Origin of the sequence: Sphingomonas sp., from assembly GCF_965200105.1 — a bacterium.
GTDB lineage: Bacteria > Pseudomonadota > Alphaproteobacteria > Sphingomonadales > Sphingomonadaceae > Solisphingomonas.
In genome coordinates, this window is the sequence record NZ_CBDATN010000002.1 from 225,759 (window position 1) to 1,126,234 (window position 900,476).

At 68.6% G+C, this 900,476-nt stretch carries 871 protein-coding genes, 18 tRNA genes and 32 pseudogenes (2 of these 921 cut by a window edge); 439 read left to right on the plus strand and 482 right to left on the minus strand.

Going from position 1 to position 900,476, the window contains the following annotated elements; all coding sequences use genetic code 11:
- From ACOFKX_RS02200 to ACOFKX_RS02235, 8 genes are all read right to left on the minus strand, one after another.
- Positions 1-828, minus strand: the start of a protein-coding gene (locus tag ACOFKX_RS02200; RefSeq protein WP_419825464.1) for a TonB-dependent receptor. It extends 1,533 nt beyond the left edge of the window; 828 of the gene's 2,361 nt are visible here — the first part of the coding sequence; the start codon lies at positions 826-828; its stop codon lies beyond the left edge, outside the window.
- Between the two features lie 123 nt (positions 829-951).
- Positions 952-1,977 (minus strand): tRNA preQ1(34) S-adenosylmethionine ribosyltransferase-isomerase QueA, encoded by a 1,026-nt coding sequence (gene queA, locus ACOFKX_RS02205; RefSeq protein WP_419825465.1) that lies wholly within the window; start codon positions 1,975-1,977, stop codon positions 952-954.
- Positions 1,978-1,999: 22 nt separating this feature from the next.
- Positions 2,000-2,662, minus strand: a complete 663-nt coding sequence (locus ACOFKX_RS02210; RefSeq protein ID WP_419825467.1) for a peptidylprolyl isomerase — start codon at positions 2,660-2,662, stop codon at positions 2,000-2,002.
- A gap of 62 nt (positions 2,663-2,724) precedes the next feature.
- Entirely contained in the window at positions 2,725-3,243 is a 519-nt protein-coding gene (coaD, locus tag ACOFKX_RS02215; RefSeq protein ID WP_419825468.1) for a pantetheine-phosphate adenylyltransferase, read from the minus strand.
- A 1-nt stretch (position 3,244) separates the two neighbouring features.
- On the minus strand, positions 3,245-4,111 hold the full coding sequence (locus tag ACOFKX_RS02220; protein WP_419827319.1) for a polyprenyl synthetase family protein: 867 nt from the start codon (positions 4,109-4,111) through the stop codon (positions 3,245-3,247).
- A 40-nt stretch (positions 4,112-4,151) separates the two neighbouring features.
- Entirely contained in the window at positions 4,152-4,415 is a 264-nt protein-coding gene (locus ACOFKX_RS02225) for an exodeoxyribonuclease VII small subunit (protein WP_419825469.1), read from the minus strand.
- A gap of 43 nt (positions 4,416-4,458) precedes the next feature.
- A complete protein-coding gene (locus ACOFKX_RS02230; protein ID WP_419827320.1) occupies positions 4,459-5,136 on the minus strand; it encodes a cell cycle transcriptional regulator TrcR in 678 nt (225 codons plus the stop codon).
- Positions 5,137-5,241: 105 nt separating this feature from the next.
- Complete coding sequence (locus ACOFKX_RS02235; RefSeq protein ID WP_419825470.1) at positions 5,242-6,243, minus strand: NAD(P)H-quinone oxidoreductase; 1,002 nt, start codon at positions 6,241-6,243, stop codon at positions 5,242-5,244.
- 75 nt (positions 6,244-6,318) lie between these two features.
- Here ACOFKX_RS02235 and ACOFKX_RS02240 point away from each other — a divergent pair, with 75 nt between their 5' ends.
- The 5 genes from ACOFKX_RS02240 to ACOFKX_RS02260 all read left to right on the plus strand — a co-directional run bounded on the left by ACOFKX_RS02240 (position 6,319) and on the right by ACOFKX_RS02260 (position 10,010).
- Complete coding sequence (locus ACOFKX_RS02240; RefSeq protein ID WP_419825471.1) at positions 6,319-6,516, plus strand: DUF1192 domain-containing protein; 198 nt, start codon at positions 6,319-6,321, stop codon at positions 6,514-6,516.
- 133 nt (positions 6,517-6,649) lie between these two features.
- A complete protein-coding gene (gene clpA, locus ACOFKX_RS02245; protein ID WP_419825472.1) occupies positions 6,650-8,965 on the plus strand; it encodes an ATP-dependent Clp protease ATP-binding subunit ClpA in 2,316 nt (771 codons plus the stop codon).
- Between the two features lie 108 nt (positions 8,966-9,073).
- Positions 9,074-9,469, plus strand: coding sequence for a hypothetical protein (locus ACOFKX_RS02250; protein WP_419825473.1), 396 nt, complete (start codon positions 9,074-9,076; stop codon positions 9,467-9,469).
- Positions 9,470-9,540: 71 nt separating this feature from the next.
- The gene (locus ACOFKX_RS02255; RefSeq protein WP_419825474.1) at positions 9,541-9,696 is read left to right on the plus strand and encodes a hypothetical protein; all 156 of its coding nucleotides are present in this window, start codon (positions 9,541-9,543) and stop codon (positions 9,694-9,696) included.
- Between the two features lie 14 nt (positions 9,697-9,710).
- Entirely contained in the window at positions 9,711-10,010 is a 300-nt protein-coding gene (locus tag ACOFKX_RS02260) for a hypothetical protein (protein ID WP_419825475.1), read from the plus strand.
- A gap of 11 nt (positions 10,011-10,021) precedes the next feature.
- Here the strand turns inward: ACOFKX_RS02260 and ACOFKX_RS02265 are convergent, their stop codons facing one another.
- The 3 genes from ACOFKX_RS02265 to proS are packed head-to-tail and all read right to left on the minus strand — an operon-like array spanning position 10,022 to position 13,249.
- Positions 10,022-10,693: an ABC transporter ATP-binding protein gene (locus ACOFKX_RS02265; protein ID WP_419825476.1), complete on the minus strand. Its 672-nt coding sequence runs from the start codon at positions 10,691-10,693 to the stop codon at positions 10,022-10,024.
- Positions 10,686-11,933, minus strand: coding sequence for a lipoprotein-releasing ABC transporter permease subunit (locus ACOFKX_RS02270; protein ID WP_419825477.1), 1,248 nt, complete (start codon positions 11,931-11,933; stop codon positions 10,686-10,688). Before ACOFKX_RS02270 ends, ACOFKX_RS02265 begins: the two co-directional genes overlap by 8 nt.
- Entirely contained in the window at positions 11,930-13,249 is a 1,320-nt protein-coding gene (gene proS, locus ACOFKX_RS02275) for a proline--tRNA ligase (protein ID WP_419825478.1), read from the minus strand. Before proS ends, ACOFKX_RS02270 begins: the two co-directional genes overlap by 4 nt.
- Before the next feature lie 415 nt (positions 13,250-13,664).
- Here proS and ACOFKX_RS02280 point away from each other — a divergent pair, with 415 nt between their 5' ends.
- From ACOFKX_RS02280 to lexA, 7 genes are all read left to right on the plus strand, one after another.
- A complete protein-coding gene (locus tag ACOFKX_RS02280; protein WP_419825479.1) occupies positions 13,665-13,811 on the plus strand; it encodes a hypothetical protein in 147 nt (48 codons plus the stop codon).
- Positions 13,812-13,900: 89 nt separating this feature from the next.
- Entirely contained in the window at positions 13,901-14,515 is a 615-nt protein-coding gene (locus tag ACOFKX_RS02285) for an anthranilate synthase component II (RefSeq protein ID WP_419825480.1), read from the plus strand.
- A complete protein-coding gene (gene trpD / locus ACOFKX_RS02290; RefSeq protein ID WP_419825481.1) occupies positions 14,512-15,519 on the plus strand; it encodes an anthranilate phosphoribosyltransferase in 1,008 nt (335 codons plus the stop codon). The genes ACOFKX_RS02285 and trpD overlap by 4 nt, the downstream gene beginning before the upstream one ends.
- A 1-nt stretch (position 15,520) precedes the next feature.
- Positions 15,521-16,303, plus strand: a complete 783-nt coding sequence (gene trpC / locus ACOFKX_RS02295) for an indole-3-glycerol phosphate synthase TrpC (RefSeq protein ID WP_419825482.1) — start codon at positions 15,521-15,523, stop codon at positions 16,301-16,303.
- Entirely contained in the window at positions 16,300-16,773 is a 474-nt protein-coding gene (moaC, locus tag ACOFKX_RS02300) for a cyclic pyranopterin monophosphate synthase MoaC (protein WP_419825483.1), read from the plus strand. The genes trpC and moaC overlap by 4 nt, the downstream gene beginning before the upstream one ends.
- Complete coding sequence (locus ACOFKX_RS02305) at positions 16,770-17,954, plus strand: molybdopterin molybdotransferase MoeA (RefSeq protein WP_419825484.1); 1,185 nt, start codon at positions 16,770-16,772, stop codon at positions 17,952-17,954. Before moaC ends, ACOFKX_RS02305 begins: the two co-directional genes overlap by 4 nt.
- Before the next feature lie 70 nt (positions 17,955-18,024).
- Positions 18,025-18,678 carry a transcriptional repressor LexA gene (lexA, locus tag ACOFKX_RS02310; RefSeq protein WP_419825485.1) on the plus strand — a complete coding sequence of 218 codons (654 nt, stop codon included), beginning with the start codon at positions 18,025-18,027 and terminating at the stop codon, positions 18,676-18,678.
- 10 nt (positions 18,679-18,688) lie between these two features.
- Here the strand turns inward: lexA and ACOFKX_RS02315 are convergent, their stop codons facing one another.
- Positions 18,689-20,794, minus strand: coding sequence for a ComEC/Rec2 family competence protein (locus tag ACOFKX_RS02315; RefSeq protein ID WP_419825486.1), 2,106 nt, complete (start codon positions 20,792-20,794; stop codon positions 18,689-18,691).
- A 99-nt stretch (positions 20,795-20,893) separates the two neighbouring features.
- On the opposite strand from ACOFKX_RS02315, the gene gltX reads away from it, so the two are divergent.
- Positions 20,894-22,351, plus strand: a complete 1,458-nt coding sequence (gene gltX, locus ACOFKX_RS02320) for a glutamate--tRNA ligase (RefSeq protein WP_419825487.1) — start codon at positions 20,894-20,896, stop codon at positions 22,349-22,351.
- 54 nt (positions 22,352-22,405) lie between these two features.
- The gene (locus tag ACOFKX_RS02325; RefSeq protein ID WP_419825488.1) at positions 22,406-23,692 is read left to right on the plus strand and encodes a citrate synthase; all 1,287 of its coding nucleotides are present in this window, start codon (positions 22,406-22,408) and stop codon (positions 23,690-23,692) included.
- A gap of 9 nt (positions 23,693-23,701) precedes the next feature.
- On the opposite strand, the gene ACOFKX_RS02330 is transcribed toward ACOFKX_RS02325, so the two are convergent.
- The 3 genes from ACOFKX_RS02330 to ACOFKX_RS02340 all read right to left on the minus strand — a co-directional run bounded on the left by ACOFKX_RS02330 (position 23,702) and on the right by ACOFKX_RS02340 (position 27,361).
- The gene (locus ACOFKX_RS02330; protein ID WP_419825489.1) at positions 23,702-25,039 is read right to left on the minus strand and encodes a sensor histidine kinase; all 1,338 of its coding nucleotides are present in this window, start codon (positions 25,037-25,039) and stop codon (positions 23,702-23,704) included.
- On the minus strand, positions 25,036-26,067 hold the full coding sequence (locus tag ACOFKX_RS02335) for a DUF2336 domain-containing protein (protein WP_419825490.1): 1,032 nt from the start codon (positions 26,065-26,067) through the stop codon (positions 25,036-25,038). The genes ACOFKX_RS02330 and ACOFKX_RS02335 overlap by 4 nt, the downstream gene beginning before the upstream one ends.
- Positions 26,068-26,131: 64 nt before the next feature.
- Positions 26,132-27,361 carry a hypothetical protein gene (locus ACOFKX_RS02340; protein WP_419825491.1) on the minus strand — a complete coding sequence of 410 codons (1,230 nt, stop codon included), beginning with the start codon at positions 27,359-27,361 and terminating at the stop codon, positions 26,132-26,134.
- A 168-nt stretch (positions 27,362-27,529) separates the two neighbouring features.
- Here ACOFKX_RS02340 and ACOFKX_RS02345 point away from each other — a divergent pair, with 168 nt between their 5' ends.
- A complete protein-coding gene (locus ACOFKX_RS02345) occupies positions 27,530-29,743 on the plus strand; it encodes a hypothetical protein (protein WP_419825492.1) in 2,214 nt (737 codons plus the stop codon).
- A gap of 389 nt (positions 29,744-30,132) precedes the next feature.
- On the opposite strand, the gene ACOFKX_RS02350 is transcribed toward ACOFKX_RS02345, so the two are convergent.
- The 29 genes and pseudogenes from ACOFKX_RS02350 to gap all read right to left on the minus strand — a co-directional run bounded on the left by ACOFKX_RS02350 (position 30,133) and on the right by gap (position 56,678).
- Positions 30,133-30,408, minus strand: a complete 276-nt coding sequence (locus ACOFKX_RS02350; protein WP_419825493.1) for a DUF1467 family protein — start codon at positions 30,406-30,408, stop codon at positions 30,133-30,135.
- 10 nt (positions 30,409-30,418) lie between these two features.
- On the minus strand, positions 30,419-32,059 hold the full coding sequence (locus ACOFKX_RS02355; protein WP_419825494.1) for a ribonuclease J: 1,641 nt from the start codon (positions 32,057-32,059) through the stop codon (positions 30,419-30,421).
- Entirely contained in the window at positions 32,056-32,853 is a 798-nt protein-coding gene (locus tag ACOFKX_RS02360) for a type III pantothenate kinase (RefSeq protein ID WP_419825495.1), read from the minus strand. The genes ACOFKX_RS02355 and ACOFKX_RS02360 overlap by 4 nt, the downstream gene beginning before the upstream one ends.
- A 1-nt stretch (position 32,854) precedes the next feature.
- A complete protein-coding gene (locus ACOFKX_RS02365) occupies positions 32,855-33,637 on the minus strand; it encodes a biotin--[acetyl-CoA-carboxylase] ligase (protein WP_419827321.1) in 783 nt (260 codons plus the stop codon).
- The gene (nuoN, locus tag ACOFKX_RS02370) at positions 33,565-34,995 is read right to left on the minus strand and encodes an NADH-quinone oxidoreductase subunit NuoN (RefSeq protein ID WP_419827322.1); all 1,431 of its coding nucleotides are present in this window, start codon (positions 34,993-34,995) and stop codon (positions 33,565-33,567) included. The genes ACOFKX_RS02365 and nuoN overlap by 73 nt, the downstream gene beginning before the upstream one ends.
- 10 nt (positions 34,996-35,005) lie before the next feature.
- A complete protein-coding gene (locus ACOFKX_RS02375; protein WP_419825496.1) occupies positions 35,006-36,541 on the minus strand; it encodes an NADH-quinone oxidoreductase subunit M in 1,536 nt (511 codons plus the stop codon).
- 35 nt (positions 36,542-36,576) lie between these two features.
- Positions 36,577-38,718, minus strand: a complete 2,142-nt coding sequence (gene nuoL / locus ACOFKX_RS02380; RefSeq protein ID WP_419825497.1) for an NADH-quinone oxidoreductase subunit L — start codon at positions 38,716-38,718, stop codon at positions 36,577-36,579.
- A gap of 9 nt (positions 38,719-38,727) precedes the next feature.
- A complete protein-coding gene (gene nuoK / locus ACOFKX_RS02385) occupies positions 38,728-39,033 on the minus strand; it encodes an NADH-quinone oxidoreductase subunit NuoK (protein ID WP_419825498.1) in 306 nt (101 codons plus the stop codon).
- Positions 39,030-39,647, minus strand: a complete 618-nt coding sequence (locus tag ACOFKX_RS02390; RefSeq protein ID WP_419825499.1) for an NADH-quinone oxidoreductase subunit J — start codon at positions 39,645-39,647, stop codon at positions 39,030-39,032. Before ACOFKX_RS02390 ends, nuoK begins: the two co-directional genes overlap by 4 nt.
- Positions 39,648-39,695: 48 nt before the next feature.
- On the minus strand, positions 39,696-40,181 hold the full coding sequence (nuoI, locus tag ACOFKX_RS02395) for an NADH-quinone oxidoreductase subunit NuoI (RefSeq protein WP_419825500.1): 486 nt from the start codon (positions 40,179-40,181) through the stop codon (positions 39,696-39,698).
- 3 nt (positions 40,182-40,184) lie between these two features.
- Entirely contained in the window at positions 40,185-41,231 is a 1,047-nt protein-coding gene (nuoH, locus tag ACOFKX_RS02400; protein ID WP_419825501.1) for an NADH-quinone oxidoreductase subunit NuoH, read from the minus strand.
- Positions 41,228-43,213 (minus strand): NADH-quinone oxidoreductase subunit NuoG, encoded by a 1,986-nt coding sequence (nuoG, locus tag ACOFKX_RS02405; protein WP_419825502.1) that lies wholly within the window; start codon positions 43,211-43,213, stop codon positions 41,228-41,230. Before nuoG ends, nuoH begins: the two co-directional genes overlap by 4 nt.
- 5 nt (positions 43,214-43,218) lie before the next feature.
- The gene (locus tag ACOFKX_RS02410) at positions 43,219-43,968 is read right to left on the minus strand and encodes a hypothetical protein (RefSeq protein ID WP_419825503.1); all 750 of its coding nucleotides are present in this window, start codon (positions 43,966-43,968) and stop codon (positions 43,219-43,221) included.
- A 70-nt stretch (positions 43,969-44,038) separates the two neighbouring features.
- Positions 44,039-45,346, minus strand: coding sequence for an NADH-quinone oxidoreductase subunit NuoF (gene nuoF, locus ACOFKX_RS02415; RefSeq protein WP_419825504.1), 1,308 nt, complete (start codon positions 45,344-45,346; stop codon positions 44,039-44,041).
- A complete protein-coding gene (locus ACOFKX_RS02420) occupies positions 45,346-46,011 on the minus strand; it encodes a complex I 24 kDa subunit family protein (RefSeq protein WP_419825505.1) in 666 nt (221 codons plus the stop codon). Before ACOFKX_RS02420 ends, nuoF begins: the two co-directional genes overlap by 1 nt.
- Positions 46,011-46,238: a hypothetical protein gene (locus tag ACOFKX_RS02425; protein ID WP_419825506.1), complete on the minus strand. Its 228-nt coding sequence runs from the start codon at positions 46,236-46,238 to the stop codon at positions 46,011-46,013. The genes ACOFKX_RS02420 and ACOFKX_RS02425 overlap by 1 nt, the downstream gene beginning before the upstream one ends.
- A complete protein-coding gene (locus ACOFKX_RS02430) occupies positions 46,235-47,491 on the minus strand; it encodes an NADH-quinone oxidoreductase subunit D (RefSeq protein WP_419825507.1) in 1,257 nt (418 codons plus the stop codon). Before ACOFKX_RS02430 ends, ACOFKX_RS02425 begins: the two co-directional genes overlap by 4 nt.
- A gap of 8 nt (positions 47,492-47,499) precedes the next feature.
- Positions 47,500-48,162, minus strand: a pseudogene (locus tag ACOFKX_RS02435) (NADH-quinone oxidoreductase subunit C); the annotation flags it as partial.
- A gap of 7 nt (positions 48,163-48,169) precedes the next feature.
- On the minus strand, positions 48,170-48,643 hold the full coding sequence (locus tag ACOFKX_RS02440) for a NuoB/complex I 20 kDa subunit family protein (protein ID WP_419827323.1): 474 nt from the start codon (positions 48,641-48,643) through the stop codon (positions 48,170-48,172).
- Between the two features lie 71 nt (positions 48,644-48,714).
- Complete coding sequence (gene ndhC / locus ACOFKX_RS02445) at positions 48,715-49,092, minus strand: NADH-quinone oxidoreductase subunit A (protein WP_419825508.1); 378 nt, start codon at positions 49,090-49,092, stop codon at positions 48,715-48,717.
- A 114-nt stretch (positions 49,093-49,206) separates the two neighbouring features.
- A complete protein-coding gene (locus ACOFKX_RS02450; protein ID WP_419825509.1) occupies positions 49,207-50,007 on the minus strand; it encodes an inositol monophosphatase family protein in 801 nt (266 codons plus the stop codon).
- Between the two features lie 43 nt (positions 50,008-50,050).
- A complete protein-coding gene (gene efp / locus ACOFKX_RS02455) occupies positions 50,051-50,614 on the minus strand; it encodes an elongation factor P (protein ID WP_419825510.1) in 564 nt (187 codons plus the stop codon).
- Positions 50,615-50,685: 71 nt separating this feature from the next.
- On the minus strand, positions 50,686-51,243 hold the full coding sequence (locus ACOFKX_RS02460) for a M23 family metallopeptidase (RefSeq protein WP_419825511.1): 558 nt from the start codon (positions 51,241-51,243) through the stop codon (positions 50,686-50,688).
- Positions 51,240-52,301: a L,D-transpeptidase family protein gene (locus tag ACOFKX_RS02465; protein ID WP_419825512.1), complete on the minus strand. Its 1,062-nt coding sequence runs from the start codon at positions 52,299-52,301 to the stop codon at positions 51,240-51,242. The genes ACOFKX_RS02460 and ACOFKX_RS02465 overlap by 4 nt, the downstream gene beginning before the upstream one ends.
- A gap of 50 nt (positions 52,302-52,351) precedes the next feature.
- Complete coding sequence (thiE, locus tag ACOFKX_RS02470; RefSeq protein WP_419825513.1) at positions 52,352-53,044, minus strand: thiamine phosphate synthase; 693 nt, start codon at positions 53,042-53,044, stop codon at positions 52,352-52,354.
- Between the two features lie 54 nt (positions 53,045-53,098).
- Entirely contained in the window at positions 53,099-53,989 is an 891-nt protein-coding gene (locus ACOFKX_RS02475) for a fructose bisphosphate aldolase (protein WP_419825514.1), read from the minus strand.
- Positions 53,990-54,012: 23 nt separating this feature from the next.
- Entirely contained in the window at positions 54,013-55,197 is a 1,185-nt protein-coding gene (locus ACOFKX_RS02480) for a phosphoglycerate kinase (protein ID WP_419825515.1), read from the minus strand.
- Positions 55,194-55,664 carry an MOSC domain-containing protein gene (locus tag ACOFKX_RS02485; RefSeq protein ID WP_419825516.1) on the minus strand — a complete coding sequence of 157 codons (471 nt, stop codon included), beginning with the start codon at positions 55,662-55,664 and terminating at the stop codon, positions 55,194-55,196. The genes ACOFKX_RS02480 and ACOFKX_RS02485 overlap by 4 nt, the downstream gene beginning before the upstream one ends.
- Positions 55,665-55,670: 6 nt before the next feature.
- Entirely contained in the window at positions 55,671-56,678 is a 1,008-nt protein-coding gene (gene gap, locus ACOFKX_RS02490; protein WP_419825517.1) for a type I glyceraldehyde-3-phosphate dehydrogenase, read from the minus strand.
- 162 nt (positions 56,679-56,840) lie between these two features.
- Between gap and ACOFKX_RS02495 the strand changes: the two genes are divergently transcribed.
- From ACOFKX_RS02495 to ACOFKX_RS02510, 4 genes are all read left to right on the plus strand, one after another.
- On the plus strand, positions 56,841-57,026 hold the full coding sequence (locus tag ACOFKX_RS02495) for a hypothetical protein (RefSeq protein ID WP_419825518.1): 186 nt from the start codon (positions 56,841-56,843) through the stop codon (positions 57,024-57,026).
- Positions 57,026-57,343: a cell division protein ZapA gene (locus ACOFKX_RS02500; RefSeq protein WP_419825519.1), complete on the plus strand. Its 318-nt coding sequence runs from the start codon at positions 57,026-57,028 to the stop codon at positions 57,341-57,343. Before ACOFKX_RS02495 ends, ACOFKX_RS02500 begins: the two co-directional genes overlap by 1 nt.
- Positions 57,344-57,527: 184 nt before the next feature.
- Positions 57,528-58,091: a 5-formyltetrahydrofolate cyclo-ligase gene (locus ACOFKX_RS02505; RefSeq protein ID WP_419825520.1), complete on the plus strand. Its 564-nt coding sequence runs from the start codon at positions 57,528-57,530 to the stop codon at positions 58,089-58,091.
- Positions 58,088-58,318, plus strand: coding sequence for a DUF2842 domain-containing protein (locus tag ACOFKX_RS02510; protein WP_419825521.1), 231 nt, complete (start codon positions 58,088-58,090; stop codon positions 58,316-58,318). The genes ACOFKX_RS02505 and ACOFKX_RS02510 overlap by 4 nt, the downstream gene beginning before the upstream one ends.
- Here ACOFKX_RS02510 and ACOFKX_RS02515 read toward each other — a convergent pair.
- From ACOFKX_RS02515 to ACOFKX_RS02525, 3 genes are all read right to left on the minus strand, one after another.
- Positions 58,315-59,502 (minus strand): calcium-binding protein, encoded by a 1,188-nt coding sequence (locus ACOFKX_RS02515; protein ID WP_419825522.1) that lies wholly within the window; start codon positions 59,500-59,502, stop codon positions 58,315-58,317. The two genes, ACOFKX_RS02510 and ACOFKX_RS02515, sit on opposite strands and share 4 nt — an antisense overlap.
- 128 nt (positions 59,503-59,630) lie before the next feature.
- Positions 59,631-59,707, minus strand: a tRNA-Asp gene (locus ACOFKX_RS02520).
- 65 nt (positions 59,708-59,772) lie between these two features.
- Positions 59,773-60,984 carry an AI-2E family transporter gene (locus ACOFKX_RS02525; protein ID WP_419825523.1) on the minus strand — a complete coding sequence of 404 codons (1,212 nt, stop codon included), beginning with the start codon at positions 60,982-60,984 and terminating at the stop codon, positions 59,773-59,775.
- A 227-nt stretch (positions 60,985-61,211) separates the two neighbouring features.
- Between ACOFKX_RS02525 and ACOFKX_RS02530 the strand changes: the two genes are divergently transcribed.
- Together ACOFKX_RS02530 and ACOFKX_RS02535 are read left to right on the plus strand one after the other, a co-directional pair.
- Complete coding sequence (locus tag ACOFKX_RS02530) at positions 61,212-62,681, plus strand: ABC transporter substrate-binding protein (protein WP_419825524.1); 1,470 nt, start codon at positions 61,212-61,214, stop codon at positions 62,679-62,681.
- A 51-nt stretch (positions 62,682-62,732) separates the two neighbouring features.
- Positions 62,733-63,152, plus strand: a complete 420-nt coding sequence (locus tag ACOFKX_RS02535) for a DUF4112 domain-containing protein (protein WP_419825525.1) — start codon at positions 62,733-62,735, stop codon at positions 63,150-63,152.
- A 41-nt stretch (positions 63,153-63,193) separates the two neighbouring features.
- Here the strand turns inward: ACOFKX_RS02535 and ACOFKX_RS02540 are convergent, their stop codons facing one another.
- The 4 genes from ACOFKX_RS02540 to nadA are packed head-to-tail and all read right to left on the minus strand — an operon-like array spanning position 63,194 to position 66,243.
- Positions 63,194-63,850 (minus strand): ribonuclease T2 family protein, encoded by a 657-nt coding sequence (locus tag ACOFKX_RS02540; RefSeq protein WP_419825526.1) that lies wholly within the window; start codon positions 63,848-63,850, stop codon positions 63,194-63,196.
- 53 nt (positions 63,851-63,903) lie between these two features.
- On the minus strand, positions 63,904-64,752 hold the full coding sequence (nadC, locus tag ACOFKX_RS02545; RefSeq protein ID WP_419825527.1) for a carboxylating nicotinate-nucleotide diphosphorylase: 849 nt from the start codon (positions 64,750-64,752) through the stop codon (positions 63,904-63,906).
- The gene (locus ACOFKX_RS02550) at positions 64,749-65,255 is read right to left on the minus strand and encodes a DUF1993 domain-containing protein (protein ID WP_419825528.1); all 507 of its coding nucleotides are present in this window, start codon (positions 65,253-65,255) and stop codon (positions 64,749-64,751) included. The genes nadC and ACOFKX_RS02550 overlap by 4 nt, the downstream gene beginning before the upstream one ends.
- A gap of 1 nt (position 65,256) precedes the next feature.
- On the minus strand, positions 65,257-66,243 hold the full coding sequence (gene nadA / locus ACOFKX_RS02555; RefSeq protein WP_419825529.1) for a quinolinate synthase NadA: 987 nt from the start codon (positions 66,241-66,243) through the stop codon (positions 65,257-65,259).
- A gap of 285 nt (positions 66,244-66,528) precedes the next feature.
- On the opposite strand from nadA, the gene ACOFKX_RS02560 reads away from it, so the two are divergent.
- A complete protein-coding gene (locus ACOFKX_RS02560) occupies positions 66,529-66,894 on the plus strand; it encodes a hypothetical protein (protein ID WP_419825530.1) in 366 nt (121 codons plus the stop codon).
- 162 nt (positions 66,895-67,056) lie between these two features.
- Here the strand turns inward: ACOFKX_RS02560 and ACOFKX_RS02565 are convergent, their stop codons facing one another.
- From ACOFKX_RS02565 to ACOFKX_RS02595, 7 genes are all read right to left on the minus strand, one after another.
- Positions 67,057-67,749, minus strand: a complete 693-nt coding sequence (locus ACOFKX_RS02565) for a DUF4230 domain-containing protein (protein ID WP_419825531.1) — start codon at positions 67,747-67,749, stop codon at positions 67,057-67,059.
- The gene (locus ACOFKX_RS02570) at positions 67,749-68,585 is read right to left on the minus strand and encodes an MBL fold metallo-hydrolase (protein ID WP_419825532.1); all 837 of its coding nucleotides are present in this window, start codon (positions 68,583-68,585) and stop codon (positions 67,749-67,751) included. Before ACOFKX_RS02570 ends, ACOFKX_RS02565 begins: the two co-directional genes overlap by 1 nt.
- Before the next feature lie 10 nt (positions 68,586-68,595).
- Positions 68,596-68,928, minus strand: a complete 333-nt coding sequence (gene grxD, locus ACOFKX_RS02575; protein ID WP_419825533.1) for a Grx4 family monothiol glutaredoxin — start codon at positions 68,926-68,928, stop codon at positions 68,596-68,598.
- A 1-nt stretch (position 68,929) separates the two neighbouring features.
- A complete protein-coding gene (locus ACOFKX_RS02580; RefSeq protein WP_419825534.1) occupies positions 68,930-69,169 on the minus strand; it encodes a BolA/IbaG family iron-sulfur metabolism protein in 240 nt (79 codons plus the stop codon).
- 4 nt (positions 69,170-69,173) lie between these two features.
- Positions 69,174-69,497, minus strand: coding sequence for a DUF1476 domain-containing protein (locus ACOFKX_RS02585; RefSeq protein WP_419825535.1), 324 nt, complete (start codon positions 69,495-69,497; stop codon positions 69,174-69,176).
- A gap of 137 nt (positions 69,498-69,634) precedes the next feature.
- Entirely contained in the window at positions 69,635-70,276 is a 642-nt protein-coding gene (locus ACOFKX_RS02590) for a 3-oxoacid CoA-transferase subunit B (protein ID WP_419825536.1), read from the minus strand.
- A complete protein-coding gene (locus ACOFKX_RS02595) occupies positions 70,276-70,986 on the minus strand; it encodes a CoA transferase subunit A (protein WP_419825537.1) in 711 nt (236 codons plus the stop codon). Before ACOFKX_RS02595 ends, ACOFKX_RS02590 begins: the two co-directional genes overlap by 1 nt.
- A gap of 45 nt (positions 70,987-71,031) precedes the next feature.
- Here ACOFKX_RS02595 and ACOFKX_RS02600 point away from each other — a divergent pair, with 45 nt between their 5' ends.
- On the plus strand, positions 71,032-72,684 hold the full coding sequence (locus ACOFKX_RS02600; protein WP_419825538.1) for a thiamine pyrophosphate-binding protein: 1,653 nt from the start codon (positions 71,032-71,034) through the stop codon (positions 72,682-72,684).
- Positions 72,685-72,776: 92 nt separating this feature from the next.
- The gene (locus tag ACOFKX_RS02605) at positions 72,777-73,118 is read left to right on the plus strand and encodes a hypothetical protein (protein WP_419825539.1); all 342 of its coding nucleotides are present in this window, start codon (positions 72,777-72,779) and stop codon (positions 73,116-73,118) included.
- Between the two features lie 92 nt (positions 73,119-73,210).
- Here ACOFKX_RS02605 and ACOFKX_RS02610 read toward each other — a convergent pair whose 3' ends face one another.
- A complete protein-coding gene (locus ACOFKX_RS02610; RefSeq protein WP_419825540.1) occupies positions 73,211-73,402 on the minus strand; it encodes a CsbD family protein in 192 nt (63 codons plus the stop codon).
- Positions 73,403-73,502: 100 nt separating this feature from the next.
- On the opposite strand from ACOFKX_RS02610, the gene ACOFKX_RS02615 reads away from it, so the two are divergent.
- Complete coding sequence (locus ACOFKX_RS02615) at positions 73,503-75,548, plus strand: TonB-dependent receptor (protein WP_419825541.1); 2,046 nt, start codon at positions 73,503-73,505, stop codon at positions 75,546-75,548.
- 10 nt (positions 75,549-75,558) lie between these two features.
- Here the strand turns inward: ACOFKX_RS02615 and ACOFKX_RS02620 are convergent, their stop codons facing one another.
- The 4 genes from ACOFKX_RS02620 to hppD form a co-directional block, all read right to left on the minus strand.
- Positions 75,559-76,497: an NAD(P)H-dependent flavin oxidoreductase gene (locus ACOFKX_RS02620; protein ID WP_419825542.1), complete on the minus strand. Its 939-nt coding sequence runs from the start codon at positions 76,495-76,497 to the stop codon at positions 75,559-75,561.
- A gap of 221 nt (positions 76,498-76,718) precedes the next feature.
- A complete protein-coding gene (locus tag ACOFKX_RS02625; RefSeq protein WP_419825543.1) occupies positions 76,719-77,081 on the minus strand; it encodes a Rieske (2Fe-2S) protein in 363 nt (120 codons plus the stop codon).
- On the minus strand, positions 77,078-77,716 hold the full coding sequence (gene maiA, locus ACOFKX_RS02630; RefSeq protein ID WP_419825544.1) for a maleylacetoacetate isomerase: 639 nt from the start codon (positions 77,714-77,716) through the stop codon (positions 77,078-77,080). Before maiA ends, ACOFKX_RS02625 begins: the two co-directional genes overlap by 4 nt.
- 14 nt (positions 77,717-77,730) lie before the next feature.
- On the minus strand, positions 77,731-78,795 hold the full coding sequence (gene hppD / locus ACOFKX_RS02635; RefSeq protein WP_419825545.1) for a 4-hydroxyphenylpyruvate dioxygenase: 1,065 nt from the start codon (positions 78,793-78,795) through the stop codon (positions 77,731-77,733).
- Positions 78,796-78,873: 78 nt separating this feature from the next.
- Here hppD and ACOFKX_RS02640 point away from each other — a divergent pair, with 78 nt between their 5' ends.
- Together ACOFKX_RS02640 and ACOFKX_RS02645 are read left to right on the plus strand one after the other, a co-directional pair.
- Positions 78,874-79,308, plus strand: a complete 435-nt coding sequence (locus tag ACOFKX_RS02640; protein WP_419825546.1) for a MarR family winged helix-turn-helix transcriptional regulator — start codon at positions 78,874-78,876, stop codon at positions 79,306-79,308.
- A 107-nt stretch (positions 79,309-79,415) separates the two neighbouring features.
- Complete coding sequence (locus ACOFKX_RS02645; protein ID WP_419825547.1) at positions 79,416-79,862, plus strand: response regulator; 447 nt, start codon at positions 79,416-79,418, stop codon at positions 79,860-79,862.
- Here the strand turns inward: ACOFKX_RS02645 and thiS are convergent.
- Positions 79,823-80,827: a sulfur carrier protein ThiS gene (gene thiS, locus ACOFKX_RS02650; protein WP_419825548.1), complete on the minus strand. Its 1,005-nt coding sequence runs from the start codon at positions 80,825-80,827 to the stop codon at positions 79,823-79,825. The genes ACOFKX_RS02645 and thiS overlap by 40 nt on opposite strands.
- 44 nt (positions 80,828-80,871) lie before the next feature.
- Here thiS and aroQ point away from each other — a divergent pair, with 44 nt between their 5' ends.
- The 3 genes and pseudogenes from aroQ (at position 80,872) to accC (ending at position 83,195) form a co-directional block, all read left to right on the plus strand.
- Positions 80,872-81,306, plus strand: coding sequence for a type II 3-dehydroquinate dehydratase (gene aroQ / locus ACOFKX_RS02655; protein WP_419825549.1), 435 nt, complete (start codon positions 80,872-80,874; stop codon positions 81,304-81,306).
- A 36-nt stretch (positions 81,307-81,342) separates the two neighbouring features.
- Positions 81,343-81,843, plus strand: a complete 501-nt coding sequence (gene accB, locus ACOFKX_RS02660) for an acetyl-CoA carboxylase biotin carboxyl carrier protein (protein ID WP_419825550.1) — start codon at positions 81,343-81,345, stop codon at positions 81,841-81,843.
- Positions 81,844-81,847: 4 nt separating this feature from the next.
- Positions 81,848-83,195 (plus strand): annotated as a pseudogene (gene accC, locus ACOFKX_RS02665) (acetyl-CoA carboxylase biotin carboxylase subunit).
- A gap of 21 nt (positions 83,196-83,216) precedes the next feature.
- Here accC and ACOFKX_RS02670 read toward each other — a convergent pair.
- From ACOFKX_RS02670 to ACOFKX_RS02745, 16 genes are all read right to left on the minus strand, one after another.
- Positions 83,217-84,638, minus strand: a complete 1,422-nt coding sequence (locus tag ACOFKX_RS02670) for a phospholipase D-like domain-containing protein (RefSeq protein WP_419825551.1) — start codon at positions 84,636-84,638, stop codon at positions 83,217-83,219.
- Between the two features lie 36 nt (positions 84,639-84,674).
- Positions 84,675-85,655 (minus strand): P-type DNA transfer ATPase VirB11, encoded by a 981-nt coding sequence (gene virB11, locus ACOFKX_RS02675; protein WP_419825552.1) that lies wholly within the window; start codon positions 85,653-85,655, stop codon positions 84,675-84,677.
- The gene (locus ACOFKX_RS02680) at positions 85,652-86,782 is read right to left on the minus strand and encodes a TrbI/VirB10 family protein (protein ID WP_419825553.1); all 1,131 of its coding nucleotides are present in this window, start codon (positions 86,780-86,782) and stop codon (positions 85,652-85,654) included. The genes virB11 and ACOFKX_RS02680 overlap by 4 nt, the downstream gene beginning before the upstream one ends.
- Positions 86,779-87,594 carry a TrbG/VirB9 family P-type conjugative transfer protein gene (locus ACOFKX_RS02685; RefSeq protein ID WP_419825554.1) on the minus strand — a complete coding sequence of 272 codons (816 nt, stop codon included), beginning with the start codon at positions 87,592-87,594 and terminating at the stop codon, positions 86,779-86,781. Before ACOFKX_RS02685 ends, ACOFKX_RS02680 begins: the two co-directional genes overlap by 4 nt.
- The gene (locus ACOFKX_RS02690) at positions 87,591-88,802 is read right to left on the minus strand and encodes a type IV secretion system protein (RefSeq protein WP_419825555.1); all 1,212 of its coding nucleotides are present in this window, start codon (positions 88,800-88,802) and stop codon (positions 87,591-87,593) included. Before ACOFKX_RS02690 ends, ACOFKX_RS02685 begins: the two co-directional genes overlap by 4 nt.
- Entirely contained in the window at positions 88,799-91,252 is a 2,454-nt protein-coding gene (locus tag ACOFKX_RS02695) for a VirB4 family type IV secretion/conjugal transfer ATPase (protein WP_419825556.1), read from the minus strand. Before ACOFKX_RS02695 ends, ACOFKX_RS02690 begins: the two co-directional genes overlap by 4 nt.
- Positions 91,249-91,530: a type IV secretion system protein VirB3 gene (locus ACOFKX_RS02700; RefSeq protein WP_419825557.1), complete on the minus strand. Its 282-nt coding sequence runs from the start codon at positions 91,528-91,530 to the stop codon at positions 91,249-91,251. Before ACOFKX_RS02700 ends, ACOFKX_RS02695 begins: the two co-directional genes overlap by 4 nt.
- 2 nt (positions 91,531-91,532) lie before the next feature.
- On the minus strand, positions 91,533-91,835 hold the full coding sequence (locus ACOFKX_RS02705) for a TrbC/VirB2 family protein (RefSeq protein ID WP_419825558.1): 303 nt from the start codon (positions 91,833-91,835) through the stop codon (positions 91,533-91,535).
- Positions 91,832-92,452, minus strand: a complete 621-nt coding sequence (locus ACOFKX_RS02710; protein ID WP_419825559.1) for a lytic transglycosylase domain-containing protein — start codon at positions 92,450-92,452, stop codon at positions 91,832-91,834. Before ACOFKX_RS02710 ends, ACOFKX_RS02705 begins: the two co-directional genes overlap by 4 nt.
- A 127-nt stretch (positions 92,453-92,579) precedes the next feature.
- Positions 92,580-95,015 carry a glycogen/starch/alpha-glucan phosphorylase gene (locus ACOFKX_RS02715; protein ID WP_419825560.1) on the minus strand — a complete coding sequence of 812 codons (2,436 nt, stop codon included), beginning with the start codon at positions 95,013-95,015 and terminating at the stop codon, positions 92,580-92,582.
- Entirely contained in the window at positions 94,984-95,205 is a 222-nt protein-coding gene (locus tag ACOFKX_RS02720) for a hypothetical protein (RefSeq protein ID WP_419825561.1), read from the minus strand. The genes ACOFKX_RS02715 and ACOFKX_RS02720 overlap by 32 nt, the downstream gene beginning before the upstream one ends.
- Positions 95,206-95,412: 207 nt before the next feature.
- A complete protein-coding gene (locus ACOFKX_RS02725; protein ID WP_419825562.1) occupies positions 95,413-95,766 on the minus strand; it encodes a hypothetical protein in 354 nt (117 codons plus the stop codon).
- On the minus strand, positions 95,756-96,163 hold the full coding sequence (locus ACOFKX_RS02730; RefSeq protein ID WP_419825563.1) for a hypothetical protein: 408 nt from the start codon (positions 96,161-96,163) through the stop codon (positions 95,756-95,758). The genes ACOFKX_RS02725 and ACOFKX_RS02730 overlap by 11 nt, the downstream gene beginning before the upstream one ends.
- 14 nt (positions 96,164-96,177) lie before the next feature.
- On the minus strand, positions 96,178-96,306 hold the full coding sequence (locus ACOFKX_RS02735) for a hypothetical protein (RefSeq protein ID WP_419825564.1): 129 nt from the start codon (positions 96,304-96,306) through the stop codon (positions 96,178-96,180).
- A gap of 93 nt (positions 96,307-96,399) precedes the next feature.
- A complete protein-coding gene (locus ACOFKX_RS02740; RefSeq protein WP_419825565.1) occupies positions 96,400-97,566 on the minus strand; it encodes a hypothetical protein in 1,167 nt (388 codons plus the stop codon).
- 47 nt (positions 97,567-97,613) lie between these two features.
- Complete coding sequence (locus ACOFKX_RS02745) at positions 97,614-98,702, minus strand: glycosyltransferase family 4 protein (RefSeq protein ID WP_419825566.1); 1,089 nt, start codon at positions 98,700-98,702, stop codon at positions 97,614-97,616.
- A gap of 92 nt (positions 98,703-98,794) precedes the next feature.
- On the opposite strand from ACOFKX_RS02745, the gene ACOFKX_RS02750 reads away from it, so the two are divergent.
- Entirely contained in the window at positions 98,795-99,457 is a 663-nt protein-coding gene (locus ACOFKX_RS02750) for an ABC transporter ATP-binding protein (protein ID WP_419825567.1), read from the plus strand.
- Positions 99,458-99,579: 122 nt separating this feature from the next.
- Positions 99,580-100,716: a polysaccharide biosynthesis/export family protein gene (locus ACOFKX_RS02755; RefSeq protein WP_419825568.1), complete on the plus strand. Its 1,137-nt coding sequence runs from the start codon at positions 99,580-99,582 to the stop codon at positions 100,714-100,716.
- Here ACOFKX_RS02755 and ACOFKX_RS02760 read toward each other — a convergent pair.
- A complete protein-coding gene (locus tag ACOFKX_RS02760; RefSeq protein WP_419825569.1) occupies positions 100,706-101,113 on the minus strand; it encodes a glycosyltransferase in 408 nt (135 codons plus the stop codon). The two genes, ACOFKX_RS02755 and ACOFKX_RS02760, sit on opposite strands and share 11 nt — an antisense overlap.
- Positions 101,110-101,373 (minus strand): glycosyltransferase, encoded by a 264-nt coding sequence (locus tag ACOFKX_RS02765; protein WP_419825570.1) that lies wholly within the window; start codon positions 101,371-101,373, stop codon positions 101,110-101,112. Before ACOFKX_RS02765 ends, ACOFKX_RS02760 begins: the two co-directional genes overlap by 4 nt.
- Before the next feature lie 509 nt (positions 101,374-101,882).
- On the opposite strand from ACOFKX_RS02765, the gene ACOFKX_RS02770 reads away from it, so the two are divergent.
- Entirely contained in the window at positions 101,883-102,740 is an 858-nt protein-coding gene (locus ACOFKX_RS02770) for a hypothetical protein (protein WP_419825571.1), read from the plus strand.
- Here ACOFKX_RS02770 and serB read toward each other — a convergent pair.
- A complete protein-coding gene (serB, locus tag ACOFKX_RS02775; RefSeq protein WP_419825572.1) occupies positions 102,737-103,612 on the minus strand; it encodes a phosphoserine phosphatase SerB in 876 nt (291 codons plus the stop codon). The two genes, ACOFKX_RS02770 and serB, sit on opposite strands and share 4 nt — an antisense overlap.
- Between serB and miaA the strand changes: the two genes are divergently transcribed.
- The 6 genes from miaA (at position 103,605) to ACOFKX_RS02805 (ending at position 108,975) form a co-directional block, all read left to right on the plus strand.
- Complete coding sequence (miaA, locus tag ACOFKX_RS02780; RefSeq protein ID WP_419825573.1) at positions 103,605-104,528, plus strand: tRNA (adenosine(37)-N6)-dimethylallyltransferase MiaA; 924 nt, start codon at positions 103,605-103,607, stop codon at positions 104,526-104,528. The two genes, serB and miaA, sit on opposite strands and share 8 nt — an antisense overlap.
- 76 nt (positions 104,529-104,604) lie before the next feature.
- Entirely contained in the window at positions 104,605-106,368 is a 1,764-nt protein-coding gene (locus ACOFKX_RS02785) for an acetolactate synthase 3 large subunit (protein ID WP_419827324.1), read from the plus strand.
- Positions 106,368-106,706, plus strand: a complete 339-nt coding sequence (locus ACOFKX_RS02790; protein WP_419825574.1) for a hypothetical protein — start codon at positions 106,368-106,370, stop codon at positions 106,704-106,706. The genes ACOFKX_RS02785 and ACOFKX_RS02790 overlap by 1 nt, the downstream gene beginning before the upstream one ends.
- Before the next feature lies 1 nt (position 106,707).
- Complete coding sequence (gene ilvN / locus ACOFKX_RS02795; protein ID WP_419825575.1) at positions 106,708-107,223, plus strand: acetolactate synthase small subunit; 516 nt, start codon at positions 106,708-106,710, stop codon at positions 107,221-107,223.
- 51 nt (positions 107,224-107,274) lie between these two features.
- Positions 107,275-108,294 (plus strand): ketol-acid reductoisomerase, encoded by a 1,020-nt coding sequence (gene ilvC / locus ACOFKX_RS02800; RefSeq protein WP_419825576.1) that lies wholly within the window; start codon positions 107,275-107,277, stop codon positions 108,292-108,294.
- 60 nt (positions 108,295-108,354) lie between these two features.
- Positions 108,355-108,975 carry a YceI family protein gene (locus tag ACOFKX_RS02805; RefSeq protein WP_419825577.1) on the plus strand — a complete coding sequence of 207 codons (621 nt, stop codon included), beginning with the start codon at positions 108,355-108,357 and terminating at the stop codon, positions 108,973-108,975.
- Positions 108,976-108,978: 3 nt separating this feature from the next.
- Here ACOFKX_RS02805 and ACOFKX_RS02810 read toward each other — a convergent pair whose 3' ends face one another.
- The gene (locus ACOFKX_RS02810; protein ID WP_419825578.1) at positions 108,979-109,389 is read right to left on the minus strand and encodes a BLUF domain-containing protein; all 411 of its coding nucleotides are present in this window, start codon (positions 109,387-109,389) and stop codon (positions 108,979-108,981) included.
- A 255-nt stretch (positions 109,390-109,644) separates the two neighbouring features.
- On the opposite strand from ACOFKX_RS02810, the gene ACOFKX_RS02815 reads away from it, so the two are divergent.
- Positions 109,645-111,189, plus strand: coding sequence for a 2-isopropylmalate synthase (locus ACOFKX_RS02815; RefSeq protein WP_419827325.1), 1,545 nt, complete (start codon positions 109,645-109,647; stop codon positions 111,187-111,189).
- Positions 111,190-111,231: 42 nt separating this feature from the next.
- Here ACOFKX_RS02815 and ACOFKX_RS02820 read toward each other — a convergent pair whose 3' ends face one another.
- The 3 genes from ACOFKX_RS02820 to mutL form a co-directional block, all read right to left on the minus strand.
- The gene (locus ACOFKX_RS02820; RefSeq protein WP_419825579.1) at positions 111,232-111,636 is read right to left on the minus strand and encodes a glycine zipper 2TM domain-containing protein; all 405 of its coding nucleotides are present in this window, start codon (positions 111,634-111,636) and stop codon (positions 111,232-111,234) included.
- A gap of 134 nt (positions 111,637-111,770) precedes the next feature.
- On the minus strand, positions 111,771-112,187 hold the full coding sequence (locus ACOFKX_RS02825; protein ID WP_419825580.1) for a VOC family protein: 417 nt from the start codon (positions 112,185-112,187) through the stop codon (positions 111,771-111,773).
- Position 112,188: 1 nt separating this feature from the next.
- Complete coding sequence (gene mutL, locus ACOFKX_RS02830; RefSeq protein ID WP_419825581.1) at positions 112,189-113,946, minus strand: DNA mismatch repair endonuclease MutL; 1,758 nt, start codon at positions 113,944-113,946, stop codon at positions 112,189-112,191.
- 164 nt (positions 113,947-114,110) lie between these two features.
- On the opposite strand from mutL, the gene ACOFKX_RS02835 reads away from it, so the two are divergent.
- The 7 genes from ACOFKX_RS02835 to ACOFKX_RS02865 all read left to right on the plus strand — a co-directional run bounded on the left by ACOFKX_RS02835 (position 114,111) and on the right by ACOFKX_RS02865 (position 123,158).
- Positions 114,111-115,154: a rod shape-determining protein gene (locus ACOFKX_RS02835; protein ID WP_419827326.1), complete on the plus strand. Its 1,044-nt coding sequence runs from the start codon at positions 114,111-114,113 to the stop codon at positions 115,152-115,154.
- Between the two features lie 131 nt (positions 115,155-115,285).
- Positions 115,286-116,176 (plus strand): rod shape-determining protein MreC, encoded by an 891-nt coding sequence (gene mreC / locus ACOFKX_RS02840; protein WP_419825582.1) that lies wholly within the window; start codon positions 115,286-115,288, stop codon positions 116,174-116,176.
- Positions 116,173-116,712 carry a rod shape-determining protein MreD gene (gene mreD / locus ACOFKX_RS02845; RefSeq protein ID WP_419825583.1) on the plus strand — a complete coding sequence of 180 codons (540 nt, stop codon included), beginning with the start codon at positions 116,173-116,175 and terminating at the stop codon, positions 116,710-116,712. Before mreC ends, mreD begins: the two co-directional genes overlap by 4 nt.
- Positions 116,713-116,716: 4 nt before the next feature.
- Positions 116,717-118,789, plus strand: a complete 2,073-nt coding sequence (mrdA, locus tag ACOFKX_RS02850) for a penicillin-binding protein 2 (RefSeq protein ID WP_419825584.1) — start codon at positions 116,717-116,719, stop codon at positions 118,787-118,789.
- A complete protein-coding gene (rodA, locus tag ACOFKX_RS02855; RefSeq protein ID WP_419825585.1) occupies positions 118,786-119,901 on the plus strand; it encodes a rod shape-determining protein RodA in 1,116 nt (371 codons plus the stop codon). The genes mrdA and rodA overlap by 4 nt, the downstream gene beginning before the upstream one ends.
- 80 nt (positions 119,902-119,981) lie before the next feature.
- A tRNA-Lys gene (locus ACOFKX_RS02860) sits at positions 119,982-120,057 on the plus strand.
- 398 nt (positions 120,058-120,455) lie between these two features.
- On the plus strand, positions 120,456-123,158 hold the full coding sequence (locus ACOFKX_RS02865) for an ATP-binding domain-containing protein (protein WP_419825586.1): 2,703 nt from the start codon (positions 120,456-120,458) through the stop codon (positions 123,156-123,158).
- Positions 123,159-123,329: 171 nt separating this feature from the next.
- On the opposite strand, the gene ACOFKX_RS02870 is transcribed toward ACOFKX_RS02865, so the two are convergent.
- Genes ACOFKX_RS02870 through ACOFKX_RS02885 form a run of 4 tightly spaced genes read right to left on the minus strand, consistent with a single transcriptional unit; the run spans position 123,330 to position 126,754 of the window.
- The gene (locus ACOFKX_RS02870) at positions 123,330-124,619 is read right to left on the minus strand and encodes a Z1 domain-containing protein (RefSeq protein WP_419825587.1); all 1,290 of its coding nucleotides are present in this window, start codon (positions 124,617-124,619) and stop codon (positions 123,330-123,332) included.
- Between the two features lie 40 nt (positions 124,620-124,659).
- Positions 124,660-125,526, minus strand: coding sequence for a hypothetical protein (locus tag ACOFKX_RS02875; protein WP_419825588.1), 867 nt, complete (start codon positions 125,524-125,526; stop codon positions 124,660-124,662).
- Between the two features lie 2 nt (positions 125,527-125,528).
- Complete coding sequence (locus ACOFKX_RS02880; protein WP_419825589.1) at positions 125,529-126,125, minus strand: hypothetical protein; 597 nt, start codon at positions 126,123-126,125, stop codon at positions 125,529-125,531.
- Positions 126,122-126,754: a hypothetical protein gene (locus ACOFKX_RS02885; protein WP_419825590.1), complete on the minus strand. Its 633-nt coding sequence runs from the start codon at positions 126,752-126,754 to the stop codon at positions 126,122-126,124. The genes ACOFKX_RS02880 and ACOFKX_RS02885 overlap by 4 nt, the downstream gene beginning before the upstream one ends.
- On the opposite strand from ACOFKX_RS02885, the gene ACOFKX_RS02890 reads away from it, so the two are divergent.
- Positions 126,753-127,064: a 3,4-dihydroxy-2-butanone-4-phosphate synthase gene (locus tag ACOFKX_RS02890; protein WP_419825591.1), complete on the plus strand. Its 312-nt coding sequence runs from the start codon at positions 126,753-126,755 to the stop codon at positions 127,062-127,064. The genes ACOFKX_RS02885 and ACOFKX_RS02890 overlap by 2 nt on opposite strands.
- On the opposite strand, the gene ACOFKX_RS02895 is transcribed toward ACOFKX_RS02890, so the two are convergent.
- The 5 genes from ACOFKX_RS02895 to ACOFKX_RS02915 all read right to left on the minus strand — a co-directional run bounded on the left by ACOFKX_RS02895 (position 127,040) and on the right by ACOFKX_RS02915 (position 129,108).
- The gene (locus ACOFKX_RS02895; RefSeq protein ID WP_419825592.1) at positions 127,040-127,918 is read right to left on the minus strand and encodes an IS1 family transposase; all 879 of its coding nucleotides are present in this window, start codon (positions 127,916-127,918) and stop codon (positions 127,040-127,042) included. The two genes, ACOFKX_RS02890 and ACOFKX_RS02895, sit on opposite strands and share 25 nt — an antisense overlap.
- 103 nt (positions 127,919-128,021) lie before the next feature.
- A tRNA-Thr gene (locus tag ACOFKX_RS02900) sits at positions 128,022-128,095 on the minus strand.
- 44 nt (positions 128,096-128,139) lie between these two features.
- Positions 128,140-128,676 carry a hypothetical protein gene (locus tag ACOFKX_RS02905; RefSeq protein WP_419825593.1) on the minus strand — a complete coding sequence of 179 codons (537 nt, stop codon included), beginning with the start codon at positions 128,674-128,676 and terminating at the stop codon, positions 128,140-128,142.
- A 31-nt stretch (positions 128,677-128,707) separates the two neighbouring features.
- A complete protein-coding gene (locus tag ACOFKX_RS02910; RefSeq protein WP_419825594.1) occupies positions 128,708-128,932 on the minus strand; it encodes a hypothetical protein in 225 nt (74 codons plus the stop codon).
- The gene (locus ACOFKX_RS02915; protein ID WP_419825595.1) at positions 128,932-129,108 is read right to left on the minus strand and encodes a hypothetical protein; all 177 of its coding nucleotides are present in this window, start codon (positions 129,106-129,108) and stop codon (positions 128,932-128,934) included. Before ACOFKX_RS02915 ends, ACOFKX_RS02910 begins: the two co-directional genes overlap by 1 nt.
- Positions 129,109-129,228: 120 nt before the next feature.
- Between ACOFKX_RS02915 and ACOFKX_RS02920 the strand changes: the two genes are divergently transcribed.
- From ACOFKX_RS02920 to ACOFKX_RS02930, 3 genes are read left to right on the plus strand one after another with little or no spacing between them, the layout of a single operon-like run.
- The gene (locus ACOFKX_RS02920; protein ID WP_419825596.1) at positions 129,229-129,339 is read left to right on the plus strand and encodes a hypothetical protein; all 111 of its coding nucleotides are present in this window, start codon (positions 129,229-129,231) and stop codon (positions 129,337-129,339) included.
- Positions 129,336-129,491 (plus strand): 3,4-dihydroxy-2-butanone-4-phosphate synthase, encoded by a 156-nt coding sequence (locus ACOFKX_RS02925; RefSeq protein ID WP_419825597.1) that lies wholly within the window; start codon positions 129,336-129,338, stop codon positions 129,489-129,491. Before ACOFKX_RS02920 ends, ACOFKX_RS02925 begins: the two co-directional genes overlap by 4 nt.
- The gene (locus tag ACOFKX_RS02930; RefSeq protein WP_419827327.1) at positions 129,440-129,793 is read left to right on the plus strand and encodes a hypothetical protein; all 354 of its coding nucleotides are present in this window, start codon (positions 129,440-129,442) and stop codon (positions 129,791-129,793) included. Before ACOFKX_RS02925 ends, ACOFKX_RS02930 begins: the two co-directional genes overlap by 52 nt.
- Before the next feature lie 345 nt (positions 129,794-130,138).
- On the opposite strand, the gene ACOFKX_RS02935 is transcribed toward ACOFKX_RS02930, so the two are convergent.
- Positions 130,139-130,903: an SDR family NAD(P)-dependent oxidoreductase gene (locus ACOFKX_RS02935; RefSeq protein ID WP_419825598.1), complete on the minus strand. Its 765-nt coding sequence runs from the start codon at positions 130,901-130,903 to the stop codon at positions 130,139-130,141.
- 739 nt (positions 130,904-131,642) lie between these two features.
- Between ACOFKX_RS02935 and ACOFKX_RS02940 the strand changes: the two genes are divergently transcribed.
- Positions 131,643-133,919, plus strand: coding sequence for a TonB-dependent receptor (locus ACOFKX_RS02940; RefSeq protein ID WP_419825599.1), 2,277 nt, complete (start codon positions 131,643-131,645; stop codon positions 133,917-133,919).
- A 550-nt stretch (positions 133,920-134,469) separates the two neighbouring features.
- Here the strand turns inward: ACOFKX_RS02940 and ACOFKX_RS02945 are convergent.
- Together ACOFKX_RS02945 and ACOFKX_RS02950 are read right to left on the minus strand one after the other, a co-directional pair.
- Positions 134,470-135,203, minus strand: a pseudogene (locus tag ACOFKX_RS02945) (IS5 family transposase); the annotation flags it as partial.
- Between the two features lie 70 nt (positions 135,204-135,273).
- Positions 135,274-135,523, minus strand: a pseudogene (locus ACOFKX_RS02950) (IS110 family transposase); the annotation flags it as partial.
- A gap of 227 nt (positions 135,524-135,750) precedes the next feature.
- Between ACOFKX_RS02950 and ACOFKX_RS02955 the strand changes: the two are divergent.
- The gene (locus ACOFKX_RS02955) at positions 135,751-137,061 is read left to right on the plus strand and encodes a family 1 glycosylhydrolase (protein WP_419825600.1); all 1,311 of its coding nucleotides are present in this window, start codon (positions 135,751-135,753) and stop codon (positions 137,059-137,061) included.
- 4 nt (positions 137,062-137,065) lie between these two features.
- Here ACOFKX_RS02955 and ACOFKX_RS02960 read toward each other — a convergent pair whose 3' ends face one another.
- Positions 137,066-137,992 carry a Gfo/Idh/MocA family protein gene (locus ACOFKX_RS02960; protein ID WP_419825601.1) on the minus strand — a complete coding sequence of 309 codons (927 nt, stop codon included), beginning with the start codon at positions 137,990-137,992 and terminating at the stop codon, positions 137,066-137,068.
- A gap of 107 nt (positions 137,993-138,099) precedes the next feature.
- On the opposite strand from ACOFKX_RS02960, the gene ACOFKX_RS02965 reads away from it, so the two are divergent.
- Entirely contained in the window at positions 138,100-139,212 is a 1,113-nt protein-coding gene (locus ACOFKX_RS02965; protein ID WP_419827328.1) for an aldose epimerase family protein, read from the plus strand.
- Between the two features lie 503 nt (positions 139,213-139,715).
- Here ACOFKX_RS02965 and ACOFKX_RS02970 read toward each other — a convergent pair.
- Positions 139,716-139,847 (minus strand): hypothetical protein, encoded by a 132-nt coding sequence (locus ACOFKX_RS02970; RefSeq protein WP_419825602.1) that lies wholly within the window; start codon positions 139,845-139,847, stop codon positions 139,716-139,718.
- A gap of 20 nt (positions 139,848-139,867) precedes the next feature.
- Complete coding sequence (locus ACOFKX_RS02975) at positions 139,868-140,047, minus strand: hypothetical protein (protein WP_419825603.1); 180 nt, start codon at positions 140,045-140,047, stop codon at positions 139,868-139,870.
- Between the two features lie 416 nt (positions 140,048-140,463).
- Between ACOFKX_RS02975 and ACOFKX_RS02980 the strand changes: the two genes are divergently transcribed.
- The 5 genes from ACOFKX_RS02980 to ACOFKX_RS03000 all read left to right on the plus strand — a co-directional run bounded on the left by ACOFKX_RS02980 (position 140,464) and on the right by ACOFKX_RS03000 (position 144,533).
- Positions 140,464-140,901 carry a spore coat U domain-containing protein gene (locus ACOFKX_RS02980; RefSeq protein ID WP_419825604.1) on the plus strand — a complete coding sequence of 146 codons (438 nt, stop codon included), beginning with the start codon at positions 140,464-140,466 and terminating at the stop codon, positions 140,899-140,901.
- Between the two features lie 76 nt (positions 140,902-140,977).
- Positions 140,978-141,571 (plus strand): molecular chaperone, encoded by a 594-nt coding sequence (locus tag ACOFKX_RS02985; RefSeq protein WP_419825605.1) that lies wholly within the window; start codon positions 140,978-140,980, stop codon positions 141,569-141,571.
- A 99-nt stretch (positions 141,572-141,670) separates the two neighbouring features.
- A complete protein-coding gene (locus ACOFKX_RS02990) occupies positions 141,671-142,507 on the plus strand; it encodes a hypothetical protein (RefSeq protein WP_419825606.1) in 837 nt (278 codons plus the stop codon).
- A complete protein-coding gene (locus ACOFKX_RS02995; protein WP_419825607.1) occupies positions 142,504-144,060 on the plus strand; it encodes a fimbria/pilus outer membrane usher protein in 1,557 nt (518 codons plus the stop codon). The genes ACOFKX_RS02990 and ACOFKX_RS02995 overlap by 4 nt, the downstream gene beginning before the upstream one ends.
- A complete protein-coding gene (locus ACOFKX_RS03000) occupies positions 144,057-144,533 on the plus strand; it encodes a spore coat U domain-containing protein (RefSeq protein ID WP_419825608.1) in 477 nt (158 codons plus the stop codon). The genes ACOFKX_RS02995 and ACOFKX_RS03000 overlap by 4 nt, the downstream gene beginning before the upstream one ends.
- A gap of 577 nt (positions 144,534-145,110) precedes the next feature.
- On the opposite strand, the gene ACOFKX_RS03005 is transcribed toward ACOFKX_RS03000, so the two are convergent.
- Positions 145,111-145,395: a TetR/AcrR family transcriptional regulator gene (locus ACOFKX_RS03005; RefSeq protein WP_419825609.1), complete on the minus strand. Its 285-nt coding sequence runs from the start codon at positions 145,393-145,395 to the stop codon at positions 145,111-145,113.
- Here ACOFKX_RS03005 and ACOFKX_RS03010 point away from each other — a divergent pair.
- Positions 145,376-145,747: pseudogene (locus ACOFKX_RS03010) on the plus strand (SDR family oxidoreductase); the annotation flags it as partial. The gene ACOFKX_RS03005 and the pseudogene ACOFKX_RS03010 overlap by 20 nt on opposite strands.
- A gap of 96 nt (positions 145,748-145,843) precedes the next feature.
- On the opposite strand, the gene ACOFKX_RS03015 reads toward ACOFKX_RS03010, so the two are convergent.
- On the minus strand, positions 145,844-146,782 hold the full coding sequence (locus tag ACOFKX_RS03015) for a LysR family transcriptional regulator (RefSeq protein ID WP_419825610.1): 939 nt from the start codon (positions 146,780-146,782) through the stop codon (positions 145,844-145,846).
- A gap of 129 nt (positions 146,783-146,911) precedes the next feature.
- On the opposite strand from ACOFKX_RS03015, the gene ACOFKX_RS03020 reads away from it, so the two are divergent.
- Entirely contained in the window at positions 146,912-147,619 is a 708-nt protein-coding gene (locus ACOFKX_RS03020; protein WP_419825611.1) for an SDR family NAD(P)-dependent oxidoreductase, read from the plus strand.
- A 192-nt stretch (positions 147,620-147,811) separates the two neighbouring features.
- On the opposite strand, the gene ACOFKX_RS03025 is transcribed toward ACOFKX_RS03020, so the two are convergent.
- Positions 147,812-148,774 (minus strand): NADP-dependent oxidoreductase, encoded by a 963-nt coding sequence (locus tag ACOFKX_RS03025; RefSeq protein WP_419825612.1) that lies wholly within the window; start codon positions 148,772-148,774, stop codon positions 147,812-147,814.
- A gap of 194 nt (positions 148,775-148,968) precedes the next feature.
- Here ACOFKX_RS03025 and ACOFKX_RS03030 point away from each other — a divergent pair, with 194 nt between their 5' ends.
- The 10 genes from ACOFKX_RS03030 (at position 148,969) to ACOFKX_RS03075 (ending at position 155,978) form a co-directional block, all read left to right on the plus strand.
- On the plus strand, positions 148,969-149,244 hold the full coding sequence (locus ACOFKX_RS03030) for a hypothetical protein (RefSeq protein ID WP_419825613.1): 276 nt from the start codon (positions 148,969-148,971) through the stop codon (positions 149,242-149,244).
- Between the two features lie 126 nt (positions 149,245-149,370).
- On the plus strand, positions 149,371-150,342 hold the full coding sequence (locus ACOFKX_RS03035) for an NAD(P)H-binding protein (protein ID WP_419825614.1): 972 nt from the start codon (positions 149,371-149,373) through the stop codon (positions 150,340-150,342).
- A 66-nt stretch (positions 150,343-150,408) separates the two neighbouring features.
- Entirely contained in the window at positions 150,409-150,603 is a 195-nt protein-coding gene (locus ACOFKX_RS03040; protein WP_419825615.1) for a hypothetical protein, read from the plus strand.
- A 223-nt stretch (positions 150,604-150,826) separates the two neighbouring features.
- On the plus strand, positions 150,827-151,087 hold the full coding sequence (locus ACOFKX_RS03045; protein WP_419825616.1) for a hypothetical protein: 261 nt from the start codon (positions 150,827-150,829) through the stop codon (positions 151,085-151,087).
- Positions 151,088-151,555: 468 nt separating this feature from the next.
- A complete protein-coding gene (locus ACOFKX_RS03050; protein ID WP_419825617.1) occupies positions 151,556-151,810 on the plus strand; it encodes a hypothetical protein in 255 nt (84 codons plus the stop codon).
- Positions 151,807-152,052 (plus strand): hypothetical protein, encoded by a 246-nt coding sequence (locus tag ACOFKX_RS03055; protein WP_419825618.1) that lies wholly within the window; start codon positions 151,807-151,809, stop codon positions 152,050-152,052. The genes ACOFKX_RS03050 and ACOFKX_RS03055 overlap by 4 nt, the downstream gene beginning before the upstream one ends.
- 77 nt (positions 152,053-152,129) lie before the next feature.
- Positions 152,130-152,519: a hypothetical protein gene (locus ACOFKX_RS03060; RefSeq protein WP_419825619.1), complete on the plus strand. Its 390-nt coding sequence runs from the start codon at positions 152,130-152,132 to the stop codon at positions 152,517-152,519.
- 75 nt (positions 152,520-152,594) lie between these two features.
- Positions 152,595-153,044, plus strand: coding sequence for a hypothetical protein (locus ACOFKX_RS03065; protein ID WP_419825620.1), 450 nt, complete (start codon positions 152,595-152,597; stop codon positions 153,042-153,044).
- A gap of 77 nt (positions 153,045-153,121) precedes the next feature.
- Positions 153,122-154,378: a putative DNA modification/repair radical SAM protein gene (locus ACOFKX_RS03070; RefSeq protein WP_419825621.1), complete on the plus strand. Its 1,257-nt coding sequence runs from the start codon at positions 153,122-153,124 to the stop codon at positions 154,376-154,378.
- A 190-nt stretch (positions 154,379-154,568) separates the two neighbouring features.
- Positions 154,569-155,978 (plus strand): UdgX family uracil-DNA binding protein, encoded by a 1,410-nt coding sequence (locus tag ACOFKX_RS03075; RefSeq protein WP_419825622.1) that lies wholly within the window; start codon positions 154,569-154,571, stop codon positions 155,976-155,978.
- Positions 155,979-155,982: 4 nt separating this feature from the next.
- Here ACOFKX_RS03075 and ACOFKX_RS03080 read toward each other — a convergent pair whose 3' ends face one another.
- Genes ACOFKX_RS03080 through ACOFKX_RS03100 form a run of 5 tightly spaced genes read right to left on the minus strand, consistent with a single transcriptional unit; the run spans position 155,983 to position 162,329 of the window.
- Entirely contained in the window at positions 155,983-156,837 is an 855-nt protein-coding gene (locus ACOFKX_RS03080; protein WP_419825623.1) for an aldo/keto reductase, read from the minus strand.
- 33 nt (positions 156,838-156,870) lie between these two features.
- On the minus strand, positions 156,871-160,272 hold the full coding sequence (locus ACOFKX_RS03085) for a chromosome segregation SMC family protein (RefSeq protein WP_419825624.1): 3,402 nt from the start codon (positions 160,270-160,272) through the stop codon (positions 156,871-156,873).
- A gap of 25 nt (positions 160,273-160,297) precedes the next feature.
- Positions 160,298-161,038 (minus strand): thioredoxin domain-containing protein, encoded by a 741-nt coding sequence (locus ACOFKX_RS03090; RefSeq protein ID WP_419825625.1) that lies wholly within the window; start codon positions 161,036-161,038, stop codon positions 160,298-160,300.
- 23 nt (positions 161,039-161,061) lie between these two features.
- Positions 161,062-161,763: a DsbA family protein gene (locus ACOFKX_RS03095; protein ID WP_419825626.1), complete on the minus strand. Its 702-nt coding sequence runs from the start codon at positions 161,761-161,763 to the stop codon at positions 161,062-161,064.
- Between the two features lie 5 nt (positions 161,764-161,768).
- Positions 161,769-162,329 (minus strand): DUF721 domain-containing protein, encoded by a 561-nt coding sequence (locus tag ACOFKX_RS03100; RefSeq protein WP_419825627.1) that lies wholly within the window; start codon positions 162,327-162,329, stop codon positions 161,769-161,771.
- A 26-nt stretch (positions 162,330-162,355) separates the two neighbouring features.
- Between ACOFKX_RS03100 and mutY the strand changes: the two genes are divergently transcribed.
- Positions 162,356-163,414 carry an A/G-specific adenine glycosylase gene (mutY, locus tag ACOFKX_RS03105; RefSeq protein WP_419825628.1) on the plus strand — a complete coding sequence of 353 codons (1,059 nt, stop codon included), beginning with the start codon at positions 162,356-162,358 and terminating at the stop codon, positions 163,412-163,414.
- A complete protein-coding gene (gene nudC / locus ACOFKX_RS03110; RefSeq protein WP_419825629.1) occupies positions 163,411-164,292 on the plus strand; it encodes an NAD(+) diphosphatase in 882 nt (293 codons plus the stop codon). The genes mutY and nudC overlap by 4 nt, the downstream gene beginning before the upstream one ends.
- Before the next feature lie 109 nt (positions 164,293-164,401).
- Here nudC and ACOFKX_RS03115 read toward each other — a convergent pair whose 3' ends face one another.
- Complete coding sequence (locus tag ACOFKX_RS03115) at positions 164,402-165,295, minus strand: prephenate dehydratase (protein WP_419825630.1); 894 nt, start codon at positions 165,293-165,295, stop codon at positions 164,402-164,404.
- An 83-nt stretch (positions 165,296-165,378) separates the two neighbouring features.
- Here ACOFKX_RS03115 and ACOFKX_RS03120 point away from each other — a divergent pair, with 83 nt between their 5' ends.
- Positions 165,379-166,275: a c-type cytochrome gene (locus ACOFKX_RS03120; protein ID WP_419825631.1), complete on the plus strand. Its 897-nt coding sequence runs from the start codon at positions 165,379-165,381 to the stop codon at positions 166,273-166,275.
- Positions 166,276-166,291: 16 nt separating this feature from the next.
- On the opposite strand, the gene ACOFKX_RS03125 is transcribed toward ACOFKX_RS03120, so the two are convergent.
- Both ACOFKX_RS03125 and ACOFKX_RS03130 read right to left on the minus strand, forming a co-directional pair.
- On the minus strand, positions 166,292-167,179 hold the full coding sequence (locus tag ACOFKX_RS03125; RefSeq protein ID WP_419825632.1) for an LOG family protein: 888 nt from the start codon (positions 167,177-167,179) through the stop codon (positions 166,292-166,294).
- 44 nt (positions 167,180-167,223) lie between these two features.
- On the minus strand, positions 167,224-167,910 hold the full coding sequence (locus tag ACOFKX_RS03130; protein WP_419825633.1) for an extensin family protein: 687 nt from the start codon (positions 167,908-167,910) through the stop codon (positions 167,224-167,226).
- 100 nt (positions 167,911-168,010) lie between these two features.
- Between ACOFKX_RS03130 and ACOFKX_RS03135 the strand changes: the two genes are divergently transcribed.
- Both ACOFKX_RS03135 and ACOFKX_RS03140 read left to right on the plus strand, forming a co-directional pair.
- Positions 168,011-170,146 (plus strand): TonB-dependent siderophore receptor, encoded by a 2,136-nt coding sequence (locus ACOFKX_RS03135; RefSeq protein WP_419825634.1) that lies wholly within the window; start codon positions 168,011-168,013, stop codon positions 170,144-170,146.
- A 275-nt stretch (positions 170,147-170,421) separates the two neighbouring features.
- Positions 170,422-172,980, plus strand: coding sequence for a TonB-dependent receptor (locus tag ACOFKX_RS03140; protein ID WP_419825635.1), 2,559 nt, complete (start codon positions 170,422-170,424; stop codon positions 172,978-172,980).
- 100 nt (positions 172,981-173,080) lie between these two features.
- Here ACOFKX_RS03140 and ACOFKX_RS03145 read toward each other — a convergent pair whose 3' ends face one another.
- The 3 genes from ACOFKX_RS03145 to metZ are packed head-to-tail and all read right to left on the minus strand — an operon-like array spanning position 173,081 to position 175,481.
- Positions 173,081-173,869 carry a LysR family transcriptional regulator gene (locus tag ACOFKX_RS03145; RefSeq protein ID WP_419825636.1) on the minus strand — a complete coding sequence of 263 codons (789 nt, stop codon included), beginning with the start codon at positions 173,867-173,869 and terminating at the stop codon, positions 173,081-173,083.
- 8 nt (positions 173,870-173,877) lie between these two features.
- The gene (gene apaG / locus ACOFKX_RS03150) at positions 173,878-174,276 is read right to left on the minus strand and encodes a Co2+/Mg2+ efflux protein ApaG (RefSeq protein ID WP_419825637.1); all 399 of its coding nucleotides are present in this window, start codon (positions 174,274-174,276) and stop codon (positions 173,878-173,880) included.
- Positions 174,273-175,481 (minus strand): O-succinylhomoserine sulfhydrylase, encoded by a 1,209-nt coding sequence (gene metZ / locus ACOFKX_RS03155; RefSeq protein WP_419825638.1) that lies wholly within the window; start codon positions 175,479-175,481, stop codon positions 174,273-174,275. The genes apaG and metZ overlap by 4 nt, the downstream gene beginning before the upstream one ends.
- A gap of 93 nt (positions 175,482-175,574) precedes the next feature.
- Here metZ and ACOFKX_RS03160 point away from each other — a divergent pair, with 93 nt between their 5' ends.
- Positions 175,575-176,126, plus strand: coding sequence for a glutathione peroxidase (locus tag ACOFKX_RS03160; RefSeq protein ID WP_419825639.1), 552 nt, complete (start codon positions 175,575-175,577; stop codon positions 176,124-176,126).
- Positions 176,127-176,254: 128 nt separating this feature from the next.
- Here ACOFKX_RS03160 and leuB read toward each other — a convergent pair whose 3' ends face one another.
- The 13 genes from leuB to ACOFKX_RS03225 all read right to left on the minus strand — a co-directional run bounded on the left by leuB (position 176,255) and on the right by ACOFKX_RS03225 (position 188,127).
- Positions 176,255-177,301 carry a 3-isopropylmalate dehydrogenase gene (gene leuB, locus ACOFKX_RS03165; protein WP_419825640.1) on the minus strand — a complete coding sequence of 349 codons (1,047 nt, stop codon included), beginning with the start codon at positions 177,299-177,301 and terminating at the stop codon, positions 176,255-176,257.
- Between the two features lie 47 nt (positions 177,302-177,348).
- Entirely contained in the window at positions 177,349-178,083 is a 735-nt protein-coding gene (recO, locus tag ACOFKX_RS03170; RefSeq protein ID WP_419825641.1) for a DNA repair protein RecO, read from the minus strand.
- 3 nt (positions 178,084-178,086) lie between these two features.
- The gene (locus ACOFKX_RS03175) at positions 178,087-178,809 is read right to left on the minus strand and encodes a DUF1796 family putative cysteine peptidase (RefSeq protein ID WP_419825642.1); all 723 of its coding nucleotides are present in this window, start codon (positions 178,807-178,809) and stop codon (positions 178,087-178,089) included.
- A 38-nt stretch (positions 178,810-178,847) separates the two neighbouring features.
- Complete coding sequence (locus ACOFKX_RS03180) at positions 178,848-179,801, minus strand: polysaccharide deacetylase (RefSeq protein WP_419825643.1); 954 nt, start codon at positions 179,799-179,801, stop codon at positions 178,848-178,850.
- Between the two features lie 43 nt (positions 179,802-179,844).
- A complete protein-coding gene (uvrC, locus tag ACOFKX_RS03185) occupies positions 179,845-181,767 on the minus strand; it encodes an excinuclease ABC subunit UvrC (protein WP_419825644.1) in 1,923 nt (640 codons plus the stop codon).
- Between the two features lie 79 nt (positions 181,768-181,846).
- Positions 181,847-182,386 carry a hypothetical protein gene (locus tag ACOFKX_RS03190; protein WP_419825645.1) on the minus strand — a complete coding sequence of 180 codons (540 nt, stop codon included), beginning with the start codon at positions 182,384-182,386 and terminating at the stop codon, positions 181,847-181,849.
- A 10-nt stretch (positions 182,387-182,396) separates the two neighbouring features.
- Positions 182,397-182,882 carry an ATPase gene (locus ACOFKX_RS03195; protein WP_419825646.1) on the minus strand — a complete coding sequence of 162 codons (486 nt, stop codon included), beginning with the start codon at positions 182,880-182,882 and terminating at the stop codon, positions 182,397-182,399.
- A 50-nt stretch (positions 182,883-182,932) separates the two neighbouring features.
- Complete coding sequence (locus ACOFKX_RS03200; protein WP_419825647.1) at positions 182,933-183,157, minus strand: F0F1 ATP synthase subunit C; 225 nt, start codon at positions 183,155-183,157, stop codon at positions 182,933-182,935.
- Between the two features lie 29 nt (positions 183,158-183,186).
- A complete protein-coding gene (locus tag ACOFKX_RS03205) occupies positions 183,187-183,924 on the minus strand; it encodes a F0F1 ATP synthase subunit A (protein WP_419827329.1) in 738 nt (245 codons plus the stop codon).
- Positions 183,925-183,942: 18 nt separating this feature from the next.
- Positions 183,943-184,260 carry an AtpZ/AtpI family protein gene (locus ACOFKX_RS03210; RefSeq protein WP_419825648.1) on the minus strand — a complete coding sequence of 106 codons (318 nt, stop codon included), beginning with the start codon at positions 184,258-184,260 and terminating at the stop codon, positions 183,943-183,945.
- 170 nt (positions 184,261-184,430) lie between these two features.
- Entirely contained in the window at positions 184,431-184,796 is a 366-nt protein-coding gene (locus tag ACOFKX_RS03215; RefSeq protein ID WP_419825649.1) for a YdbL family protein, read from the minus strand.
- Entirely contained in the window at positions 184,793-184,981 is a 189-nt protein-coding gene (locus tag ACOFKX_RS03220; RefSeq protein ID WP_419827330.1) for a YnbE family lipoprotein, read from the minus strand. The genes ACOFKX_RS03215 and ACOFKX_RS03220 overlap by 4 nt, the downstream gene beginning before the upstream one ends.
- Positions 184,982-184,998: 17 nt before the next feature.
- Positions 184,999-188,127 carry an intermembrane phospholipid transport protein YdbH family protein gene (locus ACOFKX_RS03225; protein WP_419825650.1) on the minus strand — a complete coding sequence of 1,043 codons (3,129 nt, stop codon included), beginning with the start codon at positions 188,125-188,127 and terminating at the stop codon, positions 184,999-185,001.
- A 98-nt stretch (positions 188,128-188,225) separates the two neighbouring features.
- Between ACOFKX_RS03225 and radC the strand changes: the two genes are divergently transcribed.
- Complete coding sequence (radC, locus tag ACOFKX_RS03230; protein ID WP_419825651.1) at positions 188,226-188,909, plus strand: RadC family protein; 684 nt, start codon at positions 188,226-188,228, stop codon at positions 188,907-188,909.
- Positions 188,910-189,404: 495 nt separating this feature from the next.
- Here the strand turns inward: radC and fumC are convergent, their stop codons facing one another.
- From fumC to ACOFKX_RS03275, 9 genes are all read right to left on the minus strand, one after another.
- The gene (gene fumC / locus ACOFKX_RS03235) at positions 189,405-190,859 is read right to left on the minus strand and encodes a class II fumarate hydratase (protein ID WP_419825652.1); all 1,455 of its coding nucleotides are present in this window, start codon (positions 190,857-190,859) and stop codon (positions 189,405-189,407) included.
- Positions 190,860-191,009: 150 nt separating this feature from the next.
- Positions 191,010-192,077: a Rieske 2Fe-2S domain-containing protein gene (locus tag ACOFKX_RS03240; protein WP_419825653.1), complete on the minus strand. Its 1,068-nt coding sequence runs from the start codon at positions 192,075-192,077 to the stop codon at positions 191,010-191,012.
- Positions 192,078-192,197: 120 nt separating this feature from the next.
- The gene (locus tag ACOFKX_RS03245; protein WP_419825654.1) at positions 192,198-192,869 is read right to left on the minus strand and encodes a glutathione S-transferase family protein; all 672 of its coding nucleotides are present in this window, start codon (positions 192,867-192,869) and stop codon (positions 192,198-192,200) included.
- A 79-nt stretch (positions 192,870-192,948) separates the two neighbouring features.
- A complete protein-coding gene (locus ACOFKX_RS03250) occupies positions 192,949-193,284 on the minus strand; it encodes a VOC family protein (RefSeq protein WP_419825655.1) in 336 nt (111 codons plus the stop codon).
- 49 nt (positions 193,285-193,333) lie between these two features.
- Entirely contained in the window at positions 193,334-197,851 is a 4,518-nt protein-coding gene (gene gltB / locus ACOFKX_RS03255; protein ID WP_419825656.1) for a glutamate synthase large subunit, read from the minus strand.
- Entirely contained in the window at positions 197,848-198,411 is a 564-nt protein-coding gene (locus ACOFKX_RS03260) for a hypothetical protein (protein WP_419825657.1), read from the minus strand. Before ACOFKX_RS03260 ends, gltB begins: the two co-directional genes overlap by 4 nt.
- Positions 198,411-199,856: an NAD(P)-dependent oxidoreductase gene (locus tag ACOFKX_RS03265; protein ID WP_419825658.1), complete on the minus strand. Its 1,446-nt coding sequence runs from the start codon at positions 199,854-199,856 to the stop codon at positions 198,411-198,413. Before ACOFKX_RS03265 ends, ACOFKX_RS03260 begins: the two co-directional genes overlap by 1 nt.
- Before the next feature lie 153 nt (positions 199,857-200,009).
- Entirely contained in the window at positions 200,010-200,819 is an 810-nt protein-coding gene (locus ACOFKX_RS03270; RefSeq protein ID WP_419825659.1) for an undecaprenyl-diphosphate phosphatase, read from the minus strand.
- A gap of 31 nt (positions 200,820-200,850) precedes the next feature.
- Complete coding sequence (locus ACOFKX_RS03275; RefSeq protein ID WP_419825660.1) at positions 200,851-201,786, minus strand: complex I NDUFA9 subunit family protein; 936 nt, start codon at positions 201,784-201,786, stop codon at positions 200,851-200,853.
- Positions 201,787-201,920: 134 nt separating this feature from the next.
- Here ACOFKX_RS03275 and ACOFKX_RS03280 point away from each other — a divergent pair.
- The 5 genes from ACOFKX_RS03280 (at position 201,921) to ACOFKX_RS03300 (ending at position 206,825) form a co-directional block, all read left to right on the plus strand.
- Positions 201,921-202,007 (plus strand) — tRNA-Leu (locus ACOFKX_RS03280).
- Between the two features lie 88 nt (positions 202,008-202,095).
- Positions 202,096-202,452, plus strand: a complete 357-nt coding sequence (locus ACOFKX_RS03285; protein WP_419825661.1) for an Arm DNA-binding domain-containing protein — start codon at positions 202,096-202,098, stop codon at positions 202,450-202,452.
- Positions 202,453-202,616: 164 nt separating this feature from the next.
- Positions 202,617-203,924 carry an IS701 family transposase gene (locus ACOFKX_RS03290; RefSeq protein WP_419827331.1) on the plus strand — a complete coding sequence of 436 codons (1,308 nt, stop codon included), beginning with the start codon at positions 202,617-202,619 and terminating at the stop codon, positions 203,922-203,924.
- Between the two features lie 160 nt (positions 203,925-204,084).
- Positions 204,085-204,954: a metal-dependent hydrolase gene (locus ACOFKX_RS03295; RefSeq protein ID WP_419825662.1), complete on the plus strand. Its 870-nt coding sequence runs from the start codon at positions 204,085-204,087 to the stop codon at positions 204,952-204,954.
- A gap of 29 nt (positions 204,955-204,983) precedes the next feature.
- On the plus strand, positions 204,984-206,825 hold the full coding sequence (locus ACOFKX_RS03300; protein WP_419825663.1) for a putative bifunctional diguanylate cyclase/phosphodiesterase: 1,842 nt from the start codon (positions 204,984-204,986) through the stop codon (positions 206,823-206,825).
- Between the two features lie 868 nt (positions 206,826-207,693).
- On the opposite strand, the gene ACOFKX_RS03305 is transcribed toward ACOFKX_RS03300, so the two are convergent.
- Positions 207,694-209,262: a methyl-accepting chemotaxis protein gene (locus tag ACOFKX_RS03305; protein WP_419825664.1), complete on the minus strand. Its 1,569-nt coding sequence runs from the start codon at positions 209,260-209,262 to the stop codon at positions 207,694-207,696.
- Between the two features lie 786 nt (positions 209,263-210,048).
- Between ACOFKX_RS03305 and ACOFKX_RS03310 the strand changes: the two genes are divergently transcribed.
- The 4 genes from ACOFKX_RS03310 to ACOFKX_RS03325 all read left to right on the plus strand — a co-directional run bounded on the left by ACOFKX_RS03310 (position 210,049) and on the right by ACOFKX_RS03325 (position 211,230).
- Positions 210,049-210,267: a YozE family protein gene (locus ACOFKX_RS03310; RefSeq protein ID WP_419825665.1), complete on the plus strand. Its 219-nt coding sequence runs from the start codon at positions 210,049-210,051 to the stop codon at positions 210,265-210,267.
- On the plus strand, positions 210,267-210,434 hold the full coding sequence (locus tag ACOFKX_RS03315) for a hypothetical protein (protein WP_419825666.1): 168 nt from the start codon (positions 210,267-210,269) through the stop codon (positions 210,432-210,434). Before ACOFKX_RS03310 ends, ACOFKX_RS03315 begins: the two co-directional genes overlap by 1 nt.
- Complete coding sequence (locus ACOFKX_RS03320) at positions 210,431-210,676, plus strand: hypothetical protein (protein ID WP_419825667.1); 246 nt, start codon at positions 210,431-210,433, stop codon at positions 210,674-210,676. Before ACOFKX_RS03315 ends, ACOFKX_RS03320 begins: the two co-directional genes overlap by 4 nt.
- Before the next feature lie 200 nt (positions 210,677-210,876).
- Complete coding sequence (locus ACOFKX_RS03325; protein WP_419825668.1) at positions 210,877-211,230, plus strand: hypothetical protein; 354 nt, start codon at positions 210,877-210,879, stop codon at positions 211,228-211,230.
- A gap of 547 nt (positions 211,231-211,777) precedes the next feature.
- Here ACOFKX_RS03325 and ACOFKX_RS03330 read toward each other — a convergent pair.
- The 4 genes from ACOFKX_RS03330 to ACOFKX_RS03345 form a co-directional block, all read right to left on the minus strand.
- Positions 211,778-212,119, minus strand: a complete 342-nt coding sequence (locus ACOFKX_RS03330) for a class I SAM-dependent methyltransferase (RefSeq protein WP_419825669.1) — start codon at positions 212,117-212,119, stop codon at positions 211,778-211,780.
- A gap of 134 nt (positions 212,120-212,253) precedes the next feature.
- Positions 212,254-212,484, minus strand: a complete 231-nt coding sequence (locus ACOFKX_RS03335) for a hypothetical protein (RefSeq protein WP_419825670.1) — start codon at positions 212,482-212,484, stop codon at positions 212,254-212,256.
- Positions 212,485-212,801: 317 nt separating this feature from the next.
- Positions 212,802-213,041 (minus strand): GNAT family N-acetyltransferase, encoded by a 240-nt coding sequence (locus ACOFKX_RS03340; RefSeq protein ID WP_419825671.1) that lies wholly within the window; start codon positions 213,039-213,041, stop codon positions 212,802-212,804.
- A gap of 9 nt (positions 213,042-213,050) precedes the next feature.
- A complete protein-coding gene (locus ACOFKX_RS03345; protein ID WP_419825672.1) occupies positions 213,051-213,221 on the minus strand; it encodes a hypothetical protein in 171 nt (56 codons plus the stop codon).
- A 31-nt stretch (positions 213,222-213,252) separates the two neighbouring features.
- Between ACOFKX_RS03345 and ACOFKX_RS03350 the strand changes: the two genes are divergently transcribed.
- The 9 genes and pseudogenes from ACOFKX_RS03350 to ACOFKX_RS03390 form a co-directional block, all read left to right on the plus strand.
- Entirely contained in the window at positions 213,253-213,414 is a 162-nt protein-coding gene (locus ACOFKX_RS03350; protein WP_419825673.1) for a hypothetical protein, read from the plus strand.
- Positions 213,415-213,519: 105 nt separating this feature from the next.
- Positions 213,520-213,693 (plus strand): annotated as a pseudogene (locus ACOFKX_RS03355) (PepSY domain-containing protein); the annotation flags it as partial.
- A 59-nt stretch (positions 213,694-213,752) separates the two neighbouring features.
- Positions 213,753-214,613 (plus strand): PepSY-associated TM helix domain-containing protein, encoded by an 861-nt coding sequence (locus tag ACOFKX_RS03360; RefSeq protein ID WP_419825674.1) that lies wholly within the window; start codon positions 213,753-213,755, stop codon positions 214,611-214,613.
- Positions 214,614-215,006: 393 nt separating this feature from the next.
- Complete coding sequence (locus ACOFKX_RS03365; RefSeq protein WP_419825675.1) at positions 215,007-215,462, plus strand: DUF3060 domain-containing protein; 456 nt, start codon at positions 215,007-215,009, stop codon at positions 215,460-215,462.
- Positions 215,463-215,590: 128 nt separating this feature from the next.
- Positions 215,591-217,006: an MFS transporter gene (locus ACOFKX_RS03370; protein WP_419825676.1), complete on the plus strand. Its 1,416-nt coding sequence runs from the start codon at positions 215,591-215,593 to the stop codon at positions 217,004-217,006.
- A 69-nt stretch (positions 217,007-217,075) separates the two neighbouring features.
- Positions 217,076-218,143 carry a hypothetical protein gene (locus tag ACOFKX_RS03375; RefSeq protein WP_419825677.1) on the plus strand — a complete coding sequence of 356 codons (1,068 nt, stop codon included), beginning with the start codon at positions 217,076-217,078 and terminating at the stop codon, positions 218,141-218,143.
- Between the two features lie 905 nt (positions 218,144-219,048).
- A complete protein-coding gene (locus ACOFKX_RS03380) occupies positions 219,049-219,240 on the plus strand; it encodes a hypothetical protein (protein WP_419825678.1) in 192 nt (63 codons plus the stop codon).
- Between the two features lie 46 nt (positions 219,241-219,286).
- Positions 219,287-219,667, plus strand: coding sequence for a hypothetical protein (locus ACOFKX_RS03385; RefSeq protein ID WP_419827332.1), 381 nt, complete (start codon positions 219,287-219,289; stop codon positions 219,665-219,667).
- A gap of 133 nt (positions 219,668-219,800) precedes the next feature.
- Positions 219,801-220,395 (plus strand): annotated as a pseudogene (locus tag ACOFKX_RS03390) (IS5 family transposase); the annotation flags it as partial.
- A 325-nt stretch (positions 220,396-220,720) separates the two neighbouring features.
- Here ACOFKX_RS03390 and ACOFKX_RS03395 read toward each other — a convergent pair.
- From ACOFKX_RS03395 to ACOFKX_RS03405, 3 genes are all read right to left on the minus strand, one after another.
- Positions 220,721-221,038 (minus strand): hypothetical protein, encoded by a 318-nt coding sequence (locus ACOFKX_RS03395; RefSeq protein ID WP_419825679.1) that lies wholly within the window; start codon positions 221,036-221,038, stop codon positions 220,721-220,723.
- A gap of 245 nt (positions 221,039-221,283) precedes the next feature.
- Positions 221,284-221,868: a cupin domain-containing protein gene (locus ACOFKX_RS03400; protein WP_419825680.1), complete on the minus strand. Its 585-nt coding sequence runs from the start codon at positions 221,866-221,868 to the stop codon at positions 221,284-221,286.
- A 1,004-nt stretch (positions 221,869-222,872) separates the two neighbouring features.
- Positions 222,873-223,667 carry a helix-turn-helix domain-containing protein gene (locus ACOFKX_RS03405; protein WP_419825681.1) on the minus strand — a complete coding sequence of 265 codons (795 nt, stop codon included), beginning with the start codon at positions 223,665-223,667 and terminating at the stop codon, positions 222,873-222,875.
- Between the two features lie 115 nt (positions 223,668-223,782).
- Between ACOFKX_RS03405 and ACOFKX_RS03410 the strand changes: the two genes are divergently transcribed.
- The 4 genes from ACOFKX_RS03410 (at position 223,783) to ACOFKX_RS03425 (ending at position 225,587) form a co-directional block, all read left to right on the plus strand.
- Positions 223,783-224,187, plus strand: coding sequence for a tautomerase family protein (locus tag ACOFKX_RS03410; RefSeq protein ID WP_419825682.1), 405 nt, complete (start codon positions 223,783-223,785; stop codon positions 224,185-224,187).
- Complete coding sequence (locus tag ACOFKX_RS03415; protein WP_419825683.1) at positions 224,187-224,771, plus strand: carboxymuconolactone decarboxylase family protein; 585 nt, start codon at positions 224,187-224,189, stop codon at positions 224,769-224,771. Before ACOFKX_RS03410 ends, ACOFKX_RS03415 begins: the two co-directional genes overlap by 1 nt.
- 346 nt (positions 224,772-225,117) lie before the next feature.
- Positions 225,118-225,216, plus strand: coding sequence for an SHOCT domain-containing protein (locus ACOFKX_RS03420; RefSeq protein WP_419825684.1), 99 nt, complete (start codon positions 225,118-225,120; stop codon positions 225,214-225,216).
- Between the two features lie 65 nt (positions 225,217-225,281).
- The gene (locus ACOFKX_RS03425) at positions 225,282-225,587 is read left to right on the plus strand and encodes a hypothetical protein (protein ID WP_419825685.1); all 306 of its coding nucleotides are present in this window, start codon (positions 225,282-225,284) and stop codon (positions 225,585-225,587) included.
- 29 nt (positions 225,588-225,616) lie between these two features.
- On the opposite strand, the gene ACOFKX_RS03430 is transcribed toward ACOFKX_RS03425, so the two are convergent.
- Both ACOFKX_RS03430 and ACOFKX_RS03435 read right to left on the minus strand, forming a co-directional pair.
- Positions 225,617-225,826 (minus strand): hypothetical protein, encoded by a 210-nt coding sequence (locus ACOFKX_RS03430; protein WP_419825686.1) that lies wholly within the window; start codon positions 225,824-225,826, stop codon positions 225,617-225,619.
- Between the two features lie 317 nt (positions 225,827-226,143).
- Positions 226,144-226,890, minus strand: a complete 747-nt coding sequence (locus ACOFKX_RS03435; protein ID WP_419825687.1) for a methyltransferase domain-containing protein — start codon at positions 226,888-226,890, stop codon at positions 226,144-226,146.
- 82 nt (positions 226,891-226,972) lie between these two features.
- On the opposite strand from ACOFKX_RS03435, the pseudogene ACOFKX_RS03440 reads away from it, so the two are divergent.
- Positions 226,973-228,939: pseudogene (locus ACOFKX_RS03440) on the plus strand (ATPase, T2SS/T4P/T4SS family).
- 936 nt (positions 228,940-229,875) lie between these two features.
- A pseudogene (locus ACOFKX_RS03445) lies at positions 229,876-230,417 on the plus strand (IS701 family transposase); the annotation flags it as partial.
- Between the two features lie 208 nt (positions 230,418-230,625).
- On the opposite strand, the gene ACOFKX_RS03450 reads toward ACOFKX_RS03445, so the two are convergent.
- Complete coding sequence (locus tag ACOFKX_RS03450; protein ID WP_419825688.1) at positions 230,626-232,434, minus strand: N-acyl-D-amino-acid deacylase family protein; 1,809 nt, start codon at positions 232,432-232,434, stop codon at positions 230,626-230,628.
- Between the two features lie 227 nt (positions 232,435-232,661).
- Here ACOFKX_RS03450 and ACOFKX_RS03455 point away from each other — a divergent pair, with 227 nt between their 5' ends.
- Positions 232,662-233,495, plus strand: coding sequence for a CmcJ/NvfI family oxidoreductase (locus ACOFKX_RS03455; protein ID WP_419825689.1), 834 nt, complete (start codon positions 232,662-232,664; stop codon positions 233,493-233,495).
- A gap of 10 nt (positions 233,496-233,505) precedes the next feature.
- On the opposite strand, the gene ACOFKX_RS03460 is transcribed toward ACOFKX_RS03455, so the two are convergent.
- From ACOFKX_RS03460 to ACOFKX_RS03475, 4 genes and pseudogenes are all read right to left on the minus strand, one after another.
- Complete coding sequence (locus tag ACOFKX_RS03460) at positions 233,506-233,637, minus strand: hypothetical protein (RefSeq protein WP_419827428.1); 132 nt, start codon at positions 233,635-233,637, stop codon at positions 233,506-233,508.
- A 147-nt stretch (positions 233,638-233,784) separates the two neighbouring features.
- Positions 233,785-233,931, minus strand: a pseudogene (locus ACOFKX_RS03465) (zinc ribbon domain-containing protein); the annotation flags it as partial.
- A gap of 26 nt (positions 233,932-233,957) precedes the next feature.
- Entirely contained in the window at positions 233,958-235,328 is a 1,371-nt protein-coding gene (locus tag ACOFKX_RS03470) for a thiolase family protein (RefSeq protein ID WP_419825690.1), read from the minus strand.
- A 424-nt stretch (positions 235,329-235,752) separates the two neighbouring features.
- The gene (locus ACOFKX_RS03475; RefSeq protein ID WP_419825691.1) at positions 235,753-237,024 is read right to left on the minus strand and encodes an MFS transporter; all 1,272 of its coding nucleotides are present in this window, start codon (positions 237,022-237,024) and stop codon (positions 235,753-235,755) included.
- Positions 237,025-237,168: 144 nt separating this feature from the next.
- Between ACOFKX_RS03475 and ACOFKX_RS03480 the strand changes: the two genes are divergently transcribed.
- From ACOFKX_RS03480 to fahA, 4 genes are all read left to right on the plus strand, one after another.
- Positions 237,169-238,386, plus strand: a complete 1,218-nt coding sequence (locus ACOFKX_RS03480) for an alkene reductase (protein ID WP_419825692.1) — start codon at positions 237,169-237,171, stop codon at positions 238,384-238,386.
- Between the two features lie 691 nt (positions 238,387-239,077).
- A complete protein-coding gene (locus ACOFKX_RS03485) occupies positions 239,078-239,839 on the plus strand; it encodes an SDR family NAD(P)-dependent oxidoreductase (protein ID WP_419825693.1) in 762 nt (253 codons plus the stop codon).
- A 924-nt stretch (positions 239,840-240,763) separates the two neighbouring features.
- Entirely contained in the window at positions 240,764-242,047 is a 1,284-nt protein-coding gene (gene hmgA / locus ACOFKX_RS03490) for a homogentisate 1,2-dioxygenase (RefSeq protein ID WP_419825694.1), read from the plus strand.
- Complete coding sequence (fahA, locus tag ACOFKX_RS03495) at positions 242,044-243,348, plus strand: fumarylacetoacetase (RefSeq protein WP_419825695.1); 1,305 nt, start codon at positions 242,044-242,046, stop codon at positions 243,346-243,348. Before hmgA ends, fahA begins: the two co-directional genes overlap by 4 nt.
- A 10-nt stretch (positions 243,349-243,358) precedes the next feature.
- Here the strand turns inward: fahA and ACOFKX_RS03500 are convergent, their stop codons facing one another.
- Positions 243,359-244,573, minus strand: coding sequence for a hypothetical protein (locus ACOFKX_RS03500; RefSeq protein WP_419825696.1), 1,215 nt, complete (start codon positions 244,571-244,573; stop codon positions 243,359-243,361).
- A gap of 58 nt (positions 244,574-244,631) precedes the next feature.
- On the opposite strand from ACOFKX_RS03500, the gene ACOFKX_RS03505 reads away from it, so the two are divergent.
- The 3 genes from ACOFKX_RS03505 to ACOFKX_RS03515 are packed head-to-tail and all read left to right on the plus strand — an operon-like array spanning position 244,632 to position 247,629.
- Positions 244,632-245,780, plus strand: a complete 1,149-nt coding sequence (locus ACOFKX_RS03505) for an 8-amino-7-oxononanoate synthase (RefSeq protein WP_419825697.1) — start codon at positions 244,632-244,634, stop codon at positions 245,778-245,780.
- Positions 245,777-246,385: a dethiobiotin synthase gene (gene bioD / locus ACOFKX_RS03510; protein ID WP_419825698.1), complete on the plus strand. Its 609-nt coding sequence runs from the start codon at positions 245,777-245,779 to the stop codon at positions 246,383-246,385. Before ACOFKX_RS03505 ends, bioD begins: the two co-directional genes overlap by 4 nt.
- Positions 246,382-247,629: an adenosylmethionine--8-amino-7-oxononanoate transaminase gene (locus tag ACOFKX_RS03515; RefSeq protein WP_419825699.1), complete on the plus strand. Its 1,248-nt coding sequence runs from the start codon at positions 246,382-246,384 to the stop codon at positions 247,627-247,629. The genes bioD and ACOFKX_RS03515 overlap by 4 nt, the downstream gene beginning before the upstream one ends.
- A 19-nt stretch (positions 247,630-247,648) precedes the next feature.
- On the opposite strand, the gene ACOFKX_RS03520 is transcribed toward ACOFKX_RS03515, so the two are convergent.
- Positions 247,649-248,539, minus strand: a complete 891-nt coding sequence (locus tag ACOFKX_RS03520; RefSeq protein ID WP_419825700.1) for a type II toxin-antitoxin system prevent-host-death family antitoxin — start codon at positions 248,537-248,539, stop codon at positions 247,649-247,651.
- Positions 248,540-248,686: 147 nt separating this feature from the next.
- Between ACOFKX_RS03520 and ACOFKX_RS03525 the strand changes: the two genes are divergently transcribed.
- The 4 genes from ACOFKX_RS03525 to ligD are packed head-to-tail and all read left to right on the plus strand — an operon-like array spanning position 248,687 to position 254,206.
- Positions 248,687-249,100 carry a TadE/TadG family type IV pilus assembly protein gene (locus ACOFKX_RS03525; protein WP_419827333.1) on the plus strand — a complete coding sequence of 138 codons (414 nt, stop codon included), beginning with the start codon at positions 248,687-248,689 and terminating at the stop codon, positions 249,098-249,100.
- Entirely contained in the window at positions 249,097-250,734 is a 1,638-nt protein-coding gene (locus tag ACOFKX_RS03530) for a TadG family pilus assembly protein (protein WP_419825701.1), read from the plus strand. The genes ACOFKX_RS03525 and ACOFKX_RS03530 overlap by 4 nt, the downstream gene beginning before the upstream one ends.
- 56 nt (positions 250,735-250,790) lie before the next feature.
- Positions 250,791-251,690: a Ku protein gene (locus ACOFKX_RS03535; RefSeq protein ID WP_419825702.1), complete on the plus strand. Its 900-nt coding sequence runs from the start codon at positions 250,791-250,793 to the stop codon at positions 251,688-251,690.
- Complete coding sequence (ligD, locus tag ACOFKX_RS03540) at positions 251,690-254,206, plus strand: DNA ligase D (RefSeq protein ID WP_419825703.1); 2,517 nt, start codon at positions 251,690-251,692, stop codon at positions 254,204-254,206. Before ACOFKX_RS03535 ends, ligD begins: the two co-directional genes overlap by 1 nt.
- Positions 254,207-254,215: 9 nt before the next feature.
- Here the strand turns inward: ligD and folE are convergent, their stop codons facing one another.
- The 3 genes from folE to ACOFKX_RS03555 all read right to left on the minus strand — a co-directional run bounded on the left by folE (position 254,216) and on the right by ACOFKX_RS03555 (position 255,549).
- Entirely contained in the window at positions 254,216-254,827 is a 612-nt protein-coding gene (gene folE, locus ACOFKX_RS03545; protein WP_419825704.1) for a GTP cyclohydrolase I FolE, read from the minus strand.
- Between the two features lie 27 nt (positions 254,828-254,854).
- On the minus strand, positions 254,855-255,451 hold the full coding sequence (gene wrbA / locus ACOFKX_RS03550) for an NAD(P)H:quinone oxidoreductase (RefSeq protein ID WP_419825705.1): 597 nt from the start codon (positions 255,449-255,451) through the stop codon (positions 254,855-254,857).
- Positions 255,452-255,472: 21 nt separating this feature from the next.
- Positions 255,473-255,549, minus strand: a tRNA-Arg gene (locus ACOFKX_RS03555).
- A gap of 213 nt (positions 255,550-255,762) precedes the next feature.
- Between ACOFKX_RS03555 and ACOFKX_RS03560 the strand changes: the two genes are divergently transcribed.
- Complete coding sequence (locus ACOFKX_RS03560) at positions 255,763-255,903, plus strand: hypothetical protein (protein ID WP_419825706.1); 141 nt, start codon at positions 255,763-255,765, stop codon at positions 255,901-255,903.
- Positions 255,900-256,055, plus strand: coding sequence for a hypothetical protein (locus ACOFKX_RS03565; protein ID WP_419825707.1), 156 nt, complete (start codon positions 255,900-255,902; stop codon positions 256,053-256,055). Before ACOFKX_RS03560 ends, ACOFKX_RS03565 begins: the two co-directional genes overlap by 4 nt.
- A gap of 3 nt (positions 256,056-256,058) precedes the next feature.
- Here the strand turns inward: ACOFKX_RS03565 and ACOFKX_RS03570 are convergent, their stop codons facing one another.
- Genes ACOFKX_RS03570 through ACOFKX_RS03585 form a run of 4 tightly spaced genes read right to left on the minus strand, consistent with a single transcriptional unit; the run spans position 256,059 to position 258,363 of the window.
- Positions 256,059-256,484, minus strand: coding sequence for a DUF1178 family protein (locus ACOFKX_RS03570; protein WP_419825708.1), 426 nt, complete (start codon positions 256,482-256,484; stop codon positions 256,059-256,061).
- Positions 256,481-257,311: a carbon-nitrogen hydrolase family protein gene (locus ACOFKX_RS03575; protein WP_419825709.1), complete on the minus strand. Its 831-nt coding sequence runs from the start codon at positions 257,309-257,311 to the stop codon at positions 256,481-256,483. The genes ACOFKX_RS03570 and ACOFKX_RS03575 overlap by 4 nt, the downstream gene beginning before the upstream one ends.
- Positions 257,312-257,313: 2 nt before the next feature.
- A complete protein-coding gene (gene grxC, locus ACOFKX_RS03580) occupies positions 257,314-257,568 on the minus strand; it encodes a glutaredoxin 3 (protein ID WP_419825710.1) in 255 nt (84 codons plus the stop codon).
- Between the two features lie 54 nt (positions 257,569-257,622).
- Positions 257,623-258,363, minus strand: a complete 741-nt coding sequence (locus ACOFKX_RS03585; RefSeq protein ID WP_419825711.1) for a ComF family protein — start codon at positions 258,361-258,363, stop codon at positions 257,623-257,625.
- Between the two features lie 43 nt (positions 258,364-258,406).
- On the opposite strand from ACOFKX_RS03585, the gene ACOFKX_RS03590 reads away from it, so the two are divergent.
- A complete protein-coding gene (locus ACOFKX_RS03590) occupies positions 258,407-259,261 on the plus strand; it encodes a methyltransferase domain-containing protein (RefSeq protein ID WP_419825712.1) in 855 nt (284 codons plus the stop codon).
- Between the two features lie 7 nt (positions 259,262-259,268).
- Here ACOFKX_RS03590 and ACOFKX_RS03595 read toward each other — a convergent pair whose 3' ends face one another.
- Complete coding sequence (locus ACOFKX_RS03595) at positions 259,269-259,691, minus strand: (deoxy)nucleoside triphosphate pyrophosphohydrolase (protein ID WP_419825713.1); 423 nt, start codon at positions 259,689-259,691, stop codon at positions 259,269-259,271.
- Positions 259,692-259,766: 75 nt separating this feature from the next.
- On the opposite strand from ACOFKX_RS03595, the gene ACOFKX_RS03600 reads away from it, so the two are divergent.
- Positions 259,767-259,937 carry a Flp family type IVb pilin gene (locus tag ACOFKX_RS03600; RefSeq protein WP_419825714.1) on the plus strand — a complete coding sequence of 57 codons (171 nt, stop codon included), beginning with the start codon at positions 259,767-259,769 and terminating at the stop codon, positions 259,935-259,937.
- Positions 259,938-260,056: 119 nt separating this feature from the next.
- On the plus strand, positions 260,057-260,206 hold the full coding sequence (locus ACOFKX_RS03605) for a Flp family type IVb pilin (protein WP_419825715.1): 150 nt from the start codon (positions 260,057-260,059) through the stop codon (positions 260,204-260,206).
- Positions 260,207-260,322: 116 nt separating this feature from the next.
- Here the strand turns inward: ACOFKX_RS03605 and ACOFKX_RS03610 are convergent, their stop codons facing one another.
- From ACOFKX_RS03610 to ACOFKX_RS03625, 4 genes are read right to left on the minus strand one after another with little or no spacing between them, the layout of a single operon-like run.
- On the minus strand, positions 260,323-261,261 hold the full coding sequence (locus ACOFKX_RS03610; protein ID WP_419825716.1) for an acetyl-CoA carboxylase carboxyltransferase subunit alpha: 939 nt from the start codon (positions 261,259-261,261) through the stop codon (positions 260,323-260,325).
- Positions 261,262-261,271: 10 nt separating this feature from the next.
- Positions 261,272-262,210: a tyrosine-type recombinase/integrase gene (locus ACOFKX_RS03615; RefSeq protein ID WP_419825717.1), complete on the minus strand. Its 939-nt coding sequence runs from the start codon at positions 262,208-262,210 to the stop codon at positions 261,272-261,274.
- A complete protein-coding gene (locus tag ACOFKX_RS03620) occupies positions 262,207-264,051 on the minus strand; it encodes a hypothetical protein (RefSeq protein WP_419825718.1) in 1,845 nt (614 codons plus the stop codon). The genes ACOFKX_RS03615 and ACOFKX_RS03620 overlap by 4 nt, the downstream gene beginning before the upstream one ends.
- Positions 264,038-264,184, minus strand: a complete 147-nt coding sequence (locus ACOFKX_RS03625) for a hypothetical protein (RefSeq protein WP_419825719.1) — start codon at positions 264,182-264,184, stop codon at positions 264,038-264,040. The genes ACOFKX_RS03620 and ACOFKX_RS03625 overlap by 14 nt, the downstream gene beginning before the upstream one ends.
- A gap of 71 nt (positions 264,185-264,255) precedes the next feature.
- Here ACOFKX_RS03625 and ACOFKX_RS03630 point away from each other — a divergent pair, with 71 nt between their 5' ends.
- The 3 genes from ACOFKX_RS03630 to ACOFKX_RS03640 are packed head-to-tail and all read left to right on the plus strand — an operon-like array spanning position 264,256 to position 266,050.
- Positions 264,256-264,801, plus strand: a complete 546-nt coding sequence (locus ACOFKX_RS03630) for a shikimate kinase (RefSeq protein WP_419827334.1) — start codon at positions 264,256-264,258, stop codon at positions 264,799-264,801.
- Entirely contained in the window at positions 264,798-265,916 is a 1,119-nt protein-coding gene (gene aroB, locus ACOFKX_RS03635; RefSeq protein WP_419825720.1) for a 3-dehydroquinate synthase, read from the plus strand. Before ACOFKX_RS03630 ends, aroB begins: the two co-directional genes overlap by 4 nt.
- Positions 265,901-266,050: a DUF2256 domain-containing protein gene (locus ACOFKX_RS03640; RefSeq protein ID WP_419825721.1), complete on the plus strand. Its 150-nt coding sequence runs from the start codon at positions 265,901-265,903 to the stop codon at positions 266,048-266,050. Before aroB ends, ACOFKX_RS03640 begins: the two co-directional genes overlap by 16 nt.
- Before the next feature lie 41 nt (positions 266,051-266,091).
- Here ACOFKX_RS03640 and ACOFKX_RS03645 read toward each other — a convergent pair whose 3' ends face one another.
- From ACOFKX_RS03645 to ACOFKX_RS03675, 7 genes are all read right to left on the minus strand, one after another.
- Positions 266,092-266,427 carry a DUF423 domain-containing protein gene (locus ACOFKX_RS03645; RefSeq protein WP_419825722.1) on the minus strand — a complete coding sequence of 112 codons (336 nt, stop codon included), beginning with the start codon at positions 266,425-266,427 and terminating at the stop codon, positions 266,092-266,094.
- A complete protein-coding gene (locus ACOFKX_RS03650) occupies positions 266,424-268,160 on the minus strand; it encodes a cation:proton antiporter (protein ID WP_419827335.1) in 1,737 nt (578 codons plus the stop codon). The genes ACOFKX_RS03645 and ACOFKX_RS03650 overlap by 4 nt, the downstream gene beginning before the upstream one ends.
- Before the next feature lie 99 nt (positions 268,161-268,259).
- Entirely contained in the window at positions 268,260-268,706 is a 447-nt protein-coding gene (locus ACOFKX_RS03655; RefSeq protein WP_419825723.1) for an iron-sulfur cluster assembly scaffold protein, read from the minus strand.
- A gap of 5 nt (positions 268,707-268,711) precedes the next feature.
- A complete protein-coding gene (locus ACOFKX_RS03660) occupies positions 268,712-269,281 on the minus strand; it encodes a CvpA family protein (protein WP_419825724.1) in 570 nt (189 codons plus the stop codon).
- A 55-nt stretch (positions 269,282-269,336) separates the two neighbouring features.
- Positions 269,337-269,786 carry a PaaI family thioesterase gene (locus ACOFKX_RS03665; protein WP_419825725.1) on the minus strand — a complete coding sequence of 150 codons (450 nt, stop codon included), beginning with the start codon at positions 269,784-269,786 and terminating at the stop codon, positions 269,337-269,339.
- Between the two features lie 56 nt (positions 269,787-269,842).
- Positions 269,843-271,216 (minus strand): DNA repair protein RadA, encoded by a 1,374-nt coding sequence (radA, locus tag ACOFKX_RS03670; RefSeq protein ID WP_419825726.1) that lies wholly within the window; start codon positions 271,214-271,216, stop codon positions 269,843-269,845.
- Between the two features lie 74 nt (positions 271,217-271,290).
- The gene (locus ACOFKX_RS03675; protein ID WP_419825727.1) at positions 271,291-271,797 is read right to left on the minus strand and encodes a DUF4142 domain-containing protein; all 507 of its coding nucleotides are present in this window, start codon (positions 271,795-271,797) and stop codon (positions 271,291-271,293) included.
- Between the two features lie 144 nt (positions 271,798-271,941).
- On the opposite strand from ACOFKX_RS03675, the gene ACOFKX_RS03680 reads away from it, so the two are divergent.
- From ACOFKX_RS03680 to ACOFKX_RS03715, 8 genes are read left to right on the plus strand one after another with little or no spacing between them, the layout of a single operon-like run.
- Entirely contained in the window at positions 271,942-272,274 is a 333-nt protein-coding gene (locus ACOFKX_RS03680; RefSeq protein WP_419825728.1) for a lipopolysaccharide assembly protein LapA domain-containing protein, read from the plus strand.
- A 5-nt stretch (positions 272,275-272,279) separates the two neighbouring features.
- Entirely contained in the window at positions 272,280-272,954 is a 675-nt protein-coding gene (gene pyrF, locus ACOFKX_RS03685; RefSeq protein WP_419825729.1) for an orotidine-5'-phosphate decarboxylase, read from the plus strand.
- A complete protein-coding gene (locus ACOFKX_RS03690) occupies positions 272,951-273,364 on the plus strand; it encodes a GFA family protein (protein WP_419825730.1) in 414 nt (137 codons plus the stop codon). The genes pyrF and ACOFKX_RS03690 overlap by 4 nt, the downstream gene beginning before the upstream one ends.
- Positions 273,365-273,392: 28 nt before the next feature.
- Positions 273,393-274,028: a phosphoribosylanthranilate isomerase gene (locus ACOFKX_RS03695; RefSeq protein ID WP_419825731.1), complete on the plus strand. Its 636-nt coding sequence runs from the start codon at positions 273,393-273,395 to the stop codon at positions 274,026-274,028.
- Positions 274,025-275,257: a tryptophan synthase subunit beta gene (gene trpB / locus ACOFKX_RS03700; protein WP_419825732.1), complete on the plus strand. Its 1,233-nt coding sequence runs from the start codon at positions 274,025-274,027 to the stop codon at positions 275,255-275,257. Before ACOFKX_RS03695 ends, trpB begins: the two co-directional genes overlap by 4 nt.
- On the plus strand, positions 275,254-276,066 hold the full coding sequence (gene trpA / locus ACOFKX_RS03705; protein ID WP_419825733.1) for a tryptophan synthase subunit alpha: 813 nt from the start codon (positions 275,254-275,256) through the stop codon (positions 276,064-276,066). The genes trpB and trpA overlap by 4 nt, the downstream gene beginning before the upstream one ends.
- Entirely contained in the window at positions 276,063-276,938 is an 876-nt protein-coding gene (gene accD / locus ACOFKX_RS03710) for an acetyl-CoA carboxylase, carboxyltransferase subunit beta (RefSeq protein WP_419825734.1), read from the plus strand. Before trpA ends, accD begins: the two co-directional genes overlap by 4 nt.
- Before the next feature lie 4 nt (positions 276,939-276,942).
- Positions 276,943-278,283, plus strand: a complete 1,341-nt coding sequence (locus tag ACOFKX_RS03715) for a bifunctional folylpolyglutamate synthase/dihydrofolate synthase (RefSeq protein WP_419825735.1) — start codon at positions 276,943-276,945, stop codon at positions 278,281-278,283.
- Here ACOFKX_RS03715 and ACOFKX_RS03720 read toward each other — a convergent pair.
- Positions 278,268-279,605: an MFS transporter gene (locus ACOFKX_RS03720; protein ID WP_419825736.1), complete on the minus strand. Its 1,338-nt coding sequence runs from the start codon at positions 279,603-279,605 to the stop codon at positions 278,268-278,270. The two genes, ACOFKX_RS03715 and ACOFKX_RS03720, sit on opposite strands and share 16 nt — an antisense overlap.
- A 103-nt stretch (positions 279,606-279,708) precedes the next feature.
- The gene (locus tag ACOFKX_RS03725) at positions 279,709-280,143 is read right to left on the minus strand and encodes a response regulator (RefSeq protein WP_419825737.1); all 435 of its coding nucleotides are present in this window, start codon (positions 280,141-280,143) and stop codon (positions 279,709-279,711) included.
- A 102-nt stretch (positions 280,144-280,245) separates the two neighbouring features.
- Between ACOFKX_RS03725 and ACOFKX_RS03730 the strand changes: the two genes are divergently transcribed.
- The 3 genes from ACOFKX_RS03730 to ACOFKX_RS03740 are packed head-to-tail and all read left to right on the plus strand — an operon-like array spanning position 280,246 to position 282,220.
- A complete protein-coding gene (locus ACOFKX_RS03730; RefSeq protein ID WP_419825738.1) occupies positions 280,246-281,040 on the plus strand; it encodes a pseudouridine synthase in 795 nt (264 codons plus the stop codon).
- Positions 281,037-281,585, plus strand: coding sequence for a 16S rRNA (guanine(966)-N(2))-methyltransferase RsmD (gene rsmD / locus ACOFKX_RS03735; RefSeq protein ID WP_419825739.1), 549 nt, complete (start codon positions 281,037-281,039; stop codon positions 281,583-281,585). Before ACOFKX_RS03730 ends, rsmD begins: the two co-directional genes overlap by 4 nt.
- On the plus strand, positions 281,582-282,220 hold the full coding sequence (locus ACOFKX_RS03740; protein WP_419825740.1) for a DUF6766 family protein: 639 nt from the start codon (positions 281,582-281,584) through the stop codon (positions 282,218-282,220). The genes rsmD and ACOFKX_RS03740 overlap by 4 nt, the downstream gene beginning before the upstream one ends.
- A gap of 392 nt (positions 282,221-282,612) precedes the next feature.
- Here the strand turns inward: ACOFKX_RS03740 and ACOFKX_RS03745 are convergent, their stop codons facing one another.
- On the minus strand, positions 282,613-283,245 hold the full coding sequence (locus ACOFKX_RS03745) for a uracil-DNA glycosylase family protein (RefSeq protein WP_419825741.1): 633 nt from the start codon (positions 283,243-283,245) through the stop codon (positions 282,613-282,615).
- 66 nt (positions 283,246-283,311) lie between these two features.
- Here ACOFKX_RS03745 and ACOFKX_RS03750 point away from each other — a divergent pair, with 66 nt between their 5' ends.
- A complete protein-coding gene (locus ACOFKX_RS03750) occupies positions 283,312-285,597 on the plus strand; it encodes an ATP-dependent helicase (RefSeq protein ID WP_419825742.1) in 2,286 nt (761 codons plus the stop codon).
- Positions 285,598-285,648: 51 nt separating this feature from the next.
- Positions 285,649-285,828 (plus strand): hypothetical protein, encoded by a 180-nt coding sequence (locus ACOFKX_RS03755; protein ID WP_419825743.1) that lies wholly within the window; start codon positions 285,649-285,651, stop codon positions 285,826-285,828.
- A 20-nt stretch (positions 285,829-285,848) separates the two neighbouring features.
- Here the strand turns inward: ACOFKX_RS03755 and ACOFKX_RS03760 are convergent, their stop codons facing one another.
- On the minus strand, positions 285,849-286,109 hold the full coding sequence (locus ACOFKX_RS03760) for a hypothetical protein (RefSeq protein ID WP_419825744.1): 261 nt from the start codon (positions 286,107-286,109) through the stop codon (positions 285,849-285,851).
- A 117-nt stretch (positions 286,110-286,226) separates the two neighbouring features.
- Here ACOFKX_RS03760 and ACOFKX_RS03765 point away from each other — a divergent pair, with 117 nt between their 5' ends.
- The 3 genes from ACOFKX_RS03765 to ACOFKX_RS03775 all read left to right on the plus strand — a co-directional run bounded on the left by ACOFKX_RS03765 (position 286,227) and on the right by ACOFKX_RS03775 (position 289,949).
- Entirely contained in the window at positions 286,227-287,504 is a 1,278-nt protein-coding gene (locus ACOFKX_RS03765) for an MFS transporter (protein WP_419825745.1), read from the plus strand.
- Complete coding sequence (cysK, locus tag ACOFKX_RS03770) at positions 287,501-288,421, plus strand: cysteine synthase A (RefSeq protein WP_419825746.1); 921 nt, start codon at positions 287,501-287,503, stop codon at positions 288,419-288,421. Before ACOFKX_RS03765 ends, cysK begins: the two co-directional genes overlap by 4 nt.
- 832 nt (positions 288,422-289,253) lie before the next feature.
- Positions 289,254-289,949 (plus strand): nitroreductase, encoded by a 696-nt coding sequence (locus tag ACOFKX_RS03775; protein ID WP_419825747.1) that lies wholly within the window; start codon positions 289,254-289,256, stop codon positions 289,947-289,949.
- On the opposite strand, the gene ACOFKX_RS03780 is transcribed toward ACOFKX_RS03775, so the two are convergent.
- The 8 genes from ACOFKX_RS03780 to ACOFKX_RS03815 form a co-directional block, all read right to left on the minus strand.
- The gene (locus ACOFKX_RS03780) at positions 289,934-290,845 is read right to left on the minus strand and encodes a MaoC/PaaZ C-terminal domain-containing protein (RefSeq protein WP_419825748.1); all 912 of its coding nucleotides are present in this window, start codon (positions 290,843-290,845) and stop codon (positions 289,934-289,936) included. The two genes, ACOFKX_RS03775 and ACOFKX_RS03780, sit on opposite strands and share 16 nt — an antisense overlap.
- Before the next feature lie 4 nt (positions 290,846-290,849).
- Positions 290,850-291,614: an acetoacetate decarboxylase family protein gene (locus ACOFKX_RS03785; protein ID WP_419825749.1), complete on the minus strand. Its 765-nt coding sequence runs from the start codon at positions 291,612-291,614 to the stop codon at positions 290,850-290,852.
- Between the two features lies 1 nt (position 291,615).
- Positions 291,616-292,731: an LLM class flavin-dependent oxidoreductase gene (locus tag ACOFKX_RS03790; RefSeq protein ID WP_419825750.1), complete on the minus strand. Its 1,116-nt coding sequence runs from the start codon at positions 292,729-292,731 to the stop codon at positions 291,616-291,618.
- Positions 292,732-292,774: 43 nt separating this feature from the next.
- Positions 292,775-293,188: a Zn-ribbon domain-containing OB-fold protein gene (locus tag ACOFKX_RS03795; RefSeq protein WP_419825751.1), complete on the minus strand. Its 414-nt coding sequence runs from the start codon at positions 293,186-293,188 to the stop codon at positions 292,775-292,777.
- Positions 293,185-294,390, minus strand: a complete 1,206-nt coding sequence (locus ACOFKX_RS03800; protein WP_419825752.1) for a thiolase family protein — start codon at positions 294,388-294,390, stop codon at positions 293,185-293,187. Before ACOFKX_RS03800 ends, ACOFKX_RS03795 begins: the two co-directional genes overlap by 4 nt.
- Complete coding sequence (locus tag ACOFKX_RS03805; protein ID WP_419825753.1) at positions 294,387-298,196, minus strand: AMP-binding protein; 3,810 nt, start codon at positions 298,194-298,196, stop codon at positions 294,387-294,389. The genes ACOFKX_RS03800 and ACOFKX_RS03805 overlap by 4 nt, the downstream gene beginning before the upstream one ends.
- A 13-nt stretch (positions 298,197-298,209) precedes the next feature.
- Positions 298,210-300,081: a class I adenylate-forming enzyme family protein gene (locus tag ACOFKX_RS03810; RefSeq protein WP_419827336.1), complete on the minus strand. Its 1,872-nt coding sequence runs from the start codon at positions 300,079-300,081 to the stop codon at positions 298,210-298,212.
- Positions 300,082-300,201: 120 nt separating this feature from the next.
- On the minus strand, positions 300,202-301,086 hold the full coding sequence (locus ACOFKX_RS03815; RefSeq protein ID WP_419825754.1) for an alpha/beta fold hydrolase: 885 nt from the start codon (positions 301,084-301,086) through the stop codon (positions 300,202-300,204).
- Here ACOFKX_RS03815 and ACOFKX_RS03820 point away from each other — a divergent pair.
- The 5 genes from ACOFKX_RS03820 (at position 301,085) to ACOFKX_RS03840 (ending at position 307,263) form a co-directional block, all read left to right on the plus strand.
- Entirely contained in the window at positions 301,085-302,335 is a 1,251-nt protein-coding gene (locus tag ACOFKX_RS03820) for an LLM class flavin-dependent oxidoreductase (protein WP_419825755.1), read from the plus strand. The genes ACOFKX_RS03815 and ACOFKX_RS03820 overlap by 2 nt on opposite strands.
- Positions 302,336-302,386: 51 nt before the next feature.
- Entirely contained in the window at positions 302,387-303,313 is a 927-nt protein-coding gene (locus tag ACOFKX_RS03825) for an SDR family NAD(P)-dependent oxidoreductase (RefSeq protein WP_419825756.1), read from the plus strand.
- An 82-nt stretch (positions 303,314-303,395) separates the two neighbouring features.
- Positions 303,396-304,835 carry a zinc ribbon domain-containing protein gene (locus ACOFKX_RS03830; protein WP_419825757.1) on the plus strand — a complete coding sequence of 480 codons (1,440 nt, stop codon included), beginning with the start codon at positions 303,396-303,398 and terminating at the stop codon, positions 304,833-304,835.
- A 27-nt stretch (positions 304,836-304,862) separates the two neighbouring features.
- Complete coding sequence (locus ACOFKX_RS03835) at positions 304,863-306,065, plus strand: acetyl-CoA acetyltransferase (RefSeq protein WP_419825758.1); 1,203 nt, start codon at positions 304,863-304,865, stop codon at positions 306,063-306,065.
- 25 nt (positions 306,066-306,090) lie between these two features.
- Complete coding sequence (locus tag ACOFKX_RS03840) at positions 306,091-307,263, plus strand: acyl-CoA dehydrogenase family protein (RefSeq protein WP_419825759.1); 1,173 nt, start codon at positions 306,091-306,093, stop codon at positions 307,261-307,263.
- A gap of 43 nt (positions 307,264-307,306) precedes the next feature.
- Here the strand turns inward: ACOFKX_RS03840 and ACOFKX_RS03845 are convergent, their stop codons facing one another.
- From ACOFKX_RS03845 to ACOFKX_RS03875, 7 genes are all read right to left on the minus strand, one after another.
- Positions 307,307-308,569, minus strand: coding sequence for a cytochrome P450 (locus tag ACOFKX_RS03845; protein ID WP_419825760.1), 1,263 nt, complete (start codon positions 308,567-308,569; stop codon positions 307,307-307,309).
- Positions 308,566-310,047 (minus strand): aldehyde dehydrogenase, encoded by a 1,482-nt coding sequence (locus ACOFKX_RS03850; protein WP_419825761.1) that lies wholly within the window; start codon positions 310,045-310,047, stop codon positions 308,566-308,568. Before ACOFKX_RS03850 ends, ACOFKX_RS03845 begins: the two co-directional genes overlap by 4 nt.
- 25 nt (positions 310,048-310,072) lie before the next feature.
- The gene (locus ACOFKX_RS03855; RefSeq protein ID WP_419825762.1) at positions 310,073-311,599 is read right to left on the minus strand and encodes a class I adenylate-forming enzyme family protein; all 1,527 of its coding nucleotides are present in this window, start codon (positions 311,597-311,599) and stop codon (positions 310,073-310,075) included.
- Positions 311,600-311,608: 9 nt separating this feature from the next.
- Positions 311,609-311,881 (minus strand): hypothetical protein, encoded by a 273-nt coding sequence (locus tag ACOFKX_RS03860; RefSeq protein WP_419825763.1) that lies wholly within the window; start codon positions 311,879-311,881, stop codon positions 311,609-311,611.
- 79 nt (positions 311,882-311,960) lie between these two features.
- Positions 311,961-314,390, minus strand: coding sequence for a CaiB/BaiF CoA transferase family protein (locus ACOFKX_RS03865; RefSeq protein WP_419825764.1), 2,430 nt, complete (start codon positions 314,388-314,390; stop codon positions 311,961-311,963).
- Positions 314,391-314,416: 26 nt separating this feature from the next.
- Positions 314,417-315,595: a lipid-transfer protein gene (locus tag ACOFKX_RS03870; protein ID WP_419825765.1), complete on the minus strand. Its 1,179-nt coding sequence runs from the start codon at positions 315,593-315,595 to the stop codon at positions 314,417-314,419.
- Positions 315,592-316,047 (minus strand): Zn-ribbon domain-containing OB-fold protein, encoded by a 456-nt coding sequence (locus tag ACOFKX_RS03875; protein ID WP_419825766.1) that lies wholly within the window; start codon positions 316,045-316,047, stop codon positions 315,592-315,594. Before ACOFKX_RS03875 ends, ACOFKX_RS03870 begins: the two co-directional genes overlap by 4 nt.
- A 762-nt stretch (positions 316,048-316,809) precedes the next feature.
- On the opposite strand from ACOFKX_RS03875, the gene ACOFKX_RS03880 reads away from it, so the two are divergent.
- From ACOFKX_RS03880 to ACOFKX_RS03910, 7 genes are all read left to right on the plus strand, one after another.
- Positions 316,810-317,739 carry a thiamine pyrophosphate-dependent dehydrogenase E1 component subunit alpha gene (locus tag ACOFKX_RS03880; RefSeq protein ID WP_419825767.1) on the plus strand — a complete coding sequence of 310 codons (930 nt, stop codon included), beginning with the start codon at positions 316,810-316,812 and terminating at the stop codon, positions 317,737-317,739.
- Between the two features lie 36 nt (positions 317,740-317,775).
- Complete coding sequence (locus ACOFKX_RS03885) at positions 317,776-318,750, plus strand: alpha-ketoacid dehydrogenase subunit beta (RefSeq protein WP_419827337.1); 975 nt, start codon at positions 317,776-317,778, stop codon at positions 318,748-318,750.
- Positions 318,751-318,762: 12 nt separating this feature from the next.
- On the plus strand, positions 318,763-318,993 hold the full coding sequence (locus ACOFKX_RS03890; protein ID WP_419825768.1) for a biotin/lipoyl-containing protein: 231 nt from the start codon (positions 318,763-318,765) through the stop codon (positions 318,991-318,993).
- 594 nt (positions 318,994-319,587) lie between these two features.
- The gene (locus tag ACOFKX_RS03895) at positions 319,588-320,445 is read left to right on the plus strand and encodes a MaoC/PaaZ C-terminal domain-containing protein (RefSeq protein WP_419825769.1); all 858 of its coding nucleotides are present in this window, start codon (positions 319,588-319,590) and stop codon (positions 320,443-320,445) included.
- Positions 320,442-321,710, plus strand: a complete 1,269-nt coding sequence (locus ACOFKX_RS03900; RefSeq protein WP_419825770.1) for an acetyl-CoA hydrolase/transferase family protein — start codon at positions 320,442-320,444, stop codon at positions 321,708-321,710. The genes ACOFKX_RS03895 and ACOFKX_RS03900 overlap by 4 nt, the downstream gene beginning before the upstream one ends.
- 143 nt (positions 321,711-321,853) lie before the next feature.
- Positions 321,854-323,005, plus strand: a complete 1,152-nt coding sequence (locus ACOFKX_RS03905) for an acyl-CoA dehydrogenase family protein (RefSeq protein WP_419825771.1) — start codon at positions 321,854-321,856, stop codon at positions 323,003-323,005.
- Positions 323,005-323,991, plus strand: a complete 987-nt coding sequence (locus ACOFKX_RS03910) for an acyl-CoA dehydrogenase family protein (RefSeq protein WP_419825772.1) — start codon at positions 323,005-323,007, stop codon at positions 323,989-323,991. Before ACOFKX_RS03905 ends, ACOFKX_RS03910 begins: the two co-directional genes overlap by 1 nt.
- Positions 323,992-324,381: 390 nt before the next feature.
- Here the strand turns inward: ACOFKX_RS03910 and ACOFKX_RS03915 are convergent, their stop codons facing one another.
- The 4 genes from ACOFKX_RS03915 to ACOFKX_RS03930 all read right to left on the minus strand — a co-directional run bounded on the left by ACOFKX_RS03915 (position 324,382) and on the right by ACOFKX_RS03930 (position 330,591).
- Complete coding sequence (locus tag ACOFKX_RS03915) at positions 324,382-324,669, minus strand: putative quinol monooxygenase (protein WP_419825773.1); 288 nt, start codon at positions 324,667-324,669, stop codon at positions 324,382-324,384.
- Between the two features lie 1,179 nt (positions 324,670-325,848).
- A complete protein-coding gene (locus ACOFKX_RS03920) occupies positions 325,849-327,045 on the minus strand; it encodes an aromatic ring-hydroxylating oxygenase subunit alpha (RefSeq protein ID WP_419825774.1) in 1,197 nt (398 codons plus the stop codon).
- A 743-nt stretch (positions 327,046-327,788) separates the two neighbouring features.
- Positions 327,789-328,970, minus strand: a complete 1,182-nt coding sequence (locus ACOFKX_RS03925; protein ID WP_419825775.1) for a cytochrome P450 — start codon at positions 328,968-328,970, stop codon at positions 327,789-327,791.
- Positions 328,971-329,388: 418 nt separating this feature from the next.
- Positions 329,389-330,591, minus strand: coding sequence for a diguanylate cyclase domain-containing protein (locus ACOFKX_RS03930; protein WP_419825776.1), 1,203 nt, complete (start codon positions 330,589-330,591; stop codon positions 329,389-329,391).
- A gap of 148 nt (positions 330,592-330,739) precedes the next feature.
- On the opposite strand from ACOFKX_RS03930, the gene ACOFKX_RS03935 reads away from it, so the two are divergent.
- Positions 330,740-331,522, plus strand: a complete 783-nt coding sequence (locus ACOFKX_RS03935) for an aspartyl/asparaginyl beta-hydroxylase domain-containing protein (RefSeq protein WP_419825777.1) — start codon at positions 330,740-330,742, stop codon at positions 331,520-331,522.
- 9 nt (positions 331,523-331,531) lie between these two features.
- On the opposite strand, the gene ACOFKX_RS03940 is transcribed toward ACOFKX_RS03935, so the two are convergent.
- Positions 331,532-332,290 carry a competence/damage-inducible protein A gene (locus ACOFKX_RS03940; RefSeq protein WP_419825778.1) on the minus strand — a complete coding sequence of 253 codons (759 nt, stop codon included), beginning with the start codon at positions 332,288-332,290 and terminating at the stop codon, positions 331,532-331,534.
- A 48-nt stretch (positions 332,291-332,338) separates the two neighbouring features.
- Between ACOFKX_RS03940 and map the strand changes: the two genes are divergently transcribed.
- A complete protein-coding gene (gene map / locus ACOFKX_RS03945; protein ID WP_419825779.1) occupies positions 332,339-333,166 on the plus strand; it encodes a type I methionyl aminopeptidase in 828 nt (275 codons plus the stop codon).
- Here the strand turns inward: map and ACOFKX_RS03950 are convergent.
- Genes ACOFKX_RS03950 through ACOFKX_RS03960 form a run of 3 tightly spaced genes read right to left on the minus strand, consistent with a single transcriptional unit; the run spans position 333,157 to position 335,750 of the window.
- Positions 333,157-333,831 carry an endonuclease V gene (locus ACOFKX_RS03950; RefSeq protein ID WP_419825780.1) on the minus strand — a complete coding sequence of 225 codons (675 nt, stop codon included), beginning with the start codon at positions 333,829-333,831 and terminating at the stop codon, positions 333,157-333,159. The genes map and ACOFKX_RS03950 overlap by 10 nt on opposite strands.
- Positions 333,828-334,940 (minus strand): hypothetical protein, encoded by a 1,113-nt coding sequence (locus tag ACOFKX_RS03955; protein ID WP_419825781.1) that lies wholly within the window; start codon positions 334,938-334,940, stop codon positions 333,828-333,830. The genes ACOFKX_RS03950 and ACOFKX_RS03955 overlap by 4 nt, the downstream gene beginning before the upstream one ends.
- A gap of 48 nt (positions 334,941-334,988) precedes the next feature.
- Positions 334,989-335,750 carry an NTP transferase domain-containing protein gene (locus tag ACOFKX_RS03960; protein WP_419825782.1) on the minus strand — a complete coding sequence of 254 codons (762 nt, stop codon included), beginning with the start codon at positions 335,748-335,750 and terminating at the stop codon, positions 334,989-334,991.
- Positions 335,751-335,979: 229 nt separating this feature from the next.
- Here ACOFKX_RS03960 and ACOFKX_RS03965 point away from each other — a divergent pair, with 229 nt between their 5' ends.
- The 5 genes from ACOFKX_RS03965 to ACOFKX_RS03985 all read left to right on the plus strand — a co-directional run bounded on the left by ACOFKX_RS03965 (position 335,980) and on the right by ACOFKX_RS03985 (position 339,144).
- Positions 335,980-336,318, plus strand: a complete 339-nt coding sequence (locus tag ACOFKX_RS03965) for a P-II family nitrogen regulator (protein WP_419825783.1) — start codon at positions 335,980-335,982, stop codon at positions 336,316-336,318.
- Between the two features lie 38 nt (positions 336,319-336,356).
- The gene (gene glnA, locus ACOFKX_RS03970; protein ID WP_419825784.1) at positions 336,357-337,769 is read left to right on the plus strand and encodes a type I glutamate--ammonia ligase; all 1,413 of its coding nucleotides are present in this window, start codon (positions 336,357-336,359) and stop codon (positions 337,767-337,769) included.
- A gap of 65 nt (positions 337,770-337,834) precedes the next feature.
- A complete protein-coding gene (locus tag ACOFKX_RS03975) occupies positions 337,835-338,080 on the plus strand; it encodes a DUF1289 domain-containing protein (RefSeq protein ID WP_419825785.1) in 246 nt (81 codons plus the stop codon).
- Positions 338,077-338,343, plus strand: coding sequence for a hypothetical protein (locus ACOFKX_RS03980; protein WP_419825786.1), 267 nt, complete (start codon positions 338,077-338,079; stop codon positions 338,341-338,343). Before ACOFKX_RS03975 ends, ACOFKX_RS03980 begins: the two co-directional genes overlap by 4 nt.
- A 30-nt stretch (positions 338,344-338,373) precedes the next feature.
- A complete protein-coding gene (locus tag ACOFKX_RS03985) occupies positions 338,374-339,144 on the plus strand; it encodes a JmjC domain-containing protein (RefSeq protein ID WP_419825787.1) in 771 nt (256 codons plus the stop codon).
- A gap of 112 nt (positions 339,145-339,256) precedes the next feature.
- Here ACOFKX_RS03985 and ACOFKX_RS03990 read toward each other — a convergent pair whose 3' ends face one another.
- From ACOFKX_RS03990 to ACOFKX_RS04000, 3 genes are all read right to left on the minus strand, one after another.
- Entirely contained in the window at positions 339,257-343,432 is a 4,176-nt protein-coding gene (locus ACOFKX_RS03990) for a translocation/assembly module TamB domain-containing protein (RefSeq protein ID WP_419825788.1), read from the minus strand.
- Positions 343,432-345,417, minus strand: a complete 1,986-nt coding sequence (locus ACOFKX_RS03995) for an autotransporter assembly complex protein TamA (protein ID WP_419825789.1) — start codon at positions 345,415-345,417, stop codon at positions 343,432-343,434. Before ACOFKX_RS03995 ends, ACOFKX_RS03990 begins: the two co-directional genes overlap by 1 nt.
- A gap of 72 nt (positions 345,418-345,489) precedes the next feature.
- The gene (locus ACOFKX_RS04000; protein WP_419825790.1) at positions 345,490-345,693 is read right to left on the minus strand and encodes a hypothetical protein; all 204 of its coding nucleotides are present in this window, start codon (positions 345,691-345,693) and stop codon (positions 345,490-345,492) included.
- A 118-nt stretch (positions 345,694-345,811) separates the two neighbouring features.
- Here ACOFKX_RS04000 and ACOFKX_RS04005 point away from each other — a divergent pair, with 118 nt between their 5' ends.
- Positions 345,812-345,988 carry a hypothetical protein gene (locus ACOFKX_RS04005; RefSeq protein WP_419825791.1) on the plus strand — a complete coding sequence of 59 codons (177 nt, stop codon included), beginning with the start codon at positions 345,812-345,814 and terminating at the stop codon, positions 345,986-345,988.
- On the opposite strand, the gene ACOFKX_RS04010 is transcribed toward ACOFKX_RS04005, so the two are convergent.
- Entirely contained in the window at positions 345,985-346,626 is a 642-nt protein-coding gene (locus ACOFKX_RS04010) for a S24 family peptidase (protein ID WP_419825792.1), read from the minus strand. The two genes, ACOFKX_RS04005 and ACOFKX_RS04010, sit on opposite strands and share 4 nt — an antisense overlap.
- 99 nt (positions 346,627-346,725) lie before the next feature.
- Here ACOFKX_RS04010 and ACOFKX_RS04015 point away from each other — a divergent pair, with 99 nt between their 5' ends.
- On the plus strand, positions 346,726-346,908 hold the full coding sequence (locus tag ACOFKX_RS04015; protein WP_419825793.1) for a hypothetical protein: 183 nt from the start codon (positions 346,726-346,728) through the stop codon (positions 346,906-346,908).
- Positions 346,905-347,267 (plus strand): hypothetical protein, encoded by a 363-nt coding sequence (locus tag ACOFKX_RS04020; RefSeq protein WP_419825794.1) that lies wholly within the window; start codon positions 346,905-346,907, stop codon positions 347,265-347,267. Before ACOFKX_RS04015 ends, ACOFKX_RS04020 begins: the two co-directional genes overlap by 4 nt.
- Here ACOFKX_RS04020 and ACOFKX_RS04025 read toward each other — a convergent pair.
- Together ACOFKX_RS04025 and ACOFKX_RS04030 are read right to left on the minus strand one after the other, a co-directional pair.
- Positions 347,239-348,021 (minus strand): hypothetical protein, encoded by a 783-nt coding sequence (locus tag ACOFKX_RS04025; protein ID WP_419825795.1) that lies wholly within the window; start codon positions 348,019-348,021, stop codon positions 347,239-347,241. The two genes, ACOFKX_RS04020 and ACOFKX_RS04025, sit on opposite strands and share 29 nt — an antisense overlap.
- Positions 348,022-348,033: 12 nt before the next feature.
- Positions 348,034-349,278: a TIGR04063 family PEP-CTERM/XrtA system glycosyltransferase gene (locus ACOFKX_RS04030; RefSeq protein ID WP_419825796.1), complete on the minus strand. Its 1,245-nt coding sequence runs from the start codon at positions 349,276-349,278 to the stop codon at positions 348,034-348,036.
- A gap of 104 nt (positions 349,279-349,382) precedes the next feature.
- Here ACOFKX_RS04030 and ACOFKX_RS04035 point away from each other — a divergent pair, with 104 nt between their 5' ends.
- From ACOFKX_RS04035 to ACOFKX_RS04045, 3 genes are read left to right on the plus strand one after another with little or no spacing between them, the layout of a single operon-like run.
- Complete coding sequence (locus ACOFKX_RS04035; RefSeq protein WP_419825797.1) at positions 349,383-349,520, plus strand: hypothetical protein; 138 nt, start codon at positions 349,383-349,385, stop codon at positions 349,518-349,520.
- Positions 349,513-350,868, plus strand: a complete 1,356-nt coding sequence (locus ACOFKX_RS04040) for a putative O-glycosylation ligase, exosortase A system-associated (RefSeq protein ID WP_419825798.1) — start codon at positions 349,513-349,515, stop codon at positions 350,866-350,868. The genes ACOFKX_RS04035 and ACOFKX_RS04040 overlap by 8 nt, the downstream gene beginning before the upstream one ends.
- On the plus strand, positions 350,865-351,959 hold the full coding sequence (locus tag ACOFKX_RS04045; protein WP_419825799.1) for an acyltransferase family protein: 1,095 nt from the start codon (positions 350,865-350,867) through the stop codon (positions 351,957-351,959). The genes ACOFKX_RS04040 and ACOFKX_RS04045 overlap by 4 nt, the downstream gene beginning before the upstream one ends.
- Here the strand turns inward: ACOFKX_RS04045 and ACOFKX_RS04050 are convergent.
- The gene (locus tag ACOFKX_RS04050; protein WP_419825800.1) at positions 351,937-352,479 is read right to left on the minus strand and encodes a type 1 glutamine amidotransferase domain-containing protein; all 543 of its coding nucleotides are present in this window, start codon (positions 352,477-352,479) and stop codon (positions 351,937-351,939) included. The genes ACOFKX_RS04045 and ACOFKX_RS04050 overlap by 23 nt on opposite strands.
- Positions 352,480-352,567: 88 nt before the next feature.
- Between ACOFKX_RS04050 and ACOFKX_RS04055 the strand changes: the two genes are divergently transcribed.
- Both ACOFKX_RS04055 and ACOFKX_RS04060 read left to right on the plus strand, forming a co-directional pair.
- Positions 352,568-353,614, plus strand: a complete 1,047-nt coding sequence (locus ACOFKX_RS04055) for a DNA topoisomerase IB (protein WP_419825801.1) — start codon at positions 352,568-352,570, stop codon at positions 353,612-353,614.
- Positions 353,615-353,616: 2 nt separating this feature from the next.
- Positions 353,617-354,849, plus strand: a complete 1,233-nt coding sequence (locus ACOFKX_RS04060; RefSeq protein ID WP_419825802.1) for a mechanosensitive ion channel family protein — start codon at positions 353,617-353,619, stop codon at positions 354,847-354,849.
- Here ACOFKX_RS04060 and ACOFKX_RS04065 read toward each other — a convergent pair.
- A complete protein-coding gene (locus tag ACOFKX_RS04065) occupies positions 354,846-357,833 on the minus strand; it encodes an L-glutamate gamma-semialdehyde dehydrogenase (protein WP_419825803.1) in 2,988 nt (995 codons plus the stop codon). The genes ACOFKX_RS04060 and ACOFKX_RS04065 overlap by 4 nt on opposite strands.
- Positions 357,834-357,879: 46 nt before the next feature.
- On the opposite strand from ACOFKX_RS04065, the gene ACOFKX_RS04070 reads away from it, so the two are divergent.
- Both ACOFKX_RS04070 and ACOFKX_RS04075 read left to right on the plus strand, forming a co-directional pair.
- Complete coding sequence (locus ACOFKX_RS04070; protein ID WP_419825804.1) at positions 357,880-358,200, plus strand: HNH endonuclease; 321 nt, start codon at positions 357,880-357,882, stop codon at positions 358,198-358,200.
- 111 nt (positions 358,201-358,311) lie between these two features.
- Positions 358,312-359,277, plus strand: coding sequence for a CsgG/HfaB family protein (locus tag ACOFKX_RS04075; RefSeq protein ID WP_419825805.1), 966 nt, complete (start codon positions 358,312-358,314; stop codon positions 359,275-359,277).
- 33 nt (positions 359,278-359,310) lie between these two features.
- Here the strand turns inward: ACOFKX_RS04075 and ACOFKX_RS04080 are convergent, their stop codons facing one another.
- From ACOFKX_RS04080 to ACOFKX_RS04090, 3 genes are read right to left on the minus strand one after another with little or no spacing between them, the layout of a single operon-like run.
- Positions 359,311-359,646: a DUF3140 domain-containing protein gene (locus ACOFKX_RS04080; protein ID WP_419825806.1), complete on the minus strand. Its 336-nt coding sequence runs from the start codon at positions 359,644-359,646 to the stop codon at positions 359,311-359,313.
- A 44-nt stretch (positions 359,647-359,690) separates the two neighbouring features.
- On the minus strand, positions 359,691-360,674 hold the full coding sequence (dgcA, locus tag ACOFKX_RS04085; protein WP_419825807.1) for an N-acetyl-D-Glu racemase DgcA: 984 nt from the start codon (positions 360,672-360,674) through the stop codon (positions 359,691-359,693).
- Positions 360,675-360,694: 20 nt separating this feature from the next.
- Positions 360,695-361,930 (minus strand): polyhydroxyalkanoate depolymerase, encoded by a 1,236-nt coding sequence (locus tag ACOFKX_RS04090; protein WP_419825808.1) that lies wholly within the window; start codon positions 361,928-361,930, stop codon positions 360,695-360,697.
- Between the two features lie 191 nt (positions 361,931-362,121).
- Here ACOFKX_RS04090 and ACOFKX_RS04095 point away from each other — a divergent pair, with 191 nt between their 5' ends.
- Complete coding sequence (locus ACOFKX_RS04095; RefSeq protein WP_419825809.1) at positions 362,122-363,915, plus strand: ABC transporter transmembrane domain-containing protein; 1,794 nt, start codon at positions 362,122-362,124, stop codon at positions 363,913-363,915.
- 45 nt (positions 363,916-363,960) lie between these two features.
- On the opposite strand, the gene ACOFKX_RS04100 is transcribed toward ACOFKX_RS04095, so the two are convergent.
- Together ACOFKX_RS04100 and ACOFKX_RS04105 are read right to left on the minus strand one after the other, a co-directional pair.
- The gene (locus ACOFKX_RS04100; RefSeq protein ID WP_419825810.1) at positions 363,961-364,254 is read right to left on the minus strand and encodes a hypothetical protein; all 294 of its coding nucleotides are present in this window, start codon (positions 364,252-364,254) and stop codon (positions 363,961-363,963) included.
- Positions 364,255-364,332: 78 nt separating this feature from the next.
- Positions 364,333-365,661 carry a dihydroorotase gene (locus tag ACOFKX_RS04105; RefSeq protein WP_419825811.1) on the minus strand — a complete coding sequence of 443 codons (1,329 nt, stop codon included), beginning with the start codon at positions 365,659-365,661 and terminating at the stop codon, positions 364,333-364,335.
- A 52-nt stretch (positions 365,662-365,713) separates the two neighbouring features.
- On the opposite strand from ACOFKX_RS04105, the gene ACOFKX_RS04110 reads away from it, so the two are divergent.
- Both ACOFKX_RS04110 and ACOFKX_RS04115 read left to right on the plus strand, forming a co-directional pair.
- Positions 365,714-366,454: a YgfZ/GcvT domain-containing protein gene (locus ACOFKX_RS04110; RefSeq protein ID WP_419825812.1), complete on the plus strand. Its 741-nt coding sequence runs from the start codon at positions 365,714-365,716 to the stop codon at positions 366,452-366,454.
- A 3-nt stretch (positions 366,455-366,457) separates the two neighbouring features.
- Positions 366,458-366,958, plus strand: a complete 501-nt coding sequence (locus ACOFKX_RS04115; RefSeq protein ID WP_419825813.1) for a DUF5872 domain-containing protein — start codon at positions 366,458-366,460, stop codon at positions 366,956-366,958.
- A gap of 423 nt (positions 366,959-367,381) precedes the next feature.
- Here the strand turns inward: ACOFKX_RS04115 and ACOFKX_RS04120 are convergent, their stop codons facing one another.
- Positions 367,382-367,831 carry a DUF1465 family protein gene (locus tag ACOFKX_RS04120; RefSeq protein ID WP_419825814.1) on the minus strand — a complete coding sequence of 150 codons (450 nt, stop codon included), beginning with the start codon at positions 367,829-367,831 and terminating at the stop codon, positions 367,382-367,384.
- A 198-nt stretch (positions 367,832-368,029) separates the two neighbouring features.
- On the opposite strand from ACOFKX_RS04120, the gene ACOFKX_RS04125 reads away from it, so the two are divergent.
- A complete protein-coding gene (locus ACOFKX_RS04125) occupies positions 368,030-368,509 on the plus strand; it encodes an Hsp20 family protein (RefSeq protein WP_419825815.1) in 480 nt (159 codons plus the stop codon).
- Between the two features lie 73 nt (positions 368,510-368,582).
- Here ACOFKX_RS04125 and ACOFKX_RS04130 read toward each other — a convergent pair whose 3' ends face one another.
- The gene (locus ACOFKX_RS04130; RefSeq protein WP_419825816.1) at positions 368,583-368,780 is read right to left on the minus strand and encodes a DUF465 domain-containing protein; all 198 of its coding nucleotides are present in this window, start codon (positions 368,778-368,780) and stop codon (positions 368,583-368,585) included.
- A 183-nt stretch (positions 368,781-368,963) separates the two neighbouring features.
- On the opposite strand from ACOFKX_RS04130, the gene ACOFKX_RS04135 reads away from it, so the two are divergent.
- Positions 368,964-369,119, plus strand: coding sequence for a YdcH family protein (locus ACOFKX_RS04135; RefSeq protein ID WP_419825817.1), 156 nt, complete (start codon positions 368,964-368,966; stop codon positions 369,117-369,119).
- A gap of 37 nt (positions 369,120-369,156) precedes the next feature.
- Here the strand turns inward: ACOFKX_RS04135 and ACOFKX_RS04140 are convergent, their stop codons facing one another.
- Both ACOFKX_RS04140 and dksA read right to left on the minus strand, forming a co-directional pair.
- The gene (locus tag ACOFKX_RS04140; protein WP_419825818.1) at positions 369,157-369,597 is read right to left on the minus strand and encodes a PilZ domain-containing protein; all 441 of its coding nucleotides are present in this window, start codon (positions 369,595-369,597) and stop codon (positions 369,157-369,159) included.
- A gap of 56 nt (positions 369,598-369,653) precedes the next feature.
- Positions 369,654-370,097, minus strand: a complete 444-nt coding sequence (gene dksA / locus ACOFKX_RS04145) for an RNA polymerase-binding protein DksA (protein ID WP_419827338.1) — start codon at positions 370,095-370,097, stop codon at positions 369,654-369,656.
- 354 nt (positions 370,098-370,451) lie between these two features.
- Between dksA and ACOFKX_RS04150 the strand changes: the two genes are divergently transcribed.
- Positions 370,452-371,165: a PEP-CTERM sorting domain-containing protein gene (locus ACOFKX_RS04150; protein WP_419825819.1), complete on the plus strand. Its 714-nt coding sequence runs from the start codon at positions 370,452-370,454 to the stop codon at positions 371,163-371,165.
- A gap of 94 nt (positions 371,166-371,259) precedes the next feature.
- On the opposite strand, the gene ACOFKX_RS04155 is transcribed toward ACOFKX_RS04150, so the two are convergent.
- Positions 371,260-371,964, minus strand: coding sequence for a hypothetical protein (locus ACOFKX_RS04155; protein WP_419825820.1), 705 nt, complete (start codon positions 371,962-371,964; stop codon positions 371,260-371,262).
- A gap of 59 nt (positions 371,965-372,023) precedes the next feature.
- Positions 372,024-372,461, minus strand: coding sequence for a host attachment family protein (locus ACOFKX_RS04160; protein ID WP_419825821.1), 438 nt, complete (start codon positions 372,459-372,461; stop codon positions 372,024-372,026).
- An 89-nt stretch (positions 372,462-372,550) separates the two neighbouring features.
- Between ACOFKX_RS04160 and serS the strand changes: the two genes are divergently transcribed.
- Genes serS through ACOFKX_RS04175 form a run of 3 tightly spaced genes read left to right on the plus strand, consistent with a single transcriptional unit; the run spans position 372,551 to position 375,691 of the window.
- On the plus strand, positions 372,551-373,831 hold the full coding sequence (serS, locus tag ACOFKX_RS04165) for a serine--tRNA ligase (RefSeq protein ID WP_419827339.1): 1,281 nt from the start codon (positions 372,551-372,553) through the stop codon (positions 373,829-373,831).
- Positions 373,831-374,592, plus strand: a complete 762-nt coding sequence (surE, locus tag ACOFKX_RS04170) for a 5'/3'-nucleotidase SurE (protein ID WP_419827340.1) — start codon at positions 373,831-373,833, stop codon at positions 374,590-374,592. The genes serS and surE overlap by 1 nt, the downstream gene beginning before the upstream one ends.
- Complete coding sequence (locus ACOFKX_RS04175) at positions 374,585-375,691, plus strand: peptidoglycan DD-metalloendopeptidase family protein (protein ID WP_419825822.1); 1,107 nt, start codon at positions 374,585-374,587, stop codon at positions 375,689-375,691. Before surE ends, ACOFKX_RS04175 begins: the two co-directional genes overlap by 8 nt.
- Before the next feature lie 8 nt (positions 375,692-375,699).
- On the opposite strand, the gene ACOFKX_RS04180 is transcribed toward ACOFKX_RS04175, so the two are convergent.
- Complete coding sequence (locus ACOFKX_RS04180) at positions 375,700-376,800, minus strand: helix-turn-helix transcriptional regulator (RefSeq protein ID WP_419825823.1); 1,101 nt, start codon at positions 376,798-376,800, stop codon at positions 375,700-375,702.
- Between the two features lie 85 nt (positions 376,801-376,885).
- On the opposite strand from ACOFKX_RS04180, the gene cysD reads away from it, so the two are divergent.
- The 5 genes from cysD to ACOFKX_RS04205 all read left to right on the plus strand — a co-directional run bounded on the left by cysD (position 376,886) and on the right by ACOFKX_RS04205 (position 382,791).
- Positions 376,886-377,800 (plus strand): sulfate adenylyltransferase subunit CysD, encoded by a 915-nt coding sequence (gene cysD, locus ACOFKX_RS04185; protein WP_419825824.1) that lies wholly within the window; start codon positions 376,886-376,888, stop codon positions 377,798-377,800.
- Positions 377,800-379,716, plus strand: coding sequence for a sulfate adenylyltransferase subunit CysN (gene cysN, locus ACOFKX_RS04190; protein WP_419825825.1), 1,917 nt, complete (start codon positions 377,800-377,802; stop codon positions 379,714-379,716). Before cysD ends, cysN begins: the two co-directional genes overlap by 1 nt.
- Positions 379,713-380,465 (plus strand): 3'(2'),5'-bisphosphate nucleotidase CysQ, encoded by a 753-nt coding sequence (locus tag ACOFKX_RS04195; RefSeq protein ID WP_419825826.1) that lies wholly within the window; start codon positions 379,713-379,715, stop codon positions 380,463-380,465. The genes cysN and ACOFKX_RS04195 overlap by 4 nt, the downstream gene beginning before the upstream one ends.
- Positions 380,466-380,566: 101 nt before the next feature.
- On the plus strand, positions 380,567-381,565 hold the full coding sequence (locus ACOFKX_RS04200) for an aspartate carbamoyltransferase catalytic subunit (protein WP_419825827.1): 999 nt from the start codon (positions 380,567-380,569) through the stop codon (positions 381,563-381,565).
- A complete protein-coding gene (locus tag ACOFKX_RS04205) occupies positions 381,562-382,791 on the plus strand; it encodes a dihydroorotase (RefSeq protein ID WP_419825828.1) in 1,230 nt (409 codons plus the stop codon). Before ACOFKX_RS04200 ends, ACOFKX_RS04205 begins: the two co-directional genes overlap by 4 nt.
- Here the strand turns inward: ACOFKX_RS04205 and ACOFKX_RS04210 are convergent.
- Positions 382,788-384,140, minus strand: coding sequence for a tetratricopeptide repeat protein (locus ACOFKX_RS04210; protein ID WP_419825829.1), 1,353 nt, complete (start codon positions 384,138-384,140; stop codon positions 382,788-382,790). The two genes, ACOFKX_RS04205 and ACOFKX_RS04210, sit on opposite strands and share 4 nt — an antisense overlap.
- Before the next feature lie 152 nt (positions 384,141-384,292).
- Between ACOFKX_RS04210 and ACOFKX_RS04215 the strand changes: the two genes are divergently transcribed.
- Together ACOFKX_RS04215 and ACOFKX_RS04220 are read left to right on the plus strand one after the other, a co-directional pair.
- Complete coding sequence (locus ACOFKX_RS04215) at positions 384,293-385,342, plus strand: SPOR domain-containing protein (protein ID WP_419825830.1); 1,050 nt, start codon at positions 384,293-384,295, stop codon at positions 385,340-385,342.
- A gap of 48 nt (positions 385,343-385,390) precedes the next feature.
- Positions 385,391-385,705 (plus strand): hypothetical protein, encoded by a 315-nt coding sequence (locus ACOFKX_RS04220; protein WP_419825831.1) that lies wholly within the window; start codon positions 385,391-385,393, stop codon positions 385,703-385,705.
- Positions 385,706-385,799: 94 nt separating this feature from the next.
- Here ACOFKX_RS04220 and rfbB read toward each other — a convergent pair whose 3' ends face one another.
- Genes rfbB through rfbA form a run of 4 tightly spaced genes read right to left on the minus strand, consistent with a single transcriptional unit; the run spans position 385,800 to position 389,146 of the window.
- Positions 385,800-386,870, minus strand: a complete 1,071-nt coding sequence (rfbB, locus tag ACOFKX_RS04225) for a dTDP-glucose 4,6-dehydratase (RefSeq protein ID WP_419825832.1) — start codon at positions 386,868-386,870, stop codon at positions 385,800-385,802.
- Positions 386,863-387,720, minus strand: coding sequence for a dTDP-4-dehydrorhamnose reductase (gene rfbD / locus ACOFKX_RS04230; protein WP_419825833.1), 858 nt, complete (start codon positions 387,718-387,720; stop codon positions 386,863-386,865). Before rfbD ends, rfbB begins: the two co-directional genes overlap by 8 nt.
- Positions 387,717-388,265, minus strand: coding sequence for a dTDP-4-dehydrorhamnose 3,5-epimerase (gene rfbC / locus ACOFKX_RS04235; protein ID WP_419825834.1), 549 nt, complete (start codon positions 388,263-388,265; stop codon positions 387,717-387,719). Before rfbC ends, rfbD begins: the two co-directional genes overlap by 4 nt.
- The gene (gene rfbA / locus ACOFKX_RS04240; protein WP_419825835.1) at positions 388,262-389,146 is read right to left on the minus strand and encodes a glucose-1-phosphate thymidylyltransferase RfbA; all 885 of its coding nucleotides are present in this window, start codon (positions 389,144-389,146) and stop codon (positions 388,262-388,264) included. Before rfbA ends, rfbC begins: the two co-directional genes overlap by 4 nt.
- Before the next feature lie 129 nt (positions 389,147-389,275).
- Here rfbA and ACOFKX_RS04245 point away from each other — a divergent pair, with 129 nt between their 5' ends.
- Positions 389,276-390,010: a fatty acid desaturase CarF family protein gene (locus ACOFKX_RS04245; protein ID WP_419825836.1), complete on the plus strand. Its 735-nt coding sequence runs from the start codon at positions 389,276-389,278 to the stop codon at positions 390,008-390,010.
- Between the two features lie 27 nt (positions 390,011-390,037).
- Here the strand turns inward: ACOFKX_RS04245 and ACOFKX_RS04250 are convergent, their stop codons facing one another.
- On the minus strand, positions 390,038-391,303 hold the full coding sequence (locus tag ACOFKX_RS04250) for a class I SAM-dependent methyltransferase (RefSeq protein ID WP_419825837.1): 1,266 nt from the start codon (positions 391,301-391,303) through the stop codon (positions 390,038-390,040).
- Positions 391,304-391,450: 147 nt separating this feature from the next.
- Between ACOFKX_RS04250 and gntA the strand changes: the two genes are divergently transcribed.
- Genes gntA through ACOFKX_RS04265 form a run of 3 tightly spaced genes read left to right on the plus strand, consistent with a single transcriptional unit; the run spans position 391,451 to position 393,248 of the window.
- Positions 391,451-392,167 (plus strand): guanitoxin biosynthesis heme-dependent pre-guanitoxin N-hydroxylase GntA, encoded by a 717-nt coding sequence (gntA, locus tag ACOFKX_RS04255; protein ID WP_419825838.1) that lies wholly within the window; start codon positions 391,451-391,453, stop codon positions 392,165-392,167.
- Positions 392,164-392,757, plus strand: a complete 594-nt coding sequence (locus ACOFKX_RS04260) for a DUF1989 domain-containing protein (RefSeq protein ID WP_419825839.1) — start codon at positions 392,164-392,166, stop codon at positions 392,755-392,757. Before gntA ends, ACOFKX_RS04260 begins: the two co-directional genes overlap by 4 nt.
- Complete coding sequence (locus tag ACOFKX_RS04265) at positions 392,754-393,248, plus strand: nucleoside deaminase (protein ID WP_419825840.1); 495 nt, start codon at positions 392,754-392,756, stop codon at positions 393,246-393,248. Before ACOFKX_RS04260 ends, ACOFKX_RS04265 begins: the two co-directional genes overlap by 4 nt.
- A 21-nt stretch (positions 393,249-393,269) precedes the next feature.
- Here the strand turns inward: ACOFKX_RS04265 and ACOFKX_RS04270 are convergent, their stop codons facing one another.
- Complete coding sequence (locus ACOFKX_RS04270) at positions 393,270-394,388, minus strand: NAD(P)/FAD-dependent oxidoreductase (RefSeq protein WP_419825841.1); 1,119 nt, start codon at positions 394,386-394,388, stop codon at positions 393,270-393,272.
- Positions 394,389-394,456: 68 nt separating this feature from the next.
- Between ACOFKX_RS04270 and ACOFKX_RS04275 the strand changes: the two genes are divergently transcribed.
- From ACOFKX_RS04275 to ACOFKX_RS04315, 9 genes are all read left to right on the plus strand, one after another.
- A complete protein-coding gene (locus ACOFKX_RS04275) occupies positions 394,457-394,927 on the plus strand; it encodes an A24 family peptidase (protein ID WP_419825842.1) in 471 nt (156 codons plus the stop codon).
- A 43-nt stretch (positions 394,928-394,970) separates the two neighbouring features.
- Positions 394,971-395,999 carry a Flp pilus assembly protein CpaB gene (cpaB, locus tag ACOFKX_RS04280; RefSeq protein WP_419825843.1) on the plus strand — a complete coding sequence of 343 codons (1,029 nt, stop codon included), beginning with the start codon at positions 394,971-394,973 and terminating at the stop codon, positions 395,997-395,999.
- A gap of 4 nt (positions 396,000-396,003) precedes the next feature.
- The gene (locus tag ACOFKX_RS04285) at positions 396,004-397,608 is read left to right on the plus strand and encodes a type II and III secretion system protein family protein (protein ID WP_419825844.1); all 1,605 of its coding nucleotides are present in this window, start codon (positions 396,004-396,006) and stop codon (positions 397,606-397,608) included.
- 23 nt (positions 397,609-397,631) lie between these two features.
- Positions 397,632-398,285 (plus strand): CpaD family pilus assembly lipoprotein, encoded by a 654-nt coding sequence (locus ACOFKX_RS04290; protein WP_419825845.1) that lies wholly within the window; start codon positions 397,632-397,634, stop codon positions 398,283-398,285.
- Complete coding sequence (locus ACOFKX_RS04295) at positions 398,285-399,571, plus strand: cellulose synthase operon protein YhjQ/BcsQ (protein WP_419825846.1); 1,287 nt, start codon at positions 398,285-398,287, stop codon at positions 399,569-399,571. Before ACOFKX_RS04290 ends, ACOFKX_RS04295 begins: the two co-directional genes overlap by 1 nt.
- A 12-nt stretch (positions 399,572-399,583) precedes the next feature.
- Positions 399,584-400,552, plus strand: coding sequence for a type II secretion system F family protein (locus tag ACOFKX_RS04300; RefSeq protein ID WP_419825847.1), 969 nt, complete (start codon positions 399,584-399,586; stop codon positions 400,550-400,552).
- A gap of 12 nt (positions 400,553-400,564) precedes the next feature.
- Complete coding sequence (locus tag ACOFKX_RS04305; RefSeq protein WP_419825848.1) at positions 400,565-401,554, plus strand: type II secretion system F family protein; 990 nt, start codon at positions 400,565-400,567, stop codon at positions 401,552-401,554.
- Between the two features lie 68 nt (positions 401,555-401,622).
- Positions 401,623-402,096 carry a hypothetical protein gene (locus ACOFKX_RS04310; protein ID WP_419825849.1) on the plus strand — a complete coding sequence of 158 codons (474 nt, stop codon included), beginning with the start codon at positions 401,623-401,625 and terminating at the stop codon, positions 402,094-402,096.
- A gap of 5 nt (positions 402,097-402,101) precedes the next feature.
- On the plus strand, positions 402,102-402,524 hold the full coding sequence (locus tag ACOFKX_RS04315; protein WP_419827341.1) for a GFA family protein: 423 nt from the start codon (positions 402,102-402,104) through the stop codon (positions 402,522-402,524).
- 28 nt (positions 402,525-402,552) lie between these two features.
- Here the strand turns inward: ACOFKX_RS04315 and ACOFKX_RS04320 are convergent, their stop codons facing one another.
- Genes ACOFKX_RS04320 through ACOFKX_RS04335 form a run of 4 tightly spaced genes read right to left on the minus strand, consistent with a single transcriptional unit; the run spans position 402,553 to position 408,524 of the window.
- On the minus strand, positions 402,553-402,714 hold the full coding sequence (locus tag ACOFKX_RS04320; protein ID WP_419825850.1) for a hypothetical protein: 162 nt from the start codon (positions 402,712-402,714) through the stop codon (positions 402,553-402,555).
- A gap of 5 nt (positions 402,715-402,719) precedes the next feature.
- Positions 402,720-405,413 (minus strand): pyruvate, phosphate dikinase, encoded by a 2,694-nt coding sequence (gene ppdK / locus ACOFKX_RS04325; RefSeq protein ID WP_419825851.1) that lies wholly within the window; start codon positions 405,411-405,413, stop codon positions 402,720-402,722.
- A 5-nt stretch (positions 405,414-405,418) separates the two neighbouring features.
- A complete protein-coding gene (glyS, locus tag ACOFKX_RS04330) occupies positions 405,419-407,635 on the minus strand; it encodes a glycine--tRNA ligase subunit beta (RefSeq protein WP_419825852.1) in 2,217 nt (738 codons plus the stop codon).
- Positions 407,628-408,524 carry a glycine--tRNA ligase subunit alpha gene (locus ACOFKX_RS04335; RefSeq protein ID WP_419825853.1) on the minus strand — a complete coding sequence of 299 codons (897 nt, stop codon included), beginning with the start codon at positions 408,522-408,524 and terminating at the stop codon, positions 407,628-407,630. The genes glyS and ACOFKX_RS04335 overlap by 8 nt, the downstream gene beginning before the upstream one ends.
- 83 nt (positions 408,525-408,607) lie before the next feature.
- On the opposite strand from ACOFKX_RS04335, the gene ACOFKX_RS04340 reads away from it, so the two are divergent.
- From ACOFKX_RS04340 to pth, 3 genes and pseudogenes are all read left to right on the plus strand, one after another.
- Positions 408,608-409,516, plus strand: coding sequence for a TraB/GumN family protein (locus tag ACOFKX_RS04340; protein WP_419825854.1), 909 nt, complete (start codon positions 408,608-408,610; stop codon positions 409,514-409,516).
- 111 nt (positions 409,517-409,627) lie between these two features.
- Positions 409,628-410,252: pseudogene (locus ACOFKX_RS04345) on the plus strand (50S ribosomal protein L25/general stress protein Ctc).
- Positions 410,253-410,333: 81 nt separating this feature from the next.
- The gene (gene pth / locus ACOFKX_RS04350; protein ID WP_419825855.1) at positions 410,334-410,903 is read left to right on the plus strand and encodes an aminoacyl-tRNA hydrolase; all 570 of its coding nucleotides are present in this window, start codon (positions 410,334-410,336) and stop codon (positions 410,901-410,903) included.
- A gap of 7 nt (positions 410,904-410,910) precedes the next feature.
- On the opposite strand, the gene ACOFKX_RS04355 is transcribed toward pth, so the two are convergent.
- The gene (locus ACOFKX_RS04355) at positions 410,911-411,297 is read right to left on the minus strand and encodes a VOC family protein (protein ID WP_419825856.1); all 387 of its coding nucleotides are present in this window, start codon (positions 411,295-411,297) and stop codon (positions 410,911-410,913) included.
- A gap of 91 nt (positions 411,298-411,388) precedes the next feature.
- On the opposite strand from ACOFKX_RS04355, the gene ychF reads away from it, so the two are divergent.
- Positions 411,389-412,489 (plus strand): redox-regulated ATPase YchF, encoded by a 1,101-nt coding sequence (gene ychF / locus ACOFKX_RS04360; protein ID WP_419825857.1) that lies wholly within the window; start codon positions 411,389-411,391, stop codon positions 412,487-412,489.
- Between the two features lie 75 nt (positions 412,490-412,564).
- Here the strand turns inward: ychF and ACOFKX_RS04365 are convergent, their stop codons facing one another.
- Positions 412,565-412,807 carry a hypothetical protein gene (locus ACOFKX_RS04365; protein WP_419825858.1) on the minus strand — a complete coding sequence of 81 codons (243 nt, stop codon included), beginning with the start codon at positions 412,805-412,807 and terminating at the stop codon, positions 412,565-412,567.
- Positions 412,808-412,910: 103 nt separating this feature from the next.
- On the opposite strand from ACOFKX_RS04365, the gene ACOFKX_RS04370 reads away from it, so the two are divergent.
- Positions 412,911-413,369, plus strand: a complete 459-nt coding sequence (locus ACOFKX_RS04370) for a MaoC family dehydratase (protein ID WP_419825859.1) — start codon at positions 412,911-412,913, stop codon at positions 413,367-413,369.
- Between the two features lie 22 nt (positions 413,370-413,391).
- Here the strand turns inward: ACOFKX_RS04370 and ACOFKX_RS04375 are convergent, their stop codons facing one another.
- The 4 genes from ACOFKX_RS04375 to petA are packed head-to-tail and all read right to left on the minus strand — an operon-like array spanning position 413,392 to position 416,725.
- Complete coding sequence (locus ACOFKX_RS04375) at positions 413,392-413,916, minus strand: adenine phosphoribosyltransferase (protein ID WP_419825860.1); 525 nt, start codon at positions 413,914-413,916, stop codon at positions 413,392-413,394.
- A gap of 38 nt (positions 413,917-413,954) precedes the next feature.
- Positions 413,955-414,812, minus strand: a complete 858-nt coding sequence (locus ACOFKX_RS04380; RefSeq protein WP_419825861.1) for a cytochrome c1 — start codon at positions 414,810-414,812, stop codon at positions 413,955-413,957.
- 22 nt (positions 414,813-414,834) lie between these two features.
- Positions 414,835-416,124, minus strand: coding sequence for a cytochrome b (locus ACOFKX_RS04385; RefSeq protein ID WP_419825862.1), 1,290 nt, complete (start codon positions 416,122-416,124; stop codon positions 414,835-414,837).
- Positions 416,125-416,134: 10 nt separating this feature from the next.
- Positions 416,135-416,725: a ubiquinol-cytochrome c reductase iron-sulfur subunit gene (petA, locus tag ACOFKX_RS04390; RefSeq protein ID WP_419825863.1), complete on the minus strand. Its 591-nt coding sequence runs from the start codon at positions 416,723-416,725 to the stop codon at positions 416,135-416,137.
- A 210-nt stretch (positions 416,726-416,935) separates the two neighbouring features.
- Between petA and hemF the strand changes: the two genes are divergently transcribed.
- Positions 416,936-417,790, plus strand: coding sequence for an oxygen-dependent coproporphyrinogen oxidase (gene hemF / locus ACOFKX_RS04395; protein ID WP_419825864.1), 855 nt, complete (start codon positions 416,936-416,938; stop codon positions 417,788-417,790).
- Between the two features lie 4 nt (positions 417,791-417,794).
- Positions 417,795-418,409, plus strand: coding sequence for a GNAT family N-acetyltransferase (locus ACOFKX_RS04400; RefSeq protein WP_419825865.1), 615 nt, complete (start codon positions 417,795-417,797; stop codon positions 418,407-418,409).
- Here the strand turns inward: ACOFKX_RS04400 and ACOFKX_RS04405 are convergent.
- Entirely contained in the window at positions 418,358-419,152 is a 795-nt protein-coding gene (locus ACOFKX_RS04405; protein ID WP_419825866.1) for a hypothetical protein, read from the minus strand. The genes ACOFKX_RS04400 and ACOFKX_RS04405 overlap by 52 nt on opposite strands.
- 77 nt (positions 419,153-419,229) lie before the next feature.
- Between ACOFKX_RS04405 and lipB the strand changes: the two genes are divergently transcribed.
- The 7 genes from lipB to msrB all read left to right on the plus strand — a co-directional run bounded on the left by lipB (position 419,230) and on the right by msrB (position 424,243).
- On the plus strand, positions 419,230-419,892 hold the full coding sequence (lipB, locus tag ACOFKX_RS04410; RefSeq protein ID WP_419827342.1) for a lipoyl(octanoyl) transferase LipB: 663 nt from the start codon (positions 419,230-419,232) through the stop codon (positions 419,890-419,892).
- A gap of 82 nt (positions 419,893-419,974) precedes the next feature.
- Complete coding sequence (locus ACOFKX_RS04415) at positions 419,975-420,256, plus strand: hypothetical protein (protein WP_419825867.1); 282 nt, start codon at positions 419,975-419,977, stop codon at positions 420,254-420,256.
- Between the two features lie 209 nt (positions 420,257-420,465).
- Entirely contained in the window at positions 420,466-421,143 is a 678-nt protein-coding gene (locus tag ACOFKX_RS04420) for a hypothetical protein (protein WP_419825868.1), read from the plus strand.
- Positions 421,144-421,315: 172 nt separating this feature from the next.
- On the plus strand, positions 421,316-422,170 hold the full coding sequence (locus ACOFKX_RS04425; RefSeq protein WP_419825869.1) for a manganese catalase family protein: 855 nt from the start codon (positions 421,316-421,318) through the stop codon (positions 422,168-422,170).
- Between the two features lie 89 nt (positions 422,171-422,259).
- Positions 422,260-422,958, plus strand: a complete 699-nt coding sequence (gene mtgA, locus ACOFKX_RS04430; protein WP_419825870.1) for a monofunctional biosynthetic peptidoglycan transglycosylase — start codon at positions 422,260-422,262, stop codon at positions 422,956-422,958.
- 217 nt (positions 422,959-423,175) lie between these two features.
- The gene (locus tag ACOFKX_RS04435) at positions 423,176-423,688 is read left to right on the plus strand and encodes a gamma carbonic anhydrase family protein (protein WP_419825871.1); all 513 of its coding nucleotides are present in this window, start codon (positions 423,176-423,178) and stop codon (positions 423,686-423,688) included.
- A 42-nt stretch (positions 423,689-423,730) separates the two neighbouring features.
- Positions 423,731-424,243: a peptide-methionine (R)-S-oxide reductase MsrB gene (gene msrB, locus ACOFKX_RS04440; protein WP_419825872.1), complete on the plus strand. Its 513-nt coding sequence runs from the start codon at positions 423,731-423,733 to the stop codon at positions 424,241-424,243.
- A 1-nt stretch (position 424,244) separates the two neighbouring features.
- Here msrB and ACOFKX_RS04445 read toward each other — a convergent pair whose 3' ends face one another.
- The gene (locus ACOFKX_RS04445; RefSeq protein ID WP_419825873.1) at positions 424,245-425,771 is read right to left on the minus strand and encodes a replicative DNA helicase; all 1,527 of its coding nucleotides are present in this window, start codon (positions 425,769-425,771) and stop codon (positions 424,245-424,247) included.
- A gap of 99 nt (positions 425,772-425,870) precedes the next feature.
- Between ACOFKX_RS04445 and ACOFKX_RS04450 the strand changes: the two genes are divergently transcribed.
- The gene (locus tag ACOFKX_RS04450; RefSeq protein WP_419825874.1) at positions 425,871-426,353 is read left to right on the plus strand and encodes a UPF0262 family protein; all 483 of its coding nucleotides are present in this window, start codon (positions 425,871-425,873) and stop codon (positions 426,351-426,353) included.
- Positions 426,350-426,799, plus strand: coding sequence for a cytidine deaminase (locus tag ACOFKX_RS04455; RefSeq protein WP_419825875.1), 450 nt, complete (start codon positions 426,350-426,352; stop codon positions 426,797-426,799). The genes ACOFKX_RS04450 and ACOFKX_RS04455 overlap by 4 nt, the downstream gene beginning before the upstream one ends.
- A 12-nt stretch (positions 426,800-426,811) precedes the next feature.
- Here ACOFKX_RS04455 and def read toward each other — a convergent pair whose 3' ends face one another.
- Positions 426,812-427,333, minus strand: coding sequence for a peptide deformylase (gene def, locus ACOFKX_RS04460; RefSeq protein ID WP_419825876.1), 522 nt, complete (start codon positions 427,331-427,333; stop codon positions 426,812-426,814).
- Positions 427,334-427,374: 41 nt separating this feature from the next.
- Entirely contained in the window at positions 427,375-427,971 is a 597-nt protein-coding gene (gene recR / locus ACOFKX_RS04465) for a recombination mediator RecR (protein WP_419827343.1), read from the minus strand.
- Between the two features lie 54 nt (positions 427,972-428,025).
- Between recR and fmt the strand changes: the two genes are divergently transcribed.
- Together fmt and truA are read left to right on the plus strand one after the other, a co-directional pair.
- Complete coding sequence (fmt, locus tag ACOFKX_RS04470) at positions 428,026-428,937, plus strand: methionyl-tRNA formyltransferase (RefSeq protein WP_419825877.1); 912 nt, start codon at positions 428,026-428,028, stop codon at positions 428,935-428,937.
- Positions 428,934-429,704 carry a tRNA pseudouridine(38-40) synthase TruA gene (truA, locus tag ACOFKX_RS04475; RefSeq protein ID WP_419825878.1) on the plus strand — a complete coding sequence of 257 codons (771 nt, stop codon included), beginning with the start codon at positions 428,934-428,936 and terminating at the stop codon, positions 429,702-429,704. The genes fmt and truA overlap by 4 nt, the downstream gene beginning before the upstream one ends.
- 76 nt (positions 429,705-429,780) lie before the next feature.
- Here truA and ACOFKX_RS04480 read toward each other — a convergent pair whose 3' ends face one another.
- The 12 genes and pseudogenes from ACOFKX_RS04480 to ACOFKX_RS04535 all read right to left on the minus strand — a co-directional run bounded on the left by ACOFKX_RS04480 (position 429,781) and on the right by ACOFKX_RS04535 (position 444,854).
- Positions 429,781-431,676 (minus strand): XrtA/PEP-CTERM system amidotransferase, encoded by a 1,896-nt coding sequence (locus ACOFKX_RS04480; RefSeq protein ID WP_419825879.1) that lies wholly within the window; start codon positions 431,674-431,676, stop codon positions 429,781-429,783.
- 3 nt (positions 431,677-431,679) lie between these two features.
- On the minus strand, positions 431,680-433,182 hold the full coding sequence (xrtA, locus tag ACOFKX_RS04485; RefSeq protein WP_419825880.1) for an exosortase A: 1,503 nt from the start codon (positions 433,180-433,182) through the stop codon (positions 431,680-431,682).
- Positions 433,179-434,351, minus strand: coding sequence for a TIGR03087 family PEP-CTERM/XrtA system glycosyltransferase (locus ACOFKX_RS04490; RefSeq protein WP_419825881.1), 1,173 nt, complete (start codon positions 434,349-434,351; stop codon positions 433,179-433,181). The genes xrtA and ACOFKX_RS04490 overlap by 4 nt, the downstream gene beginning before the upstream one ends.
- A 25-nt stretch (positions 434,352-434,376) precedes the next feature.
- Positions 434,377-435,436: pseudogene (locus ACOFKX_RS04495) on the minus strand (FemAB family XrtA/PEP-CTERM system-associated protein).
- The gene (locus tag ACOFKX_RS04500) at positions 435,433-436,290 is read right to left on the minus strand and encodes an XrtA system polysaccharide deacetylase (RefSeq protein WP_419825882.1); all 858 of its coding nucleotides are present in this window, start codon (positions 436,288-436,290) and stop codon (positions 435,433-435,435) included. The pseudogene ACOFKX_RS04495 and the gene ACOFKX_RS04500 overlap by 4 nt, the downstream one beginning before the upstream one ends.
- A gap of 12 nt (positions 436,291-436,302) precedes the next feature.
- Complete coding sequence (locus ACOFKX_RS04505) at positions 436,303-437,322, minus strand: XrtA/PEP-CTERM system-associated ATPase (protein WP_419825883.1); 1,020 nt, start codon at positions 437,320-437,322, stop codon at positions 436,303-436,305.
- A 15-nt stretch (positions 437,323-437,337) separates the two neighbouring features.
- A complete protein-coding gene (locus tag ACOFKX_RS04510) occupies positions 437,338-438,966 on the minus strand; it encodes a hypothetical protein (RefSeq protein ID WP_419825884.1) in 1,629 nt (542 codons plus the stop codon).
- Positions 438,963-439,868 (minus strand): exopolysaccharide biosynthesis protein, encoded by a 906-nt coding sequence (locus ACOFKX_RS04515; protein WP_419825885.1) that lies wholly within the window; start codon positions 439,866-439,868, stop codon positions 438,963-438,965. The genes ACOFKX_RS04510 and ACOFKX_RS04515 overlap by 4 nt, the downstream gene beginning before the upstream one ends.
- Before the next feature lie 10 nt (positions 439,869-439,878).
- Complete coding sequence (locus ACOFKX_RS04520; protein WP_419825886.1) at positions 439,879-441,420, minus strand: XrtA system polysaccharide chain length determinant; 1,542 nt, start codon at positions 441,418-441,420, stop codon at positions 439,879-439,881.
- Between the two features lie 16 nt (positions 441,421-441,436).
- Positions 441,437-442,072, minus strand: a complete 636-nt coding sequence (locus ACOFKX_RS04525; protein ID WP_419825887.1) for an XrtA/PEP-CTERM system exopolysaccharide export protein — start codon at positions 442,070-442,072, stop codon at positions 441,437-441,439.
- 71 nt (positions 442,073-442,143) lie between these two features.
- The gene (locus ACOFKX_RS04530; protein ID WP_419825888.1) at positions 442,144-443,379 is read right to left on the minus strand and encodes a pyridoxal-dependent decarboxylase, exosortase A system-associated; all 1,236 of its coding nucleotides are present in this window, start codon (positions 443,377-443,379) and stop codon (positions 442,144-442,146) included.
- Positions 443,376-444,854: an AMP-binding protein gene (locus ACOFKX_RS04535; RefSeq protein ID WP_419825889.1), complete on the minus strand. Its 1,479-nt coding sequence runs from the start codon at positions 444,852-444,854 to the stop codon at positions 443,376-443,378. The genes ACOFKX_RS04530 and ACOFKX_RS04535 overlap by 4 nt, the downstream gene beginning before the upstream one ends.
- A gap of 44 nt (positions 444,855-444,898) precedes the next feature.
- On the opposite strand from ACOFKX_RS04535, the gene ACOFKX_RS04540 reads away from it, so the two are divergent.
- From ACOFKX_RS04540 to ACOFKX_RS04550, 3 genes are read left to right on the plus strand one after another with little or no spacing between them, the layout of a single operon-like run.
- Positions 444,899-445,912 (plus strand): GNAT family N-acetyltransferase, encoded by a 1,014-nt coding sequence (locus ACOFKX_RS04540; RefSeq protein ID WP_419825890.1) that lies wholly within the window; start codon positions 444,899-444,901, stop codon positions 445,910-445,912.
- Positions 445,913-445,940: 28 nt separating this feature from the next.
- The gene (locus tag ACOFKX_RS04545) at positions 445,941-446,216 is read left to right on the plus strand and encodes an acyl carrier protein (RefSeq protein WP_419825891.1); all 276 of its coding nucleotides are present in this window, start codon (positions 445,941-445,943) and stop codon (positions 446,214-446,216) included.
- Entirely contained in the window at positions 446,213-447,688 is a 1,476-nt protein-coding gene (locus ACOFKX_RS04550; protein ID WP_419825892.1) for a hydrolase 1, exosortase A system-associated, read from the plus strand. The genes ACOFKX_RS04545 and ACOFKX_RS04550 overlap by 4 nt, the downstream gene beginning before the upstream one ends.
- Here the strand turns inward: ACOFKX_RS04550 and trxB are convergent.
- Both trxB and ACOFKX_RS04560 read right to left on the minus strand, forming a co-directional pair.
- Positions 447,672-448,655 (minus strand): thioredoxin-disulfide reductase, encoded by a 984-nt coding sequence (gene trxB, locus ACOFKX_RS04555; RefSeq protein WP_419825893.1) that lies wholly within the window; start codon positions 448,653-448,655, stop codon positions 447,672-447,674. The two genes, ACOFKX_RS04550 and trxB, sit on opposite strands and share 17 nt — an antisense overlap.
- A 120-nt stretch (positions 448,656-448,775) precedes the next feature.
- A tRNA-Met gene (locus ACOFKX_RS04560) sits at positions 448,776-448,852 on the minus strand.
- 113 nt (positions 448,853-448,965) lie between these two features.
- Between ACOFKX_RS04560 and ACOFKX_RS04565 the strand changes: the two genes are divergently transcribed.
- Complete coding sequence (locus tag ACOFKX_RS04565) at positions 448,966-449,373, plus strand: DUF3775 domain-containing protein (RefSeq protein ID WP_419825894.1); 408 nt, start codon at positions 448,966-448,968, stop codon at positions 449,371-449,373.
- A 19-nt stretch (positions 449,374-449,392) separates the two neighbouring features.
- Here ACOFKX_RS04565 and ACOFKX_RS04570 read toward each other — a convergent pair whose 3' ends face one another.
- Genes ACOFKX_RS04570 through ACOFKX_RS04580 form a run of 3 tightly spaced genes read right to left on the minus strand, consistent with a single transcriptional unit; the run spans position 449,393 to position 452,417 of the window.
- The gene (locus ACOFKX_RS04570) at positions 449,393-449,884 is read right to left on the minus strand and encodes a 2'-5' RNA ligase family protein (protein ID WP_419825895.1); all 492 of its coding nucleotides are present in this window, start codon (positions 449,882-449,884) and stop codon (positions 449,393-449,395) included.
- 8 nt (positions 449,885-449,892) lie between these two features.
- A complete protein-coding gene (locus ACOFKX_RS04575) occupies positions 449,893-450,453 on the minus strand; it encodes an NTP transferase domain-containing protein (protein ID WP_419827344.1) in 561 nt (186 codons plus the stop codon).
- A 5-nt stretch (positions 450,454-450,458) separates the two neighbouring features.
- Positions 450,459-452,417: a potassium transporter Kup gene (locus tag ACOFKX_RS04580; RefSeq protein ID WP_419825896.1), complete on the minus strand. Its 1,959-nt coding sequence runs from the start codon at positions 452,415-452,417 to the stop codon at positions 450,459-450,461.
- A gap of 230 nt (positions 452,418-452,647) precedes the next feature.
- Here ACOFKX_RS04580 and ACOFKX_RS04585 point away from each other — a divergent pair, with 230 nt between their 5' ends.
- Positions 452,648-452,881 (plus strand): DUF3072 domain-containing protein, encoded by a 234-nt coding sequence (locus ACOFKX_RS04585; protein WP_419825897.1) that lies wholly within the window; start codon positions 452,648-452,650, stop codon positions 452,879-452,881.
- 139 nt (positions 452,882-453,020) lie between these two features.
- On the opposite strand, the gene ACOFKX_RS04590 is transcribed toward ACOFKX_RS04585, so the two are convergent.
- The 11 genes from ACOFKX_RS04590 to ACOFKX_RS04640 all read right to left on the minus strand — a co-directional run bounded on the left by ACOFKX_RS04590 (position 453,021) and on the right by ACOFKX_RS04640 (position 459,600).
- Complete coding sequence (locus tag ACOFKX_RS04590) at positions 453,021-453,647, minus strand: tetratricopeptide repeat protein (protein WP_419825898.1); 627 nt, start codon at positions 453,645-453,647, stop codon at positions 453,021-453,023.
- Positions 453,647-454,054 (minus strand): cytochrome c-type biogenesis protein, encoded by a 408-nt coding sequence (locus ACOFKX_RS04595; RefSeq protein WP_419825899.1) that lies wholly within the window; start codon positions 454,052-454,054, stop codon positions 453,647-453,649. Before ACOFKX_RS04595 ends, ACOFKX_RS04590 begins: the two co-directional genes overlap by 1 nt.
- Positions 454,051-454,584: a redoxin family protein gene (locus tag ACOFKX_RS04600; protein WP_419825900.1), complete on the minus strand. Its 534-nt coding sequence runs from the start codon at positions 454,582-454,584 to the stop codon at positions 454,051-454,053. The genes ACOFKX_RS04595 and ACOFKX_RS04600 overlap by 4 nt, the downstream gene beginning before the upstream one ends.
- Complete coding sequence (locus ACOFKX_RS04605) at positions 454,575-456,506, minus strand: heme lyase CcmF/NrfE family subunit (protein WP_419825901.1); 1,932 nt, start codon at positions 456,504-456,506, stop codon at positions 454,575-454,577. Before ACOFKX_RS04605 ends, ACOFKX_RS04600 begins: the two co-directional genes overlap by 10 nt.
- Positions 456,503-456,937: a cytochrome c maturation protein CcmE gene (gene ccmE, locus ACOFKX_RS04610; RefSeq protein WP_419827345.1), complete on the minus strand. Its 435-nt coding sequence runs from the start codon at positions 456,935-456,937 to the stop codon at positions 456,503-456,505. The genes ACOFKX_RS04605 and ccmE overlap by 4 nt, the downstream gene beginning before the upstream one ends.
- Before the next feature lie 7 nt (positions 456,938-456,944).
- Positions 456,945-457,073: a hypothetical protein gene (locus ACOFKX_RS04615; RefSeq protein WP_419825902.1), complete on the minus strand. Its 129-nt coding sequence runs from the start codon at positions 457,071-457,073 to the stop codon at positions 456,945-456,947.
- Positions 457,070-457,786: a heme ABC transporter permease CcmC gene (ccmC, locus tag ACOFKX_RS04620; RefSeq protein ID WP_419825903.1), complete on the minus strand. Its 717-nt coding sequence runs from the start codon at positions 457,784-457,786 to the stop codon at positions 457,070-457,072. The genes ACOFKX_RS04615 and ccmC overlap by 4 nt, the downstream gene beginning before the upstream one ends.
- 135 nt (positions 457,787-457,921) lie before the next feature.
- On the minus strand, positions 457,922-458,968 hold the full coding sequence (locus ACOFKX_RS04625) for a Glu/Leu/Phe/Val family dehydrogenase (RefSeq protein WP_419825904.1): 1,047 nt from the start codon (positions 458,966-458,968) through the stop codon (positions 457,922-457,924).
- A gap of 83 nt (positions 458,969-459,051) precedes the next feature.
- Positions 459,052-459,128: transfer RNA gene (locus ACOFKX_RS04630), tRNA-His, on the minus strand.
- An 84-nt stretch (positions 459,129-459,212) separates the two neighbouring features.
- The gene (locus tag ACOFKX_RS04635; RefSeq protein ID WP_419825905.1) at positions 459,213-459,500 is read right to left on the minus strand and encodes a hypothetical protein; all 288 of its coding nucleotides are present in this window, start codon (positions 459,498-459,500) and stop codon (positions 459,213-459,215) included.
- Positions 459,501-459,529: 29 nt separating this feature from the next.
- Positions 459,530-459,600, minus strand: a tRNA-Gly gene (locus ACOFKX_RS04640).
- 194 nt (positions 459,601-459,794) lie between these two features.
- Here ACOFKX_RS04640 and ACOFKX_RS04645 point away from each other — a divergent pair.
- The gene (locus tag ACOFKX_RS04645; protein WP_419825906.1) at positions 459,795-461,909 is read left to right on the plus strand and encodes a catalase; all 2,115 of its coding nucleotides are present in this window, start codon (positions 459,795-459,797) and stop codon (positions 461,907-461,909) included.
- A 65-nt stretch (positions 461,910-461,974) separates the two neighbouring features.
- Positions 461,975-462,598, plus strand: a complete 624-nt coding sequence (locus ACOFKX_RS04650; protein WP_419825907.1) for a DedA family protein — start codon at positions 461,975-461,977, stop codon at positions 462,596-462,598.
- A gap of 49 nt (positions 462,599-462,647) precedes the next feature.
- Here the strand turns inward: ACOFKX_RS04650 and ACOFKX_RS04655 are convergent, their stop codons facing one another.
- Positions 462,648-464,138 carry a DEAD/DEAH box helicase gene (locus tag ACOFKX_RS04655; RefSeq protein WP_419825908.1) on the minus strand — a complete coding sequence of 497 codons (1,491 nt, stop codon included), beginning with the start codon at positions 464,136-464,138 and terminating at the stop codon, positions 462,648-462,650.
- 269 nt (positions 464,139-464,407) lie between these two features.
- Here ACOFKX_RS04655 and ACOFKX_RS04660 point away from each other — a divergent pair, with 269 nt between their 5' ends.
- From ACOFKX_RS04660 to miaB, 7 genes are all read left to right on the plus strand, one after another.
- Positions 464,408-464,980 carry a NifU family protein gene (locus tag ACOFKX_RS04660; protein ID WP_419825909.1) on the plus strand — a complete coding sequence of 191 codons (573 nt, stop codon included), beginning with the start codon at positions 464,408-464,410 and terminating at the stop codon, positions 464,978-464,980.
- On the plus strand, positions 464,980-465,612 hold the full coding sequence (tsaB, locus tag ACOFKX_RS04665) for a tRNA (adenosine(37)-N6)-threonylcarbamoyltransferase complex dimerization subunit type 1 TsaB (protein WP_419825910.1): 633 nt from the start codon (positions 464,980-464,982) through the stop codon (positions 465,610-465,612). The genes ACOFKX_RS04660 and tsaB overlap by 1 nt, the downstream gene beginning before the upstream one ends.
- A complete protein-coding gene (locus ACOFKX_RS04670; RefSeq protein ID WP_419825911.1) occupies positions 465,609-466,103 on the plus strand; it encodes a GNAT family N-acetyltransferase in 495 nt (164 codons plus the stop codon). The genes tsaB and ACOFKX_RS04670 overlap by 4 nt, the downstream gene beginning before the upstream one ends.
- A gap of 77 nt (positions 466,104-466,180) precedes the next feature.
- Positions 466,181-466,597 carry a MucR family transcriptional regulator gene (locus ACOFKX_RS04675; RefSeq protein WP_419825912.1) on the plus strand — a complete coding sequence of 139 codons (417 nt, stop codon included), beginning with the start codon at positions 466,181-466,183 and terminating at the stop codon, positions 466,595-466,597.
- A 55-nt stretch (positions 466,598-466,652) separates the two neighbouring features.
- Entirely contained in the window at positions 466,653-467,072 is a 420-nt protein-coding gene (locus ACOFKX_RS04680; protein ID WP_419825913.1) for a Fur family transcriptional regulator, read from the plus strand.
- Complete coding sequence (locus tag ACOFKX_RS04685) at positions 467,044-467,835, plus strand: lysophospholipid acyltransferase family protein (RefSeq protein ID WP_419825914.1); 792 nt, start codon at positions 467,044-467,046, stop codon at positions 467,833-467,835. Before ACOFKX_RS04680 ends, ACOFKX_RS04685 begins: the two co-directional genes overlap by 29 nt.
- Positions 467,836-467,844: 9 nt before the next feature.
- Complete coding sequence (miaB, locus tag ACOFKX_RS04690; protein WP_419825915.1) at positions 467,845-469,188, plus strand: tRNA (N6-isopentenyl adenosine(37)-C2)-methylthiotransferase MiaB; 1,344 nt, start codon at positions 467,845-467,847, stop codon at positions 469,186-469,188.
- 3 nt (positions 469,189-469,191) lie between these two features.
- Here miaB and ACOFKX_RS04695 read toward each other — a convergent pair whose 3' ends face one another.
- Positions 469,192-470,187: an NADP-dependent oxidoreductase gene (locus tag ACOFKX_RS04695; RefSeq protein WP_419825916.1), complete on the minus strand. Its 996-nt coding sequence runs from the start codon at positions 470,185-470,187 to the stop codon at positions 469,192-469,194.
- Positions 470,188-470,263: 76 nt separating this feature from the next.
- The gene (locus tag ACOFKX_RS04700; RefSeq protein ID WP_419825917.1) at positions 470,264-471,232 is read right to left on the minus strand and encodes a DUF2171 domain-containing protein; all 969 of its coding nucleotides are present in this window, start codon (positions 471,230-471,232) and stop codon (positions 470,264-470,266) included.
- 204 nt (positions 471,233-471,436) lie between these two features.
- Here ACOFKX_RS04700 and ACOFKX_RS04705 point away from each other — a divergent pair.
- Positions 471,437-471,512, plus strand: a tRNA-Ala gene (locus tag ACOFKX_RS04705).
- Positions 471,513-471,528: 16 nt separating this feature from the next.
- Here the strand turns inward: ACOFKX_RS04705 and ACOFKX_RS04710 are convergent.
- The 4 genes from ACOFKX_RS04710 to ACOFKX_RS04725 all read right to left on the minus strand — a co-directional run bounded on the left by ACOFKX_RS04710 (position 471,529) and on the right by ACOFKX_RS04725 (position 475,529).
- On the minus strand, positions 471,529-471,984 hold the full coding sequence (locus tag ACOFKX_RS04710; protein WP_419825918.1) for a hypothetical protein: 456 nt from the start codon (positions 471,982-471,984) through the stop codon (positions 471,529-471,531).
- A gap of 64 nt (positions 471,985-472,048) precedes the next feature.
- The gene (locus tag ACOFKX_RS04715) at positions 472,049-472,615 is read right to left on the minus strand and encodes a PqiC family protein (protein ID WP_419825919.1); all 567 of its coding nucleotides are present in this window, start codon (positions 472,613-472,615) and stop codon (positions 472,049-472,051) included.
- Positions 472,615-474,303, minus strand: a complete 1,689-nt coding sequence (locus ACOFKX_RS04720) for an intermembrane transport protein PqiB (protein ID WP_419825920.1) — start codon at positions 474,301-474,303, stop codon at positions 472,615-472,617. Before ACOFKX_RS04720 ends, ACOFKX_RS04715 begins: the two co-directional genes overlap by 1 nt.
- Positions 474,300-475,529 carry a paraquat-inducible protein A gene (locus ACOFKX_RS04725; protein ID WP_419825921.1) on the minus strand — a complete coding sequence of 410 codons (1,230 nt, stop codon included), beginning with the start codon at positions 475,527-475,529 and terminating at the stop codon, positions 474,300-474,302. Before ACOFKX_RS04725 ends, ACOFKX_RS04720 begins: the two co-directional genes overlap by 4 nt.
- Positions 475,530-475,720: 191 nt before the next feature.
- On the opposite strand from ACOFKX_RS04725, the gene ACOFKX_RS04730 reads away from it, so the two are divergent.
- Both ACOFKX_RS04730 and ACOFKX_RS04735 read left to right on the plus strand, forming a co-directional pair.
- On the plus strand, positions 475,721-476,248 hold the full coding sequence (locus ACOFKX_RS04730; RefSeq protein WP_419825922.1) for a Pycsar system effector family protein: 528 nt from the start codon (positions 475,721-475,723) through the stop codon (positions 476,246-476,248).
- Between the two features lie 28 nt (positions 476,249-476,276).
- Positions 476,277-476,993 (plus strand): NUDIX domain-containing protein, encoded by a 717-nt coding sequence (locus tag ACOFKX_RS04735; RefSeq protein ID WP_419825923.1) that lies wholly within the window; start codon positions 476,277-476,279, stop codon positions 476,991-476,993.
- Positions 476,994-477,057: 64 nt separating this feature from the next.
- Here ACOFKX_RS04735 and clpS read toward each other — a convergent pair whose 3' ends face one another.
- The 3 genes from clpS to ACOFKX_RS04750 all read right to left on the minus strand — a co-directional run bounded on the left by clpS (position 477,058) and on the right by ACOFKX_RS04750 (position 480,061).
- Positions 477,058-477,381 (minus strand): ATP-dependent Clp protease adapter ClpS, encoded by a 324-nt coding sequence (clpS, locus tag ACOFKX_RS04740; RefSeq protein WP_419825924.1) that lies wholly within the window; start codon positions 477,379-477,381, stop codon positions 477,058-477,060.
- A gap of 214 nt (positions 477,382-477,595) precedes the next feature.
- Positions 477,596-478,156 (minus strand): phasin family protein, encoded by a 561-nt coding sequence (locus tag ACOFKX_RS04745; protein ID WP_419825925.1) that lies wholly within the window; start codon positions 478,154-478,156, stop codon positions 477,596-477,598.
- Between the two features lie 135 nt (positions 478,157-478,291).
- Positions 478,292-480,061: a PHA/PHB synthase family protein gene (locus tag ACOFKX_RS04750; protein ID WP_419825926.1), complete on the minus strand. Its 1,770-nt coding sequence runs from the start codon at positions 480,059-480,061 to the stop codon at positions 478,292-478,294.
- 90 nt (positions 480,062-480,151) lie between these two features.
- Here ACOFKX_RS04750 and ACOFKX_RS04755 point away from each other — a divergent pair, with 90 nt between their 5' ends.
- The 4 genes from ACOFKX_RS04755 (at position 480,152) to glpX (ending at position 484,376) form a co-directional block, all read left to right on the plus strand.
- A complete protein-coding gene (locus tag ACOFKX_RS04755) occupies positions 480,152-481,369 on the plus strand; it encodes an LL-diaminopimelate aminotransferase (protein WP_419825927.1) in 1,218 nt (405 codons plus the stop codon).
- 120 nt (positions 481,370-481,489) lie between these two features.
- Positions 481,490-481,918, plus strand: coding sequence for a glycine zipper 2TM domain-containing protein (locus ACOFKX_RS04760; protein ID WP_419825928.1), 429 nt, complete (start codon positions 481,490-481,492; stop codon positions 481,916-481,918).
- A 70-nt stretch (positions 481,919-481,988) separates the two neighbouring features.
- Complete coding sequence (locus ACOFKX_RS04765; RefSeq protein WP_419825929.1) at positions 481,989-483,296, plus strand: homoserine dehydrogenase; 1,308 nt, start codon at positions 481,989-481,991, stop codon at positions 483,294-483,296.
- A 102-nt stretch (positions 483,297-483,398) separates the two neighbouring features.
- Complete coding sequence (gene glpX, locus ACOFKX_RS04770; protein ID WP_419825930.1) at positions 483,399-484,376, plus strand: class II fructose-bisphosphatase; 978 nt, start codon at positions 483,399-483,401, stop codon at positions 484,374-484,376.
- 18 nt (positions 484,377-484,394) lie between these two features.
- Here glpX and trmB read toward each other — a convergent pair whose 3' ends face one another.
- Positions 484,395-485,084: a tRNA (guanine(46)-N(7))-methyltransferase TrmB gene (gene trmB, locus ACOFKX_RS04775; protein ID WP_419825931.1), complete on the minus strand. Its 690-nt coding sequence runs from the start codon at positions 485,082-485,084 to the stop codon at positions 484,395-484,397.
- 97 nt (positions 485,085-485,181) lie between these two features.
- On the opposite strand from trmB, the gene ACOFKX_RS04780 reads away from it, so the two are divergent.
- From ACOFKX_RS04780 to murA, 4 genes are all read left to right on the plus strand, one after another.
- Positions 485,182-485,490 carry a hypothetical protein gene (locus tag ACOFKX_RS04780; protein WP_419825932.1) on the plus strand — a complete coding sequence of 103 codons (309 nt, stop codon included), beginning with the start codon at positions 485,182-485,184 and terminating at the stop codon, positions 485,488-485,490.
- Between the two features lie 161 nt (positions 485,491-485,651).
- On the plus strand, positions 485,652-486,200 hold the full coding sequence (locus ACOFKX_RS04785) for a hypothetical protein (RefSeq protein ID WP_419825933.1): 549 nt from the start codon (positions 485,652-485,654) through the stop codon (positions 486,198-486,200).
- Positions 486,201-486,266: 66 nt separating this feature from the next.
- Positions 486,267-487,118: a class I mannose-6-phosphate isomerase gene (locus ACOFKX_RS04790; protein WP_419825934.1), complete on the plus strand. Its 852-nt coding sequence runs from the start codon at positions 486,267-486,269 to the stop codon at positions 487,116-487,118.
- A 60-nt stretch (positions 487,119-487,178) separates the two neighbouring features.
- Entirely contained in the window at positions 487,179-488,462 is a 1,284-nt protein-coding gene (murA, locus tag ACOFKX_RS04795; protein ID WP_419825935.1) for a UDP-N-acetylglucosamine 1-carboxyvinyltransferase, read from the plus strand.
- Here the strand turns inward: murA and ACOFKX_RS04800 are convergent.
- Entirely contained in the window at positions 488,459-489,592 is a 1,134-nt protein-coding gene (locus tag ACOFKX_RS04800; protein WP_419825936.1) for a PQQ-dependent sugar dehydrogenase, read from the minus strand. The genes murA and ACOFKX_RS04800 overlap by 4 nt on opposite strands.
- A 324-nt stretch (positions 489,593-489,916) precedes the next feature.
- Between ACOFKX_RS04800 and rpsA the strand changes: the two genes are divergently transcribed.
- The 3 genes from rpsA to ACOFKX_RS04815 all read left to right on the plus strand — a co-directional run bounded on the left by rpsA (position 489,917) and on the right by ACOFKX_RS04815 (position 492,406).
- Positions 489,917-491,629, plus strand: a complete 1,713-nt coding sequence (gene rpsA, locus ACOFKX_RS04805; protein ID WP_419825937.1) for a 30S ribosomal protein S1 — start codon at positions 489,917-489,919, stop codon at positions 491,627-491,629.
- Positions 491,630-491,758: 129 nt separating this feature from the next.
- The gene (locus tag ACOFKX_RS04810) at positions 491,759-492,037 is read left to right on the plus strand and encodes an integration host factor subunit beta (protein WP_419825938.1); all 279 of its coding nucleotides are present in this window, start codon (positions 491,759-491,761) and stop codon (positions 492,035-492,037) included.
- Between the two features lie 287 nt (positions 492,038-492,324).
- Positions 492,325-492,406, plus strand: a tRNA-OTHER gene (locus ACOFKX_RS04815).
- A gap of 9 nt (positions 492,407-492,415) precedes the next feature.
- Here the strand turns inward: ACOFKX_RS04815 and ACOFKX_RS04820 are convergent.
- From ACOFKX_RS04820 to ACOFKX_RS04845, 6 genes are all read right to left on the minus strand, one after another.
- Complete coding sequence (locus ACOFKX_RS04820; protein ID WP_419825939.1) at positions 492,416-493,714, minus strand: dihydrolipoamide acetyltransferase family protein; 1,299 nt, start codon at positions 493,712-493,714, stop codon at positions 492,416-492,418.
- A gap of 3 nt (positions 493,715-493,717) precedes the next feature.
- Positions 493,718-494,722, minus strand: coding sequence for an alpha-ketoacid dehydrogenase subunit beta (locus ACOFKX_RS04825; protein ID WP_419827346.1), 1,005 nt, complete (start codon positions 494,720-494,722; stop codon positions 493,718-493,720).
- A gap of 5 nt (positions 494,723-494,727) precedes the next feature.
- The gene (locus ACOFKX_RS04830; protein WP_419825940.1) at positions 494,728-495,999 is read right to left on the minus strand and encodes a 3-methyl-2-oxobutanoate dehydrogenase (2-methylpropanoyl-transferring) subunit alpha; all 1,272 of its coding nucleotides are present in this window, start codon (positions 495,997-495,999) and stop codon (positions 494,728-494,730) included.
- Between the two features lie 110 nt (positions 496,000-496,109).
- The gene (locus ACOFKX_RS04835) at positions 496,110-497,720 is read right to left on the minus strand and encodes an efflux transporter outer membrane subunit (RefSeq protein WP_419825941.1); all 1,611 of its coding nucleotides are present in this window, start codon (positions 497,718-497,720) and stop codon (positions 496,110-496,112) included.
- A gap of 8 nt (positions 497,721-497,728) precedes the next feature.
- On the minus strand, positions 497,729-500,920 hold the full coding sequence (locus ACOFKX_RS04840; RefSeq protein WP_419825942.1) for an efflux RND transporter permease subunit: 3,192 nt from the start codon (positions 500,918-500,920) through the stop codon (positions 497,729-497,731).
- A gap of 10 nt (positions 500,921-500,930) precedes the next feature.
- The gene (locus tag ACOFKX_RS04845) at positions 500,931-502,127 is read right to left on the minus strand and encodes an efflux RND transporter periplasmic adaptor subunit (protein WP_419825943.1); all 1,197 of its coding nucleotides are present in this window, start codon (positions 502,125-502,127) and stop codon (positions 500,931-500,933) included.
- Between the two features lie 186 nt (positions 502,128-502,313).
- Here ACOFKX_RS04845 and ACOFKX_RS04850 point away from each other — a divergent pair, with 186 nt between their 5' ends.
- From ACOFKX_RS04850 to ACOFKX_RS04860, 3 genes are all read left to right on the plus strand, one after another.
- Entirely contained in the window at positions 502,314-502,517 is a 204-nt protein-coding gene (locus ACOFKX_RS04850; protein ID WP_419825944.1) for a hypothetical protein, read from the plus strand.
- Between the two features lie 18 nt (positions 502,518-502,535).
- Positions 502,536-502,898, plus strand: coding sequence for an acyl-CoA dehydrogenase family protein (locus tag ACOFKX_RS04855; RefSeq protein ID WP_419825945.1), 363 nt, complete (start codon positions 502,536-502,538; stop codon positions 502,896-502,898).
- Between the two features lie 323 nt (positions 502,899-503,221).
- Positions 503,222-503,947: a hypothetical protein gene (locus ACOFKX_RS04860; protein WP_419825946.1), complete on the plus strand. Its 726-nt coding sequence runs from the start codon at positions 503,222-503,224 to the stop codon at positions 503,945-503,947.
- A 138-nt stretch (positions 503,948-504,085) separates the two neighbouring features.
- Here ACOFKX_RS04860 and ACOFKX_RS04865 read toward each other — a convergent pair whose 3' ends face one another.
- The 4 genes from ACOFKX_RS04865 to ACOFKX_RS04880 all read right to left on the minus strand — a co-directional run bounded on the left by ACOFKX_RS04865 (position 504,086) and on the right by ACOFKX_RS04880 (position 510,033).
- On the minus strand, positions 504,086-504,547 hold the full coding sequence (locus ACOFKX_RS04865) for a hypothetical protein (protein ID WP_419825947.1): 462 nt from the start codon (positions 504,545-504,547) through the stop codon (positions 504,086-504,088).
- A 65-nt stretch (positions 504,548-504,612) separates the two neighbouring features.
- On the minus strand, positions 504,613-506,469 hold the full coding sequence (locus ACOFKX_RS04870) for an ABC-F family ATP-binding cassette domain-containing protein (protein WP_419825948.1): 1,857 nt from the start codon (positions 506,467-506,469) through the stop codon (positions 504,613-504,615).
- Positions 506,470-506,516: 47 nt separating this feature from the next.
- Entirely contained in the window at positions 506,517-508,481 is a 1,965-nt protein-coding gene (locus ACOFKX_RS04875; protein ID WP_419825949.1) for a glycosyltransferase family 9 protein, read from the minus strand.
- A 31-nt stretch (positions 508,482-508,512) separates the two neighbouring features.
- Entirely contained in the window at positions 508,513-510,033 is a 1,521-nt protein-coding gene (locus ACOFKX_RS04880) for a fumarate hydratase (protein WP_419825950.1), read from the minus strand.
- A 342-nt stretch (positions 510,034-510,375) separates the two neighbouring features.
- Here ACOFKX_RS04880 and ACOFKX_RS04885 point away from each other — a divergent pair, with 342 nt between their 5' ends.
- Positions 510,376-512,259, plus strand: a complete 1,884-nt coding sequence (locus tag ACOFKX_RS04885; RefSeq protein ID WP_419825951.1) for a ribonucleoside-diphosphate reductase subunit alpha — start codon at positions 510,376-510,378, stop codon at positions 512,257-512,259.
- A gap of 73 nt (positions 512,260-512,332) precedes the next feature.
- Here the strand turns inward: ACOFKX_RS04885 and ACOFKX_RS04890 are convergent, their stop codons facing one another.
- On the minus strand, positions 512,333-512,758 hold the full coding sequence (locus ACOFKX_RS04890) for a DUF805 domain-containing protein (protein WP_419825952.1): 426 nt from the start codon (positions 512,756-512,758) through the stop codon (positions 512,333-512,335).
- Between the two features lie 8 nt (positions 512,759-512,766).
- Complete coding sequence (locus tag ACOFKX_RS04895; protein ID WP_419825953.1) at positions 512,767-514,275, minus strand: YifB family Mg chelatase-like AAA ATPase; 1,509 nt, start codon at positions 514,273-514,275, stop codon at positions 512,767-512,769.
- Positions 514,276-514,329: 54 nt separating this feature from the next.
- Here ACOFKX_RS04895 and ACOFKX_RS04900 point away from each other — a divergent pair, with 54 nt between their 5' ends.
- From ACOFKX_RS04900 to dapE, 8 genes are all read left to right on the plus strand, one after another.
- Positions 514,330-514,662: a hypothetical protein gene (locus ACOFKX_RS04900; RefSeq protein WP_419825954.1), complete on the plus strand. Its 333-nt coding sequence runs from the start codon at positions 514,330-514,332 to the stop codon at positions 514,660-514,662.
- Between the two features lie 88 nt (positions 514,663-514,750).
- The gene (rpmH, locus tag ACOFKX_RS04905; protein ID WP_419825955.1) at positions 514,751-514,885 is read left to right on the plus strand and encodes a 50S ribosomal protein L34; all 135 of its coding nucleotides are present in this window, start codon (positions 514,751-514,753) and stop codon (positions 514,883-514,885) included.
- A 41-nt stretch (positions 514,886-514,926) separates the two neighbouring features.
- A complete protein-coding gene (gene rnpA / locus ACOFKX_RS04910) occupies positions 514,927-515,229 on the plus strand; it encodes a ribonuclease P protein component (RefSeq protein WP_419827347.1) in 303 nt (100 codons plus the stop codon).
- Positions 515,226-515,438, plus strand: a complete 213-nt coding sequence (gene yidD, locus ACOFKX_RS04915) for a membrane protein insertion efficiency factor YidD (RefSeq protein ID WP_419825956.1) — start codon at positions 515,226-515,228, stop codon at positions 515,436-515,438. Before rnpA ends, yidD begins: the two co-directional genes overlap by 4 nt.
- Before the next feature lie 26 nt (positions 515,439-515,464).
- Positions 515,465-517,162 carry a membrane protein insertase YidC gene (gene yidC, locus ACOFKX_RS04920; RefSeq protein WP_419825957.1) on the plus strand — a complete coding sequence of 566 codons (1,698 nt, stop codon included), beginning with the start codon at positions 515,465-515,467 and terminating at the stop codon, positions 517,160-517,162.
- Positions 517,159-517,803 (plus strand): ribosome biogenesis GTP-binding protein YihA/YsxC, encoded by a 645-nt coding sequence (yihA, locus tag ACOFKX_RS04925; protein WP_419825958.1) that lies wholly within the window; start codon positions 517,159-517,161, stop codon positions 517,801-517,803. Before yidC ends, yihA begins: the two co-directional genes overlap by 4 nt.
- A 77-nt stretch (positions 517,804-517,880) precedes the next feature.
- Complete coding sequence (locus tag ACOFKX_RS04930; RefSeq protein ID WP_419827348.1) at positions 517,881-518,546, plus strand: glutathione S-transferase family protein; 666 nt, start codon at positions 517,881-517,883, stop codon at positions 518,544-518,546.
- On the plus strand, positions 518,543-519,676 hold the full coding sequence (dapE, locus tag ACOFKX_RS04935; protein ID WP_419825959.1) for a succinyl-diaminopimelate desuccinylase: 1,134 nt from the start codon (positions 518,543-518,545) through the stop codon (positions 519,674-519,676). The genes ACOFKX_RS04930 and dapE overlap by 4 nt, the downstream gene beginning before the upstream one ends.
- Here the strand turns inward: dapE and ACOFKX_RS04940 are convergent.
- From ACOFKX_RS04940 to ACOFKX_RS04950, 3 genes are read right to left on the minus strand one after another with little or no spacing between them, the layout of a single operon-like run.
- Positions 519,660-520,196 (minus strand): Smr/MutS family protein, encoded by a 537-nt coding sequence (locus tag ACOFKX_RS04940; protein WP_419825960.1) that lies wholly within the window; start codon positions 520,194-520,196, stop codon positions 519,660-519,662. The genes dapE and ACOFKX_RS04940 overlap by 17 nt on opposite strands.
- A complete protein-coding gene (locus ACOFKX_RS04945; RefSeq protein WP_419825961.1) occupies positions 520,180-521,412 on the minus strand; it encodes a murein transglycosylase A in 1,233 nt (410 codons plus the stop codon). Before ACOFKX_RS04945 ends, ACOFKX_RS04940 begins: the two co-directional genes overlap by 17 nt.
- Entirely contained in the window at positions 521,409-522,062 is a 654-nt protein-coding gene (locus ACOFKX_RS04950) for a Tim44/TimA family putative adaptor protein (protein ID WP_419825962.1), read from the minus strand. The genes ACOFKX_RS04945 and ACOFKX_RS04950 overlap by 4 nt, the downstream gene beginning before the upstream one ends.
- A 192-nt stretch (positions 522,063-522,254) precedes the next feature.
- Here ACOFKX_RS04950 and secB point away from each other — a divergent pair, with 192 nt between their 5' ends.
- The 5 genes from secB to ACOFKX_RS04975 all read left to right on the plus strand — a co-directional run bounded on the left by secB (position 522,255) and on the right by ACOFKX_RS04975 (position 527,119).
- Positions 522,255-522,764: a protein-export chaperone SecB gene (gene secB, locus ACOFKX_RS04955; RefSeq protein ID WP_419825963.1), complete on the plus strand. Its 510-nt coding sequence runs from the start codon at positions 522,255-522,257 to the stop codon at positions 522,762-522,764.
- A gap of 28 nt (positions 522,765-522,792) precedes the next feature.
- The gene (gene murJ / locus ACOFKX_RS04960; RefSeq protein WP_419825964.1) at positions 522,793-524,349 is read left to right on the plus strand and encodes a murein biosynthesis integral membrane protein MurJ; all 1,557 of its coding nucleotides are present in this window, start codon (positions 522,793-522,795) and stop codon (positions 524,347-524,349) included.
- A 33-nt stretch (positions 524,350-524,382) separates the two neighbouring features.
- Positions 524,383-525,396: a tryptophan--tRNA ligase gene (gene trpS, locus ACOFKX_RS04965; RefSeq protein ID WP_419825965.1), complete on the plus strand. Its 1,014-nt coding sequence runs from the start codon at positions 524,383-524,385 to the stop codon at positions 525,394-525,396.
- A gap of 110 nt (positions 525,397-525,506) precedes the next feature.
- On the plus strand, positions 525,507-526,232 hold the full coding sequence (locus tag ACOFKX_RS04970; protein ID WP_419825966.1) for a DUF4136 domain-containing protein: 726 nt from the start codon (positions 525,507-525,509) through the stop codon (positions 526,230-526,232).
- 71 nt (positions 526,233-526,303) lie between these two features.
- Positions 526,304-527,119 (plus strand): metallophosphoesterase, encoded by an 816-nt coding sequence (locus tag ACOFKX_RS04975; protein WP_419825967.1) that lies wholly within the window; start codon positions 526,304-526,306, stop codon positions 527,117-527,119.
- Here the strand turns inward: ACOFKX_RS04975 and ACOFKX_RS04980 are convergent.
- Positions 527,103-527,807 (minus strand): EI24 domain-containing protein, encoded by a 705-nt coding sequence (locus tag ACOFKX_RS04980; RefSeq protein ID WP_419825968.1) that lies wholly within the window; start codon positions 527,805-527,807, stop codon positions 527,103-527,105. The two genes, ACOFKX_RS04975 and ACOFKX_RS04980, sit on opposite strands and share 17 nt — an antisense overlap.
- A gap of 103 nt (positions 527,808-527,910) precedes the next feature.
- Between ACOFKX_RS04980 and zwf the strand changes: the two genes are divergently transcribed.
- Both zwf and ACOFKX_RS04990 read left to right on the plus strand, forming a co-directional pair.
- Positions 527,911-529,440, plus strand: coding sequence for a glucose-6-phosphate dehydrogenase (gene zwf / locus ACOFKX_RS04985; protein WP_419825969.1), 1,530 nt, complete (start codon positions 527,911-527,913; stop codon positions 529,438-529,440).
- Positions 529,437-531,245 (plus strand): glycoside hydrolase family 15 protein, encoded by a 1,809-nt coding sequence (locus tag ACOFKX_RS04990; RefSeq protein WP_419825970.1) that lies wholly within the window; start codon positions 529,437-529,439, stop codon positions 531,243-531,245. The genes zwf and ACOFKX_RS04990 overlap by 4 nt, the downstream gene beginning before the upstream one ends.
- Here ACOFKX_RS04990 and ACOFKX_RS04995 read toward each other — a convergent pair.
- Genes ACOFKX_RS04995 through ACOFKX_RS05010 form a run of 4 tightly spaced genes read right to left on the minus strand, consistent with a single transcriptional unit; the run spans position 531,242 to position 535,111 of the window.
- On the minus strand, positions 531,242-531,652 hold the full coding sequence (locus tag ACOFKX_RS04995; RefSeq protein WP_419825971.1) for a MerR family transcriptional regulator: 411 nt from the start codon (positions 531,650-531,652) through the stop codon (positions 531,242-531,244). The two genes, ACOFKX_RS04990 and ACOFKX_RS04995, sit on opposite strands and share 4 nt — an antisense overlap.
- Positions 531,645-533,327 (minus strand): long-chain-fatty-acid--CoA ligase, encoded by a 1,683-nt coding sequence (locus tag ACOFKX_RS05000; protein ID WP_419825972.1) that lies wholly within the window; start codon positions 533,325-533,327, stop codon positions 531,645-531,647. Before ACOFKX_RS05000 ends, ACOFKX_RS04995 begins: the two co-directional genes overlap by 8 nt.
- Positions 533,327-534,667: an OmpP1/FadL family transporter gene (locus tag ACOFKX_RS05005; RefSeq protein ID WP_419825973.1), complete on the minus strand. Its 1,341-nt coding sequence runs from the start codon at positions 534,665-534,667 to the stop codon at positions 533,327-533,329. The genes ACOFKX_RS05000 and ACOFKX_RS05005 overlap by 1 nt, the downstream gene beginning before the upstream one ends.
- 42 nt (positions 534,668-534,709) lie before the next feature.
- The gene (locus tag ACOFKX_RS05010; RefSeq protein ID WP_419825974.1) at positions 534,710-535,111 is read right to left on the minus strand and encodes a DUF2147 domain-containing protein; all 402 of its coding nucleotides are present in this window, start codon (positions 535,109-535,111) and stop codon (positions 534,710-534,712) included.
- Between the two features lie 180 nt (positions 535,112-535,291).
- On the opposite strand from ACOFKX_RS05010, the pseudogene ACOFKX_RS05015 reads away from it, so the two are divergent.
- The 5 genes and pseudogenes from ACOFKX_RS05015 (at position 535,292) to ACOFKX_RS05035 (ending at position 542,536) form a co-directional block, all read left to right on the plus strand.
- Positions 535,292-536,430 (plus strand): annotated as a pseudogene (locus tag ACOFKX_RS05015) (thiolase family protein).
- Positions 536,430-538,761: pseudogene (locus tag ACOFKX_RS05020) on the plus strand (3-hydroxyacyl-CoA dehydrogenase NAD-binding domain-containing protein). The pseudogenes ACOFKX_RS05015 and ACOFKX_RS05020 overlap by 1 nt, the downstream one beginning before the upstream one ends.
- A 14-nt stretch (positions 538,762-538,775) precedes the next feature.
- Positions 538,776-540,573, plus strand: a pseudogene (locus tag ACOFKX_RS05025) (acyl-CoA dehydrogenase C-terminal domain-containing protein).
- 52 nt (positions 540,574-540,625) lie between these two features.
- Positions 540,626-541,711: a branched-chain amino acid aminotransferase gene (locus ACOFKX_RS05030; protein ID WP_419825975.1), complete on the plus strand. Its 1,086-nt coding sequence runs from the start codon at positions 540,626-540,628 to the stop codon at positions 541,709-541,711.
- Positions 541,712-541,750: 39 nt separating this feature from the next.
- Positions 541,751-542,536, plus strand: coding sequence for an SDR family NAD(P)-dependent oxidoreductase (locus ACOFKX_RS05035; RefSeq protein WP_419825976.1), 786 nt, complete (start codon positions 541,751-541,753; stop codon positions 542,534-542,536).
- Here the strand turns inward: ACOFKX_RS05035 and ACOFKX_RS05040 are convergent.
- The 3 genes from ACOFKX_RS05040 to ACOFKX_RS05050 form a co-directional block, all read right to left on the minus strand.
- Positions 542,533-543,330, minus strand: coding sequence for a ferredoxin--NADP reductase (locus ACOFKX_RS05040; protein WP_419825977.1), 798 nt, complete (start codon positions 543,328-543,330; stop codon positions 542,533-542,535). The two genes, ACOFKX_RS05035 and ACOFKX_RS05040, sit on opposite strands and share 4 nt — an antisense overlap.
- A gap of 64 nt (positions 543,331-543,394) precedes the next feature.
- The gene (locus tag ACOFKX_RS05045; RefSeq protein WP_419825978.1) at positions 543,395-543,874 is read right to left on the minus strand and encodes a glutathione peroxidase; all 480 of its coding nucleotides are present in this window, start codon (positions 543,872-543,874) and stop codon (positions 543,395-543,397) included.
- An 8-nt stretch (positions 543,875-543,882) separates the two neighbouring features.
- Complete coding sequence (locus ACOFKX_RS05050; RefSeq protein WP_419825979.1) at positions 543,883-545,052, minus strand: acyl-CoA dehydrogenase family protein; 1,170 nt, start codon at positions 545,050-545,052, stop codon at positions 543,883-543,885.
- 139 nt (positions 545,053-545,191) lie between these two features.
- On the opposite strand from ACOFKX_RS05050, the gene ACOFKX_RS05055 reads away from it, so the two are divergent.
- Positions 545,192-545,515 carry an SWIB/MDM2 domain-containing protein gene (locus ACOFKX_RS05055; RefSeq protein ID WP_419825980.1) on the plus strand — a complete coding sequence of 108 codons (324 nt, stop codon included), beginning with the start codon at positions 545,192-545,194 and terminating at the stop codon, positions 545,513-545,515.
- 19 nt (positions 545,516-545,534) lie between these two features.
- Here ACOFKX_RS05055 and mltG read toward each other — a convergent pair whose 3' ends face one another.
- The 3 genes from mltG to ACOFKX_RS05070 form a co-directional block, all read right to left on the minus strand.
- On the minus strand, positions 545,535-546,518 hold the full coding sequence (mltG, locus tag ACOFKX_RS05060) for an endolytic transglycosylase MltG (protein ID WP_419825981.1): 984 nt from the start codon (positions 546,516-546,518) through the stop codon (positions 545,535-545,537).
- Positions 546,518-547,777 (minus strand): beta-ketoacyl-ACP synthase II, encoded by a 1,260-nt coding sequence (gene fabF, locus ACOFKX_RS05065; RefSeq protein ID WP_419825982.1) that lies wholly within the window; start codon positions 547,775-547,777, stop codon positions 546,518-546,520. Before fabF ends, mltG begins: the two co-directional genes overlap by 1 nt.
- A 131-nt stretch (positions 547,778-547,908) precedes the next feature.
- Positions 547,909-548,145, minus strand: coding sequence for an acyl carrier protein (locus ACOFKX_RS05070; RefSeq protein ID WP_419825983.1), 237 nt, complete (start codon positions 548,143-548,145; stop codon positions 547,909-547,911).
- Positions 548,146-548,274: 129 nt separating this feature from the next.
- Here ACOFKX_RS05070 and ACOFKX_RS05075 point away from each other — a divergent pair, with 129 nt between their 5' ends.
- Positions 548,275-549,555, plus strand: a complete 1,281-nt coding sequence (locus ACOFKX_RS05075) for a glycosyltransferase family 87 protein (RefSeq protein WP_419825984.1) — start codon at positions 548,275-548,277, stop codon at positions 549,553-549,555.
- Here ACOFKX_RS05075 and fabG read toward each other — a convergent pair.
- Both fabG and fabD read right to left on the minus strand, forming a co-directional pair.
- Positions 549,445-550,185 carry a 3-oxoacyl-[acyl-carrier-protein] reductase gene (gene fabG, locus ACOFKX_RS05080; protein ID WP_419825985.1) on the minus strand — a complete coding sequence of 247 codons (741 nt, stop codon included), beginning with the start codon at positions 550,183-550,185 and terminating at the stop codon, positions 549,445-549,447. The genes ACOFKX_RS05075 and fabG overlap by 111 nt on opposite strands.
- A 13-nt stretch (positions 550,186-550,198) precedes the next feature.
- Entirely contained in the window at positions 550,199-551,134 is a 936-nt protein-coding gene (gene fabD, locus ACOFKX_RS05085) for an ACP S-malonyltransferase (RefSeq protein ID WP_419825986.1), read from the minus strand.
- A 209-nt stretch (positions 551,135-551,343) separates the two neighbouring features.
- On the opposite strand from fabD, the gene rpsF reads away from it, so the two are divergent.
- The 3 genes from rpsF to rplI are packed head-to-tail and all read left to right on the plus strand — an operon-like array spanning position 551,344 to position 552,624.
- Positions 551,344-551,781, plus strand: a complete 438-nt coding sequence (rpsF, locus tag ACOFKX_RS05090; protein ID WP_419825987.1) for a 30S ribosomal protein S6 — start codon at positions 551,344-551,346, stop codon at positions 551,779-551,781.
- Positions 551,782-551,795: 14 nt separating this feature from the next.
- A complete protein-coding gene (gene rpsR, locus ACOFKX_RS05095) occupies positions 551,796-552,020 on the plus strand; it encodes a 30S ribosomal protein S18 (RefSeq protein ID WP_419825988.1) in 225 nt (74 codons plus the stop codon).
- Positions 552,021-552,030: 10 nt separating this feature from the next.
- Complete coding sequence (gene rplI / locus ACOFKX_RS05100; RefSeq protein ID WP_419825989.1) at positions 552,031-552,624, plus strand: 50S ribosomal protein L9; 594 nt, start codon at positions 552,031-552,033, stop codon at positions 552,622-552,624.
- A gap of 653 nt (positions 552,625-553,277) precedes the next feature.
- Here rplI and ACOFKX_RS05105 read toward each other — a convergent pair.
- Both ACOFKX_RS05105 and ACOFKX_RS05110 read right to left on the minus strand, forming a co-directional pair.
- A complete protein-coding gene (locus ACOFKX_RS05105; RefSeq protein ID WP_419825990.1) occupies positions 553,278-554,975 on the minus strand; it encodes a DEAD/DEAH box helicase in 1,698 nt (565 codons plus the stop codon).
- 235 nt (positions 554,976-555,210) lie between these two features.
- Positions 555,211-555,738, minus strand: coding sequence for an SDR family oxidoreductase (locus tag ACOFKX_RS05110; protein WP_419825991.1), 528 nt, complete (start codon positions 555,736-555,738; stop codon positions 555,211-555,213).
- Here ACOFKX_RS05110 and ACOFKX_RS05115 point away from each other — a divergent pair.
- Positions 555,683-555,856, plus strand: coding sequence for a hypothetical protein (locus ACOFKX_RS05115; RefSeq protein ID WP_419827429.1), 174 nt, complete (start codon positions 555,683-555,685; stop codon positions 555,854-555,856). The genes ACOFKX_RS05110 and ACOFKX_RS05115 overlap by 56 nt on opposite strands.
- Before the next feature lie 4 nt (positions 555,857-555,860).
- Here the strand turns inward: ACOFKX_RS05115 and ACOFKX_RS05120 are convergent, their stop codons facing one another.
- From ACOFKX_RS05120 to ACOFKX_RS05145, 6 genes are all read right to left on the minus strand, one after another.
- The gene (locus ACOFKX_RS05120) at positions 555,861-556,145 is read right to left on the minus strand and encodes an SDR family NAD(P)-dependent oxidoreductase (RefSeq protein WP_419825992.1); all 285 of its coding nucleotides are present in this window, start codon (positions 556,143-556,145) and stop codon (positions 555,861-555,863) included.
- Positions 556,146-556,273: 128 nt separating this feature from the next.
- Complete coding sequence (locus tag ACOFKX_RS05125; protein ID WP_419825993.1) at positions 556,274-557,134, minus strand: sugar phosphate isomerase/epimerase family protein; 861 nt, start codon at positions 557,132-557,134, stop codon at positions 556,274-556,276.
- 437 nt (positions 557,135-557,571) lie between these two features.
- Positions 557,572-558,573 (minus strand): aldo/keto reductase, encoded by a 1,002-nt coding sequence (locus tag ACOFKX_RS05130; RefSeq protein WP_419825994.1) that lies wholly within the window; start codon positions 558,571-558,573, stop codon positions 557,572-557,574.
- A gap of 16 nt (positions 558,574-558,589) precedes the next feature.
- Complete coding sequence (locus ACOFKX_RS05135) at positions 558,590-559,144, minus strand: VOC family protein (RefSeq protein ID WP_419825995.1); 555 nt, start codon at positions 559,142-559,144, stop codon at positions 558,590-558,592.
- A 60-nt stretch (positions 559,145-559,204) separates the two neighbouring features.
- Positions 559,205-559,759 carry a nuclear transport factor 2 family protein gene (locus ACOFKX_RS05140; protein ID WP_419825996.1) on the minus strand — a complete coding sequence of 185 codons (555 nt, stop codon included), beginning with the start codon at positions 559,757-559,759 and terminating at the stop codon, positions 559,205-559,207.
- A gap of 57 nt (positions 559,760-559,816) precedes the next feature.
- Positions 559,817-560,269: an SRPBCC family protein gene (locus tag ACOFKX_RS05145; protein WP_419825997.1), complete on the minus strand. Its 453-nt coding sequence runs from the start codon at positions 560,267-560,269 to the stop codon at positions 559,817-559,819.
- A gap of 207 nt (positions 560,270-560,476) precedes the next feature.
- On the opposite strand from ACOFKX_RS05145, the gene ACOFKX_RS05150 reads away from it, so the two are divergent.
- Both ACOFKX_RS05150 and ACOFKX_RS05155 read left to right on the plus strand, forming a co-directional pair.
- Entirely contained in the window at positions 560,477-561,940 is a 1,464-nt protein-coding gene (locus tag ACOFKX_RS05150) for an aromatic ring-hydroxylating oxygenase subunit alpha (RefSeq protein WP_419825998.1), read from the plus strand.
- A gap of 1 nt (position 561,941) precedes the next feature.
- Positions 561,942-562,129, plus strand: a pseudogene (locus ACOFKX_RS05155) (hypothetical protein); the annotation flags it as partial.
- A 403-nt stretch (positions 562,130-562,532) separates the two neighbouring features.
- On the opposite strand, the gene ACOFKX_RS05160 reads toward ACOFKX_RS05155, so the two are convergent.
- The 4 genes from ACOFKX_RS05160 to ACOFKX_RS05175 form a co-directional block, all read right to left on the minus strand.
- A complete protein-coding gene (locus tag ACOFKX_RS05160) occupies positions 562,533-562,934 on the minus strand; it encodes a hypothetical protein (protein ID WP_419825999.1) in 402 nt (133 codons plus the stop codon).
- A gap of 56 nt (positions 562,935-562,990) precedes the next feature.
- Entirely contained in the window at positions 562,991-563,251 is a 261-nt protein-coding gene (locus ACOFKX_RS05165; RefSeq protein ID WP_419826000.1) for a hypothetical protein, read from the minus strand.
- A gap of 1,060 nt (positions 563,252-564,311) precedes the next feature.
- Positions 564,312-565,508 (minus strand): epoxide hydrolase family protein, encoded by a 1,197-nt coding sequence (locus tag ACOFKX_RS05170; RefSeq protein WP_419826001.1) that lies wholly within the window; start codon positions 565,506-565,508, stop codon positions 564,312-564,314.
- A 427-nt stretch (positions 565,509-565,935) separates the two neighbouring features.
- Positions 565,936-566,010 (minus strand) — tRNA-Thr (locus ACOFKX_RS05175).
- Positions 566,011-566,573: 563 nt separating this feature from the next.
- On the opposite strand from ACOFKX_RS05175, the gene ACOFKX_RS05180 reads away from it, so the two are divergent.
- From ACOFKX_RS05180 to ACOFKX_RS05195, 4 genes are read left to right on the plus strand one after another with little or no spacing between them, the layout of a single operon-like run.
- Complete coding sequence (locus tag ACOFKX_RS05180; RefSeq protein WP_419826002.1) at positions 566,574-571,205, plus strand: NAD-glutamate dehydrogenase domain-containing protein; 4,632 nt, start codon at positions 566,574-566,576, stop codon at positions 571,203-571,205.
- Positions 571,206-571,258: 53 nt separating this feature from the next.
- The gene (locus ACOFKX_RS05185) at positions 571,259-571,774 is read left to right on the plus strand and encodes a (2Fe-2S)-binding protein (RefSeq protein ID WP_419826003.1); all 516 of its coding nucleotides are present in this window, start codon (positions 571,259-571,261) and stop codon (positions 571,772-571,774) included.
- Positions 571,771-572,784 (plus strand): FAD binding domain-containing protein, encoded by a 1,014-nt coding sequence (locus ACOFKX_RS05190; protein WP_419826004.1) that lies wholly within the window; start codon positions 571,771-571,773, stop codon positions 572,782-572,784. The genes ACOFKX_RS05185 and ACOFKX_RS05190 overlap by 4 nt, the downstream gene beginning before the upstream one ends.
- 13 nt (positions 572,785-572,797) lie before the next feature.
- Entirely contained in the window at positions 572,798-575,035 is a 2,238-nt protein-coding gene (locus tag ACOFKX_RS05195) for a xanthine dehydrogenase family protein molybdopterin-binding subunit (protein WP_419826005.1), read from the plus strand.
- 21 nt (positions 575,036-575,056) lie between these two features.
- Here ACOFKX_RS05195 and ACOFKX_RS05200 read toward each other — a convergent pair whose 3' ends face one another.
- On the minus strand, positions 575,057-576,238 hold the full coding sequence (locus ACOFKX_RS05200; RefSeq protein ID WP_419826006.1) for a penicillin-binding protein activator: 1,182 nt from the start codon (positions 576,236-576,238) through the stop codon (positions 575,057-575,059).
- Positions 576,239-576,248: 10 nt separating this feature from the next.
- Between ACOFKX_RS05200 and rsmI the strand changes: the two genes are divergently transcribed.
- From rsmI to gshB, 3 genes are read left to right on the plus strand one after another with little or no spacing between them, the layout of a single operon-like run.
- Positions 576,249-577,079: a 16S rRNA (cytidine(1402)-2'-O)-methyltransferase gene (gene rsmI, locus ACOFKX_RS05205; protein WP_419826007.1), complete on the plus strand. Its 831-nt coding sequence runs from the start codon at positions 576,249-576,251 to the stop codon at positions 577,077-577,079.
- The gene (locus ACOFKX_RS05210; protein WP_419826008.1) at positions 577,076-577,417 is read left to right on the plus strand and encodes a YraN family protein; all 342 of its coding nucleotides are present in this window, start codon (positions 577,076-577,078) and stop codon (positions 577,415-577,417) included. Before rsmI ends, ACOFKX_RS05210 begins: the two co-directional genes overlap by 4 nt.
- A gap of 44 nt (positions 577,418-577,461) precedes the next feature.
- Entirely contained in the window at positions 577,462-578,415 is a 954-nt protein-coding gene (gene gshB / locus ACOFKX_RS05215) for a glutathione synthase (RefSeq protein WP_419827349.1), read from the plus strand.
- Between the two features lie 33 nt (positions 578,416-578,448).
- Here the strand turns inward: gshB and ACOFKX_RS05220 are convergent, their stop codons facing one another.
- Positions 578,449-580,554 carry a malate synthase G gene (locus ACOFKX_RS05220; RefSeq protein ID WP_419826009.1) on the minus strand — a complete coding sequence of 702 codons (2,106 nt, stop codon included), beginning with the start codon at positions 580,552-580,554 and terminating at the stop codon, positions 578,449-578,451.
- Between the two features lie 106 nt (positions 580,555-580,660).
- On the opposite strand from ACOFKX_RS05220, the gene ACOFKX_RS05225 reads away from it, so the two are divergent.
- Entirely contained in the window at positions 580,661-581,641 is a 981-nt protein-coding gene (locus ACOFKX_RS05225; RefSeq protein WP_419826010.1) for a LysR family transcriptional regulator, read from the plus strand.
- Positions 581,638-581,919: a hypothetical protein gene (locus tag ACOFKX_RS05230; protein ID WP_419826011.1), complete on the plus strand. Its 282-nt coding sequence runs from the start codon at positions 581,638-581,640 to the stop codon at positions 581,917-581,919. The genes ACOFKX_RS05225 and ACOFKX_RS05230 overlap by 4 nt, the downstream gene beginning before the upstream one ends.
- A 305-nt stretch (positions 581,920-582,224) precedes the next feature.
- Here the strand turns inward: ACOFKX_RS05230 and ACOFKX_RS05235 are convergent, their stop codons facing one another.
- Positions 582,225-583,817: a hypothetical protein gene (locus ACOFKX_RS05235; RefSeq protein WP_419826012.1), complete on the minus strand. Its 1,593-nt coding sequence runs from the start codon at positions 583,815-583,817 to the stop codon at positions 582,225-582,227.
- Between the two features lie 122 nt (positions 583,818-583,939).
- Here ACOFKX_RS05235 and ACOFKX_RS05240 point away from each other — a divergent pair, with 122 nt between their 5' ends.
- Positions 583,940-585,544: a hypothetical protein gene (locus ACOFKX_RS05240; RefSeq protein ID WP_419826013.1), complete on the plus strand. Its 1,605-nt coding sequence runs from the start codon at positions 583,940-583,942 to the stop codon at positions 585,542-585,544.
- Here ACOFKX_RS05240 and ACOFKX_RS05245 read toward each other — a convergent pair.
- The 3 genes from ACOFKX_RS05245 to ACOFKX_RS05255 are packed head-to-tail and all read right to left on the minus strand — an operon-like array spanning position 585,478 to position 587,665.
- A complete protein-coding gene (locus tag ACOFKX_RS05245) occupies positions 585,478-586,203 on the minus strand; it encodes a class I SAM-dependent methyltransferase (protein ID WP_419826014.1) in 726 nt (241 codons plus the stop codon). The genes ACOFKX_RS05240 and ACOFKX_RS05245 overlap by 67 nt on opposite strands.
- The gene (locus ACOFKX_RS05250; RefSeq protein WP_419826015.1) at positions 586,203-587,201 is read right to left on the minus strand and encodes a glycosyltransferase family 2 protein; all 999 of its coding nucleotides are present in this window, start codon (positions 587,199-587,201) and stop codon (positions 586,203-586,205) included. The genes ACOFKX_RS05245 and ACOFKX_RS05250 overlap by 1 nt, the downstream gene beginning before the upstream one ends.
- On the minus strand, positions 587,186-587,665 hold the full coding sequence (locus ACOFKX_RS05255) for a GtrA family protein (RefSeq protein WP_419826016.1): 480 nt from the start codon (positions 587,663-587,665) through the stop codon (positions 587,186-587,188). The genes ACOFKX_RS05250 and ACOFKX_RS05255 overlap by 16 nt, the downstream gene beginning before the upstream one ends.
- A 24-nt stretch (positions 587,666-587,689) precedes the next feature.
- On the opposite strand from ACOFKX_RS05255, the gene ACOFKX_RS05260 reads away from it, so the two are divergent.
- Positions 587,690-589,513, plus strand: coding sequence for an AcrB/AcrD/AcrF family protein (locus ACOFKX_RS05260; RefSeq protein ID WP_419826017.1), 1,824 nt, complete (start codon positions 587,690-587,692; stop codon positions 589,511-589,513).
- 9 nt (positions 589,514-589,522) lie between these two features.
- On the opposite strand, the gene ACOFKX_RS05265 is transcribed toward ACOFKX_RS05260, so the two are convergent.
- Genes ACOFKX_RS05265 through argB form a run of 4 tightly spaced genes read right to left on the minus strand, consistent with a single transcriptional unit; the run spans position 589,523 to position 592,319 of the window.
- The gene (locus ACOFKX_RS05265; protein WP_419826018.1) at positions 589,523-590,146 is read right to left on the minus strand and encodes a MarC family protein; all 624 of its coding nucleotides are present in this window, start codon (positions 590,144-590,146) and stop codon (positions 589,523-589,525) included.
- 28 nt (positions 590,147-590,174) lie between these two features.
- Entirely contained in the window at positions 590,175-591,062 is an 888-nt protein-coding gene (gene folD / locus ACOFKX_RS05270; protein ID WP_419826019.1) for a bifunctional methylenetetrahydrofolate dehydrogenase/methenyltetrahydrofolate cyclohydrolase FolD, read from the minus strand.
- Positions 591,059-591,364 (minus strand): YggT family protein, encoded by a 306-nt coding sequence (locus tag ACOFKX_RS05275; RefSeq protein ID WP_419826020.1) that lies wholly within the window; start codon positions 591,362-591,364, stop codon positions 591,059-591,061. The genes folD and ACOFKX_RS05275 overlap by 4 nt, the downstream gene beginning before the upstream one ends.
- 43 nt (positions 591,365-591,407) lie before the next feature.
- Positions 591,408-592,319 carry an acetylglutamate kinase gene (argB, locus tag ACOFKX_RS05280; protein WP_419826021.1) on the minus strand — a complete coding sequence of 304 codons (912 nt, stop codon included), beginning with the start codon at positions 592,317-592,319 and terminating at the stop codon, positions 591,408-591,410.
- Between argB and ACOFKX_RS05285 the strand changes: the two genes are divergently transcribed.
- A complete protein-coding gene (locus ACOFKX_RS05285; protein WP_419826022.1) occupies positions 592,299-592,673 on the plus strand; it encodes a hypothetical protein in 375 nt (124 codons plus the stop codon). The two genes, argB and ACOFKX_RS05285, sit on opposite strands and share 21 nt — an antisense overlap.
- Before the next feature lie 279 nt (positions 592,674-592,952).
- On the opposite strand, the gene ACOFKX_RS05290 is transcribed toward ACOFKX_RS05285, so the two are convergent.
- The 6 genes and pseudogenes from ACOFKX_RS05290 to ACOFKX_RS05315 all read right to left on the minus strand — a co-directional run bounded on the left by ACOFKX_RS05290 (position 592,953) and on the right by ACOFKX_RS05315 (position 595,768).
- Positions 592,953-593,594, minus strand: coding sequence for a hypothetical protein (locus tag ACOFKX_RS05290; RefSeq protein WP_419827430.1), 642 nt, complete (start codon positions 593,592-593,594; stop codon positions 592,953-592,955).
- A gap of 95 nt (positions 593,595-593,689) precedes the next feature.
- A pseudogene (locus ACOFKX_RS05295) lies at positions 593,690-594,136 on the minus strand (cytochrome c oxidase assembly protein); the annotation flags it as partial.
- A gap of 30 nt (positions 594,137-594,166) precedes the next feature.
- Positions 594,167-594,412 (minus strand): hypothetical protein, encoded by a 246-nt coding sequence (locus ACOFKX_RS05300; protein WP_419826023.1) that lies wholly within the window; start codon positions 594,410-594,412, stop codon positions 594,167-594,169.
- Positions 594,400-594,954 carry a hypothetical protein gene (locus ACOFKX_RS05305; RefSeq protein WP_419826024.1) on the minus strand — a complete coding sequence of 185 codons (555 nt, stop codon included), beginning with the start codon at positions 594,952-594,954 and terminating at the stop codon, positions 594,400-594,402. Before ACOFKX_RS05305 ends, ACOFKX_RS05300 begins: the two co-directional genes overlap by 13 nt.
- A 1-nt stretch (position 594,955) precedes the next feature.
- Positions 594,956-595,267 (minus strand): hypothetical protein, encoded by a 312-nt coding sequence (locus ACOFKX_RS05310; protein WP_419826025.1) that lies wholly within the window; start codon positions 595,265-595,267, stop codon positions 594,956-594,958.
- Between the two features lie 366 nt (positions 595,268-595,633).
- On the minus strand, positions 595,634-595,768 hold the full coding sequence (locus ACOFKX_RS05315; protein WP_419826026.1) for a hypothetical protein: 135 nt from the start codon (positions 595,766-595,768) through the stop codon (positions 595,634-595,636).
- An 879-nt stretch (positions 595,769-596,647) separates the two neighbouring features.
- On the opposite strand from ACOFKX_RS05315, the gene ACOFKX_RS05320 reads away from it, so the two are divergent.
- A complete protein-coding gene (locus tag ACOFKX_RS05320) occupies positions 596,648-597,946 on the plus strand; it encodes an amidohydrolase family protein (protein WP_419826027.1) in 1,299 nt (432 codons plus the stop codon).
- 701 nt (positions 597,947-598,647) lie between these two features.
- A complete protein-coding gene (locus ACOFKX_RS05325) occupies positions 598,648-598,923 on the plus strand; it encodes a hypothetical protein (protein WP_419826028.1) in 276 nt (91 codons plus the stop codon).
- Positions 598,924-599,136: 213 nt separating this feature from the next.
- On the opposite strand, the gene ACOFKX_RS05330 is transcribed toward ACOFKX_RS05325, so the two are convergent.
- From ACOFKX_RS05330 to ACOFKX_RS05370, 9 genes are all read right to left on the minus strand, one after another.
- A complete protein-coding gene (locus tag ACOFKX_RS05330; protein WP_419827350.1) occupies positions 599,137-599,322 on the minus strand; it encodes a hypothetical protein in 186 nt (61 codons plus the stop codon).
- 313 nt (positions 599,323-599,635) lie between these two features.
- Entirely contained in the window at positions 599,636-601,813 is a 2,178-nt protein-coding gene (locus ACOFKX_RS05335) for a putative bifunctional diguanylate cyclase/phosphodiesterase (protein ID WP_419826029.1), read from the minus strand.
- 223 nt (positions 601,814-602,036) lie between these two features.
- On the minus strand, positions 602,037-602,222 hold the full coding sequence (locus ACOFKX_RS05340; RefSeq protein ID WP_419826030.1) for a hypothetical protein: 186 nt from the start codon (positions 602,220-602,222) through the stop codon (positions 602,037-602,039).
- A gap of 92 nt (positions 602,223-602,314) precedes the next feature.
- Positions 602,315-603,754 (minus strand): NAD-dependent succinate-semialdehyde dehydrogenase, encoded by a 1,440-nt coding sequence (locus ACOFKX_RS05345; RefSeq protein ID WP_419826031.1) that lies wholly within the window; start codon positions 603,752-603,754, stop codon positions 602,315-602,317.
- 463 nt (positions 603,755-604,217) lie between these two features.
- The gene (locus ACOFKX_RS05350) at positions 604,218-606,014 is read right to left on the minus strand and encodes an aminopeptidase P family protein (RefSeq protein WP_419827351.1); all 1,797 of its coding nucleotides are present in this window, start codon (positions 606,012-606,014) and stop codon (positions 604,218-604,220) included.
- A gap of 32 nt (positions 606,015-606,046) precedes the next feature.
- Positions 606,047-606,502 carry a carboxymuconolactone decarboxylase family protein gene (locus tag ACOFKX_RS05355; RefSeq protein WP_419826032.1) on the minus strand — a complete coding sequence of 152 codons (456 nt, stop codon included), beginning with the start codon at positions 606,500-606,502 and terminating at the stop codon, positions 606,047-606,049.
- Positions 606,503-606,658: 156 nt separating this feature from the next.
- On the minus strand, positions 606,659-607,711 hold the full coding sequence (locus ACOFKX_RS05360; RefSeq protein ID WP_419826033.1) for a calcium-binding protein: 1,053 nt from the start codon (positions 607,709-607,711) through the stop codon (positions 606,659-606,661).
- 208 nt (positions 607,712-607,919) lie between these two features.
- Entirely contained in the window at positions 607,920-608,669 is a 750-nt protein-coding gene (locus ACOFKX_RS05365; protein WP_419826034.1) for an SDR family NAD(P)-dependent oxidoreductase, read from the minus strand.
- Positions 608,663-610,690: a M13 family metallopeptidase gene (locus ACOFKX_RS05370; RefSeq protein ID WP_419826035.1), complete on the minus strand. Its 2,028-nt coding sequence runs from the start codon at positions 610,688-610,690 to the stop codon at positions 608,663-608,665. Before ACOFKX_RS05370 ends, ACOFKX_RS05365 begins: the two co-directional genes overlap by 7 nt.
- A 107-nt stretch (positions 610,691-610,797) precedes the next feature.
- Between ACOFKX_RS05370 and ACOFKX_RS05375 the strand changes: the two genes are divergently transcribed.
- From ACOFKX_RS05375 to ACOFKX_RS05385, 3 genes are all read left to right on the plus strand, one after another.
- Positions 610,798-611,418 (plus strand): YbhB/YbcL family Raf kinase inhibitor-like protein, encoded by a 621-nt coding sequence (locus tag ACOFKX_RS05375; protein WP_419826036.1) that lies wholly within the window; start codon positions 610,798-610,800, stop codon positions 611,416-611,418.
- Positions 611,415-611,855, plus strand: coding sequence for a GreA/GreB family elongation factor (locus ACOFKX_RS05380; RefSeq protein WP_419826037.1), 441 nt, complete (start codon positions 611,415-611,417; stop codon positions 611,853-611,855). Before ACOFKX_RS05375 ends, ACOFKX_RS05380 begins: the two co-directional genes overlap by 4 nt.
- A gap of 125 nt (positions 611,856-611,980) precedes the next feature.
- Entirely contained in the window at positions 611,981-613,261 is a 1,281-nt protein-coding gene (locus ACOFKX_RS05385) for a PepSY-associated TM helix domain-containing protein (RefSeq protein ID WP_419826038.1), read from the plus strand.
- A gap of 19 nt (positions 613,262-613,280) precedes the next feature.
- Here ACOFKX_RS05385 and ACOFKX_RS05390 read toward each other — a convergent pair whose 3' ends face one another.
- Positions 613,281-613,883: a DedA family protein gene (locus tag ACOFKX_RS05390; protein ID WP_419826039.1), complete on the minus strand. Its 603-nt coding sequence runs from the start codon at positions 613,881-613,883 to the stop codon at positions 613,281-613,283.
- Positions 613,880-615,091, minus strand: coding sequence for a Gfo/Idh/MocA family protein (locus ACOFKX_RS05395; RefSeq protein WP_419826040.1), 1,212 nt, complete (start codon positions 615,089-615,091; stop codon positions 613,880-613,882). Before ACOFKX_RS05395 ends, ACOFKX_RS05390 begins: the two co-directional genes overlap by 4 nt.
- Positions 615,092-615,136: 45 nt before the next feature.
- Between ACOFKX_RS05395 and ACOFKX_RS05400 the strand changes: the two genes are divergently transcribed.
- Both ACOFKX_RS05400 and ACOFKX_RS05405 read left to right on the plus strand, forming a co-directional pair.
- On the plus strand, positions 615,137-615,544 hold the full coding sequence (locus tag ACOFKX_RS05400; RefSeq protein WP_419826041.1) for a hypothetical protein: 408 nt from the start codon (positions 615,137-615,139) through the stop codon (positions 615,542-615,544).
- A 2-nt stretch (positions 615,545-615,546) separates the two neighbouring features.
- Positions 615,547-615,924 (plus strand): hypothetical protein, encoded by a 378-nt coding sequence (locus tag ACOFKX_RS05405; RefSeq protein ID WP_419826042.1) that lies wholly within the window; start codon positions 615,547-615,549, stop codon positions 615,922-615,924.
- A 23-nt stretch (positions 615,925-615,947) separates the two neighbouring features.
- Here ACOFKX_RS05405 and ACOFKX_RS05410 read toward each other — a convergent pair whose 3' ends face one another.
- Positions 615,948-616,976, minus strand: coding sequence for a hypothetical protein (locus ACOFKX_RS05410; RefSeq protein ID WP_419826043.1), 1,029 nt, complete (start codon positions 616,974-616,976; stop codon positions 615,948-615,950).
- Between the two features lie 128 nt (positions 616,977-617,104).
- On the opposite strand from ACOFKX_RS05410, the gene purB reads away from it, so the two are divergent.
- Genes purB through ACOFKX_RS05425 form a run of 3 tightly spaced genes read left to right on the plus strand, consistent with a single transcriptional unit; the run spans position 617,105 to position 621,523 of the window.
- The gene (gene purB / locus ACOFKX_RS05415) at positions 617,105-618,424 is read left to right on the plus strand and encodes an adenylosuccinate lyase (RefSeq protein WP_419826044.1); all 1,320 of its coding nucleotides are present in this window, start codon (positions 617,105-617,107) and stop codon (positions 618,422-618,424) included.
- Positions 618,417-618,968, plus strand: coding sequence for a biliverdin-producing heme oxygenase (locus ACOFKX_RS05420; protein ID WP_419826045.1), 552 nt, complete (start codon positions 618,417-618,419; stop codon positions 618,966-618,968). Before purB ends, ACOFKX_RS05420 begins: the two co-directional genes overlap by 8 nt.
- Positions 618,965-621,523 (plus strand): HWE histidine kinase domain-containing protein, encoded by a 2,559-nt coding sequence (locus ACOFKX_RS05425; protein WP_419826046.1) that lies wholly within the window; start codon positions 618,965-618,967, stop codon positions 621,521-621,523. Before ACOFKX_RS05420 ends, ACOFKX_RS05425 begins: the two co-directional genes overlap by 4 nt.
- Here ACOFKX_RS05425 and ACOFKX_RS05430 read toward each other — a convergent pair.
- Positions 621,507-622,016 (minus strand): vgr related protein, encoded by a 510-nt coding sequence (locus ACOFKX_RS05430; protein ID WP_419826047.1) that lies wholly within the window; start codon positions 622,014-622,016, stop codon positions 621,507-621,509. The two genes, ACOFKX_RS05425 and ACOFKX_RS05430, sit on opposite strands and share 17 nt — an antisense overlap.
- A 70-nt stretch (positions 622,017-622,086) precedes the next feature.
- On the minus strand, positions 622,087-622,539 hold the full coding sequence (locus ACOFKX_RS05435; protein WP_419826048.1) for a copper chaperone PCu(A)C: 453 nt from the start codon (positions 622,537-622,539) through the stop codon (positions 622,087-622,089).
- A gap of 169 nt (positions 622,540-622,708) precedes the next feature.
- Here ACOFKX_RS05435 and dnaK point away from each other — a divergent pair, with 169 nt between their 5' ends.
- The 5 genes from dnaK to ACOFKX_RS05460 all read left to right on the plus strand — a co-directional run bounded on the left by dnaK (position 622,709) and on the right by ACOFKX_RS05460 (position 627,602).
- Positions 622,709-624,601, plus strand: a complete 1,893-nt coding sequence (gene dnaK, locus ACOFKX_RS05440; RefSeq protein ID WP_419826049.1) for a molecular chaperone DnaK — start codon at positions 622,709-622,711, stop codon at positions 624,599-624,601.
- A 150-nt stretch (positions 624,602-624,751) separates the two neighbouring features.
- Entirely contained in the window at positions 624,752-625,873 is a 1,122-nt protein-coding gene (dnaJ, locus tag ACOFKX_RS05445) for a molecular chaperone DnaJ (RefSeq protein ID WP_419826050.1), read from the plus strand.
- 415 nt (positions 625,874-626,288) lie between these two features.
- Positions 626,289-626,840, plus strand: a complete 552-nt coding sequence (locus ACOFKX_RS05450) for a hypothetical protein (protein WP_419826051.1) — start codon at positions 626,289-626,291, stop codon at positions 626,838-626,840.
- Positions 626,837-627,340 (plus strand): hypothetical protein, encoded by a 504-nt coding sequence (locus ACOFKX_RS05455; protein WP_419826052.1) that lies wholly within the window; start codon positions 626,837-626,839, stop codon positions 627,338-627,340. The genes ACOFKX_RS05450 and ACOFKX_RS05455 overlap by 4 nt, the downstream gene beginning before the upstream one ends.
- Positions 627,341-627,371: 31 nt before the next feature.
- On the plus strand, positions 627,372-627,602 hold the full coding sequence (locus ACOFKX_RS05460) for a hypothetical protein (RefSeq protein ID WP_419826053.1): 231 nt from the start codon (positions 627,372-627,374) through the stop codon (positions 627,600-627,602).
- A gap of 22 nt (positions 627,603-627,624) precedes the next feature.
- On the opposite strand, the gene ACOFKX_RS05465 is transcribed toward ACOFKX_RS05460, so the two are convergent.
- The 7 genes and pseudogenes from ACOFKX_RS05465 to ACOFKX_RS05495 form a co-directional block, all read right to left on the minus strand.
- Positions 627,625-627,852, minus strand: a complete 228-nt coding sequence (locus tag ACOFKX_RS05465) for a hypothetical protein (RefSeq protein ID WP_419826054.1) — start codon at positions 627,850-627,852, stop codon at positions 627,625-627,627.
- 70 nt (positions 627,853-627,922) lie between these two features.
- Positions 627,923-628,576 (minus strand): HAD family hydrolase, encoded by a 654-nt coding sequence (locus ACOFKX_RS05470; protein ID WP_419826055.1) that lies wholly within the window; start codon positions 628,574-628,576, stop codon positions 627,923-627,925.
- Positions 628,577-628,626: 50 nt separating this feature from the next.
- The gene (locus ACOFKX_RS05475) at positions 628,627-630,393 is read right to left on the minus strand and encodes a hypothetical protein (RefSeq protein WP_419826056.1); all 1,767 of its coding nucleotides are present in this window, start codon (positions 630,391-630,393) and stop codon (positions 628,627-628,629) included.
- 141 nt (positions 630,394-630,534) lie between these two features.
- The gene (locus ACOFKX_RS05480; protein WP_419826057.1) at positions 630,535-631,923 is read right to left on the minus strand and encodes an Nramp family divalent metal transporter; all 1,389 of its coding nucleotides are present in this window, start codon (positions 631,921-631,923) and stop codon (positions 630,535-630,537) included.
- A 58-nt stretch (positions 631,924-631,981) separates the two neighbouring features.
- Positions 631,982-632,569 (minus strand): peptidylprolyl isomerase, encoded by a 588-nt coding sequence (locus tag ACOFKX_RS05485; protein ID WP_419826058.1) that lies wholly within the window; start codon positions 632,567-632,569, stop codon positions 631,982-631,984.
- A gap of 18 nt (positions 632,570-632,587) precedes the next feature.
- Positions 632,588-634,325 (minus strand): annotated as a pseudogene (locus ACOFKX_RS05490) (DUF885 domain-containing protein).
- 182 nt (positions 634,326-634,507) lie between these two features.
- Positions 634,508-634,552, minus strand: a pseudogene (locus ACOFKX_RS05495) (hypothetical protein); the annotation flags it as partial.
- Between ACOFKX_RS05495 and ACOFKX_RS05500 the strand changes: the two are divergent.
- Complete coding sequence (locus tag ACOFKX_RS05500) at positions 634,532-634,741, plus strand: hypothetical protein (protein WP_419826059.1); 210 nt, start codon at positions 634,532-634,534, stop codon at positions 634,739-634,741. The pseudogene ACOFKX_RS05495 and the gene ACOFKX_RS05500 sit on opposite strands and share 21 nt — an antisense overlap.
- A gap of 841 nt (positions 634,742-635,582) precedes the next feature.
- On the opposite strand, the gene ACOFKX_RS05505 is transcribed toward ACOFKX_RS05500, so the two are convergent.
- The gene (locus tag ACOFKX_RS05505; RefSeq protein WP_419826060.1) at positions 635,583-635,906 is read right to left on the minus strand and encodes a hypothetical protein; all 324 of its coding nucleotides are present in this window, start codon (positions 635,904-635,906) and stop codon (positions 635,583-635,585) included.
- Positions 635,907-635,937: 31 nt separating this feature from the next.
- On the minus strand, positions 635,938-636,069 hold the full coding sequence (locus tag ACOFKX_RS05510) for a hypothetical protein (protein WP_419826061.1): 132 nt from the start codon (positions 636,067-636,069) through the stop codon (positions 635,938-635,940).
- A 438-nt stretch (positions 636,070-636,507) separates the two neighbouring features.
- Here ACOFKX_RS05510 and ACOFKX_RS05515 point away from each other — a divergent pair, with 438 nt between their 5' ends.
- The 4 genes from ACOFKX_RS05515 (at position 636,508) to ACOFKX_RS05530 (ending at position 638,923) form a co-directional block, all read left to right on the plus strand.
- Positions 636,508-636,942 (plus strand): PaaI family thioesterase, encoded by a 435-nt coding sequence (locus ACOFKX_RS05515; RefSeq protein ID WP_419826062.1) that lies wholly within the window; start codon positions 636,508-636,510, stop codon positions 636,940-636,942.
- The gene (locus ACOFKX_RS05520; protein WP_419826063.1) at positions 636,939-637,349 is read left to right on the plus strand and encodes a PaaI family thioesterase; all 411 of its coding nucleotides are present in this window, start codon (positions 636,939-636,941) and stop codon (positions 637,347-637,349) included. The genes ACOFKX_RS05515 and ACOFKX_RS05520 overlap by 4 nt, the downstream gene beginning before the upstream one ends.
- 87 nt (positions 637,350-637,436) lie before the next feature.
- Positions 637,437-638,312 carry a dienelactone hydrolase family protein gene (locus ACOFKX_RS05525; protein WP_419826064.1) on the plus strand — a complete coding sequence of 292 codons (876 nt, stop codon included), beginning with the start codon at positions 637,437-637,439 and terminating at the stop codon, positions 638,310-638,312.
- On the plus strand, positions 638,309-638,923 hold the full coding sequence (locus ACOFKX_RS05530) for a glutathione S-transferase family protein (RefSeq protein WP_419826065.1): 615 nt from the start codon (positions 638,309-638,311) through the stop codon (positions 638,921-638,923). The genes ACOFKX_RS05525 and ACOFKX_RS05530 overlap by 4 nt, the downstream gene beginning before the upstream one ends.
- Before the next feature lie 54 nt (positions 638,924-638,977).
- On the opposite strand, the gene ACOFKX_RS05535 is transcribed toward ACOFKX_RS05530, so the two are convergent.
- Positions 638,978-639,721: a Bax inhibitor-1/YccA family protein gene (locus tag ACOFKX_RS05535; protein ID WP_419826066.1), complete on the minus strand. Its 744-nt coding sequence runs from the start codon at positions 639,719-639,721 to the stop codon at positions 638,978-638,980.
- 111 nt (positions 639,722-639,832) lie between these two features.
- Between ACOFKX_RS05535 and thpR the strand changes: the two genes are divergently transcribed.
- Positions 639,833-640,369, plus strand: coding sequence for an RNA 2',3'-cyclic phosphodiesterase (gene thpR, locus ACOFKX_RS05540; RefSeq protein ID WP_419826067.1), 537 nt, complete (start codon positions 639,833-639,835; stop codon positions 640,367-640,369).
- A gap of 96 nt (positions 640,370-640,465) precedes the next feature.
- Here thpR and ACOFKX_RS05545 read toward each other — a convergent pair whose 3' ends face one another.
- The 22 genes from ACOFKX_RS05545 to ACOFKX_RS05650 form a co-directional block, all read right to left on the minus strand.
- Positions 640,466-641,584 carry an OmpA family protein gene (locus tag ACOFKX_RS05545; protein ID WP_419826068.1) on the minus strand — a complete coding sequence of 373 codons (1,119 nt, stop codon included), beginning with the start codon at positions 641,582-641,584 and terminating at the stop codon, positions 640,466-640,468.
- Positions 641,585-641,774: 190 nt separating this feature from the next.
- Positions 641,775-642,275: a DUF2793 domain-containing protein gene (locus ACOFKX_RS05550; protein ID WP_419826069.1), complete on the minus strand. Its 501-nt coding sequence runs from the start codon at positions 642,273-642,275 to the stop codon at positions 641,775-641,777.
- 2 nt (positions 642,276-642,277) lie between these two features.
- The gene (locus ACOFKX_RS05555) at positions 642,278-644,452 is read right to left on the minus strand and encodes a phage tail protein (RefSeq protein WP_419826070.1); all 2,175 of its coding nucleotides are present in this window, start codon (positions 644,450-644,452) and stop codon (positions 642,278-642,280) included.
- Between the two features lie 3 nt (positions 644,453-644,455).
- Complete coding sequence (locus tag ACOFKX_RS05560) at positions 644,456-644,848, minus strand: peptidoglycan endopeptidase (protein ID WP_419826071.1); 393 nt, start codon at positions 644,846-644,848, stop codon at positions 644,456-644,458.
- Positions 644,845-645,630, minus strand: a complete 786-nt coding sequence (locus ACOFKX_RS05565; RefSeq protein WP_419827352.1) for a DUF2163 domain-containing protein — start codon at positions 645,628-645,630, stop codon at positions 644,845-644,847. The genes ACOFKX_RS05560 and ACOFKX_RS05565 overlap by 4 nt, the downstream gene beginning before the upstream one ends.
- A gap of 35 nt (positions 645,631-645,665) precedes the next feature.
- A complete protein-coding gene (locus ACOFKX_RS05570) occupies positions 645,666-647,999 on the minus strand; it encodes a DUF2460 domain-containing protein (protein ID WP_419826072.1) in 2,334 nt (777 codons plus the stop codon).
- A gap of 2 nt (positions 648,000-648,001) precedes the next feature.
- Positions 648,002-648,568, minus strand: coding sequence for a tail tape measure protein (locus ACOFKX_RS05575; protein WP_419826073.1), 567 nt, complete (start codon positions 648,566-648,568; stop codon positions 648,002-648,004).
- Entirely contained in the window at positions 648,561-648,764 is a 204-nt protein-coding gene (locus ACOFKX_RS05580; protein ID WP_419826074.1) for a phage tail assembly chaperone, read from the minus strand. The genes ACOFKX_RS05575 and ACOFKX_RS05580 overlap by 8 nt, the downstream gene beginning before the upstream one ends.
- Positions 648,761-649,075, minus strand: coding sequence for a gene transfer agent family protein (locus tag ACOFKX_RS05585; protein WP_419826075.1), 315 nt, complete (start codon positions 649,073-649,075; stop codon positions 648,761-648,763). Before ACOFKX_RS05585 ends, ACOFKX_RS05580 begins: the two co-directional genes overlap by 4 nt.
- Complete coding sequence (locus ACOFKX_RS05590; protein WP_419826076.1) at positions 649,072-649,479, minus strand: phage major tail protein, TP901-1 family; 408 nt, start codon at positions 649,477-649,479, stop codon at positions 649,072-649,074. The genes ACOFKX_RS05585 and ACOFKX_RS05590 overlap by 4 nt, the downstream gene beginning before the upstream one ends.
- A gap of 14 nt (positions 649,480-649,493) precedes the next feature.
- Positions 649,494-649,880, minus strand: a complete 387-nt coding sequence (locus tag ACOFKX_RS05595; protein ID WP_419826077.1) for a DUF3168 domain-containing protein — start codon at positions 649,878-649,880, stop codon at positions 649,494-649,496.
- Positions 649,877-650,098, minus strand: coding sequence for a hypothetical protein (locus ACOFKX_RS05600; RefSeq protein ID WP_419826078.1), 222 nt, complete (start codon positions 650,096-650,098; stop codon positions 649,877-649,879). The genes ACOFKX_RS05595 and ACOFKX_RS05600 overlap by 4 nt, the downstream gene beginning before the upstream one ends.
- Complete coding sequence (locus tag ACOFKX_RS05605; protein WP_419826079.1) at positions 650,095-650,403, minus strand: head-tail adaptor protein; 309 nt, start codon at positions 650,401-650,403, stop codon at positions 650,095-650,097. The genes ACOFKX_RS05600 and ACOFKX_RS05605 overlap by 4 nt, the downstream gene beginning before the upstream one ends.
- Positions 650,400-650,936 (minus strand): head-tail connector protein, encoded by a 537-nt coding sequence (locus ACOFKX_RS05610; protein WP_419826080.1) that lies wholly within the window; start codon positions 650,934-650,936, stop codon positions 650,400-650,402. The genes ACOFKX_RS05605 and ACOFKX_RS05610 overlap by 4 nt, the downstream gene beginning before the upstream one ends.
- Before the next feature lie 109 nt (positions 650,937-651,045).
- The gene (locus ACOFKX_RS05615; protein ID WP_419826081.1) at positions 651,046-652,179 is read right to left on the minus strand and encodes a phage major capsid protein; all 1,134 of its coding nucleotides are present in this window, start codon (positions 652,177-652,179) and stop codon (positions 651,046-651,048) included.
- A gap of 1 nt (position 652,180) precedes the next feature.
- Complete coding sequence (locus ACOFKX_RS05620; RefSeq protein WP_419826082.1) at positions 652,181-652,636, minus strand: HK97 family phage prohead protease; 456 nt, start codon at positions 652,634-652,636, stop codon at positions 652,181-652,183.
- Positions 652,633-652,941: a DUF6127 family protein gene (locus tag ACOFKX_RS05625; protein WP_419827353.1), complete on the minus strand. Its 309-nt coding sequence runs from the start codon at positions 652,939-652,941 to the stop codon at positions 652,633-652,635. Before ACOFKX_RS05625 ends, ACOFKX_RS05620 begins: the two co-directional genes overlap by 4 nt.
- Positions 652,941-654,107 (minus strand): phage portal protein, encoded by a 1,167-nt coding sequence (locus ACOFKX_RS05630; protein WP_419826083.1) that lies wholly within the window; start codon positions 654,105-654,107, stop codon positions 652,941-652,943. Before ACOFKX_RS05630 ends, ACOFKX_RS05625 begins: the two co-directional genes overlap by 1 nt.
- Before the next feature lie 56 nt (positions 654,108-654,163).
- Positions 654,164-655,474, minus strand: coding sequence for a DNA-packaging protein (locus ACOFKX_RS05635; protein ID WP_419826084.1), 1,311 nt, complete (start codon positions 655,472-655,474; stop codon positions 654,164-654,166).
- Complete coding sequence (locus ACOFKX_RS05640) at positions 655,464-655,964, minus strand: hypothetical protein (protein ID WP_419826085.1); 501 nt, start codon at positions 655,962-655,964, stop codon at positions 655,464-655,466. Before ACOFKX_RS05640 ends, ACOFKX_RS05635 begins: the two co-directional genes overlap by 11 nt.
- A gap of 130 nt (positions 655,965-656,094) precedes the next feature.
- Positions 656,095-656,376 carry a UvrB/UvrC motif-containing protein gene (locus ACOFKX_RS05645; RefSeq protein WP_419826086.1) on the minus strand — a complete coding sequence of 94 codons (282 nt, stop codon included), beginning with the start codon at positions 656,374-656,376 and terminating at the stop codon, positions 656,095-656,097.
- 33 nt (positions 656,377-656,409) lie between these two features.
- Entirely contained in the window at positions 656,410-656,916 is a 507-nt protein-coding gene (locus tag ACOFKX_RS05650; RefSeq protein WP_419826087.1) for a DUF6456 domain-containing protein, read from the minus strand.
- 99 nt (positions 656,917-657,015) lie between these two features.
- Here ACOFKX_RS05650 and ACOFKX_RS05655 point away from each other — a divergent pair, with 99 nt between their 5' ends.
- From ACOFKX_RS05655 to ACOFKX_RS05690, 8 genes are all read left to right on the plus strand, one after another.
- A complete protein-coding gene (locus ACOFKX_RS05655) occupies positions 657,016-657,576 on the plus strand; it encodes a helix-turn-helix domain-containing protein (protein ID WP_419826088.1) in 561 nt (186 codons plus the stop codon).
- A gap of 34 nt (positions 657,577-657,610) precedes the next feature.
- A tRNA-Val gene (locus tag ACOFKX_RS05660) sits at positions 657,611-657,685 on the plus strand.
- A 565-nt stretch (positions 657,686-658,250) separates the two neighbouring features.
- On the plus strand, positions 658,251-658,340 hold the full coding sequence (locus ACOFKX_RS05665) for a potassium-transporting ATPase subunit F (RefSeq protein WP_419826089.1): 90 nt from the start codon (positions 658,251-658,253) through the stop codon (positions 658,338-658,340).
- A 13-nt stretch (positions 658,341-658,353) separates the two neighbouring features.
- Positions 658,354-660,057, plus strand: coding sequence for a potassium-transporting ATPase subunit KdpA (gene kdpA / locus ACOFKX_RS05670; protein WP_419826090.1), 1,704 nt, complete (start codon positions 658,354-658,356; stop codon positions 660,055-660,057).
- 15 nt (positions 660,058-660,072) lie between these two features.
- Positions 660,073-662,103: a potassium-transporting ATPase subunit KdpB gene (gene kdpB, locus ACOFKX_RS05675; RefSeq protein WP_419826091.1), complete on the plus strand. Its 2,031-nt coding sequence runs from the start codon at positions 660,073-660,075 to the stop codon at positions 662,101-662,103.
- 12 nt (positions 662,104-662,115) lie between these two features.
- Positions 662,116-662,712: a potassium-transporting ATPase subunit KdpC gene (kdpC, locus tag ACOFKX_RS05680; protein WP_419826092.1), complete on the plus strand. Its 597-nt coding sequence runs from the start codon at positions 662,116-662,118 to the stop codon at positions 662,710-662,712.
- Entirely contained in the window at positions 662,709-665,384 is a 2,676-nt protein-coding gene (locus tag ACOFKX_RS05685; protein WP_419826093.1) for a DUF4118 domain-containing protein, read from the plus strand. Before kdpC ends, ACOFKX_RS05685 begins: the two co-directional genes overlap by 4 nt.
- Positions 665,381-666,070, plus strand: a complete 690-nt coding sequence (locus ACOFKX_RS05690; protein ID WP_419826094.1) for a response regulator — start codon at positions 665,381-665,383, stop codon at positions 666,068-666,070. The genes ACOFKX_RS05685 and ACOFKX_RS05690 overlap by 4 nt, the downstream gene beginning before the upstream one ends.
- A 260-nt stretch (positions 666,071-666,330) precedes the next feature.
- Here ACOFKX_RS05690 and ACOFKX_RS05695 read toward each other — a convergent pair whose 3' ends face one another.
- The 4 genes from ACOFKX_RS05695 to ACOFKX_RS05710 form a co-directional block, all read right to left on the minus strand.
- The gene (locus ACOFKX_RS05695) at positions 666,331-669,756 is read right to left on the minus strand and encodes an amidohydrolase family protein (protein ID WP_419826095.1); all 3,426 of its coding nucleotides are present in this window, start codon (positions 669,754-669,756) and stop codon (positions 666,331-666,333) included.
- 306 nt (positions 669,757-670,062) lie between these two features.
- Positions 670,063-671,019 carry an iron exporter MbfA gene (gene mbfA, locus ACOFKX_RS05700; protein ID WP_419826096.1) on the minus strand — a complete coding sequence of 319 codons (957 nt, stop codon included), beginning with the start codon at positions 671,017-671,019 and terminating at the stop codon, positions 670,063-670,065.
- A 52-nt stretch (positions 671,020-671,071) separates the two neighbouring features.
- Positions 671,072-672,475, minus strand: coding sequence for a sensor histidine kinase (locus ACOFKX_RS05705; RefSeq protein WP_419826097.1), 1,404 nt, complete (start codon positions 672,473-672,475; stop codon positions 671,072-671,074).
- A complete protein-coding gene (locus tag ACOFKX_RS05710) occupies positions 672,462-673,139 on the minus strand; it encodes a response regulator transcription factor (RefSeq protein ID WP_419826098.1) in 678 nt (225 codons plus the stop codon). Before ACOFKX_RS05710 ends, ACOFKX_RS05705 begins: the two co-directional genes overlap by 14 nt.
- 129 nt (positions 673,140-673,268) lie before the next feature.
- Between ACOFKX_RS05710 and ACOFKX_RS05715 the strand changes: the two genes are divergently transcribed.
- Both ACOFKX_RS05715 and ACOFKX_RS05720 read left to right on the plus strand, forming a co-directional pair.
- Complete coding sequence (locus ACOFKX_RS05715) at positions 673,269-674,525, plus strand: TolC family protein (RefSeq protein ID WP_419826099.1); 1,257 nt, start codon at positions 673,269-673,271, stop codon at positions 674,523-674,525.
- Positions 674,522-677,734, plus strand: a complete 3,213-nt coding sequence (locus tag ACOFKX_RS05720) for an efflux RND transporter permease subunit (RefSeq protein ID WP_419826100.1) — start codon at positions 674,522-674,524, stop codon at positions 677,732-677,734. Before ACOFKX_RS05715 ends, ACOFKX_RS05720 begins: the two co-directional genes overlap by 4 nt.
- Before the next feature lie 45 nt (positions 677,735-677,779).
- Here ACOFKX_RS05720 and ACOFKX_RS05725 read toward each other — a convergent pair whose 3' ends face one another.
- From ACOFKX_RS05725 to ACOFKX_RS05740, 4 genes are read right to left on the minus strand one after another with little or no spacing between them, the layout of a single operon-like run.
- Positions 677,780-678,565, minus strand: a complete 786-nt coding sequence (locus ACOFKX_RS05725) for a hypothetical protein (protein WP_419826101.1) — start codon at positions 678,563-678,565, stop codon at positions 677,780-677,782.
- Positions 678,566-678,595: 30 nt separating this feature from the next.
- On the minus strand, positions 678,596-681,661 hold the full coding sequence (locus tag ACOFKX_RS05730) for an efflux RND transporter permease subunit (RefSeq protein WP_419826102.1): 3,066 nt from the start codon (positions 681,659-681,661) through the stop codon (positions 678,596-678,598).
- Positions 681,658-682,686 (minus strand): efflux RND transporter periplasmic adaptor subunit, encoded by a 1,029-nt coding sequence (locus ACOFKX_RS05735; RefSeq protein WP_419826103.1) that lies wholly within the window; start codon positions 682,684-682,686, stop codon positions 681,658-681,660. Before ACOFKX_RS05735 ends, ACOFKX_RS05730 begins: the two co-directional genes overlap by 4 nt.
- Positions 682,683-684,044: a TolC family protein gene (locus ACOFKX_RS05740; RefSeq protein ID WP_419826104.1), complete on the minus strand. Its 1,362-nt coding sequence runs from the start codon at positions 684,042-684,044 to the stop codon at positions 682,683-682,685. Before ACOFKX_RS05740 ends, ACOFKX_RS05735 begins: the two co-directional genes overlap by 4 nt.
- A 151-nt stretch (positions 684,045-684,195) precedes the next feature.
- Between ACOFKX_RS05740 and ACOFKX_RS05745 the strand changes: the two genes are divergently transcribed.
- Positions 684,196-684,867: a winged helix-turn-helix domain-containing protein gene (locus tag ACOFKX_RS05745; protein WP_419826105.1), complete on the plus strand. Its 672-nt coding sequence runs from the start codon at positions 684,196-684,198 to the stop codon at positions 684,865-684,867.
- Positions 684,860-686,230 (plus strand): sensor histidine kinase, encoded by a 1,371-nt coding sequence (locus tag ACOFKX_RS05750; RefSeq protein ID WP_419826106.1) that lies wholly within the window; start codon positions 684,860-684,862, stop codon positions 686,228-686,230. The genes ACOFKX_RS05745 and ACOFKX_RS05750 overlap by 8 nt, the downstream gene beginning before the upstream one ends.
- Before the next feature lie 66 nt (positions 686,231-686,296).
- Here ACOFKX_RS05750 and ACOFKX_RS05755 read toward each other — a convergent pair whose 3' ends face one another.
- Positions 686,297-686,923 carry an FMN-binding negative transcriptional regulator gene (locus ACOFKX_RS05755; protein ID WP_419826107.1) on the minus strand — a complete coding sequence of 209 codons (627 nt, stop codon included), beginning with the start codon at positions 686,921-686,923 and terminating at the stop codon, positions 686,297-686,299.
- Positions 686,924-687,083: 160 nt separating this feature from the next.
- Here ACOFKX_RS05755 and ACOFKX_RS05760 point away from each other — a divergent pair, with 160 nt between their 5' ends.
- The 13 genes from ACOFKX_RS05760 to ACOFKX_RS05820 all read left to right on the plus strand — a co-directional run bounded on the left by ACOFKX_RS05760 (position 687,084) and on the right by ACOFKX_RS05820 (position 705,347).
- Positions 687,084-688,550: a PLP-dependent aminotransferase family protein gene (locus ACOFKX_RS05760; RefSeq protein ID WP_419826108.1), complete on the plus strand. Its 1,467-nt coding sequence runs from the start codon at positions 687,084-687,086 to the stop codon at positions 688,548-688,550.
- Positions 688,551-688,693: 143 nt separating this feature from the next.
- On the plus strand, positions 688,694-690,961 hold the full coding sequence (locus tag ACOFKX_RS05765) for a TonB-dependent receptor (protein ID WP_419826109.1): 2,268 nt from the start codon (positions 688,694-688,696) through the stop codon (positions 690,959-690,961).
- The gene (locus tag ACOFKX_RS05770) at positions 690,958-693,021 is read left to right on the plus strand and encodes an alpha/beta fold hydrolase (protein ID WP_419826110.1); all 2,064 of its coding nucleotides are present in this window, start codon (positions 690,958-690,960) and stop codon (positions 693,019-693,021) included. Before ACOFKX_RS05765 ends, ACOFKX_RS05770 begins: the two co-directional genes overlap by 4 nt.
- Positions 693,018-694,094: an NAD(P)H-dependent flavin oxidoreductase gene (locus tag ACOFKX_RS05775; protein WP_419826111.1), complete on the plus strand. Its 1,077-nt coding sequence runs from the start codon at positions 693,018-693,020 to the stop codon at positions 694,092-694,094. The genes ACOFKX_RS05770 and ACOFKX_RS05775 overlap by 4 nt, the downstream gene beginning before the upstream one ends.
- A gap of 10 nt (positions 694,095-694,104) precedes the next feature.
- A complete protein-coding gene (locus ACOFKX_RS05780; protein ID WP_419827354.1) occupies positions 694,105-695,508 on the plus strand; it encodes an amidase family protein in 1,404 nt (467 codons plus the stop codon).
- Positions 695,472-697,007, plus strand: a complete 1,536-nt coding sequence (locus ACOFKX_RS05785) for an amino acid permease (protein ID WP_419826112.1) — start codon at positions 695,472-695,474, stop codon at positions 697,005-697,007. The genes ACOFKX_RS05780 and ACOFKX_RS05785 overlap by 37 nt, the downstream gene beginning before the upstream one ends.
- 55 nt (positions 697,008-697,062) lie before the next feature.
- Positions 697,063-697,863, plus strand: a complete 801-nt coding sequence (proC, locus tag ACOFKX_RS05790; protein WP_419826113.1) for a pyrroline-5-carboxylate reductase — start codon at positions 697,063-697,065, stop codon at positions 697,861-697,863.
- A gap of 54 nt (positions 697,864-697,917) precedes the next feature.
- Positions 697,918-698,100, plus strand: coding sequence for a hypothetical protein (locus tag ACOFKX_RS05795; protein ID WP_419826114.1), 183 nt, complete (start codon positions 697,918-697,920; stop codon positions 698,098-698,100).
- 2 nt (positions 698,101-698,102) lie between these two features.
- The gene (locus ACOFKX_RS05800) at positions 698,103-699,470 is read left to right on the plus strand and encodes an L-serine ammonia-lyase (protein WP_419826115.1); all 1,368 of its coding nucleotides are present in this window, start codon (positions 698,103-698,105) and stop codon (positions 699,468-699,470) included.
- A gap of 222 nt (positions 699,471-699,692) precedes the next feature.
- Positions 699,693-701,948 carry a TonB-dependent siderophore receptor gene (locus ACOFKX_RS05805; RefSeq protein WP_419826116.1) on the plus strand — a complete coding sequence of 752 codons (2,256 nt, stop codon included), beginning with the start codon at positions 699,693-699,695 and terminating at the stop codon, positions 701,946-701,948.
- A gap of 4 nt (positions 701,949-701,952) precedes the next feature.
- Positions 701,953-703,473: an amidohydrolase family protein gene (locus ACOFKX_RS05810; protein WP_419826117.1), complete on the plus strand. Its 1,521-nt coding sequence runs from the start codon at positions 701,953-701,955 to the stop codon at positions 703,471-703,473.
- On the plus strand, positions 703,470-704,750 hold the full coding sequence (locus ACOFKX_RS05815) for an amidohydrolase family protein (protein WP_419826118.1): 1,281 nt from the start codon (positions 703,470-703,472) through the stop codon (positions 704,748-704,750). The genes ACOFKX_RS05810 and ACOFKX_RS05815 overlap by 4 nt, the downstream gene beginning before the upstream one ends.
- Before the next feature lie 48 nt (positions 704,751-704,798).
- The gene (locus ACOFKX_RS05820; protein WP_419826119.1) at positions 704,799-705,347 is read left to right on the plus strand and encodes a hypothetical protein; all 549 of its coding nucleotides are present in this window, start codon (positions 704,799-704,801) and stop codon (positions 705,345-705,347) included.
- A gap of 89 nt (positions 705,348-705,436) precedes the next feature.
- On the opposite strand, the gene ACOFKX_RS05825 is transcribed toward ACOFKX_RS05820, so the two are convergent.
- Positions 705,437-706,198 (minus strand): helix-turn-helix domain-containing protein, encoded by a 762-nt coding sequence (locus ACOFKX_RS05825; protein WP_419827355.1) that lies wholly within the window; start codon positions 706,196-706,198, stop codon positions 705,437-705,439.
- A 208-nt stretch (positions 706,199-706,406) separates the two neighbouring features.
- Between ACOFKX_RS05825 and ACOFKX_RS05830 the strand changes: the two genes are divergently transcribed.
- Positions 706,407-707,597, plus strand: a complete 1,191-nt coding sequence (locus ACOFKX_RS05830; protein WP_419826120.1) for a PepSY-associated TM helix domain-containing protein — start codon at positions 706,407-706,409, stop codon at positions 707,595-707,597.
- Between the two features lie 286 nt (positions 707,598-707,883).
- Here the strand turns inward: ACOFKX_RS05830 and ACOFKX_RS05835 are convergent, their stop codons facing one another.
- From ACOFKX_RS05835 to ACOFKX_RS05880, 10 genes are all read right to left on the minus strand, one after another.
- Positions 707,884-709,056 carry a lipopolysaccharide biosynthesis protein gene (locus tag ACOFKX_RS05835; RefSeq protein ID WP_419826121.1) on the minus strand — a complete coding sequence of 391 codons (1,173 nt, stop codon included), beginning with the start codon at positions 709,054-709,056 and terminating at the stop codon, positions 707,884-707,886.
- Positions 709,057-709,078: 22 nt separating this feature from the next.
- Positions 709,079-709,909, minus strand: a complete 831-nt coding sequence (locus tag ACOFKX_RS05840; RefSeq protein WP_419826122.1) for an ABC transporter permease — start codon at positions 709,907-709,909, stop codon at positions 709,079-709,081.
- Positions 709,906-711,126, minus strand: a complete 1,221-nt coding sequence (locus tag ACOFKX_RS05845; protein WP_419826123.1) for a glycosyltransferase family 4 protein — start codon at positions 711,124-711,126, stop codon at positions 709,906-709,908. Before ACOFKX_RS05845 ends, ACOFKX_RS05840 begins: the two co-directional genes overlap by 4 nt.
- On the minus strand, positions 711,123-712,367 hold the full coding sequence (locus tag ACOFKX_RS05850) for a capsule biosynthesis protein (RefSeq protein ID WP_419826124.1): 1,245 nt from the start codon (positions 712,365-712,367) through the stop codon (positions 711,123-711,125). Before ACOFKX_RS05850 ends, ACOFKX_RS05845 begins: the two co-directional genes overlap by 4 nt.
- A 118-nt stretch (positions 712,368-712,485) precedes the next feature.
- Positions 712,486-713,091: a hypothetical protein gene (locus ACOFKX_RS05855; RefSeq protein ID WP_419826125.1), complete on the minus strand. Its 606-nt coding sequence runs from the start codon at positions 713,089-713,091 to the stop codon at positions 712,486-712,488.
- Positions 713,092-713,113: 22 nt separating this feature from the next.
- Positions 713,114-714,772, minus strand: a complete 1,659-nt coding sequence (locus ACOFKX_RS05860) for a beta-3-deoxy-D-manno-oct-2-ulosonic acid transferase (protein ID WP_419826126.1) — start codon at positions 714,770-714,772, stop codon at positions 713,114-713,116.
- Positions 714,727-715,755, minus strand: coding sequence for a phytanoyl-CoA dioxygenase family protein (locus ACOFKX_RS05865; protein WP_419826127.1), 1,029 nt, complete (start codon positions 715,753-715,755; stop codon positions 714,727-714,729). Before ACOFKX_RS05865 ends, ACOFKX_RS05860 begins: the two co-directional genes overlap by 46 nt.
- 44 nt (positions 715,756-715,799) lie before the next feature.
- Positions 715,800-716,375: a histidine phosphatase family protein gene (locus ACOFKX_RS05870; protein ID WP_419826128.1), complete on the minus strand. Its 576-nt coding sequence runs from the start codon at positions 716,373-716,375 to the stop codon at positions 715,800-715,802.
- Positions 716,372-717,172, minus strand: a complete 801-nt coding sequence (kdsB, locus tag ACOFKX_RS05875; RefSeq protein ID WP_419827356.1) for a 3-deoxy-manno-octulosonate cytidylyltransferase — start codon at positions 717,170-717,172, stop codon at positions 716,372-716,374. Before kdsB ends, ACOFKX_RS05870 begins: the two co-directional genes overlap by 4 nt.
- Positions 717,173-717,214: 42 nt before the next feature.
- Entirely contained in the window at positions 717,215-718,144 is a 930-nt protein-coding gene (locus ACOFKX_RS05880) for a KpsF/GutQ family sugar-phosphate isomerase (protein WP_419827357.1), read from the minus strand.
- Between the two features lie 300 nt (positions 718,145-718,444).
- Between ACOFKX_RS05880 and kdsA the strand changes: the two genes are divergently transcribed.
- Positions 718,445-719,281, plus strand: coding sequence for a 3-deoxy-8-phosphooctulonate synthase (gene kdsA / locus ACOFKX_RS05885; RefSeq protein ID WP_419826129.1), 837 nt, complete (start codon positions 718,445-718,447; stop codon positions 719,279-719,281).
- Positions 719,282-719,575: 294 nt separating this feature from the next.
- On the opposite strand, the gene ACOFKX_RS05890 is transcribed toward kdsA, so the two are convergent.
- The 4 genes and pseudogenes from ACOFKX_RS05890 to ACOFKX_RS05905 all read right to left on the minus strand — a co-directional run.
- Complete coding sequence (locus ACOFKX_RS05890) at positions 719,576-720,799, minus strand: multidrug effflux MFS transporter (RefSeq protein ID WP_419826130.1); 1,224 nt, start codon at positions 720,797-720,799, stop codon at positions 719,576-719,578.
- Positions 720,800-720,920: 121 nt separating this feature from the next.
- Complete coding sequence (locus ACOFKX_RS05895) at positions 720,921-722,357, minus strand: carotenoid oxygenase family protein (RefSeq protein ID WP_419826131.1); 1,437 nt, start codon at positions 722,355-722,357, stop codon at positions 720,921-720,923.
- A gap of 47 nt (positions 722,358-722,404) precedes the next feature.
- Positions 722,405-722,644, minus strand: a complete 240-nt coding sequence (locus tag ACOFKX_RS05900) for a glutaredoxin domain-containing protein (RefSeq protein ID WP_419826132.1) — start codon at positions 722,642-722,644, stop codon at positions 722,405-722,407.
- A 745-nt stretch (positions 722,645-723,389) separates the two neighbouring features.
- Positions 723,390-723,524 (minus strand): annotated as a pseudogene (locus ACOFKX_RS05905) (IS3 family transposase); the annotation flags it as partial.
- A 497-nt stretch (positions 723,525-724,021) separates the two neighbouring features.
- Here ACOFKX_RS05905 and ACOFKX_RS05910 point away from each other — a divergent pair.
- Together ACOFKX_RS05910 and ACOFKX_RS05915 are read left to right on the plus strand one after the other, a co-directional pair.
- Positions 724,022-725,005, plus strand: coding sequence for a TonB-dependent receptor (locus ACOFKX_RS05910; protein ID WP_419826133.1), 984 nt, complete (start codon positions 724,022-724,024; stop codon positions 725,003-725,005).
- Positions 724,933-726,237: a TonB-dependent receptor gene (locus ACOFKX_RS05915; RefSeq protein WP_419826134.1), complete on the plus strand. Its 1,305-nt coding sequence runs from the start codon at positions 724,933-724,935 to the stop codon at positions 726,235-726,237. The genes ACOFKX_RS05910 and ACOFKX_RS05915 overlap by 73 nt, the downstream gene beginning before the upstream one ends.
- Before the next feature lie 193 nt (positions 726,238-726,430).
- Here the strand turns inward: ACOFKX_RS05915 and ACOFKX_RS05920 are convergent, their stop codons facing one another.
- Together ACOFKX_RS05920 and ACOFKX_RS05925 are read right to left on the minus strand one after the other, a co-directional pair.
- Complete coding sequence (locus ACOFKX_RS05920) at positions 726,431-728,023, minus strand: isocitrate lyase (protein ID WP_419826135.1); 1,593 nt, start codon at positions 728,021-728,023, stop codon at positions 726,431-726,433.
- Between the two features lie 51 nt (positions 728,024-728,074).
- Entirely contained in the window at positions 728,075-728,257 is a 183-nt protein-coding gene (locus tag ACOFKX_RS05925; protein WP_419827358.1) for a hypothetical protein, read from the minus strand.
- 461 nt (positions 728,258-728,718) lie between these two features.
- On the opposite strand from ACOFKX_RS05925, the pseudogene ACOFKX_RS05930 reads away from it, so the two are divergent.
- The 4 genes and pseudogenes from ACOFKX_RS05930 to ACOFKX_RS05945 all read left to right on the plus strand — a co-directional run.
- Positions 728,719-729,331, plus strand: a pseudogene (locus ACOFKX_RS05930) (transposase); the annotation flags it as partial.
- Positions 729,332-729,470: 139 nt separating this feature from the next.
- Positions 729,471-729,689: pseudogene (locus ACOFKX_RS05935) on the plus strand (integrase core domain-containing protein); the annotation flags it as partial.
- Between the two features lie 204 nt (positions 729,690-729,893).
- Entirely contained in the window at positions 729,894-731,456 is a 1,563-nt protein-coding gene (gene guaA, locus ACOFKX_RS05940; protein ID WP_419827359.1) for a glutamine-hydrolyzing GMP synthase, read from the plus strand.
- 336 nt (positions 731,457-731,792) lie between these two features.
- Positions 731,793-732,293, plus strand: a pseudogene (locus ACOFKX_RS05945) (IS91 family transposase); the annotation flags it as partial.
- A gap of 21 nt (positions 732,294-732,314) precedes the next feature.
- Here ACOFKX_RS05945 and ACOFKX_RS05950 read toward each other — a convergent pair.
- The 5 genes and pseudogenes from ACOFKX_RS05950 to ACOFKX_RS05970 form a co-directional block, all read right to left on the minus strand.
- Positions 732,315-733,090: pseudogene (locus ACOFKX_RS05950) on the minus strand (IS256 family transposase); the annotation flags it as partial.
- Positions 733,091-733,321: 231 nt separating this feature from the next.
- A complete protein-coding gene (locus ACOFKX_RS05955; RefSeq protein WP_419826136.1) occupies positions 733,322-733,699 on the minus strand; it encodes a helix-turn-helix domain-containing protein in 378 nt (125 codons plus the stop codon).
- A gap of 79 nt (positions 733,700-733,778) precedes the next feature.
- Positions 733,779-734,309 carry a cupin domain-containing protein gene (locus ACOFKX_RS05960; protein WP_419826137.1) on the minus strand — a complete coding sequence of 177 codons (531 nt, stop codon included), beginning with the start codon at positions 734,307-734,309 and terminating at the stop codon, positions 733,779-733,781.
- A gap of 744 nt (positions 734,310-735,053) precedes the next feature.
- Positions 735,054-735,803, minus strand: coding sequence for an ImuA family protein (locus ACOFKX_RS05965; RefSeq protein WP_419826138.1), 750 nt, complete (start codon positions 735,801-735,803; stop codon positions 735,054-735,056).
- Positions 735,804-735,879: 76 nt separating this feature from the next.
- The gene (locus ACOFKX_RS05970) at positions 735,880-736,494 is read right to left on the minus strand and encodes an SOS response-associated peptidase family protein (protein WP_419826139.1); all 615 of its coding nucleotides are present in this window, start codon (positions 736,492-736,494) and stop codon (positions 735,880-735,882) included.
- Between ACOFKX_RS05970 and ACOFKX_RS05975 the strand changes: the two genes are divergently transcribed.
- Complete coding sequence (locus ACOFKX_RS05975; protein ID WP_419826140.1) at positions 736,484-737,059, plus strand: SOS response-associated peptidase family protein; 576 nt, start codon at positions 736,484-736,486, stop codon at positions 737,057-737,059. The genes ACOFKX_RS05970 and ACOFKX_RS05975 overlap by 11 nt on opposite strands.
- 434 nt (positions 737,060-737,493) lie before the next feature.
- Here the strand turns inward: ACOFKX_RS05975 and ACOFKX_RS05980 are convergent, their stop codons facing one another.
- Both ACOFKX_RS05980 and ACOFKX_RS05985 read right to left on the minus strand, forming a co-directional pair.
- Entirely contained in the window at positions 737,494-738,015 is a 522-nt protein-coding gene (locus ACOFKX_RS05980; RefSeq protein WP_419827360.1) for a tyrosine-type recombinase/integrase, read from the minus strand.
- 10 nt (positions 738,016-738,025) lie between these two features.
- A complete protein-coding gene (locus ACOFKX_RS05985; protein WP_419826141.1) occupies positions 738,026-738,778 on the minus strand; it encodes a tyrosine-type recombinase/integrase in 753 nt (250 codons plus the stop codon).
- 474 nt (positions 738,779-739,252) lie between these two features.
- Here ACOFKX_RS05985 and ACOFKX_RS05990 point away from each other — a divergent pair, with 474 nt between their 5' ends.
- Entirely contained in the window at positions 739,253-739,615 is a 363-nt protein-coding gene (locus ACOFKX_RS05990) for a type II toxin-antitoxin system RelE/ParE family toxin (protein WP_419826142.1), read from the plus strand.
- A gap of 17 nt (positions 739,616-739,632) precedes the next feature.
- Positions 739,633-739,932 (plus strand): XRE family transcriptional regulator, encoded by a 300-nt coding sequence (locus ACOFKX_RS05995; protein ID WP_419826143.1) that lies wholly within the window; start codon positions 739,633-739,635, stop codon positions 739,930-739,932.
- Between the two features lie 108 nt (positions 739,933-740,040).
- Here ACOFKX_RS05995 and ACOFKX_RS06000 read toward each other — a convergent pair whose 3' ends face one another.
- The 5 genes from ACOFKX_RS06000 to ACOFKX_RS06020 form a co-directional block, all read right to left on the minus strand.
- Complete coding sequence (locus tag ACOFKX_RS06000) at positions 740,041-740,997, minus strand: hypothetical protein (RefSeq protein WP_419826144.1); 957 nt, start codon at positions 740,995-740,997, stop codon at positions 740,041-740,043.
- Positions 740,994-742,805 (minus strand): hypothetical protein, encoded by a 1,812-nt coding sequence (locus tag ACOFKX_RS06005; protein ID WP_419826145.1) that lies wholly within the window; start codon positions 742,803-742,805, stop codon positions 740,994-740,996. Before ACOFKX_RS06005 ends, ACOFKX_RS06000 begins: the two co-directional genes overlap by 4 nt.
- Complete coding sequence (locus tag ACOFKX_RS06010; RefSeq protein WP_419826146.1) at positions 742,802-743,983, minus strand: metallophosphoesterase family protein; 1,182 nt, start codon at positions 743,981-743,983, stop codon at positions 742,802-742,804. Before ACOFKX_RS06010 ends, ACOFKX_RS06005 begins: the two co-directional genes overlap by 4 nt.
- Before the next feature lie 17 nt (positions 743,984-744,000).
- On the minus strand, positions 744,001-744,846 hold the full coding sequence (locus ACOFKX_RS06015; protein ID WP_419826147.1) for a DNA adenine methylase: 846 nt from the start codon (positions 744,844-744,846) through the stop codon (positions 744,001-744,003).
- Positions 744,847-745,055: 209 nt separating this feature from the next.
- A complete protein-coding gene (locus ACOFKX_RS06020) occupies positions 745,056-745,661 on the minus strand; it encodes a S1 family peptidase (protein WP_419826148.1) in 606 nt (201 codons plus the stop codon).
- Positions 745,662-745,696: 35 nt separating this feature from the next.
- Here ACOFKX_RS06020 and ACOFKX_RS06025 point away from each other — a divergent pair, with 35 nt between their 5' ends.
- Entirely contained in the window at positions 745,697-746,449 is a 753-nt protein-coding gene (locus ACOFKX_RS06025; protein WP_419826149.1) for a tyrosine-type recombinase/integrase, read from the plus strand.
- A gap of 50 nt (positions 746,450-746,499) precedes the next feature.
- On the opposite strand, the gene ACOFKX_RS06030 is transcribed toward ACOFKX_RS06025, so the two are convergent.
- Complete coding sequence (locus tag ACOFKX_RS06030) at positions 746,500-747,681, minus strand: hypothetical protein (RefSeq protein ID WP_419826150.1); 1,182 nt, start codon at positions 747,679-747,681, stop codon at positions 746,500-746,502.
- A gap of 176 nt (positions 747,682-747,857) precedes the next feature.
- Between ACOFKX_RS06030 and ACOFKX_RS06035 the strand changes: the two genes are divergently transcribed.
- A complete protein-coding gene (locus ACOFKX_RS06035) occupies positions 747,858-748,046 on the plus strand; it encodes a hypothetical protein (RefSeq protein WP_419826151.1) in 189 nt (62 codons plus the stop codon).
- Here ACOFKX_RS06035 and ACOFKX_RS06040 read toward each other — a convergent pair.
- Both ACOFKX_RS06040 and ACOFKX_RS06045 read right to left on the minus strand, forming a co-directional pair.
- Positions 748,024-748,341, minus strand: coding sequence for a hypothetical protein (locus ACOFKX_RS06040; protein WP_419826152.1), 318 nt, complete (start codon positions 748,339-748,341; stop codon positions 748,024-748,026). The two genes, ACOFKX_RS06035 and ACOFKX_RS06040, sit on opposite strands and share 23 nt — an antisense overlap.
- A gap of 538 nt (positions 748,342-748,879) precedes the next feature.
- A complete protein-coding gene (locus tag ACOFKX_RS06045; protein WP_419826153.1) occupies positions 748,880-749,089 on the minus strand; it encodes a hypothetical protein in 210 nt (69 codons plus the stop codon).
- Between the two features lie 1,731 nt (positions 749,090-750,820).
- On the opposite strand from ACOFKX_RS06045, the gene ACOFKX_RS06050 reads away from it, so the two are divergent.
- The 6 genes from ACOFKX_RS06050 (at position 750,821) to ACOFKX_RS06075 (ending at position 755,483) form a co-directional block, all read left to right on the plus strand.
- Entirely contained in the window at positions 750,821-751,396 is a 576-nt protein-coding gene (locus ACOFKX_RS06050) for a pirin family protein (protein WP_419826154.1), read from the plus strand.
- Between the two features lie 47 nt (positions 751,397-751,443).
- Positions 751,444-752,271, plus strand: a complete 828-nt coding sequence (locus ACOFKX_RS06055) for an alpha/beta fold hydrolase (RefSeq protein WP_419826155.1) — start codon at positions 751,444-751,446, stop codon at positions 752,269-752,271.
- 67 nt (positions 752,272-752,338) lie between these two features.
- Positions 752,339-752,929, plus strand: coding sequence for an NADPH-dependent FMN reductase (locus ACOFKX_RS06060; protein ID WP_419826156.1), 591 nt, complete (start codon positions 752,339-752,341; stop codon positions 752,927-752,929).
- Between the two features lie 49 nt (positions 752,930-752,978).
- A complete protein-coding gene (locus ACOFKX_RS06065) occupies positions 752,979-753,398 on the plus strand; it encodes a MaoC/PaaZ C-terminal domain-containing protein (RefSeq protein WP_419826157.1) in 420 nt (139 codons plus the stop codon).
- 20 nt (positions 753,399-753,418) lie between these two features.
- Positions 753,419-754,306: an SDR family oxidoreductase gene (locus ACOFKX_RS06070; protein WP_419826158.1), complete on the plus strand. Its 888-nt coding sequence runs from the start codon at positions 753,419-753,421 to the stop codon at positions 754,304-754,306.
- 136 nt (positions 754,307-754,442) lie between these two features.
- Complete coding sequence (locus tag ACOFKX_RS06075; protein ID WP_419826159.1) at positions 754,443-755,483, plus strand: acyl-CoA dehydrogenase family protein; 1,041 nt, start codon at positions 754,443-754,445, stop codon at positions 755,481-755,483.
- 20 nt (positions 755,484-755,503) lie between these two features.
- On the opposite strand, the pseudogene ACOFKX_RS06080 reads toward ACOFKX_RS06075, so the two are convergent.
- A pseudogene (locus ACOFKX_RS06080) lies at positions 755,504-755,644 on the minus strand (Arm DNA-binding domain-containing protein); the annotation flags it as partial.
- A gap of 374 nt (positions 755,645-756,018) precedes the next feature.
- Between ACOFKX_RS06080 and ACOFKX_RS06085 the strand changes: the two are divergent.
- From ACOFKX_RS06085 to ACOFKX_RS06105, 5 genes are all read left to right on the plus strand, one after another.
- Entirely contained in the window at positions 756,019-757,203 is a 1,185-nt protein-coding gene (locus ACOFKX_RS06085) for a tyrosine-type recombinase/integrase (RefSeq protein WP_419826160.1), read from the plus strand.
- Positions 757,200-757,919, plus strand: a complete 720-nt coding sequence (locus ACOFKX_RS06090; RefSeq protein WP_419826161.1) for a hypothetical protein — start codon at positions 757,200-757,202, stop codon at positions 757,917-757,919. The genes ACOFKX_RS06085 and ACOFKX_RS06090 overlap by 4 nt, the downstream gene beginning before the upstream one ends.
- Before the next feature lie 91 nt (positions 757,920-758,010).
- Positions 758,011-758,205, plus strand: a complete 195-nt coding sequence (locus tag ACOFKX_RS06095; RefSeq protein ID WP_419826162.1) for a helix-turn-helix domain-containing protein — start codon at positions 758,011-758,013, stop codon at positions 758,203-758,205.
- A complete protein-coding gene (locus ACOFKX_RS06100) occupies positions 758,193-759,089 on the plus strand; it encodes a hypothetical protein (protein ID WP_419826163.1) in 897 nt (298 codons plus the stop codon). Before ACOFKX_RS06095 ends, ACOFKX_RS06100 begins: the two co-directional genes overlap by 13 nt.
- Positions 759,090-759,409: 320 nt before the next feature.
- Positions 759,410-760,981, plus strand: a complete 1,572-nt coding sequence (locus ACOFKX_RS06105; protein ID WP_419826164.1) for a DUF927 domain-containing protein — start codon at positions 759,410-759,412, stop codon at positions 760,979-760,981.
- Positions 760,982-761,198: 217 nt separating this feature from the next.
- Here ACOFKX_RS06105 and ACOFKX_RS06110 read toward each other — a convergent pair whose 3' ends face one another.
- Positions 761,199-762,083, minus strand: a complete 885-nt coding sequence (locus ACOFKX_RS06110; RefSeq protein WP_419826165.1) for an exonuclease domain-containing protein — start codon at positions 762,081-762,083, stop codon at positions 761,199-761,201.
- Positions 762,080-762,616: an alpha-ketoglutarate-dependent dioxygenase AlkB gene (locus ACOFKX_RS06115; RefSeq protein ID WP_419827361.1), complete on the minus strand. Its 537-nt coding sequence runs from the start codon at positions 762,614-762,616 to the stop codon at positions 762,080-762,082. Before ACOFKX_RS06115 ends, ACOFKX_RS06110 begins: the two co-directional genes overlap by 4 nt.
- Before the next feature lie 578 nt (positions 762,617-763,194).
- Between ACOFKX_RS06115 and ACOFKX_RS06120 the strand changes: the two genes are divergently transcribed.
- On the plus strand, positions 763,195-764,769 hold the full coding sequence (locus ACOFKX_RS06120; protein ID WP_419826166.1) for a hypothetical protein: 1,575 nt from the start codon (positions 763,195-763,197) through the stop codon (positions 764,767-764,769).
- Between the two features lie 201 nt (positions 764,770-764,970).
- Here the strand turns inward: ACOFKX_RS06120 and ACOFKX_RS06125 are convergent.
- A protein-coding gene (locus ACOFKX_RS06125; RefSeq protein WP_419826167.1) for an IS3 family transposase occupies positions 764,971-766,100 on the minus strand; the annotation gives its coding sequence in 2 pieces (ribosomal slippage) (positions 764,971-765,839 and positions 765,839-766,100; 1,131 coding nt in all).
- Between the two features lie 235 nt (positions 766,101-766,335).
- On the opposite strand from ACOFKX_RS06125, the gene ACOFKX_RS06130 reads away from it, so the two are divergent.
- Both ACOFKX_RS06130 and ACOFKX_RS06135 read left to right on the plus strand, forming a co-directional pair.
- Positions 766,336-766,533 (plus strand): hypothetical protein, encoded by a 198-nt coding sequence (locus tag ACOFKX_RS06130; RefSeq protein WP_419826168.1) that lies wholly within the window; start codon positions 766,336-766,338, stop codon positions 766,531-766,533.
- Between the two features lie 93 nt (positions 766,534-766,626).
- Positions 766,627-766,965, plus strand: a complete 339-nt coding sequence (locus ACOFKX_RS06135; RefSeq protein ID WP_419826169.1) for a hypothetical protein — start codon at positions 766,627-766,629, stop codon at positions 766,963-766,965.
- An 82-nt stretch (positions 766,966-767,047) separates the two neighbouring features.
- Here the strand turns inward: ACOFKX_RS06135 and ACOFKX_RS06140 are convergent, their stop codons facing one another.
- Together ACOFKX_RS06140 and rsgA are read right to left on the minus strand one after the other, a co-directional pair.
- Positions 767,048-767,203 carry a hypothetical protein gene (locus tag ACOFKX_RS06140; RefSeq protein ID WP_419826170.1) on the minus strand — a complete coding sequence of 52 codons (156 nt, stop codon included), beginning with the start codon at positions 767,201-767,203 and terminating at the stop codon, positions 767,048-767,050.
- A gap of 3 nt (positions 767,204-767,206) precedes the next feature.
- Complete coding sequence (rsgA, locus tag ACOFKX_RS06145; RefSeq protein WP_419826171.1) at positions 767,207-768,133, minus strand: ribosome small subunit-dependent GTPase A; 927 nt, start codon at positions 768,131-768,133, stop codon at positions 767,207-767,209.
- A gap of 589 nt (positions 768,134-768,722) precedes the next feature.
- Between rsgA and ACOFKX_RS06150 the strand changes: the two genes are divergently transcribed.
- The 3 genes from ACOFKX_RS06150 to ACOFKX_RS06160 are packed head-to-tail and all read left to right on the plus strand — an operon-like array spanning position 768,723 to position 770,132.
- The gene (locus ACOFKX_RS06150; protein WP_419826172.1) at positions 768,723-768,983 is read left to right on the plus strand and encodes a DksA/TraR family C4-type zinc finger protein; all 261 of its coding nucleotides are present in this window, start codon (positions 768,723-768,725) and stop codon (positions 768,981-768,983) included.
- Positions 768,980-769,870 (plus strand): exonuclease domain-containing protein, encoded by an 891-nt coding sequence (locus ACOFKX_RS06155; protein ID WP_419826173.1) that lies wholly within the window; start codon positions 768,980-768,982, stop codon positions 769,868-769,870. Before ACOFKX_RS06150 ends, ACOFKX_RS06155 begins: the two co-directional genes overlap by 4 nt.
- Positions 769,860-770,132, plus strand: coding sequence for a hypothetical protein (locus ACOFKX_RS06160; protein ID WP_419826174.1), 273 nt, complete (start codon positions 769,860-769,862; stop codon positions 770,130-770,132). The genes ACOFKX_RS06155 and ACOFKX_RS06160 overlap by 11 nt, the downstream gene beginning before the upstream one ends.
- Before the next feature lie 167 nt (positions 770,133-770,299).
- On the opposite strand, the gene ACOFKX_RS06165 is transcribed toward ACOFKX_RS06160, so the two are convergent.
- Positions 770,300-771,172: an aldo/keto reductase family oxidoreductase gene (locus ACOFKX_RS06165; protein ID WP_419826175.1), complete on the minus strand. Its 873-nt coding sequence runs from the start codon at positions 771,170-771,172 to the stop codon at positions 770,300-770,302.
- Between the two features lie 87 nt (positions 771,173-771,259).
- Here ACOFKX_RS06165 and ACOFKX_RS06170 point away from each other — a divergent pair, with 87 nt between their 5' ends.
- On the plus strand, positions 771,260-772,162 hold the full coding sequence (locus ACOFKX_RS06170; RefSeq protein ID WP_419826176.1) for a LysR family transcriptional regulator: 903 nt from the start codon (positions 771,260-771,262) through the stop codon (positions 772,160-772,162).
- A 399-nt stretch (positions 772,163-772,561) separates the two neighbouring features.
- Positions 772,562-773,788, plus strand: coding sequence for a family 1 glycosylhydrolase (locus ACOFKX_RS06175; protein ID WP_419827362.1), 1,227 nt, complete (start codon positions 772,562-772,564; stop codon positions 773,786-773,788).
- A gap of 4 nt (positions 773,789-773,792) precedes the next feature.
- On the opposite strand, the gene ACOFKX_RS06180 is transcribed toward ACOFKX_RS06175, so the two are convergent.
- Positions 773,793-774,719, minus strand: coding sequence for a Gfo/Idh/MocA family protein (locus ACOFKX_RS06180; RefSeq protein ID WP_419827363.1), 927 nt, complete (start codon positions 774,717-774,719; stop codon positions 773,793-773,795).
- Positions 774,720-774,823: 104 nt separating this feature from the next.
- Between ACOFKX_RS06180 and ACOFKX_RS06185 the strand changes: the two genes are divergently transcribed.
- Positions 774,824-775,918 (plus strand): aldose epimerase family protein, encoded by a 1,095-nt coding sequence (locus ACOFKX_RS06185; protein ID WP_419826177.1) that lies wholly within the window; start codon positions 774,824-774,826, stop codon positions 775,916-775,918.
- 281 nt (positions 775,919-776,199) lie between these two features.
- On the opposite strand, the gene ACOFKX_RS06190 is transcribed toward ACOFKX_RS06185, so the two are convergent.
- Positions 776,200-779,115 carry a TonB-dependent receptor plug domain-containing protein gene (locus ACOFKX_RS06190; protein ID WP_419826178.1) on the minus strand — a complete coding sequence of 972 codons (2,916 nt, stop codon included), beginning with the start codon at positions 779,113-779,115 and terminating at the stop codon, positions 776,200-776,202.
- 384 nt (positions 779,116-779,499) lie between these two features.
- Between ACOFKX_RS06190 and ACOFKX_RS06195 the strand changes: the two genes are divergently transcribed.
- Positions 779,500-779,763, plus strand: coding sequence for a hypothetical protein (locus tag ACOFKX_RS06195; protein WP_419826179.1), 264 nt, complete (start codon positions 779,500-779,502; stop codon positions 779,761-779,763).
- Positions 779,764-779,842: 79 nt separating this feature from the next.
- Here the strand turns inward: ACOFKX_RS06195 and ACOFKX_RS06200 are convergent, their stop codons facing one another.
- Complete coding sequence (locus ACOFKX_RS06200) at positions 779,843-780,181, minus strand: hypothetical protein (protein ID WP_419826180.1); 339 nt, start codon at positions 780,179-780,181, stop codon at positions 779,843-779,845.
- Between the two features lie 432 nt (positions 780,182-780,613).
- On the opposite strand from ACOFKX_RS06200, the gene ACOFKX_RS06205 reads away from it, so the two are divergent.
- The 7 genes from ACOFKX_RS06205 to ACOFKX_RS06235 all read left to right on the plus strand — a co-directional run bounded on the left by ACOFKX_RS06205 (position 780,614) and on the right by ACOFKX_RS06235 (position 785,779).
- On the plus strand, positions 780,614-781,162 hold the full coding sequence (locus tag ACOFKX_RS06205) for a TetR/AcrR family transcriptional regulator (RefSeq protein WP_419826181.1): 549 nt from the start codon (positions 780,614-780,616) through the stop codon (positions 781,160-781,162).
- 16 nt (positions 781,163-781,178) lie between these two features.
- Positions 781,179-782,135 carry an alpha/beta fold hydrolase gene (locus ACOFKX_RS06210; RefSeq protein WP_419826182.1) on the plus strand — a complete coding sequence of 319 codons (957 nt, stop codon included), beginning with the start codon at positions 781,179-781,181 and terminating at the stop codon, positions 782,133-782,135.
- 1 nt (position 782,136) lies between these two features.
- Entirely contained in the window at positions 782,137-782,571 is a 435-nt protein-coding gene (locus ACOFKX_RS06215) for a DMT family transporter (RefSeq protein ID WP_419826183.1), read from the plus strand.
- 13 nt (positions 782,572-782,584) lie between these two features.
- Positions 782,585-783,520, plus strand: coding sequence for a sugar phosphate isomerase/epimerase family protein (locus tag ACOFKX_RS06220; protein WP_419826184.1), 936 nt, complete (start codon positions 782,585-782,587; stop codon positions 783,518-783,520).
- Between the two features lie 194 nt (positions 783,521-783,714).
- Positions 783,715-784,551 (plus strand): AraC family transcriptional regulator, encoded by an 837-nt coding sequence (locus ACOFKX_RS06225; RefSeq protein WP_419826185.1) that lies wholly within the window; start codon positions 783,715-783,717, stop codon positions 784,549-784,551.
- A 98-nt stretch (positions 784,552-784,649) separates the two neighbouring features.
- Entirely contained in the window at positions 784,650-785,138 is a 489-nt protein-coding gene (locus tag ACOFKX_RS06230) for a GNAT family N-acetyltransferase (protein WP_419826186.1), read from the plus strand.
- Between the two features lie 8 nt (positions 785,139-785,146).
- Positions 785,147-785,779 (plus strand): tyrosine-type recombinase/integrase, encoded by a 633-nt coding sequence (locus ACOFKX_RS06235; protein WP_419826187.1) that lies wholly within the window; start codon positions 785,147-785,149, stop codon positions 785,777-785,779.
- A gap of 198 nt (positions 785,780-785,977) precedes the next feature.
- Here the strand turns inward: ACOFKX_RS06235 and ACOFKX_RS06240 are convergent, their stop codons facing one another.
- Positions 785,978-786,793, minus strand: coding sequence for an N-formylglutamate amidohydrolase (locus tag ACOFKX_RS06240; RefSeq protein WP_419826188.1), 816 nt, complete (start codon positions 786,791-786,793; stop codon positions 785,978-785,980).
- A 2-nt stretch (positions 786,794-786,795) separates the two neighbouring features.
- On the opposite strand from ACOFKX_RS06240, the gene ACOFKX_RS06245 reads away from it, so the two are divergent.
- The 3 genes from ACOFKX_RS06245 to ACOFKX_RS06255 are packed head-to-tail and all read left to right on the plus strand — an operon-like array spanning position 786,796 to position 790,533.
- Positions 786,796-787,713 (plus strand): transglutaminase family protein, encoded by a 918-nt coding sequence (locus ACOFKX_RS06245; protein ID WP_419826189.1) that lies wholly within the window; start codon positions 786,796-786,798, stop codon positions 787,711-787,713.
- A gap of 17 nt (positions 787,714-787,730) precedes the next feature.
- Positions 787,731-788,546: a transglutaminase-like domain-containing protein gene (locus ACOFKX_RS06250; protein ID WP_419826190.1), complete on the plus strand. Its 816-nt coding sequence runs from the start codon at positions 787,731-787,733 to the stop codon at positions 788,544-788,546.
- Entirely contained in the window at positions 788,539-790,533 is a 1,995-nt protein-coding gene (locus ACOFKX_RS06255; protein ID WP_419826191.1) for a M3 family metallopeptidase, read from the plus strand. Before ACOFKX_RS06250 ends, ACOFKX_RS06255 begins: the two co-directional genes overlap by 8 nt.
- A gap of 166 nt (positions 790,534-790,699) precedes the next feature.
- Here the strand turns inward: ACOFKX_RS06255 and ACOFKX_RS06260 are convergent, their stop codons facing one another.
- On the minus strand, positions 790,700-791,230 hold the full coding sequence (locus ACOFKX_RS06260) for a hypothetical protein (RefSeq protein WP_419826192.1): 531 nt from the start codon (positions 791,228-791,230) through the stop codon (positions 790,700-790,702).
- On the opposite strand from ACOFKX_RS06260, the pseudogene ACOFKX_RS06265 reads away from it, so the two are divergent.
- From ACOFKX_RS06265 to ACOFKX_RS06280, 4 genes and pseudogenes are all read left to right on the plus strand, one after another.
- Positions 791,229-791,943: pseudogene (locus ACOFKX_RS06265) on the plus strand (IS3 family transposase); the annotation flags it as partial. The gene ACOFKX_RS06260 and the pseudogene ACOFKX_RS06265 sit on opposite strands and share 2 nt — an antisense overlap.
- A 652-nt stretch (positions 791,944-792,595) precedes the next feature.
- Positions 792,596-793,312 (plus strand): TetR/AcrR family transcriptional regulator, encoded by a 717-nt coding sequence (locus tag ACOFKX_RS06270; RefSeq protein ID WP_419826193.1) that lies wholly within the window; start codon positions 792,596-792,598, stop codon positions 793,310-793,312.
- Positions 793,284-794,540 (plus strand): cytochrome P450, encoded by a 1,257-nt coding sequence (locus ACOFKX_RS06275; protein WP_419826194.1) that lies wholly within the window; start codon positions 793,284-793,286, stop codon positions 794,538-794,540. Before ACOFKX_RS06270 ends, ACOFKX_RS06275 begins: the two co-directional genes overlap by 29 nt.
- Before the next feature lie 19 nt (positions 794,541-794,559).
- Positions 794,560-794,880: a 2Fe-2S iron-sulfur cluster-binding protein gene (locus ACOFKX_RS06280; protein WP_419826195.1), complete on the plus strand. Its 321-nt coding sequence runs from the start codon at positions 794,560-794,562 to the stop codon at positions 794,878-794,880.
- Between the two features lie 237 nt (positions 794,881-795,117).
- Here the strand turns inward: ACOFKX_RS06280 and ACOFKX_RS06285 are convergent, their stop codons facing one another.
- Positions 795,118-795,495 (minus strand): restriction endonuclease, encoded by a 378-nt coding sequence (locus tag ACOFKX_RS06285; protein ID WP_419826196.1) that lies wholly within the window; start codon positions 795,493-795,495, stop codon positions 795,118-795,120.
- Between ACOFKX_RS06285 and ACOFKX_RS06290 the strand changes: the two genes are divergently transcribed.
- Positions 795,463-795,612: a DUF2958 domain-containing protein gene (locus ACOFKX_RS06290; protein ID WP_419827364.1), complete on the plus strand. Its 150-nt coding sequence runs from the start codon at positions 795,463-795,465 to the stop codon at positions 795,610-795,612. The genes ACOFKX_RS06285 and ACOFKX_RS06290 overlap by 33 nt on opposite strands.
- Positions 795,613-795,679: 67 nt before the next feature.
- Here the strand turns inward: ACOFKX_RS06290 and ACOFKX_RS06295 are convergent, their stop codons facing one another.
- From ACOFKX_RS06295 to ACOFKX_RS06305, 3 genes and pseudogenes are all read right to left on the minus strand, one after another.
- The gene (locus ACOFKX_RS06295) at positions 795,680-796,477 is read right to left on the minus strand and encodes a hypothetical protein (RefSeq protein ID WP_419827431.1); all 798 of its coding nucleotides are present in this window, start codon (positions 796,475-796,477) and stop codon (positions 795,680-795,682) included.
- Positions 796,474-797,082 carry a sigma-70 family RNA polymerase sigma factor gene (locus ACOFKX_RS06300; protein ID WP_419826197.1) on the minus strand — a complete coding sequence of 203 codons (609 nt, stop codon included), beginning with the start codon at positions 797,080-797,082 and terminating at the stop codon, positions 796,474-796,476. The genes ACOFKX_RS06295 and ACOFKX_RS06300 overlap by 4 nt, the downstream gene beginning before the upstream one ends.
- 40 nt (positions 797,083-797,122) lie before the next feature.
- Positions 797,123-797,527: pseudogene (locus ACOFKX_RS06305) on the minus strand (DUF1501 domain-containing protein); the annotation flags it as partial.
- A gap of 5 nt (positions 797,528-797,532) precedes the next feature.
- Here ACOFKX_RS06305 and ACOFKX_RS06310 point away from each other — a divergent pair.
- On the plus strand, positions 797,533-797,859 hold the full coding sequence (locus ACOFKX_RS06310) for a hypothetical protein (RefSeq protein WP_419826198.1): 327 nt from the start codon (positions 797,533-797,535) through the stop codon (positions 797,857-797,859).
- Between the two features lie 205 nt (positions 797,860-798,064).
- Here ACOFKX_RS06310 and ACOFKX_RS06315 read toward each other — a convergent pair whose 3' ends face one another.
- Positions 798,065-799,552, minus strand: a complete 1,488-nt coding sequence (locus tag ACOFKX_RS06315) for a glycosyltransferase family 2 protein (protein WP_419826199.1) — start codon at positions 799,550-799,552, stop codon at positions 798,065-798,067.
- 14 nt (positions 799,553-799,566) lie between these two features.
- On the opposite strand from ACOFKX_RS06315, the gene ACOFKX_RS06320 reads away from it, so the two are divergent.
- Positions 799,567-800,163 carry a cytochrome b gene (locus ACOFKX_RS06320; protein WP_419826200.1) on the plus strand — a complete coding sequence of 199 codons (597 nt, stop codon included), beginning with the start codon at positions 799,567-799,569 and terminating at the stop codon, positions 800,161-800,163.
- Between the two features lie 186 nt (positions 800,164-800,349).
- Complete coding sequence (gene katG, locus ACOFKX_RS06325) at positions 800,350-802,599, plus strand: catalase/peroxidase HPI (protein WP_419826201.1); 2,250 nt, start codon at positions 800,350-800,352, stop codon at positions 802,597-802,599.
- Between the two features lie 292 nt (positions 802,600-802,891).
- Here the strand turns inward: katG and ACOFKX_RS06330 are convergent, their stop codons facing one another.
- Positions 802,892-803,440, minus strand: coding sequence for a hypothetical protein (locus tag ACOFKX_RS06330; protein WP_419826202.1), 549 nt, complete (start codon positions 803,438-803,440; stop codon positions 802,892-802,894).
- Positions 803,437-804,504 carry a DUF3500 domain-containing protein gene (locus ACOFKX_RS06335; protein ID WP_419826203.1) on the minus strand — a complete coding sequence of 356 codons (1,068 nt, stop codon included), beginning with the start codon at positions 804,502-804,504 and terminating at the stop codon, positions 803,437-803,439. The genes ACOFKX_RS06330 and ACOFKX_RS06335 overlap by 4 nt, the downstream gene beginning before the upstream one ends.
- Before the next feature lie 272 nt (positions 804,505-804,776).
- Between ACOFKX_RS06335 and ACOFKX_RS06340 the strand changes: the two genes are divergently transcribed.
- Entirely contained in the window at positions 804,777-805,127 is a 351-nt protein-coding gene (locus tag ACOFKX_RS06340) for a DUF3147 family protein (protein ID WP_419827365.1), read from the plus strand.
- A gap of 167 nt (positions 805,128-805,294) precedes the next feature.
- Here the strand turns inward: ACOFKX_RS06340 and ACOFKX_RS06345 are convergent, their stop codons facing one another.
- Both ACOFKX_RS06345 and ACOFKX_RS06350 read right to left on the minus strand, forming a co-directional pair.
- The gene (locus ACOFKX_RS06345; protein ID WP_419826204.1) at positions 805,295-806,242 is read right to left on the minus strand and encodes a cation diffusion facilitator family transporter; all 948 of its coding nucleotides are present in this window, start codon (positions 806,240-806,242) and stop codon (positions 805,295-805,297) included.
- Between the two features lie 311 nt (positions 806,243-806,553).
- The gene (locus ACOFKX_RS06350) at positions 806,554-807,450 is read right to left on the minus strand and encodes a LysR family transcriptional regulator (RefSeq protein ID WP_419826205.1); all 897 of its coding nucleotides are present in this window, start codon (positions 807,448-807,450) and stop codon (positions 806,554-806,556) included.
- A 101-nt stretch (positions 807,451-807,551) separates the two neighbouring features.
- Between ACOFKX_RS06350 and ACOFKX_RS06355 the strand changes: the two are divergent.
- Both ACOFKX_RS06355 and ACOFKX_RS06360 read left to right on the plus strand, forming a co-directional pair.
- Positions 807,552-807,677: pseudogene (locus ACOFKX_RS06355) on the plus strand (3-oxoacyl-ACP reductase); the annotation flags it as partial.
- A gap of 121 nt (positions 807,678-807,798) precedes the next feature.
- Positions 807,799-808,311: an SDR family NAD(P)-dependent oxidoreductase gene (locus ACOFKX_RS06360; RefSeq protein WP_419826206.1), complete on the plus strand. Its 513-nt coding sequence runs from the start codon at positions 807,799-807,801 to the stop codon at positions 808,309-808,311.
- A 225-nt stretch (positions 808,312-808,536) separates the two neighbouring features.
- Here the strand turns inward: ACOFKX_RS06360 and ACOFKX_RS06365 are convergent, their stop codons facing one another.
- On the minus strand, positions 808,537-809,439 hold the full coding sequence (locus ACOFKX_RS06365; protein WP_419826207.1) for an SDR family oxidoreductase: 903 nt from the start codon (positions 809,437-809,439) through the stop codon (positions 808,537-808,539).
- 96 nt (positions 809,440-809,535) lie between these two features.
- On the opposite strand from ACOFKX_RS06365, the gene ACOFKX_RS06370 reads away from it, so the two are divergent.
- The 7 genes from ACOFKX_RS06370 (at position 809,536) to ACOFKX_RS06400 (ending at position 821,648) form a co-directional block, all read left to right on the plus strand.
- Positions 809,536-810,372, plus strand: coding sequence for a helix-turn-helix transcriptional regulator (locus tag ACOFKX_RS06370; RefSeq protein WP_419826208.1), 837 nt, complete (start codon positions 809,536-809,538; stop codon positions 810,370-810,372).
- Positions 810,373-810,657: 285 nt separating this feature from the next.
- Positions 810,658-811,254 (plus strand): hypothetical protein, encoded by a 597-nt coding sequence (locus tag ACOFKX_RS06375; RefSeq protein WP_419826209.1) that lies wholly within the window; start codon positions 810,658-810,660, stop codon positions 811,252-811,254.
- A 155-nt stretch (positions 811,255-811,409) separates the two neighbouring features.
- Positions 811,410-813,305: a P-loop NTPase fold protein gene (locus tag ACOFKX_RS06380; protein ID WP_419826210.1), complete on the plus strand. Its 1,896-nt coding sequence runs from the start codon at positions 811,410-811,412 to the stop codon at positions 813,303-813,305.
- 747 nt (positions 813,306-814,052) lie between these two features.
- A complete protein-coding gene (locus ACOFKX_RS06385) occupies positions 814,053-817,046 on the plus strand; it encodes a hypothetical protein (RefSeq protein WP_419826211.1) in 2,994 nt (997 codons plus the stop codon).
- Positions 817,043-817,765 (plus strand): hypothetical protein, encoded by a 723-nt coding sequence (locus ACOFKX_RS06390; RefSeq protein WP_419826212.1) that lies wholly within the window; start codon positions 817,043-817,045, stop codon positions 817,763-817,765. Before ACOFKX_RS06385 ends, ACOFKX_RS06390 begins: the two co-directional genes overlap by 4 nt.
- A gap of 455 nt (positions 817,766-818,220) precedes the next feature.
- Entirely contained in the window at positions 818,221-819,441 is a 1,221-nt protein-coding gene (locus tag ACOFKX_RS06395; protein WP_419826213.1) for a hypothetical protein, read from the plus strand.
- Positions 819,372-821,648, plus strand: a complete 2,277-nt coding sequence (locus tag ACOFKX_RS06400) for an HsdM family class I SAM-dependent methyltransferase (RefSeq protein WP_419826214.1) — start codon at positions 819,372-819,374, stop codon at positions 821,646-821,648. The genes ACOFKX_RS06395 and ACOFKX_RS06400 overlap by 70 nt, the downstream gene beginning before the upstream one ends.
- Before the next feature lie 60 nt (positions 821,649-821,708).
- Here ACOFKX_RS06400 and ACOFKX_RS06405 read toward each other — a convergent pair whose 3' ends face one another.
- From ACOFKX_RS06405 to ACOFKX_RS06420, 4 genes are all read right to left on the minus strand, one after another.
- Positions 821,709-822,833: a hypothetical protein gene (locus ACOFKX_RS06405; RefSeq protein ID WP_419826215.1), complete on the minus strand. Its 1,125-nt coding sequence runs from the start codon at positions 822,831-822,833 to the stop codon at positions 821,709-821,711.
- Positions 822,834-823,099: 266 nt separating this feature from the next.
- Positions 823,100-823,759 (minus strand): hypothetical protein, encoded by a 660-nt coding sequence (locus ACOFKX_RS06410; RefSeq protein WP_419826216.1) that lies wholly within the window; start codon positions 823,757-823,759, stop codon positions 823,100-823,102.
- A complete protein-coding gene (locus ACOFKX_RS06415; protein WP_419826217.1) occupies positions 823,756-826,806 on the minus strand; it encodes an HsdM family class I SAM-dependent methyltransferase in 3,051 nt (1,016 codons plus the stop codon). The genes ACOFKX_RS06410 and ACOFKX_RS06415 overlap by 4 nt, the downstream gene beginning before the upstream one ends.
- Positions 826,803-827,225, minus strand: a complete 423-nt coding sequence (locus tag ACOFKX_RS06420; protein WP_419826218.1) for a hypothetical protein — start codon at positions 827,223-827,225, stop codon at positions 826,803-826,805. Before ACOFKX_RS06420 ends, ACOFKX_RS06415 begins: the two co-directional genes overlap by 4 nt.
- 604 nt (positions 827,226-827,829) lie before the next feature.
- Here ACOFKX_RS06420 and ACOFKX_RS06425 point away from each other — a divergent pair.
- The 6 genes from ACOFKX_RS06425 to ACOFKX_RS06450 all read left to right on the plus strand — a co-directional run bounded on the left by ACOFKX_RS06425 (position 827,830) and on the right by ACOFKX_RS06450 (position 831,605).
- Entirely contained in the window at positions 827,830-828,411 is a 582-nt protein-coding gene (locus ACOFKX_RS06425) for a tyrosine-type recombinase/integrase (protein WP_419826219.1), read from the plus strand.
- A 45-nt stretch (positions 828,412-828,456) separates the two neighbouring features.
- Positions 828,457-828,840 (plus strand): DUF3768 domain-containing protein, encoded by a 384-nt coding sequence (locus ACOFKX_RS06430; RefSeq protein ID WP_419826220.1) that lies wholly within the window; start codon positions 828,457-828,459, stop codon positions 828,838-828,840.
- A 3-nt stretch (positions 828,841-828,843) separates the two neighbouring features.
- Positions 828,844-829,437 carry a hypothetical protein gene (locus ACOFKX_RS06435; protein ID WP_419826221.1) on the plus strand — a complete coding sequence of 198 codons (594 nt, stop codon included), beginning with the start codon at positions 828,844-828,846 and terminating at the stop codon, positions 829,435-829,437.
- A gap of 356 nt (positions 829,438-829,793) precedes the next feature.
- A complete protein-coding gene (locus tag ACOFKX_RS06440; protein WP_419826222.1) occupies positions 829,794-830,450 on the plus strand; it encodes a DUF805 domain-containing protein in 657 nt (218 codons plus the stop codon).
- Between the two features lie 116 nt (positions 830,451-830,566).
- A complete protein-coding gene (locus ACOFKX_RS06445) occupies positions 830,567-831,187 on the plus strand; it encodes a hypothetical protein (protein WP_419826223.1) in 621 nt (206 codons plus the stop codon).
- Positions 831,188-831,299: 112 nt separating this feature from the next.
- Positions 831,300-831,605 (plus strand): hypothetical protein, encoded by a 306-nt coding sequence (locus ACOFKX_RS06450; protein WP_419826224.1) that lies wholly within the window; start codon positions 831,300-831,302, stop codon positions 831,603-831,605.
- An 83-nt stretch (positions 831,606-831,688) separates the two neighbouring features.
- Here ACOFKX_RS06450 and ACOFKX_RS06455 read toward each other — a convergent pair whose 3' ends face one another.
- The 4 genes from ACOFKX_RS06455 to ACOFKX_RS06470 are packed head-to-tail and all read right to left on the minus strand — an operon-like array spanning position 831,689 to position 837,712.
- Complete coding sequence (locus ACOFKX_RS06455) at positions 831,689-831,937, minus strand: hypothetical protein (RefSeq protein WP_419826225.1); 249 nt, start codon at positions 831,935-831,937, stop codon at positions 831,689-831,691.
- A gap of 33 nt (positions 831,938-831,970) precedes the next feature.
- A complete protein-coding gene (locus ACOFKX_RS06460) occupies positions 831,971-835,255 on the minus strand; it encodes an error-prone DNA polymerase (protein ID WP_419826226.1) in 3,285 nt (1,094 codons plus the stop codon).
- Complete coding sequence (locus ACOFKX_RS06465; RefSeq protein ID WP_419826227.1) at positions 835,252-837,033, minus strand: Y-family DNA polymerase; 1,782 nt, start codon at positions 837,031-837,033, stop codon at positions 835,252-835,254. Before ACOFKX_RS06465 ends, ACOFKX_RS06460 begins: the two co-directional genes overlap by 4 nt.
- Positions 836,948-837,712, minus strand: a complete 765-nt coding sequence (locus tag ACOFKX_RS06470; protein ID WP_419826228.1) for an ImuA family protein — start codon at positions 837,710-837,712, stop codon at positions 836,948-836,950. The genes ACOFKX_RS06465 and ACOFKX_RS06470 overlap by 86 nt, the downstream gene beginning before the upstream one ends.
- Positions 837,713-837,896: 184 nt before the next feature.
- On the opposite strand from ACOFKX_RS06470, the gene ACOFKX_RS06475 reads away from it, so the two are divergent.
- From ACOFKX_RS06475 to ACOFKX_RS06485, 3 genes are all read left to right on the plus strand, one after another.
- Positions 837,897-838,529, plus strand: coding sequence for an SOS response-associated peptidase family protein (locus ACOFKX_RS06475; RefSeq protein ID WP_419826229.1), 633 nt, complete (start codon positions 837,897-837,899; stop codon positions 838,527-838,529).
- Between the two features lie 113 nt (positions 838,530-838,642).
- On the plus strand, positions 838,643-838,909 hold the full coding sequence (locus ACOFKX_RS06480; RefSeq protein WP_419826230.1) for a hypothetical protein: 267 nt from the start codon (positions 838,643-838,645) through the stop codon (positions 838,907-838,909).
- Positions 838,910-838,970: 61 nt separating this feature from the next.
- Positions 838,971-839,447: a hypothetical protein gene (locus ACOFKX_RS06485; protein WP_419826231.1), complete on the plus strand. Its 477-nt coding sequence runs from the start codon at positions 838,971-838,973 to the stop codon at positions 839,445-839,447.
- A 185-nt stretch (positions 839,448-839,632) separates the two neighbouring features.
- On the opposite strand, the gene ACOFKX_RS06490 is transcribed toward ACOFKX_RS06485, so the two are convergent.
- Positions 839,633-839,722 (minus strand) — tRNA-Ser (locus ACOFKX_RS06490).
- A 125-nt stretch (positions 839,723-839,847) separates the two neighbouring features.
- On the opposite strand from ACOFKX_RS06490, the gene ACOFKX_RS06495 reads away from it, so the two are divergent.
- The 5 genes from ACOFKX_RS06495 to ACOFKX_RS06515 all read left to right on the plus strand — a co-directional run bounded on the left by ACOFKX_RS06495 (position 839,848) and on the right by ACOFKX_RS06515 (position 842,234).
- Positions 839,848-840,606 carry an EipA family protein gene (locus tag ACOFKX_RS06495; protein WP_419826232.1) on the plus strand — a complete coding sequence of 253 codons (759 nt, stop codon included), beginning with the start codon at positions 839,848-839,850 and terminating at the stop codon, positions 840,604-840,606.
- A gap of 44 nt (positions 840,607-840,650) precedes the next feature.
- Positions 840,651-840,741 (plus strand) — tRNA-Ser (locus ACOFKX_RS06500).
- Positions 840,742-841,015: 274 nt separating this feature from the next.
- Entirely contained in the window at positions 841,016-841,258 is a 243-nt protein-coding gene (locus ACOFKX_RS06505; RefSeq protein WP_419826233.1) for an Arm DNA-binding domain-containing protein, read from the plus strand.
- Complete coding sequence (locus tag ACOFKX_RS06510) at positions 841,216-841,809, plus strand: tyrosine-type recombinase/integrase (protein ID WP_419826234.1); 594 nt, start codon at positions 841,216-841,218, stop codon at positions 841,807-841,809. The genes ACOFKX_RS06505 and ACOFKX_RS06510 overlap by 43 nt, the downstream gene beginning before the upstream one ends.
- Positions 841,810-842,075: 266 nt before the next feature.
- Positions 842,076-842,234 carry a hypothetical protein gene (locus tag ACOFKX_RS06515; RefSeq protein ID WP_419826235.1) on the plus strand — a complete coding sequence of 53 codons (159 nt, stop codon included), beginning with the start codon at positions 842,076-842,078 and terminating at the stop codon, positions 842,232-842,234.
- A gap of 334 nt (positions 842,235-842,568) precedes the next feature.
- On the opposite strand, the gene ACOFKX_RS06520 is transcribed toward ACOFKX_RS06515, so the two are convergent.
- Both ACOFKX_RS06520 and ACOFKX_RS06525 read right to left on the minus strand, forming a co-directional pair.
- A tRNA-Ala gene (locus ACOFKX_RS06520) sits at positions 842,569-842,644 on the minus strand.
- A gap of 114 nt (positions 842,645-842,758) precedes the next feature.
- Positions 842,759-843,073: a TIGR02300 family protein gene (locus tag ACOFKX_RS06525; protein WP_419826236.1), complete on the minus strand. Its 315-nt coding sequence runs from the start codon at positions 843,071-843,073 to the stop codon at positions 842,759-842,761.
- Positions 843,074-843,185: 112 nt separating this feature from the next.
- On the opposite strand from ACOFKX_RS06525, the gene aroA reads away from it, so the two are divergent.
- From aroA to ACOFKX_RS06565, 8 genes are all read left to right on the plus strand, one after another.
- Positions 843,186-844,526 (plus strand): 3-phosphoshikimate 1-carboxyvinyltransferase, encoded by a 1,341-nt coding sequence (aroA, locus tag ACOFKX_RS06530; protein ID WP_419826237.1) that lies wholly within the window; start codon positions 843,186-843,188, stop codon positions 844,524-844,526.
- Positions 844,523-844,780 (plus strand): CBU_0592 family membrane protein, encoded by a 258-nt coding sequence (locus ACOFKX_RS06535; protein ID WP_419826238.1) that lies wholly within the window; start codon positions 844,523-844,525, stop codon positions 844,778-844,780. Before aroA ends, ACOFKX_RS06535 begins: the two co-directional genes overlap by 4 nt.
- Entirely contained in the window at positions 844,777-845,391 is a 615-nt protein-coding gene (locus tag ACOFKX_RS06540) for a (d)CMP kinase (RefSeq protein ID WP_419826239.1), read from the plus strand. The genes ACOFKX_RS06535 and ACOFKX_RS06540 overlap by 4 nt, the downstream gene beginning before the upstream one ends.
- Complete coding sequence (dapB, locus tag ACOFKX_RS06545; RefSeq protein WP_419826240.1) at positions 845,388-846,125, plus strand: 4-hydroxy-tetrahydrodipicolinate reductase; 738 nt, start codon at positions 845,388-845,390, stop codon at positions 846,123-846,125. Before ACOFKX_RS06540 ends, dapB begins: the two co-directional genes overlap by 4 nt.
- Complete coding sequence (gene nth / locus ACOFKX_RS06550; RefSeq protein ID WP_419826241.1) at positions 846,122-846,778, plus strand: endonuclease III; 657 nt, start codon at positions 846,122-846,124, stop codon at positions 846,776-846,778. Before dapB ends, nth begins: the two co-directional genes overlap by 4 nt.
- A 22-nt stretch (positions 846,779-846,800) precedes the next feature.
- Positions 846,801-847,190 carry a hypothetical protein gene (locus ACOFKX_RS06555; protein ID WP_419826242.1) on the plus strand — a complete coding sequence of 130 codons (390 nt, stop codon included), beginning with the start codon at positions 846,801-846,803 and terminating at the stop codon, positions 847,188-847,190.
- Positions 847,191-847,241: 51 nt separating this feature from the next.
- A tRNA-Arg gene (locus ACOFKX_RS06560) sits at positions 847,242-847,318 on the plus strand.
- A 480-nt stretch (positions 847,319-847,798) separates the two neighbouring features.
- Complete coding sequence (locus ACOFKX_RS06565; protein ID WP_419827366.1) at positions 847,799-847,984, plus strand: DNA/RNA non-specific endonuclease; 186 nt, start codon at positions 847,799-847,801, stop codon at positions 847,982-847,984.
- Positions 847,985-848,219: 235 nt separating this feature from the next.
- Here ACOFKX_RS06565 and ACOFKX_RS06570 read toward each other — a convergent pair.
- Together ACOFKX_RS06570 and ACOFKX_RS06575 are read right to left on the minus strand one after the other, a co-directional pair.
- Positions 848,220-848,965: pseudogene (locus ACOFKX_RS06570) on the minus strand (IS5 family transposase); the annotation flags it as partial.
- Positions 848,966-849,021: 56 nt separating this feature from the next.
- Positions 849,022-849,249, minus strand: a pseudogene (locus ACOFKX_RS06575) (IS110 family transposase); the annotation flags it as partial.
- A 214-nt stretch (positions 849,250-849,463) separates the two neighbouring features.
- Between ACOFKX_RS06575 and ACOFKX_RS06580 the strand changes: the two are divergent.
- A pseudogene (locus tag ACOFKX_RS06580) lies at positions 849,464-850,095 on the plus strand (IS5 family transposase).
- Positions 850,096-850,229: 134 nt separating this feature from the next.
- Here the strand turns inward: ACOFKX_RS06580 and ACOFKX_RS06585 are convergent.
- Positions 850,230-850,655, minus strand: coding sequence for a nuclear transport factor 2 family protein (locus ACOFKX_RS06585; protein ID WP_419826243.1), 426 nt, complete (start codon positions 850,653-850,655; stop codon positions 850,230-850,232).
- A 486-nt stretch (positions 850,656-851,141) separates the two neighbouring features.
- Positions 851,142-851,941 (minus strand): IS5 family transposase gene (locus ACOFKX_RS06590; RefSeq protein WP_419826244.1). Its coding sequence is split into 2 segments (ribosomal slippage): positions 851,142-851,579 and positions 851,582-851,941, totalling 798 coding nucleotides; the frame shifts between segments, so codons are not numbered across the junction.
- A 995-nt stretch (positions 851,942-852,936) separates the two neighbouring features.
- Between ACOFKX_RS06590 and ACOFKX_RS06595 the strand changes: the two genes are divergently transcribed.
- Positions 852,937-853,737 carry a crotonase/enoyl-CoA hydratase family protein gene (locus tag ACOFKX_RS06595; protein WP_419826245.1) on the plus strand — a complete coding sequence of 267 codons (801 nt, stop codon included), beginning with the start codon at positions 852,937-852,939 and terminating at the stop codon, positions 853,735-853,737.
- 458 nt (positions 853,738-854,195) lie between these two features.
- On the opposite strand, the gene ACOFKX_RS06600 is transcribed toward ACOFKX_RS06595, so the two are convergent.
- Entirely contained in the window at positions 854,196-855,293 is a 1,098-nt protein-coding gene (locus ACOFKX_RS06600) for an NADH:flavin oxidoreductase (protein WP_419827367.1), read from the minus strand.
- Positions 855,294-855,766: 473 nt separating this feature from the next.
- Positions 855,767-856,027 carry a hypothetical protein gene (locus ACOFKX_RS06605; protein WP_419826246.1) on the minus strand — a complete coding sequence of 87 codons (261 nt, stop codon included), beginning with the start codon at positions 856,025-856,027 and terminating at the stop codon, positions 855,767-855,769.
- Here ACOFKX_RS06605 and ACOFKX_RS06610 point away from each other — a divergent pair.
- Both ACOFKX_RS06610 and ACOFKX_RS06615 read left to right on the plus strand, forming a co-directional pair.
- A complete protein-coding gene (locus tag ACOFKX_RS06610) occupies positions 856,026-856,607 on the plus strand; it encodes a TetR/AcrR family transcriptional regulator (RefSeq protein ID WP_419826247.1) in 582 nt (193 codons plus the stop codon). The two genes, ACOFKX_RS06605 and ACOFKX_RS06610, sit on opposite strands and share 2 nt — an antisense overlap.
- A 718-nt stretch (positions 856,608-857,325) precedes the next feature.
- On the plus strand, positions 857,326-857,562 hold the full coding sequence (locus tag ACOFKX_RS06615; RefSeq protein ID WP_419826248.1) for a hypothetical protein: 237 nt from the start codon (positions 857,326-857,328) through the stop codon (positions 857,560-857,562).
- Positions 857,563-857,593: 31 nt separating this feature from the next.
- Here the strand turns inward: ACOFKX_RS06615 and ACOFKX_RS06620 are convergent, their stop codons facing one another.
- Complete coding sequence (locus ACOFKX_RS06620; RefSeq protein ID WP_419826249.1) at positions 857,594-857,743, minus strand: hypothetical protein; 150 nt, start codon at positions 857,741-857,743, stop codon at positions 857,594-857,596.
- Between the two features lie 165 nt (positions 857,744-857,908).
- Here ACOFKX_RS06620 and ACOFKX_RS06625 point away from each other — a divergent pair, with 165 nt between their 5' ends.
- The 5 genes from ACOFKX_RS06625 to ACOFKX_RS06645 all read left to right on the plus strand — a co-directional run bounded on the left by ACOFKX_RS06625 (position 857,909) and on the right by ACOFKX_RS06645 (position 863,903).
- Positions 857,909-858,802 carry an SDR family NAD(P)-dependent oxidoreductase gene (locus ACOFKX_RS06625; protein ID WP_419826250.1) on the plus strand — a complete coding sequence of 298 codons (894 nt, stop codon included), beginning with the start codon at positions 857,909-857,911 and terminating at the stop codon, positions 858,800-858,802.
- A gap of 31 nt (positions 858,803-858,833) precedes the next feature.
- Positions 858,834-860,576 carry a carboxylesterase/lipase family protein gene (locus tag ACOFKX_RS06630; protein WP_419826251.1) on the plus strand — a complete coding sequence of 581 codons (1,743 nt, stop codon included), beginning with the start codon at positions 858,834-858,836 and terminating at the stop codon, positions 860,574-860,576.
- 200 nt (positions 860,577-860,776) lie between these two features.
- Positions 860,777-861,199, plus strand: a complete 423-nt coding sequence (locus tag ACOFKX_RS06635; RefSeq protein WP_419826252.1) for a hypothetical protein — start codon at positions 860,777-860,779, stop codon at positions 861,197-861,199.
- Positions 861,187-862,521, plus strand: coding sequence for a CoA transferase (locus ACOFKX_RS06640; RefSeq protein ID WP_419826253.1), 1,335 nt, complete (start codon positions 861,187-861,189; stop codon positions 862,519-862,521). The genes ACOFKX_RS06635 and ACOFKX_RS06640 overlap by 13 nt, the downstream gene beginning before the upstream one ends.
- Positions 862,515-863,903 carry an amidohydrolase family protein gene (locus ACOFKX_RS06645; protein WP_419826254.1) on the plus strand — a complete coding sequence of 463 codons (1,389 nt, stop codon included), beginning with the start codon at positions 862,515-862,517 and terminating at the stop codon, positions 863,901-863,903. The genes ACOFKX_RS06640 and ACOFKX_RS06645 overlap by 7 nt, the downstream gene beginning before the upstream one ends.
- Here the strand turns inward: ACOFKX_RS06645 and ACOFKX_RS06650 are convergent.
- Positions 863,825-864,811: an enoyl-CoA hydratase/isomerase family protein gene (locus ACOFKX_RS06650; protein ID WP_419826255.1), complete on the minus strand. Its 987-nt coding sequence runs from the start codon at positions 864,809-864,811 to the stop codon at positions 863,825-863,827. The two genes, ACOFKX_RS06645 and ACOFKX_RS06650, sit on opposite strands and share 79 nt — an antisense overlap.
- 131 nt (positions 864,812-864,942) lie before the next feature.
- Between ACOFKX_RS06650 and ACOFKX_RS06655 the strand changes: the two genes are divergently transcribed.
- Positions 864,943-866,022, plus strand: coding sequence for an LLM class flavin-dependent oxidoreductase (locus ACOFKX_RS06655; protein ID WP_419826256.1), 1,080 nt, complete (start codon positions 864,943-864,945; stop codon positions 866,020-866,022).
- A 739-nt stretch (positions 866,023-866,761) separates the two neighbouring features.
- On the opposite strand, the gene ACOFKX_RS06660 is transcribed toward ACOFKX_RS06655, so the two are convergent.
- Positions 866,762-869,392, minus strand: a complete 2,631-nt coding sequence (locus ACOFKX_RS06660) for a M1 family aminopeptidase (RefSeq protein WP_419826257.1) — start codon at positions 869,390-869,392, stop codon at positions 866,762-866,764.
- A 327-nt stretch (positions 869,393-869,719) separates the two neighbouring features.
- On the opposite strand from ACOFKX_RS06660, the pseudogene ACOFKX_RS06665 reads away from it, so the two are divergent.
- The 4 genes and pseudogenes from ACOFKX_RS06665 to ACOFKX_RS06680 form a co-directional block, all read left to right on the plus strand.
- Positions 869,720-870,505 (plus strand): annotated as a pseudogene (locus tag ACOFKX_RS06665) (N-acetylmuramoyl-L-alanine amidase family protein); the annotation flags it as partial.
- A 43-nt stretch (positions 870,506-870,548) separates the two neighbouring features.
- On the plus strand, positions 870,549-873,032 hold the full coding sequence (locus tag ACOFKX_RS06670) for a penicillin-binding protein 1A (RefSeq protein WP_419826258.1): 2,484 nt from the start codon (positions 870,549-870,551) through the stop codon (positions 873,030-873,032).
- A gap of 95 nt (positions 873,033-873,127) precedes the next feature.
- Positions 873,128-874,255, plus strand: coding sequence for a peptide chain release factor 2 (gene prfB, locus ACOFKX_RS06675; protein WP_419826259.1), 1,128 nt, complete (start codon positions 873,128-873,130; stop codon positions 874,253-874,255).
- Complete coding sequence (locus ACOFKX_RS06680; RefSeq protein WP_419826260.1) at positions 874,255-874,977, plus strand: class I SAM-dependent methyltransferase; 723 nt, start codon at positions 874,255-874,257, stop codon at positions 874,975-874,977. Before prfB ends, ACOFKX_RS06680 begins: the two co-directional genes overlap by 1 nt.
- 4 nt (positions 874,978-874,981) lie before the next feature.
- Here the strand turns inward: ACOFKX_RS06680 and ACOFKX_RS06685 are convergent, their stop codons facing one another.
- Positions 874,982-875,350: a JAB domain-containing protein gene (locus ACOFKX_RS06685; RefSeq protein ID WP_419826261.1), complete on the minus strand. Its 369-nt coding sequence runs from the start codon at positions 875,348-875,350 to the stop codon at positions 874,982-874,984.
- 440 nt (positions 875,351-875,790) lie between these two features.
- On the opposite strand from ACOFKX_RS06685, the gene thyA reads away from it, so the two are divergent.
- The 4 genes from thyA (at position 875,791) to ACOFKX_RS06705 (ending at position 881,349) form a co-directional block, all read left to right on the plus strand.
- Positions 875,791-876,687 (plus strand): thymidylate synthase, encoded by an 897-nt coding sequence (gene thyA / locus ACOFKX_RS06690; RefSeq protein ID WP_419826262.1) that lies wholly within the window; start codon positions 875,791-875,793, stop codon positions 876,685-876,687.
- Between the two features lie 532 nt (positions 876,688-877,219).
- Positions 877,220-877,741, plus strand: a complete 522-nt coding sequence (locus ACOFKX_RS06695) for a nuclear transport factor 2 family protein (protein ID WP_419826263.1) — start codon at positions 877,220-877,222, stop codon at positions 877,739-877,741.
- 94 nt (positions 877,742-877,835) lie between these two features.
- On the plus strand, positions 877,836-878,600 hold the full coding sequence (locus ACOFKX_RS06700) for an SDR family NAD(P)-dependent oxidoreductase (protein WP_419826264.1): 765 nt from the start codon (positions 877,836-877,838) through the stop codon (positions 878,598-878,600).
- An 808-nt stretch (positions 878,601-879,408) separates the two neighbouring features.
- Positions 879,409-881,349 carry an HAD-IIIA family hydrolase gene (locus ACOFKX_RS06705; protein WP_419826265.1) on the plus strand — a complete coding sequence of 647 codons (1,941 nt, stop codon included), beginning with the start codon at positions 879,409-879,411 and terminating at the stop codon, positions 881,347-881,349.
- Between the two features lie 92 nt (positions 881,350-881,441).
- On the opposite strand, the gene ACOFKX_RS06710 is transcribed toward ACOFKX_RS06705, so the two are convergent.
- The 11 genes from ACOFKX_RS06710 to ACOFKX_RS06760 all read right to left on the minus strand — a co-directional run bounded on the left by ACOFKX_RS06710 (position 881,442) and on the right by ACOFKX_RS06760 (position 893,181).
- Positions 881,442-882,194 carry a prepilin peptidase gene (locus ACOFKX_RS06710; RefSeq protein ID WP_419826266.1) on the minus strand — a complete coding sequence of 251 codons (753 nt, stop codon included), beginning with the start codon at positions 882,192-882,194 and terminating at the stop codon, positions 881,442-881,444.
- A gap of 43 nt (positions 882,195-882,237) precedes the next feature.
- Entirely contained in the window at positions 882,238-884,106 is a 1,869-nt protein-coding gene (locus tag ACOFKX_RS06715; protein WP_419826267.1) for a S53 family peptidase, read from the minus strand.
- 313 nt (positions 884,107-884,419) lie between these two features.
- Positions 884,420-884,494: transfer RNA gene (locus ACOFKX_RS06720), tRNA-Val, on the minus strand.
- Between the two features lie 168 nt (positions 884,495-884,662).
- Positions 884,663-884,935, minus strand: a complete 273-nt coding sequence (locus tag ACOFKX_RS06725) for an HU family DNA-binding protein (protein ID WP_419826268.1) — start codon at positions 884,933-884,935, stop codon at positions 884,663-884,665.
- 166 nt (positions 884,936-885,101) lie between these two features.
- Positions 885,102-887,510 (minus strand): endopeptidase La, encoded by a 2,409-nt coding sequence (gene lon / locus ACOFKX_RS06730; protein ID WP_419826269.1) that lies wholly within the window; start codon positions 887,508-887,510, stop codon positions 885,102-885,104.
- Positions 887,511-887,577: 67 nt separating this feature from the next.
- Positions 887,578-888,219, minus strand: a complete 642-nt coding sequence (locus tag ACOFKX_RS06735) for an isochorismatase family cysteine hydrolase (RefSeq protein ID WP_419826270.1) — start codon at positions 888,217-888,219, stop codon at positions 887,578-887,580.
- A gap of 69 nt (positions 888,220-888,288) precedes the next feature.
- The gene (gene clpX / locus ACOFKX_RS06740) at positions 888,289-889,557 is read right to left on the minus strand and encodes an ATP-dependent Clp protease ATP-binding subunit ClpX (protein ID WP_419826271.1); all 1,269 of its coding nucleotides are present in this window, start codon (positions 889,555-889,557) and stop codon (positions 888,289-888,291) included.
- A gap of 147 nt (positions 889,558-889,704) precedes the next feature.
- Positions 889,705-890,376, minus strand: a complete 672-nt coding sequence (locus ACOFKX_RS06745) for an ATP-dependent Clp protease proteolytic subunit (protein WP_419826272.1) — start codon at positions 890,374-890,376, stop codon at positions 889,705-889,707.
- 59 nt (positions 890,377-890,435) lie between these two features.
- Entirely contained in the window at positions 890,436-891,386 is a 951-nt protein-coding gene (locus ACOFKX_RS06750) for a glycosyltransferase family 2 protein (protein WP_419826273.1), read from the minus strand.
- Positions 891,387-891,418: 32 nt separating this feature from the next.
- Positions 891,419-893,038, minus strand: a complete 1,620-nt coding sequence (tig, locus tag ACOFKX_RS06755) for a trigger factor (protein ID WP_419826274.1) — start codon at positions 893,036-893,038, stop codon at positions 891,419-891,421.
- 58 nt (positions 893,039-893,096) lie between these two features.
- A tRNA-Leu gene (locus ACOFKX_RS06760) sits at positions 893,097-893,181 on the minus strand.
- 109 nt (positions 893,182-893,290) lie between these two features.
- Between ACOFKX_RS06760 and ACOFKX_RS06765 the strand changes: the two genes are divergently transcribed.
- Together ACOFKX_RS06765 and ACOFKX_RS06770 are read left to right on the plus strand one after the other, a co-directional pair.
- The gene (locus ACOFKX_RS06765; protein WP_419826275.1) at positions 893,291-893,470 is read left to right on the plus strand and encodes a hypothetical protein; all 180 of its coding nucleotides are present in this window, start codon (positions 893,291-893,293) and stop codon (positions 893,468-893,470) included.
- Between the two features lie 8 nt (positions 893,471-893,478).
- Complete coding sequence (locus tag ACOFKX_RS06770; RefSeq protein WP_419826276.1) at positions 893,479-894,366, plus strand: aldose 1-epimerase family protein; 888 nt, start codon at positions 893,479-893,481, stop codon at positions 894,364-894,366.
- 4 nt (positions 894,367-894,370) lie between these two features.
- Here the strand turns inward: ACOFKX_RS06770 and gatB are convergent, their stop codons facing one another.
- From gatB to gatC, 3 genes are read right to left on the minus strand one after another with little or no spacing between them, the layout of a single operon-like run.
- Positions 894,371-895,828 (minus strand): Asp-tRNA(Asn)/Glu-tRNA(Gln) amidotransferase subunit GatB, encoded by a 1,458-nt coding sequence (gatB, locus tag ACOFKX_RS06775; RefSeq protein WP_419826277.1) that lies wholly within the window; start codon positions 895,826-895,828, stop codon positions 894,371-894,373.
- Between the two features lies 1 nt (position 895,829).
- Positions 895,830-897,320 (minus strand): Asp-tRNA(Asn)/Glu-tRNA(Gln) amidotransferase subunit GatA, encoded by a 1,491-nt coding sequence (gene gatA, locus ACOFKX_RS06780; RefSeq protein ID WP_419826278.1) that lies wholly within the window; start codon positions 897,318-897,320, stop codon positions 895,830-895,832.
- Positions 897,317-897,604, minus strand: coding sequence for an Asp-tRNA(Asn)/Glu-tRNA(Gln) amidotransferase subunit GatC (gene gatC / locus ACOFKX_RS06785; protein WP_419826279.1), 288 nt, complete (start codon positions 897,602-897,604; stop codon positions 897,317-897,319). Before gatC ends, gatA begins: the two co-directional genes overlap by 4 nt.
- A 59-nt stretch (positions 897,605-897,663) precedes the next feature.
- Between gatC and ACOFKX_RS06790 the strand changes: the two genes are divergently transcribed.
- The 3 genes in view from ACOFKX_RS06790 to rimO are tightly spaced (at most 45 nt apart) and all read left to right on the plus strand, a layout consistent with a single transcriptional unit that may run on beyond the window.
- Positions 897,664-898,776 carry a DUF3089 domain-containing protein gene (locus ACOFKX_RS06790; RefSeq protein WP_419826280.1) on the plus strand — a complete coding sequence of 371 codons (1,113 nt, stop codon included), beginning with the start codon at positions 897,664-897,666 and terminating at the stop codon, positions 898,774-898,776.
- Entirely contained in the window at positions 898,773-899,228 is a 456-nt protein-coding gene (gene ruvX / locus ACOFKX_RS06795; protein WP_419826281.1) for a Holliday junction resolvase RuvX, read from the plus strand. The genes ACOFKX_RS06790 and ruvX overlap by 4 nt, the downstream gene beginning before the upstream one ends.
- Positions 899,229-899,273: 45 nt before the next feature.
- Positions 899,274-900,476, plus strand: the 5' portion of a protein-coding gene (gene rimO, locus ACOFKX_RS06800; protein WP_419826282.1) for a 30S ribosomal protein S12 methylthiotransferase RimO. 171 nt of this gene lie beyond the right edge of the window; 1,203 of the gene's 1,374 nt are visible here — the first part of the coding sequence; it begins with the start codon at positions 899,274-899,276; its stop codon lies beyond the right edge, outside the window.

The window sequence follows — 900,476 nt, forward strand, 5'->3', positions numbered from 1 at the left end:
GATGATGTCCTTCGACAGATCCTGATAGTCGGTCTCGCGCCGGTCGGAGAAGTTGACGAAGCCCGATATGCTGCCGAGATCGCCGAGATCGGCGGCGACCTTGGCGTTGGCCTGATGCTGGCGCTGCGCCCCCGCGCCTTTCCACTTGTCGGTGTGGAGGAAGGCGTAGCTCAGATAGCCCTTCACGCCCGATTGGCCGAGCAGACCGCTCTCCACCCGCACATAGGCGCGCTCGGTGTCGTCGGCGCCGTAGGTGCCCGACGCCGCGACGTCGGCGCGGTCAGAGGGCGCACGGGTGGAAAACTCGATGGTGCCGCCGAGATTGCTGGTCGACGCGGTGCCGAGCGCCCCGGCGCCCTGCGCCACGTCGATGCGGCCGAGATTCTCGGAAATAACGGCGCGGCTGATGTGAAGGCCGTTGACGTTGCCGTAGCTCATGTCGCCGAGCGGCACGCCGTCGAGCGTGAAGCCGAGCTGGTTCTGGCTGAAGCCGCGCAGCGAGATGCGCACCGCCCACTCATAGGCCCCGAAGGCGTCGGCCGACTGGAAGTTGACGCCAGGCAGCTTCTCGACCGCCTTCAGCGGGCTCGATCCGGGCGTCAGCAGGCCGATATCCTTGGCGGTGACGGACTGCACCTGCCGGCTCTGCCCGAAGCCGAGCACGACGATCGCCCCGTCGTTGGTCTCGTTGCCGGCCTCCGGAGGTGCCGTCGACACGCCTGTCGCGGCCGGCACGGCATCGCTCGTGCTCGTGGTGGTCTGCGCCATCGCGGACGTGGCGTAGGCGAGCGTCGCCGCCCCGGCGAGCAGGTGCGTTGCAATCTTCATGATGATTTCCCCCGACGATCTTCCGAGAGCGCAATGCCGCACGCTCGCGACGACGGGATGACCTTTCGATTGCGCCCGGATGACGCGATCAGGACCATTCGGTGACAGCCGATGTACCCGATGTCAGGGAATCAGCAGCGAGGCGTCCCCGTAGGAGTAGAAACGGTAGCCGTTCTCAATGGCATGGGCGTAGGCCGCCTTCATCCGGTCGAGCCCCATCAGCGCCGCGACCAGCATGAACAGGGTCGAACGAGGCAGGTGGAAGTTGGTGACGAGGCCGTCGACGGCGCGAAAGCGATGGCCGGGAATGATAAAGATCTCAGTATCGCCCTCGAAAGGTGCGATGGTGCCGTCCTCGCGCGCGGCGCTCTCGAGCAGTCGCAGGCTGGTGGTGCCGGCCGCGATCAACCTTCCGCCACGCGCGCGCACGGCATCGAGACGCGCGGCGGTGGCGGCATCGATGCGCCCCCACTCGGCATGCATGGCGTGATCGGTGGTGTCCTCGGCCTTCACTGGCAGGAAGGTGCCCGCGCCGACATGGAGCGTCAGCACCTCGTGCCCGATTCCCGCTTCCGCCAGCGCCGCCATGAGCGCCGGCGTGAAGTGCAGCGATGCGGTGGGGGCAGCGACCGCGCCAGGTCGCGACGCGAACATCGTCTGGTAGTCGTCTGCGTCGGCGGCATCGACGGCGCGACGGCTGGCGATGTAGGGCGGTAGCGGCATCCGCCCCGCGCGCGCGAGCAACGCCTCCACCGGTTCCTCGCCCGCGAAGGTCAGCAGCCAGCTCCCGTCGACCTCACGTCGGGTGGCGGTGGCGCAAACGCCGTCCGCGAAGTCGACGCGGTCGCCTTCGGCGAGCCGCCGCCCGTTGCGGACGAAGGCGCGCCAGGCGCGCGCGCCCTGCCGCTTGTGCAGCGTGGCGCCGATCCGCGCCCTCCCGCGTCGCCCCTCAAGCTGCGCGGGCACGACGCGCGTGTCGTTGAAGACGAGGCAGTCGCCGGCGCGGAGCAGCGCCGGCAGGTCGCGGACGCCACGGTCGGACATGTCCCGCGTCGTCACCGCCAACAGCCGCGCGGAGTCGCGGGGTCGCGCCGGTCTGAGCGCGATGCGATCGGCGGGGAGATCGAAGTCGAAGAGGTCGACGCGCACGGGCGACGCGATCCCGCGTGAGCTACTGCCCGATCGACCCCGCCGGCGGCGCGGCAGGCGCCAGCGTCGACGTGGACGTCGATTGCATCGCCGTCGGCGCTCCGTTGCCGATGGACGCTCGCACGATCCGCGTCGGGTTGGTCGGCGGCTCGCCGCGCTGGATCGCGTCGACATAGGGCATGCCGGAGACGACGCGGCCGAACACGGTATAATGCCGATCGAGCTTCAGGTTCGGCTGCAGCATGACGTAGAATTGGCTGTTCGCCGAATTATCGTCGGCCGCGCGAGCCGCCGCCACCGCGCCGCGCACGTGGGGCAGGTCGTTGAACTCGGCGGGCACGTCGGGCAGGCTTGAGCCGCCTTCGCCGGTGCCCTTGGGATCGCCGCCCTGCGCCATGAAGCCCTCGATGACGCGGTGAAACGTCAGGCCATTGTAGAAGCCCTGGCCGGTCAGCGTCTTCACGCGCTCGACCATCTTCGGCGCGATGTCGGGACGGAGCTGGATGACGACCCGTCCGCCGTCCGACAGATCAAGCTTCCAAGTGTTATCGGCAGTCAGCGCCGGGGGCAGATACTGCGCGACCGTCGTCTGGGTACCAGCGGCCTTGAGCTTGTCCTTGGCAACGGCAGGCGTCGCGAGCGCTGCGGCGAGCGTGGCGAAGGCGATCAGACGAGTGGGGTGCATCGGTGGTTCAGCGATCCGGGTAACGGCTGGGCAGGTGCCCTAACTCAACTGCGCATGATTGCCTAACGCTGAACGCCGGGCGCTATGCGCGCCGCGACGTCGCGCGCAACCGCCTCGGGCACGAAGCGGGATATGTCGCCGCTGTACCGCGCAATCTCCTTGACCAGCCGCGAGGCGATCGGCTGGAGCGCGACATCGGCCATGAGGAACACCGTCTCGACGTCTTCGTCGAGCTGCTGGTTCATGCCCGCCATTTGGTATTCGTACTCGAAGTCGGCGACCGCCCGCAGGCCGCGCACGATGATAGCGGCGCCCACCTCGCGCGCGAAGTGGATGAGCAGGCTGTCGAATGCCACCACCTCGATCCGGGCGCGATCCAGGTGCGCGGTCTCGCGGCGGACCATGTCCAGCCGCTCGGCGAGCGTGAACATCGGCGACTTGGAAGGATTGGTCGTGACGCCGATCACCAGGCGATCGACCAGCCGCGTAGCGCGCGAGATGATGTCCATGTGGCCGAGCGTGACCGGATCGAAGGTGCCGGGATAGAGGCCGGTGCGCGCAGTTGCTGCAGCGGATGCCACGTCAATGGTCTCGCGAGACGACGTAGGCGGCGATCGCGCGCAGCAGGTCGGCCTCCGCGCCGAAGCTCGCAAGGTGGGCGGACGCCTGGTCGACCAGTGCTGCGGCCTGGGCACGCGCGCGCTCGACACCGAGCAGCGAGACGAAGGTCGCCTTGCCCGCACCCGCGTCCTTGCCGGTCGCCTTGCCGACGACGCTCGCATCGCCCTCGACGTCGAGCAGGTCGTCGGCGATCTGGAAGGCGAGGCCGAGATCGCGGGCGTAGGCCCGCAACGGCTTGCGGCCGGCGGCGGGCACGTGGCCCAGGATCGCGCCCGCCTCGACGCAGACGCCGATCAGCGCGCCCGTCTTGAGCTGCTGGAGGCGCGTCGTCGTCGACAGATCGAAGCGCCGCTCCTCGGCGACCAGGTCCATCATCTGGCCGCCCGCCATCCCGCCGGGCCCCGACGCGCGGCCGAGCTCAAAGGCCAGTTCCGCGCGCACGAAGGGATCCGGGTGGGTGTCGGGATCGGCGGCCAGCTCGAAGGCAAGCGCGTGGAGCGAGTCACCCGCCAGCACCGCCACCGCCTCGCCGAACTGCTTGTGCACGGTGGGCTTGCCGCGCCGCATGTCGTCGTCGTCCATGCAAGGCATGTCGTCGTGGATAAGGCTGTAGACGTGGACGCACTCGATTGCGGTGCCGGCACGCAGAGCGCGCTCGCGCTCGACGTTGAACAGCGAGGCGGTGGCGACGACGAGCAGCGGACGAAGCCGCTTGCCGCCGCCGATCGCGGCGTGGCGCATCGCCTCGTAGAGCACCGCGCGGGGATCGTCGGGTACGGCGAGCAGCCGCTCGAACAGGCGATCGACGTCGGTCGCGACGTCGCGCATCGCGTCGGCCAGCGAGAGGGAGGCAGGCTCCGCCACGCGCTCAGTCGTCGTCGAATGGTCGAACGCCGGCGACGCCGCCGTTGGGGCCGAGCTGGATGCGTTCTATCCGGGCCTGCGCCGCCTTGAGCCGCTCCTCGCAACGACCGCGAAGGCGATCACCTTCGGCATAGAGCTCGATCGAGCGCTCGAGCGGCACGTCGCCGGCTTCGAGTTGATGGACGATCGCCTCCAGGCGGCGAAGCGCCTCCTCGAAGCTGAGCGCCGCAACGTCGGCAGGGCTGGAGTCGGAGGACGGGTCGGTCACGCCGCCGCTTTCGATCATCGGTGGCGGCGTGGTCAAGCCGCGCTCACCGCCGGAAAGGATCGACGACGCCCTCGGGCAGGCTGTAGCTCGGGCCGCTGCCTTGCACCGTATCGCTGTCAACATCGACGGTGCGCGCCGCCGCCTCGCGCTGCGCGCGCAACTCCTCGATCAGCGCGGCGCGGTCGCCGGGCAGCCGCTCGTCGACCGGCGCTTCGATGCCCGCGGCCTTCGCCGCCTTGACGATCGCGGCGTCGAGCTCGCGCTGTGAGCAGAGGCCCAGAGTCACCGGATCCTTGGGCGTGATGTTGGCAATGTTCCAGTGGCTGCGATCGCGGATCGCCGAGATGGTGGTGCGCGTCGTACCGATCAGCTTGCCGATCGTGCCGTCGGAGACCTCGGGATGGTTGCGCACGATCCAGGCAATACCGTCCGGTTTGTCTTGCCGCTTCGAGACGGGCGTGTAGCGTGGCCCCTTGGTGCGGCGCTGCTGCTCGGGGCCCTTGAGCATCTGGAGCGTGTAGGAGGGATCGGCCTGCCCCTTGTCGATCTCGGCCTGCGTCAACTCGTGGGCGCGGATCGGATCGCGGCCGGTCAGCTTCACGCCGGCGGCATCGTCGGCGATCGCCTGCACCTCAAGGATGTGCAGCCCGCAGAACTCGGCGATCTGCGCGAAGCTGAGCGAAGTGTTGTCGACCAGCCAGGACGCGGTCGCGTGGGGCATGAGCGGCTGGGCCAAGGTCTGTCTCCGACGGACAAAGAAAGGGCCGCCCCGACGGGGGCGGCCTTGCATGACTTCGATGTAGGCCCCGCCGACATCCGAGGCAAGCTAATCCAAGGTGAGCACGATCTTGCCGACATGATCCCCCGCCTCCATTCGGCGGTGCGCGTCGGCCGCCTGTTCGAGCCGGAAAGTACGATCGATCACCGGCTTCAGCCGTCCCTCCCCGGCGTACGGCCAGGCGACGCGCTCGATCTCCTCGCGCAGCAGCGACTTGAAGACGACGTCGCGCGCTCTCAGCGTCGATCCGGTCAGCGTCAGGCGGCGGCGCATCAGGTCGGGCAACGCGATCGTGGCTTTGGCGCCGCCCAGCACCGCGATGGTGACGTGGCGGCCGTCGTCGCCCAGGCAGGCAAGGTTGCGAGGCACGTAGTCGCCGCCGACCATGTCCAGCACCGCGGCGACGCCAGCGCCGGCGGTGATCCGCTTCACCTCTTCCACGTAATCCGCCGTCTTGTAGTTGATCGCTCGCGCCGCACCGATCTCCAGCGCGCGCGCGCACTTCGCGTCCGATCCGCAGGTCACGATCACCGTCAGATCGAACAGGCGGCCGAGCGTGATCGCCATCGTGCCGATACCCGACGTGCCGCCGTGGACCAGTACCGCGTCGCCTGGGCACGCATAGGCGCGCTCGAACAGGTTGTGCCAGACGGTGAACAGCGTTTCCGGCAGGGCGCCCGCCTCCGTCGGCGTCAGCGCGTCGGGCACCGGCAGGCATTGGCCGGAGGGCGCCGCGCAGAAGTCGGCATAGCCGCCGCCCGCGACGAGCGCACAGACGCTGGTACCGACACGCGACGCATCCGCCCCCTCGCCCGCCGCCACGACAGTGCCGGCAAGCTCGAGCCCTAGGATCGACGTCACGCCGGGCGGCGGCGGGTAGGCACCCTGACGCTGCAGCACCTCGGGCCGGTTGACGCCGGCGGCGGCGACGCGGATCAGATATTCGCCGGCCGCCGGCTCCGGTACCGGCCGCTCGACGATCTTCAGCACCTCGGGTCCGCCGGGCTCGGCCGGATCGATCGCGCGCATCGTGCGTGGCAGCCCGGCCATAAACCTCCTGATTTCTCGGCAATCGGTGATGGGCGTTTATTGACACGGGCTCGCGGACGGTCAACGCTCACCCTTATGGACGTGGACGACAATCTGCCGACGAGGCGCGACGATACGCTTGCCGCGCTCGCTCGGCAGGATCTCGATCCGCTCTCGGTCGCCGAGCTGGAGTCGCGGATCGCCGCGCTGGACGTCGAGATCGACCGCACCCGCGCGCATATTCAACGCGCCGTTAACCATCGCGCAACTGCGGATGCCCTATTCCGGCGATGAGGACAGCCCGCTTCGTTCGAGCGGCACGCACTCTAGCCGGGCGACCGGCGGGCAGCCTTGATCGACGCGGGGCCGCACCCGACATTCGTCGTGCGGCGTCGTTCGATCGGCGCGGCCACAGGAGTCGATGACAATGCCCTCATTCGCCCGCGAGCTGGAGACCACCCTGCACAACGCGCTCGCGGCCGCCTCCGCGCGCCGGCACGAATATGCGACGCTGGAGCATCTTCTCGTCGCGCTGATCGGCGACGAGCATGCCGCGCAGGTGATGTCGGGCTGCGGCGTGGAGCTTGGCGAGCTGCGCGACGCGGTGACGGCGTATCTCGACCAGGAACTCGACGCGCTCAAGACCGAGGCGGAGACCGACCCCTCCCCCACGAGCGGGTTCCAGCGCGTGATCCAGCGCGCGATCCTGCACGTCCAGTCCTCTGGCCGCGAGGAGGTGACGGGCGCCAACGTGCTCGTAGCGCTCTTCTCCGAGCGCGAGAGCTACGCGGTATATTTCCTGCAGCAGCAGGACATGACGAGGTTGGATGCGGTGAGCTTCATCAGCCACGGCATCGGCAAGGGCGGCGGCCAGCAGTCGGAGGCGCGCGAGGTGAAGGGCGAAGACGAGAGCAAACCGCAGAAGCCGGACGCCAAGAAGGCCGACAGCGCGCTCAAGCAGTTCACCGTCAACCTCAACGACAAGGCCAAGGAGGGCAAGGTCGACCCGCTGATCGGCCGCCACGCCGAGGTGGACCGGACGATCCAGATCCTCTGCCGCCGCTCCAAGAACAACCCTCTCTACGTGGGCGATCCCGGCGTCGGCAAGACCGCGATCGCGGAAGGGCTCGCCCGCAAGATCGTCGAGGGCGAGGTGCCCGAGGTGCTGAAGCCCGCCGTCATCTTCTCGCTCGACATGGGCGCGCTGCTTGCCGGCACGCGCTATCGCGGCGACTTCGAGGAGCGGCTGAAGCAGGTCGTCTCCGAGCTGGAGAAGCTGCCCCACGCCGTGCTGTTCATCGACGAGATCCATACCGTGATCGGTGCCGGGGCAACGTCCGGCGGCGCGATGGACGCGTCGAACCTGCTCAAGCCGGCGCTCTCGGGCGGCCATATTCGCTGCATCGGATCGACGACCTACAAGGAGTTCCGCAACCACTTCGAGAAGGACCGCGCGCTTCTCCGCCGATTCCAGAAGATCGACGTCAACGAGCCGTCGGTCGAGGACACGATCAAGATCGTGAACGGCCTGCGCGCCTCGTTTGAAAAGCACCACCAGCTCAAGTACACCACCGACGCGGTCAAGACGGCGGTGGAGCTTTCCGCTCGCTACATCAACGATCGCAAGCTGCCCGACAAGGCGATTGACGTGATCGACGAGGCGGGCGCGATGCAGATGCTGGTGCCCGAGAACCGCCGGAAGAAGGTGATCGGCACGAAGGAGGTGGAGGCGGTGATCGCCACAATGGCACGCATCCCGCCCAAGTCGGTCTCGGCCGACGACAAGACGGTGCTGGCCAGCCTGGAGACCGATCTCAAGCGCGTGGTGTTCGGCCAGGATCTTGCGATCGAGAAGCTGTCGTCCGCGATCAAGCTGTCGCGCGCGGGCCTGCGCGAGCCCAACAAGCCGATCGGCTGCTACCTCTTCTCCGGCCCCACCGGCGTCGGCAAGACGGAGGTCGCGCGCCAGCTCGCCGAGATCCTGGGCATCCCGCTCCAGCGGTTCGACATGTCCGAGTATATGGAGCGCCACTCGGTCAGCCGGCTGATCGGCGCGCCGCCGGGCTATGTCGGCTACGATCAGGGCGGGCTGCTCACCGACGCGGTGGACCAGCAGCCGCACAGCGTGTTGCTGCTCGACGAGATCGAGAAGGCGCACCCGGACCTGTTCAACATCCTCCTGCAGGTGATGGACAACGGCAAGCTCACCGATCACCACGGCAAGACGGTGGATTTCCGCAACTCCATCCTCATCATGACGACCAACGCCGGCGCATCCGACATGGCGCGGGAGAGCCTCGGCTTTGGAAACCTTTCCCGCGAGGGCGAGGACGAGGAGGCGGTGAAGAAGATGTTCACGCCCGAGTTCCGCAACCGCCTCGATGCGATCGTGCCGTTCGGCTACCTGCCGCCGGCGGTGGTGGGCCGCGTGGTCGAGAAGTTCGTGCTCCAGCTCGAGCTTCAGCTCGCCGACCGGGGCGTCCACATCGCGCTGGAGGACGACGCGCGCGACTGGCTGACCGCCAAGGGCTACGACAAGCTCTACGGCGCGCGGCCGATGAGCCGGCTCATTCAGGAGAAGATCAAGCAGCCGCTCGCCGAGGAGTTGCTGTTCGGCAAGCTCGTCAACGGCGGCGAGGTACGCGTGAAACTGAAGGATGACGAGCTCGCCTTCGAGATCACGGCCGCGGCGCCGCGCACCGGCGGCAAGGGAAAGGCGAGGAAGCCGAGGGAGAAGGCGTAGCGCGCCCGCGCTGGTCGCATTCTCGTCGGCCGCGTCGTACCGGCCGGCTGACCGAGCCTCGCTCGCGGCGGGCGGAAACCGGTGCGCCGGTGCTCTCGTTGCCTTCCGATGCGTGATCTGCTGGTACTGATCTGGGCGAAGCTCGTTTCCTTCGCCAACGGTTTCTTCCTCGCGCCTCCTAATTTCGCGGCGGCGTTCGACCTCCTCCTGCTCTCTTTTGCAGCCCTCGTGCGGCGCGCGATCAGGGTGACCTTCCATCGCGAGCATCGCATCGATCTCGGTAACGTGCTCGGATGGCTCGGCTCCGGGGCCGTGCTGGTGTTCGCGGTGCTGATGGCGGCGGCGACCGTCTTCCTCTCTGTCAAGCCGGTGGACGTGCTCGGCACGCTTGGCATCGGCTCGGTCGCGATCGGCTTCGCCTTCAAGGACATCCTGCGGAACCTGGTCGCCGGCCTGCTGCTGCTGATCCAGCGGCCTACAAGCGCGGCGACCAGATCGTCGTGAAAATTACGAAGGCGATCGACGATATCGAGAGCCGCGCGACGCTTCTGTAGACCTGTGACGGTCACCGGGTCGTGATCCCGAACTCCGATCTCTACACCTCGCCCGTGATCGTCCACACCGCCTTCCCGCACCGGCGCGAGCAGATTGACATGCAGATCGTCTACGGCGACGACTACGAGGCTGCCGCGAACCTGTTCCGGAAGCGGTATTCGCGGTCTCCGGCGTAATCGCGGGCCCGCCGGTGAAGGCGCTGCCGTGGAGCATCGACGAGAGTGGTGTCACCATACGGGTTCGCTGGTGGGCCGAGTCGCTGCGACCCGAGCAGGTGAAGACGCGCGCGGCCGTGATCCTGGCGCTCTACAAGGCCGCCAGGGATGTCGGCATCGACATGCCCTTCCCCACCCGCACCATCCTCCTCCACGACCAGACCGAGGAGGTGGACGGCGATCGCACGTGGCAGCGCGAGGGCTGGCCGGCCGGCGCGAACCCGCCCCGGCCGCTTCGCGCCACCAAGGGAGAGCGAGACGGCGCGGACACCTGACGCCCGCATCGCTAGGCCAGCCGCCCTTCCTTCAGCCGCACGACGCGGTCCATCTTAGCGGCCAGCCGCTCGTTGTGGGTGGCGACCAGCGCGGACGAGCCTTCGCCGCGCACCAGCCGCAGGAACTCGGCCAGCACCACGTCGGCGGTCGCTTCGTCCAAATTGCCGGTCGGCTCGTCGGCGAGCACCAGCGCCGGCCGATTGGCGAGCGCGCGGGCGACGGCGACGCGCTGCTGCTCGCCGCCGGAAAGCCGGCTCGGGCGGTGATCCAGACGATGGCCCAGCCCCAGCGCCTCCAGCAGCGCGCGAGCGCGGGCGTGCGCGGGTGCCGTCGCGGCGCCGGCGATCATCTGCGGGAGGACGACGTTCTCCTGCGCGGTGAAATCGGGCAGCAGGTGGTGGAACTGGTAGACGAAGCCCAGCCGATCCCGCCGCACGCGCGTCCGCCCCGCATTGTCGAGCCGCGCCGCCTCCTCGCCGGCGATGCGGATGGAGCCGTCAAATCCCCCTTCGAGCAATCCGATCGCCTGAAGCATCGTCGACTTGCCCGAGCCGCTCGCACCGAGCAGCGCCACGATCTCGCCCGGCGCGACCGCGAGATCGACTCCGCGCAGCACGTCGATGACGACGCTTGCCTGCCGATAGGATCGCGTCAGCCCCGCGACGGCGAGCACGTCACTCATAGCGCAGCACCTGCACCGGATCGGTGCTCGCGGCCTTGAGCGCGGGGTAGAGCGTCGCGAGGAAGGCGAACAGCAAGGTCATGCCGACGATCGCCGTCACCTCCACCGGGTCGGTCTTGGACGGCAGCGTCGTGAGTACGCGGATCGACGGATCCCACAGATCCTCCCCGGTGATCTTCTGGACGACGTCGACCACGTCCTGGCGGAAGAACAGGAACACCGCCGCCAGCGCGATGCCGGCGAGGATGCCGAGGACGCCGATCGTGACGCCCACCGTCATGAAGATGCGGGTCAGCGCCGCGCGGCTTGCGCCCATGGTGCGGAGGATCGCGATGTCGCGCGTCTTGGCGCGCACCAGCATGATGAGCGATGACAGGATATTGAAGACCGCGACCAGGATGATGATCGAGAGCACGACGAACATCGTCACGCGCTCCACCGCCAGCGCCTGAAACAGCGAGGCGTTCATCTGCCGCCAGTCGACGAGCACTCCCGCGCCGAGCACCTCGGGCGCGAGCGGCGCCAGGATCGACGCAACCTTGTCGGCGTTGGCGGTCTTGATCTCGATCATGCCGACATCGTCGCCCATCAACAGCAACTGCTGCGCGTCGGCGAGCGGCATGACGACATAGGCCTTGTCGAAGTCGTAGACGCCGACCTCGAAGATCGCGCCGACCTGATAGCTGACGATGCGCGGCACGGTGCCGAAGGGCGTCGCCTGCCCGGCGGGATTGAGCACGCTGATGCTGTCTCCCACGGTCACGCCCAGCGATTCCGCGAGCCGTGCGCCGATCGCGACGGTGTTGGAGCCGGGCGTGACGCTGGCCAGGCTGCCCTGCTTGACGAGCCTGCCCACGGCGGCGCGCAGATCGGGATCGCGCATCCCGCGCAGCAGGATCGGCTCGGCCCGGCCCTCGACGGTGGCGACCAGCGGCTGCTCGATCAGCGGCACGGCCGAGGTGACGCCGGGCGTGCGCCGCGCCTCGTCGACCAGCCGCCGCCAGTCGGGCAGGCCGCGCCCGGCATAGCCCTGGATCACGGCATGGCCGTTCAGCCCGACGATCTTGTCGAACAGCTCGGTACGGAAGCCGTTCATCACCGACATCACGATGATGAGCGCGGCGACGCCGAGCGCGACCGCCACCAGGCTGATCGAGGCGACGAGGAAGATGAACGCCTCGCCCCGTCCCGGCAACAGGTAGCGCCTGGCGATCATCCGCTCGGTCGGGGAGAGGATCACGCCTGGGCGATCCTCGCGACCGCATCGTCGACCGCGAGTTCGTGCCGTTCGCCGGTTGCGCGCCGCTTCAGTTCGACGACACCCTTCGCCAACCCCTTGGGTCCGACCACCATTTGCCAGGGCAATCCGATCAGGTCCATGGTGGCGAACTTGGCGCCGCCGCGCTCGTCGCGATCGTCGTAGAGCGTCTCGACGCCCGCGGTGCGGAGGCGTGCGTAGAGGTCGTCGGCCGCCGTCGCGCAGGCCGCGTCGTCGGCGCGCATGTTGACGAGTCCGACGGCGTAGGGTGCCACCGCATCAGGCCAGACGATGCCGGCATCGTCATGGCTCGCCTCGATGATCGCGCCGACCAGCCGCGACACGCCGATGCCATAGCTGCCCATCTGCGGCACGACCTCGGACCCGTCCTTCGCCTGCACCTTGAGGCCCATCGCGGAAGAGTATTTGGTGCCGAAATAGAAGATGTGGCCGACCTCGACGCCACGTGACTGGCGCAGCGCGTCGCCGGCCCCTGCCTCGCGGGCGGCATCACGCTTCTCGTCGGTCGCGGCGTAGTCGGCGGTATAGCCCGAGACGATCGACCGAAGTCCAGCGACGTCGTCGAAATCGACGTGGCGGAGCGCCGCCGGTCGTTCCCAGTTGGCGTGGTAGAAGACCTCGCTCTCGCCGGTTTCGGCGAGCACGATGAACTCGTGGCTGAGATCGCCGCCGATCGGGCCGGTGTCCGCCTGCATCGGGATCGCCCGCAGGCCCATCCGAGCGAAGGTGTTGAGATAGGCGACGAACATGCGATTGTAGCTGTGCCGCGCGCCGGCCTCGTCCATGTCGAAGCTGTAGGCGTCCTTCATCAGGAACTCGCGGCCGCGCATGACGCCGAAGCGGGGGCGCACCTCGTCGCGGAACTTCCACTGGATGTGATAGAGGATACGGGGCAGATCGCGGTACGATCGCGCCGCGTCGCGGAAGATCGCCGTAACCATCTCCTCGTTGGTGGGCCCGAAGAGCATCTCGCGCTCATGCCGATCCCTGATCCGCAGCATCTCGGGCCCGTAGGCGTCGTAGCGGCCCGATTCGCGCCACAGATCGGCGGACTGGAGCGTCGGCATCAGCAGTTCGATGGCGCCCGCGCGGTCCTGCTCCTCGCGGACGATGCGCTCGATGTTGCGCAGCACGCGCAAGCCCAGCGGCAGCCAAGCGTAGATCCCGGCCGCGGTCTGGCGGACGAGGCCCGCGCGCAGCATCAGCTTATGGCTGATGATCTGCGCGTCGGCGGGGCTCTCCTTCATGACGGGCAGGAGCGTGCGGGTGAGGCGCATGGCGGCTTTCGGGAGGCTTGCGGGAGGTGGCCCGCTATGGCGGGGCGCGGCGTGCGAGGCAATCGCGCGCGAGGCACGTCGATGTGTTGCCGTTCCGACACAAAGCGCGGGTTTCGCTAATCTGCGTCACTAAAAGCGATGACAGGCCGACGACGCGGAGCTTACACAAGCGTCACGAACGATGGTTCACAGGCCGCGGTTCGGGGAGGGCGACGCTCTCGCGCAGGTTCGGGTCCGGGGGGATCGGGTCGCGCGACGGAGACGGCGCCGACAAGTTGGGGGCTGGCGAGCGATCGTCACGCGGACGCCCGGGTCGACACGGCCCGGGCGTTTGGCATTCTGGCGATCTCGCCTTTCGCTTCAGTATCGGAGCCAGCCGCCTCGGTTCGCGTTTACTCCCGCAGAGGAGAAGGCGATGTCCACTGATCCCACCCAGCTTCCCATCGATGATCCGGCGGCAGCACCGATCGATCCGCCAATCGTGACGCCGGCGGATCCGCCGGCCGAGCCCAGCGAGCCGCCCGCGCAACCGACGCAACCCGATCCCGATACGCTCGCCTGATCTGAGAGACGTCGACAGGCGTGCGACCGCGCGGCGTTGGCTGAGGCGCGCGGTCTTGCGCTACCCTCACCCAACGCTAAGTCGCAGGCATGATCCTCGTCGTCGACAATTACGACAGCTTCACCTGGAACCTCGTCCACTATCTCCAGGAGCTGGGTGTCGCCGTGGAAGTCGTGCGTAACGATGCTTTGACAGTGGACGCCGCGTTGGCAAGCGGCGCCGAGGGCTTCCTGATCTCGCCCGGTCCCTGTGGCCCGGATCAGGCGGGGATCAGCCTGGACCTCGTGCGCGCCTGCGCGGCTTCCGCCAAGCCGCTGCTCGGTGTGTGTCTTGGCCATCAGGCGATCGGGCAGGCGTTCGGCGGCCGCGTGGTGCGCGCGGACGCGCCGATGCACGGCAAGACCTCGCCGATCGAGCATGACGGCACGGGCCTGTTCGCCGGCCTGCCCTCCCCTTACATCGCGACGCGCTACCACTCGCTCGTCGTCGCCGAGGAGGAGTTGCCCAAAGAGCTGATCGTCACGGCACGCGCGCCGGACGGCGCCATCATGGGCCTGCGCCACGCGACGCTGCCGATCCACGGCATCCAATATCATCCCGAGAGCATCGCCACCGAGCATGGGCACGCGCTGCTGGCCAATTTCCTGCGGATGGCGGGCGTGCCGCCGGTGACCGTCGCAATCGAAGCGGCGGTAGCGTCGTGACGACGCTCGCGCTGCTCCCTGATCCCGTGACGCCGCTGTCGCTGGAGAGCGCGGAGGCGGCGTTCGGCGACATCCTCGATGGTCACGTGCCCGACAAAGTCGTCGCGGAGTTCCTGACGGAACTCGCCCTTCGCGACGAGACCTCCATCGAGATCGCGGCCGCCGCCCGTGCCCTGCGCGCCCGCATGATCGCGCTCCAGGCGCCGGCGGGCGCGATCGACGTCTGCGGGACGGGCGGGGACGGCGCGCACAGCCTCAACATCTCCACCGCGGTGGCGATCGTCGTCGCTGCTTGCGGTGTGCCCGTCGCCAAGCATGGCAATCGCGCCGCCTCGTCGAGGGCGGGCGCCGCCGACACGCTGGAGGCGCTCGGCCTCGATCTCGATCGCGCCGCCGCCGCCGCGCCCGACAGCCTCGCCGCGCTTGGCATCGGCTTCCTCTTCGCGCAGACCTTCCATCCCGCGCTCGGCCGGCTCGCCGCCGTGCGCAAGGCGATCGGGCGGCGCACGATCTTCAACATTGTCGGCCCGCTCTGCAATCCGGCGCGGGTGACGCGGCAGCTCATGGGCGTCGCGCGCACGGACTATCTCGGCACGGTCGCGGACGCGCTGCGCCTGCTCGGCAGCGAGAGCGCGATGATTGTCGCCGGCGACGAGGGGCTCGACGAGATGTCGATCGCAGGCGGCAGCCGCGTGATCCGGCTCGGTAGGTGCGGCGTCACCGGCTCCTGGCGCGAGGAGCATGTCGAGCCCGCCGACGCCGGCCTCTCCCCTCACCCGCTCGCCGCCATCCGCGGGGGCGACGCCGGCTTCAACGCCGCCGCGCTCGCGGCGCTGCTCGCGGGGGAGCGCGGCGCCTATCGCGACGCGGTGCTGCTCAACGCGGCGGCGGCGCTGATCGTGGCGGACGAGGCGACCGATTGGATTGACGGCGCGGACCGCGCGGCGCGGGCGATCGAGGACGGTGCGGCCCGCGCGCTGCTCGCCGCCTGGATCGCCTTCTGAGGTGACTGTCCTCGGTCGGATCCTCGCGACGACGCGCGACGAGGTGGCGCGCCGCCGCCGTGCGACACCGCTCGTGGAGGTCGAGGCCACGGCTCGGGCGGCGGGGCCGGTGCGGGGCTTCGCGGCCGCGCTCGCGCGAAAGACCGCGACCGGCCACGCGCTCATCGCCGAGGTCAAGCGAGCCAGCCCCTCCAAGGGGCTGATCCGGCCGGACTTCGATCCGCCCGCGCACGCTCGCGCCTACGAAGCCGGTGGCGCGGCCTGTCTGTCCGTGCTGACCGACGCACCCTTCTTCCAGGGCGATCCCGCGGACCTGATCGCCGCACGAGATGCCTGCTCGCTGCCCGTGATCCGCAAGGATTTCATGGTCGATGCCTGGCAGGTGGCGGAGGCGCGCGCGATGGGGGCGGACGCCATCCTGCTCATCGTCGCCGCGCTGGACGACGGCGCGCTGGCGGAGATCGAGGCGGCGGCGCTCGCGTACGGCATGGACGTGCTCGTCGAGGTCCACGACGAGGCGGAGCTGGAGCGCGCGCTCGGGCTCCGCAGCCGGCTGATCGGCGTCAACAATCGCGATCTGCGCGACTTCTCGGTCGATCTCGGCCGCACCGAGCGATTGGCGGGCCGTGTCCCGACCGACGTCGCGCTGGTCGCCGAGAGCGGCCTCGCCGCCCGCGCCGATCTCGATCGGCTTGCGGAGGCGGGCGTTCGCCGCTTCCTGATCGGCGAGACGCTGATGCGCGCCGACGATGTCGCCGCCGCGACGCGCGCATTGATCGGGTGAGCGGCCTCACCCACCTCGACGAAGCCGGCGCGGCACGGATGGTCGACGTCTCGGCCAAACCCGCCACCGTCCGCGCGGCGATAGCCGAGGGGCGCATCGCCATGTCCCCGCACGCCGCCGCTCTGGTGCGGGAGGGCGCGGCAGCCAAGGGTGACGTGCTCGCCGTCGCGCGCGTGGCCGGCATCATGGCGGCCAAGCGCACCGCCGAACTCATCCCGCTCTGCCACCCGCTGCCGATTGCCGGCGTCACGCTTGAGCTTTCGGTGGAGGAGGACGGCGTCCGCGCCGTCGCGACCGTCCGCACGACGCACGGCACCGGCGTCGAGATGGAGGCGATGACGGCGGTGTCGGTGGCGCTGCTCACCGTCTACGACATGGTCAAGGCGGCCGATCGCGGCATGACCATTGAGGCCGTGCGCCTCCTCGCCAAGTCGGGCGGCCGCTCGGGCGACTGGCGGCGGGCGCCGTGAGCCTGCTGCCCGTCGCCGAGGCGCAGGCGCGGCTGCTCGCGCTCGTGACGCGACTGTCTGCGGAGCGCGTACCGCTGGTCGCGGCGGCGGGTCGCTACGCGAGCGAGGACATGCACGCGCTCCGCGATCAGCCCGCCGCAGACCTGTCCGCGATGGACGGCTACGCGATCCGCTTCGCCGAGCGGCCGGGGCCGTGGACCGTCGTCGGCGAAAGCAAGGCGGGCGGAGGGCTCGACCACGCGCTCGGCCCCCGCGAGGCAGTGCGTATCTTCACCGGGGCGCCCGTGCCGGCCGGCGCCGACAGCGTGCTTATCCAGGAGGAGGCCGCGCGTGAGGGCGAGCGACTGGTGATGGCGGGCGAGGGTCCGCCCCGGCTCGGCGGCAATGTTCGCCCGCGCGCCGCCGACTTTTCGCGCGACGCGGTGCTGATCCGCGCGGGCACCCGGATCGACGCGCGGCACGTCGCGCTCGCCGCGATCGGCGGACACGGCACGCTCCCGGTCGGACGACGGCCGCGCGTCGCGCTGGTCGCGACCGGCGACGAGCTTGCCGCGCCGGCGATCGCGCTGGCGGAGGGCAAGCTCCCCGCCTCCAACTCGCCGATGCTCGCGGCGCTGATCGGCGATCGCGCCGAAGTCGCGGATCACGGCATCCTGCGCGACGACCTGCCGACGATCGCGCACGGGTTGGCCGAGGCCGCGGCGACGGCGGAAATCGTCGTCACCACCGGGGGCGTCTCGGTCGGCGACCATGACCTCGTACGACCGGCGCTCGTCGACGCGGGCGCCACGATCGACTTCTGGAGGGTGGCGATGCGCCCGGGCAAGCCGCTGATGGCGGGCCGGCTGGGCGACGCGATCGTCGTCGGGCTCCCCGGAAACCCCGTCTCCGCCTACGTCACCGCGACGCTCTTCCTGCTGCCGCTGATCGCCGCCATGACGGGCGCGGCCGATCCGCTGCCGCAATCGCGCAGGGTGAGGCTCGGCCTGCCGCTTCCAGCGACCGGCGCGCGCGCCGACTATCTGCGCGCGCGCGTAGAGGACGGCTACGCCTACGCGCCCGACGGTCAGGACTCCGCCGCGCTCGTTGCGCTGGCCGCGGCCGACGGGCTGATCGTCCGGCCGCCCCAAGCCGCGCCGGCAGCGTTCGGCGACTCGGCGGAACTGCTCGCTCTCGTCTGATCCTCGGCGTTGACAAGCCATCTTGCGTTGCCTACACGTTCGCCCTGTGTTCCAGAGGCGAGGAACGGCTATGCTCACGCGCAAGCAACATGATCTCCTGCTCTTCATTCACGACCGGCTCGAGAAGAGCGGCGTCTCGCCCTCTTTCGAGGAGATGAAGGACGCGCTGGAGCTGAAGTCCAAGTCCGGCGTTCATCGGCTCATCCGTGCTCTGGAAGAGCGGAGCTTCATCCGGAGGCTGCCCAACCGCGCGCGCGCGCTGGAGGTCGTGCGGATGCCCGAGCGCTCAATACCGGCGCTTGGCGCGGCCGCCGCCAAGCCCCTGCCCGTTCCCGCCAACGATGCGGTGGTCGAGCTTCCACTTCACGGTCGCATCGCGGCCGGTGTCCCGATCGAGGCGCTTGAAGGTCAGGCGACGCTTCCGGTGCCCGCGGCCCTGCTCGGTCCGGGCGAGCATTATGCGCTGGAGGTGGCGGGCGACTCGATGATTGAGGCGGGTATCCTCGATGGCGATTACGTGCTCGTGCGCCGTACCGACAGCGCGCGCGACGGCGAAATCGTCGTGGCGCTGATCGACGACAGCGAGGCGACGCTCAAATATTTCCGGCGCGAGGGCCGCATGGTGCGGCTCGATCCCGCCAATCGCGCTTATGAAGCGCAACGTTACACGCCGAACCAGGTGCGGGTGCAGGGCAAGCTCGCGGGGCTCCTCCGCCGCTACTGACGTCGGGCGGTTAGCGGCGGACGACGTCGCGCTGTTCGGGTGTCGGAGGTGTGCGCGCCCAGGGTTTGCCGCTCTGGCCTTCCGCGACCGTCACGATCGAGGGTGGCACCAGACGAATGGCGAGGCCGCCCGTTCTCGCCAGCAGCGTCGCATCCGCCTTGAGCCAGCGCGGTGCGCACCAGCCGGGCAGCCGGCGGTCGCTAACGACGATGTCGGCGCGTGCGCACGCCGGCGCGAAGGCCTCACGATCGACCGGGTAGTGGCTTCGGGTGGCGAGCAGGCGCCACGTCCGCTTACCGCCTCCTATCGTCACGGCGCACAGGTCAGGTCCGCACCGGGCGCCCGGCAGGTCGTCGATCGCGAGAGCGGCGTCGCCTTCGCCGCCCTCCACCTCCGACAGCGCCGAACGTAGGTATTCGCCGGTGCGCTCGCGCAGCAACGCGACGCCGCCGTCGCGCGTGCGGACCGCGACGTGCCGCCCGTCACCCGTGACGACGATATCGGGCGGACTGTTGGCCAGCATGGTCGCGAGGCCTGCCACGATCGGAGCCCAGCCGAGCAGCCGTACCCGCGTCCGCCATAGCGCGAGCCACAGCCCGCCCGAGACAATCGCGGCGAACCCGGCGCGGGAGAGCGTCGGCACCAGAGCGCTCGCGCCGGGCAGCGCGGAGACGTGATGTGCCAGCCCCAGCAGTAGGCGGATGGCCAAGCCGGCGATCCACCAAAGCGGCGCGCCGAGCCCGGCCAAGTCGGCGAGAAGCGCCGCCGCCTCCGTGGGCATGATGACGAAGGTGGTCAGCGGGATCGCGATGATATTGGCTGCCGCGCCGTAGAAGCCGGCACGGTGGAAGTGGAACAACGCGATCGGCATGAGCGCCAGTTCGACGACCAGACCGGTGGCGAGCAGGCCGGCAAGCGCGCGCGCCCACCGCCGCGCCCCGCTCTCCTCGCGCGCGCTCAACCATCTTCGCGTTCCGTCGAGATCGTGGAAGGCGACGATAGCGAGGATGGCCGCGAAGCTCAGCTGGAAGCTCGGTCCCGCCGCCTGCTCGGGCCAGACCAGCAGGCAGAACAGTGCGCCGGTCGCGACGAGTCGCAACGTCAGCGCCTCGCGCGAGAGCGCCGTTCCCGCGAGCACGATCAGTGCGGCGACGAGCGAGCGCACGGTCGGCACCTCGGCCCCCGTCATCAGCGTGTAGGCGATGCCGACGAGGGCGGCGGTCGCGGCAGCGATCAGCGGCACCGGCAGCCGGATCGCGACGCGCCGGCTGAGCGCGAGCAGGCGCAGCGACAGCAGCATCGCCGCGCCCACCGCCGCCGTCAGGTGCAGTCCGCTCACCGACAACAGGTGCGCGAGGCCGGAGCGTCGGAACGCGTCGTTATCGTCGAACGGTACGCCGCCCATGTCGCCCGTGGCGAGCGCGACCGCGACGCCGCCGGGCGGCCCCGGCAGCGACGCGAGGATGTGCCGCGACAGGCGCACGCGGGCGTCCGCCAGCCACCTCGCCGGGCCGCCGCGCGTCGCCGGGCGGATCACGCGGACGGGCTCAAGCGCCTTGCCGGCGGCGCCGATCCCCCGGAACCAGGCGACGGCGGCATAGTCATAGGCGCCCGGCACCGCAGCCGAGGGCGGCGGCATCAGCCGTGCACGGATCGCCACCGAGGCGCCGGGCACGAGGCCCTCGGGGGCGTCCTCCTGCGGCACGGTGACGCGGACGCGGCGGGGCAGTCCAGCCTCGGCCGGGCGTAGCGTCAGCCGCACTGCAGCGCGCGCCGGCAGCGGCTCGACGCGGTCGATCTCACCCGCGAAGCGGACCACCGTTGGACGGTCGAGGCGCGGCCCGGCCGGTCGCTCCGCCCGCCACCAGGTCAGCGCGCAACCAAGCGCCAGGCAGGCTCCGAACCAGACCACTGCGCGAAGCGCGCGCCCGCGTCCACCGAACGCCATCCCACCGAGCGCCGCCGCCGACGACGCGCACAGGAAGGCGATCCAACCCGGCGGCCCCGGCAGCAGGAACCATACCAGGACGCCGCCCGCCAGCCCCACTGGCAACCAGAGTGGAAGCTGCTCCCGCTCCGCCTCCAGCCAGGTCTCGATGGCGGCGCGGATCGGCATGCGTGCGGCGGGCGGTCGCCGCGTTTGGCGCGCCCCCAACGCTATGCTAGGCGGCCTCACGATATCGCCCATCGCGGCCAGTCTTTGAAGGAAGCGCGCGTGGGCGCAAGCAGCGTCGATCCCGGTCCCACGCGCTCAGCGACACCGGGCTGCGCGGTCGTCACCCGCTTCGCGCCGTCGCCCACCGGCTTCCTGCATATCGGAGGCGCGCGCACCGCGCTGTTCAACTGGCTGTTCGCGCGGAGGACGGGCGGCAAGTTCCTGCTCCGCATCGAGGATACAGACCGCGCGCGCTCCACCGAGCCGGCGATCGCCGCAATCCTCGACGGCATGCGCTGGCTGGGGCTCGATTGGGACGGCGACGAAGTCTACCAGTTCGCCCGCGCCTCACGCCACGCTGAGGTAGCCTTTCGGCTGCTCGAACAGGGCCGCGCCTACAAGTGCTTTGCCACCGCCGAGGAGCTGACCGCGATGCGCGAGGCCCAGCGCGCCGCCAAGCTGCCGCTGCGCTATGACGGCCGGTGGCGCGAGCGCGATCCGCGAGAGGCGCCGGACGGCGCGCCGTTCGTGATCCGTCTCAAGGCCGACACCGAGGGCGAGACCACGGTCGACGACGTCGTGCAGGGTCGCGTCACCGTCCGCAACTCGGAACTCGACGACATGGTGCTGCTGCGATCGGATGGCACGCCCACCTACATGCTGGCGGTCGTCGTCGACGATCAGGACATGGGCGTCACCCACGTCATCCGGGGCGACGATCATCTCAACAACGCGTTCCGCCAGCTCGGCATCTACCGGGCCATGGGGTGGGAGCAGCCCGTCTACGCGCACGTGCCGTTGATCCATGGCGCCGACGGCGCCAAGCTGTCCAAGCGTCACGGTGCGCTCGGCGTCGACGCTTATCGCGACGAGCTGGGCATCCTGCCCGAGGCACTCGCTAATTACCTGCTCCGATTGGGGTGGGGCCATGGCGACGAGGACATCGTACCGCGTGAGCGCGCGGTGGAGATCTTCGACCTGTCCGATATCGGCCGCTCGCCCGCACGCTTCGATGCCAAAAAGCTGGAGCACCTCAACGGCCACTATATGCGCCAGGCCGACGATGAGCGGCTGGCGCTGCTCGTGACGCCTATCCTGGCGGGGCTGCTCGGCCGGCCGCTGTCGATGGACGAGCATCGCCTGCTCGCCCGCGCGATGCCGGTGCTGAAAGTCCGGGCGCGGGACACTCGTGAGCTGGCGCGCTCTGCGACCTTTCTTTTCGATGAACGGCCGCTAGATATCGAGCCCGGCGCCGAGGCCCTTCTACGGGGCGGCGGTGCCACGCTGCTCGCCGCCGCGAGCCGTGCGCTGGCCGGCGTCGAGTGGACGGCCGAAGCGCTGGACGAGGCGGTACGCGGCGTCGCCGAGGAGGCCGGCGTCGGTCTCGGCAAGGTGGCGCAGCCGCTCCGCGCGGCGCTCACCGGCCGGACGACCTCGCCGGGCATCTTCGACGTGCTGCTGCTGATCGGCCGCGACGAGAGCCTCGCGCGGATCGCCGAACGGCTGGCGGTAGACTGATATTCGGCGCGTCCAGCCGGGCGCGCCGCGTGGACCTTTACGGAGGAAAGACGAATGGCCGACGGCACCGCGACGCTCAAGCTCGGCGACAAGGAGTTCGGCTACGGCGTGATGCAGGGCACGGTCGGGCCGGAAGTGATCGACATCCGCAAGCTTTATGGCGACACCGGCGCCTTCACCTACGATCCGGGCTTCACCTCGACGGCGAGCTGCCAGTCCGGCCTGACCTATATCGACGGCGATCAAGGCATCCTGCTCCACCGCGGCTATCCCATCGATCAGCTCGCCGAGCAGTCGAGCTTCATGGAGGTGGCGCATCTCCTCCTCTATGGGGAGCTGCCGTCGCAGGAGGAGTTCGCCAGCTTCACCAGCACGATCACGCGCCACACGATGGTGCACGAGCAGCTCGCGGCCTTCCTGCGCGGCTTCCGGCGCGACGCGCACCCGATGGCGATCATGTGCGGCGTGGTGGGCGCGCTCTCCGCCTTCTATCACGATTCGACCGACATCGACGATCCGCGCCAGCGCGAGATCGCCAGCCATCGGCTGATCGCCAAAATCCCGACGCTGGCCGCGATGGCGTACAAATACTCGCTGGGGCAGCCCTTCGTCTATCCGGACAACAAGCTGAGCTACACCGGCAACTTCCTGAAGATGACCTACTCGGTGCCCGCCGAGGAGTATGAAGTCGACCCCATCATCGAACAGGCGATGGACAAGATCTTCATCCTCCACGCCGATCACGAGCAGAACGCGTCCACCTCCACAGTCCGCCTCGCCGGCTCGTCGGGCGCTAACCCGTTCGCCTGCATCGCCGCCGGCATCGCCTGCCTGTGGGGACCCGCCCACGGCGGCGCCAACGAAGCCGCGCTCAACATGCTGCGCGAGATCGGCCGACCGGAGCGCATCCCCGAATATATCGCGCGCGCCAAGAACAAGGACGATCCGTTCCGGCTGATGGGCTTCGGCCATCGCGTCTACAAGAACTTCGATCCGCGTGCGAAGGTGCTGTCCAAGACGGCGACCGAGGTGCTCGACAAGCTCGGCATCTCCGATCCCGTGCTCGATACCGCGCGCGAGCTGGAGCAGATCGCTCTGAAGGACGATTACTTCATCGAGAAGAAGCTCTACCCGAACGTCGACTTCTACTCGGGCGTGATCCTGTCGGCGATCGGCTTCCCGACGACGATGTTCACGGTGCTCTTCGCGCTCGCCCGCACCGTTGGCTGGGTGGCGCAGTGGAACGAGATGATCACCGACCCGGCGCAGAAAATCGGCCGCCCGCGCCAGCTCTACACCGGGCCAGTGCAGCGCGACTATGTGCCCCTCAAGGAGCGCTGAGACGCGCGATCAGGCGTCCGGCAGCGTGAAGACCAGCCGGGCGCCGACATCGCTGTCCTCGACGACGACGTCGCCGGCCATCGCGCGGGCGAGCCGGCGCGAGATATAGAGGCCGAGTCCGGAGCCGGGTTCGGCCGCGCCCAGTCGCTCGAACTTGTCGAAGACGCGCTCGCGGTCGCCGGCTGGAATTCCCCGCCCCTGGTCGCGTACGATGGCTGCCACGACGCCGTCACGCTGCTCGACCGAGACGCCGACGCGCGAGCCCTCGGGGCCGAAACGCACCGCGTTGCCGATCAGGTTGACGAGCACCTGGAGCGCGCGGCGAAAATCGCCCGTGGCGGGAAGCGTGGCGTCCTCGTCGGGACGCTCGATCAGGATCGCCCGATCATCGGCGCGCACCGAGAGCAGGCCGGCCGCGCGCCGCGCGAGATCCGCCATATCCACCGGCTCGGCCTCCACGTCGGGCACCTCGCGCTCGACCGTCTCTAGGTCGACGAGGTCGCCCACCAGGCCGAGCAGGTGGCGCCCGGCGTCGGCGATATCGCCGGCGTAGGCGCCATAGTCGACGCGGATCGGCCCGTCGGCTTGCTCGCGCATCGCCTCCGCCGAAGCGACGATGCGCTGGAGCGGAGCACGCAACGCCGCGTCGAAGCGGTGCGCGAAGCCTGGTCCGGCCGCCTGGTCGGACGCGGACGCCTCGTCCTCCAGCGCGAAGCCGCCGCCTCGAAAGCCGCGCACGCGGCCGGAAGCGTCGACGATCGGCGCGGCCGCCAGCCGAAACCGCGTGCCGGTGGCGCGGACAGTGACACGCTGATCCTCGAAGCCGCGCCCGTCGGCGAGCGCGACGAGCAGCGGTACGCCGCCGTCGTCGCTCTCATCGAGCGACAGCAGCCTCGTCAGTGCGTCGCCCGAGGCGGCGCCGATCGCGAGCGCCGCGCTGCCCTCCCGGGAGATGGCGGTCAGCCGCAGCGCGACATCCGCTTCCCACGTCCAGTCGGCCTCCGCGCGCAGCCGGTCCCAGCCGGCGGCTTGGCTCTCGTCGGGCAACGGAGGCGCGGGAGCCCGGCGCGACCAGCCGGCGATGACGAGCGCGACCCCCTGCTCCTCCGGACGCGCGCGCACCCAGAGATCGACATCCTCCTCACCATCGCCGGCAAGCACGGCGCGCGCGACCGGCATGTCGAGCCGACGCACCAGCCGCGCCAGCGCCGCGAGTTGCGGCACCGCGAGCGGGCCGCCCGGCTCGCCGCCCGCCCGCTCATGCAGGCCGGCGAGCGCCTCGTCGGCCTGGGCAAGGCGTCCGTCGCCATCGACGAGCCCGCGTACCGATCCGCCGAAGGCGATCATGGCCGCGCCGCCAGCGCCGCCAACGCGTCGCGATAGTGCGGCTCCAGCCGGGTCCGCCGGACCTCGGCTCGCGCGCGATCCTCGGGCAGCCGCTCGAACGCCTCGATCAGCTCGGCCGCGGCGAGCGCCGGATCCGACTCGTCGGCGCGCACGAGCGCGACCGTCAGGATCATGGCCGCCGCGATCTCGCGCGACAAAGCGCAGGCGCGCAGCAGCACCGCGAGCCGAGCCGCGTCGCCGATTGTCGCGCGTACGGCCTCGATGGCGACGCCGGCACGCACCGCCAGCATCGCCGCGAGCAGCGACACGCGGCCGGCGGCGAGCGCTCCGGCGATGTGGTCGTCGTCCAGTGCATCGTCTTCCAGGAGGCGTCTTGCGAGGCGCAGCGTCGCGGCGGTGATACCGGCCCTGTCATCGATCGCGGCAAGCGTGCGCGAGACGGCAGCTGCCGCTCCACGATGCATTGCGTCCTCGGCCCCGGCACGCGCGTCGCCGAGCCGCGCGAGGCCGAGATCCGCCAGACAGGCGGCGACGTGCCAGAACAGCGCGTGACGATCCTCGGCAGCCAGATCGTGAAGCGGCAGCAGCGGATCTCCGACGCGGTCGAGCCGGGCAGCCTCCGCTTGGCGCACTGCGTGAGCCTCGTCGGCGAGGCTCGGGTCGGCGGGATCGGGTCCCTCAGCTTCGGTGTCGCTCACGGCGGCCCTCGCCAACGCCGCGGCCAGGCGGTGCTCGTCGGCCCGCGCGAGCGCTGCGGCCGCAAGACCCGATCGCGCGACCAAGCCCGCCTCGGCGAGGCGCCTCGGCACCTCGTCGACGCCCGCACCGTCGAGCATCGGCTCGGCCGCGCGAAGCAGGGTGGAGACTTCGCCGATCACCGCATCGGCGATCAGCGAGGCGCGGGCGCGCGCCTCGTCGTCGAGACGACCCGCGGCGCGCAGGCCGATCTCCGCGTCGGCGGCGCGGTGGCGGGCGGCGGCCGACATCTCGGCCTCGACGGCAGCCGCGATCAGGGCTGCGCCAGGCATGGGTTCCAGGGATGCGCGCGAAGCGGACATGCCTGCTTCCTAGCCGATCGTGATTAACGCCCCGCTAAACTTCCGCCGGGGCGGCGGGCGGCGTAACCTTCCGCGAGAAACGATGCTGGATCGCCGCGAAAGAGGACGCCGCGTAGACCAGCACGGCGGCGGGCGCCGAGGCGGTGAAGCCCAGCGCGACGGCGGCAGCGAACAGCAGCACCAGCGCGTCCGCATCGGCTACGCCTGCCGGTGCGGCCCGCCCCACGAGCCGCGTCATCAGGCCGGTCTCGCGACGCGCCGCTACCATCACTAAGATGGTGGAGGCGACGAGGACCAGCGGCACGACACCTGCGTCGTCGTAGCTGCGCGCGGCCCAGATCAACGCGGTAAGCGCGATCGCGCCTTCACGCAGCAGGCCGAGCCGATCGCGCGGCCGAGCCCGGCCCAACCGTATCGCATCGAGCAGCCGACCCGCCCCCTCCAGCAGCGCGCCCAGGACGAGCAGCGCGAGCGCCGCCGCCAGCCAGTGGGCCCAGAGGATTGGAGACGCCGCCAGCGTCACGCCGAGCGCGGCGATGCGCAGCCAGGGCCCCTCGACCGGCCGATCGAGCAACGCGCCAATCGCGATCCGTGCCGCCGGCATGTAGAGGAAGCGCATCGGCCACGCCTCGCCGCGGCGATCGGGAGCGAGCACGCTGGCAGTGGCGGCGCGTGCGCCGGCGCGGCTGCGCACAAGCGCGGTCGGTTCGGCGGGAGCGAGATCGGCACCGTCCGCGACGTCGAGGCGTCGTGCCCCGCTGCCTGCGGCGCGTCGGAGCAGCGTCGAGTGCAGGTCCCAGTCGCCGAGCTGCGCTACGGTGCGACGGAGCATGTCGCCGCCGACCAGTGCCACGCCGGTCCAGCGCGTCGCCGAATCGATGCGCTCGAACGTACCCGCCGGCCCATCCTCACCGATCGTCAGCAGCACGGGTGCCGGCAGGGCGGCGAGCCGGCGCACGCAGCCGGCGGGCGGCAGCGCACCGTCGGCGAGGATCAGCACGCGCTCGTCTGGGTGGAATCGATCGGCGCCGTCGTGTGCGCTCCTGGCGACATCGACCTCTATGCCATCACGGCGCAGCCGGTCGATCGCGGCGGTAAGCGGCGGCGGCAGCCGCTCGACCAGGATGACGATGTGGGTCGCGCCGGCAGTCGCGGCGAGCCGCACCTGCCGCTCGACGAGCGTGCGCCCGCCGACCGGCAGCGTCGCGATCGGCACCGCATCGTCGTCGGCCTCGCGCACCGCCGCGATCAGCGCGCCGAGCACGCCACGCCCCCTGCCCCCTCGCCATCCATGCCCCGCGATAGCCGTCGTCCACACGCGACGCCAGCGGCGCGTGAGACGTGCGTCCCGTCGCATCGCGCCTTCCCAGCGGCGCTCCCGATGATACAATCCGAGCCCATGGAGCGGGGGACGTATTGGACGGGCCGGAGCGTGGGCCAGGAGCCCGAGGCCGGCGATGAGTCGACTCCGATTGCTGGCGAGGCGCAGAGCACGCCGACGACCGATGACGGTGTGGAAACGGCCGCGATCGACCGGGAGGACGGAAGCCGCTCCGCGATTATCGAGCGCGTCGTGCTCGGCCTGATGGCTGGCGCCGCGCTCGCGTGGATCGTGGCGGTGGCGATCGTCGGCGCCGGCATGGTGCGCGAAGGCGTCGGCGCGGCGGCGCTGCTGCGTGGAATGGCACTGGCCAGCGCCCCGCTCGCGCTCCTCGCCGCGTTGCTGGTCCTCTGGCGGCGCAGCGGGTCTCGCGAGGCCGGTCGCTACGCCGATGCCGCGCGCGTCGTGCGGCGGGAAACTCTGGCACTCGACGCGGTGCTGGGGCTTGCCTCGCGCCGGCTTGCGGAGGATCGCGAGGCGGTGGCGGCGGAGGCGGACCGGCTGGTGGCGCTCGCCGACGAGACGTCGGCGCGGCTGCGCGAGGCGACGGGTAGCCTCTCCCGCGAGATTGCCGCGCTTGCCGCGACCGGGCGCGGGCTCGACGAAGCGGCGGGCACCGCGCGCGTCGACATGGGCGTGCTGCTCGCCGATCTGCCGGTGGCGGAGGCGCAGGTCCGTGCGCTCGCCGAACAGGTTCGCGATACCGGACTGGCCGCGCACGAGCAGGCGAGCGGCTTCCAGGCGGCGCTGTCGGGCCTCGCCGCCCGCGCCAAGGAGGCGGAGGACGCCAATGCCGGCGCCGCCAACCGGCTGGCGGCGCAGGTCTCGCGCGTGGCGAGCGCCAGCGACGCGGCGGCACGCGGCATCGGCGAGGCCGAGGGCCGCATGGGCGCCGGCATCGACGGTCTACTCGCGCGCGCGGCGCAGGCGGTGGAGCGCACCCACGCCGGGATCGTCGCGCAGGGCGAGGCGATCGACGCGATGATCGCGCGCGCCTCGGCCGGAGCGGATACCGCCGCCAGCCGCGCCGCCGACGTGATCGGCGGCCGCGTCTCCGCTTTGGCGGCCGAGATCGAAGCGCTCGGCGCTCTCCTCACGCAGAGCGACGGCGCGGGCATAGCCACAGTCGAACGCATCCGTCACGCGCTCGCCGCCGTCGAGACGCGCTTCGCGGCGCTCGACGAGACCGGTCGCGCACGAACCGAACGGCTCAGCGAGGGGCTGGGCCAGCTCTGGGCGCATGCGGAGAAGACGATGGCGGCGCTGAACGGCGGCGGCACAGCGGCGACGACGCTCATCAACCGCACCGAGACGCTGCACGCTGGCGTACGCGCCTGCCTCTCCGACCTCGACGCCACGTTGCCGCAGGCGTTCGACATGCTCGACGAGCGGATCGCGGCGACTACGCCCGGCGTCGGCCGGTTAGGCGACACCGTCGCGCAGGCGGCCGACGCGATCGTCCGCGCCAGCGACCGGAGCGACGCGATCGCGGCGCTAGGCGAGCGCCTCACCGCCGCTCGAGCCGGAGCGGAGGCGCTGGATGCGACGATCGCGCAGGTCGATGCACAGGCGACGAAGCTGGCGGAAGGCACGACGGCGCAACTTGTCGAGGCGCTCGTGCGCGTCCGCGAGACCGGCATGCAGGCGGCCGAACGGGCCCGCGACGCGCTGGCCGCGATCGTACCCGACAGTCGCCGCGCGATCGAGACGGCGGTCGGCGAGGCGATCGAGGCGCAAGTGGTGCGCGTCTCAGCGGCGGGCGAGCGCGCCGCCGCGCAGAGCCGCGACGCCGCCGATCGCATCGAGCGCGACCTCGCGCGAGTCGCCGACGCCGGCGCGGCGGCGGAGGCGCGGATCGTCGAGGTACGCGCCTCGCTAGACGCCGCCGACCGCGACACCCTCTCGCAGCGGAGCGCCGAACTCGTCGAGGTGCTCAACTCCACCGCGATCGATGTCGCACGCCTGCTGGCGGCCGATCCCGGCGACACCGCCTGGGCGGCCTATCTGAAGGGCGACCGCGGCGCCTTCACGCGACGCGCTGTGCGACTGCTCGATGCTGGCGAGGCGAAGACGGTGGCGGCGCGCTACGGCGAGGACGAGGCGTTCCGCGCGCAAGTCAACCGTTACGTCCACGATTTCGAAGCGCTGCTGCGCCCGATCCTGGCCTTGCGCGAGGGGTCGGTGCTGGCGGTCGTGCTGCTGTCGTCTGAGATGGGCAAGCTCTACGTGGCGCTCGCGCAGGCGATCGAAAGGTTGCGCGCCTGAGCGATCCCGCGAGGCCCTTCACGATCCGCCAGGACGATCTCGCGAGCGAGCAGACGCGCGCGCTGCTGGCGCTCCACCTTGCCGGGATGCGCGAGAACTCGCCGCCGGGTTCGGTCTTCGCACTCGAACTCTCGGGCACGGCGGAGGTGAAGTCGATGTGCACGCACCCGGATTTCGCGTGACAGGGCGCCGGGATCCTAGACCAGATCATCGGCGAGGCCCTAGCGCGAGGCGCACGCCGGCTGAGCCTACAGACCGGCAGCGGCGCCGCGTTCGAGCCTGCGCTGGCCACGTACCTGAAGCGCGCCTTCGTCGCCGGCCCCGTTTTCTCTAACTACGTCGCGAGCGGATTCAACCGGTTCCTGCACCTGACGCTGTAGGCGCTCTCGTCAGCCCGGCAGACGGTTCACCGCGTCGGCGGGCAGGCTGACATCGATCCAGCCCATCTTGTAGCTGAAGTAGAAGATCCCGAAGAGCACGCCCGCGCACAGCGACGTCCGCCACACGATCGGCCAGGGGCGGAAGACGTGCGGTGCGCTGTCCGCCTGCCCCGGCACGCGCTCGCCGCCCGCCTCGCCGGTGGTGCGCATGCCGATCGGCAGCATCGCGAACAGCGACAGGAACCAGAACAGCAGGTAGATGGCGAGAATCGAGAACCAGCGCACGGGCGGACGCCTAGACCTCGATCATCAGCACATCGACAACGGGCTTCTTGCCCGTCCACGCGGTGGCGCGGCGGCGCACCGCCAGCCGCACCGCCTCGCGGCGACGTTGCCGGTCCTTCGGCGCATCGGCGAGCGCGTCGAGCGCCGCCTCGGCCGCATCCTCAATGAAGTCGGCGCGGTCCTCCTCGACGGGAAGACCCTGTATGCCGATTTCGGGCCGGCCCCGCGCCTTGCCGGCGCGATCCACCGCCACCGCCACCGAAACGAGCCCGTCCATCGACAGCCTGCGCCGCTCGTTGATCGTCGTGCCGTCGGATGCGAGGATGACGTCGCCGTCGAGCACCAGCCGTCCGGCACGCTCGTGCCCGATGGTGGCGGGGCCGTTCGGTGCCAGCCGTACCACCTCGCCGTTCACCTGGACGAGCGAGGCCGGCACACCCAGCGTTGCGGCAAAGCGCGCATGTTCTGCGAGGTGCCGACGCTCGCCGTGGACCGGAACGACGATCTCGGGCTTCAGCCAACCGTAGAGCCGCTCGATATCGGGTCGGCCCGGATGCCCGGAGACGTGGATATGCGCCTGCCGCTCCGTCACCATCCGGATGTCGCGGCGGGCGAGCGCGTTCTGGACGATGCCGATCGCCTCCTCGTTGCCGGGGATCTGCTTGGAGGAGAACAGCACCGTGTCGCCGGCCGAGAGCTGGATGCGGTGATTGCCGTGCGCGATGCGGGCGAGCGAGGCGCGCGGCTCCCCCTGCCCGCCCGTCGCGACGATCATCAGCTCGGACGGCGGCACGCGATTGGCGGCGTCGAAGTCGATCGTCGGCGGGAAGTCCTTGAGATAACCCACCGACTTGGCGATCTTCGTGATACGGTCGAGCGAACGTCCGGCGATGCAAAGCTGTCGCCCGGTCGCCATAGCCACCTGCCCCAGCGTCTGCAACCGCGCGACGTTGGAGGCGAAGGTGGTGACGAGCACGCGGCCCCGCGCCTCGCCGACGAAACGCTCGAGGTCGGCGCGCACGCTCGCCTCCGATCCCGCCGTCTCGGTATTGAAGACGTTGGTCGAGTCGCCGAGCAGCGCGAGAACGCCCGCGTCGCCGATCGCCTTCAGCGCGTCGGCGGCGACGGGCGCGCCGATCACCGGCGTCTCGTCCAGCTTCCAGTCCCCGGTGTGGAAGATGTTGCCGTGCCGCGTGGCGATCAGCAACGCGTTCGCCTCTGGGATCGAGTGCGAGAGCGGCACCCAGCGGATGCGGAACGGCCCGAGCTCTCGCTCCTCGTCCGTCCCGACGATGCGGACGGGCACGCGATCCGCCAGCCCCTCCTCGTCGAGCTTGGCGCGGATCAGCCCGGCGGTGAACGCGGTGGCGTAGATCGGACAGCCGAGCTCCAGCGCAAGATAGGGGATCGCGCCGATATGGTCCTCGTGCCCGTGCGTCACGACCAGGCCGACGAGATCGGCGCGCCGCTCCTCAATGAAGGCAAGATCGGGCAGCACCACGTCGATGCCCGGATAGGCGGGATCGGCGAAGCTGACGCCGAGATCGACCATCAGCCATTTTCCGTCGAGCCCGTAGAGGCTGGCGTTCATGCCGATCTCCCCCGATCCGCCGAGCGACAGGTACAGGAGAGCGTCGGTGGGCAGGCTCATTCGGTATCCTTGATGAGGCGGCGGTGCATCAGCGCCAGTCCGGTGATGGTGAGATCGGGCTCGATGCGGTCGAACGCCGATGTATGCCGGTCGAACAGCGTGGCAAGCCCGCCGGTGGCGACCACGGAGACGGGGCGCCCGATCTCCGCCTTGATGCGCTGGGTCATGCCTTCAACCATCGCAACATAGCCCCAGAAGATGCCTATCGCCATCTGGTCTTCAGTCGTGCGGCCGATCACCTGGGAGCCGGCGGGCGCGGCGATCGCGACGCGCGGCAGCCGCGCCGCAGCGGCGACCAGCGCGTCGAGCGACAGGTTGATGCCCGGCGCGATCGCCCCACCTTTATAGGCGCCATCATAATCGACGACGTCGAAAGTAGTGGCGGTGCCGAAGTCGATCACCAGCAGGTCGCCCGGGACGGCGGCGTGCGCGGCGATGGCGTTGACCGCGCGATCGGCGCCGACGCTGCCCGGCTCCTCGACATCGAGGCGGATGCCCCAGCCGAGCGGCGCCTGCCCCGCTACGAGCGCGGCGACCCCGAAATATTTGCTCGCCAGCACCTCCAGATTGTGCAGCGCGCGGGGCACTACGGTGCAGACGATCACGGCGTCGATGACGCGCCGATCCAGCCCTTCGAGCTGGAGGAGCTGATGCAGCCACACCGCATATTCGTCCGCCGTGCGGCGCGGATCCGTGGCGATGCGCCAGCGCGCGCGGATCGCCGGCCGCTCGCCGGACTGGTCGACCAGCGCGAAGACGATGTTGGTGTTGCCGGCGTCGACGGCGAGCAGCATGTCAGCTCCGGTGGACGAGGATGTCGGCGGCGTGGATGACATGCGCGCGCCCGTCCGCCAAGCGCAGCCTGAGCGCGCCCGCCTCGTCGAGCCCGTCGAACAGCCCGGTGATCGGCACGCCGTCTGGCGGTGTCGCGGTGATCGCCGTCCCGATCGGGTGCGCGCGGTCCCGCCACTCGACGATGATGGCGTCGAGCCCCGCGCCGCGCCACTCTCCGAGGCGGCGCTCGAATGCTTCCGCTAGCGCGTCGAGGACGGTGGCGGGTTCGGGCGCGGCGCCCGCGAGCGCGGCGATGCTCGTGGCCGGGCGATCGGCAAGCTCCGGTGCGTGCGCCAGGTTGGCTCCGATGCCGACGATCACGGCGTCCTCGCGCCGTTCGAGCAGCGTGCCGGCGAGCTTGGCTTCGCCGGCCAGCACGTCGTTGGGCCACTTGATCGTCAGCGGCGCGGGCGAGAAGAGGTCAAGCGCCTCGTGCATCGCTACCCCCGACACCAACGCCAGCGACGGCGCGGGGGGATCGCCGCGTCGCAACCGAACGAGCGTGCTCGCGTGAAGATTACCGAGCCGGGAAATCCACTGCCGTCCCAGCCGCCCCCGCCCCGCGTTCTGGACGTCGGCGCGGAGCCACAGCCCCTCGCCCGCCCCGTCCCGCGCTGCCGTGGCGACGTCGTCGTTGGTCGAGCCCGTCTCCGCGACGTGGAGCAGCCGCCTCAGAACAGCGAGGCCGCCGCCGCCTGGCTCGCGATCCCGAGCGGCGCGATCGCGAGGTAGCCGAGCGGCGATACCAGGATCGCGGCGATCGCGATCAGCACCGCCTCTACAGTCGACCGCGTGGCCCCGAACACCGCGACCGGTTCGTCGAAGTAGATCGTCTTGACGATCTTCAGGTAGTAGAAGCAGCCGATCACCGACGTCGCGATGCCGATCATGGCGAGCGGCCACATGCCCTGTTCGACGAGCGCGTCGAACACCAGGAACTTGGGCCAGAAGCCGAACAGCGGCGGGATACCGGCGAGGCTGAACATGAAGATCGCGAACGCGGCGGCAAGGCCGGGCCGGGTCCGCGACAGGCCTGAGAGCGCCGCGATGTCCTCGGTCGAACGCCCATCCGTGTCGCGCATCTGGAGCACGCAAAGCAGCGAGCCCAGCGTCATGACGACGTAGACGACCATGTAGCTGAGCGTCGCCGCCGCCCCCGTCGCGGTGCCGGCGACGAGGCCGAACAACGCGAAGCCGACATTGTTGATCGAGGAGTAGGCGAGCAACCGCTTGATGTTGGTCTGGCCGATCGCCGCCACGCCGCCGAGAATCGTGGAGGCGAGCGCGCAGAAGGCGACGATCTGCCGCCACTCCGCCGTCGCCGGCCCCATCGCGCCTTCCGCCACACGGATCAGCAGCGCCATCGCCGCCACCTTGGGCGCGGAGGCGAAGAACGCGGTGACCGGGGTCGGCGAGCCCTCGTAGACGTCGGGCGTCCACATGTGGAACGGCACCGCCGCGATCTTGAACGCGATGCCGGCGAGCACGAACACCAGCCCGAACAGCAGCCCTATGCCGATCCCGTGGCGCAGGGCAGCGGCGATACCCGCGAAGCTCGTCGTCCCCGAGAAGCCGTAGAGCAGCGACACCCCGTAGAGCAGGATGCCGGAGGCGAGCGCGCCCAGCACGAAATATTTGAGGCCCGCTTCCGCCGAACGCTGATCGCGGCGCAGGAAGCTCGCCAGCACGTAGGCGGCGAGGCTCTGGAGTTCGAGCCCGACATAGAGGGTGAGGAGGTCCGCCGCCGAGACCATCGTACCCATGCCCACCGCCGAAAGCAGCAGCAGCACCGGGAACTCGGCGCGCATCGGCGCCCCGGGGTTCCCGAGGGCGTCGCGTTCGAAATAGGCGGGCGCGATCATCAGGATCACGGCGGTGGAGGCATAGATCAGCAGCTTGGCGAACACCGAGAAGCTGTCCGCGACGTAGAGCCCGCCATAGCCGAGGCCGGCCGCGCTCGAGAAGAGGCACGCCGCCGCCGCCACCAGCGCCGCGACCGACACGATCGATATCGCGCGCGAGGCGCGGTCGCCTGCCCAAGCGGCGACCAGCATCAGCAGGATGGCGACGGCCCCGAGGACGATCTCGGGAAGAGCGATCATCGCGCCCACGTCACTCTCCTCCCGTCCGCGCGGGCAAGTGCCCACGCGTCGGCTGCGCGTCGGATGGCGGTGCGGCATGCTGCAACCGGCTCAGCACGAAGCCGACGTCGCCGCGCATCGGCGCGAGGAAGCTCTCCGGGTACACGCCCATCCAGATCGTCGCGGCGGCGAGCGGCACCAGCGTCATATATTCGCGCATCGTCATGTCCGGCATCGCGGCGGCGTCGGCGTTGCGCTGCGGCCCGAAGGCGATGCGGCGGTAGAGATAGAGCATGTAGGCCGCCGACGTGATGATCCCGGTGACGGCCACGAACGCCGCCCAGGACGACGCGCGATAAGTGCCCATCATCGACAGGAACTCGCCCACGAAGTTGGAAAGCCCCGGCAGGCCGATTGAGGCCATGGTGAAGAACAGGAACAGGGCCGCGTAGCCCGGCATGTTGTTGGCGACGGCGCCGTAGCGCGCGATCTCGCGGGTATGCAGCCGATCGTAGACGACGCCCACGCACAGGAAGAGCGCGCCCGAGACGAGGCCGTGGCCCAGCATCACCATCATCGCGCCCTCGATCCCCTGCCGGTCGAAGGCGAACAGGCCGAAGGTGACGAGCGCCATGTGCGCGACCGACGAGTAGGCGATCAGCTTCTTCATGTCCGTCTGCACCAGCGCCACCAGCGAGGTGTAGACGGTGGCGATCATGGACAAAGCGAAGATCAGCCACAGGAACTCGGCGCTCGCTGCCGGGAACATCGGCAGCGAGAAGCGAATAAAACCATATCCACCCATCTTGAGCAGCACGCCGGCGAGGATAACCGAGCCCGCGGTCGGCGCCTCGACATGCGCGTCGGGAAGCCAGGTGTGCACCGGCCACATCGGCATCTTGACGGCGAACGACGCGAAGAACGCCAGCCACAGCCACGTCTGCGCGGTCGCCGGGAAGTCCGCCGCCATCAGGCGCGGAATGCTGGTCGTTCCGGCGGTACGTGCCATGTAGAGCATGGCGATCAGCATCAGCACCGAGCCGAGCAGCGTATAGAGGAAGAATTTGTAGCTGGCGTAGATCCGTCGCGCGCCGCCCCAAATACCGATGATGAGGTACATCGGAATGAGGTTGCCCTCGAAGAAGACGTAGAAGAGAAACAGATCCTGCGCCGCGAAGACGCCGACCATCAGCGTCTCCATCAGCAGGAACGCCGCCATATACTCCGGCACGCGCTTGGCGATCGACGTCCACGAAGCGAGGATGCAGATCGGCATGAGCAGCGCGGTGAGCGCGATCAGCGTCAGCGCGATGCCGTCGATGCCGAGCGCGTAGGCAAAGCGGCCGAAGATCGGCGCATATTCGGTGAACTGCCACTGCGGCCCGCCGCGCTCGAAGCCGATCCACAGCACCACCGCGAGCGCGAGGTCGATCAGCGTGGCGGCGAGCGCCACCACGCGCGCGCGGTCGGCTCGCGCCGCGTCCTCGCCCGGGGCGAACAGGCAGGCGAGCGCCGCGAGAAGCGGCACCGCGAGCATGATGGAGAGGAAGGGGAAGCCCGCTTGCATGATCTAGATCTTGGTTCCGGCGGCGGCGGCGCGCGTCATCGCGCGAACGCCCAGGTGGCGGCGCCGGCAAGGCCGAGCAGCATGACGAGCGCGTAGGTGTAGAGATAGCCCGACTGCATCCGCGCCGTCAGCCGGTTGCCGAACACCGCCAGCCGCGCGATCCCGTCGGGGCCGAAGCGATCGATCGTGCCGACATCGCCCGCCCGCCAGAACAGCCGACCGAGCGCGAAGGCGGGGCGGACGAAGAGGAAATCGTACAGCTCGTCGAAATACCATTTGCGCAGCAGGAAGGTGTAGAGCCCGCGGAACGTCCCGGCGAAGCGACCGGGCAGGCCGGTGTCGCGCAGATAGGCAAACCAGGCGATCGCGAGGCCGATCAGCATGACAATCGTCGGCGCCCATGCCCAGCCACCGATATGCTCCGCCGCCTCGTGGAGATGCTCCGAATAGGCGATGCTGCCCTGCCAGAAATGCTCTTCGAGGAACGCGGGCGCGAACGCCCAGCCGGCGAACACCGCACCAATGCTGAGCACGAGCAGCGGCACGCCCATCGTCCACGGGCTCTCGTGCGGATGGTAGCCGGCGTCGCCCTGCTCGACCTCGGTGAATCCGCGCATGTCGGGGCGCGGCTCCTCGCCGGCATCCTCCTTGGCGGCGTAGCTCTCGGCGGGTTCGCCATGCTCGTCATGGCCGTGCGCGCCCGCGTCGTGGCCTCGGGTGACGGTGCCATGATCGGCGGCGTGCGCATGGGCATGTTCGTGCCCGTGCCCATGCGCGTCATGGACCGCGTGCTGGATATGCTCTGACGCCGCCCAGCGCGGGCGCCCGAAGAAGGTCAGGAAGATCAGCCGCCACGAGTAGAAGCTGGTCAGCAACGCCGCGAACACGCCCAGGAACCAGGCGAAGCCGCCTGCCGGCGTGCCGCTCGCCAGCGCGGACGCGATGATCGCATCCTTGGAATAGAAGCCCGCGAAACCGAACACGCCCTCCAGCCCCACGCCGGTGATCGCGAGCGTGCCCGCCACCATCACCCAGAAGGTGATCGGGATGCGCTTACGGAGCCCGCCGTAAAACCGCATGTCCTGCTCGTGGTGCATCGCGTGGATCACCGATCCGGCGGACAGGAACAGCAGCGCCTTGAAGAAGGCGTGTGTGAACAGGTGGAACATCGCCGCGCCGAACGCGCCGACGCCGGCCGCGAAGAACATGTAGCCGAGCTGCGAACAGGTCGAATAGGCGATCACGCGCTTGATGTCGGTCTGCACCGTTCCGACGGTGGCCGCGAAGATGCAGGTGACGGCGCCGATCACCGTCACCACGGTCATCGCGGTCGGGCTCACCACGAACATCGGCGACAGGCGGCACACCATGAACACACCGGCCGTCACCATCGTGGCGGCGTGGATCAGCGCGGACACCGGCGTCGGGCCTTCCATCGCGTCCGGCAACCAGGTGTGCAGCCCGATCTGAGCGGACTTGCCCATCGCGCCGACGAACAGCAGTAGGCAGAGCAGCGTCATGGTGTCGACCCGCCCGCCCAGGAAGCCGATCGTCGATCCAGCCATGCCCGGCGCCGCGGCGAGGATCGCCGGGATCGAGACGGTGCCGAAGACGAGAAAGGTGCCTAAAATGCCAAGCGAGAAGCCGAAATCGCCCACCCGGTTCACGACGAACGCCTTGATCGCCGCCTTGTTGGCGCTGGGCTTGTAGTACCAGAAGCCGATCAGCAGGTAGGAGGCGAGGCCCACCCCTTCCCAGCCGAAGAACATCTGCACGAGGCTGTCCGCCGTCACCAGCATCAGCATCGCGAAGGTGAACAGCGACAGGTAGGCGAAGAAGCGCGGCTGATCCGGATCCTCCGCCATGTACCCCCAGCTATAGAGGTGCACGAGCGCGGACACGCTGGTGATGACGACGAGCATCACCGCCGTCAGGCTGTCGACGCGCAGCGCCCAGTCGACCTGCAGGTCGCCCGAGCGGATCCACGTCAGCACCGGCGCGACATAGGCATGGCTGGAGCCCGACAGGAAGCCGGCGAAGATCGGCCAGGCGAGCGCGCACGAGGCGAACAGAGCGCCCGTGGTGACGAGCTTGGCGGCCGTGTTGCCGATCGCGCGATTGCCGAAGCCCGCGACGATTGCGGCGACGAGCGGCAGGAAGACGAGGAGCTGGATCACGGGTGCGTCTCAGCCCTTCATCCGGTTGACGTCGTCGACCGCGATCGTGCCTCGGCCACGGAAGTAGATGACCAGGATCGCGAGGCCGATCGCCGCCTCGCCCGCCGCCACCGTCAGCACGAACATCGCGAAGATCTGCCCGACGAGATCGTGGAGGTAGGCCGAGAAGGCGACAAGATTGAGGTTCACCGCCAGCAGGATGAGCTCGATCGCCATCAGGATGACGATCACGTTCTTGCGGTTGAGGAAGATGCCGAGCACGCCCATCACGAACAGGATCGCGGCAACCGTGAGATAATGCTGCAGCCCAATCACAGGCGAACCCCCTCGCCCACCGCCGGGTTAAGGTTGCGCACCGCATCCTGCGGCCGGCGCTGCACCTGGAGCGAGATGCGCTGGTGGCGCGCGCCCACGCGCGGCCGCAGCGTCAGCACGATCGCGCCGATCATCGCAACCAGCAGCACCAGCCCCGCGATCTCGAAGATGAACAGGTAGCGGGTGTAGAGCAGCACGCCGATCGCCTCGATGTTGGGCATGGCGTCGGCCGCCGGCGCGGGCGCCGCGCGCGCGGCCATCGCGACGCCGCCGGCATTCCAGGCGCCCACCGCGAACACGATCTCGGCGAGCAGCACCACGGCGAGCGCGAGCCCGAACGGCAGGTAGCGCACGAAGCCCGCGCGCAGCTCGGCGAAGTCGATATCCAGCATCATCACCACGAACAGGAACAGCACCGCCACCGCGCCGACGTAGACGATCACCAGTAGCATCGCGATGAACTCGGCGCCGCACAGCAGCATGAGCCCCGCACCGTTGAAGAAGGCCAGGATCAGCCACAGCACCGAATGCACGGGGTTACGCGACGTGATGACGAGGCCCGCGGACGCGATCACCACGGCCGAGAACAGGTAGAAGGCGATGGCCTGGATCACGACGGTACGCTGGCCCCCAATGCTCGAAACGGCAGGTCGGTGCGGCGCTTAACGATAGGGGGCGTCGGCGGCAAGGTTGGCCGCGAGCACGCGTTCCCACCTGTCGCCGTTGGCGAGCAGCTTGGCCTTGTCGTAGAGCAGCTCCTCATGCGTCTCGGTCGCGTACTCGAAGTTCGGGCCTTCGACGATCGCGTCCACCGGGCAGGCCTCCTGGCAGAAGCCGCAGTAGATGCACTTGGTCATGTCGATGTCGTAGCGCGTGGTGCGGCGCGATCCGTCGTCGCGCGGCTCGGCCTCGATGGTGATCGCCTGCGCCGGGCACACCGCCTCGCACAGCTTGCACGCGATGCACCGCTCCTCGCCGTTGGGATAGCGACGCAGCGCGTGCTCGCCCCGGAAGCGCGGGCTCAGCGGGTTCTTCTCGAACGGGTAGTTGATCGTCGCCTTGGGCTTGAAGAGATACTTCAGGGTCAGCGCGTGGCCCTTCAGCAGATCCCACAGCGTGAACGACTTGACGAGGTGGGCGACGCCCATCGATCAGGCTCCGTGATAGCGGGTCAGCATCAGCCACCCGGAGACGAGGAACACCCAGAAGAGCGACAGCGGCAGGAAGATCTTCCAGCCCAGCCGCATCAGCTGGTCGTAGCGGTAGCGCGGCACCGTCGCCTTCACCCACGCGAACACGAAGAAGACGATCGCCATCTTCGCGAACATCCAGATGATGCCCGGCACCGCGTAGAGGATGGGGATGTTCAGCGGCGGCAGCCAGCCGCCCATGAACAGCACCGCGTTCAGCGCGCACATCAGGATGACGTTGGCATACTCGCCCAGCCAGTAGAGCGCGAACGCCATCGACGAATATTCGGTCTGGTAGCCCGCGACGAGCTCGCTCTCCGCCTCGGTAAGGTCGAACGGCGTGCGGCTGGTCTCGGCCATCGCCGAGATCAGGAACACGATCGACATCGGGAAGAGCAGCGGGTTGAGGAAGTTGGCCGACAAGAGCCCGAAGATGTTGCCCTTCTGCGACAGCACGATGCCCTGCATGTTGAACGTGCCCGCCCACAGCACCACCGACACCAGCACGAAGCCGATGGAGACCTCGTAGCTCACCATCTGCGCCGCCGCGCGGATCGCGGAGAAGAAGGGGTATTTGGAGTTGGACGCCCAGCCCGCCAGGATCACGCCGTACACGCCCAGCGACGAGGCCGCGAGGATGTAGAGCAGCCCGACATTGATGTTGGCGAGCACCATCGCCGGCCCGAACGGGATCACCGCCCAGGCGATCAGCGCGACCGTGAAGGTGATGATCGGCGCCACCAAGAACAGCACGCGGTTGGCGGCGGCGGGGACAATCGTCTCCTGAAGGAAGACCTTGAGCCCGTCCGCGAAGCTCTGCCACAACCCGAACGGACCGACCACGTTCGGTCCCTTACGTAGCGCGAACGCCGCCCACAGCTTGCGCTCGGCATAGATGGCGTAGGCCACCGCGAGCATCACCGGCAGCGCGATCAGCAGGCAGCCGACGATCGTCGCCACGAACCAGGCGAAGCCGTAGCCGAGATAAGGAGTCATCGCGTCGGTCATTCTGCGGCCTCCGCGAAACTCTCGCCGTGCAGCAGCTCGGCCGAGCAGCGCCGCATCGTCGGCGAGGATCGCGCGATCGGGTTGGTGAGGTAGAAATCGTCGATCGGGTAGACGATCGCGCCGCTGGCGCCAGCCTTGCCACCGCTATCGAGCGGCGCGACCTCTGCGATGCCTTCGTGCGCCAGCGTCGGATGATCGGCGGCGATCGCGGCGCGGAGCGCGGGCAGGCTGTCGAACGGCAGCGTGCGGCCGAGCACGGCGGAGAGCGCGCGCAGGATCGTCCAGTCCTCGCGCGCGTCGCCCACCGGGAACACCGCGCGCTCCGAACGCTGCACGCGGCCTTCCATGTTCACCCAGGTCGCGGGCTTCTCGGGATAGGCCGCGCCAGGAAGGATCACGTCCGCCGCGCGCGCGCCGGCATCGCCGTGCGTGCCGATATAGACCTTGAAGGCACCCGCGAACGGCGAGAGATCGGCCTCGTCCACGCCGAGCAGGAACAGCAGCTTCGGGTTCGCGCGTGCGACACCCGCCAGCCCGCCGTCGGCGACGAACCCCGCCTCCAGCGCGCCGACACGTCCCGCCGCCGTATGCAGCAGCCCGAACGGCGCGCCCAGCACCGCCGCCGCAGCGCGCGCCGCCGCGTAGCCGCCGGGCAGCCTCGCGGCGCCCGCGCCGGCGATCACCACCACACCCTCGGCCCGAGTGAGCGCCTCGGGCAACCGGCCGAGCGCGGCGATGTCCTCTCCCAGCCACTCGGTACGATAGGTGAGGTCCACCTCCGGCCCGATCGCCCATACCTTGGCGCCGCGTCGCACGGCCTTGCGGATGCGCGTGTTGACGAGGGGCGCGTCCCAGCGCGGGTTGGCACCCACGAGCAGGATCGCCTTCGCGTCCGCCACCGCCGCGATGCCGGGGTTGAAGCGCCAATCGGCGGGCGCGGCGACGTCGAACTCGGCGCCGTCCACCCGGCATTCGTGCAGCGTTGAGCCATAGCCCCGCAGCAGCGCCTTCAGTGCGTAGACGCTCTCCACTTCGGCGAGATCGCCGGCGAACCCCGCCACCTGCGTGCCGGAGAGGCCGTCCGCCGCCCGCGCGATGGCGGCGAATGCCTCCTCCCACGTCGCCGGCCGCAGCTTGCCGCCCACCCGCGCATAGGGCTTGTCGAGCCGATTGCGAACGAGGCCGTCGATGGCGTGGCGCGTCTTGTCCGACGCCCATTCCTCGTTCACCGCCTCGTTGAGGCGCGGCAGGCAGCGCAGCACCTGCCGCCCCCGGCTGTCGAAGCGGACGTTGGTGCCGACCGCATCCATGACGTCGATGCCCGGCGTCTTGCGCAGCTCCCACGGCCGCGCCTCGTAGGCGTAGGGCTTGGAGGTGAGCGCGCCCACCGGGCACAGATCGACGACGTTGCCGGACAGCTCGCTGGTCGCGGCCTTCTCCAGGTAGGTGGTGATTTGCGAGTTCTCGCCGCGGTAGATCATTCCGATCTCCTCGACGCCTGCCACCTCCTCGGCGAAGCGGACGCAGCGCGTGCACTGGATGCAGCGCGTCATCTGGGTCGCGACGATCGGACCCATATACTTCTCGGTGACGGCGCGCTTGTTCTCGTCGTAGCGGCTATGGCCCTTGCCATAGGCCATCGACTGATCCTGCAGATCGCACTCGCCGCCCTGATCGCAGATCGGGCAATCGAGCGGGTGGTTGATGAGCAGGAACTCCATCACCCCCTCGCGCGCCTTCTTGGTCATGGCACTATCGGTGCGCACCTCCTGCCCCTCCGCGGCGGGCAGCGCGCACGATGCCTGCGGCTTGGGCGGGCCGGGCTTCACCTCGACGAGGCACATGCGGCAATTACCGGCGATCGACAGCCGCTCGTGATAGCAGAAGCGCGGGATCTCCTTCCCCGCCGCCTCGCACGCCTGGAGCACCGTGGCGCCCTGCGGCACCTCGACCTCGATCCCATCGATCTTGAGCTTGGGCATCGCCGTCAGTTTGCCTTGCTGGCGTTCGAAACCGGAACGGCATCGTTCGCGCGATGATAGAGGCCGATCGAGATCGCGGACCGCAGACCGGCTGGGGATGACTTCAAAACCGCGCCCTTGCGCAGGCACGCCTGCATCAGCGGCATCAGATTGCCCATCGCCGCCCGCTCCTCCGGCGATTCGGGCGGCGTTCGCAGCAATGCCATCGCATCGTTGGGCCGCCAAGCGGCCAGGCAGGCGCCAAGCTCGTCGACCACCTGCTGCTGCGGATCCTTGGAGATCCACGGATATTCGTAGCTTTTCTGCACCTCCGTCTCGGCGGGCAGCGACGGATTGCGCAGCCGCATCAGCTTCGCCTCCGCCAGCATCCCGCGAAACAGGTAACCTGAAATCTCGGCCTTGCTGGCGAAGATACCGCCTCCCCCGCCCGCCATTCCCAAGCAAAAGGACATCGTCCTACGCAACTTGGCGAATGCCGCCGAGGGATGGCCATCATCACCTTCGGCCGGATCGTAGGGCTCGCCTAGATACATCTCGGTCGTTCCCGGCTGGCTGGAGACGATGCACCGCGCGAACTGCTGCATGAGCCGAGCGGTTTCGCGAGGGCTCGCTGGGTTGGCCTGACCGTAGATGGCGTTGACCGAACCCGTGTGCCCGTGAAGGCGCGTGCCGGTTTCGGGTTCCTCCTGCGCGCGCAGACGCGATCCGGTCGCAACCGATGCCGCCACCGCCATCATGAGGAGCAGCCGACCCACATGCAAACGCCGTCCCATACCGCCCCCAGGTTCTCGTTCCGTGCCGAAGCGTCCCCAAGCTCCGCCTTCTTCACTCCGCCGCTACCGCTAACAGCGCCTCGCCGCGGCCCGCCTTGCGGTCTGCGATACGCCGCTCGATCTCGGGGCGGAAGTGGCGGATCAGGCCCTGGATCGGCCACGCCGCCGCGTCGCCCAGCGCGCAGATGGTGTGGCCCTCGACCTGGCGGGTCACCTCCTCCAGCATGTCGATCTCCTCCACCTCGGCACGGCCCTCGCGCAGACGCTCCATCACGCGCCACATCCAGCCCGTGCCCTCGCGGCACGGCGTGCATTGGCCACAGCTCTCATGCTTGTAGAAGTAGGACAGGCGGCTGATCGCGCGGACGACATCGGTGGACTTGTCCATGACGATCACCGCCGCCGTGCCGAGCCCGGACTTGAGATCACGCAGGCCGTCGAAGTCCATCGGCGCGTCCATGATCTCGGCCGCCGGCACCAGCGGCACCGACGAGCCACCGGGGATCACCGCGAGGAGGTTATCCCAGCCGCCCCGAATGCCGCCGGCGTGGCGCTCGATCAGTTCGCGGAAGGGGATGCTCATCGCCTCCTCGACCACGCAGGGCGTGTTCACGTGACCCGAAATCTGGAAAAGCTTGGTGCCCTTGTTGTTCTCGCGCCCGAAGCCGCCGAACCACGCCGCGCCGCGCCTGAGGATGGTGGGCGCGACCGCGATCGATTCGACGTTGTTGACGGTGGTGGGGCAGCCATACAGCCCGGCGCCCGCCGGAAATGGGGGCTTAAGGCGCGGCTGGCCCTTCTTGCCCTCCAGGCTCTCCAGCATCGCGGTTTCCTCGCCGCAAATGTAGGCGCCCGCGCCGCGATGGCAGAACACGTCGAAATCATAGCCCGAGCCGCAGGCGTTGCGCCCGATCAGCCCGGCATCATAGGCCTCGGCGAGCGCCTTGTAGAGCACCTCGGCCTCGCGGATATACTCGCCGCGGATGTAGATATAGGCGGCCCGCGCGCGCATCGCGTAGCCAGCGATCAGCGCGCCCTCGATCAGCTTGTGCGGATCGTGGCGGATGATCTCGCGATCCTTGCACGAACCGGGCTCGCTCTCGTCGGCGTTGATGACGAGGAAGTTGGGTTTGCCGGGCTTGGGCTCCTTGGGCATGAAGCCCCACTTGGTGCCCGTCGGAAAGCCGGCGCCGCCGCGTCCGCGCAGGCCGGATGCCTTCACCTCGTCGATGATCGCGTCCTGCCCGCGCAGCATCAGCGCCTTCGTATCGTCCCAGTCGCCGCGCGCGCGCGCCGCCTCCAGCCCCCAGGACCGGAAGCCGTACAGGTTGGTGAAGATGCGATCCTTGTCAGCGAGCATCACCACTCACCCCGATAATCGTGGTTGGCGTCGACCATCTCGCGCAGCGTCGTCGGCCCGCCCTCGGGGGAGCTCACCTGGCGGTCGATCTGCGGGCCGGGCTTCGGCGCCCCGCCGCTCGCCAGCGCGTCGAGCACCGCGATCGTGCGATCATAGTCGAGGTCTTCGTAGTTATCGTCGTTGATCTGGACCATCGGCGCGTTGGCGCAGGCGCCCAGGCACTCGACCTCGGCGAGCGTGAACATGCCGTCGGGCGTCGTCCGGCCCTTCACCAGCCCCTTGTTCTTGCACGCCAGCAGCACGTCGTCCGATCCGCGCAGCATGCACGGCGTCGTCCCGCACACCTGCACATGATAGCGGCCGACCGGCGCCAGATTGTACATCGTGTAGAAGGTCACGACCTCGTAGACGCGGATGTACGGGACGGCGACCTGCTTGGCGACGAACTCGATAACCGGGACGGGCAGCCAGCCCTGCGTGTTCGTCTCGGCGCCGACCTGCCGCTGCGCGAGATCGAGCAGCGGCAGCACAGCCGACTGCTCGCGCCCCTTGGGATACCGCGCAAGGATGACGCGGGCCGCCTCGGCGTTGCTGTCGTTCCAAGCGAACGAGCCCCAGCGTGCGCGGGTCTCGGTCTCGTCGGGGATGGCAGGCGTGTCGGCCATCAGCGGGCTTCCGAAAGATCGAGACGGCGCTCGACACGTGCCAAATGCTCGTCGAAGCGATCCATGCGATTATTGATGCCCGAGAGGCTGATGAGCATGCCCGCCGTATGCTCATCGAGCGCAGTCACACGCATTTTCAGGTCGTGGATGTCGCCCTCGATGTTATCGAGACGGCGGTCAATCCGGCGCAGCACTTCCAGCGTCAAGCTCTCGAGATTGTCGCTCACCGATCACACTCCCCGAACACGATGTCGATCGCGGAGAGGACGGCGGTGGTGTCGGCGAGCATGTGGCCGCGCATCATGAAGTCCATTGCCTGCAGGTGGCTGAAGGCGGTGGGCCGCACCTTCACCCGATACGGCTTGTTGGTGCCGTCTGCGACGACGTAGACGCCGAACTCACCCTTGGGGCTTTCGGTCGCGACGTAGACCTCGCCGGCGGGCACGTGGAAGCCCTCGGTGTAGAGCTTGAAGTGGTGGATCAGCGCCTCCATGGAGCGCTTCATCTCGCCGCGCCGGGGGGGTGCCACCTTGCGATCGCTGGTCAGCACCGGGCCTTCGGGCATCTGCGCCAGGCACTGCCTGATGATGCGCGCCGACTGGCGCACCTCCTCCACGCGGAGCATGAAGCGATCATAGCAGTCCCCCTGCGTGCCCACCGGCACGTCGAACTCCATGCGATCATAGACATCGTAGGGCTGGGAGCGGCGAATGTCCCAGGGCACGCCGGCGGCGCGGATCATCGGGCCGGAGAAGCCCCACGCGATCGCATCGTCGCGCGACACCGCGCCGATATCGACGTTGCGCTGCTTGAAGATGCGGTTGTCGGCGACGAGGCTGATCGAGTCCTCGAACAGACGGTGGAGCCGCGTGTCCAGCCAATCGCCGATATCGTTGAGCAGCGCGAGCGGCACGTCCTGATGGACGCCGCCCGGGCGGAACCAGTTCATGTGCATGCGCGCGCCCGACGCGCGCTCGAAGAAGCCGTAGGTATCCTCGCGAGCCTCGAACAACCACAGGTTCGGCGTCATTGCGCCGACGTCCATGACGTGGGAGCCCAAGTTGAGCAGGTGGTTGGAGATGCGGGTCAGCTCCGCGAACAGCACGCGGAGGTAGAGCGCGCGCTCGGGCACCTCCAGCCCCATCAGCTTCTCGATCGCCAGCACGAAGCTATGCTCCATGCACAACGGCGAGCAGTAATCGAAGCGATCGAAATAGGGCACGTTCTGGAGCCAGGGCCTGGACTCCATCAGCTTCTCGGTGCCGCGATGAAGCAGCCCGACGTGCGGATCGACGCGCTCGACGAGCTCGCCGTCCAGCTCCAGCACCATGCGCAGCACGCCGTGCGCGGCGGGATGCTGCGGGCCGAAGTTGAGCGTGTAGTTCTTGATCTCGACGTCGCCGACGGTGGGATCGTCGCGCGTGACGGCTGCGGCCTCGACGGCGACGCGCCTGTCCTCGATCTCGTGGAGCGTAGCCATCAGCGCTTCACCTCGTCGGCCTTGAGCGGCGTCATCGCGCCGGGCGCCTGGGGCGCCTTCTCGTCGCCGGGAAGCTGGTAGGCGGCACCCTCCCACGGCGACAGGAAGTCGAAGTTGCGGAAATCCTGCGCGAGCTTCACCGGCTCGTACACCACGCGCTTCTCGGCCTCGGAGTAGCGCATCTCGACATAGCCCGTCTGCGGGAAGTCCTTGCGCAGGGGGTGGCCGCGAAAGCCGTAGTCGGTGAGGATGCGGCGCAGGTCGGGATTGCCGTCGAACACGACGCCGAACATGTCGAACACCTCGCGTTCCAGCCAGCCGGCGTTGGGCCACAACACGGTGGCGGTCGGCACCGCCTGCTCCTCGTCGGTGCGGACGTGGACGTGGAGACGGTGGTTCCGGGTCAGCGACAGCAGGCAATAAACGATCTCGAAACGAAGATCGCGATCGGGATAGTCGACTCCCGCAATCTCCATCATCTGCTGATATTCGAGGCCCGGCGTGTCACGCAGCGCGCGCAAGCTCTCGACCAGCGTCTCGCGCCGGACGAAGAGCTGGACCTCGCCAACCCGCTCCTTCGCCTCGATCAGGTGCGCGCCCAGCGCCGCCGTGGCAGCGTCGATGACGCCCTCGTTCGACGCGAAGCGCGGGCTGCTGTTGTAGACGGCCATGACGAACCTAGCGCTCGATCGTGCCGACCCGGCGGATCTTCCGCTGGAGCTGCATCACGCCGTAGAGCAGCGCCTCGGCGGTCGGCGGGCAGCCGGGCACGTAGATGTCGACGGGCACGATGCGATCGCAGCCGCGCACGACCGAGTAGCTGTAGTGGTAATAGCCGCCGCCATTGGCGCACGAGCCCATCGAGATGACGTATTTCGGCTCCGACATCTGATCGTAGACCTTGCGGAGCGCGGGCGCCATCTTGTTGCACAGCGTGCCAGCGACGATCATCACGTCCGACTGACGCGGGGATGCGCGTGGCGCGACGCCGAACCGCTCCAGATCATAGCGGGGCATGTTGGCGTGGATCATCTCCACGGCGCAGCAGGCGAGCCCAAACGTCATCCACCACAGCGAGCCGGTGCGCGCCCACTGGAACAACTCCTCGGTCGAGGTGACGAGGAAGCCCTTGTCCTGAACCTCGCCGTTCATATCGTCGAAGAACGCCTGCGCGGGCGGCGACTGCTCGGGCGCGAACGGCGCCTGCCCGTCGCGGAAGACCTCTACTCCCACTCCAACGCCCCCTTCTTCCAGGCATAGGCGAAGCCCAGCACCAGCTCGGCCAGGAAGACCATCATCGCGCCCCAGCCCGTCCAGCCGATCTCCTTCAGGCTGACGGCCCAGGGATACAGGAACGCCGCCTCCAGATCGAAGACGATGAACAGGATCGCGACGAGGTAGAAGCGCACGTCGAACTGCGCGCGGCTATCCTCGAAAGCGGGAAAGCCGCACTCATACTCCGCGAGCTTCTCGGCATCGGGCTTGTGGCTGCCCGTGAGGCGGGAAACCGCCATAGGCAGGAACACGAAGATGCTGGAGAGCGCGAGCGCGATCCCCAGGAACAGCAGGATCGGCAGATACCCGAAGGCGACGGACGCCATGCTTTCCTCCGATGCGCGGCGCCCGAAACGGCACCCCGCGGAACGAAGCGGCATCTAAGCCTGCCGCAGGTGCGAAGCAACCGGTGGCCGGGTGAGAATGACTCGCAGATGACGCTACTTGAGCGCCGCCGCAACCATCTTGAGCAGGCGCGAATGAAGGCCGTCGTTCACCGCAAGCCACTGGCCGCGTGCTTGGCATTGATCGCCGCCCCGGAAATCGGTGACGAAGCCGCCGGCCTCGCGCACGAGCAGCTCGCCCGCCGCCGCGTCCCAGCGTTGCAGCCCCGTCTCCCAGAAGCCGTCGTAGCGCCCTGCCGCCACCCAGGCGAGGTCGAGCGCAGCCGATCCGAAGCGGCGGATGCCCGCCACCTCGGGCGCGATCGTGCGGTAGATGCGCTGCCACTCGTCAAGGTCGCCATGGCCCTTGAACGGGATGCCGGTCGCGATCAGCGCGTCGGCGACGTCGCGTCGCGAGGACACGCGCAGGCGACGATCGTGCAGCCAGGCGCCCCGGCCCTTCTCCGCCCAGAAGCTCTCGTCGGTGAGCGGCTGGTAGACGAGGCCGTGGGTGACGCCCGCGCGCGGATCCTCCACCGCGATCGCGATGGCGAAGTGGGGCAAGCCGTGGAGGAAGTTGGTGGTCCCGTCGAGCGGATCGACGATCCAGCGCGGCTTGTCGGGATCGCCCTCCTTCGATCCCCCCTCCTCGGCGAGGATGCCCCAATCGGGGCGCGCGTGCGCCAACTCCTCCAGGATGGTGCGCTCGGCGGCGCGATCGGCGGCCGACACGAAATCCGCCGGCCCCTTGCGCGAGACCTGGAGCGCGTCGACCTCACCGAAGTCGCGGCGGAGCTTGGGCGCGGCCTTGCGCGCCGCCTTCTGCATGACGGTAATGAGGCCGGAATGGGCGACCATGTTGGTAGGCTCCCCCTCCCCGGAGGGGGAGGTTCAGTGAGGCTCAGTCCGCGCGGCGGACATATTCCTGGCTGTAGACGTCGACGACTATCTTCGTGCCCGATCCGATGTGCGGCGGCACCATCACGCGGACGCCGTTGTCGAGGATCGCGGGCTTGTAGGAGGAGGACGCCGTCTGTCCCTTCACCACCGCGTCGGCCTCGACGATCGTCGCCTCGATCTGGTCGGGGAGCTGGACGTTGATCGGCTCCTCCTCGTGGAGCTCCATCACCACGTCCATGCCGTCCTGCAGGAAGGCGGCGGCGTCGCCGAGCAGGTCGCGCGGCAGCGTGATCTGATCGTAGGTGTCCTTGTCCATGAAGGTGAGCGTCTCGCCGTCGGCGAACAGGAACTGGAAATCCTTGGTGTCGAGGCGCACGCGCTCCACAGTCTCGGCCGAGCGGAAGCGGACGTTGTTCTTGCGCCCGTCGCGAAGGTTCTTCATCTCGACCTGCATGTAGGCGCCGCCCTTGCCGGGCTGGGTGTGCTGGATCTTCACCGCGCGCCAGATGCCGCCCTCATATTCGATGATGTTGCCGGGGCGGATATCGACGCCGCTGATCTTCATGGATGGTCTCGCGAGGTGGGAAAGAGCAGGCGCGCGATGTAGCCGCGCCTCGCCTGCCCGGCAAGCGGGCGTCAGGCGGGGTGTGCCAGCAGCGAGTAGGGGTTTACCTCGGCACCCTGCCACCAGGGCTGGCCCGGCGCCATGCGATGCACCTCGAAATGGAGGTGCGGCGCGCCCGGATCGGCGTCGCCGCTGGCGCCGACGGCGCCGAGCGTCTGCCCGGCCCGGACCGGTTGCCCCTCCGCCAATGTCGGCGCGTAGCGATCGAGATGCGCGTAATAGTAGATCGTGCGCCCGTCGGCCGATCGCTCGTAGATGGTGAGGCCGCCCAAATCGCTGGTGAACAGCTTCTCGACGCGTCCTTCGCCGGCGGCGACGACGGCGGTGCCGATGGGCGCCATGATGTCGATTGCGTGGTGCAGGCGCGTGCCGTCGCCCCGCGCCTCGCCCCAACTGTCGCGCAGCGCCGCGCGCGGCACGCCCACCACCGGCACCAGAAGCCCGACGGCGGGCGCCGCCGCCACGGAGGGCGTCGGCACGCGCGACGGCCCGGTGATCCGCACGATCGAGGCGAGGCCGATCGCCGCCAGCGCGAGCGCCAGCGCGATGGCGACGCCCGTCCTCGTCATTCCTCGAAGATCGCCTTGGTGCCCGGCTTCACCATCAGCGCGAGCCTCGCCGCGTCCCAGTTAGTCATACGCACGCAGCCGTGGCTGGCGGTGCGGCCAATATTCTGCGGCTCGGGCGTGCCGTGGATGCCGTAATGCTCCTTGGACAGGTCGAGCCACACGACGCCGACGGGGCCGTTGGGGCCGGGCGGCAGCATTGCCTTCTGGTCGCCTGCCTTGGCGTCCCAGAACAGCTTGGGGTTGTAGTGGAACTTGGGATTGGTATCGGCGCCGTAGATCTTCCAGTCGCCGAGCGGCAGCGGATCATGCGTGCTGCCCGTCGTCACCGGGAACTGCGCGACGAGCTTCTGCTGCGCGTCGTACACCGACAGCGACTTCTTCGCCTTCGAAACGACAATATGATCCGCCTGCGGCTGCTTGGACGAGACGTTCAGCCCGGCCAGCGTCGCCTTCCACTCGGGCTTGGCCTGCGGCGGGTAGGCGCGATCCGGCGTCACGACGTTGGGGACGCGCAGCTTCGTGCCGGGCACCAGCTTGGTGTCGGGCGAGTTGAGCGCGATCAGGGTGGCAGGCGTGGTGTGGTAGCGCTCGGCCAGCATCTCCAGCGCGTTCTGATAGCCGAGCGTGGGCAGCTTCGCCTGCTCGTCCTCGCCGTGCGGGATCGGGCCCACGAACGGGCCGGCCAGATCGGGGGGAGTCAGCACGATCTCGCGCACCGGCTGCGTGGCACCGAAACGCTGGAGCGCGGCCGCCGTCGCGGGATCCACGGTGCCGGAAGACGGCAGGTCGTTCGCCGTCTGGAAACCCGAGAGCGCCAGCTTGAGCGACTGGCCCTGCTTGCCATCGATCACGCCCGGCCCGAAGCCGAGCAGATCGAGCACCACCTGCACCTGCATGATCTTGGGATCGACGGGCGGCGTCGTGCTCGGCGTCGGCGCGGCGACCGGCGCCGCCGCGGGTCCCTGTGCGGCAGGAGGAGCCGGAGGCTTGGGAGGCGGAGTCTGCGCAGTCAGCGCGGCGGAGGTGAGGAGGAGGAACGCCGAACCCGCGAGACGCATGGATAACCCTTTCGAACACGTAATCGTCGCCAGAACGCCCGTGGCGCGGTTCAGTTCTGCAAGACCGCCGCGAAGCTCGCGACGGCGGCGGCGGGGCCGTGGTCGTGCTGCCAGACGCTCGCGCAAGCCGCGACAAAATCCGCGCCCGCGTCGGCGAGCGTCCGCGCGTTGTCGGGCGTCACCCCGCCGATCGCCACGCAGGGCAGCTCGAACAGCGCTGACCACCAGCCGAGGATCGAAAGCTCGGGCCGGTGGCGCACCGCCTTCGTGGTCGTCGGAAAGAAGCTGCCGAACGCGACATAGTCGGCGCCCGCCTCGCCCGCCTCCATCGCCAGGTGGCGGCTGTCGTGGCAAGTGACGCCGATCTGCACGAGGGGGCCGAGCAGCGCCCGTGCGTCGCGCGCGTCGCCATCCTCCTGACCGAGGTGCACGCCGTCGGCGCCGAGCCGCTTGGCAAGCGCCGCCGAATCATTGACGATGAAGGCGACGTCGCGATCCGCGCAGAGCCGCTGGATCGGCTCGGCGGAGCGCGCGATCTCATGCTCGCCAACGCCCTTCAGGCGAAGCTGGAACGCCGCCACCGGCCCGCCATCCAACGCGGTGGCGAGGCGATCCGCGAAGCCGGCGTCGATCGCGGGCGGCGAGATCAGGTAGAGCTGGCAGGAAGGCCGCCGCTCGTCGCGATCGAAGCGACCGGCAAAGCCGGGATCGAGCGGGCCAAGCGGATCGTCGGGTTCGTCCATCGCCCGGCCCTAGCGATCATGCCGCCCCGGCGGAAGCCGGGGCGGCGGCACGCGTCACTTCTTGTCGACGGACGCCGCGTAGATCTCGTCGATCGCGTCACCCAATGCGCGGTCGAACTCCTCGTCGCTCATCTGCGCGCGCAGATCCTCCAGCAGAGCGCGGCTGAAGCTCGCGATCATGCCGCGGTTCTCGGCAAGCTGGGCGCACGCTTCCGGACGCGCGAAGCCGCCCGACAGCGCCACGACGCGCAGCACGCGCGGATGATCGACCAACGCATCGAACGAGCCGGCCTTCTGGGGGATCGACAATTTCAACATGACCTTCTCGTCGCCGGACATGGCGTCCAGCGCCTTCAGGATCTCGTCGCGAAGTATCTCGTCGGCTTCGCCACGCTCCGCGCTCTTGATGTTCACCTCGGGCTCGAGGATCGGCACGAGGCCGCCACGCAGCACCTGCTGCCCCACCTCGAACTGCTGTTTGACGATCGCGGCGATGCCCTGCCGGTTGGCGAGGTTGACGACCGAACGCTCCTTGGTGCCGAACACGCCCAGCCCCTTGGCGCGCGCGAGCAGCGCGTCCAGCTCGGGCATCGGCTTCATGAGCTGGACGCCATCCTTCTCCTCCTCCAGCCCCTTGTCGATCTTGATGAACGGCACGACGCCGCGATCGATCAGCGCCTGCGGCACCGGCTTGCCGTCGGCCTGCCCGTCCATCGTGCGCTCGAACAGGATCGCGCCCAGCACCTTGTCGCCGGTGAACACGGGCGAAGTGATGATGCGCACACGCATCTGGTGAATGAGGCCGAACATCTCCTCGTCGTTGGAGAAGGCGTCCGCCTCGATGCCGTAGCCCTTGAGCGCCTTGGGCGTGGAGCCGCCCGATTGGTCGAGCGCGGCGATGAAGCCCTGCCCCGCCGCCACCTTGGTCGTCATGTCCTGCTGCATCGCCTGTTCCCTGCCTGATCGGTTCACGAAGCCAGCGCCGCGACGCCGGGAAGCTCACGCCCTTCCATCCATTCCAGGAAGGCGCCGCCAGCGGTGGAGACGAAACTGAAATCGCCCGCCACACCCGCCTGGTTCAGCGCCGCCACCGTGTCGCCGCCGCCCGCCACCGAGACGAGCGAGCCGTCCTTGGTCAGTGCCGCAGCGGTTCGCGCTAGGCTGACGGTCGCGGCATCGAACGGCGGCGTCTCGAACGCGCCCATCGGCCCGTTCCACACCAGTGTGCGGCAGGTCTTGAGCGCGTCGGCCAGCGCCTCGACCGCGGCGGGGCCGACATCGAGGATCATCTCTTGCGAGGCGACCTCGTGGACGTTGACGGTGCGGGTCGGCGGATTGGCCCTGAACTCCTCCGCCACCACCACGTCGTAAGGCAGGTGGACGGTGCAGCCGGCCTTGTCGGCGGCGTCCATGATCTCGGCGGCAGTGCCGGCGAGATCATGTTCGCAAAGCGACTTGCCGACGTTCACGCCGCGCGCCGCGAGGAAGGTGTTGGCCATGCCGCCGCCGATGATGAGGTGATCCACCCGCGCGACGAGGTGCTTGAGCACGTCGAGCTTGGTCGAGACCTTGGCGCCGCCGACCACCGCCGCCACCGGATGCTCGGGCGAGCCCAAAGCCTTCCCCAGCGCCTCCAGCTCGGCCTGCATCGAGCGGCCGGCATAGGCAGGCAGGCGATGCGCCAGCCCTTCGGTAGAGGCGTGCGCGCGGTGCGCGGCGGAGAAGGCGTCGTTGACGTAGACATCGCCGAGCGCCGCGAGGCGGTCGACCACCGCCGGGTCGTTCTTCTCCTCGCCGGCGAAGAAACGCGTATTCTCCAGGATCGCGACGTCGCCCGGCTGCATGGTGGCGACCGCGTCCGCATCGCCTTCCCAATCGATGAAGCGCACCTCGCGGCCGAGGACGTCGCGGAGCGCGTGGGTCACGCGCGCCAGGCTCATGTCCGGGTTGGGCTGGCCCTTGGGGCGGCCGAAATGGGCGAGGACGAGCACCTTGGCGCCCTTGTCCGCGAGTTCGGCGATGGTCGGCGCCGCGGCGCGCAGCCGGGTGTCGTCCGTCACCCGCGCGCCGTCCATCGGCACGTTCAGATCCTCGCGGACCAGCACGCGCTTGCCGGTGACGTCACCGATGTCGTCGAGCGTCCTGAAGCTCATATCGCCCTCGCCAGCCTTTCCTCGATGAGTATCGCGGCACCTGCCGCGATCGTCCCCTCGCTCCGCACCCGCAGCAGCCGCCCGCCGCGCCAATCCGGGATCAGTGCCGCGAACAGCCCAGGCGATACCGCATCCATGCGGCGGCATGGGTCACACTCGCCAGTGATCTCGAACAGCACTTCGCCGACGCGCAGCAGCGTGCCCGGATCGCGCGGCAGTTCGATGTCGTCGCAAAGCATGTTCACGCGCCTGTCCGACCAGGCCAGATCGCGATCGCCGAGATCGGCAAGCGCCGCGGCCCAGTCGCTCCGCTGCATGATCGTCACCTGCCGGCGGCCGCGCGGCTTCATGCCGCCGCGATAATCCCCCTCGATCCCGCCCACGAAGCTCACGCGCGCGCGCTCGATCGTCTCGGGGCGTGCATAGGGGCGCGGCTTCCTGGCGATCCCGAGAAGCCGCCCCGCCACCTGATCTCAGAGCGTCTTGGCAATGGCGCCGGCGGTATCGACCATCCGGTTCGAGAAGCCCCACTCATTGTCGTACCAAGACAGCACGCGGACGAGCTTGCCTTCCAGCACCGCCGTCTCCAGGCTGTCCACCGTCGACGAATGCGGATCGGAGTTGAAGTCGATCGAGACCAGCGGCTCGTCGGTGTAGCCGAGCACGCCCTTCATCGGGCCGTCCGCCGCGCTCTTCAGGAGCTGGTTCACCTCGTCGCGCGTGGTGTCGCGCTTGGGCGTGAAGGTGAGATCGATCATCGAGACGTTGGCGGTGGGCACGCGCACCGCCGAGCCGTCTAACTTGCCCTTGAGTTCGGGCAGCACCTCGCCCACCGCGCGCGCCGCGCCGGTGGTCGTCGGGATCATCGACATGGCGGCGGCGCGCGCTCGGCGCGGATCGCTGTGCACCTGATCGAGGATCTTCTGGTCGTTGGTGTAGCTGTGCACCGTCGTCATCAGGCCGCGCTCGATGCCGATCGCATCGTTCAGCACCTTGGCGACCGGCGCCAGGCAATTGGTGGTGCACGACGCATTGGAAAGCACGGTGTGCTCGGCGGTGATCTTGTCGTGGTTGACGCCGTAGACGACGGTCAGGTCCACGCCCTTGGCGGGCGCGGAGATCAGCACGCGCTTGGCACCCGCCGTCAGGTGCTTCGACGCGCTCTCCTTGTCGGCGAAGAAGCCGGTGGACTCCAGCGCGATGTCGACGCCGAGCTTGCCGTGCGGAAGGTTGGCCGGATCGCGCTCGGCGGTCACGAGGATGCGGTGGCCGTCGACGACCATATACTCGCCGTCCGCCTCGACGGTGCCCGGCCAGGTGCCGTGAACGGAGTCGCGCTTGAACAGGCGGACATTGTCGGCGGTCTTGCCGAGATCGTTGATCGCGACCAGCTCCAGCCCGCAATCGGGACGCTGAAGGATCGCGCGCGCCACCAGCCGCCCGATCCGGCCGAAGCCGTTGATCGCTACCTTCGTCGCCATTTGCCCTGTCTCCGCCTGATCATCCTGAGCGCGGGACCCTGCGCCCGTAAGGATGGCGGACTCTTTGTCGCGCTGCGGCATGATCGTCAACCGCGCCGGATGGAGCCTCGTCCTGCCCGGGGACGCTTGCCGGGCGGACGACGCGCGCTATACCTCCGCCGCATGGCCGTTCCCCGCCTCGCCGCCGCGCTCGATCGGATCCACGCAGCCGCGACGCGGCTGGAAGGACTCGCGCTCGCGGTGCCGGCAGCGGGCGATCCCGCGCTGGCTGAGCGACATCGCCGGCTGCAGGCGGCGACGCTGTCCGCGATCGCGCGGATAGACCGGCTGATCGGGGAGGATGCCTGATGGCGCAGGTCGATCTGGATGTCGGTGGCCGCAAATATGAGGTCGGCTGCCGAGACGGCGGCGAGGCGCGGCTCAAGGCGCTCGCCGCCATGGTCGACGCCAAGATGGACGACGCCAAGCGCGCCGTCGGACGCGGCAGCGAGGGCCGCGAGCTGCTGTTCGCCGCGCTGCTGCTCGCCGACGAACTCGACGAGGCGCGCGGCCGCATCGCCGAGGCGGAGGCGGAGGCGGACGCCAGCGCCGCCGAGGTGGAGCGTTTCGCGGCGCGGCTGGAAGCGCTGGTCGACGGGCTTGAGAAGGCGGCGGACAGCGCCTAACTCCGCAAGCGGTGGGCACTGCCCGATACGAGCCGCTGCGAACATCCCTGAGGCGATTCACATCCATCGGGGGTCGTCCCTGCCTGGGTTCCGGCCCGGAACACATGGCTCCCACCTGACGTAAAAGGCGTCAGAGGATATTCCGGCAAACGGTCATGGCGGTCCCACCACCCCTTCCACACCGGTGACGGACGACCCGGACAAGGCGACGCTGCGGCGGCGGTTGCGCGCGGGCAGGAGCGCGCATCGCGCATCGCTCGGGCCGGACGGGATCGCGGCGGCGACGCGCGCGCTGACCGATCGGCTGCTTCCGCTTCTTGTTCGTACGGCAATGGTGGGCGGCTACGTCCCGCACCGGGGCGAGGCCGACGTACTGCCGGTGCTGCTGGAGACGCATCGCCGTGGCTCCGGCCTCGCGCTGCCCCGCACCGATGGAGGCGGCAGGATGCGCTTCGTCGGCTGGCATCCCGACGCCGCGCTGGGGCCGGGCTTCGCCGGCATCGGCGAGCCGGCCGAAGCGGCGGAGGTGGTGCCCGGACTGCTGCTCGTCCCGCTCGTCGGCTTCGATCGCGCCGGGCGGCGGCTGGGCCAGGGCGCCGGCTGCTACGATCGCTGGCTCGCCGCGCACCCGGGCGGCCGCGCGATCGGCGTCGGCTGGAGCGTGCAGGAAGTCGCGGCGCTCGCCCCCGATCCGTGGGACGTGGCGCTGGACATGATCGTCACCGAGGCCGAGACGATCGTGCCATGATCGAGCCCGACCCCGTTCCCCGACCGAGTTGGCGCAAGCCCGCGGGCGCGCTGCTCATCCTGGCGCTGATCGCGGCATGGGCGCTCCTCGTCGTCCAGCTCGCGGGCCCGGTTGGCCGGCTGTCGGGGATCGTGCAGGCGCTGTTCTACCTGGTCGCGGGGCTCGGCTGGATCTGGCTGCTGCCGCTGCGCCGCCTGCTCGCCTGGATGGAGCGTGCCAGCAACTAGCCGAACAGGTTGTCGACCGTGAGCGTGTCCGGATGCGCGATCCCGTCGAGCCGCACCACCTGGTTGACCGCCGAGGACGCGTCCGACCCCTGGAAGAAGAGGTACGTGTCGCCACCCACCGCCACCGCCGCGACCGCGTGCGGATCGGCCGCCTGCGACAACAGCGACGTCGCGTGCGCGTAGGCGACGGTGATATTGGCGACCGGCTGCGACGCCGTCAGCACGCGATCGACGGTGAATCCGTCCATCGCCAGCTTGTCGGTGCCGAGCGTGAAGTCGGTAATCTCGTCGTCATATGTCTGGCCGCCGAGGCTGTTCGCGTGTGACGTGCCCGCGCCGACGTGGAAGATGTCCGCTCCCGCACCGCCCGTCATCAGGTCGTAGCCTCCGCCGCCGCGGATCACGTCGTCGCCCAAGTCGCCCATCAGCACGTTGTTGCCCGACGACAGCGCATTGCCCGCCACGATCACGTCGTCGCCCTGGCCGCCGCGCACGACATTGTCGCCGTTGCCGACCTGGATGACGTCGTTGCCGACGTTGCCGTTGACCTGGTTGTTGCCGTTGCCCAGCGTGACGACGTCGTCGCCCGAGCCGCCATAGACGCGGTTGGCGCCGTTGCCCGCGACGATCACGTCCGCGCCCGCGTTGCCGTTGACGTAGTTGGTGCCGTTGCCGACGACGATCACGTCGGCGCCATCGTCGGAACCCTGCTCGGCGCGCGCGGCGTTGCCCCAGACGTGGTTGTTGCCGTCGCCGGCGAGCAGCACGTCGGCGCCGCCACGGCCCTCGATCACGTTGTTGCCGGCATAACCGTTGAGCACGTCGTTATAGGCGGTGCCCGTCAGCGTATCGTCGCCTGCGAATAGGGCGGCGAGCGCGTCGTCACCGCCGGCCGAGACGTGCTGCGCGAGCTCGGTGTAGCTAAAGTGCAGCTCGGTGAGCGCGAAGACGGAGGCGTCGCCCGTGCTCTCCGCGATCACCGAGATGGTGCCGCCGGTCGCCGTCCCGCCGGAGAAGGTGAAGCCGGTGCCCGAGGCGCTGACGGTGCTGTCGCCGCTGCCGCTGACGACGACTTGCGAGGAGGAGACCGCCAGCGCGTTCGCCAGCGCCACCGCATCGGCGCTGGCCGTGCCGACCTGATCCATCAGCACGGGCTGGCTCGATCCGCCCTTCAGTACCGCCATGTTCCTGCCCCCCGGTCTCTCGCCCACGCGCAGACTAGGCAGTGCCCCGGCCGGATATCCGGAGCAATCGCCGGTGTGTAAGAACCGCCTCGTTTCAGGACAGGCCGCATCGGGGCCGGCAAGGGAAATGGCGCGAGTGACGGGGCTCGAACCCGCGACCTCCGGCGTGACAGGCCGGCACTCTAACCAACTGAGCTACACCCGCACATTCCCGGGACCCGCCGTTGGCGGGGTGGGCGCGCTCTATGCGAGCCCCTACACCCTGTCAAGCTAGGTGGAAGGCGCCTCCGGGTCGCGCTGCGGCCCGCTCGCCAGCGTACCCGATTCGAACAGGAAGCCCGCGAGGTCGGGCCGCCCGGCCGCGTCCAGCACGGTGCGCAGGATCAGCAGCAGAGGCACCGCCAGCACCGCGCCGATCGCGCCCCACACCCACGCCCAGAAGCTCAGCGACACCAGGATCATCAGCGGGTTGATCGTCAGCCTGCGCCCGACGATGGTCGGCGTCACCAGGTTCGCCTCGACGAGGTGCAGCGCCACGAAGATCGCCGCCGGCGTCGCCGCCGCCCATGGTTCCGTGAACGTCATCAGCCCGCCCAGCCCGAGCAGCGCCGCCGCCGCGATCGGCCCGAGATAAGGGACGTAGTTGAGCAGCGTGACGAGCCCGCCCCACATCAGCGGCGTCGGCAGCCCGACGAGGTACACCGCGCCCGCCACCACCAGGCCGAGCACGAGGTTGATCGCGGTGATCGTCGCAATGTAGCTCGACGTCGCGTCGACCACGTCTTGGATCACGCGCGCCAGCGTCATCGCCGACGAGAAGCTCGATCGCCGCAGGATCGTCTCGCGCCGCATCGTCGACCAGCCGGCGAGAAAGAAGAAGATCACCAGCAGCGCGAAGACGAGCTGCACGATCACGAACGGCGCCTGCGTGGTGACGAGCGAGAGCAACGAGTCCGGCGCCTCCAGCGTCACCGTCCGCGCGTGCGCCTTGGAGAGCGCGATCGAGTTCGCCATGTCGTTGATGCCGCGGTTGATGCTCGCATACACCTCCACCAGCGGACGCACCGTGGTGCGGATCCGCCCGATCCGCTCGGGCAGCAGCGCCACCCAGTTGGACGCCGGCACCACCACCGCGGCCACCGCCATGTTGGCGATGCCGAGGAAGAACAGCAGGCACAGGAACGCCGCGAGGCCGGACGGCACGCGGCGCCGCTCCAGCCACTCGAGCAGCGGCACGAGCGCCACCGCGATCACCAGCGCGGCGGTGACGGGAAGGAAGAACTCGGCACCGGCGCGAAGCGCGAAGGGTAGCGCGAGCATGACGCCCAACCCCAGCACGATCGCGAGCGCGGCCAGCAGGCGATCGCGGTGGTAGGCGACGGCGCCGCCGGACGCGTAGGGATCGTCGTAGCGGCGGAACGATTCGTCGGCAGGCCGCTCGGCCTCCGTCGACACCGCCTCCTCGCGCTCTACCGGGTCCATCGCCTCTCCTACGTCCCCGGCGACTAGAGCCTCGTCGCGCGTCGATCCAGCCCTAGCGCGCGACCTCGGCACTCTCCGCAACAAGCGCCTTGCGTACCGAGGCCGCCGCCCCGGTGTGGTGCGGTGCGCGGCGCATTGCCATCCTTCGCTCCGTCGCGACATTGCGGCGGGTCCGCGTTCGGGCGCGACGGTCGACGCGGCCGCAGGAACGTGCCAGCAGGCGAGGCGTGACCCGCCGCCCGCTCCCGCCATGGCTCGCGCCGCTCGTCGCGGTGGTGCTCGCCGGCTGCGGTGGCAAGGGCGACGATAACGGGCCGATCGAGGTGAGCGCGATCGGCGCGGCGCTGACGCGCCCGCTCGCCGGCGATGCCGCCGATCGCGAGTCCCTCGATCCGCCGGCGGCGGCGCTCGTGGGAGCGACACGGCAAGGGCTGCTCCGCTACGATGCGGCGGGTCAGGTGGCGCCGGGGCTCGCGGCACGGTGGAGCGTGAGCGACGACGGCCGCAGTCTGCTCTTCCGCTTGACGGACGAGCCCTCGCCCATCTCCGCCGCCGCCATCGTCCGCCGTTTGCGCAGCGCGATCGCCGCCACCAGCCGCAATCCGTTGCGGCCGCTGCTCGGCGCGATCGCCTCGGTGGAGGCGGTGACGCCGCAGGTGATCGACGTCGAGCTTCGCGCGCCGCGCCCCACGCTGCTGCCGCTGTTCGCGCAACCCGCGCTGGGGCTGGGAAGCACCACGCACGGCGACGGGCCGTTCGTGCTGGAGCGGCTCGCCGGCGGGGTGGCGACGCTGCGCGCCATGCCCGATCGCGACGCCGACCCCGACGCCGCCCCAACAGCGCCACTCGTCGTGCATCTTCGCGGCGATCGCGCCGCCACCGCCGTCGCGCGGTTCGCGGCCGGGCGCGCGGCGCTCGTCACCGGCGGCGGCTTCGCGGACCTCGCGATCGCGCGCGCCGCGGCACTGCCGGCCGAACGGCTGCGCTTCGACCCTGTCGCCGGACTGTTCGGGCTTGCCTTCGCCACGCACGCGGCCGGCCCCGGCGCCGAGCCGGAGGGCCGGCGCGCGCTGGCGATGGCACTCGATCGCGAGCGGATCGCGCGCGCGCTCGACGTGCCGGGTTGGACGCCGGCCACCGCCATCCTGCCGGCCGACGGGACGCCCGAGATCGCCGAGACGGCGCGCCCGGACTGGGCGGACCTGCCACTCGCCGATCGGCGCACCGCCGCCGCGCAGGCGCTCGTGCGCTGGCGATCGTCGCCGCCGCTCCGTGTGGCCATGCCGGCGGGGCCGGGCGCGCGCCTGCTCTTCGCGCTGATCGCGGCGGACTGGCAGGCGGTCGGCATCGGCGCGGTGGCGGTGCCGCCCGGCGCGCCCGCCGACCTGGCGCTCGTCGACGAGGTGGCGCCAGCCGACACGGCCGCCTTCTACCTCAGGCGCTTCGCGTGCGAGCGCGGAGTGGCGTGCACGCCCGAGAGCGACGCGGTGCTGATCGCCGCCCGCGAGGCGCCGACGCTCGCCGAACGAAGTCGGCTGCTCGCCCAGGCGGACGCGCTGATCGGGGCGACCGCGCCGTTCGTGGCGCTGGGCCCGCCGATCCGCTGGTCGCTGGTGGCGCCGTCGCTCGACGGCTACGCGGAGTCGCCGCGCGGCATCCACCCCCTGGACGAGCTGCGCCGCCCCGCCGCGCGATGAGTGGCCCGGACCGGACGGCCGCGCGTTACCCGATCACCAAGGAGCATGACCATGCCGATCGCCGCCGACGACCTGCCCGGCCTCGGCCGCGATCCCGCCTCCGTGCGCCGTCGTATCGAGCATGCCGAGCGGCTGCTCGAAGGGCTTATCACGGTGCCGCTCATCAACCGCAAGATCGGGCTCGACGTGCTGCTCGACGCCCTGCCAGGGATCGGACCCGTGGCGGCGACCGCGATGGGCGGCTGGATGGTCTGGGAGGCGCGCAACCTCGGCATGTCCAAGTGGCAGCTCGCGCGGATGGCGGGCAATGTCGGCGTCGACCTCGCGCTCTCCGCCATCCCGTGGGTGGGCGCGATCCCAGACTTCTTCTTCCGATCGAACTCGCGCAACCTGCGCATGATCAACCGGCATCTCGATCGTCACCATCCGGCGCTCGCCACCGTCGACGGGACGGCCAAGCGGGGACGCTAGGAGGTCGCGGACGTATGACGCCGCGCCGGCCGGTCGATCCGTCACGCGGGCGCTTGCACTCGCACCCGGGTCGCAGGCGACGGCGTCTCCACCCCCGCCGGGCAGGCGCGCGGGCGCTTGTCCGGACCGAGGCACAGCCATACCTCCTCCAGCCAACCGTGCCGGTTGAGGTTCAGCCGCACCATCGCCGGCGTGACCCCGGGATTGGCAGCAGCGAACGCGCGCGTCATCGTGCCGGTCGTGAGATCCCGGCGCCGCGCCAACGCGGCCATGTCCGGGAAGCGGATGGTGCGGTACAGCCGCGCCTCCTCGGCGAAATAGGCGGCGGGATTGGCCGACATGCAGCTGCCATGCTTGTCCCACTCGTGCTGGAGCAGGCGCGGCGACGGCGTCGCCCCCTCCCCGGCGCGGAGTTCGGCGGGCGTGAGCGCGCCGCCGACATGGCAGTATTGCGGCCAGACCTTCGGATCGGCGCCGTCCGGCCACAGGCCATGCAAGGTAAATCCCTGCGCCGATGGCAGCGCGCATTCGGCGTCGCCACGCCGGCGCTGACAATATTCGGGCGCCCACGACAGAGCGAGCGTGTAGCCGGTGGTCGCGACCCGTCGCGGCGTGCGATCTTCCGGCGTGACGCGCGCATCCTGCGCGAAAGCGGTGGCGCCCGACAGCAGCAGCAGGACGCCGAGGATCAGCCGCACGACGCGCCTCCATCACGAACGAAACGGGAACATGCATGAAGCTGGCGGCGATGTCAAGCCGCAGGCGCGAGGTCCAGCCCGATGTCGGCGGCTGGCGCGGACTGGGTGATGCGCCCGACCGAGACATGATCGACGCCGGTCTCGGCGATCGCCCTGACGGTGTCCAACGTCACGCCGCCGGATGCCTCGGTGGTCGCCCTGCCTGCTACCCGGGCGACCGCCTCGCGAAGAATCGCCGGGCCCATGTTGTCGAGCAGCAGCCAGGTGGCGCCGCCGGCGAGCGCCGGCTCGATCTGGTCGACACGGTCGACCTCGACGATGATGCGCGCGATCCCCGCGGCGCGTGCCGCCGCCGCCGCCGCCTCGACACCGCCAGCGACCGCGACATGGTTGTCCTTGATCATGGCTGCGTCCCACAGCCCCATGCGATGGTTGGTGGCGCCCCCCATCCGCGTCGCATATTTGGCCAGCAGGCGCAGCCCGGGGATCGTCTTGCGGGTGTCGAGCAGCGTCGCGCCCGTACCCGCGACGGCATCGGCGTAGCGCCGCGTCAGCGTGGCGATGCCGGAGAGGTGCTGGAGCGTGTTGAGCGCGGATCGCTCGGCGGTGAGCAGCGCGCGCGCAGCCCCCTCGACCCGCATCAGCGCGGCGCCCGCCGCGACCCGGTCGCCGTCCAAGACCAAGGGCTCGATCGTGGCGCCAGGATCGAGCGCGCGCACGAAGGCGGCGGCGATCGGCAAGCCGGCCACGACGATCGCGTCGCGGCTGTCGAAGATCCCCGCAAAGCGCGCGCCGGCCGGGATCACCGCCGCCGAGGTGACGTCGCCGCCCGCGCCCAGATCCTCGGCGAGCGTCGCGCGGACGAAGGCGTCGAGATCAAAGCCGGGCAGCGCGAAGCTCAAGCCGGATACCCGCTACGCATTCGCCCGAGATAATCGACCTTGCCGATCGCCACGCCCCGCGCGCGCAGCAACGCGTAAGCGGTGGTGGCGTGGAAGTGCAGGTTGGGCGTCGAGAAGCTGAGCAGGAAGCGGGCGGCGGTGAACGGCAGGCGGAAGCGATCGCCCATGGCGAACACGACCTCGCTGTCGGCCAGCGCATCGAGCTCGTCGGGCGCGATCGCCTCAAGCCCCCGCCGCGCCTCCTCCAATCGGGCGCGCAGCCCGGCGAAGTCGCGGACATCGTTAGTGTCCGGGCTGAAGCCGCCGCGCCGCACGCCCTCGATCGCGCCGAAGGAATGCACCGCGCAGGATTTCACCTGATAGGCAAAATCGTGCATATCGGGCGCGAGCCGCGCGGACAGGATCTCGGGCCCTTCCGCCTCCGCCTTGTCGAGCAGGCCGGACACCGCGCGCAGCGTCTGGAGGAAGCCGGGCACCACCGCCTCGTGGAGCGAAATCGTCATCTCAGCGCCTCCCTACGTCGCCGCGGCCGACGCTGCGCCCGGCCATCTCCAGCATCCGGTCGAGTGGGCGCTTGGCGGCGATCCTCATCGCCTCGTCGAGTTCGATGCGCGGCTCCAAGTCGCGCAATGCCAAGTAGAGCTTCTCAATGGTGTTCATCGCCATGTACGGGCACATGTTGCAGTTGCAGTTGCCGTCCGCACCCGGCGCGCCGATAAAGCGCTTGCCCGGCGCGCCCTTCTCCATCTGGTGGATGATGTGCGGCTCGGTGGCGACGATGATCGTATCGGCCGACGTGCCGAGCGCGAAGTCGAGGATCGCGCGCGTGCTGCCCACCACGTCGGCGTGATCGAGGATGAAGGCCGGGCACTCGGGGTGCGCGGCGACCGGCGCGTCCGGATGCTCGATCTTGAGCTTGAGCAGCTCGGTCTCCGAGAAAGCCTCGTGGACGATGCAGGCACCCGGCCACAGCAGCATGTCGCGCCCGGTCTTGCGGTTGAACCACGCGCCGAGGTTGCGGTCGGGCGCGAAGATGATCTTCTGGTCCATCGGCAGTTGCGAAAGGATCGTCTCCGCCGAGGACGAGGTGACGATGATGTCGGAGTGCGCCTTCACCGCCGCCGAGCAGTTGATGTAGGTGAGCGCGATATGATCCGGATGCGCGGCGCGGAAGGCGGCGAACTGCTCGGGCGGGCAGCTATCCTCCAACGAGCAGCCGGCCGCCATGTCGGGTAGCACCACGGTCTTGTCGGGGCTCAGGATCTTGGCGACTTCCGCCATGAAGCGCACCCCGCAGAAGGCGATCACCTCCGCGTCCGTCGCCGCCGCCTTGGCCGAGAGATCGAGGCTGTCGCCGACGAAATCGGCGAGATCCTGGATCTCCGGCTCCTGATAATAGTGCGCGAGGATCACGGCGTTGCGCTCGCGGCGCAACCGCTCGATCTCGGCGCGGAGGTCGAGGCCGGCAAGGCTGGTGACGGGTGCGTTCATGCGTCAGCAGATAGGGTAGTGGAGCGGATTTGTCGAAGGCTGCCGGCGGAGCGCGACCACTGCTTGCGGACGCTGCGCCAATCGTGCACCTACCTCGCGGAAGTGACGAGGCTTACGAAGTGGAGGCGATCGGCGATCTTCTGGCGCGCGTTCAACATTGGGTCCGCCGCACGCCCCGAGGTTCGGCGCTGTAGCACCTCGACCGGTTCCGTACTTGCGGCCCCGTGATGCGACAGGTCGCTCGCTCCGCTTCCGCGTTCTCATCTCCCCTTGGAAGGACAGGTAATGCACAAGTCGATCATGATCGTGTTGTCGAAGCCCGTATCCCAGGAGGATGAAGAGGCGTACAACAGGTGGTACAGCGACGTCCATTTGGCGGAGATCGTAGCGCTTCCGGGCGTGACAGGCGCGGCTCGCTACAAGATCGCGGAGCTGGCGTTACCGTCCGAGCCCTCAAAGCGTACACAGAAGTACATCGCGATTTACGAACTGACAGCGAACACCGAGGCCGAACTACAGGCGTTTGTCGACAATATGAACGCTTCGATAGGCGCTGGAAACTTCGACATGAGCGGTCCGATGGACTTCAACGACGTGGATGCGATGCTGGCGCTTCCCATCGGTCGGCGACTTCCTGAGCAGGAGCTCTGAGAGCTTGTGCGAGACGGTCACGGCCTCGCTTTCGAAGCACGGCCGGAGCAGTGATCCGCAGGCTCGGCAAACAGAACAAGGCTTTAACGTCAGCTATTGTCGCCCCCGGACCGGATAGGGGAACGCCGCCCAGCACTGCTATCGGCTGACCACCTCGCAGGCTCAGCGCCCGATCCCCAACGCCTCCCGCAACGAACGCGATCGCTCCATTGGCCGGTTGTCCGACACTGCGGGAAAGCCCGGCTCGTCGGCGAAGCGGACGCGGACCTGCGGGTCCAGGCCAGCGGCGCGCAGCGGGAGGGCGAAGCTGCGCGCCACGTCGCGGCGCGCATTGTCGCGGGCGATCTGGAGCATAGCGGGTGCCCGCGCCTGGCGCATGAGTTCGGCCTGCGCGGCGCGGCGGTTGGCGGCGTCGAGCTTCGCGCCCGCGTCGGTCCAGCCGAGCAGCAGCCCGCCTGAGTCGTACTGGCGGATGCGCGCGAGGTCGATCTCCGGCCCAGCCACCTCGATCGGCGGCAGCGTCACGTCGAGCCGCCGTGCGTTCGCGCTCCACGCAACATCCCCGCTCCCCAGCCGCGCCAAATCGACCTCGTAGCGGACGCGTCCCGGCAGGATCATCGTGCGCTGCGCCGCGAGGCCGAGTCGGCGCTGCGTCGAGGTGACAACGGCGACGTAGCTTGCTGCCAGCACCGAGAGGCGGTTCTGCGCCTTCAGCCCCTCCAGGCTGGAGGAGGCGATCGTCGTCGGATCGGGCGTCCAGTGCCGCACGAAGCGCGAGAGGCCCCACAGCCCGATGCCGCCGAGCAGGATCGCGGTCAGCCCCGCGAACAGCAGCACGCGGCCGAACGCACGCATCAGGCGGCGAGCCTCCAATGGTCGCCGTCCGCCGTGACGGCGCCGCGCCGCGCGAGATCGATCAAATGCGCGTGGACGCTCGCGACCGCCGCCTGCTTCAGCCCCTCGTCTAAGCCAGCGTACATCGTCGCCACCATCGCCGGGATCGTCGCCGGGCCCGCCACCAGCACGCGCAGCACCTGGCGCTCGCGCTGGCGACGATGACCGATCATGCCGCGCACCAGCCGCCTGGGCTCGCGCACCGGATCGCCGTGGGTGGGAAAGTAGACGTCCTCGTCGCGGTTGAGCAGTTGCTCCAGGCTGGCGAGGTAAGCGCCCATGTCGCCGTCGGGCGGCACGACGACGCTTGTCGACCAGCCCATGACGTGATCGCCGCTGAACAGCGCGCGTGCCTCAGGCAGCGCGAAGGCGAGGTGATTGGAGGTGTGCCCCGGCGTCGCCACCGCGGTGAGCGTCCAGCCCTCGCCCACCACGCTTTCCCCGTCCGCCAGCACGCGATCGGGGGCGTAGCTCTCGTCGAAGGCGGGGCTCGCCACCACCGCGCAGCCGATCACCGGCGCGCCCGTCCGCTCGGCCAGCGCGACGGCGAGCGGGCTATGATCGCGATGCGTGTGGGTGACGAGGATCGCCGATAGCCGCTCGCCGGCGAGCGCCGCCGTCATCGCATCGAGATGCTCAAGCAGGTCCGGCCCCGGATCGATCACCGCCACCTCGCCGCGCCCGACGATGTGCGTGTGGGTACCCGTGAAGGTGAAGGGGGACGGGTTGCGCGCCAGCACGCGCCGCACGAGCGGGTGGACCTGCTCCACCGCCCCGTATCGCGGCGCCTCCTTCACTTAGGAGCAATCACGCCTTCGTGGCGACGCCGGCGTCCTTCATCAGCTGGGCAAGCTCGCCCGTCTCGTACATCTCCATCATGATGTCCGATCCGCCGACGAACTCGCCCTTGACGTAGAGCTGCGGGATCGTCGGCCAATCCGAGAACTGCTTGATGCCCTGGCGAATGCCCTGATCCTGCAGCACGTCGACCGAACCATATTCGACGCCGAGATGATCGAGGATCGCAATCGCGCGGCTGGAGAAGCCGCACTGCGGGAACAGCGGCGAGCCCTTCATGAAGAGCAGCACCTCGCTGGCGTTCACCGTATCCGAGATGCGGGCCTGGACGTCGTCGGTCATATCAAACTCCTTCAGGGACGGCGGTGACGAGCTGGAGCGCGTGAAGCTCGCCCCCCATCCGCCCGCCAAGCGCCTCGTAGACACGGCGCGTCCGGACGACGCGCGACATCCCCCGGAAACTCTCCGCCGTCACCTTCGCGGCATAATGGTCGCCGTCGCCGGCGAGATCGGTGATCTCGACAGTCGCGTCCGGGATGCCCTGGCGGATCAGCCGCTCGATCTCGTCCGCTGCCATCGCCATGGGGTCAGATCGCCTCGATGAGCTGGCGGCGGGCCTCGATCAGCTTGGAGTCCAGCTCCGCGCGGATCGTCGCCTCGTCCACCTCGACGCCCGCCGAGACGAGATCGCCGTACAGCTTGCGGATCACGTCCTCGTCGCCCGCTTCCTCGAACTCGGCTTGCACGACAGCCTTGGCGTAGGCGTCGGTCTCCTCGGCGGTGAGGCCCATCTTCTCGGCCGCCCACTGTCCGACGAGGCGATTGCGGCGCGCGGTGACGCGGAACAGCATCTCCTGATCGTGCGCGAACTTGGTCTCAAAGGCGCGCTCACGCTCGTCGAAGGTGGTCATGTCTGGCGCGCTCCCCATCGTTCCGATGCCGAGATAGGGGGCGGCGCGGGCGGACGCAACAGAACGCCAGTCGTCGCCCGCTCGTACCCGGCCTGTCGACGCCCACGCTCCTGCCGGCAGAACAGCGATCCGCGCGGCTAGAGCGCCACCTCGTAGCGCGCCGTCGTTTTCGCCGCGATCTCGTCCGCCGTGACGCCGGGCGCCAGCTCCACCAGGCGGAAGGCGCTGGCGTGGTCCGGCCGCTTGAACACGCAGAGATCCGTGACGATCATGTCGACGACGTTCCTGCCCGTGAGCGGCAACGTGCAGGCGGGGATGAACTTGGGGCTGCCGTCCTTCGCCGCGTGGTCCATGACGGCCACGATCTCCTTGACGCCGGCGACGAGGTCCATCGCCCCGCCCATGCCCTTCACCATCTTGCCCGGGATCATCCAATTGGCGATATCGCCGCCCTCGGAGATCTCCATGGCGCCGAGCACAGCCAAGTCGATATGGCCGCCGCGGATCATCGCGAAGCTGTCGGCGGACGAGAAGAAGCTCGTCGACGGCAGCTCGGACACGGTCTGCTTGCCGGCGTTGATGAGGTCGGCGTCCTCCTCGCCCTCGTAGGGGAAAGGGCCGATGCCCAGCATCCCGTTCTCGGACTGGAGCGTCACCTCGACGCCGGCGGGCACGTTGTTGGCGACCAGCGTCGGAATGCCGATACCGAGATTGACGTAGAAGCCGTCGCGCAGCTCGCGCGCGGCGCGGGCCGCCATCTGGTTGCGATCCCAAGCCATCAGGCAGTCTCCCTCTGGCGAACGGTGCGCTGCTCGATCTTCTTGTCGTAGGGAGCGCCGAGGATCAGCCGGTTGACGTAGATGCCGGGCAGGTGGATGGCGTCCGGTTCCAGCGTGCCCGTCTCGACGATCTCCTCCACCTCGGCGACGCAAACCCTGCCAGCGGTGGCGGCGGGGGCATTGAAGTTGCGCGCGGTCTTGCGGAAGACAAGGTTGCCGGCGCGATCGGCCTTCCAGCCCTTGATGACGGAGAGGTCGGCGCGAATGCCGCGCTCCAGCACGTATTCCTCCCCATCAAAAGTTTTGGTCTCCTTGCCCTCAGCCACCTGCGTGCCAACGCCCGTCTTGGTGTAGAAGCCCGGAATGCCCGCCCCGCCCGCGCGCAGCCGCTCGGCGAGCGTGCCCTGAGGACAGAACTCCACCTCCAGCTCGCCTGAGAGATACTGGCGCTCGAACTCCTTGTTCTCGCCGACGTAGGAGGAAACCATCCTGGCGACCTGCTTCGTGCGGAGCAGCTTGCCGATGCCCTCATTGTCGATGCCGGCATTGTTCGAAACGAAGGTGAGGCGCATCGTGCCCGCGTCGCGGATCGCATCGAGCAGCCGCTCGGGCACGCCGCACAGGCCGAAGCCGCCGCTCGCAATCGTCATGCCGTCGAACAGCACGCCGTCGAGCGCGGCGGCGGCGTCGGGATAGATCTTGTTCGCCATCGCGCGCGACTAGCAGCGCGGTTCCGCCCCGCCTAGAGGGAGGAGATGACGCAGACACGCACCGGCGGCCGCATCCTCGTCGACAACCTCGTCGCGCAAGGGTGCGACCGCATCTTCTGCGTGCCCGGCGAGAGCTATCTCGCGGTGCTCGACGCGTTGCACGAAACGCCCGCGATCGATCTGGTCGTGTGCCGGCAGGAGGGTGGCGCCGCCTTCATGGCCGAGGCCGACGGCAAGCTGACTGGACGTCCGGGCATCTGCTTCGTCACGCGCGGGCCGGGCGCCACCAACGCCTCGATCGGCGTCCACGTCGCGCGGCAGGATTCAACGCCGATGATCCTGTTCATCGGCGACGTCGCGCGCGGGGACCGAGATCGCGAGGGCTTCCAGGAAGTCGATCTCGTCGCCATGTTCCGTCCACTCGCCAAGTGGGCGGTGCGGGTGGACGACGCGGCACGCCTGCCCGAATACATCGCCCGCGCCTACGCGACGGCTGTCTCGGGCCGCCCCGGCCCGGTGGTGATCGCGCTGCCCGAGGACATGTTGCGCGACGAGGTGGCGGCCGTTGACCGGCCGCGCATCGTGCGCCCCGCGCAAGTGCCCGATCCGGGCGCGGTGATCGCGTTTCTAGACCTGCTACGCGACGCCGCCGCGCCGATCGCGATCGTCGGCGGCGCCGACTGGGACGCGGCGACCGGCGGACGCTTCGCCGTCTTCGCCGAGTCGGTGGGCCTGCCCGTCGCCGCCGCCTTTCGTCGGCAGGATGCCTATCCCAACGGTTCGCCCGTCTATGCGGGCAACCTCGGCTACGGCCCCAACCCGATGCTGCTCCAGCGTGTGCGCGACGCTGACCTGGTGATCGCCGTCGGCGCGCGGCTCGGCGAGGCGACGACCGATGGCTACACGCTGCTCACCCCCGACCACCCCGGGCAGACGCTCGTCCATGTCCATCCCGATCCGGACGAGCTGAACTCAGTCTACCGCACCGATCTCGCGATCTGCGCGGATTGCCACGATTTCGCGGATACGCTCGCCGGCTGGGCGCACGACCTCTACCCCTTCGAGGACGGCGCCGCCGCGCATGGCGAGTGGATCGACTGGTCCACGCCCGCGCCGCGCGAGGGCGTGGCGCTCGATCTGGGCCAGTGCGTCGCGGCGATGCGCGCCGCGCTGCCCGCCGACACGGTGATCTGCAACGGCGCCGGCAACTATTCGGGCTGGTGGCATCGCTACTGGCGCTACGGGCCCCAAGGCACGCAGCTCGCGCCGACCGCAGGCGCGATGGGCTACGGCACGCCCGCCGCCGTCGCGGCAGCGTTGCGCCGGCCTGACGCCCGAGTGGTCGCGCTGGCCGGCGACGGCTGCTTCCTGATGAACGGGCAGGAGCTGGCGACGGCGGCCGCTCGCGGACTGCGGCTGCTCGTCATCATCGTCGACAATGCGAGCTACGGCACGATCCGCATGCACCAGGAGCGGGAGTATCCGGGCCGCGTAACGGGCACCACGCTCTCCAGCCCGGACTTCGCGATGCTCGCGCGGGCGCATGGCGGCTGGGCGGAGACGGTGAAGCGCACAGAGGACTTCGCGCCCGCGCTTGACCGCGCGCTGGCGCAGCCCGGCCTCGCGCTCCTCCACCTGCGCACCGATGTCGAGCAGATCACGCCCGGCACGACGATCTCGGCGCTGAACCGGCGATAAACGCGCCGTTCCCGCGCCGTTCACGGCGGACCGGGCACAAAGCCCTCAAGCGCCGCGTTCTTCTACGCGAAACGCGATTCGGGAGACTGGACATGCGCAAGTTGATCACCGCGGCCGCCACGGCCGCGATCCTCGCCACCAGCGGCATCGCCGCCACCGCGCCCGCCGAGGCGCAGCGCTGGGGCGGGCACCATGGCTACGGCTACGGCCATGGCTGGGGCGGCTATCGTGGCTATCGGCACGGCGGCGTGGGTGCCGGCACGGCGGTCGCGGCCGGTATTCTCGGCCTCGGCGTGGGCGCCGCGATCGCGTCGGCGGACCGGCCCTATTATGGCGGTGGCTATTACGCCTACGCCCCGCCCCCGCCGCCGGTCTACTACGCTCCGGCGCCCGTGCCCTACGGCTACTACGGCGGCGGCTACTACGGCTACTGATGCAATCGGGCGGCATTCGCGTCGCCCACCCGCTGAAACGATAAGGGTTCCGGCACTCGCGTGCCGGAACCCTTATGACGTCGGTCGGGCGATCAGGCCTTGTCGACCACGCCCTTGACGGCGCCCTTCACGTCACCCTTAGCCTGCTGCAGATGGCCCTTGCCTTCCTGCGCGGCACCCTCCGCCTGCAGGTTCGGATCGTTGCCGTCGCCGCCAACCGCCTGCTTCACCTTGCCCGCGACCTCGTTGGCCAGGCCCTTCGCCTTGTCGGTGAACTCGCCCATCTTCGTGATCTCCTGATCGTCACTCCACCGGAACAGAACGGGCGACGGCCGCGATCCGTTCCTGGCTGGTGGTTTGCGAAAGACGTGCTAGCGGCGGCGGATGCTCCCGCTCCTCGTCGCGCTCGCCGACGCGCCCGCCAGCACGCACGTCGGCGATGCGACAGAGGTCGTCGTCATCGGCGGAAGCCTGCCGCAGCCACCAGGCGAGGCGGCGTACGACGTCGCCACGATCGATCGCGACCGGCTCTCCTCCACCGCCTCCAACCGCGTCGAGGACGTGCTGCGCGACGTCGCGGGCTTCGCCCAGTTCCGCCGTTCCGACTCGCGATCGGCGCAGCCGACATCGCAGGGCGCGACGTTGCGCGGGCTCGGCGGGAACGCCTCCTCGCGCGCGCTGGTGACGCTGGATGGTGTGCCGTTCATCGATCCGTTCGGCGGCTATGTCAGCTTCTCCGCGGTCGATCCGCAACGGCTCGGCCTCGTGCGCGTCACGCGCGGCGGCGGCTCCGGGGTGGCGGGTCCCGGCGCGCTCGCCGGCACGATCGAGCTTACGAGCGCAAGTCCGGGCGATCTCGCGCCGCTGTGGGGCGACATAGCCTCTGGCAGCCGCTCGTCGGTGGACGCGCACGCCGGCGCCTCGGGGGCGATGGCGGGCGGCTTCGCCTTCGTCTCGGGAAGCTACGCGCAGGGCGACGGCTTTCGACCGATCACGGCCTCCTCGCGTGGGCCGATCGACGGCCGCGCGCCCTACGAGCAGGCGAGCGTCGCGGCGCGTGCCGTCATCCCCGTGGCGCCCGACGTCGAGCTCCAGGGCTCGGCGCTCGGTTTCGCCGATCACCGCACGCGCGCGCTGCCCGGCACGGCCAACGACACCAAGGGCGCCGATGCCAGCCTCCGCCTCGTCGCACGGGGTCGCTGGGGCGTCGACGCGCTCGCCTATTTGCAGGCGCGCACCTTCTCGGCGGGGTTCGCGTCGGCCAACGCCGCGCGCACCGCCGCCGCCGGGACGCTCGACCAGTATGGCGTGCCGTCCACCGGCGTCGGCGGCCGCATCGAGGTGAGGCCGCCGACCGGCGATCGCGTCCAGCTCCGCCTCGGCGCCGACGCCCGCCGCCTCGTCGGCGAGTCGGACGAACTCTACAGCTACGCGGGCGGGCTCCCGACTCGCGGCCGCGAGGCGGGCGGGCGCACGCTGACGCTGGGCGGCTTCGCCGACGCGAGCGCGGAGGCCGGCGACGTGACGCTCACCGCCGGCGCGCGGATCGATCGGTGGCGGATCGACGACGGCTTCCTGAACCAGCGCCTGCTCGCCACGCAGGCGCCGCTCACCGCCACCCGCTATCCCACGCGCACCGGCTGGCGGCCGACCGCACGGGGCGGCGCGGCGTGGAGGCCGGGAGGATCGGCGATCACGCTGCGCGGCGCGGCCTATCTCGGTTGGCGACTGCCGACGCTCAACGAGTTGTTTCGCCAGTATCGCGTCGGCACCGACGCGGTCGCCGCCAACGCCGGGCTGCGGCCCGAGCGGCTGCGGGGACTGGACGGCGGCGTCGACTACAATCCGCTGCCCAACCTCCACGTCGCCGCGACCGGCTTCGCCAACCGCCTGAGCGGCGCGATCGCAAACGTGACGATGGGCGCCGGCCCCGGCACCTTCCCGCAGGTCGGCTTCGTGACTGGCCGATACCAGGTGCGCGAGAACCTGCGCGCGATCGTGTCGCGCGGCGCCGAGCTCGACGCCCGGCTGGGCATCGGCGACTGGCGGCTGTCCGCCTCCTATGCCTACACCGACGCGCGCGTGTCGGCGCCCGGCCTGCCGCTCGACGGCAAGCGGCCGGCGGAAGCGGCGAAGCACCAGGCCTCCGCCACGATCGGTTGGGCGCCCGCGCTCGGCCCGGCGCTGTCGACGACGTTACGCTACGCCGGGCCGCAGTTCGACGACGACCTGGAGACGGTGCGCCTCAAGAGCGCGGTGACGCTCGACATGGTGGCGAGCGTGCCGCTGGCGCGCGGCTTCGTGGCGGTCGCCCGCGCGGAGAATATCGGCAACGCCCGCGTCGAGGCGGCGATCAGCTCGGGTGTCGTCGAGCGGGCGACCCCGCGCACGCTGTGGATCGGGCTGCGCTACGGCGAGCGGGGAAGCTGACCGCGTCCCATCAGCCCAGCAGCCGCCGGCGCGCGGCCTCATACTCGCGCGCCAGCCGCGCCACCAGCTCACCGGCGGACACGACGGCGTCGACCGCGCCGATGCCCTGCCCGCAGCCCCAGATGTCGCGCCACGCCTTCTTGTCGCCGCCGGTCAGCTCCGCGAAGTCCATCTTCGAGGGATCGCTCGTCGGCAGACGGTCGGGATCGAGGCCCGAGGCGCGGATACTGGGCGCGAGATAGTTGCCGTGCACGCCGGTGAAGAGGTTGGAGTAGACGATGTCCGCTGCCCCGCCCTCGACGATCATCGCCTTGTAGCGCGCGTCCGCATCGGCCTCCTCGGTCGCGATGAACGGCGAGCCGACATAGGCGAGGTCCGCGCCCGCGGCCTGCGCCGCCAGGATGGCGTCTCCGGTCGCGATCGCGCCCGATAATGCCAGCGGCCCGTCGAACCAGCGTCGAATCTCGGTGACGAGCGCGAACGGGCTCAGCGTGCCGGCATGGCCCCCCGCCCCTGCCGCCACCGCAATCAGCCCGTCCGCGCCCTTCTCCACCGCCTTCCTGGCGTAGCGGTCGTCGGTGACGTCGTGGAACACGACGCCGCCATAGGAGTGGACGGCCGCGATCACCTCCTCTTTGGCGCCGAGCGAAATGATGACGATCGGCACGCGATGCTTCACCACCAACGCGAGATCGCCCGCGAGACGCAGGTTGGAGCGGTGGACGATCAGGTTGACGGCGAAAGGCGCGTCGGCCGGCGTCAGCTCCGCGTTAAGGCGCGCGAGCCACGCGTCCAGCACGCCTTCGCCGCGCGCGTTCAGCGACGGGAAGGATCCGACGATCCCGGCCCGGCACTCCGCCAGCACCAGCTCGGGCTTGGAGACGATGAACATCGGCGCCGCCACCGCAGGGATCGTCAGACGCCCTTGCAGGGCGGTCGGTAGCGGCATGGGGGGATCTCCGGTTCTGCGCCCGCATACCCGAGACGCAGAGCCGAGCAAGCATCCGTGACGCAGCTCGATGCCGCCAATGCCTGTTCGGCCGGAAGCTACAAGGAGATCACAGACCGTGCGCTACGCGACATGGCGCATCGCGACGAACCGTGGTTGCAGCCAAGAGCTTCTTCCTTGGGGAACAGGCACCGAACAGCCGGCTGCTCGCGCGCGATACGTCAGGCGGTCAGCAGGCGACCATCGACGACGGTGACGGGCCACGGCGTCAGCCCTGCACCGCCGCACGGGCCGCCGAGGCAACCGCCATCGACCGGATCGAACAGCGCGCCGTGCCAGGCGCAGGCGACCGCCCCGCCGCCAGGGGCCAGATAGGCGTCGAGCCGGCGCGCCAGCGGCAGGCCGGCGTGGGGACAGCGATCGACGAAGCCGCTGACGCCGCCCTCGTGCCGGACGACGAAGCCGTGGAAGCGGCCCGCGCGCATCTGCAGCACGAAGCCGCGCGCGCCAGCTTGCGGAACATCGTCGAGCGCGCAGAGCGTGACCCCGGCGGGAGTGGCCGTCAGCCGTTCGTCGCCGCTCACGTCGGATCGGCGTCGGGCTGCGCCTCGGGTGCGGCGGCGGCGACCTCGGGGATGGCGCGTAGCGCCGCGTCGGCGGCCACCAGCCTGGCGTAGGATGCGAGATCGATCCCGAAACGGCGGGCCGAGTAGAGCTGCGGCGCGAGGAAGCAATCCGCCAGCGTCGGATCGTCACCGTAGCAGAAGCGCCCGCCGTGCCGCTCGGCAAGCGTTTCGAGCGCGGCGAACCCGTCGCCCATCCAGCGCGCAAGCCACGCGTCTCGCGTCGGATCGGACGCGCCAAGCTCACGCTTCAGATACTGGAGCACGCGCAGGTTCTGGAGCGGATGGATGTCGCACGCGATCGCGGCCGCCATCGCCCTCACCGTCGCGCGGCCCACGCGGTCGCGAGGCAGCAGCGGCGGCTCGGGATAGGTCTCGTCGAGCCACTCGATAATAGCGCCGCTCTGCGTGACGACCGTACCGTTCGCCTCCAGCGCCGGCACCAGTCCCTGCGGATTGAGCGCGAGGTAGCCCGAGTCGCGCTGCGAGCCGGTCCGCAGATCGTGCACGCGGTTCTCAAAGGCGAGGCGCTTGAGCGCGAGCGCGATGCGGACGCGATACGCGGCCCCGGAGCGCCAATAGCCGTGGAGAATCACGCGGCCACCGGCCTCTACGCGTCGACCTGGATCACGCCGCGCCGGATCTGGTCGAGCTCGATCGACTCGAACAGCGCCTGGAAGTTGCCGTTGCCGAAGCCTTCGTTGCCCTTCCTCTGGATGATCTCGAAGAAGATCGGTCCGATCACGGGCTCGGTGAAGATCTGGAGGAGCAGCCCCTCGCCCCCAACGTCACCGTCGATCAGGATGCGGTTCCTGCGCATCCGCTCCAAATCCTCGCCGTGGCCCGGCACGCGCTTGTCGACGAGCTCGTAATATGTGTCGATCGTGTCCTGCAGCTTGACGCCACGCGCGCGCAGCCGTTCCACCGTATCGAAGATGTCGGGCGTGGTGAGCGCGAGATGCTGGATGCCCTCACCCTTATACTCGCGAATGAACTCCTCGATCTGGCTGTTCTCGTCCTGGCTCTCGTTCAGCGGGATTCGGATCGCGCGATCGGGCGCGATCATCGCCTGGCTGAAGAGTCCGGTCGCCTGACCCTTGATGTTGAAGTATTTCTGCTCCTCGAAGTTGAAGAGCGTGCGGTAGAACTCGCTCCACACCCGCATCTGCCCGCGCCGGACGTTATGGGTGAGGTGATCGAGCAGGTCGAGGCCAACCGAGTTGCGCTGCTCCGCCTCGCACCAGCCGGGATGTTCCGCCCAGTCGGCGTAGAGATCGGCATCGTCCGCGACGAAGTAGAGGTAGGAGCCGCCGATGCCCTGGATGACGGTATCGTCCTCGTCGGTGCGCTTGGCGCCATGCTCCAGCGCCCACCGCATGGCCGCCGCGGGATCCGAGACGCGGAACGCCATTGCGCTCGCCGACGGACCATGCTCGCCCCGGAACGCCGCGACGCGACCCGCCTCGTCGCGATTGAGCATCAGGTTGATGCGGCCTTGCTTGTAGCGGGTGATGTTCTTGGTGGGATGGCGATGCGTGCCGGTGAAGCCCATCGCCTCGAACTGCGCCGCCAGCGCGGCGGGATCGGGCGAGGTGAACTCGACGAACTCGAAGCCGTTGAGCCCGAGCGGGTTGTCGGCGACGGGCGGGTTGATGGCGGCGGCAGCGGTCGACATGGCCTTCTCCAGGATCAGGCTATTGCAACGATCAAGATGGCGCGTCGGTACGATGGTGTCAAATGATACGAAATCGCGATGAACGATCCGACGCTTAGTCTCGATACCTTCCTCCCGTATCGATTGTCCTTCGCATCCAACCGGATAAGCGAGCACGTCGCCACCGCCTACCAGGAGCATGGCCTCTCCATCCCACAATGGCGCGTCATCGCCATCATCGCGGAAGAGGACGGGATGACTCAGGCGGCGATCTGCGCGCGTGGTGGCTTCGACAAGGTCACGGTCAGCCGCGCGGCGATCGCGCTCGTCCAGCGCGGCTTGGTGGCCCGCGAGGCGCACGCCCGGGATGGTCGCGCCCGCATTCTCCGGCTGACGAACGCCGGCCGCTCGCTTCATGCCCGGATCGCACCGAGGCTGCTCGCGATGGAGGCGGCGCTGCTCTCAGGCTTCGAGCCGGAGGAGGTCGCGACGCTCGCCGCATTGCTGGGCCGGCTGGGCGACGCGGTGCCCTGAAGGCGCGACGAGCGGCGCATGAACCGGGACAGACCCTAAAGAAGATCATGGTCTCGGCCGGCTCGCGATGCCATGAAAGCGGCACAACACGAGAACAGACCAGCAGGATGCCACCGCCGCTCTTCCGATTCGCCGGCCGCGCGCTGGACGGATACCGCCTGCTCGTCGCAGAGGACGACGTGCTGACCGCCGACGCCCTGTGCGCGACGATCCGCGACGCCGGTGGCGAGGTCGTCGGCCCCACTGGAAGCCTCGCCGACGCGGTCCGCCTCGCCACGTGCGAGCCGATCGATTGCGCGATCGTCGACATGGGCCTGGATGGCGGCCAGGCCACGCCGCTCGTCGACCTGCTGCTGAGCGAGGCGGTGCCGATCATCCTGGCGACCGCGGCCGAGCGCGACGAGCTACCGCGCGCCTACTGGCGGCTGCACCTGCTGCGAAAGCCTTACTCGCCCGCGACGCTGGTGGACTGCGCCATGTTGGCGCTCGGCGACGGCGGCCTGATCGCGCCCGGTCAGATCAGGCCGGCGAGCGGGCTCGACGGATCGGCGTAGCGGCGCACGCCCATCCGCCCGGCGCGATAGGAGAGCCGACCCGCCTCCACCGCCGCCTTCATCGCGCGCGCCATCAGGATCGGGTCCTTGGCCTCGGCGATCGCGGTGTTCATCAGCACGCCGTCGCAGCCGAGCTCCATCGCCACCGCCGCGTCCGATGCCGCGCCCACGCCGGCGTCGACCAGCACGGGCACCTTCGCTCCCTCCACGATCAGCCGGATCGTCACGCGGTTCTGGATGCCTAGCCCCGATCCGATCGGCGCGCCCAGCGGCATCACCGCCACCGCGCCGGCATCCTCCAACCTCCTCGCCGCGATCGGGTCGTCGACGCAGTAGACCATCGGCAGGAAGCCTTCCTTCGCCAGGATGTCGGTCGCGCGGAGCGTCTCGACCATGTCGGGATACAGCGTGCGCGCCTCGCCCAGTACCTCCAGCTTCACGAGATCCCAGCCGCCTGCCTCTCGCGCCAGCCTGAGCGTGCGGATCGCGTCGTCGGCGGTGAAGCAGCCGGCGGTGTTGGGCAGGTAGGTGAAGCGCTTCGGATCGATGAAGTCGGTCAGCATCGGGGCGCCGCGGTCGGACACGTTGACGCGGCGAACCGCCACCGTGACGATCTCCGCGCCCGACGCTTCCAACGCGGCGGCGTTCTGCGCGAAATCCTTGTACTTGCCCGTGCCGACGATCAGCCGCGAGCGGAAGCTGCGGCCAGCGACTGCCCAGCCGTCCTCGACGACCGGCGCGACATGGTCCCCACCACCGACGAAATGGACGATCTCCAGGTCGTCGCCATCCTCGACACGCACGTTGGCGAGCGTCGAACGCGGCACCACCTCCAGGTTGCGCTCAACCGCTACCTTGGTGGGCTCAAGCCCCAGCTCGTGGGCCAGCTCGGCGAGCGTGATGCCGTCGCGCACGCGGCGATGCTCGCCATTGACGCGGATGGAAAGGGTGCCGTCGGTGGTCATGCGATCCTCGACTGGAGTGATGCCGGCATATAGGGGGTGGCGCCATGCCCGCCACCGTCTTCGTCCTCAACGGCCCCAACCTCAACCTGCTGGGCGCGCGCGAGCCTGAGATCTACGGCGCGGACACACTCGACGACATCGCTGGCATGGTCGAGGACCGTGCACGCGAACTCGGGCTAGAAGTCGATATTCGCCAGTCCAACCACGAAGGCCATCTCGTCGACTGGGTTCAGGAGGCGCAGGCGATCGGAGCCAGGGCAGTGATCCTTAACGCCGGCGGTTACACCCACACTTCGGTTGCGCTCCACGATGCGATCAAGGCGGTGTCGGTGCCGGTGATCGAGGTCCACCTTTCCAATCCACATGCGCGCGAGGGCTTCCGGCATCGCAGCTACGTCGGTCGTGTCGCGCGTGGCACGATCGCAGGGTTCGGCCCGATGGGCTACCTGCTGGCGCTGGACGCGGCCGCCAAGCTCTGACAGGAGCGCGGGCTTGATTGCGAAAGGTTTTCCAGGATGAGCGACGCGCCCGCGGGCAACGGCGCCCCCATGCAGATCGACGCCGGATTGGTCCGCCAGCTCGCCGAGCTGCTGGACACCACGCGGCTGACCGAGGTGGAGGTGCAGGACGGTGACCGCCGCATCCGCGTCGCCCGCACCGTCTCGATGGCGGCTCCCGCGCCCGCCTATGCGGTCGCTCCCGCGCCGCCGCCGGCCGCCGCCCTCGCGCCTCCGCCCGCCGGGTCCATCGCGCAGCCGGCGCTCGCCGCACCGAGCGAGCATCCGGGCACGGTCAAGTCGCCGATGGTGGGCACCGTCTATCTCGCCTCAGAACCCGGCGCAGCGCCGTTCGCGGCGATCGGCGCGCAGGTCTCGCCCGGCGAGACGCTGCTGATCGTCGAGGCCATGAAGGTAATGAACCCGATCGTCGCACCCCGCGCCGGGCGGGTGACGCAGGTGCTGGTTGAGAACGGTCAGCCCGTCGAGTTCGACCAGCCGCTCGTTGTCGTCGAGTAGGCCCGTGCCGATCGAGAAGGTCCTGATCGCCAATCGCGGCGAGATCGCGCTCCGGATCCACCGCGCCTGCCACGAGATGGGCATCAAGACGGTGGCGGTGCACTCCACCACCGACGCCGACGCGATGCACGTCCGCCTGGCCGATCAGGCGGTGTGCATCGGGCCGCCGGCGGCCGCCGACAGCTATCTCAACATACCAAATATCATCGCGGCGGCCGAGATCTCGGGCGCCGACGCGATCCATCCCGGCTACGGTTTCCTCTCCGAGAACGCGCGCTTCGCCGAGATCGTCGAGAGCCACAACCTCATCTTCATCGGGCCCAAGCCCGAGCACATCCGCACGATGGGCGACAAGATCGAGGCCAAGCTCACCGCCGCCAAGCTCGGACTGCCGCTCGTCCCCGGCTCCGACGGTCCGCTCAACACGGTGGAGGAGGCGCGCGCCGTCGCAACGCACATCGGCTACCCGGTGCTCATCAAGGCGGCGTCGGGCGGCGGCGGGCGCGGCATGAAGGTGGTCGAGAGCGAGGACCAGCTCGAGACGCTGATGGCGCAGGCGGGATCGGAGGCGAAGGCCGCGTTCGGCGATGCCACCGTCTACATGGAGAAATATCTCTCCGATCCCCGCCATATCGAGTTCCAGGTGTTCGGCGACGGCAACGGCCAGGCGATCCACCTCGGCGAACGCGACTGCTCGCTCCAGCGCCGCCACCAGAAGGTGCTGGAGGAGTGCCCCTCCCCCGTCATCGGCATCGCCGAGCGCGAGGAGATGGGCGCGGTCGTCGCCAACGCCATGGCCGAGATGAGCTACCGCGGCGCGGGCACGATCGAGTTCCTCTACGAGCAAGGCCGCTTCTACTTCATCGAGATGAACACCCGCCTCCAGGTCGAGCATCCCGTCACCGAGATGGTGACGGGCCTCGACCTGGTGCGCGAGCAGATCCGCATCGCTGACGGCTACCTGCTGACGCTTCCGCCAGGAGGACGTGCGCTTCCGTGGCCACGCGATCGAGTGCCGGATAAACGCCGAGCATCCGCGCACCTTCGCGCCCTCGCCCGGCCTGGTGAAGGGCTACCACGCGCCCGGCGGCATGAACGTCCGCGTCGATAGCGGGCTCTACGCGGGCTATCGCATTCCGCCCTATTACGACTCGATGGTCGCCAAGCTGATCGTCTGGGGCCATACGCGCGAGGGCGCGCTGCGGCGCCTCCGCCGGTCACTGGAAGAGTTCGTGATCGACGGGGTGACGACCACCATCCCGCTCCACCAGGCGCTGCTCGACGATCCCGAGTTCCAGGACGGCGACTATACCATCAAGTGGCTGGAGCAGTGGCTTCAGCGGCAGGACTAGAGCGAGCGCGCGGCGGGCCGGTCAGAGCAACGGGCTCACCATCTGCGCCAGGTTCTCCGCGACGCGCGCGACGCGCGGCCGCCGCCGCCACTCGTCCAGCGTCAGCGGATCGCTGGCCGCGATGTAGCCGCGCTGGACCTGCTCAATTCGCTCGATCGCGTCGGCGTCGAGCAGTAGCAGGCTCACCTCCTCGTTGAGCTGGAAGGAGCGCAGGTCGACGTTGCTCGATCCCACGATCGCCAGCCGCCGGTCGATCGAGACGCTCTTCGCATGCAGCAGATAGTCGCGGTAGCGGTGGATGCGCACGCCCTCCGCAAGAACGGCCTCGTAGTAGGAGCATTGCGCGAGGTGGACGAGGCGCTGGTCCACCACCGCCGAGACGATGAGGTCGATCTCCACGCCCCTCGCCCGCGCGGTACGCATCGCGGAGACCAGCGCGTCGTCGGGGATCAGGTAAGGCGTGACGATCGTCACCCGGTCCATGGCCGCGTGGATCTGCCACACCAGCATCGTCTCGAAGCCTTCGAGCCGATAGTCGGCGCCCGAAGGTAGCATCTGGAGCACGGCGTCGCCGGTGGCGGGGGGCACCACCGTCTCCTCGTCGAGCAGCACCTCCGTCTCCAGATACCAGTCGGCGAGGAACACCGCGTTCATCTCCGCCACCACCGGCCCCGTCACGCGGACCAGCATCTCGCGGTTGACGACGCCGGGTCGGAAGTCCCTGGCGACGATGTTCTGCGATCCGACATAGCCGATCGTGCCGTCGATCAGGAACAGCTTGCGATGGTTGCGCATGTCGCGTCGCGTCCGCGCGCGGATCAGGTGGAAGGGCAGCGCCTCCTGCACGGTCGCGCCAGCCGCCTTGAGCTTGGCGAGCGTGCCGCGCCGCCATTTGTGCGAGCCCACGGGATCGAACATGACGTGGACGGGCAGGCCGCGCGCGCGGGCGCGGGCGAGCGCGTCGATCACCTTCGTCGCGGTCGCGTCGTCGGCGAGGATGTAGGAGAGGATACGGACGGCTGTGGTGGCGGCGTCGATGTCCGCGACGAGCCGGTCGATGCCGGCGTCGTAATCGTCGATCAGGTCGAACGCGTTGCCGCCGACCGCCGGCATCAGGCCCAGCGTCCGCGCGAGCGCCGGGATGCCGGCATCCGCGATTGCTGCCTTCGGTGCCTCGGCGAGAAGTCGCGCGGACAGCTCCTCGAACATCGGGGTCAGCCTGACGAAGCGCTGCGCCCGCCACTCCGGAAAGCGCGGCCGCCCGATCAGCCAGAACAGGATCAGGCCGGGGATCGGCAGCAGGAGGATCAGCAGCAGCCATCCGCGCGTCGCCGCCGCCCCGCGCCGCAGCGGCACGACGAACAGCATGACGAGGCGGATCGACCATTCGACGATCTCGTAGAGCGTGCCGGGGTAGGCGGCCGGAAGATCGAGAAGGCTCATGCGCGGGCGAATGCCGCGACGCGGAGAAGCGTTCCGCTAACGATCGCCGCCGATATCCTCGATCGCGGCGATCGTGCGGCGCCCCTCCCGGCGTTCGAGCTGGACCACGACGTCGATCATCGAGCGCGCATAGGCGATGGTGTCCGCACGGCCGAGGCCGAGCCCCGCCTGCATGACCATCAGCGCGAGCTGCTCCAACGCGCCCGAGGGCGAGTTGGCGTGGATGGTGGACAACGAACCCGGGTGGCCGGTGTTGATCGCGCGCAGGAAACTTACCGCCTCGCGACCGCGAAGCTCGCCCAGAACGATACGATCCGGCCGTAGCCGCAGCGACGCCTGGAGGAGATCGTCAGTGGTGACGCGTGCCTCGCCCGTCTCCCCCTTCACGGCGACGAGGCCGACGCCGCTCTCGCTCCTCAGCCGGATCTCGGGCGTGTCCTCGACGAGGACGACGCGCTCCGCGGGCGGCACCTCGGCCAGGAGCGCGTTCAGGAACGTCGTCTTGCCGCTCGACGTGCCGCCCGACACGAGGATGGTGCGCCGGTGCGCGACAGCGTGGCGCAGGAAGGCGATCGGATCGCGCAAGGCATCCGGCGCGGCCAAGCGCGCGGGCGGCGCGATCGCGCCCGCATAGACGTCGAGCGGCAGGTCGACCAGGCGGTGGCGCCGGATCGCCATCGCCCAGTGACCGCGCGTCGCCGACGGCGCCACGAACTGCGCGCGCGCGCCGTCGGGCAGCGTGGCGGCCACCAGCGGCTGCTCGCGATTGACACCCTGGTGGCTGGCGCGCGCGATCTGCTCGGCCAGGCGGCGAATGAGCTGGTCGTCGACGTCTGCCGCCTCGAAGCGGCGCAGCGCGGGCTCGCCCGCCGCCTCGATCCATAGCTCGCCCGGACGGTTGACGAGGAGCTCCGTCACCTCCTCGCGCGCCAGCCAGCGGGCGAAGGGTGCCAGATAAGCATCGAGGAAAACCCCTCCCCGCCGATCCACGCTCAATTCGGCGAGCGCCGCGCTCACCGCGACGCCGTGACCGTCGGTACGCCCGAGAAATCGAGGTCCTTGGCGGTAAAGACACGGATCGGCTGGCCCTGCGCCACGCGGATCGTCGGCGGGATCGCGGTATCGCGCTGCGCCGCTACCGAGGCCGCGCTCTGCCCGCCGCCCGACAGCACCACCGACGCGTTGCCGATCGCCGAGAGACCGCCGATGACGGTGAGCAGCGCGGCGGAGGAGAAGCGCTTCATGAAGTGATCGTCGACCTTGCCCGCCAACCCGGACGTGCCCGCCATGTCCACCGCCGGCGAGCCCAGCGCCACGGACGCGCCATCGGGCCGGATCAGCCGGGTCCAGATCACGTAGGCGCGGCGTTGACCGGCCGCGAGGCCCGACTTGTACTGGCCGATCAGCCGCGAAGACCGGGGGATGAGCACGTGCGCGCCGTCGAACGACTTGACGTCGCGGCTGACCAGCGCACGGGCGTACCCCGGCAGGTCGGTGTCAATTGCGGTTTCCAGCACCGCCGGGATGAGTGTGCCCTGCGTGACGGTGGCGGCGGGATCGCTGAGCTGACGCGCGCTCGCCACCTGAACGTCACCGTCGCTGACGCGCGCGGCGAACTGATCGGTGTCGGTGCCGCCGCCGCCACTGTTGCCCCCCGCCCTGGCGGCCGCTGTGCCGGGAGCCGCCGGCGCGGGCACGACGACGGGCGCGCCCTCAGGCGCGCTCGTGTCGTACACCATCACCGGTGCAACGGGCCTCGGCTGCTGCGGCATGGCGGGCGTGATCGGCGGCGTGGCGGGTAGCAGCAGCCCCCGCGGCGCAGGCAGCGGGAGCGGCGCAGGCAGCATGGTCGTCGGCGCTGGCGGAATGGTGGCGACCGGGGCTGCGGGCCTAGGGGCAGGCGTGCGATGGCCGCTCATCGAGAAGAAGGTCAGGCCGCCCAGCGCCAGCGCGATCGCCGCGCCGGCCGCCAGCCCCGCGCCGTCTCGCCGCGCCGGCTGGTTTGCGACCACGGGATAGGCGTTGCGGCTGGCGAGCACCAGTGCGCGCGCGTCCAGCGACTCGCGCGGGTCCGTCTCGGTCAGCGGCGATAGCAGCGTGGTCTCGCGCGGGTTGGCCGGCCGGTGCTGCGTCCGATCGGTCATGGCCGGCCGTCCGCGACATGAGCGAAGGGCCGGCTGGGCCGAGCGTCTGCAAGGCTGCGGTCCGTCCGCTTGGCCGTATCGACCGCGGGCATCCCGGCGCTGAGCGTCGCCACCTGCTTGCCGGCACGCAGCACCAGCTGCGGCGGCACGCCGTCGACCACGATCACGCCGCCGCGCACCGTGTAGTTGACGGGGCCTTCCTGCCCGCTCGGATCGCGCACCAGGATGGCGGGCAGCGCCACGTCGCCGTCCCAGGAGAGGAAGATCGACTTGCCGTCGTCGTAGACGCGGGCGGGCAGCAGCGCCTTGTCGCCCTTCCCGTTCCACGCGAAGTTGAGCGCGGCGGGGTCGGGCGGCGGGGATGCCGGTGGCGCGGCGGTGGCCGCCACGGCGGCGGCAAGCGCGACCTCCTCCGGGGTGGGCCGGGGCGCCGGCACCGCCGGCTTCGGCGGGTAGCTGAAGCGCAGCATGTAGACGGGCGCCGCCGTCGCCGCGACGAGATCGAACAGGTAGGTCCGCTGATCGGTGACGACGGTCATGTTGGTGGGCCGCGTGCCGGTCGGCTTCACGAACAGCAGGTTGGCGCGCTTGTTGGGCGTCACCTGCCACGCGGCGCTATTGCCTACCGCGACATTCTCGATGCGCTCGTCGTCGGCGAAGGCGATCGTCGATTCGACGCCGGCACGGCCGTGGACCACCACCACCTGCGCCGCCTGGTAAGGGCGCACGGCAATGCGCGGATCGGCGCGAGCGGCCAAGGGCATCGCGGCGTCCGACGCCAGCGCGAGGCCGAGGGCAAGTCGATTCTTCACGAGACGATCCCCTTGTTCGGGCCGGCAGGCGGCGTACGGAAGCGGCTGCCAAGGCCATTCGCTTCTGACCGGGGGCGGCCGCCAGCAGCACCCGCGGGTCGGTGATCGGAGAGCGCGATCACCTGGGCGGATCGGCGAACGCGCGGGTCGTCGGCAACAAGCGCAGGCTCGGGAGCGGACACGCCCAGCCCGGCCACGATTCCGCGCACACGCTCGTCCGTCTGCGACCGGTCGCCGGAGGACGGCGACACGGCAGCCGTCGCGGCGATGCCCGCGGCCGCGGCGGCGCGGGCGGTGCGCTCGGCCGCCTCGCTGCGCGCCGCCCCCGCGCCCGGCAGCCGCCAGCCCGCCACCAGCACGGTCGCCACCTTGAGCGCCATCGCCATCAGCGCGACATAGACCGACGCACCGACGAACAGCACGCCGACGCCGCGCGGATCGGGCTCGCCGCCGGACAGCGCTATGGCGTCGGCAACGGGCATCAGCGCGATCACCGCCGCGCCGCCGAGCAGCACTGCCAGCATAGGCGCCAGCGCGAACAGCACGACACCCTTCAACCAGCCCTCGAACAGCCCGCGCGTGCCACCGAACAGCGCGAACAGCACGAACACCGGGCCGAGCGCGAGCAGCGCCGCCAAAGCGATCTTGGCGGTGATCATCACGCCGACGGTGCCGAGCAGCAGCATGATCGCCGCGAGCCACAGCACGGTCGACGCGTTGAAGCCGCCAACGGTCGCGGCGGCGGGCGTGATGCCGGTCGGCGTGGCGGGCGCCGGTTTGGCGGCGGCCTGCGCGGCATCGGCGACGGCGCCGAACAATCGGTCGAGCCGGTCCGCGAACGCCTGCGTCGCCGAGCCGTGCGTGCCCGCCACCAAGCCCGCAAGCTGGTCGGGCGCGCCGGTGGCGAGCTGCCACACGACGTTTTGGTAGGCCGCCCATGAAGTCGCGAAGGTGAGCACGAGACCCAGCGTCATCATCCGGGGCGTGAGCGCCGACACGCCCAGCCGGGAGCGCCCGGTGAGCAGTCCGATCGCGAAGAAGGCGACGTAGAGCGTGAGCAGGATGGTGAGCGCGGGCATGAGCGCGCCCTGCGCGCCGAACAGCCGCCCGAAGGCGGTGGCGGTCGCCTGGCCCGTCATGCAGTCGATCGCGCGCAACGCCGGCGCGATGCCGGCGGTATCCGCGCCGAGGGTTGGGCAGGCGTTCATTCTGCGGCCTCGGCGAATGCGTGTTTGTGTATTGGGCGTTCACCGGGCCATGGTTTGCCGGTGAGGGCTGGGTACCAGTCGGCGGGTTGGTCTCCGGTGCGTTGGCGGATGGCGTCGAGGCGGCGGACGGTGGCTTCGCGGCCGGACAGGATGGTGAGGAGTTCGGGCTCGTGGCCGAGGTCGAGCCGGGCGACGACCGAGTGGTTGGCGTGGCGCACGAGGAAGCAGCGCGAGTGGGCGGGGAGCTGGCGGATGAGCTCGAGCTCGTGCTCGGACAGGCCGAAGCCCAGGCAGTAATCCTCCGCGCGCGCCTTGGGATTGGGGGTGAAGATCATCGTCGCGGTCTGCTCGACGAGCGCGGACGCGATGCGGCTGTCGAGCGCGTCGCGCGCCGACTGGGTGGCGAAGCCGACGATCGCGTTGCGCTTGCGGCAGGTCTTCAGCCAGTCGCGGATGCGCGCCGAGAACACCGGGTCGTCGAGCGCCTTCCAGCCCTCGTCGATGAGGATCATCGCAGGGCTGCCGTCCAGCGTCCGGTCGATGCGGTGGAACAGCAGCATCATCGCGGGCGTGCGCAGTACCGGCTGGTCGAGCAGCGCGGTCATGTCGAACCCCGCCATCCGCACGTCGAGGTCGAGCGTGTCGGACGCGTTGTCGAACAGCCAGGCGTGCTCGCCGGCACCCACCCACGGGTCGAGCCTGGAGGCGAGGTCGCCGGGCTCGGGCCGCCTGCGTCCGCCCAACAGCTCGCGGAAGTGGCGCAGCCGGCGGAAGGCGGGCTCGGCGTCGTAGCTGGCGTCGACCGCGGCCGCCACCGCCGCCTGCTCCTCGGGCCCCGCGACCGCGAGCAGCACGCCCAGCCAGTCGCGCAGGAAGGCGCGGTTCTGCGCGTCGTCGGAGAGCGCCAGCGGGTTGAGCCCGGTCGCCTCGCCCGGCACCAGCCGCGCATAGTCGCCGCCGCACGCGCGCACGAACAGCTCGGCGCCGCGATCCTTGTCGAACAGCATGGTGCGGGGGCAGAAGCGCTGCGCCTGGGCGGCGAGGAAGTTCATCACCACCGTCTTGCCCGAGCCCGACGGGCCGATGACGGTGAAGTGGCCGAGATCGCCGCCGCCGTCGCCCGAGTGGAAGTTGAAGAAGTAGGGCGTGGCCGCCGTCGTCTCCAGCACCGTCACCGCCTCGCCCCAGTGGTTGCCGGTGGCGCGCCCGAGCGGCAGCCCGTGCAGCGACAGGAAGCCCGCCGCATTGCCGGTCGAGACCAGCGCGCGGCGCACCAGATAGCCCTCGTTGCCCGGGAACTGCCCCCAGAAGCAGGGCTCCAGGTTGACGTCCTCGCGTACCGCCACCGCGCCCACGTCGGACAGGGCCGCGGCCGCCTGCGCGCACGCGCCGTCGAGCCCGGCGAGATCGTCCGCGCGCATCATCAGCGACAGGTGATGGTCGCCGAACCCCGCCTGGCCGAGCCCCAGCGCGTCGCGCGCCGCCATCATCTCGCGGCGCTCGGCCACCGCCTCCTCGTCCGCCGAGCGCACGCGACGGATGGCGAGGTCGATCCGCTCGCGCGCCACCTGCCGGTCGGCGGGCGCGAAGCTCTCGGTCAGCACGAGCTCGTGGGGCAGGCGCAGCAGCTGGTCGACGAGCCCCGCGTGCGTCGCGTCGGGATACTCCTTGATCGACAGCATGCCGGCAAAGTCGCTGCCGCCCGCGCGCCGGGTCTCGATCGCGTCCAGCCCGAAGCTCACCCGCGCGTAGGGCAGGTGGTGGCCAAGGTCGGTGTCGTCGCCGGGCGCCAGCACCGGCCGCATCTCGCCATTGTAGATCGCCGAGAGGAGCTCCAGCGGCTCCGAGCACGGGCCGCCCGCGCCCTCGTACAGCCCCATCGTGCGCGCGCCGTAGGCGCCGAGCGCCGCCACCAGCCCCGTCGCCGCCGCGTCGAGCGCGCGCAGGTCGGCGGCATGGTCGACATCGCCGGCGCGGCCCAGCATCCGGCCGACGCGCTCCGCCCAGCCCGCCCGCCCGCGCGCCGGGCGGCGCACGATCGTCACCACCTGCTCGTTGACGAACAGCCGCCGCGAGGCGAGCAGCCCCGCCCAGCGCGCGTCGACATGCGCGGCGAAGCCCTGCGCGAACGCCGCCGGGCGCGACACCGTCACCCGCCGCCTGACGACATGGTGGACGAGCACGAAGCGCGCGTCGAGCACCGAGCGCAGCATCGTCTCGCGCACGCTTAAGTGATGGTCGAGCGCGGCGGCGTCCTCGGTCTCGAACGGCAGACCCGGCACCTGGATCATCCGCGCGAGCGCGCCGTCGCGAAGCGCCAGCGTCGTCGCGTCGAGGTGGCGGGCATAGGGCAGCCGGTCGCCGGCACGCGCCTCGCGGCGGCGCCACGCCGCAGGCCCCGTCCACCGGACGCCCGCCCCGCCCGCGGCCTCGCTTCCGGCCCCGCTCACGGCGCGTAGCTGTTGCAGCCCCACCGCTTCCAGTTACGGACGCGGGGGCAGCGGCTGACCTTCGTCAGCCACAGGTCGAATACGCGCGGCTCGCGCAGGCAGGCGAGATAGCCCGCGCCGTGCACCAAGAGCGCCACCGGCAGCGCCCAGAAGCTCCGCGTCACCAGGAACGCCTCGGTCGTCACGCCCACGTTCACGATGAAGTAGCTGTACGTCACCCCCGCGAACATCTGCGGACGCGTCAGCGCACGAAACACCGGCGTGCGGGACAACGCCACCGCTACCGACCCGCGCCCGACGCGGTCGACTGGATGCCGCTGACGATCGCCGACGCCCCGAACAACACGAAGCAGCCCACGATCACCGTCGCCCCGAACCGCCAGTTCATCCGGCCCGTCAGCATCATGAAACCCACCATCGCCACCGCGATCACCGCCACCGCCGTCGCCACATTGCCCAGCAACGTACCCTGCAACCAACCCAACGCCGCCACGATCGGACCCGAACCCGCAGGATCCACCACCACCTGCGCAAATACCGGCGCTGGCGTGGACATCAGGCCGAAGGCCACGACTCTCTTCATCGAACGACACTCACCGGCTGGACGACCGGCCCGAGCCGGTCGAGGATGGTCGAGACGTAGGCGCGGGTCTCGGGAATGGCGGGAACGCCGCGCGCGCGATCGACCCTTCCCGGACCGGCGTTGTAGGCGGCAAGCGCGCGTTCGACGTCGCCGTCATAATGATCGAGCATCAGTCGCAGGTAGCGCGCGCCGCCGTCGAGATTGGCGGCCGGATCGTGCGCGTCGACCGCCAGCATCCTTGCGGTCGACGGCATGAGTTGCGCCAATCCCTGCGCGCCCTTCACCGACACCGCGCCCGCGCGCCAGCCGCTCTCGCGCGCCACCAGCGCGGCGAGCAGGCTGGGGCTGAGCGCATAGCGGCGTGCCGCAGAGGTGAGCGCGGCACGATAGGCGATGGGGGTAGCCGCGTCTTCGATGGCGGTGATCGCCGCGTCGGGCACGGCCGCGCCGTCATCCGCGCCGATCTCCGCGACGCCTCCCGACCAGCTGACCACGCCGCCGCCGGACCGGGTGCGGGCCGCGCCATCGTCGCCGATCTCGATAACGTCGGCGAACGCCGGCCGCGCGGCCAGCAAGGCCAGAACGACCATGCACGAGAGGCGCTTGCCGATCACCATTCCCTATCCTCGCGAGCCCATGTTCCGGAGTTGTATCTCGGCCCGCAACATTACGGTAGAATGTCACCCACCCGCCGCCGCGTTGCAAGCGATTGCGTACGGAGCCGCCGAGGACGTACGGAACCGCTCATCCGACGCCCCAGATCTCCCGCGCATAGTCGCCAATCGTGCGGTCCGACGAGAACCAGCCGACATGCGCGGTGTTGCGGATCGCCGTCGCCGCCCACGCCGCCGGATCGCGCCACAGCCGGTCGACTTCGTTCTGCGCGGAAGCATAGGCGTCGAAGTCGGCGGCGAGCATGAACGGATCGGCCTCGTAGATGCCGCCGATCAGCCTGGCGTAGCGGGCGCGATCGTCGGGCGAGAAGACGCCGGTGGCGATCGCGGTCAGCGCGCTCTCCAGCTCGGGCGAGGCGGCGATCGCGGCGCGCGGATCGTAGCCGGCCGCCTTCCTCGCCGCGACCTCCTCGGCGGTGAGCCCGAAGATGACGATATTGTCCGCGCCCACGCGATCCCGGATCTCGACATTGGCGCCGTCGAGTGTGCCGATGGTGACGGCACCGTTCAGCGCGAACTTCATGTTGCCGGTGCCCGACGCCTCCATGCCGGCGGTGGAGATCTGCTCGGAGAGGTCGGCGGCGGGCACGATCCGCTCGGCGGCGGACACGTTGTAGTTGGGCACGAACACGATCTTGAGGAGACCCGCCACCGCTGGATCGGCGTTGATCCGGCGTGCCACGTCGTTGGCGAGCTTTATGATGAGCTTGGCGTTGTGATAGCTTGGTGCCGCCTTGCCCGCGAACAGCTTGACGCGCGGAACCCAATCCTTCTCCGGGTGGAGGCGGATGCGATCATAGAGCGCGACGGTCTCGACGATGTTGAGCAGCTGGCGCTTATATTCGTGGATGCGCTTGATCTGGACGTCGAACAGCGCGTCCGGATCGATGCGGATATCGATGCGGCCCCGCAGCCAATCGGCCAGCGCCTGCTTGTTGGCGCGCTTCACGGCCATGAAGCGCTCGCGGAACGCGGAGTCGTCCGCGAAGGGCGCGAGCGCCTCCAGCGCCTCCAGATCGTCCATGAACGCGTCGCCGATCGCCTCGCGGATCAACGTGGTGAGTTCGGGATTGCACTCCATCAGCCAGCGGCGCGGCGTGATGCCGTTCGTCTTGTTGTTGATGCGATCGGGCCAGAGCCGGTGGAGATCGGCGAACACCGTTTCCTTCATGAGGTGCGTGTGGAGCGCCGCCACTCCGTTGACGCTGTGCGAGCCGGCGAAGGCGAGGTTCGCCATCCGGACGCGCCGCCCGTCCTCCTCGTCGATCAGCGAGACGGCGCGCAGGCTGCCGTCCTCGAAGCCCTTGTCGCGCGCCTCGCGCAGGAGGGCCGCGTTAATCGTGTAGATGATCTGCATGTGGCGCGGCAGCAGCCGTTCGAACAACGGCAGCGGCCACGCCTCCAGCGCCTCGGGCAGCAGCGTGTGGTTGGTATAGCCGAACGTGCGGCGACAGATGTCCCACGCCTCCTCGAAGCCGAGATCGAACTCGCCCATGAGCAGCCGCATCAGCTCGGCGACGGACACGGCCGGGTGCGTGTCGTTGAGCTGGATCGCCGCCTTGTCGGGCAGCGTACGAATGTCGCCATCGTACTGGACGTGGCGACGCACGATGTCCTGGATCGAGGCGGAGGAGAAGAAATATTCCTGGCGCAGGCGCAGCTCCTGCCCCGCCGGAGTCTCGTCGGCGGGATAGAGGATGCGCGTCAGCGTCTCGGCGCGCATCTGCGAGGAAAGCGCGCCGACATGGTCGCCGGCATTGAAGGCGTCGAGACGGATGGGCTCGATCGCGCGCGCTTCCCACAGCCGCAGGGTGTTGACGCGCTTGCCCCGCCAGCCGACCACCGGCGTGTCCACCGCCATGGCGATCACCCGCTCGGCAGGCTTCCAGCACTGGCGCCCGTCGGCGTCGGGCATCACCTCGCCGCCGAAGCCGACATGATAGGCGCTCTCGCGGCGTTCGAACTCCCAGTGGTTGCCATAGTCGAGCCAGGTCTCGGGCAGCTCGACCTGCCAGCCATCTTCGATGTGCTGGCGGAACATGCCGTTCACGTAGCGGATGCCGTAGCCGTAGGCGGGCAGGCCCAGCGAGGCGAGGCTCTCCATGAAGCAGGCGGCGAGCCGGCCCAGCCCGCCGTTGCCGAGCGCGGCATCGGGCTCGATCGCCTCGATCTCGGCGAGGTCGACGCCGAGCGATTCGAGCGCCGCCTTTACATCGCCCTCGGCTGAAAGATTCGACAGCGTGTCGCGCAGCAGCCGCCCGATCAGGAATTCGAGGCTGAGATAATAGACGCGCTTGGCGCCCGCGCGGTGCGCCGCGCGCGTGGACTCCATCCAGCGCTCGATCACCTGGTTGCGAATGGTGAAGACGGTGGCGGCCAGCCAATCGTGCGGCTTGGCGGCGCGCTCGTCCTTGCCGATGCGCTGGACGAGCGTGTCGACGATCTCGGCGGCGAAACGCGCGGCGGAGCGGCGATCAGGTCGCCGGCGCTCCAGAGTCTTGGTCATGGGCGTCGCCTCCTCGGGCGGTGGGCGGATGGACGCGCCAGGGCGGCACGACGCGCGGCGACAGCGCGAAGGCGAAATCGTCGCGTGGTTGATCCAGATTAGGAGACCAGTAGCGATCTCGCGTCAGCATGTCGCCCCATCGTTCGCGCATCAGCGCCGCCTCGCGCTCCAGCCGCTCGGGGCGCCGCACTCCTCGTCGCCGCTCCGCGTGCCGCCGTCCCTGTGGACGAGCGCGATGCCGGGGTCGACGACGATCCGCAGCCGCCACGCCCGAGCTTCAGGCAGAGATAGCATTCGTGGTAGCCGACACGCAGCGCGGGATCGAAGCCGCCGACGGTCCGGAAGTCGGCTTTTCGGACGAACGGTCAGGCGGCGGTCGCGGCGGAGACCTGCTGCATCAGCCCCGCCTTGCCGAAATAGCCGCCCCTCGAACCTTTCGCGGAAGCCACCCACCCGCCTCCACCAGCGAACGCCGGTAGACGCCGAGATGGCTTACCATGTTGTGGCCGTACATCAGAAAGCGATCGAAGCCGCCCTTGAAATAGGGATGCATCCGCTCGCCGGCCGGCGTGAGCTCGTCCGCGTCGGAGAACAGGATGTCGGCCTCCGGGTACGCATCCGCATAGGCGGCGACCACCGCCAGCGCGTGATCGGGCAGCACGTCGTCGTGATCGACCAGCACCACGAAATCGCCGAGCGCGAGCGCGCTGTTGCTGGCCGCCGAGATATGGTCGTTCCGCTCACGTACCACGTACCACGTACCACGTAGCGCACGCGCGGATCGCGCGCGGCGTAGGCGCGGATCGTCTCCAGCACGGCCGGGTTCCGCGAGGCATCGTCGGCGAGGTAAATCTCGAAGTTCGGATAAAGCTGGCAAGCAGCGAATCGAGGCATGCGACGAGCAGGTCCGGCGGCTTCTCGTGCGTTGGCACCACGAAGAAGAAGCGGATGGCGGGCCCCGCCGTCCGCGACGCCAGCAGGCGGTAGCCGGCGGGCGGCCGCCCGTTAACGAGCAGATGATCGGCATCCGGAACCTCGGCGTGCATCACCGCGCCGAGCGCGCCCGCGTCGCGCAGCGCCTCCAGCGTCACGGCGGGCGCGGGTATTGGCGCGCGATCTTCGCCCAACGCCCAGCGCAGTCTCGACACGTGCGAAAGGTCGCTTACCAGCAGCCGGGCGATGCCGTCGCGAAAGCGAAGGCGACGCTGCGCTCTTCCGCGAAGCCGTCGCCGAGATCGACGAGCAGCCGTCCGCCCCTGCCCCGCAAACCGGGCGCGGTGATGGTGAGCAAACCGAACCGCGCGCGACGCGCGGCGGCGGCGCCGGGCCGAACGCCGCCGTCATTTTCCTCGCCGCCCGACCCGGCGAAGGCATGGTGTGCGGCTCAGAAGCTGCCCTTGCGGATCGCCAGCCCGAACAGCGTGGGGCGCGGCACCACGTCGGTCGACAGCGCGTAGCTGAACTGCGCGATCTCGTGGTTGCCGGTGATGAGCTGGAATGCCAGCCGTTCGAGATGCGCGCGGGTGTAGACGAGCGCGCCGGGCACGTCCGCGCCGTCCACGTCGGCGCTCGCGACGAAGCGGAAGACGTGGACCGCGACGCCGCCGACGTTGAGGCAAGCAAGCGAGTGTTCGAGCAGGTGGAGGCCGTCGGAGATCGACGACAGCCGGTCGCAGACGCCTTGCGACCAGAGGAAGTCGAAGCCGCGCAGATCCTCCGGAATTGCGGGCGGGCCGCCCTCGGCCGAAACGACGACGTCTTGAACGGCGACAGTGCAGCCCTTTGCGTTGATCGCCGACGCCATCGCCTCGTCCGCTCCGCCGAGCAGCAGCCCTCGCGCGCCGCGCTGAAGGAGGCCGTAGGTCTCGAGCACGCGCAGCACGTACACGCGCGGCCAGGCATCCTCGCCGCGCCGCACGCGCAGCGCCGTCGCCCAGCGGGCGTAGTGCGGCTCGTCGAGCTGCTCGGGCGTGCGAACCTGCGACACCGGCAGCGCCAGCGTCGGCGCCGCCGAGGTGAGCAGTTGCGCGATCGGCAGCACCTCCGGCGCGCCGAACCGCGTCTCGCTGTCCTCGGTCATGCCGCCGACATCGGTGTCGACATGATCGAGACGGTCTAGCGTGATTGCGATGCCGGAGGCGGTCGCGTCGGTCTCGTCCACGACAAGCCCGAGCAGCGCGTAGAGCATGCCGTCGACCGCCTCCACGCCGATCGAGAACTCGCCGCCCCGCTCGGCGATCGTCCTCAGCGGGATTTGCGCGGTGTTGACGATGGACGGCTCGATCGCGTGCTCATCGGTCGCCATCGCCAGCACGCGGAGCACCATCGTGCCTCCCGTGACGGCGAGATCGTCTATGCGGACCGAGAAGGTGACGTGGCCGGGCGAAACCGGCTCGTAGCGTGTATGAAAGGCGTAGGTCGGGTCGGACCGGTCGTCCTCGCCGCCTAGGCCGCCGATGGCGCTCTGCCGGTTCGGGAAGAAATCGAACGGGTGGAGCTCGACGGCGCGCCGGGGTGACGCGAACGGGGCGATCTGCGTGTCGTCTTCCATGCTGCCGACCCTCTAGGCGCACTCGCCACGAGCGACAACGCTTCGCCTCAGGCGAGCGAGGCGTAGAGCCGGCCGAGCCTCTCCGCGAAGCGATCGAGCGAGAAGTCGCGCGCGCGGGCGAGGCCGTCGGTCGAGAGCCGCGCGCGCAGCGCGTCGTCGGACGCCATCCGCGCGATGCCGGCGGCGATCGCGTCGACATCCTCGCCGTCGACCGAGAGTGCCGCCCTGCCGGCGACCTCGACGAGGGCGGGATCGCGCGAGATCAGCGTCGGCGTGCCGAGCGTCATCGCCTCCGCCACCGGCAACCCGAAACCCTCCGCGAGCGACGGGAAGAGCAGCGCGCGCGCGTCGCGGATCAGCGCCGCGAGAGCGGGTCGCTCCTGGTAGGAGAGTCGCAGCACGTCGCCGCCCGCGGCGATGGCGGCGAGGATCGGCCCCGCCCGCCAGCCATCGGGGCCGACGATCACCAGCGGCAGCCCGGTCGCGGCCCGTGCATGCGCCGCGATCAGGCGGAGGAGGTTCTTCCGGGGCTCGATCAGCCCGCAATAGACGAAGTAGCCGCCGCGTCGCAGTCCAGCCGGCGTCTCGCGATCAGGCTCGGGCAGCAGCGCCGCCTGCCCGCAATCGGTGACGAAGTCCGGCGCGCAGCCGGTCGCGCGGACGATATCGGCCTTGGCCGCCGCGCTCACCGTCACCAGCCCCGCGGCAGGATGCATGATCGCCGACAGCAGCCGTCGATGACGGTCCGGCGAGATCGAGGTGAGTTCGGGCTGCGCCAACGGGATCACGTCGTGGATGGTATAGAGGTTGGCCCAGCCGGCGATGCGGAGCGGCAGCGGGTATGTCCAGTGCGCGATCCCGGGAGGACCGGGCGCGTCGAGCACGAGCGGCCGGCGCCACCAGTCGAAGTGGATCTGCGCCACGCGGAAGATGTCGTCGCCGACGAGGTCGCCGCCCGCGAGGCGCAGCGGCCGCCGTCGCCCGGACGCCGCCGTCGCCCACCTGGCGAGCCGCGCAACTGCGCCTTGCCCTCGCGTCGCGTGCACGATCGACGGCGTCCAGCCGCCGAGAGCCGCCGCCGCCATGAGCGCGCGCGCGTAGCTGGAGACGCCGGTACCGTCCGCGCCGTCCAGCATTCTGCCGTCGATGACCAGTCTTCTATCCGTCGCGGACGCCCTATGCTAACGAGCCCGAGGGGCACGACGGATACGCCGGGAACCGAGAACGCATGATCCTCTTCGACAATATCTCCAAGGTCTACCACGTCCGCAAGTTCGAGAAATCCGTCTTCCGCCACGTCAGCTTCCGGATCGATCGCGGCGACAGCATCGGCATATGCGGCGCCAACGGGGCGGGCAAGTCGACGCTGATGCGGCTGATCGCCGGCGTCGAGCAGCCGACCGCCGGGCGCATCACCCGCACCATGTCCACGTCCTGGCCGATCGGCTACGCGAGCTGCTTCCAGTCGAGTTTGACGGGCGCCGACAACGCCCGCTTCATCGCGCGCGTCTACAAGCAGGACGAGAAGCAGACGCTGGCCTTCGTCGAGGATTTCGCGCAGCTCGGCCCCTACATCCATCAGCCGGTGCGCACCTACTCGGCCGGCATGGGTGCCAGGCTGGCGTTCGGGCTCAGCTTGGCGATCAACTTCGAATGCTATCTGGTGGACGAGGTGACGGGCGCGGGCGACGCCCGGTTCCGCGCCAAGTCCGAGGAGGCACTGACGACCAGGCGCGACAGCGCCACGCTGGTGATGATCTCGCACGATACTGAGACGCTCAAGCGCTTCTGCCGTCGCGGCGCGGTGCTCTATGCGGGGGCGCTCGTCTTCTACGACACGATCGACGAGGCGGTCGACGTTCACTATCGGCTTCAGATGCGCGCCGCCTGATCGCTCATTCGCGTCGTTTGAAATCGCCGGGGCCGATGCTAAGCGATGTCGACCGCGGCGGTTCCGCGGCGCCGCGAGCGCGTAACGCCGCCGCGGCGGCTTCCAGGGGGTTGCCCTTCCCGATGATACGCGCGTCCCGCCTTTCCAACGCCCTGCTGCTCGCCGGCACCATCCTCACCGCCGGCTGCCAGACGCTGCCCGCCAGCGGCCCGACCGCGAGCCAGGTGCGGCAGGGAGCGCGGCGCGATCCGATGGGGTTCAAGATCGTCGAGATCACTGCGCCAGTCGTCGCTCAGCTCGATGCCGAGACGCCGCCGCCGCGCCCGGGCATGGCGACGCTGGCCCAGATGGCGCGCACCGACACGATCGGGCCGGGCGACGTGCTCATCATCAGCGTGTTCGAGGTCGGCGCCTCGCTCTTCTCCTCCTCGATCGCGTCGGCCGCCAACGCCGAGGCCGATCCCGGCGCGCGCAACGCCACCTTCCCGGCGGTGACGGTGGATCGGGACGGCGTCATCACGCTGCCCTTCATCGGCCGGCTGCCGGTCGCCGGGCGCACGCCCGCCGAGGTGCAGGCGCTGGTGGAGCGCGGGCTGGCGGGCAAGTCGCAGAACCCGCAGGTGCTGGTGGCGGTGCGCGATAACGTCGCCAACCGCATCTTCATCGGCGGCGACATCCGCAAGCCCGGCCCGATCCTGCTGACGCTCGGGAACGAGCGCATTACCGACGCCATCGCTCTTGGCGGCGGCCCGGCCTACACGTCCGACGACATGCTCGTCCGCCTGCACCGCGGCGGCCGCGTTATCGACGAGCAGCTCGCCGACCTGACGCCCGGCGGACCCGACGACGTGCTGCTCATCCCCGGCGACCGCATCGACGTGCTGCACCGCCCGCGCAGCTTCACCGTGTTCGGCGCCACCAACCGCGTGAGCCAGGTGTCGTTCGAGAACAGCACCGTCTCGCTGGCCGAAGCGGTGGCGCGGGTCGGCGGGCCGACCGACAGCCAGGCCGATCCGCGCGCGGTGTTCCTGTTCCGCTACGACGCGCACCTGGAGGCGGCCGGCCCGGTCGTGACGCCGATCATCTACCGCCTCGATATGATGAAGCCCGCCAGCTACTTCCTGGCGCAGAAGGTGGCGATGCGCGACAAGGACGTGCTCTACATCGGCAACGCGGCGGCGCTGCAACCTTCCAAGCTGATCGGCGTCATTAACCAGCTCTTCTCGCCGATCATCACCGCGCGCGCGATCAGCCGCTGACCGGCGCGATCGCCCACGGATCGGGCCGCGCGCGGCGATCGATCCAGGCGAGGACCTCCGCCTCGTGCGGAACGTGCACGCCGTCAAAGGCGCGCTCGCACCGCGCCCAGCGAGGATTGTAGCTGGAATCCAGATCGAGCGCGTCGCCCCAGCGGCGGCGCAGCGTTATGAGCTCGCCCTCGTCCCACGCCACGCGCGAGCGTGCGATGTTCTGCCCGCGCGTGCGTGGTTCATGGTGGACGAGCTCGATCCCCGCCTCGAACAGCACGCGCAGCCCGGCGGCGGGCACGCGCAGGCAGAGATCAAGATCATTGTAGCCGACTGCCAGCCGCGCCTCGTCGAAGCCGCCGACGCGCTCGAACACCGCGCGGCGCATGGCGAGGAAGGCGCCCGTCACCGCCTCCACCGCCAGGTTGCTGATGCGCGACCAGTTGAACGCTCGTCGTACGTCCGCACCTCGATCCCGCGCTGCCGCAGCCCGTCGAGCAGCGCCACCGTCTCCGCGCGCACGCTACGGTTATCGACGACGATCAGGCGGTTTAGGGAGGCATCGGCGGCGCGATCAAGAAGGCTCGTCACTGCATGGTGGAGCAGCTCGAGTGCGTCACGCGCCACCATTACGACGTACAGCCTGCCGCCCGCGCCCGTCGGGAGCACGGGTTAGCGCTGGGCCGACGACGACGGGGGCAAGGGCGTGGTATCAATCGGTGCGTGGCGGGCGCGACGGTCAGGAGCAGCCGGCTGGCGAGCGGCCATGGCACGTGCGCCACGCCTCCAGCGGCCGTCACTTCCAGCATCACGCGCCGGGCCTCTTCGCCGCCGTGCAGCCGCACCATGTGCGCGGCGTCTTGCCCGGCCAAGAGCAGAAGGACGGGCGGGAGCTCCGAAGTCCTGGCGATATCGGCTTCGTAGACGCCGCGCAGCGGAGAGACGCTGCCCGAAGCGGGCATCATCGGCGAGCCGATCGTCTTCGGCGAACACCGCCGCCGCGGCCGTCCGCTTCGCCGCATAGCCGAGCCAGGCAAGCGCGTAGGGATCGAGCACGGTACCCGCATCGAGCAGCAGCACCGGCCCTGCCGCGCTTGGCGGTCGATTGCGACGCGCGGATCGGCGGCGCTGGGCTCACCACCGGGTGCGCGCCTCGTACCATCGCCGACGTCGTTTTGTTGAGCGAGTTGGCGCCCAGCACCGGCGTGCTGATCGCCGATGCGAGCCCGCTCGATCGCGCGGTCCTCGACGAGCGTGATGTCGCGACCGTCCGGCAAGCGACCGCCGATACCATGGCGATGCTCGCCTTCGCCGATATCCCGACGCGCGAGCGCTCCTACCGCGACGTCATGCCCGCGCCCGAAACGATCGCGCCCAGCCACGAGGCGGATGCGCTGGCGCGGGCTTTCGAGGTCGCGCTCGACGCCATCGACATCGCGGTGCTGCGGGGCCGTGAGGCGCGGATCGCCGCGCACACCGCGCCACTGCGCGCGTCCGAGAAGGCGGAAGAAGCACTCGCGATCAAGCGCGCTGCCGCCGCCGCCGATACGGCGGACCGCGAAACCGAGCGCGCGTCTGCACCGGCGGTGACGACCCAACTCGGTCGGGCTCTGACGGCGCTGCCCCAGGCGTCCCGTCTGCCACACCGGCGGCGGTTCCCATCGCTCGACCTCGCCGATGCGACTGATCCCGATGCGATCGTCGACCGCCTGCTCGATGCGCCGCCGGTGCCGTTGCGTGTCCGCTTCGGTGCGCTTGCTCACGTCGGCGGGGTTGCACCAGCGGCGGCGGCACGACTACTGCTCGCCGCCGCCGGTCGCACCGTGACGCGGATCACGGTCCGTCACCGCACGATCATGGTCGAGACGGTCGAGCTCGGCGATTGGCCCAGGCTGCTCCCCGGCCCGTCGACGCTACGGACTTCGTGCGCGTCGCAACCTTGGCGGCGCCCGCGCGGCCGAGGCGCTCGCTACCGGCACGTCACGCGAAGCTCTGCTCCGCACGCTGCTCCGTACGCCTTGGCGGAGCAGCTCTAGCCGGCCGCCCACTGTGCCCGCGCGAGCCCCTGCGCCCACAGCAGCGCAGTCAGGTCGCCATGATCGATCCGCGCCGCCGCGGCTGCCGCCGTCCGGGGCTTGGCGTGATAGGCGACGCCGAGGCCCGCCTCCTGAATCATCGGGATGTCGTTGGCGCCGTCACCGACCGCCAGCGTCTCGGCGGCGGAGAGGCCGGCCGCGGCACGCTCGCGCTCCAGCGTCGCGCGCTTCGTCGCGGCATCGACGATCGGCCGCGCGACGGTCCCGTCGAGCGCGCCGCCGGCGATACCCAGCCGATTGGCGATCACCGTCTCGAAGCCGATCTCGGCCGCTACCGGCTCGGCGAAGGCGGTGAAACCGCCAGACACGAGGATGGTCCGTGCGCCCGCCGCCCGCATCGTGCCGACGAGCGTACGCGCGCCCGGCGTGGCGCGCACGCGCTCCGCCCGACAGCGGTCGATCGCGTCGGCCGAGAGCCCCTTCAACAGCGCCACGCGCGCGTCGAGCGCCGCGATGAAATCAAGCTCGCCCCGCATCGCCGCTTCGGTGACGGCGGCGATCTCGGCCTTGATGCCGGCATAGTCGGCGAGCTCGTCGATGCACTCGACGGTGATCATGGTCGAATCCATGTCGGCGACCAGCAGCCGCTTGACGCGGAGCGCCGCGGCCTGAACGACGATGTCGTACCCGCGCCCCTCCAGCGCGGCGCGGCCGACGGCCGGGTCGTTCGCGAAGCCGATGTCGGCGGCGTCGCCGCGATCGATCCAACTCGCCTCGCCGGGTGCGCAGCCGGCGTCCGCGAGCGCGTCGCGGGCGGCCGAAACGTCTCCCCCGGCCAGCCGGCCGGCTGCTATCAGCGTCGCGATGAACACAAGCCGTCTCCCGCCGCTCGGGCTCATCGCAGGGCCGACAGCGAGCGGCAAGAGCGCGTTGGCGATCGCGGTGGCCGAACGGATCGGCGGCACCATCGTCAATGCCGATGCGAGCCAGGTCTATCGCGACCTCCGCATCCTGACGGCGCGGCCATCTGCCGAGGACGAGGCGCGCGTGCCGCACTTGCTGTTCGGCCATATCGACGCAGGCGTCGCGCACAATGCCGCCGTGTGGGCGGCGGAGGCGCGCAGGGCGATCGCGGCGGTTCACGGCGGCGGTGGCGTGCCGATCCTGGTCGGCGGCACCGGCCTCTACATCCAGACGCTGCTGCTCGGCCTGGCACCGGTGCCCGCGATCGATCCCGCGATCCGCGAGGCGGTGCGTGCGCTGCCCGTCGCCGAGGCGCACGCCGCGCTCGCCTGCGAGGATGCCGCCGCAGCCGCGCGGCTGCGCGCCACCGACACGACGCGCGTGGCGCGGGCGCTGGAGGTGGTGCGATCGACCGGACGCACGCTTGCCGAGTGGCAGGAGGAGCGCGCGGGCGGGATCGAGGGCGAGGTGCGCCTGTCACCCTTAGTCATGATGCCGCCAGCGGCGACGCTCGCCTCGGCGATCGACGCGCGGTTCGAGGCGATGATCGGAGCGGGGGCCGGTGCGGAGGTCGACGCGCTGCTCGCGCGCAGGCTCGACGCCTCGCTGCCGGCGATGCGCGCGATCGGCGTGCGCGAACTTGCGGCCTGGCGCCGGGGCGAACGCAGCCGGACGGACGCGATCGCCGATGCGCAGGCCGCGAGCCGCCGCTACGCGAAGCGACAACGGACCTGGTTTCGCAACCAGAACGCCACTTGGGAAGATTCTAACATTGACGAGGTAAGAAGCGCAATATCCTTTCTCTCACATCGCTTGACTCGCTAGTTTGTTTCGTTTACCGCACCACTGTACCTACCCCTGCCAGTCACGGCTCGTTCTGCTACGGACCCTCAGCATGACCATGGAAGAGAAGAGCGGCGCCGACATCCTTGTCGAGGCGCTCGTCGATCTCGGCGTCGAGATGCTGTTCGGCTATCCGGGCGGCGCGGTGCTGCCGATCTACGACGCGCTGTTCCGCCACGGCGCGGGCGGCGAGCCCGCCATCCGACACATCCTCGTCCGGCAGGAGGGCGGCGCCGCGCACGCCGCCGAAGGCTATGCGCGGGCGACGGGGAAGCCGGGCGTGGTGCTCGTCACCTCGGGGCCGGGCGCCACCAACGTTGTCACGGGCCTCGCAGACGCGATGATGGACTCGATCCCGCTCGTCTGCATCACCGGGCAGGTTCCCACCCACCTGATCGGCACCGACGCCTTCCAGGAGGCGGACACAATCGGCATTACGCGGCACTGCACCAAGCACAATTACCTGGTGAAGGACCCGGCGGACCTCGGTCGCGTCGTGCACGAGGCGTTTCATATCGCCACGTCGGGACGCCCCGGTCCGGTCGTGATCGATCTGCCGAAGGACGTGCAGATCGCGACCGCGCGCTACGATCTTGCAGCCTCGACGCCCGCGCACAAGACTTACCGTCCGCAGACCGAGCCCGACGCGCACGCGATCGAGGCTGCGGTGGAGATGCTGGCGGCGGCCGAGCGGCCGGTCCTCTACACGGGCGGCGGCATCATCAATTCGGGTCCGGCGGCATCGACGGCGCTGCGCGAGCTTCAGGCGCTGACCGGGGCGCCCGTCACCTCGACGCTGATGGGGCTCGGCGCCTACCCTGCCTCCGGCCCGGCGTGGCTGGGGATGCTGGGCATGCACGGCACCTACGAGGCCAACATGGCGATGAACCAGGCGGACCTCATCGTCTGCCTGGGCGCCCGCTTTGACGATCGCGTTACCGGCCGGCTAGACGCCTTCGCGCCCCAAGCGCGCAAGATCCACGTCGATATCGATCGTTCGTCGATCAACAAGAATGTTCGCGTCGACCTTCCCGTGATTGGCGACGCCGGCGTCGCGATCGCCGCCATGGTCGACGGCTGGAAGGCGCGCGGGCACGAGGCCGCCGACCAGACCGAGTGGTGGGCGCGGATCGCCGGCTGGCGCGCGCGCGGCTGCCTCGACTACCCGCCATCGATCGCCGAGATCATGCCGCAGCATGCGGTCCGTCGCCTGTACGAGGCGACGAGGGAGCGCGATCCGATCATCACCACGGAGGTCGGCCAGCACCAGATGTGGGCCGCGCAGCATTACGGCTTCGAGGACCCGAACCGCTGGCTGACGAGCGGCGGGCTCGGCACGATGGGCTACGGGCTGCCGGCGGCGATCGGTGCTCAGCTCGGCTGCCCGGGCAGGCTGGTGATCGACATCGCGGGCGAGGCTTCGATCCTGATGAACATCCAAGAGATGTCCACCGCCGCTCAATATCGCCTGCCGATCAAGATCTTCATCCTCAACAACCAGTATATGGGGATGGTGCGCCAGTGGCAGGAACTGAACTATTCCTCGCGCTACTCCGAAAGTTATAGCGAAGCGTTACCGGACTTCGTGAAGCTAGCCGAGGCCTATGGCTGGACCGGGCTGCGGATCGAGACACCTGACGCGCTGGATGATGGCATCGCCGCGATGCTCGCGGTCGATGGCCCGGTGATGGTCGACTGCCGCGTTGCCCAGCTTACTAATTGCTTTCCCATGATCCCGAGCGGCGCCGCACACACCGAGATGATCCTGCATGCCGAGGAGGTCGTCGGCGAAGTCTCGGACGAGGCGAAGGCGCTGGTGTAATGGCGCGCACCCGGGTGATCGTGCACGTCGCGGAGCCGTTCGACTTCGCGCGCCGCAACGGCGGATCGGAGGAGCTCGCGGGCTGGACCGCGCAGGCGAGCCCCGCTTACGCCGATTGGGTGATCCACCTCGATCAGCCCGCGCACTTCGACGACGACGAGACGTTCGACAAGGTGCGGATCAGCTCGCGTTATGCCGGAGAGGTGGTCGCCAAGGTGCTGGAAGGTTTTGGATTCACGGCCATCAACATTTCGTGGCCACGGGTCGATGAGGATGGCCGCCACTACTGGCACTACGGCATGGTTGGCAGCGTCCGACTCGAGCCGGAGCCGCGCTGAAATGCGTATCCGCGAGGACGCCGCCGAACGGCACACCCTATCGATCACCGTCGATAACGAGGCCGGCATCCTGGCGCGGATCGCCGGCATGTTCACCGCGCGCGGCTATAACATCTCGTCGCTGACCGTCGCCGACATCACGCAGGATCACGCGGTCAGCCGGATCACCATCGTCACCTCGGGTCCGCCGGCGATGATCGAGCAGATCATCGCGCAGCTTGATCGACTTGTGCCCGTCCATCGCGTAGCCGACCTCACCGCGATCGGTCCGCATGTCGCACGCGAACTCGCGCTGGTGAAGGTGGCGGGCACCGGCGACCACCGCATCGAAGCGTTGCGCCTCGCCGAGGTCTATCGAGCGCGCGTCGTCGACTCGACGATCGCTTCCTTCGTCTTCGAGGTGACCGGCACGCCCGAGAAGATCGACAAGTTCATCGAGCTGATGCGCGAGGTCGGTCTCGTCGAGGTCGCGCGCACCGGCGTCGCCGCGATGACACGCGGCGGGAAAGCCGCCTGACCACAATCCTCTAGAGCCGCAATCGGCCGTGACGTACGAAAGGGAAGAACGATGCGCGTCTATTACGACAGCGATGCCGATGCCGGCCTGATCAAGACCAAGAAGGTGGCGATCGTCGGCTACGGATCGCAAGGCCACGCCCACGCGCAGAACCTAAGGGATTCGGGCGTCGGCGAGGTCGCGATCGCGCTCCGCCCCGGCTCCGCCACCGCGAAGAAGGCGGAAGGCGCAGGCTTCCGCGTGATGACCAACGCCGAAGCCGCCGCCTGGGCCGACATCGTCATGATCCTGGCGCCCGACGAGCATCAGGCGCAGATCTGGGCTGACGATCTCGCGCCCAACATCCGCGACGGCGCTGCCATCGCCTTCGCCCACGGCCTCAACATTCACTTCGGCCTGATCGAACCGTCCGCGAACATCGACGTTTTCATGATCGCGCCCAAAGGGCCGGGGCACACCGTGCGCTCCGAGTATCAGCGCGGCGGCGGCGTACCCTGCCTCATCGCCATCCACCAGGACGCATCCGGCAACGCCCACGACGTGGCGCTCTCCTACGCCTCGGCGATCGGCGGCGGCCGCTCGGGCGTGATCGAGACGAGCTTCCGCGAGGAGTGCGAGACGGACCTGTTCGGCGAGCAAGCCGTGCTCTGCGGCGGCCTCAGCCACCTGATCCAGGCCGGGTTCGAGACGCTCACGGAGGCTGGCTACGCGCCGGAAATGGCGTACTTCGAGTGCCTCCACGAGGTGAAGCTGATCGTCGACCTCATGTACGAGGGCGGTATCGCAAACATGCGCTACTCGATCAGCAACACCGCCGAATATGGTGACATCACCACCGGGCCGCGCATCATCACGCCCGAGACCAAGGCCGAGATGAAGCGCGTGCTCGCCGACATTCAGCAGGGCCGCTTCGTCTCGCGCTTCGTGTTGGACAATCGCGCCGGTCAGCCCGAGCTCAAGGCCGCGCGCAAGCTCGCCGCCGCGCACCCGATCGAGCAGGTCGGCTCGAAGCTGCGCGAGATGATGCCGTGGATCGGCAAGGGCAAGCTCGTCGACAAGGAGAAGAACTGACCGGCGCTTCCCAAGCGGGCCGGGCTGCGGCAGGATGCACCCGATAGCCGGGAGATGACGATGCGCCTTGCCCTCTTGACCGCCGCCGTTCTCGCGGCGCCGCTCCTCGCGCAGCCGGCGCCGCCGCCGGGCGGCCCGGGCATGATGATCCACGGCGATACCGGCAAGCCGGTGGTCGCGGGCAATTACCGTGTCGAGCCGAACCACACGCAGGTGGCTTTCGCGGTCAGCCACCTCGGCATCTCGCCCTATGCCGGCTGGTTCTCGGACGCTTCGGGATCGCTCTCGATCGATCCCGCCCACCCGGAGATGGCGAAGCTCACCGTCACCGTGCCCATCGCCAGCGTCGCGACGACGAGCCCGAAGCTCACCGCAGAGCTGAAATCCGCGGACTGGTTCGACGCGGCACGTTTCCCCACCGCCACCTTCACGTCGAGCGCCGTGCACGCGCGGGGTCAAGGCGCCGCCATCGAGGGCAACCTCAGGCTCCACGGCGTCACGCGGCCGGTGGTGATCTACGCGCGGCTGTTCGGATCGGGGGTGAACCCGATGAGCAAGGCGCAGTCGGTCGGCTTCGTCGCGCGTACGTCGATCCGCCGTAGCGAGTTCGGCGTCACGAAGTACGTGCCTATGGTGTCCGACGAGGTCGAACTCGTCATCAACGCCGCGTTCGAGAAGTAGGCGCTAGGCGGCCGAGCGGTCGATCCGCGCGAAGCTCTCGAACAGCGCGCGGACATTGGGCTCGGGCACCTGCGCGACCATGCGGTCTACCGTCTCCGACAGCGTGGAGGCGTCGCCCGTCGCGTCGAGCCTGCGGCACGCCATGTCCCACTCCCCGAACACGCGCGCTTCCGCGGCCCGCTCGTCGAGCTTCACGCAGGCGCGGTGGCGCGGATCCTTCAGGATGCGGGCGTAGGCCGCTTCGACGAACGGCGCCGCACCTTCCAGCACTTGCAGGAAGCGGCGGCCGTCGTGGAGCAGCAGCCCCGTCACGCGGTCGCGCCGATTGTTGCGGCGCGAGGCCTTCAGGATATCTTCGATCGCGTCGGCACGCAGATCGCGAGCAGCAGTGCTGATGTAAGTGAGCCGGATCATGCCCCGAACCTTCTCCTCGTCTCCACGCGCTTTCTGCCACCAATCGGCTACGTAATTCTTAAGATGGTGGACTTCCCCTCACTCCCGACCTAGCGTTCGCGTACATGAACGTCGGATCCGCCCTCCCCCTTCGACTTACGCGCCCTTAGGCGCGATTGCGGCCTGCGCCCGGCGGGGCGCGTGACGGCCGGTGCCTGAGGGAAGCAGCGACGCGATCATCCCCGTGCGCCCGAGGAGCGACGCACCATGACCGACATGCCCACACCCGACACCATCCTGATCTTCGACACGACGTTGCGCGACGGCGAGCAGTCCCCCGGCTGCTCGATGAACCTGGAAGAGAAGCTCAAGGTCGCCGCCCAGCTCGAGGCGATGGGGGTGGACATCATCGAGGCGGGGTTCGGCATCGCCTCGCCCGGCGACTTCGAGGCAGTATCGGAGGTCGCTCGCCAGTGCGGGCGCGCCACCGTCGCCAGCCTCGCGCGTGCCGCGATCGCGGATATCGATCGCGCCTGGGAAGCGGTGCGTCACGCCAGGCGCCCGCGCATCCACACCTTCGTCGCGACCTCGCCGCTGCACATGCGGGTGAAGCTGAACAAGACGCCGGACGAGGTGCTGGAGGCGATCGACCGGACGGTACGCCATGCCCGCGCCATCTGCCCCGACGTCGAGTGGTCCGCCGAGGACGCGACGCGATCGGAACCCGATTTCCTCGCGCGCGCGATCGAGACGGCGATCGCGGCGGGGGCGACGACGATCAACCTGCCCGATACGGTCGGCTACGCCACGCCCGAGACTTACGGCGCGTTGTTCCGCGACATGATCGGGCGCGTGCCCAACGCCGACAAGGCGGTGTTCTCCACCCATTGTCACAACGACCTCGGGCTGGGCGTCGCCAACACGCTAGCCGCTGTGGCGGCGGGCGCGCGGCAGGTCGAATCGACGATCAACGGCATCGGCGAACGCGCCGGCAACGCCGCGATCGAGGAGATCGCGATGGCGCTGAAGGTGCGTCACGACGTCATGCCGTTCCGCACCAATGTGGTGGCCACCGAGATCACGCGCGCCTCGCGACTCGTGTCGGGCATCACCGGCTTCCAGGTTCAGCCCAACAAGGCGATCGTCGGCGCCAACGCCTTCGCGCACGAGAGCGGCATCCATCAGGACGGCATGCTCAAGGATGCGTCCACCTACGAGATCATGACGCCCGAGTCGGTCGGCCTCGCGCAGTCCAGCCTAGTCATGGGCAAGCATTCGGGCCGCGCCGCCTTCCGATCGAAGCTGGAGGAACTCGGCTATAAACTCGGCGACAACGCGTTCCAGGATGCGTTCGCGCGCTTCAAGCTGCTCGCGGACGCGAAGAAGGCGGTCTATGACGAGGACATCGTGGCGCTCGTCGACGACGAGGTGCTGCGGGGGCATGATCGCATCCAGGTCCGCGACGTCGAGATCCATTGCGGCACCGGCCCTGCGCGCGCGATCCTGACGCTCGAGGTGGACGGCGCGGAGAAGACGGCGGCGACGCGTGGCAACGGCCCGATCGACGCGCTGTTCGCCGCGATTCGAGAGCTGGTACCGCACGAGCAATCGGTGCTCGAACGTTACGAGGTCCACGCCGTCACCGGGGGCACCGACGCGCAGGCCGAGGTGTCGGTGCTGCTCGCCGAGGACGGGCGGACGGTGCGGGGCCTGGGGGCGCACCACGATACGCTGGTGGCGAGCGTGCGCGCCTACGTCAACGCGCTCAACAAGCTGTTCGTCAAGCGCGGCCGCCACGCGGTGGATGCCGCGGCGGGATGAACGCGAGGAACGGACGCCGGGGACCCGGCGTCCGTCACCTGCTCAGCAGCGCCCGTCGTGGCGGTCGATCGAGCGGCCGAGAAGGCCGCCGCCCACGCCGCCCAGCACCGTGCCGAGCGTCCGGTCGCCGCGCCCCGCGACCTCGTGGCCGAGCAGGCCGCCCGCGATCGCGCCGATGGCGAGGCCGCCATTGCCCTGGTCGTGGCAGCGATAGCCATAGTCGTTGCGGCCCCAGCCATGGTGGCGGGCGTAGCCGGTGGAGCGATAGCCGTGGCCGCGACCATAGCCGTTACCATAACCCTGCTGGTAGCCATAACCCTGCTGGTAGCCGTAGCCTTGCTGGTAGCCGTAGCCGTCGCGATAGTAGCGTTGCGCCTGCGCAGGTGCGGCGGCGACGCCTGCCGCCGTAGCGGCGAGGATGGCGGCGGTGGCGATCTTGCGGAACATGATCCCTACTCCCTTGGCTGGACGAATCGCGTCTAGCGCGGGCGGCTTGGCGCGGCGCTGAACCGGATCGTCAGTTTCGGTTCACCTGCGCAACGATGCTGAACGGGCGTTCATCGTCGCGGGCGCTGGGCGACCTACTTGGCGAACAACTGGCCGAGATCCTCGAAGGCTTTCATCTCGATCGCGTTGCCGGCGGGATCGCGGAAGAACATCGTCGCCTGCTCGCCGGGTCCACCCTCGAAGCGGATGCGCGGCGCAATGTCGAACGCCACACCGGCGGCGGTCAGCCGCTCCGCCAGCACCCGCCAATCGGCCATGGCGAGGACGATGCCGAAGTGCGGCACGGGTACGTGATCGCCGTCCACCGCATTGCCGCCGCGCGTTCCCGAACCCGGCGACAGGTGCGCGACGATCTGGTGGCCGTAGAAGTCGAAGTCGATCCACCGGTTCGAGCTGCGACCCTCCGGGCACCCCATCGTCCCGCCCCAGAAGGCGCGCGCGGCGTCGAGATCGTCGACGGGAAAGGCGATGTGGAACGGCCTCAGCGCCATGCTATTTCCTCCCGAACAGGCGTTCGACGTCGGTGCGCGCGAGCTTCACCCAGGTCGGGCGACCGTGATTGCACTGGCCGCTGTGCGGCGTCACCTCCATCTCGCGCAGCAGCGCGTTCATCTCGGCCACCGATAGCGTGCGACCGGCGCGCACCGAGCCGTGGCAAGCCATCGTGGCCGCGACGTGATCGAGCCGCTCGCGCAACGACAACGCCTCGTCATAGGCGGCGAGATCGTCGGCGAGATCGGCGACGAGACCTTTCGCGTCGGCGCGACCGAGCATGGCGGGGACGGCGCGCACCAGCATGGCGCGCGGGCCGAAGCGATCCAGCTCCAGGCCGAACGCGGCGAGCTCCGCCGCCCGCGCCTCCAGCCGATCGCACGCCGGCTCGTCGAGCTCGACGACCTCGGGCAGCAGCAGCGCCTGCGACGCGACGCCGCCACCGGCCGCCATCGCGCGGCGCATCCTTTCCAGCACCAGCCGTTCGTGCGCGGCGTGCTGATCGACGAGCACCAGCCCATCCTCCGCCTCCGCGACGATGTAAGTCGCCGCCACCTGCCCTCGCGCCACGCCGAGCGGGTGGCCGATCCCGTCGGGCACGGGGCTGGTGGCCGGCTCGGCGCGGCCCATCGGCGTGAGCGCGACCGGGGCGGGCGCCGCGTAGGCGTGACGCGGCTCCCACACGCCATATTGCCGCGCCTCGACGGGCAGCGGCGGCGCGGCGGGTTCGGACGTCCACGCCTCAAGCTCGATGGCGGGGCGCTGCGCGGCGCGGTGGCCGGCGGCGTCCAGCGCGGCGCGCAGTCCGCCGACGATCAGCCCGCGCACCAGCGCCGGATCGCGGAAGCGCACCTCGGTCTTGGCGGGATGGACGTTGACGTCGACCTCCTCGCCGGGGACGGTGACAAACAGCGCCACCACCGGGTGACGATCGCGCGCCAGCATCTCGGCATAGGCGGCGCGCACCGCCCCCACCAGCAACCGGTCGCGCACGGGACGACCGTTGACGAACAGATACTGGTGGTCGGCGACACCCCGGTTGAAGGTGGGCAGCCCCGCCACGCCCTCCAGCCGCGCCTCCCCGCGCAGATGATCGACGGCGACGCTGTTGGCGCGCAGGTCGCGATCGGTGAGCGCCGCGACGCGCGCCGGCGCCTCCTCGCCCGCCGGAACGGACAGCACGCGCCGCCCATCATGCGTCAGCGCGAAGCCGACATCGGGCCGCGCCATCGCCAGCCGGCGCACCTGATCGAGGCAGGCGGCGTATTCGGACCGCGCCGAGCGCAGGAACTTGCGCCGGGCGGGCACGCGCGCGAACAGCCCGTCCACGCGCATCCGCGTGCCGGGCGGGAGCGCCGCCGGCCCCTCCTCTACCACCGTGCCGTTGTCGACGACCCGACGCCAGCCGTCGTGGCCGCGCACCCGGCTCTCGACCGTCAGCCGCGCGACGCTGGCGATCGACGGCAGCGCCTCGCCCCGAAAGCCCAGCGTCGCCACCGCCTCGATGCGGTCGTCCGGCAGCTTGGAGGTGGCGTGCCGCTCCAGCGCCAGCGCGATATCGGCCGGCACCATGCCGCCGCCGTCGTCCGCCACCTCGATCCCGCCGAGCCCGCCTTCCGAGAGGGTGATCGCAACGTGCGTCGCGCCCGCGTCCAGCGCGTTCTCGATCAGCTCCTTCAGCGCGGCGGCCGGCCGCTCGACCACCTCGCCCGCCGCGATGCGGTTCACGAGGTGCTCTGGGAGGCGGCGTATTGACATGGCGGACCCTCTAGCCCAAGCGCCCGGCTCTCGCGACCATGACGATCGGCAGATGCGGCCCGCGTGCGGTCGCGCGCGATTGGAGACCATGCGTCGCGGACGGACAGCATAGCGGGCCGAGGCGGGGCGGCCGGCCACGTCGCATGGGCGAGATCGGGCAACGGATGGTTTTTGGTCGCTTCTTCAAGTTCATGTCGCACGACATGGCGATCGATCTCGGCACCGCCAACACGCTCGTCTACCTGCGCGGGCGCGGCATCGTGCTCAACGAGCCGTCGGTGGTGGCGATCGAGACCATCCAGGGCGTGAAGAAGGTCCGCGCCGTGGGCGAGGACGCCAAGCTGATGATGGGCAAGACGCCCGACAGCATCCAGGCGATCCGGCCCTTACGCGACGGCGTGATCGCCGACATCGATGTCGCCGAGCAGATGATCAAGCACTTCATCCACAAGGTGCACGGCGGCAAGTCCAGGCCCTGGCGCTTCCCCGAGATCGTGATCTGCGTGCCGTCGGGCTCCACCTCGGTGGAGCGTCGCGCGATCCGCGACGCGGCGTCGAACGCGGGGGCGAGCCAGGTCTTCCTGATCGAGGAGCCGATGGCCGCTGCGATTGGTGCCGACATGCCCGTCACCGAGCCCGTCGGCTCGATGGTGGTCGATATCGGCGGCGGCACCACCGAGGTGGCCGTGCTGTCGCTGCGCGGCCTCGCCTACACCACCAGCGTGCGCGTCGGCGGCGACAAGATGGACGAGGCGATCTCCTCCTACGTGCGCCGCAACCACAACCTGCTGATCGGCGAGGCGACGGCCGAGCGCATCAAGAAGGAGGTCGGCTGCGCCAAGATGCCGCAGGACGGCATCGGCGAGACGATCCACATCAAGGGCCGCGACCTGGTGAACGGCGTGCCCAAGGAGATCACGATCAATCAGGGCCAGATCGCCGACGCGCTCTCCGAGCCGGTGGGCACGATCGTCGAGGGCGTGCGCATCGCGCTGGAGAACACCGCACCCGAACTCGCCGCCGACATTGTCGACCAGGGCATCGTGCTGACCGGCGGCGGCGCGCTGCTCGCCGGTATCGACGAGGTGCTGCGCGACGAGACCGGGCTCCCCGTCACTATCGCCGACGATCCCCTCACCTGCGTCGCGCTCGGCACCGGCCGCGCGCTCGAAGAGCCGATCTATCGCGGCGTGCTCCAGACGGCATAGCCACCCCTCGCTCTCCCATCTAGGTTCGCGCTCCGCTCCGACGACGGCGCGTCTCGGCTGCTCCAGCAACGCTCGGTGTGAACGGGGGAAGAGTTGAGCACGGAGATCGCCGTTCCGGTGCGAGGCGACGCATGAGGGTGCCCACCCGCAGCCGACGGCCGGGCTTCTCCCGGCGCGCGCAGTACGGGCTGTTCATCGGCTACGTCGTCGCCGTGCTCGGCATCCTTGTGGGGCTGGGCATGATCGTCGTCGCGCACGTCGATCCGCAGGGCTTCGGCCTGGTACGCGGGGCGGCACTCGACGCCACCGCGCCGATCTCGGGTGCGGGGCGCGACTTGGTGCGCGGCGCGTCTAGTCTTGTGCAGGGCGTCGCCGCCTATGTCGATGCAGGCTCCAAGAACCGCGCGATGGCGCACGAACTCGCAAGCGATCGCGCGGCGCTGGTACGCGGGCGCATTCTCGCCTTCGAGAATGCGCGGCTGAAGCGGCTGCTCAGGCTCACCGAGAGCGACGTCGATCCCGTCGCGGTGGCGCGTATCGTCGGCTCGACCGGCACCAGCAGCCGGAGGCTCGCCACGCTCAACGCCGGCTCGCGCAACGGCGTGCGGCCGGGCCAACCCGTGCGCGCGCCCGAAGGCCTGGTCGGCCGCGTGCTGGAGACGGGCTTCATCGCGTCGCGCGTGCTGCTCGTCACCGACAACGCCTCGGTGGTGCCGGTGCGGATGGCGCGCGGCGGCCTGCCCGCGCTGGCGGCCGGGCGCGGCGACGGCTCGCTCGAGCTCCGCCCTCTCGGCGCGGGCGCGAACCCGTTCCATCGCGGCGACATCGTGCTGACGTCGGGCACGGGCGGCCTCTACCCGCCCGACGTGCCGGTGGCCGTGGTGATCCGGCGCGAGGGCGACGTCGCGCTGGCCTGGCCGCTCGCCGATCCCGCCAAGCTCGACTACGCCATCGTAGAGCCACCCTATGTCGGGCTGCCGACGCCGGTCGTCACCGTCGCTCCTCCGGCGCCTGTGCCGTGAGGACGACACCCGACGGCTTCGTCACGCCGACCCGCGCGATCGAGCTGCGCTCCCGTGCGGTACCGATCGCGTCGACGCTCGCAGCGTCGGCCACGGCGCTGGTGCCGGCCGTGGCGCCGCTGCCCGTAATCCCGCCGCTCGGCCTGCTGACGCTACTCGCCTGGCGGTTGCTCCGGCCGGAACTCTGGGCGCCAATAGTGGCGCTCCCGCTCGGCCTTGCCGACGATCTGTTGAGCGGGCAAACGCTCGGTACGGGCATGGTGACGTGGACGCTCTGTCTGCTCCTCGTCGATGCCGTGGAAGGCCGGCTGTTGTGGCGCGACTATTGGCAGGAATGGCTGCTGGCGGCGGCGCTGATCGCGTTCGCCATCCTCTCCGGCTGGGCGATCGCCCGGTGGACGGGCGGCGCGGCGCCGGTGGCGCTGGTGCTGCCGCAGCTCGCCGCCAGCATCCTGTGCTTTCCGATTGTCGGACGTATCTGCGCGGTGCTCGACCGCTGGCGACTGGCCACGGGCAAGATCCGACCATCGGACTAGCCCGATGAAGTTCGGCGCCCACCGCGGGGGGAGCCGCCGGCTCGTCACCGAAGCGCAGCAGAGCTTCACATTCCAGCGCCGCGCGCTGTTCGTCGGCGCGGCGCAGGGCGCGGTGGCGGCGCTGCTCGCCGGGCGGATGGCGTGGCTGTCGATCGCCGACCACGATCATTATGAGGCTCTGGCGCAGGCCAATCGGGCCCGTTCGACGCTGATCCCACCCCGCCGCGGCTGGATTGTCGACCGCGCGGGCAAGCCGATCGCGGTCAACCGATCGGACTTCCGCGTCGATCTCGTGCCCGATCTGCTCGGCGACCGCGACGCCGAGATCGCGCTGCTCGCGCAACTTCTCCTGCTCACGCCCGACGACGTCGCGAGGCTACGCGACGATCTCGACAAGGCGGCGGGTTTCCAGCCGGTGCAGGTGATCGAGGATCTCGATTACGAGCGTTTCGCGCGGGTCAACCTCCGCCTGCCCGATCTGCCCGGCGTCATCCCGGCGCGCGGTTTCTCGCGCTTCTACCCCGCCGGACCGGCGGTCGCGCATCTGTGTGGCTATATCGGCTCCGCCTCCGCCGAGGATTACAAGCGGGATCATGATCCGCTGCTCATCACGCCGGGCTTCAAGATCGGCAAGCAAGCTCTCGAGAAGGTGTTCGACGCCGGGCTTCGCGGCCGCCCCGGCGCCAAGCGGTCCGAAGTCACCGCGCGCGGCCGGCTGGTGCGCGAGCTCACCACCCAGGCCGAGGCGCCGGGCGAGACGCTGCACCTGACGATCGACGCCGGCCTCCAGGATTATGTCGCCGAGCGCATGGGCCCGGAGAGCGGCTCCGCCGTCGTGATCGATTGCACCAACGGCGATATCCTAGCCATGGTGTCGATGCCCGCCTTCGATCCCAACAGCTTCTCGCGCGGCATCAGCCACGACGAATGGAACATGCTGTCGGCCAACGATCACCTGCCGCTCCTCAACAAGACGCTGCAGGGGCTCTATCCGCCGGGCTCCACCGTCAAGCCGATGAACGCGCTGGCGCTGCTCGAAGCGGGCGTGTCGCCGTCGGACCGCGTCGTCTGCTCGGGCCAGTACCGTGTCGGCAACAGCTTCTTTCACTGCTGGCAGCATCGCGGGCACGGGGCGATCGACATGCCGAACGCGGTCCGCCAGAGCTGCGACATCTACTTCTACGCGATGGCGCGCCGCGTCGGCACGGAGCGGATCGCCGCGATGGCGCGGAGGCTGGGGCTGGGCGAGAGCTTCCCGCTCCCGGTCACCTCGCAGCGCTACGGCACGGTGCCCGATCCCGCGTGGAAGCTACGCCGCTACAAGAAGCCGTGGACGGTGTCGGACACGCTCAACTCGGCGATCGGCCAGGGCTACACGCTGGTCAATCCGTTGCAGGTAGCGGTGATGGCGGCGAGGATCGCGAGCGGGCGTGCGCTGGTGCCGAGGCTGGTGCGCCGCGCGGCCGATCGCCCGGCCGGGCCGCTCGGGATCGATCCCGCGCACCTCGCGCTGGTACACGAGGCGATGGGCCGCGTCGTCGGTCCGGGCGGCACCGCCAACGCCGCGCGACTGCAGGTGCCCGGCGTGGCGATGGCCGGCAAGACAGGTTCGGCGCAGGTCCACCACATCAGCATGGCCGACAGGCGCGCCGGCCGCGCCGCCGGCGACACCGGCGCGTGGAAGCTGCGCGATCACGGCCTGTTCGTCGCCTTCGCGCCCGTCGAGAACCCGCGCTTCGCCGCTGGCATCGTGCTGGAGCATGGCGGCCACGGGGCCGCCGCCGCCGTGATCGCGAGGGACGCGCTGACCTGGCTCTACGACTCCAAGCGCGCGGCCGACACGCTCGCCAGGCTCCAGCCTGGCTGGGGCGGCGATATTGCGGCCCGCATGACGCGCGAGCGCACCGTCTGGGCCGCCGCGCAGGCCGCCCAGAAGGCGGCCGCCGACGCGGAGGCGCGCAGCGTCGACAACGCCGCCGATCCCGCGCCCACCGCCGCTGCGGACGCCGTGGCGCCTCCCGACGAGGATGCCGACAACGCCGCCTCCCCCTCTACCGCGAGCGGCGTCGACGAATGATCCGCAACAGCCTCGTCCCCCTGCCCCTCGCCCAGCTTCCGTGGCGGATCATCCTGCTGGTGACGGCGATCACCGGCTTCGGGCTGGTCGTGCTCTACTCGGCGGCGGGCGGCAGTCTGCGGCCCTGGGCCTTGGGACAGGGCATACGCTTCGCCCTGTTCCTGGCGCTGGCGATCGCGCTCTCCCGGCTCGACGAGGCGCGGCTCAAGGCGGCGACGATGCCGGCCTATGCGGCGCTGCTGGTGGCGCTGGTGCTCGTGGAGCTGATCGGCGCGGTCTCGGGCGGCGGCCAGCGCTGGCTCGATCTCGGCATCGTGCGGCTGCAACCTTCAGAGCTGATGAAGCCCGTCATCGTGCTCGTGCTCGCGCGCTTCTACGATCTCGTGCCGGCGGGCGAGATCCGCACGCTGCGCGCAGTATGGCCTGCGCTCCTCCTCATCGCCGTTCCGGCCGCGATGATCCTCGTCCAGCCCGATCTCGGCACCGCGACGATGGTGGCGGCGGGCGGCGTCGCCGTCATGTTCCTGGCAGGCTTGCCGCTGCGCCTGTTCGTGGGGGCGATCGCCGCCGCCGTTCCGCTCGGCGCGGCGGCCTGGGCTTCGCTGCGCGACTATCAGCGCAACCGCGTGCTGATCTTCCTCGATCCCGACGTCGATCCGCTGGGCAAGGGCTATCACATCAGCCAGTCCAAGATCGCGATCGGATCGGGCGGGATCGCGGGCAAGGGCTTCCTTCACGGTACGCAGAGCCACTTGGCCTACCTGCCCGAGGGTCACACCGACTTCGTCTTCGCGACGATGGCGGAGGAGTGGGGCCTGCTCGGCGGGCTCGTCCTCATCGCCGCGTTCCTGGCGCTGGTCTGGTGGGCGTTGCGCGTTGCGATGCACGCGCCCACCCGCTTCGCCCGCCTAACGGCGGCGGGTCTCTCGGCAACGATCTTCTTCTACGTCGCGGTCAACCTCATGATGGTGATGGGCTTGGCTCCCGTGGTCGGCATTCCGCTGCCGCTCGTCTCCTACGGAGGATCGGCGGTAATGACCGTGATGATCGTCGTCGGCATCCTCGCCGCGCTCGACCGATCCCGCCACAGCCACCGCCCGCGCTTCGGCTGACCGCCTCGCGGGAGGTTTACAGCCCACGACCCAGCTGCTAACCGCCGCTTTCTCGCGCGGGCCTGGCTCGATCGCGGTCCGGACGCATAGCTCAGTTGGTAGAGCAGCTGACTCTTAATCAGCGGGTCCTTGGTTCGAGCCCAAGTGCGTCCACCACATTTCTAAGAGAAATCAGCGACTTAGAGAGCGCGAGATGTTCGGCTCGCGGGGTGCGTTTCGCGCTAGGTAACAACCTAGGTAACATCGGGCAGACGGCATATTTTGGTGCCAAAGGGGCGCAGGCCATTCCACCGTGTGCGCCTGCCTCGCTGATTCGATCCGCAGGTAAAGCTTCCCGCGATGAGGCAAGGGCCACGAGCAAATAGCCGGCTCGAGAACCTTCATCTGACCGAAATCGACGCTGAGTGCCCCGCCAAACGCCGCCGCGAGCCGCCGATTCCCGTTCATAGACCGCAGCGGCTACGCCAACGCGGCAGCGCACCATGTCATTCGATTAATGACTAGATTCCCCAGCACGGCCAAACCATCATACCTTCTTCGAAATAGGGGGAGTGATGGCATTGGACGAACAGCGGCAAGAGCAGATCAAGAGCCTTTCGGCCGACATACTGCAGATCCTCAAGCGTATCGCCCAGGAAGCCCGCCAACAGCTCCACACGCGCAACGCCATTTCGACCGACAAGCTGGCGCAGGGCAATACGCTCAATACCCCGGCCACGGTCGATTCCTTCAATCGGATTGCGCGCGAAGTCGCTGAAAGTAATTCGCGCCTCGCCGAGGAACCCGCTATCGCGCGGGTTGTCGTCGTCGACGAAGAAGAGAACGAGTCCATCTATTTCATTTCGCGCGGCGCGTCCTCGCTGAAATCGGACGGTCACCAGCACTATTGCAGCCACTATGCTCCCGCCGGTGGTCTGGCCTCCATACCGCCAGGCGAGACGCTGGACCTGCGCAAGGGCGACCGGATCGTAACGCTTGAGGTAGTCGAGCGCACGCTCCTCCATCCGCGCGAGAGCGGTGAAGGCTGGGATTCGTTCAACACTGAATTTCAGGCCGAGCGGCTTCGGACGGTCACGATACAATCGCTGCTCCGCCTGCTCACGGAAGCATTGACTGAGGAGGATCCGCTGGCGGCGATCGAGGAGCTGATCGCCGCGACCGAGGCCGGCAAGAATATCATTGAGGGCCGGGTCCGCAACATTCTCAGGAAAGCCGAGCTGCGCGACCAAGCCGTCCTCGACCGATACCAGAGCGAAATCTTCCGCCTCCCGATCGACAGCCAACTGGTGATCCTAGGCAGTCCCGGCACGGGCAAGACCACAACCTTGATCCGGCGGCTTGGCCAGAAGCTCAACTATGTGGAGCTGCCGGACGAGGAGAAGGCCACAATCGACGCTGCCGCCTCAATCGTGCCGCACGCCAGCAGCTGGATCATGTTCACGCCGACCGACCTGCTGCGCTCCTATCTGAAGGAAGCGTTCAGCCGAGAGAATGTGCCGGCCAGCGACAACGTCGTCCGCACCTGGACTGTCCATCGGCACGATCTTGCGCGGAACAGCTTCTCACTCTTAAGAACCAGTGGCGGCAGCGGCGGCCGCTTCATCGCGCGCGAGAACGCCGGCACGCTTTTGCCCGAAGCGGCCAACCAGATTGCCTGGTTCGAAGACTTCGAAAACTGGCAGACCGAGGCGTTCTGGGGCGATCTGGCGACAGCTGCCGACCTTCTCGCGAGCGCTACCAGCGACGGCGTCTCGTCGATCGGCGGCAGGTTAAAGACCCTTCTCGGCCGCACGGCCACGGGCGGTACGCCATCGACGATTATCGCGCTCGTTAGCTTCATTTCCGAAATCCGGATCCTGATCGAGCAACTCAACAGTGAGATCGACGAGGCTTACAAGCGCGCGCTCACAGTGCAAATGCGCGCCGATCCCCAATTCTTCGCCAAGCTGGTCGCATTCATGGACGGCTTGGCTGACGTCGGCGACCAAATCGACGATGCGGACGATGACGACGGTGACGAAGACGAGGAAGAGCTCGCGCAAGCCGTCACCGGCCCGGCAGCGGCGCGCAAGGCCTTCAACGATGCACTGCGCCGGCAGGCCCGCCAGCACGTCACCCGCCGTCGGCCGGGACGAAGCATCGCCGCGCAGGTGCTCGAATGGCTCGGGGAGCGCGGCTTCGCTCAGGCCGAGCGGGAAAGCGTAGGACGCACCTTGCTTCTGCTCCAAGCAGTACGTCGGTTCTCAAACCCGGTGCGCGCGCTCGTGCGGGGCGTAGTGCCGCGATACGCCCGTTTCCGCCGCACCCGTCGGTCGGAGGGCCGGTGGTATACCGAAGCTGGCACAGGCCGCCTCGCAGACGATTTCGAGATCGACGTCGTTCTGCTGGCAATCCTTCGCGCCGCCAATGGTCTGCTCGCCGACGTGCGCATCGCCCGCGTATCCGACCAGCCCGCCTATGCGGCGCTCGCGCCGGTCCTAAGCGCGCAGCGCAACCAGATCCTCGTCGACGAAGCCACGGACTTCTCGCCTGTGCAGCTCGGCTGCATGCGTGCGCTCGCCTCGTACCGCACCAATTCGTTCTTCGCGTGCGGCGATTTCGACCAGCGGATCACGCCTTGGGGCAGCAAGCGCCGTTCCGACCTTGAGTGGGTTAGTCCCGGCATCGAGATAAAGCCAGTGTCGATCTCGTACCGGCAGAGCCGCCAGCTGTTCGACTTTGCTAGGGCGCTTGCGGCGTTGTTCGAAACCCACGGCGAGGTCGAGCTTCCTCCCGAAATGAACAACGACGCCGTCGATCCGATCCTGCTGCTCGACACGCCAGACTTGGATGACGTCGCGGTCTGGCTGTCTGCGCGAATCGCAGAGATCGAGTGCGCGATGAAGGGGGAACCTCTGCCTACTGTCGCCGTGCTCGTACATGAGGAAGCGGTCGTTCGTCCGATGACTGACGCGCTGAACCGCGCCTTCGCGAGCACGAACCTGCGCGCCATTGCGTGCGTCGATGGCCGGATCATCGGCAATGACGACGAAATCAGGGTCTTCGACGTCAAGCACATTAAGGGCCTCGAGTTCGAGGCGGTCTTCTTCGTCGCCATCGATGAACTGGCCGATGCCAAGCCAGAATTATTCGATAAATATCTCTATGTCGGCGCCACTCGCGCGGCGACCTATCTGGGCATCACGTGCAACCGACAGTTACCGAGCCGCCTTGGTGCGCTCCAGCGCCTCCTATCGACGGACTGGAAGCCCATCTAGCGGGCCAAGCCGCGATATCCGTCTGGTTGTTCCACCTGCCCCTGATATGACGTTAGTTCTGTCTATCGTAGCGCCATAGCGTGAGTATAGTGCCCATACTCATCGGGCGTGCCCTGAAGCGCAAGCCGACCGATTTTGACGGTTTGGGGCACGTCTGCACGCTTGCCCTCGCTACTGGTCGTCCTCGTCAGCGGCATCAGACTCATGGACGGAGGTCGCAAAGATGCTGGGAGCTGCTCTGGCCGGCGCGACTAAGACAGGCCACCAGAATGGCGAGCCGCGCCAGCCATCTTCTTCGCGGCCTTCCTGTTGCAGCAGCGCTAAGATCGGCAATGATCCAGGAAGCGAGCGGAAAGCCGCGCGTTCCTGGTACGATAAGGGAGCGTCCGAGTAACGACCGCCTCCACGCTTACGGCTGATAGTGCGGCCCGTCTGGGCGAACAGCCAACAGCCACCGCGCATGTCGGGCGGCGCCGCGACCTTTGAGTAATATTCGATAGCAGCGCGAGCAGCTTCCCAATCAAACGAATAGCCGTCCTCAGAGTTGAGGGACGGTTCAATCGCCGATAAGATGGCGACAGCCTCATCGCTCTTAATCTTAACCGGGGCTTGAGTGTCGACAGCGTCGCTCGGGATGAGCTTCATAACTGCGGCTGCGATACGGACAAGGTCCGTTTTAGCTTTGGTTTGGAAGCCAAAGGGAAGAAAGGCGCCGTTCGGCCGCAGCGCGACTATGTTCGAAACGAGAATTTTGCTCGGCGCACACGGTATGACTCGGTTGCTGTCATCCTTCATGACAAATGCGACGCCTCGATCATGCGCACCTGTCAAAAACGCGTGGCGCAAAGCGGCATCGAACTCGTGAATGCGCCTTAGCATGCTGTAATTGGAAGGCGTGGTGTAGAACCGGCTGACAGCCAAATCGGGCTTTGGCCTCGCGCCATACATGCGGGCGTGTTGGAGCACGGTATCCTGCTGCATCTTCTTTGGAGAGCGACCATAGAAGAACCCTAGCAGGTTCGGCACAGTGATGCCGCGATCAAGAATCTGACCGCCGATAAAGACGTTGAACGGTGTCCGAAGTCGAAGCTCGGCATTCTCGTCCAGCAACGCCTGAACGTCATTGTCCGAGTTGACGCGCTCCGTGACCACCCCGCCTTTCACGAAGGCGTCGCGCACATCGCGGATCAGGTCGGCGCGCTCCGGCATGGAATATTCGCCAGCGGTGACAGAGCGCGCCAAATCGTCGATCGATCGTTGAACAAGCTGATCGAAAACCGCATCGTTGGCTCGGGCCGCGGCGGCCATGCCGTCGACGATCTCTTTCGTCACGGTATGCTGCCAAGCGTGGGATGCCCGCGCCGTCTCGACGTGGACGATCATCGAGTATCGCTTCGGCGGCGCGCCCTCAGTTTTCTGCTGCAAACGCCGGATCGCGGCGGCTGTGACAAACGTCACCAACGCGTGGCGCAGTGCCTCCGTGCGGGGCGAAGACAGCGCCTCATCGGTACGGACGCGGCGGCGATCCTCCTTTTTGCAGCGCGGTGAGTTCGTCGTCAGAAACGGGATGCCAAAGATAAAACTCCGGCGCGTCCTCCTCATGCTCGCCGAAATATTCGTCGCCTCCGACATAGCCGCCGTGAATTGGCACAAGCTGGGTGAAGGCGGGACGCTTCGGCTCAAACGTGAAGTTCTGGCCTGGCGTGGTCTCGTATTCGTCAGGCTGAAGATAGAGGGAGTAGGGCGTCGCGGTTACCTGCAAAACCGCCGGGCTGCTCAGTTCGCGCCGCAATTCGTCGATACGATCGGCAATCCGCCCCTGTTCGATATCGTTCGAACCCTTCTTCTTGGTGAAACGAATCGAGGCGAAGTCCGCCTCGTCATCGACGATCAGGACTCGCTTGGAGCGCAGCCGCGTGTGCGTTTCGGCGAACAGCTTCACCAGCCGCCGCATGTTGTTCGTCTCTTTCTTGGCGACGAAGATCAGCTTGTGGCCGTCGATCTCCCAATCGGTCAGGTTCGGGACGTTCATGATGTCAAAAACCGCCAGCTCCTCGGCATCGCGGAACACGCGATACTCCTTGGAGATGCGGTTAACCGTCTGCTGAGCGAGAGTCTTAGTTCCCTTGGTCAGCACGACGGCGACGTCGAAGCCGTTGTCAAAGGCGGAGGCGATGATGCCGAGAAACGCTCGCGTTTTGCCCGACTGAATTTTGCCGAGCAGCATACCCGGCCGGCGCGCGTCGGTTTCTGACGAGAGCAAAGCGGCGACCGTGTTCTCGACGCAGGCTTCCAGTTCCTCGCCCTCCGGCGATCCCCCTTCCGCTCGCGAAACCTTCAATCGATCGTAAAATCCCCCCGATGCCATCTTCAGCTCCCGGCTTCCGCGACCGAGTAAACCTTCATCACCTCGTCGCCATAGTGATTGATTACCTTTACCGCGATCTTGCCAGATGAGGGCGGTGAGAACGGACGGGAGACGGTTGAGTTGAGGACGCTCCATGCGTCCTCATCAAGTTCGGCCTTCAGTGCCGTTTTGAGCTTCTCGTAAGGGTCTTTGCCACCTAGGAAATAAGCCTGACGGACAAAAAAGCTGGTTTCGTCGTAATCGTCATCAATGAACCAGCAGGCCACGTCATCTTCGACCGTGCCGGACGATTTTTGTTCGCCGGTATTGGGATTGAAAATGTCGACGCCCTTGATCTCGACCTGATAATCGCCGTCGCTGCGTCTCTTGAGCGACACGTCGGGTTCACCAAACACAACGAACAAGTTGCCTTGGTCGGCGGTCTTGAGGCGGTCGCCCATCCTCAAATCCTGGTTCATATTGACCTTGAGCACGGTCAGGCGGCCGAGCGTCATCGTCTCGGCCGAAGCATGCGCCTCGAAGGCGAAACCGCAGACGACGAGCACATCGAACAGGTCCGCCGCCTCGCGCGATGCGGCAACAATCATTGCGCGGGTCACGGTGTCGTATTCGGGGCCAATGAAGATTGCGGCGCGGCGCTCCGGGGCGCCGTCACTCTCACCTTCGGTATAGCGCCCTTCTGCGGCCGGATCGCGTCGAGTTCGCCCAGGTCGAGCCGGTTTCCCAATCCGACAAGCGGATCGATCTCGGTTTGCTTCGGGATCGGCGCATTCGCTCCCAGCCGCATCCGGCTGTCGTCGACAAAGGTCGCGTTCAAGCGGCCTTTCGGAAACTCAACACGATAGCCCAGCACGCGCGGGAAGCGAATTTCCGGCGCGGAACGGCGCTCATCGGCGAAGACGCGGGTGCGGGGCTTGGGCGGCGCGAAGTCCTTTACCGAGTTGGCCGGCATGAAATCGAACGGAACGCCGAGCACCTCGGCATACTCGGCCTGAAACATGCCCTTATCGTCCGGCTCATAGGATACTCGGCGAAGCGCGCGGCCGACCACCTGCTCGCACAACAAGCGTGTGCCAAACGCACGGCAACCAAGGATATGCGTGACGGTGTTGGCGTCCCACCCTTCGGTCAGCATCGAAACGGACACGACGCAACGCACTGGCCCGCCCAGCTTGCCCTTCTGCCCAACTGTGTTCATCACCTCGCGAAGCAAGTCGGCGTCGGTCATGCTACAGCGCTTGGCGACACGACACTCCAGGAACGCGCGCGCGCTGACTAACGACCACTTCGAGAGGTATGCAGCCAGCGGACGGAGGCCCGCGGCGACTCGGGTCCTGCCGGCGTCGCTGTCCGCCATAGAGGCGATCATCCAGGACGCGATCGACGGCCAACCTTACATTCTCGTCGATACCGACGATCGCGATAACGAGGGCGACATTATCATTCCCGCTCAGTTCGCGACGCTGCGCGCCATCAACTTCATGGCGAAGCATGCCCGGCGTTTGGTAGTGTCTCACTTTGAATTGCGCGGCTTGTAGGGACCGCGCTTTGCCGGGGCGGGCGCATCCGCGTCGATCCGCGCGATCACGTCCTCTAGCGACCAAAGCCGATCGGTAACGCCGGCGGCCATAGCAGGCGACATGCGCAGCGTCTTATGAATGCGACAGAAGTTGTAAAACACGAAGTAAAGCGACAGCGCGTGAACGTGGTTGTCGAACTTCTTGGAAAAAGCGTTGGTAAGGCGCGTGAACCGACGCATCGACATGCGCATGGTGAGATTCTGGCGCTCGACATAGCTGGTCGAGACGTGCGCAATATCCGGGTTTCCTTCACGCCGGACCTTCTTGATCCCGGTGCACTCGGCGGGGCTGTAGCGGCCCGGCGGGCTGATCGTCGGCCCGTACAGCTTCACAAGCTGTGCATAGTCCACGTCGGCACCGAACGCGCCCTCAACGGCTTCCAGATAGGCGCGATGCCCGTCCGTGGTGAGCTGCACGCGGTTGGCAAGGCGGGCGCGTAGGTCGTCCATGATCGTCATAGCGCTCTCGCCCGAACGGTCCCCAACGTAATAGGACACGATCAGCTTCGTGTCGGCGTCGATCGCGGTCCACGTCCACACATCGCCAGCGCCTTCCGGTGCGGCCTTGGCGGTCGCGACGTTCTTTTCCTTGGCATGGCAAAACGACCAAATCTCGTCGCACTGAATGCGGCTTGCCTTCATGTTGCGAACCGTCTCGTCGTGAAGCGACAGGCAAGCCTCGCCAGCCTCAACTAGCAGCTTGGAAACGGTGTTGATGGAAACGTCCGTTACACGGCTGATCGATCGCATGGAGCTACCCTCACACAGCATGGCGAGGATTTGCGTACGCTTGGCGAGGGGGAGCTTGTTCATACGCATTGCATATGAACTTTCGTGCTTGGCGTCAAGCAACATCTAAGGGATTCCCACGCCGTTTAAGACGTGCTAAACCCTTCGTGCTCTAGCGAGGTTGGTGTGCGCTCGGCTGGACTCGAACCAGCAGCCGGGGACCTACGAAGAACCTGCTCTATCCAGTTGAGCTACGAGCGCACGGGAAGGGACCGGACGGGGCCAACCGCCCGATCCCCGACCGCTTAGTGGGTCATATTATTATGTCCCACCTCCCGGCCGTCTTCATCGGCGCTGTTGGGGGTTGCAACAGAGGCCGCAGGGTCGTCGGACAGACTATCCCCTGCGGCCTCACCCTCTTTCGAGGATGCTTTGATCCGCCACCCATAGGGACGGACGTTCTCAAGCGCGGGCGCTCGGCTTAGACGGGCGCTCAGCGTAGAAGCCGGAGCCTTTCCACCGACTTCTACGCCAAGGCGATCGAGAGCATGCAAAAGCTCTTTGGTGTGCAGTGGCCGCCCGGCCTCCTCGATGGCTAAGACGACTGCGGCTTGAGTTTCCGCCAGCGCCCCACGAGGTTCCCGCAAATGCGCGGCGGGTTCGTGGTATCGGTAGGGAGTGCGCTGCGGACGGATGATCGGCGTTGCCGCGAGCGCAGTTGCCGCTTCATCATACATTCCGAGAAACTGTTTCCAGCGAGCAGCCTCGGCTTCGGCAGCGGCCAGCTTAGCGGCGGCGTTAACGCGGATCGGATCATCTGCCATGCGGCCGATATGGCACAATCCGTAATCCCACGCAACTAGGTTGTAGCCGTTACCGCGTCCACCGCTTCTCCGCAGCCTTCCGAGCAATCTCCGCCCGGCGCTCGGGGGTCATCGCCTCCGCGCGCGCTTTTCCACCACGTCGCCCCATCTCCGCCGCCGCCGTCTTGATTGGATCGCGCTCGTCCTCGATTTCACCGGTAGCAATCCGGCCGATATGCACCGCGAGGCCGATTGCATCGGCGGGGCGCTTCTCTCCGCGTGGGCCTTTAGGCATTAACCGCAAACCTTGAGATGGACTTCGTTGCCAGCCTCATCTCGTACCTTGGCGATCGTCGATCCGTAGAGCTTCGAGTAGGCCAAGACGCGGCCATCGGCGGCCACCTTGGCTTGCTCAAGGTCATCGAAACTCTGGCGCTCAATCTCGGCGCCGCCGGGCCGCTCAAGCGTCATCAGATATGCCATACCGCCTCCATGCTTCCCGCTAAGCATAGCGGATCGGCTGGCGGATGGCGAGGCGGCTACCGTCTAATTTGAAACTGAGACACTACCCGGCGTTTGGTTTGCCTTGCAATGACGCGGAACCGCGCGGAGCCGTTGCAGCCGCCCCCGATGACGCTCAACAACCGGTCGGGGCACGGTACGGCTTTCACGGTCCCCATCGAGGCGCGCGCGAATGTGTGACAACCGGAGTTTCGGCGCAGGATCGGGCACATACGGTTGCGATCGCCGTCGATCTAGCCGAGAGCGCCGTCGATATCGTGTCGCCCGGCCACGTTTTTCTATTGGTGGCGCGCGACGGAGCGTCGATGGTGGGGAGCATGTCGCGCTTGTAAAGGGAGAGATCGATCCCGACGAAGACACTCTCGCACGAGTGCATCAGATCGACCTGACCGCCGATCTTCTTGGTCTTTCGACCGCTCATCGCGATTATGTCCCGCAGGCACTGAGTGCAATGGCCACGCACCCGCGACAGGCCGTGACTGCCTTCGTACGCGACGCAAGCCTGGGCTCGATCTCCAAACGCATGCTGGCGGGCGCAAGTCCTAGTACGATACGAAGACTAATCGCGACTACGGCGTCAGCGCGCAGATCCTGCCTGATCTTGGCGTCCGCGAACGACGTTGCTGACCTCTAGCACCGCTAAGCTCGCCGCGCTCAAAGGCTTTGGGCTTACCATCACCGACCGGATACCCCTACGCGATTGATGAGCCTGGCCGCGGGATACTGGCGACCCTGATCTTACGCAGCACGGGAGCGGCTGATCGCTGCGCCTCCCGTCCCTGGCCGGTGACGGTTTACCGTGACCGGAACACCGTTGGTGAAATGCAAAGCGTCAAGGATTGAAGCTGCACTGGAAAGCCCAACCACATAGTTGCTCCGGCTTCACCCAATGTTCGCCTTCACGCGACTCACCAATGCTGCCCGAAACCGCAAACATGTATCTGCCGACGGAACACGGAAGCTATGATTTTCTGGCTGTTTATTGAGCGGTCAAGCCGCCGTCTACGGTAAATTCCGCTCCAGTGATGTAGCGTGCCTCGTCCGAGGCAAGAAACAGAACCATGGCAGCGATGTCGTCAGGTTCGCCCATCCGGCCCATCGGGATCGCGGCTTGTGTGAGGTCATATTGTTCGGGATTGGCGGCGAGCGAGACCTTCTGCATGTCCGTCAAGATAGCGCCCGGGTGCACGGAGTTCACGCGAATGTTCTCACGCGCGTATTCCAACGCGACCGATTTGGTGAACAGGCGTACGCCTCCCTTGCTTGCCGCATAAGCGGACGCACCGGCGATACCCACGAGCCCCGCGACTGACGAAACATTGACGATCGAACCACCATCGCCCTGCACGCGCATCTGACGCAATGCCACCTCGCAACCAAGATAGACGCTGGTCAGGTTAATGTCGATCTGACGATGCCAGTCGGCCACTGTCATCGCGTCCATCGGACGCAGGATCGCGACGCCGGCATTGTTGACGAGAATATCGAGCCGCCCGAAACGCGCTATCGTCGCCTCTAGCACGGAAGCCCAATCCGCTTCGGACGTGACGTCGTGCCGCAGAGCCAGAACTTCGCCGCCCGCCACGCCGAGGGCGTCTCCGCTGGCGGCGATCCCCGACTCATTGACATCGGTAATGACGCAACGGGCGCCTTCACGCAGTAGCGTGCGGGCCGTCGCGTATCCGAGGCCGGAGAGGGATCCGGCGCCCGTCACCAGTGCTACTTTACCCTTAGTCCGGTACATCACTCATCCTCTGCACTGAACCGCGCCCGATTGCCGAAGGCCTCGGACAAGACCCACGTTGCCACATCGATCAGGTCTGCGGAAGCATAGCATCGATCGGCTGCTGCCGCCGGCCGATCCGATCAGGCGTAGGTGGTCGAGAGAACCGCCCCGCTCCGGCGTGGCACATTCAACCGCTTCGAAGCTGCGCCATGGTCCGCACAGGCAACCCACTTCGGTCTTGTAGGGGCCGTTTTCGGTCTTGTAGGGGCCGTTCGTGATCTCGGTCAAAGCACGGTCAAAGTGTCTGATCCTCGACCGCACCTCGAACTGCGTTTCCGTGGAGGCTCACGAAGCGGCCACCGCGGACACCGCCGCCGATTTCCTCGGCCACCTGATTGCCGCCGCGCTACGGGCCGCATAGCGCGCACAGACGACCGCATCTCAGCAGCTTCAGCGCGCCGCCTCACGACGTGCGGCAGCTTCGTTCGCCCGCGTCTCGGGTTCGAGTGCCGTCATGCTTGCTGCGCTGGCTCGGCCGGTTTTCCCCTCCCTCGCAGCCGCTAAAGCCACTTCCGCCTTGAGCGCAGAACCGCGTTTTCGGCATTGTCGCCGCCTCATTATGGCCTCCTTTTTACGGACCTGCGGATGCCGCCCAACCGGCGACCGCGCATCCTCGTCAATCAGGCCCTGACCATCAAAAAGCCTTGAGCACCTTCTCATCAGTATGTTACGGATCGTCCAAACAAGGGGAGGAATTATGATCAGGTTTATCGCCAACGGGCGGCCGGGTTACTGTGCCGTCGTTCCGCAGTCGCTACTTGCTTCCTCGAGCGCCTTGGCCTTGATGTGCCTGAGCGCCCCGGCGAGCGCCCAGAGTACGGCGACTACCACCACTTCCGCCGATGCCACTGCGGACTCGACGGTAGCGCCCGTGGCCACTCCGGCGCAGTCTCCCGCAGGCGTGCAGGACATCATCGTCACCGCTGAGCGCCGTTCGGCGCGACTGCAGTCAGTCCCCATCTCGATCACCGCCGTGACGGGCCCCGCGCTCGTGGCGGCGGGCGTGAGGAGTACCGCCGACCTGGCACAAGTCACCCCGGGTCTGGTCCTTCCGACGGGCATCTCGGGAGGACCCGTGCTGCAGCCGTTCATCCGAGGCATCGGCTCTACCAGCACCTTGCCGGGTATCGAGGCGTCGGTGGCGACGTACGTCGACGGCGTCTACTCCTCCGACAAGTTTCTCAACGTGATCGATCTCGCGAACATCGAGCGCGTCGAAGTCCTGAAGGGGCCGCAAGGCACATTGTACGGGCGCAACGCCACGGGCGGAGCGATCAACATCATTACGCAGAAGCCGTCGGAAATCCTGGGCGGTACGGCGAGCCTTTCCTACGGCCGGTTCGGCGAAGTCGTCGAGAAGGGTTACCTGACCGGGCCGGTCACCTCGACGCTCGCAGCCAGCGTGTCGGTCGTCGCCCGGCAGGGCGGTGACTTCTCGAGAAACTTGTTTTCCGGTCGCGAGTTCGGCGGCGTTCACTCGTGGACAGTCAACGGCCAGGTGGCGTGGACTCCGATCGAACGCCTCCATGTCGATCTGTCAGGCACGTTCGCACGCCGCCGTGACAGCTTCTCGGCGAATACCGGTGCCCAGATACCCGGGGCGCCCCCCGTGGGCGCGGCGTTCGGCGGGCAGTATTCGACCGATCCGCGTCATCCCTACGTGGACGTCGAGACGAGGTTGAATGGCCGTGGTTACTTGGGTTCAGGTCGCGTAAGATATTCGCTGGACAACATCGATCTGCTCTCGGTCACAGCCTATAAGCGAGGAACCTTCAAGTCCACGCTAGATGCCGACAATACGTCCTTTCCGCTTGAGTCGATTGCCTATAAGGTAAAAAGCCACAGCTTCTCGCAGGAAATCCAAGCGCTTTCGACGTCCGACTCACGCTTTCAGTGGATAGTCGGAGGCTACTACTTCCGTGCTCGCGAAGGTTATGATCCTTTTACCGTCGTCCTGTCGCGAGCCCTATCGCCCACGGATCTTTCGTACTTTTCCTTCGTGCGCACGGAAGCCGAATCTGTATTTGGGCAAGGGACTTACGAGTTGTTCCCGGGAACCAAGCTTACTGCAGGGCTCCGCTACAATACCGAGAAAAAGTCTTTGGACGCGTCACTCGTGTCACCCACCTTCGGTAATATCGTCATTGGTGGCCCGATCAGCCCGTCCGACAGGTTCAGAAAGCTGACGTGGCGCTTCAGCGTCGATCACAAGCTGGCCAAAGATGTCCTTGTCTACGCAAGCTACAATCGCGGGTTCAAGAGCGGCAGCTTCAACGTGCTTGATCTCACCCCCGGCGTTCAGGGCGTCAAACCGGAGGTGCTCGACGCCTACGAGGTCGGAGTGAAGTCTCAGTTTGCTGATCGAAAAATCCAGCTCAACCTTGCTGGTTATTATTACGACTACAAGAATATTCAGCTTCAGCGAGTCGCCACGGGGGGTGGGACGAGCCAGGCTGTGCTTGAGAACGCCGCGTCCGCGACCCTCTATGGTCTTGACGGCGATATCGTCGTGATCCCGATCAGAGGGCTACAGCTCAGCGGAGGCTTCAACCTCGAACACTCGAACTATGATAGCTACGTGGGTGCGTCGGGTGTTAATACAGGGCCTGGCACGCAAATAGATGTTGTTTTGGATTATACCGGGAAGCAACTGCTTGTCGCACCGAATCTTACGTTTAATGTTGGCGGTTCGTATAAGTTTGATATTGGCCCGGGAAGCATCTTACTCTCTGCCAATTACTCGCACAGTTCCTTCTACAGATTCTCCCCTGGTAACGGTCAATTCACGCGGGCGTTTGGCCTGCTAAACGGAAGCATTGGGTTTACTGACTCTAAGGAAAGATATACTGTAGAGTTTTGGGGCCGTAATCTTACGAACGAGCAGAAGATTGGTGAGTATGCGAGTGCTGTCGATATTGGATACGTCCAACATCAACCGCTCTCCTACGGTTTTACGGTGTCGACGAAGTTCTAACCCAACCTGTCTGTCTAGGCTGGTAGCTTTATCGAAAGTCGCTGCAGTGGCGGCGTGGCGATGAGGTTGTGGACCGCCGGCGGGTCCGACTGTGGCTGCGAACCGCCAACCCTTTTCCATCCCGCTGTCTTGAGGCGGCGGGATGGAGTAAGGCTTAGGCGATCATTGTCGGCAAGCGTATCGCTGTAATCTGGACTGGGATCTACCTTATCGAGGCGCATGCCGCGTGTGGCTGAGAGAGGATCGGCCGCGCCGTAGACGATCCCCTCTCGATCAGCATCGTAGTGGCGCGGGCCTCGGCTAACGGGTCTCGCAATCTTCGCGATGTTTGATTGAGCATGATTAGATTGCGTGCAACACCAGAAACGACAGCGCGGCTGCACGCGAGGTCTGACGGATCAGCGAGAAAGAGCATGAGTTCCTCTTTGGGCGTCAGCACGTTTTCAGGTCCGCGTTTGCGCTGAAGCAGGCGAAGACCGTCACGCCCGGGCGAAGGAGGAGGAGGACGGTGTACGGCGGCTCGGGCTCTAGGGCTAAGCCTCTTTTCGAGCCAGAGGGCGACGGCGGTTGCGAGCGCGACGCCCAGGAGGGAGTTGGCGGCGAGCTTGTCGCAGCGGGTGTGGATGCGGCGGAAATCCTTGCGGCGGTAGAAGGCGTTCTCGATGAGGTGGCGACCGCGGTAGCGGTCCTTGTCGTAGCGGATGGTGCGCTTGCGGTTGCGTCGGCCGGAATGACCGGGATGGCGCCGGCATCGCGAGCCAGGCGGCGTAGCCGGTCGGCATCATAGCCCTTGTCGCGGAGCAGGTAGCGGATGCGCCCGGCGCGTTCGAGGAGCACGGGGGCGACCTTCACGTCGCTGACGTTGCCGGCAGTCAGCATCAGCGCATAGCGGCGGCCGATGACGTCGGTGAGCGCGTGGACCTTGGTCGTCCAGCCGCCGCGCGAGCGGCCGATCGCGTGCGCCGCACGCCCCCCCTTTGCCCCGAACGCCGCACGCTGCGCCTTGACGTAGGTGCTGCCGATGGCGGTGCTCTTCGTCACCGCGTCGCATCCACCAGCGCGTCCAGCAGCTTGAGCCGGAGTCTGCGCCGCGACCAGCGGTTGAACCGGTTGTAGACCGTCGTCGAAGCCCCGTAGCCGGCCGGGCAGCCGCAGCAGCGGCAGCCCAACTTCAGCACATGCAGGAATGCCCGATATCACCCGCCGGTCGTCCACCCGCCGCGCACCGGGGTGGTTCCTGGGCGGGCGCGGCGCGATCGCTGCCCATGCCTCGTCCGAGCCGATGCCGGGTAGGTCATCAGCCGGCGTGCGACCTCATCTTCGCGGGCACGCCGGGCGATCTCCTTGTCCAGCGCCACGGCTTCACCCACGCTGGCTGGATCAGCCGAACCTCATGACCCACTGCCCGCAGCTCGCGCGCCCCAACGACGCGCACCGCCGCATGCCTCCAGCGCCACCAAGCAGCGCGGATAGGTCCCGAAGAAGCCGAGCAGCTTGTTGCCTGTGATCCGACGGCTGAACACCGCACGCCCGGTCGCATCCGCCCCGTGCGCGTGAAAGACATGCTTGGCGAAATCCAGCCCGACCATGGTAGCTTCTGACAGGGACGCCTCCCTCAGTGGTGTTCAACACCTCCACTCTGGCGCGTCGATGCCGTCGGGGGCGTCCACCCCATCAGGAAAGCTGCCCCGCCTCAACCAGCTGATTGAATTTGAAGCCTTGCTGTTCAATGCTTTCAGACATTGCCACGCCGTCGCTGGTTACGGACACGATCATATAGGCGCGACGTTGGCTTATAGTGCGGCAGGATCGTTGCCGCGTTTATTGGAGAATGGCCATCGCTACGTTCATGTTCGCCACCGGCGTGGAAAACAGCGTGCCGACCATCGATGGCGGCCGCACCCGGATCGACGAGATGGCGAGTTGCGGCCACTATGATCGATGGCAGGAGGATTTCACACTCGTGCAAGACATGGGCATCGGCTATCTGCGTTACGGCCCGCCGATCCACACGACGTGGCTAGGCGCAGGCAAGTACGATTGGAGCTTTGCCGACCAGACCTTCGCCGAGCTCAAGCGGCGTAATATCGTGCCCATCGTCGATCTCTGTCACTTCGGAGTGCCAGACTGGATTGGCAATTTTCAAAATCCGGACTTCGCCGAGCAGTTCGCCGTCTACGTGCGCGACTTCGCCGAACGCTTCCCCTGGGTTCAGCTTTATACCCCCGTCAACGAGATGTATATCTGCGCCACCTTCTCGGCGCGGTACGGCTGGTGGAACGAGCAGCTGAGCAGCGATCAAGCGTTCGTCACGGCGCTCAAGCACATCGTCAAGGCCAACGTCCTCGCGATGCGGACGATCCTAGAAGTACGAGCGGACGCGATCTTCATCCAGAGCGAGTCGTCCGAGTATTTCCACGCGGAGTCGCCGGCTGCGATCCGATCCGCCGAGCTGATGAACGCGCAGCGCTTCCTGACGCTCGACCTCAACTATGGACGACGGCTTGACTCCGAGATGTACGAGTACCTGCTCGACAACGGGATGACGCGCGACGAGTACCACTTCTTCCTTGACAATCGCCTGAAGCAGCACTGCATCATGGGCAACGACTATTACGTTACCAACGAGCATCGGGTTGCAGCCGATGGAGGCACCCGACCATCGGGCGAAATATTCGGATACTCCGAGATCACGCGTCAATATCATGATCGCTATCGGCTGCCCGTGATGCACACCGAAACCAATCTGGTGCAGGGGCCGCTCGGCACCGAGGCGGTGGACTGGTTGTGGAAGGAATGGGCCAACGTGCTGCGCGTCCGCAACGACGGCGTACCGGTGGTCGGCTTCACCTGGTACTCGCTGACCGACCAGACCGACTGGGACAGCGCGTTGCGCGAACGGCGCGGCACCGTGAACCCGCTCGGGCTCTTCGATCTCGACCGCAAGATCCGCCCGGTCGGCGAGGCCTACAAGCAGTTGATCGCGCAGTGGCGCGATGTGCTGCCAACGCAGAGCCTGTGCCTGACGGTGCCGGTGGTGCTGCCGGACGAAGCCGACGGCGATCACGCCGCACGACAGCAGGAACGCGCCAGGCGGATGATCAAGCCGCAGGCATCCGGCCCCGCCGTTCAGGATGGTTGACGGCTCAGAAGCTGAACGGCTCCACCGCCGTCCGCCCCGCCACCAGGAAGGCGTCGGCCACCAGCCGCAACGGCCGGGCGTCGACATCGGACACGCCGGCGCCGATCAGCTCGGCAAAATGAGCATAGAGCGAGGGGTACTCGCGCGAATCGCCCCGCTCGGGCTGGGCGCCGGGACGCTCGATAACCGCTCCGCCTTCTCGCAGCGCAAGGAGGCCGGCGTCGGTGTCGACCTCGATTTCCCAGGTCTGCGGGCCCGTCTGGCGAATATCGAACTCGATCCGTCCTGCCGCACCGCCTGCACGTGCGGTCAGCGTCGCCGCGATGGGTTGGTCACGCCCCTGAGGCACGAACAGCGTCGCCGCCTCTATGAACAGGGGAACAGGCAGTATCCTTGTCGCGATCGAGAGCGCGTTGATGCCAGGATCGAAACAGCCGAAGCCGCCCGGGCCGAACAGCCACTCCTGTCCGGGATGCCAGTGCCGAACATCCTCCTTCCAGGTAATCCGCAGGCCTTGGACCGTGCGGCTCGCCAGCCACTCCCGAGCGGCGTCGACGAAGGGAGCGCCGCGCGAGTGCCAGCTGGTGAACAGAACCCGCTTCGCGTGGTCCGCCAACGCCGCCATGTCATCGACCTCCGACAGCGTTGCGGCGGGGGGCTTCTCGATCATGACGTGGAGACCGGCGTCCAGAGCCTTGGCGACGAGGTCGCGCCGCCCGGCCGCCGGCGTCGCGAGCGATACCGCATCAACCCGGTCGCCGCTCGCCAACAAGGCGTCGAGGCTGGTGTAGCTAGCGACATTGGGCAGGCCGCCCTTCGGATCCACCGTGGCGGCGAGCGCGAAGCGCCCCTCACCCCGGATCGCCGGAATATGTTGATCGCGCGCGATCTTACCCACGCCCACTAGGGCCAGCTTGATCGGGTCGGCCATGAAGATCACCTTGTTCTACCTGGACATGCGATCGGCACTCGGGCCAACCGTTGGTCGGGATACCTTCTAGGACTCGGCGTAGATATGGCTAGCACATACTCGCAATGATGACATCGACAGGGCTCCGGACGCCGACGGCGACACTAGCAACGTTCGGGCGACTGCCGGACGGGCGGGAGGTGCCGACGATCCTTCTCACCAACGCGCATGGCCTGTCGGTGCGACTGATTGCCTATGGCGCCGCAGTGCAATCCATAATGCTGCCCGATCGTGCGGGAAGGATGGCCGACGTCGTGCTCGGCTACGCCACGGTCGGAGAATATCTCGCCAAGCCGCAATATTTTGGAGCCACCGTGGGTCGCTTTGCCAACCGCATCGCGCGCGGCCGCTTCACGATCGATGGCCAGGAGTATCGAACGCCCGTTAACGACGGCGGAAACGCGCTTCATGGCGGGGCGGTCGGTTTCGACAAGGTACTATGGGCGGTCGCCGAACTTAGGTCGGACCCGGCCGCATCCGTCACGATGCGCTACATCAGCCGCGACGGGGATCAGGGCTATCCGGGGACGATGGCGGTCGACGCGATCTACCGGCTGGATGACGAAAACCGGCTAAGCATCGAATATCGTGCATCGACCGACAGGTCGACGATCGTCAACATCACCAATCACACCTACTGGAACCTGGCGGGTGAAGGTTCGCCTGCAGGAGCGATGGGGCATCTGGTCACCATCCCGGGCGAGAGCTTCCTACCGACCGATGCCGGCGCGATCCCGACTGGCGAGTTCAGGCCGGTCCAAGGCACGCCGTTCGATTTTCGTACACCGCGCGTCATTAGCGAGCGCGTGCGTGACGCAGGCGACCAACAGCTCGTGTTCGGGCGCGGCTACGATCATAACTGGGTTATCAGGCGGGAAGTCACACCGGACCTGCACCTGATGGCACGGCTACACGACCCCTCGACGGGCCGCGGCTTCGAGCTGGCGTCGAACCAGCCCGGCCTCCAATTCTACTCGGGCAATTTCCTGGACGGTTCCAGCCACGGCAAGACTGACCGTATCTACCGCGGGGGTGACGCGATCGTCCTGGAGCCACAGATTTTTCCCGACACACCGAACCAGCCCGCATTCGGTTCGGCCGTGCTACATGCTGCGGAGACCTACCGGAACATCATCGTATACCAGTTCACAGTCGACGGCTCACTTAGGTCAGGAGGGTAAGCCAGGACTGAAAACATCGCCCCGCACCTTCGGTGAAGGAGACCCACAGTCAGTCGTTCCAACCTTCTTTTTGTCCGCTCCCCCAATCTCGGTCATCCGTTCAGGTTCAACGCACGCCTCATCTCGTCGTCAGATGCTTTCGCGACAGGCTTGTTGCCCTGCGGCGCGAACAGCGCCAATTCTCAGTCTTGGCAGGCGCACTAGGCTGCCGGTAAGGACTTTCTTGCATCCTTGCAGGATGAACGCAGCCATCTCATTATGCAGACGCCCAAGGTCGAACATCACCCGATCGGCAGTTTCGCGGCCGCAGAGTGACCAGCCGGGCTATTCGCCGCGCCTTGGTTAGCGGTCGTTCGTTCATCTCGACGGGAGTGGCGGGCTTGAGGCGTTGAATAATACTCGCCCGCACGCTGTGGAAGGCGACGCAACCCTTCATCAATCCGCATAGCCTCGCCCTTTCTCGCCGAGACCAGCGTCGACACCAAGATGACGTAGCTTTACGGCTAGGCACCCGTCAGCGAACTCTGCCGCGACAGCGTGCCGTTCGACCACTCGAAGACGATGGCCTTCATCGCCGGCCTGCGGCACTCGGGCATAATCGAGCCGTGGGTGCTAAACGGACGATAGATGGCCATGCCTTGCGCGTCTATACCGATCAGGTGCTTGCCCCGAGGCTCAAGCGCGGCGACGTCGTGTTACCCCAAAACCTGTTGCCCACAAAGTCGCCGGCATCCGCAAGACCGTTGCCATCGTTGCCGACCGTGTGGAACAGCCGCCCGACCGTGTCCTGGCCGCCGCATGCGCCAACTTCTTCCACGCGGCGGAATATCAACATTCAACCTGGACGGCTCTAAGCGGTTCGGGGCCGCGCCGATGACGCCTCCCAGCCCAGCAGCGAGCCGACGCGGGCGAGCCGCGCGACGCGCTCGCCCCGCAGTATAGCCGCGGGGAGCGCCCCGCAATCTTGCTCAAGCTACTGATCCAGGTGGCGTAGATCTGACGCGCCTCAGCGAGGTGCCGTTCGTATCCTGCTTTGTCATGCCACTATCAAGAGCACGACGAACTCGTACTGGCAGCTAATAAGATTAAACCCGCATGTGTTTGTAGACCTGTTGACGCCGGTGGTAGGCTCTTAACTCGACGTTTACCTCACCTGATTAGGCGTCCTCCGGTCCGAAGAAGGTCTAGGCAATGCGGCTTTACTCACGTCATATAAGCATGACATTGGGCGGCGTGTTCAGTGTAGGGCTGTTGGCCGGGACGGCCGAAGCGGCGACGTCGACCTCCACCTTCAACGTCACCGCCACGGTGCAGGCGACCTGCACGGTCTCCGCGACCAACCTCGCTTTCGGCGTGTACACCGGTGCCCAGGCCACCGGCACGTCGGCGATCTCCGTCGCCTGCACAAATACCACCGCCTATCAGGTCGGGTTGAACGCGGGCACCGCCAGCGGCGCGACGGTCACGACGCGGCAGATGACGGGGCCGTCCTCCGCGCTGCTGAACTACGCGCTCTATCGCGATGCGGCTCGGACGCAAAACTGGGGCAACACGGCGAGCACGGATACGGTCGGCGGCACCGGCGACGGAAACACCCGTTCGATCACAGTCTACGGCACATTGCCGGCCGGCCAGCCCGTGACACCGGGCTCCTACTCGGACACGATCGTCGTAACGGTCACCTACTGACATGGTCGGTGGGAGTACCTCGGCCGGCTCTCGCCTGCCTCGCGCGCTTATGAGCGCCATGCGGGCGGTGGCATCCTTGACGGGAACCGCCGCCGGAGCGCAGGTTCTCACCATCCTACCCGTTACCATCTCGCTGCCGGCACGCCAGCAGGCGGGGATCGTCACGCTCGTGAACAGCGGCCAGACCGACGTGTCGATTCAGGTGCGGGCGTTCGCCTGGACGCAGTCCGCCGACGGCAGCGACCGGCTCGAGTCCACCGACGCCCTCGCCGTCAGCCCACCGCTCGCCACGATCCCTGCCGGGCGTAAGCAGATTGTGCGGCTGGTCCTGCGCCAGCCGGCACAGGCCACCGAGGCGAGCTACCGCATCCTCGTCGACCAGATACCCGGCCCGGCGCAGGGCAACGAAATCCGGGTCGCGCTCCGCTCCTCGCTGCCCGTCTTTGTCGAACCCCACGCATCGGCCGCGCCCAGGCTCCGCTTCGGTGCCGAGATGACCGGCGGCGCGCTTTACGTGTTCGCCGTCAACGACGGCAAGCGCCACGAGAACATCCAAAACCTGACGCTCCGCACCGCCGGTGGCACGAGCTTCAGTCCGACGGCGGGGATTTCGCCCTACATCCTGCCGGGTGCCACGCGACGCTGGCTGGTGGCGAACGCCGCCGTCTAGGGTAACGAGAGCCTGCAACTCACCGCTGCCACGGAAAACTCGGGCGCCATCAAGCGAACGATCACCGTTGCCTTGCGCCCATAACGGCGACCATGGCCGGTGCTCCGCAACCGTCTCGTCGCCCTCCTGATCGCGCCCCTGCTCGCGATGGCACCTTGTCGGGCATCGGCGGCCGACGAGCCGCTGCTTCTCGATGTGCTGATCAACGGTCAGGCGATCGGCAAGATCGGCGAGTTCGTGGTGCGTGATGCCGTGGTGCTCGCCCGACGCGACGAGCTAGAGGATCTGGGCATCGCCATGCCAGCGCCGGCCGTCCCGCCGCCGCCGGGCGACCTCGTCCCGCTTGCCGACGTTCCCGGTTTGGCCTCGCGGCTCGACGGAGCCACCCAGACCATCTTCATCACGGCCAGCGACGATCGCCTCGCCCCCACCCTGCTCGGCAGACCCGATGCCAAAGGCGATGCGGGCAGGATCGAGAGCGGCACGGGCGCGACGCTCGATTACGAGCTGTTCGGAACATCCGCGGAGCATGGCGCCGGTGCCGACGGCCTGCTTGACCTGCGTGTGTTCTCGCCCCGCGGTGTCGCCAGCACCGGCCTGATCCTACGCGCGGGCGATCGCCACTGGGGGAGCGGAGGGTCGCACCTTCTGCGGCTCGACACCACCTATACCGTATCGGACGTGGCGTGGCTGCAACGCTTGCGCCTCGGCGACTTCATCACCGGAGCCCTGGACTGGATGCGTCCGATTCGTCTCGCCGGCGCCCAGATCGTCCGCGACTTCGGCTTGCGACCCGATCTGGTGACCTTCCCCGTGCCGTCAGTGAGCGGCTCGGTGGCCGTGCCCTCGTCGATCGATGTCTTGGTCAACGGCACCGAGCAGTTCGGAGGCGCGGTGCCCGCCGGCCGTTCCAGGTTCAAAACCTGCCGGTGGTGAACGGGGCCGGCACCGTATCGACGCGGGTCACCAACGCACTCGGCGACCAAGTAACGACCGACCTGCCCTTCTATACCAGCCTGTCACTGCTGGCGGAGGGGCTGCAGGCGTATTCGGCGCAGGTGCGCGCGGTTCGCCGCTACTGGGGAACCCGCAGCAACGACTATGGCCAACTCGCGGCGACCGGGACTTATCGCCGCGGCCTCTCGCCCCGCCTGACCTTCGAGATGGCGGGCGAGGCCACCGACGGCCTGGTCATGGGCGGCGCCGGCGTGTTGCTGAACGTCGCCAATTTGGCGATGGTCAACGTCGCAGGCGCGGCAAGCCGCTTCCGCGGCGCGCTCGGCGCCCAGGTGGCGGCGGGCATTCAGCATGTCGACCCGGTGTTCACGTTCGCAGTCTCGGGCATATTCGCCGGGGGTGAGTATCGCGACGTCGCCGCGACCCAAGGCGACGCGGCGCCCCGCCGGCAGCTGCGCGCCAGTGCCGGCGTCTCACTGAGGCGGTTCGGATCGTTGGGCGTGGCCTTCGCCGACCTCGATCGGGCGCTGGATCGCAAGTTCACGGACGTGGTCTCGCCCACCCGTCCCCGCTTCGTTGACCCTTTGTCGCTCGCGCCGTCGGCCTTCCTCCCCGTGGACCACGCTCGCCTACTCTCCGGCAGCTACTCGACCCAATGTCGGCTCGTCTCGCTTCAGCTCACCGGCTTCCAAGACTTCGCGAGGCGCGGCGCTCGCGGACTGTCGCTCAGCGCCGCCATGCCGCTGGGGCGCCGCGATGCGGCAAGCGTCGGGACCACGGCCGGGCCGCAGGGCAGCCGCGCGCAGGTGCAGGCGAACCGGACGCCCATGGCGATTGGCGACTGGGGCTATCAGGTCGCCGGCCAGTCGGGCGCGGGCGGCAACGGCTTCGGACAGGTCGAATATCGCTCGGAGGTCGCGCAATTCTCCGCTGGGGTCGAGCGGACGGCGGGGCGTTCGTCGGCACGGATCGGCGCGCGCGGCTCCGTGTCGGTGCTGGGCGGCGACGCGTTCCTGTCGAACAAGATCCCCGACAGCTTCGCGGTCGTCGATACCGGCGTGCCGAACATCGGTGTATTGGTCGAGAATCGTCCTGTCGGCCGCACCGATGCACACGGCAGGCTGCTCGTGCCGGACCTGCGCTCGTTTGACGTCAACCGCCTGTCAATCGATCCGCTCGATGCGCCCCCCGATGCCCGCGTTGAGACGGTCGAGAAGGTTGTTCGCCCATTTGATCGCTCGGGCGTCGTGGTCCGCTTCCCGCTCGTCCCGAGCCACGGCGCTCTCGTTCACCTCGTCGACGCCAGCGGCAAGGTCCTGCCGCTCGGGACGATGGTCACGCTGTCGTCCACCGGCGCGGTCGCGCCCGTTGGCTACGATGGCGCCGCCTATCTGGAGGATCTACGCGACGCCAACGTCCTGCTCGTCGAGCGGCCGGATGCGTCGCAGTGCGTCATCCGGTTCGCGTTCCGCCCCACCCGCGACGGGGTACCGGACATCGGCCCGCTGCCCTGCCAAAGCGACGGCGAATGAGAGGATCGCCCGCGCTCGGCCTGCTGATGGTGTTCGGGGTAGCCAGCCCGGCCTTCGGCACGTGCGCCGCGTCCGCTACGGACGTTTCCTTCGGCAGCTATTACCCGTTCGCACCGTACGCGCTCGATTTCAATGGCACGATCACGGTCACCTGCACCGCGTCGTCCGGCAACAGCCCGGTGGTCATCGCGCTTGACGTCGGCAGCGTCTTGCAGGGCGGCGCAAGCTACTCCGAGCGCAACATGGCCCTGCAGGCGAATAATCTGGGGTTCAATCTCTACATCAACTCCGCTCGCACCGTCGTGTGGGGCGACGGAACCGGCGGAAGCCAGACCGTCAGCGCCCCGGCATCGCTCGCCGCCAGCGGCGGAAGCGCTAGCTTTACCGTATATGGCCGGGTCCGGATGGGGCAGAGACGGTATGCGCCACCGGGAAGCTATTTGGATGTCATCACCATTACGATGACCTATTGACGATGCACTCGTGCTTCGCACCTTCAGCGGCACAGGCCCTTTTCGAGGCCGCCCATTCGACCCCTTTCAAGGCCGCGACTGAACAGGACATGGCAGCAGCAAGAGCTGACACCCTTCAAAAGTGAAAACGCAGCTTGTCTCCGCCTTTGTGCTGTCCGCCATACCGGGCAAACTCGAGTCCGATCGCTGCATAGATACCAGGTAGCGAGTTTGGTATCTTTCATCAGTTACGTTGGCGCAAAAGCGGAAGCGTCGAGTGCAGCCTGGCCACATGGTCCAGAGCGCCAGATAAACGCGAGAGAGAGAGGACAACTCCAATAGCATGAGTCCGGTGCCGAGGTCGAGCTGCTCCTGGTCCGACAGCATCCGCTCTAAGTAGACGCCAGCCGGCTCAGGATAAGGCCGTGCCGCCTGGAGGATCAGGCGGAGCAGCCCTGCGCGGGATCGTCGTCTCGGAGACGGCCTTCCAACGCGCGCCTGTGGCCTCGGCAGTCGCGTTGGGCTCGACCAACGAGCCGGTCCCGATGGTCTTGCGCGACGCCGGCCTTCGCCTTTCCGGCGCGCCTATGGAGGCACGTCACGGATCGCAGAGCGCGATGGACGCCAGTGCGTACAGGTCGCCGCGCAGGCTGCCCGTGTCGGGCGCCTCGTGCGGGCCGCCTAGCTGGGAACAAGCGTCGATCAGCAGCGCCGCCCGCGTCGGCCAGTGGCGGTAGATGGTGGTCTTCGCCACGCCGGAGGCGCGCGCGACCTCGTCGATGCTGACCCCGCCCAAGCCGCTGCGCGTCATCTGCCGGTGAGTCTCGGCCAGAACCGCTGCCCTGGATCGCTCCACCCGCCTAGTCGAGGCGGCGCGGCACATGGCGGAAGGCGGCCGACTGATCGCGATCGGGTCGGCCAACGCGGACCGGGTGCCGACGCTGGGAGGCGGTGCCTACGCCATGACCAAGGCGGCGCTGGCGGGGCTGGTCCGCGGGCTCGCCCGTGACCTGGGCGGCCGCGGCATCACCGTCAACGTCGTTCAGCCCGGCCCCGTCGACACCGACGCGAACCCGGCGGAAGGCCCGTTCGCGGCCAAGCTTCACGGCTTCATGGCCATCCCGCGCCATGTCCGCGCCGACGAGGTCGCGGCGCTGGTCGCCTGGCTCGCCAGCGCCGAGGCGGCGATGGTGACGGGTTCGACGCAGACGATCGACGGCGGTTTCTCCGCCTGATCGAGTATATCTCACGGTCCTCAGACCGCCTTCTGGTGGGCGCGATCCACGCTCGGCCGGTCGTGCTCGGAGACAAGCCTGAAAGCGGGCATCCGTTCACTCATTCTGTCCGCATCTAGAGTTGGCGGCGGCTGAGCTTGCACGCCGTGCGGCGCACACCTCCTTCAAGCATTCGCGTAGCCAGCGATGCGCCGGGTCGGCGTCGCGACGAGGGTGCCAGAGCATCGACACCGCTATCTCCGACATCGCGAACGGCAGCGCGAAGCTAGTCAGGCCATCGCGCATCGCCTCTGTATGTCGCTCCGGCACGGCGGCGACGAGGTCGGAGCCGCGCACGAGCGCCAACGCGGCGCCGAAGCCGGTGACGATCACCGCCACGCGCCGCTTGAGACCGAGAGCAGCGAGCGCGTCGTCGATCGGGCGGCGGTGCGCGGGCTCGCGCGGTCCAAGGATGTGACCTTCGCCCGCATAGGAGGCCGGAGTGATCGGCCTCTTCGCGAGCGCATGATCCGATCGGACGACGCCGACGAACCGGTCGCGGAACAATGCGCTCGCCCGCACCTCCGGATCGGTGGCGGGCCCGACCACGCCGGTGTCCAGGTCCACGCGCCCGTCACGCAGGACGGCCGTGTCGCGGTCGAGCTTGGGCGTAAACCGCAGCCGCACGCCTGGTGCGTCGCGCACGACCCGCGCGAGCAACGCCGCCCCGAAGTTCTCGACGAAGCCGTCGCTGGTGCGCAGCGTGAACGTCGCTTCCAGGCGCGAGAGGTTCAGCTCAGTCGTCGGCCGGAGCGCGTCCCGCGCCTCCGCCACGAGGCGCGCGGCGCGGCTGCGCAGCTCGTCGGCGCGCGGCGTCGGCACGAGGCCCCGCCCCGCCCGCACCAGCAGGGGATCGCCTGTCGTTTCGCGCAACCGGGCCAGCGTCCGGCTCATCGCCGACGCGCTCAGGCCCAGCCGCGCCGCCGCGCCGACGACGCTGCCTTCGGCGAGCAGCGCGTCGAGTGCGACCAGCAGTTTGAGATCGGGGTGGTCCATCCGCCCCAACCTAACCCGGCACGACCGGCGGACCTAGCGTCCGGCACAACGACTGGCTGCATCCCACGCATGTGGTCCAGGTCGGCGCAGCGGCCTAGCTCCTGCTCGACCTAACGAGGATGCGACGCCATGCCCGACTTTATCGAGACCCGCCCGACCACTCTGATCGCCGGCGCGTCGCGCGGGCTCGGCCTCGCGCTCGCGGTCGAGCTCGTCGAGCGCGGCTGGTGCGTGGTTGGCACCGCGCGCGGACCGGGCTCGCCGCTGCAGGAACTGGCTCGGCGCCGACCGGACCGGGTGATGGTGGAAACGCTGGACGTCGACTCTGCCGAGCAGGTGGCGGCGCTGCGCGAGCGGATGGCCGGGCGGCGGCTGGACATGCTGTTCGTCAACGCTGGGACGACCACGCGCGACGAGCATGTCCGCGTCGGCGCGGTCGCCCCGGACGAGTTCGCGCGCGTCATGGCGACCAACGTGCTCGGCCCGATGCGGACGATCGAGGCGCTGGCGGATCTCGTGCCCGCCGACGGGCTGATCGGCGCGATGTCGTCGGGACAGGGCAGCGTGGCCGACAACGAGAAGGGCGGTCGCGATGTATACCGGGCGAGCAAGGCCGCGCTCAACACGTCGATGCGCAGCTTCGCCGCGCGGGAGCCTCAGCCGCGCAGGGCGTTGCTGCTGCTCGCGCCCGGCTGGATCCGTACCGAGCTGGGCGGCCCGGACGCGCCTTACACGCTCGAGGAGAGCGCACCCAAGCTCGTCGACGTCATGCTCGCCAAACTTGGTCGGCCGGGGCTCGAGTATCTTGACCGCGACGCTCGCACGGTGGCGTGGTGAGCGCCGCGACACGCGTGTTCCTCATGGAGCAACCGGCGTCGTCGGCTCGGACCCGTCTCCGCGCCGATCGGCTCGGGCCATCGCCTCGTCGGCACCGCCCGGCCGGATGCTGGCGCGGCCGCGCTCGCCCGCGCACGCGTAGCGGTCGCACGCGGCAAGCTGGACGACCTCGACACCCCTGCCGTTCCCCCTTCAGGCGTTGGCCGGCATGAGCACCAGCTTGCCCTTCGCCTTGCCGCTGAGGCTCAGTTGCAGCGCGTCGCGCCACTTCTCTAGCGGGTAGGTGCCCCCGATCGGCACGGTGAACCGGCCATCGGCGGCAAGGCGCGCAAATTCGGGAAGCACGTCATAACGCAGCGTCGTCCCGTCGCGGCCGGTGTTGCGCGTGCCCAGCTTCTCCGAGCCCTCGAAGTCGCTGATCGTCAGCACATGCTGCGGATTACCCCCGGCGATCTCGATCAGGTCGGGCAACGCTCCCGTCACCGGCGCCGTGTCGAGCACGAGGTCGATCGATCCACCCGCAAGCTGGCGGACGCGCTCGACCATGCCCTCGCCATAGGACGTGACGGTGGCGCCCAGATCCCGCAGCTTGTCGGCGTAAGTATCGCCCGCCGTGGCGACCACCTGCGCTCGCCGCATGAGGGCGATCTGGACGGCCGCGACGCCCACCGTCGATCCCGCGCCGTGGACCAGCACCGTCTGCCCCTCTTCGACGCCCAGCAGGTCGATGCTGCGAAAGGCCGTTTCCGCCGCCATGGGCAGCGTCGCCGCGTCGGTCAGATCGAGGCCCGCCGGAACGGGGGTCCAGCGGTCCATGATAGCAAAGCCGGCCATGCCGGCTGTGGGGCAGTCGATCCAATCCGGGGTGCCGAGCACAAGGTCGCCGACACGAACATCGTCCACGCCCTCGCCGACCGCATCGACGCGCCCCGACACTTCCAGCCCGATCCCGCGCGGGAGACCGCTCGAGAACAGGCCGCGGCATAGCGCCGAATCGGCGGGCGTGAGCCCGCATGCGTGGACGGCGATGCGGATACGGCCCACGCCGGGAGCGGGCACTTCGACCGTTTCGAGCTTGAGCACCTCGAGAGGCTCGCCATGCTCGTAGAAGCGGAGCGCTTGCATGGTAGGCTTGGAGAGTTTGGAATTGGGCATGCTAGCGTCCAATCGCCACATAGTCAGTCTGACCGTTAATCTGATCGTCAGTCAAGAGCCCCGACTGGCTCCACCCGCGATTCGCCGAGATCGTCACGCCCGCCGCCACCCTGGCCATCGGCGGCGCTAAACAGTGGCGGCATCCAGAGGGAAGCGCCAAGACTAGCGCCGACCATATCGCGACGTTGGAGTTCATGATCGACGACGTCGATGCTGCCTTCACCCGCCTGCAGCGCAAGGCCCAGGTGGCTCGCGAGCCCAAGCTGCTGCCGTGGGAGAACCGCTCCGTCCAGGTTCGCGGCCCAGGAAGGCTACTGTCGCGTGATGCGGCGGGCGACGAGATGTCGAATCGTGTTCTGGTAATCTGCCGTGCCGGCTTCTGCCGCGCCGCCAAGCCGCTCCGAAATCAAGGCTATCACGAAAGTCGAGCTCGGTTCGTGCGCCACAAAGCGGCCATGGACACCGCGTGATCTGCAACCACGTCGTAGATAACGGGTTCAGCCCTCGACCGAGCCGTCGCGTTTGGCCGTGAGAAGAACCGGGCGCAGGTCCCTTGCACGCGGACATCGAAATATCTGGTAGGAGGCAGAGAGATCATGGCGGACCACAACGTCCCACGCCGCGCGCTCGTCCTGGGCGCGACGGGCGGCATTGGCGGCGAGACCGCGGCCGCGCTGCTTCGCCATGGATGGCAGGTGGTCGCGATGGTCCGCGATCCGGGCAAGGAGGGCGAGACTGGCCCGCTCACGCAGGCGAAGATTGTCGCCGGTGATGCGATGAGAGCGGAAGATGTCGCGCGCGCCGCGGCGGGCGTGCAGGCGATCGTTCACGCCGTGAACCCGCCCGGCTATAGGAATTGGGGCGATCTTGTCCTGCCGATGATCAACAACAGCATCGCCGCGGCTAAGGCTGTCGGGGCGCGGGTGGTGCTACCGGGGACGATCTACAATTACGGCTACGACTCCTTTCCGGACCTAAAGGAAGACGCGCCTCAGCACCCGGTGACGGAGAAGGGCCGCATTCGTGTCGAATTGGAACAGCGGCTGGAGGCGGGCTCGCGCGATGGCGCGCCCGCGCTGATCGTGCGGTTCGGCGATTTCTTTGGCCCCGTCCCGGGTAACAGCTGGTTCAGCCAAGGCATGGTGACGCCGGGCAAGGAGCTCAAAGTGATCAGCTACCCAGGGCGCAAGGGGGTCGGTCACGCTTGGGCCTACCTGCCCGATGCTGGTGAGACGATCGCGCGACTGCTGGACCGCGCCGATGAGTTGGAGCCGTTCGCGCGCTTCCACTTCGGCGGCGATTGGGACGCGGACGGGACCGCAATGACGAGCGCCATCGCCAATGCGGTCGGGCGGCCGGAAACGAAGGTGAAGGCCGTGCTGTGGCCGCTGCTCGGACTGGCGGGACTGTTCCAGCAGACGCCGCGCGAACTCTATAAGATGCGCTATCTGTGGCGCACGACGGTGAAGCTGGACAACGCAAAACTGGTCGACTTCCTGGGCGAGGAGCCGTCTACGGATCTGCGCGTGGCAGTGGGTCGAACCCTGACCGCGTTGAAGGTGAGCTGAGCCGTTGCCCGACGAGGTGCTTGCCCGCCGCTGGACCTGACGCTCCGGCCCGATCCGGATCGCACGGTGCTGCGCCCCTCCAACCTCGCGACGGTCGAAGGCCGCGGCCGCCATCACGATGCCCGGCTCCACCGCACCCTTGAGCAGGTGCGGGATACGGGCGGCGTCGGTCTCGAACGCGCGCTGCACTTTATGGAGGAGCGGCTGGACGGACGCCGCCGGGACGCGGAGGCGCCGCTGCGGCGCAATGCGGATGCCTAGACGAGCGGATGTTGGCGCGCACGTCCTTGACGATGATGTTGCTTGGGTCGTTCGGCGGCAAATCATGACCACCCAGTTCCGCCGTTCAGGGCGGCCCGAGCAATTCTGTTCTGCAACATTTCCGGAGGAGGAGGTCGCCGATGCCACACTCTCGCGATCGCCCTATCCTTACGCGTGATAATCGTTGCAGGGGCGGGCCTGCCTGAGCAGCTAGGACGTGGCCGTGAACCATTCTGAACACGTCGCCGCGCTCGTCAGCGACCTGCTTGATGACATAGCCCTTAGCCGCCTCGATGCAGAGCGGTTGCTCCTGAAATGCTCTCGGCTGGCCCGCCTGACGGCTACGACGAGGTTCAGATGGATTGCCTGTGAAATGCGCGGATACGTCTCGAACGAAGCCATGGCCTTACGTTACATGAGCCTGACAGGCCGCTGGACAGATTATGAGGAGGGTTGGTGGAGCCCGCGGACGCGGGTTGTCTGACTTCCGTCCTACCTTCCATAGGGGTCACCAGACGGCTTGAAGCGCCTGATCTGGCCGGACCGAGACCGTCGCAACGGTCCGCTCATGCAGGGGAGTTGCACGAAGCTGGTCCGGACCAGCCGTATGGCGACGCCGTACGGGAAGCTGGTCGGCGGCTTCTACCACGTACGCCTCGCCTCTAGAGGCGCCCCGCTCCACCGAACGTCCCCGCATCCGAGGTGGCGCTGCTCTTCCAACGCGAGATAGTCTGGTCCGTGAGCAGGTGGCGAAGGCGCGAAATGCTCGCCGCGATCGAGGCGTCGGGTCACCAACGGATCGTCGCGCCGACACGCGTGCATTTGGCCCGGAGCTGTCCTATATCGTCGGTGCAGCCGTCGATCATGAGTACGGGCCGAGCCCGGCTCTCGAAGCCCTGGTATGCCGGACGCTCCCGCCGGACGATCCGCCGCTCTCTCGGAGTTCGTGCCGATGACGACCAGCTCGCCCACCCCCTCGCCGCGCGATGGCGATGCACGCTTCTACGCCGCGCAGGCCTCGCGCGAGCAGGGCGCCGCCGACAGCGCGACGCTCGACAATGTTCGAGACAAGCACCAGCGCGCGGCGGACGCCTGGACGGTGATGGCGGTCCGCGCGTCCGCGCGGATCGTGGCGCGCGCCACCAACGAGGGGGCCGCCGGACCCGTCGACGCACCCGCCGTCGAGCCGATGCGGATCGAGGCTTGACCGCCGCCTTGGCCGACGACGACGGTCGCGTCGCGCGCCTGCTCCGCACCGGCGTATCGGGAACGCCCGGCAGGCGCGTCGCGCCCGGCCAGCCGACCGAGATCGCGCGTGGTTCGATAACGGACCTGGTGGCGATCGTCCGCGCCGATGAGGGCGACGAGCTGTGGCGTTATACGATCGTCGTCGACGACAGCGAATATATCCGCAACGCCGAGCTGCGGGCGCTGGTGCGCGCATCCTAGCGCCCAACGCGGCACGGAATGGGCGCGCGGGCGTTTGTCCGCACATTCATTCGGGTACTTTCTGGAACGGAGCCGTCATGCGAGTTGCCCTTCCCGTCCTTGGCGCCGCACTGCTCGCCGCGCTCTCGCCTGTCCCCGCCTCCGCCCAGGTGCGTGACAGGATCATTGACGTCTACGGCTCCGAACAATGCCCCGCGAGCAACGGGCAGGAGATCGTCGTCTGCCGCCGTCACGCCGAGGGCGACCGCTTTCGCATCCCGTCCGAGCTGCGCGAGAGCACGTCGCGCCCGCAGGCGCTGGGCGGCACGGCGGTCGCCGCGATGAACTCGACGGGCGGCACCGGCACGCAGGTGCAGAGCTGCAACGCGATCGGCGCGGGCGTCAACGCCGGTTGCTTGAAGAGCCAGATCGACGCCGCCCATGCCGAGCGTCGGCGTGACCAGCGGGAGGGTGAGGCGATCCCCTGATCGTTCGCCGTACCGGCGTTCAGCCGTCGGATATTGCGTCGGCGGTACTCTAGTCTGCCAACCTTAGGACCGGCCATGCCCGCACTCGTCGCCTCGCGGTTCATCGCGACCGCCCTGCTCGGCTTCCCGGTCGCGCTCGCCATCGGTGCGGCGACGCCCGCGCCGGCGCAGGCAGGCGATCCGCCGCCCAAGACGCGCTCGGTGATCGTCTATGGCGACGATCCCTGCCCCGCCTCCGCCGGCGACGAGATCGTCGTGTGCGCACGCCAGCCCGAAGGCGAGCGCTATCGCATTCCTAAGCAGTTCCGCGGCAGCAAGGCGGCGCGCTCGCCTGCGGGCAATGCCTGGGGCAACAAGGTGCGCGAGACCGATCAGGCCAGCCGCGCTTCGGCGGGCGTGCCCAATACCTGCTCGGCGGTGGGCACCGGCGGACAGAGCGGCTGCTTCCTGCAATTTCAGCAGCAGTCCGCCGCCGAGAGGCAGGCCCGACGGAACGGCGAGGCGGACGACGGCGGCCAGCCTTGAGCCGAGCCGCGCAACCTAGGTTCACATCGCGCGGCTGACGGTTTGCACTTGAGTGCCGGCGAACATAGATTGAACGGATGGCTCAGCTTGATTTGCGCGCGAAGCTCGCGATCCTCGCCGATGCGGCGAAGTACGATGCGTCTTGCGCGTCTTCAGGGACAGCGAAACGATCGAGCGCCGGCAAGTCGGCCGGGCTCGGATCGACTGAGGGCATGGGCATTTGCCACGCCTACGCGCCCGACGGGCGCTGCATTTCGCTGCTCAAGATCCTGCTGACCAACAGCTGCATCTTCGACTGTCATTATTGCATTAACCGCAAGAGCTCCAACGTGCGGCGTGCGCGCTTCACGCCCGACGAGGTCGTCCGCCTCACGCTCGACTTCTACAAGCGCAACTATATCGAGGGGCTGTTCCTCTCTTCGGGCATTATTCGATCGCCCGACTACACGATGGAGCAGATCGTCGAGGTGGCGCGGAGCCTGCGCGAGGATCACCAGTTCCGCGGCTACATCCACCTCAAGACCATCCCGGACGCCGATCCGCTGCTGCTGGAGGCGGCCGGCCGTCACGCCGATCGCCTGTCGATCAACGTCGAGCTGCCGACTGAGACCGGCCTCGCCCGGCTCGCCCCCGAGAAGTCTGCGCCGCGCATCGAAGGTGCGATGCGCGGGCTGAAGGGCGCGATCGAGGATGGGCGCGATGCCCGAAAGCGCTACCGTTCGGCGCCGATGTTCGCGCCCGCCGGGCAATCCACGCAGATGATCGTCGGGGCGGATGCCGCCACCGATCGCGACATCGTGGCGCGAGCGAGCGGCCTCTATGATCGCTTCGCGCTCCGCCGCGTTTATTATTCCGCGTTCAGCCCGATCCCGGATGCGAGCGCGGTGCTGCCGCTCAAGCGGCCGCCGCTGATGCGCGAGCATCGCCTCTACCAGTCCGACTGGATGCTGCGCTTCTACGATTTCTCGCCCGCCGAGGTGGCGGCGGCGGCCGACCCTGCGACGGGCATGCTGCCACTCGATATCGATCCCAAGCTTGCCTGGGCGCTACGCTTCCGCGACGCCTTCCCGGTCGACGTCAACCGCGCCCCGCGCGAGATACTGCTGCGCGTGCCCGGCCTCGGCGTGAAGGCGGTCGACGGTATCGTTGCGGCGCGACGCTGGCGGCGGCTACGGCTCGACGACATCGCGCGGCTCACCCGCTCGATTGCCAAGATCAGGCCGTTCCTGATCGCGGAGGATTGGCGACCCGTGGCGCTCGCCGATCGCGCCGAGCCGATCGCCCCGCCCGCGCGCCCACCCAAGGTGGAGCAGATGGAGCTGTTCGCCGCGTGAGGCCGCCGGCTGCAGCGCGCGCGCGGAGACTCTTCTCGAGTTGGAATTGGCGTGCCACCGTTCCCGGCATGCCGATCATCTTATGCCGGATCCAGTCGTATCGCGATGCGCGCGGCTCGGCGGAGGAGTGCGCGACCCCCCACGCAGCGTCAACTTCGTCAACTTCGCCGTACCGACTCGGGCGCCCGCGATGACCACCATCCGCCTCGAAGCCGAGGACGATTTCGACGGCTGGCGCACCGCCGCGCGCGCGCTCGTTCTCGCCGAAGTGCCGCCCGAGAGCGTGTCGTGGCAGGTGGGCGACACCGCGCAGGATCTCTTCGCGTCGGCTGACACGACGCCGCCGCCGCCCGCCGACGCCCCCGCCTTCTCGGTGTCGCGCGGCTTCGTGGCGCTTGCCGAGGAGGTGGCGCTGCACAGCGATCCGCAGCGTTTCGCGCTCCTCCACGCGCTGCTCGCGCGGCTGCGCCATCAGCCCAGGCTGATCGAGGATCGCGCCGATGCGCTCGTGCGGCGCTGCGAGGAGATGGCCAAGGCGGTCAGGCGCGACATCCACAAGATGCGCGCCTTCGTCCGCTTCCGCAGCGTCACCGAGGAGGACGGCACCGAGCGCTTCGTCGCCTGGTTTGAGCCGGAACATCATATCGTCCGCCACAATGCCGGTTTCTTCGTTCGCCGGTTCGCCACGATGCGCTGGTCTATCCTGACGCCCGAGCTGTCGATCCACTGGGACGGCAACGCGCTCACCGAGGGGCCGGGCTGCATGAAGGCCGACGCGCCGCAGGACGATCCCGCCGAGGCGGTGTGGAAGACCTACTATGCCTCGATCTTCAATCCGGCGCGGTTGAAGACGGGATCGATGCTGCGCGAGATGCCCAGGAAATACTGGAAAAACATGCCCGAGACCGCGTTGGTGCCTGGGCTGATCGCGGGCGCGCAGGCACGCGAGCGGGAGATGATCTTGGACGCGCAGGTGAAGGCGGTTCCCGGCGGCAACAGCCAACTCGCGATCGACGCGCTGCGCGAGGAGGCGGCGTCGTGCAGGCGCTGCCCGCTGTGGAAGCCCGCGACGCAGACCGTGTTCGGCGAGGGGCCGGCGACCGCGCCGCTGATGTTCGTCGGCGAGCAGCCGGGCGACCAGGAGGATCTCGCCGGCCGTCCTTTCGTGGGGCCGGCCGGCCAGCTCTTCGATCGCGCGCTCGGCGAGGCCGGCGTCGATCGCGCGACCACCTACGTCACCAATGCCGTCAAGCATTTCAAGTTCGAGCCGCGCGGCAAGCGACGCATCCACTCCAAGCCGGGCACGGGCGAGATCGAGGCGTGCCGCTGGTGGATCGAGCAGGAGCGCGACATCGTGGCGCCCAAGCTCACCGTCGCGCTGGGTGCCACCGCCGCGCAATCGCTGTTCGGCCGGACGATGACGATCTCGCGCTCGCGGGGTGCGCCGATGGCGCTGGCGGACGGCTCCGAGTGCTGGGTGACGGTGCACCCGAGCTTCCTGCTCCGCATTCCCGAGGTGGATCGCAAGGCGGAGGAGTATGCGCGCTTCGTCGACGACCTCCGCCGCATCGGCGCGCGCGTGGCGGAGCTGGCGGGTTAGAGCGTCACGGCGCCAAGAAGGTCGAGGGATCGGGGCCGATCCGCCCCTCGGCATCGTCGAGCGCGGCGAGCACGACCATGTCCTCCTCGTCGAGCGAGAAGCCGCCGACCGAGAGATTGTCGACCATATGGCTCCGCGTCGTGGCGCGCGGAATGGTGATGACGCCCTGATCGAGATGCCAGCGGATCACCACCTGCGCCGGGCTGCGCCCGTGCTTCTTGGCGATGCGCCCGATCGTCGCGTCGTCGAGGATCCTGGCCTGGCCGAGCGGACTCCAGCTCTCAGTGGCGATGCCATTCTCGTCCATCCACGCGCGCAGCTCGATGCGCTGGAAACGCGGGTGCAGCTCGATCTGGTTGAGCGCGGGCTTGACGCCGGTATCGTCGATGATGCGCTCCAGATCCTCCTCGCGGAAGTTGGAGACGCCGATCGATCGCGCCCGCCCCTCCTCCTGGAGCCGGACGAGCGCCTTCCACGCCCCGACGAACTGGCCCGCGCTCGGCACCGGCCAGTGGATCAGGTAGAGGTCGACATGGTCGAGCCCGAGCGTGCCCAGGCTGGTGTCGAAGGCGCGCAGCGCGGCGTCGAAGTCATGCTCGTCGTTGCGCAGCTTGGTGGTGACGAACAGCTCGTCGCGCGACACCTCACCCACGGCGCGGATGCCTTCCCCCACGCCGGCCTCGTTGCGGTAATAGGCGGCGGTGTCGATCGAGCGATAGCCCGCGCGGATCGCGTCGGCGACGAGCTCGCCCGTCCTCGCCGGATCGACCGTCCACAGGCCGTAGCCGAGCTGCGGCATCATATGCCCGTCGGAGAGGCGGACGAGGGACTGTTCGATTGGGGCGTAGGTGGTGTCCATGGCCCGTGAACACGCGGACGCGCGGAAGGTGCCTCACTCGGCGGCGAGCAGGTGCTCCGCGCCGCCGAGATCCACCGAGACCAGCCGCGACACGCCGCGCTCGACCATCGTCACGCCGAACAGGCGGTGCATCCGCGCCATGGTGACGGCGTTGTGCGTGACGACGAGATAGCGGGTGTCGGTCTCCGCCGTCATTTGGTCGAGCATGTCGCAGAACCGCTCGATATTGGCATCGTCGAGCGGCGCGTCGACCTCGTCGAGCACGCAGATCGGCGCGGGCGCGGTCAGGAACAGCGCGAAGATCAGCGCGCAGGCGGTCAGCGCCTGCTCGCCGCCTGAGAGCAGGGTCAGGGAAGCGAGCTTCTTGCCCGGCGGCTGCGCCATGATCTCAAGGCCCGCCTCCAGCGGATCGTCCGAGTCGATCAGCGCCAGATGCGCCTCGCCGCCACCGAACAACCGCGAGAAGAGGCGCTGGAAATGGCCATCCACCGCCTCGAACGCGGCGACGAGCCGCTGCCGGCCCTCACGGTTGAGGCTGCCGATCGAGCCGCGAAGCTGGTGCACCGCCTGGGCGAGTTCGTCGCGCTCTCTCGCCTGGCCGGTACGGTCCCGCTCGAGCGCGGCGAGTTCGGTCTCGGCGACGAGGTTGACGGGACCGAGCCGCTCACGGTCGGCGCTCAGCCGGTCGAAGCGCGCGGATTCGGCCGGGACCTCTTTTACCGTGACGGCGTCGAAGCCGGCGGTGGCGGGCAGCACGGCCGCCGGGCACTGGAAGCGTTCGCCCGAGATGCGCCCCATCTCCACCCGCCGCATCTCCTGGTTTTCCACGCGCGCGGCGGCGGTCGCACGCACCTCGCGCGCCATTGTGACCGCCTCGTTGACGGCGGCGAGCCGCGTCTCGGCAGCCTTGAGCCGCGCAGTGGCGGCAGCCTCCGCATCGGCCGCATGAGTCACCGCTTCGCCGACGCGATCCAGCAGGGCGCGCGCCTCGGCGATCGCTGCGTCGAGCTGGGCAGGCGCCTCGGCAAGCGTCGTGGCCTCGCGCCGCGTCGCCTCCGCCCGCTCCGCTATCTCGGCTATGCGGCGAGCGGCGTCGCCGGCTCGTGCGCGCCAGCTCCGCGCCTCGCCTAGCGCCGCCTCGCGCCGCTCGCGATCGACGGCCACTGCCCGATCAAGCGTGGCGAGATCGAGTTTGAGCGCTCCCGCCACCTCGCGGGCCGCGGCGGCATCCGTGCGCGCCGCCGCGACGCGCGAGGATGTCGCGCTCGCGTCCGGTAGCGCCGCCACCGCCGCCACCGCCCGTTCGGCTTCGGCTTCTGCCGCATCGCGCTCCTCGCGCGCGCGCGCGGCGCGCGCGGCGATCTCCTCGCTGCGGGCACCCAGGCGTTCCAGTGCGAGCCGCGCCCTGTCCTCCGCGACCGATGCCTGGCGACCGTGCGCATCCGCCGCCCCGAGCGCAGAGCGCGCCGATCGGGCGCTCTCGGCCGCAATTGCCATTGCGGCCGCCGCCTCTCGTGCGGCCGCCTCCGCCTGCGCCCGGCCGGCGCGCGCGACTGGTAGAAGCGCGTCGAGTTCGGCCATGCGGTTGCGACGCACCAGCCCCTGCGCCGTCGCGGCGCCACGATCCTCGGCGATCAGGCCGTCCCAGCGCCGCAGCCGGCCGTCTCGCGTCACCAGCCGCTGCCCCGCCGCCAGCGATACGCCGTCATCCCGCTCGACGACGCCGACCTGCGCCAGCCGCCGCGCCAGTGCGGCCGGAGCCTGGACCTGGGCCGCGAGCGGTTCGCATCCCGGCGGCAACGGCGGATCGTCGGCCGCTGACGTGCCCGCCCAGCGCAGCACACCCGCCTCCGCGACCGGCGCGTCGAGATCGTCGCCAAGCGCGGCGGCGAGTGCGCGTTCGTAACCGGAAGCGACACGCAGCAGGTCAAGCGCGCGACCTGTGGCGGATCGCGCGGGCAGCGAACGGGCGAGCGCGTCACGCTCCGCCTCCAACGAGGCGAGCGCGGCGCGCATCTCGGCGACGCCGGCCTGCGTCGTCGCGCGCGCCGCATCGGCCGTCTCGCGCGACGCTTCGGCACGGGCCAGCGTCGCCATGGCCTCCGACGCGGCGTGCGCCGCGTCGGCTCGCGCCCGCTCCGCGTCGGCAAGCGATCGACGCGGCGCCGCATCGTCGCCGAGCGCGTCCGCCTCGCGCGCGACTCGCGCCGTCTCCTCCTCGGCCCGCGCGAGGCGCCGTCGAGCGGAGACGAGTGCGGCGGTGGCGATGCGCCCGTCGGCCTGCTCCGCCGCTTCCGCCGCCGACCCGCGCGCCAGCGCCACCTCGGCGTCGCGCGAGTGCTCGTCTGCCACGCGGAGCCGCTCGACGAGTTGCGGACGAGCCGCTCCCGCCTCTTGAACACGGCCTGTCAGCGCCTCCACCTCCACGTCAAGACGCGAGAGCGCCTGCGCCGCATCCTCGGCGAGCGCGCCTTCTCGCGCCCGGTCGCGCTCCAGCGTGGCGACAAGGGCCGCAACCTCCACGAGTCGGCGGTCGAGCGCCGCGCGTTCGACGTCCAGCGCGCGGAAGTGGTGACCGGCCGCCGACGCCTCCTCGCGCGCGGCCTCGGCGGCGCGCCGGGCGGTCGCCGCACGTTCGGCGGCCTCGCTGCTTGCCTGCTGCGCGGTGGCTTGCGCCGTCGTCGCCTCGGCGACGGTCGCGGCAGCGGCAGCGGCGTCCTTCCGGGCGGCGTCGGCGGCGGCCGCCGCGTCCCGCCAGCGTGCCCAGATCAGCCGCGCCTCGGCGAGCCGGATGTCGGCCGAGAGCAGCCGATAACGCTCCGCCGCGCGGGCCTGACGGCGGAGCGCACCGCTGCGCGTCTCCATGTCGGCGAGGATGGTGTCGAGCCGTTCGAGATTGGCCTCCGTGGCGCGCAGGCGCTGCTCGGCGTCACGGCGGCGCACGTGGAGGCCGGCGATGCCGGCGGCCTCCTCCAGCATCGCGCGGCGCTCCACGGGGCGCGCGGCAATGATCGCGCCAATTCGGCCTTGGCTGACGAGCGCCGGCGAGTGCGCGCCGGTGGCGGCGTCAGCGAAGAGCAGCGCCACGTCCTTCTGACGGACGTCGCCGCCGTCGATGCGATAGGCGGAGCCCGCGCCGCGCTCGATCCTGCGCACCACCTCCGCCTCGCGGCCGTCGCGCTCCACCAGCATAAATACCTCGGCGAAGTCGCGCGCCGGGCGGCACTCGGTTCCGGCGAAGATTACGTCCTCCATGCCGCCGCCGCGCAGCGACTTGGGCGATCCCTCCCCCATGACCCAGCGGATCGCCTCAAGGAGGTTGGACTTGCCGCATCCATTGGGGCCGACGACGCCGGTCAGCCCTGGCTCGATCACCAGCTCGGCGGGATCGACAAAGCTCTTGAAGCCGGTGAGCTTCAGCCGGCGGATGCGCATGGCTGCGTGCCCGCCGGCGCGCCCGTCAGCCGCCCATCGCGGCGACGAGCTTGGGCTTCAGCCCCGCCCATTCGTAGGAGCCGATGACGTCGCCATTCATCAGGAAGGTCGGCGTACCCTCGATCTGGTATTTGGTCTGCGCGTCGTTGCGGATCTGGACGAGCCTGTCCTGCTGCGCCTGATCCGAGAGACACTGGTCCGCCTTGGCCTTCGGGATGCCACGCTGGCCCGCGAACGCGTTCAGCCCCATCGCGCGGGCGAGCGCCTGGAACTGCTGCGCCTGCGGCAACGACTGGATACGCTTCTGGTCGGCGGGCGTCATATTCTGGACGTTGCCGATCCACTCCTGCTGCTGCGCGTAGATCTGGTCGGTGAGCCTGAAGAAGGGCTGCGGCCCGCCGCATCGGGCGATCAGCGCGGCCGTGAGATCATAGGGGTCGCGCACGAACGGTCGCAGCTCGTAGCTGAGCTTGCCGGTGCCGACGTAGCGACGAATCTCGGCCAGCCCCTCCTGGTCGAAGGCGGCGCAGTGCGGGCAGGTGTAGGACGCATACTCGACGAGCTTCCCCCGCGCATCGGGGTTGCCCATGCGGATGCCTCCCTCCGGCGTCGCGGCAACCTGCTCCTCCCAGCCCCCCGAAGGCGCGGCAACGGTGGGGCCAGCGGCGACCGGCGAGGCGGCGGTGGTGCCGGCCTCCTCCTTCTTGTTGCAGCCGGCGAGCGCCAGCGCCGGCAAGGCGATGGCCAGGATAAGTGAGGGACGCATGCGATACTCCGGTTTCGTAAATCTCAGCCGTGGGTGGCGGCGCGCAGCTGCGGCTCCAGCGCGGACCAGCCGTAGACGCCGTCGAGCTTGTCGCCGTTCAGGTAGAAGGCCGGCGTGCCGCCAATCTGGCGCACGTTCCACGCATCCTCGGCGGCCTTGGACAAGGTGCCGCGCAGGCTCGCGTCGGCATAGCAGCGTTGCAGTTGCGGCCGCGCGATGCCGTGCCTGATGCCGATGGCGGCGATGCCCGAACCGTCGGCCAGCCCGCCGATCACCGCCGCCAGATCGGCCGTCGCGGGCGGCTGCGGCTGCTTCTGATCATAGGCGACCGCGCGATTGAACCACTCCTGCTGCGTGGCGAACAGCCCCTCCGCCGTGCCGAAGAAACGCCCCGGGCCAGCGCAGCGCGCGGTGAGCGCTGCGACCAGATCGGCCTTGTCGCGGAGCGCGATCCGGAACTCGAAGGCGAGCCTGCCCGTGCGCACGTAGCGATCGATGATCGGCTGGAACGCCTCGCGCGCGAAGGCGCCGCAATGCGGACAGGTGAAGGAGCCATACTCGACGAGCTGCGACCTGGCCCTCGGGTTGCCGATCCGGATACCGCCCTCCGGCGTCTGCACGACGGTGCGAGTCCAATCCTGCGGGGCGCGAGCCGCACGCGGCGGCGCGGCGATCGCGGGCGTGACGACCACGAGCAAGAGAGACGCGAAGGCGGCACGCAGCATCATAATCATTCCGAGAGGCGCGGCACGCCGGTGAAGGACAGGCCGGCCGCGAGCGACTCGAGCACGGCGCGCAGCTCGGGATCGCCGATGCCGCGTAGGCTGTCGCCGATTTCGGCCGCGGGACGCGGCGTAGAGGGTGCCGGCCGAGCGCGCGGCGTCGGCCGCGCGACGGCGGCGGACTGGCGGATCTGGATGCGCGCCACCGCGGGGTAGCCGAAGAACCGGTTGACCCGCTCGATCAGCTCGGGCGCCACGTGCTGGATCATCACCGCGCGCGCGCCGTCGACGACTAGCGTGAGCACGCCCTCGCCTGTTCCCCCGCGCGGAAAGCGGATCGATTCGGGGCTGGAGACGCCGGCGTAGCGAGGGCCGACGATCTCGGGCCAGCGGCTCACCACCGAGGATTGGACGAAGCCGAAGCGACGAAAGGCGGCGCGACCGACGTCCGGCACGATCTCGGCCACCGCGCGTGCCCGGCCGGAACGCGTCGGCTCGGCCGCAGCGTCGCGCGGCGCGCGACGCGCGGCGGGCTTCGCCCCTGGCTTGCGTGTCGACCGTTCCGTCATTCCCCATCCCATGCCATAGGCGGGCCATGCCCGTCGATGCCCCGGAGATGCAAGCGGCCCTGCTCGGCTGGTACGACGCGCACGCCCGCACGCTGCCGTGGCGAACGCCGCCCGGCGACGGGACGCCGCCCGATCCGTACCGCGTTTGGCTGTCCGAGGTGATGCTCCAGCAGACGACCGTCGCCGCCGTGATCCCCTATTTCGCACGCTTCACCACGCGCTGGCCAACGGTGGCGTCGCTGGCGGCGGCGGACGAGGGCGAGCTGATGGCGGCCTGGGCGGGGCTCGGCTACTACGCGCGGGCGCGCAACCTGATCGCCTGCGCGCGAACCGTGGTTCGGGATCATGGCGGCCACTTTCCCTCAAGCGAGGACGGCCTGCGCGCGCTACCCGGCGTCGGCCGCTACACGGCGGCTGCGGTGGCCGCGATCGCATTCGGGTGCCGCACCGTCGTCGTCGACGCCAATGTCGAGCGCGTCGTCGCACGGTTGTTCGCGGTGGAGCTGCCGATGCCCGTCGCGCGTCGTCGGCTCGCGGCGCTGGCCGAGACGATCACACCCGGCGAACGCGCCGGCGACTTCGCGCAGGCGATGATGGACCTGGGCGCCACCATCTGCACGCCCCGCGCGCCGCGTTGCTTGCTCTGCCCGGTCGCGCGCGGCTGCGCAGGTCGGGCAAGCGGCGCGCCGGACGTGTTCCCGGTCAGGGCCGTCAAGCGTGCCAGGCCCCGCCGGCACGGCATCGCCTATTGGCTGGAGCGGGACGGCCACGTCCTCCTCGTCCGCCGCCCGGCACGGGGCATGTTGGGCGGGATGCGCGCGCTGCCCGGCGGCGCATGGGGAGAAGCGGCCGAAGAGGCGCCACCGGTGTCCGCGCGCTGGCGCGGCCTCGGCGCGGTCGAGCACGTCTTCACCCACTTCGCCCTGACGCTCGCGGTGCGCGCCGCCGAGGCGCGGAGCGACGAACCGATCGATGTCGCCGGCGAGTGGTGGCCGATCGATCAGCTCGGGGAAGCCGGTCTTCCCACCCTCTACGCGCGCGCCGCTGCGCTCGTGACTGCCGAGAAGGACGCTATCGCCGCATGATCACACCCGGCTTCACCGGCTCGCCACTCGATCGCGCGGACGCGGCGCGGCACGATCCCGAACGGGTCGCGACGATGCGCCGCGATCCCGCCGCCGGTCTGCTCGTGCTCGACGGGCTCGCGCCGGTGCGCGACGGTGATCGGCTGCGCATCACAGCTCTGGCGGAGGCGCCGCCCGGCGTCGAACTCGCGTTGCTCGGTCTGCTCGACGGCGCGCCGACCTTCGTGGCGCTGGCGCCGGGCGTGAACGCGCTGTCGCGCCCGCCCGGCCTGTTCGAGGCCGTGGCCGCACTCCGTGCCGAAGATGCGGCGACCTGGGCGGCCGCGCGCAGCCTCGTCGATTGGCACGCGCGGCATCGCTTCTGCGCGAATTGCGGCAGCGGCACGGGCCTGTTCCGCGCGGGCTGGGGCCGCGCCTGCGGCAAGTGCCGCGCCGAGCATTTCCCGCGCACGGACCCGGTCGTCATCATGCTCGCCGAGCATGGCGAGGGATCGCGAGCGCGCGTGCTGGTGGGTCGGCAGCCCGGCTTCCCGCCGGGCCGCTACTCGGCGCTGGCGGGTTTCCTCGAACCCGGCGAGTCGATCGAGGAGGCGGTCTCGCGCGAGCTTCACGAGGAAGCGGGGGTGGCCGCCACGTCGGTCCGCTACGTCGCCTCGCAACCCTGGCCATTCCCCTCGCAGCTGATGATCGCCTGCGTCGCGCGCGTCGAGCACGACGCGATCACGCTCGATGATACCGAGCTGGAAAATGCGATCTGGGTGGACCGCGCCGGCATCGCCGCCGCCTTGGCGGGAGAATCCGACGCCCCGTTCCTGCCGCCGCCGCCCTACGCCATCGCGTACACGCTGTTCGCGCGCTGGCTCGACGAGGACGGCTGAGCGGCCGGGCGCGCCGCTCCTCGCAGGCGTCCGCGAAGCCACGCCTCAGCCCCGTCGCTCCGCCCTCTTCGCGCCGTCGCCGATCGCAAGCGGGGCCAGCTCCGCCACGTCACCCTCGCGATCGGGCACGCGGATAGGTGCCGAGCCGGCGCACCCACCGCGAGTGGAAGGCCAGCTCTTCGATCGCGCGGGCGAGCGGCTGGTCGTCAGGATGCCCTTCGACGTCACAGAAGAATTCGCTCGCCTGAAAGGCGCCGCCGCGCTGATAGCTCTCGAGCTTTGTAATGTTGATGCCGTTGGTCGCAAAGCCGCCCATCGCCTTGTAGAGCGCGGCCGGGACGTTCTTCACCGCGAACATCAGCGTCGTCATGCACGGGCCGGAGAGATCGCGTTCCGGCGCGGCGCGCGCGAGCGTCAGGAAGCGCGTGGTGTTGCCTGCCTCGTCCGCAATCCCTTCCTTCAGCACCGGCAGCCCGTAGATCTCGGCGGCGAGCGCCGGCGCTAGCGCCGCGACGTGAGCGGGCGCGCCGATCGCGACCAGCTCCGCGACGGCGGCGGCCGTGTCGGCATAGGGAATCGCGCGTATGCCGCGCTCGCGCAGCCAGTGCCGCGCCTGGCCGAGCGCCTGGGGATGACTCATCGCCTCGCGCACCGCCTCGGCCGGGCCGGTGCCGATCAGGCAGTGGCGGATGCCGAGGAAATGCTCGCCCGTAATGACGAGGCCGCTCTCGGGCAGCAGGAAGTGCATGTCCGCGACGCGGCCGTGAAGCGAGTTCTCGATGGGGATCAGCGCGCAGTCGGCGCGGCCGCTCGTCACCGCCTCGATCGCGTCCTCGAAGCCGAAGCAGGGCAGCGGCAGCCCGCCCGGGAACGCCTCGCCGACGGCGATGTGGCTGTTGGCGCCGGGCGCGCCCTGGAACGCCACCGCGCGACGTGGCTCGGCGGCGGCGGCCGCGTGCATCGCGGCGACGAGCCGAGCGGCGGGAGCGGGGTAGGTCTGCATGGCGCCACTCGGTTAGGCGCGCGACGGCACGACGCCAAGCGCGCTTGCGAAGCCCCCGCCCCTTTCCTATGGGAACGCGTCACTTGGGGCGCCCGGCCGGCGTGCCCTATCGCGCCCGATCGACGGGCTTGGGGAGCTTCGCGGGCATGTCCGATCCGACGGGTGGTGAGTTCAGGGACGGCGACCGCGTGTCCGAAGGTGTCGGAGACCGCACCAACACGATCGCGGGCTGGGTGCTGTTCGCCGGGATCGTCGCGCTTGGCGCGTCGCTCGTCTCGGGCGAGTATTTCAAGTCGGAGCGACCCGAGAAGATGGGCTACACGGTCGAGGGTGTCGAGCAGGAGAGCGGTGGCGACGCCGCCGTCGCCGAGCAGCCGGCCGCCTTCTACGTCTCCAAGGGCGATCCGGCGAAGGGCGCCGAGGTGTTCAAGAAGTGCGGCGCCTGCCACTCCGACCAGAAGGGCGGCCCCAACCAGATCGGGCCGCAGCTCTGGGACGTGGTCGGCCGGCCGGTGGCGTCTGAAGCGGGCTTCGCCTACTCGGACGCGCTCAAGGGCAAGTCCGGACCATGGACGTTCGACGAGCTGTTCGCCTGGCTGAAGAGCCCCAAGGCCTACGCGCCCGGCACCAAGATGACCTTCGCGGGCCTCTCCAACCCGCAGGACCGCGCCGACGTTATCGCCTACCTCAACACGCAGAGCGACGCGCCTAAGCCGCTGCCGGCCGCGCCGGCGGCGGGTGCGGCCCCGGCCGGTGGCGGCGACGCCGCCAAGACGGGGCCGGGCGGCGACGCCAAGGCGGCGGTCGCGGCGGGCACGGCGGCCGGCGCCAAGCCCGGCGAGAACACCACCGGCGAGGGCGCCAAGACGGTTCCCGTGCCAACCGAGGGCCAGGCGGCCGCCGGGGGCAACCCACACGGCACGGTCGGCGGCGAGGGCGCGAAGGCGCTCGCCGGAACCTCCGAGAACCGCAAGAAATAGGTTCGGGCGGGCACGGTCAGACCGCCGCGTCCAGCTCCCAATAATCCGAGACGACCCTCCATCCCTCCTCGGCCGTTTCGCAGAAGCGGAACAGCTCGAGATCCTGTGGCGAAATTACGCCGTTCTCGGCGAGCGCCTGCCAATCGACCACCGTCCGCCAGAATTCGCCGCCATAGAGCAGGATCGGCAGCGGCCGCATCTTGCCCGTCTGGACGAGCGTTAGCAGCTCGAACAGCTCGTCGAGCGTGCCGAAGCCGCCGGGGAACACCGCCACCGCGCGCGCGTGGAGCAGGAAGTGCATCTTCCTCAGCGCGAAGTAGTGGAAGCGTAGCGACAGGCGCGGCGTGACATAGGGGTTGGGCGACTGCTCGTGCGGCAGCACGATGTTGAGGCCGATCGACTCGGCTCCGACGTCGGCGGCGCCACGGTTGGCAGCCTCCATGATCGCCGGCCCCCCGCCCGAGCAGACGACGAACTGGCGCCGCCCGTCGCTCTCCGCCGGCACCCCGCTCGCGATCCGCGCCAGCGCGCGCGCCTCCTCGTAGTAGCGCGACAGCGACGCCAGATTGCCCGCGACGCGCGCCTGATCTTGCGTACGCGCCGCTTCGGTCAGCATCGCCGCACGCTCCGGCTCCGGGATGCGCGCCGAGCCGTAGAAGACGAAGGTGGAGGCCACCCCCGCCTCGTCGAGCACGAGCTGGGTCTTCAGCAGCTCGAGCTGGAAGCGAACGGGGCGCAGGTCTTCCCGCAGCAGGAAGTCCTCGTCCTGAAAAGCCAGACGATAGGCGGGATCAGTGGTCTGCGGGCTGGGCTTCGCCTCGCGCGCGACGGCGGCGTCCTGTCGCGCGTCGGGGAAGACGCGGCCGGGCACGGCTGGCCGGCGGTTCTGTCGCTTGCTGTCCATGTCCGTTGCCCTACCCCGCCCCCGCATCGGTTGCGAGACGGCGCTCACCGGCAGGCGCGGCCCGGCCCCATATCGAAATGGAAGTGGTTGCGGTGGAGCGCGTTGGCATCGGGGCCGAGCACGACGTTGAAGCGACGGCAACCGGCATCGTGGACGGCGCGCAGAAAGTTGCGCGCATAGGGGTCCGGCCCGTTCCAATCGGCGAGCACGGTGATGCGGCGTCCGTTCGCCAGAACGAAGCCAGATATGTCGACCGCATTGGCGTGGCCATGTTCAGATAGTCGCGCTCCGGGCACGTTGTTGATCGGCCGGCAGGAGTAGGTGCCGAAGCTCTCGATGCGGATCACCGGCGCGTCGAGCCAGGCGACGGCGGCCTTCTGCGTCGCATCGCGCGTCCAGCGGGTGAGCGAGTCGGCAAGCTCGCACGTCATCTGGCCGAGATTGGTGACGGGCATGCCGATATTGTCGAGCCGCACCGCCGCCAGCGCCCAGCATTGATCGGTGTAGAACCGATCCGGCAGCGGCTGGAACCGTGCGCCGTCCGCCGAGAGCCGCGCAAGGCACGCACGCCGCGCCTGCTCGTCCACCACGGGCCGCTGGTAGGGGGACGATGGCGGCACGGCCGATTGCGGTCCGGCACGCCGCGGCGGCACCGGCGCACGGCGCGGCGCCCGCGCCGCCGGGACGCAAGAGGCGAGCGCGATCGGCAGGAGAAAGGCGGAGCTGCGCATTATCCGGCACTAGCACGCGAGGAACTATCGATCGCGAGAAAGTCGCTCTACCGCTTGATAATGATAATGTGTCGCGATAGTGCCACTCCAGGGGGTGACAATGGTTCGCAATCGCATTTCACAGGTCGCGACGCTGCTATGCGGCGCAGGCCTCGCCGCGCCGGCATGGGCCGTGACTAGCGCGGCCAAAGACGCCGACGTCATCGTCGTCACCGGCGCCAAGCTCGACACTATGGCGTCCGCCAGTACCAAGACCGCGACTGCTCTGGCGGAGACGCCGCAGTCTATCAGCGTCATCGGCTCGAACGAGATCGTCGGCTTGGGTCTCCAGAACCTTAACGAGGCGTTGCGCTACGTCGCCGGAGTCACGCCGGACCAGCGTGGCGCATCTGCGGACGTCTATGATCTGTTTACACTGCGCGGGTTCGTGGCACCCGTGTTCCTCGACGGGCTTTATTACGTCCTGCAGAATGACGGCACTGGCTACGCCGCCGCGCAGGCCGACATTTCTCGCCTGGACCGCGTCGAGATCATCAAGGGCCCGTCTTCCGCGCTCTACGGCCGGTCCGGTCCGGGCGGCCTCGTCGTGCAGGACAGTAAGATGCCGCTGGATTGTGGCATCTACGGTTCGCTCGCGGCGACCTACGGTTCCTTCGACCTCTACCGTGTCGATGGCGACGTCGGCGGCCGCTTCTCGGACATGGCGCTGTGGCGCGTCTACGGCAGCGTGAACGGCTCGCACGATCAGCAGCGGTACGGCACGCGCCGCCGGCAGACGATCTCCGCCGCGATGACGCTCGGCAACGGCACACCGACCAGCTTCACGATGCTCGCCAACTACTCGCACGATCCGCGCAACGGCAACTACGGCGTCTTTCCCGCGCTCGGCACGCTCATCGGCAATCCCGCCGCCGGGAATATGAAGATAGCGCCCGACTTCTACGATGGTGAGCCCGACGACTTCTTCAAGCGCAAACAGGCCGGTATTACCTACATCTTCCGCCATGATTTCGGCGGCGGATGGGCGTTCAAGACCTCGGGGCGTTACCAGTATGTGAAAAGCCGGCTCGGCATCGTCTACGTGCAAGGCGCCGCGATCGATCCAACGGCGACGCCTTCGACCATGTACGCCCGCGCCTCCTACTCGACGGACGAGAGCAACAACAGTTGGGTCTACGACAATCAGCTCAGCGGCCGGGTCGCTACCGGGCCGCTGACGCATGACCTGCTGTTCGGCGCGGACCGGCAGGTGCTGCACTTCAACGAGCGGTATGGCTTCGGGTCGGCGACGCCGATCGACGGCTACGATCCTATCTACGGCACGATGCCGACGCCGCGCACGCCCGACCAAGTGCCCGACGGCTTTCTCGGCAGAACCGTCACTCGCCAGCGCCAGCAGAGCGTCTACGCGCAGGACCAGATCGCGTTGGCCGGCCTGCGCCTGACGCTTAGCGGCCGTCACGATTGGGCAAGGTCGGAGAATGGCGGTCCCATCCAGCACGACGATAAGTTCACCTATCGCGTCGGCGCGCTCTACAGGACCGGTCTCGGTATCGCGCCCTACCTCTCCTACTCAACCTCGTTTCAACCACAGGCGGCGACGCTCGTCGACGGGACGCTGGCCAAGCCTTCGCTTGGAAGGCAGATAGAGGGAGGCGTTAAATATCAGGTACCGAACACGCAGATTCTGCTGACCGCCGCCTACTTCCACATCAAACAGACGAACGTCCTGACGTCGGATCCGGTAACCTTCCTCTCGACGCAATCGGGCAAGGTCCGCTCGCGCGGCGTGGAGGTGGAGGCCAGGGCGCCGCTGCCGCACGGCTTCAACGCGCTGTTCTCGTTCAGCCGCCAGAGCGTAAAGATCCTCGAAGATGCCGATCCCGTGCGCGTGGGCCATGGGCCCGAGACCGTCGGGCGCGGCGGCGTCACGGGCAATATCGAGTGGGCGCCGCCCTCAGGCCCGCTGCAAGGCTTCGCGATCGGTGGCGGAGTACGGCATGTCGACCGCATCTACGCCTATGGCAGCGAGGACACGCCCGCCTACACGCTCTTCGACGCACTCGCCCGCTACGATCTCGGCGCGTTCAGCAACCGGCTTACCGGCGTGCAGGTCGCCGTCAACGCCAAGAACCTCACCAACAAGCGCCACCTGACGGGTTGCTACGTCAACTATAACTGGTGTTGGTACGGTGCGCGACGCACGGTGCAGGGCACGATCGGCTACAAGTTCTGATCCGCCGGCGAATGGCACCACGCCGCCCGGTCCGTTCTTGCTCGGTCGTCGTCCAGGTGAGGAGGCGGACGTCGGCCTGTTCTACCGCGCTACCGCCCAGCGCGCGCTGAGTAGGCTTGACATCAAGCCCATGGAGACATGAACCGCTTGTCATCCGCGAGACATGTTACGTCACGGTGCGTCACGAAGTTGTCACCGAATCGCCGCCGGATTGTAGTTCGCCGTGACTAGCCCCCGCCCAACGGCGGACCAACCGCCGCCAGGGGTGCAACATCATGAAGCTCAAGGCCGCGACGGCGCTTGCCGCCGTTCTTCCGTTCGCGTGCGCCGTACCGGTCGCCGCGCAGACCACGCCGACGCCCGAGGAGACCAACGCCACCACCCCGGCGCCCGACGCCGGCGTGGCATCGGGTGCCGAGGCGACTCCATCGCCGACGGCCGGCCGCGGCCTGGAGGAGATCGTCGTCACCGCAACCAAGCGCGAGACCAACCTCCAGAGCACGCCGATCGCGATCTCTGTGGTGAATAATCAGGCGCTGAAGGACCGCCACATCCAGAGCCTGCTCGATTTCGGCGACGGCGCCGTGCCGGGCCTGCGCGTGGCAACCTTCGAGGCGCGCCAGAGCGCGCTCACTATCGGCATCCGCGGCATAGTTCCGCTCGACGCCAACCAGCCCGCGCGCGAGCAGGGCGTCGGCATCTATCTCGATGGCGTCTATCTCGGCCGTCAGCACGGCCTCAACGCCTCGCTGTTCGACGTCGAGCGGATCGAGGTGCTCAAGGGCCCGCAAGGCACGCTGTTCGGCCGCAACACCGAGGGCGGCGCGCTCAGCATCGTCAGCAAGGCGCCGAGCGGCAGGTTCGAGGGCCGCGTCACTGGCGGCGTCGGCAACTACGGCTCGCGCAACGGCGAGGTCCACCTCGATCTGCCTGAAGTCGCAGGCTTCAGCGTGAAACTGGACGGCGTGATCCAGCATCAGGACGCCACCACGAAGAACCCGCTCGAGGATCAGACGGGCTTCAACTATTATACCCGCAAAGGCGTTCGCGCGGCGGTGCGCTGGAAGCCGACGGATAGCATCACCAACGACTTCTCGTTCGACTACGCGCGGGACTCGAACTCGCCCTTCTACAGCCAGCTCCTGAATTTCAATCCGAACAGTTGCGCCGCCGGCCCACAGGCGGCGTCGTCCAATTGCGTGCTGCCGGGCACCGCTTACACGACGCTCACCGGCACGGTGAAGCCGGTGCTGCCGGGCGTGGTCGTCGAGGGCAATGATCGCATGTCCGTCGCGGACATCGGCGTGCCGCAGCAGCCCAGCGTCGACAAGACGCACGGCTTCACCAACATCCTGAAGTGGAAGCTCGCGCGCGAGATCGAACTGCGCTCGATCACCGCATGGCGCGGCGTCAACGTCGAGCAGTGGGACAATAGCGGCGGCGCGCACCGCGTACCGGTGGTGGCGCCCGGCTGCACCGGCACCGGCTGCAACTTCAGTCGCTACAGCCTTGCAGGGCTCAACCAGAACCAGTTCAGCCAGGAGCTGCAAGCCGTCGGGACGATCAGCCGCTTCGACTATGTCGCGGGCCTCTATTACTATAACGAGCGCGTCCACGACGATGCGGCGACGCCCAACTCCGTCGCGATCCGGGGCTACACCACCCCCGGGCAGACCGGCGGCTACCAGTATGTCGTCCTCGATCCGTGCACCGGCTCAGGTGGCTTCGGCTCGATCCGATCGTGCCGCTCGACGGACCGCGCCTCGCGCGTCCGGTCGCGCAGCTACGCCGCCTATGGCCAGGTGACGTGGAACGCGACCGACGAAATCCACCTAACTGCGGGCGGACGCTACACCTGGGACAAGAAGGAGGGCGACCTCCTCACCTCGCGCAACGTCAACTACGTGCTCCGCCCGGACGTCGCCGCGGCCAACGGCTATCAGCGGCTCGACGAGAGTTGGCATCGCTTCAACCCAATGGTTACGCTCGCCTACGACGTGAACAGCGACGTTCACGTCTACGCCAAATACGCGACCGGCTACCGCTCCGGCGGTGCCAGCTCGCGCACGTCCAACTACCAGGCGTTCGATCCCGAGGACGTACGCTCCTACGAGATCGGCATGAAGGCCGATTTCTGGGATCACCGCGGACGCATCAACCTTGCGGGCTACATCATGGACCGCGACGACAGCCAGGTCGATATTAGCTCGATCCAGACGACCACGACGGGCAGCTTCAACAACCTGGTCACGATCAATGCCGACGGCACTACCAAGATCAGGGGCGTCGAGGCCGAGCTGTCGCTGCGCCCGATCGATCGGCTGACGCTGAGCGGATCCTACGCCTATACCTACACCAGGATCCCGCTGGTGCCGATCACGGTCACCGCCGGCGGCATCGCCACCACCGTCCTCCAGCGCTTCTACATCGTGTTCACCCCGCGCAATGCGGCGAGCGGCGCGATCGACTACTCGCTGCCGATGCCGATGGTGGGCGCCGATACGCAGCTCCGCTTCCACATCGACGGCAACTACGCGCAGGCGACGCAGACGTTCGACCAGTTCGGCACCAAGGCCGACTCCTCGTTCATCGTCAACGCCCGCCTGTCGCTCGCGGACATCGCGATCGGCGGCGGGCGCAGCCACGTGACCGCGTCGATGTGGGTGCGCAACCTGTTCAACAAGCAGTATGTCTACCGCCGCGATCCGTCGAACAGCCTGCCCGGCTCGCCGACCACCAGCGCGATCACCGGCAGCATCAACAACGTGCTCGGCGACTATGGCAACTTCAACGCGCCGCGCACCTTCGGCGGCGAGGTCACCGTCAAGTTCTGAGGCTGACAGGGGCGGGGCACAACGCTCCGCCCCACGGTTTCTGCTGCTTGCGCGGTACGATCCATAGCGGACGATCGCCGAGCCGGCGGCTGCATCGGCGTTAATCGCCGGTCAGCACCGCCACGACCGCGCGCACCTTGGCCTGCCGCCACTGCGGCAGGGGCGCGACCAACCAGTAGCGCCGCTCTCCCGGCTGCCGGCCAAGATCGGCGACGCGGCGCGCCTCGATGTCGCCGGCGGCGAGCAGCGCCGGCACCGTCGCGCGCCCGATCCCCGCCGCCGCCGCATCGATCGCCAGCCCGGCGTCTGCGACGGTGAGCACGCGCGGACCTTCCGTCACCGCCCAGCCCGGCCAGGCGATCGCCTCCGCGCCGCCCTCCTCGCGTCCCACCATCATCAGCGTCCCGTCGTCGAGGGCCACGCCCTCATTGTCGCCGGGCCCGCTTGCGTAGAGGATGGCGAGGTCGAGATTCGCCTCGGTGAAGTCGATCCCGCCATCCGCCGCCAGCACGACGAAGCGCAGCTCGGGATCGCGCGCGGCGTAGGCCGCGAGGCGCGGCGCCAGCCAGCGCCCGGCGACGTCGCGGGGCGCCGCGATCGTCAGCGTCTTCGAGGTCTGGCCCGCCCGCATCGCGCGCACCGCCTCCTCGAATTCCAGGAAGCCGCGCCGTAGCGGTTCTAGCCCCGTCTCGCCCTCGGGCGTCAGTTCCAACCCGCGCGTGGTGCGACGGAACAGCACGACGCCCAGCGTATCCTCCAACGCACGCACCTGCTGACCGACGGCGGCAGGCGTGACGGCAAGCTCGTCCGCTGCGCGCGTGAAGGACAGGTGCCGCGCCGCCGCGTCGAACACACGGAGCGCGTTCAGCGGCAGGTGGGTGCGCTTCACGGCCGCTCCTAGCCGGCGGTCGCGGGCGCCAGCAGCGGGAAGCGCGGGATCGCCACGTCGAAACCACGGCCGCCGGCATCGACCATGCCGTATCGACCCTCCATCGCTCCCGTCGGCGTGGCGAGCGGGCAGCCCGAGACGTAATCGTAGCTGTCGCCCGGCTCGATGATCGGCTGGTCGCCGACCACGCCGTCGCCGTCGACCTCCTGCACGTGCCCGCGCCCGTCGGTGATGTCCCAGTGGCGGGTGAGGAGCTGCACCGCGCCGGTGGCGCCGTTCTCGATGCGGATGTGGTAGGCCCAGAACCAGCGCCCGCGCGCCGGCAGCGACTGTTCGGGCATGTAGCTGACGGAGACGCGCACGGTGACGCCGCGCGTTGTCGCCTCGTGCGGAAACAGCGCCCTCACAGGGCTACACTCGTCAGCGCCCGGTCGAAGTCCGCGATCACGTCGTCCGGATTTTCCAGCCCGATCGAGAGGCGCAGCATGCCCTCGGTGATCCCCATCTCGGCGCGCACGTCCGCGCTCAGCCCGCTGTGAGTCGTGGACGCCGGGTGCGTCATCAGGCTGCGCGAGTCACCGATATTGTTCGAAATGTCGACGAGCGTCAGCGCGTCCAAGAGGCCGTGCGCCTGCTCGCGGCCGCCATCGAGGAACAGCGAGAGGATCGTGCCGCCCGCGGCCATTTGACGCATCGCGAGATCGTGCTGTGGGTGGCTGGGCAGGTTCGGGTAGAGCAGGCGCGGCACGCGGCCCTCAAGGAAGCGCGCGACCGCGAGCGCGTTGTCGGACTGGCGGCGCACCCGCAGGTCCAGCGTCTCCAACCCCTTCAACACCACCCATGCGTTGAACGCGCTGAGCGTCGGCCCGGTGTTGCGGTGGAAGGGCAGCAGCGTCTCGGCGATGAACTTGCTCGTCCCGCACACCGCGCCGGCGAGCACGCGGCCTTGCCCGTCCATCATCTTGGTCGCGGAGTAGGCGACGACGTCCGCGCCATAGTCCATCGGCCGTTGCAGCGCGGGAGTGGCGAAGGCGTTGTCGACCACGGTAACGATGCCATGCGCGCGCGCGATGTCGCACACTGCCTTGAGGTCGACGATGTCCAGCGTCGGGTTGGCCGGCGTCTCGAAGAAGAAGACCTTGGTCTCGGGCCGGATCGCCCGCTCCCAGGCCTTCGTGTTACGCCCGTCGACGATGGTGGTGGCGATGCCGAAGCGCGGCAGCAGGTGATCGGTCAGCCAGCGGCACGATCCGAACGCCGCGCGCGCGCCGACGAGATGGTCGCCGGTGGAGAGCTGGCACAGCAAGGCCGCCGTCATCGCCGCCATGCCGGATGCGGTGGCGCGGCACGCCTCCGCACCCTCCATCAACGCGATGCGCTGCTCCAGCATCTCGACCGTGGGGTTCTGGAGGCGGGAATAGGTCATCCCCTCCTGATCGCCCGCGAAACGCGCCGCCGCGTCCGCCGCGCAATCATAGGCGTAGCCAGACGTCAGGAACAACGCCTCCGACGTCTCGCCCCACTCGGAGCGCGCGGTGCCGCCGCGTACCGCCAGCGTGGCCGGCCGCCAACCGGCGGTGACCTCTCGATCCTGTCCTGCGCGTCGCTTCATCGCTCGTCCTTGGCCCCCGGCCGTGGCCGCCGTCAATGCGGCTTGGCCCTGCGCGCGTGGCGGGGCTATGCGAGGTTCGAAGGAGAGACGATGATGGCCACCGCGATCCGGGACATACCGCTCAAGACCAACGGGGGCGCCGCCGCTAGCCTCGCCGATTATGATGGACAGGTCGCGCTCGTCGTGAACGTCGCGTCCAAGTGCGGGCTGACGCCGCAATATGAGGGCTTGCAGGCGCTCTACGACAAGTATCACGACGAGGGCTTCACCGTCCTGGGCTTCCCGTCGAACGACTTCGCCGGGCAGGAGCCGCTCGCCGATCCCGAGATCGCGAGCTTCTGCGACACGCAGTATGGCGTGCGCTTCCCGCTCTTCGCCAAGACGCCGGTGACGGGCGAGGCCCGCCACCCGCTCTATGCCGCGCTGACCGAAGCGCAGCCGGCGACCGATGGCCCCGACACGATGCGCCAGCGGCTGAAGGACTATGGCATGACGCCGACCGATCCGCCGGAGGTGTTGTGGAACTTCGAGAAATTCCTGATCGGCCGCGACGGATCGGTGGTCGCCCGCTTCGCCCCCGATATGGCGCCGGACGATCCGAAGCTAATCCAAGCGATCGAGCGCGAGCTGTTCGCGAGCGAGTGACGGAGGCGCGGGATTGGTGCCGCTCGGACGGACCATATCCGTGCGCCGCACGGTCAACCCGCAGCTCCCATATTGTCCGCACGGCGGAGGATGCGGTGCCGCCCGCGCCTCCGCTTGCGCTCAGACGATCACAGCGCCGCCAGCACCGCATCGCCCATACCTTGGCACGTCACCGCACCGCCGAGATCGGCGGTGCGGTGACCGGCCGCCAGCGCGGCGGCGACGGCGGCCTCGATGCGATCGGCTTCCGCTGCCATGTCGGCCGAGTGGCGAAGCAGCATCGCCGCCGACAGGATCGCGGCGAGCGGATTGGCCCTGCCCTGCCCGGCGATATCCGGCGCGGAACCGTGGATCGGCTCGTACAGCCCCTTGCCTCCCTGCCCGAGCGACGCGGACGGCAGCATCCCGATTGAGCCCGCGCACATCGACGCCTGATCGGACAGGATGTCGCCGAACAGATTGCCCGTGACGATCGTGTCGAACCAGCCAGGATTGCGGACAAGCTGCATGGCCGCATTGTCGACGTACATATGCGCGAGTTCGACCTGCGGGTACTCCGCCGCGACCTCCGTCACCACATCCCGCCAGAGCTGCGAGGTTTCCAGCACGTTGGCCTTGTCGACCGAGCAGAGGCTGCCCCGCCGCCCTTGCGCGGTCTCAAAGCCGACGCGCGCGATCCGCGCGATCTCGTCCTCGTCATAGCGCATCGTGTCGAAGCCTTCGCGACGGCCGTCGTTCGTCTCGCGGCGGCCGCGCGGCGTGCCGAAATAGACGTCGCCGGTCAGCTCGCGCACGATCACGAGGTCCATCTCGCGCGCGATCTCAGGCCTGAGCGCGGAGGCGTCGGCGAGCTCCGGGAACAGCCGAGCGGGCCTCAGATTGGCGAAGAGCCCCAGCTCCTTGCGCAAACCGAGGATCGCCTGTTCGGGCCGCAGGTGCCGCTCCAGCGCGTCACACGAGGGATCGCCGACCGCGCCGAACAGGATCGCATCAGCGCGCCGGGCGAGATCGAGCGTGGCGGGCGGCAGAGGGTGGCCTTGCGTGTGGTAAGCGCCACCGCCGACGGGCGCCTCCTCGAAGGTCAGCCGATCGCCCGCGACCGCTTCCAGTACGCGCACCGCCTCCGCCGTTACCTCCGGCCCGATTCCGTCTCCCGGCAGCAGCGCGATCAGCATGGCGTTCCCCTCGTCACATGTCGCAATGCCAAGCCTCGGGCGGCGCCTCAAGCCCGGGCGAGTCGCGCGATCCGATCGGTCAGCCGTTGCCGCGCCGCCAGCAGCCGCGCCTCGCGCCCGCCGAGCAGGTCCCGTTCAAGGAACAGTCCGGTGATCGCCAGCGCCTGCGCGACCTCCCGCCAACCTGCCTCCCCGCCCTCGATGAGGAAGCGCGGTAGCGGCAGCAGCCGATCCGCATAAGGCTCGCCCGCCGCGCGCGACACCGCGCGGCCGCTCTTCGGGCTGACGAAGGCGAGATCGTCCACGCCCTCCGTCACCGCGCATCGCGCGAGATCGAGGCCGAAGCCGAGTTCGGCGAGCAGCAGCAGCTCGAAGCGCGCGAGCCCGCCCGCCCAGCCGCGCGCCGAGGGCGCCGCCTCGACGGCGTCGAGCAGCGCGTCGAGCGCGTCGGCCACGACCGGGTGGGCGAGCCCCTCCGCCAGTACGCCGGCGACCAGCGCCGTCACCCAAGCGATGCCGTCCGCCGCCAGCGGCTCCTCGTGCAGCCCGGCGCGGCTGTGCGCGAGCTCGACTATGAGCGCGGGCAGCTGATCGTCGCTGCGCGCGCGATAGTCGGCGACGACGCGATTGCCGGGCTGGAGCACCGGCCGCAGCCGCCGCGAGCGCCCGCCGCGCACATAGCCCGCGAGCAGCCCCGCCTCACGCGTCAGCAATCGCGCGACGACGCCGTGCTCGCCGTGAGCCCGGACGGCGCAGACCGTGGCAAGCGCGCGGAGCTGCACGCCTCAACGATCCACCGGCAGCTCGGGATCGTCCCGCGCCGGCGGCAGGTCGAAGCGGAACTGCATGGTCGCGCCGCGCAGCACGAGATCGTCGAGCGGGTTAGCGAACCGCACGCCGTCGATTTCCGATGTCGAGCGATAGGTGCGCAGCCGGTGGCGGCCGATCTGGAAAGGCTCGGCCATGCCCATGGCGAGCACGTCGCGCGCACAGCCGACATTGATGCACAGCATCGTGTTGTCCGGTCCACAGCGCTCGACGGCGTCGCACAATTGGGCGAACAGCTCCGGCGTGACCGGCGCCTCGATGTTGATCATCAGCAAGAGCGTCTTGTCCGGCCCACCCGTCACCGCGCGGAAGCGATCGACGCAGCGGCGGAAGTAGCGCGCATCCTCCGGCCGCGTCGGATCGTGATGGTTGAACACCCACTCGACGCCGAAGCGCGCCTGATAGCTGCGGTGCCGACAGCGCCCCGGCTCGCCACCGCGCTCATGTTCGGCCGGATCGAGGAAGTGCCTGAAATCGTCGTCCAGGATATCGAGCACCATAGCGGGCGTCGAGAAGATCCAGTCGAACGGATGCGATCCGCGCCGCAGCCCGAGCCCTTGGAGCAGCCAGGCGGCGTAGCAGTTCGTGCCGAGCGAGACGGCGTGCACGAAGGGCACGCGCTGGTCGCGGCGGTTGCGCACCAGCGCTGCGATCGCGGGCGCGGACAGGTCGATGCTCATCGGGCTCGTGTAGAGGATCGCGCGTTCGCGAACAGCCGCTAGGGCCGGCCCTCGTAGACGAGATTCGACGCCGCCTGCGCCGCCATGCGGACCCAGCGTCGCGCGGCGCCGGTGGGCGCGGGCGTCGCGGGCACATCCATCGGCAGCGCGTCGAGACGGTCGAGCCGCACGGTCGGAAAGCGGTCGCGCTCCGCCGCCAGGAAGGCGCACAGCCGATCGAAGCGACGCCGGACGAGCCGGTTGACGCGCGATCCGTCGCGGGAGGCGAGCTCGAAGCTGTGGCCGACGATCGTCACCAGCGGGTTGCCCTCGCGCTCGGCGTGGAGGAGCGCGGCACGCATCTCGCCGAACGAGACGGCGCCGATCTGGAGGTGGCGCAGACGCCCCCGGCCGCCGTCGATCAGCGTTACTGGTAATTCAGTGAGGCCCTGCCTCATGGTCGGCGCAACGGCAGCCCTCGGGAGTCCGATCGCGCAGGGCTCGGGCAACATGCTGCCGTTGTGCGTGGTGTCGTAGCGCATCCCCACCGCCGCCGCCGCCGCCAGCGTCGCGTCGTCCGCGCCATAGTTGCCGGCGCGAAACGCCACCGGGTCACCGCCACCTGCCTCGCGAAAGAGCGCGATCGCCCGGGCCATGATCGCGTGCTGCTCCTCGACGCGGCGGCCGCGCATGTCGTGGTCGGCGGTGTCGTCGACGCGCCGGCTGAGCGCATCGAGCCACATCGGGTGGAGGTGGAGCTGCACCTCCTGCCCCGCCGCGACGATCGGCGCGATCATCCGGCGAACGGGCTCGATCCCGAACATCACGGCCGGCATCGGATCAACGAAATAACAGGCCCGCAGCCCGTGCCGCGCCAGCCTACCGAGCTGGTAGGACACGCCGACGCCCGCCGCCTCGTAGGAGCGGCGCAGATTCTCCTCCCAGCCGCAGCCCGCGAGGTGGGCGCGCCAGGTGAGTTCGGTATCGACGCTGATGAGCACGCGGGTCGTCATGCCCCGCGACTACCACCGACCGCCGGCTATGGCATCTTGCGTGTCAGCCGTTCGCGTGGAAATGATCGTGGATGCTGCGCGCCATCGCCTTGGAGATGCCGGGCGCGCGCTCCAGATCCTCCAGCGCGGCGGCGCGCACCGCCTTGGCCGAGCCGAAGTGCATCAGCAGCGCCTTCTTGCGCGACGGGCCGATGCCGGCGACGTCGTCGAGCGGGTTGGCCGCCATCGACTTGGCGCGCTTGGTGCGGTGTGCGCCGATCGCGAAGCGGTGCGCCTCGTCGCGCAGGCGCTGGAGGTAGAACAGCGTCGGCGAGTTCAGCGGCAGCATCTGCTCGCGCCCGTCGGGGAGGTGAAAATGCTCGCGGCCGGCGTTGCGGTCCGGCCCCTTGGAGATGCCGACGATGGCCACGTCCTCGACTCCCGCCTCCTGCAAGGTCGCGCACACCGCCGCCACCTGCCCCTTGCCGCCGTCGATCAGCAGCAGGTCGGGCCACTCGCCCGATCGGCGCTCGGGATCGTCCTTCTCCAGCCGGGCAAAGCGGCGCTCCAGCACCTCGCGCATCATCGCGAAGTCGTCGCCGGGCGCAGTCTCGGGCCGCTTGATGTTGAACTTGCGGTAGCTGTTCTTGCGGAGGCCCTCCGGCCCCGCGACGATCATCGCGCCAACCATGTTGGTGCCCATGATGTGGCTGTTGTCGTACACCTCGATGCGGTTCGGCGGCCCGTCCAGCTCGAACAGCTCGGCGACCTCGCGCAGGATGCGACCCTGCGTCGTCGATTCGGCGAGGTGGCGGTCCAGCGCCTCCTCGGCGTTGCGCGTCGCCTGTTCCAGGAGCCGCCGCTGCTCGCCGCGCTGCGGGCGCTTCAGCTCCACCTTGCGCCCCGCCTTCTCCGCCAGCGCCTCCGCCAGCAGCGCGCCTTCCTCCAGCTCGCGATCGAGCAAGACGAGGCGCGCGGGCGGCACCTCCTCGTAGAATTGCGCGAGGAAGCTCGTCAGCACCTCGTCCGCCGGCACGTCGGCGGTATGCGCGGGGAAGAAGCCACGATGGCCCCAGTTCTGGCCACCGCGAATGAAGAAGCCTTGAATGCAGGTGGCGCCGCCCTTGCACGCCATCGCGAACACGTCGGCGTCGGTCACGCCTTCCGCGTTGATCGCCTGGCTGCCCTGGATGAAGGTCAACGCCCGCAACCGATCGCGCAGGATCGCGGCGAGCTCGAAGTCCATGCTCTCCGCCGCCGCCGACATCTGGTCGCCGAGCTTCTTCTGCACCTGCGTCGACTTACCGGCGAGGAAGCTCTTCGAGTCCTCCACCAACTCCGCGTAGGCAGCCTCGTCGATGCGCCCGACGCACGGCGCCGAGCAACGCTTGATCTGGTGGAGCAGACACGGACGCGAACGATTCTGGAAGAAGCTGTCGGTGCAGCTCCTGAGCAGGAACAGCTTCTGGAGCGCGTTCAGCGTCCGAGTCACCGATCCGGCGGAGGCGAACGGCCCGTAATACTGCCCCTTCGCCCGCCGGGCGCCGCGATGCTTCTGCACGCGCGGGAAGGCGTGATCCTCGCGAAGCAGGATGAAGGGAAAGCTCTTATCGTCACGCAGCAGCACGTTGTATGGCGGGCGGAAGCGCTTGATGAGCTGCGCCTCCAGCAGCAGCGCCTCCGCTTCCGAGCGCGTGGTGACGATCGTCATCGAGCGCGTCTGCGACACCATGCGCTGGAGCCGCTTGGTGAGCCGAGACACCTGCGTATAGTTGGTGACGCGGTTCCTGAGCGCGCGCGCCTTGCCGACGTAGAGCACGTCGCCCCGCGAATCCTGCATCCGATACACGCCGGGCCGTGCCGGCAACGTCCTCAGCACGTTGCGGATCGCCGCCACGCCGGCCTCCAGATCGGGTTGGTCCGACCCGCGCACCGTGTAGGTGGACTTCTCCTCGGCGAAGCGGTCAGTGGTCGGCCCGTCGGTCACGGGTGCGATCTAGGCGCTGGACGTCCCGATTTGAACCGCAAGCGCACTCGCCACGGGCGGCGCGACGTCGCCGACGTTCTCAGCTCAGCCCGGCAATCGTCCGACTGACGAGCGCGCGATCCGCGTTGGGATCGTCGCGATCGGCGATGATGCGCGCGGCGGCGGCGGCGGCGGCCTGCGCGGCGCGCGCGCGGACGTCGGCAACCGCGGTTCGCTCGGCCGCGGCGATCTTCTCCTCCGCCATGCGGCCGCGCCGTTCGACCAAGGTGTCGGCGTCGGTACGCGCCTTCTCGACGAGTTGCTTCGCCTCGACCTCGGCATGGGCGAGGATCGCTTGCGCGTCGGCGTGCGCGGCGGCCTGGCGGCGGTGCGCCTCGGCGAGCAGCGCCTCGGCCTCGTCGCGTAGCGACTTCGCCTCGTCCAGCGAGCGACGCGTGTTGGCGATACGATCGTCGAGGATCGCCGCGATCCGCTTGTGCGCGCCCGCCACGAAGAAGGCGACGAGCAGGAAGATGGTCAGCGAGGCGTAGACCCAGCCCTCGGAGTCGAGCCCGAGCAGCTTGGCCTCGGCGGGATGATGCTCGGTCTGGACGATCGCGGCGGATGTATCGGTGGCCATGTCGCTATCCCTACCCCGCGAGCGCCTGCCGCGCGGCGGTCCTCGCCGTGTCCGCATCCGGGCGCGTGCCGACCAGCACTGCCACGATGTCGGCGGCAGCCTCCGCAGCGATGCGCTCGATCTCGCCGGCTGCCTGCCTGCGTGCCGCCTCTAAAGAGGCGGTGGCCTGCTCGGCCTTGGCGTGCAGCGTCTCGTTGGCCGCGCCGAGCCTGACCTCGGCGTCGCGAGTCGCAGACGCCTTGGCGTCGGCTACGGCGCCCTGCGCACGGACATGCGCCTGCGCCATCTCGGTCTCGTAGCCGTGGTGGACGCGGTCGGCGTCCGCCTTCGCAACCTCGGCGGCGGCGATGTCGCCTGTCACCTTGCCCTCGCGCTCGTCAATCACGCGCGCGAGCTTCGGCACCGTCGCGCGGACGATGACGAAGTAGAGGATCGCGAAGAAGACGGCGAGCCACGCAATCTGCGGCGCGAAGTTGGCGAAGTCGAACTGGGGCATCCCGGCCTCTTGTGCGAGGCGGGCGGCGCGAGGCCGCCCGCCGCTTGACGTCAGGAGAAGGCGAGCGCCAGCGCGACGACCGCCGCGATCAGGCCGAGCGCCTCCGTCACGGCGAAGCCGAAGATCAGCCGGCCGCCCATCTGCGCGTCGGCGGACGGATTGCGCAGCGCGCCCTGCAGATACATGCCGAAGATGGTGCCCACGCCGATCGCGGCGAGACCCGCACCGATCGCCGCGAGGCCGGCGCCGATTACCTTGGCGGAAGCTGGATCCATGTCTCTTTCCCTTCTTTCGTAGTCAGTTGTCAGTGGAGATTGACGGCGTCGTTGAGGTAGATCGACGTCAGCAGCGCGAACACATAGGCCTGCACCACCGCGATCAGCACCTCCAGCGCGCACAGCGCGATGTTCACGCCCAGCGGCAGGATGCCGAATACGTAGGGCAGCGCGCCGAACGAGCCCAGCGTCACCACGAAGGTGCCGAACACCTTCAGCAGCACGTGCCCCGCCGTCATGTTCGCGAACAGTCGGATGGCAAGCGTGAACGGCCGCGACAGGAAGGACACGAACTCGATCAGCGCTACGAACAGGCCGAGCACGATGTTCGTGCCCTTGGGCCAGAACAGCGAGAAGAAGTGCAGCCCGTGGCGCGCGAAACCGACGATCACCACCGTCACGAAGACGAGAAGCGCGAGCCCGAGCGTCACCGCGATATGGCTGGTGGGCGTGAAGGTGCCGACCCACGGGATCAGGCCGAGCAGATTGCAGAACAGCACGAAGATGAAGATCGAGAACACGAGCGGCACGTAGCGCCGCCCTTCCGGCCCGACATTCTGGTCGAGCATCGATCGGACGAAATCGTAGGCATATTCCACCGCCGCCTGCCAGCGCCCGGGGATGAGCTTGGGGCTGGCGGTGCCGACGATCAGGAACACCGCGATGCCGGCCAGCGCCACCGCCATCCACAGCGACGAGTTCGTGAACGACACGTCGTAGCCGTGAAGCGCCAGCGGCTTCAGGCGGACGATATCGAACTGCTCCATGGGACTGGCCAAGGCGTCTTATCCCTTCGCCGCCACATCGTTGGCGGTACTGTTGTCGAATTGGGCCGAAGTCTGCATCGCGCGCCGGGTGCCGGCGGCGAAGCCGATCACCAGCATCGCGATCATCGCGAACGGCCGCGTGTGCAAACCCGCATAGGTGTCGATCGCCCAACCGATGGCGGTGGCGACGAGCACCGTGCCGACGAACTCGATGCCGATTGCCCAGCCACGCCCCTCGGCGCGGGCGTGCGAGTGATCGGCAGCCGCGTGCGTGGCCTTGGCCGCGGCTATGCGGCGGCCAAGCTCGTCTCCGTCGCTGCGCCGACCGTCGGACAATGCGGACCCCTGGACCCTGCCCCCGGCCGCTAGGGCCCGAGGCTTCAATGAAAACGCGCCGCTACCGGTCAAGCCGGCATGGCGCGTCACAACCGGCGGCGGACCGCCCGGGCGCAGGTCCCTTAGAAAGCGCTATCCATCAAGTCAACCGGGCGGGCGCGGCGCACACCCTAGCCGCAGGTGGCGGGCAGCTTGGCCGTGCCGCTCTTGGTCGCCCAGACGCCGGGCGCGACCGAGTAGGCGCGGCCGTCGCGCAGCTTGCCGATGGTCGAGCAGCCAGCCGAGATCGCGAACTCCTCGATCGAGACGTTCTTGCCCTGCGCGGCCTGCGTGTAGACCTGCCTCCGCTTGATGTTGATCGCGTCCACCTCAGCCTTGAGCGCGCCCGATGGAGGCTTGGGAAAACCGAGATAGCCGTCGACCTGCTCGCCGACAGCGCCCGAGTCGAGCCCGGCCGCGACGGCCCCGGACTGCGCCGTCGCGGCACCCGCGAGGGCGAAGGCGGCGACGGCGGAGAGGATGATGGCACTCCTCATTTCGGGAACAACTCCGGATTGGCGCTGATGACGTCCTCGGCATCCTTCTTCAGGCTGACGACGACCTCCTGTCGCACGTTGATGTTGAGGTTGATCTCGATCGGCTTGTCTGGCGCCTTCACCGAAACGCAGCCGGCGATCAGCAGGCCCGCAAATGGCCAGAGCGTATCTCGTCCTCGTCTCATCGTCGATATGACGTGGGTCATCGCACGGCCTCGCTTGCGGTGGGCTGAATGGGAGCGCCGCCAGGCGCCTCGCTGACCCTCGGGCCATGCCCCGCCTGGGGCAGCAGCAGCGAAGGATCGGCGTAGGAGCGCGCGGTGCCGACCAGCGCCCGGAACGGCGCCCGCACCGCAATGTTGAATCGGAACGGCAGGTCGTGGAGCAGCCGCGCGGCATAGCTCGCGTCCGGCGTCGCCTGGCGCACGCCCGCGAAGGCGACGCGGCTGACGATCTCGCCGTCCAGCCGCCCGTCGAGCGCGATCGACAACTGCGAATAGCGAATTGCCTTCAGCGCGTCGAAGGCGAGCTTGCCCATCGTCCCGATCGATTGGCGCGAGAGCTCGCCGACATAGGCGATGGTGCCGCCAGGCGGCCGAGCCACGATCGAGCCCCCCTCGATCCGCCCGCCCGCCTGATCGAAGATCATCGGCAGCACGCCGTCGAAGGTGCCGGTGGCGGAGAGGTTGGGAAGCGCCAGCTGCTGCACGAAGGCGGCGGCGTCGAGACCGGACAGCCGGAACGTCATGCGGCGCCACGCACCATCGCCGAACGCCAGCACGGTCGGCTCCAGAGTCAGCGTGCCCGCCGCGAACGGCCAGCGCGCATCCTCGACCGCCACGCGCTGATCGGGCAGCAGCCGGTAGTGCACCGTGCCGTCGGCCACGATGACGCCGGGGTTGATCTCCGCAATCGTCGCGCTCTGTGCCGGCGGCGTGACGAGGCCGAGCAGGTCCGAGAAGTGGATCGCGCCGCGGATTCCCGTCACCGGTCCGAAGGCGGCGGCGAGATCGATGCGGTCGGTCGCGAAGTCGCCGCTGCTGGTCACGCCGGCGGCGTTCCAGGCGATGCGTCCGTTTCCGGCGACCGTACCCGCGACGTTGGCGATTACGCCCAGCGTCAGCGGCGTCAGCATGTCGGGCTGGAATGCCTTGTCAAAGCCGATGCCCGGCACCGTCAGCCGCGCGTCGCCGGCGCCGCTTCTCAAATCGTGGCGGAGCGCGACGTTCGCGACCTCCCGCCCCGTCCTCGGTTCGGCGAGCACGCCGCTGGCGGCGATGCCGCCGCCCGCCAGCGTCAACGTCACGTCGCGCGCCGCCATCGTGCGGAAGCGCGGGCTCGTCCCCGGGTCGGACAGCGCGAGCCCGCCCGTGAGCGCGAGCCTGCCGTTCGCGAACCGCCAGCTTCCCGCCGCGTCCGAGAGGGCGAGCGGTACGCGGGCGATCTGGCCGCCGGCGCGGGCGAAGCGGCCGGAGAGGTCGCCGGCGAAGCCGCCGTCGATCCGGGCGACCTCCAGCCTCGTGATCGCGTCCCCCGCTCCGACCCGCGCCGCCAGCGCGTCCACCTCCAGGCCCGCGCGATCGACGCGCACGCGGTCTGCCGCGAGCGTGAGCGGGGACGATCCCGATCGGCCGGCCAGGCGCGGGCGCTCCACCGCGAACCCCGCGCGAACGACGCCGTGCCGCATCGAGGCGATGGGCCCGCCGTCCAGCCCGCAGACGCGCAGATGCGCTGTGTCAAACTTCGTGCCGGCGATCGCGAGCGCGCGGAAGGCGATCGGCACGCAGCCTTCTCCGAGCACCAAATCGCCGCCGCCGATCCGCCCCGCGAGCGGCACCGACAGCCCTTCGATCGCCCCGCCGCCGAGCGGTCCGTCGAGCGTCGCCACGGTGGCGAAGCGGGTGTGGCGCCCGCCCACGAAGCGGACCGGCGCTAGCGCCAGCCGCGCGCCGCCCGCCACGTAGGGCGCGATCGTCGCGGTACCGGCGACGGGCGCGGCGGCGCGGGGCTGCGTCAGCGCGAGCGCGACGCCGGGCAGCCCGCCGCCACCCGCCTCGATCCGTCCGTCGGCGCGCCACGCCCGCTCGGCCACGCTCCAGCCGAAGCCGCCGCCCTCCGTCACCCGCGCGTGCGCGCCGCTCGCCGCCGTGAGATCCAGCCGGCGGACGCGCACCGCCGTGCCCGCCGGCCCGCCCGCGGTCAGCGCCACCTGCATCGTCGCGCGCGCGTCGGCCGCCGCCGCCGCCAACGCGGAGGCCAGGCGCGACGCCAGCGGCGCGACCGGCGTGCCCGCAAGCTTGTTCCCTGCCGCCGCCAGTGCCTTCCGGCGCCGCCCGTCGAGCCGCGCGTGATCGAGCGTCACGAGCCCGGCATAGACGAGGCCCGCCGCGCCAGGCACGTAGCGGTAGCGGCCGTCGGCGCGCGCGCCCGTCGCCGCCACGTCGTCCGTCGCGACGCCGGCCACTGTCAGGTGCGTCTCGCCCTCGATCCGTCTCGGAGTGCCGCCGACGCCGATCGTGCCGCCGAGCGCGCCGAATCGTGTGCGCCCCGCCTGCCCCGCGAAGCCCGAGGGCGCGAGCTCGCCCCGCCAGCGATCGAGCGTGGCCGCGAAGGCGAGGTCGGCCCGCGCGCGCCCCGCCCCCGTCGCGATCGTGGGGCAGGTCAAGCTGTCGAGCGCCAGTGGTCCGGCGACGCGTAGCCGCCGATCATCAACGGCGAGGCGCACGTCCGCCGTGGCGCCCGACATCACGCAGCCGCCGGCCGCCAGCCGCCTGCTCGCCGCGCGCACCCGCCCGCGAAAGCCGTCCGAGAGCCTGCCGCGCCCGCTCACCGCCGCGATCACCGTGCCCGCCGGCGCCTCCAGCCGGACGATCGCGTCGTCGAGCGTCGCGGCCACGTGGGGCAACGCCAGCGGCGCGCCCGAGGGTGCCGGCAGCAGCCGGTCGATCGCGCCGAACGTCACGCGGCCATCGATCACGCGCGCGCGCAGCCGCACGCCGTCGGCCGCGACCGCCACCAGCTTCGGCCCGTGCAGCCCGTAGGAGAGCCGAACATCGACGACGCGCGCGACGAGATCGGGCGCGCGCGGGTCGCCGATCGAGACGTCCTCCAGCCGCTGCGCGAAGGGCCCGATCGCGGCGATGCGGTACCGCGCCGGGACGCCACGCGCCGCGAAAGCGCGATCGGCGTAGTGGGCGACGATCGGCGCGCGCTCGATCCAGGCGGCGGCGATCCCGACGACGACCAGCCCGCCCGCGATCGTGCCCGCCACCACGACGCGCGACCGATCGCCCGCGCGATCGGCCGTCCCCGTCTCGTGCCCTTCCGCCAAGCCTCGACCCTTGCTCCCTGTCCGCGCATTAGGCGAGAGCTCGCGCCACCGCCAGCGGCCGATTGCGGGCCGCGCCCGCGCTGCTAGCGTGCGCGGCGATGAGCGACGCTGTTCCCGATGCCGCCGGCCACCGTTCGCGCCTGCGCCGGCGCCTGCTCGATCATGGCGGCGAGACGCTCTCCGATCATGAGGTGATCGAGTATCTGCTGGCGCTCGCCATTCCGCGTCGCGACACCAAGCCGCTCGCCAAGGCGCTGCTGCGCGAGTTCGGCGGGCTGGCGCCGCTGCTCGCCGCGACGCCGGCGCAGACGATGCGCGTCGCCGGCATGGGCGAGGGCGCGGCCGCCGCGCTGCGCATCGTCGATGCCGCAGCGCTCCGCCTGCTGCGCCAGCGCGCGAAGGAGGGCCCGGTGCTGGCGAGCTGGCAGGCGCTGCTCGACTATCTCCAGGCCGACATGGCGCATATCGGGATCGAGCGCGTGCGCCTCCTCCACCTCGACACCAAAAACCGGCTGATCCGCGACGAGCTGGTCGCGGAAGGCTCGACCGACCAGGCGACCGTCCATATCCGTGAGCTCCTGCGCCGCGCGATCGAGCTCGGCTCCGCCTCGCTCATCCTCGTCCACAACCATCCCAGCGGCGATCCCTCCCCCTCACGTCAGGACATCGCTCTCACCAAGGAAATCGCGGCAGCTGCCAAGCCGCTCGGCATCGTGCTCCATGACCACATCGTCATCGGCACGACCGGCCATGCGAGCCTTAAGGCGCTGGGGGTGTTCTGATAGGCGGGTGGTGGGACGCCGTCTTTTATTGGGCGCGAACTCTCCCGCCGCAAGCTGCACTCGCGCCCAGACTTGCCGTGTTCGAGTTCTGCCAAGCGCCTCCAAGAGGCCACATCATTCGCTGATTACGACAGCGGCCAATTCTACTGCGCCAATAGACTTTCATCCGTAAGTGACAAGCAGGTCTTCAAGCGGATCCGCCGCTGCGTTGCCGGCGACATTAGAGGTCTCTGTATAGTTATCCGAGGACAGCTTGCTTCTAAGATGCAACGATCACGGCGTTTAACTTTCTATGCCAGCCTCGGATCATCGCGCATCAGATCACATACGGCGCAGCTCCGGGTAGGCACCTCCTTTGGTGTTTCGCCAGTAATTCGCGTAGACGATTCAATTGGCCGAAACCTGTTCAGCGTTAGGATCCACAGACCAACGGACGTTCATTGTGTACGCTACTAGGGCCACCTTCCCCTCGACCATGTATGAAGCAACCGGCGCTCAAGCCCCCGCCAGCCCCTCACCCACCATCGTAGCCGGTGCTATCAGCGCGTCGTATCGTTCGGCCGTCACCTGGCCCGAGCGTAGCGCGGCTTCGCGCAGCGTCGCGCCGGTCGCGTGCGCGTCCTCGGCGATGCGGGCGGCGGCCTGGTAGCCGATCTCTGGCGAGAACGCTGTCACTAGCATCAACGTGTTCTCGACGTGGGCGGCGATCACTTGCCTGTCGAGTTCGGTTCGCTCGACAGAGTGCAGGCGGAACATCTCGCAGCCGTCCGCCAGAATGGCGATCGAGTGAAGGACGTTGTTCACGATGATCGGCCGCATCGCGTTCAGCTCGAAATTGCCTTGCGAGCCGGCGAAGGCGACGGCGGTGTCCTCGCCAATCACCTGGATCGCGATCATGACGATCGCCTCGCACTGCGTCGGGTTGACCTTGCCGGGCATGATCGAGGAGCCGGGCTCGTTCTCGGGCAGCCTGAGCTCGCCGATGCCGCAACGCGGGCCCGACGCGAGCCAGCGCATGTCGTTGGCGATCTTCATCAGCGCCACCGCGACGCCCCGCAAGGCCGCGCTCGCGCGCACCATCGCGTCGAGCGAGCCTTGCGCCATGAACTTGTTGGGCGCGGTGACGAACGGCCGCCCGGTCAGCTCGGCGATGCGGGCCGCGACCGCGACAGAGAAGCCCCTGGGGGCGTTGATCCCGGTGCCTACCGCCGTGCCGCCCAGCGCCAGCTCGGTGAGCCCGGCGCGCGACCGCTCCACTTCCTCGATGCAGGCGCGAAGCTGCGCTGCCCAGCCCGACCATTCCTGCCCCACGGTGAGCGGCACCGCATCCTGGAGATGAGTGCGGCCGACCTTGATCACGTCCATCCAGCGCGCGGCTCGATCCTCAAGCACGTCGGCCAGCAGGCGCAGCTCGGGCAGCAGCCGCTCGTTGATCGCCGCGAGCGTCGCGACGTGCATCGCGGCCGGGAAGGTGTCGTTGGACGACTGGCTCATGTTGACATCGTCATTGGGACGGATCGACTGCTGGCTGCCGATCGTCCCGCCCGTCAGCTGGGTAGCGCGGTTCGCCAGGACCTCGTTGACGTTCATGTTCGATTGCGTGCCCGAGCCCGTCTGCCAGACGTAGAGCGGGAAATGATCGTCGAGCGCGCCGGAGATCGCCTCGTCGGCGGCACGGACGATCGCCTGCCGCTTCCACTCCGGCAGCAGCCCCAGCGCGGCATTGGTGTCGGCGCACGCCTTCTTGACGATGCCGTAGGCGCGGTAGACCGCCACCGGCATCCGATCGCCGCCGATCGCGAAATGATGGAGCGAGCGCTGCGTCTGCGCGCCCCAGTAGCGGTGGGCGGGCACCGCCACTTCGCCCATGCTGTCATGCTCGGCGCGCTCGCCTATCGCGTCGATGCCGACGGGGAGGTCAAGGAGGCGCGGCGGCTCGTTCTTGCTCATCACCGCTCAACGGGCGACGAACCGCAATGGATGCCTCCGCGGCACCCGCGATCGACGCCACGACGGCGCGAGCTACCCCATGTACGGGGGCGGCGCGCACCATCTCACCCGCCGCGATCCGCTCGGCCCATGATGGGGCGGACGAGTTGGTCAGACGGCGGCGGGCACGCCGCAGCGCGAGAGGACTGCGCGGAGGTCGCGGATCGGCGGGAACACCTCGTTGTTGCGATCGCAGCCCTGCGCGTCGTGGGCGCGCTGCTCCATCTCGACGATGTCCTTGTCCTCCTTGAAGATGGACTCGGTGAACAGCGTGATGAACGGCCACGCCATCGCCAGCAGCGCCGGGATGCCCGGCTTCTTCACGGACAGGTAGCCGAAGGTGCGGTTGGTGCGCTGCTCCCTGTCGAGCGGCGTATAGCCCAGCCACACAGACAACACGGGATCGCCATCGTCCACCCAGAACTTCAGCGACTGGCGCGGGTAGTCAGTGCGGATCACCATGCGGTCCTTGGACGCGCCCTCGTCGCGGTCGCGCATCAGCGCGATGATCGCACCCTCGCCGATCGTGCCGCGCCCCGCCTCGCGCGAGAAGGTGTAGGACACCTCCGCCCAGTCCGCGCCCGAGGACTTGCCGAGGCACGTCGCCTTCATCAGCCCCATCTGGCGACGGTGGAGGAACTGGTGGTTCATGTCGAACAGGTTCTCGTGCATGAACGTGTAGTGCGCGGCCACCTCGCGGTTGAGCTCGCGCGTCCTATACGTCTTGTCGGCACGGGCGCCGAGGCTGGTCGGACGGCGAGCGTCGGCGAGCGCGGGATCGCCCGGGAAGACAAAGATCAGCCCGTCGACCTCGTGCGCCGGGTAGCTCCTGACGCCGTTGGGCAGGCGCGCGCGGCCGAGATACGGCACGTCGACGCATTTGCCGGCGGTGTCGTAGGCCCAACCGTGATAGCCGCAGCGCACGGTGCAGCCCTTCACGACGCCGTGGCTGAGCGGCACCTGGCGGTGAGCGCAGCGATCCTCCAGCGCGAAGACCGTGCCATCCTTGGCGCGCACCACCACGATCGGCTCGCCGGCATAGGCGCGCGCCAGCATCCTGCCCGGCTTGAGTTCGCGGCTCCAGGCGATCGGATACCAGTGATCGGGATGCGCATCCACGCGGCGCAGGTCGGCCGGCGGGGGCGCGGCCTCGGCGATCGGCTCCAGGACGCGGTACATCGGCCATTCCCTCAAGACGGAAGCGGAAGAGTCGGCGCTTCGGGCGCTCGCGTCAAGGACGCCGCGAGCGGCGGCTGCGAGCCGTAGGAGGCGGTGGCCGGCTTCCGTCCGCCCCGCCGCTCACTCCCAGAAGTCGACCTTGTCGTAATGCTCGGGCGGGCCGATCACCTCCATCCGCTCGGACAGCATCGGACGGAACGAGGGCCGGCTCTTCAGGCCGGAGTACCATTGCCTCGTCTGGTCGTGCCCGCGCCAATCGATCCCGCCAAGATAGTCCGCGACCGAGATGTGCGCGGCGGCGGTCAGGTCGGCGAGGCTCAGCACCGGCCCGCCCAGCCAACGGCGATGATCGAGGAGCCAGTCAATATAGTCGAGGTGCGCGTCCGCCTGCTTCATCGCCTCGCGCAGCGCCTTGGCATCGGGCGAGGCGCGCTGGACGACGCGCTTCATCATGCGCTCGTGCATCAGCGGCGCCACCACCTCGGCATACATGCGCTGATCGAACCAAGCGGCGAGGCGGCGGATCTCCGCGCGCGCCGAGGCCGAGCCGCCCAGCATCGGCGCCTTGTCGATCGTCTCCTCGAAATACTCGCAGATCGCGACCGAGTCGACGAGGCTGAGCTGCCCCTGCACCATCACCGGCGTCTGGCCGGCGGGGTTGAGGTGCAGGAACTCGTCGCGCCGCGCCCACGGGTTCTCGCGCACCAGCTCGTAGCCGACATTCTTCTCGCCGAGCAGGAGCCGGACCTTGCGGCTGAACGGGCAGAGCGGGAACTGGTAGAGCTGCCACATGATCGCCTCGCCTTAGGAGCGACGCGGCGGCGGCACAATCGGCATGAGGGCAGATTGAAGCGGTGCGAACCGGAGGCGTTCAATCCGCCTGCATGACCGCGAGCTCGTTGCCGGACGGATCGCGGAAGTGGAAGCGGCGTCCTCCGGGAAAGGAGAAGGCCGGGCGCGCGATCTCGGCGCCAGCCTGCTTCACGCGCTCCAGCGCCGCCTCCAGATCGTCGACCGCGATCACCGGCAGCGGCGCGGCTGTCGCCTCCGTCGCATCGCCTTGCAGCCCGACATCGGTGTCGCCGGTCAGGGTCGAGGCGTAGCTCGGCCCGAACGCGGCCATCGTCCAGCCGAACGCTTTCTCGTAGAAGGCGGCGCTCGCCTGCGTCTCACCCACCGGCAGCTCGACATAGTTCAGACGTGCCATGCGGTCCTCCCTCTCGCCCGAATAAAGGAACGGACAGGGAACACAAGTATTATTCCGCCGCCTCCGCGACCTCCCTGTCGTCGAGCGGGTGCGCGAGCCTCGTCAGCATCTCCTTGGGGCAGACCTGCCAGAAGCGACCGACCATATGCTCCCAGTCGGTGAGCAGCGTGCGCGCCCAACGGCTGTCGGTGCGCTGGACGTGCGCGGCGACGTGCGCCTTCAGCACGCCCTCCCAGTGCGCCGACGCGACGCGCTGCCAGACGATCGCGTCGGGGTTGGCGTGACGCGCGAAGCTGCCGTCTTGATCGAGCACGAAGGCCATGCCGCCGGTCATGCCCGCCCCAAAATTGTCGCCGACGCGGCCGAGGATCACGGCGGTGCCGCCGGTCATATACTCGCAGCCATTGGCGCCGCAGCCTTCTACGACGACGTTCGCGCCCGAGTTCCTGACGGCGAAGCGCTCCCCCGCCTGCCCCGCCGCGTAGAGCGCGCCGGCGGTGGCGCCGTACAACACGGTGTTGCCGACGATCGCGTTCGCCTGCGAATCGAGCGGTGACGAGACGGTGGGCCTTACTGCGATGATCCCGCCCGAGAGCCCCTTGCCGACATAGTCGTTGGCGTCGCCGAACACCTCCAGCGTCACGCCCCGCACGAGGAACGCGCCCAACGATTGACCCGCGCTGCCACGCAGCCGCACGTGAATATGGCCTTCCGCCAAGTGGCTCATCCCGAACCTGGAGACGATCTCCGAGGAGAGACGCGTACCCACCGCGCGATGCGTGTTCCTGACGGAGTAGGAAAGCTGCATCTTCTCGCCGCGCGCGAACACGGGCGCGGCGTCGCGCAGCATCTGCGCGTCGAGGCTGTCGGGCACCTCGTTGCGGAAGGTGGCGATCGCGAAGCGGCGCTCATGGTCCGCGGCGTCGACCTTGGCGAGGATCGGGTTGAGATCGAGGTCGTCGAGATGCTCGGCGCCGCGGCTGACCTGGCGGAGCAGTTCGGTGCGGCCGATTACCTCGTCCAACGAGCGGACGCCCAGCCGCGCGAGGATCTCGCGCACCTCCTCGGCGATGAAGGTCATGAGGTTGATGACCTTCTCAGGCGTGCCGACGAACTTGCCGCGCAGCGCCTCGTCCTGCGTGCAGACGCCCACCGGGCAGGTGTTCGAGTGGCACTGGCGCACCATGATGCAGCCCATCGCGACCAGGCTGAGCGTGCCGATACCGAACTCCTCCGCGCCGAGGATGGCGGCGATCACGATATCGCGCCCGGTCTTGAGGCCGCCATCAGTGCGCAGCTTCACACGATGCCTGAGACCATTGAGGGTAAGCACCTGATTGGTCTCGGTAAGCCCCATCTCCCAGGGCGTGCCGGCATATTTGATCGAGGTCTGCGGCGAGGCACCGGTGCCGCCGACATGGCCCGAGACGAGGATCACGTCGGCATGCGCCTTGGCGACGCCCGCCGCCACCGTGCCGATGCCGGCGGACGAGACGAGCTTCACGCAGACGCGGGCGCGCGGGTTGATCTGCTTGAGATCATAGATGAGCTGCGCCAGGTCTTCGATGGAATAGATGTCGTGATGCGGCGGCGGCGAGATCAGCGTCACGCCCGGCGTCGAGTGCCTGAGACGCGCGATGAACTCGGTTACCTTGAAGCCAGGCAACTGGCCGCCCTCGCCGGGCTTGGCGCCCTGCGCGACCTTGATTTCCAGCTCCTCGGCCGCGCCCAGATACTCTGCGGTGACGCCGAAGCGGCCCGACGCCACCTGCTTGATGACCGAGTTGGCATTGTCGCCATTTTCGTAGGGGGCGTAGCGGATGCTGTCCTCGCCGCCCTCGCCGGAGACGGCCTTGGCGCCGATCCGGTTCATCGCGATCGCCAGCGTCTCGTGCGCCTCCGGGCTGAGCGCGCCCAGCGACATGCCCGGCGTCACAAAGCGCTTCCGCACCTCGGTGATCGCCTCCACTTCGTCTATCGGGATCGCTTCCCGCGCCCAATTGAACTCCAGCAGGTCGCGCAGGTAGACCGGCGGCAGGTCGCGCACGCCGCGCGCGAACTGCAGGTAGATCGAGTAGCTGTCGGTGGCCACCGACGTCTGAAGCAGATGCATGAGTTGCGCCGAGTAGGCGTGCGCCTCGCCTCCCCCGCGCTGGCGGTAGAAGCCGCCGACGGGCAGCGTCGCGACCCCGGCGTCGAACGCCTTCTCGTGCCGTTCCAATGCGTTGACGTGAAGACTTGCATAGCCTTCGCCGGAAATCTTGGCGGGCATCCCCGGGAAGAGATCGGCGACGAGCGCGCGAGACAGGCCCACCGCCTCGAAATTGTAGCCGCCGCGATAGGAGGAGATAACCGCGATGCCCATCTTGGCCATGATCTTGAGCAGGCCGTCGCCGATCGCCTTGCGATAGCGCGCCACGCACTCAGCGAACGAACGCTCGCCGAACAGCCCGCGCGCATGACGGTCCGCGATCGCCGCTTCGGCGAGATACGCGTTCACCGTCGTCGCACCGACGCCGATCAGCACGGCAAAATAATGGGTGTCGAGACACTCGGCCGAACGCACATTGACCGACGCGTAGGATCGCAGGCCGCGCCGCACGAGGTGGGTGTGGACGGCGGCGGCGGCGAGCACCATCTGGATGCCGACGCGGTCCGGCCCGACGCCCTCGTCGGTGAGGAACAGCTCGGAGCGGCCCTCTCGCACCGCCTGCTCGGCCTTGCGCCGGATCTCGGCGATCGCGGCGCGCAGCCCGTCAGGACCCCCATCTACGGCGAAGGTGCAGTCGATCTCGGCGCTCGATGGGCCGAAGTGCGCCCTCAGCCGATGCCAGTCCTCGCAGGACAGGACCGGCGACTCAAGCACCAGTATGTTGGGCTGCGCCGCCTCGACGTCGAGGATGTTGCCGAGATTGCCGAACCGCGTGGCGAGGCTCATCACCCGCGTCTCGCGCAGGCTGTCGATCGGCGGGTTGGTCACCTGGCTGAAGTTCTGGCGGAAGAACTGGCTGATGAGGCGCGGCTTGTCGGAAATCACCGCGAGCGGCGTATCGTCGCCCATCGAGCCGATCGCCTCCTTGGCGTCGTCGACGCAAGGCGAGAGGATCAGCTCCATATCCTCCATCGTCTGCCCGGCGGCGACCTGACGCCGGATCAGCTCCGCGCGGGACCAGGATGGCCGCGTCTCGCCGTCCACGGCAGGAAGATCGTCCAGGGACTTGAAGTCCTTGATATACTCGCCGAACGGGTGGGCCGCGGCGAGCCTGTCCTTGAGCTTGGCGTCGCCGAGCAGCACGCCTTCGTCGAGATCCACCGCGATCATCTGTCCGGGTCCGATCCGGCCCTTGGCCACGATGGTCGATTCGGGAACGACGACCATCCCCGTCTCCGATCCGACGATCAGCAGGTTGTCGGCCGTGAGCGTGGTGCGCAGCGGGCGGAGCGCGTTGCGGTCGACGCCCGCCACCACCCAGCGCCCGTCGGTCATCGCCAGCGCCGCCGGCCCGTCCCACGGCTCCATGACCGAGGCGTAGTAGGCGTACATGTCGCGATGCGCCTGCGGCAGGTCCACGGCCTCCACCCACGCCTCCGGCACCAGCATCAGCTTGGCGGTGGGCGCGTCTCGGCCGGCGCGGCAGATCGCCTCGAAGACGGCATCGAGCGCGGCGGTGTCCGATGCGCCCGCGGGGATCAGCGGCTTGATGTCCTCCGAATGCTCGCCGAAGGCGATCGAGGCCATCTTGATCTCGTGGCTCTTCATCCAATTCTTGTTGCCGCGGATCGTGTTGATCTCGCCATTGTGCGCCAGTGTGCGGAACGGCTGCGCCAGCCACCATTGCGGGAAGGTGTTGGTGGAGTAGCGCTGGTGGAAGATCGCGAAGCGGCTGACGAAACGCTCGTCCTCGAGGTCCGGATAAAAGGCGCTGAGCTCCTCGGCGAGGAACAGCCCCTTGTAGATGATCGAGCGGCACGAAAACGAGCAGACGTAGAAGCCGTTGATCTGCGCCTCGATCACGCGCCGCTCGATGCGCCTGCGTATGAGATAGAGATTCTTCTCGAACTCCGCCGCGTCGACCTGATCGGGGCGCGGCCCCTGGATCATGATCTGCTCGATCTCCGGCCTGGTCACCATCGCCTTGTCGCCGATCACCGACACGTCGACGGGCACCTGCCGCCAGCCGTAGATGGTGTAGCCGAACTCGATGATCTCGCTCTCGACGATGGTGCGGCAGCTTTCCTGCGCGCCCAAGTCGGTGCGCGGCAGGAACATCATGCCGACGGCCAAGCGGCCGGGGCCGGCGCGGTGACCGCCATTTTCGATCGCGTCGTCGAAGAAGCCGGTGGGCAGCTCGACGTGGATGCCGGCGCCGTCGCCGGTCTTGCCGTCGGCGTCGACCGCGCCCCGGTGCCACACGGCCTTCAGCGCGTCGATCGCGGCGGAGACGACGCGGCGCGAGGGCTGGCCGTCGGTGGCGGCGACGAGGCCGACGCCGCACGCGTCGCCCTCGAACTCGGGGCGGTACATGCCCTCGCGGGCGAGGCGGAGGCGTTCGGCTTCATTGATCATCGCTTGACGCCTTCGGTCTTTGCTGCAGCCATTTCTGCGCGAAGGGCGGAGAGTTTAGGGCCCAGTCGTTTTATGCTTGCTGCCGTCTGCTCCGTCAGCAATCGTGAGACGTCCGGATCCGACACCATGACCTGACCCCGCTGCATGAAGCGCGATCCGGCGGTTGTCCCGACAAAACTAGTTATCGACTGCATATCAGCAACCGTGAAGTTGCGAGCGTAAGCCCGGGCATAAACCTCGAACAATTTGTTCATATCGACCGGATGCTCACGAGCGTCTTCGGACACGATCGCGCTGAAGCGATCAATCATCTGATCGCAACGGCAGCCGGGTGTGACCTCCATCCCGGATTTGAACCCCGGTATCATGTTAGCCATCAGGCCATCTTGCATCGCGGAGAAGAGTTTCTCACGTTCGGAAGGCGGGTACATCGCCACCAGCATCTGCCGCGCAACAACGAGGTTCTGTTCGGCCGGGGCCGCGATCGGCAGCGGTGACGACGAGGCCTGCACGGGCGCGGGGGTCGCAGCGGCAGCAAGCGCGGCCAAGAGCGCCAACATTACGCCGCCTCCATCACTGCGCCGGGGCTGACCTTCGCCTTCTCCTTCAGCCAGGCGTGCATCCGTTCGGAGACGTCGCGGCCGTCGCGCACCGCCCAGACGACGAGGCTGGCGCCGCGCACGATGTCGCCGGCGGCGAACACGCCGGGGATCGAGGTCTGCATCGTGCGGTGATCAACGCGCAGCGTGCCCCAGCGCGTGACGGAGAGTTCCGGCGCGCCGAACATCTGCGGCAGGTCCTCGGGGTCGAAGCCCAGCGCCATGACGACGAGGTCCGCGTCGAGCGTGAAGCTGCCCTCCGGGTCCGCTTCGGGCGTTCGCCGGCCGCTGGCGTCGGCGGCGCCCAGCCGCATCCTGGTCGCGCGCACGCGGCCTTCGTCGAACGCCTCGGGAGCCGACAGCCAGACGAACTCGACCCCTTCCTCCTCGGCGTGCGCGACCTCGCGCTGCGAGCCGGGCATGTTGGCGCGATCGCGGCGGTAGAGGCATCTGACCGACTTGGCGCCCTGGCGGACGGCGGTACGCACGCAGTCCATAGCGGTGTCGCCGCCGCCCACCACGACGACGTTCTTGCCGGCCGCGTCGAGCGTGCCGTCCTCGTGACCCGGAACGACGTCGCCGAAGCCCTTGCGATTGGAGGCGATGAGATAGTCGAGCGCCTTGACGATCGCGCCCGATCCGACGCCCGGCGCCTTGATCGCACGCGCCTTGTAGACGCCGGTCGCGACGAGCAGCGCGTCGTGGCGCTCGCGGAGTTGGCCAAGCGTCGCGTCGCGACCGACCTCGAAGCCGAGATGGATGTGGATGCCGGAGTCGCGCAGCCGCTCGATCCGACGGCCCACCACCTCCTTCTCCAGCTTGAAGCCGGGGATTCCGTAGACGAGCAGCCCGCCGCCGCGATCGTGCCTATCGTAGACGTGCACGTCATAGCCGTGGCCGCGCAGATACTCGGCGGCGGAGAGACCCGCCGGCCCCGCACCGATGATGCCCACCGATTGCGCCGAGCGGTCGCGTGCCGGCACGACCGGCTCAACCCAGCCTTCCGCCCAGGCGGTGTCGGTGATGAACTTCTCGATCGAGCCGATGGTCACGGCGCCGTGGCCCGAGAACTCGATGACGCAATTGCCCTCGCACAGACGATCCTGCGGACAGATGCGGCCGCAGATCTCGGGCATGGTCGAGGTCGCGGAGGAAAGCTCGTACGCCTCGCGGAGGCGCCCCTCCGCCGTCAACCGCAACCAATCGGGGATGTGGTTGTGAAGCGGACAATGCGTCGAGCAGTAGGGCACGCCGCATTGCGAGCAGCGTCCCGCCTGCTCCTCCGCTTTCCCGACCGCATAAGCGCGCGCGATCTCGGCAAAATCTTCGGCGCGCAGATCGGCCGGGCGTTTTTCTGGATAGGACTGCCTCGTCGCTACGAACTTGAGCATCGGATTATCGGCCATGCTGCCCTCCTGAGGGAGATCAAGCATGCTGCACCCTCGAAGTCACGCCAAAGGGTGCCGATTGGTAAGCCGTGTTTACCTACTTTAAAGCAATAAAGCTGCGGCAAGGCTCTCTTCACCTATACTCCGCTCATCAGAGCAGCCGATCCGGACCTATCGCAAACCGAGCCAGACGAGAGCCGAAGCTCCCGCGAGGATCCGATACCAGGCGAAGGGACCGAATCCCTTTCTTGACACGAAATCCACGAAGCCGCGCACCACGAAGAGCGCCACCAGAAACGACACGACAAAGCCCAGCGCGATCTCGGGCCAGCCGACCGCGCCCGGCGCCGAAGAGACCCCCACGCCACCTTTGGCAAGTTCCACCACCGTCGCGCCGAGCATCGTCGGGATGGCGAGGAAGAAGCTGAACTCCGCCGCCGTCCGCCGCTCGACGCCCAGCGACAGCGCGCCCAGGATCGTCGCGCCCGATCGGCTGACGCCGGGGATCATCGCCAGGCACTGGATGAAGCCGATCCCCAGCACGGTAGGCACCGGCACGTCCGCGACGCCCGTCGCCCGCGTCCGCCTCGCGAGGCTCTCGACGACCAGGATCGCGACGCCGCCTAGGATCAGCGCCCAGCATACCAGCGCCGGCTTCGTGAGCAGCGCCTCGATCTTCTTGTGGAGCGCCAAGCCGATCACGGCGGCCGGGACGAAAGCTAGAACAATGTTGCGAATGAACCGCCATGCGCCCGCCTGCCCCTTCAGTGCGCCCGCGATCACCGTCCAGAAGGTGCGCCAGTAGAGCACGACGATCGCCAGGATCGCGCCGAGCTGGATGACGATGTCGAACGTCGCCCACTTCGTCTGATCGTAGCCGAGCAGCGCCCCCGCAAGGATCAGGTGCCCCGTGGAGGAGACCGGCAGGAATTCGGTCACCCCCTCGACGATGCCGAGCAGGACGGGCTGGAGGATCATCATGGCCGTTACGTCCCGCTGGCAGGAGAAGAGATCAGGGCGCGCGCCGCTCCGCGCCGAAGCGGCCCTGCCGCCGGTAGCGGACGAGCCAATCGGGAGCCACCGCGTCTAGCGCGGTGGGCTCGATGCCGAACGCGGCCAATCCGTCGAAGCCCTCGGTGACGATGCTGTCGCGGCGCAGCATCCGCCACTGGTCGGTGGTAATTGGCGCGCCGGGCAGGAAGCCGAGTTTGGCGATCATCTCGCCCACGGCATCCGGCAGCTCCAGGAAACCGCGCTTGGCGCCGATCATCGTCGCGATGCGGCGGTTCAGCCCCGCCATGGTGACGATCTCGGGCCCGCCGAGCTCGAAGGTGCGGCCGGCGAAGCGCTGCGGCTCCGTCGCGGCGAGCGCCGCGGCCTGCGCGACATCGGAGACGTAGACGGGCTGGAAGCGCGCGCCGCCGCCCAGCACCGGCACGATCGGCGCCAGCCGGATCAGCCGCGCGAAGCGGTTGACGAAGTCGTCTTCGGGCCCGAACACGACCGAGGGGCGCAGGATCGCGGCGCCATCGAACGCATCGCGCACCGCCGCCTCTCCTGCCGCCTTGCTGCGCCCGTAAGCCGAGGGCGAGCCGGGATCGGCGCCGATGGCGGAGACGTGGACGAACGCCTGGGCTCCCGCCGCCCGCGCGGCTTCGGCGACGTTGCGCGCGCCCTCGACGTGGATCGCCTCGAAGCGGCCGAAGAGCACGCCGACCAGGTTCACCACCGCGTCGCTGCCGGCCACCGCGCGCTCTACGGAGCGCGGCCTCGTGACGTCGGCCGCGACGAACTGGATCTGGCCGAGCCCGCCCTGCGGCTTCAGGAAGAAGGCGCGGCGCGGGTCGCGGCCGACGACGCGCACGCGTCGCCCGCGCCGCAGGAGCGCCTGCACGACGTATCGCCCGACGAACCCGCCGCCGCCGAACAGCGTCACCAGCTCCGTCATCGCGCTCCACATCCCAGCCGAACGGGCGCCGCTCTGCCCAAGCCCGGCGGCGAACACAAGCGCCACGACCGCGCTGGCGCCGCCATTGACAAGCTTCGCGGGCCCCCGCTATCCGCCCGCTACCCCGAGCACCTGCCCAGGTGGCGGAATTGGTAGACGCGCTGGCTTCAGGTGCCAGTGGCCGCAAGGCCGTGAAGGTTCGAGTCCTTTCCTGGGCACCATTTTGCTGTTCGCCGACGCGCGCCAGCGGTCGATGAAACCACGGATTTTTAGCACTTTAGCCCACAAGCTGGTTGTGGACGTTCGCCTTTGTTCGCCTACAGCCGGCGCGGATCGGCGGCCTCTACGGGGGCCTTTCGCGCGGAGGCTGGAAAGGCGCTTACCGACACGGCTGTCAGGGCGGTGAAGCCGAAGGATCGGGATTACAAGCTCGCGGACGGTGGCGGCCTATACCTCCTGGTGACGTCGGCCGGCGAGAAGCTCTGGTGGCTCAAGTGCCGGATGCACGGCGTCGAGCGGAAGCTGGCGCTGGGCAAGTACCCGGACGTTACTCTGTCCGCAGCGCGGGATGCCGCCCGGAAGCATCGTCACTCCCGTGACCACCCGCGACGGCGTCACCCTCGGATTACGCCTGGCGCGGGTAGCAGCCGGTGGCCGGGTTGGTGAGGATATCCGGCTAACGACGGAGGTGTTCTGCCGCGTGGGAGATACTGTGCGCTCTAGCTACGTCGGCGCGTCCCTCCACCTAGCACTACTTTGGCAGGTTAGAGGAGCCGGCTGGGATCGTCGTTGATTCTCGTGTGTCAGTGTAGGCTGACGGATCGATGGCGATGGTGGTGGACGAGGGCTGGCGAAGCGATCTGGAGCGATGGCTTGAGCCGTTCCTGGCGGGGCTGTCGCATCCAGCGCGACGCAGGATGTGTCCGCAGTATGTCGCTGGTCTGATCGGTCCCGGCGATCGCAAGAGCGTGCAACCGATGGCCGCTCGTGGCGGTGAGGCCGGCTATGACCAGCTCCACCACTTCGTCGCCGCGGGTGTCTGGGACAGTGCACCGCTCGAGGCGGCGCTGCTGAGCGAGGCCGACCGGTTGGTGGGTGGCGTCGGAGCCTTCCTCGTCATCGACGACACCGCCATGCCGAAGAAGGGTCGGCACTCTGTCGGTGTGGCGCCGCAATATGCCTCGTCTCTGGGCAAGAACGCGAACTGCCAGACGATGGTGTCGGTGACGTTGGCATCACGCGAGGTGCCGGTGATGGTGGGCTTGCGCCTGTTCCTGCCGGAGAGCTGGACCGGCGATCCCACGCGCTTGGCGAAGGCGAGGGTTCCCGCCGACCGTCAGGCCGCCCTGACCAAGCCGGAGATCGCCATCGAGGAGATCGACCGGGTGAGGACCGCGGGTGTGCGCTTCGGCTGCGTGCTCGCGGACGCCGGCTACGGGATGAGCGCGCCGTTCCGCCAGGCGCTGAGCGAGCGTGGCCTGTCCTGGGCGGTCGGCATCCCTGCCCGGCAGAAGGTGTATGTGGCCGATGTCGCGATGATCTTCCCGGTCGCAGGCCACGGCCGGCCTCGCCAGCACCATATCCCCGACAGCAAGTCCGTCGCTGCCGAGACGCTGCTGGCCGGGCAGCCATGGCGACGGGTCAGCTGGCGGCGCGGTACGAAAGGGCGGCTGACCGCCCGCTTCGCGGCCTTGCGCGTGCGCGTGGCCGACGGTCCGACCCAGCGCATCCGTGACATGGGCAACCAGCATCTGCCGGGCGAGGAGGTCTGGCTCGTCGGCGAGCATCGCTCGACCGGCGAGCGCAAATACTACCTCTCGAACCTGCCGCCCGACACGCCGATCAGGACGCTCGCTGGCGCCATCAAGGCACGGTGGATCTGCGAGCAGGCGCATCAGCAGCTCAAGGAGGAACTCGGCCTCGACCACTTCGAGGGCCGATCATGGACCGGACTGCACCGACACACTCTGATGACGATGATCGCCTACGCCTTCCTCCAGTCCCGCCGCCTCACCGCCGCGGGACGGAAAAAAAAGAGTCGGGGGACCACCACCGCAACCGAGCATGCCGGCCGTCAGGCAGGCCATCCTCGACATCTTCGCACGACCGCCACCGACACACTGCCCCCATTGCAATAAGCCGCTTGCGACAACCTCAACTACAAAAATGCCAAAGTAGTGCTAGATCATAACGCCTGTCTCGCGCTCCTTAGGTCGGCGTGGAACCGCTAACGCTTAGGTGGGTGACGGGGATAAGCGGTAATATTTTGCTCAACATAGGTGGCTATCACGATCGCCGATGCGAGTATCTGCAAACAGCATGCTGCCGGCGAGTTCCGCGCTGCCAGCGCGCGACCTCAGCCTGGCACGCACACCGATCACCGCGCGCTGGTATGTCGGGGGAGACCGGGTCGCGAGCGTCTTCCTGTCGGCGCTCTCGGCGACTTTCCCGCTAGGCGAGAAGTTCTTTATCGACAGCGTCCGACGCTTCCGGGCCGAGCTCGACGCGGATCTCGGCGCGACCGTCGACGCGTTCGTGGTCCAGGAGGCGCTGCACACCCGCGAGCATCTGGCCTTCAATAAGCTCGTCGCGGCCACCGGCTATGAGACGGTGAAGATGACCGAGCGGACGCGCGCTGTGCTGGCGCCATTCCGGGCGATGTCACCATTGCGCCAGCTCGGGCTCACGATGGCGCTCGAACATCTCACAGCCGTCTTCGCGCACGACGTCCTGACGCACGAGGAAAGGGTCGGAGCCGCATCGGCGGAGATCCGCGCTCTCTGGCGTTGGCATGCGCTTGAGGAGATCGAGCATAAAGCGGTCGCGTTCGACGTCTTTCTTGCCGTCACGCGGGACTGGAAGCGGCGGCACCGCTACGCGTTCCGCATCCGCGCGATGCTCGAGGCGACGCGGGTGCTGCTCGCCGTCGTCGCCAAGAACATGGGTGACCTCTTCGCGCAAGACGATCCGCAGCGGCGATTGCCCTGGCGACGCGCGAGCCGCTACTTTCTGGGCCGAGGCGGCGTCCTGACCTGCATGGCTCCAGGCTACATGCGCTGGTACCGACCTGGCTTCCACCCCAACCAGATCGACGATAGCGAGCTGGCGCGCCGCGCTTCACTCGAGTTGCCGGCCGCGACCGCGCGAGCCGCGAGGTTGGGGGAGTGACGTCGCTGACTCGGTCCATGGGTTCGCTGATGCCGATCCGCGACGTCAGCGACGTCGCACGGCTCCAGCACCTTGCTGGGCGCTACCGCCCGCCAGCAGCGGTCGTGCTCGCTGTGCTGAGCGTGAGCAAGATCGGGGTACGCCTCGCCGCACTCTGGTTCGGTGCGGTACTGATCTGCGAGGCCTGGACGTGGTTCTCGACCAAGCCGGCAATGGCGCGCGACCTGACCGGACGCGAGATGACGTGGTATGTGCTGTCCGGCACGGTGACGATGCCGGCCTGGGCGGCACTGGGGACGATGTTCTGGTTCACGCCGGCTGCCGAGGACAAGGTCGTCGCCGTGGCGCTGTGGGTCGGGCAGCTGCTCTACACGCAGCGCTTCGTGTTCCAATCCTACGTTGCGGTATTGCTCGGCAATTCGGTCATGGTCGCGACGATGGTCGCCATGCCGATCGTGCATCCCGTGCTGTCGGGTACCGACCAGGCCTTGTTCGAAATCGGATTGCTCTTCTGCATCGGCTTCGCGATCAGCTCGTCCCTCGCGGCCTATGCGCGCATCCGCTCGCTGGCGGACCAGAACGCGGCGATCGCGCGCACCGCGATCACCGACGAATTGACCGGCCTCCCGAACCGCGTCCGCTTCGCGCGCTCGCTTGAGGCTGTCTTCAGAAATGGATCGCCAGCTTTCGTTCTCTACATGGACCTAGATCGTTTCAAGCAGGTCAACGACACGCTCGGGCATCAGGCCGGCGACGCGCTGCTGCGCCAGTTCGCCGGCAGGCTGCTGGAAGTGAGCCCGCCGGGCGCCGTTGTCGCGCGTCTTGGCGGCGACGAGTTCGCGGCGCTGATCGAGGCGGGCGACCTCGGAACCAGCGCGGCAGAGACGCTCTGTCGACGCGTCATCAATGCGGTGAAGCCGCCTTTCGCGATCGCGAACGGACAGGCACATGTCGGCGTCAGCATTGGTGTAGCCAGCACCGGCGACGGAGACGGGGAAAGCGACGACCTGATGCGCCGCGCGGACATCGCTCTCTACACGATGAAGGCGAACGGCCGAGGCGGCTACCGGGTGTTTAGCGCCGAACTCGAGACGGAGGTCAGGAGCCGCGCCGAGATCGAGCAGGCCTTGCGCGACGCAGTCGTGACGTTCGGGGATTTTAGCCTCGCCTACCAGCCGAAGATGGATCGTTCGGGAAAGGCGACCGGAGTGGAGGCGCTGCTGCGGTGGCGGATCGGCGAGCGGGCGGTGCCGCCCGACATATTCGTGCCGATCGCGGAGGAGACTGGCCTCATCCTGCCGTTGGGTGACTGGGTCATGGCGGAGGCGCTGGCGTTTGCGCGGCGCTGGCCCGAGCTGTCGGTCGCGGTGAACCTGTCTCCGGCGCAGCTGCGCGATCCGGACTTCGCCCCGCGCCTGCTGACGCTCATGGCGGACGGAGACGTCGATCCGGCGCGTCTAGAACTCGAGGTCACCGAGACCGCGCTCTTCGAGTCGACGGGGCAGGCGATCGTGCCCTTGGATCAGCTGCGCTCCGCCGGGCTGCACCTCGCACTCGACGATTTCGGCACCGGCTATTCCTCCCTCCGCCACCTGCACAGCGTGGCGGTGGATCGTGTCAAGATCGACAAGTCGTTCGTGGCCGGGCTTGGCCGGGGCGTCGAGTCCGCCGCCATCATCACCGCTGTTATCCAGCTCGGCCACTCGATGGGTATTCGAATTACGGCGGAGGGCGTGGAGACGCCCGAGCAGCGCGACTTCCTGATCGAGGCGGGAGCCGACGAGTTGCAAGGTTACTTCTTCTCACGGCCTCTGAGCGAAGCCGACCTGTCGAGCTGGATCTCGCGCGGAGCGGCGCTGCTTGCAGCCTGAACCGACACGGGCCTCCAGCGGGCCTAGAAGCTTACCGCGAGGCCGGTGTGCAGCACCATTGGATCGAGGCGGAGGCGAGCCTCTACCGCAGTTCCGCCAGCGTTCCGTCAGCCCCCGGGCGCAGGCAAGCCTTCTTAGTGTCCGTGGACATCCCAAAGCGGCGGCAATGGCCGCCTCGATCCCGGCCTGTGCGACCAGAGCGATATCATCATGCACCCGCGTCTCGGTGCACGCCATCTTCCGCATGCAGCTAAAGACTCACAACGCGAGGTCCAGCGCGTCCGAAGCGCTCTTCGGAACCAGCCGCTCATTGGATCTCGACCGCGGATTAGCGACGCCGAGAAAAAGGCGCCAGCCGGGATAGGCGCTGCCAGCTCGCCAGTCGGCGAGGCGTTGCGCCTACACACGCGGGCGTTTTTCCACTCGGCACGGCCCTCTCGTGGATGAGGGAGGAGACATGCAAAAACTCATGCCCAGCTTCTATGAGCAGCTTGTGACCGCCCGGCGGTCCAACAGCCCGCCATGGCATTCCGAGAGAAGCCAACCGAGTACCTGGTCGTCTTCTGGCAGCTCGCGACCCTCTGCATTACCGAGGATGAGAAGCGGGCGACGTACTACGCCGACAACCTATACGTCTCGGGGAGGTCCACCTCCGCATCGTGCAAGCCGCTCCGCATGTAGAGGAGGCGGCGCTGTTCGTATGGCAGAAGCATGGCAAAACACCAGGCGAAGAGCTCATAGGGACGCTTGCGATCTGGCAGTCGTATAGTCAAATGCAACGCAAGTTCTGTCGATCGCCTGCACGAGAGAGAGCATCGTCTCCACGCAAGAACCAGCAACTCTAGGAGCGCTGTAGTAAATGCTACACTCAGGCTGCTCGAAGTTCCGCAAGAAACGCATCAGCGACGTCGCGTAAATGGCCAGCGCGCTCCGCAACCTGGCGGGAGGTGGCGGTGACGTTGTGCGCCATTTCATTCACCACGTCGGCATTGTCAGCGACGACCGACATCCTCGTTTGCAGATCATCGCTGTTGCTTACCATTAGCGAAGTCTGCCTGCGGATTTCATCCGCTACGTTGCCCTGCTGATGAATCGATGCCGCTATGGCGTTGGCAATGTGCACAGCATCCCCGAAGCGCGTTGTAATCTCTTCGATATGGGCCACCGTCGCATCGATGCGCGCGACGATACCGTCTGTCTGCACGGCCACCCGGCCGGTCGCCTCGCCGGCACGTTGTGCGAGCGACTTCACTTCTGAGGCGACCACCGCGAAGCCGCGGCCGGCCTCGCCCGCCCGCGCGGCTTCGATGGTGGCGTTTAGCGCGAGCAGCTGAGTCTGAGCCGTAAGATTGCCAATGATCTTGGCGATGCCGCGCGTCTGGCTTGCCTCCTGAGCCATCGTCTGCATTTCGCCCGCGCTGGTCGCCGTCATGCGCTGAACCTCGTTGCTGAAGACAGTATGCTCCTCCACCTGACCTTGGATCGCTGCGGTGCTGTCGACCAACTCCGACGTGATGGTCATCAACGCCGTGATGGCGCCAGACGTGTTCTGCGTACGCTGTGATGCATGGGCGACAGCATCGGCCGAGGAGTGGACTGCCGCGAACAATCTTCCGGCGGTCTCGTCCAATGTAGCCATGGCGACGGATTGCGCCTCCAGCATCGAACCCACATTATCCTCGAACCGCTCGGCGAGGCGGATCATCAGAGCGCGGCGAGCTTTCTCGGCTCTGCGTATGCTCTCAGCCTCCTGGTGGGCTGCGGCTGCCCGTTGCTCTGCTGCGTTGCGTTCTGCGGCATCACGTATGGCTTGCTGGTCAGCGTGGGCCTGATGGAGCTGCGTCGTCGCTTCGGCCGATGCCACGAACAGACGGCTTTGCTCGACCGCAAAGAAACACAGGATCCCGAGCAATGCTGCAAGCAGTGGGTACATCGCGAACAGTCGGCCGCTCGGCACACCGAACGCGGTAAGCAGCGGTACAAAAATCGGAACCGTGAAGGCGAGGAACGCTATGGGCAAGTTCAGGTAGAGCACGAACCCAACACTGATCATACCGACCTGCAGCGATGTGACGAACATGGCCGTTTGGGTGTCGGCCTCGGCCATGAATGACGATGTCAGGACTGACCAGCTGCTGCCGTGCAGGAACGCCAATACCGTGAGCGTTCGCGCGACGCCGGGCGCTGCCGCAATCGAAACGGCGCGCGGCAGACGCAAGATGGACCAGATCCCAACCGCAGTATCTGCGATCTCCCCGACCAGCAGCGCGGGTGTGTTCGCGGTGCGCCAGAACAGCACGGTGAGCCCGAATGTCGTGAGCAGCGAAAGCCAGGATATCCATCGCACGGCTGTAACCGTCGCAGCAACCTGCCGACCGAAGATCCGTTGCCGCGCGGCGTCGCCTGTCGGCGCGCTGCACCGAAGGAGGTCAACCATGAACCTGTCCAACACGGAGCGCACCTTGAAGGACGATAGTGCCAAGCCCGTTCACCTCGTAATTGGCCCGCCAGTGCTGTGGCCATACGGCAGAATGGTTAATGGATGAGGTCCGAAGCTTACCCTCCTGCACAGGCTCCGCGAGAATTGTCCGCAGCGAGCATTGTCTGAACCGGATCAATGCTGCTGGGATCTGACCAACCGTAGTCGATAGTGCTGCTAAAGCGGCCAGCCCGCTCATCATGCCAGCTCTAATCGGTAGGCCGCTACACGAGGATGATCTCTCTTCAAGCGGCTAGTGAATCCTCGCTTTCGACCCAGATCTCAACTTTCGCATGCAGCGCATAATGCCTCGGCGAAAATTAGGAGGGTCTGCAAACACGGCGATGTCGAAGTTTGTGCAGAAAATTAGCTCGATGAGGGACATGTAGCCCTCGTAGATCGGAAACTCGCGCACCTGGTCGCTTGCGTCGATATGCTCGCGCTCCTCAGGATCGGCGGACTCGCTCAAGGAAGAGCTTGTAACCTTCGACGATTATGGCTTTGAATTTGCGACACGGTGGCGGACAGGGTGCCTGCCGCAGCGACATTGTTCCGCCTTGATATCGCCCGTCAATTTGAACCGCGTTCACTCGGATGCTTTGGATTGTACCATGGTTCTACAATCCGCCTGCCGTCCTGCGTCGGGACGCCCCCTCCCCTACACGCCTGTAGCTGCCAATTCGACGGACTCCTATGAAGCTGATGTTCCTGCTACGTTCTCAACACCGATTCGTGGAGGTGACGATGACGAACGAGCATGGCGAGACGTTCGCCGAGTGGCTGCTGGCGCAGAAGGGTCGCGAGGGCTCGATCGGCGAGCTGGTGGCAGCCGCCAAGGGCGATCCCAAGTTTCCCCGCAGGAGCGACCCGGACGAAGTCCGCGCGCGGCTGAACGAGATGCAAGCTGACGGCGACATGCATGGCGTCGTGGATGACGCGGAGACGGACTGGCTGAGCTACTGATGCGCGGGCGGCAGGGCGAGGCCTGGAACGATGAGGATGTCGACGGCTTGCGCCGGATGACGGCAGAGCAGCAATCGCTCCAGGAGATCGCCAAGGCGCTCGAACGATCCGTCGAGGCGACCGACGGCCGGGCGGCGAAGCTGAAGATCGCCACGAGGTCGCGGTGAAGCCGGTGGCGCGCACGGGCGCCGACATCGCGCGCCTCCGTCGGCTGGCGCTCGCCGACAGGCCCGCCATGCCGCTCGACGAGCTGACGATGGCGGTTGTAGGCGCGCTTCGACAATCGCCGGCCAAAGGTCAGCCGACCGGCAACCGTCAGACGGAGATCCTGCTGTGCGAGCCGGGCGAACCGATCGAGCTACGGCTGGAGCCTACCAACCCCGCCGACAAGAACGCGATCGCCGCCTAGGGCAGTTGCTCGATCGTCACGTCCGCTAGCCGGTCGCGGACCTGGCGCAGACGCGCGCTGAGTTGGGCCAGCCCGAAGCGCGAGGGCGTGCCGCGCGACCGGGTTCGTAGCATTCGACAGTACGCTCGCTCCACGACACCTAATTTGCTATGCAAAAGCGGTTCTCGGCGTCGTAGTACGCCTGACATGAGGAGGTACCTATGCGGTCCGTCACTCTTGCAGCTCTTGCCCTGATCAGCCCCAGCGCACTCGTCGCGCAGGTGCTGGATGCCAGCCTTCCAGCACCTGCGCGTGCGCAGTTTCTAACAATGCCGTCTCCGAAGTCGATTGCCGCCGACAAATCCTACCACGAAAGGATCTTCCAGATCCGCGCTCAAGCATTGCAGCAGAAGACGGCGGATGGCGGCGTGCTGACGCCCGAGCATCTGGCATCGATCCAAAGCGATCTTGACCGAGTGAATGATCGCTATTTGGAGCAGCTGCGGCGCCTTGACCCAACATCGGCGAGCGCCGATGGTCGAGCCGCCGGCTTTTTTGAGCGTTGCAGCCGCTGAAGATTGCGGAAGGCCGAAGCGGGCGGCGTGCAGGCCGCCTGCCACCCGATCAAGCCGACGCCGGCTTCGCCAGCGGCGGGCCGCTTAGCCCCTCAGAAGCGGTAGATCGTTCACGAGCCGGGGATCGCCGGCAGCATCGCGGGTGCGAGGAACTGAACGCGCTCGATCCCACGTCGATCGTAGGCGAGCGCCAGGCCGAGCAGGCGGGCGAGCCGCGCGCGGGGATGCGTACCAAGCCCGGTTGATGAGGTCGCCGCACAGCAGAGCCTAGATCGGATCGAGGTGACGCACGTTCTTCGTGAACGCTCGCAGGGCGGGCCTCACAAAGAGCGCTGCGACGCTCAGCGCGCCGAGACTCGATGTTCAGCGCAGGAGGTACACGGCGGTCACTGCCGCGCGCTCGCAAGCGCGCGCCGAAGCGGCAGGTGCGTCATGGCGTCTCCGGATGGCTAAAGGTCGACAGTAACCGACCGTTACAAGTGGTGAGCGCTCAAGTGGGGGCTCGGCCGGCGCGCTGCCCGTCTGCTCCCTTGGGGCAGTGCGCCGGCTACCGACCCGACGGTTCGGCCGGGTGCAGCGTCGCGGGCAGCGATGCGTCTACCCGTCTTGTCGCGCGAGCCAGACAGTTCGGTTGCAGCTCGGGTCCCGCGGCACAGGCGCGCTGGTCGTCCGGCGGCAGATGGAAGAAGCTGTCCCACGCGACCAGACCCGCGAACCGCCGCTCGAGTGCGAGCCGGCGCATATCCGACAGCACCGCCGGGCTGCCGGGGAGGCTGCGGCGGAACAGGTCGAGCATGGTGGCCGACCCGTCCAGCCTAGTCACGGCAAAGCCTCGCTCGACCAACTCGCGGGCGACCGGCACGCCGGAACCGCAACCGATGTCCAGCACCGCCGCGCCTGCAGGCAGCATGCCGCAGAAGCGGTCGAACCACGCCCCCTCCGCCGTTCGGTCGCCGCGCAGCCCGGCCTAGGTCGCGCCGTGCCGGTCGTACAGGTCGAGCGCGGAACCCTCGACCGGTCCGGTCATGCCCGGCCCGCCGCGGGCAGCGGCTTCACCATCAACAGGCACGGCGTATCGTCTCCCCACAAAGTCGGGAACACCTCCAGCGGCTGAAACCCGATCGCCTCGTAGAAGGCCCGCGTCCTTGCATAGTGCGGGTCGGGATGCGAGGCGGCGAGCGTCTTGACCGTCAGCCAGCGGATGCCCACGGCCGCCAAGCGCCGCTCCGCCTCGTCAAGCGGGGCGGCGCCCATGACCCCGCCCGTGCTCAGCCCGGGAGACACCCATGACGTGCACCTCTGCGGCGACGGGCGTGTGCCGTTCGAGCGTGGCGAACCCGACCGCCCGGCCGTCGGCCGAGCGGGCCACCAAAGTCGGTAGCGGGCCGGCGGCGACCACGTAGGCGTCCAGCGACGCCGGCCGGCCGAACCATTCGGGAAGGGTGTCCAGGACTGCTCGCGCTACCTCGTCAGCTCCTTGCGTCACGAGCTCGACGCGGCAGCCGCCTGCGGCTAGACCAGTCATGGGACGAGCCGCTTCGACGTGCGATGATTGTTGAGCGCCACGCCGTTCAGGACGAAGTCGTTCCGGGCATCGAGCCTGAAGCCCCGCTGAGCAAAAAAGCGGCAGGCACCCTCGCTCGCTTCCACGAACAGGACGGGATGCCCGCCTGCTCCGCGGCGGCCTCCAGCCCGGCGTAGAGGGCCGAGCCCACGCCCGTGCCGAGCCGGTCGGGACGGCAGTAGAGGTGGTCAATGTGTCGGTCCGGCTCCAGCTCGCCATAACCGGCGACAATGCCATGCTCGGCCACTGCGACCAGCTACATCCAGCTCCGGGGTTGCTGGATGTAGCGCGCGGGCTCCGGCCGCGACGGGCTCCACGCCGCGACCTGCTCGGGCGAGTAGTGCCGGATGCCGACCTGGCGCACGGACGCGTGGAATAGATCGGCAAGCGCATCAGCGTCGAACGCCTCGAACGGCCGTATCAGCATCGGCGAGCTCTCATCGCTGTTTCAAAAGTACGTGCCCAACGCCTTCCTTACCAAGACGATCGCCACCCACTACGGCACCGGCGGCGGCGCCAACTACGTCGGCGATCGCTGGGCGGATCCGGCGAACACGCCGACGCGCTCGGATGGGCGGAGTTCGGGCCGGTCAGGCTCCAGCTCAACGTCTACAACCTGACCAACAAGCGCTACATCATCTCCGGCCACGGCACCTCGCCGCTGCTCAACGTGCCAGGCGCGCCACGCAGCGTGCTGGGCACCGTCCGCCTCGCGATCTGAGGCGATGCGGACTCTTGCGCTGGTTCATCGCTGGGCAGGCGGCATTATCGGCCTGCTGTTCGCTCTGCTGGGCATTACGGGCACCTTGCTGCTCTACCGGGACGCCTGGCTGCGCTGGACGGTGCCGCATGCGACGGACTCGTTGCGCCCGGAGACGCGGCGAGCGCCATCTCCCGCCTGCTTACCGCTACTGGGCCGGGTCCGCGCCCCTCGCTGCTCGCCCTGCCGAGTGACTCATTGTCGCTTTACCGCGTCGTCTACGCCGGCGGTCGGGCGGGGGCCTACGCCGATCAAACAGGCACGGCAGTCGCGAACTGGTCGGAGCCGTGGCAGCGGCCGGAGCTGTGGCTGCTCGACTTGCGCCGCCACCTCCTGTCGGGCGGTGCGGGCGAGGTGGTGGTTGGCTGCGCCGGCCTGGCGGGCTTGCTCTTCGTGGCGACGGGAACGATGCTCTGGTGGCGGACACGGCGAACGTTCAGCCCCCGCCTGCTGCCGCGCCGGCTCAGCCGCCCCGCAATTGTCCGTCATCATCGCGATGTCCGCATCCTGGTGGCGCCGATCCTGGCCCTCTCGTTCCTTACTGGGGCGATGATGGCGTTGAAGCCGGTCGAGAGGATCACCCTGTCGCGGCTGCGATCAAACGTTGGGCTAGAACAGCTTCGCGCGACGCCCGGAGGCGTCTTCCCGCTGCTCTCGCCCCATCTTGCTTGGGACCGAATGCTGGCGACGGCGCGGGACGCATTCCCCAGTGCAATCGTGCGCGTGATTGCGCTGCCATCGAAGCCCGGAGAACCGCTCGTGATCCGCGTCCGCCCGCCAGGCGACTGGCTGACGAACGGCCGAGCGTCGCTGGGGTTCGATCCTGCGGGCGGATCGTCGGTCCGGATCGTAGGACCGGCGCAATCAAGCCGTGCCGCCTCGCTGGCGACGCTCGAACATCCGATCCATGCCGGCGAGATCGGCCGGCCCGTCTGGCGCCTCCTGCTCACTTTGTCGGGACTTGCACTTACGATGCTCGGCTCGCTTGCTGTGGCGAGCTTCTGGAACGTTCGTCGGCCAGCATTCGGCATGACCGCACTCATGATCCGGCTCGAGTAGGCGAGGACACGAGCGCCGGCTGCAGGGCGGTAATGGCTCACTGCAACGGCAAGGCCCGGGCTACAGCGGCCAACCTTGCTCTCCCGCAAAGGAACCCACAGTGAGAAGGCGGTCGGCGCCGATCACCGTCATAGGAGGTCGTTGTCCCAAAACCTGTTCCCAATTGCTCTCTCCCGAAACTGCATTGGATAGACGGAGTAGCGGGACGGCACGGCGTTCCCGAAACACGGGGTTTGGGAAGGCGACCACAACCCATACCCCGCTGTCGGCGTAAATTAAGCGTGTCGCGAAAGTGGACGTGCGTTCAGGATCTGCCGTTGGCGATCAACTTTCGCCAGGCACCGGGAACCTTGCTAGGCGAACGGCACTGTCTCTGGCATTGAGGAGAGTAGCATGCCAACTCACCGTACTCCCGCCTTCGCCATGTTCTTGTTCATCGCCTCGTCGGCGGTGGCGCAAACATCGATCGGGCCGGACGGCATCCGCTCTGGCAACACCGTGATCAACTCGTCTGGGGTTCATACCGCGACCGCCGATGTTCGATCGCATGGCGTTCGGACGCATGGCAGCACACTAGGCGGCCAAACGATCTTGACCAACGGCAGGACGCGTTCGATCGATTGTGGCGGCAAGGCGCTCACTCTTGAGGGTAATAGCAATCACCTGACGCTCACTCACTGTTCCGCTATCCAGATAGACGGTAACTCGAACGTGGTGACGGCACGGTTCGACGAGCCCGGCCGGATTGCCGTGAACGGCAACCGGAACGCGGTAAGCTGGGCCGCGCCACCGCAGGTGCGAGTGTCGGCGAGCAATGTTGGCAGTCGCAACTCGGTCGTGCGGCGCTGAGGCGACTTGAGTAACAATTTCACGCTGGGGACGGTACATCTGCGTCACTTGGACCGGTGCATTTGCTCGTAGAACCTGCTGAAGGTGTGCCCAGCCGCCGCGTTCTGCCATCAAGCATGCAAGGTATCTTGAGCAGCGCGCTACCCACCCCCTGCGATCGCGCGCACGCCGAGGCCGTCGACGGAGGGTCGGTTCGCCATCCCGGCTGGACGATCGCTGCCACCATGCTCGCGTCGAGCCTGGCGTTCGTGGACGGATCGGTGACCAACGTCGCGCTCCCCGCGATCGGTGGCGACCTCCACGGCGGGGCAGCCGGACTGCCGTGGGTGATTAATGCCTATCTGCTGCCTCTGTCCGCGCTGCTGCTGCTCGGCGGAGCGGCGGGCGACCATTTCGGCCGTCGGCGAGTGCTGATCGGCGGAATCATGCTGTTCACGCTGGCGTCGATCGGCTGCGCGTCGGCACCGACGCTGCCGGTCCTGCTCGCGGCGCGCGCGTTGCAGGGCGTCGGCGCGGCGATGCTGATGCCCAACAGCCTCGGCATCCTCGGCAGCTCGTTCAAGGGTGAGGCGCGCGGCCACGCGGTCGGCACGTGGGCGGCGGCAGGCGCGATCGCTAGTGCGCTGGGTCCGCCGTTCGGCGGCTGGCTTGTCGGCGCGGTCGGCTGGCGCGCGATCTTCTACCTCAACATCCCCATCGCGGCCGCCGCGATCGCGACTGCCTGGCGCTATGTCGAGGAGAGCGCCGAAGGCGAAGGCGCGCTCGATTGGCGTGGCGCGGCGCTCGCGACGGCGGCGCTCGGCACGCTTATCTGGGCGCTCACGCTGTGGTCGAGCCGCCATCAGGCGTCCGTGAACACCTGGCTGGGGCTGGGCGGCGGCGTGGTCCTGCTCGTGGCGTTCGTGCTGCACGAGCGGCGGCTCGAGGGCCGGGCGATGATGCCGCTTGCGCTTTTCGCCTCGCGATCGTTCGTCGGGCTAACGCTGCTCACCTTCCTGCTGTACGGCGCGCTCGGTGGCCTGCTCGTGCTGCTGCCTTACCTGCTGATCGTAGGCGGCGGGTACAGCCCGGCGCAGGCGGGTTTTGCGCTGCTACCCTTCTCGATCGTGATCGGCACGGCCTCGCGGCTGACCGGCCGGTTGACCGCGCTCGTCGGCGCGCGCTGGCCGCTGACACTGGGGCCGATCATCACCGGGCTCGGCTTCGCGCTGCTGACGCGGGCGGACCCGCAGGCGGGCTACTGGACCGGCGTGCTGCCGGGGATCGCGGTGATCGCGCTGGGCATGGCGGGCGCGGTGGCGCCGCTCACCACTACCGTGCTGTCGTCGGTTGACGACCGCCACACCGGCACTGCCTCGGGCTTCAACAGCGCGATCGCTCGAACCGGTGGCCTCGTCGCCACCGCGCTGGCGAGCGCGGTCATGGTCGAGCATGGGACCGAGCTCGCCGGCGCCTTCCACGCCGCCGCCCTGCTGGCAGCCTGTCTGGCGGTGGCGGCGGGGCTAACGGCGTTCGCGACGCTGCCGCGGCGGGACGGCGGCTAGGATCAGGCCGCCGCCGGGCCCGAATCCACCGACTACCTGCGTCGCCGGAGATCGCGCATAGTGTCCGTCATGGTGGATCGTCTGATCGGCGCGGCCGGCGCCCTCGTCATCGCCGTGGTAGCGGCCGACATCTTCCGCTCGCTGCTCGTGCCGCGCGCCAACACGCGGTTGCTCCGAGTCGGGCCGGTGCTGGGCAGCGCGCTGTTCGCCGGTTGGCAGGCGATGGCCGGCCGCATCCGCGGGCATCATCTCCGCCAGACAGTCCGCGCCAGCCTCGCGCCGCTGATCCTGGTGCTCACGCTCGTGGTTTGGGCGGCGCTGCTCATCCTCGGGTTTGGGATGCTGTTCTGGGCCGACCGCACGAGCTTCCGCCCCAGCCTCGCGACATTCGGCGATGCGGCTTACGCGGCGGGCTCTGCCTTCTCGACGCTCGGGATCGTCGGCACGGTGTCGGGCGACCTCACCCGCCTCGCAGTGCTGACCTGCTCGGTCGCAGGGCTCGCAATCGTCACCGTCGTCGCGACCTTCCTCATCTCGATCCAGACCGGCTTCGGGCGGCGCGAGACGCTCGTGCTCAGGCTTGAGTCCCACGTCACCCTGCCGCCCGCCGGCATTGCCATCCTCGAGACCTACGCCGGCGAGGGGATCGTCGATCGGCTCGGCCCGTTCTTCGAGGCGTGGGAGCTGTGGGCGGCCGACATCGCGATCAGCCATCGTGCCTTTCCGATCCTGCTGTTCTTCCGATCCAACGACAGCCGCTGCGAGTGGTTAGCGGCGTTCGGCGCGGTGATGGACGCTGCCGCCCTCCTCGACAGCACCGTCGCCGATCCGCCGTCACACGCGCGCGCCGGCGCCCACTTCGTCCTGCGCACCGGTGCGCGGATGCTGGGCGACATGGCACGGCAGTTCGCCAGTACGAGCGCCGATCCCGAGTTCGCCGACGCCGAGCGCTTCCGCGCACATCGCGATCGGCTCGCGGCGGCGGGCTACCGTGTCGCCGACGAGGAGGACGCGCTGCGGCGCTACGCCGGTCGGCGACGAACCTACGCCACCTCGCTCGTCACGCTGGCGAGACGGCTCCATGTCGATGTCGACGAGCGCCGGGCCGGCGACCTCGACAGCCGCCCGAGCGGTTGACGCGGCGCAGAGACTTGCCGCGTTCAGCGGTATGGTACGGCATCGGCCTACCAATTCTGGAATTCGCTGTTCCGTGCTAGGCCAAGCCCCGAGCATCCTCAAGCGCGCGACCGGCGCGATGCTGTCACCGATCGTCTCGACTGTCGCTGCCTTTCGCTGGCGACTGCCGCCACTCGATGCGCCGCATTCGCTGCTCACGGCGCCCACGAGCCGATGACGGAGGAGCTTACGCTCCATGGCCTTCAGTCAGAGGCAGGATCTCGCCCGCGCTCGACGGCGCTACGTACGGATTGGACCCAACCCGACGGCGCCCAATCCGCGAAGCTACCACTCCTTCGTAGGCAACGGTATGCTGCACGGGATCCGCATCCGCGACGGCTGCGCACCGTGGTCTCGCGACCGCTGGATCCGACGAGGTCCGGGCGAGGGCGCGGATTCGCGCCCTCGCCCGGACCTCGTCACGTCTTTGACACGTCCAGCGTGCTCGATCATGCCGGCTGCGGCTGGGCGCTGGTCGAGGCGGGCAGCACGCCGGTGCGCTTCGACGACGAGCTGGATGGACAGCACTATGACCATTTCTCCGGCACGCTCTCCGGCTCTTTCAACGTGACCCGGCGACGGGCGAGCTCCACGCGCTCTGCTACGAGGCGGCCGATCCGAGACGGGTGCGCTACAATGTCGTCGATCCCGACGGCCGTGTACGGCGCAGCATCGTCATTCCGTCGAGCATGACCCGCTCATCCACGACTGCGCGATCACCGGCCGCTACGTCGTTGTCCTCGATCTTCCGCTGACGCTTCCGATGCGGGTGGTGCTCGCGGGCCACTTCCCTATCGCTGGAACGGCAGGCATCGGCCGAGGATCAGCCTGCTGGCGCGTAAGGGCGAGGCCGAGGACATCGTCTGGTGCCGATCGATCCCTGCCTCATCTTCCATCACGCCAACGCCTTCGACCTACCCGACGGGCGCGTGACGATCGACATTGTCGCCTATGACCGCCTGTTCGTCGCCGACGGTTTCGGACCCGACGAGCAGCCGCACGGCCTGCCCGATCAGATGACCGACACCTCGTTGCCGAGCGCCGCTCCTCAAGCATGATCTCGTCACCGGCAAGCGGAAGGCGCACCGTTTCGGGCCGGGGCGGATTGCGGGCAAGTTCGTGTTCGTGCCGGCTATGACGGAAGTCGCCGAAGACGAGGGCTGGCTGATGGGGCTCGTGATCGAGGCGACGGCCGATCGACCGCGCTCGAGATATTCGACGCGCAGGCGTCGAGGCGCCGCCTGTCGCGATGATCCGCATCCCCCATCGCGTGCCGCCGGGCGTTCACGGCGCCTGAATGCCGGCCGGCATCTCGCGGCAGCCAGCCAGCAGCTAACGGGCCACAGAGGACGAGCGGCAACGATTGCGGGCGATCTGACCCAGTTGCGGCCGTTCCAACCCACTTCGCCGGATTCCAATTTCCGACATCCATTCATGGTTGTGGCGGAGGTTAATAAGCGCTCACACAAACAATATCGTCGGTGACGCTCAGCGGACGCAGGGCGTATGGGAGTGAAGACGCAGCTCAGAGGCCGTTTCAGAACGCTGACGTAACGGTGGGCGATCGGGTTCCGCTGTGGTTCCGGGCGGTTGCGAGACCAGACCTGGAAGACATCGTGTGGGACCCGATCGCTATGGAAGTGATCTGACCGACGCGGAGTGGGCGATCGTGGCCGCTCCTACCAAAGCCGTGCAACCGGGGACGGCATCGTCGATGGCAATGGCGCGAAGTGCTGGACGCGATCTTCTACGTCCTGCGGGCGGGCTGCCCCTGGCGGCTGCCATCCGACAGCTTCCCGCCCTGACGCACCGTCTACCGCTGGTTCGGGGAGCTGCGCAACGCTGGCGGGTTCGAGGGGCTGAACCACCAGCTCGTCCAGATGGACCGGGCCAGGGTCGGGCGTGAGCCGATGCCGTCTGCGGCCGTGATCGACAGTCAGAGCGTCAAGACCACTGAAGCCGGCGGTCCCTGCGGCTATGACGCCGGCAAGAAGGTGAAGGGCCGCAAGCGCCACGCCATGGTCGACACCGATGGCCGGACGCTCGAACTCCTCGTCCATCCTGCCGACGTGCAGGACCGCGACGGCGCCGTGTCCCTGCTCAAGCTATCGCGCGGCCGCCACCCGTTCGTGAAGCTCGCCTACGCCGACAGCGCCTATGCCAGCCCGCGCGTCGCCATGGCGGCCGCCGTCAACATCGAGATCGTCCGCAAGCTCGCCAGCCTTCCTCTACGCCGCATCAGCCATGCTGCTCTCTCGACGCAAAGCTCGCTACGCATGAGATTTGAAACGGGCTCTAAGTCGTAGTCCTTCCGCTACCAACACCTACCAACCTCGCGAGCAGCGCTGTGCGGAAGCCGCGTCTCAAAACGGCGTCGCTGTTGCTGGGCATCAGCATCGCCCGCGCGGGCTGCACGACGGAGCCAATGCCGGAAGACCCGACGATCGCGCCAATCGAAGCCGGACATCGCGGCATTGTAAGCGCATAGCGGATCACCTCGCCGATACGCCGATAGTTCAAGCCTGCGGCGAAAAACGTTCAGTCGCCAAAGGATTGCACGAACAGGAACGGAGTAGGCATGCCCGCCGTGGTCTTTAGGAGCGCGGCCTCGCAGGGCTGGCCGTCCCGCTGAAACAGGAAGAGGTACTCGAGGCCTAGCACCCGGAGCAGCTGCTCGGCGTCACTGAAGCGCGGCGACAACAGCCTGCCAAACAGGGATTGTAGCGGCTGACGGTACAAGCCGGCGGCGCTCGCGAACTCCCCGTCTGCCCTGGCGACGTAGCCGGGTTCCAAGCTGGCGAGCAGCTTCAGCGTCGCTTCTAATTCAGCGCCAACATTGTCGCCCTGTCGCAGCATGCTGCAAATTCGGTCGACGCGCCTAGCAACTCGGCGGGAAAGAGGATGGTCCGAACCATCAACGATTCAAGGTGCGTTACCTATTAAGGCCCGTCAACGTCGCCGCGGAATGGAGCGCTTTGGTGTGCCGGGCCAGACCCATACCTGGCCACTGGCAAAAAGTGTTCGGCTTCCCAACAGCGATCGCTTGTTCATGAAGGTCTCACCGCCACAGCGGTGGATCGTCGCTATCGCAGTAAGCGCGCTCAAAGCTGGATCGGCGGACCAATACGCTCCATACCATAAAACCGCAACAAGGCTGCGTCCTTCTCCTTGGAATAGCCGCCTGGGGTAAAGCCGAGCTGCTCCCACGCATTGAAGAAGGCCTCCATTTTGCCGGCGGGAGCGTAACTTAAGAGCAGACGGCCTATGGTAGACCCTGCATAGGCCCAGGCGTGCGGCACGCCACGAGGACCCAGCACGCAATCCCCTGTGTTGAGGGAGAACCGCTTGTCGCCTACTTGGACCAGGTACTCGCCCTCCAAGACATAGAAGAGTTCATCCTCGCCCTGATGAACGTGCAGCGGAGGCCCACCACGACGCTGGTTGGCCTGTTCGATAACAAACAGATCCCCCCTGGTGTCGCTAGTGACCACTTTGTAAGTTGTAGCGCTAACGCCGATCTGATGCTTTCGTCCCTCCCTGTCATCGCCGGAACTTACGACCGCGATCGGCAACTTCGTCCGGGCGGCTGGATCTGCCTGTAGACGATCTGCGTTTACGCGAGAGAGCGCAGCGCTGGAAGCGCGTGCTGCCGTGGCGCCAACTAACGCCGCGATCGGCAAGGCCAAGACTGATCGGCGCTCCATTCGTTCACTCTTCTCCGTTAATCACATCGGTGCAGCCGCTTGTGTCTGATCCGCCGAGAGCTGCCGAGCGCACAATCCGGTCGGCCGCCAGGCTTGCGTCAGGATCGTAGACGGCGCGCCGGCATCTTGCAGGATCAGGGCAAAGCCTCGCCGCGGCACTTTGCCGATCGCCATTGCAGCATAGGAGGACCGGCTTTCACCACTGGCTGTTGCCCGGCCCGCGGCCGATCTGCGCGCCGCCAGGCGTCTCCAGACAAGTGTCGCCATCAACGGCGTAAAAAGCTCCCGGCCCGGAATAGCCGTGCAACGGCGCTGTTGCGCTTGGAGCGAAGACGGATCGGAGATACTCGGCCTGGTAACTCGCTGCGGGTGGGACGGGGAGCGGGCCGATCTCCGCAACGCGCTTACCGCCTTCGGCCCGCCAGCTCGCACCAGAAACCGTAAAAAGCCACCTTGCCTTGAGTGCCTCGACCACCGTGCTCCTGGGCAGACCTGCTTTTTTCTGGCGAGATCGGCAGATGAGAAGCGGTCTATGTGGCAGTAAACCTTGCCTCCCGGCAGCCGAGATACTCGTTGCCGAGCGATCAGGCAGGCCGGCCCTGGTTCCTCGACCAGTGTGCATGCCCGCGTAGTTGCCTGACCTGTCGCCATCAGGCCAACAACCCCGCAGCGGTGACTACCAGACTCACGAGGCCCGTTCGCATCGTCAACCACCCCCCTCTGCTTGTGACAACATCAGATTGTCGACAACTTGAGGACGGCGCAACCCCTTGCCGTTCGCCACGAACTGTCCGCTCCCTCCCAAATCTGACCCGCGGCTCTGAATTTAGCTTACTGCCTAGAGGACGCATAGTCGGCCCCTAGCGGGTTGTTTTCGGCTCCCCAGCTTCGGTCATCCGTTCAGGTCGGTAACGGGCACGGGCGTGCCATGGGGTGCCGGCCTCGGGCACGTGCTCCCGAATACGATAGTATCGCGGAAGCAACCGTCAGCTTGGCGTCCCAAGTCGGCCAGCGTGTCGACGGGTGTAAAGAGCCAGTTTTAGTGCAGGATCGTCATTCGCCTGGAAGCTGGCATAGAGGTACATCGCCTCCTTCCGGTCGGTGGTGTGCAGCGTCTTGCTGCCAGCCGATGAAGAGGTGACCCGGTGAGAGCACCACCAGCCGTGGAACGTGTCGGATGCCGCGCTCAGGGCCGACACCAGTTCCTCGAACGCCGGATCGCCCGCACGCTGATCGTAGGTTGCGCGGAACAGGGCGACCATCCGCTCTGCCTCTCGGGCCCAATCGTTGCCGAACAGCGCCCGGGCATGGGACGTCGTCAGCATGTAACGAAGAATGTTACGCTCGCCCTCGCTCATGGACGTAAACCCGAACAGCTCGTCGGCTGCGGCGTTCCACGCCAGCACGTCCCAGCGCAGCCCGGTGACATAGGCAGGCTCGGGCAAGCTCCTGACGATGGTGGCGACGATCTCCGGCACGGTCTCGCGGGCGAACGCCCCGGCGGAACTCCACGTAGCCAGCTTGTGCAGGTGAGCCGTTTCGGTGGCGTCGAGGACGAGCGCTCGCGCAAGCGCCGCCATCGTCGCGGCCGATGCCGATACCTGGCGCCCTTGCTCGAGCTTGACGTACCATTCGCTGCTGATCCCGGCTCGGTCAGCGACCTCCTCGCGCCGAAGCCCAGGCGTGCGACGCCGCCGTGTGCCGGCAAGACCTAGCACGACGGGATCGAGCCGGTGACGGCGGGACCGCAGGAAATCGCCCAATGGCTTGTTGCCGCCCATGCATGCTCCTGACTGGTATAGGTCTATACTAGGACAAGACCGGCTCTTCCTGGGTCAACGCGGACGGCCTAGCTCGGCTCCATCGCTGCCCAATGAAGGAGTTTCGGCTATGCCCATGGTATATATTCAGATGCACGAGGGAAGGGACGCGGCATACAAGAAGGCCGTGTCGGCCGGCATCCACACCGCGATGATGGACGTGCTCGGCGTGCCGGAGGACACCTGGGACCAGTTCTTCAACGAACACAAGCCGGGTAACATGATCTACGATCGCAACTATTTTGGCGTGCCTCGCAGCGAGGACATGATGTTCATCCACTTCTTCTTCAACACGCGGCCCAAGGAAATGAAGGAGCGCTTCTTCGAGGCGGTTGCGGACGAGGTGACGAAACGCTCGGGCCTCCGCCGCGAGGACCTGCTCATGGCGATTACCGAAGTTCCTTGGGAGAACTGGTGGGCCTACGGCCGCACGGTAGATCCCAAGACGGGGTTCGACACGCGCATGAAGGGGCAAGGCTGATGGACGCTCCCGGGCTGGGCGGCCGCCTGCCGCTGCTACCTCCCGCAAGCCTCGGACCCGAAGCGCGAGCACTCTACGACCGGCTTGCCGGGGGGCGGCTGGGCAGCGCGTCGCCGTTTACGAGCCGGACCGAGGCGGGCGAGCTGATCGGCCCGTTCAACGCTTTGCTCTACGCGCCGACCATCGGCGGCGGGTTCATCGACTTCCACGAAGCGGAGGAGCAGGCAACTCCGCTGTCGAAACAGGTGCGCGAGGTGGTAATCCTCTCAGTCGACGCTGTTTGTCGATCGGCCTACGAGCTTTACGCCCATCGTACGGTCGCGGCAGGCGTCGGGTTCACGCCCGAGATTATAGCCGCGCTCGCCACAGGTGAGCCGCACGACGGGTTAGCCGATGACGAGCGTGCGGCGCAGCGGTTCACGCTTGAGTTGACGCGCGACCGGGCCGTCAGCGATGCCGCCTATGCCAGCGCGGAAGCGGCGTTCGGGCGTGAGGGCTTGATCGCTCTGGCTTTTCTGGCGGCTGCTTATGGGGGAACTTGCACGATCCTGAATGCCTTCGCCGTTCCCGCGCCGTCGGAGTAAGCGGGCGCTAAGTCGGAGTAGCGGGCGCTAACCGGAAACGCGCCTGGAAGCACTCTACCAACATCTGGGTCTGAGTATCAACGGAACAGAAACCCTACACAAGGCCGCTTGGGCGAGGTGGCTCTGCCTAGGCTCGTGACGAACGTCCCTTCGTTGGACAGCTCACCGCTTCGCACCGAAGCGTAGGCCATCGATCAACAGCGCCACCATTCGCCGCGCGTGGTCGGGACCATCATAGTGCGCCGACATTCCCAAGTTCACGGCTGCCGCCACCGACCTCACCAAGAAGCTCCTGGCACCGCTCGCCCGCCGGCCGACCGACACACCGATTGACGATCCGTTCGCCATGATCGAGCGTGTGGCGCAGCTCCGCGCTCAAGGCGTGCTCACCGAAGCCGAGTTCGATCAGCAGAAGGCTGCGCTTTTGGCCAACCTTCAGCGCTGAACGGGAGCACACGCGGCACGCCCGAGTGACCGCGCTGCTCCTCCCCGCCCCACGGAGATCGAACGATGGATCAGACGAAGATCGCGCGGTTAGTGCAGCTAGCGCGGCTCAAGGAGTCAGGTGCGCTTACCAGTGAGGAGTTCACGACCGCCAAGACGGCGTTGCTCGGGCGCAGGATCGACACCGATCGCGCTCCACCGGATGATCGGCCCGGTGCGACTGAGGCGACCATACCGGCTGACACGGCAAAGCTATCTGCCACATGGCGTTTCCGCTTGGACTTCTTCGATCAGCACGGCCTGCCAGGTTCGCCCGGCCATCGACAGGCCCTCCGCGCCGCGCGCCACGTCTCCCTCAAAGTAAACGCGTGAGCTGCGCGCTCAGGTCTGCCGCCGTGAGATCATACGGGATGTCGCCTAGCCAGACGCAGCTGCCGCACGATGCCGTTGAAAATGGCGGTGCAGCCCTGCGCACGGCCGATGTCATTCTCTTGCGCGGCCGCGTCCCAGAACATCGTCAGCGGCCAGCGTTCGGGGCAGTGAGCGAGCAGGCAGGGCAGTGCCAGCCAGACGGGCAGCGTGTCGACGCGCACCTCGGTCGAGGGCGACATCCTGCTCGCCGACCGCGTCTACGATAGCGACGCGCTCCGTACCGAGATGGCTGCGTGCGGCGCATGGGCGAACATCAAGCCCATGCCGGGCCGCAATTGCCGACCCGCCTTCGAGCCCCTTCCTCTACCGCTACCGCAACCTCGTCGAGCGCCTCTTCGACAAGCTCAGGCACTTCCGAGCCGTCGCCACCCGCTTCGAGAAGACAGCGGCAACTACCTCGCCCTTCAAATTCGCCGCCGCTCAAATCTGGGCGCTTTATGAGTCGGTGATCTTGACTAATACTCACCCCGGACCACCCAATGGGGGCTGCTCAGTGTCACGTCGTGAGCAAAAGGTCGTCTTTACCTAGCACAAGGACGCTGCTAGGCGACCAGCCAGTGCGCATTGCACCGTGAATACCAAACCGGTCCAAAATTTGCGGGCTAAATTCATCGTATAGATTGTATTCTCGAGGCAGCCGGAAAGTCATGCCAAGCGTAAGTTGAATGTCAGAGGCAGCGAAGCGACGGACATGATCGGATTGACCGAAGCGGACTGCCTCATCAGCCTCGATCATTGACGACAGGTCTTCGGCATAGTTACCGTCGCGACTTATTGGAATTGAGCAAACCTGTTTCCCGTTAGGTGTAAGTGCGCGATGCAGGTGGTAGAGAACCGCTGTAACGTTGCAGCGGACGTGCTCCATGACGTGCGAGTGGATGATGACATTGTAATGCCCCGAAGGCAGTGCGGACGCATTGACTGTTAGATCGAGCTTACGAATGCCGGGAACATCTGGAAAACCGGCTGGATTGATGTCAGCTGGCTCATAGCCGTCTCCGACGAGAGCCGCGAGGCGCCCGGCGATTGCGCATTCTGGTGCCAAGTGAAGCACGCGCATCCCACGCCGGAGCAGGTCGCGACTCGTCAGCAGAAGCCACATCAATCGCGTGCGTGCGTCAGATCGACAGCAGACGCAGATCGCCTGCCTGCGCTGCTTCAAGAGCGTAAGCGAGCCGCAGATATTGCACTCGCCAGAAGCGCGAGTATCGAGCGCGATGTTTCCGGTCGCCATTCCCGTCATAGCGCTCCGTAACATGGCGTGACAGAAACGGCGATGCTGCCCGGTGCTCAGGGCGCTTGCTCAAAGCGCCCCCGCCGATCGGGTGATAGCCAACCTGGAGAGCTTCCGCGCCGCCAGAAGGCAGCAGCCGGCACCCCAAGCCCACACCCACGCCGTCGTCCTCAACGCCATCCAAGGCGCGGACGGCACCTGGCGCTCGCTGGAGAGCCGCCCGCTGTTCCGCCACCAGAAGGACATCGGCGCCGTCTACCACCAGGCGTTCGCCGCCGACGCAGTGCGGCTCGGCTACGCCGTCACCATCTCCCCCCAACTCGACCTTCGAGCTGGACGTCGTGCCGCAGGCGGTGCGCGACGCCTTCTCCGCCCGCTCGGCCGACATCGAGGCCGGCTGGAGGCGCGCGGCCGGTCCCGCGCCACCGCGTCCGCCGCCGAGAAGGCCATCGTCGCGCTCGACACCCGCGCCCCGATGGAGGCCGTCGACCAGCGCGCGCTCGTCGCCGCGTGGCGCGACCGGGCCGCCCGGCTCGGCTTCGGGGAGGACGTCCGCCGCGCGCTCGTCGCCGAGGCCGAGGCCCGCGCCGCCGGGCTCCCGGTCCCGACGCCGCGCGAGCGCCGGTTCATGGCGGACCAGGCCGTCGACGCCGCCGCCGAGCATGTATCCGAGTGTGACGCGGTGTTCCCGGCCGCCGTCCTGGGGCGCGCCGCCGGCGACGCCGCGCACGGCCGCGTCTCCCATATTGACACCCTCGCCGCCGTCGCCCGCGCCGAGAAGCGCGGCGACATCGTGGCGCGCGACGTGCCCGGTGCCGCGAAGGGAGCAATCGGCTTCGCCACGCGCGAGGGCGTCGCCACCGAGCAACGGATGCTCGCCGGCGAGCGCGAGGGCCGCTCCCGCTTCGCCCCGCTCGCCGACAGGCTGAAGGCCGCCCGAACCGTCGCCGCGGCCGAACTGCGATCGGCCGAGCATGGCCACGCCTGGACCCAAGGCCAGCGCGACGCCACGCGCGGCCTCCTCCTGCTCGCCGCCAGAGTCACCGGCGTCCAGGGCCGCGCCGGCACCGCCAAGACCACCGCCGTGCTCGCCACCCTCGCCGAAGCCGCGCGCGACCGGGGACTCGCCGTCCGCCCACTGGCGCCGACCGCCACCGCCGCCGCCGTGCTCGGCCGCGCGATCGGCGCCAAGCCGATGACCGTCGCCAAGATGCTCGCCGGCCTCGGTGACGACATCGAGCACGGCCGCGAGGTCTGGATGGTCGACGAGGCCAGCATGGCCGGCGCCCGCGACATGGACGCGCTCGTCGCCCGCGCGGCCGACGCGGGACGCGGCTCGTCCTCGTCGGCGACGTCGCCCAGCTCGGATCAGTCGAGGCGGGACGCGCCTTCGGCCAGCTCCAGGACGCCGGCATGGCGACGTTCACACCCGCGAGGCGGTCGAGCACATGCTCGCCGGCGACGCCGGGAAGGCCTTCGCCGCGCTCGATGCCGGCGGCGGCCGAGTCGTCGAGCAGCCCGACACGCCCCCCGCCGAGCCGTCCTCGCCCGCGACTTCGCCGTGCTGTCGCGCGAGGAACGCGCCGTGACGCTGGTGCTCGACCCCACCCGCGAGGGCCGCCGCCAACTCACCGACTGTATCCGCGTCGCGCCCGTGCGCGACGGCACGCTTGGCGAAGAGGCGCTCGTCGCCACCGTCCTCGAAGCGCGCGGCCTCGGCATGTCGACCGGCAAGACGACCCTCGTCAACGCGTTGCTGCGTGGGATCCCACCTTCCGAGCGGCTGCTCTTGATCGAGGACACGCCCGAACTCGTGCTGCGCCACGCAAACGCCGTCGGCATGCTCGCGGTACGCGGCGAGCTTGGCGAACCGAAAGTCACCGCCGACGATCTTCTCGCCGCCTCGCTGCGCATGCGCCCGGACCGCATCATCCTCGGCGACATTCGCGGGCCTGAAGCCTTCACGTTCTTCGAGCCGTCAACACCAGCCACCCGGGCTCGCTGACGACCATCCATGCCGATACGCCCGACCGCGCGATCGAACAGCTCGCGCTTTGATGTCTCCAGTTTCACCGACATCTATCGCGCGCCGACGTACTCGATTACCTCCGATCCGTCATCGACGTGGTGGTTCAACTCGCACGCCGCGATGGACGCCGCATGGTGTCGACCGTCCACTGGCGAGCAGGACATAATCAAAGTCTTGGTTCGGCCTGATAGCCGCTACAAACCGCTCCGCGTACCAAGTCCACGGTGGAGGCAGCTTCGTCCACATGCGTACCGCTCCACTTACGTCGGTGACGGGCTCCCGCGACGTGCTGCTACGTCGCGATGATCTGTAGAAGCCCGCTCATCTGCTCGCGCGCGATATCCTTCACCAGTTCGTCGCGCGGCTGCGCGACGATGCGCGCCGTCGGCTACTTGGCGTACAGATGGCCCGCCAGTCCTCCGACGTTGCGAAGCTTGCGATCGTTCGACAGGAAGTGGAGAAATTGAGCCTCCTGCTAAAAGCTTTCGCCACACGCGTTTGCCACGCGCGACGGGCGATCGTTGAAGTTCGGCCGACCCGTGTTCCAGCCACCCGTCCCGTCTGTCGATCGGATGCCAGGCAGCGCGTCCGAGGTGTTGCTGCCCATGTCCCACCAAGCGTCCGCCAGCTCGGAACAGAGCCGGCCGTAGCCTTGCTTAAGAGCTCCGGCTGAAGCGCGGCCGTTTTCGGCAGATCCCACGCCGCAGGCACCGACGCCGACTAGCATATCTGCGCCGCTCCGGAGCACCCCACGTCGGTTCATGGTGATCGTCATCGGCTGGAGGAGCTCCGCACGGCTTCAGAAGCTTCCGCGGAAGCTAGCACGATACTAAGACGAAAAGTCTGTGGGATCTTGCGCCGCAAGGCCTCCGAGCTTCCACGAAGGTCCAGCAATAATCGTCGCGAGCCGCTCATCTAGCATTACAGTTTGCGTTTTTGATCCTGTTTTGAATCAATGGGCCACCATGGCGAGGAGGTCGTGGTGACGGAAGCATCGATTGAGACGACGCTGGAGCTATGGGCGTCATCATTGCGCGAGGTGAAGACGCGGATGCGGCCCTTGTTCAGCCAGGAGCGCATTGCGGCATCGGCGAAAAGCTTCCTCGACGGGTTGCTGGGCGACGAACGTCGCAAGACCGGATGGATGCGCGCGGAGGCGGCTGGCGACGCCGGGCCATGGCGGCAACAGGCGATCCTGGGGCGCGGGCGGTGGGATGCGGAAGCGCTGCGCGATATTGCGCGCGACTATGCCATCGACCATCTCGGCACCGATGACGCGGTGCTGGTCATCGATGAGACTGGATTCCTGAAGCAAGGCAAGGCGTCGTGTGGCGTGGCGCGCCAGTACACGGGGTCGGCCGGCAAGGTGACCAACCGCCAGATCGGCGTGTTCGCCGCCTATGCCTCGGTAAAGGGCCATGCCTTCGTCGACCGGGCACTGTATCTGCCAAAGAGCTGGACCGCCGACCCTTCACGGCTGGCGGCGGCGCACGTGCCCGAAGGCACATAGTAGCCTGAAGGAAAGCCCATGCCGTTCAAAGTTGAGAGTATGGGTTCTATACCGCTGACGTGGCGGGGGGGGGGACGGACACCTCGCGAGAGGCACCAGAAGGTAGTGCTGACCGCGCCTCAGGGTCTTGGGCAGCGTCTGCGTGATAGTCAGGCGCAGACCTTAGCCCCGCCGCACAACCCCGCTTCCCTGTTATGTTCACAGCCTAGTTCAGCCGGTGGAGCCTGCCAGGCCGCGCGCCCGTTTCCTGATCGTCGCGGCGCGTGACGACACCGTTCACCAACGTCGCGATGTAGCCACGTGATTGTTGCAGCAGGCGGGCGCTTCCGTGCGGAAGATCGAACGCCATATACGGCAAGCCGTTACCAAGCCGATCGAAGTCGATCACGTTGAGATCAGCGCGCCGGCCGACCTCGATAATCCCGCGATCGCCGAAGCCGTAGAGTTCAGCCGGCTTTCCGGTGATCTTGTGGACCATGAGTTCGAGCGGCAGCGTCCCCCGCCCGCGATCGCGTGCCCAGTAAGCGAGGTGGTATGTCGTCATCGAAGCGTCGCAGATCATCTGAAGATGCGCGCCACCGTCGCCGAGCCCGCTCACGGTCAGGGGATGGGCCAGCATCTCGCCGACCGCATCAAGGTTGCCGTCGGCATAGTTCAGGATGAAGTTGACAAGTAGGTTGCTGCCGTCGCCCTCGGCATAGAGGTCATAGGCGGCTTCCTCCAGCGTCTTGCCCGCCTCCGCGGCGACGGTCGTCAACCTTGCCGAGTCCTGCGGCTCGTAATCGCCCGGTGCACGCATAATGTAGAACTCGTGCAGCACCTTGGTGTAATGTTCAGCCAGCGCGAGAAGGCGCTCGGGCGTGGCCGATCCCGCAGAAAGCTGGGCGGCATTCTCGTACTGGCTCCGCGAGGCCGGATCCTCCGCCGCACAGACGTTCGGCTCGGACAAGATGGCCGCACGACGTGCCGGCTCACGCATCGCCGCCGCACGCTCGGCCCGGGGAAGGTGGGCGATCTCAAGATAGGAGGGCCGGCAGCGAAATATGTGATAGCCTTCCAGCGGCAGCAGGATGCCGACGCCACGGGCCGCGACCTGCGGCTGGATGTCGAGCCCCTCTTCCCGCGCGCGTTCGGTCGCGGCGATCATGCGATGCCAATCCTCGCGGTCATGTGCGAACTGGTGGAGCAGATAGGTAACCGGCCGTCCGGAAACGCGGGCGATATCCTCGAAGCGCGCATGCTCCCGGCGACGCTCCTCCTGGCTCGCCGGCGTGCCGCCGGCATCGCCGGACTCGCCCAGCGGCACGATCTGGAACACGCCCTTCCCGGTCTCGCCCATCGCCCGCGCTAGCGCCAGCACTTCGCGATCTTCTGCAAAGGTTCCGAACACATGGTCCCCTTTGCTCGAGCGATGCTCTAGGATGCGCGAGCCCGAGACGCCGACCGCGCCAGCGTTCATGGCCTCCCGCGTCAGTTCCGCCATCCGCGCTATGTCTTCGTCGGTCGCCTTCTCATGGGCCAGAGCGCGTTCGCCCATCGCATAGACGCGGAGCGGCGCGTGGCCAATCTGCGTCGCGACATCCATCGTGTAAGCGCGTGCGCCGAGGCGATCGAGATAGTCGGGAAAACTCTCCCAATCCCAGTCGAGGCCCTCGTCGAGCACGATGCCGGGGATGTCCTCCACGCCTTCCATCAGCTCGATCAGCTTGGTCCGGTCGCCCTGTCGGACCGGCGCGAAGCCCACTCCGCAATTGCCGCCGACCGCCGTCGTTACGCCGTTCGAGAAGCTCGGCTCGAGCCGATCATCCCACAAGAACTGTCCGTCGTAGTGGGTGTGGATGTCGATGAAACCGGGCGTGATCAGCCCACCCTTGGCGTCGATCGTCTCCGCAGCCGGACCGTCAACGGCGCCGACGCCGACGATACGGCCGTCACTCACCGCCACGCTCCCCCGGCGGCCGGGTGCACCGGTGCCGTCGACGATCATGCCGTTCCGGATCAGAACATCGAACATCGGCCTCTCCACAAACGTGCCCGGCAATCAGCCCGAGACGAACGTCGCCGCCGGCTTCCAGTGAGTCGCGGCTGACGTTAACATCCGACACGGGGAACAGCTACCGAGTAGGATGTTTTTAAAGCCTGGGGGAAGCTGATACGATGCTGCGGAGGGTAAGCGATTCGCGCCCGGTCAAGGTATGGTGGCTGCACTCGAGGACGTTGTAGGGGTTAGGAGACATGGCTTTGACGACCGAACTGCCCAGTGGCGATGTTACTGCCACCTTAAGCTATCTCCGTACGCCGGCGACGGATGATCCTTCGCTTACGATGATGTACGATCCGCTTACGGGCGAGGAAACGACGATGCGTACCGCGCCGGTCGAGGTGCGCCTTACCGACGGCAGGAAGAACAGCGGCGACTTCAGCCTGGATCGCGAGGGCTTCGCACTGATCCCGCATCGCTGCGGTATTACCGACTTCCTCGACCGATCGCAGACCGAGGACATCTATCCGCGTGAGGCGGCAGCGCTCATTTGCGAGCTCACCGGGGCGTTTACCGCGGCCGGCCTAGGCAGCAATGTGCGCTTCGGCCGCTCGCGGCCGGAGGATTATACCGTAACCACCGATCACAACCCGGCCCGTTTCGTTCATGCGGATTTCACCCCGGTTTCGGCGATAACCGCCCGTGACATGAGCGGCGGCGTACCGGACAAGTATTCCCGTTGGGCGATCTACAACGTCTGGCAGGTCTGGTCCGAGCCGCCCCAGGACCAGCCTCTCGCGATATGCGACGCACGGTCGGTAGCGCGGGAAGACGAGGACGTCGTCCAGATCCGGTTGAAGGCGCCGGGCCGTGATGTCGTGCGTTCGGAAACCGTGGTCTATTACCCCAAGCCGTCTCATAAATGGTACTATTTCAGCAACATGACCGTAAACGAGAAGCTGATCTTCAAAGGGTTCGACACCGATCCCGATCGGCCGCTCCGATTGCCGCATACGTCGTTCGTCAACCCGCTGGCCGGCCCCGACGCGATACGTAAGAGCATCGAAACGCGGATCGTGGCCTTCTACCACTGACGAGCCGTGGTCAGGGAAGGGCGAGCAAGGGCGCGACGATCCCCGTCGCGATCGCAGGATGGCCGAGATCGCGGAAGATAATACGGCCTGATCGCCCGATCTCGAGCAGGTCGGGCTCGCCCTCGGCCAGCCGAGTGACCAACCGGATGCCAGGCGCATCGTCGAACTCGACCAGGACGGTGGCGTAGGGAGCAAGTGAGGCTAGGCGCGGATCAAGCGCGCGTCGTGCATACGCCCATGAGAAAATGCGTGGAGCGGCGTAGATCTCGGTCCAAACATGGGCCTCACCCCCGCACTCCGCGCAGGCGGGGACAGGGTACCAGTTAAAGTGACCACATTCTTGACAGCGTGGGAATTCAAGCCGCTCCCGCGCGGCCGCACGCCAGAATGGCGCCGTACGCTCGGGATCGGGACGCGGTACTGGCGACGCCGACATCCCCGGATTACCGGCAACCGCGCCGCTCACGCGCCCGGCCTCTCGCCGGCGCGAAGCACGAGCGTCGAAGTTTCCAACATAGCATAGCCTCCGTAGACGCCGATCTCCGCGTGCTCGACCTGATTGGCGGCCTCGCCGCGCAATTGCCGCACCAATTCGATAACGTGGGCGATGCCGAGCACGTAGGAGTGCGACATCATCCCGCCATGAGTGTTGAAGGGCAGTCCGCCCTGCCGGCGCGGGCGATCGAACGCCAGCCGCCCCTCCTCGGCAAAGGCCCCGATCTCGCCCTTGGGGCAGAAGCCCATATCCTCGATCTGCATCATCGCGGTGATGCTCGAACAATCGTAGGCGGCGAGCACGTCGACGTCGGCCGGCGTCAGGCCTGCCATTTCGAAGGCACCAGCAGCCCCAAAGACGTGCGGCGTATCCAGGAATCTGCGCTGCTGCGCGATATGGCTGCCCGAGTGGGCGATGCCGCGGCCAACACCCTCCACGATCACGGGCCGCCGCGGCAAATCGCGCGCCCGCGCGGCCGAGGTCATCAGGAACGCTCCGGCGCCGTCTGAAATCAGGCAGCAATCCTCCTTGCGCAACGGATCGATTAGGTACGGTCCCGCCAGGAAGCTCTCCACGCTGAGTGGCCGTTCGCGCATTACCGCGTCGGGGTGACCGTTTGCGTGGCGCCGCTGGGTCGCAGCGAAGGCGCCGCGCTGGGCATCGGTCGTTCCGAATTCATAGGCGTGGCGCTGGGCCATCGTCGCGAAGTAGACGGGCTGGGGATAAAAGCCGAACGGCGCCTCAAAGTCGGCCTTCATCGGATCCAATAGATGGACGTCACCGGGGTTCGCGGTCTGGGCGCGCGCCTTCGTCGCCCAATCTATCCCGAACACGTTGACGATCACGCTAGCCTCGCCGCGCCGGACCGCCTGAGCAGCGGCGTGGGGCGCGGTTCCGAGGCGTGAGGCGGCACCGCCATCAGGCGAGAACCACAGCTCGGCACGCGTCCCGAAGTACTCGCGAAAGAGGGCGGGCGTGAACTGGTCGTCGATCGATCCGGCGACTATGAGCCCGTCAACGTCCTGCGGCCGCAGCCCGGCGTCGTCGAGCGCGCGCCCAATCGCCTCCGCTGCCATGTCAAGCGCCTTGCGCCCCGAGGGGCCCGAGTGCGCGGACTCGCCAACGCCCGTGATGGCGATCTCACCGCGGATCGAGTCAAGTGGGGCGGCGGCGCCCCAGTTCCGGTCTGTCATGCGTCCTGCTCCAGCTCGGCTAACAGTGATGAATGACACGCGCCAGGGCACCGGCGGCCAATTCACCGGCTTCTCAGCTCGGATCCCAACTGCGCCTCGATCGAAGCTAAACACACCGGCGACCCGCCGCAACCCGATCGGCAACGCGAGACAGGCTCCAACCCGAACGCAGGCACGGCGCCATGCTCGGGGGAAGACGAGGCGTGGGGCAGCAATGTCGAGCCGTCCTTCCGGATCAATCCTCAATGGTGGTGCGCGTGATCGTGCGCCGCTAAACTCGGTTTCGCGTCGCTGCGGGCCAATTCGAGGTGAGGAAGGCCGTCCGCATGCTCTCGTTGCGGCGGCGGTGATCGGCCGAGCTTGAGCTGGCTGCCGCGATCGGGCGCCTGCCCGGGATCGATGAGGTGCCCGCATGCATCCTCATGAGCTTGACCTGATTGGAAATCGCGCGTTGCGCTGAAGAACGACGTCGCGTCGTCTCGATCTTCGCATCGAGAGGACAAGCCACGGCCTTGGCCGCCTCCTCGATCGATCGATCGACCCGGCTGATGATCGCCGCCGCCAGGCGTTACAGCGCGCCGCTCTTCGGCAGCGTCGCCGACCTCGTGAGGTCTACCCCGAGGGGGGGACGGCCGAGGGACAGGTAGAGTAGCGCGGCCAGGCAGAAGCTTCCCGAGCATATCACCAGCGCGAGCTGGTAGTTACCGTAGGTGTCGTAACCGATGGCGATCAGCATGGCGCCGATCGAGCCGATCAGGGCGATGGTGAGCGCCGTCAGTCCAAAAAGGAAGCCGTAGCTCGCCATCCCGTGCCAGCGCGCGATGATGTAGGCGACAATATCGATTTCCGCTCCCTGCCCGAAGCCGATCAGGGCGATGCCTACCACGAAGACGAGAGGACCCGGCGCGTGACTCGTCAACAGCAAGCAGCCTAGCGCGCCGAGGATGTTCACTCCGAAGGCGACGCCCGGCGCCCACAAGCGATCGACCAACAGACCGCTGACGATCGCGCCGCCGAAGGAAGCGAGGCCGGCTATGCTCACCGCCAGCACCGCCGTCCCCTCGGTCAGCGCCTTTGCCGCGCCCAGCGGCTTGAGCTGCGACAGAATGGCGAACACGGGCGCGTAGTTGAACGCCGCTGCCAGGCAGAGGCAGAGCACGCGCCGGTCGGTGATCAGCAGGCGACTGGATGAGAACGGGCCGGGCGACCCCATCAGGCGTGGCGACGCGTCCACCTCGCGCCGTGGGAACCATAGCCATCCGAGCGGCAACGGCATGAGGACGACGAGCAGGCCGAGCGTCGCGAAGCCCGCGCGGAAGCTCCACAGATTAATGACGGCGAACAGAAGCGGCGGCAACAGCGCCGCCGATATCGCCAGCCCCGCGCGGGTGGCGGCGAGCGCGAAGCCTCGCGTGTTGCTGAACGTCCCGTTGACAATTCGGGTCGTCGAGATGCCGGACGTGCCCATCCCGGCGAGACCCGCAACAGCCGACACCGCGTAGTACGTCCAGAGCCCGGCAGGGAGAGCCGCGAGCAGGCCATAGCATATCGCCACGACCGCCAACGCTACGAGCAGCACCAGGCGCGCGCCGACGCGATCGATCAACATACCGAGACCGGGCGCGAGCAGCGATGCCAGGATCGTTCCGTAATAGGTAAAGGCAATCTGACCCCGGGACCAGCCAAAGCTGCGCTGCAAGGGTTCCACGAACATGCTGGAGACCGACGGCCAGACGGTGTAGCCGAAGCCTGCAGCGAACATTACCGACACGCCGACGCGCCAATGCTCGCGCCACTCGGCGCGGATCGCGGCTGCGGCGTCCGGAGGTCGTTTCACCATCAGCGCTGCGCCCGATCAGCCGTGACCTCGCAGACGTACCGGGTCGCGGCCCAAATTACCTCGGCGAACAACCGGCTACGGTCCGTCCTTCCTTGCAGCTCGTGTCGCCGCGTGTGCATTGCTGTGCGGTACTCCAGATGGTACTTGGTAGAAGACCGCCGTGCGGGGGGCAAGCGCCTCGTCGATCGGCCCGTCAACCAATGGAGAGATACGGTGCAAGAACCGCAGCGAGCGCTCCCGACGGAGCCGCACGGGTCAGCGACAGGACGGTCCGTTGCGGAAATCCTGCTGGCGCCGCAGCGCATCGGGAAGCTGACCCTTCCCAACCGGATCGTCATGGCACCGATGACGCGTCATCGCGCAGGACTGGACGAGATCCCGACCACACTCATGCGCGACTATTATGTTCAGCGAGCGAGCGCGGGCCTTATCATTACCGAAGGCACGCACCCATCAGCGCAGGGGCGAGGCTATTTTTACACACCCGGCCTTTACACCGACGGGCAGGCGGCCGGGTGGCGGCGGATCACCGATGCCGTGCACGCGGCCGGCGGTCGCATCTTCGTCCAGCTCATGCATGCGGGCCGCGTCGCTTTCCGCGAGACCATCCCAAACGGAAGCCTGCCCGTCGCCCCCTCCGCGGTCTTGCCCGATCCGGATTATCGTGGATACAGCTACTCCTGTCCGCGACCGCGCCGTCACTACGACACGCCGCGCGCGCTCGAAACCAGCGAGGTTGTCGCGACGATCGAGGATTATCGTCGCGCGACCGAATTCGCCGTGGCGGCAGGCTTCGACGGGGTCGAGATCCACGGTGCCAGCGGCTATCTCCCGCATCAGTTCCTCGCATCGAACACTAATCGCCGGACCGACCGCTATGGCGGCGATGCGGCGGGACGTTGTCGGATGGTGATAGAGTTGATGGAAGCGGTCGCGCGCGTGGCCGGGCCGGAGTTCGTCGCTCTTAAAGTCGCGCCGAGCTTCCGTTTTCACGATGTCCAAGACGCCGATCCAGTCGCGACCTTCAGCTATCTCCTGCCACGCTTGAACGAGATCGGCATGGCTTATCTGCACGTGGCCGAGCATGACGATTATTATAGCCACCCGTTCGACGGTCTGGCTCTTGCACGCGCGCTGTTCGAGGGGCCGATCATCGCCTCCGCCGGCTTCACTCGCAAGACCGGCGCGCGTGCGATAGCGACCGGCCTCGCCGACCTCGTCGCGTTCGGCTCGGCCTACATCGCGAACCCGGATCTCGTCGAGCGCACTGCCGCCGCAGCGGCGCTTGCGATGCCCGACCCGTCCACGTTCTACACTCAGGGCGCCGAGGGATACATCGACTACTCGCCGATGGCGTTGTGACCATACAAGATCGCCGGCTCAGGGACCATGACGGGAAGGGGCGAGTGGCCGGGGTTCGGCTGGTTCCCGAGAGTCACCGAGACTACGGATCAAGCCTGCCGCCACTAGGCCGGTCGATCGCCCACGGGCCCGACCGGTGCGGCAGATCGTCAGTGGCATCGTCTCTGTGCTGCGTGCCGACTGTTTCCTAGCAGCTGATCCCGTCTAACCTGCCGCCTTGGTCGACGCCATGGCGCTGGCTGCGGCTCTGGCCTAACCAAGGATGCCGAACGCGAACGCCCTGGCCGAGAGACGTGCCCTCTGGCGGCGGTAGTCGACAGCCGGTCGGGTGAAAGCCACGAAAAGCGGCGGACCGCGAGGTTTCGTCGCCGCCAGGAAGATACTCGGCCGCAGATGCCACGTCATGGTCGATACCGAGGCCGACCGCTCGGTCCGACTTGATGGCGGGGCGGAGGCAAGCTACCATGGTGAGTGGACGGAGAAGCTCCCGTATCGATGCGTTGGTTCTGTCTTCGAGCTGCTGGGCCTGCCAAGGTGAAACTTAGCGTTTTTCAGTCGTGGCGCGCGCCATGTCCGTCACGCTGGTCGCCGGATCGCCAGCCTTGTCGTAACCGCGCAAGCGGGTAGCCACGAAGGTGAACAAGTTCAGCAACACGGAACTTTAGGCTCAGGGCCGTCGGAGGAGAGCATCATGTCGGACATGACGGGCAAGGTGGCGGTCGTAGTCGGCTGCTCCGGATCGCGTGGCACTGGTTGGGCGGTGGCGAAGGCGCTGGCCGGCGCTGGCGCGAAGGTCGTCGTCGCGGCCCGCAGGCTCGATAAGCTAGAGCAGCTCGCGGCCGAGATCGGCGGCACGGCGGTTGCCTGCGACGTCTCGAACGAGGAGCAGGTGGCCGAGGTCGCCGCCACGGCCTTGCGGACCTATGGCAAGCTCGATGTCGCGGTGAACGCCGCAGCGCTGGTCGATATGTCGACAGTTTCGGGTGCAACCCGAGCACAGCTCCAGGCCGCCATGGACGTGAATTACTTCGGCAATGTCGTCTTCGTGCAGCGTATGGCCGAGGCGATCGGCTCCGACGGATCGATCATCATCTTCTCGTCGCTTGCCTCGACCATGTATCAGAGTGGCTATTTCGCCTATGGCGCTTCGAAGGCGGCCGCCGATTACCTGGTGCGCCATGCAGCGGTAGAGTATGGTGATCGCGGGATCAGGGTGAACTCGATTCTTCCAGGTCCGATTCTGTCGGACGTGACGGCGGAGATGCTTTCGCAAGAAAGCATCGTAAACGTCATCAAGCGTGAGATTCCGTTGAACCGCATCGGTTTTCCGCAGGATTTCGCCGACGCGGTGCTGTGGTTGGCGGGACCGTCCTTTGTCACCGGTCTGAACATCCCCGTCTGCGGCGGGCTACAGCTAAACCGGCTGCCCCGGCCCGATGACTTTCAGCGATAGCGATCACAAGCGGCTTACATTGTCGAGGGGAACGCGAACAGACGCGGTGAACAACGCGCCGCCGTTAGTCTCGCGTGACGTGTTCCCCTGAAACTTCCCAAGTCGGAGCTAGGCTTGACCCACTGCGGTAGCCAGAAGATGAGAGGCGGCGATGCACATGGCCGAGGAGCAATCGCGGGCGCATCGATCGTAGCGGGCGCGGATGCGTCGTGGGTTCTTCAGGCGGGCAACATGTTCTCGATCCGGTGCCGATGCCGGTATAGGACTGATCGTTCTCCGGTTCGGCGGATACGCCGGGCCAGCCCTTCCTGCCGCTCGGCTTGCCGAGGCGTGGAATACCCGCTGGCCGAGCGCACCCGGCGCCGGTTCTAGCAGTCCGCGATGGATCCGAACGGCGCTTGGCGTGCTTCGCCCTGCGTTGCCCGTCGGCAGTGGAGACGAGTGCGACCTTGAACATGCGGAAGAAGCTCTGGCCCGGGGTATGACCGTAGTGACCCCCGTTATGGCTGGCCGCGTGGCGCCGATCACGGCCAAGCGCTCGACACAGGCACCGGCTGCATACCGCGGTCCGAAATCGGAGTGGTGGATGAGCCCGGGTGCGGGCCTCTGCCGCTGGGGCTCGGCCCGAACATTGTGGGACTGGGCTTGACGATGCCTTTTGACCGCCATAGCGCCAGCCCGCTACGAAGCGGTGCCATAGATTAGCTTTGGGTACTCACGGCCGGTCGGGCATTGGTGTTGATGTCCTCGGGAACAAGCTGGGTTGGGCTTGCCGTATGGGTGACCAGCAGGCCGGTTCGCGTCGAAGCGGGCGCGGCTTGCTCCGAATCGTCGTCGAGGGCGGCTCGCCCCAGGGAAGTAGACGCATGACAGGGCATCGGCCGCTGCTCCGAGGACAGGCCGGTGCCGGGATGACGGGACCGTATGTACCTCACCGGCTTTGGTAACCATTTCGCGACGGAGGCAGTGGCGGGCGCCCTCCCTGTCGGACGAAACTCGCCACAGAGAGTGCCTTATGGCCTTTATGCCGAGCAGCTCTCGGGCGCCGCCTTCACCACTCCGCGCGCCGAGAACCGGCGCTCTTGGTTGTACCGGATGCGGCCGGCGGCGCAGCATCCGGCGTTCAGGCCATATGAGGGAGCGCCGCTGCTGCGATCCGCCCCGTTCGACGCGGCGCCCCCCTCCCCCAACCGCCTGCGGTGGGAGCCGCTGCCAATCCCGGCGGAGCCGACCGATTTCGTCGACGGGCTGGTGAGTTACGCCGGAAATGGCGACACGTCGGCCGGTGCCGGCGTTGGCATCCACCTCTACGCCGCCACCGCCTCGATGGTCGATCGCGCGTTCATGGACGCCGACGGCGAACTGCTGATCGTGCCGCAGGAGGGTGCGCTTCGGATCGTCACCGAATTGGGCGTGCTCGACGTAGCGCCGCTCCAGGTGGCCGTGGTGCCGCGCGGCGTGCGCTTCCGCCTCGACCTCTTGGACGGGCCGGCACGCGGCTATGTCTGCGAGAATTATGGTGCGGCCTTCCGCCTGCCGGATCTGGGCCCGATCGGCTCGAACGGGCTCGCCAACCCGCGCGACTTCGAGACGCCCGTTGCCTCGTTCGAGGACCGGGACGAGCCGCACGAGATCGTCCAGAAGTTCGAGAGCGCGCTGTGGACGACCACGCTCGACCACTCGCCGTTCGATGTCGTCGCATGGCACGGCAATCTCGCGCCCTACCGCTACGACCTGACGCGCTTCAACACCATCAACACGGTCAGCTTCGATCATCCCGATCCGTCGATCTTCACGGTGCTGACCTCGCCCAGCGACACGCCGGGCACCGCAAACTGCGACTTCGTGATCTTCCCGCCGCGCTGGATGGTGGCGGAGGATACGTTCCGTCCGCCCTGGTTCCACCGCAACGTGATGAGCGAGTTCATGGGGCTCATCACCGGCGCCTACGACGCGAAGGAAGGCGGCTTCCTGCCCGGCGGCGCGTCGCTCCACAACCGCATGAACGGCCATGGCCCCGACCGCGCCAGCTACGAGAAGGCGGTAGCGGCCACGCTCGCGCCGCACCGGATCGAGGGCACGATGGCGTTCATGTTCGAGAGCCGGGGCGTGATCCGACCGACCCGCTTCGCCATCGACACCCCGCTCGCCCAGCTTGACTATGACGACGCCTGGGCCGGCTTCGAGAAGGCGAGCCTGCCGCGATGACCGTGATGATCGACGAGACCCACGATCCCGCCCGCGGGAGCTGGGTCAAGGGCGCCGACGGGCACGGCAACTTCCCCGTGCAGAACCTGCCGCTCGGCATCTTCGATGCCGGCGACGGTGAGCGGCGTCCCGGCGTCGCAATCGGCGATCACGTGCTCGACCTGCGCGCCGCGTCGGCCGCCGGGCTGCTGCCGGACAACGTGGCGGGCGTGCTGGCGGAGGCGAGCCTCAACCGTCTGTTCGCGTTGCCCGCGGACGTCCGGCTCGCGCTCCGCCATAGCCTCTCCGCGTTGCTCTCCGAACCCGGGCACCGCGAAGCGGTGACACCGCTGCTGCACCGGGCGGCGAGCTGCACGCTGCACCTGCCCTTCGCGATCGGCGATTACACCGACTTCTACGTCGGTATCCACCACGCCAACAATATCGGCCGCCAGTTTCGGCCCGACAACCCGTTGCTGCCCAACTACAAGCATGTGCCGATCGGCTATCACGGTCGCGCCTCCTCGATCCGGCCGTCGGGCGTGCCGGTCGTGAGGCCCAACGGCCAGCGCAAGCCGCCCGACGCCGACGCGCCGACCTTCGGGCCAAGCCGCCGCCTCGATTACGAGCTGGAGCTGGGCGTTTGGATCGGCACGGGCAACGCGCTCGGCGAGCCGATCCCGATCGGGCGCGCGCGCGATCACGTCGCCGGCCTGTCGCTGCTGAACGACTGGTCCGCGCGCGATCTGCAGGCGTGGGAGTATCAGCCGCTCGGCCCCTTCCTCGCCAAAAACTTCCAGTCCACCATCTCGCCCTGGGTCGTTACTGCCGAGGCGCTGGCGCCGTTCCGGATCGCGCAGCCGCCTCGCCCCGAGGGCGATCCTCGCCCGCTTCCCTATCTCTGGGACGACGCCGACCAGCGCGAAGGCGCTCTCGCCATCGAGTTAGAGGTGCGGATCGCGACGCGCGCGATGCGCGAGGCGGGGCTGGCGTCCGAGCGGCTGAGCATTGGCCCGGCGAGCAACATGTACTGGACGATCGCGCAGATCGTCGCGCACCACAGCTCCAACGGCTGCGATCTCAACCCCGGGGACCTGCTCGGCACCGGAACCATCTCCGCGCCCGGCGACGACGGCTATGGCAGCCTGATGGAGATCAGCCGGGGCGGCGCCCGACCGTTCGTGCTCTCCAACGGGGAGGAGCGCTCCTTCCTGGAGGACGGCGACGAGGTCCTGCTCTCCGCACGCGCCCGGGCGGACCGGGCGGTCACGATCGGCTTCGGCCCCTGCCGGGCGACGATCCTGCCCGCTCGGGAGGCCTGATCCGCCGCCGTCACGGAGCGGATGACGCGCCCGCCAGCAGCACCGACCAGCCCGTCGGCAGCGCGTCGATCGGCATGTAGTAATAGAGGTTGCAGCGCCCGTCCGCGCGGAAGCTGCCGCCCTTCACGAGGCCGAGCGCGACGGTGCCGTCGAAGACCGGCCCTCCGCTGTCGCCATGCAGGCAGTCCGGCCCGGCGACAGCGACCCAGGTCGGGGGACAGGGACCGGCGCACAGATCGCCCGGCGGCGCGAAGCCGGTGGAGACGATCTCGGCGCAGCTCTCGCCGTCCCGAAAGCTCTGGTGGCAGACGAACTGCCCGGCCACGGTGCGTGCGCGCAGGCCGACGCCGGTGACGGGGCGGATCACGTCGCCGGTGCCGACGCGAAAGGCCGGCGCGAGCGGCAGCGGGCTGGAGTGGAACTGCACGTCCTGCGTGCCCGCACCCCAGGCGTTGATCATCGGCAGCGGCGTGGCGTTTGCGAACAGCATGTCGGGACAGTGCGCGGCGGTGGCGAGCGCAGTGCGCGTGCCGTCGGTGACGGCGAAACCCGCCGTGCAGGAGATGCGGCGATGCTCGGCTGGGATCGGATCGTCGAGCCGGATGCCGCCGACCAGCGCCAGATCCTCGGCGAGGCCCGGTACGGCGATCTCGACGGGCACGCCGGTGAGCTCGGAGAAGCGGCTTTGCAGCATGTCCGCCCCCGCCGCCTCGACGTCGCGCCGGCTGACGGTGACGATCATAGCGCCGGTGCGCGCGTCGATCCCGAGGCCAGGCGGATCGTCTAGCGCCGCCCGGACGTCTGCCTGATGCTCTACGATCGCCGCGCGGATCGCGGCGGCTGTGACGGGCGCGTCGGTGCGGTAGACGACAGGCACCTCGCGACCGGCGAGCGACACCGTTTCGTCCGGCACCGGCTCGCCATTCGTCAACAGCACGACGAGGCGGAAGGCGGGACGATGCTCCAGCGCGATCCCGGCGAGGCGATCGCTGAAGCGCGCGCGGATGGCGTCGACGGCGCCGCCGATCGCCGCCTGCGCGCGTAGCCTCGCCTCGGCTTCGCCCTGCGGCACGTCGTAGCGGGCGGCGTAGCGCGCCGCGTCGTCGACGAGCGCGGTGAAGGGCGGCTCCACGACGGACTGTTCGGCTGCGGGCTGCGCCGCTCCCGCCGCCGCCCAGCAGAGGAATAGCAGGGCGGACAGGACGAGCCTCGGACGCGACGACATTCCCGGCAGAACGCTGCGACGCGCCGGCGGTTCGATTGCGTCTGCGCGAAGGTGGCGCGTGGCGGGGCGTGACGCTAAACCGCGCAACGTGTTGTTCGCCGCCCACTCCGCCGATCTCGCCCAGCTCGCCGCGCGCGATCGCGCACGGTCGCTGGCGGCCGCTCGTGGCATCGATTTCTCGTCCAACGACTATCTCGCGCTCGCCGCCAGCCCGCGCCTCGCACGGGCCATCTCGGAGGCAGTTGGACGCGGTGTGCCGGCGGGATCGGGCGGATCGCGGCTGCTTCGCGGCAATGCCTGCGAGCACGAGGCGCTGGAGGCGGAGGCCGCCGCCTTCTTCGGCGCCGAGGCGGCGCTGTTCTTCGGATCCGGCTTCGCCGCCAACGCAGCCCTGCTCGCCACATTGCCCCAGCGGGGCGACCTCGTCGTCCACGACGCGCTGATCCACGCCAGCGCGCACGACGGCATGCGTCTCGGCCGCGCGGAGACCGTGAGCGCTCCGCACAACGACGCGCAGGCGTTCGACGACGCGATCGCCGGCTGGCGCGCGCGCGGTGGCGCCGGCACGCCGTGGATCGCGGTGGAGAGCCTCTACAGCATGGATGGCGATCTCGCGCGGCTCGCCGACCTGGCGGAGGTCGCGCGGCGACACGAGGCGCTGCTGCTGATCGACGAGGCGCACGCCACCGGCGTGTTCGGGCGTGACGGGCGTGGCCTCGCGGATTTGCTGGAGGGTCGCGACGATGTCGTGACGCTGCACACCTGCAGCAAGGCGCTCGGCGTCGAGGGCGCGCTCGTCTGTGGTCCGCGCGTGGTGCGCGACTTCCTCGTCAATCGCGCGCGCGGTTTCATCTTCTCGACGGCGCCCTCGCCACTGATCGCGGCGGCCGTCCGCGAGGCGTTGCGCATCCTCTCCGACGAGCCGGAGCGGCGGGAGCGGTTGTGGGCGCTCGTCCGCGGCGCCGAGCGGCTGCTCGCTCCGGTAGGCGTCGGCGCCACGGGATCGCAGATCCTGCCGCTGGTGATCGGCCGAGACGGCGAGACGATGCGGATCGCGGCGGCGCTTCAGGCGGCCGGGTTCGACGTGCGGGGCATCCGGCCACCGACCGTGCCGGCGGGCACGGCGCGGCTGCGCATCTCGCTCACCCTGAACGCGAGCGAAGCGGACGTGGCGCGGCTCGCCCGAGCACTGGCGGACGCGCGGTGAGCGGCTTCGTCGTCACGGGCACCGACACCGGGATAGGCAAGACGGTGTTCGCCGCCGGCCTCGCGGGCGCGCTGGGCGCCGCCTACTGGAAGCCGATCCAGTCCGGGCTGGAGGATGGCGCCGATGGCGACGCGGTGGCCCGGCTGTCGGGCGCGCGCGTGCTACCCGAGGCCTATCGCCTGACGCATCCGCTGTCGCCGCACCGCGCCGCCGAACTCGACGCGGTGATCATCGACCCCGCTCGCCTGACGCTCCCTGCCGAACGCCCGCTGGTAGTCGAGGGCGCAGGCGGCGTGCTGGTGCCGGTGACGCGCGACTTGCTGTTCGCGGACCTGTTCGCGCGCTGGCGCCTGCCGGTGGTGCTGGTCGCACGCACCGCGCTCGGCACGATCAACCACTCGCTGCTGTCGATCGAGGCCTTGCGTGCGCGGGACGTCGCGATCGCCGGAATCGCCTTCGTCGGCGACGTCAACGAGGACAATGAGGCGACGATCGCGGCGATCGGCGGCGTGCCGCGCCTCGGTCGGCTGCCGAGGCTTGATCCGCTCGATCCTGCGACGCTCGCCGCCGCCTTCACCGCCAGCTTCCCGGGCCTCCGCGCATGACGTCGCCCGTCTGGCATCCCTTCACCCAGCACGGCCTCGGCGAGCCGATCCCGCTCGTCACCCATGGCGAGGGCGCGGCGCTCCACACGTCCGACGGCCGGCGCGTGATCGACGCGATCTCGTCCTGGTGGGTGACGACGCATTGCCACCGTCATCCGCGCATCATGGCGGCCATCGCCGAGCAGGCGGGCCGCCTCGACCAGATCATCTTCGCCGGCTGGACGCACGAGCCGGCGGAGACGCTGGCGCGCGGATTGACCGCAATCATGCCGCCGTCGCTCACCCGCGTCTTCTACTCGGACTCGGGGTCCACCGCCGTCGAGGTCGCGCTCAAGATGGCGCTCGGCTTCTGGGCGAACCGGGGCGAGCCGCGCCACCGCGTCCTGGTGATGGAGCACAGCTATCATGGCGACACGATCGGCGCGATGTCGGTCGGCGCACGCAGCGTGTTCAACCGGGCTTACGAGCCGCTGCTTTTCGACGTCGGCACGCTGCCTTTCCCCGCCGGCGACGGCCAGGCGACGCTCGACGCCTGCGAAGCGGCGTGCCGCGCGCATCCCGCCGCGCTGATCGTCGAGCCCTTGGTGCTGGGCGCGGGCGGAATGCTGTTCTACCCGCCCGCGGTGCTGGCCGGGCTCCGGCGCATCTGCGAGGCGCACGGCGTCCTCTTCGTCGCCGACGAGGTGATGACCGGCTGGGGCCGCACCGGCACGCTGCTGGCGTGCGAGCAGGCCGGCATCGTGCCCGACATCCTCTGCCTGTCCAAGGGGCTGACCGGCGGCGCGGTGCCGCTGGCGGTGACGATGGCGAGCGAGGCGATCTTCGAGGCGCACTGGTCGGCGGATCGCGCGCGCATGTTCTTCCACTCGTCGAGCTACACCGCCAACCCGATCGCCTGCGCGGCAGGCGCGGCGAACCTGGGCATCTGGCGCGACGAGCCGGTGCTGGAGCGTGTCGCCTCGCTCGGGCGGCGGCAGGAGGCGCGGCTGGCGGCGCTGTCCGGTCACCGCGCCGTGCGCAACCCGCGCACTGCCGGCACGATCGCGGCGTTCGAACTCGGCGCGGCGGAGGGCGCCTACCTCTCCGAACTCGGCCCGCGCCTGCTCGCCCATTTCCGGGAGCGCGACCTGCTCGTCCGCCCGTTGGGCAACACCATCTACGTCATGCCGCCGTACTGCATCGACGATGCCGACCTCGATCGCGTCTGGATCGACATCGCCGAGGCGTGCGATCGCTTCGGTTAGCCCGCTGGAGGCCGACGCCTCACACCGGCGTCACCGCTATCGCGGCGCCGCCGACCGCGAGGCCGTCCGGCACCGGCGCGATCCCGACGCGGACCGCGCGTTCGTCGCCACCATTGACCAGCAGCCGCGTATCAAGCGCCTCCGGCCCGCCGCCGGACAGCACGCGCTCGATCGCGTCGGCGAGCGCCACGCGGGCGGAGAGCGCCATCAGGTCGGCTGCGCGCACCCCCGTCAGCCGCGCGCGCTCGAACCCGGCCAGCGCCGCGAAGGCGTAATCGACCTCGGCGATCGTGCCGCGCACCGTCAGCCGCATTTGGCCGAGGCCGCCGTGCGCGGCGAGCGCGGCGTCGCGCGCGCCCGCCTCCGCCATGGCGCGCTCCGCCGCCTCGGCCGCGCCTGCCCGCCGCAGCAGCAGCGCGGCGCCGCCAGGCCAGGGGAATACATGCACCGAGACGCCCGTGCCATCGTCCATCAGGCAATCGAAGCGCGCCTCCTCGCCGTCGCGCGCGGCGCGTCCTATCCGGGCGCCGGGAAAACCGGTGCCGAGCGTCGGCGCCGCTTCAGCGATGGCGCGCCCGACGAGATGCTCGGCCGCGCGGCGCAGCAACAGCCCTGCGACACCGTTCGCGCGCGTGATCGTTAGGTCGGCGTCAAGCTCGACCAGCCCTGCGTCGATACGCTCGGCCAGGAGCGCGTAGGTGATGCCGTGCCGCGCGGCCTCGCCGCCAACTTCGTCGAGCGCTCCGCCCTCCGCGATGGCGCGGTAGCTCTCCGCTGAAAGCAGCACGCAGCGCGGCCGGCCGTGGTGCGTCACCACGAGCGGTCCCTGCCCGGCCCGATCCTGCCACATTCCGAAGTTGCGCGTGATCTCCGCCGCAGACACGAAGCGCGGCGCTTGTCCTTCGAACATCGGACTCTCCATTTCTAATGCATGTTGGCCTGCGCCCGCTGTCGTCGGCGGCAATGCGAACACGGTCCGTTCCGATGCGGAAATGCCGCGGATCGCGTCGAATGCGGAGAAGTCCGGCAGTTACCTTACCGGCCGCATCATCATCCCATGTGTTCGCGCCCATCAATCCTCGGCAGCCAGCGCGGCACCGCCGCGATCGAGTTCGCGCTCGTTCTGCCGATGCTCGCGATGCTGCTGCTGGGAATCGTCGGCTACGGCGACCGCATCTTCACCGCTCAAGCCCTCCAGCAAGCGGCGAACGACGGCGCGCGGGCCGCGATCGGCGGGCTTGATCGCGCAGAGCGCGGCACCCTGGCCATCGCCGCCACACGCACGTCGCTCACGCGCACGGGCATGCTCGACGCGTCGCTCGCGACCGTGGCGATCGACGACGACGACGCGACGTTCCTGGTGCGGCTCTCCTACGATGCCTCGGCGCGGCCGCTGATGACGGCGGGCCTGGTGCCGATGCCGGGGCGCACGATCGTGCGGACGGCGGCGATCCGCCTGGAGAGCCCATGATCCTCTCCCGCCTGCTCGGCGACCGGCGGGGTATCGCGACGCTCGTCACGGCGCTGACGCTGATGGTGATGATGGCGAGCGCGGCGCTGGCGGTGGACCTCGGCACGCTCTACGTCGCCAAGCGGCGCCTGCAGGGCGTAGCGGACGACGCCGCGCTCGCCGCCGCGACGGTGCCGTCCGATCCCGCGGGAGCCGCCCGGCGAACGGTGCAGGCGAACGGCCTCGACGCCAGCGTGGCGGCCACCAGCGGCCGTTACTCCGCCGATCGGGCGACGCCCAGCTCCGACCGGTTCTCCGCTGGCGGCGCGACGCCCGACGCGGTGCAGGTGACGCTGACGCAGGACGCGCCGCTGTTCTTCGGGCGTACGCTCGGGCGGGACACCGTGCGGCTCACCGCCAGCGCCACCGCGGCGCGGATCGACTATGCCGCCCTCTCGATCGGTTCGCGTCTCGCCAGTGTCTCGGGCGGGATGCCGAACGCGATCTTGTCGGCGCTGTCGGGCACGCAACTTGCGCTCACCGTTGCGGACTATGACGCGCTGGCGCATGCCGACGTCGATCTCGTCCGCTTCGCGCGCGCGCTCGGCTCGCGAGCGGGGGTGACAGCGGGCGGCTTCGGCAACATGCTGGCGGCGTCCGCCACGCTGCCCCAGGCGGTGAACGCGATCGCGGATGCGCTGGCCGCGGCGGGAAGCGATGCCGCCGCGGTCGCCGCGCTGCGCACCGTGGCGCTGCGCGTGCCCGGCACCGCGATCCGGATGTCCGACCTGATCGACCCCGGCATCCTCTCGGCGTCGGATCGCGCCGACGCGGCGAACCCGATCCGCGTCGATGCCTGGTCGCTGCTCCGCGAGACATCGGTCCAGGCGGGAGGCGCGCGTCAGGCGGCGATCGACCTGCCCGCCTCCACCGGCATCGCGTCCGCGCGGCTGTGGCTCGCGGTCGGCGAGCGACCGGCGCGCTCGCCGTGGCTCGCGATCGTGCGCGACGGCTCCGTGGTGGTGCGGACCGCACAGGCGCGACTGTATCTCGACGCCAAGCTGCCGGGCGCGGCACCGCTAGGCCTCGTATCGCTGCACCTGCCGCTCTACGTCGAGGTCGCGCAGGCGCAGGCGAAGCTGCAGGCGATCTCCTGCGCGAGCGGGCGGGCGAACGCCAGCGCGACGCTGTCGGTGCAGCCCGCGATCGGATCGGCGGCAATCGCCGAAGTCGGCACGTCCGGAATGGCGAGCTTCACCGCGCCGCTCCCTGAGCGGACCGCGACGATCGCGCACGCGCTGCTCTTCGACGTCGCGGGCAGCGCGCACGTCGCGGTGGGCGGGGTAAGCTGGCAATCGCTCGTCTTCACGCGCGCGGACGTCACGGCGGGCGTCACTCGCACCGTCTCCACCGGCGACGCGGCGCGTGGCACCGCCGCGTCGCTGGTGAGCGGGATGAACCTCACCGCCTCCGCGCCCGGCGTCGGCGTGACGCTCGGGGGCGTGACGGCGCCGGTGGGAGCCGCACTTGGCGTCGCGGCGCCGGGCGTGGACGCGATCCTGGCGCAGGCGCTCGGAACGATGGGCATCGGGCTCGGCCAAGCCGACGTGCGCGTCGACGGCTTGCGCTGCGGCCGCCCGACGCTCGTCTTCTGACGGGAACGATTCGCCGCCGATCCGATTGAGTCGCGCGTTGCAGGGAGAGGGCGGACATGGCGGCGCGTGCCTATTGGCAGGGGCAGATCAGGCTGGCGCTGGTCTCGATCCCGGTGGAAATCTTCTCGGCGACGAAGAGCGGCGCCACCGTATCCTTTCGCCAGATCCACGAGCCATCGGGCAAGCGCATCCACTATGAGAAGGTGGTGGACGGTATCGGCCCGGTCGATCCCGACGAGATCATGAAGGGCTTCGAATATGAGAAGGGCGAATATGTCCTGCTCGACGAGAAGGAGATCGAGGGCGTCAAGCTGGAGAGCAAGAAGACGCTCGAACTCACCCAATTCGTCGATTATGGCGAGGTGGACGCGATCTACTACGACAAGCCCTATTATGTCGTGCCCGCCGACGATCTCGCCGAGGAGGCGTTCGTGGTGCTGCGAGAAGCTATGCGTCGCGCGCGCAAGATCGGGCTCGGCCAATTGGCGCTCAGGGGCCGCGAATATGTCGTCAGCCTGAAGCCGTGCGGGCGCGGGCTGGTGCTGGAGACGCTGCGCTACGCCGACGAGGTCAACAAGGCGGCGAGCTACTTCCGCGACATTGGCGACACCAAGCCCGACGAGGATCTGCTCGATCTCGCCACCTCGCTGATCGAGAAGAAGGCCGCGAAGTTCGACGCGTCCGAATATCATGATCGCTACGTCGACGCGTTGAAGGACCTGATCGAGCGCAAGCGCAAGGCGAAGGGTGGCAAGGTCAGCCTCGACAGCGACGACAAGCCCGCGAAGGGCGGCAGCAACGTCATCGACCTGATGGCGGCGCTCAGGAAGTCGGTCGGTAACGACGACGCGCCTGCCGGCAGGACGCCTGCCGCCAAGCCCACCGCTAAGAAGGCCACGCCGGCCAAGAAGCCCGTCGCCGCTAAACCCGCGACGCGCGCGCGCAAGAGCGCGTGATGGCGCGCGCCGCCGATCCGCTCGCGACCTACAACGCCAAGCGCGACTTCCAGAAGACACGTGAGCCCAGGGGCGCGCCGGGCACCAGGGCAGGCAACCTCTTCGTCGTCCAGAAGCATGACGCGACGCGGCTCCACTGGGATTTCCGGCTGGAGATGGACGGCGTGTTGAAAAGCTGGGCGGTGACGCGCGGCCCGTCCTCCAATCCCGACGACAAGCGCCTCTCGGTCCGCACCGAGGATCACCCGATGGACTATGCCGGTTTCGAGGGCGGCATCCCGAAGGGCGAATATGGCGGCGGCACCGTCATGCTGTGGGATGTCGGCACCTGGGAGCCGGTGGGCGGCAAGGATCCCGCCAAGACGATCCTCGACGGCCACGTTCACGTCATCCTCCACGGCGAGCGGATGAAGGGCGAGTGGCTGCTCGTGCGCCTGAAGCCCCGGCCGGGCGAGAAGCGCGAGAACTGGCTGCTCCGCAAGGTCGCCGACGATCATATCGGCGCGTCGGGCGACCTCGTCGAGCAGGGGCTGACCAGCATCCAGACCGGCCGCACGATGGCCGAGATCGCGGCGGGCCACGATCCCGTCTGGCACTCCGACGCGAAGAAGGCGCGTGGCGACAAGACCGCCGCCAACGCGCCGGGCAAGCCGCACCCCGCTCCCAAGCCTCGGCGCAAGGCGGCTGGCGATGCCAAGCCGCCGCCGTTCCGCGACGTGCAACTCGCGACGCTGGTGGACGGCGTACCGGCGGGATCGGGCTGGATCCACGAGGTCAAGTATGATGGCTATCGCGCGCTCGTCGCCACCGGGGCTGGCGGCGCGAAAGCCTATACCCGTTCCGGGCTCGATTGGAGCGATCGCTTCGCGCCGATCGTCGCGGTCGCCGCCGCGCTGCCGCCGGGCGCACTGATTGACGGCGAGATCGTGGCGCTCGACCGCGAAGGCCGGCCGAGCTTCACCGCGCTCAAGGACGCGCTGTCCTCGGGTTCCGACGCGCTCCACTATTTCGCCTTCGACCTGCTCGTCGACGGCGGCGAGGACGTGACGGGCCTCGGCAATCTCGGGCGCAAGGAGCGGCTGCGCGGGCTGCTCGACAGCGTGAAGCCGCCGATCCACTATGCCGAGCATGTCGCCAAGGGCGGCGAGGCGCTGTTCGAGCAACTGTGCAGGGACGGCTATGAGGGCATTGTCTCCAAGGCGGCCGACGCGCCTTATCGTGGCACGCGCAGCCGAAGCTGGCTCAAGATCAAGTGCACGCGCCGGCAGGAGTTCGTGATCCTGGGCTTCACCGAGAGCGACAAGAAGGGCCGCGACCTGCGATCGCTGCTGGTCGGCGTGAACGCGGACGGACGGCTCCGCTACGCCGGGCGCGTCGGCACCGGCTACGACGCGAAGACGCGCGACGTGCTGCTGGCCAAGCTCCGCCCGCTCGTCCGGAAGGACGCCGCCGCCGACGTGCCACGCGTCGCGGGGCGGGGCGCGAAGTGGGTGGAGCCGAGCGTCGTCGCGGAGGTCGCCTTCGCCGAGTTCACCTCCGACGGTATCTTGCGGCACGCGAGCTTCCTCGGCCTGCGCGAGGACAAGCCCGCGTCCGAGGTGGTGCCCGAACGCCCCGCCGCCACGCCAGGCAAGGCGGCGGCCGACGCCAAGCCGTTCGGTATCGCGATCTCCAGCCGCGATCGCGTCGTCTTCCCGGGATCGGGCGAGACCAAGGGCGATCTCGCGGACTATTATGCCGCCGTCGCGGAGCCGATGCTGCGCTGGCTCGCCAACCGCCCTGTCAGCCTCGTGCGCTGCCCGCAGGGGCGCGCGAAGCATTGCTTCTTCCAGAAGCACGACGCCGGCAGCTTCGGCGACAAGGTCGGCGCCGTCGCGATCCGCGAGAAGGACGGCCACACTGAGGACTATCTGGTGGTGAACGACGGGCGCGCCATCCTCGCCTGCGTGCAGATGGGAACGATCGAGTTCCACGGCTGGGGCGCGCCCGCACGCGACGTCGAACGACCGGACCGTCTGGTGTTCGATCTCGACCCGGACGAGGGGCTGGGCTTCGAAGACGTGCGCCACGCCGCCACCATGCTGCGCGACACGCTGGGCGAGATGGGGCTGCGCTCCTGGCCGCTCGCCTCCGGCGGCAAGGGCGTCCACGTCGTCGTCCCGCTTGACGGATCGGCGGAGTGGCCGGCGGTGAAGGATTTCGCCAGCCGCTTCAGCCGCGCCATCGCCGGGGCGCATCCCCAGCGCTTCACCGCCAACATGCGCAAGGCCGAGCGCAAGGGCCGCATCTTCCTCGACTGGCTGAGGAACGAGCGCGGCTCGACGGCTGTGCTGCCCTACTCGGTGCGTGCGCGCGAGACGGCGTCGGTGGCGGCGCCGGTGACGTGGGACGAGCTTGCGAAGATGGCGGACGCCAAGCCCTACACGATCGCGGACGTGGACGTGCTGCTCAAGCGGGCAACGTCGAAGGCGCTCGCCGGCTGGTGCGAGGCAGACCAGGCGCTGCCCGACCTGTAGGGCCGGGCGTCAGTAGCCCATCAGGCTCAGCACTTCCTTGCGGCTGCGATTGTCGTCGCGGAAGACGCCCATCATGCGGCTGGTGATCATGCCCACGCCGGGCGTGCGCACGCCACGCGAGGTCATGCAGCCATGCTGCGCCTCGATCACCACCGCGACGCCGTGAGGATGGAGATTGTCCCAGATGCAGTCGGCCACCTCGGCGGTCAGCCGCTCCTGCACCTGCAGGCGCCGCGCGTAGCCGTGGAGCACGCGCGCGAGCTTGGAGATGCCGACGACCCGATCGCGCGGCAGATAGGCGATCGACGCCTTGCCGACGATCGGCGCCATGTGATGCTCGCAGTGCGACTGGAAGGGGATGTCCTTCAGCAGCACCACCTCGTCATAGCCGCCGACCTCCTCGAAGGTGCGGCTGAGATAGAGCGACGGATCGCTCCCGTAGCCCTGGCAATATTCCTTCCACGCGCGCGCGACGCGCTTGGGGGTGTCGAGCAGCCCCTCGCGGCCGGGATCGTCGCCCGACCAGCGGATCAGCGTGCGGATCGCCTCGGCGACCTCGCGCGGCACGGGCAGCTTGCCCTCGTCCTCGATCAGGTCGCCATCGTCTGCTTCGTCCGCCATGGCGGCTTTGTGGGGGAGCGCCGGCGGCTAGGCAAGCCTGGCGGCGGTCTCCGCCACCAACCGGCCCTGAAACCGCGCCCCGGCGATCTCGGTGTCGCTCGGCTGGCGCGATCCGTCGCCCCCCGCGATCGTGGTCGCGCCATAGGGGGAGCCGCCCGTCACTTCGTCGAGCCGAAGCTGACCCTGGAAGCTGTAGGGCAAACCCACGATCACCATGCCCTGGTGCATCAGGTTGGTGATGATCGAGAACAGGGTCGTCTCCTGCCCGCCATGCTGCGAGGCGGTGGAGGTGAAGGCGGCGCCGACCTTGCCGGTGAGCGCGCCCTTCTGCCACAGCCCGCCGGTCTGATCCCAGAACGCCGCCATCTGCGACGCCATACGGCCGTAGCGGGTGCCGCAGCCGACGACGATGGCGTCGTAGCCCGGCAGCTCCTCGACGGTGGCGATCTCCGCCTCCTGATCGAGCTTGAAGTGGCTGGCGCGCGCCTGTTCCTCCGGCACCGTCTCGGCCACGCGACGGATCGTCGGATCGCCGCCCGCGTCGCGCACGCCGTCCGCGATCGCGCGCGCCATCGCCTCGGTATGGCCATAGGCGGAATGATACAGGACCAGCACCTTCGCCATCGCAAGCGCATCCTCGAAAAATGGTGGCCCCAGAGGGACTCGAACCCCCGACCTGCGGTTTAGGAAACCGTCGCTCTATCCTGCTGAGCTATGGAGCCTCGCCCGTTTTCCTAGGATGCGTGTTGCCGGCCCGCAATGGCGAAGCGCGCGAGCTCCGGCTGGCGTACGGGCCGCGACCCGGCGCCGGAGCTTCCCAGCGCCATCGATCCGTTCCGGCTCAAGATCCCTCCGCGCCTCCTCCGAATCGGAGACGGACCACTCTTCCACCTGCCCGATGATCCGCCGATCGCTCGTCCGACAGGGGGAACGACATGGCACACCAGCAGACCGGACCGGCAACCTTCGACCGCATCGTCGTCGCGCTCGCGCTGATCGTCGCGGTGGCGGCGAGCGCCTTCGGGCTCGTCAGCGATCCGCCGGAGAGCGTCGGCGCGATGGAGCAGTTCCGGTGAGGGCGGTGCGCAGGATGCCGGTGCGCCGCGACGATGCTCGCCACATCATCGACGCGCCCGCGTGGCTCCTGCCCTTCTATCCCCTGTTGTTCGCGGTGCAGCTCGGCTGCTTCCTGTTCATATTCGGCGCGGTCGCCTCGCACCAGCTCTGACCGTCAGTTCTCGCGCGCCGGTTCGCGGACGGGGAGCGGCAGCGGCGCGACCGGCACGCCGTCCGCCGCCAGCGCCTTGGCCTCGGCGAGCGTCGCCTGGCCGTGGATCGGCCGCGCCTCGGCATCGCCCTCGTGGATCGCGCGCGCCTCGGTGGCGAAGCGGCGGCCGACATGCTCGGACCCTGCCAGCGCCTTCGCCTGGGCGGTCGCCAGCGCGCGCATCATGGACTTGGCTTGTTCGGGAGTCGGGGCGGTCCTGCTCCCGCCCGCGCCGATGCGCGGTGCCATCGGCGCCTTGTCGATCGTGCCGTTGCCGCAGATCGGGCAGGAGACGAGGCCGCGTTCGCGCTGGCTGTCATAGTCGCCGGCGCTGCCGAACCACGCCTCGAAGACGTGGCCGCCGCCGCAGGCAAGATCGAAGACGATCACGCCGCGATCTCGACCCGCGGGATCGGGCGGCGATGGCGCAGCGCCGGCACGCGCGCGCGCACCTCGTCTATACGGGCGGCGTCGATCTCCGCGAAGCCGACGCCCTCCCCCTCGCCCATGTCGAGCACCACCTCGCCCCACGGATCGACCACCAGCGAGCGGCCGTAGGTGGTGCGCCCGTCGGCGTGGCGGCCCGACTGGGCGGCGGCGATCACCCAGGCGCCCGCCTCGATCGCGCGAGCGCGCAGGAGGACGTGCCAGTGCGCCTCGCCGGTGGGCACGGTGAAGGCGGCAGGAACGGCGAGGATCGTCGCGCCGGCATCGGACAACGCGCGATACAGGTCGGGAAATCGCAGATCGTAGCAGATCGTCATCCCCAGCCGCCCGGCGGGCGTCTCGGCCACGACCGCGCGCTCACCCGCGAGATAGGAGCTGGACTCGCGCCAGCTCTCGCCGCCGGGCAGGTCGACGTCGAAGAGGTGCAACTTGTCGTAGCGTGCGCGGATCGCGCCGGCACCGTCGATCAGGAAGCCGCGATTGACGGAGCGGGCCCCGTCTTCCGCGCGCAATGCGAGCGACCCGATCTGAACCCAAAGGCCATGCCGCGCCGCGACCTCGCGAGCGGTGGCGAGCACGCGGTCCTCGTCCTCGCCGACGATGCACGCGGCGGCCCGCGCGCGATCGCGATCGAGCAGCCCGGTCATCTCCGGCGTGAAGGCGATCGCCGCCCCGCCGTCCGCCGCCCGGCCGAGCGCCGCCGTCAGCGCATCCGCATTGGCGGCGGGATCGATGCCGGTGCAGCTCTGGACGACCGCGACGCGCGTCATCGTCAGGCGGCGAGCAGCCGGTCGAGTTCGCCCGCGCGCTCCAGCGCCGCCAGTTCGTCCGATCCGCCGAGCGCGCGACCGTCGACGAAGATCTGCGGCACCGTGCTCGCGCTGGGGGCGCGCTGGATCATCTCGGCGCGCTTGGGGCCGCCCATCGTGATGTCATACTCCTCGTAGGCAACGCCCTTGCCGTCCAGCAGCCGCTTGGCCCGCGTGCAGTAGGGGCACCCCATCTTGGTGTAGATCTCGACCTTCATCGCGCGCTCCCGAGCTTGCCTGGCCCCGCGAACTGTGGACGGCGGCCGCGCTTGTCAACCGGGCGGAGCCCGCACGACTCGCGCCCAGGCGACCGCGCGGACGGTGGACGCGCCGGCCGCGAGGCAGGCGTGCGCGCAGGCGTCGAGGGTGGCGCCGGTCGTCATCACGTCGTCCACCAGGACCACGGCGCGACCGCGCAGCAGCGGCGCGCGGGCTGGCGGGACGGCGAAGGCGTCGCACACCATCGCGGCGCGCTCATGCCGGCCCAGGCCCCGCAGCACCGGTGTGGCGCGGGTGCGCTCGATCAGATCGGGCACGTGCGCGTGGCCGCTCGCGCGCGCCAGCGCGGCGGCAATAAGCTGCGCCTGATTGTAGCCGCGCGACCACAGCCGCCAGCGGTGCAGCGGCACCGGCGCCAGTATTGCGTCCGCCGGTGCGTCGCCGAGCAGGCGCAGCATTGCCGCCGCCATCGTCCGCGCCATGCCTGGCCGCCGACCGTATTTGAGCCGAAGCGCCACGTCGCGCGCGATCTCGCCATAGGCGACCGCCGCGCGCGCGCGCTGGAACGCGGGCGGGTCCGCCAGGCACGGCTCGCACACGCCGCCGAGATCGAGCGGCACGCCGCAGCGCGCGCAGGCAGGGTCGCCCAGGAAATCGAGCGCCATCCAGCAGCGCGCGCAGAAACGGTGGTCGCCGTCCACGATCGTTCCGCAGCCCGGGCAGCGCGGCGGCAGCGCGACGCCGAGCGCCGCCTGCCAGACGGACGAGGCCTGTCGCCGGAGTGCCGCAACCATGCGCCCTTGTCGACGGGCGGATGGACGCGCACAAGCCGGCACCGTGTCCGCCGCCGCCGAACCCTTCGATCGCCGCCGCCGTCGCGCGCGCCGGGATCGCGCGGCGGCGCGGATCGCGGCGCACGGCTTTCTCGCCGATCATATCGCGGCGGAACTGCTGGAGCGGCTGGAGGGCGTGCGCCGCGACTTCGCGCGTGCGCTGATCGTCGGCGCCTCGCCGCTGCTCGCCGGCGCGCTCGGCGGCCGCGGCATCGCCTGCGTGACGGCGGAGGCGGGCGCGCGGCTGGCCGGTGCGGCGCACGGCGTGCAATGCGACGAGGATCGCCTGCCCTTCGCCGACGTGAGCTTCGACCTCGTGATGTCGGCAGGCGTGCTCGACGGCGTGAACGATCTGCCCGGGGCGTTGATCCTGATGCGGCGCGCGCTGCGCCCCGACGGGCTGATGCTGGCGGGCTTCGCTGGCGCGGGCAGCCTGCCGCGCCTGCGCGCCGCGATGCTGGCGGCGGACCTCGCCATCGGTGGGGCCGCCGCACGGCTCCACCCCCAGGTCGACGTGCGCGGCGGCGGCGACCTGCTCGGCCGCGCAGGCTTCGCGCTGCCCGTCGCCGACGGCGAGACGCTGGAGGTGCGTTATCCCTCGCTGACCGCGCTGGTGAACGATCTGCGCTTCTCGGGCGGCGGGGCGGCGCTGGCCGATCGCGCGCCCCCGCTCACCCGCGAGCAGGCGGCGATCGCGCACGCCACCTTCCTGGCGGGGGCGGACGCGGACGGGCGGATCGCCGAGCGCTTCGAGATCGTCTATCTCACCGGCTGGGCGCCCGATCCCTCGCAGCCCAGACCGGCGGCGCGAGGCAGCGGCACCGCCTCGCTGGCACGCGCGCTCGGGTCCGGGCGCTAGCCCAACCTCATAGCAGCGCCTCGAGCAGGCCGATGAGCGGCCGGTCCGGTGCGGGCATCGCCAGCGCGTGGAGTTCGACCGGCCGCACCCAGCGCAGCGCGGCGGCGACGAGCGGCCGGGGCGTTCCCCGCCACTTGCGGCAGACGTGAAGCAGCAGCAGGAGGTGGCGCGACCCCGATGGCGCGACCAGCGGCTCGCTCGCGAAGGCGGCGGGCGCGAGGCACGCGGCCTCGACGCCGATGCCGAGCTCCTCGGCAAGCTCCCGGATCAGCGCCTCGGTCGGTGTCTCGCCCACCTCGATCTTGCCGCCCGGAAACTCCCAAAGCCCGGCCAGCGCGCCGTCGCGGCGCTGCTGTACCAGCATGCGTCCGTCGGCGTCGACGAGCGCGGCGGCGGCGACCAGCAGCAGCGGCGCGGACGCCTCGCTCACGCCAAGCCTTCCTTAACGCCCGTACCGCTATGCTTCCGACGGGAGCGGTATCGCGCGGGTGCGGGGAACAAGGTCATGCGTCGCATTCGGGAGCTTGGACGCAATGCGCGCGGCAGCACCGCGATCGAATATGGTCTGATCTGCGCGCTCATCGTGGTCGTCATGTTCGTCGGGCTGTTCAACCTGTCGGGCTCCGTGATCCGGCTCTACGGCAACATCAACAACGCCACGCGCGGCGCGATGTGAGGCGGCCGGGACGCCGGAGCAGCCTTAAGACTTTCGCAACCGCTCTCCCCTACAGGAGGGACGCGGACCCCGCGGGGGGAAAGCCGGGTAAGACTAGGCATCGAACGTAGGAGACAGACATGCGCAAGTTCCTGAAGAACAACAAGGGCGCCACCGCCATCGAGTACGGCCTGATCGCCGCGCTGATCGCCGTCGCCGCGATCACCGCCATGAACAAGGTCGGCAGCAGTCTGCAGAACACCTTCAACAACGTCTCCAACAAGCTGTAAGACGGCGCCGCCCGCCCCCCCCGGGGCGGGGCCGGACTTGATGGGGCGGCGCGGGCTTCGGGCCCGCGCCGCCCCTCGTCATGTCCCGAACGCTCCCACGCCGCCGGCGCGCGACGTCAGGCGATCGCCAGATACTTGTCGCGCCGCTGCTGCCGCAGGGTGCGCGGATCCAGTACCGCCAGCGTATCGAGCTCCTCCCCGATCGCGGCGCCCAACGTCGCGATGGCGTCCACGGGCGCGCGGTGGGCGCCGCCCAGCGGCTCGGCGACGATGCGGTCGACCACACCCAGCTTGTGGAGATCGGCGGCGGTGATCTTCATGGCCTCGGCGGCGTCGGGCGCCTTCTCGGCGGTGCGCCACAGGATCGACGCGCAGCCCTCGGGCGAGATCACCGAGTAGACCGCGTGCTCGAACATCAGCACGCGGTTGGCGGCCGCGAGCGCCACCGCGCCGCCCGATCCGCCCTCGCCGACGATCGCCGCCACCATCGGCACGCCGAGCGCGAGGCTCGCCTCGGTGGAGCGTGCGATCGCCTCGGCCTGCCCGCGCTCCTCCGCCTGGACGCCGGGGAAAGCGCCCGAGGTGTCGACCAGCGTCACCACCGGCAGGCGGAAGCGATCGGCGAGCTCCATCAGCCGGATCGCCTTCCTGTAGCCTTCGGGCTTGGCCATGCCGAAATTATGCTTCAACCGCGTGGCGGTGTCGTCGCCCTTCTCGTGCCCGATCACCATCACGCGGCGCCCGGCAATGCGGCCGAGCCCGCCCACGATCGCGAGATCGTCGGCGAACGCGCGATCGCCGGCGAGCGGCATGAAATCGGCGACGAAGCCCGCTACGTAATCCTTGAGGTGCGGGCGCTGCGGGTGGCGCGCGACCTGCGTCTTCTGCCACGGCGTGAGCTTCGCGTAGGTGGACTTCAGCAGCGTCTCGGCCTTCGCCTCGATCCTGGAGACCTCGGCCTCGATGTCGAGCGTGCCGGCGTCCGCCGTCTCGCGCAGCTCGGCCACGCGCGCGGTCAGCTCGGCGATCGGTTTCTCGAAGTCGAGGAAGTTCATGCGCGCCGGGTTAGGGTTCGCTCGCCGGGCCGTCAACGCGGGCGGCGTCGCCGAGGGGATGGCGGGTGTTGACGAGCTCCACCAGCCGCCGGCTGTCGACATGGGTGTATATCTGCGTCGTGGCGATGTCGGCATGACCCAGCATCGCCTGCAGCGCGCGCAGGTCCGCGCCGCCCTCCAGCAGGTGGGTCGCGAAGGCGTGACGCAGCACGTGCGGGCCGATGCGTTCGGGCGGGATGCCGGCCTCGGCTCCCAGCGCCCGGACGATCTGGAATAGCCGGACGCGCGAGAGGTGGGATCGGCCGCCCGGGAAGAGCCAGGGCTGACCGCGAAGAACGTGCGCGCGCCACGCTTCGACCGCGGCGAGCGCGCGGTCCGAGATCGGGGCGAGCCGCTCCACCCCGCCCTTGCCGCGCAGGATGAGGAAGGGCTGGTTCGTCCGGATCGCGTCGCGCGGCAGCGACACGAGCTCGGTCGCTCGAAGGCCCGAGCCGTAGAGCAGCTCCAGCAACGCCGCCGCGCGCAGATCCAGCGGGCGCGCGGGCGTGGCCGTTCGCGCGGCCAGCGCCGCGAACAGGCGATCGACGTCGTCGTGGCCGAGAATCTTGGGCAACGGGCGACTGGCGCGGCCGCGCGGCAGCGCCGGCGAGGGATCGTCGGCGCGATCGCCCTCCTCCACCAGGAAGCCGAAGAAGCGGCGCAGGCACGCCGCCTTGCGCGACACGCTAGCACGCGCGAGTTCGGACCAGCTCGCCACGAGCCGCGTCACCGCCGCCTCGTCCGCGCGCGCGAGGCCGCCGGCCAGCGCGGCGGATGCCGCGCGCAGATCGGTGCCGTAGGCGAGCAGCGTGTTGCGCGCCGCCCCGCTCTCCGCCGCCAGCGCCTCCAGGAACCGTTCGATCGCGCGGCCGTCCTCTCCGACCGCCAGCGCGGCCGCCGGCCGCGTCATGTCCGCGCGATGGCCTCGGCGGCGATCATCCGCGCCTCGGGATCGAGGCCGACGGCGTGGAGGCCGGCGACGATGTGATAGAGGAAGGAGGGGTCCACCTGAGTCCAGTCGCTCGTCTGCATGCCCACCGCCGCGAGCAACACGACCGTCGCGGGCTCGCCGCGTTGTGCGGCGCCCGCGATCGCGCGCGACCACGGGTTCTGCGCCGCCAGCGGCACGCCGAGCCGGCCGGCGAGATCGTCGACCGCGCGAGGCTGCAACCGGCCGAGGCCGGCGAGCCCCGCGAGCAGGAACCGCGCCCGGAGCCGCGCCGCGCCGCGTCCGCCCTCGCCGAAATCGGCAACGCGGTCGGCGTCGATCGTCATCATCGCGCGCGGTGCGCCGACTGCGAGCTGCGCCCACGCCTCGTCGCCGGCGGTGCCGCGCAGGCCGGCGGCGACGCCCGCCCAGCGCGCCGCCTGGATGTCGAGCCCGGCGGACAGCATCGCCTGGATGAGCTGCGCCGCGTCGGACTTGAGGTCCGCCGAAGGCGCCACCCGCTCGGCGGCGCGCGCGGTGAGGATGTGCGCCGCGTAGAGGTCGCGCTCGTCGGCGGGATCGGCCCATAGCGATCGCAGCGCGGACAGCCGATCACCGGCATCGGCCGCGGCGTAGGCGGTGCGCAGGCGGCCGGCGAGGGTCTGGTCCATCGCCAGCGGATCGCCCTCCTCGGCCACCGCCGAGACGGCATCGACCAGGTCGCCCGACGACACGGTGCCGAGCGTGGCGGCTGTACGCAGCGCCGCCACGCGCCCTGCGAGCGGCAGCATCGGCGCGCGCGCCCGCCACGCCTGCATGGCGAGGCCGCCGCCGTCGAGCAGGCTCGGCGGGATGGCGAGGCCGACCGCGCTCGCCAGCCCGAAGCGCCAGGGATCGAGCCGGTCCACGCGGCTCCACTGGATGTTGACCGCGCGACGGCTGTCGTTGCCCGCACCGATCACGCGCTCGGCGAGCAGCAGGTCGAGCCCCTGCGGCGGCTTGGGCGCGGCGCGCGCGCGATCGACCAGCGCGGACGCCGAGCCGCTCTCCCCCGACAGCCCCGCGCACATCGCGCGCGCCAGCGTCCAGGCGGCGGCGCGGTTCGCCGCCTCGCCGGCTTCCGCCACCGGGCACAGCGCGGACGGATCGGCGCTCGCCATCGCGGCGTCGAGGATGGCGGCACGCAACGCGGGCGTCGCGCGATCGCTGTCGACGCGCTGCACGAGCAGGCGCGCCGCGTCGGCCTCGCCCATCCGCACCAGCAGCGCGGCGCGCGCCGCCGTCCAGTCGGCGGGATCGATGCCGGCGGGCGTGTCGATCTCGGTGGAGAGCGTGCGCCGGAGCAGCATCGACAGCCAGCGCGACGCGATCGGCGCGTCCAGCCGCTGCATCAGCGTAGCGAGATAGCGCCCCGGCTCGGCCCCGAAACCGTCGGCGGCGATGCCGCTCGCCTCGGTGGGCAGGATGCCGATGCGATCGACGGGCGCGCGCGCGAACTCGGGAATGTCCTGGCGGCGGAGCGTCTCGGCGGCGGCCTCCGCCTGCGCCCGCGCGTCGGCCTGCGCGGTCGCGGCGGCGGCGAGATCCTCGGGTGTCGGCGGCGGCGCCACGATCGGCGGACCGCCGTCGGGTGCCGGCTGCGCCGGGGGTGGCGCCGCGATGGCCGGCGCTGCGGGAGGCGGAGGAGGCGCCGGTTCGCCGAAGCCCGGCGGCAGGATCGACTGCGGCGATTGCTGGCCGAAGGCGGGCGCGAGCGCGAGCGTCCCCGCGAGCGTCGCGAGGGCCAGCGCGCGCCGGTTCGCCCGCCGGCTACTTCCCCGCATCGGCGGCGCCGTTCAGCGTCACCGGCTGCTCGATCCGGTGCGTCGGCACCGCGCTGGGCCGCCGCGACAGCAGGACGGCCCCGATCACGATCACGGCGAGCACGACGATGAGGATGAGGGTGGAGCGCGGCATGGAGCTTCCGGGCGAGTGGGATCGGAACGCGCTTTTGCCGCCTGGCGCCCGCCGTGTATAGCCCCGCCGCGATGCCCGCCCCCGCTCCTCCGCGCGCCCATAGGCGATCGGCCGCGCGGCCGATCGTGCTCGTCGGCCTCATGGGTGTCGGCAAGTCGACGATCGGGCGACGGCTGGCGGCGCGGATGAGGCTGCCCTTCTGCGATGCCGACCGCGAGATCGAGCGCGCCGCCGGCATGTCCATTCCCGAGATCTTCGAGACGTTCGGCGAAGAGGGCTTTCGCGACGGGGAGCGGCGCGTGATCGCCCGCCTGATCGACGGCACGGCGAAAGTGGTGGCGACGGGCGGCGGCGCGTTCGTGAATGCCGAGACGCGGCGGCTGATCCTGGAGCGCGCCACCGCCGTGTGGCTCGACGCCGACCTCGACGTGCTGGCCGAGCGCGTCGGCCGCCGCAACGATCGCCCGCTGCTCGTCGGGCGCGACGCGCGCGCCGTGCTCGGCGAACTCGCGGCGGTGCGCAACCCGCTCTACGCCGAGGCGCAGGTCCATATCCGCTCGCAGCCGCTACCCCACGAGGCGGCGGTGGACGCGATCTTGAGGGCGCTCCCGGCATGACGACGATCCCGGTCGCGCTCGGCGCGCGCAGCTACGAGGTGGCGATCGCCGCCGGCGCGCTTGACGAGGCGGGCACCCGGCTCGCCGCCTACGCGCCGCGCGGGCGGCTGATCGTCGTCACCGACGAGACGGTCGCCGCCGCCTGGCTGCCGGCGTTCGCCGCCGCCTTGGATGCCGCCGCGATCGCGCACCTGCCGATCGTGCTGCCGCCCGGCGAGGCGAGCAAGAGCTGGGCGGTGCTGGAGACGCTAGTTGATCGGTTGCTCGATCTGGGCGTCGAGCGATCGGATCATGTCGTGGCGCTGGGCGGCGGGGTGATCGGCGATCTCGTCGGCTTCGCCTGCTCAATCGTGAAGCGCGGCTGCGGCTTCGTGCAGGTGCCCACCACGCTGCTCGCGCAGGTGGACAGCTCGGTAGGCGGCAAGACCGCGATCAACACGCGCGCGGGCAAGAACCTGGTGGGCAGCTTCCACCAGCCCGCGCACGTGCTAATCGATCCGCTGGTGCTGGAGACGCTGCCCCCGCGCGAGCTGGCGGCGGGCTATGCCGAGGTGGTGAAATACGGCCTCATTGACGACGCGCTCTTCTTCGATTGGCTGGAGGCGAACGGCGGCGCGCTGCTCGCCGGTGACATCCGGCTACGCGCGCACGCCATCGCGCACTCGGTGGCGGCCAAGGCGCGGATCGTCGCGGCGGACGAGCGCGAGACGGCGGGGGTGCGCGCGCTCCTCAATCTCGGCCACACCTTCGGCCACGCGCTGGAGGCGGAGACCGGCTTCTCCAACCGGCTGCTCCATGGCGAGGCGGTGGCGTGCGGCATGGCGCTGGCGTTCCGCTTCTCCGCCGAGCGCGGCCTGTGCGATCCGGCCGACGCCGAACGGGTGGCGCGCCACCTCGCCGCCGCCGGGCTGCCGACGACGATGGCGGCGGCCGGCGTGGAGGCGGGCGGCGACGTGCTGGTCGCGCACATGGCGCACGACAAGAAGAGGACGGGCGGGCGCCTGCCCTTCCTGCTGGCGCGTGGCATCGGCGGCACGTTCGTGGCGTCCGACGTCGATCTCGGCGATGTCGTCGCCTTCCTCGACGCCGAGCGCGCGGCATGCCCAACGGCGTAGCCAAGCGCGATCTGCCGACCAAGATCTGCGCCGCGTGCGCCCGCCCCTTCGCGTGGCGCAAGAAATGGGCGCGCGACTGGGATCGGGTCCGCTACTGCTCGGACGCGTGCCGCAAGGCGGGCGTCAGGCCCTGAGCCGCAAGGCGGGTGTCAGGCCCTGAGCCGCAAGGCCGAAATCAGGTCCTGAGCGCCGCCACCGCCAGCACCACCCAGCCGGCGATCAGCCCCAGCCCGCCAATCGGCGTCACCGCCCCCAGCCAGCGCGGCGCGCCGAGCGCCATCGCGTAGAGCGTGCCCGCGAACAGCGCGCCGCCGGCCACGAACAGCCAGCCCGCCACCGCGCCGCCAGGACGCGACAGCAGCGCCAGCGCCGCCACCGCGTGGACGAGCTGATAGTGCGCGCCGGTGCGCAGCCATTCCGCCGCCTCGCCGGAGACGCCGTGCGCGCCATAGGCCCCCGCGCCGACCGCGATCGCGCCCGAGAGCGCGGCAAGCACCGCCAGTGCGATCATGCCGTCTCCCGGTCCAGGCTCTGCGCGGGCCGATGCGGACGGTACATCAGGCCGGCCGCGGCGGCGAGATCGCCCGTCGTATGCTGCTCGCGCAGGCGACGGCGGTCGCGCTCGCGATACTCCTCCTCCAGCCGCGCGATCTCGTCCTCGTCGGCACCGAGCACCGCCAGCGCCTGTCGGCCGAGCGCGATCGCGCTCTCGTGGACCTCGCGGATCATGCCGTCGAGGCCCGTGCCCTTGAGCGCGAGCAGGTGGCGGCGATCGAAGACGCGGACGAGAAGCGCGGCATCGGGAAACGCCTCGCGCACCGCCGCCAGCGTGTCCGCGTCGGGCTTCGAGTCGTCGATGCAGAAGCAAATCAGCCGGGCCTCGGCGGCACCCGCCTGGCGGAGCAGATCGAGCCGGGTGCCGTCGCCGTAATAGACGCGCATCTCCATGCGCTCGCTGATCTCGATGAGATCGCCGTCGAGGTCGACGGCGGTCAAGGACAGTCCGTGGGCCATCAGCATCTGCCCCACCGTCTGGCCGAAGCGGCCATAGCCGACGACGATCGCGGAGGCCTGCTCCGCCTCGTCGGGCGTGCGCAGCCCGCGCAGCTTGGCGCCGGCCTCGGCGCCGCCGAAGCGGCGCGCGATCGACATCAGGAACGGCGTCGTCGCCATCGACAGCGTGACGACCGCCGAGAACAGGCTCGCCGCCGTCGGTGCGATCAGCAGCGCCGCCTGCGCCTGCGCGAACAGCACGAAACCGAACTCGCCGCCCTGGCTGAGCAGCAGGCCGAGCGCGATCGCCGGCCGGGTCTCCATCTTCGCGACCTTGGCGATCGCGAACAGCACGCCCGTCTTCACCACGATCAGCGCGGCGGCGAGCGCCACCACGAACAGCGGCCGCGTCGCGATCGCGGAGAGATCGAGCAGCATGCCGACCGACAGGAAGAACAGCCCTAGCAGAATCGAGCGGAACGGCTCGACGTCGGCCTCCAGTTCGTGCCGATACGGCGAGTCGGCGAGCATCACACCCGCCACGAACGCGCCCAACGCGGTCGAGAGGTGCAGCGCCTCCATGAGCGCGGAGGCGGCGAGCACCGTCAACAGCCCGGCCACGATGAACATCTCGCGCTCGCCCAGGTGCCCGATCAGCCGGAACAGCGGCGTCAGCACGAACCGGCCGACGAGCACCAGCAGCACCACCGCGCCGACCGTGGAGAGCGCCATCAGCCAGCCCGGCGGCGCCGACGCGTCCGCGGGCGCGCGCGACAGCGCGGCGATGACGGTGATGAGCGGGATGATCGACAAATCCTGGAAAAGCAGGATCGAGAAGGCGCGCTCGCCGAAGCGGGTGTGGAGGCGGCCCGACGATTGCAGCAGCGGCAGCACCTGCGCGGTGGAGGACAGCGCGAGCGGCATGCCGAGCGCGATCGCGGCGGAGAGGCTGAAGCCGGTGAACGCCGCCACCACCGCGATCACCGCCGCGCCCGAGAGCAGCACCTGCGCGAGGCCCAGGCCGAAGATCTCGCGCCTGAGCTCCCACAAGCGGCGCGGCGCCAGCTCCAGCCCGACGAGGAAGAGCAGCAACGTGATGCCGATCTCGGCGACGCCCATCTTGCCCTCGGCGTCGCCGATAAGGCCGAGCACCTGAGGCCCAATCGCGACGCCGGCGAGCAGGTAGCCGAGCACGGCGCCGAGCCCGAAGCGGCGGAACAGCAGCACGGCGGGCAGCGCCGCGCCAAGCATGATGACGCCGTCGTGGAGGAGGCTGCCGTCGCCCGCCGCGGTCACGCGGCTAGCCTGTCAGACGCCGCGGTCACGCGGCAAACCTGTCAGACGCCGCGCTCACGCAGCGTCGGCCGCGCGGCCGAGCGTCGCCTCGTCCGCCGCCTGCGCGACCGCCTCGAAGGCGAGCCGGATCGAGGCGTGCCGCGCCGGATAGTCGCGCGCCGGGCCGAAGATCTCGAGCCCCGCCCAGCCGCCGGGATCGTCGCGCTCGCCGGCCAGATAGGCGGCCAGCGCATCGCGCGCGTCGGCCAGCTCGGCAGGCGTGCGGCCGAGGGCACCCTCCCCCATCAGCGCCGCCGACGCTTGGCCGAGCGCGCAGGCGCGCACCTCCTGCCCCAGCCGCTCGACCCGGCCCTCGGCGTCGAGCGCGATCCACACCGCCACGCGGCTGCCGCAGATCGGCGACCGCTTCTCGACGCGCGCGTGCGACTCGTCGAGCGGAGCGTGGTGGGGGATCGAGGCGGCGAGCCGCAGGATCGTGGAGTTGTAGAGCGCGGCCGACATGGCGCTCAGATAGGCCGCCGCGCCTCGTCCGTCGAGTTGGCGGGCTCGCTGGCGTTGTCGAGCTCGGGCGAGCCGGCGCGGCGGCGCGCGACGAACTCGTCGATCGCGCGCCGGCTCGCCTGGAGCAGCGGATATGCGCGCGCGGTGCGCACCCACTCGGGACGGGGCGCCGCACCGCCGAAGCCGAGATCGAAGACGAGGTTGCCGGCCATGAACAGCAACGTGGCGCCGATCAGCCCCTTTACCGCGCCGAACCCGACGCCGAGCAGCCGGTCGACCGGCCCGAGGACCGACGTGCGCGTGCGATGGCCGATCCGCGCCGCCACCAGCCGCCCGCCGAGATAGACGATGCCGCCCACCGCCACGAACGCCAGCAGCCCGGCTCCCGCGCGCGTGCTGAGATGCGTGGCGAGCACCGCCGCGACGGGCGCGTAGAACAGCCGCAGCGCCACCACCACGGCGGCCCAGGCGAACAGCGACAGCACCTCGTAGACGAAGCCGCGCACCACGCCCATCACCGCGCCGCCGCCGACGAACAGGATGACGATGATGTCGAGGAGGGTGAGCGACGCCATGGGCGGCCCTGCTACCCCTCGCCCGCCCGGCGGGTCAACGCGGCGGCGTCCGGGATCAGGCGGCGATCACCAGCAGGCTGGACGTCGCGCTGGCGAGCAGGCGGCCGCCCGCGTCCTCCAGCCGGCCTTCCGCGAAGGCGGCGCGGCGGCCGACGCTGACGACGGTACCGGCGGCGCGCACCGTGCCCGTCGTCTCGGTCATCGCGCGGTGATAGGCGACCTTGATCTCGAGCGTGGTGTAGCGCTGGCCCGGCGCCAGCTTCGTCTGCACCGCGCACCCGCAGGCGCTGTCGAGCAGCGTCGCGGCATAGCCGCCATGAACGCTGCCGATCGGATTGTAGACGTGCAGGCCAGGCTCGCCCTCGAACACCGCACGGCCGTCGTCGATCTCCGTCAGGCGGAAACGCATGGTCTCGGCGATGCCGGGCAGCCGACCGGCGGCAGCGAGCGCGCGGAGCTGCTCGATCCCGCTCAGGTGCATCCCCGCTTCCTCGGACAGGTTCATGGCGCTCGCTCCTCCTTGACGATTAGGTCAGGCCCTACGAGCAGGCGAGAGCCACGTCAGCCTCGTCCGAGCAGATGGTCGACGAGGCGACCCAACGTGCCGAACCGCGCGACGGCGAGCGCCTGCGCCTCCAGCGCGCCGGCGGCGGGCAGCAGCGCGCGCTCGAAGCCGAGCTTGGCGGCTTCCTTGAGCCTCAGGCCGGCGTGCGCCACGGGCCGCAGCTCGCCCGACAGCGCCACCTCGCCGAACGCCACCGCGTCGACGGGCACCGGCCGCTCCGACAGCGCCGAGACGAGCGCGGCGGCGACCGCCAGGTCGGCGGCGGGATCGGCGACGCGGTAGCCGCCCGCGACGTTGAGATAGACCTCGGCCGACGAGAAGGAGAGGCCGCAGCGCGCCTCCAGCACCGCCAGGATCATCGCGAGACGGCCCGAGTCCCATCCCACTACCGCGCGGCGCGGGGTCGCGCCCGAGGCGAGGCGGACCACCAGCGCCTGGATCTCGACGAGCAGCGACCGCGTGCCCTCGATCGCGGGAAAGACGACGGCGCCCGCCACGCCCTCCTCACGCTGCGTCAGGAACAGCGCCGATGGATTGGCGACCTCGTCGAGCCCGCCGCCGCCCATCGCGAAGACGCCGATCTCGTCGGTGCCGCCGAAGCGGTTCTTGGTGGCGCGCAGGATGCGATACTGGTGACTGCGCTCGCCTTCGAAGGAGAGTACGGCGTCGACCATGTGCTCCAGCACGCGCGGCCCCGCGATCGCGCCGTCCTTGGTGACGTGGCCGACGAGCACCAGCGCGCAGCCCGTGTCCTTGGCGTAGCGCACCAGTTCGTGCGCGGAGGCGCGCACCTGGCTGACGGTGCCGGGCGACCCCTCGATCGCGTCGGAGTGCATGGTCTGGATCGAATCGATCACCAGCAAGGCCGGCGGCGGCCCGCCGTCGAGCGTGGCGAGGATGTCGCGCACAGAGGTCGCCGCGGCCAGCCGCACGGGGGCTTGGCCGAGGCCCAGCCGGCGCGCGCGCAGCCGTACCTGATCGGCCGCTTCCTCGCCCGAAATGTAGGTGACGCCGTGGCCGGCGGCGGCCATTCGCGCGGCGGCCTGGATAAGCAAAGTGGACTTGCCGATACCGGGATCGCCGCCGATCAGCGTGGCCGAGCCGGGCACGAGACCGCCGCCCAGCGTGCGATCGAACTCCGCGATGCCGGTGGAGACGCGGGGTGGCGACGGCACGTCCGTGTCGAGCGCGACGAGGTCGATCGTCCGCCCACCGCGCCTGAGATCGTGCTTCGCCGCGAACGGGGTGACGACCGCCGGCGCTTCCTCGACCAGCGTATTCCACTCGGCGCAGTCGCCGCACTGGCCCTGCCACCGCGAGGAGACGCCGCCACACGCTTGGCAGACATATCGACGCTGCGCTTTAGCCACCCTGTGCTCCCGCCGAACGAAGCGGGAACATAGCCGGCGTCCGCCGCTCTCGCAAGCGGGCGCCGGCTTGTCCGTTACATCGCGGGCATCTGGTTCAGCATGTCGATATGGCTCTGCACCACCGGCACGATCTGGCCGGCATTGTCCTTCAGGTGCTGGTCCGCGCCGCCGCTGGCGTAGCTCTGCTGAAGATCGAGCGCCTGCTGGTGCGCCGGCTTCTGCTGCTGGATGTAGAGGCTGTCGCGCTCGGTGCCCTTGGCGGCGGTGAGCTGCGCCACCTGCTGTTTCTGGTCGGCGTCGAGCATCGCCGGCTTGACGGTCTTGTGGTCCGCCATCGCGGCCTTCTTCACCATCATGGTGCTCTTCGTGTGATCGGTGATCATCTGCGTGGCGAACTGCTTGATCTGCGGGTTCTTGGAAGCCTTCATCAGCTTCGCCTCGGTGATCTCGAACTTATCGCTGGCGCCGGCCTTCATCAGGTAGGTCTGCGTATCGGGCGCGGCCGACTGCGCGAGGGCGGGCGCGGCGAGCGCGGCGGTGGCAAGAGCGATCGCGGCGATCGAACGGGTGAGAATTGGCATCTTGAATCTCCTGACCGGGCATCGGCCCGGCATCGTTCGAACGCCCTCCTCGCCGGTTCGCTCCAAGCCTCGGCGCGTCCGTCTTTTTCTTCGTGTCTCGCGACAGGGTGGCGCGACGCGCGGCTTGGCCTTAGGTTCGCGGCCATGCAGTTCCTCAAGACTCTGTTCTGGGTCGTGCTCGCGGTCGCCGCCGTCATCTTCGCGATGCGCAACTGGGTGCCGGCGACGGTGAACCTGTGGGGCGGGCTGCTCGTCGAGGCCAAGCTGCCGGTGCTGATCTACGGCGCGTTCCTGGCGGGGCTGCTGCCGATGTTCTTCTATCATCGCGCGGCGCGCTGGCAGCTCCGCCGCCGGCTCGCCTCGCAGCAGCGTGCGCTGGCCGACATCCAGGCGACCGAGGTGGTGGCGCCCGCATCCACGACGCCGCCCGTCGTCGTTCCCGCCGATCCCGCGGCCGAACCGCCGGCGCAGTCCTGATCCGCATGAGTTCGCCGATCTTCGTCGCGCTGGATACGCCGCAGGTCGCGCGCGCGCTCGCCCTGGCACAGGCGGTGCGGCGGCACGTCGGCGGGATCAAGCTGGGCCTGGAGTTCTTCGCCGCCAACGGCCAGGCGGGCGTGCGCGAGCTGGCGGCGACGGGGCTGCCGATCTTCCTCGACCTCAAGCTCCACGACATCCCCAACACCGTCGGCAAGGCGATGCAGGCGCTCGGCCCGCTCGCGCCGGCGATCGTCACCGTCCACGCTAGCGGCGGGCGCGCGATGATGGAGGATGCCAGGGCCGCCGCGCCGCCCGCGACCAAGGTGGTGGCGGTGACGATGCTCACCAGCCTCGACGGCGACGACCTCGCCGCGATGGGCGTAGGCGACGGCGTGGAGCGCCAGGTCGCGCGGCTGGCGGATCTTGCCCGCGCGGCGGGGCTCGACGGCATCGTCTGTTCGGGCGCGGAGGTCGCCGCCGCGCACCGGGCCTGGCACGACGGCTTCCTCGTCGTGCCGGGCGTGCGCCCCGCCGAAGGCCGTGTCGGCGACCAGAAGCGCGTCGTCACGCCGCGCCAGGCGCGCGATCGCGGCGCGTCGGTGGTGGTGATCGGCCGTCCGATCACCGGCGCGGAGGATCCTGCCGAGGCCGCGCGCGCGATCGAGGCGACGTTGTGAGCGAGGCGGTGGCGGGTGGCTGCCACTGCGGCGCGGTGCGCTTCGAGGCGGTGCTGGTGGACGGTTTCGACGCGCCGACGCGGTGCAACTGCTCGATCTGCCGGCGGCTGGGCGCGGTGGTGGTCGTCGCGCACGAGGACGACGTCCGCGTGACGCGGGGCGCGGACCGGCTCTCCTGCTACCGCTTCAACACGGACGTGGCCGAGCATTTCTTCTGCGCGACGTGCGGCGTCTACACGCACCATCGCCGCCGCTCGCATCCCGATCAGTTCAGCGTCAACGTCGCCTGCATCGACGGCGCGAGCCCGTTCGATTTCGCGCAGGTGCCGGTGTTCGACGGCGTGCATCACACCCGCGACGGGCACGAGCGCCGGCTGGCGGGAACGCTGCGCTACGAGGCGGAGACATAGGCGGCGGCAGCGCCTATGTCTCGCCGCCATGACCGTCCAAGCCAAGATCTGCGGCCTCTCGACGCCCGAGACGGTCGATGCCGCCGTCGCGGGCGGCGCGTCGCACGTCGGCTTCGTGTTCTTCGCCCCGAGCCTGCGCGACGTGGCGCCCGAGCGGGCGGGATCGTTCGCCACACCGCCGCAGGTCGGCCGCGTCGGCGTGTTTGTCGATCCCGACGATGATCTGCTCGCCCACGCAATCGCGACGGCGCGGCTGACCGGCGTGCAGCTCCACGGGGCCGAACCGCCCGAGCGCGCCGCCGCCGTCTCGCGGCGTTTCGGCGTCGAGGTGTGGAAGGCGGTGCCGGTGCGAACCCGCGCGGACCTCGACGTGGCCGCGCGCTATCGCGGGGCGGCCGACCGCATCCTCTACGACGCCAAGCCGCCCGCCGGCGCGGCGCTGCCCGGCGGGCTGGGGCTGCGCTTCGACTGGCGGCTGCTGGACGGCTTCGCCCACCCGCTGCCATGGGTGCTCTCCGGCGGGATCGACGCTGCGAACGTGGCGGAGGCAGTGGCCGTGACCGGCGCGCGCGCGATCGACGTCTCGTCGGGGGTCGAGGACGCGCCCGGCGTCAAGTCGGTGGACAAGATCGCGGCCTTCCTGCAAGCGGCCGCCCGCCTATGAACGCTCCCAACTCGCTGCGCGCGCAACCCGACGCCACCGGCCATTTCGGCGATTTCGGCGGCCGCTACGTCGCCGAGACGCTGATGCCGCTGATCCTGGAGCTGGAGCGCGAATATCGCGCCGCCAAGCAGGACGACGGCTTCGCCGCTGAGCTTTCCGGGCTGATGACGCACTATGTCGGCCGGCCCTCGCCGCTCTACTACGCGGAGGGGCTGACCGAGGCGCTGCGCCGCGACGCGCCCGAGGGCTTCGGCCCGAAGATCTACTTCAAGCGCGAGGAGCTGAACCACACCGGCGCGCACAAGATCAACAACTGCGTCGGCCAGATCCTGCTCGCCCGCCGCATGGGGCGCAAGCGGATCATCGCCGAGACGGGCGCAGGCCAGCACGGCGTCGCCACCGCCACGGTCGCGGCGCGCTTCGGCCTGCCCTGCACCATCTTCATGGGCGCGCGCGACATCGAGCGACAGCAGCCCAACGTGTTCCGAATGAAGCTGCTCGGCGCGGAGGTGCGGCCGGTGACGTCCGGCGCGCAGACGCTCAAGGACGCGATGAACGAGGCGCTGCGCGACTGGGTCGCCAACGTCCACGACACCTTCTACCTGATCGGCACGGCGGCGGGGCCGCACCCCTACCCCGAACTGGTGCGCGATTTCCAATCGGTGATCGGCACCGAGGCCAAGGCGCAGATCATGGCGGCGGAGGGCCGCCTGCCCGATCTGCTGGTGGCGGCGGTGGGCGGCGGATCGAACGCGATCGGGCTATTCCACCCCTTCCTCGACGATCCCGAGGTGCAGATGCTCGGCGTCGAGGCGGCGGGCCACGGGCTCGACACCACCAGCCACGCCGCTTCGCTGACCGGCGGACGTCCCGGCGTGCTCCACGGCAACCGCACCTACCTCCTCCAGGACGAGGACGGGCAGATCGCCGAGGCCCATTCGATCTCGGCGGGGCTCGACTATCCCGGCATCGGCCCCGAGCATAGCTGGCTGCACGAGACCGGCCGCGTCCGCTACGAGGGCGTGACCGACACCGAGGCGCTGGACGCCTTCCAGCTCTGCTGCCGCGTCGAGGGCATCATCCCGGCGCTGGAATGCAGTCACGCCATCGCCGCGATCGTGCGCTCGGCGAAGAACTGGCGTCGCGACCAGATCATACTCCTCAATCTCTCCGGTCGCGGCGACAAGGACATCTTCACCGTCGCCGGCGCGATGGGGGTGCGGATTTGAGCCGCCTCGCCGCCACGTTCGAGCGGCTGCACAACGAGGGCCGCTCCGCCCTGATCGCGTTCGTCACCGCCGGTGATCCCGACCCCGCGCACACGCCCGCGATCCTCGACGCGATCGTGGCGGGCGGCGCCGACGTGATCGAGCTTGGGATGCCGTTCACCGATCCGATGGCGGACGGGCCCGCGATCCAGGCGGCGAACATCCGCGCACTGGCCGCCGGCACGCGCACGGCGGACGTGCTCGCCATCGCGCGGGGTTTCCGCGAGCGCCATCCGGAGGTTCCGCTGGTGCTGATGGGCTACGCCAACCCGATGCTGGCGCGCGGGGCGGACGCGTTCGCCGTCGCCTGCGCCGAGGCGGGCGTCGATGGCGTCATCTGCGTCGATCTTCCGCCCGAGGAGGACGCCGCGCTCGGCCCCGCGCTGCGCGCCGCCGGGCTCGATCTGGTGCGGTTGGCGACACCGACCACCGACGCGGTGCGCTTACCGGCGGTGCTGGCGGGCGCCTCGGGCTTCGTCTACTACGTCTCGGTGGCGGGCATCACCGGCACGGCCCAGGCCGCCGTCGGCTCGATCGACGAGGCGGTGGCGCGGCTGAAGGCGGCTACGGCGCTGCCCGTCGCGGTCGGCTTCGGGGTTCGCACGCCCGAGCAGGCGGCGGCGGTGGCGCGCGTGGCGGACGGCGTGGTGGTCGGCTCGGCCATCGTGGAGGCGCTGGCGGCGGCGGGCGGCGATCCGCAGGCGGGTGCGACGCTGGTGGCGCAACTGTCTGCGGCGGTGCGCGGCGCAAGAGTGGGAGTGGCGGCATGACGACCTGGATCGATCGCGTCCGCAGCTCCATCCCTTTCGTGGGCAAGCGCGAGAGCCCGGAAAATCTCTGGCACAAATGCCCGCAATGCGGCGCGATGGTGTTCCTCAAGGAATATGAGGAGAACCAGAATGTCTGTCCGAAATGCCAGCATCACGGGCGGATCGGCGCGGTCAAGCGCTTCGACCTGCTGTTCGACGGCGGTGTCCACACCATGCTGCCCGCGCCGGCGGTGCGCGAGGATCCGCTCAAGTTCCGCGACACCAAGCGTTACGCCGATCGCCTGAAGACCGCGCGCACCGCGAGCGGCGAGCAGGACGCGCTGCTCAATGCCAAGGGCGAGATCGAAGGGCGGCACGCGATCGTGGGCGTGCAGGATTTCGGTTTCATGGGCGGGTCGATGGGGCTGGCCGTGGGCGCCGCCTTCGTCGCCGGCGTCGAGGCCGCGATCGCCGAGAACGCGCCCTACATCGTCTTCACCGCCTCAGGCGGCGCCAGGATGCAGGAAGGCCTCCTCAGCCTCATGCAGATGCCCAAGACGACCGTGGCGATCGCGAAGCTACGCGAGGCGGGGCTGCCGTACGTGGTGGTGATGACCGATCCGACAACGGGTGGCGTCACCGCCAGCTACGCGATGCTGGGCGACGTGCAGCTCGCCGAACCCGGCGCGCTGATCGGCTTCGCGGGCCAGCGCGTGATCGAGCAGACGATCCGCGAGAAGCTGCCCGAGGGGTTCCAGCGCTCCGAATATCTGCTGGAGCACGGGATGCTCGACATGGTCGTCCACCGCCACCAGCTCCGCGAGAGGCTGGCGCGGCTGATCGCCTATCTGTGCCCGGCCCCCCTCTCCTCGGCCGACGCCAAGGCGGCATGAAGCGATGCCAGACGGCGCGCGATCGGCGGACCCGGCGGTCCAGCGCCAGCTCGATCGGCTGGCGGCGCTCGGCCTGGGCGCGGACGTGCTGGGGCTGGAACGGATCCGCGCCCTCCTGGTGCGGCTGGGCAATCCCGAGGAGGCGCTGCCGCCAGTCTTCCACGTCGCCGGCACCAACGGCAAGGGATCGACCTGCGCCTTCCTGCGCGCCGCGCTGGAGGCGTCGGGACGCACCGTCCACGTCTTCGCGAGCCCGCACCTCGTCCGCTTCAACGAGCGCATCCGGCTCGGCGGCCGGCTGATCGCCGACGAGGCGCTGGCCTCCTATCTCTCGCGCGTGCTCGACGTCGCCGGTCGCGGGGCGGACGCGATCGGCCCGAGCTTCTTCGAGGCGACGACGGCGGCGGCATTGCTAGCTTTCGCCGAGACGCCCGCCGACGCCTGCGTGATCGAGGTGGGCCTGGGCGGTCGCCTCGACGCCACCAACGTCGTGCCCGCCCCCGTCGTCACCGGCATCGCGCAGCTCGCGCTCGACCACCAGGCCTTTCTGGGCGACCGGCCCGAGCAGATCGCGGCGGAGAAGGCGGGGATCGCCAAGCCGCACGTCCCGCTCGTCACCCAGCGATACGCCACGCAGCCGGCCGAGCGGATCGCGGCGGCGGCGGCGGCGGTGGACGCACCGTGGCTGCCGCGCGGGGGCGCGTGGGACGCCGCCGCCTATCAGGGGCGCGTGCGCTATCGAGACATGGCCGGGCGGCTCGACCTGCCGCTGCCCAGGCTGGCAGGCGCGCATCAGGTGCTCAACGCCGGCCTCGCCGTCGCGATGCTGCGCCACCAGCACGCGCTGCACGTGCCCGAGGCCGCGCTAAAGGCCGCGATGGGCTGGGCGGAGTGGCCGGCGCGGATGCAGCGGCTGGGCGCGGGGCCGCTCGCCGCACTGCTGCCGCAGGATGCCGAGCTGTGGCTCGACGGCGGCCACAACCCGGCGGCCGCGCGCGTCGTCGCCGATCACCTGCGCGCGGCCGCGCCGGCGGGCAAGCCGCTGCACATCGTCCTGGGGCTGCTCGCCAACAAGGATGCGACGGGCGTGCTCCACGCCTTCGCCGGGCGGCAATTGACGGTGCACGCGGTGCCGGTGCCGGGCCACGCCTTCCACGCACCCGCCGAACTCGTCCGGATCGCGCGCGCGAACGGGCTCACCGCGCGTACGGCGCAGGCGGTGCCCGACGCGCTCGGCTGGATCGGCCGCCACGCGGATGCCGCAGAACCGCCCTTCGTGCTGGTGATGGGCTCGCTCTACCTCGCCGGCGAGGTGCTCGCCGCCAATGGTCAGCCGCCCGACTGAACCGGGTCGGCTGGCGCGGTGCCCGCCGTGCCGATCGAGCGCGCGACGAGCCCGCTCCTCGTCATCCACCAGAAGATCGCGATGCCGGGCAGCGCCGCCACCGTCGTCAGCAGGTAGAAGTCCGCGTAGCCGAAGCGCTCGATCAGCGCGCCGGCGGTGGTGCCCGTCAGGAAGCGGCCGACCACGCTCGCCCCCGCCGAGATCAACGCATATTGCGCGGCGGTGAAGCGCAGGTCGCACAGCGCCGAGAAATAGGCGACGACCGTCACGCCGCCGATCCCGCTGGCGACGTTCTCGAAGCCGATCGCGCCCGCCATGCCGGCGTTGGAGTGGCCGGCGAGCGCCAGCGCCGCGAAGCTGAGGTTCGACACCGCCATCAGCCACAGGCTGAGCATCACCGAGCGCGCGAGCCCCAGGCGCGTGTAGGCGATGCCGCCCAGCAGGATGCCGACGAGATAAGCCCAGAAGCCGACGCCGACATCCCACGTCACGATCTCGCCGTTGGTGAAGCCGAGATCGTTGAACAGCAGCCGGAAGGTGAGGTTCGCCAACGTGTCGCCGACCTTGTGGACGAGGATGAAGGCGAGCACGAACCAAGCGCCCTCGCGCCGGAAGAAATCCGCCAGCGGGCCGGTGATCGCGGCGCCGATCTCCGCGAGCCCCCGCCTCCCGGCGACGGCCACGCGCCGCGCCGGCTCCCCCATGACGAGGCCGGTCGCCATCGCGGGCAGCGCGAGGAGCGCGCACACAGCGTAGCCCGCCGTCCAGCCGGCGCTCGCCGAGACGAGCAGCGCCGCCGATCCCGCCGCCACCGATCCGATCCGCCAGCCATATTGGCTCATCCCCGATCCCGCGCCGAGCTGGTCCGGCCGCAGCAGCTCGATGCGATAGGCGTCGATGACGATGTCGAAGGTGGCGCCCGCCGCACCCGTCAGCACCGCCGCCGTCGCGGTGCCGACGAGGTCCGCCCGCGGGTTCGCCACCGCCAGGTCGAGCGTCGCGGCGATCACCAGCACGCCGGCCAGCAGCAGCCACGTCACGCGCCGGCCGAGCCGCGCGGAGAAGGGCAGCGCCACGCCGTCCACGATCCACGCCCACAGCCATTTGAGATTGTAGACGAGGAAGGCGAGGCTGAACGCCGTCACCGTCGCCTTGTCGATGCCGCCCTGCGCGAGCCGCGTCGTCAGCGTCGCGCCGATCATCGCGTAGGGGAAGCCCGACGACACGCCGAGGAAGAAGGCGGCGAGCGGCGCCGCCTCGGCATAGGGGCGGACGGCCGGCGGGAGGGTGGCGCGCCAGCCGCGCGCTTCGATCGGTGTCATGCGCGGACCTTACAGGCGCGCGCGGCGGGGGGAAGCGGGCGGGTATGAAGAAGGCTGCCGGTCGGATCGGAACCAGGTGTCAGTGGCTCGGAGCAACGAGCCGCTACCTCGCGAACAGCGTCATGCCCGACGGCAGGCGGCGCGGCGGCTTCTCGCCCGACGCGACGGCGGCAACTACGCGGATCGCATCGAGCAGCACGCGCTGGCTATAGGGCTTTGCGAGGCAGCCGACCGCGAAGCCCGCCGCCTCCGCCGGGCAGTTGCCGGTGACGAACAGCACCGGGACGCCGCCCGCATGCGCCGCGCGCGCGACGTCGACGCCGCTGCCCTCGTGCAGCTTCACGTCGGCGGTGACGAGATCGATCCCGCCGGCCGCCAGCAGACGCTCCGCCTCGGCGGCGGTGTCGACGGTGGCGACCACCTCGAACCCCGCGTCGTTGAGGAAATGCTCGTTGTCGAAGGCGATCAGCGGCTCGTCCTCGACGATCAGGATGCGCCGGATTCCCGCGCCTGCCTTGCGCCTGCCGAACCCGAACATGGGGCGTCGCGTCCTCCCGCACGGGAGCGGTCACGCGCCCGACTTGACGGTCAAGCGTTCGTCGCGGAAGGCGGTTCCCGCCGCCGAAACGAAAGTGGAACCATGCGCGCGCCTCGTCCTCCCCGCGCCCCCGCCGCCCCGGCGCGCACCGCGCCCGCCCGCGAGGGGCAGCGCATCGCCAAGCTGCTGGCGCGCGCCGGCATCGCCTCGCGCCGCGAGATCGAGCGCATGATCGCCGACCGCCGCGTGGCGATCGACGGCGTGGCGCTGGAGACGCCGGCGACGCTCTTGGCGTCGCTCCACGGTGTGACGGTGGATGGCCAGCCGGTGGCGGCGCCCGCGCCCGCGCGGCTGTTCCTCTACCACAAGCCTACCGGCCTCCTCACCACCGAGCGCGATCCGCGCGGGCGGCCGACGATCTACGACAGGTTGCCGCGCGAGCTGCCGCGCGTGGTGCCCGTCGGGCGGCTCGACCTCAATACCGAGGGACTGCTGCTGCTCACCACCGACGGCGGATTGAAGCGATCGCTGGAGCTGCCCTCGTCGGGCGTGCCGCGCGTCTACCGCGCGCGCGCCTACGGCGGCGTCACGCAACAGGCGCTGGAGGGCTTGAGCGAGGGCGTCGAGATTGAGGGCGTGCGCTACGGATCGATCGACGCCAATCTGGAGCGCCGCACCGGCCGCAACCTCTGGATCGAGATGCGGCTCGCCGAGGGCAAGAACCGCGAGGTGCGGCGCGTGCTGGAGCATCTCGGCCTCCAGGTCTCGCGGCTGATCCGCGTCGCCTACGGGCCGTTCGTGCTGGGCGAACTGCCGGCGGGACAGGTCTCCGAGATCCGGCAGCACGATCTCGTCGCCTTCCGCCGCACGTTGCGCGGCGGGCGCGAGGCGGCGTGAGGATCATCGCCGGCACGTGGCGCGGACGGCTGCTGAAGGCCCCCGCCGGCGCCGTCACCCGGCCCTCGGCGGACCGCACCCGCGAGGCGCTGTTCTCGATGCTGGCGAGCCGGCTCGGCTCGTTCGAGGGGCTGGCGGTGGCGGACCTGTTCGCGGGCACCGGCGCGCTCGGTCTGGAGGCGCTGTCGCGGGGCGCCGCCTCTTGCCTGTTCGTCGAGCAGGACCGCGCCGCATTGGACGCGCTGCGCGCCAACGTCGCGGCGCTGGGCGCCACGGGCACGGACGTGCGCGCGCAGGCGGTGAACACGCTCGGGCCCGCGCCCCGCCCGCACGATCTGATGATGCTCGACCCGCCCTACGAGATGCGCGCGGGCGTGCCGACGTGCGAGCGGCTGGCGCGGCTCGGCTGGCTGGCGCCCGGCGCGCTCGTCAGCGTCGAGAGTGCGCGCGGCGAGGCGGTGGAGCCGCAGGGCTTCGCGGCGGAGGCGGTGCGGCATTACGGCAAGGCGCAGGTGACGCTGCTACGCTGGGAGGGCGCACGATGAGCGAGCCGTCGACCCCGACCGGGCGTTTCCTCAACGACAACGGCCTGTCGCTCGCGCTCATGGCGCTGTTCGTCCTGACGCTCGCGGGGCAGGCGGCGACCGGATGGTGGGCCTACGATGCCGCCCGCGTCGCCGCTCGCCTCGCCGGCGTGGGGTTCGCGGCTTACCTCGGCACCGGCAACTTCCTCGACGGCCTGTTCAGCAATTGGCAGGCAGCGGTGCTTCAGCTCGCCGTGCTGATCAGTCTCGGGGCGGTGCTGCGCCAGAAGGGGGCGACGCACTCGCGCCAGCCCGGAGACGACGACGATCCCGGCCGCGGCGATCATGGCTGGGTCTACGCCCACTCGCTCGCGCTCGCCTTCGCCGCGCTGTTCGCCGTCACCTTCGCGGGCCACCTCGTGTGCGGCGCGATGAAGTATAACGAGGACCAGGCGCTGCAGCACCTGCCGCCTGTCGATCTCGGCACCTACGCCGCGTCGCCCGCCTTCTGGTTCTCGGCATTCCAGTGTTGGGAGGCGGAGTTCGCCGTCATCGGCATCTACGTCGTCTTCAGCATCTTCCTTCGGCAGGAGGCTTCCCCCGAGTCCAAGCCGGTCGACGCCAGCGACGAGCAGACCGGAGGCGCGAACGAGTAGTCGCGGGGCAAACGACAGGTTTCGTGCCGATCTCCCAACGGATCGTGACCTGTCACGCCGCCGGACACCCTCACCACATACGCCTCACCCTCCGCTCTCGCGGATCGAGGGAGAATACGGCCGGCGCGTCCTGCCACGCGCACCCGGTTGCCGGACGACTTGAACAGTCTCGCGATGTCTCACGATCGCGTCCGGGCTTTGATGCCCCCCGGCGGTGCCGTCTCCCGGTGGTGGCCGGGACGGCTCAGTTAGCCGGGGCGGCTTTTGACTGGCGAAGCTTCGGCTTGAGAACCGGATGACTTCGCGCCGGCCGCCGGGTGCGCACGTTGCCGCTCGCACCCGGTCCCGTCCACTCGCCGGCCGCGCCTGCCGGTTCGTGGACGAGCAGACGATTATCCCACCTGGTTACTATTGTCAAGATCGGTCGCGCTCGCGAGGATGCGTGACGCGGCGGCGAGCGTGTCCGCGATGCGCGCCGGGATCGCCGGGCTCGTGCAGACGATCGTCGGGCTGGGATGCGGCATCGTCAGCACGGGGACGTCGCGCCGCGCGGCACGCACCGTCTCCGCCGCCGCCCGCGCCGGTGCGCCCGCCAGCACCACCACTTGCAGGCGCGGCAGCAGCGCGAGCAACGCGGGCAGCAGCGCCACGCCCTCACGCAACTCGGCGCGGGTGACGGCGCGGTTGCGCGCGCCCGTCGCGTGGACGATCCACGGCACCGCGTTCCAGATCAGCGTGTCCACGCGCGCGATCTCCGCGCCGTCGAGGAAGCGGCGGAGGTTGGCGCCGGTGCCGGTGCGGTTGTCGCGTGAGACGAACGCCGGTTCGGTGGCGCGCGGCCCCGGCGTCTCCAGCAGCAGCAGCAGCCGCGCGTCGGCGCCGCCGTCGAGCGGATCGAAATGCGGCACGCGCCGTCCCGCCTCGATCAGCGGGGCGCGCACAGGCTCCAGTGCGGCGAGACGCGCCCGCGTCAGCAGCGTCAGCCGCCGCGCGCGTTCGGCCGGATCGTCGAGCAGCGCCGTCATCGCGCATCAAGCCGCGAAGCGCCCGCGCGGTTGCCTCGCCGCCCGCCGTTCCCTAACTGTTTCGGTGTGAGCCAAGCCCCAGCCCCCGCCGTGGAGCCCGACTATATCGCGGGCCTCAACCCGCCGCAGCGCGAGGCCGTGCTGACGACGGAAGGCCCGGTGCTGGTGCTCGCCGGCGCGGGCACGGGCAAGACGGCGGCATTGACGGCGCGGCTCGCCCACCTGATCGCCACGCGGCGGGCGTGGCCGTCCGAGATCCTCGCCGTCACCTTCACCAACAAGGCGGCGCGCGAGATGCGCGAGCGGGTGAGCGCGATCATCGGCGACATGGCCAAGGGGATGCCGTGGCTCGGCACCTTCCACTCGGTGTCGGCCAAGATGCTGCGGCGTCATGCCGAGCTGGTCGGCTTGCAATCCAACTTCACGATCCTCGATACCGACGATCAGTTGCGCCTGCTGAAACAGCTCATCCAGGCCGCGCAGGTGGACGAGAAGCGCTGGCCCGCGCGCCAGCTCGCCGGGTTGATCGACCGCTGGAAGAACCGCGGCTGGACACCCGCCGAGATCGACGCGGGCGAGAGCGAGGCCTATGCCAACGGCAAGGGCGCCGAACTCTACGCCGCCTATCAGGCGCGGCTGCGCGCGGTGAACGCCTGCGATTTCGGCGACCTGCTGCTGCACATGCTGACGATCCTCAAGACCCATTGCGATGTGCTTGAGACCTATCAGCAACGCTTCCGCTACATCCTCGTCGACGAGTATCAGGACACCAATTCGTCGCAATATCTGTGGCTCCGCCTGCTCGCACAGGAGCGCAAGAACATCGCCTGCGTCGGCGACGACGATCAGTCGATCTACTCGTGGCGCGGCGCGGAGGTGACCAACATCCTGCGCTTCGAGCATGACTTTCCGGGCGCCAAGGTGATCCGGCTGGAGCAGAATTATCGCTCCACCCCGCACATCCTCGCCGCCGCCAGCGCCGTGATCGCCAACAACGGGCAGCGGCTGGGCAAGACGCTGTGGACCGCGCTCGACCAGGGCGAGCGTATCACCGTCATCGGCGTGTGGGATGGGCCGGAGGAAGCGCGCCGCGTCGGCGAGGAGCTGGAGAGCCACAGGCGTGCCGGCGGCCGTTACGATCAGTGCGCCATCCTGGTGCGCGCGCAGCACCAGACGCGCGAGTTCGAGGATCGCTTCATCGCGATCGGCCTGCCCTATCGCATCGTCGGCGGCTTCCGCTTCTACGAGCGCGCCGAGATCAGGGATGCGCTCGCCTACCTCCGCATCGTCCACCAGCCCGCCGACGATCTCGCCTTCGAGCGCATCGTCAACACGCCCAAGCGCGGGCTCGGCGACAAGGCGGTGGCGCGCATCCACGCGCTCGCCCGCGCCACCGGCACGCCGCTGACGATCGCGGCGGCGCGGCTGTGCGATACCGACGAGATCACAGGAGCGGCGCGCAAGTCTCTGGGAAGGCTGGTCGGCGATCTTGCGCGCTGGCGTGACCTCTCGGGCTCGCTGACGCATCCCGAGCTGTGCCGCCAGATCCTCGACGAGAGCGGCTACACCGCCATGCTCCAGGCCGATCGCTCCACCGAGAGCGCCGGGCGGCTGGAGAACCTGACCGAACTTGCCCGCGCGATGGAGGAGTATGAGACGCTGGGCTCCTTCCTGGAGCATGTCAGCCTCGTCATGGACAATGAGGGCGCGGACACCGGCCCCAAGGTGACGATCATGACGATCCACGCCGCCAAGGGGCTGGAATATGACACCGTGTTCCTCGTCGGGTGGGAGGAAGGGCTGTTCCCCTCGCAGCGTTCGCTCGACGAGGGCGGCACCAAGTCTCTGGAGGAGGAACGCCGCCTCGCCTACGTCGCGATCACGCGGGCGCGGCGGCGGTGCGTCATCATCCACGCCGCCAATCGCCGCATCTACGGCCAGTGGACCTCGTCCATCCCCTCGCGCTTCGTCACCGAACTTCCCGACGACCATGTCGACAGCGAGACGACGATGTCGGGCGGGGCGAGCCTGTGGCGGGCGCAGTGGAGCGAGAATGCCGATCCCTTCGCCGACGTGGCGCGAGGCGGTGCGCGCGGGCCGGGCTGGCAGCGCGCCGCCGCGCTTGGCGAGCCCGCCGCGCGCAGCGGCAACGGCCAGCGCATCGTGGAGGTGAAGGCGTCCGCCGCCAGCTTCGCCGCGAAACCGCGCGGCGACGTTGGCGTCGGGCAGCGCGTGTTCCACTCCAAGTTCGGCTACGGCACCGTGGAGAGCATCGAGGGCAACAAGCTCGGCATCGCGTTCGAGCAGGCGGGCAGCAAGCACGTGCTCGACAGCTTCGTCACGCCCGCCTGACGGCGGAACGCCGCCGGTGCCGCGTCGTTGGCGCGGCAAGGAGATCGAGACATGGCGGACAAGCATCCCAACCAGGCCGACGGCGGCGGCAAGGGCGCGGCGACCCCGTCGGGCCACGAGAGCACGGGCGGCGGGGAATCGGGCGGCGGCGCCTACAAGCAGGACAACAGCACCACCGGCGACAATCGCGAGGTGGAGCGCGAGGTGAAGACCGGCCGCAAGCCGGACTGACCAGCGGGGGGTAATCGCCATCAGCCGGGGAGGAGATCGTCCTTGCCGAGACGGATGTGCGGCGGTTCGATCGCCTCGCCCGCGAGCTTGCGCGCGATCGCGGCGGCGAGGCGATCCGTGCCCGTCGTCATCCAATCGAGCGCATCGGCGGCGCTGACTTGGGCGCCCTCGCCGCGCCCGAGATCGGCTCGTATCGCGTCCAGCGTCACCTGCGCCTGCCACGCCACGCCGTCGACGGGCACCAGGACGTGGACCCACTCGGGGCTGGGCTCGGCACGCACGCTCTCGACATGATCCATTCTCCCGCAACGCGGCGCGCCCGCCTCCGATCCCCTGAGCCTTGCCCTAGTCGGCGGGTCAGGATTGCGCCCGCTCCCTACCCTTCCTAAGGATCGCCGATGGCCGCCGGCCCCCATCCCTTCACCATCCGCGACTTCCGCTTCTACTGGGTGGCGCGGCTGACGGCGACGGTCGCGCAGCTCTCCATGGTGATCGTGATCGGCTGGCAGGTGTACGACATCGCCAGGCGGACGATGGACGTGCATCGCGCCTCGCTTCAGCTCGGCCTCGTCGGCGTCGCGCAGTTCCTGCCGCTGCTGCTGCTCACGCTCGTCGCCGGCTGGGCGGCGGACCGGCTGGACCGGCGGCTGATCGTGCGGCTGTCGACCGCGCTCGAACTCGCCTGCGCGGTGGTGCTGGCCTGGCTCGCCTGGCACGGCACGACCACGCTGCCCCACCTGTTCGCCGTGGCGGTGGCGCTGGGCGTCGCGCGCGCCTTCGCCGGGCCGGCGCTGGGCGGCATCGCGCCCAACCTCGTGCCGCCCGCCGTGCTGCCCACCGCAATCGCGCTGTCTTCGATCTCGTGGCAGTCGGGCGCGGTGGCGGGGCCGGCGCTCGGCGGCTATCTCTACGCGCTCGGCGCGCCGGTGCCCTACGCGGTCAGCACGGGGCTGTTCGCGGTGTCGCTCGCCTGCCTGCTCGCGATCCGGCCGTTCCGGCGCAGCGCGATCGGCGGCGCGCGCAACCCCTGGGCGCAGATGATCGACGGGCTCGCCTATGTGCGCCGCAACCGCATCGTGCTCGGCGCGATCTCGCTCGATCTGTTCGCGGTGCTGCTCGGCGGCGCCACCGCCATGCTGCCCGTGTTCGCGCGCGACGTGCTGCACACCGGCGCATCGGGCCTGGGCGAGCTGCGCGCGGCGCCGGCGGCGGGCTCGGCGCTGGTCGCGCTGGTCTTCGCGTTGCGGCCGCTGCGAAGCGACGTCGGCGTCAAGCTGCTGGTCTCGGTCGCGGTGTTCGGCGTCGCCACCGTCGGCTTCGGCCTGTCGCGCTCGATGCCGCTGTCGCTGCTCTGCCTCGCGGTGCTGGGCGCCGCGGACATGGTGTCGGTCTACGTGCGCCAGTCGCTCATCCAGCTCTGGACGCCCGACGACATGCGCGGCCGTGTCGGCGCGGTGTCGTCGCTGTTCATCTCGGGCTCGAACGAGCTCGGCGAGGCGGAGTCGGGCTTCCTCGCCTCGCTGCTCGGCCCGGTGACGGCGGTGGTGGCGGGCGGCGTCGGCGCGGTGATGGTGGCGCTCCTCTGGTCGCGGCTGTTCCCCGAACTGCCGCGCGCGCGCAGCTTCGATCCGCCCGAGACGTTCGAGGACATTCCGTTGAAGGAGACACGGCCATGAAGGCGCAGAGCATCCTGGGCACGATCGGCAACACGCCCCACGTCCGCTACGCCCGGCTGTTCCCGGACGCCGAGGTGTGGATCAAGTCCGAACGATCGAACCCCGGCGGATCGATCAAGGACCGCATAGCGCTCGCCATGATCGAGGATGCGGAGGCGTCGGGCGCGCTCAAGCCCGGCGGCACGATCATCGAGCCGACCAGCGGAAATACCGGCATCGGCCTCGCCATGGTGGCGGCGGTGAAGGGCTACCGCATCGTCCTCGTCATGCCCGAGAGCATGTCGCTGGAGCGCCGCCGCGTGATGCTCGCCTACGGCGCCACCTTCGATCTCACGCCCAAGGAGAAGGGCATGAAGGGCGCGATCGAGCGCGCGATGGAGCTCGCCGCAGATATCGACGGCGCCTGGATCCCGCAGCAGTTCGAGAACCCGGCGAACATCGCGATCCACGTCCGCGAGACCGCGCGCGAGATCCTGCCCGACTTCGCCGACGCGCCGCTCGACGCGATCATCACCGGCGTCGGCACGGGCGGCCACATCACCGGCGTGGCGGAGGTGCTCAAGCGCGAGTGGCCGTCGCTCAAGGTGTTCGCGGTGGAGCCCACCTTGTCGCCGGTGATCTCGGGCGGTCAGCCGGGGCCGCACCCAATCCAGGGCATCGGCGCGGGCTTCGTGCCGCCCAACCTCCACACCCAGCTCCTCGACGGCACGATCCAGGTCGCCCCCGACGACGCCAAGGAATGGGCGCGGCGCTCGGCGCGCGAAGAGGGCGTGCTGGTCGGCATCTCGTCGGGCGCGACGCTCGCCGCGATCGCGCAGAAGCTGCCGGAATTGGGCGGGCAAGCGCGCGTGCTGGGGTTCAACTACGACACCGGCGAGCGGTACCTGTCGGTGCCGGATTTCCTGCCGGAGGGGTGAGCGCAGGCGATAGAGCGGCGTCGGTGCTGACTTGCAGTCCGCCAGCCTCTCGAGCGCTCCCGTCCGGTAGAGTGTCGCCGGGCGGCCTCCGTGTTCGATGGGGCGGTCAGACGCCCGTGTCCTGGCTCTCGTCGCTCTTTTCTGGTCGGGTGCGAACCGACCTTTTGTCGCGGATCGCAGCCGGAGCGGCGCCTCTGGTCGGCGGCGTGCTCAAGCGACGAGGAGCCCTCCACCCTCGTCATGGCGTTGCTTGGCCGCGAGAGGAATGCGACGCCGGCGCTGGCAGGTCGCGACTTTCCGCGTCAGGGCAAACGGCCTGTGGCAGACCGTCCTCGCAGCCGCGCGGGCAGGCCGTTACGCTCAAGGAGCCGAAGTTCGACGGCTTCGCGGCGGGACCGATCCCGTCGCGGACATTCAACAGCCCCCCTTGCTTCCTTTTTCCGGTGCCTCGTTCCTGTGCGTAGCTTCTGGATCGAGCCGAACGCGCTGTCTCGAAGACAGTGCAAACGGCATGAAAGCGTGACGGCGGGCGGCATCCTGACGATCTTGTTGTCAGATGCGACGGTCGGCCCTGATATTGTGATATTAGCGGCTTTGGCGCCATGATGGCGAAACGGCTCGGCAGGGGCATGTCGGCGTCCTGGCGAATGCAATGATCGTGCAAGCCGGGCGGCAGGAGGCCCGCGCGCGTCGATCTCGCGCGCTGAATGGTTCCGCGCGCTTGGCCCGACTTGCAATCGTTGGGCGACTTGCCATGATGGTTATAACGGTATCTATCCGCACCCTTCGCAGAGAGTTTTTGGTCGGTGCCATGCTACGTGCTAATGCGGCGATGGATCAGGGGGACGCCTTCTCAACCCTGTCCCACCTTCTCAATGAACGGCATAGCTGCCGAGCTTTCCTGACGCGGCCGGTGTCGCGATCGCTCATCGAGCAGATCGTACAGGTGGCGCAACGGAGCGCTTCCTGGTGCAATCTCCAGCCTTGGCAGGTCGTCGTCACCGAGGGTGCCGGTACGGACCGGTTTCGCGACGCGCTCTACGCTCATGCGGTCGAGCATCAGCGGGCGCCGGAGGACAACGAGCCCGACATTCCGTTCCCGACCGCTTATGAGGGCGTCTACAAGGAACGCCAGCGCGCGTGCGGCCTAGTCTATTATGATGCGGTCGGGGTCGTTGGCGATCGAGCGGCATCGGCGCTTCGCGTGCTCGAAAATTTTCGGCTGTTCGGCGCCCCGCACACTATGATCGTCACGACCGAGGCAGACCTAGGCGCTTACGGCGCGATAGACTGCGGCGGATTCATCGCTAACTTCATCCTCGCCGCGCATAGCTTGGGCGTCGCCACGATCGCGCAAGCGGCCATCGCTATGCATTGTGGTTTCGTGCGTCGCTACTTCGACCTGCCCGCGCATCGCCAGATATTGTGCGCGGTGAGCTTCGGCTACCCAGACGAGAAAGACCCTGCCAACTCCTTTCGCACCGCTCGCGCGGGGCTCGAAGAGGTTCTCACCTACCGCAGTGACTGAGTCCCCGCTCCTGCGGCTATTTCTGCGGTGGTAATCTCCGCAATACCTTGCGCGACGACGATCGACCGTCCCTCGGCGGTGGCTTGGAACAGCAGCTGACCGTCCTCCTTCCAGGACTGGATGGCCAGCGTCTCACCCGGGAAGACGGGCGCCTTGAAAGTAATTGAGATCGAGCGGAAGCGCGCCGCTTGGTAATCCGCGTATCCCACCAACAACTTCTGAGCAATGATGCCAAGCGTGCACATGCCGTGCAGGACCAGTCCCGGATAGCCCATTGCGGTTGCGAAGGCCGGATCGGAGTGGACCGGATGGTTGTCGCCGTGCAAACAGAAGAACAGGGTAGAGTCCTTGCGCGTGCCATGGCGATCGACGCGATCCGGCGCGCGATCGGGGAAGGACGGCGCGGGAACACGCGGCGCGGGGATACCACCAAACCCGCCATTGCGCATTGCCATAGTGACGCGCTCGATCGTCGCGACATGAGCGCCGCTCGCCCGATCGCGAAGCTCGCCAACGAGGTGGAGCACCGCGCCTTTGCCTTCGCCGCGATCCAAGATCGGCCCGATCCGCTCCTGGAACGTAATGGCGCCCTCGCGCGGGATCGGCCGATGCAACTCGATTGTCAACTCGCGCATCATCAGCGCCCGGCAGTCGATCCCGTTTTCCGGATCGAACAGCCACGGGCTGTTCGGCACCAGCACCGTTGGGAAGGTTGGCAGAACTGCCTCCCCGTCTTCGCGAACGAAATCCAGCGCCGCTGCATCCTCCAGCTCGCCTACTCCCACGTTCAGCGCGTAGAGCACCGCGTCGCGACGGCCATAGGCTTGCTCCAGCAACGGAATCGGCCATGATCTCAGCCGCGCGCTGAACGCGCTCCCGTCCTCGGGCCCGGCCATCCCCTCAGGCCGCGCGCAGCCTGGTAACACCGCCCTCGCCCGGCAGACGCGCGGGATCGAGTACGAAGGCAGGCTTGTGCATTACTAGGTCGGCACGGGCGAGGGTCGCGCAGATCGCATCGGTTGGCTCAAGGATGCCGTGCGTGAGAGCTTCGGCGTCGAAAGCTTCGATCTCCGGCTCGCCGCGGCCCACGCTCGTAAAATCCGCGCTCCAATCGGACTGAACGAGGCGTTGGTCATCTCCGACCTTCCCCAGGCTGAGCGTGGGCGAGTAAAGTACCGTACCGCCACTCCCGGTCAGGGTTACGAGACCGGTGGTCGAGGCGTCGAACAGCGTGCGACCGTTCTCAACGATTGAACTCCGGATCCGATCGTAGTTAACCCGCGTGCGCACCTCCGCGACGTGCGCGGGATACCCAAACGATTTCTGCAGGGTGCCCGCCATGGCGGGATCGCTCACGAAAGCACTGGTGATCAGGAAGCGCGGGCGGATGCCGCTGCGGCAGCCGACACCGATCAGCGCCAGCTCCAACGGCCCCAACGGACCGTTCGGGCATTTCACGAACGTAATGGCGACGATCCCCGGGATGCACGGATGCAGCGACGGCGGCAGCACGCGCAGAACCTGCGCCATCGGCGCCTCAAACAGGATGTAGTGAACCTCCGCGCCGGGAAGCGGGAGTTCGGCCATGCGGTCGCGATCGAAACCGGCGACCTCGGCCTTCGCGAGATCCGAGGTGCCAACCTGGTGCTGAATTGGCCTTATCATGTCAGGCAGCTCCCTGCATCTCGCGGACCGGCGCCGCGCTTTTGCTGAACTCGGGCATCACGCGATCGCCGAACAAGCGCAGGCTCTTCAGCACCTCTTCCTGCGGCAACATCTCGGAAAACTGAACCAGGAATAGCACCCGATCGACCCCAAGTGCCTCCCAACGCTTCAACGACTCTACGATATGCTCCGGATCGCCGATGCACAGCCCATCCGGGACCGCCTTTTCGTTCCACGCCGCGAGCGGATCGGCGCGGAGCTTGTTCAGCAATCCGGCCTCGAGGTAGCTCGCGGTCGGAAATGCCTGCCGGGTGTCGAGCGTCTGCGCGGCCGTCGAACCAAAGCGGTTGACCAGCCCGTTACCGCGATCGACCGCCGTCTCGTGATCCTCATGACAATAGAGCCAGTTCACGACCGCGATCTGGTTGTTGATGACCCCGCTCACCGGATCGGAGCAGTTAGCGATCGTCTCGCGATACTTTTTGAAGCGGGGTGCAGTCGCATCGTAGCCGCCGTAGCTCAGGCCGAGAAAGCCGAGCCCGCGTTCGCCCGCATCCACCTCGGTACCGGGCGCGGTGACCGCGACCCACATCGGCGGATGCGGCTTCTGTATCGGCTTGGGCAGCACCGCGCGCTCTGGCATCGAGAAGCTGTAGCCTTGATGGCGGTACCGCTCCTGCATCCACATCTGCGGGATCGCGCGGATATATTCGTCCCAGAACTTCTTGGTATTGTCGATGTCGGAGCGGAACCCACCCAACTCGTTCCAGGTCGACGAGCGTCCGGTGCCGAACTCTACTCGCCCGTTCGACAGACAGTCGAGGAACGCCGCGCGCTCGGCCAGGCGCGCCGGGTGCGACATCTCCGGCACGCAGGTGGCGATGCCGAAGCCGAGCCGCATCCGCTCGGTCCGCATTGCACAGGCGGCCAGGAACATCTCGGGGCAGGAGCTATGCGAATACTCCTCCAGGAAATGATGTTCCAGGCACCAGGCGTTGGTGAACCCAAGTGACTCGGCGAACGACACGTGCTCAAGCGCGTTGTTGATCACGTCGCGTTCGGAATCGAGTTCCCAGGGCCGAGGGACCGAGAGCACCGAGAAAATCCCAAATTCCATGATCAATCTCCATTCGCGAGAGACATCTGACCCCCACGCATCTTCATACTACCGAGTATCTGAAAAAGGGAAGGCTGAATCGATCGTCCAGTTGCTCAAAAACGAGCGTCACCGTAGCACCGATCACGGGCTCCACCGCACGGTCGTGGACCAGCCGGGTCACCATGCGAGGGCCTTCGGCAAGCCGGACCCACGCGAGCGTGTACGGCACCTCGGACTTCCAAGCCTCGTTCATCGCGCGATAGACGATGGAGTAGGTCTCCAGCGTCGCCGTGCCGCTGGCACGCGGCCATTCGAACCGATCGCCGCCGCAGACGAGGCAGAAGGCGCGAGGAAACCAGTTGATCGCGGAGCAGGCGGTGCAGCGCTGGAGCAGGAACTCGCCCACCCGGCAGCCCTCCCAGAAGGGCATGCTCTCGGGTGAGGGGACCGGCAGCGGGCGCCGATACTCGGTCATGCCAACCCTCGCTTCATAACGGTCGCGTTGAACGCGCCCATGTTCGCGCCATAGCCCTGCATGACGGCGATCTCCGCCTCCTTAACCTGACGCGCTCCAGCCTCGCCACGCAGCTGGCGAACCATTTCGATGAGGTGGAACATGCCGCCGTTCACACCCGGGTGGCAGTAGGAGTGGAGGCCGCCGTGCGTCGTCCACGGAATGTCCCCGCCCGGCGCTAGCCGTCCGCCACGGACGAGCTCATGCGCCTCACCCTCACCGCACAGCCCGATCGCCTCGAGGAACAGCATCGTGACGATCGGAAAGGAATCATACTGGAAGAAGATGTCGATGTCGCCAAGCCCGATGCCGGCCCGTTCCAGTGCCCGGCGTGCGACGATGGTCGCGCCTTCCCGCAACGTGTAGGGGGAGGGAAGCTGACCCATGTCGTCAGGCACGATCCCCGTGCCGTTGCCGTAGAGCCGCTCCGACGCGAGCAGCGTGACCGCGCGGTCGCCATGCTCGCGCGCACGCTCGGCGCTGGTCAGCACCAGCGCACATCCTCCGTCGGAGATGAGCGGGCTCATCAGGCGCCGGAAGGGTGTCGCCACCATCGGCGAGGCGAGCACGCCAGCGATGTCCAGCGGCGTGCCGTGCATGTGCGCAGAGGGATGCAGATTGGCCCATGATCGGGCTGCGACTGCGACCTCGGCGAAGCTCTCCTCGGTCGCGCCGTAATCGCGCATGTAGCGCTGCGCCACGAGCGCGTAGCAGGCGACGATCAGCGGACCGAACGGCGTCTCGAACTCCGGATCGCGATTCTCGGCGAGCTTGGTGATCCCGGCCGAACGTCCCCACGAGTAAAGATTGTCGGCACCGGACACGACGACGTAGTCGCACACCCCCGCGCGAATGGCCATCGCCGCCTCGAGCAGAATGACCCCGGAGCTGGCGATCGAGCCGTGCATGCTGGTGGAGATCCAGCCCACCCGATCGCTGGCGAGTCCGACATATTGGGCGACATTGATCGCGTGCCGGGTACGCTTGCTGGTATAGGAATCGAGCGTGATGAGACCGTCGATCGCGCGCTTGTCAAGGCCGGCGTCGGCGATCGCCGCATTGATCGCCTGGGCGTAGAGCGCATGCGAGCTCCGACCCGGCACCACGCCCAGGTCGGATTCTCCTACTCCGATGATGGCGACATCGGCCTCGCGCGCGCTCATGCCGCATCTCCATTGCGCAGGAGAATCAGCGCGTCGACCGCGACCGATCCCTCGCCGGGCTTGCCGACGATGACGGGATTGACGTCCATCTCCTCGATGACATCGCGGCCGTCGTGTAGCAGCGCAGCGATCCCAGCGACCGTCCTGACCAGCGCGTCGAGGTCGATCGGTCCGTCACGCCGTTGCGCCTCGACGAGCGGCGGCCACTCAGCGAGCAGGGCGCGCAGGGCCCCCCCGGTTACGGGAGGAACGAAGAACAGAACCTCCCGCAGCGCCTCGGCGTTCACGCCGCCCCGGCCGACCGCGAGGGCAAGGCCCAATTCCGGGTCGCGCACCGCGCCAACCAGGAACTCCATGCCCGGCGCGGCCATCGCTTGGACGAGGATGCGCGCTTCGCTCAGCCCTTCGGCAGTCTTGCGTAATGCCTCGAACGCTTCGGCGAGCTGCTCGCGGCCGGACAGGTTGAGCAGGACGCCCTTGCCGATCCCGCGATGCATCATGGCAGGCGACAGGATCTTGAGCGCGACCGGGTAGCCGAACCGCTCGCCAGCGGCGAGCGCCTCTTCGGCCGAACGCGCGGTCGCCTCCATCGGACAGCGCACGCCGTACCCACGAAGTAGGTCCTTCGCCGCATCTTCGAGCACGACCGTCTGCCCCGCTTCCGCGAGCAGGCGGAGCGCACCGCCCGCCGTGCCGGACACAGCCGCGTCGGCGTCTCCGGCAACCTCCCCGCCGGGGCGGTGATCCAGCCAGGACTTAAGCCCCTGCACGCCAGCCTCCGGCGGCTCCAGGATGAAGCGGCCGGCTTCCTTGAGCACGCTCGGAGTATCGGAAGGCGCGTAGCTGATGACGATCACCGGCTTCGACAATCCCTCGGTCGCCCGCACGATGGCGCCGTTGATCTGCCGATCGCGCGCTTCAAGATAGGGCGGCACGCAAAGCGCCAGCGCATCGATACCGGGGTCGGCCGACAGCGCCTCCAGCGCCGCCTGGAGGGCAGAGCCGTCACCCGAAAGGAACAGGCCGCCCATCTCCATCGGGTTGTGCGGGGTCACGTCCGGCAGGGCCGCGCGGATGCGGCGACGCGTATCCTCGCCCAGCGCAGGCGTGTCGATACCGATCGAAGCGAGGAGGTCGGTGAACAGGACCGTCAGCCCACCACCACCGCCGAAGCCCCCGACCGACCTGCCCTGCGCCACACCGAAGGCGAGGAAAAGTCGCATCGTCGCGATCGCGTGGTCGATCGAACGGGCCTCGATCGCACCGATTTGGGAAAGGAACCCCCGCCATACCGCGCCGTCTCCCGACAGGGCGCCGGTGTGCGATGCGGCGGCCGCCTTGCCCTGCTTGGTGGCGCCGCCCCTCAGAATGATGACCGCCTTGCCGGCACGCTGACAGGCGGCCATCGCCGTGCGGAACCGGCGCACGTCACGTACGCCCTCGATATAGCAGAGGATCGCGTCCACGTCTTCGCGGGCCGCGAAGCATTCCAGCCACTCCGCGACCGATACGTCGAGTTCGTTGCCGACGCTGACGAGCTGGCCGAGACCAAGTCCCTGCGCGACGCCGCGCAACATCATCGCGAGCCCGACGCCTCCGCTCTGCGAGACGATCGCACCGCGACCCCGCGGTAGGGTCGCAGGAATGTTGCCGGAAGCGATCCCGACGCTGTTCGTGGCGAAGCTCGCGATGCCCAGGCAGTTGGGGCCGAGGACGCGCGTTCCGCTTCCCGAGATGATGTCGGCCAGTTCCCGCTGAAGGGCACGTCCGTTCTCGTCCCCCTGCTCGGCAAAACCGGAGGCGACGATCGTCACCGCGGGCACCCCGCGATCTACGCATTCGCGCAGCACGCCGGGCACCAGCTCGGCGCGTACCGCGATCACGCAGAGATCGGGGCGATCTGGAATGGCGGAGATCGAGGGGAACGCCGCGACCCCGTCAACCCTGTCATGCTTCGGATGGACCGCGACAACATCGCCCTCGAATCCGTGCGTGCGCAGGTTCGCCAGCACCAGATTGGGATAGCCCGAACGCCCGGGCGAGGCACCCACCACCGCAATCCGGCGCGGCTCCAGAAACGCCGTTAAGCCGGCTGGGCTCATCCTCGCCGATCCTCCCGTCCCCGCCCGCCTCTCCGCAAGAGCCTGGCGCGCTGCCGCGGCTAATTCGTACTTCTTGATCTTGCCCGAAGGTGTACGGGGAAAATCCTCGACGAACCGCACGTGGCGTGGAACCTTGTAGTCGGCAATTTGGCCGCGGCAATGAGCGATCACGTCCCGCTCGGACAGCGTCGATCCGGCCGCGCGTTGAACGAAGGCGTAGCCGACCTCCCCCAACCGGTCGTCGGGTGCGCCGACCACCGCCGACATCAGCACGTCAGGCAATCTGGAAAGATGCTGCTCGATCTCGGCCGGGTAGGCGTTAGTGCCGCCGATCTTGAACATGTCTTTGCGCCGGCCGGTTATAGAGAGGTAACCCTTCGCGTCGAAGTGACCAATGTCGCCGGTCCGCAACCAGCCCTCGGGGTCAATCGCCTCGCGAGTGGCTTCCGGATTTTTGTAGTAACCAAGCATTACCGTGCTACCGCGGCACCAGATCTCGCCGTCCTCGCCTGTCGCCCGTTCGGCGCCCGTGTCGGGATCGGCGATGATCACTTCGCAATCGGCGAGCAGAGGCGCCTTGTTCTCGTAAATCACCTCCAGCGGGTCTTCCCAGCGATTGAAGGTCGTCGAGATGGTGTTCTCGGTCATGCCGTAGGTGCTGAACAGCTTCGGTATGCCCAGCCGGGTGCGGATCCGCTCGAACTGCTCGCGGGTTGCGCTCGATCCACCGATCCACGCCGACATCAAGCTAGACAAGTCGTACTCGGCGAGCTTCGGCGATGCGACGAGATCGACGAAATGCGTGGGAATCCCACCGAAGACGCTCACTCGCTCCCGTCCGATCAGCTCCAGCGCGGTGTCGACGGTCCAATCATCGAGGATCACGAGCTTCGCGCCCAGCGTCATCACCGGGAGCAGTCCCATGAACAATCCGGCGACGTGGTAGAAGGGCATATGGCCCAGCACCGCCTCTCCCGGCGCGATCCGCAGCGCAAGTCCGACACGGGTGGCCTGGGTCACCACCGCATGACTATGCATGACGCCCTTGGGCGCCCCGGTCGTCCCGGACGTGTACGAGATCAGCAGCAGATCAGATCGATCGACCCGCTCCGCCGCCTCGGCAAGCGCCGCGTCGGACACCGTGACCGCGCCGATCTCCGCAAGCGTGCGCGCGCCCGCCCGCCGCTCCTCGCCGGCGAGGAGCACGTGCCGGAGCTGGGGAAACCGATCGAGCGCAAGCGCGTCCGGCTGCTGGTCCGTCAGCTCGGGTGCCACTTCCAGCAGCAGCGCATGGAAGTCGATCCCCCATCGGGGCTCATTGACGATCAACGCACGGCAGTCGGCATGAGCGACTACATAGGCCATCTCCTCGGCCTTGTACCGCGTGCTGATCGGGACGACCGGCGCGCCGATCCGCGCGCAGGCGAAGAACCATACCGCCCACTCGATCGAGTTACCGAGCCATAGTCCGACCTGATCACCCCTGCGGATCCCCAGCCCCAGCAACGAGGCGGCCGCCTGGTCGACGGTCTTGTCGACTTCCGCGAACGACAGCCGCCGATCTCCGTGCACGAGGAAGGTCGCGTCGCCGAACTGCACCTTCCGCGCCTGGAGGATCTCGCCAACCGTGCCGCGGGTCGACTCCGCCGCCTGATCGGCCAGGCCGGTCTGCTCCTCGCCTGTCACATTCATCCCCGATGCCACGCTCCGCCTCCGTTCAGGGCTGCTTGCCGAACAAATCCCTCAGGAGAAACTTCTGGATCTTGCCCGATGCGGTCTGCGGGAAGGAATCGACGAAGCTCCAATACCGCGGCACCTTGTATCGCGCGATACGCTCCCCAAGGTATTGTTGGAGGGCTTCCTCGCTGATGTCGGCGCCGGCGTTTAGCCGGACCACGGCAGCAACCTGCTCGCCCCATTCGCGATCGGGCAAGCCGATCACCGCAGCCTCGGCGACGTCGGCATGCGCACTTAGCAGATCCTCGATCTCGCGCGGGAAGATATTCTCGCCGCCGCGGATGATCATCTCCTTCAGTCGGCCGGTGATCTGGACGTAACCGTCGGGACGAAGCACGCCGATGTCGCCGGTGTGGAGCCAGCCTTCCTGATCGATCGTCTCGGCGGTCTGACGCGGCATGTCGAAATATTCGCGCATCACGCAGAAGCCGCGCACGCAGATCTCGCCTGGCGCCCCGCGCGGCACCACCCGCCGCTCGGCGTCGATCACCTTGATCTCGAGGTGGGGCAGCGGATAGCCGACGGTCAGCGCCTTCTGGTCGATGCTGTCACCGCGAAAGGCGTGCGTGATCGAGGCGCTCGACTCCGTCTGGCCGAAGGTCACCACGAACGCCGCGCCGTAGTCGCGCTCCAGGCGCCGCACCAACTCCTCCGGCACGGTCGTCCCGCCCGAGCCCACGCACACAAGCGAGGCCACACGCTCGCTCGAGAAGGCCGGATGCTCGACGATGCGGAGATGCCCGGTGGGCACGGTGGAGAAGAAATTGACCTTCTCCTGCTCGACCAGTTCGAGGAACACGGCCGGATCGAACTGCCGCATCACGACCAGGGTGCCGCGGTTCCACAGCGTGCAGAGCAGGTGAAAGACGCTGCCGCCCGAGTGGAACATCGGAACCGATACGAGCCACGCCGAATGCGGTGGCAAACCGAGCCGGGCCTGCACCAGCCGCGCATTGTTGACGACGCTGAAGTGGGTCAGCACGGCCCCTTTCGGCGTGCCCGTCGTACCCGAGGTGTACTGGATCATGACCGGAAGGTGCGGCGACACGGCGGCGGCCGGCGCGTCGGGGTCGCGGGCCGTGTAGTTCGAGAGCGACTCAAGCAGAAAGGTCTCGCGCAGCCCGGGAAGCTCGGCGCGAACATCGGCGACGATCTCGCTCATCACGTTGTCGCGATATCGATCGGCGAAGAACAGGCCCGCCGCGCGCGATTGGCTGAGGATGTAGCTGAGCTCGTCGCGCCGCAGCGCTGGATTGACCATCACAAGCGGAATGCCGGCCAGCGCTGCCCCGAACTCGACGATGATCCACTCGAGCGAATTGGGCGCCCAGATCGCGATGTTGTCCTGCGGGCCGAAGCGCTCCCGCAAGAACGCCGCCAGCCGCTCCGAACGGGCGAGCACCTCGGCGTAGGTCAGCCGCGTCCTCTCCTCTCCATCCACGGTTCCATCGACCAGGAAGATGCGGTCCGGCGCCTCGGCTGCGGCCGCGCGGAGGAGATCGCCCAGCGCGAGTTCGACAAGATCCTGCGAGGTATCCGCGGGATGATAGGACTGTCCCGGCGGCGCGACGGTCTCTACGTCCGTCATAGTGCAACGATGCTGCTCGCCGCCGCCAGACCGGGCGCCCCGGTGCGAGCCTCCGACCCTATGACCGCATCGCGCATTTCGTACCCCGCTCACCTGACAATGTTTGGCGTCTCCGCGATCGTGGCCGAGCCGGAGCCGAGCCGCGGCGGCAAGCGTTGCCGACCGACGCTGCGTCCACCTACTACCCGGTCGGATAGTGTCAAGTACAGCCCCGTCACGATGGCCCCTGGCAGTCAAGTCATACTTCGAAGTGTCGAGTAACATGTGGCGGCTGCAAGACCGATCCGCCAACAGGCGGCCGACCCTACTGGCCCGCCGACCGAAGCTGCGGGCCCGTAGTCCGCGCGACCGCCCGTTCGCGGCCTCCGGCGCCGAGCGCGCGACCTATGGCGATCGCCCGTCGCTCGCGCCTTCCGCAGCCGGCGTGCGCTGCGCGATGCGTTGGAGGAACTCGATTACCGCCGTGTTGAAGGCATCGTTCCGATCGCCGGCAATCATATGATCGGCGTGCGCGACCTCTACGATCTCGGCGTGCGGCACCACCTCGCGCATATGATCGACGCTCGAACGGCTTACGACATCGCTCAGGCCACCGCGCACGAGGAGCGTGGGAATGGTGAGCGCGCGCGCCGCCTGTTCGAGCCGGGTGCCGACCTGAACGACCGCCGCCTCCGACGCGTGCTCGTCGATCAGCTGCGGATCCCAGTGCCAGCGGTAGCGCTGGTCTGCGCCCAGGCGGAGGTTCTTGAGCAGGCCCGTGTTGCTCTTGGGGCGCGGCCGGTGCGGCAGGTAAGCGGCGACGGCGTCCGCCGCCTCGTCGACAGAGGCGAACCCCTCTGGTCGCGCGCGCATGAACTCTCCGATCCGGCTGGCGCCGCTCCACTCGACCTTCGGCGCGATGTCCACGAGCACCAATCCGTCGGCGCGCACCCGGTTCTCGCCGACAGCGAGCAGCGACACGATGCCGCCCAGCGACGCGCCGACCAGATACCGCGGCCCGTCGGCGAATTGGGCTAGGACGCGGACCAGATCGTCGAGATACCGGTCGAAGCCATAGAGCCGGTCCGGCGACCAGTCGCTGTCCCCGTGGCCCCGCAGGTCCAGCGAGACGACATGATAGCCCCTCTCCGCCAAAGTTTCGCCGGCCTTCCCCCACGAATGGCGGGTCTGGCCACCGCCCGGCTGCAGAACCACCAGCGGGCCATCCTCGGCGCCTCCGACATCCGCCGCTATCGAGATCCCCGCGCCTTCCAACCTGACCGGCCGCATGATCGTCATCGCTTTCCCAGGCCCCGCTGCCGCAGTTCTCATAAGGCGGCTTCCAACAAATGTCGCCGACGGGCAATCACAGCTTGCTTCGTTTCATACTGCCCGGTACGACCTTAGCAAGCTTCAGTGCCGGGCGCGCGGGCAAAGCGACTTGAGAAGGAGGACCGCGTTGCGGGTAGGCTTGGGAATGATATTCCAGAACCTCGGCCGCGAACGGTCGGACATGGAAGTCTACAGGAGCGAACTCGACATCGCCGATATGGCGGAGCCGCTCGGCTTCGACTCGATCTGGGCAACCGAGCATCATTTCACCGATTACATGTTGATGCCGAGTCCGATCCAGTTCCTGACCTACATGGCGGGAAGGACGCGAGAGATCGATCTCGGCACGATGGTGATCGTCGTGCCGTGGCACAATCCCCTGCGTGCAGCGGAAGAGGTGCTGATGCTTGACCATGTGTCGGGCGGGCGCCAGATCCTGTCGGTCGGGCGCGGCATCGCGCCGGTGGAGTTCGCGGCGTTCGACATCCCGTTGCCGGACACCCGCCCGCTTTTCGTGGAGAGCGCCGAGTGCATGTTGAACGCGGTAGAGACCGGGATTTGCGAGTATAATGGCGAGTTCGTGACCCAGTCCCGCACCCCGATCCGGCCGGGTCCGTTCAAGTCGTTCCGCGACCGCACTTATGCCTCTGGCGTATCCCCCGCCAGCATGCCGCTGCTCGCCAAGCTCGGCGTGGGCATGCTGATCGTGCCGCAGAAGCCCTGGAAGGAGACGCAGAACGACCTCGCGGCCTATCGCGATTTCTACGTAAAGGAGAACGGCTGCGAAGCGCCGGCGCCGGTCGTGGTGGTATGGACCTTCGTCGACGAGGATGCCGATCGCGCCGAGGAGATGGCGCGTAAGTACATCGGCCGCTACTACAACTCCACCGTCGATCATTATGAGTTCGCCAATGCCGAACTGCATCAAGTTCCCGGCTACGAATATTATCAGCGGATCTCGGCGAAGATTACCGAGATCGGCCGCGAGGGTTTTATAAATTACCTTGTTAATCTTCAGGTTTTCGGCACGCCCGAGCAGTGCCTTGAGAAGATCGAGGCAATCCGGCAGAAGACTGGCATGGAGACGATGGTGGCCGTGCTGAGCTACGGCGGGATGTCGGCCGACGAGGCGAAGCGCAATATGCGCCTGTTCAGCACGAGCGTGATGCCGCGACTGCAGCAAGAGAAGATCAACATCGCCGCTTAGGTCCGGCTGGACGCTGTACCAGCCGCGTAGCGGGTAATCAGGAGGATACTCATGGCTTCGCAAGCCGAAGGGCTGCTCGCGGGCAAGGTAGTCGTCGTCACCGGTAGCGGCGGCGGCATCGGCGCTGAAGTCGCGAAGACGGCGGCGCGCGAAGGCGCAATGGTGGTGGTCAACGACATCGGCGCGAGCCCGGGCGGCGACGGCTTGGACCCTTCGGCGGCGAACGGCGTCGTCGCGGAGATCGAAGCCGCCGGCGGCAGGGCCGTTGCCAGCATCCGGGATGTGTCGAAAGCCGATGACGCCCGCGGCATCATCGACGACGCACTGAAGGCCTTCGGGCGGATCGACGGCGTGGTGAACAACGCTGGCGTGGTGCGTGATGCCATCTTCCATAAAATGGAGGACCGGGACTGGGAGGTCGCCATAGCGGTCAACTTGACGGGTGCGTTCAACGTCGCCCGCGCCGCGGCCCCGCATTTCAAGGCCCAGGCGAGCGGCGCCTTCGTCCACATGAGTTCGAGCAGTGGGCTGATCGGTAATTTCGGCCAGGCCAATTATGGCGCGGCGAAGATGGGCATCGCCGGACTGTCGAAGTGCATCGCGCTGGACATGGCCCGGTTCACCGTGCGTTCGAACTGCATCGCCCCGGCTGCCTTCACCCGGCTCGTTGGAACTATCCCGGCGGAGAAAGGCGACAATGCGGAGCGCCTCGCCATGGTTCGCAGGATGACGCCCGACAAGATCGCCGGCTTCACCGTCGCGCTGCTAACCGATCAGGCGCAGGACGTGACCGGCCAGATCTTCGGCGTGCGACAGAACGAGATCGTGCTTTACAGCCAGCCGCGTCCGATCCGCACCGTGCACAACGCCGACGGCTGGAGCCCGAGCGATTGCGTCAGCCGTGCTCTGCCCGCGCTCCGCCCGTCGATGTACAAGCTTGACCGTTCCGGCGACGTCTTCGCCTGGGATCCTATCTGAGCATGATCACGTGACGGCCGTGGGTTTGGGCGGGCATGATGGACCTTCGCGCAACGTCGCACGGCGGAACTGAGGAGGATGAATGGCCACGCACGGAATAACTGCGCTCGGCGTCTATGTGCCGCAGCCCAGGATGGACCGCCGCGTAATCGCCGAAGCGCATAGCTGGGCGTTCAAGGCGTTGGCGGGCGAGGCGAAGGGCGAGAAGGCGTTCTGCGACTTCGACGAAGACGCGCTGACGATGGCGGTGGAAGCAACCCGCGCGGCTGTCGGGCGGACCGAGCGTGATCGGTTCGATCGCCTCGTTCTCGCCTCCGTCACGCTGCCTTTTGCCGAGCCGAGTAACAGTGGCATGCTGGCCGCGACGCTGGCGTTGTCGGATACCGTAGCTGTCACCGATGCGACGGGGTCCGTCCGCGCGGGCAGCTCGGCGCTCCTCCAGGCGCTCGAGGCAGGCGACCAGGCGACGCTGGTGGTCGCGTCCGACAACCTCCGGTCCAAGCCCGCCAGCGTTCAGGAGATGCGCTACGGCAGCGCGGCCGTCGCGATCGCCGTTGGCGACACAGACGTGATCGCCCGGTATCTCGGAGGCGTCTCGATCACGCGACCGCTCGTCGAGCGCTTTCGCCTTGCCGACCGCGATTTCGACTATGGTTGGGAGGAGCGGTGGATCCGCGAAGAGGGCTATCTCAAGATCATGGCGGATGCCGTGAAGGGGATGTTGCAGGACAAGGACATCGCGAATGATCGGGTCCGCTACCTCCTCGTCGCACCGGGAGTTGCCGGGGCGGGAGCAGCGATGGCGAAACGCATCGGGCTGAACGACGTGCAGCTTATCGAGGAGCCCCAGCGCGCCTGCGGCCACGCGGGGACAGCCGCGCCCTTCCTGCAACTCGCCATTGCGCTGGAGCGTGCGACACCGGGCGACGTAATCGTCCTCGCGAACCTCAGCTACGGGTGTGACGTGCTCGCGTTCGAGGTGACCGATGCCGTCGCCGCCTTCCAGGCCGTCGCCCCCGCCACCGCCGCCCTAGGCCGCAAGCGGCTCGAGACGGCCTATCTTAAGTATCTCGCCTTCACCGGGGGCATCGAGCCCGACTGGGGCATGCGATCGGAATTCGATCCCAAGACCTCGCTCACCCAAGCCTATCGCGTCAGCGAGCAGTTGACGGCGTTCGTCGCCGGCAAGTGCACGAATTGCGGCACCGTCCAGTTCCCCGTGCTCGCCGCCTGCGTTTCCTGCGCCTCCACGGCGCCACCGCTGCCGCATCCTCTGGCCGACGAGCCGGCGAAGGTGGCGACGTTCACCGCCGACTGGTTGTCTTTCACGATTTCGCCCCCAATTCATGTCGGCCTGATGCAGTTTGAAAGCGGCGCGCGCGTTTTCATGGAGGTGGCGGATGTGGCGCCCAACGACCTCCTTCCGGTCGGTGCGTCTGTCCGCATGGTGTTCAGGCGCAAGGACGAGGACAAGCTTCGCGGCTACGTCCGGTACTTCTGGAAGGCGGCTCCAGCCTCCTAGCCGCTCATTCTTTGTTGAGGACCGATCATGGCGACAGGCATCAAGGACAAGGTGGCGATCCTGGGGATGGGCTGCTCGAAGTTCGGCGAGCGCTGGGATTGCGGCAGCGAGGATCTGATGGTCGAGGCGTTCACCGAAGCGCTCGACGACGCCGGCATCGGCCGCGAGGATATCGACGCCGCCTGGTTCGGTTCGGCGATGGTGCGCGTAAACATCGCGAATTCCGCGCTGCCGGCCTCGACCGCCTTACGCCTCTCGGGCATTCCGTTCACCCGCGTCGAGAATATGTGCGCGACGGGCACTGAGGCGCTCCGCGGCGCGGTTTACGCCGTGGCGGCGGGCGCGGCTGACATCGCAATGGCGATCGGTGTCGAGAAGCTGAAGGATACCGGCTATGGCGGCCTTCCTTCGGGCAGCCGCGGCACATTGAACGACCTGCATATGCCTTTTACTTCCGCGCCCGCGGGTTTTGCCCAGCTCGCCAGCGGCTACAGCGCTCGTCATGGCATAAATCGTGACGATCTGAAGCGCGCGATGGCGCACGTGTCGTGGAAGAGCCATCGCAATGGCGTCAACAGTCCAAAGGCGCATCTTCGCAAAGAAGTCAGCATGGACGCGATCCTCGCTGCTCCGATAATAGCCGAACCGCTGGGTCTGTTCGACTGTTGCGGCGTGAGTGACGGCTCGGCGTGTGCGATCGTCACCACGCCCGAGATTGCCCGCTCGCTCGGCAAGACTGATCTCGTCACCATCAAGGCGCTTCAGCTTTCTCTGAGTTCGGGCCAGGAGCAGGGCATGGCGGACTGGGATGCGAGCCATGTTCGCAACACGCGCATTGCCGCGAAGAAAGCCTATGCCGAGGCGGACATCACCAATCCGCGCGAGCAGATAAGCCTCATGGAGGTGCATGACTGCTTCTCGGTCACCGAGCTGGTGACTATGGAGGATCTCGGCGTCTCACCCGACGGCCGCGCGGTGCACGACATCCTCGACGGCTTTTACGACGCCGATGGCGGCGTTCCCTGCCAGATCGACGGCGGTCTCAAGTGCTTCGGTCATCCGATCGGCGCCAGCGGACTGCGCATGGGCTATGAGATATATAACCAGCTCCTCGGCCGCGCTGGAGCCCGGCAGCTCCGCGACCCGGAAATTGGCGTCGCGCACAATTTGGGAGGATGGCCGATGAGCTGCGTCGCCGGCATCTCAGTCTATGGCAGGCTTGATCACTAGGAGCACCGCGGTGGCTGAGGGAGCGATGCCGGCGGAGCGTTTTGGCTTCGAGTTCGGCGAGGAGCATATGCTGTATCGGGACACTGTTCGGCGTTTCGCCGAGACGGTGCTCGAGCCTGGAAATCCTCTCTGGGAGAAGGAAGGCCGCGTGCCGCGCGAAGTCTGGCGGCAGGCTGGTGAGTTGGGGCTGCTGTGCCCCAGCGTTGATGCCGCCTATGGCGGCGCTGGCGCCGACTTCCTATGCGACGTCGTGCTCGTGGAGGAACTCTCGCGCGCCGGGCTGCACGGTCCGCTCGCGGGTTTCATGGTGCACTCCAACATCGTCGCACCCTATTTGGTCAGCTTCGGCACCGAAGAGCAGAAGTTGGAATGGCTGCCGCAGATGACGTCGGGCGCCGTGGTGGCGGCGCTGGCGCTGACCGAGCCGGCTGCGGGCAGCGATCTGCGCGGCATGACGACGCGGGCGCGGCGCGACGGCGATCACTTCGTCCTGTCGGGCCAGAAGACGTTCATCTCCAACGGGCAGAATGCCGACCTGATCGTAGTCGCGGCGAAGTTGGACGGAACGCCGAACGACTCGGTATCGCTCTTTCTGGTGCCGGCTAACCTGCCCGGTTTCGCGCGAGGCAAGAATATCGACAAGATCGGCCTGAAGTCTCAGGATACGTCCGAACTCTTCTTCGACGACGTCCGCATCCCAGTCACGAACCTGATCGGGGAGGAGGGGCGAGGTATGCGCTACCTGTCTGCGAAGCTCGCGACCGAGCGCCTCCTCCAGTCGATCCGCAGCGCCGCGGCGGCAGAAGCCGTGATCGACTGGACCGTGGCCTACACGTCCGAACGCAAGGCGTTCGGCAAGACAATCGCTGAGTTCCAGAATACCCAATTCAAGCTCGCCGATCTGCTCTCAAAGACGAGGGTGATGCGCAGCTTCATTGATTTGTGCATCGTCCGCCATCTCGCCGGCAAACTGACCAGCGTTGACGCGGCGGTTGCGAAGTTGCGCGCCACGGAACTCCACTGCGAGGCGACGGACGAGTGCCTCCAGCTCCATGGTGGCTGGGGCTATGTTTGGGAAACGCCGATCGCTCGCGCCTTCGCCGATGGCCGCATTGCGAAGATTGCCGCTGGCTCGGTCGAGGTGATGAAGGTGATTATCGCGCGCGCCATGTTCGAGACGGGCAAGCCCGAGCGCTAGTTCGATCGGCTGGGCCGGCCTGAGGCCGCCCCAGCCGATCGGATCAGCCGACCACGTCTACGGTCGCGCGCACTGTCTCGTTGGCGCCATCCACTGGCCAGGTCAGTGGCAGATCGCGCAGAGCCATTACGGGACCCATCCGGAAGACCGCGCGATGGTCCGGGGCGATGCGGAATGAGGGAATCGCCTTCACCCACTCTTCGGCCAGGATCTTGAGCTCGAGCCGCGCGAGATGATGGCCCGCGCATAGGTGGACGCCCATGCCGAAGAGCATGTTGGTGTGGTTCTTGCGATCGAGGTCGAAAACTTGCGGATCGGCATGGATGCGGTCGTCCATTCCTACCAGCGGCAGCATGACCACGACAATATCGTCCGGCTGCATCGTCACGCCGTCCAGCGTCACCTCCTTGGCCACCAGCCGCGGCGTATTGACGACGCCGGCGGTACGCAGCCCCTCCTTGATGAAGTCGTCGATCAGCGACGGATCGGCCGCGAGACGCGCCTGCGTCTCCGGTGACATGGCGAGAGAGCGAAACAGGAAGCTCGCCGCGTTGGCGACCGTGTCCAGCCCCGCAGCGAACAGGAAGAAGCACATCGAGAGGACCTCTTCCGCGGTAAGCTTGCGCCCTTCCACTTCGTCCTCGAGGAACTTGGACATGAGGTCGTCCGTGGGATGCTCCCGGCGTTCCGCGATCATCTGGCTCAGTTCGCCCAGAATGGTCTGCAGGAGCGCCGATCGGCTCTCATCGTCGGGTCCTGAAAACAGCGTGTCGACGAGCGCGCGGAACTCCCTGTAGCGCTCGGTCGGCCAGCCCATCATCTCCATGAAGATGGTGACCGGCAGCGGGATCGCGATCTTGTCGACGAAGTCGCATCCGCCATCGTCCTTGACGGCATCGATCAGATCGCGCGCGCGATTGCGGATCTTGTCGGTCATGGAGTTGATCGGCCGCGGAGAGAAGTACTGCATGAGCACACGCCGGTAGGCGGTATGCACGGGCGGATCGAGGTTGATCGGGATCGCGACATAGTGCTCGGTCGTGCGCGGCAACTCCGTCCGCGAGGTCGAGAAATGAGCCGGATCCCTCAACACTTCGGCGATCAGGTCCGAGCGGGTGACCACCCAGTGGCCGCCGTTGCACGGCGTCCAGAACACGTCAGGCGCTTCCTTCAACAAAAGGCGCAAACTGTCGTGCAGGTCCTCCGCCACCCGGAGCTCGCCTTGTCGATCGTACAGATCGAACTGGAAGACGCGGTCAGCCGGAACATAATCCGGCACCAGCGACGTCGGCATTTGGACGTTCATACGTCACTCCTCGAAAGTTCCGCATCTAACAGGATGGTCTTTGACTCGAGATAGGCGTGAAGGCCCTGTTCGCCGCCCTCTCGGCCGATCCCCGACTGCTTGAAGCCGCCGAAACCGAGCGCGAAATCGGTATGATACCCGTTATGTCCCACCGTGCCGGCGCGCAGCCGTCGCGCGACCGCGTAGGCGCGCTCGACGTCGTTGGTAAACACCGCCGAGTTGAGTCCGAAGCGCGTGTCGTTCGCGATCTCGATCGCCTGCTCCTCATCGTCGGCGATGAGCACGCTCATCACGGGACCGAATATCTCCTCACGAGCGATCGCGGAGCCATTGTCGACCTCGGTGAACAGCGTCGGCTCGATATAGTAGCCACGATCGAGCTCCGGAGGCCGGCGGCCGCCGGTGACGAGCCGCGCGCCCTGGTCGATGCCGGAGGCGATGAACTGCTCGACCCGGCTGCGCTGGCGCTGCATTGCAAGTGGGCCGAGTTCGGTAGTGGGATCGAACGGATCACCGACCTTAAGCGCGCGGAAGCGGTCGACTAGAGCGTCGATCAGCGCATCGTGACGCTGGCGGCTGACGATCACGCGGGTCAGCGCCGCGCAGGTCTGGCCGGACATCAGTGTGACTGCGTGCATCAGGCCCGCCGCCGCCGCCTGCGGATCATAATCGTCGAGGATGATGGCCGGAGACTTCCCGCCGAGTTCAAGCGTGGTGCGGGCGATCCGCTCGCCGCACAGCGAGGCGATTCGCATGCCCGCCGCGCTCGACCCGGTGAAACTGACCTTATCCACGTCGGGATGACGGACCAGCGCCTCGGACGCCTGACGGTCGGCGACGACAACGTTGAGAACGCCCGGCGGAAGCCCCGCCTCGCGTGCGATCTCCGCCATCAGATAGGCTTCTATAGGCGCTTCGGGCGAAGCCTTCAGAACTACCGTGCAACCGGCCAGCAGCGCCGGCGCTATCTTGATCGACAGCAGCACCAACGGCGAGTTCCAAGGAACGATCGCTCCGACCACGCCCACCGGCTCTCGCGTGACGAGCCCCATCGCAAGCCCCATCGTGGTCGGCCGCTCTTCCTCGAACGGAAAGGTCTCGGCCATCGCGGCATGGCCTCGAAACAGCTCGGCCATGCCGAACGAGACGCCATTGGCGACGCCGGTCAGCACGCCGATCTGGTTGGTCCACGCGTCGGCGAGTTCCGCCCCGCGCGCGTTCACACCGTCGGCGATTGCCTGGAGATAGGGAGCGCGTTCCCGAGGGGTCATGCGCGGCCACGGCCCATCATCGAAGGCACGACGAGCGGCCGCGACCGCCCGGTTTATATCGTCCTCTTGGGCCTCGGCAACGGTCGCGTACAGCGCTTCCGTCGCGGGATTGATTATCTCGATCTTCGCATCGGTCGATGGCTCGCACCAGACACCATCGATAAACATGCGGTCCAGAGGCGGCATCGTCATCGTCTCGGCACCCATCACGTCATCTCCGATTTGATCCGGCTTAGGCGGTTGGCAAGAACTGCGCCGCCATCTCAGCGATCATTTCCTCGCGCACCGTGCGGCGCACGAGCTTGCCCATCTCATTATAGGGAAGCGACTGCCTGAACTGGATGAGCGTCGGCACGCGCGACGAGCGCAGACGATCGCGGACCCAGGCGCGCAAATCGCCAGCCGACGCTGTTCCAGTGAGCTTCAGAACAATCGCCGCGCCAACCGCCTCACCCCATTCATCGTCCGGGATCGCCACAGCGGCAGCGTCGTCCACCGCCGGGTGCTCGGTCAGCGCGCGCTCGATCTCCCCGGGCGATATATTCTCGCCGCCGCGAACGATGACGTCGTCCAACCGGCCTTCGAGGTGAAGGTAGCCGCCATGGTCCAGATATCCATGGTCGCGCGTGTTGAACCAGCCGTCGGCGTCCAGCAGGCTGCCGCTGTCCCGGTATTCGCCGGCGATCTGATCGCCACGCAAATAGATCGCGCCGATCGTGCCAGCCGGGAGCACGCGTCCGTCATCGTCGCGTACCTCTACCTCGATGCCGGGGATGGGCTGGCCGACCGAGGTGATCCGTCGCGCGATATCGCTTTCCGCTGGCGCGGCGAGCGCAGCCCTGTGATCGTCGGGCGTCAGCACCGCGACGGTGGAACTCGTCTCGGTCAGACCATAGGCGTTGGTGAAGGCCGCGCCAGGGAACAATGCGACGGCGCGGCGGATCACCGCCTCCGGCATACGACCGCCACCGTAGGAAATTGCCCGGACGAGCGGCGGCGCCGCACCACCCTCCTCCAAGTCGGCGACGATCCGGGCCAGCATCGTTGGAACCAAGAATGCGTGGGTCACTACCTGCCTGCCACAGGCGTCCAGCCATTCCTGTGGTGAGAAGCCTTCCAATATCGTGATCTTGCGGCCGGCGAAGGTCGCGCTCAGCAGCGCCGCGACGCCAGCGATGTGATATGGGGGAACGGCGACCAAGCCAGCCTCGTCGGGCTCGGCACCCGCGAACTCCACCGAACCGGTAACATACGCTACCAAATTCTGATGGCGCAGGATCGCCGCCTTAGGAACTCCGGTCGTGCCGCTCGTGAACAGGAGCACTGCAGGCTCGCCGGGATCAGCCCAGCTGAGAGGCTCGTCGCAGGCTTGCGCCGCCGCCTCTTCCAGGAAGGCGGCGCGAGTCATGAGGGTTAGCCCTTCGCGCGGAGCGACGACCTCGATGAACGCGTCGTCGACCACGAGAAGCGCTGGCAGCAGCCGATCGATCAATGCGTTGATCGCGTCTGCGGTGAGCCGGAAGTTGAGCGGCGCGTAAGGCACGCCGGCGGCTGCGGCGCCGAACAGGCCGACGGGCTCGGCCAAGCTACCGGCGCCGAGCCGCGCGCAGTGGGAGGCGCCGGAGCGCTGGATCACCACCGCCGCGCCGCAGGCCCTGCGGCGGAGTTCAGCATAGCTGAGCTCCAGCCCGCCGGCGGCGACGGCGATCGCGTCCGGCCGATCGTCGCAGATCATGTCCAAGAGGGTCAGGATGCTCATCGCCGCGGTTCAATCTGATGAGGGAAGCTTCTTGGCGAGGCGGGGACCGAGCGGCTCGCCGTCGAGGGTGATCGTTCCCTCGCCACCTTTGACGCACAGGAGTTCGATCCGTTCTGCGGCATCGGTGTAGCGCTTGCCCGTCGCGATCCCCTCGGCTTGCGCGGGATCCAGCGTCGCGTCGGCCGCCGGGCTTTCGCCTTGCGCGAGCATCGGCGCGCCACCGCATCTCAGGTCGGCCTCGGCCAGGCTGCTCCGGATTATCATGACCTGCGCGCCGCTCACGGCGCTCGACAATTTGCTTCCAACCTTCAGGCTCGTCATCAGCTCCTGCCTCCGATCTTCATCTGTCTGGGATATTTGCCTAAGCGGCTTGGCTCGTCTCACCCGGCTCGAATGCGACGCGCTCGCCAAGCAGGCGCTCGACCTCTGCCGGCGCATAGCCCAGCTCCGTCAGCACCTCGCGGCTGTCATCTCCCGCGATCAGCGGCGGCCCCTGCACGGCGCCGGGCGTGTCCGAGAAGTTCACGCAGACCCCTGGCTGATCGATCCAGCCGACGAACCTGTGCTGCGTGCGGGCAACCCAGCCGCGGCGTTGCATATCGGGATCATCGTGCATCACCAGCGGATACTCGGGATCGGATATCTCGCACGGTACGCCGGCGGCGTCGAGCGCCGCGAACCAAGCCTTCGCATCGCGCTCGCGGAAGCGTTCGGTGAGAAGCGCGATGAGCTCGGAGTCGTTTTCCAGCCGTTGCTCGCGGGTGGCGAAGCGTGAACCTCCTCCGGTGTCGTCGAGCCCCATCACCTCCGCCAGCGCGCGCCATTCCTTCTCCGAAGGCACCGCCAGGCAGAGCCAGCCGTCCTGGGTTTCGTAGAGCCGATAGAGTGCCGAGAAGCCGAGCTGCTCGCGATCGAGGCGAGGCCGCTCGGGGCTGCTGTCGCCGTTCGGAAAGGCGAAGTTGGCGGATGTATTGAGCAAGGCCGCGTAGATGATCGACGTATCGAGTTCCTGCCCCTCGCCCGTCCGATCGCGATGGATCAGCGCCTGTACCATCGCGATCGCCGACAGGAAGCCGTTGCCGGTATCGCCGAACGAGGTCAGCGCCCAGATCGGCTTGCCGCCGCTGTGCATCGCACCGTCTTCATATTCGATGCCGCCAAGGCAGGCGCCGTTCTGGTCATTGCCTGGCAGCGGATCGCGCTCCCCCTTTTCGAAGCCACGCGTATGGCAGTATATAAGCTGCGGATTGAACGCCTTCAGGCTCTCGTAGTCGATGCCGAGCCGCGCCGCCGCCTCCCGGCGGATGTTGTGCTGGACGATGTCGCAACTCTCGACCAGCCGCCGGATGATGTCCCTGCTGGCCGGGTTCTTGAGATCGAGCGCGATGCTGCGCTTTCCCCGATTGGCACTAAAGGAGATATTGCACGAGTGCCAATAGCCGTCATACGGCGCGCTTACTTTGATCACGTCCGCGCCGAGATCAGACAGCAGCGCGGTGCCGTAGGGCCCGGCAACCGCCACACCGAAATCAAGCACGCGCACGCCCGCCAGAGGCCCCGTCCCTCCGCCATGACGCTGCACCGACGTCGAGGGCGCCGCGAAGAACGGCGTCTCCGCAGGCTCGGGCACCTTACCGGTAATAGGCGCAGGGCAGGCAGACAGCGTATAGACCGTGCCGACCTGACGGATCGGCCCGAGCTCCGGGTCTTCCAGCTCGATCACGCACCCGTCCTTCAGGAGCAGCGGATCGGTCAGTGCCTCCTCCACCGGCCGCGGCCGCTGGAGCGAGACCTTGGCGGCCGCGGACGTTTCCAGCCAGTAGTCCGAACTGAACCGCGCGAAGCGCTGGGCCATGTCCTCCTGGTAGTGCATCATCACCAGCAGCTCTTCGACACCCATGCCGAAACGGTCGGGATCCTCGTGCACGGTCAGCCGCTCGGCGCCCTCGGCCGCTTCGGACGCACCGATCACAAAACGAGGATTGGGTACCCAGTGGTGGATCCACCGGCCGTCGGCGCAACGGAAGTGGCCCTTGGGGCCGCGCTGGCTGAACACCCAGGAGGCCAGCCCCGGAGCATCAGGATCCTCGAAACGCTGCCAAACCCCCCAGCCGGCGGCGATCGCGCCTTGGAGCAGCGAGGTTTCGACGTGCTGACCCCTGCCGCTGAGCCCGCGCGCGCGCAGTGCTGCGTTGGTCCCGAGAGTGGCGGCGAAGAATGCACCGAGGCTCGGCCACGACGAGGCGGAGAAGATCGGTCCTTCGCGATCCGGCCCCTGGAGCCAATCCTGCGGCACTTCCAGGTCGGGCGCGAAGCCCTCCTGCCGCGACATGTGATACTCTGTGCCTTCAGGCCAGCCCCGCTGCTCCCATTGAAGCCCCGTGCGAGCCGCGACCAGCGCGTCGTACGCCGGGCGCAGCGAGTCCGGCCGGTCCCGGCCGTAGCCGGTGATCGAGGTGTAGACGAGCCCCGGATTGCGCGCCGACAATGTCGCATAATCGATACCCAAGCGTTCGGTTACGCCTGGAGTGAAGCTCTCGATCACGACGTCGGCAGCGTCCGCCAGCTCCAGAAAGCGCTGGTGATCACGCTCCTGCTTCAGGTCGAGCGTAAGCGCAGCCTTGCCGCGCTGCCAAACGCGATAGCCGTTCTGCCCCGCCAGAGGATCGCCGTCCGGCGGCAGGATACGCGTTACACGCGCGCCATGGTCCGCCAGCAACATGGTTGTCATCGGACCAGCAATGCCGCGCGTGAGATCCAGAACTTCCAAGCCGCTCAAAACGCCCGTCATCGCCTGTCTCTCTCCATTCTTCGACTTCACTCAACGCCGAGAATCATGCCGCTCGTCGGTATGCCCGTGCCCGCGGTGACGATCACGTTGGCGGCATCCTTGACTTGGTTGACCGCTTCGCCGCGAACCTGCCGCACCCCCTCGGCGACGGTGTTGAAGCCGTGGATGTAAGCTTCTCCGAGCAGACCGCCATTCGGATTAAGCGGCCAGCGCCCATCAAGGTTCAGCGCGCCGCTCGCCAGAAGCATCGCAGCTTCGCCATAACCGCAGAACCCCAGCTCCTCAAGCTGGATGAGCACGTAAGGCGTGAAGTGGTCATAAAGCATGAGCACGTCGATATCGTCGTGGGTCAACCCCGATTGCGCCCAGAGCTGGCGCGCGACGATGCCGATCTCGGGCATGCGGGTAAGATATTCGCGCGAGTAGCTGACCATCAAACCCTGCTGAGGCCCGAGCCCCTGCGCCGCCGCCTTGATTACGGCCGTCCGACCGCCCCGCTTGCGCGCCCGCTCGACGCTGGTGACGACCAAGGCGACCCCGCCGTCGCTCTCTTGGCAGCAGTCGAGCAGGTGAAGCGGCTCGACAATCCACGGTGAGGCCTGATGATCGGCAAGCGTGATCGGCCGATCGTGGAACCAGGCTTTTGGATTGGTCGCAGCGTTGGCCCGGTCGATCACCGAAACGCGGCCAAAGTCCTCGCTGGTGACGCCATGCTCGTAGCAGTAGCGTTGCGCCACCATCGCCACCAGCGCGGCGGGCGTGAGCAGTCCGTGCGGCGCTCCCCAACTCCAACTTACCTCCTTGCTGGAAGGATGGGGGCCGGGCGGCGGCAGCGTCTGTCCGGTTCCAAACCGTTGGCCAGATCGCTCGTTGAACGCTCGGTAGCAGACCACAGTCTCGGCCACCCCCGACGCCACCGCGAGGGCAGCATGCATGACCACCGCGCACGCCCCACCGCCACCGAACGGCGTAACGCTGAAGAACCGCACATCCTTGAGGCCCAGCGCGTGCGCCACCTCGATCTGCGTGTTGGTCTCAAGGTCGAAGGTGACCAGCCCGTCGACTTCGTCGAGTTCCAGCCCGGCATCGGCCACCGCCGCCATGATGGCCTCGATCACCAGCTGCAGTTCGGAAACACCCGAGTTCTTGCTGAACGCCGTCGCCCCAACGCCTGCGATGGCGGTGCGGCCTACGAAATTCGTCATGCCGTCGCTCCATCGAGCCGCCAGCGCACCAGCAGCATGTTATCGCCCTCGTCCGCCATAATCGCTGCGGTGACCGGCGCACCGATCTTCAAAGCGGCATCGGTGGAGTTGCCGACCAGGTCGCCGATCATCCGCACGCCCTCCTCCAGCTCAACCAGAACGATCACGAAGGGGATCGAAAATCCCGGCAGCGGAGGTGCGTGGTGCACCGCGAACGTGTAGATGCTGCCACGGCCTGACGCCTCCACCGTGTCCCACTCGAACGAACGACAGTGCGAGCAGATCGGCTGCGGCGGATGGCGCAGCCGCCCGCAGCCACCGCAGCGCTGGATGAGAATCAGACCACGCGTCAGCCCTTCCGCGAAGAACTGGCTGTCGCGGTCAACCGCTCGCCTGGGGCGCCTCGCCACCGTCGACACCGGCTCAAGCCCCGCAATGACGTGCGACACCATGGATGCCGCTATTGCCGACGGTGAGACCGGCATGCCCGCCGAGCGTCGCAGAAATCATCCTCACACCCCTCCGCACCATCAATCCGACTCAGTAGGATGTTCGTATCATAATCCGATCGCTGCCGCATACTCCCCGGTGAAACGACGAGACGGTTTGTAGGAAGGTTCTTATAAGATCACTTGTCGGAGAGTTCCCGTAAATGCCTCGAAGCGGCCTTTGCGCCATATGCGGCAGCCAGCCGATGACAGCCCAGCCGATGACAGCCCAAACGCGTGGCAAATGCCGAAGGCTTGGGAAATGACGCAACGAGAAGCAGAAACCGCATCGGCACCTTAGCACCGACGGATTTGTCGCTCGTTTGCGACGTATGACGAACTCCGGACGAACCCACTCGCGAGTTCACCGGGTCGAACTCCAGCCCAGTGGTCCGGATGCAAGCCTTGGCGCGGGAAGACACTCCGCCTGCGGCTCGCTCCACGACGTTCGCCGGCTTCGGATTGCGCCGAATACGCGCTCTCGTAAATGCAAGCCGCTTCAAGGTCGGCGACCACCTTTCGGTGAGCCGCGCCAGCTTCGCGCTGGCGCGCAAAGGCACCTGCGACTGCGCGATTCGCAAAGTTGACGAGACTGGTAGGCTTGCATACTACAGCGTATGAGGTAGTGGCCGGCCGCAGCCATTCCGTCGGGCATGAGAGGTCTGAGAATCGTAAATGGGCAAGGTTCAGCCAGATGCCTCGACCATGGTCGACATGTATCGCAAGATGACGGTTATCAAGCGGAACGACGACCGCTTCATTGCGGAGCTTAGGGCCGGGCGCCTCTCGATGCCCTACTATTCTGCGCGCGGGCAGGAGTGCATTCCGGCGGCGGTGAGCGTGAACCTCAACCACGACGACTATGTCGTTACAATCTATCGCGGCGTTCACGATCTTCTCGGCAAGGGCGTGCCGCCCAAGCTGCTATGGGCCGAGATCGCGGGCAAGGCGACCGGCACCTGCAAGGGCAAAGGCGGCCCGATGCACATCACGCATCCCGCCAGCGGCTGCATGGTCACCACGGGCGTGGTCGGCGCGAGCATGCCGATCGCGTGCGGATTGGGCTTGGCAAGCCAGATACGTGGCGACGGGCGCGTGACGATCGCTAATTTCGGCGACGGCGCGTCGAATATCGGTGCGTTCCATGAATCGCTGAACCTCGCCGCGGTTTGGCAGCTCCCCGTGATCTTCGTCTGCCAGAACAATCTCTATGCAGAACACACGCCGCTAAGGACCGGAACAGCGATCGAGCGCATCGCGGACCGCGCCGCCAGCTACAGCATACCGGGGGTACGCGTCGACGGCAACGATCCGGTCGCGGTCCACGGGGCGGTGCGTGAGGCGATCGCGCGAGCACGTGCCGGCGACGGCCCGACGCTTATCGAGGCGGTGACGTTCCGCTTCAACGGGCACGTGATCGGCGACTCGGGCGACTACATACCCAAGGAGGAGTTTGCCCGCGCCAAGGCGGAGGATCCCTATCCTCGCTTCCGCGCCCTCCTGATCGAGCAGGGCCACGCCGATGCGGCGACGCTGGACGCGATGGACGCCGAGATCGCGGCGGAAGTGGAGGAGGCGGTGCTTTTCGCGCGCGAGAGCCCGTTCCCGGAGGTCGTCGAGCTCGAGCGCGACGTCTATGGCGAAGCTAGGGCCTGAGGAGGCAACGTGAAAACCCCCCAGCCTAAAGGTAATATGGTCACCACCATCCAAGCGCTGAACTGGGCGCTGCACGATGCGATGGAGGCCGATCCGAACGTCATCGTGTTCGGCGAGGATGTCGCCGATCCCGAAGGCGGCGGCGTCATCCATATCAGCGCGGGCCTCTCGTCCAAATACGGCAATCGATGCCGGTCGACGCCTATCTCGGAGATGGGCTTCGTCGGCGCCGGCGTTGGTGCCGCGATCGCCGGCATGCGGCCGGTGGTCGAGATCATGCTGATGAACTTCACCGCCGTCTGCATGGATCAGATTACCAACCATGCGGCGAAGATCCGCTTCATGTCGGGCGGCCAGACCAGCGTTCCCCTGGTGATCCGGATGATGACGGGCGCCGGAATGTCGAACGGCGGGCAACATTCGGATTTCCTGGAAGCGTGGTTCTGCCACACGCCGGGGATCAAGGTGGTCGCGCCGTCCACACCGGCCGACGCTTACGGCCTGATGCTGTCGAGCATCCGCGACGACGATCCGGTGATTTTCATCGAACTCCTGCCCAATCACTGGACCCCGGGCGAGGCGCCGGTACGCGGCCAGGCTATCCCGCTGGGCAAAGCACGGGTGGCGCGCGAGGGTAGCGATGTCTCGCTTATCGGCTACAGCCGCTCGGCGATCGACTTCCTGGTAGTGGCCGAGCGGCTGGCGAGCCAAGGCGTGAACTGCGAGGTGATCGATCTGCGCACGGTATCGCCGATCGACTGGGACACGGTCTACGCGTCGGTCGCAAAGACCGGCCGCGCGGTTGTCGCGCACGAGGCGGTGCGCTCCTTCGGCGTCGGCGCCGAAATCTCGTCGCGACTGCACGAGAGGCTCTGGCGGGAACTGAAGGCGCCGGTGCAGCGGATTGGCTCGAAGGACTGCCCGGTCCCCTATTCGAAACCGCTTGAGATGGGCTATCTGTACAGCCAAGCCGATCTCGAGCAGGCGATCCGCACCGTCTTGGCCAATTGATCGGAGATTGAGATGAGCACCGAGGTGATCTTGCCGAAGCTCGGCTTCTCCATGACCGAGGGCACCATCGCCGAATGGTTGGTCGCCGATGGCGAGCCTGTCGAGGCGGGAGCTCCGTTGTACTTGCTTGAGAGCGACAAGTCGTCAACCGAGGTCGAGAGCCCGGCCTCGGGCACGCTCACCATCCACAAGGCGGCTGGCGAGACTTTCGAGATTGGAACGGTAATCGGCGAGATCGTCTGAGATTCCCGCTCGCCTGAGCCGCCTGGGCGGCTCCGCTATGAACGAGAGATCACCGCCGGATGTCCGACGACGGCCTGCCTTGTACCCGACACGGGATGAAGTCGCTCAAGGTCCGCAACCGGATGGTGGTGTCGCCGATAGGCCGGTCCTCCGCCCCTAGCGGCGTGCCAGTCGACGTGGCAAATCTCTACGACGGCGGTCGCGCCAAAGGAGGCGTGGACTTGAGCATCGGGCATCGCGCCACCGTCGGCCAGCAACGATCCCCATGCGCCGGACTGTCATGGCTCCCGTGCTTGCGTGAGGTGCCGGATACCGCGCAGGCCACCAGCGCTGCGATGGCGCCCCAGCTTTGGCATGTCGGCTGGATTATCTGTAGACGCCATCTCGATCTGCCCCAAACCGCTGGTTTCGGCAACTTGATCGGTCGATTGGATCGTGTCGACGTCGATCCGGTAGCGGTCGGCCGCGCGATGATCGCCACGCGGACAGGGCCGACCAGATGCCCGAAGGGCGCCTGGACCAACTTAACGGTTTCTCACCAGCCATGCTCGCGACGCTCGTATGGGATCGCGGGCCGGACAGCCGGAGACCTTCATGAACGTCGAGTTGCTCGTCGAGCACGCTTTTCCGGTACAACGGCAGAACTATTCCATAAAGGACAGCATCCTCTACGCGCTCAGCGTTGGCTGCTCAACCGACCCTTTGCGAGCCGAGGACCTGCGCTACACCTACGAGCGCGACCTCAAGACGCTGCCCACCCAGGCCTGCGTCCTCGGACATCCAGGCTTCTGGTATCAAGACCCAAAGTTCGGGATTGACTGGGTCCGCATCCTGCACGGCGGCCAATCGATCGAGATGCTCCAGCCACTGCCGCCGGAAGGCGAGATACGCGCGGAGTATCGCGTGACCGGCGTCGACGACAAGGGTCCTGAACGGGGTGCGATCCTCTTCCTCGAGAAGACCTTGTTCAATGAACGGACCGGCGACGTAATCAGTCGGATCGGCTCGACGACGGTGATGCGCGGTGACGGCGGTTGCGGCAGCTTCGGCCGGAAGCCGGCGCCAGCGGCGCCGATGCCCGAAGGCGAGCCTGGCTACATGACCGCATTGACGACCCTGCCCCAGGGAGCCCTGCTGTATCGCCTCAACGGCGACTCCAATCCCATTCACGCTGACCCGGCCGTCGCCGCCGCCGCCGGATTCGATAAGCCGATCCTGCATGGGCTGTGCAGCATGGGCGTGGCTGCCAAGGGACTTGTCGATCTGTTCTGCTACGGCGACGCCGACCGGTTGACCAGCATGGCCGTCCGTTTCACCAGCCCGGTCTTTCCGGGCGAGACGCTGCGCGTCGAGGCGTGGCGCGAAGAAGATCGCATCCCGTTTCGTCTGCGTGCCGTCGAGCGCGACGTGCTCGTCCTGAACGCTTGCGAGGCGAAAGTCCGCGATCGGTGAAGCGACTTGCCGGGCCCGAGGCTATCATCGAGCTGATCCAGCCGCGTAGCCGTCTCGTCCTTCACTCAGGGTGCGGCGAGCCTCTCCCCTTTACCGCCACCCTGGCCGATCACATCGATGCGCTGGACGGCGTCTCGCTGACGACGATGATGCCAATGGGGCAAGCGCGCTACGCTCTCGCAAACAGGCGCGCACAGCTCGACGTGCGCACCTTCTTCCCTGGCAAGGCGCTGCGGTCGGCGCTGAACCGCAACGGCGCGACGTTGGTCCGGGAGCGGCTGTCGCGCCTGCCCGACCTGTTCGAATCGGGCGCGGCGGGGGTCGACATGCTGCTCCTGCAAGTGTCCGAGCCCGACTCCAGTGGCCGCATGTCGCTCGGCCTGTCCGTCGATTATATGCCGGCGGTGCTGGCGCGCCGTCCACTGGTGGTAGCCCTGATCAATTCGGCTTATCCGCGCACGCAGGGCGACTGCTTCGTCACGTCCGATCAGATCGACTATCATGTCGATGGATCGGCGCCCGTGCAGACGGTTGAGCCGACCGCGTCGGGCGATCCTATCGATCACCGCATTGCCGATCACGTCGCCGGTCTGATCGAGGACGGCGACGTGCTCCAGATCGGGATCGGTTCGCTGCCCGACCTGGTGCTCGCACGGCTTGGCCATCGTCGTGACCTTGGTCTGCACAGCGGCATCGTGACCGATGCGGTCATGCCGCTCATCGACAGCGGCGTCATCACCAACGCAGGCAAGACTTCGTTCCGCGGTCTGTCGGTCGCCACCATGGCCGCCGGCTCAGCCGAGTTCTACGCCGCGCTGCACGACGATCGACGCTTCTCCTTTCAATCCTGCGCGCTCACCCACGATCCTGTCCGTCTCGCCGGCATCGAGCGGCTGACCGCGATCAACGGAGCGCTCGAGGTCGACCTGACGGGCGCCGTCAACGCCGAACATGTCGACGGCCGGATCATCTCGGCACCCGGAGGCCTGCCGGATTTCGCCGCAGGCGCTACCGTAGCGCCTGACGGCCGCAGCATCGTAGCCGTCCGCTCGACATCGAAGGACGGTAGCACAAGCCGGATCCTCGCTCGCCTCGATTTCGATTCGCCGGTGACCCTGCCGCCGGGCCGGATCGACTATCTCGTCACCGAACACGGGGTCGCACGGCTGCGTGGGCTGGACGGTCGGCGCCTCTCCGCCGCGATCACGGATGTTGCCCATCCCGACTTTCGCGGCGCGCTACGCCGCCGATCCGAGAAACCCTGAAGCGGCGAACGGCGGCTGGGATGGACCCGCAGCGAAACCGCGGCTACGGAGTCATGATACCGAGAAGAATCTTTTGTGCTGCCGACGCGGCGAGCGCCAGTGCGCGCCGCTGGAGGCGTTTTCCCTGAGAGCAGGACCCGACGATGTTCGATACATTGGCGCTCACCGCAATTCCTGAACAGGACGAAGCGCTCCGCGCCCCGGTTCGCGCGCTTATCGAGGAAGCGCTGGCCGGCGTGCCCGCTAATGCGCGGGCACGCTCTTGGATCGGTTTCGACGCCGCTTTCAGCAAGTTGCTCGGCGAGGCGGGATGGATCGGGCTGACGCTTCCCGAGCTTTATGGCGGGCGCGGGCTCGGCGCGTTCGCACGGTTCGTGGTTACGGAGGAGCTGCTGGCGGCCGGCGCGCCGGTCGCAGCGCATTGGATCGCCGACCGACAGAGCGCCGCGCTCATCCTGCACTACGGCACCGAAGCGCAGCGGCTGGAGCATCTCCCCCGCATCTGCCGCGGCGAAAGTTTCTTCTGCATCGGGATGAGCGAACCCGGATCGGGCTCCGACCTCGCGAGCGTGGCCACGTCGGCGCGCCGAACGGACGAGGGTTGGCGGCTCAGCGGGCAGAAGATCTGGACCACCCAGGCGCACAACGACGACTACATGATCGCGCTGGTCCGCACGAGCGGCACGCCGAAGGATCGCCATGTCGGCCTGTCGCAGTTGCTCGTTGATCTCCGCGCGCCTGGCATCACCATCCGCCCGATCACCGACCTGAATGGCGAAGAGGACTTCGCGGAGGTGTTCTTCGATGACGTGCTGCTCCCGCCCGACGCGCTGATCGGGCAGGAAGGCGACGGCTGGCAGCAGGTGACGACGGAACTCGCGTTCGAGCGCAGCGGCCCCGAACGCATCTATTCCAGCATGGCGTTGCTCGAAGCGTGGCGCCGTCACCTGATCCGCAACGGCCATCGCGACGCGGCCCCGATGACGCTGCTGGGTTCGCTGACGGCGGAGCTTGCGACACTGCGTGCGCTGTCGATCGCGGTGACGTCGCTGCTTGAAAAGGGAGAGAGCCCGGCGATCGAGGCGTCGCTGGTCAAGGATCTGGGAACAAGCTTCGAACAGGCGGTGCCGCGGCTTATCGCCGACGACTTGGGCAGTCGCCCGGACGAGCCAATCGATCCAGAGCTGCGCCGCACCCTCACCTACCTCACGCAGATCGCGCCGAGTTTCTCGCTGCGTGGCGGGACGCGCGAGATACTCCGCGGCATCATCGCCCGCGAGCTGGGACTACGCTGATGGAAATCGATCTCTACCTCGATCCGTTCGTTCGCCTGCTTGAGGAGGTAGCGCCGATCGGGCAGCTGCGCGCCATCGAGAAGGGCGCATCTGGCGACGAACTGTGGCGGAAGATCGAGGAGTCCGGCTACATCGACGCCTTCGTTCCCGATGCGGAGGGCAACCCGATGCTGCCGGCAAGCGCGGCGCCGGCGCTCTTCGGCGCGCTTGGACGGCGGCTGGTGCCGCTGCCGGTCGCCGAGACGATGATCGCTCGCGCTCTCATCGCCAGCGCCGGCGGCGAGGTTCCAGCGGGGGCGATCGCATTGGCGATCGCGCATCCCGAGGCGGACGGCTGGCGGACCGGCTCGACCGAGGGGATCACGCACGCGGAGCACGCGCTCGTCGAACTTGAAGGAGGGCTGACCCTCGTAGCGATCAGCGGATCGCCGGAAGTCGCAATCGAGCCGACCGAAGGCGGCGCAGGTATCCTTCGCAGCACGACCGCGACGACTATGCCCTTTCGCTTCTCCGGGCCTCCTGCTGGGCTCCGGCCGATCATTGCCGCTATCCGTGCTGCGATGATCGCCGGCGCCGCGGACGAGGTCGGTCGCCTCACGATCAGCTATGCCGGCACGCGGGCGCAGTTCGGCAAGCCGATCGGCCGCTATCAGGCTGTTCAGCAGCAGCTCGCCGAGCTTGCCGAGCAGATCGTCATGGCACGGATGGCGGCGCAGATCGGCTTCGCGAGCGGATTGGTCCCGACGCTCGAAGCGACCGCCATCACCAAGCAAGTCGCGAGCGTTGCCGCCCATCGCGTCGCCGCCATCGCGCATGCGGTACATGGTGCGATCGGCATCACTGCGGAGTTCGACCTTCAGCTCTATACCCGCAGCCTGCATCGATGGCGCCTCAGCGAGGGTACGGAAAGTTACTGGGCCGGACGGTTGGGTGGCGCATGCCTGTCGAGCGGGCAGTCGGTACTCGACTTCATCCGCAGCGTTTAGGGCGGGAGGCAGGCCCGCATCGCGCTACCGACCATCCGCGAGGACTAAGGGCACCTGAACCTGTCCCGAGGGACGTGCTCCGGCTTTGTGACCCCGCACGCTCCTGTGTGGAAGCTGGCTCATAGCGCCCCCGTCCACTCGCGTACGGATGGTGAACCGTCAATGCCGGGGCCAAACGCGTAGACAGCCTTCCAGCCGATCGCAGCGGTGGCTTCGCGGCGCTCAGCCGGCCGCCGTGGCGATGCGCCCGTCTCCCGGAAGCAATCACCATCAAGATCGACTCGCCGACCGGAACACACGGAAGGTCGAGCTCAGAGCATGATCCGTTGTGAGTGCCGACGGCGTTCGTCAGGTCGCACGTCTCGCGCGAGATCGGATCGACGCTCGCCTTCAGGCTTCGGGCGTCAGCACGCGAACGGCCGGCTTGGACGACGTCTCGGCGAGCACGGGGGCGAACGCCTCCCGCCCCAATCGCTGCCCCGCGGCTGTCTGGTCGGATCGTGACTCCCATTCCTCGACAAACAGGAACCGGGCGGGGGCGGACACGTCGACAAACACCTCAGCGCTCGAACATCCGTGCTGCTCGCGGACGGCGTCGGCCAGTTCCGCCAACGCTCGGCGAAGCGCCTCCTCCCGCCCCGGCGATGCGACAAGGTCGTACTGCTGGATCATGGCCATTCATGGGTTCCTTCTGCCAGGCTCTGCGCGCTCATACCGCTTCTCATCGTCAGCGTCGGCTTTCAAGGCCGGCGATCATAGCCCCATCCGGGCATGGGCATCGGAGCGCCGCCGGCACGTGAACGTCGATGTCTCGCTGATGCCGGGAGGCGTACTTCATCGTTCCGACGGTCTCGGCTGCGCGGAGTGGAACGGCATGGTCGTCTGGCGCGGCCGTGCTCCGACGCGCGCAGCCGGCATCATCGGCGCTATCAGGCCCGCGGCGCGTCAATCCGACCGGTGTCGTAGCACCGCCTTGAGAGCGGCTTCGATGCGCTCGCTATGCCGACCGCGAGCGTTGCGGCCGAGACGCAGCGATCCGCGACAGCCGACCGGTTCGCACTAGACCAGAAGGGGTCGACGAGCGCTAGGCCGCGGGCCAGAAAGTCAACGGGCCAAGCGCCACATCCTTATCGACACGGACGGTCAGCGGCGCACCATCGCTGTCCGTGGCCCGACGTCCAGGACCGCGACGGCGGCAAGCTGCCGCTAAAAGGCACCAGCGCTTCCCCTCGTCGCCCGCGTCTTCGCTAACAGCGGCTCGGTCGGCCGTCTCGCGATCGGCCGCCGGCACGACCCACCGCTCGCTCGAGACCATCCGCCGCGGAGCGCGCGCCAAAGGCGTCGAGGTGCGCCGGCGGCGGCTAGTCAAATGTGGCTGCCCGGATCTTCGAGAACCGGCGGTCCGCGACCATGGGGCAGATCACTGCGATCCATGCGGACGGCCTTTCCCAGCAGGGCTGCGACCGCTGTTCCACACCTCGGCATTGGGATGGTGGAGCGGATCGTGCCAAGGTCGCTAGCGGATGCCGCCATCGTTGAACGCTGTCGGGTCGTTAGGGCCAATTAAGTTCGCCATGTCGAGCGGCACATCCGCGCGTTGGTCGCGGAGGCCTCGCCAGAAACAATGGGATCATCGTTCTGGATCGATCAATCAACCTGCGTGAGCCCAACCCGACACACGAGGATCGACGACGGTTTTTGACGTTTTCTTCCGCTAGTCCAAACAGCGCCAACTCCAGTAAAGTGAACCTTACGGTGAACTCTCGCACAAGCCATCTTCCATGTTGGTGCACCGGCACTCCTACAGCGGACAGTAGAGGCTGTTTCCAACTTGTACTATGGTATTGATCAGTATGTTCAAACGCGCGACTCTTCCCGACCTTTGGCCTTGTCGAGGATGGCGTTCACTTCCGCGTGGAAATGCTGGATACCGATCTCGTTGCGACCGATAAGAAAACTTTCATTTGCGCCCGAGCGGAGCGTGTTTTGGATAGTCCCGACGACGGGGTAATCTTCCTCACGCACTGTGGTAAAGTTCTCCTCCGACCATCGCGTCATTTCTTCCTCTAAAGGGGTGCCCCGCACATCCTTATTAACGAGGATGCGCAGGGTCGTTTGGGAAGTTCCGAGCGAAGTACCGGGGGTCACCTGAGCAAAGAGCGTGCGGATGAGAGGTTCGTCGCCCGGAACATAGCCTAACGTGATCTCTGTACTAGGGAAAACCATGAGCGCATGCCCGATGAACTGCCCGGTACTCTCATCTTCTTCGTTCTTAGGCTGAAAGTCGGCGATCCCCCTCATCGGCACACAGAGCCGCATGTGACGACCGAATGCATCGAACATACCTCGATTGGGCACGACGAAGCTTGCGAAGCTGTTCTTATGAAGGCTGGCGAAATGGTATGTCTCGATATAGCCCTCCCAAGTCAGCTTCCAGTTTTTTCCCTCCAACTCGGCTCGGTCGAATACTTCAAAGTCAGTGAGGTCTAGCTTCGCCAGCACGGGCGTCATTTCACCAAGCCACTCATCCAACTCGAGCGGGATGCCCGGGGTCAGGACACCCCAGATTAAGCCCCCACGCTCTTCAACAGCAAGCGCCGTAAGCCCGTAGCAGTTTCGGTCGAAATCTCCGAAGGTCTCTTGTTCCGGAACGGCTATCAGCTTCCCGTCCGGCGCATAGGTCCAAGCATGATACACACAGGTAAAGCGGTTCGCCCGTCCGCTCCCCTCGGCGACGACGGGTACTCCGCGATGGCGGCAGGCATTAACAAATAATCGGACCTCGCCCGTGCGCAGCCGGGTTAGTAAGATCGGCACGCCAGCGATGGTCATCGCGCGATAGCTTCCCGGTTCGCGCAACTCACCAGTCACTGCGAGGATCATGGGCTTTCGCCGGAATATCTCGTCCACTTCCCTTTCCCAGCGATCGACATCCAAATAGTCACTCACCGGGATCTTGAGAACATCGGAAGCCAAAGTAGGTTCGCCGCGTTCGACATGATCAACCATCCGCTTGAATAGCGGCAGGGTTTCTGCATGATCAAAATAACGCATGGTCACTCTCCCCGAAGCACCTGAAATGTGCTGTTCGATGGCAGCAGCGTCAATTAGAAACTACGCACCTGTCCCGATCGGCATGAGCGACTCGGCGCGCGCCACATTTGGCAACGGCTGGCGTGATCGCGTACCCGAGACCCCCCGCTGCACGCTCAGCTCCATGTCCGGAGTCGTGGCCGGACGCTACTTTCCCCGCTGAAATCCAGGAACATAGTCCTTGAAGGCCAGGATCGCCGGCGTGAGCACGCGCCGCGCGACGGAGTGGGCAGTGAAGAGGATGAGCATCATCTCAACGCCCCGGCGAGACGCGCGGTCAAACGGCTTCTCGGAGCGCCCGCCGGCTGCCATGAGATCCGCCGTCCTGCCATGACCGCACCCCGGGATCCACTCACCGGCGCTTGTCGCCTTCCATCAATGGCCCCAGCATTGCCCGGAGCCCGATGATCGAAGCTGCATCCACGCGTGGATCCGGGCTGAGCGATGCGCGCCAGCTTCGCGGCGCGAGCCAGCAGCACGACGCCAGGATGAGCACGCACGCTCAACCGGCGCATCCACTCGCCCGCCAGCGTAGCCCGTCCTAACGAGGCGCTCAGGCCGCAGCTGTTCTTGCCAAGGCAGATCTCGGCACGGCGGCGGGCGCTTCGATCACGGTTAGCTCTTCCTCGGTACGGCGTCAGCCTGCAGGGTGGCGAGGGTGGACCATCCATGAAGGCTTGCAGGCTTAGTGCGCTCGCCCCTCATCATGCGCGGTTGGACATGGTGAGCGGCAGGGTCGCCATCGATCCCACTCCGCCGCCCCGCATCCGCGTCGGCTGGCCGACCGTGCGCGTGAAATTGGGCAATACCCGAAACCACTCCTCGAGCACGATGAGGAGTTCGAGCTGCACGAGATTGGCGCCGACGCACCGATGCGCGCCGGATCCCATCCCCAGGTGGCGGGTCGCGTCGCGGTTAAAATCCACCTCCAGCGGGCGATCGAAGCAGCGCGGATCCAGATTGTACAGCAGCGGCGGCAGCAGCACGAGGTCGCCGGCCATGATCTGGACGTCGGCGGCGACGATGTCGGCAGTCGCGACCCGCGTGGTCAACGCCGATGCGAAGCGGCGGGTAAGCTCTAGCGCGGCCTTCGGCGCGAGCTTGGGGTCGCTTGCCAGCGCTTCTCGCTGCTCCCGGCTGTCGACCAGATGGTTGAAGACGAAGCCGAGCAGCGCGGCGACGGTGTCGAGCCCGCCGAACAGCAGGTTGCGGGCGAGCCGCATCGCCTCGTCGGGCTGCCAGGGGCGCCCGGCCACCCCGGCGGCGAGGATGATGCTGAGCAGGTCGCGGCCCGGCGCCTCCAGTCGGGCAAGCACGTGCGGCCTGAGATAGTCGTCGGCCATCGCCATCAACTGCTCCGGCGTGACGGTGCCGTCCGGCCGGTTGAGTTGCTCGCCGAGCTCCCGCAACATCGGACGATCCTCCGTGGGAAATCCGGCGAGCGTTAGGAAGGTGTCGATCGGCAGCACTTCGGCGAAGTCGGTCACGAAGTCGCACGCGCCTTTGATCCGGATGTCTTCGATGAGCGCGCGGGCGCTTTCCCGGATGATCGGCTCGAGAGCCATGATGTACTTAGGGAGCAGCGCCTGCATGACCGGCTTGCGATACCCTGCATGAACGGGCGCGTCCGCTTGCAGCGGCAGGAAACCCATGTGCTCGGTATATTCGCGCGGGACGGATAAGATGGCGTTGGACAGGGCGGGCTCACCAAACAGCGCTTCTATCGTGGCGCCACTCGTCGCGATCCAATGACCGCCGTTCCTGGGAGTCCAGACGATGTCCCGACCCTGCAGGCACAGCCAAGCATCGAAGAAGTCGCCAGCATGAGCTTCGAGATCGTAAATGTCGAAATCGTGAAAGACCTCCGGGCTCGCCTTGTCATACATCGCCGCTCTCCCTTCGCCCCCACTTCCTCGGGCCCGCCTCCGGCTACACGCTTGGTGCAACGGGCCCGTTTCGGGCGCGGCTAGACCATTCCGGCCACGCTTTCGTCCATTCGAGGGCGATCACACATAAGGAGGGTTCAAGCAAGCCCGGCGTCTCCGCCGAGCTGCTCGAGGCGAACCGTATCGGCGTCGAAGACGGCCCCCCTAAAATCGTTGGCGTTGCGCGGAGACCGCGCTTGCCGCGAGGCGTGTCTCGTTGTCCCGGATTGGCCGCTTCGCCGCGATTTCCTGCCGCAGCACGTGGACGTTGATCCCGATGGCGTCGGCGAGCGCCGCTCGACCGCGGAGGAGGCCGGGACCATCCTCCAGCCCTGGCATGCGTCGCATGTCACGAATTCCCCGTTTTCGCGGAGCGCGTTCAAGACGCCGAAGGCGCTGATCTACCTAGATCCCCGCTATCTGCCGGGACAGCCAACCGCTTCCGCCCCGAAGCTAAGCCATTGTGACGGAGCCGGACTGGCGTGTCGTCGGCCGGGCCCTGCTCTCTCGCGCGCTCCCGTGAGACGCGCTTGGCGTCGTAGAGCGCGCGGTCGGCGCGCGCGATCGCCTGTTCGGGATGATCGGCGGGATCGAGCATGGCCACGCCGACGCTGGCGCCGACGGGCACCCAGCGGCCGTCGACGAAGTAGGGCTGGCCCATGGCGACGGCGACACGCCGCGCCAGCGCGCGCCGGTCCTCCTCGCTCGCCGCCCAGAGTCCGACGAACACGAACTCGTCGCCGCCGACGCGCGCCGCGAGGTCCCCCGCGCCGGCCAGCCCGCGCAGCCGCTCGGCCGCTTCGCACAACACGCCGTCGCCGACGGCGTGCCCGTGACGATCGTTGATCGGCTTGAAGTCGTCGAGGTCGATGCAGCAGATCGCCGTCGGCGCGCCCGACGCGCGAGCGGCGTCGAGATGCTCGGCGAGCGCCAGCCGGTTGGGCAGGCCGGTCAGCGGATCGCTTCGCGCCTGGCTCGCGGACAGATGCCGCTCCGCGATCTCCGCCAGCGATGCCCGATAGCGCACCAGCGTGCTGCGGATGCCGCCGCCGAGCAGCCCGACGAGCGTGATCGCGAGCGTCGGCCCCTCCGCTCCCCCGGACACAAAGGCGATCGCGATGACGGGCACCACCCCGCAGAGCATCGCCGCGATGCCGATGCGTGGGCGCAACGCCACTCCGGTCGAAACGCCTGCGGCGTAGCCGACGATCAGCGCGACCACCACGGTTTCGAGCCGCTGGGCGCCGAGCCACAGCACCCGCGCCGCGAAGGCGCCGAGCAGCACGGCGAAGGCGACGTAGGTGACGCCGAACAGGCGTTCGATGCGCCGCGCCGACTGGGGGCTCGGCCATGCGTCGCGGAAGCGCGGGCGGCAGCGGACCGCGACACCTAGCCGCGCGGCGGACGCGACCAGCCCGGCACCGTAGAGCAGCGCCACGAGCATGTCGCCGATCCTCAGCGTCGCGACGGCGCCGACGCCCGCGAACAACAGGCTCATGACGGTCGTGGGCACACTCGTCGCGAAGACGCTGGCGAGCAGCTCGACGTGCACGGCGTCGCTCGGCTTTGCGGTCTCGCGCACGGTCACCCCTCGATGGCAGCACCGCGTTATGGCATAGTGATTAACCGCGCGTTGCCCAATCGTGCGCGGGTCGGCGGGCCGGCGGATTTGCGCTGGCCAGCGGTGCTGCGGCTGCTATCGGGCGGCATCCGGCATTCAGGAGGTCGCATTGCAGCACGGGAAGGCGGTCGCGGGTCCGGCGGCGGACGCGCCGCCGAGCAAGGATCTGGTGCCGGCCAAGCCGCTCGTGATGCGCATCGGCAAACGCGTCCAACCGTGGGTGAACAGCGTCGTCGCCCGCGCCTCCGCGATCGGCGATCCCGTCTTTCCCGATCGTTCCGCTTTCCCGTGGATCGAGACGATCGAGGCCAACTGGCGCGACATCGCCGCCGAAGCCGCCGAGGTCTGCCGCGATCCGGAGCTGATCCCGCCGCTCGCCGAGATCAGCCCCGATCACCGCCGCATCGCGCCAGCGGGGAAGTGGCGGTCCTTCTTCCTCTCGGGCTACGGCTATACGGTGGACGAGAATGTCCGCCGCTGCCCTCGGACGGCGCAGCTGGTGAAGCGGGTGCCGGGGCTCAACTCCGCGTTGTTCTCGGTGCTGGCGCCGGGCACGCACATCCCGCTCCACACCGGCGTCACCAAGGCGTTCCTCACCTGCCATCTCGGCCTCGTCGTGCCCGACCGCGCCGAGGATTGCCGCATGTGGGTGGCGGGCGAGCCGGTGACGTGGACGCCCGGGCGCGCCTTCGTCTTCGACGATTGCTATCCGCACGAGGTCCGGAACGACACCGATCAGACGCGTGTGGTGCTGCTGATCCAGTTCCGCCGGCCGATGCGGCTGGTCGGCCGGATCATCGGCGGGCTGTTCCTGTGGGGCGTGAAGAAATCGCGCTTCGTGCAGGAGGCGCGCGCCGGCGTGATGAACTGGGGCAAGCCGCCGGCTGCGTGAGCGGGCGGCCTAGATCCCCCCGTCCACCGCCTCGTAGCCCGCCGCGCGCAAACCCGTGGCCAGAGCCTCCACGCACGCGTCGAGCCGGTCCGCCTCCGTCGAGCGCACGACGAAATTGGCGCCCACCCGCCCCTCGCGGAAGAAGGGATAGCTGCCGACCTGGCAGCCTTCGTGTTGCCGCTCCGCCTCGCGCAGCAGGTCCGCGACCTCGCTCTCCGCCACCCAGCAGCCCAGCGTGCGCGAGACGAGCGGCGCGCCGCCCTCCAGCGTGCCGGTCAGCGCGTCGAGCATCTGCGCGGCGATATTGGGCACGCCCGCCATGACGAAGATATTGTTTAGTCGAATGCCGGGCGCGCCGGACACGCGGTTCTCGATCAGGCTGGCACCTTCGGGAACGCGCGCCATGCGCAGCCGCGCCTCGGTGAGGCCGCCGCGCGTCTCGTAATAGCTTCCGAGAATGTCGCGCGCGCGCGCGTTGACCTCGACTTCCAGGTCGAAGGCGGCGGCGATCGCATCAACGGTGATGTCGTCGTGGGTCGGGCCGATGCCGCCGGTGGTGAAGAGATAGTCGTTGCGTGCGGAGAGCGTCGTCACCGCCTCGGCGATCGCCGCCATGTCGTCGGCGACGACGCGCACCTCGGCCAGGCGGATGCCCTGCACGTTGAGCCAACTCGCGACCTGCCCGACGTTGCGATCCTGCGTGCGGCCCGACAGGATCTCGTCGCCGATCACGACCAGCGCCGCCCGCCAGATCCGAGTCCCGTCCATCGCTGCCCACCATAGCGAAGGGTCGGGAGCCGCGCTATATGCGCGGCCATGACCCAGTATGTTCCGGTCGCCGCCGGCGATGTGATCGAGCGCGATGGCGCGATCAAGCTCTACGATGCGGACGCATTCGAGGGCATGGCGCGCGCGGGCGCGCTGGCCGCGCAGATCCTCGATCTGCTGGCGCCGCACGTCGTTCCCGGTGCCGTCACCCAGACGCTCGACGACATCGTGCGCGACGAGACGGCGAAGGCCGGTGCCTTCCCCGGCACGCTCGGCTACCGGGGCTACACTCACTCGTCCTGCATCTCGATCAATCACGTCGTGTGCCACGGCATCCCCAGCCCCAAGACACTGAAGGACGGCGACATCGTCAACATCGACGTGACGCCGGTGCTCGACGGCTGGCACGGAGATTCGAGCCGCATGTATCTGGTCGGCGACGTCTCCCTGAAGGCGCGTCGGCTGGTCGACGTGACGTACGAATGCCTGATGCTGGGCATCGAGCAGGCGCGGCCGGGCAACCGCATGGGCGACGTGGCGCACGCCATCCAGCGTCATGCCGAGCGGCACCGCTACGGCGTCGTCCGCGATTTCTGCGGCCACGGCGTCGGCCGCGTCTTCCACGACGCACCTGAGGTCGTCCATATCGGCAAGCCCGGCACCGGCGTGGAGCTCAAGCCCGGCATGATCTTCACGATCGAGCCGATGATCAACATCGGCCGCCCCGACGTGAAGATGCTGGAGGACGGGTGGACGGCGGTGACGCGCGACAAGTCGCTCTCCGCGCAGTTCGAGCATTCGGTGGGCATTACCGACGACGGCTGCCAGATCTTCACCGAGAGCCCGGCCGGGCTGGATCGGCCGCCCTACGCCTGATCCGCCTCGTAGGCGCGGCGCGTGGCATTGGCGGCGTCGTGGGCGAGCCTGATCGGGAACGGCAGGCGCCTTCCCTCCGCCAGCGCGAGCACCCGCGCGACCGCCGTGTCGAGCGAGATGCGATGGCCGACACCGACATAGACCGGCTGCCCGCGGGCGCGTGTCCGCACCGCCATCGCGACGACCTCGCCGCGATCGACGAGCGGTGCGGTGCTGCCGGGCTCCTCGCCGAGCAGGCCCTCGACCTCGCCGCACAGCAGCGACTTGCCGATGCCGACCGCGGGCACGTCGAGCAGCACGCCGAGATGCACCGCGATGCCGCAGCGGCGCGGGTGCGCGCGGCCGTGGCCGTCGACGAGCAGCAGGCCGGGCTTCGCCGCCAGCCGCTCCCACGCTTCCACCAGCGCGGGCGCCTCGCGGAAGCCGAGATAACCGGGAACGTAGGGGAAAGGCGGGATCGCGCTCGCGGTGGCGGCGGGCGCGCCGACGGGCGCGATCGCGGCGTGGATCGGCCCGCGCGCGTCGCGCCACTTGGACGAGGTGTCCGCGCCCGCCACCGGCGCGTGCGCGTCGAAGCGATCCGCCTGCTCGCACGCTTCCGCGATCTCGCGCTGCGCGACGGTAGCGTCGCGCAACGTCGCCGGGTGCAGCCACTCCGCCCTCATGCCAGCGCCGCCAGCACCGCGTCCGCGGCGTTCTCGGCGGCGCGCGAACCGGTGACGCCCAGCGAGGCGACGGCGTAGGCGCGCTGGAGGTCGACGTAGCGGGGATGCTCGACGACCGCCCGCGCGAGGGCGTCGAACAGCGCTTCGAGCCGGTCGACCACCTCGCCGCATGCCCAGAAGTCATGATCGTCGGTGGCGCGCCAGTCGACCCGTCCGGGGTTCAGGAACACGCACGGGCGCGGGTTCGCCAGATACTCGACGATCTGGCTCGACGTGTCGCCGAGGTAGAGATCGGCCGCCGCCATGTGCGTCCCGTCGACGCGGTTGAAATCGTCGCCGGCTATGTGGACGTGCCGGCCGGCGGCGGCCGCCAGCACAGCGCGCGAGGCGGGATCGCGCTCGGCGAGGCGCTGGTGGGGCGCGAGGATGACGTCGAAGCGATCCTGTGCGGCGAGCATCGCCACGATCTCGCGCCCCCACGCCCACCAGGACGAGCGGTGGCGCTGCCAGTGCGGCGCGTAGACGAGCACCGGCCTGGAGCCGTCGAACGGGCGTGCCCGCGCCGCCGGCCGGAACGCCGACTTGACGTAGCCGGTGGCGATTACCCGCTCCGGCGCGAAGCCGCGATCGAGGTAGGTCGCGCGCTCCAGCTCGCTCGGCACCAGCATCCGGTAGGCGGCGCGGCGGCGGGGATCGTCGCGCGCGCTCATCGATCCGACGCCGTGCGAGGTCTTGACGAAGCGCATTGACAGGAACGGGAACGCGCGCGGCAGCCACAGACTGGTCTGCTCGGCGCAGACGACGATGCGCGCGGAAAGGAGGCGGGGCGCGAGCCGCAGCAGCATCGGTAGCTTGGAGCCCAGCGGCGGGTTCTCGCCATGGCGCAGATGGGAAAGCGCGCGCCATCCCGGCGCGCGGCGGAGCCGGACATGCCGCGCCAAGCCGGCATCGGCGAGCCAGCCCGCGATCAGCCGCTCGTGCACGCCCGTCGCCACCCAGCAGTCGATCGCGACGCCCGCGCCGCGACGCGCCAGCGCCTCCATGACGGGATAGAGGTGCGGGATCAGCAGCGTCTCGCCGAGGAACAGGAAGGCGATGCGGGACGGCATGGAGGCGCCTTACCGGCGCTCGGCCCGCGCGTCATTTCCGAACTTGCGCTACCGTGCGGCGGAGGCAGACATCGTCCTGGGGGGCTCCGCCCCACCCCAGCGCGCGATGTCCTCGGGCCGGTCGATCTCGGTCCACGATCCGCCTGCGAAGGCGATGGCGGCGACGCGCCCCTCGTGCGCGATCCGATCGACGACGGCGTGGTGGAAGGCCTGCGCGCCGTCGACGCCCGCGATCACCTGCGCGAGCGCGGCGGCGTAGCCGCTCCCCTTACCCGCCGTCACGAAGCCCAGCGAGCGGTGCCGCGCGAGGCTGGACGGCAGCCCCTTGCCCACCGCGACCACGCGCCCGCCATCGACGCGCGCCAGCATGTCGTCGGGCTCCGCCGTTACCACCGGCTCGACGAACAACCCGACGCCCTCACCCGCCCGCGCCAGCCCGTCGGCGACGAGCGCGGGATCGTAGACCGTATCGCCGTTGAGCAAGCAGAAGGCGTCGTCGAGCAGGTGCCGCGCCGCCCACACGCTGCCGATCGAGCTGGAGATCGCGTAGAAGGGGTTGAAGACCAGCGCCGGCCGCTCCGCCGGATCGGGCCAGCGCTCGCCCAGGAACGCCGCCAGCCGATCGAAGCGGTAGCCACCGACGATGGTCGCCCGGGCGACGCCCGCGTCGCGGAGCGCGGCGAGCTGATGCTCCAGGATGGTGCGCCCGCCGACCTCGATTAGGCATTTCGGCCGGTCCGCCGTCAGCGGCAGCAGCCGCGAGCCGAGCCCGGCGCAGAGCAGAATCGCGTGCGGGTCCGTCGTCGCCATCCTACCCCGTATCGATGACGATTGCGGCGACGGCAGGGCGGCGGCGTGGCACGTGCTGCCCGAAACTTGGGCAGGCATGACGATTTCTGCCCGTCGCGCGGGCAAAGGCCGGATGCGCGTGCTGCGACGCGGCGCGTGCGCTTGCCGCCTTCATCCGCTCGCGACTATGCTCCGCGTCGGGGTGATATTCGGCCACGCGGCGCACGCGACGGGGGATGATGGACAGGCGATGAAGAAGATCGAGGCGATCATCAAGCCCTTCAAGCTCGACGAGGTGAAGGAGGCGCTACACGAGGTCGGCGTCTCGGGCATCACCGTCACCGAGGCGAAGGGCTTCGGCCGGCAGAAGGGCCACACCGAGCTGTATCGCGGCGCCGAATATGTCGTCGACTTCCTGCCCAAGGTGAAGCTGGAGGTGGTTGTCGAGGACAGTCTCGCCGAGCGCGTCGTGGAGGCGATCCAGCAGGCGGCGCAGACCGGGCGCATCGGCGACGGCAAGATCTTCGTCCTCCCCGTCGACACCGCCGTGCGCATCCGCACCGGCGAGCGCGGCGCCGAGGCGATCTGACGAGACACGCGAACTCAGCGGAAAAGGGGCATCCCGACATGGCGAATAAGGCGTCCGACGTCCTCGAAATGATCAAGGACAAGGAGATCCAATGGGTGGATCTCCGCTTCACCGATCCCAAGGGCAAGTGGCAGCACCTGACGATGTGCGAGAACGTCGTCGGCGAGGACGAGCTGACCGACGGCTTCATGTTCGACGGCTCCTCGATCGAGGGCTGGAAGGCGATCAACGAGAGCGACATGATCCTGAAGCCGGATCTGGACGCGGTGTGGATCGATCCGTTCTCGGCGACGCCGATGCTGATCCTGGTGTGCGACATCGTGGAACCCTCGACGGGCGAGCTCTACAGCCGCGATCCGCGCTCCACCGCCAAGCGCGCCGAGTCCTTCCTCCAATCCACCGGCATCGGTGACACCGTGTATGTCGGCCCCGAGGCCGAGTTCTTCATGTTCGACGACGTGCGCTTCGAGAACAGCTACTCGACGAGCTACTACAAGATCGACGACATCGAGCTGCCCGGCAACACCGGCCGCGAATATGACGGCGGCAACATGGGGCACCGCCCCCGCGCCAAGGGCGGCTACTTCCCGGTGGCGCCGGTGGATTCCGCCGTCGACATCCGCGGCGAGATGGTCTCGACGATGCTCGAGATGGGCCTGCCGATGGACAAGCACCATCACGAGGTGGCGGCCGCGCAGCACGAGCTGGGCCTCACCTTCGGCACGCTGGTGACGACCGCCGACCGCATGCAGATCTACAAATATGTCGTGCACCAGGTCGCGCACGCTTACGGCAAGACCGCGACGTTCATGCCCAAGCCGATCAAGGAGGACAACGGATCGGGGATGCACACGCACATCTCGATCTGGGATGGCGGCAAGCCGCTGTTCGCGGGCGACGGCTATGCCGGCCTGTCGGACATGTGCCTCTACTTCATCGGCGGCATCATCAAGCACGCCAAGGCGGTGAACGCCTTCACCAACCCATCGACCAACAGCTACAAGCGGCTGGTGCCGGGCTACGAGGCGCCCGTCCTCCTCGCCTACTCGTCGCGCAACCGCTCGGCCTCGTGCCGCATTCCCTACGGCACCGGTGCCAAGGCCAAGCGCGTGGAGATTCGTTTCCCGGACGCGATGGCGAACCCGTACCTGGCCTATGCCGCGCTGCTGATGGCGGGCCTCGACGGCATCGAGAACCGCATCCATCCCGGCGAGGCGATGGACAAGAATCTCTACGACCTGCCGCCCGCCGAGCTGGCCGACGTGCCCACCGTCTGCGGCTCTCTGCGCGAGGCGCTGGACAGCCTGGAAGCGGACCACGACTTCCTCATCAAGGGCGGCGTGTTCTCGACCGACCAGATCGAGGCCTATGTCGAGATCAAGCGGGCCGAGGTCGCGCGCTGGGAGATGACGCCCAGCCCGGTCGAGTACGACATGTACTACTCGGCCTGACACGCTCGACCACGGACGGGCGCGCGGAAGGAGACTTCCGGGCGCTCCGGGGTTCTCGGTCCGGTATGATCCCGTCCCCCTGCACCGGCGTCTGCGCGCTCGACCCGTCAAGTGGCCGGTGCCGGGGCTGCGCCCGCACGCTCGACGAGATCGCTCGCTGGCCGTCCGCGGACGACGAAGGGAAGCGTATCATCCTGGCGCAGGTGGCGGCGCGCAGGCTGGCAAGCTCGTCGTCGCGGCGCTTCGTCGGCGAGAGCCCGGCGATGGCTGAGCACGAGCCGGTGCCGCCCGGCGCGGGCCCGCGCGGGTGAACGCACGCGAGGCGCGCGACGAGATCGCGGCGCTGGTCCGCCCGCTCAGCTACGCTGAGCTGATGGCGGCGCTGCCTCGCGGCGCCCCGGTCGTGATCCCCGGCGGCGGCGCGCCCCGCGCCGCGCTGCTCAGTCCCGAGCCCGCCGAACTGCTGCTCGGCGCGCACGGGCGTCTCGCCGAGCCGCTGACCTTTCAAGCCGTCCACCCTTCGGGTCCGCCGCCGGCCGGTCCGCCAAGCGACGACGCGGGTTTCCGCGCCTAAGTCGGGTCGCTCCACGCGCTCGGCTACTCGGTGCGCTTCCCGACGCTCCGGCCGCTGTCGGCGCCGCTCGATAGCGTCGCGCGCGCGCTGGAGATGCTGCTCCACCAGCCCGTCACCGCGTCGGCCTTCTGGAGTCGGGGGCGGCTCTCGGCGCCCGGCCACTATGACGAGCACGACATCCTCGCCGTGCAGCTTCGCGGCACGAAGACGTGGCGGCTGGCGCGCGGCCCGTCCCCGCTGTGCACGCCATGGAAGCGCATTCCCGGCGCGCCGCCCGCGCTCGGCAAGGGTCCGGTCGTCGCGACAGTGATGTCTGGCGACATACTCTACCTGCCGCGCGGCCTGCCGCACACCGTCGACGCCGACGGCGAATCGATCCACGTCGCGCTCGGCTTCACGCCTCTGACGTTACGCGACGCGGTCGTGGCCGCACTCGACGAGCTGACCGAGGAAGAGCGCGCGCTACGAGGTACGTTGATCGGCGACTTGGACGCCGCGCATGAGCAGTCGACGCTCGAACGCACGCGCGATCGCGTGGCGGAGGCGATCGCAGCGCTGCACCATGCCGCAGGCGCTTCCGGCTTCCTCGATCAGGCGCTACGTCGCCGCTCCGCGCGCGCGGTCGGCGCGCTGGCGGCGGCCGACCTGTTCGCCAAGCCCGCGATCCACTCCGACACGTTGTCGCGCCGCCGGCCGCTCGTTTTTTGCCATGTGAGCGCCAGCGCCGACATGATCGACGTCGCCTATCCCGGCGGCCACCTCTACGTGCATCGCGGCGCGGGCGGAGCGTGGCATTCGTGATCGGACAGGACGGCTTTCGGCCGGGCGACCTGCCAACCGAGCTGGACGAAGCGGTGAGGCTCGCGCTCGTCCGGCGTTCCGTCGAGGTCGGCATCCTGCAAGTCGCCGGGGATCAATAATCCTTTGACACCCTGACGTTGGCCGATTGCCGGCCGATCGTCGAGATCGTCGAGAGCAGCGACAGCCAGCGCGTCACCTGGAACTCGACGCGCGTCGCGGAATAGCCCTGCCCGTCGGTCACCAACTCCACATAGGTGCGGCGCCCGATATACTTGCCCGCCGCGATCGAGGTCTTCTGGCCCGTCGTCACGTCCGCCGCCTCGATCCGCAGCCGATCGAGATGCGCCACCTTGCGGATCGCGTTGATCGGATCGAGCGACCCGCGCCCGCCGCCGGTGCGCAGCGAATTGACCGCGCTCGCCAACTGCAGCGCCTCGGGCGCGGAGAGGTTGGCGATGGAGGTGCCGAACAGCAGCCGCGAGAGCAGCTCGTCCTCGGGCAGCGCGGGCACGCTGGTGAAATCGAGCTCGGGCTTGGTGCCGGTGCCGCCGACGCGGATCGTCGCGTTGATGCCCTGCAGGTTGGCGCCCGCCGCGATGTCCAGCGCGGGATCGACGGGGCGGGAGCCCGTGAAGCGGATGATGCCGCGATCGAGATCGAAGCGGCGACCGGCGAATTCGTAGTTGCCGCGCACCAGGTCGAGCCGGCCGGTGATCGCCGGTTCGTCGACCACGCCCTTGATCGCCAGCTTCGCGCGCCACTCGCTGTCGAGCCCCAGGCCGCGCACGAAGAGCTGGTCCTTGGCATCGGTGACGAGATCGAGCGTCCACGGCGCGGGCGGCGCCTGGTCCTCGACGTCGGCGGGGCGGTTGAGCTCGGTGAGCGCCACGCGCGGCACGCCCGCCGTCGCCGCGCGGCCGAGCCGGTAGGTGGCGCGATCGAGGCGGACCTTGCCCGCGATCGCGCCACCCGCTCCGTCCGACTTCAAGGTGAGCGGGCCGGTGACCGTGGCGCCGATATCGTCGCGCGCGAGCAGCATCGCGTGGCTGGCGTCGAGCGCGATATCCATGCCCAGCCCGTGCGCGGCGGCGAAGTCGAACGCGGCGCGGCCGGAGAGCTGCCCGTCCCCCGGCGTCGCGCCGATGAAGCGATCGACCACCAGCCGCGATCCGTCGAAGCGCCCTGCGGCGCGGATGCCGGTGATGACGGTGCCGGTGGTGCTGCTCTCCAGCCGCATGGCCTGCGTGGAGAGCGAACCGCGGATTAGCGGCCGTGCCGCCGTGCCGCCGACATCGGCGCCGATCGCGACCGGACCGGACAGGTCGATCGTCTCGATGCCCGTCAGTCGCCAGGGTGTGTCGACAGGCCCGGCGTAGCGGAACTGCGCGAACAGCGGCGCGCGCATCAGCCGATCGACGACCGAGCCGCCGGAGGCGAGCGGCCTGAGCTGCGCCTGCGCGCGGCCGATCGTCCGCCCCCCGCTCGCCGCCACCGCGCGCATCGCGGCGCCGTCGGCGGTGAGCGCGGCGGCGAGCCCGAGATCGACGGGACGCGACGAAAGCACGAGTCCGGCCCGCGTGAGTCCGCGCACCGTCAGGTCCGCGCGCGCGGTCGGCGCGGCGTCGGGCGCAGCGCGCGCGAAGGCAAGCTTGCCCGACGCCGCGCCGCCGAGACCGAGGCCGGGCTTGAGCATGTCGAGCACGGTCAGCGGCACCGCGTTCAACGTCGTATCGAACGCGGTCGAGGGGCCGCCGAACCGCCCGGACAGCGTGAGGCCGCCGCCGCCATAGCCGATCGACATCGGGGCCAGCCGCCACTCGTCGCCCGCGCGCGCGATCGTGGCGGGGGCGGCGAGCGTCACCGGCGCGCCGTCGATCTGGCCGCCGCCAGACACGCGCCACGCGTCGGGCGCGACGTCGACCGAGGACTGGAAGGCGAAGGCGCGGCCGCGCGATCCGGCGACGGCGACACGCACCTGCCCGCGCCCGCCCGACAGCTTTGCCGACAGATTGGCCCGCGCGAGAAAGACCGAGCCGCGCCGGAGGCCCTGCGCGCTCGCCGTCGCCTCGACGCGCGTGCCGGCGGGATCCAGCACGAGGTCGGCGTCGACGCGCCCGCGACGCACGGCGGTGCCGGCGTCGCCGCCGAGCCGCGCATTCTGCATCCCCAGGTGGAGGAGGACGCGTTGCAGCGCGCCCAGCGTGGCGAGATCGATGGTACCGCTCAGGCCGCCGCCCGCGACGCCCAGCCGCCCGACGAGACCTTCGGACAAGGCACGCAGATCGCCCTTCGCGCGCGTGCCCGTGACGTCGAGCGCGCCGACGTGGATGACGGTGGGCGCGTTCGCCGGCGTATCGATCGCGCCGACCAGGGTGAACGGCCCGAGCGTCGAGCCGCCCTGCGCCCGGAGCGCGAAGCCCGCCGGCGTGGGATCGAGCGCCACCGCCACGCCGATCAGCCCCAGCGCGTCGGCGGGCCGGTCGAGCGTCGCGCGGATCTGGGGATGGTCGATCTGCCCGTCGAGCGCGAGGCGGAAGCTGCCGTAGGTCGCCTGCCGGCCTGACCCTGAGAACTGGAAGCTGCCGTCCTTGCGGCGGATGCCGCTGCCCGTCAGGCGGATCGCGGGCGCGATCAGCACCGTGCCGTCGAGATGGAGGATGCCGTCGGGCGTGCGGGTGAGCGCGGTGTCGATCTGCGGCAGCCCGCCGGCCAGCCCACGCAGGAAAGCATTGTCGAAGCGCCGCACCCACGCGCGGCCGCGCCCGGAGACGATCGCCGCCTTGTCGTCCGCCGTGGGCCGGACCTTGAGCTCGGTCAGCACGTCGACGATGCCGAGATTGGGGATGAGGTAGCGCTGGAGGCCACCCGAGACGTCCACCAGGAACTTGCCGGTGACGAGATCGACGAACAGCGCGAGCCGGCCCGACAGCTTGTCGGAACGCAGCGCGAGGCCCTGCCCCGTCAACGCCTTCGACGTGACGCGCAGCATGCCGGTCACGCCCACATTGGCGAGGATGCCGCCCGCTTCCGCGCCGATGCCGGTGACGCGCGCGGCATGGAGCGCCAGCGGCACCGCGACCGGCGAACCACCGAGGCGGCCGGCGCCTTGCGCTCGCACCACCTCGAAGCCGGTCTTGTCGAAGGCGACGCGCGGTGCCGTAAGCAGGTAGCGGAACGCGGCACGCCGGAACGGCCCGTCGAGCTTCATCGACAAGCGCACGTCCGTCCCGCTCATGTTCGGGAACAGCGCGTGGGGCTGGCGGAGCAGCATGCCGAGCTGCAACGGCGCGAACGTGCCGCGCGCGAGATCGACCGCGCCGCGCCCGTCGAGCGCCAGCGCGGGCGAGCGCAGCGCGAAGCGGCCGGAGACACGGCGATCGGCGTAGGTGGCGCTGCCGGAAACCGCGACGACAGGCGCGGTGAGCCGCTGCACCTTGCCCTGCGTCACCGAAGCCGGCGTCACCCGGCCCGACAGCGCGTAGCGGCCGCGCTTCTCCGCGAGCGAGAGGTCGGCGACGCGCGTACCGCCGACGTCGAGCCGCGCGCGCCCGCGCCAGCCGCTCCACCGCCCGCTGCCGCCCACCGCCAGCGCGACGGGTTTCCGCGATCCGAGCAGCGCGGGCACCACGCCCGCGCCCGGCGCATCCAGCCGCGCGTCGAGATCGAAGATGTCGGCGTCCGGCCGCGTGTCGAGCGCCAGCCTCAACCGATCACCCGCACTAGACCGGGCGGCGAGCGAGACCAGCGCGCGCCCCCGCGCCGTGTCGGCGCGGCCGACCAGCCGCACCAGCCGGCGCGGCCCGGCGAGCCCGGGCTCCAGCCGCAGCCTCAGGTCGACGCGTCCGAGATGGATCGCGTAGCCGGGCAGGAACGGACCCTCCTGTCCCGTCGGCCGGAGCTTGGGCAGGCGGCGCAGGATCACGAGATCGGACGCCAGCCTATCGACGTGCAGCCGGTTGGCGAGCCAGCGGCCGGGCCGCCAGTCCAGCTCCACCGCCGGTGCTTCCAGGAACACGCCCTGCGAATCGGATAGGCGCAGGTCGCGGATGCGCGTGTGCCGCCAGATCGATCCGTCGATGCGGCCGACGTGGATGCGCAACCCGCTGGCGGGGTGCAGCTCGGCGATGCGATCGGCGATGAAGCGATGGCCGGGCGCGGTGTCGATGCCGATGCCGACGGCGATCAGGAACAGCGTCGCCAGGAACAGCAGGCCAGCGATGGCGCGCAGCACCGGGCGCCGTCGCTTGGGACGCGCCGCAGGCACGGCGGGCGGCGTCCCCTCCTCCATCAGAAGGCCTGTCCCAGCGAGACGTACACCGCGACGCGCGAATCGCCCGACTGGCGGTTGATCGGCGTGCCGACATCCACGCGCACCGGACCGAAGCTCGTATAGTAGCGCGCGCCGATGCCGGTGCCGTAGCGGAAGCCGGTGAAGCGCGGCAGCGCCTCGCGGTATAGATTGCCGCCGTCGAGGAACGGCACGATGCCGAAATCGCCGAAGCGGAACCGCGCCTCCAGCCCGAACTCGGCGAGGCTGCGGCCGCCGATCGGATCATTGTCGACGTCGCGCGGCCCGATCCGCTGGTAGCCGTAGCCGCGCACCGATCCGCCGCCGCCCGAGTAGAAGCGCCGCGTCGGCGCGATGCGATCCGCGCCGGCGCCCTGAATGGTGCCGAGCCGCGCTCTGCCCGCCAGCACGACGCGTGCGCCGATCGGCTGGTACGCCGATCCGTCGAGCTGGATGCGCGCGTAGCCGAAGCTGCCATCGTGGAAGGACAGCTCGGGCGAGACGTGGGCGGAGAGCCGCCACTTGCGCGTCGGGTTGAGCAGGTCGTCGGTGCCGTCATAGGCGAGGCTGAGCGGCGCGGCGGCGATCGTGTAGGTGCGGCGGCGCGGCTCGCCGGTGGCGGCGATGACGTCGCGCTCGTCCGACGCGATCAGCTCCGCGCCGTAGGAGTAGGTCCACTTCTTCTGCCAGATGATGTTGGTCTGGCGCTCGATGCCGGCGGCGAGCGTGGCGGTCTTGGCGTCGTAGGCGGGGCGGTTCTGATGATCCAGCGCCACCTGCGCGGTGAGCACCTGGTCGCGCGCGCGGAAGTTGCCGCGCCTGAGGCCCGCCGAGACGAGCTGCTCCTGCGTGCCGAGCAGGCCACGGAAGGTGACGGCGCCCTCGGGCGGCAGCAGGTTGCGGTGCTGCCAGGAGAGCTCGACGGTGGCGCCCTCGCCGGTGCCGTAGCCGATCGCGGCGGCCACGGTGCGCGGCGGTGCGGGTTCGAGATGGACCTGGAGATCGACCACCTCCGCGTCGGCCGTCCGCACCGGCGTGATCTGGACGACGGAGACGAGCCCGGTCTGGATCAGCGCGCGGCGGAGATCGTCAAGGCGGCGCGCGTCGAAGCGGTCGCCGGGCTTCAGCCGCGAGATGAGCTGGACATGGGCGGGGCCGAAGACGCGGCGGCCGGTGAGCCGGATCGCGCCGAGCCGCATCGTGCGGCCGGGGTCGACCGCCAGCGTCAGCGTCGCGCGCCGCGCGTCGTGATCCACCGTCACCTTGGGCTCGGCGACGGTGGCGAAGGCGTAGCCGCGCCTGCCGAGTTCGGCCTGGAGCGCGGCGGCGGCGGCGTTGGCGCGCTGCGCGTCGACCGGATCGCCGGCTGCGATGCCGATGGCGCGCATCATCGCGTCGCGATCCGCGCCCGTCGCATCGAGGCCCGGCGTCGCCACCGCGTCGTAGCGGTAGAGCTCGCCCGGCGCCGCGACGAGCGCGACGGTTAGCCGCGTCGCGTTCTGGCCCGTGCCAGGACCCGCCGGTCGTGCGACGCGCGCATCGACCTCGGCGTCGTAATAGCCGTCGGCGCGCAGCAGGTCGCGCAGCAGGCTGCCGTCCTGCCGCGCGCGCCTGTCCACCTGCGCGACGTTCGCCGGCTTGCTCGCGCCGGCCGCGAGCGCGGAGAGCGCATCGAACCGCGTCCGGAGCGTCGCGTCGCGAACGGCATCGACGCCTTCGATCCGCACGGCATAGCGCTGCTCGCCCGCCTCGGTGGCCGCCGAGGTGGGCGACGCGGGTGCCGTCGCGGGCGCAGTAGCGAGGTCCGGCCAGTCGATGCCGAGACCGGGCAGCGGCGCCAGCGGCGATCCCGGGTCCAGCGCATCGGGCGCAGCGGCCGGTGCCGCCTGCGCGCGCGCCGCGCCCGGCCGCGTCCCATCCAGGACCACGAGGAGGATCGCGGCGCCGGCCCGCCAGGCCCGGCCTCGCGGGGCGGCGGGCGACATGCGCGGAGCATTACGGTCCGTCCCCGCTTCCCGCAACGCCGCGCTCGCGGACGCGCCGGTCGCGAAGGGGAATCAGTGCAGCGGGCCGTGCGGCTCGGACTCCTGGAGCATCAGGATGGTGCGGCCGATCCGCCACCAACGCGCGTAGGCCAACACATTGTCGCGGGCGCGGCCGCTGGCGGCGCGCCCGGCGGCCTCTGCCAGGGCGCCGACGCCGTGTTCGGCGATCAGCGCCGAGGCGTGCGCGTAGCTGTCGCGATCGCTGACGAACTGCATGGATGGCCCCCCTTGCTCGCGGCGACCTCCCGATGCCGGAGGCGGGTTAAGGCGGCGCGCAGCCACGGGGTAAACGCGGGTTTGACCGTCGCGCCGCGGCCGTGCGAGGGGTGCGGCCATGGACGGACGACCCGAACCCCGCGCCGGCGGCGCGCTGCTCGCGCTCGCGCTGCTCGTCGGCGCGGGCGTCGGCGTCGCGGTGGGGCAGGCCTCGGCGGGCGTGATCGCGGGCGCGGGCGTCGGCGGCGCGGCGGCGCTGCTCGTCTGGATGCGGGACCGGCGGCGACGCGGCTAGAGCCGCCGCCCCGCCCACAGCACACGCCCCACGACCGCGAGCCGCGCGGGATCGCGGATCGTCACGGGACCGGCCTCCGGATTGTCGCTGACGATCGCGAGGTCCTCGCCCTCGCGGACCAGCCGCTTGACGATCAGCACGCCGTCCAGGCGCAGCACGTAGATGCCGGGCCGCAACCGGTCGGCGGCGTCCGCCGTGTCGACGAGGATCTCGTCGCCGGGGCCGAGCGTGGGTAGCATCGAGGTGCCGGCGACGGCGATCAGCGACAGCGCGTCCGCCCCGCCCGCCGGGTGCAGCCGCTTGAGCCACGCGTCGGAGAAGCCGAGGCCGGGCGCGCGTCCGCGATCCTCCACGATCGCGCCCGGTCCCGCCGATGCCTCGACAGCGAGGCGGGGCACCAGGCGTAGCGCGGGCGCCGGCTTCGCCGCGGGGGCCGCGCCCAGCCATTCCTCGGGCACGCCGAAATAGCGGGCGAGCGTCGCGCGATCGTCCTCGGACAGGCGGCGGGGCACGCCGCGCGCGATGAACTGCTGCACATAGGCGGCATTGCGGCCGATCAGCCGCGACAGCGAGGCGCAGTCCGCCCCCTGCTCGGCGATCAGCCGTCTCAGCACGGCGCGCGGATCACTTTCCTCCACACCGGCGCCATACCGATAGGAATTTGCCTAGACAAGTTGGATTGCAGGAACAGAATAGGAACGATCGCGAGTCACCCAGCTTGAGAGAAGGCCGCCGCCATGACGTTCGTCGCCCGTGTCCTGCGTTACCTCCGGAAGTCCGGGATGCCGCCCACCGTGTTCGGGCGGCGAACCGTCAACGATCCCCGCTTCGTCGACGATCTGCTGAAAGGCCGCGAGCCGCGCGCACGCACCGTCAGCCGCGTCATCGCGTGGATCGACGAGCAGGAGGCGGCACGATGAGCCCGCTTCCGGCCGATCGCGCGCGCGCCGCGCTGATCCGCGCATTGAAGCCCGTCGCGGGGCCGTTCGCGGTCGTCGCGGCGCGCAGCCAGGATTGGGCGAGCGCCACCTTCGAAGGCGCGCGCCACCGCCTGGCTCTGCGCCTGGAGGGGGAAGATGCGGACACACGCGCCGCGCGCCTGGTGGCGAGTCTGGCGGCGGTGGACGTCCCGATGGACAACGGCTTCGTCGCGGACATCGCGGTCACGGCCCGCGTGGACGGCGACGGGCCGGTGCTCGGCATCGAGGCGCTGACGATCCGCGAGGCGCCGCCCTGCCCGGCCGCGACGATCAGCGGCGGCGCGCGGCGATGCGGTTGAGCTCCTCCAGCGCGCCGACCAGCGCGGCCGGAGGGCGACGACTCGCGGTTTTGGCGGAGCGCTGCTCGAAGCCGGCGGCCAGCCGCTCAATCATCGCATTGAGATCGGTGCGGCCGCGCGAGGCGGCGGGCGCCGGCCTGGCTTCGGCGAGCGGGAGGACGTTCAGTTCGATCGCCGGCGTCTCCGCGAACGGGGCGGCAGGCTGCCCGGCGACGTTCTCCTCGCTCGCGGCTTCCGCGACGGCCGGCTCGGCGATGGGCTCCTCCGTGATCGGCGGCCGCGCCACGGTCAGCGCGTCGAGGTCGATCGGAGGCGGTGGCGGCAGATCGACGACGATCGGCGGCGGCGGCGCGGTATCGACCTCCATGAAGGGCGAGCCGAGATCGCGGTGCGCGCGGATCGGCGCGCGCGCGGGCGCGTCGGGATGACGATCGGCACGGCGCAGGCGGACGGCGGGCTCCTCCTCGGCCGATGCGCTGATGTCGGGCAGGACGTCCGCGGCGGGAGCGACCTTCCGTACGCGGCGGGCGGGCGCCGGCGCGGGACGCCGCATCGCCACCCAGCCGACGACCGCCAGCAGGATTGCGAGCACGAGCGCGCCGACCGGCTGGGCGATTCGCCCGACGAGCGGCACCGCGGCGTAGCGCGGCGCCGGCATCGCCATCATGGCGAACAGCGTCGCGGCGCCCAGCGCGGCGCCCAGCGGACGCTCGAAGCGCCAGCGGTCGATGGTGCGGATCAGCTTACCGGCCACCTTGCATTCCCCTCAGACGTGCGCCGCGGCGAGCCGCGAGCGTTCCGGCGTCGTTGCTGCCATATCATGGTAAACGGGAAGATAACGCCTCGCGTTGTGCGCCCAGTCTCGCTCCGCGCGGACGAAGGCGAGCCCGGCGTCGCGCCGCGCCTCCCAGCCGCCGCGATCCGCGAAGGTGGCAGCGAGCGCGCGGGCGACCGCCGCCGGATCGTCGGGCGCGAACAGCGTGCCGGTGACGCCGTCCGCAATCAGCTCGCGATGGCCGCCGACGTTCGACGCCGCGACCAGCCGGCGCTGCGCCATCGCCTCCAGCGGCTTCAGCGGCGTGACGAGATCGGTGAGCCGCATCTTCTTGCGCGGATAGCAGAGGATGTCGACGAGGCCGTAGTAACGCTCCACCTCGGAGTGCGGCACGCGACCGACGAAGCGGATGCGCCCCGCCACCGGCGAGGCGGCGGCCTGCCGCTTCAGCGCGTCCGCCATCGGCCCGCCGCCGACGAGCAGCAGGTGCGCGTCGGGCCGGGCGGCGACCAGCGCGGGCATCGCGGCGATCAGATCGTCGATGCCCTCATAATCGTAGAAGGAGCCGATGAAGCCGACGACGTCGGCGCCGATCAGGCCCAGCTCCGCGCGCAGCGCCTCGTCCGGCGGCGGCGGATCGTCGAACAGCTTGAGGTCCACGCCGTTGGGGGAGACCATGATCTTGGACGCGGAAATGCCGCGCGCGACGAGATCGGAGCGCAGCCCCTCGCAGATCACCGCCACCCGATCGACACGGCGGCACGCGAACGTCTCCAGCGCGCGCGTCGCGCGATAGCGCGGCGAACCCTCGCTGCCGGTGCCGTTGCCGACTGCCGCATCCTCCCAGAAGGCGCGGATCTCGTAGAGCAGCGGCAGGCCGAGCCGCCGAGCGGCGCGGCGCGCGGCGAGCGCGGTCAGCACCGGCGAGTGGGCGTGGAGCACGTCAGGCCGGAACGCGCGCGCCGCCGCCTCGATCGTGCGGGCGAAGGCGCGGACCTCGCGCGCTTCCGCGATCACGGGCGGCCCGCCGGGCGCAGCACCACCCCGGAAGAAGCGCAGACCGTCGTGCGTCTCCTCGACCGCGCCGCCGCTCGCGCTCTCCACCTCGTGGCGCGGGCCGGTGACGCCGGCGACCGTCAGCCCCAGCCCCTCCTGCGCCTTCAGGACCGCGCGGGTGCGAAACGTGTAGCCGCTGTGCAGCGGCAGCGAGTGGTCGAGGACGTGGAGGATCCGCATGGGCTCGTGCTATGCACCACCGGGCTTAACGCCGCGTCAACCGCCATGCGGCTAGTCGGGCTCTCGAACGCCCGACTGACGCGCGAACGAGGAAGGCCCGACCGTTGATCGACCTCGTCTCGCTCGGCACCACGCACGCGCTGATGCTGATCGCGCTGTGGCGATTGCTCAACCGCCCCGATCTCGATCGAGACGACGGCGCGCGACGCCCGACGCCGTGGGGACGCGCGCCCGATGCGTGATCTCGCCTTCGTCGGCTTCCTGCTGCTGCTCGTCGCGGGCGGCTTCCGGCGGCCGTTCGTCTGGGTGCTGGGCTACGCCTATGTCGACATCGTCGCGCCGCAGCGGCTCTCCTACTATTTGCTGAACTCGGTCCCGCTGTCGCTGATCTTCTTCGTGCTCGCGGTGGGCGGCTGGCTGGCGCTGGAGGACAAGCGCGATACGCGCTTCACCGGGCGGCAGGCGATCATGATCGCGCTGCTCGCCTGGTGCGGCTACACCACCTTCACCGCCGACTTCCCGCTCGCCGCCATTGAAAAGTGGGGATGGGTGTGGAAGGCGCTGGTGTTCGCGATCTTCCTGCCCTTCACGCTGCGCACCCGCCTCAGGATCGAGGCGCTGGCGGTGTTCATGGTGCTGTGCGCGGCGACGATCGTCATCGTCGGCGGCATCAAGACGCTGGCGTCGGGCGGCGGCTACGGCATGTTGAACCTGATGGTGGAGAACAATGCCGGCCTCTACGAAGGCTCGACGATCTCGACCGTGGCGATCGCCATCGTGCCGCTGATCCTGGTGCTGATGAAGCACGGCACGATCTTCCCCGACGACTGGCGGGCGCGGCTGTTCTGCCTCGCGCTCGTCTTCGCCTGCCTGTTAATCCCGATCGGAACGCAGACGCGCACCGGGCTCATCTGCATCGGGCTGCTCGCGGTGATGATGCTGCGCGATTCGAAGCGCCGCGTGCTGTGGATCGGGGCGATGGCGGCGATGGTCGCCTGCGCGGTGCCGTTCCTGCCCAAGAGCTACACCGAGCGGATGAACACCATCCAGGGCTATCAGGCCGATCAGTCCGCCTCGACGCGCATCGCCGTGTGGAAGTGGACGTGGGGCTATGTGCAGGATCATCCCGCAGGCGGCGGCTTCGACGCCTATCTCGGCAACAAGCTGACCATCAACCTGGCCGAGACCAAGGGTGCGGCGGGCGGATCGGCGGTGACGACCAGCGTGGAGCATGACGCGGCGCGCGCCTTCCACTCCGCCTATTTCGAGATGCTCGGCGAGCAGGGCTTTCCCGGATTGGGCCTGTGGGCGCTGATGCACCTCGCCGGTCTGTTTCGGCTGGAACTGCTGCGCCGCCGCTTCCGCCGCTCCGCCGAGCCCGACGACCAGTGGATCGCGCCGCTCGCCACCGCGCTCCAGCACGGCCACGTCATCTATCTCGTCGGCGCGTCGTTCATCGGCATCGCCTTCCAGCCCTTCGTGCTGATGCTCGTCGCCGTCGAGATCGGGCTCGACACCTGGGTGCGGCGGATGCGGCCGACGGCGACGCGCGCGCCGTTCGGCGCGGCGGCGGTGCCGCTTCCCGCATGAAGGTCGCGGAGCTCCGCCCGCTCACCGGCGTGCGCGGCCTCTTCGCCTGGGCCGTGGTGCTCTACCACATGCGCCTCGCCTGCGCGTGGTGGCTGCCGGCACCGGTGGTGGCGGCGCTCGCCAAGGGTTATCTGGCGGTCGACTTCTTCTTCCTGCTGTCGGGCTTCGTCGTCTGGCTGAACTATGGCGACCGCCTCGCGGCGGGCGGCGGCACGCGGGACTTCCTGGTGCGGCGGCTGGCGCGGATCTGGCCGCTCCATGCCGTGATGCTCGGCTTCTGCGCGCTGCTCGCCGCCGCGCTGATGGCGACCGGGCGGCCGGCGCCGCGCTTCCCGCTCGCCGAGCTGCCGCTGCACCTCGCGCTGGCGCAGGACTGGGGCGTTGCGAACCCGCTCGCCTGGAACGATCCCGCCTGGTCGATCAGCGCCGAGTGGGCGGCCTACCTGCTGCTGCCGCTCGCCGCCGCGTTGCTGCCGCGGCGGGCGTGGCCGACGCCGATGCTCGTCCTGGGCGCGGCGGCGCCGCTGCTACTGCTCTGGCTCGTCATGCGGACGGGCGGCGAGACGATGCTGGGCGCGGACATCGCGCGCTACGGCGTGCTCCGCTGCGTGGCCGAGTTCGCGTGCGGCGCGGTGCTGAGCGTGCTGTGGCGGCGCGGGCGGGGGCGACGCGGCGTGGCGGCGGCGGCCGTTACCGTCGCGATCCTCTGCGCGCTGGCTCGGCTGGGCGGGCTCGACGAGACGCTCGCGGTGCCCCCGCTGTTCGCCGCCGTGCTGCTGGCGCTGGCGCTCACCGCAGAGGCGCCGCGCAACCCGCTGTCGGCGCGCTGGCTGCACCGGCTGGGCGAGGTCAGCTACGCGACCTACCTCGTCCACGTGCCGCTGTTCTTCGCCTTCAAGCTCGCCTTCGTGGCCGACGCCGACCGGCTGCCGCCCTGGCAGGCGGCGGCGGTGCTGGCACTGGTGCTCGTCGCCTCGATCCTCCTCCACGACCATGTCGAGCGGCCGGCGCAGCGCCTGCTGCTCCGGCTTTGGACGGAACGCGGCGCGCCCCGCCCGCTCGTGCCCGTCAGTCCGCCTCGATCGACCTGATGAGCGCGTCGATGAAGGCGGGGATGTCGTCGGGCTTGCGACTGGTGACGAGCTTGCCGTCGATGCTGACCTGCTCATCGACGACGTTCGCGCCGGCGTTGCGGAGATCGGTGCGGATCGACTCGTAGCTCGTCATCGTGCGGCCCGCGACCAGCCCCGCCCCGGCGAGGAGCCAAGGCCGGTGGCAGATCGCCGCCACCGTCTTCCCGGCCGCGAAGAACGCCTTCGCGATCCGCTGCGCGTCGGGCTGCACGCGCATTTTGTCCGAGTTGATCGTCCCGCCGGGGATGACGAGCGCGTCATAGGCGTCGGGGTTCACGGCATCGAGCGTCAGGTCCGGCGTGATCGTCGCCGCCTTCTCGATATCGCCCTCCATGCCCTGGATCGGATCGGTCTTGGGCGACGCGAGCGTCACCCGGGCGCCGGCGTCGAGCAGCGCCTCTCGGGGCTTGAACAGCTCGTCCTGCTCGAAGCCGTCGGTGGCGATGATGAGAACCCTCGACTTGTCGATGGCGGGCATGACTAACCTCCGTTGCTGTCCCGCCAGAACGGGCCGGCGCGCGGGCGCGTTCCGGAAACCGGCGGCACCCGTTCCGCGTTTGCCGCCCATGCCCGAAACGATCACGCCGGAAGCCGCCGCCGAGAAAGTCGCCGTCAAGCTCTGCTACATCGACGACATGAGCGTCGGCATCACGCGCAGGAAAGGCGGGCGCGGCTGGGCCTATCACGACGCCGACGGCAATCGCATCACCGATCGCGACGAGATCGACCGGCTGAACGCGATCGGCATGCCGCCCGCCTACGAACGCTGCTGGTTCTGCCCGCAGCCCCACGGCCACATCCAGGGCATCGGCTACGACGCCAAAGGCCGCAAGCAATATCGCTACCACAATGATTTCCGCGCCCAGCAGGAGGCGGAGAAGTATGAGGGCTGCGCCGATTTCGGCCGCGTCCTGCCCGCGATCCGCAAGCGCGTCGACGCCGACCTCGACGGCAGGACCCCGACCAAGCGCACCGCAGTCGCCGCCGTCGTCCGCCTCCTCGACGAGGGCCATGTCCGCGTCGGCAACATGAGCTACGCCAAGGAGAATAAGAGCTTCGGCGCGACGACGCTCCGGGATCGCCACGCCACGTTTCGGGGCGGCCGCGTCTCCTTCTCGTACCGGGGCAAGCACGGCAAGCCGCAGCATGTCGAGATCGAGGACAAGCGCCTCGCGCGGGTGACGCGCGCCTGCCAGGATATTCCCGGCCAGCACCTGTTCCAGTATATCGACGCCGAGGGCGGCCGGCACCCCGTCACCTCCACCGACGTCAACGACTATATCCGCGAGGCGTCGGGCGGCGCCTTCACCGCCAAGAACTTCCGCACCTTCGCCGCTTCGGTCATCGCCTACGAGGCGATCGTCGCGGCGGGGCCGGCGGGGATCAAGCTGAAGGCGGTGCTGGAGCCCGTCGCCGCCGCGCTCGGCAACACGCCGGCGATCAGCCGCAAGAGCTATGTCCACCCCGCGCTGATCGAGCTTGCGCGCGCGGGCGGGCTGAAGGGCGAAGCGCCGGTGAAGCTGCCGCGCGCGGGCAAGTGGCTGGGCGCGGCCGAGCGCGGGCTGATCGCCTTCCTGGACGCGCTGGCGGACACGACCGCGAAGGCTGCCTGAGCGTGGCCGCCGGGACGAACGACGCGGCCACGAACGCGGCCGCCGATGCCGCCGCGCGCGCGGTCAAGGCGCATGCGCTGCACGTTCAATCCAGGCGGCTCGTCGCACAGACGGTCGAGTGGCTGCGCGAGAACAGCACGCAGGTGGCGGTCGCGTCGGGCGCGGGGGTGCTGATCTTCCTTGCGCTGCTGGCGGTGACGAAGTTCGGCGCGCGGCTGGTCGGCGAGGCGAGCGCCATAACCAACCTGCGCTCGATCATCGGGCGGGTGTGCCAGAAGACGGGCTACCTCTTCCTCTTCATCCTGTCGGTGAAGATCGTGCTGGGCTTCGCGGACGCGCCGCTGCTGCTCCGTCACTTCGTCAGCTTCGTCTTCACGATCGGCATGACCATCCAGTCCGCCGTCTGGGTGCGCGAGATCGTGCTCGGCTATGTCGAGTATCGCGCCGGATTGACCGATCACGACCATTCCGCACTCGGATCGGCGCTGGGCATCATCCGCCTGCTCGTCACCTTGACGGTGTTCAGCCTGGCGACGGTGATCGTGCTCGACAATCTGGGCGTCAACGTCACCGGCCTCGTCGCGGGACTGGGAATCGGCGGCATCGCGATCGGCCTGGCGGCGCAGGGCATCTTCAAGGACCTGTTCGCCGCGCTGGCGATCATCTTCGACCGGCCGTTCCGCAAGGGCGACAGCGTCAAATGGAACAACATCTCCGGCACCGTCGAGGCGATCGGCCTCAAGACGACGCGTATCCGTGCGCTGACCGGCGAGCAGGTGATCGTCGGCAACTCCAATCTGCTGGAGAAGGAGATGTTCAACCTGGCGCGGCTCGACCGGCGTCGGATCACGCTGGCGCTCGGCCTCGTCTACAACACGCCCGAAGACGTGGCCGATCAGGTGCCCGCGCTGCTCACCGACATCACCGAAGGCGTGGCGAGGTGCCAGGTGGTGCGCGTCGGCATGATCGGCTTCGGCACATCGAGCCTCGACTTCGAGCTGCAGTTCGACGTGCGATCGGCCAACTACAACGACGTTTTCGAGGCGCGCAGCAAGGTGTGCTTGGCGATCCTGCGCCGCTTCAACGCGCTCGGCATCGAGTTCGCCTTCCCGACGCAGGTGACGATGACGGCGGGGCCGGACGGGCGCGCGGTGATGCCCTACCCCGACGTCGCGTTCGTGGCGCAACCGCACGCGCGCGCCGGAGACGAGAGCGCCGAGGAAATGGCGCCCTAGATCCCGCCCACCGCCACGTCGTCCAGCGACAGCAGCGTGGCGTTACCGCCCGCCGATGTCGTGTCCATCGAGACCGTCCGCTCGACGCAGAAGCGCGGCAGATAGTGCGGGCCGCCCGCCTTCGGGCCGGTGCCGGACAGGCCCTCGCCGCCGAACGGCTGCGAGCCCACCACCGCCCCGATCATCGAGCGGTTGACGTAGAGGTTGCCGACCGCCGCGCGCGCCTCCACCTCCTCGGCGGTGCGCGCGATGCGGCTGTGCAGCCCCATAGTGAGCCCGAAGCCCGAAGCGTTGATCCGCTCGACCGTGCGGCCGAGCTCGCCCGCCTTCCACGTCGCGACGTGGAGCAGCGGCCCGAACCACTCGCGCGTCAGATCCTCGATCGCGTCGCAGCGGATCACGGTGGGCGGCAGGTAGAGGCCGTCGTCGGGCGCGGCCACCGTCTTCACCCAGCGGTCGCGGGTGAGTTCCCTATGACCCATCAGCCGCTCGTAGGCGGCCGCGTCGATCACCGGGCCGACGTCCGTCGCGGGATCGGCGGGGTCGCCGACGACCAGCGTGTCCATCGCACCGGCCAGCATCTCCAACGTGCGCTCGGCCATCTCCTCCTGGAGGACGAGCAGCCGCAAGGCCGAGCAACGCTGCCCGGCCGATCGGAAGGCGGAGGTCACGACATCGGCCACCACCTGCTCGGTCAACGCGGTCGAATCGACGATCATCGCATTGAGCCCGCCCGTCTCGGCGATCAGCGGAACGAGCGGGCGATCCTCCCCCTCCAGCAGCGTGCGGGCGATCTTGCGCGCAGTGCCGGTGGAGCCGGTGAACGCCACGCCCGCCACGCGCCCATCGGCGACGAGCGCCCCGCCCTCCTCTGGCCCACCGGGCAGCAGCACCAGCGCGTCCGCCGGCACACCGGCGCGGTGCGCGAGCGCGACGGCTGCGGCACCGATGCGCGGCGTCTGCGGCGCGGGCTTGGCGACCACCGTGTTGCCGGTAACGAGCGCCGCCGCCGCCTGCCCCAGGAAGATCGCCAGCGGAAAGTTCCAAGGCGCGACGCACGCCCAGACGCCGCGCGCCTCCAGGCGCAGCGTGTTGCGCTCGCCCGTCGGGCCCGGCATCTCGATGGCGGGCATGTCGATGCACGCACGCGCGGCATAGTAGCGGCAGAAGTCCGCCGCCTCGCGCACCTCGCCCAGCGCGTCGGCGATCGTCTTGCGGCCCTCCTCAACGCACAGCGCCATCAGCGGCAGCCGCTCCTCCTCCAGCAGGTCGGCGAGGCGTTGGAGAGTGCGGGCGCGGCGCTCGACGGGCGTCGAGGACCAGGCCGGGAGGGCGGCACGCGCGCGGGCCACCGCGTCGGCGGGCGCGGGGCTGGCGGGCGAGTTAGTGTCGGCGGGGCGACCGATCGCCCGCGCCGTCTCCGCCAGCGTCTCGCGGTCCTGGAGGTCGATGCCGGCGGAGTTTCGCCGCTGGTCGCCGAACAGGTCGGCGGGCAGCGGGATGGAAGGGTGACGCGAGCCGCCGACCGCCCGGATGCGCTCCGCCGGATCGGCGAGCAGCTCCTCGTCGCTCAGCGTCTCGTCGGCGAGCTGGTGGACGAAACTGGAGTTGGCGCCGTTCTCCAGCAGCCGCCGGACGAGATAGGCGAGCAGGTCGCGATGCCCGCCGACCGGTGCGTAGATCCGGCAGCGATACTTCTCTTCGCGGACCAGCCGCTCGTAGAGGCCGTCGCCCATGCCGTGAAGCCGCTGGAACTCGAAGTCGCGGCTCTCGCCCGCCCACTCCAGGATGGTCGCCACCGTCAGCGCGTTGTGGCTGGCGAAGGCGGGATAGATGTTGCGCGCCGCCAGCATGTCGCGCGCGCAGGCGAGATAAGAGACGTCGGTGGCCGGCTTGCGCGTGAACAGCGGATAGTCGGAGAGGCCGGCTTCCTGCGTGCGCTTGATCTCGCTGTCCCAGTAGGCACCCTTGACGAGGCGGACGGCGATGCGGCGGCCGGTCGTGCGGCCGAGATCGTCCGCCCAGCCCACGGCGGCGCGGGCGCGCTTGGAGTAGGCCTGCACCGCCATGCCATAGCCGTCCCACCCGGAGAGCGCGGGCAGCCGGCCGACCGCGCCGATGATCGCGAAGCTCGCCTCCAGCCGCTCGCTCTCCTCGGCGTCGACGGTGAGGCCGATGCCGGCCTGCGCCGCCGCCACCGCCAGCTCCTCCAGCCGCGCGGTGAGCGCGGGTACGCACTCCGCCCAGCGCGCCACCTCGTAGCGGGGATGGAGCGCGGAGAGCTTGACGGAGATCGAGTGGCCACGTTTCGCCACGCGGCCCACCGCGCGGATCGCGTCCAGGTAGGCGCGCTGGTAGCGATCCGCGTCGGCGTGGGTGCGCGCCGCCTCGCCCAGCATGTCGAAGCTGGCGGTGAAGCCCTTATGGTCACGCTTGTCCATGCGGCCGATCGCCTCGTCGATGGTGCGGCCCATCACGAAGATCTCGCCCATCAGCCGCATCGCCGCGCCCACCGCCTGACGCACGAACGGCTCGCCCGCACGCGCGACCAGCCGCCGCAGCGTGCCGCCACGCCCCTCGTCCGCGACCAGCGCGCGGCCGATCACCAGCCCCCAGGTGCCCGCGTTGACGAGCCCGGAGGCCGAGCGGCCGGCGTGCGCGCGCCAATCCGCGTCGCCCAGCTTGTCGGCGATCAGCAGGTCGGCCGTCTCGGGATCGGGCACGCGCAGGAACGCCTCGGCGAGGCTCAGCAGCGCCACGCCCTCCGACGAGTTCAGCCGATACTCCTGAAGGAAGCGGTTGACCCATCCCGATGCCTGTGCCGCGCGCAGATCGGCCAGCAGGCCGAGCGCGCGACCCACGATGCGCCCGCGCGCCGGTGCGTCGAGCGTGGCGGCGGGAAGCAGCGAGGCAAGCACCTCCGGCTCGGGAGCGCGGTGCAGGCGGCGGAACTCGGCGGCGATGCTTGGGGAAATGAGGTCCATTAAGCGGCTATAGGATAGGAGACGCCGCCCCGCCATATTTGCTGCGATGTCCCGCCGCCGCTCTCGCCCGATCGTCGGCCCGCCGCCGCCGCGCGACGCGCCGACGGAGTGCGCGTTGTGCGGGCGGCCTCTCGGACGCCGTATCGAGTGGCACCATGTCGTGCCGAAATCGGAAGGCGGGCGCGAGACGGCGCCGCTGAACCCGATCTGCCACCGCGCCATCCACGCCGCGCTGCCCAACAAGGAGATCGCGAGGACCTACCCGACGCTGACCGCATTGCGCGGAGAGGAGCGCGTCGCCCGCTTCCTGCGCTGGATCGCGGGCAAGCCGCCCGACTTCCACGCGCCGACGTGCGGGCGCCGCTGACGCGGCAAGTGCCGGTCACCCGGAACGGCATCTTGATCGCCGAACCGCTGTTGATCCGCCGGCTCCGGTTGGTCATCATGCCGTTTACCGGTAACAAGGGGAAGCGGGATCATGGGGACACTTCGCGCGGCACTGATCGGCGCTCTCGCCACGACGGCCGCTCTGGCGCACGCGCAGCCGCAGCTCGCGCGGGCGAGCAAGGGGCAGCAGATTCAGCAGCAGACGATGAACGACGTGCCGCGCTGCACGCGCAAGCTCGGCACCTTATCGGTGGCGGACGGCGACGATCCCTCCGCCTGGTCGCAATATTCGCTAGCTCCGCCGTCGAAGCTGCTCAAGGTGATGGTCCAGCGGTCGGGCTGCTTCAACCTCGTCGATCGCGGCGCCGGCCTCAACGCGGCGCAGGCGGAGCGCGCGATCGGCGGCGGGCTGGGGCTTCAGCGCGGCTCCAACGTGGGCATCGGGCAGGTCAAGGCATCGGACTATGTGCTCGTCGCCGAGATCCAGGGCGCCAACGGCAATGTTAGCGGCATGGGCGCGGCGGGCGCGGTCGGCGGGCTCATCAACAATCGGCTCGGTGGGCTGCTCGGCGGGCTGCGCACCAAGAAGTCGGAGGCGAACACCGTCCTCTCGCTCACCAACGTGCGGACCACCGAGACGATCGCGACCGAGGACGGCTATGCCGCCAAGAACGACATCTCGTTCGGCGGCGGCGGCGGCATGGGCTTCCTCGGCGGGGCGGCGGGCGCGGTCGGCGGCGGCTACGAATCGACCGATATCGGGCGCATGGTGACGCTCGCCTTCATCCAGGCCTACTCGAAGATGGTGACCTCGCTGAACCTCGTGCAGCCGGGCGCCACCGGCACCGCCGAGGCTGCGCCGTCGCGGACCTTCACCGCGCAGGGCCCCGTCGTGATGCGCAGGACGGCCGCCGCCGGCGGTGCCGCGGTGCGGACGCTGCCGCCCGGCGCCACCGTTTATCCCACCGGCAAGAAGGACGGCATGTGGTGGGAAGTGGCGGACGAGAACGACAATGTCGGCTGGGTGCTGAACTCGCGCCTCGCGCCGACACGATAGCCGCGAGGGGGAGGCGCGGGGGCCGCGATCCGCTCACTTGAGCGGGTCGTGGCCCCAGTTCATCAGCGAGTAGCGCCAGTCGCTATGCTCCTTGTCCTGCCCCGGCCCCTGCTTGCAGTGCCGCGCGACATAGCCCGTCACCTTCTTCATGTGCGCGTAGTCGGCGTCCGTCAGCTCCGCCTTCTTCCTGCGCTGGATCTCGACGATCTTGCGGCCCGAGGCGTGGCCGACCGATTCGGCGCCCTCGCTCGCCTTCTGGCCGACGCGCTTGCTGTCGTCGGTGTCGAGGAACTTCTCGATCTCGGCCGGGGTCATGTTCACCGCGTCCTTGAACTCGCGGTAGATCGTGTCGTGGTCGTCGTCGGCCATCATGCTCTCCTTCGACGGCGGGAACGCGGATCACGCGCGGGGGTTCAGGCGCCGCCCCACAGAGAGGAGGCCGCCGGCCGCATCGTGCCGCCGTCATACGCAAAGCCGTCCGGCCGATCGCGCGCGAGCAGCAGCGCGCCGTCGAGATCGACCCAGTCCGCGCCCTGCGCTGCGAGGAAGGCGGGCGCGAGGCCGAGCGACGTCGAGAGCATGCAGCCGACCATCACCTTGAGGCCGATCGCACGCGCCTCCGCGATCAGGGCCAGCGCCTCGGTGAGCCCGCCCGCCTTGTCGAGCTTGACGTTGATCGCGGCGTAGCGGCCCCGGCAGCGTTCCAGATCGGTGCGGTCCTGACAGCTCTCGTCCGCGCAGAGCGGGATCGGCGAGACGACGCCGTCGAGCAGATCGTCGCGGCCGGCGGCGACCGGCTGCTCGATCAGCTCGACGCCATGGGGCACGAGCGCCGCCGCCTCCGCCGCCACGTCCCGCCCAGTCCACGCTTCGTTGGCGTCGACGATCAACCGCGCGGAGGGTGCGCCGCGCCGGACCGCGGCGACGCGCTCGGCATCGCCCTCCCCCGCGAGCTTGAGCTTGAGCAGCGGATAGCGCGGCCCGGCGGCGCGCGCCGCCGCCTCCATCTCGTCCGGTCGCCCCAGAGACAGGGTGTAGGCGGTGACGAGCGGCGCGGGATCGGGCAGCCCGACCGGGCGACCCGCTTTCGCGTCCAGATCCCACAGCGCCGCGTCGAGCGCGTTGCGCGCCGCGCCGCGCGGCATCGTCGACCGGATCTCGGCGCGTCCGGCGCCGTCGGCGATCGCGCCGGCCTGCGCGAGGATGGTCTCGTGGACGCCCTCGGCGGTCTCGCCATGATAGTAGATCGGCGTCGCCTCGCCCCGCCCGCTCCGGCCGTCTCGGTCGATCGTGGCGACGACGACGTCGACATGGGTCTTGGCGCCGCGCGCGATGACGAAGGCGCCGGCCACCGGCCAGCGCTCGATCTCCGCCGACAGGCGCGCCCGCCCGGCCACCGCGCGCTCAGGCGATGCGATCAGCCGTCATGCGCGGCGATCCACTCCTCCACCACCGGCGCGATCGTCTCGCGCCAGCGCCGGCCGTTGAAGATGCCGTAATGGCCGACGCCGGGCGCCATATAGTAGCGCTTGCCGTCTTCGGGCAGCGCGGTCGCGATGGTGAGCGCCGCCCTGGTCTGTCCCAGCCCCGATATGTCGTCGCGCTCGCCCTCGATCGCCAGCAGCGCGGTGTCGGCGATGCCGGCGGGATCGACGCGGCGGCCACGGTGCATCAGCTCGCCCTTGGGCAGCTTGTGCTTCTGGAACACGTCCTCGATCGTCTGGAGGTAGAACTCCGCCGTCATGTCGCAGACCGAGCGATATTCCTCGTAGAAGGCCTTGGTCGCGTCGGCCCCCTCGCCGTCGCCATCGACGAGCTGCTGGAACATGCGGTAGTGGCTCATCAGGTGGTTGCCGAGGTTCATCGCCATGAACCCGGTGAGCTGCAGGAAGCCGGGATACACGCGCCGCCCGCCGCCGGGATGGAAGAAGGGCACGGTCTGGATCACGTTCTGCTCGAACCAAGCGAGCGGGCGCTGGGTGGCGACGGTGTTGACGGTCGTCGGCGCCTCGCGCGTGTCGACGGGGCCGCCCATCAGCGTCAGCGAGCGCGGGCGGTTGGGGTGCTGATCCTGCCCCATCAGGCACGTCGCGGCGTAGGCGGGCACCGATGGCTGGCACACGGCGAGCATGTGCGGGCGCGGATCGCCGCTCCGCCCGATCGTCGCGCAGAAGCCGATGAGATAGTCGATATAGTGGTCGAGGCTGAAGTCCCCGTCCGACAGCGGCACGTCCTTGGCGTCGCGCCAGTCGGTGACGTAGACGTCGCACGATCGCAGCATCCGCTCGACCGTGCCGCGCAGCAGCGTGGCGAAGTGGCCCGACATCGGCGCGACGATCAGCAGCTTGGGGCCGCCCTCGACGCCCTCGCGCACGAAGCGCTTGAGCTGACCGAACGGGCGCCGCTCGACGATCCTCTCGCGGACCGCCACCACGCGCCCGTCGGCGAGGACGACATGGTCGATGCCGAAGGCGGGCTTGCCGCGCGCCTGCGACGCGTGGGCGAACACGTCGAGGCCGGACGCGATCATCGGAGCGAACCCGGTATGCGACAGCGGGTTGGCAGGATTCTGCATCCAGTCCGCGCCGATATTCGCCATCAGGCTCGCCCCCGAGAGGAACGAGCGCTGCATCTCGTAGGCGTCGTAGAGCAAGGATCGTCTCCTCAAGCCGACGCACGAGCATCGCATGAACCGGTTAACGTAGGCGGAAAAGTCGTCCGATCAATCGGCGGCGGTGGCAAGCGGTTCCTCGCCCGTCCTCCCACGCCGGGACGCGCACATCCGGCGCGGGACCGGTCGCGGCGCGATTGAGCGCCCGGCGGCGCGATGCTAGGCGGACGCGCATGGCCCGCCGCCCCCGTCGCGACGCCGCCGCCGACGGGGCGCCGGCGAGCCGCAAGCTGAACAGCCTCGGCATCGTCTGGGCACGCGCGCGCGCCTATCCGTTCCGCATCCTGGGCGCGTTCGCGGCGCTGTGCGTCTCCTCGGCGGCGACGCTCGGCATCCCCTACGGCTTCAAGCGCGTGATCGATCGCGGCTTCTCCTCCGGGGTGGACGCGCACGGCGTCACGACGTCCTTCCACTACCTGCTGATGCTGGTCGGCGTGCTGGCGGTCGCGACGGCGACGCGTTTCTGGTTCGTGTCGTGGCTGGGCGAGCGCGTGGTGGCGGACCTGCGCATCGCGGTGCAGGAGCGGCTGGTCGGCCTCTCGCCCCGCTTCTTCGAGGAGAACCGCCCGTCCGAGATCGCGTCGCGCCTCACCTCCGACACCGCGATCATCGAGCAGGTGGTCGGCTCGACCGTGTCGGTGGCGCTCCGGAACCTGTTCACGCTGGTCGGCGGCGTCGCCTACATGTTCGTGCTGTCGGCGAAGCTCGCCGGGTTGCTGATCGTGGGCATCCCGGCCGCGCTGCTGCCGATCCTGGTAATGGGGCGGCGGTTGCGCTCCTTCTCGCGCCTCTCGCAGGATCGCATCGCCGGCGTCGGCGTCGTCGCCAACGAGGTGCTGGGCGCCATGCGGATCGTCCAGGCCTTCGGGCAGGAACGCCGCGAGTTCGCGCGGATGCGCGACGCGGCGGAGGCGGTGTTCGCCACCGCGCGCGCGCGCATCGCGATCCGCGCGGTGATGACGGCGCTGGTGATCGGGCTGATGTTCGGCGCGGTGACGCTGATCCTGTGGGAGGGCGCGATCGACGTGGCGCGCGGCCGGATGACGGGCGGCGCGATCGCCGCCTTCGTGCTCACCGCCGGGCTGGTGGCGGGCGCGTTCGGCTCGCTCGCCGAGGTCTATGGCGATCTCGCGCGCGGCGCGGGCGCGGCCGGCAGGCTCGCCGAGCTGCTCGCCGCCCGTCCCGAGATCGTCGCGCCGGCCCACCCGCGCGCGCTGCCTGCCCCCGCCGGCGGCCGCCTCGCCTTCCAGCACGTCACCTTCCGCTATCCCACCCGGCCCGAGGTGGCGGCGCTGGACGACGTCACGCTCGCGATCGAGCCCGGCGAGACGGTCGCGATCGTCGGCCCTTCGGGAGCGGGCAAGTCCACGCTGCTCCAGCTCGCGCTGCGTTTCTACGATCCGCAAGCCGGCGTCGTCGCGCTGGACGGCGTGCCGCTCGCCGAGACCGATCCCCACGCGATCCGCGCCGCCACCGCCGTCGTGCCGCAGGAGACGGTGATCTTCGCGGCGTCCGCCCGCGACAACCTGCGCTACGGCCGCTGGGACGCCGACGACGCGCGCGTCTGGGCGGCGGCCGAGGCGGCGAACGCCGCCGGCTTCCTGCGCGCGCTGCCGCAGGGGCTCGACACCTTCTTGGGCGAAGGCGGCGCCCGGCTGTCGGGCGGGCAGCGCCAGCGCGTCGCGATCGCGCGCGCGCTGCTGCGCGACGCGCCGCTGCTGCTGCTCGACGAGGCGACGTCCGCGCTGGACGCGGAGAGCGAGCGGCTGGTCCAGTCCGCGCTGGAACGGCTGATGGCGGATCGCACGACGCTCGTCATCGCGCATCGGCTGGCGACGGTGCGCGCCGCGAACCGCATCGTGGTGATGGACGCCGGCCGTATCGTCGAGGAAGGCACGCACGAGAGCCTCGCGCGCGCCGACGGGCTCTACGCCAGGCTCGCCCGCCTCCAATTCGAGACCGCGTGATCCCACGAGCCGGGGGCGGACGCCGGCCGGCGTCCGCCCGCCGGATCAATGCTGGTTGGTCGGGTTGGCGTTACCCGACGGCGTCATGTCGCCCGAGCCACCGGTCGCGGTGCCCGCCGCCATCGCCGACTTCGCCTTGTGCGACTTGCCCATCGCCTGGTGCCGTGCTGCCTTGGCGACAGGCGTGTAGTGGGCGCCGCTCGCCTTCGCCGACGACACGGAGGTCGCGCTCGACGACGACTCCGAACCCATGCTGTTGCCGAGCGCCGTCTGCGCCTGCGCCGCCCCGGCCGCGAGCCCGAGCGCCGCGGCGAGCGCGGTCATCATCTTCAACGTCATCGTCTCTCTCCTCGATGGGAGCCGCCGCAACGCGGCCGGCGGCGCTTAGCTCCATGTCGGCGCGGGCATCCGCCTGCGTTAAGGCCGGTACGTCGCCTCGAAGCGGATCGGCCGCCCGGTCGCAGCGGCGGCGAGTTGGCCGTCCCACATCACCCTGCGCCCACGCACGAAGGTGCCGACCGGCCGCCCGACAAGCTCCATGCCGGTGAACGGCGACCAGCCCGCGCGGCTGGCGAGCCAGCCCTCCTCGACGGTCCAGCGCGCGCGCGTGTCCACGACGGTGAAGTCGGCGTCGTAGCCGGGCACGATCCGCCCCTTCGCCACCAGCCCGAAGATGCGCTGCGCTCCCGCGCTCGTCAGGTCGACGAGCCGCTGCATCGTCAGCCGGCCGTGGTGGACGTGATCGAGCAGCAGCGGCAGCAGCGTCTGCACGCCGGGCATGCCCGAAGGCGAGGCGGGATAGGCCTGCGCCTTCTCCTCCAGCGTGTGCGGCGCGTGATCGGAGCCGATGACGTCGGGAACGCCTTGGCGCAGCCAGTGCCATAGTCCGTCGCGATGCGCGCCCGACCGGATCGGCGGGTTCATCTGCGCGTGCGTGCCGAGGCGCGGATAAGCCTCCTCGCCCGCCAGCGTCAGGTGCTGCGGCGTCACCTCGCAGGTGGCGATATCCTTGTTGGCGCCGAGATACTCCAGCTCCGCCGGCGTGGTGACGTGAAGAACGTGGATGCGCCGCCCCGCCGCCCGCGCGAGGCTCACGATCCGCCGGGTGGCCAACATCGCGCTCTCGTCGTCGCGCCACACCGGGTGGGACGAGGGATTGTCGGGCACGCGCTCCCCCGCCCTCGCCTGCATCCGCGCCTCGTCCTCGGCGTGGATCGCGACGCGGCGGGTGCCCGACGCCAGCACGCGCGCCAGTTCGCGATCGTCGGAGACGAGCAGGTCGCCGGTTGACGCGCCCATGAACACCTTGACGCCGGCCGCCCCCTCCAGCTTCTCCAGCTCGCCGAGCCTGTCGGCGTTGGCGGCCGTGGCGCCGACGTAGAAGGCATGGTCGCACCACATCCGATCGCGCGCGCGGGCGAGCTTGTCGGCGAGCGCGTCGGCCGAGTCGGTGTTGGGCTTGGTGTTGGGCATCTCGAACACGGCGGTGACGCCGCCCAGCACGGCGGCGCGGCTGCCCGACTCGAGGTCCTCCTTGTGCTCCAGCCCCGGCTCGCGGAAGTGGACCTGCGTGTCGATGACGCCGGGCAGCACGGTCAGCCCGGTGCAGTCGACCGTCTCCTCGGCATTGCCCGTGACGCCCAGCCCGACGATCCGCCCCCCGCGCACGCCGACCGAGGTCTCGGACGGGCCACCCGGCGTCCATACGGTGCCGTTCTTCAGGACGAGATCGTAGGTTTCCGCCATGGGAGGCTCCGGAAGGCTTGGGAAGGGCGTCCCCTGCCCCTAGCTATGCGCGATGACCGCCGCCACCCACCTCGCGGGTCGCGCCGTCCTCCGCCTTTCGGGCGAGGACGTGCGAGGCTTCCTCCAGGGCCTCGTCACGCATGACGTCGCGGCGCTGAACCTCGGGCCGCTCTGGGCGGGGCTGCTCACCGCGCAGGGCAAGGCGCTGTTCGACTTCATCCTGTGGGCGGACGGTGGCGACGTGCTGGTCGATTGCGAGGGCGGGCAGGCCGACGCGCTCGCCCGGCGGCTGACGCTCTATCGCCTGCGCCGCGCCATCACGATCGCGCGCGACGAGGCGCTGGGGGTGCACTGGTCTCGCGATGGCGCGGGCGACCCCCGCCTGCCCGCGCTCGGCCGCCGCTGGCTGGGCGAGCCGGCGGGCGAGCCGGCCGACGCGGCGTGGCGCGCGCACAGGCTGCGGCTCGGCGTCTGCGAAGGCGCGGCCGAGATCGGGCAGGACAGGACGCTGTGGCTGGAGGCGAACGCCGCCGAGCTCAACGGCGTCAGCTTCGCCAAGGGCTGCTATGTCGGCCAGGAGAACACCGCGCGGATGAACTGGCGGCAGAAGGTCAAGCGCCGCCTCTTCGTGTTCGAGAGCAGCGAGGATCCGGGCGACAAGGCGCGCGCGTGGTATCCCGATCTCCGCCTCGCCGTCGCGCACACGCGCGTCGACGCGATCGCGGCGCTGCCCGGCCGCATCGTGATGCCCGACTGGCTCGCGTGCGCGTTGGAGGCGCCGCAGGAGGCCTGAACCATGTCCGAGACCGCCGAGAAGACCGACCCGAAGCTCTGGGAGAAGGTAAAGGCCGAGGTGACCGCCGGCGCCAAGGGCGGGAAGAAGGGCCAGTGGTCCGCCCGCAAGGCGCAACTCGCGGTCGCCGAGTACAAGAAGCGCGGCGGCGGCTATGTCGGCGAGCGCGACGACGACAACTCGCTCCATCAGTGGACCGAGGAGGAGTGGGGCACCAAATCCGGCAAGCCGAGCGGCGACACGCACGAACGCTACCTGCCGAAGACGGCACGCGAGGCGCTCTCCAAGGAGGAGTATCAGCGCACCACTGCCAAGAAGCGCGCGGACACCGCCAAGGGCAAGCAGTTCTCGGCACAGCCCGAGGATGTCGCGAAGAAGGCCGCACGTCACCGTGACGGCGGCGAGCCCACCAAGGCCGACCTGATGGCGGCGGCGCGCGAACGCGACATACCGGGGCGATCGCGCATGTCCAAGGCCGAGCTCGCCCGCGCGCTCGACCGTTAACCCTCCTCAAGGGGTGTCTCGGCAAGGTTTTCATCCCCGTCCCATTCAGCGCGCTCGCGAAAAGATCGGAATGTTGGTCGCGAGCTGGAAGTGGACGAGCGCGTGTTTGCTCCCGACGCGACGCTGGCGCTCGACGCGCTGCGGCGGCTGCGCGCGACGGGCACGCGGATCGCGCTAGACGATTGTCGGTAGCGGCCGCTCTGGCGCGGCGCCGGCGCACGAGGAGGCGACCACGATCGTGGCGCTCGCCGAGTCCTGGGAACGACGATCGCCGCCGGGGGCGTGGAGACCGCGGAGGAGTATCGGCGCATGGCGGCGCTGGGCTGCCATATGCAGGGTTTCCTGCTCGGACGCCCCCTGCCCCTCGAGCGTGCCGCGCGCTGGTCTCGGAATCGCTCAGCCGCTCGCCGTCACCGCCTGGTCTTAGAAAGCGCGCTCCAGCCGCGCGAGGAGATCGCGCGCCGGGCCGGCGTCTGCGGGCGCCGCGACATCGTCCAGGGTCGCGTCGAGCCGCCTCACGCGGGCGTGGAGATCGCGCGTCGCGGCGACGAGCTGGCGGGCGGTCGCCGGCAGTGCCGCGACCACTTGTGGGTCGCTCGGAGGTTCCTCGCCCAGCCGGCGCTCGGGTGCCGCGGCCTGCGCCTCGCCGATCTCGCCCGCCGCCACCGCGCGGCGCGTGAGCAGCCAGGCGATCACGTGCATCAGCCGCGTCGTGACGCGTAGCGCCTCGCACGAGAACAGCACCCGCGTCTCGGGATCGAGCCCGTCGCGCTCCTCGCGGCCCCAGCACTCGAAATAGCCTCGCGCCTCGTCGGCGAGCAGCATGGCCTCGGTATAGAGCGAATCGACGACGCGCGCGGTGAACTGGGTCATGCGCCCGGCATTGCATGCCGCCGGCGCCGCCGAAACGCGCCGGGAACGCTCGCGTCCCTCCGCGAGACGATCTTGAAAGCACAGGCCCGCTTCCCATCTCGTGCGCGGTCGCGGACGTCGCCTTCGGGGGCGTCGCGGCCGGCCCGGCGGATGATCCGCGGGTCCGATCGTTCATACGCCAGAGAAGGGTCTGAACCTATGCGTACGCTTGATTTCGCGCCGCTGCTGCGCTCCTCCATCGGCTTCGAGAACCTCAATCGCCTCGTCGACTTCGCGACGCGCGGCGATAGCGAGGCCTATCCTCCCTACAATATCGAGAAGCTGTCCGAGGACGTCTACCGCATCTCGATGGCCGTCGCCGGTTTCTCGCGCGACGAACTCGAACTCGTTGTTCAGGACAACGTCCTCGTGATCGTCGGCAAGGCCGGCAAGGGCGAGGAGTCCGGCCGCCAGTTCTTGCATCGCGGCATCGCGAAGCGCGCCTTCGAGCGGCGCTTCCAGCTTGCCGACACGATCAAGGTGACGGGCGCCGACTATCGCGACGGGCTGCTCGACGTCGAGCTGAAGCGCGAGGTGCCCGAGCATAAAAAGCCGCGTCGCATCGAGATCGGTGGCGATGCCGCCACCGGCGCGCCGATCCTGGACGCGTCGGTGTCCGAGGTCCGCGAGGCGGCGTAATCGCCCGCTTCGGCGACTGACGGAGGGCCGGTCCGGCGACGGGCCGGCCCTTCTCGCGCGCGGCTCCGGCGCCTCAGGCGATGATGTCGGGCAGGATTGCGTCCTGGAGCACGGCGATCTCGTCCTTGAGCCGGAGCTTGCGCTTCTTCAGCCGCGCGATCTGGATCTGATCGGGCTGCGGCATCGCGGCGAGCGCGGCGATCGCCGCATCGAGGTCGCGATGCTCCTGGCGCAGCATCGACAGCCTCCGATCGCCCTCGTCGCCCTCCATGCTCCGAGTCCTCCCTTCCACGCCGTCACCCCGCGATGCCGCGCGGCCCGTGCGGAGGCAAGAGCGGCGCCGGTCGTCGTGCTCCGTCCGGCGGTTCGCCGCAACGGCGGAGAGGATAAGCGACATTGTGACAGTTTGGTGGTTTACTCCTTTCCTGGTCATCAGCCAGCAAGGAGGACTCGAATGAACAGTTCGCATTCCGCCACTCTCGTCGCGCGCCATGCCGGCCTCGACGATCGCATCGCCCTCGAGTCGCGGCGGCCCGCGCCCGATCAATCGGTGCTGGCGCGCCTCAAGAAGCAGAAGCTGAAGATCAAGGAGGCGCTCGCCCGCGCGTAGCACCGCTCCACCCGCTCCCGGCTCGGACGGGAGCGGCTCAGCGTGGGCGCAGGGGCGGCCGCTTGAAGTCCGACGCGTGCCGGAACAAGTCCTCGTCCTTGCCACCCACGGTCTTGCGCGCGCGCGCCTTGTCGACCGGATGATCGAAGGCGATGCCAATCCGGCCGGCTTCCGCCCAGGCGACCGATCCGGACACGGCGCCGAGTCCTTCGAGTTCGACGTCGACGCGCATGCCGGGGCGATAGCCGGCGCCGACCTGCGCCATCAACCCGCCGGACGAGACGTTGCGGACACGGACATTCTCGAACGCCGAAGCGCCGCTTGGGCGAAGACGCGCGAGCATGAAGAGGCTGTCGCGCTCGTCGCGGCGATGATGCTCGCCGCCGTCCTCGTCGGGATCGTTGCCGATCGGGCTGTCCTGCACCGTTTCCGTCCTAAAGCTGCCGCGCGACGCGAGCCGATCGATAGGCTCGGCCATCACTAACGTTGTCGGGATCGCCAAAGTCTTAACGCCGCGCCCGCCCGCCGCCGCCATCATTCCTCGCGCGAGACCTTCTCGTTACGCTCGTGCCGCTCCTGCGCCTCGACGGTCATCGTCGCGATCGGCCGCGCCTCCAGCCGACCGAGCGAGATCGGCTCGCCCGTCACCTCGCAGTAGCCATATTCGCCCTCATCGATGCGCCGGAGCGCCGCATCGATCTTGGCGATCAGCTTGCGCTGCCGGTCGCGGGTGCGCAGTTCGATCGACCAGTCGGTCTCGCTGGACGCGCGGTCGGTGATGTCGGGCTCGCGCAGGCTGTCGGTCTGGAGCTGCGCCAGCGTGTCGCGTGCCTCGCGCAGGATGGACTCCTTCCACGCATGGAGCTTTGCGCGGAAATAAGTAGCCTGACGCGCTCCCATGAAAGGCTCGTCCGCGGACGGCCGATATTCCTCCGGCACGACCGCGACGCTCGCCGCGTATGAGCCTCGATCCATCATCCCAACCGCCGTCGCCATTACCGCCTCCGCCTGCGCCCGAGTCGGCCACTTCGCGGCTGCGAACGCCGCTCCGCAGGACGCTCTTCTTATCGGCGCGGGCCTATAGTGAGCGACGCCGGAGCGCACAAGCGCGCGGACCGGCACGAGCGGCCCGAGCTGAGACGAGGCCGCCGACGCACCGGGATTCGCGCGAAACCGCGGGTTGCGGAACCATTTCGGGACGATCCAGGCGGGGGGAGCGACCGGCTCGCTTGCGATTAACGGATATTTTTGCATTGGTCGGGAGATAGACAAGCAAGGAAGACACCATTCCGGCGGCTCCGTCGGAACGGCGAAACAGGGGACGATCGCACAATGTCGGTCCGTATGGCACTCGCCAAGCTCAGCGCCTGCGCCGTTGGTGGCGCTCTCGTCGGGGGCGGCGCGGTCCACCTCGCCGAGCAACCCGCCGGCCCGCGCGTGATTCACAAGAAGGGGCCGGTGCGCATCGCCTCCGCGCCGGTGCGACGTCCGCGCGTGCGCCGTGTCACGACGACGAGCTGTACGCCGGGCGTGGTCTCCGTGGCGTCCGCCCCGGTGGCGGCCCCCGTGCCGTTCGAGGCGCCGGTGGCGGGCGGCGCGGTTGCGCCCTTCTTCGGCTCGCCCGGTTATGGAGGCGGCGGCTTCCCCGGCTTCTTCGGCGGCGGCGGCTTCTGGGGCGGCGGATCGAGCGGCGGCTGGGTGATCTCGTCCACCTCGTCATCGAGCGGCGGCTCGACCTCGACTTCGAGCGGCGTGTCCACGTCCAGCGGGGTGTCCACATCGAGCGGCGTGTCCACGTCCAGCGGCGTGTCGACCTCGACCTCCACGTCGAGCGGCGTGTCGACCTCCTCGTCGACCTCGTCCTCCACCTCCTCCTCGACGTCGTCCTCGTCCTCGTCCTCCACCTCGACGTCGAGCGGACCCGACGTGCCGCCCGATCACCCGCACGACGTGCCCGCGCCGCCGATGCTGATCCTGTTCGGCGGTGCCGCGGCCGTCATGGTCGCCCGCACCGCGTTCGCGCGCAGGCGCCGCAGCGCGAGCTGATCTTCCCGGCCGCACGGGAGAAGGGCCGCGACGGAGCACACGTCGCGGCCCTTCTTGTTTCAAGCAGCCGGGCTTCGTCCCGGCGGCCCGGCGATCAGTGGCCCTTCTTGCCCTTCGCGACCTTTGTCGTGCCCGATGCGGACCCGGACGAGTCGGTGCCGGTGGCACCCGTCGCCGACGAAGAGCCGCCGCCCGACGCGCCGGCCGCGGCCGAGAGCTGCGCCGCCGTCATGGCGACGCGAAGGCCGCCGTCGGTGCCGGCCCCGAACGCGCCGACCGGCAGGCGCACCTTGCCACCCGTGGTCAGCGTCACCGTCGCGAACTGGGCGTCGACATCGGATACGGTGCCGACCGCGCCTCCCTGGGTGTCGGACACCGCCGCACCCTGCGCGACTGCGGGCTTAGCCGAAGCGCCCGCAGCCGCGCCCGCGCCGCCCGTCGAGCCCGTCGCGCCCGCCGGGCTGGCCTGCGCCGCCGCCTGATCGAGCTGCGTCGCGGTCATCGCGATCACCGGGCCCTTGGGACCGCTGGCGAAGCTCGACTTGGGGAGCTGCACCTTGCTCTTCTGCGTGGCGAGCACGACCATGTCGCCGTTGACGCTCTCGACGGTACCGACGGTGCCACCCTGCGTGTCGTAGACGGCGGCGCCCTGCATCACCGCGCCGCCCGTCGCCGTGCCCGTCGCGGTACCGGCCTGACCCGTTGCGGCGGGCTGAGCGGCCGAACTCGGCGAAGACGTCTGCGCCAGCGCCGGCACCGCGACCAGCGCGGTGGTCGCGAGGAGGATCTTGAAGGTCATGTCTGTTGCTCCCGTTCCTGATTGGACAAGCGGTTGACGGATAGGCGGACGGGCGATGCTCAGCGCTCGGCGAGCATGGCCGCGATGCGGTCGATCGGCTGGCCAGTGAGATCCTTGTCGATCTCGGCGGCGAGGCGATCCTTGACCGCAGGATCGTAATGCTTGCGCAGCCGGCCCAGCGTGCGCGGCGGCGCCACCACGATCAGCCGCTCGAACTCGCCCGCCTGCGCGGCGCGGCCGATCAGCGCGGCGGTCTCGACCGCGAAGCGCTCCTCCTCGACATCATGCGCGTCGGCCTCCCCCATCGATCCCGATCCGGTGCCGCGCCCGCCCGCATGGCCGGCGGCGTCCGTCACCTGATCGTGCGTCTTGGGATTGTCGTCCTCGACCGCCTGCACGACCGTGAGGCGCGGCGCGTCGGCGTCGCCATCGTTGCGCGCGAGCAGCCGCTTGCGGCCGTCGGCGACCAGCACGTAGCTGCCCTTCGGGACCTGCACTTCGTCTCTCCTGCGAAACTTGTTCGACGGTCAACGCCGCCGGCCACGCAGGGTTGCGAAGGTTAATCGGCTTGGCCATAGCCCGCGCCATGCACGATCCCCGTACCATCCGCGACGATCCGCAAGGCTTCGCCGCGCAGATGGCGCGGCGGGGCGTGGCGTTCGACGCAACCGCCTTCGCGGCGCTGGATGGGCAACGGCGCGGCAGCCTGCAGCGGGCCGAACGCGCCCAGGCGGAGCGCAATCACCTAGCGAAGGAGATCGGCTCGGCCTTCGCCGCCGGCGAGCGTGATCGCGGCCAGATCATGCAGCGGGAAGTGGCGGCGCTCAAGATCGACAGCGCGCAAGCGGAGAAAGACGCCGCAGATGCGGAAGTCGCGCTGAACGCACTCCTCGCCACGCTGCCCAACCTGCCTGCGCCGCAGGTGCCTGACGGCGCCGACGAGACGCAGAACGTGATCGTCTCGCACCACGGCACCCCCGCCGAGCTGGGCTTCGAGCCGCGCGAGCATGACGCGATCGGGCTCGCGCTCGGCATGGACTTCGACGCCGCCGCCGCCGTCGCGGGATCGCGCTTCGTCTACCTCAAGGGCCAGGTAGCGCGGCTGAGCCGGGCGATCGCGCAGTTCATGCTCGACTTCCACGTCGAGCGCGCCGGCTATACCGAGGTCGCGCCCCCGCTGCTCGTGCGATCCGACGCGATGTTCGGCACCGGCCAGCTCCCCAAGTTCGCCGACGACCTGTTTCATACCACGGACGACCGCTGGCTGATCCCCACCGCCGAGGTGAGCCTCGCCAACTATGTGCGCGGCCGCATCCTGAGCGAGGCCGAACTGCCGCTGCGCTTCGTGGCGCTCACCCCCTGCTTCCGCGCCGAGGCCGGCGCAGCGGGGCGCGACACGCGCGGGCTGATCCGCCAGCACCAGTTTGAGAAGGTCGAGCTCGTCTCGATCACCGCTCCGCACGCGTCCGACGAGGAGCATGAGCGGATGACGCGCTCGGCGGAAAGCGTGCTGGAGGCGCTGGAGCTGCCCTACCGCCGGATGCTGCTGTGCGCGGGCGACATGGGCTTCACCGCCGCGCGCACCTACGACCTCGAGGTGTGGCTGCCCGGCCAGCGGCGTTATCGCGAGATCAGCTCCTGCTCCACCTGCACCGACTTTCAGGCGCGGCGCATGGACGCGCGCTATCGCCCGACGGGCGAGAAGAAGGGCACGCGCTTCGTCCACACGCTCAACGGATCGGGCGTGGCGGTGGGCCGCGCGCTGGTCGCGGTGATCGAGAACTACCAGACGGCGGACGGCGCGGTGCGCGTGCCGGACGCGCTCCTATCCTACACGCGCGGGATGGACGTGCTGGAGCCGGCGTGATGCGCATCCTCGTCACCAACGACGACGGCATCCACGCGCCCGGCCTCGCCGTCGCGGAAGGCATCGCGGCGGAACTCGGCGACGAGGTATGGACGGTGGCGCCGCACGACGAGCAGTCCGGCGCCGGCCACTCGCTCACCCTCACCCGTCCCTTGCGCCTGCGCCGCCACGAGGAGCGGCGCTTCGCCGTCTCGGGCACGCCCACCGACGCGGTGATGATGGCGATGCTGGAGGTGATGGACGGCAAGCCCGACCTCATCCTGTCGGGAGTCAACCGGGGTGCCAACCTCGCCGAGGACGTCACCTATTCGGGCACCGTGTCGGCGGCGATGGAAGGCGCGCTCGCCGGCGTCCGCGCGATCGCGCTCAGCCAGGCCTATGATGGCGAGGCGGTGGGCGAGGACGTCCGCTTCGCCGCCGCCGCCGCTTGGGGCGCGCGCGCGATCCGGCCGCTGCTCGACGTGGCGTTCGCGCCGGGGATGCTCGTCAACGTCAACTTCCCCGCGCTGCCCGCCGATGCGGTGAAGGGCGTGCGCGTGACGGTGCAGGGGCTGCGCGACTATGGCCGCGCCAAGGTGGTCCGCAACGTCGATCCGCGCGGCTTTCCCTATTACTGGATCGGGCTCGGCGGGGCGGACGGCGCACCCGCGCCGGAGAGCGACATCGCGGCGCTGCGCGACGGCTACGTCTCGGTGACGCCGCTGCACCTCGACCTCACCAGCCACAGAGGGCTGGACCTGCTGGCGGGCACCTATGGCTGACGCGCGACGCATCCTGCCGCTCGCCCTTCTACTGCTCGCCGGCTGCATCCCGCAGGTCGGCGCGCCGAATGGCTACGGCGGCGACGCCCCGCCCCCTCCGCCGGACGTCGAGACGCGCCCGCTGCCGGTCGAGGCGGTCGGCGCGGAGGACGGGCAGGTGCGCGCCGTGGACGTGCCGAGCGCGGTCCGCCAGCCTGCCCCCGCCTGGGTGGCGCGCAAGGTGGTGCCCGACGCGCGCACGGTGCCCGCCTCCACCGTCTCGGTCGAGCCCGGCGACACGCTCTCGCAGATCGGCGAGCGCACCGGCGTCGGCGCGCAGGCGATCGCGCGCGCCAATGATCTCGATCCATCCGCTCCGTTGCGGACGGGGCAGACGCTGAAGGTGCCGGGCGGGCGCTACCACCTCGTCCACCAGGGCGAGAGCGGCGTCGCGATCGCGCGCGCCTACGGCGTCTCCTGGTCAGAGGTCGCGACGTTGAACGACCTCCAGCCGCCCTACCTGCTGCGCGCCGGCCAGCGCGTGCTGCTGCCGAGTGCGGCGCAGGTTGCGTCGATGTCGATGGAGGATCGCGCGCGCGCCTTCCAGCTCGACATCGACGATCTGGTGACGGGATCGGAGCCCGCGCTGGCGCGCAACGCGGCGCCGGCCAAGCCCAGCGTGTCGTCCAAGAAGCCGGTGCCGTCCGCCGTCGCGGTCGCGCCGCCCGCGCACTTCGCCGGCCGCTTCGACTGGCCGCTGACCGGCCGCCTGATCAGCCGCTTCGGCCCGTCGGGCGGCGGGCGGCGCAACGACGGCATCAACATCGCGGCCACCGCCGGGGCGCCGGTGCGCGCCGCCGCCGACGGTGTGGTCGCCTATGCGGGATCGGCGATCGCGGTGTACGGCGGGCTCGTCCTCATCCGCCACGGCGAGGGCTGGATCACCGCCTACGGCCACGCCGACCAGATCCTCGTCGCGCGCGGGCAGAGCGTGAAGCGGGGCGACGTAATCGCGCGCGCCGGCGCCACGGGCTCCGTCAACACGCCGCAGCTCCATTTCGAGATCCGCGACAAGCGCACGCCGGTCGATCCGCTGAAATTCCTGCCCGACCGGGACTGATCGGGCGCTCACGCCAGCGCCACGACGCTCGCCAGGATCACGCGGACGAGATCGGCCTGCCCGCGCGTGCCCGTCTTGGAATAGGCTCGCTTGGAATAGTGACGCGCCGTCTCGATCGTGAGGCCGAGATCCGCGGCGGCTTCGGCGATGCTGCGCCCCCGGCTGAGCGCCAGCGCCAGCCGCGCCTCGCCGCCCGAAAGCGCGAACAGGTCGCCGAGCTGCTCGACGCGGTGCGCGCTCGGCCCGGCGTCGCCGTGGAGGTAGGCGATGGCGACCGGCGTCGTGCCCCGTGACGCGACGCGCCCGTCCGCAGGCCGCAGCAGCAGATCAAACCAGGGCTCGTCGGACAGGTGGATGGCGCGCGGACGGGCGTGCGGATCTCCGGCGAAGCGGCGCAGCGTCTCGACGAGCGCGCGGTCCGCATCAGCCGAGGCCGCGACCAACCGGCCGTGCGCGCGGCGCAGCGCGGGCGAGCGCGCCAGCATCCGCTCGGCGCTGGCGTCGAGATCGACGACGCGGCCGTCGGCGGCGAGCGTCAGCCAGCCGAAGTCGAGGCGGCGGATCGCGTCCTCGGCGATGCCGCTGCGGAAGCGCTCGCGTTCGATCGTCGCGTAGGAGCGTAGCGCGATCGTCAGATGCGGGGCGAGGCCAGCGATCAGCGCGCCGTCGGCGGCGGCGAAGTCGCGTGCGGCGCGGGCCACGACGAACCAGCAGCCGAAGCCGCCCGATTCGACGATGCGGACGACGCGTGCGAAGCGGAAGCCGGCGGGTTCGAGTATCTCCGCGCGAAAGTGACGATCGCCGGGTTTGTGAACGTCCAGCGCCTCGTCGAGCGCATAGACCCGCTCAGGTCGGAGCTCGCCTTGGCGCACGGCGCGCGTGCCATGATCGAAAATTCGCCGATCGAGCCCGGCCATGCCGGGATCGCCGTCGTGCAGTTCGAAGGCGTCCGCGACCAGTGCGTCGGAGCGGCGGAACACCAGCCCGGCATGATCCGCGCGCACGCGCCGCCGGACACGCGCGAGGAAGGTCGCCCAGAGCGGCTCCTCGATCGCGCCCGCGTGGATCGCGGTGACGAGATCGAGTTCGTCGGGGTGACTGACGACCATGATCCTCCACCTCCCATATGGGAGGAGACGTTGCCCCAACGCGACTTATCTGATCACCCGGCGAATGCAAATGGAGGCGAGAGCGATGACGAGCGCGGCGAGGGCGCTGACGCACCTGGAGCGGTTGGAGGCGGAGGCGATCCATATCCTCCGCGAGGTGGTGTCGGAGTGCGAGCGGCCGGTGATGCTCTACTCGGTCGGCAAGGATTCGGCCGTGCTGCTGCACCTCGCCAAGAAGGCCTTCTACCCTTCGCCGCCGCCTTTCCCGCTGATGCACGTCGACACGACCTGGAAGTTCAAGGATATGTACGCGCTGCGCGAGAAGGCCGCGCGCGACGCCGGCATGGAGCTCATCGTCCATCAAAATCCCGACGCGCAGGCGCGGGGCATCAACCCGTTCGATCACGGCCCGCTCCACACCGACATGTGGAAGACCGAGGGGCTGAAGCAGGCGCTCGACAAGCATGGCTTCGACGCGGCGTTCGGCGGCGCGCGGCGCGACGAGGAGAAAAGCCGCGCCAAGGAACGGGTCTTCTCGTTCCGCTCGGCCTCGCATCGCTGGGATCCCAAGAACCAGCGGCCTGAACTCTGGAACCTGTACAACGCGCGCAAGGCCAAGGGGGAGTCGATCCGCGTCTTTCCGATCTCCAACTGGACCGAGCTCGACATCTGGCAGTACATCCAGCGTGAGGGCATCGAGATCGTGCCGCTCTACTTCGCGGCGCCTCGCCCGACAGTCGAGCGCGACGGGATGCTGCTGATGGTCGACGACGATCGCTTTCGCCTCAACGAGGGCGAGGAGCCGGTGACGCGCTCGATCCGCTTCCGCACGCTCGGCTGCTACCCGCTGACGGGCGCTGTGGAGAGCGAGGCGGCGACGTTGAGCGACGTCATCCAGGAGATGCTGCTCACCACCACGTCGGAACGACAGGGCCGCGCGATCGACAAGGATGCCGGCGACGCCAGCATGGAGAAGAAGAAGCAGGAGGGGTATTTCTGATGGCCAGCACCACCGCCGCCGACCCCATCTACCGGACCGACGCGCTGATCGCGGAGGACATCGACGCCTATCTGGAGACGCATCGCAACAAGTCGCTGCTGCGCTTCATCACCTGCGGATCGGTGGACGACGGCAAGTCGACGCTGATCGGGCGGCTGCTCTACGATTCGAAGATGATCTTCGAGGACCAGCTCGCCTCGCTGGAGGCGGATTCGAGGCGCGTCGGCACGCAGGGCGGCGAGATCGACTTCGCGCTGCTGGTCGACGGCCTCGCCGCCGAACGCGAGCAGGGCATCACCATCGACGTCGCCTACCGCTTCTTCGCCACGAGCACGCGCAAGTTCATCGTCGCCGACACGCCCGGCCACGAACAATATACCCGCAACATGGTGACGGGCGCCTCCACCGCCGACCTGGCCGTCATCCTGATCGATGCGAGGAAAGGCGTGCTGACGCAGACGCGGCGACACAGCTACCTCGCGCACCTGATCGGCATTCGCAACCTGGTGCTCGCGGTCAACAAGATGGATCTCGTCGGCTACGATCAGGCCGCCTACGACGCGATTGTCGCGGATTACCGCGCCTTCGCCGCCAGGATCGGCATCGAGCGGTTCACGCCCATCCCGATCTCGGGCTTCAAGGGCGACAACATCACCGCTCCGTCGGCCAATACGCCGTGGTACGACGGCCCGACGCTGATCGGCCACCTGGAGACGGTGGAGCTCGACGTCGCCGCCGATCGCGCCAAGCCGTTCGCGATGCCGGTGCAGTGGGTGAACCGCCCCAATCTCGACTTCCGCGGCTTCTCCGGCCTGATCGCCACCGGCGCGGCGAAGCCCGGCGACAAGGTGCGCATCCTGCCGTCCGGCCGCCAATCGACGATCGCGCGCATCGTCACCTTCGACGGCGATCTGGACGAGGGCGTCGCCGGCCAGTCGCTCACCCTCACGCTCGCCGACGAGATCGACTGCTCGCGCGGCGACGTGATCGCCGCCGCCGATCACCCGCCGCAGGTCTCCGATCAGTTCGAGGCGACGATCGTGTGGATGGCCGAGGAGGAGATGCTGCCCGGCCGCGCCTACTGGCTGAAGCTCGGCACGCAGACCGTATCGGCGGTGCTCCAGCAGCCCAAATACCAGGTCAACGTCAACACCATGGAGCATCTGGCGGCCAAGACGCTGGACCTGAACGCGATCGGCGTCGCCAACCTCTCCACCGACAGGTCGCTGATCTTCGAGCCCTATGCCGACAACCGTCAGCTCGGCGGCTTCATCCTGATCGACAAGCTCAGCAACGCGACCGTCGCGGCGGGGATGCTCAGCTTCTCGCTGCGCCGCGCGCAGAACGTCCACTGGCAGGCGACCGACATCGGCCGCGAGCAGCACGCCGCCTCGATGAACCAGACGCCCGCCGTGCTATGGTTCACGGGCCTCTCGGGCGCGGGCAAGTCCACGATCGCCAATCTAGTCGAGAAGAAGCTGGCGCGGATGAACCGCCACAGCTTCCTGCTCGACGGCGACAATGTGCGGCACGGGCTCAACAAGGATCTCGGCTTCACCGACGCGGACCGCGTGGAGAATATCCGCCGCGTCGGCGAGGTCGCCAAGCTTATGACCGATGCGGGGCTGATCGTCGTCACCGCGTTCATCTCACCCTTCCGCGCAGAGCGCGACATGGTGCGGCAGATGATGGCGCCGGGCGAGTTCTTCGAGATCCACATCGACACGCCGCTGGCCGAAGCCGAGGCGCGCGACGTGAAGGGCCTCTACAAGAAGGCGCGCGCCGGCCAGCTCGCCAATTTCACCGGCATCGACAGCCCCTACGAGCCGCCGGAGGAGCCCGAGATCCGCATCGACACGACGCTGCTGTCGCCCGACGAGGCGGCCGAACTCATCGTCGCCAGGCTGATCCCGTGAGCGGCCTCGATGACACCGCGCTCGCGAGGCTCGTCGCGACGACCGCCGGCGACATCCTGCTGCGCCTGCGCGCCTCCGGCCTGTTCGAGGGCAAGGCGCTGGGCAAGGCGGGGGACCGCACCGCCAACGCCTTCATCATGGAGGCGCTGGCGACGCAGCGGCCCCACGACGCCGTGCTCTCGGAGGAGGAGAAGGACAATGCCGCCCGCCTCTCCGCCAGCCGCGTGTGGATCGTCGATCCGCTCGACGGCACGCGCGAATATGGCGAGGGCCGCGAGGATTGGGCGGTGCACGTCGCGCTGGCGGTCGACGGTCGCGCGGTGCTGGGCGCGGTGGCCCTGCCCGGCTTGGGAGTGACGCTGTGCACCGGCGGCTGCCCGCCCGCGCCGGCGCCCGCGCAGACGCTGAGGATGCTCGTCAGCCGCACGCGTCCGGCGGCGGAGGCGGTCGCGGTGGCCGAGGCGCTCGGCGCCGAGCTGGTGCCGATGGGCTCGGCCGGCGCCAAGGCGATGGCGGTGGTGAGGGGCGAGGCCGACATCTACCTCCACTCGGGCGGCCAGTACGAATGGGACAATGCCGCGCCCGTCGCGGTGGCGGAGGCGGCCGGGCTGCACGCCAGCCGCGCCGACGGTTCGCCGCTCGTCTATAATTGCGACAACCCGTACCTGCCCGATCTGCTGATCTGCGACCGTGCGCTGAAGGATCGGGTGCTCGAGGCGTTGCGGGCTTATCAGGCGAAGATCGGCTAAACGCGCCCGAGATCGCATCGGCGAGGCTCCTATCGAGCCGCGCGTATCAGCGGCGGTGAGCACCTTGTGCCGCCCCGCCCCGGCGCGTAATCCCGCGCCTCATGCCCTCGCCGTCGCACCTCGCCGTGCCCCAGGGCGCGCACCCCTTCCCGCACCGCCACCTGCTCGGCATCGCTGGGCTGCGGCCGTGGGAGATCGCCGTTCTCCTCGACGAGGCGGAACAGTGGATCGAGCTCAACCGCCTCACCGCCAAGCATGACGATCGACTGGCGGGCCTCACCCAGATCAACGCCTTCTTCGAGAACTCGACGCGGACGCTGCTGTCGTTCGAGATCGCGGGAAAGCGGCTGGGGATGGATGTCGTCAACATGCATGCGGCCCAATCCAGCGTGAAGAAGGGCGAGACGCTGCTCGACACCACCGCGACGCTGAACGCGATGCGGCCCGACGTGATCGTCATCCGCCACGATATGTCGGGCGCGGTGGCGCTGATCGCCGACAAGGTGGACTGCCCAGTGTTGAACGCCGGCGACGGGCGGCACGAGCATCCGACGCAGGCGCTGCTCGACGCGCTCACCATCCGCCGCCGGATCGGGCGGATCGAGGGCACGGTGGTGACGATCTGCGGCGACGTGCTGCACAGCCGCGTCGCGCGCTCCGACATCCTGCTGCTTACCGCGCTGGGGGCCGAGGTTCGCGTCGCGGCCCCACCGACGCTGATGCCGGCCGCCGTCGATCGGCTGGCGGTGGCCGCCTACACCGATTTCGACGCCGCGCTCGAAGGCGCGGAGGTGGTGATGATGCTCCGCCTCCAGCTCGAACGGATGGAGGGCGGCTTCGTCGCGTCGCCGCGCGAGTATCATGCCTTCTACGGCCTCACCGCCGAGCGGCTGGCGCGCACCGCGCCCGACGCGCTCGTCATGCATCCCGGCCCGATGAACCGCGGCGTCGAGATCACCAGCGACATCGCCGACGACCCGAAACGCTCGGCAATCGTCGAGCAGGTCGAGATGGGGGTGGCCGTGCGCATGGCCTGCCTCGACGTGCTGACGCGCGCGCGGCGCCATGTCGAAGGCTGGGGCGCGGAGGGCTGGGCATGAGCATGCTCGCCATCCGCAACGGCCGCATCGTCGATCCCGTCGCGGCTACGGTGACGGAGGGCGGCGTGCTCGTCCGCGACGGGCTGATCGCGGAGGTCGGCGACATCGAGCACGGCACCTATCGCCGATCGGACGTGGTGGCGGACGCGCGCGGCGCGCTCATCCTGCCCGGCCTCGTCGACGTCGGCGCGTTCGCCGTCGATCCGGCGGCGGCGAAGGCGGGCGGCGTCAGCACCACCTTGCTGATGCCAGACCAGTCGCCGCCGCTCGACGATCCGGCGCTGATCCAGCACGCGGCCACGCAGGGCGCCGATCTCGCTGTCCACCCGATCGCGGCGGCGACGCGGGGCCTGGCGGGGCGGGAGCTTGCCGAGATCGGGCTGATGCGGCGGGCCGGCGCCGTCGCGGTGGCGACGGGGCGCGGGTGGATCGCCGATTCGGGGCTGATGCACCGCCTGCTCTCCTACGCCGCGGCGTTCGACCTCGTCGTGATCGCGCATCCCGAGGACGGCGGACTTGCGGGCCACGCGGTCGCGACCGACGGCGAGGTGGCGACGCGGCTCGGCCTCGCCTCTGCGCCCGCCGCCGCCGAGGCGATGGCGGTCGCGCGCGACCTGGCGTTGGCCGAGGAGACCGGGGCGCGGCTCCACTTCCGCCAGCTCACGACGGCGAGGGCGTTCGATCTCTTGCGCGCCGCGAAGCGGAGGAGCGTGCGCGTCACCTGCGGCGTCAGCCCCGCGCACCTGCTGCTCTCCGATCAGGCGACCGCGACCTTCCGCACCTTCGCGCGCCTGTCGCCGCCGCTCCGTTCGGAGGAAGACCGCAAGGCGGCGGTCGCGGCGGTGGGCGACGGCACCGTCGACATCCTGTGCTCCAACCACGATCCGCGCGGGCCGGAGGCCAAGCGCCTGCCTTTCGCCGCCGCCGAGCCGGGGATGGCGGGCGCGGCGACGCTCGCGACGCTGGCGCTGACGCTGGAGCGCGACGGCGTCGTCTCCCTCCCCCGCCTCGTCGCGATGATGACGAGCGAACCCGCGCGCCTGTTCGGCATCGACGCCGGTACGCTCGCGGTGGGCGCGCGCGCGGACCTCGCGATCCTCGACGACGGCCAGCCGTGGCGGATCGATGCCGAGACGCTGCCCGGCCTCGCCGGCAACACGCCGTTTGACGGGCTGCCCGTGCAGGGCCGCGTGCTGACGACGGTCGCCGCCGGTCGACCGCTCTAGCCGGCGCGCGCCTCGCTCATCGCCAGACGGTTGGCGCCCTCGCGCGAGGCCCATCGCCACGGCGTGTCGTTGCCGGCGGCGCGGACGAAGCAGGTGCCGCCGCCGGCGCGGACCTGGCGGCATAGCCCGGCCGCCCGCTCGCGCGTCGCGAAGCCGCCGACCGACAGGCGGACGACCGCCGCGCCCGACAGGCTCGTACGCCCGCGCACCGGCGCGAATGTGGCGATATTGGGGGACAGGCGCGAGGCACGCGTCCACGCCGCCTCCAGCGCGCCGGCACGCGCGTAGGCGCCGAGCTGGACCACCCAGCCGCCGCGATCGGGAGAACGCACGATCGTTCCGGGCGCGACGCCGGCGGGATCCGTCGCGACCCGAACGAGGCGAGGCGCTGCCGGTGCCGCGACGAGCACGGGCGTGGCGGCGGGGACGATGAACGGGATCGGCGCGGCGGCGACCGCCACCGGCGCGACGACGGAAATTAGGCGCGTGACGGGCGCCGGTACCGGCAAGGGAGCGCGCACCGGAGCGACGGCAACGCGCGCGGCGGGCATCGCGGGCGCAGGTGCTGCGGCGAGCGCGATCGGCGCGGAAGGCGCCGCCGTCGCGAGCGCGAGCATGGCGGGTCGCCCAGGATCGGCGACGGCGGACGCCGCGCCAAGCATCGAGGCGACCTGGACGCGCGGATTATTGGCGGCGGCGAGTTCGGCCCAGCCGGCAATCTGATCGCTGATGCGATCGGGCGCGGTATCCTGCATCGCGGTGCCCCGCGCCTCGCTCCACCGTCCGTCGAGCGCGAAGGCCAGCGCCAGGTTCTGCCGCCCGCGCGCGTCCGACTTGCCCGAGCGCACGAGATCGGAGAGCAGCGCGATCGCCCGTGTGCGATCGCCCGACAACGCGATGGCGAGGCCGAGATCGGCGTCGGACACTTGTCCGGAGAGCGTATCGAGCAGCGCCCGCGCCTCCACCGCACGGCCCTGCGCGATCTCGGCGAGCGCGAGATCGAAGCCGGCGCGCGGCTGGCCGGGCTTCAGCGCCAGCGTGTCGCGGAAGCTCGCCTCGGCCGACGCGAAGCGGCCGGCGGCGAGATAGGCTTGGCCCAGCAGCATGCGATAGGCGGCGTCGCGGGGGGACGCCGCCGCCGCGCGCTCGGCCATGCGGACCGCCTTCGCGCCGTCGTGCCGCGCCAGCGCCGCGCGAGCCTTGTCCGCCTGCCCGGCGGCTTCGGCATCCGCGTGCGGCGTCGTCTCGCCCAGCGAAGCGACATGGCCGGCGCCGGGATTGCAGCCGACCGTGACGGTGCCGAGCATCAGCGAGACGATCGCCGCGCGGCCGAGACGGGTGCGGGACATGAGCTCTTCCTCCTGAGGCGCCGGCGAAGCGGCACGTCTTCACGGGCGGAGCATCCGCGATCATGGCTAAGGTCGGGTTAATGGCGCGGATTGCGTTCACCGTTCCGGTGCGGTCATGCTAACGCGCGGTCTGTAGGGGCATGGAGGGGTTGATGCGGGGCTTGTGTCTGATGGCGGCGTCGATGGCGCTCGGCGGTGTCTCGCCTGCGTCCGCGCAGTCGGTGAAGGACGGCGTCGACGCCTGGCAACGCGGCGACTATCCCGCCGCCGTGCGCAGCTGGCGTCCGCTCGCCGAGAAGGGCGACCGCGACGCCGCGTTCGATCTCGCGCAGGCCTACAAGCTCGGGCGCGGCGTGCCGACCGACATGGCGCAGGCGAAGCAATGGTACGGCACGGCGGCGAAGGCAGGCCATCCGCAGGGCATCGCGAACTACGGCTTGCTGCTGTTCCAGGACGGCCAGCGGCGCGAGGCGATGCCGTGGGTCGACCGGGCGAGCACGGCGGGCGATCCGCGCGCGCAGTATGTGATGGGAACCGCGCTGTTCAACGGCGATCTCACGCCCAAGGACTGGCCGCGCGCCTACGCGCTGATGACGCGCGCGGGCGCCGCCGGTCTGCCGCAGGCGACGACCAGCCTCGCACAGATGGACCGCTTCCTCTCCGTCGCGGACAAGGCCAAAGGTAGGCAGCTCGCGAGCGCGATGGCGGCGCAGCCGATGCCGCCGATCGGCCGCCAGCTCGTCACGGCCGCAGGGTTAGGCCGCACCGCCGAGGCGCCTCCGCCCACGCAGGTGGCGGACGCCACGCCGCCCGTGAAGGCGGGCACGGCCAAGCCCGCCAAGCGCGTGGCGGCCGCCGCCGAGCCGACTCCAGCCAAGGCCACCCCGGGCAAAGCCGCCTCGACCAAATCGACCGTGGCCAACCAGAAATCAGATGTTGCAAAGCCGGCGGCGATCGCGACCGGCGGAAGTTGGCAGGTGCAGCTGGGCGCGTTCGGCTCCGAGGCGGCGGCGAAGACGGCCTGGGCATCGCTGTCGGGCAAGGCGCCGGCGCTGAAGGCGCTCCGCCCCACATACGGGAAGGCGGGCGCGATGGTGCGGCTGCGCGCGGCGGGGCTCTCCGATCGCGCCGCCGCCGACAGGGCGTGCGCGGCGGCGAAGGCGGCGGGCGCGGCCTGCTTCGCGGTGCCCGGCGGCGCTTAACCTTTTCTCGACGGGCGGCGTGGCATCACGGCGGCGAAAGGATCGCCCATGGCCTCGTCGTCGCGACCGTCGCTTCGTCCTGCCGCGTTCGCCAGCGCGTCGCTGCTCGTCGGCGATCGTCCGATCCCGGTGGTGCTGACGCGCGTGGACGGCACGGGCGCCTGCGTCGCGAGCGACACGCGGCTGCCGCTTGGCGCCGAGGTGACGCTGCGCCATGTCGATGCCGGCATGATCCCGGCCGAGGTGACGGCGATCGAGCCGGCCGGTCTGCGACTACGGTTCGAGCGCGGCGAGCATGCCATGGGCTTCGCGCTCGCGGTGCTGGCCGGCGGCGTCCACGCCCGCCGCCGCGACGCGGCCTAGACGCCGCGCGCCGCTCTGGCGCAGCCTGGCGACCTCGGCTTTCTTCGCCGGCGAAGGACCATCCCCTCCAAGGCTGATGCCGAGCGCGTCCGGCTCAGCGCGCACCAGCCGCACGTCCGAGCAGCGGGCGCCACCACGCCTCGTTGGCGAGATACCAACCCAGCGTCTCGGCGAAGCCCGTCGCGAAGTCGCGCGCCGGCGCGTAGCCGAGCTCGCCCCGGATCTTGGCCTCGTCGATCGCGTAGCGGCGGTCATGGCCCTTGCGATCCTCGACGAAGGTCTTGAGCTCGGCGGTCGGGCGGCTTCGCGCGGCGGGCGCCTCGGGAAAGCGCGTCGCGAGCGACGGATCGGCGGCGAAGGCGGCGTCTACCGTGCGGCAGATCTCCTCGATCACCGCCAGGTTGGGCAGTTCCTGCCCGCCGCCGACATTGTAGGTCTCCCCCACCCGGCCGCCGCGCAGGATCATCTCGATGCCGGCGCAATGATCGCCGACGTGCAGCCAGTCGCGCACGTTCATGCCGTCGCCGTAGATCGGCAGGGGCCGGCCGGAGAGCGCGTTCAGCGCGAACAGCGGGATCAGCTTCTCCGGAAACTGGTATGGCCCGTAGTTGTTCGAGCAGTTCGAGGTCGTCGTCTCCAGCCCGTAGGTATGGTGGTAGGCGCGCACGAGATGGTCCGAGCCCGCCTTCGACGCCGAGTAGGGCGAGTTGGGCTGGTAGCGCGTGTCCTCGCGGAAGGCGGCGTCGTCGGGGCCGAGCGAGCCGTACACCTCGTCGGTGGAGACGTGGTGGAAGCGGTGCGGGCGGCCGGTGCCCGTATCCAGCCACTCGGCCTTGGCCGCCTTCAGGAGGCTGTGCGTGCCGACGACGTTGGTGGTGACGAACGCGTCGGGTCCGGTGATCGAGCGATCGACATGGCTCTCCGCGGCGAAGTGGACGATGGTGTCCACGCCGCGCGCGGCAATCAGCCGGCGGACGAGGCCGGTGTCGCAGATGTCGCCGACGACGAGGTCGACGCCGTCCACCCCGTCCAGGCTGGCGCGATTGCCCGCGTAGGTGAGCGCGTCGAGCACGATCACCTCGTCCGCCGGCGCCGCGCGCCGCCAGTGGCGGACGAAGTTGGCGCCGATGAACCCCGCGCCGCCGGTTACGATCATGCTAGCCATCGGCCTGCACCCGATCGAGCATGGTGCGTAGCGCCACGCGCCAGTGCGGCGCCGGGCCGCCCAACGCGGCGTAGGTCGCACCGCAAGCCAGCACCGAGAAGGCCGGGCGCGTGGCAGGCGTCGGATAGTCGGCCGTCGCGATCGGCAGGACGGGGACCATCGTCTCCAGCAAGCCTCTCGCATCGGCCTCCTCCTGGATCGCAACCGCAAAATCGTACCAGCTCGCCGCCCCCGCGTCGGTATAGTGGTGGATGCCCGATGCTTCCTGGCCGATCAGCGTCCACAGGCACGCCGCCAGGTTGGGCGCGTAGGTGGGCGTGCCGATCTGATCGGCGACGACGCGCACCTCGTCGCGTTCGCGCATCAGCCGCAGCATGGTGCGCACGAAGTTGCCGCCCGCAGGCGCGTACACCCACGCCGTCCTGACGATCAGCGCGTCCCCGCCCGCCAGCCGCTCGCCCGCCAGCTTGGTGCGGCCGTAAGCGGAGAGCGGGTTGGGCGCGGCGTCGGGCACGTAAGGCATGCCGGCCAGCCCGTCGAACACGAAGTCGGTGGAGACGTGGGCGAGCCTGCACCCCGCCGCACGCGCCGCATCGGCGAGGTGGCCGACCGCGGTGGCGTTGATCGCGCGGGCGCGCGGCTCGTCGGCCTCGGCGCGGTCAACCGCGGTGTAGGCGGCGGCATTGACGATCCAGTCGGGCCGCTCCGCCTCCACCGCGCGCGCCACCGCGCGGGCGTCGGTGACGTCGAGCGTGTCGATGTCGTGCGCCGCCGCCTCGACGTCATCGGGCAGCGAGGCGAGGAGCGCGCGTCCGAGCTGGCCGTTCGCGCCCACGATCAGCGCTTTCACGACGCGTAGCCTGCGATCCCGGCGAAGGGCGTGCCCGCCGCATCCTTGGCCGAGACGATCGGCTCGATCCCGCCCAGCGGCCAATCGATGCCGAGCGCGGGATCGTTCCAGAGCAGGCTGTGCTCCGACGCGGGCTCGTAGAAAGCGGTGCATTTATAAAGGAAGTCGGTGCCATCCTCCAACGCCACGAAGCCGTGCGCGAAGCCGGGGGGCACCCAGAACATGCGCCGATTGGCGGCGGAGAGCTCGACGCCCGCCCACCGGCCGTAGCCGGACGACGAACGCCGCAGATCGACCACGACGTCCCACGCGCGCCCGGCGGTGACGCGGACCAGCTTGCCCTGCGGATTGGGGTTCTGGAAGTGGAGGCCGCGCAGCACCCCTTTCGCGGAGCGGCTGTGATTGTCCTGCACGAAGTCGAGGTCCAGACCGGCCTCGGCGAACGCCTGCCGGTTCCAGCTCTCCATGAAGAAGCCGCGATCGTCGCCGAAGACGCGCGGCTCGACGATCAGCGGGCCCGCAATCCCCGCGTCGAGGAGCTTCAAAACGGCCCCCCGCGATCGTCCAGCACGCGCAGCAGATAGTCGCCGTAGCCGCTCTTGCGCAGCGGTGCGGCCAGCGCCTCCAGCTGCGCGTCGTCGATAAAGCCCATCCGCCAGGCGATCTCCTCGGGGCAGCAGATCTTGAGGCCCTGCCGCTCCTCGGTGGTGCGGACGAAGTGCGCGGCGTCGATCAGCGAGGCGTGGGTGCCGGTGTCGAGCCAGGCGTAGCCGCGCCCCATGATCTCGACGTGGAGCGCGCCCTCCTGAAGATAGCGGCGGTTGAGATCGGTGATCTCGAGCTCGCCTCGGGCGCTGGGCGTCAAGCCCCGCGCCAGCTCGACCGCGCGGCCGTCGTAGAAGTAGAGTCCGGTCACCGCATAGTGGCTGCGCGGACGCTCGGGCTTCTCCTCGATCGTGTCGACCCGGCCGTCTCCGTCGAACGAGATGACGCCATATTGGCTGGGATCGGTGACGTAGTAGCCGAACACGGTCGCGCCGGTGTCGCGTGCGGACGCCTTCTCCAGCAGGTCGGTGAAGCCGTGACCCCAGAACACGTTATCGCCGAGCACCAGCGCAGACGGCGCGTCGCCCACGAAGTCCGCGCCGATATGATAGGCCTGTGCCAATCCCTCGGGTTTCGGCTGGACGGCGTAGCGGATCTCCATGCCCCAGGCGGCGCCATCGCCGAGCAGCTCCTGGAAGGCAGGCCGATCGTGCGGCGTGGTGATGACCAGCACCTCGCGGATGCCGGCGAGCATCAGCGTGGACAGCGGGTAGTAGATCATCGGCTTGTCGAAGACGGGCATGAGCTGCTTCGAAACGGCCCGCGTCAGCGGATAAAGGCGCGTGCCGGAGCCGCCGGCCAGGATGATGCCCTTGCGCAAACCTCGTCCCCCTTCCCGTTCGCGGGATAGGGGGCGAGCCTGGTGGGAGCAAGGACGAAGCTCGGTGGTTTACCCCCACGGAACGCGATGCCTTTGCCTTCGCGGATCGATCGGACTAGAGGCCTCGTCGTGCGCACCCCCGGTAGGATCCTGCTGCGCGCGGCGCCGGCGCTACTCGCCGCCGTGCTCGCGCTCGATATCGCGCTGATGCTCCGTTCGCCCAGCCTGTGGATGCTGCCGGCGGTGCTCGCCGGCTGGTATGCGGCGGACCTCATGTCGGGCGTCGTCCACATGTATATGGACTATCGGCCATGCCCGCCGCTGCCGGGGCTCAACGCCATGTTCTTCTACGAAGGCGCGCGCGACTCGGAGGAGTATATCGCGCTGCGCGACGAGACCTTCGCCTCGCTCGGCCCGTTCGAGCGGCTGGTCTACGACTTCAAGAACCATCATCCCCGGCCCGACGCGCTCGGCCGGCGATCGCTCCGCATCACCACCGAGCCGACGGTGCTGTTCACGACGCTGCCCTTCGCGCTCGGCGCGAACATGCTGGCCGGCGCGCTGGCGCTGGCGGGGATCGCGACGCCCGGCTGGGCGATCGCGGGCATGATCGCCTTCGTGCTCGGCGCCACCTTCGCTCAATATTTTCATGGTTCGCTGCACCGCGAGGACGTGCCGTGGTTGGTCCGCGCGATGCGCCGCGCCCGGCTGCTGATGCGGCCGGAGGATCATGTCGCGCACCACGACACGCTGACGCGGGATTTCTCGACGATCAACGGCTGGTCCAACCCGCCGCTCAACCTCATCTTCCGCACGCTGCGGCAGAAGGGTCGGCTGCGCGACGAGGGGCTGATCCCGCGCTAGCGGCCCGAACCGCCGGCGCGGAAACGGCTATTCGGCAGCGGCGAGACGGCGCTCGGGCGGCCGCTCCAGCTCGCGCAGGCGGGCCTCTTCCTCGACCATATAATCCCGGATCACCGGCACCGCGTCGCGATGCTTCAGGTATTGGAGCTGCCAGTTGACGAGGCCGCCATAGCGGAACGCCGCCTCGGCGCCCGCCAGGTAGAATTGCCACATCCGGAAGAAACGGCGATCGTAGAGGCGGACGATCTCCTCCTCCGCCGCGTTCGTGCGGTGATACCATTCCTCCAGCGTGTAGGCGTAGTGGTAGCGCAGCGCCTCGACGTCCGAGACGATCCAGCCGTGCCGCTCCGCCTCGCCGACGAGCTCCGACAGCGCGGGGATGTAGCCGCCGGGGAAGATGTATTTGCGCGTCCACTTGTCGGTGGCGCCCGGCGCGCCCATGCGGCCGCAGCAGTGCGACACCATCACGCCGTCGGGCGCGAGCAGCTCGCGGGTGCGGCGGAAGAAGCCAGGATAACTGGGCGTGCCGAGATGCTCGATGAGCCCGACCGACACGATCCGGTCGAACGGACCGGGCACGTCGCGATAGTCCTGCAGTTCGAACTTCACGCGCGACGACACGCCGTCGGCCGCCGCGCGTTCCTTGCAGAAGGCGATCTGATCGGGCGCGAGCGCGATGCCGACCACGTCGACATCGTAGGTGCGGTGGAGATAGAGCGCCAGCCCGCCCCAGCCGCAGCCGATGTCGAGCACGCGCATGCCCGGCTTCAGGTGCAGCTTGGCGGCGAGGTGCGCCTTCTTGTCGAGCTGCGCCTGCTCCAGGCTGTCGGCGGGATCACGGTAATAGGCGCAGGTATATTGCCGGTCCTCGTCAAGGAACAGCTCGTACAAGCGTCGGGTGAGATTGTAGGTATGCTCGGCGTTGCGCTTGGAGCGATCGCGCCAGTTGACCTGATCGAGCCTCGCCGAGACGCGGTCGCCCAAGCGCCGCACCAGCCCGCGCGCGGCGAGCGGGCCGCCATCCTCCTCAGGCGCGTTCTCGGAGACGAGCAGCGCCAGCTCGCGAATGTCACCTTCCTCGACGACGAGCCGGCCATCCATATAGGCCTCGCCCGCGCCGACGCGCGGATAGCGCGCTATGTGCGCGGCGGCGCCGCGATCGGTTAGCCGCACGGTGACGCGACGGCCCCCGTCGCCGGCCTCCCCATAGCGACGGATGCGCCCGTCGTGATCGATGACGGTCAGCTCGCCCTTGCGGACGGTACGGCGCAACATCTGGTCCAGGAGCCACATGCGGCGGAGCATAGCTGGACCTTACGTGAAGGCAATGGAGCCGTCGCATATCCCGGCGTGGGACAACCGCGCCAACCTGGGTAAATCTAGGCCGCATTCGGCGCGGTCGCGAGGAACGCGCGCGGCAGTCAGCGCGTCTTCCGGGCTATGCCTGCCGTATGTCGCCTCTTCGCCTGGGATCATCCCGCCCAGGACGAGCTCCGCTCGCTCCTTCACGACCACGTGGCCGACGCCGTCTTTCCTTGCGTGGGTGCCAAGGCCGCGCTCGCTCGCGGGACGCTGGAGGTTCTCGCCGCACGCAGCCTCGACAGCGCGTGGGACGACGTCCGCATCCACGACGAACTGATGCGCTTCGCTGGCGACTATCGTCGCGATCCCGCGCTCTACCGGAGCTTCGCCGTGGTGTTTGAGGGACCGGACGGGCTCGACGAGGCGGCGTTCGAGCGGCTGCTGTGGCAACGCGTGCAGTCGCTCTCCGACAAGGACGTGTGGCGCGGCCAGTCCTACGACGCCTCGGTCAGCGCCGATCCGGACAGTCCGCATTTCTCGCTGAGCTTCGGGGGCGAGGCCTTCTTCGTCGTCGGCCTTCACCCCAACGCCAGCCGCCCGGCACGGCGCTTCTCGCGGCCGGCCCTCGTCTTCAACCTGCACGACCAGTTCGAGACGTTGCGCGAGCAGCGGAAATATGAAGGGATGCGCGAGAAGATCATGGTCCGGGACGAGGCGCTGGCAGGTTCGCGCAACCCGATGCTCCAGCGCCACGGCGAGGCGAGCGAGGCGCCGCAATATAGCGGCCGCGTCGTTCCGGCGGACTGGCGCTGCCCGTTCCACTACAGCGGCGGCCAGAACGACGGGCGATCGTGAGCGAGACGATCGAGATACCGGAGCGTAGCGGCACCGCCTTCCGGCTGTCGTGCGGCGATCGGCTCACGGTGATCGATCCGAGAGGCGTGCAGGTGGCCGACCTGCTCGCCTTCAACGCCGACGACGTGGACGAGGCGATATCGTCGGGGCGCACGCTCGACTATGCCGAGACGATCCGGCTGACGACCGGCCACGCGCTCTACTCCAACCGCTCGAACGCGATGCTGGAGATCGTGGAAGACACGGTCGGCGTGCATGATTTCCTACTCACGCCGTGCAGCCACGCGACGTTCGCGCATTTCTACCCCGATCTGCCGACGCATCGCGGCTGCTTCGGCAACCTGGCCGCGGCGCTCGTGCCCTACGGGATTGGCGAGGATCGCATCCCCGTCGCCTTCAACTGCTTCATGAACGTGCCCGTGGATGGCGCGACCGGACGGCTCAGCGTGCTGCCGCCGGTCAGCAAGGCCGGCGACCGGATCGTGTTCCGCGCCGCCATGGATCTGATCGTGGGCCTTACCGCCTGCTCGGCGCCCGCTTCCAACGGCGGCAGCTTCAAGCCCATTCACTACCGGATCGACGCCGCGTGATCGAGCGCGACGACGAGCGCTGGATGCGGCTCGCGATCGAGACGGCCACCCAGCGCGGCAGCGACCCCGCAGACACGCCGATCGGCGCGGTGATCGTGCGAGACGGCCGCGTGCTCGCCGCCTCGATCAACATGACCGAGCAGGATTGCGATCCGACGGCGCACGCCGAGATGGTCGCGATCCGCGCCGCGGGCGCCAAGCTCGGCAACATGGAGTTGCGCGGCGCCACGCTCTATTCCACGCTCCAGCCCTGCGGCATGTGCACGATGGCATCGATCTGGGCGAAGGTCGGCCGCGTCGTCTATGGCGCGGGGCGCGGAGACGTGCATCCCATGTATTTCGAGGACCGGCAGATCGACACGCTCGACTTCGTCCGCGATGCCTGGCGCGGCGACCTGATGTTCGAGGGCTGCTGCCTGCGCGACGAATGCGCGGCGCTTTACTATGGCCCAGACGACGAGGTGCCGGTGGAGGATCAGGGCAACGTCTGAGCGGCGCGCTTTCGTCGTGGCTTAAGCGTGAAGGCGCGAAGGGGCGTAGGCCTTCGGATCGATCTCCTCGACGCTGGCATGGGGTGCCGTGCCGGAGAGCAGTGCGGCGCCGATCCGCGCGGCGGCGGGTGCGGTCTGGATGCCGAAGCCGCCCTGCCCCGCGAACCAGAAGAAGCCGGGCATCGCCACGTCGAAGCCGTAGACGGGGAGCCGATCGGGCGCGAAGCTCCTCAGGCCTGCCCAGCGCCGTTCCACCGCTTCCACGCGCCAGTCGACGACGCCGCGAAACCGATCGATGGCGGTGGCGACGTCGATCTCGTCGGGCGCCGCGTCGCAGGGCTCGCTGGGTGTCTCGTCGTGCGGCGACAACCACGCTCGCCCGCCCGCCTCGGCCTTGAAGTAGAAGCGACCGGCGGCATCCATCACCAGCGGCAGGTCTGCGGGCGCCGGCGGGTCGGTACGGAGCTGCGCCACGGTGCGGCGATAGGCGCGGATGCCGAGCGGCGCGGCCCCCGCCATCGCCGCCACCGCGTCCGCCCAGGCGCCGGCGGCGTTCACCAGCACGTCCGCCTCGATGGCGGCCGCACCTGCCGCGATCCGCCAGCGCGCCCCCTCGCGCAAGGCAGACCGCAGCGGGGCGGCGCAGAGCAACGTCACGCCGCCGCGCCGCGCCATCCGCAGATAGGCGTGGTGGAGCGCCGCCACGTCGATATCGGCGGTGCTGGGCTCGAGCAATCCACGCCAGCCGGCGCCGCGCAGCCCCGGCAGCAACGCCGCCACTTCCCCGCCCTCCACCGGCCGCAGTGCGACTCCCTTGCCCGCGAACGCCCTCGCCAGCGCGTCCAGCGCCGCCTCGCCTCCACCGCTGGCGAGGTGGAGCGCGCCGCGCATGCGCAGGAAGCCCGCATCGGCGAACTCCGCCGGCGGCGCCGCGAGCAGATCGCGCGAAGCGGTGGTGAGCGGCTGCACGCCCGGCCCACCATAGGTCTCGGACCAGAAGGCGGCGGACCGGCCGGTGGCGTGGTAGCCGGGCCGCTCCTCGGCCTCGATCAGCACCACCGAGGCGTGGCGCGCGAGTTCGGCGGCGAGGCTCGCGCCCGCCATGCCGGCGCCGACGATCGCCACGTCGACGCGCCTCATGCTGTCCCGTCCGTCGCCATGGTTCCCGGTTACGGTTTGGCAAGCGCCCGCGTCTAGGGTCTCGCGCCATGCAGGTCGTCATCCACATGCTGCTCGCCATCGGCCTCGTCGCCGCGCTCGGCATCGCGATCTGGACGGACCTGCGCGCACGCATCATTCCGAACTGGCTCAACGCGGGCATCGCGCTCTCCGCGCCGCTATGGTGGTGGTCGATCGGACTATCGCCCTGGCCCGGTGCCGCGATCCAGCTCGGGCTGGCGGCGATCGCGCTCGCGCTGTTCGTCGCGGCGTTCGCGGCGGGCGCGATGGGCGGCGGCGACGTCAAGCTGATCGCTGCGCTCGGCCTGTGGCTGCTCCCGCCCGATTTCCTGCGGATGCTGGTGTGGATGTCGGTGGCGGGCGGAATCGTGACCGTCGCGACGCTCGCCTGGCACCGCCTCGCCCGCGCGGAGGGCAGGCCCGAGATTCCCTACGGCGTCGCGATCGCCTGCGCGACGGTTCCCATCTTCGCCGAACGATATCTTTACCAATTCGGGTGATGAGTCCGCCTGACCAAAGGCTTGCCCGGGGACGATCGACGTCATGGATGCAAAGAAGCTGATCCTGCTGGTCGGCGCGCTCTTCACGGCGGCGATCACCGCCGTCATGGCCAAGCACATGGCCGGCACCAGCGCCGCGCCCGTCGTGATGGCGGCGGCGCCCGCGCAGCCGGTGGGTCCGCAGGTGCTGGTTGCCACGAAGCCCCTGCCCGTCGGCACCATCCTCGGGCCGGACAGCATCCGCTTCCAGCCTTGGCCCAAGGATCTGATCGACGGCGCCTACTATGTGCGCGGCGCGCCCAACGTCGAGGTCGCAAAGCTCCAGGGCACGGTCGTCAGGAACGCGATCACGGCGGGCCAGCCGATCACGCAGGGCTCGCTGGTGGCGCCGGGCGATCGCGGCTTCCTCGCCGCCGCGCTGACGCCGGGGATGCGCGCCGTGACCGTCTCAGTGTCGGCGGCCACCTCGGTCGCGGGCTTCATCTTCCCGGGCGACCGCGTCGATGTGCTGTTGAGCCAGGACGTGAGCGGCACCGACGGCGGCCAAGGCCTCAAGGCCACCGAGACGATCGTCCGCAACGTCCGCGTGCTCGCCACCGATCAGCGCACCGACAACGAGCCCAACCCGCAAGGCCGCACCGACGTGCGCGGCTTCTCGCTCGTCACCGTCGAGGCGACGCCCAAGCTCGCCGAGAAGATCGCGGTGGCCGAGAAGATCGGGACGCTGTCGCTGTCGCTGCGCCCGCTCGCCGACGACACGCAGGAGCTGGAGCGCGCGATCGCGTCCGGCGACCTCAAGGTGCCCGCCGGCACCGATCCGGGCGCCGAGAACAGGATGCTGCTCGATCTCGCGTCGAAGCCGCAGGACACCAACACCACCGTCACCACCGGCGGCGAGGTCTCGCGCTTCCAGCGTTCGACGATGCCGCCGCAGAAGACCGTGACGGGTGGCCTCGGCGCCGCGCCGCCGGCCGCCGCGCCGGCCGCCGCACCGGCACCTGCGGTGCCCGCGGGGCCATCGATCCGGGTATCGCGCGGCACCGCGGTCTCGCTCATGCCGATCCGGGGATAAGACGATGACGAAGCACCCCTTCCCGCGCCGCGCGATGCCCGGATGGGCGCTCGGCTCCGCGCTCGCCGCCGCGCTGGCGGTTGGCCTTGCCGCCACGCCCGCCACGCCGCTCGCCGCCGCACCTGCCCATAGCCGCTTGTCGGGCGGCGACGCCGCCGACGCCGACGCCTCGCCTTCACGGGCGATCACGCTGTCGACCGGCCAAGGCCAGCTCATCAACCTGCCGCGCGCGATCAGCGACGTATTCGTCGCCGACGACAAGGTGGCCGACGTCCAGCCGCGCACCGCAACCCGCCTGTACGTGTTCGGCAAGGCAGCCGGCGAGACGACGCTCAGCGCCACAGACAAATCGGGCGCGGTCGTGTTCCAGGCGACGGTGCGCGTCGGCACCAACATGTCGGGCCTCGGCCAGATGCTGAAGATCACCATGCCCGGATCGCAGATCGTCGCGACGCCGATGAACGGCCTCGTCGTGCTCACCGGCACGGTGGCGGCCCCCGACGACATCGAGGAGGCCAACCGCCTCGTCCAGGCCTTCGTCGGCAAGGACACTACCGTCGTCACCCGCATCAAGACCTCGACGCCGCTCCAGGTGATGCTGCGCGTCCGCTTCTCCGAGGTGAACCGGGACATGTCGAAGGCGATCGGCTTCAACTTCCTTACCCGCGACACCTCGGGCGGCTTCGGTCTGGGCGCCTCGCAGAGCGGCGCCAGCCTGGGCGGCACGATCAGCACTGTGCCGGGCACGCGCGGCTCGAACACCATCGACTCCAACGGCGCGTCGGTTGGCGACACGATCTACTCGCTCGCTCAGGCGGCGTCGGGAACGACGCGCTTCGGCTTCTTCGGCCACGTGCTGGGACTCGATATCCTTTCCGCCCTCGATCTCGCGGAGACCGATGGCTACGCGACCACGCTCGCCCAGCCGACCCTCACCACCATGTCGGGCGAGACCGCGAGCTTCCTCGCCGGCGGCGAAATCCCGATCCCGGTGCCGCAATATCAGGGCGTCACGACGATCGAGTACAAGCAGTACGGCGTGAGTTTGGCGTTCACGCCCACCGTGCTCGGCGACGGCCGCATCTCGCTGCGCGTCCGTCCGGAGGTCAGCCAGCTCACCTCGTCGACCGTGTCGATCAACGGCTACTCGATCCCGGGCCTCACCACCCGGCGGGCGGAGACGACCGTCGAGCTCGGCTCGGGGCAGAGCTTCGCGATCGGCGGGCTGCTCAGCAACAACACCAACAACTCGGTCAGCAAGGCGCCATTCCTGGGCGACCTTCCGATCATCGGCCAGCTCTTCCGCTCGAACGGCTGGAAGCGCTCGGAAACCGAGCTCGTGATCGTCGTCACGCCCTATCTCGTGAAGCCGGTCAGCGACAGCCGCATCGCGCTGCCCACCGACGGCTTCCGCCAATCGACCGATCTGAGCCAGCTCCTGGTCGGCCAGCAGGCCGCGGGCAGCCCCAAGTCGAAGCGTGCCAAGCCTGTCGCCGAAACGCCCATCAACGCGCCGACGCCCACCGCCTCGGGGGCCGCGCTGCCCGCCGCCGATCGCAGGTCGAAGGCCGCCGGCGCCGCGCCCGGCCCCGGCTTCTCGTTCAACTGATGCCGCCCGCGAGGATCGTCGCCATGAACCACCGCTTCCGTATCGTCGCCGCCGCGACGCTGGCGCTCGCGCTCGCTGGCGTCGCGCAGGCGCAGGATCGCGCCGATTACAATCGCTCGGTAAACTCGGTCCACCAGCCGATCGTCAGCCGCACCGACTATTCGTTCGACGTGACGCTCGCCGGCGATGCGCTCGCCGTCGGCGAGGATCGCCGGCTCGGCACTTGGTTCGATATGCTCGATCTCGGCTATGGCGATACCGTCACCGTCGCGCGCGCCGGCGTCGGCGCGCGCGGCACGCCCGATGGCATCGGGGGGGTGCTGTCGCGCTACGGCATGCTCGTCTCGGCCGACGCCGCGCCGCCCTCCGTTGGGGCGCCCGCGCCCGGCAGCGCGCGCATCGTCGTCAGCCGTGCCGTGGCCCGCGTCGAGGGCTGCCCCGATTGGTCGCGCGGCAACCTCGCGGAGTTCGATGGCGCGTCGCAGTCGAACTATGGCTGCGCCGCCGCGCAGAACCTCGCCGCGATGATCGCCGACCCGCAGGATCTCGTCCGGGGCGCCGAGGCGCACGGCGCCAGCGACGCGCGGCTCAGCGTCAAGGCGGTCGCCACGTGGCGCGACGCCCCCACCACCGGCAAGGCCGGACTGACGGCAGTCAAGTCCAAGGGGGACAATTGATGAACGCGCCCTTTCATCCGCGCGGCACGGCGGCGCGCGAGCCGTTCGCGGCGTTCGTCTGCGACGAGGCGACGGCGGAGGCGCTGCGTCCGATCGCGTCCGAGATGGGATGGCAGCCCGAGAAGGTCACGCGCGGCGGCCTGCGCAACGCGGTGCAGACGCTCGCCGTATCGGCCAGCCCGTCGATCCTGTTCGTCGACATGTCCGAATCGGGCGATCCGCTGAACGACATCAACGCGCTCGCCGAGGTGTGCGAGCCCGGCACCATCGTCATCGCCGCCGGCCAGGTGAACGACGTCCGCCTCTACCGCGATCTCGTCTCCAGCGGCATCCAGGATTATCTGCTGAAGCCGTTCAACGCCGACCAGGTGCGCGAGGCGATCGCGCACGCGCAGTTGACCCTCGCCGGTCCGCGCGTCGGCGTGGAAGTCCCGTCCGAGCGCGCGCACGCGATGATCGCGGTGATCGGCGTGCGAGGCGGCGTCGGCTGCTCGACGATCGCTTCGTCGCTGGGCTGGCTGCTCGGCGAGGCGGAGGGTCGCTCCACAGCGCTGCTCGACCTCGACGTCCATTTCGGCTCGGCGGCGCTCGCCTTCGACGTCGAGCCGGGCCGCGGCCTGACCGACGCGATCGACAATCCCGGCCGCATCGACGGGCTGTTCATCGAGCGCGCGATGGTGAAGGCCACGCCTAAATTGTCGCTGCTCTCGGCGGAGGCGCCGCTCAACCACCCGCTCGTCACCGACGGCTCGGCCTTCTTCCAGCTTCAGGAGGAACTGCGCGGCGCGTTCGAGATGACCGTGCTCGACCTGCCGCGCCACATGCTCATCCAGCACCCCCACCTGCTCCACGACGCGCAGGCGGTCGTGCTGGTCGTCGAGATGACGCTGGCGGGCGCGCGCGACACGATCCGGATGCTGTCCTGGTTCAAGGCGAACGTACCCGGCGTCGCAGTCCTGCTCCTCGCCAACCGGGTGGCGGGCAGCGCCGCCGAGATCAGCCGCAAGGAGTTCGAGGAATCGATCGAGCGCAAGATCGACCTGTGCATGCCCTATGATCCCAAGCTCGTCGCGCAGGCCGCCAAGCTCGGCAAGCCCGTCGCCGAGGTCGGCAAGGCGGGCAAGACGACCTCGCCGCTGATCGATCTGGCGCGGCGCTGCACCGTCATCGCGGACGGCGCCGGCGGGGCATCGAAGGAGAAGGCTTCGGCCAAGTCGCTCATCGACCTGTTCGGCGAGCTCAGGTCCAAGCTGCCCGCGCGCAAGCCCAAGCCGAAAGCGAAGTAGGAGCCGACGCGCATGTGGCTCATGATGCTGATGCCGTTCAGCGCGGCGCTGGCCTTCCTGATGATCGCGGTCGCGGTGTCGAGCCCGTCGACGGGCAAGGCCAAGTCGCGGCGCGTGGAGAGCATCCGCGTGCGGCATGGCTCGGGGGGGACGATCACCGCGCAGGCGCAGCTCCGCCGCATTCAGGGCAAAGGCGAGACGCGCCTCGACGCCTATGTCTACCGGCTGCTGCCCAACCCCGACAAGCTGCGCCAGCGGCTGGCGCAGACCGGCAAGGAATGGTCGCTCGGCCAATTCATGGGCGCCTCCGCGCTGCTCGCGTCGGTGCTGGCCGGCGTGCTGCTGTTCAAGGGCGCGCCGGTGCTGCTCGCGCTGTTCGTTGGGCTGGCGGTCGGCTTCGGGCTGCCGCACAAGGCGATCGGCATCCTCATCAAGCGCCGCGTCAACAAGTTCACCGCCAAGTTCCCCGACGCGATCGAGCTGCTCGTACGCGGCCTGCGATCGGGCCTGCCGATCAGCGAGACGCTCAACATCGTCGGCGCCGAAGTGCCGGGGCCGGTGGGCGTCGAGTTCCGGCTGATCGCCGACCGCATCAAGATCGGCCGCACGATGGAGGCGGCCCTCCAGGAGACGGCGGACCGGCTCGGCACGCCCGAGTTCCAGTTCTTCACGATCACGCTCGCGATCCAGCGCGAGACGGGCGGCAACCTCGCCGAGACGCTGTCGAACCTGGCCGAGGTGCTGCGCAAGCGCGCGCAGATGAAGCTCAAGATCCGCGCCATGTCGTCGGAATCGAAGGCGTCTGCCTACATCGTCGGCTCGCTGCCCTTCTTCGTGTTCGGCGCGGTGTGGTTCGTCAACTATTCCTACATCGGCCAGTTCTTCGTGCAGACGCGGCTGATGATCGCCGGCAGCCTGGCGCTCGTCTGGATGGCGATCGGCGCCTTCATCATGGCCAAGATGGTCAGCTTCGAGATCTGAGCGGGAGTGAGCATGCAACCTGCGACGATCCTGGGAATACCCGTCACCGCGCTCGCGACGATGTTCGCAGGGATGGCGATGCTCGCCGTGGTGGTAGCGATCTACGCCGCCACGAGCGTGCGCGATCCGATGGTGAAGCGTGTGAAGGCGCTCAACGAGCGGCGCGAGCAGCTCAAGCTCGGCATCACCGCCTCCACTTCCAAGCGCCGCCAGTCGATCGCCCCGCGCAAGAAGGCGACGGATCGGATGCGTACCGCGCTCTCGTCGCTGCGCATCCTCCAGGACGAGCAGCTCAAGGCCGCGCAGTTGAAGCTGGCGCAGGCGGGCATCCGGTCCAAGGACGCCGCCGTCGCGGTGATCTTCGCGCGCCTGACGATGCCGATCTTCCTGGGCGGCACGATGGTGGTGGGCGTCTACCTGCTCGGCTGGTTCGCGGACTACAGCCCGCTCAAGCGCTACCTGATCGTCGCGGGCTCGCTGATCGGCAGCTACAAGGCGCCCGATATCTGGCTGAAGAACAAGGTCACCAAGCGCTCGCATGCCATCCGCAAGGGCCTGCCCGACGCGCTCGACCTGCTCGTCATCTGCGCGGAGGCGGGATTGACGGTGGACGCCGCGTTCAACCGCGTCTCCCGCGAGCTCGGCAAGGCCTATCCCGAGCTGGGCGAGGAGTTCATGCTGACCGCGATCGAGCTCGGCTTCCTCACCGAGCGCCGGCAAGCCTTCGAGAACCTCGCGAGCCGCATAAATCTCGATCACGTCCGCGGCGTCGTCACCACCATGATCCAGACCGAGAAGTATGGCACCCCGCTCGCCTCCGCACTGCGCGTGCTCTCGGCGGAGTTCCGCAACGAGCGCATGATGCGCGCCGAGGAGAAGGCGGCGCGGCTGCCGGCGATCATGACGGTGCCGCTGATCTGCTTCATCCTGCCGGTGCTGTTCGTCGTGATCCTGGGGCCGGCGGCCTGCTCGATCTCGGACGCGATGAAGACCAGCCTCTAGGCGCGGATTCCAGTCAAGGAACACCGAAGCCGCGCCCTCCGTTTCTTCGCGGAGAACAGGAGGAACCGATGGGCTTCGACGGCAACCAATGGGCGATCGTGGCGCTCGTCTTCGTGCTCGGCTGGCTCCTCGGCCTGCTGTCACGAGGCGGCGCGGGCAAGTGGCGTCGCCAGGCGCGTGCCGAGGAAGCCGCGCGCGTGGCCGCCGAGGAGCGGCTCGCCACCGCCAACGCACGTATCGTCGAACTGGAGCGTGATCGCCCGGTCACGCGCGGCACCGCCGCCTCGATCGGCGCCGCCGCGCGCGGCCGCCGCGACGACCTGGCGCTGATCCGCGGCGTCGGTCGCGACCGCGAGCAGCGGCTGAACGAGGAGGGCGTTCACGGCTACAGCGATCTCGAGCGGCTGACCGACGCCGACGCCGCGGCGCTGGAAAGCCGCCTCGGCGTCGGCTCCGGCACGATCGCGCGCGAACATTGGCGCGAGCAGGCTGCGACGCTGAGGAACGAGGGCGTGGACGCGCACCGCACGCGTTACCCTTGACCCTCATGCTGAGGCTCTCCTGCCACTGCGGCCAGGTCCGCCTCGAACTCGCGACGCGGCCGGATTACATCCACGCCTGCAACTGTTCGCTGTGCGCCAAGTCGGGGGCGCGGTGGAGTTACCTTCATCCTTGCGACGTCACCGTCGCAGGACCGACGAACCGCTATAGCCGGAGCGACAAGGCCGATCCCGCCGCCGAGATCCGCTTCTGCGCGCGGTGCGGTTCGACGACACACTTCGTGCTGACGGCCGCCGCTGCCGCAAAGTTCGGCAACGGGGTGGCGGGCGTCAACATGCGGCTCGCCGACGAGGACGATCTCGCCGGACTGGAACTGCGCTACCCCGACGGGCGCGCCTGGTCGGGCGAAGGCGCGTTCGGCTATGTCCGCGAGGCTCGCATCCTCGGCGCCGGCGCGGGCCTCGATTGATCGACCAAGCCGAACCGCGGCCGCTTCTTCAGGACGTCTTCGGATCCTCCGCGCCGCCGGCGTCCTCGGGCGGTCGCGCCAGCGGCTCGGCGCCGTGGCGGGCGCGGGCGGCATGACCGACCGGAGGCTCCGCCTGATCGCCCCGACCAGCGGCGCAACCCGCCAGCATCGTGACCAGCACGGCCGCCACCAACCTCATCGCGCGCGCAACGCCGCCTGCGCCGCCGCCAACCGCGCGATCGGCACGCGATAAGGCGAGGCGGAGACGTAATCGAGGCCGGTCTTCTCGCAGAAGGCGATGGACGCGGGATCGCCGCCATGCTCGCCGCAGATGCCGAGCTTGATGGATGGCCTCGTCGCGCGCCCGCGTTCCGCCGCGATCTCGATGAGCTCGCCCACGCCCTCCACGTCGAGGCTGACGAACGGATCGCGCGCGTAGATGCCCTTCTCGACATACGCGCCGAGGAAACGGGCGGCATCGTCGCGGCTGACGCCCAGCGTCGTCTGCGTCAGGTCGTTGGTGCCGAAGGAGAAGAACTCGGCACCCTCCGCGATCTCGCCGGCCTTGAGCGCGGCGCGCGGCAGCTCGATCATGGTGCCGACGAGATAGTCGAGCGTGCGGCCCTTCTCGGCGAACACGGCGCGGGCCGCCTCGTCGATCACCGCCTTCATCAACTCCAGTTCGCGGGCGGTGGCGACCAGCGGCACCATCACCTCGGGGATCGGCGCCGCCCCGCTGCTCGCGGCGACGTCGCACGCCGCCTCGAACAGCGCGCGCGCCTGCATCTCGTAGATCTCGGGGTAGGTGACGCCCAGCCGGCAGCCGCGATGGCCGAGCATCGGGTTGAACTCGTGAAGCTCGCCCGCGCGACGCCGCAGCGTCTCCACCGACACGCCCGAGGCCACCGCCACCTCGGCGAACTCGGCCTCCTCGTGCGGCAGGAACTCGTGGAGCGGCGGGTCGAGCAGGCGGATGGTGACGGGCAGCCCTGCCATGATCGCGAAGATCTCGGCGAAGTCGGCGCGCTGCTCGGGCAGCAGCCGGTCGAGCGCGGCGCGGCGGCCCGCCTCGTCCTCCGCGAGGATCATCTGGCGGACGGCGGTGATCCGGCCGCTCTCGAAGAACATATGTTCGGTGCGGCACAGCCCGACGCCCTCCGCGCCGAACTCGCGCGCGGTGCGGCAGTCGAGCGGGGTCTCCGCGTTGGCGCGGACCTTGAGGCGGCGCCCCGCGTCCGCCCACTCCATCAGCGTGCCGAAGTCGCCGGCAAGCTCGGGCTGCACGGTCGCGACCTCGCCCGCCATCACCTCGCCGGTGGCGCCGTCGATGGTGAGCGTGTCGCCCTCGCCGAACTCGCGCCCGCCGACGCGCAGCCGCCTGGCCTTGGCGTCGATCGCGAGGCTGCCGGCGCCGGAGACGCACGGCCGCCCCATGCCGCGCGCCACCACGGCGGCGTGGCTGGTCATGCCGCCGCGCGCCGTCAGGATGCCGCGCGCGGCGTGCATACCGTGGATGTCCTCGGGACTGGTCTCGGTACGCACCAGGATCACCGCCTCGCCCGCGCCCGCGCGCTTCTCCGCGGACTCGGCATCGAAGGCGATCGTGCCGGACGCCGCGCCCGGCGACGCAGGCAGGCCCTTGGCGATCACGTCGCGCGAGGCCTCCGGATCGAGCGTCGGGTGGAGGAGCTGGTCGAGCGCCTGCGCGTCGACGCGCAGCACCGCCTCGTTGCGGGTGATGAGCCCTTCCTCCGCCATCTCCACCGCGATCTTGAGCGCGGCCTTGGCGGTGCGCTTGCCCGATCGCGTCTGGAGCATCCACAGGACGCCACGCTCCACCGTGAACTCGATGTCCTGCATATCGCGATAGTGCGTCTCGAGCGTGTCGAACACGCGCGCCAACTCGGTGAACGTCGTGGGCATCGCCTCCTCCATCGAGGCGGCCCTGGCGCCCGCTTCCTCGCGCGCGGCGCGCGTCAGATATTGCGGCGTGCGGATGCCGGCGACGACGTCCTCGCCCTGCGCGTTGATGAGGAACTCGCCATAATAAGCGCGGGTGCCGGTGGCGGGATCGCGCGTGAAGGCCACGCCCGTCGCCGAGCTGTCGCCCATGTTGCCGAACACCATCGCCTGCACGTTGACGGCGGTACCCCAGCCGCCGGGGATGTCGTTCAGCCGGCGATAGACCTTGGCGCGCTCGGACTGCCAGGAGCTGAACACCGCCGCCATCGCGCCCCATAGCTGCTCGTGCACGTCCTGCGGGAAATCCTTGCCCCACTGGCGGCGCACCAACGCCTTGTACTCGCCGACGAGGGCGCGCCAATCGTCGGCGGAGAGTTCGGTGTCGAGCGTGAAGCCGCGATCCTCCTTGGCGATCTCCAGCGCCTCCTCGAAGGCGCCGTGATCGAGGCCGAGCACCACGTCGGAGTACATCTGGATGAAGCGGCGATAGCTGTCCCACGCGAAGCGCGCGTCGCCCGATCCCGTTGCCAGTCCCTCGACCGTCGCGTCGTTGAGCCCGAGGTTGAGGACGGTGTCCATCATCCCCGGCATCGACACGCGCGCGCCGGAGCGGACCGAGACGAGCAGCGGATCGGTTGCGTCGCCGAAGCGCTTGCCGGTCACGCCCTCGATGTGCGCGATGCCGTCGGCAACCTCGGCGCGCAGGCTGTCGGGGAAGCGCTCGCCCTCGTCATAGTAGCGCGCGCACATTCGCGTATCGACGGTGAAGCCCGGCGGCACCGGCAGGCCGATCGAAGCCATCTCGGCGAGGTTCGCGCCCTTGCCACCGAGCAGCTCCCGATCGCCCGCCCCGCCTTCGGACACGCCGCCGCCGAAGCGGTGGACGTTGCGATCGGCGGTGCTCGGCGCGTGCGCGGCGGTGGCCATCGGTGTCAGCCCTCTATCTTCGAGAAGTCCGCGACGTTGTGCGTCGCAGCAACGAGCCGCGCAAGCAGCGCGAGCCGGGCGCTGCGCCGATCCGGGTCATCGGCGTTGACGGTGACCTTATCGAAGAAGCGATCGATCGGAGCGCGCAAGGCGGCGAGCGCCGTCATCGCCGCCTCGAACCGCTCCTCGGCGAGGGCAGCGGTGGCGAGCGGCAATTGACGGTCGAGCGCCTCGGCAAGCGCCAGCTCGGCGGGATCGGGCTGATAGGAAAAGCCTGCGAACTCAGCCGCCTCGGTGCCCTTCTTCGCCTCGGCACGCAGGATGTTGGCGGCGCGCCTGTAACCCACGAGCAGGTTCGCCCCGTCCTCGCTGGCGAGGAACGCCTGCAACGCCCTTACCCGCTCAAGAAGCCGGACGAGATCGTCCTCACCGCCGAGCGCGAACACCGCGTCGATGAGGTCGTGCCGGACGCCCGCCTCGCGCTGCTGGACCTTGAGGCGGTCATAAACGAACTCAAAAGCAGCTCGAACGGCATCTGCTCGGTAGGATAAAACATCTATCCTGACACTTAAATTATCGAACAGAACGGCTTGCGGCCAACTTGCAAGTACCGTTTCTCCTAGGAACGCGTTGCGGCCGCTAATTTCATCCAGCTTCGTTGCATTGTGAGAGCGAGCTATCGATCCTACGACTAAGCAGAACGCTTCGCGCATAACGAGAAGAACACTTCCTCTAATTCCAGCGTTCCGCCAAACTCGAAAGTATCCGAGAGCCAGACGACGAAGAGCAAACGGGTCTTTAGATCCTGTCGCACCTTCTTGGCCGAAAAGAAATGCCAGTAGACTGTCCAACTTATCCGCCAGCGACACCGCCACCGTGACCGGCGCGATCGGCACCTCGTCGCTCTGACCGACGGGCTTGTAATGGTCGCGGATCGCGGCGGCGACTTCCGGCGGCTCGCCCTGCGCGGCGGCGAGGTAGCCGCCGATCGTGCCTTGCAGCTCGGGGAACTCGCCGACCATGCCGGTGACGAGATCGGCCTTGCACAGCTCCGCCGCCCGCCGGGCGAGCGCGGGGTCGCAGCCCGGCACGATGCCCTCGCTCGCCAGCCACTCGGCGAGCTTGGCGACGCGCTCGACCTTGTCGGCGACGGTGCCGAGCTTCTCGTGAAAGACGATGCCGGACAGCTTGGTGGCGCGCTCGGCGAGCGGCACCTTCAAGTCCTGTTCCCAGAAAAAGCGGGCGTCGGACAAGCGTGCCGTCAGCACCCGCGCATTGCCCGCCACGATCGCCGCGCCGCCGTCCGTCGCCTCGATGTTGGCGGTGCAGACGAAAGCCGGGGCCAACGCGTCCGCCGCATCGGTACAGGCGAAATATTTCTGGTTGGTGCGCATGGTAAGCTGGATCACCTCACGCGGTACGTCGAGATAGGCGGGGTCGAAGCGGCCGAGCAGCGGCACCGGCCACTCGGTGAGCCCCGCATTCTCGGCGACCAGCCCCTCGTCCTCGACGAGCGCCAGCCCCGCCGTCGAAGCCGCCGCCCGCGCGCCGTCGCGCACTATCGCCTGCCGCTCGGCGGCACCGACGATGACGTGCGCCGCGCGCAGCGTCGCCGCGTAATCGGCCGCGCGCGCGATCGTCACCGCGCCCGACGACAGGAAGCGGTGGCCCGCCGTCTCGCGCCCGCTCGCGATGCCCGCAGCCTCGCAGGGCACCACCGCCTCGTCGAGCAGCGCCACGATGCCCTGCAGCGGCCGCACCCAGCGCGGGCTCTCGCTCGACGCCGACGCCGCGCCCCAGCGCATCGACTTCGGCCACGGGAAGCCGCGTACCATCGCGGGCACGGCGTCGGCCAGCACCTCGGCGGCGGGGCGGCCCGGCGTCGCCTTCACCGCGAACAGCACGGCATGGCCCTTCGCGTCGACGCGCTCGACGAGATCCTCGCGCGCGAGCCCCGTCTTGCCGAGGAAGCCGGCAATCGCCTGTTCGGGCGCGTCGGCGCGCGGGCCCTTCAGCTCCTCCGATACGGGCTCGGTCGCCGCCGGCAGCCCGCGAGCGAGCAGCGCCAGTCGGCGCGGCCCCGCGAACGTCTCGATCGTCGCCGCCTTCAGCCCGGCGCGCGCGATCTCCGCCTCGAACAGCCGGCGCAGGTCGGCCGCCGCCTTGTCCTGCATCCGCGCGGGGATCTCCTCCGAGAGGAGTTCGACGAGGAAATCAGCCACGGGCCGGCTCCAGCCACCCGTTCTTCTCCATCCAGCCCGCGCACGCGCCCTTGGCGAGATCGCGGACGCGGCCGATGTAGGAGGCACGCTCGGCAACGGAGATCACGCCCCGCGCCTGAAGCAGGTTGAACTGGTGGCTGGCCTTGATCGCCTGCTCGTAGGCGGGGATCGGCAAGTTCGCGGCGAGGCAGCGCGCGCTCTCCGCCTCGGCCTTGCGAAAGCCGTCGAACAGCCCGTCGGTGTCCGCCACCTCGAAGCTATAGGCCGACAGCTGGCGCTCGTTCTCCAGGAACACGTCGCCGTAGGAGACGCCCCCCTGTCCCAACGGAGCGTCGTTGAAGGCGAGGTCGTACACGTTGTCGACGCCCTGGATGTACATGGCCAGCCGCTCCAGCCCGTAGGTGAGCTCTCCCGTCACCGGCTTGCAATCGAAGCCGCCGACCTGCTGGAAGTAGGTGAACTGCGTCACCTCCATGCCGTCGCACCACACTTCCCAGCCGAGCCCCCAAGCGCCCAGCGTGGGGCTCTCCCAATCGTCCTCGACGAAGCGGATGTCGTGCAATGTAAAGTCGATGCCGATGGCGGCGAGCGAGCCCAGGTAAAGCTGCTGAAGGTCGGCGGGCGAAGGCTTCAGCACCACCTGATACTGATAATAGTGGCCGAGCCGGTTGGGATTCTCGCCATAGCGACCGTCAGTCGGACGCCGCGACGGCTGGACATAAGCGGCGCGCCACGGCTTGGGTCCGAGCGCGCGCAGCGTGGTGGCCGGGTGGAAGGTGCCCGCCCCCATCTCCATGTCATAGGGCTGGAGGATGGCGCAGCCGCGCGCCGCCCAATAGTCGTGCAGCGTCAGGATCAGTCGCTGGAAGCTCAGGGGCGCGTCGGGCATGATGGAGCGGCCCTAGGCGGCGGCCGCGCCGAGGGTCAAGCGAAGGCCTTGCGCGGCGGCGGCCGCCCTGTAGGGATCATAAGATGCTCCACCCCCGCCTGCGCGGCGTCCTCGCCGCCTTGCTCGCGCTCGCCCAGCTCGGCGGCGCGGCGGGATGGGCTGCGGAGGCGCGGGCGCCGGCGGCGATGCGCCCGGCGCTGTGGCGGCTGCGCGATCGCGACACCACGATCTGGCTGTTCGGGACGATCCACGCGCTGCCCCCGCATATCGAGTGGGAGACGCCGGCGCTCCGCTTCGTGATCGCGCACGCGGACCGGCTGGTGCTGGAAGCGGTGATCGACCGCGACGGCAAGGCGTCCGCCGAGGCGCTGTACCGGCTCGGCCGCGCCGACCGTCCGCTGCCCCCGCTCGCCGATCGCGTGCCGCCCCGCCGCCGTGCCGCGCTGAAGGCGATGGTAGCGAAATCGGGCTGGCCGGCGGGCACACTGGACGGGTTCAAGACGTGGGCGGCGGCGATGGTGCTGTTCGGCGTCAACGTGCAGGGGCTCGGCGTCAGTTCCGCCGACGGCGTCGAGGAGCAGCTCAAGGCGCAGTTCGCGTCCGCCGGCAAGCCGATCGAGGGGCTGGAGACGCTGGACCAGCAGCTCGGCTTCTTCGATACGATGACGGAGGCGCAGCAGCGTGAATTCCTTGTCGGCGTGCTCTCCGACGACGGCCGCGACGCCGCCGACTTCGGCCGGATGCTGACCGCGTGGAGCCACGGCAACGAACGCGGCATCCAGCAGAGCTTCGATCAGGACATGAAGGCCAACGACGCGCTCGCCACCGTGCTGCTCGCGCGGCGCAACAAGCGTTGGGCGCAGCTCCTGCTCGATCGGCTCAGGCGGCCGGGCACGCAGTTCGTCGCCGTCGGTGCCGGACACCTCGTCGGCGCTCAGTCGGTGCTGGCGGACCTGAGGAAGCGCGGGCTTCACCCGGTGCGGGTACAGTAACGGCAGGGCGGCGCGCCCTTGCCAACGCCGCCCCTATCCCGTAACCGCGCGCCGCCGGGCAGGGTCATCCCTGGAGGCTTGCGCGGCGTCATCTGAGAAGGAACATAAGCGATGAGCGATCAGCTGACGCTGTCCGCCGAGCCGCGCGATCGGGCTGGCAAGGGAGCCTCCCGTCACCTGCGCCGTGAAGGACGCGTGCCCGCCGTGATCTACGGCGACAAGAAAGGAACCCGAGACGATCAGCGTCAACGAGCGCGAGCTCATGCGGGCGCTCGGCACCGGCCACTTCATGAACTCGGTGGTGATGATCGACGCCGGCGGCGCCGCGACGCGCACGCTGCCCAAGGACGTTCAGCTCCATCCGGTCACCGATCGCCCGCTGCACGTCGACTTCCTGCGCATCGGCGAGCACTCGACGGTCCACGTCAACGTGCCGCTGGTGTTCGAGAACGAGGAGGGATCGCCCGGCATCAAGCGCGGTGGCGTGCTCTCGATTATCAAGCATGAGATCGAGCTGGTCGTCGACGCCGCCGAGATCCCCGATCAGATCGTCGTCGATCTGACCGGCTCCGAGGTCGGCGACTCGATCCACATTTCGGCGGTCGCGCTGCCGGCGGGCGCCAGGCCGGCGATCGACGATCGCGACTTCACGGTAGCAACGATCACTGCGCCCTCCGCGCTCAAGAGCCAGGAAGGCGATGCCGGCGAGGCCGAGGGCGAAGTGGCCGGCGAGTAACCTTCCTCCACGCACATTCCGGGCGAAGTCGAATTCCAGCCTTCGACTTCGCCCGGAGAGCGGGAAGGAAGCGAGCATCCGATGCAGATCTGGGTCGGCCTCGGCAATCCGGGCGCGGAGCACGCGCTCCAGCGCCATAATGTGGGCTTCATGGCGGTCGATGCGATCGCCGAAGCCCATCGCTTCGATCCCTGGCGCCGTCAGTTTCGGGGCCAGATCGCGCTCGGCCGGGTCGGCGCCGCGCGCGTGCTGCTGTTGAAGCCCGCTACCTACATGAACGACAGCGGATTGTCGGTCGGCGAGGCGATGCGCTTCTACAAGCTCGAGCTCACCGCCCTCACCGCCTTTCACGACGAACTCGATCTCGCTCCCTTCAAGGTCAAGACAAAGGTCGGCGGCGGCGCGGCGGGCCATAATGGGCTGCGCTCGATCGACAGGCTGGTCGGGCAGGATTACCGCCGCGTCCGGTTCGGCATCGGCCATCCCGGCCACAAGGATCGCGTGACCGGCTACGTGCTCGGAAACTACGCCAAGGCCGAGATGGAGCCGCTCACGGACATGCTCGGCGCGGTCACGGCGGAGGCGGAGCGCCTTGCGGCAGGCGAGGACGCGCGCTTCATGAACGAGGTAGCGCTACGCTTGCAGGGTTGAGCGTCGCTCACGACGCGGCGGGAGACTCCCACAGCTCGATCGGATTGCCCTCGGGATCATGGATCCGGGCGAAGCGGCCTGTCTCGGGCGTATTCCACTCGGCGCGGGTCTCCACCGTCACGCCGGCGTCATGCAGCGACGCGGTCAATGCCTCCACTCCATCGACGCGCAGGTTGAGCATGAGTGCCTTGTCCGCCGCGAAATAATCGCTGTCAGTCGGGAAGGGTGCGAACACCACCGGCCCTCCCCACGCGACCCAGCTCCAGGGCTGCACGGGACCTGCTCCGTCCGCCACCAGCCCTGCGCCGATGCCAAGATGCGTGGCATACCACGCCGCGAGCGCCTGCGGATCGCGTGCGCGGAAGAACAGGCCGCCGATCCCCAGCACGCCCATCGCCAAAGCTCCTTCGCAGCGTGCCGTCCGCGGGGGTGGCGTTTGGGCGCCGACGCTCCTAACCGGCTCCCTTCCCCACTCGGAGTCAAGCATGGGTTTCCGCTGCGGCATCGTCGGCCTGCCCAATGTTGGGAAGTCGACGCTCTTCAACGCGCTGACCGAGACGGCGGCCGCCCAGGCCGCCAACTATCCCTTCTGCACGATCGAACCCAATGTCGGGCAGGTCGCGGTGCCGGACCCGCGCGTTCAGGCGCTGGCCGAGATCGCCGGATCGGCCAAGACCATCGAGACGCAGCTCGGCTTCGTCGATATCGCCGGGCTGGTGCGCGGCGCGTCCAAGGGCGAGGGCCTCGGGAACCAGTTCCTCGCCAACATCCGCGAGGTCGACGCGATCGTCCACGTGCTGCGCTGCTTCGAGGATGACGACGTGACGCACGTCGAGGGCCGCATCGATCCGATCGCCGACGCCGAGACGGTGGAGACCGAGCTGATGCTCGCCGATCTCGACAGCCTGGAGCGCCGCGTGCCCGCGCTCCTCAAGAAGGGCACCGGCGGCGACAAGGAAGCAAAGGCGCAGGCGGCCGTCCTCGCTCCGGTTCTCGACCTGCTGCGCGAGGGGAAGCCCGCGCGGCTCGGCCGCCCCATCGATCCGGAGGCGGCGCGGCTGTTCGAGCAGGCGCAGCTACTCACCGGCAAGCCCGTGCTCTACGTCTGCAACGTCGAGGAGGGCTCGGCGGCGGCGGGCAACACGCAATCCGCGCGCGTGTTCGAGAGGGCCGCAGCGGAGGGCGCGCAGGCGGTGGTCGTGTCGGCCGCGATCGAGGCCGAGATCGCGACCATGACGCCCGACGAGCGCGCCGAATTCCTATCGGATCTCGGCCTCGCCGAGACCGGCCTCGCCCGCGTGGTCCGCGCCGGCTATGCGCTGCTCGACCTCATCACATTCTTCACCTGCGGGCCGAAGGAGACGCGCGCCTGGACCATTCCCAGCGGCGCGCGCGCTCCCCAGGCGGCGGGCGCCATCCACTCGGATTTTGAGCGCGGCTTCATTCGCGCGGAGACCATCGGCTACGACGATTACGTCGCCTGCCGCGGCGAGGCCGGCGCGCGCGAGGCCGGCAGGCTCCGCTCCGAAGGCAAGGACTATGGGGTTCAGGACGGCGACGTGATGCTGTTCCGCTTCAACGTCTGACCGCCGGCCTCTCCCAGTCCCGAGAGGGCCGCGGATGGGAGGCGCCGCGCCGGGCAGCGCCTCCGAACGGATGCCTTACTTGCCCGATCCGCCGGCCGCGTCGCCCACCTTGTCAGCGGCCGATCCGACGCTCTTGGCCGCGCCGGCGACGGCGTTGTTCTTCGAATTGGTCGCGCCCATCGTCGAGAACAGGTAGTAGCCGCCGATCAGCACCGCGATCAGCAGCACGATCGCGATCAGCGCGGTGCCGCCGCCGCTCTTCTCGATTACCGTGGTGTGCGTGCCGTCCGGAATGTCGCTGGTGTGAATATCGGCCACCGCCATGCTCCTCGTTGTGAAGCTGTAACGAACAGGGAAGCGCCCGCCCGGTTCCGCGGGGCCCGTTTGCGCGTTGCACCGATTGTGTCGCGAGGAGACGGAAATGCCGTGGCTGGAAGATTTCGCGGTGGGCGATCGCGTGGCGTTCGGGCGCTACGACGTGTCGCGCGAGGAGGTGGTGGCGTTCGCACGGGCCTATGATCCGCAACCCTTCCATCTCGATGACGACGCCGCCGCAGCGACCCACTTCGGCCGACTGGCGGCGAGCGGCTGGCACACCTGCGCCATGGCGATGGCGATGGTGGTGGAAGAAGGCCGCGCCCGCGATCCCGACGGCGCGGGCAGCCTGGGCGCGGTCGGCATCGACACTCTGCGCTGGGTGAAGCCCGTGCATCCCGGCGACACGCTGCGGTGCGAGACGGAGGTGCTGGAGGTGCGGCGGTCATCGAAGCGGCCCGGCACCGGTTCGGTCCGCTCGCGGCTCACCGTCCTCAACCAGCATGACGAGCCGGTGATGGTGCAGGAGCCGATCGTCCTCTATCGAACGCGCGACGAAGCCTGACGCGAGGTCGCCCGCGTGGCGCTCAGTACCCGGCGAACGCCACGAGCGTCGCGACGGGCACGCCGTCGTTCAAGAGCCGCGCGGCACCGCCGAGATCGGACAGATCGATGACGAAGCCCGCGCCCGCCACCACGCCGCCCGCTTCGCGGATCAGGCGGACGGCGGCGCTGGCGGTGCCGCCGGTGGCGATGAGGTCGTCGATCAGCCACACGCGCTGGCCGGGCACGCACGCGTCGGCGTGCATCTCGATCCGGTCGGTGCCATATTCGAGCGCGTAGTCGACACCGACGGTCGCGCCCGGCAGCTTGCCGTCCTTGCGGATCAGCAGCAGCCCGCGCCCGAGCTCGCGCGCGATCGCGCTGGCGAAGACGAAGCCGCGCGCCTCGATCCCCGCCACGAGGTCGATGCCGGCCGGCGCCTGCGCCGAGAGGCGCGCCACCGTCTGCCCGAAGCCGTGCGGATCGAGCAGCAGCGTGGTGACGTCGCGGAACTGGATGCCCGGCTTGGGAAAGTCCGGGATGGTGCGGATCAGCGCGGCGAGGTCCACGCCCCCCGCCGCGCCCGGTGCCGCCGGAGCGTCGCCGCTCAGTGCTTCTTGCCCGCCCAGATGTTGCGATACGCCATGTAGGCGAGCGCGGTGGCGAGCAGCAGGTAGACGACCACCGCCGATCCCGTGCGCTTGCGGTTGTCGAGCTTGGGTTCGGCCGCCCACATCAGGAAGGCGGAAACGTCGGTCGCCATCTGGTCGATCGTCGCCTTCGTGCCATCGGCGTAGGTCACCTGTCCGTCGGCGGCGAGCGGCGGCGGCATCGCGATGTTGAGGTTCGCGAAATAGGGGTTGTAGTGCAGGCCCGTGGGCACCGTGAAGTCCGGGAACTTCTTCTTGATGTCTGCGGGCACCGGCCGATAGCCCGTCACCAGCGAGTGGATGTAGGCGGGGCCGCCCTCGCGCGCCTTGGCGAGCAGGCTCATGTCCGGCGGCAACGCGTTGTTGTTGGCGGCGCGGGCGGCGGTCTCGTTGGCGTAGGGACCGGGGATGAAATCCGACGGCAGCGACTTGCGCCCCGCCGGCTCGCCGGTGTCGGGGTTCACCGACGGCTGCTCGGTGGCCCAGCCCTTGGCGAGTGCCTTCACCTCGGGCTTGGTGAACCCGATCTGCTCCAGATCCTTGAACGCCACGCGCTCCATCGAGTGGCAGGCCGAGCAGACCTCCTTGTAGACCTGGAAGCCGCGCTGGAGCTGCTCGTTGTCGTAGCGGCCGAAGGGGCCATCGAAGCTGTAGTGGATCTCACGCGGCTCGAGGTGATAGCCGCCGTCGTGGACGCTGGCGGTGACGAGCGTCTGCTCCGCCTCATGCGGCGTAAAGAGGATCGCGCACAGCAGCGCCGTCACGAAGGCCAGGCCGATGATGGGCGCGATGAGCGGGCCGAAGAAGCGGAGCATGTCTGGTAAGTCCCCCGGAGGCTCAGGCGGCTGCGAGGCCGTACGGCGCGGACTCTGCCTTCTCGCCGTGCAGCACAGACTCGGAGATCGAGTTGGGCAGCGGCAGCGGCGTCTCGAAGTGCGAGACGAGCGGCAGGATGATGAGAAAGTGCGCGAAGTAATAGCCAGCGCAGAGCTGGCTCAGCAGCACCGTCGCGTTGCTGGGATGCGCCTGACCGAGATAGCCGAGCAACAGCACGTCCACCACCAGCGCCCAGAAGAACCAGCGGTAGAGCGGACGATAGTTGGTGGAGCGCACCGGCGAGCGATCGATCCACGGCAGGAAGAACAGCAGCAGGATCGATCCGAACATCGCCATCACGCCCCACAGCTTCGCCGGTATCCACAGGAAGTTGAGCGTGAACGCCTTGAGGATCGCGTAAAAGGGCAGGAAGTACCATTCCGGCACGATGTGCGCCGGCGTCGATAGCGGGTTGGCCGGGATGTAGTTGTCCGGGTGGCCGAGCAGGTTGGGCGCGAAGAACATGACGATCGCGTAGAGCGTCAGGAACACGCCCAGCCCGAACCCGTCCTTCGCGGTATAGTAAGGATGGAAGGGCACAGTGTCCGCCGGCCCCTTCACGTCGATGCCCGCCGGGTTGTTGGAGCCTGGGATGTGCAGCGCCCAAATGTGCAGCACGATCACCGCCGCGGTTACGAACGGCAGGAGATAGTGCAGCGAGAAGAAGCGATTGAGGGCATCATTGTCCGGCGCGTAGCCGCCGAGCAGCAACTCGCGCAGCGGCTCGCCGATCAGCGGGATGGCCGAGAAAAAGCCGGTGATGACCTGCGCGCCCCAGAAGCTCATCTGGCCCCATGGCAGCACATAGCCCATGAAGGCGGTGGCCATCATCAGCAGGAAGATGACGACGCCGAGCAGCCACACCATCTCGCGCGGCGCCTTGTAGGATCCGTAGTACAGACCACGGAAGATGTGGATGTAGACGACGATGAAGAAGAAGCTCGCACCGTTGGCGTGGGCGTAGCGGAGCAGCCAGCCCTGATTGACGTCGCGCATGATGTGCTCGACGCTCTCGAACGCGACGGTGGCATTGGCGGCATAGTGCATGGCCAGCACGATGCCGGTAATGATCTGGATGCCGAGCGCGGCGCCTGCGAGGATGCCGAAGTTCCAGAAATAGTTGAGGTTGCGCGGCACCGGATAGCCGACGCCCACCGCGTTGTAGACGAGGCGCGGGATCGGCAGCTTCTCGTCCAGCCACCGCATCAGCGGCTGCTTCGGCTGATAATGCTCGGCCCAGGGGAAACTCATCGCTTAAACCTCAACCGATCTGGATCGTGGTGGCGGACTTGAAGGCGTATTCGGGGACAACGAGGTTTTTCGGCGCCGGCCCCTGCCGAATGCGCGCGGCGGTATCGTACATCGAGCCGTGGCACGGGCAGAAATAGCCGCCATAGGGCCCGCGATTCTCGCCCTCGGCGATGCCCAGCGGCACGCAACCCAGGTGCGTGCAAACGCCCAGCGTGACCAGCCAGTTCTGCTTGCCGGGCTTGGTGCGGTCAGCCAGCGTCTGCGGATCGCGCAGCGACGACACCTGGACCGCGTTCGCCTCCTGCACCTCCTTGGGGGTGAGATTGCGCACGAACACCGGCTGCTTGCGCCAGGAGAGCTTGATACCCTGCCCCGGCTGAACCTTGGAGATGTCGACCTCGACCGAGGCGAGCGCGAGCACGTCGGCGGAGGGATTCATCTGGTTGACGAGCGGGATCACGACGGCGGCCGCGCCGACGCCCGCGAAGCTCACCGCCGCGATGTTGAGGAAATCGCGACGGCGGACGCCCTGCCCCTCCTCGTCGCCGCCGATGACGGGCGGGTGCTGGTTGGGATCGTCCACAGTCTCAAGCGTCGCCATCCAGAAGCCCTCGGCCGTTCAACATGCGCCCGGTGAAAGGTGACGACGGTAGTGCCCCGACGCCCCCCACGGGCGGGCGCCCCCCCGGTGCCTGCCCGGGACGCGCGGGAGGCCTGATAGCGTCCGCCCGGAGCATTTGCCAACCGTCATTTTGCCGCGGATGCGAGCGGCTTGCATCGCGGCCCCGCCCTGGCCTAGCGGCCTTCGCTCATGGACGGCGTCGACGAGGAGACACGGGCCGCGCGCGCCTGGTTCGAGGGCTTGCGCGACCGCATCTGCGCCGCATTCGAGGCTATCGAGCGCGAGAACGGCTCGGATGCCGTGTTCGGCTACACGCCGTGGCAGCGCATCGATCCCTCCGGCGTGCCCGGCGGCGGCGGGACACGCGGGCTGATGAAGGGTTCCGTGTTCGAGAAAGTCGGCGTCAACGTCTCCACCGTCGGCGGCACGCTCGAAGGCGATTTCGCCCGCACCATCCACGGCGCGGGCGAGGATCCGCGCTTCACCGCGACGGGCATCAGCCTCGTCGCGCACATGGCGAACCCGCACGCGCCCGCCGTCCACATGAACACGCGCTTCCTCTCGACCACCAAACGCTGGTTCGGCGGCGGCGCGGACCTCAACCCGCCGCTGCCCTATGCCGCGGATACCGCCGACTTCCACGCCGCCTTGCGCCGGGCGTGCGACGCGCACGCGCCGGTCGGCGACTATCCGCGCTTCTCGGAATGGGCGGAGGAGTATTTCTTCATCCCCCACCGCGGCGTGCCGCGCGGCGCGGGCGGCATCTTCTACGACCACCTGCCCGCCGACGGCGACGCGTTCCAACCCGCCTTCGCCTTCACCCGCGCGGTGGGCGAGGCGTTCCTGGCCATCTACCCGGAGATCGTGCGGCGGAGGCTGGCGACGCCGTTCACGCCCGAGGACGAGCGGCGGATGCTGGCCTGGCGCGGCCGCTATGCCGAGTTCAACCTCGTCCACGACCGTGGAACCTTGTTCGGGCTCAAGACCGGCGGCAACATCGACGCCATCCTGATGAGCCTGCCGCCCCGCGCGATCTGGGAGTGAGCGCGTGCCGCTGACCCGCGTCGAGCCGGGCGAAGTCGCCACGATCGTGACCGCGCTGGAGATGCGCGAGCGGCCCCGGCCGCGTCCGCTGCCCGCCTCCCCCTTTCGTCTCGATCACTGGCGTGCGCCCGCGCCGGCGCGCTATCGGGCGCTGTTCCGGCGGGTGGGCGCACCGTGGCTGTGGTTCTCGCGGCTGGTCATGGCGGACGATGCGCTGGCCGCGATCCTCGACGATCCCGCGGTCGAGCTCCACGCCGTCGTCGACGCGGCGGGCGTCGAGCTCGGCATGCTGGAGCTCGACTTCCGTGAGGCGAACGCGTGCGAACTCTCCTTCTTCGGCCTGGTGCCCGAACTCACCGGGCGCGGCGTCGGCCGCTGGCTGATGGCCCACGCGCTGGCGCTCGGCTGGCGCGCCGGCGTCGAGCGGATGTGGGTGCACACCTGCACGCTCGATCATCCCCACGCACTTGGCTTCTACGTGGCGTCCGGCTTCCGGCCCTACGCCCGCGCGGTGGAGAGCTTCGCCGATCCGCGCCTGGCCGGCGTGCTGCCGCGCGACGCCGCGCCTCACGTCCCGCTGATCGAGGATTCCAGCCGCCGCGTCAGCCGCGCGACGTAGACCGTCCACACCATCATCACGACGGCGACGACCGCCCCGCCGGACACCAGAGTCAACGCCTCGGCCACGTGGCGCGCGCCGGTCGCCCAGCCGATCAGGCTCAGCACCACCGCGATGGGCATCAGCAGCACGAACATGGTGAGCACCTGCGCCAACCACGCCACCACGCGCAGCAACAGGAGCAGGAGATAGGCGCGCTTCGTGAGCGCGAGCGCGCGCGCCAGCGTCGGGAGCGGCCGCCGGCTGCCCTGCGCCAGCACCGCCCACAGCGGCAGCACGCGCACCGCCGTCGCGATCACCGCCACGAAGCAGCCGAGCAGCGCCAGCACGAACACCGGCCCGGGGCGGCCGCCGACCGACTGCTCGACGCCCGCCGCCACCGAGGCCACCACCGTCAGCCCGGCGAGCGCGCCCAGCCCGAGCAGGACGAGGAGGACGCCGACGGGCAGCGCGCGCAGGCCGCCGCCGATCGCCTCGCGCACGCTGACACCCGGCCGCAGCGCCAAGGCGGACACGGAGACCGACGCGACGATATTGACGAGCGCGTAGGGGATGAAGCCCCACATCCACGGTCCCACCACCAGCTGTGCGCCCAACATAGCCGGATCGGGCATGGCGAGCTCCATCAGGATGGGCGGTAGGCCGAACCCCGTGAACGCCACCGGCAGGAGGAGCTGCGCTTCCGCGCGAACGAAGGCGGCGGTCTCCTCCCACAACGCGCCGAGCGAGATCCTGTCGTGCATCCTCGCGCCTGTAGCACGGGGGCGGCCGCCGTCGAGCCGGCTTGATCCACCCCGCCGCCGGCGCCATCTCTACGGTGATGGACGCGCACGCGATCGAGTGGCGGGTGGAGCCCGGCCTCGCCCCCTACCCCGAGACGCTGGCGGCGATGGAAGCCCGTGCCGAGGCCATCCGCGAGGGCACCGCGCCCGAGCTCGTCTGGCTGGTCGAGCATCCGCCGCTCTACACCGCCGGCACCAGCGCGGCGCCCGCCGAACTCACCGCTCCCGATCGCTTCCCGGTGTTCGTGGCGGGGCGCGGCGGCCGCTACACCTATCACGGGCCAGGCCAGCGCGTCGGCTACGTCATGCTCGATCTCGCGGCGCGGGGGCGTGACGTGCGCCGCTACGTGCACTCGCTCGAACGCTGGCTGATCGCGACGCTGGCGAGGCTCGGCACGCCCGCGCGCACCGCCGAAGGCCGCATCGGCATCTGGACCGACGACCCAGGCGGGCGCGAGGCCAAGATCGGCGCGATCGGCGTGCGCGTGCGGCGCTGGGTGACGTTCCACGGCTTTTCGGTGAACGTCGCCCCCGATCTGGCGCACTTCTCGGGAATCGTGCCTTGCGGCCTCGCCGATTATGCGGTGACGAGTCTCGCAGCCATGGGAACCGCGACGACGTTGCAGGGTTTCGATGCCGTGCTCGAACAAGGTTTCCGGGCTTTTCTGGCCGAGCTTTCGGTCGGCTCCGCAACCGCTTGAGGTTGGATGCGGCGAAGTCTAAGGTCCGCGCCGATGGGAACACCCGAACGGGGCCCATTCCTCTGCTAGGGAGTTTACCATTATGCGCAACATCGTCTCGAAGATCACCATGGGTGCCATGATCGCCGGCGCGGCCTTCTCGATCGCCGCCTGCTCGAAGCATGACGACACCAACACCACCGCCGACACCAACATGACCGACATGAACACGATGGATTCGTCGGCCGGCATGACCAACGACGCCTCCGCCACCGACATGGGCGGCAACATGGCCACCGACAACGCCATGATGGGCGGCAACGACATGATGGCGGGCAACGCCATGGGTGGCGGCAACGCCATGGGTGGCGGTAACGCGATGTAAGTATCGCGACCCCGTCAGGGATCGTGAGGGCCGTCCGGGCGACCGGGCGGCCCTTTTGCCGTGCACGCCACCTCGCTCCTTCTTCACGGCGGCTGGATGGGCGGCGGGTCGAAGCGTCGCTTGGAAGCGCGCCGGAATATGGTTAATGGCGCTCGGCTCCGGGCAGACAGGCGGACGGATCCGCGTGACCGGCGTCGAGGGGATGTGTGATGGTGCGTGCGGATGGCCAGCGGTTCGTGGCGCTGGCGGTGGTTCTTGGGAGCGCTGTCGTCGGATCGACCCCGGCGGGCGCCCAGCTCTTCTGGCAATCCCCCAACTTCGCGGGCGCGCCCGTCACCGGCGACGAAGCCACCGTCGTTATCCCGCTGCCCGGTGCGACCGACGCGGAGAAGCGCGCCAACATCGTCTGGACGCTGCGCGCCGGCCTCAACGTCGCGGCGCTCCAGTGCCAGTTCGCGCCGTCGCTGATGACTGTGCCGAACTATAATGGCTTCCTGACGCACCACGCCAAGGAACTCAACGAGGATTACAAGACGCTCGGCGCCTACTTCAAGCGCATGGCGCCGAAGGGCACCAGCGTCGCCGCCGTCGGCGCGGCGTTCGACCAGTATACCACGCGCACCTACAACAGCTTCTCCACGCTTAACGCGCAGATCGGCTTCTGCCAGACGGCGTCGAACGTCGGCGAGGGAGCATTGATGACGCGTAAGGGCAGCCTTGCCGACTTGGCCCGCAATCGCCTGCGCGAGATGCGCAACAGCCTCACCCCGGTGGGCGATCTCATCTACACCTCGCACGTCCAAATGGCGAGCGCCGTGGTCCCCGGCTATGCGCCGGACTGCTTCGACGGCAAGGGCCGGCTGAAGAAGCGCTGCCTCAAGGACTAAGCAGCGCGGCACAGTCTGGCCGGCGACGCGTCTGCCACTTAAGAACAACATAGATTATAAATGATTGCCGCCATTTCCTGATGTCACGTTTTAGGAACATCTCGTCTGCCCTGTAACGACTTTCGCTCGCGCCGCCCGTTCACGCGGCATCACCTGATGGCGGAGAGCGAAGATGTACTATCATGACAGCCGGCTGCAGTATCCGGTCACCGTGGACAAGCCCGACCCGGTTTACGCGACCATGCTCCAGCAGGCGATCGGCGGCGTGGAAGGCGAGATCCGCGTCTGCATGCAGTATTTCTTCCAGGCCTGGGGCAATCGCGCGCCGACCACGAAGTATCGCGACATGCTGCTCCACACCGCGACCGAGGAGATCGGCCATATCGAGATGCTCGCGACCGCCGTCGCGCTCAACCTCGACAAGGCGCCCACGTCTCTCCAGGAGGAAGGTGCCGCCGACGGGATCGTCGGTGCGGTGATGGGCGGCGGCAACGGACGTCACGCGATCGAGGGAATGATCCACAAGAACCTGCTCTCGGCCGGGCTGGCCGCCATGCCCGTGGACTCGGACGGCGTGCCGTTCAACATGAGCCACATCTACGCCAGCGGAAACATCGCCGCCGACATGTATGCCAACGTCGCCGCCGAGAGCACGGGGCGCGTGCTCGCCGTTCGGCTGTTCAACGCGGCGCATGACGACGGCATGAAGAAGATGCTCCACTACATGATCGCGCGCGATACGATGCACCAGCAGCAATGGCTGGCGGTGCTGGAGGAACTCGGCGGACAGGAGGGCACCTTGCCGATCCCGAACAGCTTTCCGCAGGAGCAGGAAGACCAGGAGAACAACTACAACTTCTACGCCACCGCCGTCGACGGGTCCGTGCCCGAGGGACGCTGGACGTCGGGCTCGACGCTCGACGGGAAGGGCGAGTTCACCGTCTTCCAGAACAAGCCGCTTGGCGAGAAGCCGGTGCTCGGCCCGGCGCGGGCGGACAGCGGCGCCGAGACGCAGCAGATCGGCTGACGCCGTCCTCCGGTTGGGCCCCGCCTCCTCGGAAGGAGGCGGGGCTCGCGGCTTCAACCGGCGCGCGACCTGTCCTAGACGGCGTCGGAATGGATCGGACGCGCCCCTCCTTGCTCCGCCGGCTTCTGCGCTGGTCGGCCCGCCTCCTGCTCGGCTTCGTCCTGGTCTCGGTCCTGTGGGTCGCGGCGTATCGCTTCGTGCCGCCGCCGGTCACGATCACGATGCTCGCCAACGCCGCCGACGGGCGCGGCATCGCCAAATCCTGGGTGCCGCTCTCCGCCGTCGCACCCGCCATGCCGCGTGCGGCGATCGCCGCCGAGGATGCCGGCTTCTGCCGCCATCACGGCTTCGACATCGACTCGATGCGCGCCGCCTTCGCCGCCAACCAGCGCGGCCGCCGGCTGCGCGGCGGCTCCACGATCAGCCAGCAGACCGCCAAGAACGTCTTCCTGTGGCAGGGACGTTCGTACGTCCGCAAGGCGTTCGAGGCGTGGTTCACCGCGCTGATCGAGCTCCTCTGGGGCAAGCGCCGGATCATGGAGATGTACCTGAACGTCATCGAGACGGGCATTGGCACCTATGGCGTGGAAGCGGGTGCGGAACGCTACTTCCACCATGGCGCCAACCGAATCACGCCGGGCGAGGCGGCGCGCATGGCAGCCGTGTTCCCGCTGCCCAAGTCGCGTGGCGCGGTGTCGCCGGCGGGCTATGTCCGCCGCTACGGCAACCGCATCGCCGCACGCGCTCCGACGGTGCACCGCGCAGGCCTCGACTCCTGTCTCGCATGAGCGCGGAGCCGTCCTATATCGGCGGCAAGACCAACCGCCCGTGCGACCTGCACCTATGCGGCGCGGGAGCCGCACCTGACCGTGACGGCGTGACACCCTGGCGGCCCAACGCCGGCGGAGGTCGCGGCGGCCTACCCCGTCATCACCGCGACCTCGTCGTCGGCCATCACCTTCAGCCGCCGCTTCGCCGCCGATGAACTTGCAGGGAGACCGGTCCATGACCCTCATGCCGTTCAACGGCCACGGGCCCAGCGTCGATCCCGGAGCCTGGGCGGCGGATAGCGCGCGTCTGATCGGCCGGGTCATGGTCGCCGCTCACGCGAGCATCTGGTTCGGCTGCGTGCTGCGTGGCGACGTCCAGCCGATCCACGTCGGTGAGCGCACCAACCTTCAGGACGGCACGATCGTCCACGGCTCCACCGGCGGGGGCCCGGTGAGGATCGGAGCGGGCATCACGGTGGGACACGGCGCGATCTTGCACGGCTGCACGATTGAGGACGGTGCCTTTATCGGCATGGGCGCGACGCTGCTCGACGGCGTGGAGGTGCGCTCGGGCGCGATGGTCGCGGCGGGCGCGCTGGTGACGCCGGGCAAGGTCGTCCCGGCGGGCGAGCTGTGGGGCGGATCGCCGGCCCGGCGGATGCGCGCCATGACGGCGGCGGAGACCGCCAACATCGCCGCCTCGGCGGACAATTACGTGGCGCTGGCGACGATGTACCGCGCCGGCTGACTCCGCTTGCGGCCGACGCGCCGCACGCCCATCTTGTCGCCCATGTCGCTCCACCATCTCCTCACCCGCCGCGAGGCCGTCGCGCTCGGCCTCGGCGCCGCGGCGCTCGCCGTCACCGTCAAGCTCGCGCTCGGTGGCGATGGCGCCGCCGCCGTGGCCGCGACGCCCGCCTCGCTGAAGCTGAGCGACGCCGAGTGGCGCAAGCGGCTCCGGCCGGACGCCTATCGCGTGCTCCGCCAGGCCGACACGGAGCGGCCCTTCTCCAGCCCGCTCAACGACGAGCATCGCGGCGGCACCTTCGCCTGCGCCGGTTGCGGGCTGCCGCTCTACGCATCACGGACCAAATTCGACAGCGGCACCGGCTGGCCGAGCTTCTACGATCATCTCCCGAACGCGATCGGCGAGCGCAAGGACGCGACGCTGGGCGAGGAGCGCACCGAGGTCCACTGCGCGCGCTGCGCGGGGCATCTCGGCCACGTCTTCGACGATGGCCCGAAGCCGACGGGGCTGCGCTATTGCATGAACGGCGTCGCGATGCGTTTCACGCCGGCCTGAGCTACTCGCGGTCCTCCACGCGGTAGCCGCTGCCCTCGGCGAGATCGCTGAACTTGGTGATCCGCGCGTCGAATTTGAGCGGGATGGTGCCGGTCGATCCGTGGCGCTGCTTGGCGACCACCACTTCGGCGATGCCGTGCACCTTCTCCATCTGGCGCATCCACTCCTCGAAGGCGATCACCTCCGGGTCCATCGCGCCGGCGGACGCGCCGGGCTCGGTGGGCTTCTGGAAATTGACGTAATATTCCTCACGATAGACGAACAGCACGATGTCCGCGTCCTGCTCGATCGAGCCCGACTCGCGCAGGTCCGACAGGATCGGGCGCTTGTTCTCGCGGCTCTCGACCTGACGCGAGAGCTGGGAGAGCGCGACCACCGGCACGGAGAGTTCCTTGGCGAGCTGCTTCAGGCCCCGGCTGATCTCGGAAATTTCCTGCACGCGATTATTCTCCCCCGCCCGTCCGGAGCCGGAGAGAAGCTGGAGATAATCGACGATCACGAGGTCGATGCCGCGCTGCCGCTTCAGCCGCCGCGCGCGGGTGCGTAGCGCCGCGATCGTCAATCCCGGCGTGTCGTCGATGTAGAGCGGCAGCGTCTCCAGATCGGCCGCCGCCCGCGCGAGGCTGCGGAAATCATGCTGGCTGATCTCGCCCTTGCGCAGCTTCTCGCCCGAGATTTCCGATTGCTCGGCGAGGATGCGGGTGGCGAGCTGGTCCGCCGACATCTCCAGCGAGAAGAAGGCGCAGGCCGCCCCGATCGACTTGTCGTCGGGGATGCCGTCCTCCTTGTCGCGCACCTTCCGCATCGCCGCGTTGAAGGCGAGGTTGGTGGCGAGCGAGGTCTTGCCCATGCCCGGCCGCCCCGCGAGGATAACGAGGTCCGAGCGGTGGAGCCCGCCCATCTTGGCGTTGAGCGTGTCGAAGCCGGTGGTGATGCCCGAGACGTGGCCGCCGCTGTTGAGCGCGCGCTCCACCGCCTTCACCGCCAGCGTCGCGGCCTGGGTGAAGCTCTTGACCGAGCCCTGCTCGCCCCCCTCCTCCGCTACGCGATAAAGCGCCACCTCCGCCTGCTCGATCTGCGCCTTGGGATCTACCTCCTGTGAAGTGTCCATCGCGCCCTCGACCATCTCGCGCCCGACGCCGACCAGCGCGCGGAGCAGCGCGAGATCGTAGATCTGCGTCGCGAAGTCGCGCGCGCCGATCAGCGCCGCGCCCGATCCGGTGAGCTGCGCGAGATAGGCCGGCCCGCCCAGCTCCTTCATCGCCTCGTCGGCGTCGAACAGCGGGCGCAGCGTCACCGGGTTGGCGATCATGTTGCGATCCACCACGCGCAGGATCTGCTCGTAGATGCGGCCGTGCAGCGGCTCGAAGAAATGCTCGGGGCGCAGGCGCAGCTGCACGTCCTCGGCGAGCCGGTTGTCGATCATCAGCGCGCCGAGCAGCGCCGCCTCCGCCTCGATATTGTGCGGCAGCGCGGGCGGCTCCTCGCCGGTCGGCGGCGGCGGGACGAGTCGGATGGGTTCGGCCATGCCCGCCTTGTCGCGCGGCGCGCGGCCGCACTCAACCGGCGGGGCTGTGGATAACGGGCACCACTCGCCAACCCTGTCGCCAGCCGGTAAGCCGCACGCGTGGGGGACCATCGCATCATCGGCATCACGCTCGACGAGCGGACGATCGTGGCGCGCAACGCCGACGTCGAGCAGGAACGCCGCGTCGCGCTGCAGGACCTGCTGGAGGAGAACAGCTTTCATCCCTGCCGCCCGGCGCAGGACGGCTACGACGGCCCCTATCGCGTGGCGCTGCGCGTCGAGGAGGGGCGGCTGGGCATCGAGATCGCGCGCGAGGACGGTGCCGCCATCGAGACGCTGGTGCTCGGCATGATGCGCTTCCGCCGCGCTATCCGCGAGTATTTCGCGATCTGCGACAGCTACTACCAGGCGGTGCGCCAGCAGACGCCGCAGCAGATCGAGACGATCGACATGGCCAGGCGCGGCCTCCACAACGATGCCGCGCAGATGTTGGTCGATCGGCTGGACGGCAAGGCCGACATCGATTTCGACACCGCGCGCCGCCTGTTCACGCTGATCTGCTCTCTCCACAACCGGCCATGAGCGGATCGCACGAGCGAGGCGGCGTCCCCGTCGCGGACGAAGCGGCGCTGATCGCAGCGGCACGCGCCGCCGCCGCCGATGCCTACGCCCCCTACTCACGCTTCCCGGTCGGCGCCGCGGTGCTGCTGCGAGACGGCAGGATCATGCGCGGCGTCAATGTCGAGAATGCCAGCTACGGGCTCTCGCTCTGCGCCGAGACGGTGGCGATCGCCGTGGCCGCCGCCGCCGGCCGCATGGCCGACATCGTCGCGATCGCGGTGGCGGGCGGCACGGGCGAGGAGCCGCTGACGCCGTGCGGCCGCTGCCGACAGGTGATCGCGGAAGCCGCGAGCGTCGGCGGCAGCGAGGTCGCGGTAATCTGCGCGACGCCGGACGGCGGCACGATCGCGCGCTTCTCCTCGTCGTCGCTGCTCCCGCACGCCTTCGGCGCGGCGGCACTCGGTTGACGAGGCCCGGCGTTACGCCGCCTTGTTGAGCTTGCGCTGTTTCTCCAGCTTCTTCAGCACCATGTCCCGCTTCATGCGGGAGAGGTGATCGGTGAAGACGATACCCTCCAGATGGTCGTTCTCGTGCTGGAGGCAGGTGGCGAGCAGGCCGTCGACCCGCTCGTCATGCTCGGCGCCGTCCGCGTCCTGCCACCGCAAGCGGATCGAGGCGGGGCGGCTCACCTCGGCATATTGCTCGGGGATCGACAGGCAGCCCTCGTTGTAGACCGACATCTCGTCCGAGGGTTCGGAGAACAGCGGGTTCACGTAGACGCGCGGGTTGCGCACGCCCTCGCCCTCCTCCTGAAGGTCGATCACCAGCAGGCGCTTGGGCACGCCGACCTGGATCGCGGCGAGGCCGATGCCAGGCGCGTCGTACATGGTCTCGAACATGTCGGCGATCAGCCGCTTCAGTTCGGTGTCGAACGCGCCGACGGGTTCGGACACCTTGCGAAGGCGCGGATCGGGGATCTCGATGATCGGCAGGACGGCCATGTCCGGGAGCTATGGTCGGCGCCCTGCCCCGTCAAGGCGACTCACTCGATCGGCCGCCGCGCGCGCAGCGCCTGGGCGAGCGTGCCCTCGTCGAGATAGTCGAGCTCGCCGCCGACCGGCAGGCCGTGCGCGAGGCGGGTGACGCGCACCGGCATCGCCTCCAGCCGCTCGGCGATATAATGGGCGGTGGTCTGCCCCTCCAGCGTGGCGTTGGTGGCGAGCACGATCTCGTCGATGCCGCCGTCGCCGACACGCGCGACCAGCCGATCGATCGTCAGATCCTCGGGCCGCACCCCGTCGAGCGCGGACAGCCGGCCGCCCAGCACGTGGAAGCGCCCGGGGAACAGCCGCGTGCGATCGAGCGCCCAGAGATCGGCCACCTCCTCCACCACGCACAGCGACTTCGCGTCGCGGCGCGGATCGGCGCACACGCCGCACGGATCGACGGTGTCGACATTGCCGCAGATGTGGCACAGGCTGAGCTTCTCGCTCACCGCCTCCAGCGCGCGGAGCAGGGGGACGAGCGTCGTCTCGCGGCGCTTGATGAGGTGCAGCACCGCACGCCGCGCCGATCGCGGGCCCAGGCCGGGGAGCCTAGCCAGCGCGTCGGCGAGCGCGTCGATCTCGGGGGATGCCATGGCCATCAACGATATGGCCCCGACAGGCCCATTGCCAAGGCGGGAGGCGCGCGCGTGAGGGTAGCCTTCATGGGCACGCCCGATTTCGCGGTGCCGACGCTCGACGCGCTCCATGCCGCCGGCCACGACATCGCCTGCGTCTATACGCAGCCGCCCCGCCCCGCCGGGCGGGGCAAGGCGGCGCGGCCGGGCGCGGTCCAGCTCCGCGCGCTCGATCTCGGCCTACCCGTCCGCCACCCCGCGACGCTGCGCGACGAGGGCGACCGCGCGGCGTTCGCGGCGCTCGGGCTCGACGCGGCGGTGGTCGCCGCCTACGGGCTGATCCTCCCAGTGCCGGTGCTGGCGGCGCCGCGCCTCGGCTGCTTCAACGTCCACGCGTCGCTGCTGCCGCGCTGGCGTGGGGCGGCGCCGGTGCAGCGCGCGATCCTCGCCGGCGACGTCATGACCGGCGTGACGATCATGGCGATGGAGCGGGGGCTCGACACCGGGCCGATGCTCGCCAGGGCCGAGGCGCGCGTCAACGGCAAGACGGCGGGCGCGCTCACCGCCGAGCTCGCACAGCTCGGCGCGGCGCTAATGGTGGAGGTGCTCGGCCGGCTTGATGGGTTCCCGGCGCTGCCGCAGCCGGAAGGCGGCGTCACCTACGCCGACAAGATCGCCAAGGCGGAGGCGCGGCTCGATTTCGGCGCCTCGGCCGAGGAAGTGGAACGCCGCATCCGCGCCTTCGCACCGTCGCCGGGCGCCTTCTTCGAGCATGACGGAGAGCGAATCCAGCTGCTCGCGGCGGCTGTGCGCGAGGATGCGGAGGGCGAACCCGGCCTCGTGCTCGACGAGGCGCTCACCATCGCCTGCGGCCGCTGCGCGATCCGACCGCTGATGGTGAGACGCGCCGGTCGCGCGGTGATGGCGACGCCCGATCTGCTGCGCGGCTTCCCTATCCCGAGGGGCACCCGCCTCCATCCGTGACGCGCTTCCGCCTGACCATCGAGTATGACGGCCGTCCCTTCATGGGTTGGCAGCGGCAGGCGCACGGGGTCAGCGTGCAGGGCGCGCTGGAGGAGGCGGTGCGCCTCGTCACGCAGGAACGGGCGACGGTTCACGCCGCGGGCCGCACCGACGCCGGCGTCCACGCTGTCGCGATGGCCGCGCATGTCGACGTGGCGAAGCCGATCGCGCCGTTCCGCCTGATGGAGGCGCTGAACGCGCGGCTGCGGCCCGCACCGGTGGCGGTGCTGGCGTGCGAGGAGGCGCCCGCCGATTGGCACGCGCGCTTCTCCTGCACCGGCCGCCGCTATCGCTATCGCATCGCGTGCCGGCGGGCGCCGCTGACCTGGGAGGCGGGGCTCGCGTGGCGAGTGGCGCCCCCGCTCGACGCGCAGGCGATGCACGAGGCGGCGCAGGCGCTGGTCGGCGCGCACGACTTCACCACCTTCCGCTCGGTCCATTGCCAAGCGGCGAGCCCCCTGAAGACGCTGGACCGGCTGGATGTCGCGCGGCTCGGCGACCGCATCGAGGTGACCGCGGCGGCACGCTCCTTCCTCCATCATCAGGTCCGCTCGATGGTCGGCTGCCTGGTGCTGGTGGGCCAAGGCCGCTGGGCCAGCGCCGACCTTGCCGCAGCGCTGGCCGCGCGCGATCGCGCGGCGCTCGGCCTCAACGCGCCGCCGGACGGGCTATGGTTCGAAGAGGCGGTGTACGATGGCGTTCAGGTCGCCGGCTCCATCCAGCCATAGCGGAGGAGGTGCTCATGCCGAGGCGGCTACGTGGCCCGGCCCGTGTCGGCGCAAGCCGCCGGCCGGCTCCTCCCGATCAGTAGCCGAACAATCGCTTCAGCGATCGGTCGAGCATGGTGAGCTGCCACAGCAGGCGGCCGTGATCGGCGCGGCCGGCGCGGTGCTCGGCGGCGACACGGACCAGCGTCGCGGCATCGAACCAGCCGGTCTCGGCGAGCGCGGAGCCGCGCACGACACGCTCCGCCTCTTGCGCCAGCGGCCCGCGAAACCACTCGGCGACTGGAGTCACGAAGCCCATCTTGGGGCGGTAAAGGATGTCGTCGGGCAGGTAGCGGCGCATCGCGCGCTTCATCAGCCACTTGCCCTCGCCGCGCCGCAATCGCATCGACAAAGGCAGCGTCGCCTCGAACTGGACCAGCTCGTGGTCGAGCAGCGGCTCGCGCGCCTCCAGCCCGACGCCCATGCTGGTGCGATCGACTTTGGTCAGGATGTCGCCGGGCAGCCAGCGCGTGAGATCGACATATTGCGCGCGGCCGAGCGCGTCGGCGGCGGGCGCCTTGGCCATCGCGCGCTCCCATCGTTCCTCGGCGCGATAGCCGGCGAGCGAGCGCGTCGCGTCGGGCGTGTAGAGCGCGGCGCGGCCCTCGGGCGTGGTGATGCCGACGGCGCGGGCATAGGCCTCCTCGGGCGTGCGCGCGATGCCCTCCAGCGTCGACTTGGCGCGGAGGCGGCGCGGCGCCCAATCCGCCTTGGGCCAGGCGGCGGCTACGGGCGCCAGCACGCGCGTGCGCGCAGAGGCCGGCAGCAGCGACCGGACGCGGTTCTCGGCTTCGAAGAAGCGGTGTCGGCGGTATCCGCCGAGCGCCTCGTCCGCCCCGTCCCCCGACAGCGCCACCGTCACCCGCTCGCGCGCGAGTTGACACACGCGGTAGGTGGGCAGCGCGGAGGCGTCGGCGAAGGGTTCGTCGAACGCCGCCGCCAGCGTCTCGATCAGGCCGTAATCGTCGGGCGAGACGGTACGCTCGCGATGCGCGGTCGCAAAACGCTGCGCGATGGCACGCGCGTGACCCGTCTCGTCGAGGCCGGCGACGTCGAAGCCGATCGAGCAGGTCTCCACCGCCTGCCGGCTCGCCTCCGCCATCAGCGCCACCACCGACGAGCTGTCGACACCGCCCGAGAGGAACGCGCCCAGCGGCACGTCCGCCACCATGCGCGAGCGCACGGCGGCCCGCATCCGCTGGACGAGTTCGTCGCCGAGATCGGCCGCCGAACCTTTTGCGTCGGCGGAGAAGACGACGTCCCAATAGCGCACCGGGCTTGGCAGCGGGCGGCCGCGCCTGAGCGTCATGTGGTGCGCGGCGGGCAGCTTGCGGACGCCCGCGACGATGCAGGCGTCGTCGGGCACGTAACCGAAGGCGAGATAGTCCTCGATTGCCTGGACGTCGGGCTCGCGGCGCAGGCGCGGGTGGGCGGTCAGCGCCTTGAGTTCCGATCCGAACAGCAGCGTGCCGTCGCCGAGTTCCGCGAAGTAGAGCGGCTTCACGCCCAGCCGGTCGCGCGCGAGGAACAGCGTCTGCTCGGCTTGGTCGTAGAGCGCGAAGGCGAACATGCCGGTGAAGCGGCGCACGCAATCCGGCCCCCACAGCCGCCAGCCGTGGAGGATGCACTCGGTGTCGCCGTCCGTCCGGAAGACGCAGCCGCGCGCCTCCATCTCGGCGCGCAACGCCTTGTAGTTGTAGATCTCGCCGTTGAAGACGGTGACGAGGCGGCCGTCGGCCGACGCCATCGGCTGCGGGCTGCCTTCCACGTCGATGATCGACAGCCGGCGGTGCCCGAGGCCGACGCCGGGCGCGGTCCACACCCCCTCGCCGTCCGGACCCCTGTGGGCGATCGCATCCGTCATCATCGCCACGCGAGCCGGGTCGACGGGCTTGGGCACGTCGAGGTGGAAGATGCCGGCGATCCCGCACATGGCTCAGCGCCCCGAAGCGACGCGATCGACGAGCGGCACCGGCGCGCCGAGCGCGGCGACGAACGCCGCCACCGCCGGGGCGCCGCCGGCGCGATCCTCCGCCGAGACGATCACCGCACCCGCGAGCGGCCCGCCGCCGCCGAGCCGCACTGCCAGCGTACGCAGCTTCACGCGCGCCGGGCTCGGCGTCGAGGCGCCGCCGACGACGAAGGCGGTCGCCGCCTCGCGCGCCACGCCCCCCGGCCCCTCGATCCGCTCGCCACGCCACCCGGAGGGCGCGGCCGCGTCCGCCGTCCACGCCCAGGCGCCGTCGGGATCGGCGGCGCCGTGGCCGTAGCCGACGAGCACGCGCCCCTCTCCCTGCCGCGCGTAGAGCGCGACGGCGAGATCGACGACGCGGCCGGCGTCGTCGCGATAGCGGCGGACGAGCAGCCGGTCGGCACCGTCGAAGCGCGGGCGCCACGGCACGGCGGGCGGCGCGGGGCGCCAGCCGGCGACGTCCGGCAGCCGCGCGTTCGCCGCGATCGCCGCCTCCCGCGCATCCGCGGCACGCGCCCACAGCGGCGCCGCGCCGGCGATCGCCAGCGTGGCCGCGGCGGCGACGCCGAGCGGCAGCGCGCGTCCGCCGATCTCGCGCGGCGCGGGCACCTTGTCGGGCGCGCGATCGAAGAAGCGCCACCCGCAGGCGAGCACCAAGGCGATCACCGCGGCGAAGAAGAACCAGCCATAGACGACGTGGTCGAAGCCGTCCGCCGCCTGCGCGCCGCGGCGCTGCGCCACCCAAATCGTGGCGAACGCGCGCAGGCCGTTGGCGAGCACCGGCACGACGAGGCACAGCGCCACAAAAGGCAGCCGCCTGCGCCACGTCGCGAAGCCGAGATGCGCGACGAGCACCCCCAGCGCCGTCATCGCGATCAGGAACTTGGCGCCCGAGCACGCCTCCGCCACCTTGAACCACCCGCCGGGTGTCGTGATGAACACCCCGTCCAGCGTCGCGGGCACGCGCACGAGGTGGAGCCACGCCATGCACATCCGCGCGGTCAGCGTCTGCAAGGGCGGCACTAGCGCGTCACCGGCGGGCACGAGGAACAGCGCGTAGCCGAGCGGGAAGAGCAGGATGCGCATCGCCGACGGCCCGAGCAGCGCCGCCACCGCGCCGTGCAACATCATCAGCAGCCCGAGGTGGCGCGCGATGCCGACGCCGGCCGCCTCGCCAACCAGCCACCCCGCCGCCCCCGCCCCGACCCAGCCGAGCGGCAGCAGCCAGCCCGCCGGGCGCACCGCCGCCAGCGAGCCGCGCCTGAGCCACGCGAGCCAGCCGATCACCGGCACGATCAGCAGGCAATGCTCGTAGCTCGACGATCCCCACCAGATCGCGGCGACATCGCCTGCGTCGCGCGCGAACAGCGCCAGGATCGCGCCCGCGACGGCGCCGAGTGCAAGGCCGTGGCGGCCCCACGCGCCTAGCCTGTAGGCCGACGTCGCCGTGATCGCGTCCGCGTTCATATGTGCGCGAGCATCCGATCGAGCGGGGCGAGCCGCGCGTCCCAGGCGTAGCGCGCGAGGATACGCGCGCGTGCCGCCACCCCGATCGCATCGCCCCGCGCGCGATCGGCAAGGAGCGCCGTCACCGCCTCCGCCTCCGCCGCCCAGCCGTCGGCGACGAGCATATGCTCGCCCGGCACCGCATCGACGCCCTCGAAAGCCGCCGGACTGGCCACCACCGGCCGCGCCATCGCCATCGCCTCCAGCACCTTGTTCTGGATACCGCGCGCGATCCGGAGCGGCGCCACCACGACCGCTGCACGCTGGAGCCAGGGCCGCGTGTCGGGAACTTCCCCGATCACCTCCACGCCGTCGCCGATGTCGCGCAGCGCGGGATCGGGATTGCGGCCGACGATCGCGAAGCGCGCATCGGGCACTTGGCTGCGCACCAGCGGCAGCGCGTGGGTCGCGAAGCCCGCCGCCGCCTCGACGTTGGGCGGGTAATCCATCTGGCCCGTGAAGACGATCAGCGGCTCGCGCCCGGCCTCCCCCGACTCCGGCCGGAAGCGCTCCGCGTCGATGCCGTTCTCCAGCACCTGAACGCACTCGTCCGGCAGGCCGGTGCGCTGCCGGAACAAGCTCGCCTCGGCCTCGGTGACGAACAGCGACACCACCGCGCGCCCCGCCACCTCGCGCTCGTAGGCGGCGAGCCGCCGCGCCTCGCCTGCCCACAGCCAGGAAACGGGCGCGCGGCTGGCGCGCGCATAATCGGCGAACTTCTCCGAATCAATATCGACGAAGTCCATCACGAACGGCCGGTCGTCGGGCGCGTACTGCGCCATCTGGCCCGAGAAGACGTAAACCCGGTCGATCCGCTCGGTCGTCAGCACCTCGTCGACGAAGTCGCCCATCGTGCGGCTGGCGAGCGCCGCCACCGAGGCCGGCGCGCGCGTCAGCAGCCCGCGCGCCAGCGAGGCGGCGCGCCCCCGCGCGTGGACCTCCACGTGGCAGCGATGGACAAACGGCGCCAGCGCGGCGGCGTGCGCCTTATCGGTCTCGTCGTCGGCGAAGGTGCCGAGGTGGACGCGGTGGCGCTGCGCCAAGTGCTTGAGGATGTGGAAGGACCGGATCTTGTCGCCGCGATCCGGGGGATAGGGCACGCGATGCGCGAGGAACAGGATGTCGGCCATCAATCCGCCCCCGGCCGCGGCGGCATCAACCCAGACCGCGCGCGAGCGGCGGCCCCAGCCGGTTGGCGAGCCACAGCGGCAGCTTCTTCCACGCCTCGATCCGCGCCTGGTAGCGCGGGCTCATCGGATCAATCTCGCGCGGCCCCGCGCCATCGGCCGCGCGCACCGCGTAGGCGAGCGGCTCGGGCGCGAAGCCCCAATTCTTCTTGTAGGCGAACGCGCCCGAACCGAGCCTTGGAGCGACCGAAATCGAATGCGGTGCAGCCCCGCTCGCGCGCGTGGCGCATCAGCGCAAAATACATGAGCTCGTTCGCGCGCAACGTCCGCGCCTCCGCCAGGCCGCCGCCCCAATAGGGCATCACCGTGCCGTTGTGGTACAGGCTGAGCACACTGGCAACCGCGCGGCCTTCGTGGCGCACGGTCAGGATGTCGCAATCTTCGCCGAAGCGACGGCAGACCTCGTCGAAGAGCCGGCGCGGGAAGACAGGGGTGCCGAGATTGCGGACGCTTGCCGCGTAGACGGCGTAATGGTCGCGCGCTTCGTCATCGCTGCCGATCGAGACGGTCATGCTGGAGCCGAGCGCCTTGCGCACCTCGGCGCGTTGCTTCCGCGGGATCGCCTTCAGCTCGGCCTCGTCATCGGCGGCGAGCGGGCGGACGAAGCCGGCATGCTTATCCTTGACGCGATGCCAGGCGGGATCGTCGGGCAGCGCGCCGCCGCGCAGCTCGACGCTGGGGCAGCGCCGCGCCTCGGCGAGCCGCCACGCTTCCTCCACCAGCGCGTCCGCCGTGCCGGGGTCGTCGGCGAGCGCGCCGCCATCGACCGCGAAACCCGACGACACCATCGCGCGCCCGAACAGCCAATGACGCATCTCGGTCAGCGGCAGCATGCCGACGATCGCGTCGCCCGCGCGCGCGACCAGCAGATGGCCGCGCTGCCCAGTACCCACCGCCACTGCCTCGCCCCAAGCGGGCAGGTGGAAGGGGGTGCCTTGGCGGTGCGCGCGGACATAGGCTGCGATCGCGTCCACCTCGTCCGGCCGCGCGACGCCGATCGCAGGCGGTGTCATGCTGTCCATCCTCATGCCGCCGGCTCCAATCGCGCTTGGGCCTGCTCGGCGGCGACGCGATCGACGCGATCCCACGCGAAGTCGCCGAGCAGCCGTTCGAGCTTGCCCGCCATCGCGGAGAGGCGGCTGTAATGGCGCAGCCGCGACTTCAGCGGGGCGCCCGCGACGCGCGGCTGGGCGGGATCGATCTCCCAGGGATGGAAGTAGAAGATCGCCGGCCGCTCCTCGGCGCGGTTGACGCGGCCGATCGCCCAGGCGCTGAAGCGATAGGGCAGCAGCCGGAAGAAGCCGCCGCCGCCCGCCGCCATCGTGCGGCCGGCGGCGCGCACCGTCGTCACGGGCAGCTCGATCATCGCCGATCCCTTCACGGGCGCCCAGGCGAAGCGCGGGCTCTCGGGCCAGCCATAATGATCGTGCCGCACCGGCGCCACCGAGGAGGAGTAGGCATAACCCTCTTCCGCTAGCACCCGATGCGCCCAGGGCGTGCGCGCGTCGATCGAGAAGCTCGGCGCGCGATAGCCGGTGACGGCGGCACCCGCCGCCTGCTCGATCGCGGCCTTCGCCTGGGCGAGATCGGCGCGGAAGCGATCGGGTGTCATGGTGAAGACGCGGTCGTGATCCCAGCCGTGGCTGGCGATCTCGTGGCCCTCGGCGACGATGCGGCGCATCTGCGCGGGGGCACGCTCCGCCACCCAGCCCAGCGTGAAGAAGGTCGCCTTCACGTTCGCCCGCGCGAACAGGTCGAGCACCGCATCGGTGTTGCGCTCCACGCGCGATTGCAGGCGCGGCCAGTCGGCCTTGTCGATCACGCGCTCGAACGCGCCAACCTGGAACCAGTCCTCGACATCGACGGAGAGCGCGTTGTGCACGAACGCCGCGCCTCAGCGCGTGGCGGAGCGCGATGGCGCCTTTGCGGGCGTCTCCTCGGCGTCGCCTTCGATCCAGTCGATCAGCAGCGTGAGCACGCGGCGCACCGCCGCCTCCTGCTCGTCCAGCCGCTCCTCGATCGCGGACAGGCGTTCGGCGGTCTCGGGATCGGCCCCGCGCACGACATGGACCGAGGCGCCCCCGGCGGCGGGTTCGGCGAAACGCTCGCCCGCCATGTCGGCGGCGACGAGATCCACCGTCGCGCCATCGATCCGCTCCAGCCCCTCGACCGAACCGTGCAGCAGCACGCGCCCGGCGAGCATGTTGAGCCGGCGCGGCATCCCGGCGGAGTGGCGGTGCAACACCTCCCAGCTATCGTCCGCGAAGGCGGGGCGGCCCTGCCAGCCGGCGAGCGTCAGTCGGTGGAGGATGTAGGGCTTCACCTCCTCCGCCTCCATCGCGGTCAGGTGGTGGGTGGCGATGATGCGCTGGCGGATCTGCTCCAGCCCCTCGCCGTTCGCGACGCGGTCGCGGAACTCGGGCTGGCCGAGCAGGAAGATCTGGAGCAGCGCGTGGCCGCCGTTCTGGAAGTTGGAGAGCATCCGAAGCTCCTCGATCGCCGAGGAGGACAGATGCTGCGCCTCGTCGACGACGAGCAGCGTGCGCCGCCCCTCGTTGGCGTGGAGGCGGAGCGTACGCTCGATCCGCTCCAGGAGCTGCGCCTTCTCCAGCCCGTCGCTGCCGAGCCCGAACTCCTGCGCCACCAGCCGCAGCAGGTCGGTGCCCTCGACCTGCGTGGAGACGAGCTTGACGACCTGGAGCCGCTGGCGATCAATCGACGCCATCAGGTGCCCGACGAGTGTCGTCTTGCCCGAGCCGACCTCGCCGGTGATGACGATGAACCCCTCGCCCTGCGCCAGGCCGTAGCCGAGATAGGCCATGGCGGTGCGATGCGTGCGGCTCTCGTACCAGAAGCGCGCGTCGGGGGTGAGCTGGAACGGCCGGTCGGTGAAGCCGTAATGATCGTCGTACATGCGGGTCTCCGCCGCTTAGAGGCTGTAGCGCAGCGCGAGCAGCGCCGAGCCGTAGACGTCCTGATCGTCGTCGCCGAAGCTGTTACCGTAGGAACCCGAATAGATGCTTACCGCCGCCTGCCCGGTCAGCCTGCGGCCGAACTGGCGGCTGTACGCGACCGTGCCGCCATAGGTAGTGTAGCTCGGGCTGTTCAGCAGATCGGTGTCGTACCAGGCGACGTAGACGGTGCCCGAGATCGCGGAATTGGCGGTCAGCGCGCGGCTGGCGATGCCGTTCACGGTCACCACGTCGTCGTGGACGCCATCGAACGACACCACGTTCGTGGCGCCATAATTGCCGGCGAGGTAGCGGCGATGGTCGTAGCTGGCGCCGAGCCCGTAGGTCCACCGCCCGCGCACCGCCGACCACACCGCCGCGACGCCGCGCGAGCGGTAGAAGTTGGAGTTGACCGACGACAGCCCGGTCAGGCAGCCGCCCTGCCCGCCATTCGCCCCGAACACGCAGCCGCCGACCGCGATCGGGATACCGGAATTGGGCGAGGCGAAGCTGGTCGGCAGCGCGCCGGCGCTGCCCGCGAGCTGGCGCCCGAAGCTCTGCACGTCGTTGTAGGCGACGACCGACAACGTGTTCTGGCGATCGAGCTGCCAGCTCGCCTGCCCCGTCACCGCCGTCTCGCCGTAGCGGCGGCCGCCATGGACCTCCACCGACAGGCGCGGGCTCGGCCGCCACAGCACGCCGACGTCCCAGATCAGCCCGTCCTGATCATAATCGAGGATGCGCGGCTGGCTGTGGTCGGATCGCAGGTGGCGCTTCTCGGTCAACACGGCGTTGCCGGCGGCGTCCGTCAGGATCTGGTCCTGGCTGATGCGGTTGCGCTCCCAGCCGAGGCCGCCCAAGGCGGCGAGCGTCGGCGACAGCGGCACCGTCGCGTCGATGCGGCCGAAATAGCCTTCGTAGCGCGCGCCGAGCACGTGGATGTCGTCGCGGACGTAGCCGCCCGACGCGGTCCACCCGAACGGCAGCCCGCTTGATCCGGTGGGCTGCCCGACCGACGCGTCGATCGCGTGGCTGGTCGAGGTGAACGCCTGGTCGAGCACCGGCTGGCCCGGCCCGAGATCGAGGTCGCCATAGCCGTTGTCTACCTTGGTCCAGCCGAAGCGATAGTCGGCGGTGACGCTCAACGGCCCGACGATGCCGGCGTAGCTCGGCCCGGCCTGCGCGGCGTAGACCTGCTGCGTGTTGCTGAAATTGCCGTTGAACGCGCCCGGCGTCGCATAGCCGAGCGAGCCGCGCGTGCGCGTCGCGACCCCGGCGGCGTTCAGGCTGATCTCCGGCGTCAGCGCATAGTTGACGTTGGCGAGGCCGGTGTGGATGTCGCCATCGTCGTAGCGCCGCTTCCACGAGAAGAAGTGATCGTAACGATAGTCGATCTGGCCGTGCAGGCGCGGCTGGTCGAACAGGATGTCGATGCCGGCGCCGACGCCCGTATAGGCATTGCTGCCGCCATTGCCGTTGCCACCCGAGAGATCGGCGTCGAAGACCTGCTGCACCTCCAGATAGGGGTGCACTTCGGTTCGCGCGTGCGCGGGCACCGCAGCGGTGCCGGCGAGCAGCGCCGTCATCAGGATGTTGGCGCGCTTCACGCGTCGGCTCCGTAGTAGCGGCCGAAGCGGCGGCTGCTGGCGCCGAACTCGACGCCGTTGAGGAGGAGCCTGGGCTTGGGGCAGGCGGAGACGAGCCCCAACGCCTCGCGGATATCGGCCTCACTGGTCTGCTCGGCACGGACGACGAACAGCGCCTGCCCGCAATGCATCGCCAGCACGCCCGCTTGCGAGGCGGCGAGCGCGGGCGGCGAATCGAACACGATGACGCGGCGCGGATCCCCGCCGCGCAGCCGATCCAGCACGTCGCGGGTGCGGGCGGAGGAGAGCAGCTCGGTCGCTTCGTGCGTGCGGCCGCCGGCGGGTAGCACCGAGAGGCGCGGCACGTCGGTGCGGATCACGCAGCCCTCGACGTCCACCGCCGGATCGGCGATCGCGTCGAGCAGCCCGCACCCGTCCTCCAGGCCCAGCGTCGCGACGATCTCGGGCTTGGCGACATCGGCGTCGACGAGCAGCACCTCGATGTCGCGCTCGGCGGCGAGGCTGATCGCGAGGTTGATCGCGCAGAAGGTCTTGCCCTCGTCCGGCCGCGCCGAGCACACCAGGATCGAGCGCGCGAGCCCGTCGTCGTCGGCGAGGAGCTGGCGCTTGACCACGCGGAACTCCTCCGAGAGCGCGGTGGGCTTGCGGCCGGGCAGGATGAAGCCACCTTCCTCCAGCGCCGCAAGCGCGACGGTGCCCATGCGATTGGCGGCCGCCGGACGGAACGGTGCGGGCGCAACTGGCGCGGCGTCGGCGCGCGGCGGCTCGACGAAGGTGTCGGGCGTGCCGCGCAGAGAGGCGCGGAAGTCATAGACGTTGGCCGCGCGCTCGATCAGCGAGGGGCCACGCGCGGGGCGCGGGCGCTCGTCGGGTCCGGCGGCGATGGGGCCGTGCTTGCTCATTCCTCGATCCTCACGCCATCAGGCCGCGTTGCACGAACTCGACGGCCAGCAGGAGCAGCCAGGAACCGACCAGCGCGCCCCCCGTCCCCGCGAACCATTTGAGCTGCTTGGCCAGGGCCGCCTGCTGCTTGTTGCCGGCGACGAAGCCGATCGCGCCCAGCACCGGTAGGCCGCTCGCGGCGGACAGCGCGGCTGGCGTCGAGTAGCTGGTGGTCAGCTTGGCACGCGCCCAGGCAGTGCCGGCGCCGGCGGCCAGCGCGAGCAGCAGGACGCCGGTGAGCAGCAGCGGCCGCATCGGCTTGGCGGGAACGCGCGGCAACGCCGGCGGCTGGATCACGCGCACCGCCACGCTGCCGGTCGACGCCTGCGCGTCGGCGCGCAGCTTCATCGTCTCGCGATCGGCGAGCAGCTTGTCATAGCCGGATTTCAGCACGTCATAATTGCGGCTGAGCTCGGCCTGCTGCGAGGCGACCTCGGGCTGCGTCTGCTGGATGCCGGCGAAGCGGTTGATGTCCGACTGGAGCTGGCCGCGTCGGGCCGCCAGCGCCGCCGCGTTGGCGCGCTTCTCCGCCGCCATCGCGGCAAGCGAGGAGTAAGCCGGGTTGGGCTGGCTTGCGCCCGGCCCGCCGCCTACCGGCTCCGCCGCCGCCGAGCCGGACAGCCGCGCGATCTGGCCCTTGAGCGCCACCACGTCGGGATGCTGATCGGTCCACCCCCGGGCCCGATCATCGGCAAGCTGGCCCTGCAGCGCCGCCACCTGCGCGCGCGCGCCGCCCACCGTCCCGGCGACGGCCGCGCCGGGGATAGTCGCCGGCGTCGCGGCAAGCTGGCCGCCGATCGCGGCAGCCGAACTGGACGCAGCCGCAAGCTGCGAGTCGATGTCCGCAATCTGCGTGCGGGCGAGCGCGATGCGATCCTCGATCGGGCCGGTGCCAGGCAACGCCGCCAGGTAGCGCTGCTCGAAGGCCGAGCGCTTGGCGTCCGCATCCTGAAGCTGGGCGCCGCGATCGGCGAGTTGCTTGTCCATGAACACGAGCGAGCGCTTGGCCTCGGCGGCATCGCCTGCCGACGAGCCCGACACGAAGCGATCGACCAGCTTCTGCACCACGTCCTGTGAGAGGTGTGCATTCTGCGCGTCGCTGAAGCCGCCACCCGACAGCGTGGCGGAGATCTCGAACAAATTGTCCTGCGTGCTCTTGATCTCGATCGCGGTCTGCAACCGCGAGACGAGCCCGGCGACCTCGCGCGGCGTCTGCGCGCGCTTGGCAAGGCCGGTCTGGGCGATCACGTCGCTGAGGGTGTTGGCGCTGAGCAGCGTCTGCCGAACGCCGTCGACGGAGGCCTGCTGGTCGTTGGCGGTGATGCCCACGGCGGTGGGCAGGATCGACTGCGGCTGGACATAGACCTTGGCGGCCGAGCGATACGAATTCGGGATCAGCGACACCGCCAGCCAGCCGACCAGCGCCACCGCCCAAGCGACGCCCAACGCCAGCCACCGCCTGCGCCAGACGACGTGCAGCGCGATCCGGGCTTCCTCGATCAATGCGTTCATGTGCCCCGCCCCGCCTTCAGAACGCGCTCTCGGGGATGATGATGACATCGCCGGGCTCCAGCCTGACGTTCGCCTGCACATCGCCGCGCTTCAGAAGTTTAGAGATCTGAAGCGGATACTCCTGCTGCTTGCCCGTCTTCTTGTCGAAGCGCACGAGCTTCGCGCGATCGCCTGCCGCATATTGGGACAGGCCGCCCACCGCGATCATCGCGTCGAGCAGCGTCATATTGGCACGATAGGGCAGGCTCGCCGGCTTCTCGGTCGCGCCGACGATGCGCACCTGCTGCGAGAACGTGCCCGAGAAATTCTCGACGATCACCGAGACGAGCGGATCGGCGACGTATTTGGAGAGCCGCTCCTTGATGTCGGCGGAGAGCTGCGTCGGCGTCTTGCCGGCGGCCGCCATGTCCTGGATCAGCGGCGTGGTGATGCGGCCGTCGGGCCGCACCTGCACTTTGGCGCCGAGTTCGGGGTTGCGCCACACGAAGATCGAGAGCTGATCGAGCGGGCCGATGACATATTGCTCGGCCGGCGCCTCGGTCTTGCCCGAGACGAACGCGGCGGGCGGCAGCGGCGGGCCCGAAGCGCGGCCGCCGCAGCCGGCGAGCGGCAGGGCCAGCATGACGAGGCTTGCGAGCGCGGGTGAACGCATTTCCGGTAATTCCCCTGTCGGCCCAGCGGGCACCTTGCCCGGTCTCCTAGCCGGGACAGGTGAATATACCGTTAGGCGCCTCCCCCGTCTCCCACCACGATCAATTCCGGCGCGGGGGCGTGGCCGAGGAAGCCCGCCGGGCTCGCGCTCGCGCCATAGGCGCCGGCCATGAACACCGCGACGAGATCGCCGGTTTCCGCTCGCGGCAACATCGCGTCGTCGGCGAGCCGATCGAGCGGCGTGCACAGACAGCCGACGATGCTCGCCTCCTCGTCCGGCGCCGCGTCGAAGCGGGTCGCGATCGCCACCGGATAGTTGCGGCGTACCACCGTGCCGAAATTGCCCGACGCGGCGAGTTGGTGGTGAAGGCCGCCGTCCGTAACCAGAAAGATACGCCTCATGCTCTCCTTCCGATCGACGATACGAGTGAGGTACACGCCCGCCTCCGCCACCATCCAGCGGCCGAGTTCGATCGCGTGACCCGGCTCCTCGCCGGCGATCTCCACCGCCAGCGCGGCGCCGATCGCCTCGACGTCCAGGTCCGCGTCGCCGGCGAAATAGGGCACGCCGAAGCCGCCGCCGAGATTGACCAGCGGCGCGGCCGAGCCGCTGTCCAGCGCGATTGAGCGGGCGAGCGCGACCGCCGCCGCCTGCGCCTCGATGATCGCGCCGGCATCGAGCGCCTGGCTGCCGGCATAGATGTGCAGCCCGCGATAATCCGCGCCCGCCGCGACGATGCGCCGTACCAGCGCGGGTGCGCGCGCGGCGTCGACGCCGAACGGCTTGGCACCGCCGCCCATCCGCATTCCCGATCCCTTGAGCTCGAAGCTCGGGTTGACGCGCACCGCCAGGCGCGGCGTCTTGCCCAGCCGGACACCGGCGTCGAGCGCGCGCTCGGCCTCGCTCTCCGATTCGACGTTGAGCGTCGCGCCCGCCGCGACCGCCGCGTCGATCTCGGCCTGCCGCTTGCCGGGGCCCGCGAAACTGATCCGCTCCGCCGGCATCCCGGCCGCGAGCGCGACGCCGAGCTCCCCGCCGGACGCGACGTCGAAGCCGTCGACCAGCGGCCGCATCGCGGCGGCCAGTGCGGGCAAGGGGTTGGCCTTGACCGCATAGTGGACGCCCAGCCCCGCCGGCATCGCCGCGCGCAACCGCGCGATCCGCGCCCGGATCAGCCCGAGATCGTAGACGAACAGCGGCGTGTCGCCGGCGCGCGCCACCAGCGCCTCGACATCCTCGCCGCCGATCCGCAACCGGCCGTTCGGGCCGGCCAAGTACCCCGGCGGGATCGACCCGAGCGGCTTCATGCCGTCCACTCCGGGCCATGCTCCCGCCGGAGCGCCACGCGATCGAGCTTGCCGTTGGGCGTGCGGGGGAAGTTGGCCAGCCGCACGATATCGCGCGGCTGCTGGAAGCTCGGCAGCTCGGCGCGCAGCTTCGCCGACAGCGCGGCATCGTCGCCCGCGCCCCGCACCAGCAGGCGGATCGCGGCGCCAAGCCGATCGTCGGGCACGCCGAGCGCCACCGCCTCCGCGGCCTCGCCGGTCGCCACCGCCGCGGCCTCCACCTCGGTCGGGCTGACGCGGTTGCCCGAGACCTTGATCGTCTCGTCGTCGCGCCCGACGAAGCGGATCAGCCCGTCCGCGCCGCGCACCACCGTGTCGCCCGACCACACCGCACCGTCGCGGAAGCGCGCCGCCGTCCGCTTCGGATCGCGCCAGTAACCCTGCGCGACGAGCGGCCCGCGATGGACCAGCTCGCCGGGCTCGCCCGCCGCCGCCTCACCACCATCGGGCCGCAGCACCGCCACGTCGGCGAAGGGGATCGCGGTTCCCACCGCATCTGGATACGCATCGACCAGCGCGGGATCGAGGCTCGTCGAGCGAAAGGCTTCGGTGAGGCCGTACATCAGGTGCAGGCTGGCCTGCGGGAAGCTCTCGCGCAAGCGCCGCACAACCGGCACCGGCAATCGCCCGCCGGTGCAGGACAGCGTGCGCAGGCCCGTCTCCAACGGCCAGTCCAGCTCGGCGAGTTGGATCCACAGCGGCGGCACCCCGCACAAGTTGGTGATGCCGTGCCGCGCCACGGCGCGCGCGACGTCGACCGGCACCAGATAGTCGAGCGGCACGACGCAGCCGCCCGCCGCCCAGGTCGCGAGCATCTGGTTGAGCCCGGCGTCGAAGCTCAGCGGCAGCACCGCCAGCGTCCGCTCGTCCGCGCCGAGCCGCAGGTAATGCGCGACCGAGACGGCGCCGAGCCATAGATTGGCGTGGCTGAGCATCACGCCCTTGGGCCTGCCGGTGGAGCCCGAGGTGTAGAGCAGCGCCGCGAGCGCCTCCGGATCGCCTTCGGCGGGCGGCAGCGGAGTGGCGCCGTCGAGCACCGCCTCCTCCGACACCATACAACCGGCAGGCACGTCCCCGCCCTCCAGCAGCGCGGCGCGCGCGGGCTGGGTGACGAGCAGCGACGCCTCGGCATCGGCGAGGATGTACGCGACCTGTGCGCGCTTGAGCAGCGGGTTGACGGGCACGTGGACCAGCCCCGCCCGCGCGCAGGCGAGTGGCAGCAGGCAGGCGGTGCGCGTCTTGGGGAGCCAGCTCGCGACGCGATCGCCGACGCGCACCTTCGCCGTGAGTGCGCCCGCCAGCGATCCCACCGCGCGATCGAGCCCGGCATGATCGAGCACGCCCTCGCGCGTGACGAGCGCGGGAGCGTCCCGCGCGCCGCGCAGGCACAGCAGATCGAGGCGGTGCGGCGTCGGATCGGGGCCGGCTTGTTGCAATCTTCACCTTTCGCGGCCGACAAGCGCGGGCGGGAGATAGCGCGATGGCCGTCCGGCTCCAATGGCATGACGATCTCGACGCCGTCGCCGCCGACGCGGGCGGCGCGCTCGACCGCGCCGCGCAGCCCCGCCTCTACGATCGGCTCGACTGGTTCCGCATGACGGTTGCGCACGGCCTCTCCGGACCACCCGTGGTTCTGCGCGCGCGCGACGGCGAGGCGTCGGCCTGGCTGTTCCTGGCGCCTGCCGGCCGCCGCCACGCCGCGCCGCTGGCGAGCTGGTACACGCTGGCGTTCGCGCCGGTGCTCGCCGGCGAGGACGCGGCCCGGCTGCTGCCGGCGCTGTTCCGCGAAGCGGCGCGGCGCTTCGACGTGCTGACGCTGGAGCCCGTGCTCTCCGCCGATGGCGGGCCGCTCCGCGAGGCGCTTGCCACGGCCGGCTGGCGGACGATGGCGCGCATCACGAGCGCCAACCGCTCCGAAATCGTCGCGGGCGGCTTCGCCCGATGGTGGCTGGCCCGCCCCTCGCGCCTACGCAACACCGTCGCGCGCCGCCGGCGCTCGCACCCAGTGGACGTGGCGATCCACGACCGCTTCGACGCCGAGGCATGGGAGGCCTATTCCGACGTCTACCGCGCGAGCTGGAAACCCGAGGAGGGCTCCATGCCGTTCCTGCGCGAACTGGCCGAGCGCGGAGGCGCCGCCGGCACGCTCCGCCTCGGCGTCGCGCGCGACAGCAACGGCCGCGCGGTGGCGGCGCAGCTCTGGCTTGTGGAGGGCGGCACCGCCATCATCCACAAGCTCGCCCACCGCGAGGATGCGGCGGCGGGCTCGCCCGGCTCCAATCTTTCGGCGGCGATGTTCGCGCACGTCATCGATCGCGATGCCGTCACCCGGCTCGATTTCGGTCTCGGCGACGAGCCCTACAAGGCGGACTGGCTGGCGGACGTGGCGCCCGTGTGGCGGATCGACGCCTACCGGCCGTTCTCCGCACGCGGCGCCGCCGGGTTGGGACGGTCGGCGCTCGGCCGGCTTGCCCGGCGGCTTCGTGCCCGCTAGGCGCGCGCCCGTGGGGAGAGAGGCGGCCATGGCGGGCGACCGTGTCGACGATACGCTACGCGCGATCCTGCGCGACACGCTGGGCCTCTCGGCCGAGCGCGCCGCGACGCTCGACGCCGCGACGCCGCTATTCGGCGCCATGCCCGAGCTCGACTCCATGGCGGTGGCGGGGCTGCTCACCGAGATCGAGGATCGCACCGGCATCCTGATCGACGACGACGAGGTGGGCGGCGAGATGCTGGAGACGTTCGGCGCGCTCGCCGCCTTCGTGCGCGCCAAGCTCGCGCCGCGCACGGGCGCATGACGCCGCCGCCGCGCGCGCTGCGGCTCGCGGGCGGATCGCCGATCTGGCACTACGGGCCGGGCGCGGACTCACCCCAGCTCCTCGTCCTTCAGCCGCTGTTCGAGGAGATGAACCGGACCCGCGCGCTCGTCGCGGCGCTATGCCGGGGCTTGGCGGCACGGGGCGTCGGCTGCTGGCTGCCAGACCTCCCCGGCACGGGCGAAGACCGGCGCGACCTGCGCGACGTGACGTGGGCGGACTGGTGCGACGCGATCCTCCAGGCGGGCGGGCTGATCGCCGAAACCACCGGTGTCCAAGCCTGGTCGCTGGCTATCCGTGGCGGGGCGTTGCTCGATGCGGCCGCCACGGAACAGTGGCGCCTCGCCCCCGCTTCCGGCGCCTCGCTGCTCCGCGACCTGCAGCGCGCGGGGCTGACCGGAGAAGCCATGGCCGGCTACGACGTGCCGGACTCGTTGCGTCACGGGTTGGCGGCGGCGACGTGCGAAGTAGGGCCGGCGGTGCGTACCCTACGCCTGACCGGCGACGAGCGGCCCGCCGACGCGCGTGTCGACGGCCCTGCCTTGTGGCGGCGTTCGGAGCCGGCGAGCGACGGGTCGCTCGCGACGGCGCTGGTCGAGGATGTTCTCGCCTGGTTACCCAGCGATCGTGCCGGCGAGGATGGTCTGGCGGGTGCGGACGCCGAGCACGGCCCGCACCACGATGACGGCAGGACGCTGACGACGATCCCCCTCGACGGTGGCTGGATCGCCGCCACCATCGACGGCCCGGCGCGAGCCACCCACGGCTGGCTGTTCGTCACCGGCGGCAGTCAGACGCGGGTCGGCCCCAACCGGCTCTACGAGCACCTCGCCGCCGTGCTGGCGGCACGCGGCGAGTCGGTGATCCGCTTCGATCGGCGCGGCACCGGCGACAGCCCGGGCGAGGATCGCGGCTTCGAAGAGAGCGCGCCCGAGATCGCCGCCGCTGCCGCCGCGCTGCGCGCCTACAGTCCAAGGCTCGCCCACCTCTCCGGCTTCGGCCTGTGCGACGGCGCCACCGCGCTCGCGCTGCACGGCCAAGCGGCGGGGATCGACCGGATCGTCGCCGCCAATCCTTGGGTGGTTGAGGCCACGACGGACGCGCCCGCCGCCGCCGCCGTCCGCGCCCATTATCGCGAGCGGCTGCTCGATCCGAGCGCGTGGGCGCGGCTGCTGAAGGGCGGCGTCGATCTCCGCCGCCTCGCGCGCAGCCTGGGCGGCGCGGCGCGGCGCGACGACACCAGCCTCGCCGCCGCCTTCGCGCGGGGCGTGCCCGCCGGATCGACGCTGGTGCTCGCCGGAGGCGACAACACCGCACGCGCCTTCGCGGACGCCTGGGGCCGCCTGCCCGCCACCCCAGCGGTGGAGACGATTACCGTCGCCACCCGATCGCACAGCTTCGCCGGCGCGGACGCGAGGGACGCGCTGGCCGCGGCGCTCACTCGGCAGCGATAGACGCCGCCTCGGCCTCGGCCTCGAAATCCTGATCCGCCAGGAAGCGCTCCACGTCCAATGCGGCCATGCAGCCCGTGCCCGCCGCCGTCACTGCCTGCCGGTAGACCTTGTCCATGACATCACCGCACGCGAACACGCCCTCCACGCTGGTGCGCGTGGTGCCCGGCGTAACCTCGATATAGCCATCCGCGTCGAGCGCGATCTTGTCGTGAAACAGCTCGGTGGCAGGATGGTGGCCGATCGCCACGAAGCCGCCGTCCACCTCGATCCGCTCCCGCGCGCCGCTATGCGTGTCCTTGAGATCGATCGCGACGAGCCCCTGATTGCCTTCGCCGCCGACGAACTCGGCGATCTCGCGGTTCCACAGCACCTTGATGTGTGGGTGGGCGAACAGCCGCTTCTGAAGGATCTTCTCGGCGCGCAGGCTGTCCCGCCGGTGGATCAGCGTCACGTCCTGGCTGTGGTTGGTGAGGTACAGCGCCTCCTCCACCGCCGTGTTGCCGCCGCCGATCACCGCCACCTTCTTGCCGCGATAGAAGAAGCCGTCGCACGTCGCGCAGGCGGAGACGCCCTGCCCCCTAAGCCGCGTCTCGCTCTCCATGCCCAGCCACCTGGCCTGCGCGCCGGTGGCGATCACCAGCGTGTCGCAGGAATAGACGTGGCCGCCGTCGCCGGTCAGCCGGAAGGGTCTTACCGAAACATCGACGTCGACGATCGTGTCCCACATCATCCGCGCGCCGACATGTTCGGCTTGCGCCTGCATCTCCTCCATCAGCCACGGGCCCTGGATCACGTCGCGAAAGCCGGGATAGTTCTCGACGTCGGTGGTGGTGGTGAGCTGGCCGCCCGGCTGGATGCCCTGCACCACGATCGGCGCGAGCCCTGCGCGCGCGGCGTAGATGGCGGCCGACAGCCCGGCCGGACCGGAGCCGAGGATCAGCATGCGGGTGGAGTGGGTGGCGGTCATGCGGCTTCTCTCGTTCGATTCCGGCCGAATATAGGGGCCACCGACCCTCGCCTCAACGCCGGATGCGCGGGCCCTGCCGCCTTGCCGGCGCCGCGTCGGCCGCCCGCCAGGCCGCAATGTTGGTAGCGGAGGAGGGACTTGAACCCCCGACCCCAGGATTATGATTCCCGTGCTCTAACCAGCTGAGCTACTCCGCCCCGGCGGGCACGGCGCGGGCTATAGCAGGCGTCCGGGGCCGGTCAACCGCATCGGAACCGGCCGCAGCCCGTCTCGTTTCGAGTGCCGCACACTGGCATCTCAGGAACTGACCATGGACCTCGCGACCCCGCTCGACATCATCTGCCGCATCGTCCAGCGCGCCCGTGAAGTGGAGGCCGAGGTGCCCGCCGCCGATCCGGACAACGAGGACGCCCCGATCGATTCGGATGACGATCTCGACATGATCGAGGACGAGATGAACAGCGTCAGCGCCGACGAGCTGCGCACCGTGATCGACGACCTCGCCGACGATCAGCAGGCCGAGCTGCTCGCCCTCGCGCTCGTCGGGCGCGGCACCTACGATCCCTCCGAGTGGACGGACGCGGTGGAGGAGGCGAACGATCCCGACGCCGAGCCGATCCTCGACCAGCTCCTCGATATGCCGATGCTCGGCGACTATCTGGAGGCGGGCCTCGCCGCGTTCGACATGAGCTGCGCGGGCGTCGGCCGGATCGACTGATCGGCAGCGACGGGCGGGCTCAACTCCGGAAGCGGTAGTCGCGGATCAACTCCCAGGGGCCGCCGCGATACCACCAGACCGCGAGCCCCGTGATGCCGAGCGGCCGCGGCCAGGACAGGACCGAGAGTTCCGTCACCAGCGCCCGCGCCGCGGCGGGTTCCACCTTGTTCTGAACGGTGACATGAGGTCGCCAGCCGCCAGCGTCCTGAGGCGTCAGGAGGCCGTGAAAGGCCTCCGCCACGGCGCCGCGGACCGCGGCCAGTTCCTCGCTAGACACGCGCAGCGCGGTTCCGCGTCCCAGCGACATCGGCCCGGTGATCGACGCGGCCGGCGGCGCACCTGCCGTCGCCTGCTTCAGCCGACGATCGAGCTCCGGCGCGGCGCTCGGCGGCAGGTGATGGAACAGCGTCAGGTGCGCCGTTAGCTGGTTGCGCTCGGGCGGGAAGTGCGCGCGGCGCAGGCCGTCGAGCCACGCGAAGTCGGCGGGCGCGAACAGCGCGGTGACGATCATCGGCGCGGTCATCGCAGCGCCGGCGGGCGGCGGCCGGCGCGGCCCGGTCGATCGAGATCGAAGACGCAGCGTGCGTCCCCCGGCGTTAGCCGCGCCCCCTTGCGGCCCGGCCCGGCATCGCCGCGCGTGTGGGCCAGCACATCCAACGCCGCGCCGCGCAGCAGCACGGGATGGCCCGGCCGGCCGCGCCAGGCGGGACGAACGATGCGGTCGCGGCCACGCGCCACCCGCACCAGCCGGGCGGCGGCGGCCGGATCGATCCACGGCATATCGGCGAGGAACAGCAGCACCTCCCGCTCGCGCGGGCGGAGCGCGGCGTGGACGGCGCGCAGGCTGGCGCCCAGCCCCTCCTCCGGCCGCGCCACCCGCACCACCGTCGTGCGCGGCCCGCGCGCGGCGTCGGCGAGCCGCTCCCGCTGCCAGCCGGTGGCCACGATCAGGCGCTGGACGGGCGCGGCGCGAGCGATCGCCAGCGTGCGCGCCACCATTGTCCGCCCAGCCACATGCGTGAACAGCTTGTTGCCCGGGCCCCAGCGCCGCGAGTGGCCGGCGGCGAGCAGCACCGCCACCCGGCTCAAATCTCGACCTGGCTGCCGAGCTCGACGACGCGGTTCGACGGCAGCCGGAAGAACTCCATCGCGCTCTCGGCGTTGCGCAGCATCCAGGCGAACAGCTTCTCGCGCCAGATCGCCATGCCAGGCCGCTCCGAGGCGATCAGCGTCTGGCGCGCCAGGAAGAAGCTGGTGTCCATCATCCGCATCTGCGGCCCGCAGCTCTGCACGCCGGCAAGCGCGGCGGGCACGTCGGGCTCCTGCATGAAGCCGTAATGCACGGTCATCCGGTAGAAGCCCTGCCCGAAGGACTTGTGCTCGATGCGCTTGTGCTGCGGCACATAGGGCACGTCCTCGATCCGCACCGTCAGCAGGATCACGCGCTCGTGCAGCACCTTGTTGTGCTTGAGGTTGTGGAGCAGCGAGTGGGGCACGCCGTCCTTGGCGGTCGTCATGAAAACGGCGGTGCCGGGCACCCGCTCGGCGGACTTGGCGGCGGATTTGACGAACACGCTGATCGGCATCGCCACTTCGTTCAGCCGCGCGATCATCAGCTCGCGACCCTTGGCCCAGGTGGTGAGCAGCGTGAAGGCGATGAAGCCGATCAGCAGCGGGAACCAGCCGCCCGCCGGCACCTTCGTCAGGTTGGCCGAGAAATAGGCGAGGTCGACCGCAAGGAACAGCGCGATCAGCGCCCCCGCCGCCAGCCGGTTCCACTTCCACAGCGACGTCAGCACCACCGTCAACAGGCAGGTGTCGATCAGCATCGCGCCCGTCACCGCGATCCCGTAGGCGGCGGCGAGGTTGGTGGAGGTGCGGAAGCCCAGCACCAGCAGGATCACGAACACCATCAGCGTCCAGTTGATCGACGGGATGTAGATCTGCCCCGCCGCGTGCGCCGAGGTGTGGGTGATCTTCAGACGTGGCATGAAGCCCAGTTGGATGGCCTGCTGCGCCACCGAGAAGGCGCCGGAGATCACCGCCTGCGACGCGATCACCGTCGCCGCCGTCGCCAGGATGACGAGCGGCAGCCGCAGGCTCTCGGGCGCGAGCAGGAAGAAGGGCGTGCGGATCATCGTCGCCGCTTCGGCCGGCGTGGCGGACAGGATCATCGCCCCCTGCCCCAGGTAATTGAGCATCAGCGCGGGCAGCGCAAAGGCCAGCCACGAGACGCGGATCGGCTTGCGTCCGAAATGGCCCATATCGGCGTACAACGCCTCCGCCCCCGTCACTGCCAACACCACCGATCCCATCGCCAAGAAGGCGCGCAGCGGCTGGCCGGCGAAGAACAGGAAGGCATGGTGCGGGCTCAACGCCACCAGCACGGCAGGCCGCGCGATGAGGTGCCACACGCCGAGCACGGCGAGCGTGGTGAAATAGACGACCATGATCGGCCCGAACAGCAGCCCCACTCGCGCCGTGCCGCGCGCCTGGATCATGAACAGCCCGATCAGGATCAGGATGGCGAGCGGCAGCACCGCACGCCCCATGCCTGCTTCGACCGTCGTCAGGCCCTCCACCGCCGACAGCACGGAGATGGCGGGCGTGATCATGCTGTCGCCGAAGAACAGCGCGGTGGCGAAGACGCCGAGCAGCACCAGCCCTCGCGTCCACCGCTTGCCGCCGCCGCCCGATCGCGAGACGAGCGCGAGCAGCGCCAGGCTGCCGCCCTCGCCCTTGTTGTCGGCGCGCATGATGATCGTGACATATTTCAGCGTCACCACGATCATCATCGACCAGAAGATCAGGCTGAGCACGCCGAGCACGTTGAGCGGCGTGGGATCGAGCGGGTGATGGCCGGCGAACGTCTCGCGAAAGGCGTAGATCGGGCTGGTGCCGATATCGCCGAAGACGACGCCGATCGCGCCGAGCGAGAGCTTGAGGAGGTTCTGGGCGGGCGCGTGGCCATAGCCCTCGGGCAACAGCGCCTCGTCGCCGGGCGCGTACGGCACGACATCGGGCGGCGACGCGGCCTCGTTCATCGCCGGCGAGCCGCAGCGGACAGCGGAAGCCCCGCACCCGCGAAGCGGCGCGATCCCCCGGCGATAGCGCGTTCTCGCCTCATCGAAGCGCGGCGCCTATCATGCCGTGCCCGCCGCTGGCAACGCGTCGCCTCGCAACGGGCAACCTGCATCAAGCCGAAGCGAGACGGCGGCATCGCTCGGGATCGGGACGGGAACGGAGGGCGTTGAGGCCAGTGAAGGAGAACATCATGGCCGCCACCGACAAGACCGCACCGGAGAACCCCAAGTCGCACCCGACCTCCAACGCCGAGAAGGATCCGGCCGACTGGACGACAGGCGACGAGGCGATGACGGGCGCGCAGGCCAGCTACCTCAAGACATTGAGCGAGGAGGCCGGGGAGGCTTTCGACGACACGCTTACGAAGGCCGATGCCTCGATCCGCATCGACGAACTGCAATCCAAGACCGGCCGGGGCAAGTAGTCGGCGGCGACCGACGTCTCCGGCAGGGCCAATCCGTCGAAGCGCCACCTCTCGCCCGTCGAGGGCCGGGCGGTTCGACAGGTTCGGCCCGGACCGAGGGCGTCGGCCGCACCGGGCGAGGACGTGCCCGAACAGCGGGTCAGCCCGCCTGGGCGCGCATCATGTCGAACAGCTTGAGCTTTTCTTCGATCACGCCCCGCCACGGGGAGGCGGGCGGCAGTTCGTCGCGAAGCGCGCGCCAGTTGCGCTCGGCGGCGGCTGAATCGCTAGCCTCGAATTGCGCCAGCGCCTCGAAGTAGAGGGGCGCCGGATCGTCGGGTGCGATCGCCTCGGCGCGGGAGAAGGCGAGTGCCACGGCCGGCGTCAGCCGATAGTCGGCGAGGACGAGCAGCGCGTGCGCGTAGCCGATGCGCAGCGACACGTCCCGTGGATGCTTCGCGATCGCACCGCCGAGCGCCGTCACGGCCGCCTGATCCTCTCCCATCCGGTTGAGCGCGTCGGCGAAGCTCAGCCACTGGGCGGTTTCGCCGAAGCGCTCGAGCAGGCGCTGGCGCTCGCTCGCGAAGGGCGTATCCGCCCCGAGCCCGTGCCGTTCCGTCCGCTTGGGCGCGCCGATAAGGCTGGGACTGCCTTGCCACGCGTAGCCGGCGGCGGCCACGAACAGCGCGGAGCCGACCAGCATCGTGGTGCCGCGATCGAGCCGGCCGATCCATGCGACGCCGCCGAGGACCGCGCCCGCGAGCGCGAGGAACAGGAGCCAGCCCATCAGCCGCGCCGCCGCCGCGCGAGCGTGGTGCGTGCGATCCACAGGCCGAGCGCCACCAGCAGCAGCGGCGCCGCCCACAGCGGCCACGTCACGGGTTCGAGCGGCGGACGGTAGCTCACCCAGGCGCCGTAGCGGGCGATCAGCCACCTGCGCACCGTCTCGGGCTGCTCGCCGGCGGCGATGCGGTGGCGGACGAGCGCGCGCATGTCGCCGGCAAGGTCCGCGTCGGAGTCGGCGATCGCCTGCCCCTGGCAGACGACGCAGCGGATCGTCGCCATCAGCGCCGCAGCCTTCGCCTCCTGTCCGGCATCGGGAAGCTGCGAGTAGGCGAGCGGATCGGGCGCCATCGTCGGGTCCGCGAGCGCCGGCGCGGCGGCGAGCGCGAGCGCGACGAACCACCGCCTCATCGCACGTCGGCCAAGGCGGAGGCGACCTCGTCGACCTGCTCGGGCCGGATGTCGCCGATGATCTGGCGGCGCACCACCCCGCGGCCGTCGACGAGGAAGCTCTCGGGCACGCCCGACGAGCCGAGCGCCACCTGCAGGCCGGCGGTGTCGTCGCGTGCGATCACGGCGTAGGGATCGCCGTAGCGCTTGAGGAAATCGGCGAGATCGGCATCGGTGTCGCGGATCGCCACCCCGACGATCGGCACGCCGCGTGCCCTGAGCGCGTCGAGCTGCGGGGCCTCGGCGGCGCAGGGCACGCACCAGCTCGCGAACAGGTTGACGAGCTTGGGCCGGCCGTCCGCCAGCATCGCCTGCGTCAGCGTGCCGCCGCCGACGCGGGGCAGCGCGAAGGCGGGCACCGGCTTGTCCACCATCTGCGAGCGGATGTTCGGATCATGCGGCCGGACGAGCCCGCCCGCCACCAACCCGAGGATCACCACGAAGGCGGCGAGCGGCAGCCACAGCAGCAGGCGCACCGTCCTCAGACCCACCGGGCGTAGCCTGTTGAGACGATCGGAGCGCGGCGGCGGGGCCTTACGCGACCGAGGAGTGATAATGCCCCGCCAAACGCGATCAGCCCGCCGCCCGCCCAGATCAGCGTGACGAACGGTTTCCACCACAGGCGGAGCTGCCAGCGCCCGCCGGGAACGCCCTCGCCCACCACCGTGTAGAGCTGGCCGTCCCACGTCGTCAGGATCGCGCTCTCGCTCGTCTGCTGCGGCGGCGTGTCGAAGGTGCGTTGCGCGGGCGTGAGCGTCACGGGCTCGCCACCGCGGCGCGCGACGAGCGTTGCCTCCACCGCCGTCCAGTTCGGCCCCGCCACCGGATCGATCGCGGCGAAGCGGATCGCCCAGGGGCCGACGCGCACCGTCTCGCCAGGCGCGGCAGCGATTAGCGTTTCCCTGGAGAAGGCGCTCTCGCACGCCATGCCGGCAAGGCTGACGGCGACGCCGAGATGCGCCACGACCATGCCCCAGGTGAACAGCGGCGTGCGGCGCAGGTTACGGCCCCACAGCGGCGCGACGCTCGCCGCACCGACGCCGATCGCGATCGCCAGGCCGAGCAGCGGCAGCAGGCGGATGCCGGGCGCCAGCAGCAGCGTCGCCAGCAGCGCCACCGCCCCGATCGCCCCCGGCACCGCGACGCGCCTAGCCAGCGGCCCCCAATCCTCGCGGCGCCAGCGCATCATCGGCCCCGCCGCCATGATCGCGACGAGCAGCAGCGCCAGCGGCCCGGCGGCGGCGTTGAAGTAGGGCGGGCCGACCGACAGCTTCTCTCCCGTCACGCCCTCGACGGCGAGCGGGTAGAGCGTCCCGATCATCACCACGCCGAGGATCGCGGAGAGCAGCAGGTTGTTGGCGACGAGCGCGCCCTCGCGGCTCACCGCGTCGAAGCGCGCGCCCGCCGTCACCGTCGCGATGCGCGCGCCGAACAGCGCCAGCGCCCCGCCGATGTAGAGCGTCAGCAGCACCAGGATGAAGGCGCCGCGCCGGGGATCGAGCGCGAAGGCGTGGACGCTGGTGAGGATGCCTGATCGCACCAGGAAGGTGCCCACCATGCTCATCGAGAAGGCCACCACCGCCAGCATGATCGTCCAGGCGCGCAGACCGTCGCGCGTCGCCAGCACCGTCACTGAATGGAGCAGCGCGGTTGCCGCCAGCCACGGCATCAGGCTGGCATTCTCGGTCGGATCCCAGAACCACCAGCCGCCCCAGCCGAGCTCGTAATAGGCCCAGTAGCTGCCCGCCGTGATGCCGATCGTGAGGAAGATCCACGCCGCGAGCACCCACGGCCGCATCGCGCGCGCGAACGCCGGCCCGACGTCGCGCGCCAGCAGCGCGCCGACCGCGAAGGAAAACGCCACCGACAGCCCGACATAGCCGACGTAGAGCGTCGGCGGATGGAAGGCCAAGCCGGGATCCTGGAGCAGCGGATTGAAGCCCTGCCCCTCCTGAGGCAGCAGCGTCAGCCGCGCGAACGGGTTGGACGAGAACAGCAGGAAGGCGAAGAAGCCGAGCGCGATCAGCCCCTGCGCGCCGATCGTCGCGGCGAGCGTGCGCGGCGACAGGCGTCGCTCGAACAGCGCGACGGCCGCGCCCGCGACCGCGAGGATCGTCACCCACATCAGCATCGAGCCCTCGTGGTTTCCCCACGCACCCGCTACCCGGTAGATGAGCGGCAGCGTCGACGCGCTGTCGGACGCGACCAGCGCGACCGACAGATCGGTTCGCTCGAAGACGAGGATCAGCGACAGGAAGGCGAGCGCGGTCGCGCCTGCCTGCGCGACCGCCACCGGCCGCGCGGCGAGCGCCTGCTCGGGCTCGCGTCCCAGTCCCGAGAAGCCGAGGACGGTCTGGAGCGCCGCCAGCGCCGCCGCGATCCATAGCGCGGCCAGGCCCAGCTCGGCGATCACTTCCTCAGGCTCTCGCTTTTGTGGAGGTCGCCCGCCATCTGCGGGGGCATGTATTTCTCGTCATGCTTGGCGAGGATGGTGTCGGCGACGAACAGCGCGGGCGAGACGAAGCGACCCTCGGCCACCACGCCCGAGCCTTCGCGGAACAGGTCGGGGACGATGCCGGTGTAGCGCACCGCGGTCTGCGCGGCGCCGTCGGTGACGCGGAAATCGATCGACACGCCATCCTTCTCGCGGGTGAGCGATCCGCTCTCGACCATGCCGCCCAGACGGATCGGCTTGCCCAGCACGACGTGGTCGCGCGCCGCATCGCCGGGCGTGTAGAAGTAGCTCGCCTGGTCCTTGAGCGCCGACATCGCCAGCAGCACCGCACCGACCAGCGCCGCCAAGGCGACGAGCGCCAGCGTCAGCCGCTGGTTCTTGGCCCTGATCGCCACCTCAGCGCCGCTTCAGCGCATCCGCCGCGCGCTCGGCGGCGCGCATCGCGGCGTAGCTCGCCGCCGCGAGCGCGGCGGTGCCGCCCACGCCGACAACATAGGCCGCGATCACGAAGTGCCAGGCGCTCACGCCGTCGCCATCCGCCGCAGCCGCGCCTCGACGCGGACGCGAGCCAGCATCGCGCGCATCCGCATCAGCACGATGGCGGCGAACAGCAACGTGAAGCCGACAAGCGCCAGCGGCAGCGGCCAGAGCAGCGACGGCGCGATCGTCGATCCCGTCAGCGTGATGCTCTGGCCCTGGTGGAGCGTGCGCCACCATAGCACCGAATAGTGGATCACCGGCAGGTTCGCGGCACCCACCAGCCCGAAGATCGCCGGGATGCGCGATCCGCCCGCCTGCTCGTCCACCGCTCCCGCGAGCGCGATGTAGCCGACGTAGAGGAACAGCAGCACGAGCATCGAAGTCAGCCGCCCGTCCCACTCCCACCATGTGCCCCAGGTCGGGCGACCCCAGATCGAGCCGGTGGCGAGGCAGATGGCGGTGAACACCGCACCCGGCAACGCCACCGCGCGACCCGCGATGGCGGCGAGCGGGTGTCGCCAGACGAGTTCGGCCAAACTCGCACCCGCGATGCCGCCCCATCCCGCCATGCCCAGCCAGGCGGCCGGCACATGGAGGTACATGATACGCACCGTCTGCCCCTGGAGATAATCGGTCGGCGTCAGCGTCAGCCCGCCGGCGAGCGCCACCGCCGCGATCAGCGCGCCCGTCCAACCGAACCATCCGGTCAGCGGCCGCGCGATCGACAGGAAACGTGCGGGATTGGCGAAGGCGTGCATGGCGACGCGTTCGTCTACGCCAGCCGCGCCGCGGAAGAAAGCGGGTTGGCCGGCGGCGAGAACGGAGGCGAGAACCGAAAGTCCCCGAGCCGCATCGCCGACGGTTCGAAACCGGAACGGCGGACTTGGCCGGGCCTAGCCGCGCCCGATCAGCCGCTGCGCGAGCCGGTCCGCCACCAGCGCGGCGGGATCGCCGGTCGCCTTGCTCTCCTCCCAGATCGTGTCGAGCCGCCCCGGTATCTCCGCGATACGCTTCTCCACCTCGGCGCGATCGCCCTGGCCGAGATATTCGAGGCCGACATTGATGATCCCGCCCGCGTTGATGACGTAGTCGGGCGCGTAGACGATGCCGCGCTGGTGGATGCGCCAGCCATCCTCCGGGGTAGCGAGCTGGTTGTTGGCGCCGCCCGCCACCACCGGCGCCTTGAGCGCCGCGATGGTATCGGCAGTCAGCACGGCGCCGAGCGCGCAAGGGCTGACGACATCCGCCTCGACTCCGAGGATCGCGTCCGCCGGCACCGCCTCGCCCCCAAGCTCGGCTGCCAGCGCCTCGGCGCGAGCGGTGTCCACGTCGGCAAGCACCAGCTTGGCGCCGTCGCGCGCGAGCAGCCGGGCGAGGCCGCCGCCGACCGAGCCCACACCCTGGATCGCCACGCGCACGCCGGCCATGTCGTCGCGGCCCAGCGCGCGTTTCGCGGCGGCGCGCACGCCGAGATACACGCCGAGCGCGGTGAACGGACCGGGATCGCCGCCCGCTGCGCCGCCGCCCACCGGCAACCCGGAGACGTGGCGCGTCTCCTTGGACACCGCCACCATGTCCGCGTCCGAGATGCCGACATCCTCGGCAGTGACGTAGCGCCCCCCCAGGCTCTCCACCGCGCGGCCGAAGGCGGCGAGCAGCGTCGGCGTCTTGGCCGCGCCCTCGTCGGCTAGGATCACCGCCTTGCCGCCGCCCATCGGCAACCCTGCCATTGCGTTCTTGTAGCTCATGCCGCGCGACAGGCGCAGCGCGTCGGTCACCGCGTCGGCGGAGCGCGCGTAGCGCCAGTAGCGGCAGCCGCCCGCCGCCGGCCCGAGCGCGGTCGAGTGGACCGCGACGATGGCGCGCAGGCCGGACGCGGCATCGCGGAAGAGGTGGACGCCCTCATGGTCGTCGAAATCGGGATAGTCCCAGGGAGCCATGCTCGTCCTTGTAGCCGGTCGCGTCAATCAGGCTTCGGGGGCGGGACCAGTGGCAGGAGAACCGAAGCGGACCGCGTGGCTGGTGGGGCGATCGACGGGGATTGAACCCGCAACCTCCGGTACCACAAACCGGCGCTCTAACCAATTGAGCTACGATCGCCGCAACCGTCCCACGCGGGCTGGCCGCCTCTACGCGGCGCGCCGGCGCAGCGCAAGCACAAGCGACCGCCGACCGGCCCCGTGATCAGGGACGCAGCACGATCATCACGGCCTCGCGCAGCCTGGCGAACAGCCCGTGCTGACGCAAGGCGAGCTGGCGGTTGAGCTCGTTGGGCGTGCGATCGACTAGGCTCGGGCGGCCACGATCCCAGCGCACGCGCTGAGTAACGGGCACCTCCTGCCATTTGCCGCCGTCGTGCATGACGACGTCGCGCAGGCACGACGGGCACTCGCCGAACCAGGTGTCGCCGACGCGGGTGGCGAAATACGGATTGGGCGCCTTGTGGCGACCGAACACGCAGCTGACCCTCAAGCCCGCTTCCCCTCAGGCGAGAACGGGGGAGCGGGTGAAGGGAATCGAACCCTCGTCGTAAGCTTGGGAAGCTTCTGCTCTGCCATTGAGCTACACCCGCACGCCCGCAAGACCCGCGATGTCGCATCGCCGGCACAGGACGAGCGGTTCCACAGTCAGGCCACGCGGGTATCTGGCACAGCGCTCCAGGCGGGTCAACGCCGCTCCTGGTCCTAGCGGGCGGAACGGTGATCACGGCCGACCGTTCGGTCCGAGAGGTTAACGCAGGTTGCGGACGTTCTCAGGAGATATTGAATGGCCGATGCGCCGTACGAGACCAGCCCCGGCAATGGTGGCGAGCTTCACCAGCATGTTCCGCATTCCGGATCGCATGAGGACGCGGCGGCGCACCTGACGACCAATCACGGCCTCCGCATCTCCGACAACCAGAACCAGCTCAAATCCGGCGCGCGTGGCCCCGTGCTGCTCGAAGACTTCGTGCTGCGCGAGAAGATCTTCCACTTCGATCACGAGCGTATTCCCGAGCGGGTCGTCCATGCCCGCGGATCCGCCGCGCACGGCTATTTCGAGCTGACCGAGGACCTCTCCGAGATCACCCGGGCGGACCTGTTCCAGGGCGTCGGCAAGAAGACGCCCGTCTTCGTGCGCTTCTCGACGGTGGCCGGCGGCGCCGGATCGGTCGATACGCCGCGCGACGTGCGCGGCTTCGCGGTCAAGTTCTACACTCAGCAGGGCAATTGGGATCTCGTCGGCAACAACATCCCGGTGTTCTTTATCCAGGACGCGATCAAGTTCCCGGATCTGATCCACGCCGCGAAGATGGAGTCCGATCGCGGCTACCCGCAGGCGGCGACGGCGCACGACACCTTCTGGGACTTCATCTCACTGATGCCAGAATCGATGCACATGATCATGTGGATCATGTCCGATCGCACGCTGCCGCGCAGCTTCGCGACGATGCAGGGCTTCGGCGTCCACACCTTCCGGCTCGTCAACGCAGAGGGCCAGTCCACCTTCGTCAAGTTCCACTGGAAGCCCGTGGCCGGCCTCCAGTCGACGATCTGGGACGAGACGGTGAAGATCGCCGGCGCCGATCCCGACTATCACCGCCGCGGCCTGTTCGAGCAGATCGACCTCGCGCGGGACGGCCGCGCGCCCTTCCCGGAGTGGGAGCTGGGCCTGCAGCTCTTCGACGAGGAGTTCGCCAACGCGCAGCCCTATGACGTGCTCGACTCGACCAAGCTCATCCCCGAGGAGGTGCTGCCCGTCCGCACCGTCGGCAAGCTCGTGCTCGATCGCTACCCCGACAATTTCTTCGCCGAGACCGAACAGGTCGCCTACTGCGTCTCGAACGTCGTGCCGGGCATCGACTTCAGCAACGATCCGCTGCTGCACGGGCGGCTATTCTCCTACCTCGACACCCAGCTCAAGCGGCTGGGATCGACCAACTTCCACCAGCTTCCCATCAACTGCCCGCACGCGTCCGTGCAGAACTTCCAGCGCGATGGACACATGCAGAGGAACGTGCCCAAGGGCCGGGCCAACTACGAGCCCAATGGGCTGGCCGACGCGGGCGAGGATGGCGGCCCACGCGAGTGCCCCGAGACCGGCTTCACGACCTACGCCACGCAGGATGCGGAGCGCCAGGAGACCGGCGACAAGCTGCGCATCCGGCCCGAGGCCTTCGCCGATCACTACAGCCAAGCGCGGATGTTCTTCCGCTCGCTCGCCAAGCCCGAGCAGGCGCACCTCGCCTCGGCGCTGGTGTTCGAGCTCTCCAAGGTCGGCATCGAGGGGGTCCGGACGCGAATGCTGTCGCGGCTGGTGAACGTCGATCCCGAGCTCGCGAGCCGCGTCGCCGACGGGCTCGGCACGGATGTACCGAAGGCGGCGCCGGCCGCGGCACCGATCCTCGATATGGAGCCTTCGCCCGCGCTCCGCATCATCGAGGGGCCGCTACCTCCCGATCTCGGCGGGCGCTCCGTCGGCATCCTGATCGCGGATGGATCGGACGCCAAGGTGATCGCCAAGCTGAAGGCGGCGATCGAGAAAAAGCAGGGACGTGCCATCCTGATCGCGCCCAAGGTCAACGTCACGCTGTCTGACGGCAGCAAGGCGGCGGCCGACGGGCAGCTCGCCGGCTTCCCGTCGGTGTTCGTCGACGCGATCGCGGTGGTGCTGTCCGCCGACGGCACCAAGACGCTGGTGAAGGAAGCCGCCGCCGTCCAGTTCGTGATGGACGCGTTCGGCCACTGCAAGGCGATCGGCGCAACTGCCGACGCGCAGCCGCTGCTCGACAGGGCCGGCGTCGAGAAGGACGGCGGCGTGACCGACCTCGGCGAGACCTTCATCGCGGCGGCGGCCAAGCGTTTCTACGAGCGCGAGCCGAAGATCCGCACGCTGGCCTGATCAAGCGGCACGGGAGAGCGGGCGCGGCTGGACAAGCCGCGCCCGCTCCCGCACAAGCCCCGCCCATGCACGACATCCTCGGCCACGTCGCGGGCTGGATCATCTCGATCATCGCGGCGGGCGGTTACGCGGGCGTCGCCTTCCTGATGGCGATCGAGAGCGCGTGCATCCCCCTTCCCTCCGAGATCATCATGCCGTTCGCGGGTTATCTCGCCTCTACGGGACGCCTCGACCTCGTCGGTGTCGCGACCGCAGGCGCGATCGGCTGCAACCTGGGCTCGATCCCGGCCTATGCGGCAGGGCAGTATGGCGGGCGCGCCTTCATCCTGCGCTACGGACGCTTCGTCCTGATCGGCGGGGACGAGCTCGATCGCGCCGAGGCGTTCTTCGCACGCTTCGGAGGGCTCGCGGTGCTGGTCGGACGGCTGCTGCCGGTGATCCGCTCGTTCATCGCCTTCCCCGCCGGCATGGCGCGGATGAGCCAGCTCCGCTTCCACCTCTACACCTTCGTCGGCTCCTGGCCGTGGTGCTTCGCCCTGGCGCTCGTCGGCAAGCATCTCGGTGCCGCGTGGGATCGCGATCCGCGTCTGCGCGACGCGCTCCACAAGGCCGACGCGGTCGTGGTGGCACTCGTACTGGCGGCGGTAGCCTTCTACGTCTGGCATCGGGTGCGCGCGATCAGGCGCTGAAGGGGGACTGACTTCCTGGACGGGCGCCGACGCGGCGCCCGCCTCCAAGTCACGCTGTCGGGCGCCCCCTGCCCCTTCCGCCGCGCCGGCCCCGATCGCCGGCGGGGCGCGCCGCGCCCTCGCCTGCCGGGCGATTGGCGTCGGCGGGGTGCCAACCGCCGGGTTGCGGACGTCCGGCATGGCCGCGCCCGCCGGCCGGGTTGGCGAGCGGATTGCCGACCGGGCCGCGCGGCGCCGCCTCGCGGCCGTTCGCCCGCGCCGGGTTCGCGGCAGGCCCGCGCGACGGAGCCCGTCTGCCGCCCCGTCCCTCGTTCCGCCCGCGCGAGCCCAGCGCGTCGCGCTCGCGATCGTCGCGGTTGGCCATGGTCGGCGCGGGCAGCCGCTTCTGCTCGACGACGAAGTTCTCGGGCAGCGGCAGCTCGGTAGGCTTCAGCCGCATCAGCTTCTCGACGTCGCGCATCTGCACGCGCTCGTCGGGCGAGACGAAGGCGAAGGCGATCCCCGCCGCGCCGGCGCGCGCCGTCCGCCCGATACGGTGAACATATTGCTCGGGCACGTCGGGGATGTCGAAGTTGAAGACGTGGCTGACGCCCGACACGTCGATGCCGCGCGCCGCGATGTCGGTCGCCACCAAGATCGGCACCGCGCCCGAGCGGAACTGGGCGAGGGTGCGCTCGCGCTGCGGCTGGCTCTTGTTGCCGTGAATGGCACCGGCCGGGATCTGCGCGGCCTCCAAGTGGCGGACGATGCGATCGGCGCCGTGCTTGGTGCGGCTGAACACCAGCACGAGATCGATCTCCTTCCTGTCCATCAGCTCGCGCAAGCGGAGCGTCAGCAGCGCCTGCTTCTCGGCCTGGTTGACGTAGGTGAGAAACTGGTCGACGCGCTCGGCCGTCGTCGCCGCCGGCGCCACGGACACCTTGACGGGATCGGTGAGGAAGCGCCCGGCAAGCTCGCCGATCGCCGCCGGCATCGTCGCTGAGAAGAACAGCGACTGGCGCTTCTTCGGCAGCAGCGGCACGATTCGCTTCAGCGCGTGGATGAAGCCGAGGTCGAGCATCTGGTCGGCCTCGTCGAGCACGAAGATCTCGACATGACCCAGCGTCAGCGCGCGCTGGTGGATGAGGTCGAGCAGGCGGCCGGGTGTCGCTACCAGGACATCGACACCCCCCGCCAGCATGCGCACCTGTCGGCCGACCGGCACGCCGCCGAACACCGTCTCGACGGAGAGGCGCAGGTTCTTGCCGTATTTCCGGAAGCTGTCCGCGATCTGCGTCGCCAGCTCGCGCGTCGGCGAGAGCACCAGCATCCGGCAGCCGCGCACCGGCCTCGGCTTCGGGTTTTGTGAGAGGTGGTGGAGCGAGGGCAGCGCGAAGGCGGCGGTCTTGCCCGTGCCGGTCTGGGCGATGCCGAGCAGATCGCGGCCTTCGAGCAGCGGCGGAATCGCCTGCGCCTGGATAGGCGTCGGCTGCGTGTAGGTGCCCTGGGCGAGCGCGGCCTGGATCGGCGCGGCGAGCGCAAGGTCGGTGAACTGGGTCATGGAAATCCAATGGTCGGCGGCGCGCGCGACTCGATCAGAGCACGCGCGGCGGCGGGTTCTGACGACCCGCGTGAATAGGGCTGCCTTTCGAAGGCCCCTCCGTGTCCGGCAGCCGTCCCGCGGTGCGGGAGCGATCACGCTGCCCCGGACGCCGATCGCTCATGGACCGTGGGGACTACATCTATATCGCAGTTGCGAGGGCTGCGCGCAAGGGCGAAGCGTCGTGACGGAGGCTTGCGCGTTCGCGCGTTCCGCCCCAAGTCGCGGCAATGCTGATCGAGACCGAGACCACGCCCAATCCGGCGACCCTGAAGTTCCTGCCGGGCCGCGAGGTGATGCCGGCGGGCAACCGCGACTTCGCGGGGCCGGAGGAGGCCGAGGCCTCGCCGCTCGCCGAGGCGCTGTTCTCGCTGGGCGACGTGGAGGGCGTGTTCTTCGGACGCGACTTCGTGTCGGTGACGGCGGCGCCCGGTGCCGACTGGCGGGACCTGAAGGTGCAGGTGCTCGGCGTGCTGCTCGATCACTTCGCGGGCGGGGCGCCGTTGTTCCGCGCCGGCGATGCCGGACGCATTCAGGTGGCGCCGGATGCGGGCTTCGATGACGATCCCGCCGATGCCGACATCGTCGACCAGATCAAGGACCTGATCGACACGCGGGTGCGCCCCGCGGTGGAACGCGACGGCGGCGACATCACCTATCGCGGCTTCCAGCGTGGCACCGTGTTCCTGGCGATGCACGGCGCGTGCGCGGGCTGCCCCTCCTCCTCGGCGACGCTGAAGCAGGGCATCGAGCAACTCCTGAAGCACTATGTCCCCGAGGTCGTCGAGGTACGCGCGGTCTGATGGCGGCGGCGCCCGCGCTGGTGATCGACACCGCGACGGCCGCCTGCTCGGTGGCGCTGATCGACGGCGGCACGCTCGTCGCGTCGCGGCACGAGATCGTCGGGCGCGGCCATGCCGAGCAGCTGGTGCCGTTGATCGATACGCTGCTCCGCGACGCCGGTGTGGCGCGGCCGTCGGCGGTCCGCGTCGGCTGCGGGCCCGGCAGCTTCACCGGCGTACGCGTGGGTCTCGCCGCCGCAATCGGGCTCGGCATCGGTTGGGGCGTCGAGGTGGCGGGAATAAGCTCGACCGCGCTGATCGCCGCCGCACTGTTCGACCGGGAGCCTGCGACCGACGTCTGCGCGGTGGCGCTGGCGGGCGGCCACGGCGAGCTCTTCGTCGAACGTTTCGCCCGGCATCCCTTCGCCTCTATCGCGCCGCTCGCGTCGCTGCCGCCGGTGATGGCGGCGGACGCGATCCCCGACGCGGTGGTGGCGGGGACCGGCGCGGACACTCTCGTCGCCGCGCGCGGGCACGGCCGCGCCGTCGATCTCCTGCCCGACGCCGCCGAGGCGCGGCTGCTCCCGCCGGACATGCTGCTGCCCGCGCGCCCGATCTACGGCCGCGCGCCCGACGCGAAGGCCGCGGCGTGAGCGCGGCGGCGATCCTTCCCGGCACGGCCGCCGACCTCGACGAGGTGATGCGGATCATGGCGATTGCCTTCGATCCGCGCTTCGGCGAGGCTTGGACGCGCGGCCAGTGCTCGGGCATCCTCGGCCTGCCCGGCGTGTGGCTGTCGCGTGCGCGCGCGGACGCGCCTGCGGGCTTCGCGCTCGCCCGCGCGGTGGCGGACGAGGCCGAACTGCTGCTGCTCGCGGTCGATCCAGCGCGGCGACGGTGCGGGATCGGCACCGCGCTCCTCGCCGCCACCGTCGCCGAGGCGCGACGGCGCGGCGCCGCGCGCCTGCTGCTGGAGATGCGCGAGGGAAATCCGGCCGCGACGCTCTACGCCGCCTGCGGCTTCGTCGTGCTCGGACGGCGTCGGGGCTATTATCGCGGCGCGGACGGGCGGGCGATCGACGCGATCACGCTCGGTCGCGCGCTCGGGGCAGCGCCCCAAGCGGCAGCCTCGATCCGCCCTTGATCCGGGCCGGACGCTGCCGCATGTCCGGTGCAGGATGCGGCTGCGTCCCAGTGTAGAACGAGCGTAGGATTACCCGAATGGCCGAAGTTGCCGATCTCGGCGGGCTGCTGATCGCCTGCACCACCGACATCGTCTCCGCGCACGTCGGCAACAACAGCGTGGCGATGTCCGACATCCCAGCCGTCATCCGCACGGTGCACGAGGCGCTTGCCGGCCTGGGCGAGGCGGCGGCCACCCCGCGCGAGCGTCCGGAGCCCGCGGTGCCGGTGCGATCCTCGATCACGGACGACCACATCGTCTGCCTGGAGGACGGCAAGAAGCTGAAGCTGCTCAAGCGCTATCTCGCCACCCGCTACGGCATGACGCCGACGCAGTACCGTCAGCGCTGGGGCCTGCCGCTCGATTATCCGATGGTCGCGCCGGGCTATGCCGAGCAGCGCCGCTCGCTCGCCAAGCAGAGCGGACTTGGAACGCGCCTACGGCCCCGGTCGTAGAGCGTCGACGCGTTCCGCCCTTCACGATGAAGGCGTCGCGGGGTAGGATCGGGCGATGCGAAAGATCGATCTCGAGCAGCTCTGCGCCCGAAAAGGGCTCCGCATCACCGAACAGCGCCGCGTCATCGCGCGCGTCCTGTCCGAGGCGGAGGATCATCCCGACGTCGAGGAGCTGCACGCGCGCGCCTCCGCGATCGATCGCGGGATCTCGATCGCCACCGTCTATCGCACCGTGCGCCTGTTCGAGGATGCCGGCATCCTCGAACGCCATGATTTCGGCAACGGCCGCTCGCGTTACGAGGCCACCGCCGACGAGCATCACGATCACCTGATCGACGTCGAGAGCGCGCGCGTCATCGAGTTCGTCGACGAGGAGCTGGAGGCACTCCAGAAGCGCATCGCGCAACGCCTGGGCTTCAAGCTCGTCGACCACCGCATGGAGCTTTATGGCGTCCCGCTCGATCGGAGCGAGTGAGCGCGTAGCCGCTCCCGCTCCGTCGGCGCGGCTGCGTGCGCTCGGCCGGACGATGGCGATCGCGGCGTTGCTCGCCGTCTGCCTCCCCGCCCATGGCCTGTCGCGCCTGCTGCGGCGGCGATCGCGGTGGCCACGCCGGTTCCTCGCCACGCTGGCGCGGCTCGCCGGCTTCGATGCGCGGGTGGAAGGACGTCCGCTCACCGGCGACGTGCTGATCGTCGCCAACCACCTGAGCTGGGTCGACATCCCGATGCTGGCGGGCGCGTGCGGCGCGCGCTTCGTCTCCAAGGAGGAGGTCGCCCGCTGGCCGTTGATCGGCTACCTCGCCGACCTCAACCGCACCGTCTACGTCGCGCGCACCGAGCGCGGCCGCGTCGCCGAGCAGGCCGCGTCGCTTTCTCGCGCACTCGCCGAGGGCGATCCGGTGGCGTTGTTCCCCGAAGGCGGCACCGGCGACGGCCGGGGCATGAAGCCGTTCCGCGCGGCGCTGCTCGCGGCGCTCTGCCCCGCGCCGGCGGGCGTGCGCGTCCAGCCCGTCGCGATCGACTATCACGGCGAAGGGCCGGTGGTGGCGTGGAACAGCGGTAAGGGCTTCTTCGCCGAGATGACGCGGCTGCTCGGGCTGCCGGGACGCCGGCGCGTGACGCTGACCTTCCTCGATCCGATCGACCCCGCCGTCTTCACGGATCGCAAGACGCTGACCGCCGCCGCGCGCGCGGCGATCGCGGACGCGCTTGGCGGGGATCGCGCGCCGTCGCTATAGGCCACCACCATGGCCGCCCCCCGCCCGCTCCCCCGCCGCTTCGCAGTCAAGTCGTTCGGCTGCCAGATGAACGTCTATGACGGCGAGCGCATGGGCGAGCTGCTCGCGGCGCAGGGCATGACTCCGGCGGACGAGGGCGAGGCCGCCGACCTGATTGTACTCAACACCTGCCACATCCGCGAGCGCGCGGCGGAGAAGGTGTTCTCCGACATCGGCCGCATCGTGAAGTCGAGCGCCGAGGCGGGCGCGCCCAGGCCGATGATCGCGGTGGCTGGCTGCGTCGCGCAGGCCGAGGGCGCCGAGATCGTGTCGCGTGCGAAGTCGGTGGACGTGGTCGTCGGTCCGCAGGCCTATCACCGGCTGCCCGCGCTGGTGGCGGAAGCGGCGGCGGGCGGGACCGGCATCGACACCGACATGCCGGCCACCTCCAAGTTCGGCGCGCTTCCCGCGCGTCGTCGCGCTGGGCCATCCGCCCTCCTGACGGTGCAGGAGGGATGCGACAAGTTCTGCACCTACTGCGTCGTCCCCTATACGCGCGGCGCCGAGGTCTCGCGGCCGTGGGGCCAGATCCTCGACGAGGCGCGCGCGCTCGTCGATAACGGCGCACGCGAGATCACGCTGCTCGGCCAGAACGTCAACGCCTGGGAAGGCGAGGACGAGCGCGGGCGTGTGCAGGGGCTGGACGGCCTGATTTGCGCGCTCGATCGCCTGCCGGGGCTGAAGCGCATCCGCTACACGACCAGCCATCCCAACGACATGCGCGACGGCCTGATCGCCGCGCATGCCGAGGTGCCGTCGCTGATGCCCTTCCTGCACCTGCCCGTGCAATCGGGATCGGATCGCATCCTGCGCGCGATGAACCGGAGCCACGATGCCACCGGCTATCTCCGCCTGATCGAGCGGGTGCGGGCGGCGCGGCCGGACATCGCCATCTCGGGCGACTTCATCGTCGGCTTTCCCGGCGAGACCGAGGCGGACTTTGCGGCGACGCTCGATCTGGTGCGCGAGGTTCGCCACGCACAGGCGTTCAGCTTCAAGTACAGCCCGCGCCCCGGGACGCCCGCCGCGACGCTGGCGGATCAGGTGCCGCCGGCGATCATGGACGAGCGGCTGCAACGGCTCCAGGCGCTGCTCAACGCGCAGCAGCACGCGTTCAACGAGGCGACGCGGGGCCGGCGCACCGACGTGCTGATCGAGCGCGCGGGCAAGCGGCCGGGTCAGATGCTCGGCAAGTCGCCGTGGCTCCAGTCGGTCCACCTCATGACCGATGCGGCGATCGGCGCGCTGGTGGAGGTCGAGATCGTCTCCGCCGGCCCGAACAGCGTCGCGGCGGCGGAGCTGGTCCCCGCGTAGCGCTCAGATCCGCACGAGCGCCTTACCGACATTGTCGCCCCGGAACAGGCCGAGGAACGCGCCGGGCATCGCGTCCAGCCCCTCCGTCACCGTCTCCCGCGAGACGACGCGGCCGTCGGCGACAAGCGGCATCATGCCGGCCACGAACTCGTCCATGCGCCCGAGATAGTCCACGGCGTTGAAGCCGGCGATGCGAATGCGCGAGACGATGATCTGCGGCGCTGCGCGCAGGATGGTCGGCCGGGCGTCATTGTAGACGTCGATCATGCCGCAACTGGCGAAGCGCGCGTGGGGACGCGCGCAGGCCAGCGCGGCGTCGAGCTGAGAACCGCCGACATTGTCGAAATAGACGTCGATGCCCTTGGGCGCGGCGTCGCGCAGCGCGCGGCCGAAATCGTCCCCCACGGCCTTGTAGTCGATCGTCGCGTCGGCGCCGATCGAGCGCAGCCACGCGCACTTCTCCTCGCCGCCCGCCGATCCGATGACGCGCATCCCGCGCGCCTTTGCGATCTGCACGACATTGGAGCCCACCGCACCGGCGGCGGCGGAGACGAACACGATATCGCCTTCCCGCGCCTGCGCCACGTCGAGCAGGCCGAACCACGCGGTGAGCCCGGTGAGCCCCAGCACGCCCAACCACATGCCGTCGGGAAGCCCGGTGTCCGCGGGGATCGCGCGCGCGTCGCGCGCCGACACCACCGCCTCGTCGCGCCAGCCCGCCATGTGGAAGGCCAGGGCGCCGACGGGCAGCGCGTCGGAGCGGCTCTCGACCACCTCGCCCACCGCGCCGCCCTCCATCGGCGCATCGAGTGCGAAGGGCGGGACGTAGCTCTTCCGGTCGTCCATCCGGCCGCGCATGTACGGATCGACCGAGAGCAGCCGATTGGCGATGCGGACCTCGCCGTCGCCGAGCGGCGCGGGCTCGACGTCGCGGAGCGCGAAGCAACCAGGATCGGGAAGCCCTTGCGGGCGGCGGATCAGGTGCCAAGCGCGGGCCATCGCATCTCCTCTCGATGAAGCCGGGCCCGGCCGCCTCGCGACCGGGCCCCCCGAGCGTCGAACGGCGGACGGCCGCTCAGTAGGTGCCGCTGAAGCTGCGGTCGAGAAGGCCCCGTCCGCCCTGCTCGCCCCGTCCACGGTCGCGGTCGCCGCCGGACGGGCCGCCACGCTCCTCGGTGTCGCGCCAAGCGCGCTTGGCGTCGTCGCCGGTCTTGGAAAGCTGGACCTTCTCGCCCACGCTCGCGATCCACGAGGAGGGGATTGAATGGTGGTGGCCGCCCGCATCCTTGTCGGTCTTGGTGAGCAGGATGTGATCGGAGCGGACGTGATCGACGGTGCCGACATGCGCGCCGTCGGAACCGATCACCTCCTGATGCTCCTTCACCTGCGTCAGCGAATCCCGCTGGGTCTGCCGGTTCTGGCGCCACGTCGCGAACTCGGTCTCGAAGCGCGACTGGTTCTCGCGGCGATACTCGTCATAATCGCGATCGAACGCGCTGAGCTGCCTGTCGCGCCAGTTGGCGTGGCCGTGCTCGTCATGTCCGACGTGGCGCTGTTCGGAGGAGCGGCCCTCGTCGCGATTGTAGCCTCGCGTCCACTCGCCGCCATAAGTGTCGGCGCGGTCGCGCCCGGCCGTCGGCCGCCCGCCCTGGCCCGAGCGATACGCCTGCTCGCGGCTCCTGTAATCATCGTCGCCGCCATAGCCGCGGCCGCCCTGGTCGGTCCCGCCAACATAGCCCCGCGCCGCGGAATAGCTGCCGCGCCGGAACTCGTCCTGATTAGACCTGTACCAGCCCGGGTCGCTCGTCGGCGAGCGGTATCCGCCCTGCTGGCTGCTGGCATAGCGTTCACGATCGCTGCGCTCGTCCTCACGTTCGTCGTAGCGCCTGCGCCGCTCGGCCTCGTCGTCTCCGAACCAGGAGCGGACCTCGTCGCCCGCGCGCTCGAAGAAGCCGCGATCGCGCGGATCACCGCGCTGCTCGCGATCGTAGCCGCCATAATCGCGCCTGCCGTTGCCGCCGCGCTCGTCGCGTTCATAGGCCATGTCGTCGACTCCTTCCTCCATGCGCGATCCGGCACCGCGTCCGGTCGTCGTCGGCAGAAAACGGGTGCCGCGAAAGCCGGGTTCCGGCGGCGCGACGAGGCGTCACCGGCGCTCGACGGATCGTGCAGGAGGGGTCTGGTCGCATCCCAGAAACGCGATTGCCAAGCCTGGGATCGGCGTCTAGAGGGAGCGCCCGGCGGGTGCGGGGCTGTAGCTCAGATGGGAGAGCGCTGCAATCGCACTGCAGAGGTCAGGGGTTCGATTCCCCTCAGCTCCACCAGCCCCGCCGGCTTCTCCTAGCGGTTCGCTGGTCCGGCGACGGGGTTCGCGGGCGCCGATGCTCCGGGGATGACGATCTGCCTCACCGTCTTGCCGGCCGCCTCCACCGATGCGGCGCTGGACTGGACGGTGGCGAGGCACGCGTTCATGTCCGCTCCCGCCTTCTCGGGCGACACCGTCTTCGCCGCCGCCGTCATCGCGTTGGTGAGCGCCGCACCCGACAGGCGACCCGAGACCCGGCCCAGGTAGAACAGGCGCGCCTGCGCCGCCGCCGCCTGCCCTTCCGAGTGGGCGGCCGCCTTGGCGTAGAGGTTGCTGAGCAGCAGGCAACGCGTATCGCGGTTGGCGGGTGCGGACGCCGCCGGGCGCGCGGCGGGCTTGGCCGTCGCCTTGCCGGCGGGCGGAGCGACCGCCGCCAGCGCGGCACCGGGCGCGAGTGCCAGCAACGTGGCGACCGTGAGGCGCTTAGACATGGTCGATCCCTTCGACGTGATGGTTCGGGCTCCAGAATGACCGAGACGGCCACCGGGTTGCGCGTCAGCCCGCAGCCCCTCCGACATCGGCGGCGATGCGGTCGGCGAGCTGGCCGAGCAGCGCCGCGAACGAGCGCGCCGCGCCCGTAGGATCAGCTGCGCCGTCCGTGACGAGCGCGAGCTGGCGGACGGCCCCACCCGGCAGCGGACGCCACGCGACCTGCATGGTCGCGCCGCCGGCGCGCGGATCGAAGGAGAGGATGGTGACGTCGAGCGCTATCGCCTTGCCCACCGTGCCGGTGGCGCCCGGCGGCAGCACCGATCCCGCCGGCAACCGCGCCGTCAGATCGCGGACCAGCGCGTCGCGCGCGAGCACGCCGAGCGGCGCCGACCAGCGTGCGAAGTCGTCGACCTTCAGCGTGCCCGCCTCCGCCTGCGACACGAACTCGGCACGATCGATCGCCGCGGGCACGTGCACCGCCGGCACCGCGATCGGCAGGCCGCGATAGCCGCCGCGCACCGCCGCTTCCGCCGGCGCCACCGGATCGAGCGTGAGCGTCACCGACGGCGGACTATGGCCACAGCCGGCGAGCGGCAGCAGCACGGCGAGGAGCGGGACTGCGGCACGCATCACTTCTTCTCCTTCGCCTTGCCGCGGATCAGCGCCTCGGGATGCCGCCCCAGATAGTCGGTCAAGGAACGGATCGAGCGCGCCGCGCCGTCGAGCTGCTGGATCGCGTCCGGCAGGCTGCGGTCCTGTGCTGCGCCCTCGCCCGACAGCACCGTGCGTGCCGCCGCCGCCGTGGCGTGAAGCTCGTCCGCCGTCTGGTTGAGCTTCGTCACCAGCGGCCCGACCTGAGGCTTCACCTGCGTCATGATCTGGTCGAGCTGGCGCAGCGTGCCGTCGAGGTGGACGGTCGCGTCGCGGACCTGCGGCGAACCCGTCAGCGAGGCGAGATTGCCCGTCAGCCTGCGCACGTTGTCGCCGATCTGGGCGAGCGGCATCCGGTCCACCTTACCGAGGATGCTGTTCGCGTGCGCGACGAGGTCGTCGGTGCCGGCACCACCCTCGGACACCGGGATCGTCGGCAGCGCGCCGCCGGCGCCCAGCCCCGTCGGGCCGGCGCGGTCATCGGCCAGCATGACGACGTGCGCGCCCACGAACGGCGGCGATTGGGCGAGCTTGGCGCGGAAGCCCCGCCTGAGCAGCGCCGACACCGCGCGATCGGACGCGCGCCGCCACTCCGCCATCGACGCGGTCTCGGGCAGCACGACATCGAGCTTGCGCGGGTAGAGCCCGATCACCGCCTGCGTGTAGGGCCTGCCGCCCGGCGCGAAGAGCAGCGTCGCCTCGCGCAGCCGGCCGACCGTGTAGCCGAGCATCTTCACCTCGGAGCCGCCGCCGAGATCGCCCGCCGGGCCGCTGAAGACGAGGCGATAGGGGATTTCCGGCCCGGTCGGCCCCTGCTGCGCGCCCGACTGGTCGTCGTAGAGCGCGAAGCGCGTGTTCGCGGGCGCCTGGAAGCCCTTCGCGAAACGCTCGGGCAGCTCGTACTCGACCGCGCCCTGGAGGAGGCTGGATGGCGACGATACGCCCGCCGACAGGCTCGCGCCGCTGAGCGAGAGCTTGAGCGGGCTGCCAGACCAGAACTGCCCGCCCTGCTTGATGTAGCTGTCGTAGGGCGCGTTGACGAACGCCTGCATGGCGAAACGCTGATAGCCGATCATGCCTGTCCTCACGATCTTGCCGATCGTCAGGCCGCGATAGGTGACGCCCGCGCCCGGCTGCACCGAGCCGAGCTTGCTTGCGTCCAGCCAGTAGATCGTGCCCTTGGCGCCGGGCGCGATCACGGGTGGCGAGCCCAGCCCTTGGAACCGGCGCGTAGGCGTGCCGCCGGTGCCCGGCGCCAGCGCGATGATGACGCCCGCCACCGCGGCGCGGATCGATTGAATATCGGTGATCGTCGGGTTCTCGCCGATCAGCCAGAACATCGTGTTGGTGTTGAGCGACTTCTTGGCGCGCGGGTCAAGCGACAGCGTCACGTCCACATGCTTGCCGTCCTGCGAGATGCGGACGCGCTTGACGTGGCCGATCTCGACGCCGTTCTCCAGCACCTTGGTGTCGCCGGGCGTCACGCCCTCGGCATAATCGAATGTCACCACCGCCTCGACGCCGTGGCGGCTGAGCGCGCGGACCCCGAGATAGGCGCAGATAATGAGTGCAGCGAGCGGGATCGCCCACACCAGCCCAGGCCAGCGCCCGCGCACGCGCCGGGCGAAGGGCGGCTGACGGTCGTCATGGGGTGCGGCGTCGCTCAACGGGCTCTCCTGGCGGCGTCCCACATCAGGCGGGGATCGAAGGTCTTGGCGGAGATGATGGTGAGGATCACCACCGCCGTGAAGGGGACGGCAGCAGGCTCGGCGCGGCCGTAGACGAGCGCGTTGTAGTTCATCACGGGCACGAACGCACCGATCACGAACGGGTCGACCATCGACCAGCGGCCGATCTCCTCCACCACGCGATAGGTGCGCGTCTTCCAGACGAGATGCCGGTTCGAGCGGCGGACGACCGAGAGGACGCACCAGCTGATCCCGGCGAGCTTCAGGAAGGGGATCGCGAAGCTCGCCGTGAACACCAGGATGGCGAGATCCCACAATCCCGCCTGCGCGAGCTCGATCACGCCTTCGAGCACGGTGTAGGTGGTCGGCTTGTAGTCGATCGGCAGCGTCGCCAGCGGGTAGATATTGGCGGGGATGTAGAGGAGGAGCGCGGCGAGCGTCAGCGCGATCGTGCGGCTCACCGCCTCGGGCTTACGGCGGTGGACGGGGTTGGTGCAGCGCGGGCACGGCGCGCCCTCACGGTGCGCGCCGACGAGTTGCTCGCAGTCGGTGCACTCCAGCGCGTCGGCGAAGGGCAGCGAGGTGCGCGTCGGCGCGATCCGCTCCCACACCGCCTGCCGGTCGAGCGTCGCGCGCACGAACAGCGACAGCACGCCCGCAGCGATGAAGCACATCGCGCCCGGCCCCGCCATCACCGCCACCGAATCGGCGAGCCTGGCGTAGGCGACCGCCAGACCGAGCAGGAAGACGTCGGGCATCGCCCAGGTCTGAAGACGATTCGAGTAGCGGAAGGCGCGACCGAGCCAGCGCGGATGCTCGCCGATTTCCAGCGCGCCGAGCACCAGCGTCAGCAGCGCGAAACGCATGATCGGGAACATGACGACGAACAGGAACACCACCGCCGCCAGCAAAGGCCACCCACCCTCCAGCATCGCACCCGCCGCCGATGCGAGATGACTCGACCGCGAGACGCCGAGCGCGTCGGTGCGCAGGAATAGCGACAGGTTGGCGGGCACCAGCAGCATCAGCGTCGCCATCGAGCAGGCGAGCGCGAGCCGCAGGCTGCGCCCGTGAGTGCGTTCGAGGATGCCGCCGCACGCCACGCAGCGCAACGAGGCGCGCGGCTCCGGCGGCGGCAGCCGCTGGTGACTGCCGCAGTCGGGGCAGCCGATCACGCGCGTGGGAAAGACCGCTGCGGTCGCCACGCCTTCGTCAGCCCTCCACCCAGCCGGTATCACGCACGCTTGTCATCCGGCCTCGCAATCCACAGCGGCAGGCATCCTAGCCGCCGGAGATCGCCGCTTTATTCCCGGTCGCGCCCCGACGCCACAGCCCAAGTCGACAGGCGGCGCCCGGCGGGAGTAAAGTCGCGCGTTGACGATGGGGGAAGACGGCAATGGCGGAGACGGAAGCGGGCGTGCGTCCGATGGGCAATCCGGCGAACGCGTTCCACATGGTGCGCACCACGCAGCAGGCGCACTATCAGCTGAGCCGGATGGCCGACCAGAAGGCGTCGATCCTGATGGGTGCGACCTTCGTGATCTTCACCGTCGCCGTCAGCCAGTCGCGCGACGGCGAGGTTGCGCCCGCGCCGCTGCTGATCCTCGGCGCCTTCGCGTTCGCGACGGCGGTGCTGTCGATCCTGGCGATCCTGCCCAAGACGCACCCGCAGCGCGCGGGCGAGGTCAACCTGCTGTTCTTCGGCTCCTTCGCGGGGTTACGGCGCGACGACTATATCGAGGCGCTGCTGGACACGATGGCGTCGGACGAGGAAATCTACCGCACGATGGCGAACGACATCTGGCAGAACGGCCAAGTCCTCTCGCGCAAGAAGTACCGGCTGCTCGGCTACGCCTACCGCGTCTTCCTTGTCGGGCTGACGCTGAGCTTTCTCGCCTTTCTCGTGACGCTGCTGTGGCGGTGAGGCCGTCCGCCCACTAGGCGGAAGGACGATGGCCGATACCGACGAGAGGGAGGCGATCCCGGCCGCGTCGCTGATCCTGATGCGCGCGGGCGCGGCCGGCGAGCCGCCCGACATCCTGTTCGTGGAACGCGCGAAGGCGCTTCGGTTCGGCGGCGGCGCCTGCGCGTTCCCCGGCGGCCGCGTCGATCCCGGCGACGAGGCGCTGGCCTCGCTCTACCCCGCATTGAGCCCGGCCGACGCGGCGGCGCGCATCGCCGCGCTCCGCGAGACATGGGAGGAGACGGGCGTCGCCATCGGCATCGGATCCGTCGAGGGCGACTTCCACGCCGCGGTCGTCGCCGCGCCACCCGATCTCGCCCGTATCGCGCCGTTCGCAAGGTGGCGGCCGCCGGCGAGCGCGCCGCGCCGCTTCGACACGCGCTTCTACGTCGCCGAGGCGCCCGTCGGCGCCGACGCCGTGGCGGACGGCGGCGAGACGGCGCGCGTGTTCTGGGCCAAAGCCGTCGCCGTTGCGGCGCAGGTGCGCGCGGGCGAGGCGCACGCGCTGTTCCCGACCCGGCGGCTGCTCGACCGGCTGGCGCTGTTCGGCGGCGCGGCGGAGGCGGCCGCCGACGCTCACGCGACGATCGACCGCATCATCGACGCGCGGGTCGAGCGGCGCGCCGACGGCGATTGGCTGTGCATCCCCGGGGACGCGGGCTATCCGTTGGCGGAGGAGAGGACCATGCCGGGCATCGACGGGTAGCGCGGCGTGGGATCAGCCGTCCGATTGACGAAACCGAACCCGCACCACGCCATCGCCGCCCGCTTCAGGCCTTCTCGATCGTGCACTGCAACGGATGCTGGTTCTGCCGCGCGAAGTCGACCACCTGCGTCGCCTTGGTCTCGGCGACCTCGTGGCTGAATACGCCGCACACGCCCACACCCTTCTGGTGGACGTGGAGCATCACCCGCGTCGCATCCTCGATGTTCATGCGGAAGAAACGTTGGAGACAGAGGACGACGAACTCCATCGGCGTGTAATCGTCGTTGAGCATCAGCACCTTGTAGAGTGACGGCTTCTTGGTGCGCGTGCGGGTGCGCGTCGCGACGCCCGTGCCGGACTCGTCGCCGCCACGGTCCTTCCCGGCCATCGCTCGCGGATCGATCGCGCGCCTCACCCTGTCGCCTGCCCTCGATAGTATTGGGATCGAACGATATGGCATCGCGCCATCGGACGGCAAGGGCGCAAATCCGCCTTCTCTCTCACTCCATCCTCCCGCGAAGGACGATCCGTCGCGACGAGAAAGGGCGGCCGCTCCACCTCGGAGCGACCGCCCTTGCAGCAAGCAGAAGGCCAGCCGGCGATCAGCCGATCGTGGGCGCCTTTACCTTCTCGGCGGCGACCGCCAGGCGGGTGGACAGCGGCTGCATGACCTCGCCGGCGAGCTTCACCCACGCCTCCGTAACGCGCGAACCTTCGGCGACCATCGCGTCGAACGACGAGCGGGCGTAGTCCGACTGGAGCTGGAACAGCTCGGTCGGCGACTTGGCGGCCGCGAAGCCCTTCACCGCGTTGGACGCGCTCTCGAAGCTCTTCTTCCCATAGTCGACGGCTTCCTGGCCGAGCGTCTCGACGCCTTTGGCGGCAACGCGGCCCGACGTCATGAACGCCTCAACATTGCCCTTGGCGAACTCGCCAAGCTCTTCAGCAACCTTGGCGCCCTTTTCCATAGAGGTCTTGGCACGGTCGCGCATGTCGCCGAACAGGTTCTGGACATTGTCGGCGGCGAACGGGGGAGTGTTGAACGCGGTGGCCATGGCGGCGATTCCCTTGTTGGCGTCGGTGGAAGAGACGTTGGTGTCCAGCGGACGATCAGCGGTAACCGGCGCCTCGGCATTCGCGCTGGACGCGGTAGGCGCCGGCACGAGTCGGCCCAGATTCTCGGCTGCGGCGGAGATCAGATTAGACACAACCATGCAGCAACTCCCGCTTCATGTTGCAGCGCAATATGACATTCAGCTGCCTTTTACAAGCCGGATTGTGCGCTGCAACAACCGTGTTTAGCGCGCGCGCACGTAGCGGCCTGGCGCATCCTCGATCGGGGTGCGGCTGCCCTGCCCCGGCACCCTCGCGCCATCGGCGGCGACGTCCCCGCCGGACCGCTCGTCGATCCAGGTGCGCCAGTGTGGCCACCAACTGCCCTTCGTCTCGGTAGCGCGCGACACGAACTCGGCAAGCGACGCGGCCGGCTCCTCGGCGGTCCAGAACTGGTACTTGCCCGCCGCCGGCGGATTAACGACGCCCGCGATATGCCCCGAACCCGCCAGCACGAAGCGCATCGGGCCGGCAAAATGCTCGGTGAGCTTCCACACGCTCTCGGCGGGCGCGATATGGTCCTCTCGTCCGGCCTGGACGTAGGCGGGGGTCGCGACCGTCGTCAGGTTGATCGGCGTTCCCATGATCGTGATCCCGCCGGGCACGACGAGCCGGTTGTCGCGGTAGAAGTCGCGTAGATAGTCGTGATGCCAGCGGCCCGGCAGGTTGGTGACGTCACCGTTCCAGTGCAGCAGGTCGAATGCCTGATACTCCTCGCCGAGCAGATAGTTGGCCGACACATAGTTCCAGACGAGGTCGCGCGAGCGCAGCAGGTTGAACGCGGCGGCGAGATAGCGGCCGTCGGTGACGCCGGTCTCCTCCGCGAGCGTCCCGATCAGGCCGAGCGTCGGGTCGGCGATGAGCAGCGAGAGATCGCCTGCCCGCTCGAAGTCCACCTGCGCGGTGAAGAAGGTGGCCGACGCCACCTTGTCGGCCTCTCCGCGCGCCGCGAGCAACGCCAGCGTGGCCGCGAGCACCGTGCCCGCCACGCAGTAGCCGATCACGTGCGCGCTCTCGACGCCCAAAACCTCGCGCGCGATGTCCACCGCCTCGATCTGCGCCGCGACATAATCGTCGAGATGGGTGTCGGCGGTCTCGGCGTCGGCGCTCTTCCAGGAGACCATGAACACGGTCAGCCCCTGCGCCACCGCCCAGCGGACGAAGCTCTTCTTCGGGCCGAGATCGAGGATGTAGAAGCGGTTGATCCACGGCGGGAAGATCACCACGGGCGTCGCGTCCACCCGCCCCGTGGAGGGCGCGTACTGGATGAGCTGGTAGAGCGGCGTCTCGTGGATCACCTTGCCGGGGGTCGCGGCGATGTCGCGGCCGATCTCGAAGGCGTTCGCGGCGGTGTGGCTGAGCTGGCCGCGCCCGAGATCGCGCAACAGGTTCTCCAAACCCTTGAGCAGGCTCTCGCCGCGCGTCTCGATCGCGCGCGTCAGTGCCTGCGGGTTGGTGAGGAGGAAGTTGGCGGGCGACGCCGCCTCCACGAAGCTGCGCGTCGCGAAGCGGAGCTGCTCGCGCTGCCGGTCCGAGATGCCGTCCACCGCGTCGACTTGGGCGATCAGCGTATCGGCGGCGATCGCGTAGGCCTGGCGGATCAGCGCGAAGGCGGGGTGAGAGGCCCAGGCCGCGTCCTTGAAGCGCTTGTCGGTCTCGGGCGCCGGCTCGGCGGCGGGGACGAGGAAGCGCTGCCACATCGCCACGCTGTCGCGCCAGAAGTCGGACTGGACGGCGGCGAGCTTGCCGATGTCGAAGCTGGCGCTCGCCGGCCATTGCGCGAACAGGGCGCCCATGTTGGGCATCGGCGGCGGCGCGGCACCGGCTTTCAGGCCATGTTCCAGCATCATCTGCTGCGCGCGGCCGATCACGCCGGTCCAGTGCTGCAGCTCGGCGAGACTGGGAATCGGAAAGTCGGGCGCGGCGGCCTCGACGGTCTTCTGCTCATCGGGCATCGCCGAACTCCTCATCACGCCTGTGCCGATCGCTTGCCCTGCGCTATAGCGCGATTGGCCCGTGTTCACGACCCGCCGGAAGGCTCACCCATGAACGACGACTTCTACCGCATCCGTCGCCTGCCGCCCTATGTGTTCGCCGAAGTGAACGCGATGAAGGCGGCCGCGCGCTCGGCGGGGCAGGACATCGTCGATCTCGGCATGGGCAACCCCGACGGAGCGCCCGCGCCGCACGTCATCGAGAAACTCGTCGAGGTGGCGCGCGATCCCAACGCGCACGGCTACTCCGCCTCGCGCGGCATCGCGGGCCTGCGCAAGGCGCAGGCCGGCTACTACGCCCGCCGCTTCGGAGTCGAGCTCGATCCCGAGAGCGAGGTGGTCGTGACGCTCGGCTCCAAGGAGGGGCTCGCCAACCTGGCGCAGGCGATCACCGCGCCCGGCGACGTCGTGCTGGCGCCCAATCCCAGCTATCCGATTCACACCTTCGGCTTCATCATCGCGGGCGCCGCGATCCGCTCGATCCCGGCCGCGCCGGGGCCGGACTTCTTCCGCCGGCTGGAACACGCCGTCGCCTATACGGTGCCCAAGCCTTCGGTGCTGGTGATGGGCTACCCGTCCAACCCCACCGCCTACGTGGCGGATCTCGCCTTCTACGAGGAGGTCGTGCGCTTCGCCCGCAAGCATAAATTGTGGGTGATCTCCGACCTCGCTTACTCGGAGATCTACTTCGGCGATACGCCGACGCCCTCGATCCTCCAGGTGCCCGGCGCCAGGGACGTGGCGATCGAGTTCACCTCGATGTCCAAGACCTACTCGATGGCGGGCTGGCGGATGGGCTTCGCGGTGGGCAACCGCACGCTGATCGCGGCGCTGACGCGGGTGAAATCCTATCTCGATTACGGCGCCTTCACTCCGATCCAGGCGGCGGCCGTGGCGGCGATCAACGGGCCCCAGGACATCGTCGAGGCCAACCGCCAGCTCTACAAGCGCAGGCGCGACGTGATGGTGGAGAGCTTCGGCCGCGCCGGGTGGGAGATCCCCTCGCCGGAGGCCTCGATGTTCGCCTGGGCGCCGATCCCGCCGGCGCTCGCGCATCTCGGCTCCATGGAGTTCTCCAAGCAGCTCCTCACCCACGCGCAGGTGGCGGTGGCGCCGGGCGTCGGCTTCGGCGAGGAGGGCGAGGGCTATGTGCGCCTGGCACTCGTCGAGAACGAGCACCGGCTGCGCCAGGCTGCGCGCAACGTGAAGCGTTACCTCCAGCAGATGGGGGTCAACGTCCCCACGTTGCGGCAGCGTCGCGCCGTCTGATCCTGTCGCGACGCTGACGGGGGCGTTCAGCCGCTGGCCACGCCGGCTAGCCTACCGCTCCGTGCCCGCAACCAACGGGCGACGGGGTCGGTTGAGCGGGTGGACGCAAGGAGTGGCGAGATGAGGACAATGATGCTGGCGATGGCGCTGACCGCGACGGCGGCAACGGGCGTGGCGGTCGAGCCGGCGACGGCGCAGTACCGCGACGATCGCGGCAGCTACGACCGTAGCAGCTACGATCGCGGCGGCTACGATCGCGGCGATCATGGCTGGCACGGCGATCGCAACGGCTGGAACCCGCGCGACGATTACCGCCGCGGCAACTATCGCGCGCGGCGCATGGGCCGTGACGATCAGGTCTATCGCGGCCGCGACGGGCGCTACTACTGCAAGCGCAACGACGGCACGACCGGGCTCGTGATCGGCGCAGTAGGCGGCGGCGTGGCGGGCAACCTGCTCGGCGGCGGCACGCTCGGCACGCTGCTCGGCGCGGGCGGCGGCGCGCTGCTCGGCCGCTCGATCGATCGCGGCAACGTGAAGTGCCGCTGATCCGCTACGCTTGAACCCGCCCTCCCGTCGTGCCAGCGGAGACGCCAGGCGGCGGGAGGACGGTTCGGCCATGAAGGACAAGGTGCGCGTCGCGCTGGCGGGGCTCGGCACGGTGGGCGCGGGCGTCGTCAAGCTGCTCGACGCCAACGCCGCGCTGATCGGCCGGCGGGCCGGCAAGCCCATCGAGGTCGTCGCCGTCTCCGCTCGGGATCGCGCCCTTGATCGCGGCTTCGGTCTCACGCGGTTCGACTGGGTGGACGATGCGACCGCTCTCGCCGCGCGCGACGACGTCGACGTGGTGGTCGAACTGATCGGCGGGTCGGACGGCCCGGCCCTGACGCTGGCACGTGGCGCTCTCGGCGCGGGCAAGCACCTCGTCACCGCCAACAAGGCGATGATCGCGCACCACGGCCTCGAACTCGCCGCCGCCGCCGAGCAGGCGGGTCTGGCGCTACGCTACGAGGCGGCGGTGGCGGGTGGCATCCCCGTGGTGAAGGGGTTGAGCGAGGGCGCCGCCGCCAACGCGCTCGGGCGTGTCTACGGCATCCTCAACGGCACCTGCAACTTCATCCTCTCGACCATGGAGAGCGAGGGGCGAGACTTCGCCGACGTCCTCGCCGAGGCGCAGCGGCTGGGCTATGCCGAAGCCGATCCCTCCTTCGATATCGACGGCGTAGACACCGCGCACAAGCTGGCGATCCTCGCCTCGATCGCGTTCGGCTCGCGGATCGACTTCGCCTCGGTCGCGACATCGGGCATCCGCGCCGTGCTCGCCGCCGACATCGCGCAGGCGGCGGCGCTGGGCTACCGCATCCGCCTCGTCGGCCTCGCCGAGACGGCACCCGAGGGCAGCGCGACCGCGGGCCTGTTCCAGCGTGTCCACCCGTGTCTCGTGCCGCTCTCCCATCCGCTGGCGCACGTCACGGGCTCGCTCAACGCCGTCGTGGCGGAGGGCGACTTCGTGGGACGGCTCACCTTCGAGGGCCGCGGGGCCGGCGGGGGACCGACCGCGAGCGCGGTAGTGGCGGACCTCGTCGACATCGCGCGCGGTCGCACCGGCCCCGCCTTCGCGATGCCGGTCGACGGATTGGTCGCGATGCCGGCGGCGGCGGCGGGCGAGCGGCGGGGCCGCGCCTATCTCCGCTTCTCGGTCGCCGACCGACCGGGCGTGCTCGCCGAGATCACCGCCGCCATGCGCGACGCCAACGTCTCGATCGAGAGCCTCATCCAGCGCGGGCGCGCGCCGGACGGCGGCGTGCTGGTGGCGCTCGTCACCCATGAGGGGCCGGAGCGGTGCGTCGCGGACGCGCTCGCCCGGCTGGAAGGTTCCTCCAGCCTGACGGGCAAGCCGCTGCTCATGCACATCCTCGATCTTTGACGGCTCGATCTGTGACGGGTCGGGACAGTGGTGCGCCTCCTCGCCTCGACATCGTCGCGGCCCTCCCCTAACGCTCGCCGCCTGCCAGACCCGAGGAGCCCCATGTCAGCCGATCCGATCGCCGCAAGCAACGCGCTCGACCGCGTCCTCGTCCTCGAGATGGTGCGCGTGACGGAGGCGGCCGCGATCGCCGCCGCCCGCCTCGTCGGTCGCGGCGACGAGAAGGCCGCCGATGCCGCCGCCGTCGAGGCGATGCGCGCCGCGTTTAACGAGCTCGAGTTCGACGGTACGGTGGTGATCGGCGAGGGCGAGCGCGACGAGGCGCCGATGCTGTATATCGGCGAGAAGGTCGGCCGCGGCGGCGAGGGCGCGCCCAGGATCGACATCGCGCTCGATCCGCTGGAGGGCACGACGCTGACCGCCAAGGCCAGCCCCAACGCGCTGGCCGTGCTCGCCATCGCCGAGGAGGGCGGCCTGCTCAACGCGCCCGACGTCTACATGGACAAGCTGGCGATCGGCCCCGGCTTCGAGCCCGGCCTCGTCGGGCTCGACAAGTCGCCGACGCAGAATGTCGAGGCGCTGGCGAAGGCGAAAGGCGTCGATCCGCACGAGATCGTCGTCTGCGTACTCGATCGCCCGCGCCACGAGGCGATCATCTCGGAGCTGCGCGCGATCGGCTGCGGCGTCCATCTCATCCCCGACGGCGACGTCGCCGGCGTGATCGCGGTGACCAACCCCGAGACCACGATCGACATGTACATGGGCCAGGGCGGCGCGCCCGAGGGCGTGCTCGCGGCCGCCGCGCTGCGCTGCGTCGGCGGCCAGTTCGAGGGCCGGCTGGTGTTCCGCAACGACGACGAGCGGGCGCGCGCCGCCAAGTGGGGCGTGACCGATCTCGAGCGCATCTACACGCTCGACGATCTCGTGAAAGGCGACGCGATCTTCGCCGCGACCGGCGTCACCGACGGCTCGCTGCTCGGCGGGGTCAAGCACCGCAAGGGCGCGATCACCACCGACAGCGTGGTGATGCGCGCCTCCTCGCGCACGGTGCGCTGGGTGAAGGGCGAGCATCGCCGCTGAACGAGCGCACGCGCTGGCTCAGGCCGGCGCGCGCGTTCGCCGGTACCGGAAATACCAGACCTCGTGCCCCTTGGCGCGCGCCTTGGCCTCGTAGCGCGTCTCGGGCCAGTCGTCGGGACGCACGAGGAAGTCGCGGGGTCCATCCGCCAGCCACTCGAATTGCGGCATCGCCGCCATGACCATCATCGCCCATCGGCAGTAGACCGGATGGTCGGTGCCGAAGCGGAACTCCGCCCCCGGCGCCATCTTGGCGGCGAGCAGCCCGATCGGGCCCGCGTTCATGAAGCGGCGCTTGGCGTGGCGTGCTTTCGGCCAGGGATCGGGATGGAGCAGCCAGGCCGCCGACAGGCTGGCGTCGGGCAGCCGCTCCAACACGTCCAGCGCGTCGCCGAGGTGGAGGCGGACATTGTCGAGGCGTCGTTCGCGCACCTGCGCCAGCGCGCCGACCATGCCGTCGAGGAACGGCTCGCAGGCGACGAAGCCCGTCTCGGGTGCCCATGCCGCCTGTGCCCCGAGATGCTCGCCCTTGCCGAATCCGATCTCCAGCGCCAGCGGGCGATCTCCACCGAACAGCGCGCGGGCATCGAGCGGACCGTCGGGTACGGCCAGCCGCGGAAGGAGAGTCTCGACCAGCTCCGCCTGCGCCTGTCGCAAGGCATGGCCTTGGCGGCGGCCGTAGAGGCGGCGGATCGTCAGCGGATCATTCATCGCGGGCGCCTGTAGCGGGCGCCGGGCGTAGATGCACGCGCACCGGAACGCGCCTCGACGCGGCTCGTTGACCGCGTCCGACGCAAGGAGACGGACCATGACGACGTCAGGCAACAGCCAGGAGGACAAGGCCCTCGAAGGCATCGCGGTGTCGCCCCCCGTTCCTGCCGATGAGGATGCCCCGCCAGCGACGCCCGAGGTCCGCGAAGGCCTTGACGCCGACAGCCACGACAAGCTCAAGGAAGATCCCTCCGATCCCGACGCCAAGCTCGACATCGGCCTGGACGAGACCTTCCCGAGTTCCGATGCACCGGCGAACACGCAGCCGGGCGCGGATCATCCGGTGCCGTCCACGGGCTTCGACGAGGAGGAGGAGCGCCGCCTGGCCGAGGAGCGCGGCGGCTGATCCTCGGTACGCGATTTCCCTACGCTCATAGCGACAAGGCATCATCCTGGATGTTGCGTCGCAACAGGAAGCATGCTTCCTCTCGTATGGGAGGGGCGTGGTTAATCACCCGGTAAGTTCCCGGAGTTAACCATGTCGCCGCAAACGCGTGGGGAAGCGCCATGGGCACACGAGCACGGCCGGCGGACGGAGCGATGACGCTGGCGGAAATGAAGGAGTTCGCCTCCTTCCCCGCTGCCACCCAGCGTTACATCCGGCGCTCGCTGGACATCGGACTGGAGCGCGAGGACGCGCTCACCCGCTGGTCGCGCGACGTGGTCGAGGCCGCTAGCATCCGCGCGCAGGTCCGCATCTACGGCCGGCTCGACGCGTTGCGCACGATCATCCCCGACGACAGCGGGCTCGACTCGGTCGAACCGTTCATGGCGCCGCTCGTCACCCTCTCCGCCTTCGATCTGGGGCAGGATCGGCTGGAGAGCTTCGGCGCCTATCGCTTTCTCTACGAGCGGCTGCTTGGCGCGCCCGTGCGCCCGTGGCTGCCCGGCGCGTTCTGCGCCGCCGCCGCGCTGCCGCACCTCCACCCCGAGCGTCGCCGCAAGCTCCTCCAGTCGATCAGCGAGGCCGCCGCGACGGCCGCCGGCTGGTCCGCACGCGAACCCAGCTTCTTCCCCGAATGGGTCGAGAAGGTCGACATGCGGCTGGCGAACTGACGACGTCGCACGAAACGCTTTGATCGCGGGCACGTTCGGGCATCACAGCCCGTCCTGGAGTGTCCGATGCCCGCGATCCGCCTAGAGACCAAGCGCGTCGAGAAGCCATGGGGCCGTCACGACCTATGGCCCGGCTTCGCCGACGTGCCGGAAGGCGGGCAGCCGGTGGGCGAGGTCTGGTTCCAGGCGCCGCAGGACGATGGCGAGACCGATCCCGAGCTTCTCGTCAAATATCTCTTCACCAGCCAGAAGCTGTCGGTGCAGGTCCATCCCGACGACGCCGGCGCGCGCGCCAAGGGCTATCCGCGAGGCAAGAGCGAGGCGTGGCAGATCCTTTCCGCCGAGCCGCACGCCACTATCGGTATCGGCATGCTGAAGCCGATGACCAGAGACGAGCTGCGGGCGGCGGCGCTCGACGGCTCGATCGAGGACGATATCGATTGGAAGACGGTGAAGCCGGGCGAGTTCTGGTACTCGCCGGCCGACACTGTCCACGCGATCGGGCCGGGGTTGGTGGTTATCGAGATCCAGCAGAATGTCGATCTCACCTACCGGCTCTACGATTACGGCAGCGACCGCGAGCTGCACCTCGACGACGCGGTCGCGGTGGCGGACCCGGTGCCCTACGTCGCGCCCTTCCAGCCGCGCGAGCTGGCGGACGGGCGGCGGCTGCTCGCGGCGGGCGACAAGTTCGTCGTCGAACGCTGGACGAAGCCGGCGACGGGCACGCTCGCCGCGACGCGCGCGCGACCGCTGTGGCTCGTGCCGCTCGGCGGCGAGGCTCAGGCGGGCGGCGAGAGCGTAGCGCCCGGCGGGGTGTGGCTCGTCGACGAGGCGGTGCCGTTCGCGCTGGAGGAGGGCGCGGACCTGCTGATCGCCTATCCCGGCGCCGCCGCTATCGACATGCTGGTGAGCTGAACCGGCGCGCTGCCGGGCGGCCGCCTTCCCAACCTCTGGATGCCGGTCTAAGGCGCGGCGATGGACAGGATCGTCATACGTGGCGGGCGCCGCCTCTCCGGCCGCATTCCCATTTCCGGTGCCAAGAACGCGGCGCTGACGCTGCTGCCGTGCGCGCTGCTGACCGACCAGCCGCTCACGCTGCGCAACCTGCCGCGCCTCGCCGACGTCGACGGCTTCGGCCATCTGCTGAACGGCATGGGCGTCTCCACCGCGATAGCCGGCGGCAGCCCCGCCGAGTTCGGCCGCGCCATGACGCTGACGGCCGATCGCATCACGTCCACCACCGCGCCCTACGACATGGTGCGCAAAATGCGCGCCTCGATCCTGGTGCTGGGACCGCTGATCGCGCGTGCCGGCGAGGCCACGGTGTCTCTGCCCGGCGGCTGCGCGATCGGCAACCGGCCGATCGACCTTCACCTGAAGGCGATGGAGGCGCTGGGCGCACGGATCGAGATCGCATCCGGCTATGTGCGGGCCATCGCGCCCGACGGCGGGCTGAGAGGCGGACGCATCGCCTTCCCCGTGGTATCGGTCGGCGCCACCGAGAACGCGCTGATGGCGGCCTCGTTGGCGAACGGCGAGAGCGTGATCGACAACGCCGCGCGCGAGCCCGAGATCGTCGACCTTTGCGAGTGTCTGATGGCGATGGGCGCCGAGATCGAGGGGATCGGTGGCGAGCGCATCGTCGTCCACGGCAAGCCGTCGCTCCACGGCGCCGACTACGCCGTGATGCCCGATCGCATCGAGGCGGGCAGCTACGCCTGCGCCGCGGCGATCACCGGAGGCTCGCTGGAGCTGGCCGGCGCGCGCGCCGACGACATGGCCGCGATCATCGACGCGCTGGGGGAAGCGGGGCTCGTCGTCGAGGCGATGGACGGGGGCCTCCGCGTCACGGGCGACGGACGGTTGAAGCCGCTCACCCTCTCCACCGCGCCCTTCCCGGCCTTTCCCACCGACATGCAGGCGCAGTTCATGGCGATGCTGGCGCTGGCCGACGGTGCCTCGGTGCTTACCGAGACGATCTTCGAGAACCGCTACATGCACGTCCCCGAACTCGCGCGGATGGGGGCGGACGTGCAGACGCGCGGACGCGTCGCGGTGGTGCGCGGCGTTGCCGGTCTGACCGGTGCGGAGGTGATGGCGACCGACCTGCGCGCCTCGATGAGCCTCGTCCTCGCAGGCCTCGCGGCCGAGGGTGAGACGCGCGTGCACCGCGTCTACCATCTCGACCGTGGCTACGAGCGGCTGGAGGAGAAGCTCTCCGCCGTCGGCGCCGACATCGAGCGCGAAGCCGACGGCTAGCGTTTCGGCGTGAGCTTCAGCAGCCGCCCGCCCTCCTCGTCCTCGATCAGCCACAGCGCGCCGTCCGGTCCCTCGACGACGTCGCGGATCCGGTGCCCCATGTCCCACCGCTCCGCCTCCCGGGCGGAGACGCCGTCGAACGCGATCCGCACCAGCGCCTGGGACGCGAGTCCGCCGGTGAAGGCGGAGCCGCGCCACTGGGGGAAAGCCTTGCCGTCGTGGATCACGAGCCCGGCCGGCGCGATCACCGGATCCCACCACAGCACCGGCGGCACGAACTCGGGCCGCGTCGCGTGCTTCGGGATCGGCGAGCCGTCATAGTTGATGCCGTTGGAGACCGCCGGCCAGCCATAATTGCCGCCCGGTCGGATAAGGTTGAGCTCGTCCCCGCCCCGCGGGCCCATCTCGATCTCCCACAACCGGCCCCGCGCGTCGAAGGCCAGGCCGTAGGGATTGCGGTGGCCGGTCGAGAATGCCTGCGCGCGCACCCCGCCCGCCTTCGCCATCGGATTGTCTGGGGGCGTCGATCCGTCGAGGTTCAGGCGCAGGACCTTGCCCAGCGCCTGCGCCGGATCCTGAGCCGGTGTCTTCCGCATCCGCTCCCCGCTGGCGAGGAACAGGTGCGTTCCCGCGGGGTCGAACGCGATCGAACCGCCGAACTGTCCGCCGTCGCCCTTCGGCAATTGCCGCCAGATCACCGTGAGCCCGCCGAGAGTGCCGCCCGCCAGCGTGGCGCGTGCGAGCGCGAGGCTCGATCCGCCGCGGCCGGGCTCCGCATAGCTGAGATAGATCGCGTGATCGGCCGCGAAGCGCGGCGACACCGCGACGTCGAGCAGGCCTCCCTGCCCCTTGTATTTCACGCGCGGCACGCCCGCGATCTGCCGCTTGGCGCCGGCCTGCGTGACGAGCCAGAGCTTGCCCGGCTTCTCCGTCACCAGCATCCGCCCGTCGGGCAGGAAGGCGATCGCCCACGGCATGTCGAAGGTCGCGACGGATGTCGCGGCGAACGGCCGCGCGGGCGAGACGCGCTCCACCGCCCGCGCGGTCGGCGGCGCGGCCGAGCTCGCTCCTCCGCCGAGCACCGCGGCCGCCAGCATCACCCTCGCCAGCATCATTGTCGCCCTCGTCACTGATCTCGTCTCCTATGGTCAACCGAACGCCGGGCGGGCTTGTGCGTGCCGCTTGCCGACGTCGCGCCATTGGAGTATGCGCGCAATATCCGACGGGCGGTGCTCGCGGGGGCAGGCGCGGGGCAGAGCGGCTAAGGTCGCTGGCCGACGCGCCCTTTTCGCACTGGCGGGTTCCTCCTGAGGAGCGGCCTCTACGCATCGCATCCCCGCCCGACCGAGCGCCGGAGGCCGCGCCGGCATCCGGCCTGCGCGGCGGACACGGCCAAAGACCTCCGGAGACAACCGGATGGCCGGACGAACGAACGAGTAGGACACGCACTCTTTATGGCGACAGCCGCCCAGCCCACCCGCGACGATTTCGCGGCGCTCCTCGAACAGACCCTCGGCACCACGGACGGCTTCGAAGGCCGCGTCGTCAAGGGCACCGTCACCGCGATCGAGAATGATCTCGTGGTGATCGACGTCGGCCTGAAGTCCGAGGGGCGCGTGCCGCTCCGCGAGTTCGCGACCGTACCCGGCCAGAAGCCCGACCTGAATGTCGGCGACGAGGTCGAGGTCTATGTCGACCGCGTCGAGAACGTGCATGGCGAGGCGATGCTGTCGCGCGACCGCGCGCGCCGTGAGGCGGCGTGGGACAAGCTGGAGCAGGAGTTCAGCAAGACTGCGCGCGTCGAGGGCGTGATCTTCGGCCGCGTGAAGGGCGGCTTTACCGTCGACCTCAACGGCGCCGTCGCCTTCCTGCCCGGCAGCCAGGTTGACATCCGTCCGGTCCGCGACGTCACGCCGCTGATGGACCTGCCGCAGCCCTTCCAAATCCTCAAGATGGACCGCCGCCGGGGCAACATCGTCGTCTCGCGCCGAGCGGTGCTGGAGGAGACCCGCGCCGAGCAGCGCACCGGCCTCATCCAGTCGCTCGCCGAGGGTCAGGTGATCGACGGCGTCGTCAAGAACATCACCGACTACGGTGCCTTCGTGGATCTCGGCGGCATCGACGGCCTGCTCCACGTCACCGACATGAGCTACAAGCGGGTCAATCACCCGTCCGAGGTCATCAACATCGGTGACACGGTGAAGGTGCAGATCATCCGCATCAACCGCGAGACGCAGCGCATCTCGCTCGGCATGAAGCAGCTCGAGAGCGATCCGTGGGAGGGCGCGTCCGCCAAGTACCCGATCGAGGGACGCTTCACCGGCCGCGTGACGAACATCACCGAATATGGCGCGTTCGTCGAGCTAGAGCCCGGCATAGAGGGGCTGGTCCACGTCTCTGAGATGAGCTGGACCAAGAAGAACGTGCATCCCGGCAAGATCGTCAGCACCAGCCAGGAGGTCGACGTCGTCATCCTGGAGGTGGACGAGGACAAGCGCCGCATCTCGCTGGGCCTCAAGCAGGCGCAGCAGAACCCGTGGGAGCGCTTCGCCGAGCAGCATCCGGTGGGCTCCACCGTCGAAGGCGAGGTCAAGAACTCCACCGAGTTCGGCCTGTTCATCGGGCTCGACGGCGACGTCGACGGCATGGTCCACATGTCCGACATCTCGTGGGGCATGACCGGCGAGGAAGCGCTGGCGCTCCACCACAAGGGCGAGACGGTGCAGGCGCAGGTGCTCGACGTCGACGCCGAGAAGGAGCGCATCTCGCTCGGAATCAAGCAGCTCGAGCGCGGCGGCGTCTCCGCCGGCGGCACCGCGTCCGAGGGCGGCGTCACGCGTGGCCAGACCGTCACCGTCACCGTGCTGTCCGTCGGCGATGCGGGCCTCGACGTCCAGATCGGCGAGGACGGTGCCACCGGCTTCATCCGCCGCGGCGATCTTGGCCGCGATCGCGACGAGCAGCGGCCCGAGCGCTTCCAGGTGGGACAGAAGTTCGACGCGCAGGTGACGGGCTTCGATCGTTCGAAGAAGCCGACCTTCTCGATCAAGGCGCTCCAGCTCTCGGAGGAGAAGCAGGCGGTGGCGCAGTACGGCTCGTCCGACTCGGGCGCGTCGCTGGGCGACATCCTCGGAGAGGCGTTCCGCTCGCGTCAGAACAACAACTAGATACCGGCTATCGAAGTCGAGAGACGAGGAGACGCCCTTCCCGACAGGCTCGGGGAGGGCGTCTTCGTTTTTGCCGCGGGCTGACGCCCGCCGGGTGACATTAACCTATATTTGTGCAAGACGGGCGCGATGATCCGTTCCGAACTTGTCCGCCGCCTCGCCGAGCAAAACCCGACACTGGGGCCGCGCGATGTCGAGCGGCTGGTCGCGGTCGTCTTTGACGCCATTGCGGGGAAGTTGGCGGACGGTGGCCGCGTCGAGCTGCGCGGGTTCGGCGCGTTCTCCACCCGGCCGCGCGACGCGCGCACGGGGCGCAATCCCCGCACCGGCGACGCGGTGCTGGTCGACGCCAAGCGCGTGCCTTACTTCAAGCCGGGCAAGGAGATGCGCTCGCGCCTCAACGTGTGAGGCTATGTGCCGCTCTTGGCGAGCTTCGCGTCATCCTCTATCCAGGCGATGGTTGCGGGTGTGGCGGAATTGGTAGACGCGCCGGACTTAAGCTGAACTTGGGTGCCCGGCGGGAAACCGCCGGTGCAGAACCGCTCAAATTCGGGGAACCCTCGCTTCGTGGGAATCCCGAGCCAAGCCGGCCTCCGGATCATTCCGGCGGTGGGAAGGTGTAGAGACTAGACGGGCGGCGCCTAAACTCCGGCGACGGAGCAGGGCGAAGGGATAGTCCAGACCACGAACGCCCGGCGGGCGGCGGCGCAAGCCGAAGTGGTATGAAAATCCGTGAGGCCTCGGCCTGTGGGGGTTCGAGCCCCCCCACCCGCACCAATCCGCCGATCAGTTCGCGAACAGCAGCCCCGGCACCTCGATCAGCCGCTTGGCAGCCTGGATGAAGCGCGCCGCGTCCATCCCGTCCACCACGCGATGGTCGAAGGACGAGGACAGGTTCATCATCTTCCGCACTTCGATTCGCCCGTCGACGACCACCGGCCGCTCCACCATGCGGTTGACGCCGACGATCGCCACCTCGGGCCGGTTGATGACGGGCGTCGAGACGATCCCGCCGAGCGCACCCAGCGAGGTGAGCGTGATCGTTGAGCCGCTGAGCTCCTCGCGCGCCGTTTTGCCGCGCCGCGTGGCGTCCGCCAGCCGCACGACCTCCGCCGCCAGCGACCAGACGTCGCGCGTTTGCGCATCGCGGATCACCGGCACGGACAGCCCGGCATCGGTCTGCGTCGCCATACCCAGGTGGACGGCACGATGGCGGCGGACGACGCCGGCCTCGTCGTCGAAGCGCGCATTGACCATCGGGAAATCACGCGCCGCGACCACGATCATGCGGATCAAGAAGGGCAACATGGTAAGCTTCGGCTGCTCGCCGCGCTCCTCGTTCATCGCCTGACGCAACGCCTCCAGCGCGGTGACGTCGGTCTCCTCGACATAGGCGAAGTGCGGGATGCGGCGTTTCGCCTCCGCCATGTTGTCGGCGATGCGCCGGCGCAGGCCGATGATCCGGACCTCCTCGATCTCGTCGTCGATCGGTGCGTTCGCCGATGCCGATCGAGGCGCGGCCACCGTCGAAGCGGGAGCGGTCTGCCCGCGATATTTCAGGAAGGCGTCGAGATCGGCGTGGCGAACCCGGTCGCCTGCGGCATGGACCTCCGCGAGATCGACGCCGAGATCCTTCGCACGCTGGCGCACGGCGGGCGACGCCAGGACTTTCGTGCCACTGGCCCGCGCTCCAGCGCCCGCGTCCGGCTTCGCCCGGGTCGGAACGGCATCGACCGCCACCGGCGTCACCGCCGCATCCTTCGGCGGAACCGCCTCTGGGGACTCGGGGCCGTCCCCGATCGGACTCTCGGTCGCAGGCACGCTCGCCTCGGTCGGCGCCTCGGCCTCGGTCTCGAACAGCGCCAGGGTCGAGCCGATCGCGATCTGGTCGCCGACCGCGCCCGCCAGTTCGACGATGCGGCCCGATACCGGCGAGGCCATCTCGACCGTCGCCTTGTCGGTCATCATGTCGGCGACCGGCTGGTCCTCCTCGACCATGTCGCCGACGGCGACGTGCCACGCCACGATCTCGGCCTCGGCTATGCCTTCTCCGATATCGGGCAACCTGAAGGGGATACGCGCCATCTCTCAGTCCTTCATGACGCGGCGGAGCGCCTGGGTGAGCCGGACGGGTCCGGGGAAATAGGCCCATTCGAGGCTGTGCGGATAGGGCGTGTCCCACCCCGTCACACGCTCGATCGGCGCCTCCAAGTGGTGGAAGCAGCGCTCCTGCACCTGCGCGGACAGCTCCGCCCCGAAACCGCCGGTGCGCGTTGCCTCGTGGACGATCACGCATCGCCCGGTCTTCTCCACCGACGCCGCGATCGTCTCGATGTCGAGCGGAACGAGCGTGCGCAGGTCAATCACCTCGCCGTCGACGCCGCTCTCCGCCACGACCCCGAGCGCCACATGCACCATCGTGCCGTAGCACAGGATGGTCGCGTCGCCGCCCTCGCGCACCACGTTCGCCTTACCCAGGGGGATCGCATAGCGGCCGTCCGGCACGTCCGACGTCGCGTGCTTGGACCAGGGCTGGACGGGGCGATCATAATGGCCGTCGAACGGCCCGTTGTAGATACGCTTGGGCTCGAAGAAGAGCACCGGATCTGGGTCCTCGATCGCGGCGATGAGCAGCCCCTTGGCATCGTAAGGATTGGAGGGAATGACGGTCTTCAAGCCGCTGACATGGGTGAAGATCCCTTCCGGCGACTGACTGTGCGTCTGGCCGCCGAAGATGCCGCCGCCGAACGGCGACCGCACCGTGATGGGGCAGGTCCACTCGCCCGCCGAGCGGTAGCGCAACCGCGCCGCCTCGGAGATGAGCTGGTCCATGCCCGGGTAGATATAGTCGGCGAACTGGATCTCGGGCACCGGCCGCATCCCGTAGGTGGCCATGCCCACCGCTACGCCGATGATCCCGCACTCGTTGATCGGCGTGTCGAACACGCGCGTCTTGCCGTACTTCTTCTGCAGGCCGGCGGTGGCGCGAAACACACCGCCGAAATAGCCGACATCCTCGCCGAGCACGACGACGCCCTCGTCGGCGGCCATGCACAGGTCGAGCGCGGAATTGATCGCCTGGATCATGTTCATGGTCGTCATACGCCGGCCACCCGCCGCTCTTCCGCCATCCACTCGCTTTGTTCGCGCAGATGGTTAGGCATCGTCTCGAACACGTCCTCGAAGATCGTCTCGAAGCCGTGGCTGAAGGCGGTGCCCGACAGCGTGCCGAGCTTCTCCGCCTCGCGCTGGGCGTCGCGCACCGCGCCGGCGGTCTCCTTCGCCAGCGCCTCGTGGCTCGCCTCGTCCCACTCGCCGAGCGCGATCAGGTGATGCTTCAACCGCTCGATCGGATCGCCCAGCGGGAAGACCTTGGCCTCGTCGGCGGCGCGGTAGGCACCGGGATCGTCGGACGTGGAGTGCGCCTCCACGCGGTAGGTGAAATGCTCGATCAGCGTCGGGCCGTGATTGCCGCGCGCGCGCTCCGCCGCCCACTCGGTCGCGGCGTAGACGGCGAGCGGATCGTTGCCGTCGATGCGCAGCGACGCGATGCCGTAGCCGAGCCCCCGCGCCGCGAACGTCGTCGCCTCCGCGCCCGCGATGCCCGAGAAGGAGGAGATCGCCCACTGGTTGTTGACGATGTTGAGGATCACCGGCGCGCGATAGACCGAGGCGAAGATGCAGGCGGCGTGGAAGTCTCCCTCCGCCGTCGTGCCGTCGCCCACCCAGCTCGCCGCAATGCGGGTGTCACCCTTCGCCGCGCTCGCCATCGCCCAGCCGACCGCCTGCGGATACTGGGTGCCGAGATTGCCCGAGATGGTGAAGAAGCTCGCCTCCTTCGACGAGTACATGACGGGGAGCTGCCGTCCCTTCATGCGATCGCCGGCGTTGGAGTAGATCTGGCACATCATGTCGACGAGCGGCCAGTCGCGCGCGATCAAGAGCCCCTGCTGGCGATACGAGGGAAAGCACATGTCGTCGCGGTGAAGCGCGTGCGCGGCGGCGACCGACACCGCCTCCTCGCCGGTGCACTTCATGTAGAAGCTGGTCTTGCCCTGCCGCTGTGCGCGGAACATGCGGTCGTCATAGGCGCGCACGACGAGCATGTGCCGCAGCATCGCGCGCAACCGATCGGGCGAGAGCTTCGGGTCCCACGGGCCTACCGCCTCGCCTGCGGGATCGAGGACGCGGACGAGCGTGTAGGGATAGTCTCGCAATGCAGCCGGTGCGGCGTCGACGGGCGGGCGCGCCACGCTTCCGGCGGGCGCCAGCTCCAGATCGTCGAACGACACCGCGTCGCCCGGCCGGAATCTGGGCTCGGGCACGTGTAGCGCCAGCGGCGCCAGGTTGCGGCGCGGCTCGTCCGCCATGCGATCCTCCTCCATGCCCTACCTCAACGAGGCAGCAGGCTTGTCGGCTCCCTAGACGCGGATCACCGACGCAGGAAGAGCAAAGTAAGATTGTTGCTTTGCAGCGAAAGCTAATTACGCGCTTTCGGAACGCCTAGGGCCGCGTTCACGCCCTGCGGCTGCGCGGCAGGCGCGGCATAGCTCGCCGCCGGCGCATTCTCCCAGCCGCCACCAAGCGCCTTGAACAGCGCCACCGCATTCTCCGCGACGGCCGTGTCGGACTGGGCGAGCGCGGCGCGCGCGGACGCTCGGTCGCGCTCGGCGACGAGCAGGTCGAGGAAGCTGTCCCGCCCGCCGGTGGAGCGCAGCCGCGACAGGTCGGCCGCGTCGCTGGCGGCGGCGGAGGCGCGCGCCAGCGCCGCGTTCTGGTCGAGCGCGGCGGCGTAGCGGGCGAGCGCCGACTCGGTCTCGCGCAGCGCGGTCAGGATCGTGCCCTGGAAGCTGGCGAGGCTGGCGTCGGCGCCGGCGCGGGCCTGCTGGATTTCCGCGCGCGCGGCGAGGATATTGGGGAAGTTCCAGGAGATCAGCGGCCCGATCGAGAAGCTGAACGATCGCGATGAGCCGAGCTGGCCGAATTTCTGCGCGCCGGTGCCCACCGATCCGGCGAGGCTCACCGACGGGAACAGCGCGGAGGTGGCGATGCCGATGCGCGCGGTGTCGGCGGCGAGCGTGCGCTCCGCCTGGCGCACGTCGGGGCGCCTGGCGATCAGCGCGGCGCCGTCGCCCACCGGGATGATCGTGCGCACCCTCGGGATCGCGCGACAGGCGGCGGCGGTGGCGTCGATCTCGGCAGGCGGCCGGCCGGTGAGCGTCGCGACCGCGTAGAGCTCGGCGCGGCGCTCGGCCTCCAGCTGCGGCACCTGCGCGGTGGCCTGCTCGACGAGCACCTGCGCCTGGTCGACGTCGCGTCGCGTGCCGCGCCCGGCGTCGAGCAGGCGCCGGGTCAGGTCGAGCGTGTTGCCCTGCAACCGCGCCGTCTCGCGGGCGACGTCGGCCTGCGCGGCGTAGCCGCAGGCGTCGGCATAGTCCTGCGCCACCTGCGCCGCGATCGAGATGCGGACCCCGTCGAGGGCCGCCTTCTGCGCCTCGAGATCGCCGCGCGCCGCCTCGATCGAGCGGCGGACGCGGCCGAAGATGTCGACCTCGTAGGACGCGTCGAGGCCCGCCTGGAAATAGTCGAAGGTGAAGCCGCGTACGCTGGAGGTGTCGACTCCCGTCGACGTCCCCGTGCCGCCGCCGGTTCCCGTGCCCACGCCGGTTCCGGTGCCGATCCCCGAGCCGGTGCCGGTGCCGGTATCGGTGCCCGTGCCCACGCTGGTGCCGGTGCCCGAACCGCTGCTGGTGCTGTTCACGCCCACCCGGCGATGCGTGTAGCCGCCCGTGATGGTGGTCGTCGGGAACAGGCCGGCGCGCTGCTCCGCCAGCACGCCACGCGCGGCGCGCAGGTTCGCCTCCGCCACGCGGATGTCGGTGTTGTAGGCGAAGGCGTCGGCGATCAGCCGGTCGAGCACCGGATCCTGGAACAGCCGCCACCAGTCGGGCGCGAGCGGCCGCGCCGAGAGCATCGAGGCGGACGCGCTCTCCTCGAAGGCGCCGGTCGCGGCCGCCTCCACCTTGGGCGCGCGATAGTTCGGGCCCACCGCGCAACCGCCGAGCGCCAGCACCGCGGCGAGGCCCAGCATGGGCCGCATCATGCCGGCGCCCCCGTCGCGTCGGAGAGCGGCTTGCGCCGCCCCGTCGCCGCGCGCCAGCGGTCGGTGGACCACTCGCCCAGCCGCTTGGACATCACGTAGAAGCTCGGCGTGAAGATCAGCCCGAACAGCGTCACGCCGATCATCCCGAAGAACACCGCGACACCCAGCGCCTTGCGCATCTCCGATCCCGGCCCGTTGGAGATGACGAGCGGCAGCACGCCGAGGATGAAGGCGATCGACGTCATCAGGATCGGCCGCAGCCGCTGCTGCGCGGCGCGCTCCGCCGCCTCGCGGTGGCCGAGGCCCTCCTCCTCGTCCTGCCGCGCGAACTCGACGATCAGGATGGCGTTCTTGGCGGCGAGCCCGATCAGCACGACGAGCCCGATCTGGGTGAGCACATTGTTGTCCATGCCGAGCGCGTCGATGCCGAGGATGGCCGCGAGCAGGCACATCGGCACGATCAGGATCACGGCGAGCGGCAGCACCACCGACTCATACTGCGCGGACAGCAGCAGGAAGACGAACACCACCGCCAGCACGAACACGTAGGTACCGGTGTTGCCCGCCTGCTCCTGCTGGTAGGCGAGGTCGGTCCACTCGTAGGTCATGCCGGCAGGCAGGATCTTCTTGGCCAGCCCCTTCATTGTGTCGAGCGACTGGCCCGACGAGAAGCCGGGCGCCGTATCGCCCTGCAGCTCGGCCGAGGGATAGAGGTTGAAGCGTACGACGCGATAGGGGCCGGTATCGTTCTCCACGGTCAGCACCGAACCCAGCGGCACCATGCCCCCCGTCGACGAGCGCGTGCGCAGCCGGTCGATGTCCGACTGCGACTGGCGGAACGGCGCGTCGGCCTGCGCCGTCACGCGCCAGGTACGCCCGAGATAGTTGAAGTCGTTGATGTAGCTGGAGCCGAGATAGGTGCCGAGCGTCGAGAAGACGTTGGCGACGGGCACGCCGATCTGCTCGGCACGCTCGCGGTCGACGTCGGCGCGCAGGCGCGGCGTCTTGGTGTTGAACGGCGTGAAGACGGAGACGAGGCCCGCCTCCTTGCTGGCGGCGCCCATCATCGCCTGCGCCACCTGCTCCAGCGCCGGATAGCCCGCGCCCTGCCGGTCCTCGATCTCCATCTTGAAGCCGCCGCCGGTGCCGATGCCGCGCACCGGCGGTGGCGCGATCACCAGCAGCTTGCCCGCCGTGATGCCGCCGAACGCCTTGCGGAGCTGGTTGGCGGTATCGTCGGCGGTTCCCTTGCGATCCGCCTTGTCCTTGAGCGTGATGAAGATCGCGGCCGCGTTGGGCGCGGTGGTGAAGGTCGCCCCGTCGAAGCCGGCGAACGCGATCGTCGACTTCGCGGCCGCGTTCTTGAGCGCGACCTTCTGCGCCTGCTGGACCACCGCATCGGTACGCTCCAGCGACGTGCCCGGCGGCATCTGCACAACGCCGATCAGATAGCCCTGATCCTGCGCCGGGATGAAGCCCGTCGGCGTCGCCGAGAACCGCCACAGCGCCAGCGCGATCAGCGCCACGTAGACGATGCCGACCAGCACCAGCTTGCGCAGCAGCTTGGCGGTAAGCGAGCCGTAGCGTTGGGAGAGGCGATCGAAGCGATCGTTGAAGCCGTTGGCGAAGCGCCGGCCCCAGCCGCGCGGGCCCGCCGGCACCTCCTGATCGCGGTTGCGCGGGCGGAGAAGCAGCGCGGCGAGCGCCGGCGACAGCGTCAGCGACACGAACGCCGAGATGATGACCGAGGAGACGATCGTCAGCGCGAATTGCTTGTAGAACTGGCCCGAAATGCCGGGGATAAAGGCGGTGGGCACGAAGACGCCGCACAGCACCAGCGCGATGGCGATGAGCGCGCCGGAAACCTCGTCCATCGTCTTGTGCGCGGCCTCGCGCGGGGTCGCCCCCTCCTCCTCCATCAGCCGTTCACAATTCTCGATCACGACGATCGCGTCGTCGACGACGATGCCGATGGCGAGCACCAGCCCGAACAGCGACAGGTTGTTGAGCGAGAAGCCGAACAACTTCATCGCGCCGAACGCGCCGATCAGCGAAACCGGAATCGCGATGATCGGGATGATCGCCGCGCGCCAGCTCTGGAGGAACAGCAGCACGACGAGCGCGACGAGCACCAACGCCTCGAAGAGCGTGTGCTTCACCGCCTCGATCGACGCCGAGATATACTCGGTCGGATCGTAGTTGATCGAGTAGGCCATTCCCGGCGGGAAGCTCTGAGAGGCCGTCTTGAGCGCCTGACGGACGCTCTCGGCGGTCTGGAGCGCGTTGGAGCCGGGAAGCTGCGTCACCGCCACCGCGGTCGCCTCCTCGCCCGAGAGGTAGGAGTTGGTGGTATAGTCCTGCGCTCCGAGCTCGATCCGAGCGACGTCGCGCAATCGCGTCAGGCTGCCGTCCGTGCCGCGCTTCAGCACGATGTCGCCAAACTGCTCGGGCGTGGTCAGCCGGCCTTCGGTCTCGATGCCGAGCTGGAAGGCGTTGCCGTGGCGGCCGAAGGGCGGCGCGCCGATCGAGCCGGCGGCGACCTGCTGGTTCTGCCCCTGCACCTGCGCCACGATCTCGTCGACCGTCATGTTGCGCACCGCCGCCTGATCCGGATCGACCCAGATCCGCATCGAGTAGTCGCGCCCGCCGAGCGTGCGCGTGTCGCCTACGCCCTGGATGCGCTTGAGCGCGTCGTTGACCTGGAGCGTGACGTAGTTGGCAATATACTGCCGGCTGAGCGTGTGGTTGGGCGAGTAGAACTGCGCCACCATCAGGAGGTCGGGCGACGCCTTGCGCACGGTGACGCCGATCGCGCGCGTCTCTTCGGGCAGGCGCGGCTCGGCCTCGGACACGCGGTTCTGGACGAGCACCTGCGCGTTGTTGACGTCGGTGCCGAGCGCGAAGCTCACCGTGATCGTCAGCGTGCCGTCGCCGAGCGAACTCGACGACATGTAGATCATCTGCTCGACGCCGTTGATCTGCTCTTCGAGCGGCGTCGCCACCGTCTCGGCCATCGTCTCGGCGGTGGCGCCGGGATAGCTCGCCGACACCGTGACGGTCGGCGGCGCGATCTCGGGATACTGGCCTACGGGCAGGCCCGGATAGGCGATGGCGCCGACGATCACGATCAGGATCGACATCACGGCCGCGAAGATCGGCCGTTCGATGAAGAAGTGCGGGAACTTCACGCGGGCGCGCTCACCGGCTCTGCGAGACGGTGCCGGACGTCGGCAGCGGCGCCGTCACCGAAACCGGATCGGGGCCCTGATCGTCGTTGCGGGGTTGGATCCGCGTGCGGTGCGCCCTCACCGGCGCGCCGGGCTTCAGGCCGCCGACATTATCGAGCACCACCAGGTCGGTGGGCGCCAGCCCGTCGCGGATCGCGCGCAGGCCGGTGATGAGCGGCCCCGTCTCCACCGGCCGCTGCGCGACCTTGCCGCCCTTGCCCATCACAAAGACGAGCTTGCGCGTCTGATCGGTGACGATCGCCTCGTCGGGGATCATCATCGCGTGATAGGTGCCCGAGCCGAGCAGCCGCGCGCGCCCGAACATGCCGGGGGTAAGGAAACCGTCGCCATTGGGCACCACCGCGTGCGCCTTGATCGTACCCGTGCCGGGATCGATCGCATTGTCCACGAACGCCATGCGTCCACGATGCGGATAGCCGGGCTCGTCCGCGAGCTGGATATCCACCGGATTGGCCCTGACGCGGGAAGAGGCGCGCGCGCCCCGCGCCGCCTCGCGCGCATATTTGAGGTAGAAGCTCTCCGCGCCGTCGAAGGTGAACCAGATCGGATCGATCGAGACGATGGTGGTGAGCAGCGTGTCGCCCGCGGTCACCTGATCGCCGAGCGAGACCCGCCGGCTCGACGCGCGACCCGATACCGGCGCGCGCACCGTCGCGAAGGCGAGGTTTAGCCGCGCGTTGGCGGCGCTGGCCTCGGAGGACTGGAGGTTGGCGCGCGCCGTCCGCACCGAGGCGACGTCGTTCTCCAGTTCCTCGCGGCTCACCGCCTGCGCCTGCGCGAGCGCGCCCGATCGCTTCGCGACGGACGTCGCGTTGGCGAGCGTGGCGCGGTTGGACGCGATCTGCGCCTCCGCCTGCTGGAGGGTGGCGCGGTAGGGCCGCGGGTCGATCACGAACAGCGGCTGGCCCGCCTTCACCATCTGGCCGTCGGAGAACAGGATCTTCGTCACCACGCCGGTGACGCGCGCGCGCAGGTCCACCGACTGCGGCGCCTCGAAGCGGCCGACATACTCGTCCCAGTCGACGACGTCGCGCTGGAGCGGCTGCGCCACAGACACCGCGGGCGGCGGCGGCGCGGGCGGCTTCTCCTTCTTGGCACAACCCACGACGACCAGCGCCAGCGTGGCGGCAACGACGGCCCGGATCATGGACACTCCCTTGTGCGGCGCACCAAATAGCCTTCGGTCCGGGAAGCGCAAGCCTGAGTGTAACCGATCGGTACGCTGCCCCCCGACACCGCACATGCTACGAAGCGCCGCCCCCGGCGACAAGTCAGGCTTCTGAACGACCATTCGCTTCGCGTCGGCCGCGCAGACGATCCTCAAGGAACCGGTGTGTCCGCCATCGATCTCCGCCGCGCTCTCCTCGCCCGCCCGATCATGGCTGCCGTCGGCGGCGGGATGCCGGAGTTGTCGGCGACGGAGAACGAGTCGATCGTCGCCGGCGACACCTGGCTCGACGCCGATCTGTTCAGCGGCGATCCCGACTGGTCGAAGCTGCTGGCGGTGCCGCGCGCGACGCTGAGCGGCGAGGAGTAGGCCTTTCTCGACGGGCCGGTGGAAGAACTCTGCGCCATGGTGGACGAGTGGAAGATCAACATGGGCGAGCGCGATCTGCCGCCGGAGGCGTGGGATCACAGGCGTCGGCACAGGTTCTTCGGCATGCTCATCCCCAAGGAGCATGGCGGCTTCGGCTTCTCCGCGATCGGCCACTCGGAGGTGGTGCGCAAGCTCACCACGCGCTCCTCCACCGCCACCGTCACCGCCATGGTGCCCGACTCGCTCGGGCCGGGCGAGCTGATCCTGCGCTTCGGAACGGCCGAGCAGCAACGCCACTGGCTATCGCGGCTGGCGGACGGGTGCGAGATCCCGTGCTTCGGCCTCACCTCTCCGGAACCGGATCGGACGCCGCGTCGATGATCGAGGAGGACGTCGTCTAGCGTGGCGAGTGGGAGGGCAAGCGCACGCTCGGCTTCGCCTGAACTGGCACAAGCGCGATATCACGCCGGGCCGATCGCAATGATCCTCGGCGTGGCCTTCAAGCTGCACGATCCGCGAACCGGCTCGGGCGTGGCGCGAATCCCGGCATCACCGTCGCGCTGGTGCCGACCAACCTGCCCGGCGTCGAGATCGGCAGGCGGCACCTGCCCGCCTTCCAGAGCTGTCACAATAGCGGCCGCGACGTTTTCATCCCGGTGGATCTCGTGATCGGCGGCGCCTAGCGCGTCCGCCAGGGCTGGATGATGCTGATATCCGCGCTCGCCGCCGGGCGCGACGTGTCGCTGCCCTCGCAATCCGCGGCGTCCGGCGCGTACGCCGCTGGTGACCGGCGCCTATGCCCGCGTCTGCCGCCAGTCCGGCCTGCCGATCACCGATTTCGAGGCCGTGCAGGAGCGGCTCGCGCGGATCGTGGCCATGACTACCTGCTCGACGCCGCGCGCACGCTCACCTTCGCCGGGCTCGACCAGGGCCACCACCTCGCCGTCGTCGCCTCGATCGTCAAGCTCCACGCCACCGACCGGACGCGCCAGACGGTCAACGACGCGATGGACGTCCATCGCGGCAAAGCGATCATCGAGGGGTCGAACGACTATCTCGGCGACAGCTACCGCGCGATCCCAGTGGTGATCACCGTCGAGGGCGCTACCATCCTGACGCGCAGGCTGGTGGTGTTCGGCCAGGGCGCGATCCGCGCGCACCCCTACCTGCTCCATCCCACGGCGACGCGCGATCGGCTGACGCGCAACGTCTATGTCGGTGGCGGCCAGGCGGTCGCGAAGCTGCTCGCCGCGTTTGACGAGGTGATCGCCACCCAGCCGCTACGCGACCGCCTGCGCCGCACCGGCGTGAAGGACTGGCGCAAGGGCTCGGTCGGCCTGCTCACCGCGCGCGAGAAGGCGGCGCTGGAGGCGGCGGACCGCGCCACCGCCGAGGTCTCGCGGTCGACGATTTCGCGCCCGAGGAGCTGAAGGGCTCGGCTGCCGTACGACCCGAAGCTCGAACAGGGCGACAAGCGCTAGCAGCCGTGCATCGCCTCAACGGACTGCACGGTCGCGGACGTGCGACGGACGGAGGGCAAGCTGGAGGCGAGCTGACGCCGGGCTTTCTTAGCGCGGGGAGCGCAACGCTCCGAGGAGGCGCTTGACGAGCTTCGGCGGGGGCGCACCGGCCTGTCCGTCCTGCGAGGCGTTGGCGGCCGAACGAATGCTGTCCTTTATCTGGACGAAGCCGTTGCTCTTGCGGGCGCCGGAGGCCTCGTCGCCTCCGGCGGTCTCGGCGTTCCTCGCGGTCCGCACCTCGTCCTCGCCGAGCGGGATCAGGAAGGCGCAACCCGCGCCCGCCGCCGTCAGCCGCATCACCTTGGCGGCATGCGTGCCGATGCCGGGTACGCCGACCGCGAGCACCGAACCGATGCCGGTCGAGAAATTGCCGCGCACGAAGCAGCCCGTGGTCGATACGTCCTCGATGATCGCCTCGGCGACGTCCTGATCACGTTCGACGATCGATCCCGGCCGCCCGATCTTGACGCGCGCCGCCCGCTCCACCGAAATTTGCTGTTGATCACTCACGCTCGTTATCCGCAGCTCAAGAGTCTCGGATAGCGGGCTTTGGTTACCGAATCACCAAGCCCGCGCTAAGCCGCCGCCTCCAGCGCCTCCCCCAGCTCCAGCCACTTCGCCTCCGCCGTCTCCAGCGCTTGCGCCGCATCGGCGCGGCGTTTCATCAGCTCGGTCATGGTCAGCTTGGCGTGGGCGGGTTCGGCCTGCGAGGGATCGAACATCGCGCGATCCAGCGCGGAACGCAGCGCGGCGAGCCGCGTCACCTCGGCCTCCGCCTCCTTCACCGCGTTGCGGATCGACTGCGCCTGCTCGCGCTTCTCCGCGCCAGAACGACGATCGCCCTTGCGGCCCGCCTTCTTCTCGGCCGCGCCGGGCTTCGCCAACACCATCGCGGTGTAGTCGTCGAGGCTGCCGTCATACTCGCGCGCGGTGCCGGCATCGACCAGCACGAGGCGATCGGCGGCAAGCTCGATCATATGACGATCATGGCTGACGATCACCACCGCGCCGGCATAGCCGGCGAGCGCACGCACCAGCGCCTCGCGCGCGTCGACGTCGAGGTGATTGGTCGGCTCGTCGAGGATGAGCAGATGCGGCGCCTCGCGCGTAACCAGCGCCAGCGCCAGTCGCGCCCGCTCGCCGCCCGACATGGTGCCCACCCGCGCCGTCGCGCGATCGCCCGAGAAGCCGAAGCGGCCGAGCTGCGCGCGCACCGCGCCGGGCGTCGCCTGCCCCATCACCCGGTTCATGTGCGCGAGCGGGGTGTCGTCGCCGTCCAGCTCCTCCACCTGATATTGGGTGAAGTAGCCGACCTTGAGCTTGCCCGGCGCGCTGAGCGAGCCCTCCATAGCGGGCAGTTGCGCCGCCAGCAGCCGCGCCAGCGTCGTCTTGCCGTTGCCGTTTCGCCCGATCAGCGCGATGCGGTCCTGCGGGTCCATGCGCAGGTTGAGCCGCGCGAGCACCGGCGTCTCGCCATAGCCGACGGCGGCATGGTCCAGCGTGACCAGCGGCGGCTTCAGTTCGGTGGGATCGGGAAAGTCGAACGACAGCGACGGATCCTCGTAGGCCTCCGCGATCGGCTGCATCCGGGCGAGCGCCTTGACGCGGCTCTGCGCCTGCTTGGCGGTGGACGCGCGCGCCGAGTTGCGCGCGATATAATCCTGCAGCTTGGCGCGCTGCGTCTCCTGGTTGGCCCGCGCGGCGGCGACCTGCGCCAGCCGTTCCGCCCGCTGTCGCTCGAAGCTGTCGTAGCCGCCCGGGTAGAGCGTGATCTTGCCGCCGGCCAAGTGCAGGATGTGGTCGACGATGTTGTTGAGGAAATCACGCTCGTGGCTGACGATCACGATCGTCGCGGGGTAGGTCTTGAGGAAATCCTCAAGCCACAGCACCGCTTCGAGATCGAGGTGGTTAGAGGGCTCGTCGAGCAGCAGCAGGTCGGGCCGGGAGAACAGCAGCGCGGCGAGCGCCACGCGCATCCGCCAGCCGCCCGAGAAGCTCTCCATGGCCCGGCCTTGCATCTCCTCGTCGAAGCCGAGGCCGACGAGGATCTCCGCCGCGCGCGCGGGCGCGGTGTAGGCGTCGATCGCGATCAGCCGCTCGTAGATGTCGCCGAGCTTCTCGGGATCCTCCTCGGTCTCGCTCAGCACCATCAGCTCGGCGCGCTCGATATCGGCGGCAAGCACCACCTCAACGGGCGTCAGCGGGCCCGCCGGCGCCTCCTGCGCGACATAGCCGATGCGGCTGCCTTTCGGCCGCTCGGCGGCGCCGTCGTCAGGCTCCAGCAGGCCGGCGATCACCTTGACGAGCGTCGACTTGCCCGCGCCGTTGCGCCCGATCAACCCGACGCGCGACCGCGTCGGCAGCATGGCCGTGGCGCGATCGAGGATGACGCGGCCGCCGAGGCGGACGGTGATGGCGTTCAGGTTGAGCATGGCGCGTGGCGCTTAGCGGGCGGACCGTCCGTCCGCAAACGCCGCGATCACAGCCACGGCCTCGCCGCGTCCCACACCTCGTCGACGGCGATCGCGCGCACGCACACCGCGTCGCGGCCGCAGAGCTGGATCTCGTTCAATCCGCAGCCGGCGCAGGGCACGCGCTTCGACAGGATCGCGCCCTCTCCCTCCTGCCCCCACTCGTTCCAGTTGAGGCGGCCGACATGGATGCTGACGGTGGGCACGCCGCGCACCGCCGCGAGGTGCTTGGGCCCGCTGTCGTTGGCGATCACCAGCCGCGCGGAGGAGAGGATCGCGTCGAAGGCGTCGCCGTCGATCACGCCTAGCACGCGCGCCCGATCCGCTGGCAGGTCGCGGGGGACCAGAGCATCGTCGGCGAAGATCACCACGTCGTGCGCCGTCGCGGCGATCAGCCGCGCGGCGAGCGCGAGGAAGCGCTCGGCGGGCCAGCGGTTGATCGGGTGCCGCGCGCCCATGTGGAGGACGACGTAGCCGCCGCGCGTGAGGCCGTGCGCGTCGAGATGCGGCCGCGAGGGCGCGACGCGCGGCACCGGCGGCCGCTTCGCGATCGCCGCCGCCAGCCCCTCGATCAGCGTCGAGACGGTGGCGGCATGAGCTATGCGATCGAGCTGGTTCGCCTTGTCGCGCGAGCGGACGCCGACGCCGAAGTCGAGGAAGCCGAAGCGATCGGCATCGAAGCCGACCAGCCAGGTCGCGCCGGTCAGCAGCAGCAGCGGACGGCTCTCCTGCGCCGGGCTGAGATCAATGGCGAGATCGAACGACCGGCCCGCGCACGCCGCCGACAGCCGCACCTCCTCCTCGGGCGCCAAGTGCCGCCGTTCGGTGAGTGCGTCATAGCCGAGCGTGACGGTCAGCACTTCGTCGGCGAGCCCCGAGGCGACGACCATCGCGGCGACGGCGGGTTGCACGAGCACGGTGAGCCGCGCGTCCGCGAACAGCGCGCGCAGCCGAGCGAGCGCAGGCAGCGACGCGGAGACGTCGCCGAGCTGGTCGACGCGCATCGCCAGCACCGATCGGATCGGGCGATCGAACAGCGAGCGCGCCGCCGGCCGCGCAGTCGCGGGCGCGGCGACCACCGCCGCCGCGGGATCGCCCGCCGCGGGCGACGGCACATAGGCGTCGGAGCCTTCGAGCCCGGAAGGCGCCGCCGCCGGATCGGCCACGTTGACGAACAGCCCGGTGGGCGCGGGCGAGCGCCCGGCGCGGATCTCCAGCCAGTGCCGGCCCGGCGGCAGACGTCCGGCATCGATCCAGGCGTTGAGCACGTGCAGCGGCAGCGCCGCCACGCCGCGCTCGACGGCGCGCACCGGCTCCACCGCCACGCGGCGGGCGCGCGCGCCCTCGCCCAGCCACAGCTCCACCGTTTCCAGCCGTCGCGGCGCGGCGATCCGCGCGCGGACGGCGACCACGCCCGCCAGCAGCGGCTCCGCCGTGCCGTTGCACACCAGCGACAGGCAGCCGACCTGATCGAGCAGGATCGCCGGATGATGGAGCCCGCGCCCCCGCGCCGCGCCGCCGGCGGTGCCGAGCGGCCCCAGCCAGCGTCGCGGCTCGCGCTCCTCGACATGCAGCCGTCCCGGCAGATCGCGCGCGGACGGGCGGGCGACGCGATCGGCCGGCCCGGTCGCGCCGAGCCGGGCGGGCGCGCCGCCCGTCGCGTAGGGCAGGATGCCGATGCCGGCGCGGCGGCGCGCGTCCGCCATCTGCCGCAGCGCCTCGGGCCGGTGCTCGCCGTCGGTGACGGCGGCGTAGGCGGCGGTCGCGGCGCGATGCTCGCCCATTTCCTTTAGGCAGTTGCCGAGCTGGACGGAGAGGTCATCGCGCCATGGCAGCCACTCCAGCGCGCGACGATAGGCGATCACCGCCTCCAGCCACTCCGCGCGATCGCGGTGCAGGTTGGCGCAGCGCAGGTGCGGGCGACCGAAGCGCAGCCGTGCGGCGCGCTCGCCCTTGGTCAGCAGGCCGGGCATGGATGGTCCGTCACGCGGCCGGGCACGCAGCTCACGCCCGTTCGAGCAACCGCTCCCGCGCGATCTTCTCGCGCCAGACGAGCGGCGCGGTGTGGTGGACCGAGGTGCCGGTCGCGTCCACCGCCACCGTCACCGGCATGTCGCGCACCTCGAACTCGTAGATCGCCTCCATGCCGAGATCGGCGAAGCCGACCACCTTGGCGCCCTTGATCGCGCGCGCGACGAGATAGGCGGCGCCGCCCACCGCCATCAGGTAGGCGGATTTCGCCTCCCGGATCGCGTCGATCGCCGCCGTGCCCCGCTCGGCCTTGCCGACCATCGCGAGCAGGCCTTGATCGAGCATCATCTTGGTGAACTTGTCCATGCGCGTGGCGGTCGTCGGCCCGGCGGGCCCCACCACCTCGTCGCGCACGGGATCGACCGGGCCGACATAGTAGATCACGCGGCCGGCGAACTCGACCGGCAGCGGCTCGCCTCTCGCCAGCATGTCGGCGATGCGCTTGTGCGCGGCGTCGCGGCCGGTGAGCATATGGCCGTTCAGCAGCAGCCGATCGCCCGGCTTCCACGTCGCGACGATCTCCGGCGTCAGCGTATCGAGATCGACGCGGATCGATTCCTTGCTGGGCGTCCATTCCACCTTCGGCCACTCGTTCAGGTCCGGCGTCGGCAGGTAGGCCGGCCCCGATCCGTCGAGGTGGAAGTGGGCGTGGCGGGTGGCGGCGCAGTTGGGGATCATCGCCACCGGCTTGGACGCCGCGTGCGTCGGCCAATCGAGGATCTTCACGTCGAGGATGGTGGCGAGCCCGCCCAGCCCCTGCGCGCCGATGCCGAGCGCATTGACCTTGTCGAACAGCTCAATCCTGAGCTCCTCGATCTTCGACGCCGGCCCCCGTGCTTTCAGCTGCGCCATGTCTATGTCGCCCATCAGCGACTCCTTGGCGAGGCTCATCGCCTTCTCCGCCGTGCCGCCGATGCCGATGCCGAGCATCCCCGGGGGGCACCAGCCCGCGCCCATCTGCGGCACCATCTCCAGCACCCAGTCGACGATCGAGTCGCTGGGGTTGAGCATCTTGAACTTGGACTTGTTCTCCGATCCGCCGCCCTTGGCCGCCACCGTCACGTCGACAGACGTTCCGGCGACCATCTCCACCTGGAGCACGCAGGGCGTGTTGTCCTTCGTGTTCACACGGCCGAACGCGGGATCGGCGAGGATCGAGGCGCGCAGCGGGTTCTCGGGATTGCGGTAGGCACGACGCACGCCCTCGTCGATCACCGCCTGCAAGGGCTGATCGGTATCGAGCTGGCAGCGCGAACCCCACTTCACGAATACGGTGACGATTCCGGTATCCTGGCAGATCGGGCGATGGCCTTCCGCGCACATGCGACTGTTGGTGAGGATCTGCGCGATCGCGTCCTTGGCGGCAGGCCCCTGTTCGGCCTCGTAGGCGTCGCCGAGCGCGCGGATGTAATCCATCGGGTGATAGTAGCTGATGAACTGGAGCGCGTCGGCGACGCTCTCGATCAGGTCGTCGGCGCGGATGATGGTGGTCATGGCGAAAGCTGGGCCTCGGCTAACTGTGGAGTCGCGGATAGGCGTTAACCGGCTCGACGAAAAGATCACCGGGCGCGACGCATGGATCAAGCTGGGTTTCCGCGTTGGCAAGCATCAAAAATCGTCGCGTACGGAAATATAGCGCTGGCAGCGCCGACCGATTCCCGACACAATCCTTTGTGTTCTAGCCGGAGCTTCGCCGCATCATGTGGATGCTGGGAACCATGAGCGTGGTTGGCCGATCCAGCGGCCGGCGCGTCTGCCGGATTGGCAAAATGGCCTTGGCGACTAGTCTGTAGCAGGCGCGCCCGAGTCGAACGTAGTGGGAACGGAGCGGCATCTATGGATCTGTCAGGCAGCGAGACGAGCATGAGCGACGCCACCACGCTGGACGGTTCCGCACCCGCGACGATCTCCTCGCACGATGTCCGGCCGCAGCCCCATCCCGTCGAGGTCGATCACAGCCGCGACCAACTCCTCACCGATTTCGGCAAGGACACGCTGCGCGATCGCTACCTGCTGCCCGGCGAGAGCTTCCAGGATCTCTTCGTCCGCGTCGCCTCCGCCTATGCCGATGATGCCGCGCACGCGCAGCGGCTGTACGACTATATCTCTAAGCTGTGGTTCATGCCGGCGACGCCGGTGCTCTCCAACGGCGGCACCGGGCGCGGCCTGCCGATCTCCTGCTACCTCAATTCGGTGCCCGACAGCCTGAACGGCATCGTCGACACCTGGAACGAGAATGTCTGGCTCGCCTCGCGCGGCGGCGGCATCGGCACCTACTGGGGTAATGTCCGCGGCATCGGCGAGCCCGTCGGCCTCAACGGCAAGACCAGCGGCATCATCCCGTTCGTGCGCGTGATGGATTCGCTCACCCTCGCCATCTCGCAGGGCTCGCTCCGGCGCGGATCGGCGGCCTGCTACCTCGACGTCTCGCACCCGGAGATCGAGGAGTTCCTGGAGATCCGCAAGGCGAGCGGGGACTTCAACCGCAAGGCGCTCAACCTCCACCACGGCGTGCTCATCACCGACGCGTTCATGGAGGCGGTGCGCGACGGCGCGCCCTTCGATCTCGTGTCCCCCAAGGACGGCTCCAAGCGCGGCCAGGTCGACGCACGCGCACTGTTCCAGAAGCTGGTGGAGACCCGGCTGGCGACGGGCGAGCCGTACATCGTCTTCGCCGACACCGTGAACCGCACGATGCCCAAGCACCATCGCGATCTCGGCCTCAAGGTCTCCACCTCCAATCTCTGCTCCGAGATCACGCTGCCCACCGGCAAGGATCATCGCGGGCAGGATCGCACGGCGGTGTGCTGCCTCTCGTCGCTCAACCTCGAAACGTGGGACGAGTGGAACGGCGATCGCATGTTCATCGAGGACGTGATGCGCTTCCTCGACAATGTGCTGCAGGATTATATCGACCGCGCCGAGCCGGGCATGGAGCGCGCCGCCTACTCGGCGGGGCGTGAGCGCTCGGTGGGTCTGGGCGTCATGGGCTTCCACAGCTTCCTCCAGGCGCGCGGCCTCGCCTTCGAGGGCGCGATGGCGAAATCCTGGAACCTCAGGATCTTTCGCCACATCAGCGCCCAGGTGAACGAGGCCTCCATGCTGCTCGCGCACGAGCGCGGGCCCTGCCCCGACGCCGCCGACATGGGGGTGATGGAGCGCTTCTCGTGCAAGATGGCGATCGCACCCACCGCGTCGATCTCGATCATCTGCGGCGGCACGAGCGCATGCATCGAGCCCATTCCGGCCAACGTCTATACCCACAAGACGCTGTCGGGCAGCTTCTCGATCCGCAATCCGTATCTGGAGAAGCTGCTGATCGCGAAGGCCAAGAACTCGGACGCGGTGTGGAACTCGATCCTGGAGCGCGGCGGCTCGGTCCAGCATCTCGAGTTCCTCAGCCAGGAGGAGCGGGACTGCTACAAGACCTCGTTCGAGATCGACCAGCGCTGGCTGATCGAGCTCGCCGCCGATCGCACGCCGTACATCGACCAGGCGCAGTCGCTGAACCTGTTCATCCCCGCCGACGTCGAGAAGTGGGATCTGCTGATGCTCCACTTCCGCGCGTGGGAGCTGGGCATCAAGTCGCTCTACTATCTGCGCTCCAAGTCGGTGCAGCGCGCCGGCTTCGCGGGCGGCGTCGAGGCCGACAACACGATCGAGCTCAAGCAGATCGACGTCGAGGTCACCGACTACGACGAATGCCTCGCGTGCCAGTAGCGGGACAGAGTCCCAGAGCGTAGGCGGTCGAACGAACGAGCCTGTCCGATCGTGCCAGCCGGGCGGACATCCGCTACGCCGACGCGACGACCGGCTTGGGATCGGGACCCCAGCGATTGGCGCCGCGCCGGCTGTCGGTCAGGAAGAAGACGAGCAGCAGAATCGCGCCGAGCAGCGGGACGAAGCCCGCGAGCAGCCAGAAGCCGCTGCGGCCGACATCGTGCAGGCGGCGCACCGCCACGGCGAGCGACGGCAGGATCATCGCGAGGCTCGCGATCCGCGTGATCCACCCCGCGTCGGTCGCCTGCGAGTAGGCCCACAAGCCCGGCGCGGTCGTGACCGACGTCACGGTGTCGCCACCTGTCGGCAGCCAGCTATCGAGCGTCACGGTGACGGCGAACAGCAGGAACAGGAACAGCACGAACGCCCAATACTCCACGCGCCGCGAGCGGCCGCGGAAATCGGCGTAGCGGCGCAGCGGCAGGATCATCCAATGCATGGCGCCTCCTACGCCACCGGCGGGCGGCGCCGATAGCTCAGCGCCTCGGCGACGTGGATGCGGCGGACCTCGTCGTCGACCGCGAGGTCCGCGATCGTGCGCGCGACGCGCAGCACGCGATGATAGCCGCGCGCAGACAGCCGCATCTGCTCCGCCGCCTGCGCGAGGAGCTGACGCCCGGCCTCGTCGGGCGTGGCGACGCGGCCGAGCAGTTCGCCGTCGGCCTCGGCGTTGGTTCGCGGCCCAAGCCCCGTGTAGCGCACGGTCTGCACGGCGCGCGCTGCGGCCACCCGTGCCGCGACCTCCGCCGAGCCTTCGGTGGGCGGCGGCAGCACGAGATCGGCGGCGGAGACGGCGCGCACCTCAACGTGGAGGTCGATGCGGTCGAGCAGCGGGCCCGAGACCTTGGCCTGATAGTCCGCCGCGCACTTCGGCGCGCGGGCGCAGGCGAGCGACGGGTCGCCGAGATGGCCGCAGCGGCACGGGTTCATCGCCGCGACGAGCTGGACGCGCGCCGGGAAGGTGACGTGCGCGTTGGCACGCGCGACCGACACGACGCCGCTCTCGATCGGCTGGCGCAGCGAGTCCAGCACCGGACGCTGGAACTCGGCGAGCTCGTCGAGGAACAGCACGCCGAGATGCGCGAGGCTGACCTCGCCGGGCCGCGCGCGCAGGCCGCCGCCGGTCAGCGCCGCCATCGACGCCGAGTGGTGCGGGCTGCGGAACGGCCGCCGCCGCACCAGCCGCCCGCCGGCGAGCGTGCCCGCGACGCTCGCCACCATCGAGACCTCCAGCGCCTCGGCCGGCGTCAGTTCGGGCAGGATGCCGGGCAGGCACGCCGCCATCAGCGACTTGCCCGCCCCCGGTGGTCCGACCATCAGCAGGTTGTGCCCGCCCGCCGCCGCGATCTCCAGCGCGCGCTTGGCGGTTTCCTGGCCTTTCACCTGGGCAAGGTCCGGACCGGGCACGGCAGGCTCGGCGACGCCGGGTTCGGGCGGCGGCACCTGCCCCGCGCCCTTCAGATGATTGACGAGGGCCAGCAGGTCGGGCGCCGCCACCACCTCGACATTGCCCGCCCACGCCGCCTCGGAGCCCTGCGCCGCCGGGCAGATCAGCCCGCGCTCGGTCTCCGACGCGTGGAGCGCCGCCAGCAGCACGCCCGGCGCCGGCGCCAGCCGCCCGTCGAGGCCGAGCTCGCCCACCGCGACATAGCCGGCGATCGTCTCCGCATCGACGATCCCCATCGCGGCGAGCAGCCCCAGCGCGATGGGCAGATCGAAGTGCGAGCCCTCCTTGGGCAGATCGGCGGGCGAGAGGTTCACGGTGATGCGCTTGGGCGGCAGCGACAGGCCGATCGCGGCGATCGCGGCGCGCACCCGCTCGCGGCTCTCCGCCACCGCCTTGTCGGCAAGGCCGACGAGCACGAAGGCCGGCAGCCCCGCGGCGAGTTGCACCTGCACCTCGACGGGGCGCGCCTCCAGCCCGAGGAACGCCACGGTGGATACGATCGCGACCAACTACACGCCCCCTCTTGAGGTCGAACCCTAGAGGCGGTCCCACGAAACTCAAGCATGGCTCCATCGGGGCGCGTGGCGGGTTTGGCACGCATGACGTGGGCGGACAGGTGGCGGGGCTGGCGATCGTCGGGGCTCGCACGCACCATCGCCTTCGTCGCGGGATGGCTGCTGATCCTGGCCTCGCCGGCGGTAGGCGTGATCCCCGGCCCCGGCGGCGTGTTCGTCTTCGCGGCCGGCGCGGCGCTGATCCTCAGGACGTCGGTCCGCGCCAAGCGGTGGTACGTGCGCGTGAAGCGGCGCTGGCCGACGATCGGCGACTGGGTGGACTGGGGGCTGAGGCGGCCGAGCTACCGAAGGCGGCAGGAGAGGCGCTGCGCGTCCGATTGACCACCCGAGCGATTTCCCGTATCGCGCACGACCTGACGGCTGCCGCCCGATCGGCGGCCTTTTTCCCGTTCGATCAAGGGCAGAGACGATGAAGCGCACCTTCCAGCCGAGCAACCTCGTGCGCAAGCGCCGGCACGGCTTCCGCGCGCGTTCGGCGACGCCGGGCGGCCGCAAGGTGCTCGCCGCGCGTCGCGCGCGCGGCCGCAACAAGCTCTCGGCCTGAAGCTTCCGGGGATCGCCACGATCGGGCTGCGCCGGGATTTCCTGGCGGCGAACGCGGCGTGGCGCAAACCGACGGCGGGCTTCGTGCTGCTCGTCCGACGCCGGAAGGATGGCGACGAGACGGTGCGGTTGGGCATCACCGTGACCAAGAAGATCGGCAACGCCGTCGTCCGCAACCGGATGAAGCGGCGCTTTCGCGCGCTCGCCGCCGATCTGCTGCCTGAACACGGCGTGCGCGGGGCCGACCACATCCTGATCGGCCGTTCGGGCGGCGTCGAGCGCCCGTTCGACACGCTGCGCCGCGATCTCGCCTCGGGGCTCGCGAAGGCCGGCGCCGCGCGGTGATCGCGCGCGCGCTGATCCTGATCGCGAAGGCGTGGCAGGCGGGGCCGTCGGTGCTCGCCGGCGCCACCTGCCGGTACCAGCCGTCATGTTCGGCCTATGCGATCGAGGCGCTGTCGCGCTATGGCGCCGCACGCGGTGGCTGGCTCGCGGCGCGCCGGCTCTGCCGATGCCACCCGCTCGGCGGCCGCGGCTACGATCCCGTGCCGTGAGGCCGACGGCGGAAAGACACGCAACCTTGAACGAACAGCGCAACCTCATCCTCGCCCTCGTCCTGTCGGCGCTGGTCCTGCTCGGCTGGACGTTGATTTCCGATCGCCTCGCGCCGCCGGCGACGAAGCCGTCGACGACGGTGGTGAACGGCAAGACGGTGCCGCTGCCCAATCCGCAGGCGCAGCCGGTGGCGACCGGCCCCGCGGCGGTGCGGACACGCGGCGCCGTGCTCGGCGCGTCCCCCCGCGTGCGGATCGCCACGCCGCGCCTCGCCGGCTCGATCAACCTCACCGGCGCGCGGATCGACGACCTTGTGCTCGTGACGCAGCGCGAGACGATCGCGAAGAACTCGCCGCCCGTCCGCCTGTTCTCGCCCGACGGCACCGAGCTCGCCTATTTCGCGGGCTTCGGCTGGACGGGACAGGGCATGGCCCTCCCCGGCCCGACGACACGGTGGACCGCCGACGGCGCGCTGCTCGCGCCCGGACGCCCGGTGACGCTGCGCTGGAGCAACGGCCAGGGGCAGGCCTTCGCCATCCAGCTTGCGGTGGACGACCAGTATCTCTTCACCGTCCGCCAGTCGGTCGGCAACGCCGGCGCCACGCCGGTCGCGATCCGCCCCTTCTCCTTTGTCACGCGCGCGGGTCAGTCCAAAGATCCGTCGACCTGGGCGGCGCATGTCGGCCCGATCGGCGTATTCGACGGCGCCGCCGACTATTCGGTCGACTGGAAGGATCTCGACAAGGCGGGCGACGCCGGCGAGACGCGCCACTCGACGGGCGGCTGGCTGGGCTTCGGCGACAAATACTGGCTGACGGCCGCGATCCCCGATCCCAAGGCGCCGGTGGACGCCGCCTTCCGCGCGAGCAACGGGCGCTACCAGGCGGAATATGCCGGAGCGCAGCAGGGGGTGCCGGCAGGCGGCCAGGCGACGACGCGCGCCTACCTGTTCGCGGGCGGCAAGGACGCGACGCTGCTCGATCGCTACGACGCGCAGCTCGGCTTCGACAAGCTCGACCACGCGATCGACTGGGGCTGGTTCATCTGGTTCGAGAAGCCGATCTTCTACGTGCTCGACTGGCTGTTCAGGACGGTGGGCAATTTCGGCCTCGCGATCGTCCTGCTCACCTGCCTGGTGCGCGGCCTCATGTTCCCGATCGCGCACCGCCAGTTCCGATCGGCGGCGCAGATGCGGATCGTCCAGCCCAAGATGAAGGCGCTCCAGGAACGCTACAAGGACGACAAGCAGAAGCTGCAGGAGGAGATGATGAAGCTCTACCGGCAGGAAAAGATCAATCCCGTCGCCGGCTGCCTGCCCGTGTTCCTCCAGATCCCGATCTTCTACGCGCTATACAAGGTGCTGACGCTGACGCTGGAGATGCGGCACCAGCCTTTCTTCCTGTGGATCAAGGATCTGTCCGCGCCCGATCCGCTGACGCCCGTCAACCTGTTCGGCTTCCTGCCCTTCGTGCCGACCGGCTTCTTCCACCTCTCGGTGCTCGCCATCCTGCTCGGCGTGACGATGTTCCTCCAGTTCCGGCTCAACCCGGCGCCCGTCACCGATCCCGCGCAGAAGCAGATGTTCGCGCTGATGCCCTGGTTCATGATGTTCATCATGTCGCCCTTCGCGGCGGGCTTGCAGGTCTACTACATCATGTCGAACTCGATCACGATCCTGCAGCAGCGCTGGCTCAACAGCCGGATGGGCGTGACCGCCACGTGACGCCCGAGGAGGCCGATGCCCGGATCGAGGCGGCGAGGAAGCTGTTCGCCGGGCCGATCGCGTTCCTCAAGTCCGCGCCCGATCTCCGCTTCCTGCCCGAGCCAGGCGTGCCCGAGGTGGCGTTCGCGGGGCGGTCGAACGTCGGCAAGTCGTCGCTCATCAACGCGCTGTGCGGTCGCAACGCGCTCGCCCGCACGTCGAACACACCGGGCCGTACGCAGGAGCTCAACCTGTTCGAGGTCGGCGATCCGCTGGCCTTCCGCCTGGTCGACATGCCGGGCTACGGCTATGCCGAGGCGCCCAAGGACCTGGTGCGGCGCTGGAAACACCTGGTGAACGACTATCTGCGCGGCCGCCCGGTGCTGGCGCGCGTGCTGGTGCTGGTGGACGCGCGCCACGGCCTGAAGGACGTCGATCGCGAGCTGATGACGATGCTGGACAGGGCGGCGGTCTCCTACCGGCTGGTGCTCACCAAGGCCGACAAGGTGAAGCCTACCGCGCTTGCCGCCACGCACGAGGCGGTGGCCGGCGAGGCGCGCAAGCACGTCGCCGCGCACCCCGAGATCCTCGACACGTCGAGCGAGACCGGCAGCGGTATCGCCGAGCTGCGCGCGGCGGTGCTGGACGCGATCACGGCCTGACGGCGCGGCGCGCGAAGGCCCTTCCCTCGTCCGGCCGCTTGCCGCAGGACGCGCGGACGCAGCGCGAGGGGACCATGTTGAAGCTCATCATCGGCAACAAGGCCTATTCCTCCTGGTCGATGCGCGGCTGGCTCGCCGTCCGCCAGTCCGGCCTGCCGTTCGAGGAGATCGTCGTGCCGATGTACGACGAAGAATGGGATCGCCGCCGCCAGGGCGACGAGTTCACGCCGTCTTCCGGCAAGGTGCCGATCCTGTGGGACGGCGACACCGTGGTGTGGGATTCGATCGCGATCGTCGATTTTCTCGCCGACCGGGTGGGCCGTGACCGTTTCTGGCCGGAGGACGAGCCCGCGCGCGCCATGGCGCGATCGATGGCGGCCGAGATGCACTCGGGCTTCGCGGCGCTGCGCCGCGAACATGCCATGAACATCCGCACGCGCTTTCCGCCCCGCCCGCTCTCGGCCGACGCGCAGGCCGACGTCGCGCGCGTGTACGAGCTGTGGGCGCAGGCGCGGGCGCGATTCGGATCGGGCGGCGACTATCTGTTCGGCGGCTTCGGCGCGGCCGACATCATGTTCGCGCCGGTATGCACGCGGCTCGTCACCTATGGCATTCCGATGCCGCGCTTCGCCGCCGCCTACGTCTCCGCCGTCTACGCGCACCCCTTCGTGCAGGACTGGATCGCGGGCGCGCAGGCGGAGGACTGGGTACTGGAACGCTACGAGCCGACGCCGGCGGCATGATCCTCGACCCGGTCGATCTCGCCTGCCGGCTGATCGCCTGCCCCTCGGTGACGCCCGCCGACGCGGGCGCGCAGGACGTGCTCGCCGAGGCGCTGGCGGGCCAAGGCTTCGCGGTCGATCGCTTCACGGCGGGCGCGGCGCCGCACGGCCCCGTCCGCAATCTGATCGCCACGCGCGGCTCGGGCGGCCCGCACTTCGCCTTCGCCGGCCACACCGACGTTGTGCCGCCGGGCGAGGGCTGGACGTCGGGCGCGTTCGAGCCGGCGGTACGCGGCGGGCTGCTGTACGGGCGCGGCGCGGCGGACATGAAAGGCGCGATCGCCGCCTTCGTCGCGGCGGCGGCGGAGACGCGAGATCATGCCGGCACCGTCAGCCTGCTCGTCACCGGCGACGAGGAGGGCCCCGCGCTCCACGGCACCCGCGCCATCATCGACCGCATGGTGGAGCGCGGGCTGCGTCCCGACATGATTCTCGTCGGCGAGCCGACCAGCGACGCGGCACTCGGCGACACGATCAAGATCGGCCGGCGCGGATCGCTCAACGCCTGGATCGAGGTGCCCGGCGTACAGGGCCACGTCGCCTACCCGCATCTCGCCGATAATCCGGTCCCGGCGCTGGTGCGCATCCTGTCCGCGCTCGACGCCTGGCGGCTGGACGAGGGCGGCGCTTGGTTCCAGCCCTCCAACTTGGAAATGACCGACATCGAGGTCGGCAATCCCGCCACCAACGTGATTCCCGCGCGGGCGCGGGCGCGGCTCAACATCCGCTTCAACGATCTCCATCGCGGCGCCGATCTGGAGGCGGCGATCCGCCGCGTCGCCACCGCCCACGCGCCCGCCGCGCACGTCGAGGTGGCGATCTCGGGCGAGGCCTTCCTCACCGAGCCGGGGCCGCTCTCGCGTCTCGTCGCCGAGGCGATCGGCGAGGTGACGGGGCTCGCCCCCGCGCTCTCCACCAGCGGCGGAACGTCGGACGCGCGGTTCCTCTCGCGGATCGCGCCTACCGTCGAGTTCGGCCTGCCCAACGCGACGATGCACAAGCTGGACGAGGCGGCGGCGGTGGACGACATCTGCGCGCTCGCCCGCATCTACGCGGGCGTGCTGCGCCGCGCGCTCAGCGTCGCCGCCTGAGAATCAGGTAGAGCGCGCCCGCCCCGCCGTGGCGCGGGTGCGAGGGGCGGACGGCGGCGATCTGGGCGGCGTGGCGCGAATGGGCGAGCCAATCGTCGAGCGAGGCCCGGATGATGCCGCGCAGCGGGCTGTCGAGCCGGTTGCCCTCCCTCGGCATCCGCCCGGCGACGATCAGCACCAGCCGCGCGTCGCACGCGATCGCGCGCGAGAGGCCGGTGTCGAGCGCGGCGTGCGCGGCGGCGAGCGTGTGGCCGTGGAGGTCGATCGTAAGATCGGGCGCCACCGTGCCGCGCTTCAGCCGCCGATCCCACCCGCCGTCGAGCGTGTCTCGGATGCGCGCCGGTCGCGGGGCGGCGGGCGGCCGCGCGGACGGCGATAGGCGCGGGCCCGGGGGTGCGGGAGGTTGAACGGCGCGGGCGGGCACGGCGGGCCGCTTCCTGCCCGCCATCGGCCGCACCGTCGCCGTCACCGCCGCCCAGAGAAGATCGGCTTCGTCGTCGCCGTCAGGGTCGGGCGGCATCCCCGCCCGTCCCACCGCCGTTCAGCCGCGCAACCGTGCCCTGCGGCAGCAGCAGGTAGGCGAGGCCGCGCGCGGACATGCCGCCGGCGATCCGCTCCGCCTCCGCGCCCGCGCCCCAGAAGGTGTCGACGCGGTTCGGGCCCTTGATGGCGCCGCCGGTATCCTGCGCGATCCACAGCCCCGCCGCCTCGGTGCGATCGGCCGACAGCCAGATCGGCGCGCCCAGCGGCACGAACTTCGGGTCCGCCGCCACGGAGACATGGCCGATCACCGGCACGCCCAGCGCGCCCGGCGGACCTCCCGCGTCGGAGATCGGCTTCAGGAAGACGTAGGCGCGGTTCTGCCGCATCACGCCGTCCGCCTGGTCGGGATGCGCGCGCAGCCAGCCGACGATGCCCTGCATCGACGCCTGACCGGGCGCGAGCATCCCGTGCGCCAGCATCCACCTGCCGATGCCCGTATAAGGCTGCCCGTTCTGCCCGGCATAGCCCACCCGCATGATCCCGCCGGCGGGCAGCCGCAGCCGGCCCGAGCCCTGGATCTGGAGGAAGAACAGCGCGATCGGATCGGCCGCCCAGGCGATCGGCCGCGCGCGCGGCGCGATCGCACCGTCCTCGATCTGGCCGCGATCATAATAGGGTACGAAGCGGTTGCCCTGCACGCGCCCCCTGATCTTGCGCCCCTGGAGATCGGGCGCGAACTGGCCGAGATCGGCCTCGACGAGATCGTCGGGCACGCCGTAGACGGGCACGTCGTAGCCGAGCGTCGGTTGTTGCGCGCCCGCGATCTCGGGCTCGTAATAGCCGGTGGCGAGCAGCTTGCCCTCGCCGACCCGCCCGGTCTCGAACCAGCGGCGGAAGAAGCCGACCGCGTCGTCGCCCGGCCAGCTCGCCGCCGCCGCGCAGGCCGGGCGCCAATCCGCGCCGCGTGTGAGGCCGCTCGCGTCCTGCCGCCTGACGAGCACCGCGCAGGACGAACGAAAGCCGGCGAGCGCGCCCAGCGCGCGCTGCGGATCGATCGGCAGCTCGGCGACCGACGGCCCCGCCGCGATGCCGGCCGAGCGCGCGTCGGCGCCGAACAACGGCGCGGCACTCGGCGGCGCGGGATGGACGGGCGCCTGCGCCACCGCTGGGAGCGGCGCCGTCGCGCGCGGGCCAACGCAGGCCGAGGCGACGAGCGCAAGCACCGCCGCGCCGGCAGCCGACCGGCGGATCATGCCGCCTCGTCGGTCTCGATCAGCAGCCAGTTGGGATCGGGCGAGCGCAAGACGCGGCGAAAGGTCCACAGATCGTGCGCCTGCGTGGCGTCGCTGAGCGAACCGGCGACGAGCGTGCCGTCCGCGTCGCGCGTCGCCGCCGCGATGTCGGCGTCGAAACGCACGGTGACGATCGCCGCCTTGTCGGCGACGCCCGCGCTTTCCACCGCCGCGCGCTCGATCGCGATCAGACGGTTCTCCACCTTCTCGCCGGCCTCCGTGCGCGCTGCGATCGCCTCGCGAAAAGCGGCGAGCACGTCGGGCGCGCACAGCCGCTGGAGCACCGCCTCGTCACCCTTCCAGAAGGCGTCGAGCACCTGCGCGTAAGCGCCGCGCGCGCCTTCCAGGAAATCCGCCACGTCGAACTGCGGATCGGCGGAGACGATCGAGCGCACGCCGTCCACCGCGCCCGCGTCGATCGCGGCGGCGTTCGCATCGGCCGGCGTGCGGCCGGAGGCGGGCTCCGCCGCGGCGGGCACCAGCGCGGTGCGCGGCGCATCGGCGGGATTGGCAATCGGCTGCTGCTCATGCCCGGTGCGCCGGCCGAGCACGGAATAGAGGCGCAAGCCGACGAACAGCGCCACGCAGGCCGTGATGATGATTACGGACACCGATCCTCCGTCCCGGCGAAGAGCCGGCGCTCGACTGTCGTCGCGTGATCGCGATACATAGGCGCTGGGCCTCGCCAACACAAATCCATCGCGCGCCCGCGCGTTCCGTCGGCATTGCCCAGCCCGGACGCGGCTGATAATCGCGATACCGATCTCGCGGCTACCGCCGCGCCACCCCGAGACGAGGACGACATGGCCGACGACAGCGCAGGCGCCGACTTCCTGACCATGCCCGCCGCCAACGGCGCCGACGACCAGCCGCAGATCGGCATGGTCGCGCAATATGTGAAGGACTTCTCGTTCGAGAACCCGAATGCGCCTGCCGTCTACCAGTGGCCGGGCCAACCGCGCATCGACGTGCAGTTCAACATCGGCACCCAGCAGGTGGCCGACGACGTCCACGAATCCGCGCTCAAGATCGACGTCACCGCCGAAGGCGACGAGGGCGTCGCGTTCAAGCTGGAGCTGCTCTACGGTGGCCTCTTCGCGCTGCGCAACGTCCCGGCGGACGCGCTGCCCCCCTTCCTGCTCGGCGAGGCGCCGCGCCTGCTCTTCCCCTTCGCGCGACGGATCGTGGCGGACGCGGTGCGCGACGGCGGCTTCCCGCCGCTGATGCTCGATCCGATCGACTTCAACGGCCTCTACTTCCAGCAGCTCGAGCAGCAGCAGGCCGCGCTGGGCGAGCCGGCGGGGCAGGCCTGACCGTTACGCGGGCGGGGCTCGACCGGCGTTGAGCCTCGTCCGCAACACCGCGACGATCGGCGGGCTGACGCTCGTCAGCCGCGTGCTCGGCTTCGCGCGCGACGCGCTCGCCGCGCAATATCTCGGCGCCGGCTTCGCCAACGACGCCTTCCTGATCGCGTGGCGGCTGCCCAACCTGTTCCGCGCGCTCTTCGCGGAGGGCGCCTTCTCCTCCGCCTTCGTGCCGATGTTCAACCGCACCGCCGGCAAGGACGGCGTGCCCGCAGCACTCGACTTCGCGGAAGACGTGCTGTCGGTGCTTTTCCCGGTGCTGGTGCTGTTCACCGCCGCTATGATGCTGGCGGCCGGGCCGATCGTGTGGGCGATGACGGGCGGCTTCCCCGACGATCCGGACGGCGCCAAATACGCGCTGGCCGTCACGCTGACGCGGATCACCTTCCCCTACCTGCCGCTCATCAGCCTCGTCAGCCTGGCGGGCGGCATCCTCAACTCGCTCGATCGCTTCTGGGTGAACGCGGCGGCGCCGGTGCTGCTCAACGTCTGCCTGATCGGCGGGCTGCTGTTCCTGCGCGGCCACGAGTCGGTGGCGACGGCGCGGACGCAGGCGATCATGGTGACGATCTCGGGCGCGGTGCAGCTCGCCTGGATGGTGCAGGCGTGCTGGGCCGCCGGCGTGAAGCTGAAGCTCGCCTGGCCCCGTCTCACCCCGCAGGTGCGCGCGCTGCTCAAGATCATCTGGCCCGCCGCGCTCGGCGCGGGCGCGGTGCAGTTCAACCTGCTGATCTCCACCTCGCTGGCCGCCACCTTCCTGCCGCAGGGGGCGGTGTCGTACCTCTACTACGCCGATCGGCTGAACCAGCTCCCGCTCGGCCTGATCGGCATCGGCGTCGGCACCGCGATGCTGCCCGGCCTGTCGCGCCAGATCGGATCGGGCGACGAGGCGGGCGCCAAGCACATGCAGAACCGCGCGATCGAGCTGGTGCTGCTGCTGACGCTACCCGCCACCGCCGCGCTGATGGTGTCGGCGACGCCGATCCTGCGCGCGCTGCTGCAGCATGGCGCCTTCACCCCGGCCGACACGGCGAAGAGCGCCGCCGCGCTCGCCGCCTTCTCGCTGGGGCTGCCCGCCTACATCCTCATCAAGGTGCTGGTGCCCGGCTTCTACGCGCGCGCCGACACGCGTACGCCGGTGCGGATCGCGCTCGTCTCAATGCTGGTGAACCTCGTCGGCAACCTCACGCTGGTCTGGCCGCTCGCGCATGTCGGGCTCGCCATCTCGACGGCGATCTCGGCGTGGGTGAATGCGGGCCTGCTCTACTGGACGCTCAGGCGGCGCGGGCTGTTCGCGGCGGACGCACGCCTCATTCGTTCCACCCTGCGCCTCGCCGCTGCCACCGGCGTGATGACGCTGTTCCTGCTCGTCGCCAACGGCACCGTCGACGCGCATGTCGGCGGTCGCATCCTGCCTCGCATCCTCTGGCTTGGCTGCTATATGGGGCTGGCGGCGACGCTGTTCTTCGCCTGCGCCTTCCTGTTCGGCGCGCTGCGTCCCGCCGAGCTCAAGGCGCAGCTCCGCCGCGCTTGACCTGACTGGCCGGCCACGCGACAGCCGCGCCCCATGAAGCGCGTCGTCTCGGGCATCCAGCCCACCGGAAACCTGCACCTCGGCAACTATCTCGGCGCGATCCGCAATTGGGTGCGGATGCAGGACGAGGTGGCGGGAGAAGGCGGCGACTGCTTCTTCTTCCTGGCCGATCTCCACGCGATCACCGTTCACAATGATCCCGCAGCGCTCCGCGCCAACGTGCGCGCGATGGCCGCCGCGCTGATCGCCGCCGGCGTCGATCCGGACAAGGCGACGCTGTTCAATCAGGCCGCCGTTCCCGCCCACCCGGAGCTCGCCTGGCTGCTTAACGGCACGGCGCGCATCGGCTGGCTGAACCGCATGACGCAGTTCAAGGAGAAGTCCGGCAAGAACCGCGAGGGCGCCTCGGTAGGCCTATTCGCCTACCCCGTGCTCCAGGCCGCCGACGTGCTGCTCTACGGCGCCACCCACGTTCCGGTGGGCGAGGACCAGAAGCAGCATCTGGAGCTGGCGCGCGACATCGCCACCAAGTTCAACACCGACTTCGCGGTCGATCTCTTCCGCCTGCCCGAGCCGATCATCCCGCCCGCCGCCGCGCGGATCATGAGCCTTCGCGACGGCACCGCCAAGATGTCCAAGTCCGATCCGTCGGACATGAGCCGCATCAACCTCACCGACGATCCCGACGCCATCGCCGCCAAGATCCGCAAGGCCAAGACCGATCCCAAGCCGCTGCCCGACGATCCCGCGCTGCTCGATGCGCGGCCGGAGGCGCGGAACCTGGTGGGCATCCACGCCGCGCTCGGCGACGAGCCGGTCGCGGACGTGCTCGCGCGATATGCGGGCCAGGGCTTCGGCACGTTCAAGCCCGTCCTCGCCGAGCGACTGGTGGAAACGCTGCGCCCGATTTCGACGCGGCTGGCGGAGCTGACGCGCGACGCGGGCGAAGTCGACCGGCTGCTGGCGCGCGGGGCGGCGGCGGCGCGCACCGCGGCGAAACCAGTTCTGGCGGCCGCCTACGCGGCGCTCGGGCTGACCCGCGGGTGACGCAACCCCTTGTGGGATAAACCGTTCATCCTACGTTCGGTGCAGGTCGCCGAATATATCGCGGTCTTCCCGCCGGCGGGATCGTCCCGCCCCCAAGAGGTTGTCTGGACATGACGATTTCCCGCAAGCTCCTTGCCTTCGCCGCCCCGATCGCGCTTCTCGCCGCAAGCGGCTGCGCGCGAGACTTCAATGCCAATGTCGCGCGCTTCCAGCGTCTGCCCGTGCCGCAGGGGCAGACCTTCCGGATCGAGCCGCTCAATCCCGCCAACCACGGCGGGCTGGAGTTCGGTCAATACGCCTCGCAGGTGACGCAACGCCTGGCGCAGCAGGGCTACCGCCCCGCGCAGGGCGGGCCGACGAACATGATCGTCCAGCTCGATTACGGCGTCGGGCCGGGCCAGCAGAAAGTCACCACCACGCCCGGCTTCGGCTATGGCGGCTACGGGCCGGGCTTCGGCTATGGCGGGTTCGGGCCCTACGGATATGGCGGTTTCGGCGGCGGCTTCGGCTATCACGGCTTTGGCTATGGCGGCTTCGGCTGGGATTATGGTTGGGGCGGGTTCGGCGGACCGGACGTCGAGAGCTACACCGTCTTCCCCGCCTATCTCACCATGACGATCACGCGATCGGACGGCGAGAAGCTGTTCGAGGGCCGCGCGCGCGCGCAGTCGACCACCGACAATCTCACCTACCTGGTGCCCAACCTGATCGACGCGATGTTCACGGGCTTCCCCGGCAATAACGGGCAGGACATCCGCATCACGGTGACGCAGCAGCAGCAGAAGGCGCGCAATGCGCCGCCGCAGGGTTACGCGCCGCAGGGGCCGCGCAGCTAGGCCCCACGGCATCGGGCGATCCAAGGGGCGTCGGGCTTGTCCCGGCGCCCTTTTTCGTGGACGGCGCGCGGGTGACGATCCGCCACGCGCTCCTGCTGACGATCGCGTGCGCCTGGGTGCTGACGCTGCACATGCTGCTGCTCGCGGGCAGCGCGCCCGTCGTTCGCCGGCTGACGGCGCACGTCGCGGGCTGGCCGGCGGGCGACGCACCGCTCCGCCTCGCGCTCCTCTCCGACACCCACCCTTCCGCGCCCGGCGACACGCTCGATCGCCTGAGGCGGAGCGTCGCGGAGGTGAATGCGCTCCGACCCGACGCGGTGCTGCTCGCCGGCGACTATCGCTTCGACGGCCTCGCCTGGAAGAAGCCGGAAGCCGCCGCCGCCGTGGCCCCGCTGGGCGGACTGCGCGCGCCGCTCGGCGTCTACGCGGTGCTCGGCAACCACGATCTCCACGATGCCAAGGCGGTCGCCGACGGGCTGGCGGCGGCCGGGATCCGGCTGATGTGGAACGAGGCGCTGCGGCTCGGCCCACTCGCGATCCTTGGCGTCGCCGACGCGACCGGCGGCAACGCGGACGTCGCGCGCACCATGGCGAGCTGGCGCGCGACCGGCGGCATTCCCGTCGCGCTCACCCACTCGCCCGACATCGTGCCCGAGCTGCCGCCGCAGGTCGGTCTCGTGCTCGCGGGTCACACGCATTGCGGGCAAGTGCGCTTCCCGCTGATCGGCGCGCCCGTTACCCAGTCGAGGTTCGGCGGCCGCTACGCGTGCGGCGTGGTCCGGGAGGGCGCGCGCACGATCATAGTCGGCGCGGGGCTCGGCACCAGCGACCTGCCGATCCGGCTCGGCGCGGCGCCCGATCTCTGGCTCGTCACGATCGGACGGTGAGCCGCCGCGTCTCGTGGAACAGGTGCGTCGCCGTCGCGGCGGCAAGCACGGGCACGATCAGGTTGACCACCGGCACCAGGAACAGCGCGGTCACGATCATGCCCAGCACCGCCCGCGCGCCGCGGCTCTCGCGCAGCCACAGCCGCACGCCCGCGCGATCGAGATGTCGCGCCGCCACCAATTCGCCGAGGTCGCGCCCGAAGGCGATGCCGTTGACGACGACGATGGCGATCAGCGTACCCACGCCCGTCACCAGCAGCACGAGGTAGAGCGGCAGCGCGATCAGGTTGTAGAGGAAGACGCGCAGCGAGGAGCGCAGCCCGATCCACGCCAGCCGGCCCCAGCCGAGCGACCGCGCGGTCGCCGCCGCACGGGGATAGTGGCACCGCTCCACCGCGCCGACCACCTCATCCATATAGGCCGATACGACGCCGATCGCGACCGCCGGGAAGAGCAGCCAGAGCAGCAGCGCGGTGGCGAGCAGCGCACCGAGCCCCGAGGCGGAGACGCCCAGCGCGCAGCTCTCCTCGCCCCACCAGCCGCACGGATCGACGCCCGCCAGCGCCCAGGCGGCGAGCGCCCCCAGCGCGGCGAAGATCAGCAGCGTGACGAGCAGCGAGCGGACGAGGATGCGGACGATCGCGGGATCGCCGAGCTGGCCCGCGGCACGGGTGAAGGCGGAGAGCATGCCATCTTTAACGCCACGCCCCGCCTCCGTGTCCGAACCGTCACGGAACCGGCGTACGCGCGGAGGCTTCACGTCGCATCGCGCAGCAGAGGTGACGATCCGCATGGCCGAGCCGACCCAGACCCAAGCCAAGGTGCCCCCCGCCCCGCCCGCCACGCTGGTGATCTTCGGCGCCACCGGCGATCTCACCCGCCGCCTGCTGATGCCCTCGCTCATCAATCTCACCCGCGAGGGCTTGCTGACCGACGACTTCCACGTGCTCGGCATCGGCATCGAGGAGGGCGACGACGAGATGCTGCGCAAGCGCATCGCCGACTTCCATCCCGAGAAGGGCGGCGAGGGCGACACCGGCCATGGCGCGGCGTGGGACGCGCTCAGCCAGCGCATCCACTATATGAAGGGCGATTTCACCGACGACGCGACCTTCGAGGCGGTCAAGGCGAAGCTCGACGAGGCCGGCACCAAGAACGCCGCCTTCTACCTCGCCACCGCGTCGCAGTTCTTCGGGCCGATCGTCGAGAAGCTCGCCGACCATGGGCTGATGGCGGAGGCGGAGGACGGCTTCCGCCGTGTGGCGATCGAGAAGCCGTTCGGCCACGATCTCGTCAGCGCGAAGGCGCTCAACGCCCAGATTCTCGCCAAGGTCGCCGAGACGCAGGTCTACCGCATCGACCATTTCCTCGGCAAGGAGACGGTGCAGAACATCATGACCGCGCGCTTCGGCAACATGATGATCGAGGGGCTGTGGAACGCCAACTTCATCGACAGCGTGCAGATCACCGCCGCCGAGACGGTGGGAATCGGCACGCGCGGCAAATTCTACGACGCCACCGGCGCGTTGCGCGACATGGTGCCCAACCATCTCTTCCAGCTCCTCGCCATGGTGGCGATGGAGGCGCCCAACAGCTTCGACGCCGAGGCCATCCGCGACGAGAAGGGCAAGGTGCTCAAGGCGGTGCGCCACTGGACGGCCGAGCAGGCCGCCGAGGACGGCGTGCGCGGCCAGTTCACCGCCGGCACGCTGAACGACGCGGACGTGCCCGCCTACACCGACACGCCCGACGTCGCGAGGGACAGCGTCACCGAGACGTTCGTCGCGCTCAAGCTGATGGTCGACACCTGGCGCTGGGCGGGCGTGCCCTTCTACCTGCGCACCGGCAAGGTGATGGCGGCGCGCGATACCGAGATCGTCGTCACCTTCCGGCGCGTGCCCTTCGCGCAGTTCGCCTCCACCGCGCAGGAGCGGCGCCCCCCCGCCAACCGCCTCGTCGTCCAGGTCCAGCCCGACGAGGGGCTGCGCATGGAGATCTCGATCAAGCAGCCGGGGCTGGAGGTGGCGACGGTGCCCGTCGGCCTCGATTTCCGCTACGCCGACCGCTTCGACATCTCGAAGCTCACCGGCTACGAGACCCTGCTCTACGACCTGCTGATCGGCGACCAGACGCTGTTCCAGCGCGCCGACGGGATCGAGGCCGGCTGGGCCGCGGTGCAGCCCTTCCTCGACGTCTGGGCGGAGGGCGGCAGGCCCGAGCCTTACGCGCCGGGTAGCATGGGGCCGGACGCCGCCGACGCGCTGCTCGATCGCGACGGCCGGGCGTGGCATGTCGGCGTCGGCGAGGCCAAGGCACGGTGAGCGCCGCCCCCGTCCGCCCGATCGAGGACTATGCGCTGATCGGCTCGACGCAGAGCGCCGCGCTCGTCCACCGCGACGGCACGATCGAGTGGCTGTGCCTGCCGCGCTTCGATTCCGAGGCGATCTTCGCCAGCCTGCTCGGCACGCCCGAGCATGGCGGCTGGGCGCTCTCCGCGCCGGACGCGACGGGCGGCTCGCGGCGCTACCTGCCCGGCACGATGGTGCTGGAGACGGTGATCGAGACGGCGAGCGGGCGCGCCGCCGTGCTCGACTTCATGCCGCCGCCCGCCACCGATCGCCACCACGAGCTCGTCCGCATCGTACGCGGGCTCGAGGGCCGCGTCGCGATGCGCACCGAGCTGCGTCTGCGCTTCGGCTACGGGCAGCGCATCCCCTGGCTTCAGCGCAAGCGCGGCGTCATCACCGCCGTTGCCGGGCCGGACGCCGTGCGCGTCTCCTCCAGCATCGACTTCGAGAATGCCGATTTCGCCACGGTGGCCGACTTCTGCGTGGAGGCGGGCCAGTCGATCGCCTTCATGCTCGAATGGTATCCCTCGCACGTGGCGCCGCCGATCCCGCGCGACCCCTTCGCGCTGCTTCGCCACAGCGAGGAATATTGGGAGTGCTGGATCGCCGGCTACGCCGCCGACGGGCCCTATGCCGATATCGTCAAGCGATCGCTGCTGACGCTGAAGGCGATGACCTACGCGCCCACCGGCGGGATCGTCGCCGCGCCGACCACCTCGCTGCCCGAGAGCCCGGGCGGCGTCAGGAACTGGGACTATCGCTACTGCTGGCTGCGCGACGCGGTGCTGACGATCTACGCGCTCACCGCATCGGGCTTCCATGAGGAGGCGGGCGCGTGGCGCTGGTGGCTGATGCGCGCGGTGGCGGGCGCGCCCGACGAGCTGCAGATCATGTACGGTCTCGCCGGCGAGCGGCGGCTGACCGAGGTGGAGTTGGACCACCTGCCCGGCTTCGAGGCGAGCAGGCCCGTCCGCGTGGGCAACGCCGCGTCCGAGCAGCTCCAGCTCGACGTCTACGGCTCGGTGCTCGCCGCGTTCGACGGCGCGCGGCGCGCGGGGCTGCCCGACATGGACGAGGTGTGGCCGCTGCAATGCGCGATCGCCCGGCGGCTGCTCGACCTGTGGCGGCAGCCCGATTCGGGGCTATGGGAGGTTCGCGGCCCGCCTCAGCACTTCGTCCACTCCAAGGTGATGTGCTGGCTGGCATTCGACCGGATGATCGCGAGCGCGGAGGATTTCGGCCTCTCGGGAGACGTGAGCTCCTGGAAGACGGCGCGCGACGAGATCCACGCGCAGGTTTGCGAGAGGGGCTACGATCCGGAGATCGGCAGCTTCGTGCAATATTACGGATCGAAGCGCGTCGACGCGGCACTGCTCCAGATGGCGATGCTGGGCTTCCTGCCGCCCGACGATCCGCGCATCCGCGGCACGATCGCGCGGATCGAGCGCGACCTGAAGCGCGACGGCGTCGTCTACCGCTACAATGTCGAGGACGGCACCGACGGCCTGCCCGGCGACGAAGGCGCGTTCCTGGCGTGCAGCTTCTGGCTGGTCGACGCGCTGGCGCTCACCGGCCGGATCGACGACGCGCGCGCGCTGTTCGATCATGTCGCGGGGCTCGCCAACGATGTCGGCCTGCTCGCCGAGGAATATGATCCCAAGGCGCAGCGCCAGCTCGGCAACTTCCCGCAGGCGTTCAGCCATTTCGCGCTGGTGACGGCGGCGCACACGCTGGCCGGGCACGCTCGCGGCACGACCGGTCAGCTCGCGACGGGCTAGGCGCGCGCGCCGACCAGCCGCGCGTCCGCCTCGCGCTCGATCTGATGGAGTTCGCGGACGGTCTCGTCGATCGCGGCGCGTTGCGCCTCCAGTTCCGCCAACCGCGAGCGGACGCGGTCGATCAGACGGCGCATCTGCTCGGCATGTTGTGGATCGGCGTCGTAGAGGTTCAGGAACTCCTGAATGTCGCGCAAAGAGAAGCCGAGCCGCTTGCCGCGCAGAATAAGGCGGAGCCGCGCCACCTCGCGACGATCGTAGACGCGCATCGCGCCCACGCGCTGCGGCTCGATCAGCCCCTTGCTCTCGTAGAAGCGCAGCGTGCGCGTGCTGACGCCGAGCTCGTCGGCGACGTCCTGGATCGCGCGCAGCCGCTCGCGCGCGGACGGCGCTGTCGTCGGATCAATCACCGCCGCCCGTCGCCTTCGCCCGCTCCTCCTCCACTAGCTCCTTCTTCGACAACTTGCCAATCAACGTCTTGGGGAGTTCGGCGCGCACCTCGACCTCGCGCGGCATCTCCAGCTTGTTGAGATGATCCTTTAGGAAGGCGCGTAGCGCGTCGCCGGTGACTGCGTGGCCCTCGCGCAGCGTCACGAACGCCTTGGGCGCCTGGCCGCGATACGGATCGTCGACGCCGATCACCACCGCTTCCGCCACCGCCGGATGTTCGTACAGCGCCTCCTCGATGGTGCGGGGATAGATGTTGTAGCCGCCCGCCAGGATCACGTCCTTGATGCGATCGACCAGGAACAGGTAACCGTCCTCGTCGAGATAGCCGACGTCGCCGGTGCGCAGCGCGCCGTCGACGAACACCGCCGCGGTTTCCTCGGGCCGGTTCCAATAGCCCTTCATCACCTGCGGCCCGCGCGCGCAGACCTCGCCGCGCTCGCCCTGCGGCATCAGCCTGTGCGGATCGTCGAGGTCGCGGATCTCGATCGTCGTGCCCGGAAAGGCAGGTCCGCAGCTATTGTCCTTGATGACGCCGTTCAGCGGGTTGCAGGTGATGACCGGCGAGGATTCCGAGAGGCCGTAGCCCTCCACCACCCTGCACCCGACGCGCTTCTCGAAAGCGGTGCGCACGTCGAACGGCAGCGGCGCGCCGCCCGAGATCGAGAACTTCAACGACTTCAGCGGCGCGATCTCGGCCTCCGGCAGCTTGTTCAGCGCCACGTACATCGTCGGCACGCCGAACAGCTGCGTACAGCGCATGCGCTTCATCGTGGCGAGAAACTGCTTCACCTCGAAGCGCGGCAGCAGCACGATCGTCCCACCGGCATCCACCGTATAATCGAGCACGGAGGTAAGCGCGAAGACGTGGAACATGGGCAGCACGCCCATGATCCGCTCCTCCTTCAGCGGCACGCGCGAGATGTGGATCGCGATCTGCGCGCAGTTGGCCGTCAGGTTGGCATGCGTCAGCATCGCCGCCTTGGGCACGCCGGTGGTGCCGCCGGTATATTGCAGCACCGCCACGTCGTGCGGATCGCGCGCGACCGGATCGGGCTTGCCCTTCGCGCGCAGCAACTCGGTAAAGCCGATCTGGCGACCGTCATTGGCGAGGCGCGCGATGTCTCGGCGCTTGAACAGCCGGTAGAGCGCCTGCTTGACCGGCGGCAGCGCCTCCGTCATGCGGCAGACGATCACCTTGGCAAGGCCGAGTTCGGCGGCCACTTCCGACACCTTGGCGTGATACTCGGCGACATCGCAGGTCGCGACCATCGTCGCGCCCGAATCCGCCAGCAGGTGCCGGATTTCCTTGGCGGTATAGAGCGGATTGATGTTGACGACGATCGCGCCGATCCGATGCAGCGCGAAGTAGAGGATGACATAGTGCGGCATGTTGGGCAGGCACAGCCCCACCCCCGTGCCCTTCGTCACGCCGAGATCCTGCAATCCCCGCGCAGCACGCTCCGCGAGGCCGGCGATCCGCCGGTACGTCCACCGCCGGCCCATGAAGTCGATGGCGTCGACGTCGCCATGATTGCGCGCCGCCTTGTCGATCAGGTCGGTAAGCAGGCGCGGCTTGATGGCGCACGCGCCGCCGGCTCCGGCGACCGAGGCGGACGCGGAGCCGGCGGTGGCCATCACATCGCCACGTGCGCGCCGAGGCTGAGCAGCACGGCGTGGCCGTTGTGCGTCCGCCCGCTGGTGGTGCTCGTCGTCTGGAGGATGGTGCCGCCGTAGATCACGGCGGTGTTGTCGACGCGCTCGCTCTTGATCTTGTCGTAGGCCGCGCCGAAGTCGACGCCGACAAAGTCGTTGAGCTCATGGGTGCCGCCCACCGCGAAGAACCAGCGATTGCCGTCGGGCACGCGCGGATCGCGGTAATTGTCACGGATCGGCGTCAGGTCGCGCGCCACGCCGGCGCGCAGCGTCGTCTTCTCGGACAGCTTGTAGTCCGCGCCGAGCGCGTAGGTGTAGCTGTTCTTGTAGCTCTGGACGATCGACTGGTCGGGGGTCACGGCGCCGAGGTTGGAGAGGTCGATCGTGTCGAACTTCTCCCAGCCGAATCGGGTCACCTGCGCGTTCAGCGTGAACGCCGGCGTGAAGTGATAACGCAGTCCCACGCTCACCTGCCACGGCGTGGTGAAGTCGGCATTCGCGCCGTCGACGCGTTGGTTGATCGCGCCGGCCAGCGGATCGGTGAGCCCGTCGATGATGAGCTTGCCCTTCAGCTTGTGCCGGATCGACGACTTGTACGAGGCCCCGAGATCGACCTGATCGTTGTGATACTGGAAGCCGAAGCTGTAGCCGACGTCCCAACCATCGCCCTTCAGATACTGGTGGCCGTCGGGGAACGGCGTGGCGGGCGTGCCGAGGTTGGTGGAGAAGGGATCGGGCAGATAGTTGGAGAGCGTCGCGCGCAGATACTCGACGTTCACCGCGCCGCCGACGCTCAGATGCTCGTTGGGCGCGAACGCGATCGAGGGCTGGATGTCGAAGGTCCGCAGGCGGGACTTGTCGGCCGAGTAGCGGCCGAAGAAATCGCTGTCGTAGTTCGTCGTGAAGCTGAACGGCGAGGTGACGGTCAGCCCCAACGCCACCTTGCCGAGCCCGATCGCGACGCCGCCATTGGGCAGGTAGCCGTTGTTGACGGGATCCTTGCCGGCGGCGCCGCCGACGACGCGCCTGCCGACCGTCGTCGGGCTGGTGGCATCCGGCCGCACGCTGCCGCCGGGCAGGATCGCGGTCACGCCGACATAGTTCTGGACGCCGGTGATCCCGCCGATTGCGGCCGGGTTGTACCATTGCTGCTGGGCGCCGCGCTCCGCCGTCTCGCCGGAGAAGGCGCGGCCGAGGCCCTTGGTCGATTGATCGGCGAGGTAGAAGGCGGCGGCGTGGGCCGGTGCGGTCCAGCCGCCGGCGGCGGCCGCGAGGGCCGCCACGGAGACGCCGCGACGGACGCCCGCAGACAGATGCTTCACTCTTGTTCTCCCTGAACGCTGACTAGTGAGCGGGATCGTGCGTCAGTTCACGCGCGTCCACGTCTGTGTCTTGCATAGCGGCACGAACACGCAACCGCGCAGTTTGATGTGATTGGCGTCGATCGGCGTGATGCGGCCGGTGTAGGTCTTGCCCTCGTCGGCCTTGTAGACCTTTCCATTGTCCCAGGTGTCGCCGCTGCGGCTGAAGCCGGAGAGCATGGTCGAGCCCTTCAGCGGCTTCGACTTCAGCGCCGCATTGGGATTCTTGCTGTCCGTCATCCCCGGGTTCCTGGCGATGTCGTCGGACGTCAGCAGCGTGCCGCAGATCGAACCGCCGCACTTGCTGATCTGCACGACCGCGTTCTTGGTCTCGGTCTTCCACTTGCCGACGACGCTGTCGGCGGAGGGGGTGGCGGCGAATAGCGCGCCAAGCAGCAGAAGCATGGAACCTCCTCGAAGCGCATCCCGGACCACACGCTCTTCACGGCGCCGACGGCCGTCAACGCTCACGATGCGCCGACTCGGTTAACATACCGCGAATTGGGTTGACGTATAGGGAAAAGTTCGCACCTTACAGGCAGCAGGCGCCGCCCCGATTCCGCGCGGCCCACGGAGAGCATCTCGATGAGCAACGCCGTCATCGCGGGCTATGCCCGTTCGCCCTTCCACCTTGCCACCAAGGGCGCGCTCGCCCGCGTCCGCCCCGACGAGCTCGCCGCCACCGTGATCCGCGGCCTCATCGAGCGCACCGGCATCGACGCCGCCGAGATCGAGGACGTGATCGTCGGCTGCGCGTTTCCCGAAGGTGAGCAGGGCCTGAACGTCGGACGCCTGATTGGATTGCTCTCCGATCTGCCGCTCAAGGTCGGCGGCATGACGGTGAACCGCTTCTGCGGATCGTCGATGAGCTCGATCCACATCGCGGTCGGCCAGATCGCGATCGGAGCGGGCGACGCCTTCATCTGCGCGGGCGTCGAGTCGATGAGCCGGGTGCCGATGAGCGGCTACAATCCCCTTCCCAACCCCGCGCTCGCCGCCAAGAGCCGGGGCGCGTACATGGGCATGGGCGAGACCGCCGAGAACGTCGCGGACCAAGTGGCAGATCACCCGCGAGGCGCAGGAGACGGTTCGCGGTCGACAGCCAGAAGAAGGCCGCCGCCGCGCAGGCCGCCGGCAAGCTCGACGCCGAGATCGTGCCGATCCCCACCAAGGCGGGCACCATCGACAAGGACGGCATCCTGCGCCCCGACACCAGCGTCGAGGGCCTCGCCGCGCTGAAGCCCGCCTTCGACAAGGACGGCACGGTGACGGCGGGCACCGCCTCCCCGCTGACCGACGGCGCGTCGGCGGTGCTCGTGACGTCCGAGGCGTTCGCGCAGAAGCACGGGCTCAAGATCCTCGCGCGCATCAAGTCGGTGGCCGTGCAGGGCTGCGAGCCCGAGATCATGGGCATCGGCCCCGTCGGCGCCACCAAGAAGGCGCTGGAGCGCGCCGGCATCACCGTCGACCAGCTCGACGTGGTGGAGCTCAACGAGGCGTTCGCCTCGCAGTCGCTCGCCTGCATCTCCGATCTCGGCCTCAGACCCGAGACGGTGAACATCGACGGCGGCGCGATCGCCATCGGCCATCCGCTCGGCGCCACCGGCGCGCGCATCGTCGGCAAGGCGGCCGCGCTGCTGGAGCGCGAGGGCGGCCGCTACGCGCTCGCCACCCAGTGCATCGGCGGCGGCCAGGGCATCGCCACCGTGCTGGAGAAGGCATGATGGCGGGCGATCCGATCCGGAAGGTCTGCGTCATCGGCGCGGGCACGATGGGCGCGGGCATCGCCGCGCAGGTGGCGAACGCGGGCGTGCCCGTGCTGCTGCTCGATATCGTGCCGCGCGAGGGCGACGATCGCGACGCCGTCGCCAAGGGCGCGGTGGCCAAGATGCTCAAGACCGATCCCGCGCCCTTCATGTCGAAGCGCGCGGCGAAGCTGGTCGAGACGGGCAATATCGACGATCATCTCGGCCGCATCGCCGAGTGCGACTGGGTGGTGGAAGCCATCGTCGAGCGGCTCGACATCAAGCAGTCGCTCTACGCGAAAATCGAGGCGGTGAAGCGGTCGGGCACGGCGGTGTCGTCCAATACCTCTACCATCCCGCTGGCCAAGCTGGTCGAGGGCCGCTCCGACGCGTTCCGGCGCGACTTCCTCATCACCCACTTCTTCAACCCGCCGCGCTACATGCGGCTGCTGGAGATCGTTAGCGGGCCGGAGAGCGACCCCGCGCTCGTCGACAAGGTGGTGGATTTCACCGATCGCGCGATGGGCAAGTCGATCGTGCGCGCGCACGACACGCCGGGCTTCATCGCCAACCGCGTCGGCACCTATTGGCTGGCCGTCGCGATCAACGCCGCGATGGATCAGGGGCTGACCGTCGAGGAGGCCGACCAGATCGGCGGATCGCCGATGGGCGTGCCCAAGACGGGCATCTTCGGCCTGGTCGATCTCGTCGGCATCGATCTCATGCCGCTGCTCAGCAACAGCCTGACGTCCACGTTGGCGGAAGGCGATCCCTATTTCGACACGGTGCGCGAAATGCCGCTGATCGATCGGATGATCGCGGAAGGCTATACCGGCCGCAAGGGCAAGGGCGGCTTCTATCGGCTCGACAGATCGGGCGGCAAGAAGACCAAGCAAGCCATTGATCTCACGACGGGCGAGTATCGCGCCGAAGCCAAGCCCGCGCCGCTCCCCGGCAAATCAGCCAAGGATCTCGCCACTCTGGTGGCGACGCCCGGCAAGGTCGGCGACTATGCTTGGGCGGTGCTCGGCCCCCTGCTCTCCTACGCCGCCATGCTGGTCGGCGAGGCAGCGGACGAGATCGTCGGCATCGATGACGCCATGCGGCTCGGCTACAACTGGAAGTACGGGCCGTTCGAGCTGATCGACCAGCTCGGGCCGGGCAAGCTCGCCGAGCGGCTGGCCGCCGAGGGGCGTTCGGTGCCCGCCATCCTGAAGGCGGCGGGGTCGAAGCCCTTCTACCGCGTCGAGGATGGCCAGAAGCAATATCTGAGCGCCGACGGCGCCAGTTACCACGACGTGCCGCGCGCGCCCGGCGTGTTGCTGCTGGAGGATGTAAAGCGCCGCTCGCAGCCACTGGCGAAGACCGCCTCAGCCGCGCTGTGGGACGTCGGCGACGGCGTGGCCTGTATCGAGTTCACGGGCAAGATGAATGCGCTCGACGGCGACGTGATGAAGCTGATCGAGCAGGCGATCGCCATCGTGCGCGAGCGTTTCAAGGCGCTGGTGATCTACAACGAGGCGACCAACTTCTCCGCCGGCGCCAATCTCGGCTTGGCCCTCTTCGCGCTTAACATCGCGGCCTGGGGCGAGGTGGAGAAGTCGATCGCCGAGGGGCAGAAGGCGTACAAGGCGCTAAAATACGCGCCCTTCCCCGTCGTCGCGGCTCCCGCCGGGCTGACGCTCGGCGGCGGTTGCGAGATCTGCCTGAACTCGGATGCCATCCAGGCGCATGCCGAATCTTATATCGGCCTCGTCGAGACGGGCGTCGGCGTCGTTCCCGGCTGGGGCGGCTGCGGCGAGATGATCGATCGCTGGAAGAAGTCCGGCACGCTCCCCAACGGCCCGATGCCGGCCGTCATCAAGGCGTTCGAGACGATCTCCACCGCGACTGTCGCCAAGTCCGCGCAGGACGCGCAGGATCTCATGTTCCTCCGCAAGGGCGACGGCATTAGCATGAACCGCGACCGGCTGCTCGAGCGACGCCAAGGCCAAGGCGCTGGCGCTGGCCGAGGGCTATGTCGCGCCCGAGCCGCCGACCTTCCGCCTCCCCGGCGAGAGCGGCCGCTTCGGCATGAATCAGGCGGTGGACGGCTTCCGCAAGAAGGGCCTCGCCACGCCCTACGACGCGGTGGTGGCGGACAAGCTGGCGATGGTGCTGTCGGGCGGCGAGGCCGATCTCGTCGACACCGTCACCGAAGAGGACATGCTCGCGCTGGAGCGCAAGGCGTTCACGCAGCTCGTCCGGGACGATCGCACCATTGCTCGCATCGAGTCGATGATGACGACCGGCAAGCCGCTGCGGAACTGAGAGGACACGCGATCATGCAGACCTACGTTGCCCCGCTGCGCGACATGCGCTTCGTGCTCCACGAGCAGTTCGCCGACGACGGCTTCGGCGGCATCGCCCGTCACGCCGAGTTCACGCCCGACCTCATCGACGCCGTCCTGGAGGAGGCCGCCCGCTTCGCGCAGGAGGTGCTGCTGCCGATCAACGCGAGCGGCGATCTCGAAGGCTGCCACTACGAGAACGGCGTCGTGCGCACGCCCAAGGGCTTCAAGGAGGCCTACGACCAATTCAAGGAGTCGGGCTGGGCGGCGCTTGCCTCCGATCCCGAATATGGCGGCCAGGGCCTGCCCGAGGCGGTGAACAAGCTGGTCGAGGAGATGACCTGCGCGGCCAACGTCTCCTTCAGCCTCTATCCCGGCCTCACCCACGGTGCGACCACCTCGCTCCAGGATCATGGCTCGGAAGAGCTCAAGCAGACCTATCTGCCCAAGATGATCTCGGGCCAGTGGTCGGGCACGATGTGCCTGACGGAGAGCCATTGCGGCACCGATCTCGGCCTGCTCCGCACCAAGGCGGAGCCGCTAGACGACGGCAGCTACCGCATCACCGGCTCCAAGATCTTCATCTCGGCCGGCGACCATGATCATGACCGAGAACGTGATCCACCTCGTCCTCGCGCGCATCGCCGGCGCGCCGGCGGGCGTGAAGGGGATCAGCCTGTTCGTGGTGCCCAAGTTCCTGCCCAGGGACGACGGCACGCCCGGCCAGAGGAACGGCGTGCAGGCCACTGGCATCGAACACAAGATGGGCTTGAAGGCGTCCGCCACCTGCCAGATGAGCTTCGACGACGCGACCGGCTGGATCGTGGGCGAGCCCAACAAGGGCTTGGCCGCCATGTTCACCATGATGAACACCGAGCGCGTGTCGGTGGGCGTGCAGGGCCTCGGGCTGGCGGAGCTCGCCTATCAGTCTGCCGTGTCCTACGCCAAGGAGCGGTTGCAGGGCCGCTCGCTCTCCGGCGTCAAGAACCCGGATGGCCCGGCCGATCCGATCATCGTCCACCCCGACGTGCGCCGGATGCTGATGACGCAGCGCGTCTACGCCGAGGGCTGCCGCGCGCTTGGGCAATGGTGCGCCCGCGCGCTGGATGCCGAGAAGTGCCACGAGAATTCCGAGGTGCGCGCGCGGGCCGGCGATTTCGTCGCGCTGATGACGCCGGTGGTGAAGGCGCTGTTCACCGATTTTGGGTGGGAGGCGGCGAGCCTCGGCATCCAGGTCTATGGCGGCCACGGCTATATCCGCGAGCATGGCGTCGAGCAGATCGCGCGCGATGCCCGCATCGCGATGATCTACGAGGGCACCAACGGCGTGCAGGCGCTGGATCTCGTCGGCCGCAAGCTGCCCGCCAACATGGGCCGCTATCTCCGCGCCTTCTTCCACCCGGTGTCCAACTTCATCGAGGACATGGGAACGCCGGACGACAAGGCGTTGAAGGCGTGGACGAACGGGCTTTCGACGGCGTTTGGCGCGCTCCAGCTCTCCACCGGCACGATCGCGCAGAAGGGCATGGCCGATCCGGAGGAGGCGGGCGCCGCCTCGTCCGATTACCTCCGCCTCATGGGGTTGGTGGCGATGGGCTACTGCTTCCTGCGCGCGGCGAAGATCGCGCACGAGACGCTGGCGCAGGGCACCGGGGAGGAGGGCTTCTATAAGGCCAAGCTCGCCACCTGCTCCTTCTTCTTCGATCGCGTGCTGCCGCAGGCCACCGCCTGCTTCCTGGCGATCAAGTCCGGCAAGCGCTCGCTGATGGCGCTGGAGGCGGAAGCCTTCTGATGCGCGCGGGGGCAGGCTTCACCGCCGGCCCCCGTTTCGCTAGGGGCGACGCATGAGCGCCACCCTCTTCGCCCGACAGCCCCATGCCAGCCCGCGCACCGCCGACAAGCGCGCGGCGCTGATGGAGGATCCCGGCTTCGGCCGCGTCTTCACCGATCATATGGTGACGGCGCGCTGGCGCGAGGGCGAGGGCTGGCATGACGCGAGGGTAGAGGCGCACGCCCCCTTCTCCCTCTCGCCGGCCTGTGCCGTGCTGCACTACGCGCAGGAGATATTCGAGGGACTCAAGGCGTATCGCGGCGACGATGGCGGCGTCACGCTGTTCCGGCCGGATCGCAACGCCGCGCGCTTCCGCGCGTCGGCTCGCCGCCTCGCGATGCCCGAACTGCCCGACGAGCTGTTCCTGGGCTCGCTCGAGGCGCTGATCGGAGCGGATCGCGACTGGGTGCCCGGCGGCGACGGCAGCCTCTATCTCCGCCCCTTCATGTTCGCGAGCGAGGCGTTCCTGGGCGTCCGCCCCGCGGCCGAGTATCTCTACGTGCTGATCGCCTGTCCGGTCGGCGGCTACTTCAAGGGCGGCAAGAGCACCGTCACCGTCTGGGTGTCCGACGACTACACGCGCGCCGCGCCCGGCGGCACCGGCGACGCCAAGTGCGGCGGCAACTACGCCGCCAGCCTGATCGCGCAGGCGCAGGCGATCGAGGCCGGCTGCGATCAGGTCGTCTTCCTCGACGCCGCCGAGCACGCGCATGTCGAGGAGCTTGGCGGCATGAACATCATGTTCCTGATGGACGACGGCAGCCTCCTCACGCCGCCGCTGGGCGGCACGATCCTGCCCGGCATCACCCGCGACAGCCTGCTCACGCTGGCGCGCGACGAGGGGCTGATCGTGCGCGAGGAGCCCTACAGCTTCGCCCAATGGCAGGCGGACGCCGCGTCGGGGCGGCTGCGCGAGTGCTTCGCCTGCGGGACGGCGGCGGTGGTGACGCCGATCGGCGAGGTGCGCCACGCCGGTGGCGCCTTCGCGATCGGCAACGGCGAGGGCGGCGCGACGACCGAGCGGCTGCGCGCGCGGCTGGTCGGCATCCAGCGCGGCCGGACGTCCGATCCGCACGGCTGGGTGCGCCACCTCGATTAGCCAGGGAACCGGACGCGCGCGCCGAGCGATCCCCTGTCCATGAGAATTGATCTTAGCGGCCGGACCGCGCTCGTCACCGGCTCCACCGCCGGCATCGGCCTCGCGATCGCCACCAGTCTGGCGGAGGCCGGCGCCACCGTGATCGTCAACGGGCGCGGACAGGAACGCGTCGATGCGGGCGTAGACGCGATCAGCCGAGCCGTGGCTTCAGCGCAGGTGCGCGGAATCGCGGCCGATGTCGGCACGGCGGACGGCTGCGAGGCGCTGATCGCGGCACTGCCCGCGGTCGACATCCTCGTCAACAACGCCGGCGTGTTCGCGCCCGCCGACTTCTTCGACACGCCCGACGAGGAGTGGGACAGGCACTGGCAGGTCAACGTCATGGCCGGCGTGCGGCTGGCGCGCGCCACCCTGCCCTACATGGAGAAGGCCGGCTGGGGCCGCGTGATCTTCGTCGCGTCGGAGAGCGGTCTCAACATTCCCGTCGAGATGATCCACTATGGCGTCAGCAAGACCGCCGACATCGCGGTCGCGCGCGGGCTCGCCAAGCGCATGGCGGGCACGGGCGTGACGGTGAACTCGGTGCTGCCCGGCCCGACGCTGTCGGAGGGCGTCGAGGCGATGCTCGCGAACGATCCCGAGGGCGGCTCGATCGAGGAGAAGGGCGTGCGCTTCGTCAAGGCGAACCGGCCGAGCTCGATCACTGGCCGCCTGGCGACCGCGCAGGAGGTCGCCAATCTCGTCGTCTACCTCGCCTCGCCGCTCTCCTCCGCAACGACCGGCGCGGCGATGCGCGTCGACGGCGGCGTCGTCGATACGCTCTAGCCGACGAAGGCGCGCTCGATCACGTAGGCGCCGGGCTTGGCGTTGGAGCCTTCCTCGAAGCCGAGCCCCTCGAAGCGCCGGGCGAGCTCGCGGATCATGTCCATGCTGCCGCACATCATCACGCGGTCGGTCTCGGGGTTCAGGTCCGATCCGTCCTCGAACAGCGTTCGCGCGTCGATCAACGCGCCGATGCGCTCGCGGCGCGGGAAGTCCTCGCGCGTGACGGTCGGCAGGTAGCGGAACTGCGCTCGCGCGGCCTCGTCCACCAGCGGATCGTCGGCGAGCCTCGCCTCCAGCATGTCGCGATAGCTGAGGTCGCTCACGCGGCGCACCGAGTGGACGAGCACGATCTCGTCGAAGCGCTCGTAGCTGTCGGGATCGCGGATCACGCTCATGAAGGGCGCGAGGCCGGTCCCGGTGGAGAGCAGCAGCAGCCGCTTGCCGGGCAGCAGCGCGTCGGCGACGAGCGTTCCCGTGGGCTTGCGGCCCAGGAACACGCCGTCACCCGGCTCGATCTTCTGGAGCCTAGAGGTGAGCGGCCCGTCGGGCACCTTGATCGACAGGAACTCCAGCTCCTCGGCATAGGCCGGGCTGGCGATCGAGTAGGCGCGGAGCAGCGGGCGCTTGCCGTCGGGCAGGCCGATCATCACGAACTCGCCCGAGCGGAAGCGGAAGCTCGCCGGCCGCGTGATCGTGAAACTGAAGAGATGCTCGTTCCAGTGGTGGACGCTCGCCACCTTCTCGACGCTCAACGCCGCCGACGGGGCGAGCTCGCCCACTGTCAGGTCGCTCATCACTGGGGTCTCCGGATATCCGGCGCCCATGTCGATCGGTCGCGATCGATTTGCAAGGCGCGGGCTAGAGCAGTTTTTCTATGTCGTCCTCAAGCGAGGCGGGCTTGGTCGTCGGCGCGTGGCGGGATGCCACCCGGCCGGCGCGATCGACGAGGAACTTGGTGAAGTTCCACTTGATCCGCTTGGAGCCGAGGATACCGGGCGCCTGCTCCTTCAGCCAGCGGAACAGCGGGTGCGCGGCCTCGCCGTTGACGTCCACCTTGGCGAACATCGGAAAGCCGACATCGTAGGTGAGCGAGCAGAAGCGGGTGATCTCCGCCTCGTCGCCGGGCTCCTGGTGGCCGAACTGGTTGCACGGGAAGCCGAGCACCGCGAGGCCCCGGCCTTCGTAGCGTTCGTGCAGCGCCTCCAGCCCCTCATATTGAGGCGTGAAGCCGCACTTGCTCGCGGTGTTGACGATCAGCAGCGGCTTGCCGCGCCATTCGGCAAGCGACCGGGTGGCGCCGTCGATCGCCTTCGCCTCGAAGTCGTAGGCCGTCGTCACGCGCGCTCCTACTGCGCCGCCGGCTTCTCGTCGCCGATCAGCTCGCGGCCGATCAGCATCCGGCGGACCTCGTTGGTGCCCGCGCCGATGTCGAGCAGCTTGGCGTCGCGATAGTAGCGCTCGACCGGATAGTCCTTGGTGTAGCCGGCGCCGCCCAGCGCCTGCACCGCCTCGCCCGCGACGCGCACCGCCGCCTCCGACGCATAGAGGATCGCGCCCGCCGCGTCGTGGCGCGTCGTGCGCCCGGCGTCGCAAGCGCGCGCCACCGCATAGACATAGGCGCGCGCCGTAGACAGCGCGACCGCTATGTCCGCGACCTTGCCCTGCATGAGCTGGAAGGCGCCGATCGGCCGCCCGAACTGCCGCCGCTCGCGCACATAGGGAAGTACCGTGTCGAGGCAGGCCTGCATGATGCCGAGCTGGATGCCCGAGAGCACCACGCGCTCATAGTCGAGGCCGGACATCAGCACGCGCACGCCACCGTTCAGCGGGCCCATGACGTTCGCATCCGGCACGAAGCAATCCTCGAACACCAGCTCAGCGGTGGGCGAGCCGCGCATCCCCATCTTGTCGATCTTCTGCCCGATCGAGAAGCCGGCCATGCCGCGCTCGATCAGGAAGGCGGTGATCCCCTTTGATCCCGCGTCGGGCGTCGTTCTCGCATAGACCACCAGCGTCTCGGCATAGGCCGCGTTGGTGATCCAGAACTTGGTGCCGTTCAGCCGGAAGCCGCCCTCCACCTGATCGGCGCGCAGCTTCATCGAGACGACGTCGGAGCCCGCCCCCGCCTCCGACATCGCGAGGCTACCGACATGGTCGCCCGAGATGAGCCCGGGCAGGTATTTCGCCTTCTGCTCGGGCGAACCCCAGCGGCGGATCTGGTTGACGCAGAGATTGGAGTGCGCGCCGTAGGACAAGCCCACCGACGCCGACGCGCGCGAGACCTCCTCGCAGGCCACGACATGTTCGAGATAGCCCAGGCCGAGGCCGCCATCCGCCTCCTCCACCGTGATGCCGTGGAGACCGAGCGCGCCCATTTCGGGCCACAGCTCCTGCGGGAAGCGATCCTCCGCATCGATCGCGGCGGCGATCGGCGCGATGCGGTCGGCGGCGAAGCGCGCCACCGTCTCGCGGATCGCGTCCGCCGTGTCGCCCAGTCCGAAGTCCAATTCTGCCATCCGCCGCTGATAGCGGCTGCGACTTCCCTGTGGAACCGCTATCCGCGCTTCCGGTTCGTGACGGCAAGGCAACGGGCCTTGCAACAGGCGGGATGAGCGGCGATGGTCGCTTCCCGCGAACGAACCGCAGGAGACGGACATGGCGACGACCACGAAGGCGAGTGCCGAGAAGAAGCCCGCCGCGAAGAAGGCTGGCGCCGAGAAGAAGGCCCCCGCCGAGAAGAAGGACGGCGCCCACAAGACGGTGCAGCCGTCCAAGGAGCTGGCGGCGGTCGTCGGCGACGAGCCGCTCAAGCGCACGGAGGTGGTGAGCAAGGTGTGGGACTATATCCGCAAGCACGAGCTCCAGAACCCGAAGGACAAGCGCCAGATCCTCGCCGACGCGACGCTCAAGAAGGTCGTCGGCAAGGACGAGGTCTCGATGTTCGAGCTCAACAAGCACTTGTCCGCCCACCTGAAGTAGGCGCGCCCCGCCCGCGGCGTCACATCTCGCCGCGGGCGTGCCGGATCGCGTACCAGCGCTTCACATTGGCGTTCTGCTCGGCCAGCGTGTTCGCGAAGACGTGCCCGCCGCGACCGTTGGCGACGAAGTAGAGCGCCTTGCTCGATGCGGGGTGCAGCACTGCGTGGAGCGACGCGCGGCCCGGATTGCAGATCGGGCCGATCGGCAGCCCCGGCCGCGCATAGGTGTTATAGCCGTTCACCGCGCGCAGCTCGGACAGGAGGATGCGCCGGCCCAGCGGCCGCCCGCGCGTGACCGGGTAGATGACCGTCGGATCGGCCTGGAGCGGCATGCCCAGCCGCAGCCGGTTGGCGTAGACGGCGGCCACCGTCGCGCGCTCGGCGGGCGCGCCCGTCTCCTTCTCGACGATCGAGGCGAGGATCACCGCGTCGCGCGGCGTGCGGACGGCAAGGCCCGGCGCCCGCCCGCGCCACTCCTCGGCCAGCGCGCGATCCATCGCCGCCCGCATCCGCCTCGCGACGACGGTGCGCGCGTCGCCGTCGGTGAAGGCGTAGCTGTCGGGCAGCACCGATCCCTCCGCCGGCAGCGGCGCCGGCCCCGTCAGCCCGCTCGCCTGCGCCAGCGCCTGGCGCACGTAGATCGACGCCATGCCTTCGGGAACCGTGACCAGCCGCAGCACCGGGCGGCCATGCTGGAGCAGATCGAGGATCGCGGCGGCGCTGCTACGCGCCGGGATCGCGAACCGGCCCGCGCGGATCGGGTCGCGCGATCCGAACAGCCGCGACAGGCGGGTGAACAGCCGCGCGCTACCGATCGCGCCCGCATGCTCCAGTTCGCGCGCGGCGGTGGCGAGCGTCGCGCCCTGCGGGATGGTCACCGTCGCCGGCCTGGCGAGCGGTCCGCGCCCGTGCCACGCCCAGCCGATCGCACCCGCCACGAGCAGGGCGAGCGCCGCCAGCACTACGAGCGGGCCGGCGCCGCGAGCAGGCCGGCGCCGGGCCATCAGACGGCGCGCATCACCAGGCTGGCGTTGGTACCGCCGAAGCCGAACGAGTTGTTGAGCACCGCCGACACCTTCCGCTCCCTGGCCTTGTGCGGAACAAGATCGACGCCCTCGCAGCTCTCGCTCGGATCGTCGAGGTTGAGCGTCGGTGGCACGATCTGGTCGCGTAGCGCCAGGATGCAGAAGATCGACTCCACCGCGCCGGCGCCGCCGAGCAGGTGGCCGATCGCCGACTTGGTGGAAGACATGGAGAGCCCGCCGATCGCATCGCCGAACAGCCGGCGCACCGCGCCCAGCTCCAGCTCGTCGCCGAGCGGCGTCGAGGTGCCGTGGGCGTTGATATAGTCGATATCCTCCAGCGCCAGGCCGGATTTGCGCATCGCCATCTTCATCGAACGGAAGGCGCCGTCGCCCTCCGGATGCGGTGCCGTCACGTGGTAGGCATCGCCCGAGAGGCCGTAGCCGGTCACCTCGGCGTAGATCTTGGCGCCGCGCTTCTTGGCATGCTCATACTCTTCGAGCACGACAACACCGGCGCCCTCGCCCATTACGAAGCCGTCGCGCCGCTTGTCGTAGGGGCGCGACGCCATCTCGGGCGTGTCGTTGAACGAGGTGGAGAGAGCGCGCGCCTGCGCGAAGCCGGCGATGCCGAGCGGGCAGATCGCGCCCTCCGCGCCGCCCGCCAGCATCACGTCGGCATCGTCCATCGCGATCATCCGCGCGGCGTCGCCGATCGCGTGAGCGCCCGTCGAGCAGGCGGTGACGACCGCGTGGTTGGGCCCGCGCAGCCCGTACTTGATCGAGACCTGCCCGGAGATGAGGTTGATGAGCCGGCCGTGGACGAAGTGCGGCGACACACGCCGCGGCCCTTTCTCGTGGCACACGATCGACTCGCTCTCGATCCCCGGTAGCCCGCCTATGCCCGATCCGATCGAGAGGCCGGCGCGCTCGCTCGCCTCCTCGCTCATGTCGAGCAGGCCGGCATCCTCCAGCGCCTGTCCGGCGGCGTCGATGCCGTAGACGATGAAGGGATCAACCTGCCGCTGCACCTTGTGGTCGACGCGCTTGCCGGCGTCGAAGCCGTAGGCGTGATCCTTTGGCTTCACCTCGCAGGCGATGCGGCACGCCTGGTCGGCGGCGTCGAAACGCGTGATCGGCCCGGCGCCCGACTTGGCGGCGAGGATGTTGCCCCACGCCGTCTCGACATCGGCGCCGAGCGGCGTGACCAGCCCCAGACCCGTGACGACGACGCGGCGCATAAACCTCTCCAGAAAGACGAACAGGCCCAACCCGTTCGGGCTGAGCCTGTCGAAGCCTCGTCCTGCCTTCCTAGGAAGAAAGGCGGCCCTTCGACAAGCTCAGGGCGAACGGGTGCGGGGCGATCCCGTAATCAGCCCTTGTGGCTGTCGATGTAGCTGATCGCGTCCTTGACGGTGGTGATCTTCTCGGCGGCGTCATCGGGAATCTCCACGCCGAACTCCTCCTCGAAGGCCATCACCAGTTCGACGATATCGAGGCTGTCCGCGCCGAGATCGTCGATGAAGCTGGCCTCCTCGGTCACCTTCTCGGGCTCGACGCCGAGATGCTCGACGACGATCTTCTTCACGCGCTCGGCGGTCTCGCTCATGTCTTCCCTTCCCGTCGACTGGGCCCGTTGCTTAGCCAAGCGCCCTAGCCCCGGCCCGGTGAGCACGCAAGGGCCCCGCCCGGCCGCCGTTTACCCGATCGCAGCGGATCGTCCGCTACGCGATCGGGCGTGGACAGGCTCCTCGATCCCGTCGCGCAGGCGTCATGGCTGGATGGCCCGCGCGCGCGCGCGTACCGGCTGATCCTGCTCGTCGTGGCGGGCGGCAGCCTGCTGTTCTGGATCGCCGGCTCGCGCGACGGCATCGATCGCGCCGGGCACCCGCTCGGCACCGATTTCCTGGCCTTCTGGTCGGCGGCGCGCCTCGCGATCGCGGGCCACGCCGCCGACGCCTGGACGCTCGCGCGCATCCACGCGGTGGAGCGCGCGGCGGTCGCGGTCGATCCCGGCCCCTCCTCCTTCCTCTACCCGCCGCCCTTCCTGCTGGTCTGCTGGCCGTTCGGCCTGCTCCCCTACTTCACGGCGTGGACGGTGTGGGTGGCGACGACGGGCGCGGCGTGGCTGCTCGTGGCGCGGCGCTGGCTGGGCGGTGCACGCGGCTGGGCGCTCACCGCGCTCGCCTTCCCGGCGGCCGCGATCGAGGCAGCGAACGGGCAGAACGGCTTCCTGACGGCGGCGCTGCTCGGCGGCGGACTGTGGCTGATCGATCGCCGGCCGTGGCTGGCGGGCGCGCTGCTCGGCGCGCTGGTGGTGAAGCCGCAGCTTGGCCTGGCGCTGCCGGTGCTCGTGCTGGCGGGCGGGCGCTGGCGTGTCGGCCTTGCCGGCGTGGCGAGCGCGGCGGCGCTCTCGCTCGCGTCGCTCGCCGCGTTCGGGCCCGGCGTATGGCTCGCCTTCCGCGACGGCGGCGCGCTCGGCCGCGCGATCCTGGAGCGGGGGCTCGTTGAGCCCGAGAAGATGGCCAGCGCCTACGCCGCCGTGCGCGTGCTGGGCGGCGCGCCCGGCCTCGCCTACGGGTGCCAGGCGGCGGTGGCGGCGATCGCCGCCGCGTGCCTCGCCCGCGTCTGCAGGCGGCGTGCCGCGCCGGGCGGCGTCGCCGCGACGACGATCGTGGCGGGCGCGCTGATGAGCCCGTTCCTGTTCGACTATGATCTTGTCGGCACGGGCTTCGCGCTCGCGTGGTTGTGGCGCGAGGGGCTCAGGCGGGGCTTCCTTCAATGGGAGAAGGCGGCGCTGGCGGCGGCGTTCATCCTGCCGCTGGTCGCGCGGACCCTTGCGCTCGGCGGTGGCATCCCGATCGCCCCGCTTGTCCTGCTCGCGCTGCTGGCGGCGACGGTGCGCGCCTCAGATCATCGCCATGCCGCCGTTGACGTGGATCGTCTGCCCGGTGACGTAGCCCGCCTCGCGGCTGGCGAGATAGGCGACCGCGGCACCGATGTCCTCGCCCCGGCCTAAGCCGCCGGCGGGTATCCTGGCGGTAAGCGCCTGCTTCTGCGCGTCGGGCAGCACGTCGGTCATCGCCGACTGGATGAAGCCCGGCGCGACGCAGTTCACCGTGATCTGCCGGCTGGCGAGCTCCTGCGCCAGCGCCTTGGACAGGCCGATCAGCCCCGCCTTGGAGGCGGCGTAGTTGGCCTGCCCCGGATTGCCGGTCACGCCGACGATCGAGGTGATCGACACGATCCGCCCGAAACGCTGCTTCATCATCGGCCGGGCGGCGGCGCGCGCGAGGCGGAAGGCGGCTTCCAGGTTGATGCGGATCACCTGATCCCACTCCTCGTCCTTCATCCGCATGGCGAGGTTGTCGCGGGTGACGCCGGCATTGTTGACGAGGATGTCGAGCCGGCCGCCGAGCGCGTCGGCCGCCGCCGGCACCAGCGCGTCCACCGCCGCCTTGTCGGAGAGGTCGCACGGCAGCGCGACAGGATCGCCGCCGATCTCCTGCGCGAAGACTTCAAGCTTCGCGACGTTGGAGCCCGAGAGCGCGAGGCGCGCCCCCTGCCCCGCCAGCGCCCGCGCGATCGCGGAGCCCAACCCGCCGCTCGCGCCCGTCACCAGCGCCGTCATTCCCGTCAGGTCGAACATCGCAAGCTTTCCCTCAGAGCGCCTTCGCCAGCGCCTCGATATCATCCATCGTCACCACGCTCGTCGCCACGGCGTCGGGGGCGATGCGCTTCACCATCGGTCCCAGCACCTTGCCGCCGAACTCGACGAAATGGTCGACGCCCGCCGCCGCCATCGCCTCCACGCTCTCGCGCCAGCGCACCGTGCCCGTCACCTGCTCGACGAGCAGCGTGCGGATCGCCGCCGGGTCCGCCACGGGCGCGGCGGTGACGTTGGCGTAGAGCGGCACCAGTGGCGCGGAGAGCGCGGCGGATGCCAGCGCCTTTTCCATCGCGCGCGCGGCCGGCTCCATCAGCGCGCAGTGGAACGGGGCCGACACCGGGAGCAGCATCGCGCGTTTGCCGCCGCGCACCTTGGCGAGCTCGACCGCGCGCTCCACCGCCGCGCGATCGCCCGAGACGACCACCTGCCCCGGCGCGTTGTCGTTGGCGGCCTCGCACACCTGCCCCTCCGCGGCATCGGCGGCGATCTGGCGCGCGGCCGCGAAATCGAGCCCGAGCAGCGCCGCCATCGCGCCCGCGCCGACCGGCACCGCCGCCTGCATCGCCTGGCCGCGCGTCCGCAGCAGCCGCGCCGTCTCGGCAAGCTTCACCGCGTCCGCCGCGCACAGCGCGCTATATTCGCCGAGGCTGTGGCCGGCGACATACTCCGCCTTGTCGGCCAGCCGCACGCCGCCCTCGCGCTCCAGCACGCGCAGCGTGGCGAGCGCGTTCGCCATGATCGCGGGCTGCGCATTCTCGGTGAGCATCAGCTCGTCCGCCGGCCCCTCCGCCATCAGCCGCGCGAGATGCTGGCCGAGCGCCTCGTCGACCTCCTGGAAGGTCTCGCGCGCCACCGCGCTCGCGCCCGCCAGCGCGACCCCCATGCCGACGGACTGGCTACCCTGGCCGGGGAAGATGAACGCGCGCATCGGTCACTCCTCTCGTGCAAGGCCCGGCGCGATACGGGGCTCGCGGCCCTCGCGCAACCGCGCGCGGCGGTTGCCAAGCGCGACCCGAGCGGCTAGATCGCGGCGATCCGGGCGGTGGGCATTGCCTTCCGCCCGGACGCATTTGGACGACGAGCCGGAGGGGCGACGCGATGGGCGCGGCGTCAGCGATCGGCATGGAGACTTGAGGCATGGCTCTCTACGAGCATGTCTTCCTCGCCCGCCAGGATCTGGCGCAGGCGCAGGTGGACGCACTGGCGGAAACCGCCACCAAGATCATTCAGGACGCCGGCGGACGGATCGTCAAGACCGAGACGTGGGGCCTGCGCTCGCTCGCCTACCGGATCGCCAAGAACCGCAAGGCGCATTACGTCATGATGGAAGTCGACGGCCCCGCCGCCGGCATCCAGGAGATGGAGCGCCAGCTCGCGATCAACGAGGACGTCATCCGCTACATGACGGTGCGCGTCGAGGGCCACGAGGCCGGCCCGTCCGCGATGATGCGGAGGAACGAGCGCGACCGTACGCGCCGTCGCGAGCGCGAGGACGAGCGCGGCCCGCGCGAGGATCGTGGCGATCGCGGGCCCCGTGGCGACGACCGGGGCGACCGCCCCGAGCGCGCGGCTTGAAGGAGTAGAGAGACATGGCCCGCCCCTTCCTGCGCCGCCGCAAGAGCTGCCCCTTCTCCGCCAAGGACGCGCCGCGGATCGACTATAAGGACGTCCGCCTGCTCCAGGGCTTCGTGTCCGAGCGCGGCAAGATCGTGCCGTCGCGCATCACCGCCGTCTCCGCCAAGAAGCAGCGCGAGCTCGCCCGCGAGATCAAGCGCGCGCGGCATCTCGGCCTGCTCCCCTATGTCGTGAAGTGAGGACCAAGCGATGGATGTGATCCTGCTGGAGCGCGTCGAGAAGCTCGGCGCCATCGGCGACGTGGTGTCGGTGAAGAACGGCTACGCGCGCAACTTCCTGCTGCCCAACAAGAAGGCGCTCCGCGCCAACGAGGCCAACCGCCGCGTCTTCGAATCCAACCGCGCGCAGATCGAGGCGGATAACGCCCAGCGCCGCGAGACCGCCGCCAAAGACGCGAAGGGCATCGACGGCAAGACCGTCCTGCTCATCCGTCAGGCGTCGAATACCGGCCAGCTCTACGGCTCGGTCTCGGCGCGCGACCTCGCCGAGCTGCTGGAGGCGGACGGCGCCAAGGTCACGAAGGCGCAGATCGTGCTCGATCGCCCGATCAAGGCGATCGGCCTCACCGAGGTGCGCGTCGTCCTCCACCCCGAGGTGTCGACCACCATCAAGGTGAACGTCGCGCGCTCGCCCGAGGAGGCCGATCTCCAGGCGCAGGGCGTCGACGTCATGGCGCAGATGTTCGAGCGCGACGAGGCCGGCTTCACCGAGGCCTATGATCCCAACGCCGAGCCCGGCGCCACCGCCGACGCGCCCGCGCGCGAGGATGACGACGCGGCGTAATCGACGCCCGTCCGCCTGGCTTTCGAAGGGCCGCCCGCGTCATCGACGCGGGCGGCCTTCTTGTGTCCCAAGCGGTCGCAAGCTTGACACAGAGAACCATATCGGATATCTACGCTTCTACCTGCGAACCGGTTGCGCATCCGGCGAGCAGGTGGGAACCGGGCGAGGCGGAGACGTCCAGCCCGGCGGCCGGCGCGGAGACATCCGGTTCGTGAGACGGGGCTCCGCAAGTGAACAGCCGCTTCGGCTAACTGAAACCGTCCCGGCCACCACCGGGAGACGGGACCGCCGAGGGGCATGAAAGTCCGGACGCGATCACCATCGCGTGACACTTGAAGTCGTCCGGCAACCGGGTGCGCGTGGCAGGACGCGCCGGCCGTTTCTCCCTTCTTCCGCGCGGGCGGAGGGAGGGGTGTGTCTGTTCTCGTCGCGATCCCGCCCACTTAACCCCCACCACGCACCAGTCGTAGGTTGCCGCCCGTGACGGGCGCCAGGCGGGACCCGCACCCTTGAAGCTACTGGTAGGACGCGGTCGATGAACCCAGCTTGGAAACATGACGAATGACGCCTCGCCGGCCGGCTCCTCCTTCGGCAAGGCTATGATTGCTGCGCCACGCGAACGCCGAAGCGCCTAGTCTAGTCGCGCGCGGCGGTCATCGAGGCCGCTTTGGCGGGGGAGACGCGCCGCCGGCGGCCTGCGGCCGGCGCGGTGCCGGCCCGCCGGGCGATCGCGCAGGCCCCGCGCGCTCTCCCGTCGCCTCGATGCGGATGCCGCTCTCGTCCTCGCCGTCGACGTTCGAGCTGCGGGCGACCGCCGCGGCGAAGCGCGAGGCGATCGCACGCGGCACCTGGAAACGCGTCTCGTCGGCCATGATACGGATGGCGCCAACCTCGGCCTTGGTAATCCGGCCGCGCCGACAGAGCAGCGGCAGGATCCAGCGCGGGTCCGCGCTCTGGCGGCGGCCGACGTCCATGCGGAACCAGACGACGTCGTCGAAGCCGGGCCGATGATGCTCCTGCTGTGCGGCGCGGCGCGCATCCGGCGTCGCCTCGATCAGCTCCTCGGGTGCGGGCAGCGCGGCGCGGTGCGCGCGGACCAGCGCGGCCGCGACCTCCTCGGCCCCCCGCTCCTCCAGCAGCCGCCGGCCGAGCGCGCGATCCTCCTCGTCGATCTCCTGCGGGGCGAGCAGCGCCGCGAGCATCCGCTCATGGTCGCGCGCGCGGATCTCGTCGGGAGTCGGCACCGCGATCCACTCGGCCGCGATCCGCGCTTCGCGTAGCATCGCCTCGACGCGGCGACGCCGCGGATAGGGCACGATCAGCACCGCCGTGCCCTTGTTCCCCGCGCGCCCGGTGCGGCCGGAGCGATGCTGCAGCACCTCCGGATCGCGCGGCAGCTCGACATGGACGACGAGGCTCAGCGTCGGCAGGTCGATGCCGCGCGCGGCCACGTCGGTCGCGACGCACACCCGCGCGCGGCCGTCGCGCAGCGCCTGGAGGGCGGCGTTGCGCTCGTTCTGGCTGTGCTCGCCCGACAGCGCCACCGCCGCGAAGCCGCGCTCGACGAGGCTGGCGTGGAGGTGGCGGACATTGTCGCGCGTCGCGCAGAACAGCATCGCCGTCTCCGCCTCGTGCAGGCGCAGCAGGTTTATCGCGGCATGCTCGATGTCGGAGGGCGCCACCGACACCGCCTGGTACGCGATGTCGCCATGGCCGCGATCCTCGCCCACCGTCGAGAGGCGCAGCGCGTCGCGCTGGTAGCGGCGCGCCAGCGCAACGATCGGGCGCGGCATCGTCGCCGAGAAGAGCAGCGTGCGCCGCGCCTCGGGCGTCGCGTCGAGGATACGCTCCAGATCCTCGCGAAAGCCCATGTCGAGCATCTCGTCGGCCTCGTCGAGCACCGCGACGCGTAGGCCGGAGAGATCGAGCGCACCGCGCTCGAGATGATCGCACAGCCGTCCCGGCGTCCCGACGACGATGTGCGTGCCGTGGGCCAGCGCGCGTCGCTCCTTCGCGGCATCCATGCCGCCGACGCAGGTCGCGATCCGCGCCCGCCCGCCGGCGTAGAGCCAGGCGAGCTCGCGGCTGACCTGGAGCGCGAGTTCGCGAGTCGGCGCCACGACGAGCGCGAGCGGCAGCGCCGGCGGCGGCAGCGCACCGCCCTCGAAGAGCTGCGTCGCCATGCCGAGGCCGAACGCCACCGTCTTGCCCGAGCCGGTCTGCGCGGAGACGACAAGGTCGCGCGCTTCCGCTTCCGATTGCAGCACGGCCTCCTGAACGGGCGTGAGCGAGGCGTAGCCGCGCGCGGCGAGCGCCTCCGAGAGGGGTGGCGGAAGTGTGGGCGGCAACATGGATGTCCTCCACATGGCCCCCCCCGGCCGTTGCTTCAAGCCGGGGCCGGCCCCGGCGGCTCGGACCGGCACGACGCATCGCTCGAGGAGGGGATCGCCACCGCGCGGAAGCCGCAACCTGCGACGTCCTCGGACGCGGTCATGCGACAGAAGCGACGGCTCGGCGGCGAGGGCGTCGGTCGGATCGGTGGCGTGGCGCCACCCTGCAGGCGGCTACCTCTTGGACATCAAGCGTCTAACCGCGTTGTGGATTCGACGTGCTGCCAACCACCCCAGAAATCCCCTTAAGTCGTCTCGAAAGGCGCGCTCCGAGTCTTGGGCTGGCGAGCGCGGTTGCCGGCGCGGCGTTGAGCCACGAACGCGTGGAGGCGCCGCCGTCCACCGCGAAGATCTGTCCCGTCACGAACGCCGATTTGTCGGATGCCAACCAAAGCGCCGCGTTAGCGATATGCGTGCTCTCGCCGCTGGTTGGGATCGGCTGGGGCATGATCGATCGTGCGCGATACTGCTCGTGATCGAAATCTTCGTCGAACATCACGTCGGTGATCGGCGTCATGATGACGGCCGAACAAATGCAGTTCACGCAGGCCCTCGCGCGGCCCGAACTCCGACGCGGCGTTCTTCGTGGGCCGATCACCCCGGCTTTTGCCGCGGTATAGCCGGCGATCCCCGAAACGCCTGCCAGTGCAGAGATTGATGAGGTCGAGATGATCGAGCCGCCTCCGCGCGCGATGATGGGCGGCGCTGCGAACTTCCTGCCCATCCACCCGGCGCGTAGATCGACCGATTATACGGTCGAAGATGCCCGGCGGGCATTCGATGATCGGGCCCCCGGCGATCGCGATGCCGGCATTGTTGAACATAATGTCAACGCCGCCTGACGCTCTATCGAGTCATCGATGACCGCCGCGAGTTCGGCGTCGTTCGCGACATCGGCGGGCACGAGATGGACGTTCGGACCCAACCATTCGGCGATTGCGAAGCCGTCGCTTGAGCCGCCCTCCTGACGCCGCGTTGATGAGCCGAAGCCTTCACCGCACCCAGCCGCTCGACCAGAACTTCGGCGGACTCGGGAGGAAGATCGCAGAACACGAATTGCGTTCCCTCGGCGACGAACCGTTCGATAGTCGCAAGCCCCACACCCGACGCTCCGCCGGTAATCACCGCCACCTTCCATCAAGCCTCCCGGACATTGTCATCGCCGAGTCGCCAAATCGATCTTGAGTCCAGCAACCACTACGATCTTGGGCAGCGCGCCCGAGGTGCGGCTCGGCACCACAACGCGCGCCGAGCACCGACTAGTCCGAGCGGTCTCCATTCGGGAACTGGCGTATGGAGGTCGAGAAGGCGCGCTTGGCCATGACGTCGAGCGGCATGGCGCGGAACACATCGGAGACGAGTTCGACCCCGTAATAACCGCGGTAACCGGTCGCCTGCACTGCGGCGATGAACGCAGGCACGTCAAACGATCCTTCGCCGCAGAACAGCCGTCGCCGAATGGTGTCCTCGAGCTTCGGGCCGACCGGGACAGCCGAACCGTCGTTGAGCTCCACGCTGAAGATGCGCTCACCGGGGAGTGCGCGCACTTCATTGTAGGACGTGCCGCCGCGAACGATATGCCAGATATCGAGCACTAGCCCGCCGTTCGCGTGCCCGGCACTTTCGACCACCTGCATCGCCTGGTCGACCGTCTCGATGTTGCTGCTCACGCAGGGTTCCAGGCCCACGCGCGTCCCGACCGCCAAGGCCTCGCCGCAAAGCTCGTCAAACGCCTCGCTCATCTCGCCGACCGTGGAGCTGTGCGTGAAATCGCCGACCGCCTTGATCTGATAGGCGCCGAGCTGCGCCGCGCTTTCCAGCAGCAGCCGGCGCGTGGCGTCAGACTGACTACGCAACTCGCCGCGGGTGAACCAGTTCTGCAGCGCATCCAGCTCAAGATGCTTGATTCCGTTGGAGGCGAGAATCGCGCGCATCTCTGCATAGCCGTAGCGCTCGACAACCTGCACGAGATCGACATAATAGAGGCCGAAGCCGGTGAAACCGGCGCGGCTCGCCGCCTCCACGCGATCACGGAAGGGAGTGGGGCTCGGGCGATCGTCCTCGACCGGAACCGTGTTTCCCGCGAGCGTGAAATAGCTGGCCAGCAGGTCCGGGGGCATACAACTCTCCAAAGACGATGCGCCGAATTACTGAGCTTCTCCACCACGCTTGTCCGACAAGGCAGGCTTCTTGACAAGCTACGCGCCGAGCGGGTGGCCGTTCCCTCACGGTCAGCAGTTCGACTGGCCCGGCGTCCCCTACTGCGTGGCAGTGGCCACGCCCTCGGTCAAGATTAATACAGCACGGCGTAGGCTCGCCCGCTCCTGCAGAGCATCGGCGGCCTTACCGCACACAAGGCGCGCACCTTGCGCGGGAGCGTGCCGGCGAGGCAGGTGGAGGCGTCGGCACCGCTTCGATCAGCCCGCCGTGCAGGTTGAGCTAGCCAAGCACGTGCGCGGTAACGCCGTCGGAGGTGGCGAAGGGCGTCCGATGCGCAGCTTCACGCGGGCTGACGCCCTGAGCAACCGGTGAGAGTGGATCGCCCGATCCCCTACGATCAGGCGCTGATAGAGTCCCGTACCCTCTGGTCCCACTGGAACAGGTCGACGTACCACGTCGGGAACGGCTTGTGCGGAACGGTGAGCGCATCGAGCTCCCTCACGGCCTCATCCGATAGGACCAGAGCCTCCGCCTTAATGTTCTCCTCGAACTGGCGCTCGTCCGCGGCACCAAGGATCACCGTCGACACCCAATCCTTGGTCAAGATCCAGGCGGTGGCGACTTGGCTGATCGTGGCGTCGTGCGCCTCGGCGATCCGCCGCAGCACGTCGATTATGTCGTAGCCCTTCTCGATATCGATCGGCGGAATCGGAAAAGCATTGCGCCGGCCGCCCTCCGGCTTCGGATTGTCGCGGGTGTATTTTCCGCTGAGGAAGCCTGAGGCCAGCGGACTCCACACCTGCACGCCGATGCCCGCCTCGCGGTAGAAGGGCACGCACTCATTCTCGAGCTCGCGGCCCAGCAGCGAGTAATACATCTGCGCGGCGGTGACGGTCTGATAGCCGAGCCGTTCCTGTATGCCGACGAGGCGCGCCGCCTGCCACACCGGGAAGTTCGACAGGCCGATATATCGAACCTTTCCATCTCGAACGAGCGCCTCCAGCGCTCGCGCGGTCTCCTCGAGCGGGGTAGCCGGATCGGGAAGATGCGGCTCGAACAGATCGACCCAATCGGTGCCAAGCCGCTTCAGGCTGGCTTCGACCGTCAGCATGATTTGCCGCGCGCTCAGCCCCGTGTTGGTGATCGCCGGTCCGAGCCGAAGTCCGCTCTTGGTGCAGAGGACGACGTCGGCGCGACGCTTGCCGAGCGCACGCCCCAACACCTCCTCGCTCAACCCGTAGCTATAGGAGTCGGCAGTATCGAAGAAGTTGATGCCAGCGTCGATCGCCCTGCCAACCAGCCGATCCGCGTGCGCCTGGTCGATCCGATTGACGAAGCCCGGCACGATCGTCTCGGTTCCGAACGTGACCGTGCCCACGCCGAGGCGGGAAACGACCAAGCCGCTGTTTCCGAGCTTACTGTACCGCATGGACGTCCTCTCCCTTCACTGTCGTGCCATCGGGATCATTGCCCTGCACCGCTTCCGGCTCGTACTGCATCAGCTCGATGGCCAGCCCGTCGCCGTCACGCATGTAGCAGTTGAGCATGCGCCGGCCCTTCGTCGGTTCGCCATCCTTTGCCAGATCAAGCGTGCCGAGGTCGATCCACACCGGCGCGCGTATCGGACGGAAACCGAACGGCTCCGCCTTTGCAATGACGGACTCCATGTCCGGCACCTCGAAGGAGATGTGCGCGAAGCCTGGATCGCAGGGCCGGGGTTGAACCGTCTCCGTCCCGCCAGGGCTCGTATACTGGAACAGTTCGATCTGATGACCGGGACACATGACGTAGGCGACCCGGACTTCGGCTTGATCCACGCCCGTCACTTCCTCCATCACGCGGCGGGTGGCGGCATCGAGGTCGAGCACCTCCAGGGCGAGCGCCTCGCGGAAGAAGCCGGTGACGCGATCGAGATTGCCAACGGTGAAGCTGGTATGGTTAACGGTGGTACGGTCGCCTTGCGTAGCCATGACGCCACTTCTCCGAAGGATTGTGCTCTGAAAGAGTGGTGAAGCTCGGCCGTCGAACCGTCAGCTCTCGAATGCCGGGCGGGCGAGCGCGTCGTTGGCGAACATCCTGGACGCATGATCGCCCGGTGCGCGGCCGGCCATCGCGCCGAGCATGGCGGTCGCGCCCTGGCTCCAGTCGGCGGAGCCTTCCAGCTCGCGCGCCCAATCGAAATCAACCTTGCGGCGCAAGATGCGCCATTCGCCGTCGCGCTTCTCCATCTCGTCCAAGTACCGCCCGGCGACGAGCTTGTCCTCCGGACCCGTCTCGGCACGATAACGGATGTAGGCGAAGAAGTAGCTCTCTGTGCGGGCGGTGTCTCCGGTCACGCGGATCAACATGCTGCCGACGAAATGCTGCATGGAGTCGGTGCCATCGGCAATCTTGCGCGCGAACGGTATATATTCGTGCACCGGGCCGCTGAAGACCCCGTGATTGTCGGTCGCCTCCGGCCAGTAGACGCTCCACAGCACGGCATCGTCGCAACGATCCGTACCAAAGCAATAGCGCGCTACCACGTCGCGGATCGCCTCTCGATCGACGAGCATCTGAAGCTGCGCGGCCTGTTCCTCGGTCATGTTACCTCGCGGTGATGGTTCACGGTTGGCGAGCATCGCCAAGTCAGCCTGCCGCCGTCACGTCGGCGCGCGCAGCAGGCGCTCAAGGCCGGCGACGATGCCGTCGGCCCAACTCGTCTCGATGAAGCTACGGATTTGGTCGGTCGCGCCGGGATCGACGGCATCGCACCAGGCTCGCAGCCGGACCATGCAGCGGCCTTGGCCGCTCTCGTCGATAACAAGCGACGCGAGATAGCCGCGCCACGGCATTGATCCGTCGGCGAGCGTGCGGCAGTAATAGCGTCGCGATGCGTCGTCCTGGTGGAACAGCTCCTCGGAGACGCTCATCCCCCCTGCGAACCGAAGAAGACGCGTGCGCGGGACTGCCGTGGCCTCCCCCACCAAAATGGAACTCTCCAGCCCTGGAAGCGCCGCGCGCACCGGAAATCCTTGCCAGTCGGTCAGGTGCGCCCAAGCCGCCGACGCCGCACCCTCGATCTCGCGATCGAGTGCGGCCTCCACCCTTCCCACCAAGCCCAATCGTCCACTCCCGATGTTCGGCGGCGGGCCCGCCAGCATTCCGCCGCTCGTCTGGCAAGTAAGCCGGACGCGTCCTCCGTCCCTAGGTGGACGACAACCTACTTAACTCCCGCGTAGCATTTGTCCTTTGACTGCGCAAGCAGCCAGGTTCAAAAGAGCGCGTGAAATGTCTCACCGACGTCGCGGCTCGCGTGAGGCATGTTGGTACTGCTTGCCGACACGAAGTTGCGGCGACGGCGCTGCCCGCCCAATCCGCAGGGTCAAGCGTGGAAGAGGATGTCCATGAGCACGAGATATGATTACATCAACGGGCCGCTCGCCAACCGCGATGCCCTGCCGGGCGACATCGAGGGAAAGGCGCCCTACGTCGATCTCGGCACCGGGATTATCGATCCGGCCCGCTTCTCCTCTAGAGAGGAGTCGGAACTGGAATGGGAGAAGATGTGGACTAAGGTTTGGACGCTCGCCGGACTGGCTTGCGACATCCCGAACGTCGGCGACTACTTCAAATATGATCTCGGTCGGGAGTCGTTCGTGGTCGTCCGATCGGCGCCGGACAAGATCAAGGCTTTCTACAACGTCTGCCCACATCGCGGCAATCAACTGGTCTGGGATAACTTCGGTTCGCTGGAGAGCAGTTGCTTCACCTGCAAGTTCCACAGCTGGAGCTTCACCCTCGACGGCAGCCTGAAGAGCATCTACCGGCCGGAAACCTTCCGCAAGGAGGTGCTGCGCGACCGGCCAGCACTCGCGGAGGTTCGCTGCGACATTTGGAACGGGCTCGTGTTCATTTGCATGGACGATGCCGCCGAGCCGCTGCTCGAGTTCCTCGGCGTGATCCCGGAGCATCTAGGCGTCTATCCGTTCGAGCGCTTTCGTGTGTCACAGGACGACGAGATCGCCTGGCAGGCAAACTGGAAGACGTCGATGGACGCCTTCATGGAATTCTACCACGGCGAGACCGTGCATCCGGAGCTGGGGCCGGTGTGCGAGACCTACCACATCCAGTACGATCAATATGATCGCGGAATCAGCCGGATGCTGGTGCCCATGGGCTACGTGCCCGAAAGCAACCCGGACACGGAGACGGTGAGCGAAGGCCTAAAGAGTATGATCCGCGAATATGGCGGCGACCCTGCGGATTACGCGCACCTCAAAGGTCATGAATATCAGAAGGCGGTGGTCGAAACCAAGCGCCGCTGGGCGAAGAAGAATAATCTGGCTTACTTCGACAAGCTTCGTGATAAGCAGGTCACCGACACCTGGAACTACTATATATTTCCAAACGTGACGCTAAACGTCTTTGCCAATGGCTTGCTGATCCAGCGGTTCCTGCCTGACATCGACAATCCCAATCAGAGCCTCTTCAATCCGATCACCATGAGCCTGCCGGTCTCCGATCCCGAGTACAAGATGTTCGACATAACCAACATCGGCCAGGGCCACGGCGGCGACGCGATGTGGACGGGCGATCCGCGTCCGCCGCGGAACTACCCGACCGATATAGCCGATATGGGTTTCGTCATTGCTCAGGACGTCGAGTTGGTTCCCCGCGTCCAAGCTGGAATACGGTCGCGCGCATTCAAGGGCTACCGGCTGGGCGAGCAGGAGATCCGCATTCGGCATTATCTCGCCGAACTCGATCGGTACCTTCAAGCCTGACCTGTCAAGGCGGGGTGGCTCTCGTGATCCTGGGGGCGACGAGCGGATCGCGTTTGCGCGAAGCAGGCGGAAACCGGCACGCGGATGACTGAGACGATCTGCCGGATGAGCATCGCGGAGCAGATCTTCCGTCCTTGGAAGACCGTGTGCGGCGGTCTAGGCGTCGGCGAGCTGCGGCGGATGAAGCGAAGCCGAGCAAGAAAACCTTGCCCGCTTCGCCTCGAATCCGCACCACTATGCCAGATTAAACCTTCAAACCGGCAGGGGTAACGTGGCGGGAGGATGGTTCGCCTGGGTCCTTCCGGTGGTGACCCGGACGATGATGCAGACGTCATCGGCGGAGCGGCCACGCGGATGCCCCGAAGCAGCCGCGGGCAGCGTCCGGCACGGCTGAGCGAACCGCTCGATCGCGCCAGTTGCGTACTGTTCCCCGGCTCCGCCAGAAGCCGCCCTATCAGCGACGCGGCGTTCGGCGCTAGTGCCGACATGACGGCGCGATGGTTGAAGCGGTCAAACAACCACGACGGTCGCGACGTTGACGTGGACGACAAAGCCGCAGGAACCCCGACGACCACGTGCCGCGTCGTTCTCGTCAGGTCGCCGTGCTTGAGGCGACGGCAGGCGATGGAGTTAAGATCCGGTTCCGGAAGCTTTGCAGATAAAGCAGCAAGTACAGCGCCCAAACGATATTGCCGATGAAATTGAGGGGAACGATCCACAGCAGCACCCTCAGCCAAGAATGGCCCATCGAGCGTTCCATCATGGCGATGATGATCGATGTCAGAGCCCATCCGAACATAAGATCGGTTCCTATGACCATCACGAACCGATGTGACCAAGCGATGTCACCAAGCTCATTGAAGGGAATGGCGAAGAAATTGCCGACACCCTGTACGTGATACGGCAGGTAAGCCCACACGTTCAGCCAGATAAATGGGAGCGCTACCGCGACGATCGCTACCTTCAACGCCGTTATCCACATGCTGGAACGCATTTTGTACTCCCTGGTTAACATTCTTCGAAGCTCGGAACATTACGCTCATAATCGGCTTACACAGTATCACCATCGGCGGCCAGCAAATCGGAAAGAAAGCCTTTTAGGCCGGCATCAACCGTGACCCATCGTGAACCGGAATACGTGTTCATCAAAGTCAGCATCTCCTCTGCAGACGGCGGCCCACCGGTTTGCATCATGAGATCCAACATGAAAGTCATAAAGCGGCGTAAAGTCGGGTATCGCCAGTCATAGCTTAGACGCTCAGAGTTTTCTGTAAAAGGAGCTGCTTGATCGTCGCTCGAGGGAATGGTCACAGCGGGCGGCATGCTGGAAGCGGGTTGAAGGAACGATTCCACGGGCGGCAGGCGCTGTAATGACGAGCTCGCGACATCAGATGGTGCACGCGCGCTATACACCCGCTATCTTGTCAATCGACGGTACGACGGGAGCCAGCCATTAGCAACATCCTTCGGATTATGCGGAATCCTGCTCGCGGTGTGAATACTTCCGGCTGTGCAGCTCGACAGCCGATCACCGTGATGCGCCCCGGCAGGACGTCACCGTCAGGTAGTAGAACCTGGCCGGCCGCGCTCCGTCTTCCGCTCGTCGCTGTGAAACGACATCGTCGAACATTTGTGACGGTATGGCCAAGCGATCTTTGGAGCAGTCGCGCGTTTGCCTAGGGCAGTCACGCAGCATGCCGCTGCCCGCCCTTTCCGGGTCGATGACCTGGAGACTGCGCTGCAGACTATGATTTCTAATCCTGGATTTCGGCGACTTGCTCCGCGAGCTTGTGAACCATAAGGTAGAGCAGCAGGCGGTCCACGCGGCTTATCTCGCATTCAGTTCGAATTTAGGGAAGGTCAGGACTAGTCGCAGATCGTCTGGAGGTGCGCGGCTTCATCGCCGACTCCCGCTCGCCGCAGCGGCCGCATGCCGTCGATGTGATGGACGAACGCTATCCGGCGGCATCGATGTGCCGGGATGGAATTTTGGACGTCGCTTAGGATGATGTCCGTGTCGGAAACCATCCCGACCGGATGGATCCAAACACGTTTGCCGAGCACACGGAGCCGCTTCGGTCGCGAGGTCCAATGATCTCGCCGCGTACACAAAATTATCTGTGGAGCGGCACGAGAACGACAGGGTGGATGCCGGCATTAGCGGCCTCGGCCCTTGCTACTGCCGAGCGGGGACGTTCCGCGGCCGCACCAGGTTGTCCATGAACAACGGGCGTCTACGCCGCACCTTCTGGATAGCGGCCCAACCCGCCGCACGTAAGCGGGACAGCTTCCGCGACAAGCTCGGCCGCTCCGTGACCGGGCTTCTGGAGGATGCCGACACCCGCCGCGAAGCGATGACCACGCTCGCCCGTCAAGTCGGCGTGCGGGTCCTGCCATCGGCGAGAACCTCCCCGAAGAAGATCTGATACTCGCGCACGAGCGCCTCGGGATCTTCGGCCGGAAGGAAGTGCCCGCCCCTCTCCATCACGTGCCAGCGTCGAAGATCGCTGCGCTTCTCGAAGACAGAGCGGGGCTTCAGCGCCACTTCCTTGGGCGCCACCGCCACTCCAGTTGGCACCGGAATGAACGGCAGCCGATCGTTCAGTAACGGCCAGTCCATGACGAGCATCCCGTCGACGCTTTTCAAGGACTCCTTGTAGATTCTAAAGGAGCTGCCGATGGTGTTTGTCAGCCAGTAGAGGGATGCGGTCGTGCAGAGGAAATCCCGCCCCTGCGAGGCGACGATGTCGCCGTCGCAGTCGCTCCAGGCACGACGGCGTTCCCACAGCCAGGCGGCAGTACCGATAGGCGAGTCGGCCAGCGCATAGGCGAGCGTCTGCGGGTCGGACGCCTGGACCGCGACATGGCTCACAACCGACGGCAGCGCCTCACGGTTGCGATCGAGCATCCACTGCTCATCCGCCGCATAATCGTCCTTCTCGATCGCGAGGACATCCATCCCGGGGAACGCCACCAACGTGAAGTGCGCGGCGAGAAGCCGTTCGGGATGCGCGTGGCCCAGCTCCGCCGTAATCAGCGCGCCCCAATCGCCGCCAGCGGCGCAAAAGCGTTGGTAGCCGAGCACGTCGCTCATAAGCCGCACCCACAGCTTCGCGATCGCGCGGACGTTTAGCCCGGTCGTGCGCAGCGGCGAGGAGAAGCCGAAGCCCGGTAGCGACGGGACGATTACGTCGAACGGCGGGCACCCGGACGTGCCTCGCGAGAGCGGCTCGATCAGCTTAGCCCAATCCCAGAATGTCCATGGCCAGCCATGGGTGAGTATGATCGGAACCGCATCGGCACGCCCGGAGCGCAAGTGAATGAAGTGGATCGGCACGCCGTCGATTTCGACGCGATAGTGAGGGAAGGCGTTCATCGCGGCTTCCTGCGCGCGCCAATCGAACTCAGTGGCCCAGTAGGATGCCATTCCGCGCAGCCATTCCTGCTCGACACCATAGCGCCAATCAGCATTGCCGAAATCACCCGGCCATTCGACGGCCATCAGCCGCCGGTTCATCTCGTCGAGCCGCTGCTGGGGGATGTTCAACCTAAACGGCTCGAGCTCCATACCATGCTCCCAGGATCATTTAGCGTTCCGAGCTAACAGGTTTGCTTCGAGATGGCACGGGGTATCTGGACAACGGGATGAGCGGATTGCCGCCTGGCAGCGCCGCAGGCATTCATCATCTCCCGCGACCGGCGGCGTGCGCGGACTTCGCCATCCTGCGACAAAGCAACGAGTTGCGCGTGGCCTAGCTGCGATAGTTTCGATGAGCAGGCATCTGTTTCTGGGGAGCCGTGGCAGAGTTCCGAACGACCGGTTCCGGACCACCGCCGCCCGTGCTGCGATCGGCAAATGCCCACCGGAGATCAGGCGAAGAAAATCACGCGGGCCACTGCCCGGACCGTCAGCACATCTCCCATGCGCTTCCAGGCAATCCCAACGTGCCGGTCGCCCGAAGGCAAAATTCAAGTCGTTGCTCTTGAAGGATGACTGGTGCTGCCGGTGAGGATTGAACTCACGACCTCAGCCTTACCAAGGATGCGCTCTACCACTGAGCTACGGCAGCCCCTTGCGTGCGGCCGGCGGGCCGGCGGCGGGCAGCCGCGGGCTATGGAGAAAGGGTAGCACGGCGTCAACCCGCGCGGCATAGGGTGGACGGTGTGAGCAAGGATCAATCGGACCGCGAGGCAAGGCTGGCCGAGGCGCTACGCGCCAACCTTCACCGCCGGAAGGCGCAGGCGCGAGAACGCGAAACCGGCGGCATCGGGTCGCAATCGGGCGGCCCCGATGACGAGGGCGGTCAGCGATCCTGATCTCCAGCCTGCCCCGGCCTTGCCACAGGTCGGGCATCTCAAGTCAGATCCAGGGTGCCGGCGAGCCGAACCCAGGAGAGGATATTTCCGTCGCGCTTGTTCTACGGGGTGATCGACCTTGTCGCCGCTCCCGTTGGCCCACGACGGGTGGCAAGCTCCTACTTCCCAGGAAATTATGCCGGTAAAAGCCTTCCGGCAGGGTGACGGCCATCGCGGCGGCAGACTTGAGCCCCTCGGCAACCCGGCGCATAGCCGCCGCATTGCGGTCGGCGCGAAGGCTTGGCCGCGCGACGGGAGCGAAGCGATGGCGGCAGCGATGTTGGACGAAGGCGGGGCCGCGATCGCGGCGCTGCTTACCGAAGGCGCGCTGCCCGGCGAGACCGACGGCTTCGACACGCAGGCGCGCGACGAAGCCGCCTCGTTCGTCGCGAAGGTCGCAGCGCGGCGTTCGCCCGGAGAGGCCGCGATCGCGCTGGAGTCGGGCTCCGGAAGCGATGGCGGCGGGCGACGGACGATGCGCATGGCGATCGTCAACGACGACATGCCGTTCCTCGTCGACTCGGTCGCCGCCGCGATCGCGGCGCGCGGCCTGTCGGTGGAGCGGCTGCTTCACCCGATCGTCGCCGCGCGTCGCGATCCTGACGGCTTCCTCCTCGAACTGCTGCCCGTCGCGACCGAGGGCGAGCGACGCGAGTCGATCATCTACCTGGAGATCGAGCGCGCCGACGCGCGCGACCGTCGGCTGCTCGCCGCCGACATCGAACGCGTGCTGGCCGACGTCCGCGCCGCCGTGACCGACTGGGGGGCGATGCAGCAGGCGCTGCGCGACGCCGGCGCGACCATGCCCGACGGTGAGGGGGCGGCGCTGATCCGCTGGTTCCTCGACGGCAACCTGACGCTGCTCGGCTCGGTGCGCGAGGGCGCGGACGGCAGCGTCTCGCGGCCGCTCGGGCTCTGTCGCGCGGATGCCGCGCCGGCGTGCGACGCGGAGCTGCGCGCCGCTGCGATCGCCTGGTTCGCGCACGGCGGCGAGGCGCCGCTGCTCGTCAAGTCGACGCGCATCGCCACCGTCCACCGCCGCGCCGCGGTCGACCTCCTCCTGATCCCGGTTCGCGAGGGCGGGGCCGTCACCGGGCTCGACGTCCATCTCGGCCTCTGGACGTCGGGCGCCCTGGCCTCGCGACCCGAGCGCGTGCCGGTGCTGCGCCGGCGCCTCGCGCTGCTGGAGGAGCAACTCGGCTTCCCGCCCGCCAGCCATGCCGGCAAGGCGCTGCGCCACGTTCTCCACATACTGCCCCACGACCTCCTCGTCGCGCTGCCGGCGGAGGACATGAAGCGCCTCGCGCTCACCGCCATGTCGCTGGCCGATCGCCCGCGTTCGCGGCTGCTGTTGCTCGAGGACGGGATCGGGCGACACCTGTTCGCCTTCGTGTGGCTGCTGCGCGAGGATTTCTCGATGCGCCGGCAGGCGGCGGTGGCGCGGATGCTGGGCGAGGCCACGGGCGGCGAGGTCGGCGACGCGGCGGTGGAGCTGGAGGGCGGCCTTGCGCTGCTGCGCTATACGATCGCGGGCGCGGAACCGGACCGTGACGAGACCGACATGCTCGACGCGCGCCTCGCCGAGATGCTGCGTGGCTGGGCGCCGGCGATCGAGGCGGCGCTCACCGCGCGCGTCGGCGCGGCGCGGGCGGCGCGACTGGTGCTCAGCCACGGCGGCGGCTTCCCGCGCGGCTATCGCGAGGCGGTCGATGCCAGCGAGGCCGCCGACGACATCGTCGCGCTCTCCGGCCTGGACGAGGGTGCGCGCGGCGTGCGCCTGCTGCCCTCCGCCGTGGGCAGCGCGGATGCGTTGCGCCTCAAAATTGTCAACGCCGGCGGCCTCGTCCCCTTGTCAGACGTCGTGCCGGTGCTCGAGGATTTCGGCTTCGTCGTGGTCGAGGAGCGCTCGACGCCGGTGGAGGGCGGCGCGCTCGGCCACGTGCAGGAGTTCCTGCTTGGCGCGCCTGCGGGCAGCGGGGAGGCGCTGCTCGCGCGCGGCGACGTCGCAGGCGATGCGATCGCCGCCGTGCTCGCCGGCCGCGCCGAGAATGACGGCTTCAACCGCCTGATCGTCGGCATCGGACTTGGCCCGCGCGAGGTGGTATGGCTGCGCGCCTGGTTCCGCTACCTGCGGCAGGCCGGCCTGCCCTACGGCCTCGCCACCGCCGCCGACGCGCTTGCCCGCGCGCAGGAGGTGACACACGGTCTCGTCGATCTCTTCGCCGCCCGCCACGATCCGACCGCGCGCGACGAGGCGGAGGCGGAGGCCGCGCGCGCGCGCATCGAGGAGGCGCTGGTGGCGGTCGCCGCGATCGACGACGATCGCATCCTGCGCCGCATGCTCGGGCTTGTCGACGCGATCCTGCGCACCAACGCCTTCGCGCCCGCCGGCGAACAGGCGCTCGCCTTCAAGCTCGACAGCGCGCGCGTGCCCGGCCTCCCCGCCCCCGTCCCCTACCGCGAGATCTGGGTCTACTCGCCCCGCGTCGAAGGCATCCACCTGCGCGGCGGCCCCGTCGCGCGCGGCGGTCTCCGCTGGTCCGACCGGCGCGACGATTTCCGTACCGAGATCCTCGGCCTGATGAAGGCGCAGGTCGTCAAGAACGCGGTGATCGTGCCCACCGGCGCCAAGGGCGGCTTCTACGCCAAGCAGCTCCCCCCGCCCGCCGACCGCGCCGCGTGGCTGGCGGAGGGCACCGAGAGCTACAAGCTGTTCATACGCACGCTGCTCTCCGTCACCGACAATATCGTGGACGGGCGGATCGTTCATCCGGACGGCGTGACGGTGCTGGACGGCGAGGACCCCTATTTCGTCGTCGCCGCCGACAAGGGCACCGCCACCTTCTCCGATACTGCCAACGCCATCGCCGTCGAGCGCGGCTTCTGGCTGGGCGACGCCTTCGCCAGCGGTGGCAGCCACGGCTACGACCACAAGGCGATGGGCATCACCGCGCGCGGCGCCTGGGTATCCGTGACGCGCCACTTCGCCGAGATGGGCGTCGTCGTGGATGCCGACGCCGTTACGGTCGCGGGATGCGGCGACATGTCGGGCGACGTGTTCGGCAACGGCATGCTGCTGTCGAAGTCGCTCAAGCTGGTGGCGGCGTTCGACCACCGCCACATCTTCCTCGATCCCGCACCGGACCCGGCCGCGTCCTGGGCGGAGCGGGCGCGGCTGTTCGCGCTGCCCTCCTCGTCCTGGGCTGATTATGACGCGTCGTTGATCTCGGCGGGCGGCGGCGTGTTCGCGCGCGCGCAGAAGCAGATCCCGCTGTCGCCGGAGGCCGCTGCCGCGATCGGCGTCGAGCCCGGCACCTACGAGCCTTCCGCGCTGATTCTAGCGATCCTCAAGGCGCCCGTCGATCTGCTCTGGTTCGGCGGGATCGGCACCTACATCAAGGCCGCGTCGCAGTCGCAGGCCGACGCCGGCGATCCCGCCAACGACGCCAACCGCGTCGACGCACGAGACGTTCGCGCACGGGTGATCGGCGAGGGCGCGAACCTGTCGACCACACAGGCCGGGCGCATCGAGTTCGCGCTGGGCGGCGGGCGCATCAACACCGACTTCATCGACAACTCGGCGGGCGTCGACTGCTCGGACAACGAAGTCAACATCAAGATCGCGCTCAACGCCGAGATGATGGCGGGCACGCTCTCGTTCGACGACAGGAACGCGCTGCTCGGCTCGATGACCGAGGACGTCGCGGGACAGGTGCTGGAAGACAATCGCCTCCAGACGCTGGCGCTGTCGATGGCGGAGCGCGGCGGCGCCGGCGCGCTGCCCGCTCAGGCCGCGGTGATCGACATGTTGGTCGCCGAAGGGCGGCTCGATCGTAAGGTGGAGGGGCTGGCCGGAAACGACCAGCTCGGCCGCCGCGGGGCCGACGGCCACGGCCTGACGCGACCCGAGCTGGCGGTAATCCTCAGCCACGCCAAGCTCGCGCTCCAGGCGGCGATCGAGCGCTCTCCGATCCCCTCGGATCCTTCGCTGACGCCGATCCTGGTCGGCAACTTTCCCGCCGCCATGCGCGAGACCCATCGTGCCGCCATCGAGGCGCACCGTCTGCGCGCCGAGATCATCGCCACGCGCGTGGCTAACATGGTGGTCAACAGGCTCGGTCTCACAGCACCCTTCGAGCTGTCGGAGGAGGAGGGCGTCAGCCTCGCCCGCGTAGCCGGCGGCTATCTCGCCTGCGACGCGATCTTCGGCCTCACCGCATTGTTCGCCGAGATCGAGGCTACGGCCATGCCCGAGACCGGCCGACTGGCGCTGCTCGAGATGGCGGCGCGCATCGTCCGCCTCCACCTGGCGGACCTGCTGCGCGTCGTCGACCGCCGCGCCTTGCCGGGCGCGGCGGCGCGGGCGCTCGGCCCCGGCGTGGCGCGGCTCGGCGCTCGGCTGGACGAACTGTTGAAGCCCCAGGTGCGTGGCGAGGCCCAACGGATCGCCGCCGAGCTGGCCGATGCCGGCGCCCCGGAGACGCTCGCGACGCGCCTCGTCCGCTTGTTCGAGCTGGACGGCGCGATCGCCGCCGCTACGCTCTCCGCTCGCGAAAGCTGGGACGAGGTCGAGCTGTCCGCCGCCTACACCCGCCTCGGCGAGGCGCTGGGCCTCGATTGGGCGAAGGCCGCGGCGCTGCGCGTGCCCACCGCCGATCCGTGGGAGCGGCTGCTCCTCGCCGGCCTGTCGCGCGACTTCGAGCAGCTTCGCCTCGACTTTCTCGCGCAGTCCGGCAGCGCGGGCCCTGCCGTGGCCGTCGAGCGCTGGCTGGCGCAGCATCGCGTACGCGTCGAGCGCTTCGAGCGGCTTGTCGCGCGCGCGCGCACCGCGCCGCAGGCGTCGCCCGCGATGCTGGCGCAAGTTGCCGCCCAGGCCCGCATCCTGCTCACGCGGCGCGTGGCGATCTAGCGGGAACGCTTCGCCTCTCCCCGCGCTTCACCGCAGAACCCAGGGAGGGCGGCATGGCGACGACGATCATCGAAGAGGCGGCCGCAATCGTCGACGGCGCGGTGCCGACGCAGCTCACGATCAACGGTGAGCGGCACGAGTTGATGATCGACTCCTGGGTGACGCTGCTCGACCTGATGCGCGAGCGGATGGGCCTGACCGGCACCAAGAAGGGCTGCGATCACGGGCAGTGCGGCGCCTGCACCGTGTTGATCGACGGACGGCGGATGAACTCGTGTCTCAAGCTCGCCGTGACGCTCGACGGGGCAGAGGTGACCACTATCGAGGGACTGGGCACGCCCGATGCGCTTCACCCGCTCCAGCAGGCGTTCATCGATCATGACGCCTTTCAGTGCGGCTTCTGCACGCCGGGTCAGATCTGCTCGGCCGCAGGCCTCCTCTCCGAAGGCAAGGCCGACACTCGCGACAAGATCCGCGAGCTGATGAGCGGCAATCTCTGCCGCTGCGGCGCCTACGTGAACATCGCGGACGCCATCGAGGACGTGATGCGCCAGGAGGACGCGGCGTGAACCGCTTCGGCTATGCCCGCCCCGGCACGATCGCCGACGCCGCCCGCATCCTCGCCCAGCCCGGTGCGAAGGCGGTGGCGGGCGGCACCAACCTCGTCGACCTGATGAAGGAAGGCGCCGAGACGCCGACCATCCTCGTCGACTTGAAGCGCCTGCCGCTCGACGAGATCCGCGAGACGGAGGGTGGCGGGCTCAGCCTCGGCGCGCTGGTGCCTAACTCGACCACCGCCTGGGACGAGCGCGTCGAGGCGCGCTTTCCGCTCCTCGCCCGCGCGATCCTGGCGGGTGCCTCGCCGCAGCTCAGGAACGCGGCGACCAACGGCGGCAACCTCAACCAGCGCACGCGGTGCTACTATTTCTACGACGTCGCGACCGCCTGCAACAAGCGCGCGCCCGGCTCCGGCTGCGGAGCGATCGGCGGGATCAACCGCATCCACGCGATTCTCGGCGCTTCCGACCAGTGCATCGCCACCCACCCGTCCGACATGTGCGTGGCGCTGGCGGCGCTCGACGCGCGCGTGAAGCTGCACGGACCGGATGGCGAGCGCTTCGTCGCGTTCGCCGATTATCACCGCCTGCCGGGCGACGATCCCACGCGCGATACCATGTTGCAGCCCGGTGAGATCGTCACCGCCATCGACGTCGATCCGTTCGAATGCGGCGATCACTGGACTTACCTGAAGCTACGCGATCGTCTGTCCTATGCCTTCGCGCTCGTCTCCGTCGCCGCGGCCTTACGCATGGAAGGCGAGCGGATCGTCGAGGCGCGGATCGCGCTCGGCGGCGTCGCGCACAAGCCGTGGCGCGTGCCAGAGGCGGAGGCGCTGCTCGCCGGCGAGGCCGCCTCGCCCGAACTGTTCTCGCATGTTGCCGATCGCCTCCTTCAAGGCGCGGTCGGCCAGGGCGGCAACGACTTCAAGATCGATCTCGCGCGCCGCGCGATTGTGCGCGCGCTCGGCCAGGCGGTCGCCGGCACGCCGCAGACCATCGCCGACAAGCGCATCGCCTGACAGGAGCATCGGCATGGCCACACAGCCCGCATCACCCACCAGCCGTATCGGCGATCCGCTGAGCCGCGTGGACGGTCGGCTTAAGACCACCGGGCGCGCGCCCTACGCGGCGGACTTTCCGGTGGAAGGCCTCACCTATGGCGTCGTCGTCTCATCCGAGATTGCGCGTGGTCGCATCGTGTCGATCGATGCGGGCACCGCCGAGGCGCAGCCGGGCGTGATCGCCGTCTTAACTCACGAGAAGCGGCCCGATTTCGTCGCCGCCAACAAGGCCTGGAACGATCAGGTCGCGCCCAACGGAGAGCATTTCAAGCCGCTCCTCGACGCGGCGGTCGCCTTCTCGCAGCAGCCGGTCGCGGTGGTCGTCGCCGAGACGTTCGAGGCGGCGCGCGCCGCCGCCAGGATGGTGAAGATCGCCTATGACGCCGAGACCCCGATGACCGACATCGCCGCCAACGGCAACGAGGCGTATCACCCCGGCAAAACCGGGCCGTACAAGCCGGTGCCGTCGCGCGGCGACGCGGTCGGCGCCTACCGCAAGGCCCCGGTGAAGGTCTACGGCGCCTACACGATCGCCACCGAGCACCACAACGCCATGGAACCGCACGCCGCCACCGCGATCTGGCAGGCTGACGGCTCTCTACTCGTCCACGACAAGACGCAGGGGGCGCAGAACCCGCAGGCGTGGCTGGCCGGCATCTTCGGCCTGAAGACCGCGCAGGTGCGCGTCGTCGCTCCGTATATGGGCGGTGGCTTCGGTGGCGGTCTGCGCCCGCAATATCAGCTCTTCCTCGCGGCGCTCTCGGCGAAGGCGGTCGGGCGACCCGTCAAGATCGTGCTCGCGCGCCAGCAGACCTTCTCGCTCCAATACCGGCCGCAGGTCATCTACGACATCGCGCTCGGCGCCGACGCCGAAGGGCATCTCCAGGCGATCAAGTCCGAGTGCCTGGGCGTCACCTCGCGCTTCGAGGAAAATGCGGAGGCCGTCGCCGATTGGGGGCCGCGCGTCTATCGCTGCGACAATGCTCTGATCAATTACAAGATCACGCCGCTCGACACCTATACGCCCGGCCCGATGCGGGCGCCCGGCGCCGCCACCGCGATGAACCTGTTCGAGATCGCGATGGACGAGCTCGCGTACGAAGTCGGCATCGATCCGCTCGAACTGCGGCTGCGTAACTATTCGACGAAGGACGAGATCGAGGACAAGGAATATACCTCCAAGGCGCTGCGAGCGGCATACAATCAGGGCGCCGACGCCTTCGGGTGGGCGCGACGCAGCCAGGAGCCCCGCTCGATGCGCGAAGGGCGAGAGCTCGTCGGCTGGGGTATGGCGACGGGCGCTTGGGAGACGCTATACCAGCCGCACACGCTGCGCGCGAAGCTTCACGCCGACGGGCGGCTGGAGGTCGCGACAGCGTCGGCCGATATCGGCACCGGCACCTATACGATCATGACCCAGGTCGCGTCGGAGGAGATGGGCCTGCCCGTCGATCGCATCGACGCGAGGCTCGGCGACAGCGACCTGCCCAAGGCGCCAGTCGAGGGCGGGAGCTGGGGCGCGGCATCGATCACCACCGCGCTCCAGATCGCGTGCCGCTCGCTAAAGGCCAAGCTGGTCGCCGCGGCGGCGCGGATGGAGTTCGATCCACTCGATTCGCCGAAGCTCGATCAGGTCGAGTTCGCGGGCGGCCTCGTCCGCCGCATCGACGATCCGACGCGCGTCGTGGCGGTCGAGGACATCGTCCGCGCCTCCGGCACCGACGCGATCGGCGTTGAGGAGCGGCCGCCCGCCAAGCTCGTCCAGTCCGACAAGGCCAAGCTGACGCACCAGGCAGTATTCGCCGAGGTGAAGGTGGACGAGGAGCTGGGCCAGGTGCGCGTCACCCGCGTGACGGCGGCGGTGGCGGCGGGCCGCATCATCAACCCCAAGACCGCGCGCAGCCAAATCCTGGGCGGTGTCGTCATGGGGATCGGCATGGCGCTGCACGAGGAAACGATGATCGATCACCGTCTCGGCCGCTACATGAACCATAATCTCGCCGAATATCACGTCCCCGCCCACGCCGACATTTACGACATCGAGGTCATCTTCGTGGACGAGCCAGACCGCGAGGTGAACCCCGTCGGCATCAAGGGGCTGGGCGAGATCGGCATCGTCGGCACGGCGGCCGCCGTCGCCAACGCGATCTTCCACGCGACGGGCAAGCGCCAGCGCGACCTGCCGATCACGATTGACAAGCTGCTGTAGCGGGAGCGGGGAAGACGCTCGCTAGCCGCCGAACCCGCCGGCGGCGGGCGAGACGATGGTGACGCCGCCCGCCCCCACCTGCTTCACGTCGAGCATCCGCTCGGCGACGTTGCGCTCGTTGAAGCGGAAGGCGCCGTCGATGCCGGCGAAGCCGCCCTTGTCGGCCAGCCGCTCCTCGGGAAAGTCCGATCCCGGCTTCCAGTCCGCCGCGATGCGCGAGGCGAGCAGCACCGAATCATAACCGAGCGAGGCGAGCCGGTACGGTCCCTTGCCAAAGCGAGCGCGGTACTTGGCGGCGAACTGCGCGTAGAGCCGATCGGGGACGGCGGCGAACCAGGCGCCCTGCATCGGCTTCGACGCCGCGAGCGTGGGCTCGGTGTTCCAAAGCTCGGTGCCGAGCAGCCGCGCGGTGGAGCCCGAGCGCCGCACCAGCGGCGCCGCGACCAGCGCGATCCGGCCGCTGTCCGCCACCAGCAGCGCGTCGTAGCCGGCCGCCGGCCCGAGCTTCTTCACCGCCGCCGCCAGGCTCGCCGGGCTGCGATCGTACGATTGCATCGAGACCACTGAGGCGCCGGCTTGATCGGCGGCGTGAAGCAGCGCGTTCGACGCCCGGCGGCCGTAGAGCCCGTTGGGCACCAGCGCCGCGATGCGCTTCAGCCCGCGCGAGGCGGCATAAGCGACCACGCGCTCGATCGACTGGGCGGGCGCGAAGCCGAGCAGGTAGACGCCGTGCCCGGCGACGTCGATATCGTTGGAGAAGCTCAACACCGGCACGTGCGCGGCCTGCGCGACGGGCGCCACCTGGCGCACCTCGTCCGCGAGCAGCGGCCCGAGGATCAGTTTGTTGCCCTCGGCCAGCGCGCGCTGTGCGGCCGCCGCCGCGCCCGGCGCGGTATCGTAGGTGGTGATGCGCAGCCCCGCGCCGCCCGTATCGATCAGCGCCATGCCGGCGGCATTGGCGATCGACTGGCCGAGCCCGGCATTGGGTCCGGTGAGCGGCGCCAGCACCGCCACGCGATCGCGTGGCGCCTCCTGCGGCGCCGCCTGCGTGCCGCGCTCCACCGGCGGCGGCGGCGGCACGGCGCCCGGTCCGGCGGCGCGCGGCACGATCGTCGAGCAGCCACCGAGCAGGAGGGCGAGAGTGGCCGCCCACGCGGTGCCGCGATGGCGTACCGGTTGCTGGCACCGCTTGGTCTCTGGCATGGCGCCCCTCATGGCCGTTCCCCTCGATCCGGGGCTGTATATCGTCGCGACGCCGATCGGCAATCTCGGCGACCTCTCGCCCCGCGCCGCCGATATCCTGTCGCGCGCCGATCTCGTCGCGTGCGAGGACACGCGGGTGACGGCCAAGCTGCTGCGCCACGTCGGCGCGCGCGTGCCGATGCGTCCCTATCACGATCACAGCGACAAGGCGGCCCGCGACGACTTGGTGGCGCGCGCCGGCACGCAGGCGGTGGTGCTCGTTTCTGACGCGGGAACGCCGCTTATCTCCGATCCCGGCTTCAAGCTGGTCCGCGCGGCGCGGGCGGCGGGGCGGCACATCGTCACCCTGCCGGGGCCGTGCGCCGCCGTCGCCGCGTTGACGCTCGCCGGGCTGCCGACGGACCGCTTCCTGTTCCTGGGCTTCCTGCCTTCCAAGGAGAAAGCGCGCGCCGATGCGATCGCCGAGGTCGCCGCGATCCGCGCCAGCCTCGTCCTGTACGAGAGCGGGCCGCGACTCGGCGCGACGCTCGCCGCGCTCACGGCGGAACTGGGCGAGCGGCCGGCGGCGGTGGCGCGCGAGGTCTCCAAGGCGTTCGAGGAGTGCGTCACGGGCACGCTCGGCGAACTCGCCGTCCGCTACGCCGACGCGCCGCCGCGCGGCGAGATCGTGATCGTGGTCGGCCCACCCGACGCGGCTCCGCAAGCCGGCGACGTCGACGCGATGCTCGCCGCCGCGCTCGAACGGATGCCGGCGGCGAAGGCGGCGGGTGAGGTCGCCCGGGCGACGGGCGTGCCGCGCGCGGAGCTCTACGCGCGCGCGCTCGCCCTGAAGGCGCGATGACCGCCGACGCGATCGGCCGGCAGGCGGAGGCGATCGCCGCCCGCTACCTCGCCGAACGCGGCTGGACGATCCTCGCCGAGCGGGTGCGGACAAAGGCCGGCGAGGTCGATCTTGTGGCGCGCCGGGACGGCGTGGTCGCCTTTGTCGAGGTGAAAGCGCGTGCGACGGCGGCGGCGCTCGACCTCGCGCTCGACGAGCGGCGGCTCGCGCGCGTCGCGGCGGCGGCGGAGGCGCTCATCCCGCGGTTCGCGGCATCGGGCGAAGACGTACGGATCGACGCCGTACTGATCGCCCCGGGCCGCGCGCCGCGCCACCTGGAGAATGTGTGGCTGGGCTGACGTTCAGGCCCTACATCGCGTTCACCCGAGGAGGAGACCAGCCCGTGTCGCTCACCATCGCCTTCCAGATGGACCCGATGGAGGGTATCAAGATCGCTGGCGACAGCACGTTCGCGCTAATGCTGTCGGCGCAGGCGCGCGGGCACAGGCTCTGGCACTATGAGGCTGCCGATCTCTCCTATCACGACGGCCGCGTCTTCGCGCCCGCGCATCCGGTGACCGTGGAGCGGCGCGAGGGCGGCCACTTCCGCTTCGGCGAGCGCGCCATGCTCGATCTCGGCGCGGACGTCGACGTCGTGCTGATGCGGCAGGATCCGCCCTTCGACCTCGCCTACATTACCGCTACCCACCTGCTCGAACGGCTGGCGGGGAGCGCGCTGGTGGTCAACGATCCCGCCGCCGTCCGCAACGCGCCCGAGAAGCTGTTCGTGCTCGACTATGCGGAGTTCATGCCGCCGACGCTCATCACCCGCTCGCTCGACGAGGCGCGCGCCTTCCACGCGACGCACGGCGAGGTGGTGGTGAAGCCGCTCTACGGCAACGCCGGCTCGGCGGTCTTCCACGTCGGCCGCACCGACGCCAACCTGGCGGCGCTGACCGAGCTGTTCGGCCAGGTCTGGCGCGAGCCGTTCATGGTGCAGGCGTTCCTGCCCGACGTGGCGCTGGGCGACAAGCGCATCGTGCTGGTCGACGGCAAGCCTGCCGGCGCGGTCAACCGCCTGCCGAAGAAGGGGGAGATCCGCTCCAACCTGGCGGTCGGCGGATCAGGCGCGCGTACCGAGCTGACGCCACGCGAGGAGGAGATCTGCGCCGCGCTCGGGCCGGAGCTCGCGCGGCGCGGGCTGGTGTTCGTGGGCATCGACGTGATCGCCGGCCACCTCACCGAGATCAACGTCACTTCGCCAACCGGGATCGTGGCGATCGACGCGTTCAACGGCACCGATACCGCCGCGCTCATCTGGGATGCGGTGGAGGCGCGGCACGCCGCTCAGGCGTAAGCGCCGCCGTCGCCGGGCACGCGGCCGGTGCGGCTATGCGGCCGCCTTGGCCTCGGCGCGGAAGCGGTGGAGCAACGGCTCGGTATAGCCGCTCGGCTGGCCCGCGCCCTCAAACACCAGCGCGCGTGCCGCCCGGAAGGCGAGGCTCTCGCGCTCGCGGCCCGCCATCGGCCGGTAGAGCGGGTCGCCGGCGTTCTGCGCGTCGACCTTGGCCGCCATCCGCACCAGCGCGGCGTCGATCTCGTCGGCGGTCGCGACGCCGTGGAGCAGCCAGTTCGCCATGGCCTGCGAGGAGATGCGCAGCGTCGCGCGATCCTCCATCAGGCCGACATCGTGGATGTCGGGCACCTTGGAACAGCCGACGCCCTGGTCGACCCAGCGCACGACATAGCCGAGGATGCCTTGCGCATTGTTGTCGAGCTCGGCCCGCACCTGGTCGGGCGTCCAGTTGCGCCCGGCCGCGAGCGGCACCGTCAGCAGCCCGCCGAGACCCGGCACCGCCTCCCCCGCCCGCTCCGCCTGTCGGGCGTGGACGTCGACCGCGTGGTAGTGGAGCGCGTGCAGCGTCGCGGCGGTGGGCGACGGCACCCAGGCGGTGGTGGCGCCGGTGCGCGGATGGCCGATCTTCTGCTCCAGCATGTCCGCCATCCGATCGGGCGCCGCCCACATGCCCTTGCCGATTTGCGCCCGCCCCGCAAAGCCGGCGGCCAAGCCGATCAGCACGTTGCGTTCCTCGTACGCCTGGATCCAAGCGCTGGCCTTCATCTCGCCCTTGGGGATCATCGGCCCCGCGCGCATCGAGGTGTGGATCTCGTCCCCGGTACGATCGAGGAAGCCCGTATTGACGAACACGATGCGGTGGCGGACGGCGTGGATGCAGGCAGCAAGGTTGGCGGACGTCCGCCGCTCCTCGTCCATCAGCCCCAGCTTCAGCGTATGGCGCGAGAGGCCGAGCATGTCCTCGATCGCGTCGAACAGCCGGTCGGCGAAGCCGGCTTCCTCCGGCCCGTGCATCTTGGGCTTGACGATGTAGACCGAACCTACGCGGCTGTTGCGGAAGCGGGAGCCCTTGCCGGCGAGATCGTGCATCGCGATCAGCGCCGTGACGATGCCGTCGAGGATGCCTTCGGGCGCTTGGGCTCCGTCGGGCAGCAGCACGGCTGGCGTCGTCATCAGGTGGCCGACATTGCGCACGAACATGAGCGCGCGGCCGGGCAGCACGATCTCCGATCCGTCCGGCACGGTGTAGCGGCGGTCCTCCTCCAGCGTGCGGGTGACGGTGCGCCCGCCCTTGGCGAAGCTCGCCTCCAGCGTGCCCTGCATGAGTCCGAGCCAGTTGGCGTAGGCGGCGACCTTGTCCTCGGCGTCCACCGCCGCGATTGAATCCTCCAGGTCGGCGATGGTGGTGACGGCGCTCTCCAGCACCACGTCGGCGATGCCGGCGGGATCGTCGCGGCCGATGGCGTGCTCGCGATCGAACACCACCTCGATGTGCAGGCCGTTGTGCCGGTAGAGCCTGCCCTTGGTCGAGCGCCCGACGGCGAGCGACGGGTCGGCGAGCACCGGTTCGCCGGTCAGCTCCGCCCAGCTCCCCGACGCGAGCGGCAGCGCCTCGTCGAGGAACGCCTTGGCGCGCGCGATCACCTGGGCGCCGCGCGCCCGATCATATTCGCCGGCGGGCGCGGGCACCCCGAGCGCGTCGGTGCCGTAGAGCGCGTCGTACAGGCTGCCCCAGCGCGCGTTGGCGGCGTTGAGCAGGAAGCGCGCGTTGAGGATCGGCACCACGAGTTGCGGCCCGGCGATCGCCGCCACCTCGCGGTCGACGTGCGGCGGATCGATCGCGAAGGGCGCCGGCTCGGGCACGAGGTAGCCGATCTCGCCGAGGAACGCCCGGTAGGCGCCGGCATCCCAGGGCTGGCCGGCGCGCGCCTCCAGCCAGGCGTCTATCCGCGCCTGCATCTCTTCGCGGATGCGCAGCAGCTCCGCATTCTCGGGCGCGAAGCGTGCGAAGACACCGGCGACGCCCGCCCAGAAGGCATCGGGCTCGATCCCGGTGCCGGGCAGCGCCCGCGCCTCGATGAACTCGGCCAGCGACGCCGCGACCTTCAGCCCGGCGCGATCCACCATCTGCTCGGTCATCATCATCTCCTAAGCGCCTAATCTTGTGCGGATGCGGCACGTAGCAGGCAACCGCGCCTGTGATTAGATGTTGAATATGACAAGCACTTGATCGCATCGAGAACGGATGGGCGAGGACTGGGAGCTGTTCGCCGCGATCGTCTACACCGGCAGCCTCTCGGCGGCGGGGCGGCAGGCGGGGCTGTCGCCGGCGATGGTGTCGAAGCGGCTGGCGCGGCTGGAGGCGCGGCTAGGCGCGCGGCTCGTCCACCGCACCACGCGCCGGCTGGTCACTACCGAGGCGGGGCGTGTCTTCCACGACGAGGCGATCGCGATCCTCGCCGCCGCGAACGCCGCCGAGGCGCGCGTCGCGGGCGGGGTGGACGAGCCGGCCGGCCGGCTGCGCGTATCCGCGCCGACATCCTTCGGCCGGCGTCACGTGGCGCCGCATCTCGCCGCCTTCCTGGTACGCCACCCCGCCGTCGCCCTGGAGCTCGACCTCACCGACGACTTCGTCGACCTGATCGGCGGCCGCATCGACTGCGCCGTCCGCATCGGCGTGGCGGCGGGCGCGCTCGTCTCCACCATGCTGGCACCAAATCGGCGGTTGCTCTGCGCGGCGCCCGCCTATCTCACGGCGCACGGCGTCCCCGAGACGCTCGCGGAGCTCAGCCGACACCACCTGCTCGCCGCCGATAATCAGGTGCCGTGGCGGCTCGACGGGCCGGAGGGCGCCGTCGTGCTGCCCGTCACGAGCCTGGTGCGAACCAATTCCAGCGAAGTCGCGCGCGAGCTCGCGCTGGCCGGAGCGGGGATCGCGCTGCGCTCGACCTGGGACGTGGGCGACGCGCTTGCTGAGGGCCGGCTCGTCCGGTTGCTGCCCGATTGGGAGGGCGCGTGCGACGTCGCGATCCACGCGGTGCGTCCGAAGGCGCCGTTCGTGGCACCGGCGGTCGAGGCCTTTGTGGCCCATCTCGCGGCATTATGGGCGCCGCCACCCTGGGATGATCGGCTCGGGGAGGTGAACGAGCCTGAAACGGCCGGCTCAGCTACGGTTCACGGCCGCACGGTCAAAAACAGCCGCTGCAACCAGGGAGATGGATCATGAACAAGTTCGTCGTCGCGATCACCGGCATGGGGCTCGCCACCGCCGTCGCCACCGCTCCGGCGGACGCGCAGAGCGCCGGGCACGTGCTGCGCGGCGCGGGTATCGGCGCCGTCGGCGGCGCGGTCGCGGGTGCGCTGATCCCAGGGCTTAGCGTCGGCACGGGCGCGTTGATCGGCGGCGCGGGCGGTGCAGCCTATAACGGCCTCATCAACAAGGGCCATCATCACCGCCGCTACTATCGCCATCATTATTACGGTCGCCATTATTATCGTCGCTGAGGCGCGACGCGAGGGCGGCCGCGACCGCCCTCGCCTGACGGCGAAGTCCGGTCATGTGGACCGTTCCAGGCCGACGAAGAGGCGAGTTCGCCGTGCATATAATCAGCTGTGCGTGCCAGCGCGCGGCGGCGCTGATCGTAAGACGCACGACGAGCGCGCGACGGGCAGCGAACGCCCCCGGGCGTGCAGATGTCGTCCATCCGCCTGCTCTCGCAAAGGCCAACGAGCGCCCGCAAGGTGGCGAGGCCGCTCTCCCGCCGGGATGCTGGCGCCGGTGAAGGCGACGCGGGCGCGTTCCGCCCGCATCATTCGGAAAGGCGGCCGGCTCGCTGCATCCCCTCCCCGACCGACGCTCTGCGCAGCCCGATAAGGTCGATCTGCCCCGATCGGAAGCGGGCGACCAGCATACGGTCTGCCGCCAGCGCACGCGCCATGCGATCGCCGGGATCATATCTCAGCGCGCCGAGCCGCAGCAGCCAGATCGTCGGCGGCGTCCGCGCGGCGGGCGTCGCCATCAGTGCGGCGATCTGCGGCGGGTAGAGCGACACGACGCCGCGGCTGCCCGTCGGGAAGTAGCCGCCCGAACCGAACGCCGGCACCGGCGCGGGGATCGGTCGTACGGATAGCGCGGCGTGCTCGTCGCGAAGCGCCGCGGCAAGCGGCAGCGCGCCCTCGTTGGGATAGGCCCAGACGACGTCGCCGGGCCGGAAGCGGGGCTTCAGCCAGTCGATCGTGCCGTACCAGTCCTGCAGCGGCGGGCGGTGCGCCAGCGCCCAGGCGACGCCGAGATCGGAGACGAGGAGGCAGGCCGCGAACGGCGCCGCCGCGAACCGCCACGGGCCGGGCGCGGCGAGACCGGCGGCGACCAGCAGGAAGCCCGGCACCGCCGCCGCGCTGAGCGTCCGGACAAGGAACACGGGCGCCACCGTCGCCGATAGCGCGATCGAGGCGGCGGCGGGCAGGAAGGCCAGCACCGCCAGCGCTAGCGCGGCGCGCGCGCCCCACCCGCCGCGCCGCGCGAGCATCGCCAAACCGGCGAGCGCCACGAGCAGCGCCAGCGTCGGCGCGCCGCGATGCCAGTTGGCGTAGAGCAGCGCGAACTCATCGGGCAGCGTTGAGGGAAGGAAGCGCAACCAGGTCGATTGCGTCCAGGTCGGCGCCTGCCCCAGCGTGATGAGGAGCGCCGGCAGGTAGAGCAGCCCGGCCACGATCTGCGTGGCGGCGAGCGCGAGCAGGTCCCGCCGCGTCATGCCGGGGCGGAGCGTCAGCACCGCCAGCGCGATCGCCACCGACCCGCCGAACAAGGGCCCCAGCGCGTGCAGCCAGAGGAGCGCCGCCTCGGCGATCGTCGCCGCCGTCAGCCAGGATCGCGAGAACGGCCGGCCATCCCGCGCGTCGGTACCGAGCCGCAACACCGCGAGCATCGCCAGCGCGTACGCCGCGATCATCACCGGATAGGGGCGCACCTGCTTCGCCATCTCGATCGACAGCGGATGGAGCGCGGCGAGCATCACCGCGAACGCGATCAGCCAGCGCCGCCGTGTCGCATCCCAGCCGGCGAGCGCGGCCAGCCGATCGCCGGCGAACGCCACCAGCGGCACCGCCGCCACGCCGGTGATGATACCCAGCGCGCGGCGCGCGCCGAGGTTCGTGCCGGTCGCGAACGACCACAGCCGGACGAGCGAGTAGTAGAAAGGCGGGTGCGTTTCGTAGCGCGGCACCTCGCGCCACAGGAAGGCAAAGCCGTGATCGGCGGCGTAGGCGCTGTACGCCTCGTCGAGCCACAGCGGAACGCTCGCGGCGTGATAGAGCCTGAAGCCAACGCCAACGACAAACGCCAGGGCCGCCGCCAGCCCCAGCAGGCGGGTCTCCGCCCAGTCGAACCGATCGATACGCATCGCGACCACCCTCACCCGGCCGTCGTCATCGTTGGCGGCAAAGGCGGCGGCTGGCTAGCGCCATCCGCAAGACCTTGGATGCTTGCGGGACGCCTCGCGCGCGGACTATCGCGGGCATGGTCATGGCCGAGCCCGTTCCCGTCCCGCGCGCGATCATCTGGTGGGAGACGCGGTGGTTCGCGATCCTGATGATGATGCTCGCCGCCGTGCCGCTGGCGGCGCCGCCGATCCCGCCCTTAACCGACCTGATGGGCCATATGGGCCGCTATCGCGTGCAGCTCGACATCGGCACCTCGCCGTGGCTCGGCCGCTGGTACAGCTTCCGCTGGGCGGTGATCGGCAATCTGGGTTGCGACCTGCTGGTGCAGGCGCTGGGGCCGGTGATCGGGCTCGAACCGGCGGTGAAGCTGGTGGTGCTGGCGATCCCGCCGCTGACGGTGGCGGGGCTGCTAGGCGTCGCGCGCGAGGTCCACGGCCGCGTGCCGGCGACCGCGATCTTCGCGCTGCCGCTCGCCTATGGCTATCCTTTCCAATTCGGCTTCATCAACTTCGCGTTGGCGATGGCATTCGCGCTGATCGCGTTCGCGACGTGGCTGCGCATGGCGCGCACCGGCTGGATCCGCTGGCGGCCGGCGATCTTCCTGGTGGTCGGCTTCCTGGTCTGGCTGGCGCACAGCTTCGCCTGGGGCGTGCTCGGCATCCTGTGCTTGATCGCCGAGATGATGCGGCGGCGGCGCGAGGGCGGCAGCTGGTTCGAGGCGGGGTGGCGCGCCTTCCTGGCGGTGTTGCCGCTCGCGCCACCCGCGCTGCTGCTGCTGCCTTGGCGGCGTGGCGAGACGCCTTCGGGCACGTTCGACTGGTTCAATCTCTCGTTCAAGTGGCGCTGGCTCTACTCGGTGCTGCGCGAGCGCGTCGAGCCGTGGGACAAGGCGGGCGCGGCGCTGCTCTTCGCGGTGGGGCTTTCGGGTCTCGTCCGCCCGCACCGCCGCTACGAGCCGGCGCTCGGCGTCGCCGCGATCCTGCTGGCGCTCATCTTCCTGTGCCTGCCGCGCGTGCTGTTGGGATCGGCCTATGCCGACATGCGGCTCGTCCCCTACATGCTGGCGATCGCGATCGTGGCGCTGCGGCCGCTCGCCGATCGCCGCGTCGCGACCGCGTTGGCGGCGGCCGCGACGCTGTTCTTCTCCGCCCGCGTGGCCGTCACGACCGCCGCCTTCCTGCGCTACGAGCGCAACTACGAGGCGCAGCTCAAGGCATTGGATCACGTGCCGATGGGCGCGCGCGTGATGGCGCTGGCGACGGTGCCGTGCCGCACCGTCTGGTACACGACGCGGATGGAGCATCTGAGCTCGATGGCGACGGTACGCCGCCAGAGCTTCGTCAACGATCAGTGGGTGGCGCCGGGCGCGCAACTGTTGCGGATCCGCTATCGCGCGGCGGGCCGCTACTTCAGCCACGATCCGTCCGAGCTGTTGCGCCGCCCGGATTGCCGCGCACGCAACGAGCCGCTGCTCGACGTGGCGCTCGCCCGCTTCCCGCGCGCGGCGTTCGACTATCTGTGGATGATCGACATGCCGCGCGCGCAATGGCCGGTCGATCCGGGGTTGCGGCCGGTATGGCAGGGAATGCGCTTCGGTATCCTCTACCGCATCGTCGCCAATCAGGACGGCTCGGCGATCGCCAGCAACGACACGCCGAACGGCAGCGTGATCCGCGTCGCGAGGTGACGCTCGGCGGCGAACAGCCGTCCGAGCAACGCGTTCACCGGAGCGGGCGGCATCGCGTCGTCGCCGCCCTCCGCGTTGGGTCGGAACAGTCGCAGCGCGGCGATCAGCGGGAACAGCAGAGTGTTGAAGTGGCTCATATGGACGAGGCGGTAGCCGCTGCCGGCCAGCACCCCGCATAGCGTCGCGACGGTGTAGCGGCGCTTGTGGTGGTGCGCGACGTCGTGTCCGCTCCACATCCAGGGCACAGCGGGCACGGTGAGCAGCAACCGACCGCCGGGCCGGAGCTTGGCTCGCAGCACCGCGAGCGCGTCGCGATCGCGCTCGACATGCTCCAGCACGTCGAGCAGCACGATCAGGTCGTAGCTGCGGTCCTTCAGCCTGACGCCGTCGGGCAGCAGCCCGCCCGCGACCTCGATGCCGCCGCGCGACGAGGCGAGACGGCGCGCCTGCGGATCGGGCTCGATCGCGTCGATGCGACCATATTTCCGCAGCATCAAGAGGTTGGAGCCCGTACCACAGCCGACTTCGAGGATGCGTGCCTTCCGAGGCAGTGCCGGCGCCAACCGCTCGATCGCGTGACCGACGATTCGCCGGCGCCCGGCGAACCACCAATGCTCCGCGTCGATCGCCGCCATGCGATCGAAGATCGCGCGCTCCATCAGGCGGCGATCGGCTGGAGCTCGGCGCCGATCGTCTCGCGCACCACGTAGATCGGGCGGTGCTTGGTCTCGACGAGGATGCGCCCGACATATTCGCCGAGCACGCCCAGCGAGATGAGCTGCACGCCGCCGAAGAACAGCGTTGCGACCATCAGCGACGGGTAGCCCGGCACGTCGCCGCCGAACGCGATCGTGCGAACCGCCACATAGGCCGCGTAGACCAGCGAGACGATGGCGACGATCGCGCCGAGATAGCTCCACACGCGCAGCGGCACCGTCGAGCCCGAGGTGATGCCGTCGATCGCCAGCGTCCACAGCCGCCAGTAGTTGAACTTGGTCTCGCCCCGCTCGCGCCGCGCGCGGTCATATTCCACCGCCGCCTGGCGGAAGCCTGCCCAGGCAAACAGCCCCTTCATGAAGCGGTTGCGCTCGGGCATGCGGCGGATCACGTCGACCACGCGGCGATCGAGCAACCGGAAATCGCCGGCATGTTCCGGGATCTTGTCGGTCGAGAGCCAGTTGTGCGCGCGGTAATAGAGGTCTGCGGTCAACCGCTTGGGCAGCGTGTCCGACAGGCGGCTGCGGCGCACGCCGTAGACGACGTCATAGCCCTCGCGCCAGCGCGCCAGCATCGTGCCGATCACCTCGGGCGGATCCTGCAGGTCGACGTCGAGCGGCACCACCACCTGACCGGCGGCATGATCGAGCCCCGCCGACAGCGCCGCTTCCTTGCCGAAGTTGCGCGACAGCGAGATGCAGCGGACCCTCGCATCCTGCCGATTCGCGAGCAGGATCGCGGCCAGCGTCGCGTCGTGGCTGCCGTCGTCGACGAACAGGATTTCCCAGCCCTGCGGCTCGTCCAGCGCGTCGAGCACGTGGCTCACCCGCGCGACGAACGGCGCGACGGCCGCCTCCTCGTCCTTGACGGGCGCGAGGATGGTGACGAGCGGCGCCGAAGGCAGCATGCCGGGATCGTAGAGCATCAGTCGAATACCCAACGCCGGTTGAGCCAGAAGCCGATCGCCGGCGTCACGCACAGCATCGGCACGGACGCCGTCCAATCCCGCCAGTGCAGCCGCGCGGTGAAGCTCCACACCCAGAAGCTGTTGATCGCGAACCCGACCAGCGAGGCGGCGACGAAGCGCGCGGCCGATCGCGTCACGCTGTCGCGCGCGCCGTGGCCCTCGAAGCTGAAGCGACTGTGGATGCCGTAGCCGACGATCAGCGCCAGCCCGTAGGCGCTCGTGTTGGCGACGAGCGGACGCAGTTCCACCGGCCCCGCCAGCAGGTTGTAGACGGCGATCTGGAACAATGTGACGCCAAGCCCGGCGATGCCGTAGCGCATCGCCTGGCGCAGCAGCAGGCGATGGTCACCGTCCAGCCCCTGCCACAGTCTGACGATGTTGGCGCGCAACGGACCCACCTTGCCCCCGAGCGTCAGCGCGATACAGCGGGTGCCCAAGAACCACAAATCCATTCGGAAATGATGAACGCACCCTTCGACCTGCACCTGGATGAAGGGGAGAGTCGGCGTTTCCCGCCGCGCGTCGCCGCGTCGATCGATCGGCGCTGGCGCCTGCTCGTGCTCGCCTTCTGGCTTGGCACCTGCGCCGTCCTCGTCTGGCAGCGCTGGGGCGCGATCCACTGGCTGGCGCTGGGCGACACCGACGACAATATGCGGCTGGCGCAGGTCCGCGCGTGGCTGGGGGGCCAGGGCTGGTACGATCTGCGCCAGTACAAGCTCGATCCGCCCACCGGCTTCAACATCCATTGGTCGCGGCTGGTCGATCTGCCGATCGCCGGCCTCTACCTCCTCGCACGGCCGTTCGTGGGCATGTGGGGCGCGTGGCGTGTCGCCTGCGCGGTGGCGCCGATGCTGCCGCTGGGCGTGGCGATGGCGGCGACGGCGGTGATCGTGCGCCGGCTCGTATCGCCGCACGCCTACCCCTTCGCCCTCGCGATCCTGCTGTGCGGGCCGAGCTTCATGGGCATGAACTCGCCGCTGAGGATCGATCATCATGGCTGGCAGCTCGCGCTGCTGATGGTGTCGGTGGCCGGCCTCTCCGATCCGAACCCTCGCAGATCGGGGCTGACCGTGGCGGCATCCTCCGCGCTGTCGCTGGCGATCGGGCTGGAGATGCTGCCCTACATCGCTTTCGCAGGCGCCGCGATCGCGCTGCACTGGGTGTGGGATGAGCGAGAGGCGGCGCGGATGCGCACCTACGGGCTCGCGATGGCGGCCGCGACGACCGCCTGCTTCCTCGTCTTCGCCTCGAACGACAACTGGACGATGCGCTGCGACGCGCTGACGCCGGTCTGGCTCGCGACGATGGTGCTGGCGAGCCTGCTGCTCGCGGGCCTGAGCCTGGTGCGGGCGGAGACGCCCTGGATGCGGCTCGCATTGTGCGCGGGGGCGGGCGGACTCGTCATCGCGGTCTACGCGCTCGCCTTCCCGCAATGCTTCGGGCACCGGCTGGAGAATGTGCCACCCGAAGCGGCCCGGCTGTGGCTCAGCCACGTCCGCGAGGCGCGGCCGATCACCGCGCACAAGCGCGACGTGGCGCTGCCGGCCGCCGTGCTGCCCTCGCTCGGCGCGGTGGCGGGCCTGCTGCTGCTGTGGCTGAGGCGCGGCACGAGGCGGGGCGCGGAATGGCTGCCGACGGTGCTGTTCGGCCTGTTCGCGGCCGCGCTGATGTTCTGGCAGTTTCGCACCGCGCCGTCGGCGCAGATGCTGGCCGTGCCAGCGCTCGCCTGGGCCGCGTGGGCGATCGCTGTCCGCGCCGACGTGCCCAATTGGGGGCTCGGCCGGTGGGCGGCTCTGGCGGTGGCGGTGCTGCTGTGCGCGGGCGGGCTGGTGCGGCCGATGGCGCTGGTCTCGCCCGAAACTGGCAAGCCCAAGAAGCCCGATCCGACGATGCTCGCCAACCGCCGCTGCCCGACGCTGCCGGCGCTTCACCCGGTCGCGCTCCAGCCCGCCGGCACGGTGATGAGCTTCATCGACGTCGGGCCCCGCCTGATCGCCACCACGCACCATCGGGCGGTCGCGGGCCCGTACCATCGCAACGCAGGCGCCATCCTTGACGTGGAGCATGCGATGCGGGGTACGCCCGAGGAAGCGCGCGCGATCATGGCGCGACACGGCGCGGACTATCTGCTCGTCTGCCCGCACCTGTCGGAAGCGACCATCTACCAGGCCGAGGCGCCGGGCGGCTTCTATGCCAAGATCGCGGGCGGCTGGACGCCGACTTGGCTGATCCCCGTGGCGCTGCCCGAGGGCTCGCCTTGGCGGATGTGGCGGGTGCGGCGCTAAGCGGCAGGACTAGCGGAACGCACCGCCGACCCCGTCGACGACATATTGCGCCGCCAGCGCGGCGAGCAGCACGCCGAGGAGACGGGTGATGACGCCCTCCACCCGCGGCCCCACCGCGCGCATGATCGTCCCCGCCGCGAGCAGCGCCAGCACCATCAGCATCAGCACCGCGCCGAGCGCCGCCAGCACCGTGGCATGCTCGGTCAGGCCGTGGCTGCGCCCCATCAGCAGCATGGCGGACGCGATCGAGCCAGGCCCCGCGATCATCGGCATCGCCATCGGGAAGACCGAGATGTCCTCCACCGGCTCCGGGGAATGCGCGACCTTGGACGCGCGCTCCTCGCGCTTCTGCGTGCGCTTCTCGAACACCATCTCCAGCGCGATCAGGAACAGCATGATGCCGCCCGCGATGCGAAAGGCGTCGAGGCTGATGCCGAGCACCTTGAGCAGAGGCTCGCCGATCAGCGCGAAGGCGAACAGGATCAGCGCCGCGATGAAGGTGGAACGCAGCGCCATGCCGCGCCGCTGCCGCGCGGACGCGCCGCCGGTCAGCCCCGCGAAGATCGGCGCACAGCCGGGCGGATCGATCACCACGAACAGCGTCACGAACGCCGAGAGGAAGTGCGAGAGCATCAGCCGCGCGCCCCGACGCCGCGCGCCGTCACAGGCCGGCCGGAACGGGCAGGCTGGCGTTGCGGTGCGCCGCCACCAGTGCGTTGCGCATCAGCACCGCGATCGTCATCGGGCCGACGCCGCCCGGCACCGGCGTGATCGCGCCCGCCACCTGGCCGGCCTCCTCGAACGCCACGTCACCGACGAGCCGCGTCCTGCCCTCGCCGGCAGCCACCCGGTTGATGCCGACGTCGATCACCGTCGCGCCGGACTTCAGCCAGTCGCCGCGCACGAAGCCGGCGCGGCCCACCGCCGCCACCACGATGTCGGCACCGCGCACGATCGCGGACAGGTTCCGCGTGCGTGAGTGCGCCACCGTCACCGTGCAGTTCCGCTGGAGGAGCAGCATCGCCATCGGCTTGCCGACGATGTTCGATCGCCCGATCACCACCGCGTCGAGACCGGACAGGTCGCCCAGCCGATCCTCCAGCAGCATGACGCAACCGAGCGGCGTGCAGGGCACGAAGCCGGGCTCGCCGATCGCGAGCCTGCCGACGTTGATCGCCGAGAAGCCGTCCACGTCCTTGTCGGGAGAGATGGCCGCGATCACGCGCGCCTCGTTGATCTGCGGCGGCAGAGGCAATTGGATGAGGATGCCGTCCACCGCCGGATCGGCGTTAAGCCGCGCAACGAGCGCGAGCAGCACCTCCTCGCTCGCGTCGGCCGGCAGCCGGTGGCTGAAGCTCGTCATCCCCGCGCCTTCCGTCGCCACCCCCTTGGAGCGGACGTAGACCTGGCTCGCCGCATCCTCGCCGACCAGCACTACCGCGAGGCCGGGCACGCGCCCCGCCTGCTCCCGGAACGCCGCGACGCCCGCCGCCACCCGTTCGCGAAGCGCCGCCGCGTGCGCCTTGCCGTCGATGATCTCCGCCGTCACGCGTAGTTCTGCGCCAGCAGCGAGGCGAAGATGTTGGGCAGCAGGATGCGCTGCAGGATGGTAATGAGCAACAGCACCACCATCGGCGCGAAATCGAGCCCGCCGAAGTCGGGCAGGATGCGGCGGATCGGCCGGTAGATCGGCTCGGTGACGCTGTCCAACCCGCGCACGAGCTGACGCACGAAGTCGTTGTGATGGTTGATGACGTTGAACGCGAACAGCCAGGACAGCACCACCTGGATCATGATGATCCAGAACAGCACGTTCAGCAGCAGCTGCAATATCTGGTAGATCGAGACCATTCGGACCCTCCGCTCGCCCGCTCCCTAGCCGAGCGCGGGCGGCCTATCCAGCGCGCACCAGCGTGCCGACGCCGGCGCGGGTGAAGATCTCCAGCAGTAGCGCGTGGCGCGTGCGACCGTCGAGGATCACGGCGGCGTCGACGCCCGCCTCCACCGCGCGCACGCACGTCTCCACCTTGGGGATCATGCCGCCCGATATCGTGCCGTTCTCGCGCAGCCGCGCCACCGTGGCGGGGGTGAGCTCCGGGATCAGCCGCTTGTCGCCGTCGAGCACGCCGGCCACGTCGGTGAGCAGGAAGAAGCGCGCCGCGCCCAGCGCGCCGGCGATCGCGCCCGCCATGGTGTCGGCGTTGATGTTGTAGGTGTGGCCGTCCTCGCCGATGCCGATCGGCGCCACCACCGGGATGAAGCCGGAGGCGGACAGCGTGTCGAGGATGGTGCGGTCGACATGCGCGGGCTCGCCAACGAAGCCCAGGTCGACGTGGCGCTCGATGCCCTGCAACCGGTCGGGCTCGGCGCGGCCGACCTTCTCGGCCACCACCAGCCGCGCGTCCTTGCCCGAGAGGCCCACTGCCTTGCCGCCAGCCTGCCCGATCCAGCCGACGATCTCCTTGTTGATCGATCCCGCGAGCACCATCTCGGCGATGTGCGCGGTCTCCGCGTCGGTCACGCGCAGGCCGTCGACAAAGCGGCTCTCGACGCCCAGCCGCTTCAGCATCGATCCGATCTGCGGGCCGCCGCCGTGGACGACCACGGGATTGATGCCCACCGCCTTCAGCAGCACCACGTCGTCGGCGAAGCTCTTTGCGAGATCGGGCGCGCCCATCGCGTGGCCGCCATATTTCACCACGAACGTCTTGCCCGCGTAGCGCTGGAGGTAGGGCAGCGCCTCGGTGAGCGTGCCCGCCTTGGCGAGTAGCGCGGGATCGGGGGCGTGGTCGGCGGCCTGCGTCATGCCGCCGCCCGTAGCGAGGCGGCGGCGGCAGGCAAGCGTTCAGATGCTGTGGGGCATTGTCGCCGCCAAGGTCGGGAGGGCCCGCACCGGCCGGCCGGACATCGCACAACCGCGCCGCCGCAATCGCCCGAACTGCGGCGCACCACCTGCGGCGCCTTGCTTTCGCCCTGCGACGCCATGGAGACCTGGATCGTGCAGGTGCGGCCACCGGCGGTGGCGCTGCTGATGCTGGTCCGCGCCAACGCCCCTAAGATGGCCTGCAACATGATGATCAGGCATGGCAGTCAAAGCCATGGCCGAGGCCGTGATACTGACGAGGCGAACGGCTTGCGCGCGAAACGTTCTTCGGGCTGATCTCGGGCACGCTATTCGGCAGCCGGTCTTACGAGACCTACAACGCCAACGTCGTCCGCGCGACCTACGAACTCGGATGCAAGGCCAGCCTCGGTCTGCAGAACCTGTGCTGGCCGCGGCTGCCGCCGAGGCGGCCAGCCGCCGGTTGCCTATGCTGGATGCGGTGCGCTGCCGCATCGACGAGGCCGTGGACATGGGCATGGGTGAGCGCGACCGGTCGGCCATGACCGATCGCACTCTCAACCACACCGAGTGGCGCGGTGATGATCACGATGCACGTCACTTATCCCGGAGACGCCGCCACGCGCTTCGACCACGACTATTACGTAACCAGCCACATCCCGCCTGTCCTTTGATGCAGGGCCGTCTACGGGCTCGTCTAGTGTGCGCCCGTCTTACCACCCGCAGATGGGGCGGGCACGATCGCGGTGGCCGGTTCCGCGACGAGGTCAAATTGCAGGCAGCGCCGGCCTCTCCGGAGACGCCGCGGGTCATAGCCGAGGTGGCCCGCTTCACCGACGCACAGCCGACGCAGACCCAGGCGACGGCGACCTGACGTCCGGCGATTACGCCTGCAGGCCGCATAGCCAGACACGTGAACGTTGTGAGCGGCGGGCCGACCATTCCCTCCACGCCCCATCCCCTGCCGATCTGGTGGCAGCTCGTGCAAACAAACCGGTCGATCGCGAGCTTTCCCATCGCATCATGGCCGCCCGTAATCTGCTCGGCGGTGATCCGCGCCTGCTCATCGTCCTGATAGTAGATCACGAACACCGATACCGGCGCCGCCAGCGCCGCCAGCGCCGCCAGGCCGAGCAGCACCAGCGCGATGCGCAGACTAGGGGGTCCGGCCACTTCCGATCGTGGCCGCGCCGACGCCAGCAGCGTCCGCACCAGCACCATCGCCGCGATGGCATGCATGAGCCCGCCCGGCACCCACATGAGTAGCCCGGCGAACTGCTGACCTCGGTCGACGTCAGACCGTACGGGGCTATGCCCAATCGCGCATAGCCGGCAGACCAGGGGCTGGTCGCGAAGGCCATCAGCGCCCCTAGCGCGCTCGATACCACCGGCGTCGCGAACGGGCACAAGGCCGCCAACGCCCACCCCGCGCCGGCGCTCGCCTGACCACCGCGACGGCCCATCATCGCGCTCCAGAACACCAGCGCGGAAACGATGAACGACAGGTGCTGCGCTGCACGCCACCTTTCGCTCGCCAGCGCGCGGTCGAACAAGGCAGGCGCATGCCACAGCCACAGCGCCGTCGCCTGAATCACCGTGGCGGGCACCGGCGCGCTCAGCCAGCTCCACGCGGTAGCCACCAGCCGGCTCGCACCAGCTTGGCCCAGCGCCTGTCGCCTTGACAGCGGCAACGCCCACAGCATCACCACCAGCGGCCGCGAAAACACCAGCAACGGCGCGGCGACTAGGATGCGCGGCAAACGACCGCTCTCCCGCCTCATGCAGAGGAGAGACCAGCGCTCCCGCCAGCGTCAGCCAGCTACCCGCGAAGCACCACGCCCGCCGCCGCAAGCCCGCTGCGCCACGTCCCGCCGCGCGTGCAGCCGCTTCCAGCCGCGCGCGAACAGGAGCGCCGACAGCAGCAGCGGCCCGGTGACCCACGGGTTCCACGTCCAGCTCGGGGCTTCGGCGTCGTGGACGTGCCCGCCATGCGTCGAGGCCGGCGCGGCCAACGCCAGCAGCGCCAGGCTCAGCAGCCATCCGCTCACCGCGCGCATGACGGCACGATCAGCGTGGCTCGGAACTGGAACACGATGGCGAGAGCGAAGATGCCGGCCACCAGCATCGCGACCCGCGACAGGCAGGCGCGCACCGACGGATGCTGATCATCGCCACGGCGCGCTTGCGGCCACGCCATCGCCGCCGCACCCGCGCAGGCGAGTAGGTTTGCCCCTCCCCAGGCCGGCCTCAACCACGCGCCCACTGCCGCGCATGACGCCCGCGGCGACGTGCCCAGCCCATATCGGTACGTCAACCATGCCAGCGGCGGCAGCAGCAGCAGCAGCAGCGCCAACCACGGGCGGACCCGGTCGAAGCGGGACGGCCGAGCGAACGCGTTCGTGCCAGCCGCGGCAACCAGTAGATCAGCCCGTAGATCGACAGCCACGCCACCACCACGACGCTCCAGTACCTGGCTTTGTCCTCGACATCGGCGAACTGGGTCGTCGCTCACCGAGTGCGTGTACAGCCACACCGATTGCACCGCCGTATCGCCGAGATCGGTGACGATGTGACTGGTGTGCAGCACCATCAGGTTCAAATCACCGAACCATAGGCGTCGTACCACCACGGCGCATGGAGGTGCTGCTGCTCGAATCAGCGCACCCCGCCAGCGCCAAACCGATCAGTGTCATCAGCAGCGTGCCAAGGCGCACGCCGGCCGCGTTCCTGTTGCGCGCCTGCCGCAGCACCCACAAGTTGGGCACCTTGCTGAGTAAGAGTCCCGCGGCGAAGATGCCACTCCACATGAGGTCCGGCAGCCGGTCGCCTGTCATCGGCCAGCCGCGACTCTGGCTGCGCAGGTACAGGTAGCAGCCGGCGGCGAGCGGAAAGCCCGTGCCCTCGATCAGCATGAAGCCGATATTGCCCACCAGACGAGGTGGCGGGAGCCCGACGCGCTGTCGGGCAGGCCGGACACGTCGCTGACGATCCTGGTGGCAACGGCGTCGCTCACGCCCAGGCCCTCAGCGGGCCGGTGGTGGCGCGCTCATGCTGCGGCCAGAACCACGCGATCAGCGCAGCCGCGATCGGCAGCGCGCTCCACACGATCGCTCAGGGCGTGAAGATGCTGGCCACGAACATGCCCGTTACCGCCAGCGCGGCGATTAAGGGCCACAGCGACGGCCCCCGGTCGGCGGGCTCAACCTCGGGCGCTGCGCCAAGGTCGCCGGGACCGCGCGCCCGCCACACTCCCACCCCAGGAAGCCGATCACCAGCAGTTAGACGATGCCACAGATCACCAGCATCAACCCGAGCAGCCCATAAAGGCTGCCCGCCGGATTGAGTGGCGTCTGGATGCCTGCGCATCCACCGGGCAGCAGGCAAGCGGGGATCAGCAGCGCCGTACGCCTCACCGCTCAGCTTCTGAGCAAGTTGCGCCCTGCGGCTCCGCCGGTTCGGCGTGATCCTGCCGACGGCGTTTGTCGGGCGGAAATTTGGGCAGATCAGGAAGATAGGCCGTGATCTGCCAAATCTGTTCGGTCGGAATACGCTCGCCATAGCCCGGCAGCGGACCAGGATGGCCTGCGCGATGAAGCGATATACCTGATCGAGGCCGCCGCCATGGCGCCACGCAGTATCGCCAAGCGCTAGAACACCCTTGGCGCCCGACGCGAGACACGCACCGCAGCCGTACCAGGTGAAATACCGTCCCCTTGGGATATCTGGTGAACATGTCTTAATACTGCGGTGCCCGCGGGTCTGCAGTGCCACGAGGCGAAGTCTGCGGCTGATACGCGTCCAGCGTCCGCGTTTCCTTGCTGCATTCAGCAAGGCACACTGCCAACAGCGCAGCACGGAGCCAGAACCGTGGAAGCCATGGGCGCCGCATTCCCAGAATGCGACCGCTGGTCAAGAGGCGGATCCCCCGCTAACTCAGGTCAGACCGGGTCCTTGTTTGCCAGCGTCGACCCACAAGCGCCCTTCCCGGCGGTTTTCCACCGCCCGCGTTTAGACACTCTTTCCTGTCGGACGCCGACCAACTTCGTGTATCAACGCCCTTCGCGAGCAACAATCGGCGGACGTCAGAGGATGATGGACTGCGTTTGGTCGATCGGTCAGTCGATCGTCCACACGCACGCACGATCTATCGTCAAGCAAGCGAACGGATGCGCGTGTTGGATCGCGCGCTGCACCGGCTCGTTAGCGGGAGGAGCAGCGAAGACGGGCGCTGCGGTGGCCGACACGGCAAATTATCAGGCGGCGGCGCGAGCAGAAGAGAGGCGGCAAGCGACATGGGCTGGAAGGTGTTCGTCGCGTGGGCAACAGGCGTGCTGTCGCTCGCCCCGGCGAGCGCCCAGGACCATCCCGTTCTAATCCACGGAGCCCGCGTCTTCGACGGCACGAGGATGCTCGGCAGGCGCGACGTCCTACTAGCGAATGGGCGCATAGCCGCGCTCGGCAAGATGCTCGGCGCGCCGGCGAACGCCGAGGTGATCGACAGTCGCGGCCGGACACTCATCCCCGGCCTGATCGACGGCCACGTGCACGTCTTCCCGGGAGCGCAGAGCGACGCGCTTCGGTTCGGCGTGACGACGATGTTCGACATGTACTCGGTGGCCGGTGCCGCTACGATCGAAGGCTGGCGCCAGCAGCGCTCCTCATACAGCAGGGTCGCCGAGGCCGACACCTTCACCGCCGGCATCGGCGCGACCCCGCCGGGCGGACATCCGACCGAGCTGTTCGCGGGCCAGGCCGACATCCCCATGCCGCCGACGCTCGCTGCGGGCGCCGACTCGGGCGCGTTCATGGCAGCGCGCGTCGCTGGCGGATCCGACTACATCAAGATCCTTCAAGATGACGGCGCCCGCCCGGGACGTCCAGCCTCGCTCCCCGCTTTCAGCCCAGCGCGCTTCGCCGCCGTCATCCGGTCCGCCAAAGCGACGGGCAAGCTGGTCGTCGTCCACGTCCAGCAGCTTGCCGACGCTCGCGTGGCCGCCGCCGGCGACGTCGACGTGATTGAGCATGCAATCTGCGACGCGCTCCTCGACCCGACGCTCGTACGATCGATCGTGACCAAGGGCGTCGCTCAGACCGCGACGCTCGCGGTCTACGATGGCGTATCCGGTGCGGACGACGCGCGCCGGTTGGCTGCGGATCCTGCCGTGGCGCCGTACCTCTCGGACACGCAGCGCGGCATGCTCGCTCTAGTCTGGCCACGGCCGAGATTTGGCGAGTTCGCGACGGCGCTCGCCAACACGCGAACGCTCGCTCGTGCCGGTGCGGTGATGATCGCCGGGACGGACGCTCCCAATCCAACTACGGCGTTCGGACCCTCGCTGCACCTCGAACTCGCCCTTCTAGTGCGAGCCGGGCTCACCCCTGTACAAGCGCTCGCGGCCGCAACGTCGGCACCGGCCCGTATCTTCAAGACGCCGGACCGCGGCCGCATCGCGGAGGGGATGCGGGCAGACCTGGTTCTCGTCGAGGGCGATCCGACAAAGAGGATCACCGACAGCCGCCGCATCGTGACAATCTGGAAGAACGGCTACATCGTCGATCGTCGACCCGTTCCTGCACCGCGGCGTAGCTGACGGGCGGTCGCGAGGACCCATACTCGATCGTTCACGGTCCTCACTTACGCTCCCCAGCTTCGGACGTTCGTTGCACGTGATGGAGGCGGGCAAACGGCGACACGCCTCGCGCTGCCGCAGCATCGCGGCATCGCGCTGGTCGACGCGCTCGTCCAGGCACGCACGAATGGCCCCGACGCTGCCTGGTTCGCCGGCCTCGCCGACGAATGGCGCGCGCGGGTCGAGGCCTAAATCGCCGAGCCCGGTAACCCAGTGACGATTCCTGCTTAGCAAGCGGGCATGGCCAACAGAAAGTGATCCTGACCCTCTACTACAGCCCCGGGGACAATCGGTGCCGCGGTCGGTGTTCCAGGCGTTGCGCTCGCGCACTCTGCATTCTGTCCTTCCTGCGGGCCGGAAGGGACGCCCAACACGCTCGATCACTACTTGCACAAGGAGGCCTATCCGCATTTCGCAGTCACGCCTTCGAACCTCACGCCGATGTATCACATCTGTCAGATGATTAGGGCGAGCAGACGCTCGGTCCCAATGATCGCCGCATTTACCTCCATTCTATCTCGACTGAGTCCTGACTGCACAGGCATTGTGACTGGTGATTGAGCGCCCGCTGGAAGCCCGCGAGGAAAGATCTGAGCGCCTTATCAATAGTTTTGAAGCTAGAGCCAAGCTACGGCCATTTCTTCCGTGATAATCATATTCGCTTGCTCGAGCTGGCGCGCAGCGCGCGCCAGTCAGTGCAGGACGTTTCCGCACTGACCACGACTTTCCGATCATTTCACGCCGGTCGTGCCGCCAATGTCTGGCGGCACATCTTTTTCGCCGCCATCGCGAAGGACGAGAAGCTGCTCGACTATCTGGCAATGGCGAGATCCCCGACCAGCTTCGAGCGGATCCGGGCCGCGCACGCCTCGCCTACTGAAAACTCTTGCGCAAGCCCGCCGACCCGTCGTGCCGATTCCGGAGCGCACACCGGCTGAACGTACTCACGACATCACGCCAGATCGGTTTGGCCATCTCCGCTCTATGTTCGTAGGCCTCGTCATCATTAGGTCGTTGGGAAATACGACGATCACTTAAACTTACACCGTGTGTGATTATCGCCTCAGTTTCGATCGCGACGGCATCTCAAGATCGTCGAGGAGCGGCTTTACTCAATCGCCAGCCTCTACCGACGACGCGGAGACGCTGTCCTACATCCTGCTTCGGCTCGCGCGGGATTCGCTTGTTCTCGTTGCCGTCGTACTCCCCTGGGCACTCACAGCGTAGACGCGGCTCGTCCAGCCGTCCCGTCTTGCCTCGACATACTGAGCGAGCAGCGGCAGCTTATGCCTGAGGACGTCCGCGGAGCCAGACCCTCGCCCTCCGCCTTGTCCCAGGCGCTGACCATCACGACGACCCTACGGCCCGAATGGCCCACGGGAGCATGCGAGATCTACTATAGAAGATCGACAAGCTGCACCTTCGTCGGCGCAAACCTAGGATCCCACTCCTTCGGCGTCGCCTCCCCTTTCTGACCGCCCGTTGCCCTCTTATGGACGGCGGGCGGTCGATCCGCCATGATCAGGCGGTAAGCTCGGGCCGGCGGACGACATCGTGGGCGGCGGCGTGGCCGCCGAACTGCTGTAGCGCGATCACCGGCTCGGCCATGGTGCCGGCTTCGCCTCGACGCAGGCTCGCGCGTCGCGACGACTACGCGGCCATGGCCAAGCGGTCCCGCATGTACGGGTAAAGCTTCGCGGCGGTCATCGGTTTCCCGTGCAGGAAGCCCTGCACGGAACCGCACCCGCAGGCGCGGAGCAGATCGAGCTGAGCCTCGGTTTCGACCCCCTCGGCGATGACGTCGACGCCCAGACTGGTAGCGAGATACACCATCGCGTTGACGACGGCCGCGTCGGCGCGATCGCTGCAGATGTCTTGGATGAAGCTGCGGTCGATCTTGAGCCGGGTCAATGGATAGCGCTTGAGAACGCTGAGCGAGGCGTAGCCCGTTCCGAAGTCGTCGAAAGCGATGCCGACGCCCATCGCGCGAAGCGAACGCAGCGGTGCGAGCATCGTGTCGTCGTGTCGCAGCGCGATATTCTCGGTGATCTCCAGCTCGAGGCCGTCCGCCGGCAGCCCGGCCCTGTCGAGAACGTCCCGCACGTCCTGGGCAAGGCTTCCCGTCCGGAACTGGGCGCCGAACAGGTTCACCCCCATCACCAGCCCAGGCATGAGGCGCCGGAGGTTCACCGCCTCGCGGCACGCTTCCTCCATCACCCAGTTGCCGATCTCGGGCGCGAGGAGGCCGTTCTCGATCGTCGGCAGGAAACGATCCGGTGTCAGCAGGCCATGCTCGGGATGTCGCCACCGCAGCAACGCCTCGACGCCGAGGAGCCTGCGATCGGAGATACGGACCTGCGGCTGGTAGTGAAGCTCGAACTCGTTGCGTTCGAGCGCGCGGCGAAGCTCGCTCTCGAAGGCGCGGCGGCTGATCGCCGCGTCACGCAGGCGCGGCGCGAAGAAGCGACGGCAGTTCCTCCCCTCGTTCTTGGCTTGGTACATGGCGAGGTCCGCCGCGGACAGGAGATCCTCGGCGTAGAGCCCGTCCTTCGGGCTGAAGGCCATGCCGATGCTCGCGCCGATGTGCACGGCCTGGCCGTCCACGACGCAGGGCGCGCCGATCGCGGCGATCATGCAGTCCGCCTCGTGCGCGACGGTCTCGCCGTCGGGGCGGCCCGGCATCACCACCGCAAACTCGTCGCCGCCGAGGCGAGCGACGGTGTCGATCGACCGCACGCACTGCAGAAGGCGCTGCGCGACTTGGCGCAGCACGCGGTCGCCCGCGGTGTGGCCGAGCGTGTCGTTGACGTTCTTGAAGCCGTCGAGATCGATCATGAGGATCGCGATCGGCTCCTCCGCCTTCGCGCAATCGGCTATCCGGCTCAACAGCACCGCCCGGTTCGGCAGATCCGTCAGGCTGTCGCGATGCGCCAGCTTGAACAGCCGCTCCTCGTTCGCGCGCCGCTCGCTGATGTCGCGGATGATCGCGCCAAAGCTCGCCTGCCCGCCTTCCTTCCACATCGAGAGCGACAATTCGATCGGGAACTCCGTTCCGTCCTGATGGGCGGCCTCCAGTTCGACGGTTTTGCCGACCAGTCGAGGCGCTCCGCCGGCGGCGACCCGCTTGAGACCTCCGCCATGGCCGCCCCGCATCCGCTCCGGCACGATCAGGTCGAGGCTCGACCCGATCGCCTGCTCGGATCGGAAGCCGAACAGGCGCTCGCAACCGGCGTTGAAGAAGGTGATCCGCCCCTCGCTGTCCGCGCAGATGATGCCGTCGGGCGACGTCGCGGCGATGTTCTCGAAGCGTGACTGGCCGATGGCGCCCGCGACCGCGAGACGGCGCATCTCCAGCCGATCCACCACGATATCGGCCAGCGATCGCAGGTCATCACGCTCGCGATCGCCGAGCCCGTTTCGCGGGCGACGGTCGATGATGCAGAACGAGCCGATCGCGTGGCCGCTCGGCGCCCGGAGCGGCACGCCCGCGTAGAACCGTATCAGTGGGTCCCCCGTCACGAGGGGATTGGTCGCGAAGCGAACGTCGAGCGTGGCGTCCGGCACGACGAAGATGTCGTCCTGCGCGATCGCGTGCGCGCAGAAGGAGACGGCGCGGTCGGTGCCGCAGACGTCCAAGCCCACACGAGCCTTGAAGAATTGAGAGTCGCGCTCGACAAGCGACACCAAGGCGATCGGCACGTCGAACAGGCGTGTCGCGAACCGCACGATCTCATCCAGGTTGACGTCGTCGGTGCCGCTCAGGAGATCATATTCGGCGAGGGCCGCGAGCCGGTCGTCCTCGTTGAAGAGATGGGGCGCCGAACGCATGTCCAAACCTGCCTACCGCGATCAGCGCCCTCCTAAATCCCGATCATCAAAGGCGCGTTAACAGCGCCCTCTCGCTGCACCATCCTACGCGGCAAGGCCGAGGAGAGGAATCGGTGGCATAATGCGTTGCACAGCGCGACGTTATGAGCAGTTTCCGCCATACCCACGCCCGCGACCCGACCAGACTTGATGACCGGGGCAATCCTGTCCCGTCACCCTGCCGTCAGGTAACCTGGCTAAGGTCGGATTTCGCGATCACCCAGTTCGGCACCAGCGAAAGACGGCTTTCGACCGCATCACCATCTCCAACGACTATCGTCGCGTAGCGCCCTGGTATGGCCGAACCGCGCGCGCGACGTTGCCCGATGGTTCTGGTCGCCACCGTCACCGAAATTCCGTAATCAGCCATCTCGGCACGCAGCCGATGGGAGATTAACCTGCAGCTACCCTCGATGTCGGCCGCCCCGCCGTGAGTGGCTGAAGGGCGGTCAGCCGCCTGTCTCAAGCATTCGCGATCACCACCGCGCGAGTGTTGAGATAGGCCTCCAGCGCCTCAGGTCCGCCCTCGGTGCCATAGCCCGAGTCCTTGATACCGCCAAACGGCAGCTCTGCCGTACCTGCTGCTGGAGTGTTCACCCAGAGCATGCCCACTTCCACCCGGCGGGTCAGCAGATCGGCGTTGGCGAGTGACGTGGTAAAGGCATAGCCGGCAAGGCCGTACGACAGTCGGTTCGCCTCGGAGATGGCCTCCTCCAGCCGGGAGAAGCTGCGGACGCCAGCGACCGGGCCGAACGGCTCGTCGTTGAACAGCCGTGCTTCCAGCGGCACGTTGGTAAGCACGGTAGGCTGCCAGAAGTTGCCGGTGTCGCCGATCCGCGCGCCACCGGTCAGGACGGTGGCACCCCGCTCGACGGCGTCCCGCTGAAACTCGGCCATTGCCGCCAGCCGGCGGGGGTTGGCGAGCGGGCCCATCTGCGTCCCCTCGGCAAGACCATCGCCGACCTTGATGCCGCGTGCGAGTTCAGCCAGCCTCCCCTCGAAGTCTTGCTTGAGGCTATCGTGGACGAGAAAGCGCGTCGGCGAGATGCAGACCTGACCGGCATTGCGGAACTTGGCGGCGCCGGCGCTCTTCACGGCGAGAGCGACATCGGCATCCTCGCAGACGATGACCGGCGCATGTCCGCCCAGCTCCATCGATACGCGCTTCATGTGCTGGCCGGCCATCCCTGCCAGCAGCTTGCCGACCGGAGTCGAGCCGGTGAAGGTGATCTTGCGGATGACTGGACTGGCGATGAGATAGTCCGAGATATCGGCGGGATCGCCAAACACGAGGCCGAGCACGCCCTCGGGAAGACCGGCGTCCTGAAAAGCTCGGATCAGCGCCGCCGGGCTCGCCGGCGTCTCCTCAGGCGCCTTGACGATCATCGAGCAACCGGCGGCTAGCCCCGCGCCGATCTTGCGCACGATCTGGTTGATCGGAAAGTTCCACGGCGTGAAGGCCGCGACCGGCCCGACGGGATCCTTGAGCACCATCTGGCGGATGGCGGTGTTGCTGCGATGGGGGACCAGCCGACCGTAAACGCGAAAGCCTTCTTCGGCGAACCACTCCAGGATGTCCGCGGCGGCCAGCGCCTCGCCCTTCGCTTCGGTGAGCGGCTTGCCCTGCTCCTGCGTGAGCACTCCAGCAATGGCGTCGGCGCGCTCGCGCACCAGCACCGCGGCCGCGCGCATGACCTTGCTGCGCTGCGCTGGCATGTAGTCGCGCCACGTCTCGAACCCGAGCTGAGCCGCCTCGATCGCCCGGTCAAGGTCAGCCCGCCCGGCGCGCGCCACTCGGCCGATCTCCTGCCCCGTGGCGGGATTGCGGATAGGCATCGATCGTCCGTCGGCGGCATCGCGCCACCTCCCTCCAACGAAGAGCTGAGTGTCGGGATAGACCATCAGTTTATTCTCCAGCCGGCGTGCCGCGCGTTGCGTTGGAGCTCCGGTTCGCCTGCGCAAGCTCATAACCGGCGTGAGTGGATTTGCCAGCCGACGAACCGGGGCTGACGCCTGGTCGCGCGGAAGCCGGAGTAGCGGCTTGCGGTCTCGCTCTCAGCAAGGCGCAGGGTGGATCCGCACCGCTCGCCAAGCACGATCGCCTCGCAGATGATCAGCCTCCAGGTCCGACGCAAGAAGTACGTGCGGTCCCGCACTTCCGAGAAGCCGGTTCCCAGGCCTATGCGGAACGGTCCGCAGGCGGAGGAAGACAACGTCCAATCCTTCGACAACCCCCGCCGCACCACCGCGCTACGACAAGCCCGCAGCGACGTTCGTTCCCGCCGTCAGCCTCTTCGCCGCCATATCAGGCGATCGGCAGCAGCCGGAGCGGACGTAACACCAAGATCCACGCCATCACGGCCGATCAGAGCGGAGCCGCCGCGCGGCCCAGCCAGTCCGCCACGTCGGCGGGCACCAGCGGGCCGATCTCCGCCAGCACGCGCGCGTGATAGGCGTCGATCCAGTCGCGCTCGGCGGGCGTCAGCAGCGCAAGGTCGATCAGTCGCCGGTCGATCGGTGCCAGCGTCAGCGTCTCGAAGCCGAGCACCGGCTTCTCGGCGCCCGCCACCGCGCGCTCCGCCACGCGTATCAGGTTCTCGACGCGGATGCCCCAGTGGCCGGCCTTGTAGTAACCGGGCTCGTTGGACAGGATCATGCCGGCGCGCAGCGGCTCGTCGCCGCCAGCCTGGCCGCCGCTGAGCGCGGCAATGCGCTGCGGCCCCTCATGGACCGAGAGATAGTGGCCGACGCCGTGACCGGTGCCGTGCGCGTAATCGAGCCCCGCCGCCCACAGATGCTGCCGCGCCAGCGTGTCGAGCTGGCCGCCGCGCGTGCCCGCCGGGAACAGCGCGGTGGCGAGCGCGATATGGCCCTTGAGCACGCGGGTGAAGCGATCGCGCATCTCGGCCGTCGGCTCGCCGATGGCGATCGTGCGCGTGATGTCGGTCGTCCCGTCCTCATACTGGGCGCCCGAATCCACGAGGTAGAGCGTGCCCGCCTCGATCGGGCGCACCGTCTTCTCGGTGACGCGATAATGGACGACGGCGCCGTTGGGGCCGCTGCCCGAGATGGTGTCGAACGACAGGTCGCGCAGCGCGCCGGTCTCGGCGCGGAACGCCTCCAGCCGCGCGGCGGCGCTGAGCTCAGTCTCGCCGCCCACCGCCGCGGCGACGGTGTCGACCCAGTGGAGAAAGCGCGTCACCGCCGCGCCGTCGCGCAGGTGCGCGGCAACGATCCCGGCGATCTCGGCCTCGTTCTTGATCGCCTTGGGCAGCACCACCGGATCGCGCCGCTCGACGATCTTGGCGCCCGCGCTCTCCAGCCGCTCGAAGATCGCGGCGACGGCGCGATCGGGATCGACCGACACGCGCTGTCCGGAAAGCGCGTCGAGCGAGGCGGCGAACGCCTCGCGCGGGCGCACCGCCACCGCGTTGCCGAGATGGGCCAGCACCGTCTCGTCCACCTTGGCGGGATCGACGAACAGCTCGGCGGTCGCATTCGCCCGCACGAGCGCGTAGGCGAGCGCGACCGGGGTGTGGGCGACATCCCGCCCGCGCACGTTGAACGCCCAGGCGATCGAATCGAGCGCGCAGAGCACCACCGCGTCGGTGTCCTTCGCGGCGAGAGCATCGGCGATATCCTGACGCTTCAGCGCGGAGGAGCGGCCCGCAAGCGCGTCCGGCTGCACCACCAGCCGCGCCGTGGAAGGCTCGGGCCGATCCGCCCAGACCGCGTCGACCGGGTTGCTCTCCACCGCCACCATCTCGGCGCCGTTCGCGGCCAGCGCGCCGCGCGCCGCCTCGACATTGGCCTTCGTGTGCAACCACGGATCATAGCCGATCCGCGCGCCCGGCCGGGCATGGTCGCGCAACCACTTGGCGACCGAGGTCTCGGGCACCGACTGGTAGCTCCAGGTGTCCGCCGACACCTGGTCGCGCACCTGGAGGGTGTAGCGCCCGTCGACGAAGATCGCCGCCTCCTCCGGCAGCACGACGGCGGCGCCGGCCGAGCCCTCGAACCCGGTCAGCCACAGGAGGCGCTGCGCGTAGGCACCGACATATTCGGAGAGATGCTCGTCGGTGAGCGGCACGACGAAGCCGTCGAGACGGCGGCGGGCGAGTTCCTCGCGCAGCAGGCGCAGGCGATCGGCATGGCTGGACATGACCGACAGATAGGCGGCTTCACCCGCCGGGCTCAAGCCTCCGCCGCCGCTCCCGGCACGCGTCGGAAGCCGATCGCTAACCGGTTATAGGCGTTCATCAGGCTGATCGCGATGGTGAGGTCGGCGAGCGCTTTGCCCTCGAAATGCTCGGCCACCTCCGCGTGCGCGGCATCCGGGATGCCTGTCGCCTCGACGCGTGTCACCGTCTCCGCCCAGGCGAGCGCGGCGCGCTCCCGCGCCGAGAACAGCGCCCCCGCCTCCTGCCACGCCGAGATAAGCATCAGCTTGCCCGTCGCCACCCCGTGACGCTGCAGGTCGCGGGTATGGAGATCGATGCAGTAGGCGCAGCCGTTGATCTGGCTGACGCGGAGATAGACCAAGTCGATCAGCACCGCCGGCAGGCCGCAGCCGCGGATATAGGCGTAGGTGGCGTCCAGCGCCTTCATGCCGTCGGGCGCCGCCAAGTTGTAGTTCAGCCGCTCGCTCATGCCTGCTCCCCGTGGGTCCTCCGGAAAGATAGGCCGATCGGATCCGGGTGCCCAGCCTTGCGATGCGGTGGTGGATGCGAGCGCGCGGCGCGGACGCCGCCGAGGACGGGCGGGAGCACCGTCACCGGACGGCGTCCCGTTCCGTCCGCGCGAGGCCTAGACGAAGCTGTCCGCGAGGAGCGACGACGCGTGCACGCCCTGAAGACTGACAACGCTGTCGATGACGGCGCCGCCGCCCGAATTGTAGAACAGCGCGGTGTCGCTGCCCACGTCGACGACGTAGACCGCGCCGTTATGCCCGGCGAGCGCCGAGTTCGCGTAGGTGAGCGCCGTGTCGATGCTGCTCTGCGAGGACCCGTGGATGATCTCGGTGGGCGTGAAGCCGAGCGCGACGTGATCCTCGCCGATGCTGAAGTCGGTGATCGTGTCGATGTGCCCGGCCGGCGAGGTGGTGCCGACGATCGCGGCATCGCCGCCGGTGAAGTGGAAGACGTCCGCTCCCGTGCCGCCGGTCACCGTGTCGCTGCCGAGATCGCCGTAGAGGTGATCATTGCCCGCGCCCCCGGACACGATGTCGTCGTTCTTGCCGCCGCGCACGACGTCGTTGCCGTCGCCGCCGTCGAGGGTGTCGTTCCCGAAATTGCCGTTGATCACGTCGTCGCCGCTTCCGCCGAGCACGTCGTCGTTGTCGGCGCCGCCCGCGATGCGATCGTTGCCGTCGCCGCCGTCGAGCCTGTCGTTGCCCGAGTTGCCTTGGATATAATCGTCGCCCGTCCCGCCGGAGATCATGTCCGCGCCGTCCGGGCCTGGCGTGGGGCCGTAGCCGTAGAGGTGGTCGTTGCCCGCGCCGCCGAAGATCGTGTCCGAGCCCGCGCCGCCATAGGTGTAGTCGTTGCCCTCGCCGTTGTCGATGCGATCATTGCCGCCCAGCGCGTAGACGGCGTCGTCGCCGCTGGTTCCCAGGTAGTTCTCGGCCGCGTCGTTCCCGGTCAGGAAGTGGGTGCCGTCCGCGAAGGTCACCAAGCCCGACTGGCTCGCCGTGGACAGCGCGACCGTGGGCAGCGACACGGACGCACCCACGCTGGCGAGCGTCGTCGTGACCCCGTCGGTCGTGACCGTGATGTTGTGGGAGCCGAGGCTGCGGACCGCGGTCACGATCTCGTCGAGCGTCGGCGGGAGGATATCGCCTGTCGAAAGCAAACCTGACATAAGGCACCTCTTCTCGTGAAGCGTCATCATGACGACTTCGCGATGGAAGCTATCCGGAAGATCGCTAAGAACAGTCGTCAGTCGGCAGGCCGGTAATTCCTTGAATCACGCCAAGTTTGACCGTCGACAGGCGTTATCGTCAACGGGAAGTTAAGCAAAGGTTCCGGCCGTCGCCCGTGCGGTCCGCATTTCACGCGAGCGCCTTCGCCTAGTCGCGCGCGACCTGGAACCCGGCAAAGGACTGGCTGACCGGCATCAGCTCCAGCGCGTTGATGTTGAGGTGCGGCGGCAGCGAGGCGACCCACAGGATGGTGGCGGCGATGTCCTGCGCCGTCATCGGGTCCGCGCCCGCGTAGAGCTTGTTCGAGGCCGCCTTGTCGCCGCCCGTCCTCACGGTGGTAAACTCGGTCTCGACCATGCCGGGCTCGATCGAGGTCACGCGCACGCCGGTGCCCGCGAGATCGGATCGCAGCCCCAGTGAGAACTGGCGTACGAACGCCTTGGTCGCGCCGTAGACGTTGCCGCCGGTGTACGGATAGCTCGCCGCCACCGACGACAGGTTGACGATCCCGCCCCGGCGCTCGACCAGCCTGGGCAGCAACCGGCGCGTGATCGCGACGAGCGCCGACACGTTGGTGGCGATCATCGTTTCCCAATCGCCGGGCTTCGCCTCCTGCGCGGGCGCGGTGCCGAGCGCCAGGCCGGCGTTGTTGACCAGCAGGTCGATGCCCCGGAACGCCTCGGGCAGCGCATCGATCGCAACATCGCGCGCGCGCGCGTCGGTGACGTCGAAGACGGCGGTGTGGACCTGGCCCTCGGGCAGCTCGCGCGTCAGCGCGTCGAGCCGCTCGGCCCGGCGGCCGGTGGCGACGACTTGCCAGCCCGCGCCCGCCAGCGCGCGGACGGTGGCGGCGCCGATCCCGGAGGTGGCGCCGGTGACGAGTGCCGTCCTCACCATACCGACACGCGTGCGGCCGGCTGGAGGTAGAGCGCCTGCCCCGGCTTCACGTCGAACGCCTTGTACCAGCCATCCTGGTTCCTCACCTCGTCCACGCGCTGCTCGCCCGGCGAGTGCGGGTCGGTCAGCAACTGCTGCCTCAACGCCGCCTCGCGATACTTGGTCCGCCACACCTGCGCGTAGCCGAGATAGAAGCGCTGATCGCCGGTGAGGCCGTCGAGCACCGGCGCGGGCCTGCCGCCGAGCGAGATCTTCCAGCCCTGGTAGGAGACGGTGAGCCCGGCGAGGTCCGCCATGTTCTCGCCCAGCGTGAGGCCGCCCTGGACATGCTGGCCGGGCACCGGCTCATAGGCGTCGTACTGCTTGGTGAGCGCGTCGGTATAGGCGGTGAAGCGCGTCACGTCGGACGGCGTCCACCAGTCCTTCAGCGTGCCGGTGGGATCGTATTTGCGCCCCTGATCGTCGAAATGGTGGCTCAGTTCGTGCCCGATCACCACGCCGATGCCGCCATAGTTCACCGCCGGATCGGCGGCCGCGTCGAAGAAGGGCGGTTGCAGGATCGCGGCGGGGAACAGGATGATGTTGCGCACCGGATCGGCCTCGGCGTTGATCGTCATCGGCGTCATGTCCCACTCGCCGCGATCCACCGGCGCGGCGAGCTTGTTCACCTGCCGCTGGAACTCGAAGGCGTAGCCGCGCGCGACGTTGCCGAGGAGATCGTCGCGCCTCACCTGGAGCGTGGAATAGTCGCGCCACGTGTCGGGATAGCCGATCATCGGCCGGAAGGCGGCAAGCTTCTCCAGCGCCTTGGCACGCGTCTCCGGCGCCATCCACGCCACCGTCTTCAGGCGCTGGCCGTACGCCGCGACGATGTTGGCGACCAGCCTGTCCGCCGCCGCCTTGGATTCCGGCGGGAAGTAACGCGCGGTGTAGACCTGCCCGACCTCCTCGCCGACCATCTGGCTGACGAGGCCGACGCCGCGCTTCCAGCGATCCTGGATTTGCGGCGCACCGGTCAGCACCGTGCCGCGGAACGCGAAGTTCGCGTCTACGAACGGCTTGGACAGGAAGCGCGCGTAGGTGTCCAGCATGTGGACCGCGAGATGGTCCTTGAGGACGGGCAGCGGCGTCTCGCCCCACGCTTTCGCCTCGCCCGCGATCGCGCTCGGCTGGTTGACGATCGCGCTGCCCGCCTGCGCGAGGCCGAGCCCGGAGAGATAGGGCTGCCACGCGAAGCCGGGCGCCTTGGCGGGGAAGTCCGCGATCGCCCACTTGTTGTAGGTCTTGTCCGCGTCGCGCGATTCGATCCGGTTCCAGTGCGCGGTGGCGAGCTTCGTCTCGAACGCCATCACCGCCTGCGCGCGCGCCTCCGCGTCGGGCAGGCCGGCGAGCGTCATCAGCTTCGCCATATACGCCACGTAGGCGGTGCGCGCCTCGGCGAGCTTGGCGTCGGGCTTCAGGTAATAATCGCGGTCGGGCAGCCCGTTGCCGCCCTGGCGGAAGCGGAAGACGTTGCGCGTCGGCGCCTTGTCGTCGGGGCGCACGTCGGCCTCGAACGCCTCGCGCTTGAAGAAGATCGTCTCGACGCCCTGCCGCTGCATGTCGGCCATGATCGCCGCCAGCGCCGCCTTGTCCTTCGCCGCCGCGATGCCGGCCAGCCACGTCTTCACCGGCGCCGCGCCCTTCGCGTCGGCGGCGGCCTCGTCCATGAAGCTCGCGTAGAGGTCGCCGATGCGGCTGCCGGGCTTGGCCGCCGCCTCGTCAAGGATGCCGCGTGTGCGCGCGAGCGACAGGTCCTGGAGCTTGACGAACATGCCGTACGACGCGCGATCGGCCGGGATCGTGGTCGCCTTCTGCCAGCCGCCGTTGGCGTAGCCGTAGAAGTCGTCGCCCGGCGACCGGCTGCGATCCATGCCGGCGGCGTCGAAGCCGAAGCTGCCGTAGGTGGGCTTGGTCGCGGGTGCCGCGAGCGCGGTGCCCGTGAGCAGCGATGCCGTCGCGAGGAGTGGGAGGATACGCATGGAAGGCCTTCCGAAGAGGGGATGATCCGGTCCTAGCCCCGGCGAGGCGGCCGGGCAAACGGACCCTCCTCGCCCGTCCGCCGTTGGATGCGCGAGGAGGATCGACGATGCTCGAACATGTGCCCGGCTGGCTCGGCCGGATGATGCAAGGCTTGCGCGCCGGCCACGCCAAGCTGGTGGTTGCCGATCCGGCGCTGTCGCTCGGCGATGCCAAGCTCGATCTCGCCAGCCCGGCGTTCGGCGACGGCGGCCGCCTGCCGCCGCGCTTCACCGCCGATGGCGAGGGCGTGTCGCCGCCGCTGGTGTGGGGCGCCGTGCCGGATGCCACCGCCGCGCTCGCGCTGATCATCGAGGATCCGGACGCGCCGGCCGCGCAGCCGCTCGTCCACGCCATCGTATGGAACCTGCCCGCCGATGCCGGCCGGCTGGAGGAAGGCGCGATCGTCGCCGACGGCGCGGGCGGCGTCGACGGCCGCGACGTCGGCCGCAGCAGCTTCGGGCGCGAGGGCTGGTTGCCGCCCGATCCGCCCACCGGCCACGGCGCGCACGATTATGTCTTCCAGCTCTTCGCGCTCTCGGACGCGCCGGCGCTGCCCGCCACGCCCGGCCGCGCCGCGTTCGTCGAGGCGATCGCCGGGCGCGTGCTCGCCGCCGGCGTGCTGACCGGCACCTATTCGCGGGGCGAGGAGGCGTCCGCGGGACCGGTCGCCGCGACGGCGACGGCATGAGCGTCGCCTTCCGCCGCGAGAGCGACGAGGAGCATAAGGAGCCGCGCTTCGAGCTGCCGATCCCGCCCGGCCCGAACCTCGTCCGTCCGAGCGGCCTCGCGTTGATCGAGGAGAAGGTCGCCTCGCTGGAGGCGGTGGCGACGCGCGACGAGGAGCAGGCCCGCGCGCTCCGCTACTGGCGCACGCGCCTCGCCACCGCGCAGGTGGCACCCGCGCCGCCCGCCGACGAGGTGGCGTTCGGATCGGTGGTGCGCTTCCGCCTCGCGGGCGCGGAACGGTCGGTGACGATCGTCGGCGACGACGAGGCCGATCCCGCCGCCGGGCTGATCGCTTACTCCGCCCCGCTCGCGCGCGCGTTGATCGGCGCGGGCGAGGGCGAGAGCGTCGCCTTCAACGGGCGCGAGGACGCCGTAGAAATCCTCTCGATAGGCCATTGAACCTCTCTCGCGGCTCCAGGATTGCCGTCGGTCTCGCCCCTCGCCGAAGCGTGAGCCGGACGCGATATTGCGATTGACTCGCGTTTGGTCACGCGCCTAGCCGTCCGCCAGGGAGAATGGCGGCGATGCACGGGCGACTGGCTGTACCGGGGCGGACGACGCCTCCTCCCCGTGCCGGTGCCGCGCCGCCGCCGTTCACCCGCGCCTTCTGGGTCATCGTGCACCGCTGGGCGGGGCTCACCATCGCGTTGTTCCTGATCGTCGCGGGCTTCACCGGCGCGATCATGCCCTTCGAGGAGACGCTGGGCTACGCCACCCGCCCCGACGCCGCCCAGGTCGCGCCGCACGCGCCGGCCGCCCGCCCGCTAGACGCCGTCGCCATCGCCGAGCGGGTGGAGCGGCAGACCGGAGGCCGCGTGTCCTACCTGCCGCTCGACGTGCCGCGCGATCACGCCATGCGGGTGTTCGTGTCGCCGCGCGCGGGCGCACCGCCGCTCGGCTACGACGTCGTATGGGTCGATCCCTTCTCGGGCAGAGTGCGGCTCACCTACACCTTCGGCGGCGTGCGCGACGGTGTGCAGGACATCGTGCCGTTCCTCTACTCCGTCCACTATGGCGCCGTCGCGGGCGCGTGGGGGGTGTTCGCCTTCGGGTTGGCGGCGCTCGTCTGGACGGCGAACTGCCTCGTCGGCTTCGGCCTGTCGCTGCCTTCGGGGCGGCGCGGCTGGTGGCGTCGGTTCGGCCAGGTCTTCGCGATCCGGCGGTGGAGCGGCTTCAAGCTCACCTTCGATCTCCATCGCGCGGGCGGGCTTTGGCTGTGGCCGCTGCTGCTCGTCTTCGCCTGGGCGGCGGTGGCGCTGGCGATCCCGCAGGTGGAGACGCCGGTGCGTCGCCTGCTCGGCGGCGAGGGCGAGTATGAGGCGCCCGCGCTGAAGATGCCGCTGGAGGCGCCGCCGCTCGGCCGCCGCGCCGCGATCGCCCGGGGGCTCGATGCGCTGACGGCGCAAGGCCGGCGCGACGGTTTCGCGGTCGAGCGGCCGACGACGCTCTACTATCTGGCGGACAGCGGCAGCTATCGCCTCTACGCGCGCACCACGCTCGATCCCAGCCATGACAAGGGGCACACGCAGGTGGTGCTCGACGCGCGCGACGGCCGCGTGCTGCACTATGCGCCGCCCACCGGCCGCACCGCCGCCGACCGGGCCGTCGCCTGGGCCGAGATGCTGCACAGGGCACAGATGTGGGGACTGCCGTACCGTATCTTCGTCTCCGCCTTCGGGTTGCTGGTGGCGGCGCTGTCGGCGACGGGCGTGATGATCTGGCAGCGCAAGCGTGCCGCCCGCCTTGCCCACCGAGCGCGGCCCACCGCGCGCGGGCGGCGGCCGGGCGCGGAGCCGATCCGCTGATCCGGCGCCGCCCGCGCGCCTAGCCGGCCGGCAGGCGCCTGTCCGCCGGTCCGCGTCGCAGCACGAAGGCGAGCGCGCCCGCCGACACCAGGATCGCGGCCGCCTCCACCACCCCGCCCCACCGTGCCGAGAGCCGCTCGAACAGCGGCCCCGACGCCCAGCCCAAAGCGGTGAACGCCAGCCCCCAGACGATCGCCGCCGCCGCCTCCAGCCCGGCGAACAGCGACGCCGGCACGCGCGACAGGCCGATCGCCACCGGCGCCACCGCGCGCACCCCGTAGGCGAAGCGGAACAGCGACAGGAAGCCGATGCGGTGCCGTTCGAGCAGCGCGATGGAGCGCGCGAACGCCGGCCGCCGCCTGACCCCCGCCACCCAGCGATTGTCGCGCCCGCGCCGCGCCGCCCAGAACCAGAGCTGGTCGACCAGCACCGCGCCCGCGATCGACGACGCCGCCACCGCCCACAGCGGCAGCAGCCCGCGATGCGCGAGCACGCCGCCCGCCACCACGAACGGCTCGCCCTCGATCGCGGCGCCGAGCAACAGCGCGATCAGCCCGTAATGCGCGATCGCGGCTTCCACCGGATCAGGCCGCCGCCACGCGGGCGGCGGAGACGCACTCACGCATCCTGCCGCGTCGGGCTCTTGGCGTCGACGGGCTTGGGCGGCTTGACGAAGCGCAGCTCCTGCACCTGCCTCTCCGGATCGATCCGCCGCGCACGCGCGAACGGCGGCAGCGGCTGGCGCTGGCCCGTCTCGATCGCGCGCTGGATCGCCTCCAGCACGCGCACGTCGGCGAGCCCCTCCTCGCCGTCGGGCTCGGGATCGCGGCCGTGGAGGATGCAATCCGAGAAATAGCGCATCTCGCCGCCGAACTGGTCGGTCGGCGTCCAGCTCTTGTGGCTCTTGTCGCCGCCGCGCGAGACGGTCTGCTCCAGCGGATCGCCGAAGCCGTAGGCGGGGTTCATCTGGATGACGCCCTTGGTGCCCGCGACGATGAAGCTCGAAACGGTGTCGGCGAAATAGCTCACCGTGAACTGCGCTGTCTTTTGACCAGGGAAGCGCAGCGTGACGGCGACGGTGTCGTCGGTGTCCGCGAAGCCGCTGTCGGGATGCCGCGTCGCGATCGCGGAGACGACCTCCACCGGCTCCTCCCCGAACAGGGCGCGCACGGCGTTGAGCGGATAGGGCCCCATGTCGAACAGCGGCCCAGCCAACGCGCCGTTCTTGGCGCGGTGGTTGGCGGGATCGACCATCTGCGAGAAGGACGAGGTGAAGCTGCGCGGCTCCCCGATCTCGCCCGCGCGGATGCGGCGGATCGTGTCCAGCGTCGCGGGCTCGCAGTGCAGGCGGTAGGCGACCATCAGCTTGGCGGTGGACGCGCGCTGCGCCGCGAAGATAGCTTCCGCCTTCTCGGCCGAGACCTCCAGTGGCTTCTCGACGAGGACGTGAATGCCCGCCCTCAGCGCCGGGATGACGAACTCGGCGTGGCGCCAGTTGGGCGTCGCCAGATAGAGTGCGTCGACCTTGCCCGACGCCAGCATGACATCGAAGCGCTCGTAGCCGTAGGTGTCGGTGACGCCGTAGCGCTCGCCGATCGCGCCGGCCTTGCGCGGATCCCCGGTGACGAGCGCCGTCACCTCCGAATTGCCGGTGTGCGCGACGCCCGGCAGCATCCACTCCTGCGCGATGTCGCCGAGCCCGACGATAGCGTAGCGGACCTTGCGATCCGATCCGAAGCCGAGGGCGGATTTGAGGCTCATGCGCGTGATCTCCGGTGCGATGCGGCCTGAACGATCGCCCGCCCACATCTCTCCATCGTGCGTCGGCACTCGCGGGCGTCCGTCGCGTTCAGGCATCGAGCAATGGAGAGAGACATGACCGAGCGTACCGACGCCGCGCCCGCCGGCGGCACCCCCGACAGCGAGCGCACCGTCGCCGCAGGCCGCGATCAGGCCGACGCGCCGCTGCGCTCCGCCGCCACGCTGGCGGGCAGCGACCCCGCCGAGACGCCCGACCGTCAGGTCGATGCCGACGACCTGCCGCTGTCGGCGGGCGCGGTCAGCAACGGCGGCGCGTACCAAGGCGGCAAGGCGCCCGACATGGCGGCCGGCGAGGACGACGGCGTCCGCCGCCCGCTCGACGCGCGCCAGCATTTCGGCGGCGACGGCGCGCAGTTCGTCGACGAGAGCGGGAGCAAGCGCGCGAGTGGCCGCTCGGGCACCGCGCCCGACGACGACGGCTACGATCCCACCGCAAGCCGCGACGCCAAGCAGGAGCTGTGACGATGGGCGCCGTGACCGGTGCGCCGGACGCGCCGCCCGCCGCCGCCACCGACAGCCTCGCCGCGCTCCAGGTCGGCGAGGCCCGCGCGCGCGACGGCGCGGCGGACCGGGCCGAGCGTTCCCGCGCCGACGAGGAGGCACGCCGCTCGATCCCGTTCACGCACGTCGTCGCGGGGCGCGGGTGGACGGTGCACGTCGCGCCTTCCACCGCCGGCGGCCACCTGCAGGACGAAGGCTTCGATGGCGAGCCGGATCGCGCCGCGATGGAGGGCTGGGTCGCCGCCAACCGCGCGATGCTGGAGCGGTCTGCCGAGCGCAAGATCGCCGGGGGTGCCGTCACCGGCGACGACGTCTGGGTCCACAGCCGCGATTTCGCCTGACGCTAGCCACGTCGCGGCCGGCGTCAGCGCGTCAGGAAGGCGGCGAGCTCCTCGGGGGTGATGCCGCCGTCGTGATTGGCGTCGGCCTGCGCGAAGGCGCGCGCGGTGACGTTCATCGCCGTCACCGGCTTGACGCCGGCGGTGCCGCGTCGCGCGCCGGCGGGCTGCACCGCCGCGCCGTTGGCGCGCATCACCCAGGTGCCGAACTCCAGCGGGCCGAGCCGCCCCTGGTGGCGCGTGTCGTAGGTCGGCCACTCCGCGCGGACGGCGGCGAGGACCTGCTCGCGCCCGGGCTTGCCGGTCTGCGGGGCACGGGCCACCGGAACCGGACGCGGCGCGACGGGAGCGGGCGGCCTCGGCGCGGGCACGACGGGCTTGACCTGCGGCCCGGCAACGGGAGCAGGCGCGCGCCGCCCGCCCTCCGTCGTCGGCGTGAGAGCCGGACGCGGCGCCGGCGCGGCAGGTGCCGGTGCGCGCGGCGGCGCGGTGGGCCGCGCCACGGCATGCGGCACGGCATGCGGCACGGCATGCGGCACGCTCGAACGCGCGGGAGGCGTGGTCGGGGGCGGCGCCGGCACGGGAGCGACGGCGGACGGCATCGCGGCGGGGGGCGCGGTCACCAGGGGCGCGGGCGTCGGCTGGGCGCCGGGCTGTTCCACCACCGCACCGGGCGCGGCACGCTCCGCCGGTGCGGACGGCCCCTGCATAGGCTGCATCCGTATCGCCGGCACGCCCGGCGTCCGCGCTGCCGAAGCGGGAGTGGTCGGTGCGACCGTCGTCGGCATGGTCGTGCCATGCTGTGCCGGCGTGGAGGCGGGCGTGCCAACAGGCGCCTGCGAGGACGCGGGCGCCCCCTGCATCGGCTGCATCCGCATTGCCGGAACACCCTGAGTCTGCGGCGCGCTCCCGTCGGCGGGCGCGCTCGTGCCCGCTATGAGCGCGGGGGCGGCGGGCGCGATCGTGGGCGGTGTGGTGGTGACGGGCTGCTCCGGCGAAACGGGCACGGGCGGCGGGTCGGCGGCGCCGGCGACGAGGAGGGCGAGCGCGATCATGCCGCATCCTCGCCGCCGCCCGCCTTGACGGGAGATGAACGGCGCCGCGCGTTTGCGGCCACCCGCCCGCTCTGCTAGGCGGCCGCCTCGCGCGATCGCCCGTGCGGTCGCCGCCGAGGACGCCCCCCATGATCCCGCGCTACTCGCGGCCCACGATGGCCGTCATCTGGACGCCCGAGAGCCGCTTCCGCATCTGGTTCGAGATCGAAGCGCACGCCATGGACGCGATGGCCGATCTGGGCACTGTGCCCGTTGATGCCGCGAAGCGCGTATGGGAGGCGGACGCTGCCGCCGGCGCCTTCGAGGTCGCGCGGATCGACGCCATCGAGGCCGAGACCCGCCACGACGTCATCGCCTTCCTCACCCACGTGTCGGAGCGGACGGGGCCGGAGGCGCGCTTCCTCCACCAGGGCATGACGTCGTCGGACGTGCTCGACACCTGCCTCGCCGTCCAGCTCGCCCGCGCCGCCGACATCCTGATCGCCGACGTCGACGCGCTGCTCGCCGTGCTTGAGCGCCGCGCCTTCGAGCACAAGCTCACCCCCACGATCGGGCGCAGCCACGGCATCCACGCCGAGCCCGTCACCTTCGGCCTCAAGCTCGCGCAGGCCCATGCCGAGTTCGCCCGCAACCGGGCGCGGCTGGTGGCGGCCCGCGCGGAGATCGCCACCTGCGCGATCTCAGGCGCGGTCGGCACCTTCGCCAACATCGATCCCCGCGTCGAGGCGTATGTCGCGGACAAGATGGGCCTCGTGCCCGAGACCGTCTCCACGCAGGTGATCCCGCGCGATCGCCACGCGATGTTCTTCGCGGTGCTGGGCGTGGTCGCCTCCTCGGTCGAGCGGCTGGCCACCGAGGTCCGCCACCTCCAGCGCACCGAGGTGCTGGAGGCGGAGGAGTATTTCGCGCCCGGCCAGAAGGGCTCGTCGGCGATGCCGCACAAGCGCAACCCGGTGCTGACCGAGAACCTGACCGGCCTCGCCCGCCTAGTCCGATCGGCGGTGACGCCGGCGCTGGAGAATGTCGCGCTGTGGCACGAGCGCGACATCTCGCATTCGTCGGTGGAGCGCGGCATTGGTCCCGACGCCACGATCACCCTCGATTTCGCGCTGGCGCGGCTGACGGGCGTGATCGACAAGCTGCTCGTCTATCCCGAGCGGATGCGGAAGAACCTCGATCGCATGGGCGGCCTCGTCCACTCGCAGCGCGTGCTGCTGGCGCTGACGCAGGCGGGGGTGAGCCGCGAGGACGCCTACCGCTTCGTCCAGCGCAACGCGATGCGGGTTTGGGATTCGGACGGCGCGCTGTCGCTGATGGAGCTGCTCAAGGCCGATCCCGAGGTCGCCGCCGCGCTCGACGCCGCCACGATCGAGGACAGCTTCGATCTCGGCTATCATTTCAGGCATGTCGACACGATCTTCGATCGCGTCTTCGGGCGGCATGGCTGAGCGCGGCGAGGCGCACCAGGCGCTGCGCGAGGCGACGCGCGCCGATCACGAGGCGCTCGACGGGATGTTCGGGCGCTTCGATCTGGGGGATCGCGACGCCTACCGCGCCTTCCTGACCGCGCACGCGATGGCGCTGCCGGCGGTCGAGGCCGCGCTCGACGCGGCGGGCTTCGCCGACGCGCTTCCCGACTGGCCCGAGCGGCACCGCGCCGACGCGATCGCCGCCGATCTCGCCGCGCTCGGCGCCCCCCTGCCCGCGCCGCTCGCGTCCCCGGCGATCGCGGACGCCGCTGCCTGCTGGGGCGCCGCCTACGTGCTCGAAGGATCGCGGCTGGGCGGCGCCTTCCTCGCGCGGCAGGTGGCGGACGCGTGGCCCAAATCCTATCTCGGGACGTCTCAGACACCCGGGCGGTGGCGCGCCTTCCTGTCCGCGCTCGACGATGCGATCGCCACGCCGCAGGATATCGCGTCGGCCGGCGCAACGGCTCGCGCGGTCTTCGCGTTGTTCGGGGAGGCCGGCAGGCGGCAATTGGAAACGACTTGAACAGACCCGAACACCATGTCGACCTGACCAACTGCGATCGCGAGCCGATCCACGTCCCCGGATCGATCCAGCCGTTCGGCTTCCTGCTGGCGCTGTCCTCCGACTGGCTGATCGCGCGCGCATCGGCCAACACCGCGTGCTTCATCGGGCAGGAGCCGCAGGCGCTGCTCGGCCGCCCGCTCGCCGACGTGCTCGGCATGGAGGCGGTGCACGCCATCCGCAACCGCGTCGCGCTGCTGCGCGGGCCGGACGCGAGCGAGCGCATCTTCGCGCTCAAGGTGCCCGGCGCCGACCGTGGCTTCGACGTCGCCGTCCACCTCTCAGGCAGCACCATCATCGTCGAGCTGGAGCCCTGCCAGCCTGAGCATGGCGACGGCGCCGGCACCATTCGCTCGATGATGGCCAGGCTGGATCACGCCCCCGATCTCACCGCCTTCCTGCGCGAGGGCGCGCGCCAGGTGCGTGCCTTGACCGGGTTCGATCGCGTGATGGTGTACCGCTTCACCGACGGCGGCGACGGCGAGGTGATGGCGGAGGCGGTGCGGAGCGGCATCGGCAGCTTCCTCGGCCTGCGCTATCCCCACACCGACATCCCGCGGCAGGCGCGCGGGCTATACCTGCGCAACCTGTTCCGCATCATCGCCGATACCGGCGGCGATCGCGTGCCCGTGCTGCCCGAGCGCGACGAGCGCGGCCAGCCGCTCGACCTGTCGCTCTCCGTGCTGCGCGCGGTGTCGCCGATCCACATCGAATATCTAGTCAACATGGGGGTCGGCGCGTCGCTGTCGATCTCGATCGTGATCGACGGCAAGCTGTGGGGCCTGTTCGCCTGTCATCATTACGGCCCGCGCTGCCCCGGGCTGGAGCGGCGCTCCACCGCCGAGCTGTTCGGGCAGATGTTCGCCATGAAGCTGGAGACGATCGAGCGGCGCGAGGCGAGCGCCTTCGCCGATCGCGCTCGCATCGTCGGCGAACGTCTGCTCGTCCAGCTCGCCGGCGACGCCTCGTTGCGCGACGATCCCGCCTGGCTCGCCGAGACGCTGGAGCCCGCGATCCCGGCGGACGGCATCGGCGTCGTCATCAACGGCCACGTCGCGCTCGCCGGCCAGGCCCCCGACGACGCGCAGTTCCGCGCGCTCACGCTCGCGCTCAACCGCTCCACCGCCGGCCGCATCTTCGCGACCGATCGTATCGCGGACTTCATGCCCGAGGCGGAGGCGTGGGCGGACCGCGCGGCGGGGATGCTGGCGCTGCCGATCTCGCGATCCCCGCGCGACTATGTCGTGCTGTTCCGCCGCGAGATCCTGCGATCGGTGCGCTGGGCGGGCGATCCTTACGCCCCCAAGGAGTTCGGCCCCAACGGCGACCGGCTGAGCCCGCGCAAGAGCTTCGAGGCATGGTCGGAGACGGTGTCCGGCCGTTCCGCGCCGTTCACGCCGCTGGAGCAGCAGGTGGCGGAAAGCCTGCGCGCGACGCTGATCGAGGTCGTGCTGCGCATGTCCGACGAGGCGCATGCCGAGCGCCAGCAGGCGGCCGAGCGGCAGGAGCTGCTGATCGCGGAACTCAACCACCGCGTCCGCAACATCCTCGGCCTGATCCGCGGCCTCGTCCGCCAGTCGAAGGGCGCGGGGCAGACGGTCGACGAGTTCGTCGGCGAGCTGGACGGGCGCATCCACGCGCTCGCCCGCGCGCACAACCAGATCACCTCTGACAATTGGGGCCCCGCCCCGCTCCGCGCGCTGATCGAGACGGAGGCGGCGGCCTATCTCGGCGGCAAGTCGGCGCGGGTGCGCACCGCCGGGCCCGAGGTGCTGCTGATGCCGCAGGCCTTCTCCACCATGGCGCTGGTGCTGCACGAGCTCGTCACCAACAGCGCCAAATATGGCGGGCTGTCGGACAGCGGCCATGTCGAGGCGAGCTGGTCGATCGATCGCGTTGGCGATCTCGTGCTCGATTGGCGCGAATCGGGTGGCCCGCCGGTGCAGCCGCCCAAGCGCCAGGGCTTCGGCAGCACGATCATCCGCCGCTCGATCCCCTACGATCTCGGCGGCGAGGCGAAGATCGACTTTCGCGTCACCGGCCTGCACGCCTGCTTCACCATCCCCGGCCGTCACCTCGGCGAGCGTCGTGCGCCGCTCGCGTCCGACCCGCCGCACCACGCCGCGCCCGCGCCGGCGGCCGACACCGGGCGGCCGGTGATCGAAGGCGACGTGCTGCTCGTCGAGGACAGCCTCATCATCGCGATGGACGCCGAGGACATCCTGCTCCGCCTAGGCGCGGAGCGCGTGCAGACCGCCGCGAGCGTCGGCGCCGCGATGATCGAGCTGGACGCGGCGCCGCCGCGCCTGGCGGTGCTCGACGTCAATCTCGGCGCGGAGACCAGCCTGCCGGTGGCCGATCGCCTGCGCGCGATGGGTGTGCCCTACATCTTCGCGTCGGGCTATGGCGAGCAGGCGCGGCTGCCCGACGCGCACGCCGACGTGCCGATGATCCAGAAGCCCTACACCATCGAGTCGATCGGCCGCGCGCTCGCCGGCCTCATGGCGACGGCCTGAAGGCGCTCGCCAGCAGCGCGTCATAGGCCTCCGCCGGATAGGGCGTCGCCCCGCCCCGCCTCGCGCGAAAGGCGTGGGCGACGATCTCGGCCTGCTGCTCCAAACCGTAGCGGGCGAACGCGCGGCCGGGCACCAGCCGGTAGCGGTACCGGCAGAAGGGATGACGCGCGAGCGGCAGAAACCAGCGCCCGCCGCGCTGCGCCTGCCAGACATGCGTCGTCTCGTGAACGAACAGCGCCTGGAGCGGCAGCGACGCGGCGGCGAAATCCTCCTGCCACACGCCGCCCGCCGGATGGCACCAGATGTCGCCATCCGGGGCCATCACGACGTTGCGCGGCTGGAGCGGCCACCACGCCCGCCGACGGATGCGGACGGCGCGATAGTCGATCGCGTCGCCGAACAGCGGACGCAGCAGCGCGACCTCGCCGGCGGTGAGCGGGCGGGCGTCCTTCGCACCGGCCCCTTCCCGTTCGTGCTGAGCCTGTCGAACCACCGTTCTTCTTTCCAGCGCGCGTAAGGGAAGGACAGCCCTTCGACCGGCTCAGGGAGAACGGAGAAGGCGCTTAGTAGGGCGCCGCGTCGCCAGCCCCCACCGCCTTCGCCTCCACCGCGATCGGTTGGCCTTTGGCGAGGCGGATGGTGAGCGGCACCTTCGATCCCGCCTTGAGCTTGGGATCGAGCGCGAACAGCATCGCGTGATAGCCTTGCGGGGCCAGCGCCACCTGCCCATGCGCCGGCACGTCGATGCCGTCGACGCGCTCCATCGACATGGCGGACATGCCGCCCGCCATGGGCTTGCCCATGCTGCGGTGAAGCTCGCTCGATCCGGCGGCCGCGGCGTCCACCGCCACCAGCCGCACGGGCTCGGCGCCGCCGTGCACGACGAGGTAGGCCGCGCCGGGGCGATCGGGCAGCGCCGGCAGCCGCACCCAGGCATGGTCCACCCGCGTCCTGTCCGCCGAGGCATCGTGGCAGGCGCCTGCCAGCAAGAGCAGCGCGAGCAACCCGATCCGCATACCAATCCGTCCCCGATCGTGACGCTGCCGTGATTAGGCGGCCGAGCAACTTGCAGCAACTCCCGCCCCCCCTATATCGCCCAACGTCACTCCGCGCCGGCTTCGCTTCTTGTGAGGGGGCCAAGCGCGGCTCGTCGTTCAATCGAGAGTTTCCACGGGGATCAACTACATGGCCAAGGTTATCGGTATCGATCTCGGCACGACCAACTCGTGCGTGTCGGTGATGGAGGGCGGCAAGCCCAAGGTCGTCGAGAATGCGGAGGGCGCGCGCACCACGCCGTCGATCGTCGCTTTCGCCAAGGACGGCGAGCGGCTGGTCGGCCAGCCCGCCAAGCGCCAGGCCGTCACCAATCCCGCGAACACCGTGTTCGCGGTGAAGCGCCTGATCGGCCGCCGCTTCGACGATCCGATCACCCGCAAGGACACCGAGCTCGTCCCCTATCACATCGTCAAGGGCCCTAACGGCGACGCCTGGGTGCAGGCCGGCGGCGAGGATTACTCGCCTTCGCAGATCAGCGCCTTCACGCTCCAGAAGATGAAGGAGACGGCGGAGTCGTATCTCGGCGAGACGGTCACGCAGGCGGTCATCACCGTTCCCGCCTACTTCAACGACGCCCAACGCCAGGCGACCAAGGACGCCGGCAAGATCGCCGGCCTTGAAGTGCTGCGCATCATTAACGAGCCCACCGCTGCGGCACTCGCCTACGGGCTTGAGAAGCAGGACGGTAAGACGATCGCGGTCTACGACTTGGGCGGCGGCACGTTCGACATCTCGGTGCTGGAGATCGGCGACGGCGTGTTTGAGGTGAAGTCGACCAACGGCGACACCTTCCTCGGCGGCGAGGATTTCGACGCCCGCATTGTCGAGTATCTCGCCGAGGGCTTCAAGAAGGACGAGGGCATCGATCTCACCAAGGATCGCCTCGCGCTTCAGCGCCTGAAGGAAGCGGCGGAGAAGGCCAAGATCGAGCTGTCGTCGGCACAGGCGACCGAGGTCAACCTGCCCTTCATCACCGCCGATCAGAACGGCCCCAAGCACCTCGTCAAGAACATCACCCGCGCCGACCTGGAGAAGCTGGTCGAGCCGCTGATCCAGCGTTCGATCGAGCCCGTCCGCAAGGCGCTCGCCGACGCGGGCCTCAAGGGCGACGCGATCGACGAGGTCGTGCTCGTCGGCGGGATGACGCGAATGCCGCGCGTGCGTGAGGTCGTGAAGTCCTTCTTCGGGAAGGAGCCGCACACCGGCGTCAATCCCGACGAGGTGGTCGCGATGGGCGCCGCCATCCAGGCGGGCGTCCTCCAGGGCGACGTCAAGGACGTGCTGCTGCTCGACGTGACGCCGCTGTCGCTGGGCATCGAGACGCTGGGCGGCGTGTTCACCCGCATGATCGACCGCAACACGACGATCCCGACCAAGAAGTCGCAGACCTACTCTACGGCGGACGACAACCAGAACGCCGTCACCATCCGCGTCTTCCAGGGCGAGCGCGAGATGGCGGCGGACAACAAGATGCTCGGCCAGTTCGACCTGATCGGCATCCCCCCCGCCCCGCGCGGCGTGCCGCAGATCGAGGTGACGTTCGACATCGACGCCAACGGCATCGTCAACGTATCCGCCAAGGACAAGGGCACGGGCAAGGAGCAGCAGATCAAGATCCAGGCCTCGGGCGGCCTCTCCGACAGCGACATCGACGGCATGGTCAAGGATGCCGAACGCTTCGCCGAGGAGGACAAGAAGCGTCGCGAGGCGGCCGAGGCGAAGAACAACGCCGAAGGCCTGATCCACTCCACCGAGCGCCAGTTGCAGGAGCATGGCGACAAGGTCGACGCGTCGCTCAAGTCCGAGATCGAGGCGGCGGTGGCCGAGGCGAAGACGGCGGTCGAGTCGAACGAGCCCCAGCAGATGACCGACAAGGCGCAGGCGCTCGCGCAGGTCGCGATGAAGCTCGGCCAGGCGATCTACGAGAAGGAGCAGGCCGCGCAAGCGTCCACCGGCGCGGACGCCCCCAAGCAGGACGACGTCGTCGACGCCGAGTTCTCGGAAGTCGACGACAGCAAGTAAGCGTATCGAAGCCCTCTCCCCGTTTGGGAGAGGGTTGGGTGAGAGGGCGCGAGCGCGGAACGCGCGAGCTTCGCCCGCGCGCCCTCACCCTCCCGCCTGACGGCGGGCCCCTCCCTCTCCCGCTCACGGGAGAGGGTTCAGGAGCGACGCGTGAGCGTGGACATCGACTTCTACGAGCTGCTGGAATGCGAGCGCACTGCCGACGACAAGACGATCAAGTCGTCCTATCGGCGCCTCGCGATGCAGTTCCACCCGGATCGCAACCCCGGCAATCACGACGCGGAGGCCAAGTTCAAGGCGATCAGCGTCGCCTATGATTGCCTGAAGGACCCGCAGAAGCGCGCCGCCTATGACCGCTTCGGCCACGCCGCCTACACGCAGCAGGGCGGCGGCGGTGGTGGGGGCCAGGGCTTCGAGGGCTTCTCCGACATCTTCGAGAGCGTGTTCGGCGAGTTCATGGGCGGCGGGCGCCGTCAGGGCGGTCAGGGCCAGCGGCGCGGCGCGGACCTGCGCTACGACATGGAGATCAGCCTCGACGAGGCGTTCCACGGCAAGACCGCGCAGGTGACGATCGACGTTGCCGCCCATTGCGAAGTCTGCGAGGGCACGGGCGCCGAGCCCGGCACGCACGCCACCACCTGCCCCACCTGCGCGGGGCGCGGACAGGTGCGCGCGCAGCAGGGCTTCTTCGTGATCGAGCGGGCTTGCCCCACCTGTCACGGCGCGGGCCGCGTCATCCAGTCGCCGTGCCGCGCCTGCCGGGGCGAGGGCCGCGTCGACAAGGAGAAGACGCTGGAGGTGCGCGTGCCCGCCGGCGTCGACGAGGGGACGCGCATCCGCGTCACCGGCGAGGGCGAGGCGGGTGGGCGAGGCGCGCCGCCGGGCGATCTCTACATCTTCCTCCATGTCCGCCGCCACGCCGTGTTCGAGCGCGACGGCACGACGCTCCTCGCGCGCGCGCCGATCAGCTTCACGGTGGCGGCGCTGGGCGGCGAGATCGACGTGCCCGGCCTCGACGGCGAGGTGACGACGGTGCGCATCCCCGCCGGCATCCAGTCGGGCAAGCAGCTTCGCCATCGTGGCACCGGGATGCCGGTGCTCAACGGGCGCGGGCGCGGCGACCTCGTCGTCGAAGTGGTGGTGGAGACGCCGACCAGGCTTACCCAGCGCCAGCGCGACCTTCTCGCCGAATTCCGCGAAACCGAGACGGGCGAGGAGTCCCCGCAGGCGGAAGGTTTCTTCTCGCGGCTGAAGGGCATGTTCGAGGGCTGAGGCGCACCCGAGACTCCCGACTTGTCGCCATGCGGCAGCATGGCGGCTCTGGACCGGGTGGCTCAACGGCCGGCCGTGAACGCAATCGCAAGAAGCGCCGGCGGCACCGCCAGGGATGTTGCCCAGTCGCGTCAGCTTGGCGACCGGCCTGTGTCGGCGGAGCAGCACCCGCGTCCGCGAATGTCGTCGCACGAGATCCGTCGCCGGCGAAAGTTTCCTCGCGCGCCTGTCAGCATGGGATGGGGCCATGTGACGATGCGCGCCCAGGTGGCCAAGGGTGTTCGGCGCGGCGTGTCCAAGGCGCTGGCGGCAACCGGCGGATTGGCGACAAGCCGGTTGCCTGAGCCGGTTCCAGCGCTAGAGGGATGCGAGCGCTAGGCTTGTCGGCGATGCCGGCGCGGCGTCCGGGAGCCCGATGAGCGTATCTGTCCTCTCCTCACAGCGCAGGGGTTCGGCCCATCATCTCCAGCCGCTGCTCCTCGCCATGGGGTTGGGCCTCTCTGGATGTGGCCCGCTGCTGACGCAGGGCGGCGCCGCCGGGGCGGGCGTGGCGAGCGCCAGCATCGCCGGTGCCGTCACCAAGAGTGCCGCCGTCACTTCGGGCATCGGCCTAGGCGTCGCGGCGGCCGCCTCCGCAGGCGTGAAGGCGCTGGAGAAGCGCACCCATCGGACCGAGCAAGAGGCGATCGCCGCCGCCGCCGGGCCGCTCGGCGTCGGCGCCACCGCCCAGTGGACCTCGGGCCACTACAGCGTGTCGGTCGAGCGGAACGAGCATGGCGAACTGACCATCAGCCGCTTGATTCAGGCCGGCGGGCTCGACTGCAAGGAGGTGATCTTCTCGGTCGACGGGGTGAGGAAGGGCAAGCCCGAGCGCGCCTTCTACACGACCACCATCTGCCGCGACGGCGAAAGCTGGAAGTGGGCGTCCGCCGAACCCGCGACCGATCGGTGGGGTTCGTTGCAGTGAACGGCTGTCGTGGCTGGCGCTCTGCCGGCCTCGCGGCCGCGCTTAGCCTTTTGCTCGCAGGCTGCACGAATGCCGGCTCGATCGCCGGGGCGGTCACCGGCGCGGCCAGCGGCAGCGGCACCGCCAACCCGGCGCTCGGCTACGCGGTCGGCATCGGCACCAAGGCGGCGGTCGATTCGCTCTCCCGCACCATCGCGCGCAAGCGGCAGCAGGCCGAGCAGGACCGCATTGCCGACGCGGTGGGCACGCTTGCCGTGGGGCAGGGCACCCCGTGGGAGATCCGGCACAAGATCCCGCTCGGCAACCAGCACGGCTTCGTCACCGTCGTCCGCGACATCCCCAACGTGCTCGCGCCATGCAAGGAAGTGGTGTTCACCGTGCTGGTCGGAAAGGCCGACACCCGGCGAGGCTATTATCTCACCACCGCCTGCCAGCGCGGCGATCACTGGAAATGGGCGCAGGCGGAGCCGGCGACGAGACGGTGGGGCTTCCTGCAATGAGGGTAGGTTCGGCGCGCACCGCCGACACGCGGTGACGACCGCCGATCTCCGCGATCTCCTCGTCCGCGACCTCGTGAGGGCGGATGGCGGGAGCGCCGCGCGGTGGCGACGCGCCGTCGGGGAGTTGAAGGTGTATGCGCGTGCCACCCACGCCCACTGCAACTGGGAGGTTCGCCCGGCCGGGACGGCATATCTAATCGAGCGCGTCGAGCGGGCGGCCGACGCGATCCGGGCGGCGTATCCGTTCGTCGACGAGCGTTGACGACGCCGAGCCGGCACTTTCCTCAGCGCGAGCGGAATCGGTTGTAGAAAAGGAGCGCGCCGGCGATCGCCGCCGATCCGATCGCCGCCCCGGCCGCGAAGCGCAGGCTCCTCCCGCCCTGCTCCGGCTTCAGCCCGGCGGCGGCGGCCTCCGCGAGATCCTGTCTGGCTTCGTCGCGGTTCGCCGCCTGCGACGCATCAAGCGGGTAAGGCGAGGTGGCGCCAGCAGGAACCTTCGGCTTGTGGGACATGGCGGTGCGCTCCTGACGGATAGTCTAAGGGGCAACGCCGCACCCGCATGATCGTGCCGAGAACGGCTCGTCAGCCGGCGAGCGGGCTCTCGTCCAACCGGTCGAGCAGCTCGCCCACGTTCGCGTAGATCGCGACGGCGTCAGCCAGACGCTCGCGCGGGAAGCCACCGGAGAGGACGGCGACCGTCCTCACGCCCGCCTTGCCGGCCGACTCCACGTCGTAAGGGCTGTCGCCGACGGCGAGCACCGTCTTTGGATCGCCGATCCGCTCGAGCGCGACCGCGAAGATGTCGGGCGCCGGCTTGGAGGTCTCGACATCCTCGGAAGTGGTCGACGCGTCGACGAAGTCGGCGATGTCGAGCAGCCCGACATAATGGTCGAGTTCCTCCTTGCTGGCCGAGGAGGCGAGGACAACGCGGGCGCCTTGGGCATGCACCCGCTCGATCAGGTCGCGCGCGTGGGCGATGGGCTGGACACGATCGAGGTAGCGGGACTTGAAGATCGTGTCGTGCGCGTCGGCGATCGCTTCGCGCTCATCCTCGGTCGCCTCGGGAAGGAGCGTGGGCACGAGCAGGTCGCCGCCCTTGCCGATCTGGGCGGCGATGCGGTCGTCCGCGATGTCGTGGCCGTGACCGGCGAAAGCCTCGCGCCACGCACGAACGTGCCAGCCGTTGCTGTCCACCAGCGTGCCGTCGATGTCGAAGAGGATCGCGGATACCGTCATGCGCCGAGAAGCGCGGGGGCGGCGCTTTGGTTGCGCCGCCCCTTCGAGCATCAGAACGGATAGTAGCGGAAGCTGACGAACACCATGTTGTTGTGCGTCTGCGGCATCCCGCCCACGCCCTCGAAGAGCTGGCGCTGGGTGTAGCTGTACTGCACGCCCACCTGGGCGCGGCCGAACGAACCTTGGTAGATCTTGTCCCACGCGCCCGCCGTCACCTGGCGGATGCGCCGCGTATTGCCCGCGCAGGTGCTGCTGCCGAGCGTGGTCGGCGCCTCGGTGAAGCAGCCCGTGTTGTTGGCGGTCGGCAGGCCCAGGCCAGTGGCGCCGCCATCGAACAGTTTGCGATATTCCTGCTCCTCGCCCGCGAAGCCGTAGATGTCGAGCTTCGGCGTTGCGTGGAGGGTTGCACCGGCGAGCAGCATGAACTCCCTGATCGGGTGGATCTCGCCTTCGCGGTCGAAGGTCACGTCGGGCAGGCCTGCCGATCCGTAGCGGCCGATGCCCCGCCCGCCGATGCCGGAGAACTGGACGTCGAGCAGCTTGGGCACGACCTGGAGCGCCACGCTGCCGCCGTAGCCGAAGCTGTGCGCCGAGCCGTTGCTCTGCGTGCCGTCGAAATGCTCGGAGAAGGTACGGTAGATGCCGAAGCCCTCGACGTGCAGCGCGTGGCCGGCGATCACCGTCTCGTAGGCGACCTTGCCGATGAAGTCCGGCACGTGATTGAGCGAGAGCGACGAGCCAACGCCATTGTAGAACTGCTGGAACGAGCCCGACGGCGCCGCCTGCGTCGTCGATCCGATCGTGACGGTGCAGGCGCTTGCCGGCGAGTTGGGCTGCGGGCAGGTGATGGTGCCGGTTGCGCCGCCCAGGCCCTGGCCGTTCACCGCCGCGACGACGCCGGTCGGTGCGCTGGTGCCACCAAAGGTGGTCTGCGGGTTCTCGGCGGACGCCGCGATCCACAGGTGGTGATCCAGGAAGTCGCCGGTCAGGCGGATGCCGGGCTGACGCGCCCAGAAGAAGCCGGGGACGTACTGCGCGTCAATCTGCGGCGGCGTCACCTCGTTGCGCGGAGTGATGCCCTTGCCGTTCATCGTCAACAGCGACCAGTTCTGGCCCGCGAGGAAGTGCAGGCCGTAATCGCCCCTGTTCCAGTCAATCGTGCCGTAGAGGTTGCGAATGCGCGGCACGTAGCTGTTCGACTGGTTGGAGTTCGACGTCTGCGCGGCGCCCTGGAAGTCGAACTCGCCGTACATGGCGAGCGTGGTGTTGGCGTTGGGCTTGCCCTCGGCGAGCACCGACAGGCGGCTCTGGCGCGCCGAGAAGCGGCCTTCGGAGACGTGGCTGGGATGGCTCTGGCCTGGGAACGGGATCGCGAAGCTCGACGCGATGTCGTCGCCCTGGAAGCGGCTGCGATAGATACCGGCGAGTTCGAGATAGCCGCCGGGCGTGATCGTGATACCCTTGAAGTTGATCTTGTCCGGGTGCGCGGCCTTGTCGAGCTGCTTCTGGACATCCGCCGACTGCTGCGCGAGCTGCGTCTGGACCTGCGCCTGCTGGGCGGCGGCTGCCTGATTCGCGGTATCGGCCTGCGCCTTGGCAGCGGTGGCGACGGCGGTGGTCTCGGCCTGGTTCTGCCCCTGCTGATCAATCCGTGCCTGCAGCGCCTCGACCTGCTCGCGCAATGCGCGCACCTGCTCCATCAGCTCGCGATCGCCTCCCGACGAGGCGGCGCGGTGCTTGGGCGCGGCGATCGCGGCGGAACCGCCGCCGAGCGTCGCGACACCGGCGGTCGCGAGAAGGATAGTCCGGAACGTCATGTTGAGCCCCCTTGAGCGCGTTGCCCTGTCTCCCGAGGGCGGCGGCTAGGGGCGCTGGATGACGGACTCGTGTCTGCTTCGTGACAGTGCGATGACGATGCGCGAAGGCAACAGTGAACGAATGTTGCTAGATCGTCTCCGTCAAGCCCCCAAGATGTGGGCGATGTCGGCGACGATCCCGGGGAGGCCGTAAAGGTCGAAGCCGATGATGACGGCGGCGCTTCCCCAGCCGGCGGCGAGCAGCAGAGGGCCGCTGGCGACCCCTCGCATGATCCGCCGGCTGCTCGTGAAATGAAGCAGCGGCAGCATCGCGAAGGGAAGCTGGAAGGCGAGCACGACCTGGCTCACCACCAGCAGGTCGTTGAGGTTATCGGCTCCGCGCAAGCCGACGACCGCGATCGCCGGCACCAGCGCCGCCAGTCGCGTCGCCAGCCGCCGCTTCCACGGCGTGAGCCGGAGGTTGAGGAAGCCTTCCATCACCACCTGGCCCGCGATCGTCGCGGTGATCGTGCTAGCTTGGCCCGACGCGAGCAGCGCCACGCCGAACAGCGTGCTCGCCACGCCGATGCCGATCAGGGGCGCGAGCGTCAGGTAGGCAACGCGGATCCAGTCGCTGTCCGGGCCGAGCGCGATGCGAACGCCGTCCACCACCGCCGCGTCGCGCCCGTGGAACACCGCCGCCGCGAGCAGCAGGATCGCGGCGTTGACGAGGAAGGCGAAGGAGAGCGCGGCCACGGTGTCGACCACGTTCCAGCGAATCGCCGATCCCCGCGCATCGGGCTCCTCGGGGATCCGGCGGCTGCGCACCAGTGCGGAGTGGAGATAGAGGTTGTGCGGCATAACGGTGGCGCCGATGATCCCGACCGCGATCGTCGCCTGTGCCGCGCCGTGCAGCCCCGGTGACGTCAGCGCGGCCCCGATCGTGGCCAGATCGGGCCGGGTGCCGGGCAGAACGAACAGCTCAATCATGAAGCAGGCGGCGATCGTCGCGACGAGCACCGCGACCACCGCTTCGATGCCGCGCATCCCCACGCGCTGAAAACCCAGGAGCAGCAGCACGTCGGCACCGGTGACGAGCACCGCCCATAGCATCGGTATGCCGAACAGCAGGTTCAACGCGATCGCGCTGCCGAGCAGCTCGGCGAGGTCGCACGCCGCGATCGCCACCTCGCCGAGCAGCCAGTTGGGAATCCGCGTCCAGGCCGGGTAATAGTTGTGACAGGCCTGGGCGAGGTCGCGGCCGGTGGCAAGGCCCAGGCGGGCGGCGAGAACCTGGAGCACCACCGCCATTGCGCTCGCCAGCACCAACACCCAGAGCAGCGCGTAGCGGTGTCCCGCCCCGGCGGCGAGATCGGTGCCCCAATTGCCCGGATCCATATAGCCGACGCCCACCAGCATGGCGGGGCCGACATAGGCGCGCGCGCGGGCGATGATCCCCGCGCCTCGCGCCGGGACCACCACCGAGCCGTCGAGAATATCGAGCGACAGCGCGTCGAGCCGCGGCTGCGCGGCGGCGTCCCTGCCGTGCATCAGCGCCGAACCCTCACCGCCGCCGAACGGGCGGGAGGCCGCTCGGTTGCGTGGAATTTCAGGGGACGCGGCGCGCCGACAGGATCTTTACCGGGCTCGCTAGCATCTGGCCCTTCATCACCCCGTCGCCTCCCTTTCCCCTCGGCGCCTCCAGGATGCGGTGCACGACGTCCATGCCGTCGACGACGCGGCCGAACACCGCAAAGCCCTGATTGTCGCCCTTGGCGGCTGGATCAGCGTCCATCGACGGGATCGCGCCCACGGTGATGACGAAGTCCCCCGCCGCGGTGCCCGGCGCCAGCCGCGCGAGCGAGATCGCGCCATCGACGTGGCTGAGCCCCGTCTTGGTCGTCGGCTCGTGCGCGATCGGCGGCCGCGTGCGGCGCGGATCGTTGCGCGTGCCACCCTGCACGAAGCCGTAGCCCTCGCCCACCTTCACCGCGCGGTAGAAGCTGGTGCCGTCGAACCGCTTCTGATCCACATACGCCAGGAAGTTGGCGGTCGAGATCGGCGCCTTGGCCTGCTCTAGCTCGATCTCGATCGCGCCGTCGGACGTCTTGATGTCGACGCGAACGGTGGCGGGTTTGGGCGCGGCGCCGATCGCGGGCGCGGCGAGCAGAAGCGCGAGGGCGGCGAGGCGGATCATGGGCGCCAGCGTACCGCCCTACTCGTCGTCGGGATAGGGGCCGCGGCCGCCGTCGGCGATGAAGCGATCGATGCGGCGATCGATCTCGGGCAGAGGCACCGATCCCAGCTGCAGCACGACGTCGTGGAAGGCGCGCAGAGAGAAGCGGGCACCCAGCGCCTTCTCGGCGCGCGCTCGGTTCTCCCGGATGTTGCGTTCGCCGAGATAGTAGGAGAGCGCCTGCCCCGGCCAGCTGATGTAGCGATCCACCTCGGTGCCGATCTCGCGATCGGAGAGCGCGGTGTTGTCGTGGAGATAGGCAACCGCCTTCAGACGCGTCCAGCCGAGATGATGGATGCCGGTATCCACCACCAGCCGCGCCGCCCGCCACGCCTGATAGGACAGCATCCCGAAGCGATCATAGGCAGTCTCGTACATGCCCATCTCATCGCCCAGCCGCTCGCAGTAGAGCGCCCAGCCCTCGCCGTAGGCGGAAATATATTCGCGGCGACGGAAGGCGGGCTGGTCCTTGTCCTCCTCCGCCAGCGAGAGTTGGAAGCTATGGCCGGGCGCGCTCTCGTGCAAGGTCAGCGCGGTGAGCTGGAACAGCGGGCGGCTGGGCAAATCATAGGTGTTGAGCAGGTAGACGTCCGCCCCCGCCGCGTCCGGCGGTGTAGAAGGGCGCGATCGCCGCCGGCACCGGCCGGATCGCGAAGCGACCGCGCGGCAGGTGCCCGAACCAAGTCGACGCCTTGCCGTCGAAGCGCTTGGCGATCCAGGCCGCGTCCTTGAGCAGCTCTTCGGGCGTCCTCGCGTAGAAGCGTGGATCGGTGCGCAGCATCTGCTGGAACGCGCGATAGTCGCCGGTGAAGCCCGTCTGGCGGATCACCGCCTCCATCTCCTCGCGGATGCCCTTCATCTCCGACAAGCCGATCGCATGGATTTGGTCAGGCGCGAGATCGAGCGTGGTGAACTCGCGGATCTTGCTACGATAGTAGGCGACGCCGTCGGGCAGCTTCTCGGCCGCCAGCACCGTCGTCGCGTGCGGAACATAGTCGTTCCGCCAATAGCCGAGCAGCTTCGCGTAGGCGGGCACCACCTGATGCTCGATCACCTGCCGCGCCTGCGCGCGCAACATCTCGCCCTCGGCTGGAGCTACGTTCGACGGCAGCGTCGCGAGTGGCTTCCAGAAGCCGGTATCTTCCGCCCTCCGCGCATCGGCCACCGCCGCGATCGCCACGTCGCGGCCCGTCAGAGTTACGCGCGGCGGGGTGAAGCTGCGCGCCGCGCCGGCCCGCATGTTCGCTATCTGCTGATCGAAATAGCGCGGCAGCTCGCCGAGCCGGGCGACGTAGCGGCGATATTCCTCGGGAGAGCGCAGCGGCTCGTCGCCCGCGAACTCCTGCACGTCCCAGAAGCTGGAGTCGGAGTTGGCGGGCTTCTCCCACTCGCGGAAGCGCTGGGCGGCGAGCAGCGCCTCGACCTGCCCGCGATAGACCGCATAGTCGAGCCGCACCTCGGGCGATAGCGAGGCGGGCGCGATCCCGTCGAGCGCGGCGAGCGTCGCGGTCCATCGCCGCGTACGCGCCTCCTCGGCGGCGGACGAGACGTCCGGCAGGTGCGGCGAGAGGATGCGAGCCGCGCCCTCGCCCACGGATCGCGCCTCGATCCCCTCGCGCCAGCCATATTCCTCGGCCGCCAGCGTCCGGAAGCGAGCGTCGGGATTGGACGGCGGCGCGGCCGCGAGCAGCAGCAGCGGGAGGATGAGGACGCGCATCGTGCGCGTCCTGCCCGTCGCCTCACCGCGCGGCAACCGCCGAGAGCATGTAGCCGCCCGCCACGATGTGGATCAGCCGTTTGCCGCTGTCCTCCAGCTTGACGCGCACCCTGACACCGCGAGACGGCCACGACGTTGGTGCCGGGATCGAAGTCGCGCTCCCAGACTGCTCCGTACAGCGCCGCGCGCTTGATGGCTCGGTCGCGATGGCGGGCGAGGCAGGCCAGCACCGCACATTCACGCGGGTTGAGCGCGATCGCACGGCCGCGGCGCGACACGCGTCGAGCGGCGGCGTCGATCGCGAGATCGGCGCAAACGGTCGGCGCGGTTCTCCTGAGGGTAGCGCGGATGCGGGCGCGGATCTCGACCGGATCGGCGTCGCGCCCGACGAGGTCGGCCGCCCCCGCGTCAAGTAGTGCCGCGCAGGCCGCCGGATCGCCGGAAGCGTCGAGGACCAGCACGGGGATACCCGACGGCGGCACGTTGGCAAGCCGGTCGGCGGTGACGAGCAGCAGATCGTGTCCGCCTCGGCGAGCTGCGCGGCGGCGATCGGCGTAGCGCCACAGACGGCCGCGCGATCGGCTTCGCCGCCGATCATCGCCACCCTCCCGCCGCCGCCCATAAGGCCAACCTGCCGACGACAGGCACGCCGCCAAGCCGGGATGGCTCCGCTACGGACCCGCCTCTCCCAAGCGCGCGGTCTCCGCCAGTGCCCGCGCGGCAAGCGGCGCCACGACGATATCTTGCCGCGCTGCCTCCAGGATCGCGAGGCACTCGGCCTCGCTTGCCGCGGCGGCTGCCGGCGCGCGGATCGCCCCTGACGGATGCGTTCGACCGGATGAGTATGCACGACATGCTCGACGCCGTCGCGCCCCTCGCCATCTTCGAAATGCGCGGCGAGCGCGACCAGCCCGTCGATCGCGGTCCGGTTCAGCACCTCCTCGATCAGTGAGTGCCCCGGATCGAAGCGGAATTGCGGATACCAGGCATCGCGCCCGGTCGCGCCGACGAGATTGAACGATACGGAAGAGGATCGCGGCGGCTTCTGGTCGTGCGCGTCGCGACGCGCGGTAGAGCATCATACGGCCCGGCTCCAGCCGGTGCCGGCCGGCGTGGCGAAGGTCCACCGCCTCGCCCGGCGCGCCGGCGACGTCTTCGGCGCGATACTCCGAATAGTCGCTTTCGCAGCCGGGACCGTGATGTCCGATCGTCAGGAAGTCCAAGTCATGGTCGCACGGCACGCCGTAGAAGAAGGCGCTACGCCCGTTGGTCAGGGTGAGCGGATCGTCGGCCGCCGGTCACATTTTCATCCGCAGCAACCAGCCACGCGCTGCGGCGGAGCATGACGACCTGCGGGCCGTAGCGAAAGTCGCCGTCCGAGAGCCGGTTGGTACCCTCGTACTCGCAACGCGGCCGGGGTGCATCGGCGTGCCACCCGCTACGTCGTAGCAACAAGGTGCCACCGCCGCCGCTCAGCACGCGCACCAGGCCGAGCTGCCCCGGCACGACGATGGCGCCCGCGCGCGGCCGCGCGCGCCTGGCGAATACGTGATCGCGCGCACCGAAGCCGGCATGGATCATGGCGTCACGATGCTGGACAAGCAGCCGGCCCTCATGCGCGTCGTTGCGGATGGCCGCGAGGCGGATCGAGCAGCGGCTCGGCGCAGATAGTGGCGGCGAGCGCGCTCACCGCATCGTCCAGCCAGACTGCCCCGACGAGCAGCGGCCGGACGAGCGCCGCCATATCTTCCGCGTGCGTGTCGCTGAGCCTGTCTAGCGCGCGCACGAGCGGAGCGAGAGGCCCTGCGGCCGCCCAGCGTCGCGCGATCGCGACCTGAGCGGCGCGAGCCTCGGCGCGACGCGCGGGATCGATGCGCTAGGCCGCCAGACGTGACTGCATCGGTGGGTGATGATGGGCACCGCGATCCGAAGCAGGCGCCACCGCCCACGTCGGCGCGCGCCAGCGTGCCATGCAGTTGCACCGGACGGGCAAGATCCGGGATGTTGTCCGTCGCGATACGGAGGCGCGGGCGGACGGTGGCAGACGACGGCGTCATGATCTTCCCCTCGGCTCCATGGGCAAGACTGGAACCACGGCGCGTGCGCAGGGAAGTTACATGGTTTTTATCGGCTTCCGTCGACGAAGTTGCCGTCCGCTCGCCCGACGATTACCGCTCGGCCGATGGACGGGACTGAGGAGCGGCTCGACGCCGACATGCTGATCCGCATCGTCGCGGGGATCGGACACAATCGAGCGCTCGGCATCCGGCCCGTCGACTACGGCGCCGATTGGTGCGCGCTGGCGCTCGATCATCGGCCCGAACTGATCGGCGATGTGGAACGCAACGTGCTCGCCTCCGGGCCGATCCTTGCGTTGATGGACATGGCGGCAAGCTTGGCTGCTTGGATCAGGCTCGGCCGCTTTCGGCCGCAGGCGACGCTCGACTTCCGCATCGACTATCTGCGCGCGGCGTTGCCGGGGCGGACGGTGATCGGGCGCGGCGAGTGTTACCGCATCACCCGCCACATCGCCTTCGTGCGTGGCGAGGCGCACGACGGCGACGCGGGCGATCCGATCGCCACGATCGCCGGCACCTACATGTACACCGCACCATGATCGCGCTTACGCTGCCGCCCTACGCCCTGTGGCTGGGGGTCTCCGTGGAGGAGAGGCCGGACGGTCCGCTGTTCCGGCTGGACTTCGCGCCCGACATCGTCGGGCGGCCGGGCTTCGTTCACGGCGGCGCGCTCGGCGGACTGCTGGAGATTGCAGCGGTCGGCACGCTTCGCCACGCGCTGGCCGCTGAGGAGCAGGCACCGGTCGCCAAACCCGTGTCGGTGGGCTTCGACTTCATGCGCGGCGCGCGCGAGCGCGAAACCTGGGCGGCGGCGCGGATCGTCCGTCTCGGCGCGCGCATCGCTACCGTCGAGGCGCGCGCTTGGCAGGACGATCCCGACCGTCCGGTGGCGACCGCGAGAATGACGCTGCTGCTCGACCGGGAGCCGCCGGACGGACCCGCCTGATCGGCAAAACTCGTGAGTAGCCGTCGTGCGATGCCGCGCTTGCGCCCGCTCCCGCCACAGGTCTAGCTTCGCGACAAGGAGATCAAGATGGACGAGGAGCTCCGCCGCTTCGCGATCGCGGCGCATGATCGCTTCACCCACGAGCATGGCGATCGGCGCCGCTTCATGGCGGAGGTGACGCGGCTGGCCGGCGGCGCGGCGGCCGCCAACCTGCTCGTCGCGGGCCTCGCCGCCGATCCGGCCGCCGCCGCCTTGATCCCCGAGCGGGATCCGCGCGTGAGATCGGACATGGTGTCGCTGGAAGTCGCACCGGGGCGCGTGCTCGACGCCTACCGTGCCGCACCGGTTCGATCCGGAACCCACCCCGGCGTGGTCGTCCTCCACGAGAATCGCGGGCTTCAACCCTATACGCGCGATGTCGCGCGACGGCTGGCGGTGGCGGGTTTCGTTGCCCTCGCGCCCGATCTGCTGACGCCGTCGGGCGGCACGCCCCCCGACGAGGATCGCGCCCGCGCCATGATCGCGGCACTGGACCTCGCTCGGACGACGCGTGACGCAACCGGGGCGGTGGACTGGCTGGCGACGAGGGGGCGCTCGACCGGAAAGGTCGGCGTCGTCGGTTTCTGCTGGGGCGGCGCACTCGCCGATCGGGTCGCCGTGGCGGCGGATCCGGCGGCGGCGGCGATCGTCTCCTTCTACGGTCCCGCGCCTGATCCCGCCGAGGCTCGACACGTCCGTGCGCCGCTGCTGCTCCACTATGCCGGGCTGGACAGCCGGGTCGACGCTAGCGCCAAGCCATGGGTCGAGGCATTGTCGGCGGCTGGCAAGCGCTTCCGGTCCTTCACCTACCCGAATGTCGACCATGCCTTTCACAACGACACCGCGCCCGCCCGCTACGACGCTCGCGCGGCGACGCTGGCGTGGGATCGCACCATCGCCTTCCTCAAGGAGAACCTCGCGTGAGCGACCTTGTCCTCTACACCCACCCGATGTCGCGCGGGCGTACCGCCCGCTGGATGCTGGAGGAGGTCGGCGTGCCTTACGAGACGGTGCTGCTCGACTACGGCACGACGATGAAGGCGCCGGACTATCTGGCGATCAATCCGATGGGCAAGGTTCCCGCGATCGTCCACCGAGGCGAGATCGTGACCGAGAATGCCGCGATCTGCGCCTACCTCGCCGATGCCTTTCCGGACGCCGGCCTGGCGCCTCCCGGAAGCGAGCGGGCGCGCTATTACCGCTGGCTGTTCTTCGCCGCCTCGCCTCTCGACTCAGCGATTATCGACCGCGCTCTGAGCCGCGAAATTCCGAAGGAGAAAGCCGGGCTGGTCGGCTACTCGGGCTTCGATGCCGTGATTGACGCGCTGGAGAACGCGCTCGACGGACGAGATTATATCGCGTCCGATCGCTTCAGCGCCGCCGACCTCTATGTCGGCGCCAATCTTGGCTTTCACCTGCGCTTCGGCACGATACCCGACCGACCGTCGTTTCGCGCCTATGTCGAACGGCTCGAGGCACGGCCGGCGTTCGCTCGCGTCGCCGAGCACGACGGCCCGATGCCTTCCTTCAAGTAGGAAGAGCCGGCGGATCACTCCGCCGGCTCTCCGCTTGCAACAATGACGCGCGCCTTAGTTGCGCGAGTTGCCCATGAAGCGCAGCAGGAACATGAACATGTTGATGAAGTCGAGATAGAGCTGCAGCGCCCCCATCACCGCCGACTTGGCGACGAAGGCGGTGCCGCGCACCTGGAAGTAGCCGCTCTTGATCCGCTGCGTATCATAGGCCGTAAGCCCCGCGAACAGCAGCACGCCGACGACCGAGATGATGAGGTCCATCGGCCCCGAGCGCACGAACATGTTGATGAGCATGGCGACCAGCAGGCCGACTACGCCGATCATCAGGAAGCTGCCCATCGCCGACAGGTCGCGCTTCGTCGTATAACCCCAGAGGCTCAGCCCCGCGAAGCCGGCCGCCGTCGCGAAGAAGGCCTGCGCAACCGAACCGCCGGTATAGACCAGCAGGATCGACGACAAAGACAGTCCCATTAGTACCGCGTAAGCCCAGAACAGCGCCTTGGCGCCCGTGTCAGACAGGCGGGCGATGCCGAAGCTCAGCCACATTACGACGCCGAGCGGCGCCAGCATCACCACCCAGCGCAGCAGCCCGCCGTGCATGAAAACCTGCGCCGCCGGCGAATCCACTCCGCCTTGCGCGAACAACATCGCAACGATGCCGGTAAGCAGCACGCCCGACGTCATATAGTTGTAGACGGACAGCATGTATGTCCGCAGGCCTGCGTCGAAGGCCGCCTCACGCGCACCCGTGGCGGCGCGCGGAACAGCCGTCGGCCGAGGGTCAGACCAGTTCGCCATCGCTCGAAACTCTCCTCGTGGTCGACGCACCTCGCCGACCAATATCTCATATCATCGTGCGCCTCCTCGCTTTCAAGCAAAACCGGCGGGTGGCAAGCATGGACACGAAACATGACACGACACAGGCTCTTCGTCGCGCTGGCGCTGCCGCGGCCGGTCCGCTCCGCCTTGATCGCGGCGATGGGCACCGTCGCCGGCGCGCGGTGGCAGGACGACGCGCAACTTCATTGCACCGTCCGCTTCCTGGGAGAGCTCGATCGGCATGTAGGGGAAGATGCGGCGGTATCGCTAGCAGGCATCCGTCATCCCGCCATTCCGGCGCGAATCGAGGGCGTCGGCGTCTTCGATCATGGTGGGCGTATCGACACGCTATGGGCGGGCGTCGCGCCACTCGACGCTCTACGCGCGTTTCACGCAAAGGTGGATCGGGCGCTAATCCGCGCCGGGCTGATGGCGGACGGTCGCGCCTACCGCCCGCATGTCACGCTAGCCCGGTTTGGCCGAGGCGCCGCGCCGCCGCCCGGCATCGTCGCGTCGATCGCCCTTCCCCCGCTCGGCTTCACCTTCGCAGAAATGCGGCTGTACGAGAGCCATTTCGGACGCGAAGGCGCGCTCTACGAGGTAGTCGAACGCTACCCCCTCGGCTAATCGGCACCAGCCCGCCCGACGCAGAAAGAAAAGGGGGCCGGCTCTCGCCGACCCCCTTTCCAACTACCAGTCCCGCAAGACCGGACGTTGTCGTTCTTACTGTCCCGACCCCGGACCGAAGGTGATCTCCACGCGCCGGTTCTGCGGCTCGCGGACGCCGTCGGCGGTCTGGACGAGCAGCTTGGTCTCGCCGAACGCCTGGGTGGTGAGCGCCGTGTCCGGCACACCCTTGCCCGCGAGATACTGCTTCACCGAGTTCGCACGACGTTGCGACAGACCCAGGTTGTACTTGGGCGTGCCCGACGTGTCGGTATAACCCGCGAGCATCACCGAAGCCTGACCGGTCTGGGCGTAGGACGCGGCGGCGTTGTCGAGGATCGACGCAGCCTCCGGGGTGATGTCCGACTTGTTCCAGTCGAAGAACACGATGAATGGACCCGGATTGGCCGGCGGCGGCGGCGGCGGCGGCGGCGGGGGAGGCGGCGGGGGAGGCGGCGGCGGCGGCGGCGGCGGAGCTGCCGGCTCGCCGAAGTTGAAGATCAGGCTGGCGAGCAGCGAGTGCGACCGGAACCGACCTTTCGCGTCGATGCCCGACGACGTCACCGGCTTGTTGCCGAAGGCGTTGAAGAAGCGATACTTCACGCCGAAGTCGATATTCTGCGTGACCGGCGCGCGAACGCCTGCGATGCCCTGGAAGGCGAAGCGGGTATCGGTATCGTCGACGAACACCGGGCCACCGTCGAAGCGCCAGATGTTAGCAGAGATGCGCGCGACGCCGGCGCCGCCGCCGACATACCCGCTGATCCCGGTCTCGTCACCGAAATCGAGCAGCGCGTTACCCATGAAGCTCAGGACATCGGTCGAGCCGCTGCGCTTGCTGTTGTAGATGCCGTTCGCCGCAACGCCCGACGGGAAGTTCGCCGGCGATATGTTGGTCGCGTCGTTGACGCTAAAGCCGGAGACCTCGGCGCGCTTATAGCCCACCTCGCCTTCGATCCGGATCGGACCGAAGTCATAGCCGACGATACCGTCGACGTCGAAACCGGTCTTCTGCTTGACCTTAAAGGCGTTCGGCGTTCCGCCGAGATCGTACGTCGAGTCCTCGACGAGCATGCCGCCGCCCTCGACGCCAACATAAAGAGCCTTATCCCTCGCGAACGCCGGCCCGGCGATTGCGGTGGAGGCTAACGCCATGACTACGGCGAGCTTCCGCATTGTAATCCCCTTTCTTTCATTCCCGACTGGGAACCTGCAAATGCCTAACCCAATGCGAGATATCCACGCAAGCGCGCATAATCCAACACTGTTGCCGAGATGACACAAGCAATGAAGAGGAGGTCATACCCGACAGGCGGCTCGTGTAACATCTTTGCGACCAAACGGTTTCGATGGGCCGAAAAAAGAATCAGTTTGCCGTGAGACCGTGACCGGAAAGCACCGCTATGATCGCGGCGATCGCGTCGCGGGACTGCTGATCCGAGTTCGTGCCGCCGCTCGGCGCGGCGATTCTCGGCGCCCTCGCGCCCACCACCTGCACGCCGCCGATGAGCAGCCGTCGAGCGATAACCTCGCCTAACGTCCAGGCGCCACCCTCGAAGCGAGCCTCCAGTCCCTCCGCCGCGATCCACACCGCCATCCCCTCGACGGGCACGACGAAGCGCCACCCGCCTTCCGTCCACGCGGCGAGCGTGGCCGCGCGCCCTGCCCACGCGCCCACCGGCGAAGCGCCTACGATCCAACACTGCCCCGGCACAGGCGCGGCGGGCGGCGCCGCGTCGCCGATCGTGAGCGCCAGCGGGTGGACGATCGCGTCGACGATCGTCAGCGCCTCGTTGTGGAACAGCTCCTTCTGCGCCTGCCCCGCCGCCAGCAGCGGCAGCGAGAAGCGCGGGCTCGTGTCGGACATGATCATACTCCCGTCGGAAGACCTAAGGTGGCGCCCGGCCGCGACGGCGCGAGCGTGCCGAGCTGGACGATGGTCGCGAGCGCCGGTCCGGTGCCGAGCGCGGTGTCGGGGAGCGCCAGCCCCGGCTTGTCGGTCTCGTAGGCGGCGGAGGCGGCGTCGTGGGTCACGACCACGCGGTAGCGCTCGGATTGCTCGCCGAGCGGCGCGTCGCCGCCGTCGACCCAAGCCCAGCCGGTCCGGCTGCGCCGCGTCCAGCGGAGCATGGTCGCGCTCCCACCGCGGCTCGCACGGAGTGCCACCGGATCCGGCGGCGCGAGCGCGCGGCCGACGAAGCCGATCGCCGCCTCGGTGGGCGCGGCGTCGCCGACGCTTGTCGCCGCAACGCGCAGCCTGGCCCCGATCGCGCGGGCGGGCAGCGGCCAGGCGACAAGCGCGTCGGGATCGAGCAGCAGGAAGGGCTCGCCGGCCGCGTGCCCGCTCGCCGCGGCCTCGCTGCCGCGCCGCCCACGCAACAACCGCCGCAGCCGGTAGCGCGCGGCGCCGATCGCCACAGCCTCGCCGAACTGGACCAGTTCGTCGCCGATCATCGCGAGATTGGACGTCGCCGACCAGCCGAGCAGCGTATCGCCCTCCAGCGCCATGCCGTCGTGAGACAAGGTCACGTCCACCGATGACGCCTCGTCGATCAGGTAGGAGGAGCCGGGCGGCAGCGCGGTGTCGGCCACGCCCATGATGGCGGGCGCGGCGGTCTGTCCGATCGTCTCCCAGCTCTGGCCGTCGTCGATGCTGCCGATCAAAGTCGCGCGTCGCCAGCCCGGCCCGTCGCCTGCCGCCGCGATCAGCAAAGTCGGGATGTCCGACGCAGTATCACCCAGCGACGGGAGGTCGAGCAGTACGAGGCGGGTGGCGCCTTGTACCGCGTCGGCCTGCGCCGCGGCGCGGCCGGCTTCGGCCGGGACCGGAAGGCCACCCCCGCCGGGCAGCGCGACCGCCTCGATCGTCACCGCGGACGCCTCGAAGCGCCGCCGCGTTACTCGCCAGCGGCCGCTCGCCCCCGGCAACGTCACGATCGACCCGGCCGCGAGATCGAGCCTGCGCCACGGCAGCGTCACCGTCGCCGCCGTCCGCTCCGCCCATTCGCGTTCCAGCCACGCCTGCGCGATGCCCCGCGCATCGGCGGCGGCGATCGCGGCGGGAAGCTCGATCGCGCCCGCGCGCCTGCCGGCGGCACCCCGCCGCGCCGCCTGTTGCCCCGCCTGCCAGTCGCGCGCCGGATCATAATAGGAGACGGTCACGACCTCGTTCAGCGTGCCGGCCGACCGGCGGTCGATCGCGATGCGCGGCGCGCGCGTCTCGCCGTCGCGGGTGCCAAGCTCGTCGGCGACGATCGCGGCGGCGTCGGACGCCTCGTCGACGAGGCGCAGCCCGTCGCCATCCTCCGCGAACGCCACCGGCAACGCGCGCGCGACCGCCTCGATCGCGCCGCGCACGCTGTCGCCGCTCGCCGCGTAGCCTACCAGCGCCGGGCCGCCCGCCCCGGCGATGGCGCCGCCGGAGAGCTCTGCCGCGATGGCCGAAAGCGTTACCGGCTCCGGATCCGCGACGATCTCGAAGCTTAGCGAAGGCAGGCGGTTGCCGAAGTCGCTCAGTTGGAGATCCTCGAACACCGCGTAGGCGAGGCCGCGATGCGCCGGCGTCGCGTGGATGCCTTCGGCGGCGGCGATCAGCGGATCGACCGGCTGGGCCTCGTCGCCCAGGTGGAGGCGGAAGTGGCCGAGCTCGCTCTTCCAGTCGCCGTCCGCGCCGCGCAGCAGGTTGCCGTCAGCCCATATCCGACCCACCGAGCGGATCGGCCGCTCCGACAGCGCCACCGCGAACGAAGTCGAGTAGCTGTAGGTCGTCGTCTTGGGTTGGCCTTTCGCACCCGACTTGTGCCGCGACTCCAGGAGGTCGGTCGCCCAGATCACCGATCCCGCCGCGCGCATCGTGCCGAACAGGCGCGGCAGCTCGGCCCCATAGGTCGAACTCTGCACCGCCAGGCTGCCGAGCCGGGGACCGCGCGCGCCCTTGGGGGTGAACAGCGCCCGATCGACCTGGCTGCCGAGGGCGGCGCCGATCGCGCCGCCGATCGGTCCGCCGACCAGCGTGCCGACGGCGGTGAGAACGAGTGTCGCCATAGCCTATCCTCTCGGGCGATGCCGGCGCGCGACGAGCGGCCAGCGGGGCAAGCCGGGCACCTCGACGACGCGGCGCAGGCCCGCATCGGCGTGGACGAAGCCGCTAGCGGTCGCGATCGCGAGGTGGAGCTGGAACGGGCCGGGACGGAGCAGCAGCAGGTCGGCCGGGCTCGCCCCCTCCGCGTCGCGAAATCCGAGCCGGTCGAGCGCCGCCAGCACCGCCTCCTCGCGTCCGCCGCGCAGACGGTAGCCGGCGGGCACGTCGGACAGCGCATATGCTCTCGCCACCAGGCCCACGCAGTCGAGCCCGTGCGACGGGTCGCGCCCGTGGAGGCGGAAGCGCGCGCCGAGACACGCGCGCGCGGCGGCGACGACCGCCGCCTGCCCCTCCGTCATCCGCCGGTGCCGTAGCGCGCGAGCAGATCGTTGCCCGGCAGGTAGGGCTCGCCACGGAAATTGGCGGCATTGGCGAAGCGGGAACGACAAGTGGCGAGCAGCCGGTCGCAACCCTCGGTGAGCTCGACCAGCACCCCCGGCTCCGGGCTCGCGAAGGGCGGATCGCGCAGCGTCAGCGTGGCGCCCGCCGACAGGGCGATCGCGGCGCCGAGCCCGGCATTGCCGCCGCCCAGCCACCTGAGTCGCCCGAAGCCATAGGCGTTGGCGGAGGGCTCGCTCGCGTCGAGCGTCAGCACCATGCCCTCCGCCTCCGTCACCCGCGCGATGCGCGTGCGCGGCGCGAGATCGACGCGGCAGCGCTTGTCGCCCAGTTCGGCGCGGCAATCGGGCGAGGTACGCTCCACCACCGGTCGTTCGAGCAGCGCCGCGGCTCCACGCAGCTCCACCGTGAAGGCGCCGTCGCGGATCGTCACGTCGCCGAGCTCTCCGCGCGCAATCGCCAGCGTCGGCGCGGATGGATCGTTCCAGTCGGCTGCGAACAATGTGAGGTTCGCGCCGTCCCACCGCCCGGCGGCGAGATCCGCCTCGGCGATCGCGTCGTCGGTCAGCGCACCGTCGAGATCGAGCGTGTCGACATCGAACCCGTCCGACTGGCTGATCGCGGAGGGCAGCATCCCCGGCCGCGATGAGTAGAGCACGCCGTCGATAGGCAGATCGCGATCATGTGCGGTGAAACCCAGCGTCACGCCGTCGAGGCGATCGAGCCGCCAGCACAGCGCCATGGTGGTGAGCTCGCCCTGGAGCCACGCCGGCGCACTCACGCGCGAACCTCGATCAGCGGCACGCTGGGCGCGGTGCCGGCACGGAAGGTGGCGGCGGACACCTCCAGGCTATCGGCGGCGAAACGGACGGGTACGTCGAAGCGAAAGCCGGCGGTGACCGCCGCACCCGCCGCCGGCGCCGTGCCGAACGTCACCACGCCTCCGTCGAGCGTCCAGCCGGTCAGCCGCTCCGCGCCGCCGACCGCGACGCGGACGCTGCCCGCCACCGGCCGGGCGATCGTGCGGACCTGCGGATCGTCGTCGCCATAGCTCTTCACCAGTGTGAACGACACGCGCTTGCCATCTCCCGTGCCGAGCCGCTGGTCGCCCGGCCTAGGATCGGACAGTCCGTCGATCGCCGAGCTCTGGTCGAACGGGTCGCGGAAGCGGAACGCACGCGCCGCACCGCGCCGCGCGCGGAAGAAGGCGAGCAGGAGGCCCATGTCGCTTTCCGATCGCACGCCCGGCCCGGCGTCGTAGCGGGCGCGTGCGTCCGCCCAGTCGCTGTTCCTCTGCTCCACGCCGGCCGCCGTCGTCACGATCGCGGTGGAGAAGGCGGGCGCGGCCGACGCCTCCCGTCCCAGCGCCAGCGGGAAGTCCACGTCGTCGAATGCCTGCACCTGTCCCTCCCCGATGGCGAAGCGCGTGAAGCCGTCGCGCACCACCTGCGGCAGCGCCCAGACGAAAATGCGAGGCACGCCGCGCGCGCGCGCCGCCTCGCCTGCCGCGTCGATCAGCGGCCACATCGCCGGTCCGTCTTCGGGCCGCAGCACGAAGCCGGTCATGTAATCCTGCTGCGCCACGGGATAGCCGAGCCGCGCGGTCGCTGCCGCCGCGCCGCGCGCGGACGACGCCGCGTCGCCCGCCGTCACCCAGTCATAATCCTCGAGCTGGAGACGATCGAAGGCAGGCCTTGCCCAGCCCGTCGGCAGGTTCGCGCGGGCGACGTCGGGCGTACGCGGATCGAGCACGGTCGGCAGGTAGGCGAGCAACAGCGTCTCCGCGCCGGGCGCCACGCCGCGCACCGCCGCGCACACCGAGACGGTGGACTGCGCCAGCAACGCGCCCGCCGCGTCGAGCACCGCGCGCACCGCCGCCGGCTGCGGCCCGAGGATGCTGCCGACCGCGTCCACCCCCACGCCCAGCTTGGCGCGCGCGGCGGCGTCATGAAGGCAGATCGTGCCGTCCGCGCGCACCCACCACCAGGGCTCGCCGCACTGGAAGCGGACGGGTACGCCCGCCTCCACCGCCAGCGACGCGAACGCCGCCGCCACGGCACGCAGATAGTCCATCGCCGGCCCGCAGGCGGGCGAGAGCAGCGTGGACGGCGGATCCCAACCGGTCAGCGCCGGCGTGCCGTCGGGTGCGCGCTGCTTCCAATCCTCCCAGCAATGCTGGTCGAGCAGCTCCCAAGACAGCGACAGGATCGTCTCGAAGCCGAGTGCGCGCGCGTGGCGCAGGAAATCGCGATGCCATGCCGCGCACGCGACGTTGAGTACGCCGCCTGTCCGGCTCGCCAGGAAGCGGCCCGATCCCGCATCCCAGCCGAGCCGGAAATAGTGGCTCATTCCGACATAATGGTCGATAGCGCCGCGATAGCCGAGCGCCAGCGCCTGCCCGAGCAGCCGCGCCGGGGTCTGCGAGTAGCCGTCGTCGAAGCCGGTGGCGATGCCGGCGCCGTGCGGCGGCACCAGCACCTGACCGATCGCCAGTACCGATCCGGCGCCATCGCAGCGCATGCCGGTCAGCTCCACCCAAGCCTCGCCGGGCGCGGGCAGCACGTCATCATGCCCCGTATAGCCCGGCGGCACCAGCGACAGGAACAGCCGGTCGATATCGCCCGCCCACACCGGATCGGCTTCGCCGGGCAGCAGGAAGCCGCCGTCCAGCGCGGCGAAATCCAATGTGATCCGAGCGTCCTGCGGGGTGCCCCTGGCATAGTTCCACAGCCGCACGTACCAGGATCGCGGACGCCCCTGCCGGTCGCGCCCCTCGATCGTCAGCGTCGGGCCGTTCACCGCGTCGAGCGGCATCAGCCCCGACGAGCGCCAGCGGAAGACGAGCGTGCAACCGGTGAAGTCCCGCGCCGTCTCGTAGCGCAGCAACGGGTGGTCGAGCCGGTCCTCGGCTTCCCAGATCAGCCCGGCAAGGTCGTCGGCGCGGTAGAATACCGCGTCGACCCGCAGCGCGTCGGGTGCGAGCGTGGTCGCCGCCGCCATCATCGGGCGCGGGAAGTTGACCGTCCAGTAACGCGGATCGAAACGCTTGAGCCACCCGCCGCGCGCCTGCGCGCGCTTCGCGTCGGCGTCGCTCGCCAGCCAGAAGCCCACCTCTAGCGCTCCGCCCGCGCGAGCGCGTCGGACACCGCGCGCGCGACCTGCCGGCCCGATCGCGCCAGCGCCTGCGGCTGGTCGCCGCCCGGGCTCACCAGCGTGATCGCCACGCGCACGTCGCGCGCGCCACCCGCCTGCGGCGCGGCGATATTGCCGGAGGACGTCGGCACGAACATCTCCGGCCCACGCTCTCCGACCAGATAGGCTCGGCCGGGCGACACCGGCCCGCCGGTGGCGCGCCCCGGCAGGCCCAGCGCCGCGCCGATCAGCCTGGTGCCGAGCGAGACGAGCCCGCCGTCGCCGCCGGTGGCCGCCGAGAGCCCGCCCGCGATGGCGTGGCTGGCGATCGCGCCGAGCGCGGCGAGCGCGGTGCGCTCCAGGTCGTCGAAGCCGAGCTTGCCCGATCGGATCGCGCGCGCGAGCCCGCTCTCGATCAGGCGGCCCGCCCGATCTGCGCCGCCGCCCAGAGACTGTTCCAGCGAGGCGCGCATCGCCGCCGCGTCGGCCGCGAACGCGCCCGTGTCGGCGCGGACGCCGACGAGCAGCGTCTCCACTTCCTCATCCATCGGGATGAAGCTCCTTCAAGGCTGCGATCGTCGCAGGCGGCGGCGGGGCCGCACCTGCATCGTCGGCGGTGAGCGCGTCGAGCACGGCGGCAAGTTCCGCCGGCGTCGCGCGCCAGAAGATGTCGGGCGCCCAACCCGCCAGCGCCGAAGCGATGCCGGCGAGCCTGCGCGCATGATCCGCGAAGGCGATGCTCATCGCCCCTTGAGCACCTGCGCGAGCAGCCCGCGCAGCAGCGGCGTCACCGCCGCCAGCCCGGCCTCGACCAGCGCCTCGCCGAGCGTCGCGCGATCGACGCCGTCGGGCCGGTCGGCCAGGCAGTGCCAGAACAGGGCCGCCACCTCGCCGAGCGAAAGCTTGCCCGCGCCGGCCCGCTCGATCAGCTCGAACAGCGGGCCGAGCTCCTGCTCGGCGGCAACCAGGGCGGCGAAGCTCGGGCGCAACGTCAGAGGCGTTCCCGCCACCGTCAGCGCCGCTTCGCCCCGTACGGGATTGGCGGGCGCGCTCACAGGCTCGCCACCTGGCCCGAGGATTCCAGCGCAAGCGTGTAGGAACGTTCGCCATTATAGTCGCCGGCGTAATCGAGCTTGGTGATGAGGAAGCGGCCGCGCATCCGCTCGCCGCCGTCGAACGCCAACTCGTAGCTGTCGATCGTGCCGGCGAGCGCGTTGGCCTTCAGCCGCGCCTCCGCCGCCGATCCGGTGAACACGCCCGCCCCCGCCACCGAGACGCTCCGCGTGCCGGCGCCCGAGAGCAGCTCGCGCCAGCCGCCCGAATCCTTGGTGGTCACCGCCACCATCTCGCCCGCCACCGACATCTGGGTGGTGCGCAGCCCCGCCACCGTCGCGTAGGTCGGGCTCGCCTGGCCGTCGCCGATCTTGAGCAGGAAGGCCGCGCCGCTTTGTGCCGTCATCTCAGGAACCTCCGTCAGCTATGTGAAGTCGCGAGCATTCGCACGCGGTAGTCGAGCCTGGCCGCCCACGGCCCGTCGGGATCGCGCACGATCCGCGAGCGCAGCAGCACGAGGCTGGCGACGCGGTAGCCCGGCAGATCGCGCGGCATCGCCTCTACCGCGTCCTCGGCGGCGGCAGCGAGCGCGTGCAGCCGCGCGGCGGAGCCGCCGTCGTCCCAGATCGCGAAGGACAGGCGCAGCTCGCGCCCGCGCGCGTCCTTCGTGCTCCAGTCCGTCGCCGATCCTTCCGAGATCGCGGCGTAGGGATAGGCGGCGCCAAGCGGCGGCCCGTCATAGACGGCGATCCCCGCCCCGCGCAGCGCCGCGACCAGCGCGCGCTGGCCCGCGTCGGCGGCGTTCATCGCCGCCCGCCCGAGCGCACGATCGCGGCGAAGTCGCGCAGGCGCGGATCGGTCAGCGCGCGCAGCGAAAGCCGGGCGCCGGTCAGCCGCACTACGCCGTCGCTCCACGTCACGGTCACGTCGCGCGGCACCTCGGCGGCGATCGCGGCGGCGGAGCGCGCGGCGGAGCGCGCCAGCGCGGTCGCGGTGGCATTGCCGAAGCGGAGCGGCATCGTCATCGCACATCCTCCGTCCTGAGCGTCACGCGATCGGGCCGCGCTGGATCGCGCTCGACGCCGCGCACGCGCATCGTGCCGCCCGTCCAGGCGATCCGTTCGCCGGGCGGCAGCGGCTCGCGCACCGTCACGGTCCAGCGGCGGAGCGGGCCTGCATCGTCACCCGGCCCGGCAGCCTCGGGCGCGATCCGCGCCCAGATCGTCTCGCCCTCGATCCAGGCGCCGCCCGCCGCGCCGAGATCGTCGCGGGCGGGATCGCGGCCCAGCATGGTCACGCGCGCGGTCAGCGCGCCGGCGAGCGCGCTCACGAGAGCCGCATCCGGCGGAACGGTCGCCACAACGCCGCGACGGCGGCCGGCGGCCCGGCGTCGTCGGCCTCGTCGCGATGCGCGTAGAGGTGGGCGGCCAGCCGCACGACGCCCTGCGCGAGCGCGGGCGGCAGCGACGCCCAATCCGCCGCCAGGCCGGCGCGATAAGAGACGCGCACCCGCACACCCGGCCCGCCGCCGACGCGCACCCAGCCGTCGCCGCCCGCATCAATGTCGATGGCGTAGGAGGCGACCGGCAGGGCACTCGCCACGCCGGCCGCATCGACGATGGCGACGGCGGTGATCGCGCTCACCGGCGTCGCCGGCAGCAGCCGCCACGCACCGTCGGCGGCGGCCAGGATGTCGTTGCGATCGCGGGCGAAGAGCGCAAGTCCGGTGAACCGCTCGCAGATCGCGACGGCTGCCGCTATCAGCAGGCCGAGCAGCGCGTCCTCCTCGCCCGTGTCGATCCTGAGGTACGCCTTCGCGGCCGCCAGCCCGCCGTCGGGCGGCGCGTCGATCATCGTCGCCATAGGTCCAAGATCCCGGTGATGGAGCCACGAGAAGCGCGTCGCGGGCAGGCGGAAGGGGATGTGCCCGCCCGCGACGCGTCCGGCCGGGAGCGCACCCGGCCGGAACCGGTCAGTTCGCGGAGAAGCGCAACAGCTTGATCGCCTCCGAATTGGCGACGCAGCCGCCCACCCGCCGCGTGGCGTAGAAGTGGACGAACGGCTTGTGCGTGAAGGGATCGCGCAGGATCGCGGTCTCGTGCCGGTCGGCGATCAGGTAGCCGGCTCGGAAATTGCCGAAGGCGACGGCGCACGCGCCCGATCCGATGTCGGGCATGTCCTCGGCATCCACCACGGGGTAGCCGAGCAGCGTATCGGGCCGCCCCTCCGCCAGCGCCGGCTGCCACACGAACGCGCCCTCGGCGGTGCGCATCTTGCGGATGACGGAGAGCGTGGCCGAGTTCATCACGAACGCCGCGCCCTGGCGGTACGGCGCACGCAGCGACTGGACGAGGTCGATCAGCCGATCCTCGGGCGTCGCGCCCGGGAAGGCGCCGTCTACGCCGGTGGGCAGCACCTGCAGCGTGCCGAAGGCGCGCGTCGCGTCGCCGGCGGTGGAGACCGGGTTGGCGAGGAAGCCCTTGGGCTTGCCGACGCCGTCGCCGTCGACGAAGGCGGCGCCCTCGGCACGCGCAAACTCGGTGGCGATCTCCGCCGACAGCCAAGTCTCCAGGTCGAAGCCGACATCGTCGAGCATCACCTGCGTGGCGGCAGGGTTGGCGTAGAGGTCGCCCATCGGCGGCGCGACCTCGACGAAGGTGGGCGTCGCGGTCTCGGGCCGAGCGACGTTCTCCGCCGCCCAGCCGCTAGCGATGCCGCCGGCGGCGACCAGCTTGCGGTAGCCCGACGTGCCCACCGTCACGACGTTGGCGATCGCGCGGATCGGCGAGATCGCCCTCAGCGTGTCGTCGATCGTCGCGTCGATCTCGCGCGGCACGGCGTAGCCGCCCGCGCCCCCGGCGGTGCCGTCGATCGCCTTCACCTCGACCCCGGCGGTGACGCCGCCGCGCAGGTAGCTGTCGACGAATGCCTTGGTGGCGGGCGCCCGCGCGTCGGACTTGGCGCCGGCCAGCGCCGGACGTCCGGCGACGATCGCGGCACCGTCGAGCTTGGCCTTGAGGTCGGCCATGCCGGCCTTCAGCTCGGCGATGTCGGCGGCCTGCTCGAAACTGTCGTCGAGCGGATCGGACTTGATCTCGTAGCTCATCTCATTCTCCTTGACGGTTGAGAAAAGGGGATTGTTCGTCGGCGATGGCGTGGACGCGCGCGCCCGGCTGCATCGGCAGCGTGACCAGCGACACCTCGACGAGATCGAGGTCGGTCAGTTCGCGGCCGCGGCCCGCCGCGCGGACCTTCCGGGTCCGGTAGCCGAAGCTCAGGCCGCCCACCGCGCCGTCGCGGAGCAGCGCCGCCGCTTCGTCCGCCGCGCGATTGCCGGGAGTCAGCCTGGCGATCACGCGCAGGCCGCGCGCGTCCTCGGCCAGCGTTTCGATGCGCCCGATCGGCCGCGCCGGATCGTGCTGCCAGAGCAGCGGGACGTGGGCGCCGCCGCGCTCCACGGCGCGCGCGAAGGCACCGCGACGGACGACGTCGCCGCCGCGATCCACCCGATCGAACAGCGCCGCGTAGCCCGCGAAGCGCAGCGCAGGGATCGGGGCGCTCATCCGCGCACCAGCGCGACGAGGCCGAGCCGCGCCGCCAGCCCGAGCAGCAGCAGCGCCAGCACCACCCGCGTCGCCCAGCCGACGACCGCGTCGCGCGCGGTGCGCTTGGCGTCGCGCCACGCCGACAGCAGCTCGCGCATCTCGTCCAAGTCGGCGCGCGCGCGGGTGTCGGCGAGACCGAGCCTCTCCAAGGCGCGGGAGGCGCCCATCTCGCTCGCCTCCTCGGCGACGGCGCGCAGCGTCACGAGGTCGCCGCCCTGCTGCTGGCCCTGCTCGACCAGCCGGGCGAGCACGTCGCCGGGGATCACGCCGCCACCTCGCGAGGCGCGAAGCCCAGCATCTGGCGCTTCTCGTCGGGATCGAGGAAGTCGGCACCCGACACCATCGCCCACAGCCGCTCGCGATCCGCGGCCAGCGCCGGCACCGCGTCGAGATCGGGCACCAGCGCGAGATCCGGCCACCAGCAGCGCAGCGCCTCGGCCAGCCCGCCGACGATCTTGCCGACGAGCGGCAGCACGGTGAGCCGCCACAACGCGCGATTGGCCTCCTGATAATTGGCGTAGGTGGAGTCGCCGGGCAGGCCGAGCAGCATCGGCGGCACCCCGAAGGCGAGCGCGATGTCGCGCGCGGCGGCCGCCTTCAGCCCGACGAAGTCCATGTCGGCGGGCGACATGCTGAGCGCCTGCCACTTGAGCCCGCCTTCCAGCAGCATCGGCCGCCCGGCATTGGGCGAGCCCGAGAAGCTCGCCTCCATCTCGGCCTTGAGCCGGTCATATTGATCGGCGGCCAGCGTCGCGCCCGGCTCGCCGGGATCGTAGACGAGCGCGCCGGACGGCCGCGCGGCGTTGTCGAGCAGCGCCTTGTTCCAGCGCGTCGCGGCGTTGTGGATCGCCACCGGCCCGGCCGCCGCGCCCAAGCAGCCCAGCCCGTAATGATCGTCGAGCGGGTGGAGCGCGCGCAGGTGGATCAGCGCCGGCTTGCCGTCCGCCGCCTGCGCGGGAATGCGCGCGCCGGCCTCGCCCACCCGGTAGAGATAGGAGGCCGGCCAGCCCGACGGGTCCGCCTCCACGGTCACGCGCTCGGGGCGGAGCGCGTAGAGTTCGGCAGGCGTGCCGTCGGCGTCGCTCACGATCTGCACGAAGGCGTTGCCGTGGAGGAGAAGCTGCGCCGCCACCGTCTCGACGAGCGGCTGGCCGTTGGACGCGCCGCGCAGCAGCGCGCCCGCCGGGCCGCCCTCCGGCGTGACGTCTACCGGCACGCCGGCCGCGGCTTCCGCGATCAGCCGCACCGCGCGCTGCGCCACCGCGTTGCCGAGGAAGGCGGCGCGCACCTGCGCCTCGTAGCCGAGCGGCCAATCCACCTCCGACCCGCCGAGCAGCCCGATCGCACCCGTCGCGCCGGGGCTTCCGCCGCGCACGCGCGTCAGCGCCGGCCGCGCGGTGCCCCGCGCGCCCCATCCGAACAATCGCATGTCCTGGTCTCCCGTCCGGCCCTCCCAGGGCCTCAGATCTCGCGGCCGGGCCGCCCTCAGAGCCGCCGCAGCCCCGGCGTGCCGCCGCCGCCCAGCATCAGCGCGGTCAGCGCCCAGACCAGCGCGTCGGCGCGATCGGGCGAGCGACCGGGCCCAGCATAGCCGCCGCCCGCCTGCATCCCCGCCATCTCGTCCTCCAGCGCCGGGAAGGCACCGACGTGGGCGACGCGCCCCGCCTCGTAGAGCGCCGCCACCGGCTCCGCCCGCGCCGACTTGCCGCGCGTGGCGTGGACCAGCTTCACCGGCAGAACGGCGTCGGCGGCCCGCAGCACGCTCGACACCATGGCACCACCCTGATTGGCCTCCGCCACGACGCGGTCGGCGCCGTGCCGCGCGGCGGACGCCGCCACCGCGCGCGCCCAGCCCTCTGGCGTCGCGCCCGCCACGCTGTCGTCGGCGAGCACGAAGCCGCGCCCGTCCTCTCCCAGCGCGCAGGCGACGATGCCGCAGGCGTCGCCGCCCACCCCCGCCGGCGGGTCGACGCCGATCACGACGCGTGCCAGCGCCGGCGCCTGCCGCGCCCGGCAGCGTTCGAGGAGCGCGCGCGTCCACAACGCGCCCTCCACCTCCTCGATCAGCTCGCCGTCCAGTTCCTGCCGGCCCAGCCGGGTGCCGCCGTAGAGCGCGGTGACGCTCGCCAGGAAGTCCGCCGACAGGTTGGCGGCATTGTCCTCGGTGCGGCCCTGCGTCACCACCACGTCCGCGCGCGCCATCAGCCAGCGTACCAGAGGCACCGGGCGCGGCGTCGTCGTCGCCACGACGCGCGGCCGCTTGCCTAGTCTCAGGCCGAGCGCGAGATTGTCCCACGCCGCGCGGCCAGCCGGCCACTTCGCGATCTCGTCCGCCCAGGCATAGCCATGCTGCGGCCCGCGCAGGCTCTCGGGCTCGGCGGCCGAGTAGAGCGTGGCGGTGCCGCCGCCCGGCCACTTGAGCCGGCGCAGCGAGGGCTGCCACACCGGCTGCCGCCCGTCGGGCGCGATCGCGAGCAACCCGCTCTCGCCCTCGATCATCACCGCGCGGCCCTCGTCCAGCGTCGCGGCGACCAGCGCCACGCGGGCCGCTCGATTGCCCTCGACGAGCCCACGCACCCACTCCGCGCCGGCGCGCGTCTTGCCGAAGCCGCGCCCCGCCATCATCAGCCACACCCGCCAGTCGCCCGGCGGCGGCAGTTGCGCGGGGCGCGCCCAGAACGGCCAGAAAGCCAGGATGTGGCGCGCGGTCGTCTCGTCCGCCAGCGCCAGCTCGCGCGCGAGGCCGATCGGGGTGAGACCCGCCAGCCGCGCCGCGTCGACGCGTTCACGCCGCATCGCTGCTCTCAGGCGCGGCCGCCGGCGCATTCGCCGCAGCGGCGGCCGCCTCCTCCGCGTCGAGGCGGTCTGCCATCTCCTCCAGCTTGCGCGCCAGCCGCGCCTTGGCGCTCTCGTCGGCGTCGATCGCGCCCGTCGCCGCCACCGCCTCGCGGTGCTGGGCGAGCAGGTTGAGCGCCAGCCGCTCGGAATATTCGCGCGTCTTGCGCGTCTTGCCTTGCCGGTCGATCATGATGACCGGAGTGCCCTCGATCGCGCGCTGCAGGAGGGCGAGCTCCAGCCGGGTATAGCCCTCGCGCAGCGCCACCTCCCACGCCACCCGGAACTCGGCCGACTGGGTTCGGCGTCGGTAGGCGGAGCCCGCCGGCACCATCGCCACCCGCTCGGACGCGGCGACGTTGGAGCTGGCGGCGAGATGATCGAGGAAACGCCGCTCGCGCGCCGTCGACCAGCGCCCGGTGGCGGGCGCCGCCTTCTTCACGATGGTCATGGTCCGTCCCCCCGGGACATGCCAGGGGCCGGCACGGCGTCTTCACCGCCCGGCCCCCGACGCAACTTCTCAGCGTTCCCGGTATGTACCTAAACAGCGGGTCGCTGTCAAGCGGAAAGTGCGTATGCGGTTATCTGCTGCGGTGCTTGCCGCGTCCGCGCGTCATCGGATCGGGTTTCGCCGGCGGCGTCCAACCGGCGGGCGGCGAGACGGACTGGCGGCTGGAGCCCAGCCCCATCGCTCCCGGCTGCTGGCGCGTCAGGCCGCGCGTGTCGGCGGCCGCGGCCTCCTCCGGCAGGGCGCCGCCGCGGATCAGCGCGACGCGATCGCGCAGCCGCGCCGCCTCCTCAAACTCGCCCGCTTGCGCCGCCGCCTCCATGGCGCGGCGCAGATCGTCGATCGTCTCGGCCATCCCGTTCCAACGTCCCGCGCCGCGCCGGGTGCCTCAGGCGAGCCGGTAATGGTCGGCGAGGCGATCAAGCGCGAGCGTCAGCACCACGCGGCCCGCGCGCGCCGGCCAGCCGAGCGCGCGTTCGGCGGTCTCCATGCCTTCGCCCGCGCAGACGATCCGCCACAACACGTCCGAGAGCCCCGCGCCCACCGTCGCCAGCGCGTCGTCGGTACGTCGCTTGGCGGAGATCTGCGCCAGCGTCGGATCGAGCGCGTCGCCAGGGCCACCCCGCCGCCCGCCCGACGGCGCCGCGTCCCAGCGCATCGTCACGCGCGGGCCCAGCCCCGCCACCGTCCAGTCGCCGCGCAGCCGCTCGCCAGCCTCGAACTGCCGCTCGCTCACCAGCCCGCGCGCGCGCAGCCAGCCGAGCGGCGATTCGGCCAGGTTGACGGTGACGCTGCGCGCCGGCCGCCCGCGCCTGGGGGAGCCATCCTCACGCAGCGCGCGCTCGACGAGCAGGCGCTGCCCGTCCTCCGCCCGCCTCTTGAACGCCTTGGTCATGCCGTCCTCCGTTGCTGTCTACCGAGTCGCTTTTGGGTTGCCACGGCCGCCGGCTTGTAGGACAGCGTTTTTTAACCGCATCGGTGATGGAGGCTCGACATGATAACCCGCATCCGCGATGTCCGCCGCGCACGCGGGCTGACGCTCGCGGAGGTCGCGGCGCGTTGCACGCCGCCGACCACCGCGCAGACGATCGGCCGGCTCGAGACGGGCACGCGAACCGTCTCGGTCGGCTGGCTCAACCGCATCGCCGCGGCGCTCGGCGTGGTGGCGGCGGACCTCGTCCAGCTTCCCGACTCGGTCGACCTGCCCGTCGCCGCCGTGCTCGGCGCGAACGGCCCGGCGGCGCCGCGTCGCGCGCGCACCGCCGTGCCGCCGCGCCCCAAGGTTGGCGCAGTGGCGCTGATCGTCGAGGCGGGCTTGGGCGACTATCGGGCCGGCGACACGCTGTGGCTCGATCGCCTCGCGCCCGACGCGTTCGCCGAGGCGCGCAATCGCGACGTGCTGGTGCCCGCGCCAGCCGGCCGCTTCCGCTTCGGCCGGCTGATCGCGGTCGACGGCGGCGATCTCGATCTGCTGCCCGTCGGCGGCGGCGGCGTCGAGCGCGTCGCGGGACCGGCCTGGCTCGCCGTAGCCGCCCTGCTCGTCCGTCCGCTTTGACGCCTCTCCCGCGCCGCCCTAAGGACAATGGCGTGGGCGGTTAGCTCAGCGGTAGAGCGGCTCGTTTACACCGAGCGGGTCGGGAGTTCGATCCTCTCACCGCCCACCACAGGCCGCTTTCGCCGATGAGGAACCGGAGGTGCTGCCGCAGCTCCTCGTGGCTGCCGCGATGGTCCGCTTGACGGTGGCGTCCCTGATGGCCCGGTCCATCCGTTCGACCGGCCGCGGGTCCATGGGCGTCGAGGCCGTCCTCGAGCGGCAGCAGCGTGTGGCGACGGAACGTCACCACCATCGCCTCCTCCCCGCCGCAGGGACGCTGGGCCGAACGACTTCGGTCCTGCCTGGGCATCGCTGACGCTCGCCCGCTCACGGCACTCACGCCTGAGATCTCACGGACGTGACCTCTACGCCGAACATACGCAAAATCGGCTTCTTCGGTCTCGATAACTAATGCGGGCCGAGCCAAAAGATCTCGCACGTGTTCGCTGGTCGGCACCGACCGTTCACGCGTCGGCACACGCGCGGCGGATCTGGCGATCGGATCGGCGAACTTCCGATGGGAGGAACATCCATGCAGGACGTCATCTGGATCGCGATCTTGCTCGGGCTGCTGGCGCTTGCGCTCGCCTATGTCCGGCTCTGCGACAACGCCTGACCGGCAGGACGGAAGAACCATGACTATCGATCTCCTGCTCGCGGCGCTGACCGCTTTCGGGCTCCTCTGCTATCTCGTGGCCGTGCTCGTCCGGCCGGAACGCTTCTGAAGGAGCACCTGCCATGACAGTCCAGGGCTGGATCCTGATCCTCCTCTTCACCGGCATTCTGCTCGCGCTGACCAAGCCGATGGGTCTGTGGCTCTACGCCCTGTGGCAGGGTCGGCGCACGCCGCTTCATGCGGTCCTGGGTCCGGTCGAACGGGGCTTCTACCGCGTGGCCGGCGTCGACCCGGAGGAAGAACAGAGTTGGCGGGCCTACACGACGCACATGCTGATCTTCAGCACCGTATCGCTGCTGTTCACCTACATGATCCTGCGGTTGCAGTATTATCTGCCGCTCAATACGCCGAAATTCCCCGGCATCGGCCCGGATGGCTCCTTCAACACTGCCGTCAGCTTCACCACCAACACCAACTGGCAATGGTATTCGGGTGAGTCGACGATGTCGAACCTTTCCCAGATGCTGACGCTCACGCTTCACAACTTCCTGTCGGCGGCGGTCGGCATCGCGCTCGCCTTCGCGATGTTCCGCGGCTTCGCCCGTCGGGAGACCGGCACGATCGGCAACTTCTGGGCCGACATGACGCGGATCACGCTCTACCTGCTTCTACCGATCTCGATCCTCTATGCGGGCGTGCTGATCGCGGGCGGCGTGCCTCAGACGCTGACCCAGCAGGTCACCGCCACGACGCTCGAAGGCGCGCGCCAGACGATCACGCTCGGCCCGGTCGCCAGCCAGGAAGCCATCAAGATGCTGGGCACGAACGGCGGCGGCTTCTACAACGGCAACTCGGCTCACCCGTTCGAGAACCCGAGCGCCTGGACCAACCTCGTCCAGATGCTGTCGATCTTCGTCATCGGCTTCGGTCTTACCTGGCTGTTCGGCAAGGCGGTCGGCAATACCCGCCAGGGCTGGGCGATCCTGTCCGCGATGGTCATCCTGTTCCTGGCTGGCGTCACGATCTGCTACTGGCAGGAGGCCGCCGGCAATCCCGTCCTCCACCAGCTCGGCGTCGCGGGCGGCAACATGGAGGGCAAGGAGGCGCGCTTCGGGATCGCCGCGTCGGCACTGTTCGCGACCGTGACGACCGACGCCTCCTGCGGCGCCGTCAACGCGATGCACGACAGCTTCACCGCGATCGGGGGGCTCGTGCCGCTGTTCAACGTCCAGCTCGGCGAGATCGTCGTCGGCGGCGTCGGCTCGGGGATCTACGGCTTCCTGCTGTTCGCCATCCTGGCGGTGTTCGTGGCCGGGCTGATGGTCGGCCGCACGCCGGAATATGTCGGCAAGAAGATCGAGAGCCGCGAGGTGAAGCTCGCCGTTCTGGCCATCGCGGTGCTGCCGCTCGCCATCCTTGGTGGGACGGCGATCGCGTCCGTGACCACCGCCGGGCTGGCGGGCCCGCTCAACAAGGGACCGCACGGCTTCTCGGAGATCCTGTACGGCTTCACCAGCGCCGTCGGGAACAACGGCTCGGCGTTCGCGGGGCTGACTGCGGGAACCCCGTTCTACAACGGTCTGCTCGGCGTCGCGATGTGGCTCGGGCGCTTCTTCGTGATCGTGCCGATGCTGGCGATCGCCGGCAGCTTGGCGGCAAAGAAGCACACGCCGCCCTCGGCCGGCTCGTTCCCGACCACAGGCGCGCTGTGGGTGGGGCTGCTCGTCGGCATCATCCTGATCCTGGGTGGCCTCACCTTCCTGCCGAGCCTCGCGCTCGGACCCGTCGCCGATCATCTCGCGATGACCGGCGGTCACCTCTCGTAATCGGAGCCGAACATCATGGCCCGTGCCTCCACCAAGTCGCTGTTCACGGCCGACCTTCTGCTGCCGGCGATCGGCGATGCCTTCCGCAAGCTCAACCCGAGGGAGCTGATCCGCAACCCGGTGATGTTCGTCACCGCCTGCGTGGCGCTGCTCCTCACCGTCCTCATCAACGTCGGCGATGATGGATTGGCGATCGGCTTCAAGCTCCAGCTCATCATCTGGCTCTGGCTCACCGTGCTGTTCGGCACCTTCGCCGAGTCGCTCGCGGAGGGACGCGGCAAGGCGCAGGCGGCCTCGCTGCGCGCCACCAAGGCCGAGCTCACCGCCAAGAAGCTCAAGGACGGACGCACCGACAACGTCGCGGCGAGCCAGCTCCGCGCCGGCGACGTCGTGCTGGTCGAGACCGGCGACCTGATCCCGGCCGACGGCGAGGTGATCGAGGGCGTCGCGTCCGTCAACGAAGCGGCGATCACCGGCGAGTCCGCGCCGGTGATCCGGGAGGCGGGAGGCGACCGCTCGGCGGTTACCGCGGGCACGCGCGTGATATCAGACCAGATCAAGGTGCGCGTCACCGTCGATCCCGGCCAGGGCTTCCTCGATCGGATGATCGCGCTCGTCGAGGGCGCCGAGCGGCAGAAGACGCCCAACGAGATCGCGCTCACCATCCTGCTGGTCGGCCTGACCATCATCTTCCTGATCGCCGTCGCCACGATCCCGAGCTTCGCGAGCTATGCCGGCGGCACGATCCCGGTCGTCGTGCTCGCGGCCTTGCTCATCACCCTCATCCCGACGACGATCGCGGCGCTCCTGTCCGCGATCGGGATCGCCGGCATGGACCGTCTGGTGCGGCACAACGTGCTCGCCAAGTCGGGACGCGCGGTCGAGGCGGCGGGCGACGTCGACGTGCTGCTGCTCGACAAGACCGGCACGATCACCGTCGGCGATCGCCAGGCGAGCGAGTTCCGGCCCGTCGGCGGCGCGCGCGTGGAGGAGCTAGCCGAGGCGGCACTTCTCGCGAGCCTCGCCGACGAGACGCCGGAAGGCCGCTCGATCGTGGTGCTGGCGCGCGACGAGTTCCGGGTGACGCGCACCGCGCTTCCGGACGGCGCCGAAGTCGTCCCGTTCACGGCCCAGACGCGCATCTCCGGCGTGAGGACCAGCGACGCCCTCATCCAGAAGGGTGCCGTCGACTCGATACTGAAGGCCAATCCCGGCGCCGGAACGACCGCCGCGGCAACCGAGCTGAGGCGTATCACCGACGAGATCGCCCGCGCGGGCGGGACGCCGCTGGCCGTGGCCCGGGACGGCCGCCTGCTCGGCGCCATCTTCCTCAAGGACGTGGTCAAGGCCGGTATTCGCGAGCGGTTCGGCGAACTGCGCACGATGGGCATCCGCACGGTGATGATCACCGGCGACAACCCCCTGACCGCCGCCGCCATCGCCGCCGAGGCGGGCGTCGACGACTTTCTTGCCCAGGCCACACCCGAGGACAAGCTGGACCTGATACGCAAGGAGCAGACCGGCGGCCGGCTGGTGGCGATGTGCGGCGACGGCACCAACGACGCGCCCGCGCTCGCTCAGGCCGATGTCGGCGTCGCGATGAACACCGGCACCCAGGCGGCGCGCGAGGCCGGCAACATGGTCGATCTCGACAGCGATCCGACCAAGCTCATCGAGGTCGTGGGGCTCGGCAAGCAGTTGTTGATGACCCGCGGCGCGCTCACCACCTTCTCGGTCGCCAACGACGTCGCCAAGTATTTCGCGATCATCCCGGCGATGTTCATCGTGCTTTATCCTGGCCTCGCCGTACTGAACGTGATGCGGCTGGGATCTCCGAACAGCGCGATCCTGTCCGCCATCATCTTCAATGCGCTTATTATCCCCGCGCTGGTGCCGCTCGCGCTGCGCGGCGTCACATACCGCCCCATGGCCGCCGGCCCGCTGCTCCGACGCAATCTGATGATCTACGGCGTCGGCGGCCTCGTCGCGCCCTTCATCGGCATCAAGTTGGTCGACCTTATCGTCAATGGCATCGGCCTGGCCTGAGGAGTCCGGATCATGAACAACGACATTTCTTCCGCTTTCAGGCCGGCCATCGCCTTCACGCTCCTCCTCGCCTTGCTCACGGGGATCGCCTATCCCTTGCTCATGACGGGCTTTGGCCAACTGGTCTTCCCCTCCGCCGCCAACGGCAGCCTCGTCCGAGACGGTGGCCGGGTAATCGGTTCGACGGTGTTGGGTCAGGCGTTCACCAGCGACCGCTACTTCCAGACCCGGCCGTCGGCCGCCGGCAAGAACGGCTACGATCCGACAGCTTCCTCCGGCTCAAACTTCGGTCCGGCGGCGCAGGCGCTCGCGGATCGCGTCAAGGCCGATATCGCCAAGCGTCGCCGGGAGGGCGTGACGGGACCGATCCCCGCCGATCTCGTCACCGCCTCGGGCTCGGGGCTTGATCCCGACCTGTCGCCGGAAGCGGCGCTCGCCCAGGTCGTGCGCGTGGCCCGCGCGCGCGGTCTGCCCGCGACGAAGGTGCGCGAGCTCGTCGATAGCCATGTCGAGCAACCGCTTGCAGGCTTCCTCGGCGAGCCGCACGTGAATGTCCTGGCGCTGAACCGGGCGCTGGACGCGGCCGCTGCGGCGAACGCGCGGCATTGACGCCCGAGCGCGACCGACCCGCCCCCGAAGCCTTCCTGCGCCAGGCCGCGCAGGAAGGACGGGGCAAGCTCAAGATCTTCCTCGGTGCCGCCCCTGGGGTCGGCAAGACGTTCGAGATGCTGTCCGAAGGCGCCGCCCGTCGCGCCTCGGGCGTCGACGTCGCCGTCGGCGTCGTCGAGACCCATGGCCGCCGCGAGACCGAGGCGCTGACCGAGGGACAGGAGATCCTGCCGCGCCGCGCGATCACTTACGAGGGGCACAGCATCGCGGAGATGGATCTCGACGCGCTTCTAGAGCGCCGGCCCCAGCTCGCCCTGGTGGACGAGCTTGCCCACTCGAACGCGCCAGGCAGTCGCCACCCCAAACGCTGGCAGGACGTCGAGGAGCTGCTCGACGCCGGCATCGACGTCTTCACCACGATCAACATCCAGCACGTCGAGAGCCTGAACGACGTCGTCGCATCCTTCACCCGCGTGCGGGTGCGCGAGACCGTGCCCGACCGCATCCTCGAAGTGGCGGAGATCGAGGTCGTCGACATCCCGCCCGACGAGCTGATCGAGCGGCTGAAAGAGGGCAAGGTCTACCTGCCCCAGGAGGCAAGCCGGGCGCTCAGCCACTTCTTCTCAAAGTCCAACCTGTCGGCGCTCCGCGAGTTGGCGCTGCGGCGCGCCGCGCAAGCCGTCGACGCGCAGATGCTGGAGCATGTCCGGGCAAACGCGCTGGGCGGCACCTGGGCGGGTGGCGAGCGGATCGTCGCCGCGGTGAGCGAGCTGCCCGGTGCCGAAGGTCTGGTACGTGCCGCCAAGCGCATCGCCGATGCCCAGCATGCGCCGTGGACGGCCGTTCACGTCGAGACGGCGCGGACGCGCCAACTGGGAGCGGAGGAGCATAAGCGCATCGCCGCAGTGCTGGCGCTCGCGACCCAGCTCGGCGGCGATGTCGCGACCGTGCCGGCCGTCAACGTGATCGACGGCTTGAAGACCTTCACGACCGATGCACGCGCCACGCAGCTGATCGTCGGCAAGTCGGCACGATCCAGGCTGTTCGAGCTTCGTCACGGTTCGGTCGTCGACCGTCTCGTCCGGGAAACGCCGGGTGTCGCCGTCCACGTCCTGCCGATGGACGAGAAACGGCTTCACGCCGCCGCCATGATACCGATGGCGGCACTCTCGCGGGGCTGGGGAACGCCGGCCGGTTATGCCTGCACCACGGCGATGGTGGCGGTCGTCGCCGCCAGCGGCCTGGCGCTCCAGCACATCCTGAACCTCGGGAACATCGCGCTCCTCTTTCTCCTGCCCGTCATGGCTGCTGCCAGCCTGTTCGGCTTGCGGACCGGCCTGTTCGCCGGCCTGGCAGCGAGCCTTGCGTACAACTTCTTCTTCCTGCCGCCGACCTATACGCTCACCGTCAGCAATCCTGAGAACCTGCTGTCGATCGTGATCTTGCTCGGTGTCGCGTTCGTTACGAGCCAGCTCACGTCCCGCGTCCGCGTTCAGGCGGATCTCGCGGCGACCAGCGCCCGAACGAATGCCGCGCTCGCCGGCTATCTGCGCCAGCTGACCTCGCTCAAAACCTCGGACGAGGTCGCTCGGGCGGCCTGTACGGAGATCGGTCGACTTATGGACCTGCGCGTCGTCCTGCTGGAGGAGAGCACGGCCGGCTTCTCGGTCCAGGCCTCAAGCGCACCGGAACCGCGTCTCGAGACGATGGAGATGGCGGCCGCGCAGTGGGTGAGCGATACCGGGCAGCCCGCCGGCCGCGGAACGGGTACGCTGACCGCGTCTGACTGGCAGTTCCGGCCGCTCGGGGCCGGCGAGCACGTGCTGGCGGTGCTCGGTCTCGCCCGGGACGACGGCGGAGATCCGGTTCGCGCCGATCAGCTCACATTGCTCGGCAGCCTTACCGATCAGACCGCGCTGGCGTTGGAGCGGCTCCGCCTCGAAGCCGAGATGCGGGACGTGGATGCGGTACGCGAGCGTGACCGCCTGCGCTCGGCGCTGCTGTCGTCGGTCAGCCATGATCTTCGCACGCCGCTCACCTCCGTTCTGGCGGGAGCGGCCGAGCTTCGCCGCGAGATCGATCATCCGCTCCTCACGATGATCGAGAGCGAGGCGATCCGCCTGAACCGTTTCGTCTCCAACCTGCTCGACATGGCGCGGGTCGAGGCGGGCGCCATGCGGCTCAACGTCGAACCCACGGACCTGACCGACGCGGTGGGGAGCGCCATCGCCGACACGCGCCGTTCTCTCGCCGGACATGCGGTCGACCTCCGGGTCTCACCCGACTTGCCGCTGGTGCTGGTCGATCCGCAGCTCTTCCATCATTGTCTGCTCAACCTCCTGGACAATGCGGGACGCTACGCCGACCCGGGTACGCCGATCACGGTGGTCGCCGAACGCCACTATGGCGAGTTGTGCCTGTCCGTGGTGGATGAAGGGCCTGGCCTGCCGCCGGGCCGGGAAGCCGAACTGTTCGAAACCTTCCGCCGGCTCGAGGGCTCCGACCGGGTGGTGGGCGGCACAGGGCTCGGGCTGGCGATCGTGAAGGGCTTCGCCGAAGCCATGGGGATGACCGTGGGCGCGAAGGGCCGGCCGGACAAGCGCGGCGCCTGCTTCATTCTGCGCTTCCCGGAGGCGCTGCTCGTCCGTAATGCGGAAGAGGTGGGCGAATGAGCGGACAGAAGATCCTGGTCGTCGACGACGATCTTCACATTCGGCGGCTTCTGCACGGCACGCTCACGCGCGCCGCCTATGGAGTGGTCGAGGCGAAGACGGGACGGGAGGCGCTGGAACGCGCCGCCGATGCGCAGCCGGACGCCATCCTGCTCGACCTCGGGCTGCCGGATCGGGACGGGCTGGAACTCGTGCCGACCCTGCTTCGCCGGGCGCGGGTTCCCTTGCTGGTCGTGTCCGCGCGGGAGTCGACCGACGACAAGGTAGCGGCGCTTGATCTCGGGGCCGACGATTACGTCACCAAGCCGTTCGATGGCGAGGAACTGCTCGCCCGGCTGAGAGCGGCACTGCGCCACAAGGTGATCGTCCAGGGCAACAGCCCCATCCTGCGGGCCGGCGACCTGCGCATCGACCTTCCCAACCGCCAGGTCTGCAAGGGCGACATCGAAGTGCATCTCACCCGCAAGGAATTCGACGTCTTCGCGCAGCTCGCCCTGTCGCCCGGGCGGGTCGTCACGCATTCGCGCATCCTTGCGCAGGTGTGGCCGCTCGAGGAGGATCGGCGCATCGAGTATCTCAGGATCGTGGTCCGCAACCTTCGACGGAAGCTCGAGACCGATCCGGCGCAGCCGCTGGTGATCAGGAACGAGATCGGCATCGGCTATCGCCTGATGGCCGAGGCCTGATCGTGTCGCGAAGGCTGGCGAGCCCAGCGACCAACCCAATTAGGGAACTGCCCTCCGACAACCACGCCCTCCCGCGTCAGCGGGTTCGTTCAATCCCTGCCGATACACGCGTCGTGATGGTGCTGTAGTTGAAACTTCGTCTCTCAGGATTTGATGACCTCCGAAGAGCGATGTGGCCTGAGCCTACACGTGATCAGGTCGGATGAGTGCTGACCTGAGCCATTCTCCTGATGAGCCGCGCGATCCCTCAACCGGATTGATCATCGCGCGACCGCCGACACGGCGCAGGATGATGACGCAAGATCGGGCGGTGGAAATTGCGGCACCACCGTCCTGTCCGCATCGCCACCGCGCTGACAGTCGTTCTTTCGCGACGAGACGGCGGGCCGTTGATCCGTCCTCGCCGCGTCGTCGGACGTCGCCGGCGACCAGCGCGTGTTGGCTGAGTCGTCCGCGAACCAAGCCGGCGGCAGCGGCTTCCTTAAAGGCCATAATTGTTCGAGGTCAGATGCATCGTACAATACTCCGTCGCGCATGACCTGCACGACGGCTCGCGTGTTCCGTATGTCGACGAGGGGATCCTTCCCGAGCACGACGAGGTCGGCTACCTTGCCTGGTTCGATGCTGCCGAGATCGGAAGCGCGGCCGATCGTCTCCGCCGACCCGATGGTCGCCGCTTGGAGCACAGCCGCAGGGCTCATCCCCCCAAGCTGATGCAGCTCCATCTCCCAGTGGAAGCCGATGCCCGGGGTTTCGCCATGGCTCCCGATCCCGACCAACCCTCCTCTTGCCTGGAGCGCGCCCGCATCAGCCGCGATCGACGGGAACCGGTATTCCGAGAGCCGCCACCAGGGCCGGCGTAGAAAGACCTGGTCGATCGCCACACCAGGCCAGAAGCGGCGGATCTTGGGGTCGTCGTGCGGATCATCGCGAGCGATCATCCAATTCTCGCCCTCGGGGCCACCGTTCGTGATGTTCAGCGTCGTCGTGTAGCTCGTGCGCGCAAATTTCATCAGCGTCAGCACGTCGTCCTGCAGGGGCGACGCGACCAGCGCATGCTCGTTGCCGGCAAAGCCATCGATCACCTGCGAGAGGTCCAGTTTCATGGACAGCGCGCCTTCGGTGGTCGGCTGCAGGCCCAGCGCGCGGCACGCCATCGCCACCCATTCGCGGACGCGGCGACTGCCGGTGCGATACTCCTTGATGTTGTAGATCCGGTAATCGTCGCGGTAGCGCCGCACCACCGACATCACCTCGTCGAGCGAGGAGAAACGCTGCATGGAGAAGAGCGCGACCCCGGTCTGCCGCACTCGCGGGCCGATCATCAGCCCGCTGTCCAGCAGATCCTGGTAAGGCAGCATGTCGATTGTGAGCGTGGACGGGTCGAAGCTTGTCGTGACGCCGTAGGCCAGTCGCGCGCGAAGGCCCCACTCCTCCAGCCCCAGCACATCCCGCCGGACGGTTGCGATATGATCGTGGGTGTCGATGAAACCCGGCACGACCGTCTGCCCCGTCAGGTCCCGCACCGGCGTACCCGGCGGCACGGCGATGCTGCCGGCCCTGCCGACGGCCCGGAAACGGCCGTCCTCGATCAGGATGTCAGCATCGGGGATGACTCTATCGCCAGCGGCCATCGTCAGCACGCGGGCGCCATGCAGGAGAAGGCGCCTCGGCGCGGCGGCGAAGGGGCGCTCCACGTCTGCCGGATAAACGACTTCGCCGCTGGGCTCGTCCGCCGTCCAGTTCGGCCTGCTGTCCAGCGCGACGCCGGAGAGCGGGCGTGCATGGAAGGTGGAGCCCGTCGACCACTCGATCGCCTTCCCGTCCGCCGACCACTCGAAATAATCGGCGCCGGCCGAAGTCACGCGCCGATGCGGCGTCTGCGGGTTCGACAGGTCGAGAGTGGCGCCGGGCGCCGGCATCTTGGCGAGGTGCAGCTGTTGCGCCACTTGCGCGAGGAGCCAATGGCCGTCGGGACTGATCCGCACGTCGTCGACCGGCACCGCGCCATATTGAAAATACCAGCCCGGCCCCTTGACCGACACGGCGAGCGATCGTCGACCGGACGCGAGCTCGACGAGGTCGAGCCCATCATCGGCGAGGATGTAGGCGTTTCCGTTCGCGAACTGCGGACGACCGCCGATAACCGCGTGCATGACGGTTCGCGCCCGACCGCCTGTCGCGGGCAGTTCCACGAGATCGGCGTCACGCAACCTGCCATATTCCATATAAAGGTCGAGGCGCTGCGTCTGGCCGGATCGCACGGCCAGCACGTGGCTGCCATCGGGCGTGAACACGGGGTAGGTATAGTAGGCTGGCACGTCGGTCAGCCGGCTCGGCGGCCGTGATCCGTCGACGGGTGCCGACCACACCGCACCCGCGCCACGCTCGCTCCACCGGACCCAGACGAGCCGACGCCCATCGGCACTCCAGCTCGGTTGGAAGGCGGGATCGCCGCCGGGCGCGAACTCCGTTGGCCGCGAATGGCCGTCGAGCGGCATGAGGTAGAGGCGGCCGAAGGCCGAGAAAGCCAAGGTGCGGCCGTCGGGCGACGCGACGGGCGCCATGATGAGGCGCGCTTTCACCGGACCGCCGATGTCGCGAATGTCCTGCCGGGTCGACGGGCCGATCGGCATGTCGACGTGCGCCGTGAAGGGAATGCGGGTCACGGCGCCATCGGCGATCTCGATCCGCTCGATCCCGCCACGGGCGCTCAGCATGATAGCCTTGCCGTCCCGGGTGAACGTGTAACGCGGCTCGAGATCCTGCCACATCGAGGCTTGGAGCTGATCGCGCTCTATGGGGTAGGCCAGGCGATGGTCCTCGCCGGTGGCGAGATCCCGGACGCGGAGCTCGGTCTGCCCGTCCAGTCGCGACGCGTAGGCGAGTAGCCGGCCGTCTGGCGACGGCATCGGTCGAAAGGAGGCGCCCGGGTTGCCGCTCTTCCGCGGCCCATCCGGTTCGGCGACGACCGTCTCGTCGCGCCCGCTCGCCAGGTCGCGCCTCACGATCGTCCATTCGCCGGGATCGACGAGGTCGAGGCCGCCGACATGCTGCGCGAAGTAGAGGAAGCGACCATCGGACGTCGGTGCGGCGCCGAGCGTCGCCTTCCAAGTGTCGCGAGGCGCATCAGGCGCCTTGCGGATCGGCACGATCAGCGCGCCGCGTCCGGCAAGGTCGTAACGCCAGAGTTCGTAGCTGTTGAGGTCCGGCCGATACCGGCTCACGTAAATCGAACCGCCGTCCGGCGACCAAGCTGGCGACGTCAGCGCCGTGTCGTCGTCTCCGAAGGTCAGTTGACGCGCGCCCGTGCCGTCGGGCTTGGCCAACCAGAGGTTCTCCGCGCCCGAGGCGTCGCTGACGTACGCGATCAGCCGTCCGTCGGGCGAGAAGGTCGGCTGGGTGTCGAACGCGAGCCCCGAGGTCAGCCGGGTCGCGCGTCCTCCGGCCGAAGAGACAGCATAGAGGTCCCCGAGCAGGTCGAGAACGATCCGTCGTCCGTCGGGCGAGAGATCGAGCGACATCCAGGTGCCGCTGGCGGTGTCGAAGCTCAGCCGCCGGCCGGGCCTGAGAGGCAGCGTCTGGCCGGGCGGCTGCTGCGGCCGCGCCCGATCGGGTATCGCGCTGTCGATCCGGCTCGGCGACATGTAGGGCAGTGGCGGCTCGCCAGCATCCTGTGCCGCCACCGAGGTGGCATGCGCGAACAGGAGGGCGGCAAGCGAAGGCAGGAGCGGTCTCGCCGGCCGGCCGAGATCTCCCGATCGGGCCCGAGTCGACTGCTGCCGCAGAAGAGGCCTTCCCGTCAGCCGCTTGCCCTCTCCCGCGAGGTCCGCTGGCTTGAGGCTTGCCGTTGCCATACGGTCTACCTTACAACGCCGATCGTCGCGGCGGCTGCATGGATCGGGTCGGGAACTGTTCGGAACAGGCCGGTGGCATCCGATCTACGCCGTTCGCCGACGAGGCCTGATGCTGGAGATGGGCACCCGACTCCATCACCCGCTACCGATCGCGATGCCGGCCGCCAGCACCAGCGCACCCCCCAGCATGACCTTCGCCGCCGCGGATGCCGGCGACGTGTCCATGAAACGATACTGGACCCACGCGATGACGCTGAGCTCGACGAGGACAACGGCTGCGGCGACGACGATGGCCGCCCAGAAATCGGCGATGAGGAACGGCAGCGTATGGCCGACGCCGCCAAGGATCGTCATCAGCCCGCAGATCAGTCCGCGCATGAGTGGCGCACCCCGTCCCGACAACCTTCCGTCGTCGGCGAGCGCTTCGGCAAATCCCATGCTGATCCCCGCTCCGATGCTCGCCGCCATGCCGACGAGAAAGGCGTCCCAGGGCCGATGCGTGGCGAACGCCGCGGCGAACACGGGCGCCAGCGTCGAGACGGAGCCGTCCATCAGCCCGACGAGTCCGGGCTGAACGATCTGAACCACGAAACGCCGACGTGCGTCGTCGTCCTCGCGTTCGCGGCGCCCGCCGGCGAGCTTCTCCTGCTCGATCTCGCCGGCGGAGCGAAGATGATCGAGCTCGGCAGAGGCGAGATCGCCGAGCAGCTTGCGCACCGGCGCGTCGGTGCATCGGTCCGCCGCCTCGCGGTAGAAGCGACTCGCGTCATGCTCCATCCGCTCGACCTCCCGCCGCACCGCATCGAGCCCCTTCAGCAGGACGGCGCGAGGTGAGTTGGGCGTGGGCGCGCTGCGAACGTCGCGACGAGTGATGTAGGGAATGTGTCTCCCGTAGCGTTCGACGTAGAGGTCGATGAGCGCCCGGCGGTGATCCTCCTCCTGCGCCGCCATCTCGTCGAATATGCCCGCGGTATCGGGGTAGAGGTCGCGCAGGCTTCCGGCATAGTCGGCGTAGATCCGCCCGTCCTCCTCCTCGTTCGAGATCGCCAGGGCGAGCACTTCCTGCTCGGCGAGTTCGCGGAACAGTCTCATCGTTGGACGAAGCCGTGGAGCGTATCTGCCGACGAACCTGCCATTGGGAACCTCACGTAATCGCCTTGCCGAAAGCCGCGCCGTAAGCGCTCGCGAGACCGTTCGGCGGCTCGGGCGCGCAGATCAGCAATACCGCGCTTCCCCGATCTGCGAACCGCAAAGCGAAGCCATGCAGGTCGGCGATCGCCTGTACCAGGCTCAGCCCCAGCCCGGCTCCCTCGCAGTCGTGCCGAAGCCGGTAGAAGCGCTGCGTCACCAGCGGACGCTCGGCGAGCGGAACGCCCTGCCCCTCGTCGGCCACCGCGATGACCGGCGCGCCCGCCGCGCAAGCAAGCGACAGCATCACCCGGCCGCCGGAAGGTCCGAATTTCATCGCGTTGTCGATCAGGTTGGAGATCGCCTCCATCAGCAGGCTTGCGTCGCCTTCGACGGACGGGACGGCGCCCAGTTCGCAGCGAAGCTCGATGCCGCGATCCTCCGCGCTCGGCCTATGAAGCTCGTAAGCGTCTTCCACCAATCGCGTGAGGTCGACCTGCGCGAAGCGGCTGCGGCGGGCGGTGTCCTCCAGCTCGCGTATCCGCAGAAGCGCGGCGACAATGCTCAGAAGCATGTCGATGTCCGCAAGCGCCGTATCGGCGATCGCCCGGAACGACGCCGGAACCTCCGCATCGCGCAGGCTGCGCTCCAACCGGGCACGGAGTCGGGTCAGCGGCGTGCGAAGCTGGTGCGCGATGTCGTCGCCGACGCCGCGCACTTCCGCCACCAGGAGCTGCAAGCGATCGAGCATCGCGTTGATGTGCGCGCAGAGCAGGCCGAAACTATCGGGCTGATCACCGACCACGAGGCGCTGATCGAGATCGCCGGCCACGATCCGCTCGGTCAGTCGCTCGACCGCATCCACCTGCCGCGCAGCGCGGCGGCCGGCGAGCAATCCGAAGCCGAGCGCCAGGATGACGCCGGGCAACAGCGCGATCCCCAGCGAGCGGCCGATCACCCGCAGTGCCTCCTCGGCATCGTCGAGATCGACTCCCGTGAGCAAGCGTGTGCCGTCCGGCATCATGCAAAGCCTCAAGCGGGCGATGTCGCTGGTCTTTCCCGGCAACTCCGTAGGCCGGACGGGCACGACGAACGAGGCACGTTCCGGTGCCGCGCCTTCGGGCACGCCGGCGACATTGCCCTCGATCCGCCCGCCCGTCCGGTTGAACAACGCGAGGAAGCGGTCGCGATGTATGTCGCGAGACAGGATGGCGCGCAGCTCCGCAGGTCGACGCGGGGCGGAAAGCTCGGCGAAGCTCCGGCATTCCGCCGCGAACGCGTTCTCGGCCGCTCGTCGATGGCTGCCCGTCGCCAAGGCCCAGAACAACGCCGCGAGAACGACGGATTGCGCGACCAGCAGCGCGGCGATCGCGCCGCCCCAGCGCCATGTCGCGCGCGCGCGGGGGTTAGGCCGGAACATCGAAGACATAGCCTTGCCCGCGGACGTTGCGGATGAGCGGCGCCTCGCCCTCCCCGTCCACCTTGCGCCGAAGCCGGCCCATGTGAACGTCGACCACGTTGCTGTTCGGCTCGAACGTATAGCCCCACACGTCCTGAAGCAGCATGGACCGGGTTACGACCTGCCCCGGGCGCCTCACCAGATAGTCGAGCAGCTTCAGCTCGCGAGGCAGCAGGTCCAACGCCCGTTGGGCGCGGGTCGCGGTGCCCGCGAGGAGATCGAGATCGAGGGGACCCGCGATCAGCCTGGTGTCGCGGCTCTCGTCAGGACGGCGCAGCAACGCCTGCACCCGCGCGACCAGCTCAACCAGGGCAAAGGGCTTCGGCAGGTAATCGTCGCCGCCGGCGCGGAGGCCACGGACCCGATCGTCCAGCGTGCCGAGCGCGCTCAGCACCAGCGCCGGCGTCCTGCGTCCCTCCGCCCGCAATCCCGCGATCAAGTCCAGCCCCTCACCATCGGGAAGCTGCCGATCGACGATGAGGAGATCGACCGAAACGTCGCGCGCGACGACGTAGCCGTCCGCCACGAGGCCGCGGTGCGTGACTCGATAGCCGCCAGCCGTCAGTTCGAGCGCGATCTCGGCGGCGGTACCGGCATCGTCCTCGATCAACAGAATGTGCGTCACGGCCCCTCTTCGCCGGCGTTGATCGAGCGCGTCAATTGAATAGCATTTCAGACTCTGAACCCGGATTTAGTCGACGGCGGTTCGGGATAGCCGGTAACGGGCGCAGGACGCCGATGGGAGTGGTGGATTATGCGGATGATCGCCGTGGCCATGCTGGCGGCCGCCGTCCCCGCGGCGGCGTACGGCCAGGCCGGTACGGCGGTATCGCTCGACCGCCTGGCGCAGGACGTCGTGACGAACAATCCTGAGCGGCAGTTCTACCAGCAGCAGATCCGGACGGCCGGCATCGAGCGGCAGGCGGCCGGCCGCTGGGCCGATCCGGAGGCGGTGGTCGAGTTCGGCGAGCGTCGCCAGAATGACCGGGTCACCGGCGCCGGGCTGGGCGACGGAACCGCTTACGCCGTGTCGATCGTGCAGCCGATCGAGTTCGGCGGACGCATCGCGCTCAGGCGCGCGATCGCGGAGCGACAGGTCGAGCTGGCGCGGAACGGGCTGCAGCAGTTCGACGCCACCCTCGCGAGCCGCGCCCGATCCCTCGGCTACGGCCTGTTCGCCGCCGACGAGAAGGCGGCCGCCGCAAGGAGCGTCGCGACCCGCATGCGAACGCTCGCACGCGTGTTGGTGTCGCGCGATCCGGCCGGGCCGGCACCGCAGCTCGAGGTCGCATCGCTGGAATCCGGCGCGATCAGCGCCGAACGAACCGCCAGCACGGCCGACGCGGAGGCCAACTCCATCCTCTACGAGCTCAACCAGTTGCGCGGGGCACCGTTCACGGCGCGTATTCGGATCGTGAGGCCGGACATGGACCTGCCCGACCTGCCGCCCGGCGCCAGGCTGGCCGCCGACGCGAGCGCCAATAACTTCGAGCTCAAGGCGCTTCGCGCGCAGTTCGAGCAGCAAGGCCTCCGCGTCGATCTCGCCGGCAAATCGCGCATTCCCATCGTCAGCGTCGGCCCCTATTTCGATCGCTCGCGGTCGGACACGCGCGAGACCAATTACGGCGTGCGCCTGTCCACCAGCCTCCCGCTCTGGAATCGGCAGGCTGGCGACGTGGCCGCCGAACAGGGCCGCGAGGCGCAGGCGAACGCTACGCTCGTGAACGCCGAACGACGCATCGCGCGCGAGGTGTTCGATCAGGCGGCGCAGTATAATGCGAAGCGTCGGGCACTGGCGCGATGGAACGGCACCTCGCCTGAGCGTTTCGCCGATGCCGCACGAGATGCGGACCGCAACTACCGCCTCGGCGCGGTCCCGCTCGCGACGTACATGCAGATGCAGCAGTCCTACATCGACGCCACCAACGCCGTGCTCGACACCCGACGCGAGGCGTTGGACGCGCTGCTGCAACTGCGGGCGCTGAACGGCGGCAACGCGCTTACCCAATGATCGCCGGGCTGCTCCGCAGGGTGACGCAACACCGGCTCGCCGTCGCGTTCGTCGCGGCGCTTGTCGCCGCGGTCGGCCTGTGGGCCTTCGCGAGCCTTCAGATCGATGCCATTCCCGACATCACCGGCGTACAGGTGCAGATCAACACCCAGGTCCCCGCACTCGCTCCGGAGGAGATCGAGCGGCTGGTGACGCTGCCGATCGAGCGCGCGATGGGCGGGCAGCCCGGCCTCGACGAAACGCGGTCGCTGACGAAGACCGGCCTCAGCCAGGTCACGCTCCTCTACAAGGACGGCACCGATCAGCTGCGCGCGCGCCAACTCGTCACCGAGCGGCTGACGGCCGTCACGGCCCAGCTGCCGCCGGGCAGCGCTCCACAGCTCGCCCCGATCACCACCGGGCTCGGCGAGATCTACTACTACACGCTTGAATGGAAGCGGCCGCCCGCAGGCATGGACCCGGTGCGCCAGCTGATGGAGATCTACGAGGCGCAGGAATATACCGTGCGCCCGATGCTCCGCGCTGTCGAAGGCGTGGCGGACGTCAACTCGAACGGCGGTTTCGAGCAGCAGTTCGTCGTCGAGCCCGATCCGGCGCGACTGACCAGCCATGGCGTGACCGCCGCCGAGCTGGCGCAGGCGGTCGCCAAGAACGTCGAGAATGCCGGCGGCGGCATCATCCAGCGCGGTGCCGAGCGCTTCACCGTGCGGACGGACGCGCGGGTGATGACCGCGGCCGAGATCGGCGCGATCCCGGTCAAGTTCGCCGCCGGTGTCCTGCCCCTGCAGGTCCGCGACCTCGCGGACGTCGCGATCGGCTCGGCACCGAGACAGGGTGCGGCGACGCAGAACGGGCGCGAGACGGTGCTCGGCACCGCGATGATGCTGGTCGGCCAGAACAGCCGGCAGGTGGCGATGCGCGTGCGGGATGCGCTTCCCGCCATCCAGGCGGCGCTGCCCAAGGGAATGGTGATCCACGAGCAGTACAGCCGCGCGGACCTGGTCGACCGCACCATCCACACCGTCGAGCGCAACCTCGGCGAAGGCGCGTTGCTGGTGGCATTGGTGCTGCTGGTCGTCATGGGCACTTGGCGCGCGGCGCTGATCGTCGCGCTCGTCATCCCGCTCGCCTTCCTCGTGACGGTGACCGGGATGCATGCGATCGGGTTGTCGGGCAACCTGATGAGCCTCGGCGCGCTGGATTTCGGCCTGATTGTCGACGGCGCGATCGTGGTCGTCGAGAACAGCCTGCGGCTGCTCGCCGAGAGGCGGCGCGACAAGAGCGATGAGCTGACGGCCGAGGAACGCCGCGAGACGATCGCGACCGCCGCACGGATGGTCGCCCACCCGACCTTCTTCGGCATCGCGATCATCGCGCTCGTCTACGTGCCCGTGCTGAGCCTGGGCGGCGTCGAGGGAAAGCTGTTCCAGCCGATGGCGCAGGCGGTGATGCTGGCGATCGTCGCCGGATTGGCCTGGACGTTCACCATCGTGCCGGCGCTGTCCGCCTGGCTGCTTCGCGCGCCCGCGGCACGCGCGGAGGGCGAGAAGCGGCACCGCGGCATCATGAGCCATGCCGAGCGCGCCTACGTGCCCGCGTTGGATCACGCGCTCGCCCACCCGCTCCTCCTGGCTACCGGCGCGATCCTGCTGATGGCCGCGACCTTCCTCGTCTTCCGGACGCTCGGCTCCCAATTCACGCCGCAGCTCGACGAAGGCTCCATCACCGCGATGGTCTACCGGCCGGTGGGCATGTCGCTCGAGCATAGCCTGGCGATCGAGGAGGAGACCGAGCGCGCGATCCGGAAGCAATTTCCGCAGGTGACGCACACCTTCTCGCGGATCGGCACCAGCGAGGTGGCGACTGATCCGATGCCGCCCAACGAGAACGACCTCTATATCTTCTACGCGCCGGAGAAGAACTGGCCGAGGGGCGATGGCCGGCCGAGGACCAAGGACGAGCTCAACGCCGGCATCGAGAAGGTCGCCCGCCGGGTCTATGCCGGGCAGAGCCTGGAATTCGCGCAACCGATCGAGATGCGCTTCAACGAGATGCTCGAAGGAGTGCGAGCCGACGTCTCCGTCAAGGTGTTCGGCGAGAATTACGACGTGCTGGAAAACGCGGCCGCCCGGGCCAAGGCGATACTGGAGAAGCTCCCGGGGACCGAGAGCGTCGAGTTCGAGACCGCCGGGCGCCCGAAGAGCATAGTCGTCCAGCTCGATCACGCCGCGCTGCTCCGTCTCGGGATCGGCACGCAGGAGGTGAACAGCGCGATCACCGACGCGATCGCGGGCGCGGAGGTGGGCTTCATCCCGGAGGGCGAGGCTCGCCACATGATCGTTGTCCGGATGCCGGAAGCGTTGCGCGCGAACGGCGCGGCGATCCTCGCTTTGCCCCTGCGCGTCGGCGAGTACGGCATGGTGCCGTTGTCCCGCGTCGCGCGGCTCGTCGAGGCGCCGACGGTGGAGCCGATCCTCCACGACGATGCCAAGCGCCGCGCCGCGCTGATGGTCAATCTTTCGACCAGCGATCTCGAGGGGTATGTCCGGAAGGCGGAGGCGGCGATCGACAGCCAAATCAAGCTGCCGCCCGGCTATCGCATCGAGTTCGGCGGCCAGTTCCACCAGCTCGAGGCGGCGCAGAAGCGGCTCTCGGTGGTGGTGCCGGTGACGCTGCTACTGATCTTCCTCCTGGTCTACGCGGCGCTGGGCAGCGTGGGCGAGGCAGCGATCGTCTACACCGGCATCCCCTTCGCGGTGACGGGCGGCGTGCTGGCGCTGTGGGTACGTGGCATGCCCTTCTCGATCACCGCGGCGATCGGCCTCATCGCGCTGTCGGGCATCGCGATGCTGAACGGGCTGGTGCTGGTGGACCACATCAACAGCCTGCGCGACGGGCGGAGCGGCGGCGCCCGCCTGCCGGTGGACGAAGCGGTGCGGACCGGTGCGCACGACCGGCTGCGGCCTGTGCTCTCAACCGCGCTGGTCGCCTCGGTCGGCTTCGTCCCGATGGCGATCGCCACGGGAGCGGGCGCGGAAGTCCAGCGGCCGCTGGCGACGGTGGTGATCGGGGGGATCATCACCTCGACCATTCTGACGCTGTTGCTGCTGCCCAGCCTCTATCGCCTGCTCGCGGCAAGGCAGCGCCGGAGGCGGGCGAGGCGTGAGCCGGCCGGACGCGTTCAACCATCGCGTAAGGTGAACGCGTAACGGCTGGCGTCCGAGTGGCTCGAACATCTCACGAAGGCTGCAGCCTCAACCGGCGAGCGACGAGCTCCGATCCGAGCCGCGCGACCGCCATACCAGCACGGCGACGAAAGCGACGCCGGTAATGAGCGTCGCGAGCGGCAGGCCGATATTCGCGGTGCTGCTCTCGGCCAGCCAGTCGCCCATCGCGGTGCCGGTCGTGCGCGCCACGCCGACGGTCAGCCAGTAAAGCATCAGGTGGCGCACGCCGCCCGCGCTCCAGGCCGCGAGCGCCCCGGCGAGCGCCACCGCCAGCAGGAGCGAGGCGGCTCCTTGGCCCACGGCATGGGAGCAGACGTCGCCAGCCACCGTGCCGAACACGCCGGCGCTCAGCATCGCCGCCCAATAGGCGCCACCGGTCGCCGGCATGCCCCTGGTCTCCTCGGCCGCGCTCTCCGACGCGTCCCGCCGGTGGATCGACAGCCAGCCGAACAGCGCGAGCAGGATGGCGAGCACGGCCGTGAGCGCGAGCACGAGCGCGTCCGCCAATCCCGACCGGCCGCCCTCCGGCGCGATCTGTCCGACCGCGTCGTAGGCGAGGAAATCGGCGATGTTGGTCGCCCCGGTACGGATGATGATGATCGCCAGCCAGTAGTAGAGCTCGCGCGGAGCCTCATCGCGGCGCTCGACGAGGAAGACCAGCGCCGCGACGGCTGTGAGGATCGCCAGCCCCGGAACGATCCCGAGGCCGCTCTCGTGCGCGTAGAAGTCGCCGAGGTTCGTCCCGAACAGGCTGGCGAGCGTGATCGCGGCCCAGTAGCTCGCGTCGACCTGAGGCATATGACGAAGTTGCATGCTTCTACTCCGATCGTGTGGGATGCGCTCTCAGGCGGGACGGGCGATCGGGTCGGGCGCGCTGCGGTCGCGACGGCCGAACAGGAGGAGCAGCATCGGCAGGAAGCAGAGCACGAGCGGCGCGCCGATCACGAGACCGGCGATGATCGCGGTCGCGAGCGGGGCCTGCAGGCCCGCGCCACGGCTGATACCCAGCGCGAGCGGTAGCAGCGTCAGCACGGCGATCAGCGCCGACATCAGGATCGGCCGCAACCGCGCGCGGCCCGCCTCGACCAGCCCCGACGCGGTGATCGCACCCGCGACGGGCAATTCGGCAAGGAAGAAGATCGCCAGTTCGGTAATCATGCCGACCACCATCGTGAGGCCCATCAGCGCCGATATGTCGAGCTCGGTGCCGGTAAGCCACAAGCCTAGGAACACGGCGGTGGTCGACAGCAGCACCGTGCCGATCACCGCGGCCGTATAGGCCCATCGCTCAAACAGCAGCGTGAGCAGCAACGCGGAGAGCAGCAGCGCCGCGACGAACACGGTGGTGAGGTCCGCGAAGGACCGTCGCTGCTGCGCGTAGAGCCCACCATAGTCGACCCGGACGCCGACGGGCAGGTGCAAGCCGTCGATCGTCCGCTTCACATCGGCCATGCCGGTCCCGAGATCCTTGCCCTCAAGCCGCGCGGTGACGGGGATCATCGGTGCGAGATCCTCCCGCGTGATCTGGCGCTGGCCGGCGGCGATGCTGATCTTCGCGACCGACTGCAAGGTGACGGTCCGTCCGTCAGGCGCGCGGATCAGCAACTTGCCCAGAGCGTCCGCGCGGCTGCGCAGCTCCTGCGGCAGGCGCACCCGCACGTCGATGACCTGCTCGCCCGAGAGGATTTGGGTGGCGACTGTGCCGCCGACGGCGGCCTCGACCTGTCGGGCGATCGCGTCGGGATCGACCCCTGCGATCGCCGCGGCGGCCCGGTCGACGCGCACGTCGATCGCATCGCCCGCCACGCGCAAGCCGTTGACGACCTCGACGACGCCCTCGATCTTGCCGATCGCATCGGCAACCCTGCCGGCCGATCTTACGAGCTGCGCATCGTCGTCGCCGAACAGCTTGACCTCGATGGGCTGAGGCACGGCGGTCAGGTCGCCGATCAAGTCCTCCATGAGCTGCGCCGTCTCGATCTCGAGCCCGGGCACCTGTCCCTCGATCTTCGAGCGGATCTCCGCCATCACCTCGTCGATCGGGCGGCGGCTGCCGCCCTTCAGGCGGATGAAGAAATCGCCCTCGTCCGCCTCGCTCAATCCGCCACCAAGCTGCACGCCGGTCCTACGCGAGTAGCTCGATACTTCGGGCGTCCGACGGATGATCGCCTCGACCTGCCGGAGCAGGCGGTCCGTGTCGCTGAGCGCCGCACCCGACTTCGCCTTGTAATCGAGGATGAAGCCGCCTTCGTCCATCGCCGGCATGAAGCCGGACTCTATGTGCGTCCAGGCGAGCGCGCCGAGCGCGACCAGCACTGCGGCGACAAGGCCGGCGAACAGCCCCGGCCGGGCGAGCGCCCGCACGCCGAGCCGCTCGTAGCGGGTGGCGATCGCGTCGGTCATGCGCTCGGCCCGGTCGGCCGCCTCGGCGTCCCTGAGCGTCAGCCAGCGGTGCGCGACGAGCGGCAGCACGTACCGGGCGTAGAGCAGCGACACGCCGAGCGCGGCCACCATGGTCACGGCGAGCGCCTTGAAGAAACCGCCGGTCACGCCCGAGATGAAGGCGAGCGGCAGGAACACCACGATCGTCGCCAGTGTCGATCCGAGCAGCGGCCGCGCCATCTCGCGCGCCGCCGCCAGGAGGGAGGGCCGGTCGGCGTCGCCCTCCGCTTCCTGCAGACGGCGCATGAGATGCTCCAGCATCACCACCGCGTCGTCGACGATCAGGCCCACGGCCGCCGCCATGCCGCCGAGCGTCATCATGTTGAAGCTCATGTGCAGCGCGTAGAGCGCGAGGCAGGTCGCCGCGAGCACGGCCGGCAGGAGGATCGCGGTGATGACCATCAGGCGCCACGAGCGCAGGAACAGGAACAGCACGACGCCGGCGAGAAGGGCGCCGAGCAAGATGGCGTCGCGCACCGCGTGCGCCGCGCCCGTGACCAGCTCGGACTGGTCGTAGAAGAAGCTCACGTCCACGCCGGCCGGAAGATTCGCACCCTTCAGCCGGTCGTTCACCTGCTTCGCGAGATCCACCGCGTCCGCGGTCGGGGTCTGGCGGATGTTGACGAGCACGGCGTTGGTGCCGTTCGAGGTCACGCGGGTCCAGGCCGGCGCCGGCGCGCGCCGGATCGTGGCGAGCTGGCCCAGCGTGGCCACCCCGGCCCCGGCGGCGGTGCCGGACTTCACCGGCACGTCGGCGATGTCGGCCTCGGTCGTCAGCCGGTCGTCGACGAGCGCGAGGTATAGGCGATGCCGGTCCTCGATCCGGCCGACGGCGGCGACGCTGTTCGCGGAGCCCAGCGCGGTGGCGACGTCGGCGATGGTGAGGCCGAGCGCCTGGAGCCGCGCGGGATTGACCTCGACCTCCATCTCGGGCGTCGCGCCGCCGAGCACGTCGACGCCGGCGACGCCAGGCACGGTGGAGAGCAGCGGGCGGACGCGGAGCTGGGCGAGCTGGGCGAGCGCGACGCCGTCCAGCGTGCGCGACGTCAGCGATATGCCGAGCACCGGGAAGATGGTGGGGTCCGAACGGCGGACACTGAATCGGGTGCCGCTCGGCAGGTCGGGCAGGATCGTCGCGAGCGCGCCCTGGGTGGCGAGGGTCGCGGCAACCATATCGTCGCCCCAGTCGAAGCTCAGCGCCACCTCGGCCGAGCCACGGCTGGTGGTGGAGCGGATCTGCGTGACGCCGGGGATGGCGCGAAGCGCGATCTCGGCTGGCCGCGTGATGTCGGCCGCCATTTGCGTCGCATCGCGTTCGCCCGCGTCGATCGAGACGACCACGCGAGGATAGTCGATGTGCGGGAAGAGCGTGACCGGCAGCCGCAGCGCGGCGGCCAGTCCCGCCAGCGTCACGAGAAAGACGGCGAGCGAGATGGAGCGGCCGTGCCGCTGCACAAGCTCCCTCACTGCTCGCGCACCCTCATGCCATCGTCGAGCGCCGTGCCGCCCTCGGTGACGACCTTGTCTCCCGCCGCGAGCCCGCTCAGCACCTGGATGCGATCGCCCGCCGAGTTGCCGGGCAGGACTGGCGTGCGGTGCGCCACTCCACCCCTCACCGTGTAGACGAAGCTCTTGCCGCCATCGTCGAGCAGCGCCGAGTAGGGGATGGTGAGGCCGTTCGCCTGCGCGGTGAGCGCCAGCGCGCCGCGTAGCGACTCTCCGGGTCCCACGGAGAAACCCCGGGGAATGCGCGCGTAGATCGAGGCCAGCCGCGTCGTCTGGTCGACCTGGCTGTCGACGCCAGACACCGGCACCGCGACATGATCTCCGCTCGCCAAGCTGTCGAGCTGCAGCGGCTGGCCGGCGTGGACGCGCTGCGCGATCGCCGGGTCAATGCCGAGATGCGCGCGCAGGTCGCCCGGCACGGCAATCGTGGCCAGCGTCGCACCGGCAGCGACCTGATCGCCCGACCTCGCGTTCAAGCCCTGCACGACGCCAGCCACGGGCGCGCGCAGGGCGCCGCCCGCACCGGACAACCCGAGGTTGAGCCGAACCGCGCGCGCCGTATCGGCCGCCGCCCGCGCAGTCTCCACGTCGGCATCGGACATGAGCCCGTCGGCGCGCATCCGACGCGCGCGTGCGTAGGCAGCGCTGGCGGTGGCGGCATCGGCCGCCGCCTTGGCGATGTCGGAAGCGCTGGTCCGGCTCGGCCGCAGCCTGACCACCGCCTGCCCGGCCGTGACGGCGGTGCCGTTCGGCGCGACGATCCGGTCGACGATCGCCTCGGCGGGCGCCACGAGAGTATGCTCGCCTCCAGGCCCGGCCTCCGCCATGCCGTAGACGATCGTCCGATCCGACGTGGCCCCGGCCTGGACCGGTGCGGTACGCACCAGCGCGACGGGATCGCTCTTCGCGGCCTCGTCCTCGTCTCCGCCGCCGGAGCCGCAGCCCGCGAGGGCCAGCAGCGGCAGCAAGGCAATCAGTCGTCTCATCGGCTCCATCCCTCGCTGAGGCTCCCCGAGAGGAGCTCGAGCGCAATGCTGTTCTCCGCGATCTGCTGATCGAGCTGCAGCAGCGTCAATTCGCGATCGCGGACCGCCTGTTCGGCCGTCGCGGCGGCCGCGGCCGAGAGGTCGCCGCGGCGCTCGGCGGCCATCGAACTTACCGCGATCCGCCGAATGGCAGGCATCTGGGCGATCAGTACCGTCCTCTGCCGACGCTGTACCGAGAGGCCGACCGTCGCTGCCGTGATCTCGGCACGGGTCTGGAAGAGACGCGCCTCATACTCCGCCTTGAGCTGTCCGCGGGTCGCGGTCGCCACCGCAATGCCGCCGCGATTACGGTTCCAGAGCGGCAGCGTGAACCCGACCGCGGGACCGATGGTGCGATTGTCGCTCGTGTCCCGGGCACCCGCGATCGCCAGCGACAGGTTCGGGAACTGATCCAGCACGGCCTTGTGGACGTCCGCTTCCGCCGCGTCATAGCCCGAGCGCAGTGCCTGGAGGTCGAGCCTGCGGTCGACGGCCTGCGCGACCAGCGCCGGCGCGGGCGGGGGCGCGACCGGCTCGGCGCCGGCGGCCAGCCTCAGACTGGTCTCCGGCGGCAGGCCGAGCAGCTTGTTCAGCTCGCCGCGAGCGGTCACGAGATCATTCTCCGTCGCGCGCGCCCTGACGGCCGCATCGAGCGCCGCTTGACGACGAACGTCGACGTCCGATCCGGAGATGTCGCCGCGCGCGCCCGCGCGCTCGGCGGAGGCGAACAGGGCTTCGGCGGAGGCGGCGCTTGCCTGAGCGATGACGAGCTGCCGCACCAGCGAGAGGATACGCACGCCTTGCAGGCGCGCCTGACCGGCGGTCTGCCACTCGGACCAGGCGAGGTCCAAGCGGACCTGTCGCTGACTTGCCTCGCCGCCGCGGCGGGTGATCCGTGCGGTGCGGAGCTGGTTCAGGTCCAGCGCGATCTGCCCGCCCAGAGCGTCGAAGGCGTCCGGTCCTGCGAGCAGCTTGTCGAAATTGCCCTGAAAAGTGGGATCCGGAAGCAGCCGGGCCGAGAACGCCTGCGCCTCCGCCACGCCCAGCTTGGATCGCAACGCCTTGAGGTCCGGGTTGGCGAGCACGGCTACGATCGCCAGCGCATCGGGAGAAAGCGGCTGCGTCCAGTCGATTACCTGGGGCCGGATATAGGGACGATCGATACGCTCGGCGTCGGCGGATATGATCGCGAGGTCCGGCGGCATGAGCGTGGTCGCGGCGGGATCGAGCGGCGCGGGGCGATAGCTCGCGCACCCGACCGGCATCATCAGCACCGAGGCGACAACGATCGACGTGCGGATCCGGTGCGACGATATCATGCGCTGTGCGTCGGCATTGCCCCTCCTCCCGTCCTGCGCCGATAGCGCGGCAGGCATTGGCCCAGGATTGACCGAAACTTGTCGTTTGCCAACTTGCCGAAGCCAGCCCGCCGGGCGCAGGAGGTCGTTCCGGTCCGAACCGAGCTCGACCATGAAGCTGCTGCTGCTTGAAGACGACGAGGCAACGCGCGAGCAGACGGCGCGTCACCTCACCGCGGCGGGTCACGTGGTCGAACCATGCGCCAACGGAACGGATGCCATCTTCCTCGGTACGCACGGCGAATATGGCGTGCTGATCCTGGATCGCATGGTGCCCGGCATAGATGGGTTGTCGGTGCTCAAAGCCTTGCGCGCGGCTGGCGTGCGCGCGCCGGCGCTGCTGCTCACGGCGATGGACGGCATCGACGATCGCGTCGAGGGCCTGGAGGCCGGCGCCGACGACTATCTGGTGAAACCCTTCGCCGCCGCCGAGCTGATCGCGCGCGTGAATGCACTGTCGCGGCGGCCGCCGATCTCGGGCACTGCGGTCGTCATCACCGTGGACGATCTCACGATCGATCGCGTGAAGCGTATCGTCACCCGTGCCGGCAAGCGGATCGAGCTTCAGGCGCAGGAATTCAAGTTGCTCGACTACATGATGCAGCATTCAGGCGAGGTGGTGACGCGGGCGATGCTGCTCGAGAATGTCTGGTCCTTCCACTTCGATCCGAAAACCAACGTCATCGAGAGCCATATGAGCCGCCTGCGGGGCAAGGTGGACCGGGGGTTCGGAAAGGAGCTTATCCAGACGGTTCGGGGCGCCGGCTACCGGTTCGGTGACTAAGGACAGCCCGCTCCGGAGCGCCGCGTTCCGGTTCGCGCTGGCGTTCGCAAGCGTGTTCGCAGTCGCCGCGCTGCTACTTCTCGGCATGGTCCGCCACCAGGTCGGCCGCTACGCGCGCGAGGCCACGCGCGGCTCGCTCGCGACCGAGACCGCCGTGCTGGCGGCGGAGGACCGCAGCATGCTCGCACGCGGGATCGAGCGCCGGATGCGGGCGACGCCGGATGGCAACTTCACCTACCTGCTGCTCGATCCGCAGGGGCGCAAGCTCATCGGTACGATCCCGACTGCCGCCGCGCACCCCGGATGGGGTTCGGTTGTCATGCGCGAGCGCCGTCCGGCGCCGGACGATCCCGAGCATCCCGAACGGCTCGTGACGCTCGGCACGCGGCTGGACGACGGATCGCTTCTCCTCGTCGCCACCGACGGCTTCGACGTCGTCCGGCTCGGCGGCCACATGATGAGCTTCACCATCATCTGGGCGACCGCGATCACGCTGGCGGCGCTCGCCGCGGGCTGGTGGACCGGGCGGCTCTTTTTGACGCGCTTGGCCGCCGTGAACGCGGCGGTCGAGCGCGTGATGACCGGCCGGCTGGACCAGCGGCTCCCCGCGATCGGTCTTGCTCCCGAACTCGACGACCTCTCGCGCAACCTCAACCGGATGCTCGACCGGATCGGCGGACTCATGGACGGGCTCCGTCAGGTCTCCACCGATGTCGCGCATGACCTGCGCACGCCGCTGACCCGGCTTCGCCAGCAGCTGGAAGCAGCGCGCGAGGCATCGGCGGACGAGCAGGCCTCGGCCGGGATCGACGCGGCCATCGCGCAGACCGACCAGCTCCTCGCGACCTTCCGGGCCATGCTACGCCTGGCGCAGATAGAGGGTGGCGGCCGCCGCACGCCCTTGATGCCGATCGATCTCGGCGCGCTCCTCTGCGGCCTCGTCGACACCTACGAGCCGGTCGCGGCCGATGCCGGGCACAGTCTGGTCGCGCCGGTCGGCGGGGAGATGATGGTGATCGGGGACGGCGATCTGCTCGCGCAGCTCTTCGCCAACCTCATCGAGAACGCGATCCTGCACACGCCTGCGGGAACGCGGGTGGCGATCACGATGGAGCGAGGCGCCAGCGGCGTCGTCGCCAGCGTCAGCGACGATGGTCCCGGTGTGCCCGAGGCCGAACGCTCGCGGATCACGCGTCGCTTCTACCAGCTCGAGCCCAGCCGCAGCAGCGGCAGCGCCGGTCTCGGTCTCGCCGTGGTCAGCGCGATCGTCCAACTCCACGGCGCCACGCTCTCGATCGACGATGCGAGGCCGGGCCTACGCGTCTCGGTGCGGTTCGCGGAAGCAGGGCCGGCGTCGGTGTAGACGGAACAGAAAACGCATGGGCGAAACGCCTTCGAGCGACCCCGTTTTGCCCGCCTGGAAGGACGATCAGGCTCTCTCGCGGAACCTCCGCATCCAAGCGACGAGCGCATCATCCCGCATCGCGGACGTGATCTCGGCGAAGCGAACGTCCGACTCATCCTGGCCGAGCTTGAAGCGAGCGGACATCGTCGTGACGGTCGCGCGAAAGGCGATGATCGCACGCTCCATCGCGGCGTAGCGCCCGCCCACCATAGCCGGGCGCCAGTCGCTTCCGATCGCGCCTTCCATCTTCCCGGTCAGCGCCTCGATCGACCTTCCCGTCTCTTCGGGCACGAACTCCAGCACGGCCGACATCTGCACCTGCGCGTAGTTCCAGGTCGGCGCCCAGGTGGCTTCGGTGACCATCGTGGTGGACACATAGCCTTGCGGTCCGGTGAAGAGGATCGACACCCGAGGATCGGCCTGCAGGGCGGAGACGAGCGGATTGTGCCGGGCCATGTGCCCGAAGACGCTCGCCAGCTTCCCGTCGCCACCGGTCTCCGCCAGCAGGGGGAGCAGAGCTCCAGGCGCCTCGCCCGAGACCGGCACGACCCAGGCAAGCGGGAAGCTGTCGATCAGGTCGAGAACATCCTGATCTCGGTAACGCTCGAACGGAGAGGCGGCGACGCGCTCCTCTACTGACGGCTTCTGCACGGCGTGCTTCCTCGACAACCTGCTCTGGGCCGATCCTGCGCGCGAGGCGACCGCGTGACGACCTCCAAGATCCATTGGATCAGCGGTCCAACTTATTGCGCCAACTGGTCCCACCCTATAGCGTCGCGAGCGGTTCCAATCTCAAGAAATCACCGGCTCGATGCGCAGACCCTGGAAGGTAGCCCTTCGTCAGCGCATCGATCCTTCCAGCCAAGTACCGCTCTACCGCCAGATCGCACAGGCGATCGTGCGCGAGATCGAGTCGGGTGGGCTCGGCCGGGGCGAGTATCTGCCAAGCTCCCGCGATCTCGCCGAGGCGCTCGGCGTAAACCGCAAGACGGTGGTGCTGACGTTCGAAGATCTCGTCGCGCAGGGCTGGCTGGAGACGAGCGGAACGCGCGGCACGATGGTGGCCCGTACGATCCGCGCGCCCGATCCCCACCTCCGCGCTCCAGAGGCCGACGATGCCGGCACGGCGCGGGTCGCATATGCCTACAGCCCACCACCGCGCCACGCACCCGCGCGCCTGGCCAGCCCCTCGGCGGTTCTGGACGAAGGCTCACCCGATGGCAGGCTGTTTCCGCTCGACGCCCTGACGCGCGCGCAGCGGGACGCGACACGACGGGCTTTTCGCGAGAACCGCCTGCTGTACCGTGATCCGCGCGGCTCGCCGATGTTGCGCGAACAGATCGCGGCGATGCTCAAGACCGAACGCGGCCTACCGGTCACCGCCGACAACATCTGCGTGACGCGAGGAAGCCAGAACGGCATCTATCTCGCGGCGCGCGCGCTCGTCTCGCGGGACGACGTGGTCGTCGTGGAGGAGCTGACGTACGAGCCTGCGGTCGCGGCCTTCTCGGCGCATGGAGCGCGGATCCTGACCGTCCCGCTGGATCGGGACGGGATCGACGTGGCGGCCCTGGAGGAGATATGCCGCGAGCATCGCGTCCGCGCCGTCTTCCTGACGCCGCACCACCAGTTTCCGACCACCGTGTCGCTGCGGCCCGAGCGGCGGCTCGGCGTGATCGAACTCTCGCGCAGGCACGGCTTCGCGGTGATCGAGGACGATTACGACCACGAATTCCATTTCGGATCGAGACCGCTGCTGCCGATGGCGAGCTACGCGCCGGAACAGGTGATCTACGTCGGCTCCCTGTCCAAGCTGCTGCTGCCCGCGCTGCGCATCGGCTACCTGGCGGCGCCGAGCGCGTTCATACAGGTGGCCGCAAGCTGGGTGTCGCTCATCGACGGATTGGGAAACACGCTGATGGAGGATGCCGTCGCCGAGATCGTCGGCAATGGCGAGCTTCGCCGGCATGCGAAGCGGGCGACGCAGATCTACGCTCGCAGGCGCGAGGCGTTCGCCGCGACGCTCGACGCCTCGCTCGGCGACGTCGCGTCGTTCGACATGCCGGACGGCGGCCTCGCCGTATGGCTACGATTCCGCGACCAGCATGTGCTGGACCGCACCGAGGAGAGGGCTGCCGCCCTCGGCCTTCGCCTAGCGCCCTCGCGATCGTTCGCGGCCCGGAAGGATGCCGCGAGCGGGTTGCGCCTCGGGTTCGGCAGCCTCGCGGAGGACGAGGCGCGAAGCGCGCTCGCCCTATTGGCCGAGGCGACCGCCTGATCCAAGCTGGACCCGTCGATGAACCCAGCTTGGATGTTTCCACGAGACGCCTTCATGACAGTCTAGCGGCTTCGACAGTCAAGAGCAGCTCCGGACGATCTCGTCACGGACCTCGGCTCGTTCGAGCGATCAGGGGGGAGGACATGGTGAGGACAGCACAGATTCTTGCTGGTTGCTCGGTGCTCGCACTCGCGGCGGTTCCGGCGGGCGCGCAGAATATGGTGACGCCGTCCGCGCCAGGAGACAGTCGCAACGATGCGTCCGCACCGGCGCCGGCGGTGACCGCCCAGTCAAACGAGATCATCGTCACCGCGACGAAGCGCCGCGAGCGGATCGACCAGGTGCCGCTGGCGATCAGCGCCGTGACCGGCGACCAGCTGCAGCGCGCCAATGCCAACAGCCTGTCGGACTACATCAACCGTCTGCCAGGCGTCGTATTCAACGATTACCAACCTGGCGTCTCCGAAGTCGTGATCCGCGGCATCTCCGCCACGACCTACCACGAGCAGGGCCAGACCACGGTCGGCTACTATCTGAACGACGTACAGATCGTGGAACCGGGCTTCCCGCTCGGTATCCCGGACATCGACACGTTCGACATCGATCGTGTCGAGGTGCTGCGCGGGCCGCAGGGCACGCTGTTCGGGTCGTCGACGCTCGGCGGTCTCGTCAACTACATCGCCAAGACCGCGGATCCCACCCGGTTCGACCTAGCCGCCGAGGGCCTGATCGGCTCCACGCACAACGCGAACGGCCAACTCAACTACGCCGGAAAGGCGATGGTCAACATCCCCATCGTTGCGGACAAGCTGGCGGTGCGGGTGATGGCGCTCCAGCGGTTCGATGCCGGCTATATCGACAATGTAGGGCTGACGCCGGCCAAGCAGGCCACCAACGACTTCCGCACCCGGGGCATCCGCGGCTCGGTGGTGTTCACGCCAACGAACGACACCAAGATCACTTATCTCGGCACCTACCAGGACACCAAGCTCGACGACGAGACCTACATCACGACGGGCGGCACCTATGTCCGCAGCACCGGCATTCGCGAGCCGCAGCAGACGCGCTTCTTCCTGAACAGTCTTCGGCTCGACCAGACATTCCAGGATTTCGCGACGCTGACCGTGCTGGGCTCGATCGATCACAAGCGCAACCGGACGACCTTCGCCGACCCCTACGGCTACGTCACCAGCACCTTCGGCGGTCCGGACGTGCCGTTCGACAAGACCCGCGCACACGCGAACATCAAGACGATCGAGGCTCGCCTCGCCTCCGCCGACACGGGGGGTCCGTTCCGTTGGCTGATCGGCACAAGCTATCTGAGATCGCGCCAAGTCAGCTTGGACCAGCTCTACGATCCCGGCGCGGAGGCCTTTATCAATAACGCCGAGCCGGGCGTATTTCCGTACCCTGCCTCCGTTCTTGCGCCGGGCGACCGCGTCTACTCCTACTTCACCAGCACCCGTAACACCGACTTCGGCGTGTTCGGCGAGGCGACGTTGCGCCTGATGCCGGGAATCGAGATCACCGGCGGCGGCCGCTACTTCCGTACCGAAGCCAAGGGCGACGTCGTCAACGGTGCCGGCTTCGTCAGCGGCAGCCCCGTCGACCTCGCAGGCAGCGTCGATCAGAAGGAACACGGCTTCACGCCGAAGGCGACGCTGTCGGTCAAGCCTAACTCGCACCTCCTCGCCTACTTCACCTACTCGCAAGGCTATCGCGTCGGCGGGATCAACCCCAACGCGGGCCTGCTTCCCGCCATTCCGACCGCCTATGGCAGCGACAAGGTCTACAATTACGAGTTCGGAGTGAAGGCGAGCACGCCAGACAACCGGGTCACGGTCGATGCCACGGTCTTCAACATGGACTGGAAGAATATCCAGGCGCGCGAGTTCGGGCCGGCGCCAAGCTTCTACTCCTACGTACTGAACGCCGCCGACGCCAATGTCGCGGGCGTCGAGGTGGCGTTGACGGTGCGGCCGCTGCGCAACCTCACCATCAGCTCGAACATGACCTATCAGGATGCGCACCTGACGAAGCCCCTGCCCGACAATTACGGGCCGGGCTATCCTGCTGGCACGACGCTGCCGGGATCGTCCAACTGGTCGGTCGCCAACAACGTCGAGTACGAACTACCCGGGGTCTCCGGCAAGCCGTCGGTCGAACTCGCGCACCGCTACCTGTCGACCGCACCCGTCGCCTTCGGCAACCCCAACACGCGCGGCGGCTTCAACGTCTTCGATGCACGCGCCGGCGTGACTGTGCGAGAACATTTCCGCCTGCTCGGTTTCGTGAACAACATGTTCAACAAATATGGCATCCTGAACGCGCCCTTCACGGCGCAGACCGCGCCCGCCTACTCGATCATCCGGCCGCGCACCTACGGCCTCAGGATTGACTGGACGCTGTGAGAGCACGCCTGCTCCCGCTGATCGCCGCCGCGCTGATCGCGGCGGCCCCGGCGCCGGACGTTGATCGCGGTGGGCCGATCACGCCCGCCGACATCATGTCGCTGAAGGACGTACGCGAGGTGGAGATCTCGCCCGACGGCCGCACCATCCTGTTCACCGTCCAGGCACAGATGTCGACCTTCTCGCCCGAGCACTCGACGATCTGGTCGGTGCCCGCCGACGGCTCGGCGGCCGCGCGACCCTTCATCATCAGCGCCGGTGCCGACGGCGGGCCCCGCTGGTCGCCCGATGGCAAGCGGGTCGCCTTCCTTTCCAATCGCAAGAACCCGCTCACGGGCGGGCGTGATACCGGCTTCGACTTCAAGGTCGACATCGCCTCGACGCCCGGCCGGCCGGCCGAACCTGCGCCGCCGCCGGCCTCGCCTGCGACGAGCGGCGAGCCGTCGCGCCAGCTCTGGCTGATGCCGGTGACGGGTGGCGAGGCCGTTCCGCTGACGGCGCTTCCCGGCGACGTCAGCGAGATCGCCTGGTCGCCGGACGGCACGCGGATCGCCTTTCTCAGCGCCGATCCCGATACGCCCGAGGAGAAGGCGGCGAAGGCCGCGAAGCGCGACTGGACCGTGGTCGACGAGAGCCGGCACATGACCCGGCTGTGGCTGCTCGACCTGCGCGCCCACTCGGCGCACCGCCTGTCCCCCGCGGACCTGAACGTCGAGGCGATCGACTGGTCGCCCGACGGCCGGACGCTCGCGCTGCGCGTGACGGGCAGCACCAGCATCAACGATGCCTTCTACCACTCGCGCGCGGTGATAATCGACGCGGCGACGGGGGCGGTCGGCCCGACGATCTACGACCATGTCGCGGAAGGGCCACGCTGGTCTCCCGACGGACGCGCGCTTCTCGTCGACGAGATCCTGTCGCCCGGCTTCATCGGACTGGCGCCGCGCGTGATCGATGTGGCTTCGCGGCGCGTCGAGCGGCTGGGCGACGATCATCCCGGCCTGCTCACGCAACTGCGCTGGGCGCCGGACGGCCACTCCGTGCTGGCGCTGTCCTTCGAGCGGACGCGATCCAAGCTGGTGCGGATCGATCGCCGCTCCGGCGCGGTCTCGCCGCTGGCGGGTTTTGATGGCGAGGCGGCCGACTTCACCGCCAGCAAGGACGGAAAACGGTTCGCCATCGCCGCGAACGCCCCCTCCGTCCCGGCCGGGGTCTGGTCGATGGCAGGCGGGCGCACCCGGCTCGTCACGGAGGTGAACCCGCAGGTCGTACGCTGGCGGCTCGGCGACGTGCGGGAGGTGAGCTGGCGCAACAGCCGCGATGGCCACATCGTGTACGGTGTTCTCGTGACGCCGCCGGGCCTCGTGGCGGGCACACCCGTCAAGCTCGTGGTGCAAGGCCATGGCGGCCCCGAGTGGGCGTGGTGGTCGGGCTGGCAGGGAAGCTGGCACGAATGGGCACAGCTCCTCGCCACGCACGGCTATGCCGTGCTGCTGCCCAATCCTCGCGGCTCGGACGGACAGGGCACCGCGTTCGCGCGCGCGGTCGGCGGCGACTGGGGCGGGATGGACTTCCAGGACGTCGTTGACGGCGTCGACATGCTGGTGCGCGACAAGATCGCCGATCCGGACCGGATCGGCATCGGCGGCTGGAGCTATGGCGGCTATCTCGCGGCTTGGGCGGTGACGCACGACCGGCGCTTCAAGGCGGCGGTAGTCGGCGCCGGGCCGACCGACATGGTGGCGATGGCGCGGGTCACCGACACGCCGGACTTCCCGCTCGGCTATTTCGGGGACTTGGAAGGTCATCTTGCCGATTACCGGCGTGCCTCACCGGCGTTGTCGGTATCGGCGGTCCAGGCGCCCGTGCTCGTCCTCGACGGCGAGGCGGACACGCGCGTGCCGGCGACGCTCGGCCTCGAATTCTACCGGGGTCTCCGGATGCTCGGCAAGCCGGCGGTGATGGTCCGCTACCCCCGCGAGCCGCACTGGTTCCACGAAGCCGCGCACCAGGAAGACGTGCAGCGCCGCGTCCTCGACTGGTTCGACCGATACCTATGAGCGCGGCTCCGCTCGATCGCGCCGTCCGCTTCTGCGAAGCCTATGGGGTGGCCGCGCCGGTGCTGGCGGCGCCGATGGCAGGCAGCAGCCCGCCCGCGTTGGCCGCGGCCGTGGCACGGGGCGGCGGCATGGGCGGCTACGGCGCACTGTTGGACGATGGTGCCCGCATCGGGCGCTGGTTCGCGGCCTTCCGCCAGGCAAGCGGCGGGCCGGTGCAGGCCAACCTGTGGGTGCCGCGCGCCGCGCCGCCACCGCGCGACCGAGCGGCGGAGCAGAGCGCGCGCGCAGCTCTCGCCGCCTGGGGGCCGCAGGCGACCGAGGAGGCGACCGATGCCGCCGCGCCGCCCAATTTCCAAGAGCAATGCGCCGCATTGATCGCGGCGCGGCCGACGGCAGTCTCCTCCGTCATGGGTCTGTTCCCCGCCAACTTCGCGGCCGAACTCCGCACCGCGGGCATCGCCTGGTTCGCGACCGTGTCCACGCCGGCGGAGGCGCGCGCGGCCGAGGCGGCCGGCGCCGACGCGGTCATCGCGCAAGGGTACGAGGCTGGCGGCCACCGCGGCGAGCTCGATCCGGACGCACCGGGCGAAGGTGGCATCGGCCTGATCGCGCTCGTCCCGCAGGTGGCTGACGCAGTGAGGATCCCGGTGATCGCCGCGGGGGCAATCGCCGACGGCCGGGGCATCGCCGCCGCACTCGCGCTCGGCGCCAGCGCGGTGCAGATCGGCACCGCGCTGCTGCTGGCGGACGAGGCCGATACCCACCCGACCTGGCGCGCTGCGATCCCGGCGACGGCGCCGGACGCCACCGTCGTCACCCGCGCCTATTCGGGACGTGCGGCACGGGCGATCGGCAATGATTATGTTCGTGGCGCGCCGGCTGCCCTGCCCTACCCCGTCCAGCGCGGCCTCACGGCGCCGATGCGGCGGGCGGCGGCGGAGCGCGGCGATGCTCGCGTGATGCAGATGTGGGCCGGACAGGGCGCATCGCTCGCGAGGGTGGCGCCGGCGGCCGACCTCGTCCACCTGTGGTGGGCGGACGCTCGCGCCGCATTCGGGATTCGGGGAGAGTAAACCGGTGTCGATGACGATCGCGGAAGCCTGGGCCATCGGACGGCTGGACGCACACGCGCAGGCGGAGCGCGTCCGCTCGGGCGAGCTTCCTCCCGGTGCGCTGGTCGAGGCGGCGATCATGCGCATCGAGGATGCCGACGGCTCACTGAACTCGCTTTCCAGCACCGCCTTCGACCATGCTCGGCGCGCGGTGTCGGCGGTCGATCGCACCACGCCGATGGCCGCCGTACCTTACCTCCTCAAGGCTTCGCTCGCCTATCCCGGCTTCCCGCAGACCTCCTGCTCGCGCGCGAAGGCCGGGGTCGTCGCCGATCGCGCCTATCCCATAGCGCACCGGTTCGACGAGGCCGGGCTCGTGCCCGTCGGCATGTCGACCATGCCGGAGACCGGCCTGCTAGTCAGCTGCGAAGGGCTTCAGTGCGGTACGACGCTGAACCCTTGGGATCCGGCCGTCAGCGCCGGCGGATCGAGCACGGGCGCTGCGGTCGCCGTCGCCGCGGGCCTGGTGCCGCTCGCCCACGCGAGCGATGCCGCCGGCTCCATACGCATCCCGTCGTCCAATTGCGGCGTCGTGGGGTTCAAGCCGGGCCGCGGCATGAACGTCCGCGCCCGCGCCGCTCACCTCCTGGACGACCTGCTGTGCAGCGACGCGATGATCGCGCGCAGCGTCCGCGACGCCGCTTGGTCGGCGCGCTGGTGCCGTCCGGCGGAGGCGCGTTGCAGGCCGGCGGACGGCCGGCGCCTGCGCATCGCGATCGCGCCCGAGGGCCTCGCGGGAGCCGCCGATGCGGGCGTGACGGAGGTGGTCGAGCGTACCGCTGCCCTGCTCGCGGAGCTCGGGCACGACGTCCGCCCCGACCGTCCCGCACTCGATCGCGCGGCACTCGCCGAGGCACTCGCGACGCTCTGGTGCTATCTCGGCGGCGACGTCACCGACGGCGTGGCCACCGCGAACCCCGGCGTGCCGCTGGACGGATTGCTGGAACCTTGGACGCTGGGGCTCGCGCAACGGCGCGAGACGATCCCGCCGCAGCGTCTCGCCGACGCCTACGCAGCGATTGCCGCGTTCACGCGGGCGTCGGCCGAGTTCTACGAGGGCTACGACGTGATCCTCTCACCGGTGACGAGGACGATGCCGCCGCCGCTCGGCACGCTGGCCCCTACCCGCGCCTTCGACGATCTCGCCCACGCCTTCTTCGACTATGCGAGCTACACGCCTCTCCAGAACATGAGCGGCGAGCCCAGCATCAGCCTGCCCGTACATGCCGTTTCGGGCGGTCTGCCGACGGGCGCGATGCTCTCGGCCGCTCCGGGCGGCGACGACCTGCTGCTGGAACTTGCCGCCGAGATCGAGCGCGCGGCACCGTGGTCCGATCGATGGCCGCCGGCCACGGCCGCCGGGTCGCCTCGATGAGCTGGTCCCCGCGCAAATCGCTCGAGGCGGTTCGCGAGGAGGCGGCGTCGGCGGGCCTCGTCCGCGCGCTCGGCCCCGTGCAGCTCGTGCTTATCGGGGTCGGCTGCATCGTGGGCGCGGGCGTCTACGTGATGACGGGCACGGCCGCCGCTAATTATGCGGGGCCGGCGGTGGTGCTGTCCTTCGTGCTCGCCGCCTTCGCGTGCGGGCTGACTGCGATGTGCTATGCCGAGCTCTCGTCGGTGCTGCCGGTATCGGGCGCCTCCTATACCTACGCCTACGCTTCGCTCGGCGAGGTCTGGGCGTGGGCGTTGGCATGGATGCTGATGCTAGAGTTCGGTCTGGCGGGCGCTGCGCTGGCGGTGGGCTTCTCGGGCTATCTCGCCAGCCTACTCGGCGATTTCGGTCTGCACATTCCCGATGCGCTTGCCCGCTCGACGCTCGTCGCGACGGTCGCCGGACCCGACACCCGCTTCGCGCTTAATGCATCGGTGAACCTGCCCGCGCTGCTGGCACTGGTGGCCGTGGCGCTGGTGCTGGTCCGCGGCGTCCGCCACTCGGCCGCGATCAACACGATGCTGGTGCTGTGCAAGATCGGCATCCTCATCCTGTTCGTCGCGTTCGGGGCGCCGCACGTCGAGCCCAGCCACTGGACGCCGTTCGTGCCGCCGTCGGAGGGCGGCTTCCGCTACGGGCCGGCGGGCGTGCTGCGCGGCGCGTCGGTGGTGTTCTTCGCTTATCTCGGCTTCGAAGCGGTGGCCACCGCCGCGTCGGAGGCGCGCAAGCCGCAACGAGATGTCCCGGTCGGCATCCTCGGCGCACTCGTCATCAGCACTCTGATCTATGCCGCGGTGGCGGCGGTGCTGACCGGGCTGGTCCCGTTCCGCCAACTGGGCGTGCCCGATCCGATCGCGCTCGCGGTCGGCGCGATCCGCCGCCCCGTCCTCGCCATCTTCGTCAAGGCAGGCGCGCTGACCGGCCTTGGCTCGGTGCTCCTCGTCAACACCTACGGCCAGTCGCGGATCTGCTTCGCAATGTCGCGCGACGGGCTGCTGCCGCCGGTCTTCTCGCGCCTGCACCCGCGCTTCGCGACGCCGGCGGCGGGCACCGCGATCCTCGCCGCCATCTCGGCGACGGCGGCGGCGATCCTGCCGATCGCGTTGCTGGCGGACCTCGTCAGCATCGGCACCGCCTTCGTGTTCTGCGTCGTGGCGGTGAGCGTGATGTGGCTTCGCAACGCGCGTCCCGACCTCCACCGGCCGTTCCGCGTGCCGCTCGGCGGCGTGCGGATCGGCGGCACCTGGATCGGCACGGTGCCGGTTCTGGCGATCGTCTTCTGCCTGGCGATGATGGCGCCGGTCCTGCTCGACATCGGCGGGCGTGCGATCGCAGGAGACCGGATCCCGGCGACCATCCTGGCGCTGTACCTCGCCGCGGGCGCGATCATCTACGCCGGTTACGGCCGGCGCTACTCGCACCTACGACGCGCGATCGCCTGAGCGCGCCGGCCCGCTTCGGCGCCGGCCGCGCTCGCTCAGAGAAGGAGCTTCGACAGTGAACATCCTCTTCATCGGGTGCGGCCGCATGGGCGGCGCCATGGCGCGAGCCTGGACGAGCGACCATCGCGTGCTGGCGCATGATCCCTGGGCCGCACTCCCCGAGGGAGTGGAGAAGATAGGCGATCTCGCCGGGGCCGACCTGCCCGACGATCTCGTCGTGATCCTCGCGGTCAAGCCGCAGGCGGTCGAGACGCTCCGGGCGATGCTGACGCCGCTTCGCGATCGCGAGCCGCTGTTCGTCTCGATCATGGCTGGGGTGCCGCTCGCCAAGCTGCACGAGCTGCTGGGGAGCGAGTGCCGCATGGTGCGGACGATGCCGAACACCGCGGCCGCCATCGGACGCGGCATCACCGCAGCCCACGCATCCGAGACAGCCACTGCCGACGACCGCGCGCGGGTCGAGGCTCTATTGCGCGCGCTCGGCGAGTCGATCTGGCTCGACCAGGAGCGGGAGTTCGACGCGGTCACCGCCGTTTCCGGCAGCGGGCCGGCCTACTTCTTCCGCTTCACGGAGGCGCTCGCGGCCGCCGGAGCGGCGGAAGGACTCTCGCCGCAGCAGGCGATGCTCCTCGCCAGGGCGACGTTCGCGGGAGCGGCGGCGCTCATGGAGAGCCGCAGCTCGCAATTGGCGGCGTTGCGCGCGGAGGTCACCAGCCCGGGTGGGACGACCGAAGCGGGCCTAGCCGTGATGGACAGCGAGAACGGGATCGACCGGCTCTTGGAGGGCGTCGTCCAGGCGGCCGCGACCCGATCGCGACAACTGGCTGCCGACGAGAGCGTGAAGCAGGCCAGTTAGCCTACGGTATCGCAGCGTGCTGTCGATGTTCTCATCGAGAAATCGGCGGAACAGGTGGGCAGTTCGCTTCGCGGGTTGGCCGAACGGCTCGGCCGCGTTTCGCTGGCGGAGGCGGGGAGAAGCGAGGATATGACCGACAACCGTGCGTATCGCCTGGAGTGGCTGGTGGAAGAAGTACCGATCTCGATGAACACGACCGCCGCCGGCGGCAAAGCCAGCCCGACGACGCTGGTCTGACGATGGTCGCCAGCGTCTTCGAGCTCTTCAAGATCGGGGTAGGTCCGTCGAGTTCCCACACCATGGGTCCGATGACGGCCGCGGCGGATTTCGCGGGCAGGGTCGCGGACGACGCGGTCAGGGTACAGGTCCGGCTTTACGGCTCGCTGGCGCTGACCGGCAAAGGGCATGCGACCGATCGCGCCATCCTGCTCGGCCTGGCGGGCCACGTACCCGCCGAGATCGACCCCGACCTCGCCGAGGAGGAGATTATCGGCATCAGGTCTAGCCGCCGGCTTAACCTGGCGGGTCGGAAATCCATCGAATTCGACGAGCAACACGACCTTCTGTTCCTGCAGCGGGAACGCCTGGACTTTCACTCGAATGCCATGACGTTCGTCGCCACCGGGATGGACGGCGAGAGACTCGCGGACCGCACCTATTACTCCGTCGGAGGAGGCGCCATATTGTCGCAGGACGACATAGGGCGCAACTCGCCCGATGAGGGCGTCTGGGACGCGCCGCACCTCTTCCGCTCGGGCGCGGAACTGCTCGCCCTCTGCTCGGCTACCGGGAAGACCATAGCCGAGCTGACCGCCGAGAACGAGGCGGTGGGCTTGCCTCCAGGCGAACTCCCGGTCCGCCTGGCGATCATCCGGGCCGCGATGTCTGCGTGCATCGATCGGGGCATCCGGTCCGAACATGCGGAACTTCCCGGAGGCTTGCGGGTGAAGCGCCGCGCGCCGGCGATCTATAAGGCGCTGATCGCGCGTCAGGAGCGCGCCTTGTCCGATCCGCTGGCGGTGATCGACTGGATCAACCTGTGGGCGCTCGCGGTCAACGAGGAGAATGCCGCAGGGGGCAAGGTCGTGACGGCCCCCACCAACGGCGCCGCCGGCATCGTCCCTGCCGTACTCCGCTACTATGAGCGTTTCGCTCCCGCCCCGACGCAGCAGGGCATGGACGCCTTCCTGCTCACCGCGGCGGCGATCGGCTCGCTATTCAAGGAAAATGCCTCGATCTCCGGAGCGGAGGTCGGCTGTCAGGGCGAGGTCGGCGTCGCATGTTCCATGGCGGCGGCGGGGCTGGCCGCGGCGCTCGGCGCCTCCCCCGGCCAGATCGAGAACGCGGCCGAGATCGGCATGGAGCATAATCTCGGCCTCACCTGCGATCCGGTGGCAGGGCTGGTGCAGGTGCCGTGCATCGAGCGAAACGCGGTCGGCTCGATCAAGGCGATCGAGGCCGCCCGGTTGGCCATGCTCGGGGACGGCACGCATCGCGTCAGTCTGGACCAAGTGATCGAGACGATGCGGCGGACCGGGTTGGACATGAGCGAACATTATAAGGAGACCGCGCTCGGCGGCTTGGCGGTCAACGTCGTCGAGTGCTGAGCGGCTCGGAGGCGACCACGTCCAATGCGTACTGCCCGACCGGCCGCTCGAAGCCGTAACCGCTCATGCAGGCATTGTGGCAATGAGCTCATCAGCTCACGCGCACTCGGCCCATCAGCAACGAAATGCGGCCCATCCTAGATGACATGTACCGACGGCGATGTTAGTATCCGCGACAGGACAAGAATGCCTGAGACAAATTCAGGCAAAAGGGGAACTGCTATGTTTCGACTTCGTCGCGCACGCGGTCTGATCCTGTCCGGCGCTGCTTTTTGCGCTGTGCAGTCGACGGCTCTCCTTGCGCAGGATCAGACTGCGACGCCCACTGATCAAGGGAGCGGCGAGTCAATCAAGACGCGCAAGGATCAGAATGGCGACATCGTCGTCACCGCGCAACACTTCGTGCCCGAGGGCGCGCAGACCGCGACGAAGACCGACATACCACTCGTCCAGACGCCGCAGTCGATTTCCGTGGTGACCCGCGACCAAATCGATCTCCTGCGCTTCGTCGACGCCCAGCAGGCGGTGCGCTACCTGGCCGGCGTCACGGGAGAGGGCTACGGCAACGATCCCCGGTTCGACTTCGTCACGATCCGCGGCTTCACCCCGCGCCAGTATATCGACGGTCTGGTGGTGCCCGCAACCACGACGATCGCCACCACCGGCGTCGATATCTACGCTTTCCAGTCGCTGGAGGTGCTGAAAGGGCCAGCGTCGGTGCTCTACGGCGCGGCGCCGCCGGGAGGCATCCTCAACGAGGTCAGCCGCCGCCCGAGCTCGACCACGGCGGGAGAGGCAAGGGCCACCTACGGCACCGACGACTACAAGGAGTTCGCGACGACGATCACGGGGCCGGCGACGTCCTTCCTGGACGTGCGGATGACGGCTCTCTATCGCGATCGCGAGCTCGACGTCCGTCACACCGACGACAAGCGCGTGCTGCTGGCGCCCAGCGCCACCCTCAAGCTCGGGCCGCGCACGAGCCTTACCGGGCTCTTCTACTATCAGTATGACAAGGACCGCGGCGGCGCCGGCGGCTTCCTGCCCGAAGTGGGCACGCTGTTGCCCAATCCCAACGGACGCATCAGCCGCTCGACCAACCTCGATCATCCGGAGGATCTATACACCCGGCGACAATATGCTGCGGGCTACGAGTTCGATCACGGCTTCTCGGATGCGCTGAAGTTCGTCTCGAACACCAAGTGGAGCCACTATCACGAGTTCACGCCGATCGGGCTCTACAGCGGCGGCGGCTTCGTGACGGTCAACAAGGCGGATCCAGGCGATCCGGCTAATTTCCGCACGCTCCAGCAGTACAACTTCTCGTACCAGGAGCTGGTCAACAGCTTCACCACCGACAACCGGCTGAGTGCCAAGGTCACGACCGGACCGCTCACGCACAAGCTGCTGGTCGGCGTCGATTATCGCAACGTTCGTAACGTCGCCTCCGACAATTTCCTTTTTGCGGGCACGCTCGACGCCTTCGATCCGGTCTACGACCCCGCGGTGCCGGCGTCGATCGGCTACCCAACCCGCTACAACCAGCAGAAGCTCAAGCAAACGGGTGTCTACGGGCAGGACCAGATCGGTTTCGACAACCGCCTCTTCCTGCTGCTGAGCGGCCGCTACGACTGGGTTCGCGCGCGGTCGGCACGTACGTTCGACTTTGGCGATCCTGGTAACCTCATCACCACACCTCCGGTCTACGACAGCCAGCACGAGCATAAGTTCACCTATCGGGCGGGCCTCAGCTACGTCACGCCGTCGGGCCTCGCGCCCTATGTCGGCTACGCGACGTCGTTCGAGCCGGTGCTCGGCACCAACGCGACGACCGGCGGTCCGCTCAAGCCTACCACGGTCCGCCAGATCGAGGGCGGTCTGAAATATGACGGGCGCGGACTGCCGAGCGACATCAAGATCTTCGCGACGCTCGCGGGCTTCGACATCCGGCAGAAGAACTTCGTCTCTACTCAGGTGAACCAGAACCCCGCCGGCGCGACGACGCAGGGCGGCGAGGTGGAGGTCTACGGTGCCGAGCTAGAGGTGGTCGCGCGCATCCGCGAGCAGCTCTCGATCAACGCCGCCTACAGCTACAATCATAGCGAGGTGAAGAGCGCGCTCGCCGAGCCTGCCGACGTCGGTTATCCGTTGCCGGTGACGCCTAAGCACAAGGCGTCCGCTCTCGTCGACTACACGTTCCGCAAGGGCCTGCTGGCAGGGTTCGGCGGCGCCGCGGGCGTACGCTACACGAGCAGGAGCACCGGCGCGCTGCCCGGCGCCTTCGGCACGCCGGTGATATACGGCCAGAGCGCGACGTTGATGGACGCGATCCTCCACTACGACCTGCCGGGCTGGCGCCTTGCCGTGAACGCGTCGAACCTGCTCGACAAACGCTACGTGTCGCGTTGCGCGGGGTTCTTCAGCTGCGATTACGGCGCGGCGAGGCAGGTGCTCGGCACCGTCACCAAGCGCTTTTGACCTCGTGGGCGGCTGGCGCGCGCGGATCGCTCGCCCGGTCGGCGCCGCGATCCTGCTCGCGTCGGTATCGCTCCTGCCTGCCGCGACGGCGATCGGGCAGGATCGGGGCCTATCCCCTTCGGAAGATCGGGATGGGAGGCCTGATACTCATGGTCGCTTCGAGAGGCACGACCACGAGCACGGCGGTCATCGAGCCCGCCGGGCCCGGGCCGGCATCACACCACCCTACACGCGCGATATCTTTCCCAGCACGTACAAGCCGCTGCCGCGCGAAGACACGCTGATCGTCCACGCGAACATCCTCGACGGCGAAGGGCATCGCATCGAGGATGGCGAACTCCTGATGCACGACGGTACCATCGGGGGCGTCGGTCGCGGGCTGCGCCGCGACGGCGCACGGGTGATCGATGCGGCCGGACGGTGGGTTACCCCCGGGATCATCGACGTCCATACCCACGACGGCACCTACGTACTGCCGCTCACCACGATCGACGAGCGATCGTCGGATGTCAGCGAACTCGGCGATCCGAACGCCGCCGGAACTTGGATCGAGACGGCGATCAACCCGCAGGACATCGCCTTCGCGCGCGCTCTCTCGCGCGGCGTCACGACATTGCAGGTGCTGCCGGGCTCCGACCCGATCTTCGGCGGCCGTTCGGTGGTGCTGAAGCCCATCCCGGCGACGACCATGCAGGGGATGAAGTTTCCCGGCGCGCCGCAGGGCATGAAGATGGCCTGCGGCGAGAACCCGAAGAGCACCGACGCGGAGCGGGCGCGCGGCCCGACCAGCCGTGAAGGCGAGGTGGAGTTCATCCGCTCGGCGTTCGGCCAAGCTCACCACTATATGCACGAGTGGCAGGAATATGTCGACGGCGAGGACGATGAGCCGCCGCGCGACGACCCGCGGCTCGATACTTTGTCAGCGGTCCTGCAAGGCAAGATCGCGGTCCACATGCACTGCTACCGCGCCGACGAAATGGCGGTGATGATTGATCTCTCCAAGGAGATCGGGTTTCGCATCGCCGCCTTTCACCACGCGGTCGAGGGTTACAAGATCGCGCCGCTCTTCGCCGCCAATCATATCTGCGCCGTCGTTTGGTCGGACTGGTGGGGATACAAGATGGAGGCGTCCGACGGCATCCGTGAGAACGGCGCATTCATCGACGCGGCGGGCGGTTGCGTGATGATGCACTCCGACTCTCCGTTCCTGGGACAATGGCTGAACGTCGAGGCGGGCAAGGCCGCCGCCGCCGGACGCCGCGCCGGGCTCAGCCTGCCGCCCGAACACGTAATCCAGTGGCTGACGCTCAACCCGGCGAAGGCGCTCGGGCTCCAAGACCGGATAGGATCGCTGGCGATCGGCAAGAACGCGGACGCGGTGATCTGGTCTGCGAACCCGTTCAGCGTGTACGCGAAGCCGGACGTCGTCTTCGTGGACGGAGCGGTGGCGTTCGATCGCGCGGACCCGAACCGCCAGCCGCGCACGGACATCGAACTCGGCCGCATGCCGGAGGCGCGGCCGTGATCCGCACGCTGGCGATCGCGATGCTGCTCGCCGCCCCCGCGCCCGTCGCCGCCGAGACGATCGCCATCGTACATGCAAGCGCCTTCACGATGACCGCGCCGCAACCTGTCCGCGATGCCACCATCGTCGTCACCGACGGCAGGATCGTCTCCGTCGGCAGCGCAGCGGCAGCGCCGCCCGGCGTGCGGGTGATCGACGCGCATGGCCACATCGTGACGCCCGGCTTGTTCGATCCCGCGACGCAGATCGGCCTCGTCGAGATCGCGGGCGCGCGCGACACCGACGACAGGACGGTAGCGAACGGACCTCTGGGCGCCGCCTTCGATGTGAGCTTCGCGCTCAGTTCGAACAGCACGCTCGTTCCCGTCGCGCGCGCCGATGGCGTCACGCAGGCCATGAGCTTTCCGGGAGCGTCGGCCACCCAGCCGTTCGCGGGGGCCGGAGCCCTCGTCCGGTTGCGCGAGCACGGGCCGTTGCTGGAGCGACCGCGCGCGGCGATGTTTGCGGCGATCGGGAACGGGACGCAGGCCAAGGCGGGAGGCTCGCGGGCGGCGCAGTGGGTGCTGCTGCGCAACGCGCTGGCCGAGGCTCGCGCATTCGGCGCGTCGCCGCCGCTCCGCGGTCCTCGCGACCAGCTTCTCGACCGTCCGGACATCGAGGCGCTGCAGCCCGTCATGAGGGGCACGATGCCGCTCGCCCTCGTCGTGGACCGTGAGTCCGACATAAGGGAAGCGATCGCCCTGTCGTCCGACATGCACGTCCACGTCGTGATCGTCGGCGGCGCCGAGGCATGGAGGCAAGCGCACGCGCTGGCCGCCGCGCACATCCCGGTGATCCTCGATCCGGAAGTGAACCTTCCGCAGAACTTCGACTGGATCGGCGCCCGGCTCGACAATGCGGCGATACTGGCCAAGGCCGGCGTGACGATCGCGTTCAGCGTATCCGGAAACTCCGTGTACCTAAGCTACGACGCAGGCCTCGCGATGCGCGACGGCGCCGGCATCGCGGTGGCCAACGGATTGCCTTACTTCGACGCGTTGCGCGCGATCACCGCCACGCCCGCCGCGATCTGGGGCGTGCAGAGGGCGGGAACGCTGGCGCCCGGCGCGGACGCGGACCTCGTGATCTGGGACGGCGACCCGCTCGAACCGGCGAGCGCGCCCATCATGGTCCTCATCGACGGCAAGCCGGCGTCGATGGCGACGCGGATGACCGCTTTGCGCGACCGCTACGCTCCGCAGAGGGCGAACGATCCGCTGCCCCCGGCTTATCGATGACAACGGGGCTCGCCCGAGGGATGTCGCAAGCTGTCGTCGCAGGATCGCGTGCTGCCGAACGCCGCCATCGGTCCCGTGCGGCTCGCGGCTGGCTCGACGTCGGCGCGAACCGAAGGGGGGCACGCCGGGGATCGCACACGCTCAAGCCTTGACCGTAGACAGGAGATCGTCATGAAGCTGCGCATTATCGGCCTGTTGCTATCCCTCGCCCTGCCCGTCGCTGTCCAAGCCGCGCCAGACGAGGCGGCGGGTCGGCGGAGCATGGTCGAGATCTATCGCATCGCACCCGGGCAGCAGGACGCCTTCCTGCGGCTGATCGCGCGATGCGACGACGCCAACCGCATGGCGGGCCTGCCCCCGCGCGAACTCTACGTGCACAGCGATGGCGCCGATTGGGACTTCGTGCTGATCCAGCCGGCCGAAACGCCGAAGAACAAGCAGGCGGCGTTGGATGCCGCCTGGAAGAAGCTGGGGCTTCCCGAAGGAGCCGACTTCTTCATGGCAATACGCAGGTTCATCGCCGAGCACAGCGACACCAGCGCCATCGGCCCGACTACCGCGGCGGATTATCTCAAGGGGCCGCCGGCCGTTCGGTGACGGGCCCCTCACGGCTAGCCATAAGTCGCTTCGTCGTCACGCGCTTCGACGAGATCTCCGACCCTGAGCGCCGGATCGAGCAAGCCCGCTCAGCGCCGCATGTAGGCACTGGGCGGCGCGCCGAAGGTGCGATGGAACATGGCGGTGAACGCGCTCGGGCTCTCGTAGCCGACATCGTAGGCGACGCTGTTGATCTGTCGGCCGGCGGCAAGCAACGACATCGCCTCCATCACCCGCACCTGCTGACGCCAGGTCGCGAGCCCCATGCCCGTATGCTGCCGGAACAGGCGAGTGAAGGTGCGCCGCCCCATGCCCGCAACTCGTGCCCAATCGTTGATGTCCCGCTGGTCAGCCATGTCGGCCAAGATCGCCTCGCAGACGCGGCGCAAGCGCGGATCGCCAGGCATCGCGGCACGAACGGGGCTGCTCGGCATCAACTTCAACTCGTCGAGCAGCATGGAAACGATCCGCCCTTCGCGCGCGTCGACGTCATACTCGCGCCTGAACCTGGTGACTTCCTCGATCAACGCCTGGATCAGCGTTGAAACTTCGAGCACGCGGCAGTCATGTGTCTCGCTATCGTAGGCGGGATCGATGTACAGCGTCTGGAACACGACCGGGCCGCGACAGGATAGCTGATGCTGGACACCGGCGGATATCCAGATCGCCCGCTTTGGCGGCAAGATGAAACTTGCGGCGTTAGTGGTGAACGACATCACTCCTGAAGCCGCGTAACAGAGCTGTGACCGATCGTGACTGTGCATCGGGTCGACAAATCCCGCCGGATAATTGTCCTCGAAGGCCACCACAGGTCGAACCGTCATCGGAAAATCCGCACTGCGCTTCACCACCGCCTTCAACCTCGCAGAGCTGCTGACACGATCAAGCTACTCCAACACGGATCGTCGTCAACGGGTACGATCCGGTTGCCTGATCGAGACAGACTCTGGCCTCGTCGCTGCTGGCGCACGCACCTGCGTTCGCCACAGTCGACACTCTGGCGAGCATCCACGTATGTGATGACCGCACGACGCCGTTATGCGAGCAGTACCGGAAGCTATGCCGAACAAGCGACAGAAGAATTGGCAGTTTTGGCTGAGCGTCCACCGCTACCTTGGGCTGGCGACGCTCCTCTTCCTGAGCTTGGCATCAGTAACTGGCGTGATCCTGTCTTTCGACAAACCGCTGGACGCTTTGCTGAACCCAGACTTGCTTCGCACGGAAGAGCCTGCCCGGATCGATGCGCAAGCCGCGGTGACCGCTTTCCAAAACAAGCACCCGTCTATCCAGATCCTCTCCTTTCCGCTCACCGTGCCGTCAGGACGAACGCTGATGACCACCGTTGCGGCCCGTCCGGGAACGCCACCACTGAGTTATGACGAGCTGTTCATCGACCGCAACGACGGCCACCCGGCCGGCACACGACAGAGCGGACCGGGTTGGGATCGCCGCCACCTCATGCTGGGCATCTACCGACTGCACTACACTCTTCTCGCCGGAACGGCGGGGCGCTGGCTCATGGGGCTGGCGGCGTTGGGCTGGCTGATCGGCAACCTGGTCGGTGTCTACCTCACCTTCCCGTTGCAGGGCGCGTTCTGGCGATTGTGGAAGAAGGCTTGGCTGTTCCGCTGGCGTGATCCGCTGCCTCGCCTCATGCACAGCCTGCATCGCGCCAGCGGGCTCTGGGCACTGATCGGCGTCACCGCCATCGCGTTTACTTCGGTGGCAATGAACTTCTTCGACGAGGTTTTCACTCCCGCGGTGCAGGCGATTTCGCCGCCAAGATCCTCGCTGTTCGATCGGCCGCCGCCGCCCTCTCGTGCAGTCCCGCGACTGGAGCCGAGCGGTGCGGTGACCGCGGCCGAGGCGGAGGCTCACCGCCTGAAGCTCCACTGGCGTGCCGCCAAGGTCGGCTATGATCCCGAATATGGGACATACCGCGTGTGGTTCACCGATGGCGGGATCGAGAACTACCGCGCGCTTGGGCCACAGTCGCTATACGTCGACGGCAATAATGGCCGGATCGTCTATTTCGACGATCCTTATACGGACAGCGCGGGACGCAAATTGTCTCGCGCTCTCTATCCGGTGCACACGGGTCAGGTCGCCGGGCCGCTCGGGATCGCAATCGATGTTCTGCTCGGCCTTGTGACCACAGAGATGTGCGTCTCTGGCGCCTACTTGTGGTGGAAGCGCCGACGCGTTCGCGTGGCACGCGATCGCACCGGGAAAGCACGGGCAAGTTCGTAGATCACAGGAACAAGTCACTAGCTCCGAAGGCGCAGCAAGGGGTCGAGCCGGGCGCGGCAAGCCATTCACTCCCAACACCTGAGTCCGGTCCAACGGCGGACTGGCCAAGCGCTGTTCGATGCGCACCACCGCGATCGGCTCGACCACGTAGAAGGTGGTCGCGCCGATCTGGATCGTGTGGGCGACAGCGCCCGTGACGATGTCGAGGGAAAGCACCTCCATACGCTGACGCGTCATCCGCAGGAGCGTTGCGCCGTTTCAAGCGGGCAATGGTCTCGATCCCCGATCAGGCGGCGTGCTCGCGCACGCCGGCCACGATCAGCCACCCAATCGCGTAGGCGAGCAGCAGGCCCAGCACCATCGTCGCCATGATCCGCGCCCGCTGCGGATAGGTGGACTTCACCGGCAGGTTCGGATCGACGACGCGCACCACGTAGAGTTGCTGGCGCTGCGCTTCCTCCCGCGCCTTCTCCAGATTGGCGGCGGCGGCGTCGTAGCGCTTGCCCACGAAGTCCTGCCGCACGCGGAGGTTTTCGTACCCGCCGAGCGTCGAGGCGATGTTGCTGCCACCGTTGGTCATCTTGCCCGACTGCGCGCCGACCTCGGCCTCCAGCGAACGCACGCGTGCGGCAAGCGCCACATATTGCGGGCTCGATCGGTTGATGAGCGATCCCATGGCGGCCAATTGCGAGCGCGCCGCAGCGAGCTGCGTCTGGAGCGTCGAGACCATGCGGATCTGCGCCTCGCCGGTGCTCTGCGGATCGATGTCGCGGCGATCCTGGCGGTAGCCGGTGATGCGCGACTGCACCTGGGCCACCGCCGCCTCTGCATCGGCGAGTTGCGACCGCGCCATCTTAAGCGAATCGTCGTAGGAGCGCAGGTTCATCTGGTTGACGCGCTCCTCGCCGAGATCGAGCAGCGCGCGATTGATCCTCAGCGCGTCGTCCGGCCGGAAGGCATGCACCTTAAGCGAGGTGATGCCCGTCTCGGTGTTGTAGTAGACGGTGACGTGGTTGAGGTAGTATTTCAGCATCCGCTCGGGCGTGGGCTGGTCGCCGTGCAGCCGCGACAGGACGTCGGCCTCCGGCCGTTGGAACAGAGCCTTAAGCCCGACGCGGCGACCGAGTTCGGCGACCACGTCGTGCGACGTCAGGTAATCGGCGACGCTCATCGCCTCGCTCTGCGAGGTGCTGATGCCCGCCGCCGCGCCGAGAAGCTGGCCGACGCCGCCCACCTGCATCTGCTGCTGGCCCGGCGCGCGGACCAGGAAGTGCGACTCGGACTCATACTGGTCGGCGCAGATCAGGTAGAGATAGCCGCCCACGATCAGCGCCGGCAGCACCACGATCAGCAGGAACATGCGCTTGCTGCGCAGCCACTCGGTCAGGCGCTCGCGGGGGGTGGAGCGGACCAGCTCCTCCTCGCCCGCATGGGGCGCCATGATCCCGTACATGTTCATCGCGACATCTCTCTTGGAGGGCCTAGTGGAGGTGGACGCGCTTGCGCACGCCCTTGACGGCAACAAGACCGATGAAGGTCAGCACCAGGCAGCAGCCGGTGCAGTATTCAAAGTAGATGTAATCAGGGGACGCACTGCGGAACTGGCCGTATCGGATCATCTCGAACATCGATGGAAACGGGTTCCAGACCAGCCATTTGCGGAACGAGGACGGAATCCAGCTTATCATGAAGAAGGCGCCCGACAGCGGGATCATGAAATAGGTGAGGACGTGGACCATCCGCTCCAGCGCGCGGATCTCGTAGGCACCCGCCATCACCAGCATCGACAGCGCCGTCGAGAACCAGAAGATGTAGCCGATACCGGCGAATATGTAGAGCGGCCGAACCGGCAGCGAAGCCTGGCCGAGCAGGATCAGGATCGACATTAGGAAGGTGTAGGACATGAAGGTGCCCGCCGCCTCCAGCAACGCCTTGGCCATGACGATGTCGAGCACAGAGACTTGGCGGTGGTACAATAGCGGCGCATTGGCTTCCAGCGCGCCCTCCGCTCGGTTCACGACGCCGCGGAACATGATGAAATTGCAGTAGCCCGCGACGGTGAAGGCGATCGGCGTGATGTCGGGCGCGAGCTCGCCACCTCCGGCGTGCATGTGCAGCAGGCCAATCACCGAGCCGAGCGTCATCGGCTCCAGGAACAACCATAAGTAGCCGACATTCTCGCGGCCGTAGCGGGTGTGGAGCTCGCGCATCATCAGCGCGCCGATGACGTGCCCCATCGTCTTGAGCGCCCGCACCCAATCGCCGGAGTCCATGTCTCCGTCGCGCATGCGGATGAGGCGAGTATCGGTCATGCGAGCGCTCCTATCACGTCGAGCACGGTTTCGATATGCCCGCCCCAGTCGGGCGCCCGCCAGCCGCCGAGCCGCCCGAGTTGCGCCGCGCGGCGCGGCGAATTGGCCCGAGCGTAGTCGCGGATCGCCGCCATCCAGCCAAGCCCGTCGAGCGGATCGAGATAGTCGGGCACCCCGCCTCCGGCCTGGCGTAGCGCGGGCAGGTCGCTGGCGATCACCGGAGTGCCGGCGACGAGCGCCTCGGGCACGGGCAGACCGTAGCCTTCGGCGAAGCTCGGCAGGAGGAGCGCGCGTGCTCCCGCGATCAGCGCGGCCACCTCGCGGTCGGGCAGCCCCGCACGCTCCTCGATGTGAGGCGTGATCGCGGGGCAGCGTTCGAGCATGTCCACGACCTGCTCATTCTCCCAGCCGCGCCGGCCGACGATCACCAGCAGCGGGCACGCCTCCCCCATCTCCTCGGCAAGACGGCGCCAAAGGTGGAGCAGCAGCAGGTGGTTCTTGCGCGGTTCGATCGTGCCTAGGCATAGAAAATAAGGGCGTGGCCGGGTCGCCGGCGGCAAGGGACCGCGCGGCGCGTCCAGTCCGAGCAGCGCGGTCACCACCGGCGCCTCGCGCCCCGCTGCGCGCAGCCACGGCATGAAGGCGTCGCGGGTCGCGTCGGAGTTGGCGATCGCTGCGTCGGCGAGCGCCGCCACCGTCCTCATCCGGCGCCGGTGGAGCGCCGCTCCGCCCGGACGGGCATATTCCGGAAACTGATGGGGGATGAGATCGTGGAGCAGGCAGACGAAGCGGGCGCCGCCTTCCGACCGCAGGATGCCGGCGGTGGCGTCTCGGCGGTGAAGATGATGCGGCGAACTCTGAAGGAAGATGCGCCGTGACCGCGCGGGCGGCACGGGACGCGGCCTCACCGCCCACAGCGTTCGGCCCAGCGCCGGCCACCCGCCCTCGGCCGGCGCAGGGCGATCGCCGTCCCACGCCGCCTGCGTCGCATTGAGGAAGGCGCGCGCCACCGGTCCGGACAGCCGGCCGTAGCGGCGCGTCGGATGCATGACGCCGAACGACAGCCGCTCGGGCACGCGCGCGATGAGTTCGCGGGCGTAGGCCATCTCGCAGCGATCGACGCCGGTGGGCGTGCGGTGGCGCACGCGCGAGACCAGGCGCGAGAGGTCCAGCACGATCTCGGGCGCGTCGGCGCGCCCGCCCGCCGCCGAGTTCACGAGGCGCGACGGACCGGGGCGGCGATGAGCGCGTCGTCGTCGGCAGTGAGCCGCGCCGTAGCCTGATCGACGAGAAGGTCGATGCCGGCGTTGCTGAGGAACGCGCCGTGGATCAGGCAACGTCGCTGCAGCACCCGGCAGAACGCGTCGTAGCGCTGCGGATCGGGCGCGCGCGGATCGCGCCAGAACTGATCGAGCGGCCGCCTGTCGGTGATGCCGTCGATGTCGTACACCGCGCGCCCGAGCACCTTCACCGGCTTGCCGGCGGCGAGCGACAGCGTGCCGCTCGTGCTGTTCACCGTCACCATACCCGCCGACTTCTCGACGAGCGCGACGAGATCGCCTTGTTCGACGAAGGCGACGCGATCGCGGATGCCGAGCCGGTCCGCCGTCGCGCCCACGACGTCGCGCCAGCGGATCAGCCCGGCGTCGAGCGGATGCTCCTTGACGACGAGATGGGCGTCGAGGGGCGCCGCGCGCGCGAAGCTCTCCAGCACCTCGCCGATCGCGCCGTGCATCGAGCCGAAGCGCGAGTGAACGCGGATCTGATAGTCCGAGGTGAGCTGGAGCGGGAACAGGAAGTAGCGCCGCCGTCCCATCCTGCCGAGATCGGCGGCGGTAGCGCGCGCGTCGCTGTCACGCATCCGGAAGCGGCGTAGGAAGGTGATCCCCTCCCACACCGGGTTTCTGTCGCGATGGCTGCCGTGGAACGGGAAGCGCCAGTGCTGCAGCACGACCTCGGCATAATAGAAGAACGCCGCCCAGCCGCGCGCCGTGGTGTAGGACGGCACCGGCGGATGCTCACCCAGCGGCGGCAGCCCGCGCGCGCGATCGAGATACCAAGCGGGGTCGCGCGGCAGCGTCGAGTGGCCGTTCACCCCGTCGCGCTCCAGCGTCACCCAATCGGGCCGAATATAGCCTTCCTCGAAGACGTGAATGCGCACGTCCATACGCCGCGCGATCGCGATCGCCTCGACGTGGTGCGGCCGGCTGTCGCCGAACAGCACCATGTCCGTCACGCCCTGCTCGGCGACGAAGCGCGCGACGAAGCCCGGCCACTTGGCCAGGCGCCCACGAAAGTCGAAACCTTGCGGCCAGGTCGCGCGATCGCCGCCGTTCAAATTGATGCGGCGGACGCGATGGCCCGCCTGCCGGAGAGCGGCGCCGAGCTGCGGAAAGAAGGAACCGTGCGGCCCCTGCAGGAACAGGAACGTCCGACGAAGGCGCGGCTGCTGCTTCACGATATCGGCGTCACCCGTTGTTCACGCGCGAGGGCCGGACCGCGCCACCATCCGCCTTCCCGCGCAATCGAGGGATAGGCGATCCGGACCGGAGCCGCAACCAACCCAGGTTATCCGCTCAGATCCGCACGTTACGCAGCGCCTGCCGGTCGGCGACGGCGAGCAGCGTGCCCACCGTCACGGGCAGGGCGGCGGGCAGCGCCATCAGCGTGAGGCAGAGCATGTCGGGAAGCCCGGCCAGCGAGGCGGCCGACAGCAGCCAGTAGGCGAGATGGCCGGCATAGGCGCGGATGCCGCACAGCGTACGCCTGTCGCTGCCGACGAGCTGCGCGAAGAGCGTCCACGGCCCGGTCGCGACGCCGTACGACCAGAGCCACGTCGCGAACATCGTGGCGGGCACGCCGAAACGGACAAGGAGGTGGAGGCACTCATACTCCCACGCGATCACCACCAGCATTGGCGCGATGCCGCAGACCAGCGCCGCCCCTCGCTTGGCGGCGGCGCCGCGACGAACCTGGATCGCGAGCGCCAGGTCGTCGAGCAGCGCCACCAGCTGCTCCAGCAGCCAAGCGATCGCAAGGCCGGCGGCCGACGCGAAAATCCCCAGCACGACGACGGAGGCCGGTCCAGCGACGAGGAGCCACAACCCGGCGACGATGCTAGCGACGGTGAGCAGCGCCATGGGCACGGTGACGACACCCATGATCGTGCCGATGCGGTCCACGTCTCTCCCCTTCCGTTCCCGCCTAGCGCAGCCGCGCGAGCCGCGCGAGCCTGCCCTGGATGCCGCGTGCGCGCGTTAGCAAGGTCGCGCGCGGCCGCGCCTGCCGCCCGAGCCGGGCCACGAGCACCTCGGGCGGGCAAGGCAGCCCGGTGTCGGGGTCCAGGTAACGAGGGTAGAGGATCAGAGTCCCCGCGACGAGTTCGGGCAGCGTCAGTCGCCGCGTGCGCCGCTCCGCGATCAGGCCCGCATCGCGCGTCAGCCCCCAGCCGGCGAAGAAGGGGGTGCCATGGCAGGTAACGTCGCGGCCGCGCAACAGCGCCTCGAACCCGGTGAGCGAGGTCAGCACGTGGACGCCGTCGACTGCGTCCAGCAGCGCCGCCATGCCGCCGCCGCGCACCACGCGATCCGCGATCGTTAGCACCTCGGCATCGGGCACCGCGCCGCGCCGGTGACCGGCATCGATGTCGGGATGCGGACGGAACCAGATCTCGGCATCGGGCTCCATGGCGCGCGCGCGGGCGAGGAGGTCGCGGTTGCCCGCGATGCCGCCGCCGCCGAGCAGCACCGACATGTCGTCCTCCACCTGCCCTGCAACCAATATCAGCCGGCGGCCTCGCGCGCGCTCGGGGACGGGTTGGGGCGAGCCGGCGCCGTATTTGCCGATCCCCCGCGCGACGATGGTCTCGACGAGCGTCTCCGCGCGCGCAAGGAGCTCGGGCGGCATGTCCGCCGTCTCGAGCAAATGCTCGAGATCGGACGCCCGCGAGGGATCGTAGTGGATGCCGCGCGTGTCCACCGCGACCGACTGCGGCGGGTGGAGCGCGCTGCCGAGACCGACCGAGCGGATGAAGCCGTCCTCGACGCGGTGGAGCGGCACGCCGACGGCATCCGCTTGGTCGATCAGCTCGGCGCGCACCCGCGATGGCCAGATCGCGATGCCGCCGCCGGATGCGCGCGCGTCGGCGACCGCGCGGGCGGGCGAGCGTGGAAAGCGGAGCGGGCGCGGTCGTGGCGCCCACAGGAAGCGTGCGATCTCGTCGCGCTTCCATCGGGCCATGCCGCTCGCCACGGCGATGGCTCGGTTGGCGTCGATCTGCCGCCGCCAGTCGGCGAGGATCGCGACCGCCGTCCCGATGTCCGCCCGCGCGCGCGCGAAAGGGTCTCGGTAGCTGGCGTCCGCGAGCCATGCGGCGGCGTCGGGCGCGGCGCCGCGCACCGGCACGCCGGCGATCGCGGCGAGCGCCGCGATCTCCTCGCCGCCGAGGGCCGCGACAACGGCGTCGGTGGCGAGGAGCGACCAGGGATCGACGTCGCCACGCACGATGGTCACGCCGGCCGGCGCCAGCCGCCGCGACCACGGCGCGTCGGGCACCAGCAGCACCGGTGCCCGTCCCGCCTCGCCGCGCAGCGACGCCAGCGCCGCCGTCACCACGGCCTCGCGTGGCGCGACGGCAACGATGATCGGGCGATCGGGCAGATCGGCGGGCGGGGCCCAGAAGCTGCCGCCGACGCGCGCCGCATGGATCGCGGCGAACGCGGTCTCGGGGTCGACGGCGCTCCGCCCCGCCCCGCTCACCGCCGCAACGTGCGTCGCCACGCCCGGAAAGGGCGGCGAGCGGAGCAGCGGCGGCACGATCAGGAGACGGGCTCGGCGGGCGTCCTCAAGCCCACGTCGCGCCACGGCTGGCCGATCAGCCCCGCGCCCGCCAGCCGGTCGCGCACCGCCCACATCCAGCGCACGCGCCGCTCGGCGATGCCGGGCACGCCGAACGGATCCAGCCCGGTCCACGGCAGGAACGGGTTGCGCCGCCCGAACGCCCAGATCTCGATCCGCGTCGACGGACGGACGGACGGCCCCCGCGCGTGGAAACCCGAGGTATCGGCGACGATCAGCGTGTTGGCCGGTACCACGAAGCTGCGCGGATGCGGCAGGCCGAGGCGGCTAAGCTCGCCCTCTTCGATCCTCAGCGAGCCGCGCGAGGAAAGGATGTCGAGCTCCCTGGCGGCGATGCTGCGCCGGCGTTCCCAGGCAAGCCGCCGCGCCGTCATGCGGTGCGAGCCCGGCACGTAGACGAAGGGCCCCTCGTCCTCGGCGACGTCGGTTAGGAACAGCCAAGCCTTGACGGTGGAGTGGAAGGTATCGGCGTGGAGCGCGGTCTGCGGATCAGGCTCGTCGTCGTGGACGCGCGACAGGATCGACTGAATGTAGACGTCGGGATCTGCGTCGAAGCTCCAGACGTAGCGGGTGAGCCCGCGCCACACCGCACCGCCGAGCATCGCCGCCAGCGCCGGCATCGTCGCCAGTGCCGCGTCGTCGATCGCCAGCCTGCGCGTGACGGTGTCGCCCTGCCGCATCTCGCGCGCGGGAGCGGAGTGGGCGAGCGCCTGCGCGCGCAGCGCCGCGAACTGCTCGGCCGGCAGGAAGTCGCGCTTCAGCACGAACCCGTCGCGCGCGAAGGCGGCGCGGTCCTCGGCGCTCACCAGGTGGCGTAGCCGGCGCCGGCGCAATGCCGCGATCGTCGCGGCCCATTTCGCGCGACCTACGTGGAGGCCCAGCCGATTGAGCGCGGGCGATCCGATCACCGGATTGTCGGCGAAGGACTTGGCGCTCGTGCCCACCTCGGCCAACCACCAGGGGAACAGCAGGTAGCGCGCCTTCGCCATCCGCGCCCTTTCGCGCCGACGGTCGCGGGGCGCAAGCATGCCCGTCAAGGCCGCACGTCCCACTCAACGAGGCGCGGCACGGCGGCCACGATCTCGATCAGGCCCCACGCCCCGGTACGCAGCTTGAGCGAAGCCGGCCGCTCGTCGAGCGCGAGCAGCGCGAACCGCGCGGCGCCGTTGCTGGTGACGAGCAGGACGTCTCCCCGCGCCCGCGCGAACAGGTCGCGCCAGGCCGCCAGCCGCGCGTCGGTGTCGACGATCCAGCCAGGCGGGGCGACGCCTCCCGCGTCCCACGCGGAGAGCGCCGCACGCCCGATCCGCGCCGTCACCGCCGCCTCGTTCGCGTCCTCGTCGGGGCCGTGATCGACCTCGACCAGCCACGGCGCGATCTCCGCCTCCGTGCCGGCGACGATCCGCGCCGTCTCGCGCGTGCGCGACAGCGGCCCACTAAGCACCGCGCCGAACTCGACCCTGTCGGCAGCGAAGCGATCATGCAGCGCCACCGCCTGCGCGCGGCCGGCGTCCGTCAGCGGCAGATCGGTGCGCGCGCCGATCCGGCGCGAAGGGTCGCCCGCCTGAAAGGTGTTGCCGTGGCGCACGATCCAGAGCCGCGCGGTCATGCCTCGTAAGGGTCGCCGTGGCGCGCGATCGACGCCTCCGCCCGCGCGACATCGGCGGGCGCGTCGATCCCGCCCATCGCGTGCGGCGGCCGCTCGACCGCGACCGTCATCACGCCCATGCCGAGTTCCAGGAAACGCAGCTGCTCCAGGCCTTCCAGCCTCTCGTAGGTGGATGGCGGCGCCGCCTCGAACGCCGCGAGCGCGTCGAGCCGGTAGGCATAAAGCCCGACATGCTGCCACACCGGCGAGAGGTCGCCGGCCGCGCGCAATGCCGGCTCGTCGCGGATCGCGGGGATGATCGTCTTGGAGAACCATAGCGCGCTGCCGTCCTCGCCACGAACGCATGTCGTTCCGCTGAACGGAGCGATCGCTTTCTGCGCGCGCAGCGCGTCGAGCGCGGGCCAGTCGAGCCGCACCACCGGCGTCGCCATCGCCGCCTCGCCCTGGCGCATCGCGGCGAGCAGCGCGGCCACCATCGCCGGCGGCACGAACGGGGCGTCGCCCTGCAGGTTGACGACGATGCGGGGTTGCGGATCGCGCGAGATCGCGGCGGCGTAGGCGCGGCCGCTACCCGACGCGATCGCGGGCGAAGTCATCATCGCCGCGACGCCGAGTTCCCGCGCGTGCGTCATGATCCGCTCGTCGTCGGTAGCGACGACGACCTCGGCGTCGCCTGCCAGGGCCGCCGCTGCCCGCGCGACGCGCGTCACCCTGTCGAGCAGCGTGCGGCCCGCGATCGCGACGAGCGGCTTGCCCCGCAGCCGCGTCGATCCGTGGCGGGCGGGAACGACGATCAGGTCCACGGGCTCGCGCGCTTCGTACCAGTGCAGTGGCGGCGGTCAGGCGATGCCGGCGCGCAGGACATCGTGGAGGTGGACGACACCCACCAGCCGACGCTCGGCGCAGACGAACAGCACCGAGACGGCGTTGTCGTTCATGATACGTAGCGCATCGGAGATCAGCGTCGTCGGCGGCACCGCCAATGGCTGGCTCGACATATGCTCGGCGACCCCGTCTTCGAGGCTGGAGCTGGCGAAGCTGCGCCGCAGGTCGCCGTCGGTGAAGGCGCCGACCAGATTGCCGTGGCGATCGACGACGGCGGTCGATCCATAGCGCTTGCGGCTCATCTCGATCGTCGCGTCCATCAGCGTGGCGGCATGCCCGACGGCGGGAACCTCCTCGTCGCGCCCCATCAGCTGCTCGACCGTCGTGAGCTGCGCGCCGAGCTGCCCGCCGGGGTGGAAGAGGTGGAAGTCCGATGCCGAGAAGCCGCGCTGCTCCAGCAACGCGATCGCCAGCGCGTCGCCCAACACCACCTGCACCGTCGTCGAGGCGGTGGGCGCGAGCTGGTAGGGGCAGGCCTCCACCACCTGCGGCATCGTCAGGCAGACGTCGGCGGCTCGCGCGGCGGTGCTGTTCGCACGGCTGGTGACGACGATCAGCGGCACCCCGAAACGGCGGCAATAGGCGACGATGTCGGAGAGCTCGGTCGTCTCGCCGGACCAGCTGATCGCCAGCACGCCATCGTCGGGGGTGATCATGCCGAGATCGCCATGGCTCGCCTCGCCGGGGTGGAGGAACAGCGACGGCGTGCCGGTGGAAGTGAGCGTGGCCGCGATCTTACGGCCAACGAGCCCGCTCTTGCCCATGCCGGTGACGATCACTCGGCCGGCGAGCCCGCCTATCAGCCTGACCGCGCGCGCGAAGGCGGCGCCGAGATCGGGGCCGGCGATCGCGTCGGCCAGCGCCTCGATTGCCTGGCGCTCCATGCCGACGGTACGCACCGCGCTCTCCACGGCGTCGCGCGACTCGGCCGGCGACGAGCCGTCCGCGCGGGCGGCGGCGGTGCCGGCCACCACCATGCCCCTGCCGGCCGCTCCGAGCCCAATCGCGCCCCTGCCAGTCGCCACGCTACTACCCTCCTTGGACGCTCCGCGCGGTTTGTCCGCATCGCGCATCGGGAACGATCAGCTTAGGATACCGGGTCCGGAACTTCTAGATGCGACCGGTTCGTCGCGGCGCTATGGCCCGCACCGACAGCGCCGGATGACGGGTGCGAGGGAGGTAGGATGCGCCTGTTCGATCGTGAGGTAGGCGGCGACGCGCCGCTGTTCCTGATCGCGGGGCCGTGCGTGGTGGAGAGCGAGGCGATGGCGCTGAAGACGGCTGCGGCGCTCCGCGCCATCGCCGGCCGCGTCGGCGTCGATCTCGTCTATAAGAGCTCGTTCGACAAGGCGAACCGCAGCTCCGGCCGCTCCTTTCGCGGGCCGGGGATGGAAGAAGGGCTGCGCATCCTCGCGAAGGTTCGCGCCGAGATCGGCGTTCCGATCCTCACCGACGTTCACGACGCGAGCCAAGTGGACGCGGTGGCCGACGTCGCGGACATCCTCCAGACGCCGGCCTTCCTCGCCCGCCAGACCGACTTCATCGCGACGGTGGCGGCGTGCGGCCGACCCGTCAACATCAAGAAGGCGCAGTTCATGGCGCCCGGCGACATGATCCACGTCGTCGCCAAGGCGCGCGAGGCGGCCGCGGCGGCGGGCGTGGAGACCGACAACTTCCTCGTCTGCGAGCGCGGCGCCTCGTTCGGCTACAACAATCTCGTGTCCGATATGCGAAGCCTCGCGATCCTTCGCGAGACCGGCTGCCCCGTCGTCTTCGACGCCACCCACTCGGTCCAACTCCCTGGCGGCCAGGGCGATCGCTCGGGCGGGCAGCGCGAGTTCGTGCCCGTGCTGGCGCGCGCCGCCGCCGCCGTCGGCGTGGCGGGGCTGTTCATGGAATGCCACCCGGACCCCGACCACGCGCTCTCGGACGGGCCCAACGCGGTGCGGCTCGCCGAGGTGGAGCCACTGCTCCGCCGCGTCGTCGCGATCGATCGCATTGCCAAGCAGGATGCCGCATGACGGGCGCGAGCGGCTCGACGGACCAACATCGATCAAGGATTGTTGGACGCTCATAGCGCGAACCCGGCTGCGGCGCCACTTTCACCCTCTATCTGCCGCGCATCGATCCGCCCGAAAACATGGTGGGCCCCGCCGAGACGCGCGCCTCGACACGGACGGATCATGAAGGCGCGTCGATCCTCGTCGTCGAGAACAATGACGATGTCGGCGCCACCACCGCGCTGGCCCTCGCGGAACGGTTTAGCACAGTGGGGCCACACGGCTCACGCGGCGACAGCTCCTGCCGCCTCACGCTCAAGCGGGGATCGCTCGGTGCGCCCGGAAGAGGCGCCCGCGTTCAATCCAGCAGACCACCACGAGCGTCGCCAGCCCGATGCAGAGGTAGCCGATCGCCAGCGGTAGTGTCGTGCCATCGTAGGATTGCCCGATCGCCGAGCCGACGATCACCGCGCCCACGCTGGTGATGAAGCCCTGGATTGACGACGCCGTGCCCGCGATGCGGCCGACAGGCTCCATCGCCATGGCCCCGAAGTTCGCGCCGCACAGACCGATGCACCCCATGCTCAGCGCCTGGAAAAGGAGGTACGTCGGCAATGCTTCTCGGCCGGACGCGATCACGACGATGTGCAGTGCCGGGAGCGCGATCAGGCCGAGGAGGGCGGCCTGCGAGATCGTCCGCGTCCCCAGGCGCTCGACCAGTCGACTGTTGATAAACGACGCGCAGCCCATCGTGAAGGCGCAGGCCGCGAACAGCAGCACGAAGTGTCGGCCGGCATGGAACTCGTCGACGAAGATCTGCTGCGCGGTCGAGACAAAGGCGATGATCCCGCCAAAGGTGAGTGACGCCGCCACCGCATAACCGAACGAGTAGCGGTTGCCGAGCGTTAGCCGAAACGAGGCGCCCACCGCCGACAGCGGCACCCTGAAGTCGGATGGCAGCGTCTCCGGCAGGCGCACCGATGCCCATGCACAGACGACGGCGCCGAACGTCGCCAGCGCGTAGAAGACGAAGCGCCACGGTCCGACCGCGAGCAGCGCCTCGCCGAGAGTTGGCGCTAATATGGGCACGAGGAAGAAGATCATCTGCGCGATCGACATGATGCGCGCCATCCGTCGCCCCTCGTAGCGGTCTCGCACGATCGCTACCGACAGCACCCGCGTCGAAGCCGACATCAGACCCTGCAGTCCGCGCGCGCCGAGCAGCGCCGGGAAGGTGGCTGCGCTTGCGGCAAACACGCTGGCGACGATGAAGCCCAGGAGCGTGACGAGCAGCACCGGACGTCGGCCATAGCGATCGGCGAGCGGACCGTAGGCGAGCTGGCCGGTGCCGAAGCCGAGCATGTAGGCGGTGATCACCCACTGGCGGTGGTTGGCGGTCACGACGCCGAGCTCGCGGCCGAGATCGGCGAGCGCGGGCAGCATGAGGTCGACGCCCAACGCGTTCACCGCCATGAGCGCCGCCACGAAGGCGACGAACTCGCGTCCGACGAGTCCGGCGGACTTTCTACGATCGTGCATCGGCGGCGAACGATCGAGGCCCGCGATAGTCGCGCAGGTCGGCTTCACCAGATTGACTGTCGTCCAAACACCGCGCTTTTAGCGCGGTACGGCAGCCGCGCATCGGCCGGGTTTAAGCGGATCAGTCGCTCGCCCGCGCCGGAAGCCATGCACCGTGGATGCCGGGCGGCACCCGATGAGGAAGGCGCACGACCGCGATGGGCGGAGCCTCGAAGTCGCGTGCATCGAGGATTTCCAGCGCGGTGCCGCGACCATCCGCTTCTATGACCAGGCCCAGCAGCCAGCCATCGCCTTCTTTCGCGTCTGCTGCGCGCGGCACAAAGACGAACTCTCCCGGAACACGGCCGGTGCCGAACGCGTGGTGCAGGGTCTTGCAATCACGAAGGTCATGCTTGAGAAGCGACGCTTCGCCGACCAGCCGTGCCGTTTGCTGCTCCGGCAGCTCAAGTGCGTAGGCATATCGATACGGAAGACCTTGGCGCCGCTCGTCGATCACGGGCAGCTCCTGCGCAGCCGGATCGAGCGTGCGCCGGTCCATCAACCCGGCCTTGGGATCGATCGTCCATCGCTCGAGCCCGCGCGGTCGCTCGTCCGGTCCGACATTGTCGGCGGCGAACATGCGGTCGTACGCGATCACATCCAGCACAACGCGGCCGTCCGGCAGATCATAGGCGTTGAGGTGGTGGAAGACGAAGCATGGTTCAATCTTCACCCAGCGAATGTCGCCTACCTCGCCCTCGCGCGGAAGCAGCCCAATGCGCGCGGGATGCTTCTCGTTCCAGCGGTACGGGAAGCCGGTGCCCGACAGCACGACGCGCATCGACAGCGTCAGCGGCAGGTCGAGGATGATGACGTAGCGCTGCGTGATCGCGCAGTCGTGGATCAGCGGCCCGTGCGCGACCGGGATCGTCACCGTGCGCCGTATGCGGCCGCTCTTGTCGACGACGTTGTAGCGCACGCGCTTGGGATCGGTCGCCTCATAGCACAGCGCGTGCAGTTCGCCCGTCGCTGGATCGCGACGCGGGTGCGCGGTGAACGAGCCGGGCAGCGTGCCATCGAGATCGTCGTAGCGTTGACCGTCGAGTTCTTCGTCGAAGCGCACCGGCGTGCTCCCCGCCTCGACGAGCGCCCAGCCGCCGCCGGCATGATCGAGCACGCTGGTGTTGACGGTATCAAAGACGTGGCGCGGGCCGGGTGCGCGCGACAGCCCCCTCGCCCCGGCCACCTCGTCGGATCGGATCCAGCGGTTGCGGTACCAGAGCGCCCGGCCGTCCTTGATGCGGATGCCGTGGAGCATGCCGTCGCCGGTGAAGAAGTGGTAGCTGCGCGGATCGGGCGCCGCCGGATTGGGGCCGATCCGCACGTAGCGGCCATCGAGCGCTGGCGGGATTGCGCCCTCCACCGCCAGATCGAGCAGCGTCAACTCCTCGGTCATCGGTTCGTGGATGCCGGTGAGCATCGGGTGCGGCGCATCGCGCGGCGGTAGTCGACGGCGGTTGAAGGCCGCGATGCCGGCGACGACGGGGGACAGGACGACGGCGAGAGCTGCGTCGCCCATCTCGCGCGCTCTATTTACCGTCCTGTCGAGATAAGACGCCGAGAGCCTCACCCAGCGAGGTCGCATTCGAGGTCGTCACTGCCGCCGATCCGCTTGCCGGCGACGAAGACCTGCGGCGTTGTCTCGACGCCCTGTTCCGCCTCGAAAGCGTCGACCTCGTCACGCGAGCGGAGAATACGCTCGTCAAGTGCGTAGCCGGCTTTCGCGAGCGTCTCCTTGGCGCGCACGCCGAAGGGACAGACGTGATCGCCAAGCACCATGCGGTACAAGGTGGCGTCTTTCGACATCGCGACATCCTCTTCCAACGGACCGGGCGCCCGCCTCCGTCCCAAGCGAAGCAGCATGACTGGCGTTCCTTCGAGATGTTAGGGGGCGGACATCCAAACCTCTTTCAGTGAACTCGGTCAAAGTTTCTGCTGGGGCCGAGTGGCATGCGCGCATGTCCAGCCAGCAACGGTAAAGACGAATGCGCCTATGACTGACAAGTTTCCAACATCCGGCTCAGGCCGTCGCTCCGAGAGGACATAGGCGCGACGAGGGAGCTGGTGAGCGAACGGATCGTGCCTCAAGTGGAGGTGCCGATGTCGTTTCGGTTCAACATGCTGCTGCGCGAGACTGGCGTTCCGCCCAATCAGATGCGCTTGCTACGCCACAACCCTGTCGTGGCGAAGCGCTCGCTCGTCGATGTCTGGCGCTCGGACTGCGCCTTCTTCGAGGCCTATCAGAGCACGCAAGACGCCGCCAAACGCAGCTCCTTCACGCGGCCTTGGTGGGCGGCGTTCATCGGCACGTGGGATGGCCGCACGATGTTCGCCGGCCTCTACGAGGCGGGAGCGCCGAGCCTTATCGAGGCCGCGTTTACTGCCGAAATCAGCGGCGAGACGCACGAGCCCGGCACCGTCAGCCGCTACCCGCTATCTCGCTCGGACCTGCTCGCCGGCTACGAGAGCCGGCTGTTCAGCGACGAATTGCGGCCAGTCCACCTCGCCGCTCGCCGACTGGAACTCGCCATGGTCCGCTCCAGGCCGGAAAAGCGCGCTTGCCGCTGTCGACCTCGGCCTTCTTCAGCCACTCGTGGAGCGTCTGCGGCACGCAGCCGATCTTCTCCGCGATTGACGCCGCCGCTGCCCACCGCAACGGGTGATCGCGCTCGTGGTCGAGCACCATCCGCACCGCGCGCTCGCGGACCTCAGGCGCGAACTTGTTCGTCGTCTGTCCATACAGGTCCACCTTCTCAGGAGTTGGAGCCTCCGACAAACCCAGGGCGGTTCAGTCCGCCGCCAGGGCCCCACTCCATAGGGGTCAACTTCCTGCACCGATTGACACCCGTTAATTTAACCGAAATCGTGATCAGCCCGGCGGGGCTGAGGCTGCACCGGCCCAAGCTCGACGCGGACCTCTACGTGCCGGCACTGCTCCACGGTGTGTTCGGCTCGAAACATGGATGACGGAGCTTCGCAATGCCCGTGACGTGATGGGGTGGACGACTCCTGCATCAGCGTAGCTGTGCAATGATGTGGTCGTTGAGCCGCGTCAGTTCACAGACCGGCAACCCACTCATCCATGTCACCAGACCCACCACGATCCCAAGAAGTCCTTGAGCACCTTCTCATCAGCATGTTACCGGTCGTAAAAAGGGGGAAGAATCATGATTAGGTTTAATCATGATTAGGTTTATCGCCGACCGGCGGCAGGGTTACTGCGCCGTCGTTCCGCAGTCGCTACTTGCTTCCTCGAGCGCCCTGGCCTTGATGTACCTGGGCGCTCCGGCGAACGCCCAGAGTACGGCGACCACCACCACTTCCGCTGATGCCGCTGCTGACTCGACGGTAGCGCCCGAAGCCAGGCCGGTGCAGAACGCCGCAGGCGTGCAGGACATCATCGTCACTGCTGAGCGCCGTTCCGCGCGGCTGCAGTCGGTTCCCATCTCGATCACAGCCGTGACGGGCCCAGCGCTTGCGGCGGCGGGCATACAGAACACCGCCGATTTGGCACAAGTCACCCCGGGACTCGCCCTTCCGACGGGAATTTCGGGAGGTCCCGAACTGCAGCCGTTCATCCGAGGCATCGGCTCCACCAGCACCCAGCCAGGGATCGAGGCGTCGGTGGCGGTGTACGTCGACGGCGTCTACTCCTCCGACAAGTTTCTCAACATTATAGATCTTGCGAACATCGAGCGCGTCGAAGTCCTGAAGGGGCCGCAAGGCACGTTGTACGGGCGCAACGCCACGGGCGGAGCGATCAACATCATTACGCAGAAGCCGTCGGAAATCCTGGGCGGTACGGCGAGCCTTTCCTACGGCCGGTTCGGCGAAGTCGTCGAGAAGGGTTATCTGACCGGGCCGGTCACCTCGACGCTCGCGGCCAGCGTGTCGGTCGTCGCCCGGCAAGGTGGCGATTTCTTGAAGAACCTGACGACCGACCATGAACTCGGCGGCGTCCATTCGTGGACGGTCAACGGGCAGTTGGCTTGGACGCCGACGGAGCGCTTCCATGTCGATTTGTCAGGCACGTTTGCGCGCCGCCGTGACACCTTCCAGACGAATGTCGGCGTCCAAGTCCCGGTCCACCGCCAGTGGGCGCGGCATTCGGCGGGCAATATTCGACGGATCCGCGTTATCGGTACACCGACACCGAGACGACGCTAAATAGCCGCGGCTATACGGGCTCGGCCCGCGTGAGATATTCCCTGGATACTGTCGATCTCCTTTCGGTCACAGCCTACAAGAAAGGAACTTTCAGATCTACGCTGGATACTGACGCCACATCTGCCCCGCTTCAGTCGATTGCCTATGCGTCTAAGAGCCGTAGCTTTTCGCAAGAGGTTCAAGCGCTTTCGACGTCCGGCTCGCGTTTTCAGTGGATAGTAGGAGGCTTCTATTTTCGTGCGAGGGAAGCTTATGATCCGTTCAACATCTTCCTGTCGCGTGCCTTATCGCCGACGGATCTTACGTATTTTTCCTTCCAGCGTACGGAAGCTGAGTCTGCATTTGGTCAAGGGACCTACGAGGTATTTCCGGGAACCAAGATCACCGCGGGACTTCGCTACAACACTGAGAGGAAATCGCTGGACGCGACACTCGTGTCACCCACTTTCGGCAATTTCGTTGTTGGTGGTCCGATCGCCCTGTCCAAGAGGTTCAACAAGCTGACATGGCGGTTCAGCATCGATCACAAGCTGGCCAGAGACGTCCTTGTTTACGCGAGCTACAATCGCGGATTCAAGAGTGGCGCCTTCAACCCGCTTGATTTCACCCCTGGCGTTCAGGGCGTCGAACCGGAGGTCCTCGACGCCTATGAAGTCGGAGTGAAGTCTCAGTTCGCCGACCGGAAAGTCCAGTTGAACCTTGCTGGCTACTATTATGATTACAAGAATATTCAGCTTCAGCGGGTCAATACGGGGGGTGGGACAAGCCAAGCTGTGCTAGAGAATGCCGCGTCCGCGACCCTCTATGGAATCGACGGCGATGTCGTCGTGATCCCGGTCCGCGGGCTACAGATCAGTGGAGGCTTTAATCTCGAGCATACACGCTATGATAGCTATGCTGCGGCGTCGGGTGTCGATGTAGGTGCTGGCAGTCAAGTGCCTGTTGTCTTAGACTTTACCGGTAAGCAGCTACTTGTGGCGCCAAACCTTACCTTCAATGTTGCCGCATCGTATAAACTCGATACGGGCCTGGGAAGCTTCTCATGCTCTGCCAATTACTCGCATAGTTTCTCTTTTTTCAGGATTGCTCCGGGTAATGGTCAATATACTCGCGGCTTTGGCTTGCTAAACGGAAGTATTGCGTTCACGGACGAGAGAGAGAGAGAGATTTACGGTAGAGCTTTGGGGCCGCAATCTTACCGACGAGCAGAAGATCGGAGAGTATGTGAGTAGTTTGGCCGATGCGTACATCCTGCATCAGCCGCTTACCTATGGATTCACTGTATCAACAAAGTTCTAAGACGGTGACTCCGCAGCGCCGCGCCACCCTTATTAAGTCGACCTTGCCGGACTGGGGATCGGACGCCACGAAGCGCCCGTTCCGCCGCCTCGAGAACTGCCTCGCGGTGCTGAACGCGTCAGGACCCTAGGCGAACTGGTTCATGGTATTGTGGGCGCCGCCGGCCTTCAGCGCCGCTTCGCCGGCGAAGGCCTCCTTGTGGTCGTCGCCGATGTCGGAACCCGACATGTTCTGGTGCCTCACGCAGGCGATGCCCTCGCGAATCTCCTTGCGCTGCACGCCGGCCACGTAGCCGAGCATCCCAGCCTCTCCGAAGTACTCCTTGGCGAGGCTGTCGGTGCTGAGCGCTGCCGTATGGTAGGTCGGCAGCGTGATGAGGTGATGGAAGATTCCGGCTCGCGCGCTGGCATCCTTCTGGAAGGTGCGGATGCGCTCGTCGGCCGCCGTCGCCAACTCGGTTGTGTCGTAGATCACGCTCATCAGCGCCGCGCGCTCGTAGGTGGAGACGTCCTTTCCCTCGGCCCTCCAGGCGTCATACACCTGCTGCCGAAAGTTCAGCGTCCAGTTGAACGAGGGCGAGTTGTTGTAGACAAGCTTGGCGTTCGGCACCGCCTCACGGATGCGATCGACCATGCCGGCGATCTGCTCAATATGCGGCTTCTCGGTCTCGATCCAGAGCAGGTCCGCGCCATTCTGGAGCGAGGTGATGCAGTCGAGGACGCAGCGATCCTCACCGGTCCCGGAGCGGAACTGATAGAGATTGGAGGGCAGCCGCTTGGGCCGCATCAGCTTGCCGTCGCGCTCGATCACCACGTCGCCGCGCAGCGACGCGAGATCGATCACCTCCTCGCAGTCGAGGAAGCTATTGTACTGGTCGCCGAGATCCCCCGCCTCCCGACTGTAGGCGATCTGCTTGGTAAGGCCGGCGCCGAGCGAGTCGGTGCGCGAGACGATGACGCCGTCCTCGACGCCGAGTTCGAGGAAGGCGTAGCGGCAGGCGCGGATCTTCGCGAGGAAATCTTCGTGCGGCACGGTGACCTTGCCGTCCTGATGCCCGCACTGCTTCTCGTCGGAGACCTGGTTCTCGATCTGAAGCGCGCAGGCGCCGGCTTCGATCATCTTCTTGGCGAGCAGGTAGGTCGCCTCGGCGTTGCCGAAGCCTGCGTCGATGTCCGCGATGATCGGCACGATGTGCGTCTGGTGTTCGCCGATCGCGGTCTGCACCTCCTTCTCCCTGGCGGCATCCCCGGCGGCGCGTGCCGCGTCGAGGTCGCGGAAAAGGAGCCCGAGTTCGCGCGCGTCGGCTTGCTTGAGGAAAGTATAAAGCTCCTCGATAAGCGCTGGCACGCTTGTCTTCTCGTGCATCGACTGGTCGGGCAGAGGCCCGAAGTCGGAGCGCAGCGCCGCGACCATCCAGCCGGACAGGTAGAGATACTTGCGCTTCGTGGTGCCGAAATGCTTCTTGATCGAGATCAGCTTCTGCTGCCCGATGAAGCCATGCCAGCAGCCCAGCGACTGCGTGTAGTCCGCCGGATCGGCGTCATAGGCCGCCATGTCGTCGCGCATGATCTTCGCGGTGTAGCGCGCGATGTCGAGACCGGTGTGAAAGCGGTTCTGCAGCCGCATGCGCGCGACCGCCTCGGGGCTGATGCCGTCCCAGGCGCCATTTCGGGCTCGAACGAGTTGGGCGATCTGATCGGTGTGATCCTGGTAGGACATGATGGTTCCTCGATGAGTGCTCGTGCGTGCCGCGTTCAGTTCAGGTGAGCGTCACGCCAGCCGGCCGAGACGATGATAGAGGTTGCCGTACTTCACCGAATCCGGATCGTCCTGATGGGTCCGGAGGTGATGGAGCGCGGCGGTGCGCAGCAGCGCGAAATCCCCCGAAGAGAAGACCGCGCGCGCACGCGCGGGCTCCGGGGTGACGATGCTCGCTTCTGGTTGCTGCGACATGGAAAAGACTTTCCGCAAAAGGCAGGCCTCCTTCAGGGAACGCATGTTGCGCTGCAATGACGAATGGTGCCTTCTTGTCACGTCTTGGAGCTGAAAGATTGTCGCTTTGTGACACCGTAACGACGAGGATGGTGCATACTGCGACAGGGCGAGCGGATCGCGCTCTCCATCTGTGAAGGCACCACGACCGCTCAGCCGGGGACGACGGCCGCCGGAACTTGTCAGGAGATCGACGGCGTTACGCCATCACCGCGCAGCCGGCGTTTCTGTCCGCTGCAGATCGTCTCGCACTTCTACGCAGCGGCCATAACACGCAGCACGTTTTCGCCGGCAAGCCTGGCTATATTGACGTCGTTCCAGCCACGGCGCATTAGAATGGTTCCGTCTGACGTGAGTCGAAGGCGCTTCACATGGGCGTCGTGATCTGATTCGAGATGCTGGCTGGATGGAGGCCGGCATGGATGGGCAAGCCGTTGTCGATGGACTTGCGGTGGCGAACGCTCGCTGCGGTTGGTGAGGGAATGAGTTGCCGGGCCGCGGCGCGGCGGTTCGGTGTGGTGGCCGCGACGGTGATCCGCTGGCACGACCAGCGCCGCAGCACGGGTGGCTATGCCGCTAAGGCGCAGGGTGGCGATACGCGGTCGCGGAGGATCGAGGCGCACCGGGACACGATCCTGGCGCTGCACGCGGGCTGCCGCGACATCACGCTGGACGATCAGTCGTAAAAAAAGTTGGGCACGCGGCCGAGCAGGATCGGCCCGACGTCCTGAGCGCGCGCGAGGCCTGTTCGAGGACCAGATGGACCTCGATCCCGAACGGCTGGTGTTCATCGACGAGACCTGGGCCGCGACTAACATGACGCGCAGCCACGGCCGCTGCCGCCGGGGCGAGCGCCTGCGGATGGGCTACCCGCACGGTCACCGCAAAACGACCGCGCTCGTCGCTGGCCTGCGCATGAGGAGCATGGTCGCGCCGATGGTGCTCGATGGCCCGATCACCGGCGATTGGTTCGAGGCCTATGTCGGCCAGGTGCTCGTCCCCGAACTCGAACCCGGCGACGTCGTGGGCATGGAACAAGGTACATACCGTTCTTACCGACAACGGCATCCACTTCACCACACCTTGCGCCGGCGGCTCGGCCGTGCCGCTGATCAGGGGCGCCATCGCCAACGGCGAACTCTTCCGTGCCCACTCGTTCGAACTCGCCTGCGCCCAGCACGACATCGAACACCGGCTCACCAAGCGGAAGCATCCTTGGACCAACGGCCAGGTCGAGCGGATGAACCGCACCATCAAGGACGCCACCGTCAAGCGCTACCACCACGACAGCCATAACCAGCTCCGGCAGCACCTCGGCGACTTAGTCGCCGCCTACAACTTCGGTCGCAGGCTCAAAATCCTACGCGGCCTCACACCGTACGAAGCGATCTGTACAGCATAGCAGCACGACACAAGCCGCTTCAACATCAAATTCGAACCTCCACATTCCGGAACCGAACATCTAACTCACAGCAGCGCCGGCTAACCATGCGATCACGCAATTTTCTTCTCGGAACGACGCGCGAACGCCGGTGGAAAGCCGCTCCCAAGGAACGAAGCGTTGACCAACAGCGCGGCCGTCCCCAAGTGCGCCGCGATGACCAGACCCTCCACCGACAGCATCCTGATCGTCGATTTCGGTAGCCAGGTGACGCAGCTCATCGCCCGGCGCGTTCGCGAGGCCGGCGTTTATTCCGAGGTGGCGCCGTTCCAGTCGGCACAGGCCGCGTTCGACAGGATGCGGCCTGCGGGCATCATCCTGTCGGGCGGCCCGGCCTCGGTGACGGCGGAGACGAGCCCGCGCGCGCCGCAGGCCTTCTTCGAGGCGAGCGTGCCGGTGCTCGGCATCTGCTACGGCCAGCAGCTCATGTCGGCGCAGCTCGGCGGCAACGTGGTGATCTCGGGCGACGGCGGCGAGTTCGGCCGCGCCTATGTCGAAGTAACGCGCCCCTGCGCGCTGTTCGACGGGTTGTGGGCGCAGGGCGAGCGCCACCAGGTGTGGATGAGCCACGGCGACAAGGTGGACGCGCTGGCGCCGGGCTTCGAGCCGGTGGCGGTGTCGCCCGGCGCACCCTTCGCGATCGTGGCGGACGAGGCGCGGCGCTTCTACGGCGTGCAGTTCCACCCGGAAGTCGTCCACACGCCCGACGGCGCCAAGCTGATCGCCAACTTCGCGCGCCGCGTCTGCGGGCTGGCGGGCGACTGGACGATGGCCGAGTTCCGCGACGCCAAGATCGCAGACATCCGCGCGCAGGTCGGCTCCGCGAGTGTGATCTGCGGGCTGTCGGGCGGGGTGGACAGCGCGGTGGCCGCCGTGCTGATCCACGAGGCGATCGGCGAGCAGCTCACCTGCGTCTATGTCGATCACGGGTTGATGCGCAGCGGCGAGAGCGAGCAGGTCGTCTCGCTGTTTCGCGGCCACTACAACATCCCGCTTATCCATGTGGAGGCCGAGGAACTGTTCCTCGGCGGCCTCGCCGGCGTCACCGATCCCGAGGCCAAGCGCAAGTTCATCGGCAAGACCTTCATCGACGTGTTCGAAGCCGAGGCGAAGAAGATCGGCGGCGCCGAGTTCCTGGCGCAGGGCACGCTCTACCCCGACGTGATCGAGAGCGTGTCGTTCACCGGCGGGCCCTCGGTGACGATCAAGAGCCACCACAACGTCGGCGGCCTGCCCGAGCGCATGGACATGAAGCTGGTCGAGCCGCTGCGCGAGCTGTTCAAAGACGAGGTTCGCGAACTCGGCCGCGAGCTGGGTCTGCCCGACGCGTTCGTGGGGCGCCACCCGTTCCCCGGCCCCGGACTCGCCATCCGCATCCCCGGCGAGGTGACGAAGGAGCGGTGCGATATCTTGCGCAAGGCCGACGCCATCTACCTCCAGGAAATTCGCGACGGCGGGCTTTACGAGGCCATCTGGCAGGCGTTCGCGGTGCTGCTGCCGGTGCGCACCGTGGGCGTGATGGGCGACGGCCGCACCTACGAGAGCGTGTGCGCACTGCGCGCCGTCACCTCGACGGACGGGATGACGGCGGACGTCTATCCCTTCGACGCCGCCTTCCTGTCTCGGGTGGCGACGCGGATCGTCAACGAGGTCGCGGGCATCAACCGCGTCGTCTACGATTATACGTCGAAGCCGCCGGGCACGATCGAGTGGGAATGACTCGGGTCCACTTTTGGTAATCGCCGTCGATCGGCATTCTCGCATCAAGTCGTTGGAATCGAGATAATCTGTCGCGATCTATCGGGATCATTCGCGGTTAGGCGAATGGCGCTGACGATATCGGAGACAGTACGTTGCAAACTTGCGCTCGGCTCAGCACGGCGATACCGTCAAGATTATTGGAGGCCATGACGGTACTCCCGAAGAGCCAAGCCATTCCGCGTGATCCAGGTGTTGCTCGGGCACAGCAAGCTCGAGACCACCGCGCTCTACACCAAGGTCGCGACACGCACGATCCGCGCGGTGACGGGGCCGCTTGACCAGCTGATGGCGCTGATGGAGGCGAAGGCACCCGCCAGCCGAGCGACGTTGCGCACCTCGCTCGAGGTCGCCGAGATCTTCCGCAGCGCCGGTCCCGCATACCGGACCGCGCATGCGGGGCACATGAGCCTTGCCCAGCTCAAGGTGATGTCGGCCGTCGAACACTGCCGCACCGCCGTCGTGGGCGGGCATGTCGAGGCCTGCACCGACTGCGGGCATTGGCGGGTCGCCTATAACAGCTGCCGCAACCGACATTGTCCGCGCTGCCAGGGTGCGGCCGCGCGCGCCTGGCTCGCCGAGCGCGAGGCCGACCTGCTGCCGGTCGGCTACTTCCATGTCGTGTTCACGCTGCCGGCCGAGGTCGCCGACATCGCCCTCCAGAACAAGGCGGCGGTCTATGGCCTGCTGTTCCAGGCCGCGTCCGAGACGATGACGACCATCGCCGCCGACCCACGTCATCTTGGCGCCCGCATCGGCATCACCGCGGTCCTGCACAGCTGGGGCTCGGCGATGACCCGCGTGTTGTCCCGCCCAGCGTACATGCGCCAGCGCGTTGCGCATGAAGTGGACGCGGCAGCGCTGCCAGGTGGCGCCGACGACACGGGTGATGGCGGCCTTGAGGCCCTCGTGCGCGTCGGAGATGACCAGCTTCACGCCCTTGAGCCCGCGCTTCACCAGGTCGCGCAGGAAGGTCGACCAGAACGGCTCCGCCTCGCTGGGGCCGATGTGCAGACCGACGATCTCGCGCTTGCCTTCGGTGGTGACCGCGACGGCGATTATGGCGGCGACCGAGACGATGCGACCGCCCTCGCGCACCTTGAGGAGGTGGCGTCCAGCCAGAGATACGGCCACTCGCCGGCGAGCGGACGCTTCAGGAACGCGTTTACCCGCTCGTCGATGTCCTTGCACAGATTGGACACGCTCGACTTGGAGATGCCCGACATCCCCATGGCCTGCACCAGCTCGTCCACCCGGCGCGTGCTGACGCCCGCGATCCACGCCTCCTGGATGACGCTGACCAGCGCCTTCTCCACCGTCTTGCGGGGCTCGAGGAAGCCGGGGAAGTAGGCGCCGGTGCGCAGCTTGGGGATCTTGAGGTTGAGCGTGCCCAGCCGCGTATCCAGGCTGCGGTCGCGATAGCCGTTGCGCCACGTGCTGCGCTCGCCGGATCGCTCGTGCCGGCCGGCGCCGATCAGGCCGTCGACGTCGGCCTCCATGATGATCTGCAGCACGCTCTCGGCAACGCTGCGCAGAAAGTCGCCGTCTCCGGTCTTCGCCATCAGCTCGGCAAGCGGTAGTCTGTCGTCGGTCATCGGGAACAACTCCTCGGGTGCGGTGAAGCTCGATACTTCCACCTTAACCGATGAGCCCGGTGGCCACCGAGACGCCGACGCCGGGGTAAGGCCTCGGCCCCGCCCCGGCATACACCATCATCTACCCCGGGAAATTACACCACGACCGCGGACGGTAGCCCAGCTCTTGGCCCGATAGCCCGAATGGCCGAAGGTCGCGGAACGGATCCAGCATCGTCCATACCGCAAAGTTCAGGTAGGCGGAGCTGCTGCCCGCTGTTTGAAATCAGTTTTCCGAGTTGCGCCAGTTGCAAATCGGCGGGGAGAGCAGCCGAGATGGCGCTTGAACGCACTGCTGAAGGCGCTTTCGAACTCGTATTCAAAGGCCTCCGCCACCACGGAAATCGCCTGATCGGACGTTGCCGGTCGATCGCTGGCGAGCAGCATCCGTAGCCGCGTCAGATATTCCATCGGTGAGGAGCCCACGCGCCTCTTGAAGCGGACTGCGAAGCTGGTGCGCGACATGCCTGCGTGTTCGGCGAGCCCCTGTACCGTCCAGCGCCGCGCCGGCTCTGTATGCATGGCGCTGATCGCCGCCCCTATCCTCCGATCCTGAGGGCGAACAGCCATCCGGCAGCGCTGTTCTCGCGATGCGCGACATAGGCCCGCAGCGCTTACGCCAGCAAGGTTGTCGCCAGATGCTCGACTATCAGCCGGCCGCCGGGCTGCGGTTTGCGGAGCTCCCCATCATCTGCTGCAACGACCGACGCAATTCGCTGCCGACATCCCCACGTACGTGCGCGACAGCTGGCAACATATCGAGCAACAGGTTGCCGCAGCGCTCTTCGATCGTGAAGGCCGCGCTGACGATCGTGGCCCGTCCGCCGCCGTTCCATGACGTGATGTGTCCTGGAGAACGGCCCGCGAGGATCACGCGATAGTCCACCGGCGAGGCCCCGAGGTCGCTCGTGAGCCGGTAAGGGCGTCCATGCGGCAGGATCAAGCAGTCCCCGGCTTCGAGGCGCAGCGGGCCCGTGTCTCCATCGACGGCGAGCCACGCCTCACCGGCGATCACCGCGTGGCACTTGATCCCGTTCCCGGCCGGAAAGGCGATGCAGGCTTCGCCGGTATCGACGGCGCCACAGGCGACGTTGCGCGGCTTCAGCAGCGACAGGATGTCGGAAAGCGCATCAGCCGCGAAGTTCGAACGATCGAGCATGAAACTCGCCGTATCACGCATGGGCCGTTCGCTGCGAGGCTCCTACCGCCTGAGCAGGCTTTCCGGCCGCCCATCCCGGTGAAGCCGATCGGAAGGTTCGCATGATGATCACCGGCACGATCTGGATTCTCGGCGCCACAGGGCGAACCGGTCGTGCGGTCGCAGCACGCCTCGCCGCCAATGGCCATTCGCTGGTGCTGGTCGGCCGCGACGCCGCCCGGCTCAACAGGGTGGCCGAACAACTCGGTGAAGGCGCCACGATCAGGGTGGCGGGATCGCTCACGGACACGGCCGGGATGATCGCGCGGGAGCGACCAGCCCTCGTGCTGAACATGATCGGCCCGTTCACCAGCACGGCTCTGCCCATCGCCCGAGCCTGTCCTCCGGGAACGCACTATGCCGATCTCTCCAACGAGCTTCCCTCGGTGCAAGCGCTGCTGGCGCTGCACGATCACGCCGTCTCGGCTGGAAACGCCTACCCGTTCCTCGGGCGGGCGGCTCAAACCTCGACGGAATGGATTCTCGGCGGCCTCACTGGTCCGGCCAAGCTCGCGTTGCGGCGGTCGACGGTGCGCGGGCAATGCTTCGATTGCCCCCTCGACCTGCCCGCGCGTGTCCGCGAGTCCGCTGCCGCCGCCAGACGAATTGGTCCGCGCCCAGCGCGCGCCCGGCCGCCAGCCGCCCTCCTTCGGCACGGAGCAGTGATGCGCGCACTCGGCAGCGGCATCCGCTCCCAACGCCTGATATGCTGGCCGCGCGTCGGCTTCAGCCGACGGCGCGTGCCGGCGCTCGATCCTGCGCAGCCGGTCGATCGACCAGCTGGGCAGGTAGAGCGAGGCGACCCGCTTCATCGGAGCCCTCCACCAAGAGTTCAAAAAGATCGCCGCCACGCTGACGGACGCACTCGATGCGCCAGCACGCCCGGCCCAAGCCATCCCACGGCACCGGTGCGGACGGCGCGTGGCCGATCCGCCAGCGGGTCACGGCGGCCGAGGGCGCGTGCATCGGGTCAGCGCCGCCGCGCGCGGGACGCCTCAGCAGCAGCGCGACCGTCCCGCCGCCCTCCGCCGCGAGCTGGAGGCGGCGCGCTTGGGCCATTGTCACGCGCTTCGCCTCACCGACAACGGCGCCAAGGCCGCGATGCCGCAGACCCTCTTCAAGGAGGGCGAGCAACTCGCCGTCGTCGCGGGCCTCGGCATAGATTACACGGGCGGGTTCCAGACCCGCCTGATAGAGTCCCGGCGCGAACAGGTCGCGCGAGCGCACGATCCAGAGCACGTCCCCGCGCGTCCGTGCGGCGACGCCCGCCGCAAACAGCACCGCCGCAGCGTCGTCACCCCAACTCGAGCCGCGCGACGCCACCTCGTGCAACGCATCGAGACGCAGCCCGCCATCGGCCAAACGTCGATCCAGCGGCGCGACGGCGAACGGCAGAACCGGCCGATCGCGCACATCGCCCTCGATCGCGCGGAGCGTCGCACGCAGCTCGGCAATCGTGGGAACGGGATCCGGCACCGCGACTCACAATTATTCTGTGTTCGCTCTATGTTCCGGCGCAAAGGCGGTTGGGTCAAGCCGCTTGCTAGCCACTTTATGTTCGGCGCTTCCCCGCGAGTGACGGGAAAGCGCGGTCGACGGCGAGGCTGCCCTTCGGCAAGGAACGGAGCAGGTCAGCAGCCGGTACAGCTGGATCAAGCCAATCCGCCCAATGCTCGCGCGGCAGCGCCACGATCTGGCGGGAATGGTACGGTGCCATGTCCTCGCCGGGCTCGATCGTCAGCATCGTGAACGCCTCGCCGACTTGCGGGACGGCACGCCATATGCCAGCGATGCAGAACCAGTTGTGATCCTTGAGCGTGAACAGCCACTTGGTCTTGCGCTTCTGCCCCGGCATCGGTTCGGTGAACTCGTAAAAGCCATCGGTCAGAATCAAGCAGCGCCCGCGGTCGAACTGTCGTCCCTCGGAACGGAAGTTGTAGACGGGCTTGCCCCCTGGTGACGGCCAGCTCCATCGCCGGTTGAGCAGTTCGCCGGCACCCCGCTCGCCATCGATGCTTCTGACGATCGGTGCGGTGTCGCTAATCTTAATATCCTCGCGCGCCGCGACGTTGGGTGTGCCTTCGGGGAACCTGATCTTGATCTTGAGGTCGGCGAAGTCCTCGGCGATCGAGGCGACGTCGACCTCAAGCCGATAGTTGTTGCACATCGCAGCTCCGCTCCATCTTGCGACTCAGCGTCGTTCTTTCTATGTTCTTGCCGCGCCCACGCCGACGCCCTTCAATCCCGATGCACCCCTTGGAGCACGGCGCGTCATCATCCGGCGAAATCCGGACGACGCCAGTGAAATCGAGATGGTCGAAGCGACATGGGGCTCCGATCCGCGGTTTGGCGGCGGCGTCACCTATCGGTTCGTTCGCTCCGAAGGGCAGACGTTTCCGAGCCATCGTTGCCTGATCCCGGTCAGCGAGTTTCATATAACCGTCGCTGACAAGAGCTATCGGGCGGCGCTCGAGAACGGCGAGCATTTCTCCGGGGTGTGGGAACCTGCAATGGCCGGATGGCCGCTCTGCTACCGCGTAATCACGGTCGCCGCCAATCCGGAGGTCGCGCGTTACCAGGACCGGCATGGCGCGATCATCCGGCGCTCCCAAGTCGTGCAGTGGCTCGATGGCGCAGTGCCGTTGGACGAACTGATCGGCACGCCCGTAGCGGGCACGTTCTCGATCCAGGAGATTGCCGCCTCCACTCGCCAGCCGGCCCTCGCGCTATGAGCCGCCTGTGGGACACACCGGAGTTCTGGGCCCGCAGCGAAGCGGATGACATGCTGCGCGAAATGCCCGACGTAGAACCCGCAGCGCTTGCCGATTCGTTCGAGCGGAGCGCGGCGAACTATGATGGCGGTCCAGGTATGGCGGCGCTGATCATCACCGAACCTGCGCCGCCGGGCGGCGATCGGGACACAGTTCTGGACCGGGCCGTTGCCCAGCGTCGCGGACCGGACGGACTCAGCTACCGTCAACCGTTAGCGCCGCCGCGCTGCCGTCCACCTTTCCGGCGAGCCCAGGCACTTCCTCGAGCTGACGTAGATTGGTGAAGCCGCCGCGCTAGCTGCGGTAGCGCACGATCTCGAACCCATGCCCGTGTAGTCCCGGCACGGCATCCAGCTCTTCCGCGGTTGCAGTGTTCACGTTGGTCGCGCCCTCTGTCATGAAGGCTTCCTCTGCCTTTCCTCTAATGCTGGGTGTTGATCAGTCGGACGCGCAGATGTGCGACGATCCGCGCTTGCAAACTCTTCGTCTGCGGCACCGTTGATGCAATATGCCTCCCAAGCCTCCATCAACGAGCGTCGCTTCGCCAGAGCCCGGCCGCGTCGATAGGCACGCTCGGCCTTGCTACCGATAGTATGCGCCAACGCCATCTCCACCGTCTCTCGCTCGAAGTTGGTCTCCTCGCCCGCCCAATCACGGAATGACGAGCGGAAGCCGTGCACAGTGACGCTCTCGATCGCCATGCGCCGCAGCAACATGGACATCGCCATATTCGACAGGGCGCCGCCGCGCTGCGCTGCGAATACCAGCCGATGCGGCTCGGGGTTTTTCGGCTTCATTGCTGCCAACAACGCTATGGCGCGGCTCGTCAGGGGCACTGAATGCTCGGCTTCCGCCTTCATTCTCATGGCTGGGATCGTCCAAAGCTTGGCCTGCAAATCGAGTTCGCCCCATGTCATTCCGATCACCTCACCCGTTCTGGCGGCGGTGAGGATCGCAAATTCTAGCGCGCGCGGCGGTCGCCTGTCGCACTAGCAGCTTGCCGTAGAAGCCCGGCACCTGAGCGTATGGCATCGCGGCATGGTGACCCTTCGACTTGAGCTGCTTCGGCATCATCAGTTCGAGGTGCCCTTTCCAGCGCGCGGGGTTCTCGCCCTCCCGATGACCGGCGACACGAGCGGCATCGAGCACCCGCTCGATCCGGCCACGGACCCGCCGAGCTGTTTCCGGCACCTTGAGCCAGATCGGCTGCAAGGTCGCCACGACATCAGCGGTGCCGATGGAGGCGATTGCCATGTCGCACAGCTTGGCTGCGTGCGTCGTCAAGGTCGCCCGCCACTGCTTGCGATGCTTGTCGTTCCGAAATCCGTCCTCGATCTCGTCGACCAGCTTGTCGGCGAAGTCCCAGAAGGTAATCCCGCTGCTCGGCCGATTGCGGCGCTTCGGTCCTGGTAGGATCACCGCGACCGGCTCTGCCGGCTTAGGACGCGCTTCGGCGCATTCGGCGATAGGATCGCGGCCCTCTGCAAACGCCGCCTTTGCATCGGCGGCGAGCTTGCGGGCGGCCGCCAGGGATACGACGTCGGGCGTTCCCAGCCCCATCTCGCGGCGCTGTCCGCCACCGATAAGGAGCAGGATCCAGGATCGGTTGCCGTTGGGCTTCACCAGCAGGTAAAGGCCATTGCCATCCGAATGCTTGCCTAGCTGGGTAATCGCGGTCACCTGCTTGGCGGCAAGCTTGTTGCTGAATCTGCGCGTCATCACGACCTTCGCATGCTCAGATGGGAAGCCGGGGAGGCGATATAGACCCCCAATCCTGTTCCCAGTCGTGGCTGCGGCTTGCGGCGATCAACCGCGAACCAGCACGGTCGAAAAATAAATTTCAACCTTGTGTTATCGTTGCAATTTACCGGGTTCTTGACGGTCCGCTGTGGTTCGCGGAGGATCGTCAGCTGGCGGAGACGGAGGCTGGCGAGCGTGCGTCTTAAGCTGCTGATCGTGAACACATATTTATCGGTAGCATCAGCGCGGGCCAACAATCGTTCCCACCAACGCGGAATTTAGTACGTCCACGTGCGCCGCAATCCACCGCAGTAGGATACCCAAGGATCCTTCGATTCGCACGCACTTCCTCAAGGGCCGGTGTAGCTCGAAAGCTATAGACAATCTTATAGCCCGAAGGCTATAGAGCTGGAGATGGCTTGGACGGTCGCCCTGCACGACGAATTCGATCCCGAGTTCGATGCGCTACCCGAAGCCGTCCGGAAAGAGCTGATCGCGATGGCGGGGTTGCTGCAGGAGTATGGGCCAAGGCTCGGCCGTCCGCACGCGGATACGCTGGCCGGGTCACGGCATGCGAACATGAAGGAGCTACGCTTTGCAGCGGCGAACGGTGTTTGGCGCGTGGCGTTCGCCTTCGATCCCCAGCGCGAGGCGATCGTCCTCGTGGCCGGCGATAAAGCCGGTGTTGCGCAAAAGCGGTTCTACACGGCGCTGATCGCGAAAGCGGATCGCCGGTTCGACAATCACCTTGCGGCCCTCGCCGCGCGGAAGGAGTGACGACGATGGGTCGGACATTGAAGCAGATCAAGGCGGCGATGACGCCCGAAGACCGCGCCAAGGTCGAGGCGCGCACGGCCGAGCTGATCGCGGAGGTGGAGGGCCTGAAAGCCTTCCGCGTGCTCGCAGAACGCAGCCAGGAGCAGATCGCCGAGAGCCTTGGCATCAAGCAGCCGTCGGTTCACAAGATCGAGAAACAGACCGACCTGTATCTGTCGACCCTGCGCCGCTTCGTCGAAGCGGCGGGTGGATCGCTGGAGCTGCGGGTAGAGCTTCCGGGCAAGGGCGTGCTGCATCTTACCGGCGTTGGGGTTTGATGCACACCTCGAACAATATTGGTCTGCCGACTTTCCCTCGGGCGATCAGCTAATGGGCAAGGGCACGTCAGCAATCACGGTATCGACGGCTTACTCCGAAACTGGTCATCAAGCAGAAGCATCGAACGCGTGTTGAAATTGTGCAGCGCCCACGGTTACGTTGTACCAGATAGTTTCTCCAGAGACGGGTCGGTCCACGACCTCGGCCTGGTCACGTGAGCTAAATGACCAAACCCCTACGCCGCGACGCGCTTGGAAAACCACCGTTGCGAGAATTAACCAAGCATAAATCTTGGGTCCAAAAGGGATGCAGATGATGCGAAAACTGCCCTCAAGAGCATTGAGCAGCGCCTCAATACGACCCCTCGTTAAGCTTGGCTCGCTGATTTCGTAGTCGAACTCAGTTACGTCAAAGATATCGGCGATATGTTCGTTTGACGCTTTGAGGGCGTCCGCGAACCGCTCGTCGAAACCACAGGGTGAATAAAGCCAAGCCTTGTTCGGCTCGAGCACCTGAAGCGCGCCGAGTGACAGCCCAGGTTCACATCCCAGCCCCATGATTACGCCCAGTGGCTTATCAGGCCGGGATGACCAGCCTGCGAGCTCCGGCTTCACCGGCGCAGCTAGCCGGATGGGAGCCGAACGAAATGAAATCCCATATTGTGTAGGAGCATAGGCGACGCTCAACCTGATAGTCGCTTGCGATCGCGCTCGACTTAGGGCGAGCACGATATTAGCCATCATCTCGCGCGACATCGCAGATATATCGACGAAGACACTGACCGCGCGCTCCTCAGCCGCCGCCTCCACAATCGCGGCGACAAGCACGTCGAAGCACGCCGCACCCTGCGCGTTATGGATCTCCCAGCCGCGCGCCCGGAAAAAGTCGAGATTGCTCGCAAAGGACGCCTCCCGAAGAAAGCCGAACTCGAGGCCGATTGCGCGTGTAGCGGTCACGTTTTTTTGGCCGACGACGTAGCGACACCGCTGCTCATAGCCGATGGCCGCGACGGCGACGTCAAACTTGAACGATGTCGGAGCGCCCGATGTCTCGTTTACGGTCATTGCTCCTCGATGTCCTCAAAAAGCGACGTTTGATCATCTTTCACGCTCACGCCCCGTTCCTCGAAAAGCAGCTTTGATAGGGATAGCCGATCGCCTAGCGTCAGCAGCAAACGATAACGGGGCGCGAGCGAGTAGGAGAGGCGGAAGCGCTGCCCGACTAGGCCCCGCAGCAGGATGTCCGGCCCGCTTTCGGGATAAGGGACATGAATGATCGCTCCCGCGTTTAACGCCTTGCCAACCGCACTCACAATCGTGCGATTTACGTTTTCGTCAAGGACGAAAGTCCCGACATAGTCAGTGCGGAACGGCTGGCGGATGAGCCGATTTTCGAATGCTCGGCCGATCTGGTCGACGAAGTCGAGCAGGCCCTTGCCTGGCTCGAAGCCGCCGAAGTCAAGTGGGATCACCTGAAGGAGAGACGTTAACAGAAGTTCGATCCGGCTAATTGCTTGACTTTGAAGCGCACTAGAGATCTTGCGGGGCACTCCACCCTTGAGACTTCGATTGAGGTGTTGAACGAGCGGGGTAACAAGCGTGAGGATAGCGCGTGGATTTCCTTCCGTCACATCAACGATTGACGGATAACCCGCATAAAGGACGTGCGACTTCCGAGACCGGTGAAAGGACGTGTGATTCCTTTCGAACCTCCGAATATAATAATCGCGAGCAATAACAATCGGTAGAACCTTGCGAATATCCTGGGCTACATTTACTTCAACGAACTTGTACTTTTGCGATGTCAGCCCCCTTTCACTCATATAGGCACGGAAACTCTCGTCCTTTTGGGCAAGCGACAAAAACTCAGGGGGCAAGTCTCGCCGTTTTGTAGTTCCACGACGACCGAAGCCCGTGCCGCCAGGTGGCAACGCGAAAACGCTTGAGAGCGATGAGACTTCATAACCAAGACGAAGAAATGTGCTAAGGAACAGCTCGCTACTGAACTGATTTGCATCTTCTTTATTTGGATATGTGAGTTGAATGGTCTGATAGTCATGTAGCGGCTGCGGTGATGTCGGCGTACGCTCAAATCCCGCATCTTCCATAAACGGAGCAAGCGCGAGCTTTATGATTATACGTTCGTCGAAGCTCCGGATACTGGACAGGAGAAACGACTTGATGCGGGTTGGCGCAATCTCCATCTCGTCGAACAATAACGCCCAGCGCCGGTCGTCGTTTCCGGCCATACCATTGAAGGCAGACACGATAATCGAAACCTTGGAAGGCAGCGTTTCGACAGTAAAGGCCTGATCAGACTCTCCGCTGTTAATCTCGTCGAGAAGCGACTCAAGCGCATTCTCCACACCTAGAAGACTGTTGATGACCGGACGAATCTTGAGCCTGCCGGTGATCAGGCGGACAACGCCTTCCTCTTGGGATGCACTGAGCGAGACCGCGAGATGCTGTAGATGCGGCGGAGCGCCGGCCCGAGCAAGATCGACCGCCTCACGCATAGCATGGATCAGCGCTCTCAACGTGTGAAGAACGAACGCCGCTTCTTTCCGGTTGGCGTTCTCGCTTCCGTGCTCGAGAGCCTCGATCTGCTTGCCCCAAGCTACATCCGCGGGGATAAAAACAGCGTTGAACCCGATTTGACGGGCATAAGTTTCAGCTTTGGCGTGGGCCCAATTCCTTAGCGCACGCACAGTCAGCATCTTGAGCAGCGTCGTCTTCCCGCTGCTCCTAGGTCCCAAAATTAGGGTGTGGTTCCGAGTCAGGAGCGCCGCGAAGTGGCGCTCGGGCGGAATGAAGGAACGCGCGACCTCCGACGGGGGCACCGGGCGCGCATTGAACTCGAGTAATACGGTCATGCCCGCCGTCCAATCTGCGCATATTCTCCTTCATCGTCGCTGAGGATCATCAGATCCAGCTTGCGGAGGGCGTCGCGAAAGGATCGGAAGTCCGCCGGAACAAGGCGGCCGATCGACGCAACGGCTTCCTGAGCTTCTTTCCAGCCGAGATGGTTCGTAGCCCCGGCCTGCAAAAGCGAATCGATCTTCTGGGCAAGCACGCACGTGCTCGCCTTATAGCCGAATCCGGTCATGAATGGCAGGCCGTGCGCCCCTTTAGCCTTGGACCAGCCAACACCCGCCTGCCATGTCCAGCTCAGCACCGAGCCCGCATAGGTCAGACCGTCCGCGATGGCGCCTTGCGGGTCCGTAACCAAGAGGTGAACCTGATTGGGGTTCTTGTTCTGAGCGTCCCGGTTGACCTGCGCGCTAAAGCTGGCGCTACCAAGCACTACAGGGGCGTTTGAACCGCCGCCATGCCCGTAGAAAAGGTCTGGGACATGCTTGTGCCCGTGAACAATGATCCACGGAGACGAGGCGCGACCAAGCATGTCGATGAGCTTCTCGCCTCCCCGAGTGACACCGATGAGGTCGTGGTCGCCTACGTCGCCGTGTATTGGATGATGGTGACATAGCAATATGTTGGTCGCCCTTGCCTTAACGGAAGCGAGCTCCTGCTCGAGCTTCTCGAGCGTAACGTCGCTGATCCGGCCGTGCTCGATCTCGTTCTCTATGTCCTTACCAATGCCGTGATATGCTGCGGTGTTCAGCACCGCGATGTTGCAATCGTCGAAGCTTAGAACGGTAAAATTCTGTGCCCAGAACTCGAGAAAGGGCAGCCGTTCCGCTACCGGAATGGTTGGCTGCAGCGACATCGCATAGCCGCGTGGGTCGAATTTGTTCGCAATGAAACGAGAATCGAGATCGTGGTTGCCGACGGTTGCAACGAGACGACCGGCACAGGCGTCAGCAAGGGCATGTAGCCGTCCCCAAGCATAGTTGAACGCCGTCGGGCTTGATCGGTTTGTGATGTCCCCGGCGCAAAGGATATAGTCCGGGGTCAGCGCGTCATCCTTGATGAGCCGGGCAAGGTCGCTGAGCGGATCGAGGCGCGCTGTCGCCGCCGAGTTGAAGCTGCTGACATAGGAGGCCGCCTGCGGAGAAGCCGGATCGTCTTCGCAGGCGTGGATGTCGCTCAAGATTAGGAAGCGCGCCATTATTCTAGAACGCCAGGAAGTTCGAAGCTGGTGTAAAGGATTTCGCCATGCTGCTTACGACTCCCACGAAATCCGCCAACATTGCGGGTAACGGAGAAGCTGTGGACATGCCAATGCGACGGTATCGCCGGTACCGGCATGGCTTCATTATAGGTAAGCGCAATCTCAGCGCCGCGTTGTTCGGCCTCGACGAGAAGGCGAACCAGGTCGCTGAGATCCTCCTCGCCGAACGAGCGCTTGCCATACTCCACGAAAACTCGCTCGCTGGCGGTGAAGTATGGTGGGTCAGCATAGATGAAGGAACTGGCCCCTGCGGAGGTGATCGTCTTGCGAAAATCTTGATGACGTAGCTTCGCGCAGCGCAGCAGCTTTGCGCAATCTTGGAACAACTCGAGCGGCGGATAGCCGCCCATCTCGTGGCCGCCAAAAGGCACATTGAACGAACCGGCGAGGTTGGTCCGCCATAGGCCGTTGAAGCAGTTGCGATTCAGATAAATGAAATCAGTCGCGGCCTCGATCCCGAAACGCGACCCTTCGTTGAACCGATTGCGGACCGCGTAATAGGCATCCGGGCTGCGCTCGTAAGCCAGCAGCCGTCGATGGACCTCGGCCGCATGGTCGCGGACTTGGCGCAGCGCGTTGACTAGGTGACCGTTGAGATCGCCGAGCGTCCCGACCATCGGGCCCAGCTCGAAGAAGAGCGCGGCGGAGCCCGCGAACGGCTCGACATAGTGCCGAGTCGGATCGCGATAGCTCGAGCCCAGCAGAGCAAGCGACTTCCGCTTGCTGCCCGCCCAGCGCAGGAAGCTCGGGCCGTGAGTCGTGGCACGCGACCGACCTTTCACAGAAGCGCACGGACGCGATCCGCCTCTTTCTACAGCCTCTTCTGATCCCACTCGCATTACCGATGTATTCTGAATTGGGTACGATAAGGCAATGGCGCACCGATAGGCTTGAGCACGTTAGACGAAACCGCCGATCATAGGTGCTGAAGGGAAGGCACCTCGCTACCGAGCACTGCATCGCCCATACCGCAGGTCGCTGGTGTTATGGCTCAAGATTCGGGGGGAAACGGGTTGTAGCCACGCACGCCCCGGCGCAGGAGATCTTCGACTAACCCGATTGGAAAGGCTCGGCCGAGGCGCAAGGCGTCGAGCGCCTTGTCACCCACAGCGCCTGCATAGACACCCAAGAGTTCAAGGTACGGAGAGTGGCCTCTGCCAACATCTGTGGCCGGGGTCGCTACGCGTCGGTACACCGGGGATCCGGACATTCCGGGAGTCCCCGGCGCGTCAATAAGAAACCAGGGTCTTGCACCGGCTGGGTCGGGCTCGGACGCAATCAGGCCGCTTTTCCATATCGGTGAGGAGGCATGTTCGCCGAGCGGGAAGGGGTGACCGACCATCACCACATCTTCGCCGCTGCATGGCACGCTTTGCGCAGTTCGCGCGAAGCTCTGGGTCAAAGGTAGGGCAAAGCGCGGAGCGTCGATCAGCCGCACGAGCGCCAGGTCGACCCCTGTCTCACGACCGAGCTCGATCCAAGCTGGGCCATCGTCGTCGTAAAGCGGCACCGCCATCTGTTGGTGCCCAGAGCCGCGCGGATCCTCGATGATGAAGCGAAGCCAGCTCGGGCTTGCCGGCTTCTCGCCAATCAGCATATCGGGCGCTCTACCTCGACGGATCGTTCCCCGGCGTGTTCATCGACGCGTTGAACGAGGCGGACGTGACCAAGTGGTTCGCAGACCTGAACAACCGCACCGGGCCGGGCGCAGCGAACCGCGTCATGAGCATCCTGAACAACATGCTGAACAAGGCAGAGGCGTGGGGCTACCGGCTGGAGAACACCAACCCATGCCGCGCGGTCCGGCTCAATCGCAGGCGGCAATGCGAGCGCTTCCTGAGCACCGCGGAGATGGGACGGCTCGGGCGGTTGCTGGCCGAGGAGCGCGGGGGAGAGGACAAGGTCAAGCCAGTCATGGCGACCGCTATTACCCTGCTGCTGCTTACCGGCTGCCGCGTAAGTGAGGTTCTGGGCCTGCAATGGCAGGACGTGCGCGGCAACCGCTTGAACCTGCGGGACAGCAAGACCGGCCCGCGAACCGTATGGCTGGGTGACGAGGCGCGGGCGCTGATCGACACGCTGCCCCGGCTCAAGAACGTGCCTTGGCTGTTCTGGAACGCGCGTTTTCGGAAGCCCATCCGCGGCGTGACCCACTACTGGCACGACCTTCGCGCTCGGGCGGGGCTACCGAAAGTGCGCTTGCACGATCTGCGGCATACCTTCGCCAGCCACGCGGCCATGAACAAGGAAACGCTGCCGATGATCGGGAGGCTGCTAGGACATCGGAACCACCAATCCACAGCTCGCTATGCGCACCTTGATGACGAGCACGTCTTAGACGCGGCCGAGCAGATCGGCGCGGCCATCGAGCGGATGATAGCGTAACGTACGAACCGACTCAAATGGGAGCGATGCGCAGGTCCGTGTCTTCCCGCTCAAAGACCGCCACGATAGATATCGAACAAGGTGCGGAAAAACCGATCATAAGCCGACGCACGCGGATCGCGCCGTACGCTGGCGCGGAGGCAGACAAGTCGGCTACTATGCTTTGCCCAACCATCGCCCCAGACTTCCCCGACCACTGTCACTTTCGGAGCATCACGTGCCATGTCGACTTGGGCATAGCACCAAAGCTGCCCCCAGACGTTCGGCCAAAGATTTTCCGGAATAAGCATGCGCGAATGCTTGATCTCGACAATGATCAACTCACCCGTACGCGCATTGCGGAAAACTAGATCAGGCGATGCTCGGAGTGGTTGGCCGGCAACCGGTAGCGTCGCAATTTCATGGTAGCCCGGCCTTCTTTCATCTTGCAGGTGCAGCCCGTTATGCACGAGCGACCACTCCGGGTAATCGCGGCGCACACAATCGGAGTCGATCGAGCTGTAGGCTTGAAGCCGGGCATCCATAATAGCCCTCTCGGCATCCCTTCCATCTTGCCGATCTTCGGCGCTGCCATGTACGTTTGAGTAAAGCGAGTAGAGCCACTGAGAAAAAGCCGAAGCGGTCGGATGCGGATTTGAAGGTCGGCGGGCGCGGGCGCTCCGAATAAACTCCCCCGGATGCAATTTGAACGCAGGCGCCCTCGCCGCTGGCCTCGTTGTCCATTTGTGACCGTTTAGACGATCTTGGGCCAGCGCGATCCCGAACAAAACGTCGGCACGGTCGGACGCAAACGTCTCCATGTCGAAGTACTCGCTCGGCGAGAACGAAACATCCTGCTTGTCATGGTATTTCCAACCATGATAGTACGCACCGCCAGTATGATGTGGCTGGGTAACAACAGGGTGCGTGAGAAAGAACCTTTCACAGTTTGTGACGTTCTCCGTATTCGGTTCCATAAGTCTTGTTGCCGTAACGAACCATTCGTAGGCTGAGCCGCGATTTATAACATCGATCCGCCAGTCCTTTTGGTTCAGAAGGCTGGCGAAATCTTCGGCAAAGTGCTCTTTCAGAAAGCGCGTTGTGAATGTGATCCGGCGCAACGGGCCGAGGCTGGATCGTTCCTGCTCCAAGGCTGAGAGCTTGTGCGCATTACGCTCCAAGTCGCTCGGTCTCGGCGGCGAGATTTGTGCTGCGGCCTCTGAAGCAGGGCAATCGAAGACACCCTCCGGCATCTCACCCTGTTCCGACGTCGCTCCCACTTCCAATGCCTCCTCCGCTCAGGTACCTCTTCGAAACCGGCAAATCTACGCCTTGGGATCGAGAACGACCCATGCTGGCAATTCTGGGGGTACGGAAGCCGCCTCGAGACCTCGACCGTATAAACGAGCATGGGCAACAGGAAGGTTGCATGGCATACACAGTGTTCTGGAAAAAGCTGCCGGGCAAGCAGCTTATAAGTTCCGAGGCGTTCGATAGCATAGACGATGCGTTCGAGAGCGCTGACGTCGTGATGATCGGCGGTCCCGGACCGGTGGAAATTACGGTCGTCGACGAGGTCGGAGCAGTGCATCTAACTAAAGTTGTAGGCGCTGCATAAGGCCAAGGCCTGGAGGGGCAAGTGCCAAAGCTTCGTGGCTCTCTGTCAACGTGGTGATCGCGATGACGGACCCGCCCCGCGCCTCAATATCGCCGCGCAGGTTCGCCAAAGTGCCGCCCATCCCGACATTGTCGTCGACAAGGACGTAGGGAGCCGGGCTGCATTTCGCCATCGAACATGGCTGGCGTGACCAACCGCTGGAAGGCGGGGGCACGGGTGTGTCCGACTTGTTGGTCTGGACGCTCTCACCCGCGATAACGGGCAGATCGAGCTCGCGGCCGAGCACCTGTGCCATCGCATCCGGGATTGCATTGAAGCCAGTCGTTCCGTCGGCGATGACCGGCAGGAGGAGGCTGAGCGGCCCCCAATGGTGCTCCGCAATGTCTCAATCGCAGCGCCCTAGAGGAGGTTGATGGTGAGTGCCGAGCACGTCGGCCGCCTGACTTCCGCGATCCTGACGGATTGAGTCACGCCGACAGGCCATGACACATGGCCTTTGCGAGGTGCGATGATCCCTATACAACCTCGGGATGAGCAGATGGTCCGAGAGTCTCAACCGACTGAATGGGTGGGAGCGTTTGTGGCTCGTTTCAACAGGCCTAGTCTGCATCATCGCGTTTGTTCTGCTCTTGGGCGATCCCGCAATTTACGACAGCGCGAACCTTTTCGGTACGGACGGTGATCGATGGATCGCGGCGCAACAAGCCGAATGGGGCGCGCGCTGCATCCCAGGGACGTTCCACTCTACCAATGCACTTACGACCGTGCGGTTCGAATGTTACTCGATAGCGGTCGACGGAATCCCGGCGCTACTTGGCGCGATACTTGTGGGTCTAATTTCCTACTTTGGACTTCTGATAACGAGGTGGATCATCCGAGGCTTCACGAAGCGTTGATTTTTCGACGGCCTTGCGAAGGTTATCAGTAAGTAGCAGGAGTTCTTGCAATGCCGCATCCTGTGTTGTGCCGTCAACCAGCCGGCTAAACATCGCTATGCAAATGCCGAAGGCGATCGACGCGCATTGCAGCGCTTCCCCCGCCAAGGCCTCGTCCGGACCGATCAGATGGCCTCGAACCGTGCCGTCCGGTGCCTGATCGAGAAGCGCGAAAGGCTACCAATGGATGCGTGGGCATGCTTCATGCTAAGCATCTTGTATACTCTGTAATGATCCAGGAGGTGCCCCCGCGTTGCAATCGTTTCGTGTCAACTTTGGCAATCTTCCCGGCGCCGTCTATCTCACGTCCTATCCTATCAAGGTCAGCCTTGCTTAACTCAAGAATGCCCAGCTTTTCGCATTCCCGGTCCAACTTCAAAGCGCTGAGGCGGCTAGCCTTCTCGTCGTCGATAAATGCTTCAGCAGCCCCGCCCGGATCGCTCGCGAAGTAGCCCAACCAGAATGCGATCTCATAAGATTGCGGGCAAGCGTAAATGCCTCTGTCGCCATGCCGCGACGGCTTAATAGCACGGCCCCTTGAAAGGTCGAAAGCGCGCGAAGGGTGAGCCTAGTAGCCACAGGTAACGGGTCATGGGTTCCCAAACCGCCGATCCTAACCGACCCCTCAAGGAATGCTGCCTGACCGACATTGTTGAGGCGTCCCGCGAGCGTGAACCAGGCGGCATGCGAGCTTGTTATTGAGCTCTCGGCTTTGTCGGCTGCCTCCGACAAGAACCCATCAGCCCGCCATTGCTGCTCGACGTCGCGCCATTCTTGTTCGTTCCACTTCACGCTATTTCCGTCGGGAACTGGGTTTCGAGATCGCCCACTGATTGTGGATCACGAGCGAATTCGCGATCTGTGTGAAGACGGGCAGGTAGGCCTCGAATGCCTGCGACGATGGCGCGCGATCGTCGACCACTCCGATCCCGCACGTGAGCGTGACGAGCCATTGAGAGTAGGTGGTCACATACTCTGCCATTATGACCCCGACGTCCAAGCCGGCGCGATTTTGACGCATAGTGTAGATGATCCGTCCGGCGGGAAGACCATCCAACGTTGTAGGTCGAGCTTGAACTACGGCGGTACCTGGAGGAGCAAGATCACGGAGACCTTGAGTCGTGAAGGTCGATAAGGCTTCCACTCGGCTAATCGCTTGCCCCGTGTCGACAATGAGCAGGTTGCAGTAGGCGCTTCCAGAGGCATTCCGAAAGTTTACTACGACGTGCTCCCTGTTTCCGTCGGTCGGCGGCCAGCCCCGAGGGACCTTAAAAGAAAGGTCTAAGCCAGCAGCTTTAGGGTGCCCCTTTGAGGAGAAGGTGTTCGTCTTCGCGTCACGGAAATCTTGAAGTTCGAGGCCCTGCGCTAAGGCAGGTTCTGGTCTAAATCCAACTCCCGCGGATGCAACGAGAAGTGCGATCACGAGACGGCCTAGGGGACGCCGATAGCAACCGAGGGTCAGACCCGATGCGACCACCGTTGGCGGGCCCGGATCGGAGATTGCAAGAGGATTGCTCATGGAAACGAAGCTAGCTGTGCGTTGCGCCTGGGTCACGCATGAACTGCATGCAGAGAGCGCCGGACCTCCCGGTTAGACGAACCGATCGAGGTCGAATCCGACGAGTTTCAGATCGCGTTTTTTCCATCGGCATTTCCGCCGCGTCCACCTCGTCGAAGCCGTGATCTCGACCGAAACCGTCCCCCGTCGAGGTCGCGGCCGAGCACTTGCGCCATCGGGTCGCAGATCGCGTTGAAGCCAGCCGTTCCGTCGGCGATGACCGGCAGGAGTACCGCTGAGCGGCCCGCAATATCTCGATCGCAGCGGCGTCTAGAAGGTCAATGGCGAGCGTCAACGCGGAGTTAGGATCGCCCGCCTTCCCCCCGCATCCGCACAACGACATGGAGATCATCACCTACGTCCGCGAGGGTGCCATCACCCACGAGGACAGTCTGGGCAATATCGGCCGCACCGAGGCCGGCGACGTGCAGGTGATGAGCGCAGGCTCGGGCGTCCGCCATTCCGAGTACAACAAGGAGTCGGGCACCACCCGCATCTTCCAGATCTGGATCGAGCCCAAGACGCGTGGTGACGCGCCGTCATGGGGCGCCAAGCCGTTCCCCAAGGGCGAGCGCTCGGGCCAGTTCGTGACGCTGGCGAGCGGCTTCGCGGATGATGACGACGCGCTGCCGATCCGCACCGACGCCCGCATCGTCGCCGCCACGCTGAAGGCCGGCGAAACCGCCGAGTACCCGCTCGGCGCCGATCGTTACGGCTACCTCGTGCCCGCGATCGGCACGGTCGAGGTCAACTGCACCCGGCTGGAGGCCCGCGACGGCGCCGCCATCGCCGACGAAGCGGTGCTCCGCGTCACCGCGATCGAGAATGCCGAGATCGTCCTCGTCGACGCCGCCTGATCCACCTTTTCCGTACCGCGTACCCTCAAGCTCCAAGGAGACCTGCCATGCCGTTCATCACCACCGCCGACTCGACCGAGATCTTCTACAAGGATTGGGGAGCCAAGGACGCACCCGTTGTCATGTTCCATCATGGCTGGCCGCTCAGCTCGGACGATTGGGACGCGCAGATGATGTTCTTCGTCCAGAAGGGCTATCGCGTCATCGCCCATGACCGCCGCGGCCACGGCCGCTCCACCCAGTCCGCTGCCGGCCATGACATGGACACCTATGTCGCCGACGTGATCGCGCTGACCGACGCGCTCGACCTTAAGGATGTGGTCCACGTCGACCACTCGACCGGCGGTGGCGAGGTCGCCCGCTACGTCGCCCGCGCCAAGCCCGGCCGGGTCAGGAAGGCGGTGCTGGTGAGCGCGGTCGCGCCGATCATGGTCAAGACCGACAGCAACCCCGACGGTGTGCCGATGGACGTGTTCGACATGGTGCGCGAGCAGACCGCCGCCAACCGGTCTCAATTCTACTACGACTTCACCCTACCCTTCTTCGGCTACAACCGCGAAGGGGCCGAGGTGAAGGAGGCGGTGCGGCTCAACTGGTGGCGGCAGGGCATGACGGGTAGCGCGCTCGCCCACACGCTCGGCATCAAGGCCTTCTCCGAGACCGACTTTACCGATGACCTGAAGGCGATCAACGTGCCGACTCTGGTGTTGCACGGCGAGGACGATCAAGTCGTTCCGTTCGCCACCTCGGGCCGGATGTCGGCCGAGATCGTGAAGGGCGCGAAGCTGATCTCCTACCCGGGCTTCCCCCACGGCATGCCGGTCACCCACGCCGATCGGATCAACGCCGACCTGCTCGCCTTCATCGAGGGCTGATCCATGGGGCGCGGGACGCTTGATCGTCCCGCGCCTTCATCCGACACTCGCACCGGAGGACCACGCCATGGGCGACCGCATCCTGATCTTCTACGGTTCCTACCGCTCCGACCGGCAGGGCATCCGCCTGGCCGAGTGGCTGGTCAGCGCCTTCGCCGAGCGTGGCGCCGAGGCTGAGCTGATCGACGCCAAAGCGCTCGACCTGCCGATGCTCGATCGCATGTACAAGGAATATCCCAAGGGCGAGGCGCCGCCGGCGCTGGAGGTGCTCGCGGAGAAGATCAGGACGGCCGACGCCTTCGTGTTCGCGACCGGCGAGTATAACTGGGGCGTCCAGCCTGGCCTCAAAAACCTTACCGACCACTTCCTGGAGGAATGGTACTGGCGTCCCGCGGCGATCGTCAGCTACTCGGCCGGTCGCTTCGCCGGCGCGCGCGCCGGGCTCGCCTGGCACGGCATCCTGTCCGAGATGGGCATGGTGGTCGTCTCCAGCACCATCGCGGTGGGCGGCATCAGCCAAGCCTTTGATGCGGCAGGCGAGCCGGCGGGCGATGGCGGATCCGCCCTCATCCATGCCTTTCCGCGCTTCGCCGACGATCTTGCCTGGTGGACGGAAGCCGCCCGCGCCCAGCGCGAGCGCCGCGCCCCGCCGTACTGATCCGGAGAACGCCCACCCTCATCCACCGGCTGGCCTGAAGGAGAGCCCGATGACGCCCGACACGTCGATCCCGCACCTCGTCCTCGGCCCGGTCACGCGGGCAATGCTGGCGCTCTACGCCGGCGCCTCGGGCGACCACAACCCGATCCACATCGACAGCGACTATGCGGCGGCGGCCGGGCAGAAGGACGTGTTCGCGCAAGGGATGCTGTCCTACGGCGTCCTCGCCCGCACGGTGACCGAGTGGGCTGGTCAGACCGATCTGCTCTCGCTCGACGTCCGGTTCGTGTCGATCACCCATGTCCACGACGTCGTCACCTGCACGGGCACAATCATAGAGCGCTTCGATCGCGACGGCGAAGGCTGCCTGCGCGTGGCGCTGCGCGCGGCGGTTCAGGATGGCCGGACCACGTTGGAGGGTGAGGCGATCGTCCGCCACCGCAATCTTGAGCAGGGAGGCTCGCAATGACGCTCCGCTTCGACGAAAGAGTGGTGATCGTCACCGGGGCCGGCAACGGCCTCGGCCGGTCGCACGCCTTGGCCTTTGCCGCGCGGGGCGCGCGCGTGGTGGTCAACGACATCGGCGGTCTCGACGGGCCCGATCCTGCGACGGGCGCGGCCGAGCAGGTCGCGGCCGAGATCCGGGCAGCCGGCGGAGACGCCATCGCCAATGTCGATCCGGTCCAGGAAGGCGGCCGGACCGTGCAGCAGGCGATGGACGTCTACGGCCGGGTCGACGCCGTCATCAACAACGCCGGCGTCCTGCGCGACGCGGCCTTTCACAAGATGACCGACGATCAGTGGCGGACAATCTATGAGATCCACCTGCTCGGCAGCTTCCGGACGACACGCGCCGCCTGGGACCACATGCGCGTCGCGAACTACGGTCGCGTCGTGTTCACCAGTTCGGCCGCCGGCCTGTACGGCAACTTCGGCCAGGCGAACTATTCGGCGGCGAAGCTCGGCATTGTTGGCCTCGGCAAGACCCTGGCGATTGAGGGAGCGTCGCGCAACATCGTCGTCAACACGATCGCTCCCCTTGCGGCGTCGCAGCTCACCGCCGGCGTGATGCCGCCTGCCGTCCTCGAGCGGTTGCAGCCTGAATACGTTAGCCCTCTCGTCCTGCGGCTATGTCACGATAGCCATCGGGAGACGGGCGGGCTGTTCGAAGTCGGCGGCGGGTGGATCTCGGCGGTCCGCCTGGAGCAGAGCGCAGGTGCCTTCTTCACGCTGGCCGACATCACGCCGGAGACCATCGGAGATAGTTGGGACCAGATCTCCGCGTTCGACGCCGTCGTCCATCGTAACAGCGTCATGGATACGATGACCGAGCTTGGCGACCGGATCGGAGTCCCAATCCAGTTTGGAACTCAGTAAAAGGTCTTTAGCGGCGATCTTGCCTCTCGGCACTGATTATCGGCCTGGCAGCGCTGGGTCGTGGTGCAGACCAGCCTTCTAACCTGAGCTACGGTCGTTCGACGGTCTCCCCGCATTCATCGATGACGAGGGCTGCATGATCCTATCAGAAGCACAGATCATGATGCGGGACGCCGTTCGCTCGTTCGCGCAACAGGAGATCCGGCCGCGAAGTGTCGAGTTCGAAGCCAATCGCGGTTATCCGACCGAGCTGATTGAAGGACTGGGCTCGCTGGGTCTCTTCGGCATGATCGCACCAGAAGCGCATGGTGGTGCCGGCGCCGATTACGTTTCCTACGCCTTGGCGTTGATTGAGCTTGCCGCCGCCGATGGAGCACTTTCAACGATCGTGTCGATCCAGAACAGCCTGCTGGTTTCGGGCTTGCTGAAGTTCGGCAGTGAGGCGCTGAAGAGGCGGTTTCTACCCGACCTGATCACCGGCGCAATGATCGGCGCGTTCGCCTTGACCGAGCCGGATGCTGGCTCCGACGCCGCGGCATTGCGCACGCGCGCAACCAGAGTCGATGGCGGCTGGACGCTGAACGGAAGCAAGCAGTTTATCACGTCGGGTAAGATCGCCAAGGTGGCAATGGTGTTCGCCGTCACCGACTCTGCCGCAGGCAAGCGCGGCATTTCTGCCTTTATCCTTCCGACTGATCGAACCGGGTTTGTCGTCGACTCCGTCGAGCGCAAGCTCGGTCAAGCGGCATCCGACACAGCTGCGCTGCGTTTCGAGGATTTGTTTGTAGAAGATGAGCTCCTGCTTGGCGAGTTAGGGGAAGGATACAGGATCGCGCTTTCTAATCTGGAAGCGGGTCGCATCGGCATCGCTGCCCAGAGCGTCGGGATGGCGCGAGCAGCCTTGGAGATCGCGATCGCGTACGCGAAAGAGCGGAAGAGCTTCTCGGTCCCGATCATCGAGCATCAGGCCGTCGGCTTTCGCTTGGCAGACCTCGCCACCCGGCTCGAGGCGTCGCTTCAACTGACTTTGACGGCAGCGGCCCTGAAAGACGCCGGCCAGCCATGTTTAACGAACGCCTCCATGGCGAAGCTCTTCGCATCCGAGAGCGCCGAGACGATCGTCTCGGGAGCGCTGCAAACCTCGACCCGCGCGTCGACGAGCGACACCTTCGGATAGACACCTAAATGCAGCGTCCTCTGCCTGCCGTCGTAGGAGTAGCTCCATTTCCAGAGCTTCGAACCGCCGGGCTTCACTAGTAGGTAAAGCCGGTGGCTGTCGGTCAGCTTATAAGCCTTGTCCCGAGGCTTCGCCGCCCGGATCTTCGCATCGTTGAGCATGATCACCTCTGGGTCCACGTTTTCGACGTGCCGGGACCACGTTTGGGGACCACGCCAGAAGCGGAGGCCTGCGAACGGGTCCGAACGAATCGGCCCGCTAATCGTCAGAAATCAGAGGAAAATGTCGATCCGTGTGGACGCTTGCGAACCCCTGCGGAAGAGGTCCTGGCGGAGACGGAGGGATTATACCTCAGCACTCAGGACGACGTCTAAGCGTCTGAAGATATACAGCTTCCCGTTGTTTTACAGTCATTTGCCATGAAGACGTAGCCATTTGCTCGCTGAGGCGAGCTACCATCATCAGCCGCGGCTGTCCGCCATTAACCGCGTTGCAAGTGGGCATGAGAGTGGGCACCGTAGAGGTCGGAGGAAACATGGCTCGCGCACTCAATCGGCTCACTGTACGACAAGTCTCAACGTTGAAGGATCCCGGGCGCCACGCTGATGGCGGCGGTCTCTATCTACGCGTGACGCCGCAAGGATCCCGCTCCTGGGTGTTCATGTCGAGTGTCGGAGGAACGCGCTCCGAGATCGGTCTGGGTGCTGCTAAGTCGTTACCGTTAGCCCGCGCGCGCGAGATCGCAGCGACGATGCGCGAAGCCGTGGTGGTTGGAAGCGATCCCCGGGCCGTTCTTTCACCGCCTGAGCCAGCCGCGTTACCGCAAACCCCGACGTTCGGCGAGTTCGCAGAAGCGTACATCACCAGCGTCGAGAAGGGCTGGAAGAACCCGGTGCACCGTCAGCAGTGGCGGCACTCGCTCCGTGACCACGCATCAAGACTGATGGCGGAGTCCATTGACGCGATCGATACCGACATGGTGCTCGAGGTGCTCCAACCGATCTGGCTGACAAAAGCGGAAACCGCCGGCCGGGTACGAGGCCGAATCGAGAAGATCCTCGACGCCGCAAAGGCCCGTGGTTTGCGGCCTCGCGACAGCATGAACCCAGCCGCTTTGCGAGGCCATTTAGCCGTCCTTCTACCACGACAGGGAGGGATGGTGCGCGGCCACCACAAAGCCCTGCACTTCGCCGACGTTCCAGTCTTCATGGTCGAGCTTCGTGAACGGACCGCCCTTGCCGCTCGATGTCTCGAGTTCACCATTCTGACCGCTGCTCGGAGCGGCGAAGCGTTAGGCGCCGTGTGGGACGAAATAGATCTCGAGCAGGCGCTATGGACAGTCCCCGCCGCTCGGATGAAAGCGGGAGCCGAGCACGTAGTTCCACTCGCGCCGGCAGCGATCGCCTTGTTGGAAAGCCTTCGAGGTAGCGGTCAGCCAACCGAACGCGTCTTCACGCTACAAGGAGCCATTCGCTCCAACATGGCGATGACGATGCTACTTCGTCGGATGCACGTCGGCAACGCTACCGTGCATGGCTTTCGCAGCAGCTTCCGAGATTGGGCGGGAGACACCACGTCCTACCCGCGCGAACTTGTTGAACAAGCGCTTGCCCACACAATTTCCAGCAAGACCGAGCGAGCATATAGACGCGGCACGGCGATCGAGCGCAGACGTGACTTGATGATTGCTTGGTCAGACTACATCGGGGGAGCGCTATGAACAGCTACGACGGTGAATGGCTATCATCGCTTGATGCAGTCGACCAGCTTACCGACAAGTTCGGGGATCTCACCTGCCCAACGATTGCCGGCTGCCTAAGAGCTGGCAAGTTAAACGTGAAAGCGAGTAAAGCTCAATCCTTCTTTGATTACGGGCACTCGTCTTGTACCGTCAAGGCCCCTCCGGTTACAGTCCACGAGGAGATGAGCGTTCTCTTGAAGTCAGGTCTCACCCTCGAGCACCCGTTTTTCGTAGGACCGGCCATGTGGACCGGCAGCGTCGACTGGGATGCAGACGTAGCTAGATGGGATTGGTACAAAGGCATCTTTGTGATCACAGACAATATCCGACCCATTCCATCTCGTACTCGGATATATGGCATTCAGTTCTTGCGATCAGAGATCAGCGCTTCGGAGAGGCTAAGGCCCTTTTACGACGTAGTTCGGAAGTTGCACGTTTCGGCATCGAAGCCGGGCAGACCTCCGAAGATCGATTGGCGCGCGCCGATTATCCAGTTGATTGAGGAGGCGCGCTGCAATGACCTAGCCGCGGCTTTTGGAACAAGCTCCCGAGGGCGGCGCGCCACTCTCACACGGTGGTTGTCCAATTACTTCGACACTCGCACGGGGCAAATGCCGGAACATAAGGCTCTTAGCGACCTCGCCTCGGAGATCATCCGCGTCGTCAAGTTTCCAGAAGTGGATGATCAAGGGTGAAACCTTTTATCGACTTTCCCTCTGAACCTCGCAATCGACCCTGCTTAACCAGTCTCGTCCGCCAGCATCCGCTGGCGGCGGGAGACCTAAGATGGAACAGCTTGCGGTTACGATCCCTGCCTTCTGCGAGGCATGCGGGATCAAGAAGTCAAAAGCCTATGAACTGATTTCGTCGGGCGATGTCGAGGCCGTCAAGATCGGACGCCGCACGCTCGTATTGAAGGCTAGCATCGACGCACTGATCAAGCGTGGGATTGAGGACGCGCGTCGCGCGTGGAACCGCTGATGCCCGGCGCCGGACTCTCCGATCTCGGCCGCCCCCGCGATCGGTATGACCTATCGCAGCGGGCTGACTTCGGCTCCTTACGGTCACGTCAACGCCGAGATCGGAAGCTAGCGAGACGGATCAAAGAGGCGGCCGAGCAGGCGTCCTCGGGCGCCGGGCAAGACCACCTCGCTGCTTTGGCGCACCACCTGCAATATGCTGAGCGGGCCGAGGAAGCACCGATCAGCCGGGCCTCGTATGTCGGCCAAGGCTATGTCCGACTGCTCGTCGGAAGCGATGTCTACCGGCTTGCCGACCGCGCCCAGCGCCAGGGCGTCCCGATCACGTTTGGAACCTTGGCGTTTCGCGGCGGTGCTATTCGCCCGCATCAGCTTGTAGGAGTGGATCCCCGCCGCTGGGGCAGGCAGCTGCGAGCTGATCTCGACCGCATACGCAAGCGCCAAGGGTTAACGGGACCCGGCTGGTCAACTTGGTTCCTGGACTGCGACTACCTGCAGGTGGAAGGCATGTTCTTGTTCCACTGGCATGGTCTCGCAACCGGGAGCGAGCTTGAAGCCTACCGGGCTTTGCGGAAGCTGAGAAAGTACCGCTCGTGCAAGCAGGGGCCTGACGACCAGCGCGATGCCGTAAAACAGCGAGCGCGAGGGTCACGCAAGCCGCTTTACGACATCGGCTATCTCTGCCTCTACATGTTGAAGGAAGAGTGGCCGTCGCAACCCGCAGCTCGCAACGTCGCGGGCAACCGGAAACGCTCCTTCCCTCGCCCGTTGCCTGAGCATCTGCGTCCCGCAGAACGGCTGTTCTTCGACCAGTGGCCGATTCAGGCAATCTCCGTCATGCGGGGACTCCGCGTGGTCAACGGACGCCTCCAGCCCACCCGTTAAAAGTGTGCACGAATGGTGATGCCGTGGAACGGCAAAGACGTCGTGCGTGGCAAGATAGAACCCGTAAGCTGCCAATCTGCGCTGGTTAGCGAGTTGCTGTTCACGGATTCTGTGGACTGCGTAAGTTCAGAACTTGTAAAGACACAGCAGAGAGTTTGCCGACGTTTAGCGTGGAAAGTGTGGATTCTGTGGATCTGCGCTGGGCGGCACTACCTCGCTTTGAAGACTGCATCTAACTTCGGTTTGGAGACACGATCATGAAAAAGCGCCGCTACTCAGGAATTACCGTGCGAGGCGTTCGCTCAGCACGTGGCCATCCCATGGCTAAAATCAGCGACGGCGAGGCATCGCATCTTGAATTGATATCGCAACTTATCACCAATTTTCCAGCCTGCATGGGTCGGCTGGCCGACTCAGGCATCGTGGCGGTCGGAGAGCGCGCAGCGGAAATCAAGAGGCAGCTAGGTGATCTTACCTATGACAGCGACGAGATTGTCTACGACTCTTGTGGTTGGAACGGCGGCGTCTTCGTTGATGGCGCCAAGCGTAGTTACGCACCCGAGGGTGCGCCAGTAGGACACGCTATCTTCAACACGCCGGGTGATCGTTTCCGATCGTGCGGAACCATTGAGGACTGGCTCGAGAAGGTCGCCGCGCCCCTAGCCGGGCAGCTGGTTGCAGAATTCTGCTTCGGCGTCATGTTCGCGGGCATCCTGACCAGCTTCACGGGCTTCACCGTAAACCCTGGACTTTCGCTCGTCGGTGACACAGAAGATGGCAAGTCTCTGATCCTGATCCTTGCAAGCTCTGCATGCGGCCCACCAACGTCTGACAATACCGGTGACGGCTATCTGCTCTCCTTGTCCGGTACAGGAAACGGCATTGAGGAGGAGATGCAGAACTACGTAGATATGACAATGATCTTCGACGAAGCCACCGCCTTTGGGTACGGCCTGAGCGAGAAGGAACGAGGGCGGGCGTTTATCGATGTCGTTTATATGCTGGGCAACGGCAAGGAAAAGAAACGACGCGGTGAGCACGCCCGCCATTTCAACTTCTGCTACATCACCTCCTCCAACAACGAGGCTAGCGATATCATAAGGGGAGCTGACACACAGGAGGTCGTTAAAGCTATAAACTCCCGATTAAACTCGATAAACCTCAAAGGACGACCAAATGGCGTATTAGATCGATTGCCACCCGGTTTGTTCAATAAAGGCGACTTCTTGGGTGACCTTCTTACCCAAGCCCAGCGAAACTATGGCGTTGCGATGCCTCATCTGCTTAAACAGCTGGTCGACCGCGTCGCTTCCGATCCCGACGCCTTTAAAGAATTGGTACTCGAGCACATCACCGATTTTCGAGATGTGGCCACATTGGGTTGGCCTCAAAAGGCCTCGAAGCGCGTCCTGGATAATTTCGGCCTGATCTACGCAGCTAGTAGCTTGGCACAGCACTACGGTGCTTTACCGGCGTCTTTCTCGCCGATGGACTCAACGCTCGCGTGTTATCGGCTGCATCTCGCCTCGTCACTGCCGCCGCCCCGCCCTGTCGAAATCGTTGCGGCGCTCCTTGACGACCCCGAGGTCGAACACCTCGATCGAGGACAGCGGCTGGATATCACGGTCGAGCAGTTTGCGGCGCTGAAAGCTGTCAAGGTCGTTTCGCCCAAGTACACTGAGTTGATCATGACCGCGAACGCCGCCGATCGGTTGTTTGGAGGCTGGAGCCGAGCCGTCAGAAAGGACCCGGATATAGCGAGGATCCACAAGCGCGAAGGCGGCCGCCCCGACACTTACCGGAACATTCGCGCGGCGGATCGTGACCGCGTTGTCTGCTTCCGGATCAAGCCAGACTGGCCGTTTCGACGGCAGCTCGAGCCAGTTAGTTAGGAGGAGATAATGCCGCGATTGTCCCTGGATCATGAACTCGCTTGCGCGAGCAACCGCGGCAGAGACTAATGTCATTAATGTGATAACGCCATGAGTAGGCGTCGGAGCAATCCGGCGCCTACAGCATTTCGAGCCTAGTGGTTTGTTGGGCAACTACGAGATCACCTCCGGAACCGGACGTTGGCTCATCAGGGTAGATAGCCACCGCCGGTAGCGGTCAGCCATGCAATCGACGCAGTTCACGCCGGAGCTTCTGCTCGGTGACGATCTCGGTCGCCGCCCCACGCCGCCGCAATTCTTCGGCCCGGCGGTAGTCCGCATGCGCGGTGACAAAGCGACCGAAAGGCTGATCGTCACTGATGACGAGCTTGGTCGTGGTGGTGCCGACCGAGGACATCACGCGGGCGCCGGCTGCTGCGAGCCTATGCGCAAGGTCGCCATCTCGGGCCGCGCCGAGGATTACCACGCGCTCGCCCTTCAGAGGACCTGTCGCAGCCGCTCTCGGCGCCGGAGTGCGGCGAACGCTCGTCGGTGACAGCCAGCCGGCGAGGCCGATGCCGGTATGCTCGATGGCACGGACGATCACCATGCCGGCTGCCCGCGCGTCGCTGAGCGCATCGTGGTGCTTGTGCCGGACGCCGAGAAACTTCGTCAGCACGTTGAGCCGGTGGCTGGAGAGTTCGGGCCAGGCGCGCTTCGCCACCCGCACGCTGTCGAGCCACGTCGTCTCGATCACGGCACGCCCATGGGTCGCGCACGCGGCGCCGAGCGCACCCTTGTCGAAGAAGGAATGCGCGACCGTGATCCGGCCCGACAGGTGTCCGTCAATCGCCGCATGGATGTCGCCGAACGTCGGAGCGCCGAGGACATGGTCGCAGGTGATCCCGTGGATGCGGGTATTGAACGACGAGAAGCGGTCGAGCGGATCGACCAGCGTCTCGTACTCGAACATTTCCACACCATCTCGGAAGCCGACGATGCCGATCTGGCAGATGCTGCCGACGCTCGAGCAGGCGGTCTCCACGTCGACGACGACGAAGTCGGGGACGGCGGACTCGGATCCGAGCGCCTCGGGCCGGGGGATCGTCACGGTAGCCGTCATGTTCGACCCGCCAGGCCGCGGAACGTGATCGACCAGCGCGGCCGTTCGATCTCGACGATGCTGTGCTCCCACTCGTACCGAGCGGATCCGGACATGTGGTAGGCCGCGCGCGGATCGAGCGGCACCGACGCCCTGTCGAACCCACCGGCTCGCCTGCGCCGGAAGCGCATGGTGGCCGGCTCGCCGAGCGAGATGCCGAGCACGTGACCGTAGACCGGCCGATCGCGATGCCAGCCTATGCCCGCGCCCGGATCGTAACGGATGAGCAGCGCCTGGATCAGGTCCTCGGGATCGAGGTCCGCGAACCCGGCCATCCGGTCGCGGAACGGGCGCAGCCAGTCGGGGATGGGCGGCGCCTCTGCCGGCCGGCCTACCTCGAAGTCGTAATTCCACCCGAAGGAGGTCGTCAGGCGCTTGCCAGTCCAGCCCTGGAAGCGGAACGGCGTGAGATCGGTCGCATCGATGCGGCCGATCAGCATCCGTTCCTCGCCAGCATCGATCAGGTCCGATCGCGTGCTGAGCCCCGGCAGCATCGGTGCGTCGAACAGGTCGAACGTCACGCCGCCACCTCGGCGAAGATCGGCGATCCGCTTGGGCCAACGGCCTGCGGCTCTTTCGAGTCCATAACGGTCACGCCGACCAGCCGGATTTCCTCCTCAGGCGGAAGCACCGATCTGATCACCTCGACGACTGATCGATGCGGAGCTGATGCCACTACGCCACGGGCGCCAGCGTAGCCTACCGCGACCGGACGCCCGCGCGGCAACGAACCGTCACGCTACTTCCCGGACGCGACGAAGGCGTCCATGCCGACGTAGGTGATCTTGCGAGCGGCGGCGATCATCCCGCTGGCTTATCCAACTCGGAACGGAGTGGGAACAAGGGACTCGCAGGCGACCGAGGCTCTGGAAGTTTGCTTCGCGATGGCGGGTGCCCCACAGCGGCGCGGTTGCAACGACCCAGCCGCCGCCGCTCATGGTTGATGCGTGACTGCCCGGAAGCAGACGTACGTTCAGGTCGAAACCGCTCTACTCGGATCGCACGGCTAGCGGCGGACGCCCTTTCACTCCGTTCGCCACATGGTAGGATTGCAGCTCCGGGGGGAAGAGCCATGCGAACGAACATCGTCCTGCTACTTGCCGGCATCGGATCTGCGCTGCAAGGACAGGATCCTACGCCCGTATCTCCACAGGTCGCGATTGCGCACGGCGGCATGAGCCACGACGACATGACGGCGCCTAAGACCCCGCAGATCATGGGGGGCTATGGTGATGGTGGCTTCCCGATCACGACGTCGGTGCCGCGCGCGCAGGCCTTCTTCGACAACGGCATGCAACTCGCCCACGCCTTCGCGCACAAGGCCGCGATCGCCGCAATGACGGAGGCGGTCAGGTCCGATCTGGCCTGCGCGATGTGCTTGTGGGGAAAGGCGTGGGCGTCGGGCCCGACGATCAACTTCGGCAAGTCGGAGGACGAGGTGAAGCCGCTTTCGGCGATGGCGGACAAGGCCGCCAAGCTCGCCGAGACGCGCGGCACCGAACGGGAACGCGCGCTGATCCATGCGCTACAGCTCCGCTACAAGGATGGCGGCGGCGGCAAGCCCGGCGATCTCGACTTCGCCAAGGCGATGACCGCGCTCGCCGCGCAGTACCCGGCCGACAACGAGATCGCGGTGATGGCGGCCGACGCCTGGCTGATGACCAAGGCGGACAACCACGAGCAATGGGCGCTCAACGCCGGCATGGCGATGCCGCTGCTTGAGGGTGTGCTGAAGCGCGACCCGAACTATACGCCCGCGATCCACTTCTACATCCACGCCACTGAGATCGCCGACGTTCCCGGCAAGGCCGAGCGTTATGCCGACCGGCTGGCCGGGCTGGCGCCGCGCGCCAGCCACCTCGTCCACATGCCGAGCCATACCTACTATCGGGTCGGCCGCTACCAGGATGCCGCCAACGCCAACATGCACGCGGTGGCTCTGGGCGTTGAGAACGCCAAGGCGCTCGGCCTACCGCCGCCTGACGGCGTGTGGGGACTGCCCTACCATGCGCACAACGTCATCTACGGCCTGGGCGGCGCGCTGGAGGCGGGTGATGCCAAGACGGCGCTGACGCTCGGGCGCCCGCTCGTCGAACGCTCGCAGAAGCGCGATGCCGCCGATCCGTTCAGCCAGCTCATCGCCGCCAACGGCTACTTCGCCATGGCGCGCTTCGCGGAGCCGGCGGAGGTGCTAGCGCTGCCGGCACCCAAGCTGCCGATCCTGACAGCGGCGTGGCACTACGCCCGCGGCGAGGCGCTGGCACGCAAGGGGGACGCCGCAGGCGCGCGCCGGGAAGCTTCGGCGATCGAGGGGATCAAGGACAAACTCTCGACCGACGACGGCTCCGCGCAGGCGCAGCAGCTCACCTTCATCGCGCGCGACGTGCTCGCCGGCCGCGCCGCAATGATGGAGAAGCAGCCGAGGGCTGCGGCCATCGCCTTCCGCCAGGCCGCCGAGATGGAGGAAGGCGATGACTTCTCTGCCGTCTCCGATCCACCGGCCTGGTACTATCCCGTTCGGCGCGATCTTGCCCAAGCGTTAGTCGCGGCGGGCGATCGTGCGGGCGCACGGCAGGAGGCCGAGGCCGCCCTGAAGTACCGCGCCAAAGACCCTGGCACGCTGGCGCTGCTCGTCACAATGCGCTGAACGCCGGTGTGATGGAAGTGACGATCTCCTGGCGTGGCCGTCACGAACTAAATGCCGACATTCACGCTGCCGGTTCCGCTTCTCGGAACTGGACACTCATTCAGGTGCGACCCCAGCCTCCCACCGTGTTCAGGCTGTCAGAGGTGGCTCGGTTTGTCTGCACAGGCTCGCGGCTCGGATAAGTGGACTGCCGCTGGTTGATCATGCCGCTGCGAGAAGCGGGTGGTTGAAGTATATCTGGTCGGGCGTTCTGCCGCCTAGCGCCGAGTGCGGTCGGACGGCATTGTAGAAGCCGAGGTAGCGGCCGATGCCGTCGCGAGCCTCGGGGACCGACGCGTAGGCGTGGAGATAGACCTCCTCGTATTTCACCGAGCGCCAGAGGCGCTCCACGAACACGTTGTCGCGCCAGCGACCCTTTCCGTCCATGCTGATGGCGACCTTCTCGCGGTGCAGGACGGCGGTGAACGCCGTGCTCGTGAACTGCGCGCCCTGGTCGCTGTTGAAGATCGCCGGCCTGCCGTGGCGGGCGATCGCCTCCTCCAGCGCCTCGATGCAGAACGCGATCTCGAGCGAGATCGACACCCGCCACGCCAGCACGCGCCGGGTGAACCAGTCGACGATGGCGACGAGGTAGACGAAGCCGCGAGCCATCGGGATGTAGGTAATGTCCGTTGCCCACACCTGGTTCGGCCGCGTCACCGCCAGCTTGCGCAGCAGGTATGGATAGATCTTGTGCCCCGGTGCCGGCTTCGACGTGTTCGGCCGCCGGTAGATCGCCTCCAACCCCATCCGCTTCATCAGCGTCGCGACATGCAGCCGACCAACGCTCACGCCCTCCTGCCGGAGCAGGTCGCGCAGCATCCGGCTGCCGGCGAACGGATAGAGCAGGTGCAGCTCGTCGATCCGCCGCATGATCGCCAGGTCAGTGCCCGGCACAGCGCGTGGCAGATAGTAGATGCTGCCGCGGCTGATCCCGAGCTGCCGCACCTGGGCAACCAGCGGCAGCGCATGACCACGGTCGATCATCGCTTTGCGCTCGGCAACAGACCGGCCTTGCCGAGCGCACCGGCCAAAAAATCATTCGCCAGCGTCAACTCGCCGATCTTCGCGTGCAGCACCGTCACATCGACGGTTGGCTCTGTCGCTGTGGGCTCCGACCCGAACACGTCCGCTGCCCCCTCAAGCAGCCGTGCCCGCCACTGGTTGATCAGGTTCGGATGCACGTCATACTGCTGCGCCAGCTCGGCCAGCGTTTTCTCGCCCTTCACGGCAGCCAGCGCCACCCTGGCCTTGAACGCCGGGCTGTGGTTCCGGCGCGGTCGCTTGCTCATCTTGCCTCCTGCTCGCGGCCAGCATGGCCGCTGTCAGATCGGCAATCCACTTATCCCCGCTGTGCAGATTCCCCGAGCCACCTCTGTCAGCTTTCAACTAGACAACTCGCGGTCAGGATTGAAAGCGTGATGGCCGAAACGTCGAAAGCATGGGATGGCGAACCCGTTTACAAATGGCTGCAAACCCGTTTCAAGGCTGCGAAGCTCGAGCAGGCGGCGGCGGACAAGCGAAGGCATGGAACGGGACGATTATGACAAAGCTGCCGGCGAAGAATGGGTTTGCCGATTCCTGAAGACCACCGGGCGCACCGATGATCAGGCGGCGTTCGCTGCGCAGCTCCTTGCGCAGGATGAGTATCGGGCCACGGGCATCTATGACGACCGGCGCTTTGATCGCTACGTCCGAGCCACCTTCGGAAGCTCGCCAAGATGACCAAAGCAAATGATGGGTTCGCAAACACGTTGCGCTATCAGGGCTGACGCACCGCTACGGGGCAGCGCACGAGGTCAGGAAGTCAGGTAAGGCATGGCCCGCAAACATTTGAAACACGATGCCTACGCAGACGCGCATTCCGAGGATGACCCTCCGGCAGCAGCGGTAGCCTGCTGGCTGTGTGGCAGGCCCACCGGCAAAACCATCGTCTGGCACCATCCCGTGCCCAAGAGCCGGGGCGGGCGCGATGTCGTGCCCATGCACCCCATCTGCCAGCAGACGCTGATGGCGAATTTCACCAACTCCGAACTGCAGCGCCACGGGACGGATGTGGAGGGCCTGCTGGCCAATCCCAACGTGCGCAAGTTCGTCGATTGGGTCGCCAAGAAAGACCCGGATTTCACCGCGACCACGGCTAAGAAGCAACGCTGATCAGGCTGCGCCTCGGATTTGACCCGTGTCCGGACATCGCGCCGCGCTCGCAGGTTCCTGGAAGGCCGACGCTCGTTCCTGCCTAGCCGGCCGGTTTTGCCCGGTGCTCCGCCAACAGCCTGTCGAGTTCTTCGATCCGCAGCCGTTCCGGCGTGCCCTTGGCGAGCCCCTTCAGGCGGCATTCGGCCCATAATCGTTTGCGCTCGGACGCGAGCGCGCGAAGGTGGAGCTCAGCCAATCGTCATTTCCTGTTGCCGGCTTTTCCGCGGCGGGAGCGGCGAACCGCCACGGCACCACTGTTTTCTGCATCTTCCTGGGCGAGCTTGCGCCACCGTCCGACGCGCGCGGGATCAAGATCACCTTTCGCCATCGCGACGTGGATAGCGCATCCGGGCTCGTCGGCGTGGGTGCAGTTCACGAACCGGCAGTCGAGCGTCACGGCCGTGACGTCGTCGAAGACCTCGGTCACGCCGGAGGCTACTTCGGACATCTGGAGCTCGCGCATGCCCGGCGTGTCCACCAGCCAGCCGCCGCCATCCGCGCCAGGGCCGTCCGCACCAGCGGCGAGGCGATGCATCTCGCGCACTGTCGTCGTGTGCCGGCCTTTGCCGTCGTCCTCGCGGACGGCCTGAGTGGCGATGCTCTCCGATCTCCTCAGCGTATTGACGAGGGTCGACTTCCCGACGCCGGACGATCCCACCAGCGCAACCGTCTCCCCGAGGCCGCAATAGCTGGCGAGTCGGCCGGCGCTCGTCGGATCGCGTCCGTCGACCAGTTCCACCCGCAACCCCGACTGGAGCGCGCGCGCTGCCTCTACCAAGCGGTCAGGCGCAGGCGACAGGTCGGCTTTCGTGAGGACCACGACAGGACGGACGCCGACCTCGCGCGCGAGCACAAGATAGCGCTCGATGCGAGCAACGTTGAAGTCCTGATCACAGGACGAGACGATGAACAGCGTGTCGACGTTCGCGGCGATGAGCTGGACCCGGCGGTCGGCGCCCGGCGCGGGCCTCTTGAACAGGCTCGTCCGATCGAGAATACGCACAATGCTTCGGCTGCTCCGGTCGATCAGCAGCCAGTCGCCGACGGTAGGTCGGTCCTCCGCTCCCCCCTGCACGGGTAAGTTGGACGAGATCGAATCCTTGATCCCTTCGCCCGAGACGGTCACCCTTCCGCGATGAACCGACATGACGCGGACAGGCTGGCAGTTCTGGCTCTGCTCGGCGGAGACCTGCTCGGCTAAGAAGGATCTCCAGCCGAGCTGCGCGAGAGTGGAACGGGACGACACGGTCGTCGCGTCCGCGAGCCTACGATCCGCCTGATTGCTCCGCATCCCGCGTGCCCTGTTCAGCCGACCGCTTATCTGCCTTGGCTTGCGCCTTCTTCGCGGACTCGGCCGCCTTGGTCCTCTCGCGCTCGCGACGCTCGAAGTCATAATTCGGTTTGCGTGGTATGTCGGTCGCTCCGGAACTCGGGCTTCCCGCTTGAGCGAAACGCTCAACCTAAGGACCCTTACTCCGGCTACACTGATCCGCCGTTCGCGACCAGTCTCGCAGCAAGGGGCCGCGAGAGTGCGGGCTCGGGCCAACCTTGTCCATCGACCGTAACCGGGGATGGATCTCGTCGCGTACGAGGCGACCCAGTTCCGGCCGTTCGCGGCTCGCTTCCGGCTTTCCAGCTTCGGCCACTCGTTCAGCTAGTGGACCCGACCAAGCTTTCTACCCATATCATCGCGAGGTAATTGCCGGAGAGGCTCAATGGCAGGCGGATGGACGCGCGACGGCGCGGTTCAGGATCAGATCGACGACACGGTGGCCGACGCGGTGCTTGCCGCCCGCGCCAGCATGCCGGCCGGCGAGAGCGAGCCGTTCTGCGCGGTCTGCGGTGACGACATACCTGAGGGCCGCCGCCGCGCGATCCCGGGCGTGCGCACCTGCGTGACCTGCCAGGGCGGGCGCGACAAGCCCTTCGCCACGGCATTCAACCGCCGCGGCAGCAAGGACAGTCAGCTCCGGTGAGCGTGCCGGCCACTGACGACCCCGCGCCCGACTTCGTCGTGATCGACGTCGAGACGGCGTGCTCGCGCGTCAGCAGCATCTGCCAGGTGGGCGTGGTCGGCTTTCGCGACGGGCGAGAGGCCTTCGCCTGGGAAACGCTGCTCGACCCGTGCGACGAGTTCCACGCGGGCAACGTCCAGGTTCACGGCATCACGGCTAACCACGTGGCGGGTCAGCCGACCTTCGCGCAAGTCCACGGCGTCATCGATCAGCACCTGACAGGACGCATCACCGTCGCTCATTCCCTCTTCGACAAGGGCGCGCTCGCGGCCGCCTGCCGCGTCCACTACCGGCCCCCGATCGAGACGCGCTGGCTCGACAGCGTGCGCGTCGCCCGGCGCGCCTGGCCCGACCTCGACAACCATCGTCTCGGCGGTCTCGCCCGTTTCCTGGGCGTGCCGCACCGGCACCACGACGCCCTGAGTGACGCTCGCGCAGCGGGCTGGGTGATCGTCCGCGCGATCGAGCATACCGGCCAGTCGCTCGCCGATTGGATGGCACCGCCGCGCCAGCCCGGCCCTGCGCCGAGACCAGCGCCAGACGGACGACTTCTGGGCGAGCGGCTCGCGATCCTCGGCGAGCCCAGAGACGGCACGTTGGCGCACGCGATCGCCGCGCAGGGCGGCACGATCCACTCATCGGTCGGGCTCACGACGACCATGCTGGTCGTTGCGGCACGTCAGCCTTTTGGACGCTCCGTGCTCGGGAGCACCGCCTACCGTCGTGCAGCCAGGGCGATAGCTGACGGTCGTGAACTGAAGATCGTGCCCGCGTCCGCGCTGGGGCTCGACTGTCTGCCAGCCCGACCGATGAACATTCCTCTAGACACCGTCGCCGATGCCGCGTGACGTCGCGTCCGACGACTACGCCCGAGGGCGACGCGACGGCCTGCGCCTGGCACTCGCCATCCTTGCCGCGGAGGAAGCCAAATGGGCCGCCCTCCTCGGCGAGAGCCCCTCGTGGCGGACCAACGCGACACGCCAGGTCCGGCACAAGACGCTGCAGGTGGCACAGGCACGTGTCCGGACCGCGCTGAACAGGCTTACGCCGCGCGGCGATGACGGAATCGACGCGGAACTCGCTGCCGCCATCGAGGCGGCAGGACTGTAACTGCCGGCTGCACTGCCAAAATCTCTCGCGCGCTACGGTTCGGAGCCGCCATTGTGCGGGCTCGCCTGAGAAAAGCGCTCGAGCTAGAAGACCCAGAAGCCGCCGTTCATGGCGCCTGAACCACTTCCCAACTACCGCCGCTCATTCAGCTTAACGAGCGACGCGGATCAGCTACCAATCTGGTCAAGCATCGTCAGCGCCTCATCCGGCAGTCGCAGCGATGCAGCCGCCAGGTTCTCGCGCAGGTGCTTGACCGACGAGGTACCCGGGATGAGCAGGATGTTGGGCGAACGCCGCAGCAGCCAAGCGAGTGCGACCTGCATCGACGTCGCGCCGAGCCCAGCGGCAACCTCGTCCAGCCGCGACGACTGGAGCGGGCTGAAACCGCCGAGCGGGAAGAACGGCACATAGGCGATGCCGTCCGCCGCCAGCGCGTCGATCAGGGTATCGTCTCCGCGATGCGCGAGATTATACTGGTTCTGCACGCAGACGACCGGTGCGATCCCCCTCACCTCCGCGACTTGAACGGCCGTCACGTTGCTAATACCGAGATGGCGGATAAGTCCTTCCTCACGCAACGCCGCCAGCGCCGCGAACGGCGTCGCGATCGAGCCTTGGGTGGGACCCTGGTTACCGCCGCCCAGCATGGCACGGAAGTTGACCACCTCAAGCGTGTCGAGCCCCAGGTTGCGCAGGTTGTCCTCGACCGCCCGACGCAGGTCGTCGGCGGACGCCGCGAGGTTCCAGGACGCATCCTCCCCACGCACCGCGCCGACTTTGGTGACGAGGACGAGGTCGGTCGGGTACGGGGCGAGCGCCTCGCGGATCAGCGCGTTGACGACGTGCGGGCCGTAGAAGTCGCTCGTGTCGATGTGGGTGACGCCCGTGGCCACCGCCTCGCGCAGCACGGCAAGCGCGGCGTCGCGGTCCTTCGGCGGCCCGAACACATGCGGTCCGGCGAGCTGCATGGCGCCATAGCCCATCCGGGTCACTGCGCGGTCGCCAAGGGTGAAGCTGCCTGCCTGATCGATGATGTCCATGTTCGTCTCCTTCCCACCTCAACTAGGACATGGCGGCCGCAGCGATAATCCGACATAATCCGCACGGGCTGTGCGGAAAGACGAACGATGAACCCCGACCTGGCTGACCTGAACGCCCTCCTGGCCGTAGCTCGCGCCCGCGGCTTCCGCGAGGCGTCGCGCACGGCGGGCACCGGCGCCTCCACGCTCAGTGAGGCTGTGCGCCGCCTGGAGGCGTCGCTTGGCGTCCGCCTGCTCCACCGCACCACCCGCAGCGTGACACCGACCGAGGCGGGCGCCCGTCTGATCGAGCGGCTCGCGCCGGCGCTGGAGGAGGTAGCGGCGGCGCTGGGTGCGGTCGACGACCTGCGCGAGGGAGTGACCGGCACGCTTAGGCTGAACGTACCCGTCAGCGCCGCGCGGCTGGTGCTACCCACGATCCTGCCCGGCTTTCTCGCCGCGCATCCCGGCATCACGGTGGAGATCGTCGCCGAAGATGGCTTCGTCGACGTGCTGGCCTCTGGCTGCGACGCCGGCATCCGCTACGACGAGCGGCTGGAGCAGGATATGATCGCGCTGCCGATCGGGCCGCGCGAGCAGCGTTTCGCGACCGCCGCTTCGTCGGCGCACCTCGATCGGCACGGTCGCCCCACGCACCCGCGTGACCTGCTGCGCCAGCCTTGCATCCTCGGCCGCTTCGCCAGTGGCCGGCTGACCTCCCCTTGGGAGTTCGAGCGCGACGGCGACGTGATCCGCATCGAGCCGCAGGCCCGGCTCACCGTCGGCATCGGTGGTGCCACCGACCTGGCCGTGGAAGCGGCGATCGCCGGGGTCGGTGTGATCCACCTGTTCGAGGGCTGGCTTCAGCCGTACCTGACAAGCGGCGCGCTACAGCCGGTACTTGAGGATTGGTGGCAGTCTTTCTCGGGCCCCTTTCTCTATCATTCCAGCCGCCGGCTCGTACCGCCTCCGCTCAAGGCGTTCATCGATTACGTACGTCGCACAGCTTGAAGACCCACAAGTCGTCGTTTAAAGCGGCGCTGGCGTTCTCCAACTTCTGCTGTTCGTTCAAGTGAGGTAAGTAGGCGTGGCGAGCACGACCCGCCTGTCCGTCATAGATGTATATCAGCGGCATGGGGAACGCCTGGGCAGGGCTGCGAGCCGCGGAGCTGGTCGAGGCGTCCTTGCTCACCGTCCGGGAGCTTCAACGGCGAGGCACGTATTGAGCCTGTACCTAGCGGTGCCGACGCCACTTACGGGCACTCTCCCACCGGCGCGGCGTTTTGCGCATCGCGCGGCGGACGAGCCGCCGAGGTTTATCGGAGAACGGCCATCGCTACATTCATGTTCGCCACTGGCGTGGAAAACAGCGTGCCTACCATCGATGGCGGGCGCACTCGCGTCGATGAGATGGCAAGCTGCGGCCACTATGATCGGTGGCGCGAGGATTTCGCGCTCGTGCAGGATATGGGCATAGGCTATCTGCGCTACGGCCCGCCGATCCACACGACCTGGCTAGGCGCGGGCAAGTACGACTGGAGCTTCGCAGACCAGACCTTCGCCGAGATCAAGCGGCGAAACATCGTGCCGATCGTCGATCTCTGTCACTTCGGGGTACCAGACTGGATCGGCAACTTCCAGAACCCGGACTTCGCTGACCAGTTCGCCATCTACGTTCGCGCCTTCGCCGAACGCTTCCCCTGGGTTCAACTGTATACACCCGTGAACGAGATGTACATCTGCGCCACCTTCTCGGCGCGGTACGGCTGGTGGAACGAGCAGCTGAGCAGCGATCAGGCGTTCGTCACGGCGCTCAAGCACATCGTCAAGGCGAACGTGCTCGCGATGCGAACGATCCTGGAGGTGCGGCCGGATGCGATCTTCATCCAAAGCGAGTCTTCCGAGTATTTTCACGCCGAGTCCCCCGCCGCGATCCGACCCGCCGAGCTGATGAACGCGCAGCGCTTCCTGACGCTCGACCTCAACTACGGGCGACGGCTCGACTCCGAGATGTACGAGTACCTGCTCGACAACGGCATGACGAGGGACGAGTATCACTTCTTTTTGGACAACCGCCTGAAGCAGCACTGCATCATGGGCAACGACTACTACGTCACCAACGAGCATCGCGTCGCAGCTAATGGAGGAACCCGGCCATCGGGAGAGATCTTCGGCTATTCCGAGATCACGCGGCAGTATCACGACCGTTACAGGCTGCCGGTGATGCACACCGAGACGAACCTAGTGCAGGGCCCGCTCGGCACGGAGGCGGTGGACTGGCTGTGGAAGGAGTGGGCCAACGTGCTGCGCGTCCGCAACGACGGCGTGCCGGTGGTCGGCTTCACCTGGTACTCACTGACCGACCAGATGGACTGGGACAGCGCGCTTCGTGAACGGCGCGGCAACGTGAACCCGCTCGGGCTCTTCGATCTCGACCGCAAGATCCGCCCGGTTGGCGAAGCCTATAAGCAGATGATCGCGGAGTGGCGCGATGTGCTGCCGACGCAAAGCCTATGCCTGACCGTGCCGGTGGTGCTGCCGGATGAAGCCGATGGCGACCACGCCGCCCGGCAGCTGGCACGCGCCAGAACGATGATCAAGCCGCAGGCCTCGGGGCCTGCCGTTCAGGACGGTTGACGCCTCAGAAGCTGAACGGCTCTACCGGCGTCCGCCCGGCGACCAGGAATGCGTCGGCGACCAGCCGCAACGGTCGGGCATCGACATCGGACTTCCCGGCGCCGATCAGCTCGGCGAAATGGGCATAGAGCGAGGGGTACTCGCGCGGCGCGCTCCTTTCAGGCGCAGCGCCGGGGCGCTCGATGACCGCTCCACCTTCTCGCAGCGCGAGGGTGCCGGCGTCAGTGTCGACCTCGATGTCCCAGGTCTGGGGTCCGGTCTGGCGGATGTCGAACTCGATCCGTCCGGCGGCACTGCCGGTCCGCGCGGTCAGCGAAGCCGCGATCGGCTGGTCTCGTCCCTGGGGCACGAACAGCGTCGCCGCTTCCACGAACAAGGGCGCGGGCAGGATTCGCGTCGCGATCGAGAGCGCGTTGATGCCGGGATCGAAGCAGCCGAAGCCGCCGGGGCCGAACAACCACTCCTGGCCGGGATGCCAGTGCCGCACGTCCTCCTTCCACGTGATCCGCAGGTCTTTCAACGTACGGCTAGCCAGCCAATCCCGAGCGGCGTCGACGAAAGGCGCCCCGCGCGAGTGCCAGCTGGTGAACAAAACCCGTTTCGCCTGATCCGCCAATGCCGCCATGTCATCGACCTCCGACAGCGTTGCGGCAGGCGGCTTCTCGATCATGACGTGGAGACCGGCGGCCAGGGCCTTGGCGACGAGGTCGCGCCGTCCGGCCGCCGGCGTCGCGAGCGAGACCGCATCGACCCGGTCGCCGCTCGCCAACAGGACATCGAGGCTGGTGTAGCTGGGGACATCGGGGAGGCCGCCCTTTGGATCCACCGTGGCGGCGAGCGTGAAGCGCCCCTCGCCCCGGATCGCCGGAACATGCTGATCGCGCGCGATCTTACCCACGCCCACCAGGGCCAGCTTGATCGGTTCGGCCATCGCGATCACCTTGTTCTGCCTGGACATGCGATCGGCGATCGGGCCAACCGGTAGTCGGGATACCTTCTAGGACTCGGGGTAGATATGGCCAGCACATACTCGCAATGGTGAAATCGGCAGGACGTCCGACGCCTACGGCGACGCTGGCGACCTTTGGGCGACTGCCGGACGGGCGCGAGGTGCCCGCGATCCTGCTCACCAACACGCATGGCCTGTCGGTGCGCCTGATCGCCTATGGCGCCGCAGTACAATCCGTGATGCTGCCAGATCGCGCGGGAACGATGGCCGACGTCGTGCTCGGCTACGCTACGATCGAGGAGTATCTGGCCAAGCCGCAATATCTTGGCGCCACCGTGGGCCGCTTCGCCAACCGCATCGCGCGCAGCCGCTTCACGATCGATGGCCAGGTCTATAGTACGCCCGCCAACGACGGCGTAAACGCACTTCACGGCGGCACCGTCGGGTTCGACAAGGTGCTATGGGCGGTCACCGAAGTCCGGTCGGAGCCGGCCGCATCCGTCACGATGCGCCACGTCAGCCGCGATGGGGATCAGGGCTATCCAGGAACGATGACGGTAGATGCCCTCTACCGGCTAGACGACGACGATCGGCTAAGCATCGAGTATCGTGCGTCGACCGACAAGGCGACGATCGTCAACATCACCAATCACACCTACTGGAACCTGACGGGTGAAGGTTCGCCTGCTGGAGCGATGGGGCATGTGGTCACCATCCCGGCCGAAAGCTTCCTGCCGACCGATGCCGGCGCGATCCCGACAGGGGAGTTCAGGTCGGTACGGGACACGCCGTTCGATTTCCGTACGCCGCGCGTGGTCGGCGAGCAGGTGCGTGACGCAGGCGATCAGCAGATCGTGTTCGGCCGCGGCTACGACCATAACTGGGTTGTCGGGCGGGAGGTCACGCCGGACCTGCACCTGATGGCACGGGTACGCGACCCCGTGTCGGGCCGCGGCTTCGAGCTGATGTCGAACCAGCCTGGCCTGCAATTCTATTCTGGCAACTTCCTTGACGGTACCAGCCACGGCAAGGCGAACCGGACCTATCGCGGGGGCGACGCTATTGTCCTGGAGCCGCAAATATTTCCTAACACGCCGAACCAGGCCACATTTGGCTCGGCTCTGTTGCTTCCCGATCAAATCTACCGGAACATGATGGTCTACAGCTTCACGAACATTTGACATCCTCTGACACGGAAGCTCGCCGTTTGAGTTGCAAACGAGTTCTTTTGCGGGCTCGCCTCGCGCGGCGATGACCCAGTTCCGGCCGCCCGAGGATACCAAGCCGCAACCCAACTCCGGACGTTGGTTCAGCGTTCTGTTTCCGCTTCAAGCCACGCGGTTAGTGACATTTTCTGAAAGTGCGCGGCTCGCCATGCGCTGAGCAACGATGCCCGGTCGGCCAACTGCAACACTGGACAGGTTGAGGGCTCGCCCCGGCGACTGCCGGCGCGAGCTGTTGCTTAGATCTTGATGCCGGCGCGGACGTAGAAAAATTGGCCGGGAAGATCGTACGTCGTGGGATCATAGTTGTTGAGCAGGCAGACGTAGCAGGCGGGCGGCGCAGTACCGGCGAGATTGTTGACGCCTACGGCCAGGCTGAAATCGCGGTGCGCGAGCTTGGTGTCCCAAAGGAGCTGGAGGTCGCCATACAGCCGTCGGCCGAGTGTGTGCCCCGGCATATCGCCGCCCGCTTCCTTCACGCCGCTGATATAGCGGCCGGTCAGCGAGAAGGTGAAGTTCTCGAGCGACCAGCTCCCGATCGCCACCGACTTGTAGCGCGGATAGGCTTGGCTGCCGGACTCAGTGCCAACACGCTTGACCTTCTGCGTGCCGCTGTCGGTAGGAACCGTCTGGTCGTAAGAAAAAGTCATCGTGTTCGCCCAGTTCAGTCCGAACGTGCCGGCTCCTGTATCGGCTGAGCGGAAGTTGAAGTTGAGGTCGATGCCCTTGGTCCTGAGGCTCGACAGGTTGAGCAGCGTGCCGTCGATGCGGGTGATCTGACCGGTGGCGGACCGCGTGACGGCGGCGCAGGCGGAGGGATCGCCGTCGACGTAGCAGGAATTCAGCCGCGTCGTCGTGTCGATCGCGCCGATCGCGCTCTTCACCTTGATGTTGAAGTAGCTCGCCTCAAGCGTCAGCACCTGCGCGAAGCTGCGCGCCCATGTCGCCGAGTAGACGCCGCCGCCTACCCAGCTTCGCGATGTCTCGGGCTTCAGGTTGCGATTGCCCGACGTGAAGACGGGAAGTTGGTTGTTGTTCTGCTCGTAACCACCCGTCAACGGCACGCCCGCCGCCGCGCAATCGCGCGCCAGTGTGCTGCCATCATTGGTGATGTCGTTGCACGGATCGTTGGCGGGATCGTCGAAGCGGCTCGGCGAACCGAACAGTTCGGCGATGGCCGGCGCCCGGAAGCCCTGCGCGTAGGTGCCGCGCAGCACCAGGTCCCGCGTCGGCTTCCAGTCGCCGCCGGCCTTGAACGTCGTCTTGGAGCCGGTGGCCGAATAGTCGGAGTAGCGCATCGCGAACGACACGTTGAGGAGCTCGAAGAAGGGCTTGTCCTTCAGGACCGGCACCGAGAGCTCGCCATAAGCTTCGTCGGAGTGATAGTGGCCACGCGAAGCCGCCGCCGGGATGTCCGCGCCGAGCCCGGCCTGGATCAGCGGATCGGGGGTGAAGGAACCACGGATCGCCCGATGCTCGTAGCCCAAAGCCACGCCGAGCGGTCCGGCGGGCAGATCGAGAAGCTGGCCGGTCAGGTTAGCGGTGCCGTCGGCGAGTTGCTGCGACGAACGATCATGCTGCGTGAACGCGATATAGTTGTACATCTCGGGCGTGAGCGCGCCCTGCCCTCCGAAAATGTTGAGCGGCACGCACGGCGCGGTGCAATCCGCCAGCGGCCCCAGCGCGCGCTGCACGTTGGCGGCGTTGACGTTGCCGGTAACGGACTGGCTGGCGTTCGTCTTGCCAAAGACGCCGTTCACATCCCAGTACCAGTTGTGCTGGAACAGCCGGAACTGGCCAGACAGGGTGGCGGTGCCGTAATAGGTGTTCACGCGCTGCGAGTAGTGGCGCGGCCCGCCTTCGGTGAGGCGACGCGCCACGAAGCTGTAATTGCCCTGGCTGACGGTGCCGTCCGGCTGGCGCACGCCGCCTGCGATCAGATCGCCGAACGGATTGTACGGGTTGCTCGCCGAGATGTTGATGGTGTCGAGCAGGTTCGAGTTGCCGCTGTCCGGCCCGATGAAGAGCGGCAACGGTGCCGCTTGGTTCTCGGACTCGCGACGATTGTAGAAAAACTTGCCTGAAAATTTGACGTCTCCGCCCAGCGGCTGCTCCAGGTTCAGGAAACCGCCATATCGCTTGTAGGGCGTCAGCAGGTAGTTGGTCGGTTGGAAGTTGTAGCGGTCCGGCGTCGTGAACGCACGATAGTCCGTCAGTGTGGGTGCGCGTCCGACCACGGGCGCGATCAGCGTCTGGCTGCCGAATGGTGTGATGAACCGGCCGTTGGGCGTCGCCGAGCTGCACGAGCTCGTGCAGGCGTTGGTGAAGGGGGCCGGAAAGGCAGCGAACGCGCGATCGCCGGCGAAAACCGGATCCTGCTGCACATAATCGCCGCCGAACACGATCTGCGTACCGATCGACGGGATCGCGAAGCCGTAGGACACATCGTAGTTCTGGGTGAAGCCGTCGCCTTCCTTGAACAGGCCGTGCTGCGCGGACGCGACGAGCCCATCCTGCTTCGTCTTGGTGATGATGTTGACGACGCCAGCGATCGCGTCCGATCCGTAGATCGCGGAGGCGCCATCCTGCAGCACCTCAACGCGCTCGATAGCCGACTGTGGGATGGCGTTCAGGTCCACCGCCGCCGGGATGCCGGAGGCGGCCGAGCCGTTGATGAAGCGCATGGAGTCGACCAGCACCAGCGTCCGCTTGGAGCCTAGCGTCCGCAGGTTGATCTCGGAAGACCCGGCGCCGACGCCACCGCCGTCCGGCGGATTGCCAAGATTGCCGGACGAGTTGTTGCGGGTGTTGAGGCCGCCGCCGGTGGTCGGCAGCCGCTGCAGCACATCGGCGATCGAGGAGAGGCCGGTGCGTGCGATATCGGCCTGATCGACAAAGGTGACAGGCTGCGGCTGCTCGATCGGACTGTGGCGAATGCGCGATCCGGTGACGATGATATCGCCGCCGACGCCCTCGGACGACTGCTGGATCGGAGACGGCGCATCCGACGTAGTGCCGGCAGGCGCTTGTCCCTGCGCCTCATGGGCCGGATCGCCTACCGCTGGTGAACCCGTCTGGGCGAGCGATGCAGATGCGGCGAGGAACGTCGCAAGTGCCGTAGTGGCTGCTTGTCCAAGAAGGCGTCCGTTGATCAAAGCGCAACCCCCATGTCACGGGGGAGGCGCTCTGCACCCCTGCTTGCCGCTCCCCCAAGTAAGGTTGACTGATCCATATCGCCTTAGCAACGCGCCTTGCACGACAATCACGCAACTGTGGCGCAATCGCTACAGCTAGCCCTGCTTGCAACAGGCCTTATCGGAGCGGCAGCTTGCTGGGGCTTTCAGCCTTCGCGTGCCGCTTCCTACCTCAGAGCCGCAAGAGCCTGATAACGGTCATCCAGCAGCGCCCGTGGGCCTTTCAAAATCCTATATCGGTTCAGCTACGTTCCGATCGCGGGCCGTGACTGCGATGAGAGGCCTCGTTGACGGGCCTAGCCGTTCCTCTAGCTACGAGGCATTGGGGGCTGCCAGGACGACGGGATGATGCGACTGATCGGCTTCTTTGCGATGCTGATCGCAGCCGCCGGGCCGGCGGGCGCCGCGTCATCGCCCACACCGCTGGTCGCGCTCTATACCGTCTGGCGCGTATTCGCCCGTCCGGCCGCGACGGACGGCGTGGTCGACTACCCGGTCATTCAGCTAACGCGTCAAGTTACTCAACTTCGGACGTCCGTTCATGACCTGAAGACCCCCCCTTCCACGCCTATCAGGCTGCTCACGCCGGGACACGGCTGTCTCAAATAGCGAGCGAGCCTCACAGCCCAGCCGCGTTGATTTGCTCACACGTTTGCCGGTCCATGGTCGAGCTATGGCGCTAGGTGTTTCATTCGAGCATGCGCGCCATCTCCGCCCGTTCTCGGTTCCATCGCGCAAGCGCTGTGGCGTCGGTCTCGATGAGGTCAATTTCGACATAATCTTCGCGAATAATCTGGAGCAATTCGCCAAAATCTCGCGCCATCTCCAAGCGCGCTACCTCAATTGCGTTCCAACTAATGTCCCGGTCGGCGTTAAGCGGAGCGTCATCTGGATTTGAAAAGATCAGGCGTTCACCCGCGTCACGATGGCGTTCGGGGTACGGCAGAGCTTGATCCCAAGCCGCAAAAAGACTTCTGAACGCAGCGTTCAGGGCGGGATCATTGCTATGAAAATGCACGCTGGTCACCACGGCGGCGAAGTGGTGAATAGGATACAGGTTCGGACGCTCAGGCCCTCCTTGTGGCTTCCACACTCCGGCCGCCCGTTCATGTCGTCGATCGCCGGTCAGGGCTCCGCCGTCGGGCGCTAAGGATCAGCGCAAGACAACAGTTTGATTGCTCCTACCCGGAGATCTACGCGATCCGCAGCACGTGCACATCGTCGGAACACCAGCCTGGAGTCGTAGCTCTGGCCTTTACCCTATGGCGAGCAGGGTTCAGGACTCGTGACCCGAGATCGCAGTGTGAACGGCGGCGGCGCGCGTAATTTGAGAACGGAAGGAGGCCTTTCCTGTCGCTGCAATAGTTGTGGAGCGATCTACTCCTAAATGCATTTAGCCGATATGCATGACGAGCGGAACAGGCGCCCCGGCCGCCCGCGCGGGTTCCACGAGGATCGGGTGCTGGACGCGGCGATCGCCACCTTTGCAAGCAGGGGCTTCACGGCGGCGTCGTTGAGCGAGCTTACCGTCGCGACCGGCCTGTCGGCGGGGAGCCTCTACAAGGCGTTCGGCGACAAGGACGGCGTGTTCGAGCGCGCGCTCGGGCGCTACCTGGCGCTGCACGGGGAAGAGATCGCCGACGCGCTGGCGCGGGAGAGCGACGGGCGCGGCAGGATCGCCGCGGTCCTGCGGCTCTACGCATCGTGGAGCCAGGACGCCGCCGGGCGCACGGGTTGCCTCGTCGTCGCCGCCGTGGCGGAGCTCGACCTGCTCGCCGCCCCCACCGCCGCGGCGCTCAAGGATGTGCTCGGACAGCGCCGCTCGCTGCTTGCGGCGCTGGTGCAGGAGGGTCGGGCCGACTGCTCGATCACGACGAGCGCTCCCGCAGACACGGTCGCCGATCTGCTCCTCAGCCTCGTGCAGGGCATGCGCGTGGTGGCCAAAGGCGGTCTGTTTCCCGATCGGGCGGAGCCGCTGGTCGCGCTCGCCCTGCGCATTCTGGACTGACACGAGGAGATTGGACGTGAGAACCGCGATCGCCATCATGCTCGCCGCCGCAACGCTGGCGCTCGCGCCGGCGGCGCTGGCGTCACCCGCCCAGGCGGGCTTGCAGCAGCACAGCCTGCGCGTCGGCGGGGTCCGGCTCCACTATGCTGAGATGGGAAGCGGCAACCCCGTGCTGCTGCTCCCCGGCTGGCCGGAGGACGGCCATGCCTGGCGCAAGGTCGCGCCGCTGCTCGCCGCGCGCGGGCGGCGCGTCGTGATCCTCGACCCGCGTGGGTTCGGCGACAGCGACAAGCCAGCGAGCGGCTACGACCTCGACACCGTCGCCGCCGAGGTCCACGCCTTCATCGGCGCGGCGGGGCTGGGTCGGCCCGGCGGGATCGATGTCGTTACCCACGACCTCGGCGGGTGGATCGGCTACGCGCTCGCCTCGGCTCATCCGGCGGACGTACGCCGCCTCGTCCTCAGCGAGGTGACGATCCCCAGCCCGACCCGGCAGCAGCCGATCCCCGACGACGCCGCCAACATCAAGACCTGGCACTTCGCGTTCAACCGACTGCCGGGCCTGCCGGAGATGCTGACGACCGGGCATGAGCGCGCGTATCTGGACTGGCTGTTCGACAATAAAGCAACGCACCCTGACGCCATCGATCCGCCGGCCCGTTCGGAATATGTCCGCGTCTTTACGGCCGGCGGTGGCCATGCGGGCTTCAACTATTATCGTGCGCTGTTCTCGCCCGCCGGGCTGAAGCGCATGGGAGAGCGGACCGCCTCGCCGTTACCCATGCCGGTGTTGGCGATCGGCGCGAGTGGCGGGGTCGGCACGCTGCTGATCCAGAGCATGAAGGGCGCCGCCATCCACCTCGACGGGACGGTGCTCCAGGGGTGCGGGCACTATCTGCCCGAGGAATGCCCGACCGCGTTCGCCGACGCGGTGACCGGCTTCTGGGCCGGTTCCCCGGCCAGCCGTCCCTGAGATGCCCGTCTTAGTCCTGCTCACCCTGCTGGCCGGCACGATGCTGCCGGTGCAGGCGGCAATCAACGCACGGCTCGGCCAGACGGTGGGGGGCACGATCTGGGCAGCGACGATCTCGGGCGCGGTGCTGACCGCCGCTCTGGCGGCCGCCGGCGCGGTCGCAGCGGGAGGCGCGCCCAAGCTGGGCAGCGTGGGATCGGCGCCCTGGTGGGCGTGGACCGGCGGCCTATGCGGTGCGCTGGTGCTCGCGGCCACGGCCGCCGCCGCACCGCGTCTCGGCGCCGCGACCACCATCGCCATGGTGGTCGCCGGACAGGTGCTCTGCGCGTTCGCGCTGGATCATTTCGGCCTGCTCGGTCTCGCCGTTCACCCCCTGACGCTCCGTCGGATGGCCGCCGCCGGCCTGATCGTTGGCGGCGCGCTGCTCATCAAGTAGGAAGGTTGCCATGATGAACCGACGTGGTGCGCTTGCCCTCGGGATCGGCACGGTCGCGACCGCCTTCGCCGCCGGCCCGGCGCTTGCCGACGGTCCGCCGTCCGCCGCTCCGTTCGCGATGAATCTGTACCTGTGGACGCAGACGGTCACGCCCGCGCTCTTCCCGTTGCTCGGCCGGCTGCGGGCGATCGGCTACCGCGCGGTCGAGGTGCCGATCGTCCGCGGCACGCAGCAACATCTGCCCGCCCTACGCCAGGCGCTGGCCGACCAGGACCTCGCATGCACGACGCTGAGCGCCGTCTCGCAGCAAGCGGATCCGTCCTCGTCCGACCCGGGCGTGCGGCGGACAGCGCTGGACACGCTCAAATGGGCGATCGACACCAGCCACGCGCTCGGCAGCACGACGCTGAGCGGGCCGCTCTATGGCACCGCCGAGCCGCCGCCCGGCGTACCCGGCCCAACACCCGACGCGCGGGCGCGCGCCGCCGAGACGCTCGCGCTGGCCTGCGCCCATGCCCAGCCAGGCGGGATCCGGCTCTGCCTGGAGTTCCTAAACCGGTTCGAGGGCTACCTGCTCAACACCGCCGAGGACACGCTGGCGCTTATCCGAACGGTTGGTGCGCCCAACCTCGGCATCGCCTTCGACACGCATCACGCCCAGATCGAAGAAGGCGGCCTGGCTGGGGCGATCACCGCGTGCGGCGACCGCCTGTTCCACACCCATATCAGTGAGAGCCACCGCGGCACGCTGGGATCGGGCACGGTAGACTGGGTCGCGGTGTTCGGCGCGCTCAAGGCGATCGGCTACAAGGGTCGGCTGTCGGTCGAGGCGTTCGCCACGGATGTTCAGCCGCTCGCCACGTCGGCGCATGTCTGGCGCGACACCTTCGGGTCCAAGGACCAGCTCGCTACCGACGCGTTCGCGTTCCTGCGCCAGCATTGGGGGTAATCCTTGCCGCGGGGGTCTGACCCATAACCAGACGCTTAACGCTATCTACCAGCGTCCGACTAGCGGACGCCCGTTCAGCTTGCGGCCTTGAAGCCGAACGAGCATCGTGGTGTCGTGAAATTGGGCGTTCCCATCCGGCAGCCGGGCCAATTACGTACTTGGTTGACCGAGCCGGCCATGGCGGCTGATCGCGTATGACGGCGGGGGCCTTCCGCGTCCGATCGTTGGAGGGCGGTGCCATCACCGCCGTGGAGGCCTGCTCGGACCAGTCGTTCGTCCGCCACGCACACGAAGAGTTCGGCGTCGGTCTGGTGACGGCCGGTGCACAACGGTCGTGGAGCGGCCGCGGCCATGTCGAGGCGGTCGCCGGTGATCTGATCACCGTCAACCCGGCGGAGGTCCACGACGGTGCTGCCGTGGGCGCCTCGCGTTCCTGGTCCATGCTTTACTTCTCGGAAGAGATAGTAGGCGCCGTGGTCGCGGACATGAAGGAGGGACGCCGCCAGGTACGTGAGCTGCACGCGCCGGTAGTCACGGACGCTCGCCTTGCACGGCTGTTCGTCTCCACGCGCACGGCCGCGCTCCAATCGGACGACGCAGCAGCGTTCGATGAGTGGCTGGTGCTGCTCCTGGCTGGCCTGCTCGGCACCGCTCACCAGATTGGGAGCAGCCCGCCCGGCGGGCTAACACAGGTCCGCACCAGTATCGACGATGATCCGGCGGGACCGCACGCCCTGAGCGACCTCGCGGCCATAGCGGGTCTAAGCCGATACCAGACAGCGCGCGCCTTCGCGCGCCTGACCGGGCTGACGCCTCACGCCTATGTCGTGCAGCGCCGCCTCGCCGTCGCTCGCCGGCTCATCCGGCAGGGTGTCACCCTGGCCGGGGCCGCGGCTGATGCGGGCTTCAACGACCAGAGTCACATGCACCGCGTCTTCACCGCTCGCCACGGCTATACGCCCGGCGCCTACGCCGTCGCGCACGCGTTGGCTGCAATTTCGTCCAAGAGCGCCATGACGAGGCGGCGCTAACTTCCCGCTACCGCGCATGCAGGAGGGTGGCTCAGTTGGACCAAATAGGAACAGAAGCGGGGAACGTAAGATCATGCGATCAATCCGACGTCGAGGACGTGTTGGCGATCATCAACGCGGCGGCGGAAGCCTACCGCGGCGTGATCCCGGCCGACCGCTGGCACGAACCATACATGAGCGCGACTGAACTGGCCTCGGAGCTGGGCGACGGTGTCGCGTTCAGCGGTTATGCCATAATGGGCAGGCTAGTCGGCGTTATGGGTGCGCAGGCTCGGTACAACGTGGACCTGATCCGCCACGCCTACGTGCTTCCTGACCGGCAAGGCCGCGGCGTCGGGTCGCACCTCTTTCGGCATCTCCGCCGCGGGACGAACCGTCCAATCCTTGTCGGAACATGGGCTGCTGCGACCTGGGCTACCCGCTTTTACCAGCGGCACGGCTTTGCGCTCGTGGCCGAGAGCGACGTCGCCCCCCTGCTTCGCACGTACTGGAAGGTGCCCGACCGGCAGGTCGCCACGTCGGTGGTGCTGTCCTCGCCGCCACTCGCCGGCGACGCGGCGCGACAGCTGATCGCCGCAGCGAGTTAGGCCCGGAGGTGGGTCACTCGTCACTAGACCCTGCCTTTCGCGAGCAGCGACCCTGGAACGAGGGTCGCGTGCTCGGTGCCAAGCGGGCGCTCAAGCCGCAGCAGGTCTGGGCCATACGCTTTTGGCTCGACCAGCACCGCCGCCTGCGCGACCGTGCGCTGTTCGACCTCGCCATCGACAGCAAGCTGCGCGGCTGCGACGTGGTCAGGGTGCGCATCGGCGACGTGGTTGCAGGCGGCCGCGTCCGGGACCGGGCGGTTGTCGTGCAGCAGAAGACCAAGCGACCCGTGCAGTTCGAGCTGGTCGAGCCCGCAAGGAAGACGCTGCTAGCGTGGCTGGAACGGCGGGGCGGCACCATCAACGACTACGTGTTCCCGAGCCGGAACGACTACATGGCTCACATGAGCACGAGCCAGTGTGCGCGGCTCATGCGCGAGTGGGTGACGGGCATCGGCTTGCAGGCGGAGGAATACGGCACGCACTCGCTCCGACGGACCAAGGCGTCGATCATCTACAAGGCCACCGGCAACCTGCGTGCCGTTCAGATCCTGCTCGGGCATGCTAAGATCGAGAGCACGGTGCGCTACCTAGGCGTCGACGTGGAAGATGCCCTCGAACTGTCGGAGCGCACCGAGATTTGAAGTCGGGCAAGCTGACCCACATCCGGCCACTCACGGCACATCGACCGATCCCCGAGAGTAGGCACTTGTTCAGGTTGCTTGAAAGCTGGTCCGGCACTGATGTGAGGCCGTCTGAATAGCGCCAAGGCGAAGCTTCTGCTTCAGACGAAGCCGGGGCGGTTTGGCGCAAAAGGTCGGCAGCTCCACCTTTCAGCTCGGTCAGTGACAGCAGCAGCGATTTCGAGGGGCGGCACGGGTCTGTGACGCTTCCGCCGCCACCGCGATCCTCTCAGCCCATTCGAGCATGTCCTCACGGCGGGCGATGAGATCTTGCCGCACCTCGAGCTCCACGTATGGAACGCTTGCTAAAAAGGCGTGGGTCGGGACAGTGTAGTCCGTCGCGTCCATGCGGTAAGGCTCGTTATCGCCCACCACGATGCGGTCATCCTGCGACAAAGAGGCGAGCAGGGCGAGCGCGAACCCGTCCGCGCGGCCGTCGTGCAGCAAGCCGAGATGCCAAGGCCGCTCCGCACCGCCGGCCAGTCGCGGCGTGAAGCTGTGCAGCGAGACGAGGATCGTCGCCCGGCCAACGGCCCGGCGCCGCTCGAGCTCAGCGGCGATGGCGGCATGGTAGGGGGCGTGGATCTCGCGCGTGCGTACCGCGCGCTCGGCAGCACCGATCGCGGCGTTGCCGGGAACCGGCGTGCCGTCGCTAGTCTCCGGGATCGCATCCGCGCGCGCCGGATCGCGGTTGCAGTCTATCACCAAGCGAGAGAAGCGCTGGTGGATGAACGTCGCGTCGAGCCTGTGCGCCAGCGCCTCGCCGAGAGCGCGCGTGCCGATGTCGACCGCGATGTGCCGGGCTAAATCCGCGGCCCTCAGGCCAAGCATGCCGAGAGCTTGCGGGATCGCGTCACCGGCATGATCGCCGACCAACAGGAAGCGTGATCGACCCGAGAGGTTGACATTCCCGACGGGCTGCGGATCGTCGCAACTGAGCAGTCGCAGCATTTCTCGCGGGAAATCGTCGCCCACCAATGCCCTTCCTCACCATCTCTCACGCGACCGCCTACCGCTATCGACAGCCGGTGTCGCTCGGCGAGCACCGGATCATGGTGCGGCCGCGCGAGAGCTACGACCAGCGGCTGATCGAAGCCAGCCTCCGTATTGATCCCGAGCCCGCCGACCTGCGCTGGCTGCACGATGTCTTCGGCAACTCGGTCGCGGTGGCGCGCTTCGCCGGGCGCACGCGGCGGCTCGAGGTCACGAGCCGGGTGAGGCTGGAGCATGTTCCCCTCGCCCGTGACGCGATCGAGGTGGAGGATTACGCGCGCCGCTTCCCGTTCACCTACTCATCCGAGGACATGCCGGACCTGCTCCGCTCGATCGAGCGGCAGCACCACGATCCATATCGCCGGGTCGACGCGTGGGCGCGGCTTTTCCTGGACGACGGCGGCGGCGCCGACACGCTCTCCATGCTAATCGCGATGACGAACGCGATCCGACGCGACTTTACCTATGTCCCCCGCCACGAGCACGGCACGCAGATGCCTACCGAGACGCTTGAGCGGCGGCAGGGCACGTGCCGGGACTATGCCGTGCTCATGATCGAAGCGGCGCGCGCGCTGGGCCTCGCGGCGCGCTTCGTCTCAGGCTACGTTTATTCGCCGTCGCGTGGAGAGGGGCGTGTCGGTGGCGGTTCCACCCACGCCTGGGCGCGCGTGTTCCTGCCCGGCTCGGGCTGGACCGAGTTCGATCCCACCAACGGCATCGTCGGCAACCGCGGACTCATCCGCGTCGCGGTGGCGCGCGATCCTTACCAAGTAGTGCCGTTGTCGGGCACCTGGTTCGGCCATCCGGGCTCAGACGACGGTATGTCGGTCGCGGTCGAAGTCACGATGGACGCCGCCGAGCCCGCGGAGACGCCGCGCGCCGCCGCCACCTCCTCCTCCTGAGCACCGAAAGGACGCCCATGCTGATCCGCACCGGCTACGACATCAGCTTCTCCGCCGATCGCCCGGTGCCGATGCTGGCGCTCCTTTCCATCCACCCGACGCGCAACAAGGACCTGCGCACCGCGCATCGCATCGCCGCCACGCCGGACGTGCCGATGTACGACTATGTCGACGGATTCGGGAACGTCTGTACGCGCCTCACCATCCCGGCGGGCGGCGTCACGCTGTCGACGAGCTTCGTGGTCGAGGATCCGGGCACCCACGACGAGCACGCGCCCGATGCCGAGCAGTGGCCGGTGGAGGCGCTGCCGGACGAGGCGCTCGTCTACCTGCTCGGTTCGCGCTACTGCGAGACCGACCGCATGTCGGAAACCGCCTGGAGCCTGTTCGGCAATGTTGCTCCCGGATGGCCACGCGTGCAGGCGATCGTCGACTACACGCACAACCATGTCGAGTTCGGTTACCACCACGCGCGCTCGACCAAGACGGCGTGGGACGCACATCAGGAGCAGCAGGGCGTATGCCGCGACTTCGCGCACCTCGCGATCACGCTGTGCCGCTGCATGAACATCCCCGCGCGGTACTGCACCGGCTATCTCGGCGACATCGGCGTGCCGCCGGCCGACGCGCCGATGGACTTCTCCGCCTGGTTCGACGTGTTCCTCGGCGGCCGCTGGTACACGTTCGACGCACGGCACAACCGGCGGCGGGTCGGCCGCATCCTGATGGCGCGCGGCCGTGACGCCACCGACGCCGCGCTCACTACCACCTTCGGACCGGCGCAACTGACGCGCTTCAACGTCCACACCGACGAGGTCGCCGCGATTGACTGAGCCCCTGCTCCAGCCCTGGCCCGAGCCTTTCGGCGCGCCGCCCTTCGACCGCCTCCGCGTCGACGCCGTTATCCCGGCGCTGGAGGCCGCGATCGCGGAGCACCGCGCCGAACTGGATGTCCTCGTGCAAGATCCCGCGCCCGCGACCTTCGCCAACACGGTCGAGGCGCTCGAACGTGCCGGCGCGCCGCTCGGCCGCGCGCGCCGCCTATTCTCGATGATCGCCGGCTGCTGCTCGGACGCGGCGGTGCGCGCGATCGAGCCGCAGGTTTCGGCGCTGCTCACCGCGCACGTCACGGCGACGAACCAGGATGCCCGGCTGTTCGCGCGCGTCGCGACGGTGTGGGCGCAGCGCGAGGCGCTCGCGCTCGACGAGGAGCGCGACCGGTTGCTGCGCGCCACCCATCGCGGCTTCGTCGCTGGCGGCGCGACGCTCCAAGACGAAGCGAGGCTGCGCTTCGCAGAGATCGACGTGCGGCTGGTCGAACTCTCCGTCCGCTTCGGCCAGAACGTGCTTGCGGCGGCTGCCGGCTGGGAGATGCTGCTCGCCGGCGACGAACTCGACGGCCTGCCCGAGAGCCTCCGCGGGATCGCTCGCGAGCGCGCCGCCGCCGCCGGCGTGCCGGGCGCTCTCCTCACGCTCGGCCGCGGCGACGTCGAGGACGTGCTGACCTTCTCGACGCGCCGCGACGTCCGCGAGCGGATCTGGCGCGCCTTCACCGGCCGCTGCGACGGCGGCGTCCACGACAACAACCCGATCGTCGCCGAGATGGCGGCGCTGCGCGCAGAGAAGGCGCGGCTGCTTGGCCACCCGAGCTTCGCGGCTTATCGGCTTGAAGACGAGATGGCGGGTACGCCGGAAGCGGCAACGGCGCTGTTGGAGAGCGTCTGGCCGGCGGCGCGCGCGCAGGCGCTGCGCGAGGCGGCAGCGCTCCAGGCGCGGATCGACGCGGAGGGCGGCGGCTTCACCCTCGAACCGTGGGACTGGCGCTTCTACGCGGAGGCCGAGCGCCGCGAACGCTACGGCCTCGACGCCGCCGCCGTGCGCGGCTTTCTACCGGCCGATCGCGTCGTGGACGCCGCCTTTGATGTCGCCGGCCGGCTGTTCGGCCTGCGCTTCGAGCGGCACGGGGAACTGGCGGGCTGGCACCCCGACGTTGCCGCCTATGCGGTGCGAGGCGAGGGGGACGCGCCCGTCGGCCTCCTCTACGTCGATCCCACCGCCCGGCCCGGCAAGCATGGCGGCGCGTGGATGGCGTCGCTGCGTGCGCAGGAACGGCTGGACGGGCCCGTGACGCCGGTGGTCAGCATCTGCTGTAACTTCGCGGGCGCCGCCGCCCCGCTCTCGATCGACGAAGCGCGCACCTTCTTCCACGAGTTTGGTCACGCGCTGCACGCGTTGCTCTCCGACGTCACCTACCCGAGCCTGGCGGGCACCGCCGTGCCGCGCGACTTCGTCGAGTTCCCGTCCAAGCTGATGGAGAACTGGATGGTGGTGCCGGCCGTGCTCGCAGGCCTCGGAATGCCCGACGCGCTCGTCGCCGCGCTGGGCCGGGCGGACGGCTTCGGGCAGGGCTTCGCCACCGTCGAGTTCCTGCTCTCCGGCCTGGTCGACATGGCGATCCACGCCTCGCGCGACGCCGCTCCCGACATCGCCGCGATCGAGGCCGCGATGCTCGTCCGGCTCGATCCGCCGCACGGCGTGACCATGCGCCACCGGCTGCCGCACTTCACCCACCTGTTCGACGGCGGCTACGCGGCCGCCTATTACAGCTATCTCTGGTCCGAGGTGCTCGATGCCGACGCGTGGGGCGCGTTCGCGGCAGCCGGGGTGTTCGATCCCGACCTGGCGCGCCGTTACCGCGACGAGGTCCTGTCCCGCGGCGATACCCGCGATCCGATGGCTAGTTATCGCGCCTTCCTCGGCCGTAATCCCGACGAGACGGCCCTAATAACGGCGCGTAAGCTCACTCCATATTTGACGTAGCCACAACTCATCCCATCCAGACTGAAGCACGAGCTCTTCAGCGGGTAACGATGAGCTTGACAACCCAAATCCAGACACACAGCTTCGCGTACGCTCTTCCTGTAAGCGGATGTTCGTTCACGGGATATGAGCGATGCTTCGGCGGGGACCGGAGCAGCGGGGCCAATCAGATTTTCACGCCCGCCCGCACATAGAAGAATTGGCCAGGGAGATCGTAGGTCGTGGGATCGTAGTTGTTGAGCTGGCAGACGTAGCAGGCCGGCGGGTTGGTGCCGGCGAGGTTGTTGACGCCGACCGCGAAGCTGAAGTCACGTCCCGACAGCTTGGTGTTCCAGAGCAGCTGGACGCCGCCGTAGAGGCCGCGACCGAGCTTGTTGCCGGGCATTTCGCCGCCTGCCTCGTGCACGGCGCTGATGTAGCGGCCAGTCAGTGAGGCGGTGAATTGTCCCAGTGTCCACGTGCCGATCGCGACCGACTTGTACTTGGGATAGGCTTGGCTGCCGGACTCGGTGCCCGCCCGCTTGATCTTGAGCGTGCCGTCGTTGGTGGGCACCGTCTGGTCGAAGTGGAAGGTCAGCGTGTTCGCCCAGTTGAGGCCGAAGACGCCGGCGCCGGTCTCGGGCGTGCGGTAGTGAGCTGCCCCCTTCTGAGTGGTCCATCGACTACGATAGTCTGGACCAAGGAAGGGACGACGCATGCCACCGAAGAAGCCCAAGCCCGAGGAGATCATCGGGAATCTGCGTGAAGTGGAGATCGTGCTGGGCCAGGGCGGCACGACCGCCGAGGCGTGCCGGCGGATCGCGGTGAGCGAGCAGACCTACTACCGGTGGCGCAAGGAGTATGGCGGGCTGAAGACTGATCAGGCTCGGCGGATGAAGGATTTGGAGAAGGAGGACCTTCGGCTTCGTCGGGCGATCTCGGATCTGACGCTCGACAAGCTCATCTTGCAGGAGGCGGCAAACGGAAACTTCTGAGCCCCGCGCGGCGGCGGCGCTGCATCGACCAGGCCAACGACGTGCTGGAGGTGTCCGAGCGGCGGGTGTCCCACGTTCTCGGCCAGCACCGGTCGACACAGCGCAAGGTGCCGTGCGGGGCAGATGACGAAGAGGCGCTGACCGACGACATCATCGCTCTGGCCAAGCATTATGGCCGCTACGGCTACCGCCGCGTGACGGCGTTGCTGCAGGCGGCAGGCTGGTCGGTGAATCACAAGCGGGTCGAGCGGATCTGGCGCCGAGAGGGGCTGAAGGTGCCGCAGCGGCAGCTGAAGCGCGGTCGGCTGTGGCTCAACGATGGCTCCTGCATCCGGCTGCGGCCGGAATATCGCGGCCACGTCTGGGCCTACGACTTCGTCGAGGAACGCACCCATGACGGGCGCAAGTTCCGAATCTCACCATCATCGACGAGGCCATCCTCGGCGTTCTGGCCGCTGATGGCCGCAGTGATCGTGAGCGCCGCGTCGAGCTCGTCCTCCGCCATCGCCGACAGGATCGCATCCCCAGCGCCGATCGTGCTAGGTAGCGCTCCTTGCCAACCATGCCGCGATGGATCGAAATGGGACTAATCTTGTGGGTGGAGAAGCGGATCAGGACGCGGCCGCCGTCGAGACTGGCAAAGTCGCAGGGCCAAAGGACGTCGCGCGACAGCTCGTATAGCGGCGGCCACGCGAACTGGGTCACGATGTCGTCATCCTTGAGCGAGCTCGCCAAGGCGGCGAACTTCGGGCTTAGCGCCACCGCGCCGTCCTCGTCACGTCGCGTCACGTAGCCCAGTTGCATCAGGGTGTTGACAAGGCGGTAGGCCGAGGTGCGCTGACCTTCGCGGCCTTGCTCAAATGGCCAACTTTCCACCATCCTAAGGCACTTAGCGCTTCGACGATCTGAAGCCCTCTGACGGGTGACTGCACATCCTTGTAGGGGCGGGGTCCGTCGACTCGGTCATGACACATCCTGTTCGCGTGGCGAACATCGGCTGCGCCAAACCCGTAACGCGGTCAAGCTTTACAAGTCGGGTATGCAACCGGCAGATGCGGTCGCCAACGACGAATGGGCAGACCGACACGATGACCCACCAGCCGGCCGAGGGCCTGAGGGCGCGCCGCCGGCGCGAGTTGATGGGTACAATTAGCGAGGTCGCGCTGACGCTCGTGGCCGAGCGGGGCTTTTCAGGAATTTCGGTGCAGGAGATCGCAGATGCCGCCGGCATCTCCCTGCGCACGCTGTTCAGGCATTATCCCAACAAGGACGCCATCTTCGGCGGCCGGATCGAACAGCGCGAGGAGCAGATCCTCGCCCGTCTGCGCGAGCGCACGCCCGCCGAGCCGCTGATCGAGAGCTATCTGTATGCGATCGACGCCATGGTCGACGATTACATGGCCGATCCGGGTGAGGCCGAACGTGAACTGCGCGTCTTGCGCGAGGTGCCGAGCCTGCGCGCGCAATATCTCGTCCCCTCGCCCGAGCACGAGACAGACGCCATGGACGAGGCGCTTGCGGCCAAGCTGGGCTGTGCAACGACGGACGCTCGCCTCTCGCTGCTGCGGCGCTGTCTCGTCAACGCCGTGCTCCAGGCAATCTCCACCTGGCAGCGCGCTGACGGCGGCAGCGACCTGCGGGGCGACGTGCGCAACCTCGTCTGCCTGTTTGCTCCAATGGTCGCGCTGATAAAGAATAGTGGCACGTTATGTCAGTTTGACACGACACTAGCACCCATCTTAACGTCCGATGCGAGACACGGCGAGGCGAGGAACGATGGCAGGGCTGGATTGGGTAGACGTTGACGACAAGCTGACGACGCCGTCCTTCTTTACCGCCGGCCAGCATCATGAACTGTTCCGCCAGATGCGCGCGGCCGAGCCGGTCCATTGGACGGTCGGCAAGTCGCCCCGCCCGTATTGGTCCGTGACGCGGCACGCCGATTGCCGGCGTGTTCTCGAAGACGCGGCCACCTTCAGCTCCGAGCATGGCGGGATCATGCCGCCGACCGCGCACTACCCGTCGCCCGAGCAGCGCTACGTCATGGGCTACGGTTCCAATCCGACGATGACGGATCCGCCTCGGCACCTGATGATGCGGCGCCCGTTCAACAAACACTGGGCGGCGCCCATGATCGGCCGGATGCGCGACAAGGTCGCCATCTGCGTGGATGCAATCATGACAGAGGTGGCCGGGCGCGGCGAGTGCGACCTGGTCGAGGACGTCGCGGCTCAGCTTCCGGCCCGCTTCGTCTGCGAGTTGATGGGCGTGCCGGAGCCCGACCGCGACGACATCCGATACTACTGCGCCGCCTTCATGGGCGCTCAGGACCCCGCTTACCAGATCGACGGCGACGAGGCGAAGACGCAGCGGATCATGCTCGGCAAGCTGTTCGACTATATGCTCGCGCTGGCGCTCGAACGGCGCGACGCGCCGCGTGACGATTTCACCTCGATCGCCGCACGACTTGAAGTGGAGGAAGAGAAACTCGACGACCGCGACCTCGGCTGGTGGACCTTCTCGTTCGTCGCGGCCGGGTTGGAAACGACCCGCAACGCGCTATCCGTGGGTCTGTACGAGCTGATGCGTCACCGCGACCAGTGGGATCGGCTGCGCGCGAACCCATCGCTCGCCCCCCTCGCCGCCGAGGAGATCGTGCGGTGGGTCAACCCGTCCAAGTACAAGTGGCGGGTAGCGACCGCCGATTGCGCACTCGCCGACAAGCTCGTCCGCAAGGGCGATTGGGTGGTGTGCTGGCTCGCATCGGCCAATCGCGACGAGGAGGTCTTCGCCGATCCCCAGATGCTCGATGTCGCGCGCGACCCCAACCCGCATCTCGCCTTCGGCGCGGGCGAGCATAGCTGCATCGGCCGGCACCTTGCGCGGCTGGAGATGCAGACGCTGCTCAACGCCGTGATACGGCTGATGCCGGACATGCACGTGCTGGAGGAGCCGGAGTGGCTCGTCTCGACAAATCACACCGCGTTCAAGCGCCTGCGCGTCGGCTACTCGCCGGCGGCCCTCACAGTCTAACCCTCACGGAAAATCAGCCATGCCCTCGATCCGTTTCGAAATGCCGGACGGCGCTACCCGGGACGTCGTCGCCCCCATCGGCGAGAGCGTCATGCGCGCTGCCGTCCAGGCCGACGTGCCGGGCGTCGTCGCCGAATGCAGAGGCGTACTCACCTGCGCGACCTGCCACGTTTACGTATTGGGCGACTGGGCAGACAAATTTCCGCCCCCCGAACTCGACGAATCGGACCTGCTCGAAATCGTGGACGACCCCCGTCCCAACAGCCGGCTGAGCTGTCAGCTCGTGGTGGACGAGACGACCGACGGCGTCGCGATCGGCATCCCCGCCATCGCTTCCTGATCGTGCGGCGGTGCCGGGCGGACGCCGTTCGTCGGTTGACCCTTGCGATCGCACCGAGCTCCATCGCGGCCTGACCGCGCTCGCCTGCAATCTCAGGCGCGCCATCAGCATGGCGTTCGATCAAGCTTTAGAAGACGACAAGCCATAGACTTACCAGACCCATTTGCGACCACCGCCTGTTGCTGCCGACCAGCATTCCACGCCCTAACGGGTACGCAGACATTTCAAACGGTCCAATCAAACGGACGAGAGGAAATGACTGTCCACGGTCACCTCATCGGTGCGAACTTCGCGGACGACGACACCGAGGCCACGTTCCTTCAGCAACTGGCATAGGAGTTCGCCGTCCACGAGATCGATGGCAGGCGCGCCATCGCGCGTCGCCTCACGCCGCGCGTCTGCCGTGAAGCTGCCCGTCGTGATGATCAGGCCTTTGTCGGCTCGCCCCTGCATGGCACCCCGGAATTCCCGTATCACGGGAGACGAGACCGCGCCCGCATAACGTTTGCACTGAAACAAGACCTGGAACGAGATCAGGTTCATGCGGAGATCGCCAGCGTCTGCCTGCCGTTCGGGCTGGCGATCGAGCGCGACCTTCACTTCGAGACGCTGCATCCGCTGTCGGCCTGGGCCGACGCGGCGCGCGCCGCCGGGGCCATCCCGGCCGCCGAGCAGCAATTGAGCCGGGCGGCGCGCCCGTCCGGCGAGAAGCTTCCGCCACGAGGCGGATGACGCGGGCGGCCGTTCGCCGCCGATCGTAAGCCGGTCTGCCCACCCGGAAAAGCAGACGGACCGGCGCTCACAAGGAGCGCGCGTGTTGGAACTGCAGTTCATCGAGCTTGGCAAGCTGTCCGTCAGCAAGGCCAATATGCGCTACGGCAAAAAGGCCCCCGACGTGTCCGACATCCTGCCGACCGTGCGCATCCCCGCCCCGCCACGGCAGTGCGTCACCTGCGGGGCGCATGTCGTGCCGTCCCGCATCGAAGCTGCCGAGCTGTCGTCGCAGATGATGGGGATGATTGATGCCGTCGCCGCGACGGCCGAACCGCGATCCGGGGTACCGCACGAAGCCGGGACGCCGAAGTTCGCGGCGGTGCGCGGCGAACGGACGCTCGAGCCGATGCATCCGCGACGGCGGCGGATGGAGCGCTGCCGGACGACCGATCGCCGGGCGGCGTACCGGCGGCGGCCGGAATGCAAGTGGCAGCATCGCCGGCACGGCACGCGTGACCGGCAGGGCCCGCAAGACGCCGCGAGGATGGTTTAGAGGCGACGTGTGGTCCAGACGGTGCCGCGGCAGCACCTGCGCGATGAGCTGGGCAGCGGCGGCGTGCAGCCGGTGCAAATCCATCCCGCCGCCGCCGAACGCCGCCACCGCGCTCGCGAGCACGATGTTGATCGCGACGATCCCGGTCCACACCCCACGCCGCGTCCACGGCCGGGCTCGGCCGCGCGGAGACACGCGGGGCGGCAGGCGCGGGCGATCGGAGCGAGCCGCTTCCGCCGTCACACGCGCCGCGAAGTCGGGCGCGAGCGCGGGCACGTCCCACGCGTCGAGCAGCCGGGTGAGCGCGGCGTCGTCGGGAAGCTCGGTCATACCGCACCTCCTTCGCTCGTCGAGAGGTCGGCGCCCGAGATCCCGGCCGCGCCGACATGCTCCCGCAAGGCGGTTCGCGCACGCACGAGAAGCGACTCGAACGCCTTCACCTTGAGCCCGAGCGCGTCGGCCGCCTCGGCGTTGCTCGCCTGCTCGTAGTAGGTCAGCACGATCGCGGCGCGCTGACGATCCGGCAGCGCCAGCACCGCCGCGCTTGCTACCTCCGCCAGCCGACGCGCATCGAGCGCGGTATCGGCGAGCGGTGTCTCGTCGGCGCGATCGGGCACCGGCACGTCCGTCAGCCGCGCGGTCTTGCGGATGCGGTCGATGCACAGGTTGGTGACGATGCGACGCAGCCAGCCCGCCACGCCACCGCCGACCGGCCGCCACGCCGCCGCATTGTCCCACAGCCGTAGCAAGCTCTCCTGCGCCACGTCCTCCGCCTCGCTCGCGTCACCCAGCATCCGATAGGCGATGCGGTGCAGCGCCCGCCCGTGCCGCTCGGCGAGCGTGCGGAACGCGCAGGCGTCACCCTTCGCGACGGCAGCGATCAGCCGCGCGTCGTCCGGACCCGGCATCGCGTCTGTCGCCCCCGTCCGTCCCATGCCTGCCTGATCCAACGGACGAACCACGACGTTCCTTCGTTCAGGCGGCGACGAGGCCCGACAGCGGCTTGCCGCCGGCCGGGAACAGCCGTGCGACGCGGGCGGGGTCGAGCGCCAGCGCCTCGCTCGCCGCGCCTGCGATCAGCGCATCGAGCGACGTCGTCGGTCTGAGATCGCGCTGCTGGTAGAGCTGCCCCGGCGCGAGCCCCGGCCAGTCGGCGATCACCCGGCCGCCCCTCACCGCGCCGCCCACCAGCATCGCGGCAGCACCGGTGCCGTGATCGGTGCCGCCGGTGCCGTTGGCGGCGGCGGTGCGCCCGAACTCGGTCGCGACCAGCACCGTCGTCGCCGCCCACGCCGGTCCGAGCCCGTCGCGCAGCGCGGCGAGCAGCGCGTCGAGCCCCTTGAGCTGGGTCGCGAGCCGCCCGGCCTGGCCCGCGTGCGTACCCGTTGCGCGACGGCGAGAGCGAGGAGCAGCGCTACGATATCGGCTACGTCGTCGAGGACGGCCGCATCTTCCCCGCGAAGGCCGCCCAAGTCCCGTTCCTGCGCCGGATCATGCCGCGCGGCGACGACGTGTCGGTCGAGATGGTATCCGAACTCGGCACCTGGCGGATCGGCGGCACGACCGAACTGTGCACCTTCCACCTCGGCAACGCCGGCGTGAACGGCTTCAACAACCAGCAGAGCGGCGTGCGCTACACGCTCCATGAGCAAGAGGCTTTTAGCATGATCGAGCGGTCGTCGCCCGCCGAACTCTGTACGGTCGTCAAATGAACTGGTCCGGATTATCTCCGAGTTTCTGAACGATCTACCGGACTGTTCCGACGCAAAACACGACATTTGGCAGCATTAAGCCGATCAGCAGGAGCGGACGCCTGTTCATGTCGTTCCCACGCTCGGTTAGGGACGCAACGCCCCAAGGAATGCAAGGCAAACCGGGGTGGCTGTCCGTAGGGCAGCTTACACGTTGATCGAGACTTCAGACGTTGTCTCGCTCCGGCGGCTGCTTGACTGCGGTCCGTTTCTGCTGAGCCCAACTGTCACGTCCGCGCAGGAAGGCGATCCAGCCCCACGCCGCGCCTAGGTGGCGGAGAAGCTGGAACGTAATCGGTTCGACGAAGGACGCGAGGACAGCATGACCGGTGCTCAGCCCTTCTCGTTGTCCGGTCCACCGCCGGTAGATGCCGAGCGACCAGAGATGGAAACCCAGGTCGATCGCGATCTTGGCGAGCATGATCGCCAAGATTGGCCGCACGATGCGGAACCGGCCGGTGGCGAGGAACGCAATCAGCACGGCGAGCGCAGCCAAGCCGAACAACGGCTGCACGCGATCGAGCGACTTCACCGGGAGCATGGCCGTGCCCAGGCGCCCGTAGACACGATTGCCCACCATATCGCGGTTCCAGTGCTGCGTCTGGAGGAAGCCGCCGAACCAGCGCCGACGCTGGCGCAGGAAGCCGAGCGCGCTCGCCGGCGCATCGGTGGTTGCGAGCGCGCGGCCGATCACGCGCACGCGCCAATCGCACCCGGTCTCGCGGGCGTGGCGGTGAAGGCGGTGGATGAGTTCGTAGTCCTCGACCATACTCACCGGATCGAAGCCGCCAACCTCGATCACCGCGTCACGCCGGAAGCCCGCGAACGCGCCCGAGATCAGCAGCAGGCTGTCCGCCCGCATCCAAGCGTAGCGCGACAGGAAGTTGCGGACATATTCGTAGCCCTGGAACCACTGGAACAGACGCCCGGAAAAGTGCCGCCCGCACACCGGAGCCAGCACGCCGGTCGCCGCGACGAGCTCGGGCTCGACCGCGAAGGCGTCGCGCATCGCGGCGAGCGCCCCAGGGCGAAGCAGCGTGTCGGCATCGACAGTAAGCATCAACTCGGTATCGACGTGCAGCATCGCGAGATTAAGCGCGGTCGCCTTGCCGCCGTGGGGCAGCCGTAGCCAGCGCAGCGCGGGAAGCACCGGGGAGGGTCCACTCGTCGTGCCGGACGCGGGCGGTTCCAGGCCGTAGCAGTTGCGCAGCACCTCGGCGCTGCCATCGATCGAGCCATCGTCGGCAAGCAGAATGAGATCGGGTGGATCAGTCTGCGCGGCGAGCGTATCGATGGTGATGGCGAGCACCGCCGCTTCGTTCCGCGCGGCTACGATCACCGCCAGGCTCGGCCGGTATGTTGCCGCGTTCGGCATCGGCACGTCGCGCACGAGCCTGCGGATCTGGAGCGCGGTGAAAATCAGCAACGCGGTATCATAGAGGATGTAGACGATCCCCACCGCCCAGCCGGCGATGCCGCGCTGAACGAAGGCCTGCGCGAGCAGCGCGAGGAACAGGAGCGGCCCCACCGCGCCGATCAGCCGGCTGGCGGGTGCTATGGGTCGCGGCGTCAGGCGCGGCGACAATCGCTTGAACCCGTCCGCCTGCACGTTCACGAGGCTGCTCCACCCGCCGGCGCCGACATGCCGGCCCATGCTGTTGAACCGTCGTGTCGCTCCCGAGCACGGCGCGGGAGTTCGCGATGGACGTGACGCGCTATACCCGAACCGCGATCCTGCTCCACTGGCTGATCGCCGCCGGCATCATCGTCAACGTGACGCTCGCCTGGGTCTGGCCGCACCTCGCCGACAATGGCGTGCGGCCGGCGATCGATACGCACAAGTCGATCGGGATCACCATCCTCGGGCTCGCGCTCCTCCGGTTGCTGTGGCGGTTGACGCATCGCCCGCCGCCGCTGCCTACCGGTTACGCGCGGTGGGAGACCGGGGTGTCGCACGCCACCCACTGGTCGCTCTACCTAGTCATGTTCGCGATGCCCTTGTCCGGCTGGATCATGGACTCGGCATGGAAGGATGCCGCGACCCACCCGATGTATCTCTTCGGCTTCTTCGAGTGGCCTCGACTCGGGTTCGTGCGGCATCTCGACGCCGCGTTGTGCGATCGCCTGCACGACGGCTTCGGGGCGGCGCACATATGGTGCTCCTACCTGCTCTATGGGCTGTTCGCGCTTCACGTCGCGGGTGCCGCGAAGCATCAGATCCTAGACGGAGAGCCCGAGCTTAGGCGAATGGGCATCGGGCATTAGCGGCAAGCCGGATGCGCTCGCTTGGTGGTTTCCTCGACCTGCGTCTGCTTAAGCGGTTAGCTCCATAACTGTGATCGAGGCGATCTGCTTGGGGATCGTTGCTGGTCGGGCTAGCTCGGGCTCGATCAGCATCGATTGGGGGGCAGCCTTATGAAGTTTTCGTCATTCTTGTTCGCGACCGTCGCCATGTTCGCGACAGCGCCAGCGTTCGCGACCACACCGCAGCCGAGCAAGGCCTCGCCGCGCCCGAACACGTTGGATACCGCCGCCAAGACCGTCACGCAGCTACCTGTCGCGCCGACCACCAACGTACCTGGCGGCATGACCAACCGCGAATGGTGGCCCAACCGCCTGGATCTCACCGCGCTGCGCCAGCACGAGGACACGCGCGCCAACCCCTACGGCGCCGACTTCAACTATGCGAAAGAGTTCAACAGCCTCGACCTCGACGCGGTCAAAGCGGACATCCGCAAGGTGCTGCACACGTCGCAGCCGTGGTGGCCGTCGGATTACGGCAACTACGGGCCGTTCTTCATCCGCATGGCGTGGCACAGCGCCGGCACCTACCGCGCCGCCGACGGCCGCGGCGGCTCCGACGGCGGCGAGCAGCGCTTCGATCCGCTCAATAGCTGGCCCGACAATGTCAGCCTCGACAAGGCGCGTCGCCTCGTCTGGCCGATCAAGCAAAAGTACGGACGGAAGCTGAGCTGGGGCGACCTGATGGTGCTGACCGGCAACGTCGCGCTCGAGGACATGGGCTTCAAGACTGTCGGCTTCGCGGGCGGTCGCGTCGACGCTTGGGAGCCCGACATGGTGTTCTGGGGCCCCGAGACCAAGTTCATGGGCGCCAACCGCTCGAACCCAGACGGCACGATCAGGAAGCCGCTCGGCGCGACGACCATGGGCCTCATCTACGTCAATCCGGAAGGACCGAACGGCGATCACGATCCGATCGGCGCCGCCGCCGACATCCGCCACGCTTTCGGCAACATGGCGATGAGCGACGAGGAGACGCTGGCGCTGATCGCGGGCGGCCATACTTTTGGCAAGGCGCACGGCGCGCACCCGCAGAAAGCGTGCCTGGGCATGGAGCCGACAGCGGCACCGATCGAGCAGCAGGGCTTCGGCTGGCAGAACAAGTGCGGCAAGGGCAATGCCGAGGACACGGTGACCTCCGGTCTGGAAGGCGCCTGGTCGGCCAGCCCAACCCAGTTCACGACGCAATATGTCGACAACCTGCTCAACTTCGATTGGGTGAAGACGAAGAGCCCGGCGGGCGCCACCCAATGGATCCCGACCGATCCCGCCGCCCAGCACCTCGTCCCCGACGCGCACCTCCCCGGCGTCACGCACGCGCCGATCATGTTCACGACGGACATCGCACTCAAGGACGATCCCGGCTTCCACGCCATCCTCGTGAAGTGGCAGCAGAACCCCGAGCTGTTCGCCCAGGCGTTCGCGCGCGCGTGGTTCAAGCTGACGCATCGCGACCTCGGGCCGCAGGCGCGCTACCTTGGCAAGGACGTGCCCAAGGAAAGCTTTGCCTGGCAGGATACTCTGCCGCAGCCGAGCTTCGCGCCAATCAACGCCAAGGATCAGTCCAGGCTGAAGCAGATGGTGCTGGCCTCCGGGCTGACCGGCCCGCAGCTCGTCCGCACGGCCTGGGCATCGGCCGCGACGTTCCGCAGCACCGACATGCGCGGCGGCGCGAACGGCGCGCGGCTGCGGCTCGATCCGCAGCGCGGGTGGGCGGTCAACGATCCCGCCGAGCTCGCCACGGTGCTGGCCAAGCTCTCGGACATCCAGCAGCGGTTCGACAAGGGTGGCCGGCAGGTCTCAATGGCCGACCTCATCGTGCTCGGCGGCAATGCCGCGATTGAGCAGGCGGCGGCGCGCGGCGGCGTGAAAGTGTCAGTGCCGTTCGAGCCCGGTCGCGTCGATGCCACACAGGCGCAGACCGGCATGCAAACAATGAACGACCTGAAAGTGACGGCGGACGGCTTCCGCAACTACTTCGATCCGTCGCTGACGGTGAGCCCGCCCGAGGCGCTGGTTGATAAAGCCGACACGCTGGATCTGACCGTTCCCGAAATGACCGTGCTGGTCGGCGGGATGCGCGCCCTTGACGCGAACAGCGGCGGCTCCCGCAATGGCGTGCTGACGACACGTCCCGGCACGCTCAGCAACGACTTCTTCGTCAACCTGCTGTCGATGGACACGGCATGGTCGAAGTCGGCGACGCCAGGCCTGTACGACGGCAAGGATCGGGCGAACGGCGCCCCGCGCTGGACGGCGACCTCGGTCGATCTGATCTTCGGCTCGAACTCGGAGCTACGAGCGGTGGCGGAGGCATACGCCTCCGACGACGCTAGGGAGAGGTTTGTGACCGACTTTGTCGCCGCGTGGACGAAAGTCATGAACGAGGATCGGTTCTGATCTATGGCAGCCCGGCGAGGTCTACCTCGCCGGGTCCGACCACCTGATTGAACAACGCCACTTGCGTGCTGCTTGAAGAACGACCCAGAGTCGAACATTCAGGGCCGCTTCGCCGCTCCCCAACATCGGACGCTTGTTCATGTACGAAAAAGGTCGTCCGAACACCCGCCTTAGCGCGGTCACAACGGTATCGAGTGCAGCGCAATCCCGCCGGCCGGCCTCTCAAAAGGGATGCTGAAGTGAGAACAATCGACCTTGTTGCCGAAGAGCCGGTTGACAGCTCAGCAGGTCGTCAGCCTGTCGTAGTCGAGTAGTGGACGACCAAAGCTCGCCCATCCGGACTTCGGTCTTGACCTTGGATGCGATAGGCCATCTGTCCACCGGCCCTGAGAAAGATATTGGCATCACAGCGGCTTTCCGCCGGACTGTAGCCGTTGCGGTAGGCCAGCGTCGCGGGTCCGGCCCGATCCGGTCGCGCCGCCGCCGCGACGATCCGGATCGTTCCATGCGCACCCAGCAGCGCGGCATAGGACGGCATCTCAACCGAGAGGGTACGGATTGCAAGTGAGCGTCCGTCGATCGTCAGCCGGGATTGCGCGAGCATGCGGTCGGCAAAAGCGTTCGCCTCGGCGGGGCCGATCCGCCGATCGCCGTTGCTGTCGAGCGCACGAATGATCTTGCCGGCGACCTGCGGCCCGGCAGTCAGTTCCAGTTCGAGTCCGACGGTGCCCGGCGACAGGGTGATGTAGGCGTTCTGTACGACCTCGTGCACCGGGTGGGCGAACGCCGCACCTGCCGCCATGGCTAGTGTCAGCGCCGTGGCCGATCGCAGCACCCTCATCGTAGCTTCGTCCAGGCCGAGCCATACTCATTGGTCGGATCGCGGAACATGTTATGCGCGTGGTTGGTGGCGTCGCCGTCTAGGTCCTGCGGTGAAAACTCGATCAGCACCCGGGGCCCCGTGATGCGGTAGTAGGCGGCGCCTAGCGGCGACGTAGCTCCCCACCAGCCGAAATACGTCTGGTCCAGTGTCGCGCGGATCGCGGCGACCTGCGGAGTGAGATCGTCCGCGTTGAGGAAGTCGAGCCTCGCCTCGATCAAGCGCAGGAACTGCTCCTTCTGCGCCGGGGTCATTGCGCTGCCTGCCAGGCCCTCGGGCTGGAGTATCTTGCCGTCGTGACCGGGACCGAGCACGAGGTCGATCTTCTCCGTCGAGCGCACCGCCTGCTTCGTCTGCTCGGGGCTAAGCGTCCGCATAAGCGCCTGCGCCTGCCTGACCTCGTTCTCAACGATGTAGATACGCTTGCCGTTGCGGATGAACTTGAGCGGCTCGCCGCCAGTGAGGCTGGGCGACAGGGTGACGTGCGGTCCCGCCACGGTAGCGTTGATCGCGAGGTGATGACCACCGAACTGGAGGGTCCACGTCCCGTCTGTTGCTGGCGTGCCAACGAAGCTGACGCAGTAGCGGCCGGCCCCGAACATGTTGGGCTCCTTGCGGGCGAGGATGTCATCCGCCTGCATCTGCTCAATGATCATCTCGACGCCTTGCGGACTCAGCACCGCCCCCAACAGCACCATCAGCCTGGTGCGCTGGGGCATCGTCAGCTTGCCCCATGGCACGCCCGAGCGCGGCACGAAACCAGTCGGAAAGTTGGACCATTTGACTCGCTGCGCCCCGTCCGAGAACGGGAACAGCACCGCCTTGCGCTGTGCGGCGTCAAGGCTTGCGAGGAAATTCTGCGCCGCAGTGACGATGCGGCGGGACTGATCATCGGGAGCCTCCGCATGGATCAGCGACCCCGGTGCGCCGTTGCCAAACGGGGGCGAGACGGGCGCACCGCCAGGCCCGCAGGCGGCAAGCAAGCCGAGCGGGATCAGAAGGGGAAAAGACAGACTGCGCTTCATCATCCGGCTTTTCCTGACGACCGGGACGATGGCAAGCCGTTCTCGCCGGTGCCATGGTCCGGTGGCCGGACTCCGCAAGGGCGGGTTGAAAAGCGGCGAGGCGTGCGAGCAGGGTCGCCGGGAAAGTCGAGGGTTGCCCGCCGGCCACTTCCGGGATGGCCACCGATCGATTGAACGGCCGTCCGCCGATCCGGCCTTCTCAACAGGATAGGAAAGCGGGAATTGCCGGCACTGGATATTGCCAGCTTCTCTCGCCGGGGCTCATTGGCGGAATGCTCTATCTTGCAATCAAAGCTGCCGTTTCCGGTCTCCTCATCGCCGCAGCTTCCGAAGTAGCCAAGCGCTATCCGGGCTTCGGCGCGCTGGTGGCCTCCCTGCCGCTGGTATCGGTATTGGGCATGATGTGGCTTTGGCACGACGAGCCGGATGCAGCGAATATGGCTGCGCATGCGAAAGCGACGTTCTGGTACGTGTTGCCCTCGCTGCCGATGTTCCTGGCAATCCCCGCGATGCTCGATCGGGGCGTGCCGTTCTGGCTCGCTCTGGCGTCAGGCTGCCTGCTGACCATCCTGCTGTACGTCGTGATGACCGCAATTGCACCGCGGATCGGCCTGACGCTCTAGCTGTGGCCAAGTCGCTCCCATGTGCAGATCGCCTTTAAAGGCGCTTACGAAGAACAATGCCTGCGACCTCGATTGAGATGCCAATCAGCAAGAGGGCTGCTATGATCGAGTTGAAAAGGAACAACGTCGCGCCCTCTTGAAACTACTGTTGCACTCGAGATGGCCCTTCAAGCACGCTTGCCGAACCAATGCGGCGTGACGTCGGCCTCCTGGAGCTCGTCGGCGGTATCGACGTGGCCAGACGGATCAAGGTGGATCAGCACCTCCACCTTCGGGAAAGCGCGACGTAGGGCGCCTTCGACCCGCTCGACGCTATCGTGTGCTTCCGAAACGCGGAGATCGGGGTCGACCTCCATGTGAAACTGCGCAAAGTCGTGCGAGCCAGAATGGCGGGTGCGGAAATCGTGAATGCCTTGGAGTCCCGGCTGCCGCGCGGCGACTTCTAAGAAGGATGTTTTCTGCTCCTCCGGCCATTCGCGATCCATCAGCATGTTGACGGCCTGGCTCGATGCGCGGATCGCCCCAAAGGCGAGCCAGACCGCAATGCCGACGCCGAAGACGGGGTCGGCACCGCGCCAGCCGACGAACTGCTCAAGTACCAGCGCGACGATCACGGCTCCGCTTAGCGCCACGTCGGATTGATAGTGGACGTTGTCCGCGAGGATCGCGACCGAGCCCGTCTTGCGGATGATACTCCGCTGATAGACGAGCAGCACCATGGTGGCCGCGATCGTCAATCCGGACACCCAGATGCCTGTGCCTGCGTCCTGCGTGGCCTCGTTGCTCTTGAGCGTGCCGATCGCGCGCCAGCCAATGGCGACGGCCGACACGGTGATAAGCGCGACCTGAAACAGCGCCGCCAGCGCCTCCGCCTTGCCATGACCGTACCGGTGGTCCTTGTCAGCCGGCTCCGCAGCGATCTTGACCCCGTAAAGGGTGACGAGGCTGGCGAGCAGGTCGAGCCCGGTGTCGGCCAAGGAGCCCAGCATCGAAACGGAGCCCGTTCGCCACGCGGCAAAGGCCTTCAGCAGCAGCAGGAAGCTCGCCATCGCGACGCTGGCAAGCGCCGCCCGTGCGGCGAGCGGGATGACCCTGCCACGTTCTTCCTGTGTCATGGTTCAAACTCTGGAGCGATCGCGGTAACGCCTTACTAGGCATCGATCGTTGAGCTGGCTAGCAGGCGTGATTGTGCCGCATCCAAACGGCCGGTTTCAGCACATCCGGCGGCACGGTGGAGTACCCGATTGAGGCGCCTACTGCTCGGCAGTTTCGCGGCGGACGCGACCCAGGTTGGGACGCTCAGGCCCTCCTTGTGGCTCCCAGGACCGGCCGCTTGCTCACGTTGTGCGTTGAGGCTGTACGGTTCAGTAGGCAGAGCGCTGCCGAGATTTAAGCGTTGCTCGATACGCTGGGGCCGAATTTGCGACTAGGCAGGTGCGAGCTGCGGACTGACCGTCTCGACAAGCCAGTCAATGAACACGCGGACCCGCGGCGATAGCTGGCGGCGGCTGGGATAGAGGACCGAAACCGGCGTCGGCGTGGGCGGAAACTCGACCAGCACTTCGAGCAGCCTGCCCGAGGCGAGATCGTCCGCAAAGCGATAGCGCGGCGCCTGGACAAGCCCTAGGCCAAGCCGCGCCGCCTCGGCACTCGTGTCGGCGCCGCTGACCAGCACGCGCGCGGGCAGCGCGACCTCCACCACCTTGCCGTCGCGCGTGAACTCAAGCGGCAGCGGCTGGCCGGTGCGCGAGGAGACGAAGCCCACCATATTATGCCCGTCGAGGCTGTCCGGTGATCCTGGTGTTCCGTGGTTGGCGAGATAGGCTGGGCTCGCGACCGTAATCTCCTCAATGGAGCCAAGCCGGCGCACCACCATGTCGCTATCCGCCAACTCGCCGGCGCGCACGACGCAGTCGACGCCGTCTCTCACGAGATCGACGAACCGCTCGCCCTCACCGAGATGGACGGTAAGCGCGGGATGCCGGGCGAGGAACTCTGGCAACGCCGGGAGCAGGATGGTACGGGCTAGGTTACCGACGACGTCGACGCGCAGCAGCCCGGCGACCGCGCCACTGGCGCCGCGATCCGCATCCTCCAAGTCGGCGAGGATCGCCACGCAGCGGCGATAATAGGCTTGGCCCTCGACCGTTGCCTGGACGTGACGCGTCGGGCGCTGGAGCAAGCGTGTGCCGAGCCGCTGCTCGAGGTCCTTGATCGCAGTGGTGGCGACTGGGCGCGAGATGCTGAGATCGGCCGCCGCAGCGCTGAAGCTGCCGCGGTCGCCGATGCGAACGAAGAGGTCGAGGGTGCTGAACCTGTCCATGTGATCGTTCCGTGAGCCAGAACAATGCTGTCGGCAATGGCGGTCTAATCGAGAGGTCAGCACTGCTCTACCTTGAAGCCATCATTGGAACGGAGCTCATCATGTCTGAACAGTCCCCAATTGCGCTCGTCACCGGCGGCAGCCGCGGCCTCGGCCGATCGACGGTCGAGGCGCTCGCCCGACGCGGCGTCTCGTCGATCTTCACCTACAACAGCAACCGCGCCTCGGCGACCGAGGTCGTTGCCGCCGTCGAACAAGCAGGCGCGCGTGCGGTGGCGTTGCAGCTAGGCACCGGCAACACCGCCGCCTTCCGGCCTTTGCCGACGAGGTCCGGCGCGTGCTCGGCGAATGGGGGTCGAGCGGTTCGACTTCCTCGTCAATATGGCCGGCACCTCGCACGCCGGCGCGTTCGGCAGCATTACCGAGGAGGATTTCGACGCCGCATACCGGGTCCACGTGAAAGGCGTGTTCTTCCTCACGCAGACGCTGTTGCCGCTCATCGCCGACGGCGGCCGCATCGTGAACATCTCGTCGGGGCTCACCCGTATCATCTATCCCGGCCGCATCGCCTATGGCGCGATGAAGGGCGCGGTCGAGGTGATGACCCGCTACATGGCTAAGGAGCTGGGGCCGCGCCGGATTGCGGTCAACACCGTCGCGCCGGGCGCCATCCAGACCGACTTCAGCGGCGGCGCGGTGCGCGACAATCCCGAGATCGCGCGTCACATCGCCGAGGTGACTGCACTCGGCCGTCCCGGCCTGCCCGACGACATCGGTCCGATAATCGCTTCGCTGCTGTCGGAGGACAATCGCTGGGTAAACGCGCAGCGGATCGAGGTCTCAGGCGGGCAGGCGATCTGAGCTATCTGCCGCTCGGCCCAAGACTGTTCGAAGCGGATCAGGTTGGCGCGCCGCCTGCGTCAGCCTGATCCGCTTGACCCAAGTCCAATGTGCTGCGCTCAGGTCGAGCTTCCCAGAGGCGACTGTTGCTTCATGTGAGCGGATATTTCGATGCCCCGCACTCCGGAGTGGTTCAAGCGGCCGCCCGCCGGCTCGACGATACTGCCCAGGGCGGGCGGCGGTCGATCAAGCGGCGGCGCTGGCCGGGTAATCCATCGCGGCGAGGTCGGTGAGCAGATCGGGGCCGGTCGGCTCCCATTCTAGCCGCGCGCGTGTCCAGGCGTTCGACGCGGTCATGTCGAGCGCAGCAAACGGTGCCATCCAGCCGAAATAACGCTCGACCTCATCCGCCGCGATCGAGCGGACCGGCAATCCGGCGCCCGTTCCGATCGCCTCGGCGATCGCGCGTGCAGTGACGCCCTCCTCGACCGACGCATTGTAGCGCGCGCCCGGCTCGCCCTCCTCTAACGCTAAGACGTAGAGCTTCGCCACGTCGGTAACGTGCGCTGCGGACCAGCGCGTCTGCCCCTCGCCGACATACGCCACCGCTCCGGCACGGCGCGCCTCGGCGATCAGCGGCGTGATCAGCCCGGCCTTGGTGGTGTTGTGCACCTGCGGCAGCCGGATGGTGCGCACGTCGATGCGTCGCGCGATCAGGCCTGCGCCGGCGAGTTCGGTCGCGATGCGTGGATTGGCGTGGCGAGGGTTGAGCACGTCCTCGGTCGCTGGGCCGCCGTTCAGCGGCGTGCCGATGCCGACGCCCGAGGTGATCAGGATCGGCTTCTGGGTCCCCTCCAGCGCCTCGCCCATCGCCGCGATGGCGCGCTCGTCCTTCTTGGTGTTTTCGAAGAAGGTCTCAAAATTGTGGTCGAACGCGCAGTGGATCACCGCGTCCGCCGCCGCCGCGCCGCTCGCAAGCGTCTCGGGCTGTTCCAGGTCGCCGCGATGAACTTCGACGCCGGCTGCTTCGAGCCGCCGGGCACCGGCGTCGGAGCGGGTGAGGCCGAGCACCTGATGGCCGCGACCAAGTAGCTCGGGAATGACGTGCGAGCCGATGAAGCCAGTCGCGCCGGTCAGGAACACGCGCATGAGATAACTCCTTCTTGTCAGGGCGGCATATCGCGACCTACCCAAGCGTGTTAAAGTAGTGACGTTATCGTGGTATAGCTTCCAACAGGATCGACCGTGGCCAGCGAAGCACACAACCAGCTCGGCACCTATCTGCGCGATCGCCGCGCCCGGCTCGATCCAGCGGCGTTCGGGTTCGGCGGTGGCCGTCGGCGTACACCCGGACTGCGCCGCGAGGAGGTGGCAAGCCGCGCGAATATCAGCCCGACATGGTACACTTGGCTGGAACAGGGTCGCGGCGGTGCGCCATCCGCCGACGTGCTCGACCGCATCGCCAAGGGGCTGATGCTGACCGAGCCGGAACGCGAGCATCTCTATATGCTCGGCCTCGGCCGCCCACCCGAGGCGCGCTACCAGCCGGTCGACGGCATCTCCCCGCGGCTGCAGCGCGTGCTCGACGGGATGGTGCTGAGCCCGGCGATAATCAAGACGGCGATGTGGGACGTGGTCGGGTGGAACCGGGCGGCGGCTGCGCTGCTGACTGACTATTCCAAGCTGCCGCGCGAAGGGCGCAACATCCTTCGGCTGATGTTCGGCAGCGACCGTGTCCGGTCCAGGAATGAGGATTGGGACAGCGTCGCCCGCTTCGTCGTCGGCGCCTTTCGCGCAGACGTAGCGCGCGCGGGCGCCAACAACAGCGCGACAGCGAACAAGCTGGTCGCCGAACTGTCCCGCCTCAGCCCCGAGTTCGAGGCACTATGGCAGGACAACGACGTGGTCGCGCACGGCGAAGGGGTGAAGCGCATCCATCACCCGGACGCGGGGCTGCTCGCGATGGAGTTCTCCTCGTTCGCGGTCGAAGGGCGGCCGGAACTCGGGATGATCGTTTACAACCCCGCCACGCCAGCAGATGCCGAGCGGCTGCGGTCGCTGCTGAACGTTCACGAGGACTGACTAGAAACGGGCAACCCAAACGCAGGTCGTTACGACCCACACTCGGTCACTCAGGCCGGCCAAGCCTTCCCCCAGCTTCGGACGCTCGTTCATGTGATCAAGCTGCTCGCTCCGGCAAGCATATCCACCCGTCCGGAACGGCTTGGCTGGGAACAGCATGGTGATCTGGACAACCTCCACCTTCTCAAGAGTATGACCCACCGATAAGCATGCCGTGGTGTAATTGTCCGCGACGAAATAGATTGGGGATCAATGGCGAGGCGGGGGAAGAAGCAACATCCGTGGATGAACCAACCGGGCAGGCTGGTCATCCATGACGATCCTTACGACATCTACGCGAAGCTCAACTGGGAGGCGAATGAGTTCGAGCTGAAGCGCACCAGTTCCGAAAAGCCGATAGACATCGATGGCATGGTCTACCTTCTGCAGGATGCGTGTATCTCCGCGGCATCCCTCGTCGAATGGCTCGAGAAAGCAGCACACGTCGAGGCACGGAGACAGGGCAAGCAGGTCGACAAGCAGCTGTTCGAGAACGAGGTTCTATCCTGGCTGCCTGACTTTGCGCTGGCGAGAGCGATCGCCAACACGTTCAAGCATGCGACCTACCGAGACGAGGGATGGGGCGATGCTGAGGTGAGACTCGAAGTCCTATTTTCGGACGAGCAGCACGCAAGGTTAAAGGCGACGGAGGGAACCGACGCTTTCGACGCCTTATACGAAGATGAGGCGACCGAGGCGGATTATGCGCTGACATTCGTGCGCAACCACGACAAGCACCAACTCGCCGCGCCAGATTTCGTTCTTGGTCTCACCCACGGCGCGCTCAGGCTTCTCGACCACACCTTGCAGGATTTCGAACGGCTCTTCGCCAAGGGGACGTAAGGGCAATTATCGCCGTGGTAGGGTTCGTGGTGTGCAAGCCCTAGGGTAGGATCCTGGCGAATGGCGCTAGCCACGTGTCCGGATGGCACGCTGGGAGGGGCCTGGCGCCATCCGGCGGGTTACGGCAAGACCGCGACGGATGAGGAACGACGCGCATGAGAAACGAACCGCTCGCGGGCACGGACACCCCGTCCGCGGAGGCGGCGGTCGCCGCGCCACCGGCGACGCCCGACGCCAACGATCCTAACGGGCACGTACGCGACTACCTGGCGCATTACCTGGCCTTTCCGCACGCGCCGCACTTCGCGGTGCTGCTCGACGGGCCTTGGGGAGTCGGCAAGACGCACCTCCTCCGCGCCTTCCTCGCGCGGGAGTCGAAAGGGAGAAAGGTCGCGTACGTCAGCCTCTACGGCATGACGTCGAGCGACGAGATCGAGGAGGCGCTGTTCGCCGCGCTCTACCCAGCGGCGAGCGGCAAGGCGGCCAAGGTCGCCACCGGCGTCGTCAAGGCCCTGCTCCGGCACGTCAAGTACGAGGTCGACCTGGAAAAGGGGGACCTCCTCGACCGGTTCGCGGCCGACGTCTACGTATTCGACGACCTCGAGCGCAGCGGCATGAAGGTCAACGAGGTGATGGGCTACATCAACCAGTTCGTCGAGCATGACGGCGGCAAGGTGATCATCGTCGCCAATACCCTGGAGATCTCCGAGGACGAGCGGGCCGCCTTCGCGCGCCGGCGCGAGAAGATCGTGGGCAAAACGCTCGAGGTCCGCTCGGCCTTTGCCGAGGCCTACGCGTGGTTCCGCTCGAAGATCGATCATCCGGGCGCGGCGCGGCTCCTCGGCGACGAGGCGGGCGAGATCGCATCGCTCTACGATCAGTCGGGCCTCCGCAACCTCCGCATCCTGCAGCAGACCATGTGGGACCTGGAACGTGTGGTGGCCGTCCTTGAGGAGCGCCACCTGACCCACCGCGCGGGGATGACGGCGCTACTGCGCCTGTTCACGGCGCTCTCGTTTGAGGTCAAGGCGGGCAGGCTGACCGCCCCTGACCTGCGCGACCGCATCCACGGGATCACGCTCGGTTTCCTCAACAACAAGAAGTCGCCAACGCCGCTCGGCGCGGCCGACGACCGCTATCCCGGCATCCACCTGTACGACGACCTGCTCAACGACGACGTGCTGCACGACCTGCTGATCGCAGGCGTCGTTGACGGGGCGGCCGTCCGACAGTCGGTCGACCGCAGCACCCACTTCGCGACCGGCGAGGAGCCTGCGTGGCGCACGGTCTGGCACGCCTACGACCGGCCCGAGGACGAGGTTTTGGCAGCCATCACGACCATGGATCGGCAGTTTGCTGACCACGAATTCACGGTCGGCGGAGAGATCATGCACGTGATCGGACTGCAGCTCCACCTCGCGGATATCGGCGTCACCGGGCTCTCCCGCGGAGAAACCGTCGAACGCGCGAAGCGCTACATCGACTACCTCCGCCACCTCGGTACGATCGAGCTCGCGCCCGAGCCGGGGCGCGACGAGATGCGGTACGGCGGCTACGGCGGTCTCGGCATGACCCAGGCCGACTCGCCCGAAATGGGTGAGGTGTTCCAGCACCTGCTTGCGACGCGCGCGGCCGCGGCAACCGACCGGCACCCAGCGGACGCGGCGGCGCTCCTCGCCGACATGCGCGTCGATTCCGACCGCTTCGTGGAGCAGGTAGCCGGCGACGCCGCCGGCAGCCGGCACGCGCGTGAGCCGGTGCTCGCCGCGCTTGATCCCGCGGAGTTCGTCGCCGCCTTCCTCGAACTGAATCCGACCGCGCAGCGCGCCATCGCCATGGGCTTGCTGCGAAGGTACGACCACGCGCGATTGACGCGAGAGCTCGCCGGAGAGGCCGATTGGGCTCAGCGGGTCGAGACGCTCCTCACGGAGGCGGCCGGGAGCGCGAGTCCCCTCACCCGGGACCGCCTGCTCGGTATCGTGCGGCACTCGCTTGGCAAGCGTGTGGTCGGCCCCCCGGCGTCCGCACTCGAACCGGCCATCGGCGACTGACACCATCGCGGGCGACGCAGCCTCCCGACGCTACGCACTTTTTCCCCTTAGCCGACCGAGATGGATGCGCTTCCTGCCCCGCCTTGGTCCGGTTCATACTCATGAGCCCGGATTGAGGACGACCCACAATCAGCCATTCGAGCACGCTTTAGCCCTCCAAAAAAGTGGACACACGTTCCGCTTAATTGAGGTTGCCGATGAAATAGAAAAGTGGCCGCCGCCCGTCTTGGGACGTGGAAGTTGCGGATCGCTCGGGCAAGCCGCTAATGTACGCGGATGGAAAATACACCGCCCGTCGGCTCGGCTGACGGCACCCCGGCCGTCCTGGATGGGGTGGATCTGCTCCGGAGTGCCCTGCTTGAGCAGAGGCCTATCGTCGCCGTCCTCGGCCAGTCCGCAGGTTGGGCGCCGGGCGGAGACCCGGTCCTCGCGGCAGCTCTCAGCCGGGCCGGGAGGACCGGCGACTCCTGGCCGAACCTCCTCGGCGGTGAACCACTCGCGGCCGCCTTTTACAAGTGGCTTGCGGGCCGCTTCCTGCGTCGACTTCCTTCAACCGCTTTGGAGGCCATCTGCGAGGCTCCGTTCTCCGCAGTCTTTACCTCGTCAATAGATCCGGGGCTCGCGAACTTACTGGCCAGCGAGGGCCGCGAACCCGAGCCCGTGCTGCTCGGGACTCCGCAGCCGCGAGTTCTGAGGAGCCGTCGTCGTCCTCCTGTCTACCATCTGTTCGGCCGAGCCGGCGGCACCGTGACCGACATGCAACCTCCCACGACTGGTGCAGGGCTCGTGCAGCGCCGGATAAGGCACGCCATCTCCATGCTCCGCAACATCGAGGAGACCGCGACGCCACTTGGCCTCGTCGTGGTGGACGGGTTCGACCCCTCAACCGACTGGCTCCGCGCGGAGGACCTGCTGGCCTTCATCGCCTCCGCCCCCCGGGGCGGGGTGCTCTGGTGCGGCCCCGAGCCGACGTTCGGGACGGACGACGCGATGGCGTTCAACAGCCTTCGGGATAGTGAATCGCTCGTCAGGGATGCCAGGTCGCTCGCCCAGGTCGTCGCGGAAGCGATGGCCGGCATCCAAGTCGATCCCGCCGAGGCTTGGGGAGAGCCCGAGCTGATCACCCTGGCGGGGGGCAGGAAGCTAGTCGTCGGCCCGCAGCTGCGGCTTGTCACGCAAGCCTCGACAACGATCGTGGACGACTCTTGGACGGGTTTCCTGCCGCCGCTGCCTCCCGAGTGGGAGGCGCTCGCCTTCCACGGCTTCCACGGCCTGATCGGTGGCTCCCGTCTCGCGTCCGACGGCATTCGTCGGGGCTTCGCGATCGAGCGGGATTTTGAGCACCCTCTCTGGGAACGCATCGTCAAGGCCCTTGCCCACCATCAGTCCGAGCGCGGCGCGATCGTCCTGCACGGGCAGTCGGGAGTCGGAAAGTCTGTCGCCCTCTTCCGCCTTGCGTTGAAGGCTCGCGACGCAGGCCACGCGGTGCTGATGGCCCACGGGCGAATGCCTCAAACGGGCGACGTCTACGAGTTCCTACAGGCCGTCGACGAACTAGGGGGGACGACCCTCGTGATCGCGGACTCGACGGCCGCCCCAATCCGTTACGACGAGCTGCTGGGGTCCTTTCGCAGTTCCGGGCACCGCGTTGTCGTCGTCGGCTCCTGCTACCGCGTGGAGGACCCTTCGCGGATCGGCGCGGAGCGCGCGATCGAGGTGCCCGCCGTGCTGTCGCAGGGAGAGCAAACTCGGCTGATGCAATTGGTCTCGAAACATGTGCCCGAGGCGATGCCGAGCATCAAAGATGTTTCGCGTTCCGAGCACGCGCTGGCACGCTTCTACCGGCATCTCCCCGAGAGCCGTGGGCGAATAGCGGAGGGCCTTGGCCGCGAAGTGCTGCTCACCGAACAGGAGCTACGGGTTCGGGGTGCCCGCCCCCGACCCCGGCGACCAGCCACCGCGCTTGGCCTCGCGCTGCTGGAGGCTGGCTTCGGGGACGCGGACATTCCTTTGTTCCCGGAGGATCCGGCCGACGATGCATCAGCGGCGGCCGGTCGGGTGATTGACATCGTCATGGCGGCGTCACGCCTGTTTAAGAGCGTCCCGGTGGCGCTCGTGCTCCGTGCGGTGTCGAGCGATCTCATGCTGCCGAACGGCGCAACGGACACGAACCTGCTCCTCGACCTCTTTGGGGGCCAGGATCTGTTCAGATGGAGTTACGGCGACGGCGAGGGCTCGGACCTGCTCATCGGTGCGCGACTACAGATAGAGGCCGAAATCGTCTGCAACCGCCGGCTCGGCGGGCCGCAAGGCGAGGCTGAGGCGCTAATAGGCCTGATCCACTGCGCGCATCGCGCCGGCCCCGAGGGCAGCGACGAGACCCGCTTCGTCGCCGACATCGTACAGGCGCTTGGTCCGGATGGACCGGCGGGCGACCGGTATAGGGACCAGTTCGCCGACGTGGCTCGGGCGCTCACGCATCTGCGTGAGCGAAATGGCGTCCTGAACGGGCGACTGATGCTCCAAGAGTCCGCCTTGAGGCGAGCCTACGTCCGGAGGCATATGGACCTGGTTCCCGACGTGAAGGCCGCCCTGCTCGTCGAGGCGATGACGGCGGTAGACGGAGCGCTGCAGGCAATCGACGAGGGCGCCGGTCGGATCCATGCCTCGCGCCGCACTAGAGAGCACCTGCTTGTCGAGCGTGCGGCCACTTACGGGTATCTCGCAACCGACAGCGCTCAGCGCACGGTCAGCCCAGGCCGGGTGTGGTCCAGCTACAAGGCGGCGCGCGACGCCGCCCGGCTCGCCAGCAGCCGCGTCGAGACTTACGACCCGTTGGACATCTCGCTTTGGGTCCCCGGTCGGGTGCTGAAGGATGCTCAGGACCTCAGCCCGGAACAGCGGCTGGAGCTGAAAGCGGACATTCTCGCGACCCTCGACCTTGTTGATCCCGCCAGCTTGGACCCGACACAGCTTGCCATATTCCAGCGCCAGCGCCTGTCCGTTTCCCAGGTGCTGGAAGATGCGTCCATTGGGGATGACGCCTTTGCTGCCCTGGACGCTGCGGGGTCTGCGGTGGGCTACTACCTTCGCGCCCGCGCGCTTGCGCCACTCCGCGACGGCGGCGATGGCCCCCTTGGCGACGCCATCGTCGAGCGTGCGTCGGCGGCAGCCACATACCTCAGCCAGCACTACGACCGGATCTCGAGCGATCCTCGCTGCCTGCAGCTGCTACTCGGCATGGAGTGGATCAGATCGACCAGAAGATGGCTCTTCAAAGGCCTGCGACAGCCCCTTCCCCACCTGCGCGACGACCGCATTCGCGCGAAAACCGTCCTACTGGACTTAGGAATCGCTCAGCTCGAGGGTCTCCAGAACCGCTATCGATACCTGCAGTCGGTCATGAACTGGTTGGAGGGCAGCGAGGACGTCGCAATCAGGATGTGGCGCGAACTGGATCATGAGACCCGCTTTGTCGAGGCCGGACGGGTGCTGGCGCGCCACGTCATCACCGACGAACAGCAACAGCCCGTCACCTTCTCCGGGATCGTCGAGCGGCAAATCGGTGGCGACCGCTGGTCCATCTACGTCGAGGCAATAGGTCGGCGAGTGGATCTGGTGGCGGGTTCCTTCCCGAACGAGCAGCTCGCCATAGGGCGCACGGTCCGAAACTTCGCGATTGCCTTCAACTACAGGGGCCCCATCGCGGACCGGGTGAGCGCTCGGCGCTCCGCACGGTGACATTCGAGGAGGTCAGCGCCGAGGCTCAGGGGTTCGTCGACCTAGTCGCATCGCGGACGGGACGGCACCTGATCCAAGTGGTCACGGTTCCCGAACCGGCGGGAGCACCAGACGAGCTTCACTTCGTGCGTATCGTCAGTTGGGGGTATGTGCTCCTGAACGAGGCGGGCAGCGTCATGTTCAAGGAACTCGCCCGGTCGCTGAAAAGCAGCAGGCCCGAGGTGTCGAAGACCTACCAGGACGGTAAGCGCGATATCGAGGCTCTTCGCACCATGCTATCGCATAACTTGGCGGAGGCGAGCCGCGCCAACGAACGAACGAGGCGCATCGCCGAGGCGTGGCTCCTGCAGAACGGCGCGCCCGGTAACTGGCCGATACGCTGCAACAATCTTTGTCGCACCTTACATGCGATGCTGCTCGGGCTGCGCGGTGCGTTTGCTCAGCTTTGTGAGGAGGGAGAAGACGGTCAAGTCGGTGTCGACCAGCTGCTGGCGGCGGTGGATCGCGCCTGGCCGCCGCACCTGTTCGACGGCGTAGTGAGTTCGATCGCTGAAGAGGTCGGACTACCCTCACTCGAGGCCGTCGAGTTCCGCAAGCCACGCCAGGAGGAATGGATGAAGCTCGTAGCGCTGTTCCCAACGCGAGCGGAAGCATCGGAGGCCCTTGAACGCGTCATCCGTGCGGAAATGCACAGGATCTTCGGACCGGCCCGCGGCTAAGGACAGTTCCGGCGCGGACAGGTTGTAAGCCACAGCGTGTTTAGGAAGCGCCTGACCCGGTCATTCACGCGAGACCGCCGGTCTAAATGCTTGGGTCCGGCGCACTTATTAAGCAGGAGCTGCTAGCCCGTCTACACGGCGAGGGTCTGACGATAGGCGGCGAGTTCCTGCGGCTGCCCTCGCGACGAGTGGCGGCCCTGCTGGAGAGCTTTCCGCCGGTGCCCTGCAGGCGCACCAGCATATGGGTCGAGCTGATCCTTAACGGCGAACGCGATGCGTCCGCTCGTGGGTGCGCTCCGGTCCCCTCTGCAAAAAAGCAGATGTGGAGCTCATGGTTTCCGAATGCGCTCCGAGCACCTAGACGGCTGTGAATGCCGACTGATCCACAACGCTCTGCGATACTAACTACATCGCTGAATGAACTCGTCGCGACCCGTCGAGGGCAGGAGGCGGCCATGTACGGCTTCCTTCGCGACATTTTCTGCGACGTGCTCGGCTACGCCCGCAGCGCGGTCGTGGCGGATGTCGGGGGCCAGCGCGGCCGTCCCGACATCACAGTCTACGCCGAGGGCGGCAACGATGGTGGCCGCGTCTCCTGGATCGTGCTCGAAGCAAAGGACGAGCACGGCGCCGTGGCCAACCCGAAACGACGAAACGCTCTGTTCAAGGAGAAGGCGAAGTACATAACGGCGGACACCGCCTTCTTCGTCATGGTCGATCCCACCATGATGGTGATGCGCAGCGTCGGAGCGGATCAGTCCGCCGACGTCGAGTTCCTGCTTGACGGGGGTACGCTCGAAGACTTCGACGCCGCGTTCACCCCGATGCGGGCCGAAGAGGCGGGCGTGCCGCGTCTGCTTCAGGCGTTCCGCAATGGCGAGGAGAGCCTGATCGCTCGGGACAAGCTCTCCTTTCCACCTGGCTACGCGCCTACAGCTGAGGAGTCGCTGAAGTCGGGCGTCAACCGCAACGTGTTTTTCGACACGTTGACCGAGACCACACAGCTCCTCCAGCAGGCGACGCTCCGCGCCCTCAGGCAGCTTGAGCCCCAACGGGCCGAGATCCAGACCAGGGTGGACGAATTCGGTGAAAGGTACGGCGGCTACCTGTTTCGCCCGTATCCGATCGCTATCGAGGGTCGGGTCATCGCAGGCCGCGAGCAGGACATCGAGCATCGCCGCGATTCGCAGGTGCTCCGTCGCTTCCTCGTTCAGAATCCTGCGATTGCCCGGCTGACGTTGGATGCCCTGCCGCGATTTTCTGAGCGCACCGGCCTATCCCTTGCCGACGATTTTTCAAAGGTGCAGCGTTTCTTCGCCACTGAGACCGCGAACCTCATTCTCGCTCGCGTCCTGCTGATCCGTTTCCTCGAGGACCACGGGTTCTTCGACGAGGAGACTCCATCTGGGCGGCTTCGCAGACGCTATTTATGCAACGGCGGCGTCCAGGCCTTCCAAGGGATGAAGGAATACTTCGGCCACGGATACACGCGCCTGCTGGAGGAGGCCTACCGCACGGGAGGTCACTTCTACTCGTCTGCCTTCGACGAGACCGAGATGGACTGGATCATCGCCATGTCCTCGCCGGATCTCAGCAGAACGCTAGAATGGTCGCTCTTCCGCATGTCGCGCTTCGACTTCGCCACCGCGCGCGGCGACCTGATGACCGGCGTCTAGATCGCTTCCTAGATCGACAGCAGCGCAAGGAACAGGGTGAGTACTACACGCCCCCCTCCATCGCGCGCTACATCCTCGACAGGCTGAACCTGCCGTCGGACGCGAGCGTGATTGATCCAGCTTGCGGGAGCGGCACATTCTTGATCGAGCGGTACCGCCAAGTCTACGGTGAGATCGCCGACAGCGGGACGGGTAACTATTCCGAGGCCAAGCAGGCGGTCGAACATCTCGCCGGAAACGACCTCAACCCCTTCTCGGCTGTGCTCACTCAGATCCAGCTGCTTTGGCATCTCCTGGCCTTCGGCGACGAGATCCAGGCGGTCGGCTTCCCCGACCTGCGGATCGCCGAGCGCGCCAATAGCCTGCTGCCCGGCTTCCTCTACGATCCGACGCAGAGCCGCTTCGGCGAGATCGATCGCACTGGCTACGACGCCGTGGTCGGCAACCCACCATACGTCCGCGCCGAGCGCTCAAACGATCTGGAGAGCCATGCCGTCGAATACTTCACAGGCGTTCGGACGAGAGGCGACGAGGGTTTTCAGGGCGTCGGCGCCAAGGCCAATGCTTACACCCTTTTCCTTTACAGAGCTCTCGACCACTGGTGCCGGGCATCGGGAAGCGAGGATGGACCACCGGGCAAGGTCGGCTTCATTGTGCCTCTGTCGCTCTGCACGTCGCGGGAGTCCGCTGCGTTCCGCAAGCTTCTGCAGCCCGGCGGCCGCTTTGCGATCCGCGAAATCGTGGATCTCGAACTGATCTGGAGCAGCGTCTTCGACGCCGACGTGCTGCCGATGATCGTGATCATCGAGGCCGTCGAGGCTGCGGCCGACGACACGATCTCGATCCGGTCCGCCGACGCCAGCTGCGTCGTCTTCGAGGACGGTTCGAAGCGCCCGACCTTCGTCTTCGATCATCTGCCCGAGCGCAATGTTCGGTATGCCGACCTCTTTGCTCCCGACGGGCGCATTCAGACCCGCATAACGCCCGAGCGTGCCCAAATTCTGCGGAAACTGCGCCTCAACGGGCGGATCGAGGATGCCGCACAGCGATATTGGACGAAGCGGAATCAACCTGCCCAGCTCACTCAACCGACCGGACACGGTGCAGCCCGGTGGGCCGAAGAGCGTTTCATCAAAGACGGGTTCGCGAAGCGCGGCAAGGTCGCCCATATACCGAATGGCGGCTACACGACCTACAAGGGCGAGAACTTCTCCACCGGCATGTTCATCGGCAGTCCCGTCGACGTGAACTTCGACGTCGGCAGCACGTCGACGCCGAGCGTGTGGGGCCAGCCTCAGATCCTGCCTGCCACCGCCTACGCGATCCCGATCATCGAGCGCGTGCCTGTTGCCGCGCCGTTCAATCCACATGCCGTGGCGATCGAGAACACCGGGGTCATCTTCGCACCTAGGCCGGAGTTCGCGGAGGTTCCCTTCGACGCGGTCTTCGTGTCGACGATCTACGGCTTCTTCCACATCGTCGGAAATCGCCGATCCTTCCAGAACAAGCTGCGCAACCATCTCTACACCACCGCCATCGCCGACCTCCCATGGAACGAAACCTTGGTCGAGAAAGCCGACGAGTTGAAGCAGGCCCGCGAACGTCTCATCACAGCCGGTCGTCGACGCTACGAGCAGACATCCGAACTCCGAGCCGCCATCGCGGCGCTGGACGTTGTCCCACTCAGAACTCTCATCCGCAGCGTGCGCGGCGCGAAAGTCGAGAAGTCGAGCGCCTTCTCAGATGCCCCGGAACCGACCATTTCCGTCGGTGAGATAGAGGTCAGCGACGAGACGTGGATGCTCCCGGTTTCCGAGGACACGGACCACACCCTTGCCTTCAATGATGAGACCATCGCGCGTCTCGGTCGTGTCGGGCTGTCACGCGCGGAGGGCGAGGTCCTCAACTGGCAGAAGATCCTCGACCTGCCCGTGCCTTCGACCGACTCGGTCGCCGAGAGGATCGCTGAACTCGACAAGGCCTTCGAGCCCGCACAGCTGGAAGCTGACATCTACGACGCTGTGGCCGCCATAGACGCGATCGTCGGTCCTGCGCTCGGCCTGTCCGAAGAAGACGTCAACTTCATCCACAAGGAGATGAGCGAAGATCCATTCCTGTCGCTCGCCACGCCACGCTATCCCTACTTCCGGCCGCGCCAGTACGGCCGCCGCCTCAATTTGGAGCGTCGTGACCGGTACCGAACCTGACCCCGATGCTCATCGATCCTGATGCCTACGGCCACACCAGGCACCGTTCGGATGGCAGCGTCAGTTCGCGTTCGGCAGGCTGATGTCTAGGTCGCCCGGCAGGGTCAGGCCGTAGACCAGACAGGCGGACCTGATGATGCCCATCTTCTCGCGGTTCGCGATGTTGAGGCCAACCAACCAGCCAGGATGGAACTCCGCCGCCCGCGCAAGGTCGGGCCGAGACGGGTAGATCTCCTCCGGCGAGCGAGCGATGTGGTTCCGACTGCGCCCCTGGACCCGGCCGGCCAGCTCGGGGATCTTCACTGGGTCCGTCGCCGCGAGTGCCTCCAGTACCTGCACCAGTGCCACGTTCGCGCTGGCGGCAACATGCTCCTTTCCGAACAGCCTGTACGAGATCGCTTTCGTCGTCGTCATTGGCGCAGGGCTGGCGAGCGGTATCGGTGGCTCGGCCTGCGCGCGAGATTCGATGAATGATGGCGGCGCAGCGGACGCTCGAGACGGCCTTGCCAATGGCATAGTTGATGGGCCTGCCGCTAGCCCAGCGAGGAAGTTGAAGACGTCCGCCGGCATCGGCCTGAAGCCGCAGATACCCTCCGCCTTGTCCGCAACCAGCTCCAGCAGGAGCTCTTCCCTTTCGGTGAGAAGTTCGCTCCAGGCGCGGGGGAGCGCAGTGGCAGCTTCACGACGACCTGCGGCGTCACGATAGTCGCGCTGCGCATCCTCGAAGGCCGCTCCGGATCGCACCCGTTCGCGACCGAGATAGCGCTGAAGGACAGACTCGCTTTCCGCCGGCTCGCGATCATCGAGCTGGAGGCGGTAGACGCGCCGATCCTCGTAGCTTCCTTGTCCGCTCGGAAGGTAGAAGCTCCAGTCGCGTCCATCGGTCAGCACGCACAGAGGCACGCCTTCGTGAAAAGCGTATTCGAAGAGCTGTCGGTCGCCATCGACTGCACGTCCGACCCCCTTCACCTCGATAAAAACACTGGGACGGCGGCCTAGGCCAAGCAGCGCGAAATCAACGCGACCGCGTCCAATAGAAAACTCAGGCACGAGCTGGTCAGGGTCCGAGCTGTCCCAACCAAGAGCGTTCAGGATTGGGGTGACGACCCCGTGAGACACCGCGGCCTCATTGGCGTAGGAGCCGGCGGCAAGGCGGAAGCGGACGCGTTCCAGAAGATCTTTCATGAGGTTACGATAGACGGTTCATGCCGCGCGGCTAGCCTTCAGGGAAGCCGCACGAGGGTCCGAAGGCGACATGCAGGGTTACCGCGAGCAAAAGCAGAGGACAGCCACTGAGAAGCGCGGTCCATTCGCGCACCTCCGTTTGTACGCCGATAATCTGGCCACGCTCAACGCCAGGGGCGAAGCTGGCCTACGCATGCGGGTCTAGCTGATCAACTGTCACTACGATCGTCCGACCAGTGAACGGCGTCTGACGCACACATCCTTTCCTAAACCACCAGCATAGCATGATGGAGCTCGACGGGATCGCTCGGCGCGGACCTGGCGTGCTGGCTGACCCAGCCCGGCATTCCGGTCGCTTGGGGCAGCTCAAGCCTGTCAGCAAGCCGCTTCCGACCGATAAGGTAGCTGTTGATCCCATCGATGACGGCGTTGGGTGTCCCGGAGAGCACGTAGCCGACCATGAAGCCTCGCGCGTGGTTCTCAGAATATTTCCCAGTTCGGAATCGATCGACACCCTCGATGACATACTCACGGGCAAGGTGAGCATCTCCCGCCGCCACCCGTTTGCATTCGATGATCGCGTGCGGGTCGTGCTCGCCTGAGCGCGCGTACACGCGGGTCAGATAGAGCGGGATATCCGTACGTCCGTCGGGAGCGATCATCCCAGGCTGCGACCGGGACTCCGAGCCAGGCGCTACGATCATGGTTTTGCGCCAAGGCAGGTTGTGAACGCGCAACGCCTCCCGCATGGCGTCGCGCAACGTCTCCGTCATCGCGACCTCGTCCGCCGCGGGATGTACCGCCGGGCTGCCTCGCGCGAGGGCCCAGCCCGCCTCGACGGTGCGCAGGATCGTCAGCGTGATAGCTGAGTTGAGATTTATGAACGTCCGGCCGACGGCTGCCGACTGCCCAAGTGGAATCCTCACGTCGCCGCCCCGGCGAAACTTTCGGCGAGAACGATGTCTGCATCTTCCAGCGCGCCCCCGGGCATCCAGAAGCGCCGCGCGGCCGGCTTGATGATGACGACTTCCTGAGCGCCGTGCACGCGCAGCTCGCGTTGGCCGACGAGCGCGGTCCCGAGGCGCACGTCGAGCCGCCGGCCGATCCGATCCAGCACCGCCGAGAGCTCACCCTCAGCCGCTACGGTCTCGACTGTCGGAGGTCCGCGCCCCTCTTCGAGAATGAAGCGGAGCACCCGCAGCGGCGCCCCGTCGGGGAGCCTGATAATCTCGGCTCGCATATGCTGCTCGCCGCCCGCCTCGAGCCAAGGCTCGATGCCGCTCAGGAAAGCGATGGCGTACGGCTCAAGATCATCTTCAACGTGCGCCGGCGCCGAGGCGATCTCTCGACCGCCGGCCCACTGCCATCCGGCCCGCGTTAGCCCGTCGCGCACGATGATCCTGTCGGACTCGTCCAGTTCGTAAAGGTCGAAGACAGCGTCATCGAGCACGTTCCATCGGTTCGGATCGACGCCACCGGCGCGGAAGTCGGCCTCGATGGCCAGAATGGCTTGGCCCGCCTTGGTTTCGAGCGCTTCGGAGGGGTCGGGCAACGGCAGGAGACCGACGTCGTTGGTCAGGAGACGCCTCTTCCAAATCCCGAACTCGGACGCGGTCATGAAGAAGAACCAGGATGCCAGTGCTGAACTGAGCACGGCGGAGATCAGGTGGGCGCTCTGACGATGCTTCGCGCCGATCGCCGCGCCGAAGAAGGCGTCCGTGTAGACGGTGTCGCGATCGGCGACCGCCGTGATCGGTCGCGGCCCGGCTTGCAGGAACTCCTTGATGAGCAGGATCGGCGCCCGGTACGTCTCTCTCGCACGCGGCCATTGCGCGTACTCATGCTCGAAGATTGGTAGATGCTCGGGGACGGCAAAGTGCTTGAGCGCCTTAGTGCCGAGTACCTCCAGCTCTTGTAGGTAGCTTGCGTCGCGTGTCCGGTTACTCTCCTTGCCGAGGATCAGCCCATCCCGCCACATGCTGCCGATCGAGCTGAGCCAGCCGTTCAGATCCCCGAAGCGGTCGCGCAGATCATCTAGCAGGAGCATGTCCCTGCCACGCCCGAAGGCGGCGACCTTCAAGCGTTCGGGATTGTCCGCCCAACTCGCGAGGGGCAACACCGTAACGTCACTCGGCGCTATCTCGAACGTGTACGATTTCTCGGCGGACGGCGACCACGGCACGTTGACGACCGTCAGCTGGTCCGCGGCCTGCGGCCGGTGACGGGCAAGGAGCACCACTGCGGGCATCTTCGCGGTCGGGAACAGCCACTTCGTATGCGGCGCGAGGTTGACCAGCGTCGCCGGCGACAGCTTTTCGACCACGTAGCGGGCTGCCGCGGCACCGGTCTTGCTACCTGCAAAGAACGGCATGGCGCTGAGCACGATCCCGTAGCGAGTCTCGCCGTGGCCGAACTCTGCCGCTCGCAGAACGAAATCTAAGCCCTCACCCCGAGGCTGTCGCGGTTCTTTGGACCCTCCGCGCTCCTTGCGATCTTTCGTCCCCTTCTTGCCGCGGAAGGTCCACGGAGGGTTGCCGACAACAATGTCGAAGGTGCGGCGCTCGCACTTTCCCGTTGCCTCCTCCATCGGCTGCAGCAGGGATGCGCCCCCCGGCTTGGTCTCGATGTCACGCGCGTCGCCCACGAGCAGCGTTCGCCCGATCAAGTGCTCGAACTTAAGCGACTCCGGCGGCTGCGGGTCGGGATCAAGCTCCAGCGCGGCCAGATAGAGGCTGAACGCCGCGACTCGGATCGCGGCGTCGCTGATGTCGACGCCGTAGATCTGCTCGTAAAGGGTCGAGCGGATTAGCTTCCGGGAGGGCACGTCCCCGCCCTTGCGAGCAACAAGCCGTCGGAACGCCTCGACGAGGAACACGCCCGAGCCGCACGTGAGGTCGAGCACGCTCTCGTTGCCCGAGATGTCGGCCATAACCTCGTCGAGGATGAGGGACACGACGGGCAACCGCGTATAGTGCACCCCCCGGCGCTTGGCCTCGTCCGCCGTTGTTGCTCCGGGCGCTTCTTCAGCCGACGCCTCGAGGAACACTGCTCCGTCGGCCGACTCTAGCTCCTCTTCTTCGGCCTTTTCAGGTCCAGCCTTCGAGTGTGCGAACTGCTCGTAGATGGAGCTGATCAGTTCGACGGGAATGATGTCGAATTGGTATGGGAAGAAGGTCAGCTGCCCGGTCTTAGGATCCACTGCTTCGAGAAAATCCGCTGCACGCGACAAGTGGCCTGGGGACAGTCGATCGGCCGCCGTGCCCGGGAACATGTCGCCGTTAAACGAAGTAGCAAGGAAGTCGAAGAGCTGACGCGTCGCGTTAGCGTCACGTAGGGCCGCGGGCAGGCTCGACGCGCCACACTCGTTCTTGAGCCGCTCAGGGCTGACGATCTGTCGATCAATCAGGTACTGCGTGAAGATCGAGCGGCCGATCAGGCCTTGCGCCGTGGGACGGTCAAGCCCCGCGCCGACTAGGTCGCGCTCGAGCGCCGCCAGATCGGAGAGGAGCTGCTCGTCGACACTCGTCTTGCGGTTTACCGCACCCGGGCGCAACCAGAACTGGCCAGTCTCCATCGCGAGCCGGCCGGCATGCTCGTCGAGCTGTTGGAGCTCGTGTTCGATGGCGAGGAATGTTCTCAGCCGATGCCGGGTGGCGTCATTGGGCGACACCGGCCGGCCGAATCCGTTATAGAGTTCGATCCGCTCTGGCGAGACAACCCAGAGGAGCGGCGCAAAACCTTCGTTCCAGATCTCACGACGCCAAACCTCGATTTCCGGATCGTCAATCACGGTCTCACGGTATTTGAAATAGACCGTGAGCGACGACGCGCCGCGCCAGACCGCGTCCGGCGCGAACGAACGCCCGCGCCGATCCCGTCGCGCGTCGTCGCCGACCTTCACGCCGTGAGCGGGCGACCCGTCTTCGAGATAGCCGGTCGCTTCGAGGATGCGACTGAGAGCAGGATGGCTCATCGGCCCCGCGCCCGAAGAACCTGCGGCGGAAATGGCAACGCCGACTGCGGATCGGGCGGGATCGGCAGCACCTGCCCACTCAAGCGTTCGATCAGTGGCCAACAGGGCACTACGACGACAGCCTCGCCGGCATACGACCAAGGGACCTCGCCCGCATGGCACAGGCGGCAGGCGTCTGCGGAGACGACCGCGATCATGTCGGACAGCCGGGTGGCGTCTGTTCGCGACAGCAGCTCGAATAGCTTATCGACGCCCGTCCTGACATTGGCGATGCCGACGCCTAGCCCGTCGACGACCTGGAGCGTGACCGCCAGACCGAGCATGTCGGCAAAAGTGAACCGAGCGGCCTTGCCTGCCTTGCCGTGCAGGTACGGAACCGCCTTGCGCCAGTGACGCAGCTTCTCGACCGAAACGCCCACGACGTCTCGAGCTTGCTCCTGCGTGAAATGCAGCGTCCTAACGCCCAATTTACCTGTTGCTCACAACGTGAAAACCTGACTGTCTTTACGCGCACCGCCGTGCTGCAGCAATGCCACAGACGCAATTTCGACGTGCGGTCGTTGCAGTCGCTCATCGCGGTTCGGCTCGCACCTGCGCAACCAATTGTCTAGTTATGGCTCAGCGCCGACACGTGATCGGGCTGAACCCTACAATGGTGGCGGGCGGGAGGCTGCTTCCTCGCTCCATGAACAGGTGGAGGAGACTGGTTGCTGGTGTTAGCTGCCGACTAGCCGCTTCCCCGACCACCGGCTCGCAGTAGAGCTCCATGCTAAGCACCTGAACGAACGAGCATTGACCTCTTTGTCTGCTCCAAAGCAGACATGCTGCTTTCCACCAGTCCTCTCACCGGCCGGTGCGCACTTCGTGGCGCCAGCCCATCGAGCGAGGGGTATCATCCTCGACAGCAAGCGGCTGGAGCGTGCTCCAGCACTCCCAGCTTGACATCAGCCAATCGTTCTGGTAGCGTAATGATGCTGCCACTCAGCTGGCCAGCGCCCACCCACATAGCTCATCGAGACCGTCATGCCCCGACAGCCTGCCAAGGCGTTGGAGAGCGAAGACGTGCGCCGCCTGCTCGAGCACGTCTGCGACCAGCGCCACCCTGCCCGTAACCGTGTCATCATCCTGCTCAGCTTCAAGGCGGGCCTTCGTGCCTGCGAGATCGCCGGCCTCGACTGGTCGATGGTTCTGGCAAGCGACAACCGCGTAGGCTCGCATCTGCGCGTCGCCCGCTACATCGCCAAGATGGGCTCCGCCCGCGACATCCCCATGCACAAGCAGCTGGCGACCGCGCTGGGGCGGCTGCATCGCGCCGCCGGCCGGCCCCGCGACGGTCCGGTGATCCGGTCGGAACGCGATCGGGCTATGACGGCGCGCAGCATCGTCAACTGGTTCGGTCGGCTCTACCGCGACCTCGAGCTTACCGGTTGCTCGTCGCACTCCGGACGTCGGACCTTCATCACCACGGCGGCACGCGTGCTCGCCGGCACGGGCGGCTCGCTCCGCGACGTGCAAGAGCTCGCCGGGCACCGGGCGCTCACCACCACCGAGCGCTACATCCAGGGCAATCGCGAGGCGCAGCGCAAGCTCATCGCGCGGCTCTAGCCCCTACCCTTCTACCCACTCCATCATTGGAAAGGATGCTGCCGCATGTCCCGCAGCGATCAGGAAAGCTATGCCTGCAACCGCGCTGGTGCCGAGAGGCTCGACGAGCGCAAAGCCCGCATCCGCCATCTCAACGACGAGCTGCGACGCCTGTTTGCCGGCGGCCGCATCATGATCACGTCCGGCGTGCAGGCGCTCGCGACCGACCATCTTGCAAGGGCGCTGAGACAAGTCTCCTGCTTTGCCGACTTCAACCCCGACAACGATCCCCACGACGAGCACGACTTCGGCGCCGTCGAGGTCGCAGGGCAGCGCATCTTCTGGAAGATCGACTGCTACGACAAGCAGCTGGAATATGGCTCGCCCGACGCCGCCAACCCCGAGGTCACCGCCCGGGTGCTGACCATCATGCTCGCGTCGGAGTATTGACGCGTGAACCCGCGCACCAAGCTGGCGCTCGCCGCCAAGGAGCTGATCCCGCTGCGCCAAGGCGATCTCGACGGCTTCTGCGGCCTCTATGCCATCATCAACGCCGTCCGACTGGCCATCCATCCCGGCCAGCGGTTACGGCATCCCCAGTCCAAGCGCCTGTTCGAAGCCGGGATCGTCACGCTCGCCCGGCACCGTCGCCTCCGCTACGCACTCAAGGACGGCATGACGGACGCGACATGGCGCCGGGCCTGCGAGGCTGTGCTTGCCGAGGCGGACCACCTCGTCGCCGGCAGCGTCACCGCCACGTGGATCTTTGCAGGCGAGGCCAGGCTCGAGGTCCGCGACATGGTGCGGCGCGTGCGCCGCAGCATACGCGAGGGCAACCCCGTCCTGATCACGCTTGGCGGCTGCTATCATCATTGGACGGTCGTCGTCGGCTTCAACGGCGACCGCCTCAGGCTCTTCGATAGCGCAAGCTACCGGTGGGTGCTGATCCGCTCGATCGGCTCGGCGACCGACCACCCGCTTCGGCGGCATCAGATCGCGCCCACCGGCGTGGTGGCGCTGAGCTTCCACCCCAAGCCGCCCACTTAACCGTGGACAGCGCCGCGCGACTGACATAGCTTCAGATCGTCGCTCCGATCTTAGCCGTGAGGAGCGGCCCGCATTGCGCGGCGAACGTAGGTTCTCGACCTCCAGGTCGGGCGGCCTGCGAAATAGAATACCTTCGGGGAATACGCGGGGCGCGTGTTCCTACGTTCGCGCGCGGCTAACCGTCCCGACTGGCGGGGCGGTGCGGCGAACGTGGGGGAGTCGTAAGCCTGCGCGGGCGCGTGCGCCCGGTGCATCCCGATCAAAGCCGTGCGCTCGCTTCCTGCCCCTCCGTGGCGGCGGGCGCGATGTCGGCTGCCGTTCATCTCATCCCAGCCTCCAACACAGAGGAACCAGCTATGTTGGCGTTTCGCCCGCTACAGCGTTACTTCGACTTTAGTGGAAGATCGGGCCGTGCCGAGTACTGGCAATGGATCCTGCTCACAACCGTCGCCGGGTGGATCGCGCGAGCCTTCGACGCCGCGGCCAGCAGCCCCTACGGCTCGCAAAGCAGTGTTGCGCTATCGGTGCTAACCCTTGGAACAATCATCCCTCAAGCTAGCGTTGGCATACGACGGCTACACGATCGCAACCTGCCCGGGAGCTGGATATACGGTGGGGTCATAGTCGCTACTGCGATCTTATTCTTGATGGTCCTTGCCGGCGAGTATCTTCAACAGCAATCAGGGAGCGTCCTCCTCCTAGGTGCCAGCGTCGTACTGGGACTACCTGTGTTGGCCGGAGCGATCTACCTGCTCGTCCAGCTAGCTATGCCGGGTAACCCAATCGCGAACGCCTACGGAGAGCCGGACACCTACGCACCCTCCGCCGGCGTGACCGACCTCACCACCAAGCTGTTGGCACCGATCTCCCCCCGCCCGGCGGACACCATCGAAGACGATCCGATAGCAGTGATCGAGCGTCTGGCGGAGCTTCGCGACCAAGGCGTGCTTACGCAAGTCGAGTTCGACGAGCAGAAGACTGCCATGTTGGCCAGACTCGGCAGACGGACGTGAACGCCACGCGTCCTCAAGAGAGCGACACCTATGTCTCATCTACGAAAGGCTTCTCATCAAGCCCCATGGCCGTAGCAAGACCAGCGACTTCGCAGGTGAGTTCGAGGAGAGACTTGATGCTACTTCACCGCTTTGTACTCGTAACGACAATCTGTCTCACAGCTGCAAGTTGTGGTGGATCGCTTTTCTCGGATATGCCAAACATGCAGGATGCTGCGTCCATCCGCCGTACCATCTTGAAGTTGAACCCCGTTTCGCCAAACGGGAGACCTAGCGACGACGGAATATACGGAACTGGGCAAGAGGGGTCCGACCGTTCTCTGTTTGTAAATTGGGCATTCCGCTACGCCGGCGATGATGCAGCGCGGCAGAATAACGTCGACTACAGACCGGCTCCTCTGCCCCCGTCGGTGGCGACAGCGATACAAGAGGAACGGGAATACGAAGCGAAGCAAGCGTCGCGGGATTTGGAGCAGAAGCGGAAGGTTCGGGCGGAAAGTGCTGCGGAAAAGGCGCTTTTGCAGCAAGCAATGCTGGAGGACCAGATAAAGAGCCAGAAGGCTTACGATGAAGAGTTCATCAAAGATAAGCAAGAGGCAGAAGCTCAAGCGGCTAGAGAGGCGAAGTTTGATGAGTGTGACCGTGCGCGTCTAGACGCGAACAAGGTGGTACAAGCTGACGATGGAGGAGCAACCTTTCGGTCGTTCAAGTGCGAGGAGCGCTTTCCGGCCAACTAAAGCGGATAAATCGACAGCTAAAGAAATGAGCGCCAAGGACTGGTTACAGAGTTGCCATTTTGTCACCAGTTGCGCACGATCGAGGTAGTTAGGCTCACAGGGAGCTGTGTATATGCGCAAGAGCTTACCGCTCGACAGAGCCTGGATCCGCTGGTGCGACGATCGGACTCTGACACCGTCTATCAAGGTAATCGAAGTCGGACAGAAGATCGACAAGCGCTACTGCAAAGGTTGGGGCAGCCCTAGCGGCGACTTCCGGATGGCAGGGGCGGATCAGCAAGTCACTCTGCTGTTTGCAAAAGCGTTGGAGCTGATCCTCTTTCACGGCCTCGACGCAAATGTCGTTCATCAAGCGCTCCTACCGATCCAAGAGTATCGAGCCTGCCTGCTCGGCAACCTTGTCCTCGAGGACCGGTAGCGAGCGGACACCGGCTCCATCGCGTGCCACGTATCCCTAATCGCGAAAGCGTGAACTGCGCGCTCAGGTCTGCCGCCGTTCGGTCAAGTGCAATGTAGTCCGGCAACTCTCAGCTGGCGCACGATGCCGTTGAAGCTGGCGGTGCAGCCCTGCGCTCGGCCGATGTCGTTCTCTTGGGCTGCCGCATCCCAAAACATCGTCAGCGGCCAGCGCTCGGGGCAATGCGTAAGCAGGCAGCGCAGCGCGAGGCGCACCGGCAGCGTGTCGACGCGCGCCTCCGTTGAGCGCAGCATGGCATCGCGTAGGATGCGGACCGAGAGATCGATGACCACTTGGCTATGGCGCGAGAGCGGCGGCACCTGGCGTCAGCGAAAGTTGCGGGCCTTGACCCGCACGACGGCATCTTCCGGGTCCATGCCGTCGGCGTGCGGCGGCCAGTAGCAGTCGCGCGGCCGCGGACTCCAGCCCCCCTGCTTATAGCCGGCGTCGCCGCGATCGGGTGTGCCCGAGTGGCGGGCGCCGTCACCACGGCCGGTGCGGTGCTGGAAGTCCATGTCGCCGACGCGGCGGAGCATGTCGGTGTAGTCGACGATCGTCTCCGAGATGACGTGGATCACCTCGCCCTCGCGCTGGACGCGGCCGCGGATCCCGATCATCGCCGCCGACATGACGGTCCGGCGCTGCGCCTCGAAACGATCGGGCCAGATGATCCCGTTGGCGATCCCGGTCTCGTCCTCGATGGTGAGGAACAGCACGCCCTTAGCCGAGCCCGGCTTCTGGCGGACGAGGATGATGCCAGCAACCTCGACGCGGGTGCCGTCGCGGACCTGCTCGAGATCGGCGCAGCGCCGCACACGACGGGCGGAGAGCTCCTGGCGCAGGAAGGTGAGCGGATGGGCGCGCAGGCTGAGCTGGAGCGCCGCATAGTCCTCCACGACCTCGCGTCCGGCGGTGAGCGGGCGTAGCGCGACGTTGGGCTCGATGCCCTCCGCCGACGTCGCCGCCTCGCGGCTGTCTGCGGCGGCGAACAGCGGCAGCGGTGTTTCGCCGAGCCCCCGCACCTTCCACAGACCCTGGCGACGATCGTCGCCGAGCGCGTGGAAAGCATCGGCTTCGGCCAGCCGCTCGATCGCGGCACGTGGGGTTCCGGCGCGGCGCCAGACGTCGTCCACGCTCTCGTACGGTGTGTCGCCTCTGGCACCGACGATCGCAGCACCATGCGCGTTCGCAAGCCCGCGCACCTGGCGGAGCCCCAGCCGCACCGCCAGCCAGCGGCCATCCGTCGGCTCCAGCGTGCAGTCCCAGCGGCTGGCGTTGACGCACGGCGGCCGGACCTCAACGCCATGCTGGCGCGCGTCGCGGACGATCTGGGCGGGGGCGTAGAAGCCCATCGGCTGCGCGTTCATCAGCGCCGCGCAGAACACGTCCGGGTGATGATGCTTCACCCAGGAGGAGGCGTAGGCGATCTTGGCGAAGCTCGCAGCGTGGCTCTCCGGGAAGCCGTAGGAGCCGAAGCCCTCGAGCTGCTTGAAGGTGCGCTCGGCGAAGTCGCGCGGGTAGCCGCGTGAGACCATGCCCTCGACGAGCTTCTCCGAGAAGTGGCTGACGCCGCCGGTGAACTTGAAGGTCGCCATGGCGCGGCGCAGGCCATCGGCCTCGGCGGGTGTGAAGCCAGCGCCGACGATCGCGACCTTCATCGCCTGTTCCTGAAAGAGGGGGACGCCGAGCGTCTTCTCGAGCACCGCGCGCAGCTCGGGCTTGGGGTATTCGGGCTTCTCCAGCCCCTCGCGACGGCGGAGATAGGGGTGGACCATGTCGCCCTGGATCGGGCCGGGGCGGACGATAGCAACCTGGATGGCGAGGTCGTAGAAGCAGCGTGGCTTCATTCGCGGCAGCATCGACATCTGCGCGCGGCTCTCGATCTGGAAGGTGCCGAGCGTGTCCGCCTTCTGGATCATGGCGAAGACGGCAGGGTCGTCGTCCTGGAGGTCGGCGAGGCCGACGGTGATCCCCTTCTCCTGCTTCAGAAGCACGAAGGCGCGGTTCATCGCGCCGAGCATGCCAAGGCCGAGGACATCGACCTTCATGAACTTCAGCGCGTCGATGTCGTCCTTGTCCCACTCGATGATCTGGCGGTCGGCCATCGCGGCGGGCTCGATCGGCACAAGGTCGTCCAAGCGATCGTGGGTAAGGACGAAGCCGCCGGGATGCTGCGAGCTATGCCGCGGCACGCCGATCAGCCGGCGGGCGAGATCAAGCGTGAGCCGAAGGCGCCGGTCGGAGAGATCGAGGTTGAGCTGCTCGACGTGCTTCTCGGCCACCCCTTCCTCGGACCATCCCCACACCAGCCCGGCGAGGCTGGCGGTGAGATCCTCGGGCAGCCCCATCGCTTTGCCGACGTCGCGCACCGCACCGCGCGCGCGGTAGCGCGACACAACCGCGGTGAGCGCGGCATGCGTCCGCCCGTAGGTCTCGTAGATCCACTGGATGATCTCTTCGCGACGCTCATGCTCGAAGTCGACGTCGATGTCGGGCGGCTCACGGCGCTCGCCCGAGACGAAACGCTCGAAGAGGAGCTCGTGCTTGATCGGATCGATGCTGGTGATGCCGAGCACGAAGCAGACGCAGCTGTTGGCGGCGCTGCCCCGCCCCTGACAGAGGATGCCACGTCGCCTGCTCTCGGCGACGATCGCGTTCACCGTCAGGAAGTATGGCGCGTAGTCCAGCTCGCCGATCAGCCTCAGCTCATGGGCGATCTGCGCGGCGTAGGCGTCGGGCACGCCGTCCGGGAACATGGCGGTGGTCGCCCGGCGGGTAAGCGTCTCCAGGGCCTCGTGCGCGGTACGCCCCTCCAGCACCCGCTCATGAGGGTACTGGTAGCTGAGCTCGCCCAAGTCGAAGCGGCAGCGGCTCGCGATCTCACGCGTGGCAGCGACGGCGTCGGGATAGTCGCGGAAGCGACGGACCATCTCGTCCGGCCCCTTCAGTGCGCGGTCGGCGTGAAGCTCTCGTCGGAAGCCGAGCTCGTCGACGGTGCATTTCTCGCGGATCGCGGTGACGACGTCCTGGAGCAGGCGTACCTCGGGGGCGTGGTAGAGCACGTCGCCGGTCGCGACCGAGCGCACGCCGGCGGCGCGCGCCTGGGTGTCGAGCTCGAACAGGCGCAGCGCGTCGTCGGGGCGGCGGCGGTGCGACAGCGCCATGTAGGCGCGATCGCCAAACAGCGCGGCCATGTCGGCGAGCGCGACGGCGTTGGCGTCGTCCGCCGCGTCGGGCAGCAGGATCGCGACGAGGCCGTCCGCCCAAGCCCGCAGGTCCGCCCACTCGAGCAGGCAGCCGCCCTTGCCGGCGCGCGCCTTGCCGATCGTCAGCAGCCGCGTGAGGCGCGACCAGGCGAGACGGTCGGTCGGGTAGAGCAGCAGCTTCCGTCCACAGGCGAGATCGACGCGGGCGCCGGCGATCTGGCGTACGCCGGTCGTCTTCTGCGCCTCCCAGGCGCGGACCACGCCACCCACCGTCCCGAGATCGGCGACGCCGAGCGCGTCGTAGCCGAGCAGCGCGGCCGCCGAGAACAGCTCCTCGGGCGACGAGGCACCGCGAAGGAAGGAGAAGTGGGTGAGGAGCTGGAGCTCGACGTAGGGCGGACTCATCCAAACAGCCCATGAAGGTGCCACGTCAGGTCGCCGGTGTTGCCCTCGACGCCGTCGCCGCGTCGGAAGATCCAGTAGCGGTGGCCGGCCTCGTCCTCGACGTGGAAATAGTCGCGGCACTGCCAGACCTCGCCGTCGCGCCGCCACCACTCGCCGTGGATGCGCTCGGGTCCGTCGCCCGCCACGACGGTGCGCGCCTGCCCACGCCACGAGAAGCGCTTGGGGGGGTGGTCGGGCAGCAGCGCCACCACGCCGTCGAGCCGCTCTGGGCGGCGGAGCAGACGGACGGGTCGCTTCCACTCGGGGAAGGCGCAGAGCTCGGCCAGCGGGTCACAGCGGCGCTGGGCGCGCTCGGGGACGTGGTTGTCGACAGGCCCGGCCCGGAACACCGCCGCCGGGCCGATGCGACCTGCAACGCGGTCGACGAGACCGGCTACGTCGCGGGGACGTGTCTCGCCCGCCAGCACCGCGCCCAGCGCCGTCGCCGACAACGGCTCCGTGCGCGGTGCCGCAAGGCAGAAAGCCTCGAGGCCGAAGCCGGGATCGATGCGGTCAAGCTTGAGCGTTAGCAGTCGCAGCAGGTGTTCGGGCTCGCGGGTGGCGCGCGACGTACCCACCGCCACCCGCTGCTCGCTGCCGTCGACGCGCAAGCCGGTGAGCACGATCGCACGCGCACCGAGGCCGCGTGTGGCGAGCAGCACGCAGAGGTCGCGCACGACGTCGCCCGCCACGGTGGCGATCGCCTCCGGCGTGCCGACCGGCTCCAGTAGCCGGCGCTCGACCGCGGGCACCTCATGCTCGACCACCGGCACGATCGGCTCAGCCAGACGGCCGAGCGCCTGGTCGAGGCGGTCCACCGCCGCTTGCCCTAGTCGCCGCGCCAGCGGGCCGCGCGCTACGGGTATGAGGTCGCCTACCGTCTCCAGGCCGAAGCGGCGGCAGGCGGCGCGCGCGTCGTCGTCCAGACGCAGCGCCGCCACCGGCAGCGGCCAGATCGAGTCCGCCGTCCAGTTCGCCGGCGTGACGCAGACCTCGTCGCCACCGTGGCGGGCGAGCGCGTACGCGGCGCCGGACGTTGCGGCCACCGCGATGCGTGCGGTGAGACCAAGGCGAGCGAGAAAGCGGACAAGGCGGCAGCAGAAGGCGTGCTCGCCGCCGTGAAGGTGAGCGGCACCGGTCAGGTCCAGCCAGAGACCGTCGGCACCGCTGTGCGCGACCGTCGGCGTCCAGTGCCGCACCGCATGCAACGCCAGACGATCGAGCAGCGCCGCGTCGCCGCCCATGTCATGCGGGCGTACGTCCAGCCCAGGCACCAACGCGCGGGCGTGCGTCGCCGCCATGCCGACAGGAACGCCCAGCGCCTGCGCCGCCGGGCAGGATGCGGTCACCTCCTGGCGGCGGCCGACCTGCGCCACAAGCACCAGCGGCGGGTGCTCCGGCAATGCTGTCGATACGACGGGAGACGTCGCGGGCGAGACGGCCTCCCGCCCGCGCTTGCGGCGGAACACGGGCTCGGCCGCCTCCGATCGCCGGCCGAGCTCGCGGATCGAGGGCTGCTGGTGCACCGGCAGCGCGACAACCCTCGCCGCAACGTCGGCGCGCGCCCAGCGCGCGCCCGGCCGCCAGCCGCCGCCGCGGGGGACGGAGCAAGCGCCGGGGTCGTCGTCGACCGGCAGCTCGAGCGCGCGCGGCTCAGGCGGCTTGTGCGTGCGCCGTTCCTGCCGTCGCACCCGCTCGATCGCGAGATGGGGCAGGAACAGCGAGGCGACCATGCGCATCGCAGCCCTCCAGGTTCCAGGAATGAGCCTCGCCGCCGCGCTGGCGGACGAGATCGACGCGCCAGCGCGCGCGGCCGACGCCCGCCACCGGCAGCCGTGCGGACGGCAGGCAGCCGACCCGCCAGCGCGTCGCCGCCGCGGACGGGGCGGACAGCGGGTCGACGCCGGCTCTTCGCCACCTTCTCAGCAACAGGACCGGCACGCCCGCCTCACCGGCGACGAGCTGCAGCCGGCGCGTCGCGACCATCGAGGCGGCACGCACCTCACCCACGACGGCGGCAGGCGTGCCGTCGCGCACCGCGTCCTCGACGACCGCGAGCAACGCGGCATCGTCTCGCGCTTCAGCGTAGAGCACCGATGATGCCGGCAAGCCGACCTGCTCCAGCCCCGGCGCGTAGAGATCGAAGCGGGTCAGCGCCCACAGCACCGGCGCGCTGGCTGCCAGCGCGCACCGCGCGACGATGCCGCCCAGGAACAGCGTCGCGGCGGCATCATCACCAAGCGCCGGCGACGCTGCGGCCACATCGTGCAGCCCGCCCAAAGCGAGACCGCGCGCCGCGAGACGGTCATCGACGGCCGCCACACCGAAGGGGAGCACCGCCGACGGCGCGCCGACGTCGGCTGCGGCGACGATCGCCTTCAGCTCGGCTAGCGGGATTGGCGGAGGGGCGGAAAGCATGCGGGACTCGACTCGTAATGTTCCTCCTATGTTCTCGCGCGGTTGATGATTGGTCAACAGGCTCGCGCTGTCCTGATGCGAAACCTTCGACGCCGGATCGACGCGCGCCGGCGCTGCCGGTAGATGCCTGCCAGCGTCTCGCCGGCGAGGTCGAGCGGCGGCGCTCGCGAAGAGGAACCGGCCGATGTGCAACCGCGCGCGCATGTCCTACGAGCCCGAGACCATCTTCGGCGCCACCAGTGCGCTGTTCGACGAGCGCCCGCGCGACAACCGCTTCGATCCGCACGAGCTGCGCCCCAAGGGTCGCGCCTACGTTATCCGCGAGGAAGCCGGCGAGCGAGCCTGGGACGTGATGGAGTGGGACGTGCTCGGCGGCCAGGCGGCATGGCCGATGACCAACGTGCGCAACCTCGGGCTGCCGCAGTGGCGCAGGCTCGCCGAGCGGCCGGAGAACCGCTGCCTCGTGCCGCTGACCGAGTTCTGCGAGTGGACGCCCGACAAGCACGACCTTGGCGACGGCAAGCCGCCGCTCAAGGGCGAGATGTGGTCTGCGGTGCCGGAGCAGCCGGTGTTCGCGGTCGCCGGCTTCTGGCAGCGCACGCGAGAGGGCCGCGGCTTCACGATGGTGACATGCGACCCAAACGAGCTGGTGCGGCCGATCCACCCCAAGGCGATGATCACGATCCTCGCATCGGAGGACGTGGATACCTGGCTGCGCGGATCCTACGACGAGGTGGTTCGACTGCAGCAGCCGTACGACGCCGCGCAGATGACGGTGCGAGGGCCGGTGTTCCCGACGCGGCGTGACGAGGCTTAGCCGCCGGTCGGCAGAACCCGGCCTCGACCGTTCCCAGGCATGGCCGGCCTGGCCGCACGGCAGGCGTTGGCGCCGCCGGATTGGCGGAGTAGCTTCGTGCCAAGGAGACTTGCGTGGCAGACCGCGACCCCAACCTGATCACGTCCGGCTTGTCTCGCATCGTCACGCGGGAGGGAAGGTCGGTCCGTGTGGAGATCTACCGGCTCGAGAATCGTCCGGGCTGGGCGCTCGAGGTCGTGAACGACAAGGGCACGTCCACCGTGTGGGACGAGCTCTTCGACTCCGACGATGCCGCCGAAGCGGCGTTCCGCGAGACCTTGGCCGAGGAAGGCATGGCGGCGTTCCTCGACAGCGCCAAGGTCATCCCGTTCCGGCGGTGAAGCTCGACGTCTGGCTTCCGTCGGCGCTGCCTCTCCGTCCGATCGCTGCCGCAGGCTCCGCGTGAACCAGGCGTCTGGCATCGTGGTCACCGGCCATGGCGTCGCGTCGGGCAGAGCAGCGGATCCTCGCTTCCCTGCCGGCACGATCGCGCTTCAGGCGCCGCTGTTCCGGGCACGTGGCGTCGATCTCGCCGCGCTGATCGGAGCCGAGCCGGTGATGGGCACCATCAACGTCGACCTCGCGCCGGCCGTGCCGCGGGTGCTCGCACCGGAGATCGAGCTCAGGGACGTCGTCTGGTCTCCGGTCATGCCGGCCGAGAACTTCTGGCTGTTCCGCGCGACCGTCGACGTCCCCGGCAGCTTGCACCACGCGTTGATCTACATGCCTGATCCGGCGACGAAGCCGGAGCATCACCAGCCCGGTAGCGTCATCGAGATTATCGCGGCGCACACCGGCGGGCTAAGTGGAGGACAGAAGCTCCGGATCTCGGCAGACCCGAGCTACATACGCTTCGCGCTGCCTCCGCTTACTCTCTAGCGTCGCGATGCGGCAGGGTCATCTACCGTAACCGCTACTGGCACCATTCACATCGAAACGTGACTCGTACGCTGCTGAAGACCGGAACCGTTCGCCGATGTCCGCCGCGAGCCACAAACATAGTGGGCACGACAGTGGGCATCACCCGCCGAACGTCTAAGTTTCGTAGCTAAATCAGTGCCATCTGGCGGAGACGGAGGGATTCGAACCCTCGATACGGTTTCCCGTATGACGCTTTAGCAAAGCGTTGGTTTCAGCCGCTCACCCACATCTCCTAGGTAGCGCTGCCTATAACGGCCCTTGCAGAAAGGCACAATGGCCGGCTCTCAGAACCCGACGTCGTTCATTGCGCGGCAAGCCCGCTTGCGCTTAATCGCCACGACTTGATGCGGGGGATGTGATGATGACCAGACTGCTCATGGTTGCTCGTCGCGCGACATTCGCCTCCCTCGCGCTGGCAATCGCCGGCGCTCCCGCTCTCACAGGCGCGCAGATCCGCACCGTTGATCCTTCCTCGCCGCAGGTCCGTTCCGATCTTGCGCCCGGGGGTGGCCAGCCTGAAAGCGACAGGGCCGCGACGCCTCCGCCTGCGCCCACGAACGGCTCCGATGAGACGAGCCTCTCGCCTGGTGCCGCGAAGCCCCCCCCCCCTAATGCCTCTCGCGCGCCAGAAGCGCAGACCTACGAGCAGCAGGACGTGTTCGAGGCAGCGGAGGGCGTATTCGGGCGCGGCGCACAAGGCCTCGGCAAGCTGATCGAGCGTATCCTCAAGGACCAGGGCCGTCCCACCGCCTACATCGCGGGACGCGAGGCAGGAGCCGCCTTCGCGGTCGGCATACGCTATGGCTCGGGGGTGCTCCACCACAAGATCGAGGGCGACCGGCCGGTCTACTGGACGGGTCCCTCGCTCGGCTTCGATATCGGCGGTAACGCCGCCAAGAACTTCGTGCTCGTCTACAACCTCTACGACACGCAGGATCTGTACCATCGTTTTCCCGCGGCGGAGGGCGCCGCCTACCTGGTCGGCGGCTTCACGGCCAGCTATCTTCGGCGCGGCGATGTCGTCCTTATTCCAATCCGGCTCGGTGTTGGCTGGCGGCTCGGCGCCAACGTTGGCTATATGAAATTCACCGATCGATCCAAGTGGATGCCCTTCTAAGGCATTGCGGCCCGGCGTCCGCGCCGCTACCGGGCCAAGGGAGTGGAGCGGTGGCCGAGTGGTCGAAGGCGCACGCCTGGAAAGTGTGTAGGGGCTAACAGCTCCTCGAGGGTTCGAATCCCTCTCGCTCCGCCACTTACGCCCTTTCTGTGGCTAGTCGATCACCCCGAAAACTTCTATAAACCCTCACAAATTAGCCGTTTTCGTTTCCGCTGATGATCGCGGCTGTCCACCTCTATCTACGTCATTGTGTGGGCTAGAGTATGGGCTAGTCCACGGGTCGGAGGTGATATGGGCAAGCTCACGGCGACGGAGGTGAAGGCTCTTACGGAGCCCGCACGTACATGGACGGCGATGGACTCATGCTGGTGGTCACGTCCAAAGCTCGGCGAGCTGGAAACTGCGGGCGATGGTCGCCGGCAAGCGCCGCGACATCGGCCTCGGATCGCTGAAGGTTCTGTCCCTCGCCGATGCACGGGATAAGGCATCAGAACTGCGTCGGCAGATCGCACAGGGCATCGACCCGATTGCGGAACGCAAGAAGGTCGCCGATCCGGTTCCGACCTTCCGGGAGGCTGCCGCCAGCGTCTACGAAGAGCACAAAGCCGCTTGGAGAACGGGAAGCATCAGGACCAGTGGATCGACACGCTGACCACCTATGCCTTTCCGAAGCTCGGCGATCGGCTGGTCAATGACATCGAAGGACCGATCATCCGCGACGTGCTGGCGCCAATCTGGCTGGCGAAGTCGGAGACCGCCCGACGCGTCCGCCAGCGCATCGGCGCCATCCTCGATTGGAGCTACGCGAAGGGCTACCGCCCGACCGAAGCACCGATGCGTTCGCTGTCTAAGGGCTTGCCCCGGCAGCCCCGCAAGGACGGCCATTTCGCCGCCATGCCGTTCACCGACGTGCCCAAGCTGATCGCCCGTTTGCGGGAGCGATCGTCAGTGGGAAGGCTCGCCATGGAGGCTCTGATCCTCACGGCGGCGCGCTCCGACGAAATACGCGGCGCAGCGTGGAATGAAGTCGATCTGGAGGCCGGCATGTGGACCGTTCCAGCCGAACGAATGAAGATGGGTCTGGCCCATCACGTGCCACTCGCGCCCGAGGCAGTAGACGTGTTCCGCCGCGCCGAACCCCTCCGTGTGCCGTGCAGCGATCTGGTCTTCCTGACGTGCTCCCCTGAAAGTCGGCCAGTCTGAGTTAGAGTCCGGCTTCGTGAGGAGAAGGACGTGAAGAAGGCCAACCGATTGAGCTGTTCACCACCACCTGCGCCTGGGACGGCGACCGGCTGATCCTCGCCCTGATCAGCGTTACGCCCGGCTATGAGAACCACGAATGGCTGATGCAGACGCGCGCTCCGGACCAGGGCCGCAAAATCTCGGTAACGCGCGCCATGGAGGACGAGCAGTCCGGCACGCTGCGCCTGCGCGTCGTTATCGAGTGCAAGCCCTAAATGAGCCGCAGCGTGAACCTCGCCGAGGTGGCGGCCGCCCAGGAGCAGATGGCGCTGTGGACCAAGCCGCGCCTTGACGTGGTGAACGAAGGGCTGCTTACGTTGATTTGGCGCTCCGCAGCGGTCGGGCTATCATTCACCAAGAATGCGGACGTGCCACTGTCACCATGAATGGCCGACTTAACCTTCGCGCCTGATGCACAAGTCGGATTCTCAAGACTTGGTAGGACGTCGAGACGGAGGCTCACGGGCGACGGTTTGCGCGACCGCTGCAAGCGCCAATGCGAGAAACGAGGGTCGACGAAGCCGCCGAACCGGCGGTTTCCTCTAAACCGAAATCAGACAGGAACGCCGTCTCGGTCAGGCGCATCGATGCACATGCCAGCGCCACGAAGATCCTGGTACTATCAGGCGGAAAGACCGCTTGCGATAACAGATCCGGTCAGTGCCTCCCGCGAAGCGCGACATCACTCCAGTCCTTTGCAGCGACTGCAAAGACTTAGAATGGTGGAGCCGAGGGGGATCGAACCCCTGACCTTCGCAATGCCATTGCGACGCTCTCCCAGCTGAGCTACGGCCCCGAGCCTTCGCGTGCCGAGCTGGGGCTCGGCGCGTACGCAGGCGATGCCTCTACGGCAGCCCATGCACGCTGGCAAGCGCTGTTCGAGGGCGCACGCGGCGTCCTCGCGCCCGCCTCAGTGCTCCTCGTCTTCGTCGCGCGTCGCCACGCCGAGATCGTCGTCGCCGCCGAGATCATTGTCGTCGTCGGCGGGCTCCTCCTCGTCCTCGACCTCTTCCAGACCCTCGGCGAGATCGCTGTCGACCTCCTCCTTCACCTTCTCGGGCTTGGGTGCGTCGAACGGCAGCGGCTGCTTGGACTTGAGCACCGGTTCGGGCGCCCAGGCGAGACCGCAATTGATGCAGGTCGTGGGATCGTCCTTGCCAAGATCGTAGAAGCGGGTGCCGCACTTCGGGCAGCTCCGCTTGGTGCCCCATTCAGGCTTCACCATGTGTCGAGATATCCCATGAATCCGAGGTGGCCGAAGGCCGCCGGAGAGCGGCCCGGCCGAGCGGGCGGCGCCTTGCCACAGCCCTCGCCCGCTGTCAAAGACGCGGCCGCCCATGGCGGACCCCCTCTCGCTCCACGCGCCGCGCGCGCTCGCCGGAACGGTGCGCGTGCCCGGCGACAAATCGATCTCGCACCGCGCGCTGATGCTCGCAGCGCTGTGCATCGGCGAGAGCCGGATCGAGGGGCTGCTGGAGGGCGAGGATGTGCTGGCCACCGCCGCCGCGCTCCGAGCGATGGGCGCCGGGATCGAGCGGGAGACGGACGGCGCGTGGACGGTCCACGGCGTCGGCGTCGGCGGGCTGCTTCAGCCTGCGACGCACCTCGACATGGGCAACTCGGGCACCTCGACGCGGCTGCTGATCGGGCTGGTGGCCAGCCACGCCGTCACCGCCACCTTCGTGGGCGACGCCTCGCTGTCGCGCCGGCCGATGCGGCGCGTGATCGAGCCCTTGTCGCGCATGGGGGCCGACATCCGTTCTAGTCCGGGAGACCGACTGCCGCTCTTGGTGCGCGGGCTGTGCCCGGCCGTGCCGATCGAATACTCGCTGCCGGTGGCGTCCGCGCAAGTGAAGTCCGCGGTGCTGCTGGCCGGCCTCAACACGCCAGGCGTCACGCGCGTGATCGAGCCGGTCGCGACGCGCGATCATAGCGAGCGGATGCTGGCCGGCTTCGGCGCCGCGCTGACGGTCGAGGCGCAGGCGGACGGCAGCCGCGTCATCGAGCTTCGTGGCGAGGCGGAGCTTCGGCCGCAGGCGATCGCGGTGCCTGGCGATCCCTCCTCCGCCGCCTTCCCGGCTGTCGCGGCGCTGCTGGTGCCGGGATCGTGCGTGACGATCGCGAACGTGGGCATCAACCCAACGCGCGCCGGGCTTTTTGCGGTGCTGCGCGAGATGGGCGGCTCGATCGGCGTTACCAACGAGCGCGTCGTCGGCGGCGAGCCCGTGGCCGACCTCGTGGTGCACGCCTCGGCGCTGCGCGGCATGGAGGTGCCCCCCGCCCTGGCGCCGAGCATGATCGACGAGTTCCCGATCCTGTTCATCGCCGCCGCGCTCGCCACCGGCCGGACGGTCGCGCGCGGCCTCGGCGAGCTTCGCGTCAAGGAGAGCGACCGCCTCGCGGCGATGGCGCGCGGCCTCGCCGCGATCGGCGCGCGCGTCGAGGAACTGGAGGACGGGCTGGCGATCGACGGCAGCGGCGGCAAGCCGCTGCCGGGCGGCGCCACCATCGACGCCGAACTCGACCATCGCATCGCCATGAGCTTCGCGGTCGCCTCGCTCGCCTGCGCGCGCGCGGTGACGATCGACGATGCCGGTCCGATCGCCACCAGCTTCCCGGGCTTCATCGCGACAATGGAGACGCTCGGTGCCGAGCGGGTGGCGACGGTGCCGGCATGAGCGGGTTCGCGGCCGATATCGTCGGGCTCGTCGGCAGCGCGCTGTTCATCGCCGGCTTCGCCTACGCCAACATCGTGCCCGATCTGGACAAGCGCTGTTTCAACGCGGTCAACCTCGTGGGATCGATCCTGCTGCTGGTGTCGCTGAGCGTGCACTTCAACCTCGCCGCCATGGTGCTGGAGAGCGCGTGGGGGCTGATCGCCCTCGCCGGCCTCGTCGCCGCCTTGCGTCGGCCGGCTGCGGGTCGACCGTGATCGTCGCGGTCGACGGACCCGCCGCGTCGGGAAAGGGCACGATCGCGAAGGCGATCGCGCACCATCACGGCCTGCCGCACCTCGACACCGGCCTTCTCTACCGCACCGTCGGGCTCGCCGTGCTCCGCGCCGGCGGCGATCCGGCGGACGCGGGCGACGCGCTCGCCGCCTGCGCGTTCGAGGAGGTGCCGGCGAGCGACCCCGCGCTGCGAAGCGAGGCGGCCGGGCGCGCGGCATCGGTGGTCTCCGCGCACCCGGCGGTGCGCGGCGCCCTCCTGCAGCGGCAGCGCGATTTTGCGAGGCGCCCCGGCGGCGCCGTACTCGACGGTCGCGACATCGGCACGGTGATCGCGCCGGAGGCGAGGCCCAAGCTCTTCGTCACCGCCAGCGCCGAGATACGCGCGCGCCGGCGCTTCGACGAGCTGGAGCGCCTCGGCCTCGCCACTATCTACGAGCATGTCCTCGCCGACATCCGCGCACGCGACGAGCGCGACGCCGGCCGCGACGCCGCACCGCTGGTGCAGGCGCGCGACGCGGTGCTGCTCGACACCAGCGACATGGACGTCGCCGCCGCCACCGCCGCAGCGCTCGCGATCGTGGCGGGCGCGTGACCGCGATCGGCATCCTTGGCGCCGCCGGCCGCATGGGTCGGGCGATCGCCGAGGCCGCGCGCGAAGCGGGCGTCACAGTGGTCGGCGGGATCGACCGCAGGCATGGCGCCGGCGAACTCGCCGCGCTCGCTGCCGCATCCGACGTGCTGATCGACTTCTCGGTGCCCGACGCGCTCGCCGCGCACGTCGATGCGGCGGTCGCGGCCAGGACGCCGATCCTGGTCGGGACGACTGGGCTGGCAGGCGATCACCACGCCACGATCGATCGCGCAGCGCTATCCATCGCGCTGATCCAGGCTGCGAACACCTCGCTCGGCGTCACCCTGCTCGCCCGGCTGGTGCGCGAGGCGGCGTCGCGGTTGAGCGAGGATTGGGACATCGAGATCGTCGAGATGCACCATCGTCACAAGCGAGACGCACCGTCAGGCACTGCGTTGCTGCTCGGGGCATCGGCCAGCGCCGGGCGCGGCGCGGCGACCGGCGCGCTCGATCGTCTCGATCGGGGGACGGGCGGCGCACGCGAGCCGGGCACCATCCACTATGCGTCGCTGCGCGGCGGTTCGGTGCCGGGCGACCATCAGGTCATCTTCGCGACCGAAGGCGAGCGCGTGGAGCTGGGCCACCGCGCCGAGAGCCGGGGCATCTTCGCCACCGGCGCGATCCGCGCCGCGCTCTGGCTCGCAGGGGGCCGCCCACCCGGCCGCTACACCATGGACGACGTGCTGGCGGCGTGAAGCGGGCGGAGATCTTCGAATTCTACCGCCGCCTGGCCGAGGGCGATCCCGCGCCGGAAACCGAGCTCACCTGGAAGAATCCCTACACGCTGCTCGTCGCCGTGGCGCTCTCGGCGCAGGCCACCGACGTCTCCGTCAACAAGGCGACCGCCACGCTGTTCGAGACGGTCGATACGCCCGCGCGGATGCTCGCGCTCGGCGAGGACGGCCTGAAGGCGCACATCAGGACGATCGGCCTCTACAACATGAAGGCGAGGAACGTAATCGCTGCCGCCTGCATCCTAGTCGACGAGCATGGCGGCGAGGTGCCGCGCGACCGCGCCGCGCTGGAGGCGCTGCCCGGCGTCGGACGCAAGACGGCGAACGTCGTCCTCAACGTCGCGTTCGGCGAGGAGACGATCGCGGTCGACACGCACATCTTCCGCGTCGCCAACCGCACCGGCCTCGCGCCCGGCAAGGACGTGCGCGCGGTGGAGGATCAGCTCGTCAAGGTCACGCCGGCGCCGTTCCGCGCACATGCCCACCACTGGCTGATCCTGCACGGCCGCTACGTCTGCAAGGCGCGGCGCCCGGAATGCTGGCGCTGCGTCGTGGCCGAGCTCTGCCGCTTTCAGCCGAAGACGCCGGCGCCTTCCGCACTGCCCACGCGTTAACTCGGATGAGAGGAGACCTGCCATGCCACATCGTCGCGCCGCCTTCGCGGCGCTCGTCGCCATCGCCGCGTTCGGCGGTTCGCTCGCCGCGCAGAAACTGAAGCCCGAGGAGGAGGCGCGCATCCGCCCGTCCGGTGCCGCCAGATCCTGCATCCCGATCGTTCAGATCCGCGAGACGCGGGTGCGCGACGACCGCACCATCGACTTTTACATGAACGACAGGACCGTCTATCGTAACGCGCTGCCGAACGACTGTCCTCAACTCGGCTTCGAGCGTCGCTTCGCTTTTGGCACTAGCCTCTCCGAGCTTTGCTCGACCGACATCATTACCGTGCTGATGGAAGCGCCCCTGATGCGCGGCGCATCGTGCGGACTTGGCCAGTTTCAGCCGGTGAGCGGTGCGCCTCGCTGACGGCCGCAGGGGCTGGTGCCCGCCAAATGCATCTGGTAGCGCCAAGGCCACGCACCGGTAGCTCAGCTGGATAGAGCGCTGCCCTCCGAAGGCAGAGGCCAGGGGTTCGAATCCCTTCCGGTGCGCCATTTCCGGCCCAATGGCGCGGTTCTGGGCACAAGCGGGCAGGGCCATAAGCGCGCGCGACGGCCCGAGCTTGACTTATTATAACCGATATGGCACGTGCTTCCTTATAAGGAGGGAGGGAGCTGGTGACGCGATTGGCGCAGCTTCGGACGCGCGCCGCGTTCCGAAAGCGTGATTTGATCTTTACGTGAGGACGGGTGCAACGCCGTGGGAAGTGTCAGAAGGCGTCGAGCTCAAGTTCAATCCATGGCATGACTTAAGAAACGGGCAGTTCAGGTTTCAGGGCCAAGGCACATGGATTGGCGGCGGCTTCAGGGGTGGAGGCGGTGGCTCTTCGAGCGGTGGTGGTGCTTTGGCAAGCTGAGGCCCCTCGGTAGCATCATCCGCTGCCGACACGCCACAGAAGCAGGTGATCGTCCGCAACGACTACTCTTATACGCTCGACTCATCCGACAGAGCGCCTCGGTTGTCGGGAGCTGACACTGGCATCCGACCAGCAGCGTTCACGCAATGCCCAGGCCACCGCTGGCGGCGGCAACCGGTTGGCGACCGACGATGGCGGTCATTATGTCGCTGTCCGCTTCAACGGGCCGACCGACACGTTCAACCACTTCGCTCAGGACGCCAACTTCAATCGGGGCGGCTACCGCTTGCTCGAGGACGGGTGAGCGACGGGGGTCAGGCAGGGCAAGCAGGTCTAGGTCGCAATCGTGCCGACGTATGACGGCTTGTCCAAGCGACCGAGCAGCATCAACGTAACATATCTTGTTGACGGCGCGCGTGAAACTCGACGGTTTAACAGCACCGTAAAGGGCAGGTCGCGTGGCAAGTGAGATCGGCGTACTGCCGAACGAAGTGGGGAATGTACTCACGAGTGATACTGGGGCTCAGCCTCTTTTTGAGCCAGAGGGCGACGGCGGTTGCGAGCGCGACGCCCAGGAGGGAGTTGGCGGCGAGCTTGTCGCAGCGGGTGTGGATGCGGCGGAAATCCTTGCGGCGGCAGAAGGCGTTCTCGAGAAGGTGGCGACCGCAGTAGCGGTTCTTGTCGTAGCGGATGGTGCGCTTGCGGTTGCGGCGGCCGGAATGACCGGGATGGCACCGGCATCGCGAGCCAGGCGGCGTAGCCGGTCGGCATCATAGCCCTTGTCGCCGAGCAGGTAGCGGATGCGCCCGGCGCGTTCGAGGAGCACGGGGGCGACCTTCACGTCGCTTACGTTGCCGGCAGTCAGCATCAGCGCATAGCGGCGGCCGATGACGTCGGTGAGCGCGTGGACCTTGGTCGTCCAGCCGCCGCGCGAGCGGCCGATCGCGTGCGCCGCACGCCCCCCCTTTGCCCCGAACGCCGCACGCTGCGCCTTGACGTAGGTGCTGTCGATGGCGGCTCTTCGTCACCGCGCCGCATCCACCAGCGCGTCCAGCAGCTTGAGCCGGAATCTATGCCGCGACCAGCGGTTGAACCGGTTATAGACCGTCGTCGAAGGCCCGTAGCCGGCCGGGCAGCCGCACCAGCGGCAGCCCAACTTCAGCACATGCAGGAATGCCCGATATCACCCGCCGGTCGTCCACCCGCCGCGCACCGGGCTGGTCCTGGGCAGGCGCGGCTCGATCGCTGCCCATGCCTCGTCCGAGCCGATGCCGGGTATGGTCATCAGCCGGCGTGCGACCTCATCCTCGCGGGCACGCCGGGCGATCTCCTTGTCCAGCGCCACGGCTTCACCCACGCTGGCGGGATCAGCCGAACCTCATGACCCACTGCCCGCAGCTCGCGCGCCCCAACGACGCGCACCGCCGCATGCCTCCAGCGCCACCAGGCAGCGCGGATAGGTCCCGAAGAAGTCGAGCAGCTTGTTGCCTGTGATCCGACGGCTGAACACCGCACGCCCGGTCGCATCCGCCCCGTGCGCGCGTGAAAGACGCGCCTGGCGATATCCAGCCCGACCCATGGTAGCTTCTGACACGGACGCTTTCCTCAATGGTGTTCAACGCCTCCAATCTGGCGCATCGATGCCGTCGGGGGCGTCCACCCCATCAGGAAAGCTGCCCCGCCTCAACCAGCTGATTGAATTTGGACCTTAGGTTGAGATCTCACAAAGTTGTTGTGGTGCTGTGGTGATAGTTGCTTCTGATGGGTTCGGGCAGGAGCGGCTATGGCACGGCATCTGTTCTGGGTATCTGATGGGGCGTGGGCGGCGATCGAGCCGCATCTTCCGCATGGGCGCCCGGGCAAGCCGCGGGGTGGACGATCGCATGGTGATCTCCGGCATCCTGCACGTGCCGAAGACCGGATGCCGGCGGCGATCGACAGCTCGCACGTAAAGGTGCACCGCTCGGCCGCCGGCTCAAAAAGGGGGAGTGGCACGAAGCGAACGGCCGCTCGCGCGGTGGGCGGACCTGCAAGATCCACTGCCTGGCCGATGATCGCGGCCGACCGGTCGCGCTTGCCCTGACGCCCGGCAACGTCGCCGACATCAGCATGGCAATTCCGCTGCTGGGCGTTGCCGCTCCGGCCCGCCACCTGATCGCCGACAAAGCCTATGATGCCGACAGCCTACACCGCTGGCTCGCCGAGCGGCGCATCAAGGCCGTCATTCCCTCGACCGCCTCGCGCCGGACGCCTTACCCACTGAACAGGCGCATCTACCGCCGCAGGAACGTCGTCGAGCGCCTCTTCTGCCGCCTCAAGAACTGGCGCCGCATCGCTACGCAATACCACCGACACGCCAGCAACTACCTCGCCGGCGTCGCGCTCGCCGCCACCGTGGCCGAGTGGATCAAATGAGTCCCCAACCCAAGATTGCTGGCGAGCTGTACCGAGGCGGTCGCGAGCGGTGCGGTACGCAGACGACGGACCGCAGCGCCGCACAAGCCGCCGGTACGTCGATCGCGGCCGTGGCGCGCGTGGCCCGTCGCCGATCAGCGCTCAAGCGGACTGATCACCTCGGGTTCGAAACTCTTGCGCAGCACGCGGCTCTTGAACTTCCACTCACCGCCGAGCCGTACATAGTCGTCCTCGTAACGAACGTGGAAGCGGACGCGACCAAAGACGCGCGTCTCCGCTTCGATCAGCGCGAACGCAGTACCAGTGGCAGCATCGGGCGTCGTACTCGAGATGAGATGGTTGACCATCAGGTGGACCTGAAGGACGACTTCGTCTTCCATCTTGCGGCCATACGCCCACAGACCATCGTGGCCCGAATGCAGGCCGAGACCGAATTCGCGCTCGTCAAGCACTCCGTCCGGTGCGAAGACGTCCACCCATTCTGCGATCTGCATCGCGTCCACGTGGAGCGCATAACGGTAGTTGAGCTCTTGAATGGCGATCTTGTCCTCGATCAGCATCGAACGTCTCCTCTCATCGGATCAGCCTAGCAACCTCATCCCGGCAGAACATCGGGCCGTTCCGCCAATTGGCTCGGACCGCAGGAACTCAATCAATGGGACGTCGCTGGCTAGGAAGCGGCACCCTCTGCAATCCGCTTGTGTCGGCGAGACGCCGTCTGTGCAAGCATTTGGTGTGTAACCGCAGGTTCTACTCTCCTGATCCCGGCGGCGCTATATACCGCGTGGCCGATTGCGGCGGCGCGCATCGAAAATTACCGCACGCGATAGACGACAGAGTCCTGGGCAAGATCGGTTCGGCGACCCACTCCCACGCGATCATCGTTTCCGACCAGATCCGGCACGGGACAACGACCGAGCGAAAGGAGGAGCCGACAGCAACGGCGAAGGGGAGCCCGGTGCCGCTCGCGGACACCGACACCGATACCGCCGCCGGAATTAGCACCGGCACCGGCACACTTAGAGCGCGTTGAGAAGGCGGTCTAATCATGCCCACCGCCGTAGCAGGGTGGCTGAGGCGGCGATGGTGATAAGTGTCTTGGCTACGGCGGTGAGCTGCTCATAGTCGCGAACGAGGCGCCGGTTCTTGAAGATCCAGGCGAAGGTGCGCTCGACCACCCAGCGGCGCGGCAGAACCTTGAAGCCCTTGGCGTGAGCGCCCCGACGGATGATCTCGAGGGTGATGTGCGTCTTGCTGGCGGCCCAGTGCACCAGGCGGCCGGCGTAGCCGCCATCGGCGAAGACGCGGGCGACGAAGGGGAAGCGCTGCCGAGAGGCCTTGAGCGGCAGCTTGCCGCCGTCGCGGTCCTGGACGTCGGCACCATGGACGCGGACGGTGAGTAGCCGACCGTCGGTGTCGGTCAGGATGTGGCGCTTGCGCCCGGTGATCTTCTTGCCCGCATCATAGCCCTTGTCGCCCCCTTTTGGTCGGCGGTGCGAACCGACTGGCTGTCGAGGATCGCAGCCGAAGGCGACGCGTCCCGCCCGCAACGCTCGCGGTCGGCGAGCACGAGCGCATGATGGACGTGCTGCCACACGCCTTCCTCCTGCCAGCGGCGCAGGTAGTAGTAGACCGTCTGCCACGGCGGTAGGTCATGCGGCAGCAGCCTCCAGGCAGAGCCCGCCCGCAGAAAATAGAGGACGGCGTTGACCAGCTCGCGCGACGTCGCCTTCCGCGGGCGTCCGCCGGCACGGGCATCCGGGATCATGGGCGCGATCAGCTCCCACTGCGCATCGGTTAGATCGGTGTCGTAGCGCCGCCTTGCAGGCGGCTTCCTCTTCGGCATCGGGCGTCGGCTCGCGTTGGTGGTCCGACGCCCTATGAATCACGCCAAAACCGCCTTGGGAATCCTTCTCAAACGCGCTCTTAGAAATCCGACGTCGCATCCCGCGCGGTATCCCGCGTGCCTCCATCGCGAGAAGAAGGGTGCCGTCTGCGTGACGTAGGTCAGCGCCCGCGCGATGGGCCATCCACGCGTCGAGCAGCACGATGCTCGGACAAAGGCGCTCTGAGATTGGAGAATAGCTCGGCGAAGTCGCTCTCGTCGTCCAGGTAGATAATCGAGCGAATGGCCGATCGCAGCGCGGACAGTCGCCGAAAACCTGCGGTAGCCCATGTAGCGATCGGCCACCGTACCGCTCGTTTGCCCCAGCGCGACCATATAGCAATCGTTCGGCCCCGGCACCGGCCAATCTTCTGGCCTCCAGCCTCGTCAGACCGGCTCGGCATAGGTCCCCACGCTCGAGAGATCGAAGCCGGGTTCGGCTTCGCTCATGCCGAGACGGAAAGTCTCGCCACGGCAGATGCGCGGAAGAAGGCGCGCCGCTCTCCGAATCGCAACGCAGATCAGCGTGGCGCTCCGATGATCCGCGATCCAGTGCGGGGCGCCCGGCGCATCGGCGAAGCAGCTCCGCGGTGATGACGAAGAAGCGGGCGAACGCCCCGCGATCATGGCGCCGCACCGAGCCGCCGGTACAACTCCGCATTGACCCTTTCAAGATCGCGCCCGCCGATCGATCTGCCCGTCGGCATTATCGTGGCGATCAGCGCCCGAAGCGCCTCATCCTCGTCGGAAAATGGGTCGGGTAGCGGCCGTCGACATGGTCTGAACCAAATGGCGGTCGGGGCAATCGTGACGTCGGCCTCGTGTCCGATTAACAGTTTGCCCGTCAATCCGTTCGCGCGAGTTGGACGGACATAGGACTATTCTCTCGGTATCATGTTTGCGATGGCGCAGGCCGATCGGCTCGTCTAGCGGTCCACCGACCACTGGAGACCAACGTGAACCCCTTCCTTGTCATAGAGCGCCAGGATGCGGTGGTGACCGCCACGCTGAACCGGCCCGAGGATCGCAACGCCATATCGAATGCCGAGCAGATTGCCGAGATCGTCGACTTCTGCGCCGACATGACGCGCGATCGCTCCGTTCGCGCGATCGTTTTGGCGGCGAACGGCAGCGCCTTCTGTGCGGGCGGCAACGTCAAGCTGATGCGCGACAAGGCGGGAATGTTCGAGGGATCGCCTCACGCGATCCGCGATGCGTATCGGGCCGGGATTCAAGCGATCCCGCGCGCGCTGTATGACCTTGAGGTGCCGGTGGTCGCCGCGATCAACGGCCCAGCCATCGGCGCGGGGCTCGACCTCGCCTGCATGTGCGACGTGCGGATCGCGGGGCGAAGCGCCCGCTTCGCGGAAAGTTTCGTCAAGCTCGGCATCGTTCCGGGCGACGGCGGCGCCTGGCTACTGCCGCGGATCATAGGGATGGCAAACGCGAGCTTGATGACGCTGACCGGTGACCTGATCGACGCCGATCAGGCGCTTGCCTGGGGGCTGGTCAGCCAGATCGTCGATGACGACGACCTGCTCGCCGCCTCACGCGCGGTCGCCGGCCGGATCGCCGCCAATCCCGGCCCCGCCACCCGGCTCGCTAAACGGCTGCTGCGTGAGGGTCAGGACATGAAGCTCGGGCCGCTGCTGGAGCTTTCCGCCGCCTTCCAGGCCCTTGCCCACCACAGCGAGGATCATGCCGAGGCGGTCTCGGCCTTCCTAGAAAAGCGGCCGCCGGTGCTCAACAATCGCTGAGCAGCGCCCGGTCGGCCGACGAACCCAAGCCGGAGCGTCACGATCACGGCGAGCCGCGCCGTTGCCGAGCGCCCTGAGTCAAGCTGGATGACCGTTGCTCGCAGGCGAGCACCGCGGGCACCTAGTCGAGCGCAGCTTATCGATCGCGCTGACCGCCGCGCAGGAGGTGAACCCAGTCGGTGCCGTAGCGCGGATCACGAAGACAGAAGCCGGAGTGCGCGAGCACGCGCGCCATCGTCCGCAACGCACGAAATACCTCCCTCACGGATAGGGCGGATCGTCTCGTGCCCGCGGCTTGCCGAGGATTCGATGCTCAACGCAGAGGGGATATATCCCTCGCGTCATGCTCCCGCCCTTGTAGCGCCAGCGCATTGGCCACGATCCCCTGAGACGTCCGTCGCTGCCCTGTCGTCAGGTTGGAAGCGGCCCGGCCCTGGATCGCGGCCGCACCGGGTCGGCTAATCGAGCGTCGCGAGCATCGCAGGGGAGAAGCTCTTCAGCGTGTCGGTCCTGCCCGTCCGCACCTTCTCCGCCCAATCAGGATTCGCGATCATCGCGCGTCCGACAGCTACGAGGTCGAACTCAGCGCGATCAAGCCGCTCGACCAAATTCTCGATCGACACCGGGCTGGCCGGCTGGCCCTCGAAGGTGGAGTTGACGAAATCGGAGTCGAGGCTGACCGAGCCGACCGTGATCGTCGGCCGGCCGCTGAGCTTTTTCACCCAGCCGGCGAAGTTGAGCTCCGACCCCTCGAACTCCGGCTCCCAGAAGCGGCGTTGCGAGCAATGGAAGATGTCCGCCCCGGCATCAGCAAGCGGCTCGACCCAGTGCGCGAGCTCATCAGGCGTATGGGCCAGGCGCGCGGCGAATTCCAGGGTCTTCCACTGCGAAATACGCAGCGATATCGCGAAGTCGGGACCCACGGCCTCACGGACCGCCTGCAGGATCTCGACCGCGAAGCGCGTCCGCTCCCGGATCGAGCCGTTATACTGGTCCTCGCGCAGGTTGGTGGCCGACCAGAAGAACTGGTCGATCAGGTAGCCGTGCCCGGCATGCAACTCAACCATGTCAAAACCCATCTGCTTGGCGGCGCGAGCGCCGTCGGCATAAGCGGCTATCGTATCGGCGATGTCGGCGTCGGTCATCTGTCCGCCGTTGGGCATCTGCGCGGTCACCCGGCCCGACGGGCTCTCGAACGGCCGGGGAAGATCGGGATAGCGGAAATCTGCCATCGCACCGACGTGCCACAGCTGCGGCGCCATGGCCGCCCCGCCAGCATGGACGGCGGCGAGCACCTCCTTCCATCGTTCCAGTGCGGTACCGTGGAAGTCCGGCGCGTCGGGATCGTTGCTCGCGGCCGGGCGCGCAATGCCAGACGCCTCCGAGATCACCAGACCGGCTCCGCCCTCGGCACGCCGGCCGTAGTAAGGCACTGCGGCCTCGATGGGCACGCCCCCCGGCGCCGAGGACCGCCCCATCGGCGACATCACGATCCGGTTGCGCATGTTCAGCGACTTGAGTGAGAACGGGGTGAACAAGCTGTCCAAGTCAGTCATCGGTCCGCTTCTCCAAACAACAGTCGACATCGCTCTGCCAGCATGCGCGGCCAGAGTAGGCACCCGCGAGCAGACGCTAACCCGTCCTCGGTGAGATCGTGCCCACCTCGAACGTCTCTCCGGCCGGCGTGGATATCCCGACCCAACTAGTCGCTCTCGGGCGGCTAGAGCGGCGCGCCCTGTTCCACCATTTCGCCAGCCTCGACAAGCGATTCGACGACCGGCTTCGTTCATCGAGAAGCCAGCCCGCGGCAAGACCGTCGAGGTGGTTCCGCCTTCCCGGACAGTTTGGCGGCTGAGCGGAGCCATGCCACGGTTGGTCACCCCGCGACCCAGGTGAGCGCAACCTACCTTCGCCTTGAGGATCCACCACACCTATACCCTTACGGCAGGCTCGCCAGCAACTTCCTCTCAGCCTTCGCGCTCGCGACCGCCGCCGCATTCTGGCTCCGAACGAGCCTGAGCCCCCAATGTCATGCTTCATCGTCGCGCCCCTCGTCGCGAAAGGCATTGACCCGCGGACCGCGGCCGACACCCCCGCCGCGCTTGAGATGGTCGCGAACAGTGGCATAAGCACTCATGTCCTTCGACGGCGCGGGGCGCAGCGCATCAACATGGGGTTCACGAATGCCGAACACGTCGCCACGACGATCCACGAGATCGGAGGAAAAGACTGATCTGAAGGTCGAGAAGGTTCGCCAGCAGATCATCGACGCGGCGGCGCGAGCGTTCATGAGCCGAGGCTATGCCGCGACCTCGATAGACTCGGTCGCGGAACTGATCCAGGCGACGAAGGGCCTGATCTATTACTACTTCAAAAGTAAGAGCGACTTATACCTCGCCATCCACCTTCAGGCGATGGATATGAGCCTGAACAGTGTCGTGCCCGTTGTGAACGGACCTGGGACTCCGTCCGAGCGACTGAGGCAGATGATCAACATCCACGCACATCTACTGATGGACAATTTCGCGATGCACAAGGTCTCGCTGGAGGGCGTCAGCGCGCATCTGAGCGGCAGTACCACTCCGACGCAACGGCAGGTTCTAGCCGACCTCATCAAGATGCGCGACACCTACGAAAGCCTTTACAAAAACATCCTACAGGAAGGCATCGAAACGGGCGAGTTTCGGAAGCTCGATCCGAAGATCGGTGCTAAGCTGCTCCTCGGCATGGTCAACTGGATGACGATCTGGTTCAGGCCGGAGGGCGGCAGCGGCACGCGCGGGATCGACCAGATTGCGTCCGAGGCCGCGGATTTCGCCATGAGCGGGGTTCGCAACACCGGGGCGTCCATGGACACCGCGATGGGCTGATGGCTCCGCTCTCGTTCGAGGACGTCGCACCGGTCTTCATCGGGGACGCGGCGCGGTCGACGCCGTCCGTTACGACCGGCCTTGTCGATCGGACGATACGGCTGCCGTACCCGCTGGTCTCGCGCCGGCCGGAGGACGATGCCTTGCTCGCGCGATCGCACTTTTCGATTTCCGCGCGTAAACGCGCGACATCGCGGATGCCCTAGATACAACAGAGGGTCACGCCCACGTCGTCGCGCCCGACCAGGGTCTCGGTTCGCTCGGCGTTGGGAGGATCCAATTTCCTCAGCATGATCGCGAGCGGGCACCCGCTCTGCGAGATGATCGCCGCCTGCCCAGCCGGCACCCGATTGGGATGGCGCCGAGGCGATCCCGACCGCGTTGCTCACTCTGCGATGCCGGGTTTCCCGAGACGCCCTGCGGCACGATGCGCGGGGTGACCACGTCGATCAGCTTTCGCTCGCTACGAAGCTAGAGGATAGCCGACCGTCAGCACCTTCTGGTCCGCGCGGTCGTCGGACAGGATATCCGAGACGGACGCGCTTGTTCCGGCCGTGCGGACGTCACGACATAGTTGGCGCCATGATCCCGGTTCGGCCGAAGAACGAACTTCTCGGGTATCGTCGCCCCGTCCGAGCCGTCGCCGACGAGCGATGCGACGCGGGCAGTCGCGACATCCGGATGCTCGGTGACACGCGGATGCCGGGAAGAAGCGGAGATGACGCGCACCGGTTTCGGTCGCGACATGATCGCGCAGGCTGTCAAGCAGGAAGACCTCGCGATCCAGCGGCAGTTCGCCCCGAATCTCCTGAAATTCGTCGATCATGGCGCTATCGCGGCGGCTTTGTACGAGGAAGACGCTTACCAAGCGCGACTGTCGCAGCACGCAGCGGACCTCGTGGCGGCGGACGCCGAGTTGATCATGACCAGCGAAGAGCCGGCGAGCGACGCGTAGATACGCGGACGAGGGCATCGGCAGCTGCGCTTCACACGAGGCCGCCGCTCGCCAGCTTTTCCAGCGGCAGCGAGATGCCGGCGCGCAAGCCCGACTCTCCCGGCATCATCTCGTTATCGTGCGTTCCCGGTGCGCGCAACGCGGAGTCGCCGGTGTCACGCTGCCGCACCGGATTCGTCAACGCCGGTCGTCCCGACGGTTCAACCGCCGCGCTTGACACTGCATCATACCCAACGGTATTTCGATCGGGAAAACCTTCTTTTCGCCCGCTCCCGCACGTCGCCGATGCCGAGCGACACTCGCGGACATCGTTGCGGACGGCGTCAGGATCGGCAGGAGAATAAGTATGGCAATGCTGGACGGACAGGTTGTCGTCGTCACTGGGGCCGGGCGCGGCATCGGACGCGCGATCGCGCTCGCCATGGCCGCCGAGGGCGCCGCCATCGTGGTGAACGACATCGGCACGAGCGAGGGCGGCGAAGGCTCCGATGCGACACCGGCGCAGTCGGTGGTGGACGAGATCAGCGCCAGCGGTGGCCGGGCTGTCGCTAATTATCAGAGCATCGTATCGTGGGATGGCGCGCACGAGATCGTGCAAACGGCGGTCGAAACGTTCGGGCGCATCGACGGCGTCGTCAACAATGCCGGCATCCTGCGTGACGGCATGTTCCACAAGATGAGCGAAGGCGATTTCGACGCTGTCATCGCGGTGCACTTGAAGGGCGCCTTCAACATGAGCCGGGCGGCCGCAACACATTTCCGCGAACAGAGCGGCGGCTTCCTCATCCACATGACCTCCTCGACCGGACTGATCGGCAATGTCGGCCAGGCCAATTACGGCGCGGCGAAGATGGCGCTGGTGGGGCTGTCGCGTTGCATTGCGCTCGACATGCGGCGCTTCAACGTCCGCTCTAACTGCATCTCACCCGCCGCCGCCACGCGGATGACCGCGACGATCCCGGAGGAACAGGTCGAGCGGCGCGCGCGCATCGCGCTGATGGGACCGGAGAAGGTGGCGGCGCTGGCGGTAGCGGTCGCCGCATCGCCGGTATCGGGTCAGGTGTTCTTCGTGCGCCGCAACGAGATCGCGCTCATGAGCCAGTCGCGCCCGGTCATGCAGATGCAGAGTTCCGAAGGCTGGACGCCGCAGCGGATCGTCGGCGAGATCTTCCCGGCTTTCACTCCGTCTTTCTATCCGCTGCAGACAGCGGCGGACGTCTTCTGCTGGGATCCCGCATGATCCGCGCGGTTCGACAGCCTGTCCGGCGGACGTGACGGACGGCACCGAGCGGCACGAAGCCTATCGCGTGACCCGCGACGGCGCGCTGCTGGGCAGATGTGTCGGGGATCGCGCGCTGGTCTGGTACGGCGTCCCGTATGCCGCGCCGCCTGTCGGTGAACGGCGTTGGCGCGCGCCCGCCCCTCCGCTCTCCTGGCGCGGCGTGCGCGACGCGACGCAGCCGCCCGCGCCCGCCTGCCAGGTCCTCTCTTACTCAACGTTGGATGGTCGGTCGCGCGAGGGGCGCGTCATCGGCGACGAGGATTGCCTCTATCTGACGATCTGGAGCCCGCGCTCAGCTCTCACCGGATCGTCGGCCGGCAAACGGCTGCCAGTGCTCGTCTGGTTCCACGGCGGCGGCAACATGATCGGCGACGGGGCCGACTTCGATGCTTCGCGACTCAGCGCAGAGCAGGATGTGATCGTGGTCGCGGTCAATCATCGGCTCAACATTCTCGGCTGGCTGGCTCATCGCGCGCTACGCGACCCGGAGGCAGGCGCTGAGGCGCGTTCGGGCAATTTCGCGGTGCTCGACCATATCGCCGCGCTGGGATGGGTGCGGGACAATGTCGCCGCGTTCGGCGGAGATGCGGAACGCGTCACCCTCGTCGGCCACTCTGGAGGCGGTTGGAACGTGCGCGCGTTGCTCTGCTCGCCGCCCGCGCGCGGTCTGTTCCACCGCGCGATCGTGCAGAGCGTCGGCGCGTACCAGCTCATGACGCCGGACCATTCGGAGAGCTTCCTGGCGGACGATCCGGCGGGGCATCCGCTGAGCAGCGGTGAGTTGCTGCTTTCTTTGTGGCTCACCGATGGCAGGGCGTCGGAGCCGGCAGCGGCGATGGCGCAAATCCGCGCCACACCCGACACCGAGATCGCCGCCTATCTTCGCGGGCAGCCATACGGGGCGTTGTCGCGCGCCATCGCCGCCACGAGCCGGCGGAACGCCGCCGCCTCCTCCGCCGAGGCGCTGACCCGCCACAGCGCGCGTCGATTGCCCCAGATGTTCGCGGACGGCGTGGTGCTGTCCGCGGACGTTCAGTCGCGCGTGCCGATCATGGTCGGCACGACGCGCTACGAGGATCGCACCTTCCTCTCCGCGGATCGCAGGTTCGTGGCCAATCTACATGGTCATCCGGTGATCCGCGATCCCGAACGCTACGCTGTCCTCTCGGACTACCTGGGTCGGTTCTATGCCGCGCACGGCGTAGCGGAACCCGCCGAAGCGTGGGTCCGGCAAGGATTGCCGGTCTACGCTTACCGCTGCGACTGGGACGATATCGTCTCGCCATCGTGGCTCGATTTTCGCGCGATGATCGGCGCGGGCCATGGGTCGGAGCTTCCGCTGGTCTTCGGCACGACCGATCTCGGCGCGGAGTATACGTTCCAGCGTCATCTCTACGACAGCGCGGATGGCAGCTCCTTCCGGCAGACGAGCGCGGCGGTGATGGAATATTGGAGCGCGTTCGCGCGCGACGGCGCTCCCGCTCGCGGCACCGGCGGCACGCTGCCCGAGTGGCGCGAATGGCGCGACGACGGTCTCATGGTGCTCGACGCCGAGGCCGGCGGCGGCATCCGGATGGCGCGCGAGAGTGCCGCCCGCAGCGAAGTGATCGAGCAGATTCGCGGCGACCCGCGTCTTCCGCCCGGCCCATTGCGGCAGCGGCTGATCCGCGACATCCGGGACCACGCAATCACGCAACTCGGCGTGACGGACTATGCGCACCTCGAAGGTTGAGACGTTGGAACACGGGAACGCGGTGCCCGTCGAGAACGTCAATGATTGTCTCGCCGAACTTGCCGTTGCGGTCGTCCGCGACCATCTGATCGGCATCGGCGATGTCGACGATCTCGGGGCGAGGGGGACGGGCAAGCGAAATGATCGTCGCTCTCGCTGCTCAGCCCCTACAGGGCGCTCGGTCGCTAGCGGTGCGGAAGGTGGGCGGCGACGGCATCCGCCGCTTCGTCGATCGGATCGAACCCCACGGACCGCGCGCGCAGGGATTCGATAATCCGCTCCGTTCCGGAAAACCTGGTCCTCGGCGCGATGTCGACCAGTGCCGGCACGGCGATCGGCCCGCGCCGCGCGCTCGCGATTACCAGCGATGTGAGACCGCCAGGCGAGGTGGTGCGGTTCCCCTTGCAGGCGCGACGCTCGCCGGCGCCGCTTCACCGATGGCGGGTCTGTACGCCGCCGGGCAGCATTACCAGGAGCCCGTCGTCCGGCCCACCGACATTCATGGTGGTGGCAACATCGGCCGCTCTGAACGTCAGCGTATTAAGCATGTCGGCCTGCTTGCAGATCAGTTGCTGACGATGAAGTCAGGGACGGACGCCGGTCCGCGCACATGGCATCGCTGAGCGGCCGGGCTGATCGGGAGGGGCGGTCGGCGGCGGCGCCCCCTCTCTCGGCCGAGGTCTTCGGCCGGCGCTTTCTCGCGGACCTCGGTATCGCCGCGCCGTTGCAGGGGTCGGCCGACCATCCCGCGCTCGCCTGGCGGCGAGCCGGGCTGATGAGCATGACCGGACGTCGCGACGGTCCCGCATTGGTCTGTCCCGCGCCGCTCGCCGCCGCTGCCGACGGCGCGATGCTGGCGATGAAGGCGATCGTTCCAGCAGCGGCCGGCCTGCCGCGCAACGGCTCGGTGTTGCTGGGTGAGCGGGCACGGCTGATGCGGCTGGAGCGCGCCGGACGAACCTCGACGAACGGCACATGCCATCTGCTCGACGCGCGCGACGGACGGGTAGCGCTGAACCTCGCCAGGCCGGAGGACTGGGAGCTAATCCCGGCGTGGCTCGAACATGATGTAGACGATCTGTCCGGGATCGCCGCGCAGGTGCGGTGCCGGTCCGTGGTCGCGCTCGTCGAGCGCGCTACCCTGCTTGGACTGGCCGTCGCCGCCGATGCGCGATCCTCGGGAGCGGACTGGTGCCGCATCGACCGACGCGGCAAGCCTCGCGCCGCGCTCGGGACGCGGCCGTTCGTCGTCGACCTCTCGGGGCTGTGGGCCGGTCCGCTCGCCGGCGCATTGTTGATGGCGGCGGGCGCCGACGTCGTGAAGGTGGAGAGCCACGCGCGTCCGGACGGTGCCCGCTTCGGCAATGCCCCCTTTTTCGATCTCCTGAACGGCGGCAAGTCGTGCGTGACGATCGATCTCGCGGCACCCTCCGGCCGCGCCGCGCTGGCACGTCTGATCGCGCGCGCCGACATCGTGATCGAGGGCACGCGTCCGCGGGCCTTGCAGCAGCTGGGTATCGATGCGGAGGCGTTCGTCGGCACCGGCGCGACATGGATCGCCGTCACCGGGCATGGCCGGGACGGCGCCGATGCCATGCGTGTCGGCTTCGGCGACGATGCCGCGGTCGCCGGCGGATTATCGGCCGCCATGAACGATGGCTGGGGCGAGCCGCTGTTCGCCGGCGACGCGATCGCCGATCCGCTCACGGGGCTGCTGGCGGCGCTGGCCGCCTGGGCAAGCTGGTGCGATGGCGGCGGACGGCTGATCGCGCTCTCGCTTCGCGGCACGATCGCTCACGTCGCGCAGGCCGCCGTGAAACAGGCGACGCTGCAAGCCTGGCAGCGGCTCGCCGAAGATGACGATGCGCCGTTCTATCCGCTCCGCGTGGCGCCGATGGCCGCACGAGCCCTGGGTGCGGACAACGACGCGATACTCTCATGCTGATCCGCAACGTCCGGATCAGGGAACGGCGTCACGACGTGCGCCTCGCCGGCGATCGGATCGCCGCGATCGGTCGCGAACTGCCGGCCGTGCCCGGCGAACCCGTATTCGACGGCCGAGGCGGCGCGATGCTGCCCGGTTTGCACGACCACCACATCCACCTCAACGCGACGGCGGCGGCGCTGGCGTCGCTGCATTGCGGGCCCCCGGACATCGGCACGCGCGCGGCGCTCGCCATGGCGCTGCGGGGCGCGCCCGGCGAGGGCTGGCTGCGCGGGATCGGCTATCATCAGTCTATTGGCGCGATAGACCGTGGCTGGCTCGATCGCCACGGCCCCGGGCGGCCGATCCGCATCCAGCATCGCAGCGGAAGAATGTGGATCCTAAACAGCGCGGCGATGGCCGCCCTCGAGCTTGACGGCCCACCGGATGGCCGGCTGATCGATGAGGATGCGGTTCTGCGCACGCGGCTGCGTCAGACTCCGCCCTCCCTGACCGGCGTCGGACGGATGCTCGCGCGGCGCGGGATTACCGGCGTGACCGACGCGACCCACCGCAACGGCGAGGAGGACCATGCTCGCCTCGCCACGGCCGGCTTGGATCAGCGCATCCTGATGATGGGTGATGCGTCGCTTGACCATCTGCGCTCCGCACCAGGGCTCGTCATCGGCCCGGTCAAGTTCCACTTCCACGATCATGACCTCCCTCCCCTCGATTCGCTCGCCGCGGCGATAAACCAAGCCCATGCGGCGGGCCGCGCCGTGGCCGCGCACTGCGTGACGCGCGCGGAGCTCGCGCTCTATCTGGCAGCGCTAGAGGAGGCGGGCGCGCGGCGCGGGGACCGCATCGAGCATGGCGGAGTCATCCCGCCCGAGTTTATCCGGATCGTCGCGGACCTGGGCCTGACCGTCGTCAGTCAGCCTCACTTTCTGGTCGAGCGCGGCGACGCCTATCGCCGCGACGTTGACCCGAACGATCTGCCCTGCCTCTATCCCCTCGCCGCGCTCCGTCGGGCCGGCGTGCCGATCGCGGCGGGCAGCGATGCCCCGTTCGGCGGCAGCGATCCCTGGAGCGCGATGGCCGCCGCAGTCGCGCGACCGCAAGGCTTTGGATTGGACGCGGGTCTGGATGCTGAGGCGGCGCTGGCGCTCTTCACCGGCGGCGCCGACGCGCCCGGCGGCCCGCCCCGTATTGTGCGTGTCGGCGAGGTGGCGGACCTCTGCGTGATCGACCGCGACTGGGCGGCGGCACGGCGCGACCTTGCGACCGTACAGGTGCGGCTGACGATCGTCGGCGGTCGGCCGATCTATCGCTCGATCGAGTCGACCAATCCCCATCCGAGCGCGAGCGACGCGGGCACGCGACGCATCGAGAGCGCCATATAGGCGGTTCGCCGCCGGCCGATACGCCGGGGCAAGCTCACCGTTCCGCCGGCGCCCGGGATAAGGCCGTAGCGCAGCTCGGGCAATTGGAACCAGGCATCGGCGGTGGCCACCACGTGCGAGGCGAACGCGGCCATCTCCAGCCCGGCACCTATCGCGGCGCCCTGGACACGCGCCGTCAGCCTTGGCGCAAGCCGCGCCAGGCGCGAGGCGGGTGACCGCACGGTCCGTATCCAGTGCGCCGTCGCGGCATCGCTCGCGGTTCCGAACTCCCACAGAGCGCCGCCGGTGCTGAAGCAACGACCGCTGCCCGTCAGCCTTACCGGTCGTGCGTGCTCGTCCACTAAAGCAACGTCGAGCATCTCGATTAGCGCGTCGCGCATCTGCGCGTCGATAGCGTTCCGCGTCTCGGGCCGGACAAGCGCGATGCTCAGGAGGTCGGGAGCGCAGTCGACCTGCACCGCCGCCTGCGACGGCACTGGCAGGGCGATCGGCGGGCGATCACGGAGCCAAGCGAGGAATTCAGGCCCGCGCTGGACGGCGGCGAAGGCGAGGCTCTCCGCAACGAGCGCGTCGCGCACATCCAGCCGCTCGCCGAGGCGGAGCTGCTGCACCAGCACCATGGCCGCCAACGGTGCCCGCGCGACATTGACGCGGAGCCGGGCCAGCTCATGCGTATCATCGAGAACGACGTCGCAAAACCGGGCGAGCGGGTGATCGTCGCGGCCGATGCCGATGATCGGACAAGGCGCATTGGCGAGAGCCGCGGACAGGTTGGCGACACTCACATCATCATCGAACGGGAACGCGATGAGGGGCTCCGACGTCGCTGGGCCGAACCGGTCTGCGATGAGATCACATGTGGAGACGGCGGCGAGGTCTTCGGCAGCAATCATGTCAGGCTTCGCCATCGGCCGCTCTCCCCGCGCTTCCGATCGCAACAAAGCCCTTGTAGCAATTCATACTACCGGGTATGAGAACCGCTCGGCAGAGAGGAGCGGTCGGGACATGCTCGCGCCGATTTGACTTAGGGAGAAACGCTTTGCGCGTCGGTCTCGGGATGATCTTCCAAAATCTGGGCAAGGAACGCACCGACCTGGAGGTCTATAAGAGCGAACTCGATCTGGCGGATCTGGCTGAGCCGCTCGGTTTCGATTCGATCTGGGCGACGGAGCATCACTTCACCGACTACATGCTGCTGCCAAGCCCGGTTCAGTTCCTCACTTACATGGCGGGACGGACGCGTCACGTCAATCTCGGCACGATGGTGATCGTCGTTCCGTGGCACAACCCGTTGCGCGCTGCGGAAGACGTGCTGATGCTCGATAATCTGTGCGGCGGCCGCCAGATCGTTTCGGTCGGGCGGGGTATCGCCCCGGTCGAGTTCGCCGCATTTGACATCCCGCTTCCCGAGACACGCCCGCTGTTCGTCGAATCGGCCGAGTGCGTGCTCGAGGCGCTGGAGACCGGCGTCTGCGAGTATGACGGCCAGTATGTGAAGCAGCCGCGTGCGCCGTTGCGCCCCGGCCCGTTCAAGTCGTTCCGCGGCAGGACCTATGCTTCAGGCGTCTCACCCGCAAGCATGCCGCTGCTGGCGAAGCTCGGTGTCGGCATGTTGATCGTGCCGCAGAAGCCGTGGCCGGCGATCGAGAAGGATCTCTCGGTTTATCGCGAGTTCTACCAGCAGGAAAACGACTGCCCAGCCCCGGCGCCGATTGTGGTCGGATGGACGTTCGTCGATGAGGACCCGGATCGCGCCGAGAGCATGGCTCGCAAATATATCGGCCGCTACTATGATTCCACCGTCGACCATTATGAATTCTCCAATGCCGAGCTCCATAAGGTTCCGGGCTACGAGTACTATCAGGGCATCTCGAAAAAGATCGCCGAAGTCGGTCGGGAGAAGTTCATCAACTATCTGGTCGATCTCCAGGTTTTCGGCACGCCGGCGCAGTGCCTTGAGAAGATCGAGATGATCAGGGCGAGGACCGGAATGGAAACCTACGTCGCCGTACTTAGCTATGGCGGCATGCCGGCCGAAGAGGCGGAGCGCAACCTTCGCCTGTTCAGCTCGAAGGTCATGACAACGCTGCAGCACGACAAGGTCGAGGTGGCGGCCTAGCGGTACGGACCGGCATACGGGCAAGGACGGCGAGCCGCACCGCAGTGGAATATGACTGCAGACGGACGGCGAGGCGACACGCCACCTACTGGGAAGGTAATCGTCGCGAGCGGTGGGGCTACGGCATTTGGCAACGAGGTGGCTGAGGTCGCCGCGACGGCAAGCGGAATGGTCGTGGGTGACGGTATCGGCGCGAATGCGACGGCTACTTCAAAGGCTCGCGCGCTGCGGCGCCGAACTTCGAGGCGCGTTGTCCAAGATAAGCCAGAATCGCGCTACCCGGCTATTTCGGCAGGTGAGAAGGTCCGGCAAAGATCGGTTTAGCCGACCGGCCTAAGCGCATCATACTTCGTTGGCGCCCTACCGTCTGGTTGGGCCTCCACTGTCCAATCTCATCGTGCGCAGCGGACTATCGCCTATTGCGGTTGCGCGTTTTCGTCGCCTTGCTCGTGCGGCAGCGGGATCGAGATGTCGCCCTCGGGCAGCTCGTCGTCGGGCTGCGGATCGCCGAAATCCTTGGTCTTCTCGCCGGACATTGTTCGTTTCTCCGCAAGGTTTCCCGATGAAGGAGCGCCTGGCGGCGAGTGTTGTTCCACCATGCCGTCTCCGGTTCGGCCGATTTGTCGCCTGCGTCGACCCTCGCGTCCGACTACTCAGGCTAACGGATCGGCGCATCCCTCGCGGTATCCTGTGGCAAGGAGAAGTCCGGAACCGCCGCCGTCCGGCACGTACCGCCGCCTCAGCCGCCGAGCGCCGTCGCCATCTCGGCGCCCTTCGCCTGCTTCAGCACGCCGCAATCGCGGACCTGCTCGATGGTGCGATCGAGATCGATCGGGCTCACCTTGTACTCTACGACCTTAGGCCGAAGGTCGCGATCGATCATCGCCGCCGCGTCGGTGGAGCAGTAGGCGACCGGTGCGCCGACCAGCGCGGAGGCGGTGAAGATGCCAGCGGACTTGGTGAAGCGGTCGAAGTTCTGGAGGAGCTGCCGGTAGCCGAAGTCGCGCGTCGCGGGTTCGCTCAACGTGTACATCACGGCGTACAGCTTCTCGTTCTGCCGCAGCCGGGCATCGTCGATCTTCCCCGCCAGCCACTGCGCGACGTCCATATCGCCCGATCCCGCGATCGCCGACATCGCGGCGCGACGGAACAGCGCGTCGTCGCTCGTCACCATCTTCTCGTAGAGCGCCTGCGCGGCGGGCAAGCCGCCTGCCGCAACATGCGCCGCGAAGGCGCTGCCGTAGAGGCTCTGGTCGAGCGCCTGCCTGTCGCCGCCGAGCCAGGCCTTGGCCGCGCCGTCCAGCTTTGCGCGCACCGCCGGATCGGCGGCGTCAATGCCGACGATGCGGACCAGCGCGGCGCGCAGCTTCTGCCGATCGGGATCGTCTGACGCGTAGGCACCGGGCTTGGGATCGGAACCGATCGCGGCGAGCCGCGGACCGTAGATCGCGTCCATCGCGCGCCGGTAGACCGGCACCGACGCCTGGTCGATGAAACCGCGCACGCGAAGCGAGCGGAAGCGCGATCCCGGCTCCACCGCCGCATCGGAATAGGGATTGGTCGAGACTGCTCTCGCCTCCGCCAGCAACGCCGCCGCCGGCGCCTCGCCCGCGCGGAACGAGGCCCACAGGCTGTCGTTGACGGCCAGCGCCTCGCCCGGCGGCAACGTGCCCGCCTGCATCGCCAGCGTCCGCCAGTCACCCTGATCGAGCGTGAAGCGGTAGTAGCCATTGCCACCGGCATTGGGCATCACGATGCCCTTGCTTTTGGCGGCGACGGTCATCGTCGGCTTGTCCATCAACACGCAATCGCGCTTGCCGCCTACCGAGTAGCAGACGGGAATGATCCACGATCGCGGCGCCGGCGTCGTGCCGAGCATCGCGTAGGGCTTCTGCGAGAAGGTGATCGTGCCGCCCTTCCGCGACACCGTCACCAGCGGCACGCCCTGCTGGTCGACGAAGCTCTTCAGCGAGGCGGTGATCCGCGGATCGTGGCCCGCGTCGGCCAGCGACTGGAAGAACTGGTCGGTCGTGGCATTGCCATAAGCGTGGCGGTCGAGGTGCAGGCGCACGCCCTTCTGGAAGGTGGCGTCGCCCATATAGGCGGCGATCATCGCCACCACCTGCCCGCCCTTGCCGTAGGTGACCGCGTCGAACGCGGTATCGATGTCGCCGGTGGTGGCGATCGCCTGATGGATGGGGCGACCGGCGGTGAGCGCGTCGGTGTTCATGGCGCTGAACGCCTCGCCGATCGCGCCCGCGCCGATCTTGAGGTCGGGCCGCCACTCGTTGCCTATGCGATAGCCCATCCAGTTGGCGAAGCTCTCGTTCAGCCAGATGTCGTCCCACCAGGCCGGCGTCACGAGATCGCCGAACCATTGATGCGCGAGCTCGTGGCTAACGGTCATTCCGAACGCCTGCTGCTGCGCGGTCGGTGCACCCTTGTCCAGCAACAGGATGTCGTCGCCGTAGGTGTCGGCGCCGGCGTTCTCCATCGCGCCGGGCATCACCGGGGAGCCGATTTGATCCAGCTTCGGAAAAGGAAAGGGCCGCCCGAAATAGCGCTCCAGCAAGCCGACGATCGGCCCGGTGTTGGCGAGCGCATAGTCGAGCTTGTCCTTGTTGGGCTGCGTCGCCACGACGCGCACCGGCATCGGCTGCGCCCGCTCGGGTGTCGGCGCCGCCTGGCCCGACGCAATAGCGAAGGGTCCGACCATGAAAGCGGTGAGGTAGGTCGGCAGCGGACGCGTCGCCGCGAAGGCGTGGCGCACCATGCCGGCCTTAGCCGGCGTGGTGCCGGTCTCGGGCGCGTTGGAGACCGCGACCGCGCCGGGCCTCGTCGTCAGTGACACCGTGAACGGCGTCTTGTAGCCGGGCTGGTCGAACGAGGGATAGGCGGCGCGCGCGTCGACCGATTCGAACTGCGTCCAGGCATACCACCGGCCGCCCGCCTGGATGTGGTAAAGCCCGGATGGGCCGTCGCCGAACGGCGCGTCATAGTCGAAGGCGAGCGTGGCGGCGCCGGCGGGCAGCGGCTGCGCGAAGTCCAGCTTCGCCACGCCCTGCGGATCGACCTGCGTATAGGTGGCGCGGATCGTCCGCCCGCCGACCTTCGCGCTTGCCGAGGAGACCTTGAGGTCGCGGCCGTGGATCCACAGCGAACGGCTGGACGCCTGCACCAGCACGTCGATCTCGACATGGCCGGAGAAGCGCGGCTGCGCGGGATCGACAGTCAGGTCGACGCGATACGCCTTGGGCACGGCGGCGTCGGGCAGGCGGCCCTGCGGCGCGTCGCCGGCGGGCGTCGCGGCGGCGAGTGCTGCGGCCGGCAGTGTCGCGCAGGCGAGCGCGGCTAGGAAAGAACGCTTCATCGATGCCCCCTGATCTGGAATGGGACAGGTGTTATAGCCCGGCAACACAGCCGGCAAGCCACGGTGAATTCCTCCGTAACCTTGCCCGTTCTGCCGACGTCCATGTGTGCGGGCGTACCCCTTTTGTCGGGGAAGCGGTGTTGCGAGGGTTCGTACGCGCTCATGAGAAACTACTCGACGCGCCGTCTCGGCCGGCGCCATGTGCCCGCCATGTTGGCCCTTCTCGCCGCGCTGTTCGCGCCATTGTCGCACGCCTCCGCCAGCCCGCGCGACCTCGGGCCGGCGCGCGCCGGCGTCGCGATGCAGGCGACCGCGCTGGCGGCGAGCGCCGACGTCACCGTGCCGCTCTCCGGCGCCCGACCCTATCGGCTGCCGATCCCGGCCGTCGAAGGCCGGCGCGGCAAGCCGCTGGTGGTGATCGACGCCGGCCATGGCGGGCACGATCCCGGCTCGCTCTCGCTCGACGGCACGCGGCGCGAGAAGGATGCGGCGCTGGCGATCGCGCGCGCGATCCGCGACGAACTCCTCGCCTCCGGCCGCGTTCGCGTCGCGCTCACCCGCAACAGCGACAGCTTCGTCACGCTGGGCGAGCGCCCGGAGATCGCGCGGCGGTTGGATGCGGACCTGTTCATCTCGATCCACGCGGATTCCGCGCCGGGTTCCGTCGCGCGCGGCGCCACCGTCTACACGCTGTCCGAGGTCGCTTCCGACCGCGTCGCCGCGCGGCTTGCCGCCAAGGAGAACCGCGCCGACGTCCTCAAGGGCGTGGACCTGGGCGGCACCGCCGGCGACGTCTCCTCGATCCTGATCGACCTGACGCAGCGCGAGACGATGAACAGCTCCTCGCGCTTCGCCGACCTCCTCCAGCACGAGCTGTCGGACCAGGGCGTGGTGTTCAAGTCGCTCTACCATCGCTTCGCCGGCCTCGCCGTGCTCAAGGCGCCCGACGTGCCCGCCGTGCTGCTGGAGACCGGTTACATGTCCAGCCCAGAGGACCTGGAGCTGCTCTTCTCGCGCGACTACCAGCACGAACTCGCGATCGGCGTCACGCGCGCGGTTGAGGCCCACTTCGCGCGACGCACCGGCCGCATGAACGTCGCCTCGGCGGAGTGACGCGCTTCCCAAGCGCGCTGGCTCTGCTAAGCGCGCAGGCGGCATGGACGAGGATGACGGCCCGATCCGGATCAGGCGAGAGCGGCCGGGGCGGCAACTCCTGCGCCGCTGGTACGTCCGCCTGCCGCTCACGATCGTCGGCTTCCTCCTCGTCGCGTGGCTCGGCATCTGGCTGATCTTCGCGCGCGACCTGCCATCGCCCGACAAGCTGCTCGCCTACGAACCGCCGCTGCCCACCAACATCCGCGGCTACGACGGATCGCCCGTCTACACCTACGCGCGCGAACGCCGGATCGAGCTCGCCTACGACGAGTTCCCGCCGCTCCTCGTCGACGCCTTTGTCTCGGCGGAGGACAAGACCTTCTTCACGCACCACGGCGTCGACCTGCCCGGCTTCGGCGCCGCCGTGATCGATTATGCCCGCAAGTACGGCTCGGGATCGCGGGCGCGCGGCGGCTCGACGATCACCCAGCAGGTCGCCAAGAACCTGCTCACCGGCAACGAATATTCGGTTCGCCGCAAGGTGCGCGAGGCGATCCTGGCGATCCGCATCGAGCAGACGCTCACCAAGCCGCAGATCATGGAGCTGTACCTCAACCAGATCTTCCTGGGGAGGAACGCCTACGGCGTGGAGGCGGCCGCGCAGGCCTATTTCGGCAAGGACGTGCGCGATCTCACGCTGCCCGAGATGGCCTATCTCGCCATCCTGCCCAAGGCGCCCAGCAACTACACGCCCGAGCACGACTCCGCGCGTGCGCTGGAACGCCGCGCCTACGTGCTGCGCGAGATGCTGGCCAACGGCTACATCACCGCCGGCCAGGCGCAGGCCGCCAACGGCGAGCCGCTCGGCACCGTCGGCCGCGCATCCCCAAAGCAGCAGATGGCTGCCAGCTACTTCACCGAGGAGGTGCGGCGCGAGCTGATCGACCGCTTCGGCGAGAGTGCCGACGACGGCCCCTACAGCGTCTACGCCGGCGGGCTGTGGGTGCGCACCTCGCTCGATCCCAAGGTGCAGCAAGCGGCCGAGGACGCGCTGCACGCCGGGCTCCTGCGCTACGACGGCGGACGCGGGTGGCCGGGGCGCTCCGCCGCGATCGATCCCGGCGAGGGGTGGCAGGGCCGGCTCGTCGCCGCCAACGTCGGCGCCGGGCTGCCGGGCTGGCGACCGGCGGTGGTGCTGTCCAAGCGCGGCGGCGTCGCCGAGATCGGCTTCGAGAACGGCACGACGGGCGAGCTGCCGTCCTGGGCGGCAAGCCAGCCCAAGCGCGGCGTCGGGGGTGCTGCCTACAATTTCCTCAAGGCCGGCGACGTCGTGATCGTCGCCAATGCCGGCGGCGGCGCCTGGGCGCTGAAGTCGGTCCCCGTGATTTCGGGCGGCTTCGTGGCGGAGAACCCGCACACCGGTCAGGTGCTGGCGATGCAGGGCGGGTGGGACTTCAAGGGCAACAGCTTCAACCGCGCCACGCAGGCGCTGCGCCAGCCCGGCTCCTCATTCAAGCCGTTCGTCTACGCGGCAGCGCTCGACGGCGGCATGACGCCCGCCTCGATCATCGTCGACGGGCCGTTCTGCGTCTATCAGTCGGCGCTGCTCGGCTCGAAATGCTTCCGCAACTTCTCCGGCGGCTATGCCGGCCCGCACACCATGCGCTGGGGCGTCGAGCAGTCGCGCAACCTGATGACGGTGCGCGCCGCCAGCCAGACGGGCATGAAGAAGGTGGTCGCGCTCGCCAAGAAGGTCGGCATCGGCGACTATCCTTCCGTGCTCGCGATCGCGCTCGGCGCCGGCGACACGACCGTGCTCAAGATGGTCTCGGGCTACTCGACCATCGCGGACCAGGGCCGCAAGATCGGGCCGACGACGATCGACTTCGTGCAGGATCGCCGCGGCAAGGTGATCTGGCGCGCCGACGAGCGGTCGTGCGAGCGCTGCAACCTGCCCGACTGGGACGGCAGGCCGATGCCGCGCCCGCCGGTGCGCGGGCGCCAGGTCATGGACCCGCTGAGCGCCTATCAGATCCTCCACATCATGGAGGGCGTCGTCCAGCGCGGCACCGCCACCGTGCTCAACGACCTCGGACGACCGCTGTTCGGCAAGACGGGCACGACCAGCGGGCCGACCAACGTCTGGTTCGTCGGCGGATCGGCCGATCTCGTCGGCGGCGTTTATCTCGGCTACGATCGGCCGCGCCCGCTCGGCGGCTCCGCGCAGGGCGGGACGATCGCGGCGCCGATCTTCAAGCAGTTCGCGAAGGTGGCGATGGACGGGATGCCCGTCGTCCCCTTCCGCGCGCCCACCGGCATCCGCATGGTGCGGATCGATCGAGCGTCAGGCCGCCGCGTCTATGGCGGCTGGCCGACGCAAGACCCGAAATCCGCGATCATCTGGGAAGCGTTCAAGCCCGATAGCGAGCCCCGCCGCACCATCCAGCGCGGCCCTGCCCCCGCCGCGAAGGCCAGCCCTGCCGCCGCATCCGCGCCGCCGGCTCGCGACAGCGAGTTCTTGGCAAGGCAGGGGGGCATCTACTAGATCAGGCCATCCCCGCCGGCACAGGACGCCGGCCTACTCCGCCCGACGGCCGCGCCCTTCCCGCCGCTCGTCGGCGAACAGAAGGTTGAACGACGATGCGCGCCGAAGCGCAGGCTCATGTCGACACGATCAACGCCGCGATGGCGCTCGTCCGCCGCTTCCTCGACTGGGACCGCGCGCTCCGCCGCCTCGATGAGCTGGACGCGCGCGCCGAGGATCCGACGCTCTGGAACGACGCCAAGGCGGCGCAGGCGCTGATGCGCGAGCGGCGGCGGCTCGACGAGTCGATCGTCGCCGTCCGCCGCATCGAGCGCGACCGCGACGACACCGTCGAGCTGATCGAACTCGCCGACGCCGAAGGCGATGCCGCGATGGCCGACGAGGCGGTCGCGAGCTTGGCCGAGCTCGCCGTCCGCGCCGACGCCGACAAGGTGCAGGCGCTGCTCGCCGGCGAGGCGGATGCCAACAACACCTATGTCGAGGTCAACGCCGGCGCCGGCGGCACCGAGAGCCAGGATTGGGCGCAGATGCTCCAGCGCATGTATCAGCGCTGGGCGGAGCGACGCGGCATGAAGGTGGAACTCGTCGACTTCCACGCCGGCGAGCAGGCGGGGATCAAGTCCGCCACGCTGATGCTCAAGGGCGAGAACGCCTATGGCTGGGCCAAGACCGAGAGCGGCGTCCACCGCCTCGTCCGCATCAGCCCCTATGACTCGGCCGCGCGCCGCCACACCAGCTTCGCCAGCGTCTGGGTCTATCCGGAAGTGGACGACGACATCGACATCCAGATCAACGAGAGCGAGCTGCGCATCGACACTTTCCGCGCGTCCGGCGCGGGCGGACAGCACATCAATACGACGGACTCCGCCGTGCGCATCACGCACATCCCCACCAACATCGTCGTCCAGTGCCAGAACCAGCGTTCGCAGCACAAGAACAAGGCGGAGGCGATGAAGCAGCTCAAGGCGCGCCTCTACGAGGAGGAGCTGCGCAAGCGCGAGGTGGAGGCCAACGCGACGGCGGCCAGCAAGACCGATATCGGCTGGGGCCACCAGATCCGGTCCTACGTGCTCCAGCCTTATCAGCTCGTGAAGGATCTGCGCACCGGCGTCACCTCCACCTCGCCCGACAGCGTGCTCGACGGCGCGCTCGATCCGTTCATGGCGGCGGCGCTGTCGCAGCGCGTGACGGGCGAGGCGGTTGAGGTGGAGGACGTCGATTGATGGTTCGCAGCACGGCCCTGCTCCTTGCCTTCGTGCTGGCGGGTTGCGGCGATCAGGCCGGGCACGGCCAGGCGCGACGGCCGAGCGACGGCTTTCCCGCCGCCGCGCGACCCGTGGCGGGAATCGTCTCCGATCGCTGGTCGACCGAGGCCGATCGCGATCGCGTTGCGGAGGCACGTGCGGTGATGGACGCTGCCGGCATCGGGCGCGGCATGACGGTCGCGGATATCGGCGCGGGCGAAGGTTACTACACCATCCGCCTCGCCGCCCGCGTCGGCGAGGACGGCCGCGTGCTCGCCGAGGACATCATTCCCGCCTATCGCGATGAGCTTGCCGAGCGCGCGTCGCGCGAGCGGCTCGACAATGTCAGCGTGCGCCTCGGGGAGGCCTCCGATCCGCGCCTGCCGCCCGGCAGCTTCGATCGCGTGCTGATGGTCCACATGTACCATGAGATCGCTCAGCCCTACGCCTTCCTGTGGAACCTCCGCCCCTCGCTGAAGCCCGATGGGCGCGTGATCGTGGTAGACGCCGACCGGCCGACCGACCGCCACGGGACCCCGCCCGCCCTCCTCGCCTGCGAGTTCGAGGCGGTGGGCTACAGGCGGGTTGCTCACGCCGCGATGCCGTCGGCCGGCGGCTATCTCGCTGCGTTCGAGGCGGTCGGCCCCCGACCGGCGCCCGGCGCGATCAGGGCCTGCGACGAGACGGGACGGCCGCTGTAACCGGTTACATCAGCCCCATGAGCCGAAAGCTGCGCGCATCGTCCGTCGCCAGCACGACGTGGTCGAGGAGGACGATTCCCAACGCGTCCGCGCCCGCCGCGAGCCGGCGTGTCGCGCGGATGTCGGCGAGGCTCGGCCGCGCATCGCCGCTCGGATGATTGTGCGCGAGGATGAGGCCGGTGGCGCGCCGGTCCACCGCCTCACGCAGTATCTCGACGCCAGGCAGCGCGGCGGCGGCATCGTCGCCCTCGGCGACGGTGGCGATGCCGAGCAGGCGCGCTTCCGCGCTCAGGTAGGCGACCGCGACGCGTTCGTGGTCCAATCGCGACAGCAGGGGCGTGAACAGCAGGATCGCGTCGGCCGGAGCACGCAACCGGCAGGGATGTTTGCTGAACGTTTCACCACACGACGAAATACTCATGAACCCAGGCTGCACTGATGCTCGCCACCCGCAAGACGATCCATCCGGAACGGAGTTTAATGGCTGGCGAATCATCGGATGCGGCTGTTACGAGAGGCAACGCTGACCCGGCGTGCGAGAGCGGCTGTTCACCGGTCGGAATGGTGCTTCGGCCGAGGGCGCTGGGTTGCTGCCTCATTCCATGACCTACCAGTCACAGGGCGCGCGCGGCCGCCTGCCCGGGGTGCTTTGGCACCGCGCCCGCGGTCTTGAGCCGGACTACTCGTTCTTGGCCATCACAGCTCCGCATCCCACCTCACTGCCCTCTGTGGCGACGGTCCAGCGGGCGTGACATGACATTTCGGACCTCGACGAGGCCGACCTTCCGCGTCGAAGCATTTGGAAGAGAACCCGTGAACCACCCCGAACATCAGTATCTCCGCCTTCTAGACCGCGTCCTCACCAAGGGTGACGAGCGAATGGACCGTACCGGAGTCGGCGCCAAATCGCTGTTCGGCGAGCTGGTCCGTTTCGATCTGAGCGGCGGGCAGGTGCCCATCCTGACCACGAAGCGCGTGTACTGGAAGGCCGCCGTCAAGGAGATGCTCTGGTTCCTGAAGGGCAGCACCAACATCCAGCCCCTGCTTCGCGAGAATGTCCGCATATGGAGCGCCTGGCCGCTCGCGCGCTATCAGCGCGAAACGGGCTTGACCGTGAGCCAGGCGGAGTTCGAGGAGCGCGTCCTCGCCGATGATGAGTTCGCTCGCGAGTGGGGGGACCTCGGCCCGGTCTACGGCAAGCAGTGGCGCCGCTGGGTCGACTCCTCCGGCGCCGAGCATGACCAGATCGCAAAGCTCGTAGAGACGCTGAGCACGAACCCGTCCAGCCGGCGGATGCTCTTCCATGCGTGGAACGTCGGAGAGTTGGATCTCATGGCGCTCCCCCCCTGCCACATGGTCTATCAGTTCCACGTCAATTCTCGTGGCGAGCTTAACTGCCTCATTTTCCAGAGATCCTGTGACTTGTTCTTGGGCGCGGCATTCAACTTCACGGGCGGCGCGGCCTTGGTCCACATGCTGGCCCAACAGGCGGCGCTAACGCCTGGCGAGCTGGTTTGGATCGGCGGCGATGTGCATATCTACCTGAACCACCAGGATCAGGTGCGTGAGCAGATGACACGCGAGCCGCGGCCACTCCCAACGATGCGCCTGCGCCGAAAGCCTGCTTCGATCGACGATTATCGCATCGAGGACTTCGAAGTCACCGGCTATGCGCCTCATCCGCCCATCCACGGCGACGTGGCAGTCTAGGCTTTCCCCATGCGCGATGGCGATCCAGCTGAGAGCGTTGCCAAACGGCGGCCGGGGCTCGGGACATGATGGCGTACGCTCCTGGCGATGCATCAGCCGCCCGGCGCGGCGCGACCCATGACGTTCGCCGGTTAGGTGGATGCATGCTGCTCGATAGACCCGAACTCCATCCTACGCACCACCATGCACCGCCCGGCTCCCCGGACACCATCATCGGTGTCCGCCACGCGGGAAAGGATCGCCAGTCGCTGACCTGAGCCGAAGCAGGTCACCGCGGAGGATCGCAGGCGGCCGCCACCAGCTTCGGCCTACGGAGTAGGATTTTCATTGTCTCGCGTTCGAGCCTGTGCTTAGCATTTCCCGAAATGATGCGGCGGGACCGACTGTGGCGGCATGTGTCACGTCCTGACCGATGGCCTGAACGTGCGCGCTTCACGCGCTGCGCAAACTGCCCGACTAAGTCGATCAGACCCCGTCTGATAAAATGACGCGTTAACGACCAGCGAGAGGTATCAGCATGGCGGCTCTAGACATGGCGGCAATGCAGGGATTGTTGGACAAGCAGGCGATTACCGACCAACTGATGCGTTATAGCCGCGCAATGGACCGTCGCGACTGGGATCTAGTTCGACAAGTCTACTGGCCCGACGCTGCCGACGATCACATGCACTACCAGGGTGATCTCGCCGGCTTCCTCGAACATGCCAAGAACTTCTTGGTTGATATGCCGACGGTGCATTTCCTCGGCAATGTCTTGGTCGATCTCGAGAGCGACACGCTCGCGTTCGCGGAGACCTACTACCTGGCATATCACGACTTGCCGGGGGAGAGCGGTAGGCAGGACCTGATCCTGTGGGGGCGCTACCTCGACACGCTGGAAAAACGGAACGGCGATTGGAGGATTAGCGCGCGGACGCTGGCTCTCGACGCCTACACGCTGACCGCCGGCACCTCCTCTTGGGAAAACGGCATGTTCTCCGCGATCAAGACGCGCGGCGGTGCGAAGCCGGACGATCCGCTTTATCGCCTCCACCCTCGCGGCGGGCGTGCCTGAACCGGGCGGTCCGATCGCCCGTCGTGGACCGCCGCATCCGGCGACGGTGACGGTCCGCTGCCGCGCCGATTAACAGCATGAGCAGGAGACCGGAATGGGTCGGGTAGAAGCCAAGGTCGCGCTGGTCACCGGCGGCGGCGCCGCACCGGGGCTGGGCTCCGCCATCGCGGCCCGCCTCGCCGAAGAAGGCGCCACGGTCTTCGTGTCCGACATCGACCAAGCCTCCGCGGAGGCGCGTGCGGCCGAGATCCGCGATGGGGGCGGGAAAGCCTCCGCGATCCGTCACGACGTCACCTCGGAACGCGACTGGGACGAGGTGATCGGCGCCATTGCGCGTGCCGAAGGCGGGATCGATATCGTCATCAACAATGCCGGGATCGTTTCTGCCGAGACGATCGACAAATTGACGCCCGAGGATTTCACCCGCGTCATCGACGTCAATCTCAAGTCGGTCTATCTCGGAACGCGACGTGCGGTAGCCGAAATGCGCAGGGGCAGCCGTAGCGGCTCGATCATCAACATCTCATCCGTCGCCGCGCTCGTCGCGCATGCGGGGCTGGCCGCTTATTCGGCTAGCAAGGCAGGAGTCCTGCTCTTCACCAAATCGGTGGCGATGGAGACGGCGCGGGAGAAGATCCGCGTCAACAGCGTCCACCCTGGCATGATCTGGACGACGATGCAGCAGGCGTCGTTCCAGCGTTCGCCCGGATCGCTAGAGGCTGCGGCCGCGACCATCCCGATGGGCGAACTGGGCGAGCCGCGCGATATCGCGAACTGCGTACTGTTCCTGGCTTCCGAAGAGGCGCGCTACATCACCGGCGCGGCATTCGTGGTCGACGGCGGCATGACGATGCGATGATCGACACGGCCGGACCAGGCGCATGCCACCTGTCTGGCGCCTCGGCGCAGGCCGGTGGCGGCACCGCCGAACCGGGCTGCTCGTCCCGGTCAGGGTCACCGGCCGGCGGCGGTCTCCGACGATCGCGGCAGGGCGCGGTCGCCTACTTCGCATAGTTGCAGCAGCAGCGCTCAAATCGTGCTCGCCGCCAACGGCGCGCGTCGCCAGGCCCTAGGTGACGCAAGGCGACACCGCTCCCGGTCGGTGGCAACCCGCTTCGCCGCACCAAGACCGGCGCGCGCCACCTTCATGAGAAGATCACCAGGTCGGCATTCAGCAGCGTCCGGTAGCTTGAGCGAGCAGCCCCCGCGCGACTGGCGATTGCAGGATTACACTCCGTCGCCGACGGCCGATTGTCGGCGGGCAGTCGCACCAATCGCCGCCCGCGCCTCATCCGACCACCAGAACAGACGGCGGGCGACGGGCAGCGATTGACGGGATCACGGCAGTAACGCGCCGCTTAGCGAGCGGCCGCCGCGAAGAAGCGACGGTCACGTCGTGGCACGTCCTGTCAAAGCGCAATCATCGGGCGGTGCCGCCACGTTGCGTCGGCGCCATGTAAGAGATCGTCGACGCGCAGCACGTCGCACCGCTCCGGCACCGGGCGCAAAGGTGCGGGCCGATCGATCCACACCCCTCTCGCCAAGTGCAGGTCGCGGCCGCCTCCCGTCTCCAATCCCCGCTCGATCTCGCCGATCGTATAACTCGCATTTGCCAGCGTCGGGCGGCGAGGCGCTGCTGGCGCTCCCGTCGCGGGGCGGCTAATCGCGTGTCCGATGCCCGTCCTCCCGCCTCGTCCTCGTCCGGAGATCGCCCCGTGCAGGCGGTGATCCTCGCCGGCGGCAAGGGAACGCGGCTGGCCGAGCGGCTGCACGGCCGGCCCAAGCCGCTGGTCGACGTGGTCGGCGTGCCGCTGCTGGAGCGCCAGCTCGAAAGCCTGGCAGCGCACGGCGTCACCTCGGCGGTGGTGCTCGTCAACCACGCCGCCGACCAGATCGAGCGCTTCCTCGCGGAGCGGCGATCGTCGCTCGCCATCGACATCGTCGACGACGGCGAGCCGCGCGGCACCGCGGGCGCCGTCCTCGCCTGCCTCGATCGGCTGGAGGAACGCTTCCTCGTCGTCTACGGCGACACGCTGTTCGACATCGACGTGCCGCACATGATCGCCGCGCACGAGGCGGCGGGCGCGGACGCGACCCTGCTCCTCCATCCCAACGACCACCCGCACGACAGCGATCTGGTCGAGGTGGACGAGGCCGGGCGGATCACCCGCCTCCATCCCTACCCGCATCCGCCGGGCGCGGAGCTGCGCAACCTCGTCAACGCCGCCTTCTACGTGATCGAGCGCCGCGCGCTGGACGGCGTCGCGCCCGCGGGCTGGACCGGGGATTTCGCCAAGGAACTGTTCCCCGCGATGGTCGCGCGCGGCGCCAACCTGCACGGCTATGCGAGCTTCGAGTATATCAAGGATCTCGGCACGCCCGCGCGGCTCGACAAGGTGGAGCGGCACCTGCGCGAGGGCGTGGTGGCGCGCGCCAGCCGACGCGCGCGGCAGGCGGCGGTGTTCGTCGATCGCGACGGGACGCTGAACGCGCTGCGCGGCTATATCCGCCGGCCGGACGAACTCGATCTCCTGCCGGGTGCCGCCGAAGCGGTGCGCGCGCTCAACGCCGCCGAGCGCCGCGTCGTGCTCGTCACCAACCAGCCGGTGCTGGCGCGCGGCGACGTCGACGCCGCCGGTATGCACGCCATCCAGGCGCGGCTGGAGACGCTGCTGGGGCAGCAGGGCGCGTGGCTGGATGCGACCTATCTCTGCCCCCACCACCCCGACGCCGGCTTCGCGGGAGAGGTGCCCGCGCTCAAGATCGCGTGCGACTGTCGGAAGCCCGGCACCGGCCTGTTTCGCGAAGCGATCGCCACGCTCAACATCGATCCCGACCGATCGTGGATGGTCGGCGACTCGAGCGCGGACATGCTCGCCGCCGAGCGCGCGGGTCTCTCCACCATCCTCGTCGCCACGGGCGAGGGCGGGCGCGACGGCAAGTGGCCGGGCACCGCCGACTTCGCGGTGCCAGACATCGGTGCCGCCACGCGGCTGATCCTCGAAGAGTTCCCGCGCCACGCCGCCCTCGTCGAGCCGTTGGCGGACGTCGTCGCGCCCGGCGATCTGGTGCTGATCGGCGGGCTCGCGCGGTCGGGCAAGTCGGGTTTGGCCGCGACGCTCCGCACGGTGCTGCGGCGGCGAGGGCTGGCGGCGGCCTCGCTCTCGCTGGATCGCTGGGCGCTGCCGCCCGACCGGCGACGGCCCGGCATCCTCGGCCGCTACGCCACCGGCGAGGCGCTCGCGACGCTGGCGCCCTGGCTCGCGGGCGAAGCGATCGACGCCGTGCTGCCCTTCTACGACCGATTCACGCGATCGGTTGGCCTGGGCGACCGGCTGGCGCTGCCCGGCAACGGGGTGCTGATCCTGGAAGGCGTGCCGGCACTGATGCTCGGCGACCTGAAGGACGTCCGGCGCGTCCACCGGGTCTTCGTCGCGGCGGACGAGGCGGGCCGCCGCGACCGCGTAATTGCGGATCTCGTCTCGCGCGGCTTCGCCGACGAGGAGGCGGCGCGCCGTACCTATGACGAGCGGCAGGCCGACGAGGCGCCGCTGGTGCGGGAAAGCGCGGCGAGCGCCGCCGTCCGGTGGACGCTCGACCAAGCCTGACCGGCGGCATCGCGTCCGCGCGGAACTGGCATGAGCACGCGAGACCGCCGGCTCGACCGTTCGCCGCGCCGGACGCGCGATCCGGCAGGTCGCTAGCGCCCGGCTCCGGCCACCGCCCCGATCAGCCACGCCGGCCACGCCGCCATCGCGAGCAACGTGCCGAGCGGCAGCCGATCGGTCGCGGTGACGCGTTCTTCGGCGACCGCGCGTGCCGCCGTCGCGCCGAGGCCTAGGACGGCGGCGGCCAGGACCACCCATGGCAGGGGCTGCCAGCCCAGCCACGCGCCGATCGCGGCCAGGAGCTTGGCGTCGCCCGCCCCCAGCCCCTCGCGGCCGCGCGACCTTCGATAGGCCGCGGCGAGCAGCGTCAGCGCCACGAACCCCACGCCCGCACCCCACAGCCTGTCCTGCAGCGGCGGCGGGAGCCCGCCCGCGCCCGCCGCCAGGCCCGACCCGAGAAGCGGCAGCACGAGGCGGTCGGGCAGCCGGAACGAGCCGGCGTCGATGACGGCGAGCGTCGCCAGCAGCCACCCGAATACGGCTCCCGCCCAGCCGGCGGTGCCGGGGCGCGACGCGACGCTCGCGACGGCGAGCAGCAGGCAGGCGATCTCGAGCAGCGGGTGGCGCGGATCGATCGCGGCGTGGCAGGCACCGCAGCGCCCGCGTAACCACAGCCAGCTCGCGACCGGGACGTTCGCCCAGATCGGGACCGGCACTGCGCAGCGATCGCAACGCGATCGGCCGCGCGAGACCGGCTCGCCGCGGCCGTCGCGGATCGCGACGGTGGCGAGGAAGCTTCCGGCTACGGCACCGGCCATGCCGGCCAGCAGCAGCTCCCCCGCCATCCCGCCTCCGTGCGAGCGGCCGGGCGCCCGCCCGGGCGCCGCCTTAGGGGTTGCCGCCCGTCTGCGGCGCGGGAGCCGAGTTGAAGTTGGTCATGCCGAAGAGCTTCCGGATATCCGGCGAGCCGTTGCCGTAGATGTAGTTATACTCGACCGACGGATAATTCTGGCTGTAATAGCCGTCGAAACCCGGGATATCGCGGCGGTAATATTGATACTGCGAGGCTGCGCGGAGGCCGCCGTTCGCCGTCTGCGCCGCACCCTTGGCGTAGAGGTACGGGTTGACGTTGCCGACGCGCCCGACCTTCTGGATGTAGAGGGCCAGGGCACCGACGAACTCTGGCGAGGACACGGAGGTGCCAATGACGCCGAACAAGCCGCCATCGGGGCTCCCGCTGTTGTAGGCGACGATGACGGCGCTGCGATCGGGCCCGCAGGGCTGCTTCGAGATACCGCCCGGGCAGCCGCCGACCTGCATGCCGATGTCGGGCAGCGTGCGCTGCGTACCGGTGCCGTTGTTCACGAGCTTCTGATAGTCGGGCTTGTGGTGCAGGTTGCTGACGCCGCCGCCCGGACCCCAATAGCCGCCCGACAGGTTCTGCCCGACGCCGTAGGGATCGTAGGGGACGAGCGGATCGCCGTAGCCGTTCTCGGAGAAATAGGCCGAGTTCAGCGTCTTGTCCGAGACGGTGATGAGGTTGCCGCCGCCCACCGCCGTCACGAACTGCGAGCTCGCCGGCGACGACACGCCCTTGACGAACTTGGGCTTGGACGTGGCGGTCGGGTAGAAATAGTCGACCGACGGGCACTGCAGCGCGCCATTGTCGCCGGAGCTCGCGACGAAGGTGATGCCCTGGGCGTTGCCCTGCTTGAAGATGCTGTCATACGCCCAAAGGATCGACGTATAATCCTCGCCTTCATTGTAGGCGGCGGTGTAGAGCGCCTCGCAGGCGCCGAACGACGAGTTGACGACGTCGAAGCGGTTCTGATCGACGATGTAGCGATAGCCGTCGAGGATGTTGTCGTCCGAGAGATCGGGCAGGCTGACCAGCGTAACGCTGGCACCCGGCGCGCCGCCCAGCACCTGCTGAACGTCCAGCGTCGCCTCGACCGAGCCACCGCCGTCGAGCGTGCCGCCACCGTTGATGAGCGCGGTCGCGACAACGGGCGGCGCCTTGCCAGTCGTCTTGGTGAAGTTCTCGTGGTTGAAATAGGCGGCGACGTCCTGCGGGAAGAGCAGGTCGGACATCAGCACCGCGACGCGGACGCCGGTGCCATCCAGCCGCTGGCCGGTGGACAGGAAGCTGTTGTACGAGGGGTAGTCGTAGGCCTGCTTCAGGTCGTTGTACCAGTAGGGCCCGTCGGGGCTGTACCGGTTGTCCGGCACCGCCTTGGCGCTGGCCTTGGTCACGAACGGCTGGTGGAGCGGCAGGCCCGAGAAGGCGACGACGCGCGCGCCTTCCGCCTGCAGCGCGGCCGGCAGCGTGACCTTGGATGCGATCAGGCGGGCCTTGCCGAGGGACGCGGGTGCCATGCGGATGCTGGTGCCGAGCAGCTTGCCGGCCTGCGCCGCGGTGCCAGTGACATGGAAGCTGTGTGCGCCGGTGTCCGTCACGCGGAGCCCAGCGGCCTCGGCCACCGCCTGCGCGCGCGCCAGCGACTCCGGCGCGGTGCCGAACCGTGTCTTGAAATCGGCGGGCGTCAGCCACTTGTGGTAGTTGGCCGAACCTTCCTTCTGCTGGTCCGCAATCAGAGCGTCGAGCGCGTCTTCGTTACGCAACGGCAGGTAGATGTCGAACGAGACGAGGGCCGTGGGCGCTGCGGCGGGCAGCGTCGCCCGGTTGACCGGCGCTGCGAAGGCCGGGGCAGCTACGGTCGCAAGCAGCGCGGCGGCTAGGCGAGATGAACCGATCATGACGATCCCCTTTTCGGAGCCTCGACCCTCCGTCGGGCCATGAGGCGATTGTTAACGCTACGTACAGCCGCGTCCTCGGGCAAGAGCTTCGTTAACGATCGGCAAGAATGACGGTCCGACTGCCGCCGATGAGCACGGCCAACACCAGCACCCGCGGCATCTTCTGGCGATGAGCTACATAGCCCGCTGCGAGTCAGTCTCGACGTCCGCTCGGTCGCGACGGCGATGTGCCCGCCTGCGGAACGCCCGAGCTACGCGAGTGGCGCTGCGCAAGCGATCGGACACCTGTCGGCTGGCCGCCGCGGCGTCCCGATGGTGGGCGCGGCTGGGATTGAACCAGCGACCCCTGCGGTGTGAACACAGTGCTCTACCACTGAGCTACGCGCCCCACCGGGCTGTCCGTCGCCGCAAATCCCGCTCTCGGGAGCGCGGCGGGCGGGCGTGGCGGCCCACCTGACCGGAACGCGGGGAGCATGCCCCCGCGAGCGACGGCGCGACTAGCGCGTCGCTACCACGCTGTCTAGTCGCTTGGCGCCGAACGCGTCGCGAGCGCGGATCAGTTGACCGCGTCTTTCAGGCCCTTGCCGGCCTTGAACTTGGGCTGTGACGACGCGCCGATCGACATCGGTTCGCCGGTGCGGGGATTGCGGCCCGTCGACGCCTTGCGCTTTGAGACGGAGAAGGTGCCGAAGCCGACGAGCCGAACCTCGTCTCCGCCCTTCAACGCCCCGGTGATGCCGTCGAACACCGCTTCGACCGCCTTGACCGCGTCGCCGCGCGCGAGCCCGGTCGATTCGGCAACGGCGCCTATCAATTCCTGCTTGTTCATGCCCGAACCCCCTTCCTCATCCTGTCGGCGCGCCGACGCGAACCGCGAAGGCTCACGCGCGCTCCGCCCGTCAGGATCAGGAAAGAGCCGTCGCTTCCGCGCGAGTCAAGCGAGGCACGCGCCGCCATGCGACCAACCGTTCGTCGGCCCGCTCTTCGTCGGCCGCTCAATGCCGGATCGCCACGCCCCCCGACTGCTCGCCGCGCGCGCCGACCGCAACCGGGTCGGCGGCAAGCTCGTCCGCCTCGGTCCACTCGATCGCGGCCACGGGTGTCACCAGCGCGCGCGCCAGCACCTCGTCCATGTGGCGGACAGGTATGATGGTGAGGCCGCCCTTGATCGTGTCGGGGATGTCCGCGAGGTCCTTCTCGTTCTCGTCCGGGATCAGCACCGTCGTGATGCCGCCGCGCAGCGCCGCGAGCAGCTTCTCCTTCAAGCCGCCGATCGGCAGCACGCGGCCACGCAGCGTCACCTCGCCCGTCATCGCCACGTCGCGGCGCACCGCCGTGCCCGTCAGCGTCGAGATGATGGCGGTGGCGATGCCGATGCCGGCGGACGGCCCGTCCTTGGGCACCGCGCCCTCGGGCAGGTGGATGTGGACGTCCTTGCGCGCGAACAGGCTGGGCTTGACGCCGTAAGCGGGCGAACGCGCCTTCACGAACGACCAGGCTGCCTGCACGCTCTCCTTCATCACGTCGCCGAGCTTGCCGGTGGTGACGGCGAGCCCCTTGCCGGGCACGGTAACCGCCTCGATGGTGAGCAACTCGCCGCCCACCTCGGTCCAGGCGAGGCCGGTCACGGCGCCGATCTGGTCCTCCTCCTCGGAGACGCCGAAGCGGAACTTGCGCACGCCCGCGAATTCGGAAAGGTTCGCCTCCGTGACGGTGACGGCCTCGGCCTTGCCCTCCAAAATGCGGCGTAGGCTCTTGCGCGCCAGCTTGGCGATCTCGCGCTCCAGCGTGCGGACGCCGGCCTCGCGCGTATAATAGCGGATAAGATCGGTCAGCCCGTCGTCGGCCAGCGTGAACTCGCCCGCCTTGAGGCCGTGCGCCTCCACCTGCTTGGGGATCAGGTGGGCCTTGGCGATCTCAAGTTTCTCCTGCTCGGTATAGCCTTCGAGCCGGATGATCTCCATGCGATCGAGCAGCGGCTGCGGCATGTTCATGCTGTTGGCCGTGCACACGAACATGATGTCGGAGAGATCGAGGTCGATCTCCAGATAGTGATCCTGGAACTTGGCGTTCTGCTCGGGATCGAGCACCTCCAGCAGCGCCGACGACGGATCGCCCCGAAAATCCTGGCCGAGCTTGTCTATCTCGTCGAGCAGGAACAGCGGGTTGGACGCCCCCGCACGCTTGAGGTTCGCGACGATCTTGCCGGGCATCGAGCCGATATAGGTGCGGCGGTGGCCACGGATTTCGGCCTCGTCGCGCACGCCGCCGAGCGACTGCCGCACGAACTCGCGGCCCGTCGCGCGCGCGATCGACTTGCCGAGTGAGGTCTTGCCGACGCCGGGCGGGCCGACCAGGCACAGGATCGGGCCCTTGAGCTTGTTGGTGCGCGCCTGCACCGCCAGATACTCGACGATCCGCTCCTTCACCTTGGCGAGCGCGTAATGATCCTCGTCGAGGATGCGCTCGGCCGCCGGAATGTCGTGCTTGACCTTGCTCTTCTTGCCCCACGGCAGGCCCAGCAGCACGTCGAGATAGTTGCGTACCACCGTGGCCTCGGCGGACATCGGCGCCATCGTCTTGAGCTTCTTCAGCTCGGCGGTGGCCTTGGCGCGCGCCTCCTGGCTCATCTTGAGCTTGGCGATCTTGGCGGCGAGTTCCGCCACCTCGTCGCCCTCGCCCTCCTCGCCCTCGTTGCCGAGTTCGCGCTGGATCGCCTTCAACTGCTCGTTGAGGTAGTATTCGCGCTGCGTCTTCTCCATCTGCCGCTTCACGCGGCTGCGGATCTTCTTCTCGACCTTGAGGACGCCGAGCTCGCCCTCCATGAAGGCGAACGCCATCTCCAGCCGCTTGGCGGGATCGGCCTCTGACAGCATGGCCTGCTTGTCGGCCACCTTCACCTGGATGTTGGCGGCGACCATGTCGGCGAGCTTGCCCGGCTCCTCGATCTGGCCGATCTGCGTCGCGGTCTCGGCGGCGAGCTTCTTGTTGAGCTTGGCGTAGGTGTCGAATTGCTCGACGACCGAGCGCATCAGCGCCTGCGCCTCCGTGCCCGACGCCTCCGCATCCTCGACCGGCGTCACGTCGGCAACTAGATGCCCCTCGCCCTCGCGCATGTCGGACAGCGCGGCACGGCGCTGGCCCTCGACCAGCACGCGCACCGTGCCGTCGGGCAGCTTGAGGAGCTGGAGCACGGTGGCGACCACGCCGAGATCGTAGAGCGCGGCGCGATCAGGATCGTCCTCGGCCGGATCGAGCTGCGACACGAGGAAGATCGACTTGTCCGCCGCCATCGCCGCCTCCAGCGCGGACACCGACTTCTCGCGGCCGACGAACAGCGGCACGATCATGTGGGGGAAGACGACGATGTCGCGCAGCGGCAGAACGGGGAAGGTCTCGGTCATGGAAGCTCCGTGACGGAAGGCGGCGTCGCCCACCGTCATGACGATATGGCGACGCCTGGGCTACCGATCAATGAACGGCCGCTTCGTCCTGCGGCTCGCCCCGCGCCTTGCCGTCGGCGGCGGTCTCGTCCGGTGGCGCCAGCCAGTCGGCGAGCCTCAGTTCGCCCGTCGGCCGCACCTCGGCCGCCATGCTCTTGGCCATGATACCGAGCGCCCAGTCACGATGCTCCTCGCACGTGCTCGCCACCGCGTCGCGTGGCACCCAGAGATCATATTCGCGCATGTGCGCGTCGGCGGCGGTGAACAGCACGCAGATGTCGGCGGACACGCCGGCAAGGATGAGGCGGGTGACGCCGAGCTGCGGCAGGATGACGGGCAGGTTGGTGGCGTAGAAGCCGGAGAATTGCGGCTTCACCACGAAGAGGTCGCGTTCGCGCGGGCGCAGGCGATCGGCGATCTCGCCGGCCGCGCCGCCACGCTCCACGCAATGCTGGACGATAGCGCCGTGATCGCGGTGCCAGTCGCCGAAGTTGTCGTTGACGTAGATCGTCGGAACGTCGGCGGCATCCGCCTCCTCGCGCAACCTCAAGATGGGATCGACGAGCGCATTCGCGTGGCGCGGCAGATCGTCGATCTGCTCGGAATCGAGATCGTTGATGATGTCGATCAGCAGCAGCGCGGCGCCGCCGGACCATCTCGTGTCGTCCATGCCCCGATAACGGACGGGGCGCCCGGATCGCTCCGGACGCCCCGCGCCTCGATCGAAGCCTGATGCCGGTCAGGCCGCGCCGGGCGCTTCCTTCTGCTTCTTGGCGTAAACGCGGATCGGCTCCTTGCGGCCGTCGACCACGTCCTTGTCGACCATCACCTCGTCAATGTCGTCCATCGAGGGCAGCTCGAACATCGTGTCGAGCAGGATCGCCTCCAGGATCGAGCGCAGCCCGCGCGCGCCGGTCTTGCGGTCGATGCCCTTGCGCGCGACAGCCACCAGAGCCTCGTCGGTGAAGGAGAGCTTGGTCGCCTCCATGTCGAACAGCTTCTGGTACTGTTTGACGAGCGCGTTCTTGGGCTCGGAGAGGATCTTGACCAGGGCCGCCTCGTCCAGATCCTCCAGCGTCGCGATGACGGGCAGGCGGCCGACGAACTCGGGGATCAGCCCGAACTTCAAGAGGTCCTCGGGCTCGCACTGGCGCAGCGTCTCGCCGACGCGGCGCTCCTCGGGCGAAGCGACGAACGCTCCGAAGCCGATCGATTTGCCCTGCAACCTGTCCGCGATGATCTTCTCCAGCCCCGCGAACGCGCCGCCGCAGATGAACAGGATGTTGGTGGTGTCCACCTGCAGGAACTCCTGCTGCGGATGCTTGCGTCCCCCCTGCGGCGGCACCGACGCGGTGGTGCCTTCCATCAGCTTGAGCAGCGCCTGCTGCACGCCCTCGCCCGACACGTCGCGCGTGATCGACGGATTGTCCGCCTTGCGGCTGATCTTGTCGATCTCGTCGATGTAGACGATGCCGCGCTGCGCTCGCTCGACATTGTAGTCAGACGCCTGGAGCAGCTTGAGGATGATGTTCTCGACATCCTCGCCGACATAGCCGGCCTCGGTCAGCGTCGTCGCGTCCGCCATGGTGAACGGCACGTCGAGGATGCGCGCCAGCGTCTGCGCGAGCAGCGTCTTGCCGCAGCCTGTGGGCCCGACGAGCAGGATGTTCGATTTGGCGAGCTCCACGTCCGCGCCCTTGGCGCCGTGGTTGAGCCGCTTGTAGTGATTATGCACCGCGACCGAGAGCACGCGCTTGGCCTGCGCCTGCCCGATCACGTAATCGTCGAGCACGTCGCAGATCTCGCGCGGGGTCGGCACCCCGCCGTCGCGCTTGGAGACGAGCGCGGACTTCGTCTCCTCGCGGATGATGTCGTTGCAGAGCTCCACGCACTCGTCGCAGATGAACACGGTCGGGCCCGCGATCAGCTTGCGCACCTCGTGCTGGCTCTTTCCGCAGAAGGAGCAGTAGAGGGTGCTCTTGCTGTCGCCGCCGCTCAGATTTGGCATGGTCTTCCCTCTGCGGCCGGATACGCTCGGCCTGTCTGACTCACCGGGCATCCTAGCCCGCCCGCGTTAACGGGCAATGGCCTTATGGCCACCGCCCGCCCCGCACATCGCATCGGGCCGCCGCTTGCGGGCGGCCGGGCGGCGGCCTCAGGCGGCCGCCTTCTCCTCGGTCGGCGCCGGGCGCTTGTCGAACACCTCGTCGATCAGGCCGAACTCCTTGGCTTCATCGGCTTCGAGGAACTTGTCGCGGTCCATCGCCTTCTCGATCACCTCGAGCGGCTGACCGGTATATTTGGCGTACAGCGAGTTCAGGCGATGCCGCATCCGCAGGATCTCCTTCGCCTGGATCTCGATGTCCGCCGCCATGCCCTGCGCTCCGCCCGACGGCTGGTGGATCATGATCCGCGCGTTGGTGGTGGCGTAGCGCAACCCCGGATCGCCGCATGCCAGCAGGAAGCTGCCCATCGACGCGGCCTGGCCGACGCAAATCGTGCCCACGCGCGGACGGATATATTGCATCGTGTCGTGGATCGCGAGGCCCGCCGTGACGACGCCGCCTGGCGAATTGATGTACATGAAGATGTCCTTCTTCGGGTTCTCTGACTCGAGGAAGAGCAGCTGGGCGACGATCAGCGAGGCCATATGGTCCTCCACCGGCCCGTTCACGAAGACGATGCGCTCGCGCAGCAGGCGCGAATAAATGTCGAAGCTGCGCTCGCCGCGGCTCGACTGCTCGATCACGATGGGCACGAGGCCCGCTTCCGGGCCGGCCTCCGCGCCGCCGCCTGCGATGCCGCGCGGAAGATCATATGGATTCATGGGGGTCGCTCGTCCTTCTGCCCTGACGAACGGCAACATCGGCGCTTGCGCGGGCGACTTCAAGCCTCTCCGACGGCCGGGTGCCGGAGGTAGGCGAGCCGCTTCGCCTCCCGCCGCCCGCGCGTGACGGTGTCGAGGATGAGGCTCGACATGAGGTTGAGTACCGCCAGGATGATCAGCCCCGTCGCCAGAATTGCGGTGGGGAAACGCGGCACCAGCCCCGTCGCGGCGTAGGTCGCGACCAGCGGGGCAGCGAGGATCAGCGCCGCCGCGATCAGCAGCAGGCCGATGCCGCCGAAGAAGGAGATCGGCCGCTCCACCCGATAAAGCGCGACGATGGTGCGCAGGATGCGCCAGCCGTCGCGATAGGTCGAGAGCTTGGAGGCGGAGCCCTCCGGCCGCGCGGCATAGTCGGTCGCGATCTCGGCCACCGGCATCCTGAGCTCCAGCGCGTGGACGCTGATCTCGGTCTCGATCTCGAACCCGGCCGAGAGGATCGGGAAGCTCTTCACGAAGCGGCGCGAGAAGACGCGGTAGCCCGAGAGGACGTCCGAGAAGCTGCGCCCGAACAGCCGCGCCAGCATCCCCGTCAGCATCGCGTTGCCCAGCCTGTGTCCGCGCCTGTAGGCGAGCTCCACCTCGGAACGCCTGGCGCCCACCACCATGTCGAGCCGCTCGTCCACCAGTCGCGCGACGAGCGCGGGCGCGGCGGACGCGTCGTAGGTCGCGTCGCCGTCGGCGAGCACGTAGATATCGGCCTCGACATCGGCGAACATGCGCCGGACGACATGGCCCTTGCCCTGCATCCGCTCGCCGCGCACGATCGCGCCCGCCGCGCGCGCCCGCGCGACCGTGTCGTCCCCGCTGTTGTTGTCATAGACGTGGATGGCGGCGCCGGGCAGCGCGGCGCGAAACGCCGCCACCGTCGCCCCTATCGCCGCCGCCTCGTTGTAACAGGGTAGCAGCACCGCGACGCGGGGCGGCCGCGCCGAACCGCTCGTCGCCGCCACGTGCCCGGCCGACGCCGCGCCGCCGGGCTCGCTCAGGCCTGTTCCTCGGCCTTGCGGGCGCGCTTCGCCTTCGGCTTGGCCGCAGCCTGCTCCTCGCCGGGTGCGGCCTCTGTCGCCTCGGCCTGCGCCTTCTTCGCGCGCGGCTTCTTCGGCACCTCCGCCTTCGCCGCCTCGGCAGCGACACCCTCGTCCTGCGCGTGGTCGTGATCGTGGTCGTGCGCATGGTCGTGGTCATGGTCGTGCGCGGCGTGGTCATGATCATGGTCGTGATGGCCGTGATCGTGGTCATGATGCTCGTGGCGGTGCGTACCGGTCGCGAAGCCGTCTTCCGATTCGATCGCGGCCTCCAGCTCCTCGCGGGTCGTCGCGCGGTCGCTGACCTCGGCCTTCCCGAACAGGAAATCGACGACCTTGTCCTCGTAGAGCGGCGCGCGGAGCTGGGCCGCGGCCATCGGCTCCTGCGCGACATATTGCGCGAAGCGCTCGCGATCCTTGGGCTGATACTGCTGCGCCGCCTGCGCGATCAGCCGCTGCATCTCCTGCGCCGTGACCTCGATGCCGTTCGCCTGCCCGATCTCGGAGAGCAGCAGGCCGAGGCGCACGCGCCGCTCGGCGATCGCGCGATAATCGTCGCGATCCTTCTCCAGCTCGGCCTTCGCCGCCTCCACGTCGGCCTCGTGCGTCGCCTCATGTTCGAGCTGGCGCCAGATCTGCTCGAACTCGGCGTCGACCATCGAGGGCGGCACGGGGAAGTCATGGCCGGCGGCGAGCTGATCGAGAAGCTTGCGCTTCATGTGCGTGCGCGTCAGCCCGTTCAGCTCCTGCTCCTGCTGTCCGCGGATCAGGTTCCTGAGCGTATCGAGGCTGTCGAGGCCGAGCGCCTTCGCGAACTCGTCGCCGATCACCATCTCGCCCGGCACCTTCACCTCGGTGACGGTGACATCGAACTGCGCGGCCTTTCCCGCCAACTCCTTGGCGCCGTAATCGGCCGGGAAGGTGACGTCGAGCGTGCGCGCCTCGCCCGCCTTCACGCCCGTGAGCTGCTCCTCGAAGCCGGGGATGAGCCGGCCGGAGCCGAGCTCCACCGACATCCCCTCGCCGGTGCCGCCCTCGAACGCGACGCCGTCCACCGTGCCGCGATAATCCATGACGACGAGGTCGCCCTCGCCGGCGGCGTGATCCTCGGACGCGGCGTCGTGGCGCTTCTGCGACTTGGCCAGCTCGGCGATCTGCTCGTCGATCTTGGCCTCGTCGGCGGCGACCGTCAGCCGCTCCAGCGTCAGCCCTTCGATCTGCGGGGCGGGCACGTCGGGGAGGATCTCCAGGCTCACCGCCACGTCGGCGTCGCCGCCATCCTCATAGCCCTCGTCGAGATCGACCGCGGGCGCCATCGCGGGGCGGAAGCCGTTCTCCTTGATCAGCGCCTGCACGCCCTCCTGCACGGCGGCGTTGAGCGCCTCCTGGCGAAGCTGCGGGCCGTGCATCTTGCGGACGAGGTTGGCGGGCACCTTTCCGGGGCGGAAGCCCGGCATCTTGATCTGCGGCGCCACCTTGCCGACCTGCGAGTCCACGCGGGCGGCGATCTCACCGGCCGGGATGGTCAGCCGGTAGGCGCGCTTCAGCCCCTCGTTCAACGTCTCGACAGTCTGCATGGTCGGCCTTCTCGAATCGGGAGAGGCGGCGGCACCGAGCCCCGGGGCGACGGGTGGCTGGTGCGGGCGAAGGGACTCGAACCCCCACATCTTGCGATACCGGAACCTAAATCCGGCGCGTCTACCAGTTCCGCCACGCCCGCGATCGATCCGTCGCCGGTCGGATCGCGGCTATAGCAGGCGCGCGCACGAGGGCAAGCGGACCCGAGCGCGCTGCGGAACGTTTGGGCGGCGGAGCCCAGGGAGAGCATCATGGCGGACGACAAATACGAACACGATCGCGCGCCGCAGCCCGATCGCCAGCGCCTCGACAGGATCGAGGACGAGAGCGAACCGGCGGCGGTGAAGAACGACCGTTCGCCGCAGGAGGACGCGGGCACGCCCGGCGGCACGGGCGGCACCGGCGGCACCGCGCACGAGCAGGACGACTGAGCGGGCGCGTGGCCGACCTCGTCACGCTCCGCTCCGACGCGCTGACCGTCACCGTGTCGACGCGCGGCGCCGAACTCCAGTCCGTCACCGACGCGGACGGCCGCGACTGGCTGTGGGACGGTGATCCGCGCTGGTGGACGGGACGCGCGCCGATCCTGTTCCCCACGGTCGGCGTGACGGCGGACGGCGCGCGCTTCGGCGATCGCCGCACGGCGCTCGGCAAGCACGGCTTCGCGCGCGACAGCGACTTCACGGCGACCGACGCCGACGAGGCGCATGCCAGCTTCCGGCTGGAGGCGAGCGACGCGACGCGAGCCGTCTATCCGTTCGCGTTCCGGCTCGACGTCACGCACCGGCTCGACGGCGCGACGCTGACGATCGCGGCGGAGGTGTCCAACCAAGGCGAGGAGCCGATGCCCGTTGGGTTCGGCTTCCACCCGGCGCTGCGCTGGCCGCTGCCCGGCACCGGCGCCGCATCGCGGTTCGACCACATCGTCCGCTTCGACGCGGACGAGCCCGGAGCGTTGCGCGCGATCTCGGCCGACGGCCTGATCGCCGCCGCGCCGCGCCCCACGCCTGTCCACGACAACGAACTCCACCTGCGCGACGCGCTGTTCGAGCATGACGCGCTGGTCTGGGATCGACCCGCCTCACGCAGCTTGTGCTTCGGCGTGGCGGACGAGCCCGGCGTGCGCGTCGACTTCGCCGACATGCCGATGCTCGGCATCTGGACCAAGCCCGGCGCGGGCTATCTCTGCATCGAGCCGTGGCACAGCCACGCCGACGAGGAAGGCTTCGCCGGCCAGTTCGCCGACAAACCCGGCGTCGCCACGCTCGCGCCGGGAGAGGCGAAATCCTACGCGATGAGCCTGACCTTCGGCGTACCGCTGATCTGAGCGATCAGCCCAGCGCCTTCCTGAGCAGCTCGTTGACCACCGCCGGGTTCGCCTTGCCGCCCATCGCGCGCATCGCCTGTCCGACGAAGAAGCCGAACAGCTTGTCCTTGCCGCCACGGTAATCGGCCACCTTGTCCGGATTAGCGGCGAGCACCTTGGCGATCTCAGCCTCGATCGCGCCGGTGTCGCTGGTCTGTCTGAGCCCGCGCGCCTCGACGATCGCGGCAGCGTCGTCGCCGGTCTCCAGCATCGCCTCGAACACCTGCTTGGCGAGACTGCCCGACAGCGTGCCGTCGGCAACGAGCGCGAGCAGGCCGGCGGCGCGCACGGGCGACACCGGGCTCTCCTCGATGCCTTTGCCAAGCCGGTTCAGCGCGCCGAACAGCTCGCCCGTCACCCAGTTGGCGGCGCGTACCGGCTCCGCGCCTTCCGCCAGCAGCGCCTCGAACCAGCGCGCCGTCTCGACGTCGGCGGTGAGGACGTCGGCATTGTAGGAGGTGAGCCCCAGCCCTTCCTCGTAGCGGCGGCGCTTGGCGTCGGGCAGCTCGGGCAGGCTCGCCCGGCACTCGTCGAGGAAGGCGTCGTCCAGCTCCAGCGGCAGCAGGTCCGGATCGGGGAAGTAGCGATAGTCGTGCGCGTCCTCCTTGGAGCGCATCGAGCGCGTGACACCCCGATCGGGATCGAACAGCCGCGTCTCTTGGACGATCGCGCCGCCGTCCTCCAGCACCTCCACCTGGCGGCGTGCCTCGTGCGCGATCGCGGCCTCCACGAAGCGGACCGAGTTGACGTTCTTGGTCTCGGTGCGCGTGCCGAAGGGCTGGCCGACCTTGCGCACGCTGACGTTCACGTCGGCGCGCATCGAGCCCTGCTCCATGTTGCCGTCGCACGAGCCGACGTAGCGCAGGATCGCGCGCAGCTTGCGCAGATAGGCGCCTGCCTCGGCGGGCGATCGCATGTCGGGACGCGAGACGATCTCCATCAGCGCCACGCCCGATCGGTTGAGGTCGACATAGCTCATCGTCGGGTGTTGATCGTGCATCAGCTTGCCCGCGTCCTGCTCGACGTGGATGCGCTCGATGCCGATTGTCTTGGGCTCGGCCCCTTCCGGCTCGATGTCGATCGCACCTTCGCCAACCAGCGGGTGATAGAGCTGCGAGATCTGGTAGCCCTGCGGCAAATCCGCGTAAAAATAGTTCTTGCGGTCGAAGCGGCTCCAGCGGTTGATCGCGGCGCTGACCGCCATGCCGGTACGCACCGCCTGGCGGATGCACTCGCGGTTGGGCACGGGCAGCATGCCGGGCATCGCCGCGTCGACGAGGCTCACCTGCGTGTTGGGCTCCGCGCCGAAGGCGGTAGCGGCGCCCGAGAACAGCTTGGCGTTCGACGACACCTGCGCGTGGACCTCCAGGCCGATCACGACCTCCCACTCGCCCGTCGCGCCCTGGATGCGATACTCGCTCATGTCACCACCACGCCTCCGGACGCGCGACGAAGCCGGCGCGCTGCTCGATCGCGAGGCCGGCGTTCAGAACGCCCTGCTCGTCGAGCGCGCGGCCGATGATCTGGAGGCCCAGCGGCAGGCCCTGAGCGTCCAGCCCGCCTGGCACCGACATCGCGGGCAGCCCGGCGAGCGACGAGGGCACGGTGAAGACGTCGTTGAGGTACATCGCCAGCGGGTCCGCGCTCTTCTCGCCGAGCGCGAAGGCGGCGCTCGGCGCGGTCGGCGTCAGCAGCAGGTCGCACCTGGCCCAAGCCTCCTCGAAGTCGCGGACGATCAGCGCGCGCACCTTCTGCGCCTTGGTGAAGTAGGCGTCGTAATAGCCCGCGGACAGGACGTAAGTGCCAATCATGATCCGCCGCCGCACCTCGGCGCCGAAGCCATCCGCGCGCGTCGCGGCGTACATCTGCTGGAGGTTGGCGCCCTCGGCTAAGTCGCGCAAGCCATAGCGCACGCCGTCGTAGCGGGCGAGGTTGGACGAGGCCTCGGCGGGCGCGATGATGTAGTAGGTCGGCAGCGCGTAGCGCGTATGCGGCAGCGAGACCTCGACGATCTCGGCGCCGGCGTCCCGCGCCCACCCGATCCCGCGCTGCCACAGCGCCTCGATCTCCGCCGGCATGCCGTCCATGCGGTACTCGTCGGGAATGCCGATGCGCTTGCCCGTGAGATCGCCAGACAGACCCATTTCCCAGGCGGGAACCGGGAGATCGAGCGAGGTCGCGTCGCGCGGATCGAAGCCCGCCATCTGCTCCAAAAGGATCGCGCAGTCGGTGACATCCCGCGCCATGGGTCCCGCCTGATCGAGCGAGGAGGCGAAGGCGATCACGCCCCATCGCGAACAGCGACCGTAGGTGGGCTTGATGCCCGTGATGCCGGTGAAGGCGGCGGGCTGGCGGATCGAGCCGCCGGTGTCGGTGCCGGTCGCCCCCGGAGCCATGCGCGCCGCCACTGCCGCCGACGAGCCGCCCGACGAGCCGCCCGGCGCCAGCGGGGCATTGCCGCCGTCGTTGCGCCGCCACGGCGACAACACGTTCCCGAACGCCGAAGTCTCGTTGGACGAGCCCATCGCGAACTGGTCCATGTTGAGCTTGCCGAGCATCCCCGCGCCGGCCCCGAACAACCGCCCGGTGATATGGCTCTCATAGGGTGGCACGAAGCCCTTGAGGATGCCGCTCGCCGCCGTCGTCTCGACGCCGCGCGTGCAGAACAGGTCCTTGATCCCGAGCGGGACGCCCGACAGCGGCCGAAGCTCGCCCTGCGTGCGGGCGCGATCCGCCTCCTCGCCCGCCGCGATCGCATGATCCGGCGTCTCGACCAGGAAGGCGTTGAGCGGGCGACCCTTCTCGACGGCGGCCACGAAGGCGTCGGCCACCTCGCGGCCCGAGAAGGCGCCGCTGCGCACGCCGTCGCGGATGGCGGCGATGCCGAGCCCGGTCAGATCGTCTGAGGTCGTCACTCGATCACCTTGGGAACGCCGAAGAAGCCGTGCTCGGGCGCCGGCGCGTTCGCCAGCACCGCATCGCGGATGCCGCCGTCGGTCACGACATCGTCGCGCAGGCGCAGCCGCATCGCGACGACGGCGGCGAGCGGCTCCACCCCCGCCGTGTCGACCTCTCCGAGCTGGTCGATCCAGCCCAGTATGGCGTTGAGCTCGGGCACCAGCGCCTGCGCCTCGCCCTCGCCCAGCGCGATGCGCGCGAGGGTCGCCACCTTGGCGACGGTATCGGTATCGACGGACATGTCGCGCGGCTACCATCGGAGGGGTGGGCGGCGCAACCGAGCGCGGCTAGGAGACGGACGTGCTCGCCCGTCGCTTCCTCTACGTCGTCGCAGCCGGCATCGTGCTGCTGCTCGGCGCCGGCCTGCTGTGGAGCCTCTTCGCGCCCGACCTGATGCGCGCCGCGCTGGTGCCGTCGGTCGCGTTCGCGCCGCCGCCCGCCGCCGGCGCGCCGGACTATGCGCGGCCCGAAGCCTGGGTGTCGCGGCCGGGGACGCGGAGCGATCCCGCGCTGTGGCTGCCGCCCGGCGTCGCCCGCGTCGCTCCGGGGCCGGCGGCGATCTTCTTCGTGCCGCCCACCACCTATCTCGATCGCGGCCACTGGAACGCGCGCTACGACGATCCCGAGGCGGACGCGCGCACGCGCGTGATCCTGTCCGGCGATGCCAGCATCTTCTCGGGCGTGGGCCGCGTCTGGGCGCCCCGCTACCGCCAGGCGACGGTGGGCGCCTTCCTCACCGACAAGCCGGACGCGGCGCGCGCGCTCGATCTCGCCTATGCCGACGTGGTGCGGGCGTGGAAGGCGTTCCTGGCGCAGGCGCCGGCCGACGCGCCGCTGATCCTCGCCGGGCACAGCCAGGGCAGCTTCCACCTCATCCGGCTGCTCGCCGAGCAGGTGAGAGGGACGCCGTCGGCGAGGCGGATCGTCGCGGCCTATGCGGTGGGTTGGCCGATCTCGGTCGCCAGCGACCTGCCCGCGCTCGGCCTGCCCGCCTGCGTCGCGCCCGCCGATACCGGATGCGTGCTTTCCTGGCAGAGCTTCGCCGAACCCGCCGAGGCGAGCCAGCTCCGCGTCCGCTACGAGGCGACGCCGGGGCTCACCGGCCACTCGCGCAAGGGCACGCCGCCGCTCTGCACCAACCCGCTGACCGGCGCGCGAGACGGCGCCGCGCCGGCCTCCGCCAACGCCGGCGCGCTGGTGCCGGACGCGGGCTATCAGGGCGCGACGCTGGTGCGCGGGTTCGTGCCGGCGCGCTGCCGCAACGACGGGCTGCTCTCGATCGGGCCGCCGCCGGGCGGCTATGGCGTGGCGGTGCTGCCCGGCAACAATTATCACGTCTTCGATTACGCGCTGTTCTGGGCGAACGTCCGCGCCGACGCCGCGCGCCGGCTGGCGGCGTTCGCCAAGCGTTGATCCACGCCTCCGCCCTCGCGTTCCGCGACGCGTTGCCGATGCGCGGGCGGCTGGCAGGGCTCGATGTCGGCACCAGGACGATTGGCGCCGCCTACTGCGACGCGAGCTGGACGATCGCGTCGCCCGCCGAGACGATCCGCCGCACGCGGTTCGCAGCCGACTTGGCGGCGCTGACCCGCGTCTCGCGAGACCAGCGGCTGGCCGGCCTCGTCGTCGGGCTACCGCTCAACATGGACGGGACGGACAGCCCGCGCACGCAGGCGGTGCGCCAGTTCGCGCGCAATCTCGGCCCCCTCTCGCTGCCGATCCTGCTGTGGGACGAACGCTGGTCCACCGCCGCCGTCACCCGCACGCTGATCGCCGCCGACGCGTCGCGCGCACGGCGCGCCGAGCTCGTCGACAAGATGGCGGCCGCCTACATCCTCCAGGGCGCGATTGACGCGATGGCGTGAGGCAGTAGCGCGAGCGGCTTGCCGCGCCTATCTGCCCGGCCATCCATGGCCCGCGTCCTCCCCTCCCCGCCCAAGGTCGGCATGGTGTCGCTCGGCTGTCCGAAGAACCTCGTCGATTCGGAACGCATTCTCACTCGCCTGCGCGCGGACGGCTACGCCATGTCTGCCGACTATACCGGCGCCGATGTCGTGCTGGTCAACACCTGCGGCTTCCTCGACTCGGCGAAGGAGGAGAGCCTGGAGGCGATCGGCGAGGCGATCGCCGAGAACGGCCGCGTCATCGTCACCGGCTGCATGGGCCAGGAGGCGGACGCCATCCGCTCGCGCTTCCCGGCCGTGCTCGCCGTCACCGGCGCGCACCAATATGAGCAGGTGGTCGGCGCGGTGCGCGAGGCGGCGCCGGTGCCTCCTTCGCCATACCTCGATCTCGTGCCGGGCGGCGCCGTGGAGCCCGTCGCCGAATTAACGGGCCTCAAGCTCACGCCGCGCCACTACAGCTACCTGAAGATCTCGGAGGGCTGCAATCATCGCTGCGCCTTCTGCATCATCCCGCAGCTGCGCGGCGATCTCGTCAGCCGCCGCCCCGACGCGATCCTGCGAGAGGCGGAGAAGCTGGTCGAGGCGGGCACGCGCGAGCTGCTCGTCATCAGTCAGGACACGTCCGCCTACGGGCTGGACCTGCGCCACGCCGAGTACCCGCTCAAGGCCGGCGGCGCGGTGCGCGCGCACATGACCGATCTCGCGCGCGAACTGGGGCGGCTGGGGGCATGGGTGAGGCTCCACTACGTGTATCCCTACCCGCACGTCGATCAGGTGATCCCGCTGATGGCCGAGGGTCTCGTGCTGCCGTATCTCGACATTCCGTTCCAGCACGCCAGTCCGTCCGTGCTGCGCGCGATGAAGCGACCGGCCAATGACGCCAAGGTGCTGGAGCGCCTCGCCCGCTGGCGCGCGATCTGCCCGGACATCGCGATCCGCTCCACCTTCGTCGTCGGCTTTCCCGGCGAAACCGAGGCCGACTTCGACTATCTCCTCCAGTGGCTGGACGAGGCGCGGCTGGATCGGGTGGGCGCCTTCCGCTTCGAGCCCGTCGCCGGCGCCGCCGCCAACGACCTGCCAGGCGCGGTGGCCGAGGCGGTGAAGGAGGAACGCTACGCGCGGCTGATGGAGCGCACGGCGGCGATCTCGGCGGACAAGCTCACCGCCAAGATCGGGCGCACGCTGGAGGTCATCGTCGACCGCGTCGAC

Coding starts and splice junctions, on each gene's coding strand:
- ACOFKX_RS02210 (WP_419825467.1), bottom strand. CDS start 2,662: ATGCACCCCACTCGTCTGATCGCCTTCGCCACGCTCGCCGCAGCGCTC.
- ACOFKX_RS02220 (WP_419827319.1), bottom strand. CDS start 4,111: ATGCGCGACGTCGCGACCGACGTCGATCGCCTGTTCGAGCGGCTGCTC.
- ACOFKX_RS02230 (WP_419827320.1), bottom strand. CDS start 5,136: ATGCCCCACGCGACCGCGTCCTGGCTGGTCGACAACACTTCGCTCAGC.
- ACOFKX_RS02235 (WP_419825470.1), bottom strand. CDS start 6,243: ATGGCCGGGCTGCCACGCACGATGCGCGCGATCGATCCGGCCGAGCCC.
- ACOFKX_RS02240 (WP_419825471.1), top strand. CDS start 6,319: ATGGACGTGGACGACAATCTGCCGACGAGGCGCGACGATACGCTTGCC.
- clpA (WP_419825472.1), top strand. CDS start 6,650: ATGCCCTCATTCGCCCGCGAGCTGGAGACCACCCTGCACAACGCGCTC.
- ACOFKX_RS02250 (WP_419825473.1), top strand. CDS start 9,074: ATGCGTGATCTGCTGGTACTGATCTGGGCGAAGCTCGTTTCCTTCGCC.
- ACOFKX_RS02265 (WP_419825476.1), bottom strand. CDS start 10,693: ATGAGTGACGTGCTCGCCGTCGCGGGGCTGACGCGATCCTATCGGCAG.
- proS (WP_419825478.1), bottom strand. CDS start 13,249: ATGCGCCTCACCCGCACGCTCCTGCCCGTCATGAAGGAGAGCCCCGCC.
- ACOFKX_RS02280 (WP_419825479.1), top strand. CDS start 13,665: ATGTCCACTGATCCCACCCAGCTTCCCATCGATGATCCGGCGGCAGCA.
- ACOFKX_RS02285 (WP_419825480.1), top strand. CDS start 13,901: ATGATCCTCGTCGTCGACAATTACGACAGCTTCACCTGGAACCTCGTC.
- lexA (WP_419825485.1), top strand. CDS start 18,025: ATGCTCACGCGCAAGCAACATGATCTCCTGCTCTTCATTCACGACCGG.
- ACOFKX_RS02315 (WP_419825486.1), bottom strand. CDS start 20,794: ATGCCGATCCGCGCCGCCATCGAGACCTGGCTGGAGGCGGAGCGGGAG.
- ACOFKX_RS02325 (WP_419825488.1), top strand. CDS start 22,406: ATGGCCGACGGCACCGCGACGCTCAAGCTCGGCGACAAGGAGTTCGGC.
- ACOFKX_RS02330 (WP_419825489.1), bottom strand. CDS start 25,039: ATGATCGCCTTCGGCGGATCGGTACGCGGGCTCGTCGATGGCGACGGA.
- ACOFKX_RS02335 (WP_419825490.1), bottom strand. CDS start 26,067: ATGCCTGGCGCAGCCCTGATCGCGGCTGCCGTCGAGGCCGAGATGTCG.
- ACOFKX_RS02355 (WP_419825494.1), bottom strand. CDS start 32,059: ATGAGCCTGCCCACCGACGCTCTCCTGTACCTGTCGCTCGGCGGATCG.
- ACOFKX_RS02360 (WP_419825495.1), bottom strand. CDS start 32,853: ATGCTGCTCGCCGTCGACGCCGGCAACACCAACATCGTCTTCGCGCTG.
- nuoN (WP_419827322.1), bottom strand. CDS start 34,995: ATGATCGCTCTTCCCGAGATCGTCCTCGGGGCCGTCGCCATCCTGCTG.
- ACOFKX_RS02375 (WP_419825496.1), bottom strand. CDS start 36,541: ATGCAAGCGGGCTTCCCCTTCCTCTCCATCATGCTCGCGGTGCCGCTT.
- nuoI (WP_419825500.1), bottom strand. CDS start 40,181: ATGGGCGTCGCCCACCTCGTCAAGTCGTTCACGCTGTGGGATCTGCTG.
- nuoH (WP_419825501.1), bottom strand. CDS start 41,231: ATGACCGACGCGATGACTCCTTATCTCGGCTACGGCTTCGCCTGGTTC.
- nuoG (WP_419825502.1), bottom strand. CDS start 43,213: ATGCCCAAGCTCAAGATCGATGGGATCGAGGTCGAGGTGCCGCAGGGC.
- nuoF (WP_419825504.1), bottom strand. CDS start 45,346: ATGCTCGCTGACAAGGATCGCATCTTCACCAACCTGTACGGCTTCCGG.
- ACOFKX_RS02420 (WP_419825505.1), bottom strand. CDS start 46,011: ATGGCCGACACGCCTGCCATCCCCGACGAGACCGAGACCCGCGCACGC.
- ACOFKX_RS02430 (WP_419825507.1), bottom strand. CDS start 47,491: ATGGCTACGCTCCACGAGATCGAGGACAGGCGCGTCGCCGTCGAGGCC.
- ACOFKX_RS02440 (WP_419827323.1), bottom strand. CDS start 48,643: ATGAACGGCGAGGTTCAGGACAAGGGCTTCCTCGTCACCTCGACCGAG.
- ndhC (WP_419825508.1), bottom strand. CDS start 49,092: ATGGCGTCCGTCGCCTTCGGGTATCTGCCGATCCTGCTGTTCCTGGGG.
- ACOFKX_RS02450 (WP_419825509.1), bottom strand. CDS start 50,007: ATGGTCGCCCATTCCGGCCTCATTACCGTCATGCAGAAGGCGGCGCGC.
- efp (WP_419825510.1), bottom strand. CDS start 50,614: ATGAAGATCAGCGGCGTCGATATCCGCCCCGGCAACATCATCGAATAT.
- ACOFKX_RS02460 (WP_419825511.1), bottom strand. CDS start 51,243: ATGACGAGGACGGGCGTCGCCATCGCGCTGGCGCTCGCGCTGGCGGCG.
- ACOFKX_RS02465 (WP_419825512.1), bottom strand. CDS start 52,301: ATGCGTCTCGCGGGTTCGGCGTTCCTCCTCCTCACCTCCGCCGCGCTG.
- thiE (WP_419825513.1), bottom strand. CDS start 53,044: ATGGACGAACCCGACGATCCGCTTGGCCCGCTCGATCCCGGCTTTGCC.
- ACOFKX_RS02475 (WP_419825514.1), bottom strand. CDS start 53,989: ATGCAGCAGGACATGACGACCAAGGTGGCGGCGGGGCAGGGCTTCATC.
- ACOFKX_RS02480 (WP_419825515.1), bottom strand. CDS start 55,197: ATGAGCTTCAGGACGCTCGACGACATCGGTGACGTCACCGGCAAGCGC.
- gap (WP_419825517.1), bottom strand. CDS start 56,678: ATGGCGACGAAGGTAGCGATCAACGGCTTCGGCCGGATCGGGCGGCTG.
- ACOFKX_RS02495 (WP_419825518.1), top strand. CDS start 56,841: ATGGCCGTTCCCCGCCTCGCCGCCGCGCTCGATCGGATCCACGCAGCC.
- ACOFKX_RS02500 (WP_419825519.1), top strand. CDS start 57,026: ATGGCGCAGGTCGATCTGGATGTCGGTGGCCGCAAATATGAGGTCGGC.
- ACOFKX_RS02510 (WP_419825521.1), top strand. CDS start 58,088: ATGATCGAGCCCGACCCCGTTCCCCGACCGAGTTGGCGCAAGCCCGCG.
- ACOFKX_RS02515 (WP_419825522.1), bottom strand. CDS start 59,502: ATGGCGGTACTGAAGGGCGGATCGAGCCAGCCCGTGCTGATGGATCAG.
- ACOFKX_RS02525 (WP_419825523.1), bottom strand. CDS start 60,984: ATGGACCCGGTAGAGCGCGAGGAGGCGGTGTCGACGGAGGCCGAGCGG.
- ACOFKX_RS02535 (WP_419825525.1), top strand. CDS start 62,733: ATGCCGATCGCCGCCGACGACCTGCCCGGCCTCGGCCGCGATCCCGCC.
- ACOFKX_RS02550 (WP_419825528.1), bottom strand. CDS start 65,255: ATGACGATTTCGCTCCACGAGGCGGTGGTGCCCGGCTTCCTCCAGACG.
- nadA (WP_419825529.1), bottom strand. CDS start 66,243: ATGAACGCACCCGTCACCAGCCTTGCCGGCCTCGACCTCCGCGCCGAG.
- ACOFKX_RS02560 (WP_419825530.1), top strand. CDS start 66,529: ATGCACAAGTCGATCATGATCGTGTTGTCGAAGCCCGTATCCCAGGAG.
- ACOFKX_RS02565 (WP_419825531.1), bottom strand. CDS start 67,749: ATGCGTGCGTTCGGCCGCGTGCTGCTGTTCGCGGGGCTGACCGCGATC.
- grxD (WP_419825533.1), bottom strand. CDS start 68,928: ATGACCGACGACGTCCAGGCCCGCATCTCGGATACGGTGAACGCCAGC.
- ACOFKX_RS02580 (WP_419825534.1), bottom strand. CDS start 69,169: ATGGCGATGGCAGCGGACGAGATCGAGCGGCTGATCCGCCAGGGCATC.
- ACOFKX_RS02585 (WP_419825535.1), bottom strand. CDS start 69,497: ATGACCACCTTCGACGAGCGTGAGCGCGCCTTTGAGACCAAGTTCGCG.
- ACOFKX_RS02590 (WP_419825536.1), bottom strand. CDS start 70,276: ATGGCTTGGGATCGCAACCAGATGGCGGCCCGCGCCGCGCGCGAGCTG.
- ACOFKX_RS02595 (WP_419825537.1), bottom strand. CDS start 70,986: ATGGCGAACAAGATCTATCCCGACGCCGCCGCCGCGCTCGACGGCGTG.
- ACOFKX_RS02600 (WP_419825538.1), top strand. CDS start 71,032: ATGACGCAGACACGCACCGGCGGCCGCATCCTCGTCGACAACCTCGTC.
- ACOFKX_RS02605 (WP_419825539.1), top strand. CDS start 72,777: ATGCGCAAGTTGATCACCGCGGCCGCCACGGCCGCGATCCTCGCCACC.
- ACOFKX_RS02610 (WP_419825540.1), bottom strand. CDS start 73,402: ATGGGCGAGTTCACCGACAAGGCGAAGGGCCTGGCCAACGAGGTCGCG.
- ACOFKX_RS02615 (WP_419825541.1), top strand. CDS start 73,503: ATGCTCCCGCTCCTCGTCGCGCTCGCCGACGCGCCCGCCAGCACGCAC.
- ACOFKX_RS02620 (WP_419825542.1), bottom strand. CDS start 76,497: ATGCCGCTACCGACCGCCCTGCAAGGGCGTCTGACGATCCCTGCGGTG.
- hppD (WP_419825545.1), bottom strand. CDS start 78,795: ATGTCGACCGCTGCCGCCGCCATCAACCCGCCCGTCGCCGACAACCCG.
- ACOFKX_RS02640 (WP_419825546.1), top strand. CDS start 78,874: ATGAACGATCCGACGCTTAGTCTCGATACCTTCCTCCCGTATCGATTG.
- ACOFKX_RS02645 (WP_419825547.1), top strand. CDS start 79,416: ATGCCACCGCCGCTCTTCCGATTCGCCGGCCGCGCGCTGGACGGATAC.
- thiS (WP_419825548.1), bottom strand. CDS start 80,827: ATGACCACCGACGGCACCCTTTCCATCCGCGTCAATGGCGAGCATCGC.
- aroQ (WP_419825549.1), top strand. CDS start 80,872: ATGCCCGCCACCGTCTTCGTCCTCAACGGCCCCAACCTCAACCTGCTG.
- accB (WP_419825550.1), top strand. CDS start 81,343: ATGAGCGACGCGCCCGCGGGCAACGGCGCCCCCATGCAGATCGACGCC.
- ACOFKX_RS02670 (WP_419825551.1), bottom strand. CDS start 84,638: ATGAGCCTTCTCGATCTTCCGGCCGCCTACCCCGGCACGCTCTACGAG.
- ACOFKX_RS02680 (WP_419825553.1), bottom strand. CDS start 86,782: ATGACCGATCGGACGCAGCACCGGCCGGCCAACCCGCGCGAGACCACG.
- ACOFKX_RS02690 (WP_419825555.1), bottom strand. CDS start 88,802: ATGAACGCCTGCCCAACCCTCGGCGCGGATACCGCCGGCATCGCGCCG.
- ACOFKX_RS02705 (WP_419825558.1), bottom strand. CDS start 91,835: ATGAAGAGAGTCGTGGCCTTCGGCCTGATGTCCACGCCAGCGCCGGTA.
- ACOFKX_RS02710 (WP_419825559.1), bottom strand. CDS start 92,452: ATGGTGATCGGCAAGCGCCTCTCGTGCATGGTCGTTCTGGCCTTGCTG.
- ACOFKX_RS02715 (WP_419825560.1), bottom strand. CDS start 95,015: ATGACCAAGACTCTGGAGCGCCGGCGACCTGATCGCCGCTCCGCCGCG.
- ACOFKX_RS02740 (WP_419825565.1), bottom strand. CDS start 97,566: ATGGAAGACGACACGCAGATCGCCCCGTTCGCGTCACCCCGGCGCGCC.
- ACOFKX_RS02745 (WP_419825566.1), bottom strand. CDS start 98,702: ATGCTGGACGGCGCGGACGGTACCGGCGTCTCCAGCTACGCGCGCGCG.
- ACOFKX_RS02750 (WP_419825567.1), top strand. CDS start 98,795: ATGATCCTCTTCGACAATATCTCCAAGGTCTACCACGTCCGCAAGTTC.
- ACOFKX_RS02755 (WP_419825568.1), top strand. CDS start 99,580: ATGATACGCGCGTCCCGCCTTTCCAACGCCCTGCTGCTCGCCGGCACC.
- miaA (WP_419825573.1), top strand. CDS start 103,605: ATGAACACAAGCCGTCTCCCGCCGCTCGGGCTCATCGCAGGGCCGACA.
- ACOFKX_RS02785 (WP_419827324.1), top strand. CDS start 104,605: ATGGAAGAGAAGAGCGGCGCCGACATCCTTGTCGAGGCGCTCGTCGAT.
- ACOFKX_RS02790 (WP_419825574.1), top strand. CDS start 106,368: ATGGCGCGCACCCGGGTGATCGTGCACGTCGCGGAGCCGTTCGACTTC.
- ilvN (WP_419825575.1), top strand. CDS start 106,708: ATGCGTATCCGCGAGGACGCCGCCGAACGGCACACCCTATCGATCACC.
- ilvC (WP_419825576.1), top strand. CDS start 107,275: ATGCGCGTCTATTACGACAGCGATGCCGATGCCGGCCTGATCAAGACC.
- ACOFKX_RS02805 (WP_419825577.1), top strand. CDS start 108,355: ATGCGCCTTGCCCTCTTGACCGCCGCCGTTCTCGCGGCGCCGCTCCTC.
- ACOFKX_RS02810 (WP_419825578.1), bottom strand. CDS start 109,389: ATGATCCGGCTCACTTACATCAGCACTGCTGCTCGCGATCTGCGTGCC.
- ACOFKX_RS02815 (WP_419827325.1), top strand. CDS start 109,645: ATGCCCACACCCGACACCATCCTGATCTTCGACACGACGTTGCGCGAC.
- ACOFKX_RS02820 (WP_419825579.1), bottom strand. CDS start 111,636: ATGTTCCGCAAGATCGCCACCGCCGCCATCCTCGCCGCTACGGCGGCA.
- ACOFKX_RS02825 (WP_419825580.1), bottom strand. CDS start 112,187: ATGGCGCTGAGGCCGTTCCACATCGCCTTTCCCGTCGACGATCTCGAC.
- mutL (WP_419825581.1), bottom strand. CDS start 113,946: ATGTCAATACGCCGCCTCCCAGAGCACCTCGTGAACCGCATCGCGGCG.
- ACOFKX_RS02835 (WP_419827326.1), top strand. CDS start 114,111: ATGGTTTTTGGTCGCTTCTTCAAGTTCATGTCGCACGACATGGCGATC.
- mreC (WP_419825582.1), top strand. CDS start 115,286: ATGAGGGTGCCCACCCGCAGCCGACGGCCGGGCTTCTCCCGGCGCGCG.
- mrdA (WP_419825584.1), top strand. CDS start 116,717: ATGAAGTTCGGCGCCCACCGCGGGGGGAGCCGCCGGCTCGTCACCGAA.
- rodA (WP_419825585.1), top strand. CDS start 118,786: ATGATCCGCAACAGCCTCGTCCCCCTGCCCCTCGCCCAGCTTCCGTGG.
- ACOFKX_RS02865 (WP_419825586.1), top strand. CDS start 120,456: ATGGCATTGGACGAACAGCGGCAAGAGCAGATCAAGAGCCTTTCGGCC.
- ACOFKX_RS02875 (WP_419825588.1), bottom strand. CDS start 125,526: ATGGCATCGGGGGGATTTTACGATCGATTGAAGGTTTCGCGAGCGGAA.
- ACOFKX_RS02890 (WP_419825591.1), top strand. CDS start 126,753: ATGCTACAGCGCTTGGCGACACGACACTCCAGGAACGCGCGCGCGCTG.
- ACOFKX_RS02885 (WP_419825590.1), bottom strand. CDS start 126,754: ATGACCGACGCCGACTTGCTTCGCGAGGTGATGAACACAGTTGGGCAG.
- ACOFKX_RS02895 (WP_419825592.1), bottom strand. CDS start 127,918: ATGAACAAGCTCCCCCTCGCCAAGCGTACGCAAATCCTCGCCATGCTG.
- ACOFKX_RS02910 (WP_419825594.1), bottom strand. CDS start 128,932: ATGCCTAAAGGCCCACGCGGAGAGAAGCGCCCCGCCGATGCAATCGGC.
- ACOFKX_RS02915 (WP_419825595.1), bottom strand. CDS start 129,108: ATGACGCTTGAGCGGCCCGGCGGCGCCGAGATTGAGCGCCAGAGTTTC.
- ACOFKX_RS02920 (WP_419825596.1), top strand. CDS start 129,229: ATGACGCGGAACCGCGCGGAGCCGTTGCAGCCGCCCCCGATGACGCTC.
- ACOFKX_RS02935 (WP_419825598.1), bottom strand. CDS start 130,903: ATGTACCGGACTAAGGGTAAAGTAGCACTGGTGACGGGCGCCGGATCC.
- ACOFKX_RS02940 (WP_419825599.1), top strand. CDS start 131,643: ATGATCAGGTTTATCGCCAACGGGCGGCCGGGTTACTGTGCCGTCGTT.
- ACOFKX_RS02955 (WP_419825600.1), top strand. CDS start 135,751: ATGGCCATCGCTACGTTCATGTTCGCCACCGGCGTGGAAAACAGCGTG.
- ACOFKX_RS02960 (WP_419825601.1), bottom strand. CDS start 137,992: ATGGCCGACCCGATCAAGCTGGCCCTAGTGGGCGTGGGTAAGATCGCG.
- ACOFKX_RS02965 (WP_419827328.1), top strand. CDS start 138,100: ATGACATCGACAGGGCTCCGGACGCCGACGGCGACACTAGCAACGTTC.
- ACOFKX_RS02970 (WP_419825602.1), bottom strand. CDS start 139,847: ATGGCCATCTATCGTCCGTTTAGCACCCACGGCTCGATTATGCCCGAG.
- ACOFKX_RS02975 (WP_419825603.1), bottom strand. CDS start 140,047: ATGTTGATATTCCGCCGCGTGGAAGAAGTTGGCGCATGCGGCGGCCAG.
- ACOFKX_RS03000 (WP_419825608.1), top strand. CDS start 144,057: ATGAGAGGATCGCCCGCGCTCGGCCTGCTGATGGTGTTCGGGGTAGCC.
- ACOFKX_RS03005 (WP_419825609.1), bottom strand. CDS start 145,395: ATGTGCCGCGCCGCCTCGACTAGGCGGGTGGAGCGATCCAGGGCAGCG.
- ACOFKX_RS03015 (WP_419825610.1), bottom strand. CDS start 146,782: ATGGACCACCCCGATCTCAAACTGCTGGTCGCACTCGACGCGCTGCTC.
- ACOFKX_RS03020 (WP_419825611.1), top strand. CDS start 146,912: ATGCCCGACTTTATCGAGACCCGCCCGACCACTCTGATCGCCGGCGCG.
- ACOFKX_RS03025 (WP_419825612.1), bottom strand. CDS start 148,774: ATGCCCAATTCCAAACTCTCCAAGCCTACCATGCAAGCGCTCCGCTTC.
- ACOFKX_RS03030 (WP_419825613.1), top strand. CDS start 148,969: ATGATCGACGACGTCGATGCTGCCTTCACCCGCCTGCAGCGCAAGGCC.
- ACOFKX_RS03035 (WP_419825614.1), top strand. CDS start 149,371: ATGGCGGACCACAACGTCCCACGCCGCGCGCTCGTCCTGGGCGCGACG.
- ACOFKX_RS03050 (WP_419825617.1), top strand. CDS start 151,556: ATGACGACCAGCTCGCCCACCCCCTCGCCGCGCGATGGCGATGCACGC.
- ACOFKX_RS03060 (WP_419825619.1), top strand. CDS start 152,130: ATGCGAGTTGCCCTTCCCGTCCTTGGCGCCGCACTGCTCGCCGCGCTC.
- ACOFKX_RS03065 (WP_419825620.1), top strand. CDS start 152,595: ATGCCCGCACTCGTCGCCTCGCGGTTCATCGCGACCGCCCTGCTCGGC.
- ACOFKX_RS03070 (WP_419825621.1), top strand. CDS start 153,122: ATGGCTCAGCTTGATTTGCGCGCGAAGCTCGCGATCCTCGCCGATGCG.
- ACOFKX_RS03075 (WP_419825622.1), top strand. CDS start 154,569: ATGACCACCATCCGCCTCGAAGCCGAGGACGATTTCGACGGCTGGCGC.
- ACOFKX_RS03080 (WP_419825623.1), bottom strand. CDS start 156,837: ATGGACACCACCTACGCCCCAATCGAACAGTCCCTCGTCCGCCTCTCC.
- ACOFKX_RS03085 (WP_419825624.1), bottom strand. CDS start 160,272: ATGCGCATCCGCCGGCTGAAGCTCACCGGCTTCAAGAGCTTTGTCGAT.
- ACOFKX_RS03090 (WP_419825625.1), bottom strand. CDS start 161,038: ATGCGTCCCTCACTTATCCTGGCCATCGCCTTGCCGGCGCTGGCGCTC.
- ACOFKX_RS03095 (WP_419825626.1), bottom strand. CDS start 161,763: ATGCTGCGTGCCGCCTTCGCGTCTCTCTTGCTCGTGGTCGTCACGCCC.
- ACOFKX_RS03100 (WP_419825627.1), bottom strand. CDS start 162,329: ATGACGGAACGGTCGACACGCAAGCCAGGGGCGAAGCCCGCCGCGCGT.
- mutY (WP_419825628.1), top strand. CDS start 162,356: ATGCCCGTCGATGCCCCGGAGATGCAAGCGGCCCTGCTCGGCTGGTAC.
- nudC (WP_419825629.1), top strand. CDS start 163,411: ATGATCACACCCGGCTTCACCGGCTCGCCACTCGATCGCGCGGACGCG.
- ACOFKX_RS03115 (WP_419825630.1), bottom strand. CDS start 165,295: ATGCAGACCTACCCCGCTCCCGCCGCTCGGCTCGTCGCCGCGATGCAC.
- ACOFKX_RS03125 (WP_419825632.1), bottom strand. CDS start 167,179: ATGGACAGCAAGCGACAGAACCGCCGGCCAGCCGTGCCCGGCCGCGTC.
- ACOFKX_RS03130 (WP_419825633.1), bottom strand. CDS start 167,910: ATGCGCAGCTCCGCCTTTCTCCTGCCGATCGCGCTCGCCTCTTGCGTC.
- ACOFKX_RS03135 (WP_419825634.1), top strand. CDS start 168,011: ATGGTTCGCAATCGCATTTCACAGGTCGCGACGCTGCTATGCGGCGCA.
- ACOFKX_RS03140 (WP_419825635.1), top strand. CDS start 170,422: ATGAAGCTCAAGGCCGCGACGGCGCTTGCCGCCGTTCTTCCGTTCGCG.
- metZ (WP_419825638.1), bottom strand. CDS start 175,481: ATGAAGCGACGCGCAGGACAGGATCGAGAGGTCACCGCCGGTTGGCGG.
- ACOFKX_RS03160 (WP_419825639.1), top strand. CDS start 175,575: ATGGCCACCGCGATCCGGGACATACCGCTCAAGACCAACGGGGGCGCC.
- leuB (WP_419825640.1), bottom strand. CDS start 177,301: ATGCTGATCGCGCTGCTGCCGGGAGACGGAATCGGGCCGGAGGTAACG.
- ACOFKX_RS03175 (WP_419825642.1), bottom strand. CDS start 178,809: ATGAGCATCGACCTGTCCGCGCCCGCGATCGCAGCGCTGGTGCGCAAC.
- ACOFKX_RS03180 (WP_419825643.1), bottom strand. CDS start 179,801: ATGACGACCCGCGTGCTCATCAGCGTCGATACCGAACTCACCTGGCGC.
- ACOFKX_RS03190 (WP_419825645.1), bottom strand. CDS start 182,386: ATGGCCACCGATACATCCGCCGCGATCGTCCAGACCGAGCATCATCCC.
- ACOFKX_RS03195 (WP_419825646.1), bottom strand. CDS start 182,882: ATGCCCCAGTTCGACTTCGCCAACTTCGCGCCGCAGATTGCGTGGCTC.
- ACOFKX_RS03200 (WP_419825647.1), bottom strand. CDS start 183,157: ATGGATCCAGCTTCCGCCAAGGTAATCGGCGCCGGCCTCGCGGCGATC.
- ACOFKX_RS03205 (WP_419827329.1), bottom strand. CDS start 183,924: ATGGAGCAGTTCGATATCGTCCGCCTGAAGCCGCTGGCGCTTCACGGC.
- ACOFKX_RS03215 (WP_419825649.1), bottom strand. CDS start 184,796: ATGAGGAGTGCCATCATCCTCTCCGCCGTCGCCGCCTTCGCCCTCGCG.
- ACOFKX_RS03220 (WP_419827330.1), bottom strand. CDS start 184,981: ATGAGACGAGGACGAGATACGCTCTGGCCATTTGCGGGCCTGCTGATC.
- radC (WP_419825651.1), top strand. CDS start 188,226: ATGAGCGACGCTGTTCCCGATGCCGCCGGCCACCGTTCGCGCCTGCGC.
- fumC (WP_419825652.1), bottom strand. CDS start 190,859: ATGAGCAAGAACGAGCCGCCGCGCCTCCTTGACCTCCCCGTCGGCATC.
- ACOFKX_RS03240 (WP_419825653.1), bottom strand. CDS start 192,077: ATGTACCGCGTCCTGGAGCCGATCGCCGAGGCCGCGCCCCCGCCGGCC.
- ACOFKX_RS03245 (WP_419825654.1), bottom strand. CDS start 192,869: ATGTGGCAGCTCTACCAGTTCCCGCTCTGCCCGTTCAGCCGCAAGGTC.
- ACOFKX_RS03250 (WP_419825655.1), bottom strand. CDS start 193,284: ATGGCACGTCTGAACTATGTCGAGCTGCCGGTGGGTGAGACGCAGGCG.
- gltB (WP_419825656.1), bottom strand. CDS start 197,851: ATGATCAATGAAGCCGAACGCCTCCGCCTCGCCCGCGAGGGCATGTAC.
- ACOFKX_RS03260 (WP_419825657.1), bottom strand. CDS start 198,411: ATGTTGGCGCTCTTGGCCGCGCTTGCTGCCGCTGCGACCCCCGCGCCC.
- ACOFKX_RS03265 (WP_419825658.1), bottom strand. CDS start 199,856: ATGGCCGATAATCCGATGCTCAAGTTCGTAGCGACGAGGCAGTCCTAT.
- ACOFKX_RS03270 (WP_419825659.1), bottom strand. CDS start 200,819: ATGATGATCCTCCAGCCCGTCCTGCTCGGCATCGTCGAGGGGGTGACC.
- ACOFKX_RS03275 (WP_419825660.1), bottom strand. CDS start 201,786: ATGACGGAGCTGGTGACGCTGTTCGGCGGCGGCGGGTTCGTCGGGCGA.
- ACOFKX_RS03290 (WP_419827331.1), top strand. CDS start 202,617: ATGGTGGTGGACGAGGGCTGGCGAAGCGATCTGGAGCGATGGCTTGAG.
- ACOFKX_RS03295 (WP_419825662.1), top strand. CDS start 204,085: ATGCGAGTATCTGCAAACAGCATGCTGCCGGCGAGTTCCGCGCTGCCA.
- ACOFKX_RS03300 (WP_419825663.1), top strand. CDS start 204,984: ATGCCGATCCGCGACGTCAGCGACGTCGCACGGCTCCAGCACCTTGCT.
- ACOFKX_RS03305 (WP_419825664.1), bottom strand. CDS start 209,262: ATGGTTGACCTCCTTCGGTGCAGCGCGCCGACAGGCGACGCCGCGCGG.
- ACOFKX_RS03310 (WP_419825665.1), top strand. CDS start 210,049: ATGACGAACGAGCATGGCGAGACGTTCGCCGAGTGGCTGCTGGCGCAG.
- ACOFKX_RS03315 (WP_419825666.1), top strand. CDS start 210,267: ATGCGCGGGCGGCAGGGCGAGGCCTGGAACGATGAGGATGTCGACGGC.
- ACOFKX_RS03325 (WP_419825668.1), top strand. CDS start 210,877: ATGCGGTCCGTCACTCTTGCAGCTCTTGCCCTGATCAGCCCCAGCGCA.
- ACOFKX_RS03335 (WP_419825670.1), bottom strand. CDS start 212,484: ATGGGCGCCGCCCCGCTTGACGAGGCGGAGCGGCGCTTGGCGGCCGTG.
- ACOFKX_RS03345 (WP_419825672.1), bottom strand. CDS start 213,221: ATGCTGATACGGCCGTTCGAGGCGTTCGACGCTGATGCGCTTGCCGAT.
- ACOFKX_RS03365 (WP_419825675.1), top strand. CDS start 215,007: ATGCCAACTCACCGTACTCCCGCCTTCGCCATGTTCTTGTTCATCGCC.
- ACOFKX_RS03375 (WP_419825677.1), top strand. CDS start 217,076: ATGGTGGATCGTCTGATCGGCGCGGCCGGCGCCCTCGTCATCGCCGTG.
- ACOFKX_RS03395 (WP_419825679.1), bottom strand. CDS start 221,038: ATGCTGCGACAGGGCGACAATGTTGGCGCTGAATTAGAAGCGACGCTG.
- ACOFKX_RS03405 (WP_419825681.1), bottom strand. CDS start 223,667: ATGGGCGGCAACAAGCCATTGGGCGATTTCCTGCGGTCCCGCCGTCAC.
- ACOFKX_RS03410 (WP_419825682.1), top strand. CDS start 223,783: ATGGTATATATTCAGATGCACGAGGGAAGGGACGCGGCATACAAGAAG.
- ACOFKX_RS03415 (WP_419825683.1), top strand. CDS start 224,187: ATGGACGCTCCCGGGCTGGGCGGCCGCCTGCCGCTGCTACCTCCCGCA.
- ACOFKX_RS03420 (WP_419825684.1), top strand. CDS start 225,118: ATGATCGAGCGTGTGGCGCAGCTCCGCGCTCAAGGCGTGCTCACCGAA.
- ACOFKX_RS03425 (WP_419825685.1), top strand. CDS start 225,282: ATGGATCAGACGAAGATCGCGCGGTTAGTGCAGCTAGCGCGGCTCAAG.
- ACOFKX_RS03430 (WP_419825686.1), bottom strand. CDS start 225,826: ATGTCGCCCTCGACCGAGGTGCGCGTCGACACGCTGCCCGTCTGGCTG.
- ACOFKX_RS03435 (WP_419825687.1), bottom strand. CDS start 226,890: ATGACGGGAATGGCGACCGGAAACATCGCGCTCGATACTCGCGCTTCT.
- ACOFKX_RS03450 (WP_419825688.1), bottom strand. CDS start 232,434: ATGTTCGATGTTCTGATCCGGAACGGCATGATCGTCGACGGCACCGGT.
- ACOFKX_RS03475 (WP_419825691.1), bottom strand. CDS start 237,024: ATGGTGAAACGACCTCCGGACGCCGCAGCCGCGATCCGCGCCGAGTGG.
- ACOFKX_RS03485 (WP_419825693.1), top strand. CDS start 239,078: ATGTCGGACATGACGGGCAAGGTGGCGGTCGTAGTCGGCTGCTCCGGA.
- hmgA (WP_419825694.1), top strand. CDS start 240,764: ATGTACCTCACCGGCTTTGGTAACCATTTCGCGACGGAGGCAGTGGCG.
- fahA (WP_419825695.1), top strand. CDS start 242,044: ATGACCGTGATGATCGACGAGACCCACGATCCCGCCCGCGGGAGCTGG.
- ACOFKX_RS03500 (WP_419825696.1), bottom strand. CDS start 244,573: ATGTCGTCGCGTCCGAGGCTCGTCCTGTCCGCCCTGCTATTCCTCTGC.
- ACOFKX_RS03515 (WP_419825699.1), top strand. CDS start 246,382: ATGACGTCGCCCGTCTGGCATCCCTTCACCCAGCACGGCCTCGGCGAG.
- ACOFKX_RS03520 (WP_419825700.1), bottom strand. CDS start 248,539: ATGTTCGAAGGACAAGCGCCGCGCTTCGTGTCTGCGGCGGAGATCACG.
- ACOFKX_RS03525 (WP_419827333.1), top strand. CDS start 248,687: ATGTGTTCGCGCCCATCAATCCTCGGCAGCCAGCGCGGCACCGCCGCG.
- ACOFKX_RS03530 (WP_419825701.1), top strand. CDS start 249,097: ATGATCCTCTCCCGCCTGCTCGGCGACCGGCGGGGTATCGCGACGCTC.
- ACOFKX_RS03535 (WP_419825702.1), top strand. CDS start 250,791: ATGGCGGCGCGTGCCTATTGGCAGGGGCAGATCAGGCTGGCGCTGGTC.
- ligD (WP_419825703.1), top strand. CDS start 251,690: ATGGCGCGCGCCGCCGATCCGCTCGCGACCTACAACGCCAAGCGCGAC.
- folE (WP_419825704.1), bottom strand. CDS start 254,827: ATGGCGGACGAAGCAGACGATGGCGACCTGATCGAGGACGAGGGCAAG.
- wrbA (WP_419825705.1), bottom strand. CDS start 255,451: ATGGCGAAGGTGCTGGTCCTGTATCATTCCGCCTATGGCCATACCGAG.
- ACOFKX_RS03560 (WP_419825706.1), top strand. CDS start 255,763: ATGGCACACCAGCAGACCGGACCGGCAACCTTCGACCGCATCGTCGTC.
- ACOFKX_RS03575 (WP_419825709.1), bottom strand. CDS start 257,311: ATGACGCGCGTCGCGGTCGTCCAGAGCTGCACCGGCATCGATCCCGCC.
- grxC (WP_419825710.1), bottom strand. CDS start 257,568: ATGAAGGTCGAGATCTACACCAAGATGGGGTGCCCCTACTGCACGCGG.
- ACOFKX_RS03585 (WP_419825711.1), bottom strand. CDS start 258,363: ATGGTTGCGGCACTCCGGCGACAGGCCTCGTCCGTCTGGCAGGCGGCG.
- ACOFKX_RS03600 (WP_419825714.1), top strand. CDS start 259,767: ATGCGTCGCATTCGGGAGCTTGGACGCAATGCGCGCGGCAGCACCGCG.
- ACOFKX_RS03605 (WP_419825715.1), top strand. CDS start 260,057: ATGCGCAAGTTCCTGAAGAACAACAAGGGCGCCACCGCCATCGAGTAC.
- ACOFKX_RS03610 (WP_419825716.1), bottom strand. CDS start 261,261: ATGAACTTCCTCGACTTCGAGAAACCGATCGCCGAGCTGACCGCGCGC.
- ACOFKX_RS03615 (WP_419825717.1), bottom strand. CDS start 262,210: ATGACGCGGCCGGCGGCCGCGCTGGCGGTCGGAGAGGACGGCCGCGCG.
- ACOFKX_RS03620 (WP_419825718.1), bottom strand. CDS start 264,051: ATGCGGGGAAGTAGCCGGCGGGCGAACCGGCGCGCGCTGGCCCTCGCG.
- ACOFKX_RS03625 (WP_419825719.1), bottom strand. CDS start 264,184: ATGCCGCGCTCCACCCTCATCCTCATCGTCGTGCTCGCCGTGATCGTG.
- ACOFKX_RS03630 (WP_419827334.1), top strand. CDS start 264,256: ATGCCCGCCCCCGCTCCTCCGCGCGCCCATAGGCGATCGGCCGCGCGG.
- aroB (WP_419825720.1), top strand. CDS start 264,798: ATGACGACGATCCCGGTCGCGCTCGGCGCGCGCAGCTACGAGGTGGCG.
- ACOFKX_RS03640 (WP_419825721.1), top strand. CDS start 265,901: ATGCCCAACGGCGTAGCCAAGCGCGATCTGCCGACCAAGATCTGCGCC.
- ACOFKX_RS03645 (WP_419825722.1), bottom strand. CDS start 266,427: ATGATCGCACTGGCGGTGCTTGCCGCGCTCTCGGGCGCGATCGCGGTC.
- ACOFKX_RS03650 (WP_419827335.1), bottom strand. CDS start 268,160: ATGCTTGGCGCGGCGCTGCCCGCCGTGCTGCTGTTCCGCCGCTTCGGG.
- ACOFKX_RS03655 (WP_419825723.1), bottom strand. CDS start 268,706: ATGTCGGCCGCGCTCTACAACTCCACGATCCTGCGGCTCGCCGCCTCG.
- ACOFKX_RS03660 (WP_419825724.1), bottom strand. CDS start 269,281: ATGGCGTCGCTCACCCTCCTCGACATCATCGTCATCCTGTTCGTCGGC.
- ACOFKX_RS03665 (WP_419825725.1), bottom strand. CDS start 269,786: ATGAACCTGTCCGAGGAAGCGGGGATGCACCTGAGCGGGATCGAGCAG.
- ACOFKX_RS03675 (WP_419825727.1), bottom strand. CDS start 271,797: ATGCCAATTCTCACCCGTTCGATCGCCGCGATCGCTCTTGCCACCGCC.
- ACOFKX_RS03680 (WP_419825728.1), top strand. CDS start 271,942: ATGCAGTTCCTCAAGACTCTGTTCTGGGTCGTGCTCGCGGTCGCCGCC.
- pyrF (WP_419825729.1), top strand. CDS start 272,280: ATGAGTTCGCCGATCTTCGTCGCGCTGGATACGCCGCAGGTCGCGCGC.
- ACOFKX_RS03695 (WP_419825731.1), top strand. CDS start 273,393: ATGACCGTCCAAGCCAAGATCTGCGGCCTCTCGACGCCCGAGACGGTC.
- trpB (WP_419825732.1), top strand. CDS start 274,025: ATGAACGCTCCCAACTCGCTGCGCGCGCAACCCGACGCCACCGGCCAT.
- accD (WP_419825734.1), top strand. CDS start 276,063: ATGACGACCTGGATCGATCGCGTCCGCAGCTCCATCCCTTTCGTGGGC.
- ACOFKX_RS03715 (WP_419825735.1), top strand. CDS start 276,943: ATGCCAGACGGCGCGCGATCGGCGGACCCGGCGGTCCAGCGCCAGCTC.
- ACOFKX_RS03720 (WP_419825736.1), bottom strand. CDS start 279,605: ATGACACCGATCGAAGCGCGCGGCTGGCGCGCCACCCTCCCGCCGGCC.
- ACOFKX_RS03725 (WP_419825737.1), bottom strand. CDS start 280,143: ATGTTCGGGTTCGGCAGGCGCAAGGCAGGCGCGGGAATCCGGCGCATC.
- ACOFKX_RS03730 (WP_419825738.1), top strand. CDS start 280,246: ATGCGCGCGCCTCGTCCTCCCCGCGCCCCCGCCGCCCCGGCGCGCACC.
- ACOFKX_RS03740 (WP_419825740.1), top strand. CDS start 281,582: ATGAGCGAGCCGTCGACCCCGACCGGGCGTTTCCTCAACGACAACGGC.
- ACOFKX_RS03745 (WP_419825741.1), bottom strand. CDS start 283,245: ATGACGGCGCTGCTCGACGATCCGGCCGAACGCGCGCGGCGGCTGACG.
- ACOFKX_RS03755 (WP_419825743.1), top strand. CDS start 285,649: ATGGCGGACAAGCATCCCAACCAGGCCGACGGCGGCGGCAAGGGCGCG.
- ACOFKX_RS03765 (WP_419825745.1), top strand. CDS start 286,227: ATGGCCGCCGGCCCCCATCCCTTCACCATCCGCGACTTCCGCTTCTAC.
- cysK (WP_419825746.1), top strand. CDS start 287,501: ATGAAGGCGCAGAGCATCCTGGGCACGATCGGCAACACGCCCCACGTC.
- ACOFKX_RS03775 (WP_419825747.1), top strand. CDS start 289,254: ATGGATCAGGGGGACGCCTTCTCAACCCTGTCCCACCTTCTCAATGAA.
- ACOFKX_RS03780 (WP_419825748.1), bottom strand. CDS start 290,845: ATGGCCGGGCCCGAGGACGGGAGCGCGTTCAGCGCGCGGCTGAGATCA.
- ACOFKX_RS03785 (WP_419825749.1), bottom strand. CDS start 291,614: ATGATAAGGCCAATTCAGCACCAGGTTGGCACCTCGGATCTCGCGAAG.
- ACOFKX_RS03790 (WP_419825750.1), bottom strand. CDS start 292,731: ATGGAATTTGGGATTTTCTCGGTGCTCTCGGTCCCTCGGCCCTGGGAA.
- ACOFKX_RS03795 (WP_419825751.1), bottom strand. CDS start 293,188: ATGACCGAGTATCGGCGCCCGCTGCCGGTCCCCTCACCCGAGAGCATG.
- ACOFKX_RS03800 (WP_419825752.1), bottom strand. CDS start 294,390: ATGAGCGCGCGCGAGGCCGATGTCGCCATCATCGGAGTAGGAGAATCC.
- ACOFKX_RS03810 (WP_419827336.1), bottom strand. CDS start 300,081: ATGTTACTCGACACTTCGAAGTATGACTTGACTGCCAGGGGCCATCGT.
- ACOFKX_RS03820 (WP_419825755.1), top strand. CDS start 301,085: ATGATCGTCATCGCTTTCCCAGGCCCCGCTGCCGCAGTTCTCATAAGG.
- ACOFKX_RS03815 (WP_419825754.1), bottom strand. CDS start 301,086: ATGCGGCCGGTCAGGTTGGAAGGCGCGGGGATCTCGATAGCGGCGGAT.
- ACOFKX_RS03825 (WP_419825756.1), top strand. CDS start 302,387: ATGGCTTCGCAAGCCGAAGGGCTGCTCGCGGGCAAGGTAGTCGTCGTC.
- ACOFKX_RS03830 (WP_419825757.1), top strand. CDS start 303,396: ATGGCCACGCACGGAATAACTGCGCTCGGCGTCTATGTGCCGCAGCCC.
- ACOFKX_RS03835 (WP_419825758.1), top strand. CDS start 304,863: ATGGCGACAGGCATCAAGGACAAGGTGGCGATCCTGGGGATGGGCTGC.
- ACOFKX_RS03840 (WP_419825759.1), top strand. CDS start 306,091: ATGCCGGCGGAGCGTTTTGGCTTCGAGTTCGGCGAGGAGCATATGCTG.
- ACOFKX_RS03845 (WP_419825760.1), bottom strand. CDS start 308,569: ATGAACGTCCAAATGCCGACGTCGCTGGTGCCGGATTATGTTCCGGCT.
- ACOFKX_RS03850 (WP_419825761.1), bottom strand. CDS start 310,047: ATGGGTGCCGAGACGATGACGATGCCGCCTCTGGACCGCATGTTTATC.
- ACOFKX_RS03855 (WP_419825762.1), bottom strand. CDS start 311,599: ATGAGCATCCTGACCCTCTTGGACATGATCTGCGACGATCGGCCGGAC.
- ACOFKX_RS03865 (WP_419825764.1), bottom strand. CDS start 314,390: ATGACGGGCGTTTTGAGCGGCTTGGAAGTTCTGGATCTCACGCGCGGC.
- ACOFKX_RS03870 (WP_419825765.1), bottom strand. CDS start 315,595: ATGACGAATTTCGTAGGCCGCACCGCCATCGCAGGCGTTGGGGCGACG.
- ACOFKX_RS03875 (WP_419825766.1), bottom strand. CDS start 316,047: ATGGTGTCGCACGTCATTGCGGGGCTTGAGCCGGTGTCGACGGTGGCG.
- ACOFKX_RS03880 (WP_419825767.1), top strand. CDS start 316,810: ATGACGGTTATCAAGCGGAACGACGACCGCTTCATTGCGGAGCTTAGG.
- ACOFKX_RS03885 (WP_419827337.1), top strand. CDS start 317,776: ATGGTCACCACCATCCAAGCGCTGAACTGGGCGCTGCACGATGCGATG.
- ACOFKX_RS03890 (WP_419825768.1), top strand. CDS start 318,763: ATGAGCACCGAGGTGATCTTGCCGAAGCTCGGCTTCTCCATGACCGAG.
- ACOFKX_RS03895 (WP_419825769.1), top strand. CDS start 319,588: ATGAACGTCGAGTTGCTCGTCGAGCACGCTTTTCCGGTACAACGGCAG.
- ACOFKX_RS03905 (WP_419825771.1), top strand. CDS start 321,854: ATGTTCGATACATTGGCGCTCACCGCAATTCCTGAACAGGACGAAGCG.
- ACOFKX_RS03910 (WP_419825772.1), top strand. CDS start 323,005: ATGGAAATCGATCTCTACCTCGATCCGTTCGTTCGCCTGCTTGAGGAG.
- ACOFKX_RS03915 (WP_419825773.1), bottom strand. CDS start 324,669: ATGGCCATGATCCAGCAGTACGACCTTGTCGCATCGCCGGGGCGGGAG.
- ACOFKX_RS03920 (WP_419825774.1), bottom strand. CDS start 327,045: ATGCGTTATTTTGATCATGCAGAAACCCTGCCGCTATTCAAGCGGATG.
- ACOFKX_RS03925 (WP_419825775.1), bottom strand. CDS start 328,970: ATGTATGACAAGGCGAGCCCGGAGGTCTTTCACGATTTCGACATTTAC.
- ACOFKX_RS03940 (WP_419825778.1), bottom strand. CDS start 332,290: ATGGACGGGACTCGGATCTGGCGGGCGGCGCTGGTCGTGATCGGCGAC.
- map (WP_419825779.1), top strand. CDS start 332,339: ATGACCCAGTATGTTCCGGTCGCCGCCGGCGATGTGATCGAGCGCGAT.
- ACOFKX_RS03950 (WP_419825780.1), bottom strand. CDS start 333,831: ATGAGGGCGGAGTGGCTGCACCCGGCGACGTTGCGCGACGCTACCGTC.
- ACOFKX_RS03955 (WP_419825781.1), bottom strand. CDS start 334,940: ATGCCGTCCCGCATCGCCTTCCTGTTCCTCGGCGAGACGCTGCTGATC.
- ACOFKX_RS03960 (WP_419825782.1), bottom strand. CDS start 335,750: ATGGCGACGACGGACCCGCACGCGATTCTGCTCTGCGCCGGGCTCGGC.
- ACOFKX_RS03965 (WP_419825783.1), top strand. CDS start 335,980: ATGAAGAAGATCGAGGCGATCATCAAGCCCTTCAAGCTCGACGAGGTG.
- glnA (WP_419825784.1), top strand. CDS start 336,357: ATGGCGAATAAGGCGTCCGACGTCCTCGAAATGATCAAGGACAAGGAG.
- ACOFKX_RS03975 (WP_419825785.1), top strand. CDS start 337,835: ATGATCCCGTCCCCCTGCACCGGCGTCTGCGCGCTCGACCCGTCAAGT.
- ACOFKX_RS03990 (WP_419825788.1), bottom strand. CDS start 343,432: ATGGAGGAGGGGACGCCGCCCGCCGTGCCTGCGGCGCGTCCCAAGCGA.
- ACOFKX_RS03995 (WP_419825789.1), bottom strand. CDS start 345,417: ATGTCGCCCGCCGCCCCGCGAGGCCGGGCCTGGCGGGCCGGCGCCGCG.
- ACOFKX_RS04000 (WP_419825790.1), bottom strand. CDS start 345,693: ATGCAGTTCGTCAGCGATCGCGACAGCTACGCGCACGCCTCGGCGCTG.
- ACOFKX_RS04005 (WP_419825791.1), top strand. CDS start 345,812: ATGGACGGACGACCCGAACCCCGCGCCGGCGGCGCGCTGCTCGCGCTC.
- ACOFKX_RS04015 (WP_419825793.1), top strand. CDS start 346,726: ATGACGTTCGTCGCCCGTGTCCTGCGTTACCTCCGGAAGTCCGGGATG.
- ACOFKX_RS04020 (WP_419825794.1), top strand. CDS start 346,905: ATGAGCCCGCTTCCGGCCGATCGCGCGCGCGCCGCGCTGATCCGCGCA.
- ACOFKX_RS04030 (WP_419825796.1), bottom strand. CDS start 349,278: ATGCGGATCCTCCACGTCCTCGACCACTCGCTGCCGCTGCACAGCGGC.
- ACOFKX_RS04040 (WP_419825798.1), top strand. CDS start 349,513: ATGCGTGATCTCGCCTTCGTCGGCTTCCTGCTGCTGCTCGTCGCGGGC.
- ACOFKX_RS04045 (WP_419825799.1), top strand. CDS start 350,865: ATGAAGGTCGCGGAGCTCCGCCCGCTCACCGGCGTGCGCGGCCTCTTC.
- ACOFKX_RS04050 (WP_419825800.1), bottom strand. CDS start 352,479: ATGCCCGCCATCGACAAGTCGAGGGTTCTCATCATCGCCACCGACGGC.
- ACOFKX_RS04055 (WP_419825801.1), top strand. CDS start 352,568: ATGCCCGAAACGATCACGCCGGAAGCCGCCGCCGAGAAAGTCGCCGTC.
- ACOFKX_RS04065 (WP_419825803.1), bottom strand. CDS start 357,833: ATGGACCTCATTTCCCCAAGCATCGCCGCCGAGTTCCGCCGCCTGCAC.
- ACOFKX_RS04070 (WP_419825804.1), top strand. CDS start 357,880: ATGTCCCGCCGCCGCTCTCGCCCGATCGTCGGCCCGCCGCCGCCGCGC.
- ACOFKX_RS04075 (WP_419825805.1), top strand. CDS start 358,312: ATGGGGACACTTCGCGCGGCACTGATCGGCGCTCTCGCCACGACGGCC.
- ACOFKX_RS04080 (WP_419825806.1), bottom strand. CDS start 359,646: ATGGCCGACGACGACCACGACACGATCTACCGCGAGTTCAAGGACGCG.
- ACOFKX_RS04095 (WP_419825809.1), top strand. CDS start 362,122: ATGGCCCGCCGCCCCCGTCGCGACGCCGCCGCCGACGGGGCGCCGGCG.
- ACOFKX_RS04100 (WP_419825810.1), bottom strand. CDS start 364,254: ATGACGTTGAAGATGATGACCGCGCTCGCCGCGGCGCTCGGGCTCGCG.
- ACOFKX_RS04105 (WP_419825811.1), bottom strand. CDS start 365,661: ATGGCGGAAACCTACGATCTCGTCCTGAAGAACGGCACCGTATGGACG.
- ACOFKX_RS04110 (WP_419825812.1), top strand. CDS start 365,714: ATGACCGCCGCCACCCACCTCGCGGGTCGCGCCGTCCTCCGCCTTTCG.
- ACOFKX_RS04115 (WP_419825813.1), top strand. CDS start 366,458: ATGTCCGAGACCGCCGAGAAGACCGACCCGAAGCTCTGGGAGAAGGTA.
- ACOFKX_RS04120 (WP_419825814.1), bottom strand. CDS start 367,831: ATGACCCAGTTCACCGCGCGCGTCGTCGATTCGCTCTATACCGAGGCC.
- ACOFKX_RS04125 (WP_419825815.1), top strand. CDS start 368,030: ATGCGTACGCTTGATTTCGCGCCGCTGCTGCGCTCCTCCATCGGCTTC.
- ACOFKX_RS04130 (WP_419825816.1), bottom strand. CDS start 368,780: ATGGAGGGCGACGAGGGCGATCGGAGGCTGTCGATGCTGCGCCAGGAG.
- ACOFKX_RS04135 (WP_419825817.1), top strand. CDS start 368,964: ATGAACAGTTCGCATTCCGCCACTCTCGTCGCGCGCCATGCCGGCCTC.
- ACOFKX_RS04140 (WP_419825818.1), bottom strand. CDS start 369,597: ATGGCCGAGCCTATCGATCGGCTCGCGTCGCGCGGCAGCTTTAGGACG.
- dksA (WP_419827338.1), bottom strand. CDS start 370,097: ATGATGGATCGAGGCTCATACGCGGCGAGCGTCGCGGTCGTGCCGGAG.
- ACOFKX_RS04150 (WP_419825819.1), top strand. CDS start 370,452: ATGTCGGTCCGTATGGCACTCGCCAAGCTCAGCGCCTGCGCCGTTGGT.
- ACOFKX_RS04155 (WP_419825820.1), bottom strand. CDS start 371,964: ATGACCTTCAAGATCCTCCTCGCGACCACCGCGCTGGTCGCGGTGCCG.
- serS (WP_419827339.1), top strand. CDS start 372,551: ATGCACGATCCCCGTACCATCCGCGACGATCCGCAAGGCTTCGCCGCG.
- surE (WP_419827340.1), top strand. CDS start 373,831: ATGCGCATCCTCGTCACCAACGACGACGGCATCCACGCGCCCGGCCTC.
- ACOFKX_RS04175 (WP_419825822.1), top strand. CDS start 374,585: ATGGCTGACGCGCGACGCATCCTGCCGCTCGCCCTTCTACTGCTCGCC.
- ACOFKX_RS04180 (WP_419825823.1), bottom strand. CDS start 376,800: ATGGTCGTCAGTCACCCCGACGAACTCGATCTCGTCACCGCGATCCAC.
- cysD (WP_419825824.1), top strand. CDS start 376,886: ATGACGAGCGCGGCGAGGGCGCTGACGCACCTGGAGCGGTTGGAGGCG.
- cysN (WP_419825825.1), top strand. CDS start 377,800: ATGGCCAGCACCACCGCCGCCGACCCCATCTACCGGACCGACGCGCTG.
- ACOFKX_RS04200 (WP_419825827.1), top strand. CDS start 380,567: ATGCCCTCGCCGTCGCACCTCGCCGTGCCCCAGGGCGCGCACCCCTTC.
- ACOFKX_RS04205 (WP_419825828.1), top strand. CDS start 381,562: ATGAGCATGCTCGCCATCCGCAACGGCCGCATCGTCGATCCCGTCGCG.
- ACOFKX_RS04210 (WP_419825829.1), bottom strand. CDS start 384,140: ATGTCCCGCACCCGTCTCGGCCGCGCGGCGATCGTCTCGCTGATGCTC.
- ACOFKX_RS04215 (WP_419825830.1), top strand. CDS start 384,293: ATGCGGGGCTTGTGTCTGATGGCGGCGTCGATGGCGCTCGGCGGTGTC.
- ACOFKX_RS04220 (WP_419825831.1), top strand. CDS start 385,391: ATGGCCTCGTCGTCGCGACCGTCGCTTCGTCCTGCCGCGTTCGCCAGC.
- rfbB (WP_419825832.1), bottom strand. CDS start 386,870: ATGGCTAGCATGATCGTAACCGGCGGCGCGGGGTTCATCGGCGCCAAC.
- ACOFKX_RS04250 (WP_419825837.1), bottom strand. CDS start 391,303: ATGTGGCTCCTGGACCAGATGTTGCGCCGTACCGTCCGCAAGGGCGAG.
- gntA (WP_419825838.1), top strand. CDS start 391,451: ATGCCTGCCGTATGTCGCCTCTTCGCCTGGGATCATCCCGCCCAGGAC.
- ACOFKX_RS04270 (WP_419825841.1), bottom strand. CDS start 394,388: ATGAGGCGCGTCGACGTGGCGATCGTCGGCGCCGGCATGGCGGGCGCG.
- ACOFKX_RS04275 (WP_419825842.1), top strand. CDS start 394,457: ATGCAGGTCGTCATCCACATGCTGCTCGCCATCGGCCTCGTCGCCGCG.
- cpaB (WP_419825843.1), top strand. CDS start 394,971: ATGGATGCAAAGAAGCTGATCCTGCTGGTCGGCGCGCTCTTCACGGCG.
- ACOFKX_RS04285 (WP_419825844.1), top strand. CDS start 396,004: ATGACGAAGCACCCCTTCCCGCGCCGCGCGATGCCCGGATGGGCGCTC.
- ACOFKX_RS04290 (WP_419825845.1), top strand. CDS start 397,632: ATGAACCACCGCTTCCGTATCGTCGCCGCCGCGACGCTGGCGCTCGCG.
- ACOFKX_RS04295 (WP_419825846.1), top strand. CDS start 398,285: ATGAACGCGCCCTTTCATCCGCGCGGCACGGCGGCGCGCGAGCCGTTC.
- ACOFKX_RS04300 (WP_419825847.1), top strand. CDS start 399,584: ATGTGGCTCATGATGCTGATGCCGTTCAGCGCGGCGCTGGCCTTCCTG.
- ACOFKX_RS04305 (WP_419825848.1), top strand. CDS start 400,565: ATGCAACCTGCGACGATCCTGGGAATACCCGTCACCGCGCTCGCGACG.
- ACOFKX_RS04310 (WP_419825849.1), top strand. CDS start 401,623: ATGGGCTTCGACGGCAACCAATGGGCGATCGTGGCGCTCGTCTTCGTG.
- ACOFKX_RS04315 (WP_419827341.1), top strand. CDS start 402,102: ATGCTGAGGCTCTCCTGCCACTGCGGCCAGGTCCGCCTCGAACTCGCG.
- ppdK (WP_419825851.1), bottom strand. CDS start 405,413: ATGGCCACCGCCGCGCACGCGCCGAGCACCGCCGATCGCAACGTCCAC.
- ACOFKX_RS04335 (WP_419825853.1), bottom strand. CDS start 408,524: ATGCCCGACGCGCCCCTGAGCTTCCAGCGACTGATCCTGACGCTGCAC.
- ACOFKX_RS04340 (WP_419825854.1), top strand. CDS start 408,608: ATGCTCCACCCCCGCCTGCGCGGCGTCCTCGCCGCCTTGCTCGCGCTC.
- pth (WP_419825855.1), top strand. CDS start 410,334: ATGCAGATCTGGGTCGGCCTCGGCAATCCGGGCGCGGAGCACGCGCTC.
- ACOFKX_RS04355 (WP_419825856.1), bottom strand. CDS start 411,297: ATGGGCGTGCTGGGGATCGGCGGCCTGTTCTTCCGCGCACGCGATCCG.
- ychF (WP_419825857.1), top strand. CDS start 411,389: ATGGGTTTCCGCTGCGGCATCGTCGGCCTGCCCAATGTTGGGAAGTCG.
- ACOFKX_RS04370 (WP_419825859.1), top strand. CDS start 412,911: ATGCCGTGGCTGGAAGATTTCGCGGTGGGCGATCGCGTGGCGTTCGGG.
- ACOFKX_RS04380 (WP_419825861.1), bottom strand. CDS start 414,812: ATGCTCCGCTTCTTCGGCCCGCTCATCGCGCCCATCATCGGCCTGGCC.
- ACOFKX_RS04385 (WP_419825862.1), bottom strand. CDS start 416,124: ATGAGTTTCCCCTGGGCCGAGCATTATCAGCCGAAGCAGCCGCTGATG.
- petA (WP_419825863.1), bottom strand. CDS start 416,725: ATGGCGACGCTTGAGACTGTGGACGATCCCAACCAGCACCCGCCCGTC.
- hemF (WP_419825864.1), top strand. CDS start 416,936: ATGGACGGCGTCGACGAGGAGACACGGGCCGCGCGCGCCTGGTTCGAG.
- ACOFKX_RS04405 (WP_419825866.1), bottom strand. CDS start 419,152: ATGCACGACAGGATCTCGCTCGGCGCGTTGTGGGAGGAGACCGCCGCC.
- lipB (WP_419827342.1), top strand. CDS start 419,230: ATGGACGCGCACGCGATCGAGTGGCGGGTGGAGCCCGGCCTCGCCCCC.
- ACOFKX_RS04415 (WP_419825867.1), top strand. CDS start 419,975: ATGCGCAACATCGTCTCGAAGATCACCATGGGTGCCATGATCGCCGGC.
- ACOFKX_RS04420 (WP_419825868.1), top strand. CDS start 420,466: ATGGTGCGTGCGGATGGCCAGCGGTTCGTGGCGCTGGCGGTGGTTCTT.
- ACOFKX_RS04425 (WP_419825869.1), top strand. CDS start 421,316: ATGTACTATCATGACAGCCGGCTGCAGTATCCGGTCACCGTGGACAAG.
- mtgA (WP_419825870.1), top strand. CDS start 422,260: ATGGATCGGACGCGCCCCTCCTTGCTCCGCCGGCTTCTGCGCTGGTCG.
- ACOFKX_RS04435 (WP_419825871.1), top strand. CDS start 423,176: ATGACCCTCATGCCGTTCAACGGCCACGGGCCCAGCGTCGATCCCGGA.
- msrB (WP_419825872.1), top strand. CDS start 423,731: ATGTCGCTCCACCATCTCCTCACCCGCCGCGAGGCCGTCGCGCTCGGC.
- ACOFKX_RS04445 (WP_419825873.1), bottom strand. CDS start 425,771: ATGGCCGAACCCATCCGACTCGTCCCGCCGCCGCCGACCGGCGAGGAG.
- ACOFKX_RS04455 (WP_419825875.1), top strand. CDS start 426,350: ATGAGCGGATCGCACGAGCGAGGCGGCGTCCCCGTCGCGGACGAAGCG.
- def (WP_419825876.1), bottom strand. CDS start 427,333: ATGGCCGTCCTGCCGATCATCGAGATCCCCGATCCGCGCCTTCGCAAG.
- recR (WP_419827343.1), bottom strand. CDS start 427,971: ATGGCATCCCCCGAGATCGACGCGCTCGCCGACGCGCTGGCTAGGCTC.
- ACOFKX_RS04480 (WP_419825879.1), bottom strand. CDS start 431,676: ATGTGCGGGATCGCCGGCATCTTCCACCTCGACGTGCCCAAGCCCGTC.
- xrtA (WP_419825880.1), bottom strand. CDS start 433,182: ATGAACGCGGACGCGATCACGGCGACGTCGGCCTACAGGCTAGGCGCG.
- ACOFKX_RS04490 (WP_419825881.1), bottom strand. CDS start 434,351: ATGGCCGACATCCTGTTCCTCGCGCATCGCGTGCCCTATCCCCCGGAT.
- ACOFKX_RS04505 (WP_419825883.1), bottom strand. CDS start 437,322: ATGTACGACGATCATTACGGCTTCACCGACCGGCCGTTCCAGCTCACC.
- ACOFKX_RS04515 (WP_419825885.1), bottom strand. CDS start 439,868: ATGAGCAAGCACGGCCCCATCGCCGCCGGACCCGACGAGCGCCCGCGC.
- ACOFKX_RS04520 (WP_419825886.1), bottom strand. CDS start 441,420: ATGAACGCATTGATCGAGGAAGCCCGGATCGCGCTGCACGTCGTCTGG.
- ACOFKX_RS04525 (WP_419825887.1), bottom strand. CDS start 442,072: ATGCGTTCACCCGCGCTCGCAAGCCTCGTCATGCTGGCCCTGCCGCTC.
- ACOFKX_RS04530 (WP_419825888.1), bottom strand. CDS start 443,379: ATGAAGCCGCTCGGGTCGATCCCGCCGGGGTACTTGGCCGGCCCGAAC.
- ACOFKX_RS04540 (WP_419825890.1), top strand. CDS start 444,899: ATGGCCGTCCGGCTCCAATGGCATGACGATCTCGACGCCGTCGCCGCC.
- ACOFKX_RS04545 (WP_419825891.1), top strand. CDS start 445,941: ATGGCGGGCGACCGTGTCGACGATACGCTACGCGCGATCCTGCGCGAC.
- ACOFKX_RS04550 (WP_419825892.1), top strand. CDS start 446,213: ATGACGCCGCCGCCGCGCGCGCTGCGGCTCGCGGGCGGATCGCCGATC.
- trxB (WP_419825893.1), bottom strand. CDS start 448,655: ATGACCGCCACCCACTCCACCCGCATGCTGATCCTCGGCTCCGGTCCG.
- ACOFKX_RS04565 (WP_419825894.1), top strand. CDS start 448,966: ATGGACCTCGCGACCCCGCTCGACATCATCTGCCGCATCGTCCAGCGC.
- ACOFKX_RS04570 (WP_419825895.1), bottom strand. CDS start 449,884: ATGATCGTCACCGCGCTGTTCGCGCCCGCCGACTTCGCGTGGCTCGAC.
- ACOFKX_RS04580 (WP_419825896.1), bottom strand. CDS start 452,417: ATGAACGAGGCCGCGTCGCCGCCCGATGTCGTGCCGTACGCGCCCGGC.
- ACOFKX_RS04585 (WP_419825897.1), top strand. CDS start 452,648: ATGGCCGCCACCGACAAGACCGCACCGGAGAACCCCAAGTCGCACCCG.
- ACOFKX_RS04590 (WP_419825898.1), bottom strand. CDS start 453,647: ATGGGCTGGCTCCTGTTCCTCGCGCTCGCGGGCGCGGTCCTCGGCGGC.
- ACOFKX_RS04595 (WP_419825899.1), bottom strand. CDS start 454,054: ATGAGGCGGTGGTTCGTCGCGCTCGCGCTCGCCGCCGCGCCGGCGCTC.
- ccmC (WP_419825903.1), bottom strand. CDS start 457,786: ATGCACGCCTTCGCCAATCCCGCACGTTTCCTGTCGATCGCGCGGCCG.
- ACOFKX_RS04625 (WP_419825904.1), bottom strand. CDS start 458,968: ATGGCTCCCTGGGACTATCCCGATTTCGACGACCATGAGGGCGTCCAC.
- ACOFKX_RS04645 (WP_419825906.1), top strand. CDS start 459,795: ATGGCCGATGCGCCGTACGAGACCAGCCCCGGCAATGGTGGCGAGCTT.
- ACOFKX_RS04650 (WP_419825907.1), top strand. CDS start 461,975: ATGCACGACATCCTCGGCCACGTCGCGGGCTGGATCATCTCGATCATC.
- ACOFKX_RS04655 (WP_419825908.1), bottom strand. CDS start 464,138: ATGACCCAGTTCACCGACCTTGCGCTCGCCGCGCCGATCCAGGCCGCG.
- ACOFKX_RS04660 (WP_419825909.1), top strand. CDS start 464,408: ATGCTGATCGAGACCGAGACCACGCCCAATCCGGCGACCCTGAAGTTC.
- tsaB (WP_419825910.1), top strand. CDS start 464,980: ATGGCGGCGGCGCCCGCGCTGGTGATCGACACCGCGACGGCCGCCTGC.
- ACOFKX_RS04675 (WP_419825912.1), top strand. CDS start 466,181: ATGGCCGAAGTTGCCGATCTCGGCGGGCTGCTGATCGCCTGCACCACC.
- ACOFKX_RS04680 (WP_419825913.1), top strand. CDS start 466,653: ATGCGAAAGATCGATCTCGAGCAGCTCTGCGCCCGAAAAGGGCTCCGC.
- ACOFKX_RS04685 (WP_419825914.1), top strand. CDS start 467,044: ATGGCGTCCCGCTCGATCGGAGCGAGTGAGCGCGTAGCCGCTCCCGCT.
- miaB (WP_419825915.1), top strand. CDS start 467,845: ATGGCCGCCCCCCGCCCGCTCCCCCGCCGCTTCGCAGTCAAGTCGTTC.
- ACOFKX_RS04695 (WP_419825916.1), bottom strand. CDS start 470,187: ATGGCCCGCGCTTGGCACCTGATCCGCCGCCCGCAAGGGCTTCCCGAT.
- ACOFKX_RS04700 (WP_419825917.1), bottom strand. CDS start 471,232: ATGGCCTATGAACGCGACGAGCGCGGCGGCAACGGCAGGCGCGATTAT.
- ACOFKX_RS04710 (WP_419825918.1), bottom strand. CDS start 471,984: ATGTCTAAGCGCCTCACGGTCGCCACGTTGCTGGCACTCGCGCCCGGT.
- ACOFKX_RS04715 (WP_419825919.1), bottom strand. CDS start 472,615: ATGCGTGCCGCAGTCCCGCTCCTCGCCGTGCTGCTGCCGCTCGCCGGC.
- ACOFKX_RS04730 (WP_419825922.1), top strand. CDS start 475,721: ATGGCGGAGACGGAAGCGGGCGTGCGTCCGATGGGCAATCCGGCGAAC.
- ACOFKX_RS04735 (WP_419825923.1), top strand. CDS start 476,277: ATGGCCGATACCGACGAGAGGGAGGCGATCCCGGCCGCGTCGCTGATC.
- clpS (WP_419825924.1), bottom strand. CDS start 477,381: ATGGCCGGGAAGGACCGTGGCGGCGACGAGTCCGGCACGGGCGTCGCG.
- ACOFKX_RS04750 (WP_419825926.1), bottom strand. CDS start 480,061: ATGCCCGATGAGCAGAAGACCGTCGAGGCCGCCGCGCCCGACTTTCCG.
- ACOFKX_RS04755 (WP_419825927.1), top strand. CDS start 480,152: ATGAACGACGACTTCTACCGCATCCGTCGCCTGCCGCCCTATGTGTTC.
- ACOFKX_RS04760 (WP_419825928.1), top strand. CDS start 481,490: ATGAGGACAATGATGCTGGCGATGGCGCTGACCGCGACGGCGGCAACG.
- ACOFKX_RS04765 (WP_419825929.1), top strand. CDS start 481,989: ATGAAGGACAAGGTGCGCGTCGCGCTGGCGGGGCTCGGCACGGTGGGC.
- glpX (WP_419825930.1), top strand. CDS start 483,399: ATGTCAGCCGATCCGATCGCCGCAAGCAACGCGCTCGACCGCGTCCTC.
- trmB (WP_419825931.1), bottom strand. CDS start 485,084: ATGAATGATCCGCTGACGATCCGCCGCCTCTACGGCCGCCGCCAAGGC.
- ACOFKX_RS04780 (WP_419825932.1), top strand. CDS start 485,182: ATGACGACGTCAGGCAACAGCCAGGAGGACAAGGCCCTCGAAGGCATC.
- ACOFKX_RS04785 (WP_419825933.1), top strand. CDS start 485,652: ATGGGCACACGAGCACGGCCGGCGGACGGAGCGATGACGCTGGCGGAA.
- ACOFKX_RS04790 (WP_419825934.1), top strand. CDS start 486,267: ATGCCCGCGATCCGCCTAGAGACCAAGCGCGTCGAGAAGCCATGGGGC.
- murA (WP_419825935.1), top strand. CDS start 487,179: ATGGACAGGATCGTCATACGTGGCGGGCGCCGCCTCTCCGGCCGCATT.
- rpsA (WP_419825937.1), top strand. CDS start 489,917: ATGGCGACAGCCGCCCAGCCCACCCGCGACGATTTCGCGGCGCTCCTC.
- ACOFKX_RS04810 (WP_419825938.1), top strand. CDS start 491,759: ATGATCCGTTCCGAACTTGTCCGCCGCCTCGCCGAGCAAAACCCGACA.
- ACOFKX_RS04820 (WP_419825939.1), bottom strand. CDS start 493,714: ATGGCGCGTATCCCCTTCAGGTTGCCCGATATCGGAGAAGGCATAGCC.
- ACOFKX_RS04825 (WP_419827346.1), bottom strand. CDS start 494,722: ATGAACATGATCCAGGCGATCAATTCCGCGCTCGACCTGTGCATGGCC.
- ACOFKX_RS04830 (WP_419825940.1), bottom strand. CDS start 495,999: ATGGCGGACGAGCCGCGCCGCAACCTGGCGCCGCTGGCGCTACACGTG.
- ACOFKX_RS04835 (WP_419825941.1), bottom strand. CDS start 497,720: ATGCTGGGCCTCGCCGCGGTGCTGGCGCTCGGCGGTTGCGCGGTGGGC.
- ACOFKX_RS04845 (WP_419825943.1), bottom strand. CDS start 502,127: ATGATCCGGGCCGTCGTTGCCGCCACGCTGGCGCTGGTCGTCGTGGGT.
- ACOFKX_RS04860 (WP_419825946.1), top strand. CDS start 503,222: ATGCTGATATCCGCGCTCGCCGCCGGGCGCGACGTGTCGCTGCCCTCG.
- ACOFKX_RS04870 (WP_419825948.1), bottom strand. CDS start 506,469: ATGCTCAACCTGAACGCCATCACCGTCCGCCTCGGCGGCCGCGTCATC.
- ACOFKX_RS04875 (WP_419825949.1), bottom strand. CDS start 508,481: ATGCCCGGCCTGCTGACCAAGGGCGAGCGCGCCGCACGGCTGCGCTTC.
- ACOFKX_RS04880 (WP_419825950.1), bottom strand. CDS start 510,033: ATGACCACCATCATCCGCGCCGACGACCTGATCGAGAGCGTCGCCGAC.
- ACOFKX_RS04885 (WP_419825951.1), top strand. CDS start 510,376: ATGGATCTGTCAGGCAGCGAGACGAGCATGAGCGACGCCACCACGCTG.
- ACOFKX_RS04890 (WP_419825952.1), bottom strand. CDS start 512,758: ATGCATTGGATGATCCTGCCGCTGCGCCGCTACGCCGATTTCCGCGGC.
- ACOFKX_RS04900 (WP_419825954.1), top strand. CDS start 514,330: ATGGCTCCATCGGGGCGCGTGGCGGGTTTGGCACGCATGACGTGGGCG.
- rpmH (WP_419825955.1), top strand. CDS start 514,751: ATGAAGCGCACCTTCCAGCCGAGCAACCTCGTGCGCAAGCGCCGGCAC.
- dapE (WP_419825959.1), top strand. CDS start 518,543: ATGATCCTCGACCCGGTCGATCTCGCCTGCCGGCTGATCGCCTGCCCC.
- ACOFKX_RS04940 (WP_419825960.1), bottom strand. CDS start 520,196: ATGCCGCCCGACCCTGACGGCGACGACGAAGCCGATCTTCTCTGGGCG.
- ACOFKX_RS04945 (WP_419825961.1), bottom strand. CDS start 521,412: ATGATCCGCCGGTCGGCTGCCGGCGCGGCGGTGCTTGCGCTCGTCGCC.
- secB (WP_419825963.1), top strand. CDS start 522,255: ATGGCCGACGACAGCGCAGGCGCCGACTTCCTGACCATGCCCGCCGCC.
- trpS (WP_419825965.1), top strand. CDS start 524,383: ATGAAGCGCGTCGTCTCGGGCATCCAGCCCACCGGAAACCTGCACCTC.
- ACOFKX_RS04970 (WP_419825966.1), top strand. CDS start 525,507: ATGACGATTTCCCGCAAGCTCCTTGCCTTCGCCGCCCCGATCGCGCTT.
- ACOFKX_RS04980 (WP_419825968.1), bottom strand. CDS start 527,807: ATGCTCTCCGCCTTCACCCGTGCCGCGGGCCAGCTCGGCGATCCCGCG.
- zwf (WP_419825969.1), top strand. CDS start 527,911: ATGGCCGAGCCGACCCAGACCCAAGCCAAGGTGCCCCCCGCCCCGCCC.
- ACOFKX_RS05000 (WP_419825972.1), bottom strand. CDS start 533,327: ATGGCCACCGCCGGCTCCGCGTCCGCCTCGGTCGCCGGAGCCGGCGGC.
- ACOFKX_RS05010 (WP_419825974.1), bottom strand. CDS start 535,111: ATGCTTCTGCTGCTTGGCGCGCTATTCGCCGCCACCCCCTCCGCCGAC.
- ACOFKX_RS05030 (WP_419825975.1), top strand. CDS start 540,626: ATGAGCGCCACCCTCTTCGCCCGACAGCCCCATGCCAGCCCGCGCACC.
- ACOFKX_RS05035 (WP_419825976.1), top strand. CDS start 541,751: ATGAGAATTGATCTTAGCGGCCGGACCGCGCTCGTCACCGGCTCCACC.
- ACOFKX_RS05040 (WP_419825977.1), bottom strand. CDS start 543,330: ATGAGCGACCTGACAGTGGGCGAGCTCGCCCCGTCGGCGGCGTTGAGC.
- ACOFKX_RS05050 (WP_419825979.1), bottom strand. CDS start 545,052: ATGGCAGAATTGGACTTCGGACTGGGCGACACGGCGGACGCGATCCGC.
- ACOFKX_RS05055 (WP_419825980.1), top strand. CDS start 545,192: ATGGCGACGACCACGAAGGCGAGTGCCGAGAAGAAGCCCGCCGCGAAG.
- mltG (WP_419825981.1), bottom strand. CDS start 546,518: ATGGCCCGGCGCCGGCCTGCTCGCGGCGCCGGCCCGCTCGTAGTGCTG.
- fabF (WP_419825982.1), bottom strand. CDS start 547,777: ATGCGCCGCGTCGTCGTCACGGGTCTGGGGCTGGTCACGCCGCTCGGC.
- ACOFKX_RS05070 (WP_419825983.1), bottom strand. CDS start 548,145: ATGAGCGAGACCGCCGAGCGCGTGAAGAAGATCGTCGTCGAGCATCTC.
- fabG (WP_419825985.1), bottom strand. CDS start 550,185: ATGTTCGACCTGACGGGAATGACGGCGCTGGTGACGGGCGCGAGCGGC.
- fabD (WP_419825986.1), bottom strand. CDS start 551,134: ATGCGCGCGTTCATCTTCCCCGGCCAGGGTAGCCAGTCCGTCGGCATG.
- rpsF (WP_419825987.1), top strand. CDS start 551,344: ATGGCTCTCTACGAGCATGTCTTCCTCGCCCGCCAGGATCTGGCGCAG.
- rpsR (WP_419825988.1), top strand. CDS start 551,796: ATGGCCCGCCCCTTCCTGCGCCGCCGCAAGAGCTGCCCCTTCTCCGCC.
- rplI (WP_419825989.1), top strand. CDS start 552,031: ATGGATGTGATCCTGCTGGAGCGCGTCGAGAAGCTCGGCGCCATCGGC.
- ACOFKX_RS05105 (WP_419825990.1), bottom strand. CDS start 554,975: ATGTTGCCGCCCACACTTCCGCCACCCCTCTCGGAGGCGCTCGCCGCG.
- ACOFKX_RS05115 (WP_419827429.1), top strand. CDS start 555,683: ATGATCGAGCCGCCTCCGCGCGCGATGATGGGCGGCGCTGCGAACTTC.
- ACOFKX_RS05110 (WP_419825991.1), bottom strand. CDS start 555,738: ATGGGCAGGAAGTTCGCAGCGCCGCCCATCATCGCGCGCGGAGGCGGC.
- ACOFKX_RS05125 (WP_419825993.1), bottom strand. CDS start 557,134: ATGCCCCCGGACCTGCTGGCCAGCTATTTCACGCTCGCGGGAAACACG.
- ACOFKX_RS05135 (WP_419825995.1), bottom strand. CDS start 559,144: ATGGCTACGCAAGGCGACCGTACCACCGTTAACCATACCAGCTTCACC.
- ACOFKX_RS05140 (WP_419825996.1), bottom strand. CDS start 559,759: ATGACCGAGGAACAGGCCGCGCAGCTTCAGATGCTCGTCGATCGAGAG.
- ACOFKX_RS05150 (WP_419825998.1), top strand. CDS start 560,477: ATGTTGGTACTGCTTGCCGACACGAAGTTGCGGCGACGGCGCTGCCCG.
- ACOFKX_RS05160 (WP_419825999.1), bottom strand. CDS start 562,934: ATGCGTTCCAGCATGTGGATAACGGCGTTGAAGGTAGCGATCGTCGCG.
- ACOFKX_RS05170 (WP_419826001.1), bottom strand. CDS start 565,508: ATGGAGCTCGAGCCGTTTAGGTTGAACATCCCCCAGCAGCGGCTCGAC.
- ACOFKX_RS05180 (WP_419826002.1), top strand. CDS start 566,574: ATGTTGGACGAAGGCGGGGCCGCGATCGCGGCGCTGCTTACCGAAGGC.
- ACOFKX_RS05185 (WP_419826003.1), top strand. CDS start 571,259: ATGGCGACGACGATCATCGAAGAGGCGGCCGCAATCGTCGACGGCGCG.
- ACOFKX_RS05195 (WP_419826005.1), top strand. CDS start 572,798: ATGGCCACACAGCCCGCATCACCCACCAGCCGTATCGGCGATCCGCTG.
- ACOFKX_RS05200 (WP_419826006.1), bottom strand. CDS start 576,238: ATGCCAGAGACCAAGCGGTGCCAGCAACCGGTACGCCATCGCGGCACC.
- rsmI (WP_419826007.1), top strand. CDS start 576,249: ATGGCCGTTCCCCTCGATCCGGGGCTGTATATCGTCGCGACGCCGATC.
- ACOFKX_RS05210 (WP_419826008.1), top strand. CDS start 577,076: ATGACCGCCGACGCGATCGGCCGGCAGGCGGAGGCGATCGCCGCCCGC.
- ACOFKX_RS05220 (WP_419826009.1), bottom strand. CDS start 580,554: ATGACCGAGCAGATGGTGGATCGCGCCGGGCTGAAGGTCGCGGCGTCG.
- ACOFKX_RS05225 (WP_419826010.1), top strand. CDS start 580,661: ATGGGCGAGGACTGGGAGCTGTTCGCCGCGATCGTCTACACCGGCAGC.
- ACOFKX_RS05230 (WP_419826011.1), top strand. CDS start 581,638: ATGAACAAGTTCGTCGTCGCGATCACCGGCATGGGGCTCGCCACCGCC.
- ACOFKX_RS05235 (WP_419826012.1), bottom strand. CDS start 583,817: ATGCGTATCGATCGGTTCGACTGGGCGGAGACCCGCCTGCTGGGGCTG.
- ACOFKX_RS05240 (WP_419826013.1), top strand. CDS start 583,940: ATGGCCGAGCCCGTTCCCGTCCCGCGCGCGATCATCTGGTGGGAGACG.
- ACOFKX_RS05245 (WP_419826014.1), bottom strand. CDS start 586,203: ATGGAGCGCGCGATCTTCGATCGCATGGCGGCGATCGACGCGGAGCAT.
- ACOFKX_RS05260 (WP_419826017.1), top strand. CDS start 587,690: ATGAACGCACCCTTCGACCTGCACCTGGATGAAGGGGAGAGTCGGCGT.
- ACOFKX_RS05265 (WP_419826018.1), bottom strand. CDS start 590,146: ATGCTCTCGCACTTCCTCTCGGCGTTCGTGACGCTGTTCGTGGTGATC.
- ACOFKX_RS05275 (WP_419826020.1), bottom strand. CDS start 591,364: ATGGTCTCGATCTACCAGATATTGCAGCTGCTGCTGAACGTGCTGTTC.
- argB (WP_419826021.1), bottom strand. CDS start 592,319: ATGACGCAGGCCGCCGACCACGCCCCCGATCCCGCGCTACTCGCCAAG.
- ACOFKX_RS05290 (WP_419827430.1), bottom strand. CDS start 593,594: ATGCATGCCATCGCGGCGATGGTGCTGGTGCGGACGCTGCTGGCGTCG.
- ACOFKX_RS05300 (WP_419826023.1), bottom strand. CDS start 594,412: ATGCGCGCGGTGAGCGGATGGCTGCTGAGCCTGGCGCTGCTGGCGTTG.
- ACOFKX_RS05310 (WP_419826025.1), bottom strand. CDS start 595,267: ATGCTGATCGAGGGCACGGGCTTTCCGCTCGCCGCCGGCTGCTACCTG.
- ACOFKX_RS05320 (WP_419826027.1), top strand. CDS start 596,648: ATGGGCTGGAAGGTGTTCGTCGCGTGGGCAACAGGCGTGCTGTCGCTC.
- ACOFKX_RS05335 (WP_419826029.1), bottom strand. CDS start 601,813: ATGCGTTCGGCGCCCCATCTCTTCAACGAGGACGACCGGCTCGCGGCC.
- ACOFKX_RS05340 (WP_419826030.1), bottom strand. CDS start 602,222: ATGGCTGATTACGGAATTTCGGTGACGGTGGCGACCAGAACCATCGGG.
- ACOFKX_RS05345 (WP_419826031.1), bottom strand. CDS start 603,754: ATGGTCTATCCCGACACTCAGCTCTTCGTTGGAGGGAGGTGGCGCGAT.
- ACOFKX_RS05350 (WP_419827351.1), bottom strand. CDS start 606,014: ATGTCCAGCCATGCCGATCGCCTGCGCCTGCTGCGCGAGGAACTCGCC.
- ACOFKX_RS05355 (WP_419826032.1), bottom strand. CDS start 606,502: ATGAGCGAGCGGCTGAACTACAACTTGGCGGCGCCCGACGGCATGAAG.
- ACOFKX_RS05360 (WP_419826033.1), bottom strand. CDS start 607,711: ATGTCAGGTTTGCTTTCGACAGGCGATATCCTCCCGCCGACGCTCGAC.
- ACOFKX_RS05365 (WP_419826034.1), bottom strand. CDS start 608,669: ATGGTGAGGACGGCACTCGTCACCGGCGCCACCTCCGGGATCGGCGCC.
- ACOFKX_RS05370 (WP_419826035.1), bottom strand. CDS start 610,690: ATGCGTATCCTCCCACTCCTCGCGACGGCATCGCTGCTCACGGGCACC.
- ACOFKX_RS05375 (WP_419826036.1), top strand. CDS start 610,798: ATGCTCGAACATGTGCCCGGCTGGCTCGGCCGGATGATGCAAGGCTTG.
- ACOFKX_RS05380 (WP_419826037.1), top strand. CDS start 611,415: ATGAGCGTCGCCTTCCGCCGCGAGAGCGACGAGGAGCATAAGGAGCCG.
- ACOFKX_RS05385 (WP_419826038.1), top strand. CDS start 611,981: ATGCACGGGCGACTGGCTGTACCGGGGCGGACGACGCCTCCTCCCCGT.
- ACOFKX_RS05400 (WP_419826041.1), top strand. CDS start 615,137: ATGACCGAGCGTACCGACGCCGCGCCCGCCGGCGGCACCCCCGACAGC.
- ACOFKX_RS05405 (WP_419826042.1), top strand. CDS start 615,547: ATGGGCGCCGTGACCGGTGCGCCGGACGCGCCGCCCGCCGCCGCCACC.
- ACOFKX_RS05410 (WP_419826043.1), bottom strand. CDS start 616,976: ATGATCGCGCTCGCCCTCCTCGTCGCCGGCGCCGCCGACCCGCCGCCC.
- purB (WP_419826044.1), top strand. CDS start 617,105: ATGATCCCGCGCTACTCGCGGCCCACGATGGCCGTCATCTGGACGCCC.
- ACOFKX_RS05420 (WP_419826045.1), top strand. CDS start 618,417: ATGGCTGAGCGCGGCGAGGCGCACCAGGCGCTGCGCGAGGCGACGCGC.
- ACOFKX_RS05435 (WP_419826048.1), bottom strand. CDS start 622,539: ATGCGGATCGGGTTGCTCGCGCTGCTCTTGCTGGCAGGCGCCTGCCAC.
- dnaK (WP_419826049.1), top strand. CDS start 622,709: ATGGCCAAGGTTATCGGTATCGATCTCGGCACGACCAACTCGTGCGTG.
- ACOFKX_RS05450 (WP_419826051.1), top strand. CDS start 626,289: ATGAGCGTATCTGTCCTCTCCTCACAGCGCAGGGGTTCGGCCCATCAT.
- ACOFKX_RS05465 (WP_419826054.1), bottom strand. CDS start 627,852: ATGTCCCACAAGCCGAAGGTTCCTGCTGGCGCCACCTCGCCTTACCCG.
- ACOFKX_RS05470 (WP_419826055.1), bottom strand. CDS start 628,576: ATGACGGTATCCGCGATCCTCTTCGACATCGACGGCACGCTGGTGGAC.
- ACOFKX_RS05475 (WP_419826056.1), bottom strand. CDS start 630,393: ATGACGTTCCGGACTATCCTTCTCGCGACCGCCGGTGTCGCGACGCTC.
- ACOFKX_RS05480 (WP_419826057.1), bottom strand. CDS start 631,923: ATGCACGGCAGGGACGCCGCCGCGCAGCCGCGGCTCGACGCGCTGTCG.
- ACOFKX_RS05485 (WP_419826058.1), bottom strand. CDS start 632,569: ATGATCCGCCTCGCCGCCCTCGCGCTTCTGCTCGCCGCGCCCGCGATC.
- ACOFKX_RS05500 (WP_419826059.1), top strand. CDS start 634,532: ATGGCGGGCGAGGCAGGCCAGCACCGCACATTCACGCGGGTTGAGCGC.
- ACOFKX_RS05505 (WP_419826060.1), bottom strand. CDS start 635,906: ATGATCCATGCCGGCTTCGGTGCGCGCGATCACGTATTCGCCAGGCGC.
- ACOFKX_RS05510 (WP_419826061.1), bottom strand. CDS start 636,069: ATGGCGGCGCTCGTCCGGCCGCTGCTCGTCGGGGCAGTCTGGCTGGAC.
- ACOFKX_RS05515 (WP_419826062.1), top strand. CDS start 636,508: ATGGACGGGACTGAGGAGCGGCTCGACGCCGACATGCTGATCCGCATC.
- ACOFKX_RS05520 (WP_419826063.1), top strand. CDS start 636,939: ATGATCGCGCTTACGCTGCCGCCCTACGCCCTGTGGCTGGGGGTCTCC.
- ACOFKX_RS05525 (WP_419826064.1), top strand. CDS start 637,437: ATGGACGAGGAGCTCCGCCGCTTCGCGATCGCGGCGCATGATCGCTTC.
- ACOFKX_RS05535 (WP_419826066.1), bottom strand. CDS start 639,721: ATGGCGAACTGGTCTGACCCTCGGCCGACGGCTGTTCCGCGCGCCGCC.
- thpR (WP_419826067.1), top strand. CDS start 639,833: ATGACACGACACAGGCTCTTCGTCGCGCTGGCGCTGCCGCGGCCGGTC.
- ACOFKX_RS05545 (WP_419826068.1), bottom strand. CDS start 641,584: ATGCGGAAGCTCGCCGTAGTCATGGCGTTAGCCTCCACCGCAATCGCC.
- ACOFKX_RS05550 (WP_419826069.1), bottom strand. CDS start 642,275: ATGTCCGACACGAGCCCGCGCTTCTCGCTGCCGCTGCTGGCGGCGGGG.
- ACOFKX_RS05555 (WP_419826070.1), bottom strand. CDS start 644,452: ATGGCGACACTCGTTCTCACCGCCGTCGGCACGCTGGTCGGCGGACCG.
- ACOFKX_RS05560 (WP_419826071.1), bottom strand. CDS start 644,848: ATGACGGAGGGGCAGGCGGCGGTCGTCGCCGCCGCGCGCGCGTGTCTC.
- ACOFKX_RS05565 (WP_419827352.1), bottom strand. CDS start 645,630: ATGGCGCTGTGCTGGCGGCTCGATCGCCTCGACGGCGTGACGCTGGGT.
- ACOFKX_RS05575 (WP_419826073.1), bottom strand. CDS start 648,568: ATGGATGAGGAAGTGGAGACGCTGCTCGTCGGCGTCCGCGCCGACACG.
- ACOFKX_RS05580 (WP_419826074.1), bottom strand. CDS start 648,764: ATGAGCATCGCCTTCGCGGATCATGCGCGCAGGCTCGCCGGCATCGCT.
- ACOFKX_RS05590 (WP_419826076.1), bottom strand. CDS start 649,479: ATGACGGCACAAAGCGGCGCGGCCTTCCTGCTCAAGATCGGCGACGGC.
- ACOFKX_RS05595 (WP_419826077.1), bottom strand. CDS start 649,880: ATGAACGCCGCCGACGCGGGCCAGCGCGCGCTGGTCGCGGCGCTGCGC.
- ACOFKX_RS05600 (WP_419826078.1), bottom strand. CDS start 650,098: ATGACGATGCCGCTCCGCTTCGGCAATGCCACCGCGACCGCGCTGGCG.
- ACOFKX_RS05610 (WP_419826080.1), bottom strand. CDS start 650,936: ATGGCGACGATGATCGACGCGCCGCCCGACGGCGGGCTGGCGGCCGCG.
- ACOFKX_RS05615 (WP_419826081.1), bottom strand. CDS start 652,179: ATGAGCTACGAGATCAAGTCCGATCCGCTCGACGACAGTTTCGAGCAG.
- ACOFKX_RS05620 (WP_419826082.1), bottom strand. CDS start 652,636: ATGAGCGCCCCGATCCCTGCGCTGCGCTTCGCGGGCTACGCGGCGCTG.
- ACOFKX_RS05630 (WP_419826083.1), bottom strand. CDS start 654,107: ATGCGATTGTTCGGATGGGGCGCGCGGGGCACCGCGCGGCCGGCGCTG.
- ACOFKX_RS05635 (WP_419826084.1), bottom strand. CDS start 655,474: ATGCGGCGTGAACGCGTCGACGCGGCGCGGCTGGCGGGTCTCACCCCG.
- ACOFKX_RS05640 (WP_419826085.1), bottom strand. CDS start 655,964: ATGACCATCGTGAAGAAGGCGGCGCCCGCCACCGGGCGCTGGTCGACG.
- ACOFKX_RS05645 (WP_419826086.1), bottom strand. CDS start 656,376: ATGGCCGAGACGATCGACGATCTGCGCCGCGCCATGGAGGCGGCGGCG.
- ACOFKX_RS05650 (WP_419826087.1), bottom strand. CDS start 656,916: ATGACCAAGGCGTTCAAGAGGCGGGCGGAGGACGGGCAGCGCCTGCTC.
- ACOFKX_RS05655 (WP_419826088.1), top strand. CDS start 657,016: ATGATAACCCGCATCCGCGATGTCCGCCGCGCACGCGGGCTGACGCTC.
- ACOFKX_RS05665 (WP_419826089.1), top strand. CDS start 658,251: ATGACTATCGATCTCCTGCTCGCGGCGCTGACCGCTTTCGGGCTCCTC.
- kdpA (WP_419826090.1), top strand. CDS start 658,354: ATGACAGTCCAGGGCTGGATCCTGATCCTCCTCTTCACCGGCATTCTG.
- kdpB (WP_419826091.1), top strand. CDS start 660,073: ATGGCCCGTGCCTCCACCAAGTCGCTGTTCACGGCCGACCTTCTGCTG.
- kdpC (WP_419826092.1), top strand. CDS start 662,116: ATGAACAACGACATTTCTTCCGCTTTCAGGCCGGCCATCGCCTTCACG.
- ACOFKX_RS05690 (WP_419826094.1), top strand. CDS start 665,381: ATGAGCGGACAGAAGATCCTGGTCGTCGACGACGATCTTCACATTCGG.
- mbfA (WP_419826096.1), bottom strand. CDS start 671,019: ATGAGACTGTTCCGCGAACTCGCCGAGCAGGAAGTGCTCGCCCTGGCG.
- ACOFKX_RS05705 (WP_419826097.1), bottom strand. CDS start 672,475: ATGTTCCGGCCTAACCCCCGCGCGCGCGCGACATGGCGCTGGGGCGGC.
- ACOFKX_RS05715 (WP_419826099.1), top strand. CDS start 673,269: ATGCGGATGATCGCCGTGGCCATGCTGGCGGCCGCCGTCCCCGCGGCG.
- ACOFKX_RS05720 (WP_419826100.1), top strand. CDS start 674,522: ATGATCGCCGGGCTGCTCCGCAGGGTGACGCAACACCGGCTCGCCGTC.
- ACOFKX_RS05725 (WP_419826101.1), bottom strand. CDS start 678,565: ATGCAACTTCGTCATATGCCTCAGGTCGACGCGAGCTACTGGGCCGCG.
- ACOFKX_RS05735 (WP_419826103.1), bottom strand. CDS start 682,686: ATGAGACGACTGATTGCCTTGCTGCCGCTGCTGGCCCTCGCGGGCTGC.
- ACOFKX_RS05740 (WP_419826104.1), bottom strand. CDS start 684,044: ATGATATCGTCGCACCGGATCCGCACGTCGATCGTTGTCGCCTCGGTG.
- ACOFKX_RS05745 (WP_419826105.1), top strand. CDS start 684,196: ATGAAGCTGCTGCTGCTTGAAGACGACGAGGCAACGCGCGAGCAGACG.
- ACOFKX_RS05760 (WP_419826108.1), top strand. CDS start 687,084: ATGCGCAGACCCTGGAAGGTAGCCCTTCGTCAGCGCATCGATCCTTCC.
- ACOFKX_RS05765 (WP_419826109.1), top strand. CDS start 688,694: ATGGTGAGGACAGCACAGATTCTTGCTGGTTGCTCGGTGCTCGCACTC.
- ACOFKX_RS05775 (WP_419826111.1), top strand. CDS start 693,018: ATGAGCGCGGCTCCGCTCGATCGCGCCGTCCGCTTCTGCGAAGCCTAT.
- ACOFKX_RS05780 (WP_419827354.1), top strand. CDS start 694,105: ATGACGATCGCGGAAGCCTGGGCCATCGGACGGCTGGACGCACACGCG.
- ACOFKX_RS05785 (WP_419826112.1), top strand. CDS start 695,472: ATGGCCGCCGGCCACGGCCGCCGGGTCGCCTCGATGAGCTGGTCCCCG.
- ACOFKX_RS05800 (WP_419826115.1), top strand. CDS start 698,103: ATGGTCGCCAGCGTCTTCGAGCTCTTCAAGATCGGGGTAGGTCCGTCG.
- ACOFKX_RS05805 (WP_419826116.1), top strand. CDS start 699,693: ATGTTTCGACTTCGTCGCGCACGCGGTCTGATCCTGTCCGGCGCTGCT.
- ACOFKX_RS05830 (WP_419826120.1), top strand. CDS start 706,407: ATGCCGAACAAGCGACAGAAGAATTGGCAGTTTTGGCTGAGCGTCCAC.
- ACOFKX_RS05835 (WP_419826121.1), bottom strand. CDS start 709,056: ATGAACATGTACGGGATCATGGCGCCCCATGCGGGCGAGGAGGAGCTG.
- ACOFKX_RS05840 (WP_419826122.1), bottom strand. CDS start 709,909: ATGACCGATACTCGCCTCATCCGCATGCGCGACGGAGACATGGACTCC.
- ACOFKX_RS05865 (WP_419826127.1), bottom strand. CDS start 715,755: ATGGCGAAGGCGCGCTACCTGCTGTTCCCCTGGTGGTTGGCCGAGGTG.
- ACOFKX_RS05870 (WP_419826128.1), bottom strand. CDS start 716,375: ATGACCGCGCGGCTCTGGATCGTGCGCCACGGCAACACCTTTCAGGCG.
- ACOFKX_RS05880 (WP_419827357.1), bottom strand. CDS start 718,144: ATGGAGCGCCAGGCAATCGAGGCGCTGGCCGACGCGATCGCCGGCCCC.
- kdsA (WP_419826129.1), top strand. CDS start 718,445: ATGCGCCTGTTCGATCGTGAGGTAGGCGGCGACGCGCCGCTGTTCCTG.
- ACOFKX_RS05890 (WP_419826130.1), bottom strand. CDS start 720,799: ATGCACGATCGTAGAAAGTCCGCCGGACTCGTCGGACGCGAGTTCGTC.
- ACOFKX_RS05895 (WP_419826131.1), bottom strand. CDS start 722,357: ATGGGCGACGCAGCTCTCGCCGTCGTCCTGTCCCCCGTCGTCGCCGGC.
- ACOFKX_RS05900 (WP_419826132.1), bottom strand. CDS start 722,644: ATGTCGAAAGACGCCACCTTGTACCGCATGGTGCTTGGCGATCACGTC.
- ACOFKX_RS05910 (WP_419826133.1), top strand. CDS start 724,022: ATGATTAGGTTTATCGCCGACCGGCGGCAGGGTTACTGCGCCGTCGTT.
- ACOFKX_RS05920 (WP_419826135.1), bottom strand. CDS start 728,023: ATGTCCTACCAGGATCACACCGATCAGATCGCCCAACTCGTTCGAGCC.
- ACOFKX_RS05925 (WP_419827358.1), bottom strand. CDS start 728,257: ATGTCGCAGCAACCAGAAGCGAGCATCGTCACCCCGGAGCCCGCGCGT.
- guaA (WP_419827359.1), top strand. CDS start 729,894: ATGACCAGACCCTCCACCGACAGCATCCTGATCGTCGATTTCGGTAGC.
- ACOFKX_RS05955 (WP_419826136.1), bottom strand. CDS start 733,699: ATGGCTGTTCGCCCTCAGGATCGGAGGATAGGGGCGGCGATCAGCGCC.
- ACOFKX_RS05960 (WP_419826137.1), bottom strand. CDS start 734,309: ATGCGTGATACGGCGAGTTTCATGCTCGATCGTTCGAACTTCGCGGCT.
- ACOFKX_RS05970 (WP_419826139.1), bottom strand. CDS start 736,494: ATGTGCAACAACTATCGGCTTGAGGTCGACGTCGCCTCGATCGCCGAG.
- ACOFKX_RS05980 (WP_419827360.1), bottom strand. CDS start 738,015: ATGACATGGGGCGAACTCGATTTGCAGGCCAAGCTTTGGACGATCCCA.
- ACOFKX_RS05990 (WP_419826142.1), top strand. CDS start 739,253: ATGGCTTGGACGGTCGCCCTGCACGACGAATTCGATCCCGAGTTCGAT.
- ACOFKX_RS06000 (WP_419826144.1), bottom strand. CDS start 740,997: ATGACCGTAAACGAGACATCGGGCGCTCCGACATCGTTCAAGTTTGAC.
- ACOFKX_RS06005 (WP_419826145.1), bottom strand. CDS start 742,805: ATGACCGTATTACTCGAGTTCAATGCGCGCCCGGTGCCCCCGTCGGAG.
- ACOFKX_RS06020 (WP_419826148.1), bottom strand. CDS start 745,661: ATGCTGATTGGCGAGAAGCCGGCAAGCCCGAGCTGGCTTCGCTTCATC.
- ACOFKX_RS06030 (WP_419826150.1), bottom strand. CDS start 747,681: ATGCCGGAGGGTGTCTTCGATTGCCCTGCTTCAGAGGCCGCAGCACAA.
- ACOFKX_RS06035 (WP_419826151.1), top strand. CDS start 747,858: ATGGCATACACAGTGTTCTGGAAAAAGCTGCCGGGCAAGCAGCTTATA.
- ACOFKX_RS06040 (WP_419826152.1), bottom strand. CDS start 748,341: ATGGCACAGGTGCTCGGCCGCGAGCTCGATCTGCCCGTTATCGCGGGT.
- ACOFKX_RS06050 (WP_419826154.1), top strand. CDS start 750,821: ATGGCGAGCGTCAACGCGGAGTTAGGATCGCCCGCCTTCCCCCCGCAT.
- ACOFKX_RS06055 (WP_419826155.1), top strand. CDS start 751,444: ATGCCGTTCATCACCACCGCCGACTCGACCGAGATCTTCTACAAGGAT.
- ACOFKX_RS06060 (WP_419826156.1), top strand. CDS start 752,339: ATGGGCGACCGCATCCTGATCTTCTACGGTTCCTACCGCTCCGACCGG.
- ACOFKX_RS06065 (WP_419826157.1), top strand. CDS start 752,979: ATGACGCCCGACACGTCGATCCCGCACCTCGTCCTCGGCCCGGTCACG.
- ACOFKX_RS06075 (WP_419826159.1), top strand. CDS start 754,443: ATGATCCTATCAGAAGCACAGATCATGATGCGGGACGCCGTTCGCTCG.
- ACOFKX_RS06085 (WP_419826160.1), top strand. CDS start 756,019: ATGGCTCGCGCACTCAATCGGCTCACTGTACGACAAGTCTCAACGTTG.
- ACOFKX_RS06090 (WP_419826161.1), top strand. CDS start 757,200: ATGAACAGCTACGACGGTGAATGGCTATCATCGCTTGATGCAGTCGAC.
- ACOFKX_RS06095 (WP_419826162.1), top strand. CDS start 758,011: ATGGAACAGCTTGCGGTTACGATCCCTGCCTTCTGCGAGGCATGCGGG.
- ACOFKX_RS06105 (WP_419826164.1), top strand. CDS start 759,410: ATGGCTAAAATCAGCGACGGCGAGGCATCGCATCTTGAATTGATATCG.
- ACOFKX_RS06110 (WP_419826165.1), bottom strand. CDS start 762,083: ATGACGGCTACCGTGACGATCCCCCGGCCCGAGGCGCTCGGATCCGAG.
- ACOFKX_RS06115 (WP_419827361.1), bottom strand. CDS start 762,616: ATGCTGCCGGGGCTCAGCACGCGATCGGACCTGATCGATGCTGGCGAG.
- ACOFKX_RS06120 (WP_419826166.1), top strand. CDS start 763,195: ATGCGAACGAACATCGTCCTGCTACTTGCCGGCATCGGATCTGCGCTG.
- ACOFKX_RS06130 (WP_419826168.1), top strand. CDS start 766,336: ATGGAACGGGACGATTATGACAAAGCTGCCGGCGAAGAATGGGTTTGC.
- ACOFKX_RS06135 (WP_419826169.1), top strand. CDS start 766,627: ATGGCCCGCAAACATTTGAAACACGATGCCTACGCAGACGCGCATTCC.
- ACOFKX_RS06150 (WP_419826172.1), top strand. CDS start 768,723: ATGGCAGGCGGATGGACGCGCGACGGCGCGGTTCAGGATCAGATCGAC.
- ACOFKX_RS06160 (WP_419826174.1), top strand. CDS start 769,860: ATGCCGCGTGACGTCGCGTCCGACGACTACGCCCGAGGGCGACGCGAC.
- ACOFKX_RS06165 (WP_419826175.1), bottom strand. CDS start 771,172: ATGGACATCATCGATCAGGCAGGCAGCTTCACCCTTGGCGACCGCGCA.
- ACOFKX_RS06170 (WP_419826176.1), top strand. CDS start 771,260: ATGAACCCCGACCTGGCTGACCTGAACGCCCTCCTGGCCGTAGCTCGC.
- ACOFKX_RS06175 (WP_419827362.1), top strand. CDS start 772,562: ATGGCAAGCTGCGGCCACTATGATCGGTGGCGCGAGGATTTCGCGCTC.
- ACOFKX_RS06180 (WP_419827363.1), bottom strand. CDS start 774,719: ATGGCCGAACCGATCAAGCTGGCCCTGGTGGGCGTGGGTAAGATCGCG.
- ACOFKX_RS06185 (WP_419826177.1), top strand. CDS start 774,824: ATGGTGAAATCGGCAGGACGTCCGACGCCTACGGCGACGCTGGCGACC.
- ACOFKX_RS06195 (WP_419826179.1), top strand. CDS start 779,500: ATGATGCGACTGATCGGCTTCTTTGCGATGCTGATCGCAGCCGCCGGG.
- ACOFKX_RS06215 (WP_419826183.1), top strand. CDS start 782,137: ATGCCCGTCTTAGTCCTGCTCACCCTGCTGGCCGGCACGATGCTGCCG.
- ACOFKX_RS06220 (WP_419826184.1), top strand. CDS start 782,585: ATGAACCGACGTGGTGCGCTTGCCCTCGGGATCGGCACGGTCGCGACC.
- ACOFKX_RS06225 (WP_419826185.1), top strand. CDS start 783,715: ATGACGGCGGGGGCCTTCCGCGTCCGATCGTTGGAGGGCGGTGCCATC.
- ACOFKX_RS06245 (WP_419826189.1), top strand. CDS start 786,796: ATGCCCTTCCTCACCATCTCTCACGCGACCGCCTACCGCTATCGACAG.
- ACOFKX_RS06250 (WP_419826190.1), top strand. CDS start 787,731: ATGCTGATCCGCACCGGCTACGACATCAGCTTCTCCGCCGATCGCCCG.
- ACOFKX_RS06260 (WP_419826192.1), bottom strand. CDS start 791,230: ATGCGTCGTCCCTTCCTTGGTCCAGACTATCGTAGTCGATGGACCACT.
- ACOFKX_RS06270 (WP_419826193.1), top strand. CDS start 792,596: ATGACCCACCAGCCGGCCGAGGGCCTGAGGGCGCGCCGCCGGCGCGAG.
- ACOFKX_RS06275 (WP_419826194.1), top strand. CDS start 793,284: ATGGCAGGGCTGGATTGGGTAGACGTTGACGACAAGCTGACGACGCCG.
- ACOFKX_RS06280 (WP_419826195.1), top strand. CDS start 794,560: ATGCCCTCGATCCGTTTCGAAATGCCGGACGGCGCTACCCGGGACGTC.
- ACOFKX_RS06285 (WP_419826196.1), bottom strand. CDS start 795,495: ATGCAGCGTCTCGAAGTGAAGGTCGCGCTCGATCGCCAGCCCGAACGG.
- ACOFKX_RS06295 (WP_419827431.1), bottom strand. CDS start 796,477: ATGACCGAGCTTCCCGACGACGCCGCGCTCACCCGGCTGCTCGACGCG.
- ACOFKX_RS06300 (WP_419826197.1), bottom strand. CDS start 797,082: ATGGGACGGACGGGGGCGACAGACGCGATGCCGGGTCCGGACGACGCG.
- ACOFKX_RS06315 (WP_419826199.1), bottom strand. CDS start 799,552: ATGGGCCGGCATGTCGGCGCCGGCGGGTGGAGCAGCCTCGTGAACGTG.
- katG (WP_419826201.1), top strand. CDS start 800,350: ATGTTCGCGACAGCGCCAGCGTTCGCGACCACACCGCAGCCGAGCAAG.
- ACOFKX_RS06330 (WP_419826202.1), bottom strand. CDS start 803,440: ATGAGGGTGCTGCGATCGGCCACGGCGCTGACACTAGCCATGGCGGCA.
- ACOFKX_RS06335 (WP_419826203.1), bottom strand. CDS start 804,504: ATGAAGCGCAGTCTGTCTTTTCCCCTTCTGATCCCGCTCGGCTTGCTT.
- ACOFKX_RS06340 (WP_419827365.1), top strand. CDS start 804,777: ATGCTCTATCTTGCAATCAAAGCTGCCGTTTCCGGTCTCCTCATCGCC.
- ACOFKX_RS06345 (WP_419826204.1), bottom strand. CDS start 806,242: ATGACACAGGAAGAACGTGGCAGGGTCATCCCGCTCGCCGCACGGGCG.
- ACOFKX_RS06350 (WP_419826205.1), bottom strand. CDS start 807,450: ATGGACAGGTTCAGCACCCTCGACCTCTTCGTTCGCATCGGCGACCGC.
- ACOFKX_RS06360 (WP_419826206.1), top strand. CDS start 807,799: ATGGGGGTCGAGCGGTTCGACTTCCTCGTCAATATGGCCGGCACCTCG.
- ACOFKX_RS06365 (WP_419826207.1), bottom strand. CDS start 809,439: ATGCGCGTGTTCCTGACCGGCGCGACTGGCTTCATCGGCTCGCACGTC.
- ACOFKX_RS06375 (WP_419826209.1), top strand. CDS start 810,658: ATGAACCAACCGGGCAGGCTGGTCATCCATGACGATCCTTACGACATC.
- ACOFKX_RS06380 (WP_419826210.1), top strand. CDS start 811,410: ATGAGAAACGAACCGCTCGCGGGCACGGACACCCCGTCCGCGGAGGCG.
- ACOFKX_RS06395 (WP_419826213.1), top strand. CDS start 818,221: ATGTACGGCTTCCTTCGCGACATTTTCTGCGACGTGCTCGGCTACGCC.
- ACOFKX_RS06400 (WP_419826214.1), top strand. CDS start 819,372: ATGGTCGCTCTTCCGCATGTCGCGCTTCGACTTCGCCACCGCGCGCGG.
- ACOFKX_RS06405 (WP_419826215.1), bottom strand. CDS start 822,833: ATGAAAGATCTTCTGGAACGCGTCCGCTTCCGCCTTGCCGCCGGCTCC.
- ACOFKX_RS06415 (WP_419826217.1), bottom strand. CDS start 826,806: ATGAGCCATCCTGCTCTCAGTCGCATCCTCGAAGCGACCGGCTATCTC.
- ACOFKX_RS06425 (WP_419826219.1), top strand. CDS start 827,830: ATGCCCCGACAGCCTGCCAAGGCGTTGGAGAGCGAAGACGTGCGCCGC.
- ACOFKX_RS06430 (WP_419826220.1), top strand. CDS start 828,457: ATGTCCCGCAGCGATCAGGAAAGCTATGCCTGCAACCGCGCTGGTGCC.
- ACOFKX_RS06440 (WP_419826222.1), top strand. CDS start 829,794: ATGTTGGCGTTTCGCCCGCTACAGCGTTACTTCGACTTTAGTGGAAGA.
- ACOFKX_RS06445 (WP_419826223.1), top strand. CDS start 830,567: ATGCTACTTCACCGCTTTGTACTCGTAACGACAATCTGTCTCACAGCT.
- ACOFKX_RS06450 (WP_419826224.1), top strand. CDS start 831,300: ATGCGCAAGAGCTTACCGCTCGACAGAGCCTGGATCCGCTGGTGCGAC.
- ACOFKX_RS06460 (WP_419826226.1), bottom strand. CDS start 835,255: ATGAGTCCGCCCTACGTCGAGCTCCAGCTCCTCACCCACTTCTCCTTC.
- ACOFKX_RS06465 (WP_419826227.1), bottom strand. CDS start 837,033: ATGCGCATGGTCGCCTCGCTGTTCCTGCCCCATCTCGCGATCGAGCGG.
- ACOFKX_RS06470 (WP_419826228.1), bottom strand. CDS start 837,712: ATGCTTTCCGCCCCTCCGCCAATCCCGCTAGCCGAGCTGAAGGCGATC.
- ACOFKX_RS06475 (WP_419826229.1), top strand. CDS start 837,897: ATGTGCAACCGCGCGCGCATGTCCTACGAGCCCGAGACCATCTTCGGC.
- ACOFKX_RS06495 (WP_419826232.1), top strand. CDS start 839,848: ATGATGACCAGACTGCTCATGGTTGCTCGTCGCGCGACATTCGCCTCC.
- ACOFKX_RS06505 (WP_419826233.1), top strand. CDS start 841,016: ATGGTCGCCGGCAAGCGCCGCGACATCGGCCTCGGATCGCTGAAGGTT.
- ACOFKX_RS06525 (WP_419826236.1), bottom strand. CDS start 843,073: ATGGTGAAGCCTGAATGGGGCACCAAGCGGAGCTGCCCGAAGTGCGGC.
- aroA (WP_419826237.1), top strand. CDS start 843,186: ATGGCGGACCCCCTCTCGCTCCACGCGCCGCGCGCGCTCGCCGGAACG.
- ACOFKX_RS06535 (WP_419826238.1), top strand. CDS start 844,523: ATGAGCGGGTTCGCGGCCGATATCGTCGGGCTCGTCGGCAGCGCGCTG.
- ACOFKX_RS06555 (WP_419826242.1), top strand. CDS start 846,801: ATGCCACATCGTCGCGCCGCCTTCGCGGCGCTCGTCGCCATCGCCGCG.
- ACOFKX_RS06585 (WP_419826243.1), bottom strand. CDS start 850,655: ATGCTGATCGAGGACAAGATCGCCATTCAAGAGCTCAACTACCGTTAT.
- ACOFKX_RS06600 (WP_419827367.1), bottom strand. CDS start 855,293: ATGACTGACTTGGACAGCTTGTTCACCCCGTTCTCACTCAAGTCGCTG.
- ACOFKX_RS06610 (WP_419826247.1), top strand. CDS start 856,026: ATGAGCCGAGGCTATGCCGCGACCTCGATAGACTCGGTCGCGGAACTG.
- ACOFKX_RS06605 (WP_419826246.1), bottom strand. CDS start 856,027: ATGAACGCTCGCGCCGCCGCGTCGATGATCTGCTGGCGAACCTTCTCG.
- ACOFKX_RS06615 (WP_419826248.1), top strand. CDS start 857,326: ATGACGCGCACCGGTTTCGGTCGCGACATGATCGCGCAGGCTGTCAAG.
- ACOFKX_RS06625 (WP_419826250.1), top strand. CDS start 857,909: ATGGCAATGCTGGACGGACAGGTTGTCGTCGTCACTGGGGCCGGGCGC.
- ACOFKX_RS06640 (WP_419826253.1), top strand. CDS start 861,187: ATGGCATCGCTGAGCGGCCGGGCTGATCGGGAGGGGCGGTCGGCGGCG.
- ACOFKX_RS06645 (WP_419826254.1), top strand. CDS start 862,515: ATGCTGATCCGCAACGTCCGGATCAGGGAACGGCGTCACGACGTGCGC.
- ACOFKX_RS06650 (WP_419826255.1), bottom strand. CDS start 864,811: ATGGCGAAGCCTGACATGATTGCTGCCGAAGACCTCGCCGCCGTCTCC.
- ACOFKX_RS06660 (WP_419826257.1), bottom strand. CDS start 869,392: ATGAAGCGTTCTTTCCTAGCCGCGCTCGCCTGCGCGACACTGCCGGCC.
- ACOFKX_RS06670 (WP_419826258.1), top strand. CDS start 870,549: ATGGACGAGGATGACGGCCCGATCCGGATCAGGCGAGAGCGGCCGGGG.
- prfB (WP_419826259.1), top strand. CDS start 873,128: ATGCGCGCCGAAGCGCAGGCTCATGTCGACACGATCAACGCCGCGATG.
- ACOFKX_RS06680 (WP_419826260.1), top strand. CDS start 874,255: ATGGTTCGCAGCACGGCCCTGCTCCTTGCCTTCGTGCTGGCGGGTTGC.
- ACOFKX_RS06695 (WP_419826263.1), top strand. CDS start 877,220: ATGGCGGCAATGCAGGGATTGTTGGACAAGCAGGCGATTACCGACCAA.
- ACOFKX_RS06700 (WP_419826264.1), top strand. CDS start 877,836: ATGGGTCGGGTAGAAGCCAAGGTCGCGCTGGTCACCGGCGGCGGCGCC.
- ACOFKX_RS06710 (WP_419826266.1), bottom strand. CDS start 882,194: ATGGCGGGGGAGCTGCTGCTGGCCGGCATGGCCGGTGCCGTAGCCGGA.
- ACOFKX_RS06715 (WP_419826267.1), bottom strand. CDS start 884,106: ATGATCGGTTCATCTCGCCTAGCCGCCGCGCTGCTTGCGACCGTAGCT.
- ACOFKX_RS06725 (WP_419826268.1), bottom strand. CDS start 884,935: ATGAACAAGCAGGAATTGATAGGCGCCGTTGCCGAATCGACCGGGCTC.
- lon (WP_419826269.1), bottom strand. CDS start 887,510: ATGACCGAGACCTTCCCCGTTCTGCCGCTGCGCGACATCGTCGTCTTC.
- ACOFKX_RS06735 (WP_419826270.1), bottom strand. CDS start 888,219: ATGGACGACACGAGATGGTCCGGCGGCGCCGCGCTGCTGCTGATCGAC.
- clpX (WP_419826271.1), bottom strand. CDS start 889,557: ATGCCAAATCTGAGCGGCGGCGACAGCAAGAGCACCCTCTACTGCTCC.
- ACOFKX_RS06745 (WP_419826272.1), bottom strand. CDS start 890,376: ATGAATCCATATGATCTTCCGCGCGGCATCGCAGGCGGCGGCGCGGAG.
- tig (WP_419826274.1), bottom strand. CDS start 893,038: ATGCAGACTGTCGAGACGTTGAACGAGGGGCTGAAGCGCGCCTACCGG.
- ACOFKX_RS06765 (WP_419826275.1), top strand. CDS start 893,291: ATGGCGGACGACAAATACGAACACGATCGCGCGCCGCAGCCCGATCGC.
- gatB (WP_419826277.1), bottom strand. CDS start 895,828: ATGAGCGAGTATCGCATCCAGGGCGCGACGGGCGAGTGGGAGGTCGTG.
- gatC (WP_419826279.1), bottom strand. CDS start 897,604: ATGTCCGTCGATACCGATACCGTCGCCAAGGTGGCGACCCTCGCGCGC.